Annotated in this window: 888 protein-coding genes, 17 tRNA genes, 6 rRNA genes, 1 other RNA gene and 3 pseudogenes (2 of these 915 running past the window's edge); 331 read left to right on the top strand and 584 right to left on the bottom strand. The window is 28.6% G+C overall.

Going from position 1 to position 922,746, the window contains the following annotated elements; all coding sequences use genetic code 11:
- The 5 genes in view from AC2TY9_RS09720 to AC2TY9_RS09700 are tightly spaced (at most 17 nt apart) and all read left to right on the top strand, a layout consistent with a single transcriptional unit that may run on beyond the window.
- Positions 1-143, top strand: the 3' end of a protein-coding gene (locus AC2TY9_RS09720; RefSeq protein WP_489777253.1) for a GatB/YqeY domain-containing protein. 301 nt of this gene lie to the left of the window's left edge; only the last 143 of its 444 coding nucleotides appear in the window; its start codon lies off the left edge, out of view; the stop codon is at positions 141-143.
- 9 nt (positions 144-152) lie between these two features.
- The gene (locus AC2TY9_RS09715) at positions 153-1,412 is read left to right on the top strand and encodes a diguanylate cyclase (protein WP_489777252.1); all 1,260 of its coding nucleotides are present in this window, start codon (positions 153-155) and stop codon (positions 1,410-1,412) included.
- Positions 1,413-1,421: 9 nt separating this feature from the next.
- Positions 1,422-1,850, top strand: coding sequence for a FecR family protein (locus AC2TY9_RS09710; protein WP_489777251.1), 429 nt, complete (start codon positions 1,422-1,424; stop codon positions 1,848-1,850).
- 10 nt (positions 1,851-1,860) lie between these two features.
- The gene (locus tag AC2TY9_RS09705; RefSeq protein ID WP_489777250.1) at positions 1,861-2,436 is read left to right on the top strand and encodes an OmpA family protein; all 576 of its coding nucleotides are present in this window, start codon (positions 1,861-1,863) and stop codon (positions 2,434-2,436) included.
- A 17-nt stretch (positions 2,437-2,453) separates the two neighbouring features.
- Positions 2,454-2,921 carry an MOSC domain-containing protein gene (locus AC2TY9_RS09700; protein WP_489777249.1) on the top strand — a complete coding sequence of 156 codons (468 nt, stop codon included), beginning with the start codon at positions 2,454-2,456 and terminating at the stop codon, positions 2,919-2,921.
- A gap of 83 nt (positions 2,922-3,004) precedes the next feature.
- Here AC2TY9_RS09700 and AC2TY9_RS09695 read toward each other — a convergent pair whose 3' ends face one another.
- A complete protein-coding gene (locus tag AC2TY9_RS09695) occupies positions 3,005-3,784 on the bottom strand; it encodes a TIGR02757 family protein (protein WP_489777248.1) in 780 nt (259 codons plus the stop codon).
- Positions 3,777-4,490: pseudogene (locus AC2TY9_RS09690) on the bottom strand (SIR2 family NAD-dependent protein deacylase). Before AC2TY9_RS09690 ends, AC2TY9_RS09695 begins: the two are co-directional and overlap by 8 nt.
- A gap of 178 nt (positions 4,491-4,668) precedes the next feature.
- Here AC2TY9_RS09690 and AC2TY9_RS09685 point away from each other — a divergent pair.
- On the top strand, positions 4,669-5,490 hold the full coding sequence (locus AC2TY9_RS09685) for an SDR family NAD(P)-dependent oxidoreductase (protein WP_489777247.1): 822 nt from the start codon (positions 4,669-4,671) through the stop codon (positions 5,488-5,490).
- Positions 5,491-5,511: 21 nt separating this feature from the next.
- On the opposite strand, the gene AC2TY9_RS09680 is transcribed toward AC2TY9_RS09685, so the two are convergent.
- The 3 genes from AC2TY9_RS09680 to rsmD form a co-directional block, all read right to left on the bottom strand.
- Complete coding sequence (locus tag AC2TY9_RS09680) at positions 5,512-7,221, bottom strand: Na+/H+ antiporter NhaC family protein (RefSeq protein WP_489777245.1); 1,710 nt, start codon at positions 7,219-7,221, stop codon at positions 5,512-5,514.
- A 92-nt stretch (positions 7,222-7,313) separates the two neighbouring features.
- On the bottom strand, positions 7,314-8,114 hold the full coding sequence (locus tag AC2TY9_RS09675; protein ID WP_489777244.1) for an ABC transporter permease: 801 nt from the start codon (positions 8,112-8,114) through the stop codon (positions 7,314-7,316).
- Positions 8,115-8,116: 2 nt separating this feature from the next.
- Positions 8,117-8,713 (bottom strand): 16S rRNA (guanine(966)-N(2))-methyltransferase RsmD, encoded by a 597-nt coding sequence (rsmD, locus tag AC2TY9_RS09670; RefSeq protein WP_489777243.1) that lies wholly within the window; start codon positions 8,711-8,713, stop codon positions 8,117-8,119.
- 151 nt (positions 8,714-8,864) lie between these two features.
- Here rsmD and AC2TY9_RS09665 point away from each other — a divergent pair, with 151 nt between their 5' ends.
- Positions 8,865-9,353 (top strand): DUF4405 domain-containing protein, encoded by a 489-nt coding sequence (locus tag AC2TY9_RS09665; protein ID WP_489777242.1) that lies wholly within the window; start codon positions 8,865-8,867, stop codon positions 9,351-9,353.
- Between the two features lie 93 nt (positions 9,354-9,446).
- Positions 9,447-9,944, top strand: a complete 498-nt coding sequence (locus tag AC2TY9_RS09660) for a DUF2062 domain-containing protein (protein ID WP_489777241.1) — start codon at positions 9,447-9,449, stop codon at positions 9,942-9,944.
- A gap of 149 nt (positions 9,945-10,093) precedes the next feature.
- On the opposite strand, the gene rny is transcribed toward AC2TY9_RS09660, so the two are convergent.
- The gene (rny, locus tag AC2TY9_RS09655; protein ID WP_489780424.1) at positions 10,094-11,638 is read right to left on the bottom strand and encodes a ribonuclease Y; all 1,545 of its coding nucleotides are present in this window, start codon (positions 11,636-11,638) and stop codon (positions 10,094-10,096) included.
- Positions 11,639-11,651: 13 nt separating this feature from the next.
- Positions 11,652-12,188 carry a 5-formyltetrahydrofolate cyclo-ligase gene (locus AC2TY9_RS09650; RefSeq protein WP_489777240.1) on the bottom strand — a complete coding sequence of 179 codons (537 nt, stop codon included), beginning with the start codon at positions 12,186-12,188 and terminating at the stop codon, positions 11,652-11,654.
- 60 nt (positions 12,189-12,248) lie between these two features.
- Here AC2TY9_RS09650 and AC2TY9_RS09645 point away from each other — a divergent pair, with 60 nt between their 5' ends.
- From AC2TY9_RS09645 to AC2TY9_RS09625, 5 genes are all read left to right on the top strand, one after another.
- Positions 12,249-12,821, top strand: a complete 573-nt coding sequence (locus AC2TY9_RS09645; protein ID WP_489777239.1) for a TlpA family protein disulfide reductase — start codon at positions 12,249-12,251, stop codon at positions 12,819-12,821.
- Positions 12,822-12,823: 2 nt separating this feature from the next.
- Entirely contained in the window at positions 12,824-13,891 is a 1,068-nt protein-coding gene (gene ftsY, locus AC2TY9_RS09640) for a signal recognition particle-docking protein FtsY (protein WP_489777238.1), read from the top strand.
- Positions 13,892-13,896: 5 nt separating this feature from the next.
- Positions 13,897-14,685, top strand: coding sequence for a BUD32 family EKC/KEOPS complex subunit (locus tag AC2TY9_RS09635; RefSeq protein WP_489777237.1), 789 nt, complete (start codon positions 13,897-13,899; stop codon positions 14,683-14,685).
- Positions 14,686-15,165: 480 nt separating this feature from the next.
- Entirely contained in the window at positions 15,166-15,510 is a 345-nt protein-coding gene (locus AC2TY9_RS09630) for a PadR family transcriptional regulator (RefSeq protein WP_489777236.1), read from the top strand.
- Positions 15,507-16,271 (top strand): HAAS signaling domain-containing protein, encoded by a 765-nt coding sequence (locus AC2TY9_RS09625; protein ID WP_489777235.1) that lies wholly within the window; start codon positions 15,507-15,509, stop codon positions 16,269-16,271. Before AC2TY9_RS09630 ends, AC2TY9_RS09625 begins: the two co-directional genes overlap by 4 nt.
- 16 nt (positions 16,272-16,287) lie before the next feature.
- Here AC2TY9_RS09625 and AC2TY9_RS09620 read toward each other — a convergent pair whose 3' ends face one another.
- From AC2TY9_RS09620 to AC2TY9_RS09605, 4 genes are read right to left on the bottom strand one after another with little or no spacing between them, the layout of a single operon-like run.
- A complete protein-coding gene (locus AC2TY9_RS09620) occupies positions 16,288-16,842 on the bottom strand; it encodes a YqiA/YcfP family alpha/beta fold hydrolase (protein ID WP_489777234.1) in 555 nt (184 codons plus the stop codon).
- The gene (locus AC2TY9_RS09615; RefSeq protein WP_489777233.1) at positions 16,839-17,315 is read right to left on the bottom strand and encodes a ribonuclease HI; all 477 of its coding nucleotides are present in this window, start codon (positions 17,313-17,315) and stop codon (positions 16,839-16,841) included. The genes AC2TY9_RS09620 and AC2TY9_RS09615 overlap by 4 nt, the downstream gene beginning before the upstream one ends.
- Entirely contained in the window at positions 17,312-17,944 is a 633-nt protein-coding gene (locus AC2TY9_RS09610) for a tRNA-uridine aminocarboxypropyltransferase (RefSeq protein WP_489777232.1), read from the bottom strand. Before AC2TY9_RS09610 ends, AC2TY9_RS09615 begins: the two co-directional genes overlap by 4 nt.
- Before the next feature lie 51 nt (positions 17,945-17,995).
- Complete coding sequence (locus AC2TY9_RS09605; RefSeq protein WP_489777231.1) at positions 17,996-18,292, bottom strand: putative signal transducing protein; 297 nt, start codon at positions 18,290-18,292, stop codon at positions 17,996-17,998.
- Positions 18,293-18,422: 130 nt separating this feature from the next.
- Between AC2TY9_RS09605 and AC2TY9_RS09600 the strand changes: the two genes are divergently transcribed.
- Positions 18,423-19,271 (top strand): paraquat-inducible protein A, encoded by an 849-nt coding sequence (locus AC2TY9_RS09600; protein ID WP_489777230.1) that lies wholly within the window; start codon positions 18,423-18,425, stop codon positions 19,269-19,271.
- A 21-nt stretch (positions 19,272-19,292) separates the two neighbouring features.
- Here AC2TY9_RS09600 and AC2TY9_RS09595 read toward each other — a convergent pair whose 3' ends face one another.
- The 3 genes from AC2TY9_RS09595 to AC2TY9_RS09585 are packed head-to-tail and all read right to left on the bottom strand — an operon-like array spanning position 19,293 to position 22,085.
- Complete coding sequence (locus AC2TY9_RS09595) at positions 19,293-20,594, bottom strand: PA3715 family protein (RefSeq protein ID WP_489777228.1); 1,302 nt, start codon at positions 20,592-20,594, stop codon at positions 19,293-19,295.
- 2 nt (positions 20,595-20,596) lie between these two features.
- The gene (locus AC2TY9_RS09590; protein WP_489777227.1) at positions 20,597-20,983 is read right to left on the bottom strand and encodes a hypothetical protein; all 387 of its coding nucleotides are present in this window, start codon (positions 20,981-20,983) and stop codon (positions 20,597-20,599) included.
- Positions 20,970-22,085 carry a hypothetical protein gene (locus AC2TY9_RS09585; RefSeq protein ID WP_489777226.1) on the bottom strand — a complete coding sequence of 372 codons (1,116 nt, stop codon included), beginning with the start codon at positions 22,083-22,085 and terminating at the stop codon, positions 20,970-20,972. Before AC2TY9_RS09585 ends, AC2TY9_RS09590 begins: the two co-directional genes overlap by 14 nt.
- A gap of 234 nt (positions 22,086-22,319) precedes the next feature.
- Between AC2TY9_RS09585 and AC2TY9_RS09580 the strand changes: the two genes are divergently transcribed.
- On the top strand, positions 22,320-22,751 hold the full coding sequence (locus AC2TY9_RS09580) for a hypothetical protein (RefSeq protein WP_489777225.1): 432 nt from the start codon (positions 22,320-22,322) through the stop codon (positions 22,749-22,751).
- A 35-nt stretch (positions 22,752-22,786) separates the two neighbouring features.
- On the opposite strand, the gene AC2TY9_RS09575 is transcribed toward AC2TY9_RS09580, so the two are convergent.
- The 3 genes from AC2TY9_RS09575 to AC2TY9_RS09565 all read right to left on the bottom strand — a co-directional run bounded on the left by AC2TY9_RS09575 (position 22,787) and on the right by AC2TY9_RS09565 (position 24,059).
- Positions 22,787-23,152 carry a cupin domain-containing protein gene (locus AC2TY9_RS09575; protein ID WP_489777224.1) on the bottom strand — a complete coding sequence of 122 codons (366 nt, stop codon included), beginning with the start codon at positions 23,150-23,152 and terminating at the stop codon, positions 22,787-22,789.
- 119 nt (positions 23,153-23,271) lie between these two features.
- The gene (locus tag AC2TY9_RS09570; protein WP_489777223.1) at positions 23,272-23,574 is read right to left on the bottom strand and encodes a chorismate mutase; all 303 of its coding nucleotides are present in this window, start codon (positions 23,572-23,574) and stop codon (positions 23,272-23,274) included.
- 71 nt (positions 23,575-23,645) lie between these two features.
- A complete protein-coding gene (locus AC2TY9_RS09565) occupies positions 23,646-24,059 on the bottom strand; it encodes a gamma-glutamylcyclotransferase family protein (protein ID WP_489777222.1) in 414 nt (137 codons plus the stop codon).
- A gap of 188 nt (positions 24,060-24,247) precedes the next feature.
- Between AC2TY9_RS09565 and radA the strand changes: the two genes are divergently transcribed.
- Complete coding sequence (gene radA / locus AC2TY9_RS09560) at positions 24,248-25,597, top strand: DNA repair protein RadA (protein WP_489777221.1); 1,350 nt, start codon at positions 24,248-24,250, stop codon at positions 25,595-25,597.
- Between the two features lie 46 nt (positions 25,598-25,643).
- Here radA and AC2TY9_RS09555 read toward each other — a convergent pair whose 3' ends face one another.
- A complete protein-coding gene (locus AC2TY9_RS09555; RefSeq protein WP_489777220.1) occupies positions 25,644-26,048 on the bottom strand; it encodes a thioesterase family protein in 405 nt (134 codons plus the stop codon).
- Positions 26,049-26,155: 107 nt separating this feature from the next.
- Between AC2TY9_RS09555 and ybeY the strand changes: the two genes are divergently transcribed.
- On the top strand, positions 26,156-26,575 hold the full coding sequence (gene ybeY / locus AC2TY9_RS09550; RefSeq protein ID WP_489777219.1) for an rRNA maturation RNase YbeY: 420 nt from the start codon (positions 26,156-26,158) through the stop codon (positions 26,573-26,575).
- Positions 26,576-26,587: 12 nt separating this feature from the next.
- Positions 26,588-27,505 (top strand): calcium/sodium antiporter, encoded by a 918-nt coding sequence (locus AC2TY9_RS09545; protein WP_489777218.1) that lies wholly within the window; start codon positions 26,588-26,590, stop codon positions 27,503-27,505.
- Positions 27,506-27,516: 11 nt separating this feature from the next.
- Here the strand turns inward: AC2TY9_RS09545 and AC2TY9_RS09540 are convergent, their stop codons facing one another.
- On the bottom strand, positions 27,517-27,918 hold the full coding sequence (locus AC2TY9_RS09540) for a Fur family transcriptional regulator (protein ID WP_489777217.1): 402 nt from the start codon (positions 27,916-27,918) through the stop codon (positions 27,517-27,519).
- 231 nt (positions 27,919-28,149) lie between these two features.
- On the opposite strand from AC2TY9_RS09540, the gene AC2TY9_RS09535 reads away from it, so the two are divergent.
- The 14 genes from AC2TY9_RS09535 (at position 28,150) to AC2TY9_RS09470 (ending at position 42,434) form a co-directional block, all read left to right on the top strand.
- Positions 28,150-28,803 carry a ferritin family protein gene (locus AC2TY9_RS09535; RefSeq protein ID WP_489777216.1) on the top strand — a complete coding sequence of 218 codons (654 nt, stop codon included), beginning with the start codon at positions 28,150-28,152 and terminating at the stop codon, positions 28,801-28,803.
- Positions 28,804-28,896: 93 nt separating this feature from the next.
- Positions 28,897-30,438: an endonuclease/exonuclease/phosphatase family protein gene (locus tag AC2TY9_RS09530; RefSeq protein WP_489777215.1), complete on the top strand. Its 1,542-nt coding sequence runs from the start codon at positions 28,897-28,899 to the stop codon at positions 30,436-30,438.
- Positions 30,438-31,745, top strand: coding sequence for a murein biosynthesis integral membrane protein MurJ (gene murJ / locus AC2TY9_RS09525; RefSeq protein WP_489777214.1), 1,308 nt, complete (start codon positions 30,438-30,440; stop codon positions 31,743-31,745). The genes AC2TY9_RS09530 and murJ overlap by 1 nt, the downstream gene beginning before the upstream one ends.
- A 37-nt stretch (positions 31,746-31,782) precedes the next feature.
- Complete coding sequence (locus AC2TY9_RS09520) at positions 31,783-33,489, top strand: ABC transporter ATP-binding protein (protein ID WP_489777213.1); 1,707 nt, start codon at positions 31,783-31,785, stop codon at positions 33,487-33,489.
- Between the two features lie 8 nt (positions 33,490-33,497).
- Positions 33,498-34,181, top strand: a complete 684-nt coding sequence (locus AC2TY9_RS09515; RefSeq protein WP_489777212.1) for a fused DSP-PTPase phosphatase/NAD kinase-like protein — start codon at positions 33,498-33,500, stop codon at positions 34,179-34,181.
- 55 nt (positions 34,182-34,236) lie between these two features.
- Positions 34,237-35,295 (top strand): quinone-dependent dihydroorotate dehydrogenase, encoded by a 1,059-nt coding sequence (locus AC2TY9_RS09510; RefSeq protein ID WP_489777210.1) that lies wholly within the window; start codon positions 34,237-34,239, stop codon positions 35,293-35,295.
- Positions 35,296-35,315: 20 nt separating this feature from the next.
- Complete coding sequence (locus AC2TY9_RS09505) at positions 35,316-36,629, top strand: M16 family metallopeptidase (protein ID WP_489777209.1); 1,314 nt, start codon at positions 35,316-35,318, stop codon at positions 36,627-36,629.
- A gap of 42 nt (positions 36,630-36,671) precedes the next feature.
- On the top strand, positions 36,672-37,559 hold the full coding sequence (gene dapA / locus AC2TY9_RS09500; RefSeq protein ID WP_489777208.1) for a 4-hydroxy-tetrahydrodipicolinate synthase: 888 nt from the start codon (positions 36,672-36,674) through the stop codon (positions 37,557-37,559).
- Positions 37,559-38,338, top strand: coding sequence for an enoyl-ACP reductase (locus AC2TY9_RS09495; protein ID WP_489777207.1), 780 nt, complete (start codon positions 37,559-37,561; stop codon positions 38,336-38,338). Before dapA ends, AC2TY9_RS09495 begins: the two co-directional genes overlap by 1 nt.
- A complete protein-coding gene (pgsA, locus tag AC2TY9_RS09490) occupies positions 38,338-38,880 on the top strand; it encodes a CDP-diacylglycerol--glycerol-3-phosphate 3-phosphatidyltransferase (protein WP_489777206.1) in 543 nt (180 codons plus the stop codon). Before AC2TY9_RS09495 ends, pgsA begins: the two co-directional genes overlap by 1 nt.
- Before the next feature lie 9 nt (positions 38,881-38,889).
- Complete coding sequence (gene rseP, locus AC2TY9_RS09485) at positions 38,890-39,942, top strand: RIP metalloprotease RseP (protein WP_489777205.1); 1,053 nt, start codon at positions 38,890-38,892, stop codon at positions 39,940-39,942.
- 3 nt (positions 39,943-39,945) lie between these two features.
- A complete protein-coding gene (locus tag AC2TY9_RS09480; protein ID WP_489777204.1) occupies positions 39,946-40,623 on the top strand; it encodes a YggS family pyridoxal phosphate-dependent enzyme in 678 nt (225 codons plus the stop codon).
- A gap of 69 nt (positions 40,624-40,692) precedes the next feature.
- Positions 40,693-42,192, top strand: coding sequence for a hypothetical protein (locus tag AC2TY9_RS09475; protein WP_489777203.1), 1,500 nt, complete (start codon positions 40,693-40,695; stop codon positions 42,190-42,192).
- Entirely contained in the window at positions 42,192-42,434 is a 243-nt protein-coding gene (locus AC2TY9_RS09470) for a hypothetical protein (RefSeq protein ID WP_489777202.1), read from the top strand. The genes AC2TY9_RS09475 and AC2TY9_RS09470 overlap by 1 nt, the downstream gene beginning before the upstream one ends.
- Here AC2TY9_RS09470 and trpC read toward each other — a convergent pair.
- The 4 genes from trpC to AC2TY9_RS09450 are packed head-to-tail and all read right to left on the bottom strand — an operon-like array spanning position 42,431 to position 45,595.
- Positions 42,431-43,225, bottom strand: coding sequence for an indole-3-glycerol phosphate synthase TrpC (gene trpC, locus AC2TY9_RS09465; protein ID WP_489777201.1), 795 nt, complete (start codon positions 43,223-43,225; stop codon positions 42,431-42,433). The genes AC2TY9_RS09470 and trpC overlap by 4 nt on opposite strands.
- Positions 43,222-44,490, bottom strand: a complete 1,269-nt coding sequence (locus tag AC2TY9_RS09460; protein ID WP_489777200.1) for a hypothetical protein — start codon at positions 44,488-44,490, stop codon at positions 43,222-43,224. Before AC2TY9_RS09460 ends, trpC begins: the two co-directional genes overlap by 4 nt.
- A 17-nt stretch (positions 44,491-44,507) precedes the next feature.
- A complete protein-coding gene (locus AC2TY9_RS09455) occupies positions 44,508-44,888 on the bottom strand; it encodes a YkgJ family cysteine cluster protein (RefSeq protein WP_489777199.1) in 381 nt (126 codons plus the stop codon).
- Positions 44,885-45,595 carry a tRNA1(Val) (adenine(37)-N6)-methyltransferase gene (locus AC2TY9_RS09450; protein WP_489777198.1) on the bottom strand — a complete coding sequence of 237 codons (711 nt, stop codon included), beginning with the start codon at positions 45,593-45,595 and terminating at the stop codon, positions 44,885-44,887. Before AC2TY9_RS09450 ends, AC2TY9_RS09455 begins: the two co-directional genes overlap by 4 nt.
- A gap of 276 nt (positions 45,596-45,871) precedes the next feature.
- Between AC2TY9_RS09450 and AC2TY9_RS09445 the strand changes: the two genes are divergently transcribed.
- The 4 genes from AC2TY9_RS09445 to AC2TY9_RS09430 are packed head-to-tail and all read left to right on the top strand — an operon-like array spanning position 45,872 to position 48,728.
- The gene (locus AC2TY9_RS09445) at positions 45,872-46,195 is read left to right on the top strand and encodes a 4Fe-4S binding protein (protein ID WP_489777196.1); all 324 of its coding nucleotides are present in this window, start codon (positions 45,872-45,874) and stop codon (positions 46,193-46,195) included.
- On the top strand, positions 46,196-47,326 hold the full coding sequence (locus tag AC2TY9_RS09440) for a 2-oxoglutarate synthase subunit alpha (protein WP_489777195.1): 1,131 nt from the start codon (positions 46,196-46,198) through the stop codon (positions 47,324-47,326).
- Between the two features lies 1 nt (position 47,327).
- Positions 47,328-48,167: a 2-oxoglutarate ferredoxin oxidoreductase subunit beta gene (locus tag AC2TY9_RS09435; RefSeq protein ID WP_489777194.1), complete on the top strand. Its 840-nt coding sequence runs from the start codon at positions 47,328-47,330 to the stop codon at positions 48,165-48,167.
- A gap of 3 nt (positions 48,168-48,170) precedes the next feature.
- Positions 48,171-48,728 carry a 2-oxoglutarate:acceptor oxidoreductase subunit OorC gene (locus AC2TY9_RS09430; protein WP_489777193.1) on the top strand — a complete coding sequence of 186 codons (558 nt, stop codon included), beginning with the start codon at positions 48,171-48,173 and terminating at the stop codon, positions 48,726-48,728.
- A 22-nt stretch (positions 48,729-48,750) separates the two neighbouring features.
- Here AC2TY9_RS09430 and AC2TY9_RS09425 read toward each other — a convergent pair whose 3' ends face one another.
- The 4 genes from AC2TY9_RS09425 to rpe are packed head-to-tail and all read right to left on the bottom strand — an operon-like array spanning position 48,751 to position 51,361.
- The gene (locus AC2TY9_RS09425; protein WP_489777192.1) at positions 48,751-49,293 is read right to left on the bottom strand and encodes an HD domain-containing protein; all 543 of its coding nucleotides are present in this window, start codon (positions 49,291-49,293) and stop codon (positions 48,751-48,753) included.
- Entirely contained in the window at positions 49,293-50,111 is an 819-nt protein-coding gene (locus AC2TY9_RS09420) for a 3'-5' exonuclease (RefSeq protein WP_489777191.1), read from the bottom strand. Before AC2TY9_RS09420 ends, AC2TY9_RS09425 begins: the two co-directional genes overlap by 1 nt.
- Before the next feature lies 1 nt (position 50,112).
- Positions 50,113-50,706, bottom strand: a complete 594-nt coding sequence (locus AC2TY9_RS09415; RefSeq protein ID WP_489777190.1) for a phosphoribosylanthranilate isomerase — start codon at positions 50,704-50,706, stop codon at positions 50,113-50,115.
- A 13-nt stretch (positions 50,707-50,719) separates the two neighbouring features.
- Positions 50,720-51,361, bottom strand: coding sequence for a ribulose-phosphate 3-epimerase (gene rpe, locus AC2TY9_RS09410; protein WP_489777189.1), 642 nt, complete (start codon positions 51,359-51,361; stop codon positions 50,720-50,722).
- A 94-nt stretch (positions 51,362-51,455) separates the two neighbouring features.
- On the opposite strand from rpe, the gene AC2TY9_RS09405 reads away from it, so the two are divergent.
- Positions 51,456-52,442 carry a phospholipase A gene (locus AC2TY9_RS09405; RefSeq protein WP_489777188.1) on the top strand — a complete coding sequence of 329 codons (987 nt, stop codon included), beginning with the start codon at positions 51,456-51,458 and terminating at the stop codon, positions 52,440-52,442.
- Here the strand turns inward: AC2TY9_RS09405 and AC2TY9_RS09400 are convergent.
- Together AC2TY9_RS09400 and AC2TY9_RS09395 are read right to left on the bottom strand one after the other, a co-directional pair.
- The gene (locus tag AC2TY9_RS09400) at positions 52,435-52,923 is read right to left on the bottom strand and encodes a hypothetical protein (protein ID WP_489777187.1); all 489 of its coding nucleotides are present in this window, start codon (positions 52,921-52,923) and stop codon (positions 52,435-52,437) included. The two genes, AC2TY9_RS09405 and AC2TY9_RS09400, sit on opposite strands and share 8 nt — an antisense overlap.
- Positions 52,920-53,492, bottom strand: a complete 573-nt coding sequence (locus AC2TY9_RS09395) for an NUDIX hydrolase (RefSeq protein WP_489777186.1) — start codon at positions 53,490-53,492, stop codon at positions 52,920-52,922. The genes AC2TY9_RS09400 and AC2TY9_RS09395 overlap by 4 nt, the downstream gene beginning before the upstream one ends.
- Before the next feature lie 89 nt (positions 53,493-53,581).
- Here AC2TY9_RS09395 and AC2TY9_RS09390 point away from each other — a divergent pair, with 89 nt between their 5' ends.
- Complete coding sequence (locus AC2TY9_RS09390) at positions 53,582-54,187, top strand: hypothetical protein (protein WP_489777185.1); 606 nt, start codon at positions 53,582-53,584, stop codon at positions 54,185-54,187.
- Here AC2TY9_RS09390 and AC2TY9_RS09385 read toward each other — a convergent pair.
- The 4 genes from AC2TY9_RS09385 to AC2TY9_RS09370 all read right to left on the bottom strand — a co-directional run bounded on the left by AC2TY9_RS09385 (position 54,177) and on the right by AC2TY9_RS09370 (position 57,953).
- Positions 54,177-55,349, bottom strand: a complete 1,173-nt coding sequence (locus AC2TY9_RS09385; RefSeq protein WP_489777184.1) for a sensor histidine kinase — start codon at positions 55,347-55,349, stop codon at positions 54,177-54,179. The genes AC2TY9_RS09390 and AC2TY9_RS09385 overlap by 11 nt on opposite strands.
- Positions 55,342-56,001, bottom strand: a complete 660-nt coding sequence (locus AC2TY9_RS09380; protein WP_489777183.1) for a response regulator transcription factor — start codon at positions 55,999-56,001, stop codon at positions 55,342-55,344. The genes AC2TY9_RS09385 and AC2TY9_RS09380 overlap by 8 nt, the downstream gene beginning before the upstream one ends.
- A 64-nt stretch (positions 56,002-56,065) precedes the next feature.
- Positions 56,066-56,566 (bottom strand): YajQ family cyclic di-GMP-binding protein, encoded by a 501-nt coding sequence (locus AC2TY9_RS09375; protein WP_489777182.1) that lies wholly within the window; start codon positions 56,564-56,566, stop codon positions 56,066-56,068.
- A gap of 136 nt (positions 56,567-56,702) precedes the next feature.
- Positions 56,703-57,953, bottom strand: coding sequence for a uracil-xanthine permease family protein (locus tag AC2TY9_RS09370; protein WP_489777181.1), 1,251 nt, complete (start codon positions 57,951-57,953; stop codon positions 56,703-56,705).
- Positions 57,954-58,107: 154 nt separating this feature from the next.
- On the opposite strand from AC2TY9_RS09370, the gene upp reads away from it, so the two are divergent.
- A complete protein-coding gene (gene upp / locus AC2TY9_RS09365; protein ID WP_489777180.1) occupies positions 58,108-58,731 on the top strand; it encodes a uracil phosphoribosyltransferase in 624 nt (207 codons plus the stop codon).
- 20 nt (positions 58,732-58,751) lie between these two features.
- Here upp and AC2TY9_RS09360 read toward each other — a convergent pair whose 3' ends face one another.
- The 5 genes from AC2TY9_RS09360 to AC2TY9_RS09340 form a co-directional block, all read right to left on the bottom strand.
- Complete coding sequence (locus AC2TY9_RS09360) at positions 58,752-59,558, bottom strand: ion transporter (RefSeq protein WP_489777179.1); 807 nt, start codon at positions 59,556-59,558, stop codon at positions 58,752-58,754.
- Between the two features lie 5 nt (positions 59,559-59,563).
- On the bottom strand, positions 59,564-59,950 hold the full coding sequence (locus AC2TY9_RS09355) for a DUF423 domain-containing protein (RefSeq protein WP_489777178.1): 387 nt from the start codon (positions 59,948-59,950) through the stop codon (positions 59,564-59,566).
- A 79-nt stretch (positions 59,951-60,029) separates the two neighbouring features.
- Complete coding sequence (locus tag AC2TY9_RS09350) at positions 60,030-60,293, bottom strand: hypothetical protein (protein ID WP_489777177.1); 264 nt, start codon at positions 60,291-60,293, stop codon at positions 60,030-60,032.
- A 129-nt stretch (positions 60,294-60,422) separates the two neighbouring features.
- Entirely contained in the window at positions 60,423-60,872 is a 450-nt protein-coding gene (locus AC2TY9_RS09345; RefSeq protein WP_489777176.1) for a phosphoribosyltransferase, read from the bottom strand.
- Between the two features lie 135 nt (positions 60,873-61,007).
- On the bottom strand, positions 61,008-62,294 hold the full coding sequence (locus AC2TY9_RS09340; protein WP_489777175.1) for an NCS2 family permease: 1,287 nt from the start codon (positions 62,292-62,294) through the stop codon (positions 61,008-61,010).
- Positions 62,295-62,407: 113 nt separating this feature from the next.
- Here AC2TY9_RS09340 and AC2TY9_RS09335 point away from each other — a divergent pair, with 113 nt between their 5' ends.
- Positions 62,408-63,265 (top strand): damage-control phosphatase ARMT1 family protein, encoded by an 858-nt coding sequence (locus tag AC2TY9_RS09335; protein WP_489777174.1) that lies wholly within the window; start codon positions 62,408-62,410, stop codon positions 63,263-63,265.
- Here AC2TY9_RS09335 and AC2TY9_RS09330 read toward each other — a convergent pair whose 3' ends face one another.
- Positions 63,266-64,387: an aminotransferase-like domain-containing protein gene (locus AC2TY9_RS09330; protein WP_489777173.1), complete on the bottom strand. Its 1,122-nt coding sequence runs from the start codon at positions 64,385-64,387 to the stop codon at positions 63,266-63,268.
- 105 nt (positions 64,388-64,492) lie between these two features.
- Between AC2TY9_RS09330 and AC2TY9_RS09325 the strand changes: the two genes are divergently transcribed.
- The 5 genes from AC2TY9_RS09325 (at position 64,493) to AC2TY9_RS09305 (ending at position 70,529) form a co-directional block, all read left to right on the top strand.
- The gene (locus tag AC2TY9_RS09325; RefSeq protein WP_489777171.1) at positions 64,493-65,350 is read left to right on the top strand and encodes an AraC family transcriptional regulator; all 858 of its coding nucleotides are present in this window, start codon (positions 64,493-64,495) and stop codon (positions 65,348-65,350) included.
- Between the two features lie 225 nt (positions 65,351-65,575).
- Complete coding sequence (locus tag AC2TY9_RS09320; RefSeq protein ID WP_489777170.1) at positions 65,576-67,930, top strand: methyl-accepting chemotaxis protein; 2,355 nt, start codon at positions 65,576-65,578, stop codon at positions 67,928-67,930.
- Between the two features lie 232 nt (positions 67,931-68,162).
- A complete protein-coding gene (gene aat / locus AC2TY9_RS09315) occupies positions 68,163-68,828 on the top strand; it encodes a leucyl/phenylalanyl-tRNA--protein transferase (protein WP_489777169.1) in 666 nt (221 codons plus the stop codon).
- 108 nt (positions 68,829-68,936) lie between these two features.
- The gene (locus tag AC2TY9_RS09310) at positions 68,937-69,233 is read left to right on the top strand and encodes a c-type cytochrome (RefSeq protein ID WP_489777168.1); all 297 of its coding nucleotides are present in this window, start codon (positions 68,937-68,939) and stop codon (positions 69,231-69,233) included.
- Between the two features lie 12 nt (positions 69,234-69,245).
- Complete coding sequence (locus tag AC2TY9_RS09305) at positions 69,246-70,529, top strand: FCSD flavin-binding domain-containing protein (RefSeq protein WP_489777167.1); 1,284 nt, start codon at positions 69,246-69,248, stop codon at positions 70,527-70,529.
- Here AC2TY9_RS09305 and pdxR read toward each other — a convergent pair whose 3' ends face one another.
- On the bottom strand, positions 70,530-71,903 hold the full coding sequence (gene pdxR, locus AC2TY9_RS09300) for a MocR-like pyridoxine biosynthesis transcription factor PdxR (RefSeq protein WP_489777166.1): 1,374 nt from the start codon (positions 71,901-71,903) through the stop codon (positions 70,530-70,532).
- 90 nt (positions 71,904-71,993) lie between these two features.
- On the opposite strand from pdxR, the gene AC2TY9_RS09295 reads away from it, so the two are divergent.
- The 7 genes from AC2TY9_RS09295 to AC2TY9_RS09265 all read left to right on the top strand — a co-directional run bounded on the left by AC2TY9_RS09295 (position 71,994) and on the right by AC2TY9_RS09265 (position 78,236).
- Positions 71,994-72,590 carry a pyridoxamine 5'-phosphate oxidase family protein gene (locus tag AC2TY9_RS09295; RefSeq protein WP_489777165.1) on the top strand — a complete coding sequence of 199 codons (597 nt, stop codon included), beginning with the start codon at positions 71,994-71,996 and terminating at the stop codon, positions 72,588-72,590.
- Positions 72,591-72,646: 56 nt separating this feature from the next.
- A complete protein-coding gene (locus AC2TY9_RS09290) occupies positions 72,647-73,888 on the top strand; it encodes a putative DNA modification/repair radical SAM protein (protein WP_489777164.1) in 1,242 nt (413 codons plus the stop codon).
- Positions 73,885-74,619, top strand: coding sequence for a TIGR03915 family putative DNA repair protein (locus AC2TY9_RS09285; RefSeq protein WP_489777163.1), 735 nt, complete (start codon positions 73,885-73,887; stop codon positions 74,617-74,619). The genes AC2TY9_RS09290 and AC2TY9_RS09285 overlap by 4 nt, the downstream gene beginning before the upstream one ends.
- Positions 74,620-74,641: 22 nt before the next feature.
- The gene (locus AC2TY9_RS09280; RefSeq protein ID WP_489777161.1) at positions 74,642-75,211 is read left to right on the top strand and encodes a class I SAM-dependent methyltransferase; all 570 of its coding nucleotides are present in this window, start codon (positions 74,642-74,644) and stop codon (positions 75,209-75,211) included.
- A gap of 86 nt (positions 75,212-75,297) precedes the next feature.
- On the top strand, positions 75,298-75,627 hold the full coding sequence (locus tag AC2TY9_RS09275; protein ID WP_489777160.1) for a hypothetical protein: 330 nt from the start codon (positions 75,298-75,300) through the stop codon (positions 75,625-75,627).
- A 318-nt stretch (positions 75,628-75,945) separates the two neighbouring features.
- On the top strand, positions 75,946-76,395 hold the full coding sequence (locus tag AC2TY9_RS09270; protein WP_489777159.1) for a hypothetical protein: 450 nt from the start codon (positions 75,946-75,948) through the stop codon (positions 76,393-76,395).
- Positions 76,396-76,439: 44 nt separating this feature from the next.
- Positions 76,440-78,236, top strand: coding sequence for an ATP-binding protein (locus AC2TY9_RS09265; protein WP_489777158.1), 1,797 nt, complete (start codon positions 76,440-76,442; stop codon positions 78,234-78,236).
- Here AC2TY9_RS09265 and AC2TY9_RS09260 read toward each other — a convergent pair.
- A complete protein-coding gene (locus tag AC2TY9_RS09260) occupies positions 78,233-78,727 on the bottom strand; it encodes a hypothetical protein (RefSeq protein ID WP_489777157.1) in 495 nt (164 codons plus the stop codon). The two genes, AC2TY9_RS09265 and AC2TY9_RS09260, sit on opposite strands and share 4 nt — an antisense overlap.
- A 352-nt stretch (positions 78,728-79,079) precedes the next feature.
- Here AC2TY9_RS09260 and AC2TY9_RS09255 point away from each other — a divergent pair, with 352 nt between their 5' ends.
- From AC2TY9_RS09255 to AC2TY9_RS09230, 6 genes are all read left to right on the top strand, one after another.
- Entirely contained in the window at positions 79,080-81,359 is a 2,280-nt protein-coding gene (locus AC2TY9_RS09255) for a glutamine--tRNA ligase/YqeY domain fusion protein (protein WP_489777156.1), read from the top strand.
- Positions 81,360-81,446: 87 nt separating this feature from the next.
- Positions 81,447-82,175 (top strand): glucosaminidase domain-containing protein, encoded by a 729-nt coding sequence (locus tag AC2TY9_RS09250; protein ID WP_489777155.1) that lies wholly within the window; start codon positions 81,447-81,449, stop codon positions 82,173-82,175.
- 26 nt (positions 82,176-82,201) lie between these two features.
- The gene (locus AC2TY9_RS09245; RefSeq protein ID WP_489777154.1) at positions 82,202-82,645 is read left to right on the top strand and encodes an ATP-dependent zinc protease family protein; all 444 of its coding nucleotides are present in this window, start codon (positions 82,202-82,204) and stop codon (positions 82,643-82,645) included.
- Positions 82,639-83,583, top strand: a complete 945-nt coding sequence (rimK, locus tag AC2TY9_RS09240) for a 30S ribosomal protein S6--L-glutamate ligase (RefSeq protein ID WP_489777153.1) — start codon at positions 82,639-82,641, stop codon at positions 83,581-83,583. The genes AC2TY9_RS09245 and rimK overlap by 7 nt, the downstream gene beginning before the upstream one ends.
- 3 nt (positions 83,584-83,586) lie before the next feature.
- Positions 83,587-84,633, top strand: a complete 1,047-nt coding sequence (locus AC2TY9_RS09235) for a succinylglutamate desuccinylase/aspartoacylase family protein (protein ID WP_489777152.1) — start codon at positions 83,587-83,589, stop codon at positions 84,631-84,633.
- 8 nt (positions 84,634-84,641) lie between these two features.
- On the top strand, positions 84,642-85,685 hold the full coding sequence (locus tag AC2TY9_RS09230) for a zinc-binding metallopeptidase family protein (RefSeq protein ID WP_489777151.1): 1,044 nt from the start codon (positions 84,642-84,644) through the stop codon (positions 85,683-85,685).
- A 17-nt stretch (positions 85,686-85,702) separates the two neighbouring features.
- Here AC2TY9_RS09230 and AC2TY9_RS09225 read toward each other — a convergent pair whose 3' ends face one another.
- Both AC2TY9_RS09225 and AC2TY9_RS09220 read right to left on the bottom strand, forming a co-directional pair.
- Positions 85,703-86,038, bottom strand: a complete 336-nt coding sequence (locus AC2TY9_RS09225) for a cytochrome C (RefSeq protein ID WP_489777150.1) — start codon at positions 86,036-86,038, stop codon at positions 85,703-85,705.
- Position 86,039: 1 nt separating this feature from the next.
- Entirely contained in the window at positions 86,040-87,932 is a 1,893-nt protein-coding gene (locus AC2TY9_RS09220) for an NAD(+) synthase (RefSeq protein WP_489777149.1), read from the bottom strand.
- A gap of 317 nt (positions 87,933-88,249) precedes the next feature.
- Between AC2TY9_RS09220 and AC2TY9_RS09215 the strand changes: the two genes are divergently transcribed.
- Positions 88,250-89,392, top strand: a complete 1,143-nt coding sequence (locus AC2TY9_RS09215) for a multidrug effflux MFS transporter (RefSeq protein ID WP_489777148.1) — start codon at positions 88,250-88,252, stop codon at positions 89,390-89,392.
- A 19-nt stretch (positions 89,393-89,411) separates the two neighbouring features.
- Positions 89,412-90,431, top strand: a complete 1,020-nt coding sequence (locus tag AC2TY9_RS09210) for an aldo/keto reductase (protein WP_489777147.1) — start codon at positions 89,412-89,414, stop codon at positions 90,429-90,431.
- Between the two features lie 34 nt (positions 90,432-90,465).
- Here AC2TY9_RS09210 and AC2TY9_RS09205 read toward each other — a convergent pair whose 3' ends face one another.
- Positions 90,466-91,284: an IclR family transcriptional regulator domain-containing protein gene (locus AC2TY9_RS09205; RefSeq protein WP_489777146.1), complete on the bottom strand. Its 819-nt coding sequence runs from the start codon at positions 91,282-91,284 to the stop codon at positions 90,466-90,468.
- Positions 91,265-92,149, bottom strand: a complete 885-nt coding sequence (locus tag AC2TY9_RS09200; RefSeq protein WP_489777145.1) for a DMT family transporter — start codon at positions 92,147-92,149, stop codon at positions 91,265-91,267. The genes AC2TY9_RS09205 and AC2TY9_RS09200 overlap by 20 nt, the downstream gene beginning before the upstream one ends.
- Before the next feature lie 96 nt (positions 92,150-92,245).
- Between AC2TY9_RS09200 and AC2TY9_RS09195 the strand changes: the two genes are divergently transcribed.
- A complete protein-coding gene (locus tag AC2TY9_RS09195) occupies positions 92,246-92,677 on the top strand; it encodes a hotdog fold thioesterase (protein ID WP_489777144.1) in 432 nt (143 codons plus the stop codon).
- Between the two features lie 7 nt (positions 92,678-92,684).
- Here AC2TY9_RS09195 and AC2TY9_RS09190 read toward each other — a convergent pair whose 3' ends face one another.
- The 6 genes from AC2TY9_RS09190 to AC2TY9_RS09165 all read right to left on the bottom strand — a co-directional run bounded on the left by AC2TY9_RS09190 (position 92,685) and on the right by AC2TY9_RS09165 (position 101,568).
- Positions 92,685-93,842, bottom strand: coding sequence for a Bcr/CflA family efflux MFS transporter (locus AC2TY9_RS09190; RefSeq protein ID WP_489777142.1), 1,158 nt, complete (start codon positions 93,840-93,842; stop codon positions 92,685-92,687).
- A 114-nt stretch (positions 93,843-93,956) separates the two neighbouring features.
- The gene (locus tag AC2TY9_RS09185; RefSeq protein WP_489777141.1) at positions 93,957-96,092 is read right to left on the bottom strand and encodes an acetate--CoA ligase family protein; all 2,136 of its coding nucleotides are present in this window, start codon (positions 96,090-96,092) and stop codon (positions 93,957-93,959) included.
- 21 nt (positions 96,093-96,113) lie between these two features.
- Positions 96,114-97,562 (bottom strand): aldehyde dehydrogenase family protein, encoded by a 1,449-nt coding sequence (locus AC2TY9_RS09180; RefSeq protein ID WP_489777139.1) that lies wholly within the window; start codon positions 97,560-97,562, stop codon positions 96,114-96,116.
- A gap of 10 nt (positions 97,563-97,572) precedes the next feature.
- The gene (locus AC2TY9_RS09175) at positions 97,573-98,604 is read right to left on the bottom strand and encodes a TRAP transporter substrate-binding protein (RefSeq protein WP_489777137.1); all 1,032 of its coding nucleotides are present in this window, start codon (positions 98,602-98,604) and stop codon (positions 97,573-97,575) included.
- 83 nt (positions 98,605-98,687) lie between these two features.
- Complete coding sequence (locus tag AC2TY9_RS09170; protein ID WP_489777135.1) at positions 98,688-99,515, bottom strand: p-hydroxycinnamoyl CoA hydratase/lyase; 828 nt, start codon at positions 99,513-99,515, stop codon at positions 98,688-98,690.
- A gap of 31 nt (positions 99,516-99,546) precedes the next feature.
- Positions 99,547-101,568: an acyl-CoA dehydrogenase family protein gene (locus tag AC2TY9_RS09165; protein ID WP_489777133.1), complete on the bottom strand. Its 2,022-nt coding sequence runs from the start codon at positions 101,566-101,568 to the stop codon at positions 99,547-99,549.
- Between the two features lie 164 nt (positions 101,569-101,732).
- Between AC2TY9_RS09165 and AC2TY9_RS09160 the strand changes: the two genes are divergently transcribed.
- The 4 genes from AC2TY9_RS09160 (at position 101,733) to AC2TY9_RS09145 (ending at position 103,814) form a co-directional block, all read left to right on the top strand.
- A complete protein-coding gene (locus AC2TY9_RS09160) occupies positions 101,733-102,221 on the top strand; it encodes a MarR family transcriptional regulator (protein WP_489777131.1) in 489 nt (162 codons plus the stop codon).
- 35 nt (positions 102,222-102,256) lie between these two features.
- Positions 102,257-103,111 carry a helix-turn-helix domain-containing protein gene (locus AC2TY9_RS09155; protein ID WP_489777129.1) on the top strand — a complete coding sequence of 285 codons (855 nt, stop codon included), beginning with the start codon at positions 102,257-102,259 and terminating at the stop codon, positions 103,109-103,111.
- A gap of 78 nt (positions 103,112-103,189) precedes the next feature.
- Complete coding sequence (locus AC2TY9_RS09150; RefSeq protein ID WP_489777127.1) at positions 103,190-103,567, top strand: carboxymuconolactone decarboxylase family protein; 378 nt, start codon at positions 103,190-103,192, stop codon at positions 103,565-103,567.
- 22 nt (positions 103,568-103,589) lie between these two features.
- Entirely contained in the window at positions 103,590-103,814 is a 225-nt protein-coding gene (locus tag AC2TY9_RS09145) for a DUF2798 domain-containing protein (protein WP_489777125.1), read from the top strand.
- Between the two features lie 51 nt (positions 103,815-103,865).
- Here AC2TY9_RS09145 and AC2TY9_RS09140 read toward each other — a convergent pair whose 3' ends face one another.
- From AC2TY9_RS09140 to pobA, 6 genes are all read right to left on the bottom strand, one after another.
- Complete coding sequence (locus tag AC2TY9_RS09140; RefSeq protein WP_489780423.1) at positions 103,866-104,462, bottom strand: YitT family protein; 597 nt, start codon at positions 104,460-104,462, stop codon at positions 103,866-103,868.
- A gap of 40 nt (positions 104,463-104,502) precedes the next feature.
- Positions 104,503-105,282 carry a class II aldolase/adducin family protein gene (locus AC2TY9_RS09135; RefSeq protein ID WP_489777123.1) on the bottom strand — a complete coding sequence of 260 codons (780 nt, stop codon included), beginning with the start codon at positions 105,280-105,282 and terminating at the stop codon, positions 104,503-104,505.
- A gap of 9 nt (positions 105,283-105,291) precedes the next feature.
- Positions 105,292-106,206 carry a TauD/TfdA dioxygenase family protein gene (locus AC2TY9_RS09130; protein ID WP_489777121.1) on the bottom strand — a complete coding sequence of 305 codons (915 nt, stop codon included), beginning with the start codon at positions 106,204-106,206 and terminating at the stop codon, positions 105,292-105,294.
- 8 nt (positions 106,207-106,214) lie between these two features.
- Positions 106,215-107,252, bottom strand: coding sequence for a TRAP transporter substrate-binding protein (locus AC2TY9_RS09125; RefSeq protein ID WP_489777119.1), 1,038 nt, complete (start codon positions 107,250-107,252; stop codon positions 106,215-106,217).
- Between the two features lie 86 nt (positions 107,253-107,338).
- Positions 107,339-108,190: an AraC family transcriptional regulator gene (locus AC2TY9_RS09120; RefSeq protein ID WP_489777117.1), complete on the bottom strand. Its 852-nt coding sequence runs from the start codon at positions 108,188-108,190 to the stop codon at positions 107,339-107,341.
- Between the two features lie 10 nt (positions 108,191-108,200).
- Complete coding sequence (gene pobA, locus AC2TY9_RS09115; protein ID WP_489777115.1) at positions 108,201-109,394, bottom strand: 4-hydroxybenzoate 3-monooxygenase; 1,194 nt, start codon at positions 109,392-109,394, stop codon at positions 108,201-108,203.
- Positions 109,395-109,536: 142 nt separating this feature from the next.
- On the opposite strand from pobA, the gene AC2TY9_RS09110 reads away from it, so the two are divergent.
- The 4 genes from AC2TY9_RS09110 (at position 109,537) to AC2TY9_RS09095 (ending at position 111,790) form a co-directional block, all read left to right on the top strand.
- A complete protein-coding gene (locus AC2TY9_RS09110) occupies positions 109,537-110,301 on the top strand; it encodes an IclR family transcriptional regulator (RefSeq protein WP_489777113.1) in 765 nt (254 codons plus the stop codon).
- A gap of 144 nt (positions 110,302-110,445) precedes the next feature.
- The gene (locus AC2TY9_RS09105) at positions 110,446-110,892 is read left to right on the top strand and encodes a hypothetical protein (protein ID WP_489777111.1); all 447 of its coding nucleotides are present in this window, start codon (positions 110,446-110,448) and stop codon (positions 110,890-110,892) included.
- A 104-nt stretch (positions 110,893-110,996) separates the two neighbouring features.
- Positions 110,997-111,404: a hypothetical protein gene (locus AC2TY9_RS09100; protein WP_489777110.1), complete on the top strand. Its 408-nt coding sequence runs from the start codon at positions 110,997-110,999 to the stop codon at positions 111,402-111,404.
- Positions 111,405-111,487: 83 nt separating this feature from the next.
- Positions 111,488-111,790, top strand: coding sequence for a chorismate mutase (locus AC2TY9_RS09095; RefSeq protein ID WP_489777108.1), 303 nt, complete (start codon positions 111,488-111,490; stop codon positions 111,788-111,790).
- Positions 111,791-111,859: 69 nt separating this feature from the next.
- Here AC2TY9_RS09095 and AC2TY9_RS09090 read toward each other — a convergent pair whose 3' ends face one another.
- The 7 genes from AC2TY9_RS09090 to AC2TY9_RS09060 all read right to left on the bottom strand — a co-directional run bounded on the left by AC2TY9_RS09090 (position 111,860) and on the right by AC2TY9_RS09060 (position 119,456).
- Positions 111,860-112,369 carry an NADPH-dependent FMN reductase gene (locus AC2TY9_RS09090; RefSeq protein WP_489777106.1) on the bottom strand — a complete coding sequence of 170 codons (510 nt, stop codon included), beginning with the start codon at positions 112,367-112,369 and terminating at the stop codon, positions 111,860-111,862.
- Between the two features lie 2 nt (positions 112,370-112,371).
- Positions 112,372-113,832 (bottom strand): 4-hydroxyphenylacetate 3-hydroxylase N-terminal domain-containing protein, encoded by a 1,461-nt coding sequence (locus AC2TY9_RS09085; RefSeq protein ID WP_489777104.1) that lies wholly within the window; start codon positions 113,830-113,832, stop codon positions 112,372-112,374.
- A 231-nt stretch (positions 113,833-114,063) separates the two neighbouring features.
- On the bottom strand, positions 114,064-114,723 hold the full coding sequence (locus AC2TY9_RS09080) for a TetR/AcrR family transcriptional regulator (RefSeq protein WP_489777102.1): 660 nt from the start codon (positions 114,721-114,723) through the stop codon (positions 114,064-114,066).
- A gap of 56 nt (positions 114,724-114,779) precedes the next feature.
- Entirely contained in the window at positions 114,780-115,805 is a 1,026-nt protein-coding gene (locus AC2TY9_RS09075; protein WP_489777101.1) for an aromatic ring-hydroxylating dioxygenase subunit alpha, read from the bottom strand.
- 2 nt (positions 115,806-115,807) lie between these two features.
- Positions 115,808-116,521, bottom strand: coding sequence for an alpha/beta fold hydrolase (locus tag AC2TY9_RS09070; protein ID WP_489777100.1), 714 nt, complete (start codon positions 116,519-116,521; stop codon positions 115,808-115,810).
- Positions 116,522-116,530: 9 nt separating this feature from the next.
- Positions 116,531-117,571 carry a TRAP transporter substrate-binding protein gene (locus tag AC2TY9_RS09065; protein WP_489777099.1) on the bottom strand — a complete coding sequence of 347 codons (1,041 nt, stop codon included), beginning with the start codon at positions 117,569-117,571 and terminating at the stop codon, positions 116,531-116,533.
- A gap of 10 nt (positions 117,572-117,581) precedes the next feature.
- Positions 117,582-119,456, bottom strand: a complete 1,875-nt coding sequence (locus AC2TY9_RS09060) for an FAD-dependent monooxygenase (protein ID WP_489777098.1) — start codon at positions 119,454-119,456, stop codon at positions 117,582-117,584.
- Between the two features lie 308 nt (positions 119,457-119,764).
- Here AC2TY9_RS09060 and AC2TY9_RS09055 point away from each other — a divergent pair, with 308 nt between their 5' ends.
- Entirely contained in the window at positions 119,765-120,184 is a 420-nt protein-coding gene (locus AC2TY9_RS09055; RefSeq protein ID WP_489777096.1) for a MarR family winged helix-turn-helix transcriptional regulator, read from the top strand.
- A gap of 45 nt (positions 120,185-120,229) precedes the next feature.
- Here the strand turns inward: AC2TY9_RS09055 and AC2TY9_RS09050 are convergent, their stop codons facing one another.
- The 12 genes from AC2TY9_RS09050 to AC2TY9_RS08995 form a co-directional block, all read right to left on the bottom strand.
- The gene (locus AC2TY9_RS09050; protein ID WP_489777094.1) at positions 120,230-121,537 is read right to left on the bottom strand and encodes an OprD family outer membrane porin; all 1,308 of its coding nucleotides are present in this window, start codon (positions 121,535-121,537) and stop codon (positions 120,230-120,232) included.
- Between the two features lie 417 nt (positions 121,538-121,954).
- A complete protein-coding gene (locus AC2TY9_RS09045; RefSeq protein WP_489777092.1) occupies positions 121,955-123,352 on the bottom strand; it encodes a TRAP transporter large permease in 1,398 nt (465 codons plus the stop codon).
- Positions 123,345-123,875 carry a TRAP transporter small permease gene (locus tag AC2TY9_RS09040; RefSeq protein ID WP_489777090.1) on the bottom strand — a complete coding sequence of 177 codons (531 nt, stop codon included), beginning with the start codon at positions 123,873-123,875 and terminating at the stop codon, positions 123,345-123,347. The genes AC2TY9_RS09045 and AC2TY9_RS09040 overlap by 8 nt, the downstream gene beginning before the upstream one ends.
- 13 nt (positions 123,876-123,888) lie before the next feature.
- Complete coding sequence (locus AC2TY9_RS09035; RefSeq protein ID WP_489777088.1) at positions 123,889-124,917, bottom strand: TRAP transporter substrate-binding protein; 1,029 nt, start codon at positions 124,915-124,917, stop codon at positions 123,889-123,891.
- A gap of 29 nt (positions 124,918-124,946) precedes the next feature.
- On the bottom strand, positions 124,947-125,885 hold the full coding sequence (locus AC2TY9_RS09030; protein ID WP_489777086.1) for a Gfo/Idh/MocA family oxidoreductase: 939 nt from the start codon (positions 125,883-125,885) through the stop codon (positions 124,947-124,949).
- Position 125,886: 1 nt separating this feature from the next.
- Positions 125,887-126,735 (bottom strand): class III extradiol dioxygenase subunit beta, encoded by an 849-nt coding sequence (locus AC2TY9_RS09025; protein ID WP_489777084.1) that lies wholly within the window; start codon positions 126,733-126,735, stop codon positions 125,887-125,889.
- A complete protein-coding gene (gene ligA / locus AC2TY9_RS09020; RefSeq protein WP_489777082.1) occupies positions 126,728-127,153 on the bottom strand; it encodes a protocatechuate 4,5-dioxygenase subunit alpha in 426 nt (141 codons plus the stop codon). The genes AC2TY9_RS09025 and ligA overlap by 8 nt, the downstream gene beginning before the upstream one ends.
- Before the next feature lie 17 nt (positions 127,154-127,170).
- On the bottom strand, positions 127,171-128,205 hold the full coding sequence (locus AC2TY9_RS09015; RefSeq protein WP_489777080.1) for an amidohydrolase family protein: 1,035 nt from the start codon (positions 128,203-128,205) through the stop codon (positions 127,171-127,173).
- A 1-nt stretch (position 128,206) separates the two neighbouring features.
- Positions 128,207-128,926, bottom strand: coding sequence for a 4-carboxy-4-hydroxy-2-oxoadipate aldolase/oxaloacetate decarboxylase (gene ligK / locus AC2TY9_RS09010; RefSeq protein WP_489777078.1), 720 nt, complete (start codon positions 128,924-128,926; stop codon positions 128,207-128,209).
- Position 128,927: 1 nt separating this feature from the next.
- Positions 128,928-129,800 carry an amidohydrolase family protein gene (locus AC2TY9_RS09005; protein WP_489777076.1) on the bottom strand — a complete coding sequence of 291 codons (873 nt, stop codon included), beginning with the start codon at positions 129,798-129,800 and terminating at the stop codon, positions 128,928-128,930.
- An 18-nt stretch (positions 129,801-129,818) separates the two neighbouring features.
- Positions 129,819-130,901, bottom strand: coding sequence for a 4-oxalomesaconate tautomerase (locus AC2TY9_RS09000; RefSeq protein ID WP_489777074.1), 1,083 nt, complete (start codon positions 130,899-130,901; stop codon positions 129,819-129,821).
- Between the two features lie 357 nt (positions 130,902-131,258).
- Positions 131,259-132,062, bottom strand: a complete 804-nt coding sequence (locus tag AC2TY9_RS08995) for a DnaJ domain-containing protein (protein WP_489777072.1) — start codon at positions 132,060-132,062, stop codon at positions 131,259-131,261.
- A 64-nt stretch (positions 132,063-132,126) separates the two neighbouring features.
- Here AC2TY9_RS08995 and AC2TY9_RS08990 point away from each other — a divergent pair, with 64 nt between their 5' ends.
- The 4 genes from AC2TY9_RS08990 to AC2TY9_RS08975 all read left to right on the top strand — a co-directional run bounded on the left by AC2TY9_RS08990 (position 132,127) and on the right by AC2TY9_RS08975 (position 135,174).
- Positions 132,127-132,594, top strand: a complete 468-nt coding sequence (locus tag AC2TY9_RS08990; RefSeq protein WP_489777070.1) for a thioredoxin fold domain-containing protein — start codon at positions 132,127-132,129, stop codon at positions 132,592-132,594.
- A gap of 18 nt (positions 132,595-132,612) precedes the next feature.
- Entirely contained in the window at positions 132,613-133,107 is a 495-nt protein-coding gene (locus tag AC2TY9_RS08985; protein WP_489777068.1) for a redoxin domain-containing protein, read from the top strand.
- A gap of 79 nt (positions 133,108-133,186) precedes the next feature.
- A complete protein-coding gene (locus tag AC2TY9_RS08980; protein WP_489777066.1) occupies positions 133,187-134,863 on the top strand; it encodes a protein adenylyltransferase SelO family protein in 1,677 nt (558 codons plus the stop codon).
- 95 nt (positions 134,864-134,958) lie between these two features.
- Entirely contained in the window at positions 134,959-135,174 is a 216-nt protein-coding gene (locus AC2TY9_RS08975) for a hypothetical protein (RefSeq protein WP_489777064.1), read from the top strand.
- Here AC2TY9_RS08975 and AC2TY9_RS08970 read toward each other — a convergent pair.
- On the bottom strand, positions 135,171-135,563 hold the full coding sequence (locus AC2TY9_RS08970; RefSeq protein ID WP_489777063.1) for a hypothetical protein: 393 nt from the start codon (positions 135,561-135,563) through the stop codon (positions 135,171-135,173). The two genes, AC2TY9_RS08975 and AC2TY9_RS08970, sit on opposite strands and share 4 nt — an antisense overlap.
- 108 nt (positions 135,564-135,671) lie before the next feature.
- On the opposite strand from AC2TY9_RS08970, the gene AC2TY9_RS08965 reads away from it, so the two are divergent.
- Entirely contained in the window at positions 135,672-135,872 is a 201-nt protein-coding gene (locus AC2TY9_RS08965) for a hypothetical protein (protein WP_489777061.1), read from the top strand.
- 19 nt (positions 135,873-135,891) lie between these two features.
- Here the strand turns inward: AC2TY9_RS08965 and AC2TY9_RS08960 are convergent, their stop codons facing one another.
- The 7 genes from AC2TY9_RS08960 to AC2TY9_RS08930 all read right to left on the bottom strand — a co-directional run bounded on the left by AC2TY9_RS08960 (position 135,892) and on the right by AC2TY9_RS08930 (position 144,247).
- Positions 135,892-136,095: a molybdopterin biosynthesis protein MoeB gene (locus AC2TY9_RS08960; protein ID WP_489777059.1), complete on the bottom strand. Its 204-nt coding sequence runs from the start codon at positions 136,093-136,095 to the stop codon at positions 135,892-135,894.
- Between the two features lies 1 nt (position 136,096).
- Positions 136,097-136,831, bottom strand: coding sequence for a hypothetical protein (locus tag AC2TY9_RS08955; protein ID WP_489777057.1), 735 nt, complete (start codon positions 136,829-136,831; stop codon positions 136,097-136,099).
- Positions 136,824-137,726, bottom strand: coding sequence for an ABC transporter substrate-binding protein (locus AC2TY9_RS08950; protein ID WP_489777055.1), 903 nt, complete (start codon positions 137,724-137,726; stop codon positions 136,824-136,826). Before AC2TY9_RS08950 ends, AC2TY9_RS08955 begins: the two co-directional genes overlap by 8 nt.
- Before the next feature lie 11 nt (positions 137,727-137,737).
- Entirely contained in the window at positions 137,738-138,502 is a 765-nt protein-coding gene (locus AC2TY9_RS08945) for an ABC transporter ATP-binding protein (RefSeq protein ID WP_489777053.1), read from the bottom strand.
- Complete coding sequence (locus tag AC2TY9_RS08940; RefSeq protein ID WP_489777051.1) at positions 138,502-139,515, bottom strand: FecCD family ABC transporter permease; 1,014 nt, start codon at positions 139,513-139,515, stop codon at positions 138,502-138,504. The genes AC2TY9_RS08945 and AC2TY9_RS08940 overlap by 1 nt, the downstream gene beginning before the upstream one ends.
- A gap of 22 nt (positions 139,516-139,537) precedes the next feature.
- Positions 139,538-141,478 carry a TonB-dependent receptor plug domain-containing protein gene (locus AC2TY9_RS08935; RefSeq protein ID WP_489777049.1) on the bottom strand — a complete coding sequence of 647 codons (1,941 nt, stop codon included), beginning with the start codon at positions 141,476-141,478 and terminating at the stop codon, positions 139,538-139,540.
- A 411-nt stretch (positions 141,479-141,889) separates the two neighbouring features.
- Positions 141,890-144,247 (bottom strand): HAMP domain-containing methyl-accepting chemotaxis protein, encoded by a 2,358-nt coding sequence (locus tag AC2TY9_RS08930; RefSeq protein WP_489777047.1) that lies wholly within the window; start codon positions 144,245-144,247, stop codon positions 141,890-141,892.
- Between the two features lie 708 nt (positions 144,248-144,955).
- Here AC2TY9_RS08930 and AC2TY9_RS08925 point away from each other — a divergent pair.
- The gene (locus tag AC2TY9_RS08925; RefSeq protein WP_489777045.1) at positions 144,956-145,423 is read left to right on the top strand and encodes a hypothetical protein; all 468 of its coding nucleotides are present in this window, start codon (positions 144,956-144,958) and stop codon (positions 145,421-145,423) included.
- Between the two features lie 244 nt (positions 145,424-145,667).
- Here AC2TY9_RS08925 and AC2TY9_RS08920 read toward each other — a convergent pair whose 3' ends face one another.
- The 16 genes from AC2TY9_RS08920 to rpmB form a co-directional block, all read right to left on the bottom strand.
- Positions 145,668-146,324, bottom strand: a complete 657-nt coding sequence (locus AC2TY9_RS08920; protein ID WP_489777043.1) for a winged helix-turn-helix domain-containing protein — start codon at positions 146,322-146,324, stop codon at positions 145,668-145,670.
- Between the two features lie 2 nt (positions 146,325-146,326).
- Positions 146,327-146,941, bottom strand: a complete 615-nt coding sequence (locus AC2TY9_RS08915; protein WP_489777041.1) for a cytochrome c3 family protein — start codon at positions 146,939-146,941, stop codon at positions 146,327-146,329.
- On the bottom strand, positions 146,938-147,378 hold the full coding sequence (locus AC2TY9_RS08910; RefSeq protein ID WP_489777039.1) for a cytochrome c3 family protein: 441 nt from the start codon (positions 147,376-147,378) through the stop codon (positions 146,938-146,940). Before AC2TY9_RS08910 ends, AC2TY9_RS08915 begins: the two co-directional genes overlap by 4 nt.
- 2 nt (positions 147,379-147,380) lie before the next feature.
- Positions 147,381-148,940 carry a flavocytochrome c gene (locus tag AC2TY9_RS08905; RefSeq protein WP_489777037.1) on the bottom strand — a complete coding sequence of 520 codons (1,560 nt, stop codon included), beginning with the start codon at positions 148,938-148,940 and terminating at the stop codon, positions 147,381-147,383.
- 128 nt (positions 148,941-149,068) lie between these two features.
- Positions 149,069-149,746, bottom strand: coding sequence for a winged helix-turn-helix domain-containing protein (locus AC2TY9_RS08900; RefSeq protein ID WP_489777035.1), 678 nt, complete (start codon positions 149,744-149,746; stop codon positions 149,069-149,071).
- A gap of 161 nt (positions 149,747-149,907) precedes the next feature.
- Positions 149,908-149,982, bottom strand: a tRNA-Asn gene (locus tag AC2TY9_RS08895).
- Positions 149,983-150,020: 38 nt separating this feature from the next.
- A tRNA-Asn gene (locus AC2TY9_RS08890) sits at positions 150,021-150,095 on the bottom strand.
- 73 nt (positions 150,096-150,168) lie between these two features.
- A complete protein-coding gene (locus AC2TY9_RS08885; RefSeq protein ID WP_489777034.1) occupies positions 150,169-151,086 on the bottom strand; it encodes a radical SAM protein in 918 nt (305 codons plus the stop codon).
- Between the two features lie 83 nt (positions 151,087-151,169).
- Positions 151,170-152,207 carry a uroporphyrinogen decarboxylase gene (hemE, locus tag AC2TY9_RS08880; protein ID WP_489777033.1) on the bottom strand — a complete coding sequence of 346 codons (1,038 nt, stop codon included), beginning with the start codon at positions 152,205-152,207 and terminating at the stop codon, positions 151,170-151,172.
- A 149-nt stretch (positions 152,208-152,356) separates the two neighbouring features.
- Complete coding sequence (locus AC2TY9_RS08875) at positions 152,357-152,884, bottom strand: YqhA family protein (RefSeq protein WP_489777032.1); 528 nt, start codon at positions 152,882-152,884, stop codon at positions 152,357-152,359.
- Positions 152,884-153,921, bottom strand: coding sequence for an aspartate-semialdehyde dehydrogenase (locus AC2TY9_RS08870; RefSeq protein WP_489777031.1), 1,038 nt, complete (start codon positions 153,919-153,921; stop codon positions 152,884-152,886). The genes AC2TY9_RS08875 and AC2TY9_RS08870 overlap by 1 nt, the downstream gene beginning before the upstream one ends.
- Entirely contained in the window at positions 153,918-156,503 is a 2,586-nt protein-coding gene (gyrA, locus tag AC2TY9_RS08865; protein ID WP_489777030.1) for a DNA gyrase subunit A, read from the bottom strand. The genes AC2TY9_RS08870 and gyrA overlap by 4 nt, the downstream gene beginning before the upstream one ends.
- 139 nt (positions 156,504-156,642) lie before the next feature.
- Positions 156,643-156,864 carry an HP1242/YdcH family protein gene (locus AC2TY9_RS08860; protein WP_489777029.1) on the bottom strand — a complete coding sequence of 74 codons (222 nt, stop codon included), beginning with the start codon at positions 156,862-156,864 and terminating at the stop codon, positions 156,643-156,645.
- Between the two features lie 141 nt (positions 156,865-157,005).
- Positions 157,006-158,187: a bifunctional glutamate N-acetyltransferase/amino-acid acetyltransferase ArgJ gene (gene argJ / locus AC2TY9_RS08855; protein WP_489777028.1), complete on the bottom strand. Its 1,182-nt coding sequence runs from the start codon at positions 158,185-158,187 to the stop codon at positions 157,006-157,008.
- A 57-nt stretch (positions 158,188-158,244) separates the two neighbouring features.
- Complete coding sequence (locus AC2TY9_RS08850) at positions 158,245-159,366, bottom strand: potassium channel family protein (protein WP_489777027.1); 1,122 nt, start codon at positions 159,364-159,366, stop codon at positions 158,245-158,247.
- 24 nt (positions 159,367-159,390) lie between these two features.
- Positions 159,391-159,579 carry a 50S ribosomal protein L28 gene (gene rpmB / locus AC2TY9_RS08845; RefSeq protein ID WP_138152944.1) on the bottom strand — a complete coding sequence of 63 codons (189 nt, stop codon included), beginning with the start codon at positions 159,577-159,579 and terminating at the stop codon, positions 159,391-159,393.
- 151 nt (positions 159,580-159,730) lie between these two features.
- On the opposite strand from rpmB, the gene AC2TY9_RS08840 reads away from it, so the two are divergent.
- A complete protein-coding gene (locus tag AC2TY9_RS08840) occupies positions 159,731-160,540 on the top strand; it encodes a DNA ligase (protein ID WP_489777026.1) in 810 nt (269 codons plus the stop codon).
- On the opposite strand, the gene AC2TY9_RS08835 is transcribed toward AC2TY9_RS08840, so the two are convergent.
- Positions 160,537-161,382 carry a glycosyltransferase gene (locus AC2TY9_RS08835; protein ID WP_489777024.1) on the bottom strand — a complete coding sequence of 282 codons (846 nt, stop codon included), beginning with the start codon at positions 161,380-161,382 and terminating at the stop codon, positions 160,537-160,539. The genes AC2TY9_RS08840 and AC2TY9_RS08835 overlap by 4 nt on opposite strands.
- Before the next feature lie 182 nt (positions 161,383-161,564).
- Between AC2TY9_RS08835 and AC2TY9_RS08830 the strand changes: the two genes are divergently transcribed.
- The gene (locus tag AC2TY9_RS08830; protein ID WP_489777022.1) at positions 161,565-161,888 is read left to right on the top strand and encodes a ribonuclease E inhibitor RraB; all 324 of its coding nucleotides are present in this window, start codon (positions 161,565-161,567) and stop codon (positions 161,886-161,888) included.
- Position 161,889: 1 nt separating this feature from the next.
- On the opposite strand, the gene gmhB is transcribed toward AC2TY9_RS08830, so the two are convergent.
- The 42 genes from gmhB to gltB all read right to left on the bottom strand — a co-directional run bounded on the left by gmhB (position 161,890) and on the right by gltB (position 206,636).
- Complete coding sequence (gene gmhB / locus AC2TY9_RS08825) at positions 161,890-162,411, bottom strand: D-glycero-beta-D-manno-heptose 1,7-bisphosphate 7-phosphatase (RefSeq protein WP_489777021.1); 522 nt, start codon at positions 162,409-162,411, stop codon at positions 161,890-161,892.
- 10 nt (positions 162,412-162,421) lie between these two features.
- On the bottom strand, positions 162,422-162,991 hold the full coding sequence (gene gmhA / locus AC2TY9_RS08820; protein ID WP_489777020.1) for a D-sedoheptulose 7-phosphate isomerase: 570 nt from the start codon (positions 162,989-162,991) through the stop codon (positions 162,422-162,424).
- On the bottom strand, positions 162,988-164,415 hold the full coding sequence (gene rfaE1, locus AC2TY9_RS08815; protein ID WP_489777019.1) for a D-glycero-beta-D-manno-heptose-7-phosphate kinase: 1,428 nt from the start codon (positions 164,413-164,415) through the stop codon (positions 162,988-162,990). The genes gmhA and rfaE1 overlap by 4 nt, the downstream gene beginning before the upstream one ends.
- The gene (gene rfaD, locus AC2TY9_RS08810) at positions 164,416-165,420 is read right to left on the bottom strand and encodes an ADP-glyceromanno-heptose 6-epimerase (protein ID WP_489777018.1); all 1,005 of its coding nucleotides are present in this window, start codon (positions 165,418-165,420) and stop codon (positions 164,416-164,418) included.
- 45 nt (positions 165,421-165,465) lie between these two features.
- Positions 165,466-167,229, bottom strand: coding sequence for a polysaccharide biosynthesis protein (locus tag AC2TY9_RS08805; RefSeq protein WP_489777017.1), 1,764 nt, complete (start codon positions 167,227-167,229; stop codon positions 165,466-165,468).
- A gap of 44 nt (positions 167,230-167,273) precedes the next feature.
- Positions 167,274-168,245: an MraY family glycosyltransferase gene (locus tag AC2TY9_RS08800; RefSeq protein ID WP_489777016.1), complete on the bottom strand. Its 972-nt coding sequence runs from the start codon at positions 168,243-168,245 to the stop codon at positions 167,274-167,276.
- A complete protein-coding gene (locus AC2TY9_RS08795; protein ID WP_489777015.1) occupies positions 168,245-168,988 on the bottom strand; it encodes a glycosyltransferase family 2 protein in 744 nt (247 codons plus the stop codon). Before AC2TY9_RS08795 ends, AC2TY9_RS08800 begins: the two co-directional genes overlap by 1 nt.
- Positions 168,989-169,000: 12 nt before the next feature.
- Positions 169,001-170,038: an EpsG family protein gene (locus AC2TY9_RS08790; RefSeq protein ID WP_489777014.1), complete on the bottom strand. Its 1,038-nt coding sequence runs from the start codon at positions 170,036-170,038 to the stop codon at positions 169,001-169,003.
- Positions 170,035-170,733, bottom strand: coding sequence for a glycosyltransferase (locus tag AC2TY9_RS08785; protein WP_489777013.1), 699 nt, complete (start codon positions 170,731-170,733; stop codon positions 170,035-170,037). The genes AC2TY9_RS08790 and AC2TY9_RS08785 overlap by 4 nt, the downstream gene beginning before the upstream one ends.
- Entirely contained in the window at positions 170,733-171,401 is a 669-nt protein-coding gene (locus AC2TY9_RS08780; RefSeq protein WP_489777012.1) for a hypothetical protein, read from the bottom strand. The genes AC2TY9_RS08785 and AC2TY9_RS08780 overlap by 1 nt, the downstream gene beginning before the upstream one ends.
- On the bottom strand, positions 171,382-172,635 hold the full coding sequence (locus AC2TY9_RS08775) for a glycosyltransferase family 4 protein (protein ID WP_489777011.1): 1,254 nt from the start codon (positions 172,633-172,635) through the stop codon (positions 171,382-171,384). Before AC2TY9_RS08775 ends, AC2TY9_RS08780 begins: the two co-directional genes overlap by 20 nt.
- Positions 172,632-173,459 (bottom strand): methyltransferase domain-containing protein, encoded by an 828-nt coding sequence (locus AC2TY9_RS08770; RefSeq protein WP_489777010.1) that lies wholly within the window; start codon positions 173,457-173,459, stop codon positions 172,632-172,634. The genes AC2TY9_RS08775 and AC2TY9_RS08770 overlap by 4 nt, the downstream gene beginning before the upstream one ends.
- The gene (locus AC2TY9_RS08765; RefSeq protein ID WP_489777009.1) at positions 173,459-174,931 is read right to left on the bottom strand and encodes a hypothetical protein; all 1,473 of its coding nucleotides are present in this window, start codon (positions 174,929-174,931) and stop codon (positions 173,459-173,461) included. The genes AC2TY9_RS08770 and AC2TY9_RS08765 overlap by 1 nt, the downstream gene beginning before the upstream one ends.
- Positions 174,928-175,833, bottom strand: a complete 906-nt coding sequence (locus AC2TY9_RS08760) for a glycosyltransferase (protein ID WP_489777008.1) — start codon at positions 175,831-175,833, stop codon at positions 174,928-174,930. Before AC2TY9_RS08760 ends, AC2TY9_RS08765 begins: the two co-directional genes overlap by 4 nt.
- Positions 175,830-177,134: a glycosyltransferase family 4 protein gene (locus tag AC2TY9_RS08755; protein WP_489777007.1), complete on the bottom strand. Its 1,305-nt coding sequence runs from the start codon at positions 177,132-177,134 to the stop codon at positions 175,830-175,832. The genes AC2TY9_RS08760 and AC2TY9_RS08755 overlap by 4 nt, the downstream gene beginning before the upstream one ends.
- Complete coding sequence (locus AC2TY9_RS08750; protein WP_489777006.1) at positions 177,127-178,113, bottom strand: sulfotransferase; 987 nt, start codon at positions 178,111-178,113, stop codon at positions 177,127-177,129. Before AC2TY9_RS08750 ends, AC2TY9_RS08755 begins: the two co-directional genes overlap by 8 nt.
- Positions 178,103-178,837: a class I SAM-dependent methyltransferase gene (locus AC2TY9_RS08745; RefSeq protein ID WP_489777005.1), complete on the bottom strand. Its 735-nt coding sequence runs from the start codon at positions 178,835-178,837 to the stop codon at positions 178,103-178,105. Before AC2TY9_RS08745 ends, AC2TY9_RS08750 begins: the two co-directional genes overlap by 11 nt.
- Before the next feature lie 35 nt (positions 178,838-178,872).
- A complete protein-coding gene (locus tag AC2TY9_RS08740; RefSeq protein WP_489777004.1) occupies positions 178,873-179,730 on the bottom strand; it encodes a LicD family protein in 858 nt (285 codons plus the stop codon).
- Entirely contained in the window at positions 179,720-181,027 is a 1,308-nt protein-coding gene (locus AC2TY9_RS08735) for an oligosaccharide flippase family protein (RefSeq protein ID WP_489777003.1), read from the bottom strand. The genes AC2TY9_RS08740 and AC2TY9_RS08735 overlap by 11 nt, the downstream gene beginning before the upstream one ends.
- Before the next feature lie 178 nt (positions 181,028-181,205).
- Complete coding sequence (cysC, locus tag AC2TY9_RS08730; protein ID WP_489777002.1) at positions 181,206-181,931, bottom strand: adenylyl-sulfate kinase; 726 nt, start codon at positions 181,929-181,931, stop codon at positions 181,206-181,208.
- Positions 181,931-183,388 (bottom strand): sulfate adenylyltransferase subunit CysN, encoded by a 1,458-nt coding sequence (cysN, locus tag AC2TY9_RS08725; RefSeq protein WP_489777001.1) that lies wholly within the window; start codon positions 183,386-183,388, stop codon positions 181,931-181,933. Before cysN ends, cysC (AC2TY9_RS08730) begins: the two co-directional genes overlap by 1 nt.
- Before the next feature lies 1 nt (position 183,389).
- Entirely contained in the window at positions 183,390-184,250 is an 861-nt protein-coding gene (gene cysD / locus AC2TY9_RS08720) for a sulfate adenylyltransferase subunit CysD (protein WP_489780422.1), read from the bottom strand.
- A 92-nt stretch (positions 184,251-184,342) separates the two neighbouring features.
- Positions 184,343-185,119, bottom strand: coding sequence for a 3'(2'),5'-bisphosphate nucleotidase CysQ (gene cysQ, locus AC2TY9_RS08715; RefSeq protein ID WP_489777000.1), 777 nt, complete (start codon positions 185,117-185,119; stop codon positions 184,343-184,345).
- Positions 185,097-185,732, bottom strand: coding sequence for an adenylyl-sulfate kinase (cysC, locus tag AC2TY9_RS08710; protein ID WP_489776999.1), 636 nt, complete (start codon positions 185,730-185,732; stop codon positions 185,097-185,099). Before cysC (AC2TY9_RS08710) ends, cysQ begins: the two co-directional genes overlap by 23 nt.
- Positions 185,719-186,288 (bottom strand): Wzz/FepE/Etk N-terminal domain-containing protein, encoded by a 570-nt coding sequence (locus tag AC2TY9_RS08705; protein WP_489776998.1) that lies wholly within the window; start codon positions 186,286-186,288, stop codon positions 185,719-185,721. Before AC2TY9_RS08705 ends, cysC (AC2TY9_RS08710) begins: the two co-directional genes overlap by 14 nt.
- Positions 186,289-186,341: 53 nt before the next feature.
- A complete protein-coding gene (locus AC2TY9_RS08700) occupies positions 186,342-187,355 on the bottom strand; it encodes a glycosyltransferase family 10 domain-containing protein (protein ID WP_489776997.1) in 1,014 nt (337 codons plus the stop codon).
- Positions 187,352-188,182, bottom strand: a complete 831-nt coding sequence (locus tag AC2TY9_RS08695; protein ID WP_489776996.1) for an O-antigen ligase family protein — start codon at positions 188,180-188,182, stop codon at positions 187,352-187,354. The genes AC2TY9_RS08700 and AC2TY9_RS08695 overlap by 4 nt, the downstream gene beginning before the upstream one ends.
- Positions 188,183-188,568: 386 nt before the next feature.
- Positions 188,569-189,456: a glycosyltransferase family 9 protein gene (locus tag AC2TY9_RS08690; RefSeq protein ID WP_489776995.1), complete on the bottom strand. Its 888-nt coding sequence runs from the start codon at positions 189,454-189,456 to the stop codon at positions 188,569-188,571.
- Positions 189,453-190,445, bottom strand: coding sequence for a glycosyltransferase (locus AC2TY9_RS08685; RefSeq protein ID WP_489776994.1), 993 nt, complete (start codon positions 190,443-190,445; stop codon positions 189,453-189,455). The genes AC2TY9_RS08690 and AC2TY9_RS08685 overlap by 4 nt, the downstream gene beginning before the upstream one ends.
- Positions 190,442-191,530, bottom strand: a complete 1,089-nt coding sequence (locus tag AC2TY9_RS08680; RefSeq protein WP_489776993.1) for a DegT/DnrJ/EryC1/StrS family aminotransferase — start codon at positions 191,528-191,530, stop codon at positions 190,442-190,444. The genes AC2TY9_RS08685 and AC2TY9_RS08680 overlap by 4 nt, the downstream gene beginning before the upstream one ends.
- An 8-nt stretch (positions 191,531-191,538) precedes the next feature.
- The gene (locus tag AC2TY9_RS08675; protein ID WP_489776992.1) at positions 191,539-192,117 is read right to left on the bottom strand and encodes an acyltransferase; all 579 of its coding nucleotides are present in this window, start codon (positions 192,115-192,117) and stop codon (positions 191,539-191,541) included.
- Positions 192,117-193,082 carry a Gfo/Idh/MocA family oxidoreductase gene (locus AC2TY9_RS08670; protein WP_489776991.1) on the bottom strand — a complete coding sequence of 322 codons (966 nt, stop codon included), beginning with the start codon at positions 193,080-193,082 and terminating at the stop codon, positions 192,117-192,119. Before AC2TY9_RS08670 ends, AC2TY9_RS08675 begins: the two co-directional genes overlap by 1 nt.
- Before the next feature lie 2 nt (positions 193,083-193,084).
- Positions 193,085-194,356, bottom strand: coding sequence for a nucleotide sugar dehydrogenase (locus AC2TY9_RS08665; protein WP_489776990.1), 1,272 nt, complete (start codon positions 194,354-194,356; stop codon positions 193,085-193,087).
- Complete coding sequence (locus AC2TY9_RS08660) at positions 194,353-195,453, bottom strand: glycosyltransferase (protein WP_489776989.1); 1,101 nt, start codon at positions 195,451-195,453, stop codon at positions 194,353-194,355. Before AC2TY9_RS08660 ends, AC2TY9_RS08665 begins: the two co-directional genes overlap by 4 nt.
- A 25-nt stretch (positions 195,454-195,478) precedes the next feature.
- On the bottom strand, positions 195,479-196,528 hold the full coding sequence (locus AC2TY9_RS08655; RefSeq protein ID WP_489776988.1) for an NAD-dependent epimerase: 1,050 nt from the start codon (positions 196,526-196,528) through the stop codon (positions 195,479-195,481).
- A 17-nt stretch (positions 196,529-196,545) separates the two neighbouring features.
- Complete coding sequence (locus AC2TY9_RS08650) at positions 196,546-197,421, bottom strand: ELM1/GtrOC1 family putative glycosyltransferase (protein ID WP_489776987.1); 876 nt, start codon at positions 197,419-197,421, stop codon at positions 196,546-196,548.
- Entirely contained in the window at positions 197,399-198,319 is a 921-nt protein-coding gene (locus AC2TY9_RS08645) for an LpxL/LpxP family acyltransferase (RefSeq protein ID WP_489776986.1), read from the bottom strand. The genes AC2TY9_RS08650 and AC2TY9_RS08645 overlap by 23 nt, the downstream gene beginning before the upstream one ends.
- Entirely contained in the window at positions 198,313-199,785 is a 1,473-nt protein-coding gene (locus AC2TY9_RS08640; protein ID WP_489776985.1) for a Ppx/GppA phosphatase family protein, read from the bottom strand. Before AC2TY9_RS08640 ends, AC2TY9_RS08645 begins: the two co-directional genes overlap by 7 nt.
- Positions 199,785-200,039 carry a YfhL family 4Fe-4S dicluster ferredoxin gene (locus AC2TY9_RS08635; protein WP_138152988.1) on the bottom strand — a complete coding sequence of 85 codons (255 nt, stop codon included), beginning with the start codon at positions 200,037-200,039 and terminating at the stop codon, positions 199,785-199,787. The genes AC2TY9_RS08640 and AC2TY9_RS08635 overlap by 1 nt, the downstream gene beginning before the upstream one ends.
- A 32-nt stretch (positions 200,040-200,071) precedes the next feature.
- Entirely contained in the window at positions 200,072-200,815 is a 744-nt protein-coding gene (locus AC2TY9_RS08630) for an inositol monophosphatase family protein (protein WP_489776984.1), read from the bottom strand.
- A gap of 6 nt (positions 200,816-200,821) precedes the next feature.
- A complete protein-coding gene (locus tag AC2TY9_RS08625; protein WP_489776983.1) occupies positions 200,822-202,198 on the bottom strand; it encodes a glutamate synthase subunit beta in 1,377 nt (458 codons plus the stop codon).
- 1 nt (position 202,199) lies between these two features.
- Entirely contained in the window at positions 202,200-206,636 is a 4,437-nt protein-coding gene (gltB, locus tag AC2TY9_RS08620; RefSeq protein ID WP_489776982.1) for a glutamate synthase large subunit, read from the bottom strand.
- A 257-nt stretch (positions 206,637-206,893) separates the two neighbouring features.
- On the opposite strand from gltB, the gene AC2TY9_RS08615 reads away from it, so the two are divergent.
- From AC2TY9_RS08615 to AC2TY9_RS08600, 4 genes are all read left to right on the top strand, one after another.
- Positions 206,894-207,889, top strand: a complete 996-nt coding sequence (locus tag AC2TY9_RS08615) for a TRAP transporter substrate-binding protein (RefSeq protein ID WP_489776981.1) — start codon at positions 206,894-206,896, stop codon at positions 207,887-207,889.
- 212 nt (positions 207,890-208,101) lie between these two features.
- Positions 208,102-209,157 carry a TRAP transporter substrate-binding protein gene (locus AC2TY9_RS08610; protein ID WP_489776980.1) on the top strand — a complete coding sequence of 352 codons (1,056 nt, stop codon included), beginning with the start codon at positions 208,102-208,104 and terminating at the stop codon, positions 209,155-209,157.
- A gap of 4 nt (positions 209,158-209,161) precedes the next feature.
- Positions 209,162-209,791, top strand: a complete 630-nt coding sequence (locus AC2TY9_RS08605) for a TRAP transporter small permease (RefSeq protein WP_489776979.1) — start codon at positions 209,162-209,164, stop codon at positions 209,789-209,791.
- Complete coding sequence (locus AC2TY9_RS08600) at positions 209,788-211,068, top strand: TRAP transporter large permease (protein ID WP_489776978.1); 1,281 nt, start codon at positions 209,788-209,790, stop codon at positions 211,066-211,068. The genes AC2TY9_RS08605 and AC2TY9_RS08600 overlap by 4 nt, the downstream gene beginning before the upstream one ends.
- Positions 211,069-211,140: 72 nt before the next feature.
- Here the strand turns inward: AC2TY9_RS08600 and AC2TY9_RS08595 are convergent, their stop codons facing one another.
- The 5 genes from AC2TY9_RS08595 to AC2TY9_RS08575 all read right to left on the bottom strand — a co-directional run bounded on the left by AC2TY9_RS08595 (position 211,141) and on the right by AC2TY9_RS08575 (position 215,528).
- Positions 211,141-211,518 carry a NifB/NifX family molybdenum-iron cluster-binding protein gene (locus AC2TY9_RS08595; protein WP_489776977.1) on the bottom strand — a complete coding sequence of 126 codons (378 nt, stop codon included), beginning with the start codon at positions 211,516-211,518 and terminating at the stop codon, positions 211,141-211,143.
- Positions 211,519-211,676: 158 nt separating this feature from the next.
- Positions 211,677-212,810: a cytochrome d ubiquinol oxidase subunit II gene (gene cydB / locus AC2TY9_RS08590; RefSeq protein WP_489776976.1), complete on the bottom strand. Its 1,134-nt coding sequence runs from the start codon at positions 212,808-212,810 to the stop codon at positions 211,677-211,679.
- A 1-nt stretch (position 212,811) separates the two neighbouring features.
- Complete coding sequence (locus AC2TY9_RS08585; protein WP_489776975.1) at positions 212,812-214,338, bottom strand: cytochrome ubiquinol oxidase subunit I; 1,527 nt, start codon at positions 214,336-214,338, stop codon at positions 212,812-212,814.
- Positions 214,338-214,550 (bottom strand): DUF4492 domain-containing protein, encoded by a 213-nt coding sequence (locus AC2TY9_RS08580; RefSeq protein WP_489776974.1) that lies wholly within the window; start codon positions 214,548-214,550, stop codon positions 214,338-214,340. Before AC2TY9_RS08580 ends, AC2TY9_RS08585 begins: the two co-directional genes overlap by 1 nt.
- A 327-nt stretch (positions 214,551-214,877) precedes the next feature.
- Positions 214,878-215,528 (bottom strand): winged helix-turn-helix domain-containing protein, encoded by a 651-nt coding sequence (locus tag AC2TY9_RS08575; RefSeq protein WP_489776973.1) that lies wholly within the window; start codon positions 215,526-215,528, stop codon positions 214,878-214,880.
- A 209-nt stretch (positions 215,529-215,737) separates the two neighbouring features.
- Here AC2TY9_RS08575 and proV point away from each other — a divergent pair, with 209 nt between their 5' ends.
- The 4 genes from proV (at position 215,738) to AC2TY9_RS08555 (ending at position 219,321) form a co-directional block, all read left to right on the top strand.
- On the top strand, positions 215,738-216,898 hold the full coding sequence (gene proV / locus AC2TY9_RS08570) for a glycine betaine/L-proline ABC transporter ATP-binding protein ProV (RefSeq protein ID WP_489776972.1): 1,161 nt from the start codon (positions 215,738-215,740) through the stop codon (positions 216,896-216,898).
- Positions 216,898-217,917: a glycine betaine/L-proline ABC transporter permease ProW gene (gene proW / locus AC2TY9_RS08565; protein WP_489776971.1), complete on the top strand. Its 1,020-nt coding sequence runs from the start codon at positions 216,898-216,900 to the stop codon at positions 217,915-217,917. The genes proV and proW overlap by 1 nt, the downstream gene beginning before the upstream one ends.
- 9 nt (positions 217,918-217,926) lie before the next feature.
- Positions 217,927-218,901, top strand: coding sequence for a glycine betaine/L-proline ABC transporter substrate-binding protein ProX (gene proX / locus AC2TY9_RS08560; RefSeq protein WP_489776970.1), 975 nt, complete (start codon positions 217,927-217,929; stop codon positions 218,899-218,901).
- A gap of 81 nt (positions 218,902-218,982) precedes the next feature.
- On the top strand, positions 218,983-219,321 hold the full coding sequence (locus AC2TY9_RS08555; protein WP_489776969.1) for a MerR family transcriptional regulator: 339 nt from the start codon (positions 218,983-218,985) through the stop codon (positions 219,319-219,321).
- On the opposite strand, the gene AC2TY9_RS08550 is transcribed toward AC2TY9_RS08555, so the two are convergent.
- On the bottom strand, positions 219,314-220,867 hold the full coding sequence (locus tag AC2TY9_RS08550; RefSeq protein WP_489776968.1) for a cache domain-containing protein: 1,554 nt from the start codon (positions 220,865-220,867) through the stop codon (positions 219,314-219,316). The genes AC2TY9_RS08555 and AC2TY9_RS08550 overlap by 8 nt on opposite strands.
- 64 nt (positions 220,868-220,931) lie before the next feature.
- Between AC2TY9_RS08550 and AC2TY9_RS08545 the strand changes: the two genes are divergently transcribed.
- Entirely contained in the window at positions 220,932-221,615 is a 684-nt protein-coding gene (locus AC2TY9_RS08545) for a response regulator transcription factor (RefSeq protein WP_489776967.1), read from the top strand.
- Positions 221,616-221,618: 3 nt separating this feature from the next.
- Here AC2TY9_RS08545 and AC2TY9_RS08540 read toward each other — a convergent pair whose 3' ends face one another.
- From AC2TY9_RS08540 to AC2TY9_RS08525, 4 genes are all read right to left on the bottom strand, one after another.
- A complete protein-coding gene (locus AC2TY9_RS08540) occupies positions 221,619-222,446 on the bottom strand; it encodes an EI24 domain-containing protein (protein WP_489776966.1) in 828 nt (275 codons plus the stop codon).
- A gap of 20 nt (positions 222,447-222,466) precedes the next feature.
- Complete coding sequence (locus tag AC2TY9_RS08535) at positions 222,467-223,300, bottom strand: radical SAM/SPASM domain-containing protein (RefSeq protein ID WP_489780421.1); 834 nt, start codon at positions 223,298-223,300, stop codon at positions 222,467-222,469.
- 48 nt (positions 223,301-223,348) lie between these two features.
- A complete protein-coding gene (locus tag AC2TY9_RS08530; RefSeq protein ID WP_489776965.1) occupies positions 223,349-223,888 on the bottom strand; it encodes a hypothetical protein in 540 nt (179 codons plus the stop codon).
- A 53-nt stretch (positions 223,889-223,941) separates the two neighbouring features.
- Positions 223,942-224,018, bottom strand: a tRNA-Gly gene (locus AC2TY9_RS08525).
- A gap of 56 nt (positions 224,019-224,074) precedes the next feature.
- Here AC2TY9_RS08525 and AC2TY9_RS08520 point away from each other — a divergent pair.
- Complete coding sequence (locus tag AC2TY9_RS08520; protein ID WP_489776964.1) at positions 224,075-224,491, top strand: NUDIX domain-containing protein; 417 nt, start codon at positions 224,075-224,077, stop codon at positions 224,489-224,491.
- A 108-nt stretch (positions 224,492-224,599) separates the two neighbouring features.
- Here AC2TY9_RS08520 and AC2TY9_RS08515 read toward each other — a convergent pair whose 3' ends face one another.
- The 16 genes from AC2TY9_RS08515 to AC2TY9_RS08440 all read right to left on the bottom strand — a co-directional run bounded on the left by AC2TY9_RS08515 (position 224,600) and on the right by AC2TY9_RS08440 (position 237,242).
- On the bottom strand, positions 224,600-225,748 hold the full coding sequence (locus tag AC2TY9_RS08515) for an ATP-binding response regulator (RefSeq protein WP_489776963.1): 1,149 nt from the start codon (positions 225,746-225,748) through the stop codon (positions 224,600-224,602).
- Positions 225,738-226,121, bottom strand: coding sequence for a response regulator (locus AC2TY9_RS08510; RefSeq protein ID WP_489776962.1), 384 nt, complete (start codon positions 226,119-226,121; stop codon positions 225,738-225,740). The genes AC2TY9_RS08515 and AC2TY9_RS08510 overlap by 11 nt, the downstream gene beginning before the upstream one ends.
- Before the next feature lie 10 nt (positions 226,122-226,131).
- Positions 226,132-229,605, bottom strand: a complete 3,474-nt coding sequence (locus tag AC2TY9_RS08505) for an ATP-binding protein (RefSeq protein WP_489776961.1) — start codon at positions 229,603-229,605, stop codon at positions 226,132-226,134.
- Positions 229,602-230,447 (bottom strand): TIGR02285 family protein, encoded by an 846-nt coding sequence (locus AC2TY9_RS08500; RefSeq protein WP_489776960.1) that lies wholly within the window; start codon positions 230,445-230,447, stop codon positions 229,602-229,604. Before AC2TY9_RS08500 ends, AC2TY9_RS08505 begins: the two co-directional genes overlap by 4 nt.
- 81 nt (positions 230,448-230,528) lie before the next feature.
- Entirely contained in the window at positions 230,529-231,134 is a 606-nt protein-coding gene (locus tag AC2TY9_RS08495; RefSeq protein ID WP_489776959.1) for a hypothetical protein, read from the bottom strand.
- A 182-nt stretch (positions 231,135-231,316) separates the two neighbouring features.
- Positions 231,317-231,393, bottom strand: a tRNA-Gly gene (locus tag AC2TY9_RS08490).
- A gap of 55 nt (positions 231,394-231,448) precedes the next feature.
- Positions 231,449-231,525: transfer RNA gene (locus AC2TY9_RS08485), tRNA-Gly, on the bottom strand.
- Between the two features lie 20 nt (positions 231,526-231,545).
- Positions 231,546-231,622: transfer RNA gene (locus tag AC2TY9_RS08480), tRNA-Ile, on the bottom strand.
- Between the two features lie 30 nt (positions 231,623-231,652).
- Positions 231,653-231,743 (bottom strand) — tRNA-Ser (locus AC2TY9_RS08475).
- Between the two features lie 112 nt (positions 231,744-231,855).
- Positions 231,856-232,542 carry an orotidine-5'-phosphate decarboxylase gene (gene pyrF, locus AC2TY9_RS08470; RefSeq protein ID WP_489776958.1) on the bottom strand — a complete coding sequence of 229 codons (687 nt, stop codon included), beginning with the start codon at positions 232,540-232,542 and terminating at the stop codon, positions 231,856-231,858.
- 1 nt (position 232,543) lies between these two features.
- Positions 232,544-232,939, bottom strand: coding sequence for a transcription antitermination factor NusB (gene nusB, locus AC2TY9_RS08465; protein WP_489776956.1), 396 nt, complete (start codon positions 232,937-232,939; stop codon positions 232,544-232,546).
- A 1-nt stretch (position 232,940) separates the two neighbouring features.
- Positions 232,941-233,411, bottom strand: coding sequence for a 6,7-dimethyl-8-ribityllumazine synthase (gene ribH, locus AC2TY9_RS08460; RefSeq protein ID WP_489776955.1), 471 nt, complete (start codon positions 233,409-233,411; stop codon positions 232,941-232,943).
- Between the two features lie 29 nt (positions 233,412-233,440).
- On the bottom strand, positions 233,441-234,241 hold the full coding sequence (gene kdsA, locus AC2TY9_RS08455; protein ID WP_489776954.1) for a 3-deoxy-8-phosphooctulonate synthase: 801 nt from the start codon (positions 234,239-234,241) through the stop codon (positions 233,441-233,443).
- Between the two features lie 14 nt (positions 234,242-234,255).
- The gene (locus tag AC2TY9_RS08450; RefSeq protein WP_489776953.1) at positions 234,256-235,941 is read right to left on the bottom strand and encodes a potassium channel family protein; all 1,686 of its coding nucleotides are present in this window, start codon (positions 235,939-235,941) and stop codon (positions 234,256-234,258) included.
- A gap of 12 nt (positions 235,942-235,953) precedes the next feature.
- Entirely contained in the window at positions 235,954-236,331 is a 378-nt protein-coding gene (locus AC2TY9_RS08445; protein WP_489776952.1) for a DUF6394 family protein, read from the bottom strand.
- Positions 236,332-236,357: 26 nt separating this feature from the next.
- Positions 236,358-237,242 carry a DMT family transporter gene (locus AC2TY9_RS08440; RefSeq protein WP_489776951.1) on the bottom strand — a complete coding sequence of 295 codons (885 nt, stop codon included), beginning with the start codon at positions 237,240-237,242 and terminating at the stop codon, positions 236,358-236,360.
- Between the two features lie 146 nt (positions 237,243-237,388).
- Between AC2TY9_RS08440 and murA the strand changes: the two genes are divergently transcribed.
- The 3 genes from murA to AC2TY9_RS08425 are packed head-to-tail and all read left to right on the top strand — an operon-like array spanning position 237,389 to position 240,429.
- Positions 237,389-238,654: a UDP-N-acetylglucosamine 1-carboxyvinyltransferase gene (murA, locus tag AC2TY9_RS08435; protein WP_489776950.1), complete on the top strand. Its 1,266-nt coding sequence runs from the start codon at positions 237,389-237,391 to the stop codon at positions 238,652-238,654.
- Positions 238,655-238,702: 48 nt separating this feature from the next.
- Positions 238,703-239,800 carry a DUF5644 domain-containing protein gene (locus AC2TY9_RS08430; RefSeq protein WP_489776949.1) on the top strand — a complete coding sequence of 366 codons (1,098 nt, stop codon included), beginning with the start codon at positions 238,703-238,705 and terminating at the stop codon, positions 239,798-239,800.
- An 8-nt stretch (positions 239,801-239,808) separates the two neighbouring features.
- Entirely contained in the window at positions 239,809-240,429 is a 621-nt protein-coding gene (locus AC2TY9_RS08425) for a hypothetical protein (protein ID WP_489776948.1), read from the top strand.
- Here AC2TY9_RS08425 and AC2TY9_RS08420 read toward each other — a convergent pair.
- Together AC2TY9_RS08420 and AC2TY9_RS08415 are read right to left on the bottom strand one after the other, a co-directional pair.
- The gene (locus tag AC2TY9_RS08420; RefSeq protein WP_489776947.1) at positions 240,426-241,913 is read right to left on the bottom strand and encodes a type II secretion system protein GspD; all 1,488 of its coding nucleotides are present in this window, start codon (positions 241,911-241,913) and stop codon (positions 240,426-240,428) included. The two genes, AC2TY9_RS08425 and AC2TY9_RS08420, sit on opposite strands and share 4 nt — an antisense overlap.
- Positions 241,914-241,963: 50 nt before the next feature.
- Positions 241,964-242,488, bottom strand: a complete 525-nt coding sequence (locus tag AC2TY9_RS08415) for an IMPACT family protein (RefSeq protein ID WP_489780420.1) — start codon at positions 242,486-242,488, stop codon at positions 241,964-241,966.
- 156 nt (positions 242,489-242,644) lie between these two features.
- Between AC2TY9_RS08415 and tlyA the strand changes: the two genes are divergently transcribed.
- Both tlyA and AC2TY9_RS08405 read left to right on the top strand, forming a co-directional pair.
- Entirely contained in the window at positions 242,645-243,352 is a 708-nt protein-coding gene (gene tlyA, locus AC2TY9_RS08410) for a 23S rRNA (cytidine-2'-O)-methyltransferase TlyA (protein ID WP_489776946.1), read from the top strand.
- A complete protein-coding gene (locus tag AC2TY9_RS08405) occupies positions 243,321-244,160 on the top strand; it encodes a bifunctional riboflavin kinase/FAD synthetase (RefSeq protein WP_489780419.1) in 840 nt (279 codons plus the stop codon). The genes tlyA and AC2TY9_RS08405 overlap by 32 nt, the downstream gene beginning before the upstream one ends.
- A gap of 47 nt (positions 244,161-244,207) precedes the next feature.
- Here the strand turns inward: AC2TY9_RS08405 and AC2TY9_RS08400 are convergent, their stop codons facing one another.
- Positions 244,208-245,230 (bottom strand): Lcl C-terminal domain-containing protein, encoded by a 1,023-nt coding sequence (locus AC2TY9_RS08400; protein WP_489776945.1) that lies wholly within the window; start codon positions 245,228-245,230, stop codon positions 244,208-244,210.
- 174 nt (positions 245,231-245,404) lie between these two features.
- Between AC2TY9_RS08400 and AC2TY9_RS08395 the strand changes: the two genes are divergently transcribed.
- Genes AC2TY9_RS08395 through AC2TY9_RS08365 form a run of 7 tightly spaced genes read left to right on the top strand, consistent with a single transcriptional unit; the run spans position 245,405 to position 253,089 of the window.
- On the top strand, positions 245,405-247,936 hold the full coding sequence (locus AC2TY9_RS08395; protein WP_489776944.1) for a glycosyltransferase family 2 protein: 2,532 nt from the start codon (positions 245,405-245,407) through the stop codon (positions 247,934-247,936).
- Between the two features lie 42 nt (positions 247,937-247,978).
- On the top strand, positions 247,979-248,689 hold the full coding sequence (gene cmoA / locus AC2TY9_RS08390; protein ID WP_489776943.1) for a carboxy-S-adenosyl-L-methionine synthase CmoA: 711 nt from the start codon (positions 247,979-247,981) through the stop codon (positions 248,687-248,689).
- 14 nt (positions 248,690-248,703) lie between these two features.
- Positions 248,704-249,210, top strand: a complete 507-nt coding sequence (gene bcp, locus AC2TY9_RS08385) for a thioredoxin-dependent thiol peroxidase (RefSeq protein WP_489776942.1) — start codon at positions 248,704-248,706, stop codon at positions 249,208-249,210.
- Between the two features lie 8 nt (positions 249,211-249,218).
- Complete coding sequence (locus AC2TY9_RS08380) at positions 249,219-250,301, top strand: plasminogen-binding N-terminal domain-containing protein (protein ID WP_489776941.1); 1,083 nt, start codon at positions 249,219-249,221, stop codon at positions 250,299-250,301.
- Entirely contained in the window at positions 250,298-251,689 is a 1,392-nt protein-coding gene (locus tag AC2TY9_RS08375) for an FAD-binding oxidoreductase (RefSeq protein ID WP_489776940.1), read from the top strand. Before AC2TY9_RS08380 ends, AC2TY9_RS08375 begins: the two co-directional genes overlap by 4 nt.
- 10 nt (positions 251,690-251,699) lie before the next feature.
- A complete protein-coding gene (locus AC2TY9_RS08370) occupies positions 251,700-252,491 on the top strand; it encodes a YihY/virulence factor BrkB family protein (protein WP_489776939.1) in 792 nt (263 codons plus the stop codon).
- A gap of 46 nt (positions 252,492-252,537) precedes the next feature.
- A complete protein-coding gene (locus AC2TY9_RS08365; RefSeq protein ID WP_489776938.1) occupies positions 252,538-253,089 on the top strand; it encodes a lipid-binding SYLF domain-containing protein in 552 nt (183 codons plus the stop codon).
- Positions 253,090-253,103: 14 nt separating this feature from the next.
- Here AC2TY9_RS08365 and AC2TY9_RS08360 read toward each other — a convergent pair.
- A tRNA-Thr gene (locus AC2TY9_RS08360) sits at positions 253,104-253,179 on the bottom strand.
- A gap of 102 nt (positions 253,180-253,281) precedes the next feature.
- Between AC2TY9_RS08360 and AC2TY9_RS08355 the strand changes: the two genes are divergently transcribed.
- Positions 253,282-254,058, top strand: a complete 777-nt coding sequence (locus AC2TY9_RS08355) for a CorA family divalent cation transporter (RefSeq protein ID WP_489776937.1) — start codon at positions 253,282-253,284, stop codon at positions 254,056-254,058.
- Between the two features lie 215 nt (positions 254,059-254,273).
- Here AC2TY9_RS08355 and rrf (AC2TY9_RS08350) read toward each other — a convergent pair.
- From rrf (AC2TY9_RS08350) to AC2TY9_RS08310, 9 genes are all read right to left on the bottom strand, one after another.
- Positions 254,274-254,389, bottom strand: a 5S ribosomal RNA gene (gene rrf, locus AC2TY9_RS08350).
- 184 nt (positions 254,390-254,573) lie between these two features.
- Positions 254,574-257,454, bottom strand: a 23S ribosomal RNA gene (locus tag AC2TY9_RS08345).
- 364 nt (positions 257,455-257,818) lie between these two features.
- Positions 257,819-257,894: transfer RNA gene (locus tag AC2TY9_RS08340), tRNA-Ala, on the bottom strand.
- A gap of 38 nt (positions 257,895-257,932) precedes the next feature.
- Positions 257,933-258,009: transfer RNA gene (locus AC2TY9_RS08335), tRNA-Ile, on the bottom strand.
- 137 nt (positions 258,010-258,146) lie between these two features.
- Positions 258,147-259,664 (bottom strand): 16S ribosomal RNA (locus tag AC2TY9_RS08330).
- Together the 16S, 23S and 5S rRNA genes with 2 tRNA genes alongside form the textbook arrangement of a ribosomal RNA operon.
- A 351-nt stretch (positions 259,665-260,015) precedes the next feature.
- Complete coding sequence (locus tag AC2TY9_RS08325; RefSeq protein WP_489776936.1) at positions 260,016-262,424, bottom strand: hypothetical protein; 2,409 nt, start codon at positions 262,422-262,424, stop codon at positions 260,016-260,018.
- 8 nt (positions 262,425-262,432) lie between these two features.
- A complete protein-coding gene (locus AC2TY9_RS08320; protein WP_489776935.1) occupies positions 262,433-263,776 on the bottom strand; it encodes an HlyD family type I secretion periplasmic adaptor subunit in 1,344 nt (447 codons plus the stop codon).
- Positions 263,773-265,953, bottom strand: a complete 2,181-nt coding sequence (locus AC2TY9_RS08315; RefSeq protein ID WP_489776934.1) for a type I secretion system permease/ATPase — start codon at positions 265,951-265,953, stop codon at positions 263,773-263,775. Before AC2TY9_RS08315 ends, AC2TY9_RS08320 begins: the two co-directional genes overlap by 4 nt.
- Before the next feature lie 29 nt (positions 265,954-265,982).
- Complete coding sequence (locus AC2TY9_RS08310) at positions 265,983-267,629, bottom strand: TolC family protein (protein ID WP_489776933.1); 1,647 nt, start codon at positions 267,627-267,629, stop codon at positions 265,983-265,985.
- A 155-nt stretch (positions 267,630-267,784) separates the two neighbouring features.
- Between AC2TY9_RS08310 and AC2TY9_RS08305 the strand changes: the two genes are divergently transcribed.
- A complete protein-coding gene (locus tag AC2TY9_RS08305) occupies positions 267,785-268,474 on the top strand; it encodes a response regulator transcription factor (protein WP_489776932.1) in 690 nt (229 codons plus the stop codon).
- Positions 268,475-268,554: 80 nt separating this feature from the next.
- On the opposite strand, the gene AC2TY9_RS08300 is transcribed toward AC2TY9_RS08305, so the two are convergent.
- Positions 268,555-281,382: a T1SS-143 repeat domain-containing protein gene (locus tag AC2TY9_RS08300; RefSeq protein ID WP_489776931.1), complete on the bottom strand. Its 12,828-nt coding sequence runs from the start codon at positions 281,380-281,382 to the stop codon at positions 268,555-268,557.
- Between the two features lie 199 nt (positions 281,383-281,581).
- Here AC2TY9_RS08300 and galE point away from each other — a divergent pair, with 199 nt between their 5' ends.
- From galE to AC2TY9_RS08215, 17 genes are all read left to right on the top strand, one after another.
- Positions 281,582-282,616 (top strand): UDP-glucose 4-epimerase GalE, encoded by a 1,035-nt coding sequence (gene galE, locus AC2TY9_RS08295; RefSeq protein ID WP_489776930.1) that lies wholly within the window; start codon positions 281,582-281,584, stop codon positions 282,614-282,616.
- A gap of 21 nt (positions 282,617-282,637) precedes the next feature.
- Entirely contained in the window at positions 282,638-283,522 is an 885-nt protein-coding gene (galU, locus tag AC2TY9_RS08290) for a UTP--glucose-1-phosphate uridylyltransferase GalU (RefSeq protein WP_489776929.1), read from the top strand.
- A gap of 89 nt (positions 283,523-283,611) precedes the next feature.
- Positions 283,612-284,838: a nucleotide sugar dehydrogenase gene (locus AC2TY9_RS08285; protein ID WP_489776927.1), complete on the top strand. Its 1,227-nt coding sequence runs from the start codon at positions 283,612-283,614 to the stop codon at positions 284,836-284,838.
- Between the two features lie 68 nt (positions 284,839-284,906).
- Complete coding sequence (locus tag AC2TY9_RS08280; RefSeq protein ID WP_489776928.1) at positions 284,907-285,308, top strand: FHA domain-containing protein; 402 nt, start codon at positions 284,907-284,909, stop codon at positions 285,306-285,308.
- 323 nt (positions 285,309-285,631) lie between these two features.
- Positions 285,632-286,858 (top strand): nucleotide sugar dehydrogenase, encoded by a 1,227-nt coding sequence (locus tag AC2TY9_RS08275; RefSeq protein ID WP_489776927.1) that lies wholly within the window; start codon positions 285,632-285,634, stop codon positions 286,856-286,858.
- Between the two features lie 7 nt (positions 286,859-286,865).
- The gene (locus tag AC2TY9_RS08270) at positions 286,866-288,389 is read left to right on the top strand and encodes a lipopolysaccharide biosynthesis protein (RefSeq protein ID WP_489776926.1); all 1,524 of its coding nucleotides are present in this window, start codon (positions 286,866-286,868) and stop codon (positions 288,387-288,389) included.
- Positions 288,386-289,681, top strand: a complete 1,296-nt coding sequence (locus AC2TY9_RS08265) for a Coenzyme F420 hydrogenase/dehydrogenase, beta subunit C-terminal domain (RefSeq protein WP_489776925.1) — start codon at positions 288,386-288,388, stop codon at positions 289,679-289,681. The genes AC2TY9_RS08270 and AC2TY9_RS08265 overlap by 4 nt, the downstream gene beginning before the upstream one ends.
- Positions 289,678-290,796 carry a polysaccharide pyruvyl transferase family protein gene (locus tag AC2TY9_RS08260; protein ID WP_489776924.1) on the top strand — a complete coding sequence of 373 codons (1,119 nt, stop codon included), beginning with the start codon at positions 289,678-289,680 and terminating at the stop codon, positions 290,794-290,796. The genes AC2TY9_RS08265 and AC2TY9_RS08260 overlap by 4 nt, the downstream gene beginning before the upstream one ends.
- Positions 290,789-291,748 (top strand): glycosyltransferase family 2 protein, encoded by a 960-nt coding sequence (locus tag AC2TY9_RS08255; protein ID WP_489776923.1) that lies wholly within the window; start codon positions 290,789-290,791, stop codon positions 291,746-291,748. Before AC2TY9_RS08260 ends, AC2TY9_RS08255 begins: the two co-directional genes overlap by 8 nt.
- Positions 291,749-291,755: 7 nt before the next feature.
- Complete coding sequence (locus tag AC2TY9_RS08250) at positions 291,756-292,592, top strand: glycosyltransferase (RefSeq protein ID WP_489776922.1); 837 nt, start codon at positions 291,756-291,758, stop codon at positions 292,590-292,592.
- Complete coding sequence (locus AC2TY9_RS08245; protein WP_489776921.1) at positions 292,593-293,102, top strand: acyltransferase; 510 nt, start codon at positions 292,593-292,595, stop codon at positions 293,100-293,102.
- Positions 293,086-293,547, top strand: a complete 462-nt coding sequence (locus tag AC2TY9_RS08240) for a serine O-acetyltransferase (RefSeq protein WP_489776920.1) — start codon at positions 293,086-293,088, stop codon at positions 293,545-293,547. Before AC2TY9_RS08245 ends, AC2TY9_RS08240 begins: the two co-directional genes overlap by 17 nt.
- Positions 293,544-294,617, top strand: a complete 1,074-nt coding sequence (locus AC2TY9_RS08235; RefSeq protein ID WP_489776919.1) for a glycosyltransferase family 4 protein — start codon at positions 293,544-293,546, stop codon at positions 294,615-294,617. The genes AC2TY9_RS08240 and AC2TY9_RS08235 overlap by 4 nt, the downstream gene beginning before the upstream one ends.
- The gene (locus AC2TY9_RS08230) at positions 294,610-295,803 is read left to right on the top strand and encodes an O-antigen ligase family protein (RefSeq protein ID WP_489776918.1); all 1,194 of its coding nucleotides are present in this window, start codon (positions 294,610-294,612) and stop codon (positions 295,801-295,803) included. Before AC2TY9_RS08235 ends, AC2TY9_RS08230 begins: the two co-directional genes overlap by 8 nt.
- A complete protein-coding gene (locus tag AC2TY9_RS08225) occupies positions 295,796-296,557 on the top strand; it encodes a WecB/TagA/CpsF family glycosyltransferase (protein WP_489776917.1) in 762 nt (253 codons plus the stop codon). The genes AC2TY9_RS08230 and AC2TY9_RS08225 overlap by 8 nt, the downstream gene beginning before the upstream one ends.
- Positions 296,554-297,924, top strand: coding sequence for a sugar transferase (locus AC2TY9_RS08220; protein ID WP_489776916.1), 1,371 nt, complete (start codon positions 296,554-296,556; stop codon positions 297,922-297,924). The genes AC2TY9_RS08225 and AC2TY9_RS08220 overlap by 4 nt, the downstream gene beginning before the upstream one ends.
- 57 nt (positions 297,925-297,981) lie before the next feature.
- Positions 297,982-298,290, top strand: coding sequence for a VanZ family protein (locus AC2TY9_RS08215; protein WP_489780418.1), 309 nt, complete (start codon positions 297,982-297,984; stop codon positions 298,288-298,290).
- A gap of 2 nt (positions 298,291-298,292) precedes the next feature.
- Here the strand turns inward: AC2TY9_RS08215 and AC2TY9_RS08210 are convergent, their stop codons facing one another.
- Entirely contained in the window at positions 298,293-299,339 is a 1,047-nt protein-coding gene (locus AC2TY9_RS08210; RefSeq protein ID WP_489776915.1) for a nucleotidyltransferase domain-containing protein, read from the bottom strand.
- A 271-nt stretch (positions 299,340-299,610) separates the two neighbouring features.
- On the opposite strand from AC2TY9_RS08210, the gene gmd reads away from it, so the two are divergent.
- The 6 genes from gmd to AC2TY9_RS08180 all read left to right on the top strand — a co-directional run bounded on the left by gmd (position 299,611) and on the right by AC2TY9_RS08180 (position 305,610).
- Positions 299,611-300,756 (top strand): GDP-mannose 4,6-dehydratase, encoded by a 1,146-nt coding sequence (gmd, locus tag AC2TY9_RS08205; RefSeq protein ID WP_489776914.1) that lies wholly within the window; start codon positions 299,611-299,613, stop codon positions 300,754-300,756.
- 39 nt (positions 300,757-300,795) lie between these two features.
- A complete protein-coding gene (locus AC2TY9_RS08200; protein ID WP_489776913.1) occupies positions 300,796-300,990 on the top strand; it encodes an addiction module protein in 195 nt (64 codons plus the stop codon).
- A 324-nt stretch (positions 300,991-301,314) separates the two neighbouring features.
- A complete protein-coding gene (locus AC2TY9_RS08195; protein WP_489776912.1) occupies positions 301,315-302,364 on the top strand; it encodes a GDP-L-fucose synthase family protein in 1,050 nt (349 codons plus the stop codon).
- 1 nt (position 302,365) lies between these two features.
- A complete protein-coding gene (locus AC2TY9_RS08190) occupies positions 302,366-302,827 on the top strand; it encodes a GDP-mannose mannosyl hydrolase (protein ID WP_489776911.1) in 462 nt (153 codons plus the stop codon).
- A complete protein-coding gene (locus AC2TY9_RS08185; RefSeq protein ID WP_489776910.1) occupies positions 302,824-304,194 on the top strand; it encodes a mannose-1-phosphate guanylyltransferase/mannose-6-phosphate isomerase in 1,371 nt (456 codons plus the stop codon). Before AC2TY9_RS08190 ends, AC2TY9_RS08185 begins: the two co-directional genes overlap by 4 nt.
- Entirely contained in the window at positions 304,195-305,610 is a 1,416-nt protein-coding gene (locus AC2TY9_RS08180; protein ID WP_489776909.1) for a phosphomannomutase, read from the top strand.
- 30 nt (positions 305,611-305,640) lie between these two features.
- Here the strand turns inward: AC2TY9_RS08180 and AC2TY9_RS08175 are convergent, their stop codons facing one another.
- From AC2TY9_RS08175 to AC2TY9_RS08165, 3 genes are read right to left on the bottom strand one after another with little or no spacing between them, the layout of a single operon-like run.
- A complete protein-coding gene (locus AC2TY9_RS08175; protein ID WP_489776908.1) occupies positions 305,641-305,913 on the bottom strand; it encodes a PqqD family protein in 273 nt (90 codons plus the stop codon).
- Between the two features lie 4 nt (positions 305,914-305,917).
- On the bottom strand, positions 305,918-306,778 hold the full coding sequence (locus tag AC2TY9_RS08170) for a phosphoenolpyruvate carboxykinase (ATP) (RefSeq protein WP_489776907.1): 861 nt from the start codon (positions 306,776-306,778) through the stop codon (positions 305,918-305,920).
- Between the two features lie 9 nt (positions 306,779-306,787).
- Entirely contained in the window at positions 306,788-307,015 is a 228-nt protein-coding gene (locus tag AC2TY9_RS08165; RefSeq protein WP_489776906.1) for a twin-arginine translocation signal domain-containing protein, read from the bottom strand.
- A 212-nt stretch (positions 307,016-307,227) separates the two neighbouring features.
- On the opposite strand from AC2TY9_RS08165, the gene AC2TY9_RS08160 reads away from it, so the two are divergent.
- Complete coding sequence (locus AC2TY9_RS08160; protein WP_489776905.1) at positions 307,228-308,028, top strand: polysaccharide biosynthesis/export family protein; 801 nt, start codon at positions 307,228-307,230, stop codon at positions 308,026-308,028.
- Between the two features lie 17 nt (positions 308,029-308,045).
- Positions 308,046-310,403, top strand: coding sequence for a GumC family protein (locus AC2TY9_RS08155; RefSeq protein WP_489776904.1), 2,358 nt, complete (start codon positions 308,046-308,048; stop codon positions 310,401-310,403).
- A gap of 10 nt (positions 310,404-310,413) precedes the next feature.
- On the opposite strand, the gene AC2TY9_RS08150 is transcribed toward AC2TY9_RS08155, so the two are convergent.
- Together AC2TY9_RS08150 and AC2TY9_RS08145 are read right to left on the bottom strand one after the other, a co-directional pair.
- A complete protein-coding gene (locus tag AC2TY9_RS08150) occupies positions 310,414-311,166 on the bottom strand; it encodes a tyrosine-protein phosphatase (protein WP_489776903.1) in 753 nt (250 codons plus the stop codon).
- Positions 311,167-311,215: 49 nt separating this feature from the next.
- Positions 311,216-317,803, bottom strand: a complete 6,588-nt coding sequence (locus AC2TY9_RS08145) for a VCBS domain-containing protein (protein WP_489776902.1) — start codon at positions 317,801-317,803, stop codon at positions 311,216-311,218.
- Between the two features lie 113 nt (positions 317,804-317,916).
- On the opposite strand from AC2TY9_RS08145, the gene AC2TY9_RS08140 reads away from it, so the two are divergent.
- Positions 317,917-318,609 (top strand): response regulator transcription factor, encoded by a 693-nt coding sequence (locus AC2TY9_RS08140; RefSeq protein ID WP_489776901.1) that lies wholly within the window; start codon positions 317,917-317,919, stop codon positions 318,607-318,609.
- A 5-nt stretch (positions 318,610-318,614) separates the two neighbouring features.
- On the opposite strand, the gene AC2TY9_RS08135 is transcribed toward AC2TY9_RS08140, so the two are convergent.
- The 27 genes from AC2TY9_RS08135 to dnaG form a co-directional block, all read right to left on the bottom strand.
- Positions 318,615-319,310 (bottom strand): 5'-methylthioadenosine/adenosylhomocysteine nucleosidase, encoded by a 696-nt coding sequence (locus tag AC2TY9_RS08135; RefSeq protein WP_489776900.1) that lies wholly within the window; start codon positions 319,308-319,310, stop codon positions 318,615-318,617.
- Positions 319,303-320,235: an ACP S-malonyltransferase gene (fabD, locus tag AC2TY9_RS08130; protein ID WP_489776899.1), complete on the bottom strand. Its 933-nt coding sequence runs from the start codon at positions 320,233-320,235 to the stop codon at positions 319,303-319,305. Before fabD ends, AC2TY9_RS08135 begins: the two co-directional genes overlap by 8 nt.
- A gap of 147 nt (positions 320,236-320,382) precedes the next feature.
- The gene (locus AC2TY9_RS08125) at positions 320,383-320,961 is read right to left on the bottom strand and encodes an FKBP-type peptidyl-prolyl cis-trans isomerase (protein ID WP_489780417.1); all 579 of its coding nucleotides are present in this window, start codon (positions 320,959-320,961) and stop codon (positions 320,383-320,385) included.
- Positions 320,962-320,976: 15 nt separating this feature from the next.
- Positions 320,977-321,924 carry a tetratricopeptide repeat protein gene (locus AC2TY9_RS08120; protein WP_489776897.1) on the bottom strand — a complete coding sequence of 316 codons (948 nt, stop codon included), beginning with the start codon at positions 321,922-321,924 and terminating at the stop codon, positions 320,977-320,979.
- A gap of 3 nt (positions 321,925-321,927) precedes the next feature.
- The gene (locus AC2TY9_RS08115) at positions 321,928-322,476 is read right to left on the bottom strand and encodes an OmpA family protein (protein WP_489776896.1); all 549 of its coding nucleotides are present in this window, start codon (positions 322,474-322,476) and stop codon (positions 321,928-321,930) included.
- Between the two features lie 131 nt (positions 322,477-322,607).
- On the bottom strand, positions 322,608-323,882 hold the full coding sequence (gene tolB / locus AC2TY9_RS08110; protein ID WP_489776895.1) for a Tol-Pal system protein TolB: 1,275 nt from the start codon (positions 323,880-323,882) through the stop codon (positions 322,608-322,610).
- Between the two features lie 4 nt (positions 323,883-323,886).
- Entirely contained in the window at positions 323,887-324,621 is a 735-nt protein-coding gene (locus AC2TY9_RS08105; RefSeq protein WP_489776893.1) for a TonB C-terminal domain-containing protein, read from the bottom strand.
- Between the two features lie 2 nt (positions 324,622-324,623).
- Positions 324,624-325,013, bottom strand: a complete 390-nt coding sequence (locus AC2TY9_RS08100; RefSeq protein WP_489776892.1) for a biopolymer transporter ExbD — start codon at positions 325,011-325,013, stop codon at positions 324,624-324,626.
- 3 nt (positions 325,014-325,016) lie between these two features.
- A complete protein-coding gene (locus AC2TY9_RS08095; protein WP_489776891.1) occupies positions 325,017-325,577 on the bottom strand; it encodes a MotA/TolQ/ExbB proton channel family protein in 561 nt (186 codons plus the stop codon).
- Positions 325,578-325,584: 7 nt separating this feature from the next.
- The gene (gene atpC / locus AC2TY9_RS08090; RefSeq protein WP_489776889.1) at positions 325,585-325,962 is read right to left on the bottom strand and encodes an ATP synthase F1 subunit epsilon; all 378 of its coding nucleotides are present in this window, start codon (positions 325,960-325,962) and stop codon (positions 325,585-325,587) included.
- A gap of 14 nt (positions 325,963-325,976) precedes the next feature.
- Positions 325,977-327,371, bottom strand: coding sequence for a F0F1 ATP synthase subunit beta (gene atpD, locus AC2TY9_RS08085; protein ID WP_489776888.1), 1,395 nt, complete (start codon positions 327,369-327,371; stop codon positions 325,977-325,979).
- A gap of 18 nt (positions 327,372-327,389) precedes the next feature.
- On the bottom strand, positions 327,390-328,277 hold the full coding sequence (gene atpG / locus AC2TY9_RS08080; RefSeq protein ID WP_489776887.1) for an ATP synthase F1 subunit gamma: 888 nt from the start codon (positions 328,275-328,277) through the stop codon (positions 327,390-327,392).
- A gap of 9 nt (positions 328,278-328,286) precedes the next feature.
- Positions 328,287-329,804, bottom strand: coding sequence for a F0F1 ATP synthase subunit alpha (gene atpA, locus AC2TY9_RS08075; protein WP_489776886.1), 1,518 nt, complete (start codon positions 329,802-329,804; stop codon positions 328,287-328,289).
- A gap of 21 nt (positions 329,805-329,825) precedes the next feature.
- Entirely contained in the window at positions 329,826-330,356 is a 531-nt protein-coding gene (locus AC2TY9_RS08070) for a F0F1 ATP synthase subunit delta (protein WP_489776885.1), read from the bottom strand.
- Positions 330,356-330,874: a F0F1 ATP synthase subunit B gene (locus tag AC2TY9_RS08065; RefSeq protein ID WP_489776884.1), complete on the bottom strand. Its 519-nt coding sequence runs from the start codon at positions 330,872-330,874 to the stop codon at positions 330,356-330,358. Before AC2TY9_RS08065 ends, AC2TY9_RS08070 begins: the two co-directional genes overlap by 1 nt.
- Before the next feature lie 14 nt (positions 330,875-330,888).
- A complete protein-coding gene (locus tag AC2TY9_RS08060; RefSeq protein ID WP_489776883.1) occupies positions 330,889-331,311 on the bottom strand; it encodes a F0F1 ATP synthase subunit B family protein in 423 nt (140 codons plus the stop codon).
- Between the two features lie 104 nt (positions 331,312-331,415).
- A complete protein-coding gene (locus tag AC2TY9_RS08055; protein WP_489776882.1) occupies positions 331,416-332,291 on the bottom strand; it encodes a ParB/RepB/Spo0J family partition protein in 876 nt (291 codons plus the stop codon).
- A gap of 21 nt (positions 332,292-332,312) precedes the next feature.
- On the bottom strand, positions 332,313-333,089 hold the full coding sequence (locus tag AC2TY9_RS08050; protein ID WP_489776881.1) for a ParA family protein: 777 nt from the start codon (positions 333,087-333,089) through the stop codon (positions 332,313-332,315).
- Positions 333,086-333,721, bottom strand: a complete 636-nt coding sequence (locus AC2TY9_RS08045) for a biotin--[acetyl-CoA-carboxylase] ligase (RefSeq protein ID WP_489776880.1) — start codon at positions 333,719-333,721, stop codon at positions 333,086-333,088. The genes AC2TY9_RS08050 and AC2TY9_RS08045 overlap by 4 nt, the downstream gene beginning before the upstream one ends.
- A 20-nt stretch (positions 333,722-333,741) precedes the next feature.
- Positions 333,742-335,109, bottom strand: a complete 1,368-nt coding sequence (locus AC2TY9_RS08040) for a GAF domain-containing sensor histidine kinase (RefSeq protein WP_489776879.1) — start codon at positions 335,107-335,109, stop codon at positions 333,742-333,744.
- Between the two features lie 38 nt (positions 335,110-335,147).
- Positions 335,148-336,068 carry a methionyl-tRNA formyltransferase gene (fmt, locus tag AC2TY9_RS08035; RefSeq protein WP_489776878.1) on the bottom strand — a complete coding sequence of 307 codons (921 nt, stop codon included), beginning with the start codon at positions 336,066-336,068 and terminating at the stop codon, positions 335,148-335,150.
- Between the two features lie 26 nt (positions 336,069-336,094).
- Positions 336,095-336,895, bottom strand: a complete 801-nt coding sequence (proB, locus tag AC2TY9_RS08030; protein ID WP_489776877.1) for a glutamate 5-kinase — start codon at positions 336,893-336,895, stop codon at positions 336,095-336,097.
- On the bottom strand, positions 336,885-337,988 hold the full coding sequence (gene obgE / locus AC2TY9_RS08025; RefSeq protein ID WP_489776876.1) for a GTPase ObgE: 1,104 nt from the start codon (positions 337,986-337,988) through the stop codon (positions 336,885-336,887). The genes proB and obgE overlap by 11 nt, the downstream gene beginning before the upstream one ends.
- A 230-nt stretch (positions 337,989-338,218) precedes the next feature.
- Complete coding sequence (rpmA, locus tag AC2TY9_RS08020; RefSeq protein ID WP_489776875.1) at positions 338,219-338,473, bottom strand: 50S ribosomal protein L27; 255 nt, start codon at positions 338,471-338,473, stop codon at positions 338,219-338,221.
- 17 nt (positions 338,474-338,490) lie between these two features.
- Entirely contained in the window at positions 338,491-338,808 is a 318-nt protein-coding gene (gene rplU, locus AC2TY9_RS08015) for a 50S ribosomal protein L21 (protein WP_489776874.1), read from the bottom strand.
- Between the two features lie 119 nt (positions 338,809-338,927).
- Positions 338,928-339,311, bottom strand: coding sequence for a Rid family detoxifying hydrolase (locus tag AC2TY9_RS08010; protein WP_489776873.1), 384 nt, complete (start codon positions 339,309-339,311; stop codon positions 338,928-338,930).
- Positions 339,312-339,424: 113 nt separating this feature from the next.
- Positions 339,425-341,062 carry a DNA primase gene (gene dnaG, locus AC2TY9_RS08005; protein ID WP_489776872.1) on the bottom strand — a complete coding sequence of 546 codons (1,638 nt, stop codon included), beginning with the start codon at positions 341,060-341,062 and terminating at the stop codon, positions 339,425-339,427.
- Between the two features lie 76 nt (positions 341,063-341,138).
- On the opposite strand from dnaG, the gene AC2TY9_RS08000 reads away from it, so the two are divergent.
- Genes AC2TY9_RS08000 through aroC form a run of 4 tightly spaced genes read left to right on the top strand, consistent with a single transcriptional unit; the run spans position 341,139 to position 344,366 of the window.
- The gene (locus AC2TY9_RS08000) at positions 341,139-342,188 is read left to right on the top strand and encodes a tetratricopeptide repeat protein (protein WP_489776871.1); all 1,050 of its coding nucleotides are present in this window, start codon (positions 341,139-341,141) and stop codon (positions 342,186-342,188) included.
- A complete protein-coding gene (gene rnhA, locus AC2TY9_RS07995; protein WP_489776870.1) occupies positions 342,163-342,603 on the top strand; it encodes a ribonuclease HI in 441 nt (146 codons plus the stop codon). The genes AC2TY9_RS08000 and rnhA overlap by 26 nt, the downstream gene beginning before the upstream one ends.
- Before the next feature lie 4 nt (positions 342,604-342,607).
- A complete protein-coding gene (rnc, locus tag AC2TY9_RS07990; protein WP_489776869.1) occupies positions 342,608-343,279 on the top strand; it encodes a ribonuclease III in 672 nt (223 codons plus the stop codon).
- A 13-nt stretch (positions 343,280-343,292) separates the two neighbouring features.
- Complete coding sequence (gene aroC / locus AC2TY9_RS07985) at positions 343,293-344,366, top strand: chorismate synthase (protein ID WP_489776868.1); 1,074 nt, start codon at positions 343,293-343,295, stop codon at positions 344,364-344,366.
- 84 nt (positions 344,367-344,450) lie between these two features.
- On the opposite strand, the gene AC2TY9_RS07980 is transcribed toward aroC, so the two are convergent.
- On the bottom strand, positions 344,451-344,789 hold the full coding sequence (locus AC2TY9_RS07980) for a hypothetical protein (protein ID WP_489776867.1): 339 nt from the start codon (positions 344,787-344,789) through the stop codon (positions 344,451-344,453).
- A gap of 381 nt (positions 344,790-345,170) precedes the next feature.
- Between AC2TY9_RS07980 and AC2TY9_RS07975 the strand changes: the two genes are divergently transcribed.
- Positions 345,171-345,761, top strand: coding sequence for a DUF134 domain-containing protein (locus AC2TY9_RS07975; RefSeq protein WP_489776866.1), 591 nt, complete (start codon positions 345,171-345,173; stop codon positions 345,759-345,761).
- Positions 345,762-345,786: 25 nt separating this feature from the next.
- Here AC2TY9_RS07975 and htpX read toward each other — a convergent pair whose 3' ends face one another.
- The gene (htpX, locus tag AC2TY9_RS07970; protein WP_489776865.1) at positions 345,787-346,638 is read right to left on the bottom strand and encodes a zinc metalloprotease HtpX; all 852 of its coding nucleotides are present in this window, start codon (positions 346,636-346,638) and stop codon (positions 345,787-345,789) included.
- Between the two features lie 101 nt (positions 346,639-346,739).
- Between htpX and AC2TY9_RS07965 the strand changes: the two genes are divergently transcribed.
- Positions 346,740-347,240: a SixA phosphatase family protein gene (locus tag AC2TY9_RS07965; RefSeq protein WP_489776864.1), complete on the top strand. Its 501-nt coding sequence runs from the start codon at positions 346,740-346,742 to the stop codon at positions 347,238-347,240.
- Between the two features lie 74 nt (positions 347,241-347,314).
- Positions 347,315-347,791: a SixA phosphatase family protein gene (locus AC2TY9_RS07960; RefSeq protein WP_489776863.1), complete on the top strand. Its 477-nt coding sequence runs from the start codon at positions 347,315-347,317 to the stop codon at positions 347,789-347,791.
- 2 nt (positions 347,792-347,793) lie between these two features.
- On the opposite strand, the gene AC2TY9_RS07955 is transcribed toward AC2TY9_RS07960, so the two are convergent.
- On the bottom strand, positions 347,794-349,023 hold the full coding sequence (locus AC2TY9_RS07955) for a BaiN/RdsA family NAD(P)/FAD-dependent oxidoreductase (RefSeq protein ID WP_489776862.1): 1,230 nt from the start codon (positions 349,021-349,023) through the stop codon (positions 347,794-347,796).
- A 107-nt stretch (positions 349,024-349,130) separates the two neighbouring features.
- On the opposite strand from AC2TY9_RS07955, the gene AC2TY9_RS07950 reads away from it, so the two are divergent.
- Positions 349,131-350,033 (top strand): hypothetical protein, encoded by a 903-nt coding sequence (locus tag AC2TY9_RS07950; RefSeq protein ID WP_489776861.1) that lies wholly within the window; start codon positions 349,131-349,133, stop codon positions 350,031-350,033.
- A 199-nt stretch (positions 350,034-350,232) separates the two neighbouring features.
- On the opposite strand, the gene mnmE is transcribed toward AC2TY9_RS07950, so the two are convergent.
- From mnmE to AC2TY9_RS07910, 8 genes are all read right to left on the bottom strand, one after another.
- Positions 350,233-351,576, bottom strand: a complete 1,344-nt coding sequence (mnmE, locus tag AC2TY9_RS07945; RefSeq protein ID WP_489776860.1) for a tRNA uridine-5-carboxymethylaminomethyl(34) synthesis GTPase MnmE — start codon at positions 351,574-351,576, stop codon at positions 350,233-350,235.
- Positions 351,577-351,578: 2 nt separating this feature from the next.
- The gene (locus AC2TY9_RS07940) at positions 351,579-352,478 is read right to left on the bottom strand and encodes a Jag N-terminal domain-containing protein (protein WP_489776859.1); all 900 of its coding nucleotides are present in this window, start codon (positions 352,476-352,478) and stop codon (positions 351,579-351,581) included.
- Positions 352,479-352,490: 12 nt separating this feature from the next.
- Entirely contained in the window at positions 352,491-354,095 is a 1,605-nt protein-coding gene (gene yidC, locus AC2TY9_RS07935) for a membrane protein insertase YidC (RefSeq protein WP_489780416.1), read from the bottom strand.
- Positions 354,079-354,423 carry a membrane protein insertion efficiency factor YidD gene (yidD, locus tag AC2TY9_RS07930; protein WP_489776858.1) on the bottom strand — a complete coding sequence of 115 codons (345 nt, stop codon included), beginning with the start codon at positions 354,421-354,423 and terminating at the stop codon, positions 354,079-354,081. The genes yidC and yidD overlap by 17 nt, the downstream gene beginning before the upstream one ends.
- Positions 354,420-354,758, bottom strand: coding sequence for a ribonuclease P protein component (gene rnpA / locus AC2TY9_RS07925; RefSeq protein ID WP_489780415.1), 339 nt, complete (start codon positions 354,756-354,758; stop codon positions 354,420-354,422). The genes yidD and rnpA overlap by 4 nt, the downstream gene beginning before the upstream one ends.
- Positions 354,746-354,880 (bottom strand): 50S ribosomal protein L34, encoded by a 135-nt coding sequence (gene rpmH / locus AC2TY9_RS07920; RefSeq protein WP_044417745.1) that lies wholly within the window; start codon positions 354,878-354,880, stop codon positions 354,746-354,748. Before rpmH ends, rnpA begins: the two co-directional genes overlap by 13 nt.
- 75 nt (positions 354,881-354,955) lie before the next feature.
- Positions 354,956-355,858, bottom strand: a complete 903-nt coding sequence (locus AC2TY9_RS07915) for a uroporphyrinogen-III synthase (RefSeq protein WP_489776857.1) — start codon at positions 355,856-355,858, stop codon at positions 354,956-354,958.
- 49 nt (positions 355,859-355,907) lie between these two features.
- Positions 355,908-358,487 carry an ATP-dependent Clp protease ATP-binding subunit gene (locus AC2TY9_RS07910; protein ID WP_489776856.1) on the bottom strand — a complete coding sequence of 860 codons (2,580 nt, stop codon included), beginning with the start codon at positions 358,485-358,487 and terminating at the stop codon, positions 355,908-355,910.
- 138 nt (positions 358,488-358,625) lie between these two features.
- On the opposite strand from AC2TY9_RS07910, the gene rnhB reads away from it, so the two are divergent.
- Positions 358,626-359,213 (top strand): ribonuclease HII, encoded by a 588-nt coding sequence (gene rnhB / locus AC2TY9_RS07905; RefSeq protein ID WP_489780414.1) that lies wholly within the window; start codon positions 358,626-358,628, stop codon positions 359,211-359,213.
- Between the two features lie 18 nt (positions 359,214-359,231).
- Here the strand turns inward: rnhB and AC2TY9_RS07900 are convergent, their stop codons facing one another.
- Positions 359,232-359,546 carry a thiamine-binding protein gene (locus AC2TY9_RS07900; RefSeq protein WP_489776855.1) on the bottom strand — a complete coding sequence of 105 codons (315 nt, stop codon included), beginning with the start codon at positions 359,544-359,546 and terminating at the stop codon, positions 359,232-359,234.
- Between the two features lie 14 nt (positions 359,547-359,560).
- Positions 359,561-361,192 carry a diguanylate cyclase gene (locus AC2TY9_RS07895; RefSeq protein WP_489776854.1) on the bottom strand — a complete coding sequence of 544 codons (1,632 nt, stop codon included), beginning with the start codon at positions 361,190-361,192 and terminating at the stop codon, positions 359,561-359,563.
- Positions 361,193-361,396: 204 nt separating this feature from the next.
- On the opposite strand from AC2TY9_RS07895, the gene AC2TY9_RS07890 reads away from it, so the two are divergent.
- Positions 361,397-361,735 carry a hypothetical protein gene (locus AC2TY9_RS07890; RefSeq protein ID WP_489776853.1) on the top strand — a complete coding sequence of 113 codons (339 nt, stop codon included), beginning with the start codon at positions 361,397-361,399 and terminating at the stop codon, positions 361,733-361,735.
- 40 nt (positions 361,736-361,775) lie between these two features.
- On the opposite strand, the gene AC2TY9_RS07885 is transcribed toward AC2TY9_RS07890, so the two are convergent.
- The 3 genes from AC2TY9_RS07885 to AC2TY9_RS07875 form a co-directional block, all read right to left on the bottom strand.
- Positions 361,776-362,633 (bottom strand): bifunctional methionine sulfoxide reductase B/A protein, encoded by an 858-nt coding sequence (locus tag AC2TY9_RS07885; RefSeq protein ID WP_489776852.1) that lies wholly within the window; start codon positions 362,631-362,633, stop codon positions 361,776-361,778.
- 112 nt (positions 362,634-362,745) lie between these two features.
- The gene (locus tag AC2TY9_RS07880; protein WP_489776851.1) at positions 362,746-363,360 is read right to left on the bottom strand and encodes a fumarylacetoacetate hydrolase family protein; all 615 of its coding nucleotides are present in this window, start codon (positions 363,358-363,360) and stop codon (positions 362,746-362,748) included.
- 28 nt (positions 363,361-363,388) lie between these two features.
- Positions 363,389-364,051 carry an NUDIX hydrolase gene (locus AC2TY9_RS07875; protein WP_489780395.1) on the bottom strand — a complete coding sequence of 221 codons (663 nt, stop codon included), beginning with the start codon at positions 364,049-364,051 and terminating at the stop codon, positions 363,389-363,391.
- A gap of 278 nt (positions 364,052-364,329) precedes the next feature.
- Here AC2TY9_RS07875 and AC2TY9_RS07870 point away from each other — a divergent pair, with 278 nt between their 5' ends.
- Entirely contained in the window at positions 364,330-367,812 is a 3,483-nt protein-coding gene (locus tag AC2TY9_RS07870) for a transporter substrate-binding domain-containing protein (protein WP_489780394.1), read from the top strand.
- Between the two features lie 4 nt (positions 367,813-367,816).
- Here the strand turns inward: AC2TY9_RS07870 and AC2TY9_RS07865 are convergent, their stop codons facing one another.
- From AC2TY9_RS07865 to AC2TY9_RS07850, 4 genes are all read right to left on the bottom strand, one after another.
- Positions 367,817-368,233, bottom strand: coding sequence for a methylglyoxal synthase (locus AC2TY9_RS07865; RefSeq protein ID WP_489780393.1), 417 nt, complete (start codon positions 368,231-368,233; stop codon positions 367,817-367,819).
- A gap of 57 nt (positions 368,234-368,290) precedes the next feature.
- Complete coding sequence (locus tag AC2TY9_RS07860; RefSeq protein WP_489780392.1) at positions 368,291-368,809, bottom strand: J domain-containing protein; 519 nt, start codon at positions 368,807-368,809, stop codon at positions 368,291-368,293.
- A 502-nt stretch (positions 368,810-369,311) separates the two neighbouring features.
- Entirely contained in the window at positions 369,312-370,844 is a 1,533-nt protein-coding gene (gene purH, locus AC2TY9_RS07855; protein WP_489780390.1) for a bifunctional phosphoribosylaminoimidazolecarboxamide formyltransferase/IMP cyclohydrolase, read from the bottom strand.
- A 122-nt stretch (positions 370,845-370,966) separates the two neighbouring features.
- A complete protein-coding gene (locus AC2TY9_RS07850) occupies positions 370,967-371,668 on the bottom strand; it encodes a nitrous oxide reductase accessory protein NosL (RefSeq protein ID WP_489780389.1) in 702 nt (233 codons plus the stop codon).
- Positions 371,669-371,789: 121 nt separating this feature from the next.
- Here AC2TY9_RS07850 and AC2TY9_RS07845 point away from each other — a divergent pair, with 121 nt between their 5' ends.
- The 6 genes from AC2TY9_RS07845 to amt (AC2TY9_RS07820) all read left to right on the top strand — a co-directional run bounded on the left by AC2TY9_RS07845 (position 371,790) and on the right by amt (AC2TY9_RS07820) (position 377,986).
- Positions 371,790-372,914 (top strand): nitrous oxide reductase accessory protein NosL, encoded by a 1,125-nt coding sequence (locus AC2TY9_RS07845; protein ID WP_489780388.1) that lies wholly within the window; start codon positions 371,790-371,792, stop codon positions 372,912-372,914.
- Positions 372,907-373,227, top strand: a complete 321-nt coding sequence (locus AC2TY9_RS07840; RefSeq protein ID WP_489780387.1) for a hypothetical protein — start codon at positions 372,907-372,909, stop codon at positions 373,225-373,227. Before AC2TY9_RS07845 ends, AC2TY9_RS07840 begins: the two co-directional genes overlap by 8 nt.
- Entirely contained in the window at positions 373,217-374,404 is a 1,188-nt protein-coding gene (locus AC2TY9_RS07835; RefSeq protein WP_489780386.1) for an ABC transporter permease, read from the top strand. Before AC2TY9_RS07840 ends, AC2TY9_RS07835 begins: the two co-directional genes overlap by 11 nt.
- Entirely contained in the window at positions 374,401-375,084 is a 684-nt protein-coding gene (locus tag AC2TY9_RS07830) for an ABC transporter ATP-binding protein (RefSeq protein ID WP_489780385.1), read from the top strand. The genes AC2TY9_RS07835 and AC2TY9_RS07830 overlap by 4 nt, the downstream gene beginning before the upstream one ends.
- Positions 375,084-376,052, top strand: coding sequence for a hypothetical protein (locus AC2TY9_RS07825; protein ID WP_489780384.1), 969 nt, complete (start codon positions 375,084-375,086; stop codon positions 376,050-376,052). The genes AC2TY9_RS07830 and AC2TY9_RS07825 overlap by 1 nt, the downstream gene beginning before the upstream one ends.
- A gap of 119 nt (positions 376,053-376,171) precedes the next feature.
- The gene (gene amt / locus AC2TY9_RS07820) at positions 376,172-377,986 is read left to right on the top strand and encodes an ammonium transporter (protein WP_489780383.1); all 1,815 of its coding nucleotides are present in this window, start codon (positions 376,172-376,174) and stop codon (positions 377,984-377,986) included.
- Between the two features lie 25 nt (positions 377,987-378,011).
- Here amt (AC2TY9_RS07820) and purL read toward each other — a convergent pair whose 3' ends face one another.
- A complete protein-coding gene (gene purL / locus AC2TY9_RS07815; protein WP_489780382.1) occupies positions 378,012-380,225 on the bottom strand; it encodes a phosphoribosylformylglycinamidine synthase subunit PurL in 2,214 nt (737 codons plus the stop codon).
- A 73-nt stretch (positions 380,226-380,298) separates the two neighbouring features.
- The gene (locus AC2TY9_RS07810; protein ID WP_489780381.1) at positions 380,299-381,258 is read right to left on the bottom strand and encodes a L,D-transpeptidase family protein; all 960 of its coding nucleotides are present in this window, start codon (positions 381,256-381,258) and stop codon (positions 380,299-380,301) included.
- A gap of 84 nt (positions 381,259-381,342) precedes the next feature.
- Between AC2TY9_RS07810 and AC2TY9_RS07805 the strand changes: the two genes are divergently transcribed.
- Together AC2TY9_RS07805 and mgtE are read left to right on the top strand one after the other, a co-directional pair.
- Positions 381,343-382,533: a peptidoglycan DD-metalloendopeptidase family protein gene (locus tag AC2TY9_RS07805; protein ID WP_489780380.1), complete on the top strand. Its 1,191-nt coding sequence runs from the start codon at positions 381,343-381,345 to the stop codon at positions 382,531-382,533.
- Complete coding sequence (mgtE, locus tag AC2TY9_RS07800; RefSeq protein ID WP_489780379.1) at positions 382,533-383,888, top strand: magnesium transporter; 1,356 nt, start codon at positions 382,533-382,535, stop codon at positions 383,886-383,888. Before AC2TY9_RS07805 ends, mgtE begins: the two co-directional genes overlap by 1 nt.
- A 15-nt stretch (positions 383,889-383,903) precedes the next feature.
- Here mgtE and AC2TY9_RS07795 read toward each other — a convergent pair whose 3' ends face one another.
- From AC2TY9_RS07795 to AC2TY9_RS07760, 8 genes are all read right to left on the bottom strand, one after another.
- Positions 383,904-384,929: a bifunctional 3,4-dihydroxy-2-butanone 4-phosphate synthase/GTP cyclohydrolase II gene (locus AC2TY9_RS07795; RefSeq protein WP_489780413.1), complete on the bottom strand. Its 1,026-nt coding sequence runs from the start codon at positions 384,927-384,929 to the stop codon at positions 383,904-383,906.
- Positions 384,930-384,969: 40 nt separating this feature from the next.
- Positions 384,970-385,533 (bottom strand): GTP cyclohydrolase II, encoded by a 564-nt coding sequence (gene ribA / locus AC2TY9_RS07790; protein ID WP_489780378.1) that lies wholly within the window; start codon positions 385,531-385,533, stop codon positions 384,970-384,972.
- A 96-nt stretch (positions 385,534-385,629) separates the two neighbouring features.
- Positions 385,630-386,928 carry an OprD family outer membrane porin gene (locus AC2TY9_RS07785; RefSeq protein WP_489780377.1) on the bottom strand — a complete coding sequence of 433 codons (1,299 nt, stop codon included), beginning with the start codon at positions 386,926-386,928 and terminating at the stop codon, positions 385,630-385,632.
- 95 nt (positions 386,929-387,023) lie between these two features.
- A complete protein-coding gene (locus AC2TY9_RS07780; RefSeq protein ID WP_489780376.1) occupies positions 387,024-387,680 on the bottom strand; it encodes a winged helix-turn-helix domain-containing protein in 657 nt (218 codons plus the stop codon).
- 2 nt (positions 387,681-387,682) lie between these two features.
- Positions 387,683-388,297, bottom strand: a complete 615-nt coding sequence (locus tag AC2TY9_RS07775) for a cytochrome c3 family protein (RefSeq protein WP_489777041.1) — start codon at positions 388,295-388,297, stop codon at positions 387,683-387,685.
- Positions 388,294-388,734: a cytochrome c3 family protein gene (locus AC2TY9_RS07770; protein ID WP_489777039.1), complete on the bottom strand. Its 441-nt coding sequence runs from the start codon at positions 388,732-388,734 to the stop codon at positions 388,294-388,296. Before AC2TY9_RS07770 ends, AC2TY9_RS07775 begins: the two co-directional genes overlap by 4 nt.
- Before the next feature lie 2 nt (positions 388,735-388,736).
- Positions 388,737-390,293, bottom strand: a complete 1,557-nt coding sequence (locus AC2TY9_RS07765) for a flavocytochrome c (protein ID WP_489780375.1) — start codon at positions 390,291-390,293, stop codon at positions 388,737-388,739.
- A gap of 190 nt (positions 390,294-390,483) precedes the next feature.
- Positions 390,484-391,965: a glycosyltransferase family 39 protein gene (locus tag AC2TY9_RS07760; protein ID WP_489780374.1), complete on the bottom strand. Its 1,482-nt coding sequence runs from the start codon at positions 391,963-391,965 to the stop codon at positions 390,484-390,486.
- Between the two features lie 79 nt (positions 391,966-392,044).
- Here AC2TY9_RS07760 and AC2TY9_RS07755 point away from each other — a divergent pair, with 79 nt between their 5' ends.
- Together AC2TY9_RS07755 and AC2TY9_RS07750 are read left to right on the top strand one after the other, a co-directional pair.
- The gene (locus AC2TY9_RS07755; protein ID WP_489780373.1) at positions 392,045-392,980 is read left to right on the top strand and encodes a glycosyltransferase family 2 protein; all 936 of its coding nucleotides are present in this window, start codon (positions 392,045-392,047) and stop codon (positions 392,978-392,980) included.
- Complete coding sequence (locus AC2TY9_RS07750; protein WP_489780372.1) at positions 392,964-393,836, top strand: lysylphosphatidylglycerol synthase transmembrane domain-containing protein; 873 nt, start codon at positions 392,964-392,966, stop codon at positions 393,834-393,836. The genes AC2TY9_RS07755 and AC2TY9_RS07750 overlap by 17 nt, the downstream gene beginning before the upstream one ends.
- Positions 393,837-393,845: 9 nt before the next feature.
- Here the strand turns inward: AC2TY9_RS07750 and AC2TY9_RS07745 are convergent, their stop codons facing one another.
- Genes AC2TY9_RS07745 through AC2TY9_RS07735 form a run of 3 tightly spaced genes read right to left on the bottom strand, consistent with a single transcriptional unit; the run spans position 393,846 to position 397,823 of the window.
- On the bottom strand, positions 393,846-395,513 hold the full coding sequence (locus tag AC2TY9_RS07745; RefSeq protein WP_489780371.1) for an ATP-binding protein: 1,668 nt from the start codon (positions 395,511-395,513) through the stop codon (positions 393,846-393,848).
- Complete coding sequence (locus AC2TY9_RS07740; protein WP_489780370.1) at positions 395,513-397,156, bottom strand: ABC transporter substrate-binding protein; 1,644 nt, start codon at positions 397,154-397,156, stop codon at positions 395,513-395,515. The genes AC2TY9_RS07745 and AC2TY9_RS07740 overlap by 1 nt, the downstream gene beginning before the upstream one ends.
- A complete protein-coding gene (locus AC2TY9_RS07735) occupies positions 397,149-397,823 on the bottom strand; it encodes a response regulator transcription factor (protein ID WP_489780412.1) in 675 nt (224 codons plus the stop codon). The genes AC2TY9_RS07740 and AC2TY9_RS07735 overlap by 8 nt, the downstream gene beginning before the upstream one ends.
- A gap of 178 nt (positions 397,824-398,001) precedes the next feature.
- Between AC2TY9_RS07735 and AC2TY9_RS07730 the strand changes: the two genes are divergently transcribed.
- From AC2TY9_RS07730 to AC2TY9_RS07710, 5 genes are read left to right on the top strand one after another with little or no spacing between them, the layout of a single operon-like run.
- A complete protein-coding gene (locus tag AC2TY9_RS07730) occupies positions 398,002-398,289 on the top strand; it encodes a c-type cytochrome (RefSeq protein ID WP_489780369.1) in 288 nt (95 codons plus the stop codon).
- Between the two features lie 13 nt (positions 398,290-398,302).
- On the top strand, positions 398,303-398,860 hold the full coding sequence (locus AC2TY9_RS07725) for a TorD/DmsD family molecular chaperone (RefSeq protein ID WP_489780368.1): 558 nt from the start codon (positions 398,303-398,305) through the stop codon (positions 398,858-398,860).
- Entirely contained in the window at positions 398,857-401,136 is a 2,280-nt protein-coding gene (locus AC2TY9_RS07720; RefSeq protein WP_489780367.1) for a molybdopterin-dependent oxidoreductase, read from the top strand. Before AC2TY9_RS07725 ends, AC2TY9_RS07720 begins: the two co-directional genes overlap by 4 nt.
- 10 nt (positions 401,137-401,146) lie before the next feature.
- On the top strand, positions 401,147-401,782 hold the full coding sequence (locus tag AC2TY9_RS07715; protein ID WP_489780366.1) for a 4Fe-4S dicluster domain-containing protein: 636 nt from the start codon (positions 401,147-401,149) through the stop codon (positions 401,780-401,782).
- A gap of 17 nt (positions 401,783-401,799) precedes the next feature.
- Entirely contained in the window at positions 401,800-402,153 is a 354-nt protein-coding gene (locus AC2TY9_RS07710; RefSeq protein ID WP_489780365.1) for a hypothetical protein, read from the top strand.
- Between the two features lie 168 nt (positions 402,154-402,321).
- Here the strand turns inward: AC2TY9_RS07710 and AC2TY9_RS07705 are convergent, their stop codons facing one another.
- From AC2TY9_RS07705 to AC2TY9_RS07665, 9 genes are all read right to left on the bottom strand, one after another.
- Positions 402,322-402,501, bottom strand: a complete 180-nt coding sequence (locus AC2TY9_RS07705) for a hypothetical protein (RefSeq protein ID WP_489780364.1) — start codon at positions 402,499-402,501, stop codon at positions 402,322-402,324.
- A 108-nt stretch (positions 402,502-402,609) separates the two neighbouring features.
- The gene (locus AC2TY9_RS07700) at positions 402,610-403,665 is read right to left on the bottom strand and encodes a bifunctional 3,4-dihydroxy-2-butanone 4-phosphate synthase/GTP cyclohydrolase II (protein ID WP_489780363.1); all 1,056 of its coding nucleotides are present in this window, start codon (positions 403,663-403,665) and stop codon (positions 402,610-402,612) included.
- Between the two features lie 16 nt (positions 403,666-403,681).
- Positions 403,682-404,245, bottom strand: a complete 564-nt coding sequence (gene ribA / locus AC2TY9_RS07695; RefSeq protein WP_489780362.1) for a GTP cyclohydrolase II — start codon at positions 404,243-404,245, stop codon at positions 403,682-403,684.
- Between the two features lie 98 nt (positions 404,246-404,343).
- Positions 404,344-405,594 (bottom strand): dimethylsulfoniopropionate lyase DddY, encoded by a 1,251-nt coding sequence (dddY, locus tag AC2TY9_RS07690; protein ID WP_489780361.1) that lies wholly within the window; start codon positions 405,592-405,594, stop codon positions 404,344-404,346.
- A 150-nt stretch (positions 405,595-405,744) separates the two neighbouring features.
- The gene (locus AC2TY9_RS07685) at positions 405,745-406,419 is read right to left on the bottom strand and encodes a cytochrome c3 family protein (protein ID WP_489780360.1); all 675 of its coding nucleotides are present in this window, start codon (positions 406,417-406,419) and stop codon (positions 405,745-405,747) included.
- Entirely contained in the window at positions 406,416-406,877 is a 462-nt protein-coding gene (locus tag AC2TY9_RS07680) for a cytochrome c3 family protein (RefSeq protein ID WP_489780359.1), read from the bottom strand. The genes AC2TY9_RS07685 and AC2TY9_RS07680 overlap by 4 nt, the downstream gene beginning before the upstream one ends.
- 2 nt (positions 406,878-406,879) lie before the next feature.
- Positions 406,880-408,418: a flavocytochrome c gene (locus AC2TY9_RS07675; protein WP_489780358.1), complete on the bottom strand. Its 1,539-nt coding sequence runs from the start codon at positions 408,416-408,418 to the stop codon at positions 406,880-406,882.
- A gap of 127 nt (positions 408,419-408,545) precedes the next feature.
- Complete coding sequence (locus AC2TY9_RS07670; protein WP_489780357.1) at positions 408,546-409,238, bottom strand: response regulator transcription factor; 693 nt, start codon at positions 409,236-409,238, stop codon at positions 408,546-408,548.
- Positions 409,231-411,225, bottom strand: a complete 1,995-nt coding sequence (locus AC2TY9_RS07665; RefSeq protein ID WP_489780356.1) for a cache domain-containing protein — start codon at positions 411,223-411,225, stop codon at positions 409,231-409,233. Before AC2TY9_RS07665 ends, AC2TY9_RS07670 begins: the two co-directional genes overlap by 8 nt.
- A gap of 226 nt (positions 411,226-411,451) precedes the next feature.
- Here AC2TY9_RS07665 and AC2TY9_RS07660 point away from each other — a divergent pair, with 226 nt between their 5' ends.
- Entirely contained in the window at positions 411,452-412,222 is a 771-nt protein-coding gene (locus AC2TY9_RS07660) for a PDC sensor domain-containing protein (protein WP_489780355.1), read from the top strand.
- A gap of 52 nt (positions 412,223-412,274) precedes the next feature.
- Here the strand turns inward: AC2TY9_RS07660 and folE are convergent, their stop codons facing one another.
- The 7 genes from folE to AC2TY9_RS07625 form a co-directional block, all read right to left on the bottom strand.
- The gene (folE, locus tag AC2TY9_RS07655) at positions 412,275-412,847 is read right to left on the bottom strand and encodes a GTP cyclohydrolase I FolE (RefSeq protein WP_489780354.1); all 573 of its coding nucleotides are present in this window, start codon (positions 412,845-412,847) and stop codon (positions 412,275-412,277) included.
- 11 nt (positions 412,848-412,858) lie between these two features.
- Complete coding sequence (locus AC2TY9_RS07650) at positions 412,859-414,037, bottom strand: type II secretion system F family protein (RefSeq protein ID WP_489780353.1); 1,179 nt, start codon at positions 414,035-414,037, stop codon at positions 412,859-412,861.
- Positions 414,024-415,367 carry a GspE/PulE family protein gene (locus AC2TY9_RS07645; RefSeq protein WP_489780352.1) on the bottom strand — a complete coding sequence of 448 codons (1,344 nt, stop codon included), beginning with the start codon at positions 415,365-415,367 and terminating at the stop codon, positions 414,024-414,026. Before AC2TY9_RS07645 ends, AC2TY9_RS07650 begins: the two co-directional genes overlap by 14 nt.
- A 1-nt stretch (position 415,368) precedes the next feature.
- Entirely contained in the window at positions 415,369-416,007 is a 639-nt protein-coding gene (locus tag AC2TY9_RS07640; RefSeq protein ID WP_489780351.1) for a hypothetical protein, read from the bottom strand.
- Positions 415,979-416,530: a hypothetical protein gene (locus AC2TY9_RS07635; protein ID WP_489780350.1), complete on the bottom strand. Its 552-nt coding sequence runs from the start codon at positions 416,528-416,530 to the stop codon at positions 415,979-415,981. Before AC2TY9_RS07635 ends, AC2TY9_RS07640 begins: the two co-directional genes overlap by 29 nt.
- Before the next feature lie 320 nt (positions 416,531-416,850).
- Positions 416,851-417,735, bottom strand: coding sequence for a GTPase Era (gene era / locus AC2TY9_RS07630; protein WP_489780349.1), 885 nt, complete (start codon positions 417,733-417,735; stop codon positions 416,851-416,853).
- A 50-nt stretch (positions 417,736-417,785) separates the two neighbouring features.
- Positions 417,786-417,959, bottom strand: a complete 174-nt coding sequence (locus AC2TY9_RS07625; protein WP_489780411.1) for a magnesium chelatase subunit ChlI family protein — start codon at positions 417,957-417,959, stop codon at positions 417,786-417,788.
- 109 nt (positions 417,960-418,068) lie between these two features.
- On the opposite strand from AC2TY9_RS07625, the gene AC2TY9_RS07620 reads away from it, so the two are divergent.
- From AC2TY9_RS07620 to AC2TY9_RS07605, 4 genes are read left to right on the top strand one after another with little or no spacing between them, the layout of a single operon-like run.
- Entirely contained in the window at positions 418,069-420,117 is a 2,049-nt protein-coding gene (locus tag AC2TY9_RS07620; protein ID WP_489780348.1) for a hypothetical protein, read from the top strand.
- Positions 420,117-422,063, top strand: coding sequence for a site-specific integrase (locus AC2TY9_RS07615; RefSeq protein WP_489780347.1), 1,947 nt, complete (start codon positions 420,117-420,119; stop codon positions 422,061-422,063). The genes AC2TY9_RS07620 and AC2TY9_RS07615 overlap by 1 nt, the downstream gene beginning before the upstream one ends.
- Positions 422,063-422,521, top strand: coding sequence for a hypothetical protein (locus tag AC2TY9_RS07610; protein WP_489780346.1), 459 nt, complete (start codon positions 422,063-422,065; stop codon positions 422,519-422,521). The genes AC2TY9_RS07615 and AC2TY9_RS07610 overlap by 1 nt, the downstream gene beginning before the upstream one ends.
- Positions 422,505-423,878, top strand: a complete 1,374-nt coding sequence (locus AC2TY9_RS07605) for a tyrosine-type recombinase/integrase (protein ID WP_489780345.1) — start codon at positions 422,505-422,507, stop codon at positions 423,876-423,878. The genes AC2TY9_RS07610 and AC2TY9_RS07605 overlap by 17 nt, the downstream gene beginning before the upstream one ends.
- A gap of 52 nt (positions 423,879-423,930) precedes the next feature.
- Here AC2TY9_RS07605 and AC2TY9_RS07600 read toward each other — a convergent pair whose 3' ends face one another.
- The 7 genes from AC2TY9_RS07600 to AC2TY9_RS07570 all read right to left on the bottom strand — a co-directional run bounded on the left by AC2TY9_RS07600 (position 423,931) and on the right by AC2TY9_RS07570 (position 430,397).
- On the bottom strand, positions 423,931-424,488 hold the full coding sequence (locus AC2TY9_RS07600; protein WP_489780344.1) for a hypothetical protein: 558 nt from the start codon (positions 424,486-424,488) through the stop codon (positions 423,931-423,933).
- A 2-nt stretch (positions 424,489-424,490) separates the two neighbouring features.
- The gene (locus AC2TY9_RS07595; RefSeq protein WP_489780343.1) at positions 424,491-425,159 is read right to left on the bottom strand and encodes a DNA/RNA non-specific endonuclease; all 669 of its coding nucleotides are present in this window, start codon (positions 425,157-425,159) and stop codon (positions 424,491-424,493) included.
- Positions 425,160-425,181: 22 nt separating this feature from the next.
- Positions 425,182-426,003 (bottom strand): DUF6602 domain-containing protein, encoded by an 822-nt coding sequence (locus tag AC2TY9_RS07590; RefSeq protein WP_489780342.1) that lies wholly within the window; start codon positions 426,001-426,003, stop codon positions 425,182-425,184.
- Positions 425,990-426,460, bottom strand: coding sequence for a Mov34/MPN/PAD-1 family protein (locus AC2TY9_RS07585; protein ID WP_489780341.1), 471 nt, complete (start codon positions 426,458-426,460; stop codon positions 425,990-425,992). The genes AC2TY9_RS07590 and AC2TY9_RS07585 overlap by 14 nt, the downstream gene beginning before the upstream one ends.
- Positions 426,460-428,103, bottom strand: coding sequence for a ThiF family adenylyltransferase (locus tag AC2TY9_RS07580; protein ID WP_489780340.1), 1,644 nt, complete (start codon positions 428,101-428,103; stop codon positions 426,460-426,462). The genes AC2TY9_RS07585 and AC2TY9_RS07580 overlap by 1 nt, the downstream gene beginning before the upstream one ends.
- Positions 428,104-428,112: 9 nt before the next feature.
- Complete coding sequence (locus AC2TY9_RS07575) at positions 428,113-429,069, bottom strand: SMODS domain-containing nucleotidyltransferase (RefSeq protein WP_489780339.1); 957 nt, start codon at positions 429,067-429,069, stop codon at positions 428,113-428,115.
- 170 nt (positions 429,070-429,239) lie between these two features.
- Entirely contained in the window at positions 429,240-430,397 is a 1,158-nt protein-coding gene (locus tag AC2TY9_RS07570) for a hypothetical protein (protein ID WP_489780338.1), read from the bottom strand.
- Between the two features lie 160 nt (positions 430,398-430,557).
- On the opposite strand from AC2TY9_RS07570, the gene AC2TY9_RS07565 reads away from it, so the two are divergent.
- The 4 genes from AC2TY9_RS07565 (at position 430,558) to AC2TY9_RS07550 (ending at position 435,453) form a co-directional block, all read left to right on the top strand.
- Positions 430,558-430,953 carry a hypothetical protein gene (locus AC2TY9_RS07565; protein WP_489780337.1) on the top strand — a complete coding sequence of 132 codons (396 nt, stop codon included), beginning with the start codon at positions 430,558-430,560 and terminating at the stop codon, positions 430,951-430,953.
- Between the two features lies 1 nt (position 430,954).
- Positions 430,955-431,590 carry a hypothetical protein gene (locus AC2TY9_RS07560; protein WP_489780336.1) on the top strand — a complete coding sequence of 212 codons (636 nt, stop codon included), beginning with the start codon at positions 430,955-430,957 and terminating at the stop codon, positions 431,588-431,590.
- 80 nt (positions 431,591-431,670) lie between these two features.
- On the top strand, positions 431,671-435,210 hold the full coding sequence (locus AC2TY9_RS07555; RefSeq protein ID WP_489780335.1) for a hypothetical protein: 3,540 nt from the start codon (positions 431,671-431,673) through the stop codon (positions 435,208-435,210).
- Positions 435,211-435,279: 69 nt separating this feature from the next.
- A complete protein-coding gene (locus AC2TY9_RS07550; RefSeq protein WP_489780334.1) occupies positions 435,280-435,453 on the top strand; it encodes a hypothetical protein in 174 nt (57 codons plus the stop codon).
- 18 nt (positions 435,454-435,471) lie between these two features.
- On the opposite strand, the gene AC2TY9_RS07545 is transcribed toward AC2TY9_RS07550, so the two are convergent.
- The 6 genes from AC2TY9_RS07545 to AC2TY9_RS07520 form a co-directional block, all read right to left on the bottom strand.
- Positions 435,472-435,768 (bottom strand): hypothetical protein, encoded by a 297-nt coding sequence (locus AC2TY9_RS07545; RefSeq protein ID WP_489780333.1) that lies wholly within the window; start codon positions 435,766-435,768, stop codon positions 435,472-435,474.
- A 19-nt stretch (positions 435,769-435,787) separates the two neighbouring features.
- Positions 435,788-436,267 carry a hypothetical protein gene (locus tag AC2TY9_RS07540; protein WP_489780332.1) on the bottom strand — a complete coding sequence of 160 codons (480 nt, stop codon included), beginning with the start codon at positions 436,265-436,267 and terminating at the stop codon, positions 435,788-435,790.
- Position 436,268: 1 nt separating this feature from the next.
- A complete protein-coding gene (locus AC2TY9_RS07535; protein ID WP_489780331.1) occupies positions 436,269-437,108 on the bottom strand; it encodes a metallophosphoesterase in 840 nt (279 codons plus the stop codon).
- Positions 437,109-437,132: 24 nt separating this feature from the next.
- On the bottom strand, positions 437,133-437,945 hold the full coding sequence (locus AC2TY9_RS07530) for a zeta toxin family protein (RefSeq protein WP_489780330.1): 813 nt from the start codon (positions 437,943-437,945) through the stop codon (positions 437,133-437,135).
- Between the two features lie 105 nt (positions 437,946-438,050).
- On the bottom strand, positions 438,051-438,749 hold the full coding sequence (locus AC2TY9_RS07525) for an SHOCT domain-containing protein (RefSeq protein WP_489780329.1): 699 nt from the start codon (positions 438,747-438,749) through the stop codon (positions 438,051-438,053).
- Position 438,750: 1 nt separating this feature from the next.
- Entirely contained in the window at positions 438,751-439,302 is a 552-nt protein-coding gene (locus tag AC2TY9_RS07520; protein WP_489780328.1) for a hypothetical protein, read from the bottom strand.
- A 119-nt stretch (positions 439,303-439,421) separates the two neighbouring features.
- Between AC2TY9_RS07520 and AC2TY9_RS07515 the strand changes: the two genes are divergently transcribed.
- Positions 439,422-439,670: a helix-turn-helix transcriptional regulator gene (locus AC2TY9_RS07515; RefSeq protein WP_489780327.1), complete on the top strand. Its 249-nt coding sequence runs from the start codon at positions 439,422-439,424 to the stop codon at positions 439,668-439,670.
- Positions 439,671-439,796: 126 nt separating this feature from the next.
- On the opposite strand, the gene AC2TY9_RS07510 is transcribed toward AC2TY9_RS07515, so the two are convergent.
- Positions 439,797-441,083, bottom strand: coding sequence for a YifB family Mg chelatase-like AAA ATPase (locus AC2TY9_RS07510; RefSeq protein ID WP_489780326.1), 1,287 nt, complete (start codon positions 441,081-441,083; stop codon positions 439,797-439,799).
- Positions 441,084-441,263: 180 nt separating this feature from the next.
- Between AC2TY9_RS07510 and AC2TY9_RS07505 the strand changes: the two genes are divergently transcribed.
- Both AC2TY9_RS07505 and AC2TY9_RS07500 read left to right on the top strand, forming a co-directional pair.
- Complete coding sequence (locus AC2TY9_RS07505) at positions 441,264-442,658, top strand: ATP-binding protein (RefSeq protein ID WP_489780325.1); 1,395 nt, start codon at positions 441,264-441,266, stop codon at positions 442,656-442,658.
- Positions 442,659-442,716: 58 nt separating this feature from the next.
- A complete protein-coding gene (locus AC2TY9_RS07500) occupies positions 442,717-443,190 on the top strand; it encodes a hypothetical protein (protein WP_489780324.1) in 474 nt (157 codons plus the stop codon).
- A gap of 72 nt (positions 443,191-443,262) precedes the next feature.
- Here the strand turns inward: AC2TY9_RS07500 and def are convergent, their stop codons facing one another.
- From def to tig, 3 genes are read right to left on the bottom strand one after another with little or no spacing between them, the layout of a single operon-like run.
- Complete coding sequence (gene def, locus AC2TY9_RS07495; protein ID WP_489780323.1) at positions 443,263-443,775, bottom strand: peptide deformylase; 513 nt, start codon at positions 443,773-443,775, stop codon at positions 443,263-443,265.
- Between the two features lie 8 nt (positions 443,776-443,783).
- Positions 443,784-444,368: an ATP-dependent Clp endopeptidase proteolytic subunit ClpP gene (gene clpP, locus AC2TY9_RS07490; protein ID WP_489780322.1), complete on the bottom strand. Its 585-nt coding sequence runs from the start codon at positions 444,366-444,368 to the stop codon at positions 443,784-443,786.
- Between the two features lie 15 nt (positions 444,369-444,383).
- Entirely contained in the window at positions 444,384-445,688 is a 1,305-nt protein-coding gene (gene tig / locus AC2TY9_RS07485; RefSeq protein ID WP_489780321.1) for a trigger factor, read from the bottom strand.
- Between the two features lie 132 nt (positions 445,689-445,820).
- Between tig and AC2TY9_RS07480 the strand changes: the two genes are divergently transcribed.
- A complete protein-coding gene (locus AC2TY9_RS07480; RefSeq protein WP_489780320.1) occupies positions 445,821-447,518 on the top strand; it encodes a vWA domain-containing protein in 1,698 nt (565 codons plus the stop codon).
- 35 nt (positions 447,519-447,553) lie between these two features.
- Here the strand turns inward: AC2TY9_RS07480 and AC2TY9_RS07475 are convergent, their stop codons facing one another.
- The 7 genes from AC2TY9_RS07475 to AC2TY9_RS07445 all read right to left on the bottom strand — a co-directional run bounded on the left by AC2TY9_RS07475 (position 447,554) and on the right by AC2TY9_RS07445 (position 455,382).
- A complete protein-coding gene (locus AC2TY9_RS07475) occupies positions 447,554-449,686 on the bottom strand; it encodes a hypothetical protein (protein WP_489780319.1) in 2,133 nt (710 codons plus the stop codon).
- Positions 449,683-450,369 (bottom strand): hypothetical protein, encoded by a 687-nt coding sequence (locus AC2TY9_RS07470; protein WP_489780318.1) that lies wholly within the window; start codon positions 450,367-450,369, stop codon positions 449,683-449,685. Before AC2TY9_RS07470 ends, AC2TY9_RS07475 begins: the two co-directional genes overlap by 4 nt.
- A 286-nt stretch (positions 450,370-450,655) precedes the next feature.
- On the bottom strand, positions 450,656-451,777 hold the full coding sequence (ppk2, locus tag AC2TY9_RS07465; protein ID WP_489780317.1) for a polyphosphate kinase 2: 1,122 nt from the start codon (positions 451,775-451,777) through the stop codon (positions 450,656-450,658).
- Between the two features lie 6 nt (positions 451,778-451,783).
- Entirely contained in the window at positions 451,784-452,704 is a 921-nt protein-coding gene (gene ppk2 / locus AC2TY9_RS07460) for a polyphosphate kinase 2 (protein WP_489780410.1), read from the bottom strand.
- An 18-nt stretch (positions 452,705-452,722) separates the two neighbouring features.
- On the bottom strand, positions 452,723-453,862 hold the full coding sequence (nspC, locus tag AC2TY9_RS07455) for a carboxynorspermidine decarboxylase (protein WP_489780409.1): 1,140 nt from the start codon (positions 453,860-453,862) through the stop codon (positions 452,723-452,725).
- Positions 453,855-454,022 (bottom strand): rubredoxin, encoded by a 168-nt coding sequence (gene rd / locus AC2TY9_RS07450; protein WP_489780316.1) that lies wholly within the window; start codon positions 454,020-454,022, stop codon positions 453,855-453,857. The genes nspC and rd overlap by 8 nt, the downstream gene beginning before the upstream one ends.
- 148 nt (positions 454,023-454,170) lie before the next feature.
- Entirely contained in the window at positions 454,171-455,382 is a 1,212-nt protein-coding gene (locus AC2TY9_RS07445; RefSeq protein ID WP_489780315.1) for a saccharopine dehydrogenase family protein, read from the bottom strand.
- Positions 455,383-455,533: 151 nt separating this feature from the next.
- Between AC2TY9_RS07445 and ssrA the strand changes: the two genes are divergently transcribed.
- The 3 genes from ssrA (at position 455,534) to AC2TY9_RS07430 (ending at position 457,778) form a co-directional block, all read left to right on the top strand.
- Positions 455,534-455,932, top strand: a transfer-messenger RNA (tmRNA) gene (gene ssrA, locus AC2TY9_RS07440).
- A 192-nt stretch (positions 455,933-456,124) separates the two neighbouring features.
- On the top strand, positions 456,125-457,354 hold the full coding sequence (locus AC2TY9_RS07435) for a tyrosine-type recombinase/integrase (protein WP_489780314.1): 1,230 nt from the start codon (positions 456,125-456,127) through the stop codon (positions 457,352-457,354).
- Positions 457,355-457,406: 52 nt separating this feature from the next.
- Positions 457,407-457,778 (top strand): hypothetical protein, encoded by a 372-nt coding sequence (locus AC2TY9_RS07430; protein WP_489780313.1) that lies wholly within the window; start codon positions 457,407-457,409, stop codon positions 457,776-457,778.
- 5 nt (positions 457,779-457,783) lie between these two features.
- Here the strand turns inward: AC2TY9_RS07430 and AC2TY9_RS07425 are convergent, their stop codons facing one another.
- Entirely contained in the window at positions 457,784-458,053 is a 270-nt protein-coding gene (locus AC2TY9_RS07425) for a plasmid mobilization protein (protein WP_489780312.1), read from the bottom strand.
- A gap of 166 nt (positions 458,054-458,219) precedes the next feature.
- Here AC2TY9_RS07425 and AC2TY9_RS07420 point away from each other — a divergent pair, with 166 nt between their 5' ends.
- The 3 genes from AC2TY9_RS07420 to AC2TY9_RS07410 all read left to right on the top strand — a co-directional run bounded on the left by AC2TY9_RS07420 (position 458,220) and on the right by AC2TY9_RS07410 (position 459,886).
- Positions 458,220-458,489: a hypothetical protein gene (locus AC2TY9_RS07420; protein WP_489780311.1), complete on the top strand. Its 270-nt coding sequence runs from the start codon at positions 458,220-458,222 to the stop codon at positions 458,487-458,489.
- 70 nt (positions 458,490-458,559) lie between these two features.
- The gene (locus AC2TY9_RS07415) at positions 458,560-459,639 is read left to right on the top strand and encodes a replication endonuclease (RefSeq protein ID WP_489780310.1); all 1,080 of its coding nucleotides are present in this window, start codon (positions 458,560-458,562) and stop codon (positions 459,637-459,639) included.
- A gap of 79 nt (positions 459,640-459,718) precedes the next feature.
- Positions 459,719-459,886: a helix-turn-helix transcriptional regulator gene (locus AC2TY9_RS07410; protein WP_489780309.1), complete on the top strand. Its 168-nt coding sequence runs from the start codon at positions 459,719-459,721 to the stop codon at positions 459,884-459,886.
- A gap of 35 nt (positions 459,887-459,921) precedes the next feature.
- Here AC2TY9_RS07410 and AC2TY9_RS07405 read toward each other — a convergent pair whose 3' ends face one another.
- The gene (locus AC2TY9_RS07405) at positions 459,922-460,260 is read right to left on the bottom strand and encodes a GrlR family regulatory protein (RefSeq protein WP_489780308.1); all 339 of its coding nucleotides are present in this window, start codon (positions 460,258-460,260) and stop codon (positions 459,922-459,924) included.
- A gap of 71 nt (positions 460,261-460,331) precedes the next feature.
- On the opposite strand from AC2TY9_RS07405, the gene AC2TY9_RS07400 reads away from it, so the two are divergent.
- Positions 460,332-461,747 (top strand): hypothetical protein, encoded by a 1,416-nt coding sequence (locus tag AC2TY9_RS07400; RefSeq protein WP_489780307.1) that lies wholly within the window; start codon positions 460,332-460,334, stop codon positions 461,745-461,747.
- A 253-nt stretch (positions 461,748-462,000) separates the two neighbouring features.
- Here AC2TY9_RS07400 and AC2TY9_RS07395 read toward each other — a convergent pair whose 3' ends face one another.
- A complete protein-coding gene (locus tag AC2TY9_RS07395; RefSeq protein ID WP_489780306.1) occupies positions 462,001-462,162 on the bottom strand; it encodes a hypothetical protein in 162 nt (53 codons plus the stop codon).
- Between the two features lie 618 nt (positions 462,163-462,780).
- Here AC2TY9_RS07395 and AC2TY9_RS07390 point away from each other — a divergent pair.
- Both AC2TY9_RS07390 and AC2TY9_RS07385 read left to right on the top strand, forming a co-directional pair.
- On the top strand, positions 462,781-463,665 hold the full coding sequence (locus AC2TY9_RS07390; RefSeq protein ID WP_489780305.1) for an esterase-like activity of phytase family protein: 885 nt from the start codon (positions 462,781-462,783) through the stop codon (positions 463,663-463,665).
- 102 nt (positions 463,666-463,767) lie between these two features.
- A complete protein-coding gene (locus tag AC2TY9_RS07385; protein ID WP_489780304.1) occupies positions 463,768-464,595 on the top strand; it encodes a hypothetical protein in 828 nt (275 codons plus the stop codon).
- 65 nt (positions 464,596-464,660) lie between these two features.
- Here the strand turns inward: AC2TY9_RS07385 and pgi are convergent, their stop codons facing one another.
- Genes pgi through AC2TY9_RS07335 form a run of 10 tightly spaced genes read right to left on the bottom strand, consistent with a single transcriptional unit; the run spans position 464,661 to position 476,736 of the window.
- A complete protein-coding gene (gene pgi, locus AC2TY9_RS07380; RefSeq protein WP_489780303.1) occupies positions 464,661-466,295 on the bottom strand; it encodes a glucose-6-phosphate isomerase in 1,635 nt (544 codons plus the stop codon).
- Between the two features lie 12 nt (positions 466,296-466,307).
- Positions 466,308-466,943 (bottom strand): bifunctional 4-hydroxy-2-oxoglutarate aldolase/2-dehydro-3-deoxy-phosphogluconate aldolase, encoded by a 636-nt coding sequence (eda, locus tag AC2TY9_RS07375; protein WP_489780302.1) that lies wholly within the window; start codon positions 466,941-466,943, stop codon positions 466,308-466,310.
- The gene (gene edd / locus AC2TY9_RS07370) at positions 466,943-468,763 is read right to left on the bottom strand and encodes a phosphogluconate dehydratase (RefSeq protein WP_489780301.1); all 1,821 of its coding nucleotides are present in this window, start codon (positions 468,761-468,763) and stop codon (positions 466,943-466,945) included. The genes eda and edd overlap by 1 nt, the downstream gene beginning before the upstream one ends.
- Entirely contained in the window at positions 468,760-469,449 is a 690-nt protein-coding gene (gene pgl / locus AC2TY9_RS07365) for a 6-phosphogluconolactonase (RefSeq protein WP_489780300.1), read from the bottom strand. Before pgl ends, edd begins: the two co-directional genes overlap by 4 nt.
- Positions 469,442-470,905, bottom strand: coding sequence for a glucose-6-phosphate dehydrogenase (zwf, locus tag AC2TY9_RS07360; protein WP_489780299.1), 1,464 nt, complete (start codon positions 470,903-470,905; stop codon positions 469,442-469,444). Before zwf ends, pgl begins: the two co-directional genes overlap by 8 nt.
- Before the next feature lie 57 nt (positions 470,906-470,962).
- A complete protein-coding gene (gene galU, locus AC2TY9_RS07355) occupies positions 470,963-471,817 on the bottom strand; it encodes a UTP--glucose-1-phosphate uridylyltransferase GalU (protein WP_489780298.1) in 855 nt (284 codons plus the stop codon).
- An 18-nt stretch (positions 471,818-471,835) separates the two neighbouring features.
- Positions 471,836-473,578, bottom strand: a complete 1,743-nt coding sequence (locus tag AC2TY9_RS07350) for an alpha-amylase family glycosyl hydrolase (protein WP_489780297.1) — start codon at positions 473,576-473,578, stop codon at positions 471,836-471,838.
- Positions 473,578-474,789 (bottom strand): glycosyltransferase family protein, encoded by a 1,212-nt coding sequence (locus tag AC2TY9_RS07345; RefSeq protein WP_489780296.1) that lies wholly within the window; start codon positions 474,787-474,789, stop codon positions 473,578-473,580. The genes AC2TY9_RS07350 and AC2TY9_RS07345 overlap by 1 nt, the downstream gene beginning before the upstream one ends.
- Complete coding sequence (locus AC2TY9_RS07340; protein ID WP_489780295.1) at positions 474,789-475,949, bottom strand: glycerate kinase type-2 family protein; 1,161 nt, start codon at positions 475,947-475,949, stop codon at positions 474,789-474,791. Before AC2TY9_RS07340 ends, AC2TY9_RS07345 begins: the two co-directional genes overlap by 1 nt.
- Positions 475,942-476,736, bottom strand: coding sequence for an HAD-IIB family hydrolase (locus AC2TY9_RS07335; RefSeq protein ID WP_489780294.1), 795 nt, complete (start codon positions 476,734-476,736; stop codon positions 475,942-475,944). Before AC2TY9_RS07335 ends, AC2TY9_RS07340 begins: the two co-directional genes overlap by 8 nt.
- A gap of 151 nt (positions 476,737-476,887) precedes the next feature.
- On the opposite strand from AC2TY9_RS07335, the gene AC2TY9_RS07330 reads away from it, so the two are divergent.
- A complete protein-coding gene (locus AC2TY9_RS07330; protein ID WP_489780293.1) occupies positions 476,888-477,187 on the top strand; it encodes a hypothetical protein in 300 nt (99 codons plus the stop codon).
- Positions 477,188-477,194: 7 nt separating this feature from the next.
- On the opposite strand, the gene AC2TY9_RS07325 is transcribed toward AC2TY9_RS07330, so the two are convergent.
- The 3 genes from AC2TY9_RS07325 to AC2TY9_RS07315 form a co-directional block, all read right to left on the bottom strand.
- Positions 477,195-480,029: an EAL domain-containing protein gene (locus AC2TY9_RS07325; protein ID WP_489780292.1), complete on the bottom strand. Its 2,835-nt coding sequence runs from the start codon at positions 480,027-480,029 to the stop codon at positions 477,195-477,197.
- Positions 480,030-480,035: 6 nt separating this feature from the next.
- Positions 480,036-480,950: a cytochrome-c peroxidase gene (locus tag AC2TY9_RS07320; protein ID WP_489780291.1), complete on the bottom strand. Its 915-nt coding sequence runs from the start codon at positions 480,948-480,950 to the stop codon at positions 480,036-480,038.
- 74 nt (positions 480,951-481,024) lie between these two features.
- Positions 481,025-481,462: a Fur family transcriptional regulator gene (locus AC2TY9_RS07315; protein ID WP_489780290.1), complete on the bottom strand. Its 438-nt coding sequence runs from the start codon at positions 481,460-481,462 to the stop codon at positions 481,025-481,027.
- 162 nt (positions 481,463-481,624) lie between these two features.
- Here AC2TY9_RS07315 and AC2TY9_RS07310 point away from each other — a divergent pair, with 162 nt between their 5' ends.
- On the top strand, positions 481,625-481,861 hold the full coding sequence (locus AC2TY9_RS07310; RefSeq protein WP_489780289.1) for a FeoA family protein: 237 nt from the start codon (positions 481,625-481,627) through the stop codon (positions 481,859-481,861).
- Positions 481,849-483,972 (top strand): ferrous iron transport protein B, encoded by a 2,124-nt coding sequence (gene feoB / locus AC2TY9_RS07305; protein ID WP_489780288.1) that lies wholly within the window; start codon positions 481,849-481,851, stop codon positions 483,970-483,972. Before AC2TY9_RS07310 ends, feoB begins: the two co-directional genes overlap by 13 nt.
- A gap of 34 nt (positions 483,973-484,006) precedes the next feature.
- Here the strand turns inward: feoB and AC2TY9_RS07300 are convergent, their stop codons facing one another.
- The 3 genes from AC2TY9_RS07300 to trpA are packed head-to-tail and all read right to left on the bottom strand — an operon-like array spanning position 484,007 to position 485,881.
- Entirely contained in the window at positions 484,007-484,357 is a 351-nt protein-coding gene (locus AC2TY9_RS07300; protein WP_489780287.1) for a hypothetical protein, read from the bottom strand.
- A gap of 43 nt (positions 484,358-484,400) precedes the next feature.
- Complete coding sequence (locus AC2TY9_RS07295; protein WP_489780286.1) at positions 484,401-485,138, bottom strand: arginyltransferase; 738 nt, start codon at positions 485,136-485,138, stop codon at positions 484,401-484,403.
- 2 nt (positions 485,139-485,140) lie between these two features.
- A complete protein-coding gene (trpA, locus tag AC2TY9_RS07290) occupies positions 485,141-485,881 on the bottom strand; it encodes a tryptophan synthase subunit alpha (RefSeq protein ID WP_489780285.1) in 741 nt (246 codons plus the stop codon).
- 164 nt (positions 485,882-486,045) lie between these two features.
- On the opposite strand from trpA, the gene panB reads away from it, so the two are divergent.
- The 3 genes from panB to AC2TY9_RS07275 are packed head-to-tail and all read left to right on the top strand — an operon-like array spanning position 486,046 to position 488,953.
- Positions 486,046-486,855 carry a 3-methyl-2-oxobutanoate hydroxymethyltransferase gene (panB, locus tag AC2TY9_RS07285; RefSeq protein ID WP_489780284.1) on the top strand — a complete coding sequence of 270 codons (810 nt, stop codon included), beginning with the start codon at positions 486,046-486,048 and terminating at the stop codon, positions 486,853-486,855.
- The gene (gene ruvB, locus AC2TY9_RS07280) at positions 486,855-487,892 is read left to right on the top strand and encodes a Holliday junction branch migration DNA helicase RuvB (RefSeq protein ID WP_489780283.1); all 1,038 of its coding nucleotides are present in this window, start codon (positions 486,855-486,857) and stop codon (positions 487,890-487,892) included. The genes panB and ruvB overlap by 1 nt, the downstream gene beginning before the upstream one ends.
- Positions 487,889-488,953, top strand: coding sequence for an AI-2E family transporter (locus AC2TY9_RS07275; protein ID WP_489780282.1), 1,065 nt, complete (start codon positions 487,889-487,891; stop codon positions 488,951-488,953). The genes ruvB and AC2TY9_RS07275 overlap by 4 nt, the downstream gene beginning before the upstream one ends.
- 15 nt (positions 488,954-488,968) lie before the next feature.
- On the opposite strand, the gene AC2TY9_RS07270 is transcribed toward AC2TY9_RS07275, so the two are convergent.
- The 5 genes from AC2TY9_RS07270 to clpS all read right to left on the bottom strand — a co-directional run bounded on the left by AC2TY9_RS07270 (position 488,969) and on the right by clpS (position 493,572).
- Positions 488,969-489,712 (bottom strand): ferredoxin-thioredoxin reductase catalytic domain-containing protein, encoded by a 744-nt coding sequence (locus tag AC2TY9_RS07270; RefSeq protein ID WP_489780281.1) that lies wholly within the window; start codon positions 489,710-489,712, stop codon positions 488,969-488,971.
- A 75-nt stretch (positions 489,713-489,787) separates the two neighbouring features.
- Entirely contained in the window at positions 489,788-490,195 is a 408-nt protein-coding gene (locus tag AC2TY9_RS07265; RefSeq protein WP_489780280.1) for a BLUF domain-containing protein, read from the bottom strand.
- 99 nt (positions 490,196-490,294) lie between these two features.
- Positions 490,295-490,948, bottom strand: a complete 654-nt coding sequence (locus tag AC2TY9_RS07260; RefSeq protein ID WP_489780279.1) for a c-type cytochrome — start codon at positions 490,946-490,948, stop codon at positions 490,295-490,297.
- A gap of 85 nt (positions 490,949-491,033) precedes the next feature.
- Positions 491,034-493,268 (bottom strand): ATP-dependent Clp protease ATP-binding subunit ClpA, encoded by a 2,235-nt coding sequence (gene clpA, locus AC2TY9_RS07255; protein WP_489780278.1) that lies wholly within the window; start codon positions 493,266-493,268, stop codon positions 491,034-491,036.
- 4 nt (positions 493,269-493,272) lie between these two features.
- Positions 493,273-493,572: an ATP-dependent Clp protease adapter ClpS gene (gene clpS, locus AC2TY9_RS07250; RefSeq protein ID WP_489780277.1), complete on the bottom strand. Its 300-nt coding sequence runs from the start codon at positions 493,570-493,572 to the stop codon at positions 493,273-493,275.
- Between the two features lie 138 nt (positions 493,573-493,710).
- Here clpS and bioD point away from each other — a divergent pair, with 138 nt between their 5' ends.
- Positions 493,711-494,316: a dethiobiotin synthase gene (gene bioD, locus AC2TY9_RS07245; protein WP_489780276.1), complete on the top strand. Its 606-nt coding sequence runs from the start codon at positions 493,711-493,713 to the stop codon at positions 494,314-494,316.
- A gap of 2 nt (positions 494,317-494,318) precedes the next feature.
- Here bioD and AC2TY9_RS07240 read toward each other — a convergent pair whose 3' ends face one another.
- The 36 genes from AC2TY9_RS07240 to AC2TY9_RS07065 all read right to left on the bottom strand — a co-directional run bounded on the left by AC2TY9_RS07240 (position 494,319) and on the right by AC2TY9_RS07065 (position 531,012).
- A complete protein-coding gene (locus tag AC2TY9_RS07240) occupies positions 494,319-495,500 on the bottom strand; it encodes an MFS transporter (protein ID WP_489780275.1) in 1,182 nt (393 codons plus the stop codon).
- A complete protein-coding gene (locus AC2TY9_RS07235) occupies positions 495,487-497,199 on the bottom strand; it encodes a molybdopterin-dependent oxidoreductase (protein WP_489780274.1) in 1,713 nt (570 codons plus the stop codon). The genes AC2TY9_RS07240 and AC2TY9_RS07235 overlap by 14 nt, the downstream gene beginning before the upstream one ends.
- Complete coding sequence (locus tag AC2TY9_RS07230) at positions 497,186-497,893, bottom strand: efflux RND transporter periplasmic adaptor subunit (RefSeq protein WP_489780273.1); 708 nt, start codon at positions 497,891-497,893, stop codon at positions 497,186-497,188. The genes AC2TY9_RS07235 and AC2TY9_RS07230 overlap by 14 nt, the downstream gene beginning before the upstream one ends.
- A gap of 9 nt (positions 497,894-497,902) precedes the next feature.
- Complete coding sequence (locus AC2TY9_RS07225) at positions 497,903-499,360, bottom strand: BatD family protein (RefSeq protein ID WP_489780272.1); 1,458 nt, start codon at positions 499,358-499,360, stop codon at positions 497,903-497,905.
- Positions 499,360-501,480 (bottom strand): flagellar biosynthesis protein FlhA, encoded by a 2,121-nt coding sequence (flhA, locus tag AC2TY9_RS07220; protein WP_489780271.1) that lies wholly within the window; start codon positions 501,478-501,480, stop codon positions 499,360-499,362. Before flhA ends, AC2TY9_RS07225 begins: the two co-directional genes overlap by 1 nt.
- Positions 501,481-501,495: 15 nt before the next feature.
- On the bottom strand, positions 501,496-502,848 hold the full coding sequence (flgL, locus tag AC2TY9_RS07215) for a flagellar hook-associated protein FlgL (protein WP_489780270.1): 1,353 nt from the start codon (positions 502,846-502,848) through the stop codon (positions 501,496-501,498).
- Positions 502,845-504,152 carry a flagellar protein export ATPase FliI gene (fliI, locus tag AC2TY9_RS07210; RefSeq protein WP_489780269.1) on the bottom strand — a complete coding sequence of 436 codons (1,308 nt, stop codon included), beginning with the start codon at positions 504,150-504,152 and terminating at the stop codon, positions 502,845-502,847. Before fliI ends, flgL begins: the two co-directional genes overlap by 4 nt.
- A complete protein-coding gene (locus tag AC2TY9_RS07205) occupies positions 504,152-506,146 on the bottom strand; it encodes a tetratricopeptide repeat protein (protein WP_489780268.1) in 1,995 nt (664 codons plus the stop codon). The genes fliI and AC2TY9_RS07205 overlap by 1 nt, the downstream gene beginning before the upstream one ends.
- 3 nt (positions 506,147-506,149) lie before the next feature.
- Positions 506,150-507,208, bottom strand: a complete 1,059-nt coding sequence (gene flhB, locus AC2TY9_RS07200) for a flagellar biosynthesis protein FlhB (RefSeq protein ID WP_489780267.1) — start codon at positions 507,206-507,208, stop codon at positions 506,150-506,152.
- On the bottom strand, positions 507,208-507,957 hold the full coding sequence (locus AC2TY9_RS07195; protein WP_489780266.1) for a flagellar biosynthetic protein FliR: 750 nt from the start codon (positions 507,955-507,957) through the stop codon (positions 507,208-507,210). The genes flhB and AC2TY9_RS07195 overlap by 1 nt, the downstream gene beginning before the upstream one ends.
- Positions 507,958-510,486 carry a hypothetical protein gene (locus AC2TY9_RS07190; RefSeq protein ID WP_489780265.1) on the bottom strand — a complete coding sequence of 843 codons (2,529 nt, stop codon included), beginning with the start codon at positions 510,484-510,486 and terminating at the stop codon, positions 507,958-507,960.
- Positions 510,487-510,489: 3 nt separating this feature from the next.
- Positions 510,490-510,948, bottom strand: coding sequence for a flagellar basal body rod protein FlgC (gene flgC / locus AC2TY9_RS07185; protein ID WP_489780264.1), 459 nt, complete (start codon positions 510,946-510,948; stop codon positions 510,490-510,492).
- Positions 510,949-510,961: 13 nt separating this feature from the next.
- Positions 510,962-511,258: a flagellar hook-basal body complex protein FliE gene (gene fliE / locus AC2TY9_RS07180; protein ID WP_489780263.1), complete on the bottom strand. Its 297-nt coding sequence runs from the start codon at positions 511,256-511,258 to the stop codon at positions 510,962-510,964.
- A gap of 8 nt (positions 511,259-511,266) precedes the next feature.
- Positions 511,267-511,590 (bottom strand): hypothetical protein, encoded by a 324-nt coding sequence (locus AC2TY9_RS07175; protein WP_489780262.1) that lies wholly within the window; start codon positions 511,588-511,590, stop codon positions 511,267-511,269.
- Positions 511,591-511,646: 56 nt separating this feature from the next.
- On the bottom strand, positions 511,647-512,462 hold the full coding sequence (locus tag AC2TY9_RS07170) for an AAA family ATPase (protein ID WP_489780261.1): 816 nt from the start codon (positions 512,460-512,462) through the stop codon (positions 511,647-511,649).
- A 3-nt stretch (positions 512,463-512,465) separates the two neighbouring features.
- Positions 512,466-513,617, bottom strand: a complete 1,152-nt coding sequence (flhF, locus tag AC2TY9_RS07165) for a flagellar biosynthesis GTPase FlhF (RefSeq protein ID WP_489780260.1) — start codon at positions 513,615-513,617, stop codon at positions 512,466-512,468.
- Positions 513,614-514,012 (bottom strand): hypothetical protein, encoded by a 399-nt coding sequence (locus tag AC2TY9_RS07160; protein WP_489780259.1) that lies wholly within the window; start codon positions 514,010-514,012, stop codon positions 513,614-513,616. The genes flhF and AC2TY9_RS07160 overlap by 4 nt, the downstream gene beginning before the upstream one ends.
- Positions 513,999-514,376, bottom strand: a complete 378-nt coding sequence (locus AC2TY9_RS07155; protein WP_489780258.1) for a hypothetical protein — start codon at positions 514,374-514,376, stop codon at positions 513,999-514,001. Before AC2TY9_RS07155 ends, AC2TY9_RS07160 begins: the two co-directional genes overlap by 14 nt.
- Positions 514,377-514,387: 11 nt before the next feature.
- Positions 514,388-514,687, bottom strand: coding sequence for a rod-binding protein (locus tag AC2TY9_RS07150; RefSeq protein ID WP_489780257.1), 300 nt, complete (start codon positions 514,685-514,687; stop codon positions 514,388-514,390).
- Between the two features lie 2 nt (positions 514,688-514,689).
- The gene (locus tag AC2TY9_RS07145) at positions 514,690-515,463 is read right to left on the bottom strand and encodes an OmpA/MotB family protein (RefSeq protein WP_489780256.1); all 774 of its coding nucleotides are present in this window, start codon (positions 515,461-515,463) and stop codon (positions 514,690-514,692) included.
- 11 nt (positions 515,464-515,474) lie between these two features.
- Positions 515,475-516,230, bottom strand: a complete 756-nt coding sequence (locus AC2TY9_RS07140; RefSeq protein ID WP_489780255.1) for a motility protein A — start codon at positions 516,228-516,230, stop codon at positions 515,475-515,477.
- A gap of 3 nt (positions 516,231-516,233) precedes the next feature.
- Entirely contained in the window at positions 516,234-517,139 is a 906-nt protein-coding gene (locus AC2TY9_RS07135) for a FliM/FliN family flagellar motor switch protein (RefSeq protein ID WP_489780254.1), read from the bottom strand.
- 21 nt (positions 517,140-517,160) lie between these two features.
- Positions 517,161-517,478 (bottom strand): flagellin, encoded by a 318-nt coding sequence (locus AC2TY9_RS07130; RefSeq protein ID WP_489780253.1) that lies wholly within the window; start codon positions 517,476-517,478, stop codon positions 517,161-517,163.
- Between the two features lie 102 nt (positions 517,479-517,580).
- The gene (locus AC2TY9_RS07125) at positions 517,581-519,578 is read right to left on the bottom strand and encodes a tetratricopeptide repeat protein (RefSeq protein WP_489780252.1); all 1,998 of its coding nucleotides are present in this window, start codon (positions 519,576-519,578) and stop codon (positions 517,581-517,583) included.
- A gap of 8 nt (positions 519,579-519,586) precedes the next feature.
- The gene (locus AC2TY9_RS07120) at positions 519,587-519,916 is read right to left on the bottom strand and encodes a hypothetical protein (RefSeq protein ID WP_489780251.1); all 330 of its coding nucleotides are present in this window, start codon (positions 519,914-519,916) and stop codon (positions 519,587-519,589) included.
- Between the two features lie 44 nt (positions 519,917-519,960).
- The gene (locus AC2TY9_RS07115; RefSeq protein WP_489780250.1) at positions 519,961-522,360 is read right to left on the bottom strand and encodes a flagellar hook-basal body complex protein; all 2,400 of its coding nucleotides are present in this window, start codon (positions 522,358-522,360) and stop codon (positions 519,961-519,963) included.
- Positions 522,361-522,462: 102 nt separating this feature from the next.
- Entirely contained in the window at positions 522,463-523,908 is a 1,446-nt protein-coding gene (locus tag AC2TY9_RS07110) for a flagellar hook-basal body complex protein (RefSeq protein ID WP_489780249.1), read from the bottom strand.
- Between the two features lie 9 nt (positions 523,909-523,917).
- Complete coding sequence (locus AC2TY9_RS07105; protein ID WP_489780248.1) at positions 523,918-524,589, bottom strand: flagellar hook assembly protein FlgD; 672 nt, start codon at positions 524,587-524,589, stop codon at positions 523,918-523,920.
- A gap of 9 nt (positions 524,590-524,598) precedes the next feature.
- Complete coding sequence (locus tag AC2TY9_RS07100; RefSeq protein ID WP_489780247.1) at positions 524,599-524,886, bottom strand: FliM/FliN family flagellar motor switch protein; 288 nt, start codon at positions 524,884-524,886, stop codon at positions 524,599-524,601.
- A 90-nt stretch (positions 524,887-524,976) separates the two neighbouring features.
- Positions 524,977-525,642 (bottom strand): FliH/SctL family protein, encoded by a 666-nt coding sequence (locus AC2TY9_RS07095; protein WP_489780246.1) that lies wholly within the window; start codon positions 525,640-525,642, stop codon positions 524,977-524,979.
- A 2-nt stretch (positions 525,643-525,644) separates the two neighbouring features.
- Positions 525,645-526,649: a flagellar motor switch protein FliG gene (fliG, locus tag AC2TY9_RS07090; protein ID WP_489780245.1), complete on the bottom strand. Its 1,005-nt coding sequence runs from the start codon at positions 526,647-526,649 to the stop codon at positions 525,645-525,647.
- Between the two features lie 8 nt (positions 526,650-526,657).
- Entirely contained in the window at positions 526,658-528,394 is a 1,737-nt protein-coding gene (gene fliF, locus AC2TY9_RS07085; protein ID WP_489780244.1) for a flagellar basal-body MS-ring/collar protein FliF, read from the bottom strand.
- 16 nt (positions 528,395-528,410) lie between these two features.
- Complete coding sequence (gene flgB / locus AC2TY9_RS07080) at positions 528,411-528,818, bottom strand: flagellar basal body rod protein FlgB (RefSeq protein ID WP_489780243.1); 408 nt, start codon at positions 528,816-528,818, stop codon at positions 528,411-528,413.
- Positions 528,818-529,546 carry a flagellar hook-basal body protein gene (locus tag AC2TY9_RS07075; RefSeq protein WP_489780242.1) on the bottom strand — a complete coding sequence of 243 codons (729 nt, stop codon included), beginning with the start codon at positions 529,544-529,546 and terminating at the stop codon, positions 528,818-528,820. The genes flgB and AC2TY9_RS07075 overlap by 1 nt, the downstream gene beginning before the upstream one ends.
- Before the next feature lie 12 nt (positions 529,547-529,558).
- Positions 529,559-530,608: a hypothetical protein gene (locus tag AC2TY9_RS07070; protein ID WP_489780241.1), complete on the bottom strand. Its 1,050-nt coding sequence runs from the start codon at positions 530,606-530,608 to the stop codon at positions 529,559-529,561.
- Between the two features lie 32 nt (positions 530,609-530,640).
- Positions 530,641-531,012: a response regulator gene (locus tag AC2TY9_RS07065; protein ID WP_489780240.1), complete on the bottom strand. Its 372-nt coding sequence runs from the start codon at positions 531,010-531,012 to the stop codon at positions 530,641-530,643.
- Positions 531,013-531,168: 156 nt separating this feature from the next.
- On the opposite strand from AC2TY9_RS07065, the gene flgG reads away from it, so the two are divergent.
- The 3 genes from flgG to AC2TY9_RS07050 are packed head-to-tail and all read left to right on the top strand — an operon-like array spanning position 531,169 to position 533,582.
- Complete coding sequence (gene flgG, locus AC2TY9_RS07060; protein WP_489780239.1) at positions 531,169-531,957, top strand: flagellar basal-body rod protein FlgG; 789 nt, start codon at positions 531,169-531,171, stop codon at positions 531,955-531,957.
- Between the two features lie 16 nt (positions 531,958-531,973).
- The gene (locus AC2TY9_RS07055) at positions 531,974-532,417 is read left to right on the top strand and encodes a hypothetical protein (protein ID WP_489780238.1); all 444 of its coding nucleotides are present in this window, start codon (positions 531,974-531,976) and stop codon (positions 532,415-532,417) included.
- Positions 532,410-533,582, top strand: coding sequence for a flagellar basal body-associated FliL family protein (locus tag AC2TY9_RS07050; RefSeq protein ID WP_489780237.1), 1,173 nt, complete (start codon positions 532,410-532,412; stop codon positions 533,580-533,582). Before AC2TY9_RS07055 ends, AC2TY9_RS07050 begins: the two co-directional genes overlap by 8 nt.
- Positions 533,583-533,588: 6 nt before the next feature.
- Here the strand turns inward: AC2TY9_RS07050 and rimM are convergent, their stop codons facing one another.
- From rimM to AC2TY9_RS06980, 14 genes are all read right to left on the bottom strand, one after another.
- Complete coding sequence (gene rimM / locus AC2TY9_RS07045) at positions 533,589-534,119, bottom strand: ribosome maturation factor RimM (protein ID WP_489780236.1); 531 nt, start codon at positions 534,117-534,119, stop codon at positions 533,589-533,591.
- Positions 534,120-534,129: 10 nt separating this feature from the next.
- Entirely contained in the window at positions 534,130-534,372 is a 243-nt protein-coding gene (locus tag AC2TY9_RS07040) for a KH domain-containing protein (protein WP_138153275.1), read from the bottom strand.
- 20 nt (positions 534,373-534,392) lie between these two features.
- Positions 534,393-534,623 (bottom strand): 30S ribosomal protein S16, encoded by a 231-nt coding sequence (rpsP, locus tag AC2TY9_RS07035; protein WP_489780235.1) that lies wholly within the window; start codon positions 534,621-534,623, stop codon positions 534,393-534,395.
- A 93-nt stretch (positions 534,624-534,716) separates the two neighbouring features.
- The gene (gene ffh / locus AC2TY9_RS07030; protein WP_489780234.1) at positions 534,717-536,078 is read right to left on the bottom strand and encodes a signal recognition particle protein; all 1,362 of its coding nucleotides are present in this window, start codon (positions 536,076-536,078) and stop codon (positions 534,717-534,719) included.
- A gap of 150 nt (positions 536,079-536,228) precedes the next feature.
- Positions 536,229-536,978: a pseudouridine synthase family protein gene (locus AC2TY9_RS07025; protein WP_489780233.1), complete on the bottom strand. Its 750-nt coding sequence runs from the start codon at positions 536,976-536,978 to the stop codon at positions 536,229-536,231.
- Positions 536,979-538,127: a lipid IV(A) 3-deoxy-D-manno-octulosonic acid transferase gene (gene waaA / locus AC2TY9_RS07020; RefSeq protein WP_489780408.1), complete on the bottom strand. Its 1,149-nt coding sequence runs from the start codon at positions 538,125-538,127 to the stop codon at positions 536,979-536,981.
- A complete protein-coding gene (locus AC2TY9_RS07015) occupies positions 538,127-538,846 on the bottom strand; it encodes a zinc ribbon domain-containing protein (protein ID WP_489780232.1) in 720 nt (239 codons plus the stop codon). Before AC2TY9_RS07015 ends, waaA begins: the two co-directional genes overlap by 1 nt.
- Positions 538,839-539,594 (bottom strand): Nif3-like dinuclear metal center hexameric protein, encoded by a 756-nt coding sequence (locus AC2TY9_RS07010; protein WP_489780231.1) that lies wholly within the window; start codon positions 539,592-539,594, stop codon positions 538,839-538,841. The genes AC2TY9_RS07015 and AC2TY9_RS07010 overlap by 8 nt, the downstream gene beginning before the upstream one ends.
- 2 nt (positions 539,595-539,596) lie before the next feature.
- Positions 539,597-540,535, bottom strand: a complete 939-nt coding sequence (gene glyQ / locus AC2TY9_RS07005; protein WP_489780230.1) for a glycine--tRNA ligase subunit alpha — start codon at positions 540,533-540,535, stop codon at positions 539,597-539,599.
- Entirely contained in the window at positions 540,536-540,769 is a 234-nt protein-coding gene (locus AC2TY9_RS07000) for a glutaredoxin family protein (protein ID WP_489780229.1), read from the bottom strand. It lies immediately after the preceding gene.
- Positions 540,769-541,263: a 5-(carboxyamino)imidazole ribonucleotide mutase gene (purE, locus tag AC2TY9_RS06995; RefSeq protein ID WP_489780228.1), complete on the bottom strand. Its 495-nt coding sequence runs from the start codon at positions 541,261-541,263 to the stop codon at positions 540,769-540,771. Before purE ends, AC2TY9_RS07000 begins: the two co-directional genes overlap by 1 nt.
- Positions 541,264-541,302: 39 nt before the next feature.
- Complete coding sequence (locus AC2TY9_RS06990; RefSeq protein ID WP_489780227.1) at positions 541,303-542,610, bottom strand: glycosyltransferase family 9 protein; 1,308 nt, start codon at positions 542,608-542,610, stop codon at positions 541,303-541,305.
- A gap of 2 nt (positions 542,611-542,612) precedes the next feature.
- Positions 542,613-543,923 carry a peptidase U32 family protein gene (locus tag AC2TY9_RS06985; RefSeq protein ID WP_489780226.1) on the bottom strand — a complete coding sequence of 437 codons (1,311 nt, stop codon included), beginning with the start codon at positions 543,921-543,923 and terminating at the stop codon, positions 542,613-542,615.
- 125 nt (positions 543,924-544,048) lie between these two features.
- Positions 544,049-546,940: a methyl-accepting chemotaxis protein gene (locus tag AC2TY9_RS06980; protein WP_489780225.1), complete on the bottom strand. Its 2,892-nt coding sequence runs from the start codon at positions 546,938-546,940 to the stop codon at positions 544,049-544,051.
- 134 nt (positions 546,941-547,074) lie between these two features.
- Between AC2TY9_RS06980 and AC2TY9_RS06975 the strand changes: the two genes are divergently transcribed.
- On the top strand, positions 547,075-549,003 hold the full coding sequence (locus tag AC2TY9_RS06975; protein WP_489780224.1) for an ankyrin repeat domain-containing protein: 1,929 nt from the start codon (positions 547,075-547,077) through the stop codon (positions 549,001-549,003).
- On the opposite strand, the gene AC2TY9_RS06970 is transcribed toward AC2TY9_RS06975, so the two are convergent.
- The 16 genes from AC2TY9_RS06970 to AC2TY9_RS06895 all read right to left on the bottom strand — a co-directional run bounded on the left by AC2TY9_RS06970 (position 549,000) and on the right by AC2TY9_RS06895 (position 564,753).
- Positions 549,000-550,541 carry an AAA family ATPase gene (locus tag AC2TY9_RS06970; protein ID WP_489780223.1) on the bottom strand — a complete coding sequence of 514 codons (1,542 nt, stop codon included), beginning with the start codon at positions 550,539-550,541 and terminating at the stop codon, positions 549,000-549,002. The genes AC2TY9_RS06975 and AC2TY9_RS06970 overlap by 4 nt on opposite strands.
- Positions 550,538-551,410, bottom strand: a complete 873-nt coding sequence (locus tag AC2TY9_RS06965; protein WP_489780222.1) for an NAD(+)/NADH kinase — start codon at positions 551,408-551,410, stop codon at positions 550,538-550,540. The genes AC2TY9_RS06970 and AC2TY9_RS06965 overlap by 4 nt, the downstream gene beginning before the upstream one ends.
- Before the next feature lie 9 nt (positions 551,411-551,419).
- Positions 551,420-553,282 carry a hypothetical protein gene (locus tag AC2TY9_RS06960; RefSeq protein ID WP_489780221.1) on the bottom strand — a complete coding sequence of 621 codons (1,863 nt, stop codon included), beginning with the start codon at positions 553,280-553,282 and terminating at the stop codon, positions 551,420-551,422.
- 268 nt (positions 553,283-553,550) lie between these two features.
- Positions 553,551-555,659: an elongation factor G gene (fusA, locus tag AC2TY9_RS06955; RefSeq protein WP_489780220.1), complete on the bottom strand. Its 2,109-nt coding sequence runs from the start codon at positions 555,657-555,659 to the stop codon at positions 553,551-553,553.
- A gap of 113 nt (positions 555,660-555,772) precedes the next feature.
- Positions 555,773-556,240 (bottom strand): 30S ribosomal protein S7, encoded by a 468-nt coding sequence (gene rpsG, locus AC2TY9_RS06950; protein WP_489780219.1) that lies wholly within the window; start codon positions 556,238-556,240, stop codon positions 555,773-555,775.
- Positions 556,241-556,256: 16 nt separating this feature from the next.
- Positions 556,257-556,631 carry a 30S ribosomal protein S12 gene (gene rpsL / locus AC2TY9_RS06945; protein ID WP_138153294.1) on the bottom strand — a complete coding sequence of 125 codons (375 nt, stop codon included), beginning with the start codon at positions 556,629-556,631 and terminating at the stop codon, positions 556,257-556,259.
- Positions 556,632-556,921: 290 nt separating this feature from the next.
- Positions 556,922-557,680 (bottom strand): glycerophosphodiester phosphodiesterase, encoded by a 759-nt coding sequence (locus AC2TY9_RS06940; protein ID WP_489780218.1) that lies wholly within the window; start codon positions 557,678-557,680, stop codon positions 556,922-556,924.
- Positions 557,681-558,535, bottom strand: coding sequence for an ABC transporter permease (locus AC2TY9_RS06935; RefSeq protein WP_489780217.1), 855 nt, complete (start codon positions 558,533-558,535; stop codon positions 557,681-557,683).
- Complete coding sequence (locus AC2TY9_RS06930) at positions 558,532-559,395, bottom strand: ABC transporter permease (protein ID WP_489780216.1); 864 nt, start codon at positions 559,393-559,395, stop codon at positions 558,532-558,534. The genes AC2TY9_RS06935 and AC2TY9_RS06930 overlap by 4 nt, the downstream gene beginning before the upstream one ends.
- Complete coding sequence (locus tag AC2TY9_RS06925; protein WP_489780215.1) at positions 559,395-560,447, bottom strand: ABC transporter ATP-binding protein; 1,053 nt, start codon at positions 560,445-560,447, stop codon at positions 559,395-559,397. The genes AC2TY9_RS06930 and AC2TY9_RS06925 overlap by 1 nt, the downstream gene beginning before the upstream one ends.
- A 29-nt stretch (positions 560,448-560,476) precedes the next feature.
- Complete coding sequence (locus tag AC2TY9_RS06920; RefSeq protein WP_489780214.1) at positions 560,477-561,541, bottom strand: extracellular solute-binding protein; 1,065 nt, start codon at positions 561,539-561,541, stop codon at positions 560,477-560,479.
- Between the two features lie 77 nt (positions 561,542-561,618).
- Positions 561,619-562,707, bottom strand: a complete 1,089-nt coding sequence (locus tag AC2TY9_RS06915) for an FkbM family methyltransferase (protein WP_489780213.1) — start codon at positions 562,705-562,707, stop codon at positions 561,619-561,621.
- A gap of 1 nt (position 562,708) precedes the next feature.
- The gene (locus tag AC2TY9_RS06910; protein ID WP_489780212.1) at positions 562,709-563,521 is read right to left on the bottom strand and encodes a DUF234 domain-containing protein; all 813 of its coding nucleotides are present in this window, start codon (positions 563,519-563,521) and stop codon (positions 562,709-562,711) included.
- 98 nt (positions 563,522-563,619) lie between these two features.
- Complete coding sequence (locus AC2TY9_RS06905; RefSeq protein WP_489780211.1) at positions 563,620-564,072, bottom strand: YaiI/YqxD family protein; 453 nt, start codon at positions 564,070-564,072, stop codon at positions 563,620-563,622.
- Entirely contained in the window at positions 564,072-564,269 is a 198-nt protein-coding gene (locus AC2TY9_RS06900) for a YwbE family protein (protein ID WP_489780210.1), read from the bottom strand. Before AC2TY9_RS06900 ends, AC2TY9_RS06905 begins: the two co-directional genes overlap by 1 nt.
- The gene (locus tag AC2TY9_RS06895) at positions 564,262-564,753 is read right to left on the bottom strand and encodes a hypothetical protein (RefSeq protein WP_489780209.1); all 492 of its coding nucleotides are present in this window, start codon (positions 564,751-564,753) and stop codon (positions 564,262-564,264) included. Before AC2TY9_RS06895 ends, AC2TY9_RS06900 begins: the two co-directional genes overlap by 8 nt.
- A gap of 162 nt (positions 564,754-564,915) precedes the next feature.
- Here AC2TY9_RS06895 and AC2TY9_RS06890 point away from each other — a divergent pair, with 162 nt between their 5' ends.
- Genes AC2TY9_RS06890 through AC2TY9_RS06875 form a run of 4 tightly spaced genes read left to right on the top strand, consistent with a single transcriptional unit; the run spans position 564,916 to position 568,471 of the window.
- Positions 564,916-565,890: an ABC transporter substrate-binding protein gene (locus tag AC2TY9_RS06890; RefSeq protein ID WP_489780208.1), complete on the top strand. Its 975-nt coding sequence runs from the start codon at positions 564,916-564,918 to the stop codon at positions 565,888-565,890.
- Between the two features lie 2 nt (positions 565,891-565,892).
- Positions 565,893-566,909 carry a FecCD family ABC transporter permease gene (locus AC2TY9_RS06885; RefSeq protein WP_489780207.1) on the top strand — a complete coding sequence of 339 codons (1,017 nt, stop codon included), beginning with the start codon at positions 565,893-565,895 and terminating at the stop codon, positions 566,907-566,909.
- Entirely contained in the window at positions 566,906-567,703 is a 798-nt protein-coding gene (locus tag AC2TY9_RS06880; protein ID WP_489780206.1) for an ABC transporter ATP-binding protein, read from the top strand. The genes AC2TY9_RS06885 and AC2TY9_RS06880 overlap by 4 nt, the downstream gene beginning before the upstream one ends.
- 18 nt (positions 567,704-567,721) lie before the next feature.
- Positions 567,722-568,471 carry a Rossmann-like domain-containing protein gene (locus AC2TY9_RS06875; protein WP_489780205.1) on the top strand — a complete coding sequence of 250 codons (750 nt, stop codon included), beginning with the start codon at positions 567,722-567,724 and terminating at the stop codon, positions 568,469-568,471.
- Positions 568,472-568,487: 16 nt separating this feature from the next.
- Here the strand turns inward: AC2TY9_RS06875 and AC2TY9_RS06870 are convergent, their stop codons facing one another.
- Complete coding sequence (locus AC2TY9_RS06870) at positions 568,488-570,611, bottom strand: methyl-accepting chemotaxis protein (RefSeq protein WP_489780204.1); 2,124 nt, start codon at positions 570,609-570,611, stop codon at positions 568,488-568,490.
- A 246-nt stretch (positions 570,612-570,857) separates the two neighbouring features.
- Here AC2TY9_RS06870 and AC2TY9_RS06865 point away from each other — a divergent pair, with 246 nt between their 5' ends.
- Positions 570,858-571,607 carry an alpha/beta fold hydrolase gene (locus tag AC2TY9_RS06865; protein WP_489780203.1) on the top strand — a complete coding sequence of 250 codons (750 nt, stop codon included), beginning with the start codon at positions 570,858-570,860 and terminating at the stop codon, positions 571,605-571,607.
- Positions 571,604-572,608: an endonuclease/exonuclease/phosphatase family protein gene (locus AC2TY9_RS06860; RefSeq protein WP_489780202.1), complete on the top strand. Its 1,005-nt coding sequence runs from the start codon at positions 571,604-571,606 to the stop codon at positions 572,606-572,608. The genes AC2TY9_RS06865 and AC2TY9_RS06860 overlap by 4 nt, the downstream gene beginning before the upstream one ends.
- Here AC2TY9_RS06860 and sigZ read toward each other — a convergent pair.
- The 20 genes from sigZ to AC2TY9_RS06760 all read right to left on the bottom strand — a co-directional run bounded on the left by sigZ (position 572,595) and on the right by AC2TY9_RS06760 (position 587,904).
- A complete protein-coding gene (gene sigZ, locus AC2TY9_RS06855) occupies positions 572,595-573,167 on the bottom strand; it encodes an RNA polymerase sigma factor SigZ (protein WP_489780201.1) in 573 nt (190 codons plus the stop codon). The genes AC2TY9_RS06860 and sigZ overlap by 14 nt on opposite strands.
- Positions 573,168-573,177: 10 nt before the next feature.
- Positions 573,178-573,780, bottom strand: a complete 603-nt coding sequence (locus AC2TY9_RS06850; RefSeq protein WP_489780200.1) for a LysE family translocator — start codon at positions 573,778-573,780, stop codon at positions 573,178-573,180.
- A gap of 68 nt (positions 573,781-573,848) precedes the next feature.
- A complete protein-coding gene (locus tag AC2TY9_RS06845) occupies positions 573,849-574,358 on the bottom strand; it encodes a GDSL-type esterase/lipase family protein (protein WP_489780199.1) in 510 nt (169 codons plus the stop codon).
- A 9-nt stretch (positions 574,359-574,367) separates the two neighbouring features.
- Positions 574,368-575,066 (bottom strand): aspartate/glutamate racemase family protein, encoded by a 699-nt coding sequence (locus AC2TY9_RS06840; protein ID WP_489780198.1) that lies wholly within the window; start codon positions 575,064-575,066, stop codon positions 574,368-574,370.
- Between the two features lie 50 nt (positions 575,067-575,116).
- On the bottom strand, positions 575,117-575,770 hold the full coding sequence (locus AC2TY9_RS06835; protein ID WP_489780197.1) for an energy-coupling factor ABC transporter ATP-binding protein: 654 nt from the start codon (positions 575,768-575,770) through the stop codon (positions 575,117-575,119).
- Positions 575,767-576,411: an energy-coupling factor transporter transmembrane component T family protein gene (locus tag AC2TY9_RS06830; RefSeq protein WP_489780196.1), complete on the bottom strand. Its 645-nt coding sequence runs from the start codon at positions 576,409-576,411 to the stop codon at positions 575,767-575,769. Before AC2TY9_RS06830 ends, AC2TY9_RS06835 begins: the two co-directional genes overlap by 4 nt.
- On the bottom strand, positions 576,404-576,886 hold the full coding sequence (locus AC2TY9_RS06825; RefSeq protein WP_489780195.1) for a hypothetical protein: 483 nt from the start codon (positions 576,884-576,886) through the stop codon (positions 576,404-576,406). The genes AC2TY9_RS06830 and AC2TY9_RS06825 overlap by 8 nt, the downstream gene beginning before the upstream one ends.
- Positions 576,883-577,485 carry a cobalt transporter CbiM gene (gene cbiM / locus AC2TY9_RS06820; RefSeq protein ID WP_489780194.1) on the bottom strand — a complete coding sequence of 201 codons (603 nt, stop codon included), beginning with the start codon at positions 577,483-577,485 and terminating at the stop codon, positions 576,883-576,885. The genes AC2TY9_RS06825 and cbiM overlap by 4 nt, the downstream gene beginning before the upstream one ends.
- A gap of 3 nt (positions 577,486-577,488) precedes the next feature.
- A complete protein-coding gene (locus tag AC2TY9_RS06815) occupies positions 577,489-578,205 on the bottom strand; it encodes a DUF4198 domain-containing protein (protein WP_489780193.1) in 717 nt (238 codons plus the stop codon).
- Between the two features lie 106 nt (positions 578,206-578,311).
- The gene (locus tag AC2TY9_RS06810) at positions 578,312-578,758 is read right to left on the bottom strand and encodes a PAS domain-containing protein (RefSeq protein WP_489780192.1); all 447 of its coding nucleotides are present in this window, start codon (positions 578,756-578,758) and stop codon (positions 578,312-578,314) included.
- 17 nt (positions 578,759-578,775) lie between these two features.
- Positions 578,776-579,159, bottom strand: a complete 384-nt coding sequence (locus AC2TY9_RS06805) for a chaperone NapD (RefSeq protein WP_489780191.1) — start codon at positions 579,157-579,159, stop codon at positions 578,776-578,778.
- A gap of 10 nt (positions 579,160-579,169) precedes the next feature.
- Positions 579,170-580,138 (bottom strand): WD40 repeat domain-containing protein, encoded by a 969-nt coding sequence (locus AC2TY9_RS06800; protein ID WP_489780190.1) that lies wholly within the window; start codon positions 580,136-580,138, stop codon positions 579,170-579,172.
- Positions 580,110-580,418 (bottom strand): hypothetical protein, encoded by a 309-nt coding sequence (locus tag AC2TY9_RS06795; RefSeq protein WP_489780189.1) that lies wholly within the window; start codon positions 580,416-580,418, stop codon positions 580,110-580,112. Before AC2TY9_RS06795 ends, AC2TY9_RS06800 begins: the two co-directional genes overlap by 29 nt.
- Positions 580,419-580,421: 3 nt before the next feature.
- Positions 580,422-580,904 (bottom strand): ferredoxin-type protein NapF, encoded by a 483-nt coding sequence (locus tag AC2TY9_RS06790; protein ID WP_489780188.1) that lies wholly within the window; start codon positions 580,902-580,904, stop codon positions 580,422-580,424.
- A 3-nt stretch (positions 580,905-580,907) separates the two neighbouring features.
- On the bottom strand, positions 580,908-581,537 hold the full coding sequence (locus tag AC2TY9_RS06785) for a nitrate reductase cytochrome c-type subunit (RefSeq protein WP_489780187.1): 630 nt from the start codon (positions 581,535-581,537) through the stop codon (positions 580,908-580,910).
- Positions 581,534-582,358, bottom strand: a complete 825-nt coding sequence (gene napH / locus AC2TY9_RS06780; protein ID WP_489780186.1) for a quinol dehydrogenase ferredoxin subunit NapH — start codon at positions 582,356-582,358, stop codon at positions 581,534-581,536. The genes AC2TY9_RS06785 and napH overlap by 4 nt, the downstream gene beginning before the upstream one ends.
- Positions 582,351-583,145: a ferredoxin-type protein NapG gene (napG, locus tag AC2TY9_RS06775; protein ID WP_489780185.1), complete on the bottom strand. Its 795-nt coding sequence runs from the start codon at positions 583,143-583,145 to the stop codon at positions 582,351-582,353. Before napG ends, napH begins: the two co-directional genes overlap by 8 nt.
- Before the next feature lie 39 nt (positions 583,146-583,184).
- Positions 583,185-585,992, bottom strand: a complete 2,808-nt coding sequence (gene napA, locus AC2TY9_RS06770) for a nitrate reductase catalytic subunit NapA (protein WP_489780184.1) — start codon at positions 585,990-585,992, stop codon at positions 583,185-583,187.
- 254 nt (positions 585,993-586,246) lie between these two features.
- Positions 586,247-587,242 carry a type IV pili methyl-accepting chemotaxis transducer N-terminal domain-containing protein gene (locus tag AC2TY9_RS06765; protein WP_489780183.1) on the bottom strand — a complete coding sequence of 332 codons (996 nt, stop codon included), beginning with the start codon at positions 587,240-587,242 and terminating at the stop codon, positions 586,247-586,249.
- Positions 587,239-587,904 carry a Crp/Fnr family transcriptional regulator gene (locus AC2TY9_RS06760; RefSeq protein ID WP_489780182.1) on the bottom strand — a complete coding sequence of 222 codons (666 nt, stop codon included), beginning with the start codon at positions 587,902-587,904 and terminating at the stop codon, positions 587,239-587,241. The genes AC2TY9_RS06765 and AC2TY9_RS06760 overlap by 4 nt, the downstream gene beginning before the upstream one ends.
- Before the next feature lie 112 nt (positions 587,905-588,016).
- Here AC2TY9_RS06760 and AC2TY9_RS06755 point away from each other — a divergent pair, with 112 nt between their 5' ends.
- The 5 genes from AC2TY9_RS06755 to AC2TY9_RS06735 all read left to right on the top strand — a co-directional run bounded on the left by AC2TY9_RS06755 (position 588,017) and on the right by AC2TY9_RS06735 (position 590,933).
- Complete coding sequence (locus AC2TY9_RS06755) at positions 588,017-588,658, top strand: Crp/Fnr family transcriptional regulator (protein WP_489780181.1); 642 nt, start codon at positions 588,017-588,019, stop codon at positions 588,656-588,658.
- 68 nt (positions 588,659-588,726) lie between these two features.
- Entirely contained in the window at positions 588,727-589,152 is a 426-nt protein-coding gene (locus AC2TY9_RS06750) for a hemerythrin domain-containing protein (RefSeq protein WP_489780180.1), read from the top strand.
- Between the two features lies 1 nt (position 589,153).
- Positions 589,154-589,408, top strand: a complete 255-nt coding sequence (locus AC2TY9_RS06745; protein WP_489780179.1) for a hypothetical protein — start codon at positions 589,154-589,156, stop codon at positions 589,406-589,408.
- On the top strand, positions 589,393-590,652 hold the full coding sequence (locus AC2TY9_RS06740) for a hypothetical protein (protein WP_489780178.1): 1,260 nt from the start codon (positions 589,393-589,395) through the stop codon (positions 590,650-590,652). Before AC2TY9_RS06745 ends, AC2TY9_RS06740 begins: the two co-directional genes overlap by 16 nt.
- A gap of 38 nt (positions 590,653-590,690) precedes the next feature.
- Positions 590,691-590,933 carry a hypothetical protein gene (locus AC2TY9_RS06735; RefSeq protein ID WP_489780177.1) on the top strand — a complete coding sequence of 81 codons (243 nt, stop codon included), beginning with the start codon at positions 590,691-590,693 and terminating at the stop codon, positions 590,931-590,933.
- 29 nt (positions 590,934-590,962) lie between these two features.
- On the opposite strand, the gene AC2TY9_RS06730 is transcribed toward AC2TY9_RS06735, so the two are convergent.
- From AC2TY9_RS06730 to nrfH, 6 genes are all read right to left on the bottom strand, one after another.
- Complete coding sequence (locus AC2TY9_RS06730) at positions 590,963-593,623, bottom strand: MlaD family protein (RefSeq protein ID WP_489780176.1); 2,661 nt, start codon at positions 593,621-593,623, stop codon at positions 590,963-590,965.
- Positions 593,616-594,197, bottom strand: coding sequence for a paraquat-inducible protein A (locus tag AC2TY9_RS06725; protein WP_489780175.1), 582 nt, complete (start codon positions 594,195-594,197; stop codon positions 593,616-593,618). Before AC2TY9_RS06725 ends, AC2TY9_RS06730 begins: the two co-directional genes overlap by 8 nt.
- Complete coding sequence (locus tag AC2TY9_RS06720) at positions 594,197-594,769, bottom strand: paraquat-inducible protein A (protein WP_489780174.1); 573 nt, start codon at positions 594,767-594,769, stop codon at positions 594,197-594,199. Before AC2TY9_RS06720 ends, AC2TY9_RS06725 begins: the two co-directional genes overlap by 1 nt.
- Positions 594,770-594,826: 57 nt before the next feature.
- Positions 594,827-597,967, bottom strand: coding sequence for a cytochrome c biogenesis protein (locus AC2TY9_RS06715; RefSeq protein WP_489780173.1), 3,141 nt, complete (start codon positions 597,965-597,967; stop codon positions 594,827-594,829).
- Between the two features lie 149 nt (positions 597,968-598,116).
- Complete coding sequence (gene nrfA, locus AC2TY9_RS06710; RefSeq protein WP_489780172.1) at positions 598,117-599,607, bottom strand: ammonia-forming cytochrome c nitrite reductase; 1,491 nt, start codon at positions 599,605-599,607, stop codon at positions 598,117-598,119.
- Positions 599,608-599,621: 14 nt separating this feature from the next.
- Positions 599,622-600,158, bottom strand: coding sequence for a cytochrome c nitrite reductase small subunit (nrfH, locus tag AC2TY9_RS06705; protein ID WP_489780171.1), 537 nt, complete (start codon positions 600,156-600,158; stop codon positions 599,622-599,624).
- A 391-nt stretch (positions 600,159-600,549) separates the two neighbouring features.
- Here nrfH and AC2TY9_RS06700 point away from each other — a divergent pair, with 391 nt between their 5' ends.
- Positions 600,550-601,254, top strand: coding sequence for a GW dipeptide domain-containing protein (locus tag AC2TY9_RS06700; RefSeq protein WP_489780170.1), 705 nt, complete (start codon positions 600,550-600,552; stop codon positions 601,252-601,254).
- 26 nt (positions 601,255-601,280) lie between these two features.
- Here the strand turns inward: AC2TY9_RS06700 and AC2TY9_RS06695 are convergent, their stop codons facing one another.
- From AC2TY9_RS06695 to mraY, 23 genes are all read right to left on the bottom strand, one after another.
- The gene (locus tag AC2TY9_RS06695) at positions 601,281-602,738 is read right to left on the bottom strand and encodes a sensor domain-containing diguanylate cyclase (protein WP_489780169.1); all 1,458 of its coding nucleotides are present in this window, start codon (positions 602,736-602,738) and stop codon (positions 601,281-601,283) included.
- Between the two features lie 116 nt (positions 602,739-602,854).
- Entirely contained in the window at positions 602,855-604,027 is a 1,173-nt protein-coding gene (locus AC2TY9_RS06690; RefSeq protein WP_489780168.1) for an NnrS family protein, read from the bottom strand.
- A gap of 169 nt (positions 604,028-604,196) precedes the next feature.
- The gene (locus tag AC2TY9_RS06685; protein WP_489780167.1) at positions 604,197-604,976 is read right to left on the bottom strand and encodes an enoyl-CoA hydratase-related protein; all 780 of its coding nucleotides are present in this window, start codon (positions 604,974-604,976) and stop codon (positions 604,197-604,199) included.
- Between the two features lie 84 nt (positions 604,977-605,060).
- Entirely contained in the window at positions 605,061-606,341 is a 1,281-nt protein-coding gene (gene dddY / locus AC2TY9_RS06680; RefSeq protein WP_489780166.1) for a dimethylsulfoniopropionate lyase DddY, read from the bottom strand.
- Between the two features lie 286 nt (positions 606,342-606,627).
- Positions 606,628-606,915, bottom strand: a complete 288-nt coding sequence (locus AC2TY9_RS06675; protein WP_489780165.1) for a YciI family protein — start codon at positions 606,913-606,915, stop codon at positions 606,628-606,630.
- Positions 606,916-607,008: 93 nt separating this feature from the next.
- A complete protein-coding gene (locus AC2TY9_RS06670) occupies positions 607,009-607,392 on the bottom strand; it encodes a hypothetical protein (protein ID WP_489780164.1) in 384 nt (127 codons plus the stop codon).
- Positions 607,393-607,421: 29 nt separating this feature from the next.
- Complete coding sequence (gene rpoC, locus AC2TY9_RS06665; RefSeq protein WP_489780163.1) at positions 607,422-611,954, bottom strand: DNA-directed RNA polymerase subunit beta'; 4,533 nt, start codon at positions 611,952-611,954, stop codon at positions 607,422-607,424.
- Positions 611,947-616,092, bottom strand: coding sequence for a DNA-directed RNA polymerase subunit beta (rpoB, locus tag AC2TY9_RS06660; RefSeq protein ID WP_489780162.1), 4,146 nt, complete (start codon positions 616,090-616,092; stop codon positions 611,947-611,949). The genes rpoC and rpoB overlap by 8 nt, the downstream gene beginning before the upstream one ends.
- 171 nt (positions 616,093-616,263) lie before the next feature.
- Positions 616,264-616,638, bottom strand: a complete 375-nt coding sequence (gene rplL, locus AC2TY9_RS06655; RefSeq protein ID WP_489780161.1) for a 50S ribosomal protein L7/L12 — start codon at positions 616,636-616,638, stop codon at positions 616,264-616,266.
- A gap of 54 nt (positions 616,639-616,692) precedes the next feature.
- Positions 616,693-617,181, bottom strand: coding sequence for a 50S ribosomal protein L10 (gene rplJ, locus AC2TY9_RS06650; protein WP_489780160.1), 489 nt, complete (start codon positions 617,179-617,181; stop codon positions 616,693-616,695).
- Positions 617,182-617,337: 156 nt separating this feature from the next.
- Positions 617,338-618,036, bottom strand: coding sequence for a 50S ribosomal protein L1 (gene rplA, locus AC2TY9_RS06645; protein WP_489780159.1), 699 nt, complete (start codon positions 618,034-618,036; stop codon positions 617,338-617,340).
- 73 nt (positions 618,037-618,109) lie between these two features.
- Complete coding sequence (rplK, locus tag AC2TY9_RS06640) at positions 618,110-618,535, bottom strand: 50S ribosomal protein L11 (RefSeq protein WP_489780158.1); 426 nt, start codon at positions 618,533-618,535, stop codon at positions 618,110-618,112.
- 101 nt (positions 618,536-618,636) lie between these two features.
- A complete protein-coding gene (gene nusG / locus AC2TY9_RS06635) occupies positions 618,637-619,164 on the bottom strand; it encodes a transcription termination/antitermination protein NusG (protein WP_489780157.1) in 528 nt (175 codons plus the stop codon).
- 9 nt (positions 619,165-619,173) lie between these two features.
- Positions 619,174-619,356: a preprotein translocase subunit SecE gene (secE, locus tag AC2TY9_RS06630; RefSeq protein ID WP_138153350.1), complete on the bottom strand. Its 183-nt coding sequence runs from the start codon at positions 619,354-619,356 to the stop codon at positions 619,174-619,176.
- A gap of 236 nt (positions 619,357-619,592) precedes the next feature.
- Positions 619,593-619,668 (bottom strand) — tRNA-Trp (locus tag AC2TY9_RS06625).
- A gap of 32 nt (positions 619,669-619,700) precedes the next feature.
- Complete coding sequence (gene rpmG, locus AC2TY9_RS06620; RefSeq protein ID WP_489780156.1) at positions 619,701-619,871, bottom strand: 50S ribosomal protein L33; 171 nt, start codon at positions 619,869-619,871, stop codon at positions 619,701-619,703.
- 9 nt (positions 619,872-619,880) lie between these two features.
- Positions 619,881-621,089, bottom strand: coding sequence for an elongation factor Tu (gene tuf / locus AC2TY9_RS06615; RefSeq protein ID WP_489780155.1), 1,209 nt, complete (start codon positions 621,087-621,089; stop codon positions 619,881-619,883).
- Positions 621,090-621,323: 234 nt separating this feature from the next.
- Positions 621,324-621,400 (bottom strand) — tRNA-Gly (locus AC2TY9_RS06610).
- A 9-nt stretch (positions 621,401-621,409) separates the two neighbouring features.
- A tRNA-Tyr gene (locus AC2TY9_RS06605) sits at positions 621,410-621,494 on the bottom strand.
- A 62-nt stretch (positions 621,495-621,556) separates the two neighbouring features.
- Positions 621,557-621,633: transfer RNA gene (locus AC2TY9_RS06600), tRNA-Thr, on the bottom strand.
- Between the two features lie 35 nt (positions 621,634-621,668).
- Positions 621,669-621,744, bottom strand: a tRNA-Phe gene (locus AC2TY9_RS06595).
- A 57-nt stretch (positions 621,745-621,801) separates the two neighbouring features.
- The gene (murD, locus tag AC2TY9_RS06590) at positions 621,802-622,962 is read right to left on the bottom strand and encodes a UDP-N-acetylmuramoyl-L-alanine--D-glutamate ligase (protein ID WP_489780154.1); all 1,161 of its coding nucleotides are present in this window, start codon (positions 622,960-622,962) and stop codon (positions 621,802-621,804) included.
- A 4-nt stretch (positions 622,963-622,966) separates the two neighbouring features.
- Positions 622,967-624,028 carry a phospho-N-acetylmuramoyl-pentapeptide-transferase gene (mraY, locus tag AC2TY9_RS06585; RefSeq protein WP_489780153.1) on the bottom strand — a complete coding sequence of 354 codons (1,062 nt, stop codon included), beginning with the start codon at positions 624,026-624,028 and terminating at the stop codon, positions 622,967-622,969.
- Positions 624,029-624,362: 334 nt separating this feature from the next.
- Here mraY and gpmI point away from each other — a divergent pair, with 334 nt between their 5' ends.
- The 3 genes from gpmI to AC2TY9_RS06570 are packed head-to-tail and all read left to right on the top strand — an operon-like array spanning position 624,363 to position 628,547.
- Positions 624,363-625,838 (top strand): 2,3-bisphosphoglycerate-independent phosphoglycerate mutase, encoded by a 1,476-nt coding sequence (gpmI, locus tag AC2TY9_RS06580; RefSeq protein WP_489780152.1) that lies wholly within the window; start codon positions 624,363-624,365, stop codon positions 625,836-625,838.
- 4 nt (positions 625,839-625,842) lie between these two features.
- Positions 625,843-626,541: an ATP-binding cassette domain-containing protein gene (locus AC2TY9_RS06575; RefSeq protein WP_489780151.1), complete on the top strand. Its 699-nt coding sequence runs from the start codon at positions 625,843-625,845 to the stop codon at positions 626,539-626,541.
- Between the two features lie 5 nt (positions 626,542-626,546).
- A complete protein-coding gene (locus tag AC2TY9_RS06570) occupies positions 626,547-628,547 on the top strand; it encodes a penicillin-binding protein 1A (protein WP_489780407.1) in 2,001 nt (666 codons plus the stop codon).
- Between the two features lie 77 nt (positions 628,548-628,624).
- Here AC2TY9_RS06570 and glnA read toward each other — a convergent pair whose 3' ends face one another.
- The 4 genes from glnA to AC2TY9_RS06550 form a co-directional block, all read right to left on the bottom strand.
- Positions 628,625-630,052, bottom strand: coding sequence for a type I glutamate--ammonia ligase (glnA, locus tag AC2TY9_RS06565; RefSeq protein ID WP_489780150.1), 1,428 nt, complete (start codon positions 630,050-630,052; stop codon positions 628,625-628,627).
- Between the two features lie 122 nt (positions 630,053-630,174).
- On the bottom strand, positions 630,175-630,969 hold the full coding sequence (locus AC2TY9_RS06560; protein WP_489780149.1) for a histidinol-phosphatase: 795 nt from the start codon (positions 630,967-630,969) through the stop codon (positions 630,175-630,177).
- 8 nt (positions 630,970-630,977) lie between these two features.
- Positions 630,978-631,424 (bottom strand): molybdopterin synthase catalytic subunit, encoded by a 447-nt coding sequence (locus AC2TY9_RS06555; RefSeq protein ID WP_489780148.1) that lies wholly within the window; start codon positions 631,422-631,424, stop codon positions 630,978-630,980.
- Position 631,425: 1 nt separating this feature from the next.
- Positions 631,426-631,647, bottom strand: coding sequence for a MoaD/ThiS family protein (locus AC2TY9_RS06550; RefSeq protein WP_489780147.1), 222 nt, complete (start codon positions 631,645-631,647; stop codon positions 631,426-631,428).
- 70 nt (positions 631,648-631,717) lie between these two features.
- On the opposite strand from AC2TY9_RS06550, the gene AC2TY9_RS06545 reads away from it, so the two are divergent.
- The gene (locus AC2TY9_RS06545; protein ID WP_489780146.1) at positions 631,718-632,377 is read left to right on the top strand and encodes an MqnA/MqnD/SBP family protein; all 660 of its coding nucleotides are present in this window, start codon (positions 631,718-631,720) and stop codon (positions 632,375-632,377) included.
- Positions 632,377-633,144, top strand: coding sequence for an undecaprenyl-diphosphate phosphatase (locus tag AC2TY9_RS06540; protein WP_489780145.1), 768 nt, complete (start codon positions 632,377-632,379; stop codon positions 633,142-633,144). The genes AC2TY9_RS06545 and AC2TY9_RS06540 overlap by 1 nt, the downstream gene beginning before the upstream one ends.
- Here AC2TY9_RS06540 and AC2TY9_RS06535 read toward each other — a convergent pair.
- Positions 633,127-634,149, bottom strand: coding sequence for a UDP-N-acetylglucosamine--N-acetylmuramyl-(pentapeptide) pyrophosphoryl-undecaprenol N-acetylglucosamine transferase (locus AC2TY9_RS06535; protein ID WP_489780144.1), 1,023 nt, complete (start codon positions 634,147-634,149; stop codon positions 633,127-633,129). The genes AC2TY9_RS06540 and AC2TY9_RS06535 overlap by 18 nt on opposite strands.
- The gene (locus AC2TY9_RS06530; RefSeq protein ID WP_489780143.1) at positions 634,150-635,385 is read right to left on the bottom strand and encodes an FtsW/RodA/SpoVE family cell cycle protein; all 1,236 of its coding nucleotides are present in this window, start codon (positions 635,383-635,385) and stop codon (positions 634,150-634,152) included.
- Positions 635,386-635,413: 28 nt separating this feature from the next.
- Between AC2TY9_RS06530 and AC2TY9_RS06525 the strand changes: the two genes are divergently transcribed.
- Both AC2TY9_RS06525 and AC2TY9_RS06520 read left to right on the top strand, forming a co-directional pair.
- Complete coding sequence (locus AC2TY9_RS06525) at positions 635,414-637,288, top strand: peptidoglycan D,D-transpeptidase FtsI family protein (protein WP_489780142.1); 1,875 nt, start codon at positions 635,414-635,416, stop codon at positions 637,286-637,288.
- Positions 637,289-637,302: 14 nt separating this feature from the next.
- The gene (locus AC2TY9_RS06520; protein WP_489780141.1) at positions 637,303-637,803 is read left to right on the top strand and encodes a peptidylprolyl isomerase; all 501 of its coding nucleotides are present in this window, start codon (positions 637,303-637,305) and stop codon (positions 637,801-637,803) included.
- Between the two features lie 53 nt (positions 637,804-637,856).
- Here the strand turns inward: AC2TY9_RS06520 and AC2TY9_RS06515 are convergent, their stop codons facing one another.
- Positions 637,857-637,985 carry a hypothetical protein gene (locus AC2TY9_RS06515; RefSeq protein WP_489780140.1) on the bottom strand — a complete coding sequence of 43 codons (129 nt, stop codon included), beginning with the start codon at positions 637,983-637,985 and terminating at the stop codon, positions 637,857-637,859.
- A 163-nt stretch (positions 637,986-638,148) separates the two neighbouring features.
- Between AC2TY9_RS06515 and AC2TY9_RS06510 the strand changes: the two genes are divergently transcribed.
- On the top strand, positions 638,149-638,895 hold the full coding sequence (locus AC2TY9_RS06510; RefSeq protein WP_489780139.1) for a hypothetical protein: 747 nt from the start codon (positions 638,149-638,151) through the stop codon (positions 638,893-638,895).
- Between the two features lie 246 nt (positions 638,896-639,141).
- Here the strand turns inward: AC2TY9_RS06510 and rrf (AC2TY9_RS06505) are convergent.
- From rrf (AC2TY9_RS06505) to AC2TY9_RS06470, 8 genes are all read right to left on the bottom strand, one after another.
- Positions 639,142-639,257: ribosomal RNA gene (gene rrf, locus AC2TY9_RS06505) — 5S ribosomal RNA — on the bottom strand.
- A 184-nt stretch (positions 639,258-639,441) separates the two neighbouring features.
- Positions 639,442-642,322: ribosomal RNA gene (locus AC2TY9_RS06500) — 23S ribosomal RNA — on the bottom strand.
- Between the two features lie 364 nt (positions 642,323-642,686).
- Positions 642,687-642,762: transfer RNA gene (locus tag AC2TY9_RS06495), tRNA-Ala, on the bottom strand.
- A 38-nt stretch (positions 642,763-642,800) separates the two neighbouring features.
- Positions 642,801-642,877: transfer RNA gene (locus tag AC2TY9_RS06490), tRNA-Ile, on the bottom strand.
- Between the two features lie 137 nt (positions 642,878-643,014).
- Positions 643,015-644,532, bottom strand: a 16S ribosomal RNA gene (locus tag AC2TY9_RS06485).
- A 347-nt stretch (positions 644,533-644,879) separates the two neighbouring features.
- Positions 644,880-645,503 (bottom strand): pilus assembly FimT family protein, encoded by a 624-nt coding sequence (locus AC2TY9_RS06480; RefSeq protein ID WP_489780138.1) that lies wholly within the window; start codon positions 645,501-645,503, stop codon positions 644,880-644,882.
- Positions 645,500-646,612, bottom strand: coding sequence for a hypothetical protein (locus AC2TY9_RS06475; protein ID WP_489780137.1), 1,113 nt, complete (start codon positions 646,610-646,612; stop codon positions 645,500-645,502). The genes AC2TY9_RS06480 and AC2TY9_RS06475 overlap by 4 nt, the downstream gene beginning before the upstream one ends.
- A gap of 83 nt (positions 646,613-646,695) precedes the next feature.
- Positions 646,696-647,265: an anthranilate synthase component II gene (locus AC2TY9_RS06470; RefSeq protein ID WP_489780136.1), complete on the bottom strand. Its 570-nt coding sequence runs from the start codon at positions 647,263-647,265 to the stop codon at positions 646,696-646,698.
- A 136-nt stretch (positions 647,266-647,401) separates the two neighbouring features.
- Between AC2TY9_RS06470 and AC2TY9_RS06465 the strand changes: the two genes are divergently transcribed.
- Positions 647,402-649,171: an ABC transporter substrate-binding protein gene (locus AC2TY9_RS06465; RefSeq protein WP_489780135.1), complete on the top strand. Its 1,770-nt coding sequence runs from the start codon at positions 647,402-647,404 to the stop codon at positions 649,169-649,171.
- Between the two features lie 21 nt (positions 649,172-649,192).
- On the opposite strand, the gene AC2TY9_RS06460 is transcribed toward AC2TY9_RS06465, so the two are convergent.
- On the bottom strand, positions 649,193-651,007 hold the full coding sequence (locus AC2TY9_RS06460; RefSeq protein ID WP_489780134.1) for a menaquinone biosynthesis decarboxylase: 1,815 nt from the start codon (positions 651,005-651,007) through the stop codon (positions 649,193-649,195).
- A gap of 84 nt (positions 651,008-651,091) precedes the next feature.
- Between AC2TY9_RS06460 and AC2TY9_RS06455 the strand changes: the two genes are divergently transcribed.
- The 23 genes from AC2TY9_RS06455 (at position 651,092) to AC2TY9_RS06345 (ending at position 679,556) form a co-directional block, all read left to right on the top strand.
- Positions 651,092-652,261 carry a MalY/PatB family protein gene (locus tag AC2TY9_RS06455; RefSeq protein WP_489780133.1) on the top strand — a complete coding sequence of 390 codons (1,170 nt, stop codon included), beginning with the start codon at positions 651,092-651,094 and terminating at the stop codon, positions 652,259-652,261.
- 131 nt (positions 652,262-652,392) lie between these two features.
- Complete coding sequence (locus AC2TY9_RS06450; RefSeq protein WP_489780132.1) at positions 652,393-652,755, top strand: NADH-quinone oxidoreductase subunit A; 363 nt, start codon at positions 652,393-652,395, stop codon at positions 652,753-652,755.
- Positions 652,746-653,261 carry an NADH-quinone oxidoreductase subunit B gene (locus tag AC2TY9_RS06445; RefSeq protein WP_489780131.1) on the top strand — a complete coding sequence of 172 codons (516 nt, stop codon included), beginning with the start codon at positions 652,746-652,748 and terminating at the stop codon, positions 653,259-653,261. The genes AC2TY9_RS06450 and AC2TY9_RS06445 overlap by 10 nt, the downstream gene beginning before the upstream one ends.
- Positions 653,254-654,888 (top strand): NADH-quinone oxidoreductase subunit D, encoded by a 1,635-nt coding sequence (locus AC2TY9_RS06440; protein WP_489780130.1) that lies wholly within the window; start codon positions 653,254-653,256, stop codon positions 654,886-654,888. The genes AC2TY9_RS06445 and AC2TY9_RS06440 overlap by 8 nt, the downstream gene beginning before the upstream one ends.
- On the top strand, positions 654,888-655,364 hold the full coding sequence (locus AC2TY9_RS06435) for an NADH-quinone oxidoreductase subunit NuoE family protein (RefSeq protein ID WP_489780129.1): 477 nt from the start codon (positions 654,888-654,890) through the stop codon (positions 655,362-655,364). Before AC2TY9_RS06440 ends, AC2TY9_RS06435 begins: the two co-directional genes overlap by 1 nt.
- Positions 655,364-656,623 (top strand): NADH-quinone oxidoreductase subunit NuoF, encoded by a 1,260-nt coding sequence (nuoF, locus tag AC2TY9_RS06430; RefSeq protein ID WP_489780128.1) that lies wholly within the window; start codon positions 655,364-655,366, stop codon positions 656,621-656,623. Before AC2TY9_RS06435 ends, nuoF begins: the two co-directional genes overlap by 1 nt.
- 14 nt (positions 656,624-656,637) lie before the next feature.
- Positions 656,638-657,924: a citrate synthase gene (locus tag AC2TY9_RS06425; RefSeq protein ID WP_489780127.1), complete on the top strand. Its 1,287-nt coding sequence runs from the start codon at positions 656,638-656,640 to the stop codon at positions 657,922-657,924.
- Between the two features lie 36 nt (positions 657,925-657,960).
- Complete coding sequence (locus AC2TY9_RS06420) at positions 657,961-659,397, top strand: NADH-quinone oxidoreductase subunit G (protein ID WP_489780126.1); 1,437 nt, start codon at positions 657,961-657,963, stop codon at positions 659,395-659,397.
- A complete protein-coding gene (locus tag AC2TY9_RS06415; protein ID WP_489780125.1) occupies positions 659,394-660,668 on the top strand; it encodes a complex I subunit 1/NuoH family protein in 1,275 nt (424 codons plus the stop codon). The genes AC2TY9_RS06420 and AC2TY9_RS06415 overlap by 4 nt, the downstream gene beginning before the upstream one ends.
- Positions 660,669-660,670: 2 nt before the next feature.
- Positions 660,671-661,177, top strand: a complete 507-nt coding sequence (locus AC2TY9_RS06410; protein WP_489780124.1) for a NuoI/complex I 23 kDa subunit family protein — start codon at positions 660,671-660,673, stop codon at positions 661,175-661,177.
- Positions 661,170-661,685: an NADH-quinone oxidoreductase subunit J family protein gene (locus tag AC2TY9_RS06405; RefSeq protein ID WP_489780123.1), complete on the top strand. Its 516-nt coding sequence runs from the start codon at positions 661,170-661,172 to the stop codon at positions 661,683-661,685. The genes AC2TY9_RS06410 and AC2TY9_RS06405 overlap by 8 nt, the downstream gene beginning before the upstream one ends.
- Entirely contained in the window at positions 661,682-661,996 is a 315-nt protein-coding gene (nuoK, locus tag AC2TY9_RS06400) for an NADH-quinone oxidoreductase subunit NuoK (RefSeq protein ID WP_489780122.1), read from the top strand. Before AC2TY9_RS06405 ends, nuoK begins: the two co-directional genes overlap by 4 nt.
- Positions 661,993-663,882 carry an NADH-quinone oxidoreductase subunit L gene (nuoL, locus tag AC2TY9_RS06395; protein ID WP_489780121.1) on the top strand — a complete coding sequence of 630 codons (1,890 nt, stop codon included), beginning with the start codon at positions 661,993-661,995 and terminating at the stop codon, positions 663,880-663,882. Before nuoK ends, nuoL begins: the two co-directional genes overlap by 4 nt.
- 1 nt (position 663,883) lies before the next feature.
- Complete coding sequence (locus AC2TY9_RS06390) at positions 663,884-665,368, top strand: complex I subunit 4 family protein (RefSeq protein ID WP_489780120.1); 1,485 nt, start codon at positions 663,884-663,886, stop codon at positions 665,366-665,368.
- A complete protein-coding gene (locus AC2TY9_RS06385; RefSeq protein ID WP_489780119.1) occupies positions 665,365-666,870 on the top strand; it encodes an NADH-quinone oxidoreductase subunit N in 1,506 nt (501 codons plus the stop codon). The genes AC2TY9_RS06390 and AC2TY9_RS06385 overlap by 4 nt, the downstream gene beginning before the upstream one ends.
- Before the next feature lie 221 nt (positions 666,871-667,091).
- Positions 667,092-667,883, top strand: a complete 792-nt coding sequence (locus tag AC2TY9_RS06380; RefSeq protein WP_489780118.1) for a fumarate reductase cytochrome b subunit — start codon at positions 667,092-667,094, stop codon at positions 667,881-667,883.
- Complete coding sequence (locus tag AC2TY9_RS06375; protein WP_489780117.1) at positions 667,883-669,868, top strand: fumarate reductase flavoprotein subunit; 1,986 nt, start codon at positions 667,883-667,885, stop codon at positions 669,866-669,868. The genes AC2TY9_RS06380 and AC2TY9_RS06375 overlap by 1 nt, the downstream gene beginning before the upstream one ends.
- Positions 669,868-670,611 carry a fumarate reductase iron-sulfur subunit gene (locus tag AC2TY9_RS06370; protein WP_489780116.1) on the top strand — a complete coding sequence of 248 codons (744 nt, stop codon included), beginning with the start codon at positions 669,868-669,870 and terminating at the stop codon, positions 670,609-670,611. The genes AC2TY9_RS06375 and AC2TY9_RS06370 overlap by 1 nt, the downstream gene beginning before the upstream one ends.
- Before the next feature lie 215 nt (positions 670,612-670,826).
- The gene (locus AC2TY9_RS06365) at positions 670,827-673,178 is read left to right on the top strand and encodes a dynamin family protein (protein WP_489780115.1); all 2,352 of its coding nucleotides are present in this window, start codon (positions 670,827-670,829) and stop codon (positions 673,176-673,178) included.
- Positions 673,178-675,181 carry a dynamin family protein gene (locus AC2TY9_RS06360; protein WP_489780114.1) on the top strand — a complete coding sequence of 668 codons (2,004 nt, stop codon included), beginning with the start codon at positions 673,178-673,180 and terminating at the stop codon, positions 675,179-675,181. Before AC2TY9_RS06365 ends, AC2TY9_RS06360 begins: the two co-directional genes overlap by 1 nt.
- 70 nt (positions 675,182-675,251) lie before the next feature.
- Positions 675,252-676,280, top strand: a complete 1,029-nt coding sequence (locus tag AC2TY9_RS06355; protein ID WP_489780113.1) for a hypothetical protein — start codon at positions 675,252-675,254, stop codon at positions 676,278-676,280.
- Between the two features lie 206 nt (positions 676,281-676,486).
- Positions 676,487-678,139 carry an acetolactate synthase large subunit gene (locus AC2TY9_RS06350; protein ID WP_489780112.1) on the top strand — a complete coding sequence of 551 codons (1,653 nt, stop codon included), beginning with the start codon at positions 676,487-676,489 and terminating at the stop codon, positions 678,137-678,139.
- A gap of 25 nt (positions 678,140-678,164) precedes the next feature.
- Positions 678,165-679,556 (top strand): aldehyde dehydrogenase family protein, encoded by a 1,392-nt coding sequence (locus AC2TY9_RS06345; RefSeq protein WP_489780111.1) that lies wholly within the window; start codon positions 678,165-678,167, stop codon positions 679,554-679,556.
- A 54-nt stretch (positions 679,557-679,610) separates the two neighbouring features.
- Here AC2TY9_RS06345 and AC2TY9_RS06340 read toward each other — a convergent pair whose 3' ends face one another.
- On the bottom strand, positions 679,611-680,342 hold the full coding sequence (locus tag AC2TY9_RS06340; protein WP_489780110.1) for a response regulator transcription factor: 732 nt from the start codon (positions 680,340-680,342) through the stop codon (positions 679,611-679,613).
- A gap of 182 nt (positions 680,343-680,524) precedes the next feature.
- Here AC2TY9_RS06340 and AC2TY9_RS06335 point away from each other — a divergent pair, with 182 nt between their 5' ends.
- The 15 genes from AC2TY9_RS06335 to sucD all read left to right on the top strand — a co-directional run bounded on the left by AC2TY9_RS06335 (position 680,525) and on the right by sucD (position 698,811).
- On the top strand, positions 680,525-681,718 hold the full coding sequence (locus AC2TY9_RS06335) for a response regulator (RefSeq protein ID WP_489780109.1): 1,194 nt from the start codon (positions 680,525-680,527) through the stop codon (positions 681,716-681,718).
- 25 nt (positions 681,719-681,743) lie between these two features.
- Positions 681,744-684,215 carry a transporter substrate-binding domain-containing protein gene (locus tag AC2TY9_RS06330; protein ID WP_489780108.1) on the top strand — a complete coding sequence of 824 codons (2,472 nt, stop codon included), beginning with the start codon at positions 681,744-681,746 and terminating at the stop codon, positions 684,213-684,215.
- A 90-nt stretch (positions 684,216-684,305) separates the two neighbouring features.
- Complete coding sequence (locus AC2TY9_RS06325; protein WP_489780107.1) at positions 684,306-686,027, top strand: glutamate synthase-related protein; 1,722 nt, start codon at positions 684,306-684,308, stop codon at positions 686,025-686,027.
- Positions 686,028-686,382: 355 nt separating this feature from the next.
- Complete coding sequence (gabT, locus tag AC2TY9_RS06320; RefSeq protein ID WP_489780106.1) at positions 686,383-687,675, top strand: 4-aminobutyrate--2-oxoglutarate transaminase; 1,293 nt, start codon at positions 686,383-686,385, stop codon at positions 687,673-687,675.
- Positions 687,676-687,773: 98 nt separating this feature from the next.
- A complete protein-coding gene (locus AC2TY9_RS06315) occupies positions 687,774-688,796 on the top strand; it encodes a TRAP transporter substrate-binding protein (protein ID WP_489780105.1) in 1,023 nt (340 codons plus the stop codon).
- 22 nt (positions 688,797-688,818) lie between these two features.
- Positions 688,819-689,358 (top strand): TRAP transporter small permease subunit, encoded by a 540-nt coding sequence (locus tag AC2TY9_RS06310; RefSeq protein WP_489780104.1) that lies wholly within the window; start codon positions 688,819-688,821, stop codon positions 689,356-689,358.
- Positions 689,351-690,679: a TRAP transporter large permease gene (locus AC2TY9_RS06305; protein ID WP_489780103.1), complete on the top strand. Its 1,329-nt coding sequence runs from the start codon at positions 689,351-689,353 to the stop codon at positions 690,677-690,679. Before AC2TY9_RS06310 ends, AC2TY9_RS06305 begins: the two co-directional genes overlap by 8 nt.
- Positions 690,680-690,712: 33 nt before the next feature.
- Positions 690,713-691,846: an iron-containing alcohol dehydrogenase gene (locus tag AC2TY9_RS06300; RefSeq protein ID WP_489780102.1), complete on the top strand. Its 1,134-nt coding sequence runs from the start codon at positions 690,713-690,715 to the stop codon at positions 691,844-691,846.
- Positions 691,847-691,857: 11 nt separating this feature from the next.
- The gene (locus tag AC2TY9_RS06295) at positions 691,858-692,307 is read left to right on the top strand and encodes a universal stress protein (RefSeq protein ID WP_489780101.1); all 450 of its coding nucleotides are present in this window, start codon (positions 691,858-691,860) and stop codon (positions 692,305-692,307) included.
- Between the two features lie 89 nt (positions 692,308-692,396).
- Positions 692,397-693,350: a multidrug resistance efflux transporter family protein gene (locus AC2TY9_RS06290; protein ID WP_489780100.1), complete on the top strand. Its 954-nt coding sequence runs from the start codon at positions 692,397-692,399 to the stop codon at positions 693,348-693,350.
- A gap of 20 nt (positions 693,351-693,370) precedes the next feature.
- Positions 693,371-693,883, top strand: coding sequence for a GNAT family N-acetyltransferase (locus AC2TY9_RS06285; RefSeq protein ID WP_489780099.1), 513 nt, complete (start codon positions 693,371-693,373; stop codon positions 693,881-693,883).
- Between the two features lie 40 nt (positions 693,884-693,923).
- Positions 693,924-695,315, top strand: a complete 1,392-nt coding sequence (locus tag AC2TY9_RS06280; RefSeq protein WP_489780098.1) for an aldehyde dehydrogenase family protein — start codon at positions 693,924-693,926, stop codon at positions 695,313-695,315.
- A 291-nt stretch (positions 695,316-695,606) separates the two neighbouring features.
- Positions 695,607-696,635, top strand: a complete 1,029-nt coding sequence (locus AC2TY9_RS06275) for a TRAP transporter substrate-binding protein (RefSeq protein ID WP_489780097.1) — start codon at positions 695,607-695,609, stop codon at positions 696,633-696,635.
- A gap of 134 nt (positions 696,636-696,769) precedes the next feature.
- Positions 696,770-697,939: an ADP-forming succinate--CoA ligase subunit beta gene (sucC, locus tag AC2TY9_RS06270; protein ID WP_489780096.1), complete on the top strand. Its 1,170-nt coding sequence runs from the start codon at positions 696,770-696,772 to the stop codon at positions 697,937-697,939.
- Entirely contained in the window at positions 697,939-698,811 is an 873-nt protein-coding gene (sucD, locus tag AC2TY9_RS06265; protein ID WP_489780095.1) for a succinate--CoA ligase subunit alpha, read from the top strand. The genes sucC and sucD overlap by 1 nt, the downstream gene beginning before the upstream one ends.
- A gap of 34 nt (positions 698,812-698,845) precedes the next feature.
- Here the strand turns inward: sucD and AC2TY9_RS06260 are convergent, their stop codons facing one another.
- Positions 698,846-699,268, bottom strand: a complete 423-nt coding sequence (locus AC2TY9_RS06260; RefSeq protein WP_489780094.1) for a DsrE family protein — start codon at positions 699,266-699,268, stop codon at positions 698,846-698,848.
- 149 nt (positions 699,269-699,417) lie between these two features.
- Between AC2TY9_RS06260 and AC2TY9_RS06255 the strand changes: the two genes are divergently transcribed.
- Together AC2TY9_RS06255 and AC2TY9_RS06250 are read left to right on the top strand one after the other, a co-directional pair.
- Positions 699,418-700,152, top strand: a complete 735-nt coding sequence (locus AC2TY9_RS06255; protein WP_489780093.1) for a phytanoyl-CoA dioxygenase family protein — start codon at positions 699,418-699,420, stop codon at positions 700,150-700,152.
- Positions 700,145-702,250, top strand: a complete 2,106-nt coding sequence (locus AC2TY9_RS06250) for a helix-hairpin-helix domain-containing protein (protein ID WP_489780092.1) — start codon at positions 700,145-700,147, stop codon at positions 702,248-702,250. Before AC2TY9_RS06255 ends, AC2TY9_RS06250 begins: the two co-directional genes overlap by 8 nt.
- A gap of 284 nt (positions 702,251-702,534) precedes the next feature.
- Here AC2TY9_RS06250 and AC2TY9_RS06245 read toward each other — a convergent pair whose 3' ends face one another.
- The gene (locus tag AC2TY9_RS06245) at positions 702,535-703,209 is read right to left on the bottom strand and encodes a DUF1826 domain-containing protein (RefSeq protein WP_489780091.1); all 675 of its coding nucleotides are present in this window, start codon (positions 703,207-703,209) and stop codon (positions 702,535-702,537) included.
- A gap of 272 nt (positions 703,210-703,481) precedes the next feature.
- Here AC2TY9_RS06245 and AC2TY9_RS06240 point away from each other — a divergent pair, with 272 nt between their 5' ends.
- On the top strand, positions 703,482-704,330 hold the full coding sequence (locus AC2TY9_RS06240) for a hypothetical protein (protein WP_489780090.1): 849 nt from the start codon (positions 703,482-703,484) through the stop codon (positions 704,328-704,330).
- Positions 704,331-704,437: 107 nt separating this feature from the next.
- On the opposite strand, the gene AC2TY9_RS06235 is transcribed toward AC2TY9_RS06240, so the two are convergent.
- The 11 genes from AC2TY9_RS06235 to AC2TY9_RS06185 all read right to left on the bottom strand — a co-directional run bounded on the left by AC2TY9_RS06235 (position 704,438) and on the right by AC2TY9_RS06185 (position 712,099).
- Positions 704,438-704,566: a hypothetical protein gene (locus AC2TY9_RS06235; RefSeq protein WP_489780089.1), complete on the bottom strand. Its 129-nt coding sequence runs from the start codon at positions 704,564-704,566 to the stop codon at positions 704,438-704,440.
- 83 nt (positions 704,567-704,649) lie between these two features.
- Positions 704,650-704,751 (bottom strand): ATP-binding cassette domain-containing protein, encoded by a 102-nt coding sequence (locus AC2TY9_RS06230; protein ID WP_489780406.1) that lies wholly within the window; start codon positions 704,749-704,751, stop codon positions 704,650-704,652.
- 614 nt (positions 704,752-705,365) lie between these two features.
- Positions 705,366-705,749, bottom strand: coding sequence for a RidA family protein (locus tag AC2TY9_RS06225; protein WP_489780088.1), 384 nt, complete (start codon positions 705,747-705,749; stop codon positions 705,366-705,368).
- Positions 705,750-705,764: 15 nt separating this feature from the next.
- On the bottom strand, positions 705,765-706,451 hold the full coding sequence (locus AC2TY9_RS06220; RefSeq protein ID WP_489780087.1) for a sensor histidine kinase: 687 nt from the start codon (positions 706,449-706,451) through the stop codon (positions 705,765-705,767).
- A gap of 257 nt (positions 706,452-706,708) precedes the next feature.
- Positions 706,709-707,464: an NUDIX domain-containing protein gene (locus tag AC2TY9_RS06215; protein WP_489780086.1), complete on the bottom strand. Its 756-nt coding sequence runs from the start codon at positions 707,462-707,464 to the stop codon at positions 706,709-706,711.
- Between the two features lie 8 nt (positions 707,465-707,472).
- On the bottom strand, positions 707,473-708,090 hold the full coding sequence (locus tag AC2TY9_RS06210; RefSeq protein WP_489780085.1) for a LysE/ArgO family amino acid transporter: 618 nt from the start codon (positions 708,088-708,090) through the stop codon (positions 707,473-707,475).
- Positions 708,087-708,707, bottom strand: a complete 621-nt coding sequence (locus AC2TY9_RS06205; RefSeq protein WP_489780084.1) for a MarC family protein — start codon at positions 708,705-708,707, stop codon at positions 708,087-708,089. The genes AC2TY9_RS06210 and AC2TY9_RS06205 overlap by 4 nt, the downstream gene beginning before the upstream one ends.
- Entirely contained in the window at positions 708,708-709,679 is a 972-nt protein-coding gene (locus tag AC2TY9_RS06200; RefSeq protein ID WP_489780083.1) for an amino acid ABC transporter permease, read from the bottom strand.
- Positions 709,680-709,682: 3 nt separating this feature from the next.
- On the bottom strand, positions 709,683-710,498 hold the full coding sequence (locus tag AC2TY9_RS06195) for a transporter substrate-binding domain-containing protein (RefSeq protein WP_489780082.1): 816 nt from the start codon (positions 710,496-710,498) through the stop codon (positions 709,683-709,685).
- Between the two features lie 27 nt (positions 710,499-710,525).
- Complete coding sequence (locus AC2TY9_RS06190) at positions 710,526-711,347, bottom strand: transporter substrate-binding domain-containing protein (protein WP_489780081.1); 822 nt, start codon at positions 711,345-711,347, stop codon at positions 710,526-710,528.
- Positions 711,348-711,370: 23 nt separating this feature from the next.
- Entirely contained in the window at positions 711,371-712,099 is a 729-nt protein-coding gene (locus AC2TY9_RS06185) for an amino acid ABC transporter ATP-binding protein (protein WP_489780405.1), read from the bottom strand.
- 159 nt (positions 712,100-712,258) lie between these two features.
- On the opposite strand from AC2TY9_RS06185, the gene AC2TY9_RS06180 reads away from it, so the two are divergent.
- The gene (locus AC2TY9_RS06180) at positions 712,259-713,134 is read left to right on the top strand and encodes a DMT family transporter (RefSeq protein ID WP_489780080.1); all 876 of its coding nucleotides are present in this window, start codon (positions 712,259-712,261) and stop codon (positions 713,132-713,134) included.
- 33 nt (positions 713,135-713,167) lie between these two features.
- Here the strand turns inward: AC2TY9_RS06180 and AC2TY9_RS06175 are convergent, their stop codons facing one another.
- Complete coding sequence (locus tag AC2TY9_RS06175; protein ID WP_489780079.1) at positions 713,168-714,334, bottom strand: iron-containing alcohol dehydrogenase; 1,167 nt, start codon at positions 714,332-714,334, stop codon at positions 713,168-713,170.
- A 150-nt stretch (positions 714,335-714,484) separates the two neighbouring features.
- On the opposite strand from AC2TY9_RS06175, the gene AC2TY9_RS06170 reads away from it, so the two are divergent.
- A complete protein-coding gene (locus AC2TY9_RS06170) occupies positions 714,485-715,597 on the top strand; it encodes a glycosyltransferase (RefSeq protein ID WP_489780078.1) in 1,113 nt (370 codons plus the stop codon).
- A 36-nt stretch (positions 715,598-715,633) separates the two neighbouring features.
- Here AC2TY9_RS06170 and AC2TY9_RS06165 read toward each other — a convergent pair whose 3' ends face one another.
- The 4 genes from AC2TY9_RS06165 to AC2TY9_RS06150 form a co-directional block, all read right to left on the bottom strand.
- Positions 715,634-716,176: a dihydrofolate reductase gene (locus AC2TY9_RS06165; RefSeq protein WP_489780077.1), complete on the bottom strand. Its 543-nt coding sequence runs from the start codon at positions 716,174-716,176 to the stop codon at positions 715,634-715,636.
- An 18-nt stretch (positions 716,177-716,194) separates the two neighbouring features.
- Positions 716,195-717,058, bottom strand: a complete 864-nt coding sequence (locus AC2TY9_RS06160) for a thymidylate synthase (protein WP_489780076.1) — start codon at positions 717,056-717,058, stop codon at positions 716,195-716,197.
- Between the two features lie 344 nt (positions 717,059-717,402).
- The gene (locus tag AC2TY9_RS06155) at positions 717,403-717,975 is read right to left on the bottom strand and encodes a TetR/AcrR family transcriptional regulator (protein ID WP_489780075.1); all 573 of its coding nucleotides are present in this window, start codon (positions 717,973-717,975) and stop codon (positions 717,403-717,405) included.
- A 16-nt stretch (positions 717,976-717,991) separates the two neighbouring features.
- Positions 717,992-718,969, bottom strand: coding sequence for a hypothetical protein (locus AC2TY9_RS06150; RefSeq protein WP_489780074.1), 978 nt, complete (start codon positions 718,967-718,969; stop codon positions 717,992-717,994).
- Positions 718,970-719,146: 177 nt separating this feature from the next.
- Here AC2TY9_RS06150 and prpB point away from each other — a divergent pair, with 177 nt between their 5' ends.
- From prpB to AC2TY9_RS06120, 6 genes and pseudogenes are all read left to right on the top strand, one after another.
- Positions 719,147-720,031 (top strand): methylisocitrate lyase, encoded by an 885-nt coding sequence (gene prpB, locus AC2TY9_RS06145; RefSeq protein WP_489780073.1) that lies wholly within the window; start codon positions 719,147-719,149, stop codon positions 720,029-720,031.
- Between the two features lie 58 nt (positions 720,032-720,089).
- The gene (gene prpC / locus AC2TY9_RS06140) at positions 720,090-721,238 is read left to right on the top strand and encodes a bifunctional 2-methylcitrate synthase/citrate synthase (RefSeq protein WP_489780072.1); all 1,149 of its coding nucleotides are present in this window, start codon (positions 720,090-720,092) and stop codon (positions 721,236-721,238) included.
- 90 nt (positions 721,239-721,328) lie between these two features.
- On the top strand, positions 721,329-723,926 hold the full coding sequence (gene acnD / locus AC2TY9_RS06135; RefSeq protein ID WP_489780071.1) for a Fe/S-dependent 2-methylisocitrate dehydratase AcnD: 2,598 nt from the start codon (positions 721,329-721,331) through the stop codon (positions 723,924-723,926).
- Positions 723,927-724,070: 144 nt separating this feature from the next.
- Positions 724,071-725,246: a 2-methylaconitate cis-trans isomerase PrpF gene (gene prpF, locus AC2TY9_RS06130; RefSeq protein ID WP_489780070.1), complete on the top strand. Its 1,176-nt coding sequence runs from the start codon at positions 724,071-724,073 to the stop codon at positions 725,244-725,246.
- Between the two features lie 140 nt (positions 725,247-725,386).
- Positions 725,387-725,962: an SCO family protein gene (locus AC2TY9_RS06125; protein ID WP_489780069.1), complete on the top strand. Its 576-nt coding sequence runs from the start codon at positions 725,387-725,389 to the stop codon at positions 725,960-725,962.
- Positions 725,963-726,807: 845 nt separating this feature from the next.
- Positions 726,808-727,827: pseudogene (locus AC2TY9_RS06120) on the top strand (methyl-accepting chemotaxis protein); the annotation flags it as partial.
- Positions 727,828-727,845: 18 nt separating this feature from the next.
- On the opposite strand, the gene AC2TY9_RS06115 reads toward AC2TY9_RS06120, so the two are convergent.
- The 6 genes and pseudogenes from AC2TY9_RS06115 to murI form a co-directional block, all read right to left on the bottom strand.
- The gene (locus AC2TY9_RS06115; RefSeq protein WP_489780068.1) at positions 727,846-728,232 is read right to left on the bottom strand and encodes a thioredoxin fold domain-containing protein; all 387 of its coding nucleotides are present in this window, start codon (positions 728,230-728,232) and stop codon (positions 727,846-727,848) included.
- A 12-nt stretch (positions 728,233-728,244) separates the two neighbouring features.
- The gene (locus AC2TY9_RS06110; RefSeq protein ID WP_489780067.1) at positions 728,245-728,787 is read right to left on the bottom strand and encodes a hydrolase; all 543 of its coding nucleotides are present in this window, start codon (positions 728,785-728,787) and stop codon (positions 728,245-728,247) included.
- Between the two features lie 143 nt (positions 728,788-728,930).
- On the bottom strand, positions 728,931-729,872 hold the full coding sequence (gene hemC / locus AC2TY9_RS06105) for a hydroxymethylbilane synthase (protein ID WP_489780066.1): 942 nt from the start codon (positions 729,870-729,872) through the stop codon (positions 728,931-728,933).
- Position 729,873: 1 nt separating this feature from the next.
- Positions 729,874-730,710 carry a DsbA family protein gene (locus tag AC2TY9_RS06100; protein ID WP_489780065.1) on the bottom strand — a complete coding sequence of 279 codons (837 nt, stop codon included), beginning with the start codon at positions 730,708-730,710 and terminating at the stop codon, positions 729,874-729,876.
- Positions 730,711-731,904: 1,194 nt separating this feature from the next.
- Positions 731,905-732,984 (bottom strand): annotated as a pseudogene (locus tag AC2TY9_RS06095) (DNA polymerase III subunit gamma/tau); the annotation flags it as partial.
- The gene (murI, locus tag AC2TY9_RS06090; RefSeq protein WP_489780064.1) at positions 732,977-733,774 is read right to left on the bottom strand and encodes a glutamate racemase; all 798 of its coding nucleotides are present in this window, start codon (positions 733,772-733,774) and stop codon (positions 732,977-732,979) included. The pseudogene AC2TY9_RS06095 and the gene murI, both read right to left, overlap by 8 nt.
- Positions 733,775-733,974: 200 nt before the next feature.
- On the opposite strand from murI, the gene AC2TY9_RS06085 reads away from it, so the two are divergent.
- Positions 733,975-734,637, top strand: coding sequence for a uracil-DNA glycosylase family protein (locus AC2TY9_RS06085; protein ID WP_489780062.1), 663 nt, complete (start codon positions 733,975-733,977; stop codon positions 734,635-734,637).
- Between the two features lie 222 nt (positions 734,638-734,859).
- Here AC2TY9_RS06085 and AC2TY9_RS06080 read toward each other — a convergent pair whose 3' ends face one another.
- From AC2TY9_RS06080 to AC2TY9_RS06060, 5 genes are all read right to left on the bottom strand, one after another.
- Positions 734,860-735,681, bottom strand: a complete 822-nt coding sequence (locus tag AC2TY9_RS06080) for a MetQ/NlpA family ABC transporter substrate-binding protein (protein ID WP_489780060.1) — start codon at positions 735,679-735,681, stop codon at positions 734,860-734,862.
- A 9-nt stretch (positions 735,682-735,690) separates the two neighbouring features.
- Positions 735,691-736,329: a methionine ABC transporter permease gene (locus AC2TY9_RS06075; RefSeq protein ID WP_489780058.1), complete on the bottom strand. Its 639-nt coding sequence runs from the start codon at positions 736,327-736,329 to the stop codon at positions 735,691-735,693.
- Positions 736,329-737,285: a methionine ABC transporter ATP-binding protein gene (locus AC2TY9_RS06070; RefSeq protein ID WP_489780056.1), complete on the bottom strand. Its 957-nt coding sequence runs from the start codon at positions 737,283-737,285 to the stop codon at positions 736,329-736,331. The genes AC2TY9_RS06075 and AC2TY9_RS06070 overlap by 1 nt, the downstream gene beginning before the upstream one ends.
- A gap of 154 nt (positions 737,286-737,439) precedes the next feature.
- Positions 737,440-738,786, bottom strand: a complete 1,347-nt coding sequence (gene rho / locus AC2TY9_RS06065) for a transcription termination factor Rho (protein WP_489780054.1) — start codon at positions 738,784-738,786, stop codon at positions 737,440-737,442.
- A gap of 171 nt (positions 738,787-738,957) precedes the next feature.
- Positions 738,958-739,554, bottom strand: coding sequence for a peroxiredoxin (locus AC2TY9_RS06060; RefSeq protein ID WP_489780052.1), 597 nt, complete (start codon positions 739,552-739,554; stop codon positions 738,958-738,960).
- 289 nt (positions 739,555-739,843) lie between these two features.
- Between AC2TY9_RS06060 and AC2TY9_RS06055 the strand changes: the two genes are divergently transcribed.
- From AC2TY9_RS06055 to AC2TY9_RS06030, 6 genes are all read left to right on the top strand, one after another.
- Positions 739,844-740,113, top strand: a complete 270-nt coding sequence (locus AC2TY9_RS06055; RefSeq protein ID WP_489780050.1) for a 4Fe-4S dicluster domain-containing protein — start codon at positions 739,844-739,846, stop codon at positions 740,111-740,113.
- Positions 740,114-740,232: 119 nt separating this feature from the next.
- The gene (gene ndk / locus AC2TY9_RS06050) at positions 740,233-740,646 is read left to right on the top strand and encodes a nucleoside-diphosphate kinase (protein ID WP_489780048.1); all 414 of its coding nucleotides are present in this window, start codon (positions 740,233-740,235) and stop codon (positions 740,644-740,646) included.
- A 9-nt stretch (positions 740,647-740,655) separates the two neighbouring features.
- Positions 740,656-741,039: a hypothetical protein gene (locus tag AC2TY9_RS06045; RefSeq protein ID WP_489780046.1), complete on the top strand. Its 384-nt coding sequence runs from the start codon at positions 740,656-740,658 to the stop codon at positions 741,037-741,039.
- A gap of 13 nt (positions 741,040-741,052) precedes the next feature.
- Positions 741,053-741,205: a 50S ribosomal protein L32 gene (rpmF, locus tag AC2TY9_RS06040; protein ID WP_138152280.1), complete on the top strand. Its 153-nt coding sequence runs from the start codon at positions 741,053-741,055 to the stop codon at positions 741,203-741,205.
- A complete protein-coding gene (gene plsX / locus AC2TY9_RS06035) occupies positions 741,205-742,203 on the top strand; it encodes a phosphate acyltransferase PlsX (RefSeq protein ID WP_489780043.1) in 999 nt (332 codons plus the stop codon). Before rpmF ends, plsX begins: the two co-directional genes overlap by 1 nt.
- A 28-nt stretch (positions 742,204-742,231) precedes the next feature.
- The gene (locus AC2TY9_RS06030; RefSeq protein WP_489780041.1) at positions 742,232-743,230 is read left to right on the top strand and encodes a beta-ketoacyl-ACP synthase III; all 999 of its coding nucleotides are present in this window, start codon (positions 742,232-742,234) and stop codon (positions 743,228-743,230) included.
- Between the two features lie 32 nt (positions 743,231-743,262).
- On the opposite strand, the gene AC2TY9_RS06025 is transcribed toward AC2TY9_RS06030, so the two are convergent.
- Genes AC2TY9_RS06025 through AC2TY9_RS06015 form a run of 3 tightly spaced genes read right to left on the bottom strand, consistent with a single transcriptional unit; the run spans position 743,263 to position 744,713 of the window.
- A complete protein-coding gene (locus AC2TY9_RS06025) occupies positions 743,263-743,583 on the bottom strand; it encodes a branched-chain amino acid transporter permease (protein WP_489780039.1) in 321 nt (106 codons plus the stop codon).
- Positions 743,576-744,265: an AzlC family ABC transporter permease gene (locus AC2TY9_RS06020; RefSeq protein ID WP_489780037.1), complete on the bottom strand. Its 690-nt coding sequence runs from the start codon at positions 744,263-744,265 to the stop codon at positions 743,576-743,578. Before AC2TY9_RS06020 ends, AC2TY9_RS06025 begins: the two co-directional genes overlap by 8 nt.
- 10 nt (positions 744,266-744,275) lie before the next feature.
- Positions 744,276-744,713, bottom strand: coding sequence for a hypothetical protein (locus AC2TY9_RS06015; protein WP_489780036.1), 438 nt, complete (start codon positions 744,711-744,713; stop codon positions 744,276-744,278).
- 40 nt (positions 744,714-744,753) lie between these two features.
- Between AC2TY9_RS06015 and AC2TY9_RS06010 the strand changes: the two genes are divergently transcribed.
- Positions 744,754-745,407: a transglutaminase-like cysteine peptidase gene (locus AC2TY9_RS06010; protein ID WP_489780034.1), complete on the top strand. Its 654-nt coding sequence runs from the start codon at positions 744,754-744,756 to the stop codon at positions 745,405-745,407.
- On the opposite strand, the gene AC2TY9_RS06005 is transcribed toward AC2TY9_RS06010, so the two are convergent.
- From AC2TY9_RS06005 to AC2TY9_RS05970, 8 genes are all read right to left on the bottom strand, one after another.
- A complete protein-coding gene (locus AC2TY9_RS06005) occupies positions 745,389-745,952 on the bottom strand; it encodes an aminotransferase class IV (RefSeq protein ID WP_489780033.1) in 564 nt (187 codons plus the stop codon). The genes AC2TY9_RS06010 and AC2TY9_RS06005 overlap by 19 nt on opposite strands.
- 24 nt (positions 745,953-745,976) lie before the next feature.
- Positions 745,977-747,470, bottom strand: coding sequence for a glycerol kinase GlpK (gene glpK / locus AC2TY9_RS06000; protein ID WP_489780032.1), 1,494 nt, complete (start codon positions 747,468-747,470; stop codon positions 745,977-745,979).
- 74 nt (positions 747,471-747,544) lie between these two features.
- Positions 747,545-749,248 carry an ABC transporter substrate-binding protein gene (locus AC2TY9_RS05995; RefSeq protein ID WP_489780031.1) on the bottom strand — a complete coding sequence of 568 codons (1,704 nt, stop codon included), beginning with the start codon at positions 749,246-749,248 and terminating at the stop codon, positions 747,545-747,547.
- A 61-nt stretch (positions 749,249-749,309) separates the two neighbouring features.
- Positions 749,310-749,588 carry a DUF2160 domain-containing protein gene (locus tag AC2TY9_RS05990; RefSeq protein ID WP_489780030.1) on the bottom strand — a complete coding sequence of 93 codons (279 nt, stop codon included), beginning with the start codon at positions 749,586-749,588 and terminating at the stop codon, positions 749,310-749,312.
- Positions 749,589-749,597: 9 nt separating this feature from the next.
- A complete protein-coding gene (locus tag AC2TY9_RS05985; RefSeq protein WP_489780029.1) occupies positions 749,598-750,422 on the bottom strand; it encodes a carbohydrate ABC transporter permease in 825 nt (274 codons plus the stop codon).
- A 1-nt stretch (position 750,423) separates the two neighbouring features.
- Positions 750,424-751,293 carry a carbohydrate ABC transporter permease gene (locus AC2TY9_RS05980; protein WP_489780027.1) on the bottom strand — a complete coding sequence of 290 codons (870 nt, stop codon included), beginning with the start codon at positions 751,291-751,293 and terminating at the stop codon, positions 750,424-750,426.
- Positions 751,293-752,372 (bottom strand): ABC transporter ATP-binding protein, encoded by a 1,080-nt coding sequence (locus AC2TY9_RS05975; protein WP_489780026.1) that lies wholly within the window; start codon positions 752,370-752,372, stop codon positions 751,293-751,295. Before AC2TY9_RS05975 ends, AC2TY9_RS05980 begins: the two co-directional genes overlap by 1 nt.
- Before the next feature lie 5 nt (positions 752,373-752,377).
- Positions 752,378-753,469, bottom strand: coding sequence for an ABC transporter ATP-binding protein (locus AC2TY9_RS05970; protein WP_489780025.1), 1,092 nt, complete (start codon positions 753,467-753,469; stop codon positions 752,378-752,380).
- 390 nt (positions 753,470-753,859) lie between these two features.
- Between AC2TY9_RS05970 and AC2TY9_RS05965 the strand changes: the two genes are divergently transcribed.
- Positions 753,860-755,422, top strand: coding sequence for a glycerol-3-phosphate dehydrogenase/oxidase (locus tag AC2TY9_RS05965; protein WP_489780024.1), 1,563 nt, complete (start codon positions 753,860-753,862; stop codon positions 755,420-755,422).
- Positions 755,423-755,503: 81 nt separating this feature from the next.
- Positions 755,504-756,220 (top strand): GntR family transcriptional regulator, encoded by a 717-nt coding sequence (locus AC2TY9_RS05960; RefSeq protein WP_489780023.1) that lies wholly within the window; start codon positions 755,504-755,506, stop codon positions 756,218-756,220.
- 32 nt (positions 756,221-756,252) lie between these two features.
- Here AC2TY9_RS05960 and AC2TY9_RS05955 read toward each other — a convergent pair whose 3' ends face one another.
- The gene (locus tag AC2TY9_RS05955; RefSeq protein ID WP_489780022.1) at positions 756,253-757,875 is read right to left on the bottom strand and encodes an NADP-dependent glyceraldehyde-3-phosphate dehydrogenase; all 1,623 of its coding nucleotides are present in this window, start codon (positions 757,873-757,875) and stop codon (positions 756,253-756,255) included.
- 154 nt (positions 757,876-758,029) lie between these two features.
- On the opposite strand from AC2TY9_RS05955, the gene AC2TY9_RS05950 reads away from it, so the two are divergent.
- Positions 758,030-758,755, top strand: coding sequence for a GntR family transcriptional regulator (locus AC2TY9_RS05950; RefSeq protein ID WP_489780021.1), 726 nt, complete (start codon positions 758,030-758,032; stop codon positions 758,753-758,755).
- Between the two features lie 48 nt (positions 758,756-758,803).
- Here the strand turns inward: AC2TY9_RS05950 and AC2TY9_RS05945 are convergent, their stop codons facing one another.
- From AC2TY9_RS05945 to ptsP, 3 genes are read right to left on the bottom strand one after another with little or no spacing between them, the layout of a single operon-like run.
- Entirely contained in the window at positions 758,804-760,198 is a 1,395-nt protein-coding gene (locus tag AC2TY9_RS05945; RefSeq protein WP_489780020.1) for a fructose-specific PTS transporter subunit EIIC, read from the bottom strand.
- A gap of 23 nt (positions 760,199-760,221) precedes the next feature.
- Positions 760,222-761,166 (bottom strand): 1-phosphofructokinase, encoded by a 945-nt coding sequence (gene pfkB / locus AC2TY9_RS05940; RefSeq protein ID WP_489780019.1) that lies wholly within the window; start codon positions 761,164-761,166, stop codon positions 760,222-760,224.
- A 5-nt stretch (positions 761,167-761,171) separates the two neighbouring features.
- Positions 761,172-763,619, bottom strand: a complete 2,448-nt coding sequence (gene ptsP / locus AC2TY9_RS05935) for a phosphoenolpyruvate--protein phosphotransferase (protein WP_489780018.1) — start codon at positions 763,617-763,619, stop codon at positions 761,172-761,174.
- A gap of 178 nt (positions 763,620-763,797) precedes the next feature.
- Here ptsP and AC2TY9_RS05930 point away from each other — a divergent pair, with 178 nt between their 5' ends.
- Entirely contained in the window at positions 763,798-764,496 is a 699-nt protein-coding gene (locus AC2TY9_RS05930) for a CerR family C-terminal domain-containing protein (RefSeq protein WP_489780017.1), read from the top strand.
- On the opposite strand, the gene AC2TY9_RS05925 is transcribed toward AC2TY9_RS05930, so the two are convergent.
- Together AC2TY9_RS05925 and AC2TY9_RS05920 are read right to left on the bottom strand one after the other, a co-directional pair.
- Positions 764,485-765,438, bottom strand: coding sequence for an aminodeoxychorismate synthase component I (locus AC2TY9_RS05925; protein ID WP_489780016.1), 954 nt, complete (start codon positions 765,436-765,438; stop codon positions 764,485-764,487). The two genes, AC2TY9_RS05930 and AC2TY9_RS05925, sit on opposite strands and share 12 nt — an antisense overlap.
- Before the next feature lie 3 nt (positions 765,439-765,441).
- Positions 765,442-766,329 carry an aspartate carbamoyltransferase catalytic subunit gene (locus AC2TY9_RS05920; protein ID WP_489780015.1) on the bottom strand — a complete coding sequence of 296 codons (888 nt, stop codon included), beginning with the start codon at positions 766,327-766,329 and terminating at the stop codon, positions 765,442-765,444.
- Positions 766,330-766,497: 168 nt separating this feature from the next.
- On the opposite strand from AC2TY9_RS05920, the gene AC2TY9_RS05915 reads away from it, so the two are divergent.
- Both AC2TY9_RS05915 and AC2TY9_RS05910 read left to right on the top strand, forming a co-directional pair.
- Positions 766,498-767,682, top strand: coding sequence for an aspartate aminotransferase family protein (locus AC2TY9_RS05915; RefSeq protein WP_489780014.1), 1,185 nt, complete (start codon positions 766,498-766,500; stop codon positions 767,680-767,682).
- A complete protein-coding gene (locus tag AC2TY9_RS05910; RefSeq protein ID WP_489780013.1) occupies positions 767,660-768,847 on the top strand; it encodes a TolC family protein in 1,188 nt (395 codons plus the stop codon). Before AC2TY9_RS05915 ends, AC2TY9_RS05910 begins: the two co-directional genes overlap by 23 nt.
- A gap of 13 nt (positions 768,848-768,860) precedes the next feature.
- Here the strand turns inward: AC2TY9_RS05910 and pyk are convergent, their stop codons facing one another.
- Positions 768,861-770,321, bottom strand: a complete 1,461-nt coding sequence (gene pyk / locus AC2TY9_RS05905; RefSeq protein WP_489780012.1) for a pyruvate kinase — start codon at positions 770,319-770,321, stop codon at positions 768,861-768,863.
- 171 nt (positions 770,322-770,492) lie between these two features.
- Here pyk and AC2TY9_RS05900 point away from each other — a divergent pair, with 171 nt between their 5' ends.
- The 3 genes from AC2TY9_RS05900 (at position 770,493) to AC2TY9_RS05890 (ending at position 773,055) form a co-directional block, all read left to right on the top strand.
- Complete coding sequence (locus AC2TY9_RS05900; RefSeq protein ID WP_489780011.1) at positions 770,493-771,230, top strand: OmpA family protein; 738 nt, start codon at positions 770,493-770,495, stop codon at positions 771,228-771,230.
- Between the two features lie 166 nt (positions 771,231-771,396).
- Complete coding sequence (locus tag AC2TY9_RS05895; protein ID WP_489780010.1) at positions 771,397-771,993, top strand: peroxiredoxin; 597 nt, start codon at positions 771,397-771,399, stop codon at positions 771,991-771,993.
- Between the two features lie 51 nt (positions 771,994-772,044).
- The gene (locus tag AC2TY9_RS05890) at positions 772,045-773,055 is read left to right on the top strand and encodes an SAM-dependent methyltransferase (protein ID WP_489780009.1); all 1,011 of its coding nucleotides are present in this window, start codon (positions 772,045-772,047) and stop codon (positions 773,053-773,055) included.
- Positions 773,056-773,062: 7 nt separating this feature from the next.
- Here AC2TY9_RS05890 and AC2TY9_RS05885 read toward each other — a convergent pair whose 3' ends face one another.
- Positions 773,063-773,443: a DUF779 domain-containing protein gene (locus tag AC2TY9_RS05885; RefSeq protein ID WP_489780008.1), complete on the bottom strand. Its 381-nt coding sequence runs from the start codon at positions 773,441-773,443 to the stop codon at positions 773,063-773,065.
- 120 nt (positions 773,444-773,563) lie between these two features.
- Positions 773,564-775,057: an aldehyde dehydrogenase family protein gene (locus tag AC2TY9_RS05880; protein WP_489780007.1), complete on the bottom strand. Its 1,494-nt coding sequence runs from the start codon at positions 775,055-775,057 to the stop codon at positions 773,564-773,566.
- Positions 775,058-775,268: 211 nt separating this feature from the next.
- On the opposite strand from AC2TY9_RS05880, the gene AC2TY9_RS05875 reads away from it, so the two are divergent.
- Together AC2TY9_RS05875 and AC2TY9_RS05870 are read left to right on the top strand one after the other, a co-directional pair.
- Positions 775,269-777,161 (top strand): FIST N-terminal domain-containing protein, encoded by a 1,893-nt coding sequence (locus AC2TY9_RS05875; RefSeq protein WP_489780006.1) that lies wholly within the window; start codon positions 775,269-775,271, stop codon positions 777,159-777,161.
- Positions 777,158-777,820 (top strand): response regulator transcription factor, encoded by a 663-nt coding sequence (locus AC2TY9_RS05870; protein ID WP_489780005.1) that lies wholly within the window; start codon positions 777,158-777,160, stop codon positions 777,818-777,820. Before AC2TY9_RS05875 ends, AC2TY9_RS05870 begins: the two co-directional genes overlap by 4 nt.
- A 9-nt stretch (positions 777,821-777,829) precedes the next feature.
- Here the strand turns inward: AC2TY9_RS05870 and pqqE are convergent, their stop codons facing one another.
- The 10 genes from pqqE to AC2TY9_RS05820 all read right to left on the bottom strand — a co-directional run bounded on the left by pqqE (position 777,830) and on the right by AC2TY9_RS05820 (position 785,927).
- Positions 777,830-778,960, bottom strand: coding sequence for a pyrroloquinoline quinone biosynthesis protein PqqE (gene pqqE, locus AC2TY9_RS05865; protein WP_489780004.1), 1,131 nt, complete (start codon positions 778,958-778,960; stop codon positions 777,830-777,832).
- A complete protein-coding gene (gene pqqD / locus AC2TY9_RS05860) occupies positions 778,950-779,219 on the bottom strand; it encodes a pyrroloquinoline quinone biosynthesis peptide chaperone PqqD (protein WP_489780003.1) in 270 nt (89 codons plus the stop codon). The genes pqqE and pqqD overlap by 11 nt, the downstream gene beginning before the upstream one ends.
- Positions 779,188-779,946, bottom strand: coding sequence for a pyrroloquinoline-quinone synthase PqqC (gene pqqC / locus AC2TY9_RS05855; RefSeq protein WP_489780002.1), 759 nt, complete (start codon positions 779,944-779,946; stop codon positions 779,188-779,190). The genes pqqD and pqqC overlap by 32 nt, the downstream gene beginning before the upstream one ends.
- A gap of 79 nt (positions 779,947-780,025) precedes the next feature.
- Positions 780,026-780,943, bottom strand: a complete 918-nt coding sequence (pqqB, locus tag AC2TY9_RS05850; protein WP_489780001.1) for a pyrroloquinoline quinone biosynthesis protein PqqB — start codon at positions 780,941-780,943, stop codon at positions 780,026-780,028.
- 95 nt (positions 780,944-781,038) lie between these two features.
- Positions 781,039-781,113 carry a pyrroloquinoline quinone precursor peptide PqqA gene (gene pqqA, locus AC2TY9_RS05845; protein WP_138152607.1) on the bottom strand — a complete coding sequence of 25 codons (75 nt, stop codon included), beginning with the start codon at positions 781,111-781,113 and terminating at the stop codon, positions 781,039-781,041.
- 33 nt (positions 781,114-781,146) lie between these two features.
- Positions 781,147-782,922 carry a methanol/ethanol family PQQ-dependent dehydrogenase gene (locus AC2TY9_RS05840; RefSeq protein WP_489780000.1) on the bottom strand — a complete coding sequence of 592 codons (1,776 nt, stop codon included), beginning with the start codon at positions 782,920-782,922 and terminating at the stop codon, positions 781,147-781,149.
- 72 nt (positions 782,923-782,994) lie between these two features.
- Entirely contained in the window at positions 782,995-783,777 is a 783-nt protein-coding gene (locus tag AC2TY9_RS05835; RefSeq protein WP_489779999.1) for an ABC transporter permease, read from the bottom strand.
- 2 nt (positions 783,778-783,779) lie between these two features.
- Positions 783,780-784,502, bottom strand: coding sequence for an ATP-binding cassette domain-containing protein (locus AC2TY9_RS05830; protein WP_489779998.1), 723 nt, complete (start codon positions 784,500-784,502; stop codon positions 783,780-783,782).
- 12 nt (positions 784,503-784,514) lie between these two features.
- Positions 784,515-785,483, bottom strand: coding sequence for a PQQ-dependent catabolism-associated beta-propeller protein (locus tag AC2TY9_RS05825; protein WP_489779997.1), 969 nt, complete (start codon positions 785,481-785,483; stop codon positions 784,515-784,517).
- A 24-nt stretch (positions 785,484-785,507) separates the two neighbouring features.
- Entirely contained in the window at positions 785,508-785,927 is a 420-nt protein-coding gene (locus AC2TY9_RS05820; protein WP_489779996.1) for a cupredoxin domain-containing protein, read from the bottom strand.
- Between the two features lie 143 nt (positions 785,928-786,070).
- On the opposite strand from AC2TY9_RS05820, the gene AC2TY9_RS05815 reads away from it, so the two are divergent.
- From AC2TY9_RS05815 to AC2TY9_RS05800, 4 genes are all read left to right on the top strand, one after another.
- Positions 786,071-787,219 (top strand): type 1 periplasmic-binding domain-containing protein, encoded by a 1,149-nt coding sequence (locus tag AC2TY9_RS05815; protein ID WP_489779995.1) that lies wholly within the window; start codon positions 786,071-786,073, stop codon positions 787,217-787,219.
- Positions 787,216-787,671, top strand: coding sequence for a hypothetical protein (locus tag AC2TY9_RS05810; RefSeq protein ID WP_489779993.1), 456 nt, complete (start codon positions 787,216-787,218; stop codon positions 787,669-787,671). Before AC2TY9_RS05815 ends, AC2TY9_RS05810 begins: the two co-directional genes overlap by 4 nt.
- Before the next feature lie 86 nt (positions 787,672-787,757).
- The gene (locus AC2TY9_RS05805; protein ID WP_489779992.1) at positions 787,758-789,884 is read left to right on the top strand and encodes a DctP family TRAP transporter solute-binding subunit; all 2,127 of its coding nucleotides are present in this window, start codon (positions 787,758-787,760) and stop codon (positions 789,882-789,884) included.
- The gene (locus AC2TY9_RS05800) at positions 789,884-791,605 is read left to right on the top strand and encodes an ATP-binding protein (protein ID WP_489779991.1); all 1,722 of its coding nucleotides are present in this window, start codon (positions 789,884-789,886) and stop codon (positions 791,603-791,605) included. The genes AC2TY9_RS05805 and AC2TY9_RS05800 overlap by 1 nt, the downstream gene beginning before the upstream one ends.
- Here AC2TY9_RS05800 and AC2TY9_RS05795 read toward each other — a convergent pair.
- Genes AC2TY9_RS05795 through AC2TY9_RS05780 form a run of 4 tightly spaced genes read right to left on the bottom strand, consistent with a single transcriptional unit; the run spans position 791,602 to position 794,404 of the window.
- Positions 791,602-792,000: a DUF411 domain-containing protein gene (locus AC2TY9_RS05795; protein WP_489779990.1), complete on the bottom strand. Its 399-nt coding sequence runs from the start codon at positions 791,998-792,000 to the stop codon at positions 791,602-791,604. The genes AC2TY9_RS05800 and AC2TY9_RS05795 overlap by 4 nt on opposite strands.
- Positions 791,997-792,695 (bottom strand): ABC transporter ATP-binding protein, encoded by a 699-nt coding sequence (locus tag AC2TY9_RS05790; RefSeq protein ID WP_489779989.1) that lies wholly within the window; start codon positions 792,693-792,695, stop codon positions 791,997-791,999. The genes AC2TY9_RS05795 and AC2TY9_RS05790 overlap by 4 nt, the downstream gene beginning before the upstream one ends.
- A gap of 1 nt (position 792,696) precedes the next feature.
- Positions 792,697-793,428 (bottom strand): ABC transporter permease, encoded by a 732-nt coding sequence (locus AC2TY9_RS05785; RefSeq protein WP_489779988.1) that lies wholly within the window; start codon positions 793,426-793,428, stop codon positions 792,697-792,699.
- Positions 793,429-793,444: 16 nt separating this feature from the next.
- On the bottom strand, positions 793,445-794,404 hold the full coding sequence (locus tag AC2TY9_RS05780) for an ABC transporter substrate-binding protein (protein ID WP_489779987.1): 960 nt from the start codon (positions 794,402-794,404) through the stop codon (positions 793,445-793,447).
- 144 nt (positions 794,405-794,548) lie between these two features.
- Between AC2TY9_RS05780 and pedF the strand changes: the two genes are divergently transcribed.
- From pedF to AC2TY9_RS05760, 4 genes are read left to right on the top strand one after another with little or no spacing between them, the layout of a single operon-like run.
- Positions 794,549-794,968 (top strand): cytochrome c-550 PedF, encoded by a 420-nt coding sequence (gene pedF, locus AC2TY9_RS05775; RefSeq protein WP_489779986.1) that lies wholly within the window; start codon positions 794,549-794,551, stop codon positions 794,966-794,968.
- A gap of 4 nt (positions 794,969-794,972) precedes the next feature.
- Positions 794,973-795,842: a substrate-binding periplasmic protein gene (locus AC2TY9_RS05770; protein ID WP_489779985.1), complete on the top strand. Its 870-nt coding sequence runs from the start codon at positions 794,973-794,975 to the stop codon at positions 795,840-795,842.
- A gap of 14 nt (positions 795,843-795,856) precedes the next feature.
- Complete coding sequence (locus AC2TY9_RS05765; RefSeq protein ID WP_489779984.1) at positions 795,857-796,600, top strand: quinoprotein dehydrogenase-associated SoxYZ-like carrier; 744 nt, start codon at positions 795,857-795,859, stop codon at positions 796,598-796,600.
- Entirely contained in the window at positions 796,597-797,502 is a 906-nt protein-coding gene (locus tag AC2TY9_RS05760) for a quinoprotein relay system zinc metallohydrolase 1 (protein WP_489779983.1), read from the top strand. The genes AC2TY9_RS05765 and AC2TY9_RS05760 overlap by 4 nt, the downstream gene beginning before the upstream one ends.
- Positions 797,503-797,526: 24 nt before the next feature.
- Here AC2TY9_RS05760 and AC2TY9_RS05755 read toward each other — a convergent pair whose 3' ends face one another.
- From AC2TY9_RS05755 to AC2TY9_RS05735, 5 genes are all read right to left on the bottom strand, one after another.
- A complete protein-coding gene (locus AC2TY9_RS05755) occupies positions 797,527-798,942 on the bottom strand; it encodes a leucyl aminopeptidase (protein ID WP_489779982.1) in 1,416 nt (471 codons plus the stop codon).
- Positions 798,943-799,024: 82 nt separating this feature from the next.
- Positions 799,025-800,662, bottom strand: a complete 1,638-nt coding sequence (locus AC2TY9_RS05750) for a PAS domain-containing sensor histidine kinase (RefSeq protein ID WP_489779981.1) — start codon at positions 800,660-800,662, stop codon at positions 799,025-799,027.
- Between the two features lie 12 nt (positions 800,663-800,674).
- On the bottom strand, positions 800,675-801,412 hold the full coding sequence (locus tag AC2TY9_RS05745; RefSeq protein WP_489779980.1) for a CHASE domain-containing protein: 738 nt from the start codon (positions 801,410-801,412) through the stop codon (positions 800,675-800,677).
- Positions 801,413-801,498: 86 nt separating this feature from the next.
- Positions 801,499-801,849, bottom strand: coding sequence for an ArsR/SmtB family transcription factor (locus AC2TY9_RS05740; RefSeq protein ID WP_489779979.1), 351 nt, complete (start codon positions 801,847-801,849; stop codon positions 801,499-801,501).
- Between the two features lie 15 nt (positions 801,850-801,864).
- Positions 801,865-803,037: an SO_0444 family Cu/Zn efflux transporter gene (locus AC2TY9_RS05735; protein WP_489779978.1), complete on the bottom strand. Its 1,173-nt coding sequence runs from the start codon at positions 803,035-803,037 to the stop codon at positions 801,865-801,867.
- Positions 803,038-803,165: 128 nt separating this feature from the next.
- Between AC2TY9_RS05735 and thiS the strand changes: the two genes are divergently transcribed.
- Genes thiS through AC2TY9_RS05720 form a run of 3 tightly spaced genes read left to right on the top strand, consistent with a single transcriptional unit; the run spans position 803,166 to position 805,792 of the window.
- Positions 803,166-803,366 carry a sulfur carrier protein ThiS gene (gene thiS, locus AC2TY9_RS05730; RefSeq protein WP_489779977.1) on the top strand — a complete coding sequence of 67 codons (201 nt, stop codon included), beginning with the start codon at positions 803,166-803,168 and terminating at the stop codon, positions 803,364-803,366.
- 28 nt (positions 803,367-803,394) lie between these two features.
- Positions 803,395-805,473: a molybdopterin oxidoreductase family protein gene (locus tag AC2TY9_RS05725; protein WP_489779976.1), complete on the top strand. Its 2,079-nt coding sequence runs from the start codon at positions 803,395-803,397 to the stop codon at positions 805,471-805,473.
- A complete protein-coding gene (locus tag AC2TY9_RS05720) occupies positions 805,460-805,792 on the top strand; it encodes a YraN family protein (RefSeq protein ID WP_489779975.1) in 333 nt (110 codons plus the stop codon). The genes AC2TY9_RS05725 and AC2TY9_RS05720 overlap by 14 nt, the downstream gene beginning before the upstream one ends.
- A gap of 34 nt (positions 805,793-805,826) precedes the next feature.
- Here the strand turns inward: AC2TY9_RS05720 and AC2TY9_RS05715 are convergent, their stop codons facing one another.
- From AC2TY9_RS05715 to AC2TY9_RS05695, 5 genes are all read right to left on the bottom strand, one after another.
- Positions 805,827-808,091 (bottom strand): methyl-accepting chemotaxis protein, encoded by a 2,265-nt coding sequence (locus AC2TY9_RS05715; protein WP_489779974.1) that lies wholly within the window; start codon positions 808,089-808,091, stop codon positions 805,827-805,829.
- Positions 808,092-808,297: 206 nt separating this feature from the next.
- The gene (locus tag AC2TY9_RS05710; protein ID WP_489779973.1) at positions 808,298-808,663 is read right to left on the bottom strand and encodes a response regulator; all 366 of its coding nucleotides are present in this window, start codon (positions 808,661-808,663) and stop codon (positions 808,298-808,300) included.
- Positions 808,656-813,017: a PAS domain S-box protein gene (locus AC2TY9_RS05705; protein WP_489779972.1), complete on the bottom strand. Its 4,362-nt coding sequence runs from the start codon at positions 813,015-813,017 to the stop codon at positions 808,656-808,658. Before AC2TY9_RS05705 ends, AC2TY9_RS05710 begins: the two co-directional genes overlap by 8 nt.
- Positions 813,018-813,142: 125 nt before the next feature.
- A complete protein-coding gene (locus AC2TY9_RS05700; protein ID WP_489779971.1) occupies positions 813,143-814,570 on the bottom strand; it encodes a chloride channel protein in 1,428 nt (475 codons plus the stop codon).
- 117 nt (positions 814,571-814,687) lie between these two features.
- Positions 814,688-815,356, bottom strand: coding sequence for a DUF502 domain-containing protein (locus tag AC2TY9_RS05695; RefSeq protein ID WP_489779970.1), 669 nt, complete (start codon positions 815,354-815,356; stop codon positions 814,688-814,690).
- Between the two features lie 93 nt (positions 815,357-815,449).
- Here AC2TY9_RS05695 and AC2TY9_RS05690 point away from each other — a divergent pair, with 93 nt between their 5' ends.
- From AC2TY9_RS05690 to mqnE, 7 genes are all read left to right on the top strand, one after another.
- Positions 815,450-815,818 (top strand): diacylglycerol kinase, encoded by a 369-nt coding sequence (locus tag AC2TY9_RS05690; protein ID WP_489779969.1) that lies wholly within the window; start codon positions 815,450-815,452, stop codon positions 815,816-815,818.
- 53 nt (positions 815,819-815,871) lie between these two features.
- Complete coding sequence (locus AC2TY9_RS05685) at positions 815,872-817,473, top strand: cation:proton antiporter domain-containing protein (protein WP_489779968.1); 1,602 nt, start codon at positions 815,872-815,874, stop codon at positions 817,471-817,473.
- A gap of 181 nt (positions 817,474-817,654) precedes the next feature.
- Positions 817,655-818,749 carry an aminotransferase class I/II-fold pyridoxal phosphate-dependent enzyme gene (locus AC2TY9_RS05680; protein ID WP_489779967.1) on the top strand — a complete coding sequence of 365 codons (1,095 nt, stop codon included), beginning with the start codon at positions 817,655-817,657 and terminating at the stop codon, positions 818,747-818,749.
- Positions 818,746-818,988, top strand: coding sequence for a hypothetical protein (locus tag AC2TY9_RS05675; RefSeq protein WP_489779966.1), 243 nt, complete (start codon positions 818,746-818,748; stop codon positions 818,986-818,988). Before AC2TY9_RS05680 ends, AC2TY9_RS05675 begins: the two co-directional genes overlap by 4 nt.
- Positions 818,989-819,645, top strand: a complete 657-nt coding sequence (locus AC2TY9_RS05670; protein WP_489779965.1) for a carbonic anhydrase — start codon at positions 818,989-818,991, stop codon at positions 819,643-819,645. It abuts the gene before it with no gap.
- On the top strand, positions 819,629-819,958 hold the full coding sequence (locus AC2TY9_RS05665) for a hypothetical protein (RefSeq protein ID WP_489779964.1): 330 nt from the start codon (positions 819,629-819,631) through the stop codon (positions 819,956-819,958). The genes AC2TY9_RS05670 and AC2TY9_RS05665 overlap by 17 nt, the downstream gene beginning before the upstream one ends.
- A gap of 11 nt (positions 819,959-819,969) precedes the next feature.
- The gene (gene mqnE, locus AC2TY9_RS05660) at positions 819,970-821,031 is read left to right on the top strand and encodes an aminofutalosine synthase MqnE (RefSeq protein ID WP_489779963.1); all 1,062 of its coding nucleotides are present in this window, start codon (positions 819,970-819,972) and stop codon (positions 821,029-821,031) included.
- 9 nt (positions 821,032-821,040) lie between these two features.
- Here the strand turns inward: mqnE and AC2TY9_RS05655 are convergent, their stop codons facing one another.
- From AC2TY9_RS05655 to AC2TY9_RS05645, 3 genes are read right to left on the bottom strand one after another with little or no spacing between them, the layout of a single operon-like run.
- Positions 821,041-822,321, bottom strand: a complete 1,281-nt coding sequence (locus AC2TY9_RS05655; protein WP_489779962.1) for a response regulator — start codon at positions 822,319-822,321, stop codon at positions 821,041-821,043.
- Positions 822,308-823,048, bottom strand: coding sequence for a response regulator transcription factor (locus AC2TY9_RS05650; protein ID WP_489779961.1), 741 nt, complete (start codon positions 823,046-823,048; stop codon positions 822,308-822,310). The genes AC2TY9_RS05655 and AC2TY9_RS05650 overlap by 14 nt, the downstream gene beginning before the upstream one ends.
- A 43-nt stretch (positions 823,049-823,091) precedes the next feature.
- Positions 823,092-823,775: a helix-turn-helix domain-containing protein gene (locus tag AC2TY9_RS05645; RefSeq protein ID WP_489779960.1), complete on the bottom strand. Its 684-nt coding sequence runs from the start codon at positions 823,773-823,775 to the stop codon at positions 823,092-823,094.
- 174 nt (positions 823,776-823,949) lie between these two features.
- Here AC2TY9_RS05645 and AC2TY9_RS05640 point away from each other — a divergent pair, with 174 nt between their 5' ends.
- Genes AC2TY9_RS05640 through AC2TY9_RS05625 form a run of 4 tightly spaced genes read left to right on the top strand, consistent with a single transcriptional unit; the run spans position 823,950 to position 829,535 of the window.
- A complete protein-coding gene (locus AC2TY9_RS05640) occupies positions 823,950-825,746 on the top strand; it encodes a response regulator (protein ID WP_489779959.1) in 1,797 nt (598 codons plus the stop codon).
- The gene (locus tag AC2TY9_RS05635) at positions 825,743-826,867 is read left to right on the top strand and encodes an FIST signal transduction protein (RefSeq protein ID WP_489779958.1); all 1,125 of its coding nucleotides are present in this window, start codon (positions 825,743-825,745) and stop codon (positions 826,865-826,867) included. The genes AC2TY9_RS05640 and AC2TY9_RS05635 overlap by 4 nt, the downstream gene beginning before the upstream one ends.
- Entirely contained in the window at positions 826,861-828,420 is a 1,560-nt protein-coding gene (locus tag AC2TY9_RS05630) for a sensor histidine kinase (protein WP_489779957.1), read from the top strand. The genes AC2TY9_RS05635 and AC2TY9_RS05630 overlap by 7 nt, the downstream gene beginning before the upstream one ends.
- Positions 828,420-829,535, top strand: a complete 1,116-nt coding sequence (locus AC2TY9_RS05625) for a sensor histidine kinase (RefSeq protein WP_489779956.1) — start codon at positions 828,420-828,422, stop codon at positions 829,533-829,535. The genes AC2TY9_RS05630 and AC2TY9_RS05625 overlap by 1 nt, the downstream gene beginning before the upstream one ends.
- Before the next feature lie 3 nt (positions 829,536-829,538).
- Here AC2TY9_RS05625 and AC2TY9_RS05620 read toward each other — a convergent pair whose 3' ends face one another.
- The 4 genes from AC2TY9_RS05620 to AC2TY9_RS05605 are packed head-to-tail and all read right to left on the bottom strand — an operon-like array spanning position 829,539 to position 833,330.
- The gene (locus AC2TY9_RS05620; RefSeq protein ID WP_489779955.1) at positions 829,539-831,122 is read right to left on the bottom strand and encodes a DUF8569 domain-containing protein; all 1,584 of its coding nucleotides are present in this window, start codon (positions 831,120-831,122) and stop codon (positions 829,539-829,541) included.
- A gap of 13 nt (positions 831,123-831,135) precedes the next feature.
- Positions 831,136-831,750: a lysophospholipid acyltransferase family protein gene (locus AC2TY9_RS05615; protein ID WP_489779954.1), complete on the bottom strand. Its 615-nt coding sequence runs from the start codon at positions 831,748-831,750 to the stop codon at positions 831,136-831,138.
- Entirely contained in the window at positions 831,750-833,066 is a 1,317-nt protein-coding gene (gene miaB / locus AC2TY9_RS05610; RefSeq protein ID WP_489779953.1) for a tRNA (N6-isopentenyl adenosine(37)-C2)-methylthiotransferase MiaB, read from the bottom strand. The genes AC2TY9_RS05615 and miaB overlap by 1 nt, the downstream gene beginning before the upstream one ends.
- Positions 833,067-833,087: 21 nt before the next feature.
- Complete coding sequence (locus AC2TY9_RS05605) at positions 833,088-833,330, bottom strand: HP0268 family nuclease (protein WP_489779952.1); 243 nt, start codon at positions 833,328-833,330, stop codon at positions 833,088-833,090.
- Between the two features lie 154 nt (positions 833,331-833,484).
- On the opposite strand from AC2TY9_RS05605, the gene nusA reads away from it, so the two are divergent.
- Positions 833,485-834,660 (top strand): transcription termination factor NusA, encoded by a 1,176-nt coding sequence (nusA, locus tag AC2TY9_RS05600; protein ID WP_489779951.1) that lies wholly within the window; start codon positions 833,485-833,487, stop codon positions 834,658-834,660.
- Positions 834,661-834,665: 5 nt separating this feature from the next.
- Entirely contained in the window at positions 834,666-836,060 is a 1,395-nt protein-coding gene (gene cysS / locus AC2TY9_RS05595) for a cysteine--tRNA ligase (protein WP_489780404.1), read from the top strand.
- 117 nt (positions 836,061-836,177) lie between these two features.
- Here the strand turns inward: cysS and AC2TY9_RS05590 are convergent, their stop codons facing one another.
- The 3 genes from AC2TY9_RS05590 to AC2TY9_RS05580 form a co-directional block, all read right to left on the bottom strand.
- Positions 836,178-836,495 (bottom strand): antibiotic biosynthesis monooxygenase family protein, encoded by a 318-nt coding sequence (locus AC2TY9_RS05590; protein WP_489779950.1) that lies wholly within the window; start codon positions 836,493-836,495, stop codon positions 836,178-836,180.
- Between the two features lie 34 nt (positions 836,496-836,529).
- Positions 836,530-836,844 carry a hypothetical protein gene (locus AC2TY9_RS05585; protein ID WP_489779949.1) on the bottom strand — a complete coding sequence of 105 codons (315 nt, stop codon included), beginning with the start codon at positions 836,842-836,844 and terminating at the stop codon, positions 836,530-836,532.
- 383 nt (positions 836,845-837,227) lie between these two features.
- The gene (locus AC2TY9_RS05580; protein ID WP_489779948.1) at positions 837,228-837,782 is read right to left on the bottom strand and encodes a 3'-5' exonuclease; all 555 of its coding nucleotides are present in this window, start codon (positions 837,780-837,782) and stop codon (positions 837,228-837,230) included.
- A 204-nt stretch (positions 837,783-837,986) separates the two neighbouring features.
- Here AC2TY9_RS05580 and rraA point away from each other — a divergent pair, with 204 nt between their 5' ends.
- Together rraA and AC2TY9_RS05570 are read left to right on the top strand one after the other, a co-directional pair.
- On the top strand, positions 837,987-838,493 hold the full coding sequence (gene rraA / locus AC2TY9_RS05575) for a ribonuclease E activity regulator RraA (protein WP_489779947.1): 507 nt from the start codon (positions 837,987-837,989) through the stop codon (positions 838,491-838,493).
- 81 nt (positions 838,494-838,574) lie between these two features.
- Positions 838,575-839,372 (top strand): ion transporter, encoded by a 798-nt coding sequence (locus AC2TY9_RS05570; RefSeq protein ID WP_489779946.1) that lies wholly within the window; start codon positions 838,575-838,577, stop codon positions 839,370-839,372.
- Positions 839,373-839,374: 2 nt separating this feature from the next.
- On the opposite strand, the gene AC2TY9_RS05565 is transcribed toward AC2TY9_RS05570, so the two are convergent.
- The 11 genes from AC2TY9_RS05565 to AC2TY9_RS05515 all read right to left on the bottom strand — a co-directional run bounded on the left by AC2TY9_RS05565 (position 839,375) and on the right by AC2TY9_RS05515 (position 849,330).
- Positions 839,375-840,160, bottom strand: coding sequence for an AraC family transcriptional regulator (locus tag AC2TY9_RS05565; RefSeq protein ID WP_489779945.1), 786 nt, complete (start codon positions 840,158-840,160; stop codon positions 839,375-839,377).
- Between the two features lie 6 nt (positions 840,161-840,166).
- The gene (locus AC2TY9_RS05560; protein ID WP_489779944.1) at positions 840,167-840,736 is read right to left on the bottom strand and encodes a GNAT family N-acetyltransferase; all 570 of its coding nucleotides are present in this window, start codon (positions 840,734-840,736) and stop codon (positions 840,167-840,169) included.
- A gap of 60 nt (positions 840,737-840,796) precedes the next feature.
- Complete coding sequence (locus AC2TY9_RS05555) at positions 840,797-841,804, bottom strand: ABC transporter ATP-binding protein (RefSeq protein ID WP_489779943.1); 1,008 nt, start codon at positions 841,802-841,804, stop codon at positions 840,797-840,799.
- Between the two features lie 123 nt (positions 841,805-841,927).
- A complete protein-coding gene (locus AC2TY9_RS05550; RefSeq protein ID WP_489779942.1) occupies positions 841,928-843,508 on the bottom strand; it encodes an ABC transporter permease in 1,581 nt (526 codons plus the stop codon).
- A gap of 6 nt (positions 843,509-843,514) precedes the next feature.
- Positions 843,515-844,516 carry a Fe(3+) ABC transporter substrate-binding protein gene (locus tag AC2TY9_RS05545; RefSeq protein ID WP_489779941.1) on the bottom strand — a complete coding sequence of 334 codons (1,002 nt, stop codon included), beginning with the start codon at positions 844,514-844,516 and terminating at the stop codon, positions 843,515-843,517.
- Positions 844,517-844,663: 147 nt separating this feature from the next.
- Complete coding sequence (locus AC2TY9_RS05540) at positions 844,664-845,671, bottom strand: Fe(3+) ABC transporter substrate-binding protein (RefSeq protein ID WP_489779940.1); 1,008 nt, start codon at positions 845,669-845,671, stop codon at positions 844,664-844,666.
- Between the two features lie 152 nt (positions 845,672-845,823).
- Positions 845,824-846,081 carry a 30S ribosomal protein S18 gene (gene rpsR / locus AC2TY9_RS05535; protein ID WP_489779939.1) on the bottom strand — a complete coding sequence of 86 codons (258 nt, stop codon included), beginning with the start codon at positions 846,079-846,081 and terminating at the stop codon, positions 845,824-845,826.
- 16 nt (positions 846,082-846,097) lie between these two features.
- Positions 846,098-846,649: a single-stranded DNA-binding protein gene (locus tag AC2TY9_RS05530; protein WP_489779938.1), complete on the bottom strand. Its 552-nt coding sequence runs from the start codon at positions 846,647-846,649 to the stop codon at positions 846,098-846,100.
- 22 nt (positions 846,650-846,671) lie between these two features.
- Positions 846,672-847,025, bottom strand: coding sequence for a 30S ribosomal protein S6 (rpsF, locus tag AC2TY9_RS05525; protein ID WP_489779937.1), 354 nt, complete (start codon positions 847,023-847,025; stop codon positions 846,672-846,674).
- Positions 847,026-847,102: 77 nt separating this feature from the next.
- Positions 847,103-848,083 (bottom strand): DNA polymerase III subunit delta, encoded by a 981-nt coding sequence (gene holA, locus AC2TY9_RS05520; protein WP_489779936.1) that lies wholly within the window; start codon positions 848,081-848,083, stop codon positions 847,103-847,105.
- Positions 848,084-848,100: 17 nt separating this feature from the next.
- Positions 848,101-849,330 carry a glycosyltransferase family 4 protein gene (locus AC2TY9_RS05515; RefSeq protein WP_489779935.1) on the bottom strand — a complete coding sequence of 410 codons (1,230 nt, stop codon included), beginning with the start codon at positions 849,328-849,330 and terminating at the stop codon, positions 848,101-848,103.
- A 160-nt stretch (positions 849,331-849,490) separates the two neighbouring features.
- On the opposite strand from AC2TY9_RS05515, the gene AC2TY9_RS05510 reads away from it, so the two are divergent.
- From AC2TY9_RS05510 to AC2TY9_RS05500, 3 genes are all read left to right on the top strand, one after another.
- Positions 849,491-849,892, top strand: coding sequence for a DUF2721 domain-containing protein (locus AC2TY9_RS05510; RefSeq protein WP_489779934.1), 402 nt, complete (start codon positions 849,491-849,493; stop codon positions 849,890-849,892).
- A gap of 68 nt (positions 849,893-849,960) precedes the next feature.
- Complete coding sequence (locus AC2TY9_RS05505; RefSeq protein WP_489779933.1) at positions 849,961-850,299, top strand: DsrE family protein; 339 nt, start codon at positions 849,961-849,963, stop codon at positions 850,297-850,299.
- Positions 850,300-850,373: 74 nt separating this feature from the next.
- Complete coding sequence (locus AC2TY9_RS05500) at positions 850,374-851,507, top strand: aminotransferase class I/II-fold pyridoxal phosphate-dependent enzyme (protein ID WP_489779932.1); 1,134 nt, start codon at positions 850,374-850,376, stop codon at positions 851,505-851,507.
- Between the two features lie 24 nt (positions 851,508-851,531).
- Here the strand turns inward: AC2TY9_RS05500 and AC2TY9_RS05495 are convergent, their stop codons facing one another.
- Positions 851,532-853,382 carry an RNB domain-containing ribonuclease gene (locus AC2TY9_RS05495; protein WP_489779931.1) on the bottom strand — a complete coding sequence of 617 codons (1,851 nt, stop codon included), beginning with the start codon at positions 853,380-853,382 and terminating at the stop codon, positions 851,532-851,534.
- Between the two features lie 58 nt (positions 853,383-853,440).
- Between AC2TY9_RS05495 and AC2TY9_RS05490 the strand changes: the two genes are divergently transcribed.
- From AC2TY9_RS05490 to AC2TY9_RS05470, 5 genes are all read left to right on the top strand, one after another.
- Positions 853,441-854,202, top strand: coding sequence for a substrate-binding domain-containing protein (locus AC2TY9_RS05490; RefSeq protein ID WP_489779930.1), 762 nt, complete (start codon positions 853,441-853,443; stop codon positions 854,200-854,202).
- Positions 854,203-854,206: 4 nt separating this feature from the next.
- Positions 854,207-856,231 carry a sensor histidine kinase gene (locus AC2TY9_RS05485; RefSeq protein WP_489779929.1) on the top strand — a complete coding sequence of 675 codons (2,025 nt, stop codon included), beginning with the start codon at positions 854,207-854,209 and terminating at the stop codon, positions 856,229-856,231.
- 47 nt (positions 856,232-856,278) lie between these two features.
- Positions 856,279-857,301 carry a ketol-acid reductoisomerase gene (gene ilvC / locus AC2TY9_RS05480; protein WP_489779928.1) on the top strand — a complete coding sequence of 341 codons (1,023 nt, stop codon included), beginning with the start codon at positions 856,279-856,281 and terminating at the stop codon, positions 857,299-857,301.
- A gap of 48 nt (positions 857,302-857,349) precedes the next feature.
- Entirely contained in the window at positions 857,350-858,462 is a 1,113-nt protein-coding gene (locus AC2TY9_RS05475) for a divergent polysaccharide deacetylase family protein (RefSeq protein WP_489779927.1), read from the top strand.
- Positions 858,463-858,523: 61 nt separating this feature from the next.
- Positions 858,524-859,291: a DNA-processing protein DprA gene (locus AC2TY9_RS05470; RefSeq protein WP_489779926.1), complete on the top strand. Its 768-nt coding sequence runs from the start codon at positions 858,524-858,526 to the stop codon at positions 859,289-859,291.
- 6 nt (positions 859,292-859,297) lie between these two features.
- Here the strand turns inward: AC2TY9_RS05470 and AC2TY9_RS05465 are convergent, their stop codons facing one another.
- A complete protein-coding gene (locus AC2TY9_RS05465; protein ID WP_489779925.1) occupies positions 859,298-860,182 on the bottom strand; it encodes a DMT family transporter in 885 nt (294 codons plus the stop codon).
- 85 nt (positions 860,183-860,267) lie between these two features.
- Here AC2TY9_RS05465 and AC2TY9_RS05460 point away from each other — a divergent pair, with 85 nt between their 5' ends.
- Positions 860,268-860,855: a Crp/Fnr family transcriptional regulator gene (locus tag AC2TY9_RS05460; RefSeq protein ID WP_489779924.1), complete on the top strand. Its 588-nt coding sequence runs from the start codon at positions 860,268-860,270 to the stop codon at positions 860,853-860,855.
- Positions 860,856-860,971: 116 nt separating this feature from the next.
- Here AC2TY9_RS05460 and AC2TY9_RS05455 read toward each other — a convergent pair whose 3' ends face one another.
- From AC2TY9_RS05455 to AC2TY9_RS05390, 14 genes are all read right to left on the bottom strand, one after another.
- Complete coding sequence (locus AC2TY9_RS05455; RefSeq protein WP_489779923.1) at positions 860,972-862,948, bottom strand: methyl-accepting chemotaxis protein; 1,977 nt, start codon at positions 862,946-862,948, stop codon at positions 860,972-860,974.
- Between the two features lie 132 nt (positions 862,949-863,080).
- Positions 863,081-864,385, bottom strand: coding sequence for a UDP-N-acetylmuramate--L-alanine ligase (gene murC / locus AC2TY9_RS05450; protein ID WP_489779922.1), 1,305 nt, complete (start codon positions 864,383-864,385; stop codon positions 863,081-863,083).
- Positions 864,385-864,966: a hypothetical protein gene (locus AC2TY9_RS05445; RefSeq protein ID WP_489779921.1), complete on the bottom strand. Its 582-nt coding sequence runs from the start codon at positions 864,964-864,966 to the stop codon at positions 864,385-864,387. Before AC2TY9_RS05445 ends, murC begins: the two co-directional genes overlap by 1 nt.
- Positions 864,959-866,089 (bottom strand): succinyldiaminopimelate transaminase, encoded by a 1,131-nt coding sequence (locus AC2TY9_RS05440; protein WP_489779920.1) that lies wholly within the window; start codon positions 866,087-866,089, stop codon positions 864,959-864,961. The genes AC2TY9_RS05445 and AC2TY9_RS05440 overlap by 8 nt, the downstream gene beginning before the upstream one ends.
- 119 nt (positions 866,090-866,208) lie before the next feature.
- The gene (locus tag AC2TY9_RS05435) at positions 866,209-867,636 is read right to left on the bottom strand and encodes a COG3400 family protein (RefSeq protein WP_489779919.1); all 1,428 of its coding nucleotides are present in this window, start codon (positions 867,634-867,636) and stop codon (positions 866,209-866,211) included.
- A 45-nt stretch (positions 867,637-867,681) separates the two neighbouring features.
- Positions 867,682-868,527, bottom strand: a complete 846-nt coding sequence (locus AC2TY9_RS05430) for a hypothetical protein (protein ID WP_489779918.1) — start codon at positions 868,525-868,527, stop codon at positions 867,682-867,684.
- Positions 868,524-869,372: a hypothetical protein gene (locus tag AC2TY9_RS05425; protein ID WP_489779917.1), complete on the bottom strand. Its 849-nt coding sequence runs from the start codon at positions 869,370-869,372 to the stop codon at positions 868,524-868,526. The genes AC2TY9_RS05430 and AC2TY9_RS05425 overlap by 4 nt, the downstream gene beginning before the upstream one ends.
- A gap of 4 nt (positions 869,373-869,376) precedes the next feature.
- The gene (locus AC2TY9_RS05420) at positions 869,377-870,978 is read right to left on the bottom strand and encodes an ATP-binding protein (protein WP_489779916.1); all 1,602 of its coding nucleotides are present in this window, start codon (positions 870,976-870,978) and stop codon (positions 869,377-869,379) included.
- The gene (locus AC2TY9_RS05415; protein WP_489779915.1) at positions 870,968-871,864 is read right to left on the bottom strand and encodes a PhnD/SsuA/transferrin family substrate-binding protein; all 897 of its coding nucleotides are present in this window, start codon (positions 871,862-871,864) and stop codon (positions 870,968-870,970) included. The genes AC2TY9_RS05420 and AC2TY9_RS05415 overlap by 11 nt, the downstream gene beginning before the upstream one ends.
- Positions 871,851-873,311: a TolC family protein gene (locus tag AC2TY9_RS05410; protein ID WP_489779914.1), complete on the bottom strand. Its 1,461-nt coding sequence runs from the start codon at positions 873,309-873,311 to the stop codon at positions 871,851-871,853. The genes AC2TY9_RS05415 and AC2TY9_RS05410 overlap by 14 nt, the downstream gene beginning before the upstream one ends.
- A gap of 4 nt (positions 873,312-873,315) precedes the next feature.
- Positions 873,316-874,602, bottom strand: a complete 1,287-nt coding sequence (locus AC2TY9_RS05405) for a diguanylate cyclase (protein WP_489779913.1) — start codon at positions 874,600-874,602, stop codon at positions 873,316-873,318.
- 136 nt (positions 874,603-874,738) lie between these two features.
- Entirely contained in the window at positions 874,739-875,605 is an 867-nt protein-coding gene (locus AC2TY9_RS05400) for a response regulator (protein WP_489779912.1), read from the bottom strand.
- Entirely contained in the window at positions 875,592-877,163 is a 1,572-nt protein-coding gene (locus AC2TY9_RS05395) for a HAMP domain-containing sensor histidine kinase (RefSeq protein WP_489779911.1), read from the bottom strand. Before AC2TY9_RS05395 ends, AC2TY9_RS05400 begins: the two co-directional genes overlap by 14 nt.
- A complete protein-coding gene (locus tag AC2TY9_RS05390; protein WP_489779910.1) occupies positions 877,163-878,062 on the bottom strand; it encodes a PhnD/SsuA/transferrin family substrate-binding protein in 900 nt (299 codons plus the stop codon). The genes AC2TY9_RS05395 and AC2TY9_RS05390 overlap by 1 nt, the downstream gene beginning before the upstream one ends.
- Positions 878,063-878,200: 138 nt before the next feature.
- On the opposite strand from AC2TY9_RS05390, the gene tgt reads away from it, so the two are divergent.
- The 3 genes from tgt (at position 878,201) to AC2TY9_RS05375 (ending at position 880,034) form a co-directional block, all read left to right on the top strand.
- Entirely contained in the window at positions 878,201-879,325 is a 1,125-nt protein-coding gene (gene tgt, locus AC2TY9_RS05385; RefSeq protein ID WP_489779909.1) for a tRNA guanosine(34) transglycosylase Tgt, read from the top strand.
- A gap of 65 nt (positions 879,326-879,390) precedes the next feature.
- Positions 879,391-879,681, top strand: a complete 291-nt coding sequence (gene gatC / locus AC2TY9_RS05380) for an Asp-tRNA(Asn)/Glu-tRNA(Gln) amidotransferase subunit GatC (RefSeq protein ID WP_489779908.1) — start codon at positions 879,391-879,393, stop codon at positions 879,679-879,681.
- Positions 879,682-879,689: 8 nt separating this feature from the next.
- Positions 879,690-880,034: an arsenate reductase family protein gene (locus AC2TY9_RS05375; RefSeq protein ID WP_489779907.1), complete on the top strand. Its 345-nt coding sequence runs from the start codon at positions 879,690-879,692 to the stop codon at positions 880,032-880,034.
- 10 nt (positions 880,035-880,044) lie between these two features.
- Here AC2TY9_RS05375 and qhpG read toward each other — a convergent pair whose 3' ends face one another.
- The 7 genes from qhpG to peaA are packed head-to-tail and all read right to left on the bottom strand — an operon-like array spanning position 880,045 to position 888,040.
- Complete coding sequence (gene qhpG, locus AC2TY9_RS05370; protein ID WP_489779906.1) at positions 880,045-881,325, bottom strand: flavin-dependent monooxygenase QhpG; 1,281 nt, start codon at positions 881,323-881,325, stop codon at positions 880,045-880,047.
- A complete protein-coding gene (gene qhpE / locus AC2TY9_RS05365; RefSeq protein WP_489779905.1) occupies positions 881,309-881,953 on the bottom strand; it encodes a subtilisin-like serine protease QhpE in 645 nt (214 codons plus the stop codon). Before qhpE ends, qhpG begins: the two co-directional genes overlap by 17 nt.
- Positions 881,946-883,586 carry an ABC transporter ATP-binding protein gene (locus AC2TY9_RS05360; RefSeq protein WP_489779904.1) on the bottom strand — a complete coding sequence of 547 codons (1,641 nt, stop codon included), beginning with the start codon at positions 883,584-883,586 and terminating at the stop codon, positions 881,946-881,948. The genes qhpE and AC2TY9_RS05360 overlap by 8 nt, the downstream gene beginning before the upstream one ends.
- Before the next feature lie 2 nt (positions 883,587-883,588).
- Entirely contained in the window at positions 883,589-884,722 is a 1,134-nt protein-coding gene (gene peaD, locus AC2TY9_RS05355; protein ID WP_489779903.1) for a quinohemoprotein amine dehydrogenase subunit beta, read from the bottom strand.
- An 11-nt stretch (positions 884,723-884,733) separates the two neighbouring features.
- Complete coding sequence (gene qhpC, locus AC2TY9_RS05350) at positions 884,734-885,057, bottom strand: quinohemoprotein amine dehydrogenase subunit gamma (RefSeq protein ID WP_489779902.1); 324 nt, start codon at positions 885,055-885,057, stop codon at positions 884,734-884,736.
- Entirely contained in the window at positions 885,044-886,444 is a 1,401-nt protein-coding gene (peaB, locus tag AC2TY9_RS05345; protein ID WP_489779901.1) for a quinohemoprotein amine dehydrogenase maturation protein, read from the bottom strand. Before peaB ends, qhpC begins: the two co-directional genes overlap by 14 nt.
- A gap of 9 nt (positions 886,445-886,453) precedes the next feature.
- Positions 886,454-888,040 carry a quinohemoprotein amine dehydrogenase subunit alpha gene (gene peaA, locus AC2TY9_RS05340; protein ID WP_489779900.1) on the bottom strand — a complete coding sequence of 529 codons (1,587 nt, stop codon included), beginning with the start codon at positions 888,038-888,040 and terminating at the stop codon, positions 886,454-886,456.
- 278 nt (positions 888,041-888,318) lie between these two features.
- Between peaA and AC2TY9_RS05335 the strand changes: the two genes are divergently transcribed.
- Together AC2TY9_RS05335 and AC2TY9_RS05330 are read left to right on the top strand one after the other, a co-directional pair.
- Complete coding sequence (locus AC2TY9_RS05335) at positions 888,319-888,993, top strand: TorF family putative porin (protein ID WP_489779899.1); 675 nt, start codon at positions 888,319-888,321, stop codon at positions 888,991-888,993.
- Positions 888,994-889,006: 13 nt separating this feature from the next.
- Positions 889,007-889,840: a helix-turn-helix domain-containing protein gene (locus tag AC2TY9_RS05330; protein WP_489779898.1), complete on the top strand. Its 834-nt coding sequence runs from the start codon at positions 889,007-889,009 to the stop codon at positions 889,838-889,840.
- A 36-nt stretch (positions 889,841-889,876) separates the two neighbouring features.
- Here the strand turns inward: AC2TY9_RS05330 and AC2TY9_RS05325 are convergent, their stop codons facing one another.
- From AC2TY9_RS05325 to serB, 3 genes are all read right to left on the bottom strand, one after another.
- Positions 889,877-891,229 (bottom strand): class II 3-deoxy-7-phosphoheptulonate synthase, encoded by a 1,353-nt coding sequence (locus AC2TY9_RS05325; protein ID WP_489779897.1) that lies wholly within the window; start codon positions 891,227-891,229, stop codon positions 889,877-889,879.
- A 93-nt stretch (positions 891,230-891,322) separates the two neighbouring features.
- Positions 891,323-892,318, bottom strand: a complete 996-nt coding sequence (locus AC2TY9_RS05320) for a transaldolase (RefSeq protein WP_489779896.1) — start codon at positions 892,316-892,318, stop codon at positions 891,323-891,325.
- Between the two features lie 10 nt (positions 892,319-892,328).
- On the bottom strand, positions 892,329-892,949 hold the full coding sequence (gene serB, locus AC2TY9_RS05315) for a phosphoserine phosphatase SerB (protein ID WP_489779895.1): 621 nt from the start codon (positions 892,947-892,949) through the stop codon (positions 892,329-892,331).
- A gap of 67 nt (positions 892,950-893,016) precedes the next feature.
- On the opposite strand from serB, the gene ruvX reads away from it, so the two are divergent.
- The 7 genes from ruvX to nhaA all read left to right on the top strand — a co-directional run bounded on the left by ruvX (position 893,017) and on the right by nhaA (position 900,939).
- A complete protein-coding gene (gene ruvX, locus AC2TY9_RS05310; protein ID WP_489779894.1) occupies positions 893,017-893,400 on the top strand; it encodes a Holliday junction resolvase RuvX in 384 nt (127 codons plus the stop codon).
- Positions 893,387-894,103 (top strand): response regulator transcription factor, encoded by a 717-nt coding sequence (locus tag AC2TY9_RS05305; protein ID WP_489779893.1) that lies wholly within the window; start codon positions 893,387-893,389, stop codon positions 894,101-894,103. Before ruvX ends, AC2TY9_RS05305 begins: the two co-directional genes overlap by 14 nt.
- Positions 894,103-895,245, top strand: coding sequence for a PAS domain-containing sensor histidine kinase (locus AC2TY9_RS05300; protein WP_489779892.1), 1,143 nt, complete (start codon positions 894,103-894,105; stop codon positions 895,243-895,245). Before AC2TY9_RS05305 ends, AC2TY9_RS05300 begins: the two co-directional genes overlap by 1 nt.
- 109 nt (positions 895,246-895,354) lie before the next feature.
- Positions 895,355-896,740, top strand: a complete 1,386-nt coding sequence (locus AC2TY9_RS05295) for a hypothetical protein (protein WP_489779891.1) — start codon at positions 895,355-895,357, stop codon at positions 896,738-896,740.
- 11 nt (positions 896,741-896,751) lie between these two features.
- On the top strand, positions 896,752-897,921 hold the full coding sequence (locus tag AC2TY9_RS05290; protein ID WP_489779890.1) for an MBL fold metallo-hydrolase: 1,170 nt from the start codon (positions 896,752-896,754) through the stop codon (positions 897,919-897,921).
- A 31-nt stretch (positions 897,922-897,952) separates the two neighbouring features.
- Positions 897,953-899,731 (top strand): CobW family GTP-binding protein, encoded by a 1,779-nt coding sequence (locus AC2TY9_RS05285; RefSeq protein WP_489779889.1) that lies wholly within the window; start codon positions 897,953-897,955, stop codon positions 899,729-899,731.
- A 14-nt stretch (positions 899,732-899,745) separates the two neighbouring features.
- A complete protein-coding gene (gene nhaA, locus AC2TY9_RS05280) occupies positions 899,746-900,939 on the top strand; it encodes a Na+/H+ antiporter NhaA (RefSeq protein WP_489779888.1) in 1,194 nt (397 codons plus the stop codon).
- Between the two features lie 47 nt (positions 900,940-900,986).
- On the opposite strand, the gene acpS is transcribed toward nhaA, so the two are convergent.
- Entirely contained in the window at positions 900,987-901,340 is a 354-nt protein-coding gene (gene acpS / locus AC2TY9_RS05275; protein WP_489779887.1) for a holo-ACP synthase, read from the bottom strand.
- A 31-nt stretch (positions 901,341-901,371) separates the two neighbouring features.
- Here acpS and AC2TY9_RS05270 point away from each other — a divergent pair, with 31 nt between their 5' ends.
- Positions 901,372-902,331: an ABC transporter permease gene (locus AC2TY9_RS05270; protein WP_489779886.1), complete on the top strand. Its 960-nt coding sequence runs from the start codon at positions 901,372-901,374 to the stop codon at positions 902,329-902,331.
- Positions 902,332-902,351: 20 nt separating this feature from the next.
- Complete coding sequence (gene panC / locus AC2TY9_RS05265; RefSeq protein ID WP_489779885.1) at positions 902,352-903,170, top strand: pantoate--beta-alanine ligase; 819 nt, start codon at positions 902,352-902,354, stop codon at positions 903,168-903,170.
- 27 nt (positions 903,171-903,197) lie between these two features.
- On the opposite strand, the gene AC2TY9_RS05260 is transcribed toward panC, so the two are convergent.
- Positions 903,198-903,581, bottom strand: a complete 384-nt coding sequence (locus AC2TY9_RS05260; RefSeq protein WP_489779884.1) for a SpoIIAA family protein — start codon at positions 903,579-903,581, stop codon at positions 903,198-903,200.
- Between the two features lie 121 nt (positions 903,582-903,702).
- On the opposite strand from AC2TY9_RS05260, the gene rimO reads away from it, so the two are divergent.
- Both rimO and tilS read left to right on the top strand, forming a co-directional pair.
- Positions 903,703-905,055 (top strand): 30S ribosomal protein S12 methylthiotransferase RimO, encoded by a 1,353-nt coding sequence (gene rimO, locus AC2TY9_RS05255; protein ID WP_489779883.1) that lies wholly within the window; start codon positions 903,703-903,705, stop codon positions 905,053-905,055.
- 1 nt (position 905,056) lies between these two features.
- A complete protein-coding gene (gene tilS, locus AC2TY9_RS05250; RefSeq protein ID WP_489779882.1) occupies positions 905,057-906,031 on the top strand; it encodes a tRNA lysidine(34) synthetase TilS in 975 nt (324 codons plus the stop codon).
- On the opposite strand, the gene AC2TY9_RS05245 is transcribed toward tilS, so the two are convergent.
- The 11 genes from AC2TY9_RS05245 to AC2TY9_RS05195 form a co-directional block, all read right to left on the bottom strand.
- Positions 906,020-906,289: a hypothetical protein gene (locus AC2TY9_RS05245; RefSeq protein WP_489779881.1), complete on the bottom strand. Its 270-nt coding sequence runs from the start codon at positions 906,287-906,289 to the stop codon at positions 906,020-906,022. The two genes, tilS and AC2TY9_RS05245, sit on opposite strands and share 12 nt — an antisense overlap.
- The gene (fliS, locus tag AC2TY9_RS05240) at positions 906,265-906,621 is read right to left on the bottom strand and encodes a flagellar export chaperone FliS (RefSeq protein WP_489779880.1); all 357 of its coding nucleotides are present in this window, start codon (positions 906,619-906,621) and stop codon (positions 906,265-906,267) included. The genes AC2TY9_RS05245 and fliS overlap by 25 nt, the downstream gene beginning before the upstream one ends.
- Before the next feature lie 120 nt (positions 906,622-906,741).
- Positions 906,742-908,424 carry a flagellar filament capping protein FliD gene (gene fliD, locus AC2TY9_RS05235; RefSeq protein WP_489779879.1) on the bottom strand — a complete coding sequence of 561 codons (1,683 nt, stop codon included), beginning with the start codon at positions 908,422-908,424 and terminating at the stop codon, positions 906,742-906,744.
- Positions 908,425-908,434: 10 nt separating this feature from the next.
- Complete coding sequence (locus AC2TY9_RS05230) at positions 908,435-910,717, bottom strand: FlgK family flagellar hook-associated protein (protein ID WP_489779878.1); 2,283 nt, start codon at positions 910,715-910,717, stop codon at positions 908,435-908,437.
- Positions 910,718-910,782: 65 nt separating this feature from the next.
- Positions 910,783-911,481: a flagellar basal body L-ring protein FlgH gene (locus tag AC2TY9_RS05225; RefSeq protein ID WP_489779877.1), complete on the bottom strand. Its 699-nt coding sequence runs from the start codon at positions 911,479-911,481 to the stop codon at positions 910,783-910,785.
- Positions 911,471-911,899 (bottom strand): hypothetical protein, encoded by a 429-nt coding sequence (locus AC2TY9_RS05220; RefSeq protein ID WP_489779876.1) that lies wholly within the window; start codon positions 911,897-911,899, stop codon positions 911,471-911,473. Before AC2TY9_RS05220 ends, AC2TY9_RS05225 begins: the two co-directional genes overlap by 11 nt.
- Before the next feature lie 4 nt (positions 911,900-911,903).
- Positions 911,904-912,434 carry a flagellar basal body-associated FliL family protein gene (locus AC2TY9_RS05215; protein ID WP_489779875.1) on the bottom strand — a complete coding sequence of 177 codons (531 nt, stop codon included), beginning with the start codon at positions 912,432-912,434 and terminating at the stop codon, positions 911,904-911,906.
- 3 nt (positions 912,435-912,437) lie between these two features.
- The gene (locus AC2TY9_RS05210; RefSeq protein ID WP_489779874.1) at positions 912,438-912,935 is read right to left on the bottom strand and encodes a MotE family protein; all 498 of its coding nucleotides are present in this window, start codon (positions 912,933-912,935) and stop codon (positions 912,438-912,440) included.
- On the bottom strand, positions 912,932-913,348 hold the full coding sequence (locus tag AC2TY9_RS05205; RefSeq protein WP_489779873.1) for a hypothetical protein: 417 nt from the start codon (positions 913,346-913,348) through the stop codon (positions 912,932-912,934). Before AC2TY9_RS05205 ends, AC2TY9_RS05210 begins: the two co-directional genes overlap by 4 nt.
- A gap of 1 nt (position 913,349) precedes the next feature.
- Positions 913,350-913,610: a flagellar biosynthetic protein FliQ gene (locus AC2TY9_RS05200; protein ID WP_489779872.1), complete on the bottom strand. Its 261-nt coding sequence runs from the start codon at positions 913,608-913,610 to the stop codon at positions 913,350-913,352.
- A gap of 1 nt (position 913,611) precedes the next feature.
- The gene (locus AC2TY9_RS05195) at positions 913,612-914,538 is read right to left on the bottom strand and encodes a hypothetical protein (RefSeq protein ID WP_489779871.1); all 927 of its coding nucleotides are present in this window, start codon (positions 914,536-914,538) and stop codon (positions 913,612-913,614) included.
- A gap of 89 nt (positions 914,539-914,627) precedes the next feature.
- On the opposite strand from AC2TY9_RS05195, the gene AC2TY9_RS05190 reads away from it, so the two are divergent.
- Positions 914,628-915,683 (top strand): flagellar basal body P-ring protein FlgI, encoded by a 1,056-nt coding sequence (locus AC2TY9_RS05190; protein ID WP_489779870.1) that lies wholly within the window; start codon positions 914,628-914,630, stop codon positions 915,681-915,683.
- 1 nt (position 915,684) lies between these two features.
- The gene (fliM, locus tag AC2TY9_RS05185; protein ID WP_489779869.1) at positions 915,685-916,782 is read left to right on the top strand and encodes a flagellar motor switch protein FliM; all 1,098 of its coding nucleotides are present in this window, start codon (positions 915,685-915,687) and stop codon (positions 916,780-916,782) included.
- Positions 916,783-916,784: 2 nt separating this feature from the next.
- Here the strand turns inward: fliM and pyrC are convergent, their stop codons facing one another.
- The 5 genes from pyrC to amt (AC2TY9_RS05160) form a co-directional block, all read right to left on the bottom strand.
- Positions 916,785-917,801: a dihydroorotase gene (gene pyrC, locus AC2TY9_RS05180; RefSeq protein ID WP_489779868.1), complete on the bottom strand. Its 1,017-nt coding sequence runs from the start codon at positions 917,799-917,801 to the stop codon at positions 916,785-916,787.
- Between the two features lies 1 nt (position 917,802).
- Positions 917,803-918,141 carry a P-II family nitrogen regulator gene (locus AC2TY9_RS05175; RefSeq protein WP_489779867.1) on the bottom strand — a complete coding sequence of 113 codons (339 nt, stop codon included), beginning with the start codon at positions 918,139-918,141 and terminating at the stop codon, positions 917,803-917,805.
- An 86-nt stretch (positions 918,142-918,227) separates the two neighbouring features.
- On the bottom strand, positions 918,228-919,415 hold the full coding sequence (locus AC2TY9_RS05170) for an ammonium transporter family protein (RefSeq protein ID WP_489779866.1): 1,188 nt from the start codon (positions 919,413-919,415) through the stop codon (positions 918,228-918,230).
- Between the two features lie 139 nt (positions 919,416-919,554).
- The gene (locus tag AC2TY9_RS05165) at positions 919,555-919,893 is read right to left on the bottom strand and encodes a P-II family nitrogen regulator (protein WP_489779865.1); all 339 of its coding nucleotides are present in this window, start codon (positions 919,891-919,893) and stop codon (positions 919,555-919,557) included.
- A 20-nt stretch (positions 919,894-919,913) separates the two neighbouring features.
- Positions 919,914-921,128, bottom strand: a complete 1,215-nt coding sequence (amt, locus tag AC2TY9_RS05160) for an ammonium transporter (RefSeq protein ID WP_489779864.1) — start codon at positions 921,126-921,128, stop codon at positions 919,914-919,916.
- Positions 921,129-921,403: 275 nt separating this feature from the next.
- Here amt (AC2TY9_RS05160) and AC2TY9_RS05155 point away from each other — a divergent pair, with 275 nt between their 5' ends.
- Positions 921,404-922,264: a hypothetical protein gene (locus tag AC2TY9_RS05155; protein WP_489779863.1), complete on the top strand. Its 861-nt coding sequence runs from the start codon at positions 921,404-921,406 to the stop codon at positions 922,262-922,264.
- A 31-nt stretch (positions 922,265-922,295) separates the two neighbouring features.
- On the top strand, positions 922,296-922,746 hold the 5' portion of the coding sequence (locus AC2TY9_RS05150) for a Fis family transcriptional regulator (protein ID WP_489779862.1). Its footprint extends 308 nt past the window's final position; only the first 451 of its 759 coding nucleotides appear in the window; it begins with the start codon at positions 922,296-922,298; its stop codon lies beyond the right edge, outside the window.

Below are 922,746 nucleotides of genomic sequence, written 5' to 3'. Positions count from 1 at the left end.
CAGGTATGAAAGAGCTTATTGCAGAACTTGGTGCAACATCTATGAAAGAGATGGGTAAAATCATGGGACAAGCAAGTAAAAAGTTTGCAGGTATTGCCGATGGTAAAAGAATAAATGAGATGACAAAAAAACTTTTAGGTTAATAATTTAAAATGGATACTAATAAAGTAAATGAGATTGTAAAAGAGACTTTAATAAGTCTTCACAAAAAGAATATTCTAGCAACACCAAATGAATACCATAAAGAGTTTTGCAAAATTTCTAATGTGTATGATTTTACTGTTGAAGAGTGTGAACAATTCAAAAAACTTGTTAAAAAATTAAGTAAAAATGAACAGATAGAGATAAAATCAAAAAATATTACAACTATTGAAGATATGATTCCAGTGTTACTTAATAGAATCTCAAAGGAAAATGTTGACAATCTTGCACTTCTTTTTAACAACTCTTTAAAACCCTCAATTAGTATCGATATAGACAAAGACTTAGAAAAATTCACTATAAAAATTGGTGATTCACCAGCACTTTTATTTGAAGATGATATTCAAAAAGAAATGCAAGACTTTATTACAAAAAGATTTGAAGCTGATAAGAATGTTGTAAAACAAAAAACATCTGAGATTGCAAAACTCTTAACCTTGATGGGACAATATTTTAGTGATGCTATTCATAGCAGTGATAAAGGCTCAAGTGAAGTATCAAGTATCAAATCTAAAATTCAATCAATAGATATGAAAGATGGTATGCAAAGCCTTAGTGACTTGCAAAGCCAATTAATTGATGCAGCTAAATCTATTGAAAATGAAATGTCAAATGTAGGAGAAAAGTTAAACTCTGGTAAATCAAAAGTTGATACTTTAGAACAAAAAGTAAAAAAACTAGAACAAGAATTAGAAAAAACAAAAAAAGAAAGTTTAATAGACCACCTAACAGGTGTTTTAAGTAGAGGGGCATATGAGAACTCTGTAAAAAAAATAGAAAATACTTTTTTGAGAAACAACACTCAATATGCTATTGTATTCTTTGATTTAGATCACTTTAAAAAAGTGAACGACACACATGGACATGATGCAGGAGATATTATTTTATCTACCTTTGCAAAAGTTTTAAATAAAAACACTAGAGAACTTGATATTGTTGGAAGATATGGTGGGGAAGAGTTTGTTGCTATAATCCATTTTAATCTAAAAAGAGAACTATTAAAATATCTAAAAAGAATCAAAGCAATCATAAAAGACAATGATTTTATATATAAAAATCGAAAAATACATTTAACTTTTTCTGCTGGTGTTGCAATTAGAAATAATCATAATAGCTATGATAGCACTATTCAAAAAGCAGATATGCTTTTATATGAAGCAAAAGAAACAGGTAGAGATAAGATTATATTAGAGGATGGTACTACAATCTAAGGAGTCCTTATGAAAGCCTTATTTATGTTATTGTTTGTTAGTTTTTTTTCAAGCTTATTAGCTATTGAAAACTCAGGTTTTATAAAGAAACTAACAGGTGAAGCAATCATTAAAAGAGATAAGAAAACCATCATTATAAAAATTGGAGACAAGGTATATCCAAATGATATAATCATTACAAAAAACAACAGTTCAGTTGGGATTATATTCAAAGATAATACTCTAATTTCTCTTGGAAAAAATACTGAATTTATTATAGAAAAATATACATTTAATCCAGAAAAAAAAGATGAAGCTTTTATATCAAGAATTACAAAAGGAACACTATCGTGTTTGACAGGATTGATGCCCAAATTAAATCCTGATGCTATGAAAATAAAAGCAAAAACAGCTTCTATAGGTATTAGAGGTACACATTTTTTAATCAGTGTAGACTAAAAGGGTATTTATGAAAATATTTATTGCAATTGTTTTATCATTATTCTTTTTTACTTCTTGTTCAAAAGTAAATGTTGTCCTACTTCCTGAAGATGGAGAAAAAGTAGGAAAAATAGAAATAAAAAATGAAAATAAAAAATTCATCATAAGTAAACCATTTGAGCAAGTAAATGCTATTGATGGAGACTCATCAATTCTAACAAAAAAAGAGGTTCAAGAAAAGTTTAAAGACTCTATTGCAGCACTCCCAAAAAAACCAAAAAGTTATCTTATTTATTTTCAATGGGATTCAACAAAAATTGTTCCTAAATCAAAAGAAGAAATTAAAAAAATCATCGAAAATATAAAAAAAGAAGATGTAAACTATATAGATATTATCGGTCATACTGATAGAGCAGGAGATAACCAATATAATAAAATATTATCTCTAAAAAGAGCAAACTATGTTAAAAGAATACTTATAAAAAACAAAATACCAGAAGAGCTAATTGAAATAAACTATTATGGAGAATCTGCACCTTTAGTAAAAACAAAAGATGGTGTACCAAGAAAAATAAATAGAAGAGTGGAAGTAACTATAAAATAACAAATAAAAGGATAATTATGTCAGGTAAAATAGTAAATCTATTCATATCACAAAGTATAGAAAGTTCTATGAAAAAAGTAAACCAAATAGTTTTAAAAGAAAAGAAAGGTATTTTTGGAGATAGATATTATAGCCAAGAAGGAACATTTTCAAACAAAGGTAAAATTGAACCTGATAGAGATGTAACATTAATTGAAATAGAAAAGATAAATGAGTTTAACGATGAATTTAATCAAAATATTACAGATGAAGACCTTAGAAGAAATATTACTGTATCAAACTGCAATTTAAATTCTTTAGTAGGTAAAGAGTTTCAAATAGGAAATGTAGTTTTAAAAGGAATAAGACTATGTGAACCTTGTAAGTATCTTGCAGAAAAGTTAGACAATGAAGAAGTATTAACTAAACTTGTTCACAAAGCAGGATTAAGAGCTCAAATTATTAAAGGTGGAAGTATCGATACAACTTCACAGATAGAAATTTAGAATAAAGTAAAACAACTCTATTTTTGATTTTTTTACTCAAGATTTAAGGATATTATTATAAATAATTTCCTTTACTTGTATAATTATAGTATTTTCTCTTGACCAATTCTATATAAAGCAAAATCATACTTTATAGGATCTACACTATCAAAAGTTTTTAGTTTTTGTGTTATTTCTATTGCACTTTTTAAATCATAAGTTTTTCTATTTAAAAGCCCTATTCTCTTTGAAACATTAAAAGTATGAGTATCAAGGGGCAAAATCAAATCTTTTTTATCAATTCCACTCCAAAGACCCAAATCAAGATTATCTTCTCTAATCATCCATCTAAGATACATAAACCATCTTTTATATGGAGCGTTTCCCATGTGTTTAATCTTTCCATTTTTATCTCTTTTAAATGGGCTTGAAACTAAAAATTTAAATCCTTGTGACTCATAATTTGCTAACTGATGTATTTTTGATATTAGTGAATCTAAAGCTTCTAGTATTGAGTTTGTATCTAAATAAGTTTTTTTAAAAATCTCATTTAAACTGTATTCTTGTTTCATATTTCTAAAAGTTTGAAATATCTTTATCACATCCTCACTGTTTTGAAACCTATAATAATGATTACACAACTCTTTCCTTATATTATCTTCATTTTTTTCGAGTAAATCAAAATCCAACGAATCTAAAAATTTAACTATCAAACTAGCTTTTCCATATCCAAACAAAGCACAAAGTAAAATTGCATACTCATCTTTATATCTGCTAGCAACTAACAAAGGGTCAGGTTTTTCATAACTTAGTTCACAAGAAGAATCTCTACACAAAACCTCTTGGTCTAATAGTTGTTTTAATTCTAAATCTTTTTTAGTCATCATTTCTCATATTTATTAACTCTTCTAAATCCTCTTCAATTTTTTCATATGCACTATTAGCATCTTCATAATATACTTTATTAAAATTTTCTTCATATATTAAATGGTTTGATTCAAGGTTATTCAATATAGAATAATTTGCAAAGGAAGATAAATAATTCACATCAATCACATTTCCACTTGTACCAATTACCACTAAAATATCACATTGTTCTAAAATATTATACATAAGTTCATACTTAGGAGCAGCTTCACCAAAAAACACAATATTTGGTCTCATTTTTGAAGCACAAATTTTACATTTACTATTTGTTTCATCTTGCAGTTTATAATCTATATTTAGTATATTATCACATTGGGTACATCAAATTTCTTTTAAAAAACCATGTAAATGTATCACATCTTTACAATTTGCTTTTTCAAGTAAGTCATCAACATTTTGAGTTACAACTTCTATTTTTTCAGGATATTTATCTTTTAATCTTGCAATCATTTTATGGGCATTATTGGGTGATTTATCTTGGATATCTTTTCTTCTTAGATTATAAAAGTTAATTGTATTTTGATAATTCCAGTCTAAGCACCCTGAACTACAAATCTCATTTATATCATGATTTTCCCATAATCCATCACTATCTCTAAATGTTGAAATACCGCTACTAGCACTTAAACCTGCTCCACTAAAGATTACAATTTTATCTCTCATAATACCTTCTATTTTTTTTGATATAATACCATTTTTAAAAACTAAATCTGATTAAAAGTAACTCGTTACTTTCTTTAGGATTTTTGTTTCTTTTTAGCAGAATTTATTTCTGCGATAAAAAAGAATTTTTTAATACGTGGTCCCTTTAAAATAGGTACCATTTTAAAGGAATAAATTTATGAGAAATATACTTATAACTGGATGCTCAAGCGGGATAGGCTTAGAAACTGCAAAAATCTTAAAAAAAGAAGGTATAAAAGTATATGCAAGTGCTAGAAAAGAAGAAGATGTAAAGATTTTAGAAACATTAGGTTTTACTACTTTTTTACTAGATGTTAGAAACAAAGAACAAATTGCTCATGCCTTAGATTCTATTTATAAAGATGATGGGAAAATCGATGCAGTTTTTAATAATGCAGGTTTTGGGCAACCAGGAGCAGTTGAAGATGTGACAGTTAAAGTATTAAGGGAACAATTTGAAACAAATGTATTTGGTATGCATGAAGTTACATGTCAAGTTCTTCCATATATGAGAAAACAAGGGTATGGAAAAATTATTCAACATAGTTCTGTTTTAGGGATAATTTCATTAAAATTTAGAGGTGCATACAATGCCTCAAAATATGCCATTGAAGGTTTAGCTGATACCTTGCGACTTGAATTAGCCAATACAAAAATTTTTATTTCTACAATAAATACAGGTCCTGTTACAAGTAAGTTCAGGGAAAATGCAGTTAAAAAATTCCAAGAAAATATTAATCAAGAAAATAGTGCTTTTAAAAAAGATTATGAGACACAATTAAATGAAAGATTAAATAATGAAAAAGATGACACACCATTTAACCTTCCAGCATCAGCTGTAGCTGAAAAGATTTTAAAAATCATGAATACAGATAAGCCAAAACCTAGATATTATGTTACTAAAGCAACATATATCTTAGGTTTTGCAAAAAGAGTTTTATCAACATCTCTTTTAGATTCAATTTTAAAAAAGATATAAAAGAGAAAAATCTCTTTTTATCTATTTTGTAAGATATGGTTTCCCATAAAATCTAATTGTTAAAAATACTACAGCCAAACTAATTGGTAAAAGAATATAAACTGATACACCAAACGCTGCAGGTAAATACCCACAGAAGATAGCAACTGCACCAACAAACAATGCATAATACAACTGAGTAGAGATATGGTCCATATGGTCACAAGAAGAAGCCATAGATGATAAAATTGAGGTATCTGAAATAGGAGAACAATGATCACCAAAAATTGCTCCTGTTAAAACTGCTCCCACATTTAAAACTATATAGTTGTGTAAATCAATACCTTCAAGTCCTGTATTTATACCAATTGCATTTGCTAAAGGGATTGTAAGAGGCATCAAAATACCCATTGTCCCATAAGAAGTTCCAGTTGAAAAAGAGATTATAGAACCTAAAATAAAAATCACCGTAGGCAAAATAAATTGTGGTGTTGTATCTGATAATAACTGAACTAAATAAGCTGCCGTTCCCAACTCTTTCATTACAGCACTTAAAGACCAAGCTAAAATTAAAATAACAGCTGTAATAACAAGTGCTTTTACACCATAAACCCAAGTTTCAATTGCCTCATGTAAAGAAAATAGTTTTTGTTGAAGTCCCATTGCAATTGCAACAATTGAAGCTAATAATGCTGCTTCAAAAATTACAATAGAAGCATCAGCTGCTCCAAAAGCATCTCTAATTGAAGCAAAAGAGTATGGATCAGCTTGAACAACCTTTAAAGCTTCCCCTTCTAAACCAGATACACCATTTATATAAAATCCAATAAAAGCCACTACAATCAAAACTGCAATTGGAATTATGGCATTAAACATTGAATATTTAATACCCTCTTTTGGTAACATATAAGAGTTTTCTTGATTCATTAATTCATTTAATGCTGAATTAGGATCAGTAACTTCACCTTTATGGTGAGCTCTACTTGCTGCTTTATGCATTGGCCCAAATTCTCTTAATGTAATAGCTGAAAAGAAAACAAAAGCAAGCATTAAAATATTGTAAAATCTATAAGGTAAAGTTTCAACAAAAATTGCAAAAGCATTTATTTCAGGTTGACCAATCACACTATAAGCATCTTTAATCAATGATAACTCATAACCAACCCAAGTTGAGATTAATGCAAGTCCTGCAATAGGAGCTGCAGTTGCATCAATAATAAATGCTAACTTTTCCCTTGCAATCTTTAACTTATCTGTAACAGGTCTCATAATTGGCCCAACTACAAGTGAATTTGCATAATCATCAAAAAATATAAAAAACCCCATAACCCAAGTATAAAGCTGTGCACTTGCAGGAGTCTTTGCTTTTTTTGCTAATTTTTCAGCAATTGCCCTTGGGCCACCCATTTTGGTTATTACTGCAATCATACCACCAATTGTAAGTACTTGTAAAACAATACCTGCATTCCAAGAATCAGCAAGTGAACCTACCATTTTTGATGATATATCTACAAAAATATTAAAAAATGAAGAAAAAATATTCTCTCCACTAATATTTACAATAAAAGTCCCCGTAAAAATTCCCATAAATAGTGAAAACACTACATTTCTTGTAACAAAAGCTAATACAATTGCAACAAGAGGAGGAAGTAAAGTAAATGCTCCATAAACAGATGTACTATCTTTTGTTTGAGCTAAAGATATAATTGGAACTATAGCTAATAATAAAAAGATTTTTAATAATCTACTCAATTTAAATCCTTCAATAAAATTTCGAAGGTGGAATTATATAAAAAAATTGCTTTAAAGTTTTATATAAATTACATTTTTGATTAAAGTATCTATTAAGTTTGCTGAATCTCTTTTGTATTTGCTTTTTGTTGTAAGAAATCAGATATTTGCATTAAACAAAAAGTAACTATAAATATCATTAAACCGGGGAAAAAACTAACCCACCAGGCAATATCAATTACAGCTTTCCCATCACTTAATAAACTACCCCAAGACATTTGAGGTGGATTGATTCCAAGACCTAAAAAAGAAAGCCCTGATTCAGCTAAAATTGAACCTCCAACTCCAAAAGTAAAAGATATCAAAAATATGGGAGCTAAAAGTGGTGCAAAATATTTAAAAATTATTTTCATTTTTGAAACATTTGCTAGCTTTAAAATCTTTATAAAAGGCTTATTTCCAATTGCAAAACTCTCACTTCTAATAAGTCTTGCCATTCCCATCCAACCAGTTATTGAAATCACTATTATCAAAACTAAAGCTGATGCTTGTATATATGAAACAAGTGCAAGAAGTAAAAAGAAAGTTGGGAAGGTTAAAAAAAGATCAATTAATATTGTGATCCCTTTATCGATATTTCCTTTGAAAAATCCAGCATTAATTCCAATAAAAAGTCCAACAAGTGAAGCAATAGTAGCACTTAAGAAACCTATTATAAGTGAAGTTTGACCACCATTTAAAATCCTAGCAAGAACATCTCGTCCAAGTCTATCAGTGCCAAAAAGGTGAGTTAAAGAAGGTGACTCAAGTATTCTTGATGGATTTAATTCATATGGTGATACAGTGTAAAAAAACGGCATTAAAAATACCAATAAAATCAAAGAAATTAAAATATATGATGCCGCTTTTACCATTTTTATTCTTCTCTTAAACTAAAATATGAAAGTGAACTCTTACCAAATTTTTTCGTTTTATCAAGTGAAAATTTACCTAAGGTTTCTGGTATTTCTAAAGTACTTGCATGTTCAATAATTATCATATAAATATTTTCATTTTCAAAGTTTTTAATAATCTCAAAAGATTTTTTATAAATATCTTCCATACCATCTCGATAATCAAATGGTGGGTCTATATAAACTATAAGTTCATCATCACTATTTTTTAGGCTATTTATTATTGATGGTGTTTGAACAAAAGTATCTCCCATCATAGTTTGACATGATTGGGGTTCTATTTCTTTACAGTTTTTTGTTAATATTTTATATGAATTTTTATCAAGTTCTACAAAATATGCTTTTTTTGCACCTCTACTAATCGCTTCAAGTCCAATACTTCCACTTCCTGCAAAACTTTCTATAAAAATTTTATCTATTATATCAAATTGTAATACATTAAAAAGTGACTCTTTTAACCTTGCTTTTGAGCTTCTTGTTACATCTAGGCTAGGAAGTTCTAAAAGTTTACCCTTATATTTTCCTGCAATTATTTTTGTTGTTGGTTTATTGTTTTTCATAATTCTCTTGTAATTTAAATTTGTGACATTATATTTAAAATAAGTTGAGGATTTAATTTGAAATGACTCTTGTTAAACTTGAGTTAATATTGAGTTTAATTTTTGTAATTTAAATAATGTAAAATTTTACCATTAAAAAAGAAGGATTGTGATGAAGAATTTTAAGATGAGAGACTATGCAACATCTTTTACAACATTGATGTTTTTAGTAATTGGTACTAGTGGAGTAATGATGTATTTTCACTTTTATGACAAATATGTAAAAGAATTACATGAGGTTTTAGGCTTAGTATTTGTTACTGTTGCACTATTTCATGTATTTGCAAATTGGAAAGCCATGAAGAACTATTTTTCAAAAAAAGTGTTTTTATTTGCAGTTGCAATTACTTTTGTAGTTAGTTCAGCATTTATAATAAGTAGTTTAGAAAAGGGTGATAATCCAAAAAAAATGTTAATCGGAAAAGTTTTAAATACTCCAACAACTATCTCTTTTAAACTGTTAAATGGGGATTATGAAAAAGCCGTTGAAAAATTAAAAGCTGAAAATATAGTTTTTAGTGAAGGAAAATCAATAAGTATAATAGCAAAAGAAAATAATATAAGTCCATTTAAAATAGTAAGCATAATTTCCTCAAAATAAATTTTTACTTATTAGTTATGACCTTTAAAATCGTGTAATCAAAAAAATATTATATTTAGATAAAATTACGCGATTTTATACAAAAGGTTATTCTTGCCAAAAAAAAGATTGAAAAAAATTTTACCAAGTCATGAAAAAATAAAAGAGCAAAGATTTTTAAAAATATTCGGAAAACTTTTAGATAACAAAGATTTATGGAGTTTATCTAGAAAAAAAGTTTTAGGTGGTGTTTTTATTGGAATTTTTGTAGCTTGTTTACCAATGCCATTACAAATGGTATTAGCTACTATTTTAGCAATTATATTTAGTGTAAACCTTCCCCTTAGTTTTGCACTTATATTTATTAGTAATCCAATTACAATGCCTCCACTATTTTATTTTGAATACCAAATTGGAAAACTGTTAATAAATCCACAAAACCCTGTAAAGTTTGAGTTTGATTCTATGTACGACAATTTTGGAGATATTGCATTATGTCTTTGGAGTGGAGCTTTAGTTGTAGGAATATTTTCAAGTGTTGTATGTGTTGTAATTGTCAATTTTCTTTGGATTTATACAGTTAAAAAGAATAGGAAAAATAGTTTTAAATAGTGTAAAAAAATAAGTTGTTCATATGCAAGAAAAGCTTTAAATTTTTGTTTTAATTAAGGCGAATGAAAAAATTTAAGTGGGAGCTTACATCAAGTAAGTGAGTACTTAAATTTTTTCGTTCAACGCAAAGTAAAGCTAAAAGATGAAGCTTATCTTGCGTATGATTGCGCTCGAAGTTCTCTGATTACGTTTACTTTGATTTCCCCTGGATACTGAACTTTTTCTTCAATCTCTTTGGCAATCTCAGTTGCAAGTAATACAGCTTCATCATCATTTACTAATTCAGCTTTTACTATTACTCTAACTTCTCTTCCAGCGTTAATTGCATAGGCATTGATAACACCAGTTTTACTAGTTGAAATATTTTCAACCTCTTCTACTCTTTTTAAGAAACTTTCTAAAACTTCTCTTCTAGCACCTGGTCTTGCAGCACTAAGTGCATCAGCAGCACAAACAGCAGCTGATTCTACATTGATTGGTTCTTCATGGCCATGGTGAGCATAAACTGCATTAATAACAGTTGCTGGTTCATCATATCTTTTACAAATCTCAGCACCTAAATCAACATGGCTTCCTGGCATGTCATGAGTTAATGCTTTACCAATATCATGTAAAATACCCGCACGTCTAGCTAATACAGTATCCCCTCCCATTTGAGCGGCAATAAGTCCTGCTAAATTTGCAACTTCTAATGTGTGTTTTAAAGCATTTTGTCCATATGAAGCTCTGTATCTTAATCGACCAATTAGTTTGATAAGCTCTGGATGCATAGATTTAATTCCTAGCTCCATAATAACATCTTCACCCTCTTTTAAGATGTTTTTATCAAATTCAGTTTTAACCTTATTAAAAATCTCTTCAATTCTAGCAGGTTGAATTCTTCCATCTTCAAGTAGTTCTTGAATAGTTCTTGTTGCAATTGCTCTTCTATATAGATTAAATGAAGAGATTGTGATTGTATTAGGAGTATCATCAATAATTATATCAACACCCAATAACATCTCAAGGGCTTTGATATTTCGTCCCTCTTTACCAATAATTTTACCTTTAGTTTCCTCATCAGATAATGGTAGATTATTGATAAGTCTTTCAGCTGCAAACTCACCAGCATATCTTGTAACAGCTTGAGAGAGGATATTATTAATTTCCTCTTTAGACTTTTGCTCTGCAAGTTTATATTTTCTTCTGAAAATTGATGCAATTTGAGCTCTTGAGTCTTCTTTAACTTTCTCAATCATCAGCTCTTTTGCTTCCTCTTGAGTAAGACCTGAAGAGTTTTCCAATACTTTAATTGCCTTTGAAATTTTTTCTTCAAAAGTTTTTTGTTGTCTTTTTAAACCCTCTTTTAAAGTAGTAATTTTTTCATTTTTTTCAACAATTTCTGCTTTTTGTTCTTTGATTATTCTTAGCTCAGATTCTAAATGATGATTTAATTCTTTCTCTTTCTTCTCAATTTGAGAAAGCATCTCATCATATTCTCTTTTGCCAGCCTTAAATTCCCTGTCGTAATCTTTCTTAGCTTTAATTTGTGCATCTTTTAAAACAACTTCAGCTTCATGCTCAATCACTTTGGCTTTTGCTTTCGCTTGTTCAATGTAGATGTCAAATTTTGCTTTATTTATTTTCTTTAATACATATATTGTTATTGCTATACTTAGTATCGCAACAACTATAGCGACTATCACTGTTGTCATCATGGTATTTACCTTAACTTGTAATTATATAGTCGGCTTGAATATCGTATTGATTAGTTAGTTTTTTATCTGATTTACAAAGTGTTAATTGAGTAAAAATAATTACAGGTTTATAATTTAACCTATCAAAAAATCTGTCGTACATTCCTTTTCCAAAGCCAATTCTTTTACACTCTTTATCAACTCCAACAACTGGTACTATTGCTAGATCGATTTTAGAATTTTTGCAAAATGAATTGTTTGGCTCTTTAATACCAAACTTTTTTTTATGTAATGGTAATCTATATCTTACTAATTTAAAACTGTCCTCAACCATAAAGGGAACAAAGACATTAATCTTTGTTCTCCTTAGTTCGTTTATTAATGGAAGTACGTTTACTTCCATACCCATTGGAATATATAACAAAATGTTATTAGGTTTATAACTATTTATAAAACTTTTAATTTTTTTTACTGTTTTCTTATCTTTGTAGAATTTTAAAAAACGGCTTTGAAACTCTAATCTTTTAATACACGATTTTCTAAAATCACTCTTGTGATTCATCATCATATTTAAGCCTTACTTGGGTAAAATTCTTACCTTAAAATATTTTACCCATAAGGAATTAAAATGCAGTTTAAAAAATTACTTTTTTTAATAATTTCTGCCATGCTGCTACTAAATGGATGTGACTCAAAAGATGAGAATACAACTGAAGCTGGAACTGAAACATCAACGCAAAAAGATATACAAACAAAATATCAACTAGAAACATTGGGTGAAACACCAATCAATTTAACTTATAAAAATGAAACACTAAAAGTTGATGAAATGCAAGGAAAAGTTATACTTGTTAATTTTTTTGCTACATGGTGTCCACCTTGTAAAGCAGAGATCCCACATTTAATAAATTTAAAGAATAAATACAAAGATAATTTTGAAATTATTGCTGTAAATGTTGGAGAAAAAAGTGGTCAATTATCTGAGAAAACAAAGTTAACTGATTTTGTAAATGAATATAAGATTAATTACACTGTAACAAATTCTGAAAACAATTTAAAAATTGCAGATTTGATGGGAGGAGTTAGAATAATTCCAACTATGTATCTTTTTGATCCAAAGGGAGCTATTGTACAAAAATATGTAGGTATCGTTCCAGAAGAGATGATAGAAACAGATATTAAAAAAGCTTTAGGAAAATAATAATGTTTAGTTTTTTCAAGAAAAAAGATAAAAAAGATGAAGACAATATTCAAGACGAGCTTCAAGAAGAAGAAATAAAAGAGCAAGAGCCTAAACAAGAGGAACTTCAAGAAGAAGAAACTGTAAATATAATTGAAGAGAATATTCAAGAAGAAGAACCTAAACAAGTAGAGACTCAAGAAGATTTAGCTTCAAAAAGTTTTTTTTCAAGAGCTTTATCAAAAACCTTTGAAAATATTAAATCAGTTGTACCACAAAAAAAAGAAAAAATTGCCTTTGATGATATTGAAGAACTTTTAATTGAATCAGATATGGAATATGAAATCATTGAAAAAGCAATGGATGGACTTCCTGAAATGATTACAAGAAAACAATTAAGACACAGACTTGTTATGCTATTTGAACATGCTCCTGATGTAGATCTTTCAAATTTACCTAAACCTTTTGTTAGATTAATCATAGGTGTTAATGGAGCAGGAAAAACAACAACAATTGCAAAACTTGCCAATAAAAGTAAAAAAGAAGGTAAGTCTGTAGTTCTTGGAGCAGGAGATACTTTTAGAGCTGCTGCTATTGAACAACTAGATACTTGGGCAAGCAAATTAAATGTTCCAATTGTAAAAACGAAACAAGGACATGATGCAAGTGCTGTTGCTTATGATACTATCTCTTCAGCTCTTTCAAAAAATATTGACAATGTAATTATTGATACAGCTGGTAGATTACAAACACAAACAAATTTAAGTAATGAACTTAAAAAGATTGTAAAAGTTTGTGATAAAGCTATGGAAAATGCACCCCACCAAAAACTAATGATTTTAGATGGAACTCAAGGAAACTCAGCAATCGCACAAGCTAAAGCTTTTAATGAGATGATAGGGATTGATGGAATCATTGTTACAAAACTTGATGGTACAGCAAAAGGTGGAGCACTTTTCTCTATTTCAAATCAATTAGAACTTCCTATCTTTTTTGTAGGAACTGGTGAAACTGCAGATGATTTAATGCACTTTAGCCCTGATAACTTTGTTGATTCATTATTAGATGAAATATTTACAGAAGAAAACTAAAATATATGGATAACACTATCAACTTTTTTGTTACTAAAGAACTTAAAGAGTCTGTTTTAAATGAGATAAAAATCAACAATAAAGAGATAATAAAACACATATACAATGATGAAATCGTTTGGATAAAAAAACCAAGAGCAACAAAATCAAATATTTTTCATAAAATGGCCTACTCCCTAACAAATATAAAAGGACTAATGCCAGTTGAAAGTAAAACAAAAGAGCAAACTTTAATCCATGAGGTTTCAAAACTTCAAAGACTAAAGGAAAAGAATATCAATGTTCCAGAAGTTTTAGGTTGTAATAGGGATATTTTTGTTTTAGAAGATAATGGAGTAACTATAAAAAGTTTTTTAAGAAATAAAGAACTTAAAAAAACTGTTTTTGAGAATAGATTAAAAGATACACTAAACCTACTAATAAAAATTCACAATAATGATGAATACCATGGTGGACCACAAGTAAAAAACTACACTTTTAAAAATGGTATTGTTAGTGCTATAGACTTCGAAGATAGTTTTGATAAAAACTTTAAACTAGAAGATATTCAGTTTAGAGATTTCTTCTTATTTTTATTCTCACTTACAGAATTAAAAAAAGATATAGATTATAAAGAGATTATTGATATTTATATGAAAGAAACAAAAAAAGAAGGAATTGATAAAGAATTAAAATCAATTGCTTTAAAATTGAGATTTTTAACTAAAATTATTGAAAACAAACTCTTTTATAATCTATTTTTTGATGATGTAATTAATACTTATAAATTAGTGAAAACCTTACAAAAACTTTAAAGACATAATTAAACTCCTTGCTATTAGAATTTTTTTCAGATATCGTGGACTCACTTAAAGAAAATTAGTACTTATTTATGACAAAACAATAAGGCACAAAATTTATAGATAAACTCTATATTTTGAGCTTTGTTGAGTCTCTTATTGCATTCAAGCAAAATCTTAATTAATATATTTATTAAATTGATTATTCTAACTTTTGTGAAGCCTTTGTAAAAACTTTAAACTAAAAAGCTTCCAATTTTTCTAAAATCACTCTCAATATTTAAAAAAATATACCATTATAATAATTCATAAGCATACAAAACAAAAAATTTCAAAATTTTATAATTTCCTTTTTGAACCCTATTTTAGGGATCTTTATTTATAAAAAACTCTACCCATATTACTCTTTAATGTAATTTACTTTGCATTACAAAGTATATTGTGATATACTTTCATATGTTAAGAGATTAAAAATTGATAAATGAAAGGCAAACTATGGAAGAAGATTACAAAAAATGGTTAGCTCAATTTCGAAAAGGTTACATTGAATTATGTACTCTTATTACTTTAAAGCAAAATGGAGCACATCATGGTGTTGCACTTATAAAAGCTTTTGAAGAAGTTGAACTAAGTATAAATGAGGGAACATTATACCCTCTACTAAATAGAATGGAACAAAACGGTTGGTTAGAGTCATCTTGGAATATGCCTAAAACAAGTGGGCATCCAAAAAGGGAGTATAAAATCAGTATAAAAGGTCAAGAAATTTTACCTAAATTAATTGAAACCTTCGATTCACACAATAAAAGTTTAGAAAATCTAAAAGGAAAGAAAAAATGAAAACAAATGACTACATAAAACAATTAAAAAAACATTTATCTGTTCTTGAACATAATAAAAAAGAAGAGATTGTAAAAGAGATAGAAAGTTACATTGAAGAAAGCGATGCTAGTTATTCTTTACTTGTTGAAAGATTTGGAACACCCCAAGAGCTTGCAAACAGTTATTTAGAAGATATGCCAATTAATGAATCTAAAGGTAAAAAGATATGGTCTAAAACTAAAAAGGCTGTTTTTACAATTATTATTTTCCTTATTGTAGTTTCTATTGCTGTTGCAATTTTTGTTTATAATATAATTAAAGACCCATTTGATTATGCTAAATTTGATGCTAATACAATTGATACAAAAGTTGAAAACCAATGGAAAAAAATCGATAATATAGACTCTTTAGATATTGAACAAGCTAAAGTTGTACTTTATGGGAGTGATAAAAATGTATTTGAAGTAAGTTGTGAAGGGAATAAAAATATTCAAAATGAAAATACTTTTGTAATAAAACAATCAAGATGCTTTTTGAAAGTACCAAAACAAAAACTAAATATAAAATCTATTCAATCTGAAATTGTATTTGTTGAACCAAAAGATGAGATTCAATTTAATTCAAGACAAAGTAGAATAAGAGTTGCTTCTAAAAAGACCCAATATAAATATGAATTAAATGGGGAAGAAAGTGATTTTAAAAAGATAAAATCAAATGAAGAGGGTATACTAATAAAAGGTAAAGTTTATCAAAGTGAAGTTGTACCATACGAGTATTAAATTTTAGGGGAAGAATCTACTCCCCTAAAAAACTACCAATTTTTCTAAAGTAGCTTTCAATATTTTCAAAAGAATGATTTCCACCCTCTTCAATTATAAGTTCACTTTCACTTAGTTTTTCTTCTGCTTCTGTATAATCTAAAACCTCATCTTCAGTTTGAAGTAGTGTTAAAAAATTTTCTTGTTTTTCTATCTCATTTACTTCTAAAGCTTTAAGTTGTTGAATATGTTCATTTGTAACTTCAAAAGATGTACTATCATAATAATTCATCGCCATACCAACTTTATCTAAAGTTTTGTATGGATAAATTGCTGGATTTATTAAAACAGCTTTTAAATCATATTTATTTGCTAAATAGATTGAATAATATCCACCTAAAGATGAGCCTACTAAGCCTACATTTTCATCTTTTTCTAAAAGTAATTCAATTAGTTGTTCTAGAGTATCTATTGCTAAACTAGGTACATATGATAAAGATGGAGCAATAACTTCGTCTTCAAAATATTCCCTAAAAAGTGTTGCTTTACCACCATGTCCACTACTTCCAAAACCGTGTATATATATAATCATATTTTCTCTTTTCTATTAAATTCTCTAAGTGCTTTTCTTGATGCTTTATCAACCAAATTAAAAAGATTATCAAGTTCATCTTTCAAAGCTGTTTTTTTGTGACCTTTTATTTTAACAAAGTTCAAATTTAGTTTTTTTATTTTTGAATAAAAAATTTTATAAAGCTCTTCGTTTTTAACTTTTTTCCCAGTTTTTGTTAAGTAACTATTTTTTTCTAATTTTTCTCTTCGATCTAATAAAGTCAATATATTTTGACAATCTGTGAAAACAGTTATTTCTGCATTTTTTAAATCTTCATCATCTAATGCCCAAAGTAAAACCTCTAATTCAAGTTTTGTTGAAGAGGTGTTTTCAAATTTTTTTATAAATATATTTTGATTCTCTAGAGTTTCATCATATATAAAATAAGCTCCAAAACCAATTTTACTTTGTGGGTTTACACTACCATCACAAAAAAGTTTTATCCCACTCATCTATATCTAATCTCCTTATTTAAAGAACAATTTATCTGATACTCTACCATTTTTGAAAAAGGTTCTAAAAAATTCTCAAACTCTTTTGTTGAAATATCTTCTAGTTTATGCTGATTTAACAATTTAAGAACACAAAGTGTTGATTCAATAGTAGATAAACAATATTGATTAGGCTGAGTTTTGATTTTAAAATCTGATTTTTTTGTATATTGAAAACTAACTTTTGGTAAATTTTTTAGATTTCTACTTAGTCTTAACATCTTTTTTGAACAAGGCCAAGTAGAATCTATGATAAATATTACATTTGCTTTTTTACTACTACCTATTGGTTTTGTATTTAAATCAATACTATCAAGGCCTGGATATAATACATAAGAGTTTATGTTTTTATTTTCAATTATCTCATTTACTCTTTTATGATTGGTAAAATCTATCCCTATATGAATCTCTGAATTTGGTAATGATAGATTAGTAAAATGCCCTGTCCCATTTTTTGTTTTTCTAAACTCTTTTGGGTGCATTAAAATCACAAATTTAGTTTTAGTCTCAATACTTTTTATGTATGAACACATACAAGAACTTTTTGGTCTATAACACTTGAAGCAAACTTCCCTTGAATCTATTATCATTAATCCTTTAATTAAAAAGGAATTTTATTCACTTATTACTTAAATAACATCTTAATACTTACTTTCCCCACAATTCCAACATACCAAAAACTGTCCTTCATGAACTTCATTACAATTTTTACATCTCCATGTAGGTAAATTATCATTTGTTTTTTCTAAAATTGACTTAGCTATATCAAAGTCTTTTTCTTTTACTAATACTTTAACCCCTGTAATTGTTTGTAGATGTGGATGCATACCACCTGCATCATCTTTATCTATTATAGATTCTATGTTTCTATCATTCAATAAAGTTACTAAAATTTGTGCTTCGATTTCACTATATAATGTTTTTAGCTCAACAAACATATTAATCCTTTATATTATAATTCTAATACAGCTTTTTTCTAAAATACATTAAATTTTAAATTTTGATATATTATTTAATCTTTTCAATATATTTGATTATAATTGCACTTTAAATTTAAAGGTAACCTAAATGGCAAAAAACATTATCTCAATACTTACATTAACTGTTGTTTTTTTCTCTCTTACTTTTTTTGCTTTCAACTCATATAAAAATGCGAAAATCTATGAAAATACTTACAAACAATATGCCCAAGAACAAACTATAAAAAATAGTGTAGAAGAAAACACAAAAGAGATGCTAAATGATCTTATAGGAGCACTCTTAGGAGAAAAACCAAATAAAAGTAAAAATGATGCTTCATCAAAACAATTAGAACTAGAAAAACTAAAAGAGAAACCAATAGAGTATGTAATTATCTTTGCAACTATAATTACTCTATCTCTTCTAAGTTTCTTTATTGTCTCAAAAAAAATCTTTCTAACATACTTACATAGTGTTACACTTTTAAGTCTTGTATTTGGTCTTATAAGCCCTATTTTTATGATGTATATTTTACTTGACTATAATTTTCAAAATATAGTAAATATAAAAGATGCAATTTTACAGTTTGAATCCCTTACTATAATAGAATCTATAAATAAACTTATCTATATCCAAGAAAAATATTTCGTAGGAATAATCATCTTACTTTTTTCAGTGATTTTCCCTCTTATTAAAACCCTACTTTCATTTGTAAATGTATTTATAGGTCATCTTTCTATACTAAATAAAAGTACAAAATTACTTTCAGCTCTTAGTAAATGGTCTATGACTGATGTATTTGTTTTATCAATATTTTTAGTATATTTATCATCAGTTAGTAGTGGGATGTCAAAAATTGTAACCCAAATCGAAGTTGGATTTTATTTCTTTTTTATATATGTAATTCTTTCTATAATTCTTAGTTTTTTTAATAAGATTAAAATTGGGGTGAATTAGAAAAAAGAATTTACTTTATATTTATTGGTATTTTTTTCCATTAAATTTTAATAGTGAGGTTTGCTTAGTTACTGTTTCCTTGGCATCACATTCCTCATTTGCATTTACTACATTTGTCGTTTCTACAATCTTGCTTTTTATCAAAATATTAAAAAAACCATTGGATTTTTTTTCTGACATAATCAAAGTATTTTTTGTATCTCTAAATTCACCAGAACAGTTACCATTCCATTCACCAACAGAATTTTTCATAGGGTATTTATCAAGAATCTTTTTTAAACCATCACCTGATTTGATAAAAAGTGACAAAGTTTCACTTTCATAGGGATTCACCCTTGACATACCATAATAACGTACTCTAACGCCAAAAGCCCGAATTTCTTTAGTAATTTGGTATCGTGCTGTATCTATACTAATTTCGCTGAGCATTATGGCATCTGAAACCCATTGGTTCGTCTGGCTGCTTTCAAAGAATTTGTAAGTTATTTTTCCAGAACGATTATCGGCAATAACAATATGGCTGTTGAGGGTAAAATATTGTTCTCCCTCATCTACTATTTCTGGTATGACTATAATCACTTCATTTGGAGTTTGAGGATTAGTTTTTGATGCAATCAAATCTGTTTTGACCAATAGCGGATCAATATTCATCTCTTTTAAAATGTATAAAACCAATGCATCATTATCGATGGTATCGCTCAACTTTTTTGATGCTAGCTTGTCTATAGTGCCGTCGTGATTGATGACAAATTCTTCCTCAGCAATCTCTTTCGTTAAACCCCAAGAACTGTGCTGACTAGTGATGGTATGTTCGCTGATTCTTGACGTTGTTGACGTTTGCTCTTTTTCAACCTCGTCATAAGCAAGCAATTGATGGTCAATAACATTGCCCTGCATATCATAGTTAATAAGGGTGGACTCCATTTCATACTTACCCACCAAATATGTCACCACCACCGTGTAAAATTTTTGAGACAAGGTTACTTTGTATGAACTTACTGCTTTATACTTGGATTTTTCTTGATAGAAATCAGGATATATAGTTTCGATTTTTAAGGTGCGATTGTCAATGGCCTTAAAATCATCTTCTTCTATAAAATTGTCAAAATTTGTAGTTTCGACTACTGGTAGTTCTCTTTTTTTTATTCCTTTTATCACATCTTTAAAAACAGATAAATTGGTTTTTTTGGGTTTCTCAACTTCAATGACTTTTGTTACTTGTTCTGTTGCATCTTCTACTTCCTTTACCACATCTTTTTTTTGTAGTCCAAAAGAATAAGAGATCAACACCAATATAAGTATTAAAACTTGTGTTTGTTTCATGATCAGATCCAGTCTAAAGTTTTTTCAAGAAGGTAGTGTATCGGGCTCATAAAGGCCAAAATAAATAACATAAAAAACACACGTATTATGAACTTATGCTTAAAATACTTCAATTTTCTTTTTAGATAAAAAATATCGAGAATTATAAACAGCACAGCAAGAATAGAACCTATGGCTAGCCCCATATAAAGTAGTCCAAAAAAAATCATTTTAGAATAAATAAAAGACACAATATTTGTTTCTTCGGCAAATGAACTACCAAAAATCACTAAAATCAGATACATATACCCAATACCAAAAATCAGGGCAACCACAGTCCAAAGGGCATACTCCAAAATGAGTTTTCCCATTTTATTTGATTGAAGAACTTTTTTTTCATTCGTTTTCATTGGGTATTCCTTTCATTTTAAACTCATTTGCAAACAAATCATAGATAATATTCATTTTGTGATTATTAAAGCTATGCGTAAACTTTTTGTCAAATTGTGGATGTGGTCCATCAAAGAGAAAAAATAAAACCGACTTTGCTTCATTGAATTCTAGATTATTGATTAGATTATATCGCTGTTTTTTCTTGATATACTTTATAGATTTGTCTTGAAAATAATTAACGGCATCAGCTTGCCATTTGCCATTTTTTGCAATATTAATGAGTTTTTTTTCATAGTTTTTATATTTTTCATTTGAAATCAATTCAAAAAAATAAGTAATATAACTATAGCTTTCATTATAAAGTTGGCTGGGAGAATCGCTGTGCTCATTCCATCCAAAATAACTTACAAATTCTTGAAAACTATTAGGAAAGAGATTTAAAAAAAGCACCTCATTTTTTGTGGAGAACGCCAGCTTTATTTGAGGTATCGCAGTACTGTTATCTAGCGGTTCCTCAACATCAGAAATTGTAACATTTTTATTAAGCTGACGATTGGGTTTATTAATCAAATTTCCCTTATTGAAGAAACTAAACTTTCCACATTCCAAAGTAACATTGGCTTTACAGGGAGAATAATCAAATTCTGCCAACTTATACTTACTATACATACCTAATTCTTCAGTGACCATGCCACCTAGATCTTCTTCGTTTTCTAAAAAATATGCTGTACCTTCATCTTGAAAAACACTAAAAGGAAAAGCCTTATAATACTTATAAAATAAAATCGAATCTTCTTTTTGATAAGCCAGTTTCTTTTCTGTTGCAAAGCCTTTTTTCAAGTGTTTTGTTACTTTTTCCCTAATTGCTTGATGAAGAATACTCTGATCTTTTTCAGGATACTTTACTAAATAAAGGTTAGGATAGACTTCAGATTGTATAAACATCATATTCTTAAAAAATAAGTGGTTAATAATCTGTACAACAATACCAATGACAAACAAAACCAAAGCCACACGTGACCTTACTTTATTTTGTAAAATCCACTTTATTAGTCTAAAAGCAGGGAATAGTATGCCAATAAACAAGAGCAAAAGAAAAGTAATGAAGATTATTTCCATAAAGCTATATCCTTTTCCTTAGTTTGATTTCACTCAATCTCTTTAAAACATAAATAATCATTAAACATATATTATATATATTTATCATCTAAATCCTTAATAAACTAACGTCTATTATAGAATGATAAAAAATACCAATTTTAAATTATTACGTATATGATACAAAAAAGAGTATAAATTCACATTTACTTTGTTATAATATATGTTATTTTTCCTATAGAAAAGGAGTCTTTTATGTCTTCAATTGATAATATAGTAAATAGCTTTAATATTGGTTTTTTTAGTATAGATATTGATTCAAGTGATTCTATTAAGAATCAATTTAGTCAATTTGATAAACAAGTAAATTTTAGTGATACCCTTAAAGTAATAAGTAAAGAAGCTAATAATCCACCACCAACAAAATATGTACAGCTTGATGGTTACACTTTTGATGAAAATAACAACCCAATACCTACTAAAATAACTATAGATGGAGTTTATGCACAAGATTCATTTTTAGATGAAGATGGTAACTGGGATAAAGAAGCTGAGGCAGAAGCTTATAAACAAAGAGAATTAACCTATAAAAAAGAAGTAATTGAAGACTGGCTAAAAAACATAGATTTTGAATTACAATCTAAAGCTGAGTTAATGAAAGCATTATTAGCAAAAACAGAATCTTAAGTTAATGGTCAGTGTTAAATGCCTTGTTAGCTACTTTACACCCAAATATCACTTTTAGCAGTTAGGTCGCCACCAGAATCACCTGTATTGACCACACCTTTGGGCTCAACAAGAAGAACTTGACACAAACTTTTTGCAAACGGTTTATGTTCTACTCCTTTTGGAATAACAAACATCTCACCATTAGTAAGAGTTACCTTACCATCTCGAAATTCAATTTCTAAAGTACCATCAATCACTATAAATACTTCATCAGTGTCTGCATGAGAATGCCAAACAAATTCGCCTTCAGCTTTCGCGAGTTTAAACTGATAATCATTCATCTCTGCAATCACTCGAGGAGACCACAGCTCTTCAAATAGTGATAGTTTATTTTTCAAATTTATCGCGCTATATTTCATATCTATAAGTATCCCATTTTATAATCTTTTTAAATTTCTTCTGTTTGAGTAAATTTTTATTTACACTATACTCTTTTAATACTCTTAATTCAATTCTTGTATATTTTTCAACTCAAATGTTATACACCTTGTTGCTTGTTCCACTCTTTTAATTCTTCTTTTATAAAAAAATCTATCATCATTTTATAAATATCTCCAATTAATTCTGGCGATACGCCATGTTTAATCGCCAATTCTTTTTTTGATTTAATAACTTTGGCTACTCTGTTTGAATCTTTTACTGCTGTTTCATCTTTTTTAAACTTCGATGCTTCATAAACATATTCAGATCTTTTTGAAATCATTTTTACAATATCAGCGTCTATTTCATCTATCGCAGTTCTTATATCATTCATATCTTTACATTTTTTTGGTTCTATCATTTTATTTTTTCCTATTCTATGTATAACGTTTAAAATTGCCTGCAGAGTAATTTATTGGCTCATTTGATTTATTATACTGTAGTTGGTACAGGCAAACCATAACTTTCCATACATAATTTTAATTTTTTAAAATATTTAGGATTACTTTCGTCACTTGCTGGTGGATTTAATAAAATACAACATAAAGTGGCAATTTTTGAACCATCTTCTAATTCAACTAATATTGATTCTGAAATATAATCAGTTAATCCTGATTTTTGATATAAAACATCAACTTCATCATGGGTTAATGAATATACTAATCCATAAGCTTGTGAATCTTTTTTTCTCAAAATTGTTGCCATATTCCCAACTCTGAGTTGATGATCATATGCAAACGCAACTCTTTTATTTCTAGGTTCTACATTTTTAGCTTTTAATATTTCTTCATCCATATATAATCCATAAAAAAACACATCGTTTAATCTTTGATTTGAATTGTCCATTAAAATCCTTCACTTAACTATTTATGAAGGAAATATTATATAAAAATAACATACTAAATAACTTAATAGTAAATATTCTAACATTTAATTAAAATCCTTACTACAATAAAATTACAAAATGTCATATTTTTCATCTCTTTAAATTTTTTTTATTATAATTTCATCATAAAATAAAAAGGTTATAAAAAATGGCTAAAAAGAAAACATCACTTTTTGAGTGTCAACACTGTGGAGAACAAAGTACAAAATGGCTAGGAAAATGCCCAAACTGCGGAAGTTGGGATAGTTTCATAGAATTAAACCAAGACCAACAAGAAGTACTAAAACAAACAGCAAAAGTAGTAAACTCTACTTCAAAAGCAACTCCTATAACACAAATAAAACAAGATGATGTTTCAAGATTTTCATCAAACAATGATGAATTTGATTTAGTTTTAGGTGGCGGGATAGTTCCAGGAAGTTTAACACTTATTGGTGGAAGCCCAGGGGTTGGGAAATCTACACTTTTACTTAAAGTTGCAGGAAGTATTGCTTCTAGTGGGAAAAAAGTTTTATATGTATCAGGTGAAGAAAGCTCTGGACAAATAAAACTAAGAGCAAATAGACTTGATGCAAACCACGATGACCTTTATTTATTAAGTGAAATTAAACTTGAAGAAATACAAGATGAACTTTTAAGAGATGATTATGAAGTTGTTATTATTGACTCTATTCAAACTATTTATTCTAGTGCTTTAAATTCTGCACCAGGAAGTGTATCACAAGTGCGAGAAATCACTTTTGAACTTATGAGAAAAGCAAAAGAGAGTGATATAGCTATGTTTATAATTGGTCATATCACAAAAGATGGTTCAATAGCAGGACCAAGAGTTTTAGAACATATGGTTGATACAGTTTTATATTTTGAAGGGGAAGCAAGTAGAGAACTTAGAATGCTTCGAGGATTTAAAAATAGATTTGGTTCAACTTCTGAGATTGGAATTTTTGAGATGACAGGAGAGGGTTTAATAAGTGCAAAAGATATTGCTTCAAAATTCTTTGATAAGAGTAAGGCTCAAAGTGGTTCAGCTTTAAGTGTAGTTATGGAAGGAAGTCGTGCTTTGATTATAGAAGTTCAAGCACTTGTAACTGAATCAACCTACCCTAATCCAAAAAGATCTGCCACTGGTTTTGATGCAAATAGATTAAATATGCTTTTAGCCCTACTTGAAAAAAAGATTGATTTACCACTAAACCATTATGATGTTTTTGTAAATATTTCAGGTGGTATAAAAATCAAAGAAAGTTCAGCAGATTTAGCTGTTATTGCGGCAATTATATCAAGTTTTAGAGATAGACCTATATCTAAAGAGTCTGTATTTATTGGAGAAGTTTCATTAACTGGTGAGATTAAAGATGTGTATTCTGTTGATATGAGATTAAAAGAAGCCCAAGCTCAAGGTATAAAAAAAGCTGTAGTTGCTCAAAAACCAAATCTAAAACTTGAGCTTAAAACTTTTAGTGTAGATGAAGTACCTAAAATGATAGAATTATTTTGATTAAAATGTTAATTGAACTATTTTAATAGAGCTTTTAAAAGCTCTATTATTTCTCTACTCTTTTATTAGCTCCACTCATAAGTCTATCTTCACTTACAACTGCTCTTGTATGAACACAAGTTCCAATTACTCCACCTGAATCTTTTGCTTCAATTTCAAACTTATATAGTTTTCCCTCCATACCAACAAAAGTTGCAGTTGAAATAGCAACATCACCTTCAAGAGTGGGAGCCATATGCTTTACATTTACTTCAACACCAACAGATAATTTTCCATCACCTAAAAGTGGTTTCATTGCTTTAGCTGCTGAACACTCCATAAGTGCAACCATTCTAGCAGTTGCCATAACAGGTGGAAAGTTATCATCAACCGAAATCTCTAAATTCTTTGCCAAATCTTTTTCTAAAACTTTATATTCTATTGTTGCTTTTGTACCAACTTCTAATTCCATGTTTACTCCCAATATATAATTTATTTGTAATATAATAATGAAATTTAACTTTTTATCTTCTAATATGTAAAGTTTAGATATAATCCGCAAAATTTTATTGGGAAATCATGATTGAACTTGAAAATAACACTGATATAAATATAGACATAAAAAAGCTTGAAGTTATAAAAAATAATTTAACGGCAAAAGATATTGAACTAATATTTGTTGAAAATGAACAAATGAGAGAGATTAACAAAGAGCATAGAGATATTGATAAAGCAACTGATGTTTTATCTTTTCCATTAGAATTTGATATGCCTAATATGCCATTAGGTTCAATTATTATTTCAACTGATTTTATAAGTGAAAAAGCAAGTGAATATAATCATAGTTTTGAAGATGAAATGAAACTTTTATTTATTCATGGAATTTTACACCTACTTGGATTTGACCATGAAGTTGATAATGGTGAACATAGACAAAAAGAGGAAGAACTCATAAAAAAGTATGATCTTCCTAACAGTTTAATAGTAAGAAACTCATAAGAAAGGTTTTAGATGGATATTTTAATATTTGTAGTATCAATGGCCGCACTAATTTATGGGGCTGATTTTATAATTGAAGAGAGTGAAAAAATCGCACTTAATTACAATATTTCACCTTTTGTGATTGGTGCAACATTAGTAGCACTTGGAACATCCTTACCTGAGATGGCTGTTTCAATGTCAGCTTCTTTAAAAGGGAGTGGAGATATTGCAGTTGCAAATGTAATTGGTAGTACAATTTTTAATATTGCTTTGGTTTTGGGTGCAGTATTTATAGTATCAAAGAAAATAAATCCAGATAGAGATCTTTTTGCCCAAGATTCTGCATGGGCTTTATTTCCTATTTTAGTATTTATTTTAATGGGTATTGATGGGAAATTAAATGTTGTTGATGGAATTTTATTTTTGATTTTAATGGCTGCTTATTTAACCTTTCTTATTAGCTCAAATCAAGTTGAAGAGATTGATAATGATATAGATAAAGAAAAGTTTGAATGGGGTAAAACAGTTGGGTTTTTACTAATTGGCTTTGTTTTAACAATAGGTGGTGCAGATTTTGCCATTGATAGTGCAGGAAATATTGCCAGAGACTTTGGTATTAGTGAATGGATTATTGGTTTATTTTTAGTTGCCTTTGGTACATCACTTCCTGAACTTACTATTTCAATAAAAGCAGCATTAAACAACAATGCAGATTTAGCAATTGGAAATATCATAGGCTCAAATGTAGCAAACTTTACTATGGTTTTAGGAGTTTCATCTATTGTAAACACATTGAATGTAGATTTGGTAGCAAACTTTTTTGATATCACAGCAGCACTTATTCTTTCACTGATGCTAGTATTTATAACTGCCAATAAATTATATAATAAAAGTGCGGGAATTGTGTTGTTAGTAGTTTTAGGATTAGTTATTCAAAATAGCCTATAGGCTATCTTGAATTATTGACATTTCTCACATGTTCCTTGGAACACAACTTCTGTGTTATCAACTTTAAAATTTGATACAGCAGACAAAGTATTGTTTAAAACAGATGTATCAATTATGATATCTTCAATTTTTCCACATGATGAACAAATCAAATGTGAATGTTCCTCTTTTACTAACTCATAAACTGTTTTAGTATCTGGTACTTTAACTTCATTTAAAAATATTTTTTCAACCATTGCATTTACATTTTTATATATTGTTGCCAATGAGATTGAAGGAAATTTTTCTAAAAGATTCTTGTAAAGATCATCAATATTCATATGTCCATTTTTATACAATTCTTCTACAATTGCTACCCTTTGAGGAGTAACTTTTAAATTATACTCTTTTAATAGAATCGAACTATTAAACATTTTATTTCCTTTCCTGCTCATAAATATTATAAACATAGTATGTGCAGATTTTTTATTATTGTGTAATATTAATAGAAAAACCTTTGAGTTTTATTTATTAATGTAAATTAGTAGTTGATAATTATTTTCCTTTAAGCTAAATTATATATTTAAGCTATATAATTAATACAAATTATTCTATTGATTTAATTTAATATCAATAATAAATATCTGTCTTAATAAGGAGTTAGAATGAGACAATATGAATCATATAAATGTAACAAGTGTGGGAATGTAGTAGAAGTTCAAAATGTTGGTGGAGGTAAACTAACATGTTGTGATGAAGAGATGGAGATGATTACTGAAAATCTTACTGCTGTTAACCTTATGAAAGCCTTTGCAGGTGAATCAATGGCAAGAAACAAGTATGAGTACTATGCAAAAGTTGCCCAAAAAGAAGGGTATAGAGATATAGCGGAACACTTCCAAAGAGCAGCTAACAATGAAAAGAAACATGCTAATCTTGAATTGAAAGCTTATAACGAGATGATTAAAGGTAAAGAGTTAGGCGATACAGTTGAAAACCTGAAAGACGCAATTGCAGGTGAGTCTTATGAAAATGTAACGATGTATCCAGATTTTGCAGCAATAGCAAAAGAAGAAGGTAAAAAACAACTTTCAAAAATGCTTGAAATGATTGGTAAAATTGAAATTGAGCATGAAAATATGTATAGATCGCTTCTTGAAAGACTTGAAACTGGAAAAGAATTTGAAAGTGATAATGATGAGGAAGAGTGGATTTGTGAAGTTTGTGGTCATATTCATAGAGGTAAAAAAGCTCTTAAAATGTGTCCTGTTTGTAAACACCCTCAAGAATATCAATCAAGACTTAATAGTAAAAAATAAAACTTATTAAAGAGCAAGAGTAGAATTCATCTACTCTTGTAAAAAAAACGATAAAATACAAAATTATCAGATATCAATAATTTTGGAGAACTTTTGCAAAAACTATTGCTAATAATACTTCTTGGCATATCTCTTTATGCAAAACAATTTACAGTTGCATCATACAATGTTGAAAATCTTTTCGATTTAAATAAAAATAAAAGTGATTATAAAGAATATATTCCAAATACAAAAAGTAATTGGAATAAAAAAACTTTTGGAATAAAACTAAACAATTTAATAAAAGTCTTAAATGATTTAGATGCAGATATAATTGCCTTACAAGAGATAGAATCTAAAGAATTAATGAAACTTCTTTTAAAAAAAACACCAAAATATAAATACTACTCTTTTGATAAATATAAGAACTCTTCAGTCGGACTTGGTTTTTTAAGTAAGATTAAAATTGTCTCAAATGATAGTTTAAATATAAGATTCTCAAAAAAGATTTATCGACCAATATTAGAAACAACCTTTGAAATTGAAAATATTCAATTTAAAATATTTAATAACCATTGGCCTTCAAAAAGAGTTGCTGAAAGTTACAGGGTAAAATATGCTAAAAACCTATTTGATAGAGTTAATAATCTGCCTAAAGATTATGACTATATTTTATTAGGTGATTTTAATTCAAACTACAATGAATTTGAAACTATATACAAAGAAAAAAAATTAAACAACACAAATGGAATAACAGGAATAAACCACGTTTTAAATACAACTATAGAAAAAAGATTTGTAAATTTTGATGATATTTTAAAAAAAGATGAAAGAACCCATTATAATCTTTGGCTTGATTTAGATTTCAATGAAAGGTTTTCAAATAAATATAGAGGGAAAAACACTACCCCTGATAATATACTTCTTTCCCCTGCACTATTTGATAATAAAAAAATCTCGTATATCTTGAATAGTTTTTATGTTTTTAAACCTGAATATTTATATAAAAATAAGAAAATCTTACGATGGGAAATGAAAAATAGAATCCATAAAGGAAAAGGTTTTTCAGATCACTTACCAATTATTGCAAAATTTTCCACTGAAAGAGTAGAAAGAAACCCTTTAAAAGATCAAAAGAATTTAGAGATAAATAAAATCTCTCAACTCTATGAAAAAATAAAATTACAAGACTCAATTGAACTTAAAAACGTAATTGTTATTTATAAAAATGGCAATAATGCAATAATAAAACAAAAAAATGATAGAGCAATTTATCTTTACAACAATGCAAAAGATTTATCAGAAGGTTTCTTTTATGATTTAGAAGTTTCAAAAATCAAAGATTATTTTGGATTAAAAGAGATAATTGAATTTAAAATTAAAAAATATAAAGGGAAATATCCTAAATATGAGTCTTTTTATTTAAATCAAAAAGAAACTAATATTTTTAATTTTAAAAATCAAAATGAGATAATAAAAAACCTAAAAGGATATTATAAAAAAGGTTATTTATACCTTGATAAAGGTAAAATTAGAGTTTACGCATTAAAAAAAGAAAACTTACCAAAAGAGAATAAAAATATTGTTATACCAAAAGCACACCTATCATATTATAAAGACCAATTCCAAATACTGCTACATGAGAAAATAGACTAATGTTAATCAAATCAATCTTCACAAATAGTAGTGGAATCTTAGTTTCAAGAATTTTAGGTTTTTTAAGGGATTTATTAACAGCGTCAATTTTAGGAGCAAATATATACTCAGATATTTTCTTTGTAGCTTTTAAATTGCCAAATCTATTTAGAAGAATTTTTGCAGAAGGGGCTTTCACACAAGCATTTATCCCTTCATATGCAAAAGCAAAACATAAAATTAGATTCTCTTCAATGATTTTTTTACAATTGATTGGATTTTTGATTGTTTTATCATTGTTTGTTACCCTATTCTCCTCACTTATTACTAAAGCGATTGCCTTAGGGTTTGATAAAAATACAATAGATTTAGCAGCACCTTTAGTTGCCATAAATTTTTATTATTTACCTTTGATTTTTATTGTCACTTTTATGGCTGCATTATTACAATATAAACACCATTTTGCCACAACTGCATTTTCTACAGCTCTTTTAAACCTTGCACTAATAGGTGCACTTTTAATATCAAAAGGAATGGATAAATATGAAATAACATATTACCTTTCTTATGGGGTTTTAGTAGGTGGTTTACTTCAAGTTTTAGTTCATGTAATTGCTATAAAAAACAAAAACTTATGTAAAATTTTTACCTTTAAAAAACATAATAAAAAAGAGGAAAACAGATTTTACAAAAGCTTTTTTGGAGCAACATTGGGTAGTTCAACTGCTCATATTTCTGCTTTTTTAGATACTTGGTTAGCATCATTTTTAGTAACTGGCTCAATCTCCTATTTATATTATGCAAATAGAGTTTTTCAACTTCCCCTAGCACTTTTTGCAATAGCAACATCAATTGCACTATTTCCAATGATTGCAAGGGCTATAAAAAACAAAGATGAAAATAAAGCTTTGTCATTGATGAGAAAATCATCAATTATATTAACTGCCTTATTATCTCTTGCAAGCCTTATTGGAATAGTTTTAAATGATGAAATAATATGGCTTTTATTTGAAAGAGGTGCTTTTGATTCAAATGACACTTCAAATACTGCTTTAATTTTAACAATGTACTTAATTGGTTTAATTCCTTATGGTTTAGCAAAGATTTTTTCTTTGTGGTTGTATGCAAAAGAAAAACAATTTCTAGCTGCAAAAATATCAATGAAAGCCTTGGGAGCCAACATTGTATTTTCACTAATACTTATAGCTCCATACGAAGCTGCAGGTCTTGCATTTGCAAGTACTTTAAGTGGTTTTATTTTATTAATTTTAACTTTAAAAGAGTTTGGTATGAGAAATTTAAAAACTCTGTATTTTAGTAAAGATTAGATATAATATTGCCTTTTTAAAATAAACTAGGACTAATATGAGAGATTTTTTTAAACAATATGTACCCTATTATAAAAACTATATAAATAGATTTATTTACGCCTTTATTGGTATGGCATTAGCTGCTGTTGGGACATCAGGAACTGCCTATGCAGTTAAACCTTTATTAGATGATATCTTTGTAAATAAAGATACTGAAATGTTAACATTACTTCCAATAGCTATTGTTGCTTTATATTTTGGGAAGGCTGCTGGTACTTATATTCAAGCTATTAATATGGCTTTTATTGGACAAGATATTGTAAGACTTGTTAGAGATAAATTGTTAGGTCATATACTAAAACTAGATGTTGACTTTTTTTACAAAAAAAATAATGGTGAATTAATCTCAAGAATTACAAATGATATAAATAGAATTCAAGCTGCTGTTTCTCAAAAAATAGGTGAATTTATTAGAGAATTTTTAACTGTAATTGGTTTAGTTGTAGTGGTAATTTATCAAAGTCCAGAACTTGCTTTTTATGGACTTATTGTAATGCCACTTTCAATGTGGCCTTTATCTATTTTAGCAAGAAAAATGAAAAAACTTTCGTTTAGATCACAAGAGTCAATTTCAGATATCACTACACACTTAAGTGAAATATTTAACAATATTGAGATTATTAAAGCTAATACATCTGAAAAGTTTGAATTAAAAAAATTCTCTGAATTTAATATGAACTTTTTTAAAATAAACCTAAAAACTGTAAAAACAAATGAGTTAGTAAACCCATTAATGGAAACAGTTGGAGCCATAGCATTTTCTCTTGTAATTGTAATTGGAGGGAAACAAGTTATTGATGGTGATTTAACAATTGGTGCCTTTTTCTCATTTTTAACAGCCCTGTTTTTACTTTATCCACCAATTAAAAGATTATCTTCAATTTTCAACTTTATGCAAGATGCAATTGCAGCAAATGAAAGAATTAATCAACTACTTGATTTAAGAGCAACAATTATCTCAGGACAAAATAACTTCCCTGAAAATATCCAAAAAATAGAATTTAAAAATGTTACATTAAGATATGATGAAAAAGTTGCTTTAAAAAATATAAATCTTGAAGCAAAACTTGGACAAAAACTTGCCTTAGTTGGAGATAGTGGTGGTGGAAAAAGTTCTTTAGTTAACCTAATTGCAAGATTTTATGATGCAAGTAGTGGTGAGATTACTTTAGACTCATTAAATATCAAAGATTTAGATATTAAGCAATTAAAAGAAAACATTGCAATTGTTACACAAAGGGTATATATATTTAGTGATTCTATTGCAAAAAACGTTGCCTATGGAAAAGAAGTTGATGAACAAAAAGTTATAGAAAGTCTTAACCAAGCCCATGCTTATGATTTTGTGTCTAAACTACCTGAAGGAATAAATACAGACCTTGATGAATTTGGTACAAATTTAAGTGGCGGTCAAAGACAAAGAATTGCAATAGCAAGAGCTTTATATAAAAACCCAAAAATACTTATTTTAGATGAAGCAACATCAGCATTAGATAATAAAAGTGAATCAGTTATCTCAGATATTATTGATGAGATTTCAAAAGATAAAATCATATTTATCATTGCACATAGACTTTCTACAATTAAAACAGCTGATAAAATAGCTGTATTTAAAGAAGGTGAAATCATTGCACAAGATACAGAAGAGAACCTTCTAATAAATTGTGATGAATATAAAAGATTAAAAACTTTATCTAACTAAGGATTTTGATGCCGCAAAAAAACAAATGGAATATCAACAACCCTAAGGAAAGACGTGAAGCATGGATGCATGCTTTATTTTATAAAGATCACAATTTTATAAACTATTTTAGAGATAATTTATATCAAATAGCTCCTGGAGTTTATAGAGGAGCCCAACCAACTATGGGGCAACTTAAAAAATTAAGAGATAAGCTTGGTATTAAAACAATTGTCAATTTAAAAAATGAAAATAGAGAGAGTGCCTATTTTTTATTTGAAGAGGAACGTTGTAAAGAGCTTGGTTTAAAACTTGTAAATGTGCGAATAAGTTCTAGAAGTGTGCCAAACACTGATCAATTAATAGAATATAAAAGAGTATTAGAAGAAGAGATGGATAAACCTGTATTAATCCATTGTAAAGCTGGAGCTGATAGAACTAGTCATTTTTGTACTTTGTATCAATATTTCATTGAAAAAAGAAAAATGAAAGATACAGATCAACTAAAATTTTTTCCCTATGGATATATGAAAAGTTCAGGTGCTGGAATTTTAAAATGTTACTATGACTTATTTGCTAAGTATGAAGAAGAAAATCAAGATGCAAATTTAATTGAATGGTCAAAAAGAATTGATGCAAAAAAATTTAGAGCAGAATTTAAAGCAAATAAACTTGCAAACTTCCTATATGATAATGTCTTAAGAAGAGAATAACCACTTCTTTACAATTATTTAGATAAAATGTTGAAATTTTTAAAAAAGGATAAGTGTGTTTAACTACCAAAACTTAAAAAAAGTACTTTTTTTATTTAATCCAGAAACTGCACACGGTATTGCTGAGTTAGGATTAAAAATCCTACCAAATTGTAGAATAATTAATAATTACATGGTTAAAAGAAACTTTGTAATGGACCATAGACTAACTCAAGATATTCTAGGAATAAATTTTCCAAATCCTGTAGGACTTGCTGCTGGGTATGATAAAAATGCTACAATGATTAAAGCTATGCCAGCATTAGGTTTTGGATGCACAGAAATTGGGACAATGACTCCAAAAGCACAGCCTGGAAATGCTAAACCAAGATTATTTAGATATCCTGAAATTAAATCTGTACAAAATGCAATGGGATTCAATAATGAAGGTTCTGCAAAGGTATTAAGCAATCTAAAAAAAGTTTATCCTTTTTCAATTCCAGTTGGTGCAAATATTGGTAAAAATAAAACAACACCCGAAGAGTTTGCTTTACAAGATTATAAAACTTTAATTAGAAAGTTTGAGGATACAAGTGATTATTTAGTAATAAATATATCTAGTCCTAATACTCCCAATTTAAGGGATTTACAAAATGAAAAGTTTATCACTGAACTTTTTACTATGGCTAAAGAGTTAACTTCAAAACCAATTTTCTTGAAAATTGCTCCAGATATGGAGATTGAAGCAGCTATAAATCTTTGTAATACAGCGATTAATTCAGGTGCTGCTGGAATTATTGCTACAAATACAACAATTGAGTATTCTTTAGTTCCAAATGCACAAGATTTTGGTGGGTTAAGTGGTGCATGCTTAACGCAAAAATCAGCTGAATTTTTTAAAGAGATTGCTAAAGAACTTTTTGGTAAAACTGTTTTAATTTCTGTGGGTGGTATATATACGGCTGAAGAGACATACAAAAGACTAAAAGCTGGTGCCTCTTTAGTTCAAGTTTATACTGGAATGATATTTGAAGGTCCTTCTATGGTTAAAAATATCAATGAGGGTCTTTTAGAGCTTATGGAAAGAGATGGATTCAAAAACATCTCTGAAGTTATAGGTTCAGACTTAAAATAAATTTTAAATAAGGAACATTCATGAAAAAAAATTTACTTTTAATTGTGTTCTTTTTATTTTTCTTAGGAGAATTAATGGGTCAAAGTTTACCTAAATTTTATACTAAAACATTAAATAATGGTTTACAAATTGTTGCCATTCCAATGGACAACGGTTCAAATGTTGTTTCTACAAATATTTTTTACAATGTTGGTAGTAGAAATGAAATCATGGGTAAATCTGGTATTGCTCATATGCTTGAGCATTTAAATTTTAAATCAACAAAAAATTTAGATGCAGGAGAATTTGATGAGATTGTAAAAGGATTTGGTGGAGTTAATAATGCTTCAACATCTTTTGATTATACAAAGTACTACATCAAGTCTAGTTCAAAAAACATGGACAAATCTTTAGAGTTATTTTCAGAACTTATGGAGAATTTAACTTTAAAAGATGAAGAATTCCAACCTGAACGTGATGTTGTAACAGAAGAGAGAAGATGGAGAACAGATAATAACCCAATGGGATATTTACAATATAGATTATTTAATAATGCATATTTATACCATCCATATCACTGGACTCCAATTGGATTTATGAATGATATCAGAAATTGGACAATTGAAGATATAAGAGACTTCCATTCTACATATTACCAGCCAAAAAATGCTGTAGTAGTAGTTGCTGGAGACATTTCTAAAGAGGATGTTTTTTCTTCTACTGAAAAATATTTCAAAGATATTAAAAATGAAAAAGAACTTCCTGGAAAAATCCATACAGTTGAACCAAAACAAGATGGTGAAAAAGAGATAACTGTTTATAAAGATTCTCAAGTTGAGATGCTAGCAATAGCATACCATATTCCTAACTATGAGCATGAAGATCAAGTTGCATTATCTGCATTAAGTGAGTTACTAAGTTCAGGTAAGAGTTCGATTCTACATAAAGTGCTTGTAGATGAAAAAAGAATGGTAAATTCTGTTTATGCTTACAATATTGAACTTATAGATCCAGGACTATTTATGTTTATGGCTGTTTGTAATGAAGGTGTTAAAGCAAAAGATGTTAAAAAAGAGATTAACAAGATAATAAAAGATATCAAAGATGGAAAGATTGAGAAAAAAGAGATTAACAAAATCAAGATTAATACAAAAGCTGATTTTATCTTCTCATTGGAAAGTTCAAGTTCTGTAGCATCTTTATATGGAAGCTATTTTGTTAGAGGAAATACAAAACCTTTATTTGATTATGAAAAGAACATTGAAAAATTAAAAAAAGGTGATATTGTTAAAGCTGCAAAAAAATATTTAACAAAAGAAAACTCAACAACATTAATTTTAAAAAATAATAAATAATAAATTTAAAAAAGTAAAAGTTTGAAAGGGAGAAAATAGTATATGAATATTATTACCGGTGCAATGACTGCACTAATAACACCATTTAAAGATGGGAAACTTGATTTAGAAAAATATGAATCATTAATTAAAAGACAAATTGAACAAGGTATTGATGTAGTTGTTCCAGTTGGAACAACAGGAGAGAGTGCAACATTATCTCATAGTGAGCATAAACAGTGTATTGAGGTTGCAGTAGCAACTTGTAAAAATACTAATACAAAAGTTATTGCTGGAGCTGGTTCTAATGCTACACATGAGGCATGTGACATTGCAAAACATGCTCAAGGTGTTGGTGCTGATGGAATATTATCTGTAACTCCATATTACAACAAACCAACTCAAGAAGGCTTATATGAGCATTACAAAGCTATTGCTCAATCTGTTGATATTCCATTTATGATGTATAACGTTCCAGGTAGAACTGGAGTTGCTATAGATACAGAAACAATAATCAAATTATATGATGATGTAGAAAATATCTATGCGATTAAAGAAGCAAGTGGAGATATTAACAAAATCGTTGAGATTCAAAGTCTTAGAAAAGATTTAGTTTTAGTTTCAGGTGAAGATGCGATAGACTTCCCTATTTTGGCAAGTGGAGGAAAAGGTATTATCTCTGTAACAGCAAACTTACTTCCTAATCTAAAATCAAAGTTAGTTCATGATATTGAAAATGGTGATTATGAAAGCGCTAAAAAAATAAATGAAGATTTATTTGAATTAAATAGAGTACTATTCTGTGAAAGTAACCCTATTCCAATTAAAGCTGCTATGTATTTATCTGGTTTACTAGACACTTTAGAGTTTAGATTACCATTAACTGCTCCAAGTGCAGAGACTATGAAAAAACTTGAAGAAACTTTAAAAAACTATGAGGTAATAAAATAATGAGTAACGAAATGAAGGGGAAGACATTAGTAATAACTGGTGGAACAAAAGGTATTGGGAAAGAGTGTGTTTATAAATTTGCCTCAAATGGTATAGATGTAGCGTTTACTTATAACTCAAATGCACAAATAGCTCTTGATATTTGTAAAGATGTTGAAGAAAAATTTGGTGTAAAATGTAAATGTTATTCATACAATATCTTAGAACCAGAAACTGCAAAAGAACTATTCTTAGAAATTGACAAAGATTTTGATAGAGTTGACTTCTTTATTTCAAATGCTATGATTTATGGTAGAGCTGTTGTTGGTGGATATGGTAAATTCATGAAATTAAAACCAAGAGGATTAAACAATATCTATACTGCAACTGTTAATGCCTTTGTTTGTGGTGCACAACAAGCTGCGAAAAGAATGGAAAAAGTTGGTGGTGGTTCAATTGTATCACTTTCTTCAACTGGAAACTTAGTGTATATTGAAAACTATTCAGGACATGGTACAAATAAAGCTGCTGTAGAAGCTATGGTTAGATATGCTGCAACTGAATTAGGTGAAATGGGAATTAGAGTAAATGCAGTATCAGGTGGTCCTATTGATACTGATGCATTAAAAGCATTTACAAATTATGAAGAAGTAAAACAAAAAACTGCTGAATATTCTCCATTAAATAGAATTGGTCAGCCTGAAGATTTAGCACAATCATGTTACTTCTTATGTACAAAAGATGCTTCATGGATTACTGGACATACATTAATTGTTGATGGTGGGACTACTTTTAAATAATGACTAAATCATTAAATCTTCCAAATGCACTTGCACTTTTTAGAATAGCATTAGCCCCGCTAATGCTATGGTTTTTAGTTGATAGAGATTCTGCAATCTTTGCAAACTTTCATCCATCGTGGCTTGATTATTTTGCAGGACTTATTTTTGTGATAGCTTCAATAACTGACTTTTTTGATGGATATATAGCAAGAGCATGGAATCAAATGACAAAGTTAGGTGGAATATTAGACCCACTTGCAGATAAAATGTTAATGCTTGCAGGCTTTTTAGGTCTAATGGTAATTGACAGAGCAAGTGCTTGGGCTGTATTTTTAATACTTTCAAGGGAATTTTTTATTACAGGACTTAGAGTTGTTGCAGTTTCAGAGGGGAAGAGTGTAGCTTCAACAATGGCAGGAAAAGTGAAAACTGTGATACAGATGATTGCAATTGGTTTTTTAATTATGAATTGGCCATTTGCAACTGAACTTTTATGGCTAGCTGTGGTTTTAACAATCTACTCTGGATATGAATATACAAGAGATTATTTTAAGATATAAAGGTATATTGTGGGAACTATAACATTTTTATTAGTACTTTCTTTTTTAGTATTTTTCCATGAATTGGGACATTTTTTAGCTGCAAGATTTTTTGGAGTAAAAGTTCATGTATTCTCTATTGGTTTTGGAAAAAGAATTTTTTCAAAGGAATGGAAAGGTACAACTTGGCAATTTGCATTAATACCACTTGGTGGATATGTAAAAATGAAAGGTCAAGATGATACTAAACCTGGGTTAGAAGAAGAAGGAAACGATTCTTATAACAACAAAACACCATGGCAAAGGATTGTAATACTTTTTGCAGGTCCTTTTGCAAACTTTATACTTGCAGCAATTCTTTACTTTGTTATAGCCCTTGGTGGAGCAAACTCTTTAAGTCCTACAATTGGTAAAGTTCAAGAAAACTCACCTGCAATGAGAGCTGGGATAAAAGAAGGTGACGTAATTGTTAGAATCAATAATGTAGAGATTAAAACGTGGGATCAAATAGGAAAAACTATTATCTCTTCAGAGGGAGCCCTTAAGTTTTTCATTCAAAGGGATGGACAAGTTATTGCAAAAACAATAAATCCACATATCTCTGATGCGCAAAATATATTTAAAGAAAAAATTAAAAAAAGGATGATAGGTATATCTCCAGCACCAAAACTAGTAACAATATACCATGATCCAATCTCTGCAATCTCTTATGCTTGGGATAAAACAATTGAATCATCAAAAATGATTTTTCAAGGTGTACAAAAACTAATACAAGGCGTTGTGCCTAGTTCTGAGGTTGGTGGAGTTATTACTATTGGAAAAGTTATTTCAGATGCTAGCCAATCTAGTATAATTGCCCTACTTGCAATTACAGCTTTGATTTCTGTTAACCTTGGAGTTTTAAACTTACTTCCAATTCCAGCACTTGATGGTGGACATATAATGTTTAACTTATATGAAATTATTGCAAGAAGAAAACCAAGTGACCAAGTATTTATGTATTTAACTATTGCTGGATGGGTTATATTAGCTTCATTAATGTTACTTGGAATTTATAACGATATTAATAGATTATTAGGATAATAAATGGACAATAAAAAAGCAGTTGAAAACCTTGATAAGGTTATTTCAAAAGTTGAAGCAGCAAGACTTAGAGTATCAGAACACCATATAGTAAAAATTGTTGGTATTTCTAAATATTCAAGTTCAAAAGATGTGAAATTTTTATATGAAGCAGGTCAGCGAGCTTTTGGAGAAAATAAGGTTCAAGATTTAAAACAAAAAAGTGCTGAGTTAGAAGACTTACCTTTAGAATGGCACTTTGTTGGAAGATTACAGAAGAATAAAATCAATAACTTAATTGATTTAAACCCAACATTAATTCAATCACTTGATTCCCTAGAATTAGCAGAAGAGCTAAATAAAAAACTTGAGGCAAAAAATAAAAAACTTTCTTGTCTTTTACAAATCAATTCAGCTAAAGAAGATAGTAAAACTGGTGTTATGCCAGAAGATGCTATTGAAGTTTATAAAAAAGTACTTGAAACTTGTCCAAATATTAGACTAAAGGGTGTGATGAGTATTGGAGCCAATGTTGAAGATAGAGAAACTATTCAAAATTCATTTAAAATTACAAAAGATATTTTTGATTCTTTAAAAGCTCATGGGGCAAAATATTGTTCAATGGGTATGAGTAATGATTTTGAACTAGCAATTTCTTGTGGATCTAATATGATAAGAGTAGGCTCAAGTTTATTTAAATAAGTTTATTTATTATTTAGATATTTACAGTAAATTTTCTATATAATATAACAATTCAAAAAAAGGTTTTATTTGAATAGTATAAAAGAAATTGAAAAATGGCTAAATAGATATGAGATTACAAACTATACAATTTTTTCTAATTTAAATATCACAGTTGATGGTAATGTAAATCTTAGGGATAAGCTAGAGGATGAAATACTTCCTGTTAAATTTGAAAAAGTTACAGGATATTTTGATATAGCTGAGAACAATCTTATTTCCCTTGAAGGTTGCCCACAAACTGTTTTAAAAGATTTTGATTGTTCAAGTAATAATCTTACCTCACTATTTGGAGCACCAAATAGTGTTTTAGATTTTGATTGTTCAAATAATAAACTAACTTCACTATCATATGCACCAAAAGAAGTTGATGGCTTCTTTAATTGCTCAAATAATCTATTAATTTCCATAGAAGGAACTCCAAGGCATATCCAAGGTTATTTCAAATGTTCAAACAATAAAATAATCTCTTTAAAAGGGGCTCCAAAACAAATAAAAGATTATTTTGATTGTTCTAACAACAATATCTCGTCATTAAAAGATGGGCCAATGACTGTTGGTCAAGATTATATTTGCCACGGAAATGAACTAAGAAGTTTAGATGATATTGCAGATGATATTGGCTGGGATGTAATAACAGATATAAACCTTAATAACATAGACTCAAGTGTTTTTGATGAAGAAAATAAATACTGGAAATACAAAGGTAGTGAAGTTATTAAACACATATACAAGCCAGTTGTTGTGTTTGAAACAAAAGATGATATTATAAAATGGCTTCACTCAAATAGTATTAAAGATTTTAAAATTTTAGAAGACAATTCTGTAGATGTTACTGGGGATGTTAGGTTATCAGGATCACTAGAAAACTTCCAAAAACTACCAATTAATTTCCATGAAATAAAAGGTAATTTTGATATAAGTGATAATGTATTAACATCTTTAGAAGGCAGTCCTAAAAAAGTGCATGGTGATTTTTTAGCTCATAAAAATGAATTAGTTTCTTTAAAAGGTGGTCCAAAAGAAGTTTCTAAAAACTTTGTTGTACTAAAGAACAATATCACATCACTTCAGTTTTCACCCTCATATATTGGAGAAGATTATATTTGCTCAAACAATCCAATCAAATCTTTAGAAGGTATTGTTGATGTAGGTGGTTCAATTTTTACAAGTTTATATATTTCTTCTTTAAAATCAAAAGAGTTTAACTTTCATTCAATAAAAACATATAAATATGATGGAAGTTTAGTTTTAAATTATTTAGAAAAAGAGTATGTAACATTAACTGAAGAAGAAAAGATTTATAACAAAACAAGGGACAATTTAGAAAAAGTTGTCAAAAAAATGATAAGAGATAAATCATTAAAACCTGAAATGATTAATGATAACTTTTTAAAAAATCTAACAAAATACAATTTATTAAATCTTAAAAAACAAGTTTTAGAAATAAAATTTCCAAAAGAAGAAAAGAGCAAAAAAGAACTGAGTGAAACTGAAATTTTAGAATCAGTTTTTAACAAGGAGATTTAATGGAAGTTTCTAAAAATTTTAATAGATATGATTCTACAATATCACCTAATTATGATATTCAAAGAAATTCAAGAACCAACAATGTTAGTACTATTAAAAGCTTTTTAGAAGCTTTTAGAGTAGATTTAAGTGCAAAAGCTCGTGCAAGTAATGAAATAAATGATCCATCAATCAACTTTCCTACTTACAACGAAGATGTATTACAATATAATCAAAATTTAAAGTTAATCTATAAACCTTAACTATCTAAAGAGTTTTTGAATTTTTTTAGTTCCTCTTCTATTGAAGGAACTCTCATAAAATGTTCACCAATTAAAAATGCATCTGCACCAATTGAACTTAAGTTTTTTATAATCTCTGTATTACTTACACCACTTTCAGCAACTATAATTTTACCATTTGGAATCATTGGAATTAATTTTTCACATAAAGACATATCCATTTCCATTGTTTCAAGATTTCTATGGTTTATACCAACAATATGCGCCCCACATTTCATTGCTTTAGTTAAATCCTCTTTATCATGAACTTCAACTAAAACCTCAAGTCCTACATATAATGCATACTCGTATAGCTCTTTTAAATCTTTAGTACTTAAACTCTTTGCAATAAGTAAAATAAAATCTGCTCCATATACTAAAGCTTCAACAATTTGGTACTTATCTAAAATAAAATCTTTTCTTAAAAGTGGAGTTGGAACATATCTTCTAATCTGAGTTAAATACTCTAAATTACCTTGGAAGTAATGGGGTTCAGTTAAAACAGAAATTGCATTTGCACCATTATTTGAATACTCTTGTGCAATTAATAATGGATCAAAATCCTCTTTTATAACACCCTTACTAGGACTAGCTTTTTTTACCTCAGCAATAATTCTAATTGGTTCTTCTTTTGTTGAAGTTAAGTAAGGTTTTACATCCCTTGGTGCAAATGGATTTGCACTTAAACTTCTACCAAGTAAGTCTAAAGGCATATCCTTTTTTCTTTTTTCAACATCCTCTAATGTTCTTTTATTAATTTCATCTAAAATCACTTACTACACTCCTTAATTTTTTCCCAATGTAATTTTATCTCTTCATCATTTAATCCAGCACTATCAACAACTTTTTTCATGTTTTTATAGGCATTCTTACAATCTTTTAGTTTATATTGACCCCAAGCAAGAGAATCAATATATGCCAAATTGTGTGGTGCTTTTTCCAATGCTTTTTTTACTAAAGATATACCTCTATTAATATCAATATCAAAATCTATTAAAATATACCCAAGGTAGTTTTGATAAACATGATTATCTAAAATAATCAACACATCTTCAAACTTTTTTATAACACCTTTTAAAACATCTTTTTTATTTTTAGCCATCTCAAATTCTATTATTGCAATTTGAGCTAGATAATCTATATTTGAACTCTCTTTATATAATTTATTAGCTAAATCATAAGCTTTCTTATAATTATTAGAACTTCTGTAAAGATTTAGTAATTTTTCATTATCTGCATTACTTTCTTCTAAAAATTTTATTGCTTCTTTAATATCTTTTTTCTCTAAATAATACATCAACAACTTATAAACTCTATCTAAAGAGAGATTGTTTTCTAAATTTTTTGCTTTGTTGTACGTATTTTTTAAAACTCTTATTATTCCATCAATATTTTTTTCTTCTTGATAAAAAGTTAATAATCTTGAGCAAACTTGTTCTTGACATCCATTCATTTGGGTATGTGATTCTAAAAGATTTATTGCTTCTTTTTTCTTATCTAGATATATATACATTACATTTACTAAAGATAGAAGATATTTTGAGTCTAAATCTTTTTTGTAAAGCTTTTCATAAAGTTCTTTTGCTTTCTCATATTGCTCTTTTTGAATATATATATTTCCTAATAACTCATAATTTCTATCAAGTTCTTCAAGTTTTAAAAGTTCTTTTGTTTCTTCTAATGCTTTATCTAAATTAGCCATTCGCATTAATGATAATATATAAATCTTTTTTATTTCAATTTTTTTGTTTTCAATATTATTAATATTTGAATCTACAATTGATAAAATCTCTTTATAGCTTTTCAAAGCAAATGAGATTTTAATATATTCTAATAGATACTCATCATTTAAAGTTTTTTCATATAGCCTTTTATATAGTTCCCTTGCTTCACTTTTTTGACCTTGTCTATCAAATTCTAAAGCAAACATAACATATTTATCTTCATGTTCAAAAGCTTTATATTTAAACTTCTTTTTTATCAAGTTTTCAGAATATGGCTGTGGTGGATTAGCTTTTTCACATCCAGTAATAAACAAAAATAAAAATAATAATACTAAAATACTTTTATAGCTGGACACTCTTTTATTACCTCTTCTTTATGATTTTTAAAATAATCCCAAAAAGGGAAAGTTCGACATTGAATCGGCCTTGCCTCATAAATAGAACATTGTTTCTTTTCTAAATCAAAAAAAACACATGCATAATTATTACTTGAGAGTTTTACTTCTTTAATACTGTACTTATACCCTCTTTTTTCTAAAAATCTAAATCTTAGTTCTTCTAATGAAATATCTAAATGATTACTTAAGTTTTCTATCTCTTGTTTATTTATCCAAATATTTCCACTTTCTCCAATACAGCAGTTACCTTCACAAGTATCACAACCGTGTGGGTCAAAACCAAAATCAAAACCTTCTTTTCTTATTATATTCATATCTCTACTTTTATACTATGAGTTGATGACTTTTTATAAATCTCTTTTACCTCATTGGTAAAATCATCATTTTCAAAAACTATCAAAGGACTTAAAACCCTAAGTAATGATTTTGAATTCTTTCTTGCATATACTAAAACTAAAGTAGCATCTTTACTTTGTTTTGGATGAACAAATTGTAATGATTCAATGTTTAACTTCACTTCATTTAGAATTGCAATTATTTCATTTAATTGTTTCACATCATAACAGAAAAAAAATTTTCCATTTGATTTTAATATCTTTGACGTTTTTCTTACAAATTCTTTCAAAGGAAATTTATCATTATATCTAGCTACTTTAATATTTTCATTTTCACTTTTTATTACATTCCCATGGTAAAAAGGTGGGTTTGATACACATATATCAAACTGCTTTTCAAAATCCATATCTAAAAATGAACCCTTAAACATGGTTGCATCAATCTTATTACACTGTGAATTTTTTAATGAAAATTCTTGAAAACTTTTTTGTATCTCACATTGATTAAGATTTAATTTTTCATACTCCCTTGCAACTAATAAACCTAAAATTCCACTTCCACTTCCAATATCTAAAAGTTCTCCATTTATATTTTTAAATTTAGCAAGATTTTGTGTTATAAAATTATATAAAAAATGTGTGTCACTATTATAGCAATAACCACTACTTGGTTGATATAATACCAAAGAAAGACCTCCAAAAAAATTATAAGATTATATCCAATTTATCATTAATAAAAATTTCTATTAGTCACGATAACTTCACGTTGATTTTGTAAACTTCTGTAAATAATTTTTCAAATGAACTTACAAAGTACATGTTTCATTATGAAACAAACATATTTTGAATAATTTATTTTTATAAGATTAAATTAACTTTATTTATTAGTTTTAGTTAGTATAATTAAATTGTGTTTGAGATTAAATTGTTAATTTCAAAGAAAAATTTACAAGGGGAAAACAATGGCAATAAAAGAAGCTCCAGCGAATACTCCAGTATGGGTAGATGAAACAAGATGTAAAGCATGTGATGTTTGTGTTTCTGTATGTCCTGCAGGTGTTTTAGCTATGAGACAAGAGCCTACTTCTACACTTGGTGCAATGGTATCAATCATTGCTAAAGACTCATGTATTGGTTGTATGGATTGTGAACTATCATGTCCCGATTTTGCTATTTATGTTGCAGATAAAAAAGAGTTTAAATTTGCAAAATTAACAGAAGACGCAAAATCAAGAGGTGAAGCCATCAAGAAAAATAATTATAGAGTTCTAAGTGAAGGGGTATAAATGGCAAGGGAATTAATATCAACAGGAAATGACTTAGCAGCTATTGCTTCAGTTGATGCAGGATGTGAATTCTTTGCGGGATATCCAATCACACCATCATCAGAAGTTATGCATACTATTTCAGATCTTTTACCAAAACAAGGTAGTGCAGCAATCCAAATGGAAGATGAGATTGCAGGAGTATGTGCTGCTTTGGGTGCTGCAATGTCAGGGAAAAGATCATTAACAGCAACTAGTGGACCGGGAATATCTTTAAAGGCTGAGAATATTGGTCTTGGATATATTGCAGAAGTTCCATTAGTAATTATAAATGTAATGAGAGGTGGACCATCTACTGGACTTCCAACTCGTGTTCAACAAGGTGATGTTCTTCAAGCAAAGGCACCAACCCATGGAGATTATAAATCTATTACACTTTGTGCTGGAAATCTAGAAGAGTGTTATACCCAAACAGTTAGAGCTTTTAATCTAGCAGATAGATTTATGCAACCTGTATTTGTACTTTTAGATGAAACTATTGGACATATGTCTGGAAAAGCTGTAATCCCAGATTTAGAAGAGGTTAAAGCAGGAATAAAACCAAGAAGAGTTTTTGAAGGTGATCCAAAAGAATATAAACCTTATGAGGTTCCACAAGATGAACCAGCAATTTTAAATCCAATGTTTCAAGGATATAGATATCACTTTACTGGATTACACCATGATGCAAATGGACATCCAACAGAAGATGCAAAAAAATGTGAAGATCTAATCGAACGATTGTTTAATAAAGTTGAAGCACATGTAGATGAGATTGATTTATACGAAGAATATAAACTTGATGATGCAGATATTATGATAATTGCTTATGGTTCAGTTTCACTTTCAGTGAGAGAAGCTATTAGTAGACTTAGAGAAGAAGGGATTAAAGTTGGAATGTTTAGACCAATTACTCTTTGGCCAAGTCCTGAAGCAAAAATTGAAGAATTATGTAATAAATTTGATAAGATCTTAGTTACTGAACTTAATATGGGGCAATATATTCAAGAGATTGAAAGAGCAAGTGGAAGAAGAGATTTCCATAAACTCTTTAAAGCAAATGGTAGACCAATAGCTCCACTTGAAATAATAGAAAAAATAAAAGGTATGTAAGATGGCTTTTAATTATGACGAATATTTAAGAACAAATAAAATGCCAACATTATGGTGTTGGGGTTGTGGTGATGGTGTTATATTAAAAGCACTAATTAGAGCAATTGATAAACTAGGTTGGAACATGGATGATGTTTGTGTTGTATCTGGAATTGGTTGTTCTGGAAGATTTTCATCTTATATAAATTGTAACACAGTTCACACAACTCATGGTAGAACTATTGCTTATGCTACTGGGATTAAATTAGCAAATCCAGATAAGCATGTGATTTGTGTAACAGGAGATGGAGATGGTTTAGCAATTGGCGGAAATCATACTATTCATGGTTGTAGAAGAAATATTGATATTAATCATATTGTGATTAATAATTTCATTTATGGTCTTACAAATTCTCAAACAAGTCCAACAACACCACAAGGTATGTGGACAGTAACTGCAAAAAGAGGAAATATTGATCCAACTTTTAATGCTTGTAATCTAGCAATTGGTGCGGGAGCAACATTTGTAGCAAGAGAGACTATGCTAGATCCTAAAAAACTTGAAAGAGTTTTTGTAAAAGGTTTAGAGCATAATGGATATTCATTTTTTGATATTTTTTCAAATTGCCATGTTAACTTAGGTAGAAAAAATAAAATGAACTCTGCTATGGCAAATTTAGAATGGATTGATTCAATCTCTATGGCAAAAACTAAATTTGACAAATTAGAAGATGCAGAAAAAAAGAATTTATTCCCTACTGGAATATTAAAACAAGATACAACAAAAGCTGAATATACAGATTCATATAAAAAAGTGCAAGAGGCTCATCAAAATAAAACAATGGTTCAATTACAGGAGTAAATCATGGCTAGAACATTAATGAGATTTACAGGAGTAGGAGGACAAGGTGTTCTTCTTGCTGGAGCAATTTTTGCTGCGGCTAAAATAAAAGCAGGTGGCTATGGTCTAAAAACAGCAACTTATACTTCACAAGTTAGAGGTGGACCAACTGTTGTTGATATCACTCTAGAAGATGAACCAATTTTATATCCATATGCAAATGATGGAGAGATTGATTTTATGTTATCTGTTGCACAAGTTTCTTATGACCAATTTAAAGATGGAGTAAAACCTGGGGGAACTATTGTAGTTGAACCTAATTTAGTGACTCCAAGTGAAGAGGATAGAAAAAAATGGAATATCTATGAAATTCCAATTATTACAATTGCAAAAGAGGAAGTTGGAAATGTTATTACTCAATCGGTTTTAGCACTTTCTATTGCAAACTTAATGACAGGAAGTATTGTAGATAATGAAACACTAAGAGAAACAATGCTTTCTAAAGTTCCACCGAAAGTTCATGAATTAAACAATAAAGCTTTTGATTTGGGATTAAAATACGCGAAAGAAGCAATTGCTTAAATAATTAGCTCTTTTGAGCTAATTATTTGATATAAACTATATAGTTATTGATTTTCTCTTCTAATCTTTTTGAAAGATGTAGATTTGAATTTTTTAAACAAGATAAGATAAACTTAGCTTCTTTTTGATAGTTAAATATCTTTTGACCATCCCAAGACTCAGGTGGTTTTTGCATATTTGTAATTCTATCTGCTAATTTAACCATTTGAATCTCATAACCTTGAGTTAATAATTTATTAATACTATCTTCCATTTGCTCTTTTTTTGTTGGAAGCGTTTTATCTTTTGTTAAAGCATCAACACCTTCAGCAACTTCTGCACTAAAAGTTGAATATAAATCATCATAAGTTACATCTGTATCTTCAATAGTATCATGTAATAAGGCAACTGTAATTGCTAAATCAGCTTTTTTATCTTCAATTTCTCCCTCTTGGCATGCATGCATTACCTCCATAGCAACTGATACTAAATGGGTAATATATGGCTCACCATTTGGAGTTTTTTGTTCACCATGAGCTTTTGCAGCATAATGTAAAGCTTTTAAATATTTTTCTTGAGAAAACATTATTTATTCTCCTCTTTCTTTTCATTTCTTTTTCTACCATTGTTAAGTTCCATTCTTGACATAACAGGTTTAGCATTTTTTGAAAAATCAATCAAGTCTTCAACTGTTTTTACACTTTCGCCTAAACATTTAAAAGATTTTTCTAAAATATATGTAGTACTTAATGCATCACTATAAGCTCTATGATGATTATCTATATTTATATTCAAGTCCTCTTTTAAATATTTTAAACCATATCTATTTGCTTTTATTGTTTTTCTTGCTAAATCAATGGTACACAATTTTCTATTTTGCAATCTTCCTAAATCATATTTTTGTAAAGATGCAGAGATAAAATTATAGTCAAATTTAATATCATGGGCAACAAAAACATCATCACCTAAAAAAAGCTTGAACTCCTCTAATACTTTTTTAATAGTTGGAGCGTCTTCAAGCATACAAGGAGTGATTTTTGTAACCTCTTGGATATATTCTGGGATAAATTTTTCATATACTAAGGTTTCATACTTATCAATTATTTCACCATTTTTATATTTTACTGCACCAATTTCTATAATTTGATGCCCTTTTTTGACATTTCCACCATTTGTTTCAATATCAACAATACAAAAAATTTGATCTTTTATTAAAGTATTAGTTGTTAGTAAAATAACCTTATCATCAACAATATCTAGTGGCATCCCATTTGATAGTAAAAGTTCAAATTCCAATTGGGAATTATCAAAAAATCTATCTTTATTTTTCGATAGTAAATCTAAAAACTCTTCATAATCAATGGGACTTTTTTTAAGTTTGTCTACTAACCTTTGAAAAAACATATTATTTTATTTCTTTTACAGCTTTTACGAAATTAATCATTTTAGTTTTATCCTTTTTCCCTTTAGCAGATTCAACACCAGAACTTACATCAACACCAAAAAAGTTATATCCCTTTAACTCTTTTAAATTTGATTCATTTAAGCCGCCAGCTAAAATCATTTTTGAACAATCTATATCATCAAACCATTCAAGGGCAATTTTTTTACCTTCTCCACCAAAGCTTTCAACAAAGGCATCTACTAAAACATAGCTTCCTTGATTTTCAATAAGATCTTTTTTCTCTTTTGCTCTAACCACTTTAATATATTTAAAATTTAAAATATTAAAATCTGTATAATTATCGTCATCAATAACTTGAGCTAATTGCATTTTTGCATTTGTACAAACTTGGTTTATAAAACTACTATTCTCATTTACAAAAAGGGCAACAGTTTGAACAAAAGGTGGTAATTGCTCTACAATCTCTCTAGCCTTAAAAGGATCTATATATCTTGGACTTTTTTCGTAAAAAACAAAGCCTAAGGCATCAGCACCAGCATCAATTGCATTTAGTGCATCTTCTAAATTAGTAATCCCACAAATTTTAATTTTCATATAGATTTAACTTTTAAATTTGAAGAGATTTAATTGCTTTTGAATAATCTTCATTTCCAAATACATAAGACCCAGCAACTACAACATCAACTCCAGCGTCTTTAAGTTCTTGGATATTTTTATCATTTACTCCACCATCAACTTCAATTAAACAATTTGGATTTCTTTTATTAATTAACTCTTTTAGTTTTTTAGTTTTTTCAACAACTGATGAAATAAACTTTTGTCCACCAAAACCTGGGTTTACAGACATAAGTAAAACCATATCTAAATCTTCAAGTAAATATTCTATTGTTTCAGGTGTAGTATGAGGATTTAAAACAATCCCTGGTTTAATTCCTAAACTTCTAATTTTTTGAATAAGTCTATGTGGGTGTTTTTCACTTTCAATATGAAATGTAATATATTCTGGTTTTAAAGGAGCAAAAAGCTCAACAAAAAAAGTATTATTTTCAACCATTAAATGAACATCAAGAGGCTTTGTTGCAGCCTTTGCAACAGGATTAACCACAACAGGACCAATTGTCATATTTGGAACAAAATGTCCATCCATTACATCAACATGAATTAAATCACATCCACCATCACAGATAGCTTTTATCTCTTCAGCTAAATTTCCAAAATCTGCTGAAAGGATTGAAGGAGCTACTAGCATATATTAACCTTTAAAATAATTTTTCGCGATTATACCTAGTTTATAGTTTTATTTTGCTTTTTTAGGTACTATTTCAAAATCAAAAGGATTCACAATGAAATTAATGATTATCGCACTAACAATATTTTTTACAACATTTTTAAATGCACAAAGCCTCGATAGATTATATATAAAAGCAAAAGAGTATGAACAAAATGGTAATTTTAAAGAAGCAATGATCACATACAAAGAGATTGCAAAAAAAGAAAGAAATATAAATAGAACTTACATAGATGAAGAGATAAAAATTACAAATGACGTTATTACTGAAAATCTTGATCCAATTGAAAATGAAGAAACAGTTGAAACAATAGAACAAATACTTGCTTCAAACTTTAATCTTTTCCCTTATCATGAAAACTATTTTTTTCCCTTTTCTTATGACACAAAAAAAAGAAGCGATGGTAGAAGTCAAACAGAAACAAAATTTCAATTAAGTGTTAAAAAACCAATAATCAATAACTTCTTTGGTTTAAATGAAACTGTTTATTTTGGATATACACATACTTCATGGTGGCAATTATATAATGACTCAGCCCCTTTTAGAGAAACAAACTATAGACCTGAAATATTTGTGAATATACCTTATATAAGGGCTGATAAAACAGCATTAAAAGGTTTTAAATTTGGATTTTTACATGAATCGAATGGTCAAGATAAACCTAAATCAAGATCTTGGAATAGATTATATTTAGAAAGTTACTTTCAACTTGGAAATCTTTTTGCTATTCCAAAGGTTTGGTATAGAATTCCTGAAAAAGAGGTAGATGATGATAATCCTTATATTCAAGATTTTTTAGGTTATGGGGATTTAACCTTGGTATATCCATACAAAAAACACACATTTAAATTACTTCTTAGAAATAATATGAAATTTAATGATGATAATAAAGGGTTTACACAACTTGATTGGACTTTCCCTTTATTTGGTTCAAAAAACACATTTGGATATATTCAGCTTTCAAATGGTTATGGTGAGAGTTTAATCGATTATGATAAAGAGATTAGTAGAATAAATTTTGGTATATCTTTATCTAGATAAGAGTTAAACCATCTTTGGAGTTTTTATAGGTACTTTTTAAAAAGTCGTTTAAAAACTCTTTATCAAAGGTTTTCACTCCATTTAAACAAATATCCAAATAATCTAAATTTGGCAAAATTTCATAGTTTGTTTTTTCCTCTTTACCCATATATAAAAAACTATCTCCAAGCTTTTCCCCGCAATAAGTCTTTATACAATCTGAAGAAACAATATTTCTGTTGTAACCTTTTTCTCGAATATCTAAAATATCAAAATACTCTAAAGATAAGTTTTTAATTAGTATAGCATTAAACCAAGAGTTCTTATCTTTTTGCACATTTAAAACAGCTCTATTAATTGAGTTTTTAAATCTATAAGAGGGTTCTTGATTAAAAACTCTTTTAAAACCATAAACCTTTATGGTTTCAATATCAACAAGATTAATATTTTCTTTTTCAAGTTCCCTTTTATTTATAAGACTTCCATAAACAATTAAGTTCATTGTGCTCTTTTTTCCATAAACCACATGAATGAAAACATTAAACCTGGTGTTTTAGCTTTTGATTCATCAAACATAAATTCTTTGTAATCATTTATTGGTAGATACATTAATTCTATTTGTTCATCATTTATACCACCACCATCATGCTCTTTCATAGAATCATCAACCTGTGCGAAAAAAAGTGTTTGACAACCGCCACTTACACCAACATTTGTGTAAAAAGAGCTTATCTTCTCAATTTTTTCTAAAGGAACGTTATATCCACACTCTTCATCAATCTCTTCTTTAGCAATCTCAAGCAATGACTTATCTTTGTCAACAATCCCAGCACATAATTCATAAGTGCATAATTTTGATTTATCATTTAAATAAACAGGTGGTCTAAACTGTTTTACTAATATAAATTCATTTTTTTCACTGTGATATAAAAGAATTGCAACTGAATCAAAACTTTTTACAGCTTCCCAATTTTTCTCAATCCCATTTTGAGTATAAGAGATTTTTACAGGGTGAACAAATTTAGTATCAATTAAATCACTGGTTTTAAACTTTTCAATTTTGTTATTCATAATTAACCTTTGCAATATTTTATTAATTTTTCAATAAAATAAGTTTAAATCAAATATTATAATTGTATAAATAAAAAAAGGATGTAATAATGAAACTTAAGTATACAGGTCCTAAAGAGTTAATCTCTCCCCATGGAGTTAGTTTTAAAAAAGGTAAAGATGATAAATATGTATACATTCACCCTGCCATTCAAATATATAATGCGATTCATCATGATTATGAAAAAGATAAAATTTATACTCTAAATATAGAAGGGAAAAGATTAAATGACGATGATTTAACAGAAAAAATACTTCTTTTAAAACCTGAGTTTAAAAAATACTTTGATGAACAAATAGATGACATAAAAGATTATCTGGATGATGAGATAGATTCGATAAATAACTTAAATGAATTTACAGAAGATGAGAAAAAAATCTATAAGAGTAATCTTATTATTATGAAAAACTATCGTATCCAAAGAGCTTTCAATAAAGCAGTTTATAATAAACTAATAGAAACAATAGTTGATGATATATTTATCCATAAACTAAAAGAGATAAATGCCCCTTTTAATGAAAGGTTTTGGCACATTTTCCAAACAATTCAAGGGGAACTATCAAACCACAATCATAGATCAATTGGTTCAAAACTAGATATTCTACATGATAATGATTATCTAGGTATCTCTTTAAAAATAAACTCTATAGGGTAATAAGAAGTTTACTAAAATCGATTTTGAAGGTAGAACCTTCATCGATTTTTGATTCTAAACTTAGTTTTAAATTATAATCTTTACAAATTCTTTTTACAATATCAAGTCCTATTCCAAAACCACCTTCATGATTAACCCCTCTTTTATACCGTTTAAAAATCTCTTCTTGATCTTTTTTTGATATCCCTATACCAAAATCTTGGACACTTAAAATAGCATCTTTTAAACTTACTTTTACAATTGAATTTGCTTTACTGTATTTAATAGAGTTAGAGATTAGATTATTTACAATTTTTTGAGCCTTTGTTTTATCCATTTTAACTAAACATCTATCAACATCTGAATTTATCTTAATATTCTTAGTTATTGAAATATCATTAAAATATTCCACACTATCATTAACTAAACTTGCTAAATTAAAGTTTTCAATATGACTTTCATCTATATCTGAAAAGGCTGAGAAGTGAATATCATTGTAAATTTGAGAAATCTGTTTAGAACTACTTAAAATATATCTCAACATCTTTTCATTGTTCTTTCCTTTCTTTAGCATACTAACTGATGTCATAAGAACTGAAATTGGTGTATTTAATTCATGGGCAGAATCTTTAATAAAATTATCCAATTGAAGAACTTTTTCCCTAACAGGCTTAAGTAATATTCTTGCAAGAAAAAATGCAATAAAAGCTACAAATATAGCACTTAGAAAAAATGCAACAATAATATATATCTTCAAATTTTCTTTACTTTTAACCCCTTGAGTTGTTTGAGTAATAATATACTTAATTGGGATATCATTTTCATTTAAGCTCTCCATATAAAAATGATATTTATCTTTTCCATAAAAATCTTCATTAAACTCTACTAGTTTCCCTTCTTGTAAATATGAATAAATTGGATTTTTTTCTTTATCAAAGATTGCATAGTTTATACTTTCTTCTTTTAATTTTTTTGGTACAAAATCTTTATGGTGCATATGAGCATTTAAAATATCATTTTTGATTTGCATTGAAGCATTTTTAAGTTCCATTGTACAAGTCTCTTCAAGAGATTCCACTTCATTTTTATAATAAACAGATAATAAAATACCTATTAATAAAAGTGCGGACCCAACATAAATAGTAAGAAAACTCAATAAAGCTTTTTTTTCATTGTTATTCAAATTTGTACCCTATTCCTCTTATTGTTTGAATTCTTTCTTTTCCAAGAATTTCCCTTAAGTTTTTTATATAAACTCTTATTGTTGCATCTGTTGGCATCTCATCATAGGCCCAAATATTTTGTAATAATTCATCCGATGAGATAACTCTATTTCTATAATTAAAAAAATATTTTAAAATATCTCTTTCTTTCAAAGCGATTTTCTTTGTTTTATCTTTTATTCTTATTTCGCAAGTGTTAGGCAAAAAAGTTATATCATCTGAGATTTTAAATTCATTACTTTGATCAATCATAAAGTTTTTACAAAGTTTCATTATTCTTTGATCTAATTCTTCTAAGTCAAAAGGCTTCTTAATATAATCATCAACCCCATTTTCAAAAGACTCTTTTAAATGTTTTATATCTTGATATGCAGTTAATATTATAATAGGAGTATTATTATTGTAGTCTTCTCTAAGGGTTTTTAAAACCTCTAATCCACTCATTATAGGTGTATTTATATCTAATAAAGCTAAATCATATACATCATCAAGTAACTTTTCTAAAGCTTCTTGTCCATTTGTACATAAGGTTACTTCAAAATTTTTATCACATAGGTGTTCATTTAATAAATCGTTTAATGCAAAATCATCTTCTAATAGTAGTATTTTCAAAACTTATCCTTATTAAAAATACTACGATTATACTCTAGTTTTGTTTATTGAGTGTGTATTGAATTTACTTGAAATTATCAAAAACTAGTGGTGATTTGAACTCTAAAGATTTAAGGTGTTTCATTATAGTTTGTAAATCATCAATATTTTTTCCAGTAACTCTAATCTCATCACCTTGATTAACAGCTTTTACTTTTAGTTTTAGATTTTTTATCTCAACTTGAATTTTTTTTGCTTCATCTTGTTTAATTGAATCTATTATTGCATATGAATATTTTCGATTTCCCCCTGAACTATCCTCTTTTTTTGCCTCATCTAAAGAGTTAATTGAAAGTCCTCTTTTATTCATTTTAGAAATTAATATATCATACATAGCATCTACTTTGTTATCACTTGAAGAGATAATTGTTAATATTTTTGCTCCTTGATTAAAATCAATCTCAGCTTTTAAACCTTTAAAGTCATATCTATTATCAACCTCTTTTTGTGCTTGAATTACTGCATTTTTCATCTCTTGCATATCAAGTTTTGCTGAAATATCAAAGCTGTGTTCTTTTGTTGCCATTTATTTGCCTTTTAAATTTTAATTTAAAAAAGTAAAGAATAAATTCTTTTTGTATATCCCTTTTTGTGAATAATATTATATGTAAAGGTAAGTTTTATACTAATTAAATAAAAAGGAGTCTTACTCCTTTTTATTATTAAAGAATGTGATCATCTTTTCGTGGTTGTGGTAAGATAAGATTTAAGATAATTCCTGTAATTGCTCCAAGACCAATTCCAGAGAATGGAACTCCACCAAAATTAAATGTCATTCCACCAATTGAGAATACCAAAATCATAGAAACAATAATTAGATTTCTTGGACAGTTAAAATCTACATTTGCTCTAGTTAAAGTTGAGATACCAACTGAAGCGATAATACCAAATAAAAGTAACATAATACCACCCATAACTGGAACTGGTATCGTTGCTAATAATCCACCTAGTTTACCAACAAAAGCTAAAACAATTGCCATAATTGCAGCCCATGTCATAATTGCAGGATTAAATGCTTTTGTTACTGTAACAGCACCTGTTACTTCTGAATAAGTTGTATTTGGTGGTCCACCAAACAATGAAGCTGCTGATGTTGCAAGTCCATCACCTAAAAGAGTGTTTTTTAAACCTGGTTTTTTAAGATAATCCTCTTTTGTAACATTTGAAATAGCTAACATATCTCCTATATGTTCAATTGCAGGAGCAATTGCAATAGGAAGAATAAATAAAATTGCTTGCCAGTTAAACTCAGGAGCAGTAAAACTTGGCATTGCAAACCATGCAGCCTCAGAAACTGCTTGAAAGTTTACTAAGCCAAGAGATAAAGCAACAATATAACCAACAATTATTCCACCTAAGATTGGAACTAATCTAAAAATTCCTTTTCCTAATAATGAGATAAACATTGTAGTAAATAATGCAACCATAGATACAATAATTGCCTTTTCAAATGGTACTAATACAATTGCTCCATCCCCAGTTTTTCCCATAGCCATATTAACTGCAACAGGAGAAAGGATTAAACCAATTGAGATAATAACAGGACCAACTACAATAGCAGGTAAAAGTTTATGAATAAAACCATCACCTTTAGCTCTAATTATAAAACTAAGAACTACATAAAGTAAACCTGCTGCAACAAGTCCAGACATGGTTGCTGCAATACCCCAAGTTTTAACACCATGTGAAATTGGTGCAATAAAAGCAAATGATGATGCTAAAAAAATTGGGGGAATATTTTCTTTGTTAACAAGTTGAAAAACTAAGGTACCAATACCAGCTGTAAAAAGTGCAACATTTGGGTCAAGTCCAGTTAAAATTGGTACTAAAACTAAAGCACCAAAAGCAACAAATAGGAACTGTAGACCTAGAATAGAGTCTTTGATCCTAAAATTGTATTCTGTGGGTTTCATATACATCCTCTTTTAAGTTTAAATTTAGATATTTTATCTAAGTTTATATTAATCAGATGTAAATTAATGTGTAATTTATAAGCAATTTTTAGATAAGATTCATTAAAATAAACAAACTACGGTTTACAAAACCCCCTAAAAAAAGGCTATTATAATGTATAAAGAAAGTACAAATGTTGTTGTAAAACATTTAGTAAACAGACTAAGAGATGTAAGAACTAACTCAAATGAATTTAGACTTACTATTGAAGAGATTTCTAGAATCATTGCATCTGAAGCTTTAAGTGAGTTTCCTACGATTACTACAAATATTCAAACTTGGCAAGGACCACTTGATGTTGAAGTGCTAGAGGTTCAAAAATTAGTTTTAGTTCCAATTTTAAGAGCTGGGGAACCAATGCTAACTGGTATTTTAAGAACATTACCATATGCAAGAAGTGGATTTTTAGCTATGAAAAGAGATGAGGAAACTGCTCAAAGTAAACTTTTCTATGAAAATATCCCACCTTTAAAAGATAAAACTGTACTTTTACTTGACCCAATGATTGCAACAGGTGGATCTTTAATTGATGGAATAGATTATTTAAAAGAAAAAGGTGCTAAAAAAATCATCTCATTAAATATTTTAGGAGCTCCTGAAGGTGTAAAAGCAGTTCAAGATGCACACCCTGATGTAGATATCTATATTGCACAAATTGATGAAAGATTAGATGATAATAAATATATTAGACCAGGTCTAGGTGATGCGGGAGATAGAGCATTTAATACAAACGAATAATTATAAAAAGTAGAAAAGAATTACTCTTTTCTACTCTCTTTTAGTTCAGATACTTCAACTCTTAAATTTTTAATTTCTTCAAGTAAAACATCTAATTTTTTACTATCTTCATGTAACTCATCATGAAAATCTTGTTCTTGAATTTTTTGCATCTCTCCAATAATAACTGCAACAAATAAATTAAAAAATACGAATGCAGCAATAATTACAAAAGAAACAAAATAAGCCCATGCCCATGGATATACTTCCATAGCTTCATACATAACATCAGTCCAGTCTTCAAAGGTTAATACCCTAAATAAAGTCAACATAGAAACTAAGAAATCTTTCCAAAGTCCAGATGGTAAATCATGGAAATAGAAGTTTCCAACAATAGCATAAATATAAAAAATTATAAACATTAAAATTACAATATCAATAATTGAAGGGATTGCTTTAATTAGCATATCAATAATTGCTTTTAATTCAGGTCTAGCAGTAAACAGTCTTAAAACCCTAAACACCCTCAACATCCTTGCAATTGCTGCAAATCCAGATTGTTCTAATGGTAAAAGAGTAATCACAACAATCACAAAATCAAAAACATTCCATCCAGATTTAAAAAAGTTTATAAACTTTTTTTCTGCAACCATTTTAATAGCTATTTCAAAAACAAAATAAATAGTTACAAAAACATCAGCAAACTGCAAAAACAATGCATAATGTGTTTCAACCTCTCCTATTGTTTTAAATCCTAATACAGAAGCATATGCTAAAATGATAAAAGTTGTAAGATTAGAAAACCACCTTGAATCCCTAATCTCTTGAATTTTTTCCATTGTAGTCATTTAATTTAATCCTTTAAAATAGATATTGCTAATAAAACCCAACCAATAATTTGTAAAGTTCCACCTATTGGTGTAATAGCACCTAAATAAGGGGCATTTAAAATCACTAGAAGATATAATGAAAATGAAAAGATTATAGTACCAATAAAAATTAGCCAAGAAGCAACAACCGCTTTTTTAGAAGTTTCCTTTAAAAACATAACAAAAGATGCGGCAAAAAGTCCAAGTGTATTATAAAAATGGTACTCAACACCTGTATGGAAAGTAATTAGTAGTTTTGGTTCGACAATTGATTTTAAGCCATGTGCCCCAAAAGCACCAATAGCTATGGCAAGTGCCATCATAAATGAGGCAATAGTTAAAAATCGCTTTACGTTTTTATTGATAATCATGTAATTTTCCTAAATTTTTTTGGGAAGATTATCAAATATTACTTAAATAAATACTTTATTTATAAATTAAGCTATTAAATTATTCTTTATCTTTTTTTGCAGAGAAGCCTGCACCTTTTTTTTCTTTTTTCGTAAGTTCTAAATTATTGATTAATTCTTTATAATCAATTCCTTCTTGATTCATTTTAGCAAAACAGGCAGCACAAGCAGCAATTGCATTTGGAACCTCTTTTTTCTTTTTATATGATTGAATATTTTTTTCACTAACTTTGATTAAAGCTGTAAATTTAGGTATTGTAAGTTCTGCATCAAGTAGTAGTTTCTTAAAATCGATAAAAGTCATTTTATATTTTCCATTCTCTAAATTTAAAATATTATACAACAAATATCTTGATTTTTTTCTAATTTTTCAACTGAATATATATTTTATATATAATTTATAGAAAAAGATTGGAATTTAATCCAATCTTTTTTAGTTTACATCTATTTCCCAGAAAAATTCAATCCAAGAATTAGCTTCTTTTACTGCAAAATCTGGTTGTAATACAGCAGTTTTTTTATAAAAGATTGTTGCAAGTTTAAATTCAACCTTTGGAAATTTTTCCCTTAATAATTTAAGAATCTCTTCCATAGTCTCACCTGAGTCAACTATATCATCAATTAATAAAACTCTTTTTGCATGAGAAACATCTGGAATATTAAAAATATTAAAGGTATCAAGTTTTATTTCACCCTCATAATGAATTGAATTAAGTGTATAAAGGTTTCTCATATCCATAGCTTCAGACATTAAGTGTCCTAATGTTAGACCACCCCTAGCAATTGCTAATAAAATATCTGGTTCAAACTCTTCACATTTTTTAACAAGAAGTTTCGTATCCTTAACACACTCTTCATAACTATAATAATATTTTTCAGCCAATTTTATCCTTTAAAATGTCCCAATTTTAAAGGGACATATATTTAATAACTTCTTTTAACAAGATTTATAAAAAATCTTTAAAGAAGAAAACTCTAAAGAGGACAAACGAGTTGTCCTTTATTTTTATTTTAAATTTTACAGTATAAATGTAAGAAAACTAATAAAAGTAATAGCTAGAATTCCAACATTTAAATCTTTATATTGATTTTTTGCAATTTTGATAATTGTATAAACTAAGAACCCAGCTGCTATACCATTTGTAATAGAAAAGGTTAAAGGCATTAAAATTACAATTAAAAATGCCCCTGCACTTGTTGCTAAATCTGAGTCTTCAAAGTTGATTTTACCAAGTTCTGTAAACATTAATACACCAACAACAACTAAAACTGGATAAATTGCATTTCCAGGTACTGCTTTAAATAAAGGCAGCATAAATAAAGTTCCAATAAAAAATATTGCAGTAAATACTGCTGTTAAACCAGTTCTACCACCCTCTTCTACACCACTTGCACTTTCAATAAATGCTGTTGTTGTTGAAACACCAAGTAAAGATCCAGCTGTTGTTGCCATGGCATCTGCTTCTAATGTTTTTTGTAAAGATTTATCATCTTTATTGTTTTCTTGGAAAAGATTTGCTCTTGTTCCTACACCTGTTAATGTACCTAAAGTATCAAACATATCAGTAATTAAAAATGTAATAATAACTGGTAATAAAGATAGTGATAATGCACTTGCAATATCAAGTTTGAATAAAATTGGTTCAATAGAAGCTGGTGCACTTAGATAACTTTGAGGGAAAGCTCCTACACCTAATGTCCAAGCTATAATTGAAGTTATAGCAATAGATAAAATAAAAGCTCCTTTTATTCTATATGAATAAAAAGTAAAAGCAAGAATTAATCCAATAACTCCAATTTGTACTTCTAATTTTGAAAAATCACCTAAAGAAACTAAAGTTGCTGGGCTATCAACAATCATACCCATTTGCTTTAATCCAATAAAGGCAATAAACGAACCAATACCTGCACTAATTGCACGTCTTAGATTCATAGGAATTGAAGTCATAATCCAAACTCTAAAGTTTGTAAATGAAAGTATCACGAACAAAATACCCGAAAGGAAAACAATACCTAATGCAGTTTCCCAAGGTATTTTCATTCCTAAAACTAGTCCATATGAAAAGTAGGCATTAAGACCCATACCAACTGACATAGCAATTGGTGTATTAGACCACAATCCACTAAATAGTGTAGCAAAAATTGTAATTAATGCAGTTGCCGTTACTACTGCTTCCATTGGAAGTCCAGCATCAGCTAAGATGAATCCATTAACTGGAACGATATACATCATTGTAAGAAATGTTGTAAATCCTGCACTTAGCTCAGTAAAGACGTTTGTCTTATGTTCTTTAAGCTTAAACATAAATTATCCTTAAGATTTAAAATTAAGGTATAATTATACGGAATGTATGATGTATTTATACTGAATAATTGTATAAAATATGTAACTTTCAAATAAAAAACGGGTAATTTATTATGAATATAACTGAAGAATGTGTTAGATGTATAACAGGACAAATTGACAAGGCTACAAAACTTTTAAATTTAGAAGAAACCTTATCTAATGAGATAATGGAAGAGGTAAAAATAAAAGCAAAAGAATTTGATTTTAATAGAACTCCACCTTATGTAGCAAAAGAGGTTTATGAACTTTTAGGGGAAAAAGCAAACTTAAAAGATCCATTGGAAAGGTTAAAACAAGAATCTATAAAAAAAGCAACAACATATATTCCATATTTACAAGAAAAGATAGAAAATAGTGAAGATAAACTTTTTGCAAGTATAAAAGCTGCAGTAGCAGGAAATGTAATCGATTTTGCAACAACAAAAGAGTTTTCTTTAGATGAAGAGATTAACTCAATTTATGAAACTAATTTTGCAGTAAATGATTATAAAATTTTTAAAGAAGAGCTTCAAAAAACAAATCAACTTATTATCTTATCAGACAATGCAGGTGAAAATGTCTTTGATAAGATTTTGGTCAAAACAATAAAAGAGCTTTTTCCAAAACTTAAAATCTATTACGCAACTAGAGGGAAAGCAATTATTAATGATATCACTATAAAAGAAGCTTTACAAGTTGGTATTGATAAATATTGTGAAGTTATAAGTACAGGGGTTGATACACCTGGTTTAGAAAAATCTCAAGCAAGTTTAGAATTCTTGGAACTTTTTAATAAAACACCTTTAATTCTTTCAAAAGGTATGGGAAATTTTGAATGTTTAGAATCATATAAAGATAAAAAAATCTTTTTTTTATTTAAAGTAAAATGTGAAGTTGTAGCAAATAAAATCTCAAGAAATCTAGGGGAGATTATATTGAAAAGAGGCTAATTAGCCAGCCTCTTTTACTTTATACTCTTCTAAAAGTTCTGAAATTTTTTTAATTCCCCTTTCAATTTGTTCAAATGTTGAGTTTGTAAAATTAAATCGTGCTTCACATGAATCTTGATTGTTATGAAAAAATACCTTTGCTGGAACAAAAGCAATATTATTTTCAATAGCTTTTTTTGCTAATTCAAAGCTGTCCTCTTCAAACTTTCCATAAATAAACATACCACCCTTTGGAACTTTAAAACTAAATTCAGGTAGATACTTTTTAAAACATTGTGCCATAAATTGCATCTTTGATTTATAGTCATTTCTAACTATCTTGATATGCTCAAAAACATCAAATTGGTTTAGATACTCATTTAATATCATTTGATTAAAAGTCGGAGTATGTAAATCTAAGGCTTCCTTAGAAGATAAAACTTGATAAATCAACTCTTTTTTTGCTCTAATCCAACCAACTCTAAGCCCTGGAGCTACAATTTTAGAAAAAGAACCTAAATGGAAACTATTTTCGTAAAAAGCACTTATTGGTTTTTTAATCTCACCTTCAAAATCTAATAATGAATAGGCTCCATCTTCAATTAACAATGAACCTTTTTTTTCTAAAACATGGGCAATTATCTCTCTATTAATCTCATCTATAGATTCTGATGTTGGATTGTGAAAATCACTCATTATATATACAGCTGAACTTTTTTTCAATTCTCTATTTAAACAACTGTGGTTATTAAAACCTTTAACCTTTAAATCAAGAACATTAAAAGCGCTTAATGCACCAATATATGTTGGTGTTTGAACAAAAATCTCATCCTCAATAAAAGACTTAGCTATAATATCAAAGGCTTGTTGACTACCTGTTGTAATTAAAATCTCATCTTTTGTTGTAGGAAAATCAAACTTTTCATTATAAATTTTTGCAATATGTTCTCTTAAACCATCCAAACCCTGAGATTTTGAATACTGCATAGATAAAGAGTTTTTTAAGACTTCATTTGATGCTTGTTTTAATTGTTCCATTGGAAATAGTTTTTCATTTGGTAAGCCACCTGCAAATGAAATTGTTTCTTCATTTATTGCATCTAATATCTCTCTAATATATGATCTTTGAATTTTTCTTCCCATATTCACTCCTAATTTTTTTAAATTATATTTGAATAAAAAAATTTATTCTTTATCCTAAATTACAAAATATTTGTTCTATATTGCTATTTTTGATATAATCATTTTATGAAAAAAGAAACTATTCATCTAAGACATAAAATTGTTAATGACACCTATTACTATATTTACAAAAACTTAGAACATCAAATCACTCTTGATGAATTAGCAAAATTAAATAAAGTTAGCAAGTATCATTACCATAGAATTATAAAAGAGGAGACTTCTTTTACTCTATTTGAGATAATCACATCAATTAGACTTCAAAAAGCTGCAAATCTTTTACTTACAAATAAGCACTCTACAATAAGTGAAATTGCAAGTTTATGTGGATATATGTCCCACTCATCATTTATAAAAGCCTTTAAGCAAAGATTTAAACATACACCTACATCTTGGAGAAAAGGTGCCTTTAAAACCTATTCAAAGCAACTACTTAAGAAATTTCCAACATCAAAGGATTTTTCAAATATAGAACCCCAAATCAAAGTTTGCAAAGCAATTAAATGTACCTATATAAGACATAAAGGATATGATAGAAAAATAAAAAATACGTGGGAAAAGCTTTACGCAATAGCCTATGAAAATAATATTATAAACTTTAAACAAATTGCACTACATCATGATAATCCAACAATTACTCCACTTGATGAATGTTCTTATGTTGCTGCAATTAGTGTAGAAAAGAATTTTAAAAATCTAAATATTCTTGAAATTCCAGAATCTTTAAATGCAGTTTTTGAATTAAAAGGTGTATATGGTGATGTTTTAAATTTTATTAGATATGTATATCATTATTGGCTACCAAACTCTGGATATGAGACAAGTTCTATTCCATGCTATACAATTTATGAGAAAAATCATTTTTCTACAGGTTTTAAAGATTTTGATTTAAAGTTATATTTACCAATAAAAATTGCTTTCTAAAATTTATATATTTTATAACTATATATTACTTCAAATAATTTAAAATATTCTTAAAAAAATGATATTTCCAATAAAAACCCTTTTAAGGGTAGTTTTATTAATTATTTAAATGCTATAATTAAAAAATTGTTAGTTTTTTTATTTAAATGATATTATTAAGTTATTTTTCATAAGCATGAATATAACTAACAAGAAAATTTGTATAAAATTGAAAAGGAAGAAAATATGTCAATAAAAGTGAAACTGCTAATCAATGTTATTGGAGCAATACTTACGGTAGCTTTAATAACTGAAATCCAATCTATTTATAGCTTAAATGCTGAAGCTGAAAAAATCATTAAAAGTTCAGAAAAAAATGCTTATGAAGCAAAAAAGAAAGAACTACAAAACTATGTTTCTTTAGCTTATAAAACTGTTGAATCAAATTATGCAAGAACTGCAAAAGATAAAATTCAAAAAGAGGTTGAAAAATATCTAAAAGAACAAACAGATTTTCTTTTCTCAATCGTTAGCTCTGAATATGAAAAAAATAAAGATATTCTTAGCCAAGAAGATCTTTTCAAAAGAATCAAAAATATAATTAGTGCTACAAAGTTTGGTAAAAATGGGTATTTCTTTGGATACAGTCCTAAAGGTATATGTTTAATACTTCCACCAAAACCTCAATTAGAGGGGAAAGATTTAAATCATGTTAAAGACAAAAATGGCATTTTTGTTATTAAAGAAGTTGTTAAAGCTGGGATGTCAGCAAGCGGTGATGGATATGTAGCTTATCAGTGGCCAAAACCTGGTTTTGATGAAGAACAATTAAAAGTTTCTTATGTAAAAATGTTTAAGCCCTTAAATCTAATTATAGGAACAGGTGCCTATGTTGAAGATGTAGCCAATAGAATGAAACAAGAAACTTTACATGCATTATCAGAAATGAGATATGGAAAAGATGGTTATTTTTTAGTCTTTGATTCAAAGGGAACTATGTTAATGCATCCAATTGCAAAACATCTTAATGGTAAAAATCTTATGAAAATGAAAGATGCAAAAGGACAATTGCTAACAAAAGCTCTAGTCGATGCGGTGAAAAAGAATAAAGAAGGTAGTATTGTCAGATATTGGTGGGATAAACCAGGTAAAAAAGGAGACCCTAAAGAGAAATACTCTTTTACAAGAAAATTTGAACCGTGGGATATGATTATTATTTCAGGTTCATATATAGATGATATAAAAAAAGAAGTAGCTTCAATGAAAAAAGATATAAAAGATAGTATCACTTCTAAAATCATCTCTTCTGTTATTGTAATTATTTTTATTGTAATTTTATTGTCTTTAGTAAGTGTTTTTGTTATGAATAAAGTAGTTGTTAAACCTATAGTTGAATTTCAAAATGGTTTATTAAACTTTTTTAAATATATTAATAGAGAACAAAAAGACATTCAAGCTTTAAAAGTTCATTCTAATGATGAAATTGGAACAATGACAACTTTGATTAATGAAAATATAGAAAAAACAAAAACTATCATTGAACAAGACAATAAACTACTTGAAGAGGTAAAAGATATTGTAAACCATGTAGGAGATGGTTATTTAGATAAAAAAATCAACACATCTACAAACAATGAGTCTCTAGAAGAATTAAGAAGCCTTTTAAATGCTATGTTAGAAGACTTACAAAAACTTGTAGGCAATAATATCAACTCTTTAAGTGAAGTATTAGAACACTATTCAAATAGAGATTTTACAAAAACAATTGATAGAGCAACAACTGGAAAAATTGGAAATGACATTTTAGAATTAAATAAAATGATTACTGAGATTTTACAAGACAATCAAGAAGATGGATTAATCTTACAAGATAAATCAAATGGATTAACTTCAAATGTAAAAATCTTAAATCAAAATGCCAATTCTCAAGCAGCTTCTTTAGAAGAAACAGCAGCTTCTGTTGAAGAGATTACAAGTAATATCAAACAAACAAGTCAAAAAGCAAAAGAGATGTTAAATATCTCTTCAAAAACTCAAAAATCTGCTCAAATAGGAAAAGATTTAGCTAATAAAACTGTAACTTCTATGGAAGAGATCAATGCAACGGTTATAAATATCAATGAAGCAATTACAGTAATTGATCAAATTGCCTTCCAAACTAATATCTTATCTTTAAACGCAGCAGTTGAAGCAGCAACAGCAGGGGAAGCTGGAAAAGGTTTTGCAGTTGTAGCACAAGAGGTTAGAAATCTAGCAGCAAGAAGTGCAGAAGCAGCTAAAGAGATTAAAGATTTAGTTGAAAGTGCTACGGTAAAAGCAAATGAAGGTAAAAATATTAGTACCTCAATGATTGATGGATTTAGTGAATTAGAAAATAATATTTCTGAAACAAGTAATCTAATTGGGGATGTTACAAATGCAGCAAATGAACAAAGTACAGGAATAAGTCAAATTAGTGACGCTATTAATCAATTAGATAAGTTCACTCAAGAGAATGCTTCTATAGCTGAAAAAACAAACTCTATAGCACTTGAAACAAATGATATTGCAAATGATATTGTTGAAAATGTACAATTGAATAATTTTGATGGAAAAGAATAAAAGACTTTTATAAAAAGAGAAAATGATACTTCTACTACACTCTTTTATTTAAAATACTCTCATAGTTAAAGAAATAATTATGAGAGTATTGTTTTTTAATACAAATGAAAAAGCTATTGTTGTAAATAAAATATCAACTAGAAGAAAACAATATCTCTTATGAGGTTGAAGACTTTGAAAGAATAAATCTAAAATAATATAAATCTTATATCCTTTAAGATACCATTTCAAAATGGAACTACTTGATAAAGAACACCTTATTTATCTTCTTGATTTTGATAACTTTGATTTCCCTAGTTTAGACATGATGAATGATGACCTTGTTGCAGTTGGAGGAGACTTTAATCTACAAAGATTAATTAATGCTTACGAAAATGGAATCTTTCCATGGTTTATTGATGAATATAATCATATTCATTGGTTTAGCCCCCAAAAAAGAATGGTTTTGTATCCCGAAGATTTTAAATTAACAAAAAGCCTTAAAAGAACAATAAATAATAAAGGTTTTGTTGTAAAAAGTAACACTTGCTTTGAAGAAGTTATAAAAAATTGTTCTAATATAAAAAGAAAACATGAAGATGACACTTGGATTGATGAAAATTTTATTATTGCTTATACAAATCTTCATAAGATAGGAATCGCCCAATCTATAGAGGTTTTTCTTGATGAAAAACTAGTAGGTGGACTATATGGTCTAGTAATTAATAATATTTTTTGTGGGGAAAGTATGTTTTCACTTGAAAAGGATGCTTCAAAAGTTGCTTTTTACAATTTATGTAACCAAGCGAAACAAAATAATATAAAACTAATCGATTGTCAGGTTTATAATGACCATTTAGCTTCGCTAGGAGCTAAAGAAATCTCTAGAAATAGTTATTTTGAACTACTAAAACAATAAAAACTTAATAAATAATTTAGTAAACACTATTCACTACTAGTTAAGTCAAGTATACATAATATATTAATAATACTTTTATGTATGAACGAAAATAATTAAGGAGTGAAAATGAAAAGAATTCTTGCGACATTAGCTTGTCTTTGTAGTTTGTCGTTTGCAACAGATTATGACCCAGTTAAAGGTAGTATGTTGTCACTATCTTGTGCTTCATGTCACGGTACAGATGGGAAATCAGTAGCAGTAACACCATTGATTGCTGGGCTTGGTCAGAAAACTATGTATAATATTCTTCTAGATTACAAATATGATAGAAGACCTGGTACTATGATGCCTAAACACGCTAAAGGTTTTAGTGATGAGGAATTAGAGCAAGTTAGTTATTACTTTTCAAAGATAAAAAGATAAAAGGTTGATATTATGATGAATAGAAGACATTTTAACAAATTACTTGCAGGGTCTTTTGCACTTTCACTTGCAGCATGTAGTAGTGTAACTAGTATGACATCTACTTTGCCTAAAAATAAAAAAAGAGTTGTTATTGTTGGTGGTGGTTTTGGTGGTGCTACAGCTGCTAAATACATGAAGAGATATTCTCCAAACACTGAAGTTATTTTAATCGAGCAAAATAAAGAATATTACACTTGTCCATTTGGAAATACTGTGATTGCTGGTATGAATGACTTAGATTATATTAAACATGATTATAAAACATTAGAGAAAAAATATGGTATTACAGTTATTCATGAAAAAGTAGCACGTGTGGATGGAGCAGCTCACACTGTAATATTAGAAAATGGAGATACTATTCCATTCCACAAAGCTGTAGTTTCGCCAGGAATCGATTTCAAATATGAAAAAGGTTATGTTGAAGGTTCTGAACTTCTTGCTCCTCATGCATACAAAGCTGGGGCTCAAACTCAACTTTTAAGAGATCAATTAGAAGGGATGAAAAATGGTGGAACGTATGTAATGGTAGCACCTGCAAATCCATTTAGATGCCCTCCTGGACCATATGAAAGAATCTCTTTAGTTGCTCATTATATTAAAAACAACAAGCCTGATTCTAAAATCATTATTTTAGACCAAAAAAATAAATTCTCAAAACAAGGTCTATTCCAAGAAGGTTGGGAAAAACTTTATGGCGATTTAATTGAATGGAGAAGTGCTGAATTTGGTGGAAAAGTTCTATCTGTTGACCCTAAAAAATTAGAGATTACAACTGAAGATGAAGTTGTTAGTGCAGATGTTTTAAACTATATTCCAAATCAAAAAGCTGGAAAACTTGCATTTGATTCTGGTTTAACAGAAGGTGATTGGTGTCCAGTAAATAAAAAGACCTTTGAATCAAAAATTGCAAAAGATGTACATATAATTGGTGATGCAGCTATTGCAACAAAAATGCCAAAATCTGGATTCTCTGCAAATTCACAAGCAAAAATTGCAGTACTACAAATTAGTAGAATGTTACAAGATAAACCAGTTGTAAACCCTCCTAAACTTGCAAATACTTGTTATAGTTTAGTTGCGCCAAATTATGGTATCTCTGTTGCAGCAGTTTATGAAGCAAAAGAGGATATGATTGAAAAAGTTCCAGGTTCAGGGGGATTAAGTCCTATGAACGCAGATGAAGGAACAAGAATGGCTGAAGCTGAATATGCTGTTGGTTGGTATAAAAACCAAACTGCTGATATTTTTCAATAATCAAAGTATTGATTCAATCCAAATTTTAGAAAATGCCTTTATGGCATTTTCTATATCATTTTCTTTAAAACCACCAAATCCCAATCTTGAGGCTTCCCACTCTCCTCCAGAAACATCAGATGCAAAATACAACTTGATTTTGTTTTCTTCACCCAAGTTTTTTAACTTCTGCCAATCAAAATTTGTCTTTGGATAAATATTTATATTAAGACCTGCTCCTTCACTTAATATATTTACATATTCTCCTAAATAATTCTCAATTGCTTTTTTCATAAGATTATGTTTCTTTTTATTTATTGTTCTTATCTTTCTTAAATGTTTATCCCAATATCCTTTTGCCATAAACTCTTCTAATGTTTTTTGCAAAGTCAAATCTACCCTTGAGATTGAACTATCATAAAGCAAATTGTATTTTTTAAGTAAAGTATTGGGTAAAACTACATAACTAACTCTAATAGCAGGGGAAAAAGATTTAGCAAAAGTTCCCATATAAATAACCCTTTGATTTTTATCTAAACCTTGCATACTTGGTATTGGTTTATTTACGAAACTAAGTTCGCTATCATAATCATCTTCTATAATAAATCCTTGATTTTTCTCTGCCCATTCTAATAATTTTATCCTTTTTGAAATAGGAGTTGTAACTCCTGTTGGATATTGATGAGATGGAGTTATATATACAATTTTAGAATTAGAATTTGTAAGAGCTTTTATATCAAGTCCATTTTTTTGTATTGGAATTTTATCAATAATAAAACCATAATCTTCAAATACACCTTTAACAATATAATAACCTGGATTTTCCATTGCAAGTCTTTTATGTTCAGTTTTTAGTAATCTTGCAATTAAGCTTGCTGCATTTGGAAAGCCTGAACAAATCACTACTGAAGAAGGATTACAATTTACACCCCTTGATTCATTTAAATATTTAGATATCTCTTTTCGTAAACCAAATTCTCCTTGACCATCTTGATATTTCCCAAGATGTAAACTCTCATTTATCACTTTATTATAAACTCTTTTCCAAATTTTTAAAGGAAAGGTATCTGCTGATAATCTTGCAGGGTAGAAATCATAATGATATTCTATTTCTTTTTCTTCTTTCACATTATTTGTCTGCAAGAAAGGTGAACTATTGTATAAATCATCACTTACAAAAAATCCACTTTTTGGAATACTTTCTATATACCCTTCAGCAACTAATTGTGAATATGCATTTTCTACAGTAATTTTACTAATATTATAAGTTGAGGCAATTTTTCTTATTGAAGGCAGTTTATCCCCTGCTTTCATAGTGTTTATAATACTTCCTTTTAACTCTTCATAAACTTGTAAATGTAAGGGTTTTAAATCAACTTTATTAATATTTAGCATATTCTGTCCTTATAAATTTTACACAATCTGTATCTTGTAATATATACAATTTACAATTATAATACAAAAAAATCAAAAAAAGGATTATTAGTGAAAAAAGCATTTGAAATAACTAATAAAGAACAAATATTAGAGGTTTTAAACTATGCTTCATTTGGTACACTTTCTTTAAGCATTGATAACAAACCATATTCAACTCCTTTAAATTTTGTAGAATTTGAAGATGAAATATATTTTCATGGAGCTAAAAAAGGTAAAAAGATTGATATTATAAAAGAAAACGCTTATGCATCTTTTTGTGTGGTTGAAGATTATTCATTATTGCCATCTTATTTTAGTAGTGATAAAGGTGATGCTTGTCCTGCTACTCATCTTTTTAAATCTGTAATAATTGATGGAAAAATCAAAATCTTAGAAGATTATAATGAAAAAGCTACTGCATTAGAGATGTTGATGCAAAAACTCCAAAAAGAGGGAAAATATATCCCATTAAATAATGAGATGTATAAAAAAGCCATTAATGCAACTTGTGTTTATAAATTAATTCCAGATAACACTACTGCAAAATTCAAACTTGGTCAAAATTTCAATGAAGAAAGATATCAAAGGGTTGTAAGTCACTTAAAACAAAGGGGAACAAAAAAAGATTTAGAAACGCTAGAACTTATTGAACTTTATAAAAAGTAGTATTGCAAATTGTAATAAAATTGTCCCCAACTTTTTTTCTAGTGTAAAATATCTTTATGAGAAAAGATATTTATGAAAAGATGCAAATACTAGCAGATAGTGCAAAATATGATGTTTCATGTAGTTCAAGTGGAAGCGATAGTAACTACAAAACAGGAGAATTGGGAGCTACTCATAAAAGTGGGATATGTCACACATTTACAGCTGATGGAAGATGTGTCTCACTTTTAAAAGTTTTACTTACAAATTTTTGTATCTATGATTGTGCATATTGTATAAATAGAAAATCAAATGATATAAAAAGAGCTGCCTTTTCACCAAGAGAATTAGCTGATATTACAATTAATTTTTATAAAAGAAACTATATAGAAGGATTATTTTTAAGCTCTGGAATAATTGATAATGAAGACCATACAACAAATTTAATTTTAAGAGTTTTAAAAATATTAAGACACGAATACAGATTTAACGGTTATATCCATGTAAAACTTATTCCTGGAGCAGATGAAAGACTTATTGAACAAGTTGTAAATCTAGCTAATAGAGTTAGTTCTAATATTGAACTTCCAAGTGATAAGTCATTAAAACTTCTTGCTCCAAATAAAACAAAAGAATCTGTACTACAACCACTTAAATATGCAAGAGACATATCCCTTGAAAAAAATAGAAAACCAATAGGAATGAGCACACAACTAATAGTTGGAGCAACACCTGAAACAGACAAAGATATCTTAAAACTAAGTTCAGTGATGTATGATAAAGCATTACTAAAAAGGGTTTATTACAGTGCATATATTCCTGTAAATGATGATAAAAACTTACCTGCAATTATTAATAAACCTCCACTTCTAAGGGAACATAGACTTTATCAAGCAGATTGGCTTTTAAGATTTTATGATTTTAGCTATGATGAGATTGTAAGTGATGAGTTTCCAAATTTAGATGAAGAAGTTGATCCTAAAACATCGTGGGCTTTACATAATCTAAAATATTTTCCAATGGAAATAAACACAGCTTCAAAGGAGGAACTTCTTAGAATTCCAGGGATTGGTGTAAGAGGAGTATTTAAAATCTTAAAAGCTAGAAAATTCAAATCTTTAGATTTTGATGATCTAAAAAAATTAAAACTCTCAATAAAAAGAGCAAAATATTTTATCACTTGTAAAGGAAAATATCAAAAAGAGATACCTTTTGAAAATGATAGAATAAGAACTGCCTTAATAAAGCCAAAACCAAAAAAAATTGAACAACCATCATTATTTGATTTACAATATAGTTCCATAACAGGTGAATTATGATTTTAATTTATGATGGAAGCTTTGAAGGTTTTTTAAGCTTAGTTTATGATGTATATTATGAAAAACTAAATCCAAATAATATATATAAACAGTTACCTCAAACTTTGATTTTAGAAGAGATAAAACAGATTAAAACAGATGAAGAAAAAGCAATTAAGGTATTAACTGCAATCAAAAAGAAGTTTCCTAAAAAATCCTTTGATTTAATTAGAAATACCTTTATGTGCGATTCAAATGAATTTGAAATCTATTTACTTAAGTTTATAACTATAGGATTTAAAGAGAAAAGTCAGCTATTTAATATAAACAATGAAAATGTGATGTATCTTCAAGATTTACAAAAGGAGCTATCTAGGCATATTCACAAAATGTATGCCTTTGCGAGATTTCAAGAATTGGATGATGGTACATTATATTCTAAAATAGAATCAAAATTTAATGTAATATATTTTTTAGGACAACATTTTTATAAAAGATTTAACAATCAAAAATTTATCATCCATGATATAGAAAGAAAAATAGCTTTTATAAAAAATGATTCATATTTAGGAATTCAAACAATTGCATCCTTTGAAAAGCCAACACTATCACAAAAAGAAGAGAAATTTGACAAACTTTGGAAAACATTTTTTGAAGCAGTTTCCATTGAAAGTAGAGAAAATATCAAATGTCAAAAAAATTATGTTCCCTTACTTTATAGAACATATATGAATGAATTTGATACAATTTAAAAAACATAGAAAGTAAAAAAATATGGCACAAAAAGATAAAGAAAAGTGGGATAAAAAATACAATGAAACTCCAAGACTTATGGAAGATAGAACTCCAAGTCCTAAAGTTGTTGAAGCGATTAAATATGCAAAGGGGAATAAAGCATTAGAAATAGCCTGTGGAACGGGAAGAAACTCTATTTTTCTTGCACTAAATGGTTTTGAAGTAGATGCATATGATATCTCAGAAGTAGCTATTAATTATCTAAAAAAACAAAAGATAAAAAACTTAAATGCTATTCAAAAAGATTTAGAAAACTTTGAAGTACAAGAAAATAGTTTTGATTTGATTGTACAAACAAATTATTTAGATAGAAAAATTTTTCCCAATTTAAAAAAAGCTTTAAAAAAAGATGGAATTATTATAATAGAAACATATGTGAATCATGAAGAAAATGAAAAGCCACCTTCAAATCCACTATTTTTACTTGAAAAAGAAGAGTTAAAAGAGATTTTTTCTGATTTTGAAATAGTAAAATATGATGAATACTTCAATGAAAAGTATGAATTATATAAAATGAAAAAACAAGCAATAGTCGCAAAAAAACTATAGAAACATATTTTAATTTGCAAATTGTAATACTTTTTAAAATTTCTATTTAATTTTGTTAATATTAAAAAAACAAATGAGGTATTAATATGGATGGTAAAATAATGGTAACTTACAAAATAGTTTGTAAAAACGACTTTAATTTAGAAATCTCTTTAGATAAACTACTTGAAAATGAAAAGATTGCAAAAGCTATAAAAAATGAATTTGCAAAGGGTATCAGAAATATTGACCTTAATACAAAAGAAAATGATTCAAAAATCAAAGTAGAAACAAAAAAAGAGTTATATCAATTTGAAGTAAATAAAGATGATTTTGCAGATTTAATCACATTAGCAGAAGAGGATGCAAACACTAGAAAACTTATGAAAAAAGAGTGTTCACATATTGAATTAGTCAATATAGAAACAATCAACTAAAAACCAACTTCAAAATAATAGCAATTATTTATCTGCTTTATTTAGCACTTATTTATATTAAGTGCTAAATTTTATTGTTTTTTAAGTATTTTATATCTAAAATTCTAATAACTTTAGTTTATTTTACTAAAGTAAAAACTTTTTTGTGTTCAAGGAGGTGGATACTGAGGTTCAAGAAACTAATATAATATAGTATTACTAGCAGTAAAACCTCAAAATGAATTTAGCACTCATTTTTTAGATTACTGCTAGTAGATTTTTTTGGCATATAATTAGTTTTAGTGCTAAATTATTCAAATATGCTTATAAGGATTTGTTATGGATAATTTAAATTTGAAGAAAACAAAAATTGTTGATGCTATTACAAAATACCAATTATATTACCATATCTCATTAGGTAATTTTGTATATGAAACCTTTTTAGATTTAAATGAAACAGTTGAAAAGATACAAGAATTAAACCTTTTTAAAAATCTAGAAATATCAATTAATAAAATAAAAGAGATTGTTAAAAATTTTAAAAATGAAAAAGATATTGAAGAATCAATTAAAAAACTTTCTATGCAAGATGCTTTAAAGGATTTTGTTGAAAATGACAAAGATTTATTAAACAAAGATTTTTATTACAAACAAAGAATTAAAGATATAGAAAACAATTCATACTTCAATGATAAAATGAAATATAACTTTGAAAATAATTACCAAAAGACATATGAATACTTCAATAGTGTCATAAATGAAACCCAAATTAAAAGTTGTTTTATTTAATAATATAATTAACTATAATTAGCTTTTTTAAGATATAATTTTTAATGGGAAGAAGACAAAAACTAAAATTATATTTTTCAATAGCTTTTATAGTAATGTTCCTACTAAGTTTTATAACTTTAATCTCTATAAAAAATAACAATATAGATAAGTATTTGAAAGATGAAGCAAAACAAGAATACCTAAATTACCAAGTAATTTACAATGATTATAAAAATATTTCAGAACTTATATTTAAAACTCATATCCAAAATGAAAAGATTTTAAATCTTTTTGCAAATAGAAAAAGAGAAGAACTAAAAAACTATCTTACAAAAAACTATGATAAATTAAGAGTTTTCAACTTAAGACAACTTCATTTTCATTTACCAAATAATGATAGCTTTTTAAGAATGCATAGACCTAATAAATTTGGGGACAACCTAACAAAAGATAGAAAAACTGTTGCTTATGTAAATGAACATAAGAAATATATACATGGTTTTGAAGAAGGTAAAATATTTAATGGCTTTAGATTTGTATATCCCTTAAGTCTTGATAACAAACATATAGGAAGTGTTGAGATATCATTTAGTGCCCTATTTTTTATAAAAGAGATAGCAAAAAGCTATAAAATAAATGCAAACTTTTTAATAAAAAAAGATGTAGTTGATGCAAAGGTTTTTAAAGATGAAAAGAAAAACTATATGCAAAGTCCCTTGAAATCTTATTACTATCAAAAGTCAATTTATGAATCATTAAATTTAAGTAAATATGATAGAAAACTTCCAAAAGAATTAGAAAATAAAGTTTTAAAAAATATGAAAAAAGGTGAAATATTTTCTATTTATGTAGAGGACTTAAAAGAAATTGCAACCTTTGTACCGTTAATCAACCCATTAACAAAATCAAACGTCGCTTTTTTAAAAATGAATAAAAAAGATGAAAAAATAGCTGAAATAAACAAAGACTTTTATAACTACCTAATGCTCTTGACTTTATTAATTATCTTTGTTTTAATCTATCTTTATTCACAAGTAAATTATCAAAAAAGTCTAGAAGAAAAAGTTGATGAGAAAACTATATCTTTAAATAAATTAAATAGAAACCTTGAAGTTACAATTGAAAAAGAAGTAGCAGAAAATAGGAAAAAAGATGAATTAATGATCGCACAGTCAAGACATGCTGCAATGGGTGAGATGATAAGCATGATTGCTCATCAATGGAGACAACCACTAACTGCAATTTCAATGAATGTAAATAATATCCTTGCTGATATTGAACTTGAGAGTATTAACGAAGGCGAACTGAAAAAAATATCTAATGATATAATAGAAAAAACCCAATATATGTCAAAAACCATTGATGATTTTAGAAACTTTTTTAAACCAGAAAAATCAACAGAACTTATTAACCTTCAAGATTTAATAAAAAATACCATTAGTATTACGAAAAGTTCACTTGAAAATCATGATATTAACTTAGAAATAAATTGTGAATCTGTGGTGGAAATAGAAACATATTCTAGGGAGCTACTACAAGTTCTAATTAATATTGTAAAAAATGCAAAAGAAGCCTTAGAAGAAAACACTAAAAATAGATATATAAAAATATACTGTGAAGAGAAAAAAGATTTTGTTCAAATTAATATAGAAAATAATGGAACTAAAATCCCTGAAAATATAATTGAAAAAATTTTCGAACCCTATTTTAGTACAAAAGATAAAAATGTGGGAACTGGTTTAGGACTTTATATGTCAAAAATTATTGTAGAAAAACACCTAAATGGAAAACTAGAGGTTCAAAACCTAGAAGAGGCAGTTAGGTTTACCATAAATCTACCCTTCAAATTATCAAATTAAAATAAAAGTGTCATTTTATGATAAAGATTAAAATGTTTTATATATTTTATATTTTTAACAAACTTTCTTATAACACTTGGAATAACAATAGCAAAAGGTGCTATTAAAATAAAAATAAGTGAAAATGCAAATCTTAAAAAAAGATATTTAAAAGCTTTTTTAACATAATCTTTTCTTACTGCGTATCTAAAATTAACTCTTAGATATTTAAAAACAAAAAAACTTTTATTTAAAAAATTTGAATTTTTAATTGAATAGATAAAATATTTAATATTTACTGTTAAAAACACTACACAAAAAAGTAAAAAATTTAAAAATGTATTTATCTGAATTAATTCTTTATTTATATAAAAAACAATTATTGAAGATAAAATAGATGTAATAAAAAATATAATCAGCTCTTTATCTTCTTTTGTAAAATCTTCATTGTCATATCTATATCTTTCTTCTAATGATAAGTTTTCTAATTTTATATTTGATAGATTATCCATTTTCTCCCCTTTATATTTTATTCATTTCTTAAACTTAGTATAAACTAGTACAATTTTCATTAAATATCAATTAAATCTTACAAAAACTTATTAAAAAATTATAAATTTAAGTAATTCCTATTTCTAGGCGTAAAAAAAATTATCTATTGTTTCTTTTTGATTAATTAATTATAAGTTCTAGAAGATTTATTTAACTTCGCAATGATACTTAGTTTTTCTGAATCTTTTATGAAAAAAATCACAAATTTAATAATTAAAAAAAAAGATCTTAAAAGTTAAAAATACATGATATAAGTACTATTTAGGTAAAATACAAACCTTAAAATAGTTATTAATCAAAGGTTTATTAAAAATGAGTGAACATAAAGATTTCTTACGTGTTATTGTTGAAGAAGATTTAAAAGAGAATAAATATGAAGAGGTTATTACAAGATTTCCCCCGGAACCTAATGGTTTTCCACATATAGGACATGCTAAATCTATTTATATCAACTTTGGTATTGCAAGGGACTATAATGGTTTTTGTAATCTTAGAATGGATGATACTAACCCAACAACAGAAGATACTAAATATGTTGAAGCATTAAAAGATGCAGTTGAGTGGCTCGGCTTTGAATATAAAGATGAAGTTAAATACACTTCAAACTATTTCCCAAAAATTTATGAATATGCAGTTGAACTTATTAAAATGGGGAAAGCATATGTTGATAGTATTTCAGAAGATGAAATGAAAGAATATAGAGGGAGTGTAACTGAACCAGGACGTAGAAGTGAATTTGCTTCAAGAAGTATAGAAGAAAACCTTGATTTATTTGAAAGAATGAAAAATGGTGAATTTAAAGATGGGGAACATGTATTAAGAGCAAAAATTGATATGTCAGCTTCTAATATGAAAATGAGAGATCCACTGTTATATAGAATAAGACATGCCCATCACTTTAGAACTAAAGATGAATGGTGTATTTATCCTATGTATGACTTTGCTCATTGTTTAAGTGATTATATTGAAGGGGTAACTCACTCTATTTGTACCCTTGAATTTGAAAACAACAGAGATATTTATGATTGGGTTTTAGATGAATTAAATCTTACTCCTCCAAGACCATACCAATATGAGTTTGCTAGACTTGGAATTAATTATACTGTTATGAGTAAAAGAAAACTTCTTGAACTAGTAAATGGAAAATATGTTAATGGGTGGGATGATCCACGGATGCCTACAATTGCCGGATTAAAAAGAAGAGGCTATACTAAAGAATCTATAATCAACTTCTGTGATCAAATAGGTATTGCAAAAGCAAATTCACAGGTTGATGTTTCACAATTAGAGTTTTGTATCAGAGATGATTTAAATACAAAAGCTCCAAGGGTTATGTGTGTATTAGATCCAATTAAAGTAACAATTGAAAATTACGAAAGCACTGAAGATAAAATAGAAGAGATTGATGCATCATATTATCCCCATGATGTACCAAAAGAGGGATCAAGAAAAATACCATTTTCAAAAACAGTTTATATAGAAAGAGAAGACTTTTCTGAAAATCCAGTAAAGGGGTATAATAGATTAACTCCAGATCAAGCAGTTAGATTAAGACATGCTTATATTATCACTTGCAAAGAGATTATAAAAGATGAAAATGGAAATATTATTGAAATAAAAGCAGAATATAATCCAAATTCAAAAAGTGGAAATGATACAAGTGGAATAAAAGTTAAAAGTGCTATTCAATGGGTAGAGGCAAATACTTGTAAAAAAATTGAAGTAAGACTTTATGATAGGTTATATAAAAATGAAGCGCCTGAAAATTTAGATGATTTAAATCCAAATTCATTAACAATAATCAAAGAAGCATTAATTGAACCAGCAGTAATTATTGAAAAAACAGAAGAGAGATTTCAGTTTGAAAGACAAGGGTATTTTTATGCTGATCCTATTGATTATAGTGATGAAACTCCAGTATTTAATAAAATTGTTGGATTAAAAGATTCTTGGGCTAAAAAAACAAAAACACAAGAAAAACCAAAAGAAGAAAATCATAAGAAACAAGAAGTAAAAAAAGAGATTATTCACGGTGAAGCTCAAGCAATGACAGGTACACAACAAGCTTTATTTACTATGTATACAAGTGAACTTGAACTAAATAATGAAGTATCCAATATATTAGCAAGGGATGAAAACCTATCATTTTTCTTTGAAGAGGGACTACTTTTAATCAATAGCCCAACAACTTTAGCAAATATTGTCGCAAATGATATTGCAAAAGAGTTGAAAGATAAAGATGTAGATGAATTAAAATTTACAGCAACTGAAATAGCTGAACTTGTAAAAATGATAGATCAAGAAACTATTTCAACAAAAATTGCAAAACAAGTTTTTGAAGAGATGGTAAAAACTGGTGAAAACCCATCAAAAATAGTAAAAGAAAAAGGTCTTGTGCAAATTAGTAATCCAGAGGTTTTACTTCCAATTATTGATGAAGTAATTAAAAAAAACCCAGAGAATGTTGAAAAATATAAAGGTGGAAACCAAAAACTATTTGGATTTTTTGTTGGTCAAGTTATTAAAGCAACACAAGGAAAAGCAAATCCTAAAATTGTAAATGAACTTGTTACAAAACGATTAAACTCTTAAAGATAAAGAAAAGCTTTTTTAGCTTTTCTTGCCACTTCACAATAAATTTACTAATTTCACTTATAATAAATAAAAATAGGATTAATCATGAATAATGTTGGACTAAAAGAGAAGAGTATAATTTTTTCAATCTTTATTTTTATAATTTATCTTTCATATACACAAATAAATAAAGAAAATCAAAAAAATCAAAAAGAAAAGATTATTAAAGAAGAACCGAAAAAAGTTCAGATAAAAACCTCACATAAAAAAGAGAAATTTAAAAAGATTTTTGTTCCTGCAATTACAAAAGTATATACAAAAAAATATAAATATTTTCAAGAAATAAAAGCTTTAATTGAAACAAACCCTTTAGATGAAAAAATTATAAAACTAAAAGAAAAATATGATTTAGATACAAATGAAGAACTTTTAATAGTTTTAAAACCCCATCCAATAAGTATAGCACTAGCACAAGCTGCAATAGAAAGTGCTTGGGGGACTTCAAGGTTTTTTAAAGAAGCAAATAACATCTTTGGTGTATGGTCTTTTAACAAAAATGAACCAAGAATTGCTGCAAATATAAAAAGAGAAGATGAAACAATATATTTAAAGAAATTCAATACAATTGAAGAAGCAATAAACCAATACTATAATATGCTTTCTACAAAAAAAATATACTTTGATTTTAAGAAAGAAAACTATCATAATACCGATGTTTTAGAGCTTGCTAAAAAACTTGACAAATACTCAGAACAAGGTGAAGTTTATACTGAAAAAATTATATCAGTTTTAAAGTATAACAAGTTTCAAAATTATGATAAACTAATGGATTAAATTTGTTAAATTATTAAGGACTTTAATTGGAAAAAATTATTGTAGGGAGGAAAGAAAAAATCTCTATTCTTAGCCTAGAACTTTTTGAATTAGATGCAAAAGTTGATACTGGTGCAGATTCTAATGCATTGCATTGTGATAATATAAAAATTGATGAGGAAAAAAACCTTGTAACATTTTGTTTACTTGATGAAATTCATCCATCTTACCATGGAAAAACAATCACTTATCCTATTTATAAAATGAAGAAAGTGAAAAGTTCAAATGGACAATTACAAGTAAGGCCATCAATAAAAGTTGAAGTTGAGTTTTTTAAGAAAACTTATAAGAGTGTGATTTCATTAACCAATAGACAAGATATGAAGTTCCCAATGCTTATTGGAAGAAAATTTCTTAATGGTAAGTGTTTAGTTGATGTATCAGAAGAATATTTAAGTGAACAAACTATAAAAAAGGATAAATCTTGTTAGTTTATGTATTATCAAGAAATGAAAATCTTTATTCAACAAGAAGATTAGTTGAAGCAGGATTAAAAAGAGGCTGGGAAATAGAAGTAATAGATTTTTTAAAATGCTCAATAGAGATTATGAAAGGTGAATTATATATTAATTATAAGGGTAAATCTCTATCAAAACCAGATGCAATTATTCCCAGAATTGGAGCAAGTAGAACTTTTTATGGAACAGCTATAGTAAGACACTTTGAAGTTATGGATGTATTTACAACTTCAGGAAGTTTAGCAATAAATAGAAGTAGAGACAAACTAAGAAGTTTACAAGTTCTTTCAAAAAGAGGTGTAGATATGCCTAAAACAGTTTTTGCTTCTAATAAATCAAGCGCAAAAGATGTTATTGCCCTAAGTGGTGGTGCACCATTGGTTTTAAAAATTTTAGAAGGAACTCAAGGTGTAGGTGTAGTTTTAGTTGATAGTGAAAAAGCAGCAAAATCTGTACTTGACGCTTTTTATGGGATGGAAGTTAATTTACTTGTCCAAGAGTTTATAGAAGAAGCAGGAGGAGCTGATATAAGAGCTTTTGTTGTTGATGGAGAAGTTGTTGGAGCCATGAAAAGACAAGGTGCTGAAGGTGATTTTAGATCAAACCTTCACCAAGGTGGAACTGCAACACTACATAAACTAACAAGAAAAGAAAAATCAACTGCACTAGCAGCTGCCAAAGCTATGGGATTAGGTGTATGTGGAGTTGATATGATTCCCTCAAAAAGAGGTCCTTTGGTTATGGAAGTAAACTCTTCACCTGGATTAGAAGGGATAGAAAAGGCAACTCAAATTGATATTGCAAGTAAGGTTATGGATTATATTGAAAAAAATGTAACAACAAGAGATGAAAACAATGAACTTGTTAAAAAAACAACAAGAAAAGCTAAAAAAGATAATATTGGAGTATAAATATTGAATGATGTACTAATTATTGCTGGGGAAGAGATAAAAAAAGGTGAAAATAAAAATATAGATATTGAATTGCCTAGTTTATATAACACTCCATCAACTTTAAGAGTTAATGTCATTAGAGGAAGAAGAAGTGGTCCAACAGTTTTTGTTAGTGCGGCTATTCATGGTGATGAGATTAATGGTATTGAAATAATTAGAAGATTAAAAAAACTAAATGTCTTAAAAAGATTAAAAGGAACATTAATATTAATTCCTGTTGTTAATGTTTATGGCTTAGTAACTTTATCAAGATATCTTCCGGATAGAAGAGATTTGAATAGATCATTTCCTGGAAGCGAAACAGGCTCACTAGCTGGAAGAATTGCAAAAATATTTTTTAAAGAGATAGTGTTAAATTCAGATTTAGGGATTGATTTACACACAGGGGCAATCCATAGATCTAACTTACCACAAGTTAGAACTGATGTAAAAAATGAGTTCACTTATAATTTAGCAAAAGCCTTTGAAGCACCTGTTATTTTACATTCAAGTTTAAGGGATGGTTCTTTAAGATCCCAAGCAATGGAAAAAGGTAAACCAATCTTACTATATGAAGCAGGAGAAGCTCTAAGATTTGATGAAACAAGTATAAGAATTGGTGTAAAAGGTATTGTAAATGTTCTTAGAAAAATGCAGATGCTTTCACAATCAAGTAAAAAAAGTAAAGTACGAATACCTATAATTGCAAAAAAATCAACTTGGACTAGAGCAACTCAAAGTGGTTTGTTAAGATCAGTAAAGTCATTGGGTGATACAGTGGAAAAAGGTGAGATTATTGCATATATAAATGAACCTTTAGAAGATGAAGGGGATACAGTAATCTCTCCTTTTGATGGAATTATTATTGGAAGAAGTGAAATTCCTCTTGTTCAAGAAGGGGATGCAATATTTCACATTGCACAGTTTGATGACCTAGAAAAAGCAGAAAATAAAATAGAGTATTTTAATGAAGAGGTTATTGAAAGAAGTGAATTTCAAGAACTCAATGAAGAACAAATGATTGAATAGGAAAATTATTGACTCAATTTTATGATATTTTAAAACAGCTACTTAGGGTTCCTAGTGTAGTTGGTGCCGAACATCCTTTTTTTATCTACTTAAAAAGGGAATTAGAAGAGTTAGAATTAGAAGTTGAATTTTATGATGGTTTATTAGTTGCAAAAGGTTCAAAGCCTAATTCAGGATATTTATCAGCACATGCTGATAGACATGGACTTGTTTGTACAGGGAAAGATGAGTTTCAATATGCTGCATTTTTAGCCAAAAATCAAACAAATATAAAAGAGCAGTCAATACAAGCAGATGAGTTGTTAAAAAACTTCACAAAAAGATTTTTAGATGAAAAAGTTCAAGCTTATGAGCCATATAGTGGTAGTTACATGGGAATGGGAACTATTAAAGAAACTTATCTTTGTGAAAGAAGAGAAAATATACTTTTTAAAATAGATGGATTAAGTCATATTCATCCAGGAACTCCAATTGCTTTTATGGATAAACTATCTATTAAAGAAGATACTATATATGCGCAAATAGATAATACAATTAGTGTTGCATCTATATTATATCTTTATCAAAAAGGCTATGAAGGAACTGCATTTTTTACTGCAAGTGAAGAGGCTGGTATGAGCTGGATTTATCTACTTGATTATTTTAAAAAATATGATTTAAGCACAAATGAATTATTGGTTTTGGATACAAGTCCATATAAAACAAAAGAGGAAATTGACCTTTTAGATATTGTCTTAAGAAATAGAGATCAAAATGGATATTTCAAATCGCCCCTAAAACAAAAAATCAAAAAAATAGCCATTGAAAGAGGAATAAAATACCACTATAAAGATGAATATTTAAAAAGTTTACACAATCAAAATAACCCAGATAATACAAAAGCCAAACTTGGTATTACAGAGCTTGGTAGAATAATAAAAGCCTCTAAGGGAAAAATTCAAGGTACAACTTTACAAATCCCAACGATTGGTTACCATACCTCAAATGAAACAGCAAATAAAAAATCAATCAAACTTTTTATTGAAGTTTTAAAAGAGGTTTATAATTTATAGTCCTCTTTTAAATTTTTTTATTTAAAATCATTTTCATAAATAAATTCAGATATCTCTTCTAATGTTTTTTTATCAAAAGCTAATTCTGGCATAAGCTCATATTTATCTATGGCATCCATCATCAAAGAGGTATTAGCATCTGGTTTCAAAACCCAGTTACTCATATACTCTACAAAATCTTTTTTTTGGGGAAAAGCTTGTATATATCTATGTTTTATCTCTTGAATTGTGGGTGCTGATTTATTTAAATTATCAAGGCTATGGCAAGTTATACAATTACCGTTAAATAACAACTGTTTATAATTACAAAAACTACTTGTAAAAATGAAAGATAAAATTAAAAAATATTTCATATCAATCTAAATCTTTAATCCACTCATGAAAACTTGCATCACTTGGCATTCGCCAATCTGCTCTTGGACTTAAACTAATAGTTCCCACCTTTACACCATCAGGCATAGCATTTCTTTTAAACTGTTGAGTAAAAAATCTTTTTACAAAAATATCAAACCATTTTTTTATCTCTTCTTCTGAATACTCATCAAAGGCTTCATTGGCTAAAAACAATATTTTTGAAGGCTTTGCTCCATATCTTATAAAATGATATAAAAAGAAATCATGAAGTTCATATGGTCCAATTATGCTTTCAGTCTCCTGCGAAATTTTATCACTATCATGGGGTAAAAGCTCAGGTGAAATTGGTGTATTTAAAATATCTATTAAAACATCTTTTATATCTTCCATATAAGTAAAATACTCAACTAAATATGAAATTAAAGTTTTTGGAATTCCACTATTAAGTGAGTACATACTCATATGATCACCATTATAAGTGCACCAACCAAGTGCTATCTCACTTAAATCTCCTGTTCCAATTACTATTGCACCCTCTTTGTTTGCTAAGTTCATAAGTATAGCTGTTCTAGCCCGTGCTTGAACATTTTCATAGGTTACATCATGGATATTTTTATCATGCCCTATAGCTTCAAACTCTTTTAAACTAACATCACTAATTGGTATCTCTTTTATACTTACACCTAAAGCTTCACAAAGTTTTATTGCATTTGATTTTGTTCTACTAGTTGTACCAAAACCAGGCATAGTAATAGCTATAATACCTTTTACATCTAAATCTAAAATCTCAAAAGCTTTATATGTAGCAAGTAAGGCTAAAGTTGAGTCTAAACCACCTGAGATACCAATTACAACTTTTTTACAATTGATATGACTTAATCTTTTTATTAAACCATGAGCTTGAATATTTGTAATCTCTTCACAAACCTCTTTTTTAATCTTTTCATCACTTGGCACAAAAGGATGTTTATCTATATATCTATTTAATTTTGAGATTCTAACCGTTGATACAAATTTTATTACTCTAACATCACTTGGGATACTATCTCCAAAATAAGACTCATGGTTTCTAAGCCAAATAAGTTTCTCTAAATCAACATCTGCTCTAATTGTTTGATTCTCTAGGGAAAATCTTTCACTTTTTGCTAAAACTGAACCATACTCACAAATTAGTGCATCTCCACTAAAAATAGTGTCAGAACTTGATTCCCCTACTCCACTTGAGCTATAAACATAAGCACAAACCAATCTAGCACTTTGAGTTTTAACTAACTCTTGTCTATATGAAGATTTTCCAACAAGTTCATTTGAAGCAGATAGATTAAAAATCATATTTGCACCATTTATTGCCATTTGATTTGATGGAGGTAAAATTGACCATAAGTCTTCACATACTTCTATTCCAAAGGTGATGTCATTTTCATCAGAAAATAGTAAATCTACTCCAAAGGGTATTTCTTGAGAAAGCAATTTCAATGTCTTTAATTTTAAACGAAGACCTGATTGAAAATACCTTTTTTCATAAAACTCATTTTTATTAGGAAGGTAGCTTTTAGGAACTATTCCTAATATTTTTCCATTTTGAATAACTGCCGCACAATTATATAATCTGTGCTCAAAAGAAACAAATATCCCTACAATTGCAATAGTTGAAATACCAATAGATTTTTTTACTAATTTTTCTAAGGCACTATTTTGAGATTCAAGTAAGTTTTGATTTAAAAAAAGATCACCTACTGTGTATCCTGTAATACATAGTTCAGGGAAAAGTACAATTGAAGTTTCATTTTCTGATTCTTGTTTAAAAATATCAATAATCTCTTCAATATTTTTACTACTGTTTGCAATTTGAACCTTTGGGACACTAGCAGCAATTCTATAAAAACCATACATTTTAATTACTCTTTTCTTTTATTTTATAAATATGATTATAGCCTTAGTTATTTTAATTAACGTAAAATCAATTATATTGGGCAAATTATTCTTTAAATTATCTAGGTTTTAACTTTAAGAGAGACTTAATGTTTATTATATATAATATTATTCGAACAAATGTTCGTATAAAGTTGGTGGAGATTATTTTACTAGTACTCCTTAAATTATATTAAGTATATTTCCCATTAACTTTTCATTTTAGGGTTGCTTTTTATAGTTTTTCATATGGTTATCAAACTCTTTGCAATCCTAATTTCTAGAATTTAAGGGCATAAATGAATAACAATAAGTCTTATCTGATTATTATATTATCAATACTATCAGCTATAGCACCTATTTCTATTGCCACATACCTTCCTTCTATGCCTACAATGGCGGAACACTACAAGGTTAATATATCTGACATAGAATTGAGTTTATCTATTTTTATGTTTGGATTTTCATTAGGACAGATTTTTGGAGGACCCTTTTCAGATGCAAAAGGAAGAAGATTTTCTTCACTTGTTGGTCTTTTAGGTTACTCATTTTTTAGTTTTTTAATTACATTTTCAACATCAGTTAATGAATTATGGATATATAGATTTTTTGAAGCATTTTTTGGTGGTTTAATTATAGTTAATGCAGCTGCAATTATTAGAGATTTATACAAAGGAAAAGAAGCAGCTAAATATTTCTCCATTTTAGGAAGTTTAAGAACAATAGTTCCTATGTTAGCCCCTGCCCTTGGAGCTTTGATTTTATTTTTCTTTACTTGGGAAAAAATATTTGTCTTTTTAGGACTTTATTCTATGTTAGTTGCTTTTTTAATATTTAAAGATTTTCAAGAAACATATACTTACTCTAAAAAAAATATTATTCAATCATATTTAATTGTTTTATCCAATAAAAAAGCGATGACAATGATGTTTGTTCTTGCACTAGGATTTTCTGGTATGTTTTCTATTGTCACAAAATCATCATTTATATACATCGAATACTTAGGTCTAAGTGTCAATCAATTTGCTTTTTTTCAAGGTTTAAATTTTGTATTTTTTATGTTAATTGCTGCACTAAATGTAAAATTTTTAAATTATTTCAAACCAAAAAAAATACTTCAATTTGCTGTTTTATCACAAATTATACTCGCATTTTTATTTTTAATCTTAAATCAACATATAGGATTTATCTTAGTAATATTTTTCATTGTCACATATATCTCTATGAATGGTTTGATTTATGGAAATGCAACAGCACTTATTATGGAAAACTTTCCACAAAATGCAGGAGTAGCTTCTGCTTTAATTGGAGTTTTACAATATGGAACTGCTTCAATTATCTCATCAATAATTGTAAGTTTTCATTCAAATAGCTTAATTTCTGTAGCACTTGGAATGTTAGTTATTTCAAGTGTTGCATTTTTAGTACTAAGAAAATATTAATTTAAAGAAAGGATAAAAAATGGAATATAGATATATAGGAACAAGTGGACTTAGGGTTACTCCAATTTGTTTAGGAACAATGACATTTGGAAGAATGGCATCAAAAGAAGAAGCATTTAGAATCATGGATAAAGCATATGAGGCAGGTATTAACTTTTTTGATAATGCAGAGATGTATCCTGTACCTCCACGAGCTGATTTAGTTGGTTTATCTGAAGAGATTATGGGTGAATGGATGCAAAGTAAACCTAGAGAATCTTTAATTGTAGCAACAAAGGTTGCAGGTGCAGCTAATGGAAGATTCGCTGCACCTGTTAGACATGGATTAACAGCTATTGATAGATTTCATATTGAAAGAGGGATTGAAGGAACTTTAAAAAGACTAAAAACAGATTATATAGATCTTTATCAAGTTCATTGGCCTGATACAGTTGTACCATTAGAAGAATCAATGGAAGCAATGGATAGATTAGTTAAAGCTGGAAAAGTTAGATATATAGGCACTAGTAATGACTCAGCATATGGGCTAACAAAAGCAAATGAGATTTCTAAATATAATAAATACGCTAGATTTCAATCTATTCAAAATAATTTTTCATTAAATGAGCCTAGATTTTTTGATGAACTAGCACATGTTTGTAGAAAAGAAAAAATTTCACTTCTTCCATATTCACCACTTGCAGGTGGGGTTTTAACTGGAAAATATCAAGATAGAACTTTGCCTGAAGGTTCTAGATTTAATGAATATAAATCTTTAAATCTTCCAAGATTGGAAGCAATGAGAAATAGATTTATAAATGAAAAAACTCTAACTACAACTGAAAGATATATGCAAATTGCAAAAGAACATGGTATGAATGTTACAACTTTAGCAGCTGCTTGGAGTAAACAATGGGATTTTGTTGCAAGTACAATTATTGGAGTTAGAACTGCCGAACAATTAGATGATATCTTGCCAGCTTTAGAACTTACATTAAGTGATGAAATAATGGATGCTTGTAAAAAAGTACAAGAAGAGATTTTATATCCAATGGGATAAAAAATAAAAAGGATAGCTATTAAGCTATCTTTTTTTAATAATGTTGAAGTAACTTAATAGCTTCAGATGTTTCTTTTGCAGCTTCAATTAAAAGAGGTAATACCTTTTTCTTCAATGTTTCTATATTTTTATAACTTATGTGGGAACCTATATTCATGGCTCCTATCATCTTATTTTCTCTATTATAAATTGGTGCAGCAATTGAAAGAAGTCCATCTTCAATCTCTTCTTCAACAATTTGATACCCTTGATTTTTTTCATCAAGTAGTTTTTTATATAAAATATCAGGTTCTCTAATACTTTTTGATGTGTACTCTTTATAAGGTAATTTTAAAAGATAATTATATAGTTCTTTTTCATCCATATGAGACATAAATAATCTTCCTGTTGCAGTATAAGCTGCTGGAAGTCTAGAACCAACATGAATACCCTCATTTAAAATTCTTGTTGCAGGTACTCTCATAATACAAATAACATTTTGCCCATCTAAAATTGAAATAGAACACGACAAGCTACATTCTTCAACTACTCTTTTAATATTTTTATATGCAATATCTGTCCATGGTAAAGAAGCAAAATAGCTATACCCTAACTCTATTACTTTAGGAGTTAAAGAAAAAAAGTTATCATTGTGTGAAACATAACCTAAAGATTGTAAAGTTAAAAGAAGTCTTCTAGCACTAGCTCTTGTTATATCAACTTTCTTTGCAACATCAGAAAGGGTCATATTTGTATTCTCATGATCAAAAGCTTTTATTACACTAAGACCTTTAATAAAAGCTGTTACTATCTCTTTATTATCAATTTCATTTTCTACGTTTGAAGTCATTACTTTATTTTTTTTCCTTGGCAATTAAAATTCCTCCTGAAATAATAGCTAAAATTCCTATGATTCCCAAATAGCTAGGAAAATCATCACCTAAAATAAGTCCAATTATTAATGAAAATATAATTACAGAATAACCCGTAGCTCCTATAATACCAGCTCGAGTTACTCCATATGCTTTAGTCATATATATCTGTCCTACTGATGCGGTAAGTCCAATACCACCAATCAAAACCCACTCAAAAGTATTTGGTAATACAAACTCCCCCATCATAAAATCAAAAAAATCACTATGGTAATTTATTGACAATAACATAGAGACTAAAGGAACAATTGTACCTATACCCATAAAACTTAAAACAATCACTCTAGTATCATAATATTTTCTAAGTTCTCTAATACTTGTGAAGGCTAAAGCAGCACATACAGCATTTAAAATACCAAAAATATGTGCCTTTTCAAAAACCAAACCATCAGGATTCATAACCATAAACATGCCACTAAATCCCAATAAAATTGCAATCCAGCCTTTGGGTCCAATTTTTTCTTTTAAAAACCACATTGCAAAAATTGCAGTAAAAATAGGAGACATTCTAGAATATGTAACAGCATCAGCTAGTGAAATATTTGCAATATTATAAAAAAAACTTAACATGGCAATAAGACCAATAGCAGCTCTAAAAAAAAGTAAAAATGGCTTTCCACCTGTTTGTTTTAAAGGTAATTTAAAAAATGTTAACAGTACAATACAAATACCAATAAAGTTTCTAAAAAAAACTATCTCAATTGTGGGTAGACTTTCTGCTAAAACTTTAGCCATAGCACTCATTAAAGCTAAACAAATTGAAGATATCAACATAAATAATACACCTTGATTTATTTGTTTAAGCACTGAGAAACCTTTAAAATTTTAGGAATTATATTTGTTTTTTACTTAATATGTTATTATTACGCACAAAAGTTCGCTTTTATATTAAAAAGGTTACAAATGGAAATATGGAAAAAAAATCTTACAATCGATGAAATAAATGAATTCAGTAAAAACACAGCTGCTGAAAGTTTAGGGATTATAGTTACTGATTTGACAAAAAATAGTTTAGAAGGACAAATGCCAGTTAATGAGAAAACTTGCCAACCTAGAGGTCTTTTACATGGAGGTGCATCTGCACTAATGATTGAGACTTTAGGAAGTCTTGCTGGATATTTAGCCGCACCAAAAAATGATGCCATTGTTGGCATGGAAATAAATGCAAACCATATTACAGGGGTAAAAAAAGGAAACTTTGTAAAAGGGATTGCCTCAGCTTTACATATAGGTAAAACAACTCATGTATGGGAAGTTAAGATTTATGAAAATGGCACAAATAAACTTGCTTGTGCGGGAAGAATAACCCTCGCAGTAATTAAAGAAAAGATATAAAGAAAATTTAATTTTCTTCATATCTTCCTAATATTAAAAAAGAACTTAATGTTAAAACCAAAATACTTATTGCTAAAATAAAAAAATCTTCACTTTTAAAACTTAATACAATAGCAGAAACTAAAGCTGCCATCCCAAACTGAAGAACACCTGCAACTGAAGAAGCAACACCTGCATTTTTAGAAAAAGAGTTCATAGCTAAAGCCAAAGAATTACCAAAAATAAATGCCATTAAACCAGTATAACTTATAAGGTAAACCATTGTTTCTATTAAAGTTATATCTTTATAATTTAATAAAAAAAGTATGCAAATAAAAGTTTGAATTAAAAGTGTTATTTTCATGATTTTTAAAATCTTAAAATGTTTTAATAATGTGATATTAAATTTTGTTAATAACATCAGTGCTACAAAATGAGAACTAAAATAAAAAGGGAAAAAATCTGTTGAAATACCAAAAGATTCTATATAAATAAAAGATGCCTTTGAGATAAAAACAAAAATACCTGAAAAACTCAATCCCAATACAAACATTGAGATCATAGCTTTCTTGTTTGATAAAACTAAATAAAATGAATTCAAAATATTTTGTTTTTCATAGACTTTTGTATTATCTAAATATTTTTGAACGATAAATAAAATGATAAGAGGATAAATTGTTAAAAATATAAAAACCCCTTTCCATGGAAAGAAATGAATTATAAAAGCACCAATTGCAGGAGCAATTAAAGGAGCTACACTTCTAACTGTACCTATTATCGAAAAAACTTTTGCTGCTTCATTCCCTTTAAACTTATCCCTTACAACAGCTGAAGAGTTTACTAAAACAATACCACCAAAAAATGACTCAAAAAATCTATAAATCCAAATTTCATAAATTGAATGACTAAATATGATTAAGAAACTAAAAAAAGAGAATCCTATTAAACCATAAATAGAACTACTTCTTCTTCCATAATTATCTGAAATTACTCCACCAAAGATTTGTCCCACTGATAAACCTATTAAAAAAATAGCTAAAGATAGTTCAACTTCTTCAAGTGATACACCATATGTAGAAGCAATATCTGGGATAGAAGGAATATATGTATCAATACCCATTGGACCTAGTGAGGCTAAAAGTGCTAATAATATAGCTAGATTAACGTGATTTGATAGCTTGAACAAAATTTATTGCTTTAAGGAAGTTAGCATTTTTAGGAAATATATTAGCCTAAATAAAGCTAATAATTTCCACCTATGTAATAACTCACTTCCACTCAAAAGATATCCCTGTTTTAATCAATCTAAAACAATTAATGCATCAAGAGCAAAAACACCTTGGGCTTTTGCAACTAAAGGATTAATTTCTACTTCAGAAATTCTTTCATTTGATACTATTAAATCAGCAATTTTAGTTACTGTTTGTGCAATTGCTTTAATATCTACAGATTCAGCACCTCTTGCACCTTTTAATAATGCAGCTGATTTTAAAGATGAAATTTCATCAACGATTGCATCAACACCTAAATCAGGAGTAATTAAACATACATCTTTTAAAACTTCTATCCAAATACCTCCAAGACCAACAAGAACTACTACACCCCATTGTTCATCTCTTCTAGCACCAATTACAATTTCAGCACCTAAATTAGCCATACCTTCAATTAAGATACCATCTAGTTTAATCCCTGTAGATTCAATATCAGTCATCATTTTATTAAAGGCAACTCTTAATTCATCATCACTTTTAATATTTAAAACAACTCCACCCGCATCAGTTTTATGTGCCAATTGTGCAGATTGAGCTTTTAAAACTACAGGATATGATAATTCATTTGCAATTTTGATAGCTTCATCTTCATCTTTTGCTAAAGCACCCTTTGGAATAGGAATATCAAGTTTTTCTAAAATCTCTTTTGACTTATATTCAGGTACATTGCCCGAATCAAGTTGTGAAATCATATCAATTTTGATAATCTCATTTTCTCTTCTTTGCTTAGCTTTATTTCTACTAAGTTTGTCAACATTTGATAAAGCTTTTACTGCACTTTCCATTGATTTACCTAGTACTACACCATTATCTTGAGCTAATGTCATAAACTCTGGCTCATAAATATTTGATTCATCTAAAGGTACATAAATAGCAGGTTTTTCTGGATGTTTTTTCATACTATCAATAAAACCATTTAAAAATATACTTTTTGTAGCAATATCTTGGTCAGTTGGTAAAACAACTAAGGTAGAGCCAATCTTAGGTTCTGTTAATAAAAGATCTAGCCCTTTACCAACAAGCTCCGGTTCACGTGCTGCTTCAACACCCACGTCAAATGGGTTTCTAGCAGGTAAATATTCAGGAATAATATCTTTTAATTTTTCTTCAATATTACTTGATAATGTAGCCATAACTAAATTACAATCTTCAAATTGGTCAGTTGCTATTGCACATACCGCACCTGAATGTGTTAATAAACCTACTTCTCCACTTACAGGTTTTGGAAATCTAAGTAATACTTCACTTAAAGTAATTAATTCATCTAAAGAGTTAACCATAGCAACTCCAGCATTAACAAGTTTTGTTTCCATAAGAGTATAATCACCTGTTAAAGAACCTGTGTGTGATTGTGTGATACTTCTTGAGGCTTCACTTCTTCCTGAGTGCATTAAAATTACATTTTTATTAACAGCATTAGCTCTTTTAACAGCAGCTAGTAAATTTTGTGGATTTTTAATCTCTTCAGCATAAATTGCAATTGCTCCAGTGTATTCATCCTCAATAAAGAAATCAATTAAATTAGATAATTCAATATCTGCTTGATTTCCAATTGTTACAGAATAACTTGTAGGAACTGCTCTTTTACCTAATGATTGTCCAATAAATAAACCGATTCCACCACTTTGAGTAATAATTGCAACTCCTTTTGAACCATTCTTATCAAATGGAACTTGCTTTGGTAAATCAATTAATACAAGATGAAAATTGTTAACATAGTTAAAATAACCAATACAATTTGGTCCAATTAATCTAATGTTATTTTCATAGGCATATTTACCAATTTTATCTTGTAAAGCGTGACCTTCCTCACCTAATTCTGCAAAACCAGCACTCATACAAACAACAGTTTTAACATCTATAGATTTTAGATTAACTATTGCATCATAAACACTTGCTGCAGGAATTGCTAAAATTCCTAAGTCAATACTTTTTGGTAAATCATTAAGGTTTGTCTTAATCTCAATACCATCAATATCTCCACTGTTTCTACCAAGTAAATTTATCTCACCTTCATAACCATTTAGTTTTAAAGTTTTAATAATATTTCTTGCACTAGAACCAGGTTTTGCAGAGGCTCCTAAGATTACAATTGATTTTGGATTTAGTAATGAAGAGATAGATTCAACTGTCTCTTCATTAGTTCTTTTTATTGCTTTATTCAATTTAAAAACCTTAATCCAAAATTAAAATGGATAATGGTGATTACCTAAAGCTTCAACAGTAACCCATTTAAGTTCAGTCATCTCTTCAATAGAGAAGTGCCCACCTTCTCTACCCATACCACTATCTTTAACTCCACCAAATGGGATATGAGCTTCATCCATAATTGTAGGTCCATTAATATGAACCATACCAGCTTCAATCTCCTCAGATAGTTTTAAAGCATTACCAATATCATTAGTTACAACTGCAGAACTTAATCCATAATTTGTCATGTTTGCAACTTCAACTGCTTCTTCAACAGTTTTTACTTTTATAATTGCAGCAACAGGACCAAATGCTTCATCATGATAAACTTTCATTTCTGATGTTACATCAGAAATTACTGTTGGCTCATAAAAACAACCAGAGTGTGAATTACCACATAAAACTTTTGCACCCTTTGAAACTGCATCATTTACTAATCCATCAATAAAGCTACATTGTGCTTCTTCAATCAGTGGACCAACAACAGTTGTAGGTAAACTTGGATCAGAAGCTTTAATTCCAGAAATTTTAGCTGCAAATTTTTCTGCAAATTTATCAAAAATCTCTTCTTGAACAATGATTTTAGAACCGGCCATACAAATTTGACCTTGGTGCATGAAAATACTAAATGCAGCAGTATCAACAGCATAGTCAACATCTGCATCATTTAAGATAATCATTGGAGATTTTCCACCAAGTTCAACTGTAAATTTAGTAAGATTTGCAGCTGCACTTGAAGCAATTAATTTACCAGTTGCAGTTGAACCTGTAAATGTAATCATTTTAACTCTTTTATCAGTTTGGAAAGTTTCACCTAAAACTGAACTTGAACAAGGAATTACATTAAATACTCCATCAGGAAGTCCAGCTTCTTTAAATATTTCACCAAATACTAAACCTGTAATTGCAGTATTACTTGAAGGTTTTAATACAAAAGTATTACCAGCAGCTATTGCAAATGCAAACTTTTTAGATGATAAAATCATTGGTGCATTAAATGGAGCAATACCAGCAATAACACCCAATGGTCTTCTAACACTATAAGATAACATACCCGTTTCATTTGAAGTATGCGTATATCCAGCTACTCTTCTACATTCACCAGCAGCAACTCTAAAGATATCAGCTACTAAACCAATTTCAAACATAGATTTACCAAAAGCTGAACCTGTTTCAGTAATTAAAATTTCTCTAATTTCTTCAGTTCTACTTTCAAAAATATCAGCAGCTTTTAATAAAATTGCTTCTCTTTCCCTTGGAGTTGTATTTGCCCAAGATTTTGATGCTTTATGAGCTGCATCGATTGCAGACTCAATATCTTCTGCACTTGCCATATGAACCTTCGCAAAAACCTTACCTGTAGAAGGAGAGATATCATCAACTATAGTATTTGATGATGAAGGAACATCTTGACCATTTATAAATAATTTATATTCTTTTTTCATTTTTAATACCTTATTGTTTTGCGATAGATTCTCTAACTGCATCTACGATTTTTTGTCCATCAATACCTTTACCTTTCATTTCAGAAACCCATTTTTGAACAGTTCTTTCACCTGCTGCATCAAATTTTGCTGTTTCTTCTTCACTTAAAGTAACGATTTCACCACCAGATTTAACTTGTAATGCTTTTCCAATTGCTTCAAAATCATCTGCTAATTTTGCAAATTTAGCAATTTGTTTTTTTCCTGTTGTAGCAGCTAAAACATCTTTTAACTCTTGAGATAAGCTATTATATTTTTCTTTATTCATTAGTAGTAAAAGTACAGAACCACCAAATCCTCCACCACCTTTGATTTCAGTAGTGTATTTAGTTAATTGTTGAAATTTAAATGCTGGGAAAATTTCCATTGGTAAAGCTGCACCATCAACTGCACCTTTTGATAAAGCTTGAGGAGCCGCTGGTAAAGGCATTCCCACTGGTTCTGCACCTAATTCTTGAATATACCAAGCACCAGTTCTAGATGGAGATCTTAATTTTAATCCTTTAGCTGCATCGATTGAATCAACTTTTTTGCTAACTGTACTTAATTGATAAGGCCCAGCCATCGCAATAACAAGTGGATGTACATCAGTATAATCATCTTTTAATAAATCAAAATTTTCTTTAGCTGCAAGTGCTGTTTTTAAACTTGAGTTTGTATGCACTGTTGGTAATTCTAAAACTTCTGTTCTAGGGAAAACACCTGGTGTATAACCTGCAACTGTATAAATAATATCAGCAACACCATCTCTTGCTTGTTTATATAATTCATTTGGTTTACCACCCATACTCATAGATGGGAACATTTCGATTTTAATTTTACCCTTTGAAAGTTTTTCAACTTCTGCTACCCAAGGTTCTAAAAGTTTAGCATAGGGAGGTGCTTTTGGGCTTAAAAATGTATGCATTGTAAGAACTGTTTGCTTTTCTGCACCCCATAATGAGCTTACTAATAACATTGACCCAGCTAAACCTAATGTTGCTTTTTTAACTAACTTATTCATAATTGTCTTTCCCTTTTGTAATATATTTACCTACTGATTATAACGTCCCACCATAGCAAATAAATAACATTAATAACAATTTTTTATCTTTCGATATCTTTGTTATAAGCACCTAAACCTGGCTTATAAGTTTTCTCATAAATAAATTGTTTAATTCCTTCTTTTCTACCTGTATCATCAAAGTAGTTTGCAGCTTCTTGTGCTCTTACTAAATACTCTTCAGCATTTTGATATGTCATTTCAGAAACTTTTCTAACTGCTTGTTTAGTAGCATGTAAAGCAACTGGGTTTTTATCTTTTAATACATTACAAACTTCAGTAACTCTACCTTTAAGTTTATCTGCATCACAAGCTTCATTAACTAATCCCCATTGTGCAGCTTTTTCACCATCTACATTTTCACCCATCATTGAATGATACATAGCATCTCTGAAACTTAATAATTCAACTGCAACTTTAGTTGCACCTCCACCTGGTAAAATTCCCCAGTTAATTTCACTTAAACCAAACTGTGCATCTTTAGATGCAAATGCTAAATCACAAGCGAATAATGGTCCATATGCACCACCAAAACACCATCCATTTACCATTGCAATTGTTGGTTTATAAAAATCTCTTAGTCTTTTCCACCATCCATAAGCTTCTCTTTGAGCTTGTCTAATTGCACCTAGACCTTTTGCTTCATTTTCAACAAAATACTCTTTTAAGTCCATACCAGCACTAAATGCCGTACCTTCACCTGTTAAAACAAGAACAGAAACATTATCGTCATACTCTAATTCATCAAGAATTTCCATCATTCTTCTATTAACAGCTGGACTCATACAATTTCTTTTATCTGGTCTATTATAAGAAACCCATGCGATTCCATCAATAACTTCATACTTTACAACATCTTTTTCACTACTCATCTATTTTTCCTTTTATTAATTTATTTTTTATTTATTTAATTTGCCAATCATGTGCAAATGCTTCTGGTTTAACATCCTTGATTAAAGAACTATTACCATATTGTGCATCATCACCTACTTCTTTAAGAAATCTTCTTAAATTTTCTGTAGAAGATAAACCTTTTAATACCTGAATACCCTCAATTTCAACTTTTAGTATTTCAGAATATAAAGCTGCAATTGATTGTTGAGACTTATCTAGTTTTGATGCATGTGCACAAAGAGCAAGCATCCCCACAAGAAGTTCAATTTTTTTACCCAATCTATGGATTGGAACCTGTGCACCAGTTTGTTCTAATTGATAGTACAAACTCATACCAAGGTAAAGCCATTTACATTTTCGCAAGTTTCTTTCTGCATATTGAACATATGGCTTTAAATCTGCTGGAATTTCGTCATATCTTGATTTCATTTCTACAGGAACTAATCTTCCTAATAAATGTGGAATCTCTTTTAAACCATTTCCTATAATCCAAGAGATTAATTTATAAAACCCTGGTTTAGCAAGTAGTTTTAAAGTTGCAGTTGTACATCTTCCTGGATATTTCATGAAAGTTTTTAAATCAATTTTTAAGATTCTCTCTTCTTTAGAAACTGGTTCACCATTGATCATATTTGCTTCTTGTAAAACACTTAACATACTTGCAACATTGTCTTTTGTAAAATTAGAAGTGATATCTTTAATCATACCCATCAAAATAAGATCATTTTCACCTTCAACAATTCCAAACACATGAATATTTGCTCTTGCTTCTGTAACCCTTGAACTTCTATCAAAACTTCTTCCACCAATAACTCTTTCACAAGAGATTAGTGATTCTAAAGCTGAACTTGCAGCAAAAGATTTTGAGATATCTCTTAAGCCAGCTAAATCCACTCCATTTTTATCTTGATTCAAAGAAAGGTGAGATAATGCTTGTGAGGTTAACGCTCCACCTAACATTTTCCCAATTCGTAGACGCGGTAATTCATGTTTAATAATAGGTCCACCAACACCTAATCTTTTAATTGCATAATTAACAGAATCTGATGCCATCATTCTTTGATAACCTGCACACATAGCAGTTAACATACATCTACCCATTCTTAAGCAATAAAATAAAACCTCTACCCCATCGGCTTTGATTTCATTTTCTACTGGAATTGGGAAGTTTGAGAAAGTAATTCTTGTGTTATAAATTGATTTAAAAGCATCAGAATTTGAAGAAACAATATTAAAACTATACTCATCATTTGAAATATCACCCTCTGGAAGTTCAATGATAAATAAACCAATTTTTTTACCACCTTTACCAATTCTTGCTGCAATTGCCATAATCCCACCATAAATTGCACTAGTGATATAGTGTTTATTTGCAGCCCCTTCAGCAAACAATCTGTAACAATTATTCTCTTCATCTTTTTCAACATAGGCTTGTATTTTTTTAGCATTTACACCAACACCAACTTCTGTTAATGCAAAAGAAGTGATTCTTCCCTCTGAAATCATTGGTAAGAATGTAGACTTTTGTCTATCATCTCCATATCCAAGTAATGAACTTGAACCAATTGTAAGTTGTCCTGAAATTTCAACTGCTAATGCCCCAATTCCATTTGCAGCTAAAGATTCTTCCATGATTGCTAATTGATTGTAGTTTAAACCTAAACCATTATATTCAGCTGGAACAGTAAACCCATAAGCATTTTTCTTAGATACTTCTTCCCTTAAAGTATTTGATAATTTTCCATCTGCTTCAAAAGCTTGTCCACTTTCTAATAAATTTAATGCAGTTTCTAAAATCTCATCAGCTTCTTTTGTTTTTGCATTTTGCATTGCAGTTGAACCTGCTGAAATTTCAGATAAATCTGGCTGTGGTCCATAAATTAATCTTTCAACTAAACTTGATTTTGTAACATTTAGTTTTTTCATTGCATCAGACATTGCGGAATCTAAAGCACCTACATCTTGAGCTTGTACATGATCACCTGCAGCAGCTAATGCTTCTGTTGCAGCTGATTGTCCATTTTTCCCCATTCTCCGTCCTTTTCATTAGTGTTTCTTTTTATATATTGTCAGTTTAACAACAAAAAACTTAAATTTATCTTACTAGTAAAGTACTTTTAAATGAATTGTAAAATATTTTTAAGATACTTATATTTTTTATAGAAGATTAATTTAAGTTTTGCTATTCTTTTGCTATGGATAAAAAAGAATTAGAATTAAGAATCGAACGGGTTAGAGAAAAAAAGCCCGAAATTTACAATGATGTTTTGACTGTTGTAGTCCCTTTTTATATGTTTCAAAATGATTTAAGAGAAGGTATTACAAAAATACAAGAGACTAGATATAATATTACAAACAGTGAAATTGATGTAATGAGATGTTTGTATTTATCAAAAAATGATGATGATACATTAAGCCCAACAAAAATATACAATAAATTAATGTTTACATCTGGTGCTATTACTAAAGTATTAAAGAAACTTGAAGATAGAGGTTATGTTGTTAGAATAGAAAATAAATTTGATAAAAGAAGTAAACTTGTTAAATTAACAGAAGAAGGTGCAAAGGTTTGTAAAGCTTGTTTTTCAGATATGCTTGCATATGAAGAAGAAAGATTTTCAAAGCTAACTAAAGAAGAAAGAGAACAATATAAAGAATTAACTTTAAAATTATTAGGCAATTAGTAAAATAGTTTTTCTATTTTTTTAAAAGAGAGTATATGACTACAACCCTACCAAACTATATATTTGAAAATATAGATAAGTATCAAATAATAAATGATGAACAAATAATTGTATCTAAATCATCTAACTTAAAAAAAGAAAGAATGTTTTTACGAAATAGTATGCATGTGGTGATACTTCTTGTAAATGGTGGAAAGATATTACATCTAAAAAATGAAGATATAAAAATTAATACTTCAAAAATACTTTACCTTAGCCAAGGGAACTATTTCATGAGCGAATTAGTAGGCGATAAAAATAGTTTTGAATCAATATTAGTTTTTTTTGATGATGACATGGTTTTAGATTTTATTAAAAAGTACAATATTAAAATTGAAACTAGCGTGCAAAGGGAATATTTAAATTTACAAAGAAATGAATTTATTAGTTCTTGTATTGAAAATATAAACCAATATTTTAAAACAAATATCGATAATAGTATTGAATTAGTTAAACTAAAACTAGACGAGCTTTTTTTGTATTCACTTTCACAAGATAAAGCAAATTTTTCACAGTTTTTAAATGCAATAATAAATACAAAAGCATTTCGAACAAAATTTATACTTGAATCTAACCTTGATATAATAAATAGTGTTGATGATATGTGTAAAATAACAAGAATAAGCTCTAAAGCTTTAAGAAAAGAGATGTTAAGACTTTATAATCAAAACCCAAAAGAGTGGCTTGACTCTCAAAGACTTTTAAAAGCACAAGAACTTTTAAAAAATACAAAAGACAGTATCTCTGATATTTCTACTTCTTGTGGTTATTCTAGTGTTTCTTGGTTTATAAGTCAGTTTAAAAAATACTATAATACTACCCCTTTACTTTATAGGGCACAAAACTTATAAAAAAAGGTATATTTCTTATACTTCTAAATCCCAATTTCTCGTATAATCTTCTTGATATTAGTTTAAGGAGAAAATAAAATGAAAAGTGAAAGATATAATAAAGGCTGGGAAAAATTAAAAGAAGTAGATGGAAGTGCAGGAGAAAAGGTAATAGAGTCTTTAAAAGATATTGCCCCAGAGTTTGCTGATTTACTTATAGAATTTCCTTTTGGAGATATTTATAGTAGAGAAAACTTAGATCTAAAATCAAGGGAAATAGCAACAGTTGCTGCACTTACAGTTATGGGAAATGCAACACCCCAATTAAAAGTACATATAAGCGCAGCATTAAATGTTGGATGTAGTAAAGAAGAGATAATTGAAATTATAATGCAGATGGCGGTATATGGAGGCTTCCCTTGTGCTTTAAATGGATTATTTGCTGCAAAAGAAGTATTTAATGAAAGTAGTAATTAAAATGGGATTATAAGGAGTTTTAATGATAGATAAAAAGTATGAATTTTATATATTCAGTCTATTTGTGACAATGTTTATGTCTTTTGTGATTTCAGGAGTATTGGTATTTGTAAATTTAGGGTTTTTAAGTGATTTTATATCTATATGGTTTCATGCCTGGATAAAAGCATGGATAGTGGCTTTTCCTAGTGTGCTTTTTATTATACCTATTGCTAGAAAATTAGTAAGTAAAGTAGTGAAACAATAAAAGGGGAAATCCCTTTTATTGTACTATAGAATACTTTTTAAGTATAAATATCTACCATAAGAATCTAACTCTTTTAAATAAAATTAAGTCAATAACTTTTAAACAAGCATAAACACTTAATAAACTATATAAAGCTATTCTTAAATCATCAAAAATTATACCTGCTAATATAACAATCACAATATCCATTATAATTATAATATTAGACTCTTTTATCTCACTATTATTAGCTATGATTTTTGCAATCACTGCTAAGCCACCAGCAGCAGTGTCACTTTTTATAACTATTGCAATACCTAGACCAACAAGAGAACCTCCAATAATTGAAGCATAAAATTGATCTATTATTAAACCTTTATATCCTAGGAACTCATATATAAAATCAACAGTAAAAGAAGTTATACAAATAGAAAATATTGTTCTAAATGCAGATTTTTTATTGACATATTTAAAACACAATAAAATTAAAGGAGCACTAATACAAAACATTAGTAATCCTAATTGCATTTTCAAATAATAATTTAATACAATAGCAAGACCAGGAGGTCCTCCTAGTGCTATATTATTTGCTGCAAGAAAAACAGCAACTCCTATAGAAAGAATAATAGCACCAGTTAGAACATATATATATTTTTCAACTTCATTCATCTCTTTCAAAAACTAAACCTTAATTTAAAAAATCACAATTTTAAGTATTCCAAGATGGATCTAGTTTTGATATAAGTCTATAGTAAGCAGGCCATTCAGGGAATCTAACCTCAGCTCCTGCTTGTGCAGCTCCCCCTTCAAACTGTTCTCTTGTTCTTAAAATTGCATCTTCACTTGCTTGAATTAACTTTTCCCCTGTAGACATTGCTTTTATTTGAACTTTACAACCTTGTATTAATTGGAACATTCTATGAAAAGCCCATACTACACTATCTCCAGTTGTAATAACCCCGTGATTATGTAACATGATTGAGTGTTTATCCTCACCCATTGCTAATACTAATCTTTCTTGCTCACTTTCATCTAAAACTATTCCTTCAAATTTATGATATCCAAGTCTTTCATGGAATTGATATGATTCTTGCATCAAAGGAATAAATCCACACTCTAAAGCACTAACTGCTTGTGTATCAGGATTATGAGTGTGTAGAACACAACTTATATCTGGTCTTGCTTTGTGAATAGCAGAATGAATTACAAATCCTGCTTTATTTACTGGATAGGGACTATCATCTATCTTTTCACCATCTAAATTTATTTTTACTAAATTTGATGGTTTAATCTCACTATATAATAAACCAAATGGATTTATTAATACCTCTTCTGTTCCTGGAATCCTATATGAAATATGATTATAAACTTGTGTAGTCCAACCATAATAATCAACCATTCTATAACATAAAGCCAAATCAACTCTAGCTTGCCATTCAACTTCACTATAACCTTTTGGTATTTGTTGTGTTTTAAAAATATCTTTCATCATATTACCTTATTGTGGTCTTTCACCCATTATTGTTGTTCTATACATCTCTCTTCTAAATCCTTCATAATCATTAAAAGCTTGATGTAAACAAATTCTATTATCCCACATGATAAATGTTTTTGAATACCATTTTAATCTACAACAAAAAGCCTCTTGTGTTGCAAAATCTGATAAGAAATTGATTAAAGGCATCGATTCAGCCTCTGTCATACCTTCAATTCCACAAGCATAAGTTTTATCCACAAAAAGTGCCTTTTCCCCTGAGACTGGATGAGTTCTAACTATAGGATGATATGAACCTTTAATCATATTTTGAGTATTAACATCAAACTCCATATTTCCAAAGTTTTTGATTTCACCTTTGTTGTTTTGTTCTGAATAGATTTGCTCAACTACTCTTTTTCCACTCATCCAAACTTTTAATGGAGCTATCATCTCTTTCATAGCATCACTTAGACTATTATATGCAAGTACATTGTTTGCATATAATGTATCTCCACCATAAGGGGGCATATCCTTTCCATAGTTGAATGCAACTGCAGGTGGGGTTTCTAAAAATGCAGAATCTGTATGCCAACCACTTCCAAATACCATCTCAGTTTTTGTACTAGCTTCTTTAATAACTGGTTGAATATCTTCATGACCTTCTACACCTTTTGTATAGGCATCAGTTCCAAACTCACCAAATCTAAGTGTAATATTTTCATGATCAGTAAATGAAATATCTTGATCTCTAAAAATGATTAGTTTATGTCTGTATAAAGCATCTTCAATTTCATTTTTAGTCTCATCATCAAAATTACTTAAATCAACACCACTAATCTCTGCACCCATAGCTGCTGAGATTGGTGTAACCTTTATATTTTTATACTCTTTTGCACTATTATTAAATAATCCAATTGGATGAACAATACTTCCCATAATAAATCCTATTCGTTTTCTTTTATTGCACGTCTAGCTTCATCTACAAGTTTTTGACCATCAAGTCCTTTTGTATTAACTTCATTAATCCATCTTGTAACAACTCTTTCTCCAGCTTCATTAAATTTTTTCATTTGTTCAGAGTTTAACTTTACAACCTCTCCACCCTTTGATTTATTTTGTAATTTAATACCTGGTTTTTCAACATCCATCCAAAGTTGACCTAACTCTTTTGTTTTTTCTAGACCAGTGTTATTTTCAATAACTTCTTGTAGCTCTTTTGGTAATTTGTTAAATTTATCTTTATTCATTAAAAATAAAAATACTGATGTTCCAAATCTATCACCATCTTCACCTTCAGCCGAATATTGAGTTATTTGGTGAAATTTAAATGGAGCAAAGACTTCAAATGGAAAGAATGCTCCATCAATTGCTTTTTTAGATAATGCTTGAGGAACTGCTGGAAGTGGCATTCCAACAGGCTCCGCCCCATACTCTTCAATCAACCATGCACCAGTTCTTGAAGGTGATCTTAATTTAAGCCCTTTTAAATCAGTTACATCTGTAACTTTTTTATCAACCATATGAAGTGCATTTCCAGCTGCAACATATACAACTAATGGTTTAACATCTTTGTAATCATCCTTAATCATGTCAAAGTTTTTTTCAATTGCTACAGATGTTGCAACACCATTACCTTTGTGTACTGTTGGTAGTTCGTACACTTCAGTTCTTTGAAAAACTCCAGGGGTATACCCCGCAACTGTCCAAACAATATCAGCTGAACCATCTCTTACTTGTTTATATAATTCATTTGGTTTACCACCCATACTCATTGATGGAAAAATTTCTACTTTTAATTTTCCATTTGATTCTTTTTCAATTTTTTCTGCCCATGGCACAAAAAACTTTGTATGTGCTGGTGACTTAGAACTTAAAAAGTGGTGTAGTGTTAATGTTGTAGTTTCATTTGAAGCATACAATGAACTACTTAATAGTAAAGCTCCTAAAACACTCAGTGTTTTACTTTTAATTGTTAAATTCATTCTTTTCCCTTTTAATAAATTTAATTCAGTATAACGATTAAAAACAGAAAATAGAAGGCAAATTTTTAACAATTTCTGACACTATTTTAACATTTTGATAAATATTCTTTTGGGGTTAAATTCTCATATTTTTTAAAAAATTTTGCAAAATATGAAGGGTTTTCAAACCCTAATTCATAAGCTATAGTTTGGATTGTTTTGTTTCTTGTTACAATCTCTCTCTTGGCTTCTAGAATTAATCTTTGGTGAATCATTTGAGTAATAGTAGAACCTGATATTTTTTTAACAATCTCATTTAATCTTTTTGTAGATAAATCCATCTTTCTTGAATAAAAATCTGCATTTTTTTTCTCTTTATAGTTTTCTTCAATTAGATTTTTTAAAGTGATCAGTTTTTGAAAATTAGAATCAAGTTTTTGTTGTGATTCTGGTTTTAATTCTTCCATATAATAAAGTAGTGTTTCAAGCAATGATCTTAAAATTGAATTATTTTGATTTTCTTTATGATACTCTTTTTTTAAAACATCCATTATTGGGAAAAGTGTAGAAAAGTTATCTGGGTCAAAAGTAAGATATGGTTCACAATCAGGATTGAATAGTTTATGTAAAATCTTTTTTATATTGTTACTATTTTCTAGTAAAAATGGTTCATTAAAGTTTATGATGTATCCATCATATTCATTATTGTATTTTTTTATATTCCATTTATGAGTCTGATTTGGATAAATAAAATATATTCGTCCTTTTTTTAAAGGGTATTTTTCAAAATCTATATCATGGGTTTGATTATCATCTTTTGATTCAGTGATAATAACTATTTCATAATATCTATGTCTATGAATAGGAATAGTCCTATTCATACACCTTTGTTTTATAATAGAAATTCTAATTTGTTTTTCATATGTAATTTCATAACTAGGAATTTCTTTTAGATTCATCTTTTATCTTTTACTTTAAATCTTCAAATGGAAGTCCAACATACTGCTCAGCAATAACTTTTCTTCCAGCTTCACTATTTAGGAAAAATTCTAACTCAGACCCTTCCATTTTTTGTTGATAGAAATCTTTATCATCACCAAAGTTATGTAAAAGATCAGTTAACCACCAAGAAAATCTTACACCATGCCAAATTCTTCTAAGTGCTATTGGTGAGTATTGTTCAATACACTCTTTATCACCCTCTTTATAAACTCTAGTTAAAATCTTATATAAAGTAGATACATCTGAAGCTGCTAGGTTAAGTCCCTTTGCACCTGTTGGAGGTACAATATGTCCTGCATCACCAACTAAAAATAAGTTTCCATATTGTAATGGCTCACAAATAAATGATCTAGTTGGAACAATACTTTTTTCAATACTAGGTCCTGTAATTAAACTATCTCTAGCAGATTCAGGCATTCTTTTTTTGAACTCTTCCCAAAATCTCTCATCTGACCAATCTTCAATTTTTTCTGTAACTGGAACTTGAATATAGTATCTTGATCTTGTATATGATCTCATAGAAGCAAGTGCAAAACCTCTTTCAGTCTTTGCATAAATAAGTTCAGGGTTAATAGGAGGAGTATCACTCATAAGTCCTAACCATCCAAAAGGATAAACCTTTTCATATTCAGTTCTAACATCAAGAGGAATTGTTTGTCTTGAAACACCATGGAATCCATCACACCCAGCAATATAATCACACTCTAATTTAAATTGCTCTCCATCTTTTTCATAAGTAATATATGGATTATCTGATTTTACATCATGTGGTTGAACATCATTTACTTCATATACTGCTTCGATTCCCCTTTGTTCTCTAGCTTCCATCATATCTCTTGTAATATCAACTTGACCATATACGATTACACTTTCGCCTGTTAATTCAGTTAATTCTATTTTAGTTCTTTTATCGCCAATAGAAAATTCAACTGCATCGTGAACTTGACCAATAGTGTCCATGTTGTGTGCAACGTCTGCTTCTCTTACAAGTTTTGCAAAACCTTGTTCTAAAACACCTGCTCTAATTCTACCAAGAACATATTCACCTGTAACTCTCTCTAAAATCACAGACTCAATTCCTTGTTTATGTAATAATAAACTTAATAATAAACCAGAAGGTCCAGCACCAATAATTGCTACTTGAGTTTTGTTAGTTTTCATCTTTTCCCCTTTTATTTTTATTCATTATAAAAGCTTTTTGTTCCATATAAAATACTAATGTTCCTCTATATGGGACAAAAAAGCAAATTTTACGGGAATTTAGTATAAAATATAGGAAATTTATGAATTTTGGAGTATTTATATGAACAAAAGTTCGAATCTATCTTCAGTTGAAAATGCACTGAAAATATTAGAATGTTTTACAATTGATGATACAGAAAAAAGAGTAACTGAGATTTCAAATGAACTTGGATTGGCAAAAAGTACAGTGAGTCGTCTTTTAAAAACTTTACTAAACCAAGGTTATGTAAAAAAGAATCCTACTAATCAAAAATACTCTTTAGGAAATAAAGTATTAACTTTATATAGCTCACTAATGTCTAATATGGAAATAGTAAAAGAGGCTCATCCATATCTAGAAGAATTAGCAAAAGAGACTTCTGAGTCTGTTCAACTTGCAGAACTGGATAATAAAAAAGTTATCTATATGGAGCAGATAAAATCTAGTTTTCCTATACAGATTTTTGCTCATATTGGAAGAGTTAATCCAGTTCATTGTACAAGTTCAGGAAAACTATTACTTGCTTACCAAGATTTTCAAACTATAGAAAGTATTTTGAGTAATGGATTAGAAAAATTTACTCCTTATACAATAACAGATGAGAATAAATTAAAAAAAGAACTTTTAGAAATAAGAGACTTAGGTTACTGTTATATTGAAAATGAGTTTATTGATGGAATTGTTTCAATAGCTGCACCAATACGAGATTATAATAAAAATGTAGTAGCAGCAGTTTCACTTGTGGGACCTATTCAAAGAATAAATGGAACTAAAGCTCAAAAATATATAAATAGAGTAGTTCAGACTGCAAAAGATATATCTTATAGTATGGGTTATATGTATTAGTGAAATAAGTTAGGATAAAAAGGGCTTTATATCAACTTAATATCCTATCATAAAAAGTGTAGTGATATTAGGTTATTTTATATGTTATTCATATATAATGTACTACTAATAAATAGTTAGCTTAGTAAAAAAGGTTATAATTTTATGTCTAAAATTCCAAATCTCACAAAAGATCAAAAAGAAAAATTGGCATTATTGGAACCACAACTTAGATCTTGTGTTAAGTATGCTGATCTGGATAAAGCAAAAAAAATAACAGCACAAATACAAAATCTTCTCAGACCAACAGGGCATGAAACAAGGCTGTTACAAGCAAAAAACTGGTTATATGAAACAGCTATGGAAGCAGGTAACTTAACATTCGCAAAAATGGGATTTGAAGGAACTATCAAAAAAAGCTCTGCTAGTACCAGACTACATCTAGAAGCAACTTCTTTACTCGCGATTTGTTATCTTAGAGAGCACAATACAGAAAAAACTCGTGAACTTATTATCAAAGCTGTTCAGAATATCAACAATATAAAATCAGATGATAGAAGAAAACAATTTCATCAGAGACTTTTGAGAGGTTGGAAGAAGAGAGTATCTTAATCGGGCTTGTGGATAGAACCTCTCCGTCACTTGACATTGAAAAAGTTGATAAAGAAACTATCGCTCTTGTTATGAGCAAAACAGAAAGTCAAATTCTATTAGAATTGGGTAATGCTATCCCAAAAAAAGTTATTAATTTACTTACGGAAGTTCGTGATGCTTATCAGCATCAATTACCTGGCCCAGATAGAAAGTTTTTACCACCACCTATAACAGAAGATACAAAAGAAGAACTTGGAAAAAGAGCTAGTTCTGCACTAAAGCATGTTGCGTGGAAAGCTTTATGTAATTCCAACAGTGACATTTATAAAGCATGGACTCAGGGTCTTTCTGTAGTTTATGATAAGAAATATATTACTGGTGCAATTGTAGCTTCTTTTAATTCTGTAAGTATTTCTGTGACTATGATTGCTGCAAGTGCTGCTGCCCTTGCCATTAAGTTTGGTGCAGAGGTATTTTGTGAAATGTTTGCGCCTAAATCAATGATGATAGATAGAAAAGAAAAAAGCTAACAAATCAGTGGAGCCAATAAATTTCCCTACGGGCAATTTATTGGCTCATTTTAAACGTTATACATAGAATAGAAAAAAATAAAATGATAGAACCAAAAAAATGTAAAGATATGAATGATATAAGATCTGCAATAGATGAAATAGATGCAGACATTGTAAAACTGATTTCAAAAAGATCAAAATATGTACATGAAGCATCAAAATTTAAAAAAGATGAAACGGCAGTAAAAGATTCCAATAGAGTAGTTAAAGTTATTGAATCTAAAAAAGAATTAGCAATTAAATATGGAGCATCTCCAGAATTGATTGGAGATATTTATAAGATGATGATAAACTTTTTTATAAAAACAGAATTAGAAGAGTGGAATAAACGACAAAATGCATAACAAATATTTCTCAACTCAAACCTTATCTCAACAAACCAAATAAAATAGACTAAAAAAGTCTATTTTATTTTAGTGAGTTAATTTTGCTAATTGTATAATCATATTATTAGCTGTATCTTCATTTAGTGGTTTTTCATATGTTGTAAGAAGTTCTCTTGCTATAATATTTGCACCTAAATGTTGAAACATCATTCTCATAGCTTGAAGCCCTTTAGCTCCTCCACCTCCACTGTGAGTTGCTACTGCTACAACTTTTTCATTAAAAGCATCTCTCCAATTATCAGTTGCCCTTGAAGTCCATGCCATAGCATTATTTAGTACTGGTGGCATAACTCCATTGTATTCAGGAGCAACCACAATAAAAGCCTTCAAATCTAAAATTCTCTCTGCCAAATATTTTGCAATCTCAGGCACACCATTTTTTTCTTCCTCTTTAGTACTATATAAAGGTAAATCTAAATCAACCAAATTGATAAGCTCAACTTGACACCCCTGCTCTATTGCTAACTCTTCAAGTTTTAATGCTAATTTTTGATTATTCCCTGAGCTTGCAACTAATATTCCTATTTTAAACATCATAATTATCCTTCTTTTATACCTGAGTTAATCATAAACTCTTCAACTTGATTCCATGTAAAGTTTTTTTGTGCATTTACATGTCCAAACATTTGATTTCTTTGTTGAGAAGTTAAATAATATCTTTCATATAATTCAACTCTTCCCCCAAGTGCAGACCCTGCAAAATCCCAAGCGATTCTAAATATTTGTGCTCTCTCTTGTGCACCTTCATCATTTGCACTTGGCATATATTTATTTAATAAATCTTTCATATCAGGATTTGAATATGACCCTATAGTTGGCGTTGCAAGTAAATTGTGACTTCCTATTGTTTTTATAATATCATTTACTCTTATCATCCAAGCAGGCATATTTGCTATTAAAGCTCTCATTGGACTTTCATCAAAGAAAAATGCACCATTACCCCAGTCATGAGCTCCTTCCATCCCTGCTTTTATTGAAGACCTTGTCAATTGTGAATAAGACCAAATCTCACCCAACATCATAATAACTTCAGGTCTTTTATCTGTTTTGATAATTTTTGCCATTCTATGGCATAAATCGTAGGCAAACTCCAATTTAACAGCTGCTCTAATTCCAGTTTGTTGAGTGATATTTCCATATCTTCCTAATTGATCGATTACAGTTTTATTATAAAATGCTAAATCTCCATCCATAAATACTCTATTTAGTGGAATCTCAACATTATCAAAAATCACATAAGCATCTTGCTCATCAAATCTAGAAGAAAATGGTGCATCTTGAATTGAAGCATTTACTTCATAATGATCTCTACAAACCATAATTACACCCTTTGTATTTACTGGGATAGAAAACATTAAAGCATGATCTGCACTTCCATTACTAGTAATTGGGGCAGAAGGATAAACAAACAATTCATCTGCAAATGGCCCAAGTGTTGCTAAAATTTTTGCACCACTTACAACAATACAATCATCTCTTCTTTCAACTACTTTAAAAGCCACTTCCCCATTTATACCATCTAAATCTGGCTGACTCTTATCTGGTTGTGGTTGGATAATTGTGTGAGTTAAAGATAAATCTTTTTCAAGTACTTCTCTATAAAATGCTTCTAAATTATCTGCCCATTGATTGTGTCCAGCTTTTCTAAAAGCATCAGTTCTACTTACATAACCTGTTAATGCAACATTACAATAATCAGGTGTTCTACCTAACATACCGTTTGAATATTTAGCAAGCCTTTCAAAACATTTTGCCCTTGCTTCTAAATCTTCTTTGTTTTTAGGCAAAATTAAACTTGCAGTCATAAGTTCACCTGTAACTTCATCAGTAACTAAACAATCATCAGAAAATTTTTGTTGCCAATCAAAATAACCTGCCATACCTTGCAAAGAGCCTTTAAAAGATGGATGTTCAAATAGATTGACTTTTTTACCATCAATCCAAATTTCTCTTTCATCTTTTAAACCATCTAAATATTGTTTTCCATTTCTTGCTGCCATAATATTTCCCTTTTTTTATTAATTAGAACATTTGTTCTAAAACTATAACTACTTAATTTTTAAAGTTCGCTTAACGTACAAAAGTTACAAATAAGCTTAAAATAGCATTAAAATAGCATTTTTTTAAGAAGTATAGATATATAGGTAGTTTACTAGTAAGATAAATTTTTAAGTCAATTTTTATGAAAAAATAAATTTGTAAATTTTTTAAGATTTTTAGAATTTTCTTGTTTATTTATTAGTGGTTAGTTTATTTATTTTCTTGTGTATTAAGTCAATTGAAGTTATTAAAGTAGATTTTTCCAAACCTTTTTGTGTGTGATAAGGTTTTAGTGTATATAAAAGATTTAGTATTCCATGAAGTTTTCTAAGGTTTTCATCTTCAACTTTTGTAAATATCCAGTAAAGTTCCCACTGTGAACCTATAACCCAAGTATTTGAACAAACAAATTGAAGCTCTTCTTCATCTAAACTTATCATATATCCATATTTTGATTGGTGTAAAAAAAGATGTTTCAACTCTTTGGCTTTTTCTAAAACTCTTTTTTCTATTGTTTCTTTTACTTTTGGATATGTTTTATATAAGTTACTAATTTCTAATCTTAAAAAGGCACATTTTTTTTCTAATTCCATTTGTGTTGAAAAAAGTGAATAATAATCAAAGGGTAAATCTGTATCATCATTAATAGAAGTTAAATGACTACTAATAGATTCCATATAATTTTCATAAATAGCAATAATAATCTCTTCTTTATTTTTAAAATAATAATATAAATTCCCAACACTAATACCTAAGTCATCAGCTATATGTCTAGTTGAACTATTCATACATCCTTTTTCATTAAATAGTTTTGTTGCAGTTTCTAATATATCGTCTCTTCTAGTTGACAATTTTTACCTTAAAATGAGAATTATTGGATTTTAGCTAGATGAAGGATAAAAGAAGATTAATCTTCTTCTTTTATCATTTGTTTTAATACTCTTCTTGCAAGTTTTCCACCTGCATCGATGTCTAAACTTATTAGACTTCTATTTGGAAATTTCTCTAGATTTTTTTGTTGAAATTCTAAAACTTCTAAATCTTCTTCAAAAATTCCACCCTGACCTTTTAAAATATCTTGAGTTAGTTGATCATCTTCTGGATTAAAGTTTCTAGCCATACCCCAAAAATACCACATAGAAGTTTCACTTTGTGGAGTCATAAAATCTACAACTGTACATCTTACTTTGTCTTCTTTTGGCGCATCTTTGCCACCTTTGTCTTTTAAAGCTACTCCCACATCAATTAAAACTGCCCCAGGTGGTACAAATTTTGATTTTTGCCATCTATCAACTTTTTTTGTTGGGTCAAGTTTATTATGTCCCATACACATTTGCCAAAAAGGAGGTGCTACTATATCATTCATATATCTACTTGTTACCACAAACCCATCTTCATAATCAGTAGTAACTGGACTTTCATCTATCTCTTCTTGACCTATACTTGAACCATGAACATATTTTTCATGGGTTAAGTCCATTAGATTATCAATCATAAATCTATAATCACATTTGATATCAAAAACTCCACCTGCATATGCCCACTCAGGATTATCATGCCATTCTAGATATGGGATTAAAGATTCATCAGCTTTTTCTTTTTCACCTGGCCAAATCCAAATAAACCCATATTTTTCAACAACTGGGAAATATCCTAAACATGGTATCTTTTTAGGGTCTTGTCCAGGCATTTCAATAATTTTACCCTTACACCCAGCTTTTAAACCATGATACCCACAAACAAGGTCACCATTTTCTATAAAACCTAAAGACATTGCTGCACCTCTATGGGTACAAAAATCTTCTAAGGCTACAACTTTACCCTCTTCATTTCTATAAAAAACTATATTTGAAAGACATACCTCTCTTGCAAAAGGTTTATCTTGAATCTCTTCTGATGTAGCTGCTACATACCATGCATTTTTTGGGAACATAACTATCCTTTCAAATTTTTTTGATACCATGAACTTATAGCTTTTGCAACAAGTTTAGGTTGTTCACATGGAGCCATATGACTCGCATTATCAATTACTACTAAATCACTTTTGTTTAGATACTCTTGCATCTTTTCATGTTGAGAAATGGGACTCCATTTATCTTCTGTAGCACTTAATAGTAGAACAGGAACTTCTACATTAGGTAAAACTTCTCTTGCATCAGGTCTATTTAGAAGTGCATTTATTTGTTTGCTAAACTCTTCTTTGTTATAAGTTTTAACCATATTTTCAAGTTTTGACATCAAATTTTTATTTGACAATCCTTGATTACCCATCATTGGAGGAAGCCATTGTTTTAAAACTGAATCAATCCCTTCTTTATCAGCAAGGTCAAGAAGCTTTTGTCTTCCAGGAACTTCTGCATCACTTTTTGGATTAACACCAGTATTAAAAAGACCTAAACCTTTTACTCTTTTGGGCTCTGTATTATAAACCTCAAGGGCAACTCTTCCACCCATAGAATGTCCTATTAAAATAAAATTTTCAGGTGATTCATCTAAAACCTTTTTTGCCATAGATTCAATAGAGTCATACCCTTTAAATGAAATCATAGTAATATCAAAACTATCTTCTAACTCTTTTTGGATATCTTCCCAAACTGTTTTATCGCACAAAAGCCCTGATAGAAAAACAATTGAATCTTTAGATTTCATAATCAAATCCTATTTTGTATTTGCATTAATAGCTTTTCTTGCTTCATTTACAAGTTTTTCTCCATCAATGCCTTTTTCTTTAACTTCCTTAATCCACTTTTGAACAACTCTTTGACCAGCTTTGTCAAACTCTTTCATCGATTCTTCACTCAATGCAGTAACATCTGAATCTTTTGAAGATTTTTGTTTTTCAATTCCTGGTTTTTCAAAATCCATCCATAATTGACCAGCTTTTTTTACCATCTCCATATCTAAACTTTTTTCAACTATATCTTGTAAATCTTTTGGCATAGAATTAAATTTATCCTTGTTCATTAACATAATAAATACTGAAGTTCCAAATCTAGAATCATTTGGTCCAACAATTGAATGTTTCGTTAAATTATGAATTTTAAATGCAGGGAAAATCTCAAAAGGAACCAATGCTCCATCAACTGCATTTTTTGATAAAGCTTGAGGTAGTGTTGGTAATGGCATACCAACTGGTTCTGCACCAAACTCTTCAATTAGCCAGCCACCTGTTCTTGATGGAGTTCTTAGTTTCAATCCTTTTAAATCATCAATTGATTTAACTTCTTTTTGTGTTGTATGAATTGCATTACCAGCATGAACATAAATTAATAAAGGTTTTACATCTTTATAATCATCTTTGATTAGATCAAACTTCTCTTTTATTGCAATTGATGTAGCTAAAGATGAACCTTGATGAACAGTTGGAAGCTCAAAAACCTCAGTTCTAGGAAAAACTCCTGGTGTATAACCAGCTAATGTCCAAATTATATCAACTGAACCATCTCTTGCTTGTTTATAAAGTTCAGTAGGTTTTCCTCCAAGTGTCATTGAAGGAAATACTTCAACTTTAATTTTTCCATTAGACATCTCTTCAACTTTTTTAGCCCAAGGCATAAGTAACTTTGTATGAGTTGGAGCTTTTGGACTATGTAAATGATGTAAAATCAACTTTATAGGCTTTTCATTTGCATATAAACTACTTGCAAATAATGATAATCCCATAACCGTTCCTAAAATCTTCATCTTTATATTTGACATTTTCTATCCTTTATTTTTCTAAGAATATATTTTTAAAATAATTCTCTAAATCATCAGTTGCATCTAATGGTAAGATATCTCCAATATGTTGGTCTGGTCTAACTATTAATATACACCCTTTATCTTTATCAACACCCCTTAAATCGAAAATATTCTCTCCTTCTTTATAATTTGGACAATATGCCTTTTCATAATCTTTTAATCCATAAACACCAATAGCAGGTCTTAAAAGTGATGGGATTTTTTCAAACTCAATCTCTTGGTGAACTTGTTGGAAAATTCCATATGTATCAATCACTGAATCTAAAGCATCACCTTTTTTAGTATATTTTAAGATTGGTGAATTTGGATTGTTTTCTAAATAATCACAAAGTTTGTGAACTGCTGAATTTTTGTCATTTGGATTTGATCTATCATTAAAAATATATAATTTAAATCTAGTATCAATTTTAATAGTCTCTAAAAGTTCTATTTTTTTAGCATCTGCTAATCTTATAACTGGTGCACTATGTAATCTTTCCCCTACTTCAAACCCACTTGCTAATACTTGGTGAGTTCCTTTTCCAGTCAAAATTGATGCTTGGTATTTAACTGTTAAACCAGCAGTAAATCTTCCACCTTCAATAAAGTGACTTTTTACATTAACTGTTTTGTTATCAACAGGAGCACTCATAACTCTTGCCCATTTGTGGTCATAATCAATTAAACCTTGTGCGGCTAATTGTCTTTCATCTGAATATGTATGTAATAATGAAGCATCACATTTACCTAATAAAACCGAAGCTAATTTCCATCCTAAGTTAAATGTATCTCCCATAGAAACATTCATACCTTGACCAGCTTTCGCACTATGAGTATGGCAAGCATCCCCTGCAATAAAAACATGGGGATTAGAATCACCTGTTAAATTTGCTTCAACATCATCAAATCTGTCAGTTACACTATGTCCAACTTCATATACAGACCACCATGCAGTTTCTTGAACATCAAAAGAATAAGGAGCAAAAATTTCACTTGCTGCTTCTTTTAATCTGTCTAAAGTGATTTTTTTACTATCTCCTCTATTTTCTAATTTATCAAGTTCAACATATATTCTTGTTAGTTGTCCACCTTCTCTTGGAATTAAAAGAATATTTCCTTTCGGAGATTTGATAATATTTTTAAATCTTAAATCAGGAAAATTGGTTTTAACTAAAACATCCATAACTCCCCATGCTTGACCTTCTCTATCCCCATGAAGTTCTCCACCAATTGCACTTCTTACTATACTTCTTGCACCATCACAACCAGCTAGGTATTTAGTTTTTACAGTTTTTTCTATCCCATTACAATCAATAGTAACAACTACTGGATACTCGCTATCATTTTTGTCAAAAGCAACAGAAACTAAAGAATGTGAATAATCTACTTCTAATCTTGTAGGAGAATTTTTCATAACTTCCATATATAAATCATGGATTCTACCTTGATTAAGTACTGTATGAGGCATATATGAAATACCATCTTTTACATCTTGTACTTTTGCATCTCTAATAATTTTATTAGAGTCACTTGAGTCAGGCTTCCAAAAATGAGTTTCATTTACCCAGTATGCTTCTTTTAAAACTTTTTGAGAAAATCCAAATGCTTCAAACATCTCCATAGATCTACAAGATACACCATCAGCTTGACCTAAATACATTGGTTCATCTTTTCTTTCAACTAGTCTAGTTTTAATCTCTGAAAACTGGGCTAACTGTGCAGCTAAAGTTAATCCAGCAGGACCAGAACCTATGATTAAGACATCTAACTTTTCTGGAAGTTCCCCTTGCTCTCCTTCAAACCCATTTGCTACTTTTTGAATCTCTGGATTCCCTCTATGAAAACCGTTTACATGAAATTGCATTATCTTCCCCTTTTAAAATGTCCCATGTTAAAAGGGACCTTACTTTTTTAACTACTTTTATCCGATTGAGTAAATCAATCGTAAAATAGCAAACCCTAAAGAAGGCAACGAGTTACCTTTTTTATTTTTTTGTTGTATATACAACACACTTAAGAAATGGTAACATGTTAAATTTTAAAGTACGCTTAACGAACATAAGTTCTTTTTAAGGAAAAATAGCAATAAAATAGCATTTTTTAAACTAAAAAAAGAACTTTAATTTCTTTTAAGAATGTATATGTAAAAGTTTCGTTTTTAAAAGGATTTTAATGACATCAAAATTAGGCAAATCTGTTGGTATTGTTGTAACAAATACTGCTGTTTTATTAAATAGTTCTATAAACAAAAAACTACACCCATTTGGTATAGCAATAGAACAAAGAGCAATATTAGAGATAATTATGAATAAAGGTAGTTTAAAACAAGCAGAATTAACAACTATTTTATGTAGAGATAGAACAACAATATCTAGGACACTTAAAACTTTAGAAAACAAAGACTATATAAAAAAAGAAAAAATAGATAATAAAGTGTTTATTATTACATTAAGTGATAAAGGGATTGATGTAATGGAAAAAACTCAAGATATAGTAAATGAATTTAGAAGTAAAATTTTATCAAACTTCACAGAAGAAGAGATTGAGAATTTATACACATATTTAGAAAAGATTCAAGATATTGTTAAATAAGGACAAGGATATAACCTTGCCCTAAAGTCTTAATATAATAATATATTAGAATTTATAAGTTAAATATAGTTTAGCTATATCCATAGTGTCATCATTGTTTGCTGGTAAATCTAAATCTACATGAGCTACTTGTAATCTTGCAGATAAACCATCTAACGCACCTTTAAATTTGTATCTTAAGTCAGCTTGAATTTCAGATGCTCCATCCATATTAGTTCCAGATACTGTTTGTCCTTTATCTGTTTGTGAATATGATGAAAATGCAAATAATGTAAATACATTAGGAATAATTTTAGGAATAAGCATTAAAGAAGTTGAAGTCATACCTGCATAAATATTATCTGTAAACATTTGTCCACCATTATATTTAAAGAAGTGAGGAACATGTCCTAATGCACCTAAGAATGAATTATCATCAGATACTTTTGTATATGCAATTTTAAATGCTGTATTAAATACTTTACCACCTAATTTTACTCCATATAATGAAGTTTCACCTTTTCCACCATTTGTTGTCTCATTTGTAGCTCCAATTGCTACATCACCATCATAATCTGTTCCAGCATAATAAGCTCCAATTGATAATGGCATATCTACTGGTAATTTATAATTTCCTTGTACAAAATATGTAGAATATGCATCATTAGTTGCTCTTGGTGCATCTAAAGGATTTCCAATATCATCATTTACTGCTAAGTATTGCCCTTCTAAAGTCAAGTTTGGAATTGATGTATTTTTTACATATAAAGATAATGTTGGATCATCAAAATTTGTTTTTCTTGCACTATTTTCTGCACTATATCTTTCAATCCATTTTTTAATCACATATGCTTTAATTTCTGTATTTCCAATATCTTTTGAAACTACTGATAAAGCTTCAAATGTATCTTTTAATGGATTTGAGTTTGAAACTGCTATTAAAGGTGTAACAATCCCTTGTCTACCTACTTTTACTTCAGTTTGTGCAATATTATATTGTAAGTTTGCAATATATAACATTGAACCTTCTTGAGTAATTCTTCCTTCACCCTCTTGATTCCATGGTGCACCTGTTCCTTCTGCACCTGATTGCTCTATTTCTAAACTTCTTGCATGTTGAAAACCAACATTTGCTTTAAACCCATAAAAATCACCTGTTGTGTAGTTTAATTGTAAAGCTACAGCAGAAGAGTTAGCATTTCTATATGGCCCTACTAAAGTTGAATTAACATCAGAAGCCATAACTGTCATATTTCTAACCTCACCAGAAACTTTCCCTCCTGATAATGCTTCTACTAAAGAACCTGCGTTTGCACTTATTCCCAATGCACTAACTGCTGCTAATGCTAAACTTACTTTCTTAACCTTGAACATAAAATTTCCCCTTGTTTTATTTTTTGAACACTTGTGCGATAACTTTAACAATAGTTTTTTTAAAGTTCGCTTAACGGACATAAGTTCTTTTTAAGCAAACATAGCATTTACATAGCATTTTGATAAAATCATAATTTTTTACTGTTTTTTCAATGATTTCGTAATTCTAAATTTTCCTCTAAAGTCCTTTTATAAGGCATTTTAATTAGTATTAATTGAAAAAAAATATTAGTGTTTATTTTTTTAATTTATGGATTTTTTTGATAAATTTAAAGATTTTTTTGAAAAAAGAAACAAATAATCGTTTTATTTTTGAAGTTTTTTTATAATATTACTTAATATTAGTATTATTTTATCTAATTTTTATTTATTATTTACAGTATAAGTTTAAACATAAACTTATACTGTTTTAAATATCTATCCAGCTAAAAAGTGTGGCATAAATAATACAATCATTGGTAATAGTAATAAAACTCCAATTCTAACTATTTCTGCCAATAAAAATGGAATAACTCCAATAAATGTCTCACTCATTGGTACATTTTTTGCTACTTTAGAAATAATGAATACATTTAAACCTACAGGAGGAGTAATTAGACCTAATTCAACGGATATCAGGGCAAGTATTCCAAACCATATTTTTAAATCTTCATTGTCCATTCCAAAACCAGCAGTTGATGCTGTTACATACTCTCCACCATTTAATGTGATTAGTACAGGCCAAATAAATGGAATAACTACAAGAATCATTGCCATTGAGTCCATAAAGAAGCCAAGAATTAAAAATATTAATAAAATCAATATTAATATAAGCCATACATTCATATCAAGTGTTGATGTCCACTCTGCGATTCCTTGAGGAAGGCCAGACCTTGTAAAAAAACCTTTTAAAACTTCTGCTCCAAATAAAATGAAATAGATCATTGCACTTGTTACACCAGTTTCTAAAATACTATTTTTTAATCTTGAAATAGTTAGACCTTCACCTTTACCCTTTTTAATTCTTAAATATACTCCATACATTGCAATAATAAAAGCACCAGCCGCAGCTGCTGGAGTAGGAGTAAATAATCCTAGACCAAGACCAAGAATAATTGAACCAAAGGTTAAAACAACAGGAATTAATCCCCATAAAGCTTTATTTCTTTCCTCTTTACTTAGAGGCTTTGAAAGCGGTGCTAACTCAGGTTTTAATTTAACTTGAATAACTATTACCATTATGAAGAATAATACTGCTAATAAACCTGGTAAAATTGCTGCTTGGAACATCTCAATAATTGAAGCTTCAACTACAATTGAATATAAAATTAAAGCAATTGAAGGTGGTATTAAAATTCCAAGCGTTCCACCTGCAGCTAAAGTACCAGTTGCAAGTCTAGGAGAATAATTTAGTTTCTCCAATTCTGGCAATGCAATTTTTCCCATTGTAGATGCTGTTGCTAATGATGAACCAGAAACTGCTCCGAAACCGGCGCAAGCTCCAATTGATGTTATTGCTACTCCACCTTTAAATCTACCAAGTAGTGCATTCATTCCTGCAAATAAATCTTTTGCAAGCCCTGTATAATTTGCTAGATATCCCATCAATATAAATAATGGTATAACTGATAGATTATAATTTGCCAAGTTTTCCCATAATAAACTTTTGTATTGCATAATATATGGTTCAAATCTAATATAAGAAACATTAACTGATAATACATAAGTTCCTATTATTCCTGTAAAAGCCATTGCAAAAGCAACCCTAGCTTTTAATATTAAAAGTAAGAAAAATAAGCCTAAGCCTAATAAACCAATTAATTCTTTATCAGCCATCTATTTTTCCCCCTTTATGTAAAAATATTTGGAATGCTAAAACAACTGCCCATAAAGCAAGTGAAATAATTCCTGGTGCATAGAATGGCCATTCTGGCCAACCTAATGTAACTGAAACTGCACCATCGTCATATGATTCAATCATTCCCATAAACATAAGAATTGTTAAAAAAACCACAAAAACTAAAGTACAAGTTAACCACAACATATCAAAATATTGTTGCACTTTTGGTGAGAATTTATTTGCAAAAAAGTCTACTGCAACATGTCCCCTTTGAGCTTGTGCCCAAGGGAAAAACATTAAAGCAATACAACTTGTTAATAATCTAACCAAATCCTCATAACCAGAAAGTGCTGATACATTAGAATCAAAAATTCTAGCCATCTTGTCTAAACCAAATGCTGCTATATTAATCACTGTAGTCATAACTACAATAAAAAGTAAAATACCAGCTAAATAAACCCACCAAAGGCATATTCTTTTTAGCTTCCCCTCAAAATATAATCTTAATCTAGCTTGCATTATAAAACCTTATTTATTTGCTATTTTTAGAAATAGCCTTTCTAGCCTCATCTACTAGTTTTTGTCCATCAATACCCTTTGAAGTTGCTTCTTCAATCCATCTTTGAACCACTTGCTCACCTATTTTGTCAAATTTTGCCATCTCGTCTTTGCTTAATTTGTGAACTTTTCCACCTTTTGATTCATTTTGCATCTTCTTACCTGGTTCTTCAACATCCATCCAAATTTGCCCAACTTTTTTAACCATATCCATATCTACACTGTCAATTAAGATTTTTTGTAGCTCTTTATCCAATGATTTAAATCTATCTTCGTTCATAAGTAACATAAATACAGAAGTACCGAATCTCTCACCATTTGGCCCCTCAACTGAATGTTTAGTTAAATTATGAAACTTAAGTGCAGGAAACACTTCAAAAGGAATAAATCCTCCATCAACTACACCTTTTGATAGAGCTTGAGGAAGTGCTGGTAAAGGCATACCTACTGGCTCTGCACCCAATGCAGATATATACCATCCTGCAGTTCTTGATGGAGCTCTAAGTTTTAAACCTTGTAGATCTTCAACCGATGATATTTGTTTTTCAGTTGTATGAATTGCATTACCTGCAGCTGTATAAACCATCAAAGGCTTAATTTTATTAAAGTCATCTTTAATCAAATCCATATTTTCTTTAATTGCAATTGCAGTTGCAAGAGAATCACCAACATGAACAGTTGGGAGTTCAAAAACTTCAGTTCTTGGAAATACACCAGGAGTATATCCAGGAAGTGTCCAAACGATATCTGCAACACCATCTCTTACTTGCTTATATAGTTCAGGTGGCTTTCCTCCCATAGTCATCGATGGGAAAATTTCAATTTTTAATTTTCCTTTAGATGCTTCTTCAACTTTTTTTGCCCAAGGCTCTAAAAACTCAGTTTGAAGAGGAGCTTTTGGACTTAAAAAGTGATGAACTGTTAATGTCTCCGCTGCATAAGCTGAACCTGCTAATAACAATGTACTAACAAGAATGCTTCCCTTTTTAATTAGATTTTTCATGTCTTTTCCCTTTTTTCACTAATCTTTTATTACTTCATTGCTTTTTCTAAAGCATCTAGAACTTTCATTGCCGATAATGCTTGTTGTACACTTGCATTTGGTTCACGTCCATCTTTAATTGCTGAGATAAACTCTCTATCTTGTAACTCAATTCCATTCATAGAAACTGCAACATTTGAAACATCAATTTGCTCTTCTTTTCCCGTAAATAAATCATCATATCTAGCTATATAAGTTCCATTATCACAGATATATCTAAAGAAAGTTCCTAATGGCCCATCATTGTTAAATGATAATGATAAAGTACAAATTGTTCCTGATGCCGTTTTTAAACCAATACTCATATCCATTGCAATTCCAAGTTCAGGATTAATTGGTCCTTGCATTGCTTGAACATCAACAATCTCTTCCCCCGTTTGGTAAGCAAATAAATCAACTGTATGACAAGCATGGTGCCATAATAAGTGGTCAACCCATGATCTTGGCTCACCTAAGGCATTTGTATTTGTTCTTCTAAAAAAATATGTCTGCACGTCCATTTGTTGAATTTTTAATTCACCAGCCGTAATTTTATTATGAACATATTGATGAGATGGATTAAATCTTCTTGTATGTCCAGCCATAGCAACAAGTCCGGTCTCTTTTTGTTTATCTACAATTGCTTGGGCATCTGCTAATGAATCAGCCATTGGAATTTCAATCATTACATGTTTCCCTGCATCCATTAAAGCGATTGCTTGTTGCGCGTGAATTTGAGTTGGACTAGTAATAATTGCTGCATCAAAATCATATTTTAAAGCATCTTCTAAAGTAAGTACATAATTTGGAACATTAAATTCTTCAGCTACTTTTTTTGTACCCTCTTCTCTTCTACCAACTAAACAAACTACCTCAGCACCCTCAATATTTGATATAGCATCTAAATGTTTTTTTCCAAAAGCTCCATTTCCTACAACACAAATTTTCATACTAGTCCTCCTTATTTTCTAAAATTGTTAATGAATAATTAGTATTCGAAATTGGTACGTGCATAAATCTATAAACTTCATTTACTTCTTTGTCTAATGCGCCTCTCATTGTTAACCACATAATTGCCTCAGCACCTTCACTTCCTGTTTCTCTAATCAATTCAGTTACTGAGATATCTTTTATAGATTCTGGATCTTTTACTAAATTATCTAACCACCAAGTGTCATAATTAACATTAATTAAACCTGCTCTTGGTCCTTGTAATTGATGTGATAATCCACCTGTTCCCATAATTGCAACATTAATATCTTCAGGATAAGATTCAATAGCTTCTCTAATAGCTTTTCCTAAGTTGTAGCATCTATTTCCTTTTGGTTGAGGATATTGAACAACACCAACATATAATGGGATAAACTTACAAGGCCACTCTTCTAATTCTTCACCAAATGCTAAAGAAGCGGGAACAGAAAAACCATGGTCTACATCTAATTCAAATGACATAGCAACATCAAACTCTTTTTCATTAAAGTGTTCTGCTAAATGACAAGATAAAGCAGAGTCCCCTTTAAAAGTTGGAACTTTTCTTCTTCCATATCCTTCATCAGCAGGTAAATACTCATCAGCAATACCAAGTCCAAAAGGTATTACATTTTTTAATGAAAAGTTTGAACCATGGTCATTATAAACAATAATACAAACATCAGGTTTTTTCTCTTTCATCCATGCTCTTAAAGGCTTAATCCCTTCATTAAATGGTTCCCAATATGGACCAGTCATCTCTTTATTGTCCATTTTAAGCATAATTGTTGGTATGTGTGAAGTACCTATTCCTCCGATTATCTTAGCCATTTTTCTTCTCCTCATTCTCTTTTATACTTCTATTTCCTTCAATTGGTCTTCCACCATCAATCATCATTTGCTGAAATTGCTCAGTTGTCATTTTATTTGGTTCTTCAGACATCATTGCTCCAGCTTGTTGCATATGTACACCTAAAGTTGCAGCAATTTTCCATAAATAATAGATATTTCCACCTAATTCAAGAAGGTAGTTTAAATCTTTTCTTCTAATACCATCTTTCATCTCTTCTGTTAATTTAGGAAATCTACTCATATATTCTTCTTCATCAGCTAAAAAAGCTTCCCTTGCATCAGGTTTATTTAAAGTGTCACAAAATTTATTTAATTCATAACCTTTTACACAAGTTTGTAAGTCAAATACAATTGTCCCAGGTATATCTTTATAATCTCTTTCTTCATAATTACCCATAATTAAATCCCTTTTTCTTAATTAAAATGTTTTTGAATATGTTGATTAATTCTAGGATAAACTTTTCTAATGTTATCTTCGAATATCATTTTTTTCTTTTCATCACTAATCTTTGCATTATCAATATATCGCTTTGTATCATCAAAATAATGACCTGTTAAAGGATCAATTCCTCTAACTGCTCCAATCATTTCAGATGCAAATAAAATATTATCAGTAGGAACTAGATCTAATAATAAATCAATACCCTCTTGATGATATACACAAGTATCAAAATAGATATTATTCTCAATTATACTATTTAAATTATCTAAGTCTAACATGTCACAAAGACCTCTAAATCTACCCCAGTGATATGGTACTGCTCCACCACCATGTGGAATAACAAATTTTAACTCAGGAAAGTCTTTAAATAGTGTTTTACTCATCATAAGTTGAGTAAAAGCAGTTGTATCAGCACCTAAATAGTGTGATGAAGTTGCATGAAATACTGGGTTACAACACCCACTTACATGAATCATAGCTGGGACCCCATACTCAACCATTTTCTCGTATAATGGATACCAATATTTATCATCTAATTTAGGTGCATCATTCCAATATCCACCAGATGGATCAGGATTTAAATTACATCCAATAAATCCATACTCTTTTACAACTCTTTCAAGCTCAGCTGCACTTGCAGTTGTATCATATCCTGGAGACTGTGGAAGTTGTGCAACACCAACAAAGTTTTTAGGAAAAATATCAACTATTCTTGCAATAAGTTCATTACAATGTTCAGACCAGTTTTTACTTGTACTTTGATTTCCTATATGATGCCCCATCCAAGATGCTCTTGGAGAGAAAATTGTCAAATCAGTTCCTCTTTCTTGTTGCAATTTCAACTGGTTTTTTTCAACACTCTCTCTTAACTGCTCATCAGTGATATTAATAACACCCTTTGCATGTTGTACTAAAGGATCAAAACTTAACTCTTTTTTTTGCTGTTCTCTGTAGTCACCTAACTCTTTAGGTCCAGTTGTATAGTGCCCATGGCAATCAATAATCATATTAATATTCTCCTTTCAATTGAGCTTCATTGTCAAAATATTTAAATCCTGCGGCTTCTAAACCTGGTCTCATTTTATATAGATCTAGTCCTAAAACACCTTCTTCAAACTGTGCTCTTTTTTCACCTTCATAGTCTTCTCTTTTTTGAGCGGCATCAGCAACTATTTTTGCATCTTCTTGTGCAACAATACAAATACCATCATCATCAGCAACAACAACATCACCTGGATTTACTATTTGACCAGCACAAACAATAGGAATATTAACTGAACCTAAAGTATTTTTTACAGTTCCTCTAATACTTACTGCTTTTGACCATACTGGAAAATCCATCTGCTGTAAATCTTTAGTATCTCTAACTCCACCATCAATAACAAGACCTTTTACACCTTGTGCAATAGCAGAAGTTGCTAGTAAATCTCCGAAAAATCCATCAGTATTTGGAGTTGTACAAGCAGCAATTATAATATCACCTGGTTGCGCTAACTCCATTGCAACATGAAGCATCCAGTTATCACCTGGTTGTAAAAGAACAGTAATAGCTGAACCAGCTATTCTTTTCCCTTTTAATACAGGCTTTAATTCAGGATGAAGTTCCCCTACTCTTTTTTGTGCTTCATGAACTGTAGCAGCTCCAAACTTTTCTAATCTTTCAATCTCTTCTTTTGGTGCTCTGTTTATATTTTTAACAGCTACACCTAATTGTTGTTTTCTAATCATATTAATCCTCCCATCCATAAAGTCTTGCTGGATTATCTACTAAAATTTTCTTTTGTAATTGTGAATCTGGAACCATTAGAGCAAAAAGGTCTAATAAATCTCCATCATTTGGCATATATTTCTTGATATTTGGATGAGGACAATCTGTTCCCCAAAGAATTCTATCTGGTGCTATTGCAACTAGTTTTTGTGCATATGGAATTGCATCATAAAATGGTGGTTGCACTGAAATTCTTTCTGCACAAGAGATTTTAACCCACCAATTTTCTCTTTCCATAAATTTACATAAGATTTTGAAGGCTTCTTGTTCAACACCCTCAGTTGTAGGAACTCTTCCCATATGATCAACTACAATTGTAATATCAAATTTTGCAAAGAAATCTTCATATTTGATAATATCTTCTGCATTTACATGAATTACTAAGTGCCAACCTAAAGGTATTACTTTATTAATTACTCTTTCCATCATTTCTAAATCTGGTGCTCCACCTAAATGTGTTACAAAATTAAATCTAACACCTTTAACCCCATTTTCATCTAAATACTTAAAATCTTCATCACTAAAGGTATCATCTGCCATGCAAACACCTTTATATCTTTTAGGGTCATTTTTTATAGCATCTAGCATTGCAGTATTGTCTTTACCATGACAAGAAGCTTGAACTAAAACAGCTCTAGAAATTCCAATAGTATCATGCATTTTTCTTAACAGCACCTCTGGTGTATCAGGTGGCCAATAAGTTGCTTTAGGCGAATATGGAAACACTTCATGTGGTCCAAATACATGGCAATGGGCATCACAAGCATTTTCCATAGCTTTAAATACTGGCGTCTTAGTATTCCTATCTGGCGCCATACAAGTTTTCTTTTCCAAATTTATCTCCTCTAGTTCTTAGTTTAAATCATCTGGATGTGGATAAGCCACACCTTTACTTAATAATCTAGCAGTTCTTAATAAACCAGCTTTTTTAATACTTAATTCATCATTCATTTTTTCACTTGTTAATTCAACTGTAAACTCTCCACTTGGATGTTCTATGGTTAAATTAGCAATTGGCATATTTTTAACTTTTATAATATCACTAGTAACACACTCATCATACAAACAAGCGCTTGCAACAGAAACTGCACCAAGTACTCCAATTGCCGCATGACAATTATGTGGTATAAATGTTCGTGTATTTATACTTCCACCACTTTTAGGAGCTGAAACAATTGTCATCTTAGGTACAACTTTTTTCGATACTTCTCCAAGATTCATCATTGGACCAACTTCTAATCTTAATTCTTCTAATGTTTTTCTTAATTCAGAATTATTGCTTAACTCTTCACAACTTTCATATCCTGTAATTCCTAATTGATTTGCATTAATTAAAACTACAGGCATACCATTATCAATACATGTGATGTCAATATCATTTACAACATCTTTTTTATTCCCTGTTGGGAAAAGCGAACCACAAACAGATCCTGCAACATCAAGATAATTACATATAATCGGAGCAGATGTTCCAGGAACTCCATCAATTCTTGCATCACCATCAAATTTCAATTTTTTATTTGGTGTTTGCATTACAAGTTCACAAATATTGTTACTATTAATCATATTGACTTTTATAGTTGTTGTATCATCTGTTGGTATTACCATCTTATTTTCTATAGCAAAAACTCCAACACCTGATAATATATTTCCACAATTTGGAGAGCTATCAACTCTATTTTCACCAACAACTACTTGTACAAAAAGAAAATCTATATCACAATTTTCTTTTTCTGATTTACTTACAATAGCAACCTTACTAGTAAGGGGATTCGCGCCTCCCAAACCATCAATTTGTCTAGAGTCACGACCAACAATACTTAATATGATTTCATCTCTAAGGTTTTCATCCTTGGGTAAATCATTTTTATCAAAATAAATACCCTTTGAACTACCACCTCTTATTTGCATATATGGTATTGATTCATAACCCATTTTTAACCTTTTATTTAATTTTCGAACATTTGTACAGAAACTATAGCATTGGAAAATTTAAAGTACGCTTAACGGACATAAGTTCATTTTAAGTTAAGATAGCAATAGCATAGCATTATAAAATTAGTTTATAAGAAAAAGAAAATTAAGTTATTAATCTATATGTATTTGGATAATGTTAATATATTGAAAACTACTTGTAGAACTCTATTTATTGGGGTTTTATTAGAAAATACGAGATATATTTTTTGTTTATTTATTTTATAATTACTTTTTTAAAAAATATAAAAAAAAGAGAAATTAAAATCTTTCTAATTTCTCTTTTAATTCTAAAAGTACACACTTTTATATTAGTATTTATTTTTTAATATCTTTAATAACTTGATAAGCTTGGTTTATTTGTTGAGTTTTTGCAGTCGCTTCTTCCATATATGATTCATCTTTATCTTGAGAGCTAATAATATCAGGGTGATATTTTCTAATTAAGTTTCTATAAGCTTTTTTAATTGTGTTCATATCATCAGTTTCTTTCACACCTAAAATTTCATAGGCTTCTTTTGCACTCATAGTTTGGTTATTGTTTTTCATTTTGTTTTCAAAATTATTTATGAACTGTTTATATTGTTCTTCTGAAATATTTAATTCACCTACAATAACTCTTAAAATCTTGTCTTCTTCATCGCCTATTCCACTATCAATAAAAGCTAATTGGATTAAAAAACCAACAAATTGTCTTCTTTTTAAAATACTTTTTCCAATCAGATTATTTAAATCACTTGCAATTTGCTGTGTATTATCACTTTTTTGTTTCTCTTCATTGAAAATTTCTTTCATGATATCTCTAGCTTTTTGCTTTTCATCAAATACTTTTGTTATATCATCAAACATCATTTTAATAAGTTGCGCTTCAAGTTCTTGAACTCTTCCATCTGCTTTAGCAACTTTTGCAACAAGTGCTATAAAAAGTCCTAATTCGCTTTTGGCAAAATCCTCTTTTGAGTTTATTAATTTATTGAGTTTTCTTCTTTGATAATATTTGTATAATTTAAAAGCAACAATTAGTCCAAATATAATTGATAATGTTAAAAATGTATTTACTATAAATGTATAATACAAAACAACAAGAAGAATTGCTATAAAAATCCATTTTTTTAGTTTCATTATTTAATCCGTTTTTTGATAATTTAGTTGACAATTATATCTATTTAACCTTATATGATATAATGTGCAATTATATTTTAAAGGATTTATTATTAAAGTTTTTAAATATCTATTACTATTTACTTTTTTTCTTAGTTTGAATCTTTTTGCAGGTTCACAAAGATTACAAAAAGAGATGAACTATGAAATTTCATATGAAAAAGCTTTACAAAAAGCTCTAAAACAAAATAAACCAATAATGATGATGATAGGACAAACAGAATGTCCCTATTGCAATAAATTTGAAGTAAAAACACTTACAAGAAAAAATATTAATATAAAAGTTCAAAAAGATTTTATACCTCTAAGTTTGCTTAGGGATAAAGATAAACTTCCAAAACAATTTGAAGCTAAAGGAGTTCCAACTGTTTTATTTATTGACCCAAAACAGCAAAAAGCTTTTTATAAATCATTTGGATACAAAAGTAAAAGAGATTATAAAGTGGAGTTAGAAAAAGCTTTAGAGATTTATAATAAAGAATATAGAAATTAAAACTTCTAAAATCGTTCCATGAATAAAAAAATAAAAAAATATATAAAAGAGATTGTTAAATACTCAATCATTTTAGTCATTGTATTAAATGTAGTAAGCTTTTATAAATCACAAGATTTGAATAAAGAAGATTTTCCATACAAAGCCTTTGAACTAATTGATGGTTCAAGCTATTCTTTAGATGAAAACAAACCATTATTGATATATTTTTGGGCTACATGGTGTCCTATTTGTAAATTTCAGTCACCAAATATAGAACAACTTTCAAAAGAGTATCAAGTAATAAGCTTTACTAGTCAATCTGGTTCAAAAGAAGAGATACAAAAATACCTAAAAGAAAACAACCTTAACTTTAAGGTTATAGATGATGCATACAACGATTTTGCCTATAGATTTAATATAAAAGTATATCCCACAACATTAATCTATGATAAAAATAGAAAGCTAAAATTCTCCGATGTTGGATACACTTCAAGCTTTAGTTTAAAGTTAAAACTATGGTGGAGCAAATAAAAATTTATTTTATACTTAATAAAACTTTTTAAATACTAATTTTTTTATCTATTTTAACTTGTTATGTTAAAACTACAAAATGAAAAATAACACAATAAAAAATATAAATACAATTGATGAACTAGCTAAATTTGCTGATTATTCTTTTTTAAATACACTTGTTTGTGATCCATTGGCAAATAAAGATGGACAAAACTATAACCCAAGAGAGGTTTTTAATGGGCACTATGTACCTGTAACTCCAACAGCTATTAAAAATCCAATATATATTACCCATAGTAAAACTTTTTTTAAAGAATTAGGTTTGGATGATTCTTTAGCAAAAAATGAAGAGTTTATTAAAATGTTTTCAGGGGATACTTCAAGTATAAAAAAACCTTTAAAAAATATTGGTTGGGCAACTGGATATGCCCTATCTATTTATGGGACTGAATACTACATGCAATGTCCTTTTCAAACAGGAAATGGATATGGAGATGGTAGAGCCATTTCTATTTTAGAAGCAGTTATAAATAATAAAAGATGGGAGTTTCAACTAAAAGGAGCAGGAAGAACACCATATTGTAGAGGTGCAGATGGACGAGCAGTTTTGAGATCTAGCATAAGAGAGTTTTTAGCCCAAGAACATATGTATGCCCTTGGTGTTCCTACATCAAGGTCACTTAGCTTATATACTTCGAAAATGGAAACTGTTACTAGACCTTGGTTTAATGAAAACTCTTATTCGAGGGATCCTGAACGAATGATTGAAGAAAATGTTGCAATCTCAACAAGAGTTGCTCCATCATTTATAAGAGTTGGTCAATTTGAACTATTTGGAAGACGAGCAAGAAAAAAAGAGCATCCAAAAGCATTAGAAGAGCTTGAGCAACTTGTACTTCATGGAATAAAAAGAGAATATCAAGATGAGATAGAGGAAAACTCTAGCCTTGAAGAAAAAGTAGTTTTATTAGCCCTAAAATTTAGAGAACGACTAACTTCATTAATTGCAAATTGGATAAAAGTTGGATATTGTCAAGGTAATTTTAACAGTGATAATACTGCTGTTGGAGGTTATACTTTAGACTTTGGACCCTTTGGATTTATTGATATCTTTGATCCTGAATATCAACCTTGGACAGGTGGAGGATTACACTTTTCATTTTTCAATCAAACAGAAGCTGCAAGAAAAAACTTCAATAGTTTTTGTAGTGCTTTAATGCCATTACTTGAAACAAATCAAAACGCTTTAGAAAATCTTGCAGGTATTAGAAGTGGTTTTGCAAAAGTGATGAATGAAAAAATGGAAAAGATGTGGGCTTCAAAATTAGGTTTAGAAAAATATGATGACAAACTATTTAATGAGTTAATGCATCTAATGTTGAAAAGTGAAGCTGACTATACAATATTCTTCCGTGAACTTTCATCAATTCCAAAAGATATTTCAGATCTTGAAATTAGCTTTTATAGAAAAATTAATGATAAAGACCTGCAAAATAGATGGAACAAATGGTTAGAGACTTGGAAAAGTAAACTTTATGTTTCAAGTGAAGAATTAAAAACTATAAACCCTAAATATACTCTAAAAGAGTGGTTTTTAGTTGAAGCTTATGAAAAGGCAAATAATGGGGACTATAGTCTAATTCTTGAATTACAAGAGGTGATGACTAATCCTTATTTAGAACAATCAAAACAAATAGAAGAGAAATACTATGTAAAAAAACCAAATGATTATTTTGGAGTAGCTGGCATTTCTCATATTACATGTTCATCATAAAAAAAGTCCATTTTGGACTTTTTTTTATTGCTTTCACTACTTTATAGCCACTTTTTTGTTGTATCATTTTACGGAAAAACATATAGGAAAAAATTATGATTGGAAGTAAATATAAAGCAATAACACAAGATAACAATGTTGTAGTAAAATTTAGTGATAAGGTAATTTCTTACGAGGTTGATAGTAAAGAGATGGCATCAAAAGTTTCTAAGTTATTTAATGAAATAGGTGTATTAGAACTATCAGAAATTTGGGATACAATTTTCAAAGCTATAAATCAATATAAAAAACAAATCAATAGCGCATTTTAAAAATCACCAAAACTAGCAAAGGCACTTTCTATACTTGGAATTGTTTTATAACTAGTTTTTGTGAGCCTTACATTTTTCGTATTTAAATCGCATATGGCAATCTTAAAGTTTGCACCCATATGTGGTTCAACAACGCAGATAATCTTATCATCGATTTGTCTTGTTGCATGAATAGTGCCTTGCAGAGAATTAAAAAAATACTTTGGATAAGTTAAAGGTGTTATTTCAACAATATCAATGGTTTCTTGATTTTCTAAAGTTTGTACGATATCCATAGCATCTTCATAACTATCAAATTGTATACACCAATCATCAAAGTTTTTATTAAAATGTACCATATCCTCATCTAAAAATCCACCAACTAATGATTGCAAAGCAAATATTGACAAACAATCTCCTTTTTATAAAAAATTTTCCAAGAGATGATTTTAACATATTATTTTTTATCTTTTCTAAAGATTACTTGTATACACTTTCATACAACAAAAAGGATTCATATGGAAATAATGATATATGTTATAGTGTTTTTCATAATTGGTTATGCAATTACAAAAATACTAAAAGAGAATAATAAAATCATACTAGCAATTTTAGGCATAGCAATATTTTGGGGATTTTACTATCATCCTATGTGGGGATTAGTAAGTTTAGGTGAAATGGCTATGGGATACTTTGTAGTTAGATTTAATGAAAATTAAAAATATACTCTAAGTATTCTTATTTTTTTAAGCAATGGAAGCTATCCCTTGTCCATCTTCTAAATAAACAGTTATAGCAAGAGTTAAATTTAGTTGATGTTACCAATTCATCTTCATCTGCATCTAAAGAAAAATATTTACAAGATTCTGCCATTTTCTTTGCTTCTTCATAATTTTCTCTTCCAAATTTAAATACGAACTTATGATTTACTAACTCAAACATTTTAGTATTTCCTTAACTCTTCTGTTGTTAAAAGTAAATATTTATCTAACTCTTTTTTTATTAAAACAACTGCTTTATGATTAAGCATAACTCTTTTTAATTTGTCATTTATCTTTATATCAATATTAGATAATACAATTTCACCATTTTCAAACTGAACCTCATCAATAGTCTCATTTGTTAAAAGCTCTTTTACACTTACATACTCTTTTGAAATTTTCAAATTCCCTTTTACTCTTCCATCACTTCCATATAGTCTTAATGCAACTCCTGCCAGAGCTCCAATAACACCTTGTCCATCGTTTTTATGTTCGCTCAAATGTAAATTTTGAATTTTAGCCATTTCATATGCTTCATCTTTAGTTAATACTTTTTGTTTAGCATCAAATCCATATTTAATCAAAGCTTCTATATCTGTCAAGTCTTTTTCAAAACCTATACAAATACCTGGCTGAGAAGTTGGGGCAGAATATTTTTCTATATATTCAACAATAAAATCTCTAATCTCAACTTTTTCCTCTTTTGTTAAATATGTTGTAAAACACATTGAACTATTATGTGAAGTATAAGGTATATCTTCATGTATGAAAAGCTGATGTCTTGTAATTAAAGAACATTTTTTGCCATACTTTATTTCTATATGATTTTGAATCTCTTCACTTAATTGTCCAGTTGATTTTTCATAACCTATCTCATCTGTATCATCAATACAAATATATGTTTTATAACTACTCATCATAACTCCTATTTAAAAACAATTGATAGAACTCTTCTTTCTTCTTATCAAAATTATTTGGAAAATATTTAGGATAAACTTTAGATCCTAACCAATAAACACCTAATGTCTTAAAAAAAGATGGTGGATTATCAATCCAGTTTATAGGCTTTTGTGGTATTAAAAATACCTTTTTTTCTTTTACTGCTTTTAAATATCTATATTTATTGTTTGAAAATATATTTTTATAGAAATTCTTTTTATTTGTAATTATTACATCTGGATTTATTAAAAATAGTTGCTCTAGATTTATTTTAATTCTCATGTTTTTTAAATCATTACACTTTATTGGATTTTTTGCGTTTATTAATTTTATTGCTTCTGAATGAACTGAATCTTCACATTCAGTTACTAAGCCATCATCACTTTTTGCATAATATACATTTAACAAATTATCATTAGGAATTTTTTTTGTTAATTGATTAATATTTGCTAATTCAGTTTGAATATACTTAGATAAACTATTTCCCCTATCCTCTTTTCCCATAACTCTTCCCAAAGTTTTATACCCTTGGATATAACTTTCAATAGTTGTTAAATCAATAGAACAAGAATCAATTCCTACTTTTTCTAATTTTCTGGCTAATTTTGAGTAATTACCTTTTGAGTTCCAAAGAACAACTAAATCAACTTTTTTATTTAATAAATCTTCAACTGATTCTAGTTTTTTAAAGGGATCTACTTTATTTGATATTTTATCTGGAAACTTTAACTCATATACAGATTGAATCATCATATTGACTGGTCGAGACTTACCAACAACATTTTTTGCAACTTTTCCATATTGGCTACATTGTTTAATCTGTGAAGCAAATAAAGAACTTAATAAAATAAAAAATAAAAATACTATTTTCATAAAATCTTTCCTTAGGCAAATTTTGGTATACAAAAACTATGTTTATATAAATCTGTAATTTCGACGTCTATTCCATATAACTGTTTAATGCTATTTTCATTTATCACTTCAGAAGTAACTCCATCATATAAAATTTTTCCATCTTTTATAAGTATAGATTTATTTGAAACTAGAAATGCATGGTCAGGATAGTGAGTTGATTTAATAAAGGTATACCCTTTTTGTGATAACTTTTTAATATGTTCTAATAACCTTAGTTGGTTCCCATAATCTAATCCACTTACTGGTTCATCCATTATAAATATTTTCGCTTCTTGTGCTAATGCTCTAGCAATTAAAACTAATCTTTTTTGTCCACCACTTAATTCATTATAAGATTTATCATAAAGATTAGACAAACCTACAATTTCTAAACTGTTAAGTGCAATCTCTTTATCTTTTTTACTATAAGAGGAAAAAATACTTTGATAAGCAATTCTTCCCATCATAACAACTTCTAAGACACTAAAAGAAAAAGGTAAAAAACTATTTTGAGGAACATATGCTATTTTTTTAGCTAAATCTTTTTGTTTATATTTAGAAACATCTTTATCTTCTAAATATATTTTTCCCGTGCTTGGAGATAAAAGCCCTAGAATCAATTTTATTAAGGTTGTTTTCCCTGCTCCATTTGCACCTAATAAAGAGATAACATCACCATTTTGTATATTTAGACTAATACCATCTAATACATTTTTATTTGAATAGCTATAACTAACATCACATATTTTTATCATCAATTCAATCCTTTTCTTGAATTTTTTAAAGCAATAATAAACATTGGAATTCCAACAACCGAAGTTAATATACCTATTGGAATTTCAATACTTAAAAGTAATCTTGAAATATTATCTACTAAAACTAAAAAAATTGCTCCCATTAGTGCTACAGTTGGTATTAAAACAATATTATTTGACCCTACTATTAACCTTGCAAAATGGGGTATAATTAATCCTATCCAGCCTATCATTCCACCAATTGAAACACTTAATGCACTGATTAATGTTGCACATAAAATCACTATAAATCTAACTAACTTTATATTTACACCTAAACTTCTTGCTTCATCATCTCCAAAACTTAAGATATTTAAATATTTAGACATAATTATTAAAGAAAAAATACCTAATAACATTGGAATAGAATATAAATATATTTCATTCAATTCAACAGAAGCTAAACTTCCCATTAACCAATAAACAATTGATGGTAATTTATCATATGGATCTGCTGTATATTTAACTATTGAAAGTAAGGTTGAAAAAAATGATCCACTAATAATTCCACCTAAAATAAGTATTAACGTTGAGCTATTTCTTTCTTTATAAATATAAGTGATAAATATTGCAAAAACAACTGCAGTTACACCAAATACAAAAGAAAAAATTTGAGTGAGAAACCAGCTATTAAAAAATGCAAGAGATAAGGTTGCACCAAAAGCTGAGCCTGAAAGCACCCCTAAAATACCTGGTGAAACAAGGGGATTCATAAACATTGATTGAAATGATGCTCCTGCAACGGCATAAGATGCACCAATTAATATTGCAGCTAATATTCTAGGTAATCTAATATCAAAAATTATATTTTGTAAAAGCTGATGTTTTTCTAAAGAAGCAGGTTCTATCCCTAGAAATGAGTATTTCATCACATCTAAAAACTCTGTAATAGATATTTTATAATGCCCTAAAAATAAAGAACCAATAGAAAGACATAAAAGTATAACTACTAGTAAAAAGTAAGTTTTTTTCATCTAAGTCTTCCTATTTTTTTAATTAAAATTTATATGTTAATTTTACGTAGTATTCTCTACCAGGTTCTGGGTAACCTAAATCTAATTCATAATTTTCATCAGTTAAATTTGTTACCCCAACACTAAATAAAACATCTTTTGAAAATTTGTAATCTGCATTTACACCAATAACTTTTATATTAGATACATCAACATAGTTACTATTAGCATCTTCAAGAATCAAATCTTTTTTAAATGTCATATTTGCAGTAAGTTTTAAATCTTTTGTTGGAGTATAATCTGCAAAAAAGTAAGCACTGTGTTTAGGAACATCTGTTACAACAATAGAACCATCATCTTTTTCAATATTTATATAAGTATAATTAAAACCTAAAGTATATAAATCTTGTTTATATTTTACAGAAGTTTCAAACCCTTTATACTCTTCTGTTCCAGTGTTTTGTTCTTGGCTTTTAGAACCAGATACATTGTCAACTATTCGAATAGGGTCTTTTACATTAATTAGAAATAATGCTGTATCAAATTCAAAATTATCAAAATTTATTTTGTGTCCTAGTTCATAATGTGTTGCTTTTTCAGGAACTAAATCTGGATTAATTAATGCCTTACCTTTTTTATCAGAGAATCTTTCTTTTAATGTAGGTAAATGTGTTTTTTTAGCAATTGTAAATCTAGTAGTTTGATTTTCTTTAAAATCATAAAAGAAACCTAATTGTCCATTATATGCATCATTTGATTTTGTTTTAACAACTGTATCATATGTAATTGCTTCAGTTGGATTTGCATAATCATAACTAAGTGAAGTGATAATTTTAAATCTATTAGTTGGTTCATAAATATCTTCTGCTGCAATTGAATAAACTTTTTCAACAAATTTATCATCTAATCCACTTTCACTTCCTGTAGCTCTTAATATTTCATGATTATCTTTTTTAACATTTAGAGCAAATTTTATAGTATGTTCATCTGACCATCCATATTCTGTATACTCTAAACCAGTTCCTAAACTATAAGCATCTGTATATTCTAATTTATTTAAATTTACCCAACCATTTTTATACTCTTCATATGTATTCTTATAATTTGTTCTATATAATTTAAATTTGATATCCCTCAAATCATATTTTTTATTTGCAATGAAATATAATGAATTACTATCCCAAGTTGGCCAATCAATATACTTTTTTTTACCATCATCTTTGTCTACTACTGTTGGTTGAGATTTTTCAGAATTTAAATAATTCATTCCTAATACATATTCAGTATTATTATCAGGAGTATAACCTGCTTTTAAATTAAATGATTTTGAATCTGAATCACTATGGTCTCTTTCTCCTTCACTTTGTAATGAAGTTGATACATAATCATCCGAAAGGCTCCAATGATCTCGATTTTTTAATGTTCCATTGAATTGTAGATAATACTTATCTTGCTTTGTCCCTAAATTAAAAGTATTTAACCATTGAGATTGATTAAAATCATTGTCAAAATTTATTTGAGATGAGATACTACCTTCAAACTTCTTTGTAGGTTTTTTTGTTACGAAGTTAACAACTCCACTCATAGTATTTGGCCCAAACATTGTTGAACTAAAACCTTTTGCAATATTTACACTATCTAAATCAGTAGATAAAATTCTTGAATAATCAAAATTTCCATCATAAGGGACATAAATTGGTATACCATCAATAAAAATCCCTGTCCTTGTTGCTTCAAGACCCCTAATCATTAAAGAACTTTCTTCTCTACCACCTTTATGCTCAATTGTAATACCAGATTGAGTATCCAAAACTTTTGCAATGTTTTTTTCTGGATTAGATATCAATTCTTCACTTGAAACCTTTTTAATATCTAATATCTGTTGCTGTTTTGCAGAGATAGAAATCTCACCTAATGTAAAAGTATCTTCTGCAATTAATAAAGAAGAAGATAACAATAATAAACATGAAAAACTTTTTTTCATTTATATTCCTTGTAAAAAAATATTTACCTTAAATTAATTTTTTATGTATTCTTAGCTTCAAAATATAAATATGCATAATTAGCATATTTATATTCTTAAAAAAAAGCCCTAAAAAACAATGAAATTTTAATTTCACAAGATTTAATAAGACTTTTTATAGCCAAGCTTTAAAAGTAAATTTTATTTTACTATTTTATTCCATAAATTTACTTTATAATTAAATAAAAAATTAATTTTTATAGTTAAGAAAAATTATAGATAAATAGAATGATCATGTCTGTCAGATAGATGACTAAATTAAAGAATTTAAAGATATAAAATAGTTTTGATTTTTTTGTTAATAAATTATGTTGAAATAAAAGTGTATAAAAAAGTAAGAGGGTCAGCTTTTAGACTGATTCCTCTATGATGTTAAAAACTTTCCCATTCGTCGTCATTTTTATCTTGATAGTTATTGTTTGCAATAATTTCTTTTGGTTTAGTATTCTTTTCACCTTTCATTTTTCTAATTTTATTTTCACTTTTTCTTCTATCTTTTGAAGTATCATAGTTTAAATCTAATTGATTTTCTCTTCTATCAACAACAATATCTTTTCCTTTAAACTCTTTTTCATTAACTTTTTTAACAATGTTTTCAGAGATATGGGAAGTATGTACGGCAATTTCTTGTGTCTCATTTGCAGCACTTGCAATTTTTTGTGTTTGTTGATCTTGAATTGTTACTGCATCATTTATCTGTTCTATTCCTGATTGTTGTTCTTTTGAAGCTGCTTCTACATTATTTATAAGTTCAATTGTTTTTTTGATATTTTCATTTAAATCAGTATATCCATGAATCATCTTATCAGCTATAACTTTTCCACCATTTGCTTTAGTCGTTGCATTTTCAACTAAATCTTTAATCTCTTTTGCTGCTTCTGCACTTCTACTTGCAAGGTTTCTAACTTCTTGTGCTACAACTGCAAATCCTTTACCAGCTTCTCCTGCTGTTGCTGCTTCAACTGCTGCATTTAAAGATAATATATTTGTTTGGAAAGCAATTTGATCAATTACCGTAATTGCTTCATTGATAGCTGTTACTTGTTCATTGATATCATCCATAGATGATGTGGTTTGATTAGCTAAATCATTTCCCTCTTCTACTGATTTAGTTACTTTATGAGCAAATTCAGCCATATCAATAACGTTTTGAGTATTACTTGTGATTGTTCCAGTCATTTGTTCTAATGCAGCTGCTGTTTCTTCTAGTGAAGCTGCTGCTTCATTTGAAACATCATTTAAGATATTCACATTTCCAAGTAAAGTTTCTGAAGAGTTTTGAAGAGTTAATCCAACTCTTTTTTCATTAGATAACATTTCAGTAATTGATGAACCTAAACTATTTACACCTTGAGATAGTTTTAAAAGATGGTGTTTTAGATCTGATGTTTGAACTTCATTGATATAATTGTAGTTTGTATATTGCTCTAGCACATCTAAAACCTCATTTATATTTTCTTCTAAATGTTGCCCCATAGAATTAAGAACTTTTTTTAAGTCCATTAATGCTGGGTTATCAACATCAGATGTAATTCTTTGGCATAAATCTCCTTGTTCAAACTCAGAAAGAATCTTTACTGTATCATCTATAAATTTTCTATCATCTTCAATACCTTTTTTTGTAATTTCAATATTTTCATTTACAACTTTTGCCATTGTTCCAATTTCATTTTTTCTACTATCATCAAGCTTTTCTACACTATTTGATTTCCTATTTAGATATTTAAAGAATCCTAGTAAACCTTCTTGGAACTTTTCAATTTGAGAACTAATCTCTCTTGAGATTATAAAAGCTGATAAAAGAACTAATGAAATAACTATAATTGCAATAATAATTGATGTTTTTAGTATATTATCATTTAAATCTGCAACCTCTGGACCTATTGTATTTTGATCTTTTTTTATTGATGATTTTATATCCTCAGCTAATTTTGCTATTTTAGGACCTAAAATACTTAAATTATCAATCACCTTATTTTTTTCTGTGATATTAATCACTACATCATTTAATCCTTTATTATAAAGATTGATTAGTTCTATAGCATGGGCTAATTTTTTTTGTCTGTCTGGATTTTGAATTGCCTTTTGTACATGTGCTAGTTCAGTTTTTAAGAGATTGAACTCTTCAATAGTTCTATTTGCATCTTCTTTTTTATTTGAATCAAGAAATTTAACTGCGTATAATCTTCCAAGTAAAAGTACTCTAATTGTATGTGCTGTTTCTAAAGAGGCTTGAAAATCACCATCTTTTTCTGCAGATAACATTACATCTGTTAAAAGTTCTTCTATTTTTTCACCATTGATAACTAAATTTTTTTCTACTAACTTATCTCTTGCTTTTATAAAATCAACAACTTTATAAAAATCATCTTTATATATTCTAATGTTCTTTTCTAATTCTAAAACCTGTTTTGCTCTAGAAGGAGCTTTAATCTTTTTTAATGCATCTTCGACAAGTTTTTCTGTTAAATCATAATATTTGTGAAAACCATCAATGTCTTTTTGTTCATGACTAGAAAAATATCTTATAACATTCATTCTAACCATTAACATATTAGCTTGTACTCCTGAGGCCAATCCAGAATCCTTTGCCATTTCTCTATAGTTGGTAAATCCTTTACCTGACTTAGAAGAACCAAGAATACTATTACTTGCTAAAACAACTACTAAAATAGCAATAACACCAAAGGATAATATTAGCTTCATTTTAATTGACATATTTTTTAACATTTTCAATCCTTTTATCTCATTTTATAGAGTCATTTTTTTATTTAATATATAGGCAAGAAATAATATCTGACCAGAACTATTAAAAACTTTTTATCTAATAATAAAAAACATATTTTTTTATTACAATTGTAATATTATTTTAGAAACAAGCTTAATTATCCATTAGTTATTATGTAACTTATTATATTTAATTGTATTATAAATTTATTTGTAGAGGGAAGGAACAATTCTCCAGTTAAAATTGTTCATTTTAATGTGTAACTGAGGATAATCTCAAAATAAGACATAAAAAAAGGCTCATAAAGAGCCTTGATTTATTTTTAGGAGATTTTGAAAATTCGCTTTTTTCATCATTTTAAGAAGGTGTTCGCAATTCCTTCTTAAACCATAAGAAAATTATAAGCTATAAGTATTAATCATAAAGCAACACTAAATTAATGTTTAGTTAATGAGTTTTATTTAACTTTCTTATTATGCTAAAACAACTTTTCTTCTATCAACTTTGCATACTTTAATATTAAAAATCTAAATCCATACATCATTTAAAGTTATTTCACCATCTCTAAATTCAATCTTGATTGAACATTTAAGTACTTATAAATAAATTATAGATTTTTCTACATTTATACAATAAACTGATAGAATGTTAATAATCAACAAAATTAAATGTTATTCAATATTTAAAAATATAAATCTGTGGAGAATAAAATGATATTTAAAAAAAATATAACAATGGTACTTTTATCTTGTACCTTATCAACTTCTGTTTTTGCAGCGCCTTCTATCAATGATATGCAAGCTTGTCAAGCTTTATTAGACTTTATTGAGGGGAAAATTTCATCACCACCTGCTAAATATTCTGTAAATGATGTAAAAGCTATTCGATTAGGTTTAAAACAATATAATGATTATATACAAAAAGAGATTGTAACACCAGGTTTAGTTAAATACAATGGTGGTGATATTTCAAAAGCAAATGCAATGCAAAAACAAGTTAATGCTTATAAATTGACATTGGTTGATGCGTACAAAACTCGATACCCACAAAATCGTTTATTTACAGATCATGCTATTGCTGTAAATAATTGTGCAAAAAAAGCTGTTCCCTCAGGAAATGCATTAGAAAATTTAAAAACTGCTTTGAATACTATGATTAAATTAGCAAAGATGAATTAGGAGAGATAAATTTTTTACTTAAAAAAAGGCAAAAAAAAAGCTTCTAGATAAAAGAACCTCAGTTCAAATATCTAAAAGCTTTTTATGGCTCCGGAACATGGAAGCTACAAAATGAAATTACAGATAGCCTATATCCCCGAAATACAGACTTTTTATATTCTTTCTACATTGTATTATGTAGTATATAGCACAAAAAACTAAAAAGAACAAGATTTTTTATTTAATGAATTAGCTCCAATTCAATCTAGTCTTTTACTAGTTTATAACCTTCACCTTTTTTTGTTTCTATTAAATCAATTGGAAGTTTATGTCTTAACTCTCTAATAATTGACCTAATTCTTTCATGGGGAACAATCTCATTTTGATAAACATAATAAATTATTTCATCAAAGGTAACAATACAAGGAGATTTTATAAAAAGGATTTTCAACATCATTGCTTCTTTTCTACCTAAATGAGCCCTTTCTTCATGGTGAACAAATATTGATTTTTTAAAGTCATAAAAAGTATTATCGTTTATAAAAAAGACATCGTCATTCCATAAATTACATAATTTATAAATTCTAAAAACTATCTCTTCTGGAGAAAAGTCTTTGACTATTACATCATTATAAGAAAGGTAATAAATCACTTTGAACATACGTGGTCGAATATCTTTTTCACAAATGAGAAGTATTGGAGCATCATTTCCATTTTCTCTAATAAATCTCATTGTGTTAATATTTAATGGCTCTTTTAAATTCAAAACAAAGATTGAACACTCTTCTAAAAAAGCAACATCATCATAAACTTCTCTCTCCTCATGTATAACTTTTGCTTCAATGGTAACTCTTGTTGCTTCTATACATTCAACAATATCTTTAGCAAGTTTTTTATCTGGTTCAAGAAGAAGCATTTTCATGTTTATTTCCTATCTAGTTTCTCATCAAGTAGTTTTTCAAGCTCTTTTCTTTCTTTATCTAATTTACCTTCATAATATTCATACTCAGGTTTATAGTAGTTAAGAGCACTTCTTAGTCCTGTATGTCCAATCTCAACGTGACATGAGGCACAACTAATCTCTTTATTTGTTCCAATTAAGCTATCATAGTGTTTGTGTAGTTTCTGTGCCATTTTACTATATTTTTCATTTGAATTATATGTTGTATGACAACTAATACATCCTTCATCGTAAACAAAATGAGCTCTTTTTTCTCTATTTTTTTGCCAATCAATTTTTTCTGGTTCACCAAAGAAATGAATAGCCCCTTCTATCACACCATTTCTTGCTTTTGTATAAATATAAGCAGCTAAAGAATCATGTGGTAAGTGACATTCAACACATTTAACTTTTATACCAGTATGCCCTGCACCACCATGTACATCATTTTGATAAGCAGCAACCATAGGATCCATCTCATGACATACTGAACAAAACTTATCATCACTTGTCATATGTAAACCTTGATAAGTAGCAAGGGCAATAAGTAAACCAACAAACACACCAATAAAACCAAATAAAACTATATTCTTTTTCATGGTGTATCCTTCATCCAAAGTTTAATATCATGTTCATGACACTCAATACACATATTTCTAGATGGTTCATGTTCCATATGACACTCATCACAAAATAAAACAGGTCCATCATGGATTGAATTGTGAGGATTAACATGAAGTTTATCCATAAATTCTAATCTTTTTGCCATAAAATCTTTTGATTTATGACATGCTAGACAACCTTCATCTCCTGGAGCAGAGAATTGTTTTGGATCATCTCCTTGCCCCTCATGACAAAATACACATTCAAATGATAATTCTGCATGATGAGATTTAACAGGGAACTCTTTTTTTACTTCTTCTGAAACAACAACTTTCTTCTCAGGAGGTGCTTGATTAGCACCTCCGTATAATAATATTGCACTTAAAGATAAAAGAGTTCCAATAACTAAAACATCTTTAATTCTTTTTTTCATGACTAAATATTTTCTCCTGCAATCATACCAAATGTTAAGCAGTCAGTAACTGCAACACTTCCAAGTCTACTTGCACCATGAGTACCACCTGTTACTTCACCAGCTGCATATAATCCAGGAATTGGTTTTAATGTTTTCCCAGAAATAACTTGTGCTTTTGTATTGATTTTTAATCCACCCATAGTATGGTGTGGTTTTGGTTGTAGACGAACACAATAGTATGGGCCTTTAGATTCAATACATTGCCCATCAAATTTAGCCACAGGTTTACCAAATTCATCAACACCTTTTTTAACACCATCATTATATTTTTCAATACTCTCTTTTAATGCTTTTAATGGAATACCATAAGCTTTAGCAGCCGCATCAACAGTATCATATTTTTTCATAACACCTGTAGCAAGTCCTTTTTCAACCAAAGGTAAAATTTGAGGATCAAAAGTATTATACGTACCAATTGCAACAGGATTAGCATCTGGGTCTTTTCTTAAAATTTTCCACTCTGCATCTGCTCTAGTTTTTCTATCTGCAAGTTCATTCATAAATCTTTTACCATTTCTAACATCAACAGCCATACCAAACTTAAATAAACCTTGTTGTGTTAGTTGTGGACCAACACCAAATCCTCTTTCATCAGGACTTGCCCATGGACCTTGTTGAATCCATCCAATATGAATTGGCATTGCACCAATTTCAAATGCTTTTAAAAGTGCTCCAGCAGTTGCACCTTTATGGTTTGTAGCATCTGCATCTTCTGGAATTCGTGGATCTTGTAGTTTTCTATAAACTTTATCTGCACTAAATCCACCAGAAGCTAGGATAACTCCTTTTTTAGCTTTTATTATCATTTCTTTTCCTGATGTATTTTCAACATCATCACTTAAAAGTTTTTTATCAAATCGATAACCAGATCTAACTTTAATACCAACAACTGCACCATCATCATTCATTACAAAATCATCAAATTTAGTTCTTCTAACTATTTTACAACCTGGAAGTGCTTGAACAAATTTTGCCATTGGCTTAATAATACCTGAACCACTCATATTACCTGTAACTAGTGTACGAGGGACAGAGTGTCCTCCAAACCAGGAAGGTTTTTGACCAAGTTTAAATGTTGCTCCACATTTAATTGCAAAATCAAGTGTGTCATTAGCACGTTCAACAATAGTTTCTAAAAGTTCAACATGATTTATTCCAAGTCCAGCTTTTAAACAATCTTTAATAAATATATCACCTGAATCTTTTATACCAAATTTTTCTTGATCTTTATTTCCTGGTACTGCAAACGCACCACCATTAATAACAGAGTTACCACCTACTCGACCCATTTTCTCGACGACAAGTACTTTATAACCTCTTTCCGATGCTTTAGCAGCAGCAGCTAATCCAGCAAATCCTGAACCAATAATAACAACATCATACTCTTCGTCAAATTTAACGTCTTTTGCTTTTGGTGTTTCAGAGGCCATTGCATTTGCCCCACCAAACATCGCTAAACCAGCAGCACCTAATGCACCCATTCTTAGGGCTTGTCTTCTTGAAATGTTTTCTGTTTTCATTTTTCTCTCCTAAAATTTAATTTAAAAAACTAATTGTTTTTTTTAAACTTAATGAAATTTTAACGGGAATAGATGAACTTTCAAGTGAAGTACAATGTGAAATTTAATGTGAAGTAAAAATAAAATACTTAATTAGTGAAGAATTTTTTTGAGATTTTATATCCAAAATATTTTTTTGTTTGAATAAGATTCATTGGTATTTTTTGTCTTAAAATTTTTACTAAAGCTCTAATCTTTTCATTTTTAACAAAATCATCTTCATAGACAAAATGCATTATTTCTTCACAAGTTGCATGATGGGGAGATTTTACAAGTAATAATTTTAGTAAAAGTGATTCTTTGGGACCAAGATGAATTTCTTCATCATTATAAACAAATAATGAAAGTTTGAAATCAAAATAAATCTCTTTTGTCAAAAAGAAGATGTCATCATTCCATATGTTACATGATTTAAATATACGATGAACTAGAGGTAATACTAAATCATCTTTAACTACTAATTCATGATTGTTATCTAAGTAATGTAATGTTTTATATAATTCAAAAGTTATTTTATCTTTTTCTATAAGTAAAATTACAGGTGTTGTATTCCCTCCATTTTCTCTAATTAGTCTTTTAATTTTTAAATCTGTATCATTTTTTAAATTTAATATAATAACTTGAAAATTTGGAATTTTATCTAAATGTAATGAAAATAATTCTTCACTAACAATATGTAGTATATCAAATTTTGTTCTTGTTGAATTAAGAGCAGTTATAACTTTATTAGCATATTCTAAATCAGGTTCTAGATAACAAATTTTCATTTTTAACCTTAAAAAAAAATTATAGTTTTTTATTAGTTTAATGATAACAATTATTAGCTTAAGTTATTTTAGAACAGATAAAATTTATAAAAATTGATATTTTGTCAGTCAAAGAAAAATTTGGGTTGAATAACCCTAGTTTCAAGGGGTTGTTGAATAAGTGGCTCCGGCACCTGGATTCGAACCAGGGACCAAATGATTAACAGTCATCTACTCTACCACTGAGCTATGCCGGAATTTAAAATTATAATATCATTTGAAAGAAAGTTTTGAGTGGCTCCGGCACCTGGATTCGAACCAGGGACCAAATGATTAACAGTCATCTACTCTACCACTGAGCTATGCCGGAAACTGTCTTCCTTTTCAAATGGGATGGAATTATAGTAAAAAATATTTTCTTTGTCAAGGATTTTTAGGAAAAATTACGAAATTTTATAAAAATTTAATCCACTGCTATTTGTTAGCTTAATTTCACCTTTTTTTACTAGTTTTTCTAGTAACTCTTTACTTTTAAGGTCAAACATATTCTCAACATCTTCATTGGTTAAAGGTCGTCTTTTTAACATAGAAACAATCTCTTTTTCATCATAAGAGTTTATTTGTTTTGGTCTATTTTTAAAAGCAATATTTACATTTATACCTTCAAATCTATTTGCTACTTTCTCAAGTAATTCAAATGTAACAGGCTTAACTTCATATGCAGGTGGTCTATCAATTGTACCTATATCCACTCTATGTGGATTTATTTTTTTTACAGCATTATAAAGTAATGCTATCTCTTCATCTTTATCATTTAAAGTTTTTACAAATAATATTTCAAGCACTAGCTTATTTGTAGTTTCACTTCTAAATTTAGCCATTGAATCAATCATAGCATCAATATCAATACCCTCATGTATTCTATCAAGCTTTTTAAAACACTTCTCACTAACACAATCAAGTGATAGTTTTACAGTATCAAGTTTTAATAAGGCATTGTAAATCTCAGGATTATAAATAGTACTTCCATTTGAAAGTATCATTGTTTTTGTTTCACCTTTGATTTTATTGATTTCATCAATTAGTTCACCAAGTTTTGGATATAAAGTTGGTTCACCATTTGCTGTTATGGTTATAACATCAATTCTAGGGTGCTTATCAAGACTTTTTTGTATCTCAGTGATAACTTCTTCAACTTTTGGATAAGTTGTCATCTTGTCAACTGTTTTAGCTTTCTCAAGCTCACAATAAAGACAATCAAAGTTACATTGTTTTGATGAAGGTGAAAGATCGATTCCTAAAGATATTCCAAATCGTCTAGATGGAATTGGTCCAAAGATTATAGAGTTTGAGTATCCCAAGTTTTTTCCTTTTAATTGTTAGAAATAAAAAAAGAGAAGCTAAAAGCCTCTCTTTTAAAAATATATTAAGTAAATAAAAAAATCTACTTCTTACTTACCCTTTGGCACTCTTTTACAAAGTGGATTGCATTTTCAACAGGAACATCTGGTAAGATACCATGACCTAGGTTAAAGATATGACCCTCACTTTGCATTGTTTTTTGAATTGCTTCAACACATTTTGTAGTCTCTTCTTTTGAGTATAGCCTGCATGGTTCCATATTTCCTTGAAGAACATATTTATCACCAAGTTTTTCTTTTGCCATAGACATTGGAGTTCCCCAATCTACACCAAATACATCAAAGTTTCCATAAACTGCTCCCATGTTTATAAATGCAGATACACCTTTAGGGAACATAATAACTGGGATTTCTGGATATTTTGCTTTTATAAAATCTGCAATTTCTACCATATATTTCCATGAAAATTCATCATATCTACCTGGTTCAATTGCAGCTGCCCATGAATCAAAGATTTGAACAACATCAGCACCAGCTTCAATTTGTTTTATCATATAGTGTTTAACTACTTCAGTTACTTTTCTTAAAATTTTATGTAAAAGTTCAGGGTTTGAATACATCATTTTTTTACAAATGTTATATGTTTTTGTTCCTTGACCTTCAATCATATAAGTTGCAAGTGTCCAAGGAGCTCCTGTAAAACCAATTAAAGCTTTATCTTCAGGAAGTTTTTGTTTTAATAATTTGATAGTTTCATATACATATGTTAATTTATTGGCAGCTTCTTCACCACCTAAAAGTGCATCAACGTCTGCTTCTGTAACAACAGGATTATCAAATTTAGGTCCCTCACCTTTAATAAATTCTAAATCCATTCCCATTTCATGTGGTATAACTAGAATATCACTAAATAAAATAGCTGCATCAACACCAACTATATCTAAAGGTTGAATTGTAACTTCACAAGCTTTTTCTGGATTATGACATAAGTTTAGAAAACTTCCAGCTTGCGCTCTAACTTCCATATATTCAGGTAAATATCTTCCCGCTTGTCTCATCATCCAAACTGGAGTATATGGAGTTTCTTTTCTTAAACATGCATCTACAAATATTTTTGACATTAATTAATTCCTTTAAAAATGTTCCCATTTTTTAAGGGAACCATATATTATATTAATCTACTTTTTATCACAGTTTGTAAAAAACTGTTAAAAGTAGTTTGTTTTTAAACTCTCTTTGAGAAAATTCTAAAGGGCTTTGAGAACAAAGCCTAAATTTCTTTTTTTTCTTTTTTTCCAACTTTACCTAAAAAGTAAAGTCCTATTGAAAGTACCATTATAGAGACTGCAAAATAAAGCATCTCTAATGCACCATCATATTTTGTATGAAGTACCCTTTGGAAAAAACCAACAACAAGTACCATCACAACAACTTTTGCAATTTTGTCTTTTAATTGATCAAGTGAAGTAATTGCTAATATATTTTGTCCCTTATTAGAATCTTCTGCTGCTTCAATTTTAGAAATAAACAGCTCATATAAACCAAAAGCAAAAATCAACATAACAACTGCAATTAAGTAAATATCAACTGCTCCAATAATTTTACTTACTATAACTTCATGAAAATCTGCTGGATGTAAGCCATTTAAATAAACATTTATAACATACATAAATACTTCAAAAATATCTACTGATCCAACTACAAATAAAATAATAGAACCAATAAGTCCAAAAATGACAGCAAGGATAATAAATATCCTTGTTCGCCACATAGCACCTTCAAAAAGCCTTTCAAGCATTAAATATCACTCTCCATCTCAATCCATTTAAGAGCGATTCTAACTGAGTTAGTTGCTGCTCCAACTCTCACTTGGTCAGCAACGTTGAAGAAGTGAACGATGTTATCAGCATAAACATCTTTTCTTATTCTTCCAACATAAGTAATGTCTGTGTCTGTTGAAATAATTGGCATTGGATAAGCACTATTTGCTAAATCATCAATAACCTCAACATTTTCAAATCTCTCTAAAGCTTCTCTTACTTCTGCAACATCTACTGATGTTCCTTCTTCAAATGTAACAGTTATAGACTCAGAGTGTGATCTTAAAACAGGAACTCTAACACAAGTAGCAGCAACAGCAACCTCTTTGTGTAAGATTTTTTGAGTTTCAAGAACCATTTTCATCTCTTCTTTTGTGAAGTCATTTGGTTGTTGAACATCAATTTGAGGAATTACATTATTTACAATTTGGTGAGCAAATGCTTTTTTCTCAGATTCATCTAATTTAAATGATAATAAAGCTTGCATTTGTTTAACAAGCTCTTCCATACCAGTTTTACCTGCGCCTGAAACTGCTTGATAAGTTGATACATCTACTCTTTTAATTCCATATAATTCATCAAGTGGTTTTAAAGCTAATACCATTTGGATAGTTGAACAGTTTGGGTTTGCAATAATTCCTGTTTCTTTCCATAAAGCAATATCTTCAGGATTAACTTCTGGAACTACTAATGGAGTTTTTGGATCCATTCTAAAGTGACTTGTGTTGTCAATTACAACTGCACCTGCATCAACAGCATATTTTGCATATTCAGCTGAAATAGACCCACCAGCAGAAAAGAATGCAATCTCTACTTCATTTTCTTCGAAACAAGTTGGAGTTAACTCTAAAACAGTTACCTCTTTTCCATTAAATTCAACTTTACTACCAGCACTTCTTGCACTTGCAAGAGGTACTAATTTATTAATCGGGAAATTGTAATCTTTTAATACTCTACAAAGTTCTTCACCAACAGCACCTGTAGCACCCACTATAGCTACATTAAATTTTCTCATTCTTCATTTCCTTTATTATTATCATCATCTAATTCTAAATTATTTGTCTCTTCATTTATATTTGCTTCAGGATTATCTTTTAAATTGAATTCCGCTAAATCAATACCATCCATTGTTTTTGCATTTTCAATATCAAGCTCATCGTCATCCTCTTTTGGACATTTTGCAACTGAAACAACTTTATCTTGTGAATCTACGTTTACAATAATTACACCTGAAGTATTTCTTCCTGCTTTTCTAATTGTATTCATATCAACTCTAATCATCTTACCAATTGAAGTTAATGCCATTAAGTCCATAGATTCATCAACTAATACTGCACCAACAACACTTCCTGTTTTTTGGTGAAGTTTCATAGAAATAACTCCTGAACCTGCTCTATTAGTAAGTCTATATTCATCAACAGTTGTTCTTTTTCCAATACCTTTTTCAGATACAGTTAATAACTCTTGTTCTTCATTGTCAACCACATTTGCATCAACTACAAAGTCAGTATCTTTTTTGAATTTAATACCTCTAACACCTCTAGTACTTCTACCTTGTTCTCTAGTTTTTTCAACTTCGAATCTAATACATTGACCTAAACTTGTAAAGATCATTAGGTATTGTGTCTCTGGAGTTGTAATTTTTGCTGTTACAACTTCATCTGCATCATCAAGTACAATTGCTCTAACACCATTTGATCTTATATTACCAAATTCAACTAATGATGTTCTTTTTACAATACCATTTCTTGTAAAGAATGCTAAAGATTTAGACTCATCGAAATCACTAGTTGGGATAATCGCCATTATCTTCTCATCAGATCTTAAGTTGATTAAGTTAACAACAGCTTTACCTTTAGCTGTTCTAGACCCTTCTGGAATTCTATAAACTTTTAACCAATATAATTGTCCCATGTTGGTAACAAACATAAGTGTATCATGGGTATTTGTTACAAAGAACCTTTCAATAAAGTCATCATCGTGAGTTGTAACGGCAACTTTTCCTTTACCACCCCTTCTTTGTTTTTCATATGCTTTAATTGGTACTCTTTTTACATATCCATTGTGAGTAATAGTAACTACCATTGGCTCATTTGGAATTAAATCTTCAATATCGATTTCATCATATGAATCTTCAATTTCAGTTCTTCTTGCATCAGAATATTTGTCTCTAATGTCAGTTAACTCTTCTCTAATGATTTCATTTAATTTCTCTTCAGATTTTAAAATAGCTTCAAGTTCTGCAATTAAAGTTAATAACTCTTGATATTCAGCTTCTAATTTATCCCTTTGAAGACCTGTTAATCTTCCAAGTCTCATATCTAAAATAGCTTGAGATTGAATTTCACTAAGTCCAAATCTATTTGATAAACTCTCTTTTGCTTCTGCATCATTTGCAGATGCTCTAATAATTTTAACAACTTCATCAATATTGTCTAAAGCAATTTTTAAACCTTCTAAGATGTGTGCTCTTGCTTTTGCTTTTTCTAAATCAAAAATTGTTCTTCTAATAATTACAGTTTTTCTATGTGCTAAGAAAACATTTAAAAGTTGTGGTAAAGTAAATACTTTTGGTTCTTTATTATGAACAGCTAAAAGGATAATACCAAACGTAGTTTCCATAGGAGTTGATTTATAAAGGTTGTTTAATACAATCTCACTCATAGCATCTTTTTTAAGTTCAATTACAACTCTAATACCTTCTCTATCTGACTCATCTCTAACTTCAGAAATCCCCTCAACAGTTTTTTCTTTTGCTAAGTTAGCAATTTGCTCAATAAGTCTTGATTTGTTTACTTGGTATGGAAGCTCATCTAAAACGATAACTTCTTTTTTACCCTTTGTTTCAATATGATGTTTTGCTCTAATCTTAACTCTACCACGACCAGTGTTATAAGCATCAATTATTCCACGTCTTCCAAAGATTGTTCCACCTGTAGGGAAATCTGGTCCTTGGATAAACTCCAACAACTCATCTGCTGTTGTACCTGGGTTATCAATCATATGTAAAACACCATCTAATAACTCACCTAAGTTATGAGGAGGAATTTTTGTAGCCATACCAACTGCGATACCTTCACTACCATTTAAAAGTAATGTTGGAACTCTAGTTGGTAATACATCAGGCTCTTTCATTGTGTCATCATAATTTGGTACAAAGTTAACTGTGTCTTTATCTAAATCTTTTAGAACATCCTCAGATATTCTAGTCATTCTAGCTTCTGTATATCTCATTGCTGCAGCGTTATCACCGTCAATCGAACCGAAGTTTCCTTGTCCATCAACAAGAGGAGCTCTCATAGAGAAACTTTGTGCCATTCTTACAAGTGCATCATAAACTGAACTATCACCATGTGGGTGATACTTACCGATTACATCCCCTACAATTCTCGCTGATTTTTTATATGGAGCTCTAGCACTCATATTTAAATCGTGCATTGCGTATAAAATTCTTCTGTGCACTGGTTTTAAACCATCTTTTGCATCAGGAAGTGCCCGACCTATGATTACACTCATTGAATAATCTAAGTATGAAGCTTTTATACTGTCTTCAATGTTTATATCAATAATATCTTGATTTTCGAAAAGGTTTTCCATTAAAAAATGCCTTTGTTATAAAATTTAGATATTTTATCTAAAAAAGGCTTAGCAAAAGGTGTTAAGAGAAGTTTTTAAGCAAAAAAAAAGGGTAAAAGTTTTAAAAACTTCCACCCTCTTTTATAAAGAATTTATTAAATTATAAATTCTTCTCTTGTTTATATTTTACTATACAAGAATATACTTCATCTTTTAATTTTAATTTATCTTTTTTCTTAGCTTCAATTTCAAATTGGTCAGCAAAATTTTTCTCTAGTTCACTAATCTCTTGATCTAAATCATTATGTTTTTCAATAACTGATTGAAAGTGTGCGTCTTGCTGTTTTAGTTCAGCGATAATATCTCTATGTTCGTTAAACATTGGCTTATCCTTTATTTTAAAATTATTAAAATTATATCCATAGAGGACTTAATAGAATGTAAAAAAATTTGGGACCCTAAATTTATTTCGGGTCCTCAAAGTATTTAAGAGTATTAGCTCAAAATAAGTTTAATATGTAAATTATGTACGATAGTCAGCGTTAATTTCTACGTACTTATATCCAAGATCACATCCATATGCAGTGAAACTACCCTCACCTACACCTAAATCACAAATTACTTTAAATTTGTCATTTTGCAACACTTTTCCAGCTTTTTCTTCAACTTCTTTAGTGAAAACTATATCACCCTTATTGAAAACAACTACATCATTATAAGAGATAACTAGTTTTGTATCATCACAAGTTACTCTACTAGCACCAATTGTTGAAGCTATTCGTCCAAAATTTGGGTCTTCACCATAAAGTGCAGTTTTAACTAGTAATGAATTTGAAAGTGCTTTAGCTGCAGTCTCTGCTTCTTCATTTGAAGCTGCATTAATAACTTCAAAAGCCACTGCTTTTTTAGCCCCTTCTCCATCTGCAACCATCAACATAGCCATATCGTGCATTACTAGTCTTAAAACCTCTTTGAAAGCTTCTTTGTCATATGCATTTGATTTTTTATTTGATAATAATAAAACTGTGTCATTTGTAGAAGTATCCCCATCTACAGAAATTGCATTAAATGTTGTGTGAGTATTAACATCTAATAACTCTTGCATGTCCTCTTTTGGAATAGCTGCATCAGTACAAATAAAACAAAGCATTGTTGCAAGATTTGGATTTATCATCCCTGCACCTTTAGCAACTGCTCCTATTTTAAAAGAGCTTCCATCTTCAAGTTTAACTTCATAAAGGCAAGTTTTAGGGTACATATCTGTTGTCATGATAGCTTGACTAAGATTCTCACCATTTTTTGAAGATAAATCAAATGAATTTGCACCATCTATGATTTTTTGTTTTGGTAAAGGATTTCCTATAACCCCTGTACTACTCATAATAGGATTAGTGATTTCATGATTTAATGATGAAAAAATCTCATTGATATCATCAATCCCTTTTTGTCCTGTTAAGGCATTTGCATTTTTTGAATTAACTAATACAAAGTTTGTTTGAAAGTCATTCTCATAGTTTTGATAATGTTTTAGTGGTGCTGCTTGAAATTTGTTTAGTGTGAATACTGCTTTTACATCACATAAAGTATCACTATATATAAATCCTAAATCTTTGTTTCCATTTGGTTTTAGACCTGCATGAATCCCATCACAGTAAAATCCATCAATTGAATCTATAAAACCTTTTATTGGTAAAATTGTAAACATAATATTATATCCTTTTAAATGTCCCATTTAAAAGGGACCTAAATCTATAAACTTCTTTTAAATCTCTTCAGGTTGTTTTTTTAAATTGATAATTCTTTTTGCTTTTGATATTGCTTTTTGACTACCAACTAGAAGAAGTTTAGAACCTGGGCTGATTACTGCACTACCTTTTGGCATTTGGATAAATCTTCCTTTTTTCTCAGTAATTCCAATAACTGAAACCTTTATCCTATCCCTTAGGTGTAAGTCTCTAATCTGCCTGTTAACGACCCATGAGTCTTCTTTAACAAAAGCTTCTTCCATATCAATAGGAGTATCTGGTTTATATAAAAACTCTTCTAGAACATTTTCCATATCAGGACGAACTGCCATAGCTGAAACTCTTTTTGCCATAAGAGATGGTGTTGCAACCACTTTATCAGCTCCCAGTTTTTGAAGTCTGATTTTTTCATTATTTGTTTCTGCATTTGAGATAATCAAAAATGGGCTTCTTCCTAACTCTTTTTCATAAAGTCTAACTGATGCAATAAGTGTAATATTGTTTGAAATATTTTTTGAAAGTGAAATTGCACCCTTTGCTGAACTTAAATGAGATTTTAAAAAAGCTTCCTCTTTAAAAGGTTCCTCTTTTACATAATATGGATAATTGCACTCTTTGGCAATCTCTTCAATATCATCACTTGGGTCAACTACCACAAATGGAACATGGTTTTGGTTAAACTGTTTAGCTAACTGTGCTGTATACTCATTGTGATAAAAAATTACGAAATGACGTCTAAGTCTTGCAATTTTATAAAGCATATTTCGTTCCTTGTATAGTTCAAATAAATTCCCTTTGATAATTGTATCAATTAATACTGCCGTTGAAAGGGTAAATATAGCAAATCCAAAAATAATCAGGGTAATTGTAAAAAATCTACCAGCTGGTGAGATTGGAGCAACTTCCCCAAATCCAACAGTTGTAAAAGTAATACCTGTTTGATAAACTGCATCTAATATTGGAAAATCATCGATTAAGATATACCCCATTGTCCCAATTATCATAATAAATTGGACTAAAACTAGAGGTAATCTAAAAGGTTTTAATTGAGAATATATGATTGGGTTTAAATCATATTCTGGTTTGGCTGAATGAAGTTCCCAGCCCAGAGCTTTTTTAACTCTTCTAAAAATGCTCATGAAAGCACTTTCTTAAGTGCTCTCTTATGAGTGTTTTTTAAGAGTTCTTAACTCTTTAGCAGAAACTCTAATTTTTCTTGTTGTACCATCTTCTAAAGTAACTCTAACAGTTCTTAAGTTTGGTAAAAATCTTCTTTTAGTTTTGTTGTTTGCGTGACTTACGTTGTTTCCAACCATAGGTCCTTTTCCTGAAACTGAACATCTTCTTGACATTTTTTATTCCTTAATTTTTGTAGTGAAAAATATTCGCGTATTGTACCTTGTTAAACTTAACTGAAGTTTAATATTTGACCATCTTGTATAAGTTATTTTATTAAAGATAGTTTTGATAATATTTTATATTATTTATAGCAAAGGTTTATATATGCATTTATTTACAAAGATTATTGTACTACTTTTTTTATCAGTTTTTTCTTTTGCAGTTGAACTACAAAAGCCTTTAACTTATGAAGATCAGAATATAAAAGGCTGGTTCATGAGTGAAAAACTTGATGGAATACGAGGTTATTGGGATGGAAAGCAGTTATTAACAAGAAAAGGTAAAAAATTATATCCACCTAAATGGTTTATAAAAAACTTCCCATATTTTGAACTTGATGGCGAATTATGGACAAAAAGAGATGATTTTGAAAATATACAAAATATCGTAATGGATAAAAAGCCTAGTAAAGATTGGAAAAATATAACTTACAATATATTTGAAGTTCCAAATACAAAAGGTGATTTTATTACAAGATTAGATAAAGGAAAGTCTTGGTTTAAAGTACACCCAAATAAATATGTAAATATTATAAAACAAATAAAAATAGAAGATGAAAATCATCTAAATGATTACATGGAAGAGATAATATCAAAAAAAGGTGAAGGTTTAATTATAAAAGACCCAACTAAAGATTATCATACAGGAAGAAGTGCTCATATTTTAAAAGTTAAAAAGGCGCAAGATATGGAAGGAGTTGTTATAGGAATCAATACAAATAAAAAAACTGCCCTTTTAAAAAGTTTAGTTATAAAACTTGAAAATGGAGTAACTTTTAATCTAGGAACTGGCTTTTCAAAAAAACAAAGGGCAAATCATCCAAGTATTGGTGAAATAGTTACCTTTAAATATTATGGCTTCACAAAATATGGGAAACCAAAATTTGCTTCTTTTTTACATATAAGAAAGGACTAAAAAGAATCAATTATCAAGTTTACTCTTTCTAACTGTTTTTCAAAGGTAAACTCTTTGGCAACATTATAGTTTTGTTCTTTAATTGTGTTTAATTCAGTGTCATCATGTAAAAGTGCATCAAGTTTAAACTGCATACTTCTATCTTGAGGAGATTCCATTGTTGAAAAGACATCCACTAATTCAGAAGCATCATTTATGATTGTTGTAAAAACAGCACATTTACAATACATAGCTTTTAGAATGTTTGTATTAAAAGTTTTGTTTGTTGTGGGAAGTAAAAATATATCAGAAGCTATAAAAAGTTTATTGATATCTTTAAAATCATCTAATAAAATCAATTTTTCACTTAAATCCATACGAGATATTTTAAACCTTAGATTTGCTATCTCTTTTTTATCACCTGCAATAATGGCTACAAAACTTTTGTAATTTAGATAGTTAATTATATTTAAGAAATCATATACGCCAGAAGTTTTAAAGTTTTTTGCTGTGAAAAAAAGTGTTTTTTTATTGGCTTCAATATCTAATTGGGAATATACTTCATTTTTAATTTTTTCAATATTATATTTTATATCAATTGATGGATAAACAACTTTAATTTTCTCCTCAAATTCACTAAGTTCTTTTTTTACTCTATTTGAGTTCACAATTACTCTTTTAGCATTTTGAATATTTTCTTGAGTCTCTTTATCTAAATTTCCACTGTGAAAATATATATCAGCATACTCTTTTCTCTTTAATATCTTCCCAAATACAGAAGATTTTGAAAGTTCTTTTATATTTTCATCTTCTAAAATTTTTTCTATTAGTTTTGTTTTTGATTTATAACTTATTGTTTTCATTGTGACATTTTATAATCAATGTACTTAAAAGTTTAGATAAAGAAGAACCAAAAATTTATCTAAAATGAGTTAAATACTCTAAACTTAAAACTAAAAATAAGTTTTTTTTTAAAAGTATTTTATAATAATTTTATTTATAATTAGTAATAATTTTAATTATATAAAAATCAGGACTTATACATATGGTAAAAAAATCTTACATAATAAAATACTTCCAAACTATAAAGAATCAAAAAGATTTAGATCTAAAGAAAGAACTAAATTGGGGATTTTATTTTTCGCATAATAAAAAAGAACATTTAGTTAATATAAGTAACCATACTATTTTAAATAAATATGATTTTAAAGAAGTTGTTTCTTGTGATAGTTCTTATTATCTTCAAATTGCAAAAAATGAGATACATACAGAAGAGTCTTTATTTAAAAGATGTATAGAACTTTATGAGTTTTCAAAAAATCAAGGAATTGAAAGTTTTGATGGCTTTGATGTTGAAGAGGTTTTTTAAATCATTTAATTATGTTTACAACTTCTTTAATACTATTACAAATAAAGTCTGCTTCAGATTTAGTTTCATCAAAATCATGACCTGATTTAACTTGAATTGTGTTTTTTATTCCTGAATTTTTTGCACATAAAATATCCGAGTTTTTATCTCCAATTAACCAGGAAGCTTCTAAATTTATTTCAAAATTTTTTAAAATATTATCAATCATTCCAGCTTTTGGTTTTCTACATTTACAATTTTCATTTGGTCCATGCTTACAATATTCAACTTGAGAAATTTCTATCCCTTTTTTTAAGAATTCATTTATCATCCAATTATTAAGTTTAAAAAAATCATCTTCTTTATAATAACCTCTTCCAATACCCGATTGATTTGTTATTATAAAAAGTAAAAAATCTCTATCTTGTAAATATTTTAAAGTATCAAAACAACCATCAATAAATTCGAAATCTTCTATTTTGTACAAGTAATCTTTCTCTTTATTAATTACGCCATCTCTATCTAAAAAAATTGCTTTATTCAAATTTTCTCTTTTAACTTAATTCATTATCAATTAATTGACAAATACTATGTCCAAATAATATATGCATTTCTTGAATTCTTGGAGTATCTTCTGAAGGTACTACTAAATTGATATCACAATAACCATTCATATCTCCACCATCACGCCCAGAAAAACCAATGATTTTACATCCTATTTCTTGACCTATTTTAAATGCATTTATAACATTAGCTGAATTTCCAGAAGTAGAAATTCCTATTAACACATCACCCTTATTTGCTAATGCTTGTACTTGTCTATCAAAGACTCTATCATATCCATAGTCATTACTAATTGCTGTTAAAGCTGATGTATCAGTCGTAAGGGCAATACCAGGTAGTCCTCTTCTCTCACTTTTATAACGTCCTGTCAATTCCGCAGCTATATGTTGAGCATCCGCTGCACTACCACCATTTCCAAATAATATAACTTTATTCCCATTTTTTAAAGAATTAACAATTATTTTGGAAGCATCTACTAAAATTGTTGATAAATCACTTTCAATCACTTTTTTTATAATTTCTAAGTGAAATTGAAACTCTTTATTTATAACTTCAATCAATTATTAACCTTTTGTATTTTTTCTATTGTTTTTGTTGTACTTTTACCATCTATAAATTCTACAAGTTTTGTAATCTTTACAATATCACTTCCAACTACTACTTTTCCTTCATAATCTGCACCTTTAACCAGTATATCAGGTTGAATTGTTTTAATTAATTCATACGGTGTATCTTTATCAAAGATAACTACATAATCAACACATTCTAAAGCAGATAAAATATATGCCCTATCATCTTCTGAATTAATTGGTCTATCTTCACCTTTTAATCTTTTTACACTTGAATCAGAGTTTAATCCTAAAATTAAAATATCTCCAAATGACTTAGCTACATTTAGATAACTTACATGACCTCTATGTAATATATCAAAACATCCATTTGTAAAAACAACTTTTTTATTTTGATTTTTTAATCTTCTCGAAATTAGTTCAATTTCTTCTTTAGTTTTTATATGAAGTTCTACAGAACTTTTATGTAATGATGCTTTATACTCTTCAATTTCATCCATTGAAGCAGTTGCGGAGCCTAATTTTCCAACAACAACGCCAGCTGCAAGATTTGCAAACTCTATAGAAGTTGCAATGTCATATCCTAAACTTAAAGAAAATCCAAGTGAAGCTAGTACAGTGTCTCCTGCACCAGTAACGTCAAAAACTTCTCTGGCAACAGTGGGCTTTGTAATAACTTGATTATTTTCTAAAATCGCGATACCATTTTCACTAAGTGTTATTAAAGAGACATTAAGATTTGCTTTTTCTCTTAACACTTCCAATGCTTCTTTTAAAGTTGATTCACTATTAATCTTAACACCACTTGCCTGTTCAGCTTCTTTTTTGTTTGGGGTAAGAAGATATGCACCTTTATATTTTGAAAAATCACTTCCTTTTGGGTCAACTAAAACTTTTTTATTATTTTTATTTGCAGATTTGATTACTTTTTGTAAAAGTTCTCTCGTTAAAACACCTTTATTATAATCTGAAATTAAAACCATAGCATAAGAATTTACTTTTTCTTGAAATTTTTTATATAAAGCTTTTTCACTCTCCTGTGAAATATCATTTTTACTCTCTTTATCATATCTTACTACTTGAGAGTGAGATGCCATAAGTCTAGTTTTTCTTGAAGTTTTTCGTTCTTTTTGTTCGATTAATGAAGCTTTAACGTTTTTTGAACTTAACATTTGTTTTATTTCTAAACCAGCTTCATCATTTCCTATAACTGACAACACTTCAACATTTGCCCCTAAACTTATAAGATTATTGATGACATTTCCTGCTCCACCTAGAACTTTTGATTCTTTATTAATATCTACAATTTGAACTGGTGCTTCAGGAGATATTCTTTCACAAGAGCCCCAAAGATATTCATCAATCATTAAATCACCAAGAACTAAAATATTTGGCATTTTATCTATTTTAATCATTTATTCAACTTCTTCAAATAATCTTTTTATTTCAGGAATATAGGCTTTTATACCATCTTCCATAGAATAATTTGGTTCATAACCTAAGTTTACTTTTGTAGTATTAATATTAGCTTCTGTAAAAAATTGATATGAACCTATAAAAGGATTAGGTATATATTCTTTTCCATTATCAATTTTAAGTTCTTTTTGTAAAATATTAACTATATCTTCAAATGATCTAGCCTTACCTGTACCAACATTATAAACACCACTCTTTTCAGGAGCACAAGCTTTTATATTAGCTTGAATTACATCCTCTATATAAACAAAATCTCTTAATATTTTATCACTTCCTTTAAAAAGTTTAGGAGTTAACCTTTTGAGTATTTGATGTCCAAATTGAATTACCATAGAAGCTGTGCTATTTTTATAAAATTCCCTTGGACCGTATACATTAAAATACTTAAGCCCTACAATAGAGATATCAACACCTTGCTTTAAATATTTATAAGTAATATTATCCATCATAACTTTTGAAAATCCATAGGCATTATTTGGGTCTTCAAACCCTACTTCAAATCTGTCACTATTTCCGTATGTTGCTGCACTACTTGCATATATCATATTGGCTTCATGCTTAATAGCTATTTTTAATAAATCTTCATATGCATTAACATTTGTTTGAATCATTAAATCTTGTTCTTGTACAGTTGTGTCTGAAATTGCAGCTTGATGAAATATATAATCAAAAGTGTAGTTCACTTCCAATTCTTTTATAAGTGTTTTATCATTAATATTGCCACTTATCACTTGACCTTTGAAACCAAGTAAATTTTTAAAATGTCCAAAACTTTTTAAATTTCCATTTGAAAAAGTTTCTTCATTTCTAAAACAATCTAGAGCTATGACATTTGAATCAGGATAATTTTTTTGAAAATAAAAACAAAGATTTGAACCAATAAATCCTGCAGCTCCAGTAATCAGAATATTTTTATTATTAAAATTTATTTCATTATATTGCATATTATTCCTATTTTTAAATAATTATAACATTTGTGTATAAAAAGGTTAATTTAATTGATGATTAAACTCTGGTACTAGCTCTTTTAATTTTACTATTTTATCTTTACAAATCAACAATTCTTCAATGTCATTATTAAGCTTATCAATATCATAGTCAGTTTTACAAGCAACTGTTATTGATTCATATTGTGTTTTCATATCACTATCGTTTATAAGTAATTCTTCATAAAGTTTTTCACCTGGTCTTAAACCACAAAACTCAATTTCAATATCTTTTTTACCACTTAAATCAATCATTTTTTTGGCTAAATCCACAATTTTGATTGGTTCTCCCATATCAAGAATAAATATCTCTCTACCTTTTCCTAAACTTGCTGCTTGCAAAACTAATTCACAAGCTTCTGGAATAAGCATAAAATATCTAGTGATATCAGGATGGGTTACTGTAATAGGTCCACCATTTTGAATTTGAGACTTAAATTTAGGAATTACACTTCCACTACTTCCTAATACATTTCCAAACCTAACTGAAATAATTTCAGTATTTTTACTCTTAACATTTTGAGCATAAAGTTCACAAACTCTTTTAGTAGTTCCCATTACATTTGTAGGTCTTACAGCTTTATCTGTAGAGATTAAAACAAACTTCTCAACACCATATTTAATAGACAAATCAATACTATTTTTTGTTCCAATAATATTATTTGAGATACCTTCTAAAATATTTTCTTCTACCAATGGCACATGTTTATATGCTGCAGCATGTATAACTATTTGTGGTTTATATTTTTCAAAAGTAGACTCTAAAAAGCTTAAATTTCTAACTGTTTGCATAACAGAAACTATAGTATTATCATTTAATTCTTCCGTTATCTTGTAAAGATTATATTCACTATGATCTAAAAGTATTAATTGTTTTGCACCAAAAAGTTTACACTGTCTACTAATCTCAGAGCCAATACTTCCACCAGCTCCAGTTATAAGTACTACTTTGTTCTTAATAAAAGACTCAATTTTTTGTTTATCTAAATCTTTTGGATGTCTTGCAAGTAAATCTTCTACAGAAATATCTTTTAACTCTTTTGTATTTGTTGAACTTAGTGTATTAATTTTTTTGATGTCATTTATACCCAAATCATTTAAAATCTCAAAAATATTAATCAATCTATTTTGTTCATAATCCTTTGAGATAATTACGGCTTCAATACTTTTTGTTTTAATTATACTTTCCATATCTTCAAAAGAAGATACTTTTAAATTCATAATATAACTATTTATTAGATTTTTGTTATCATCAATAATTGCAACAGGTGTATAGTCAATATTCTTAGAATCATTTAATATATTTTTTATAGAACTATTTGCTCCTATAATAAGTGTATTTTTATATTTAGTCCCTTTCCCACTTTCTATAATAATTCTTTTTGAAAGTCTAAGTAAGGTAATAAAGAATAAGGAAAATACAAAATCTATAATAATAATACTTCTTGCTAAAGGACTTAGTTCTTCTCTAAAAACAATAAAAACAACAATAAATAATCCATAAGTGAAGATATGAGCTAATATAATCTTTTTAATCTCATATAAAGAGAAAAAGCGCCATGCAGTTCTATAAAGCTTAAAATAAATAAAAAAAGAAACTTTTATAAAAAAAATTATAAAAAAAATTATAAAAAAATTACTTAAAAAATTAGTGGGGATTTCAAAATTGAACCTAAGATTATAAGATAAATATAAAGAGATAAGGGATAATAAAAAATCAAATACTAAAAAAAATATTATTCTTTTTAGAGGAGAAGGTTTTAGCAAGTATCAAATCCTTTTTTATAATAGAGTGAATTATACTAAACTTGCTATGAAAACTTGATAAATTTTTTCTTTTTATCTATATATTTCATAATAAAGCTCAAGAAAACTATACTAATTATAAAAACAATAAAAATATTAGAGATAAAATAAACTAAAAAAAATAAAATTATATTTATTACTATAGAATAATTTGTAACCTTATAGTGACTCCAGCCTGCTTGTGTAAGTCTTTGATATGCATGTTTTTTATGAGCTTGAGATAATTTTTCACCATTTAATTTTCTTCGTATCAAAGTAACAGTAGCATCAAACCAAAACAAAGAAAACAAAATAATCCATATCCAAAAATTTTCACTAGTTTGATTTGAATAATAAATTGTAAAAACGGCAATATTGTACCCTAATAAAGTACTACCAACATCCCCCATAAATATCTTTGCTTTATTCCAATTCCAGTATAAAAATCCAAGAACTGCAACAATTAAAACTATAAAATGATTTCCATTAAAAAGAATAAATCCAGCTAAAGATAAAAATATAGCTTCACTTCCAGCATAACCATTTATTCCATCTAAAAAGTTATAAAGATTTATAAACCAAATAATCATAAAAAATGCAAATATATTTGTAACTATTTGATTGTCAATAGAAAAAACAAAAAAATCTAAACTCTCAAATCCACCTAAACAATACAATCCACCTAAAGCTACTAATGATTGAAATATAAGTCTTAATTTGGCACTTAACTCATAAATATCATCAAAAAAACTAACTAAACTAATAACTATGCCAACTAAAAGTGCATAAAAAAGGTTTAAGTCTATATCATCAGTAAAATACAGATAAAGTAATCCTAAAAACCAAGTGATAGCTAAAGCTATACCTCCACCATGGGGAGTTGGTACAGTATGAGAACTTCGTTCATTGACAGTAGCAACTAGCGATTTTTTTATAGCATACTCTTTTATAAAATATGTCATTACAAAAGATGAAATAAAAAGTATTAAATATTCCATTAACTATATTTCCTAATGCCATTGTATATGTATATAAAAAAGTAGTAAATTGATTTAAAAAAAGAAAGTTGTTGAACTTTTCTTAAAAAGAGCCAGTGTCTAAAAAGCATTTTAAATTTATTTCTTGATACTGAATTTTTTCTAATACGATATGTGGCTAAAACATTTTGTATACCATATGCATAATCAACTTTTTTTAGTATATTCAGCCATAATGAATAGTCTTCATGTGATTTAAAAGTTTCATTCATATACATCTTGCCTACTTTAGAAATATCTATAAAAGCAGTAAGACATGAAATTCTGTTTGATTTTAGTAAATCATTGTAATTAACTTGTCTAGGTACGATATAGTCATCATATAACTTATTCAAGTTTTCATCAGATCTTCTGTAGGAAGAAAAAATAAAACAGTATTCATTTTTTTGTATAAAAGTTAAACTCTTTTCTAAAAAGTCAATGTCCCATAAATCATCACTATCTATAAATGTTAGATAGTTTCCTTTTGCATTTTTTATTCCTATATTTCTTACAACAGCAGGTCCACTATTTATAGACTGTTTAATTAATTTTATTCTTTTTTCAATTTTTTGTATTTTTTCAATAATATCAATAGAATTATCAGTTGAATTATCATCAACAATTATAACTTCAAAATCATCATAAGTTTGATTTAAAATAGAATTTAAAGTTTCTTCTATATATCTTTCTGAGTTATAATTTGCTATTACAATTGAAACCATTTTTCCCCTTAATTAATTCGATAAGATTTTAATTACATTTATTGCAAAAGCGTAATTAATGCAAATAAATATAAAAGGTTTATACATAGTAAATTTAAATAGATACATCATTAATATCATTTCAATAAAAAAATACATATATAAAATTCTAGGACTAATCTCTGCAAAGGTCATAAAAAAAGAAATAATAAAAAAGAAAAAGAAAATATGCATTCTTAATATTCTTATTAGTAAAAAGTTTTTATTCATACTTTTATATCTACCAATTAATAATTCACTTCCAATAAATAAGAACATAATAGGGAGTATTTTATAAATAGGTAATATTCTACCTTCTATAAATCTATTAGTATAATCAGCATATGATGTAAACTGTAATAAAAAAAATAATACACATACAGAAAAAATAGAAAATACAACTGAAATAATAAACAAACTATCTATTTTAAATTTTCTTTTTATTTTGATACTATCTTCTTTTTTTAAAAAATAAAATTGCTTTAAAATAATAATTACTAACAAATACAAGATAAAAAAAATACTACTTTCATGAAAAGATTGTGCTAAAGATCCAAAGACAATAAAAGCTAAATATCTTTTTTCATAAAAAAGAAATAAAGCAATAATTATAAATATACTAGAAAAAGACTGCCTTAGGTTATTATATATAGCAAGATTAAAAGCTACGGAACTAATTATAATCAAAAAATAAAAAAAGTAGTTTTTAAAATCTTTTTTCATACAAAAAGGTATTAAGGATATAAACCACGAAAAAAGTACAAATTGTACTAAGTAAATTATTAATCTAGAGTCAGAAGTAAAATTCTGAAAAAATAAGATAAGCTGATAAAAACTAAATTCAAAAACATGTGGATAATTTTTTTCTATAACCATTTGATATGAATTTAAGTCATAAGTATCATTTTTAAAAAATGACACTAAAATAAAAAACAATATTGATACTATTAAAAAATATTTTTTATATTTAGTAAATAGAAAAAAAGAAAAAAGATGTTGTAAAATATAAGGTAAAACAATAAATAAATTCATTTTTGTATAATCTTCTTTATTATTATTTTTATTGAACTTCTTATCTTAAACAATATAAAATACATTAAACCAAAATTTTTTAATATAATTTCCTCTAGTTCTTTATCACGTTGTTTATAGTTTACCTTACTAAAACCTTCATTATCATAATAAACATACCCTTTAGTCTTTACTATTGGTAAACTATCAGTATAATCATGTTTCAAAAAATAATCATAATCTGATACTATCTTATAGTTTAAATCATATTTTATTTTCTTGTTTTCAAATATTATTCCCTGGTGACAGTTAGGAATACCAAATCTATGATCTTTAACGTTTACATCTCTTAATCTACCTAACAAATCTTTATACTTGACATTTAGAAAACAAGGAATCATAATATCTTTTGTTAAAACATCACCTATAAAGTAATCTCCAGCATTTAAAAATAATAAACCTTTCCCTGATGCTTTTTCTATACCTTTATTCATAGCATCGTAAATACCATTATCTTTTCCACTCACCCAATAATCTATTTTATCCTCATATTTTTTTATAATATTAATTGTATTATCAGTCGAAGCACCATCAATAATAATGTATTCTATTTCATTAAAAAGGGGTTGGACGGTAACACTTTTTATAGTCTTTTCTATCAAATTTTCTGCATTATAAACTACAGTTATTACACTTATAAGATAATTCTCATTCATCAATAATCACTCAATTTATCTTTATAATTAAATAATTTAATATCATCTTTATAGTAAGTTTCAATTATATTCCAAGTTTCAAGATCATAATAGTCTTTATAATCTTTATGATTTGATTTATTTTTGTGTGGGATTTCTATATTAATATTAAGTTTTTTATTTAAATTAGAAGTCATATAGTCAAGGTTTTCAAACTTATAAACTTTTGATACAATTAACTTTCCCCTTTTATCATAAAAATAATCTTTTTGTAAAACTAAATTTTCTTTTTTTACTCTCCAATAAATATATTCTTTGAATGTCATATTTTTTATAATATAATGCTGAAAATGTTTTTTATTTTGTTTCATATAAAAATACAAACTAACTTGCCAATCCCAAGGATTTCTAACTATTCCAAAGGAAAAATAATCATAAAACTCACTTCCCAGTTTTTCTTTTATTTCTTTTGCTTTAATATGACCTTTCATTTGGAAAGGAAAATTTATTTTATTAAAAATTTTAAAGAAAAAATTATTTAACCATAAAGACAAAAAAGGTATATACATTAATCGATTTAAAAAAAATGGTCTATCATAGCCATGCTTTCTTAACTCACTTCGAATACTATTTCCAGCTGTTTTAACAGTATGTATAAATATAAACTTTTTACTTTTTGATATTATCATTAAATATTTCCTTGTAAAGTTTAACATATTTATCAACAACTATTTTATTATCAAATTCTTTCAAAACTTTTTCTCTTGCATTTCTACATAAGTCTTCATATTTATTGAAATTTAAAATCCATTCTATACCATCTTTTAAATCAATAGTATCCAAAGGTTTTGCTAGATATCCATTTAGTTTATGTTCTATCATATCGCTATTCCCACCTATATCAAATCCTACTACAGGTGTACCACAAGCTAAACTTTCCATAATTGCATTAGATAAGTTCTCTTGTAAACTAGGTACTATCATTACATCAACCGCACTATAAAGTGTAACTAAGCTAATATCATCAGACAAACTTCCCATATAGTGTATTTTAAATCCAAACTCAGGTGCATTTTCTGGCTCGCTACTCCCAAATACTACAAACTCTAGATTTTTAGTTCTTTCCAACTCAATTATAGCTTTTCTTAATTCCTTAAAACCTTTTCTTAAATCATAAGTTGCATCCATAGCTCCAAAAAGTACTAGTTTTTTATATTTTGGTAAACTCCATAATTCTCTTGATTTTTCTTTATCAAATGGCTTGAAGATATCAGTATCTATAGGATTTGGTAAATTTATATGTTTTTTATCTTTTAAAAGTGTACTGTTTTTTGAACAATCATTTAGCCACTTACTTAAACCCACTATTGTTATATCTTTTTTAGTATTAAATAATTTTTGTTTACGGTTAAATACTTTTTTACTTAAGTCGACTTCTTTATTACTTCCAAGGACTTTACAGTTTCCACAAGAGTTTTTATACCCTTCACAATCTTCATTATAGTGACATCCACCAGTAAATGCCCACATATCATGAAAAGACCAAACTATGGGCGCTTTTATTTGAGCTATATTCTCTATTCTCATCATTCCACCACATATCCAGTGAAGATGGACTATATCTGGATTTATCTCATTTATCTTCTCCACTATACCACTAAAACCAAACCATGAAGGAGAAAAAAATGTCTTTGATTTGTTTTTATAAAATCTTGTAGGAATACTATCAACTGTAGGTCTAAGTTTCCCTATAGCTATTTGAACCTTCGTAGATGGTCCTATAACTGTATAGTCATCACTACTTTTACTTTGACACAAAATCTGACTATCTACTCCACTACTTAAAAGTGTTTTATGTAGTCTATAAGCTGCTCTTGCTGCTCCACCTTGTATATCCGAAGTATTTACTATTAAGATTTTCATTTAAAAAATTTTCTTTTTATTGGTTTTAGAATAGGTTTCAATACTTTTATTATTGGAAATCCTACTTTAGAAAGCTTTTCATAGAATCTTATTTTATTCCAATTTGGTTCAATTTCTTCAACTTTTTTATAAATAGTCGCATGACTTCCTTCAAGTAGTCCAACTACTTCAAGTCCCATCATCTTTGCAAATTGATTAAATGTATATCTCAAATGAAAGGTTTGCGGTAAATGACATTTTATAACTGGTGTAAAACAATTAGCAATCACTAAATACCCACCAGTTTTAACACTTTTTATCATTTGTATAAAGTCGTTAATTGGATCAGGTACATGTTCTAAAACATCTGTAGATATTAAACAATCATAATTATTATCAATTTTATCAATTATATGTATATTTCTAAATTCAGATGCTCTTTTAATACCAAATTCACTAGGATGAGGTTCATATATATACATATTTATATTTTCATCTTTTTGAGCTATTAATCGTGCTAAAGTTCCAAAACCACCACCATAATCAATTACATTAGTAAAACCATAGTTTACTATCCAATCACTTATAGCATTACGATGTCCCATTGATTCATTATGTTGTTCTATAAAAAGACCATTTAGAAGCCAAACAGGATGAGAGTAAAACGTACCTATTCTTTCCCAGTTAAAAGTTTTGTTATCACAAGCATAATCATCCCAGATTAAATCCATAAGATACCACATCTGTTCAAGGTCATCCAAACCTTGTTTTTCTCTCTTAAGAAGTTTGTCAATTTCATTTTTTTCTGTTTTTGTTAGGTTTTTGTCAGTTAATATTATTTCCATTAAAATCTACCTATTTTATATATTTTTTTCGTAAGATGATACAATTTTAAAAATTTTAAAATTAGAATTATTTTTTCCTTAATCATAAAATTTAACTTTATTCGAGAATAAAATATACTTTGTTTAATTTTTCCAATTGACTTCTTAATAGAGTTATTTTCAAATAAAGATTCCATAATTTGAATATCATTAATATCTTTTAAAGTGTTTCTATTTTTTTTCATTAAAAATAAAAAATTAAATCCAATAAACTTAATATCTTTATAATAAAAAAAATAACTAGGATTATAAATCAAATTTTCTTTTGTTTCCTCATAAAATTTTAGTACTTCATCATGTTTTTCAATATTTGAAATTTCTTTAGATACAATCAAATCATCTTTCCCTAAATAATCAATATCATTAGCTTCTCTCAACCCATACAATGATAATATAATACTGCTATCCAAGACTAAATCTTCCCTATTAATATTGTTTTCTGTTAAAAAAAAATTAAATAAATCTAGTTGGGAATTTAACTGCTTAGTTTTAAAAGGATCTGCATAATTTAAAAAATGTTGTCCATTTTCATTTAAAATCAATCTTGATATTCTTATAGCTTCTTCTTTATTATCTGTTATATGAATGGAACTATAACCTATTTTATTAATATTTCTCACTTTTTCTTTAATTTTTCTGACTTCTTCAATATTTTCAGATTGAAATATTAATACTTTAAAAGGTTTAAAATTTGGAAAACATTCAATAATCTTTTTTTGTAATCCTTTATAGCAGTTTTTTTCATTTCCTACCCAATCCATATGCTTGTATAACTCATAAAGTAAATTAAATCCACCATTACGGGATAAAGACAATTCTTTTTCATAAACTATATTAACAAATTTAGACTCTGATAATGTTCTGTTTTCATTTCCTGATGGCCAGAGAAATGCTATATATACATTTTCTGAATATTCGATAAATTTTGAAACACATATATCCAATATGTTTTCAGAAACATTCATTTTATACAAATATTTAAAATCTGCAATTAAGTCTTCTTCTTCTGTTTTAAGACAAAAAACATTTTCATTTAAATGAATTGCTGAAGATAATCTGTGTGCACCATTTAAGATTTTACCTGATTTTGATAAAGGAATTAAAGTTTTATCCTTATTAAAACCATTATCTTTAATATCATTATAAGTTTTATTAAAGGAGTTTATAAATTCATATTTATCAAACTTATGTTCATTACCAACTTCTCTAAATGTGTCAAATGTTTGTGCTCTTATAACTTCTAAATAAATTTTTTTTGCTAACTCAAAATTTTTATCTTTATAATCTAAATAAAATATTCTAAAGGCTAAATCTAATCTATTCCAAGTTAATAAATCTGTTGGTTTTTTTTCTAAAACTTCATATTCTTCTTTTTCTAGTTTTTCATAGATGAATGGTTCTATTTTATTTTTTAAATTTATTTTATTTATCATTTATTAAAACCTAATAATTTTTTTAATTTATTTATGATTCTTTGCAATAAAGTTATATGGTTTTTTTTAAAGATTATATTATTAATTTCTTCATTTTCCTTAAAATTAACAAATTTTATAGACTTATTTGTTATAGATAGTTTCTTACTATCTAAACTTTTATCTATTCCACAGTGAATTCCTGATCCATCATGTCCAATATTTCTTACAAATGAATCAACTGGAAAAATTGTCATTTTATTTTGAAGTAATTGAGAAAACAATCTTCTTACTGCCCAAGAATCAATTTTTCCATCTTTTTGCATTTTTAACATTTGAAGTCTTGGTTTTCCAACTTTTTTCATATATCTCATATATATCAAGTTGTTATCAATGATTTTATCATATGATTTAATATCCCAATTTACACTATTCCACTCTTTTTTCCAAGTTGACCAACCCCAAGAAGTACTAATATGTGCAAAATACACTTCATCCGAATAATCAGCTGGAATGTTTATATCCGAATATCCAGATACAGTAAAAACTCTCTCTTCATTCTTGTAAAACTCTAAAGCCTCATTCATAAACTTTAAAAAATATGGACTCGTTACCAAATCATCTTCAAGTACAATAATTTCACCATATTCATTAACTATCTTTGTTACCCCATCTATAATAGAATTTGCAAGTCCCCAATTTTTTTCACGCTCTATTATTGTGATATTTTTAAAGCCATCTATTATTTTTATATACTCTCTTACTTCATTTACTTCTATTTCTGAATTTTCATTTTTTGCTGCATCACTATATATGAAAAGTTCGCTTTGATTTGCTAGTTCATTTTTTTGTAAAGCTTCAACCGTTTGCCTAGTATGATCTGCTCTATTATAAACAAAGAGTACTATTGGAGCTAAACTCATTTGCTGATTCCTAAAATAGTTTTAATCTTTCTATGATATGGACGTAATTCTACATAGGCAGGTATCAATCTCAATACACTATACCTTTCTTTTAATTTTCTCATTTGCTCACTAAACTGTTTATATTCATAATTTGGATTTTGATCAATGGGTAATATTTCAACTTTTTTATTATTTATTATATCATCAAAAAGTTCTTTCCATTCGTTTGATATTTTTTTATGATTAAATCTTTTTTTAATAAACTCTATACCATTTTTACCAAGATCAATTGCTTTATTTTCATCATTTAAAAGTTTAACTATATTATTAACTAAATCATCATCAGTAGTACCTAATAATCCTGTTTTATCTTTATCAACCGTATCTAATAAGCCCCAAAAAGCACCAGATACTACAGCTGTACTACATGCTTGGAATTCTATTGCTACACCAGGACAGTTTTCTGTTAGACCTGAAGGATTAGGACACCCTATCATAGCTTTTTGGATTATTGGTATTTTTTCTTTCCCTAGTACACCATGAAATATAACACTATCTAGCTTTTTTCCATTTTCATCACTTAAATATGGTCTAAACAGAGATTCATAACTTTCATCTGCTATTTTCCATTTACCAAGACTAAAGTTTCTATTATAAAGTTGTCCACTTCCTATTACTTCAAGTTTTGCTTCTGGAACTTTCTCTAAAATTTTTTTCCAAACCCTAGCAATTATATGAAAGCCCTTAGAGTATATTAAACTTCCCATATAAACAACTGATTTTACTTTGACAATTTCTTCTTTTAGGATATAATGATAAGGATCAAAACCATTGTAAATCATATTTGATTTGTAGATAATTGGATGATCTCTTAACATATCATATTGCTCTTTACTAACATTTACATATCGTACAATATACGGATGTTTACTAATTTGTCTTAACTGTTTAAACGGTGTATTATGAATCCAAGCAATGGTTTTAATTTTTATAGCATATAAATCTTTTAAGAATTCTAATCCTCCTTTATCATCAGAAGGTCTATATATAAATAAATCACAGCCATCTTGTTTTGCTTTTCTTGCTGCATCACTAGTATCTTGAACCGAAACTGCATCAAATTCTTTTGGTAAGGTATCTGTAAGATTTGCATAAAAAACAAACTTTACATTATCAAAATACTTCATATAATAATATGGCAAAGTCAAAAAGTTGTACTGTGTTCCACCTATACCTGGATTACCATCTTCTGGCTGACTAAAGTCTACACCTTTATATCCTTTGTTAACTAAATATAGTCCTACTTTAAGTTTACTCATTAATATATCCATACTTTTTAAGATTTAAATTAAATTCATTAGCAAGTTTTTTATTTTGACCTTTGTAATATTCAAATATTTTTTGTTTAGTTTTACCACTCATTTCTATTTTTTCTTTTTTTCCTTTTTTAAGTTTTTGGAAGAGTTGTTTGTCTAAAGCCCTAATAAATCGACTATTCTTTAAAAAAGTTGGAATATAGATTGATACACTTGCCTTAAGTTTTCTGTAGTTATTTAAGTTCTGAGAAACACCATCATTTTCATGTTTACTATTTAATAACTCAGAAGTCTGTGTTTCATCAATAGACAAAAACTTAGATAGTTTACTTGAAAAAACTTTTAGATCTTTCACCATTTCTTCAAATAAAAATACTCCTACGTTTTCTTTACCAAATAATTCACTATAGTATTTTACTATTTTATAGTATTCAATTGAGTTAGTAAAACTAACATCAAAATTTTTAAAATCTCTTTCAACCCACTCATCAATAGTTACATTTTTTTGATTAGCATATAAGTTTCTAGGATCAAATGGATGATCTCTATATTGAGACTTTATTATATCCATCTGGTTTCTTAGGATTATCACTATTTTTGCATCTGGAAAAAATTGTTTTATTCGTCTGGCTTTTTCCGCTCTGTCTTTATGGGAAAAAAGTACGGATGCAAATCTTTCATTACTAAATATATTTAATTTATCTTTTGATAATAATGGTTTTATTTCATCGTAATATTTTTCTACATCTGAAAATTGATACTCTATCCCCTCAAGATTAGTCATACAGTTATGAAACTCTTTTAATGCTTCATTTTTAAGATATAGAGAATCTATATTCTTTTCACTACTATCTTGTCCTATATTTCTCGTAGGATAAATACCCATAAAATTTATTTGACTATGTTTATCAAAAAGCTGTTTTTGCAATGTAGTACTTGCTGATTTTGGAAAACCAATGTGGAAAATGACCCTACTTTTCAAAAACCAACCTCATGTTAGGTCTCATAGATGGAAAAATCTTCTCAAAAATATTAAAAAATTTTGCTTTTAACCCACCATTTGTTTTTCCAGTATATTCAACTCTTTTAAATTTAAAGCCAATCTTTTCCATAAATTCGCGAACCTCTAAAGCTGTATATTCTCGAATATGTCCCATGTGTCCAATAGTTTCAATCTTGTTCCACTCATGATATAAATCACACGCACATGAGCATGATTTTTTTTTAATCAAGAACATAAATATTCCTTTAATACTTCGTAAGTTTGGAGTTGAAACATGGATTTTCCCTCCCCTATTTAGCACCCTATAAGCCTCACTAAATGTAAATATAAGATTTCCACGCATATGCTCAAATACTTCATTGCATATAATTTCATCGATTGAGCTATCGTCAACAGGTAGAGGCTCTATATCATAGTTAACTTTTCTCACATCAAGATTGAGATTATCAAAATTTTTAAATCTCTCTGGTGCGATATCAGTACCAATAACTTTATAGCCAGCTAAATCTAAAGCTTTTGTAAAAACAAATGGAGCTGAACCATATTCTAATATTCTGCTATTTTTTTCAATATTTCTCTTTATATAATTTAATTCCAGATATTGTTTATTTGAAAACTTACTTATGTATCTTCCAGCCCAACCATATTCATCATCAACACAAGAATTATTTATAATTTTTATCGCTTCTTTGAGTTCATCCATCTTTTACCTTTTTTTAATCTATGTGCAGTAATATATTAATCTACAATGTAGCCTACTACCTTACATCTTTTTTTTAACTCATCATCATTTTCTGCATCTTCTAACATTTCTTTATTATACAAAATATGACTATATTTTTCAGTACCACCTTTACCATTAGGATTATGTTGATTCCATTCTTTACCATATTCTTCATCAAGATAGTCATTAGCATACTTAAAAACATTCATTTCTAAGCCATAAAACATTTTCTTAACTAAATTGTCAGGATATTTTTTAGGTAGTATCTCCATTCCAAATGTAGTGTTAGAACCTTTCCAATAATCAACTAATTTTGAAATTAATATTTTTGATTTTTTATCATTAATAACAAAAGATATTTTTGACAATATAAGATATGTATAATGCAATAAAATTTGCCTGCGACTTCCCAAAATTCTAGTATATGAATTTTTAAAATAAAGTATATCTATTAGCTCCCATGCTACCCTTGCTTTAAAATTAAGTGATTTATGAATTCCTCTTACTACATAATTTTCACAAACATCATATAATTTTATATCTATAGGTGCTAAATTTCTTTTTACTGTGATCATACCTTTAACTTTATTATGCGCTGGATCATATCTTTGTTTTACACTAAACCCCATTTTTTTTAATTTATTTAATACTTCTTCTAGTTTACTTCTATCAGATGCCCACATACCTAAATCTACATCTCTATCATATTTCAAAACTCTTTCTTGTAAAATCGCACCTAACAATGTACCACTTGTCAACCAATATGTAATACTTTCTTTTTTCATAGCTATATCTAAAATTGTTAAATCATCAATAATACCTTGTTCTTTTTCTAAATATTCTTCTTCAGTCTCAGAGTATTTATACTTCATTTTTTTCCTTCATAACTTTTATTAAACCAAATATACTAGAATTTATATCAATAACTTTTTTTATATAAAACCATAAAAACAATACATGTAAAGATCCTGTGAAAAAGATTCCTAATACTGCACCCAGAACATCAAAGTATAAAATAAGAAAATAATCTGTAACTATTCTTAAAGTAACAAACATCATATTTATTTTTAAAAGTTTATTTTCAAATCCAGTCATTGAAAGTAATCCATTAACTGGACCAAAAAATGTAATAAACATTTTATGTATTAATAAAATTATTAATAAAGGGTAAGCATTTATAAAATCCATCCCAAAGAAAAACACTAATAAATCTTCTCCAAATAATATGAAAACTATTGAAATAATTAAAGTAGAGAAGAAAGCTATAAATGAACCTAATGATATAAACTTTTGTAATTTTACATACTCTTTTTTTGTGTACATTTCTGAAACCTTTGGCATTATTATACTATTTACAATTGTTGATATCGAAAAAGTAAACATAGATATCTGAAAAGCTATTTTAAAAAAAGCAACTTTTGCACTATCATCACTAAGTGCTCCTAGTATGACTAAATCTATATTTTGGTTAATAGCTTGTAAGCCTGCAATCATAGAAAATGGTAAAAGTGCTATAAACATGGGCTTTAAGTTTTTCACCATTTTTGTTTCTGGAGGAATTTTTTGTAAGACATATTTTTTTAAATAGTACAAGCCAAATAGAAAAGCTATTGCCAAAGAAAGAAGATGTAAGACTAAAATTGTATTAACTTCAAAGTCATCTAGCATAAAATATGAAATAATTATTAATATAATATATGACAATGGTTTAATTATTTTTTCTGGTATCTGACTTTTTATAATCTCATGGTAACCTTTAAGTATCCCCATTCGCACTTGATTAAATCCTAGTAACAAAAGAGAAAGAGAAGCTAAAAGTAAAGAATTACCTATCTTAGGCTGTAAAAAAAGTACTATGACAAATATGATTCCTATCACAATAATACTACTTAATATCACTAAAAAAGTAGCATTTTTTAAAAAAATTTTTATTTTTGAATTTTGATCAAGAGCTAAACTTTTTGAAACTTCTCTTGTAAGATATGTAGGTAACCCCATAGCTATAGGAATAGTCAACAAACCAATAATTGACATAATATATATAAACTCACCATATTTTTCAGCTCCTAGTAATCGTGTAAGTAATACACTTGTGATAAGCATAAAACCCATATTTAACATTTGAAGTAAAAAAGACTTTTTAATTATATTTATAAACCAATCTTTCATACTAAAGCTCATTTTTTGCAAATTTTCGTACTAATCTATTATCTATTACAAAAGTAGTTATTGAAAGAAAAAGCATTACTACAATAAATAGGATTTTTACTACAAAAAGACAAAAAATAATTTTTATATGTTTTATAAAATTTTGATTCTGTTTAAATAATTTTAATTTTGATATCATTTACTTTATATACTTCTTTTTAATAAATTCAATAATAATTTTAGTTGCATCTTCAACTGAAGTTATAGCTGTATTAATTACTATCTCAGCTTTTTGTGGCTCTTCATATATATCATTTACACCTGTAAAGTTTTGAAGTTCACCTTTAAGTGCTTTTTCATATTTACCTTTAGTATCTCTACTTTTACATGTTCCTACATCTGCTTTTACATATACTACTATATTATTCGTTACCATTTCTCTAATTGCTTTTCGTGATTCTCTATATGGAGATACAAATGAAGCAACAGTTGAAACTGAGTTCTTTTGTAAAGTTTTAATTAAGTGACCAATTCTATGCATATGTCTATTTCTATCTTCTCTAGTATATCCAATGTCAGGTATTAAATCTCTTATATCTTTTGAATCAAGCCTTTCAAGTGGGATATCTAGTTTTTTAAGTTCTTCATAAACTGCATTAGCAATTGTTGTTTTACCTGAAAGTGGAAGACCTGTAAACCATAGGTTAAATGGTTCTATTTTTTTTCTTCCCCATTTAATCTTAAACCATGCTCTTTCATGTGCCCAATAAAGGGCGATTTTTGCTACCCACTCTAAAGCGCCAGCAGCAATTGCTAAATCAAGTCTTCCAAAAAAAATATATACAATAATAATTGTTGTAGTTGTTGCAACTACTCTCCATGAAAATCCTTTTATAAGAGATCTTATATTAGTATCTTTATACATTAGATAGCCTTACAATTCCACTCGGGGTAGTTTCTTCTAATAAATTCATTTAATTCTTTATCAACTTTGGTGTATTCTCTTAGAGAGATATCTTTTGAAGATTCACCTAAAATAGAACTCACAATCATTCCCGCCCCAACAGTAGAATTAGTATACTTGTCAATAATTATAAAACTTCCTGTATATCTATTCTCATGATATGGGTCTACTGCTATTTCTCTATCTAATGATAATGTTAATTTTGCTATATCATTTAACTCTAAACTATCTGAATCAATCTCTTCAAAGGTATTAATATTCTTTTTATATTCAATAGAATTAAAAGCTCCATTTAATACACTTGTCGCTCTTTTAATCACATAGTTTTGATTTAAAGCTAATGGTTTCTCATCCATCCATACAACCATTGCAGATAAATGATTTGATACTTTAGGTATATCTATTGATTTTACAATCATATCACCTCTACTAATATCTATCTCATCTTCAAGTGTTATTGTAGTTGCCATTGGTGCAAATGCTTTTTGTATAGTCTCTACTTCTTCATCTTTTCCTACTGGTCTTAAATCTTTTATATCATTTGATACTATTGATTTAACTTTACTAGTCTTTCTTGAAGGAAGTACAGTTATCTCATCTCCAACACTAATTGAACCACTTGTAATAGTCCCTGAAAAACCTCTAAAGTTTAAGTGGGGTCTTATTACATATTGAACAGGGAATTTAAAACTATTATTCTCTTTTTTATGAATCTCTATAGTATCTAGTAATTCCATTAAAGGTTTATCTTTATACCAAGGTGCTTTAGGAGAGTTTGTTAATATATTATCTCCATCAAGTGCAGAGATTGGAATAAATTGAATATTTAAGTCACTATTATGTGGTAAGTATTCAATAATCTCTTGGTAATCACTTTTAATCTTTTCAAACACATCTTGTGAGAAATCAACTAAGTCCATTTTATTAATTGCAACAATTAGGTTTTTAATACCTAATAAAGAAGCAATAAAAGAGTGTCTTTTAGTTTGTGTTAAAATTCCTTGTCTTGCATCAACTAGAATAATTGCTAAATCTGCTGTTGATGCTCCCGTTGCCATATTTCTTGTATATTGTTCATGACCTGGAGTATCAGCAATAATAAATTTTCTTTTATCAGTTGAGAAGAATCTATAAGCAACATCAATAGTAATACCTTGTTCTCTTTCACTAGCTAATCCATCAACTAAAAGTGCTAAGTCTATTTTATCACCAGTAGTTCCACTTTTTTTAGAATCTTTTTCAATAGAAGCTAATTGATCTTCAAATATCATTTTTGAATCATATAAAAGTCTTCCTATTAGGGTAGATTTTCCATCATCAACACTTCCACAAGTAATAAACCGTAGTATTTCTTTATTCTCATGCTCTTTTAAATATTGTTCTATATCTTTTGAAATTAAATCTGATTGATGTGCCATCTTAAAAATACCCTTCTTGTTTCTTTTTTTCCATTGATGCATCACCATCACTATCTATTAATCTACCTTGTCTTTCACTAGTAGTACAAACTAACATCTCTTGAATAATTTCAGGCAATGTTGTTGCTTCACTATTTACTGCTCCTGTTAGAGGATAACATCCTAATGTTCTAAATCTAACTTTTTCTTTTTTAGCAGTCTTTCTAAGCTCTTCAGGCATTCTTTCATCATCAACCATAATTTTAGTTCCCATATATTCAACTACATCTCGCTCTTTTGAGAAGTATAAATCAGGAATATCAATATTTTCCAAATAGATATATTGCCAGATATCTAATTCTGTCCAGTTAGACAAAGGAAATACTCTAATAGATTCACCTTGGGTGTGTCTACCATTATATATATTCCAAAGTTCTGGTCTTTGGTTTTTTGGATCCCATCTATGGTTTTTATCTCTAAAAGAGTAGATTCTCTCTTTTGCACGAGACTTTTCTTCATCACGTCTTGCTCCACCAAATACTGCATCAAACTTTTGGATATTTAATGCATTTTTCAATCCTTCAGTTTTCATAATATCAGTATGCAAAGCAGACCCATGTTCAAAGGGTGAAATATCCATTTCAATCCCTTTTGGGTTTGAGTAAACGATTAATTCCATACCTACTTCTTTAGCACGTCTATCTCTAAATTCAATCATCTCTTTAAATTTCCATTTAGTATCCACATGCATTAGAGGTAATGGAGGTGGTGCTGGGTAAAAGGCTTTTTGTAGCAAGTGTAACATTACAGAAGAATCTTTACCTACAGAGTAAAGCATTCCAGGGTTTTGAAACTCTGCTACTACTTCTTTCATTATGTGCATTGATTCTGCTTCTAATTGTTTTAGGTGTGTTAGTCTTTCTTTGCTTATTTGCACTTCTTTTACCTTTTAAATATTTATATTTTAAAATTTTATTATCTAACAACAAACCAAGGATTTAATAAATCCTCTTTGTTATATACTACAGGAGACTGTGAACCATCTTTATTAAATATATAAGTCATCTTTCCTGCACATCTAACAACTGCATCAGCTGCTGCTGTGTCCCACTCCATTGTTGGTGCTAGTCTTGGATAAATATCTGCTTCACCTTCTGCCACCATACAAAGTTTTAGCGAAGATCCTTTTGACACTTGCTCAATCTTTCTTGAATCTAAAGCATCAATAAACTCTTGTGTTTCACTTGATAGATGAGATTTAGAGGCAACTACAAATAGTTTCTCTTTTGGATTATCATTTGATTTTAATGGTAATTTTTCATTGTTTTTATATGAAGCTTCTCCATCTGCCCAATAAAGATCATTTAATGCTGGAGCATAAACTACACCCATAACTGGAGTATTATTTTTAATCAATGCGATATTAACTGTAAACTCTCCATTTTTCTTTATAAACTCTTTTGTTCCATCAATTGGATCTACACAAAAATAGTATTCCCAATCTTTTCTATCAGAAAAATCAAGTTGTTTGTTCTCTTCAGACATAATTGGAATATTTGGATAAAGTTCATTTAAAAATTTACAAATTAATTCATTTGATTTTAAATCTGCTTCTGTAAGTGGTGATTTGTCATCTTTATAATCTATTTGAAAATCTTTATTATAAATTTCCATGATTAATTTACCAGCATCTAAAGCTATATTTTTAATCTCTTCTATATTTACATTGTTATATTGCATAATCGTTTTCATTTCCTTGTACATATCCATATTTAATTAAATGGTTTACGACTATATCAGCACACTCTTGTATCGAGTGTTCATTTGTTTTTATATGAACTTGTGGTTCTTCTGGTTCTTCATATGGTGAAGAAATACCTGTAAAATTCTTAATAGCTCCATCTCTAGCTTTTTTATATAAACCTTTTGGGTCTCTACTTTCACAGACTTCTAAAGGAGTATCTACAAATATTTCAATAAATTCATCATATTTAACAAGTGATTTTGCAATTTGTCTATCGGATCTAAATGGAGAGATAAAAGCAGTTAAAACTATAAGTCCACTATCAACAAATAGCTTAGAAACTTCTCCAATTCTTCTAATATTTTCTATTCTATCAATTTCAGAAAAACCTAAATCTTTATTCAGTCCATGTCTAACATTATCACCATCAAGAAGATATGTTTTTCTTCCTCTTTTAAAAAGTTCAGCTTCGACTGCATTTGCTATAGTTGACTTTCCAGATCCAGATAGTCCTGTAAACCATAAGATACATGGTTTTTGATTTAGAAGAGTTAATCTTTTTTCTTTTGTGACTTGTTGTGAATGCCAGATTATATCTTCATTTGTTTCATGTTTTTTCATTAACTTCCTCTTCTTTAAAACCTTTTATAAATTGCACAAAAAATGTTAAAAATATTGATAATATAAATCCTGTTACAAAGGCAACAGTAATAATTAAACTTTTTTTAGGTTTATTTATTGAAATATTATTTATTTTAATATCACCTATTTTTTTTGTCATAATAGTATTTGCATATAGTTTTGATTTTTCTATATGTCTATTTTTTATAAAATTAAAAACTGATGAAATAGTATTTTTAATCTCATCTTTTTTTGTAGATTTTGCACTTATAATTAATACTTTATTTGTTTTTTTCGGAACAGATACATTTACATTAAATTTTGTTGATAAAATAATTGATAAATCATTTGAACTATCAAATACTTGTTCTCCAAAACTATCACTTTGAATAGAACCTATTTCAATTAATAGCTTTCCTTCATAAATAGGTGTTGGATTTTTAAAAAAAACATAAATAATGCTGCAAAAAGTAATAACTAATGTAAAAGTTAGTATAAAAACTTTTTGGGACCAAAGTGTTTTAATAAGTTCTAATAAATTTATTTCATCTTCCACTAAATTACCTTTTTTTTAATATTTTATTAACAATTCTCTTGTATTTATTATATTTAAAAATAATTCTTTATAAAATTTTTTATCCTAAAATATATAAACCTAAATAAATCTGGTAAATACTTTATTCTCATTGCCCTTCTTCCATAAATTTTTTTTGAACTTTTAGAATGGTTATTTTGAGGAGATTTAGAAATGATTTTATGTACTAACTCAAAAATATTATATTCTTCTAAAACCCTTCTTCTCGCTTCTTTTAAAGATTCAAATCTTCTTTCATATTCACCTGGTGTACTTATTATTTTTTTTATTTTTGATAATGAACCTTCAAAATCATCCAAGTCGATTAAAACAATACTATCTTCTGGAAAATATTCAAAAATATTTGGACAGCCGTAATATATTGGTATAGAATAACCTAAAAATGTATCAGCTAATTTTTCAGTCCATACATGAGGTGCAATATAATTTTCAATACAAACATGAAATTGAAAATCATCAATAGCATCATATTTCTTTTCAATTGGTGAAAATCCCCATCCATATCGGACTAATTCATCTATTTCTCTTTGCATATACTCTGTGAATTCCAACCTTTTTTTATGTAATGTATGTCCCATTGCTTTATTAGAACATATAGTTGAGATAACATTTTTCTTTTGAGGTGCAATATCTAAACTGTTATTAAGACATTCACTATAAGACTTTCCATACATCCATATATTTCCTGTTTGCATTCTAAAGGAGTTTTTATGTGGTAAGATTTTTTCTTCTTGATTTGTTATAAGATACTTAAATTGTTTTGCAAAGCCCCTTCCATATCTTGTTATTGTACTTGGCTCAGTTGTAATTAATATTGTATTATCTTCATTACAATCTAATTTTTCAACTCTATTTGGTAATATTTTAGGAATATCATCTATAATAACAAGCCAATCATAATCATTAACTAAGGGATTAAATATAAACTTACAATCTTTCCAAATTCCTTTATTGTTTGGTGTTTGTCGTTTATAGCTTGATTTTTCATTTGCTAAAGAATCTCTTTTTACAAATTTAACAGTTGTCATTTTTTCTCCAAGTAATTATTTTGTTTATAATTTAATGAAATAAAAATCAATAAAAGTATTATGATTACTGAATTTCCACCCCAAATAGTTCCAATACTTTGTTCCATAATTATTATTGAACAAAATAATCCCATAGAAACATTTTTATTATATACTTTTTTATTCATTTTTAAAATTCTTAAAAAATATAATAATGTTAATCCTAACAAAAGTAAAAAACCTATTATCCCTAAAGAAAATAATGATTCAACATATGCATTGTGAGGATGTTTAAAAGACAAGCCATTGGTTTCAAAAATTTTTTCTGTACCTTGAAGACCATAACCTATAAGAGTATTATCAGTCATTATCATATTTAAATAAAGTACCCAACCATCAAATCTTTTTGAAGTATGTATTGTAAAATTATCAATAGTACTACCACTATAAAATAAAACAAAAAATAAAGCTATTGAAAATATTAATATAGATATAAATATAGTTTTAAAATTAATATTTTTATTACTAAAAGATTGATAATACATATAACTTAATGTACCTACAGTTATTACAATAATAGCTGTTCTTCCTCCGGACAATATAGTAGCTATATAAATAATAAACAATAAAATCAATGTCATTTTATTATTGTTATTTTTAAAATAATTGATTAAAAGAGGTATACAAACAGCAAAAAGATTTTGTCTAGAATGATATTTCCATTGAATAAATTCAATATAAGTTATGTTTTTTAAACTTTCAAATATATCAATTTTTGTAAAGTAGCTTAGGATTAAAACTAATGATAAAAAAGAAATTGAAAAGAATAATATTTTTTCAAAAAACAAATAATTTTCTCTTATTTGAATGCTTTCATTAAATATGTAACTAATAATGTATAAGAATGGAAGTAAAATTAAAATCATATTTATATTACGGCTATAATCTTCAGTTGGATTGAAAAAGTTCACTACTAAGGAAATAAAATAAAATGTAATTATAAGACCTAAAAAATACAAACTTTTTAAAGGTAATACAAAATTCTTTTTAAGACTTGAATTTATTATATAAAAAATCAAGATTAAAACCAAGTCTATGTAAAATAATGCTCTTCCTAGATAATTTAATGGAATCAATAAAGCTAATAAAAATACTAATATATTTTCATTATTGTATCTAATCATATTTATTTTCTGCAAGTTAAAATTTCCTTCTTACTATATTATATAAATTTTTATAAATATTTTTCTATTTTATTAATGGCATCTTCAATATTTATATTCATGTACATAGTTTCATTTATTTCCATTGTATTGGCTTTTAGTGGTTTATTATTACTAAAAAATGATTTATCATAAATTACTGTTGACCATTCTCCATAAGGTGCTGATCTAATCCAGTTTGTGGCACCAAATATTCCTATTGTTGGTGTTCCACTTACTGCTGAGATATGCATGGCAGCAGAATCTGTAGATATTGTTAGATAAGCATTTTTTAAAATTATTTTTAACTCTTTTATAGATGTTGTACCAACTAAATTTTTTATGTTTCCATGTAATTTTTTAGAAATATTATTTATGTATTCAATCTCGGTCTTATCACCAATAAGATATATTGGTAATGAATATTTACTACTAATAATTTTTGAAAATTCAATCCATTTTTCAGTTGGTAATCTTTTTGATTTCCATTTTTCACTCGAACCACAATTAAAAACAATGTAGTTTTTTTCTCTTTTATTAAAATCAATATTAATATTTTCTAACAATCCACTTTTATTAGCAATAGATTTAAAAATATCAAATGTAGAATTATTATAAACATCAATATCTTTGTTATCAAATATTTTTGTTTTTAAAAATTTAGTAATAAATCTACTTCTATCATTACATTGAAAATCAAAAACTGCATCAAATTTTTCTTTTCTTAATTTAATTATCAATTTAATAACATTAACAATAGATTTACTTTTTAAACAAATTATATTTTCAAATTCATCTTCATAATAGAGTTTACCAATATTTGTCGTAATAATTGTTGGTTGATATTTTAGAGAGTTAAGAATAGGATACATTGAAGCTAAATCACCTAATGCACTAAATCTAATAACTGCTATCTTCAATTTAAAACCTTTTTATAATAAGAGAGATATTCTTCAACTATATTCTCTAAATTAAATTTATCATCTAATGTGTTTAAGAAATCATCAAATTCATTTTTATATAAATCATATTTTTTAATAATATCTACAATATTTAAACTATATGAAGAATCTTCAATAATAAATTTTTTGGGTAAGACTTCTTTACAAATACCTACATTTGTAGAAACTAAAAGTTTTCCATATATAATTGTTTCTAGGGCAACTAAACTAAATCCCTCACTAAAAGAACTTATAATAATTAAATCTGAAGAATTAATTAATTCAGGAATATTTTCTTTAAACCCTACAAGTTTAATTTTACTTGATAGATTTAATTCATTTATTAATTTATTAAGATTATTATATTCAATTCCATCACCAACAATTTCTAAATTATAATCAAGTTTTATTTTAGACATTTCACGAATTAAAACATCAAAACCTTTTATTTTTTCTAATCTGCCTATAGCTCTAATAGTAAATCTATCATTAACTTTAAATTTATTGTCAATATTTCTTTTTAAAATTCCATTATAAATAACTTTTACTTTTTTATTTTTAATACTTTTTGCAACATCATTTGAAACCGCCGTTACATTTTTTATTTTATTAAATATACTTCCTTTTCTAGGATTATGCTTTGTTGCAACATGAGTAATCTTAAAAAACTTATTTAATCTATAAAATATTTCTGAAGACTTTGCAAAATGTGTATGTACTAAATCAAATCTATTTAATCTAAAAATATTAAATAATTCATAATATAAAAAAGGATTATTTCTACTATCTTTTGATTTATATTCAATTATATTTATATTTTTAGAAACTCTATGTAAGAATTTCGCTTCTATAGGAATTAATAAACTGATTTTTAGACCAATGTTTTTTGACATCTCATTAACAAGGTCAATATAAAATTCACCTCTTCCAAGACCTCTTGAAGATATAAAATGACAAATATGAATCAAAACTGCTCACTTATATATTTTATTTCATCATCTGTCAAATAAGGATTCATTGGCAAACTCATAATCTCTTGTGAAACTATTTCAGAGATAGGAAAATCACCTTTTTTATATCCTAGATATTCAAAACATTCTTGTAAATGTAAAGGCATTGGATAATGAACTGCTGTTGGTATCCCATTCTCTTTTAATTTAGATTGTAACTCTTCTCTATTTTTTACTCTTATAGAATATTGTGCCCATGATGATGTAGCATTTTTATCTACAAAGGGTAAAATAAGATTAGATTTATTTTCTAAAATTTTTGTATATTTAGCAGCAACCTCTTGTCTTAGAGCCAAATCTTTTTTATAATATTTTAATTTTACATTTAAAATTGCCGCTTGAATAGTATCAAGCCTTCCACCCATACCAATATATTTATGATGATATCTTTTTGATTGCCCATGAACTCTCATAGACTTCATCTTTTCTGATAATTCTTCATCATCAGTAAAAACTGCACCACCATCACCAAAACATCCAAGTGGTTTTGCAGGAAAAAAAGAGGTAGTTGATATATCTCCTAAAGCAGAATCTGTTATATTATTAAAGGTAGAACCAAAGCTTTGTGCTCCATCAATTATCACTTTTAAATTATGATTATTTGCAATATTGTGGATTTTTTCCATATCTGCTGGTTGACCATAAAGGGATACAGGGATAATTGCTTTTGTTTTAGAAGTGATCTTTTCTTCTATTAAATCAGGATTAATATTATAAGTTCTTTCATCAATATCTACAAAAATAGGAGTTGCTCCTAAAAATGCAATTGTTTCAGCTGTTGCAATGAATGTAAATGGAGTGGTAATTATTTCATCACCAGGTTTTATATCAATGGCCATCATAGCAAGAAGTAAAGCATCTGTACCGGAACTACATGAGATTGCAAATTTTGCTTTGGTAAACTCTTTAAGAGACTCTTCTAATTCAGTTATTTCTTCTCCCATAATATAATTTGATTTATTCAGTACAGATTGAATGGCTTCATCAATTTCTAATTTATATAATTGATATTGGTCTTGTAGTTTTGCAAAATCTATTTTCATAATTTAAATTATTCCTCTATTAAAATAACTTCATCATTTTGAAGTTTATATTTAGAATTATCAAATGAGTCAATTGCAATATCATCTTCATTAAACTCTAATCTATTTCCAGCAACTGATACCCAGCCAATTTGTTTTGCGGGTACACCTACCATAAGTGCAAAATCTTTAACATTTTTATTTATAACTGAGCCTGCTCCAACTAGTGCATATTTACCAATGGTATTACCACAAACCACAGTTACATTTGCTCCAATAGAGCATCCTTTTTTTAAAAGTGTTATTTTAAACTCTTCTTTACGCACTATAAAAGATCTGGGATTTATAACATTTGTAAATACCATTGATGGTCCTAAAAATACATCATCTTCTACTTCTACACCTTCATAGATAGAAATATTATTTTGTACTTTTACACCATTTCCAATCTTTACTTTTGGTCCTACTACACAATTTTGACCAAAAGAACAATTCTTCCCTATATTTGAACCTGTAAGAATATGAGAAAAGTGCCAAATCTTTGTATTTTCACCAATATTTACATTCTCATCTACATAAGAAGATTCATGAACAAAATAATTAGACATTAGATAATCTTTTTACAAAATGGATGATAATCATTTTTTAAACCAATCGCTGTCATTTTTCTAATTTGTGAAACAATATCTATTGATCCATATGCTTCATTAAGGCCAAATCCATTACCAGCTAATATCTCTTCATAAGATCTTGTATGAAGATCTTTAAATCCACCAGAGAACTCTATCTCTTCACCTTCAACAGTAATTGACCTAAATGTAGTTTGTCCTTGAGCCTTTACTTCTTCTGGAATATAATCATAGTTTACAGATAAAAACCATCTTACATTTGCATTTTTAAGTCTTAGTAAACCTGCATTTGAATCAGCTTGTTTTAGGTGAACAATATTTTCTTTTACTTCTCCAAAAATCCAAGAAAGCATATCATAGAAGTGAACTCCAATATTTGAAGCTATTCCACCAGATTTAGACTCATCACCCTTCCAAGATACAAAATACCATTTACCTCTACTTGTAAGGTAAGTTAAATCAATATCATAAATTCTATTTGGATTTTTTTCTAGTTCTTTTTGAACTTTTTCTTTAAGTGCAATAATTGAAGGATGTAATCTTAGTTGTAAAATATTATGTACTTTTTTTCCTGTTTCTTGCTCTATTACTTTTAATTGAGCGATATTATGTGGATTTAAAACCAATGGTTTTTCACAAATAGCATCACATCCACTTTTTAATGCAAATCTAATATGTGCATCATGTAGATAATTTGGTGTTGTTATAGCCATATAATCTATTCTTTTATCACTTTCTCTATGATATTTATCTACAAATCTATCAAATCTTTCAAACTCTGTAAAAAAACTTGCTTGGGGAAAATGAGAGTCCATAATACCAATTCCATCGTAAGGATCAAGTGCTGCTACTAATTCATTTCCTGTTTCGGTAATTGCTTTCATATGTCTTGGAGCTATATATCCTGATGCTCCTATTAAGCCGAACCTTTTTTTATTTGACATTTCTATAATCTCCATGTAGGATTTTTTACAATCCCTTTAATATCTATTAATATTTCTTTTCCATTTGAAATTGAATTATAATCAACCTCTGTTAATTTAATAAATTGTTGGTGTGCCACTGCTATAACTATTGAATCATATTTTTTTTCAGACTCAAATGGATTTGTATCCATTAATTTATGCTGAAAATGATGTTTTGTCTCTTCTAAATCAACCCAAGGATCATAGATATCTACATTTGCTCCAAATTCTCTTAATTCATCTACTATATCAGTTACTTTTGTGTTTCTAAGATCTGGACAGTTTTCTTTAAATGTTACACCTAAAATAAGAATATTTGAGTCTTTTATCTTTTTATCATTCTTTATCATCTGTTTTATTGTTTGTTCAGCTATAAATTTACCCATTCCATTATTTATTTGTCTAGCACCTAAAATTAAATTTGGCTTATAACCTAATTCTTCTGCTTTATATGTTAGATAATATGGATCTACTCCTATGCAATGTCCTCCAACTAAACCTGGTTTTAATTTTATAAAATTCCATTTTGTTGATGCAGCTTCAATTACTTCATTTGTATCTATTCCAACACTATCAAAAATAAGTGCCAATTCATTAATTAAAGCAATGTTTACATCTCTTTGGGTATTTTCAATAACTTTACTAGCTTCTGCAACTTTTATAGATGTTGCTTTAAACGTACCTGCTTTTATAACTGAAGAATAAAGTTCATCAACAATAGTTGCAATCTGAGGAGTTGATCCAGAAGTAACTTTAAGTATTTTACTTACGGTATGTTCTTTATCACCAGGATTAATTCTTTCAGGAGAGTATCCACAAAAGAAGTCTTTATTAAATTTCATTCCAGATTCTTTTTCCAATTGAGGTACACAAACTTCTTCTGTAACACCTGGATAAACTGTACTTTCATAAATTACAATATCGTTTTTGTTAAGAACTTTCCCTATCATTTGAGATGATTTTATAAGTGGACTTAGATCTGGTCTATTTGATGAATCAATAGGAGTTGGTACAGTTACTATATAAATATTAGAATCTTTTATATCATCTATTTCACATGTGTATTTTAATGAATCTTTAACTTCTAATAGCTGTTCTTTATCCAATTCAAGTGTTCTATCATAATCACGATTTAACTCATCAACTCTTGATTGATTAATATCAAATCCAACTACGTTATATTTTTTTGCAAAAGCATGGGCAAGAGGAAGTCCAACATACCCCAATCCAATTAAGCAAATTCTTTTATTCATTTATTTCCTTTTAAAACTCTTTTATAAACAGAAATAGTATTTTTTACCATAGTATCCAAAGTATACTCTTTGGGTATTGTTTTGATTATGTCTGTAAAATTTTGAGATTTTACTTTTAAAATTTTTTCAGCTAACTGTTTTTCATTTTTAATTTCAATTATTGCACCATTAACATCATCTGCTACAATATTATTCAAACCTTCATAAGTAGTAGCAATAACAGGAGTATTTAAAGCTAAAGCTTCAACAACTGTTCTTCCAACATTACCCATTTTTAATGATGCATTTACAATTATATCACTTAGAAAATATACTTCAGAAATATTCTTTTGACTTCCTGTAAATATAATGTTTTCTTTTATATTTAATGATTTTGCTAAATTTTTTAAAGACTTTGCATATTCTTCTTTATCTTCTCTGATTCCACCTACAACTAATCCAACAACATTAGGAATTTCTTTTTTTACAATAGCAATTGATTTTATAAACGTTTCATAATCTTTAAGCCAAGTTACTCTTCCAACAGAAGTGATTATATACTTGCCTTCTAAATTAAAATCTTTTATAAAATTATTAATAAATTCATTGTCAACATTTTTAGGATTAAATTTATTTAAATCAACGCCCCTTTGAATAACTGTAAATTTATTGGGATTTAAATTATAATTATTAACAACATAATCTTTAACAACTTCACTTACACATATAACTTCATCACCTTTTGTCATTACTTCACTATACTTATTTACACTATTAAGACCATGTACCGTTGTTACAAATGGTAGTCTTAAAGTTTTGTTAGCAAAATATACTAACCATGCAGGGACTCTACTTCGTACATGAACCAAATCTGGATTAATCTCTTTTAATAGTTTTCGCAATCCCAAAATTCTATAAGGTACAGTAAAAATATTTTTACTACAAACATCAAAATAAAAATGTTTTCCACCTTCATTTTCTATTTGATTAACTAATTTTCCACCATTACTTATAACTATTGAATTCAAGCCATTTTTTATATATTCTCTACTTAACTCAACAGTTCCTCTTTCTACTCCACCTTCATTTAATTCTGGAAGTATTTGTACAATTTTCATAGAGTATGATGACCTTTCTTTACAATTACTTATAAAACTTTTTATACCAAATAACAAACTGCTCAATACCATCAGAAAGTTTAGTATCAGGCTTATAATCAAAGTCTTTAATTAAATCATTTGTATCTGCATATGTTGATACTACATCCCCTGGTTGCATATCCATGAAATTCTTTTTAGCTTCTATTTGAAGTTTATCTTCTAATGTTTCTATAAACTCCATTAAACTTACTGGTGCATTATTTCCTATATTATATATTCTATATGAGGCACTTGAAATATCTGGACTTGGATTCTCAGCATTAAATTCTTTTGAAGAGTTTGCTGGGTTATCTATTACTTTTATTATACCATCTACTATATCTTCTACATAAGTAAAATCTCTACTCATATTTCCATGGTTAAATACTTTTATTGCTCTATCATTTAATATTGCATCTGCAAAAAGCATTGGAGCCATATCAGGACGTCCGTATGGTCCATATACTGTAAAAAATCTAAGACCTGTACATTGAATACCATAAAGGTGTGCATATGTATGTGCCATCATTTCATTTGATTTTTTAGTTGCAGCATATAGTGATACTGGATGGTCTGTATGATCACTTGTTTTAAATGGTTGAGATTTATTTAATCCATATACAGAAGAAGAACTTGCATAAGATAGATTTTTTACATCATTATGACGACAGCTTTCAAGTATATTCATAAATCCTTTTATATTTGAATTTATATAAGCATGGGGATTTTCTATAGAGTATCTAACACCTGCTTGAGCTGCAAGATTACAAACTGCATCAAATTTCTCAATTTCAAATAAAGCATTTATATCATTTGTATTAGCTAGATCCATTTTTATAAATTTATGTTTTTCATATGAAAAAGATTGAACTAATTTATTATCTTTTATTTCATCTTTATAAATTCCAAGTTCATTTAATCTTGCATATTTTAAATTTACATCATAATAGTCATTTATATTATCTAGACCTATTACTTCATCACCTCTTTCTAAAAGTTTTAAAGCTAGGTGGAATCCAATGAATCCCGCTGTTCCTGTTACTAGTATTTTCAATTTATTATTAACCTATATTAAATTTTTATTTCTTCTAATAATTTTTCAAAATCTATTTTTTCTTTTGTGTTTTTAACTATTTTTGCCAAGCTATGAAATTTTGTATTATCTTTTTTTGAATCTAAATCAATAATATTAATATTTGCATTACTATTTGCTTTTGCTTCACTTAGCATTGATGTAGAGTCAATTGTAATATAAAGTTCCTCACAAAGTGCTAAAAAATCTGGTATTGGGTTTATATTTGGTTCTTTTGAAAAGATTAGTTTATAATCAAAATTATAACTCTCAATTAAACTATCAATCTGTTTTGGCGTTCTTCTTGATGTGGTAATATATTTCAAATGATTTGGGTACTTTATAAAAACTTCATCTAATACATTTTTTATTTTTTTTAATTCCATTTTAAATATATCATTATCTCCGCCAATTATAATTCCAATAGCTTTTTTATCATTTTCTTTTTTTAAGATATTTTTAGGAATTGAATAAGATAAGTTCAAAGGTATTTCTATAATATTATTCAGTTTTGGTGGATTATCATGACTTTGAGCAATTATATAATCAAAGTCAATGTATCTGTATGATTTTGGGAGCATTAACGCAATTGATTTTATATCATATTTTTTTGAAATATATTTATTATAATAATAAGTTCCAGATCCTGTACTAATAATAGCATCATAAAACTCATAATTAAATTTTTTGTGATTTAAAAATAAACCATCAGTATAAAACGATACTTTATCAAAAATATATGAAAAAAATTTTGCAATTTTAGAACAAAATTTTACTTCTAGAATATCATAACTAATATTTTTTATTTTACAAAAAGCAATAGATTGATTTAAATGGCCTGGTTTTCCATCACTAATTATTAAAATTCTTTTCATATATCTCTTTATAATAATTTTTAAATCTTTTATGAGGCCAAAACCATTGTTTTGGATCAGTGTTAATTATATCACATATTGCATTAGCATGTAGCTGTGCTAACTTCTGAATATCATCTTTATCATCATCTGTTTTGATTGGTTTTATTGGGTCATATATTTTTATTTTATATTTGTAATTATCTTTATTAAAAATAGCAAAAGGGACAACATATGCTTGAAATCTTCTTTGTAAAAGTGCAGAAGTTGAAGATTGATTTGCTTTTTTCCCTAAAAACTGAACTTGAGTTCCCTCTTTATCATTTATTTTTTGATCAATTATCAATGATACTGGTTCTCTTTTTATGAGTGCTTTTACAAGTTTTTTAACAGCCCCATCTCTATAAACTATTTTAGAACCTGAACTTTCTCTTGATCTTGTTATAAATTGATCAATCTCTTTAAAGTTTGATTCCCTTGCAACTTGTACTAAAGGTGCTACAAATTTATTGAAATAGCTTCCTTGTACTTCCATATTTCCATAATGAGCTGCTATCATAATAATAGGATGCCTTTCTTCTTGAAGTTTTTTTATTATCTCTACACCTTCAATTTCTACATCATTTTTAAGTTCATCATCTGTAATAGTTAAATTTTCTATTTGAGATAAAACCCATAAAGTCATGTTAAAATAAGAGTACTTTTGAATCTCTTTTATCTCGTTATTTGATAATTTTTCATTATTTTTGCCATCATAAACCAAATCTAAATTTGCCTTTATAATTTTATTTGTTCCTCTTGCAAAAAAATATGTTATCCTAGCTAAAAAAAAGAAGAATCCTCTTCTTAATTTTTTAGGAAGAATTTGCATAAGCTTAACAAAAAGTAAAAAGAGTCTATAAAGAATCTTCTCTAGCATGAAAGTTTAACCTTAAGTTCTTTTGGAGTTTCAAGTTTTGCTATATCATTTTCTACTAAGAAAATTGGTTTTTCAAAACATATTTTTAGTTTATTATCTTTTAGCTTATAATCAAGCTTTGGCATTGACATATCTTGATTAAGTGTGAGATTTAAACTTATCATGAAAGAAAGCCATTGCATATTTTCAAGAGAAGGAAGAAGGGTTTCAAAATGTTTCAAATCCCTTTTTGTTGGAAGTGATTTCTTTGAAAACTTAATTGTATGTGCAATTGTAACCCTACTTGAATGTAGAAACCCATAGTTTAAACCACTTAATATAAAATCAAAAGTGTTATCATTTGACTTATAAAAGTTAAGTGTTGTACCTAGTGAATTTAACTTTGAGGCAATTACTAAAAGAAGTCTATACCTATCATCTAAACCATGAACTGGCTTTAATACATCAAAAATATCCCTTGCATTTTTACCTAAAAAAGCACTTTGTTTCTCATCAATTTGAAATCTATCAAGTAAACTTTTTACACTAACGTTAAAATTTGCTGGAAATTTATAATTTGAATTTCTTAATAAATCAGTTAAATATACACCTTCTCTAACACCTGCTCCAGAAGTTACTACTCTTTTTATATTTAACTCATCTAAAATAGTTTTAAATATAAAAGTACCCTCTTTTATAGTATCAAATCTATCTTTTTTTATACCTATATGTTTTAAGGTATTACTATTTTTAGCATTTACAATTTGCTCAAGAATATGTTTATTTAAATCAACACAATAAGTAAAACCATGCAGAATATCAAGTGGATAATGACTTTTTGAGATAATAACCTTACTTAAAGCTCTTATGCTTCCACCAATACCAACAACAGTTGAAGGGATTTTATGACCACAATCAAGTACCTCTTTTAATTTTTCTAAGAGATAATCCTTTGCGCCTTCCATATTACCTTTTGAAAAGAAAAGTTCATTAAGTCTTACTGTTCCTACATCCAAAGAAATACACTTTTCTATTTGACCATTTCTTACAATAGCAAACTCAGTTGAACCACCACCAATATCAACAGTGATAAACTCATCATCATAAATTAAATTCATAGCTGCAACACCACCATAATATGCTTCTTTTACACCATTTATGATTTTTATATTTAAACCTAATTCATCTCTGACTTTTTTTAAAAAAACATTTGAATTAGGGGCATCTCGCAATGCTGAAGTTGCAACACAGATAATTTTTCTAGATTTTAAAGATTTTGAAATACTTAAAAAAGACTCCAAAGAGTTAAATGCTCTTTGCATTGGAAGTTCTTGAAGGTTACCACCATGTTCATAACATCCTTCTGATATTTTAACTCTGGCTTTTGTTTCGTTTATAAGATTAAAAGCAAAACGACTACTTTTTTCAAGCACAACCATACGCATTGAGTTAGACCCAATGTCAATTATAGTTGTTACCTTAGCCATTAAGCTTCTTCTTCTTGTAATTGCTCGTATTTAAATTGTAACTCTTCCATTGTTTCTTGGTTGTCAGGATCAACTATAATACAATCAACTGGACATACTTCAACACAAGCTGGTTCTTCGAAATGACCAACACACTCTGTACATCTATCTGGATCAATTATATAAATAGGATCTCCCTCTTCAATTGCATAGTTAGGACACTCTTCTCTGCATGCATCACATGCAATACATTCATCGGTAATTATTAAAGACATAGACCCTCTTTCCTCGTAAAATATTATTGGAGTTATAGCCTATTATTCTTAATAATCCCTTTAATTTGTAACAATTTTTGCTCATTTTTAGAAACAATTAAGAAATCACTATCTTGATATGTAAAAAGGTCACAATTTATATGGTTTGCAGCAGCTATATCAAACTGCCTTAATTTGCCTGCAAATATAACAAAACTAAAATTTCTTGCGTTTGCTAAAGATAGTGCAGCAGCACCTGGACTTCTAAATTTTAGTCTATTTTCATATAAATTTTTACAAATATTAGGATAAGCATAAGCTCTTTCAAATACTCCAAATGTAGGTTTAGAGACTTTTTGAAAAATGATTTCTTCTTCATTTATTAATGAAATCTCTTCTATACCCTTATCAACTCGAAAAATCATACTTGCATTAACTAAATTTGTTACATAACCTGCTTTACTTTCATTATCTATAAATAAAGCAACTGAAGAGCCATAATAAGGCAAAGAGCTTTGAAAATTATGACTTCCGTCAATTGGATCGATTACGATTTTTATATTTGAGTTTGAAGATAGATGTCCTATTTCTTCAGAAAAAATATCACCAAATTTCTGAAGATGTTTAATAAATAATTTTTCAGCTTTTAAGTCTATATTTAAGGAGTTATCTCCTCCAAATCCTATTGTATTTGAAGGTTCTAAGTCTAAAGGAGTCATATGAGTATTAATATACTCATAAAGCTCCTTATTAGCTTTTATAACTGCATTTGTAAATGCGTTATAATCAAAGTTCATACTAAATTAAGATAGTGTCTCAACTATCTTTTTAGCAGCTTCTCTACCATCAAGGGCAGCAGTAACTGCAAGGTGAGCACCTCTTTGACAATCTCCACCTGCATAAACTTTTTTATTAGAAGTTTGATAATCAGTTGTTACAACTGCTCCCCAAGAGTTTAATTCAACATTTAACTCTTTTAAAAATTCTGGTGCTTCAGGAGAGAAACCTAAAGCAAAAATGATTACATCAGCTTCTTCAGTATATTCACTTCCTTCAATTATTTGAACTCTTTGTCTTCCAGATTCATCTGGTTCTGAAAGTCCAGTTTTCAGAAGTTCAATTGAAGTTGCAGTATCCCCATCTTTAATGATTTGCTTAGGGCTTACATTAAATACAAATTCAACACCCTCTTCTTTTGCATTAACAACCTCTTTTTTGCTCCCAGGCATATTTAATTCATCTCTTCTGTAAAGACATTTAACGCTTGCAGCACCTTCTCTAACCGATGATCTAACACAGTCCATAGCAGTATCTCCACCACCAATAACAACTACATTTTTATCTTTAACATCAATAAAATCTTCACCAACTTTGTTGTTAAGATTTCTTTTTTGGATACCAGTTAAAAAGTCCATTGCTAAATGTACATTTGAAGCATCTTCACCATCAATTCTTGCAAGTCTACCTAGCTTTGCTCCAATTCCAAGATAAATAGCATCAAACTCTTTTTCTAGTTCAGAAACTGCTTTATCTTTTCCTATTTCACAATTTAAATGTAATTTCATACCAGCTTCAAGTAACCAATTGATTCTTCTATCTACTGTAGTTTTATCAAGTTTAAACCCAGGAATTCCATACATTAAAAGTCCACCAGCTCTGTCTTCTCTTTCAAACATCTCAACATCAAACCCACGTCTAAGAAGGAAAGTTGCCGCTGAGATTCCAGAAGGTCCAGAACCAATAACTGCTACTTTAAACCCTAGTTTTTTACTAGTAAATCTAGGTTTCATACCATGTTCAAAAGCTCTTTCATTTAAGTGAGTTTCAACTGCACCAATTGATACAGCTCCATGTCCTGTATTTAATGAACATGCACCTTCACATAATGAATCTTGAGGACAAATTCTTCCTAAGATTTCAGGGAAAGGAGAAGTTTCATTAGATAAAGCAAATGCTAATTCCATATTTTTTTCAGATGTTTGTTTTAACCATGCTGGAATAAAGTTACTTAATGGACAACCTGTATGACAATATGGGTCACCACATTGCATACATCTATCAGCTTGTTCCCTAGCTCTATGTTTTTCAAATACTTGATAAACTTCATTGTAATCTTTTAATCTTTGTAAAACATCTCTTTTTTCTGGATTGATTCTTTCAAATTTAGTAAAATTTAACATCCTAATCTCCTTCCTCTGGATTTAGAGGCAACACCGTCATATTTTTTGGTTTAACCATCCAGAAATCTCTAATTTCTGCTCTAAAGTTTTCTAAAATTGATTCTGCTAAAGTAGACTCTGTTTCATTTAAATAATCCATTAATAGTCTTTTTAAATATAGTCTTTCTCTTTCAGTATCATCTGTATCAATTCTAACTGCTTCAATTAGCTCTTGATTCATCTTATCAACAAAATGTTTTTCAGGGTCATAAATAAAAGATAAGCCACCAGTCATACCCGCACCAAAGTTTATCCCTGTACATCCTAGAATAACAACAATACCACCAGTCATATATTCACAAGCATTATCTCCTGTACCTTCAACTACAGCAGTACATCCAGAGTTTCTAACTCCAAATCTCTCACCAACAGCTGCTCTAACATATAGTTTACCACCAGTTGCACCATATAGACATGTATTACCAGCTCCTGCAAACTCAGGACCTTGGTGAGGTGTATTAATGATAATTTTACCACCATTCATCCCTTTACCAACATAATCATTTGCTGCACCATCAAGGTATAGGTTCATACCCTTACTTAATAAAGCTCCAAATGATTGCCCTGCAATACCTTTTAAGAAGATATTAATTGAACCATCAGGTAATCCAGCATCTCCGTAGTATTTTGCAATTTCACCAGAGATTAAGGTACCAAATGATCTATTTAAGTTAGAGATAGTCTCTTTAACTTTAATAGGAGTTTTTGGATTTTCAATAGTTCTGTGAACTTTTTTTAGTAATTCTCTTTCAAATTCATTATTATCAAATGGTTTATTAGTTGGTTTTTGACAAGTATCAATCCCATCAATTCTTCTAAGAACATTTTGGAAATCAAATTTTTGTGCAAATTTATCATCAATAACTTTTAATAAATCACTTCTACCAACAATCTCTTCAATTGTTTTATATCCAAGGCTTGCAAGAATATTCCTAACATCTTGGGCAATAAAAGTAAAATATGAAATTAATCTTTCAACTGTACCTTTAAAATGTTCTCTCAAATCTTCATCTTGAGTTGCAACTCCAACAGAACATTTATTTGTATGACAAATTCTTAAAATTTTACATCCAAGTAAAGTTAATGCAGCTGTACCAAAGGCATAAGACTCAGCTCCAAGCATTGCAGCTTTAACTACATCAAGTCCAGTTTTTAATCCACCATCAGTTTGTACATGAACAACTTCTCTTAAATGGTTTGCTTTTAAGGCATTGTGTGCTTCAGAAAGTCCCATTTCCCAAGGATTACCTGTGTGTTTAATTGATGTTAACGGAGCAGCTCCTGTTCCACCATCTGCACCTGAAATTACAATTCTATCAGCATAAGCTTTCGCAACACCTGCTGCAATTGTTCCAACACCAATAGTTGAAACTAACTTAACTGTAATTTTTGCTTCTGGGTTGATTTGTTTTAAGTCAAAAATCAACTGAGCTAAATCTTCAATAGAATAAATATCATGATGAGGAGGAGGAGAAATTAGAGTAACACCTGCAATTGTATGTCTTAAACTAGCAATTAATGGAGTTACTTTATGACCTGGTAATTGTCCACCTTCACCTGGTTTTGCACCTTGTGCAACTTTAATTTGAATCTCTTCGGCACTTCTTAAGTATCCTGGAGTCACACCAAATCTACCTGAAGCAACTTGTTTAATTTTAGAATTTTTAAGTGTTCCAAATCTAGCTGGGTCTTCACCACCCTCACCTGAGTTTGACATACCACCAATTGTATTCATAGCTTGCGCCATTGCTTCATGTGCCTCAGGAGAAATAGAACCACATGACATAGCTGCTGTTGCAAATCTTTTGAAAATATCTTCACAAGATTCAACTTCGCTTACATCAATAGCTTCTTTGTCTGAATTAAATTCAAAGAAATCTCTAATAAACTTTTTATCTCTATTGTTTACTAAATCTCTTAATTTATCAAAATCAGAAATATCTTCTTTATTTGCAGCTTTTTTATTGTGCATAGCATTAGTTGTAGCTGGTCCATAATCATGGTATTCACCACCATTTAGATACTTATAAAAACCACCTAAATCTAATGGGAACATATGGTTATCATCAAAATAAGCATTAAAATGTTGTTTCTCAATTCTTGCTTCAATATCTTCATATGTTAAACCAGATAAGTCAGAATGAGTTTCAGTAAAACAATCATTTACAATATCATCACTTAAACCGATAATATCAAATAGTCTTGAGTTTCTATAAGATGCAACTGTAGAAATACCCATTTTAGACATAATTTTTAAAAGTCCAGCATTCATTGCTTTTTGTGTATTTTTAAGGAATCTTTGCATCTCATATTTAGAAATTTCTCTTCTTTCATATAAAGCAACTGTTGATGCATACATCATGTAAGGACAAATAGCTGTAACACCATATCCTATTAAAACTGCTGCCATATGAGGATCATAAACTTCACCTGTTTGAGCTACAATTGATACATTATGTCTAATCTTTTCTTTTATTAATAATTCATTAATATATCCAACAGCCATAGCCATTGGGATAAGTTTATTGTTTTCACTTACATCTTTATCATCTAAAATTACAACTGAAACATTATCTTCTTTAACTGCTTTTATAACATAAGAGGCTAATTGTTCTAATGATTTTTTTAAATCTTTTTTAAATGCTGTACTAAAAATTCTGTTTTTATAATATTCATCATATCTTGGAGATGTTGGATCACCAAATGATCTTAAAACATCAAATTTTTCTTTCATCAAGATAGGACTTGCAACTTTTAATCTCTTTGCATACTCTGGTTTTTCATCTAAAATATTATGAATATGACCAAAACCAGTCTCTAAAGACATTACAATCTTTTCTCTGTATGGGTCGATTGGTGGATTTGTAACTTGTGCAAATTTTTGTCTAAAAAAGTCAGTAAAGTTTCTATTAACTTGTGAGAAACATGCTAATGGTGTATCATCACCCATAGATCCTACTGGTTCTTTTCCATCTTTTGCCATTGGCTCAATAATTTGGTCAATTGCTTCATATGTGATATTGAAGTATTTTTGTCTCTTTTCAACATCTTCAAACCTATATGCACTTGTATCTAAGAATGACTCATCAATATACTCTTGCAAATATTCCATATCATGGTTTAACCATTTACCATAGTTTTGAGAAGATTTTAGATAATCATTAATATCATCTTGTTTTAATACTTTTCCATGTTTTAAGTCAAGACCAATCATCTCTCCAGATTGTAGTCTTCCTCTTTCGCTAATATTATCTTCATCTATTGTTACAGTTCCATATTCAGAAGTAATATATATTTTATGATTTTTTGTAATTACATATTTTGCTGGTCTTAAACCATTTCTATCAATTAAACATCCGATATGTCTTCCATCTGTTAAAGAAACAGCAGCTGGCCCATCCCATGCTTCCATTGCAGTTGATGTATACTCATAAAATGCTCTTAAATCTGAATCCATATGTGGTGCATTTTGCCATGGTGCAGGAATTAAGCTTCTTGCAGCTTTGAAAAAGTCAAATCCATTTGCTAATAAAAATTCAAACATATTGTCTAAAGATGCAGAATCAGAAGAACCCAACTGTAAGATTGGTAAAATTCTTTTAATCTCTTCATTTGTAAAAACTTCTGATTCAATTTGTTCAGATTTGATTTCAACATTAACTCTATTACCTTCAACTGAATTAATCTCACCATTATGCGCAATTGCTCTAAATGGCTGAGCTAATCTCCATTGAGGTAAAGTATTTGTTGAAAATCTTTGGTGAAACAGTGCAAAAGAGATTTTGAAATCTTCATCTCTTAAATCAATATAAAAATGCTTGATATGCGTAGGCATAATAAGCCCTTTATATGCAATCACTTTTGACGAAAACGTAGGAATATAAAAATCTTTCTTGTCTATTAATTTGTGCTCACACTCTTTTCTTGTAAGATATAACATAGCTTCAAATCTTTTTGAAGACATTAAAGCATTTGCACTTACAAAAATTTGAACAATATGTGGCAAACTTTCAAGTGCTTGCTTTCCTAAAGCATCAGTATCAACTGGAACTTTTCTAGTAAATAATACTTTTAAATCGTTTTCTTCGCAATAGTCTTTAAAAGTATCGATATCTTCTAAATCTTTTGCAAAGATCATAGCTACAGCATATTTCTCTGGTAAATCAATACCATTTTCATTAGCTATTTTTCTCATAAATTTATTTGGCATTGAAAGTAGAAGCCCTGAACCATCTCCAGTTTTTCCATCTGCTGCCACTGCACCCCTGTGCATCATTCGCTCAAGCGATGTTATAGCATCTTCTAAATTCTCATGACTTGGTCTGTTTTTCAAATCAGCAACTAGACCAAAACCACAGTTGTCTTTAGAAGAAGTAAGTAAATCTAAATTACATCCCATTATTATCCTTTTATAATATAACTCTTTATATTCCTGATAAAGTCACAAATAGTATCTAAAATATGTTTAAAATGTGGTTAATAGCAATTCTTTTACTTAAATTAACCTTAAAAATAATATTTTAAATTTTAAATAGCAAAATGCTATTCTAATGCTATTTTAGCTAAGTTTTTTTTCAAAATTTACACTTTTTGACATACTTTCTACACAAGTTTTAATTATACTTTTTTCATAACCATATAACTTAAGGAGTGAAAATGAAAAAATTTATGATTGGAGCGGTTGCAGCAGCAGTAGTTGCTACATCTGGGTTAGCAGCAGAATATACACTTAAATTCTCACATGTTGTAAGTGCTAACACACCAAAAGGTAAAGCGGCAGATTTCTTTGAAAAAAGACTTGAAGAAATATCAGGGGGGAAAATTGATGTTCAAGTTTATCCATCGTCGCAATTATATAATGACAATGCAGTTGTTAAAGCATTAAGATTAAACTCGGTTCAAATGGCAGCACCATCATTTTCTAAATTTGGTAAAATTGTGCCAAACTTAGCATTATTTGATTTACCATTTTTATTTAAAGATATTGATCATCTACATAGAGTTCAAGATGGACCTGTTGGAGCAAAATTAAAAGAAATGGTTACTGCAAAAGGTATTGTAGCTTTAGATTTCTGGGATAATGGGTTTAAGCAATTATCATCTTCTAAAAAAGCACTAATCACACCATCAGATGCAGAAGGTCAAAAATTTAGAATTATGTCTTCAAAAGTTCTTGAAGCACAGTTCCATGCAGTTGATGCAAATCCACAAATGATGCCTTTCTCTGAAGTTTATTCAGGTTTACAACAAGGTGTAATTGATGGTCAAGAAAATACAATTTCTAATATCTTTACAAAAAAATTCCACGAAGTTCAAACTGATTTAACTATTTCAAATCATGGTTACCTTGGATACTTAGTTGTAATGTCTAAAAAATTCTGGAAATCATTACCAGCAGATTTACAAGCAAACGTAAAACAAGCTATGAAAGAAGCAACAGCTAAAGAAAGAGAATACGCTCAAGAATTAAATGACTCACAATTTGCAAAAATTGAAGAGTATGCTAAATCTACTGGGAAACTTAAAATTCATACTTTAAGTGATGAGCAAAGAAATGCATGGAGAGATGCAGTGAGTAAAATTTACCCAGAATTCTACAGTGAAAAAGTAATTGGAAAAAGTTTAATTGAAGGTGCAATCAACACTAAATAATTTTCCTTAAACCATCGGTTTTACCGATGGTTTTTACCTAAACACACTCTTTAAAAACTCCCTTAAATCACAAAAAAATTTCAAAAAACAAAATTCTATATTTTACTTAAAGTAACATATTAAAATAAATTTGTGAATTTGTTTTTATCTACATAATAGCTACATAACTTTTAATTATAATCATCATATGTATACAAAAAAGGAGACGACTTATGACAACTACAGTTAAAGGATTGCTATCCAGTGTTGCGGTTACATCAATACTTCTGTTTAGTGGTTGTACAAACAATGAAAAGGAAGAAAATGTAGAAACAAAACCTTTAATACAAAAAGGTGAATTTGTTTTGAAGTTTTCCCATGTTGTTAGTCCAAATACACCAAAAGGTAAAGCAGCTAACTATTTTGAAAAAAGGTTAGAAGAACTTACAGAAGGAAGAATTGATGTTCAAGTCTATCCATCTTCTCAGTTATACAAAGATAGTGCTGTACTAAAAGCTTTAAAGCTTGATTCAGTACAAATGGCAGCGCCTTCTTTTTCAAAATTTGGTAAAATCGTGCCACAATTGGCACTATTTGATTTACCATTTCTTTTTAAAGATATGGCTCATCTTCACAGAGTTCAAGATGGAGTTGTAGGACAGAAGCTAAAAGATATGGTTTCCGCAAAGGGTTATATAGCATTAAACTTTTGGGATAATCATTTTAAACAGTTATCTTCTTCTACAAAACCTTTAATTAAGCCAGAAGATGCACAAGGTCAAAAATTTAGAATTATGTCTTCAAAAGTTCTTGAAGCACAATTTCATGCAGTGGGAGCGAATCCACAAATGATGCCTTTTTCTGAAGTTTATTCAGGATTGCAACAAGGCGTAATAGATGGACAAGAGAATACAAACTCTAACATCTATACAAAGAAGTTTCATGAAGTTCAAAAATATCTAACAATAACTAATCATGGTTATTTAGGATATTTAGTAGTTATGAGTGAAAAGTTTTGGGCTAGCTTACCAAAACAGTTGCAAGAAAAAGTTGTAATCGCAATAAATGAAGCAACACAAAAAGAAAGAGAGTATGCCCAAGAGTTAAATGCAAAACAATTTAACGAAATCAAGGAGTATGCACAAAAAACTGGTAAGTTAGAAATTATTCAACTAACTAAAGAACAAAAGGATGCTTGGAGAAAAGCTGTAAGTAAAATCTATCCTGATTTTTATGATGAAAATCAAATTGGAGAAGATTTAATTAAGGGCGCATTAGCCACGGAGTAGGATTATGGGGATTATTTTTAAAGTAATTGGTAAAATAATTGGTTTTATTAACCAATCAATTGCAGCAGTAGGTATTAGTGCTGGTGTTGCAATTGCGTTTACAAATGTTGTAGCAAGATATGTATTTGATGCATCTTTAGTTTGGGCTACTGAGTTGACAATTTTTTGTTTCTTATGGAGTGTATTTTTTGCGGCAGCTTATTGTTTCAAAAAAGATGCACACATTGCAATTACAATTGTTCTAGATGCAGTTCCTAGTAGAGTTGCAAAAATCATGCTGTTAGTTTCACACTTAGTGACATTTATTTTTCTTTGTGCAGTTTCATACTATGGTTATGAATATCTATTGTTAGTTATTGATTTAGATGAAAGATCAATTGACCTTTGGGATATGCCAATGTGGATTCCATATTTAGTTATTCCTGTTGCATTTGCCTTTGCAGCATATAGAGTAGCAGAAAGAATTCATGGAATTTTATCTACATCTCATGACAAAATCTTAAAAGAGAGTGAAGCAGAGCATGTATTAGCTGAAATGGGTATTGGTGCAAGAAGAAACAAAGACAATGAAAATGTACAAGAATTAAATAAAATGGTTAAAGAAGTAGAAAAGAAAACAGGAGGATTACTATGAGTGTAGCTGTATTATTTGGGATATTTTTCTCATTAGCTATATTAGGAACTCCTATAGCTATTTGTTTAGGTGCTGCTACATTTGCAACACTTATGTTGTTTACGCATATTTTTCCAATTGAAATCTCTGCAATGATGTTTGAAAAAATTGAACACTACTCGCTTATGGCTATTCCAATGTTTATCTTTGCTGGTAACCTTTTATCAAAAGGGTCTGCTGCTCAAAGAATTATTGAATTTGCTAAATCAATTGTTGGTCACTTGCCTGGTGGACTTCCAATTTCTGCTATTTTTGCATCTATTATTTTTGCAGCAGTTTCTGGATCTTCACCTGCTACAGTTGTTGCTATTGGTTCTATTATGTTTGGTGCTATTATGCAAGCTGGTTATCCCAAAAGATATGCTGTTGGTACTATTGCTACTGCAGGTTCTTTAGGTATTCTAATTCCACCATCAATTGTATTAATTGTTTATGGTGTAACAGCAGAAGTTTCTATTGGTAAACTATTTATGGCTGGTGTAATACCAGGACTTATGTTAGGTACTATGATGATGGTTGTTACTTATATTGGTGCTAAAAAATTAGGTTTTGAAAGAACTGAACCGCAACCATTTAAAGTTAGACTTGCTAAGATGAAAGATGCATCTTGGGGTCTATTTACAATCGTTCTTGTAATTGGTGGTATTTATGGTGGTATTTTTACACCAACTGAAGCAGCAGCTGTTGCTTGTGTATGGGCATTTATTGTATCTGTGTTTATTTATAAAGATATTCAATTATCAAAAATTTACATTACAGCTTTAGAGTCTGCAAAAACTACTGCAATGATTATGTTTATTATTGCAAATGCAATGTTATTTGCACACTTCTTAACAATTGAAAACATTCCTCAAATGATTACAGAAGCTTTAGTTGAAGCAAATGTAAATAAATATATGTTCTTATTAATGGTTAACTTACTTCTAATTCTAGCTGGTTCATTTATGGAGCCATCAGCTATTATTATGATTATGGTACCTTTATTATTACCTGTTGCAGTTGCACTTGGAATTGATCCAATTCATTTTGGTATCTTAATTACAGTTAATATGGAGCTGGGAATGGTATCCCCACCTGTCGGTCTGAATCTGTTTGTAACATCAGGACTTACTGGTATGAGTATAAAAGATGTTATAGTAGCCGCTTGGCCTTGGACATTAACAATCTTAGTAGGTCTAATACTAATCACGTATATACCTTCAATCTCGTTATTCTTACCAAATCTAATGTTTGGATAAGAACTAATCTACTAACACTATAGTTTTATGGGAACTATCCCATAAAACTATAAAACTACATAATTTTTAATGTTAATGATCATGGGAATGTGAATGTGAGTTTTCATGATTTTTTATTATAAGATCCATTTTTTCTTCATTCAATACTTCTAAATCTTTATTATTATATTTTTCTATTAATTCATTACTAGTAATTCTATTATCACCAGCATAATAGATATTGATATTTGTATCTTTAATTTTTTTATATGGATTTATTCCCATCTCTTTTATAACAATATCTTTTACACCTTTTTTTAAAAACCAATTTATTAATTCAGATCCATGGTCAAATGGATTTTTTTCAACTGTCAAATTTTCACCATCATAAAAAGCAAAATACTTTGCTTTTCCAAATAGTGGTGATATAGCACTATTTTCTTTATTTGTTTTTACAGGAAACGTAATCATTTCTAATCCTTATATATTATTTATTACTGTTTTGTTAAAATTACAAAATCATCAAATTTTCTTTATATTTCTTAAAATCAATCTATAAGAAATATAAATAACAAGAGGCCAACTACATAGCCAAATTATTGAACTTAAATATTCCATTGAGCCTTCCTTTAATAGTTGTGAGCATGAGGATCTTCTATCTCCTCTTTTGTGATTTTTACTTTATCCATTTGCATCCAAGCATAAAAGATATACGCTAATACAAAAGGAACCATAAGTGAAACATAAGACATCACTGTTAGAGTATAATGGCTTCCTGAACTATTTATAATAGTTAAGGAACTTTGTAGATCAAAACTTGAGGGATAATATGAAGTATTATTAAGTCCTACATTTAAAAATAGTGCCATTACAGTTAACACAACTCCTAAACCACCAGTTTTGATACAACAAGTTTTATTAAAATGTATTGTTAAAAACACTGCAATTATTACCATTAATATACCAATTATAAACATTCCTAAAACAAAAGGCATTTCTAAAAAGTTGATTAGATACTTATGCTCTTGCATGTAGATTTTAAAATTTTCATCATAAGCGAAGCCTGTTTTTGTGAATAAAAGAGATAAAAACAGTAAAAAGAAAACCAAAAAAATAGGCATATCTATTTTGATACTTTTTATGGCTCTTTCTCTTATGGTTTCATTATCAATATTGTTTATAAAATACAATGCACCTAAAATTCTAACTAAGAAGAAAAGTGCAAAACCTAAACTTATATTAAATACTGAAAATAAAGCTTCTAAACCTCTCATAGAGGTATGCCAATGGGAGAAGTTATTTTCATCTACACTAAAAGCAGAACCAGAAAAAAAAGTAGCAATAGCAATTCCAAGTAAAATAACACCTAAACTCCCATTTATAAATAAAAAAGTTTCATATACTTTTTGACCTAAAAAATTATTTGGTTTTTTTCTATACTCATAACTAACTGCTTGAATAATAAAACAAAATAGTATTGCCATCCACACCCAATATGCACCACCAAAACTTGTAGAATAAAAAAGTGGGAAAGCAGCAAATAATGCTCCACCAAATAAAACCAAAGTAGTAAATCCAAGTTCCCATTTTCTACCAAGGGAGTTTATTAACATAGTTTTATAGGTCTCATCATCTTTCGCAACTCTTCCTAAAAGTGTCTGGCCACCTTGAACAAACATAATAAAGCCAAATAATCCCCCAAGAAGTGAAATTATTATCCACCAAAACTGTTGTAGTTGTAATAAAGTTAATTCTTCAAACATTTTAGTGTCCTCCCTCAGGGCCAATTTTTATCTGAGCTATCATAATTTTTATCTCAGCAATTAAAAGTGCCGTAAATAAAAAAGCAAACATAAAAAATGTAATTTTTACATTTGAAGTTGAGATATCAGTAACTGCAATTCCAACTGGCATTAAATCTTGTATTGCCCAAGGTTGCCTTCCAACTTCTGCAACAATCCAACCTGCTTCACTTGCAATATACCCTAAAGGGATAGAAGCAACAGAGGCTATCAAAAGCCACTTATAATTTAAAATATCTCTTTTAAGTGTAAAGAAAAGGATTAAAGCAAATAAGAATAAAAACCAAGCACCAAGGGCAACCATTAAGTGAAAAGTATAAAAAGTCAAGGGGATGGGAGGAACAATATCTTCAGGGTTTTTCAAGTGTCCATATCCAAAATATTTCATATTGTCAGTTAAAACTTTTTTATACTTTTGAATATTTTCCACATCATCTTCTCTTTTTGCTTTTTTATACTCTTTTAAGGCATTTATAGCAATTTTCCCTTTTTCAATTTTACTTTGAGCTGATTCAATACTATATTTTTTATTTCCATAAACTAAATCTTCAAGTCCAGGAACAAATGCATGAATATCGTGATAACCTAAAAGTGAAAGTGCATAAGGAGCTTCAAGTTCAAATAAAAATGGATCTTCATCATTTGTTAAAGTTTTTTTAGGATTTAATACTCCAATTCCAACAATTCCAGCATCTGTTTTCCCTTTATACAATCCTTCCATAGCTGCTAACTTTACAGGTTGTTTAAGTGCAACTTGATGGGCTGATTCATCACCTGTTATGGTTATAAATATTGAAGTAATTAGTCCAAAACTAGCTCCAATAATGATTGATCTTTTAGCAAATTCAATCTCTCTTCTTTTTAATAAATACCAAGCAGAAATTCCAACAACAAAAAGTGAAGCTACAATATATCCACTTGAAATAGTATGCAAAAATTTTGAAATAGCAACAGGAGAAAATAAAACATCCCAAAAGTTTTCCATCTCATTTCTAACTGTATCTGGATTAAATTTCATTCCAGTAGGATATTGCATCCAACCGTTTGCAACCAAAATCCATAAGGCACTCAAGTTTGAACCAACTGCAACAAGCCAAGTTGATAAAAGATGAAAGCCTTTTGATACTTTATCCCAACCAAAAAACATAACAGCAAAAAAAGTTGACTCCATAAAAAATGCCAAAATACCTTCTACAGCTAAAGGCGCACCAAAAATATCTCCCACAAACCAAGAGTAATTTGCCCAGTTTGTTCCAAATTCAAACTCCATAATAATTCCAGTTGCAACACCGATTGCAAAGTTAATTGCAAACAAAGACATCCAAAATTTTGTTGTTTTCTTCCAAAACTCATCACCTGTTTTTACATAAATTGTTTCCATTATTGCAATAATAAAACCAAGTCCTAAAGTTAAAGGAACAAAAAGCCAATGATATATTGCAGTAAGTGCAAATTGAGCTCTTGACCAGTCTACTAAATGCTCTTCCATTAGTTATCCTTTATAAGATTTTTAAATACAAATTCAATTTTTTCATTATCACTTTTATATTCAGTTTTAATAGTTTTGTCATAAACAAAAATATTTAAAAAAAGTAGTATTACAATTAGCTTTACAATAATAAGTTTCCATAAAGTTCGACCTATTTTTAGATTTTTAAACCCATCTTTGTAAAGTAAATATATATTATTTAGTTTACTCATACTTATAACTTTTATAATTAATTTTTATAATTATACTCCGAATAAGTTAATTTAATGTTAAATTTATTATAAGTTTTAATTATAGTAATACAACATTGAATTCTAATTAATTTGAAATATTTGGAATTGTAACGGCTAGATTTTTTGTTATTTGCTTATAAAAGCTTGTAAATTATAAATAATTAATTGTTCAAGAAGAATTTTAAATGATTTTAATTGTTTTGTGATTTTAGATGGAGTGCTTCTAATCCATTGATGATTGGAATAGAAGTGTTAATTTATTTATAAGATTTTTTTGTAATCTCCTTAAAGTAATACCTAAGGAAACTAACTAACTATTTTATAACCTCTATGTCGAATAGTTTCGATAAAGTTATCATCAAACTCTTTCTTTAGGGCATTTCTTATTAGATTGATATTAACTTCAATAACATTATCAGATACCATTTCTGGTTCTTCCCAGTTTGTTTGAAGCAATTCATCCTTAGAAATAGAACCTCTATGTCTATTTTTTAGAAGATAAGCAAGAATTGAAAATGACTTACCTTTTAGATTTACTACATTTTCATTGTCATCAAATAATTGTTCATCTTTAATGTTTACAATAAATTTATCTTTATATAAAATGTTTTCTTGGAAATTTTCCCTATGAATTGATTCTATTTTTGTTAATAAATATGTAGTAGATACAGGGGAATGAAGTATATCCATTGCACCATTTTTTAATAAATCTACTTGAAACTCTTTTGAAGGTTCATCACAAATAAATATTACAGCTGTAAATCTGCAATTAATATTTTCTAGAATATCTTTACAATCATAATAATTACTTGAATTCACAAGTATCATATTATAGTATCTAACTTTACTGTGATAAATAGCATCATCCATATCTTCTGCTACATCAACTATATAAAGATTATTCTCTTCTAAATGTTCAATAATTTTTTCATCAATATTATATGATAATAATCTCATAAGACCTCTATTTCTTTTATATACACTTTTACTTTATTATTGTCCGAATGATACATAAGTTATGATAAATTCTAACTTATTTTATGTAAGTTTTTCACCTATTTAACATTTTTTTTATCTTATATTAAGTTTTAAATGAAATAATAAGATAAATTAACTAATAGGGAGTTAATATCGAATCCAAAAAGAAAAAATTAATTGTTAAAAATGTGTTTAAGGTTTTTGGGGAACATCCCAAAAAAGCTTTAAATATGTTATCTCAAGGTCTGAGCAAAGAAGAGATTTTTGACAAAACTTCTATGACTATTGGTGTCCAAGATGCAAGTTTTGAAATAAATGAAGGCGAAATCTTTGTAATTATGGGTCTATCAGGCTCAGGGAAATCTACACTTGTAAGATTACTAAATAGACTTATTGAACCTACTTCTGGTCAGATTATAATTGACCAAACAGATATCACAAACTTAAATGATAAAGAATTAATTGATACTAGAAGAAAAAAAATATCAATGGTATTTCAATCTTTCGCACTAATGCCTCATATGAACATTATTGATAATGTTTCATTTGGTTTAGAGTTAAGTGGAGTTGAAAAAAATGAAAGATACGCTGCAGCAAGAAAAGCTTTAGATCAAGTAGGACTTGCACAACATGAACTTTCATATCCAGATGAACTAAGTGGTGGTATGCAACAAAGAGTTGGTTTGGCAAGAGCATTGGCAAATAATCCAGATATTATGTTAATGGATGAAGCCTTTTCAGCACTAGATCCACTAATTCGTACAGAGATGCAAGATGAATTACTTGAACTTCAAGAAAAAGAAAAAAGAACTATTGTTTTTATCTCGCACGACCTAGATGAGGCTATTAGAATTGGAGATAGAATTGCAATTATGCAAAATGGTGAAATTGTTCAAATAGGAACTCCTGAAGAGATTATAAATGAACCTGCAAATGATTATGTTAAATCATTTTTTAAAGGTGTTGATGTAACTTCAGTATTAAATGCTTCCCATATTGTAAGAAAGATTAGACCAACTATTATCAATAAAGAGAGTACAGGTGTCAAATCAGCATTACAGTATATAGGTGACTTTGATGAAGATTATGCGTATTTCGTTGAAAAAAGTGGTAAATATATTGGAATATTAACTATTAATTCACTTGAAGAACAAAAAAAGCTTGGTGGGTCTATTCATGATGCAGTAATTGATGAAAAACCAATTGATGAAGACACACAAATCTCTGATTTCATTACACACGTAGCTGAACACACTTTCCCAACTGCAGTTATAGATAAAAATGGAAAATACAAAGGTACTATTTCAAAAAGTAGATTACTAAAAGTATTTGACGAAGGAGTAGAATAATGAGTACTGACCCATGGGGAAATGCCTCAACAGCACAAGATCAAAAAGAATCATCAGTAAACTGGACAGATGAAGCAGCTAATGCACCTGTTGAAGAAACAAAAGATTTTGATATATTAAACCCTTTTGAAGATTCTATTATTCCTTTTGGTGATTGGACAAACTCAGGAATTGATTGGTTAGTTGAAAACTTTAGAGATGTTTTCTTAGCTGCTAAAGCTCCAATTGATATTGTTTTAAAAGCTATTGAATCTTTTTTACTATTTTTAAATCCATACGTAGTAATTCTATTTTTTGTACTTTTAGCTTTGCAATTTTCTACTAAAAGACTAGCCGTAGGAACTTTTCTTTCATTCTTTGTGATTGGATTTATTGGAGCTTGGGAACAATCTATGATTACCCTAGCCTTAGTTATAACAGCTGTAATATTCTCTGTAATTATTGGGCTTCCTCTTGGGATTTGGAGTGCAAAAAGTAATACAGTTGATAAAACATTAAGACCAATTCTTGATGCTATGCAGACAACTCCAGCATTCGTTTACTTAATTCCAATTGTTATGTTGTTTGGTATTGGTAATGTTCCTGGTGTTATTGTAACAATTATTTTTGCACTTCCTCCTCTAATTAGGCTTACAAACCTTGGTATTAGACAAGTGCCAGAGGACTTAATTGAAGCCTCAAGATCTTTTGGAGCAAGTTCTAAACAAATGCTTTGGAAAGTTCAAATTCCTGTTGCAATGCCAACTATTATGGCAGGAATCAACCAAACACTTATGCTTGCACTTTCTATGGTTGTTATTGCTTCTATGATTGCAGTAGGAGGTCTTGGTCAAATGGTATTAAGAGGAATTGGTAGATTGGATATTGGTCTTGCTGCTGTTGGGGGATTAGGTATTGTTTTACTTGCTGTAATCTTAGATAGATTAACACAAGCAATGGGTCAAAAAGATAAATTAGATAAAACTAGATGGTTCCAAAAAGGTCCAGTTGGTTTTGTTTACAAATTAATCAAAAAATAAGGAGAGAATATGAATATTAAAAAACTTTTAGTAGGTGCAGTTGCATCAGTTGCAGTTGCTTCATCACTATTTGGGGCAAAGGTTACAGCAGTAAAAACATCAATCGCTGAAGAGGGATTTCAGATGAATATTGTTGTGGAAGTTTTGAAAAAAATGGGACATGAAGTTGAAGTTACAAATGATGTGAGTTATGATATAGCATATCAAACTATTGCAAATAATGCTAAAAGTGATGATGTTTATTTTATGGCAGCAAATTGGGATCCATTACATAAGGGGAAAATTGAAGCTTTAGGAAAAGATAAATTTTTTCAATCAGGTGAATATATCTCAGGATGTGCACAAGGTTATTTAATTGATAAAAAAACAGCTGATAAATATAATATCAAATACTATAATGATCTAAAAAAACCAGAAATTGCAAAACTGTTTGACTTAAATGGAAACGGTAAAGCTGATTTAACTGGTTGTAATGCAGGTTGGGGATGTGAAAAAGTTATTGAGCACCAATTAGATGCATTTAATATGAGAGATGTAGTTGAACATAATCAAGGTGAATACTCAGCATTAATTGCAGATACTATTGCAAACTATAAAACTGGAAAATCAATTCTTTACTATACATGGACTCCATATTGGGTTTCTGGTAAATTAGTTCCTGGTAAAGATGTAGTTTTCTTACAAGTTACAAAATCTGCTAGTCCAAGTGGATACTCTACAAAATTACCAAACGGTGCTGATTATGGTTTTGCTGTAAACTCTCAAAAAATTGTAGCAAATGCTACTACAGCTACTAAACACAAAGATATAGCTAAACTTTTCAATTTAATGAAACTTGATGTAAATGATGTATCAGGAGAAAACATGTTAATGGCAAATGGTCAAAATAAAGAAAAAGATATTGCTAGACATGCTAAAAAATGGCTTGAAGCGAATAAAGCTAAAGTTGATGCTTGGATAAAAGAAGCAAAAGCTGCTAAATAATTAAAATAAGGGTTTACCACCCTTATTTTTAATATATTTTTTATATAATTACATAGTTTATAATTTACAAAAAGGAAATTGATGGCTTTATTAGATAATAATAAAGATGTATTACCATTAGCAAGTATTGCAGAAATTTTAAATGCAAAAATTAGAACACTTAGAATGTATGAAGATAAGGGATTATTACCTAAGAAAAAAGATTCAAAAAAGCTTTATTCAATTAGTGATATCAAAATAGTAGCTTTTGTTCACTATTTAGCAAGTGTAAAAAAGATAAATGCAAATGGAATAAAATATATAACTGAAATGTTAAATACAAACATGGATGAAAAGAATAGAGAGGATTTTCTTGCAACAGTTGAAGAAAAAATGGAAAAAATATCAACCTGCGATATAAATGAAGTAGAGATTATTTAGGTAAAATAATCTCAAACCTCGCTCCAAATTCACCATCTCTAACCCTTAACTTACCATTCATATTTTTATCAACAATTGTTTTAGACATATAAAGACCAATTCCTGTTCCATGGCTATCTTTTTTTGTAGTAAAATAAGGATCAAAGATTCTACTTTTTGGCTCAATTTTTATTCCCCCGCCATTATCTTCGATATATAAAATTATTTTATCAGTTTGATCTTCTGTATAGATTTTTATCCAAGGTGATTCCATTTTTTTCTTTATTAATACATCTTTTGCATTTGTTATAATATTTAGTAACACCTGCTTAAATTCATTATAATATGTGTTTAAAACAAGGTTATTATCAACACAAATAGTTATATTGATTCTATTGTTTGATAAGGTACTTGACATAATAGTCATAACTGAATCCATGGCTAGCTTTAAAGTAAACTTCTCTTTCTCTTTTTTAGGTAAGAAGAAATTTCTAAAATCATCTATAGTATGAGACATATATTCTAAAACTACTTCAGCTTCTTTTGCCTTTTTATCCATAATTTTATCATCAAGTTGACCCATTGTATATTTAAACTTAATATTCATCAAAATAGTTGAAAGTTCTGATAATGGTTGTCTCCATTGATGAGCAATATTTGATATCATCTCGCCTAAGGCTATAAACCTTGATTTTTGTACTAATAACTGTTCATGCTCTCTATTCTTTTCAACTTCCTCTTCAACTCTTTTTTCTAGGGTTAAATTTAAATCCCTTAAAGCTTGAGATTTTGATTGAACACTTTTTTGATATCGTCTAAACACCTCATCAATTTTTTGAGAGATTAAAATAGAGATGAAAATTGCAATAGTTAAAAATAAAATAAATAAAAGAATATTTTGAACAACTTGATTTTTAACTCTATTTTGAAGATGTCTTTTCTTTTTTGCAATGCCCTTTTCTATATCATCCACATAAATACCAACAGCAATAACCCACTGCCATCTTGGAAAATATTTAAAGTACGAAAGCTTTTGATTAATCTCATTAGTATAAAGTTTTGTATAGGCATATTCAGTAAAAGATTCCCCTTTTAATCGAATATCGTCCATAAACTCTTCTCTAAATTTTTTTCCATTTACATCAGTATAGTTTGTAGAGATTATTTTACCAATTAAATCTGGTCTATTTGGATTAACAAGAAGTTTAGCAAAACTATCACCACCATTCATATCTAAAACTTCATATACAAAAATATAGTTACTTTTGTCATTATCAAAGGAGATGTTATTTAAAAGTCTAATCATATCAGCTTTAAGTTCTCGCTCATCTTCTTCACTTTTAGTTGAATTATATTTAATAATATCAATAATAGTATTTATCTCTTTTTTTAGATTTTGTTTTTGTAAGAAGTATTGGTCTTGAACAAACTTTTCCATATCCACATGAAAATCTTCATAGGTATTTTTTACATAAAAATATGATATTAAAAGTATCATAGAAGTCATAATAATTATAAATACATAAATAATAATCTTTGATATATTCTTTTCTGTAATAAATCTCAAGTCAAATTTCCCTATAAAGCAATTTTAGGTATCATACCATATCTTATATGAAAAGGCAGTTTTGATGGATAAAGCATTAATCTCTAATCTTAGTAGTTTTTCTGTTCTATATGTGGAAGATGAAGAGGGAATTAGAAATAATATTAATGAAATATTAAAACAACTATTTAAAAAAACTTTTGTGGCAAAAAATGCAAAAGAAGCATTCAATATGTATGAATCAAATAAACCAGATTTAATAATAACAGATATTAGAATGCCAAATGAAACAGGAATAGAGTTAATCAAAAAAATTAGAAAAAGAGATAGTAAAGTAAGAGTTATAATCACTTCTGCACACACTGATTTAGATTATATGCTTGAAGCAACTGAACTACATTTAGTAAAATATATTATAAAGCCTATAACAGAAGGTAAACTATTTGAAGCATTGGAAGCTTTTATTAAAAGTTATGATACGGCTAGAGTATATACCCTACAAGATGGTTGGCTTTTTGATGAGAGTAAATCATTAATTACAACAGAAAATGATGAATTCAAACTTACTAAAAAAGAGAATCAATTTCTTAAGCTTTTAATTCAAAAAAATAGAATAATTACTTATGAAGAGATGGAAAATATTATTTGGAGTGAAGATAATATAATGACTCCAAATGCCATGAGACTTTTTATAAAAAACTTCAGAAAAAAACTACCTGAAAACACCCTAAGAAATATCCAAGGTACAGGTTATAGATTAGTTCTTTAAGAACTATTCTATAAGTTTTGTATCATCATTAATACTATTTTCTAAATCATAACTTCTCAATTTTTCAAGTTGGATAAAGTAACTATGTCCTAGATATATTATAAAAAACACTGCTGAAAAAAGCATCAAAGATGGAATTAAAGATAAAAAATATAAGAGCGCTGTTCTTAATCTAAAAGCCATAGCTTTTTTCTTATGAATAGCCTTATATTCATCTTCACTTAATATTGTTGAAGCAACATCAAAATTTAATAGTTTATGAAAGAAATAATAAACAGGGAAGTTTATTGCAATAATATTAACCAATGGTATAAAATATAAAGGGATAAAAAGTATAAATAAAAACACCATTATAAAAGCACTTTTAACAGCAACCCATAAAGGTGTAAGCAAAGAGCCAAAACCATTAGTCTCTAAATGGGAATAATGCCTTTTATGTAAAACCTTTAAAATCATAGGAGTTAAAAAACCAATAATAACAACAGTTAAAAATACTGAAAACATCATCACAAATATAGTTCCAACAGTATAAATTAAAAAACCAACTAACCATGAAGTAATAGAGTACTTAAATAAAAAAGCAATTATTGAAGTAAGCCAAATAAAATAAAATGGTGCTTCTTCATCTACAATTACCTCTTGTCCAGATTGAACTTGTTGAACATAAATATCTAAAGAATCAAATCCATATCCTGCAGCTGTGTAGAAAAATATCAACATTATAATCAAAGTAAAAAGCAATGGTAAAATTGCAATTTTCAACATATCTTTTGTAAAAAAATCTTTTACACTAAGCCCTATTACTTCACCTTCTAGTAAATCTCTTTTCATTAAACTATTTCCTCATTTTCCTAATCAAATCTTTTTCTATATTCACATTTTTGACAAAGTTCTTCTAATACTTCGCCATTTTTAAAACCCTTTTGTATATCTGTTACTTTTTTTGAAGTTAAAATATCTTTTAATAACGTAGTATTTGTATCTCCTAAGTTAATAATCCCATCCTTATCTAAACAACATGGAACTACAGTACCTGAGCTTAATACTCCAAAATGAGAATCTAAACCATAACAAAAGCCTTTATTGCTCACAAAATCATTACTTAAACTTGGCCAGTTAAAATATTCATCAAAATTAAAAAATATCATTCTATCTATTTTTATATTTTTGGGTTTCTCTTTATAAACTTTTTCAATGTCAATTTTACAATCAAATTTTTCATTTACTAAATCAAACACATTTTTATTAAAATCTTTTGCACTTTGTGACTCATCTAAATTCCAAATACGTAAGTTTATAAAAAAATGTTGTTTTTTTTCTTTTGCATATTCACAAAAATTTAAAATTGGTTCTAAATACTCTTTTAAAGTTTTTTTATGGGAATTTGCATTGTATGAATTTATTGAAAAATTGATTTGTCTAATTGTTTCATTCATCAAGTTTTCAAAATGAGTTTCATTTAAGTTATTTGCAGTTGTAGTAATATTTACTTTTAATCTATTTTTCTTACTAATTTCTAGATATTCTTGTAAATTTGATAAAACTAAAGGATCGCCTACAATGTGATAAGCTAATTCATTGGTTACTTCTTTTAATTGCTTATTTAAGTCATCAAACTTTTCAAGGTTCATAGTCTGGTTTGGTAAGTTTTTAGGTGGGCAGAAACTACATTTTAAATTACATATATTTGTAATTTCTACATGAACCTTTCTAAATTTTTTGATAATCTATTCCTATTTCAAAAGATATGGAAGATCACGTTTTAAAGACTCTAATAAATCTTCATTTAAAAAGAATTTTGTAAATTCTTCATCTTTGTTTTTGTAACAAAAACTACAAACATACCTATTTCTTTTAATTAATTCTATAGTCTCTTCTAGAATTATTTGTAACTCTTCATCAGCATTTTTATAATGCTTATACATAGTTTTTAAAGGCTCTTCAAAATTCGTATCTTTAAAGAAGACCACATTATCTTCAAGTAAACCAATAACATTTTCATCATTTGATTTTATATTTAAAAAAGCTATTTTAATATCATCCATTCTAAGATCAAATTTATACCCTAGAAGTAAAAGCTCTTTAAAACTATTTATATCATTTTCTTGGAAATAATGTTGTAAAAGAAGTGTTAGATAGTGGTCTTTAACATCACTATCATAAGCTTCCATATAATCTAAAACATATTCAACATCATCTATTTTTTTCGTTTCTAAAAGTGTTTTATGAATAATACCAACTTCTGCTATTATTTCGTGTAATCTATCACTCATTTGTATCCTTAAGCTTTATAAAAATTAATTAAAATTGGATTAATAAATCTAAGTGGAGCGGGAGACGAGACTCGAACTCGCGACAATCTGCTTGGAAGGCAGAGGCTCTAGCCAACTGAGCTACTCCCGCTTATCAGATTGGGATTATAGCATAGATTAACTATAATTACAAAAAAGGATTAATCTATGATAAAAACTCCCCATTTAAGTACTGATGGTATTATAAAATTATACGATGAAAATGATATTTTCAAAGGAATTGTCTTAATTGAAAGATTAAATGAACCCCATGGTTTAGCATTACCTGGAGGTTTTGTTGATATTGGTGAAAGTGTTGAAAATGCTTTAATTAGAGAGATGAAAGAGGAAACAAACTTAGATGTAAATATATTAAATCTTCAAAATATTTATTCTGACCCATCAAGAGACCCAAGATTCCACACTGCATCTGCTGTTTATGTTTGCGAAGCAAAAGGAAAACCTAAAGCACAAGACGATGCAAAAGAGGTATTTATATATCCTATAAAAGAGATACCTTTAGAAAAATTAGTATTTGACCATAAAAAAATTGTTGAAGATTTCCAAAAAACTATTAGATGGTAGAATAAGAGGAGTAAGGAAAACTCCTCTGTCATCAGATATGTATGTAATTTAGTTTAACTAAATATATACATAATCTTGTTTTCAAAGTGAGTATAAAATATACAAAGTTTATATTTTTAATAATTCTACGTTAAATAAAACTCCTTTATCCTCATTTTCTTCTAAAATTAATTTTCCATTAATTTTTTCAATTATCATTTTTAAAATATATAAATTAATGTCAAACTTTTTTGTTTTTAACAAATGATCTTTGTCTAAATAAACTTTGAAATTTTCAAAATTTGAATAAGTTGAATTATCAAAATAAGATAAGGATACCTTTTTTTCATCCTCTTTTAATTCAATATTAATCTCTTTTTTGTCATTTTGTGTTTTAGAAAAAGAGTTTAAACTAACTAAAAGCAATTTAGAAAAAATCTGTTTTAAATCTTCTTCAACCATATCAATAACAATTAAATTATCCCCTGTAAAGTTGATTTTGATTTTTTGTTTATCGAATTCACTTCTAAATTTAAATAAAACACTATCAAAGGTAACTTTCAAATTATGTTTAGTGATTTTTTTATCAACTTGAAAAAGATTTGAAAAATCTGACAAGCCCTCTTCTACTCCATTTATTTCAGATAAAACTTTATTAAGACTTTTAGCAAAGGAATCATTCTTTATAGATTCAGATATCAACTCCATAGACTGTAAATAAATTTTCATATTAGAAATAGGCTTTCTAAGTTCATTAGAGATAACACCAACTACATCATTCATAACTTTTAATTTTTCTTGTTGAAGAATTTTTTCATCTTTTCTACGAATCTCTTCAATTTGTTGTGAAACTTTTTCATTTAAGTTATTATTTAAAACTTTTAATTGTTTTGTGGTTTTTGACAATTTAAGATGTAATTGAACTCTTTTTAGTAAAACTTCTGGATAAAATGGTTTTATAATATAATCTACAGCACCTAATTCAAAACCTTTAATAATATCTTTCTCATCATCTTTAACAGTTGAAAAAATTATAGGGATATTTTTATGTTTATCATTAGTAATAATCTCCTTACATGTTTCATAACCATTCATAACTGGCATAATTACATCTAAAAGAATTAAATCAATATTTGGATTTTTATCTAAAAGTTCTAAAGCTTTTTTTCCACTTTGAGCAAAAAGCACTTTATAATTTTTTAAAATTTTCATTGCAATTTGAAGATTTTTAGCATCATCATCAACAATTAAAATTGTTTGCAAATCATCATTTTTCATAAGTGTTATCCTCTAAAAGTTTTAATTTTACATAATTATTTGCTTTAGTAACTAATTCAATATTAATAAAAGGTTTTACTACATAATCGATTCCACCTACTTCATAAGCTTGCTCAATATCTTTTGTAGAGTCTTTCCCTGATAAAAAAATAATTGGGATATCTTTTGTTTCATCATTACTTTTAAGTTTTTTGCATACTTCAAACCCATTAATATCAGGCATCATAATATCTAATAAAATTAAATCAAAATCTTGTTCAGAAGTAAGTTTTAAAGCCATTTTTCCATCTTTAGCATAAAACATCTTATGCCCTTCATTCTTTAAAATATTCATAGCCATCTGAATATTTTTTGGCACATCATCTACTATCAAAATCTTTCCTTTAAACACTTAACTTCACCTTTAGTTTCTCAATATTTTCATTATATGTATTCATTAAATAATCAACTTTCTCTATATCAAATGAATTTATGTTTGCAATCAAATTTTGAGCATAATTTCTTAATAAATCAATTTTATTTTTTTCAGCTAAATCTAATATTTTATTTGCGAACTCTTCAATCAGAGTAAAGTCTCCACTTTCTTTTACAATATTATACTCTTCTTTTAAATTATTTTCTAAATCATTAATAACATTATTTAGTTTTTCTAAATCATATTCTTCTTTTTCTTCTTGCTCAATAATATTATCTTTTAGTTCTTTATACTTTAAATGCTTCGTCATTTCAATTATTAAATCTTCTAAAATAACAGGTTTTCTTAAATATCCATCAAAACCAAAATCTGTTACTTTTTCAAAATCTTTTCCCATGACTGAAGCAGTTAAAGCTATTAATGGTATTTTTTTAAATTTCTCATTACCTTTTATTATTGTTGCAGCTTCATATCCATCCATAATTGGCATTCTTAAGTCCATTAAAATCAAATCAAAATTAACATTTTTTAATCTATTTATGGCTTCTTGTCCATTTTCTGCTTCTATTATCTCTAAATCAAAATCTTTCAATGTTGCAATTACAAGTTGTCTATTCTCTTCCACATCATCAACAACTAAAATAGTAGCCTTTTCAAAAGCTATTGACTTAATGTCAATTTTACTTTCAATCGTCTCTTCATTTATTGAGCTAACATCTAAGTCATATAATGTAACTTTAAATGTACTACCTTTTCCAACTTCACTTTTTGCTTCTATTTTACCAATTAACATCTTCGCTAATTTTGCACAAATGGATAAGCCTAAACCTGTACCTCCATATTTTGCAGTATTTTGATTTTCTTGTTGTTCAAAGGCATTAAAAATTGATTTTAGATTTTTTTTATTTATACCAATTCCTGTATCTTCAACTATAAATACTAAATCTACTTTGCTTTTTATTTCATTTTTGTAAAGAGACATAGCTTTTAGTTTTATTTGTCCTTTATCAGTAAATTTAATTGCATTACCAATTAGATTAAATAATATTTGTCGAACTCTTACCCCATCTGTTATAATATATTTTGGTAGATTATCATCAATTTCCATAATAAAATTAATATTCTTACTTATAATCTTAGAATGAAAAATTGACTCCATCTCTATAAAAACACTTCTTGGATTTATAGACTCTTTTTTAATTTCCATTTTTCCAGCTTCTATTTTTGAAAGATCTAAAATATCATTTATTATTCTAAGTAAAGAATCTCCACCCTTTTTTATGGAATTTAAATATTCTTTATGGACTGGATTATCTATTTCTTTATCTAAAATCTCAGTAAAACCTAAAACTGAATTCATCGGTGTTCTTATTTCATGACTCATATTTGCCAAAAATTCACTTTTTTGTTTTGATAAATTCTCTGCTTTTTCTTTAGCCTCTTGTAGTTCTTCATTTAAATCTTGAACATGATTTTTTTCATCTTCAAGCTCTTTAGTTCTTGACAATACTTTATTTTCTAGATTTTTGTTCAAATCTTTTAATTCAAAAGTTTTTTGATCCACTAAAACCTGCAATCTTCTGTTATAAAAAGTAAATAATAATATAATTGCAATTGTCCCAATTACAACATACCAAACAATTGTATAATCAACGATAGGTTCAAATGCTATATCGTTAAACTTACTTTTTATCTCTAAATGTTCCATCTGGCTTATTGAAGACATAAATTTAGATAATATTCCATAAAGTGCATCTTCACTTTTTTTTACAAAAAGAGTTAATGATAATTTTACATCTATAGAACCCACAATTCTTAAATCATGTAATGCAAAAGTCTTGATTGAATAACTCATTAATGCTGCGGTACCTAACATTGCATCATATTTTTTTGAGACTAAATCTGTAAGTCCCTCTTTAATATTATCTACTTCATAAAACTTCAAATTTGGATATTTGTCATAAATCTTTTGTATATAACCATAGCCTTTAAGAACTGCAATCTTTTTATTTTTTAAAGAATTTAGATCTTCAACAAAACTAGTATTATTATCCATTACAATAACAACTTGACTTTCAATATAAGGTTCTATTGGTTGATAATATTCATATAAAGCTGCATTTTTGATATCTTCTGAGATAATATCAACTTTATTGTTTTTAGCTAGAGATAAACTTTCAGACCATGAATCAGTTTTAATTTTATCTATTTTTATACCAATAGAATCTTCAAATTTTTTTAAATATTCTGAAACAAATCCAATATATTCACCTTGTTCATTAAAACCTTCAAAGGGAAGCCAATTTGGATCTCCCGTAAAAGTAATTTTTGATGCAGAAGAAAGCCATTTCTTTTCATTTGAATTGAGACTTAAACTATTTTTATCATTGATTTTATAAACTTTATTTTGTAAAGCGTCTAATTTTTCTTTAGGAATTTTATTGTGGGCTTTAATTAGAATTGATTGTAAAATTTTATATTTTTTACTAAGTCCTATATATACTTCACCATATTTGTTATAAAATTTTTTTGCAATTTTTAATTTGTAGTCTTTTAATAGTTTCTCATTTAGGCTATAAATTAAAATTGCATCTGCCTTAGAATCTTTTTTTTGTAAAGATTCATACATTTTTATATTTTTATCTAAAACAATGGCCTTAATATTTAAGTTTAAATTTTTTACTATGTCATTTGTAATAGACTCTTTTTGTAAAAAAACACTCTTATTTTCCAAGTCATTTATAGATTTAATATCATTATTTTCTTTTTTTACAACAATATACATTGGGGTATAATAATAAGGCTTTGAAAAAATAAACTTATTATCTTCCCTATCTTGACTCCAACTTAAATCAAGTATTCCATGTACCTTTTCACCTTTTATAGTAGCTTTTATTGCATCAGACCATTTATCAAAGTCTTTAAGTGAAATATTTAAGCCTCCATATTGACTAAGAAGATTAATATAATCTATATGAATATTTTTTCCTAAAATATCAGATGCCCAATAACTCATCTTAGCAATTTTTATTACTGGGTTCTTTTTTAGCCAAAGCAGTTCTTTTTTTGTATATTCTAAAGGTTCCTTAAATAGTTCAGAAACTTTTTTATCATAGCAGATATCTATTCTACCTATTTTTTTACCATCATATTCAATAATTGATGAATCAGTTATATTTTCATTACTACATTTAAAATCTTTTTTTTTCTTTACTTTATATTGCCAATAAATTTCATCATACTCTAAATCAATTATTTGAACAGATAAAATATTATTTTTTTGCTCTATATAAGGTATAATTAATTCATCAAAAGAATCTTCATCAAGTTCAAAAAGTGGTTTAGAACTAATACTTGCTAAAGTTAAAGTATCTTTGTATGTAGCAAAAAGTGGGCTTAGAAATAAACTTAAAAATAATAATAGTTTTATAATAATTTTCATTTGAAATTCTCAATTAAATCTTTATAATTGTTCCAATAATTTGAACTATTTTCTTTTGGAACTAGCCATTTAGAGAATGTATTTTTATATTCATTTTTTTCTCTTAATTTCACTATACTTTTGTTTATATCTTCTATAACTTTTTTACCCCATGGCGATTTTGAACAAGCTATAGAACCAAGTACTCCCTTTTCGTAATTCTCTTCAAGTGGCAAGAAAATTAGTTGATTATTCTTTTCGTTTCTAGCATTATAATAACTAAGAGAACTATAATAATCAATTGTATAATCTACCCTTTTTCTTTTTATCATTTCAAATATTGCATCTGTTATATTTTTTGAAGATTTTCTAATCTTCAAATTTGGCTTTTCTCTATATTTGTTTACTATCTCATCTAAAGGCAATCCATAACCTCTTCCCATACCTTGAATAAAAATAAACTTTCCATTTGCCATTAAATCATCTAAAGAGATAGGAATCTGTGAAAAAAACTTTTTATTTTCTTTTCTTGTAATAATTCCCAATGGTTCATAATAAAGATTAGGGATAGAAGTTATAACATATTCAGGAGTTGTATTATAAATCCAAGTAGAAAAACACACATTTTTTTTATGTTGAAAATTTTTTATTACTCTTGAAAGGGCACTTTTTTTAATTTCATGATTATAATTACTTAAATCTTCAATAATCATCTTTTGTAATAAGTTACCAAAGCCCTTATTTTTGAATTCACCATCATTTATATAAAAAGGAGGTGCATCATTAATAAGCCATGTTATTTTATTATTTTGGTTTGAATATAAAAAATTAATAATAAAGATCAAGGAGATAAGGCTTTTCAAAAAAACTCCTAGTGTTAGAGTATTATTATTCTAGCACTTAAACTTTAACAATATTCTTATATGTATAAATTTATTCTATGATTATATTTTAATTGAGTACAAAATAAGCAAAAAATAAAATAAAATAATTATTAAAAGTATAATAAATATTGAAATTAAGGTTTCAATCAAATCTCTTGCAAACTTATTACTAAACAAAAGTTTAAGTATATTAAAGGATCTATTTTTCTTCGATCCATTTCTTATAAGAACAATACCAACATCACTTCTCATTGGAGTCTTATATCTTTTCAGTCCAAAACATTTAACTAAAAAATAGTAAATATGCTTATTGATAAAATTTTGTTTGTGAACAAGATAAAAAATATCATTTTTATCATATTTTTTTTCTAAATAGTCTATAAGTTCTTTTTTTATTATTGCTTTTTTATTTGACTTCAAAATTAAAGGTGAAAATATAATAAAGGTATAATTTGATTTATTTAAGTAAGACTCTAAGATCTCAAGCATTTGCTTTTTTATATCTTTTAGTTTACTTTTTGTAAGCTCTTCATTTAAACTAATCATTGCAACTTCGAATAAATTAAACTCTTCTACATACAAATAGTGTTTATTTTCTTTTTTTGATTTACATTGATATACAAATAATATTATTATAAAAAAAAGTGTAGTTGTAAAAAGCATCAATTTGTATCTTTATCAATCATTTTAAGAATTCATATTTGCTTATGCTGATTTATAATGTTTTTTGTCTTCATTAGAATATTCTAACTTAATAAAAATTAATTTTTATATTAATCAAAAGATTATAGACATAAAAAAAGCCCTATAAGAAAGATGAAATCATCAAACTTATAGAGCTTCTTTAGTGGAGCGGGAGACGAGACTCGAACTCGCGACAATCTGCTTGGAAGGCAGAGGCTCTAGCCAACTGAGCTACTCCCGCAACACGGTGGTAAAAGAAATAAAAACTAAATAGTATTACCAATTCTATTTAGTAGTGGAGCGGGAGACGAGACTCGAACTCGCGACAATCTGCTTGGAAGGCAGAGGCTCTAGCCAACTGAGCTACTCCCGCAAAAATTTGAATACATAAAGTGGTGGGTCATGAAGGACTCGAACCTTCGACCACTCGGTTATGAGCCGAGTGCTCTAACCAGCTGAGCTAATGACCCACATTGGTTATTATTATATTCAAATTTTAATGGCGGACAAGGAGGGATTCGAACCCTCGGTACCGTTGCCAGTACGCATCCTTAGCAGGGATGTGGTTTCAGCCAACTCACCCACTTGTCCTTATGAATTAGGGGTGTAATTTTACTCACTAAGTACTTAAAAAACTCTTAATTTTATAACTTTTTTTTATCTTTTCTAAAAGTTATAAAAAAAGAAAAAAAGAGATGGAAAATTAAATATTTTCCAATATCTTTTTTACTACCTCTTTAGGATTTTCTGCTTTATATATTGGTCTTCCAACCACTATAAAATCAACTAAATTCTCTTTTGAAAAAGGAATATTGGCTACTCTTTTTTGATCACCACTATCCTCACCAAAAGGTCTAATCCCTGGACATAAAGTTATAAACTCTTTTGATGTATTATTTTTAATATCTAAACTTTCAAAAGCAGAACAAACTACACCATCAACTTTTGATTCAAATGTATCTATAGCCATTTTAGTTGCTTTAGTTTCTATATCTTCATTATATACAGCCTTAAACTCTTCATTATCAAAAGATGTTAAAGCTGTAACTGCTAAAACTAAAGGTTTATTTGGAATATCTTTAATTCTATCCATTACAGTATTCATAGCTGTTTTACCTGAACTTGCATGTACATTGAACATATCTACTAAACCAAATTGTGCAATCTCTTGAGCTGCATCAGCCATAGTATTTGGTATATCATAAAGTTTTAAATCTAAAAATATTTTGAAATTAGGATTAATTGCTTTTAAATCTTCTAAAAACTTTTTACCATCTCTAATATAAGATCTAAATCCAACTTTTAACCATACATCAAAATCTTTAATTTGTTCTACTAAGCTTAAGTTTTCTTTTGCACTTGGTAAATCCAATGATACGCAAAGTTTCATCTTAAGCCTTGTTAATTTTGTCTAAAAGACCATTTATAAATTTAGGCGCTCCATCACTTGCTAGTCTTTTCGAAAGTTCAATTGCTTCATTTATAACTATTGGTTTATCTAAATCTTTAAATAAAATCTCATAAATTGCAAGTCTTAAAATTGATTTTTCAACTGAACCAGTATCTTTTATTCCACCTTGATTTAGATGTGAAACTATCTCTTCATCAATCTTTTCAATGTTGTTTACAACACCATTAAATAAATCAAGGGCAAATTCTTTTTGCTTGTTTCTGATTTTTTTCTCTTCTAAAATCTCATCAACATATTTAACAATACCTTCATTACCTAAATCATACGCATATAAAAGACCAATTACTGATTCTCTAGCTTGTGTTCTTGTAGCCAAATTATTTTCCTATTTCACTATATAAATCTAACATCTCAATAATTGTAACCATAGCTTCTGCACCTTTGTTTCCAACTTTACTACCAGCTCTTTCGATTGCTTGTTCAATAGTATCAGTTGTTAAAACTCCGTTTGAAACAGGTTTTCCATATTTTAATGTAACTGTTGCAATACCTTTAGTTGCTTCTGCAGAGATATAATCAAAATGAGGAGTTGCCCCTCTGATTACTGCACCTACACAACAAACTGCATCATATTTTCCAGTTTCAAGAGCTTTTTCTAAAGCAAATGGAATTTCAAATGCACCTGGTACTAAAATTAAATCTAAATTCTCTTCGTTTCCACCATGTCTTACAAAGGCATCTTTTGCACCTTCAACTAATCTATCTGTAATAATGTGATTAAATCTACCATTAATAACGGCAACTTTTTCATCACCTTTTAATCTTAAATTTCCTTCAATAATATTCATACTTACCTCTTTAATTTTAATTAAGGGCGCTAATTATACCCTAATACATCTTTGATAGCAAAAATGTCATCTATAACCTTATACAACTCATCTACTTGAACCATATTTGGTCCATCACTTAAAGCAACACTTGGATCAAAATGGGTTTCAAAGAAAAACCCATCAACACCAACAGCTGCTGCAGCTTTTGCTAAAGAAGGAACAATTGCAGAATTCCCTCCTGTAGTTCCACCTGTGCTTGGAACTTGTGCAGAGTGCGTTGCATCAAAAATTACGGGAGCATACTCTCTCATTGCAATTAAATTTTTCATATCTACAACTAATGCGCCATATCCAAATGTATTACCCCTTTCACAAAGCCAAACATCGTTTTGCTTAGAGTTTTCATAAGAAACCTCATCACAACCTCTAGTTTTTAACACTTTTTCAACGGGGTGCTTCATAGAACCTGCTGCTAAAAACTGCCCCTTTTTAATATTAATCTTACAATCTGTCTTTGCAGCAGCTACTAATAAATCTGTTTGTCTACATAAAAAAGCTGGAATTTGAAGTACATCTAATACTTCAGCAGCAGGTGCAGCTTGATAAGACTCATGAATATCAGTTACAAGTCGATATCCAAATTGTTCTTTTACTTCTTGGAATAATTTTAATCCCTCATCTAATCCAGGTCCTCTAAAAGAATCTAAACTAGTTCTATTTGCTTTATCAAATGAAGCTTTAAAATAAAAATCTACTCTTTTGTCTTCACTTAATGGCTTCAATTTTTCTGCAATTCTCATTACAGTATCTCTATCTTCTAAAACACATGGTCCTGTTAATACAATCACATATTATCCTTTTTCTAATTCTTTTTAAATATTGTTCTTTTCTCTTCACCTGTGTAAACATAATGAAATTCATAAAAGTTTTGAGCGATATATTCTATATCATTTTTTGCATTTTCATCACAAGCAAAAAGTATCTCATCATCTTCACATAACTTGATATCATGTTCTGGTAAAAGTTTATATTCACCATCTCTATGAATTAATAGCGGTATTATATTGTTTTTTTGTTCTCTATTATATAAAGAGGAATTAAAAATTTCTAAATAAATCTCTTTATCTTCTTTAATTGCCTTAAAAATCTCTGGTGAATTAATTTTATCTATTCTTTGTTCATGTAAAATTGGATTTTCATCTATAATTTGAATTAAATCTTTTACAAGTTTAGAAGCCCAAATATCATCTTTTTTGCACATCATTCTAATAAATTTATCAGATAGTGGACTTATAAGAGCATTTGTTGTTTTATTGATTAAAATTCTTGAAGGCATAAAAATATGATCAATTTTTGCACTTTTAAAAATAGATAAATCCTCCATCTCATTTTCTCTAGCTATTGTCATAATTTTTGGATTTAATTTCTTTGCAGTTGCTAAAATTGAAAGATTTGTTGTGTCATTATTAGTAGCTGAGATAATAGCAACGGCATTTTCAATACCTACATTTAAAAGTAGTTCTTTATCATCTGCATTACCAAAGGTTATATGTCTTTTTAAATCACTGTTAAATGTTCCAACTTTCGCTTTATTTATCTCTATAAACTCTGCCTCAACCTTATCTGAACGCAAAATATTATAAACATGTTGTCCCATTCTCCCAAATCCACATACAATATATTTACCCTTAGGAAAAACTGGAAGATTTGCATTTAGATTATCTATTTTATAAATCCATTTTTCAAGTTTTAATAAATTTGGTGCATTTATTGCCATCTCTATTTCACTTGAAATAATAGAAAAAGGGTTTGCTATTATCTCCACATCTAAATCTCTTAAGTTTTCACTGTGATTTGTAGTGGTTGATTTAATAGCAAGTCTTACATGGGGATTTAAAAGTTTTGAAGTTAGGGCAATTCTCAAATTTAAAGAATCATTTTCAAAAATTGAAACTAACCCTTTGCAATTGTATTTTTTAATACCAGCTTCTTCTAAAGCCTTTGGAGTAAAGACATCAGCAACTAAAACTGGAACTGTAGGGGTAAAGTTTTCAAGTCTTAGAACACTTGCGCGTTCCTCATCTTTTTCAATGACAACTGTTCTAATACCTTGTTCTATTGCTCTATTTATGATTTCGCTTGTGATTTGATTGTAGCCTAAGATGATTATAAACTTATCTTTCAGTCCTTTTACTTGATGTACAAACCTTGTTCTTTCAATCTCCCTTAAAAAAAGTTTATCTTGAAGTAAGGCAACTAAAGTTCCAATTCCATAAAACCATCCAAGAACAGTTAAATAAATAGAAAAACTAACCCAAAGCCTTTGGGGATAAGTAAAGGTGTATGGAGTATCACCAAAACCAATTGTAGTTGCGGTATAAGATACAAAATAAAATGCATCAAAAATACTCATATGATAAATATTTCCTTTATCATCAACTCCATCAATTATTAATAAACCAACAATAGCAATGGTATATGTAACAATAATTACAATAAATGGTCTTCTCATCCTTTGAAGGATGATAAATAAAGAACTATTTTTCAAAAAAAGCCTTTATTATCTTTTTGATTTTAAAGTATCACCAACATACAACATAACTGAAACTATGTTTGCTAATAACGCTCCACCTGATAAAGAGATAATCACAGATATAATCTCCGTATTTATTGTATAAGCATATGCAGCAATTGTCCAAACTGTGGCTGCTGCAATTAATTGTATATCTGCAACAAGTGAAGTTGCTAATAAAACTGAACCCATTTGTGTTTTATCACCAAGCTTTAATATTGTAGCTATTACATTTATTATAATTGCTGCCATAAGTTCATATTTACTATGGTGTTCTAAAGAACTCATGTCTCCATAGAAGAAACCAAAATTTATTGTCATTGCTAAAATAATAAAAAAACCTGAGATAACCTTATCAAGATTCATATATCTTCCTTTAATTCTATTTGGAATTAATCCTTCTTTGAAGAGACTAAAACTCCACTAAAAACTATCAGCATTATACCTAAGATAATCCAAATATCAGGAAAAGAATCACCTAGTATAAGCCCAATCAAAATTGAAAAAGCAATATTTGCATATGAAATAGTTCCTATAATTCCAGCTTTTGCTACAGAATAAGCCTTTGTCATATAAATTTGTGCGAAGGTAGCAACAGTTCCAAGTAATATAATAAATATCCAATCTTCAGATTTTGGCATAACAAATTTTGCAAAAACAAAATCTAAACTAGGGTTTGTATAAACTTCTGAAATCATCATTAAAATAATAGGACCTAATGTTCCAATTCCCATAAATGATAACACAATAGTTCTTCCATCATAAAACTTTCTAAGTTCCCTTATTGAAGTGTATGCAAGCCCTGCTCCAACCCCACACAAAATACCTAGCCAATCAGTTTTATCTAAAGATGAACCATCAAATTTTGTTATAAATAAAATTCCTATAAACCCAATAAATACACCAAGCCAACCTTTAAACCCAATTTTCTCTTTTACAAAGATATAAGCAAAAATTGCAGTAAAAATAGTAGAAGTCCTAGAAAAAGTCATAGCTTCACCTAAAGGGATATTTGCAATATTGTAAAAAAACATCAAAAGTGCAATAAAACCTGCTAAACCTCTAAATATCAACAACCAAGGTTTTCCACCAACTTGCTTTATAGGTTTTCTATATACTGAGATTAAAATTAAAAAAACTCCAAAAACATTTCTAAAAAATACAACTTCTAAAGAACTCATAGAATTACTTAATTCTTTTGCGAAAGCTCCCATTAAAGCAAATAAAAAAGAGGCAAAAAGCATATACTTTATGCCTAAAGATACATCATTAGTCATTAAACGTCCTCTAAAAAACGAATTTTAGTCACTTTGCAGTTAAAGGTTTATTATTAATTAACTTAAATCTGAAAATTAATATTTTTAGTTTCATTTGGGTAAAATTATTTAAATTTAAAAGATAATAGATGTTTATAGGAAAATAATTGGAATACTTAAAGATTAATGGTGAAGCAAAACTAACTGGCGAGGTTAAAATCTCTGGAGCGAAAAATGCTGCATTACCCCTGATTGCAGCAACAATTTTAGCAAAAAATGAAATTAGCATTTGCAATATGCCTAATGTTGTTGATATTAATACATTATTAAAACTTATTGATAAACTTGGTGGAACTTTCAAAAAAGAAGATACTTGTATCAAAATTGATACTTCAAAATTAAATAAAACAACTGCAACATATGATATTGTAAAAACTATGAGAGCCTCAATTTTAGTTTTAGGACCTATTTTAACAAGATTTGGTCACTGCGAAGTTTCACTTCCTGGTGGCTGTGCAATTGGGCAAAGACCAGTTGATTTACACCTAAAAGCACTTGAAGCAATGGGTGCACAAATAAAAATAAATCATGGATATATTGAGGCTACTGCACCAAATGGTCTGAAAGGAACAAAAATTGTATTCGATAAAGTTACTGTTGGTGGTACTGAGAATACTGTAATGGCTGCAGCTTTAGCTGATGGTATTACAACTATTGTAAATGCAGCAAAAGAACCAGAAGTTCAGCAACTTTGTGAAGTTATAAGAGATGCTGGGGTTTTAATAGAAGGAATAGGAACTGATACTTTAATTATTCATGGAACAAATAGAAAACTTTTAGAGTTTAAAGATTTTGATGTAATTCCAGATAGAATTGAAGCAGGAACATATCTTTGCGCTGCAGCAATTACAAATTCAAAATTAAAAATAAGTAAAGTTAATCCCGTTCACCTTGAAGCAATGCTTTCAAAACTTGAAGAGATGAACTTTAAACTTATTCAAGATGAAACATCAATAACTGTATTACCTACAGAAGAGATTAAACCTGTAAATATTGTAACAAGTGAATACCCAGGTTTCCCAACAGATATGCAAGCACAATTTATGGCATTGGCAACTCAAGCAAACGGTACAAGTACAATTGATGAGAGACTATTTGAAAATAGATTTATGCATGTCAGTGAGTTGCTTAGACTTGGTGCAGATATTCATTTAAATGGAAATATAGCAACAATTAATGGAAAAGCTGATTCACTTAATGGAACTGATGTTATGGCTACAGATTTAAGGGCTTCATCAGCATTGGTTTTATCGGCTTTAGTATCAAAGGGAGAAACTTCTATTCATAGAATCTATCATCTAGATAGAGGATATGAAGATTTAGAAGGAAAGCTAAATCAAATTGGTGCAAAAGTTAATAGGTTTAATGAATAGTTAGGATAAAAATTAAAACAAAATTGAAATAATAAAAAAGGCTGTTAAATGAAGTTAGAAATTTCTCTATTTAGATTTGATTATAAATCAGATTATTTACCGTATTACAAAAAAAGCTTTATCAAAGTTGATAAACAAAAAACACTATTAGATATTTTAAATACAATAAATCAAGAATACCCTTTTGGATATAAAAAAAGTGCTGATTTTAATGTAGTAGTAAATGGTGTATACTTAACTTTAGGTATTTCAATTGATGAATTAGTGGATAACTTTGGGAAAGATTTAACAATAGAGCCTATCTCAATTAGAAGAGCACACACAGACCTTTTAATAAATCAAGCTGATTTTGAAGATAGATTAAAAGTTCTAAGTGAATTTATTGATGAAGAGGATAAAAAAGTTTATGAAAACTACAAAATCTATTTTTATGCTTCAAACACAATAAACTATGAGTATGATTATATTGGTGATTCAATTTTATTGCTTGCCTATGATTTAATTGAGAAAAACCCTTCAGATGAAAAAGAAATTTTAGAAGCTTTAAATGAATATGAGTGTTCAGCTTCATATCATACGAGTTTACAAAATAGAGTTTATAAAATTGATTCTTCTATTGAAGAAAAAATATCTAAAATCAAAAACAAATTAGGTTTAACAAAATCAGTAAATGAACAAGATTTCTTTTTAGAAAAGAAAAACCTAATAGACTTTGGAACATTTGATGAAACAAAAGAGATTAAACATGATTTCTCTGATTTTAATTTAGCATATTTCAAAGGTATTGAAACTGATGAACAAACAAATAAACTAATAGCTAATTTAAACGCTAAAATTATAAATACTCCATCATCAAATATTGATTTAGCTTTAGATACATTCCATTTAAATAGTGATTTTACAATGAAACTAGCTTCAAATGTGATGTTAGAAGCATTTGATAATGGTGCTGATTTAATAGTAGTTGATGATGAAAATATATTTAATTTATTTGATTCAAATAGAAAAAGTTTAGAAAATGCTTGTGGAAGAGAGATTCCCATTCCCGTAATACATAAAAACGAATTACAAAAGCTGGCATGTGCAGAACATGAAATGGTAAAAGAGAGTTTATCAAAACATATCATTGACCCCGAAATAATTTAAGGATACAAATGGTTCTTGATTTAAAGTTCATTCTTTTAGGTTCTTTAATAATCTTAAGCTTAATACCTTTGTATATCTATAGAAAAGAGATATACAAAAGGTTTTCAAAAAAAGGAAATCTAAAAGTATTTATAAAAGATATAAATGCTTATTTAACTTACAACTATCCAAAAATGAACTTTGATTTTGATATTGTTAAAAAACTTGAAAAAGATGATAATCTTAAAACTAAACAAATTCTAATAATTGAAGATTTAAATAATCAATTTAGCTATTATGAATACGAACTAAATACCCAAAAAAGTGTCTCAAAAGATAAACTTTGGAGTTCATACGATCAAAATTCTACTTTACATAAAGATAATAAACTTCCAACAGACTGGAGTCAAAGAAAAGAAACTGCTTGGTTTAGAGAAGAAGGTAGATGCAATAGGTGTGGGACAAAAACTAAACTTGTAGATGCAAACGCCCTACTTGCTAAACAGATGAAAAATGGTGGTGGTTTTAATCTTGAAAATATAGTAATTTTATGTAACGATTGTACAAGAATTATTAAGTCTTCAAATTTAGAAAAAACAAAAAAAGATCTAAACTTTTTAGAAAAACTTATGAAAAAAGTTTCATACTAATTTATATTAAAATATTTTTTCAATCTTTGCTTATGTTTTTCTTCATTTGTTAATTGATTTTTTAAAACTTTTGAAGAAGTTTTTAATCCTTTTTTTGCTTTATCTTTAGCATTTAATGTTAATAAAACTTTCTTTAAAAACTCATCCTCTAAGCTTTTTAATTTTGACAATTCTTCTCTTATATAAGTTAGATCTTTGTTTATTGGAACAACATAAGGTGTTATAATTACAACTAAACTTTTATTTTGTACATCATTTAGCCTATTTTTAAATAATTCACCAATTAGAGGGATATCTCCTGCAATTGGTATTTTTTCAACAGATTTTTGATTTTTATTCTCTATTAAGCCACCAAGAATAACACTTTCACCATTGTTAACAATAGCGGTTGTTCTTAACTCTTTTTTTGAAGTATCAGGATTTGAGTTTGTATAATTCTCATTTTTTATACCTTCTAAAATAGTATCTATTTGAATTAAAACTTTATTTTCTTTTGAAACTCTTGGTTTTACTTTTAAAGTTAAGCCTATATCTTCCCTTTCAAAATTTGTTTTTGTGGTTCCACCATCAGTTGTTGTACTTCCTGTTTGAATAGATATAGTTTCCCCTACATATATTGAACTTTGCTTATTGTTTATACATAAAATTGAAGGTTGAGATATAATATCTAATGCATATGTTTTATTTAAAAGATTTAAACTTGCTCCTAATGCAATAGAAGAACTTACATTAGGGATTTGTATATTTAAACTACTTGTATCAATTGCAATAGCTTCTCCTAAATTTAAATTTGAAGCAAAAGTATATAAACCTCCACTAAAAGCTTTACCTCCAAAAATACCAAATCTTAAACCTACATCTTGTAAAAGATTGTTGTTTAGCTCTATTATATTTGCCTTAATATAAACTTGCTTTTTCTCAACATCTAATTTACCAATAAGTGTTTTTAAACTTTTAACCTCATCATTACTTCCATCAATAATAATTGAATTAAACTCTTCATCAATTGCTATAGTGATTTTTTCTTCTCTTTTTGTAGTTATCTCTTTTAATATTTTTTCAAGATTCTTAGCTTCTATATTTGTTAGGAAAACAACTTCTGTTCTAATATTCTTTTTTATATACTTTTTTATACTTTTTTTGATAACTTTATTTTGTTTTTTAATTACTCTTTTTTTAGTAGGTTTTAAAACTTTAAAATCACTTTTTACAACTCTTAAGATATTGTCACTTTCTATTAATTTGTAACCATTTGATTCTAAACTAAATTTTAATATTGACAAAAGTTTACTCTTTTCAATTGGTTCATTTGAAATAAAATCAACTTCACCTTCTATTAAATCAGTCACGAGAATACTTTTGTTGATATTTTTTGATGTTACATCAATTAGCTCTTTTAGTTTTAAACCTTTAAAATTTATATTTATAAGTTCACTAGATAGTAAAGTTGAGATTAGAAAAAAGAAAGAAATAAGTAGTTTCATAAAGCTTCCAAAATAATTTTCTAGATTATAATAAAACTATACTTATAATTTTATTTATTATTTACAATTTCAACTTCCCTTGGTAATTGTGTTTTTAAACTATTTTTTTGTTCTAAACTAAGAGATAAAGTAAGAATTACACTATTTGTAAACTCTTTATTGGAAATTTGTATATCAAATTGATTTAAAATATATTCGACTTTTGAGAGTATTGAATAATCTAATTGGATGATCATATTTTCAAGTTTTTTATACCTATGAAGTTCTGAGTTTTCAATCACTAAATTTACAGCATCACTATATGCTCTTACAAGTCCACCAGTTCCTAATTTAATTCCACCAAAATATCTAACAATTATAACTGCACTATTAATTATTTCATGGCCTGCTAAAACATTTAATGATGGTTTTCCACTAGTACCTCTAGGTTCTCCATCATCACTACAATTTTCAACTATTTGGTCGAAATCATTTAAATATCTATAGGCATATACATGATGTCTAGCTTTAGGATGTTCTTTTTTTAATCTATGCATAACTTCATCAAAATTATCATATGGCATAATATAAGCTATAAACTTTGATTTTTTTTCTTCATAACACTGTGTAAACTCATCTTTTACAAAAAACAAACTTCAAATTATCCTTATTTTTTAGATTTTTCTTTATATTATACTTAATTTATTTAAACCTAACCAAAAAATAACTTAGTTTTAATTATAATTTCACCCATGAGACTAGACCTATATCTTACAAAGAACTTTGATATTCAAAGTAGAAATAAAGCAAGTGAAATAATAAAAACTAACAAAATTAAAATCGATGGAAAAATCATTACAAAACCCTCTTTTAATGTTGAAGACTCAATGAAAGTTGAGATTTTAGAAGATGAGTTTTATGTAAGTAGAGCTGCATATAAACTAAAATATTTTTTAGAAGAGATTAATATTGATTTGCAAAATAAAAACTCTTTGGATATTGGAAGTAGCACTGGAGGCTTTACACAAATACTACTTGAAAATGATGTGCAAAGTGTAACTTGTGTTGATGTTGGTTCTAATCAATTACATGAAAGAATAAAAGAGAACAAAAAAATTAAATTCTTTGAAAATCAAGATATTAGAACCTTTCAAAGTAATGAAATTTTTGAAATTGTAACTTGTGATGTTTCTTTTATCTCAATTTTAAATATTATTGATGATATAAATAAATTGTCAAGTAATAAAATAATAATACTTTTTAAACCTCAGTTCGAAGTTGGAACAAATGTAAAAAGGGATAAAAAAGGTGTTGTAAAAGATAAAAAAGCTATATTACAAGCTAGAAATAAATTTTTAGAAGAAACAAAAAAACTAAATTGGACCTTGAAAAAAAGTTCAATGAGTAAACTTGAAGGAAAAGATGGAAATGAAGAAGAGCTCTTCTATTTTAATAAATAAAAGTTCAATTACAGCAATTGCAATTGGTGGATTTGATGGGATGCACCTTGCACATCAAGAACTTTTCAAACACTTAGGAGAAAATGGAGGAATAGTTTCAATTGAATCAGATTATGCAAATTTAACTCCAAAAACTTTTAGACAAGAATATTCTACTTATCCAATCTATTATTATGTATTAGAAAATATCAAACACCTTTCAGGTGAAGAGTTTATAAGATTAATAAAAGAGGAATTCCCAAAGTTAGAAAAGATAGTTGTAGGTTTTGATTTTTGTTTTGGGAAAAATAGAAAAAACTGTACAGAAGAATTAAAAAAACTGTTTGATGGAGAGGTTATTGTTGTCCAAGAGTTTACATTAAATGGAGTTCCTGTTCACTCAAGGCACATTAGAGAGTTTTTAAATGATGGTTTAATTAAAAAAGCAAATAAGTACTTAGGTAAAGAGTACAAAGTTTTTGGTAAACAAATAAAAGGACAAGGTTTAGGTTCTAAAAAGTTTGTTCCAACCATTAACTTGAATGTTGATGAATTTTTACTTCCTAAAGAGGGTGTTTATCTTACAAAAACAATCTTAAATGAAAAAGAATATAATTCAATCACTTTTTTAGGACATAGAAAAACAACTGATGATTCCTTTGCCGTTGAGACTCATATTTTAAATAAAGAAATAAAAAATAAATTTTCAACAGTTCAAATAAAATTTATAGATAGAATTAGAGATAATAAAAAATTTGACTCTTTTGAAGATTTAAAAAATCAAATTATAATAGACATATCTTGTGCAAAATCATTTTTTGATACATAAAAAGATAGTATAAATATATTACTTTATAGTATCTTTTTTACTAAAATTTATTTATTTCTTACACACCTAACATAATTACTGACATTTTTAAAATCAGCATATCCGTCACCATTATCAAAATAAATACTCCATGCAAGTTCATTATTCATAGAATTTGTTGTATCACTCCAATACCAATTAGAACCAACATTCTTTAAATATTCTTTTTGCAATGAAAGATTTTTCAATTCATCTTTTGTGGGCATTCGCCAATCTTTAAAATCTCCAAGAATAAGTTTTTTACAATAAGATGCTGCAGTATCACCTTTTGTATCAGAATATTTTTTATTATTGTAGTTTTCTTTTGTTATCCAAGTTTTTTTATTTTTTAAAACCATATTATCATCTTGCCAAATAAGGTTTTGTTTTTTATCAAAATAAAGTTTTTCTTTTCTTTCCTTTTTAATTTTCTCTCTTCTTACTTTTTCTTTTCTTATTTTTTCTCGTCTTATTTTTTCTCGTCTTATTTTTTCTTCTTCCAATTTCTTTTTAGCTATTCTTTTTTTTTCTGCTTCAATATCAAAGTCTAAAGTTATATCTATTTTTGTATCTTGATTTAGCTCAATATCCAAACTTTTATCTAAGTATTTGTCAGCTTTTATAGTGATTTTATAATTACCCTCTACTAACCTTTTATTAGATTTATATGATTCATTGTTAATCATTATTGTTGAAGTGGAAGGATTAACAATCAAAGTTAAAAAATATGTTTTTTTAGTTTCAATATCATCAAAACTTATCCAAACATCATTTTTAAGATTATTGTCTTTATTTTTATCCAATCGAAGAAAATTTTCTTTAATATCTACAATATTATACTCTTCACCTCTTTTTAAAACTTGTAATACTTTTTTCTCTTCTTTATAGGTATCATATGCTTCTACATCATTTTTGACATATATTTTTCGTGTAATATTTTTCTGTTCTAACATAGTTTGTAATGTCTTTTGAGAAGGTAAACAACCACTCATAAAAAACATAATAAAAATACCTAAAAATAATCTAATTATATTTTTTGTTTTTATTTTCATTTTCTCCCATTTAATCTTTTTAATAATTTTAAAAGTTAATTATAACGAATATTTATTAATCACAAGTTATATGACTCCGCCTTAATAAGCAGATTAGGAGCAATTTTTTTGTACAATTATATCTTTAAAAATTATCTATATAAATTTTAGAATTTTAATCTACAAGGAATCTATTTGAGGTATATTATTTTTAGTGTTATTATGGTGAGTTTATTTCAAATGTTTTTTTGGATTTCACATAATGATTTAGTTTCATTAATTGAGGCACCATACAAAAAAGTAGAGTCACTTTCATATACTCCATATTCTGGATATGAAAGAAAAGCTTTATCATCCAAGCAAATACAAGATGATTTAAATCTATTATTTCCAATTACAAAGAAAATAAGAACATACTCTTCAAAAGATGCAAAAATCATTTTAGAAGCTTCATCAAAACAAATATTACCTATAGATTTAGGTATTTGGTTAAGTAGTAATTATGAAGAGAACTACTTAGAGATTCAAGAAGCTTTAAAACTATTAAAAGCATATCCTAATAGTATAGAAAATATTGTTGTAGGAAACGAAGTTCTTCTAAGAAAAGATTTAAATAAAATTGAATTATTTGCTTATATTAACTTTTTAAAAGCCTTTACAGATAAACCTATTTCAACTGCTGAAACATGGGATATATGGGAAAAATTTCCAAATTTAGCAAAACATGTTGATTTTATAACAATTCATATTTTACCTTATTGGGAAAAAGCATCAATTGAAAATTTTGATAACTTTATAATAAATAAGTACTCTATTATAAAAAATTTATTCCCAAATAAAAAAATATATATTGGAGAAATTGGATGGCCAAGTCATGGATATAATAATAACAAAGCAATACCAAGCTTAGAAAATCAAGCAAAAGCTATTAGAGGTTTTGTAAACCTTGCTAAAAAAAACAACTGGTCTTATAATATTATTGAAGCTTTTGATCAGCCATGGAAAGGTTATGAAGAAGGAAATATTGGTCAATACTGGGGAATTTTTGATGCAAATAGAAAACTAAAATTCAATTTAGCTGGAGCCATTGAGACAAATCAATATTGGTTTTATCAGATGATAGGAGCTATATTTATTGGAGCTTTACTTACATTTTTTGGATTAAGACATAAAAAATTAAATCTAAACCATACTTTAGCATATGCAATAGTAGCACAAGGTATGGGTTTTGGTATTGTAATGGCTTTAATATACCCATTTATCAATTATATGAATTTTGGTATGTGGATTATGTGGGGTATGGGAACATTTTTAATGATTCCTCTTGTTATTCTAACTTTAGCAAAAGCAAATGAACTATTTAAATCCTCACTTGGAACACCTCCATCAAGATTAGTTCCCATTGATTTAGAATCTAAAAATATCCCTTTTGTTTCTATTCATGTTCCAGCGTATAAAGAGGAACCTCATGTTTTGGAAAAAACTTTAAGAGCCTTGTCAAATCTGAATTATCCTAACTATGAAGTTTTAGTAATCATCAATAATACGCCTGAAGAGTATTACTGGGAACCAATAGAAGAGTTGTGTAAAGAGTTAGGTGATAAATTTGTATTTATGAATATAGTTTGTTCAGGTTTTAAAGCTGGTGCATTAAATAAAGCCTTAGAACAAACAAATAAAAAAGCTGAAATAATTGCAGTAATTGATGCAGATTATGTGGTTGAATCACCTTGGCTAATAGATTTAGTTCCATTATTTGATGATCCAAAAGTAGCAATTGTACAAGCACCACAAGATCATAGAGATGGTAAAGAATCAATTTTAAAAACTGCGATGAATGCAGAATATTCAGGATTCTTTGATATTGGGATGGTTGATAGAAATGAAGAAAATGCAATAGTAGTACATGGAACTATGGTTATGGTAAAACTAAGTGCAATGCTTGAAGTTGGCGGTTGGGGAACAGATACTATTGTTGAAGATAGCGAACTTGGTCTTAGATTATTTGAAGCTGGTTATATAGCTCATTATACAAATAAAAGATATGGTTATGGATTACTGCCTGATACCTTTGAAGCTTTTAAAACACAAAGACATAGATGGGCCTATGGAGCTATTCAAATATTGAAAAAACATTGGAAAGAATTAAAACCAAGTGCAACGAAACTTACTACTACACAAAAGAAAAAGTTTATTGCTGGATGGTTTTTTTGGCTAAGTGATGCTATGGGTCCAATAATGGTTGTGATGAACCTTATATGGGTTCCTGTTATTGTTTTTGTAGGAGTTACAATCCCTACAATTCCACTGACAATTCCAATTATTACAATGTTTCTAGTAAACCTTTTCCATACATTTATTTTATACAAGATAAAAGTAAAAGCAAATTTAAAAGAAACTTTTCTAAGTGCAATAGCTTCTATGAGTTTGCAACTTATTATTTTTAAAGCAGTGTGGGATGGATTTGTAAAAGATGGATTACCATTTAAAAGAACTAAAAAAGGTGGAAAAGCTAAAAAAAGTAAAAGTCCTATAATATTTGAAATAATTTTATGTTTCTTACTATTAACATCTTTTTTTACATTGATTTTTATAAATAAAACAAATATCACTGAGATTTATGTATTTGCAGCAACTATATTTATTCAAAGTATCCCATATATCTCTGCTATTATCATGAGGTCTTTAGAATTGTATTCTATTAATTATCAAAAATCGTTAGACTGAAAATAAATAGTTATTAATATTCATTTGGCTAAAATATCCCCTATGACAGATAAAGTATTTGATAAATCAATAACAAAACAGTTCGAGTTTGATGAAGAGGTTGCATCGGTCTTTGATGATATGCTAAACCGTTCTGTACCATTTTATAAAGAGATGCAAAGATTAACAATAAACTTTGCACTTAACTATTTAGAAGATGAAGATAAAGTGTATGATTTAGGTTGTTCTACAGCTTCAACTCTAATAGAACTTAGTAAGCATTCATCTAAAAAACTCCAATTGATTGGAATTGATAACTCTGAAGCTATGCTTGAAAGAGCTTCAAATAAATCTAAAGCTTTTGGTGTTGATATAAACTTTATAAATGAAGATTTATACAATACAAGTTTTGATGATGCGAAACTTATCATTTCAAACTACACACTACAATTTATTAGACCTCTTCAAAGAGAAAAATTAGTAAAAAAAATCTATAATAGTTTACAAAATAACGGTGTTTTTATTTTTAGTGAAAAAGTAATCTCATCAGATAAAGTATTATCAAAACAATATATTGATGAGTATTATGAGTTTAAGAAAACTCAAGGTTATAGTGAATATGAAATATCTCAAAAAAGAGAAGCTTTAGAGAATGTTCTTATACCTTATACTGAAGAAGAGAATAAAAAAATGATTTTAGATGCAGGGTTTACCCATTGTGAAACACTTTTTAAATGGGTTAATTTTGCAACATTTATTGCAATAAAAAAATAAAAAGGAATATTAATATGTTAGAAATTGGACAGCAAGCTCCAGACTTTTGTGCAAAAAACCAAGATGATATTGAAATTTGTTCTAGAGATTTAAAAGGGAAATGGATTGTATTATACTTTTATCCAAAAGATTTAACTCCAGGTTGTACTACACAAGCTTGCGATTTTACTGAAGCAGAGCCACAATTTGATGATTTAGATGCAATTATTTTAGGAGTAAGTCCTGATGATACTGCTAAACATAGAAAATTCATAGAAAAAAAAGAGCTTTCTATTACACTTTTATCAGATGAATCAAAAAAGATTTGTGAAGATTATGGTGTATGGCAATTAAAAAAATTCATGGGTAAAGAATATATGGGTGTAATAAGAACTACATTTATTATAAATCCTGATGGAAATATTGCTGCTATTTGGGATAAAGTTAATGTTAGAAAGAAAAAAACTGTAAAAGGTGAGAAGATAGAGATTCTTCATGTGAATGAAGTAAAAGAGAAACTTCAAGAACTACAATCAAAATAAGGAATATTATGAAGTATTTAACAAAAAGCTTGATAACAATTTTTGCTTCAACTTTATTAGTTCAAGGTTTAAATGCAAAAACTACAATGTGTTATAAAAATGAATGGAAATCTCCGTCAACTATTGAAACTGTAAAGCTAGATGGTGGTGAATGTAATGGTGAGTTTTCATATAAAGAGATGATGAAAAATGGTTGGAACTTAAAAGATATCACAATTACAAAAGGTGAAGAGGGATTAAATTATACTTATTTACTTAGTGACCAAGAGGAAATAAAAGTAGACAACTCAACTTTTATGGAAAATAAAGTTGCAAAACTGGACTATAGAGCTATGGCAACAAGATTAAAAAATGTTACTCAAGATAGTGCAACAATTGATATTGGCAACTTAAGAGTTGGTCAAAGTGCTGTTATCCAACACAATTATGAAAATGGAAAATCTTTACTTGTAGCAAATGGTTTTGTTACATCATCAAATGAAAATGGTTCAACATTGAAATTGGCTCCTTTTTTAGATATTAAACAAAATGCTCTACCAACTTCAAGTAGAAAAGCAGTGGAAGGTGATATTGCTATTATTAACTATTTATATGATACATCTTTAATTGTTGCACCTTCACAAGATGCTTTTACCGCAACAAGAAATAAATATAGAGATAATAACTTTTTACACTCTGATTTATTTGCTGCAAAACTAAAAGATGAGGGGGAACCAACTCCTTCTAAAAAAATAATTCAAGACTATGCAATATCTCAAAATATTGGGACAATATTTTTTGTTATCAAAAATAAAGTTTATATTGTAGATTCAAAAACATTTGCAATTTTAGATAGCGACACAATCTCTTATAACTTTGTAGAAAATGAACAAATGCCATTTTATACAAGAATAGAAAAGATTGAAAAGAACATTATAAAAAAAGTTACAGAGTATACTGAATGGTTCTCATTTTTAGATAGATTTCTTGGAAATGATAAAAGAACAGAAGATGAAGTATTACTAGAAGATTATGTTAAATCAGGGGAACTTGAAGTAAAAGCTGAAATTTATAATGATTATTATGAAAAATTATTAGGTATTAAAAAATGATAGATGAAGCGCATATTGACTACTTTAAATCAGTAGTCGGTGAAGAAAATGTAAAAGCTGATAAAGCGCATTTAATTGCTTATTGTTATGATGCAACAAGGGAAAGATTTGAGCCAGATGCAGTTGTTTTTCCAAGAGATGAAGAAGATATTTCTAAAATATTAAAATATTGTAATGAGCACAAAGTTGTAATTGTTCCAAGAGGAGCAGGTTCAGGTTTTACTGGCGGTTCTTTACCTTCAAACGGTGGGATTATCTTAAGTTTAGAAAGACATATGAACCAACTTTTAGAAATAGATATGGAAAATATGGTTGGAGTAGTTCAACCAGGACTTATTAATATGGATTTCCAAAAAGCTGTTGAAAAAGTTGGTTTATTTTATCCACCAGATCCTGCAAGTGAAGACTACTCAACTTTAGGTGGTAATGTTTCTGAAAATGCAGGTGGTATGAGAGCAGCAAAATATGGGATTACAAAAGATTATGTAGTTGCCTTAAGAGCTGTTTTACCAAATGGAGATATTATAGTTGCAGGTAAAAAAACAATCAAAGATGTAGCTGGATATAATACTGCTGGTATCTTAATTGCAAGTGAAGGTACACTTGCAGTTATTACTGAAATCACTTTAAAACTAATTCCAAAACCAAAATTTAGCCAAACATATATGGGTATTTTCCCAGATGTAAATAAAGCTATGAATGCAGTATTTAAATCACTTGCAAGTGGTGCTAATCCTGTTGCAATGGAGTTTTTAGATTCACTTGTGATTAAAGCTTTAAAACAAAAATTCCCACAAGTTGAACTTCCAAGTGATGCAGGTGGAATATTAGTTGGAGATGTTGATGGAAGTAGTGAAGCTGAAATTAAAGCTCAACTTGAGACATTAAAAGAATCTTTTGCAAATAATGGTTCTATTGACTTTATTGAAGCAAGAGACGAAGACCAAGGAAAACAACTATGGTTTGCAAGAAGAAATGCAAGCCCTGCAACTGCTATTTATGGAACAAAAAAATTAAATGAAGATATTTCTGTTCCAAGAAGTAAACTTCCAGAAGCTTTAGATGGTATTTATTCAATTGGTGAAAAATACGGATTTAATGTTCCTTGTTTTGGTCATGCAGGAGATGGAAATATTCACGTTAATGTAATGGTTAAAGATAAAACAAATGCAAAAGAGATGGAAGATGGGCACAAAGCAATTGAAGAGATTTTCCAACTAGTTGTTGATATGGGTGGAACATTAAGTGGAGAACATGGAATTGGTCTATCTAAAGCTCCATTTATGAATATAGCTTTTACTGATGCTGAACTAAATCTATTTAGTAATATCAAAAAAGCCTTTGATCCAAACAACATTTTAAATCCATTTAAAATGGGCTTAAAATAAAGAATATGAAATGGAAGAGCCAGAGATTGTAAAACATCCAGTTAAGGCAGTGTTAAAAGCTTTAGATTCATTTTTCAATGATGATACAACATATTATGCTGCAAGTCTTAGCTTTTTTACAATCTTCTCTTTACTCCCTATAATTGCCCTTTTAATTGCAATTATCTCAAGTTTAGAGATAACCCAACAATATCTTGATATATTTATAAACTATATTTTTGATTTGTTAAACCCTACTCACTCAAAAGATTTTATTGATACATTAAAAGATTATATATCAAATTCTGGAAAACTAGGTTTACTAGGTATTTTATATATGCTTTTTGTATTTATTATGTTTTTTAAAGATTATGAATATATTGTAAATAAAATACATAGAGCAAAAAGAAAACCATTATTACAATCATTTTTTTTCTATCTGTTTTTTTTAATAACCCTGCCTATGATGTTAGCAGTTTTAAATATTGCACTATCATTTTATGACAATACAGTTTTTAATTGGTTAGTGACATTTTCTTTTGCTTGGTTAATTTTCTTTGGTTTATTTAAATTAAGTGTTAATAAGCCAATAAGTACAAAAGCAGCTGCAATATCATCACTATTTACATTAATAGTACTTTCTATTACAAAAAACCTATTTATCTACTATGTAGTTTATAATAAAACCTATACAACTATTTATGGTTCACTTGCAATTTTACTTTTTTCATTTTTTTGGATTTACATTTCTTGGATAATTTACCTTTATGGAATTAAAATGTGTCATAGAATAAATATACAAGAGCATAGACAAAAAAATTAGACACCTATATTAAATAAGAGTATACTTCTTTTAAAAGGAGTTCATAATGAAACTTATTAAACTATTTACGCTAATTATATTATTTACATCAATAGTATATGCAGATAACGTTGTTCAAAAAAGAACAGAGATAAATAAAGAAAATACTAAAATACTAAATATGCTTTATAAAACTTATCCAAAATCAAAATTACAAATCGAAAATGCATATGGATATGCAACATTTAGTAATATTGGAGTAAATCTAATTTTCTTCTCTGCTGAAGGTGGCAGTGGAGTAGCTATTAATAATAAAACAAAAAAAAGAATATATATGAAAATGGGATCAGCAGGAGTTGGTATTGGTCTTGGAGTTAAAGACTTTCGTGCAATTTTTATCTTTGACAATAAAAAAGTTTTCAATACCTTTATCAATAATGGATGGGAAGCAAATGCACAAGCAGATGCTGCTGCAAAATCTGATAAAAAAGGTGGCTCTATAGAAGGGGCAATAACAGTTCAACCTGGAATGAAACTATATAAACTTACAAAAAATGGTTTAGCACTTCAAGCAACGATTCAAGGTACTAAGTATTGGAAAGATAGTGATTTAAATTAAAGCTTATATTAAGATGGTGCCCACAGCGGGAATCGAACCTGCAACCTCTTGCTTACCATGCAATTGCTCTACCGTTGGAGCTATGCGGGCACATTCTAAAATGAGAATGAAATTTTATCTTTCAAGGCCTTTGTTTATCCTTAATTTAAATTAAATGATATAATATGTTTTATTTTTTATTTTAGGCTATATATGACACATTCAAATTTAGACAATTTTCATTTAATTGATATTCAAAATCCTCTTCATCCCTCTATATTTTATGATGATGAAGAGTATGATCTATTTATATTAAGACTACCACAAATAAAAAATGATAGTTTTGATTTACACAGTTATGCTTTTATAATTACGCAAGAGAGTTATTACTATTATGATAAAAATAAAGATGGATTTAATGACTTAAAAGATTTTAAACATTTCTACCAATTTTTAAATAAATTAATAAATACAACAATGAAATTAACTACAAATTTTTCTTCAAATATTTCTGAATTAGAGGAACTTATATATCAAGAAAAAACACATAAAAATTTTAACTCACTATGGTTTTCCCATAAAAATGATTTGATAAGAATCAATCGAGTACTTCTAAAAGCGATTGATGCTATTGAGGATATAATGTTTAAATATAAAAATGAAGACGACTATCTAGAAAGAAATTTTGCAGATATTCAAGAACATATTCAAAGAGCAAATAGAAATATAGAACATAGTTTAGAAAAACTAGATACCCTATTTAGTTTTTATCAAACACAAGTTAATGAACAATCTAATAAAATTGTATATATATTAACTTTACTTTCAGGAATTTTTCTACCTTTGAATTTTATAGTTGGATTTTTTGGTATGAATACAACCTCATTACCTTTTACAAAAGAAGATGGTGGTACTTTTACTGTTGTACTTATATTAATAGCTACAGGATTAATAGGGACATTGATAACATTGTTGATGAGAAGAAGGTAAAAAATATTATAAAAGGGGAGAATATAAAGTACTTATTTTAGTAAAACAAATATGAAAAATAGATATAAGTAGTAAAAAAAGAAGGCATAATAATTCTGGTAGAGCTAAAAAAAAAGCTTCACCCAGATCAACTAAAAAGAGTTAACTAGAATGAAGCTTCAGAATTTGTCCCTGAAAAAGATGATAATCTTTTTTAGTACAAATATATACTCAAGAGCTGGCAGCGGCCTACGTTTCCACAAGGGGACCCTGCAGTATTATCAGCGCAGAAGTGCTTGACTTCCAGGTTCGGAATGGAGCTGGGTATTTCCACTTCGCTAAAACCACCAGCAATATGAGTAAAGAAAGTAATTAGTAATTGGTTACTAGTAATTAGTAACGTTACTCTCTTTACTCACATTAGGTTCTATGAGTTTTAAAAGTTAAATGTTAAAAGTCTTTGCGTTATTGCTAACGTCTTACACAATTTGTATTAAATGCTATACATTTAATAAGATAGTAAACCAAGAAATATATAAAATAAGCCAAACGATCTATTAGTACTAGTCAGCTAAACGTCTTACAACGCTTACACATCTAGCCTATCAACCAGCTAGTCTTGCTGGGATCTTCAGGGAAAGTTCATCTTAGAGTTGGCTTCGAGCTTAGATGCTTTCAGCTCTTATCACATCCGTACGTAGCTACCCAACGATGCCCTTGGCAGAACAATTGGTACACTAGTGGTACGTTCATCCCGGTCCTCTCGTACTAGGGACAAATCTCTTCAACTTTCCTACGCCCACGGAAGATAGGGACCGAACTGTCTCACGACGTTCTGAACCCAGCTCGCGTACCGCTTTAAATGGCGAACAGCCATACCCTTGGGACCTGCTCCAGCCCCAGGATGCGATGAGCCGACATCGAGGTGCCAAACCTCCCCGTCGATGTGAGCTCTTGGGGGAGATCAGCCTGTTATCCCCGGCGTACCTTTTATCCTTTGAGCGATGGCCCTTCCACACAGAACCACCGGATCACTATGACCGACTTTCGTCTCTGTTCGACTTGTATGTCTCACAGTCAAGCTAGTTTATGCCATTATACTCAACTGGCGATTTCCATCCGCCATGAACTAACCTTTGTAAGCCTCCGTTACTTTTTAGGAGGCGACCGCCCCAGTCAAACTACCCACCAGACATTGTCCTGAAGAAGGATAACTCCTCGCAGTTAGTAACTCAAATATTCAAGGGTGGTATCTCAAGGATGGCTCATCATAAACTGGCGTCTATGAATCAAAGCCTCCCACCTATCCTGCACATGAATATCCAAGCTACAGTGTCAAGCTGTAGTAAAGGTGCACGGGGTCTTTCCGTCTTTCCGCGGGTAGGAGGAATTTTCACCTCCACTACAATTTCACTGGATCCCTGGTTGAGACAGCTCCCATCTCGTTACGCCATTCATGCAGGTCGGTATTTAACCGACAAGGAATTTCGCTACCTTAGGACCGTTATAGTTACGGCCGCCGTTTACTCGGGCTTCAATCAAATGCTTCGCTTACGCTAACATCATCAGTTAACCTTCGAGCACCGGGCAGGCGTCACACCTTATACATCCACTTACGTGTTAGCAAAGTGCTGTGTTTTTGGTAAACAGTCGGGAGGGACTCTTTGTTGCAACCTCTTTAGCTTTTGAGAGTAAATCTCTATACCAAAGTAGGCACACCTTATACCGAAGATACGGTGCTAGTTTGCAGAGTTCCTTAACCAGGGTTCTTCCACGCGCCTTAGAATACTCATCCCACCCACCTGTGTCGGTTTACGGTACGGGCAACAAATAATATACTTAGTGGCTTTTCTTGGCACGACAGTATCATCGATTCTCAATCTGCTCCGAAGAGCGTCAAGAGCCTGTAAGATCTCGGTCTAATGTATCCCGGATTTGCCTAAGATACAACCTACTTCCTTCGAGCCACTATTCCATCAGTGACCTCGATTAACTCTATGCGTCCCCACATCGCGCTTATTTGTTGGTATTGAAATATTAATCAATTTGCCATCGTCTACCCCTTTCGGACTCGACTTAGGACCCGACTAACCCTACGATGACGAGCATCGCGTAGGAAACCTTGGGTTTTCGGCGAAGAGGATTCTCACCTCTTTTCTCGCTACTCATGCCTGCATGCTCACTTCTATCCGCTCCAACGCTCCTTACCGGTACATCTTCAACGCTGAATAGAACGCTCTCCTACCACTCAATTAATTGAGTCTAAAGCTTCGGTGCAATGTTTAGCCCCGTTATATTTTCCGCGCAGAATCACTAGACCAGTGAGCTGTTACGCTTTCTTTAAAGGGTGGCTGCTTCTAAGCCAACCTCCTGGTTGTCACAGTAACTCCACATCGTTTTCCACTTAACATTGACTTTGGGACCTTAGCTGTTAGTCTGGGTTGTTCCCCTCTCGACATAGGATTTTATCACCCTACGCCTGACTCCCTAGATTACACGTATAGTATTCGAAGTTTGATAGGGTTTGGTACCGCGGTAAGCAGCCCTAGCCCAGTCAGTGCTCTACCCCTATACGCTACTACTAGAGGCTATACCTAAATATATTTCGGAGAGAACCAGCTATCACGAAGTTTGATTGGCCTTTCACCCCTATCCACAAGTCATCCGAAGACTTTTCAACGCCTACCGGTTCGGTCCTCCACTAGCTCTTACACCAGCTTCAACCTGCTCATGGATAGATCACTTCGTTTCGGGTCTGCAGCATCTGACTAATTCGCCCTATTAAGACTCGCTTTCGCTACGGCTTCGCACTTGGCTTAACCTTGCCAGACACCACAACTCGCAGGCTCATTATGCAAAAGGCAGTCCGTCACCCTGTATAAAACATAGGGCTCCGAATGATTGTAAGCTAATGGTTTCAGGTTCTATTTCACTCCCCTCACTGGGGTACTTTTCACCTTTCCCTCACGGTACTTGTTCACTATCGATCTGTAAGTAGTATTTAGGGTTGGAGGGTGGTCCCCCCATATTCAGTCAAGATATCACGTGTCCCGACCTACTCGTTCCTTAGCCTAGTACCATATTAAAGATTTCGAATACAGGAGTATCACCTTCTATGCTTTACCTTTCCAGGTAATTCTTCTATCTTAAATATTATCACTAAGTGCCCTAATCCGGTTTCGCTCGCCGCTACTACCGGAATCTCGGTTGATTTCTATTCCTCTGGTTACTGAGATGTTTCACTTCACCAGGTTCGCCTCCTCGAAAGGATAACATGCATAACATGCTGGGTTGTCCCATTCGGAAATCACTGGATCAAAGCCTCTTGACGGCTCCCCAATGCTTATCGCAGTCTAGTACGTCCTTCATCGCCTCTTACAGTCTAGGCATCCACCATTAGCCCTTAATAGCTTATTAATAAAAGTATCTCTACTTCTACCTTATTTGAGAAATTAACTAATTAAAGTTAATTGCTTTATTTGAATAATTATTCCTTGGCTACTATCTTATTAAACATATTGCTATATTTAATAAAACAGTTGTGTCTATCATTAATTAGATATTTATCTCTAAATACCTGATTTAGATATGAAATTTTTTAATTTTTAAATTATCTTCATACGAAAGATTAATTTAAACGAAAAAAATTAAAGACTTTAACATTAAATTTTTAAATAACATTGTTACTATTGTAACAGTTTTGGTTCTTCTAAAACCAAATATAAATCTTATCTCTTTTAAGACTTATATTTAGCTTTCTTTATTTGGTTTATTCAATAGATGGTGGAGATAAGCGGGATCGAACCGCTGACCTCCTGCGTGCAAGGCAGGCGCTCTCCCAGCTGAGCTATATCCCCAACAATATATTAATAATCTTGTAAGATTATCTAAATCATGGTGGGCCTACCAGGACTTGAACCTGGGACCTCACGATTATCAGTCGAGCGCTCTAGCCAGCTGAGCTATAGGCCCATTTGTCACCTATTTTTTTAAATAATCTTTATAAACCGAACACAATAAACTATCTATTTTTTTTCTCATCTTTTTTGCTATCTCTATTTCGTGAGGATAGCTTCTGAGCTAAGAAACGAATCTTAGCTCTTTCTCTGAAAGGAGGTGATCCAACCGCAGGTTCTCCTACGGTTACCTTGTTACGACTTCACCCCAGTCGCTGAATCCACTGTGGAGGGTAGCTACTTTAGCATCCCCGCTTCGAATGAGTTCAACTCCCATGGTGTGACGGGCGGTGAGTACAAGACCCGGGAACGTATTCACCGTAGCATTGCTGATCTACGATTACTAGCGATTCCAACTTCAAGTAGTCGAGTTGCAGACTACTATCCGAACTGGGAGGCATTTTTGAGATTTGCTCCACATCACTGTATTGCTGCTCTTTGTATGCCCCATTGTAGCACGTGTGTAGCCCTGGACGTAAGGGCCATGATGACTTGACGTCGTCCTCACCTTCCTCCTACTTGCGTAGGCAGTCTCGTTAGAGTTCTCAGCCGAACTGTTAGCAACTAACGACGAGGGTTGCGCTCGTTGCGGGACTTAACCCAACATCTCACGACACGAGCTGACGACAGCCGTGCAGCACCTGTATATAAGTTTCTGCAAGCAGACACCAATCTATCTCTAAATTGTTCTTACTATGTCAAGTCCAGGTAAGGTTCTTCGCGTATCGTCGAATTAAACCACATGCTCCACCGCTTGTGCGGGTCCCCGTCTATTCCTTTGAGTTTTAATCTTGCGACCGTACTCCCCAGGCGGTACACTTAATGTGTTAACTGCATTACTGCTATGTCTAGCATAGCAACAACTAGTGTACATCGTTTAGGGCGTGGACTACCAGGGTATCTAATCCTGTTTGCTCCCCACGCTTTCGCGTCTCAGCGTCAATAATGTTCCAGTAGATCGCCTTCGCAATCGGTATTCCTTCTGATCTCTACGGATTTTACCCCTACACCAGAAATTCCATCTACCTCTCCCATATTCTAGATAGACAGTTTCAAAAGCAGTTCTATAGTTGAGCTATAGGATTTCACTTCTGACTTATCTATCCGCCTACACGCTCTTTACGCCCAGTGATTCCGAGTAACGCTTGCGCCCTCCGTATTACCGCGGCTGCTGGCACGGAGTTAGCCGGCGCTTATTCATATAGTACCGTCATTATCTTCCTATATAAAAGGAGTTTACGCTCCGAAAAGTGTCATCCTCCACGCGGCGTTGCTGCATCAGAGTTTCCTCCATTGTGCAATATTCCCCACTGCTGCCTCCCGTAGGAGTCTGGACCGTGTCTCAGTTCCAGTGTGACTGATCATCCTCTCAAACCAGTTAGGCGTCATTGACTTGGTGAGCCATTACCTCACCAACTATCTGATACCATACAGTCCCATCCTCGAGCACTAAAGCATTTCCCTTGCTGACTTATGTCATAAAGGCATATAGGGCATTAGCAGTCGTTTCCAACTGTTATTCCTTTCTCGAGGGCAGGTTAACTATATATTACTCACCCGTGCGCCACTTAGCTGACAGTTAAAGTAAACTTTAACCCGTTCTCGTTCGACTTGCATGTGTTAGGCACGCCGCCAGCGTTCACTCTGAGCCAGGATCAAACTCTCCATAATAAAAAGTTTAATCTTGACTATTATGTAACTCGTAGTTACAAAATAAATCTCAATTAGTAAAGCTAAGCTTTATGTTTAAATAGACAAGGATATGTTATTACCATATTCTTGTTTCGTGTTTTTTTCTCTACATCTTCATGTAGTAAATAGTTTTATCATATTCGGTTTATAAAGATTACTCTCTTAACAAACCTACTTATTGTTAAAGAACGTTTGATTCGATACTCTTAACATGTTTTTGTTAAGTGTGTCACTCAAATTGGACGGGAATTATAATAGATTTTTTATGCCTTGTCAAGGGTTTTTTCTAAAATGTAGCTTAAATTTTTAAAGTTTTCCGGTTTTCGCTAATTATTGATAGATAAACACTTTACTTTCTGCTAATTTTGCAGATGAAAGTGCATAAAATGATTTATCTAGTATAGTAGTTGCTTTTCCTTTAGATATACCAATAATAGGGTTAAGGTCATACTCTTTATCATCAAAAGTTACTGTAAGTTCTTCTAAATATGTGATAATTTCTTTATAGTCTTCATTTTCATCTAATATAAATCCAATTTTTGGACCAAATAACCTATATATATTTAATTCTTCGCTAATTTTGTCTGTAATTGCTTTGAAAAATTGATTAGATGTTTTAACATTATGTGATTTTGAAAACTCTACTAATGAGTTTAGATAAACTTCAAAAAACAAAATCTCTTCTGAATCTTTTTCTCTTAACACATTTTTTAATTTATTTATATTTGGTATTTTTGTAATTAGATCTGTATATGAAGGTATATTGTTTAGATAGTTTTTCAAAATATTTTGCATAACCAATTGAATAAACTCTTTTTTACTCTCTAGAAGTTTTATTACAGCATTTTTATTAAAGCTTGAATAGTATAGTTTCATTTTATAATCATTGATCAATTCAAGTTCTATAAAATCAAAACCAACTTCTACTTGTTTATCTTCTTGTTCTATATTTACAATCTCAGCTTTTAGTAAACCATGGAATATTTTATCTATCACTAAAGTCTCAATCTCTTCGTTTAGCCATATTTCATTTGGCTCATTCATATCTAAAATACTTTTAGTAAGTGATTCAATAGATAATAAAGAGTTGTTTTCTATTTCTAGATCTTTTTGTTTTATAAAAGACTGGATTAGGTTTTGCCCTATTTGAATATATTGTACATTTGAAAAGTTAACTTGTGTTCTAAAATTAAACTCTTGGAAATAGTTTTTACCATAATTAAATAGAATCTGTTTATTAATTGAATAAAATTCTTTTTCTAAATATGAATTATTGTCTAATCTTTTATATATAAAATAAAACTCTTTTGATTTATCTTGAGACTCTTTTAGTTTTTCATATGAAAAGTATAAAGAGAGGCTAAGATAAATTTTTGAATAAATTCCTGTAAGGTGAGAAACTAAATTGTTTTGTTCAACATAAGTTATAATCTTTTTAATATATTTATTCTTTGATGTTTCAATTTTAAGGGAGATATATTTTTGTAAAATTCTATCTATAATCTTTAATTTATAATATTCAAAATAATCATTATCATATTTGTTCTTCTCAAGTAAAGTACTAAACAAAGTATCAAGTTTTTCTTTTGAAATATTATCACTATATAAAACTATTTTATGGATGATTATCATATCAACATTTGATATCTCCTCTTGACTAATGAAATAATCAATTAAATCTTGGTTTTCATTTAAAGAACTATTTTTAGTACTTGAGTGGATAAGTTTGTACTTAAGTAAAAGTTTATCCCTAAAATCATTTAAGTTATCACTTTGGATAACTTCATTTTCATTTACATGTTTATTGTATAAGTTAAAAAGCTCTTCTATCTCTTTTGAGTCAGATAGCTTAATATTTTCAATATGAAGTTTTGATTTCAACTTATAAATTAGTGTTAATACTAATGTAACTATTTTTTCAAGAAAAGTTATGTAGTAATTTTTATCTTGATTTAAAAGATTATAACCATCAAAAATTTTCCCTAGCATAAATACATATTTTTGAATAACTATATTTTTATTATTTGAATCAATTGAAAGATAAGTTAAATTTGTAAAATATAGAAGTATTTTCCCTAAAATTGCATTTAAAGAATCAATTCTATTTTTATCTAATGTAATTTTACTTTTTGTATTAGTTATAGAAGAGGTTATTAGCTCTAAAATGGCATTTATATTTTTTCTTCTTTGAATATCTATTGAATTGATGATACAAACTTCATTTAATAGTTCTAATAATGATAAATAAAAACTAAAAGAGAGTTCAAAACTTTTTTCATCATTTCTTAAAAACTCTTCACAAACTTGAACTTCATAATCTAAAAGTAGTTCTTGTAATTTTTGAGTTGAAAAACCGTTTGTTTCATCTATAAGATTGTAATTTTTTCCATTTGACAAAAGATTTAAAAGAATATATATCTCTTTAAATATATTCACAGAACTTTTTGTGATAATATCTTTCATTCTACTTTCAATATCTTTTAATAAATAGATTCTGTAGTTATAACTATTTTTTATAAAGTCTTTTAAATCTTCAGGTAATTCTTTATTTTCTAAATAGATTTTTGAAATAAAATTTGTAACAATCAAGTATTGAGCTTCAATAGTATTTACTAACCTACCCTCTTCTTCTAAATTGTATATTTTTAATAAATTTTGAACTTCAAAATTGTCATTATCAATGGGTAAAAGATTATTGGTGTCTAGATTTTCTAAAAGTTCATTTTCTACACTAAACATAATAATCCTTATCTTTCATGCAATGCATTTTGTTTTGTTTTTAAAATAGGTTTTAAAATAAAATCTAAGATTGTTTTCTTTCCTGTTTTAATATCAACAGACGCAATCATACCTGGAATAATTGGAAGTTTTTCACCATCTTTTTCTAAGTAGTTTTTTTCTGTTCGAATCACAACTTTATAATAACTTTTTTCATCCCTTGATTCTTTGTCTTTAATACTATCAGCAGATATCTCAACAATCTTACCATCCAAACCACCATAAATAGAAAAATCATAAGCTGTAATCTTTACTATAGCTTGTTGTTTTGGATTGATAAAGGCAATATCTTTAGGATCAATTTTTGCTTCTACAAGTAATATTTCACTATCAGGAACAATCTCAATTAAATCCATACCAGATTTTATAACTCCACCAATTGTATTCATATTTATTTGTTTAATAATCCCATTTACAGGTGAAATTAATATAGTTTTTGAAAGTTTGTCTTCTTCTGAGATAAGCTTTGATTCATACTTTCTTATTTCTGTATTTATTTTTTGAAGTTCATTAAAAACTTCTGCTTTGAAAGTTTTTAGTTTTTCCTCTTTTTTATTTTGGGCTTCTTCAATAGCAAGTTCTAATCTAGGAATTGAAAGTCTTGCTGCATTTAAATCTCCTCTTAATTGAGAATACTCTTTTTTAATCTTTAGTAAATCTACGTTTGACCTTGCACGTTTTGCAACTAATTTTGCAATAGTATCTCTTTCTTGAGCTACAAGTTTTAAACTTCTACTTAATTGATATGATTTATTTTTAGTTTCTACTAATTCTTGTTTTCTTTGTCTATATTGAAAATCTAAAGTTTCAATAGTACTTAATAACTCATCAATTCGTTTTTTAAAAAGCTGTTGGTCAGCTTTTGCAAAAGCTGGAGCTTCTTTTATAATTTCATCTGAAAATTTTAAAATAGGTAAAGGTTTTTTTAAATCAATTTTTGATTCAGCTTCAAGTCTCTTTTGAGTAATCAATAAATGGGTATAGGTTTTTTTATTTTCTTCAAGAGAAGCTTGAAATCTTGTTGTGTCAATTTTCATCAAAGGTTGCCCTTTTTTTACAATTTGACCTTCATTTATTAAAATATCTGAAATAATACCACCATCTAAGCTTTGAATTGTTTGTATTTTTTCTGAAGGTATTACTTTACCTTCTCCCCTTGCTAACTCATCAATAGGTGAAACATATGCCCAATAAATAGCAAAGGTGAAAAAAGCAAAAATAAGTAAAAACAAAACTAAAGCCTTTGAGCTTATTTTTGAATTTTCTTGTGCGTAGAGAGTATCTACAAATCTTATATCTTCTTCATTTTTCATTTCTTCTGACCCACTACTTTTTTACTCACTTTTTGAGAATTTGCAAAAGAACTTATAATCTTAGCCTTTGGACCGTCAGCAATAATTTTACCATCATCGATTACAATAAGTCTATCAACTATTGAAAGGATTGATGGTCTATGTGTAATCACAATAACAGTTTTATCTTTTACAATATTTGCAACTTTATTTTTAAATTGTTCTTCACTTAAATCATCCATAGAATTTGTTGGCTCATCAAAAATCATAATATTTGGATTTGAGACAAGTGCTCTTGCAAGAGTAACTGATTGTCGTTCACCACCACTTAATCCATCACCTCTCTCACCTACTTGTAAATCATATCCTGCTTGATGTTTCCCTAAGAAGTCATGAACACCAGCAATTTTTGATGCTCTTAATATCTCTTCATCAGTGGCAAACTGATCGCCTATAGTAATATTATCTTTAATAGTTCCCATAAATAAAAATGGCTCTTGAGGGACATACCCTATTGCACGTCTAAGGTCAACTGGATCAATTTGTCGTAATTCTGTATTATCTATTAAAACTGAGCCATCTGTTGGTTCATGTAGATTCATTAAAAGTTTTGCGATAGTTGATTTTCCAGAACCTATTTTTCCTATAATCCCAACTTTTTCACCTTTTTTAATGGTGAAATTCACATCTTTTAATACTTTAAAATTCTGGTCATTGTATGAAAAGTTTACGTTTTTAAAAACAATATCACCATCAAGATTTTCTCTACTTAAATAGTGTTGATTTGCATTTCTTTCAACTGGCATATTCATGATTTCATCTATATTATTTAAACTAATCATTGTTCTATCAAGTCTTATTATCATACCAACAATTTGAGAAACAGGAGCTATTACACGACCATTTAAAATCATAGCTGCAATAATTGCACCCATTGTCACCTCACCTTCGTTTGCTAGTAAAACACCCGCTGCAACAATTGCAATAGATGAAAACTGAGAAATGAAACCTACAAAATAAGTAACAATTTGAGAAAGGTAATGGGATTTATTTCCATAATATGAAGTTTGTGAAATTGATTTTTCCCAGTGAGTTCTCATTCTATTTTGGGCTCTTACACTTTTGATTATTTCTAAACCTGTAACAGCTTCAGTTAAAACTGTTTGTTTTATTTGATCCTCTTTTGCGGATTTTAAAATTGTATCTTTTATTGGTCTTTGCATTAGCCACGAAAATAATATAGCGATAAATACTGTTGCTAAAGATACATATCCTAAAGGACCTCCAATAAAAAATATTATTGCTATAAAAAGTGCCACGAAAGGTAAATCCACAAAAGCTGTAATTGTTGCTGTTGTAAAAAACTCTCTAACACTTTCAAAGGATTGTAATCTACTTACAAACATACCCGTTGAAGAGGGCTTTGCATTTAACTTAATATTTAATAATTGGTCAAATATCTTACTTGACATTCTAATATCTGCACGTTTTCCAGCTTGTTCTATAAAATGTGCCCGTAAAAGTTTTAAAATAAAATCAAAAACTAAAACAATTGCAATACCTGATACAAGTACCCACAGTGTATCAACTGCTTTATTTGGTAAAACTCTATCATAGACATTCATCGTAAAAAGTGGTACTGCTATAACAAAAAGATTGATTATAATAGCAGCTAAAATCACAAGATAATATATCTTAAGATTTTTTTTCATCGTTCCCCAGAACCATCTTTTTGCTTCATATACTTTTACATCTTTATCAACTCTATTTTCAAAGTTATATGCAGGTTTTATAATTAGAAGGTTTCCACTATATTCTTTTTTGAAATCATCTAATGAAATTGTTATTTCACCTAGACTTAGATCAGGAATTATAACTGTAATTTGATTTTTTAGTACATTTACATTTAATACTACACAAGCTTTATTTGTATTAAAAAGTGCCACAGCAGGAAGTGACATATTTTCTATTTTCTCAACTTTTCTTTTTACAGGTTTGGCAACAAGCCCTACTCTTTTTGCAGACTTTATAAACATTGCAGGAGTCATAACAGAACCATGTATCGCAAGTCCAGAAATTAAAGATTCAGCTGAAGCTGCTCTTTTATGAAATTTTGAGAGGAAAAGTAGAGACTCTAAAAGAGTATCTACTTCTCTATTTTCAACGACATTATCAAAGTCGTTATTTAAATCATCCAATAAGTATTCCTAAGTTAAAGTATTTAAAATTATTTAACTTTTATTATATAAGAATCTGCATAAAGTTTCCTTGCCATAGCTCTAACTTCTTTAGCAGTTTTCATATCTTCTAGATTATAAATAACTCCACTTTGTAAACCTCTTGCTGGTTCTACTTTGATTTTATAGTCAGGTCCAACTGCTTCTTGCATTTTATCAATTGCTTTTTGAGTATCTGCAATATCTTTGTGTGCAACAAAATAAACTGCGTAAGTTCCAACAATCATCTCTTCAGGTTGGGCAGATTTAACTGTATCATCAGCTAATAAAGCTTGAACCTCTTCAGAAGCAACTTCTTCTTTTACTGGTTCAACTTTTGCAGGCACTTTTGTTTCAGTACAAGTGTCATTGTTACTAGTTAATACTGATTGTTTTATTGTTCCTAAGTTTTTAAAGATATTAAAATATGCAGCATCAAGGTCATATTGAATATCAATTAATTCTTCTTTTGCTGAGATTAAGTCTCTTTCAATATTTAATACATCAATAAAAGTTCTTGTACCACCTTCAAATTGATCTTTGTAGTAATTTAGAATCTCTTGATTATCAGTGATATATTTTGATAATTCATCTTCTCTTTTTTTAGCATAAGTGTATGCATTATAAGCTGCTGTTGCTTCATCTACAACTTCAGCAGTAATTGAATCAAGAGTTGTTTGTGCTTCTACTAAAAAAGCTTTTTCTCTAGCACTTTGTGCTTTATCACTTCCACCATTTAACAAATTATATGTTAGTTCTATTCTAGCACTATAAACATTTGTTTGTTCATCAGTTGTAATTAAACTTTTATCATAAATTCCTTGAGCTTTAAATTTTAAAGTTGGAAAGAATGAAGCATCACTTTGATTTAAAATTGATCTTTGCTCTTTGATATTTTCAACTTGTTCTAAAATCTTTGGACTAGATAATAAAACTGCATCAATGTAATCTTTTAAAGTTCCTGGCATAGCCGAAGCATCAAGATTTGGTCTACAAGATTTTCCATCATCATCCATTCCAACATTCTTTTTAAATGAACTTGTTGCTCTTAAAAGATTGTTAGTATCTTGGTAAAGTTTATTATTTGCATAATGAATTTTTGCATTTACTTGTGATTCATGTAAAGCAATACCACTAATTTCCGCTGTTTCCTTTGCTGTTTGAAAGTATTCATTATAAACACTTAAACTCTCTTTTGCTACTGCTACTCTATTCTTGTATTTTACAAGATTTAAGTATGAATCTAAAGAATCATATATAATATCATCTACTATTGAGTCATTTAAATATTTATTAGAACTATACCTAAACTGTGCCTCATCAATTTGACCACTAGTTAGTCCCCCATCATAAATAAGTTGTTCAAAATCTAGTTGAGCATTGTAACCTCTATCAGTGTTGCTTGTATTATTCCCAGCATCAGGATTTGTTTTTGTATTTTTTACTCCAACATATGCTGTTAAATCAAGCTTTGGTAAGTATCCACCTTCAGCGTCATCAATATAAAGTCTATAAGCTTCATTGTTTTTAACTGTAGACATAATTTTTGGATTGTTTGAGATTGTATGTTCAACTACCTCTTTGATAGTCTGACCTTGCATTAATGATGCACCTAGTAATAGTATAGCTGGAAAGCTAAGCTTAATGGTTTTCCCCATGATGTTTTCCTTAAAGTCAAAAAATAATTTTTATTTTAACAAATTGTGTGATTTATTATTACATAATTTAGCATACGAAGCTTTAAGAAAACTTTAACTAAAATAATTTAGTTTCTAATTTGTAACAAATGTAACACTTAAGGTTGAAAAAATTAATGGCATATTCACTAAAAGAAATTTTAAAAAGCTTAAAAGTTCTTTTTATATCAAAAGAAGAATTAATAAGTGAAAAAGAAAATAATATATTGAATATTTTTTTTGACAAAGTTATAACTTCTCACACAAGTGGTATAGGTATTAAAAAGTTTTGTGAAATACACCCAGATGTAGTTATTACAGACTTTGACTTAACAAATGGTTGTGGCATTGAATTATGTAAAAAAATCAGAAAGCACAATCCTACTATTCCGATAATAATTTTATCAGAAAAAAAAGATGAAAAATATCTTTTTGAAGCAATTAGAATTCAAGTTATTGATTTTGTAGTAAGACCAATAAAAGCTGAAGATTTGATATATGCTTTAAATTTAACTGCAAAGTATCTGTTAAATCATGGAAATGTAACAATAAAACTGTCAAATGGCAATATTTACAATTATCAAGAAAAAACTATTTTAAAAAATAACGGAATTTTATGTAAACTTACTAAAAATGAATTTAGACTTTTAGAACTACTTATTTCATACAAGGGACAAACTATAAATAAAGAAGAGATTGAAAGTTATCTTTGGGCAGATGAACAAATAACTGAGTCAGCTTTTAAATCACTTTTTTCAAGACTTAGACAAAAAGTTGGGAAAGAAAATATCAAAAATAGTTTTGGAATTGGGTATCAGTTAGTATAAAAAAGCCGAGAAACAATTCTCGGCTTTTTAAGAGTTTAGACTTTTTGAAAGCCCAAAAGAAATTTCGGGTTCCAAAAAAATTAAATATTTATATCTTCTACATTTAGAGAATCAATTAAAAGTTTAACACTTGAATCCGTAACACCTTCATAAATATCTAAGCCTGTATCTACATCAGTATTACCAGTAGCAGACCATTCATTAGTTAAATCTAATTTAACTGTATCTCCACTATCTGTTTCTATTTTTAGTGTATTATCGCTATCAGTCATTGCTAATACATCACCAACACTAATATTTGATAGAATATGATCTCCACTTGATAAATCTATTTCATCAACAGAATTACCAGAAGATAAAAGTTGACCTTCAGATATTGCATTTTGAAGAAGTGCAGACATATCTGTAATACCATCATCAACATCATCTTGGATAAATAATACTTCATCACCTGATAAGTTAGGAACAATTTCAGTATCATCTTCCAATGAAGTAATTTTAACATCTTTAAATACCCCATTAAAAGCTTCATTTGTTGTGCTTCCTACAGTATAATTACTATCACTTACATCAACCATTGCTGATGGACTATCTCCCATTGAATCATCAAGTCCTACAGATTGCCCATCAATAAATATTGTTGCACCATTTGTAGAATCATAATTTACTTCAATTGAATGCCACTCATCTACTGTAAGAGCATCAGTCGTAACTGCTTTGTAAGTATCTCCATTTAAAAGTGGAATATAAAGTTGTAAATATGTTCCAGGATTGTGTGGTGAACTATGATCAGCATCACCAAATTCAATTAAAAATGAATCGCTATCATTATCTTGTTGTCTAAAGAAAGTTTCAGAATTACTATCTAATTTAACATCTGCAACAAAATTAAATCCTGAACTAAAATCAAGTGATGTAAGATCAATTCCATCCATATCAGTTGCAACAGTTGCAACTTCAAATTCAGGAAGATCATCAGTTCCTGTAATATTAATAGTTAATGTTGCAGTTGATTCCTCTCCATTTTCATCAGTTATAGTATATGAGAAAGTTTCATTAACTTGTTCACCTTCTGATAATTCATTTACTATATCTCTATCGTTATAAAGATTATAGATATATTCACCACTTTTTGCATCTACCATGATATTTCCATATACTCCAGTAATATGGAATCCTTCATAAAGTTGTCCATTAATTGTATGAGTTTCATCTGTGCTTGATATAGTTTGAGGAGAAGTCATCTCTAAACCTATAATCTCAATAGCATCATCATTGTCTACATCTTTATCATTAGTAAGAATATTTCCGCTGATTTGTGATTTTGTTGTAATACCAGAAGCTGCTTCACTTACACTATTTGTATCAGCAACTACAATTGGTTCATCATCATGAATACTTACAGTTAATGCTGAACTTGCTGTATCTCCATCTGCATCTGTGATTGTATATCCAAATCCCAGTTTAATCAGGGTTTCTGATCTACCATTATGATCTAATGGCTCTTTTTGTGTAAATGTATAATCTCCATTCTCATCATATGTAAATGTGAATACAACTGTTCCATCTGTTTTAGCTCCTGTAATAACATTCCCCACTTGAGTCGCTGTTACTGCATCTCCTCCTGATGTTAAGTTATTATAGTCTGCAGTATTTGAGATATGCATCTCTGTTACTACAGCGCCATCTGCTCCTTCATTGATTCTTCCTAATGTTCCTGTCACAACTGCTTCATCAAAAATCCCATCATTATTCGCATCTGCTTCTGTTGTACTCGCACTTGACATTCCATCTATTGTTGGTACATCATCATGAATACTTACAATTAATGCTGAACTTGCTGTATCTCCATCTGCATCTGTGATTGTATATCCAAATCCCAGTTTAATCAGGGTTTCTGATCTACCATTATGATCTAATGGCTCTTTTTGTGTAAATGTATAATCTCCATTCTCATCATATGTAAATGTGAATACAACTGTTCCATCTGTTTTAGCTCCTGTAATAACATTCCCCACTTGAGTCGCTGTTACTGCATCTCCTCCTGATGTTAAGTTATTATAGTCTGCAGTATTTGAGATATGCATCTCTGTTACTACAGCGCCATCTGCTCCTTCATTGATTCTTCCTAATGTTCCTGTCACAACTGCTTCATCAAAAATCCCATCATTATTCGCATCTGCTTCTGTTGTACTCGCACTTGACATTCCATCTATTGTTGGTACATCATCATGAATACTTACAATTAATGCTGAACTTGCTGTATCTCCATCTGCATCTGTGATTGTATATCCAAATCCCAGTTTAATCAGGGTTTCTGATCTACCATTATGATCTAATGGCTCTTTTTGTGTAAATGTATAATCTCCATTCTCATCATATGTAAATGTGAATACAACTGTTCCATCTGTTTTAGCTCCTGTAATAACATTCCCCACTTGAGTCGCTGTTACTGCATCTCCTCCTGATGTTAAGTTATTATAGTCTGCAGTATTTGAGATATGCATCTCTGTTACTACAGCGCCATCTGCTCCTTCATTGATTCTTCCTAATGTTCCTGTCACAACTGCTTCATCAAAAATCCCATCATTATTCGCATCTGCTTCTGTTGTACTCGCACTTGACATTCCATCTATTGTTGGTACATCATCATGAATACTTACAATTAATGCTGAACTTGCTGTATCTCCATCTGCATCTGTGATTGTATATCCAAATCCCAGTTTAATCAGGGTTTCTGATCTACCATTATGATCTAATGGCTCTTTTTGTGTAAATGTGTAATCTCCATTCTCATCATATGTAAATGTGAATACAACTGTTCCATCTGTTTTAGCTCCTGTAATAACATTCCCCACTTGAGTCGCTGTTACTGCATCTCCTCCTGATGTTAAGTTATTATAGTCTGCAGTATTTGAGATATGCATCTCTGTTACTACAGCGCCATCTGCTCCTTCATTGATTCTTCCTAATGTTCCTGTCACAACTGCTTCATCAAAAATCCCATCATTATTCGCATCTGCTTCTGTTGTACTCGCACTTGACATTCCATCTATTGTTGGTACATCATCATGAATACTTACAATTAATGCTGAACTTGCTGTATCTCCATCTGCATCTGTGATTGTATATCCAAATCCCAGTTTAATCAGGGTTTCTGATCTACCATTATGATCTAATGGCTCTTTTTGTGTAAATGTGTAATCTCCATTCTCATCATATGTAAATGTGAATACAACTGTTCCATCTGTTTTAGCTCCTGTAATAACATTCCCCACTTGAGTCGCTGTTACTGCATCTCCTCCTGATGTTAAGTTATTATAGTCTGCAGTATTTGAGATATGCATCTCTGTTACTACAGCGCCATCTGCTCCTTCATTGATTCTTCCTAATGTTCCTGTCACAACTGCTTCATCAAAAATCCCATCATTATTCGCATCTGCTTCTGTTGTACTCGCACTTGACATTCCATCTATTGTTGGTACATCATCATGAATACTTACAATTAATGCTGAACTTGCTGTATCTCCATCTGCATCTGTGATTGTATATCCAAATCCCAGTTTAATCAGGGTTTCTGATCTACCATTATGATCTAATGGCTCTTTTTGTGTAAATGTGTAATCTCCATTCTCATCATATGTAAATGTGAATACAACTGTTCCATCTGTTTTAGCTCCTGTAATAACATTCCCCACTTGAGTCGCTGTTACTGCATCTCCTCCTGATGTTAAGTTATTATAGTCTGCAGTATTTGAGATATGCATCTCTGTTACTACAGCGCCATCTGCTCCTTCATTGATTCTTCCTAATGTTCCTGTCACAACTGCTTCATCAAAAATCCCATCATTATTCGCATCTGCTTCTGTTGTACTCGCACTTGACATTCCATCTATTGTTGGTACATCATCTACAATTCTTACAGATAATGAACTTTCTAATGTATCTCCATCTTTATCTGTTGCTTCAAACACAAAGTTAATTGATTGACCTTCGTCTCTTCCTCCAGGGTTTCCATCTGGTGCTGTATGATCTAATGAACCAATTAAATTCACATCATATGTTTTTCCATCTGCATTTAATACTACTTCAAATACTGTCTCAGTTCCTGCTTTTGCAATAACTTTTCCTGGTATACTAAAGTCATATGTAATTGGTACTCCACCTGAAGTTAGCTGATCATGCATATATCCTTCTACTACTCCTGTAAAGGTTACACTTGCAAATCCATCTGCACCATAATCTACTTTTAAACTTGCTGTTGTTGTATCTCCTATATTTGACTCTTCTACCATTGCATTTTGTGCAATCCCATTTTGCGATAAACTTATTGGAGAATCATCTTCTACTCTTACTGTAGAGTATCCTGTTGCTGTATCTCCATCTCCATCTGTTACAGTATATTGTAATACTAAATTTACTATCTCATCTTGATAGCTTCCTGAAGTTGAACCTTCTACATGATCTATTGGGGCATACTGTGTATAGGTATAATCTCCTGTCACTTCATCTACTACTATTGTAAATACTGTCACACCATTGGCTTTACCTGTGATATCTAATCCTGCTCTTTCTAGAACTATATCTTCACCTTGCGATTGTAAAAAATATCTCTCATTATTACTTACATATTTAGTCTGGATTTTATCCCCTACTTCATTTGCAAATCTTAATTCAGTTACGGTAGCTCCATCTGCTCCTCCATCGAAGTTCAACGATGCGCCACTTGTACTTAATGTTACAAATCCATTTGCATCTGTAGTCTCTGTTACTACATATCCTGTTTGTCCATTATTTTGTGTATATCCACTCCATCCTGCTGTTGGTACATCATCTACAATTCTTACAGATAATGAACTTTCTAATGTATCTCCATCTTTATCTGTTGCTTCAAACACAAAGTTAATTGATTGACCTTCGTCTCTTCCTCCAGGGTTTCCATCTGGTGCTGTATGATCTAATGAACCAATTAAATTCACATCATATGTTTTTCCATCTGCATTTAATACTACTTCAAATACTGTCTCAGTTCCTGCTTTTGCAATAACTTTTCCTGGTATACTAAAGTCATATGTAATTGGTACTCCACCTGAAGTTAGCTGATCATGCATATATCCTTCTACTACTCCTGTAAAGGTTACACTTGCAAATCCATCTGCACCATAATCTACTTTTAAACTTGCTGTTGTTGTATCTCCTATATTTGACTCTTCTACCATTGCATTTTGTGCAATCCCATTTTGCGATAAACTTATTGGAGAATCATCTTCTACTCTTACTGTAGAGTATCCTGTTGCTGTATCTCCATCTCCATCTGTTACAGTATATTGTAATACTAAATTTACTATCTCATCTTGATAGCTTCCTGAAGTTGAACCTTCTACATGATCTATTGGGGCATACTGTGTATAGGTATAATCTCCTGTCACTTCATCTACTACTATTGTAAATACTGTCACACCATTGGCTTTACCTGTGATATCTAATCCTGCTCTTTCTAGAACTATATCTTCACCTTGCGATTGTAAAAAATATCTCTCATTATTACTTACATATTTAGTCTGGATTTTATCCCCTACTTCATTTGCAAATCTTAATTCAGTTACGGTAGCTCCATCTGCTCCTCCATCGAAGTTCAACGATGCGCCACTTGTACTTAATGTTACAAATCCATTTGCATCTGTAGTCTCTGTTACTACATATCCTGTTTGTCCATTATTTTGTGTATATCCACTCCATCCTGCTGTTGGTACATCATCATAAAATCCAATGCTTAAGCCATGTGGTGAAGAAGTTACTGTATCTCCATCATTATCTTCAGCTTCAATTTGGAAACTTAACCATTGTCTTTCACCTCTAGAGTTAGGAGTTTGTCCAGCTTCAACATGATCAATAGATTTAAACATTGTTACTGTATAAGATGGAGCTGAAGTATTATCATTTTCTATTGTAAATACAATCTCACCATTTGCAATTGCAGTTAATGTTTTACCATCAGGACTAACCGTATAACTTACACTCTCTCCACCAGAAGTTAACCATGAAGGAGCTACATTTGCACTTGTGAAAATAACTGTACCTGGAGTATCATCACCAAATTCAACTTTATATGTTTTTGATGATGTTTCTGAATTATCTTGAGCATCATCAATTCCAATTTCATAAACAACAGCACTATCTGTACTATCATTTACAATTGTTCCATTCCAATTTACAAAATCAGGAACTGAATCAACTGTTACAGATGAAGTGGCACTATCAACACTTACTGTTCCTTTAATACCACCATAACTACTTGTAATGTCAACTGCCGTTGAACCATTTACTAAATTGTATCCATTTTGATCCCATGCATGATATGTAATATTAGCACTTCCATAGTAATCTTCATTTGGTACAAATCTAACAAGTGATGAATCATATAACATTGTAGCATTTGTATCACTCGTACTACTATCGAAGTCATTCCAAGAAGTCCCACCATCAATCGAGAATTGCCAAGTTCCGTTTGTATTATCAATACTGGTTACAGCAACACCTTCAACAGCGTCATCATCAAAATCACTAACAGAATTTCCAAGTAATGTTGAGACTAATGTTCCAGAATTGTCAGCATCTAGTACATCTTCATTGATTTCAGTTAAGTTAGAAACTAAAGTACTATCAATAACTGGTTTATCATTTGTTCCAAGAATATTTATAGTTGCAACAGCAACATTACTTACGGAACCATGATTATCAATGATTGTGAATTTAAATGTATCTGTATCAGTATCGCCTGCATCTAGATGGTCAAATACTGTTTCACCATTCGTTTTAAACATATTTAAGTTGTATTCAACTTTTCCATCTGCATTGATTCTTACTGCAACTCCACTATTACTTTCTATCCAAGCTGTTGCATTTACACCATCAAATATTACAGTATCCCCTGCATCATTTGAGATTGAATTTATTTTTAAAGTATCACTTACATCTACATCGTAACCTGCTACTCCAATATCTAAGTCTGTTACAGGATCAATTATAACTTGCTGACCAGAATTTTCCCATACGTATCCATCAGGATTTGAAACTGGTCCATCATGTGTAAATGATGTTGCAATAGGAGCGTCATTTGTCCCTGTAAATGTAACTTCAATCATTTTATCTTTACTTGTATCAGATTCATTAGTTGCTCCACTATCATCAATAGCTACATATCTAAATCTAACAGTTGCAGTTTCATCAACGGCTAAAGCATTAAAGTCACCTTTTATTTCAAAATTACCGTTTGAATTAAGTATCAATGATTCAATAGTAATATCATCTAAGCCTTCACTATTTGAAATAACTTTGATATAAATTGGATCATCATCAGTACCAACATTTATAATTTTTGCTAAAGTACCATTATCTTCATATCCATTATTCCCATAAGGATTTTGATTTGTTGATCTTAATTCAAATGTATGGCTATCGTTTATATCTTGATCTTTTACATCCATTTTATCTAGAACACTTGCTGTAAATGTTTTTAGACCACTTAATGTACCATCATCATTTTCTTCAGTTTCAAAATGAATATTTTTGATGCTAGGTCTATCATTAGTTCCAGTTACAACAATAGTTTGTGTTACTATTTCACTTTTTGGGTCTTCCCCTGTACCATTAGAATCATCTGTAACGGCATATTGGAATGTAATAGTCGCAGTTTCTCCAGCTCTTAGGGCATTAAAATCTCCTGATAATGTATATGAAGATTCAAAAGTACCATTTGAAGTTAGTACAGGAGTAAAAGTAATATTAAAATCAATATCATCTAGACTTAAAATTTGATTTGAATTTGTATCTTGATTCAAAGTTACATTAACAACTCTTGATCCATTGCCATTTGTTCCATCTAAATCATAATTTCCACCGTCATCTTCACTCATAGTCTCAAGTGCAATTGTATGATTATCATTGATATCTTCGTCTGTTCCATTTATAGATCCAGTATACGAAGTAGTGATATCATTTTTTTCACCTTGAACTCTTGTATTTTTTGTTGTTTCATCAATATCAACAAGACTACTTTGAGTAATAACTGGTCTGTCATTAGTACCTGTTACAGTCATTGTTACTGTTTTTGGTTCTGATACATTTGATTCTCCATTTGGTCCTACCCATGAATCATCCATTGCCACATAACTAAAAGTTACAGTTGCTGTTTCTCCTGCAGCTAATTTTGAAAAATCTCCGGCAACTTCAAATCCAATTTCATCTGCAGAATCAAAGTAGTTTGAACTAAATGGATTATTATTTCCATTTTGAAGAACTATCCCTTTTATATCAATTTCTGAAGCATCAATATTTTGTGATTCTATTTTTACATAATTTCTAAAGTCAAAATCTCCATCAAATGTTAATACATTTTGAGTATAATTTCCTTGGGTATCTACTACATAAAAATGATGTTTATCTGTTACATCATCATCTGTTACTGAGATTGTGCCTTTAAGTACATTATAATTTTCATCATCATTTGTTAATCTTCCAAAATCCCAGTTATATCCATCTGTATCATAATTATCTCTATTATCTAAGTCTGATGTTTCATAAATTATCTCATCAATACCAAGCTCTACATTTTCAACTACTGGTTGATCATTTGTTCCTGTAATTGTAAAGCTTAATGTTTTATGTTCAGATTCAGAAGTTTCATTGATTCCATCTGTTCCATCTTTTCCTTGATTATCTAATGCATAATATTCTACATTTACGGTTACTGTTTCACCTGCAGCTAATTCTGTAAAATCTCCACCTACATTATATGTTCCATCTGGATTTATAGTAATATCTAAATCATCCAATGTAATTATTTCATTATTCTCAGAATCAACTGGACTATTTACTACTGTTATTCCATTTTCAGCAATATGGAATGTATGCGTATCATTTTCATCATCATCACTTACTACTAGTGTTCCTGTGAAAATATTATTCCCATCTTCATCTAACAGTACTCCATTTTGATTTGTATCTGTAGAATCACTATCATGTGTTTCATAAATAATAGTATTTTCATCATTCAAATTAACATTTTCAACTACTGGTTGATCATTTGTTCCTGTAATTGTAAAGCTTAATGTTTTATGTTCAGATTCAGAAGTTTCATTGATTCCATCTGTTCCATCTTTTCCTTGATTATCTAATGCGTAATATTCTACATTTACTGTTACTGTTTCTCCAGCTGCTAATTCTGTAAAATCTCCACCTACACTATATGTTCCATCTGTATTTACAGTAATATCTAAATCATCCAATGTAATTATTTCATTGTTATCTGCATCTACTGGGCTATTTACTACTGTTATTCCATCATCTGCAATATAAAAGGTATGTGTGTCATTTACATCATCATCACTTACTTCTAATGTTCCTGTAAATATATTATTCCCATCTTCATCTAACAGTACTCCATTTTGATTTGTATCTGTAGAATCACTATCTGATGTTTCATATAATACTGTATTATCAGAATGTAGTGTAATTTCTTTATCTGCTAAAAAATTAATTGCTACATTACCAGACATATTAGAATCATTGATTCCATTAATAGCTTCATCAACTGAAAAGCCATAATCTCCAACAGCTGCTACATAATTACCAGGTTCTAAAGTTATATTAATAACTGAATTACTAAAACTACCAGCAGGAGTCCACCCATCATCATTTGAAGCTAAAAGATCATCACTTGATAAATTTCCATCATTTTTAAATAAATGTAATACAGGATCGATAGTTGGACCATCAGTTGTGATTTGTAAAGTAGTTGTTTCGTGGATTGTAAAGTAAGCATAACCTACAGAACCCTCTCCTGAAAGAGACAATTCATTATCATCAGTTAGTTCTGTTCCAACTGTTGAATTAGCATTATTCAAATCCAAATTCTCTACAACTGGTTGATCATTTGTTCCTGTAATTGTAAAGCTTAGAATTTTATGTTCAGATTCAGAAGTTTCATTGATTCCATCTGTTCCATCTTTTCCTTGATTATCTAATGCGTAATATTCTACATTTACTGTTACTGTTTCACCTGCTGATAATTCTGTAAAATCTCCACCTACACTATATGTTCCATCTGGATTTATAGTAATATCTAAATCATCCAATGTAATTATCTCATTGTTATCTGCATCTACTGGGCTATTTACTACTGTTATTCCATCATCTGCAATATAAAAGGTATGTGTGTCATTTACATCATCATCACTTACTACTAATGTTCCTGTAAATATATTATTCCCATCTTCATCTAACAGTACTCCATTTTGATTTGTATCTACTGAGTCTGTATCATTTGTTTCATAAATAATAGTATTTTCATCATTCAAATTAACATTTTCAACTACTGGTTGATCATTTGTTCCTGTGATTGTAAAGCTTAATATTTTATGTTCAGATTCAGAAGTTTCATTGATTCCATCTGTTCCATCTTTTCCTTGATTATCTAATGCGTAATATTCTACATTTACTGTTACTGTTTCTCCAGCTGCTAATTCTGTAAAATCTCCACCTACACTATATGTTCCATCTGTATTTACAGTAATATCTAAATCATCCAATGTAATTATTTCATTGTTATCTGCATCTACTGGGCTATTTACTACTGTTATTCCATCATCTGCAATATAAAAGGTATGTGTGTCATTTACATCATCATCACTTACTTCTAATGTTCCTGTAAATATATTATTCCCATCTTCATCTAACAGTACTCCATTTTGATTTGTATCTACTGAGTCTGTATCATTTGTTTCATAAATAATAGTATTTTCATTATTTAAATTTATATCACTTATTACTGGCTGGTCATTTGTCCCTGTGATTGTAAACGTGATAGTTTTATGTTCTGATTCTTCTGGTTCATTATTTGCATCACCTAATCCTGCACCACTATCATCTACTGCATAATATTCTACAGTTACAGTTGCTGTTTCCCCTACAGCTAATGAAGTAAAGTCACCACCTAAAGAATATGTACCATCAGTGTTAATAATTAAATCTAAATCAATATCTTCTATTGATAATGTTGAATCATCAGCTAAATTATCAAGTTCAAGATTTACTAACATTGGTTCTTGATCAGTTCCAATATTGTAATTTCCTTCTTCTATATTAGCCATAAAGAATTCATGAGTGTCATTATCGTCATCATCAGTTACAGTTAAAGTTCCTTCAAAAAGATTATTAGCATCTTCATCTCTTAATACTTCATTTCCATTTGTGTCTGTATCATCAGCATCATTTGTTTCGTAAACTATATCATTTGCCAACTCATCTTCTACAGTATTATTAACATATATTTTTGCTGCCTCAATAAAATTTTGATAATTTGGATTATTATATAACCAATCAGGATCAAAATAAGCCATCAATGGCATTGTAGAATAGATAACTGTACCCGAACCATATTCATAAGAGAAAGCTACAACTTCATTACCATTTCCAGAAGTTAATAAAATTTTAGCTCCATCAGGTAAAGAACTACTTTCAAAAGCACCATGAATTGATGAACTTCCACCATCTAACGAAGAATCATCTAAATTTCCCAATGTACCATTCGACAATTCAACACCATCAGGACCAATGTTAACATCTGCATTACTGTAAGACGAACTTACTAAAGTCTGTGTCAAACCAGGAAGAATAGAGTTTGCTTCAGACGGACTTCCATCATTTATAATTAAAGTCATTCCATTATAAACTGAACTATGTATTGAAGCCAAATTGTTTGTAAACTCAGAATTAGAACCATACTTATCAATGTATAAAGCATTTAGATTTTCAATATCTAGCGCTGTTAAATCATCTAAATCTTTTGATGAAAACCCACCTAATGATAGTATTTCTTCTTGAATAACAGTTCCTGACCCTTCTGCCATATCATAATAACCAACTAAGCCCGACGAAGTACCTTGCATAGGAGAATCATCTTGATTAGGAATGTCTGAGATTTCACCATTACCACCATTCAAATTCACATCTGTAACAACTGGAATATCATTTGTACCTTCAATTGTTAAAGTTACTGTCGCAGCATTACTTGTTGCACCTTCAATATCAGTAGCAAAATAATCAAAACTTACAGTTGCTGATTCACCAAGTCCTAAGTCATTAAAATCGCCACTAATTTCAAAAGTCCCATCTTCATTTAAAATCACTAAAATATCATCATCTAGAACTGTAATTACACCATTTTCAGTTCCATCTTCATTAAAACTTGTAACAACAAGTGTGTCTTCAATAGGAGTAAATGTATGAAGTCCAATATCCTCTTCATCTTCATCAAATACAGTTAAAGCACCTGTTATGATATTTTTATCCCCTGCTCCTTCTTCTCCTAATACTTCAATATCTTCTAAATCAACATCAAATACCACTGGAGCAAAATTTCCTATAATTGGTGATGTAGGATTTAAAGCTCCTGCACCTGGAAGTCCATTTAATCTACCGGCAGTATCATCACTAGCTGTACCATCTAAATCACCTGCACCTGCTGGATTTGCTGTTTGATCCGAACCTGCTGGTGCTCCACCAGCTGCTGCTGCTTCAAGATCATCAATTGTAGTCATAGTTGCTAATTGTTCTGCACCTTCAAATACTTCAAATACAGGATTATCAGTTTGGTTTGCAAGTAGCATTGCAGCAAGGCCCTTAAGAATAAAAAAGATTTCATTACCATTTGCATCAGTAAATGATACTCTTACATCATCATTGTTTTCTAAGATTTCTAGTTTTGTTTGGTCATAACTTGCACCATTTTGAACAAAGACTTTTAAAGAACTAATTCCATCTAAAATTAATTCACCATTTTCAGTTTTTTGTAAACTAGCTAAATCAACCGTAATTCCGCCATTTTGGACATTTATACCTTCATACATGATAACTCCCTTTGAATTCAGTTTTATATAATACAAGTTTACTACTAGAAAGTCTCAAAGAAGTCTCAAAAGTAACTCCATAGTAACAACACATCAAATGTAACTACTTTGCAACTAATTGGTTTAGGGTATAAAAAATCAATAACTTATAAGTTTATTTTCACTAAAATATTACTTCTAAAATTATTAAAGGAAACTCTTGCAAGAAAATTCAAAAATCTTAGTTACAGGTGGTGCTGGATACATTGGCTCACACACACTTATCTCACTTAGCAATGCAAATTATGATTTTATAGTATATGACAATCTTTCAAACTCATCAAAAGAGAGTTTAAAAAGAGTAGAAAACATTATAAATAAACCAATAGATTTTATTGAAGGTGATATAAGAGACAAAGATAAACTACAAGAGGTTTTTGATAAATATAAGATTGATTCAGTTATTCATTTTGCAGGATTAAAAGCTGTTGGTGAATCTGTAGAAAAACCTTTAAAATACTATGATAACAACGTTTGTGGAACTCAAAAACTTCTTGAAGTTATGCAAAAAAACAATTGTAAAAAAATAGTTTTTTCATCATCTGCAACTGTTTATGGAGATCCTGCAACTACACCTATAAAAGAAGATTTTCCAGTTGGGGCAACAACAAATCCATATGGAACTTCAAAATATATGATTGAAAGAATTTTAGAAGATTTATACATAGGTGACAATGAATTTAAAATAGCTATATTAAGATACTTTAACCCTGTTGGAGCACATGAGAGTGGAACTATAGGGGAAGACCCAAATGGTATTCCAAACAACTTGATGCCATTTATTTCCCAAACAGCTGTAGGGAAAAGAGACTTTTTATCTGTATTTGGTGGAGATTACGATACCCCTGATGGAACAGGAGTTAGGGATTATATCCATGTTGTTGATTTAGCAGAAGGTCATGTTAAAGCAATAGATTTTTTAAATTCACAAGATAAAAATACAAAACCACTAATAGTCAATCTTGGAACAGGAAATGGATACTCAGTTTTAGATGTTGTAAAAGCTTTTGAAAAAGCTTCTAAAAAACAGATTGCATATAAAATAGTAGAAAGACGTGCAGGAGATATTGCTTCATGTTTTGCAGATCCAAGTTTTGCTAAAGAGATTTTGGGATGGAAAGCTAAAAAAGATATAGAACAAATGTGTAAAGACTCATGGAATTGGCAAAGCCAAAATCCAAATGGATATAACTAAAAAACAAGGAGAATTTGATATATGAGAACACCAAACGAAATTACAAAATGCCTGTTTCCAGCAGCAGGATATGGGACGAGATTTTTGCCAGCAACAAAAGCAATGCCAAAAGAGATGCTTCCAATATTGACAAAACCATTAATCCAATATGGTGTAGAAGAAGCAATGGAAGCTGGTTGTAATATTATGGCAACAATTACTGGAAGAGGTAAAAGAGCAATAACAGATCACTTTGATATTTCTTATGAACTAGAACATCAAATTCAAGGAAGCTCTAAAGAAGATCTTTTAAAAGATATTAGAAAGATTATGGAAACTTGTACCTTTACTTATACTAGACAAAATGAAATGAAAGGTTTAGGTGATGCAATCTATAAAGGTAATGTTTTAGTAGGATTCCAAAACCCTTTTGCAGTAATCCTTGCAGATGACCTTTGTGTAAACCCAGATGGTGATGGTATTTTAAAACAAATGGTTGATTTATACAATAAATATAAATGTTGTATTGTAGCTTGTATGGAAGTACCTAAAGATCAAGTACATAAATATGGTGTAATTGAAGGTAAGCCAATGGAAGATGGAGTATTTATGGTATCAAATATGGTAGAAAAACCAGATAATGATAAAGCACCATCTAATCTAGCAGTAATAGGAAGATATATCTTAACTCCAGAAATCTTTGAAGTAATAGAAAAAACAAAACCAGGTAAGAATGGAGAATTGCAAATAACAGATTCACTTTGTGAACAAGCAAAAAAAGGTATGGTATTAGCCTATAAGTTCAAAGGGAAAAGATTTGATTGTGGTTCTGTAGAAGGATTTGTGGAAGCTACTAATTATTTTTACGAACTTGAAAAGAAAAAAGAAAAAGAACAAACTAAACCAAAAAAAGAAACTAAAAAATAACTCATAAGTAAGAAGTATTTTGATTTTATTAGTTAATCAAAATACTTCTAGTATAATCTCAAACTCAAATATATAAACTAGGAACAGCAATGACCATAGCAATAGCAGGGACAGGGTATGTAGGACTGTCAAATGGACTACTACTTTCACAACACAATGATGTAATAGCTTTAGATATTATCCCAGAAAAAGTTGAGATGATAAACAATGGAATTAGTCCTATCGAAGATAAAGAGATTCAAGAGTATTTAACTAAAATACATAAAAATCCAGAATCTTTTGAAGGAAATTTTAAAGCTACTTTAGACAAAGAAGAAGCTTATAAAAATGCTGATTATGTAATCATATCTACACCAACAGATTATGATCCTGAAACAAACTATTTTAATACAAAATCTATTGAGTATGTTATTGCTGATGTTTTAGAGATAAATCCTAATACTACTATGGTAATAAAATCAACTATTCCTGTTGGATATACAAAAGGTATAAATGAAAGATTTAATACATCTAATATAATATTTTCTCCAGAGTTCTTAAGAGAAGGAAAAGCTTTATTTGACAATTTATATCCTTCTAGAATAATAGTTGGAGAACAGTCTGAAAGAGCTACAACCTTTGCAAAGCTTTTAGAGCAAGGAGCTTTAAAAGAAAACATTGATATTTTATTTACTAATTCAACTGAAGCAGAAGCAGTAAAATTATTTTCAAATACATATCTTGCTATGAGGGTTGCTTATTTTAATGAATTAGATTCATATGCAGAAGCACATGATTTAGATAGTAAACAAATAATTGAAGGTGTAGGATTAGATCCAAGAATTGGAAGTCACTATAACAATCCTTCATTTGGATATGGTGGGTATTGTTTACCAAAAGATACAAAGCAATTACTTGCAAACTACAAAGATGTACCATCAAATATAATAGAAGCAATTGTAAATGCAAACAGTACAAGAAAAGACTTTGTAGCAAACGCTATAATAGAGAAGTTAAATCTTACTCCTGAAAACCCAGACAATCTACATACACAAAAAACAGTTGGTATATATAGACTTGTAATGAAAACAGGATCTGACAACTTTAGAAGTTCAGCTATACAAGGGATAATGAAAAGAATAAAAGCAAAAGGTATTCCTGTAGTAATTTATGAGCCAAATTTAGAAGAAGATGATTTCTTTAATTCAAAAGTTATAAGTGACTTTGAAGAATTTAAAAAAGTATCAAATGTGATAATTGCAAACAGGCTTGATGAAAACCTTTCTGATGTTAAAGACAAAGTTTACACTAGAGATCTATTTAGCAGTGATGACTAAGTAAACAATGCAAGTAAATTATAAAAGAAATACTAAAATCAATAGTGCCAAGAGCAGTATTATTTCCTATGAATGAAAAGGCAAAAACATCTATTGCAAATGAAAAGCTGATTTCTATTTCAAGATTTCCTTACAAAATAGGAAGAGAATCAAGAGTTAGTAAAAATGACAGAGGTTTTTTTGTGAAACTTAGACTTTTTGATGAAAACTCAACACCTAATAATGACATATATCTTATAGACAATGATGAACTTCTTCAAATATCAAAAGAGCATCTAGAAATAACAATAAAAGATAATAGTTTTTTTGTAATAGATAGAGGTAGTATGAATGGAACAACTATCAACAATGAAACAATCGGTGGAAACAGAAAAATCACAAAAAAAGAGATCAAAGATGGGGATAAAATCAAAATTGGTTCTAAAGAATCATCTTATGAGTTTCAATTTTTACTTTTAGAAATCCAATAGCCCTAAACAAGTTTCTTCCCTCGTTCCCAACGTCATCGTTGGGAACGCATACTCTCATATGAATTACCAAGCTAGAGCTTGGGAACTAGTTTAATAATCCAAAATAAGTCTCGGGCTAACAAATTTACAAAATTGTATAAAATCTAATACATCTTGTAACAAAAGTGAAACTTTATTTTGATAAAATATACTCTTATTTTTTATATTAAACTAATATCTTATTTTATTTATTAATAATTAAATTTTAAAACTTATTATTAATTGAGACTATTTTGAGACAATGTTTAGATAAAATATCCTCTTATTTTTTACCAAGGAAACCAATGACCATAGCAATAGCAGGGACAGGGTATGTAGGACTGTCAAATGGACTACTACTTTCACAACACAATGATGTAATAGCTTTAGATATTATCCCAGAAAAAGTTGAGATGATAAACAATGGAATTAGTCCTATCGAAGATAAAGAGATTCAAGAGTATTTAACTAAAATACATAAAAATCCAGAATCTTTTGAAGGAAATTTTAAAGCTACTTTAGACAAAGAAGAAGCTTATAAAAATGCTGATTATGTAATCATATCTACACCAACAGATTATGATCCTGAAACAAACTATTTTAATACAAAATCTATTGAGTATGTTATTGCTGATGTTTTAGAGATAAATCCTAATACTACTATGGTAATAAAATCAACTATTCCTGTTGGATATACAAAAGGTATAAATGAAAGATTTAATACATCTAATATAATATTTTCTCCAGAGTTCTTAAGAGAAGGAAAAGCTTTATTTGACAATTTATATCCTTCTAGAATAATAGTTGGAGAACAGTCTGAAAGAGCTACAACCTTTGCAAAGCTTTTAGAGCAAGGAGCTTTAAAAGAAAACATTGATATTTTATTTACTAATTCAACTGAAGCAGAAGCAGTAAAATTATTTTCAAATACATATCTTGCTATGAGGGTTGCTTATTTTAATGAATTAGATTCATATGCAGAAGCACATGATTTAGATAGTAAACAAATAATTGAAGGTGTAGGATTAGATCCAAGAATTGGAAGTCACTATAACAATCCTTCATTTGGATATGGTGGGTATTGTTTACCAAAAGATACAAAGCAATTACTTGCAAACTACAAAGATGTACCATCAAATATAATAGAAGCAATTGTAAATGCAAACAGTACAAGAAAAGACTTTGTAGCAAACGCTATAATAGAGAAGTTAAATCTTACTCCTGAAAACCCAGACAATCTACATACACAAAAAACAGTTGGTATATATAGACTTGTAATGAAAACAGGATCTGACAACTTTAGAAGTTCAGCTATACAAGGGATAATGAAAAGAATAAAAGCAAAAGGTATTCCTGTAGTAATTTATGAGCCAAATTTAGAAGAAGATGATTTCTTTAATTCAAAAGTTATAAGTGACTTTGAAGAATTTAAAAAAGTATCAAATGTGATAATTGCAAACAGGCTTGATGAAAACCTTTCTGATGTTAAAGACAAAGTTTACACTAGAGATCTATTTAGCAGTGATGACTAAGTAAACAATGCAAGTAAATTATAAAAGAATAGCTAAAAATACAGTTTTTTTATACTCTAGAATGATAATCATAACTGCAGTAAGTTTTTACACTATTCGGATGATTGTAGATATATTAGGTATTATTGACTATGGGGTATACAACGTTATAGCCAGCATAACAATAATGTTAGCTTTTTTAAATGGAATGTTAGCATCAGGAACACAAAGATTTTTAAATTACGAAATAGGTAAAGAAAATAAAGAAAGGCTAAAAAAAACATTTTCAACATCACTCACAATTCATATATTATTATCAATCATAATAATACTTTTAGCTGAAACAATAGGATTATGGTTTTTTAATAATAAAATCAATATTCCTATTAATAGAATAAATGCGGCTTTTTGGGTCTATCAAGCATCAATTATTACGGTTGCAGTAAGTGTAATCCAAGTTCCATATTATGCGTTAATAATTGCGCATGAAAAAATGAAAGTTTTTGCATATATAAGTATATTAGAAGCTATTTTAAAATTATCAATAGTATACATTTTATTGATTGTAAATCATGACAAACTTATATTATATTCTATATTATTATTATTGGTTACAATAGGAATAATGTTATTTTATAAGATTTTTTGTATTAGAAATTATAAAGAATCACATTTTCAACTTATTTATGACAAAACTATATTTAAATCAATGTTGATTTTTTCAGGCTGGAATATTTTTGGTATATTAGGTAACTTAATATCAACACAAGGTATAAATATTTTATTAAATCTATATTTTGGACCAATAGCAAATGCTGCTTACGCAATTTGTATGCAATTTTATAATGCAATTATTCAAATTATAAATAGTTTTCAAAATGCTGTAACTCCTCAGATCACTAAATTATATGCTACTAATCAATTAGAAGAACTTAATAATTTAATTTATGAAAATTGTAAATTTGCATTTCTCTTATTATGGTTAATTTCTCTACCCTTAATAATTGAATTAGAATATATACTATCAATTTGGCTTATTAAAATTCCAGAATATACATATATTTTCACTCTCCTTATGATAATTTATGGACTTTTTTACTCTTTATTAAGGCCTCTAGTGATGGCAATACATGCAACTGCAAAATTAAAATATGTTCAACTAACAGCAGGAAGTCTATTGATAATGACACTTCCTATTTCATATTTTTTATTAGAAAACAACTATCCTGCATACTCACCTTTTATTGTCTCTTTATTTATTTGGTTTTTCCATATAAGTATAGAATTATTTTTTCTAAAAAAATATATTGGTATTTCAATAAAAAATTTTTTGATAGAAACTATTTTACCAATAGTTCTTATTTCATTGATTTCATTTACTACTTTATTCTATACTTTTTTTAATATAGAGAATAATTTGACAAGGTTTTTTATGGTGATACCATTTTCTACAATTATAATAATTGTTTTGTCTTACTTTATTGCACTCAACAAAGAAAAAAGAACAAAAATATTAAATTTAATTCCAATTAAACGTAAAGGACAAAATTGAGTTTTAATATAATTTCTACAGTTGTAGAAAAAGATAAATGTATCGGATGCGGAATGTGTGATGCTATTTGTCCTGTAAATGTTTTAACAATGAACTTTAATAATAAAGGCCATTTAGAGCCAATTGAAGAAGATGGTTGTTTAGATAAATGTACGTTATGTTTAGATGTATGTCCATTCATTGAAGAAAATGAAAATGAAAAGAGCATTGCAGATAACCTATATTCTAATATTGAAAATATTAATTTTCATAATGACTTAGGATATTTTCTTAATACTTATGAAATTCATAACATAAATGATGAAAAACGATTAAAGTCTGCCTCTGGAGGTGCAGGATTCTGGCTACTAACTAAACTATTAAAAGAAAAAAAAGTAGATAATATTATTACAGTTGAATCCCAAAATAATTCAGATAAATTATTCAAATTTTCAGTTTTTAATAATACTAAAGAACTAATTAACACAAGAGGATCAATATATTATCCAACTGATTTATCAGAAGTCATAAATTATATTCTAAAAAACAATGGTACATATGCAATAACAGTTTTACCTTGCTATGCAAAAGCTATTAGGCTTGCACAAAAAAAGAATAGTAAACTGAGAAAAAGAATTAAATACTTAATCGGTTTAGTTTGTGGTCAACAAAAAAGTAAATATTTTACAGAGGAATTGGGGAAACTTGTATTAGGAGACAAAAAGATTCAAAAAGTTCAATATAGAGTTAAACAGCCTGAAAAACCTGCAAGTGACTATGCTTTTAAATTCACGGATGAAGAAGGTAAAGATTCAATTTTAACATGGAGTTCTACCCCTTCTTTATATTGGAAAAACAGAATGTTTACACCAAATGCCTGTAACTTTTGTACCGATGTATTTGCACTTGACACTGATATTGTATTGATGGATGCATGGTTGCCTAAATATATAAAAGATTATAAAGGACACACTTTTATAATTAGTAGAACTAATGAAATAGAAGATTTATTTAAAGAAGATTCAGAAATGATTATAAAAAAAATTAGTCATGAAGAAGTTTTTAAGTCTCAAGAAAGAGTAGTAATAGATAAAAATAATTATTATTTTGGTAGCAACAATTTTTTAATAAACAAGATAATTAAATATAGAAAAAAAATACAAGAACTTAGTAATACTAACTACCATAAAAATAAATTAACAATAAATTCACTTATTAAAAAAACTGAAAAAATACAAAAAGTCATCAATATACTAAATATACCTTATCGAGCTTTTTCTAAATTAAAAAGAATAATAAAAGGTATCAAATGAAAATAGGTATTTTAACATTACCACTACTAGATAATTATGGAGGCTTTTTACAAGCCATAGCATTATATAGATTTTTAAATAAACATGGATATGATGTAACTTTAATAAACAAACGATATCACGATGATGATTCAATTTTAAAAAAAGCTATTAAAAATATCTTAACAAAAATTCCATTTCATGACATTAAGAATTTAAAATACCATAAAAATAGATCTCAAATGAAAGAAAAACACAAAATTTTTCATTGGCCTACTATTGAAAAAGAAATATTTAAGATTAGTAAAAACCTATACACAAGAAAAGACTTAGAAGCATTTATATCTAGTGAAAACTTTGAAGCTATAATTGTAGGAAGTGATCAAGTATGGAGAAAAGAATATATTAATGACAAATTTTATAAAAGTTATTTTTTAGATTTTACTCCTAATAAAAAAGTAAAAAAAATTGCATATGCTGCTTCATTTGGAAAAGACAAATGGGAAGGTAATAATGATATTAATGATATTTCAAAATTACTTAAAGATTTTCATGCAATATCTACTAGAGAGCAATCTGGGATTAAAGTATGTGCAAATACTTTTCAAGTATCTAATGTAATAAATGTTTTAGACCCTACTCTATTACAAAATAAAGATTTTTATATTGATTTTATTTCAAGATATGATGTATCAGATATAAGAAAAAGCAAAATAACAACATATGTTTTAGATGAAGCTATAGAGAAAAAACAGATTATTGAATATTTGCAAAAAAGTATGATAACAGAGTATATTAATCATATCAAAGGTTTTAATAAAGATAAATTATATACTTTAGCAGAATGGATAGCATCTTTTGCTAACTCAAAATTCATAATTACAGATTCATTTCATGGTATGCTTTTTTCTATAATTTTTGAAAAGGATTTTTTAGTAATAGGTAATAAAAAAAGGGGATTAGATAGATTCACTTCATTACTTAATCTCCTAGGATTGAAAGATAGACTAATATTTAGTATTGATGATATAAAAAATAAAAAACTGACCACTATAGACTATAAGCATGTAAATAAAATATTAAATAAAGAAAAAGAAATTTCATATAAGTTTTTAATAGGAAGCTTAAATGAATAATCAAGTTAAACCATATTTTTCTGTTGTTATACCATTATATAACAAAGAGAAGTATATTAAAGATACTATAGACAATGTATTAAATCAATCATTTCAAGATTTTGAAATGATTATAATAAATGATGGTTCAAATGATTCTAGTAGTAAAATTGTAGAAAAAATTAATGATAAAAGAATAAATTTAATCTATCAAGACAATCAAGGAGTATCTGTAGCAAGAAATAATGGAATAAAAAATTCTCGCTCTGATTACATTGTATTTCTGGATGCAGATGACATTTGGTTCCCTAACTTTTTAGAAACAATTTATAATATGACTATTAAATTTAAAAATGCTGGAATTTTTGCTACAAGGTATGAACTTATTGACGAAAATGGCAAAAAAAAAGATATTGATGTAAAAGGGCTCCCATCTAAAAACTATATTGGATTAATTCCGAATTATTTTAAATCAATTACAATGGGAATAAATCCAACATGGACATCTGCAATATGTGTACCTAAAAAAATATTTTTAAAAAATAATATATGGTTTATACCTGGTGAAAAATACGCTGAAGATACAAATGTATGGATTAGAATAGCAATGCTTTATAATGTTGCATATAATAACAATGTGTGTGCACAATATAAAATTGAAACTGAGAATAATACTATAGACAAAGCTTTTTTAGTTAAGACTCCACACAAAACTATTACGACATTATATGATTATCAAAAAAAAATAAAAGAAAAAGAAAAATTAAAATATTTTAAACAATATATGAATTTAAGAATATATAGATTTATCTTTTTAAATATAAAAAATAATAATAAAAAACAAGCAATAAAAAACTTCTTTAACTATAAAACTTCTATAAAATATAGGATAATTTTAATAACTTTAATAATTATACCAAATAAAATATTTTTATATTTAAAAGAATTAAAAAACACTTTCTTAAAAAGGTAATAAACTAATGCTAATAAAAAAACCATTAATATCAGTTATGATAACAACTTCTAATAGAGCTAAACTATTAACAAGAGCCATTAATTCTGTACTAGATCAAACTTATAGTAATTTTGAAATTATTATTGCAGATGATGCATCATCTGATAATACAGAAGATATAATTAAAGAGTATCAATCTAAATATAAAAATATAATCTATTTAAAACAAGCCAAACCAAGAGGTGCAAATGTGGGAAGGAATTGTGCAATAAGAGCTTCCTCAGGAGAATTCATAGCAGGATTAGATGATGATGATGCATTTACTCCAAATAGGCTTGAATTACTAATTAATAATTATGATGAAAAATATTCTTTAATTACTTCAAAAAATATTATTGAGTTATCACATAATAGAAAAAAATATCAAAAAGGTAAAAAGATTATTACACTAGATGACATGCTATATCAAAATGAAGTAGGAAATCAAGTTTTGGTAAAAAAAGAAAGACTATTAGAAGTTGGGCTTTATGATGAAAAGTTAACTGCTTGTCAAGATTATGATATGTGGATTAGATTAATACAGAAATATGGACCAGCCAAATCTTTAAATAAATATACACAAATTATTTATGCAAACCATAATCAAAATAGAATTTCAAATCCTAATTCTAGAAAAAAGTTTAAAGGATATTTCAACTTTTATAAAAAATTTAAGTATCTAATGAAAAAGGAACATAGAAAGTCACAATTAACTATTATTACATTAAATTTAAATAAAAAAATAGGTTTAAAAAAATTGTACACACTAAATAGCAAAAAATTATTAAAAAAATATATGATAACTATCATAAAAGGATCTTAAATGAAAATATTATTTAAAATAGAATATTATATAAAAGGTTTAGTAACTTATTTAAAAAGACTATATTTTTATAAAAAATTTAAATCAGTTGGTAAAAATGTAAAAATCAGTCCAAAAACAAAATTATATTGGCCTGAGAATATGGAATTTGCAGATAATGTATTTATAGAAGAAGGTGCACATTTATCTTGTAGAGCGGGATTAAAAATTGGGAACTATGTAATGATTGGGCCTAATATAACTATAATCGGTGGTGATCATAAATTTGATGACACAAGTATAGAGATGTGGCATCATAAAAAAGGTAATGATAAAAAAATTATTATAGAAAATGATGTTTGGATTGGAGCAAATGTAACATTACTAAAAAATGCGTATATATCTAAAGGATGTGTTATTGGTGCATGTTCAGTTGTTACAAAGAAAACTGAACCTTATGGCGTTTATATTGGGAATCCTGCAAAACTCATAAAATATAGAAAAGAAGAAACAAATGAAACAAAACTTTAAAACTAAATTCATTACAAAGTTTTATTACTTTTCTTCATATTTTGTTAATCATGGAAACAAAATTATGGGATTTATAGGAATTCCCATAAGATTTCTTTACAAAACTTTAATTGAATTTATAATGTCTGTAGAGATTCCAGACAGAACTATCATAGGGAAGAATTTAAATGTCTATCATGGTATAGGGATAGTAATAAATGCAAATGCTATACTGGGTAATGATGTTACATTAAGGCAAAACACAACAATAGGATCAAAGTTTGATAATGGGCCTTGCCCTAAAATAGGAAACAATGTTGATTTAGGTTGTAATGTTGTGTTAATTGGTGATATAGAAATTGGAGACAATTGCATAATTGGAGCAGGTTCAATTGTAACAAAAAGCTTCCCTCCAAACTCTATTATTGCAGGTAATCCTGCAAAATTAATAAAGACTATAAAATGAATATATTAATAACTGCTCCATCGTTAGATGTTAAAAATAATGTTAGTGGAATTGCTTCTGTAGTTAACAATATCTTTGAAACAAGTAATTTAAACTATACTCATTTTGAAGTTGGGAAACAGGATAAAGAAAGAAGAAATTTAAGTTGGGTATTAAAACAGTTTTATTTACCTCTAAGACTAATAAAAACATTATTAACAAATAAAATTGATATATTTCATCTAAATGCACCATTAAATAAGATGGGTGTATGTAGGGATTTTATACTTCTTTTAATAGCAAAAATTTTTAGGAAAAAAGTTTTACTTCATTTTCATGGTGGTAAATTTTTAGTTACACCACCTGAAAGTAAATTGTTTAATCAATTTTTGAAGTTTTACTTTAATTTTGCAGATAAAATAGTTACATTGAGTGATTATGAAAAAAAATTGACTAATAAACTTTATAATATAGACCTAAAAAAAATTACCTTTTTAGAAAACTGTGTTATACCTTGTAATATTGAAGTAAAAGAAAATATAAGAAAAGTGAGAATTATTTTTTTAGGAAGAATTGTTGATTCAAAAGGAATTATTCAAATAATCCAATCAATGAAAGATTTATATGAAATTAGAAAAGATTTTGAATTCTATCTATATGGGACAGGACCCTTAGAAAATACAATTATTAATGAACTTTCTATACTAAAAAGTTCTTTTAAGTATGGTGGGATTGTTTCAGGAAAAGACAAAGATATAGCTCTTAAAGAATCTGATATTTTTATATTACCTTCACTATATGGAGAAGGATTACCTATTGCTTTACTTGAAGCAATGAATACAAACAATATTCCAATTGTCACAAATGATGGTTCAATGGCTGAAGTTGTTAAAAATAATATTTCTGGATTTATTATAGAAAAAGACAATGTTAATGAATTAACTAATACTATGGACAAAGCTATTAATCTAATAAGAAACAATGACTTAACTATTTTAGAAAATGCGAAAGATTTAATTAATAAAAGATTTAATTGTTTTACATATGCAGAAAATCTCAAAAAAATTTATGAAGATTTATTAAATGAATAGTATTTTCAAACACTCATTTTTTTTTACTTTATTTTTCTTTTTATTTTATATAGAATCAAAAACAGTTGGTGGGGTTAAAATTGCAGTACTATGGAAGATTAGTCTTTTATCTTTAATAATTATATATATTCTTCTTAGTACAAAAGAAAGAATTCAAAAATATATGATATTTGGATATTTATATAGTATTAAAAATTTTATTTCATTCTCTTCTTTTTCATATATTATATCAACAATAAGTGAAGTTTTAAAAAGTCTATATGTAGTATTATTTTCTCATTTTTTTAAAATTTTATATGAAAAGAAAAAGATCAACTTACTTAAAATTTTAATTACTATCTCTTGTTACACAATTATTAGTGCAATACCTTTCTTGCTGAATTTAATGAAATCATTAACTGAAGGCTATGATTTAAAACGTTTTGGACTAGTCGGATTTGGCTTTAATGGTATATTTGATAATTCACATTATGCTGCAAGTGCAATAGGTTTTTCTATTATAATTCTTGTTTATGCTATTCAAAAAGAAAAAAGCAATTATAAAAAACTATTTTTTGTTATTTTAATTATCATTGGATTAATTGCTGAAATAAAGACTTTTGCAAGATTAGGATATGCAATAATATTTATAGGTTCATCATATTTATTATTTATCAATAAAAGATTAAAATTTTATCTAAAAATTTTCGTTCCTCTAACAATATTAATAATAAGTGCTATTATATACTATAACCAATCTAAAGTTCTTCAAATGAGAGTTGTTGGAGAAAATAAATATAATAAATCCAGTTTAGATTCAGGAAGATCAAAATTTGCAAAAAATGCAATCGAAAATTGGTACGAAGAAGATATAGATGTATTTTTTATTGGTCTAGGCAAAGAATACGCAATGGACAAAATGGAAAAAGATGTAGGATTAAGAATTTATGCACATAATGGCTTTATTGATGTACTACAAATCAATGGTATGATTGGTGTTTTTCTTTTTTTAGCTTTTTTTTCTTATTTATTTGTATTTATTTACTCAAGAAGAAAACACAAATATTATCAATTATCCTTTGCATTATTTTTAGGTTATTTAATTTCAATGCTAGTTCAAGGTGAAAGATTTTTTCTATCAGATGTAATACTAGCATTAGGAATTTCATTACTTTATATAAAAGATAAAAAGGAATATTGTGAATAAGAAAAAGATAATAAAATCACATATCTCTATTGGTTCTTATGATAACTTTATAAGCAATATAAATACATTATCAGAAGATAAAACCTCATCATATATTTGTATATCAAATGTACACATGACTATAGAAGCTTATTTAGACAAAGCTTTTTGTGATATTGTAAATAGTGCAGATATAGCTACGCCAGATGGTATGCCGCTTGCAAAGGCTATCAAGTTTATTTATGGAATACATCAAGATAGAGTTGCTGGTATGGATTTGATTGAAGATTTATTTAAAGAGTGTGAAAAAAAAGATAAGAAAATATTTGTTTATGGTGGTGCACAAAATACTTTAGAAAAAATGGAAGAAAAAGTATCAGAAGACTATCCAAATCTTAAGATAAAGTCTTATTCTCCACCTTTTAGAACATTAAGAGAGGAAGAAAAGAAAGCAGATATCTCTATGATAAATGACTTCAATCCAAACTTTGTATTTGTAGCATTAGGATGCCCTAAACAAGAAAAATGGATGAGTGAACACAAAAATAAAATCAACTCATGTATGATAGGACTTGGTGGAGCTATTGAAGTTTATGCAGGTGTTAAAGATAGAGCACCAAAATGGATGCAAGACTATTCTTTAGAGTGGTTATATAGACTAATTCAAGATCCAAAAAGATTATGGAAAAGATACTTTATAACAAATAGCTTATTTATAATTTTATTTATAAAACAATATTTAAAATACAAGTTTTTAAAAAAGGATATAAAATGACAGGAAATAATACATCTGAATATCATAAAAAACGACACCCAAAACTTAGAGAATTTATCGCTGAATTAATTATATTTATAATAGATATTCTAGTAATATTTGCGGTTCTTTTTATCTGTTTTATATTTGATGCAATATTTAATGATAAAGTAATAGTTTTTAGTAATATTTTGAATTCATGCATAAAAATGTACCCTACTTACATCATTATAACCTTTTTATTTTTCTACGAAAGAATTTATACTCACAGGTTTGACTTCTGGCATGAAACAAGAAAAATTATAAAATCTTTAATATTATCATTTTTAGCCGTATTATCTTTTGGTGTTATTGTAAATCAAACAGAAAATTATCCAACAGAAATAATATTTTACTCATTCTTTTATATGATGATATTTATTCCACTTACAAAACTTTTTCTAAAACCACTTTTATTTAGAATGGGATATTGGAAAAAAGGTGTAAAACTACTAAGTACAAATGTCTACTTAGAAACAGAAATATTTGGAAATCAGTACTTAGGATACATTAAATCAAAAAGGAAAGAAGCTGACCTAGTATTTATTGATTCTCATAATAAAAATGTAAATGATCTTAGAAAAAAACTTGAAAAAGAGATTGAGTCAAAAGAAAAAGTAATGTTCATACCAGTATTTGACAGTTATCAATTTTCTGGATCTGATTTATATGAAATGACAAATACAAGAACAAATCTAATTGTACTTGAGAACAAACTCAAAAGTAAATATCGAATGTATGTAAATAGAACTTATAATATTATTCTAGCAATTATACTTATACCTATTATCATGCCTATTGTTGGAATTATTGCATTGGCCATAAATCAAGACTCTAAAGGACCTATACTATTCAAACAAAAAAGACTAGGAAGAAACGGTAGTATTTTTATGTGCTACAAATTTAGAACTATGTATGAGCAAGATGAGCAAGAAAGACTTCTAAAAGACTATCTAGAAGAAAACCCTCACGAAATTGAAAATTATGAGATATATTGTAAGTATGAAAATGACCCAAGGGTTACAAAGGTTGGGAACATTTTAAGAAAAACCTCTTTAGATGAACTTGCACAGATTTTTAATGTATTTAAAGGAGAAATGAGTTTTGTAGGTCCAAGACCATATTTAGTTACAGAAAAAGAAAAAATGGGCGAAGCGAATGCAAATACAATACTAAAAGCAAACCCAGGTATCACTGGACTTTGGCAAGTTAGTGGGAGAAATGAACTTCCATTTGATGAAAGAGTTCAATTAGAAAAATGGTATATACAAAACTGGTCTCTATGGAAAGACTTTGTTATACTTCTAAAAACTGTCGGTGTAGTTTTAAATAAAGTTGGGGCAAGATAGTATTTGAAAAGTTTATTTAGTAACCTAAAAGAAAAAAATACTTTTATTTTCTTTTTGGTGATATTTGGGATTTTTGCAATTGCATTTGATCCCTCGCATAGTGTGGATAAAGTTTTTCTGACTAACTTTGACAAGATAAAACATATACTTGCATTTGTAGTAATAAGTTATCTTTTTGTAGAAAGCTCTATCAACCTAAAAATTGTACTGAAAATTATAATATTAGTTTTAATAGCTCTTTTTATAGAGTATGTTCAGTTTATGGTTGGAAGACAAGCTTCAATTTTAGACTTCTTAGCTAGTGTTAGTGGGGTTGGAATATTTTTTTTAGTTAGATTTTTTGTTTTTAGGAATAGCTCGAAATAAATTTACTTTTTGAATTTCTTTAAAATAATATTAAAAGGTCTAATAACATAATACAGAAAATTTAAACTCTTTGGAAGTTTTATTACTTTGTAATCATACTCTGTAGGATGAAGCATAGATTTTATATACTTCAATCTATATGAAGTGTTTTTTAACATAAACCATTGAACAGATGAAATCTCTTTTGTATGAACTTTATCTGTGTATTCAAAATCTTTTATAAATTGATCATATATCTTATTTGTATTTTCAATAATTTTTTTATCATTAGTTCTTAAATTGATATTTAAATTTATAGAAAAAACTTTTTCACAAAGCAATATGCTAGATAAGACAACTCTATCTGCATCTATTTTTGTTGAAAGTAACAATACTTTTTCAAGGTCTATAAGTTCTTTTACAATCAATAAATTTATATCTAATAGCCATTCTAGTCTTTCCCACATATGTTTATATCCATGAATACAAAGATAAATAAAATGAATTTCATTTGATAAGATATTTATTTCAGTATTTTTTAATTTATACTTGTTATTATCAAAATAGTTTAACTTTTCTAAGTCCATAAAAAACTCAGCACTAGACAGTGTCCAGTGTGCTTCTATAAGTACATTATTTATTTTATTTAAAAAACTTCTATCATGAACTATATCCAGCAAATTTTCTTTTTGATACTCTTCTAAATCAAAAACTTCTTTATAGTTTTCTTTAGATAAAAGTTTTCCTACTTTATTAATATCTTTTAAATCTACCAATATATCCAAATCCACATATTGCCTAAGTGTTATGTCTCCATATGCTATTTGAGAGAGAACAGGTCCTTTGAAAGATATTGGATGAATACCATTTTCTTCCAAAAGTTTTATCACTTTTATAAGTTCAGAGGTCATAAGCATGTTTTGCTTAACTATATCCATATTGATAAGTTTTAGTTTTCTAAAAATATCTTCTGATAAAAACTCTTGAAAATTTTTAATGCTATTGTAAACCAATGGAAAAACTCCATGGGAATATGATAAGTTGAGAAACTTATCCCAATCTTTTATCAAGATAATTTTCTCTTTTAGTAAGCTCTGATTTGGATTTGTTTTACATGATTCTATTAGTAGTTCTACATCATTTGATAGTTTTTTTGGTTTTATTTTTTTGCCTTTAAAAAATATAATTAGATAGTATCAAATTATATTAAAAAATAAAATAAAAACTTAAAAACTTACTAACAAAAAATATACAGATTTATTACTAGATTGTAATCTTGTTAAGATATACTTATATCTTATTTAAGTATAATACGCGAAATTATTAAAAAGGCAAACTAAAATGGCAGAACAGAAAGTAGCATTAATAACAGGAATCACAGGACAAGATGGTTCATATTTAGCTGAATTTCTTCTAAAAAAAGGTTATATCGTACATGGTATAAAAAGAAGATCTTCTATGTTTAACACAGATAGAATAGATCACTTATATGAAGATCCTCATGTAGAAAATAGAAACTTAGTATTACACTATGGTGATATGACTGATTCTATGAATATAACAAGAATCATCCAAGAAACAAAGCCTGATGAAATCTATAACTTAGCTGCAATGTCTCACGTTGCTGTATCTTTTGAAACTCCAGAATATGTAGCAAATGCAGATGGTACAGGAACACTAAGAATCTTAGAAGCTGTTAGATTTTTAGGACTTGAAAAGAAAACAAAAATCTATCAAGCAAGTACATCTGAACTATATGGTAAAGTTCAAGAAACTCCTCAAAGTGAAACAACTCCTTTTTATCCAAGATCTCCTTATGCAGTTGCAAAGATGTATGCATATTGGATCACTGTAAACTACAGAGAAGCATATGATATGTTTGCTTGTAATGGTATTTTATTTAACCATGAATCTCCTGTTAGAGGTGAGACATTTGTAACTAGAAAGATTACAAGAGCAGCTTCTAAGATTGCTTTAGGTTTACAAGAAAAATTATACCTTGGTAACCTTGATGCAAAAAGAGACTGGGGACATGCAAAAGACTATATTAGAATGATGTGGATGATTTTACAAGCTGAACAACCAGAAGATTGGGTTATTGCAACAGGGCAAACAACTACTGTAAGAGATTTTGTAAAATTTTCCTTTGAATATGCAGGTATAAATCTAAGATTTGAAAATGAAGGTGTTGATGAAGTTGGTATCATAGATAGCTTTGATGAAGCAAAAGCAAAAGAATCAGGAATTGATTTATCTCATCTTAGTATTGGTCAAACAATAGTAGGTGTAGATCCTAGATACTTTAGACCTACAGAGGTTGATTTACTTCTTGGAGATCCAAGTAAAGCAGAAAAGAAACTTGGATGGAATAGAGAATACAACTTACAAGAATTAGTTGATGATATGATGAAATCAGACCTTAAACTTATGACAAAAGACACTTATCTAAAAGATGGTGGTTATAAGATTATGAATTATTTCGAATAGTAGTAATTAGTTTGCTATAATTGTTATCAGGAGTTAAAAATGAGTTTAGATGAAATAAAAAAACTAGATGTAAAAGATAGAATCATTTTGATGAATGAAATCTGGGCTACTTTAGAAGAAGAAGATAGTAATATTGAATCTCCATCTTGGCACAAAGAAGTTTTAGAAGAAAGACTTCAAAAACTTGATAACAATGAAGCAGAATTTATAACACTTGAAGAATTAAAAGCTTAATGAATATAAAAAACATAATAGCTTTAAAAGAAGTTTCAAATGATTTGAAATTAGGTGAAGAATTTTATGAAAAACAAAATCATGGATTGGGTTCGTACTTCAAAGATAGCATAATATCTGACATAGAGTCTCTATGACTCTATGGAGGAATTCATCAAAAAGTATTTGGTTTGTATCGATTGCTTTCTAAAAGATTTCCGTATGGAATTTATTATGTCATCAAAGATGAAACAGTTACAATAGTAGCTATTCTTGATTTAAGACAAAACCCTAAAAAAATTTCTTCATATTTAAATAATAGAAATACTAAAAAAGAATATTGAAATGAACAAAGATAATAAAATATATATAGCAGGTCATAGAGGTTTAGTTGGTTCTGCTATAGTTAAAAACTTAGAATCAAAGGGTTATACAAATCTTGTATATAAAACTCACAAAGAACTAGACCTAACTTCACAAGTAGAAGTAGCTAAGTTTTTTGAAGATGAAAAACCAGAATATGTAATACTAGCCGCTGCAAAAGTTGGTGGAATAGTTGCAAACAATACATATAGAGGTGAGTTTATATATGAGAATCTTACTATTCAAAATAATGTAATCCACCAATCATACGCAAATGGTGTTAAAAAACTATTGTTTCTAGGTAGTACTTGTATATATCCTAAAGAAGCACCACAACCTATGCCTGAAAACTGTTTACTAACTTCACCATTAGAATATACAAACGAACCATATGCAATAGCAAAAATTGCTGGGATAAAAATGTGTGAATCATATAACTTACAATATGGTACAAACTTTATATCAGTGATGCCAACAAACCTTTATGGACCAAATGACAACTTTGATTTAGAAAAATCACATGTATTGCCAGCTCTTATTAGAAAAATTCATTGTGCAAAACTTTTATATGAAGGTAGAGATGATGAAGTTGCAAAAGAGTTGGGTATCGAAAATATTGATGATGCAAAAGAGTATTTAGAAGGCTTTGGAGTAGATGCCTCTTCTGTTGAGATTTGGGGAACAGGAAAACCAAGACGTGAATTTTTATATAGTGAAGACATGGCTGATGCTTGTGTATTTTTACTAGAGAATAGAGATTTTAGTAATACTTATGAAAAAGACTCAAAAGAGATAAGAAATACCCATATTAATATTGGAACAGGTGTTGATATATCAATCAAAGAACTGGCAGAACTTATCCAAAAGATTATTGGTTTTGAAGGTGAATTAAAATTTAATACCAATAAACCAGATGGTACTATGGTTAAGTTAACTGATCCTAGTAAACTACATAGTTTAGGGTGGAAACACAAAGTTGAACTTCAAGATGGTATCAAAACCATGTATGAGTGGTATTTAAATAGTAAATAAAATGTTTTTAGATAAAGAAACTTTTAGTACAATCATTTCAAATGCTCCACTTATCTCTATTGACTTAATAATAAAAAACAGTGAAGATAAAGTTCTACTAGGTAAAAGAGTAAACAAACCAGCTAAAAATAGTTGGTTTGTTCCTGGTGGTAGAGTTTTCAAAGATGAAAAAATCGATGATGCTTTTAAAAGAATCACACAAAATGAGATTGGTGTTGAATACAATATCAAAAGTGCTTCTTTTAAAGGTATATATCAACACTTTTATGATGATAATGTTTTTGGTGATGATTTTTCTACTCACTATATTGTCTTAGGTTTTGAACTTAGAATTACAAATACACCTATGACAAATAATCAACATGAAAACTATAGATGGTTTGAAGAAGATGAACTAATGAAAAGTGATGATGTATACTTTTTTGTAAAAGACTATTTTGATAAAGATAAGGGGATTAAATGACTAATATAATACTATGTGGAGGTAGTGGGACAAGATTATGGCCAATAAGTAGAACACTTATGCCAAAACAATTTGTAAAATTGTTTGATGAAAAATCTTTATTTCAATTGACAGTTCAAAGAAATTCAAAAATTTGTAATAGTCAATTTATAGTTTCAAATGCTGAACAATATTTTCTTTCTGTTGATCAACTAGAAGAATTAAAAAAAGAAAACAACAAATACCTTCTTGAACCTGTTGGGAGGAATACTGCGCCTGCTATTGCTTTGGCTTGTATGGAATTGGATTATGAAGAGATAGTATTAGTAACTCCAAGTGATCATTTAATCAAAAACGAAGAAGAGTATTCAAAAGTTTTAGAAAAAGCAAAAGAGTTAGCACTTGAAGATAATCTAGTAACTTTTGGTATCACCCCAACTTTTGCCGAAACTGGATTTGGATATATCGAAAGTGAAAATGAATATGATGTAAAAGCTTTCCATGAAAAACCAGATATTCAAACAGCGACTTCATATTTAGAAGCTGGAAACTATTATTGGAATAGTGGTATGTTTATGTTTAAAGCTGGAGTATTTTTAGAAGAATTAAAAAAATATTCTCCTGAGATATTTGATACTAGTAAAGATGCCTTAACAAACTCTTCTAAAGATGATATTACAAGAATAAAACATGATGATATGATGAAAATCCCTGAAGATAGTATCGATTATGCAGTTATGGAAAAATCTTCAAAAGTAAAAGTTGTACCATCTGATATAGCTTGGTCAGATGTAGGAAGTTTTGATTCTTTATATGAAGAACTTCCAAAAGATGAAGATGGTAATACTTTAAATGAAAACCATGTATCAGTAAACAGTAAAAACAATCTAATCTATGGAAAACAAAGAAAAATTGCAACTGTTGATATTGAAGATTGTATTATAGTTGACACAGGAGATGCTTTACTTATATCAAAAAAAGGAAGCTCACAAAAGGTTAAAAAAGTAGTTGCAGAAGTTAGAAAAACTACAGAACTTCATAATATCCACCTAACTGGCTATAGACCATGGGGTTCATATACAGTTTTAGAAGATACTCCAGGATATAAAATCAAAAGAATTGATGTAAAACCAGGTAAAAGACTAAGCTTACAAAAACATTTCCATAGAAATGAACATTGGACTGTTGTAAGTGGAACTGCTACTGTTACAGTTGGTGAAGAGACAAAACTAGTAAGACCAAATGAATCTATTTATATAAAAATGGGTGAATTACATAGATTGGCTAATGAAGGGAAAATCCCTGTAGTACTTATAGAAGCACAAGTTGGTGAGTATACAGGTGAAGATGATATTGTAAGAATTGATGATGATTTTAAAAGGGATTAAATGAAAACTATAAAAGAAACTATTAGTAAAAGTGCTGTTAAGTTTGGAACTAGTGGAGCAAGAGGTTTAGTTACTGAATTTACAAGTGAAGTATGTACAGCTTTTACTATCTCTTTTTTAGATGCGATGAAAAAAAGCTTTGAGTTTAAAAAAGTTTCTGTTGCAATGGATAATCGTCCAAGTAGTCCTGATATAGCTTCAATAATTTGTGGTGCAATAAAAGCTTATGGTTTTGAAGTAGATTTTTATGGAGTAATCCCTACTCCTGCATTAGCCCTGCAAGCTATGACAGATAAAGAACCATCTATTATGATAACTGGAAGTCATATCCCCTTTGATAGAAATGGTATCAAGTTTTATAGACCAGATGGGGAAATATCAAAAGAAGATGAAATAGCTATTTTAAATAATACAAACAAAATAGTTGATGTTAAAAGTTTTCTTCCTGAAGTAGAAAACAAAGCAGCAACAAATTATATCAATAGATACTCAAACTATTTTGGGAGAAATTGTTTAGATGGACTTAAAATTGGTATTTATGAACACTCAAGTGCAGGTAGAGATTTGTATTCTAAACTTTTTAAAAGTTTGGGTGCAAATGTTGTAACTTTAGGGAGATCAGATGAATTTATACCTATAGATACAGAAGCAGTGTCAGATGAAGATAAACAAAAAGGGAAAACTTGGTCAAAAGAATATAACTTTGACACTATTTTTTCAACAGATGGGGATGGTGATAGACCATTGATTGCTGATGAAAATGGTGATTGGCTAAGGGGTGATATTGTAGGTTTGGTAACTGCAAATATTCTTGGGATTGAAGCTTTAGCTGTACCTGTTAGTTGTAATACGGCTATTGAAAAAAGTGGTTTTTTTGAAAAAGTAAAAAGAACAAAAATTGGATCACCTTATGTTATAGAAGCCTTTGAAGAATTAAATATTTATAAAGCAGTTGCAGGATTTGAAGCAAATGGTGGTTTTTTATTAGGTTCTTCTCTTGAACTAAACGGAAATATTTTAGATGCATTACCAACTAGAGATGCCCTACTTCCATTTATAGTATTAGCTAGTTTTACAGTAAAAGAAAAGACAACACTTTCTAAACTTATTGAAAATCTACCAAAACGTTTTACATCAAGCGATAGAATTCAAAACTTTCCAAGAGAAAAGAGTATTAAACTTATAAATAAAGTTGTAGAAAATCCAAATACACTATTAAAAATGCTAGCTTTTGAAAATCTAAAAATAGTAGATATAAATCAAATTGATGGATTGAGACTAACATTTGATAATGATGTAATCATACATCTAAGACCTTCTGGAAATGCACCAGAGTTACGCTGTTATGTAGAAACTAATAGTCAAGATTCTTCAGATAAGTTAGTAAAACAAACTTTAACTTCAATTTCACAATAAAGAAGAACCCATATTTTGGGTTCTATAATATCATGAGATAGTAATCAAACCTTTGTTTGCTACTTCTTGGATAAAATTTAAAATATCAGTTTCAACTTGTTTTTCATCCACTTCATAATTTGAAATTATCTCTTCTTTTACTTTTTTTAAATCTTTTTTTTCTTCTAAAGTTTCCCAAATCAGTGTTCCTGTCTCGTTTATAGAAAAATATTCATTTGTATTACTATCAAGTAAAATTGTTTCATCATCTACTTTTTGTAAAAAAAGTGTTTCTGGTATAATAATTTTTGTATCTAAAGTCATATTTTTATATTACCTTTTTATTTTTTATAAATTCTACAATAGCTTGATAAACCTCTTCAAGTCTATTTAAATCCCAAGGAATAGTTATATCATATATATCTACTTTGTTTGTTATATTTGTTAAAGCTTTAAATCTTTGTTTTTGATTGATTGGCAAATCTATATCTGTTGCGTATTTTAAGGCTTTAAATTTTTCTATTCCAGATATTTTGTTGAAAATTATATCTGAATTTTCATCTGATTTGACAAGATTTAGTATACAGTTTATTGGTTTTGATTCTTTTGCAAAATTCTCTACAGATAATCCTAAATCTTCCATTTTACGATAAGGTCTATGATAAGGATAAGAGGGTACAGAAAAAATCATATTATCTTTTTCATAGGTTCCAACTTTATCATCAGATATCATAGTATGACCTTTTTTTATGAAAAAATCTGTTAGAGTAGATTTTCCACCAAAGGAGTCAGCTATAAAAAGTACTGGTGTATTTTCTATCTCAACAGCACCTGCATGTAAAAAATAATACTTACTCTCGAAGGTTAATAAAATAGGAAAAAAAGTATGATATAACCAGTACTCAATTAAGTAATCACTGCCATTTTTAGCTTTAAGAAAAGATATTTCGTTTGATTCAATTTTAGAAATAAAAGTAACTACATCTTCTACTATAAAAGATAAAGTTTGATTTTTTTTAATGCTATCAAAAGGCTGATCACTTTGAATTTCAATTTTTCTAAATTGATTGTTATTAAGAGTTAGTTTGTAAGGAAGATTGCTGTAATTCTCTAGTTCAGAAAGGGAATAACAATTTTTATCTAAAGTATCAAGTTTACTACTTGATACTTTAAAATTAAAAATCTTCATAAATTAGATTTAAAATTTAAATCCTGATGATTCATCGTCTCCACTTCCTGGAGGTGGTGGAGGTGTTATATTATTATCAAAATCATTTTGATCTTGACAATTGCTAATACAACTTGCCATAGCATTTGTTGGTTTACTTATTGACCCTAAAGCAACAATTGCTGGTGCTGCATATGCTGCTTTTTTCAGGAAACTTCTTCTACTATTTGTGTTCTCTTCTATTGTGTTTTTATCCATTTTGTATTCTCCAAAATTTTTTATATTGACATTATAACATAAAATCTTTCTAATAATATAAGAAGTTACTTAAAAAATATACAGCTACGTTATAATGTTATTTTTGTAACTACTTTGTAACTTTAAAATTTTAGCTATTTTTTAGACAGTTTTGTTTGATGTTTAATAACTCATTGTGTTATGATAACAAAAAAATTTATAAAAGGATGTATATGGGGTTAAGGATAAAATATATTTTTACTTTCTCTATTCTAATTGCTTTATTTAGTGGTTGTAGTCTAAAAGATTATAAACTTTTCCAAGAAGGTGATCTAGACATTGAAGAGACAACTGTTGTTGAGAAAAAAGAATATTATCAAGAAATGGCATTTGAGAATATAATCGCTCCAAATGATAGAGTTGATGTTACAGTTTATATTCAAGCTGGTCAAGGAAGTCAACAAATGACTTCAATACTTACTAGTAGAGACGTAAATAATAGTAATACAATTCAAGAAAATATTGGATTACTAGTTACTAGAAAAGGAAGTGTTAGACTCCCATTACTTGGAAGTGTTAATATTGCAGGATTAACCCAAGATGAAGCTTCTAATTATCTAATCAAAGAATATAAAAAGTTTATCAGGAACCCATATGTAATCGTTGAAATCAAAAACCAAAGGGTGATTGTAATAGGTGAAGTAAAATCGCCAGGTATTGTTCCCGTTACAAATGGAACTATGAATGTAATTGAAGCAATTGCAAGAACTGGTGACTTAACTGACATGGCATCTAGAGATAATATAAAAGTTATCAGAGGTGATTTAAGAAACCCAAAAGTTAGAACTATTAATCTTACAAGAATGGATGCATTATCTGTTTCAAGTTTATACTTAAAACCAAACGACATATTATATGTACAACCTAGAAATCTTAAAGGTTATAACAGAGCATTTAATGATATCAACCCTTTTTGGAATATGTTGTCTAGTATCCTAGATCCACTAAACCAAAGAAAAACTCTTATAGAATAGTATAAGGGTTATTTTTAATGGAACAAAATAAATATATACAACATACAAATGACGAAATAGATTTAAAACAAGTATTTAAGACTATTCTTAAATATAAGTTTTTTATCTTTTTTACAGTTTTAATATTCACCATAGGTTCAGCTATATTTGCTTATGTTAAACCAAACATTTATTCTTCTTCTGCAACAATAGAAGTAAAAGAGGAAGAAAGAGGCTGGAACACAAGTTCAGCACTTAAAGAGGCATTTAATGGGGCTGGAGCAAATATTGATAACCAAATTGAAGTTTTCAAATCAAAGTTTTTAGCTGATAGAGCAGCTAGTTATCTAAACCTTGGGACAAGATATTTTACAAAAAACAATTATAGAACCTATGAGTTCTATCAAAATTCTCCTTTTGTTGCTACAAAAGAGTTTATAGATGATATGTTTTACAAAAAATCTTTTTATGTAATACCACTTTCTGCTACTACGTTTAAGCTTATAGTAAAACCTAGAGACAAATGGTCAAAAGATGGGCTTTTAAATTTATTGGGTGTTAGAGAATTTAAAGATATAGATTCTTTTAGCTATGAAAAAATCCATAAATATAACGAAGAGATAAAAACACAATGGTTTAATATAACAATTCAAAAAATTAGTGAATTAGAAGAGAGTGAATACTCTTTTTATTTTGTTCATGAATCTTCATTCTCAAGTTATTATTCAAACTTATCAATTTCACAAGTTTCTGAGTTTGCAAGTGTGTTAAGACTTTCTATTTTAGATACTGTATCAACTAGAGCAAAAGATCTTTTAAATGCGATGCTAAAAGCATATAGAGATCAAGAAAGAGAAAGAAAAAATGAAACAGCAAACTTATCCTTAGACTTTATTGATTCACAACTTGAAGAGATAAACAAAAGACTTAAAGCTTCAGAAGGTAAACTTGAACAGTATAAAGAGACCAATGAAGTAATCGATTTATCACAAAAAGCAAAAATGACTTCAGAAAAATTGACTGAATATGAAAGTAAACTCCAAGAGATATCAATAGAACAAAATATCTTAAAAAACTTACAACAATATATCAATAAAAATCATAATCTATCTGGTCTGGCAGTTGGATCAATAAATTTTGCTGATCCTTCACTATCAAATATGGTTAAAAACCTAACAGAATTATCAAATAAGAGAGATAATTTGCTTATTGATTATACAGAGTTACACCCTGATATTGTAAAACTTAGTCAATCTATTGCAACACTAAGAAGAAATATTAAAACTGTTTTAAGTAATAACTTAAATCAAATAGCACAAAGAAAAGCTTCTTTAAAATCATTGATTAGACAATATACAAAATCTTTAGAGACACTTCCTCAACAAGAAAAAGAGTTGACAAGACTTACAAGATATTTTTCAGTAAATGAGAAAGTATATTCATATCTACTAGAAAAAAGAGCTGAAACAGCTATCTTAAAATCATCTACAATCTCTAATTCAAGAATATTAGATGAAGCGTTGAATTACCCAATTCCAGTTAAACCAAAAAGAATGTTAATAGTTTTAGTTGGTATGATTTTAGGTGGTATTGTTGGTATTGCTTATGCATTTTTAAGAGAGTTTTTAAATGATACAGTTAAAAATACAGAGGAGATAGAAAGATATAGTTCAATTCCTATTTATGGTGTTGTTCCTCTTAATAAAAACAAAAAAACAAAAAATATTTTCCTTGAATCATTTAGGTCAATTAGAACAAACTTACAGTTCTTGCCACAAACAGAATCAAGTAGAGTTATTACAGTAACTTCTTCTGTATCAGGAGAAGGGAAAACAACTATTGTTGCAAAAATAGCTGAAATCATTGGTCAAACAGATAAAAAAGTTGTTGTTTTAGATATAGATATGAGAAAAGCTAGTGTTCACAAAGAGTTTGATGTAGATAATGTTATTGGATTAAGTAATTATCTAACTGGACAAAATACACTAAAAGAAGTAATTTCTAAAACAGAATCTGAAAATGTTGATTTAATTACAACAGGCCCTCTTCCTCCAAATCCTTCAGAGTTGATTTTATTGGATAATATGAAGACCTTGATTGAAGATTTAAAAGAGAATTATGATTATATTATTATAGATACACCACCTGTTGGTCTTGTAACAGATGCACTTATCCTTATGAACTATGCAGATATTTCATTTGTATTAGTTAGAGCTAATTATACTAGAAAAGAGTTTATCAAAAACCTTGATAGACTAGCACGTGAGCACTCGCACAATCATATTGGTATGATTTTAAATGGTGTTGAAATTGGCGAAAAATATGGATATGGATATGGCGTAAGTTATGGATATGGATACGGAAATGACAAATATTATAAAGATAGACCTAGTTAATAGGTCTTCTTTATACTAACTTATAGTTTTTTATTGAATTCTTTTCAAATAATTCGTGAGTTTCTTTAGAAAAAACTGCTTTACTAAATGAATCTAAATACTTCTCTCCATGTATATCACTACCTACAAAATCTACTAAACCATTGTCCGATAGATATTTTGCTGCAGCTTTTGGTTTTTTACCATAAAAACCAATCAAAGAGTTAAGATTTATTTGAAACCTAACTCCACTTTGTTTTAATTTATCATATTTAGAAAAGTTTGATGAAAAATAAGAATATCTCTCAGGGTGGGCTAAAATAGGCCTATAACCTTTTGAAAGTAGATTAAAAATAGTTTGTTCTAGCCCAAAAGGTTTACTCGTATATGAAAGTTCAAACAAAACATATTTGTCTTTTCCAAAATATAATAAATCATCTTTTTCAATAAGTTCAAGGAAATTTTCATCAAAATAGTATTCTGCAGAAGCAATAACTTCTATATCAATATTTCTATTTTTTAGTTCTTGTTTGAGTTTTTCACAGCCATCTAAAATAATCTCTTTTGTATTTGGATATCTATGAGCCATAATATGTGGTGTTGTAATAATCTTATTAAATCCAAGATTTTTTATACCTTGTACAATTTGTATTGATTCATCTAAAGTTTTTACACCATCATCTATCCCTGGGATTAGATGAGAGTGTAAATCTGTTGTATAGTATTCAGGTTTATAATTTTTTGACTTCTTTTGAAAAATTGAACTAAAAAGTTTTTTTACCAAAACCAAACCTTTGTTATAGAGTAATGAATTATATCATTACTCTATTAAATTATAATATAGGGTCTTGTTCAATAAGTAGTGTTAATGTAGTATTTGTTGCTGAGTCTGTAGCTTCATATGTATCATAGTCAATTCCACCTACTGATGTATTTCCATTAGATGACCAAATATTTGAATCTAAGTTTACAGAATCATCAGTGTCTTTATTTATTATCAATGTATTATCATCAGAAATTGCTAAAAAGTCTTCAACTGAAATATTTGATAAAATATGTTCACCCGTATAGTTCAAATCTATTGATTCAACTTGAGTATTATCAGGAATTGATCCTAAAAGATCAGCCATACTATAAGTTCCAGCATCATCTTCTAAATATAATGTACCAGATTCTAATCTTGTATCAATAGCATCTCCACTTACTGCTACACTTACTGTCTTAGCTTCACTATAGTCTGTTCCATCATATGCTGTTACATCGAATGTTATATCCATTGTTTGATTCTCATCTAATGTATCTATCTCTTCACTATAGATTACTATATCATTCTCATTTGCGCCTAAGCTTTCCCAATTGCTATCATATATTCCATCTCTTAGTTGGAATACTCCATTTGTATCTCCTGTTAAATCTGTCCCATTTACTACAAATGTTGATTTCCCATCATCTAATGACACTGTTAAGCTTACATCATCTACATCTTCTACACCTAATAGATTATATATATCTTCTAATGCTATTATTTTATAGTAGTTAGGAATACCTGTTGAATTATCTGCAAAGTCACTCTCACTTAAGGCACTCATTGTTGGTTCTTCTACTGTGATTACTGGGATATCATTCTCTCCACTTACTGCTACACTTACTGTCTTAGCTTCACTATAGTCTGTTCCATCATATGCTGTTACATCGAATGTTATATCCATTGTTTGATTCTCATCTAATGTATCTATCTCTTCACTATAGATTACTATATCATTCTCATTTGCGCCTAAGCTTTCCCAATTGCTATCATATATTCCATCTCTTAGTTGGAATACTCCATTTGTATCTCCTGTTAAATCTGTCCCATTTACTACAAATGTTGATTTCCCATCATCTAATGACACTGTTAAGCTTACATCATCTACATCTTCTACACCTAATAGATTATATATATCTTCTAATGCTATTATTTTATAGTAGTTAGGAATACCTGTTGAATTATCTGCAAAGTCACTCTCACTTAAGGCACTCATTGTTGGTTCTTCTACTGTGATTACTGGGATATCATTCTCTCCACTTACTGCTACACTTACTGTCTTAGCTTCACTATAGTCTGTTCCATCATATGCTGTTACATCGAATGTTATATCCATTGTTTGATTCTCATCTAATGTATCTATCTCTTCACTATAGATTACTATATCATTCTCATTTGCGCCTAAGCTTTCCCAATTGCTATCATATATTCCATCTCTTAGTTGGAATACTCCATTTGTATCTCCTGTTAAATCTGTCCCATTTACTACAAATGTTGATTTCCCATCATCTAATGACACTGTTAAGCTTACATCATCTACATCTTCTACACCTAATAGATTATATATATCTTCTAATGCTATTATTTTATAGTAGTTAGGAATACCTGTTGAATTCTCTGCAAAGTCACTCTCACTTAATCCTGCTAACATTGGATCTTCTACTGTGATTACTGGGATATCATTCTCTCCACTTACTGCTACACTTACTGTCTTAGCTTCACTAAAGTCTGTTCCATCATATGCTTTTACATCGAATGTTATATTCATTGTTTGATTCTCATCTAATGTATCTATCTCTTCACTAAAGATTACTATATCATTCTCATTTGCGCCTAAGTTTTCCCAATTGCTATCATATATCCCATCTCTTAATTGAAATACTCCATTTGTATTATCTGTTGAGATATCTGTCCCATTTATTGTAAATGTTGAGTTCCCATCATCTAATGACACTGTTAAGCTTACATCATCTACATCTTCTACACCTAATAGATTATATACTTCTTCTAAAGATATTATTTTATAGTAGTTAGGAATACCTGATGAATTCTCTGCAAAGTCACTCTCACTTAATCCTGCTAACATTGGATCTTCTACTGTGATTACTGGGATATCATTCTCTCCACTTACTGCTACACTTACTGTCTTAGCTTCACTAAAGTCTGTTCCATCATATGCTTTTACATCGAATGTTATATTCATTGTTTGATTCTCATCTAATGTATCTATCTCTTCACTAAAGATTACTATATCATTCTCATTTGCGCCTAAGTTTTCCCAATTGCTATCATATATCCCATCTCTTAGTTGGAATACTCCATTTGTATCTCCTGTTAAATCTGTCCCATTTACTACAAATGTTGATTTCCCATCATCTAATGACACTGTTAAGCTTACATCATCTACATCTTCTACACCTAATAGATTATATATATCTTCTAATGCTATTATTTTATAGTAGTTAGGAATACCTGTTGAATTATCTGCAAAGTCACTCTCACTTAAGGCACTCATTGTTGGTTCTTCTACTGTGATTACTGGGATATCATTCTCTCCACTTACTGCTACACTTACTGTCTTAGCTTCACTATAGTCTGTTCCATCATATGCTGTTACATCGAATGTTATATCCATTGTTTGATTCTCATCTAATGTATCTATCTCTTCACTATAGATTACTATATCATTCTCATTTGCGCCTAAGCTTTCCCAATTGCTATCATATATTCCATCTCTTAGTTGGAATACTCCATTTGTATCTCCTGTTAAATCTGTCCCATTTACTACAAATGTTGATTTCCCATCATCTAATGACACTGTTAAGCTTACATCATCTACATCTTCTACACCTAATAGATTATATATATCTTCTAATGCTATTATTTTATAGTAGTTAGGAATACCTGTTGAATTATCTGCAAAGTCACTCTCACTTAAGGCACTCATTGTTGGTTCTTCTACTGTGATTACTGGGATATCATTCTCTCCACTTACTGCTACACTTACTGTCTTAGCTTCACTATAGTCTGTTCCATCATATGCTGTTACATCGAATGTTATATCCATTGTTTGATTCTCATCTAATGTATCTATCTCTTCACTATAGATTACTATATCATTCTCATTTGCGCCTAAGCTTTCCCAATTGCTATCATATATTCCATCTCTTAGTTGGAATACTCCATTTGTATCTCCTGTTAAATCTGTCCCATTTACTACAAATGTTGATTTCCCATCATCTAATGACACTGTTAAGCTTACATCATCTACATCTTCTACACCTAATAGATTATATATATCTTCTAATGCTATTATTTTATAGTAGTTAGGAATACCTGTTGAATTATCTGCAAAGTCACTCTCACTTAAGGCACTCATTGTTGGTTCTTCTACTGTGATTACTGGGATATCATTCTCTCCACTTACTGCTACACTTACTGTCTTAGCTTCACTATAGTCTGTTCCATCATATGCTGTTACATCGAATGTTATATCCATTGTTTGATTCTCATCTAATGTATCTATCTCTTCACTATAGATTACTATATCATTCTCATTTGCGCCTAAGCTTTCCCAATTGCTATCATATATTCCATCTCTTAGTTGGAATACTCCATTTGTATCTCCTGTTAAATCTGTCCCATTTACTACAAATGTTGATTTCCCATCATCTAATGACACTGTTAAGCTTACATCATCTACATCTTCTACACCTAATAGATTATATATATCTTCTAATGCTATTATTTTATAGTAGTTAGGAATACCTGTTGAATTATCTGCAAAGTCACTCTCACTTAAGGCACTCATTGTTGGTTCTTCTACTGTGATTACTGGGATATCATTCTCTCCACTTACTGCTACACTTACTGTCTTAGCTTCACTATAGTCTGTTCCATCATATGCTGTTACATCGAATGTTATATCCATTGTTTGATTCTCATCTAATGTATCTATCTCTTCACTATAGATTACTATATCATTCTCATTTGCGCCTAAGCTTTCCCAATTGCTATCATATATTCCATCTCTTAGTTGGAATACTCCATTTGTATCTCCTGTTAAATCTGTCCCATTTACTACAAATGTTGATTTCCCATCATCTAATGACACTGTTAAGCTTACATCATCTACATCTTCTACACCTAATAGATTATATATATCTTCTAATGCTATTATTTTATAGTAGTTAGGAATACCTGTTGAATTATCTGCAAAGTCACTCTCACTTAAGGCACTCATTGTTGGTTCTTCTACTGTGATTACTGGGATATCATTCTCTCCACTTACTGCTACACTTACTGTCTTAGCTTCACTATAGTCTGTTCCATCATATGCTGTTACATCGAATGTTATATCCATTGTTTGATTCTCATCTAATGTATCTATCTCTTCACTATAGATTACTATATCATTCTCATTTGCGCCTAAGCTTTCCCAATTGCTATCATATATTCCATCTCTTAGTTGGAATACTCCATTTGTATCTCCTGTTAAATCTGTCCCATTTACTACAAATGTTGATTTCCCATCATCTAATGACACTGTTAAGCTTACATCATCTACATCTTCTACACCTAATAGATTATATATATCTTCTAATGCTATTATTTTATAGTAGTTAGGAATACCTGTTGAATTATCTGCAAAGTCACTCTCACTTAAGGCACTCATTGTTGGTTCTTCTACTGTGATTACTGGTGCTTCATTACTACCATTTACGGTTAAAGATACAGTTGATAAATCTACTAAGATACCATCTGTTGCTTGATAATCAAAGCTAATTTCTAAATTTTCATTTGGCGTTAATAAATTAAAATATGGACTATTTAAAGTATATGTACCATCGCTTTGCATATCTATTATTAAGGCATTATTTGCTTCTAAAAGATTCACATATTTTTCACTTACAACACCCTCAATTGTAAACTCTCCTGTTGCTAAATCAATATTAACTGGAGCTAAATTATTTAAATAAGTTATTGCATCACTTATTGTTGTTGTAGGTTCTAAAAGAAATGCTTCAATTTCTTGTAACTTTTGACTATCATCAATTACTGCTGATACTAATGGATTACTTACAAATTCAAAAAAATATGTTTTTAAGACTTGTGTAAACTCAGGGGTAGGATTATTTAGTGCAGATACAATTGCCATATTTGTTGTACTTACTGAAATATTTAAATTCCCTGCATATGAGTATTCTATATCATCACCGTTTGTATCAGTTGCATTTCCTGCCACACTTCCTGTAAAATTATAATCTACAATCTCTACTCCACCAATTGTAATGTCATTTAAATCGTTTTCTTCTACTATATTTGATTCTTCTGTTGCAACGGGTGCATCGTTTGAACTAAACTCATTCTCTAAACTTTCTGCTTCAACTTGAATCTCAGCCATTGTTGCAAATGGGTCTAGGGCATTAACAGATTCTTCAACTTGTACATTAATATTAGCAATACTTGATGAAATCTCTTCAAAGTCTAAACTCGGATTATTATTTGTAATTTCTTTCATAAATGTTTCAATATCAGAAGGATCAGATAAATCAAAACTAGGATTATCTTGAAGAATTTGTGCTAATGAATCAAAAGCTAGTAATGATGCATCTGCTTCACTTCCCCCTTCTAAATTACTAAATAAAGCCGCACTTAAATTTACTAAGTTTGAAATTTGTACAGCAATAATTTGAACTTGTGGATTTTGTTCTTCAATTGGGTCATAATTTAATAAATCAATATTTGTATCCAAGCCAAAAGTAGTAGCAATTAAATCTGCTGCGTCGCTTTCAGTTAAACCATCTTCTACAAGTTCACTTATTAGTGTAGTTAAAGGTGAAACTGTTGTTGATCCAGCAGGAGCAGTATAAAACCCTTCAAATGTTAACCCAGTAGAGATATCTGTTCCACCAAAAGCTACAATTGGTCCTGCATCTAATTCAGCCTGTGTTAATCCAGTAAAACTAAAATCCCCATTTCCATCAGTTGTTGTAAAGTTCTCACCAGCTTCTAAAGTTCCATTACTATTTGCATCAATAAATACTGTTGAACCTGAAATATATCCATCAATTAGTTTTCCTGAATATAATATAGGAGAAATACCTGTTTCGTCATTGTTTTGATTTAAATTAACAAATAAAGGAAGAAATCCATTTTGTGTAAGTTCATTGTTGATATCTAATCTTCCTGCAAGTGCAGAAGTGTTATCAAATGTTAGTTCATTGTCTTGAGTTGAGTTTTGAGTTCCATCACCTTGAGTAATAACTTCACCACCAGCAGCTGAAGCTTCCAGTGCACTTGCCAAATCAGAAATACTATACGTGTTTTCAGTATCAGTTTCAATTAATTTAATTAGATCAGACCCATCATTTGAATTAAGAATATCTACCATCCCTTTTAAAACTATTTTAAAAGTTTGTGCATTATCATTGAATGTTAAAGTTAAGTCTTCTCCATTATTTGTAAGCTCTGACATATAAGATATATTAGAAGACAATTCGATATTTATTGTCTTGCCTTTTTGGAAATCTCTTAAAATCAATTCATTAATGTCATTCTTTGACATAAGATTTTCTAAATTTATACTTTTTTCATATTTTTCTATTGATAACATTGAGTATCCTTCATAATTTTATAAATAATATAATAACAAAAAAGTAGTCACTTTATAGTTACATAAAGAAAATTCTAAAGATTATTTGTAACTAATTATGTTATGATAAATTTATGAATGTATCGTTAAACAAAATCCTTAAACAAAGTAATGTCTTATATCTTTCTAATAATGATAAATTATGTAAGCAAACAATTAATATCTTAAAACTTTTTTTTAAAAAAATAATTTTTAGAGACAACATAGAAGATGCTATTTCAGCATTTGACAATATATTTATACATTTAATAATAACAGAAATAGATTTGTATGAATCAAATGGAATAGAGTTTATAAAAAAAATTAGAAGTATAAATAATAAAATTCCTATTATCGTAATTACAGAGAACAAGAGTATAGATGTCTTATTAGAAGTAGTTAAGTTAAACTTAACTGATTATATTATTAAGCCAATAGATGTAAATAAATTAATCACCAGTTTAAATATTAGTGCTAAAAAAATATACAATAGTGGAGAGATTATAAATATAATAAATGATCATCTTACATATAACTATTTAGAAAAATCTCTTCTTTATGATGAATCTGTAATAAATTTGACAAAAAAAGAATCAAAGCTATTTGAACTTTTATTGTTGCATAAAAATAAAATTGTAAAAATTGAAGATATAAAAAAACATATATGGATAGATAAGGAAGTTTCTGATTCTGCATTAAAAACAATGTTCAGTAGATTAACAAATAAAATAGGAAAAGATGTTATAACCAACTCATTTGGAGTTGGTTATGGGATTTATGAAAATTAATTTTCTTATTTCTGTAACTTCTTTACAATCTTTATCATATACTCAGCTGAATTTTTAGCAGATGATTTCAAAAACTCATCAAAATCAAATCCTGCATCCATGTCAGCAGTATCAGAAATAGCTCTTAAAACTAAGAATGGAACATCTAAAGCATCACAAATCACTGCAACACTAGCTCCTTCCATTTCAAGGGCATCTGCTTTAAAAGTGCTTTCTATGAAGTCTTTTCTTTCAGTAGAATGAACAAATTGATCACCTGTAGCGATAGTTCCTTCTAAAACTGAAATTTTATTTTCATGTGCAACATCAAAAGCAACTTGTCTTAACTCTTTTGAAGTCTCAACAAAAACCTTTCCACCAGGAACAAAACCATTTGGATGTCCAAAAGCAGTGATATCTAAATCATGTTGGCAAAGTTTATCAGCAATAATTAAATCACCGATTTTAAGTTTTGGGTTTATTCCCCCTGCAACACCAGAAAAAAGTAAGGTATCACATCCAAATTTCTCAATCATTGTACTTGCTGTCAAACTTGCAAATACTTTTCCTATCTTTGAATAAGCAATTACAATATCAAGACCGTTTAAATTTACTTCATAATATTTATTGTTTGCAAATTCTGTTACTTTTATTTCATCAAAATAGGCTAGAAGAGGTTCAATCTCCTCCTCCATAGCACCCATTATCGCTAATTTAATCATTTAATTCACCTAACACTTTTTCTAAACTTGCCATATCAGAAACATTTACAGTTGGAGTTCCTTTACAAATTTTTCTGTTTAAACCTTTTAAAACAATTCCATTTCCAAACTCAATCATTATATCTACTGTAGAAGCATTAGCACTAACTGATTGTTTATATTTAACAGGAGATACTAATTGTTCTGAAAGTAGTTCAATTGCCTCATCTTTTGTAGAATAAGCTTCAGCAGTAACATTTGAAATAACTGGTGAAAATTCATCTTTTAAATACTCTTCTAAATATGGTTTTAAATTTTCAACTGCAGCTGTTAAAAGTTCACAATGTGATGCAACACTCATATCTAATACAATTGCTCTTTTTGCTCCAGCTTCTTTAAATGTATCAACTAAGCTTTCAAGATCTGATTTGATACCTGCTAAAACTAATTGTCCATCCATATTATAATTTGCTGGCCAAACTTGTTTTCCAAGTCCTTGTTGCTCTTTACAAATATCTTCAACAACTTTATCTCCAAGTCCAACTAAAGCCATCATACCTGCTCCACCACCTGAACAAGCTTCGTTCATAAAAAGTCCTCTTCTATGAACTAATTCAACTGCATCTAAATAATCTAATGCTCCTGCAGCAACTAGTGCTGAAAATTCACCTAATGAATGTCCTAATACAAATTTTGGAACAACATCACATTTTTCTTTAAAAATTGCATTTGCAATTGAACTTACTAGTAAAATTGCAGGTTGTGTATATTCTGTTTGTCCTAATTTATCATTTTCTTCGAAAAGAAGTTCTTCAAAATTTATATTTAATCTTTGGCTAGCTTTACTAATCATCTCTTTAGCGATATCGCTATTTTCAAAAAAATCTTTACCCATTCCTACAGATTGACTTCCCTGTCCAGGGAAAATAAAAGCTACTTTTTTCATCTCTTTTACCTTTTAAATTTAAAATTGAGCAGTATTATACTGAAAGTTTTTATTCATATAAATAAAAAAGCCCAAGAGTAACAAACTCTTGGGCTTTTTGTTTAGTTTTAACTTAGTTTAAAACTGTATATTATCACAAAATATTAACTAGTGGCTACAACCACATCCACCTTGTGATTGTTGTGGTTCAGGCTCAGATGAACAACATCCACCACCTTCACCATGATCGTGTCCACCACCACCGCAGCATCCACCACCCATAGCAGCCATTCCGCCAACTACACCAGTTTGGATCTCTTCTTCAGTTGCATCTCTTAAAGATAATACAGTCACTGAAAACATTAAAGTTTTACCAGCCATTGGGTGGTTATAATCAATTGTTACATCAGAATCAGTAAAAGATTTAACAGTTACTTGAACTGTTTCACCTTGCTCACCAGTTCCATATAAACTCATACCTTCAGTTAATTCAATTCCTGCAAATTGTTCTTTTGGAAGAGTTTGCATTGCTTCTTCATTATACTCACCATAAGCTTCTGCTGGTTGAACCATAACATCTGCTTTCTCATTTTCAGCCATTTCAATAAGTTTAGACTCTAAACCAGGGATAATTTGACCTCTACCAGAAATAAATTCTAAAGGAGCCCCACCAACATTCGAGTCTAGTTGCTCACCAGAATTTGCATCTTTTAAATTATATTCGATACCAATTACTTTTGACATTATTTTCCTTTATAAATTTTATTTTAATTTTCTTAATCGTTTTTCAGCTTCTTTTGCCTCTTTTGAATTTGGGTAAATATCAATTACAGAGGTATAAAAGTTAACTGCATTTCCTAAATCATTTGTTCCTTCAAAGGCAATTGCACTATGAAGAAGCAATTCAGGCATATAATCAGCTTTATCATATAACATCGCTGAAATTTTAAAATACCTGATGGCATCATCATATTTTTCACGGTAATACCACATATTACCTAGATAAAAATTACTTGCCGCAGGCTTATAGTTCCTTTCAATCAACTCCTCAAACATAGGAATTGCTTTAGTAAACCAATCCTTTTTAAATAGTCTATATGCTTCATCAAACATATCCTTACTACTTAAATCGGATGATACCTTTTTTGTTTTAGGTTTTGCTGTAGATTTATTACTAGTTTTTGCGCCTAAAGATTTCTTTAAAGCTTCAAATTCTTCTCTAGTAATAAACTGACTCATATTTGATTTAAACTCTTTCTCTGAAATATAGTTTTTATTAATCTTGTTTAATGTGCTAGTTAATTTTTTTACAGCAAGTTTTAGATTTGCAATGTTTTTTGCAAATTCCTCTTGCATTAATAAAACTTGTTCTATATCTGTACTATGTTTTTCAGTAAGTGTTGAATTCTCTTCAACTTTTTTAATAATCTCATTAATTTTTAAAACTGAACTATTTAATTTTTGTGAATCACCTTCATAAATAGATTCTAAGCCATCAATTCTTTCATTAATTGATTCCAAAGACAATTTTACATCTTTAACTTTTGAATCTACAGTTTCTAAAGTTTTTCTTGTTTTTAGTAAATTTTTTTCAGTAGAGTTCAATCCGTAAGGATTTTTTGAATTTAAATCACCTGCACCAAATGCTGAGACCTCTTCAGCCCCAGCAATAGATGCAAGTAAAAAAAAAGTTAGTGCAAGTTTTTTCATAAATTACTTAACTAATTTGTGCTCTGATCTTCTGTTTTTAGACCAACAATCTTTGTTTTTGTCAGTACATACAGGATTACTTTCACCATAACTAACTACAGAAACAGCATCTGAAGTGATTCCGTCCATAACTAAAGCATCTTTTACAACTTTTGCTCTTTTTAAACCTAAAGCATAGTTATACTCATCAGTTCCCCACTCATCACAGTTACCTTCAACTTTAATTGTAGTTCCAGATTGGATACCAGCTAATTTTGAAGCATTTGATTTTGCAACTTCTTTCATATCTGAAGTTAAGCTATATTTATCAAATCCAAAATAGATATTTTCAACAAATACTTTTTCTCCATTAATCATGTAGTAGTAACCGTTATTTGCTCTTTCTAACATTGCATCATTGATAACTTCATCTTGAATATTTGAATTATCAATATTATTTAATGCTGATTCAGAGTTTTTTGGAGCTTCATTTCCAACTTCAACCTCTTTTTGACTACATCCAGCAAATAATACTGCTGCAACTAAGAAAGTGTAAATGCTTAATTTCTTCATGGCGTTGTTTCCTTATTTAAAATTTGAACTGATTTTACTAAATCTAAACTTAAGCTCGGTTTACAAGGGTTTTTGAGATTTTGCATATGTTGTAAAATTATTATACATTATCTTAAAATACCCTTTATATTTTACCAATCTATTGACTGGATTTTTCCACTTTTAAGTGGAAATAAATATGATTTATCATGATTAAGTCTAATTATTCCAATAGAACTTCGATCTCTAACTGTTTTTAGAAAAATAACAGACTCCCCATCTGGTGAAAACTTAGGAAATTGATTACTTCCATTTGCAGTTAATCTTTTAAGATAATCTGATTTTGTAGACATTAAATATAAATTAAATGCAAAATCACCAAATTCATTACCTTTGTCTCTACTTGTATAAACTATATAATCTTTAAAAGTTGTTGCTGAAGAGTTGTTTCTTCCGTGGTAGACTAACCTTTCAACTCCTCTACTTCCAAGTTTTTTTGCAAATATATTTGGATAACTTAATCTATCAGAAACAAAAACTATTTTTGAATCATTTTCCACAAATCTAGCTCCAACATCAATACCTTTATAAGTAGTAAGTCTAATTTTAGACTTATTTCTTGTATCATAAAGATAAATATCCGGTTGATAGTCAGGACTTGCAGTAATTAAAACTTTTTTCCCATCTTTGCTTATATCTGAAGCTACTATCATACCTTCACTTTTCATAATAACTTCTCTTTTTCTAGTATAAAGATTAGTTTTTATAAGTGTTGGAATACCTTTATCATAAGTTGTATAATAAAATTCTTCTTGCTTATTTTTATTTGCCCATTTAGGAAAAATATTTAGTCCACCTCTGATAACTGCTTTTTGAAAAGTCAAAGTGTAGTCTGCAATTACAATATCAGCTTTTCTCGCTTTTTTATATTGTGAAAATAAAACAAACTTATCCATCCACTCAATTGAAGGGGCTTTTAGGTGTTTATTAATAGCAATTGAAATTCTATGTGCTAAAAACGGATATCTATCTTCTAAAGAAGTTGTAAAACTTCTATTAAATACTAGCTGTCTACTATTGATATCAAATAATTTAACCATGACAGAAATTCCACCAAAACTGCTAACTTGTGTATTTATATTTAAAAATAAATCTGTACCTCTATTTGAGAGAGTAAGAACATTTGGCATTGAATTATAATCAACACTTTCATTTGATTTTAAAACATCAAAATGACCACTTATTTCAAGATCTTTTTCGACCATTTTTTTAATTTTAGTTGTTAATGGTTTTTTCATTGTATTAGGTGAAACACCAATCTCTACTTTTGGAAGATTTGTAGAATTTTTTACAATATCAAGTTCTGCATCAGCTGCAAAAACAGAAATAGAAAATATTAAAACTGAAACAATTAATTTTTTTATCATTTATTTATCCTTCTGATTTAAAGTTTATAATAATATCAACTTTAGAGTTAATTTTGTGTGTAGGAAAGCTTTCATTTGTTTGATTTTCTAAAAACTCTTTTAATGATTGATCAAATCTATCATTACCAGAATATTTCATTACTCTATAATCAAATACTCCACTATTTGTAATCATTACAAGAACTTTTACTGTAAGACCTGGCTCTAAAAGTGATGGATTCCATCTTTGCCATAAAATCTCTTTAATTTTTGAAAAATATTCATGCTCTTCACCATTTGAAGTTGCAGATGTTTTTGGCATATTAGTTGTTGTTTTTGTATCATTTAAAAGTTTATTTACATTTAAATTATCAGTCTTCTTTTGTTTTTGAAATTTTGATTTAAACCTACTTGGGTCTAATGATTCTTTAACGGTACTAGTGTTTTCTTTAACAACTTTCTTTGCAGTTGTTTTTACCTTTGCAAAAAGTGACTTTGCATCAACTCCTTTTTGTTCACTTGACCTTGATGTTGATTTTTTCACTATTTCTTTAGGTTTAGGTTTCACAACACTTTTTTTAGCGACTTTTTTTTCAGCTGCTTTTGTTGAAATCAATTCTAACTCTAAAACAGTAGTTTTTGAAGAATCATATTTTTTTGGTTTTGGTGCATATATATAAAATAAAAAAGAGAAACATATTGCTAAATAAACTGTAATTGATAAGAATCCAGATAGATAAAAAATACCTTTTTTTTCCATGATTATCCATCAGTTATTAATGCAACTTTGTAAAAACCAGCTTCTTTTACTGATTTTAATACAAACATAATATCATTATAAATTAAAGTTTTTTCTGCTCTTATATGAATTGGAGTATTTCTATCTTGTTCCTTTGCAAATAAAACAAAGTTATCAGGGAAACTGTCAAGTTCATATTTCTTTTTATTTACAATTACTACTCTATCTTTTGTAATTAGTATATTGATTTTTTTCACTGCTTGAATTGATTTTGAAGCACTTCCTTGAGGAAGATTAATAGGTTCTTCAAACTCTATAACTGGTGCAGTAACCATAAGTATTGCAAGTAACACTAACATAATATCAACTAAAGGAGTAATATTTAAATCAGGTTTTTGGTTATAATCAAACACTATTTACCCTTTAGCTATCAAAATTTCTGATTGTGCCTTTATATAAGTATTTAACTCATAAACTTTTCTTGTCAAAATTTGATGAAAAGTATAAGCAAATATAGCTACAAAAATACCAGCTGCGGTTGCAACTAAAGCTTCACTAATTGCAGGTGCAATAACAGAAAAACCAACTTTACTTTCATTTGAAAATTTTGCAAATGATTCAAGTATACCAACTACAGTACCAAATAATCCAACAAAAGGTGCAGTTGAAGCAATAATCGATAACCATGTTATACCAACACTTGCATCTTTTATAATATTAATCTCACAAGCATTTAATATTTCTTTTGTATGAACATTATTAGAACATTTGTGTAATGCAGACATTGGAGATAAAGTAGAACTTCTAGAAGTTAAGTCATCAAGTGATTTTTTTTCATTGAAAATAGAAGATTTAATAGAAAGATATCTATAAATAAAAATCCAAAAACATAAAACGAAGTAAAATGAGAGTGTCAATAACACTAAAAGTGTTATTGCACTACCATTACCTAAATAGTCTAAAGCTGTATCAATCATTCTTGTCTTACGCGAAAGAGTTGATTTTAGCTTCTACTGCTGCTAAAGAAACGTTTGCTTCTTTAACAGAATTAACTAAGTCTTTTGCAGCCTCAATGTTTTTAGCGATTTCTGAATCTTTTCCAGCTGTTAGAGCAACTGCTCCATCAACTAAACAATCAACAGATGTTTCACTAACTTTTACATGTCCCCAGTTAATAGCGACAGCTTCAGTTGAGTCTGATTTTTCTATAATAATTACGCCAACTGTTAGTGAAGAAACTAAAGATGCATGTCCAGGTAGAACACCGAACTCTCCCTCTTTTCCAGGAAGAGTTACACTCTTTACATCATCACTAAAAATTTGACCATTTGGTGCAACTATCGATAATTTTAATGTATCCATAAAGCCGCCTTTAATTACTTCATTCCTTCAGCTTTTGCTAAAACTTCGTCAATTCCACCTACCATATAGAATGCCATTTCTGGAATATCATCGAATTTACCACCTAAGATTCCTTGGAATCCTTCAATAGTATCTTTCAATTCAACATATTTACCTGGGCTTCCTGTAAATACTTCTGCAACGAAGAATGGTTGAGAAAGGAATCTTTCGATTTTTCTAGCTCTAGCAACTACAAGTTTGTCTTCTTCAGATAATTCATCCATACCAAGAATTGCAATAATATCTTGTAAATCTTTATATTTTTGAAGAACTGATTGAACACCTCTTGCAACATCATAATGCTCTTGTCCTAAAATATCTGCAGATAAAATTCTTGAAGAAGAATCTAGTGGATCAACCGCTGGATAAATCCCTTTTTCTGCAATTTTTCTGTTAAGTACTGTAGTAGCATCTAAGTGTGCGAATACTGATGCAGGAGCTGGGTCAGTTAAGTCATCCGCTGGTACATATACAGCTTGAACAGAAGTAATAGAACCTTTGTTTGTTGATGTAATTCTTTCTTGTAATTTACCCATTTCAGAAGCTAATGTTGGTTGGTAACCAACTGCTGAAGGGATTCTTCCAAGAAGTGCTGACATTTCAGAACCTGATTGTGCAAATCTAAAAATATTATCAACGAACATAAGTACATCAAGTCCTTTTTCATCTCTGAAGTACTCAGCCATAGTAAGACCTGTAAGTGCGATTCTATTTCTTGCACCTGGAGGCTCACTCATTTGTCCATAACAAAGTGCAACTTTGTCAAGTACGTTTGAGTCTTTCATTTCATAATAAAGGTCATTTCCTTCTCTTGTTCTTTCACCAACACCAGCAAATACAGAATAACCAGAGTGCTTAAACGCAACATTGTGAATAAGCTCCATAATAATAACTGTTTTACCAACACCAGCACCACCAAATAGTCCAACTTTACCACCTTTAGAATAAGGAGCAAGTAAGTCTACAACTTTAATACCTGTTTCGAACATTTCAGTTTTCGTAGATTGCTCTTCGAAAGTAGGAGCAGCTCTGTGGATTGACCATTTTGTTGTATCTTCAGGAATTGCTTCACCTTCATCTACTGGATCACCAATTACATTAAAGATTCTTCCAAGTACAGCTTCACCAACTGGAACTTGAATAGGTCCACCTTGAGCAATACACTCTTGACCTCTTTGAAGACCTTCAGTCATATCCATAGCAATAGTTCTAACTCTGCTATCACCAATGTGTGCAGCAACCTCAAGTACTAATCTGTCTGCTTTAGCATCAGCTTGAGTAACTTCGATTGCTTCATTTATTTCTGGCAAGTATCCGTCGAACTCTACGTCAACAACAGGACCCATTACCTGAATAATATTACCTTTCATACGGGCAGCTCCTTTATATTATTTTAATGATTCAACACCACTGATAATCTCTATCAGCTCGGTTGTAATTGCAGCTTGTCTAGCTTTATTATATTCAACTGTTAAACTATCAACTCTTTCTTTTGCATTATTCGTTGCAGCATCCATTGCTTGCATTCTTGCACTGTGCTCAGCTGCAAGTGAATCAATTAAAGAGTAGTACATATTAAAATCAATGTATTTAGCAGTTAATTCTTCTAACACTTCTTCATCATCATCTGGTTCAATTTCTAACATAGATGATTCATTTTCTGAAACCTCTACATCTTCTAAACTAATTGGAAGTAATTCTCTTACTCTAATTTCTTGAGTAAGCATATTTAAAAATCCATTATAAACCAAGATTACTTTATCTGTTTGACCATTTTGGAAATCTTTAACAACTTCGTCAATAAACTCTGCAGCTCTATCATAATCAGGAGCAGAAGATAAGTCAGTTACTTTTTGTTCTAACTCAGCACCTTGGAAAGAAAAGTAGTCAACACCCTTTCTTCCTGCAGCTCTATATCTTACTTTTGCACCTATAGCTTCATAATCAGCTGTAAGTTTACTAACTGTTTTAATTGTTGCCATGTTAAAACCACCACAAAGACCTTTGTCAGCTGTAACAAAAACTATATCAACAGTTTTTGGATTTTCAACTGGTGTGAAAACTTTATTATCATTTTCACCCTCTTGAACTTTGCTAACTCTGTTTGCAATCTCAGAAAGAACTTCATTAATCTTCTTTGCATAACTTCTAGCTTGTTCAGACAACTGTCTAGTTCTAGTAAGTTTTGCAGAAGATACAAGCTTCATAGCTTTTGTAGTCTTCTGAGTGTTTTTAACACTTCCAATTTTTAATTTAATCTCTTTTAAGTTAGCCATAGACTATCCTTATTTAGCATTAAAAACAGTTTTAAACTCTTCTAATGCAGCTTTTAATGCTGTTTCTGTTTCATCATCTAATTTTTTCTTAGATTTGATGTCATCTAGAATATTTGCATATTTTTGCTCAATAAAAGTATGTAATTCAGCTTCGAATTTAACAACATCTTGAACTTCGATATCTTCTAAGTAACCTTTTGTTCCAGCATAAATGATAACTACTTGTTTTTCAATTACAAGTGGTTTATTAACACCTTGCTTTAATACTTCAACCATTCTTTGACCAAGTTCTAACTCTTTTCTTGTACTTTCGTCAAGGTCAGATGCAAACTGTGCGAATGCTTCAAGTTCTCTATATTGTGCAAGTGATAATTTTAAAGTACCAGCAACTTGCTTAGTAGCTTTAATTTGTGCAGCACCACCAACTCTTGATACAGAAAGACCTACATTAATTGCTGGTCTAATACCTGAGTTAAATAGGTTAGTTTCAAGGAAAATTTGCCCATCAGTAATAGAAATTACATTTGTTGGAACATATGCAGCAACGTCTCCTGCTTGAGTTTCAATAATTGGTAAAGCAGTTAACGATCCAGCTCCTCTTTCATCAGAAAGCTTAGCTGCTCTTTCTAATAATCTTGAGTGTAGATAAAATACATCCCCTGGATAAGCCTCTCTACCTGGAGGTCTTCTTAATAATAAAGACATTTCTCTATATGCAACTGCATGTTTTGATAAATCATCATAAATAATTAATGCGTGTTTTCCATTATCTCTAAAGAATTCACCAATAGTAACACCAGTATATGGAGCTAAAAATTGTAATGCTGAAGATTCAGAAGCACCAGCGTTAACAACGATTGTATAATCCATTGCTCCACCATCTTCTAAAGATCTAACAACAGAAGCAACTGAAGATGCTTTTTGACCTATTGCAACATAAATACAAATTACATTTTCACTTTTTTGGTTAAGAATTGTATCAATAGCAACTGTAGTTTTACCAGTTTGTCTATCTCCAATAATAAGCTCTCTTTGCCCTCTTCCAATAGGAACTAGTGCATCAATTGCTTTAATACCAGTTTGTAATGGTTCATGAACTGATTTTCTAGCCATGATTCCAGGAGCTTTTTCTTCAACGAATCTAGATTCTGAAGATTCAATTGCACCTTTACCATCAATTGGATCACCAAGAGCATTAACAACTCTTCCTACCATAGCTTCTCCAACTGGAGTCTCTAATAATTTACCTAATCTTTTACAAGAAGAACCTTCTCTTAATCCTTCTCCAGATCCAAGTACAACAACACCAACTGAAGACTCTTCTAAGTTTGAAGCAAGACCTCTCTCACCATTTTCAAACTCTACAATCTCTCCAGCCATAACGTTCTTAAGACCGTATACTTGTGCAATACCATCTGCAAAAGAGATGATTTTTCCCGTTTCGTTAACATCTACATTTAATTCAAAGTTATCAATTCTTTCTTTGATGATTGAACTGATTTCATCTGCTTGAATTTTTGCACCCATTCAATTTCTCCTTTATAAGTTCTAAACTGCTTTTAAAATATGATCAATCATTTGTGATTTTAATCTCTCTTTTGAGAATGAAATCTCAACACCAAGAGAATCAATATCTACCTTAATACCATCATAATCACAAACGTTTTGTGATAGTGATAAATTAACATTAAATTTTTTACTAAATTGTTCTTCAATTGAAGACATGTATTTAGCATCTAATTCATTGTTAGTGTACACTACACCTGTATATGAGTTATTCATTATTGCGATTTTAGCTTCTAAATCTTTTACAATTTCTGGAATAAGTTCAAGTCTTTTGTTAGCCCCTAGTAACTTAACAAAATTCTTTAATTCATCTCCACTATTTTCAATAAATGAAATAACTAATTCAACCTTTTCACTATTTCTAACTTCTGATGAAGCTATAATAGATACAAACCTTTCATCAGCAAAAGCTGAAGAAATAGCTTTTAAATCATTACAAATAGCAGTTGCAGACTCAACATCTCTACCATCCAATAATGCCTTAACATATCTTTTCGCTATTAAATCATTCATTACGCTACCTTCTTAAGAACAATATTTGCTAACTCATCTTGCGATAATGAAACATTGTCTGAACTCAATAGCTCTTCAAGAATTTCAGAAACAATTTGTTTCTTTGCTTTAGAAGTTTCAACTTTGATTCTTTCGTCAAAGCCTTTGTTTAAGTTTGCGATTTCAGCATCAACTGCTTCAGCAACTTTTTTCTTAACAGAATCGATATCTGCTTTTGCAGTTTCAACAATTTCAGCTGCTAAAGCTTTTGATTCTTCAAGTTTTTTATTTGCATCTTCTACTTTATCTTTTGAAGCTTTTAAAGTATCTTGTACTTTATCAAGCTCTGCTTGAATTGAAGCAGTTCTATCTGCAAAATATGCTTTGATTTTATCAGCAAGCAAATACCATAAAATTCCAGCAAAAATTATAAAGTTAACGGTTCTTTCAACTATATCATAGTTTGTTTCCGCACCTTCACTATTAGCGAACAATGCTACAGGAGCCAGCGCTAATCCAAGTAATAATAATTTTTTCAACCCTAACCTCCTAATTAAATTGAGCTAATCTTAGCTTTTAAGCTCTCATTAAATTGAGGCAATGCAGCTACTAATGATTCTTTTAAAGCTTTTGTTTCTGTTTCTAAATCTTTTGTAAAGTTAGCAGATTTAGCTTCTAGATCCTCTTTAGCACTTGCAAGTTTTGCATCAGCAACTTCTTTCGCTTCGTTGTATGCTTGCTCTCTAATTGCAGCTGCTTCTTTTTTAGCTTCAGCAATAACATGATTTGCTTCTTCTAACATCCCATCTACATCAGCAGAGTTTGATTGAGCGTTTGTCAAGTCTTTTTTAATAGACTCCGCTCTATCATCCATATGCTTTAATAGAGGTGTAAATAGACAGCTGTTTAGTCTAGCAACAACTAAGAGAAAGATTACTGCCGTACCTAGCAATAATACAGGACTTATGTCTAACATTCATTCCTCCATATTTTTTACAGTTTAGTTTGACTAAAACTGCCTAAATTTTATCCAAAAGTATTATAAACTTATATTAAAATGAGTAAATTAAGAAAAGAATTTTAAAAAGTGTTACCAAAGTAATTAGAAATCTTCTCAATATCTTCTTGAGACTTGATTTCTATCTTAAAATAGTTTTTTTCAGCCTTAACTTTTAAGTTAGATTTTTTAAGATTTTCAATGGCAGATTCAAGTGGTTTAAAATCAAAGTTTTTGTTTTTTGCCTTAGCTTTTTTTTCAGAAGAATCATCTTTTGATGATTTTAATTTTTTCACTAGACTTTCTGTTTCTCTAACTGACAACTTTTGTCCAATGATTGAATCAGCAACTATTCTTTGTTGCTCATCGTTTAGGCCTAGCATAACTTTTCCATGACCTGCACTAATCTTGTTATTTGCTAACAATTGTTGTACATAAGAACTTAATTGTAAAAGTCTAAGTGTATTTGTAATTGATGTTCTAGATTTGAAAACTTTTTTCGAAAGTTCTTCATGAGTAATTGAGTGTTCGTTAATTAATTGAGCATAAGAATAAGCTAATTCAATTATATTTAAATCATCTCTTTGAATATTTTCAATTAAAGCTAATTCCCTTAATTTGAACTCTTCAATATCAATAATTATTGCCTTAATTGTATCAAAATTTGCTAGTTTATGTGCCTTTAGTCTTCTCTCACCTGCAATTAAAATATAACCATCAGTTTTATCTTTAATTACTGTAACAGGTTGAAGTAAACCGTGAGATAAAATTGAATCAGAAAGCTCTTTTAACTTCTCTTCATCAAAAATTTTTCTTGGCTGATTAGGATTGGGTTTTATCTGATTAATATCTAATTCAATAATCTTATTATTATCATTTGATTTATCATAATTATTTGAGTTGTTGTAAGCTGTTTCAACTTCACCTAAAAGTTCCCCAAGTCCTCTACCTAATGCCATTATTTATCCTATTTTTTAAATTTAACCTGCAATAGCTCTTGCTAAATTTGTATATGCTTTAGTACCAACTGCTGTTGAATCATATAACATAATTGGTTTTCCAAAACTTGGAGATTCGGCAAGTTTAATATTTCTTGGAATAACAACGTATGATGAGTCATCAACTTTAAATAATTTACTTTCAAAGTGTTGTGCCAAATCTGCAAATACTTGTTTAGATAAGTTATTTTGTGAAGAATACATAGTTGGTAAAAAACCTCTAATTTGTAATCCTCTGTTTATTGTTTGTTTTACTAATTTAATAGTATTTAAAAGTTGTGCTAAACCCTCTAAAGCAAAAAACTCACATTGAATTGGAATCAATACAGAATTTGATGCACTTAGCGTGTTTATAGTAATAGGTCCAAGTGCTGGAGGTGAATCAATTATTATATAATCAAAATCTTTTCTAATTGGATCAATTTTTCTTTTTAAAACCAATTCTCTATCTTGATTTTGTTTATAGAACTCTTTTTCAATACCAACCAAGCCAATATTTGATGGCGCAACTTTTAAATTTTCCATTTCACTATCAAGTATAATTTCAGACAACTCTTTTGTCCCTAACATTACATGATAGATATTATACTCGTAAGTATCTCTATGAAAACCTAAAGAGGTTGTTGCGTTTGCTTGTGGATCGGCATCAATAAGTAAAACTCTTTTACCATCTAAGGCTAATGCTGCACTTAAATTTACGGCAGTTGTAGTTTTTCCTACACCACCTTTTTGATTTGCAATTGCAATTACTTCTGTCATCTTAAACTAAAAACCCTTGTGTTATTAATTTCAATAGAACCATCATCATTTAAAATGGCTTTTTTTAAAGAAATTTTATTGTTATTTATTGTAGCTGTGTAATTTTCGCTTTTTTTGAATTCTATCTTAAATTCGCTAAAAATCTGCTTCCAAGATTGTTCAATTTCTAACTTTTTAAAATAGTTTTCTAAAGTTTCCTTTATATCTATATCTATATCAAGTTTTCCAAAATCAGAACTAACTTCAATTAAATTTAATCCAATTCCACAAAGTACTAAATCTTTTGTTGCAGTTGTAATGGTCCCACCAATTTTTTTATCATCAATATAAAAGTCATTTGGCCACTTTAACCACAAATTCGAGCCTAAAGCGCATAATGTTTTTTTTAAAATAAAAGAAAAATATATTGAGGCACTTTGAAGCTGCAAATCTTTGGGTAAACTTTTTTTCTCTAAAACAAAAGAAAAAAATAGATTTCCCTCTTTACCTTGCCAAGAGTTTCCCCTACTTCCAATACCATTTGTTTGTTTTTTTGTAGTTATACAAAGTGGATAAGTGAAACCTTCCTCTTTGATTTTGTTTTTTAAATATGTATGAGTAGAGTCTACTTCTTCTAAAATAATAACTTTCATAGAGTATTTTAACTTAATTTCTAAATAGTGATTATAAAAAGTGCGCCTTTACACTTTTTATCTTTATATACATATTCACAATTTGATACTTTAATAGTGCCATTCATATTTTTTTTGATAATTTCATTTGTCATATAAAGACCAATACCTGTTCCGCCATGATTTTCTTTTGTAGTAAAGTTTTGTTCAAAAATCTTTGCCATAACATTATCGGCAATTCCTAATGCATTATCTTTTATCTCAACAATAATCTTTCCATCAATTTTTTTAGCAGATATAAATATATATCTTTTTTCATCTTTTGAAATATTTTCTATTAAAGCATCATAAGAGTTTTGAATTATATTTAAGAAAGCTTGTTTCATCTCATTTTCATATCCAAAGATTTCTAAGGAATCATCAAAATCTTTTATAACCTCAATATATTCACTTAATAATGAAGCTTCAACAATAGAAAGACTTTGTTTAATATTTTCTTTTAGATTAAAAAAATTTTTACTTTTATCTTTTTTATAAAAATTTCTAAAATCATCGATTGTCTGAGATAAGTGTTTTGTAGTTTTTACAATATTATCTAAACTACTTTTAGCATTGTTTTTATTATAATTACCCATTTCTATATAAAGACTTAATCCACTTGCTATTGTGCTAATAGCGCTTAAAGGTTGTCTCCATTGATGAGCAATATTTCCAATCATTTCTCCTACAAATGCTAGTTTACTCTGATGATAAATGATTGCAGATTTTTTTTCACTTTCAAGCACTTCTTTTTTAATTCTTTTTTCTAATTGTTTATTGGCTATTTCAAGTTCTTCATTTACCATTTTTAATTTTTCAATATCATCTTGAGCTTTTGAAATTGATAGTGCAATAAAAGAGCTAACCATAGAAATCACCTCTTTATCTTTTTCTGTAAAGGGTACAGATTGATTATTCTCAGATTTATTTAGAAGCTGTAAAACTCCTAATTTTTTATTTTCGATGGGGTGGACAATTGGTGCGGTAATAATTGATTTTGTTCTATAATTAAAACGTTGATCAAACTCTTTGACTCCAAGGAAATCAAATTCATCTACTTCATACACATCGTCAATAGTTATAATTTTATTTGAAACAAATGACTTTACTGCTAAATATTTCTCTTGTTCAGTTAAAGAAAGCTTAACATCTTTTAAAGAATAAAATTGTCTGTAGATATTTTCATAGGACATGGCATCATTTTGAAAAACATTAAAAGATAAAGAATCACCTTCAATTATGTAGATACTTCCTGCTTCAGAATTTAATACAGATCTTGCATGTTTTAATATTTTATGTAATAAAACATTAAAATCGTTTAGTTTAAAAAGATCTTGATCATATATATCAGAAATATCTTTTTCTTCCATCTTCCCACTTAATATAATTTTAAGTCATTATAACAAAATTATTTTAAAATGTCATGTATTTCTAATCTCTTACCTCTTATGTAATCTGTTGCATTAACTGCTTTTTTAGATGGAGCTTGTAAGGTTTTAATTTCTAAAGATCCTGTTTTACAAGCTACTATTATAGAATCTTCCTTGATATCTAAAATTTCACCCTCTTCATTTGATGAAGTAGTCTCAAGTAATGAGATATCTTTTAATTTTAAACCTGAATTTAGAAAAACACCTGGCCAAAAAGAATAAGCTTTATATTTTAAGTGAAGTTTTTTTGCACTTACAAAGTCAGCTTCACCATCCTCTTTTTTTATTTTTTTACAAAAGCTTACTTCTGATTCATTTTGTTTTTTTGGTTTTATATTTTCAAAATTATCTAATGTCGTTATTGTCAATTTTGCAGCTATTTCAGATAACTTATTAAAAGCTTCAACTACATCCATAGTTGGAGTGATTTTAAGATACTGTAAACCTAAAATATCTCCTGAATCAAGTCCCTCTTCCATAAGCATTGAAGTGACACCTGTAAATTCATCATCATTTAACAATGATTCTTGAATAGGACTGGCTCCTCTATATTTGGGTAATAAAGACGCATGAAGATTTATACATGGAGCAATATCTAAAATATCTTTTGGTAAAATTTGTCCATAGGCTGCAACAATTATAAAATCTGGTTTTAATTTTTCTATTTGATTTTTTGCATCTTCATTTCCCCTTAATCTTTCAGGTTGATAAATAGGGATATTGAGGTTTTTATCTAGACAAAATTGTTTTATGTGAGGAGCTGTTATAACTTGTTTTCTACCAACTGGTTTATCAGGTTGAGTAAATAATCCTACAATTTCATATGAACTATTTAAAATCTCTTCAAAGATTTTTGTAGCATAATCTGGCGTTCCCATAAATAAGATTTTTTTACTCACATTAGTTCCTTTATTAAATGTTTAATCTAATTTTTTTTTGGTAAGAAAAGTGTCCCACTTTTGTGATTGTCTTCACTAAAATACTCATAGGCATTTGTTAAATCAAAACCTGATGTTAAATACATTGATTTTCCTTTTTTCATAAGAAAATCTGCTGCTTTTAGTTTTGTGGCAATTCCACCCGTTGCAAATTCTGTATTAGGAGTATGAACTGCATTTACCATTTCATCACTAATATAATCTACTTCTTTTAATAAAACTGCATCATCAAATTCATGTGGATGTTTATTATAATATCCATCAATATCAGTTAATATAGCTAACATATCTGCTTCAAAAAAATGAGTAACATGGGCTGCTAGTTGATCATTGTCACCAAATAAAAGTTCATCTGTTGCTGTTACATCATTTTCATTTATAATTGGTAACACATTGTTTTTTAATAAAACTTCAATTGCACCTTTTGCATAAGCAGTTCTTTTTCTAGAATCAAAGTCATCTGCAATCAAAAGCATTTGAGCACATATGATATTATGTTCTCTAAACTCTTTTTTATAATGTTTTAATAAAAGGGGTTGTCCAATAGCAGCTAAAGCTTGTCTATTTTCAATTTTATGCTTATCTAATTGTAAAGAGGTAAATCCAGCTGCAACCGCCCCTGAACTAACCAATATAACCTCAACTCCCTTTTTATTTTTTAATTTAGAAATAAAATTTACTAAATTTTTCAATCTTTGGGTTGCAAGTTTTCCATCTTCTGTTAAGACAGCACTTCCAACTTTGATTACTAATCTTTTGTATGATGGTATAGTTGCGTTATTTTCCATTCTTTTTATTCTGTCCTATTAATTCATATAAAGCAAATCTTATTGCATTTGTATTTAAATGAGTTACTGATGAGATTGGTAATACAAAAAATGGTTTTTGATCATCAAATTTATTAAAAGTTAAATCTTGAACAAAATATGGTAATGATTTATCAAAACCATATTCATTTGAGGTACATATTTCAAGTCCAATATCTTTAATGAACGCTTTAATATCTCCTTCTAAATCTTCCCCATAATAAGCATCAACTTTTGTTAAAGCAATAGCAAAATTTCTGCCACTGAGTTCAGTTGAGAATTTTTTAACCTCTTCTTTTAATATTTCATATTGTTCAATTGTTGTTCTATAGTTTGCAATATCAATCATGAAAAGTAAAGTTTTTGTTCTTTCAATATGTTTTAAGAACTCTAAACCTAAACCTCTTCCTTCTGCTGCTCCATCAATAATTCCAGGAATATCAGCCATAACAAAAGAGTTGTAATCACCAACTTCAACTACACCTAATTTTGGAGTAATAGTTGTAAACTCATAGTTTGCTATCTCTGGGCTTGCATTTGATGAAGTTGAGATAAGTGTAGATTTTCCTACATTTGGATATCCAACTAATCCAACATCAGCAATAAGTTTTAATTCAAGTCTAATATCAAGACTTTGTCCAGGAAGTCCTGGCTGACAATAAGTTGGTCTTTGGTTACTTGCATTTTTAAAGTGAGTATTACCTAAACCACCTTTACCACCTTCTAAAAATAGTTCTTTTTGTCCCTCTTCTAAAAGATCCAATAAAACTTCACCTGTTTGTGTATCTATAACTTGTGTCCCAGGAGGTACAGCTAAAACTAATGGCTCTGCTGATTTACCAGTTTTATTTCTACCTTCACCAGGTTTTCCATTATTTGCTCTTAAAACTGCTCTACCTTTGTACCAAGATAGTGTATCAGTGTTATTGTCTACTTGAAAGTAAACATCTCCACCTCTTCCACCGTCCCCACCATCTGGACCACCTTTAATAACAAACTTTTCTCTTCTAAATGATGCACAACCTTGTCCACCCTTTCCAGATGAAATGGTAAATTTAACGCTATCTATAAACACTATTATTCCTTTAAAATGGTTCCCATTTTCAAGGGACCTAAAATCATATGCCTTCTTTTTATCAGTGGAATAAATTCCATGTAAAAGAAGTAATACCTAAAGAGCTTTAAGAATAAAGCCTATATTATCAATAATCAAATATCTACTTAATATTTCATTATTAATAATTACTAAAAAAGGGTGTAGGCAAAAGCACTACACCCTTTTAAAAACTAAACCTGTATGAAAAATTAAGAAGCGTATACTGATACTTTTTTTCTATCTTTGTCTTTTACTTCAAATTTAACAACACCATCAATTAGTGCGAAAATAGTGTGGTCTTTCCCAATTCCTACGTTTTCTCCGCAGTGAACTTTTGTACCTCTTTGTCTAATGATGATATTTCCAGCTCTAACTGTTTCACCACCAAATTTTTTAACACCAAGTCTTTTTCCAGCTGAATCTCTATTATTCTGAGTAGATCCTTGACCTTTCTTGTGAGCCATACTTTATCTCCTTAAACTTATGCAGCGATTTTAGTAATTCTAACTTTTGTGAAGCTTCTTCTGAAACCTCTTTTTAACTTAGAATCTTTTCTTCTTCTTTTTTTGTAAATGATAACTTTTCTATCTCTATTTACACCTGTTCCATCTAAAACAACTTCAGCTTCTACTTTTGCAGCAGATACAGCATCACCTGTTTTTAATTCACCATCGTTTATTGCTAAAACATCAGTGATTTCTAAAGTTTCTTTAGCAGCTTTACCAGTATAATCAATATCTAAAATATCACCCTCAGATACTTTGTACTGCTTACCACCACACTTAATAATTGCGTACATATTTCAATCCTCTAATTTATCAATCTTTATTTACTATAACTTTTAACGGGACGAAATATTATCTAATATTAGTTTAAAGTTTCTTTAAGCCAATATATTCAATTAAGACTTTTTTATACCTATCTAAAATCAATTGGTAAGGCAATTGCGTCCATAACTACCATTGACCCCATTGGTAGCCTTCTTGCTTCAACAGTAGTTCTTGCTGGTTTATGATCTCCAAATGCTTCTGCAAATAATACATTTACAATACCAAAATCATCCATGTTTTCTAAATGCACATTAACTTTTATAACTTTATCCATTGTACTTTCAGAATCTTCAAGTAAGTTTTTTAAGTTTTCTAATACTTGTCTAGTTTGTTTTTTAATATCTCTTACAACTATCTCACCATCTTGTGTTAAAGGTATTTGTGCAGATGTATAGATAAATCCATTTGCTCTAATTGCTTGTGAGTATGGTCCAATTGCTTCTGGTAGCTTACTACTCTCTAAAAATTCCATTTTTTCTCCCTAAAATTGCCCCAGTTTATAGGGACTCATAAATTAATGATTTCTTTTAACAAAGGAAAGAACAAGTTCTTTCTAGACTAAGTTGAAGAATTTTACAAAAATAATTATAAATTATAACTTACTAATTTACCTAATTTCAATTGATATATATTATCTTTTATCTTTCTTAACATTGTTGCTTTTTCTCTAAAAGCTAAAGTTTGATCATATTGAACACTTCTTAATTTGTTTGTATAAAACTTCAATAACAACACTATCAACTCACTATTTAATCTTTCATCATCGTAAACTTCTAGTTTATCATTTAATAAAATTCCATTAAAACTTTGATTATTTATATCTGTAATTAATAATTCAAATTCATTTCTATGATACTCAAACATAGACCCATCAACTAAATCTAAAACCTTATCTATTCTACTTGGTTTTTCTAAAATTGTTTTTATTATACATAGTTCAGCAATATCTATTTTTGTTAAATTCACTTCAGTTGGTCTTACATTATCAGTTGTAGTTTTTATTAAGGTTTCCCGCACATTTAATCTTTGAGCTAGATATCTTTTGTACTCATCTTGATAAATTATCCCCAGTGACTTTAGATAATCATTTGCTTCTAAAAGTGCTTTTTGTTTAGAACTTGGATTATTAATATCATATTTTGAAATTATATAATCTATTGCATAAGGAATAAATGGTTTTGGATTATCAAATATTTTACTTAACTCTTCAACTTTCCCATCATTTACCATATCAGCTGGATCTTTACCTTCACCAAAGATAACAACACCACCTTCAAAATCCCCTTGTGAAAGCATAACCGAAGCCTTAAATGCTGCATTCAAGCCAGCTTTATCCCCGTCATAAGCAAGTATAACCTTTGGCTCTCCTCTTCTAACTAATGGCAAATGTTCTTTTGTAAGTGCAGTTCCAAGGGTTGCAACAGCAGTTGTAAAACCTGCTTGATGAAGCATAATAACATCTAAATACCCTTCTGTTATAATAATTCTATCTCTTTTATATATATGCTCTTTTGCAATGTTATAACCATAAAGTAGCTTTGATTTATTAAATATTTTTGTTTGGGGTGAATTTACATATTTGGCATTATGCCCTGTTATTGTTCTTCCCCCAAACCCAACTATTTTTCCACTTTGTGAATATATAGGGAAAGTGATTCTTTCTATAAATCTAGAATATAAACCGTTCTGTCCTGTATCAATGACACCTAACTCTTTTGCATCTGCAAGATTAAAATAATTATTTTTTAAAAAGTTGATTGTATCATTTGAACTTGGGGCATATCCTATTTCAAATTTTTCTATTGAAAATTCTGAAATTCCTCTTTTTTTAATATACTCTTTCGCAATATCATTGCTAACAAAAAGTTTTTGATAAAATTTATTTACCTCTTCTAATACTTTTAAATCTTGCTTTTTCTCATTTGTTTCATCATAATTTAAAGTAAAATTGTACATTGAAGCTAATTTTTCAATTGCTTCAGGGAAAGATAATTTTTCATATTCCATTACAAAACTAATGGCATTATTCCCACCTGCACCACAACCAAAACAGTGGTAAATTTGTTTTGCAGGGCTTACAACAAAAGAGGGAGTATCTTCTCCATGGAAGGGACAACAAGCCTTAAAGTTTGCACCACTTTTTTTTAATTCTACATATTGGGAAATAACATCTACAATGTCAAGGTGGTTTTTTAAATTTTCTATGGAGTCTTTTGTAATCATAGTAAGAATTATACCTTTTTATTATTTTATATGCCCTTTTATGATATATTATTTCAAATTTAAAATGAGGTTTTTCTTGGACAGTATACTCTTAGAATATAGAGATCCACTATTTGGTGTTGTAGTTCTTTTCGCACTTATTTTTGCAATATCTTTCTTAACTCACTCTTTTTCTATTTATAAAGAGAAAAAGGCTAGAAAAGATTATAAAAAACTTTTAAGAAGATTTGAGATTGGAAAATTAAAAGAAGAAGATTATGTACATCTTTATAAAACTTATAACCTTCCTTTTGATTCAATTATTCTTTTAGCATCAACTTTCCTACAAAAAGGTAATTACAACAAAGCTATATCAGTTTATTTATCACTTTTAGAGATTGTTACAGATAGGGTAAAAAAAGAAGAATTATTAGAACTACTTGGAACAACATATTTTAAAAGTGGTTTTATGCAAAGATCTAGGGATATATTTTTAAGAATTTTAAAATTTTCTCCTAGAAATAAAAAAGCTCTTCACCACTTACTTATTATAAACGAAAAATTAAAAGAGTATGAAAAAACAAAAGAGGTTATTGAGTGTTTAGATGAGATTGGAGAGGACACAAAAAAAGATAAAGTTTTTATTGATACCTTGAGCATAATAAATGATCCTTTAGAATCTTTTGAAAAAAAAGGTGAAAAGCTTTATAAAATCTTTAAAGAAAACAATGAGATTCAAAGACTTGCTGCGAGCTATTTTATAAGATACAATAAAGAGTTTTTTTGGAATCACTTAGATGAGTTTGAACCAAAAAAATTTACCGATTTAATGTGGTACTTAAATTTTGATGATATTGATTTTGAAAAAGTTTCAAATAATAAGTTTCTAAATGAACTTTACAATGCAAAAGGTTACTTAGATACATTAGATCATAGTGATGACTTTGTATTTGATATCTTAATCGCTTTAAATAAACATGAGCATAAAATTCCAGCTACAATTGATTTTGAATTTATTTGTAATTCATGTAAACAAATACACCCTATGTTTGATACAAGGTGTCCACGTTGTCACTCAATTTTAAGTTTTGAAGTAAAACATAATATAGTAAAGGACTTAATTGAAAGAAATCAATCTTTACAGTGATGGCTCGTCTTTAGGAAACCCAGGACCTGGTGGTTGGGGAACTATTTTAGATTATAAAGGAAAAGAAAGGGAACTTTCTGGAGCATGTGACAATACAACAAATAATCAAATGGAATTAAAAGGTGTAATTGAAGGATTAAAAGCTTTAAAAGAACCTTGCATTGTTAATATTATTTCTGATTCAACTTATGTTGTAAAAGGGATAAATGAATGGCTTAATTCTTGGATTAAAAATAACTGGAAAACTGCATCAAAGAAACCTGTTAAGAATTTAGAACTTTGGCAGGAATATGTAGAAGTTAGTAGATTGCATAAAGTCAATGCTACTTGGGTAAAAGGTCATGCTGGGCATGAACATAATGAAAGATGTGATATACTTGCACGCTCACAAGCTGAAAATTTAAAAGGAGAATGAATTAATGGATGATTATTCAAAATTAGAAAAGTGTTTGGCTTATCAGTTTAAAAATAAAGATCTGATAATCGAAGCACTTACGCATAAAAGTTATAAAAAACCTTATAACAATGAAAGACTGGAATTTTTAGGAGATGCCGTTTTAAACTTGATTGTTGGGGAATATCTTTTTAAAAAATTTCCAAAATCAAATGAAGGTGATTTATCAAAAATAAGAGCTAGTTTAGTTAATGAAACAGGTTTTACAAAACTTGCAAATGATATTAAACTTGGAGATTATATTTATATTTCAAATGCAGAAGAAAGAAATAAAGGTAGAACTAAAGCTTCTATTTTATCAGATGCATTTGAAGCAATCATGGGAGCTATATATTTAGAATCCGGTTTAGAAACACTAAAACCAATTATTTTAAACTTATTAGAAAATTCATATGATAAAATCAATCTTGATGTTTTATTTAGTGATTACAAAACTGCTTTACAAGAGATAACACAAGCAGAATTTGGTTCAATTCCAGAATATAAAATTGAAGGTTCTTATGGACCTGACCATAAAAAAGAGTTTGAAATATCAATCTGGATAGATGGTAAATCATATGGGAAAGCTATTGGTAAAAGTAAGAAACTTGCACAGCAAGCTGTTGCAAAAATAGCAATTGAAAAATTAAAGAAGTAAGAGAAGAGTTATAATGAATACGTTTGGACAAAAATTTAGATTTACAACATTTGGGGAGAGTCATGGAAAGGCTTTAGGTTGTGTTGTGGATGGTGTTCCAGCTGGAATTAAAATAGATGAATCTTTTATTCAAAATGAAATGGATAGAAGAAAACCCGGACAAAATGCCTATGCAACATCTAGAAAAGAAGGTGACAAGGTTGAGATTTTAAGTGGTGTTTTTGAAGGTGTTACAACAGGAACTCCAATCTCTATGGTGATTTTTAATGAGAATCAAAAAAGCAAAGATTACACAAATGTAAAAGATCTATTTAGACCTGGTCATGCAGATTTTACATATTTTCATAAATATGGAATTAGAGACTATAGAGGTGGTGGAAGAAGTTCTGCAAGGGAAACAGCAGCTAGAGTTGCAGCTGGAGCTATTGCAAAACTAATGCTTGATGAAATTGGTGTAAAAATTCAAAGTGGTATTTGTGAAATAGATGGAATCAAGGGAAGTTCTTTTGATTTTGAATATGCTAAAGGCTCAGAAATATTCGCCTTAGATAAATCAAAAGAAGATTTTCAAAAAGAAGCTATCTTAAATGCAAAAAAAGAGCATAATTCAGTAGGTGGTGTTGCTCTAGTAAATGTAAAAAACTGCCCTATTGGTCTTGGTGAACCACTTTATTATAAACTTGATTCACAAATTGCAAATGCAATGATGGGAATCAATGCTGTTAAAGGTGTAGAAATAGGTGAAGGGATAGAATCTGTTTCATTAAAAGGGCAAGACAATAATGATGAAATTAGAAGTTCAGGCTTTAAATCAAATCATAGTGGAGGTATCTTAGGTGGTATCTCAAACGGTGATGACATAAATGTAAAAGTTTATTTTAAGCCAACACCTTCAATTTTTATAAAACAAGAAACTATAGATATTAATAACAATGAAGTTGAATGTGAACTAAAAGGTAGACATGATCCATGTGTTGCTGTAAGAGGAAGTGTTGTAGCTGAATCTATGATGGCTTTAGTTTTAGCAGATATGGCTTTATTAAATTTAAGTAGTAATATAAATAACATCAAGAAAATTTATAATTAATTAAAGTAAATTTTTGTAGTATTCTTCTGTCCTTTACTTTGGTTAAGTTGAAAGGATGCAAGCGGAGTTTATCTCCGCTTTTTTTTAACTTAATTTATGTAGTTTATCGTTTATAAAATCACTATATGTATCAAGTACTGTTTTTTTTGAATCTGTAAGGAAAACAGATACACCACTTTTTTTAAGTTCAGATAAAGGTAACTCTTCATTTTCTGGAAGAATTAAAACTCCAAATCTCTCTTGTTTACATTCGTTTATAATTTCGATTGCAGTATGGGGATGTGGATTTTTTATAATCTGAACATCTGAAATATTCTGTCCATTTAAATCTAAAACTGTTAAATATTCTGATTCTTCAAAATTACTTTCAAGAACTGATAGGTAACTCATCTTTTGATTTGTAGGGAAGACTACTCTAAGCATTTAAGCTCCTTAGATTAGATTATTAAATTCAATGCATTTAAAAAAGAAATTGAAACATCAGTCGCTAGGACGAGTGAAAAAAAGTAATGACTAGGGAAAAGACAATTATGTATTTTTATCCTAACCAAACTGATGTTTAAAATACATTCTATTAAAGCTTATATTTATATACAATTTGTACAATATCGGGAACCATTAGGGTTACCGTAGAGAGAAGATCAAACATTTTATATTGTATAATTATATTAAGTGATTATTGTGTCAAACTAATAACTGCTTAAATGAACATATGTCAGAATTGTATCAATTTTCTGAACATATGTCAAGTATAATTCAACTAATTTGTGTTAAAATTTTAATATATCAATTTTAAGGTTATAAATGGCAAGAGAGAAACTTGAAAGAAAGTTAGAATTAAAGCCCGTATCTAAATACTTTGGACCTAAAGATATCCAAGCTAAACAAGATGTGATTTTGTTGCATGAAGAGCTTGAGGCTATTCATCTAATGGATTCATTCTGTATGTATCAAGAGGATGCAGCAAAAAAGATGAATGTATCTAGAGCTACATTTGCAAGAATTATAAAAAGTGCAAGAAAAAAAATTTCCTTAGCTTTAATTACAGGTAGTAATATAAAAGTTCATGAGATTAAAAATGAATTTCATGTTGCAATTTGTTCAAATAGTAATACAAAACTTGAATATTCAAATGCTGAAGCAAAATATATTTGGATCTATTTTATTAAAGATTACAAACTAAAGTCTTCAAATTGTATTACGAATCCTGCCTATGGGAATAATGATGATGTGCCATGTAATATTCTTCCAGATGTATTGTATGACTATGCTACTAACTATTTTATGCTACAAGATATTGATTATGATTTAAAAATCTCTTTGATAGCAAAAGGTATTTATCCAATTTTACAAGAAGATATTACAGAGGATAAGATAGTAGACTTATTCCAATAATAAACAATCAGTATAAACTGATTGTTTATTCTAATTCATGCTTTAATTCTTCCAATCTAGCAATTCTATCTTCTGTAGTTGGATGAGTTCTAAAAAGATTTCCAAAAGATGATTTCATTCCTGAAAATGGATTAATTATAAACATATGAGCAGTTTGTTCTGTGGCATTATGTATTTGATGTCCACGCCTTGCATAATTTTCAAGTTTCGATAAAGCACTTTGCAAACCAGCAGGATTTCCTGTTAATCTTGCAGCTCCTTCATCGGCCATAAACTCCCTACTTCTACTAACACTCATTTGAATCACAGATGCAGCTAATGGTAAAATAATAGCCATTATAATCATTATAATAGGATTTCCACCTTGTCTATTGTTTCCTCCAAATATTGCTCCAAACTGTAAGATATTTGCAAGCATAGCAATTGCCCCAGCAAAAACTGCTGCTATTGTACCAATTAAAATGTCATAATGTTTTACATGGGAAAGTTCATGGGCAATAACCCCTTCTAACTCTTTTTCATTTAACATCTCATATAATCCCATTGTAACTGCAACAGCTGCATTTTCATGATTTCTACCTGTTGCAAAAGCATTTGGGGTATGGTCTGGTATTAAATAAACCTTTGGCATAGGCAATCCTGCTTTTTGAACTAACCTAAATGTTATTTGATAAATTGGATGTCGTGTATCTTCAATTGGCGTTGCATTGTATTGTTTTAATACATGTTTATCTGAATAATAATATGCATAAAAATTCATTCCTCCTGCAATTAAAAATGCTATTAACATACCATTAGTTCCGCCAACATAAAAACCAACAAAGACAAATAAAACTGTAAGTAATGCTAATAAAAAAACTGTTTTTGCTTGTTCCATAAGTCTCCTTTATTTTAAAATTTTAAAAATTCTAACACAATAAAGTTAATAAATTTTTAATAAACTAGTTATAATATTATAGCAAAGAATAAAGAGATATGATGAAAAAGCTATTTATAATTAGACATGCAAAATCTGATTGGTCAAATCCTTCATTAGATGATTATGATAGACCCTTAAATAAAAGAGGCAAGAAAAATGCGCCATTTATGGGTAAAATCATTGCAAAAAAAGATATTATTCCAGACTTAATTATCTCGAGTCCTGCTTATAGAGCAAGGGAAACTGCTAAAATAATTGCTGAAAGAGTTTCATATCAAGAAGAGATTCTATATAATGAATATATCTACGAAGCATCTTTAAAAAGTCTTTTGGAAATTGTTAATTTTATTGAAGATGAATATGATGATGTATTTATATTTGGTCATAATCCGGGATTAAATATGTTGGCTTTTTATTTAGTTGACTTTAATGAGAACCTACCCACTTGTGGTGTAGTAGAAATAGAATTTGATTGTGAAAGTTGGAGAGAGGCTACAAAAACAAATGCAAAACTTATTTCATATGAATACCCAAAGAAATTTAAACAATTAGAAAAATAATAGTTTAGTTTTATCAATTTTCAAGTTAAAACCCTTTAAAATTTAAATAATAATTTTTTATTAGAATGGATATTATGAAAACATTATATATTTTAAGACATGCACAAAAAGATGAATCAAATCTAGACCAATATGATTATGACATAAAACTTACACCAAAAGGTGAAGAAGACTCTAAAAAAATTGGTCAAAAATTAAAAGAAAAGAATATTTGTCCTGATTTAATTGTATCAAGTCCAGCTATTAGAGCAAGAACTACTGCTGAAATTGTAGCTAATGAAATTGAATATCCAAAAAGTGTAATGTACAATGAGACAATCTATCAAGCTTTTTTAAATGAAATCATTGAATCAATTACATATACATATGATACTGTTGATACTTTAATGGTTGTGGGTCACAATCCATCATTAACCGCCCTTGCAATAAGTTTTACAGGATATAAAGAAGAGTTAAAAATGGCAAATGCAATTAGAATAGATTTTGATTGTTCTTCATGGACATCAATTGACAAAACCAATGCACATTTTATAGAGCTAATAGAAGTTTAGCTCTATTTTAAAAGTTTTCCTGCAAGATTTCCACTAGCAAAAGACCATTGAAGATTATATCCACCGCATGGTCCATCTAAATCCATAACTTCTCCACAAAAATAAAGCCCTTCAATAATTTTACTTTGCATAGTTTTGGGATTTATTTCTTTTAAGGTAACTCCACCTCTAGTAATCATAGCCTTTTCAAAACCAACATGATCTATAACTGTTAAAGGAGTATTTACTAGTATCTTAACAAGCTTTTCTCTTATTTGTCCATTTAAGTCTTTAAACTTTTTTGTTAAATCTGCTTCAACTAATAAGCATAATTCTTTTACAACAGAATTTGGTAATAAAATGTTTAAAACATTCTCAATATTTTTTTCAGGGTTGTTTTTAATATGTTTAAAAACATCTTCTTCATTCATCCCTTTTATCATATTAATTAATAATGGAACTTCACCAAGTTTTTCTAAAAATGGTGTGATTTCTCTAGAAAAATCAAGTACCACTGGACCTCTAATCCCTTTTGGAGTAAAGATTAAATCCCCTATTGCTTTTAAATTTTTTGCTTTTTTTAAATCAATTTTTACAATGGCTTTTGCTATTGTATCGGCCTTGCAATTTGCCACCCACTTTTCTTTTGTAATAAGTGGAAGCATAGCTGGATAAAGTTCTGTAATTTTATGTCCTAATGATTTAGCGAAGTTAAGACCATCTCCATTTGCACCAAGCATAGAAAAACCTAAACCCCCAGTTGCAACAATAACATTTGGTGCAAAAAAGTTTTCACTTGTAGTTTCTACCCCTATTATTGTTTCATCCTCACAAATTAAATCTTCAACCTTTGTATTGTTTTTAACTTCCACATTTTGATTATAAAGCTCTTCTTCTAATGCTTTTATGATAGTTCCAGCATTATGACTAATTGGGAAAACTCTAAAACCATCAGGAATATGCGTTTCAACTCCTATATTATTTAAAAAGGATATTAAATCTTCATAATTAAAGTCATTTAATGCATCTTGCATAAACCTTCCATTTTTACCAAATCTATTCATAAACTCTTCATTTGAAAGTGTATTTGTAAGATTGCATTTACCACCACCCGTGGCTTTTAATTTTGGTCCTAATTTTCCTTGTTGTTCACAAAGAAGTACATTTTTGCCATTTCTTGCTGCAACAATTGCACTAATCATTCCAGCTGCACCTGAACCTATTACTATTAAATCATATTGCTCTTTTTTCATGTTGACATAATATCAAAAAGCTATTAACAACTAGTTTTATAGTTTAAAAATATTTTTATACAATTAATTATACAATTCTTAATTATAGTTTAATTAAAGGATTAGATATGACACTTGCTGCAATTAACACTTATACTCAATACCAAAAAACTGAACTTTCTTATGAAGCTAAAATATCTGCTGTAGAAAATGAAGAACTTGAAAATAAAGATATTGATGATGAGGAAGTTAGAGACTATAATTTTCCAGTAATATATGCAAATGAAGATGACTTAACAAATGCTGAGTATTTTCAGAAAAATATTTTACAAAGTATATTAGGTCAATTTAATCAAAACCAAGAAGATTATTCTTTATTTCCAAATGGTAACTATTCTTCAAATAGTTCTAACTCCCCATATGAAAACAATATTCCTGCTTCTTTTTATTATTCAGATCAAAGTGAGTATTATGAAAAAATATCTTTTGAATTTGATGCAAGTGCTACAATCAAAACTCCAGAAGGAGAATACAATATTGAATTAAAATTTTCTTTTACCCAAGAGTACTATGAGAAAAATGAAACCCAAGTTGCAGAGATTCAAGATGAATTTAAAAATCCATTTGAAATTAATCTTGAAAAAGATGATAAGTCATTAGAAAATATAAAACAACTAAATTTCATCTTTGCCTCATATAAAGAGGAAAAAAGTGAAAAGGTTGATATATTTGAACAACTAAAAGAGCTTCTAAGCCAAAGAGATAAAATGATTTTAGATGTGATCAATAATGATGAAAATAGACCACAAAAAAATACTTTAGATAATTTTGAAATCTGGCAAAAAAACTCTAAAAACGAGATAAATATAGTTGCAGCTCAAAAAGATGGCATAGGGGTGTTTTTAGCAAATTCTTCTAGTCAATCAAGCCAAGTGCGTTTAAAAGCAAATGAAAATGGATACACTTATCAAGCAAACTATTCAAGTCAAAGTAACCATTATATGGAGTTTACAAAAGATTTAAAAGTATAAGTGTTGATTTTGCTACAGAACAAGTTGTCTAATAAAATATAAAAAGCTATATTTAAATAGAGATATTTATTTTTCTTAATATCAAAGCGAAAATGATTTTTTCAAGAAAATTCAAGACAAGAGTAAAATATAGCTAGGAGAATACTGTAGTATGTGACTTTCTATATTTTTATGACAACGCAGAATTTTAAAGAAAAAATCATTTTCCTAGGCAGAAAGCACCAAACATAACATCTAACATCTGGTCATTCTCATAAGGTCTTGTAATATTAGAGATATTTTCTAAAGCTTCTTTAATATGATAAGCAAAAAACTCTAATTCACCTGTTTGAAGTGGCATAGTTGATTCATTTATATGAAAAAGAGTTTGTGATACTGAATCAACTTGTCTTTTTGAAATTAATGTCATATCATCACTGTGAGTATTTGAGTCAAGAAGAGTTTCTAATTTATAAATTAAAGGATTAATTGTCTCTTTTGTGCTTAATTCAATAAATACTTCTTCTAATTTAGACTTATCAAAATTATTGTCTAAATCTGATTTATTAAGAACTTTGATTATCTCTTTATGTGAGTTCTCATCAAGTAATGCTAAAATCTTTTCATCTTCACTATCACAAGTTTTACTATTATCAAAAAGTGCTATAACAATATCAGCTTCATTTACTGCTTCAATTGATTTTTCTATACCTATTTTTTCAATAACATCTGAAGCATCTCTAATACCTGCTGTATCAACAATTTTTATTATATGAGTACCAACTTTTACAGACTCTTCAATTGTATCTCTAGTGGTTCCTGCTATATCAGATATAATTGCTCTATCAAAGTTTAAAAGCTTATTTAAAAGTGAAGATTTTCCAACATTTGGTTTTCCTACAATTGCTACTTTAAAACCTTCTATTAAACCTTCTCTTCTACGACTAGCTTCTAAAGTATCAGATAATTTAGTTTTGATTTTATTTAGTTTTTTTTCAATTTGCGAATATATATCATCTGGTAAATCTTCTTCTGCATAATCAATATTAACTTCTGTATATGCAAGCATAAAAAGTAAATCTTCTCTAATATCATTTACAAAGTCTGTTAATTCACCCTTTAGCTGTTTTGCTAATAACTTAACAGCATCTTCACTTCTTGCTTCAATTATTTTAGCAATTGCTTCAGCTTTTGTAAGGTCAATTTTTCCATTTAGAAAAGCTCTTTTTGAAAACTCTCCAGGCTGAGCAACCCTTGCTCCAAGTTTAATAACTTCACTCATAATAATATTTGAAATAGCAATACCACCATGACATTGAAACTCAACAATATCTTCACCTGTAAATGAAAATGGATTTTTAAAATATATTAAAAGTGCCTCATCAATAACTTCATCATTTGAATTATAAACTGAAGAAAGTGTGGCAAGTCGTGGTTTTAAGTCAGTTTTTTTTGAAAGTTTTAGAGCTATGGGTAAAGCATCTTTACCACTAACTCTAATAATTGAGATTGAACCAATACCATTAGCTGTAGCAATGGCAACTATTGTTTCATCATTAAGCAATTTTATTGCTCTTTTGACTTGTATTCATTTACAAGTACGTATTTATCTCCCCTAATATTTGTCTTAACTGCAACATATTTTTCAGGGAATTCATCTCTTAATTTTTTTAAAGCAATATGAACTAAAATTCCATCAAGAGGTTTAGTCTTGAAAGAACCTTTTTCTTTTATTGTTTGAATTACTGGTTCTAAATAAGCATAAATTGCAGTCTCTTGATTTTTCAAAAACTCTGCAACCTCAAGTCTTAACATAAGACCATATTTTTCATTAATCCAATTAAATAAAATGTATGAAAGTGCTTTATATCTATATCCTTCTTTACCAATTAGTAAAGCAGAATCATCTCCAGTAAATTCAATATATAAAGTATCTTCATCATAAAATTCTACTTTGATATCTTCAATACCATAACAAGTATCTTCAAATAAAGATTTTAGACCTTCATCAACTTCATCTAAAATATTTTGTCTTTCTTTTTTCACAACAATTTTTGCAACTTCACCTTTAGAAGCATCTTCACCATAAAATTTATCAAAGATTTTTTCTTTTGATTCAACTTTTGGAACATCTCTTAGTTTTGGCTGCTCTTTTCTTTTTTCTTCTCTTCTTCTTTTTTGAGCAGCTCTTCTTTGATCTTCTTTATTAGAATCTTCAATTTTCTTAGAGACCTCTTCAATTTTTATATCTTTTTTCTTGAATTTATGTTCTCTAGGTTTTCTATCTCTTCTTTTATTATTGTATTTTGGGCTTGCAGTAATTATGGCATATTTCTTACCAAACCCTAAAAACCCTTTACTTGGTTGCTGAATAATCTCAATATTTAACTGTGTAATCGAACAGGCAAATTCATTTGATGCTAATTCATAAACCTCTTCTAAAGTTTTTGCTTCAAATTGTTTCATAGTAAACTCCTATTACTTTTTTGCAGCTCTTTGCTTTTCAAACATTTTATTAATATAGTATTGTTGAGAAATAGTAAATACGTTGTTTATAAACCAATACAATGTTAGTCCTGCAGGGAACCACAAGAAGAAGAATGTAAATACAACTGGCAACATTTGGAAAATCTTTCTTTGCATCTCATCTTGCATAGTATTTGGAGTAATTTTTTGTTGTAAGAACATTGAAGCACCCATTAAAATTGGTAATACAAAATATGGATCCATTTCAGCTAAATCGTGAATCCATAAAATCCACTCTGCACCTTTAAGTTCAATTGAGTTTAATAAAACCCTATAAATAGCAAAAAATACTGGGATTTGTAAGATTAGTGGTAAACAACCACCCATTGGGTTTGCACCATGTTTCTTATAAAGTTCCATCATATGCATAGATTGTTTTTGTTTATCATCTTTGTATTTTGTTTGAATCTCTTTCATTTTAGGAGCTAAATCTTTTAGCTTCTGCATAGAAACCATACCTTTGTATGATAATGGATATAAAATAAGTTTAATAATAATTGTTAAAAATACAATTGTCCAACCCCAGTTTCCAACAATACCATGAATATATTGTAAGAATAAGAACATAGGTTTTGCAATAAATGTAAACCAACCATACTCAATAACATCAGTTAATTCAGGATTTAATGCTTCTAGATCTTTAAAGTTTTTAGGTCCCATGAAACCTGAAAATGAAACATCCCCATTTGCATGGATAAAACTTTGTGGATTGTTTGAAGCATCAGGCATTAATGAAACTTGTAATGAGTTTTCAAAGTTATAAGCTACAGTTGCATAATATCTATCAAAGTTTGAAACAAATTTGATTCCTGTATGAGATTCAACTTTATCTAGTTTTTCATCAGAAGTTAAACTCATAGTCCCATCATTTAGTTTTAAATATACACCATGATCTGCATACATATCAACTAAAACATTTGGTCTAAATCCATTTGTAATAAAAAATTGTTGTTTTTCAGAAGTTTTTACATTTAAATCATAATGCCCATCTGGGTAAAATGTTAAATCTTTTGTTACTATTAATCCATCTATATTTTGAGTTAATGTAAGTTTTTGTTGACTAGATGTAGCATTAACTTTTGAAGCAGAAGATGTATATGTAGATTTAAATGCTTTTTCGTTTGTATCTGCATTTGCAAATCTAACTTCTAAAGGTCTTAATTGATTTGCCTCAAAAAGTTTAATTTGATTACCCTCTTCATCTTTATATTTACTTTCTAAAAGTGTAACTTGAGCAACTCTACCTAAACTATCTATTTGGATAATGTTTTTTGCAGTTGTAATAGTTGAAATTATTTCAGAATCTCCAATTGCTTTTGAAGAAAGTGCTGAAATTGACTTTTTCATATCTTCACTTGAAGGTTGTGCTACTGCACTTACATTTGAAGCAATTTCAGGTGCTGCATTTTGTGATTGTTCTTTTGCTATTTGTGCTTGTTTAGCCTTCTCTTCTTGTTGAGGCTTTAATACTAAAAATTCATAAGCAATAAAAAATACAAACACTATTAGTGTCATTATTAACATTCTTTTTTGCATACCGTTATTTTGTTGATTCATCATTATGTGTTTTCCACTCCCGATTTTTTACTATGAGATATTTTTTGTCATCTATTGGTACCAACCAGTATTTGACTTTTATTTTTTTAAAATTGATATTATTATGCCTTACAATCTTTACAACTGGATAATCAAATCCACCAGCAAAAAGTTGATTGCATTTTAACACGCGTGATATTGTAAAATAAATTGCCTTAAAGAAAGAATTGTTTTCCAACTGCCATAGGGCATAATTTGAGCAAGTTGGGTAATATCTACAACTTCCAAATGAAATTACAGACAAGTATCGTTGATAAAATTTGATTAAGTATCTAAAAAGTGTTTTCATTTTGAATATAGTTGCATTTTTTTCATTGCATATATAAAGTCTTTTTCTAACTCTTTATGGGTTTTTTCAAAAAGTCTTTCTTTTGCAACAAAAATATACTTGCCCGTGGCAATATTATTTTCAAAAGTTAAGCATAAGGCTCTTAGTTTTCTTTTTGCCTTCGCTCTTTTTACAGCATTTCCTACTTTTTTTGAAGCAACAAATGCAATTTCCAGCTCATTGCTAGAAGTAAAAAAAGCGACAAAAGAGTGCGTGTGCCACTTTTTGCCGCTTTTATATAATCGATTAAAATCTTTTGAATTGTTAAGACGGTGGTCTTTACTTAAACAGCTAATCTCTTTCTACCTTTAGCTCTTCTAGCTTTAATTACTTTTCTACCGTTCTTAGTTTTCATTCTGATTCTAAAACCATGCGTTCTTTTTCTTGGCGTGTTATGTGGTTGATATGTTCTTTTCATATTCTTTAGTTCCTCTATTCACAAATTAAGTCGCGTATTATATTTAAACAAAACTTAAGTTAAGGTTAACTTTAGTTATTTTTCTAGATTTAATGCTTTTTGAACGCAACTTTCTAATGTAGTGTTATCTGCTATGCTTACATTTATGTTTTTAGGAAAATATTTCATTGTTGTTTTTCCAATACTTATTGCTCTAAAAGAGTCTTTCCAATTTACATTTTTGAAAAAAGCATCAATAGTTGAAGGGGATGAAAATATAATTATTGAATCATCTGGTAAATCAATTTTTTCTTCATATTGTATACATACTGTTTCATATAAAGCTATATGTTCACAAGCTATATTATTTTCATTTAAAATATCAATTAGATTAGAAACAATTTTTTTTGCACCAACATAAGCAACTTTTTTGTTTCTTAATAATTTAATAAGTTCATAAGCAAATTCATTGCCATGCTTTTCTTTCCCAACAAACGCTGGTTTTACCCCAAATTTTTTTATCTGTTTTGCAGTTTGGGTTGAAATAGCGTATGAAGGAATCTCTTTCCATTGTTTTGTAATTGAATTTAAATGTATAAGTGCATTTTTTGAAGTAAAAATTAGTGCATCATAGTTTTCTAAATCTATCTTATTTAAAATAGGTTTTGTATTTATCAGTGGTAAATTTTTTGCATATTTAACATTTTTATCACTTAAGATATAAATATTTTTATTCCTATTTTTAATATCATAATTTATATTTTTAACTCTTTGTTTTAAATGCTCAAGAAAGTTATCTTTAGAAGATATTACTAAATCACCTTTTTCATCAATAAAAAATTGTATTTGATTTTTTGAAAGTTCATATGTAAGTTTAATAAACTCCTTATAAGAGCTATTTTTATCACAATTTTTATCTTTTATAAATTTATTTTGATATTTATCATATTCATAATAAAGTAATTTTAGATTATCAAAAAGCTGTGTAAGGTTTTTCATTTCCTCTCTCATTTTTATAAAAAATAAAGCTTCAAATAGAAGCTTTATTTTAATTTAAATTAACCACCACTTTATCATTTATAACATCAAACTCTACTTTAGAACCTTCTGCAATTTTATCTTCTAAGATTAAGTCAGCTAATTTATCTTCAACTATCTCATAGATAGCTCTTTTTAATGGTCTCGCCCCATAAACTGGATCAAAGCCAACTTTTGCAATAAACTCTTTAGCACTTGCAGTTAAACTAATCTCAATATCTTTTGAAGCAACTTTTTTCTTAATAGCTTCAAATAATATATCAACTATATTTGTTATAGCTTCAAGTCCTAATTGCTCAAAAATAATAATATCATCAAGTCTATTTAGAAACTCTGGTCTAAAGTAAGCTTTTAAATCATCTAATACTGATTTTCTTCTTTCATCTTTATCACTAATTTCAATAATCTTAGCACTTCCAATATTTGAAGTTAAGATGATTATTGTATTTTTAAAATCAACTGTAACACCTTTGTTATCTGTTAGTCTACCATCATCTAATACTTGTAAAAGAATATTAAATACATCAGGGTGTGCTTTTTCTATCTCATCAAATAAGATAACACTATAAGGTTTTCTTCTAACTGCTTCTGTTAACTGACCACCCTCTTCATATCCTACATAACCTGGAGCTGCACCAATAAGTCTGCTTACAGCATGTTTCTCCATATACTCACTCATATCAAATCTAATAAGCGCTTTTTCATCATCAAATAAAAATCTTGCAAGTGTTTTAGCACTTTCTGTTTTACCAACTCCAGTTGGTCCTAAAAACATAAATGATCCTACTGGTCTGTTATCATCACTTAATCCTGCTTTGTTTCTTTTTATAGCTCTAGAGATAGCTTTTAAAGCTTCATCTTGTCCTATTACATCTTGTTTTAAAACCTCTTCAACTTTTAAAACTTTTTGTTTTTCAGAATCCATCATTTTAGTTACTGGAATCCCTGTCCATCTACTTACAATACTTGCAATTGACTCTTCATCAACTGAATTTCTTAGTAAGGTACCCTCTTCTTGCATTTGATTCCATTTATCTTGGTTTTCAGCAATCTTTTTTTGTAATTCTGGAATCTCACCATACTCAATTGAAGCTGCTTCTTCGAACTTTGATTCTCTTTTTGCTCTCTCTGCTTTTACTTTTAATTCGTCAATTCTTGCTTTCAATGAACTTTCAGCATTAAAAGTCTCTTTTTCATTTTCAAATCTTGCTTCTAAGTTTTGCTTTTCTTCATTTTTATTTGCTAATTCTTTTTCAATCTCTTCTATTCTTTGCTCATTCTTTTTAGATTTTTCCATTTTTAATGCTTCTTTTTCTACATTAAGAGTTTGTATTTCTCTTTTTATAGTAGAAAGTACAATTGGTTCTGATTCTATTTGCATCTTTAGTTCTGCTGCTGCTTCATCTATTAAGTCTATTGCCTTATCTGGTAAGAATCTATCAGAGATATATCTATCAGACAATTTTGCAGCTGCTACTAATGCAGAATCATTTATTGTTACATTGTGGTGTGTTTCAAGTCTCTCTTTTATACCTCTTAGTATTTGTAAAGCTTCATTTACACTTGGCTCATCTACATTAACTGGTTGAAACCTTCTTTGCATCGCTGCATCTTTTTCAAAATATTTTCTATACTCTTTAAGTGTAGTAGCTCCTATAGTATGTAATTCACCTCTAGCTAATGATGGTTTTAAGATATTAGCTGCATCCATACTACCTTCACTTGCACCTGCACCAATAATTGTATGAATTTCATCAATAAAAAGAATAATATTTCCAGCTTTTTTTACTTCATCAATAACTGCTTTTAATCTATCTTCAAATTCACCTCTATATTTAGCACCTGCAATTAATGCACTCATATCTAATGTTACTACTTTTTTATTTTGTAAACTTAATGGTACTTGTTTTTCTACAATTCTCTGAGCTAAACCTTCTGCAATTGCCGTTTTACCAGTACCTGGTTCACCTAGTAAAATTGGATTGTTTTTTGTTTTTCTAATAAGAATTTGCATCATTCTTTGAATTTGCTCATCTCTTCCAATTACAGGGTCTAATTCACCATCAATTGCTTTTTTATTTAAATCAATACCATATTTACTTAAAGATTCTAAGTTATCATCTGAACTTTGTGAATCAATAGTTTGCCCTGCTCTCATAGCTTCAAGATTTTTCTTTGCTTCACTTAAATTTAAATACTTTCCAAGCACATCTTTAATAACTTGATTTGATAAGTTTGCCATCAACCATGTATCAATAGCTATAAATTTATCTCCATTGCTAGTCATCAAACCTTCTGCATTTTGAACCGAACTTAAAAAATTTCTTGATAATTTAATATTATCTTTTGTTACACTTGAAACTTGAGGAAGTTTATTAGCATATGATTTTGCTTCTAATTCAATTGCTGCTTTATCAACATTCATTTTGTTTAATAATTGATTTAATACTGAATTTGTGTTTGTCAATAAAGCCCACAAAAAGTGAATAAGTTCAACCTCTTGGTTTTTATTATGTAATGCAAGTGATACTGATGAATCAATAACCTCATGCATTTGGTTTGTTAGTTTTTCAAATATATTATTACTCATTTAGCACTCCTTTTCTTTAACTGCTAATATAATTTTAGCACTTTGAGTGTATCTTTGTCAAGTCTTTTTATAAATCTTTTATAAATTATAATTCTTTTTTTATATCTTTGTCCCTTTAAAAGTGGACACGTTTAAAGGATTTTAATGTTGTGTGGAATTGATGAAGCAGGCCGTGGTCCAATCGCAGGACCTTTAAGTGTAGCAGGAGCTATCTTTATAAATGAAGTTAAAGAATTAGATGACTCTAAAAAATTAAGTGAGAAAAAAAGGGAAGAGTTATTTCCCAAAATTAAAGAAAACTGCCACTATCATATAGTATTTAAAAGTGCTAAAGATATTGATGAAAAAGGAATTAGTACTTGTTTAAAAGAGTCGATTAGGGAAATCATGGAAACTTTAAAAGCTAAATGTAATGAAAATGTAGAATTTTTAATGGATGGAAATACTTCTTTTGGGATAAATACACTTCAACATAAAATAAAAGCAGATGCAACTATAAAAGAGGTAAGTGCAGCTTCAATATTAGCAAAAGTAAGTCGTGATAGATATATGAATAAAATAGCACCAAACTATAAAAAATATGATTTTGATAAACATAAAGGATATGGAACAAAAGCTCATGTTGAGGCAATTAAAAAATATGGTAGAAGTGATGAACACAGAGTTACTTTTAGATTAAAAGCATTAGGTGAAGAGAAAATTGGAGTGCAAAAAAATCTATTTTAGAATTATTGCATATCTAATTTATTTAGAAACCTCTCCAATATGATTTTCAACAGATTTCACTTTTCCTTCAAGTCTATTTTCATGACCAGATCTAATATCAAAAGTTATAGTTGAATATATCCGTTTTGAACCTAGTTCTTCTAATTTGTCATAACATTTTTGAATTACCAATAAAGCTTCACTCATTTTATCTGTTTCAATAACAGTAGACATTGCAGTTAATTTATAAGGATATCCACAATCTCGTATAACTTTTAAAACTTCAGAAACTTCTTTACTTTTACTTTCACTTTTATCTGTTGGAAACATAGCCATTTGTAACAATACTGACACAATAACCCCTTATTTTAATTAAAAATATTTAGTTGATTTTTTCCATTTTTTTTAGCAACATACATACCTTCATCTGCCCTATCAAGTGCAGAATATATATCATCACTTGCATTACACAAGGTTAAGCCCATGCTTGCAGTAACTTTTATACTTAGATTTTCAACCTCAAGTTTTGCATTTTCTATAGTTTTTCTTAGGTTTTCTGAATATTTTTTTGCACCATGTAAAGATGTATTTGGCAATAAAATAGCAAACTCTTCACCACCATATCTACAAATAACATCACTTTTTCTTTTGTGTTCCATCATTAAATCAGCTACTGCACATAATACATAATCACCTATTTGGTGACCATATGTATCGTTTATTTTCTTAAAATTATCAAGGTCAATAAGTAAGATTGATACATCTTTACCTTCTCTTTTTGCAAGACTTATTGACTCTTTTGCTATTGTTTCAAAATATCTTCTATTGTAAATTTTTGTTAGAAAATCTTTTTCAGAAAGATCTTTTAATTCTTTATTCATTTGAAGCAATTCTTCTTCATTGCTTTTTAGTTGACGGGTTACTTTAAAAAGTACTATGTTTTTATAAATAATTACAATTATTAAAAGGGAAAAAAGTCCAATAAAAAAATACAAATATGGTAATTCTTTATATTCAGATAACCTTTTAAATTCATTTTTTAAATGATTAATTAAGCTATTGTCATGATAAACAAAATCTTTTATATCAATATTATTTTTAACTAAACCCATAACATTGTACAAATCATAAATTCTTTGTAATTTATTTAAATCAATATTTCCTAAAATATCAGTATTATAAAAAGAAAGTTTTTTTAATTCGTATCCTTCAAAAATCAACTCTTCTCTTGTTAAGTTTTGAGTATTATATTTTTCTAAAATTAAATCAGCCGTTTCTTCAATATTTGAATAGGCATATTCCCAACCTTTTAACGAAGCATTTCTAAATTTTTCAACTAATTCTTTTTGATTTTCCAATTTTGTTTTACTTGTGTATAAGAAATCACTGTACATATCAAAGCCATAATCACTTGGGGAAAAAATATTATACTCAACTCCTATTTTTTGTAAATAATATGGTGCCTTTGAAGTATAAGCTGATATAACATCAGTTTTCTTATCTATTAAATCATTTATATTGTGGGTGTGATTAATAAATTTTAAATTTTTTAATTCAACTTTTTGTGAAATAATCATAGACTTTAATGATACCTCACTTGCATCATCAATGGTAGTCATTATTCTTTTACCATCAAAATCAGTGATATTATTGATATTTGATTCTTTTGTAGAGATTAAAATTAGTGGACTATTTTGAAACAAAGCATACAAAGTAACGATATTTTTATTATCACTTTTATCTAAAATTAAAGTTTCTCTACCAACAGCAAAATCATATTTACCATCATTTACCCCTTGAGGGATATCAAGACCAAATTCAAAAGGTTTAATATTTACATCAAAACCTTCATCTTTGTAAAAACCTTTTTCTTTTGCAATAAAATAACCTGCAAATTGAAATTGATTAAACCAAGATAATTGTAATATAAGACTATTTGCTTTAGCTAAAAAAGGATTTAATATCATAATAAGAAACAGTGTAAAGAAAAAATGATTCATTTGTTTTAATTTCCTATTCATGAGTTGTTAATAAATTATTTTATGAATTGTATTCTACAACAGTTTTGTTAAAAATGATTTAATATAACTAAGTTTTTCAAGACTTTTACTATGTGAAAAAGATATATTATATAGATTTATTAATATTTTATTTACATTATTTTTGATATTATTTCAAACTTTACAATAAAAAAGGGGAAAAGTATGCAGATAGAAATATCTCCAGAAGTTTTATTATCTCAACTAGGGTACGCTAAAAATGATTCTTCATTGAAGCAAGCTGAAGATGTTATTAATGAAACTAAAAATTTCAATAAATTTTCAAAACATATAATTAGTTTAAATGACCATTTAAAAAAGATGAACGCATATGTTGCTTTATCAAACTCGTCTAATTATTTAAAAATTAAATGTGACGAAAATGATGCAGATGCAATCTTAACTGAATTCCATGATGAAGTGTCTCATTGGGCTGGGAAATACAATGTTGATGTTGAAAAACTAGATAAAAAGCATGTATATTATATTTTAGGATCTAACTAAAAAAGGCAATAAAGATATCTATTTTAGATATCTTTATTTATTATTTAAAAATCTTTTTATAAGAGTGGCAGTAAGGGGTTTTCCCTGTTCTTTCATAATAATTTTGATGATAATCTTCTGCTTCATAAAATACACTTGATTCATATAAAGATGTAGCAACTTTATAATTCATATCTTCAAGTTCATCTACTAATTCCAAAGAAGTTCTTTTTTGACCTTCATTTTGATAAAAAATTGCTGATAAATATTGACTTCCTATATCTGGTCCTTGCCCATTAGTTTGAGTAAAATCATGGATTTCAAAAAAATGTTTAGCTAATTCTCTAAAAGAAACTTCACATTCATCATATTCTACCCTTACAACTTCTAAATGACCTGTTCTACCTGTACATACAGCTTCATAGCGTGGGTTTTCCATATGTCCACCCATATATCCAGAAACAACAGAATGTACACCTTTAAACTTTTCAAAATAGTGTTCAACACCCCAAAAACAGCCAGCAGCAAAATATGCAAAAGCATGTTGTTCACAACAATTTTCTATACTTTTGAATGATAAAGACAATGAGTTTACACAGTGTCTCATATTTTTTGAAGTGAAACCTTCACCTTCGAAAACATGACCTAGATGCGCTCCACAATTGGCACATATAATTTCTACTCTTCTTCCATCTGCATCAGGAATTCTTTTTACAGCCCCAACAATTTCATCATCAAAACTTGGCCATCCACAACCTGATGAAAATTTATCTTCCGATCTGTAAAGTGCAGTATCGCACTTTCTACATTTATAAACTCCGTCTTCATAAAAGTCATTGTACTTTCCAGAAAAAGGTCTTTCTGTACCTTTATTTTCTATTACATACTCTTCTTCAGGAGTTAATTTATTATAGCCCATACGCCTCTCTTTACAAAAATTAATTGCGGTAGTTTATCAAAACAACAACAAAGAGTGCATTAATTTTTAATATAATCAATATACTTTATTTTTTTTTAATACTCAAAAAATATTAATTTACTAAAAATCTTTGCTCAACTAGAAGTTTTCCATTTTCGTAAATCTTGCCTTCAAAGATATCACCTTCAACAAAATTTCCAACACCCTTTGGAGTTCCTGTCATGAGAATATCTCCATCTTCAAAAGATGAAAAAGTTAAAACTTCATCAATAATCGCTATTGGTTTGTTTATCATCAAAGTGACCCCACCTTTTTGTTTAAGTTCCCCATTAATATAAAGTTCTAACTCTAAGTCATTAATACTTCCATTAAAATTAACAAACTTTGAAAATACAGCTGAACCATTAAAGCATTTTGCTCTTTCCCATGGTAAACCCTTTTTCTTTAAAGTGCTTTGTACCTCTCTTAGGGTTAAATCTAATCCAAATCCAACTGCTGAGATTTTGTTTTCTTCCATTAAAAAAGAAATCTCTGCTTCATAATGACATGAACTATTTCCTTTTGGGAAATTCAATATTCTTGAAACAGAAGAATTTGGTTTAAAAAAGAAAACCATCTCTTCAGGAGTTTCATTATTTAACTCTTTTATATGTTCTATATAGTTTCTTCCAATACATACAACTTTTGAGGGAAAAATCTCTTGCTCATTTATAATTATTGAATTCATATATTATATCCTTATAAAATGTCCCATCTTAAGAGGGACCAATATTTTTTATTAAATCATTGATAATAACTGCTGTTAAACCCCAAATAATATCACCTTTATAGTCATAAACCCAAACTCTATGTCGTCTATGCCCCCAAGGTTTATGATAAGTTTGAGGTAGACCTAACTCTTCAACAGGGAAAAGAATCTCTTTATTCCCATCCTCATCTATAGTATATGGATGAACTTGATACTTTAAATTATATTCAATTGGGGGATTATTTTTAAAAAAGTCTAAAGGAATAATTAATACATCTTCAACTTCATTTTTATCAATTACCATATTTTTAATTGCTCTTTTTTTTACTCTAGCTACAAAAGATTCAACCAAAGCACCAATGGGAGCAACATAGGTATCCAATTGTCCTATTACTTTGATATCTTTTTTCTTAATGCCCAATTCTTCATATGTTTCCCTTAATGCTGTCTCTTTAAAATTTTTATCATTTTCTTCTTTCCTGCCACCTGGAAAACATATATCGCCACCTTGTCTTATATGAGCAGCTCTTTTTTGGAAAATCAAATAATAATCATCTTTTATCTTTACAATAGGAATTAAAACTGCAGAATTAAAATATCTATCCCTTGCCATAACCCCAGGTTTATTAGGTAGATTTTTAACAAGTTTTTTAAGCTCTTTCTTTTTCATATTACCTTATTCGAATTTTTAAAAAAGTATAGCAAAAAAATTTAAAATATCATATTTTTGTCATATGTTCATTATATAATTTTTATACCCCCATTCATGAAGACTCATAGAATGATGATTAGTTTAAATACTAGTCGACCTTTTTTAAATAATTTAAAGTCGTAATCGCTCCACGACTTTAAATTACATATTTAGTTTTGATATATTCTTATTACAATGTTTATTTGATTTTAACATTTCACAAGCATCATTTTAATAAAATAAGAAAAAGGCTATAGATGAAAATTGTATTGATATTTTTCTTTCTTGTTGTATCTATTTTTGCTAAAGAAATATCTTTTACAAAAGAGGAAAAAGATTTCATTAAAAATCATGAGCCTATTAAAATCGCCTCAATTAAATCATATATTCCTTTTAGTTATGAAAAAAACAATAAAAAAGTTGGACTTACTCACGATTTACTTGATTTAATATCTAAAAAAAGTGGTCTAAAATTTGCAAAAACAAATGGTTCTTGGTCAACAATCTCTAAAAAGTTCAAAAATAAAGAGGTTGATATAATAAGTGAGATCTCTTATAAAAAAGATAGAGAAGAGTACACAGTTTTTACTGAACCTTATTATGAAGTACCAATTGGAATTTTTACAAATGGATTAATAAAATACGAAGGTATAAAATCTTTAGAGGGTAAAAGAATAGGAATATTAAAGGGTTCATTCTTTATTCAAATTTTAAAAAATATTAAAGATGTTGAAGTTGTTGAATTAGAATCGGAAAAAGAAAAACTTTTTTATCTAATAAATAATCAAGTTGATTTAATAATCAGCAATGCTATGACAGAAAACTACACCTATAATCTAATGTACAAAGATGTAAAACTAAGTGGTTTTTTTGAAAATGATCAGATAAGTAAAGAAGATTTGCGATTTGGTATACAAAAAGAGAATAAAATATTAAGTTCAATTTTTTTAAAAACCTTTGAATCTATCTCTTTAACTGAAATGATTCAATTAAAAAAAGACTGGATATATTCAAATAAAAACCTTTATACTAAAGCATATTTAACAATCGAAGAAAAAAACTTTATAGAAGATAATTTAATAAAAGTTGGAATAGAAAGTTCTAAACCATATATCTTTTTTAATGAAAAAGAAAATGATATTGATGGATTTTATTCTGATATTTTCAAGCTAGTTTTAGAAAAAACTGGTTTAAAAGTTGAATATATAAAAGATTCATGGAATAATCTATTAAATAGTTTCAAAGAAGGAGAAATTGACTTACTTCCAGCAACTTTTTATAATAAAAAAAGAGAAGAATTTGGCTTATTTACAAAAGAATACTACAAAGTTAAAGAGTATATTTACACTAAATCATTAAATTATAATGACTTAAAAAACTTAAACAATAAAAAAATTGCTATTGTAAAAGGTTATGCAACAATTGATAAACTAAAGAAAAAATTTCCTGATATTCAAATAATAGAAACAGAAAGCCTAGCTCAATCAGTTTCTTTAGCATTAAATGAAAGTGTTGATGCTCTTATTGATTATCATTTAGTAGTAGAAAACTTTTTGTTTGAAAATGCAATTTTAGATTTAAAAGGTACTCCCCAAGATTATTTAAACGCTGCATCAGTTCACTATTTTTCTAAAAAGAATCAACCTATTTTAAACTCGATTTTACAAAAAGGTTTAGATTCAATTTTAAAAGAAGAAAAGATAAAACTGTACAACAGTTGGTTTACCGCAAGTAGTGTTTTAAGTTCACAAAATTCAAAAACAATAAATGAAAAAAAATTTATTGAAAAGCATCCTTTAATAAGATTTAGGGTTAGACCAAATAGAGCCCCTTATGAGTTTGAGAAGAATGGAGAAGCTGCAGGGCTAGCAGTTGATTATGTAAAAGAAAGTGCAAAAAAGATGGGTCTTGAAGTTGAGTTTGTTATGAATAACGACCCCATTAAAGATGCTTTTTACAATATAAATAATAATAGAAAAAAATATGATACTTTAATTTATTCAGTTAAAAATCCAGACAGAAAAAAAGAATTTTCTTTTGGTATTGAGTTTTTATCTTATCCTCTTATGATTATTACCCATAAAGATGCAAACTATATTGGCTCAATGAATAGTTTAAATAATAAAACAGTAGTTTTAGAAAAGAGTTTTTTAACAAATGAGTGGATAAAAAGAGATTATCCAGAAATAAATATTATAAATGCAAAAGATACAAAAAGTGCCTTAGAGATGGTAAATGATAATAAGGATATTACATACATAGGAAACTTAGGAGTTGCTAATTATCTTAGGGTTCATGATAAATTAGAAAATATAAAAATAGCTGCCCCAAGTGGATATGGAGATATAAATTATAGTTTTGTAGCCCCTAAAGAATGGCCAGAGTTGGCCTCTTTATTAAGTAAGGGATTTAAACAAATAACTCCAACAGAACATATAAATATTCAACAAAAGTGGTTTTCAGTTCAAGAAATTAAACAAACTGATTATTCTTTGATTATTAAAACCTCTATTATTTCGTTTTTAATAATCATTTGGATTTTATGGTGGAATAGAAAATTATCAAAAGAGAAAGATAAAACAAAAATAGCATTGGAAGAGCTTCAAAAAGCTAAAAGTTTATTAGAAGAGAAAAATAAAGAAGTTTTAATCTCCCAACAGTTTCTAGAATCAGTTTTAGATGAGAGTCCTAATCCAATTATTATTAAAGACTATAATAATAACTTTGTTTTAGTAAATGAAGCTTTAGCTAAACTTTATAATACTACAAAAGAAAATTTAATTGGAAAAGATGATAGTTCATTTCTTGAAGACAAGGAAATGGCTAACTTTTACAAGGAAAATACTAGAAGTGTTATGGATACAGGCAAAACTCAAATTGTTTATGAAGATTCAAAGGATTTAAAAACTGGAGAGATTAAAAACTTCATGTCCATAAAAAAACCATTTAAAGATACAAATGGAAATCACTTAATATTAGTTATTGCAAATGATATTACTGAAATCAAAAAACTTGAGGCTGAAAGATTAAAAAATCAAGAATTGATTTTCCAACAATCTAAAACAGCTTCAATGGGTGAAATGATTGGAAATATTGCCCATCAATGGAGGCAACCTTTATCTATAATATCAACTGCTTCGACTGGGCTTATTATTGAAAAAGAATTAGGGGTATTAGATGATAGTAAACTAATCGATACACTTAAAAGTATTAATGAATATACACAACATCTATCTAATACAATTGAAACATTTAGAGAGTATATAAAAGATACTAAAGAGTTTAAAGAAGTTATATTGCAAGATAGAATCAAAATGGCAATAAGTATAATAAATGCTTCTTTTAGTAGTAACTTTATAGTTATAAAAACAAATATTGAAAATGTAGAACCCATTAAGATTAAACTTGTTTTAGGTGAACTATCAGAAGTTTTAATTAACATATTTAATAATTCAAAAGATGTTTTAAAAGAAAGAAAAATAAAATCACCTTGGGTAGATGTTCAATTAAGAAGACAAAAAAATAAAGCGATAATAACTATTGAAGATAATGGTGGCGGTATTGATGAGAAGATTATTGAAAGAATTTTTGAGCCATACTTTACAACAAAACATCAGTCTCAAGGAACTGGCTTAGGTCTTCATATGAGTTACAAAATTATAACTGAAAGTTTAAAAGGTTCAATATATGTCAAAAACACTTCAAATGGAGCGAAATTCTTTATTGAATTACCCCTTTAATATATTATAATTTCCTATTTTGATATTTTGACCAATCTGGCATTTCATGAATATATCCATCAAATAATGATGAAGATATTATAAAATCAGCTGTTTGTCTATTTGTTGCAATTGGGATTCTATAGGTATCACATATTCTTCTAAGAGCTGTAATATCAGGCTCATGGGGTTGAGCTGCCATAGGATCAACAAAGAAAAATAAAATATCAATTTTCCCTTCAGCTATCATTGCTCCTATTTGCTGATCTCCACCCAAAGGACCAGATTTTAGTCTGTGAACTTCAAAACCTTCATCTTGTAAAAGTTTTCCTGTGGTTCCTGTTGCAAATATCATATGTTTTTGTAAAGTCCCTTTATTGAACATTGACCAATCTATCAAGTCAAGTTTTAAATTGTCATGGGCTACTAAAGCTATATTCATTTTTGTCCTTTTAATAAATATTTTTTGTAGATGATAAAATTGTATCTAAAATGGATATTAAACTATATTATCTAGTAATATATCTTTTGCCCTTGCAACTTCAATAAAAGACTCATGTGTTCCACCAACATCAGGGTGTACTTTTTTTACTATAATTTTATAAGCAGTTTTAATTTGTGTCTTTTCTAGTTGTCCATGAATAGGTAAGTCTAAAAGTTTTCTGTATTTTTTTTCTATTTGTTGATTTGAATTTTCTTTTTTTCTAAAAAAGCTATTTATATTTTCATTAAATTCTTTTTGATTTTTTCTTTGGGTAAAAAAGGCTTCTTTTTGGATTATTTCTTTATCTTCTTCCCACTTTTGCGTAGTAAAGATCTCACAAGATTCAAAAGCAATTTTTCCATTTAAAATAAGCTCTTCTAAATCAAAAAAGACCATTTCATATGGCTCTTCAAGGTATGCAATAACTTTGTACCCTTTTGCTTCAATCTTTTCAATCCAAACAAAATCTCTAAGAATAATATCTTTGTTGTATATGATATAATCTTCTTCTAAAAACTGTTCATAATCTTGCATTTTAATCCCCTGTAAAACTTTATATGCAAGAAGTGTGCTTTTCAACTATTCTTCGTGGTGTGTCAACATTCTTAAGACTCTAATAACCTTATCTTCTTCTCTTACTTCATATACAAGTCTATGTTGAATATTATTTTTCTAGAATATGCACCACTTAAATTTCCAATATATTAAATAAAAATCTATTAATATATGTACAATTTTAGAAGTCCAATGTCTCTTATATCTTATAGCAGGTAAAACATCTTTCAAATAATAAATTTCATCCTGCCACCAATTTTTAATTTTATTTAACATTTATACCTCAAATATATTTATTATTAAATGTTAATAAAATTATTATTAAGAAAAAAGATTTATTATAATGAATAGATTTTAAAAGAAATAAAGGCGGAAAGAAAAATAAACTATAGGAGTTTACATGTAGTAAATGACTATATTTATTTTTCTTGACAACGCCTATTTATGAAGAAAGATGTTTATTAGAATAAATCTTCCTGAATTAGTGTAAGAAGTGTCTTTTACCTGAGAAATACAACGCCATACCAAACTCATCAGCCGCTTCAATAATCTCATCATCTCTAATTGAACCACCTGGTTCAATCACACATTTCACACCAGCTTCTTGTGCAGAGTCAATTGAATCTCTAAATGGAAAGAATGCTTCAGATGCTAGAACTGAACCTGTTACGTCTAGTCCTAAATCTTCTGCTTTTCGTAAAGCTGCTTTTGCTGCATCAACTCTACTTGTCATACCCATACCAACAGCTACCATTGCTGAGTTTTTAACATATACTACACAGTTTGATTTTGTTAAACTTGCTACTTTATATGCTATTTCCATATCTTTTATTTCTTGTTCGCTTGCTTCTCTTTTTGATTTTAGTTCTGAGTTTCTTACCTCATCTTCTTCAACTTTATCAGCATCTTGATAAACAAATCCACCATCAACTATTTTGAAGTTAAATGCATCATTTGCCATTTCAAGTTTTGTTGTTCCTTGTTTAAATAGTTTTATTCTTTTTTTCTTGTTTAACTCTTGCTCAGCTTCTGCTGTAAAGTCTGCTGCAAATACAACTTCTAAAAAGATTTCATTCATTTTAACTGCTAGATCTAAATCAACTACTCCATTTACTGCAACTACGCCACCAAATGCTGAGATTGGGTCACATTTTAAAGCTTCAGTATAAGATTCTAGTAGTGTATCTTTGATAGCAAATCCACATGGGTTTCCATGTTTTACGATACAAACGGCATTGTCAGTTCCAAAAGCAGATGCTATTTTTGCAGCTCCAGAAATATCACCCATATTATTGAAACTTGCTTCACCTTTTAGTGTGATAAATTTATTTGATAAATGTTTATCAAACTCATATAAAGCACCTTTTTGATGTGGGTTTTCTCCATATCTTGTATCAAATACTTTTTCACCAACGATAAATTGTTTTTGTCCCATTCCGTTGTTGAATCTTTTGTTCATATAGTTTGCAATCATAGAATCATAAGCTGCTGTATGTTCGTAAGCTTTTATCATCAAGTCTCTTCTAAATTCTTGAGTATTTGTTTCATTTTTAAGGTTGTTTAATACTACATCATAATCCGCTACATCAGTTACAATGATTACAGAATCATGATTTTTTGCAGCAGATCTAACCATAGCTGGACCACCAATATCAATGTTTTCAATAATCTCTTCAAAGTCATCAGTTTTTTCAATAGTTGCTTTAAATGGATATAAGTTTACACATACTAAATCTATACCTTCAACACCTAACTCACGTGCTTGATCTAAGTGTGATTGTTTGTCACGTCTATGTAAAATACCACCATGGATATATGGATTTAAAGTTTTAACTCTACCCTCAAAACACTCTGGAAATTTTGTAACTTCATTTGCTTCAATTACTGCAATTCCAGCTTCTTTTAGTTTGTTATAAGTACCACCAGTTGAAATAATTTCATATCCTAAAGATACTAACTCTTTAGCAAAGTTTTCAACTCCACTTTTGTCGCTAACGCTAATTAATGCTCTCATTAAGATTTACCTTTTGATTGTTGATTCGTGTAAGTTTTCGCGGATTATACTTAAAGTATATTTAATAAAGGCTTTTATAAGTTATTCAAAAGGGGGAGATTGAAATTCAATCTCCAAATGTTTTATTTTCTTCCTAAATAAAGACCAACTTGTTGTAAAGGTTTCCCTTTCATTTCACCACAAGTTTTATTTTCAGTAATATATGCTTTAGCTTCAGCTACAGAATCAAATTTTACATCAATCTTTTTACACATTTTATTGTAAATTTTTTCACCCATTTTTGCAGCTTTACCTTGTCTTTTTAAAATCATTGCTTTTTCTTTTTCCATCCCTTTTGCAACTATGGCATAAACTTCATCATATTTTTTTATCTCACCACCATTTGCTTTTTGAAAAGCTATAGCATCTGATTCATTAGCAAATCCATACTTACTAGTCATACTCATGGTACCAGGCTTAGAACTTCCAACAACATAAGTAGCATCTTTTGCATCTATAAATTTTAAAGTTTTATTATCAACAACTTTTTCATCACTTAACTTCGTACCATTTAACTCTTTATCCTCAACCATACAATGGATTGAACAATACTGTTTTGTATGACCTTCATGTTTTGCAGCATGATTTGTTTTATAGAACATTGGTAAAGTCATTCCACAAATTGGACAATATTTTTTTGTTTTTCCATCTTGAACAATTGTTGCTTTTTCCATTGGTACTGCTTGATACATCATTTTTTTTGGTTTTTTATCCATATTCCCTGCACCAAATGCAAATGTTAAAGATACAATAGCCAAAAGTGATACTTTAAAAATTTTATTCATTTTCTTCTCCTAAAATATATATTAAAAGAATAATAACAATTAAGAGTTAAATTACTGTTAATTAACTGTTATTTAACTCTTAATTGTTATTATTCATAAAATTTTTATAAAAGGATTTACTTTGTTCAAATATGTTTTAGTTTTTATGCTTTTGCTTACAAGTTATATAAGTGCCGCAACATTCTCTAAAGAAGCTACTAAAGAACCAGTTTTAGTTCAAAAAGGTGAAGAAAAACACTGGTGTCCCGTTTGTGGAATGAGTATAAAAAAATTTTACAAGACTTCTCATACTTCAACATTAGAAAATGGAACTGCAAGACAATATTGCTCAATAAGATGTTTAGCAAAAGATAAAGAGGAGTATGGAATAGATGAGAATAATATTAGAGTAGTTGATGCAAAACATGAAACACTTATAGATGCAAAAAAAGCTTTTTATGTAATTGGAAGCAAAGTTAAAGGCACAATGAGTATGACTAGTAAACTTGCCTTTGAAAAAGAGCTTGATGCTAAAGAATTTATTAAACAATATGGTGGAAAAATTGCAAGTTTTGATGAAGCATTAAAGCAAGCCCAAGATTCATTAAAAAAAGATGATGCAATCACCAAAAATAAAAAAGTTAAAAAAGTTTATCCAATGGGTAAAAAAATCTTCCAAAAACTATGTAATCAAGATATAGATCCAACAGAATATATAGAGATTAATGAATTAAAAGCAGATATATTAAATAATAAACTTTGCAAAAGATTAGATGAAAAAAAGCTTCAAGCAGTTTCTTTATATTTGTGGGAAGTAAAAAGATTTGGAGATTTAGATTCAATCAAAAACAAAGTACAAGTTGAAGAAAGAGAAAAATGTCCTGTATGTGGAATGTTTGTTGCAAAATATCCAAGATGGGCTGCACAAATATTTTATAAACATGGTGATCATGAACATAAATTTTCATTTGATGGAGTTAAAGATATGATGAAATTTTACTTTAATCCAAAAAAATGGGGAGAATATCCTGTTTCTAAAGATATGATTAGCAAGATTTTAGTTACAGATTATTATTCGCAAGAAGCCATTGATGGAAGTAAGGCTTTTTATGTAATTGGTTCTGATGTTTATGGCCCAATGGGTAATGAGTTAATTCCTTTTCTTAATGAAAATAATGCAAAAATATTCAAAGAAGATCATGATGGAACAAAAATAGTAAGATTTGATAAAATAATTGAAAATGAAGTATATAAATTAGATGAATAAAAAAAGTAAGTATTTTATTGGTATCACAATTTGCTTAATGAGTTTACTATTAATACAAATTGTGTACCTTAAAATATATGAGTTAATAGACACAAAACAATTAAATGAAAAAAAAGCTTTTTTAAAAGTTACTGCCTTACCTGATTTAGCTATATCAACTGAAGCTATGTACATAAGACATAGAACCTTAAGTGATACATTTTCTTTATTAAAAGAAAGTCCAGAATTAAGAGAGTACTTTCCATCTACTTTCACCTATTCACATTCTCATATTTTAAATAACACACCCTCGAAGGTTTTAAATGAAAAGTAAAATCAATCTGTATTTAATAGAGTTTGCCATAAACTCTTTACTCAGACAAAAATTTAAAAATATATTTATTTTGATAGTTCTTATTTTTTTAACTTCACTAATAGCCTCAATATTCTTTATTTCAAACTCAATTAAACATGAACTAAATTCAACATTAAAGACTCTTCCACAAATTACTATCCAAAAATTAAAAGCAGGAAGACATTATGATATGAATTTAAGTGATGTGGATGAAATTTTAAATATTGCTGGAGTTAGTGATGCAATTCCTAGAGTTTGGGGATACTATTATTTTGCAAATATGGGTACAAACTTTTCAATAATTGGAATAGATGAATTTGAAAACCAGTATAAACAAACCTTAGTTGAAGCAACAAAAACTAATGATTTTACAAAAGCTTTAGATGAAAATTCTATGATTGTTGGAGAAGGAGTTAAAAAAGCCTTAGAAGATAACTACTATAAAAAATATTTTAATTTTATCAAACCAGATGGGACTTTCAAAAAGGTGAATATTGGAGGTGTTTTTAAAGCTTCTACAAACTTAGAATCAAATGATACTATTTTACTTCCAAAACAAATAGCACTAGAGATATTTGGGATGGAAGAGGATAAGATTACTGATATTGTTGTAAAGGTTGCAAACCCAGAAGAGATACCAACAATTGCCTCAAAAATTCGAATAATATTTCCTGATGCAAGGGTTATTACAAATAAAGATTTAGAAATCTCATATCAAAATATCTTTGATTATAAAAGTGGGATTTTTTTAGCATTATTTATTGTATCGCTTTTTACATTTTTTATCATTGTTTATGATAAAGCAAGTGGAATGAGTTCAGAAGAGAAAAGAGAAATTGGTGTTTTAAAAGCTTTAGGCTGGAAAATTGAAGATGTTTTAAAAGAGAAGTTCTATGAAAGTTTTATTATCTCTTTCTTAGGGTATATAATTGGTATTTTAATAGCCTTAAGTTTTGTATATATTTTTAACGCACCATTACTAAGTAATATATTCACTGGATATTCTGAGTTAAAAACAGATTTTGAATTACCCTTTGTAATTGATTATAATACTTTATTTTTAATATTTTTTCTTACAGTCCCAATTTATATAGCTTCAACTATAATACCTTCATGGAGAAGTGCAACAATTGAAACAGATAAGGTTTTAAGATGATAGAACTAAAATATCTAACAAAAGTTTTTGAGCTTAATAAAAACAATACAATAGTTGCAGTAAATGATATAAGTTTAGAGATAAATGATGGGGAACTACTTGTTTTAAAAGGGGCAAGTGGAAGTGGCAAAAGTACAATTCTTTCTTGCTTAGCAGGTTTAAGTAAACCTACTTCTGGTGAGATAATTATTGATAATGATAGAATTTCAAAACTTCCTGATAATTTTGCCTCACTTTTTAGAAGAGAAAAAATTGGTTTTATATTCCAAAAATATAATTTGATTCCAACTTTAAGTGTAAAAGAGAATATCTTAATTCCATTAATTCCTGAAAATTTACCTTCGCATAAAACAAAAGAGATTTTAGAAAAGGTTATGAAAAAGTTTAAAATTGACCACAAAAAAGATGAACTTGTTAAAAACCTTTCAGGGGGAGAACAACAAAGAGTTGCAATTGCAAGAAGCCAAGTAAATAATCCAAAATATATCATTGCAGATGAACCGACAGCAAACTTAGATAAAGAGTTATCTCTTCATTTTATTGAGATTTTAAAAGAATTAAAAAATGAGGGTAAAACAATCATTGTTGCTACCCATGATCCACTTTTCTTTGAGCTTGATTTTGTTGATAGAGTTATTGAAATATCAAATGGCGAAATTCTAAATGAGGCTTTAATATAATGCTTTTATCACCTGAAGTTTTAACAATACTTATTATAAATATTATATTTTTAGTATTTGGTACAATTGCTTTTTTTCTATCAACTAAAATTTTTTTAGGATGGGATATAAACTCAACTTCAAAAAAACAATATACTTTAGAAAAACAAAACTATTTAAGTGCAACAATAATCAAATATATACTTTTTACAAAAATAATACTTTTTTTATTTTTTGTTTTTACCCTAGATAAGATATCAAATGTTTTAACAGGAGCTATGTGTGCGGCTGGTGTTGTTGATGCAACTAGCTATGGTATTTATCTACTTTTGTTTAAATTAATAAATATCTATTTATTTGGCTTTTGGTTAATAATCCACAAAAGTGATATTCAAACAAAGGATATGAAATTTACAAAACTAAAATTTGGTTTTTATCTTTTTATATATTTAGTTTTTTTAGTTGAAACGATTATCGAAATAACGATGTTTTCTTCAATTGAGGTTGATAAATTAGTTTCTTGTTGTGGAACTTTATATTCAAACTCAACTGGTTCATATCTATCTTCTTTATATGCCTTTGATAATAGTTTAATTCTTGGAGTATTTTATTCAATCTTTGCTCTACTTATATTATCATACTTTTTAAAAAATGATTTTATGTATGTGATTTTTAATCTTTTATTTTTAATTATCTCATTGCTAAGCTTGATAATGTTTTTTGGAACTTATATATATGAATTGCCAACTCACCATTGTCCTTTTTGTATGCTTCAAAAAGAGTATAACTATGTAGGCTATATTATTTATATCTTTTTATTTTTAGGAACATTCTATGGCTTTGTTCCTGCTCTTAAAAATATTGTATTAGATATAAAAGAGGAACAAAATTATTATTATAGAATCTCAATTATTTCTTCTATTATCTATGTAGTGATTGTAAGTTTATATCCAATTGTATTTTATATAAGAAATGGAGTCTGGTTATAGTTATATAAAAAATTATTTTTTCATAAAAAAACAAAATTGTATGATTTTTATATAGCTGTATGTATATAATTTTTTGCATTAGTGATAAAATTATTATCATATAAAAAAAGGACTAAGTAATGAATAACTTAGACTTAATTTGGATTCTATTAAGTGCTTTCTTGGTTTTCTTAATGCAATTTGGTTTTTCTTTAGTTGAAACAGGAAGTGTTCGAACAAAAAATACAATTAATGTAGCTATGAAAAATCTAATTGATACAGTTTTTGGAATAATCTTTTTCTGGTTAATTGGTTTTGGATTAATGTTTGGTACTGACTCTTTTGGACTATTTGGAACTAACAATTTTATAATAGATGGTAAGAACTTAGAACAAAATGCAATATTTTTCTTCCAAGCAATGTTTGCTGCTACAGCTGTAACAATTGTATCAGGAGCAGTTGCTGAAAGAATAAAGTTTAACGGTTATATTGTAGTTGCAATAATTGTTTCAGCACTTATTTATCCTATTTTTGGACACTGGGCATGGAATGAAAATGGCTGGTTAAATAAACTTGGCTTTATAGATTTTGCTGGTTCTACTGTTGTTCACTCAATAGGAGCTTGGATTGGACTTATTGGAACTATAGTTTTAGGACCAAGACTTGGTAAATTCAAAAATGGGAAAGTAAAATATTATGCTCCTAGCAATCATAACTTTATAGTTTTTGGTGTATTTATACTTTTTTTCTCTTGGTTTGGATTTAATGCAGGAAGCTTGTTAAAATTTGACTATGAAGTAACTTCAATACTTCTAAATACACTCATTGCTGCTGTATTTGGTGGATTTGGTGCATGGATTATAACTTTCTTTCATAAATCTAGAATTGATGTTGAAATCTTTAGTTATGGTATTTTAGCAGGACTTGTGGGAATAACTGCAGGATGTTATGAGTTAACGGTGATGCAAAGTGCAATTGTAGGCTTTATCTCTTCATTTATAATGCACTATTCAAATGAACTTTTAACAAGATATTTTAAAATAGATGACCCTTTAAGTGTTGTTAGTATACATGGATTTGCAGGAGCATGGGGTACAATTGCAGTTGGTATTTTTGCAAATCTTCCTCAGGGTATGTCTAGAGTTGAGTTAATTCTAATACAAGTTGCAGGTGTACTTAGTGCCTTTACTTTTGCCATAAGTACAGGTTTTATCCTATTTATTCTTCTTCATAAACTTGATCTACTTAGAGTTAGAAAAAAACATGAAGTAATAGGTTTAAATACAAGTGAGCACAATGCTAAACTTCCGTGGGTTGAAACAATTGAAAGTATTGTAACAATTATGAAAACAGGGAATATGGGTAAAAAAGTTCATGAAGAAAGGGGTACGGAAGTTGGCTTAGTTGCAAAATTTTTTAATATTTTACTAAATATGTTAAAAGAGAAAAATACCCAATTAAAAAATAGTAATAAATCTTTACATAAAAAAGCTTATTTTGATGCCTTAACATCAATTATGAATAGAAGAGGTTTTTTAGAGAATATAAAAGAAAAAACTCTATTTTCAAAATATTCTCTAGCAATAATAGATATTGATAAATTTAAATTAATAAACGATACCTATGGACATGATATTGGTGATGAAGTTTTAAAAGAGTTAGCAAAAGTAGTTTCTAGTAATATTAGAGACAAAGACTTATTTGCTAGATGGGGTGGTGAAGAGTTTGTATTATTAATGAATACAGATGATTTACAAACAGCCCAAAATATAGCAGAGAAAATAAGAAAGTCAATTGAAAAAACAATTTTCCCAACTGTAAATAACATTACAGCTTCATTTGGTGTTAGTAGTTTTAAAAATAAAGATGAATCATTTGATGATGTATTAAAAAAAGCAGATAAAGCTTTATATGATGCTAAGGAGTTGGGAAGAAATAGAGTTTGTAGTTATTAAAACTAGAGGAAAACCTCTAGTTTTATTATAAATCTTGTTCGATTACTTGTCTAAATTTATTAAAGTAGATATCTTTTGCAGCATCTAACTCAAAATAAACATCATTGATAGAGATTTTTCCTCCACCAATCATACCAAGTTTTGTACAAGAAATTTTTCTATTTACACAAAGTCTTTCAAAGTTTTCACAATTTTCAGGATCAACTTCAACTAAAGCTCTTGATAATGTTTCAGAGAAAATATCTTTTTCATTTTCTAAATCTACTTTTGCATCAACACCTCTATTTCCAACAACAGCCATTTTAACTAAAGCTATTGCAAGTCCTCCAACATTTACATCTTTTGCAGACTCTAACAGATCTTGTTTATTTGCTTCAATAACTGTATTCCAAAGATTTAGCTCTTTTGAAAAATCTACTTCAGGGTGAGTTCCAGCTACTTTGTCGTAGAATTTTTTCATATATAAAGATCCACCAAATTCTGATTTAGTATCACCTAATAAATATACAAAGTTCCCATCTTCTTTAAATGCAGAAGGTAAAACCTTATTTGCATCTTCATTTACACCAACCATTGCAATTGCAGGAGTTGGGAAAACACCAACACCATTTGTTTCATTATATAAAGATACATTTCCACCAATAACTGGAGTATTTAACTCTTTACAAGCAGATTTTATACCTTCACAAGCTTGAGCAAATTGCCACATAACCTCAGGGTTTTGTGGGTTTCCAAAGTTAAGACAATCTGTAATTGCTTTTGGAATAGCTCCTGTCATAGCTACATTTCTTCCTGATTCCATAACAGCAGCTGCAGCTCCAAGTTCTGGATTAATATAACATTGTCTAGTATTACAATCAGCACTCATTGCTAAGGCTTTTCCAGTCTCTTTAATTCTAATTACAGAACCATCCAATTTTCCAGGACCTTTAACTGTATTTGTTTGTACCATTGAATCATATTGGTCATACACCCAAGATTTATCAACAATCTCCATATCACCAATTAGTGCTTCAAATGCTTCTTGATTTGAGATATCTTTGTCTAAAGTAATATCTTCAATACCTTCTAAATACTCTGGTTTTGCAACAGGTCTATCTAAAATTGGAGCTTCTTCTGAAACAGGTTGAACAGGTATATCTGCACATTTTTCACCATGCCAAAATAGTTCCATATTTCCAGTATCAGTAACTTCTCCTACAACAGCAACATCTAATTCCCATTTCTCAAAAATATCAATAATAGCTTGCTCACAACCTTTTTTAGCACAAATAAGCATTCTTTCTTGAGATTCACTTAACATGAAATCATAAGGAGTCATTCCCTCTTCTCTTGCTGGGATTTTATCTAAATGCATAATCATCCCAGAATCAGATCTTCCTGCCATTTCAAATGAAGATGAAGTAAGTCCTGCAGCACCCATATCTTGGATACCAATAATTAAATCTTCTTTAAATAATTCTAAACAAGCTTCTAATAATAGCTTTTCAGTAAATGGATCTCCAACTTGTACAGTTGGTCTTTTTGATTCTGAATCTTCATCAAATGAAGCAGATGACATTACAGCTCCACCAAGTCCATCACGTCCAGTTTTACTACCAACATACATAACTGGGTTTCCAACACCTTCAGCTTTTCCATAGAAAATCTCATCAGCTTTTGCAATACCTAAATTGAATGCATTTACAAGGTTGTTTCCAGCATAACACTCTTCAAAGTTTGTTTGTCCACCAATAGTTGGAACACCCATACAGTTACCATATCCACCAATACCTGCAACAACACCTCTTAATAAAAATCTATGTTTTTGTGCAGTTTCACTATTACCTTCAATTCCTGCAAATTGAATTAAGTTCATAGAAGCAACTGGTCTAGCCCCCATAGTAAATACGTCTCTCATAATTCCACCAACACCAGTTGCAGCACCTTGATATGGTTCTATAAATGAAGGGTGGTTATGTGATTCCATTTTAAATACAGCTGCGTATCCATCTCCAATATCAATTACACCAGCATTTTCACCTGGTCCTTGAATAACCCATGGAGCCTTAGTTGGGAATCCATTTAAATATTTTTTACTAGATTTATAAGAACAGTGTTCTGACCACATTGCAGAAAAAATTCCAATTTCTACATAGTTTGGTTCTCTTCCTAAAATCTCTTTAATGTTATCTAATTCTTCAAGTGTCAAAGAGTGAGCAAGTGCTAACTCTTCTAAAGTCATCTCTTTATTTTGCATTTTTCGCCTTAAAATTATGGTTGTGATTGTTTCTAAAGTTCGTGATTATATCTAAAGGGCACTTAGCTTTTAATTACCCTTCAGCTAAGATTTTTATTTTATTGTCTTTAACTTCTATATAAAGCTCTTTTCGTCCGTTAAAAGTATAAAACTTAGTTTTATAATCTTCATCCATAAGAACTTTAAACATCTGCTTATTTAATGAGTTTGGATAAGGAACAATATTTATATTTTTAAATTCTATTCTTTTATCCTCTTTTTTTGAGAAAATTCTTTTTTTATAGTTTTTAAATTGTTTGATATCCATACCATCATGTCTTCTAAAGTTTTCTGAGTAAAAATTTAAATACTCTTCCAAATCAGATTTTCTCCAAGCTTCTCTCCATTTATAAATAGAAGACAAGATTAAACTCATTTGCTCCTTTGAAACTTTTTTTAAATTTTCATCGGAAATTAGTAAAATCGATTTTGTGTAATCAAAACTTTCATCAAGTTCCTCAAGCTTTGGATTATCTAAAGCAATACAACCTTTTGTAAACTCTTCTCTATCTTCATTTAAAGGCATTCCATGAATCCAAATGCCATGTCCATTTTTATTTAAGGTTTTATCAAAGGTATTTGGATAGTTAGTTACTAAAGCTAAAGGACCATAAAATTGATCAACTGAAGTTAGTTTTTTGGTTAATTCATAAGCTCCAGTTGGAGTTTTCAAGTCTCCTTCTGATTGCTTATCCCCCTCTTCTTGTCCAACAATTACACTATCCCTTAAAATTAAATTGTAATCATTTTTACCAATTTTGTAAAGAGCAATCTCTTTAGCATCTTTTTGTGTAAAAAGAATATATTTTTTTGATTCATAATATCCAAAATCTACATTTTTATCTTTTAGATATTTTTTCCAATACTCTTTTTTTGTTAGTTGTTTTTCAAGTTCAATTTTTACAGCCTCTAATCCTTGGCTTCTATATATGTCAACTAAATCAGCTAACATAATGTTTGAGATTATGATTAAAACTAGTACTATTTTCTTCAATTGAAAGCTCCCATAATTCTTTATATATTCTTTAGTTGCGCAATTGTATAATATCGCTTCTAATTTTTTTATAAAAGAAGGTACATGAAAAAAACGATAATCCTATTTCTGTTTATTATTACATCTATGTTTGCAAACGTTGTCAAAGAGGAAAAATGGCCAAGTGGCGAAACATTTTTAACCTTTTTAGAAAAGTATCAAATCCCTCAAAAACTTTATTTTGATTTAGAGAAAGAGGATAAAGAGCTTTGTTCAGAGATTACTGCTGGTAATTATTACTATACAATTGAAAATAATGATGGAACTTTAAATCAAGTTTTGATTCCAGTTTCCGAAGAGATTCAATTACATTTATCAAAACAAAATGATGGAACTTATAAATTTCAAACTTTGCCAATAAGCTATAAAGAATTTACTGAAATTATAGCAATGCCAATTACTAGTTCTGTTTCACAACAACTGCAAGAAGCAACAGCAAGTGCAGCTTTAGCAGCCCATCTAAAATCAATTTTTTCAGGTGTTAGCTTTAGAAAAATGCAAAAAGGTGATATTGTTGCAATTGAATATACTCAAAAAGAGTTATTAGGAAAACCATTTGGACAACCACTTATAAAAGCTGCAATGGTTGAGATAAATGGGAAAAAACATTATAGATTTTTAAATGATAAAAATGATAAATATTATGATCAAAAAGGTAAAGCTTTTACAAAATTTTATTTCTTTAAATACCCTTTATCGTATACTAGAATTTCAAGTCAATTCACAAAAAAAAGATGGCATCCTGTTTTAAAAAGATATAGAGCTCACTTAGGAACGGACTTTGCAGCTCCTAGAGGAAGAAAAATTTATGCAGCTGGTGATGGAAGAATTGAATTTAAAGGTAGAAAAGGTGGCTATGGTAATACAATTATTATCAGACATCCAAATGGATACAAAACCTTATATGCCCACCAACATAAATTTAGAGCAGGTTTAAAAAGAGGACAAAGGGTTAAAAAAGGTGATCATATTGGATATGTAGGAAGTACGGGATTAAGTTCTGGGCCACATTTACACCTTGGGGTATATAAAAATGGAAGAGCAATTAATCCTTTGAAAATTATAAGAAAACCTGAAACAGTTAAACTTTCAGGGGCAAAAAGAAAACAATTTATAGCCTTAGCAAAGAAAAGAATTAAAGAATTTGACAAAGTTATAGAAAATATTGATAACTATAAAGGAACAAGATTAGATAGAATGGCTTCATCAAGCCAATTAAATCCAAAGGAAATCTAATGGAAATAAAAGAGCATATCATAACAAACCCTGAAAAACTTTTAGAAAATCTAAATGAACTTCACCCAAGTGATATTGCTCACTCCTTAAAAAAGATTGAGAAAGATTCCACTGAAGATTTTTTCTTTATATTAAAACAAATACCTGAAGATATTTTAGGGGAAGTAATTCTTGAACTTCCTGATTACCTAAGAGAAGATTCATATGATGAACTTTCAAGTGAGAAACTTACTGAAATTGTTTATGAACTTGAATCAGATGATGCAACTGACATTATCCAAGAACTTGAAGAGCACAATGAGGAAAAAGCAAAAGAGGTATTTGACGGTCTTGAGGAAGAAGATAAGCAAGAGATTGAATGGTTAAGTAGATATGAAGAGGATGAAGCTGGTTCATATATGCAAACAGAGCTATTCTCAGCAAATTTAAATGAAACCATTAAAGAATCACTTGATAGACTAACCCTAGGAAAAGAAGAAGACGAACTAGTAAATATTCATCAAGTTTATATTGTAGATAATCATAAAAAACTTTTAGCTTCTATTTTACTTGAAGATTTAATTCTTATTGATTTTAAAAAAACTTATCAAGAGGTTTTAGCCTCTCATGATGAAAATAGGTTTAAACCAAATATAGTTCACGATAAAGAGCATATAGATGATGTTGCAAAAAAGTTTGAAAAATATGACTTAAATGCTGTAGCTGTTGTCGGATTTCAAGATATGTTAATGGGAAGGATTACTTCAGATGATATTTTAGATGTTATTGAAGAGAATGCAACTGAACAAATGTATCAATTAGCCGGAGTTAATGATGACTTTGAGCATGATGACAACCTTTATATTACAGCAAAAAAAAGAGGTTTTTGGCTTTTTCTAAACCTTGGAACTGCTATATTGGCATCACTTGTAATTGGATTATTCGAAGAGACTTTGCAATCATATGTTGCGTTAGCTATATTGATGCCTATTGTTGCTTCAATGGGTGGAAATGCAGGAACTCAAACACTTGCAGTTATGGTAAGACAGTTAGCATTAGGAGACATTGACTTTGATAATAGTAAACATGCAGTAAAAAAAGAGGTATTTATCTCAATTGTAAATGGCCTTGTTTTTGCAATAATTATTGGTGGTATTGCTTGGTTTTGGTTTAATATAGCAATGCTTGGAGTTGTAATTGCAATATCTATGATAATTAACCTTTTTAGTGCAGGTTTTTTTGGAGCCTCAATACCTCTTATTTTGAAGAAATTTGATATTGACCCAGCTATAGGAAGTACAGTTTTACTTACAACAGTAACTGATATAGTTGGCTTTTTTAGTTTTTTAATGCTTGCAAAGGTTATTTTACTTTAATTACCTTGTAAGATATTAAAGAGAGATTCTCTCTTTAATATCTAGCCCAAAACCATTTATACCAACAAACTCACCTTTTGTTTTTGTTGTTATTAAATTTATTTCTTTTATTCCAAGTAAATTTAAAATTTGTGCACCAATCCCATATTCTCTTATCTCTTTCATTTTTTTTGAACTATTTGAAAGGAATACTAATACACCATTGTTTTCTTGGAGATATTTTATACTTTTCATCAAGTCTTCATATTTTTCACTTGAAGATAATAATTCAATGTCACTCATAATATTATGAAACTTGACATTTGTATTACTTTTTAATACTCCAAAAGAGTAAATATAATGTGCTCTATTTTTATGGTCTAAAAATGTATATTTATTTGCATTTTGTCCTAAAAAAGTTTCCATTGAATTATCTGTAATTTTAACTAATGACTCATTCATCATTCTATACTCAACAATATCTGAGATATAAACAATATTTAAATCATGCTTTTGGCAAAAGATATCCAAATCAGGTCGTCTTGCCATAGTTCCATCCTCTTTCATTATTTCACAAATAACAGAAGAGCTTTGCATTCCTGCAAGGTGACAAAGATCTGTTGAACCTTCTGTATGACCTGTTCTAACTAAAACTCCACCCTCTTTTGCAATAAGTGGGAAAATATGTCCAGGTCTTACTAAAACATCTTTTCTTGAATACTTATTTGCTAAGATTTTAATAGTCATATCTCTTTCATTGGCTGAAATCCCTGTTGCTGCATCTTTAGCATCAACAGAGATTGTAAAAGCTGTTTCATAAGAAGAGTCATTGTTTTTTACCATTGGAGCTAAATCTAATCTTTGGGCAGTTTCTTTAGATAAAGCTACACAAATAAGTCCTTTTGCATAAGTTGCCATAAAATTAACTTTTTGGGCAGTTGATAAATTCGCTGCGTAAACTAAGTCGCCCTCATTTTCTCTATCTTCATCATCAACCATTACAACCATTTTTCCTTGTTTAATATCTTCTATTGCTTGTAATACTCTATTTATTGCTTCTATTGATTTTTTTTCATTAATTGTTGCATTCATTTTATATCCTTTAAATCATATGTCCCATAGATTCTTTTTTTGTTTTTAAGTAATCTTCATTAAATTTATTTGAAGCCATTATTATTGGCCATCTTTTTACTATTTCAATACCTGATAAAGACTCTATTTTTTTTGGGTTATTTGTTAATAAATGTATTTTTTTTATATCAAAATATTCTAAAATATAGTTAACAATCTCATAATTTCTTTCATCATCTTGAAATCCTAATTGATGATTAGCTTCGATTGTATCTAATCCCTTATCTTGTAGTGCATAAGCATTTACCTTATTAAAAAGACCGATATTTCTACCCTCTTGTCTCAAATAAATCACCATACCACCAGAATCACCTATATTTTCTAAAGCATATTCTAATTGTTCACCACAATCACATTTTAGTGATCCTAGTGAATCCCCAGTTAAACACTCACTATGAATTCTTACTAATGGAATATCACCTAATGGTTCTTTGAAAATTACAAGATGTTCTTTTATACCCTCTTGGAAAGATTGTATTTTAAACTCTCCAAACTTTGTAGGTAAATTTGCTACATTTGATATATGTATTCTCATAAACTATCCTTTATCCTACTTTTTAAAAAAGCTTCAAAAAACTCTTTTAAAAAGTAGGTCCTGCAAAAAATGCAGAACCTATTCTTTTATCAGATATTAAAATTTATATGTTAAATATAGTTTAGCTATATCCATAGTGTCATCATTGTTTGCTGGTAAATCTAAATCAACATGAGCTAGTTGTAATCTTGCAGATAAACCATCTAACGCACCTTTAAATTTATATCTTAAGTCAGCTTGAATCTCTGATGCTCCATCCATATTTTTATTACTAATTGTTTGACCTTTATCAGTTTGTGAATATGATGAAAATGCAAATAATGTAAATACATTTGGAATGATTTTAGGAATAAGCATTAAAGAAGTTGAACTCATACCTGCATAAAAATTATCTGTAAACATTTGTCCACCATTATATTTAAAGAAGTGAGGAACATGTCCTAATGCACCTAAGAATGAATTATCATCTGCAACTCTTGTATAAGCTAGTTTAAATGCAGTATCAAATACTTTTCCACCTAATTTTACTCCATATAATGAAGTTTCACCTTTTCCAGCTTCAGCAACAGGTCCTGATCTTACTGCACCATCATAATTTGCACCTGCATAGTATGCTCCAATTGATAAAGGCATATCTACTGGTAATTTATAGTTTGCTTGAGTAAAGAATGTTGAATATGAATCAGTGGTATTAAAAGGTGCTTCAGTTGGATTTCCAATATCATCATTTACTGCTAAATATTGCCCTTCTAAAGTCAAGTTTGGTATTGATGTATTTTTTACATATAAAGACAATGTTGGATCATCAAAACTTGTTTTTCTTGCACTATTTGATGCACTATATCTTTCAATCCATTTTTTAATCACATATGCTCTAATTTCTGTATTTCCAATATCTTTTGAAACAACAGATAAAGCTTCAAATGTATCTTTTAATGGATTTGAGTTTGAAACTGCAATTAAAGGTGTAACAATCCCTTGTCTACCAACTTTTACTTCAGTTTTTGCAATATTATATTGTAAGTTTGCAATATATAACATTGAACCATCAGCAGTAATTCTTCCTTCATTTTCTGTAGCAAATGCATTTGCTCCACTTGAAACTGCTCCACTATCATTTTCAAGTTCTAAACTTCTTGCATGTTGAAAACCAACATTTGCTTTAAATCCATAAAAATCACCTGTTGTGTAGTTTAATTGTAAAGCTATTGCAGAAGAGTTAGCATTTCTAAATGGTCCTACTAATGTTGAATTTACATCAGAAGCCATTACTGTAAAGTTTCTAATTTCTCCTGATACTTTTCCATTAGTTAAAGCTTCAGCTAATGAATCACTTGCAAAAACTTGTGAATTTAATGCAAGTACAGCCATTAAAGACAGTGTTCTTAATTTCATTTTTTATCCTTATGTAATTTGAAACTTAGTAATTTAAAAAGTTATTTTATTATGCGAATATCTCAAACACTAAGTTTAACGAAAAAAGGTATTTTCTAGTATTTTACTAGTTGATAACCTTCGCCTTTTTTTGTTTGTATTAAATCAATTGGAAGTTTATGTCTTAACTCTCTAATAATTGACCTAATTCTTTCATGGGGAACAATCTCATTTTGATAAACATAATAAATTATTTCATCAAAGGTAACAATACAAGGAGATTTTATAAAAAGGATTTTCAACATCATTGCTTCTTTTCTACCTAAATGAGCCCTTTCTTCATGGTGAACAAATATTGATTTTTTAAAGTCATAAAAAGTATTATCGTTTATAAAAAAGACATCGTCATTCCACAAGTTACATAATTTATAAATTCTAAAAACTATCTCTTCTGGTGAAAAGTCTTTGACTATTACATCATTATAAGAAAGGTAATAAATCACTTTGAACATACGTGGTCGAATATCTTTTTCACAAATGAGAAGTATTGGAGCATCATTTCCATTTTCTCTAATAAATCTCATTGTGTTAATATTTAATGGCTCTTTTAAATTCAAAACAAAGATTGAACACTCTTCTAAAAAAGCAACATCATCATAAACTTCTCTCTCCTCATGTATAACTTTTGCTTCAATGGTAACTCTTGTTGCTTCTATACATTCAACAATATCTTTAGCAAGTTTTTTATCTGGTTCAAGAAGAAGCATTTTCATGTTTATTTCCTATCTAGTTTCTCATCAAGTAATTTTTCAAGCTCTTTTCTTTCTTTATCTAATTTACCTTCATAATATTCATATTCAGGTTTATAGTAGTTAAGAGCACTTCTTAGTCCTGTATGTCCAATTTCAACGTGACATGAGGCACAACTAATCTCTTTATTTGTTCCAATTAAGCTATCATAGTGTTTGTGTAGTTTCTGTGCCATTTTACTATATTTTTCATTTGAATTATATGTTGTATGACAACTAATACATCCTTCATCGTAAACAAAATGAGCTCTTTTTTCTCTATTTTTTTGCCAATCAATTTTTTCTGGTTCACCAAAGAAATGAATAGCACCTTCTATCACACCATTTCTTGCTTTTGTATAAATATAAGCAGCTAAAGAATCATGTGGTAAGTGACATTCAACACATTTAACTTTTATACCAGTATGCCCTGCACCACCATGTACATCATTTTGATAAGCAGCAACCATAGGATCCATCTCATGACATACTGAACAAAACTTATCATCACTTGTCATATGTAAACCTTGATAAGTAGCAAGGGCAATAAGTAAACCAACAAACACACCAATAAAACCAAATAAAACTATATTCTTTTTCATGGTGTATCCTTCATCCAAAGTTTAATATCATGTTCATGACACTCAATACACATATTTCTAGATGGTTCATGTTCCATATGACACTCATCACAAAATAAAACAGGTCCATCATGGATTGAATTGTGAGGATTAACATGAAGTTTATCCATAAATTCTAATCTTTTTGCCATAAAATCTTTTGATTTATGACATGCTAGACAACCTTCATCTCCTGGAGCAGAGAATTGTTTTGGATCATCTCCTTGCCCCTCATGACAAAATACACATTCAAATGATAATTCTGCATGATGAGATTTAACAGGGAACTCTTTTTTTACTTCTTCTGAAACAACAACTTTCTTCTCAGGAGGTGCTTGATTAGCACCTCCGTATAATAATATTGCACTTAAAGATAAAAGAGTTCCAATAACTAAAACATCTTTAATTCTTTTTTTCATGACTAAATATTTTCTCCTGCAATCATACCAAATGTTAAGCAGTCAGTAACTGCAACAGTTCCAAGTCTACTTGCACCATGAGTACCACCAGTAACCTCACCAGCTGCATATAATCCAGGGATTGGCTCATGAGTTTCAGATGAAATAACTTGTGCTTTTGTATTGATTTTTAATCCACCCATAGTATGGTGTGGTTTTGGCATAAGTCTAACCGCATAATAAGGTCCTTTATTCTCAACGCCTTCACCATTAAAGGCTTTAACAGGTTTACCAAACTCATCAACACCTTTTTTAACACCGTCATTATATTTTTTAATGCTTTGTTTTAATGCTTTTAATGGAATACCATAAGCTTTTGCTAACTCATCAAGAGTTTCATATTTTTTCATTACTTTAGATTGAAGTGCTTTATCTAACAATGGAATTAATTGTTTAGAGAATGTATTATATGTACCAATTGCAACAGGATAAGCATCAGCTTTTTCATGTAAAATCACATATTCAGCATCAGCTCTTGTTTTTCTATCTGCAAGTTCATTCATAAATCTTTTACCATTTCTAACATCAACAGCCATACCATATTTAAATAAACCTTGTTGAGTCATAAGTGGAGCAATTCCAAATCCTCTTTCATCAGGACTTGCCCATGGACCTTGTTGAATCCATCCAATATGAATTGGCATTGCACCAATTTTAAATGATTCTAATAAAGCTCCAGCAGTTGCACCTTTATGGTTTGTAGCATCTTGATCAACACCTAATCTTGGGTCTTGAAGTTTTCTATAATATTTATCTGCAGCAAATCCACCAGAAGCTAAAATAACACCTTTTTTAGCACCATATACAATAGGTTTACCAGTTTTATTCTCTTTGTCATCACTTAATAGTTTTGAATCAAATCTATATCCAGTTCTAGCTGTAATACCTACAACTCTTTCATTATCATCTAAAACAAATTGGTCAAATTTAGTTCTTCTTACAATTTTACAACCTGGAAGTGCTTGAACAAATTTAGTCATTGGTTTAATTACACCAGAACCACTCATATTTTCAGTAACAATAGTTCTTGCAACTGAGTGCCCACCAAACCATGCAGGTTTAACATCTTGCCATTTAGCTCCACACTCAACAGAGAAATTAAATGCATCAAAAGCTCTATCTGCAATTGTTTCAAGTAATTCAACATGGTTAATACCAAGACCAGCTTTTAAACAATCTTTGATAAATAACTCATTAGAATCTTTGATACCATATTTTTTTTGAAGATGGTTATTTGGTACAGCCATACCACCACCATTAATAACAGAATTACCACCAATTCTACCCATTTTTTCAACGATTAATACAGATAAGCCTCTTTGAGCAGCTTTAGCAGCAGCTGCTAATCCAGCAAATCCTGTACCAATAACTATCACATCATACTCTTCATCAAATTTAACGTCTTTTGCTTTTGGTGTTTCAGAGGCAATTGCATTTGCCCCACCAAACATCGCTAAACCAGCAGCACCTAATGCACCCATTCTTAGGGCTTGTCTTCTTGAAATGTTTTCTGTTTTCATTTTTCTCTCCTAGAAATTTAATTTAAAAAACTAAATGTTTTTTTTAAACTTAATGAAATTTTAACAAGCGAATGTGAGATTTTTTGTGAGATTTGAATGGTTATTCATTTGTTTAGTTACTTTTTTGTTAGATTTTTTTGTTAGGAAATTTTGTTAGGTTTTTTATATTTAGAATATCTATAATTTAAGATTATTTTGCTGAATAACCTAAAAAGTTTTCAACAAAATAAACTTTACATTTAATAGAGTAATTTTCATAAAGTTCTATTTCTATTTCTTTTATAAATTGTATATTATCAAATTCACCAACTTTGAATTGTGGCTTATCTGCCCTTGTTATATAAAGAAATTTTCCTTTTAGTACTTTATTATCAAGATTATTAAACATATGATAATGATTTGTAACTACTTCTTTTGAGTTGTAAATTAAAGAATCAAAAGGGTGAGGTTTCATATAAAATATCATCTCTGACATAATCTTTCTATCTTCAAATATCAATCTATAATTGTACTCTTTTCTTATATTGTCTAAGTTTTTTGCAACTTCTTCCCATCCACTAATTCTATTATAAGGATCGTTTTTCTTTGTTAATTCCACACTAAAGGTATTCATTATTGGATGGTAAAAATATAAAATTAAAGCTAATAATATATTTAAAAACAAAGAGATTTTAATAAGTTTAATCTTCCCATTTTTTACTAAATAAGCGATTACTAGTATAGTCCCAGCAATATAAACTGGTGCACTCCAATTTGCAAAAGCACGAGAGAGTAAACTAAGTATTGTAATAAATAAGAAATATGGAATTACAAAAAGATATAAAAATTTTAATGATTTATCTGAAAATATTGTTTTAAATTTAAATAATAAAAACAACATAACAGGGAATAAAACTAAACCAAAAACACCTAATTGTGAGCCTAAAAATTCAAGCATCTTATCAAAATGAAAAAGATCTTTTTCAACTTGTGATATCTCTTTTGTATGAACAAAACTTATGAAATCATGTGTAAATTGCCAATAAAGGTTTGGTATAAAAACAATACATGCAACTAAAATTGAAATATAAAAATCTATTTTTTTAAAAACCTTTCTATAGTTTTTATCTAAAATTAAAACTAGTATTGCTGAGATTAGGAAAAATACCATATTATATTTACTTAACATCCCACAACCTGCAAAAAAACCAGCTAATAACCAATATTTTCTTTGTTCGTCATCTATTGCTTTTAGGAAGAAATAGATTGATAAAGACCAAAATAAAAGTAATACAACATCTGTTGATATTATAATTGATGACATCGATATAGCTGGAAGAGTTAGAAATGATAAAGCACTATAAAAGGCTATTTTATTATCATTAAAAAGTCTTATCGCAATTAAATATATAATAGAAGATGTTAAAAGATATACAAATATTGAGCCTATTTTAGTAGCTATTTCACCATCACCAAAGATTGAAGTTGTAAGCATTATAAGCCAAGCTATCATTGGAGGTTTTGAGAAATACCCTAATTCAAAACTTTGAGCCCAGCCCCAATAATAAACCTCATCAATATATAAACCATAATCTTTCATTAAGAAATATAAAACACCTAGTCTAAAAAGTTGAATAAAAATAGCTATTATTAAAAAGTTTTTTAAAGAATAAAATTTTGTAGTATTTGTCATTGTTTCGCTTTAATATGAAATGGCGATATTTTATCGATTTTTTACTATAATTGCCATAAAATTTACCCAAAGGCCTTTAATGAAACTCTCAGTAGTAATACCTGTGATGGATGAAGAAGACAATATTAAACCACTTATTGAACAAGTTGATGTTGCTTTAAAAAATATTGAATATGAATTAATTTTAGTTGATGATGGTTCATCTGATAAAACAATTGAATTAATTGAAAAATATGCGCTAAAAAATACTAAACTTTTAGAGTTTAATAGAAATTATGGACAAACAACTGCAATGGCAGCAGGTATTGATGAAGCAAAAGGTGAACTTATTGTAACTTTAGATGGTGACTTACAAAATGACCCATCTGATATTCCAATGATGATAGAACTACTTGAAGATGGTGGGTATGATGTAGTTGCAGGAATTAGAGCAAAGAGAAAAGATGGGATGTTTTTAAGAAAAATTCCAAGTAAAATTGCAAACTGGCTAATTAGAAAATGGACAGGAGTTTATCTAAGTGATTATGGATGTACATTAAAAGTATTTAAAAATGATGTAGCAAAGAATCTTGGACTTTATGGAGAACTTCATAGGTTTATCCCCGTTTTAGCAAAACTTTATGGTGCAAAAATGACTGAAATTAATGTGAAGCACCATGCAAGAATCTATGGTGAATCTAAATATGGGATAGGAAGAACTTTTAAAGTATTTAGTGATCTTTTATTAATGGTATTTTTCCAAAAATACAATACAAAACCTATGCATCTTTTTGGAACATTAGGTGGTATCTCTTTTACTATTGGTATGATAATAAATTTCTATTTATTTATAATCAAACTTTTAGGGGAAGATATTGGTACAAGACCATTGTTTACTGTAGGAGTTACATTATCTTTAATTGGTGTTCAATTAATTACTACAGGTTTCCTTGCAGAGATTTTAATGAGAACATATTATGAGTCACAAAATAAAAAACCATATGTAATCAAACGAAGATTTGAAAAAGAAGACTAACATAAAAAAAATAGTTAAACTACTAATTCAGATTTTATTTACAGCTATAGCTATAACTATAGTTGTAAATAAACTAGACTTATCCGAAATAAAGAATACCCTAAGTTCCACAAACTTTTTTTATCTATTTCTAGCATTTTTGATGTTTAATATTTCAAAAATTATTAGTTCAATAAGATTAAATAGGTTTTTTGATGATATTAATCTAAAACTTTCACAAAGCTATAATTTAAAGCTTTATTATCTAGGGATGTTTTATAATCTATTCTTGCCTGGAGGAATTGGAGGAGATGGATACAAAATCTATATTTTAAAAAAATATTTCAATCAAAAAATTTTAACTATGACAAAAATAATGTTACTTGATAGAATTTCTGGGCTTATAGCCTTGCTTTTTTTAACAGGAGTTCTTGGTTTATTTAGCTCTTTTACAAACTATACTTATATTTCCTATATAACAATAGCAGGTGTAGTTTTAATTTACCCTATTACAATATTACTTTACAAATACAAATTTAGTGAGTTTCTAAAAAGTTTTCAAATAACAAACTTTCAAGCTTTACTAGTACAACTTTTTCAAGTTTTTTGTGCTTATTTTATAGTTTTGTCATTTGGAGGGAGTAATGATATTTTTGATTTACTAGTAATCTTTTTAATCTCATCAATAGTTGCTGTTTTACCTTTAACAGTTGGGGGAATTGGAGCTAGGGAATTAACTTTTATATATCTTTTACAATTTCTAGGGAAAGAGCCAACTATAGGTGTTGCCCTTTCTGTTATATTCTTTTTAATTACTGCTTTTTCTTCTTTTATTGGAGTTTCATTTATAAACTATAAATGGTCAAAAAAGCAGTAATATTTCTTTTTAGATAGGAACTTTTACGGTAAAACAAGCTCCTTTTTCAGTATTCTTAACTCCAATAAAGCCATTCATATTTGCTTCAATTATATTTTTTGACATATAAAGCCCTATTCCTGTACCTTGAGACTTATGTTTTGTTGTAAAATATGGTTCAAAGACTCTATCTATTATCTCTTTTTCAATTCCCCCTGCATTATCTTCTATTTTAACAATATGACACTCTTTACCACTTTTTATTTCAATTACTATTTTAGGATTTTCAATTTTTCTAAGAATTAAAACATCTTTTGCATTATTTAAAATATTTAATATAACTTGTGAATATTCATTTTCATATCCGTTAACTTCTGCATCATCAATCACATTCATTGATAGTTTTATATTATGATACTTTAAAGAACTTTTTATAATAAAATATGCTTTTTCACATGTTTGTTTTACATTAAAAATTTTCTTTGCCTCTTCTGGTCTGAAAAAGTTTTGAAAATCTGATATTGTTTGAGTCATATATAAAGTTAAAGCATCAGCTTCATCTATTTTTTCTTCTAAATACTCTTTTGTAAATTCATTAAATTCATATGTTGCTAGCATATTCATATGAATGGCAGAAATTTCACTTAATGGTTGTCTCCATTGGTGTGCAATATTTCCAATCATTTCTCCCATTGATGCAAGTTTTGATTGTTGTATTAGAATCTGTTCTTGCTCCATTCTTTTATCTATCTCTGCTTGAATTTTATATTCCAAATTATCAATCATATCATTCATCATAATTTTTAGTTCATTTAAAATAGCACTATCAGATTTTTTTGTAAGTCTCATACCAAGGTTTCCACCTTTTATATTTTTTAAAACTTCTGTTGCATCTTTTATTAAGATTTCATTCTTTTTAATATTATCTTCAACATTTTGAAAGTTTTGATTAATAGATTCTGCCATCTGGAAAAACTCATCTTTAGAATGAATTACAATTTTTTGTGCTTTATCTTTTTTATAATTTAAATATTCGAAAAATTCATTTAAACCTTTTTGAACAATATTTAAAGAGGTTATAATATTGTTAGAAACAAGCCATCCTGCAATAATAGAAAATAGCATTACAACAAGAAAATAAAGAGCCACTTCTATTATCAATGATTTTGATTCTTCAACAGCTTTCATATATGAATTTTCTACTTCATTTAAAAGTTCACTTTGAATAGAAAGTAAATGATTCATCAAAAGATCAAAATGTTTTTTATCTTTTGTAGAAACATTAATATATGCCCCTTCTTCAAAACCTCTTTGTAAATATGCCTGTGTCCTTTCAATAACCTTTTTATAGTTATTCCACAAAATAGATGTTTTTTTATTTTCTATTTTAGTTTTCAAAAAAGAATTATCAAGTTTTTTGACTAAAAGATTTATATCTTTTTGAATTATTGATCTTTGTTTTTTATTTGGAGCAATTACAATTGACTGATTAATCCCTCTTAGTTTATATAAGGGAGCTATTATATTATCTTGTAAAAGTAAAGTCTTTTCAGATTGAATATAGACATCTTTTAATCTATCTTTTGCTTTCTCACTTGTGTTTATTGAGATAAAACCAAAAATAAAAACAGAACAACATAAAATTACAAATAAAATACTCAATTTTGCTTTGATATTAAATCTATCAAACAGTTTCATTATTTAATCCTTAAGGGTACTATTGGTGTATGAAAATCCATAGGATATTCTTTCTCTTCTCTTACTGACCAATGATTTTTCGTAATTTTTGTTTTCCATAGTGGAGCAATCCCTCCAGCATATGGCTCATATATAACTTCTTTGTTAACAGCAATTACTTTATTGTGAGAGGGTACTCTTAAAGTATAAGCCATGTCTCTAGCTCTATATAAAATTTTAGAGACAATCTCTTCATAACTTGAACTGTTTATTTTTGTAGTAAAAAACTTATCTATATATTCTTTCATAAACTTATCATTTGGAATAATAGACCAAGGAGAGTCATTTTCATAAATAAACATTACTGTCCAAGGGTTTTGGTAATACCAATCATCATCACCCCAAGCTAATAAATCCCAATTTTTGGTATTTTTTGAAGATCTTGTGTTTAGAAGCTGTTCATATATATCTTTTTCACTAGTTGTAACATCATAGATTAATTTTACACCATATTTTTCAAGTTGATACTCTATTCCTCTCCATAAAAACATAAACCTATCTTGAGTAAATACATTTAATACTAATCCTTTTAATAATTGATGTTTTTTCTCTTCTGACATAGTATATGTTTTATACTCATTTTTTTGTGCAATCTCTTTTACAACTCTAAAGTTTATTGATGTAGAAAAAGGGGAAATTGTTCCTTCTTTTTTATAAATAAAATTTAAAATGTTTTCTTGATTTATTGCCTCATTTAACGCTACTCTTACTTCTTTATTTTCTAGTTTTTTATTGCCATTCATAAGGTTGAAAAATATAATGATATTATTAGTTGATTCTTTTATCACAAGCTTTGAATATTTTGACATCACGGCTTCAATTTTTTTATCAAAAGGGATTGGTGAGACATCAAGTCTCCCCTCATAATTTACTACATTTTCAAAGGCCTCTTCTGTATTAAGTTGAGTATATACAGTAACTTTTTTTATTTTGGGATATTGATTATCCCAATAATAGGGGTTTGCTTCTAAAACTATTTTTTCTGTTTGTTTTTTACCTATTGCATAACCACTTTTTAATATATAAGGTCCCATTCCATAAGGTCCTGGTTCTTGAGTTCCTGTTTCAGTCTCTTCACCTTTTGTAGGATACTTTTCTAAATACTCATCTGTAAAGAAAAAAACCCTTGCAAGGTCCGTAAAAAATAGTTCATATTTTTGTTTAAGTTGTATTTTAAGTCTATATTCATCCACTTTGCTTATTTCAAAATCTATTTTATCTACATTTGAAAATAAAAAAGGATTCTTTTTAAAATGATTAAGATTGTTTATAGCTGAATCAATTGTAAATGGTGTCCCATCTTGAAATTTTAAATTTCTTTTTATTTCAAATATATAAGTATAATCATCAACTCTTTCATGTGATTTAGCTAAATCATAAACCCAACCTCTTTCATTGTCATCGGAACGGATTAAACCAGCATTTGTATTTTTTGAAATATAGATATAAGGAATACTTGGGAAAAAAACTTTTATATGAGATTTTGGATGCATATATTCAATGGCATTTAAAGAAGAAGTATCTTCTTTAAAAATTTTATCATCAAGATTATTTGAATAAGAAAAAACAAAAAGTATAATTGTAATAAAAAACAATCTAACCAATTTTATATCCTATTCCAGAAAGATTATTTATTATATTAGTGGGTAGTTTTTTTCTTAAATGCAAAACAACAGATCGTAAAGCACTATCTGTCATAACAAGTTCTTGCCAAACCTTATCTTGTAATTCATCATAGGTAACAACTCTATTTTGATTTTGAATTAGTAACTCTATAAATCTAATCTCTTTTTTATTTAGAACTATTATCTCACCTTTATATTTTAGTTTTTTGATACCAAAATCATAAGTATAATTTTCATCACTTTCTAATTTAATCTCTTCATTAATATTTAATGATTCAATACACTTTCCTAAAGTTTCAAACAACATTTTTGTAGTTATTGGTTTTACCATATATTTTTCCATATGTAACTCTACTGCTTCTAACAAATACTTCTTTTCTGTATGTGCAGTAATCATAACGACAGGAGTGGTTTTATCGACTTTTCTTACTTCTTTTATAAATGTAATTCCATCCATTAAAGGCATATGTATATCACTTAAAATAATATCAGGTTTTTTTTCAAAATAAAGGTCTAATGCTTCTTTTCCATTTGTTGCTTCATAGACTTCTTTTGAGTAATATCTAAGTGTTTTTAAAATGTTTTTTCTTATACCATCTTCATCTTCTGCATAAAGAATTCTCAATGGTTTTAATTGTAATTTCACGTTATCCAAAATTTTCTCCTACTTACAAAACTTTTTTATTATAGCAACTAAACTTTTTTTATTATACCAAATAAAAATTAAACCAATAAATTAAGACAAATTTAAAAAAATAGCAAAATAAGTATTTTTTTGCGATTTTTTTCCATTAGAATTGAGGAAATTAAAACAAAGGAAAGATATGCGAAAAATATTATTAACGGCATTTATTCTATTTCAAGCCTCTATGTTTGCTGATGCAAATGTAGCATTCAAAGCTTGTGTAGCCTGTCATGGTGCAAATGGAGAAAAAGTGGCACTTGGTAAAAGTAAAGTAATCAAAGACATGAGTAAAGAAGATTTCATTAAGGCAATGAAAGGTTATAAAGATGGAACTTATGGTGGACAGTTAAAAGGGATGATGAAAGCTCAGGCTGCTAGATTAAGTGATTCTGATATTGAAGCAATTGCAGAGATGATAACAAAATAGAAAGTAGGAAAAAATGGAAGCAGTTAAAAGTAGTGATTTTTCACAAAGACTAAAAAAGGTACTAATCTTAAAAAATATATTTTCAAGTAAAAATGAAGATGAACTTTTCAAAGCTTTTTCAGAATTAGATAGTGGTTTAGAGATTGATAAAACAACTCTTGAATCAGATTTCAATCGATATTTTGTAGGACCAGATGCTCCTATAGCAGCACCATACTCATCGGTGTATATTGATAATACTGATTCACTTATGACAGAAACCACTCAAAAAGTAAGAGAACTTTATGAAATCATGGGCTTTAAGAATGAGTTGAAAAATTCTATTCCTGAAGACTTTTTAGGTTTAGAACTAGATGCTTATTATCAACTACTTTTCATTGAAGAGAAAACTAACTATTTATCTGAGATTAGATGTTATTTTTTATTTGAACATATTAAAGTTTGGATTTACGACTTTATTGAGGCTGTGTTATCAAATAAAAATAATCCTTCTGATGCAATAAATTATATTGTTCAGGAATTAAAATTGTTTTTTGAGAACGAATTTAAATACGAAGGAGATTTAAAATGAATTACGTAAAAGAAAATGTAGACTCAATTTTAAATGATGGAGTAAACAGACGTGGGTTTTTAAAAGGACTGGCTGCCTGTGGTGCATTATCTATGTTTCCAGGTGGAAACTTATTGGCTAATGAGTCTTTAAATACAAAGATTCCTTATTTAGGTAAAAAAAGCTATACAACTTTTAGAAATGCCTGTCCAAGAAACTGTTATGATACTTGCAGTATCAAGACTTTTGTAAAAGATGGTGTAATGCAGTTTATTGAAGGTGCAACAGAATCAACATATACAAGAGGTGGTTGTTGTGTAAAAGGAAACTCTTATGTAAGAAGAGTTTACTCTCCTAAAAGAATCAAATATCCAATGCAACAAGTAGGTGGAAAAGGTTCTGGTTCTTGGAAAAGAATATCTTGGGATGAGGCTATTAGCAAAATTGGTGACAAACTTCTAAGTATGAAAAAAGAAGATGGACATATGCTAGGTGCTGCACTTACAAAATACTCTGGAAACTTTGGTATTACTCACTATGGTGTTGAAGGGATGTTTAGTTCTATTGGATATACAACAAGATTTGGAGGAACTCCATGTTGGCCAGCAGGAATTGATGCACAAAATTTTGATACAGGTAATATGTGGTGTAATGACCCAGAAGAGATGAAAGATAGTAAATACATCATTCTTTGGGGAGTTAATCCAGCTTCAAACTCTGTTCATAGTATGAAATATATTTATGAAGCAAAAAGAAAAGGAGCAAAAGTTATTGTAATTGATCCATTATTTACAGAAACTGCTTCAAAAGTAAATGAATATTATCAAGTTAAAGCTGGAAGTGATGGCTTATTAGCTTTAGCAATGGCAAAAATCATTGTTGAAAATAACTTGCACGACAAAAAATGGCTTAAGAAAAACTCTCACGGATACAATAAATTCGAAGATTATTTAAAAACTATATCTGTAAAAAAAGCTTCTGAAGTAAGTGGCCTTTCAGAAAAAATGATAAAAGAGATTGCATTAGGTTTCGCAAAAGCAGATCCTGCAACAGTATGGATTGGATATGGTATTCAAAGACATACAAATGGTGGTTCTATGGTTAGAGCTATTGATGCTTTAGTTGCAGTTACTGGAAATGTGGGGAAATACGCAGGTGGAGCTAGATATGGACATTTAAATACTTGGGGATTTAATTACAATGCAATGACAAATCCTAAACCAGAAGGTAGTATCGGTTATACAGCATCTAGTGTAACAATGGGTGATATGCATGGTGGTGGAGATGGAGATCATAAAGTTAAATATTCTGATAGATATCTAAATATTAACAAAACAGCAGAAGGTATTTTAACTGCTGCAGATCCAAAAATTAGACTTTTATGGGTTGCTTGTAAAAACCCACTAGCTCAAGATTTTGATAGAAATAAAATCATTAAAGCATTTAATACTGTTGATATGATAGTTGTTGCTGATCAATTCTTTAATGAAACTACAAAATGGGCAGATATTGTTCTTCCTGTTACAACACAGTTTGAAGAGTATGATGTAAATGTATCTTATTGGCACTATTGGTTAAGTTTAAATGAACAAGCAATTAAACCACTTCATGAAGTGAAATCTGACCTTGAAATTGCATCATTATTATCTAAATATATGAATAAAAAAGAGTCAGGTTCTTGTACTTTCCCTCAAAAATATGATAGTAAAAAACTAACTATTAAAGAGTTTAATAAAGGGATTTATGATCAATTTGGAATTAAATCATGGAAAGAATTACAAGATGGTCCAAAAAAAGCTAAAGCAGTAATTCCTTTTGCTGATGGAAAATTTAATACTCCAAGTGGTAAGTTTGAATTCTATTCTGAAAAAGCAGTAGAGTATGGACATACTGCATTACCTGAATATTTAGAAGTTAGAAAACCTTATGATAAATTTAGATTAACAACTCTGCACTCTAGATACTCTTTACATTCACAATTCCAAAATTTGGATTGGATGGAAGATATTCATCCTGAACCATTTGTATATGTAAATCCAGAGGATGCAAATTATAAAAGAATTAAAAATGGAGATACTGTAGCAATATTTAATAAACAAGGTCTTCTAAGAGTTAAAGCAAAAGTTACTGATAATACACCAGTTGGAACATTTATGATGTATGAACAATGGTACAACAATAGTATTTATAATGTAAATGAATTAGTTGATGATACATCTTCTGACATGGGATCATTTAAGACAGGTGCACCTGGAATTGCACTACAAGATACTTATGTAAATATAAGAAAAGTATAAGGAGGAAGTTATGCAAAAAGCTTTTTTAGTAGATAGTGAAAAATGTTTAGGGTGTAATACTTGTGCAATGGCATGTAAAAACCAATATCACCAAGATAAAGGGATATTATGGAGAAAAGTAAGAGAAATTGGCCATGAAGATTATAGAACAGATCAGAATAATATTTTACCTAGTCTAGTATGGTATGCAAAACCTGAAAAAGTAGATGTTCCAGCAGAAAGATACTATGCATCAATTGCATGTAATCACTGTGAAGAACCAGCTTGTGTGGCTATATGTCCTGTACAAGCTCACACAAAAGATCCAGAAACAGGTATTTGTAAACACGATCAAAGTTTATGTATTGGATGTGGTGGTTGTGTAAAAGCATGTCCATTTGGAGCATCTAAATTTAACGAAAGATTAGGAAAAGCAGAAAAATGTAGTATGTGTTGGGAAAGACAAGCTGATGGAAAACTACCTGCTTGTGTTCAATCTTGTCCTGTAGAAGCTATAAAACTTATCGATATTCATGATGAAAAATATGCAAATATAGGAGATAAAAATCCTTTAGGACTTGATTATGCAGTGGAAGCTCATACAAAACCAAGTACAAGATTTATTAAACCAAAAATGCCGGATAATATATATCGATTAGAAGGATGATAAGATAAGGATATATAATGAAAATTATATTCACACTTCTTTTTCTTTTTTTAACATTACTTTTTGGCGAGCAAGACTCGCCAAAAGTATGTCCTATAAATAAAAAAGATTTTAATTACTACGCAAACCAGAAAGTAGATGTTTCAATCCCTTCAGAATTTTCATTAGGAAAAAATGAGATAAAAATAAAATTGAGTGAAACAGATTATCCCTCAGGATATAATGTTGTAGCCTTTATTGATGTTGAAGAGAGTTCATCAAAAATAGAACCTGAAGTAGAAAATGACATTCCAATTACTTCTATAGAATTTTTTGAAAAAGGAAAATATGAATTACTACTAAATGTAAATATCATATATAGAAGTAGCTGAGCAGGGATACAAGTTGCTAGTTTAGCAAGACAAAAATTTTCTGTATCTATTAAGTAAAATATCTAAAATTAAAAGAATAAGCCCTAAGAAATGGGCTTATTTAAAAGTATTATAAATTCACCATTCTTATTAGTTATTACCCTTAAGTTTCTTACAAATTACCTTTTATCATACCCTTCTATCTTTAAATAAAAATTCTTTAGACAATTTTGCATGTTTTACTTCTGTAGTATTCACTTCTAGTAATTTCAGAACAAAAATTACTGATACTACTATCCCTATAAAAATTGAAAGAGACACAACTATTATTTTTTTTGCTAAACCTAAGGTTTCATTATTTTTTTTCATTTTAAGTCCATTTTGTGTGCCAAGCTAAGGGAGGGAGAGAAACTTGGCACGGTTTATATTTTTTGATTTAATTTTAAATATTTTTTTAAGAATAAGCTTAGGGAGTTTCTAAGGCTTAATATAATTAGCAATTGTAAGACCAAAACCACTAATTCCAACAAGTTCCCTTGTTTTACTATTTGAAAGTAAAGATATCTCTTCTATTCCTAGATGACTTAAGATTTGAGCACCTATTCCATACTCTTTTATCTCATGCATATTTTTGGCTTGACTTTCCATAAATATCAAAACCCCACAATGCTCTTTTAAATAAGAGATACTATTCATCAATTCTTCAAATTTTTTTGTAGAAGAAAACAATTCGCAGTCAGGAACAATATTATGAAATTTAACATTTGCACACTCTGTAATATTTCCAAAAGTATATGATATATGATGATTCCCTAAATGGTCTTGAAAATCACTTCTCACAACCTTTTGTCCTAAAAAATCTGTTTCTAATTCATTAGTTTGTTGTATTAATGACTCTTTCATCATTCTATACTCTACAAGATCTGAGATATAAACTATGTTTAAATCATGTTCTTCGCAAAAAACATCTAAATCAGGACGTCTTGCCATTGTCCCATCTTCTTTCATAATTTCACAAATTACAGCTGATTCTCCAGCGCTTGCAAGTTTACATAAATCAACAGAACCTTCTGTATGCCCTGTTCTTACTAATGAGCCACCTTCTTTAGCTATTAAAGGAAAAATATGTCCTGGTCGTACTAATTCTTGTGGTTGAGACATAGGATTTGCTAAAATTTCAATTGTCATATCTCGCTCTGCTGCTGAAATACCAGTCTTAGCATTTACTGCATCAACAGAGATTGTAAAGGCGGTTTCATATGAAGAATTATTTTGCTTAACCATAGGAACTAAAGCTAACCTTGAAGCAGTTTCTTTAGAGACTGCTACACAAATAAGTCCTTTAGCATGAGAAGCCATGAAATTTACTTTTTGAGGGCTTGAGAAATTTGCAGCGTAAACTAAATCACCCTCATTTTCTCTATCTTCATCATCTACCATAACAACCATTTTTCCATCTTGTATATCTTTAATAGCTTGTTGTACTCTATTTAATACAGCTATTGTTCTTTCATTATTGATAATTGCATTCATAATTATTTCCTTTTAATTAAAGCATATGCCCCATTAATTTTCTTTTTGTTTCTAAATAATCTTTATTATGTTTATTAGAAGGCATTACTATAGGCCATCTTTTTATTATATTTACACCTTTTATTGATTCTATTTTTTTTGGATTATTTGTAAGAAGATGAATATTTTCTATTTCATAATATTTTAAAATAAAATCAACTATCTCATAAGTTCTTTCATCACTTTTAAATCCTAATTGATGATTTGCTTGAATAGTATCTAGACCTTCATCTTGTAAAGCATAAGCATTTACTTTATTAAAAAGTCCTATATTCCTTCCCTCTTGTCTAAGATAGATAACCATACCACCTTCATCAGCTATATTTGACAAGGCATAATCTAATTGTTCTCCACAATCACATTTCATTGAACCAAGAGCATCGCCAGTTAAACATTCACTATGAATTCTAACTAATGGAGCTGCGCCAAAAGGTTCTTTAAAAATCACTAAATGTTCTTTTATTCCCTCTTGGAAAGATTGTATTTTTAATTCACCATATTTACTTGGAAGGTTTGCAACATCTGATATATTTATTCTCATCTCTTCTTCCTTTTACACCTTTTAAAAGAATCTTTACTTAAAATTTAAAAACTCTCTTAAAAAGTTGGCTTTACGTTTTTGTAAAGCCTACTTTTTTATTACCATTTAGTATGAGTTAAATCACACTGTATCATTTCACCTCTATGTGCTGGAGTACCTGGTTTTTCAGCAGATTCACATAATAAAGTTGTACCATAATCATTTCTTTTATCATGGGCATTAGTTCTTGCCCAAACAGACACAAGTGCTCTTTCTTCTGGTTTTGCTTCACATTTTCCATCTACTTCAAATGCATGAATTGTATTTTCATGAAGATAAAGAAGTGAATTTTCCATAGCATCACCTGATACCCACATATCTGGCTCATTTTTTGCTCCGGCATCAAATTGAACTCTTCTAAATTTTTCATTTACTTTTACTGTTTTTAATAAAGGATTATCTTCTCTTACAGCAAAGTTTTTAAATTGTTTTGCACAAGCAGGCATTCTCATATTATAATAAATTTCAGGAATAGCATGATTGTGATATGGATATAAAGAATCTACTACTTGAACCGTCATACCAACTTCAGCTCCAACTTTTTCTCCATTAATCTCATCAATTCTTAATAAACCCCAATGACCTAATATTTCTGCATACGCATATCCACCACGAATGTTATAAAAGTTTTTATCATTTCTTTTACTCTCTTCTGCATACATTGGAAACCATCCTGCTGCTGCCCAAAGATTAGGTAGAGAATTAGCACTTACATCATAAGGAAAAGTTTTTGGCATTTGAATTTCATCACCTGTTACCATCTTATTAAAGTTTTTTGAAAACTCTTTTCCTCTTTTTCTTACTTCTTTATTTGTTACTTTTTTATCAAAAAATTCATCAAAAGTCATTCTATTTGCCCATTTAGCAACTGGAGACTTTTCTTGAAGTTCTCCACCTGGATTATAAATCCAGTTTACATCACGTCTTGCAGAGAAACACTCTTTTGCTTTATCAGGATTTTCTAAAATTTGATAAATATTTTTTACCATAGTTTTCATATCTCTTCTATCCATTACACAGATTCTTTTTTTCTGTGTAGTATCATAAACTGCTTCATCAGAATTAAGACATTCACTTACTTCACCATTTGTTAAAGCCAAAGCATAAGCTTTTATATAAGTTAATGTTTCATCCCATAAAATATCTACATATTTTTGATCTTTTTTTGAGTATTTTACAGGTTTTGTTAAACATTTAAACTCTGCATTTTTAATATCTTTTTCATCTAAAAAACTTGGAATCTCTAATGCATTACAGCTTATAAAACTCAATAAAACTATAACTGCACCTAACTTTTTTTTGTATGACATTTTAAATCCTTTTATTATTTAAAAATTAATGTTTTACCAACATCACTTCTTGAATTCAATTTCTTCTACTTTTTAAAAGAATCTTCACTTTCACCTTAAAGATTCTATTAAAAAGTAGACCTTACTTCTTTTAGTAAGGTCTTGAAATAATTAACCTACTGGTTTGTGTTCTACATGTTTTTTATGTAGTTCTTGCTCGTCTTTAATAACGCCATAGTTCTTATACTTTTCTTGAAGTTCAAGCTTTTTTTCTTCCATTTCATAACGATAAATCTCATGCTCAGGTTTATAATAATTTAAAACATTTTTTAAGTTTTTATGTCCAGCATCAAAATGGCATGAGGCACATGAAACTTGCTTATCCGTTCCTTTAAGTTTTGAATAATGGTTGTGCATTTTTTGAGCTTGTTTTGATAATGACACTAAATTTTTATCAAATGCATTTCCATGACACTCTATACACCCAGAATCATACACATAAGAATCTCTATGTTTAAGTTTCTCTATCCAATCTATCTCATCTGGATTTCCAAAGAAATGAATACCAACTTCTAAAACTCCATTTTTTGCTTTTGTATATATGTAGTTAACTAAACTATCATGTGGTAAGTGACAATCTACACATTTTGCACTAGCACCTAATTTTCCTTTACCACCGTGTACATCTTGTTTGTAAGAGATAACCATAGGATCCATTTCATGGCATGAAACACAAAATTTCTCACCACTTGTTTTATGAATTCCATAATAAGTTCCATAAGAAACAGACACACCTACTAAGCCACCTACAAATAATAATCCAATTATAAATAATACTGGTCTCATGGTGTCTCCTTCATCCAAACATTGTTTTCAATCTCTTTTTCATGGCATTCTGCACACATATTTACAGAAGGTTCATGTTCTCTATGACATTCATCACAATAAAGATTTGGTCCATCATGAACTGAGTTATGAGGATTTGCTTTATGTGTGTCCATAAAAGCTAAACGTTCAGCTAAATATACTTTTGTTTTATGACATGATAAACAGGCTTCTTCTCCTGCAGCTTCAAAATGCTCAGGGTCGTTTCCTTGATCAGCATGACAAAAAATGCATTCAAGAGATAGACTTGCATGTACACTCTTTAGTGGATACTTTTCTTTTTGTTCAGGTGTAACAGTTACCATACTCTCTTCATCTTGGGGGAAAGGCAAGCTTTCCCCATCATTTGCTTGTGCAAATACATAAAAAGATAAAAGTAAAATAGACATGCCACCTATTACTTTTACTATTGTTTTCATAATTAGATATTTTCTCCTGCAACCATACCAAATACTAAACAATCAGGAATTGAACAACTTCCAAGTCTACTTGCTCCGTGTGTTCCACCTGTAATCTCACCAGCTGCATATAAACCAGGAATTGGTTTTTTAGTTGCAGCAGAGATAACTTCTGCTTTTGTATTGATTTTTAATCCACCCATTGTATGGTGAAGTTTTGGTACACCTCTTGTTCCATAGAATGGAGCTTTAAGGATTTGTACACCTTCAGTTTTTTCAACTGGTTTACCAAATTCTGTATCTTTATTTGCTTTTACAAATTTATTGTATGCTTCAATTGATGCTTTTAATTCAGCTGCTGGGATTTTATACTCAGCTGCTAATGCGTCAATTGTGTCGAATTTTTTAACAACTCCAGATTTTAAAGCTTTTTCAGCAATTTCTGGGATAATTTTATCAACAGCACTTTGATCACAAATATTAATTGGATATGCATTAGTATCTTTTGTTACTTTGAACATTGCTTGTGCTCTTGTTCTTCTATCTGCAAGCTCATTCATGAATCTCTTACCTGTTTTAGGATTTACTGAAATACCATATCTAAATGTAGCGTTGATATTGAAGTTAGACGCTGCACCAAAACCTTTTTCATCTGGACAAGCCCAAGGACCAAATTGAATCCACGCTAAGTGAATAGGAACTGCACCAAGCTCAAATGCTTTCATCATAACACCTGCAGTTGCACCTGGTTGGTTAGTTGAATCTGTATCAGCAGGAATTCTTGGGTCTTGTTGTTCTCTTAAGAATTTATCTCTACTAAATCCACCTGATGCTAAAATAACACCTTTTTTAGCTTTATAATATTTAACTTTACCAGTTGTGTTTTCAGAATCATCATCGTTAGCTTTTTTATCAAATTTATATTTTTCTCTAACTTGAACTCCAACTACTCTTCCACTATCATCTAATACAAACTCATCAAATCTTGTTCTTTTTTTGATTGTTCCGTTTGAAAGTTTTTGGAAGTGAGAAATCATTGGTAATACAATACCTGAACCACTACCATTTGAAGAAAGGTAAGTTCTAGGAACAGAGTGTCCACCTAAGTGAGAAAGTTTCTCATAGAATTTTGCACCAGCTCTTTCAACTAATTTTAAAGCATCATTTCCTCTTTCACCAATTACTCTTAGTAAATCAGGGTGATTAATATATCTACCTGCTTTCATACTATCTTCCATATAAATGTCGATAGAATCTTTAATACCTTCTTTTTTCTGTTTAGGGTTATTAACAACAGCTAAAAGTCCACCATTAATTACAGAGTTTCCTCCGATTCTTCCCATTTTTTCAACAATAACAACTGATAAACCTTTTTCAGCAGCTGTAATACCAGCTGATAATGCAGCATAACCTGAACCAATTACAACAACATCATACTCTTCATCATATTTAACATCTTTTGAGTCAATCGCCATTGCACTTGCAGCTGTACTTCCAAGTGCTAACATACCAGCACCAACAGCACCCATTCTCATAAAATTACGTCTTGTTATATCACCCATAATAGGTCTCCTTCTAAAAAATTTATAGAAGAATCTTAATACAAATAAGTAATCAAAAAATAACCTTTTAGGGTAAAAAGGTTATTTATTTTAAAAAAAATGAATAATTGTTCAGTTTAAGTAGAATTTAATGTGTACTTTTGATTTTGTATCCACAGCCAGATACATTTTCGATGATGTTATTATATGTTTTTTGACGAATTTTTTTTATTCTCATACGAAGAGCTTCTATACTCATGCTCTTTTCTTGCCAAGCATAACTCTCTATCACAGAATAGTCAACAACTTTATCTATATTAGAGATTAGAAGATGGATAATTTCTCTTTCTAGTCTTGTTAAGTTAATGGTATTTTGATCTTTATCTTTTAATTGTTTACTGTTCTTATCATATATATACCCATTTTCTAAATAAACATGAAAGTTATAAATATCCTTTGTAGCCATAAGTAAAGTTGTTTGTAAATCTTCAATTGAGACTGGTTTTCTTAAATAACTATAAGCACCTTCATTAATACTTTGAGAAATATGTTCTTTGCTATCGTATGAAGTTATAATAATAACGGGTAAGTGTGGAGAAACCTCATGCATAGAGTGAACCATATCTAAACCATTCATTTCTGGTAAATTTATATCTGAAATAACAATATCAGGTTTATACGATTCAAACATCTCGAAGCCTTCAATACCATCTTTTGCAACATCTACACGTTTACAATGCATTCCTAAAGATTGTCTTAATGCAAAAGCTGTCATTTCATCATCTTCTACAATAAGTACATGAATTTGTGAAAGTTTTTTTAAAACTTTTAAATCAATCATTTTCTTCCTTTATTTTTTTAGGGAAACTAAATAAAAAAGTTGTAGGATTATTATAAGATATAACAGTTAAGTTTCCTAATAGTTTATCTCTTGCAATAAGCCTTGACAAGTAAAGACCATTGCCTGTTCCTTTTTCACCTTTTGTTGTTTTAAAGGCCTCAAAAAGAATCTCTTTGATAGTTATATCAATTCCAGGACCACTATCTTGTACTTCTAAATAATATTTCTCTTCTACTTCTTTTATTATAATTTTAATGTATTTTTTTTCAATAGTTTTATCTTCAAGAATAGCATCTCTAGCATTTAATACTAAAGAAGCAATAATTTGTTGAAATTCATTTTTATAGCTACTGCAATTATAATGAGTCTCTTCACTTAGTATTTCTATATTAATTCCTGAGTTTTTCAAATAAGGTTCAAGTATTACTTTTGTATCTTCAATTGCTTCTATTATATCAAAGGATTCTATTTTTCTATTTGGAAGATAGAAGTTTTTAAAAGTATCAATAGTATCTGATAAATAGTGTGCATTTGATATTGCACGATTTAGATTATCTTTAAAAATCTCATCACTTAAACATCCCATCTCTTTAAATTGTAAAATATTACCTATTAATAAAGATATAGAGTTTAAAGGTTGCCGCCATTGGTGGGAAATTGCTCCGATCATCTCTCCTAAATCTGCCATCTTAGTTTGTTGGAATAAAATATCTTCTTGTTCTTTTTTTGCTTTTTTAGCCATCTCTTTCTTAGTAACATCTTCTACAAAAAAGATAACTCCTTTATACTCTTTTTTTGCATCCAATACAGGAATAGAAGTAAAATATAAAAAAACTTTTTTATCTTTTTCAAAAAAATAAAAAGTATTAGTATATGTTTTATGTTTTTCTTTTGTTGCTTTTAATTGTTTACCAATACAATCTGTTATCCAAGGAGGAACTCTTTTAAAAAACTTTATACACTCAAACAAACTATTATCAGAAAGTTCATTTTCTGAAAGATAAAGTAATTTAGAAAACTCATTATTATAATATGTAATTTTATCTTTGTCATCAGCAATCAAACATCCTCTTATATCTGATGAAAGAAAGTGTTTTATTAGATTTTTTGATATTTTTAATTTTTCATCACTTCGTTTTTGACTTCTATCATAAAATAGGTTTAGCCACAAAAAGATAATTAAACTAATACCATATATTATAAGGTTAATTTTTAATTGAAAATCAACTCTTTCATAAACTTTTTCTTTATTTAACTCAGAGACAAGATACCAATTACCATATTTTATAAATCCTTGAGAAAAAATACTATTCTTTGTAACAGTTAAATAACCTTCTTTATCAATTCTTTGATTAAACTTCTTGAATCGTTTCTCTTTGTCTTTATGTACTAAGATTTTTTTATTTTTATCAAGTAAAAAGACATTCCCATCATAGGGTAAAGATATCTTTAAAATTTCTTTTTCTATGTACTCTAAAGGAAGAATTCCACAAACTACTCCTGTTTGACCTCTTTTTGATTTTGTAGTACTACAAACTGCCACTACTAAAGTATCAATTATTGATGAGACATAGGGGTTAGTAATTGTGATATCTTCATTTCTAATAGTCTCACGATACCAAGGCATTGATATAGTGTTATAAGTAAGAGGTTTTATAATCGTTCGACTAGATATAATTGTATTATCTTCATATCCAACAAACATGTAGGGAAAGCCTGCTACAGAGGAACCATGTTGCAATAAATTTCCAATGCTGTATTTATCTTGATTATGGTCCATATTTGCAATAAGTGTTTCTACATTTTTTACTGCATTAATTTTTTCATCTGTCCATTTAACAATTTGTTTAGAGGCATTACTAATTGCATTTACTTGTAAATCATTTATTGCATTTTTTAAAATATAAAGATTAATAAAATAATTTGCAAGTACTAATATAAGAAAAAGCATAATAACAAATAAGATAAACCAATTACGTTTTGACAAAAGAAAGCCTTTTATTATAAACATACGCGCATTATATCTTTTCATTAATTTTATATATCTGAAAAGAAAAGTTATTTTTCAGTCATTTTAGCTTGATATACTTACAAAATTGAAAAAAAGTTTTCTTAATCTTTTTTTCTTAATCATTCATTAAAGAAGTTTTTGTATAGTTTCTGTTTAGAAACTTAGTATGTTTTAGTACAAGTAAGAAAGGTAAATTATCGTAATGTTTAAAAAAAGGAATTTCCTATACCTTTTTATTATCTTTTTGATCATAACAATATCTGCAATACAATTTTTACAGATAAAAGAAGATCAAGAAAAGAAAATAATACAATCACTAAAAAAGCAATCTTTTGAATTAGATAAATGGTTGTTAAAAAAGAAAATTTCTCTTGAGAAATTGTCAAAAAATTTAGGAAATATAGATTATGACAAAGAAACTTATTTAGAATTAATGAAGAAAACAAATAAAAAAATGGGTACGAATAGTATTTTTAGTGGTTTTCAAAATGGAGAATACATTGATACCCAAGGTTATTGGATAGATAATTTTGACCCAAGAAAAAGACCTTGGTATATAGAAACTTTACAAAACAAAGAAACCACTTTTTCTGGTCCAATGTTTTATAATGATATTAGTGGACAAAAAATTGTATGGTGGGCAATTTCATCAGCTCTTTTAAAAAACAATAAATCTTTTGGGGTAGTCAGTAGTGAAATACTTCCAGATATGATAATTAAACATTTAAAAGATGTTCAATTAGATGACTTAGAACAACTTTTTTTATTCCATAAAAAAACAGGAATAATAATATCCGCAATTAATAGAGACCTAGAATTAAAACATGTTCAAGATATATTTTCTGTAAGAATTTTTGAAAAACTTTCAAAAACAAAAGAAACAAAAATAAAATTTAATAATAAAAATCAATCCAAAATAGCCTATAAATCTCATATAACAGAAGCCCCTTGGATACTTTGTATTATCAAATAAATTGCAGTTTTATTTAGAATGGACCACTTTTATATAAAAGTGGTCCTTGAACTTATTTATGTAAAGACTGAGCTACAATAGACAAGAACTCATCTTTTGTTTTTTTCTCTTTTTTAAATAAACCTCTAAGTGCTGAAGTTACTGTTGTTGAACAAATCTTTTCAACACCTCTCATCTCCATACACATATGTCTAGCATCTATCATAACTGCTACACCTTTTGGTTTTAATGCATCATTTAATGCATCACAAATTTGTTCAGTCATCTGTTCTTGAATTTGTAATCTTCTTGCAAAGACATCAACAACCCTTGGTATTTTACTAAGTCCAACAACTTTTCCATTTGGTATATAAGCTATGTGTGCTTTACCAATTATTGGTAAGATATGATGCTCACACATTGAATAAAACTCAATATCTTTTATAACAACCATCTCATCATTTGAACTTGTAAATAATGCTGAATTTATAATTTCAATTGGATCTTGCTTATATCCACCACACATAAACTCAAAAGCTTTTCTAACACGACTTGGTGTTTTCTCAAGACCTTCTCTATTTACGTCTTCTCCAATATATTCTAAAATATTTTTAACTGAATTTTCAAACTCTAACTCATTACTCATATATATTCCTCTTAAGACTTTAACATATCACTCATACTCCATAATGGGACAAAAATAGCTAAGATAATCCAAACAATAAGTGCCATTATGATTATGAAAAATAGAGGTTCTATTAAAGTAGAAAAAAACTTCAATTTATCTTCAAATCGTCTTTTATAAATAATCTTAATCTCGCTAACAACAATATCAAGAGAACTACTAGCCTCTGCACTGTTTATTAGATTTAAAATAATATCATCAAATAGATTTGAAGACTCAAATGCAAGTTTTACACTCTTTCCACTTTTTAGCAGATTTTCTATTTTGGTAATCTTATCAAAAAGATGTTGATTATTGATTAAAGTCTTAGCTTTTATAAAGGCATCAAGAAATTCATACTTACTTTTTAACAATATATCTAAGACAACAAAAAATGTATACAGATTTTTGTATTTGTATAAAGAGCTTATTATATAAAGATTTTCAACTATAATCTTATCTATAAAGACTCTTACTCTTTTTTCTTTTTTATAAAAAAGAAAACTTGATACAAAAAAAGCAATTAACATAAAAACAATTAAAAATAAATAGTTTTCAAAGATATCTTTGACAAATAATAAAGACCTTGTAGCCAAGGGTAATTGTCCTTTTGCATTATTAAATATAGATTCAAAATTTGGAACAACAAATTTAAAAATACCAATCAAGGCAGAGAAAAAAGTTATCAATAAAATAAAAGGATAGGTCATTGCTTTTTTAAAATCTTTTTTTATTTGTATGTTTTCACTTATAATATCACTCAAAAAAGTGAGGTTTTCTTTTGTATTACCGCTATCTTGAATTATTTTAAACATCGATTTTATTAGTGGATTTATTTTAAACCTATCTATACTTGTATAAATATCTGAAGAGTTTGAAAAAGAGTTTTTTAGACTCTTTAAAAAATCACTAATATGTTGTTTCTTTTCATTTTTTATTAAAATATCAAAGGCATCATCAAGCAAAATCTTTGAATTTAACATCATACTTAATTCATAAAGTGAATTTCTAATTTGATTATCTGTAATCTTTTCTTCAAATTTAAATTCAAAGCTAGACTTTTTTATCTCTATTATGTTTGAGGGTAACTCTTCAAGTTCTAAGTTATTAGTTTCTATAGTTTTTGATTTTAATTTACCATTATCTTGATAAACAATTTTATACTTTTTCAACTACTTTATATACCTCAGATATTGTAGTTATACCCTCTTTAACTTTTTGTTTCCCATCATCAAGCAATGTTTTAAATGGAACTTTTGATAAATAGTCTTTCATATTCTCATTTTTTATAATATAAGGTGAAAGGTTTTTATCATTTTTTAAAACTTCTCCTAAAGAGCTTCTTCCTAAAAAACCAGTAAAGTTACACTTTTCGCAACCTTTTTTTAAACAATTTTGACAAATATTTAAAACTAATCTTTGGGAGATTATGTATTTAAGAGTATTTGCTAAAAGATATCTATCAGCTTTTAAGTCAATTAGTCTATTTATAGTTTCAAAAGAGTTATTTGCATGAATTGAGGCTAATACTAAATGCCCAGTTAAAGATGCTTGTAATGCAATATTCAATGAAGTCTTATCTCTAATCTCCCCTATTAATATAATATCAGGGTCTTGTCTTAATATATTTTTTAATACTGTTTCATATCCCAATTCAATCTCATTATTAACCTCAATTTGTTGTATAGATTCTAATTTATACTCAACAGGATCTTCTATTGTAATAACTTTCTTTTTTGAAGAGGAAAGTCTTTTTAATAATGAGTATAATGTTGTACTTTTACCACTTCCTGTTGGTCCTGTTATTAAAACTAATCCTTGTCTTAGATTTTCAATTTCATTAAAAGAATCTATAATATCATTGGAAAACCCTAATTTTTCTATATCTTTTTCAACTGTATTATTATCTAAAATTCTAATTACAATTGACTCTCCACTTATAATTGGCATTGTAGAGACTCTAAAATCATATTTTTTATCATTAATTTCAAAGGAAAATCTTCCATCCATAGGAGTTCTAAAGTTAGTAATATCTAGCTTAGAAATCATTTTGATGTATGAGCTTAAAACCTTTGAAAAAGATTTGCAAAAAGTATAAAAAACTTTTAATGTCCCATCAATTCTAAACCTGATTTCTATAGAGTTTTCCTTACTTTCAATATGTATATCACTGGCTCTATTTAAAATAGATTTTTCTAAAAGTACTTGAAAAAAGAACTTTATATGATTTAAATCATTTTCAAAATTCTGTATTGCTTTTTTTGATAAGTCAAATAATTTCATTCTAGCATCTAAATCATTTAGAAAAAAAAGAATCTCATGTTTACTTATTAATTTTTTCCTAAATATATGGGAAATTGTTAATAAATCAATATTTGACTCCTTGCAATAATAACAATAAAAATAGATTCCATCTTTTTTTACGGGAATAATTAAACTGTCTATTAATAATTTTTTATCAAATAATTTTAGATATTCATAGTCAATATTTTCAAAACTCATATTAATTTTTCTCTTGTAAATTTAAACTTATTTTTTTAAACTTATTTTCCATAAGAACACTTGTTTTATTAATTTTTTTAATCTCAAATCTTTCTATACTGTCATTTAAACTAAACCATTTATTGTTTATAAAAGCTTTTTGACCAATAATTGCTTTTAACTTATAAACTTGTTTTTTCTTCTCCTTTAACTTTTCAAGTTCTTTGTTTAAATCTATTTCTTTTTTTTTGTAAAACTTTTTAAAATCAATGGATACTTTTAAATTTTCATCACTCATTTGAAAACTTTTTATCTTAGAAAAGGAATTATATTTTTCTAAATAGATTAGTAAACTTAATCTATTTTTCAAATCACTATTTGCAATAAAATCCAAACTACTGTCCCCTTTTGTAATTTTGTTTAGATATATCTCATTTTCAAAGGCAAAGTTTTCAATATCTTTTAATACATCTATTAATTTCATCTTCATTTTAATTTTCTCTATATTTACAAGTGTGGGCTTTCTATCTATTGTATTTTTAATCTCAAAAAAATATAAATAAATTAAACAAAATATTGCAAATGGAAACAAAAAAAGCAAAACCTTTGTTCTTAAAGATAAAAGCTCAAAACTATTTTCTATTGATTTTAAATATTGCATTGGCTAAATAAACCTTTCTTTGAGAATCGTAAGTTATATCTTCTACTTTTGCTTTTTCTAAATTTCTAAAAAAGGTATAAAGGTCTTGTTTTTTTGATGATTCAAGCTCTAAAAGAAGTTTTGAATTAACAAGACTTACTTTTAAAACCTTTACTAAATGTTCTTTACTTAAAAGAAAAATATCAATAAGCTCTTTACTTACAAAATAAAACTGTGAATTAACCTCAATTTTTTTAGTATTTATTTTTATCTTTTCTAAAATATTTTTATTATCATTTTTTGAGAAATCTAATATATAAAATCCTAAGCAAAGAGTAAAAAAATAGATAAGAAAAAATTTAAGAAAATGTGACTTTTTAATTTTTAGAAACTGGTGTTTATTTTTCTTTGTAAATTTAAGTTGAGAATTTATTTGAAGATTTTCAATTTTTAGTATCTTTTCTAGAAAATCTTTTACTTCCTCTTTTGTATTTGCTTTATCAATTTTTTGACAAAAATATAATCGCTTATTTTTAAAAACCAAAGCTAAATTCTCATAAAAAAATAGCTCTATGTGTTTAGTAGAATCTAAAAAAAAATATTTGGGTATTTGTGATTTGAAATGAATTACTTGGTATATATTTAAAGCTTCTATGAATGAATTATATAAAAAACTACTCTTGTCATAATTTAAAGAGGAATTTTTTATATGATTTCTAATATATTTATCTAAAAAATTTGAGCTTATCTCTTCATTTGATTTTATTTCTATTAGTTCGATAATAATACCCTATTTATATAATAAGGTATTTTATTATTTATTACTTTATTTTCTAATTAAATAAATATATTTTTATATTATTTTTAGAAAGTTACATCGTATCCTAGTTCTTTAAGACCTTGTTTATCTTTTGTCCAGCCTTTTTTAATAGAGACAAATAATTCTAAATAACACTTTCTTCCTGTTAATCTTTCTATTTTTTGTCTTGCATCTTTTCCAATTCTTTTGATTGCACTTCCACCTTTCCCTACAATCATACCTTTTTGCGTTCCTTTTTGAACGATAATTGTTGCATTAACGACATCAATATCTTTTTTCTCTTCTACTTTATTTATTTTAACATCTGTTTCATATGGTATTTCATCGGAAATATTCTCAAAAATTGATTCTCTAATAAATTCTTTAAAGATATCTCTCATATGTTCCGTTGTTAAAATTTCTGGATCATATAAATAAGGATGCTCTGGAAGATATTTTACAACAACATCTAAAATATCATTATGGGTAGTTTGTTTTTTAATTGATACAGGGATGATTGCCTCATATTTATCAGTATGTATTTCATACTCTTTTATTTTTTCTAAAACTTCATTATTCCCCACATTATCAATCTTTGTTAAAAGTAAAATATGCTTTGTATTTTTTTTGTTTTTTTCTAAAAAATTTTCATAATGGGTTAATTTATCAGTAACAGGAGCTAAAAATAAAATCAAATCACAATCACCAATTGCTTTTAAAGCCTCATCAAGCATAAATTGATTCAATAGCTTTTCTGTTTCGTGTAAACCAGGAGTATCTACAAATATAATCTGATCCTCTTTATGCATCACAATTATATTAGATCTTTTTCTAGTAGCATTTGCTTTATGGGAAACTAAAGCAATTTTTTCACCAACTAACCAATTTAATAGTGAACTTTTACCTGCATTAGGTCGACCTACAACTGAAACATAACCACATTTACTCATACAATTCCTTCAAACATTTTAATTAAGTGATTATATCTAAAATTTTCTGCTTATCTTCTTCTGTATGAAAGAGATTCAAGTAAATGTTTTTTTTGTATATTTGTAGACTCTTCCAAATCTGCTATTGTGCGACTAACTTTTAATAATTTGTTTATACTTCTAAAGGATAAATTTAAATTAATCCTTGCTTTTTCCAAAACCTCCTTTGTTTGAGAATCTAAAATACAATATTTTGTAATCTCTTCATCACTTAGTTTCCCATTTAAATTTTTTTTTTTACAAAATAAATAAAAAAGTATAATTATAATATATAATATAAAATAGGAAATAGTTATGGCTAATTTGAAAAAACTTAAATTTAATCACAAAAATATCATTACTAATATTGATGATAAAAATTTGCATATTCACTTATATGATAATAACTCAAAAAGATTTGCAAAAGAACATTACGGATATTACATTATTGGATCTATTGATAACAAAATAAAAAGATTGTATTTATCAAAAAAAGAAAGAAATGAATATTTTAATAAAGCAAAACAAATAAACAATAATTTACTTTTTGATAAATTTCCAGATAAGATTAAATTAATACAAAAAATAATATTTAGTATTTTAGAATCAAAAGATTCTTTATTTAATGAAAGATATATTAGAAATATAATATTTTCAATTGAAACTATTTTCAATTTTGGAATAGAAAAAAAGTTTAAATTTGAAAAACCTTCTGATTTTACTAAAATTAATCAATATGATTTATATGATTATATAATTAAAGAATTTCCACACAAGACAAAAGTTTCAGATATGAAAAGGTTTTTATCTTTATTAGAAAAAGTCATACCTGGTTTTAATACTATTAGATTTAAAGAAAATGAAAATAATGAATCAAGACTAGCTCTACCCACAACTATTGTATATCAACTTGACTATTATTGTAGAAAAGAGATTAAAGAAATAATTAGTTATGTTTCAGAAACAGAGGAATGGGAAACTGAATATAAAAAGATTAATCTTTTTAGCTTAGAAAACCTTTCTTATACTTACTATACAAATAAAAAATATAACTCTACAACAACTCAGTCAAAAAATAGAACATTAAATAAAATATCAAATGAGATTTATAATATAAATTTAAAGGAGTATATAAAAACAGATGGTTTTCTAATAAATAAAAAGTTTGGTTCAGATATAAATATTGTAGATGAGAAAAGCTATTATTTTTGGTTCAGAGAGCTATTTTCAGATTATCCATTTAATGAAAAATTAAATAAAAAATATCAGAATATTTTTATTGATAATAGAAATTTGATTACAAAGTATGGTTATATGTTTAATAAGCCTTTTTATGAATTTAAAAAAAGATTAGTACCTAATATTTATGAAATATATCCTTTCTTTCTATTTTTATTGATAAGAGAAGGATTAAATGCAGAAGTACTTAATAATATCCAAATAAATAAAGATGAATATACTATTGGAATTAAAAGTTCGATTGGATTGACAATAAACTCAAAAAAAAATAGAGGAAACTCTATTCAAAGTATTCATATATCAAACAATAGTATACAAATGAACTTTATAGATTTCTACTTAAAACGTCTAAAACCTATATATGATAAATCTACTAGTTCTGATTTTATTCAATATTTAACATTAACACCTATAAAAATAAAAAAAAGGCTAAACAACAATTCAATTTTAGCTTATCTAAATACAAATGATTCCTTATTCAAGAAATATCCAATATTCGATAAAAAAGGTGAAAGAGTACTTAGCATACAGCATAGCAGATTGCGTCCATACTTCAACTATGCAAACTATCTTAGAGGATTATCTCAATACGAAAGACAAATAAAAATGGGACATAAAAATATTGATATTCAAAGTTCTTATGAAAATAATGTAGAATGGAAAAATCAGAAAATTTATAATATTGCAAGAAGTCAAAACCTAATTGTAAATTCATTTAAAGGTATTATAAATAGAGAAAATCCCACGAAAGTTGAGCTGTTTGAAGGTTTATTTGCAAATTGCTTAGACCATAAGAAACCTTTCTATGATGATACAAGAAAACTTAATGAAGATGAAGTCTGCACAGATTGGTTCAAATGTTTAGCTTACTGCGATAAAGCATATGTTCTTCCATTTGTACATGGAGAAATAATATATGCATGGATTACATTTATGGAAAAAGAAAAAGAACAATTTCTTCGAATAGAAGATTGGGAGAAAGAATATTATTCTGATTATAGTGTAGCATTAGATGTCTTTAATTCATTTACAGAAGAAGAAAAAAAATATTCAATAAAAAATTCAAAAAAACATGAAAATATACTTAAATATAAATTTAAAAGAAAAATGAAAGAAGCTAATTAATGAATGATCAAAACTTTAATAATAAACTAAAAAGTTGTACTAATATAGCTGAGATTGAGAATTTATTTTCAACTAGAGACTTTACTAGTATAATCACTATTAAAATGGAAAATAATAAGGAAAATATTCTTATTCTAGGTAATAATCAAAAAATAATGTCTGCTGAAATAAAATTTAATTCTAAAGCTATTAATATCTTATTTAAACTAATGTTATTCTATAAATATACTGGTTTTTTAAATTTAAAAGTAACAAAAAGTGGTCACTACTCTTATCTTGATACTTTAAGACGAACATTAACCCTTTTAGAAAAAGTTTTACCTATCAAATCACATACAAGTAAATTAGAATGTGAAGACTTCAATTTATTTTTTCAATATCTATATACTAAGGTTAAAGATAAATCTTTATCTATTACAACAGTAAACGCTTACGTAAGAAGAGTTGAAGAATGGTGCATTTTATCAAATTATTATTTGCCATACTTTATGAAGATTGATACGGAAAGTATATTAAACTTAGAAATATACAAACTTATTAAAAAAGACTATTCAAAAGAAAAACAAAGAGAAAAAACATTAGGAAGTAAAAGAAGACCTTATGATTTAAAATCATTAAAAATTCTAATTAAAATAGCAATGGAAACTATTGAAAAATATAGTAATGAGTACCTTTATGTAACTAAATTGTATTTATCTGTAAAAAGTAAGAGTTCACATCATAAAGCTACTTATTATCTATATAATAGCATTAAAACTAACAATTACACTTTTACTTTTCCTAGTTTAGCGAAAATACAAAGAACTATAAGAGAAAGTACAAGTTATACTAACTATAAATCAAATAATTTCAAACAAAAAATAAATAAAAAATCAAAACAATTAAACAAAGAATATACAATATTACAAAATTTAGTTGAATTCATGAGAGATGTAGATACTGCTAGTATCATATTAATTTTATTTTTAACTGGTATGAGAGTGGGAGAGCTAGCTACCTTAAATAGATATCCATTAATAGAAGAAGATGAGTATTTTCATCTTAAAAGAATAATATTTAAAACTTCCTATACTTCAGAAGGATACAATTATAAAATGCCCATACCTTCTATTGTAAAAAACGTAATAGAATTATTATCTTTAAAAAGTGAGCTAATAGATGGTAAAAAAGAAGGTCAACTGATTTTAAACTCTATCGCTTATAATAATGCAAGAGGTAACTTTAACTTATCAAATAATATAAAAAACTTTGCTTTAAAAAATGAAGTATCTGATTACCCAATGGCACATCAATTTAGACATGCAATTGCTTTTCTTATTGCTTTTCTTAATGAAAAAGATGGATTAGAACTAGCACGAACTTTTTTAGGTCATACAAATCCTACAATGACATTATATTACTTAGCACATTTTAATGATTTAATTAAAAATTCATTATATGATTATTATAGAGATAGTTCTCAACAATTAATAACACAAGTTACTGATGAATTAAAACAAGGAAATAAATTATATGGACATATAGGAAATATGATTATGAAGAATTATACTTACTTAGGTAGTTATGCAGATGATTTTACTGAAATCTTAAAAAATAATATGATTGGACTTATGAATAAAGGACAACTTGCAATAATTCAAACACCTATTTCATTATGTGTACATGATTTATCAAAACCTAATGAGATGCAATGTCAAAGAGGATTTAATCTCGAAGAAAATGATATACAATTACCTTTCCCTTCTAAATGTACAGGAACTAATTGTTCTAATTCATTGTTACTAGAATCAAATGTTGAAGAATTAATGAAAACAATAAATATAGATAAAAACTTAATTGAAAGACTTAATAAAAATAAATTTTTTAAAGAGTCAGAAGGTTTTTCTCTTTCAAATAATGATTTAAAAATTGTTAATCAATATAAAAAAGATAAAGGTATAGTATAATGGCTAGACAAACTAAAAAAGAAAGAGAGTTAAAATTAACTGCTTTGAAAGAGGCAGTTGATCGGTTAATATTTAAATCATCTCCTAAAAAAAACTTTGTTACATATAAAAGTGTTGTTGACTTTGCTAATACTTCTGAATATTCGAAATATTTCTCAACAAAAATTAGCCTACAAACTTTAAAGAAGCCAATTTCCCCAGAGTTTAAAGAATTAGTCAATACAATAAAACTTCATAAAAAGACTTATTCTAAAGATAAAAATTCAATAAACATTAAAGTACAAAATCTCAATAATGAAATAAATGGATTATTAACTACTATTTCAGAACTTCTATACAATGAAAACCAGCTCAATAAAAGAATTGAAACATTAACTAAAGTAAATGAAAAATTAAGATCTGAAGCAAATGATTATTATAATGAGATTGTGAGATTAAAAAATGAAAATAACTTATAAAAAAGTAAAGCATCCAAATATTATTAATCGTGAAATTACATATTTATTCTTAAATGGAAAAATAGATATACCTTCTGCAAAATTTCTTACGAATGAACTACTTTATGGAGGGATAAATGGAAAAATATCTGGATTGAAATCACATAGAAATAAAGCTGTCATAATTGGAGAATTATATAGACACTTATTTGATCTAGGAACAACATGGGATAAAGCTTTAGAATCTGATATTTTAACGATAAGAAATGCCATGTTATGTTGGTCAAACCACAATATTCCAGATTATGAAAATTATAATTATAAAGCTATTAGTAATAATGCAATGAACTATAAGTTATCTTTATGGTTCAAATTTTATAAATTTATGAAGAAAATAGGTATAAATCATAATATGATATTAAGTACAAAAAAAACACCCAAGAATTACTATAATAATTTTTTAAACCATCTAGACAATAGAAATACCACCAATAATTATAATGAAGTATGGTCTTTAAAAGTTAAGAGTTCTCCAAGAAAAGAAAGTTATCATGCCTTAAGTAGAATAGAATATATACAATTAGAAAAAAAACTATTATCAATAGATCTAGTTTTCCAAATGATTGCATACCTAATGGTAGAAACTGGATTAAGAGTAACAGCTGCTTTGGAGATTAAAGAATTAGATTTTAAAGATTTATTTAAATATATTAATTTCAAAAAAGATATAAATGATGTAATTAAAGTTGACTATATATCAAAAGGTGGTGACCTAAAAAAATTTGATTTACCAATAAGAACTATAATTAGAATTAAAAAAGAATATCTTGCAAGAATATATAATAAAAGAAAAATACTTTACAATAATAGATGTAATAAATTAAATATACCAGCTGATAAAAATGTATTTTGGATAACAGAAAAAGGTAAGAAAGTTGAATATCATGATGTTTTAATTGCATTTAAAAAATCATCTTTAGCCATGGGTAGAAATATCAATATCACGTCACACTGGTTAAGACATACATTTGCTACTTGGAGTTTAATAGATTTTGCTAAAAGTCAAAATTTAAAAATTGAAAATACAGGAATCACACCTAATCCTCTATTTATTATTTTATTAAGAGAAAAACTTGGTCATACTTCTATAGATACAGTTTATAAATATTTAGCTACTGCACTAAAAGTTATGAAACTCAATACTACAAATAATAATACAATAATGCCTCTAGAAAGTTTTTTAGAATCAATACCTGCACAAGAATTAGTTAAACAAGAAGCATTAGCTGAATTTTCAAATAATTTTAATGAAGATAAATTTGATCTAATAAGATATGCAGAAAAAAGAGGATTTGTTTCAACTATATTTAATAAATAATTTAAGAATCAACTGTTAAACAATTCACTTAAAGTCATTTTTTGACTTTACATTACTTTACTAATTCTTTTAGTCCATTATTTAATGCTTCAATTTGTGCATTTGACAGAACATATTTTGGAATATATTCTAACTCCTGTGGTATGTAATTTTTTTTAGCTATTAAGGCACCTTTATTTTTACCAAAACGTGATGAAAAGTATTCATTTAAAATATAAGATTCATCTTGTTCTCCTACTGTTCTAAAAATTGAGATATCTGCAACAATACCATTAATCTCAATCCAACAATGACCATCCCATATATCTTTAATATTTGTATCTAAGTTTATATCAGTAGGTAAATTCCTATTACAGCTAAATATAGTATTGCCTAAAAGTTTTAAGTCACCTGCTACAACAATGGCAGGAATTGAATAATTTTCATTCAATATATATGCCCATCTCGCACTCATTAGTGCACATAATGCTGGAAGTACTGGAACTTCTGTCAATAGATCTATTCCTGTCTGTTTTAATATCTCAATATCATCATAAATATATTCCATATATTCTTGTTTTTCTTCAATACTTTTATATTTTTCAATTAATTTATATATAATCTTATCCATTTTTATCTTCTCAATACTCCACACTCAATCTCATGATCTCTTAACCTATCATTTTTTCTATAAGCATCTAAACTATTCTCATATTTAAAACATCTCTCAAATTTTGCATCATTGTTATAATATATTCTATATAGAGTTGTTGGTATTACTATATCATTTCCTATTTTGTTATTACGATTATCATATTTAGCTATTGATATAGAATTTATATATCCTAGCTTTTGAGCTAGAGTTCTTCCATATCTTTCTACCTTTATCCAAGTCTTTTGATTGACTGGTGCACTTTGAGGTATTATATTTGCCATTGTATAGGCTTTATTTAATGCTTTTTTATCATAATCAAAATCTGCATCTGCAACTATAAAGTGACCTCTGTTCCAATTTTTACCAAATCCTGTGTAATCTTTGTTTTTAGTTCTATATTTCATAGGTATAGTTTTTTCATTGTAAAATCTAGGCCTTTTTTTAATATCGTCTTTAGTATTAACCTTATCTCCATACAAAGTTACCCAACCAGACAATGCACCTTTATATTTATAGCTATAGCAGATTTTATATAGTTGTTTGTCAACAATTTGGTCACATTGTTTTGTATCGACATAATCTTCTAAAGATGCTGCATAAGAAATACTTGTTAAAAGCAGTAGAATTATTAGTAATTGTTTTTTCATAGTTAAGCCTTTTATTATTCAATTATAACTCTTGATCTATTGGGAAACCAATTGAAGAAGAATATGCATTTAAATCAATTGCCGATACAGTTCCTATAGCTTGTTGAAGGTATCTTGTTAATTGAAGAAAAAAAGTAACTAAAGAATTTTCAGTAGAACTAAAAATTATCTTGTTTACACTTCTTGTATTATAGTAATTAAAATATCTTTCTTCAAACTGTTCTTTATCTCTTAAATCAGTATTTTCTTCTCCATTATAGTCAATATAAAAACTTCCATAATCTGCAATACAACCAATATCTAAAGCACTTAATCCAGATTGAGCTTTTAAATGTTTTTCTAATGTAATATTATTTTCATGAGTAAAACTATTTGATGTAGCTAAAATACCTCCTACTATTTTTGTAAAAGGTCTTGGATTCATTTTTACACCAGAATTAATCATATTGGTTGATGTTCTTTTTAGTTGCCTAACACTTTTGATTTTATCTGCTGCATATTCAATATACTCTTTGTTTATTTCAGGTTTAACTTCAAAAATAGCATATACTCCTTCTGCAGGTATATAGTGAAACCCATTTTGAGAAAAAATAAATGGAGTAAACCAATTGTCATAAATTACTATATCTATTTGATCACTTGTATTTCCCTCATGATCTATAACAATAGCTTTGTCAACACTATACCTATTTGGAAGATATTTTTGTAGCCACTCAATCCATGCGTTCTCAAGAGCATCACCTTTTGAACCTGGATGTTTTATAAATTCTCTATTCGTATTTAATTGTGCAGTCATTTGCTTTTGTAAACCATCAAATAATGATTCTAAACTAACTTTGTTCATATCTATGTAATCCTTTATTGTTATAAAAATAAATTGAAAACTCTTCCAAGTTACTTTTCTTTATTCCCAAAATTAAAAGTATTGGGTTTTTTATATTAACAGTCTCACTTTTTGCTATCGAAATCATAGCATTTAAGTCTGTCCTACTATACATTGAATTTCCATTTGGATGGGAATGCCACTCTCCAATATAATATTGTCCTTTTTCTTTATATAGTTTTTTTAATGTTTCTGATAAATTACTTACACTTCTTTTATAAAAGAAAAGCGATTTTTTTTGTGTTTTGGGAGTTATAAAATCTTTTATATATAATGTTCTAAAATCTGATGAATAGTTACCTATTAATATACCTCCTGACTCATTAGGAAAGTTCTTAATTGCTATATCAGTAAGTCTATTTAATAGTTCATCTTCTATAGATAAAAAAAGCTCTTTATTTTTATTTATAAAATCCATTAATACTCTTTTATTTTTACATTTGCTGAAGTTGAATCTGATTTAATTACAAAATTTCTTTTTTCTATATGATTATTAAAAATTAAGTTAATCTGTTTCAATGCTATTTGGATTAAGGTGTTGATATCATTATATGAAGCTTTAAATGTCGGACTCCAGCAACCAGTTGGCTCATATAAATTTTCTGTATCATTATTTAATATATTGGAGAATTGTTTGATTACAAAGTCATAGATATTAGGATAAAAAGCACAGACTAACTCTTTAGCATGGTTTGTTATGGATAAGTTTATAATTTCACAGTCTAGTTTTAACGAGTTAAATATATACATTAAATCATTATCAGTACTACAATCAAATACAATATCATAATCATTTATATTTTGTATCAAACTTTCTTTTGCATCATTATCATTATAAAAAGATTTCATTACCCATTCAAAATATTCATCTTTTATAACATTTACATTAACAAAAGGTGAGATTGCATTTAAAATACTCACTAATTCTGAAGTTTTATCAGTGAGTCCATGTTGAAAAAAGTATTCTGACCTACATACATTTTCAATTTCTTTAACATCAAAATCAGCAATATTAATATTTTTACAACCACCCCTTGTTAGCGTTTTTGCAACATTACTACCTATTGCACCTAAACCTATTATTAATATTTTACTGTTAGTTAATTTATTTGAAAATGCTCCTCTTCCAAAAAAATAGTTGTAAGAAATATCCCTAGTTATTGCCCAATTTATTTCTTCATTTTTTAATTGATAATTCCATTTTTTTGATGTCATGACTACTAGACGTGTTCTCTTTACAGGCATATTTTCAAGATCAATAATAGCAACTTGCCAATGAATTTCATTTTCTACTGTTCTATAACCAATAAATAAAGGAATATTTAAATTCTCTTTTTTTAAATCATATAGAAATCTTAAAAACTCTTGTGAAAATAAACCTTGAAAATCTGTCCAATTCTTTAGAATAAATCTATTATGTTTTACAGGTTGTTCTTTTATAAAGTAAAATAAACCTTTTGCAGTATCTTCAGAATCTATATAATGTTTGTTAAATTGACAAAAAAGTTCTATATTATTTATTTTAAAACTTTTAACTAAAAAATTTTCATTAACTTCTTTTTTATAAATTGCTTCGTTAATTTTAATTAAAGAGACATCACCAAAGTCACCTTTTTGAAAAGAATACTCTACCTTTGTAAATAGAAAAGAAACATATCTCCCCTCTATTAGGAATTCAGGAACAATAATATGTTCATAATTAAGATCATGGTCTTTATTTATATAATATTTTAAAATCCATGCCTTTAAAGAGTTAAAATCAATAATTAACTTTTTTTCTATATTTGTATTATGAGATGTATGAATACATATATTTCCACCTTCCATTACATGATTACAATTTAATAAATCTTCATTAATAAACTTAATTGATTCATTATCTCTATCTTTAAATGGGTACTGTGCAGTTATTATAAATTCAAAATCTAACCCTTTGGGTAATTCATCAAATTTAATTTGGACTTTTCCTTTTAAAAATAGTTCATACTCTTCTAAATAATAAAGTTCAGATACAAAATCTATTGAAGATATTGTTTTTCCAATTAATTCTTTATTGATCATAAACTATTTTCAACCAAACCTAGTATCTGGTGGAACTGAAGCTAGTGAAGCACTTCCTTCTTTTACTCCATATCTATTTTCTGAATTATCTTCTTCAAATTCTTCATTCATCGGAAAATATATTTTTATATCATTTTCATCATCTTCAATATTTTTAATAATTCTTCTCATATCATTTGAGAATTCTTCTCTTTCATATTCAGTAAGTGTTTCAATAACATTATTATTTGAATTACCAGGATCTTTTAATGTGAAGTTTTCTTGATTCACATTATTTTCTATATACTCCATTACACTTTTTAATTGTTCCCATAAATTGCCATTAATATATGATTTATCAAAAGCTTTTATAGTTATTAATTCAATTAAAAAAGACTTATACTTTTCTGAATTTCTATATTTCCATATTTTTAATAATCTGATAATCTTTCTTTCATTCTGTTTAGCTTTAATATGTTGAATTTGAGCATCAATATTTGTTTGAATATAAGTGTTTTCAGCAAGTAGACCAAATTGTGAGTTAATATATAAATTTAACTTTTTGTCTTCTATATATTTATCTTCATTTAGTTCTCTTCCTGGAACTATATCCAAATTAATAACATCTCCATCTTCATCTGAATAAAATTCAATACCTATTGAAACTTTTTGTTTTCTAACTGTTGCAACATCATAATACTTTTCATAAAGAAGTTCATATACATCATCAAATAGTTCTTCAAGTGTATTAAAAGAGCTTCTTTTGAATGGCACTACAACATCTAAATCAAACTTACAATTAATTGCAGTAGATTTTGCATAAGAACCTGAATTAAGAGGATTATATATTTTCCCTTTATAGGTACTTTCAATTAACTCTTTTACCTCTTTTCTTTTATCTTTATATTTAGATAACAACCCATCAATATGTTTCATTCTATGTGAGTCTAACACTCTTTGTAAATAGTCTTCTTTAGGTTCTAACAATTTATCTCCTTTATTACATATCTTATCTATTACATAGCAACCAATTAGAACACATCCAAAAAGTCTCAAGTTTTTATACTTATCATTTTTGAAAAAGTCTTCTATTTTTTCTTTTACTGATTCTATTTCTCTTACCTTCATTCACTAGTTAATAATTTATAATATCATATTCATACACTATTTTTAATAAGTTTCTTTCTAGATAAATCTCGAAAAGCTTGATTGAATTTTATATCAATCTTTTTATTTTTTTTGTTTAAAAAATTTAAAAAACCTTTGTTTTGTATTTCTACTTGATCTGAAATATGTTTAAAATCATTTGGAACTTCTTTAATATATGGATTAACTATGATTAACTTTCTATCATTAGAAGATGCTAGCCAATCATAAACTACACTATTTATGTGTTTATCTTGAAAGCTGTACCCAATACAATACAACTCATTAACATAATTTATATGTCCTTTAAAGATTTTAAAAAACCAATCATCCATATTATGAGATACTTTTGATGAGTATTTATGTTTTCCCGACATAATTGTCATTCTTAAAAACTGTAAAACATTATTTTCATCATAATATGTAATTTCATTTGTACATTTAACACCTTGTTTTATAGTAGGATCACTAGAAATAAGTTGATTTATACCTTTTATTAGGCTACTATCATTCCCAATATTGTGTGCTAATTTTAAATAACTTTTTCCATCTAAGTAAGTAAATATATCTAAAGAACCATGTAGTTTAACAAGATTAATTCCTGCTTCATTATAAATAAATTTAAATCTATTCTTTTCCATATCCTCTCTAGATAACTCTTCAAACTTAATTCCAGAAATTTCTTTATATGTATTAAAACCACACTTTAGTGGTATTTGATAATGTTTTGCAATTATTTCAATTATTAGATCATGGTTTAAACTAAAAATCCAAAGTGGTTTTTCTGAGCAAAAGTTTTTAATTTCTTCTAGCAGATATAATCTTTCATTGATAAATTGTTCATTATTAGTGTGTCTTTCTAATAGAAGGATAAAAACTGCTTCTAAATACCTTCCCAATACTGCATACCATTCTTGATAAAGTTGATTATTTCCTCTAGTACGATTTATCTCCACTTCTATTCTTCCAATAATATCTTCATAGTTCATAGAATTATCATTTAACAAGGGATATAAAACGTCTTCAATCTTTCTAGAAACTTTATAATAAGGTGCATTCCAATTTCTCAAAATTGATCTTTTAAATTCAATAGTTAATTCATCAACTAGAGGTAATCCTAATTCATAAGAAGCCCCTGCTCCAAGTAAAAATCCAGTAGTTCTAGTCATGATATTCCTATTCCTCTATAATTAATTAATATAATAATTATACATACTCTTTAATAGTATCATGATAAATATTTCATTTTGTAATCTAATTAATGTATTTATTTTTTTTGAGCATTATATTTAAATGTGTTATGATATAAAAAATCATATGAGTACTGTAATGAGTAAAAGTAAAATAAGAATAAATCCATCATTGAAATACAAAATAAAGAGAAGAGCAAATAAAGTTGGCATAGACTTACAGAATTTATACAAAGTAACCCACATAGATAAAAAAGATGTTATAAGACTTTTAAATTCAGATTTCACTTCAAAAGATTCAATTGAAAAAACAACTCAAATATTAGGACTTAACTCTTATGGAAAAGAAATTAAATCTGTCAAACAATTAAGAAAAGATAGAGCTAGATCTAAAGCAATTAGAGTTGTTTCAATGGTACAAGACACTTCATCTTTAGAAGATCAAGGCTTAGAATCTATGGCAATTAAAAGAATGATTGTTAGAACAGAAAAAGAATTTTTAAAAGGTCCATATAGTTCAAGGTTATGGAAATAATTTGAGTAGCGAATTATCAAAGGAATTGAATAAAGATATACAATATAATGGTAAGATAAACATATCAATTTCTAAACACGCAATTAAAAGAAGAAAGCACTATACTCCAATAGAGAAGGATATTTTAATTGACCTAGTAAAGCAAATTGATAAAAAGTATCATATCTCAGAAAAAGATAATAACTCATATAAAATAGCTTATAGAGGTGCTATTGCAATCATTAAAAAAACTGATGATTCCTTACTTTTAGTTACTGCATATGGTTTTAAAAGATATAATTATAAAATTGGTAATATAAATTTTAAAGTTTCAGTAGCTTTATCAATACAAGAACGAAAGAAAATTAGAGAAGATAACAAAGGTATAATACACAAAATATATAGAATAAACTTTTTAGGCAAAAAAGTTGAATGTGGCTCAATATCAGACATTTCAAAGAGTAAACACTCTAAAGATAAAAAACAAACTAATGAATTCAGGTATAAGATAGTTTTAGATTGGAAGCTATTTATAAAATTTGAAAATATTCCTATGAAACATTATTATTTATATTTTAATAATTTTGATGAGATATCTAATATTGTACATTTTGGAAATGATGTATTTATCTTGAATGACTTTACAAGAAACAGTTAATAAATATTAATAAAATAATAAAAATGATTCTTTAACTCTGCTAATGATAAAATGTAATCTATTAATTACTAGGATTCAGTATGATAATTGAAAGTAAACAATTAAGTAACCCCTTTTCAACAGGTGGCGGTGGCTCAAGATTTGAAACTAATATTCAAGCAGCATTTCTTACTCTAATGTTAACTAAAGGGTATATGCCTTGTTTAATAAATTGGCCAATTATTGAAATAAAACTTCAGGGTAAAATTGAGGGATATTCTACAGATGATTTAATTGTAACAATTCAGAATCCACAAAGTAATGAAAAAAGAAATTTTTTAGGACAAATAAAACACTCTATAAGTATTACAGAAAATAATTCAATTTTTAGTGAAGTTATAAAAGCTGCATGGGATGATTTTAATAATAGTAGTATTTTTAAAAAGGGAAAAGATGTTATAGCATTAATAACAGGTCCTTTAAGTGCAACAGATGTAAATTGTGTGAATTTTATACTTGAACAAGCCAAATATTTGAAAGATGAAGTAGAGTTTTTTAATCATATAAATCAATCAAATTTTAGTTCTAAGGATAAAAGAAGAAAATTAAAAGCATTTCAAATACAATTAAAAAAAGCAAATAATAATATAGAAGTTTCAGATAGAGAATTGTTTGAGTTTCTTAAACATTTTTATCTTCTTGGATATGATTTAGACAAAAAAGCCAGTGTAGTTTCTTCATTATTACAGTCTCACATATCTCAATATAACAAAGAAATTGCAGATAAGATATGGTCTCAAATTATTACAACAGTACAAGACTTTAATCAACAAGCAGGAACAATAACTCTAGGTACCTTACCTGAAGAATTAATAAGTGAGTTTGTGGAACCAGAATTACAGTATATTCCAAATTCATTTAATAAACTTGAGCCATCTACTAAAAATACATTTGATTCAATAAATTGGCAAACGCACCCTTTTTCATCTAAATTAGCATTATTAAACTTAGTTGGTTCTTGGAATGAAAAAAATCAATTAGAAGTTGAAATTGTTTCTGAAATCGTTGGGTTAGATTATAAAGAATGGATTACTGAACTAAGAGAGTTACTTCATATTTCTGATACTTTAGTGTCTTTAAAAAATGGCATTTGGAAAATTAAAGATAGGAAAAAAAGTTTTGAATTGTTTTCAAATAGGATTTATGATGATAATCTTGATATTTTTAAAAATATAATATTAAAAGTATTAAAAATCAATGATCCTTCTTTTGAACTGCCTAAAGAAGAACGATATGCAGCATCTATATATGGGAAGATACTTCCTTACTCTAATGGATTTAGAGATGGTTTAGTTAGTACATTAGCATTAATTGGAAATAAAAGTAATTTACTTATTAATTGCTCTAGAGAGAAGCCTGAACGAATTGTACATGAAATTGTAGAAGGAATATTCAATAATGCAGATTCTATTTTATGGGGGAGTTTAGATGGATTATTACCATCTATTGCCGAATCAAGTCCAGATATTTTTCTAAAATCAATAGAACATGCATTATCCATTACTCCATGCCCCTTTGAAGAATTATTTAAAGAAGAAGGTTCTTCTACTTTTGGAAGAAATTATATGACAGGTTTACTATGGGCTTTAGAAGGTATAGCTTGGGAAGAAAAATATTTGATAGAAGTTTGTGTGATTTTAGCAGAACTAGCCAGTTATGATCCAGGAGGAAACTGGGCAAATAGACCTATAAATTCTTTAAAAGATATTTTTCTTCCTTGGTTACCTCATACATTAGCATCTTTTGAGAAAAGAAAAGTTGCATTAAAAACTATTGTTCAAGAAGAGCCAACTATTGCATGGAATTTATTAGATAGTCTGTTAAATAGTATGCATAGTTCTACAACAGGAACATATAAACCAAAATATAGAGAGGTAGTACCATCTGATTGGAAAAAAACAGTATCTAATAAAGAATATTGGGAACAAATAGATTATAATTCAATGTTAATACTTGAATTAGCAGATTCAAATATTTTGAAACTCTCTAAACTTGCAGATAAAATTAATCAATTATCCCTTAATGGTTTTAATAAGTTTATTAAAATAGTTTCTTCAAAAGAAATATTAGAGCTAGATGATGAAACAAAAAACTCATTATGGACATCATTAGAAAAAACTTATATAAGAAATAATCGTTTTTCAGATGCAACATGGGCTCTTAAAAAAGAGGATTTAAAAAAAATTAAAGATGTTTTACCTTTACTTGCTCCTAAAAATCCTTATTTGCTATATCAAAATCTTTTTACACAAAGTGAACATGAATTATATGAAGAACGAGGAAACTATGAAGAACAAAGTAAACATTTATTTGAAAAAAGAAAAAAAGCAATAGAAGAGATAATAAATACAAGTAGTTTTGAGAATATTTTAATTTTTATGAAAGAAATAAATAAATCATTCTTAGTTGGGCAAGTTGTTGCAGGATTAAATAATAAAGGTTATGATCAAATTTTATTGCCTAAATTATTAAATAATGATGACAAAAAGGAGTTAGAATTTATTTCTTCTTATATCCCTTATAGGATATATACTTGTGGGTTTGAATGGTTTGATAAATTAGATAAAAAAGAGTGGAGTATTGATCAAATTGCAATGGCATTATGTTTTTTACCTTTTAAAAAAGAAACTTGGGATAGAGTAGAAATTCTGTTAAACGAAAAAGAATCTAAATATTGGAAAAATGTAGATTCAAATGTTTATCAAATTGATTCAGAATTTGAATATACGATTAAAAAATTTCTTAAATACAAAAGACCTTATTATGCATTGGAAGCACTTTCTGTGCCACTATTTAGAAAAGAAGAAATTAATGTAGAGTTAGCTTGTGAAACATTAATATCTTTAGCTAACAGTCCATTAATTGGAAATAGACAATTAGATAGTTATCATATAACAGAATTAATAAAATATCTCCAAGAAGATAAGGGAACTAATCAAGAAAAGTTATTACAAATTGAATTACTTTATATCTCCTTTCTAACCAATCACTCAAGTGAAACTCGTCCTAAAATATTAGAGCAAAAGTTTGCTATTGATCCTGAATTATATTGTGAATTAATTAGACTTATATATAAGCCAGAAGGAGAAGAAATAGATAAACCTACAACTGAAGCTCAAAAGAACTTAGCAACAAATGCTTATCATGTTCTTTCAAATTTAAAAACTGTTCCAGGTATAGATGAATTTGGAAACTTTAACTCAAATATATTTAATAGTTGGATTGACTATTTTGAAGAATCTACAAAAAAAAGTGGTCATTATAAAGTGGCAATGATAAAATTAGGAGAAATTTTAGTATATTCTCCTGAAGATACAAGTGGATTATATATTAATAAAGAAATTGCAAGATATTTAAATAAAAAAGGTTATGAAGATTTAAGACATGGCTATGATATAGGTACATATAATTCAAGAGGTGCCCATTTTGTAGACTATAAAGAAGAAATAAAGTTAGCAGAGTTATTTAATAAAAGAGCTGAAAATATAGAAAATGAGGGTTTTTTTAGGTTTGCTATAACACTCAGAAGTATTGCTGAACATTATTTGAAAGAAGCTGAACGAATAAAAGATGATTATTAATTTATATAAGTAAAATTAATTAATATTTTTTATCTAATTAATAATATTATAATTTTAAAGGATAGTGTAATGATTAAAAATTTAGATTTACTAAAAGATATGCCTTGTGATATTAATGCAGATCTTAAATTAGCAAATAAAAAACTTCTTGAGCTTGAAAACTCTAAGTTACCAGAACATGAGAAAGAACTTCAAATAAAAGTTTTAAGAGATATCATTAGAAATATAAAAGAGATTTCATAATATCTCTTTTACCTGGTACTACTTCTCTTTTTTTGCCACCAATGTATTTAAAAAATCTTTAGTTTGTGGGTTTCTTACTTTTTTAATATTTACATCTGAAAAGATACTTGATATTTCTTGTGATGAAAATATGCTTTTTATAGAATCAATAGGAATATACTTTAGTACTTTATATCTTAATGTATCAAATGAGATTGGAGAATTTTTATCATTTTTTGTGATTAAAATATGATAGACATCATTTGCATTTATATCATAATCCCAACATACAGCATTGAAAATATCTAATTTATCTGTATCTTTTTGATTTAACATTCTTATCCTTTTCTTTTAACTAAAAACTACCATTATTTTTAAATTGATTAAATCTCATGTTATTTATTCCATTTTTTAATCCAAACATTCTTGCATAACCATCACCATCTTTACATCTGTTACCATGATAAAAAGAAAATTGATCTTTATACTTTTCAATATCAAAATCTAATTTTAATTGCTTTTTAGATAAATAAGTATATAAATATGCACTTCTAAGCCTTGCTTGTATTGAAAGAGTTTCATCATTTGCAAGTTTTTTCCATATAGATGTATCTCTATCTACTAAAAGAGGATATAACTCTCTTTCAAAATCTCTTAAAGCATCAAAGTATTTTTCATTTTCTAAAAATCTTAAAAAAGTTTGTTTATTTGCTTTTTGCATTAAATATTTTGCTCTATTAGGACATAAGTTATCAAGTAAATTTTTTAGATTTTCATTTGTTTTTAAAAACTCTAAATCTTCTCCAAATAATTCTTTCATTTCTTTTTTATTCATCTTATACCTCTATTTGTCTAATATTAACCCATACACCAAATCCACTTTCATTAGGATAACCAAATGGACTACAAATACATTTAACATTATGTTCTTCGTACTCAAGTTCTTCATGAGTATGGCCAAATATCCAATATTTCATAGAACCATTTTTTAAATACTCTTCTCCCTCAAAAGTAAAGAATGTATTTGTTTGATTATTTTGATATCTTTCACTCATATTTTCATCTTTACATGATGGATTTATATGAGTTATCATTACATCACAATTTTTATAAACTGTTTCAATTTTAGGTTTCTCAATTTCAAATATATCATTAAAATTTTCTATACCAAATATAAATTTAGAATCATTCATACAGTTATGCCACATTTGATTAGTTGATTTAACTGGAAAATCTTCATTTGGAAATTTTCTTTTTAAATAACCATCGTTATACCAAGAATCACAACCACCAAATTTAATTCCCTCTAGTTCTATTACATTTCCATCAAGACAATATAGGTTTTCTTCACTATTAATTCTTAATCTCATATCTTCAGCTCTTGCAAATGAATCTTTAAATTGAAGCTTTGAATCTTTACCAACTAAATAATAATCATGGTTTCCAAGAATACAGATTATATATTTATAGTAGTGTTCTTTTAAGTATTTTAATACTCTAATATTTTGATGATTATAATGTCCTATATCTCCTGGAATAATAAGAACATCACCTATTTCTCTATTATCTTTTTTAATAATAGGATTATATAGTTTTTTTATTTGTTCATTTTCTATTTTTTCTTTAGGATTAAAATAAAAATCTATATGTAAATCACTTAATATATCTATTTTCATTTTTTGTTTCTCTTTTCAATATTTTTACTCACTATACTTTATCCCTAAATTATCTAAGTTCTTTTTCATAGTATCAGATAACTTTATTTTCTTTATTGGATAATCAGTATTTATTACCTCTTGTAGCTTTCTAAAAGCCAAATCACAATTTTTTAATAAAAAATCTTTTGCAAATTTAATATCATTTTGCATGACTTCACTTTTGTTAATAACTTCATCTAAACTATTAATATCTTTCAAAACTAAATCATTATGAAGATCATAAAAATTCAACCTTGCATTTGAGTATTTTTCTTTTATATTATTTACAGCATTTATAGAATTTATGAACTCACTATAAAAAGTATTTTCAAGTATTTCTGTACTTTTTATTGCAATATCTAAAGGCCTATATACAAAATTTATTTCAATATCATAATTCTTTTCTAACGCACTATCTATAAACTCAAAAAATTTACCATCTAAAATAAAAGAGTACCTTTTATTTAAAACAGTATCCACAAGGATATTAACACCTTCTAAACTTGCTTTATCAAATAAATGCGAATTCGTACCATTATAGTATTTGCAATACTTTTTTATTTCAGTATGTTCTATAAAATCAATTTGATAAAGTTCATTTAGTGCACTTGCAAACTCTTTTTTACCTGAACCATATCCACCAAATATGAAAAATGCTTTCTTGTCTTTATTTTTGTTTCTAAGAAAGACATCTTCTAAAAGTGCTTTTTTTGATTTTATTTCTTTATATGCAAGTTCACTTTTAGTTTTTTCATCAAGTGCTAGAGTATTGTTTAATAAGGTTTTTGCGTAGTTGATTAAATCTTTTTCACTCATTTTAATCCTTAGTGAAGATTAGTGTAAAACTATATAAATTTAAGTTTCAATGAAGTTTAATTCCAAAATTACAACAAAAGATATACTTGTGTTGTTAAATATTTATTATAACAATTCTCTCTTTTTATTTTCATACTCTTCTTGAGTAATTGCACCTTTTTCTTTTAGATCATACCAATAGTTTAAATCAAAACTTTTAACTTCTTCTTTTTTAATATTTTTAATTAAAATAGCTTCAGAAGAATTTACCATTCTATTAATTTGAGTAGAACTACTTTTATTGTTAATAGTTGTAGCAGTAACAGTTTCACTATTGTTTGAAACAATAATAATACCTTCAGCACCTTTTTCAAAAGCCATGAATGTTAAATTAATTATTGCTTGATTTGAATTACCTTCAGAGTATGCTCTTGTATTAATATGCTCAATCTTATCATAAGTACTATTTTTAAGTTCATCAATAGAGTAAAAGATTTTGATTTTATTTATAAGAAATTTATTGAATATTAAATCATCAAGTTTAGCAATTTTACTCATCTTAACTAAGCTAAATATTTTCCATAGAATCAATCCTGGAAATAGTACTACAATGAAAGTAATTGCAATTCCTAGTCCTGCATTTCCTTTTTCAGTAAAAGCAGCATATAAAAGAATTGAACACAATATGAAAGTTATTAATAAAATCACTTTTGCAATAGTTTCATATATTTTTACTTTTGCTAAATACTTTTGAAAATCATTAATATTTATATCATATTTATCAAATATTTTTCGATAGCCTTTATAATTTTTTTGTATTGACATTTTAATTCCTTATTAAATAGCTAAAGTTGTAAATTGTTAAATATGCATCAAACTGACTTATTCTTAGATCTTTATTTGTGATTGAAGAAAATTTATTTTTAAGTTCTTCTTTTAACTTTTGATTGATTTCATGGTTGTAGCTATGATCATATTCTTTAGCATTTTTGTAATAAATAGATAAATCATACTCTTTACTATGAAGTTTTCTTGATAATGAGGTATTTAAACTCATACTACTATCAAATGAGTAGAATATAAGATTGTCATTGATTATTTCAACTTTATCTTTTGTTTTTTTGCATGTATAACTATCATTAGATAAGAACTTTTGAAAATTTTTACAAGTCAATTCTTTTTTATAATTTATAGAGTCTTGCATAGCTGTAATATCATTAATAATTACACTTGGAATACTGCTAAATTTAATAGCCATTCTAATATCATTAATTTTTAAAGTACCACTAAAAAGTAATCCCATGAATAGAAGTATTGATAATATTAATATAATAATTAGTGCTAATGCAGTTGTTCCTAACTCTTTTTTTCTTTTCATACATTAGTCCTGAAAAAAACCATTATCTACCTTTATTTAGAATAATAACTTTATATATAAAGTTGCAGGAAAAATAATATCCTTATAAAATTTAACAACTTCTTATATAAAGTTATAAATTGAAAGATATTGAATTATTAGATAAAGATTACATACAGAATCTATACATTAAAATTGGTAAAAATGTGAAAAAAATAAGAGAAGAAAAGAATATTTCTCAACTTGCATTGGCCCAAGCAATAGGACATAAATCTGTTACTGTAATTTCATGTTGTGAGATTTGCTATAAAAACTATCATTTTAATATAGAGCATCTTGCAAAAATTGCTTATGTTTTAGATGTAAATATTGAAGACTTTTTTATTTAAAATACTTTTTATACATTATAAACAATTATACTTTTTCCCAGATAAATAATTATACCCCTCATTTTAAGACATTTGGTTAAATTAATGAATAATTAGATATTATCAATAATTATACTTTTTTTTATTTTATAAAACTTTTTGACCCCTTAACATTTGCATCTTAAATGCACTTATTACTTGCTTTCTTATCTCATTGGAACTTATTGTTGATTTTGAATCTACACTTGTATCATTCATAATTACATACAAATCAATCCTGTCCAAAAAAGGTTCACTTAAACGATTTTTATACCTTTTAATTTCAAGTTCATTACATCTGCAATTATTTGAAACTGAAAGTAAGTTTCCACAAGGGCATGGGTTCATAGCTGCCACAAATAAAAACTTTGTTTCATATAAAACCTTTGAATTTGCACGACTAACTAACAAAGAGTAATCTTCTAATGGTTCTCTTAATGCTTCTATTATAGAGGAGCTAAAATGTGGAAGTTCATCAAAAAATAGAATTCCTGAGTTTGCTAAACTTATCTCTCCTATATTTGTTCCTCCTACAATAGAAGCTTTTGTTGAAGTATTGTGAGGACTTCTTATTGTTCTAATTGGTTTAAAATCTGGCTCTTTTAATTGTAATGCTTGTAATTTTGCTATTTCTAAAATTTCATCAATACTCATTGGTGTCATTATAAAAGGTAATCTTTTTACAAGCATAGATTTCCCAACTCCAGGACTTCCTTCTAAAATTATATTATGATTTCCAGCTGCTGCGATAAGTGATGCTTTTTTTGCGTTTTCTTGACCTCTTATATCCTTAAAATCTAACTTATATTCATTTATAAAATAAAACTCCTTACCATTTATATTTATTTTTTCATATTCAAATTTTTCTTTTTTGTATAAATATTTATCTTTTTCTTTTCCTTTAAAAAAATCAATTGCATCTAATAAATTTTTGACACAATAAATATTTATATTTGGAATTTTAGATATTTTTTTAGCACTTTTTTCGCATACTATTACATTTTTTATTTTCCCCTGTTTTACTAAAGATAAGATTATGGGAAAAATTGAATAACTATCTTTAATATCACCATTTAATGACAATTCCCCAAATATGTGATATTCTTTAAAATCAACTTTTTCTTCATAGAGTGAAACCAATAAAGCAATAGGTAAATCAAAATGACTTCCAGTTTTTTTAATCTCGCTTGGTGCTAGATTTATGGTGATTTTTTTAGGAGGAAATTTGAACTCATTTGTTAATAAAGATGATTTTACTCTATCCTTTGATTCTTGTATACTATTTGTTGCCAATCCTACAATTGTAAAACTAGGTAAACCTTTTGTGAATGTTGCTTCAACACTTACCTCTTTTGCTTCAATTTCATTTAATGTAGCTGATTTTATGATTTTCATTTGACTTCTTTAAATAATTCATTTAATTATAACAATTTATATATTTATTTCAAATAATAAATAATTACATTTTTTATTTTAATTTTTAAATTCTGAAAAATTATAATATATATATTTTTTTATTTTAATTCCATCAATAAATTTGTTATAATAATTAAAGACTCAAAAAAAGATAATATTATGTTAAGAAATAATGCTCTACTTAAAACAAAAATTGTTTATTTCATTGTTTTTTTATCCTTAACATTCTGGGCTGTATTTGCTTTTTTTACAATGAATCAACTAATTAGTTCCCAAGAGGTTTATGCTAAAATAATCAACATCAGTGGTAAACAAAGAATGTTATCACAAAAAACTACATTGATGGCAAAAAGAACATTTGAAACAAATAATCAAAAATTGTTAGACCATACTTTAGAATTAATTAAAGTGATGAAAGAGGATCATAATTTTTTAATTAATAATTTAACTTCAGAAAATATGGAAAACATTTATTTTAAAACTCCCTATAATCTTGATAAAAAAGTTAAAGACTATTTTTTAATTTTTGATGAATTTTTAAAAGAAAAAAATAAATCTAATCTTCAAAAAATAGAAGAATATTCTTATAACTTATTACCAGAATTAAATATTGCTGTTTACAAATTTGAAGAGGAGAGTAATCAAAAAACATTTGAACTTAAAAAAAGAGAATTAATAATACTTTTTGGAACATTACTAACCCTATTTCTAGAAGCTTTTTTTATTGTTATTCCCTCAATAAGAATAAATGAACAAAAAGAAAAAGAGTTACAAGAGATCAATAATAACTTAGAAAATAGAGTAAAAGATGATATAAAAGACTTAAGAGAAAAAGACAAAATAATAAATGAACAATCGAAAATGATTTTTATGAGAGAAATACTAAATAATATCTCACACCAATGGAGACAACCATTATCTATTATAACTACAGCAGTTAGTGGGATAAAACTAAAAAAAGAGTTTAAACAATTAAATGAAAAAGATTTAGATGAGTATTTAAATGTAGTATTAGAAAATAGTCAATATTTATCAAAAACAATTGATAATTTTAGAAGTTTCTTTGAAGATAAAGATGATATGACAACATACAAGTTTTCATCTTTGATAGAAAAGATTGAAAATCTTTTAAAAGAAGAGTTTGATAAATATAAAATCAACTTCATTTTAGATATTGAAGAAGTATCTTATTATGGAAATGAAACAAGATTGTTAAACTCAATACTTCATATTTTACACAATGCAATAGATGTTTTAAAAAAGAAAAAAGATCAAAGACTTATTTTTATTAGTATATATAAAAATGAAAATTTTCATATAAAAATAAAAGATAATGGTGGTGGGATAGAAGGAGATATTATAGGTAAGATATTTGAACCATATTTTACCACTAAACATAAATCTTTAGGTAAAGGAATGGATTTATATATTGTTAAAGAATCAATAGAAAAAATCTTAAAAGGTTCTATAAAAGTCACAAATGAACAGTATACTTACAAAGGAATAGATCAAAAAGGTGCATTATTTGAAATAATTTTACCTTCAAATCAATAAAAAGTTACGATATATTTACTTAAATTAAATATAATATCTATGTCTTAAAGGAGTTAATATGCAAAAAGAAATTAGTACTCAAGATGAAAGGTCAAAAAACTATCTAAAAGATTGTTTTATGCAAAAGTGCAGAAATGAATATGATGATTATTTAAAAGATGAAGAGTCTTCACTAGATAAGTATGCAAAATTTTCAATACAATATCTTCAATATATATCATTGGGAGTATTTTCTACGGCTGTAGTATTACAATCCCCATTAAACTTTAATCTTATAGCAGCATTCTTAGCATTGTCTTTTTTAGTTTTTTTCACTTCAGTTATATTGATTTTAAGATACTCTATGAAAAATAGTAATGATATAAAACTAAAAAATGATATCTATGATGCATGGACAAAAACTGTTCTTTATGCTATTTTATTAAACTTGTTATTGATTTTTGTAGAAAATGGTCTAAACCAAATTTTAGTAGTTTTATTTTTTGCAACAATTGCAATAGTATTTATTCAAAAAAGTAAAAAAACAATTTAGTAAAAACAATATTATCTTAATACCCTTTTTAGTTATAGTTTTATAATTAAAAAGGGAACAGAAGAAAAAGTTTTATTTACCTTTTAACTTCTTTTTCCATTCTTTTTCAAATTTCTTTCTTTTGATTATTGAAAGGTTTTCTATAAAAAGATGTCCAGTTAAATGCTCCATCTCATGCTGCCAAGCAACAGCTAAAAAGTCTTCGCACTCCATAGTTTGCTTTTGTCCATCTCTATTATAATATTCAACTATTATATGTTGAGCTCTTTTAACCTCTTCATTAAATCCAGGTACACTAAGGCACCCTTCTACAAAAATTTGAACACCGTCTTTATGAGTAATTACAGGATTAATTGCTTCAATTAAATCCTCTTTGTCTTGTATATCTTCCTCATTAGGGAGATTAATGATTAATACATTTAAAGGGATAGCAACTTGAATTGCAGCAAGTCCTACTCCATTTTGATCAATCATTGTTTCATACATGTCATCTAAAAGAGTGTGAAGTTCTTCATCAAACTTCACCACATCTTTTGACTTTGTTCTTAATAATTTATTTGGATATGTTAATACTTCTCTAATCATTTTAAACTTTACTTATGGCTAGTGATAACCTCATCAATTAAACCATATTCACAAGCTTCATCAGCACTCATAAAGTTATCTCTATCAGTATCTCTTTCAAGAACTTCTAAAGGTTGCCCTGTTTGTGCTGCTAAGATTTCATTTAATGTATCTTTCATTCTTTGAATCTCTTTAGCTTGGATTTGAATATCTGTAGCTTGTCCTTGAGCTCCACCTAATGGTTGGTGAATCATTACTCTTGAGTGAGGTAAAGAATATCTTTTACCTTTAACTCCAGAAGATAATAAAAATGCACCCATAGATGCAGCTTGCCCAATACAAATTGTACAAACATCAGGTTTAATATAATTCATAGTATCATAAATTGACATACCACTTGTAATTACTCCACCTGGAGAGTTGATATATAGATAGATATCTTTATCTGGATCTTCAGCTTCTAAGAATAATAGCTGAGCAACAATAGATGAAGCAACTTGGTCATTTACTTCGCCACTTAACATAATAATTCTATCTTTTAGAAGTCTAGAATAAATATCATAACTTCTTTCACCTCTTCCACTTTTTTCAACTACGTATGGTATATAACTCATTTTCTTTCCTATTTATTAGTTTCCTAATTTTTCGTCTAATAATTTTGTAATTACTTTATCTTCAATCATAGACATTTTAATAGCAGGTAAGTATCCAGCTTCTTGATATTGTTTTAATACATCTTGTGGATTTTGACCCATTTGCATTGCCTCATAGTAAATTACTTGAGTAACTTCTTGGTCATTTACCTCTACACCTTCAGCTTTTGCTAATGCATCAACAATGAAAGTTGCTTTTACAGATTTCTCAGCATCTTCTTTTAATTCATCTCTGATAGTTTCTACTTTTGATGCATCTTCTTGTAATTCTTTAATCTCGTCTTCTGACATTGATCTAACTTTGTTGTTAAGTGCAAAGTTAATTTCTTGATCTACAACAGTTGCAGGTAATGTGAAATTTAATTCATTTACTAAAGTATCAAGGTAAGCCGGTTTTAACTCATCTCTATAATAAGTACCTTTTTGCTCAGCTACCATTTGCTCTTTAATTTTTTCTTTTAATGCATCAACATTTGCTTCACCATCATAACCTGGTAAAAACTTAGCAGCTAATTCATCATTGATTTCAGCAGGTACTTTTTCTTGAATCTCATTAAGAGTTACTTTGAATACAGCTTCTTTTCCAGCTAATTCTTTTGATTGATATTCAGCAGGGAAAGTAACAGTTACATCTTTTTGCTCTTCATATTTCATACCAATAATTTGCTCTTCAAATCCAGGGATAAATGAACCTGAACCAATCTCTAGTGGATATTCTTCACCTTTTCCACCTTCAAATGCAACACCATCAACAAATCCTTCGAAATTGATTACAGCGAAGTCACCTTCTCTAACCATTCTTTTTCTCTTGATTTTTTCTAATGGAGCAGATTGAGCAGCTAACTCGTTTAATCTTTCCTCAACATCTTTTTCTTCAATCTCTTTTAATTCAACAGCAGGAACTAAAGATTTGTAATCACCTAAATCTACATTTGGCTTACAAGCAACTTTAATTTCAATTTCAATAGAACCATCTTCTTGTTTTTCAAATTTAGCAAATTGTGGCTCACCTACTAAATCTTCATTAGGGATTTCTAATTCTTTTAAAGCATCACCTAAAATAGCTCTAACTGCTTCACCTTCAGCATCTTCTCTTAATTTGTCAGCATATCTTTGTTTTACAACAGATACAGGAACTTTACCTTTTCTAAATCCTTGAATATCCATTGTTTTTGCAGCTTGCTTAGCTACTTTATCAATATTTTGCTCTACAGTTTCTGTAGAAATTGTTGAAGTAATAACAGCATTTGCGTCATCAACTCTTTTTGCGTTAAATTCCATTAACTTTACTCCGATTTTTTAGTTTAGCCGTGATTTTATCTTAATTTTAATAAAATAGCCATTAGATATATTTAGACCAAAAGAAAAGAGTAAAATACTTTGCAATTTCTATACCATAATGTGTTATTTTTAATGTTAATTCCAGTTTTTTTGTTGATGTTTTTGATTATTACAAATAAAGACACTTTTCAAAAATATTTTTCAAAAGATATATTAGAGAAACTATCAGTTTCAAATAAATATATGGGAAAAACAACAAGAAATATTTTGTTTTTTTTATCTTTAATTTTAATGACAATTGCACTTGCACGACCTGTTATAAATGAAAAAGAACAAAGTTTTAAACAAGAAGTTGCTTCAATTGTTATTGCAATTGATGTTTCTAAATCTATGTTTGCAAATGATGTCTATCCAAATAGATTAGCAATGGCAAAACAAAAACTTCTTAATATCATAGATGAATCAAAACAAAATGCACTTGCGGTTATTTTGTTTGCAAAATCATCTTTTATACTTTCCCCTGTAACGCAAGACTTTAATTCATTGAAAATTTTAGTTGAAAATTTAAATACTGGAATGAATTTTGACAATGGCTCAAATATTTTTTCAACATTAGAAGCAACAAATAAACTTTTAAAAGATTACGAAAATAAAAATCTACTTCTTCTAACAGATGGAGGAAATGTAAGTTCTTATGAAAAAGAGATTGAATATGCAAATGAACATAAAATAAATGTTTATACTATTGCTATAGCTACAAACAAAGCCTCTGCAATAAAACTTGATGATGGTAAATTTTTAACAAAAGATGATGGTTCTATTGTAACTGTTGCCTTAAATGAAAACATAAAAAAACTGAGTTTAAATACAAATGGTGGATATATTAAATATTCAATAGATAATAATGATTTAAAACAAATTCTTCAAGATATTAATCAAAAATCAGAAAAAAAACAATTAGAAAGTAAGAAGTTTAAAACCTATACTGAACTATTTTATTACCCTTTAGGCCTAGCTATTTTTATTCTTTTTATTGCATTCTCATCACTGCCAAAATTTCTTTCAAAAAATGTTGCTAACATTATAGTTTTATCCTTTATCTTTATTTCATCAAATGAGTTAAAGGCTTTAGAGTTTGATTTTGAAACTATTGAAAAAGCAAATAAAGCATATGAAAATAAAGACTTTGAAGAAGCATCAAAAAACTTTGATAAGATTTTAAACACACCAGAAGCTAGATATAATTATGCAAACTCTTTATACAAAAATAAAAAATATAAAGAGGCTTTGATGCAATATAAAAATGTAACTACTTCCAATAAAAGTCTTGAATATAAAAAGTTACATAATATGGGGAATTCTTATGTTAAATTAAATGATTTAGAAAATGCAAAAAAGATGTATGAAAATGCTTTAAAAATCAAAGCAGACAAAGAAACTAGAGAAAACCTTGAAAAAGTTCAAGATATTTTAGACAAAATAAAAAAACAGCAAAATAAGAATAAAGAAAAACAAAATAATAAAGACAAGAAAGAACAAAAAGAAAAAAATAAAGATAAGCAAAACAAAGATAACAAACAAGACAAAAAGAAGCAAGATAAAAATAAAGAAGAGAATTCACAAAATAAACAAAAGCAACAAAACGATAAAAAAGAAAAAAATAAAGAAAAACAAAGTTCACAACAAAATCAAAGTCAAATACAAAAACCTAAACAATTATCAGATTTAGAAGAAAAGAAATGGTTAGAAAGATTAGAAAATAAAAAATCTCCAGTATTATTGAAAAAGGTAAAAACCAAGAATGAAGATACATCTTCAACTCCTTGGTAAAAATCTTTTAAATATACTTTTTTCTAAACTTTTAATTAATTAGAACTTTTCTTTATTGTTTTGTTATACAAATTTAAATTTCCACATTCTTGTAATAATTCTTTATAATAAGAGGAACTTGAATACTCTTTTTTTAGCTTTTCAAAAAACTTACCATAACCTTTAAAAATATACTCTTCATAACTTTTTTCTCTATTCCAAGAGTATGCTCTTTTGGGCTCATAGCTTTTATATGAATTATAATTTCGCTCTTTTGAGTTATTAATTTCATATAAAGCTAACTCACTTTTTGCAAGCATATATACAATTTTTGCTCTAAATTCTTTATTTTTAGAATTTTCGAGAGCTTTCTTAAAGTGTTTTATTGATAAATTTATCTTATTTTTTTCAAGTTGTTTTTCTTTGAAATAGTAAGTACTTTTATAAACACTTGTTAAAATATTTGAATTTCCCCAAAAACTGAGATTATACATTGCATTAGCATAAAGATAATTGTCCATAGGATTATTTGGATTTGTTTTTAAATTATTTTGAATCTCAATTAATTTTTTTACTGTATCATAAAGAGTATATTTATTATTGATAAAAACTCTATTATTTCCTTTTATATAGTTATTAAAAATATTAAATTTCAATTTAATATTTGAAGGTTTTATCAAAGACAAAACTTTTTCAAAGTTTAGATTATTCATAAGTATTTTAATATATGCAGATTTCAATTCTTTCTCAAAATATTTATTATTTATTTTATTTATAATATATTTTTCTAAATTTGTCTTATTTTTCTTATGAAAAAGTGCTTGAAATTTTTCATATTTGTTAAGAGTAATTGAGTTGATATCAATATAGTTTATATTTTTTGATAAATAGTATTTAAAAGTATCACCTTGATTTTTGTATATATCTTTGATTTTATGAAAAGTATATCTATGAACTGATCTATTATTGCAAGATTGTTTTAATAAGATATTTAATTTTTGTGCAATCTCATTTTCATCTTTTTTATCAATATAATTTATACTATTTAGATAAATTATATAACTCAATATATTTAGTTCATGTATATTTTCACCTTCTACACTTTCATATGCTTTTTCTAAATATAAACTTGAATGTTCCAAATCATTTTCATAAAAATAGAAATATGCTAATGATAAATTTATCATATACATTTTATCTTTTTTTATAGTTTCTAAATATTTTATAAAAGGTTTAAAATCCTCTTTATTTTCTTTTTTACTTCCCCACATTGGAATATCAAAAAACTCTTGTGAATTAAGAAGTTTTCTAAATAATAATAGATCAAAAAATTTAGAGTTTTTATTAATACTTTCAATATTTTTCAATTCCTCTATTATATTTGCATTAATATTTAAAGCTCTAATAGAATAAAACTTAATCTTCTCTTCGTCATTTTTAGCCAGCTTTATAAGATTGGTCCATTGTTTATCTGTTTTTATATATTTAAAATTATAATAGGCTAAATGCCAATTTAATTTATCTTTCCCAAAAAGTTTAGTAAATTCATAAACACCTTTTATAGTTTTGCCCTCTCTTATAAGGCTTCCTGCATATTGTCCTTGAATCCAATCTTTTATAAAACTATTTGTATTTTCCAATAAATATTTGTGATTATTAAAAATTTCTATGGGATTATTCACATTATTATAATGGGACAATCTAATTGCTAGAAAAAAATATCTAAGTTTTAAATAAGAAGAAGACAAATTATCTATTCTATTTAAAGCTTTATCTATAAGATTGGAAACTTTCTTTTTATCTATTTTCTTTTTTTTATAATAATACCATCTATTAGTTGCTACAAAAGATTCTTGCTCTTCTAAAAAGTTAAGATATTCTACAATCTCTTTATTTTTGATTTTTGAAATATTCTTATTTTTATAAATAAACTCTTCTATTTGCTTTTTTGTAAATTTATTTTTAAACTCTTTATACCACTCATCAATATTTTTTTCTTTTATCTTTTTTTCATAATCAGAAATCAAACTATTATAAACAGAACTATAATTTAAATTCCCAGAAATATTTGTAAACTCATAATTTCTTTTATGTATAAATCTAAATTGATAATCTTCTGGCCAAAAACCACCTCCACAAGAAAAACTTGAGCTTATAAATATAACAAGTATTAAAACAATTTTTATCAAATACTATCCTTTAATAGTTTTTTTAAATCATATTTATTTTTATATTTTATTGTATAAAAAATCACTTCCTTAAAAGAGTCCTTACTTAAAGAAAAAAACTCCTTTAAAGCTATTTTCAAAGAATCTAAACTTGCTTCTTCAAATCTAAAAATATCACCTTTATAAACATATTTTCCCCTAAAATAAAAACTTTTTGTAACTTCATAATAATTAGTTTTTATTTTTTTAAAATTATTTATAAAATCTTTGTTTTGAACACCTTCAAAAATATCTAAAGCCTTTTTATCTCTAAATTGTATTGCTTGGGTATACAAAGGTAATGCCAACTTTAGTTTAAGTGGATAAATATCAAAATTATAGTGATATCTTTTTGCAATTTCATTATCTAAAATGGAATTATTTGTATCGTAATCTGCAACTTTAGACATATTATAATACATCAAAACTCCATAATCTATTGGAGGAACTCCTGTTTTATAAAAATATTTTATTTGATGTAATCTTATTGTTGCACTTAATTTTTTATTGAACTGTTCTTTAATTTTTTTTAAAAAAGAAAAATATTTAGCTTTTGAATTTAAAGACCAGTCACAGTCAAATTGAATTTCATCAAATTCAAAAGGTAAAGATTTTAAATCTGTTTTTACTTTTTGTAATAACTCATTTAAAAATGCATTTTTCATTGCTTTATTACTTATATAAATAACCGGAATAAAATTTTTAGGCTTGCTTTTAAATGAAGTTTTTATTGCTTCTAATTTATTTGAATAATCAATATCTAAAATTTTTATATATAATTTTTCTTTTGTATTTTCAAGAGAAAAACTGTTTTCCCAAGAATAAAAAGAATAAGTTAAATCATTTTTTTGTACTTTAAAAAACAGAGAGAAAACAAGAAGTATTAAAACAAAAAAAATAGATTTTTTCATATAATCAAGATTAAATATGAAAGATTAAAAAATCTCAAAACTAATAGTTTTGAGATTTTCTCATTTGCATTAATTCTTTTTGAACAGAGATATTAATATTTTCATTTGGTTCAAAATCTAACTTATAACTTCTTCCATCATAGTCAACAGAGTTAAGTATAATTTTCATTGCTTCTAATCTTGCTTTTTGTTTATCATCACTTCTTACAACATACCATGGCGCTGATCGTGAAGAAGTACGTCTTAACATCTCATATTTCTTTTCAGAAAATTCAGACCATAAATCTTGTGCTTGCATATCAACTTCAGAAAACTTCCAATGTCTTAAAGGATCATTGATTCTTCTATCAAATCTTCTTTTTTGCTCCTCTTTTGAAACAGAGAAATAAAGCTTGATTAAGATCATTCCTTGTCTAACTAAATCTTGCTCAAAGTTCACAACATCTTCCATAAAGATTTCATGTTCCTCTTTTGTACAAAAACCAAAGATTGGCTCAACCATTGCTCTGTTGTACCAAGACCTATCAAATAAAACCATCTCTCCACCTGTTGGGAAATGTTCAATATATCTTTGGAAAAACCATTGATTTTTTTGAGTATCAGTTGGCTTACCTAGTGCAACAACTCTGTAGTGTTTGTTATTCATATATCTTGTAATTCGTCTAATTGCACCACCTTTACCTGATGCGTCTCTTCCTTCAAAAAGAATAATCATTCTTTTATTTTGAGATTCTAAATAGTTTTGAAGTTTAATTAACTCAATTTGATACGATTTTAACTCTTCTAGGTCATAAATTTTTTGAATACCATCATGTAAAACTTGAGGGTCTACATTTTGAAAATTCCCTAAAATTCCTTTTAGTATTTTATTTTCTTCAATCAAATCTTCATATTTCTTATCTGAGATACTTTTTTCTGGTTTTATAATTTCTTTAGTCTCTTTTAGTGTATTTTCATTGATAACTGAATCTTTAAATTTTTGCATTAAATTTAATGCAGATTTTTTTGTAAGATTATCTTTTTTTGTATAACCTAATACTTTTACATATCTTTTTTTATCATATTGAAATCTTGCAATATATTTTTTTCCAAAAGCAGGATGTGTAGCTTTTGAGATATATAGTCCACTATAATTTGTTTTTTCAAAATCACTTAAATTCATTTTCTCTTAGGCCTTTGCAAATTTATTTTCATCTTCCATAACTTCTAATTCTTCTGAACCTGAAATTACTATTTTCTTGTCAACTTTCAATTGCTTATTATCAACTTTACTTGGATATTTTACACTAGATAAAATATGCTTTATGCAATTTATTCTTGCTTTCTTTTTATTATCACTTTTCACTACTACCCATGGGGCATGGTCACTATTTGAAGCCATCAACATAGAAAATTTTGCAATAGTATATTTATCCCAAAGTTTTTGAGATTCTTTATCAACTGGACTTAATTTATATTGTTTTAAAGGATCAGTTTCTCTTTTTGCAAATCTTCTTGCTTGTTCTTCTTTTGATACTGATACGTAAAATTTCAATAAAATAATTCCAGATTTAACAAGCATTTTCTCAAATTCAGGAACTTCCCTTAGAAACTCATGATGCTCTTCAGATGAACAAAACCCCATAACTGGTTCAACTCCAGCTCTGTTGTACCAAGACCTGTCAAATAAAACTATTTCACCTGCACTTGGTAAGTGTTTTGTATATCTTTGAAAATACCATTGTGTTTTTTCAATATCACTTGGTTTTTCTAATGCAACAACTCTTGCACCCCTTGGATTTAGATGTTCGGTGATTCTTTTTATAGTTCCACCTTTACCTGCGGCATCTCTTCCTTCAAAAAGCATTAGAACCTTAAGACCTTTTTCCTTTACATAATTTTGAAATTTTAAAAGTTCAATTTGAAGTAAAGTTAACTCTTTTTCATATTCAAGAGTTTCTTTCTTAACCCAAATTTGAACCTTGTCTCCCCTTTTTTTAATCTCTTCTCTTTCCCTCTTACTATCTCTATTATGTTTGATATCTTTATGGGTATCTATTTCCTCTTCATCTTTAAACTCTTCATTTATAATCTGTCTTTCCTGTCCCATAGTCATACCATCTCCCCTTTATGAAAGTCTACATTTGTACTCATTATATCCAAAATTGTTTACAATTTGGTAACTTCCTTTAATATTTTTTATCACTATAGATGGTAACTTAATTCCATTAAAGGTAGTTGTCTTAACCATAGTATAATGAATCATATCTTCTAAAATTATTTTATCCCCTACTTTTAGTAGTTTATCAAAGGAATAGTCCCCAATAATATCACCTGCCAAGCAAGTATTTCCACCTAACCTATATGTGTGTTTTTTTACATTTGCAAGTGCACTATTTCTAATATCAGGTCTATAAGGCATAGCTAATGTATCTGGCATATGTGCTTCAGCAGAGGTATCCAAAATAGCAATATCCATCCCATTGTTTACAATATCTAAAACAGTAGCCATTAAGTATCCAGTTTTCCACCCAACTGCTTCACCTGGTTCCATATATACTTCAAGGTGAGGATATCTACTTTTGAAATCTTTTAATAAACTAATTAAACCTTCAACATTATAATCAGCTCTTGTAATATGATGTCCTCCACCAAAATTAACCCATTTCATTTGAGGTAAGAACTCACCAAACTTTTCCTCAAAGTTTTTTAAAGCCCCTTGCAATGCATCAACATTTTGTTCACATAAAGCATGAAAATGTAAACCATCAATATCTTCTAAATTGTCCCCTTGAAAATTTACTCTTGTGATGCCAAGTCTTGAATTTAAACCACAAGGATTATACAAATCAACCTCAACAGAAGAATATTCTGGGTTTACCCTTAAACCCATAGAGGTTTTTCCCCTTGCTTTATCTCTATATCTATTTAACTGATTAAATGAATTAAAAACAAGATGATTTGATAATTGAATAATTTCATCAATCTCTTCATCTTTAAAAGCTGGAGAATAGGTGTGAACCTCTTTATTAAATTCCTCTTTTGCTAAAAGGGCTTCATGCAACCCTGAGGCACAGCAGCCTTGCAAAAACTCTTTACATAAATCAAAAGTTGACCAAAGGGCAAAACCTTTTAGTGCTAAAAGAATTTTTACCCCTGATTCATCTTGAACCTTTTTTAAAAGCTCAAGATTTTTTTTAAGAAGCTCTTCTTCACAAATAAAAGCTGGACTGGGAAGTTCTTCGATACTGTTAACTATATTAATCATCTTCATTATAAGGTTCAAAATCCTCTTTACCTACACCACAATCTGGACATTCCCAATCATCTGGAATATCTTCAAATGCAGTTCCAGGTGCAATACCACTCTCTTCATCCCCAATCTTTGGGTCATAAATATAATCACAAACTGTACAAATATATTTCATAGATTATCCTTTTTTATAATTTTGTATTCATGAACAGAATAAAAAGCTTTATGAGATTCAAGGCTTGAAAAGTAAAAAGCTAGGAGCTTACTAATAGTAAGTGACTAGTTTTTTATCTTTTTGTAAACGAAGAAACTCAACAAGACTTTTATTCTAGTTCAAGGATTTTCCAAGGTAACCCTTGTGTCATTAACTCATCCATAAAAGGTTTAGCATCAAACTCTTCTATATTAAATACACCTTTTCCATCCCAAATACCTTTATACAACATTTTTGTACCAATCATTGCAGGAACTCCTGTTGTATATGAAACTGCTTGTGCTCCTGTTTCTTTGTAACACTCTTGATGGTCACATATATTATAGATATAAACTTTTTTCTTAACCCCATCCTTAATACCTTCAATGATACAACCAATATTTGTTTTTCCAACTGTTCTTGGTCCAAGACTTGCAGGGTCAGGAAGAAGTGTAGTTAAAAACTCAATTGGAGTAATCTCAACACCTTTGTGCATCACGGGCTCAATTCCAAGCATACCTACGTTTTGTAAGCAGTTCATATGTTGAATATAAGAATCTCCAAATGTCATAAAAAATCTAATTCTTTTTAAACCTTTTATGTTTTTAGATAAAGATTCTAGCTCTTCATGGTATAAAAGATATGAAGGTTTAACACCAACTTCTGGGTAGTCGTGTTCAACTTTAATCTCTAATGGTTTTGTTTCAATCCATTCCCCTACACCTTCATCATTTTTTTGCCAATATCTTCCATTTGCACTTACTTCTCGCAAGTTAATCTCTGGATTGAAATTTGTAGCAAAGGGATAACCATGATCCCCTGCATTACAATCCATAATATCAATGTAGTGAATTTCATCAAATAAGTTTTGTTGCGCGTATGCACAAAAAACTCCAGTAACGCCTGGGTCAAACCCTGAACCTAATAATGCTTTAATTCCAGCTTCTTTAAACTGTTCATCTCTTGCCCATTGTTCTTTGTACTCAAATTTTGCTTCATCTGGATGCTCATAATTTGCAGTATCAACATAATCAACCTTACATTTTGTACAAGCATCCATGATAGTTAAATCTTGATAAGGTAAGGCAACATTTAAAACAATTTTAGGTTTTAATTCTTTAATCAATTCTACTAATTGTTCTACATTATCTGCATCAACTTGTGCAGTTTGAATCTCAACACCCAATCGTGATTTTATATCCATGGCAATTGAGTCACATCTTTTGATTGTTCTTGAAGCTAATGTTATTTTTTCAAATGTATCAATATTCATTGCACATTTAGTTGTAGCAACTCTACTAACTCCACCAGCACCTATTATTAAAATTCCTTTTTTTTCCATAAAAAACTCCATTGAAAATATCTGATATTATATAATTAATTTCGTAAAAAGCTGTTAATTTATTCATTTAAATTACAATCAAAAAAAAATTTAAATAATTTAATTGAAAATCATTGATTCTTCTGATATAATTCGCTTCTCACTTTTATGTGGGGGTGACATGGTATCGATTAGAGCAGTGAGGATTAGTTGCATGTCGGCCTGAGCATGCCGTTAAGCGGCTCATTTTTTTTAGACGCAAACAATACTGATTACGCTCCAGCTTACGCAAAAGCTGCGTAAGTTTATATAACTTATAGGACTCCCCTAACGGGTTGAGACCTCGGAGGCTCACACTACTGATTCTATCTATGTAGATTTTAGTGGGTTCACCCTAGATAGATTATCATCTTAGAGTTGATTTGGCTAATTTGAGACATTTTAAATCTTAGCTTTGTAATTGCCTTGCAGGTTGAGTAGTTGTAAAGTGAAATTTTTCAACCTTTCTAAGCATGTAGACGCTGGTAGTAGCTGTTTTAAGACTCCGGTTCAATCCCGGACACCTCCACCAAGATACCATTCAAGAAAATCTAAAAAAGTATAGCAAGCTACCATATAATCGAACTTATCTTGACATGATTTGTCTATTGAGATATAATCAAAAATATCAAAATCTAAATATTATAGGGTGTTTATTAAGGGGTTATATTTTTCAAACCCTTTTTTATGAATATTAAACCCCTTATAAATAAGGGGTCATAAAATGGCAAGACTGACAAAACCGTTATCCGTAAAAGAAATTACAAATGCTAAACCTCAAGAAAAAAAATATAAATTAAGTGATGGAGGAGGATTAAACCTTTTAATTCTACCTAATGGCACCAAAAGATGGATATTAAAATATAGATACCTAAATAAAGAAAAAGAATATGCACTTGGAGTCTTTCCTATTATAACACTTGCAAAAGCAAGAGAAATGAGAGAAGAACTAAAAACATTAGTTGCAGAGGGTATTGATATCAATGAACTAAAAAAACAAAAAAAATCTAATTTAATTGAAAAAGAAATCAAAAAAACCAATACTTTTTATTTTGCATCTCAAAAATGGCTTACATTTTATAGTGATCAAGTAACAGAAAAATATTTAGATAAATTAGATAAAGCATTGGAAAATTATGTTTATCCTTTTATTAAAAATCAACCATTAGATGAAATATCAAGATTAGACATAATTGAAATACTGCAAGATTTAAAAAATAAAGAATTAAAAGAAACTGCAAAAAGAGTGTATATGTTATTAAACAAAATATATAAATTCTCTGTTACACTAGAATATATACCACATAACATAATTGCAGATATTGACCAAAATACTATTATAGGTAGAGTCGAGAAAAAACACTATCCTACTTTCACAAAAGAAAAAGATATTAAAGGTTTACTACTTGCTATTGATGATTATTCAGGAGATTATACAACAAAAATGGCTTTAAAAATGTTGCCATATGTTTTTGTTAGAAGTTATAATATTAGACATTGTGAATGGTCAGAAATTGATTTTGAAAATAAGCAATGGATAATACCTGCAAATAAAATGAAAACAAAAACAGAATTTATATTGCCATTACCACAACAAGTTATTGATATTTTGAATGAAGTTAAACAATATAGTTCGAAAAGTAAATATGTATTTCCAAGTTTTAGAGACTTTAATAGACCTATGAGTGACAACACTTTAATATCTGCGTTAAGAAGAATGGGTTATACAAAAGATGATTTTGTACCTCATGGATTTAGAAGTATGTTTTCAACTATTGCCTATGAAAATGCCAATCATGAAGCAGGACATAAATTTACTGGTGAAGTTATAGAAGCCCTACTTGCTCATAAAGAAAAAAATAAAATCAAAGATGCATATAATAGAGCTTCATATAAAGATAGTATGAGAAGTTTAATTGAATGGTATGCTAATTATTTAGATAAAATAAAGTAAAACATAATATCTATTAAACTATAATCTTCATCATTATATTTAAAGGATGATTATGAGACTAATATTAATTTTCTACTTCTACTCTTCTATTTTATTTAGTCATGATTTAATAGATACATCAAATACTAATGTTAATAAATTCAAATGTAAAAAGGTAGTGCATTGGTTGAAAGAACCAAAAAAACATGATTTTTATACTAATAAAGACAATTATTTAGTTGGTGTAGTATATGAGCAATGTGATTTAAATAAAAAAGAATTTGATAATAGTTTTAAATTCTATGCATTGATAAAAGTTGGTGAAAAGAGAAAAGGTATTTCAATTAATAATGGTGAAACATTTTATTCTTATTATGAATATATTGAAAGATATAAAATAGGACTTCAACCATTTCTTTATTACTACAGTTTTGTGAATAAGTAGGGTATCTAAACCCCACTCAATTTATCTTTTAAATCTCTAAGATTTTTTACGAGTGGTAAAATACCTATCTTATTTAAAAAAACGGCATCATCTAAACCACCTAAAAGAAGATTTCTAATTAGTCTAGATTTAGTCATTTCCATTTTTTTTGCTAATTCTTCTATTTTTTTTGCTTCTTCTTCTGTAACTTTAATTTTAAGTTGTACACTTCTAGGATTTGATTCTACAGGTCTTCCTACTGTTTTTTCTGTTGTAACAAGTTCTTTTTCAGTCATATTATACCCTTTTAGACTAAGTTAAAATTAAGTTTATTTCCATTACTATTAGGGTACCCATAAATATAATAAAGGGTATATACAATTGTATATACAGAATGTATATATATTTAAAAGATACCTTATAGTTAATTTATGGGTACATTTTAACATAAAAGGAGCAATTATGCAACTAAATTTAAAAGGGACAATCATAGATACATATGAAAGAGTTCCATATGTAAATAAAGAAACGGGTGAGGCTAGTTCTGAAAAGACATATGGTCTTCAAATTCTTGTAGAAGAAACATTAAAAAATGGTCAGGTCAAATCTGAACTTTGTGATGTGAAAGTAGATGCAAATAATTTACATAAATACAAGGATAAAAAAGGTCAAAAAGTTGAAGTGCTTTGTAATTTGTACTCTAGAAGTCCAATATCACTTACAGCAATCTAAAGTTGTCTAAGGAAAGTTTATTGGCGTTTACTTTCCAAAGACTAAATACCCTGATGAAAGGATATATAAAATGAATCTTACTATAGATGACCTTAACTTTGATGCAATGATTGAGGATTGCGAAACGGAGTTACAAAAATGCGGCTCGCATTTTTTAACTTCCGATGAGCATCCCTTGACTATTTATAAAAAAGTTGTGGACATATCAGAAAATCATCAAGAAATCTCTTACAGTGGTCCACCCAAACACTATGGTTTGAGTGAAATAGATTTTAAAACAATAAAAATGCATAGGCAAAGACAAATGGAGTATCTAAATAAAACTTGTCTTTATGACAAGATAACAGAGCAATACATTCCCTTAGCAGACATTACCATGTCAGCAAATGTAAATGCAAATAGATATTATGCAGAGATTCAAAATAGAATCAATACTTTAGTTCAGGATGCAGAGTCTAGAAACTTGGTTCCACTGTTTATGACAATTACACTTCCAAGTGAATATCATAAAATGAAAACTCATAGAGTTACTAAGAATTTGATTCCAAATCCATTGTACAATGGTATTGCTCCAAGAGAAGCAAATAAAGAACTTACAAAAATGTTTGCAAGACTAAGACATGACAGAAGTTTAAAAGAACTTTCAACAGATGAAAGAGTTTACTATAGAGTAAATGAGCCTCATAAGGATGGAACTCCACATACTCATATACTTATGTTTATTCCTAAATCTTGCGTTGATAGAGTTGTAAAGGCTTTTAATAGATTGTTTTTTCAAAAGTCCAATAAGATTGAAACTAACATTAGAAATGCAAGTGCATATATTATGAAATATATAAACAAAACCTTGCCTCTTTCAAAGCAATCAAAGCTTACAGAGAAAGAGAAATATATTAATGCTTGGTATTCAATGAACAGAGTAATTAGATTTAACTCTAGTAGAACATTAGCTCCATTATCTTTATATAGATTACTTCATTACAAATATACTTTAGGAGAACTAACAATGAAAGTTAGGTCAAAGTCTTTGGATGTATTTGTAAGAGCTGATAACTTAGCAAAAGTAATGGAAGTATTTGATGGCGACGAGTTGGTTTATCAAAGAAATGAGAATTTTAAGATTGAATCTATTTCAATACAAGATTTTTGATTCTTTTTTGAAAAGAATATACAGATACGAGGATGGAACATCCTCCCTTAAACAAATAAAAGGAAGGAATATTAACATTATGAGCAATTTTTTGAGAATAACAGAAGTTATGAAAATGACAGGTATTGCAAAGAGTACAATTTGGTTATGGGTTAGAGAAGATAAGTTTCCTCAACCTATTAAACTTAGTCCTAGAATTACTGTTTGGGAACAATCTAAAGTTCAGGAGTGGATGGGTCAGTTTTGACCCTCTCACTCCATAATACTTACTTAACTTTATGATTATGAGTATATATTTTGTACTTTTTTACCATGTATCTTTAATTTAATATTATTTAATTCTTCAATAATTCCTTCAGCTTCAAACTTTTTATTTTCATCAATTAAAGTACCATTGATTTTAAGAGTATATGAATCTAAATTGGGTATTAAGGGGTCTGCTTTTTCAAGCCATTTATTAACTATAATTGTCCCACTTAATTCAAATCCCTCAATATCTAAATAACCAACGAATGTAAATCCATAATCTCCTCCGTTTATTTTACCATCTTCAATTACAATAGTCCCACTTCCTTGTCTATCCATCGCTTGAAATTCAATACCATAAATACCATTTTCCATATTCAAACCTTTAATATATATATTTATTATTTAAAGATATAATACAAAAAAATATCATAAAAGTGCCTAATATGTATAAAAATAAAAACTTTATAAAATTAAAAGAATTTATATCCAGTTTATCAGAAATTGTAGATGAGATAAAAAAAATAAAAAAAGATATAAAAGAAGTAAAAAGACAAGAAAAATCATTAAAAGATGAAAAACTGAAAAAATCTTTTCTTAATCTTGAAAATTCTAAATTTTTTCCTGAAGATTTAAAATATATTGAAAAAGAATTAAAAGAACATTACATATCATTATACAACTTTAATGAGTTATTAGAAAAAAAATTATCTAATGAGAAAGAAATTAGAAAAAAAATTAATCAATTAATGCCTTTAATAAAAAAAGAAATCATAAATGGAATTAGAGAAATAATTGATTTTATTTTTAAAGAAAAAACTTTTTCACGCCTAAATAATACAGGTATAATTGATTCACTATTTATGTCAATTGAAAAGCTTGAAATAAAGGATACAACTGAATACTCACTTGATAGTATAATACTTATTGATACATTATTATCTAAAGTGAATCAATCATTTATCAAGTTTATGAATACTAAAGATATTAGCATAATTAACAGTATAGAAATTAATCTTGAGAGATTAAGACAAGAACTTGATAATATATCAACGATTCATTCAACAGAAAATTCAACTCGTACAATAAATCAAATTAATACAATAACTAAAAAATTAAAAGAATTAGAAAATAAAAATAATGATAAGACCAACGAACTACGTTCAGAAAAACTTGAAAGAGAAAGACTTGAAAAAGAACTTGAAATAAAAAACCAAGAGTATAATAAACAACTTGAAAAAGAAAGTAAGTTAAAAGAAGAGTTAGCAAAAAAAGTTCAAGAAGAGAAACTTATAATTGAAGAAAAAGAAAAAATTACAAAAGCAATTAAAAAACTAAAGAATCCTTCTCCAGAATTGAAAGCTTTAAAAAATGATTATGCAAAAGAAAAAAATAATTTTAATTTAAATGCAGAAAGAATGTTTATGCTAGCAGGTGGACTATTTGGAGCAATTTTAGTTTATATATTTTGTTATGAAGGAATGATAGAATTTAAAAATGCCAATTTTAGTTTTTATTTAGCACATATTTTTCCTATAATTTTTCCCACTCTAATAGGTTTTTTATTTATTAGACAAGCAAATATTAAATCTAATCAAATTGAAAATATAAATAAAAGATTTATATTGATTCATGAGGTTAATCAATCATTAGAAGCACTAGTTGAAGTAAATAAAGGTCAAAACATGGATAATAAAACAGAAAAAATTATTGATAAATTGATTAATAATATATTAGATTTCACTATTAGCAAAAAAGAAAATACTATATCTGATAATGAAATTATTGATATAAATAAGAAAATTGATTCATTAATAGCAACTGTAAAAACAAAATATGATATTTCTGATTTAACATCTTAATTTTAAAGGTATTTAATATCTATAGGAGTTTTCAAAAATAAAATAATCATTATGAAATAAATAGATCTTTGAAATATACTAATTTAATTAGGTTTTTAATTTATATTAATTTATACTTCACCTACAAGTAAAATATTTTAAGGGGTTTTATAAGGGGTTATTTTCAAAAATCTCTTATGAAGCTTTTATTTTAGTGCTACTTATATCCCGGACACCCCACCATACCATATATTAAGTGATAAGTTTTAAATTCCTACTTTCCAGACGCTGTTGGATTTTCTTCCATAAATTTATCTATTTTAGCAACTGCCGTAGATTCAAGAGAACTAGTACTTTCCTCAAGAAAAGTTCTAATACCAAAAATCCCAGAAATAGCAACAATAACTAAAAGTAATGCAACATATACCCTATCCATAATCTCTCCCTTGTGCGAAATTATACTTTAAGAATAAAATAATGTCAATGAATATTTTAATATTATATATTAGATTTTATTAAATTATAAATATTTTAAAATACTCTATTAAAGGCTTTATAAATATTATTATATAGATAAATGCTCTAATAAAAAAGTTTAGTTACAATACTTGATTAAAATATATCTATTTAAAATCAACAAAAAATTGCTTATTATAAATAAGATTATTTCAGATATCATACACACTTTATAATTTAATTTTTTTAACATATGGTTAAATAAATATAAAACTTCTACTTGAATACTTCTATGATGTTAATCTTTGAGGTGTAAAACAAATACTATTCTTAAATTAACATAATTCGTGGAGACTTTAATCCTGAACACCATATTTAAGACATAAAACTAACTTAAAATAAATAACATTATTTATTAATTAAATAATTTTTATATATTTTGATTATCTTATATACAAATTCCCTATTTTATGGAACTTATTTTATTCTAAAAAAATTACTTTTATAATATTATTTTAAATAATAATTAATAAATATTAAAATATAATACTTATAGTACTTGTTCAGAATGAACCAATTAATAGAAAAAGGATCTAAAATGAAAAATCTCTTTTCAACACTATCTATATTTGTAATTACTGCATTGTTAAGTGGATGTGTACCTACGGAAAAATCAGTAATCAAAAAATCAGCTAACTATTTAGAGGTTGAAGTTACTGATAATGGTTGTGCGCAGAATCTAAGTGAAGCATCAGATTTAGCATATGACGACACAAAACAAATTCTTTACATCATAGGAGATAAAGGTAATTTCTATCAATGTAGTGTAAAAGTAATTGAAGATATGATTACTTTGGATTATATCTCTTCTACTAGTATCACCCATGACTTTAGTAGTATTGATGCAGAAGGACTTACTCATAACCCAGAAACAGGTGAATTAATACTTTCTACAGAAGGTGCAAATTCTAGTATTTTCCCTCTTACTAGTGAAGGAGGAATAAACGGAAGCTATGATTTACCTGATGTTTTAAAAAATGCTACTTTTAATAGCACAAATACAAAATTTGAAGCGGTTACATATAACGATACGTTTGGTATATTAACAGCGGCTGAGCAACCAATAGATAAAAAGGCACTAACTGACCAAACAATCTACAGCTTATATGGAGACTCTTGGAATTTTGTAGCTGAGGACTACGACCAATCTTCTGTAACAGCTTTAGAAACTACAGATGATGGTAATTTAATTGTATTAGAAAGAGCACAAAGTAATACAACAGATTTTTATATTACACTTAAAAAAGTTTTTATTAACGATGAATGTAAAAATAAAAATATTTGTAATAATGAGATTATATACAAAGCATTATGGGAAGCTGGTAACTTTGAAGGTATCACAAAAATCAATGATATTTACCTACTAATAAATGATGGGCAAGGCCAAGTTGATGCTTTATTTAAAGCATTCAAAATTAAATAAAATTATAGAGAAGATATAAAAAGTAAAGATTTTTTTCAAGTCTATTACTTTTTATACACCATTTGTATATAAAAGTCATATTATATGGTATAATTCTATATTATGAATTTTATATTAAAGGGTATTACATTTTTTATTCTACTTACAAATGTTCTTTTTGCTGTTTCATGGGATACCTGTATAGAAAAATACTCTAAGGCAAAAAAGTTTAGTAACAACACTAGATTAATGTATATCTATTTAAAATCAACAAAAAATTGCTTATTAAAATTTAAAGACTCTTTAAAAGTAAATCCTGAAAGTGAATTTACATTAGAAGCGATGGATGATAATATAAAAAAAATTAATACTTATCTTGAAAAATTAATTCCTAACTATATCCATCCTGATTCAAATTTAGAGCAAGTTCCTAAATATATTTATACTCAACAATCTATTCCTAAATTTAACACAGATTATAAACACTTTATAAAATTTGAAAAATGCAATGGGGTACATGCAAAAGACAAAATCTACACAGCAAAACATTGTAATATAAAAGATTCAAAACATCTAAAAAATGACTTAAGTTATATAAAAAGCAATACTATATCTAAACTTCAAACCCATAAACTAGATTTAAATAAGACTGGTATATTCACATACTATTCAATGTCAAAAGTGGGTATGTTTTATAATACATTAATCAAAGAAAGAAATTGTAAATTTTATGAAGCAAAAGTAGGTATTAGTGCCATAACACAATCTTTAGATTTAGCAGATTTAGATAAAAGTACTGAGATTAGAAGTAATTGTTTAGCAATACCATCAAATAGTGGTGGAGGTGTATTCCAAGATAATAAGCTTGTTGGAATTATTTCAAAAACAGTTTTTAAAAATAATCAATTTTTATATAGTGTTATTGAACCAATAGATAATGTAATTAGATAAGCAAAAGAGATATTATGTTAATATCTCTAAAATCTCTTTCTTAATAGAATTTATACTTTTTGATTTTAACTCCAGATTTTAATCGTATCCAATAAACCTTTACTTGAAGAATCAAGTAATTTTGTATCTTCTGAATTATCTTGAATAAATGAAACCATTTTTGTGGCAAGTTCTTTTCCAAGTTCTACTCCCCATTGGTCAAAAGAACCAACATCCCAAATTGCTCCTTCTACAAAAACTCTATGCTCATAAAGGGCAATAATTTTACCTAAGGTTTTAGGATCTAATCTTTTATAAATCAATGTAGAAGATGGTCTATTTCCTTCAAAAACCTTATGGGGTGCCAACTCTTCAATCTTTTCTTCACATAATCCTGAGTCTTTTAAAATAGTTCTAACCTCATCTAAATCTCTACCATTCATCATAGCTTGACTTTGAGCTAAGCAATTTGCCATTAGCAAATCATTATGTATATCCATTTCTTTTTCATGATTGTTTACTGCAAGCATAAATTCACACGGAATAATATCTTTACCTTGGTGTAAAAGCTGAAAAAATGAGTGTTGTGAATTTGTTCCTGGTTCACCCCAAACAATTGGTCCAGATTTTATTTTTAACTCTTCACCACTTAAAGTAACTCTTTTTCCATTGCTCTCCATATCAAGCTGTTGAACATACATAGCAAAAGATCTTAATCTTTGATCATATGGTAAAATTGCCCTTGTATCATAGTCACAAATATTTCTATGCCAAATACCTATCAGTCCTAAAAGCATTGGCATATTCTTTTCTATTGAGGCTGTTTTAAAATGCTCATCCATAATAAATGCACCTTCTAAAAAATCATCAAAACCATCTGCACCAATTGCAATCATAACACTTAAACCAATAGCAGACCAAATTGAGTATCTTCCACCAACCCAATCCCAAAATCCAAACACTCTATCATCACTTATTCCAAACTCTTTTGTTTTTTCTAGTGCAGTTGACAGTGCAGCAAAGTGTAAATTTGCTTCTTTTTCACCTAAACTTTCTTGAAGCCATTTTTTTGCTGATTTTGCATTTGTCATAGTTTCAATAGTTGTAAATGTTTTAGAAGCAACAATAATAAGTGTTGTTGCAGGATTTAAATCTTTTATTGTATCACTTAAATGTGCTGAATCTATATTTGAAACAAAATGAACTTTTGGACCATTGCAATATGGAGTTAAAGCTTGAGAAACCATTTCTGGTCCTAAATGTGAACCACCAATTCCAATATTAATTACATCAGTAAATTTTTCATTTGATGAAGATAAAATTTTCCCTTCTCTTATAGAAGTTGCAAACTCTTTCATATTTTGTAAAACCTCTTTTATATCAGGCATTACATCTTTTCCATCTACAAAAATTTGATTATCAGATTTGTTTCTAAGTGCAGTATGTAAAACTGCTCTATCTTCAGTGATATTTATTTTTTCACCACTAAACATGGCATCTCTTTTTTCTTCTACCTTGCACTCTTTTGCAACTTCAATAAGTTTTGAGATAACATCTTTGTTTATATTAATTTTAGAATAATCTAAAATCATATTTTCTAATGAAATAGAAAACTCTTCAAATCTTTTTGGATCTTTTTTAAATAATCCCTTTAAAGTAATCTTTTCTAATTCATTTTTAATTGATTTTAACTCGGCAAATAAATCCTCTCTTTTCCCCATCATTACACCCTTTTAGTCTATTGAATCTAGTGCTTCAATACATAGTTTTGTTATTTTATCAAAATCATTATTAGTTATTGCATCTTTAGGAACAAACCATGTTCCACCAGCACACATAACATTTTTCAAAGTTAAAAATTCATTTAAATTTTCTAATTTTACTCCACCTGTTGGACAAAAATTCATTTTTGAAAATGGACCACTAAAAGCTTTTAAAATACCTACTCCACCTGCAATTGTTGCAGGGAAAAGTTTACAGTAAAAGATTCCATTATTTTGTGCTAGCATCACTTCACTTGCAGTTGCAACTCCTGGTATTAAAGTAATCTCATGTTTTTTTGCTGCATCTATTAACTCTTGTGAAATTCCAGGGGAAAAAGCAAACTTTGCTCCTACTTTTTTTGAGGCTATAATATCTTCTTCGTTACAAACCGTTCCTGTACCAACATTCATAGAAGGCATCTCTTTACTAATAATCTCAACCGCTTTTAGTCCAGCAGGTGTTCTAAGTGTGATTTCCATCACATTTACACCCCCTGCACTTAAAGCACGTGCAAGTGGTAGTGCATCTTTCTCATCATCTATTGCAATTACTGGAACTATTGGGGAAATACCCATTATATCTTTTGCTTTCATCTTTGTTTCCACTAGGCTCTCTCCTCTCCAACTAAATCAAAAATAGTAGCACCCTCTTCTGCACTACCAACACTTGCTCTAATAGTAGAGAATAGTTCCCTACCAAAGCCATGAACATTTGAACTTACATCAGGTAGTTCAATCTCTCTATTTTCAAGCTCAATTGTGTCAACAATTACACTAACTTCACCATTTTCAACATCAAACTTGATTAAATCTCCTGTATTAATTTTAGCAATAACTCCTCCGTCACTAGCTTCTGGTGTTAGATGAATAGCCGAAGGAACTTTTCCTGAAGCCCCTGACATTCTTCCATCTGTTAAAATTGCAACTTTAAAACCTCTATCTTGTAAACTTCCAAGTGGAGGCATCAGACCATGAAGTTCAGGCATACCATTTGATTTTGGACCTTGATAACGTACAACTGCAATAAAATCTTTTTCAAGCTCTCCAGCTTTAAATGCTATTTGAAGCTCATCTTGAGAGTTAAAGACAATTGCAGGAGCTTCTATTACCATATGCTCATTTTTTAATGCTGAAGTTTTAATAACACTTCTTCCAACATTTCCTTTTAGAAGTTTTATTCCACCCTCATTGAAAAATGGTTTTTGTACAGTTGAAACAATGTTTTCATCCCTTGAAACCTTAGGCCCTTCTTCAAAAATAACTTCATCACTATCTAGTTTTGGTTCAACTACAAAGTTTTCTAAACCAAAGCCAACTACAGTTTCAACATCATTATGAACTAATCCAGCATCTATAAGCTGTGAAATAACTACAGACATCCCACCTGCATCTCTAAAATGATTTACATCTGCACTTCCATTTGGATACATTTTACATAAAAGAGGAATTACTTTTGAAAGTTCATCAAAATCATCCCATGTTAGAACAATACCAGCTGCCTTTGCCATAGCTATTAAGTGGATTGTATGATTTGAAGAACCTCCTGTTGCCATAAGTCCTATGATTGCATTTACAAAAGATTTTTCATCTATCATTTCACCAATAGTTTTACCCTCTTTTTTTAGTTTAACTAAGGTTTGAGCAGCTTTTCTAGTAAGGGCATCACGAAGTGGTGTGTTTGTATTTACAAAAGAGGAGTTTGGAAGTTGTAATCCCATCATCTCTAAAAGCATCTGATTTGAGTTTGCAGTCCCATAAAAGGTACAAGTACCACTACTATGGTATGATTTGGATTCAACTTCAAGTAAAGCTTTTTCATCAACTTTACCTTGGGCAAACTCTTGTCTAACTTTTGCTTTTTGAGAATTTGAAATACCTGAAGGCATCGGTCCTGCTGGAACAAATATTGAAGGCAAATGACCAAATTGTAATGCGCCTATTAAAAGACCTGGAACAATTTTGTCACAAACTCCTAAATAAAAAGCTCCATCATAAACATTATGACTCATTCCTATAGCTGTACCCATTGCAATATTATCCCTAGAAAAAAGTGATAACTCCATTCCTGGCTGAGATTGAGTAACTCCATCACACATAGCTGGAACTGCTCCTGCTACTTGTGCAGTTGCACCATTATTAAAAAGTTCTCTTTTTAAAAGTGCGGGATAGACTGAATATGGTTCATGGGCTGAAAGCATATCATTATATGCTGTAATAATTGCCATATTTGGTGCAATTTCACCTGTCATTACATTTTTCTCTTCACTATTCATAGGTGCCATTGCATGGGCAATATTACTACAACCTAAAGTTTTTCTATTAACTGTTTGTTTTTTTGCTTTTTTTACTCTATCTAAATAGATTTCTCTACTTTTCTTAGAACGATTTATTATATTCTTTGTTACATTTTTTACTATTTCATTCATGTGTGATAAACCTCTATTAATCTTTCATTGTTTAACACAGCACTAATTGGAGTATTAAAAATATCCTTTGAGTTTAAGGCTTCTTCATATACTTTTAGTTTTTCTTCCCCTTCAATATGAAGAATGATATTTTTAGCACTTAAAATTGCACCTAGAGTCAAACTCATTCTATCATATGGTGCAGTATCTGGTTTTATAGAAATACATAGATTTTCATTTTTTAAATCGTATGCTTCTTTTAATTTCTCATTATTAGGGAAAAGTGATGCTGTGTGAGAGTCACCTCCCATACCTAAAATAATAACATCAAAAGGGAATACACTATCTTCATAAGTTAATGAACAATCTTCATCACTCTCATATGCACTCTTCCCTTCAATATACATTCCTACAAATTTAGCCTTTGAAGCATAATTTTGTATTAAATTCTCTTTTACAAGTAGTTCATTACTATCTTTATGTGTTGGCTCTAACCATCTATCATCAACAAGAGAAATAGTTACTTTTTCCCAAGGAATATCCATATTTGAAAGTTTTTGAAAAAGTGGTTTTGGGGTAGAACCTCCTGAAACTAGTAAACTAGCCTTTCCTTTTTCTTCGATTTCATCTTGTAATAGCTCAATTATATCTGAACTTAATTCCTCTAAAAGTTCCTCTTTTTTGTCAAATTTTTTTAAATTAGTCATCGTTCCAACTTCTTCCATCTTGAGCAATCATTTGAACTGCAGCTGTTGGACCGTCAGTTCCTGCTGTATATTTTTTCATTTGAACTAAATTTTGTTCCCAACCTTCTAGAATAGGATCAGCCCATCTCCATGCAGCTTCAACTTCATCAAGTCTCATAAATAATGTTGCATTTGCTCTAATTACATCTAAGATAAGTCTTTCATAGGCATCTGATTTTCTTTTATGAGTATGTGGTGCATTAAGTTCAAGATTTACCTCTTGAAGTTGCATAGTTTCACTAAGACCTGGGATTTTATTCATAAGTCTTAATTCGATTGATTCTTCAGGTTGAAGCTTTATTACAAGTTTATTATCAACAAGTGGAGAATGATTGTTTTTTTCAAAAATTGAGTGGGGCATAGTTTTAAACTGTATTACAACCTCTGAATTTCGTTTTTGCATCCTTTTTCCACTTCTTATATAAAATGGAACTCCATTCCATCTCCAATTATCTATATCAACTCTTACTGCTGCATAGGTTTCTGTATTACTCTCTTTTATATCTCCATCTAAATATCCAGGAACTGATTCTCCTATAGATGAACCAGCAGTATATTGAGCCCTAACAGTTTTTGTAGCTATTTCATGGGGAGAGATTGGTCTTAATGTTTTTAAAACTTTTACTTTTTCATCCCTAATATCATTTGCATCAAGTGAACATGGTGGTTCCATTCCAATTAGACATAATAATTGCAATAAATGGTTTTGAATCATATCTCTCATTGCACCATACTCATCATAATAACCCCATCTTCCTTCAGCTCCTACACTTTCTGCAACTGTAATTTGAACATGGTCAATATGATTTGAACTCCAAAGATGAACAAATAATCTATTTGAAAATCTAAGAGCCATAATATTTTGAACTGTATCTTTACCTAAATAATGATCAATCCTATAGATTTGATTCTCTTCAAAATATTTTAAAACTGTTTTATTAATTGCTTGAGATGATTCTAGGTCTCTTCCAAGTGGTTTTTCTAAAACTACCCTTGAGTTTTCAGTAATCAAGTTATTATGTGATAAAAACTTACAAATTCCACCAAAATAGTTTGGTGAAGTAGACAAATAGTTTACCCTATCTCGGTCAGGGAATTCATCAAGTATCTCTTTTAGTTTGTCATACCCTTCATTAGTACAAAAATCAATAGTTACTATATGTAACTTTTTTTTGAATCTTTCAAAATCCTCTTCAGTAAAACTTTTTTTTGGTAAAAATTCAATCAGTTTTTCTTTTACTAATTCAATATGTTGAAAATTGTTCATATCTCTTCTAGAAACAGTAATAACTCTACTATCACCGGCTAGATACTCATCTTTACATAAATGAAAAAGGGCAGGCATTAGCTTTCTAAAAGCTAAGTCACCATGCCCTCCAAATAAAATAAAATCGCATAAGTTGTCTTTAGTGTTCATTGTATACTTCTTTATGTTTTTTATATATTATACTTTATAAGTATTACAATTAGATTATTATTTTTTCTGTTTTTTATCCAATTCATAAAAATAATTAGTAGCTTCCACAAAACCTTCTACAGAACCACAATCAAATCTTTTCCCTTTGAACTTATAGGCTAATACCATACCTTTTTTTGCTTGTTCACAAAGTGAATCTGTTATTTGAAGTTCACCATTCTTACCTGGTTTTGTTTTTTCTATCACTTCAAAGATCTCTGGAGTTAAGATATATCTTCCTATTACTGCTAGATTAGATGGTGCTTTATCATTATCTGGTTTTTCTACCATATTTGATACCATAAACACTCCATCTTCCATAGGTTTACCTTCAATTACACCATATTTATGTACTTGATCTTTAGGCACTTCCATACAAGCTACGATACAACATTTATATTTATTATATAAATCAACCATTTGTTTTAAAATACCATCACCATCTGGGTTTACACAAAGGTCATCTGCAAGGATTACTGCAAAAGGATTTTGGAATCCTACTAAAACATTACCTTTATAGATTGCATCACCTAAACCTTTCATTTCATTTTGTCTAGTATAAGTAAAGGTACAAGTTTCCATAATCTTTCTAATATCTTTTAAAAGATCTTCTTTAGAGCTTCCTTGAATTTGATGTTCTAGTTCATATGAAATATCAAAGTGATCTGTAATTGCTCTTTTACCTCGTCCAGTAATTGTTGCCATAATATTACATCCAGCTTCCATCGCTTCTTCTACTCCATATTGGATTAATGGTTTTGTCAATATTGGAAGCATCTCTTTTGGCATTGCTTTTGTTGCTGGCAAAAACCTTGTCCCATATCCTGCTGCTGGAAACAGGCATTTTGTAATTTCGTTTGTTTTTTTACTCATTTTTCTTTTCCCTTTTATTTATTTAATTTCACCCTTAAGCCACATCATTTGATATGGTTCAAGTGTTATTTCACGTCTAGATTTACAATCATCACATTCATATTGGTTACAATTTGCTGATAAAATATCACACAATGGTGAAGTTATATTTTCAGGAACTGCAACAGTCACCTCTTCATTTGAAAAGTTATGAATTGCTAATATTCTTTCTTTGTTGTCCCTAGCTATTTGGTCAATGACAAATAATCTTTTATCTAAATCTAAAAATTCAAAATCCCCAAAAGGATTAAATGATTTTTCATTAATTCTTATTGATATTAACCTTTTATAAGAATCTAGCATTCTTTTTGCAAGTGTTCCTTGTGTAGAAAGTTCCTGCTCAAGCCAATCAAAGTTATATTTTTCCCTATTTATAGTTCTATTACTACCTGAGTGTTTTACCCCATCATGGTAGTTTCTTGAACCAACTAGAGAATGAAAATATACCCCAGGAACACCTGGCATAACTAATACAGTTGCTTGAGCTAAAAGCATTCTTTTAAATCTTATTTGGTCATCTTCATCTGGATGTGTTAAAGCATCAATATATGAACAGTTTAATTCATAAGGTGTCTGAGATCCATCTGATTCTGCTCTATATGAAACTAAACCTCCATGCTCTTTTACCTTGTCAACCATAGCATAAAGTTCATCATCACTTAAAATACCTTTTATTGGTCTCATACCAATACCATCATGACTTGCTGTAAAGTTAAAGAAACAAACTTTATCACTAGGTAAAGTTAAAGTTTTTGCCCAAGAAGTCAAAGTCTCTGTATTTCCATTTTGAATTGAATGAACTAAAAGAGGAGGTAAAGCAAAGTTATAAACCATTTGGGCTTCATCTGCACCACTTCCAAAATATGATACATTCTCATTGTGTGGTACATTTGTTTCGGTGATAATAATCACCTCAGGTGCAACTTCGTGAAGAACCTCTCTAATTAATTGAATTAATTCATGGGTTTGTGGTAAGTGAACACATTGGGTTCCAATATCTTTCCATACAAAGGCAATAGCATCAAGTCTAATTAATGTTGCACCTTTTTCAATATAATAAAAAAGTGCATCAAGAACATTTCTTAACACTCTATGATTTTTGTAGTTTAAATCAACTTGGTCTTTACTAAAAGTAGTCCAAACATGTCTTAGTTTCCCTTCGTCATCTATAAATTCACTTAGAACTGGAGTTGCTCTAGGCCTTACAACTTCGCTTAAATCAAGTGATGGGTCAACCTCAATAAAAAAATCTTGAAAATATCTATCCCCAGAAAGAAAAGCTTTAAACCAATCTGAAAATTGAGAAATGTGGTTAATTACTCCATCAACCATAACTCTATAATCAGCACCTAATTGTTCAATCTCTCTCCAAGATCCCATATGTGGATCTACTTCATTATAATTTACAACAGAAAAACCATCATCACTAGAATATGGATAAAAAGGTAAAATATGAACAGAATTTACAAAACCTTTTAAATGATTATCCATAAACTCTTTTAATGTTTGTAAAGAGGGCTCACACTCTCTATTTACTTGATCACCATAGGTAATCAAAATAATATCTTTTTCACTTAGGTGGTATTCATGGGATTTAATTCTTGATTTATATTTAAAAACCAAATCAATAATACTATGGACTGCTTTTTCAGCTATCTCTTCAGGATAAAGTCTATTAATTCTTTTATTTATTATATGATTTGGGTCGGAGATATGTTTCATTACTCATTATCCTTTCTTACATATTCTGAAAACTTGTAAGAGAAATCTGACATTACAGACCTTACTGTAATCCAAGAAGATAATGAGGGTATCCCCATAGGGTCTTCATAAAACTCTTGGGCTGCTTCTTTAATTGCAACTTGGAAAGCCTCAACAGCTTTAATCTCTTTTTCTCTGTTATATTCAAGCCCATTTAATTTACTTAAGGCATTGTATTTTGAAATTTCAAATCTTGATTCTTGGAAATATGTTGCCAAAAGGGTTTTAAATGAAGCTTCTGAAAAAACAATTCCCTCTTGGGCTAAAACTCTAAATATAGTTTTCGCAATATCATTTGCCATTTTATAAATTCCACCACCACTGTCAACACTTCCTAACTCTTGGTGTTTATGTTCATAGGTTTCCATTATCTCTGTTTGGCATATTCTTTTATTTGAAGTATTTTTATAAACTTCACTTAGTGTTGAAACCTCTAAACCCCATGTAGGTGAGATACCAATTCCTCTTCCAAGACTTCTAATAAAAGAAAATTCTCCTGATAATGAATACCTAAAACTTTCCATATAATCTAAATATCTATTTGAACCATAAACTTTTGTAAGTGCGTTAATTAATGGTGTATAAAGTAACCTTGTAGCTCTTCCATGAAGTTTATCTGTAACCCTTGAATAATAACCTTTGTTAAATTCGAAATCTAAAGCTGGGTGTATAATTGGATAAAAAAGTCTAGCTGGAATCTCTCTACTATAATTTACAATATCACAATCGTGTAAGGCAAAGGCATAAGCATCTTTATCTGCCATACCATAACCTATCATAGTCCATACATTTCTTCCTTTACCAGGAGTATCAAGTCCAGGGAAACCTTCTGCTGTTAAATCTTTATAAAGTTCTTTTATCCTTGGTCCATCATTCCATAATACATCTACTTTACAAGGTAAGACAGACATTAACTCTTTTACCTCTTCAAACTGCTCTTGTGTAGCTTTATCAAGTCCAAGTATAATTTTATATAAATAGTTAACACTTTTTAACTCTTCAATTATCTTTCCCATTGCAGGAGTCTCAAACTCTGAGTAAAGTGCTGGTAATAATAAAACCATTTTTCTTCTTGAACCAAAATCTTCTAACTCTTTTTCAATATCTTCTATTGGCCTATCACCAAGATTTTGTAAAGTTGTAATCACCCCATTTTGAAAAAAATCTGCCATTATCTCCCCTTTTTCTCTATTATTATAAAATCCATCACATTTGTACCGGTAATTCCTGTTACAAAATCAAAACCAAGTTTTTTAAAAAATGTATTAGAATCACTATTTTCTAAAAACTCTTTTGGATTTAATTTCATTTCATTCATCTTTTCAATAGTTTTGAAAGTTACAAATGCCCCATTTGCATCGGAGCGTCCATCAATACCATCACTTCCTGCACACAAAATTGAAATATCTTCATTTACTACATTTTCAAGTAGCAATCTTAAAGCAAGTTCTTGGTTTCTTCCACCATATCCTCCACCTGATTTAACTACTGTTGTTGTTTCCCCACCAAACAACAAAACAAAACTAGAATACTTTTTATCATATTCTTTTATCAATTTAGTTACAAACTTTGAGGCTTTTTTTGAAGGGTAGGCTAATGTTGTAGTGACTATTTCTACTTTTTCATAATCTTTTTTACAAAACTTTTTTGCTTCATTTAATGCAATTTTATTATTTCCAACTAAAGAGTGTTGAAATTTTCCATTATTCATTGGAGCAGAACCTATAATATTTAAATCATCCCCAATTACATCACTTAAAACTAATACTTTCCCATTGGCCTTAATATAATTAGCTAACTTTCCACCTTTTACTTGTGAAATAGACTTTCTGATTGTATTTAATGCTTTTATATCAATTCCTGATGTTAATAAAGAAGAAGAGGCTTTTATAAAATCTTCTAAACTAAGCCCTAAAATAGGTTTTTCAATCATAGCCGAAGCTCCACCTGAAAGTAAGAATATAAAATAGTCATCTTTTTTTATTTTCTTTACATTATCAATCAATTTACTCGCAGCTTCTTGACTTTTTGTTGTTACATTAGGGTGTGTTGATGTAAAGTGATCTAAATAAGTTAAATTCCCTTGGGAAGTTGAGACAATAAATCCACCCTTTATTTTTTTCCCAATTATATCTTCACACTCTTTTGCCATGGAAAAAGCTGCCTTACCAACTCCAAAAATATAAAGATTATTAAATTTTTTCAAATCCACTTTCTCATTAGAAATTGTTAATATATTTTTTTCTAAAGAGATATTATCTTTAATTATAGACTTAGCTTTTACCTTATTTAATGCTTTAAAATAGATTTTTTCTAAATTTTTCTTAGACATTTTTTAACACCATCTCATTCCAGCCTTTTGAGCCTTTAAATTCTGATTTTTGAATATTTTCAACTTTAGCTTCAACATATTTACCTTTATGGTTTTTGATAACTATAGGAATATCAACATTTTCAAACATAACAATATCATTTGGTCCATCACCTAAACCAATTGTCTTTATATCATCATCATAAATTCTTTCAAAAATCTTTTTTGCTTTTTTAACTGCAATACCTTTATCTTGAAATTCACCAATTAAATGATAAAACCTACCACCTTCTGTAATTTTAATATTATATGTAAGTGCAAGATTTTTTAAATTTTTTAATTTTGCTTTATCTTCCAATAAAAAAGGCTCAGTAAAATCTCTTTGTTTTGAAAGCTTTGCATCATCTATACTTAAACCTGTATGTTTTACTATATCATTTATACTCATATCTGAAAAACCTATTAAACCAAACTCACTTTTATATTTATTATAAAAGTTTAGTACTTGTTTGTATTTAAGTCCAAGTTGTAAAATATAGTAACCATGATACTCATCTAAAAAGGAAAGGTCAAAATTTTGATAATCTTTTGGGAAAAATATTGCAGCACCATTTTCAACAATAAAAGGTTCATTTATCCCAACTTTTTGCTGAAGTAATTCCACCTCAACTCTAGTTTTACTTGTGGTGAATAATAATGGAATTTTTTTTTCGTTGATTAATTTAAGGGAATCCTTTGAAGAATCAAAAGAATAATCATCATGATTTAAAAAAGTTCCATCTAAATCTGTAAATATTACTGTTTTCATGTATAAAGTATATCATTTTATAAACATAAGTATATATTTTGTCTATATATTTTATATACAATATATTAATTAGTTACAAACTTGTAAAAAAAATATTTATAAAGTTTTAACTTTCTTTCAATAAAATTACATTATCACAAAAGGGAGAATTATGGATTCACAAACACAGATGATTATTGTACTTATTATTGTACTAACTGCATCATTTTTAACATGGAAGATTGTAAAAGATTTTTATAAAGAAAGATTTCACATGGTATTTACACATTTGATTGCTGTAACAACAGCTTCATTTATGTTCTTATCTAGTATGTCTTTATTTGTACCAAGAAACTATCAAAGGGGAACAAGTCCTGAAGTGGAGATAAGTTTTTCTGCGATTGCAATTGTTATTGCAATGTTAGTAGTGATTTTTTTCTTTTTTAAATATCTACCTAATAGAAACAAATAATTTAGTATTACTTTTCCAAAATCATTAAAGTATCTTTAAAGCTTAATGGTTTTGAGAAAAGATAACCTTGTCCAAAATCACAATTTATAGATTGTAAAAAATTTTCTTGCTCTTTATATTCTATACCTTCAGCAACTACACTAAAACCTAAACTTTTTGATAAAACAACTATTGCTTTTACTATTTGAACATTATTGTTATCATCTGGAGTTCCATCAACAAATGATTTATCAACTTTTATAATATCAATTGGAAATTTAGTTAAATACCCCATTGATGAGTAACCTGTTCCAAAATCATCAATAGAAAATCTAAAACCTAAATCTCTTAATTCATCCATAGTACTTAAATTACTTTGAGAATACTCCATAACATATCGTTCTGTTACCTCTAATTCAATCTCACTTGGTTTTAAATTATATTTACAAACAATATAAAAAATATCATTAACAAAATTTTTATCTTTGAACTGAACACTTGAGATATTTATAGCTATATATTTTAATCTTTTATTTACTTTTTTAAATTCAACAAAATCTTCACAAGCTTGTTCAAACACAAATTTCCCAATATCATAGATCATACCATTATCTTCTGCTATTGGAATGAATTTATCAGGTCTTACATAACCTAAGTCTTTACTTTGCCATCTAACTAAAGCCTCAAAAGAAGTCACCTTTTTAGTTTCTAAGTTATATTGAGGTTGATAATTTAAATAAAATTCATTATTAGAAATAGCAGATTTTAATGATTGTTCAATTTTAAGTTGGGCATGAACATCAAGTGAAAGTTTTTCGTCATAAAATTGGTAATTGTTTTTTCCTAGTTTTTTAGCATAATACATAGCTGTATCTGCATTTTTAATAAGTGAAGTGATATCTCTCCCATCTTCAGGGAAAACTGCAACACCAATACTTGCAGTTGTATTTAGATTATTTCCTTCTATGACAATAGGTTCTTTAATGATATTTAATATCTTTTCACAAACAAAACCTGAGCCTTTTTTATTTCTAGAAGTATCTAATACTACAATAAACTCATCACCACCCATTCTAGCAAGAATATCAGTTTCTCTTAAAACAGATTTTATTCTATTTGCAACAACTTTTAATAACTCATCACCAATTCCATGACCTAAGGTGTCATTGATTATTTTAAATCTATCTAAATCAATAAATAAAACAAAAATTTCAAGCTCATTTCTAGTGGCAATATTAATGGTATATTCTAGATCTGATTCTAGTTTTAGTCTATTTGGTAAAGAGGTTAAACTATCATGATAAGCCAAAAATTCAGCTTTTTTCTGAGATTTAATTATCTCTTGTAAACTTGTATGAACAGCTACGTATCTTGATATTTCTCCATTATTATTCTTAATTGCAGAGATATTAAGCCAAATAGGAATCATCTCCCCTGACTTTTTCTTATCATAAATTTTTCCTCTCCACGAACCCTTCTCTTTTAAGTCTTGCCACATCTTTTTATAAAAAATAAAATCATGAAAACCAGATTTAAATAAGCTTGGTTTTTCTCCAATTAATTCATTCTTTGAATATCCCAAAATTGATTCAAAACTTCTATTTACTGTTAATATTTTTTTATCAGCACCACATATTAAAATACCCTCTTTGATATTTTCAAAAATTGCAGCTGAAAGTTTTAACTCTTCGCTTTGTTCTATATATTCAGTAATATCAAGTTTTATAGCCAGATAATTTGTGATTTTTTCATCAATTTTAATTGGAACAATGGAAGCTTTTTCGTAAAATAAAGTGCCATCTTTTTTCTTATTTACAAATTCACCTTCCCATTTATCACCACGTTCAAGCTTTCTATTTAAATCATCATAAACATCTTGAGGTGTATCACCTGAACCTAAAACATGTGGAGTTTGACCAAAAACATCATCTTTTAAATACCCAGTGATTTTTTCAAAATTATCATTAACATATAAAATATTTTTCTTTGCATCTGTTAATACAATTGAATTATCACTATTTTCAACGGCATATTTAAATGCAGCTAATTCATTTTTAACTTTTTTAGCTTTTATATGCTGTTTATACATTAAATACAAAATTATGATAATTAAAATAAAGAAAATAAAGGCAATTAAAAATTGATTTTTTAATTTCTCATTGTAAATTTTTTCTAAATTTAATTGTGATTTTTGGATATTATCTAATAATTTTAAATCATATATTTCCACTCTTAACTTCTCTAAAAAATTAAGATTTTCTATAAACTTTTTTGCATGTATTATAAAAAGTTGGTCTTTGTGAGTTAAATGGTTTCTATTTTCTTCTTCTAATTTGTTTATTAGATTAGTTATATCTTTTTCATTTTTATCAATTTTGATAAACTCTTGCATTATTAAAAAAGTGATTTCCTCAAAAAGATTTTTCTTTTCTTCTTTTATATTTTCAGGCAAAACATGATTTAGTTCATATATATAATGTAAAGAGTTTAAAAGTGATGCTTGTCTAGATTTAAATTTTTCTACTAATTCTGTTTTCTTTAAAAAAAGTTCTTTAATTTTTTTAATATTTAAATAAAGTTCTTCTCCAAACTCTTTTTCTACATCTTTATTTAAAATATTTTCTAAAGAGTTTTCAAATTTATTTGTTTGAAAAACTATTGTATCAAAATTGATAAACTTATCTCTTTTCTCTAAAAAGTTATTTATAAAAAGATTTGAAATCATCATTTTATTTAGATTGTTTTTATAGTTTTCATAACTTGATTTACTGTTTTCTAAAGAGAAAAGATATGAAAACAAAGCTACAACAACTACACTAAAAAAAAGCAGTTGAACTATAAATGAATCTTTAAATTTAATCACAAAAAACTACTTTATTATCTTTATTTTACCCGTTAAGGTTTTCAAAAAAGCCGTAATTTTATCAATCTCTTCATCATTTATTGGTCTACCTAGTTGAACTAATGCCATAATTTTTACAGCATTTTTCAAATCATATTCTCTTCCATCATGAAAATATGGAGCTGTTAACTCTATATTTCTAAGTGTAGGAACTTTGAAATAAAACTTATCATCCTCATCTTTTGTAATATTATATCTTCCAAAATTAAAATTTTTTACATCTACGACTGCACCAAAAATATTATAATGATTTCCACCAACATTTATTCCATGATGACATGTTATACAGCCTTTATTTTTAAACAGTTCAAATCCTTCTTTTTCATATTTTGTTATAGCTTTCTCATCTCCAAGCAAATATTTATCAAATCTTGAATTTGGAGTAATAAGTGTTTTCTCAAATTCTGCTATAGCATCTACAATATTATCTTTTGTTATGCCATCTTTATATACACTAAAAAACTTACTGTAGTAATGTGAATTTTTTAGTTTGTATACTAAATCATTTAGATTGTGGGCCATTTCAATTGGATTTTCAATGGGACCTAAAGCTTGTTCTTTTAAATCTTTTGCCCTGCCATCCCAAAATTGTCTGAAGTTAAATACTGAATTTAGAACTGTCGGAGCATTTAATTTACCAAGTGCTCCTTTAACTCCAACAGAAAATTGAAGTCCATCATCACCACCATCTTCTAAATTATGACAAGTTGCACAAGATATTGTTTCATCTATTGAAAGTTTTACATCAAAGAAAAGTTCTTTCCCTAAAAGTGCTTTTTTTCTATCAATATCAATAGTTTGAGGTATAGGCAAAATACTTACTGCGAGCAAGTTTTTACAAATAATAATATTGATTATAAGTATGAAGAAAAGTCTATACATCTGCTGTCCCAACGATTAGTAATGAACTATTATAGCATAGCTTGGGACAAATAATAATTAAAAATAAACTTCAGTTATTGGCAAGATTCACAAATACCATAAATTTGCATTGAATGACTTGTTATTTTAAATTTGTTCTTCTTTGCAATTCTTTCTTGTCTTTTCTCTATCTCTTCATCCATAAATTCAACAATTTTACCGCAATTAGTACAAATTAAATGGTCATGATGATCTTTCGTATTACTCTCATATTTTTTCCCATCTGCACCAAAAGTTATTGAAGTGATTAAATTTACTTCTTCTAAGAAACTTAAAGCTCTATATACTGTAGCTATTCCAATATTTGAATCTGTTTTTTTTGTTTTGATAAGATTATAAATTTCTTCTGCAGTTAAGTGATCATCAGCGTGAAGTAAAACATTTAAAACTACCTCTCTTTGTTCTGTATATTTTAAACCTTTTTGTTTTACTATTTTCTTTAGTTCTTCAATTACTTCTTCACTTTTAACCATAATTACACCTTTTTTTTTCTAATCAATAATTATTACAAAATATAGATTAAAAAATGTATATTTATAGTTTTTAATAATTAGTATTAAAATTAAAAGTGAAGTATAAGTTAAGTTTAACTACAATTACTTGATAATAATTATTAAAATAAGTAAAGGCTACCAATGAAGTTAAGTGAATTACAAAAAGGCGAATGTGGTAAGATTATTTCAATTGATTCAGATTCTGTCTTAAAATCAAGATTTAGCTCTTTTGGAATTACTAGAAATTCTCTTGTTTATGTGATTGAACAAACTATTTCAAAAAATACAATTGAAATAAGAATAAATAACACAAAAATTGCATTAAGATTAAGTGAAGCAAATACAATAGAGGTAGAAAAATCAGAATGCGAGATATAAAAAATAAAAAAACTATAAAAATTGCCTTGGTTGGACAGCCAAATGTTGGTAAATCAATGCTTATCAACTCAATTTCCAATTCAAGATTAAAAGTTGGTAATTTTTCTGGTGTTACAGTAGAAAAAACTCAAATAGAATTTGAATTTAAAGATTATTATTTTGAGATTACTGACCTACCAGGTTCTTATTCTTTAACTGAATATACCCTAGAAGAAAGAGTTACAAAAAACTATTTGGAAGATGGTGTTTATGACATCATTTTAAATGTACTTGATTCCACTAACTTAGAAAGAAACCTTTATCTTACAAATGAACTACTTGTACTAGATAAAAAAATGGTTTTGGCTTTAAATATGACTGACGAGGCACAAAATGAGGGAATAATAATAGATGAAAAACAATTAAGTAAAATAATTGGTAAACCTTGTGTTAAAACCTCTGCAAAAGATAGATCAGGAATTGAAGAACTAATTGATACTATTATATTGAAATATGAATCACCAAAATTCCAAACAAAATTAATTTTTTCTGATGTTATTGAAGAAGAGATTGATAACATCAAAAGATTATTATTTGAAAAAAGATTTAGAAGTGATATTCACTATAGAGAGATTGCAATTAAATTATTAAAAGAGGATAAAAAAACATTCTTAAAATTCCATGATGAACCTATATGGATTGAGTTACAACCACTTTTAAGTGAAGCCTTTGAACATATATATTTACATTATGGAACAAAAAATATTGAAGATATTTTTGAAGATGAGAAATTTGCATTTGCAAAAGGTGCTGTAACAGAAACAGTAAAAGAGAAAAAAGAGATTGTTGAGAAAACACTTACAGAAAAAATTGACTCAATTCTGATCCATAAATTTTTAGGTCTACCAATTTTTATATTTTTAATGTGGGGACTTTTTCAATTAACCTTTGAGATTGGTTCAATTCCAATGGATTTAATTGATGCTTTTTTTGCTAGTTTAATTGATAGTACAAAAGAGATTTTAGGGGATAGTCAACTATCTTCAATTATAGCAGATGGGGCAATTGCAGGGGTTGGTGCTGTTGTTTTATTTTTACCTAATATTGTTATTTTATTTTTAGGGATAGCCTTACTTGAAACAACTGGTTATATGAGTAGAGTTGCTTTTTTACTTGATGGTTTCTTTCATAAATTTGGTTTACATGGTAAATCTTTTATTCCATTAGTTACTGGTTTTGGCTGTTCAGTTCCAGCATATATGGCTGCAAGAACCTTGAAAAATGAAAGGGATAGATTACTTACTCTTTTTATCATAGGTTTTATGAGTTGTGGTGCAAGGCTTCCAATATATGTTCTTTTTACAGGAGCATTTTTTGCTGGAAATAATGCAGGAAATATATTATTCCTTATATACATAGCAGGAGCTATTTTAGGGTTAATCGCTGCAAAAGTTTTAAAAATAGTTGTGTTTAAAAGTGAAGATGAACCATTTGTAATGGAGATGCCAAAATATAGAATGCCTTCATTAAAACTTATTTGGCATACAGTTTCAAATCAAGCATTAATGTATCTAAAAAAAGCAGGTACTTATATCCTTGCAGCTTCAATATTAATCTGGTTTGCTTCAAACTATCCTAAATATGAAGAGTATGAAGAACAAATAAACCAAAAAATAGAATTAGCAACATCTGAAGAGGAAAGATACGAATTACAAAATACTCTAACTCAATATAATCTTGAAAATTCATATTTAGGAAAAGTTGGTAAATTTACAGAACCACTTTTTGAGCCCCTTGGTTTTGATTGGAAAATGACAATTGCACTAGAAACAGGTCTTGCTGCAAAAGAAATTGTTGTATCAACATTGGGAATTTTGTATGGTTTAGGTGAAGAATTAGATGAAAATAGTAAAGGATTAATTGAAAAGATTAGAAATAATATTCCAATGGCTTCAGCCTTAGCATTTATAGTTTTTGTAATGATTTATTTACCTTGTTTAGCAGCATCAATGGTGTTTGCTAGAGAAGCAGGAGGATGGAAGTATTTATTTTATCTTTTTGTATTTACAACAACCACGGCATGGATTCTTTCGTTTATAACTTATCAAATAGCTAGTTTCTTTCTAGCTTAAAAAATAGTTTTAAGAGTTTTAAAATTTAAAACTCTTATTCTATTGAAAAAGTTGTAGTAGTTTCAACATCACCTTCAATAACTTTAAATTGCCAAAGACCTTTTTTTCTACCTTCGACATATCTAAAATCATAAATAGATCCATGTCCTGCAGGGATTATAATAGGTCTTTCCCTAGATATTTCACCATTAGGGTCAATCCATTGAATAATAATCTCTTTATCTTCTTCTGCTCTTTCATGGAGATATTTACAAATAATTGAGTTTTCATCTTGTAAGATAAGACAATCAGCACTATTCATTTGTGTTTCATCTACAAAATTTTCTTCACCTTCGGCAAAAACAAAAGACACACAAAACAACAAACTAAAAAGTAATCTTTTCATTTTATCTCACTTAAAAAATTTAAAAATTATACCATAAAAGGTATCAAGGTTCATATTTTTTCCAAATAGTTTCTTCTTGTAAAGAAACTCTATTTGTTAAAACTTCAAAAGGCTTATAATGTTCTTTATATCCCATAGAAAAATGATCTTTTATCCAATAACCTAAATAAATATATGGAATTTTCAACTCTTTAGCAATTTTTATTTGTGCTAAAATTGAAAATTTACCAATTGATAAATCTTGGTAATCATGGTCATAAAAACAATAAATTGAAGAGATAGCATTAGGTAAAATATCGACTAAGGCAACTCCAACTAATTTTTTATCCCGAACATACAAAAACTCTTTTGTAAACTCATCTTTTCCTTGCACATATGACCTATCATATTCAGATGGCTCTATTGGAGTATATGTCCAATTTTTCTTTTTATTCATTTCATGATGGTATTTATCATACAATTTCAAATGATCTAAAGTCAAAGATGGTGCTTGAATATAAACTTTTGTGTCTAAATTCTTTTTAAATACTCTTTTTTCAGAACGGGAAAATTTATAATTTTCAACATCGATTCTCATAGATATACATTTTGTGCAATTTTTACATTCTGGAACAAAGTGCATTTTACCAAATCTACGCCATCCATGTTCAAGCATATTTTGATAATCTTCTTGTTCGCATTTATGAATATATCTATATCTTATATCTGAAATTTCATCATCAAAATAAGAGCAATCTCTATTCTCTTCTACAAACTCTACATCTCGTTCTAAAATATGCATAATTATTCGTTTATTTTTTCTTTTATAATTTTTGCAGTTTCACAAATTTTGCTAATTTTTTCATTGTTTGATAAACTTTCATCAATCAAATGCTTAACAAAACTACTTCCCACAATCACACCATCAACACCTATTGACTTCTCTTTACAAGTTTTCTCATCTACACCAAAGCCAATATAAAGTGGGGTATTAGAGTATTTTTTCACTGTATCAATTATAGTTGTTAAATCCTCTTTTTGTCCACTTCCTGTAATCCCTGCATAAGCAACCATATAAATAAATTTTTGAGCATGCTCAACAACTTTTTTTATTCTATTTTCACTATGAGTTGGAGCAACAAAAGTAATATTCGCTTTATCATACTTTTTAAATAATGAATTTAAAAGTAATGACTCTTCAAAAGGTAAATCAGGGATAATCATTCCATTAACCCCATATTCTTTTGCCTTTATTAAAAAGTTTTCCATACCATAATGGAAAAATGGATTCATATAACCCATCCATAACATATCCATATTTGGTGCAATTTTTGAAGTAACTTCAAATAAATCTTTTAAAGAAAACCCTGCTTCTAAAGCAATCTGATTTGCTTTTTCAATAACTGGACCGTCTGCAACTGGGTCTGAAAATGGAACCCCAAGTTCTAAAGTATCAACTCCTGCATCTTTCATACTAAGTGCTAAATCAACTGTAAAGTTGTTATCAGGAATTGAAGAAGTAATATATCCTACTAATTTTTTCAAAATTTAAATCCTATAAAATATTTCATTTTGAAGAAGATTTTATCGAAATTAATCTTGATTTGATATGAGTATATGTTTAGAATATATTTTTTAAGTTTTACAAAATAATAACAAGGAGAATTTTGATACAATATCCCTAAATTTATACAAATTAGGGAAGCTTTATGAGCATTATAAAAAATGATTTTGAGAAAATGAATATTAATAAAATAAAAAATGCCAAAAACAATAAAAAACTAACGATGATCACTGCCTATGATGCACTTTTTGCAAGACTTTTTGAAGAGATAGCTGATATGATTTTAGTTGGAGATAGTTTAAATATGAGTTTTGCGGGGGAAAATGACACCCTTTCAGCAACACTTGAACAGATGATTTATCATACTACTGCTGTATGTAAAGGTGCACCAAAAGCCTTTGTTATTTTAGATATGCCCTTTGGGACATACATAAACAAAGATGAAGCACTTAGAAACTCAATTAAAGTATACCAAGAAACAAGTGCCGCTGCCATTAAAATAGAAGGTGGTGAAGATAGAGCTGAGATAATTAATCATCTTACTTCAAATTCAATTGCGGTAATGGGACATATTGGTTTAATGCCTCAATATGTAAGAAGTGAAGGTGGTTATAAAGTTAGAGGAAAATCAAAAGATGATGAAGAGCAACTAATAAGAGACGCCATTGCAGTTGAACAAGCAGGTGCTTTTGCAATTGTAATTGAAGGTGTAAAAAGTGAAGTGGCTAAAAAAATCACCCAAGCAGTTTCTATCCCAACAATTGGAATTGGTGCTGGGAATGTAACTGATGGTCAAGTTTTAGTTTGGTCTGATATGTTAGGTTTCTTTGAAAGTTTTAAACCAAAATTTGTAAGACACTATTTAGATGGAGCAAATTTAGTAAAAGAAGCTGTAAACCAATATAGAAGTGATGTTCAAGATAGCTCTTTCCCATCAAAAGAAGAAGAGTACTAATGGAAAGAGTTGTTGAAGTAGAACAAATATCTTTTGAAGAGGATAATGCTGAAATAAATCTACGTCCTTCCTCTTGGGATGATTATATTGGTCAAGAGAAAATTAAAAAAAATCTAAAGGTATTTATTCAAGCTAGTAAAAAAAGAAATGAAGCCTTAGACCATATTCTATTTTATGGACCTCCGGGTCTTGGTAAAACTACACTTTCATATTTAATTTCTAATGAAATGAGTTCAAATATGAAAGTTACTGCTGGACCTATGATTGAAAAAAGTGGAGATTTAGCTGCTATTTTAACAAACCTTGAAGAGGGAGATATTTTATTTATTGATGAGATACATAGATTAAGTCCAGCTGTTGAAGAAATCCTATATCCAGCGATGGAAGATTATAGACTTGATATTATAATAGGCTCAGGACCAGCAGCTCAAACTGTAAAAATTGATCTTCCAAGATTTACTTTAATTGGGGCTACGACAAGAGCAGGAATGTTAAGTAATCCATTAAGGGAAAGATTTGGAATGCATTTTAGAATGCAATTTTATAACCATGAAGAGTTAGCGAAAATCATCCAAAAAGCAGCAGTCAAACTTGGAAAATTTTGTGAAGATGATGCTGCATTAGAGATTTCAAAAAGATCTAGAGGAACTCCAAGGGTTGCTTTAAGACTTTTAAGAAGAGTAAGAGATTTTTCAGAAGTTGAGAATGAAGATAGTATTCATATAAAAAGATGTAAATATGCACTTGATGAATTAGGTGTAAACGATAGTGGATTTGATGAAATGGATTTAAATCTCCTTGAACTTCTTGTTTCCAATAAGGGAAAACCAATGGGGCTTTCAACTATTGCAGCGGCTCTTAGTGAAGATGAAGGAACAATTGAAGATGCTATTGAACCTTATCTTTTAGCAAATGGTTTTATTGAAAGAACAGCAAGAGGAAGAGTTGCTTCAATTAAAACATATGAACTTTTTAGACTTTCATATCCAGGAAGTGAGAAACTAGATTCAAATGAAAATCAAGGTCAACTATTTTGAAACCACAATATTTTTTAGTAGCCTTAACTATCGTTACACTATTTTTTATGCTCGAGCTTTTTGAGCCATTTATAAAACCTATGATAGTTGCTTTATTATTAGCAGTTGCTACTAACTCTATGAATATCTATTTTAAAAGGTTAATTCCAAACAACTTTTTAAGTTCAAGTTTAATGACAATATTTTTGACTGCAATATTTTTTGTACCTGTATTGTATTGTATCTTTTCATTTGCAACACTAATTAATAAAATTGACCAAAAAGCCTTGTTTGAAATTTTTAAAGTTACTCAAAACTGGGTTGAAAATTTACCTGAAGATTTTAATTTTATAAAAGATCAATTAAATCTTATATTAGAAAAAGTTGATATTCCTCAATTTATTCAAAACCTTTTTTCTATAGGTGCATATTTAGGTAAAAACTCTGCAAAATTTATTATTGATATGATAATGATTTTGGTATTTTTCTTTTTCTTTTCTTTCTATAGCTCAAATTTAGCAAGATATTTTAAAGAAGCTCTTCCTCTTAAAATGGAAGATTCAAATGCTTTATTTTATGAATCATCAAATGTAATGAGCGTTGTATTATACTCAATTTTGGCAACAGCTATTTTAGAAGGTTTCTTATTTGGCTTTTTTATTGGCTTCTTTGGTTATGATGGAATTTTACTTGGGGTTTTGTATGGATTTGCTTCTTTAATCCCTGTTATTGGAGGCCTTGTCATGTGGCTTCCTGTGGCTATTTATGAGGTTTTTGCAGGAACTATAACAAGTGCCATTGCTATTGTTGCATATTCTATTATTGTAATTTCTATAATTGCAGATACATTTATTAAACCAGTTATTATAAAATATATAAATCATAATATTGTAAAAACACCAACTAAAGTAAATGAATTATTGATATTTTTCTCAATTGTAGCTGGTCTTTCAACATTTGGTTTTTGGGGAATGATTATTGGTCCAGCAATGGTGACTTTCTTTATCTCATTATTACAATTACTAAAAAAGTTTAGTAACGATTTTTATAGTATTGAACAAACCCTTGAAAATAAAGGTTAGGAATAGAAAATAATTCTATTCCTCTCCAGATTCAAGTTCACCTTGGTAAGTCATAATTCCATAATCATAATTTAATACTGTTTTATATCCATTACTTAACATAATTCTTTGGCAATATGCACTTCTACTTCCACTGTGGCAGTATAAAATAATTGGTAACTCTTTTTTATCTTCAATTTGATCTAATGACTGATAAAAAGAAGTTGTAGGAACTAAATAATCAGTCCCTTTAATTCTTGTACCAACCCATTCCATCCATTCCCTTGTATCAACAAGTAAAAAGTCAACAAACCCTAATTCTCTTGCTTCTAATAAGGCTTCAACTTCAGAAGCATTAACCTGAGATTTTGTTAATAAAGCCTCGCACTCTTCCTTTGAGATACCCTTTGAATGAATAATCTCTTCTTTTAAATCACTTTTATCTTCTAATGATTTAGCATATTCGGGAGTACAAAAAATTGCACAATGGCAGTGTCCTTGAGAAGGGATCTCTTTAGTTAATGCAGGGGTACAGGGACAAAGTCTATTATCTTCTATTTTTCTTTGCTCAGCAGTTTCACCAACAACCATAAAACATGGGCAATATCTTTGATTATATATAAGTTTATTTCTTGTTAATCCCATTTGTATTGATTCATTTACATCCATTTCAGGATTATAAACAAAACCATGTTCCTCACAAACTTTATCGGTAAATTGTTTTGTTAATTCAAGTTGAACTTGGAACTCTTCACTCTCAACATCAATCTTTTTTATCATTATATGTCCTAATTTCAAATATAAAAGGAAGTATATAAAAGATTAGTTTATATTTAGTTGGTAAATAAAATTTAATTAATTTGATTCTATAAATTCTTTGAATATTTCTAAGATATCATCTTTTGATTTTTCAAACTCTACAGTTGAGTTAAAACTTTTTAACTTTTCACTTTTAAAATCACTTAGATACTTAACATTTTTATATCCCATAGACCATTTAGGGAAAAGTCTTTCATCAATATCTTCTTCATATAAATCAATTATATTAGTATGTCTTTCATCATTAGAAATTTTTTCATATATACTTAATACATTATCTTTTTCACCTTCTAAACATTGTAAAAAAGTTCGCCCCTTTACAATTAATAGGCCAGTAACATCTTTTTTTTGATTATTAATTCTAGATTTTTCTAGTATTTCTTCTAACTCATTGTCCTCAAAATTTTTTGTTGAAGAACTAGTATATAATATTCTATACATCATAAAGCTCCATACATGTTTTAATTTATATAATCATAACAAAAAAGTGTATTTAAATAGTATCAAAAATTAGAAAAATAAAAAGAGGAAAACCTCTTTTTATTATAAAGTAGAAATAAATGTAGCTAATGCTTTTATATCATTATCAGACAGAGTTGTAACTTGACTTTTCATTACACCTTTCATAGCTCCACCATAAGTGTCATTTTTATATCCATTTAAAGCATCTATTGTTTTTGAAACTTCCCAACCTTTTATGATTTGAGATTTTCCTAATGCAGGATTTTGTGCATTTGCTCCATGACATGCAGCACATTTCATATACAGACCTTGTCCTTTTGCAACTAAGTCATCTTTACTTGCTGTTACCTCTTCTACTTTTGCTGCAACATCATTTACTGTTTGGGTAACTTTTTCTTTTGTTGTATTAGCAGCTTTTTGAACCTCTTTTGTAACTTCTTCTGTAGTTGTAGCAACTTTTTCACTTACACTTTTAACTACAGGGCTTGCAGCATCAACAATCTTTTTTGACTCTTCCATAACTTTTGAAGCAACATTTGAAGTTGATTCTTTAACTTGATCAACTAAATTTGATTCAGCAGTTTTTTCTTCTGAAACCTCTTTCTCAACCTTAGTTTCTTGTTTTACTATCTCTTGTTTAACATCTTCAACAACATTTGATTCAGCAGTTTTATCTTCACCACATCCAGTTAATAATGCAATTGCAACCACAGAACTCAATAAAAATTTTTTCATTTAACCAACCTTTTAAAATAATTTAGAATTTTACTTTTTTAAAATTAAAAAAATATTAATAACATATTATATATTTATTGTGTAACTATTGTGCTACAGCTTCTAAAGGTTTATATGTAAATTTAAATTCTTCTTTAACAAAGTCAATTTTAACTTGACCACCTTTTTTAAGTTTTCCAAATAAAATCTCATCTGTAAGAACATTTTTAATTTTATCTGAAATTACTCTTCCTAAAGGTCTAGCTCCCATTGCTTTGTCATAACCAAGTCTTGCAAGCTCATTTTTAGCCTTAGTAGTAATAGAAATCTTGATCTTTTTATTAACCAATTGTTTTTCTAAATCTTCTACAAATTTACCAGCTACTTGAGAAACAACCTCAGGACTTAATGATGTAAAGCTAACCATTGCATCTAGTCTATTTCTAAACTCTGGAGCAAAGAATTTATTAACTGCTTTATTTTCATTTAATGAGTCATCCTTAGCAAATCCCATAACATTTGCTTCTGCTGCACCTAAATTTGATGTCATAATTAAAATAACATTTTGGAAATCTGCTTTATTTCCACTATTATCAGTTAATTCTGCATTATCCATAACTTGAAGCAAAATTGACATTAAATCTGGGTGTGCTTTTTCAATCTCATCTAGAAGTAAAACACAATGTGGGTGCTTTCTGATGGCTTCTGTTAATAATCCACCATTTTCAAATCCAACATAACCTGCAGGAGCTCCAATTAATCTTGAGATTGTATGAGCTTCCATATATTCACTCATATCAAATCTTTCAAAATGGATTCCTAATTGATTAGATAACTCTTTTGCAACTTCTGTTTTACCAACACCAGTAGGCCCTGTAAAAAGAAAACTTCCAATAGGTTTTTTATCAATATTAAGTCCTGCTTTGTTTCTTTTAATTGATTGAGCAATAGTACTAATCGCACTATCTTGACCAAATACTCTTTTTTGCATCCTTTTTTCAAGGTTTTTAAGTAATGAAACATCAGACTTAGTTGCAGCTTTTGATGGTATGTGTGCCATTCTTGCAACTGTATCTTCTATATCTTTTTGAGTGATTTTAATATTGCTTTTATTCACACTTGAATATTGAATTTTCTTACTAGCCCCAACCTCATCTATAACATCAATGGCACTATCAGGTAAAAATCTATCAGTAATATATTTTTTACTAAGTTCAACTGCCATTTCAATTGCAGTCTTATTATATTTTACACTATGATACTCTTCATATTTTGGTTTTAAACCTTCTAATATAGAAACAGCATCCTCTAAAGATGGTTCATCTATATCAACTTTTGCAAATCTTCTTGATAAAGCTTTATCTTTTGAAAAATCATTTCTATACTCTGCAAAAGTAGTAGCACCTATACACCTTAATTTTCCATTTGCAAGCATTGGTTTTAAGATATTAGAAGCATCCATAGCACTCCCGCTTACGCTTCCAGCACCAACAATTGTATGAATTTCATCAATAAATAAAATTGCATTAGGAATAACACTTACCTCTTTTAGTAAAGATTTTAATTTTTTTTCAAAATCTCCTCTATATTTAGTCCCTGCTACCATTGATCCCATATCTAAAGAGAACACTTTCGCATTTTCTAAAAATTCTGGAACTCTTTTATTTGCAATCTCTAAAGCTAGTCCTTCTGCAATTGCAGTTTTACCAACTCCAGGTTCACCAACTAAAATTGGATTATTTTTCTTTCTTCTTCCTAAAACTTGGATAACTCTTTGGATTTCATTTAATCTTCCAATAACAGGATCTATTTCCCCTTTATTAGCTAAGGCTACTAATTCTGTTGAGTTTTTATCTAGTACTTTATTTTCTTTTTCAGCTCCTGGCTTAGAACCAATTTCACCCTCTTCTAAATCATCTTCTTTATGAGAGATTTCCTCAAGGATATCAACTCTTTCAACACCTGCAGATTTTAGAATAAAAGTTGCATATGATTTTTCATCTTTTAAAATAGCTACAAACATATCTTCAACACTGGCATTTCTTCTTCCGCTTGCTTGTGCACTTGCAACCATATTCTCAATAATTGAAGTTAAAGTAATAGTTTCTATTGGCTCATCTTCAATATTTTCAGGATATATTGGTGTGTTTTCATCAATATGCTTTTTAATGTCATTAAATATTTTATTTTGATCAAGACCTAAATCATTAAATAAGTTTTCTATAACCTCGTCATGAATCAACATTAAAAAAATATGTTCAATGGTTAAATATTCATGCCTACTTTTTTTTGCATAACCAACAGCCTGTGCAAATATATTTCTTAATTCTTTACTAATCATAATTTTACTCTTCTTCCATGATAGCTTTTAAAGGGAAACCCTTTTCTCTAGCCAATGTTTTAACCTGAGCTACTTTTGTAGAGGCAATTTCATGGGTATAAATCCCACATACTTCTTTGCCATTGTTATGAATATTAAGCATTATTTGAGTAGCTTGGTCAACTGTCTTTCTAAAAATTCTTGTTAATACATCAATAACAAAATCCATAGTTGAATAATCATCATTCAACAATAAAACCTTAAATTTTTTTGGATCTGCTACTTCTAAATTACTATCTAGTTCAATTTCTAATTCGTTTGCCAAAGTAATACCTTCTAAATTCATTTATTGTATATATTATAACAAAAAACTCCTAATGAAGGTAAAACAAATTGTTTATTAAATAATTTAAAGATTTTTTTATTTTTTGATATAATCCCCTTTTTAATTGATTGGAGAGATATGATTTTATTTATTAGTGCAACAAATACAGATGTGGGGAAAACCTATGCCTGTGAAAAAATTTTAAAACATTACTCAAATAAAGGTTTAAAAGTTGGATATTTTAAACCATGTGAAACTGGTGTTGTTGATACACCCCTTGATGGAACAAAAATGCTTGATTTAGTAAAAAAGCTTAACCCAGATTTTGATTTAGATATAAAAGAAGTCGTTCCTTATCAATTTAAGCTACCTGCAGCACCTTATGTGGCAAAAAAAGATTCTGATATAGATATAGACTTTTTAAAAAAGCAAGTAATATATTTAAAGTCTTTTTGTGATGTATTGGTTATTGAAGGTGCAGGAGGATTAATGGTACCCATAAAAAAAGACCTATTTATAATCGATTTAATTAAAGAGTTTCAGGCAAAAGCTATATTAATAAGCCCTTCAAAACTTGGTTGTATAAATGACACCTTACTTTCAATTGAAGCTTTAAAAAATAGAAGTTTAGATTTTGATTGGTATATAAATCTTTATGAAGATAAAGATAGTTTTGATGAAGTAAGCAGACCTTTTTTAAAAGATTATTTTAAAGAATTAAAGTTTTTAAAGGATTTAGATTAACTCTAAATCCTCTCTTTTATTTTTGTGTAATAGTATGCAAATACAAAAAATCCCATACCAATAAAAATTGTAATTAAATCTAAAGATATTAAATCTGCCATAATTCCTATAAAAAATGTTGTCAAAATATTTGAAACCATAAAAATCATATCATTATAAGAAATAACTCTACCTAAATACTTTTGTTCGACATTTTCTTGAATTAGAGCATAGGTGTATGACCAAATAGTTGTTGTCATGAAGCCTGTTAAAAACACTGTAATTAAAGCATAATAAAAATTAAACTGAAAAAGTCCCCAAAGAATAATTGCAACTCCTTGAAAAATAAAAATATAAGTTAAAGTATCTTTATTAACCTTATTTGTTATAAAAAATGGTCCAATCATAAGAGCAAGGGCTCGTATTGCGTTTGTAATCCCAATTGCCAAAGGAACTGCAATAATTGTTCTATATTCATTTTTTGCTAAAAGAGTAACCAAGGCATCAAAGGCAGTTAAACCAACAGAAGAGTGAAGAATTATCAAATGTAAAACTATTTTATGGTTTTTTATATATAAAAACCCATCTTTTATCATAGATGAAATTTTTTCTTTAGTATGAATAATCTCAATTTTAAAATCTATATTCAAAAATATAATTATTGCTGTAAGGAAAAATAAAATATCAATTATAATTGCAGTTTTGATTCCATAAGCATTTACAACTAAACCACTAATTCCCATACCAGCAGCATAAGTAAATGACCATATAATTGAATGTATCTCATTTGTTTTTTGTAAAGCTTTCCCACTAACTAATTTGGGAAGTAAAGACATCTCTGTAGAAAAGAACATTGAAGCACTTCCCATTCTAATAAATATTAGAATCATCAAAATCCAAATCTCATCTTTTGAATCAATAGTAAGAAGTAAAGCTGTCATAATAAGTTCAGTTGATAAAAGTACAAACATTAAAGATTTAATCTTAAATCTATCAATTATCGCACCTGAAAGGGGAGCTATTAAAACAGCAGGAAGAAGGTGCATTGCTGTTACAACTGAAATTGCTAAAGAAGATGAACCAAACTCTACAAGCATAGTATAAATTGCAACATTAGAAAACCATGCACCAAAATATGCAACAAATTGCAACAAAGTTAATTTTCTAATAATGGGATTATTAGCTAATAATTCATAATAATTCAAGTCGTACTAAAGCCTCTTGGAATATTGCAGAATTTGACAATTCATCACTTTTGTGGCTTGTTAAATAGTTTGCTTTTTTATTTCCTGCATATAACGCTATACAGTTTTCTTTAATATCATCATCAAATTTGACAATAAAGTTTGCTTCTCCAAAAGCTGTTGAAGCTTTTACTTCATCTTCTTCATCAAAACCACAATTTGAATTTAAATATAAATAATTATCATATGTAAATTGTGAATTCAAGTTCTCTTTTTTCTTTCTAAAAAGTAAATAAAATTGATTTTCATCTTTATCTTCATATAAACTATCAACTTCTATATCTTCAAGAAAATTAAAATTTTCTACATGATAGTTTTTCTTAGGCTTAAAGCTTTTATAGTAGTTTATTACTTCATCTTCAGATATTAAATCCTCAAAATTATATTGCTCAAAAAGATATTCAGTAAGTTCATATTCTGAAATTGTGTTTATATTTTTATTTTCTATAATATTTGAAACTGCTTTAAATTCATGTCCATAAGATAGTCTAACATCTTTTTTTGTTTTAAAATTAGATGCAGGAATGATAACATCTGCATATTCACAAGTATCATTAAATGTAGTCCCAAAAAATATTACAAAACTACTATTTAGACCTTCTATAACTCTTTTTGTATTTGGAGCTGAAACTACAGGATTAGCTCCTTGTATAAAAACTAAATCATATTTTGAAAAATCAACCTCTGGTAAATCAACTTTATTTGACGTTTTAGATTCAAACTTTTTTTCATATCCAAAATTTGAATCACTTAAATACCAAACTCCACCTTTATTTTTATTATGAAGACCAATAAAAGCTGCAAAAGAGTCTATTGCCCTAAAAATATTTGCACCCTCATAATATTTTTGTGGTCCAATTCCCAAAAGAATTGAGATTGATTTTCCTTTGATTAATTCAAACATTTTAGAAACATCACTTAATGAAACTCCCGTAGTAGCTTCATAAGAAACTATAGGTCTTTGCTTAGCTAAGTCAAAAAAATCTTCTGCCCCATTTGAATTGTTTTTTATAAACTCTTCATCTTCTAAATCTTCCATATAAGCAAATCTTGTAAATAAAAGTGCTAATTCGTGGTCAGTTTTTGGATTGATTTGAAAGTGTATTTCACTTTTTTTTGCTATTTGTGTTTTTACTGGGTCAATGGTGATAAAAGTCTTGTCTTTTATAAGATTATACATATGTGGTGAAGTAACACTTAGATTTCTTCCCCAAACAATAATGATATCTGAATCAATTAAATTTTTAATTGGTGGGTTTACATTACAATCTCTACCTAATGATAGACCTTCATCCCCTGCCCCATTACATAAGCTCCCTTTTGTAAGAGTAGCACCATATCTGGCAAAGAAAGTTTTAGGTGAGCTTTGCATAACTCCTAAATTTCCAGCACCTTTATAAAAAAGTACTTTTTTAGGCTCAGTCTCTTTTAGTTTTTTTCTTAGTAAATTAAGTGATTCATCCAAATTAACTTTTTTCTTATCTATAAATGAATTTTCTAAAAAATTTTCTTTTAATAAATTTGCAAAATTTATACAAAGTTTTGATTTTGTAATTGGGTGTGCTTTATTTGCCTTAATATTTTCACCATCTAAAATTGCTTCGCATGTATCAAAACAATCAAGTGGGCAGGCAATAGTATTTAAACTATTTAAATTCAACTTTTACTAACCTAGAAAAAACTTTTGGATTATCAATAACAATTTCAACTTTATAAGATGAAATATGTTTTTCATCGGCAACTTCAAATATTTTATTTATTTTTAAAGAGCTTTCTTTTCCATCTAGATATATTTTTTTAGATTGGATTTTTTCAATTTCGTCTATTGGAACAAAAATCTCTAGTTTTCCTTTACTTAAATCTTTTGATTCATAAAGAAGAGTTCCTGGTGTAACATAAGTTCCTTTTTTAACTGCAATATTGTAGATATAATTGTTTTTCTCAACAAGTCTTTTATTTTTTATACTATCTTTTAAATTTGCAATTTTTATTTCAATATCAGCTTTTGTTACTTGATAATTTATCACTTTTATTTTTTGATTATCTTTTTCATATCCCGATTTAGAAGTAACTTTTAGAAGTCTATTATAGTTTTTTTCTTCAACCTTCATCATTTCCTCAATAGCTTTTAACTTCTTTTTTGATTGATCTAAGTCTATTCTATCAACATATGAATCTATTTCAATTATTTTTGTGTTTTTTGCTTTTTTACCCTCTATTTTACTATTAGAGAATATCACTTTTCCACTAACTGAAGATTTTACTTCAAAACTTTCAATTGGCTGTAATTTTGCATAATATTCACTTGCAAATGCTGAACCTAACATAACTAATACTACTAATAAATATCTCATATTTACCTCTTATAAATTTAACTGTGTAATTTTTTCTAAAACTTTCTTTTTTAGAACTTTAAATTCTAAATCAGATTTTTCACATTCAAAAATTAGATTATCAAGTTCCGTATCCTTTTTTAAATAAGGAATCAAAACTTTTAATAAATCTAATCTATCTTTGGAAGACTTAATCAACTTAGTTAACGATGTTTCTTTTGTTTTCTTTTTTGATTTTTGAAGTTTAACGTAAATATATAAACAAAATATTAATAAAATAGATAATACACCAAATAAAAAGTATTTAATTTTTTCAATTAAAGGAAACTCTTTTTCTATAAGAACTTTTTTCTGTTTTTCTATAGGCTTTTGTAAAACTTGATCTTTTTGTTTTTTGCCATTTACTTTTATTTTAAAACTTTTAGTTTTTAAAACTTTTACTTTATTCTCTTCTTTATTAAAAAACTTTAATTCAAAAGGTTCTATTTCAAGTGAATTATTTGGAACTATTGAAAAAACTTTTGAGTATTTTCCTTCATATTTATTATCTTTAAATTTAGTTTCAATTTTTGCTTTATTATCATAAATTGTTGTGTTTGGAATATCAAGTTTAAAATCTTCTATATCATCAAAATTTCCAGAACCAGTAATTTCTAATCTGTAATTTATTGATTCCCCTAAATTAACCTCATTTTTATCAATAGTTGCATTTAAAGTAAAATCACCAATTAAAGTTACATCATTTGGAAGAGCTTTAACATCGAAGATTAAATTATTTGAATATACTTTTTTTAATTTTGGAGCTGAACTAAAAAATGTAAAATTTGAGGAGCTACTTGTATCAACCATTTGAACATCAACTCTTAAAGGTTTAATCTCTAAAGTTCCACTTTTTTGAGGGAATAAAAGAAAATCCAAATCTTGAACCATATACCCATTATCTTCATATCTTTTATTTGAATTATCAATTTTTTTATACCAAAAATCCTCAAAATGAGGTGATTCAAAACCTAAATTTGTTATTTGTAAACCTCTTTTATATTTAAAAGTTAGTTTTACTATTAATGATTCACCCACATAAAGTTTCTCCTTAGAAGGTGTAATTGTTAAATCAAAATTATCAGAATTTGTTTTTTGGATTTTTCTTTCAACTACTATTTTTTCTTCTGACTTAACCTCTTTATCATCTATTTTAAAAACAAAAGAAGGAATTGTAAAGTTTTTTTTAGGAACTATTCTAAATCTTTTTAAAATCTTTTCATCATAGTTTCCATTTATGATTTGTAAAGATCTTGATGTACCTAAATCTTCAACGATAAGTCCATCTATTTCTTTAATCTTAGGAAAATCTACAGAACTACCTATTGCTTCATACTCAAAAATATAAGATTCCCCATTTATAAAAGAATCAGGAGCTTTTAGTATTACACTCGCTTGTAAAAAAAATGGGAATAAAATAAATGAAAAAAAGAAAAAAAGTTTTTTCATTAGAACTCCAATGTTCCTTCAATAGCAAAGTTTGCTCTTGAATCTAATTCTGCATGGGATAAAACTGCTACTTGTAGACCAAATTTCTCATAAATTTCTGAAATTCTTTTTCTTAATAATGGGTCTACAACCATTGCAACTTTACTAAACCCTTTTGCCTCAACTTGTTCTAACATCTCTTTTGTTTTTGTTACAAGATTATTTATTTCTGCAATTGATAACATAAGCTGAGAAACCCCATGTTGTTCTTGCAGTTTTCCAATAAATTGTTGCTCTATTTCAGGTTTTATTGTAATTATATGTAAAGTATTATCTGTATCTTTAAATCTATCTGTAATAAGTCTATAAAGCTTGCTTCTTACATGCTCTAAAAGAACATCAGGAGCTTTTGTAAACTCTGCAATATCTGCAATTGCTTCAACAATAGTTAACATATCAACAATCGGTATTTTCTCATGAAGTAAATCTTTACAAACCTTTAATAAAGAACCATATGAAGTCACTTTCATGGCTTCTTCTACAACAATTGGGAAATCTTTTTTCAATCCTTCAACAATATCAACAATATCTTGTCTAGTGATAATATCTTCAGAATGTTTTTTTATAATCTCTGAAATATGTGTTGAGATGATTGTTGGGGCATCAACTACGGTAAAGCCTTTCATTAATGCATCCTCTTTTTGCTCCACATCAACCCAGGTAGCCTCAAGATTAAATACTGGTTCTTTTACCCTTAGACCTTTTAATTTTTCATTTCCAACCCCACCCATGGCAAGAAGTTTATTTATCTCAACTCTACCTTTTGCAATAGGGATTCTTTTTAAATAAAGTTCATATTCATTTGGTGATAAATTTGGATCGTCCGCAATTCTAATTTGTGGAATAATAAATCCAAGTTCCGAGGCAATAGTTTTTCTAATTGCCCTAATTTTATCAAGAAGTTCAGAATCCCCTTGAACAAGTTGTAAAAGTCTAATACCAAGCTTTAGTTCTAAAACTTCAAGCTTCATAATATTTTCCATTACTTGTTTTTCATCAGGGGCAGCAGCTTTTCTCTTTTTCTCTTTTAAGTCACCAACATTTTCACTTGGCTCAATTTTAGATGTTGATTTTGCAGTTGGTTTTAGTAATCTTGTAACTGCATTATCCTGATTATCTTCAATCATATAAATTGCATATCCAATAAAGACTAATAAAAGTCCCATTATTGCTAGAATACCCGTTGGGAAACCTGGAACAAAACCAAATAGAACCATACCAATTCCAACTAAAATTAATGATTTTGAATCTTTTACAAGTTGAGAAATAGATTGATTAGCAAATTTATCTTCATCCATATTTGAACGTGTAATAATAATAGCAGTAGCAGTTGAAAGAATAAGTGCTGGAATTTGAGCTACAAGTCCATCACCAATAGTTAAAATTGTATATATTTCGCCACTTTCACTTACAGTCATATCGTGTTGAAAAAGACCAATTAAAAGTCCCCCAATTAAGTTAACCATGGTAATAATAATACCAGCAACGGCATCACCTTTTACAAATTTTGATGACCCATCCATTGCTCCATAAAAACTTGCTTCTGTTATAAGCTCTTTTCTTCTTTGTTGTGCCTCTTTATCATCAATAAATCCTGCATTTAAGTCTGCATCAATTGCCATTTGTTTACCAGGCATAGAATCAAGAGTAAACCTTGCAGTAACCTCTGCAACCCTTGTAGCACCTTTAGTTACAACCATAAAGTTTATAAGAACTAAAATAATAAATACAATAATACCAATTACCATATTTCCACCAACAACAAAGTCTCCAAATGCAGAAATTATGGAACTTACTGCCTCAGGACCATTATGTCCTTCACTTAGAATTGACCTTGTAGTTGCAATATTTAAAGATAACCTAAATAGAGCTAAAATAAGTATTATTGTAGGGAAAGTTGTTAAATCAGCTGGTTTTTGAATATATAATGAAATAAGTAAAATAAGTAGCGACAAAGATAAAGAAACTATCAAAAAGAAATCTAATGCCCCTTTTGGTAAAGGGACAATGATAATCATAAGAATTGACACAAAAAGTGCAACTACAAATAAATCTTTTGAAAAAAACCTTCTTAAATTCATCTACTACTTTTTATTCTATCTAACAAAATTAACTAAAGATAATTCATTCATCTTGTTTATTGTTGAATAAAGTGCAGTGTATGTTAACTCCAATGCTTTTGCTTCAACAGCTACCTTTGATAAATCAGCAGCTCCAACTTCTCGAGACAAGATATTATATTGACTAACTTTTGCAGAAACCCTTTCAAGTGAAATATCAAAGACTTGATTTCTACCACCAAGTTTTCCATGGGCAATATTCATGCCATCATAAGCTTCACCAATCTCATCTAAACCGGTTTTTAAGGCTGCTTTTGCAACATCATCTTCAACAGGGTTACCATCAGAATCAAGTTTTTTAAGAGCATTAATTATTGAATCCATAGTATCAAAAATATTTTCTTTTGCTTCAAACTTTGCCCCATCTTCATTTGGAACAGTAATAGTAAAACTATCAGGTGAACTACCAGATATAGTTAAAGTTTCACCACTTGCATCTCCATTTGGCTTATACTCTACTAATTGTGTTGTAGAAAAACCATTTATTGTATTTGAAGATGTAGTTGTTGCAGGTAAATTTATAGAATAAGGATCAGACTCTGTTCCTGTTCCTGAAATATTACCAGAAGCTATAGTATCACCGTCATCATTAACAAGTTCACCAGAACCGTTGATATTCCACACTGTACCATTATTGTCAATTACAGATTGTCCAGATGTAAAAGTTAATGCTCCACTTGTAACTTCACTAGAAGTTTCAATTTTCCACTCATCTCCATCTTGATCAACAATTCTTTGATTTTCTGTAAACTCTAATGTATCACCTTTATAAGCACTACTAGTTGAATAAAAAAAAGCTTCAAAACCATTTACACCTCTTTCTCTATATTCACCATCTTCAACTGCAACTTTTCTTAATAGTGCATCACCATTATATGTTACTTTTCCTGTAGACTCATCCATCGAAAAAGCTTGAACTGAAGAATCAGAACCAGCAAACAAATATTCACCTTCAACCTCTTCATTTGCTAACATATATAAGTTTTGTTTTACACCTTCTAAGTTTGTAGCTATTGCTAATCTTGCTGTATCATCTGTTGTTGCATTTAAAGCTTTAATAACTTCTGTTTTTGTATAAGCAACTAAATCTTTTGCATCTGCTAAGGTTGAATCACTTACATTATTTTGTGCACTTGTTTTTTCAATTTGAAACTTCAAGCCCTCATATGTTCTAATTTTATCATCAATGTATACTTCTCTTGTATAAACATTAGCATCATCACTACCGTACTGAAGTTTTTTTTCAGTACTCATCTGATAACTAATTCTTTGTTGTTCATTGTTAAGATTATCCAATCTATACATTGTCGTTTGTGTTGACCTTATCATTTGAATACCTCCTTAAACTTGTGTACTATCTCATTAAAATTATACTGTTCTTTCATACTTTGTGTCAAGAAATCTCTAACTTTATCTTTTCTAGCCAATGCATCGTCTAGTTCTGGGTCCATTCCTGCTTTGTATGCTCCAACCCTAACTAGAACTTCATTCTCTTTTATTAGTGATAATATCCTTTTTAGCTTTAAAAAGTCATTATAATGGTCATCATTAACAACTTTGTCCATTACCCTTGATGCGGACTTTAGAATATTAATGGGTGGGTAAAAACCTTGTTCAGTTAAATCTCTTGTTAATACAATATGTCCATCTAAAATAGATCTACTTTGATCCGCAATTGGATCATTCATATCATCACCATCAACTAAAACTGTAAAAAATGCTGTAATTGAACCCCTTGCATTATTTCCAGCACGCTCCATTAATTGAGGTAAAAGTGCAAAAACTGAAGGTGGATAACCACGACTTACTGGCGGTTCACCAGTACTTAGTCCAATCTCCCTTTGAGCCATAGCAAATCTTGTTACAGAATCCATCATTAAAAGTACATCATGCCCTTTATCCCTAAAAAATTCTGCAATGGCCATTGCTGTAAAAGCACCATATTTTCTCATCAAAGCTGATTCATCGGAGGTTGCAGCAACAATAATTGTATTTTCTAAATCATCATTTAAATTATAATGGATAAATTCAGGGATTTCACGACCCCTTTCACCAATAAGTGCTACAACCTTAATCTGTGCCTCACAACCTTTTACAATCATCCCCATTAAAGTTGATTTACCAACACCTGAACCTGCAAAAATTCCAACTTTTTGCCCCTTTCCTGATGTTAACATCGCATCAATTGGTTTAACTCCAGTTGAGAATCTTTTATCAATAATTCCCCTCTCAAGAGCAGGCATTGAGACTTTATTTATTGCTGAACTTTCTTCAAGATTTGTGATTTTACCTTTATCGTCAATTGGTTCACCTAAAGCATTTACTACACGTCCTAATAAACCATATCCACTTTTTACAGATAAACCCTCTTTTTGTAAATAAACCTTATCATGTATTCTAAAACCATCAATAAAAGAAAAAGGTACAATTGTAAAATCCGATGATTCAATTGAAGCTACCATTCCTAAAACTGTATAAAGATGTGATTGGGACTCGATTTTTACAATATCACCAACGGCAACTTCTATACCTGTTGCTTTTATTGTAGTTGTTGATATATGTTTAATCCTACCAAAGGGTATTGATAAATCTTTTGTTTCAATACTATTTAAAAGTGAATCAATATCTATCATTACATCTCATCACACATTTTTTTATAAAGACTATCTTGAGTATTTTCAATATCTTTACACTTATTGACATATTCATCTTTTTTAATGTTGTTACCAAACTCTTCATATAATTTTATAATAGAATAGTATGTTTGGGCAAGGTCATTTGGTTTTATCCTTCTTGCATTTTCAATAGATTTTAAAAGTAATTCTAAAGCTTTTTGGTTGTTATTATTAGTTTGTTCAATCTTTGCTAATTCTAACTCAACAAATGGAGAGTAAACATAAGCTTTTAAAACATTTTGTTTATTATAAAGCTTTGTTAATATCTCTTTTGCTTTTTCTTTCATATCTTTTTTTATAAGATATAAATAATAATTGTAATAAAAATCTATAATCATTGGATTATCTTTATTATCTTCAATAAAATTTTCATTCTTTGAAGCAAAATTAAAATACCTATCAAAGGCAACTGAATCATTTTTTTGCTTTAAAAGTAAAAATTTATATAAAAATTCTTTGCTTAGAACCTCTTTATTATCTACCATTTCAACTTTATTTGAATAATTTTCTGCTTCCTCAAAATCCCTTAATGAAATAGCCATTCTTTCTAAATATAAATATATATTTGCATCTCTTGTTGAATTAAAAGTATCTTTTATAAGTAAAAAAGATTTTTCAGATGGAGCATCAATCATACACTCAAAAAATTTATATTTTAACTCTTCATCTTTTATTAAAAGTTCTAAAGTTTCATTTCTTGATGTTTCTAAGGCATCCTTTAGTAGAAAACACTTACCTGTTCTTAAATAGTTTTTTATCATTGCAATATTAACTTCATCAAAAATTGCATTTACAGAATCATAACCAAACCTATTTGCTATTGTATTTGATATTTTTCTATACACTCTTTTTGATTTTAAAATAAGCTCATATTTCTTTTGGGCTTTAGCATTAAGTAACTCTTGTAGTAAAACTTTTTGTTGCATCGCTTCTGAGGATTGGTATTTAGTTGCTAAAACTGCAGGTTCAATTTTCCCTTCTCTCATGATAATTTCATCAAGGTACATTTTTGATTTTTCAAAATATATTCCATCGGGAAAATCATTTATAATATCTTTATACAAATCTTTTGCCTTTAAAAGATATTTATCTGTTCTATCATACATACTCATATAAGTATCTGCAAGTTTAAATTTAAAATCTTCAATTGAAGATGGTTTATTTGTTCTTTGTAAAAGCTCTTCTAGAATCTCTACTGCAAACTCAGGCATATCAACTTTTGTAAGTCTATTTACTTTTTCCAATGCAAGAAAGGAGTCATCTGCATAATAATCCATATTTTTTTGAAGAACTTTTGAGATTAACTCATAAGCTTTTTCTCTTTTACCATCTAAAATATACACATCAAATAATTCATCAGCAACAATTGTAGCAACTAAAACATCTGTTGTTTCAGTTAAAATCTTATATAAAATATTAATTGATTTCCCATAATCTCTTTGATGTTTATAGATTTTTGCTAAATAGATTTTTCCATAGGCTTTTGTAATTAGATTATCAAAATTATTTATAATAATATTTGCAAAGTATATTGCATCTCTTGATTTATTTGTGTTTAATTTTAATTCAATTAAAACCATATAAGCTCTTGCTAAATCTTCTTCATAAATCCTTGATTCATTAATTGCTTGTTCTAATTCTTTAGAGGCTTCTAATATTAATCTTTTTGTTTTCTTTTTTAATGCAAGTTCAGAATATACTAAAATAAGTGCTGAATCTAGTATTTTAATTGTATTTTGCCCTTTGAAGGCTTCAATTTGAGTGTAGGCTTCATCAATTTTACCCTCTTTTGCAAGTTGTCTTGCATGGCTAATAATTTCAAAGCCATCAGATATTGCTTGCTTCCTTCTCTGAGAAATTTGCTCCCCTGAAGAATCAATAAAACCATAATAAAAATCTTTTCGTGCAAATAATGTTGAAAATAACAAAATAAATATTATTAGTAACTTCAAACTTTACCTTCTTTTCTTATTCTTTAACTCATATACATATGAAAATATCTCAGCCATAGCTTTATAAAATTCATTTGGTATCTCTTGATCTACCTCTATTTGCGAGTAAATAGATCTTGCCAATGATGGATTTTCAATAATTGGAATATCATTTTCCCGTGCGATATCTTTTATTTTTAAGGCAATAAAATCTATCCCTTTTGCAACAACTTTTGGTGCACTATCAACTTGATTATCATATTTCAATGCAACAGCATAATGTGTAGGGTTTGTTATTACTACATCAGCATCAGGTACATCAGACATCATTCTTTTCATTGCCATTTGCATCTGAATTTTACGGATTCGACCTTTTACTTGAGGATCACCTTCCATATTTTTAAATTCATCTTTAATCTCTTGCTTACTCATTTTAAGGGACTTAAAATAGTAATACCTTGTGAAATAAAAATCTATTATAGCAAAAATAATTATAATTAAAAGTATTGCAGCAAGGAAATAACCTACCAATTCTACAATTGAATTAATAGTATTCATTAACTCTTTGTCCATCATTGATAAAAATGCTTTATATGTAAACATCAAAACAATAAACATCACTATCACAATAATAGTAAGTTTTAATGTTAATTTTAAAGCTTCTAATGCTTTTTTTAAACCAAAAATATTTTTTAATCCCTTTATTGGATCAAGTTTTTGTAAATCAAATTTTAAAGGTGTTACTAAAAAACCAAATTGTGCCCAATTTGTTATAAGAGCAAGTAAAATAACTAAAGTAAAAATAGGTAGTAATGCTTGTAAAACAGTAATAACAGTTGTATATCCTATTGAATAAAATACATTCCCTGTTAGATCTTCACCAATAAAATTGTATGTATATATCATCAATTTTCTAATTGCATTAACTGCTGATTCAGAAAAAAACAATAAATAAACTGAACCAAAAAATAAGATTGCTGCCCCAGTAACTTCCATTGATTTAGGAACATTTCCCTCTTTTTGGGCATCTTCAATTTTTTTGGATGTGGGTTCTTCGGTTTTCTCTTCTTCTTCGCCAGCCATTACTCAAACTTTGTTATAAGATAATTTGTGAAGCTATCTGTAAATACTTCCATTGCAAGTATTAAGAATACAAATATTAATGCAAATTTTAGCTGAAAAGTGATTACAAATGGTGAAAATGCTGGCATTGACTTTGTTCCATAGCCATAATATATATCCAAAATAAAACCAATAAAAAATAAAGGTAAGGCAAAGGCAAAAGCAAAGGCAAACATCCTTTTAATCTCATCAATTGCTATTTGAATACCATCATAAGAGAAAATATCAAATGAACCTAAATGGATAAAAGAAAAGCTTTTTGACAAAATTACAATGGTCATCTCATACATACCTGTTTCGAAAAAAAGCATCAGAGCAATCCAATATAAAAGTCTACTAATTAAACCCTCATTTGAACCAGTTGCTGGGTCAAACATACTTGCCATAGACAAAGCAGTTGAGTACCCAACAAAATCTCCAATAATTCTAACAGAAGCAAAAACAACATTTAAAAACATTGCAGCAATTAAACCTAATGTAATCTCAGTTACAATTGCTCCTAAAAATGCATTTTGGGTAAACACACCATTTAACTCAACTATTGGATATAAAAAAATGGTAATATAAAAGGCTATTCCAACTCTAATAGTAGCAGAAATTGATGTATGCCCAAAGATTGGCATAAAAGCACAAAAAGCTAAAATTCTTGCAAAAAGAAGTAAAAAAGAATAAAGAGTTTGCTCATTGAGCAGTGATATTAACTCTAACATCTACATATAATTTAAATCTTCAGCTGCATCCTTGTTTTGAATAACAGATTCAATTACTTCATCTGAAGAGTGGGTTTGTGGATTATTCTCATTATTTGAATTTTGCTCATTAGAGGATTGATTATTAGAACTTTCATTTTGCATATTAAAATCAAGACTCACTGTTGTTTGTGTATTATTAAAGTTTCTATTTAAAGCATCTCTTAACATAGATTGATTTTCAACGAAGGTATCGTGAGTAGAAGATTGAGATAAGTTCATACTAATTGATATAGCATTTTCTTTATCTGCTTTCATTAAAATTGCAATATGTCCTAATTGAGCAGGGAATAGATTTATTCTAAATGCAGTAACAGGAGGCTTATAGTTTTCATACATATTTCTTGCTACATCAGACATCATACTTGACATTTGTTGCTGTGCGCCAATAATTCTATTTTGAATATTCATTGCTAAATTTGGGTTCACATTTAAATTAACAGTTTGAGTATCACTTGTAGAACTGCTACTTGTGCTTGATGAAGAAGAATTAGTCACACTATTTGAAGCAATTTTTTGTGACTCTATATTTTCTGCTGCTTTTTTAAGTAGTTCTTCCACATTTAAATTTTTATTAAAAGCTAATTTATCCAATAAAGAGATTTTATCTAGGTTTGATTTATTGTTAGATTGAGGCTCTGCTTTTACTGAACTTTCATCAACTTCAACCGATGTATCTTCTAAATTCAAATTTAAAATATCTGCACCTTTTTTTACATCTTCAATAGAAGTTCCATCTTTTACAGTTTTTACACCTTCAGTTTTATTTGAAAGCATTTGATTATAAATTGAATTTTTTTGAGAACTTAAATATATATTTGTTGCAATGTCATTGTTGTTTTTATTTAAAGTTCCCTGTTCTGTAGAAATATTCTCTTGTAAATTTGGATTTTTACTAGATATTGTTTGAGCTTTTGCATTATCAAATAATCTATCCATCAATGATTTAGATTCTTGTTTTGGACTTTCAACTTTTATATTTTCATCTTTTTTTGAAGATTCATCTAATTTTGTAAGATCATCTTTTTTTAGATTTATTGTTTCATCTTTAGTATTCAAAGCTTGTTTATCTATATCTGAAAGCTTATTTTGCGTTGCCCCTGAACTTACTTGAGATGTTGACTGTGTACTTGTATTATTTTGCAGTGTTGCATTTTTATCTGTTGAAATATTTACTTCTTCAGAACTATTATTTGCTACTTTAGTATTAGCATTATTTAGTTCAGTTTTAATCTCTTCTTTATTTGGAACACTTAACTTAGAATCCTCTTTTGAAACTGTAGTTTCAATATTCTCTTTTTTGTTTAAAGTTACATCTTTTTCAAGCTTTTTAGTATCATTTACAACTTCATCTTCTAATTGTATATTTTGATTAGTACTAGGTTTACTTTCTGTTTCTACCTTGATTTTAGTATCTTTTTCTTGTACTTGAGATTCTTGTGTTTTAGAATTTGTTTTTTCAAGTTCATCAAAATTTATTTCTACTTGAGTTTGTGTAGAGCTTGTAGTTTTCGAATTGTTTTCTTCTACTTTTTTAGTATCACTTGCATCTATATCTTTTTTTGCTTCATTTACTAATTTATCTAATAATGAATTTGGGTTTTCTGCTTTTGTTTCAGTTGTTGGACTAGAAACACTATTCTGTTTTTCTACTTTTGTTTCACTTGTTTCATCAGAAGAAGGATTTTGCTTTTCTACTTTTGTCTCATCTTTATTTTCTAAAGTTTTTGAGTTTATTTCATCTTTTGCTTTTGAAACTAGCTTATCCAATAAAGAAGAATCAGACTTATTATCTTTAGGAGTTTTATTTTCTGTATCTTTATCTTTTTCTTCTGAAACCACATCTTTAGTACTTATTTTCTCATTTTCTTTTGAAGTTTCAATACTAGTATTATCTGATGTATTTAAATTTTTTTGTTCTTTTCCATTAACTTCTTGTTTAGTATTATTTAAATCTTTTTCAATAGTTTGACCTTTTGGGTCAACTTTTTCTGTACTATTTTCTTTTATTTCAACACTATTTTTATTATTTGATTTTGTTTTTTGATTTGCTTCTAAAACCATTCTATCTAACATAGAGTTCTTATTGTTAGTAGGTTCACTAACCTTAGATTCTAGATTTTTCTCTTTAGAGTCATTTGTACTAGAATTTTTAACTTCTTCTTTTGATTCATCATTTTCAGAAATTTTATTTTGTGGTACTTTATTTTCTTGAGTTTTATCTATATTCTCATTTTTTGTTTGTGCTTGTTTATTTTCAGTTTTGTTATTAGGCTCAGTAGTTGTTGTTTGCTTTGATAAATCAGCATTTTTCTTAGATTTTTCATCTGATAAGTTTGTATTTTTTGTTTGAACTTCCTCTTTTGAACTAGATAGTAAAGAATCAAAAAGAGATAATCCCTCTTTTTTTTCAGTTCCACTACTTTTAGTTCCAGAAGAAGCATTAGTATCAGTTTTTGATAATGATAAAAAATCTATTTCTTTTGTCATCTTTTATGCTTTTAAAATTTCTAAAGTCTTAGAATCAATATTCTTGTGAGTATTGAAAGTTGCGACATTAGCTTCATATGACCGCATAGCCTCAATTAAATCAACCATTTCAACAACTGGGTTGATATTTGGGTATGCAACATAACCATCTTCATTTGCATCGGGATGAGAAGGTTCGTATTTCATAACTGGTTGGGCATCATTTTCTACTATAGATTTTACACCTACACCTCTTAATTCAGCACTTGTAGTTTTATTATTTGTTTCTTGTAAGTTATTATTAAGATTTTTAGTATTGTTAACTAAAAGCTCTTCAAATACAACATTTTGTTTTTTATATGGTCCGCCAGCTTCTGTATGAGTAGTCTTTGCATTTGCAATATTTGCACTTACTACATTAATTCTTGTTCTTTGTGCACCCATCCCAGAGGAAGCAATATTATATCCATCAAATAAACCCATCTAAAGCCTCCAATTAAACTTGCATTTTACTGATTTCTTTATAGGCATTTATAGCTTTATTTTTTACTTCTAATGCTAATTTTAAAGATAATTCAGCTTCTTCTATTTTTTGAACAGCTTCTTGAAGATTTTTAACATTCCCAGTTGCTATGCCTTCCATAGCTTTATAACCTTCAACTTGACTAGTGTTAACCTCTTTCATGGCATCATTTAACATGCCAGAAAACGTTGCTCCATCATTTTTTTGAGTAGGATTTGCTTGGTTTTTTGCTAATGAACCTATTGAGTTTGCGATTGAAGAAATATTCATCTAAATCCTTAATTTGTTTTCTTACCAACATTTTGTGCATCTTGCACACCAAGTTCAGCCATCATTGCGTTTATTCTTTCTTCATTATATTTAAAGTTTAGTTCTTCTCTTTTACTATCTAAGTTAAAAAGTAAAATTATCAAAGAAAGCATCATATTTGAAACTCCCTTAAGGACAATTGTTACACCTATAATACCAAAAATCATCTCTAAAGGTGTGTATAAATCTGCATTTATCACAAAGAATATTAAAGTTGCAAAAAAACCAGTGGCGATGTAAAGTCTAAAAACACCACTATTAATTACGCTTTGTGAGAATTTTTCTACTATCATAGACTACCTATGTAAAATAAAAAAATGTTTGATGTTGATGCACACACAAATAAACCTTACTTTAAATCATTTAGTAATGTGTCAATCACCTTTTGTAGTTCTTTAGTTATTTGATCATTTTGAAACTCATGAACAAATAGTTTTCTTAATCTTGACGTCGTAGAAATATTAGCTGATGTTGAAACATTACCTATATATTTTACCATAAAATTTGCATTTAACAAATTTTTTCTAGCCAAATTAACTAAAGATTTAGAAATTGTTTCTCCAATTTGGTAACTTTTTGTATGATTAAAGCATAATAATAAACTTTTTTTATCAATTGAAAGTAGTTTCATCAATGCATATACGTCAGTTAAAGCAGATGGGTCAGTTGTAGTAAGGGCTAAAATATTATCTGAAACAGATAAAAACTCTTGAACATATTCGTTTAAACCTGCTCCGGTATCAATTAAAACAATATCATAATTATTATATTCTTTAATATCATAAACAATTCTACTTAAAACAAGAGAGTTGTTTAAATTAGCATACTGATATCCACTTTTCCCTGCAATTAAAGATAGATTTCTATAAGCTGTGTTTGAAACAACTTCACTAATTGAGTTTCTACCTTCTATGTAGTCAAATAGGGTTAATTTTGGCTTTAAATCGAATAAAACTTGTAAATTTGCTAATCCTATATCTGCATCAACTACAACAACTTTAAAACCTCTTTTGGCTAATAAATAAGCTATATTTGCTGTAAAAGTTGATTTACCAACGCCCCCTTTTCCAGAAGTAATAGTGATAACTTTTGTTTTACTAATATTATTTTTAGGTTTTGTTAAATTGATTAATTTAGTGGCCTGTGAAGAGATTGAATTAAACATGTACTATCTCCTAGCACAAGAGTTATTCATAAAACAATCAATTAAAAAAGATGAATCAGAAACAATTAAATCATCTGGCACATTTTGACCAATAGAAAAATATGTAATAGATTTTTTAGTTTTATGGGCAAATGAGATTAAGTTTCCAAAACTTCTAGTTTCATCAAGTTTAGTGAAAGTTAGAAAATCTATATTCAATCTTGAATAATTTGTATAAATATCAATCAAGTCACTATGTTTTACATTTGCAGGTAAAACTAAAACTTTTTCAATAGGTAACTCACTTACTCTATTTTGAAACTCATTTACAAGTTCGATTTTATCAACATCATATTGACTAGATCCAGCTGTATCTATAAAAATATAATTGCAATCTTTTAATCTTAATAAAGCCTCAACTAATTCTTCAGGTTTTTTTACAACCTCTAAAGGAAGTCTCATAATATTTGTATATGCTTGTAATTGTTCTATTGCACCAACCCTAAATGAATCTAAAGTTACAATTCCTACTTTATAATTTTGTCCCAATTTGTAAGCATATCGTGCAGCTAATTTTGCAATAGTTGTTGTTTTTCCAACCCCTGTTGGTCCAACCATCATTATTATTTTTCTTTGATGTTTTCGCAAGGGGATCTCTTGCTTAATTGGTATAATTCTTCTTAAAATCAATTTGAAGAAATCATTAACCTTTTTTGGATTTGATTTTAAAGCAACTGGTAATTGCTTTACTGTTTTTTTCATAATTGTATAAGTCATCTCTTGATCAAATTCATTTTGCTCAAAAAGATTATAAATATCAACAAATTCTGGAGGAATAGTTAAATCATACAATTGACTTTTAGGATCCCATAAACTTTTTTGAACCTGAACAATAGCATCTTGCATTTTAAGAATTTCTTCTTTAAAATCATAAACTTTTGCATTAAAACTTGTTTGTCCAGACTGCTTTGGTTTGACTGAAATCTCTTTTGTAGGAATAGTTGATTGTTTGTATTCATCTTCAATTGCAACAACAACTTCATACATATCTTTTGTACCATCATTTGCACTTGATATTTTTTTTGTTGAAACTACAATTGCATCCTCTCCGCACTCATCTTGAGCATGTTTTAGTGCAATAGTAGGTGTCTCACCTAAAAAAGAGAGCATATTCATTGTAGTCTTCCATCTTTATAAATTTTTTCAATTTTTCCATCAATTTTTTTTATTTTAATATATTCATCATTTTCATAAATAACTTCCCCAGGTCTTTCAACTTCAATAGCCCCAAAATTAAATAAAACTGATTTTTTTGTATACTCTTCAACATCTTTTGTACAAAGGATAGTTCCCTTCCTTAAATATCGTTTTGCTAATAATTTATTTGATTTAAAAGCAGATATTTTTAAAGGAATACAATATTTTTTTACACTTGATGCATTTGTAGGCATTAACATTGAAGCATCAATAATTTCATGATAATCAATATTTTTCGTAGTTTTAACTACTTCAATTGCATATAAGTTTATAGAAAAAAAAGTAATAAGTAAAAGGTTTTTAAGCCTTAACATTAAAAAAATTACCCCCATTATTATCTGTAATATCATCTACAATATCTTTATACATTTGTTGAATTGGTTGAACAATCATAGCTAGTTTTCTATTTAATTCATAAAGTTTTTTTAATTCAGCTTCTAAATTATCAACTTGATCTCTATAAACATTTACATCAACCCCATTTTGTAATTCATTAACAATCTCTTGATTTAAACGCTTTTTATATAATGTTATTTTTTCAATCATTGATTGTTTTTCATCATTTCGATTTAAAAGTTCGGCATGTTTTGCTTGTTTTATATCTTCTATATCTTGAAGTATAAAGTTTTGCATTTTATTTACAAGTTCAATCATCTCTTTTACAATAGTTTCAACCATAATTTACTCTTTTACTTTCGTTCTGATAAAAAATTATAAAGCATATCGCTTAAACCAACTGTACCTGTAGATTGTCTTGCAACTGCTTCTGTGTATAAACCTTTTACAATATCAGAACCACTTCCTTCTCCTGCAATTGGAGTAGATTTTAATGAAATATCTAAAAGCTGTTGCATAAAAAAAGCTTCAAAATCATCTGTAACTTTTCTTAAAGAATCATCTTGTAATTTTGAACTGTCAATATTTTTATATTTATCTGTTGGATTAGCCTTAATAGTATTTATATCAACTAAATTTGAATTTATTTCCATTTTTACTCCAATCTGTCAAAGAAATTTTCTTCACTTAGAAGTTCTTCTTGATTATCTTGTGAGAAGAATCTCATCTCAACTCTTCTATTATCAGATGCCTTTTCACTTTTAGGATGATATGATGCATAAGCAGCAACTTTTAAAACAGAAGGATCAATTCTATTTTTAATAAGTTCTTTTACAACTTCAATTGAACGCAAGGCAGAGATATCCCAATTGTCTCTTGGTATTTTATCATCCCTGTATGGACTTGCTGATGTATGTCCTATAACTTCAATATTATAAGTTTGAGGCATAGTTCTAATAACTCTTGCAATTTTAGCAATAAATCTTTTTGCATTTGCATTTGTTAAAAGATATTCACCCTCTTCAAAAATTATAGTTGAGGGAATATCTAAAGTAAACTCATTTTTCCCTTTTTCTAATTTAATTTGCTCAGTCTCTTCTGCATTATTTTCATTCATTTGTTCAACTAAATCAGAAACTTCCTCAGCAGCTTGCTCCATAGAATCATCAGTGGAATCAACACTATCATCTTGAGAGCTACTATTTTGGGTTGAATACTTATCAGATTGAGTTTCAACATCAGTTGAAGCATCAATAAAGCCCATTGCCTTTCTCATTACATCAAAATACTCTTCTACTTTTTTCTTATCCATGACTGCCATAGATAAAAGTAAAATAAAAAAAGTTAGTAAAAGTGACATTAAGTCACCAAATTGAACTAGCCAACCTGGTAAACATTTAGGACACTCAGGACATTTATCTTTTGCCATGAATTTTTTTTCTACTCTTCAATTTCAACAAGAATCGAATTTAGTTGCATTTTAATATTACCAATTGATTCTTCAGCTGCAATCATTGTTGCACCTTTCATAATAACTTCACAAGTATCAACTTCTTTTTTATGTTTTTGAGCAAGTTTACTCTCAATAATACCTGCAAATAAAGTACCAATTAATGCACCATACATTGTTGTAAGTAATGCAACAGCCATAGCTGGACCAACAGCAGCTGGATCTGAAAGGTTTGCAAGCATTGCAACTAATCCAACAAGAGTACCAATCATTCCCATTGCACCTGCTGTTCCACCGACATTACCAAACAAACCAATCATTGTTTCATGTCTTTTTGACATGTAATCTAATTTTGTTTCCAATAAAGGTCCAAGAGTTTCAGCTTTTGTACCATCAACAAGTAACTGGAAAGCCTCCTTAAAAAAAGGATTTGCTTCTTCTAAAACTTTTTGTTCAATATGCATAACACCATGTTTTTTAATTTCAGTTGCATAAAAAGTGATTTTTTCAACTAACTCAGGTAATGGTTCAAATTTTACTTCATTTAAAGCAACTTTCATCGCAGGAGTAACTCTTTTTAAATCACTTCCTTCAAATTGACCTGCAGTTACAGCAATTGTACCACCAACAACAATAACAACAGAAGGTATATCAATATAAGGACCAAATCCTACACCACCTAACATAATTGCAAGGGCAACAAGGGCCCAACCACCACCTAAACCACTAGCTGTACTCTTATCCATATGCTAAAATCCTATTTGGCTTAATCTTGTTGAGCCATTTCCTATATTTTTAACTTTTAAACCAAATTTCCCTTCAACAATTACGGCTTCACCTTCACCTATTTTAACACCATTTACTAATATTTCAAGGGGTTCGTTAACCATTTGTTCTAGTTCAATAATCTCACCAATATCCCATCTTAAAATATCTTTTAATAAAAAGTTTTTTGTACCAAGTCTTACACTAAGCTTTAATTTGATATCAAATAATAGTTGTAAGTTCTCAGCAGATTCTTCTGATAATAAAGAACTAATTCCTAAAGAAGAAGATGAAGAGTTTGAAGAAGAATTTGACTTTTGCACATCATTATTTGTTGGTGCTACTTTAGCTTCAGTTGTTGTTGTTTCTTCTTTCCCTGTAATTCCTGATAAATATGGCAAAGCAAGTTCATCAAAAGCTATATAAATAGGTAATTTTTCTCCATCTAATGTTAAATCAAAAAAGTAACTATTTTCTAAATCTTTTAATTCACTACAATCTTTAATAACTGAACCTAAAACTTCAGATTTTATTGATGATATATCATTAAAACCTTGGGCATTAACACTAGTACATAAACTACCACAAACATTTGCAATAATTTCATTTACTGCATCAGTAATCTCATCATCAATATGTTCTTTTAAATCTCCCATACCACCTAACATAAAGTATTCAAATTTTGTTGCAGTATTTGTTGGTATGAAAAATTTCCATGTTGATGAAATATCTGCAAAATCAAATTTAATTGATACTTCAATACACTGTGAATCTTCCAATACTTGAGAATTAGATCCATTTACTGAATCTATAATTACTTTTTTTGAAAGTAATTGCTCAAGGGTATTGGCTAATTCATCTTTTAAAAAACTTGATAAATCTGATGCCAAGAAATAACCTTTTTAATTTTACTAATTGTCTTTTGCTGACTTTTCTAATTCACTTAAGATAAAAGCTTTAACTTTCATCATATCTTCTGTTGGATATTTGTACTCAGCCTCTCCTCTAGTCACTTTAACAAAAAAATCTTTTGAATTTTTGTTATAACCAAATCTTACATTATCCAAAATAACTTCATTAGGTGCAGTATCTTGGGGACTACCTTGAACTTTTTTATACTGATCATCTTGAATCACTTTTTCTTTATCATCAACCTCTTTTATAGTCTTGATTTTCTCCACATGATTCGTCTTTGCTTGATCTATTTCAGCAATTCTTCCAATTTCCATAATACCCTCCTTTAAAAAGTATAGAGTTGTAGATATTATATCAAAAAAAGATTAAATTAGTTTTTTAATTAATAAAAAATAATAAAAATTATATGTAAGTAGTTATAGAGATTCTAATAATTCATCAAATTTATCAATTTTAAAATCAATTAAATCATCTAAATAAGGTTTACTAAAATATTGTGAGACTGTTGCAAGTTTTAATTCTTGGATCAATTGAACACCTGTTAAGAAATCTGCGCTGTTATCTTTTAAAATAGCTTTAATTAAAGAGATTTGTAAAGATGCTTCATTTAACTTATCAGCTTCTAAATATGCAGCAACTATTAAATACATAGTATATTTATCTTCTAGTTTATATTTTTTTTGCAAATCTTCAAGAATACTTAATGATTCTAAAGGCTTGCCTTCGTGAAGAAGTCTTAGCGCTCTAGTTCTTAAATAAGATGGCTTATTGTTTTTATTAAGATTTAAATCTGCTTTTTCAAATAGACCTATAGCTTTTAATAAATCAATATAATATCTAGTAATTACAATTGGTGCTTGTAAAAAATTACTATTAATTTTTAAAGGAGTATTATCTTGTAATCTAGCGAAATAATTGTAATCATTTTCACCCTCTCTTCTAATTGTCGATTTAATTAAATACACAAGAGGATCTTTATAATGATCTTTAAACAATGGATGGTTTATATCAATTTTATTTTCAGATAATTTTGTTAAATAATCTAAAGATTTATAGAAGATTGTATCTCTATAATTTAATGGAGCAAATTGATTTTCAAATTTATCATTTACAAAAATTTTATATACTTCCTGACCAAAATATCTATACATACCTTCATCACTTCTAATATTTTGCTCAATATACTCTAAATCACTAATCTTTTCATTTATTCTATTTGCACTAATTATTGTCATAACTGCATAGAGTTTATTTCCAGGATTTAATTTATATGCTTTTGTGAAAAATTTATAAGCTTTATGAAAATCATCTATTTGAGCATAACATAAAGCAAGATTATAATATACATAGGAATTAGAATTATCTGTTATATAATCTTTTAATTTACTCACCCTTGTGATTGGATCTTCTTTTAATATATCTATAAATCTCGAATTGTATTTAACCATTCTTTCAAGACTTTCAACATTTTGTCTATTTTTAAATATAAATCCCTTTGAAATATCATATAAAATCTCTTCATTATCAGAAAAAATAAATGGTGCAAAGTAAAATAAAAAATCTACTTTTCTATTAGTATCAAACTGAGTGATAAATTTCAAGTATTCTTTTGTTGTATATTTATTTTTATTAAAATATATTTCTAAAGGATATTCCAAATTTGTTTTAAAATATTCCTTTACTTTTTTAATCTCATCAATATGTTCTTTTAATTTCTCAAGTTCATTTGATTTTAAATCTCTATATACCATTAACCATAAAATAATATTTTTTCTTTCAGGATTTAATGTTTCTGCCTTTGCTTTTTCAAGTCTTTGTTCAGCACTAGAGTAATTATGAAGTTTCAAATATAGCATAGCGATTTTAAGCTGCATTGGAAACTCCATTGAGTTTAATATTTTTAAAGCCTTTTCATAATCTTTTAAAATAATATATGTGTCTGCTACCATTCTTTTTGAATGTTCAGTTAGGTTTTTAAATTTTCTTGTAACCTCAATAATAGTTTCAAGATATTTTCTTTCTTTTTTTATTTGATAGAGGTAAAAACATGTTGAAATATATGAATAAGTATTTGTATTCAGAGCATCTTTAAACTCAAAAATATTGTTTAAATACAATAATGCATTTTCTATTTGATTTAATTTATAATATGCTATTCCTATATTTAAAAAAGATGGGATTTTTAACAATGAAGAAGTTTCTTTAAATATCTTGATTGCTTCTTTATACTCCTCTTTTTCTAAATGTAATATCCCTTTATTAAATTCTAACTGTAGTTTAAACTTTTCTTGAGTTTTTTTTAGATTATCGAATTTAAATAGAATTTCTGGTTGAGATTCAGTTAATTCATCTTTTGAAAGTAAGCTACTTGAAAAAGCTAAAATTACTACAAAAATAAATAAAACTTTATTCAAAATAAAACCTAAACCATTGTATTAACTTGAGCATAAAGCTCTTCTGTTCTTTTTTCTAAGAGCTCAACTTCATGTTTTAATTCTGTATTCTCAAGTTTTAATTTTTGTAAATCATCCCTTGCAACTTGTAAAGTATCTTGATTATTTTTAAGTGTACCTGCACTTACTTTAACTTGTTTTTCATATCTATCTATTATTGTTTGTATTTTTTTATTCTCTTCTTCTAAAATATTTTTTTCTTCATTTATTTTTCTATATAAAGATTTATAAACATTTGCACTTGAGAAAAAATATAAAAGTAAAACTCCAATAATAATAATTAGTAAAAAATTATCCAATTTAGTCCTCATAGTAATATAAGAGGATACCCTCTTATATTAAATTATCTTTTTAAGTTAATTAAAGTATTTAACAACTCATCTGATGTTGTAATAGATTTAGCATTTGCTTCAAACGCCCTTTGAAATACCATTAAGTTTACTAAACTCTCACTTAAATCTGCTGTAGAAAGTTCTAATGTTTGACCTTCAATCTTAGCAGTTTTGTCATTATTTAAGTTATAAATTGGCTCACCAGATTCATTAGTTTTTGTTAATAGGTTATCTCCCGATGGCTCTAATCCTCTATTGTTGTTAAATAAGGCAATAGAGATTTGACCAATAGCAAACTCAGCTCCATCTTGCTTCATAGTAATTACCCCTGAGCTATCAACAGCAAATTCACCAAAGGCAGAATCAGAAATTCCTAATGCATCAAGTTTTAATTGTAAAGAGCTTTGTGTAGTTGTTTGATCAATTGTATTGATTAATTCAATAAACTCAGCTCCAGCACCTTGTCTACCACTGTAATCATTGTTTTTATCTAATGGAGTATAGTCGATATAAGTAATGTTTGCACCCACAGTATCAGTAGCATCTCCTTTAGTTTTCATCGAACCACTAAATTCTACATCATAATTTTCATTAAGTGTTTCTATAACAAGGTTACCATTGATATTTTTAGCAACTACATAATCTGATAGATTAAATGAACTTGATGTTTGATTAACCCCAGTGCTTGATAGTTTATAATCGTATGCAGTATCTCCATTTATTGCTGCAACTATATCATCAATTGATGTTGCATTATTAATAAAAATATCTAATGGAGTTTCGGGAGTTGTTGAACTTAATCCTGGAACTGGGATGATTTTCCCTAAATCTTTATCATAAATTGTTATACCATAAGTAAAGTCTATAGAACTTCCATCTAATCCAAGGTCAGATGGAGTATAAACATCTTGTTGTTTACCTGTAATTGCTTGAGCTAATGCATCTCTAGCACTTTGTAAAGCTCCTACTCCTGAACCTTCAATTGCATTTGTACCAGTTTGGTAAGATCCTGCAACAGTATTATTTCCTGATGATTCACCTATTTCACTAATAGTAAAAGTTTCACCTGGAATTAAAGATTCAATCTGAATCATACCTTTTATCATGTCAGTATTTCTAGTAGACAGTGAAAATGATTCACTTTCTTGAAGAACATCATTATTAGTTCCAGTTACATCACTTTCATCAACCGTATAAGCTCTTAATCCAGATATTTCAGAAATGGTATTTGCTAAACCTTTATATGTAGCAATTCTACTTGCTGCAATATCTGCATTTATAGTTAATGAACTACTATATGAAGCTTCTGTTATTGAAGTTGGAGAGATACCTAACTCAACTGTTGTTGCAGTTGTTGTAAGGGTACCGCTATAAGTTGCATTTAATGCAGTATTAGATGTAATTGCGTCAGATAAACCTTGGACTATTTCTGCAACAGTCGCATTTTCATCAGAGATATAAGATACAGTTTCACCATCAATAGTTAACTCATACTTTGCATTATTTTCAGCTGTATCAATACTAATTTGGTCATTTGTACCAGCATTATTAGCTAACGACATTGAACCACTATCAGTAGTTGTATCCAAAAAACTTTCTTTAAATTCATCTGTTGCAATTGTAGCTACATAGTTTTGTGAATATTTATTTCCATCAATATAAACATAAACCTGATCACCATCTTTTGATATTAAACCATCATTTCCAGATTTAAAGTTTACTTGAGAGATTTGTGCAGTTGAACTTGCACTTCCTCCATCTGGTTCATCTTGTAATTTTGATAACCAAGAAGAGTAATTTGAAACAAGGGCTTCAACATCTGCAATTTTTGCAGATTTACTTTTTGCACCAGCCCCATCAAAAATGGTAGAAGAATCAGCTTTTGCTGTAGCAGTATAATCTGTTGCTTTTGCTGTAATTGTTTCTATATAAGTTGAGTGACTTACAACTTTTGATGTTAATAATTTACTATAATCATTTGTAAACATATCAACATTAGGATTTGTACTTACTACATCTTGGCCTGGATCAAGGGCTCTCATAGCCCATCCTTGAACCTCATTCCCAGCTGCATCTTGTAAGGTTCCATTATCACCCATTCTAAGATTTCCTGCTCTAGTATACATGTTTTCACCAGAAACACTATTTTTAACAGTAAAAAATCCATCTCCACTAAGAGCCATATCATAATCAACTCCAGTTAGTTTTAGATTTCCTTGTACATATAATTTTTCTGCATCAAGTATTTTAGACCCTTTACCAATTCTATCTTGGTACATTTGGTCTGCAAAAGATATTCTAGATGCTTTATAACCTACTGTATTTACATTTGCTATATTGTGTGACTCATTATCTAACGCCGTTTGATGAGACGAAAGTCCTGAGATTCCTGTCCATAATGCTCCGATCATGATTTATCCTTTTAGATAAATTTTCAAACACTTTCACATGTTCAAATATTAATGCTCTTTATTAAATGTTTAAGCACTAATATTTAAACAATTAAGATGAAACTATTTTTTCATCTCAATTGCAGTTCTTAAAAACTCATCTGATGTAGTTACTGATTTGGAACTAGCTTCAAATGCTCTTTGATAAACCATCAAATCAACTAAACTTTCACTAAAGTTTGTATTACTTAATTCTATTGAACCACCAGTTAATGTATTTAGGTTATCAGCATTATAAGGATTTCCTGTATCCTTACCAAGAGTATATAAAGTTTCCCCCTGAGGTTCTAAAGATTCAGGGTTTTGAAATGTAACAGTTTCTAATTTTCCAATCAAAAATTTATTATCTTGATCTTTTGCAAAGATAAGACCATCTTCAATAGATAATACTCCAAATACATTTTCAGATATATTTAAATCATCAAGTTTTAATTGAAGTTCACCTACTCCTGCAAGTGTTGGACCAGCATCATTAATTGTATTAGTTACTTCTAAAAACTCCCCACCAGCAGTAACTATTGCATCTCTTAATGCATCCCTTACACTATTAACAGCAGCATATCCTGTCCCAGAAACTGGTGAAACAATTTCATTTATACCATAACCATTTGAATTAATTGCAGCACCTGTTATTCTGTTATCTCGACCAGGAATCAAAGAACTTATTGTTAAAAGTCCTGTACTATCAACAGTCGCACTCATACCAGCTACATTTGAAATCTTATCAGCAAATAGATTCATAGTTGTTTGAGCATCAGTTTCAAAGGGTTGTTTTATTGAGTCATTATTAATATAAACTTCAATATATCCACTTGTTAACTCTGTAGAAAAATCAGAAAAACTAACTTGTGTAACTTGAGAGGTTGATGCTGTGCCATCTACAGGGTTTGCAGAATATAAATCTAATTGAACATTGTATTCTGCCGATAATTCTCTTATGTCATTTAATAAAGCACTTGAACTTTTAAAACCTTGTCCACTTACTCCTGTATCAACTGCAGTTGCTGTATAATCTGTAGCTTTTGCATTAATTGTTCTTGAAAAACCTACTCCGTTAATTGGTTCTGTTGCAATAAATTCTGTGTAATTATTATTGTAAGTTTGAGTACCATCAGTACTTACTATATTTGAAAAAGTTGTAGGACTTCCATAAATTTTATCACCGTAGGCAGTTTGTAAGGTCCCATCCGTTCCCATTTTAAAGTTACCAGCTCTTGTGTATAATGTTTCCCCTGTTTCTACATCATTTACAATGAAAAAACCTTGTCCATCAATTGCTACGTCAAGTGTGTTATTGGTTACTTTTAAATTTCCTTGTTCAAAGTTTTTCTCTACATTTTGAATTTGAACACCTTTACCATATCTTGATTGATACATTAAATCTTCAAAAGATACATCATCTTTTTTATGGGCAATAGTATTTGAGTTTGTAACATTATTAGACTGAGTATTTAATGCTCTCTCAAAAGTATTTAAACCAGTAACACCATTCCATAATCCACTAATCATGTTAAACCTTTAAAATATTCTAGTGATTGCGTTAAAAGGGATCGAAGTTAATTGATCTGAATAAATAGGCATAACACTTCCATCAACTGTATATTCTGAATCTTCAATGATTTCATTATTTTCATCTAATATTACAGGATTGCCTTCTTCATTAATTATTACTTTCCCCGGATCTTCTAGAGCAACTTTTTTCCCTGTAGGTGTACCATCTTCATCTAATATCTCACCTTTTACATTATAAAAAACATAATTGCCATCTTTATCTCTTACTTGATCTTCAATATATAAGATTTGTTGGGCATTAACTGTAACTTCACCGTCTAGACTTTCAACAGATCTAACGGTATAAGCTTTATTAACTCCATTTTCTCCAATATTTCCATCTTCAATATTTTTACCAATTACATTAGAAGCATTGGCAAGAGCAGATTGAGAAAAAGTATTTGCTAAAGCTTCCATAGTTTCAATTGTCTTTAGATTCGTATTAATCGTAGACATTTGCATTTGAGTATCCATCATTCTTTGTGAATCCATTGGAGCAGTTGGGTCTTGAAGTTTTAATTCTGTTAACATCAACTGTAAAAAATCTTCATTTGTTAACTTATCATTACTAACAGAAGTTGTATATGAACTTCCATCTACCCCTGTTGCTGACTGAACTGTAACATTATCCACTGACATATTTAACTCCTAACTCATATTTTCTTCAAAGAAATATCTAACTACATTGTCTGAGTCCATAGCTTCTTGAACTCTTACAGCAAGTTTTTCATCAATTACTATGATATCACCTGTTCCTACAATTCTTTTGTTGACATAGATATCTCCACCTGAACCAGCTGGTTTGTCAAGGGATAATATATCTCCTGAACTTAACTCTAAAAACTCTTTAATTGTTATATTTGCACTTCCAAGCATTACATCAACAACAATCTCAGTATCAACTAATAAATCATAATCTCTTTCAGTAATTTCCATAGGCACACTTTTTTTATATATTGCTAGATTATACCATAAAATTAGATTAATTTTGGTTATTTAAATATTTTAATTATAAATTAGGAGATTTTAAACTATAACGTCAAGTGACTCAAGCATTGTACTAACCTTTGATTCAATGTTCCCATCAAAGTTTCCAAGATCACTTGCAATAACCACACCACCAGCTGTAACATTAGAATCATCTACTAGCTCAATATGGTTTTCTAGATTTAATTGATTTTTTAATATTTCATAATCTTTGGGGTTTAAATGAATTCTAATTTTAGAAGCATTTTTTATTTTTTCAAATAGATGTGTTATAGTTTGTTTAGCGATATTAGCTGAGTTTTCACCAACTTCTATTGCAATAATTTTTTGAGCAATTGCAATTGAGGTTTTTAGAAGTTTTGTTTCCATTTGGAAAGTTGCTTGTTCGAAAAAGTTTGCATATTGTTTTAAGTCTTTTATAGCTTGAACAACTTGATCATCAATATCTTTTTGAGTTAAGCCATTTTGCTGAAGAAGTGTTACTTTTTGATTAAGTTGTTGAATTTGAACACTTAAATTTTGAACCTCTTTTAAGGTAGCTTCAGAAGATACTAAAGCTTGTGTATTTACAATTCCTGTGTTTGGTGTAATATTTGTTTGTTCATCATCTTTTCCATTTTGAACAAAAGTACCTAGTTGATAACTTTGAATTTCATCATTGGAATTTACAATTTTTGCACTTGAATATACGTTATTTTTTTCCATTTTTATTCATCCATATCTCTATCAATTACACCCTCTTCTATCATTTTTTGGGCGACATCTAACATTTTTCTTTGGGCTGCTTCAATATCTTTGATTTTAACCTTTGTTAACATTTCAAACTCTTCTTTAAATCTTTCACTTGCTCTTTGAGACATTGCACCTGTAATTTTTGTCATATCTTCATCGGTTGCATTTTTCATAGCAACTGCTACATCTGCAGTATCAACATTTTGTAAAATTTTCATTATATATTCAGATTCTAAGTTTAATAAATCTTCAAATACAAACATATTCTCTTTAATTTTTGTTGCTAATGTTGTATCAACCCCATTGATATTCTTAAGAATATCTTGAGCTTTTGGTCCCAATCTATTAAGCATATCGGCAACAACTTTAACACCACCAACATCAACAATAGAAGATAATAATGACTCTAGTTTCTTCTCTAATACTAAAGAGATTGTTCTAACTACATCAGGAGAAACATCTTTAATAGTTGCCATTTGCATAGTAACTTTAACTTTTATATCCTCTTCTAGCTGTTGTAAAACTTCAGCAGCTTTTGGTGGATCTAAGTGAGATAAAATAACTGCTATTGTCTGAGGTGATTCGTCTTTAATAAAGTCAGATAATTGCTTAGGATTAATTCCATCTAAATAAGCAAATGATTGAGCTGCAAGCTTCATTCTAGATAGTTTTGATAATACCTCATCTGCTTCATTTTTTCCTAAAGACTTATATAAAATATCTTTTGCATAATCATACCCACCAGAACTAATAAAAGCTTTAGATCTAGTGAAAAGATGAAACTCTTCTAAAATAGCTAAAGAGGTTTCCTTATCTACAGAATTAATCATTGTAATATGTGTTGAGATATCTTCTACCATTTGCTTAGGTAGATGTTGAAAAATTTTAACAGTTGACTCTTCCCCAATAAGAACACAAAAATGTGCTACCTTATCAAGCATTGACATACCTTTTAATACCTCTTTTACATCTTCTTCCATATTAAACCTTATTTAAACTTTCCACTACCCTCAGTTAATAGCAACTCTATCATTCTTGCTATCTCATCTGGGTTACTATTTATCTCTTTATCTAAAGCCTCAATTAATACTTCATATTTTGCAGCATTTTCTTCATCTAAGCCTTCTAAATTATTCATGATTTGACTTTTGACTTTTGCTTTTAACCTACCTTGCGCAGTTGAAGCATCAAAATCATCTTCGTAATTAGATAAAAATTCATCCATAAATTTTTCATCAATTGGGTTTCCATCTTTATCTATTTTTTGAGGCTGTCCATTCTCACCTATAACAACAACTTCATGATTTACTATAAATTTTTTATAAAAAACAAAAAGCAAAATTGCCGCAATAAGATATTGAAAATATTCACTAAAATCTCTTAAAATTGATTTTACCATAGCTAAAGTATCAACAACATCTCCATCAGAGGCATTACTTTCTACAGTATTTCCATTGGCATCAACTTGTTGGTTCCCATTTGCTACTGTATTTAAAAATTTAAAATCTCTTACAGTGATTTTATCACCTCTTTTTTCATCAAAACCAATTGTATCTTGAACAACTGATTCAATTGAAGCTAAAAATTCATCTCTATTTTGGACATCAGCTAAAATAGATGAATCAAAGGTAACTGCAGCTGTAACTCTTTTAACTTGTGAGTAATTATTACTTTTCTCTTCAATTAATTTTTTTGAAATTTCATAATTAGTAATAGTTTTTGCACTCTCATTATTTGATTGACTAGAAAGGTTTCCATTTCCACCATCTGGAGTTTGAATATTGTTTTCAACTCCTGCTGTCCCACCAGTTTGACCATTATTTCCTGTAGAACTTGCTGTGCTTTCTGTTGTTTGTTGACTTCTAATTGTCCCTTCAGGTTCATATATCTCTTCTTGAATATGTCTTTTTTTAAATTCTAAATCTAAAGAAACCCTTGCAACAACTCTCCCTAAACCAACAAAAGGTTCAAGTAAAGCAACTATTTTATCTTCATAATCCTCTTCGAGTTTTTGTTTATACTTATTTTGTGTAAGGGATTTTTGATTTTCCATATCATCCGAAGACATTTGAAGTAATGCTCCATCTTGATCAATTAATTGAATATTTTCAACTTTTAAATTTGATACAGCAGATGAAATGAAATTTTTAATCCCATCAATTTGTTTTTGTGTTAAAAAAACACCAGGCTTTAATGAGATAACAGCTGATGCAGTTGGATCAGTTTTTCTTTCTGTAAAAATTGTTTCTTTTGGAATTGCTACTTTTACACTTGCTCTTAGAATTCCAGATAAAGATTCTAAAGACCTAGATAATTCCCCCTCAAGTGCTCTTAAGTATTTAACTTTATTTTCAAAATTTGTAGTTCCTAAAGATGATTTTTCAAAAATCTCCCAACCTGCATGATTACTTGTAGCAGCTTCACTAGTAACAAGTTTTATTTTTGCAATATTAACAAAGTCTTTTGATGTTTTTAATGTTAAATTATCGCCACTACCTATAACTGAAAACTTAATACCTGATGCTTCTAATTCATTTGAAGCTAACATAACTTGGTTTTTTGTTAAGTTTGTTGCAATGGTATAATTTAATTTTTTATCTTGGGCTTTTATATTTGAGTAAACTAACAATCCAATTAAAAGTATAAATAATACTGAAAAACCCCCAATAATTACAGCTCTTTGGGCAGCATTTAGATTGTTAATAAACTTTAAAAGTTGATCCATATATAAATTATCCTAATTAATTTTTTTGTGATGATTCAATTACAGATCTAAACAATCTTGAATCCTTTGTAATAGATGATTGTAATGCATCAAAAATCATTTTATTTTTTGACATCTCACTCATTTGAGTATCTAAATTTACATTGTTGCCATCTGTTTGTTCTTCTAAACCTTTTACTTGTGTAAGTTTAGCTTGATTTTTGTTAGAAGTTTCATTTAACCCACTCATATGCATTGAATTTGTTTTTGACATTTGTAAATCTTTACCCAAATCAACTTTTTTTAATTCATGTTCAAAAACTAATTCTTTTGTTTTATATCCAGGAGTATTTATATTTGCAATATTACTTGAAATTACTTTTTGTCTATCACTTCTAAAACTTAACTGATTAAAAAGTAAATCTGTTACAGTACTAGGTTTCATTATTTAGTGTTACTTCCTATTTTTTCTATTAAGCTTCCATTTAACTCATCAATTGTTTTTACAGCTCTTTGTGCTTGATCAAAACGTCTATGGGCGTCTATTAATTCTACCATTGTAGATACACTATTAACATTTGATTTTTCAATAGATCCTTGTCTTAATTGTCCATCATTATTCTCAAAAACTTGAACAAAGGCTCCATCTTCTTTCTCTTTAAAGTTATTGTCTTTAAATTTTTCTAATTCATTAAAATCAATTTTTGCGACTGAAATCTGATTAATAAATCCTTCCTCTTCAACTGCAATTGCTTCATTATCAACACTCAAAACATATTGTCCATTGGAATCAACAAGTAAACCCTCTGCATTAATTTTAAAAGCTCCATCTCTAGTGTAAACTATCTCTCCACTTTCATCTTGAATCCTAAAAAATGTATCTGATTGACTTAATGAAAAATCTAAAGTATTACCTGTAGTTACAATTGCACCTTTTTCTTCATTTACAAATTTTGTATCCATTTTTGGTATTGTATTTGTAACTTCATTTATTTTTGTAGGGGCAAACCCTTCATTTCTAGCTCTTTGTAAATAATAATTAAATGAACCTTCACTTGTACCCTCTTGCTTAAAACCATTTGTTGTACTGTTTGCTAAGTTATTAGAAATCATATCAATTCTATTGATTTGATTAATCATTGAAGCAGCTAGTGGGTAAGTACCTTGATTCATTTGTTCTCCTTATTATTTGTTAAATTCTGCGATTAATGCTTCTAAATCATCATCACCAACTAAATTATCATTTTTATCACCATGAATATGTTTAGCTATAGCAACCTCTTCTCTATTGTTTTCATCTTCAAATAGATTATTTAAGTATGATGATAATTTCCTAATTACCGACATTACTCTTTCAATCTTTTGTCTGTTGATATCATGATATTGCATCAATTCCATTGCTTGAAATATCTCTGTACTTCCATCATTTATTTTTTCATTTGCATCATTTATATATGCTGCCATTTGATTTGCTTGTTCTAAATTTTGTTGAAAAGCATTAATATTTGGAAATTTCTGACTTAAAGAAGATAACATTGCTAATTGTTTTTCATTAAAAACACTTAGAGCTTGTATATCATTTTGAATCGCATTGTTATAATCTAATATATTACTTAATACATCAAAAATCTTTGTTGCCTTCTCTTCTGAGTCACTTGCAACTGCACTTAATTGGTTTACAACTTTTGTATCCTCTTCAACAGGAAAAGGAAAAACTCCAGAATTAATTTTATAATCTAGATTATCATCTTCATCTTCATCTTTCTTTGAAGGAGTTTCAATTTGTGGTTGAACATAAGGTGTTTCTTCAAGGGTAGTTTCTTCATTAATACCTTCAATTGAATTTAAAATATCATCGAAGTTTTCTTCAGGTGCTTGAGTAGTTGATTCAACTTTTATATCCTCAACAATTTTGTCTTCAGAAATATCATCATCGTTATTACCACCATCTAATTCTTTTAAAATATCATCAATATTTGTTTCTTCATGACTAGTATTCTCATCTTCATCTTGAGAAGACTCTAAACTAGAAAGTATTTCATCTATACTTTCATCTTTTGCAATATCTGATGGAACTGGTTCACTTGAAGATTCTTCAGTTTCTTCTATTAATTTATTAATATCGTCTTCGGACATAGTTTCATGGGATTCAACCTCTTCATTAGTCTGTTCTTCTGATTCACCCTCATTGAAATCTAAGCCATTCATCAACGATTCTATTTCTTCTTGACTCATACTCATAACAACACCTCGTTAATTGAAATTATTTATTTTTTTAAAACTCCGTCAAGTTTTTCTTTTAAAATTTGTGCATTAAATGGCTTAACAATATAATTGTTTACCCCAGCTTTAAGTGCTGTAATAACCTCTCCTTTACCACCTTCTGTAGTAATCATAATAATTGGAGTTTTCTGATGGTTCCCCTCAGATCTAGTTTTTTTAACTAAATCAAGTCCATTCATGTTTGGCATGTTCCAGTCAGTTAAGATAATATCATACTGCATTTCAGTTAACAATTTCCATGCTTTAACACCATCTTCAGCTTCATCAAATTCTTCTTTTGAATAACCAAGTTGCATTACAACATTACCTATAATCCTTCTCATAGTGGAGCTATCGTCAACTATTAAAATTCTCATATTTATACCTTTTTTTAAACTATTCTCAAAATCCCATTATTATATATTATTTGTTTTAAATTTACACTTAATATCATTCTTAATAAAATTATCATTTTATCTAATTTTAAAAATTCTTTAAATATAATCTAAGAAATTAGTAAAAAGGGTAAAGCTATGATTAGAGGTTTATACACAGCTGCAACAGGAATGACTGCAAATCAACATAGTATTGATGTAACATCAAACAATATAGCAAATGTTAATACAATGGGATTCAAACAAGATAGAGCAGAATTTCAAGACTTGATGTATGAATCTTTGAACTTCACAGCAGGACAAACATCAGAGATATCTACAAACCCAACAGGTATGGATGTTGGACTTGGAGTAAGAGTTTCTGGTATCCAGAAAAACTTTTTGCAAGGTGATTTAAAATTAACTTCAAATACCCTTGATTTAGCTATTGAAGGAAACGGTTTTTTCCAAGTAACTATGCCTGATGGTGAGATTGGGTACACAAGAAATGGAGCTTTTAAGCTTGATGCCGAAGGGAATATTGTAAATGGAAATGGATACCTTTTAGAACCTCAAATAACTATTCCTGAAAACTTAACTAATCTTTCAATTGGTAGTGATGGGACAGTTACTGCAGAAGACCCTACTACAGGAGCAGTTACTAATCTTGGGCAAATTACGCTTGTAGATTTTATCAATCCAGCAGGTCTAACACCAACAGGTGAATCTTTATTTAGAGTAAGTGAAGCTTCAGGTGAACCTATTGAAGGAGTAGCAACAGAAGATCAATTTGGCTCAATCAACCAAGGTATGGTTGAATTATCAAATGTAAAATTAGTTAATGAAATGGTTGATTTAATTACTGCACAAAGAGCCTATGAAGCAAACTCGAAAGCAATAACAACTGCTGATAGTATGCTTGATACTGTTAATACATTGAAAAGATAATTTCTAAATTAGCTTCATGTCACTAAATTTAGAAGAGCTAAAAAAACTTCGAGAAGAAAACTTTAAGAAGCATAAAAACAAAAAAAGAGAGTACTATTTAAAAAGTAAAGAAAAAAGTACTCATACTAAATACAAAAATTATAAAGAGATTGATTACTCACAAGAACTTAATAGTGAAAATTTTGCAAAAAATATCAAATTAATTGCAAAAAAACAAAAAGCTCATATTGATGATAGAAAAGATCAAATTGTTCAAAAAATAGAAGAGTATCGTGAAAGAAAACAAACTTATTATCAAAAAAATCGAGAGAAAAGATTAGAATATGATAAAGAATATAGAGAAAAGAAAAAAGAGCAATTAAAAGAGTATAGAAAAGAATATTACAAAAAAAATAAGCAAAAAATTTTAGATAAACAAAAAGAAAAAAGAAAATCACTAAAAGAAGAAAACAATGGCTGAAAAAACAGATGAAGAGATTATAGAAGAATTATCACTTGAAGCAAGTAATGATATTTCTGATAAAGCAGCTTTAGAAGAGCTTACAATAAAAGATGATAATACAGATAGCATAAATGACACATCTAAAGAATCAAATAATGCAACAAATGAACAAATAGAAAAAACAAATGAAAATGTAATAGAAAATGAAGATAAAGATGACGCTGAACTTTCATCAAAAAAAGAGAATACCAATGCTGATGAAATTCCTGTTCAAAAAAAGCAATCTAAACTACAAAAAATACTTATTGGTGTAATCTCAGCTTTAGTTTTAATCCTTATAGTTGGTATTATTTTATATTTCACTGGTTTTTTTGATCCTGAACCTGTAAAAAAAGTTGAACAAGTTGTAGAAAAGAAACCTAAACCTGAAATTGTTTTTGATGAAGATGAAATTAATAAAAAATCTCTTAATAAAAAACTTACACGATTAACTAAAACAGAAATAATGAACAAAGAAGAACTAGAGGCAGAAGAAGAAAGAATAAAAGAAGAAGAAAGAAAGAAAAAAGAAGCTGAACAAAAAGCTATTGAAGAAAAGAAAAAGAAAGAAGAAGCTAAATTAGCGGCACAATTTGCAAAAATAGAAGCAGAGAAACAAGCCTTAAAAGAGCAACAAGATAAAATCAAACAAGAGCAAGAAAACTTCTTAAAACTTCAGGAGCAAGCTTCAAAAGAGTTCGAGAAGAAGAAAAATGAATTATTAAATAGTTTAGAAAACAATTCAGCTAATCCTATACAAAATCTAGAGAGTAACACTGAAGAAAATCAAACTCAAAAAGAATCAATAGCAGAAGAAGAAAACCAAGAAGAAGATTTATATTCTGAAGAAGCTTATAAGCAAGAATTTGAAGAAACTAAACAGATTAATAACTTTTTATCATTTATAAATGTTGCTACTATTGAAGGGGAGTTATATAAATCATTTCTAGATAAAATAACTAAAATAGATAAAAATGTATCTTTATGTAGAGATAATAAAAATAGAGTAGAGATCTATTTTGGCCCATATTATTCAAATAATGAGAGGGAAAAAGTTTTAAATAATTTACTTGAAAATGGTTTTAAATATTCATATTCTGTAGACTTCACGCAAGAAGAGTATGAAAAAAGATGTAAATATTAGAAGCTTTTACGAGTTTTCTAATATTTCAAAAGAGTTTTTAACTTCTATTTTTTTATTATCAATATCAACATCAACAATATAATTTTCAAAGTTAAAAGGTATTAGAAAGTTTTTAGGAAGATTTTCATTTACTAATGATTCATCTGTAGTAATTTCCATATAATCATCAAGGGGAAACCTATGCATCTCTTTTACAGTACCTAATTTTTTTCCATCTTCAAAAACTTTACATCCAACAATATCAAACCAAAAAAATTCATTCTGATCAAGTTGACAATTACTTTTTGTTTCTTCAATCGACGTATAAAGTTGTTGATTTGTTAACTTTTTAGCAATATCCATATCATCATAATTTTCAAATTTAATTAAATCCCGCGAAGGAATATATTCTGATACCTTAAGAGTTGTCTTTTTATTTGTAGTGAAAGTTACACCTTTTTTAAATTGCTCAGGAAAGTCAGAGTCAATGATAAGTCTTAAATGACCTTTCAGACCAACTGCCTTTCCTAATTTTGCAACATAAATTTTATCAGTCATAACTTGTTAATTAAGAGTTCGCAAGAACTTGTATTTTATAAGATACACCATCTTTTGCTTTACAACCATTAGCCATAGTTTTTAAAGCATTAATCATATTTCCGTTTTTCCCAATAAGTTTTCCAATATCTGCAGAGTCTGCTTTTATTGTAATCTCAGTAAATGTATCATCTACTTTATTTGTACTTATAGTAATATCATTAGGTTTACTAACAATAAGTTTTGCGTAGTTCTCTATAAAATTTGTAATCATGCTATCATTCTATAATAAAATTACTTTTGAGATGCTAATTTTTTAACTTTTTCAGATGGTTTAGCTCCAACACCTAACCAATAGTCATATCTCTCTTCATCAATTTTTAATACTTTTGGTTCAGAAACTGGGTTATAATATCCAATTGATTCAATCCAACCAGAATCTCTTCTTTTTCTTGAGTCTGTTACAACTATTCTATAAAATGGTTTTTTGTTTCTTCCCATTCTTGTTAATCTAATTACTGTCATTTTTTCTTTCCTTGTTATTTTTCTTAGTATTGAATTCTAAACTCAACTTCAATATAATCGTAAGTTTACAACTCAATACTAATGTAATTTTACCTATTTTGGTAAATTAAGTCCTCCAGGACCACCCTGTCCTTGCATTTGATTAAGCATGTTTTGCATACCTTTCATCCCACCTTTTGATGAAAGTTTTTTTGCCATTTTAGAAGCATTTTTAAACTGCTTAAGTATTTTATTGATTTGAACCTCTGAAAGACCACAACCTTTGGCAATTCTTTTCTTTCTGCTTGGATTCATTAAGCTTGGTGTTTCTCTTTCTTTTGGAGTCATAGAACTAATTAAAGCTTTAATATTTTTAATCTCATCTGAATTTTCTAAATCCATATCTTTTAATTGACTCGACATACCTGAAAGACCAGGAATCATGCCAATAATAGATTTCATTGAACCTAATTTACTCATCATTGATAATTGATCTAAAAAGTCATTAAAATTAAATTCACCTTTTTTAATTTTCTTAGTTACAGCTTTTGCTTTTTTCTCATCGATTACTGCTGAAGTTTTTTCTGCAAGACCTTCAATATCTCCTGCACCCATAAGTCTAGAAACAATTCTATCAGGAATAAATACTTCTAGATCTGGCATCTTTTCACCAATACCAATAAATCTTAATGGAACACCAACTTGATGAGCAATTGAAATAGCAACACCACCTTTTGTGTCACCATCATATTTAGATAGAATCACTCCATCAATACCAATTTTTTCTTTAAATGTTGTTGCAGTTTTAGTTGCATCATGCCCTGTTAAAGAATCAGCAACATAAAAAATCTCATCAGGATTAACTTTGTTTCTAACATTTTCTAATTGAAGCATCAACTCTTCGTCAATTGCAAGTCGTCCAGCTGTATCTATTAAAAGAACATCATATAATTCTTTAGTTGCTTTTTCTTTTGCAGCAAGAGCAATTTTTACAGGATCTTTTTCATTATCATCATAATATATGTCAACTTCAACTTGAGCAGCAATTTGTTTTAACTGTTCAACTGCAGCTAATCTTTGTAAATCGGCAGCTGCAACTAAAACTTTTTTCTTTCTAAGTTTTAAATAGTTTGCTAATTTACCTGTTGTTGTTGTTTTACCAGAACCTTGAAGTCCTGTCATTAAAATAGTTGTGGGAGGAGTACTAGAGAAAACAAAACCTTGATTTCCTTCAGTAGTTAATACATTTGTTAATTCAGTTCTTAATGCTTTTAGAAATGAGTCTTGTCCTATTCCTAATCTTTTTGTTTCTAATTCAATTGCAGTTATTAATTCTTTTGTAGTTTTATGATGAACATCAGCTTTTAAAAGTGATTTTTTTAATTCTGTTATTGCTTTTTTTAATGAGGCAACATCATCTTTATGTCTAATTTTATTTACTGCATTTTTTATCGAACCGGTTATTGAATCAAACAAAATTAACTCCACTATTTTTAAATTTTGTGGATAATACTCTTTTTTTTCTTTAAGTAAGTTTAAATGGGTATAAATTTAAGTTATATTTAATTTATAAGTATTTTAGAAATCCCATTTAATGGGACTTCTTATTTTCAGAAAGCTTAAAAATTAATTAAAGTCATACACTTTAAACTCTCTTGGTTCACGAGCTTCAAAATCATAATCAAATATTTTAGTTCTTTTTGAGTGTAAAAGAACTCTATTTATATTAGCAGCTGCCTTACCATAAATAGCATCTCCAATAATTGGAAGTCCTGCATAATTTAAATGAACTCTAATTTGGTGAGTTCTACCTGTATCAATCACAATTTTTACTTTTGATTTATTACCTTCAACAAGCATTGGATAAACAGTTGATTTAGCAGGTTTACCTTTTTTGTCAACTTTTGACTTTGCTTGTCCTCTATCTTTTGTAGTTAAAATTGGTTTATCAATTTCAATCTCTTCAATAACTTTTCCATCAACAATAGCAACATATTCTTTATAAACATTATTTGCTTTAAACTCTTTTATAGCTTTTTTCTGGAATTCTTCATTTTTAGCAAAAAGCATTACACCACTTGTTTCTTTATCAAGTCTATTTAACATAATAAAGTTAGGAAATTTACGTGCAACTTCATCACTTGTCATAAAACAAGGTTTATCTAAAGCTAATATATCATCATCTTGAAATATCACTTTTATTGGAGCTAACTCTTTTACTGAAAATTTCATATCAGTTGGTACATCAGCTCTAGCAATAACAACTTTTCTTCCCATTGCTCTTACTAAACCTTTATCAATTAACTCTTTTGCCTTTGAATTTGAAATTCCCTCTTGTTTTGCTAATACTTTGTATGCCTTGTCGTATTCAGCCATTTATATTCCTTTTAATTCTTCTAGAATAGGTTTTATATCACCTTTTTGTCTTAAAGAAGATTTTTCTAAATTTTTTAAATTTTCTAATGTTTCTTTTAATTCATCATTTTCTATTATTTTATAATTTTCAACGCACTCAAATAAAGAATGTTGATTGAAAATATTTTTTCCACTAATTAATTTACATCCAAAATATGCTGGTTCTACTGGATTATGCCCACCTATATTTTCAAAGGCTCCACCAAGAATAACAACATCTGAAATTGAATATATATTATTTAACTCACCTAAAGTATCAACTAATGTAATATCACAATCAAAACTATTGTTTTGACTAAACCTATTATACGATAAATTTCTATCTTTAAGATACTCTTTTATAAGTTTATCAACTTTTTCAAATCTTTCTGGATGTCTTGGGACAATAACTAGTTTTCCAAATTCTCTTTTATAAGACTCTAATATTAGATTCTCTTCATTTTCATGTGTACTACCTGCAGTGATTAGAATATCACTTGGTTTTTTATACTCTTTTGTAACCTTTGGAAGAAGTGCTAACTTTATATTTCCTATAACTTGAATATTTTTTGCACCAAGTTCCTCTAAACGTTTTTTATCTGTAATTGTTTGAGCAAAAACCTTATCCACATTTTCAAATATTTTTTTATAAAAGAAAGAAAACCTTTTATAAGAGCCATAGGATTTATCAGAGATCCTAGCATTTATTAAAAATGTTTTTGCCCCTCTTTTTTTTGCAAATAAAAAAAGTAAATACCAAAGTTCTGCTTCCATGACAACTAAAGCTTTTTGTTTTTTTATCCAAAAAGGAAGAAAAATTTCAAAAGGTAAATACCTTACATTCTTTGTTAATTTTTTTGCCTCTTGAAAACCTGTGTTTGTAATAACTGAAAGATTTACCGTATTAGTGAGATTTTCAACTAATGGTTTTATTGCTTTTGTTTCACCCATTGAGCAAGTATGAAACCAGATACCTTCTTCTTCAAAGGAAGGATTATTCCTAAAAAAAAACTTTGAAGGAATTGCTACTTTATACTTGTCTTTTCTTGATTTAAATAATAAAAAAGGGATTGCTAATATATAAACTAATATTAATAATAGATAGTAGATATAAGAAAAGAGGCTCAATATTAAGCCTCTTCAGTTTCTTCTTCTTTGTATAGAATTCTTCCACAATGAGGACAGTTTATAATCTCTTCTGATTTAATTACCTCAGAATAAGTTTTATCATTAATTTTCATAAAACATCCATAACAAGCTTGGTCTTTTACTGGAACTACTGCTGAATCTTTAGCCCATCTTCTAATTTTTTCATAGAAAGTTAAAATCTTCTTATCAAATTTTTCTAATAATTGACCTCTTTCTTGAGATACATTATTTCTTTCTTTGTTAATTTCTTCAATAGAATTATCAACTGCAACTTGAATCTCTTTGATTGATTCTTCTTCTTCAGTTAATTTCCCTTGAAGTTCTTTTAACTCTTCCTCTTTAGCTGCTGCAATTTCATCTAATCTAATAATCTCTTCATTTGCAAATGAAACTTGTTCTTTAGCAATCTCTTCTTCAAGTTGTAAAGCTTTTAATTCTTTTTCATTTGATACTTCATTATTCTTTTTAGAAATATCTTCTAGCTTAGTTTTTAATTCTGCTAAGTGAATATTGTTTTTTGTTCTTTTTGATTTTACATCATCTATTTGTGCATATGTATCATTAATTTGTGATTTAATAGACTCTGCTACTTCAACAAATGTAGATAATTTTGCTTTCTCATTCTCTATCTTTGGTTCAAACATACTAATAGCAATGTCATATTTTGATAATTTCACCAAATCTTCTAGATATTTATTCAACCGTTTCTCCTTGTGTACAAAACTTAAATGGATTTTTCGAAGCTGTAATTATAGCTTGTAATTTATTTTTTTTCAAATAGTCTTCAATTAATCCCATCATTAAGGGACTAAAATGTTTTTCACTTTCATAGTGTCTTATATCAATTAATGATATACCTCTTGCTTTTGCTTCCATAGCATCATGATATTTAATATCCCCAGTTAGAAAACAATCTGCATCAACTTGAGATATTAAAGACATACCGGCACCTGTTATAAGTGCAACCTTTTCAACTTTTTCATTACATTTTACATATTTAATATACTCTAAACCTAATCTTTTAGAAATATCATTGGCAAAATTTGAAAATGTATCATTAACCTTTGCATAACAAATATAGCCTTCACTCTCAATTACATCAAGACCTAAAATTTCATGTGCAACATATTTATTTAAGTGAGTAGTATCTATATTTGTATGCATCGATATAAGTGCAATATTTTTTTGAATCAAGATTTTTAGTAACTTAGTACTATAAGAATCATAATTTACTTTTTTTAAAGGTGAAAAGATTAAAGGATGATGAGTAATTACTAAAGAGTTTTCATCCATTTGATTTAGGTTCTCTTCATCTAAATCAATTGAAACATAAACTTTTGATATTTCATCTTCTAAACTTCCAACCAATAATCCTGAATTATCCCATTTCTCTTGTAATTCAAAGGGTGATAATTCATCTAAAAAATTATAGATCTCTTTTAATTTCATAATTATACAAATAACTCGGGATTTGTTTTTTCTAAATTTTCAAGTGCTTTTTTTGAAGAGGCACTTCCAATTCTTTTTAATCTATCTACTTCTTGATTTTTATATAAAACAGCACATCCTTGGGCTAATTCTCGAACCTTTAGAATATAATTTTGTCTTTCAGTAACAGAGATAGCTTTTCTTGCATCAAGTGTGTTAAATGCATGTGAAGCAATCATACATTGATCATATGCAGGAAGAGGTAAACCTTTTTCTAAACAAACTTTACATTCATTAAAAGCATCATCAAAATGTCTAAACAATATCTCAGTATTAGCTACTTCAAAGTTATATGTTGAGAACTCATATTCACTCTGTTTATGAACATCTGCATAAGTAGTAATACCATGATTATTTTCATTCCAAACTATGTCAAATACAGAATCTACACCTTGTAAATACATTGCAAGTCTTTCTGTTCCATATGTAATCTCAACGGCAACAGGGTCACATGGAAGACCACCCACTTGTTGGAAATAAGTAAATTGTGTTACTTCCATACCATCAAGCCATACTTCCCATCCAAGTCCCCAAGCACCAAGTGTTGGAGACTCCCAGTTATCTTCAACAAATCTTATATCATGTTTTGAAAGATCTAATCCCAAAAATTCTAAAGATTGTAAATATAAATCTTGGATATTGTCTGGACTTGGTTTAATTAAAGTTTGAAATTGATAATAAGCCCCAAGCCTATTTGGATTTTCACCATATCTACCATCAGTTGGTCTTCTACTTGGAGCTACATAAGCAGTTGACCAAGGAGTTGAATCTAAACTTCTTAAAATCGTTGCAGGGTGAAAAGTCCCAGCTCCGGCTGGAATATCATAAGGTTGAACAATATTACACCCTTGACTCGCCCAAAATTGTTGTAATTTTAATAGAATTTCTGAAAAAGTAACCATCTATTTAATCCCTAATGCTTTATTTATTTTATTTTTATCAAAACCACAAATCCATGTATTTTCTATCAAAACAACAGGTGCTCCACTGCAACCATGTTTTTTACAATCATTTAAAGCTTTTTTATTTGTGGAAAGATCAATTAAATTGTATTTGATCTTTTTTGCCTTGAAATAAGCCTTTGCCTCATTGCACCATTTACATTTAGGTAAAGTAAAAAGTGCAACTTGTTTCATTAAAGAATTACTTCAATTGTAGCTGAGTCACTCTCAACTTTTTTTGCTTGAACAATTCTGTCCTCTTTTAGTTTTACTGCTAATTCTTTATCACTTATTGATAAAATTTGCATTGCAAAGTATGCGGCATTAACTGCACCACTTCTTCCAAGAGCAACAGTACCAACAGGCATTCCAGCAGGCATTTGAACAGTTGAAAGCATAGCATCCATACCATCCATAGCTCCACCTTTCATTGGAACACCAATTACAGGTTTTGTTGTAGTCGCAGCTATAGCACCAGCTAAATGCGCAGCCATACCAGCAGCAGCGATAAATGCAACAGCACCTTTTTCTTCTGCTTCTTTAATATAGCTTTTTGTTCTTTCTGGGCTTCTGTGAGCTGAAGAGATTATAATTTCATATTTTACATCAAACTTCTCTAAAGTATCAGCACAGTGTTTCATAATTTCATAATCAGATTTACTTCCCATTATGATAGATACAAAATTCATTGATTTTCCTTAAATATTCTTAAAATGGGTAATATTATATCAAAAAGTTCCTAATAATTTTATAATCTTAGAAGATTTAAGTTTATTCCAACCTGTGAACTTATATAAAACCAATGAATCATTTTCAAAAATAAATTTACTGAAATTTTTTGATTCATCTTCAATATACAAGGCTTTAGAGTTTGAATATATATTTGAGTTTTCACTCTCTTTTGAGTTTGTAAATAAAACTACAGTTGGAATAAAAAAAGCTTCTGCAATATGGTATGTTGACGTATCAACTGTAACAACCTTTGACATATTAGCAACAATATATGAAAAGTCTAAAAAATTTTGTGAAGAAGCTGATAAATCAACATATCTGTCATCATCAATTTTTGAATCAATTTTAATTGTTGAAACAATGGTATATGCAGGTAGTTTTTCAATTAAATCTTTTAAAATTCTAACTGCTATCTCTTTTGGTATTGATTTACTTAAATTTGCAGAATAAGGATGAAAAAGTATAGTTTCACCTTTAAGCTTTAATCTATTTATTTTCTCTTTTAATTCATTTTTTGGTTTGTATGATGCAATATCTATAGTATTAAATTTTTCTTTTTCATCAATTTTTCTATAATCTATTCCAAATTTATATAAAAAGGCATCTATTTTTGAAAGATGTTTAAAATAACTTCTATTTGTTACTGAACTAAAATCCACAAAAAAATCATAAGCACAAAACGATTTTACGTCTATGGAAAGAGGATTTACACTATTAATAAAATTTTGATTAGAAAATATCATTTTATCCCTAGAGAAAAATTTATTTTCTGAAGCATTTAAATATATATCAAGTTTAACACTTTTGAATTTTTTTCTTAGTTTTTCATAAAAGATTCTTAAAGAAGAACATCCGCAAATCATTTCAGACATTGATAATCCAACATTTCCCAATATCATAATAGAAATATCTTTTTTTAGTGTTCCGTCTAATTGTTTATCTAAATCAACGCAATCTTCGTTTAGGTATGTTGATTTTATTTCATCTTCATTAATCTCTGCTTTGTTTAGATTTTTATATGAATAGTCATATTTTTGAGTTAAAAAATGTTCATTTAAATTTGTAACCCCTAGTTCTCTAGGAAATTGACTTAAATATCTTATTTTAGTTTCATCTATAACTCTTGCTTTATATTTACCTCCAACATTCAAAAAAACTCTTTTAATATCTTCAAAGTCTTCAAATGTAGTTATATAAACAGTTTCGTTAAAAAGATTAGATGGTCCCTTTAATTTAGAATACTTAACTAAAGTACCATCAGTTGTTTTTATATTGATATTTTCTGTAACTCTAAATATAACCATTATTAATTACTACATGAACTTTGTTCTAATATTTCTTCACTATTTTCAACTCTAAGCATTGTTAAATAAGGTAATTTCCCTGGTAATTGAATTTTATTTGTATTTCCACTATGAACAGATTCAAGCTCTTTTCCAGTTTCCGTTAAAATCTTTTTAAATGAAACATAATATTTACCATCATCTTTTTTAAATATTTTTCCTATCTCATTTTCACACTCTTCAATTTCTGAGTTTAAAGGAGCAAAAATTTCTGTCTCTTCATTTGGATAGGTTTTATATTTACACATAAAATGTTTTTCATCTGAAGTTACTAATCCACTAACTTCATAGCTACCTTTACTTAAAGCATATTCATGGTTTTGTGTGTCATTTTTCTCAAATGGCCTATGTATTAAATATGCATCGGTAAAGCCTCTGTTTTTTGTAGTTGATAATTCATACTGGTATTTTTGCGCATCAAATTTATTTAAATAAAAATCATCAATGGCACTTCTATAAGCATAAGCTGTAACAGCAGCATAATAAGGTGATTTTGTTCTACCTTCTATTTTTATTGAATCAACTGCACCAGATTCTAAAATTTCATCAACATGACTTGCTAGATTCATATCTTTTGCATTAAAGATATAAGTTCCAACACCTGGTTCTTCTTCTAGTCTAAATAAAGTACTGTGATCTTCATTTGCTGCATATAATGTATATTCAAATCTACAATCATTTGCACAAGATCCTCTATTTGGAACTCTTCCCATCTGAACAGCACTCACTAAACATCTACCACTATAAGCAAAACACATAGAGCCATGAACAAAAATCTCAATCTCCATTTCAGGTAGATGTTTTTTTATCTCTTTTACATCCTTTAAACTTATTTCCCTAGCAGCGATAATTCTTCTAACACCCATATCGTAATAAACTTGCGCATCTAGATAATTCATTACATTTGCTTGAGTTGATAAGTGAATTGGTATTTGAGGGGCCAATTCTCTACAAAGTCTAACAACTCCCGGAGCTGCAACAATTAAAGCATCAGGCTCAAGTTCTGCCATTTGTACAATATGTTTTTTTAATAATTCAATTTGAGAGTTAAAAGGGAAACCATTTATCGTTGCATAAACTTTTTTCCCAATAGAGTGGGCATAATCTATCCCCTCTTTAAATGTTTCAAAGCTAAATTCTTTACCTGACCTAATTCTTAAACTAAAATGACTAACCCCACCATATACGGCATCTGCACCATAGTTAAAAGCGATTTTTAATTTTTCAAGATTTCCAGCGGGGGATAATAGTTCTATTTTTTTGTTGTTATTCATAATAAGATTTTCCTTATGTGTTTACAAGACACAGTTTGATAATTTCGCAATTATATCAAATTTTTTTATAAAAAAGATTTTGTATTAAGTTAATTAAGATTTATAAGAATAAATAAGGAAAGCTTTTAAAAGCTTTCCCATTCATCGTCATCATTATTATTTGAAGTTATTGTTTTTGAAGACCTTACAGGAGCTGAGACAGTTGTTTTTTTCTCATTCTTTGTTTCTACTTTAATAGGTCTTTGTTCTGAAACTTTTGTAGTTTTATGCTCTTTTTCCCTACTACTTTGAATAGAGCAGTTTTCAGCTTTGATTCTATCCATTGTTCTAAATAATTCTTCAGTCGTAGTTTCTAACTCTGAAGATACACTTTCTAATTCCTCATTTGAAACTTTTTTTGAATTTAGTTCAACATATTCACCAACTAAATTATGAACTTTTTCATGATATTCTTTCATTTTATTCCAAGTTGAAGTTTTAGAAAATTCTTTTCTTTGGCTTTCTTGGTCTAAAATCCATCTACCAAAATCACAATCTTTTGGTGAAGTTACACTCCAAGAATTGAAAGTTCCAACTTCAGCAAAGTTTTTGTTTTTGAAAACTATATGATCATTTTTAAGTTTAGACATTGTAAAAACTAAATCTACATCACAAATCTCTTCTTGTTTTCTCTTATCAAAATTTGCCCTTTCTGCAATATTAAGTAAACTTGTAGATAATTCAGAAACTTCTGTTGCAAGATTACTAATTTGTGTTGCAGATGAAGCATTTACTTGTGTTGCCTGATCTAAAGAGTTAATAACATCATTAATTTGAACAATTCCAGTTTCTTGCTCTTTCGAAGCAGAATCAACATCTGTAATTAATTCAATTGTTTCACTAACCTTACTATTTAAATCAGAATAACCTTTGATCATATTATCTGCAATTGATTTACCTTCATTTGCTTTTGTAGTTGCATTTTCAACTAAATCTTTAATCTCTTTTGCTGCTTGGGCACTTCTACTTGCAAGATTTCTAACTTCTTGTGCTACAACTGCGAAGCCTTTTCCAGCTTCACCTGCTGTTGCTGCTTCTACAGCTGCATTTAAAGATAAAATATTTGTTTGGAATGCAATTTGATCAATAACTGTAATTGCATCATTAATAGCATGAACTTGTGTATCAATATCATCCATTGCTGATGTTGTTTTAGTTGCTAAATTTTCACCATCACGTGCAGATTTATTTAAATCATTTGCCAAGATTGACATTCTATTTACTTTTTCATTACTTGATTTAATAATTGATGTTATCTCTTCTACTGCTGCTGCTGTTTGCTCTAAAGATGCAGCTTGATCATTTGCTGAATCCGAAAGTTGATTAGAAGATGATGATAAGATTTCAATATCTGCATTTAATTTTTCACCTGTTTTTGTTATCATTGATAAAAATTCTGATACAGTACCACCTAGTTCCCTTGTACTTGCAAAGATTGAACCAATAATACCATTAGAACCTTTTTTAGAAGAGGTCAATGATGAATCAAAATTAGAATCACCATATTCAAGTAAAACTTTATTTATATCTTCTAATTTATCATTTGTTGAATCTATCATTGAGTTAATTGATTCTCTTAGTTTTTGAATAGTAGGATTATTAGATGTTTTTTCAACTTTATATACATAAAAACCATTTTTTATTTTTCTAATAACATCTTCAACCTCTTCAATGACTAAAGCATCTTGAGCATATCCAGCTTTTAACTTGTCAACATACCCATTAAAGGCATCAACTAAAGATCCAATCTCATCATCATTAGATTTTCTTATTCTTTCACTTCTATCATTACCTGAACCTAAATATTCAACTGCTTCTTTTAAGTCTTCAATAGGTCTAATGATAATTTTTTTAACTAAAAATGAATAAACTAAATAAATTATAATAATTGCTAAGATAGTAAAAAAAGAGAAATAAATAATGATATCATTGATCTCTTCATTTGTTTGTTGTTCCATTTTTAAGATATGTTCTTCAATATCATCTACATAAGCGCCAGTTCCTATAATCCAATCCCAAGGTTCAAATTTTTTAACGTAAGAGTACTTTAATTGTGGAGCATCTTTCCCTGGTTTTTCCCACATGTAATCAACTAAACCACCTAAGTTTTTAGTCTTTGATACTTTAACCATTTCATTGAATAAAAACTTTCCATTTGGATCTTTAACTTTTGATAGGTTTTTACCATTTAGTGATGGTTTTATAGGATGCATAATCATTTTTGGTTCTGAATCATTTATCCAAAAGTAACCACTTTTCCCATATCTCATTGCAGAAATAGATTTTAATGCCTCACTTTTTAGGTTTTCAGAAACATCTGAAACATATTCACCTGTTCCTAAAACCCAACCGAAAGGTTCAAAAAGTTTTACAAAAGATACTTTTGGTTGTGGTTTTTCAAATCCTGGCTTTGGCCAAACATAATCAACAAAACCTTCTTTATTAGCTTTTGCAACTGCTGCAAACTCTTTAAAGATTTGTTTTCCACCTTTATCTTTATAATTATATAAATCTTTACCATCAAGTTGTGGCTTAATTGGATGCATAACAATAACAGCATCTAAATCATTGATCCAGAAGTAACCATTCTCCCCATACCTGGTCCCCTCAACTATACTTTTTAGTTTTTCTTTTAATTCATTTTCAGGTAATAAATCTTTATTTTTTTCATATTCATGATTCAAAATAGAAAATATGAATTTTGCTTCAGATTTTAAAGTCTCTTGAACTTCAACTTTAACTTTTTCAATCGATGTTCTTTCATAATATGAATCGACTGTTTTTAAAGCCAATGAAACATAATTTTCAAGTTCCTTTTCCTTATTTGAGTAAGCCTCTTGCTTAAAGTTCTCGATTTTTTCTTTTGATACTTTTTTTAAAGTGTAGATTGACTGAGTTGCAATTAATAAAGATACAATTACAATTGCAAGCAAAGATATAATTAACAACTTCCCTTTGATTGATATTTTTGATAGCATGAACCTTCCCGTTTCCCATTATTTTGAACTTATTATAATGCTAATATATTAAAATGTCAAGTAAGTTTCCACTTATAAATAATTATTATTTTATTTTATGTTATTATGTTAAAATAAGAAATCAAAGGATTTTTATGATTAAAAAACTATTTAAGAAAGCAACTATTGATGATTTATTAAAAGAGTTAAAAAGTTCAACTTTTAAAGAAGACAAAGTTGATTCTATGTTAGAACATTTAAATATTAATCATATAAATCAAAATAATGAGAATTTCTTACATTTAATGATTTTAAATAATAAAATTGAATCAGCAAAATGGCTTGTAAAAAAAGGTATAGATATAAACTATCAGGACTCAAAAGGAAATTCACCTTTGATGTTAGCTTCTAAAGATGGATTTTTGAGTGCAATTGATTTATTACTTGAAAAAAAAGCTGATGTAAATTTAGAAAACTATAGTGGCTATTCAGCCATTGACTTTGCTGCATATAATGGACATTTTGCTGCATATAAGAAACTAAAACCTTTGGTAAAAGATTTAAATAAAAAAAATAAAAAAAATGAATCAATTTTACATTTTGCAGTAAAATCACATAATTTGGAAATAATAGATGATTTATTAGAGGAAAAGAGATTTATAAATGATGATTCCATATTATTTTTTAAAGAATCATTTGAAAATATAGATGTCTTAAATAATCTATTAGATAGATTTGATAGTTTAGAGAAATTAGATCACAATGGAAGAAACCTACTATTTTATGTCATTGAAAATGGTTTTGAATGCCAAAATGTTTTTCTAAAACTTCTAGAAGAGGGTTTAGATGTAAACTGTATTGATAAAAAAGGAAATAACATACTTTTACATCTAATTGAATACATAATCTACAAAGAAAACAATCTTGTTATTGATACAAAAGAAGATCTAGAAAAACATAAAAAAGATATAAAAAACCTAATTGATATAATTCCAACAATTATTGAATCTAATATTGATACAAGAACATCAAACAATAACAATGAAACTGTTTTATCTCTTCCTTCAAAAAATCAACATTTGGAGCTTTTAAATTTACTATTAGATTGTGAAGTACCAGTTGATATTGTTGATAAGAATAATAACACGGCATTAAGTTTAATAATAGAAAAAGGAAATAGTTATCTTGAAACAACTCATATATTACTTGATTATGGAATAAATCCAAATATTAAGGATTCGAAAAACCATACTGTAATTGAAAAACTAATTGATGCAATTTTAATTGTTAGAGAAGAAAAAAAAGCTAGACCTATCCAAAGAAAAAACCTTGATTTTAAAAGTGATTATGTATCTATCCTAGAAAGTGTTTTAGTAAATACAGATGTTAAATTGAAACAATATAATTCAAAGGATGAGCCATATTTCTTTGAAGCATTAAGATATGGAGCAACTGATATTGTAAAACTTTTAATAAAATATGGTGCAGACATAAATGCTCAAGATAAAGATGGCAATAATATTATCTATAAATATATGCTAGAGAATCAAGAGTTTAAAAAAGAGAAAGAGCAAAAAAACTATTATAACAATTTACAAGCAATAATCATTATGGGTGCAAATGTAAATGCAAAAGATTCTTATGGTGGAATCACTTTACATAAAGCTATACTAGACTGCGATATGACAGTTATAAAGATGCTTTTACATAGTGGTGTGGATATGAATGCAATTGATAATAGAGGAAGACATATATTACATAATGCTGTTTGGAAAAATGATATTAAAATTTTTAAACTTATTTATTCTTATAATAAGTCTTTGTTAAATGAGCCTGATAAATTTGGCGTCTTACCTATAAATTATGCAGCTTTTTTAGGATACACTGATATGGTATTAGAATTTATTGAACTTAGTGCCCATGTTAATAACCCTTACAAAAAGACAAAATATATTTTAAATTTTCTAAAAAAGTTTCATAAAAGTTTAAACACTTTGATAGTAAATGCAAGAACAAAAATTCAAAAAGATAAAATAAAAATTTTAGTAGAAAATATGAAAAAAGAGTTTGAAGTTAATTCTTAAACTCTTTTTTCTTCTAAAAGATTTTTAGCAAAAGAAAAAGCATCTTTTGTGACACTTTCCCCACTTATCATCCTAGCAATTTCATTTACCCTTGATTCATCATCAAGTTTTTTTACAGTAGAAACACCATTTTTCTTATCAACTAAAAAATGTTGATGTGCAGTTGATGTTAACTGAGGTTGATGTGAAATAGCAAATATTTGATAAGATTTTGATAGTTTGTTTAAAACTGTTGCAATTGCAGAACTTTCTTTTCCACTTAAATTTGCATCAATCTCATCTAAAAATAAAATTCCATTATTTACAATATCAAACTCACTAATAGAAGTAAGAAGTGCCAGTCTAAGTCTGTTAAACTCCCCTGAACTAATTGTCTCAAGGTTTACTCCATTTAACTCAAAAAGAATCTCATCAATTCCATCTTTTGTTAAACTTTTCTCTTCAACTTTTATTTTTGCATTAGAAAGATATAAAAACTTTAAATAGTGATTCATTCTCTCTTCTAATATTTTTACTGCTTTTTTTCTATACTTACTAATATCTTTTGATAAAGCCTCAACTTCAATAGTGATTTTTTTATATTTTTTTTCTAATACAGATTTTTCAAAGGATATATTTTCATAAGATTCTAACTCTTTTTCTTTATTCTCTTTATATTCTATTGCCTCTTTAATAGAGCCAAATCTTTTTTGTAAAGATGAAAGTTTTTCAATTCTATCTAAAACAGTTTCAATATCTAATTCTTCTAATTCATATAAAGAATCGTTAAATCTTTCATAAAGATTATTTAACTCATTAATAGCCTCATCAAAAAAACTACTATCCTCATCTAGTAAAAATAGTGTTTCGTTAACTGCTGAAGTGTAATTAAAAATAGCTTGAGATTTTTCAATAGATTCTTCTATCTTTTCTTTTTTAGATAATTTCTTTTTAATTAAAGCTAACTCTTCATACTCTCCAACTTGTGGGTTTATTGAGTTAATTTTATCTATTTCAAATTTTGCAAACTCTTTTAAGTCTTCAAGCTTTGACTCATCATTTCTAATTTTCTCTAATTCTTTTTGAATAGATGAAAGTTCTTGATACTTTTCATCAAATTGTAATTTTATTGAACCATAATCCTTCTCATATTTTTTGCAATAAAAGTCTAAAAAAGAAATTAGTTTTACTGAATCAAAATCTGAGTTATCTTTTAAATGTAAATGTCTAATAAGCGTTTTTGAAAATTGATTTAGATTTTTTTTAGAAATTGTTTGAGCATTTAAAAAATATCTAGTTTTATCTTTTTTTATCTCTTTAATCGTAATGTCATCATCTTTTTGTATATCATAAGCTTCATCTACAATTCCCATGTTAGTCAAGGTTATTTCACCAAGTCTTGCTTTACACTCCCCTATTCCAAATAAAGATAACATTGATTGCATTAAAACAGATTTTCCAGCTCCACTAGGACCTGTAAAAACAACTAAACCATTATCTAATTCTAATTCAACATCCTTAAATGATAAAAAATCATTTAAATAAATTCTATTAATCAATTATTTCCCCATCCTAATTTCTCATTTAAAACTTTAAAGAAATCTCTTTTTGTTCTATGAATAAGTTTAGCTTTTTTATCTGCAATTGTAACTTTAATAATTGCTTCATTTTTGGCTTCTACAATATCTTGCCCATCAATTAAAATAACAGCTCCTTGGGAGTCTTTTATTTTGAATTCTATTTCTATTTCTGCTGGCATTACAAGTGGTCTTTGTGTTAAAGAGTGTGATGCAACAGGAGTTATAATAAAAGCTTCAGTTAAAGGGTAAACTATTGGACCTCCTACAGAAAGATTATATGCAGTTGACCCTGTTGGAGTTGAGATAATTACACCATCACCATGATAAGAATTAAAAGATTCACCATTAATTTTTGCATTCACTTTTAACATAGAAGAGACTGATTTTCTAGAAATCACTATATCATTAAAGGCAACATAGGTTTTATCACCAATTTTACACTCAACTAACATTCTATTATCAATTCTATAATTATCATCCATTAAATCATTTAAAAATTCTGGAAGTTCTTCAAATACAATATCAGTTAGAAAACCTAAAGTTCCCATATGAATACCTAAAATTGGAATATCATACTTAAAAGAACTTCTTACAGCAGACAATAAAGTTCCATCTCCTCCAATAGATAAAAGAATATCTGCTTCTTGACAGATTTCTTCTAAACTTTTTCCTTGCTTTTCATTTATCATCTTTGCTGAGTTTTCTTCAAGAATAAATTCTATATTATGTACATCAAAACATTTTTTTATCTTGTAAAAATCTTCTTTTATTTCAGGGGAATTAGGCTTTAAAAAAATTCCTGCTTTTTTTATAGATTTTAATCTTTCTGAACTTTTTGTTAATCTCAATTAATTATCCTATTTAAATTCAATCATTTGAATTTGTTTCATTTCATTTTCCAAAACTCTTCCATATTTTTCAAGCTTTTTTTGCTGACTTGTAATTCTTGAAACATAAGGTTGATTTTTTCTTAAATCTTCACTTAAGCTATTTATAGCCTCTTTTGCTTCAACAAAGCTATTATAAACACCTTTGACCACTCTATAATAACTATTTTGACTCCCTATTGGAAAAGCAAGAACTTCTTCATATAAGTTATTATATTCAAAATATTTATCTATTCTCATATCATCTTTTAAAAATGTAATCAATGTTATTGTATATTTAGTAGAATCTCTGTTAAAAAACTCATCTTTTATTTTACTTTTACTATTTTCTAACTTTGCATATACACTTGAATAATCAAACTCATATTTTCTAGTTTTAACTTGAGATTTGTTTGTCTTACTATTATATATCATTTTATTTTTATGGTAAACTTTATATAGTTTTTGATGATTTTTTATATTACTTACTTTTAAATTTTTTAAACTTGTAACATTTAATTCTTCTATAATTTTTTTTGCATCATCTTTAGTTTCAAATGCTCCATAAATAAGTCTTGCATACTCATTATTATCACCATATTTATATGCTAAAGCTTCATTTTTTATCTTATTATTTAAAAATGATTGTTCAATTGTAGTTTCTTTTAAATTTATTTCACCAAAATCAACTGTAAAAAAAGAACTTCCATCATTTAAGAAAACTTCACTTAAAATATTAAACTCTCCATCCTCTTCAACATAATAAACATCTACAAGTTTTGATTCTTTTAAAAATTTATTCTCTTTTTTTTCAATTACTGTGTTTATCTTTTTTTTCTTAATCTTTTTTACACTATTTTTTATTTTCTTTTTTTGTCTATCTTCTTTTTTTGGCTTCTTTACTTTTTCTTTAGCTTGCTTAATTATCTTAGGTTTTTGAGCCTTTTCATTTTTTATAATTTTAATATCATCACTGATTGTAGGTTTACTTGCAAGCTCTTTTTTATTTGTATTGTTCATCTTTAATTCAACAATTGGATTATCTTCATCTTTAGAAATATTCTTATTATAAAAACTTTGAAACTTTTCCATTTTCATAGAGTAAGGTTTATTAAGTTTCAAATTATCATTAAACTTTTTTATAGCTTCAATAGCTTCCTTTCTAGTTTTATACAAGCCATATATAATTCTTGCTTTATCTTTATTTTTTCCATATAGATGAGCTAAAGCTTCATTTTCTACCCCATAAGTTTGAAAAAAGTTTTCAATACTATCTTGTTTTAAAGAAATACTTCCAATTGCAATAGAATAAAATTTAGAATTATCATTTAAAAACTCTTCTTTTAGTTTTTTTGCTTCTTTTGAATTATTGACAAAAATTGATTTAGAAAATTTCTCATTTGACTTTAATTTTTCCATCTTTTTTTTATCTGAAGAACTAATTTTTTTAATGTTTTCATTATATTCTGAAAAAAGCTCTTGATGTCTTTTTAAACTTGCTGAATAAGGTTTATTTCTAGTTAATCTTGAATCCAAATTTTTTATTGCTGCTGTTGCTTCAGTACCAGTTTTATAAACTCCTGAGATAATCCTAGCATACTCTTTATTTTCACCAAATTTATATGCAAGTGCATTTGTCATATTAAAAGTTTTGAAATATTCTATTGGATCATATTTACTTAATTCTAAAGTACAAATACTAATAGTATAAAATTTTGTATTAGGGTTTAGAAATTCATCCTTTAAGCTTATATTATTAGTGCTTTTATTTTCTACATATACAATGTCATCTTCCATTGCAGCATTTAAGTTTAGAAAAATTAAAAAAGATAAAAAGATAATTTTATAAATCAATATGCCCTACTTTTAATTTTGATATAAGTTAGATTCTATCTAAAAAGAATTTAAACAAGAATTTATAAGGGTACAGAAGAGAAGTAATAGGAGTTTAAATAAAAAAAGGGATATGCAAAAGCACATCCCTTTTTATCTAAAGAAAACTTAATCTAACGCGATTAGTTCTGACATTTACCGTTTAATTACGAAATCATAGATTTCTATTAAACATGACAAATCTCGTTAAAATCTAAAAGAGTGACGCAGGTCACTCTTTTAAACGATTTTAACCATTTCTCTTTTTGATGATTTCATCAGAAACGTTTTTAGGAACTTCTTGATAAGAATCAAATAACATAGAATAAGTTGCTCTACCTTGAGACATAGATCTTAAGTCTGTAGAATAACCGAACATTTCTGATAATGGAATCATTGCAACAACAAGTTTTACACCTGCTCTGTCATCCATAGATTGAACTTGTCCTCTTCTTTTATTAACGTCACCGATAACATCTCCCATATAATCTTCAGGAGTTTCAATTTCAACTTTCATGATTGGCTCTAAGATAACAGCTTGTGCAGCTGCTGATCTACAACCTTGTTTGAATCCCATAGAAGCAGCTAATTTAAATGCCATTTCAGATGAATCAACATCATGGTAAGAACCATCATATAAGTCAACTGCGATATTAACCATTGGATAACCAGCTAAAATACCACCAGCCATCGCTTCTTCACAACCTTTTTGAACTGCAGGAACATATTCTCTTGGAACAGCCCCACCTTTAATTGAACTTGTAAAGATATAGTTATCTTCACTATCAGATGGTAATGGAGTAATAGTTAAATATACATGACCATACTGACCTTTACCACCAGATTGTTTAGCGTATTTGTACTCTTGTTTAATCTCATTTTTAATTGTTTCTCTATAAGCAACTTGAGGAGCACCAACTTCAGCTTCAACTTTAAATTCTCTTTTCATTCTATCTACAAGAATTTCAAGGTGTAATTCACCCATTCCTGAAATAATAGTTTGTCCAGATTCTTCATCAGTTGCAACTCTAAATGATGGATCTTCTTCAGCAAGTTTACCTAATGCAATACCCATTTTCTCTTGGTCAGCTTTTGTTTTTGGCTCAACTGCAACAGAAATAACTGGTTCTGGGAATTCCATTCTTTCTAAGATTACTGGATCTTTTTCAGATGCTAAAGTATCACCAGTGATAGTTGTTTTAAGACCAACAACTGCACCAATTTCACCAGCATATAATTCTTTACACTCTTCTCTATTGTTTGAGTGCATTTTAAGAAGTCTTCCGATTCTTTCTTTTTTCATTTTAGTAGAGTTCATAACATATGTTCCAGATTCTAAAACACCTCTATAAACTCTTGCAAATGTTAATTGTCCAACAAATGGGTCAGTCATAATTTTAAATGCTAATGCTGCAACTTCACCATCATCAGATGAAGGAACGATAACAGCTTCACCATCTTGAGTTTCACCTTTAATATCAGCAACCTCAGTTGGAGCTGGTAAATACATAGCAACAGCGTCAAGTAAAGTTTGAACACCTTTGTTTTTAAATGCAGTACCACAAGTCATTGGAGTAATTGTCATATTTAAACAAGCAGCTTTTAATCCAGAAACAATCTCTTCTTCACTTAATTCACCCTCTTCAAAGTATTTTTCCATTAACTCTTCAGATGATTCAGCAGCAGCTTCAATCATTCTTTCTCTATATTCTTCAGCTTGTTCTTGCATATCAGCTGGAATCTCTTCTACATGGTAGTGAGAACCCATAGCAGCGTCATCATCCCAAACAATTGCTTTCATTTGTACTAAATCAACAACACCTTGGAAGTTTTCTTCAGCACCAATAGGTAATTGAATAGGGATAGCATTTGATTTTAGTCTTTCATTAACTTGTTTTTCAACCATATAAAAGTCTGCACCAGTTCTATCCATTTTATTAACGAATATCATTCTTGGTACTTTATATTTATTTGCTTGTCTCCAAACAGTTTCAGATTGTGGTTGAACCCCACCAACTGAACAGAATACTGCTACAGCACCATCAAGAACTCTCATTGATCTCTCAACTTCAATAGTAAAGTCAACGTGACCTGGAGTGTCAATAATGTTTATTTGTAGATCTTCGTTTGTTTTTGGGTGTTTCCAGTGACAAGTTGTTGCAGCAGAAGTAATTGTAATACCTCTTTCTTGCTCTTGTTCCATCCAGTCCATTGTAGCAGCACCGTCGTGAACCTCACCAATTTTATGAGATACACCAGTATAGAATAAAATTCTTTCAGTAGTTGTAGTTTTACCAGCATCGATGTGAGCAGCGATACCAATATTTCTAACTCTGTTAAGAGGGGTTTTTCTTGCCATCTTAAATTTTCCTTTTAAATTTTTAAATTTTGCGAGATTATATCTAAAACTAGATAAAAAAAAAGGGTGTCAAACACCCTTCCTTATATGATTAAAAAATAATTACAGTTGGATTACCATCTATAGTGAGCAAATGCTTTATTTGCTTCAGCCATTCTGTGCATATCTTCTTTTTTCTTAAATGAAGCTCCTCTTTCGTTTGCAGCTTCAAATAATTCGTTTGCTAATCTCTCAACCATAGTTCTTTCGTTTCTTTTTCTAGCAGCATCAACTAACCATCTTAAAGCTAAAGTTTGTCTTCTTACAGATCTAACTTCAACAGGAACTTGGTAAGTTGCTCCACCAACTCTTCTAGATTTTACTTCTAAAAGTGGTTTAACATTTTCAATTGCTTTTTCAAATAAATCGAAACCAGATTCTTCACCTCTAGCATCTAAGTTTGCAATTGCACCATACATAATTTTTTGTGCTGCAGATTTTCTACCATCTAACATTACAGTATTAATAAATTTTGTGATCACTTTACTATTGTAGATAGGATCAGCCATTACTTCTCTAACAGGAGCTTTTCTTCTTCTCATTCTCTTATCCTTCTACTTATTTCTTAGGTCTTTTAGTACCATATTTAGATCTTGCAACAGTTCTGTTTGCAACACCAGCTGTATCTAATGCACCTCTTACGATGTGATACTTAACACCAGGTAAATCCTTAACTCTTCCCCCTCTAACTAATACGATAGAGTGTTCTTGAAGGTTATGACCCTCACCACCGATATATGAGATAACCTCAAAACCTGTAGTTAATCTAACTTTCGCAACTTTTCTTAAAGCCGAGTTTGGTTTCTTAGGAGTAGTAGTATAAACTCTTGTACATACACCTCTTCTTTGTGGACATTTTTCTAATGCAGGTGATTTAGATTTTTTGATCACCTTTTTTCGCTCTTTTCTAACAAGCTGATTAATAGTAGGCATTCTTTCCCTTTATTTTTTTTATAGAGATCTAGTTAAATTGTTGAATCATTATAGATTCTCTATTTTCTGGTTTGAGCTTTAAAGCTGCTCATGCTTCTCGTTACGTCCCAATGACGCCATGACATATGACAAGGGTCATAATCAAAACGATACTACCATTCTAGAGAAACGTTGAGTTGTTTTCTAAAAAAGTTACGGATTATACTTAATTTAATCTTAAATATGCCTTATGTTACTAAGATGTATGTTCGATGACAAGAATTATCATAAGGTTTCAAAATTTTATAAAACTAATCTAAAATATCAGTAAATATACCCTTTACACCCCAAGAAAAAAGTTCCTCTTTTCTCTTTTTATCATTTACTGTAAAAACACAAGTATAAATGCCATGTTCTAATAGTTTTTGAACTAATTCTTCCTCCACAACTTCATCACTACAATGAAAAGCTTCTATATTATATTTTAGTAAAAACTCCAATAGATTTATCGAAATTACATCTTCACATAAAAATGCTTTTTTAATCTTCTCATATTTTTTGTTTAGTTGAATAATATATTCTGAAACAAAGGATGAAACTATAACATTTTTAGTCATTTTACAGTCATCTATTATTTTAACAATTTTTTTAACGGCTTTTTTGTGAAAAGGGCTTAATGTTAAATCTTTGATTTCAACATTTACATAAACATCTTTTTTCTTACAGAAAATCAATACTTCTTCTAAAGTTGAGATTCTTTGTAATTTTAAATTTTTATCAAACCATGAAGAAAAATCTAATTGCTTTAATTCTTCTAAAGTAAACTCATCTATATGAGATTCTTTTTTTAAAGGGTAAACTTCTTCAATATTAGATGTCCTTAAAAGTGTGTCATCATGTATTACAACTGCAATACCATCTTTTGAAAAAGCGACATCTAATTCAATCATTTTTGTTTTTTTAATTGCTTTTTTAAAAGCAAGCATTGTATTTTCTGGGTAATGAGAGCTAAAACCTCTATGGGCAATTTGGATATTTTCATTATTTTCATAAAAATTATAACTATTCATTTATTTCTCTTTCTTGGAAAAAATTAGATTAAAAAATGCAATTATTGAAGTACAAATAATTAATAAAAATGAAATAGAGTTTATAACAGGTGTACTTCCATCTCTAACTTGTAAATATAAGTTAATAGGTAATGTTGTATCAGAACCTATTAAAAAAAGCGTTGTATTAAAGTTTTCAAAACTCATTAAAAAGGCTACTGCACCTGCTCCAATAAGTGCAGGTTTTAAAAAAGGTAAGACGATATAAAATATAGTTTGAAGCATACTTGCACCCAAGTTTAATGAAGCCTCTTCCAAACAAACATCAAACTTTTTTAGTCTGGCACTTACAACCAATAAAACAAAAGTAGTTATAAAAGAAAATTGTCCAATAACTACAAGCCAAAAGCTTGGTCTTAAAACTTCTAAATCTATTCCATAAGTTTCATCTAAATAAAGACCTAAATCATTTACTGAAACTAAAAGTGAAATACCTAAAATAACACCGGGAATAACAAGTGGTGTTAAAGCTAGAAAATATAAAGCCTGTTTAAATTTAAAATTTTTTCTCTCGAAAAGCAAAGCCGCATATGTTCCAACAAATAGTGAAAAAATAGTTACAAAAAATGCTGTTTTTAAACTGTTGTAAATACTTGTTAGATTTTCACTATCATTAAATATTCCTACTCTTTGAGAGTTGTTGGCAAAAAACCAATCAAGAGTAAAACCATTCCAAGGAAGTGAAGGGAAATTTGAGTCATTAAAAGCAAAGATACAAGTTACAAGCAAAGGTGCAAATAAAAACAGGAAAAACAATATTACATAAACTCTAAAAGCAAAAGTATAGAATGAAGACTTTGGTAATGTTCGTATCATCTTAAAGCCTTTGAAAGGGATTGTTTACTTATCTTCAATGCTAAAAAGATAATTAGTGAAGATAACACTAAAAGTAAAAATCCAAATGCAGAACCTTGGTTCCAATTAAAGCTTGATATAAACTGATTATATATTTGTTCAGTAAACCATAAAGAGTTTTTTCCACCAATTAAATTTGGGGTTAAATAGTTTCCTAAAGTTAACATAAAAACTACAATAGAGCCAGATACTATGCCACTTGAAGCATATGGAATAATGATTTTGAAAAAGATTGTAAACTTTGAAGCCCCCAAATCATAGGCTGCTTCAATATATGAATCATCCATCCCCTCTAAAGCAGACATTATAGGTACAACCATAAAAAGCATAGAGGTATAAACTAATCCCATAATCATACTTATATCGTTGTATAAAAACTCAATACCTTCGGAAGTAAGCCCAAAATATTGTAAAAAGAAGTTTATTACGCCACTTTCTCTTAAAAGAATAGTCCAACCATAAACCCTAACTAATTCACTAACCCAAAAAGGAAGCAATAATAAAATAGATAAAAAAAGGGCATATCTTTTATCTACTATTTTAGTGATATAAAATGCAATAGGAAAAGTAACTACAAAAGTTAAAAAAGTTACAAATATAGCATAAGAAGCAGTTCTAATAAAGGTATACCAATAAACTTCATTGTTAAAAAACTCTTTATAGTTTGCAAAAGACCAAACTAAATCCCCATAATCATTTTCTGCTTGAAAAGACATAATAAGAAGTTCAAACTGGGGCATAACAATAAGTAAAAAAAGCCACAATAAAACCGGCAAAAGTAAAAGATAAATTCCTAATTGTAGTCTAAAATTTTTAAACATTATTTAAAAACCTTACAATCTTTTTTACTAACTCCTACTTTGATTTTATGCCCTATTTCTATTTGTTTAAATTGTTCATTTTGAGGTAAGGAAATCATTAACTCTTTATTACTTGGTAAAGTTGCTAATAGTTTTGTGTTTGAACCATCAAAAAGTATATTTATAATATCTACTTCAAAACGATTTATATCTATTATATCTTCCCCTGGATTTATCATAATAGCTTCTGGTCTTATAAATAAAGAGCAAGTATCATTTACCTCTTCGATAAAAGTGGAGTGAAACTCTAAATCATCACTTCTTACTTTATCATTTGAGATTTTCTTTGCTTCTAAAATATTTGTTTCACCAACAAAAGAGGCTACAAAAGCTGTTTTAGGGTTTGCATAAAGATTTTGTGGAGTATCAATTTGTTCAAATACTCCTTGATTCATAACAGCAACTCTATCACTCATAACTAAAGCTTCAGATTGGTCATGTGTTATATAGATAAAAGTTGTTCCAAACTCATGTTGAAGTTTCTTCAACTCTATTTTCATAGATTCACGAAGCTTTAAATCTAAAGCTCCTAAAGGCTCATCTAAAAGTAATATTGATGGTTCAAGTATCAAGGACCTTGCTATTGCTACTCTTTGTTTCTGACCACCAGATAAAGAGGAAACATCTTTGTTTTCATATCCACTTAAATGAACTTTTATTAAAATCTCTTTTACTCTTCTATTAATCTCATTTTTAGCCATTTTTCTTCTTTTTAATCCAAAAGCTATGTTTTCATATACATTCATCATAGGGAAAAGTGCCAAATTTTGAAAGACTAGATTAACTGGTCTTTTATTTGCTGGAATATTCAGCATTGGTTTGTTGTTTATAATTATATCACCTGAAGTTGGTTGAATAAAACCTGATATCATTCGAAGAAGTGTTGTCTTACCGCATCCTGAAGGTCCCAAAATTGAGAAAAACTCACCTTGTTTTACTTGCAGATCAATTTTTTTAACTGCAAGATGGTCTGCGAATTCTTTTCGCAAACCCTCTATACTTAAAATACTCATCAGTTTCCTTGCATTAAAACTTTAACTTTTTAGTTAGAAGCTTTAACTTTATCTAATAATTTTCCCTCTATTTTTTCTAATTTTGCTGGAACTGGAGGATACCAGTTGATATTATCTATATCAGCTTTTGTAAAAGATCTTTCAAAGTTAGCTTTAATCTCTTTATCTAAAAACTCATTTGCACCATTTGAAGCAGTTCCATAACCCTCTTTATTTGTAAAATATGCAGCATTTTCTGGCTCTAACATAAAGTTTATCCAGGCATAAGCACCTTTTACATTTTTTGCTTTTGCTGGAATTGCAAATGTATCAATCCAACCTAAAGCTCCACTTTTAGGGGCTACAAAGTCGATATCTGGATTCTCTTTATGAAGCTTCCAACCACCATTGTCCCATCCCATAGCAACAACTACTTCACCACTTCTCATAAGCTCTAAAAGTGCATCACCATTTGACCAATAGTTTTTAACATAAGGTTTTGCATCTATTAAATCTTTTGCAACACTATCCATCAAACTTTTATACGCTGCTACATCATTATATTTTGCAAAAGGTTCTCCCCCTTTTGCAAAAGCAACCCCAATAAGAGTTGGTCTTTTTAATCTATAAGAGATTTTGCCAGAATATTGTTTGTCTAATAAAGCTGTGTAATCAGTAGCATTAGCAGCTTTCTTTTTATTTACAATAAGACCTGATGTACCATAACAAAAAGGAACAGCAAAAGACTCATTTTTTACTTTTGTATTTTTCTTAACTGCATCTAACATTGAAGTTATGATTGAAGAAGAATTGATTTTATTATAATCAATTGCTTTATATAGTTTATATTTTGCTTGAACAGATGAGATTCTATCTTGACTTGGTTGTGCAACGTCAAAACCTGCACCTCTTGTAGCTCTTAATTTAGCTATCATCTCTTCATTATTTGAGTAGGTAATTTCAACTTTATAACCTGTTTTTTTCTCAAACTTTTCAATTAATGCTTTTGGAGCATAACCTTTCCAAGTAAGTAACTTTAACGTCTCTTGAGCCATAGCTGATGTAGATAAAATACCTAAAGCTAATACACAAGACAATGCAATATTTCTTTTCATTTTATTTCCTTGTAAAATTTTCTAAATTATTTTACAAGGAAAATATTACAAGTTAATTACAAAAATATATCTAAATGTTATACTTCTTTGGTATTTTTACACTTTGGAAGAAAATACATTACTGTTTCATATATACCTTCCATATAATGTCTTAAATAAAGTTTGTAGTTAGGATTAATATCTAATACAATTTTAGGAACTTTATACCAATCTTCTGCCTTATGATAAATACAAATAGCTAATATAGGAGTATATTTTTTTATAGTTTCTTTAGCCCCATGCAAGGTATCTTGTTCAGCCCCTTCAATATCAAGTTTTATAAAATCAACTTTTTCTTTGATTAAATTATCAATAGTATTTATATCTAAAGCTTGATAATCATGATGACAATTATTCTTTGAAAAATTTAAAGTATCTTCATCTCTTTTCTTTTCTTTTCCTAAACCACAGTTTATAAATTCTATTTTTTCATTTGAAGAGAAATCTCTTTTTGCAATGTTAATATGTAACTCATTTGGTTCTATTGCATATATTTTTTTAAAATCTGGAAAGTTTTTTATTATGGTAGGTAGAGTATCTCCTACATATGAGCCACCATCTAAAAAAACAATATTTTCAACCTTTGGAATTAAATCTTTATCAAAATATTGTTCATCGTGATTATTTGTAAAACCTTCCATAAAATCTAAATCAAAACTTATTTTAAAATTTATTATTTTTTCAAAAATCTCTTTTGATTTTTCATCCCTTAAAAGATTATAAACCTCTTTATATTCTTTACTATTTTTCTTATAGTCTTCTTTAAAATCACAAATAAAAGGGGGTTCTTTTAAGTCTAAATTAGAGTATTTGAAAAAAGCCAAATAGTTTATATTCTCAAAACCTCTTTTATCTAATTCATTTTTTACTTCAAGTGGACTTCCCATAGCAGTTGAGAGAATTAATGCACCCTTTGGAACCTCATCAATATGAAGAATCGATTTTTTTCTTGAGCTTTGAAGCCTTGTAAAATCATCAACAATTCCATCAACTTTTATATATTTTTGAACACATTTAGTAAATTTATTAATACCTACGATATATTTTTTTCTAGTAGTTGAGAAAAGAAACTCATTTACAAGTTTCTTATCTTTTTCATTTATATAATCTAAGTTAATTAGATTCATATTAGATAATTAAAGACTTTAAACTTTTTACTGTGTATAGTTTTAAACTATCACCCTTTTCCGCTTTTAATTCATTTGAGAAACCTGATTTTGAAAATAAAACTACATAGTCTGGTGTAATTTCTAAATCTTCACAATACTCTTTTAACATACTTAATTCATTTTTTTTCATTTTTGAATTTGTATATCTACATGAGCCAATTATTACTTTTCCTGACCCAGTTTGAGCTAAAAGATTTATCTCATTCTTTTCCTCATCCCAATATCTTCCAATATCTTCAATCTCATCATCTTTGAAAGAAACTTTTATAAACTCATGGCAAAGTTGCTCAAATACTAAAGACATAAATTCATTTTGATAGTTATTAAATTTTTCAAAAGATTCATCATATTCACCTCTTGATATACCTCTATAAACAGGAGATACAAAAGCAAACCAAAATCTTAAAAATGGTGCAGTAAAAATTAGTTTATCCGCAACCTGATTTTCTTCAAAATTTTTAGTTAAGAAATCCATTGAAGTTTCAGTTTGGATAATATTTAACTCTTCTAATTCATAAATTGTATCAATACCTTCACCATATTCCACATCTGCTCTTTTAAATGCAGAGTTAACTCTTCTATCACCTAAAGCAATTCCAGTTAAAATTTTATGGTAAGGTGCTTTATTTTTTGTAAGTTTTTGAATATAATCTTGAATTTCGTAATATTTATCTAAAATCTCTCTTTTTATCAAAGTTCTAAGAGGTTTTGTCATATCAATTTTAATATCAAGTCCACCAAATACAGCAAAATAATTTAGTGCTGTTTCCATATCGCTTGGCTTATTTGTTTCACAAAATATTTGAAACTGTTCTAATAGGGTTTTGTCGTTAAGTATAATTGTAGAGCCTTTTTATTTTTTTGATTATATCATAAATGTTTTTGGAAAAACATATTTAATTGATTAGCAAATTTTTGTGAATCTTTTTTAGAAAAAGGCGCTGGTCCTTTTGTTACTTCACCACTATCCCTTAATTCTTGCATCAAGTTTCTAAAAGCTAGATACTCTTTTATATTATCCTGGGTATATAACTCGCCTCTATGGTCAATTGCATGGGCATTTTTTTCAATTATTCTATTAGCAAGTGGAATATCAGCAGTTATAACTAAATCACCCTCTTGCACTAAATCAACTATTTTATTATCGGCTTCATCCATACCTTCTTCAACTATCATATAAGTTACTAAAGAACTATTTGAATCCCCAATTGAGATTTTTTTGTTAGAGATTACAAGGGTATTAACATTTAATCTTTTTATTGCCTTTAAAACAATTGGTTTTAAAAGATTAGGGAAAGCATCCCCATCAACAAACAAAGTCATTATAAAATCTCTTTTACTCTACCCACTTGCCCATCTTTTAATCTTACTTTTATGCCATGTGGATGTGTTTTTGAATTTGTTAAAATATCTTTTACAAAACCATGGGTTAATTTATTTGTTCTTTGGTCTTGTTTTAAAACTATTTTAACCTCAAGACCCTCTTTTATATCATCCCTATCTTTTGGGTCTCTAATCATTTTGCTTCTTATAAAAAAGTGCTTTTTTTAATTCATCTAAATGATAAAAGAATATTGCTTTAAAGATAAAAGTGATTTTTGTTTTTTTCTGTTCACTTGTATCTAAAATATCAAAGGTAAACTTCTGATTTGTTTCTTTTGATTCAAAAGTCACACTAATAGGTTTTAATGTTCTAATCATATTCATAGTTATTTTATACTCTTTTGGATTTGCTCCATCAAGCATATCACCATTTTTTTCTTCTCTTCTACTTGCATCATAAAGTGCTGTTAGTGTTTCTTTATAAATTGATTTACTAAGAATTACTTTTGTTTTTGTTGTATGAAAAGTACCAGTTTGATTTAAAATTGGGTTTGGTTTTTGCTTTCTTATCTCTTCAACTGCTGTTAATAGAAAGTTATCTCCACCTAAAATACTTGAAAAGTTTTTAATCTCTTCACTTAAACTCTCTTTTTGAGTTGAATCTAGTTTGTTAAAATCCATATTTGTCCATTATTGTAATATTAAATGCAAAGATACCATTGTTTTGCTAAACTTTTACATCAATTTATCAATTAGTTCTAAAAATACACAAGTTAATTCATTTTTTATTTCTTCCATACAACAGCTTAAGTAAACTTAATTTAGATTATTTAAAGGTAAAAAATGAAATTTATATTTTTAATTCTTAGTTTGATTTCAATATCCCAAGCTACTTTATTTAAAGATTTATATAACAGAGATGTTAATATTAAAGAAAATAAAAAAATTGTTTGTATTGGCCCTGGTGCATTAAGACTTATTAAATATTTAAATTTAGAAAAGAACCTTGTGGGGATTGAAAAAAGAGAGTTATCATTTAATAAAAACTCTACGTATGCACAATACCTAAATAAAGATTTTATAAAAAGTCTTACAATTATAGGACAAGGTGGTCCTTCTAAAATGCCAAACTTAGAAACACTGATAAATTTAAAACCTGATATTATTTTTGCAACTTTTTTATCAAAAGAACAAATTAATTTAATTGAATCTAAAACAAAAATTCCTGTTGTTGCTTTAAGTTATGGGCAAACACTAAAAAATGAAAAAAAGTTAGACTTTATTAAAAAATCCCTTGATTTAATCTCTAAAATTATGAACAAAGAAAAAAGATATCAAAACTTACTTTCATTTATGCAAAAAGAAGAAAATAAGATCTCAGAATTTAAGATTGATGATAAAGTAATTTATGTTGGGGGAGTAGCATTTAAAGGAATTCATGGAGTTACTAGTACAGAAAGTAATTATCCTGCTTTTGAACTTTTAAATATAAAAAACCAGTTATTAAAAGGTTATAAAGGGCATGCTTTTATAAATATTGAAACGCTTTTAACTTTTAATCCTGAAGTTGTATTTTTTGATAAATTAAGTAAAAAAATTATTGAAGAAGAACTACAAAAAGATAAAACAATTTTTTACCACATAAATGCTTTTAAAAATGATAAAGTTTATTGGCTAAATCCAAGTAACTTTTATAATATAAATGTTGAAAATATTTATATTAATAGTTATCTTATTGCTTCAAAATTTGGGCATAACATCAATATGGAAAATATAAGAAAAAGAGTCCTTGAAGCCTTTTTCCAAACTAAAGAATAAAAATGTACACCAAAAAACTGTATTCAAAAGAGAAACTAACGGTAATTGGATTATTAATATCTTTTACTATATTTCTAATTTGGATTTCACTTATTAGTGGAAATCAAGGTATTAACTTTCAAGATACCTTTAAAATTTTTAAAATGGAAGGTACCTTTCCTATTATATTTTATGAAATTAGAGTACCTAGAACATTAGCAGCTTTTTTTGTGGGAGCTGCCTTGGGATTGTCTGGTGCGATGATGCAAGCAGTATTAAAAAATCCTCTAGCCTCACCTTTTACTCTTGGTATTTCTCAAGCAAGTGCTTTTGGAGCTAGTTTTGCAATTATTGTTTTACAAACCTATTCAACTTCTTCAACTTATGAAGCTGGATTTATAACTGCACTTTTTGCCTTTGGAGCTAGTATGATAAGTACACTTTTGATTTTATCATTGGGTAAAAAAGGGAATATGAGTCCTGAGTCTTTAATACTATTTGGTGTTGCTTTGGGTGCATTTTTTTCTGCTTTTACTATGCTTCTTCAATATTTTGCAGAAGACACTGATGCTGCAGCAACACTTTTTTGGACTTTTGGAGACTTATCAAAGGCGAACAGTTTATCAATTTTTTTAATATCAATTGTTTTGATTTTATCACTTATAATTTACTTTAAAATATTTTGGAAATTCGATGCTTTGATGCTTGGAGAAGATAGTGCAAAATCTCTTGGAATAAATACTAAAAAACTTAGGTTTTCATCTATGATAATAGCTTCACTTTTAAGTGCAATTAGTGTTTGTTTTTTTGGAATTATTGGTTTTGTAGGATTAATTGCACCGCATATTGTAAGATTACTTATTGGGAATTCCCATAAATTTATTCTTCCACTTTCTGCTTTATGTGGAGGTATTTTACTTTTACTAGCAGATATTGTTTCAAGAACAATTTTATTACCTGTAATCATACCTGTTGGGATTATCACATCTATGATTGGAGCTCCTTTATTTTTATACTTTTTATATGTGAGAAGACAATGAGTTTAGAGATTAAGAACTTAAGTGTAAAGATAAAAAAAACAAAACTCCTAAATAAAATAAATTTAAAAGCAAAAAATAGTGATTTAAATATAATCATTGGTCCAAATGGCGCAGGAAAATCAACTTTACTTAAATCCATTTGTAAAATAATAGATTATGTTGAAGGGGAAATTCTTTTAAATGACGAAAATATTATAGAAAAAGATTTACAAGAAGTATCAAAGAATATTTCTTATATGGGGCAATTTCAAAATAATTCAAATTTAAATGTGATTGATATTCTTGAATTATCAAGGAGAAAATATAGTGGCTTTTCTCTAAATAATGAAGATCACAAGATTATTGAAAAAATCATCAAAGAAGTTGACATAGAAAAATTTTTACATAACAACATTGATCTTCTAAGTGGTGGAGAAAAACAAAAAGTGTTTTTAGCAGCTTCTTTAATTCAAGAGCCAAAGGTTTTATTACTGGATGAACCAACCTCTTTTCTAGACCCTAAAAATCAAATTGAGATGTTAGAGATTATAAAAAAAGTAAGTAAAGAGAAAAGCTTGATTACATTAATGGTAATCCACGATTTACAAAATGCTTTACACTATGCAGACAAAATTATAATGCTAAAGGATAAAGAGATTATCGATTTTCAAGACTCTTTAAATGTAGATGCAAAAATGATTTCAAACTTATATAATATCCCATGTGAAATATTTTGGCAAAATGGACATCCTTTTACATTTTTTGGGCATACACATAACCATGGAAATTCCCACCATAATCATCATGAACACTAAGAAAATTAAGGAAAAACATTGTTACTAAATCAACTAAAAGAAAAAGCACTTGAAAGTGCAATAAAAGATAAGCTATCTTTAAAAGAGTTTTTATTAGATAAAACTTTTACTTTTTGTATCATAAGTGATGGAAAAAATGATTTTATAGGATTAACTCTTACTCCTAAAGATGAGGGTGAATTAAACTCAATCCAGTTAAATACCATAGAAGATATTTTAAGTACTCATAATTATAACTTGGCACTAAGAGCAGTAAGTCTTGCACTTATTAATGCCATTGGACAATATGAGTTAAGCAAAAAAAATATCCCCTTAAAACCAAACCTTAGAATAGAACTTCATGAAACAATATATAATCTAAGTTGTGAAGATGATAATATTGTATTTATTGGAAATTTAAAACCTGTAGTAAAGAAACTAAGTGTTTCAAGAAAAAACATCTCTGTATTTTGCAGGTCAATGACAGATGAAAAAAATGGTGTATATAACGATATTTTCGAATATGAAGCAGTTGAAAAAGCGGATGTAGTTATTATAACAGGAGCTGCACTTATTGGCTCAACTATTGATGCACTTTTAAAATTTACATCAAAGGCAAAGGCAGTTATTTTATCTGGTTTCTCAGCTGGATTAAATCCTTCATGGTTAGAAGGGTTTCCTATAACTCACGTGGCAAGTACAAGTTTAAAAGAAAGTAAAAAAGAGAATATATTGAATATCTCCTTAGAAGAGATATTCAACAATAGTTGTTATACTATTAAAAGATAAAAGAGACTAATTCTCTTTAATCTTTTTTAAATTGTTTATCACTTAGATTTTCAATAATATTTTTAGCAATATTTGAAGTATCAACTGAGATTTGTTTTGTATGACTAGCAACATTTGCATTCTCTTGAGTTCTTGTATCTAATTTGCTAACTGTATCATTTATTTGTTCAATACCTTCTCTTTGTTCTTTAGATGCAGATTCAATTTGAGAAATTAGTTCTGATGTTTTATTAATGTTTTCATTTAAAACAATATATCCATTTATCATCTCATCTGCATTTTTCTTACCAATTTCAGTTTTGTTAGTTGCATTTTCAACTAAATCTTTAATCTCTTTTGCAGCTTCAGCACTTCTACTTGCAAGGTTTCTAACCTCTTGAGCAACTACAGCAAAACCTTTACCAGCTTCCCCTGCAGTGGCTGCTTCAACTGCAGCATTAAGTGATAATATATTTGTTTGAAATGCAATTTGATCAATTATAGTTATGGCTTCAGCAATGGCATTTGTTTGATCATTAATTTCATTCATCGATTCAACAGTATTTTTTGCTAAGTTTTGTCCATCGACAATTGAATTTTTTAGAGTATTAGAATTTTCAGCCATTTTAGATATATTTTGTGTTGTCTCAACTATTGTTGCTGTAACCTCTTCTAAAGAAGCTGAACTTTCTTCTAAAGAAGCTGCTGTTTGATTAGAAGAAGTGTTTAGCTTATCAACATTATCTAAAAGATTTCTTGCATTCTCTTCTAAAACTTGTCCTAGTCTATAATTCTCTTGTAACATTTTGTTAATCATCTCGTTAAGATTATTTAATCCTTTCGAAATTTTTCCATCAGCACTAGGAACATTATTTATAAAATTAAAATTAGAATACTCTTCTAAAGATTTTAAAATATCATTAATATCACTATTTACATTCTCACTAATAGTTTCAATCATCTCATTTAGAATATCTCTTAATTCATTTAATGATTTATTAGTTGTTTTCTTTTCTACTTTAACATTTAAATTTCCATCTTTTATTTTACTAACAGCATTCTTTACATCTTCAATTAACTCTTTATCTTTTTCTAAACTAATTTTTACACTATCTATTTCTATATCAATTTTCTTAGCCATATTTCCAAATTCATCATTTGTTTTAATATTTAACATAGAAACATTTTCACTCTCACCTTTTAAGTAAGAAAAGAAATCATTCAAACCATTTTCTAAAGTTTTAATTGGAGATAAAAGTTTAACTAGCATATAGTAAAGTAATGACAAGATTAAAACTAGTAATACTACATAAAGAAAAATCTCCTTATAAATATCTGCTTTTATATCATGAAAGATTGAATCTTTTTCTATTTGAACAACTAAAGCCCAAGAAGAAAATGGAACTTTACTATAAGTTAATAAAGTATCAATATTATTCATATTAACTTCAACAAACTCTTCATTTTTATTAAGTTTTATTTTCTTTGAGATTTCACTAACTTTTTTTAATAGTTTTTTATTTTTATGAACTAAATATTTTCCATCTTGAGATAATAAATAAGAAATTGTTGGAACACCCATATCAAGAGTTAAAATCTCTTTTACAATAGTGTCCAAAAATATATTTGCTCCAACTACACCTACTAGTTTCCCATCTTTTTTAAATGGAGCAAAAAGTGTAATTACAAGTTTATTTGTACTTGCACTTACAAAAGGGTCAGTAACACCTTTTCCATCAATTTTTTTTGACTTCACATACCAGGGTCTTTTTCTAGCATCATAATTCATTGTTGCAATACTTTTTAAAGAACCGTCAAATTTAATTAAATCACCACTTTCTTCAATCCCAACATACATACTTGCAAAATCACCTGATTTTTTACCAAGTAAAATCTTATCTACTAAAACTTTGTTTTTATTAGTGAATTCTTCATCTTGTATTAAAGAAGCAACAGACTCAACAATTTGCATTTTTGATTTTAAATAATCATCAATAAATTTTGAAGTTTGTTTTGTCATACTTAATTGATCATATTTTACTAAATTAAACTCTGATTCGAATTTATTTGTAGTATTATAGAAACCTAATATTAAAAAAGAACAGGCAATACTTGCAAACAAAAGTACTAGTAACTTAGCCTTAACACTTGAAAAATTCATAATAACCCCTTGTAGTTTTAGTAGCTAAAATTTTATAGCTTCAAAATGACTTAAATATGATACTATTCTACAACAAATACTAATAAAGAAACTCTTAATAGTTGAAAAATGACTTAAAAATAATATTATTTTAATATAAATTGTATAAATACAACACAAATATAACAAAAGCTTATAAAATTATTTTATTATTCTAAGGAAGTTTTCTATAAAGTATCACTCTTAATTAAATAATAGGCAAACACAATGTTAGGAACAAAAATAATTGGAAATGGAGATACCAAAATCATTTTTTTACATGAACTCATGGGTGATTGTAGAAACTATGAAGCAATATTTCCTTTTTTAGATAAAGAAAACTTCACATATATCTTTACAGACCTAAGAGGTTATGGATTATCAAAAGAGAAAAAAGGGGAATATAATCTAGAAGAGGCTTCCCATGATGTTAAAAATTTAATCTCTAGATTAAATCTAGAGGAAGTTATCCTTGTAGCCCACTCAATGTCAACAATGATAGCCCAAAGAGTTGCATTAATAGAACCAAAGGTGAAAAAACTGATTTTAACAACACCTATTTCAGCTTCAGGTATAAAAGTTCCAGAGATACAAAAGAAAAGTTTAATTAGAAAAATGTCTGAAAATAAAAGAGCAATTGAACAAATTGTTAGAAGTTCAAGTAGGAGATATAATCAAACTTGGGCAAAATATAGAATAGATATAGGATACAGTTCATCTTTAGTTGAAGCTAGAGTTTCTTATATGAATATGTATCTTAATACAAGTGATAATGAAAATGATATTAATGAAGAGATTGAAGTTAATATAATACTTGGAAAATATGATTCTGCAGTTTTTGCAAAAAAAGAAACAGAAAAGAATTTTTCTAAATACAAAAATGTAAATATAATTGAATGTCAAGAAGCAGGTCATTATCCAATGATTGAGTGTCCAGTTTTTTATGCAAGTAAAATTGAAGAATTATCAAAAAAATGAAAATAAAAGTCGCATCTTTTAACCTTTTTCAGTTTTGTGCACCTCCATACTCGTGGTATATAAAAAAAGATAGATTCACAAATGAACAATGGGATAAAAAAACGAAGTGGGTAAAAGAACAAATAGAAAAAATGGATTGTGATATTATTGGCTTTCAAGAAGTTTTTTCAAAAAATGAACTAGAAAAACTTTGTAAAGAGTTAGGGTTTAAATATTTTGTAACAGTTGATGATGCTAAAAAGGACAAAATAAACTCTAATGTATACATAAGTACAACTGTAGCTTTAGCTTCTAAATATCCAATTTTAAAAATAGAAGTAGTTACGCCCCATATAAAAAGTTTAAAAAAACATTTTTTTACTGAAAAGTTTAATTTTTCAAGAAAACCAATAAAGGCTTTAATTGAAATTGAAAATAAAAAAGAGATTTTTATTTATGTAAATCACTTTAAATCAAATAGATTAAATGAGTTTGAATATATTTTTAATAAGCAAACACCACTTAATGAAAAAAAACAAAAAGTTTTTACTTCACTAAAAAACAAAAATCTATCAGCATTAAAACAAAGACTTTGTGAAACTTCATCTTTATATTATGATTTTTTAAATTGTGATAAACCTATAATTTGTTTATGTGATTTAAATGATAAAGAGTTTTCCCTTTCAATTGATGCATTAGCAAATCATTCATACCACAATGAAAGAAAAAAGTTTAATTCATATTTATTATATGATGCATATATTTTAGCCTCAAAAAAAGAATCAAATCCCCATCCAGAGAAAAAGGCTCAAAGAAAAGCAACTAGTTATTATCTATCTAAAGGAAATGTGATAGATTACATTTTTGTATCAAAAGATTTTAATAAAAAAGATAAGAATGCTATAGGAAAAATAAACTCTTATAAAGTTTTAGATAATCATCTAAAAGATAATAAAGATGGTAGTTTATTACAAAGTGATCATGCTCAAATTGTTTGTGAAATCGTTTTTAATGACTATTAGAGTTTATTAAAGAACAGTTTTTTTCATCTTTTATTTTTACTTCTACAATTCTATTATGTTTATTTATCTCCAATTCACAACACTCAAGTAACATCTCTTTTAATATTTTTCTTCCTCTTTGTACTCTAGATTTTGCAGCAGGTAAAGAGATGTTTTCTTTTGTAGCTAACTCTTGTTGTGTATTGTTTTCTATTTCTGATAACTCTATTGCTTTTTTGTATTTATCAGGCAATCTACTTATTAAAAAACCTAAGCATAAAGATAATTCATCTTTTATAATCTCTTCTGAATCTATCTCAAAAGGGTCATTTACCCAAGAAGGAATCTCTTTAACATTTTTATTTGTTCGATAAAAGTCAATAATAGTATTTCTAGTTATTTGATATACCCAACTTTTGAGTTTTGTAATATCATCTAATGTATCCATTTTAGTATGAATTTTGATAAACACTTCATGCAAAATATCTTTTGCAGTTTGAGTATTGGATACTTTACTACTTATAAAACCTAAGAGCTGTCTGTGATATTCTTCCCAAACATTTTCTGTACTTTTATCCATTTTTAACCTTTTAAATCACTTTTATTAATTGCATATAAAAAAGATAAATTGCAACTAAGATTAGTAGATTCCCCATTATAATATTTAAAATTTTAACTCTTCTTTGTGTTTGGAATAAAAACATCACCTTTTGACCAACAATCCCCCAAAAACTCAAACACAAATAACATACTAAAAAATATATTGTTATAAATAATATCAAGCTATTAGTAGAAGTAGAAAACAGAGAAACTCCAGCTACAGATGCTATCCAAGCTTTAGGATTTAGCCATTGCAATAAGAATCCATCATAAAACTTTGGTATAAAATTTTCCTTTTTTTCCAATTCTATTTTAGCAGAAGAATTTATGATTTTATAACCCATATATATAATAAAACCCGAACCAAAAAAAGATAAATAAATCAAAAAATTTGGAAAAGATTCAACAATTTTTGAAAAACCAAAACTTATAAAAGCTAATAAAGCTGTAAAACCTATTGTTGCACCAGATATAAATAAAAAAGTTTTTTTAAAACCATTACTAATTCCTGAAGATATAATAATCATATTTACAGGTCCTGGTGATATTGACATAACAAAAGAGAAATAACTCATCGCAAAAATCATACTCATATAAATCCTTTTTAAGTATTTATATCTATAGACGAAGAAAGTTTAAAAAGGATGCAAAAATATAGATTTTAAATTAAACTTTTTAATTTATATGCCCAAACTTTATAAGCTTTTTCTCCTAAATGAAGACCATCTATTGTTAAATCCTCTCTTAAAAGTCCTTTTTCATTGGAAAAGACACTATTAAAATCAATCATTTGTATATTTTTAGTTTGACAATACTCTTTTATCATTTTATTTAAAGTATTAACTTTTTTATTAACTGCTGGCATTTGAGTAATTAATACAGACTGAACGATGATTTTTATCTTTTTTGGAATAATTTTTTCCAAAATATTTTTATAGTTTTCAAATGTTTTTTCAAGTGGAACAGAAAGACATAAGTCATTTATCCCTATCATCAAACAAATTATTTTTGGTTCTAACTCTATTGCTCTATTAACTCTATTTAATACCCCAAGGGTATTGTCCCCATCAATTCCTAGATTTATTACAAAATTGTTTTCTAAAAGCTTTTTCCAATCACCCCTAGCAATAATTGAATCACCTAACATCACAACTTCAATATTTTTTTTCATATTAAATCTTTATTTTTCTAAAGCAAAATTTACCGCACTTAAAACATGCAGTTTTGTAGTATCATAAATAGGGATATCAACATAACCTTGTTTTATCAACATTGATATTTCTGTACATCCTAAAATTACACCTTCGCAATCATAATCTTCTTCTAATCTTTTTATGATTTTTATATATTCATCCCTAGATTTTTTAACACATTTACCTAAACATAACTCTTTGTAGATAACTTCATGGATTAAGTCTTGTTCTTTTTCATTTGGAACTATTACTTCTATTTTGTATTTTTCTTCAATTCTATTTTTATAAAACTCTTCTGTCATAGTGAACTTTGTTCCTAAAAGAGCAACTTTTTTAATACCATCTTTTAATAAAGCTTGTGCTGTACAATCTGCAATATGTAAAATAGGGATATTTATATTTTCTTCAATTTGAGGTGCTACTTTATGCATTGTATTAGTACATATAATTAAAAAATCTGCCTTTGCATCTTCCACAGCTTTTGCTTCATTTGATAAAATTTTAGCTGTTTCTTCCCATAAAGAACTGTGTTGGAACTTTTCTATCTCTTCAAAATCAACACTTGAGAGTATTATTTTAGCACTATGTAAGCCACCTAGTCTATGTTTAATCTCTTCATTTAAAAGTTTATAATAAGTTGAAGTACTCTCCCAACTCATTCCACCTAACATACCAATTTTTTTCATATTTGTATAACCTTCATGAAAGCTTCTATTTATAAAGATTATATTGTATATTAACTTATCTTTTCTAACCCATCGGTTTTTAGTTTATAAATTGTTGGCGTAAGTTTTTCAATAAAAGTTTTGTGGTGAGACACAATTACCATTGATTTTTTTATAGAGTTTAAAATATTGATTATTCTTACTTCAGCATCTTCATCTAAAGCATTTGTAGGTTCATCAAGCAAAATAATTTTTGGTTTAGTAATTAAAATTCCTGCTAAAGCAACAATTTTTTGTTCCCCTCCACTTAGATCATAAATATTTCTATTTTCTAAATGTAATATTCCTAACTCTTCAAGCATTTTAATTGAAGATTCATAGGCTTCATCTTTTTTTATGCCCTTTGCCCTTAAAGCAAACATCACATCTTCTATAACTGTTGGACATAAAAAATGATCACTTACATCTTGAGGTAAATATCCAATATCTCCCCTATAAGCTCTAAAATCTTTTTTTGAATTCATCTTATCATGAAATAAAAAAATCTCACCCTCTTTTGGAGCGATTAAACCAGCAAGGATTTTTAAAAGTGAACTTTTCCCACTTCCGTTAGATCCAACTATTGCAACTTTTTCTTCATGGGATACATTTAAAGTAACATCTTTAAAAACCTCTTTTGTTGAAGTTTCATAACTTATATTTTTTAAATTTATTGAACAACTCATACAAAAACCTTTACATAAAGCATACAAACTAAGAATATTAAAATCACATCATAATAAGAAAGTTTAGAATTATTTATTAAATAAATCCTTCCACCAAATCCTCTTAATTTAAAAGAATCTTGTAAAGCATTAGCTTTTATTATTGACTTTACAAAAATATGCCCAAATAGATTCCCATAAGTTTCATATGTAAACATTGATGAATTTGCCCTAAAACCTCTTGCTCTTAAAGTCATTTTTATTTTTTTAAATTCATCATTTAAAGTTTGAATCATTTTAAGCGTAAAATATACTGAGCTTACTACTTTTTTTGGGAATCTTAATTCATTTAAAGCTCTAACAATATCATAACCACTTGACTGTGAGAATAATAAAAGATTAAAAAGCACAATCATATTAGTTCTAATATAGATATTTATAGCCTCTTCGAAACTACTTTGAATAAGTAAAACAACGAAGATCATCAAAATAAATAGATTTAGAAAAATTAGTTTTTTTATAATGCTAATAAGAGATTTATACTCACAAAAAGCCACAAAAACTATAGGCAAAAAGTATAATAATTCAACTTGATTGAAGCTAATAAAAATTGAGTACAAAAAAGCACAGATTAAAATTATTGAAGAGTTAAAATTATTCATTTTTTCTTTTTATTTTTTTTAAAAAGAAGAAAATTCCGACAATAATAAAAAGTGCAAATATCATTTTTAGAATTTCGTTTTGTTCAATCTTCTCTTTTAGCATCTTATTTTCAGACTTTAATCTTAAAACTTCTTCTTCTAAATTTAAGATATTTGTATCAACTATTTCGTTTTCTTTTTTTATAATATTAGTAGTTAAAGTATCTTTTGCTCCATGTCCACCAAGTGATTCCACAGATACAATAATTTTAGGAGCTAAATTAGTAATAATAAATTCACCATTTTTATTAGTTTTTCCTTTTTGAAGGATTACTCCTTTTTCATCTTCAACTTTTATATCACAATTTTTACAAAAACTTCCACTTGCAAAATATGCACTTGCAAAAACTTTTTCTTTCTCTTGAGTCAAAAAAAGATTTAATTTGTGTGCAAAAGAGAATTGAAAAACAAAAATAACTAATAACAATAACCTCATAGATTTACCTCTTTTAGAATATCAGGCATACTCTTTTTTAGATAATTTATTAAAAATAGTGTTACTAAACCTTCTATAATCATTGCTGGAATATTTGCCAAAATAATTGTATAAGCTGCAAGTAAATACTCCTGTTTTGCAAGAACTAATATCAAACATAAAAATATTGTTGCAATTAATACAGATACAAAACCAATAGCAAAATATTTTATTTTTTCATTTAAAAGATTTAACACCCCACTTTTAGTTAATAGATACATCAAATAAGCAGGAAGTGCCATAATAATTATATTTGCTCCTAAAGAGCTTAGTCCACCATAGCCTAATAGAGTTGCTTGTAATAAAAGGGCAATTGCAATTGCAAGGAAAACTCCACTTCCAAGAAGTATTCCAATAACTCCTATTAAAACAAGATGAACTTGTGTGGGTCCCAATGGAATATGTATAAATGAAGCTATAAAAAATATTGCACTCATAGCTGAGATTAAAGCAATATTTTTATTTTTTAGAGTCTTTAAAGATATTGCAATTAAACCTAAAGAGATTATAGAAGTTGCTATAACTACTTCACTTGAAAGTATTCCATCAGAGATATGCATTTTTTAATAAACCTTTACCCACATAAGTGCACCATTTTCAATTGGATACATTTTACCTTTATATTCCTTTTCACCCTCTTCAATTAAAGCAGCGAATCCCCACCAACCTTTATGATTCATAGTAAATGAAAATACTCCATTATCATCAGTTTTAACTACTTGAGTAATATGTGCATCACTTGGCGCTTTAAGTCCAAACTCATTAAAAAGCTCTACTTCTACTTCAACATTTGCTGCTGCTTTTCCATTATGCAAAACTTTACCTTGGAAAAGGTTTCCAGAATAAAGACCAAAGGGTTTTGTCATTGGGACAATTTCATATTTTAAACCAAGTGGTTCATCCCAACCATCTTCTAAACCAAATGCACTAACTATTAATTTTGGTACATGGATGATATATTTTTCTTCAGCAGGCTCAAAATAAGCTTCAGGCACTACATGAAATTTATAAACACCTGGTCTTTTTACTGTGTACTCACTGCTCCAAGCTTTATGATCAAATTTTTTGGTTTCTTTTAAAGGCAGTTTTTCATCACCTAAAAAAATACCAACTGGTTTAACCATTGTCATTCCAGTTTGTTCAAAGGGATGAATAAACATTGCGTCAAGTTTTAGTGTAGATTGCTCTTTAGATTGAATATTATCTGTATTAGATAAAAACGTTAAGAAATGTGCATTTGCACAAACAGCTAAAAGAGTTGCTAAAATCAGTTTTTTCATTATTGCTCCTAAATAAATTTAGGAAATTATATGATTGAAGCTTTTATATAACAATAAATATTTTAGTTACTTGTGTATTTTTAGAACCAATATGAATAGTTATTTACTATTTATATATTACGGTTCTAATATTTTCTCCATCAATATTTCTGATCTGATCATATTTTTTTTGATAGAAAATTTTCTCTTCATAGGGAATTGGAAATCTAATAGATTTGTATTCAACTAGTTTACCATCTTTGTAAACGCCACTAACACTTGCATAAACCCAATAAAATCCTTTGTCTTTTCTAAGGTTTTTAACATACCCTTGCCATTTTTGTTCAGTTTCTAGTTTTGACCACATCTCTTTAAATATTCTTTTTGGCATATCTGGATGTCTTACTAGATTGTGTGGTTTCCCAATTAACTCTTCAACTTCATATCCACTTATATTTGCGAAAGTCTCATTTGCATATGTGATTTTTCCAGTTAAATCAGTTCTAGAAACAATTAACTCATCTTCAGGGACAATTGTCTCAATTAAAAATTCACTTTCAGAATATTCTTTCATCTTAAAAACCTTTAATATTAATCAATTTTATCAAACTCTTCAGCAAAACCTTCAAGGTTTTTTCTTTTTAAATCCCCTCTATACATTATTTTATTTGGGTCAACATTTTCATCATTTAACATTTTAGGAACTAACTCTGCATTTTCCAAAACTTCAATGTGTTCATCTAATTCATCTTCACTATATGCCATTTGCATATCTGCACTTGCTACATGAGGAATTGCTTCAATAACTCTTAATTTCTCAAGTTCTTCTTTAACTCCATTCCCTTCAATAGTAACAATGATTCTACCCTTTTCATCATGTAAATGATAATCACAAGCTTCACATTGTTTTAAACTTTCAACCACCTCATCAAGATATTTTGGTAAAGTTTGTACTACAATACTAGATACATTCATTGTTCTCTCCTTATTTCAATTTAAAATAGTTTATATTCGAATCATCACTACTTACAAACACTTCATTTTTATTTATAAATAAAATTTGCGTTAAAGTAGCTTTTTGCCCCTTAAGATTATATAATTTATCTTTTGTATTAACATCAAATATTAAGACTTCATTTTTTTCATTATAAGCAATAGCACCAATTTTTGCCTTTGGACTTAAACCGCAACTATAAAGTAAAAAATCAAACCTCATTGAATAATCTATAAAACCCGTGTAAATAACTGCTTGCCTGTCTTGACCTGCTGTTAAGATAACACCGTTTTTATAATCTACTTGATAAACTTTATCTAAATTTTTGTTTTTGTTTTCACCAAAAACTTGAGCATTATCAACTCTTATCTTTCTAACAATCCCACTTTCATCTGTTGTAACTAAAACCTTTTTGTCTTCACTTAAAGAAAAATCAGAAAATGATGAAGCACTAACTTGTATAAGATAATCTAGTTTTTCGTTTTTTAAATCAAAAACTCCAATTTGGTTACTAAGCAAAGCAAATACTATCTTATCTTTTGAGATAAAGTTTGCCTTTTGGATAAAATATTTTTTATCTATACCAATTGCTTTTATTAAGTTTTCATTTTCATAAATAAAAATATTTCTGTAACCTTTCATTCCTTGAGATACTATTAATAATTTATTATCAATTAAATCTATAGAATATATTTTTGCAGCAATTACATCACCCATAAAATCTTTTATATTAGGAATTTTTATCTCTTTTATTTTTTTAGTTGTCAAGGCATCAAAAACTTCAACTTTTCCTTCACTAGTTGCTGCATATAATTTATTTTCTTTATAAACTAAAGACTGTACAGTTCCACTTGCTTTAAATATTTTAGTAGGTTCTAAATTCTCAATTGCAAATAGGTTTACAAATAATAAAGATAGTATAAATACAAGTTTATGCATTTGGATTGAAGCCCGTATCATCTTGTTGTCCATTGATTTTATTTATCTCTTCTTCATACTCTTTTTGTAAAACTGCCATCTTCTCATTTAAGTCTTGATAGCTTACAGGGCTTAAAGTTTTTGATTTTGTCCAAACAACTTCAATATCATTTGCATAATCTTCACCCATAATTTCAATATTTTTCTGGAATTCTTCTAAATCATTACAAATTACTGTTTTCTCCTCTAATGTATCAGTTAACTCAATAAACCAATCTCCAGGATTTTTTTCATCTACATGAGATATAAATTTAACAGCCATCTATTAACTCCTAGTTATTTTAATTGCATTTGTTGGACATACACTTACACAAAAGCCACAACTTGTGCATTTTTCTTGATTTATACTTGGTCTAAACATCCCAATAAACTCTATTGCATCATCTAAACATGGATCTTTACAAGAAAAACACATTGTGTTATTCCAACTTAAACATTGTAACATCTCTATTTCTAAAGCTACATCAATGTACTTTTTTTCTTCAAGGCTTAAAACCTCGGTTGGACAAGCTATTGCACACTCATCGCAATAGGTACATCCACCTTTTGAGAAATCTATTATAGGTGTTTGTTTTTCATCTAAAATAATAATATTCTCTTGACAAATAGTTATACATGGTTTATCTTCACATTTTATACACTCTTTGTCAAAAGAATCTAAATCTTTAAAATATGGTGGTCTAATTGCCCGCTCTTTTTCCTCTTTTTTTGAAGGAAAAAGAGAACCTAAAAGTTCTCTTCTTTCCATAATCTATTCCATTAAAGTATCTAAGCCTTCAGTAAGACTTGAACCTTCCCAAGAAGATTTATTTGCTCCATCTTTAGAAGTATATTCTGGTTGGAAAGTGTTTTCAACTAACTGACCTTTACTTTGTGGTGCATGACATTGTGAGCAGTTAAATCTAGCTCCACTTAAAGATGCCATCTCTTTAATTGTAATATACTCCATTTTATCACTTGAAGTATTATCAATTTCTTTTCCATTTTTAACTATTTTACCATCTTTTGCCAATGAAGTAGAAGGTCTAAAATCAGTCATGTGTGATTTTGGATAAGGTAATGCATTTAATGTTTCTGCAACACCTGGAGTATGGCAACTTACACATTGGTTGTTGTTAACAGTAATTGGTAACATACCATCAACACTATGTGGAATCATAGGTGGAGCATCTTGAAATGCTCTTTCAATTTTTTTACTAGTTCCAGCTGCTGCTTGTGAATATTTTGTTTCATCAGGCGTTACTGTATTTTCACTATATAAATCAACTTTTCTAAGTCCTAGTGATTCTTCACTATAAGTTTTAGAAGCTGTACTACACCCAGCTACAAATAAAACCGAAGCAGAAACAATACCTAAACCTATTTTAGTAATTAGTCTCATGCTAATTCTCCTTTGCTATTTTTATTTTTTATTAAATCTCGAATTGAAAAATTAAGTGCGTCATCATCACATACTTCTATGCATCTTGCGCAGTTTGTACACTCCCCAGAAAGTACTTGTTCAGATTTTTTACCAACCATATAAAGTACTTGAACCTCAGGACAAACCTCTTTACACTTCATACATAAAGTACATTTTTCCTCTTCGTAGTCAACTCTTATTAGGCTAAATCTACCTATTATTGAGTAAATACCACCAATAGGACAGATATGACCACACCATCCATTCTTTAAAACAAAAAGATCAAAAAGAAAGATAACTACAATAGCAGCCCATCCAAAGCCCATGCCAAAAACTATTCCTCTATGAACCATAGAAACAGGAGAAACAAACTCAAATGCCGTAATTCCAAAGGCAAAAGAGATTACAAGTGATATAGCAATAACCCAATATCGCATATTTCTACTTGCAGGTTGTTTCTTTTGAATTTGATTAAATCCAAGTTTTCTTCTTAAGTAGTTAGCTAAATCAGTAATCATATTTACAGGACAAACCCAAGAACAAAATGCTCGTCCTCCAATAATCCCATAAAATAAAACTGCTACTAGTAATCCTAAGAATATATCACTTGCAATTATTGCCCCAGCAACAAACATCTGTAATACTGCATAAGGGTCACTCATAGGAATAAGACCAAAAATCAAAGAAGAACTTAAGTTCCCCATTATGATACTCCATCCCCATGCATTCGCACCAAAATACAGAACCATTAAACTAATTTGAACGACTCTTCTTAGAATCAAAAATTTATTCTTAATCATCTAAAAGTCCTCCCATATCATTTAATGTATCAATAGCTTTTCTCTTACTTCGTTCTGTTGTTGTTGTTTCCATCGTTGCATTTTCAAGCCTTTTTTCATCAGCTTTATCCCAGCCTTTTATATAGTGATCACCTACTTTACCTAAAGCAATTTCCCTTGGTAATACAAAGATTGCAGCTTTTTCAGTTACACAGGCATGTTCACAAAGACCACAACCTGTACATACATCACTATCAACTACTGGTTTTAAAAATGCATGTTTTCCTGTTCTACTATTTTTTTCATATTCTAGTTTTATAGCTTCATCCATTAATGGACAGGCTCTATAACAAGCATCACATTGAATTCCCCAAAAAGCAATACAATTTTTTGTATCTACAACTGCTGTTCCCATTTGAGCTTTATTGATATCAAGTCTATTTGCACTTGAAACTTTTTTGATATCTAAAGCATCTGTAGGACAAACAGGTACACATGGTATATCTGGACACATATAACAAGGAATATCTCTTGGGGTAAAAAATGGTGTCCCAAGAGGTAAGTTATCACCAGGCTTTGCTAATTGAAGAGTGTCAAAAGGACAAGCTTCAACGCACATACCACATTTGATACAAGTTTTTAAAAAATCTTCTTCTTCTAATGCTCCAGGTGGTCGAAGAGTAAGTTGTGAGGCTGTTACCTCATCAACGTATGCACTCCATACAAAACCACCAAGAATTGCAAGACCAGTTGCCCTTGCAATATTTAAAAAGAATCTTCTTCTATCACTAATTGGTTCTTTTTTCATCTTTTTCTCTTTTTAATTTACTTAAAAGTATCTATAAAATTACGCTTTGTAAATTTTTACTGCACATTTTTTAAAGTCAGTTTGTTTTGATTGCGGACAAGTAGCATCCAGACAAACTTTATTAATAAATACTTTCTCATCAAACCATGGAACAAATACTAAACCTCTTGAAGGTCTATTTCTTCCTCTAGTTTCCACTCTTGCTTTAACTTTTCCACGTCTAGATTCAACCCAGCAAAGTCCACCTTGTGAAACTCCGTATTTTTTAGCATCTTCTGGATGTATGTAACATAATGCTTCTGGAACTGCTCTATATAATTCTGGAACTCTCATTGTCATTGTTCCACTATGCCAGTGTTCTAAAACTCTACCTGTACTCATCCATACTGGATACTCAGTATCTGGTATTTCTGGTGGATCCATATATGGACGTGCGAAGATTTTTGCTTTATTTTTTAATGATTTTTTTGTTTTATCTTTGATACCAGTTAAATCACCTTGTGCAAGTGCTTTAGCTAATGTACCATAGAATGCAAACTCAGTATGTCCTGTTTCTTTCCCATATTTTTTTGCATATGGATCGTATTTAGTATTAAATCTCCATTGAGTTTCTTTACCATCAACAACGGGCCATTTAAGTCCTCTTACTTTATGATATGTATCAAAGTCAGCTAAATCGTGTGCATGTCCACGTCCAAAGTTTGCATACTCTTCAAATAGATATTTTTGGATATGGAAACCATAACCTTTCCAAACCTCTCCATCACTTCCTTTAACATTTCTACTATCACCTAAAGCATCAGAATCATCAAAACCTACATTAATTGGATCTTCCATATCTTTTGGATATTTTTCTCCACCTTGTTTATATAAAATCTCAAACATTGTAGTGTTTTCGTCATATCCCATTTTCTTAGCATCTGCAATTACATTTGGAAGTTTTTTACCGTTTCTTAGAGTATATCCACCCCATAAATCTTTAACAGTAAATCTTTTTGAAAGTTCAACCCATTGCCATGTATCAGACATTGCATCACCTACTGGTAATACTTGTTGTCTCCAGTGTTGAGTTCTTCTTTCAGCATTTCCATATGCTCCCCATTTTTCATAAATCATTGCTGATGGTAAAATAAGGTCAGATACTTTTGCAGAAATACCTGGATATCCATCTGAAGTTACAATGAAATTATCCATTTGTCTTGCAGCTTTAATCCAGTGAGTTGCACTTGCTGTATCTTGATAAGGGTTACATACATTTACCCACGCAAATTTAACAACACCATCTTCAATATCTCTATGGATTTTCATAATATGTTGATTTCCTACAGGGTTTAAAGTACCTTCAGGAATTTTCCATGATTTTTCAACAATTTTTCTATGTTTACCATTTGCAACCATCATATCAGCTGGTAATCTGTGACAGAAAGTTCCAACTTCTCTTGCTGTACCACAAGCACTTGGTTGACCAGTAAGTGAAAATGCACCCGAACCTGGTTTTGCTTGTTTGTTTAATAAGAAGTGAACATTATATGCTAAAGTATTTACCCAAGTACCTCTTGTGTGTTGGTTCATACCCATAGTCCAGAAAGATACTACTTTTCTTGATTTTTCGATATATAAAGAAGCTAATGTTTGAAGTTTTTGTTTAAACTCTTCAAGTGATTCATCAGGGTCACCTTTAGATATTTTTGCCACATAATCTAATGTATAAGGATCTAAGAATTTTTTATACTCTTCAAATGAGATTTCCCAGTGTTTAAGACCTGCTGGTTTATTAACCATCACATCACCTTCTTTATATCCATAAGGTGCTAATGCAGGAGCTTCAGTTTCAGAAACTTTCTTTTTCATCTCTTTAGAAATTGTTTCCATCTCTTTAGCTGTATATTTACCATCTTTAAGTGATTTTTCACCCTCTCTTCTCATTCCATAACCCATATTAACTGGACTTGCTGCAAAAACAATATGTTTTTTAACAAAATCCCAATCAATTGCTTCAGGATTGTTATATACAATCTCTCTTGCAATATAGTTCCATAAAGCTAAATCAGTGTTTGGAGTAAAAATAATCTCCATATCAGCTAAATCTGAAGTTCTATGTCTATAAGTTGAAATATTTACAACTTTTACATTTTTTGGATCAGATAATTTTCTATCAGTTACCCTTGACCATAAAATTGGGTGCATCTCAGCCATATTTGATCCCCAAGATACAACAGTGTCAGTTAACTCAATATCATCATAACATCCAGATGGTTCATCAATACCAAATGTTTGATAGAAACCAACAACAGCAGATGCCATACAGTGTCTTGCATTTGGATCAATAGCATTTGATCTAAATCCACCTTTCATCATCTTTTGTGCTGCATAACCTTCCATAACTGTATATTGTCCAGAAGCAAATACTCCTACTCCCTCAGGTCCACTAGCTTTAAGTGCTTTTTTGATGTGAACTTCCATCTCATCAAATGCTCTTTGCCATGAAACTGGTGCGAATTTACCATTTTTATCAAACTCACCTTTTGCGTTAACTCTTAATAATGGAGTTTTTAATCTATCTGCTCCATACATAATTTTTGCATTAAAATAACCTTTAATACAGTTAAGACCTCTGTTAACTGGTGCTGCTGGGTCTCCTTTAACTGCAACGATTCGTCCATTTTTCGTTGCCATCATAATTCCACAACCTGTACCACAAAATCTACAAGCTGCTTTGTCCCATCTCCAACCAGCTTCTGCTTGATTTGAAGCTGCTTGTAAATTACTTGGAACTGACATGCCAACTGCTGCTGCTGCAGAAGCTGCTGCCGAACTTTTTAGAAAATCTCTTCTTGAAAGTGCCATTTCCTCTCCTTTAATGAAATTGTTTTCAAACAAGTAATTCTAACAATTAAGTAAAGGTTTATTTCTTGACCTGTGTCAAATTTATTAAAAAGTTTTTATTCTTTATAGATACCATAAAATGGGGATTTTAAACTATTATTTTTTTGTGAAGAAATTGACTTAAGTCAATTTTTTTTTGGAAAAAAGTGGTTATAATTTATGTAAAAATAAAACCGATATCCTCTTTATTCAAAGTTTTAATATCGGTTTTTTTCTTAAGCTTTTTTATCAATACTACAACTAGTCAATAACTTATCTAATTCTGCTTTTAAGTCTTGTAATTTTTTTGTTGATTTTAATAATTCCTCAGTTGATTCAATTACTATATCTTCACTTTTATCAATTTGGTTCATTACATCTGATTTATTTTCAATTTCACTAATTAGATTATCAAACTCATCGGTTAAGCTTTCAAGTTTATCTGAAGCTAATTTTGATTGTTCTAAAGCATTTTGTGAATAATTTACGGCACTTGATACTTTTGAGATAAATTGATTATAGTTATCTGCCATTTCAACAAACTCTTTTTCACCTTCAACTTTTATTGGTGCCATCTCATTAATATTTTTATTACCAATCTCTTTTGCTTTTTCAATAAACTCATTTGCATGGGATTGTATTTGTCTTAACTGTATTAAAGAATATAGTGAAAATATAAATAAAAAGCCAAATGCTGTATATTGAAAGTTTTTAATAAAATTTGTTTTCTCTTCTATATAGTTAGTATAAAGAGTAACAATCTCATCCACTTCAAAAAGCAGTTCATTGTTTGCTTCATTAAAGTATAGTAACAATGAGTTGATTTTTTGTGTATCATTTTTTAAAATTGCTTCTTTAAACTCTAAAGAATTCTTATAAAAAACATTCCATAAAACTTGCACTTTTTCTATTTGAGATTTGATATCATGTACTGGAGCTTCAGTGATATCAAGACTTTTATTTCCATCTTTTAATGTTGCTAATCCAAAGATAAATTGAGAAATTGCCTTATCCATCTCTGTAAAATTTTTTGATTTTGTTTGATTTATAAAGTATATATTTTTAGTAATTCTTTGAGTAAGCATTCTTTGCTTACCTGCAATATTTACAATCAAGGCATCTTTTGTATTTTTGTAATTTAAATGTATTGTAATTGAGATAACTGCAAATATTGTAATCATCAATAATGCACCTATAACTTTTATTTTATTACTTACACTTTGAGTTTTCATATTCCAACTCCCATGTATATTCCTTTTAATTCATCATAATTATGTATTATTATCTTTCCTCTTTCTATTTCAATGGTTCCATTTCTAGAAAGTCTTTTTAAAACCCTTGATAGAGTTTCTGGTTGGATATGTAAAAGAAGTGATACTTCTGTTCTTTTTAAATCATTAAACATATCTAAATCATTTATCAACATAAATGCAACCTTTGATGTTGCATCAAAAACCAATTCTCGATTTATAATACATTGAAGTTGTTGATTTTTATATATTAATTCTTCAACAAATTTCATCACAAGTTCATTTTGATACAAAAAACTCTCTTTAAATTTTTTATAATCAATTGATAGAAGTGAGCTCTCTTTTATAAATTCTGCATTAGAAAAACATCTAACTTTGTTTTCTTCCAAACTAGAAAGTTCAGATATCATCGTATTAGCATATACATAATATAAAAAAATCTCATTATCATATTTATCAATTTTATAAACTTTTATTTGTCCCTCAAGCAAAAATAACAATTTATCCGTAGTATCAGCTTCATAGTATAAAATTGAATCTTTTTCATATCTTGAAATATGACTAATATCTTTTAATATCTTTATCTCCTCTTCACTTATTTGTGAAAAAAGATTGATACTTTTTATAGCCTCTTCTAATTTCATTTTTCTCCCTGTATCCCCAACTTATATATTGTATTAAAAAAAACTTTTAATATCATTGACATATATCAACTTCAGAATAACATTTTAAGGAATCTGTTTATATACTTCTTAGATGAAAACAATAAATAGATTACAAAAGCATGAAATTTTTAATGGATTAGAGCAAAATGAATTAGAAAAAATTGCTCAAATAACAATAACAAAGAACTTTGAGAAAGACCAAATAATATTCTATGAAACAGAAGAACCAAAATATTTCTATTTTCTAAATAGTGGTATAGCCAAGGTTTATAAAGTTGATTCAAAAGGGAATGAGATAGTCTTGCATAATTTTGCAGCTCCAACTATGATAGCAGAAATGGCATCAATTGAGAACTTTAAATTCCCTGCAACTTGTGTTGCTATGGATAAATGTGAGTTTCTTTTAGTAAAAAAAGAGGAGTTTGTAAATCTTTTAAAAACTAATCCTGATATCTCTTTTCATGTAATTAAATCCCTAACAAGAAAAATTAGAGGGATGGAAGGTCTTTTAAATAGAAGTTTAATTTTTGATGCCACAACAAAAGTTGCACACTATATTGATGAACGTACAAATGATTTTATTATGAAGAAAAATAAAGAAGTTGCAAATGAACTTAATATGACTCCAGAAACTCTTTCAAGAGTTCTTAAAAAACTTAAAGATTTAAATATCTTAGATAAAGATAGAAATCTAATAAATAAAGATAAATTACAAACCTTCTTAGACTTTTAATTCATTGATTTATATCAATGAAATTATTTATATTTTCATATATTATTCTTATAAAAAAAGGATGATATATGAGTGTAAACGAATTTATGACAAATGACCACAGAGCTTGCGACGAACAATTTGCAAATCTTGAAAATATGATTGACCAAGAAAATTTTGACAATGGAATATCTATGTTTGAAGAGTTTCATGAACATATGATTAAACACTTTGATATGGAAGAAAAAGTTATGTTCCCAATGTTTAATGATGCACAAAGTGAAGGTTGTAATCCAACGCAAGTTATGATAATGGAACATAATCAAATGAGAGTTTTATTAACTAAAATGAAAAGTGCTATTGAAGCAAAAGATAAAAACTCTTTTTTAGGTCTTAGTGAAAATCTAATGTTTTTAGCTCAACAACATAATATGAAAGAAGAACAAATTATGTATAACATGGTTGATAATGCTTTAGATTCGCAAGAAGTTATAAACAAAATGAACGAGATTTAAAATGTTAAAAGAGATTTTACTTGATTGTACAATGCTTGAATCACCAGAGCCATTAAACTTGGTTGTTCAAAACCTTGGAAATATATCTGAAACAAGTTATATAAAGATGGTTCATAGAATGCAACCAATGATGTTATTTAATATCTTAAATCAAAATGGTTTCAAATATTTAACTTTGGAAAAAAACAATCAAGTTGAAATCTATATATTTAAAGAAGAATTTTTTGAGGAGCAGAGAAAATGTATACAGGACTAAGTCTTGATCAAGCTCCACCATTTGAAGCACCTCTAAAATTTTTCTTATCAGCTCCACTTTTTGCAGCTATTGCTGGCTTTATTGTATTTTTTTTAGATGATTTAAATATGTATACACGCCAAACAATTGCTATTGTTCATATTTTAACAATTGGATTTATTCTAATGATTATATTTGGAGCATTACTTCAAATGCTTCCCGTAGTTGCAGGAGCAGTTATAAAAAAACCAAAAATTGTAGCAAATACAACTTTTACTTTTTTAGTAATAGGAGTTATAACATTTTTTCTAGGTTTTTATTTTTATGAAAAGATTGCTTTATATATTTCATCAATATCATTACTAATTGCATCACTTCTTTTTTTAGGTATTTGTTTATATGAACTAATAAAAGTGAAACCTAAATCTTTTATTGTACAAGGTATGATTTTTGCTACTTTATTTGCACTAATAGGTATCTTAATTGGTGTTCATATGGGGATTTCCCATGCAAGAGAAAATATTAGTGCTTCATATTTTATTTTTACAAATATCCACTATAATTTTATTTTTGTAGGTTTTATTTTTTTACTTATTGCCTCTATTACCTTTCAAGTAGTTCCAATGTTTTGGGTAACTAATCCATTTGAAAAAACAAAACAAAAATTTATAATCTACTTTACAGTAAGCTTACTACTTGCATTTTCTGTATTTTTATTCTTAGGATTTGAAGAGTTGTTTTTTTATAAAATATCTTTATTTTTTATTTGTACATATTTTGCATATCAAACAATAAAAACTATAATAAGTAGAAAAAGAAAATTAAAAGATTTATCTGTTTATTATTATATTACAAGTATGGTTTTTCTAATTCTTGGTTCTTTATACTTTTTAGTTTCAGAATATATAAATTTTAAAATTGAGATTTTAGGAGTGTTGTGGGGGATTGGTTTTATAATGTCACTTATGAATGGGATGTTGTATAAAATAGTTCCTTTTTTAGCATGGTTTCATCTAAGTTCAAAAGGTTTTTTTGATATACCAACAATAAGAGATATGATTCCACCAAAACATATTGAGTTTCAATTTTATTTACACCTAAGTGCAATTGTAATTTTTTTATTATTTTTAATTTTTAATTATCTAATTTTATTAAAACTTGCTGCAATTATTTTTGCTATTTCAAATATATATTTGTTTTTTAATCTATTTAAAGCCGCAAAAGTATATTTGAATTTTGATACAAGTCAAAGTCAACTAAACTAATTTAGTATACAATTATTACATCCAAAGAAAGGATTAATATGTATAAAATAGTTTTAGCAATAACTTTTATAATAGTTAGCTCTTTTGCAAGTGATAATTTACATAAGAAAAACATTCAAAAACAAATGGAAAAAGAAAAAAAATATAAAGAGGAACAAAAGTTTTATCAAGGGAAAAACTATGATTTGGATAGTTTTAAAATTGATGAGAACTCTTTAGGAAATATCCCTGATCAACCAAACTACAATGATGATTTTGATATGGATAATACCTATGACTAAAAGTAGAAAACTAAGTTTTCTACTTCTTTTTAATCAAAGATTTTTATACTAGGATTGATATTTTCCCATCCCTCTTTTAATCCTTTTTCTAAGGTAAAGCTATCTTTTGGACTTGCAACTTCATTATAATCATATGGTGTAACTACTATTAGACCACCTTTTATCAAAGAGGTAAAAGTATTTGTCTCAATTTCTGTTCCACTAAAAAGTGAAAATTTCATTTTAAAACCACTTATATCATGAAAAGTTGAGTTAGTTCTAACGAAGTGTTTATATTTATCATAAATCAAACAATAAATATATGTTTTTGAACCATCAAAACTAAGTTTTATTTTATTAACTTTCCCTATTTGAACATTTTTATAATAGATTGGTGCTTCTTTATTTATTTTTGTTGGTTCAATTGAGACAACAGTTAAAACCTCGCCACTTTCATTTGCATAAATATCCTCTAATGAGTCAACACCAGCAAATCGATTATCTGTTATTTTACTAGAGCTTGTTACAACACCAATATTTACAGGCATGATAGTTGAACCTATGTTTTGAATCTCATTTAATGAGATTTTAGGCTTCTTAAGATAAAAAATTGTTCCATTTTTTGCAAATTTCTCATAATCTTTAGAAATCTGGATTTTTACTAAGACTTTATTTTTGTTTGTTAAAGATATATTTGTAACTTTTCCAACCTCTACGCCTTTGTAAAGTAGTTTAGAAAACTGTGTTTTTAAGCCTTCAACATCATCAAAAGTTACATTTAAAGTATTTACAGAATTAATCATATCATCATAAGAAGCATAAATTTGATACCTTGGAAGCTTTTGTTTCGAAGTGTTATCAAGGTTGATAGAACCATGTAATATTGAGCTTAGATTATCAAGTTCAAAAACAACACCCCCTAAAGAGGCATCAAATTTTATTGGAGCTTTTTTGTAAAATCTACTATTTTTATTTAGATATTTTTTATACTTGTTATAAATAAATATTTTTACTTTTGATTCTTTTTCACCAAAATCAATACTTTTAATATATCCAATCTCATGGTTCTTGTAATTTATTGTTTGTTTATCTTTTAACTCAAAACTATTATCAAAATAAACATTAGCAACAAAACCTTTTGTTTTTAGTTTTTTTAATTCATCAAGCTCTTTATATGTTTCAAAAAGTTTAAAAGTTTTTCTTTTTGATTTAAAATCTCCTATATTTACAAGGGAAATACCACCATTTAAAAATGGTTTTACACCTGAATAGTTGACATTAAAATCAAAGTTTTTTAACTCAATTAATCTTGAACTCATATCATAAAACATAGTTTTATCATTTACCAAAGATTTATATTTTGACTTTATTAAAACAGATATTTTTACTTTTTTAAAATCATCACTTAAGGTATAATCTAAAACTTCTCCTATAGGAATATTTTTGTAATAAATCTTACTATCTTTTGTAATTGAATTTAACCTATTACTATTTAATGTAATGATTAAATCATTATCTTCTTTTATAGTTTTTTTATTTTGAATTTCAAAAAAATATTTTGCTTTTCCTTTTTTATAATCTACGGATATATAATTTCCACTAACTACTGTATTTAGATTTTTTACACCATCAATTCCCACTTCTACACTATTTAAATAAAATCTTGAATTTTCTGAAAGTAAATAGTCATAATTTTTATATACAAAAGCTTTTGCAATAACACTGTTATCATTTAAGTGGAACTCTTTTATTTTTCCAACTTCAATCCCTTTATACATGATTGAAGTTCTTTTTCCTATTCCATTTGCAGTATCAAACTTCAAGTTTAAAAAGGTTTTTTCTTCAAGTTCTTCTTTATTTTCATATAAAATATAAGACTCATCCTCTTTCATTTTATTAGCATCTTTTTCTAATGTTAAAACATTTATTCCACCAATTAAAGCAGAATAAAAAGAACTAACTTCTAGTTTCACTCCACCTGGACCAAAATTAACATCTAAAGCTTTATTCATATAAAACTTTGAACTACTATTTACAAGATGATTGTATCTATCATAAATATAAGCTTTTAAATATACTTGCTCATCTTTAAATACCTTTGAAACAATTTCACCAATTTGAAATTTATTATAAAAAATAGGTGTTTCAACTTCTACAAAATCAGCCCTATTTGATAAAATTGAGACATAATATCCATTTCCATTTGTTTCTAAACTAGGTTTAGTATCAAGACCCTCAAAATGATATTTAGCCTTTACATTCTCATACTTTTTCAAGTCATTGTATTTTGGAAGAACTTCAATTTTATTACCACTTAACAAAGTCCCTAATCCAGAAACCTTTGTTAAAGAGATAGTAGGTTTTTTAATCCAAAAACTTGACCCCTCTGTTGCAATAAAATCTGCAACATCACTATTTACAAGAATATTTACTTTGACACTATTTAAATCATTAATATGTATTTTGGTTACTTTCCCTAATTGAAGCCCTTTATACTCTAAAGGTGTAACTCCTTCTTTTAGACCTTCTGCACTTTTAAAAGTAACAGTGATATTGGTACCTTTTTTAGTATAACTTTCATATGCAATCCACCCTAATATACTTAAAATTATCAATGGCAAAATCCAAATAAAAGAAAGAGTTTTTTTCTGTTTTTCTTTAGGTTTGTAAACTACAGTTTCTATATTATCTTCAAATTTTTCACTACTCATCCCAAATAATCCTTGTGTCAAATTTATTTGCTGCAATCATTGTTAATATCACCACCAATGCAAAAGATGTTGCAGCTATTCCACCTTTTATATTAAATATTTCATTTATTTGTACAGTTGAAGCTAATAAAGCAACAACATAAATATCTATCATAGACCACTTTCCAATTAATTCTATAAAATGAAACATTTTTAACTTTGTTTTATTTTTAAAAGGGGTTTCAATCCATAAAGATATAAAAATAAACATCAGTCCTAAAAGCTTAGTTAATGGAATTATTACACTTGCAGTTAAAATTACAATTGCAATAAAATAATCCCCATGATTTAAAAAAGCGATTACCCCTTCAAAAATAGTACTACTCTCATTTAAACCAAATCTTGTAACTTCCATCATAGGATAAAGCATTGCTGGAATAAAAAGTAATAAAGCACTTATAACTAAGGCAAGGGATATTTGTAATGAATCTTTAACCCTTTTTGTAACTGTGTGTTCACATCTATCACATTTAAATGGAGTATAGTTATCTCTTTTATATACTTTATGACAGTTTCTACAAGATATTAAAACCATTATTTAAATACACTTTTTACTTCAAATTTTTTGTTTGACATATAAAATAAAAATAGATAAAAAAGCATAATATAAAATCCTATATCAAATCTTGTGCTTGAAACCATACCAGCAAGTTTTATATATGTAACTATGATACTTACTACAAAAACCTCAACAAAACCCCAAGCTTTAAAGAAATGAAATCCATTATATAAACTTTTATTGGAAAATATTTTAAACTTTTGATTTTCTTGAATAAAAGCAAAGATTATAACAAGTGAATTGAATATTGGTGCTATTATAACTGTAAAAAAACCCAATATTGAGACAAAAATAAAACCTTCATCAAAAAGAGTTTGAAAAGTATTAAAAAGTGTTGTTTTTAAAATGTTTCCATTAATAGAAAGACTCATCAAAGGATAAATATTTAGAAGTATTAAAAGAAGTAAAGATGATAAGGCATAATACAAAGAATCTTTTGAATGGGTATTAAATAGTTTTATTTTACTAGAGCATCTAGGGCAAATTGCCCTTTTAGTTTCAACTTTGATAAATAGACCACAGTTTTTACATTCTATAATTTCATTCATAATTTATATTTTTTTATAAATTATATCTTTTTTTTCTTCAATATTAATTTTTTAAACTTATACTAACTTTCTATTTCTAAAAGATATTGCTATTAGTGCTAAAACTACTATTATCGTAACAGGTACAAATGTTGGAATTGGTACTGGGTCACCTGCAGCATATGAATGTAGTCCAGATAGATAATAATTAACTCCAAAATATGTCATAACAATAGAAGCATAAGCAATCAAAGAAAGAGCAGAGAAAAGATAATTTGAGGCTAATCCTTTGATATATTGTAAGTGTAAAATCACTGCATAAATCATAATTGAAACTAAAGTCCATGTTTCTTTTGGATCCCAACCCCAATATCTTCCCCAAGATTCATTTGCCCAAATTCCACCAAGAAAGTTTCCTATTACAAGTAAAACTATACCTATAATCATTGACATCTCATTTATTCTTCTAGCTTCTTTAATTGATACTTTCAAAGATTCTTGTTTTAAATCATCTTTGTTTTTATCTAAAAAGATATATAAAACTAAAGTTAAAAAACCTAAAAGTGCACATAAAGCCAAAAAGCCATAACTTGCAGTTATCACACTAACATGAATTGTTAACCAATAAGATTTTAAAACTGGTGTTAATGTTGTAATTTGTGGTTCAAGCCATGAAAGATGTGCCACAAAAAGAGTAATACCACTTAAAAGTGAAGTTGTTGCCAAAGCAAGAACTGATTGCTTGGAAAAGATTATTCCAGAAAAAACAATAGCCCAAGCAATATAAATCATAGATTCATATCCATTTGACCATGGAGCGTGTCCTGAAACATACCATCTTAAAGCTAAGCCAAAAGTATGAACTAAAAATAAAACAGCAAATAAAGATAAAAAGATTTTTGAAGTTTTTTCTAATTTTACCATTGGTTTAAATATTTTATAAAATACTAAGGCCAATAAAACAAGTCCTAAAATCAAATAAGCTGGTGTTAAATTCTTAAAAATATTGTATTTATTAAACATCAACTCAGCATCTATTTTAAAGCCACTTGGCATAACGTTTTTACCATATTTATTTTGATAGTCTATAATTTCTAATAAGGCATAATCAGCTTTTTCCCAAGTATCTTTATTTTCATTTGCATCTTTTAAAGCGATGAAATAATTATCCATTAGATTTGCAATAACTTTTGCTTCTTTTTTTTGTAAAGCACCAACGCCATCATTTATAACAGAAATTGCTAATGTTGGGTCTAACCATTTATTGTTTTTGTCTTCTACCTTTGGAAATAGTTTCAAAAATGCCCCTGTAAAAAGATTATAAATGATATTTAATCTTTCATCTACTTTGATAAGTTCTTTATCAAATTTTGTTCTTTGTGATGGTTTTTTTTGATTTGCTATTTCTAAATCATCTTCAAATTTATAGGTACCAAATTGATTATAAACATTATCAAAACTAAAGTACTTATCACTTGGGTTTATTCCCAATACTTTTTTTAACTCTTTATTTTTAACTTTTATTATCGGAAGTTTTTGCCAAGATCTAGGGTTTATTATCATACTTATAAAAAGTTGATTTGCATTTAATCCATATAAAGACTCTTTTCTAATAACCTTATTCATAATCTCAATTGCTAAAGAGTTTATTGGTTTAATTCTTCCTTGATAATCTTGAATTAAAACTTTCCCTAATCTGTTCGCATGGTTTATATCAATATTTTTTATAATCTTTAAATCAGCTGTATTTTCCTGTGCTTTTAAATCTGAACTAAATAAAAATAAAATACTCAAAACTATAGCTGTAGAGATATTTTTAAGTTCATATTTTTTATTTGCTAATTTTCTAAACCGACCATTTTTCATAAATAAACTTAAGAATAATCCTGTAAATAATAAGGCATATCCAATATAAGTAGGAATCACACCGGGGTCATTATTAACTGAAAGAATAGTCGCACTTTCATTCATAGTGTATGAACTTTGAAAAAATTTATACCCTTTGTAATATAAAGTATTATTCATAGAGATTGTTTGTTCAAAGCTTATATCCTCTTTTGTATCATAAACTTTCACATCACTAGAATAAGCTGAAGGAGAGTTAGAACCAGGGTATCTTTCAAGTTTGAAATTGCTTAAATATATTGAAAAAGGAAGTTCTAAAATTTTTGCACCCCATGAAAGTTTTAAAATTTTCCCATCATTAAGTTTTATAGTTTTTGTATAACCTTCATTTGAACCACCCTTTCCAAAAAGTGCCACATCTTGAACTTTACCTTTATTGTTAAGTTCAACTATAACTGCATTTAAAAGTTTTTCTTTTTTTACTAACTCTTTTTTTATACTTACTACCTCAACTTTCCCTGAAGCAGAAAAATCAGGAGTTGCAAATCTTGTTTGGGCAACTGTATAAATTACATCATCTCTTAAAGGCAATGCTTCATTTGCTTTAATTCTTCCTCTTCTTGTTCCATCCATATACTCAAACGAAAGAGCAATATTAGATTTAATATATATTTTTTTATCTTTTGTTATAAAATAAATTTTTGATTTATTCTCATCTTTTATCTCTTTATTTAAAGAAAAATTTGCAAATTTTGATTCATGAATTTTTTCATTTTGTAAATCAATACTTTTTGCTCCAGCCATATTTGTAATAATTAGATTTACTAAAGGTTTCCCATCTTTTACAGTTATAATTTTTTCAGCTGCATTAGGAACAAATCTTTTAAAGCTTAGATTGATATCTTCATTTATATCAAAATCAAAATCTGTTTGAGATAGTTGTGTCATTAGAACTTTTTGATCTTTTTTTAAAAGTTCTTTATTATCTTTATTAAAAATTGTTGCTTGAATATATTCATCATTTGAAAGCATTTTATTTTGTATAGTTGATTCAGGAATTGTCATAATTGCTTCAAAACCCACATATCTTGTTAAGGTACTTCCTATGAGTAAAAAAGCAAAAGAGATATGAATAAAAAATATAAAAAACTTTTTGATTTTATACATTTTAAACCATATAATATTTAATATAGAACCAATAGTTAAAACTACCATAATTAGTTCAAACCATGTTTGATTATATACAAATGATCTAGCTGCTAATGTACCATAATCGTTTTCAACAAAAGTTCCAACAGCACATGCAAATGCAAATAAAAGCATAAATACAGTTATAACTTCCATAGAAAAAAGATTTTTCAATAGTGTTTTCAATTTTTTTCCTAAATAATATCTAAAATTAATATTCTTAATAAATAACACCTAAAATATCAATAGGAGGAGAATGATTAGGTGTTATTTATTAAAAATAGTAGAAGAGAGGGATGAAATCCCCTCTTCTAAAACAGTAAGTTTTGGAAGGATTAATCGTAAGATGTTTTATCTTCAATACCTTTTGTTGATTCAGGATTATAAATGCCTTTTTCTTGAGCTTCTTTTTTCCACTCGATTAAAAGACCATTTTTGAATTTCTTTTTATCTTCAACTAATTTGTCGAACGGTAATCCAATAATCTCTTGAGCTTTCTCTTTAGAATCAATTGTTGGTGCTACATAATCTGCTGCTCCATGTTTAGCTAAAATTTTAGCTAATTTAATTCTTGCATTTCCTGCTTTTTCTAATGCAGTAGCTAGAACTCTTAATGTCTCTTCTGGTGCGTGGAAGAATGCTGGGTGTGATGCAACAGCGTAATCCCATCTCCATTGAGCATGTCTAATATCTTTTAATACAGGAGCCATTTCAGCCTCAGTTGCTCCGACTTCCCAAGCTTTTCCAGCTTCTAAGTGCGCAGCAGCAATTTGTGCCATTGATTTTTTATGTAACTCAGTCTTTCTTTCTTTTTTCTCTGCAATTGTTGCAAGCAAAGATTTTTCAGAAGTTCTATGACAAGTCATACAAGTATTTTCCATATTTTCTAATGGATTTCCTATATTATGGTCTGTATATTTAACTCCACCTTCTCTTTTATAAGGCATATGACAGTCTGCACAAGAAACATTGTTTTTACCATGTGCACCTGTTAAATACATCTCATATCCAGGGTGTTGAGTTTTTAACATTGGAGTTTTAGAAATTTTATGTGTCCAATCTTTAAAGTTAATGTTATCATAATATCTTTCCATATCATCAACAGTTGTACCTTCAGCCCAAGGAAGAGTTACAACTTTAGCAAAACCACCTTTTCCATTATCAGTTTTTTTGAAATAGTATTCAACGTGACATTGAGCACATACCATTGTTCTCATCTCTTGGTGAGTTGCATCAGCTAATGAAGTTAAACCAGCAGCTTTTAAACCATCATCTAGATATTTTCTGTTAACTTGCAGTTCCATAGTTTTAGGGTTATGACAATCCACACAACCAATAGGATTAATAATGTCAGAACCATATTTTGCCCATTTACCAGTAAAGTACTCTAAATCACCTTGCTCATTCATAATTCTTGGAACATCTGGAGATTTACAAGTCCAACATGCAGTTGGCATAGGACCAGTTTTTGAATCAACAGGAGCACCTGTTCTTAATGTATTTCTATTATCTTCGATTGCATAGAAGTGCCCTCTTGGAGCATTATAATCTTTTGCAAACCCATAACCAGCCCATAATACTGCCAATTCTGGATACTCTTTTAACATATCATCTATGTCATCGCTTTCTTTTGTTTTTTTCCATGAGTCATATTGTCTTGGATAAAACTTTTTAAACTCTTCATTTTTTGTTTGCCATCTGTCAACTTGTGGTACAGAGTTTATGATTTTTTGTTCCTCTTTCTTTTCATTAATAGATGCAATTAATGCTGTTAAACAACCAATTGCTATTAATGAAGCAGCAAGTAACACTTTAAACTTCTTCATCTTCCTTCCCCTTCTTATTTCATTCTTTCTTTAACACCAATACTATATGGAGTTGATGTTAAACTACGTACTTTGCCATGAGGTGTGAACTTATGACAATCCCAACACTTTCGATCACTATTTAAACTATACTCATCACCACTATGGTAATTTCTTGCATTAGCTCCCATTTGAGATGTTAAATCTCCATGACATCTAATACAATTTGCTTGTACTCTACTTGCACCATCTTCACTTATGTCAATATTATTTTCATAAGTGTTCATCGTAAATGCTACCGAGTGATTCCATCCGTCAATTGCTTTTGCTTTATACTTAGCAACAACATCACCAACAGGCAAGTGACAATCAACACAGCTTGCAACATTTTTGTGTGAACTTTTAGACCACGTTGCATATGCTGAATTCATCGTGTGACAATTAATACATGCCTTTGGATCACTAGACAGATATGACAACATTTTAGATGCATATACCGTATAACCAAATAAACCAACAGCGATAAGAAAACTTAAAATAGAACCGTAAACAACAATTTTGTTTCTTTCCATTCTTAATCCTTTTAACTGCATTGAAAGTATAAGAATTTTTTAAAGAAGTTTCCTTGACCTAAATCAAGAATGAATAATTATTTATACTATAAACAGGCACTTTTTGATGTAAATTATTTTTTACCTAAACCTATATAATTTATAATAATCTTTTTTTAAGTTCATATTCTTTAATATAAATGCCTTTTTATAGAGTTTTAAAACAATTAAATATAAGTACAATTTATATTTAGATTTAAAGTATTATTTATGATTTAATTTTTTATAATTTTTATAAATAAATTTTTGATTAAAATTTTGAATCTAAATTTTCTTTTTCTTAACCTAAATCAATTTTTATTTAATTTTATATTGTTATTATTATGAATAATTATTCACATAAAGGTAAATCATGTTTAAAAAATTGACTTTAGGATGTTTATCAATCCTTTTATCAGCAAATTTAGCATATGCAGTAAATGAACCCCATGAGGTAAAAGTTTTAGAGAGCATAAATAGTGGCGCTTATACTTACTTAAAAGTAGAAGAGAAAGGCGAACAATATTGGGCTGCAATTATGAAAACACCAATAAAAGTTGGTAGTTCAATCACTATAAAAGAGCAAGTTTGGATGAAAAACTTTAAAAGCAAAACATTAGATAAAACTTTTGATAAGATTTTATTTGCAATGTATCCTAAAAAAGCCATTTCAGGAGTTGACAATATTCACTCTATTCATGGAGATATGATTAATAAAAAACAAAAACAAGCAATGAAACCAAATCCAAAATTTAATGAAAAAGTTGTTGTGGCTAAAGGTTCTGCTATAAAAACAAATATCTCTGAGATTTTTTCCAATAAAGACAAATTTAAAAACAAAAATGTAGAGATTCAAGGTGAGGTTTTACAAGTCTCAAATAAAGTTATGGGTAATACTTGGGTTAAAATTTATGATGGTAAAGAAGCTGTTATTTTTAGATCACCTAATGAAGATGAAAAAATTGTAGTTGGAAACAAAGTAAAAGTTGTTGGTACAATTAATACAAATGTAGATTATGGTTTTGGTTATGCCTATGAGGTTATTGGAGTAAATGGTAAATTTGAAGTGATTAACTAAAAAGTAGTAGAAATTTCTACTGCTTTTTATACATTTCTTATAACTTTATTTCTTCCTGTTCTTTTTGCGGTATATAGTAAATCATCTGCATTTTGAAGAATTTCATCGATATATTCTTCTTTATTTTTATTTGAACTAATTCCAATAGAGATTGTAAATTTTACCTCAATATTATTTATTTTCATTATATTTTCATCACATTTTTTTCTAATTTTTTCAGCTAAACTAAAAACATATTCTTCATCTTTATCAAATAAAGATATACAAAACTCTTCTCCCCCTATTCTTCCAAAAACTGCATCTATATCAATTATTGATAAGATAGTTAAACAAAACTCTTGTAAAACACTATCTCCTATAGAATGACCGTAGTTATCATTTATCTTTTTAGAATAATCAATGTCAATTAACAATACAAAGTAATTTTTATTTTCTTCATTTGCTTTAGATAAAAGTTCTTTACTCTTTTCAAAAAAAGATCTTCTATTTTTGATATTAGTTAGTGAATCCATTGTTGATAACTTATATAATTCTTTATTTTTTTCCTCAACTAGTCTAATACTATTATTAAGATTTTCAGTTCTTTTTTGAACCTGAAGTTCAAGTTCTTCATTATAGTTTTGTAAACTTTTTTGCTTTTTATAAGATGAATATATAAATAAAAACAAAAGTATCGTAATAATAAAATTATAATAATAAGTTACTCGTAAACCATCATCTAATACCTCAGCAGTGTTTACAGTTTCTAAATTAAATAAAAATCTATCTTTTGAGAAAAAGCCAATATTGCTATAGATTTTATTATCTTCAAAATATGAATGTGATTTTATACTTTTAACATATTTATTCTCAATACTATGAACATAATTTTTTTCTGGTTTTATCAAGCTTAATTTAGTTTGCTCAAAAACATTAGATATATTTTTAATATATTCTTCATCAATAATCTTTAATGAATATATAAATCCATTTGAATCACCTAGTTCATCACTCTTTTTTATCTCAAGTTTAACAAGAAAAAACAACTTTTTATCTATAGACTCAATTGAATAAAAGTTATCAACACCTTTTAATAAATCAGTTATCTTTAACATAAAGTTATTCTTATCTAAAATATTTATATTCTTAGTATATTTATCAAAAATAATATTACTTGATTTATCAGTATAAAAAATCATATCAATATTTAAGTCAGATAAAGTAGCTGTACCTTCTCTAAAATTTTCGTAAATATAAGAAGAGTTTTTATTTTCAATAAAATTATAAGTATCATCCCACTTACTATAATCATCTATAGTATTTTTTAGATTCGTTATTTCTATATTAAGTTTAGATAAAATTGTATTTATATTGACATTATTTTTTTTAGTTTCTAGATTTTTATAGTTTGGAATAATCATCCCATACGATATAAGCCATAGGATAATTATGAAGAAAATAAATATCAGTGAAAAATTTAATTTACTAATTTTTAACCCATTCATCATAGTACCTTTTGATAAAATAATTATACTCATGAATAGTACTAAAATAGTATTATTTTCTAATTTTAGTCTTTTACCTTATCAAAGAATTTTGCACATTTATTAATTGTTCCTTTTTATGATTTAATTCTGATCAATATTTTTGCATATCTTGTACTCCAGATTATAAACATAAATATCCAAAGCCAAGAGCTTAGATGTAAAAACCCCATATAAAATGTAGAATCATTTAAAAATAAGACAGAAGCAAGAACTCTTGCAACAACAACTACTTGAGTTAATACAAACACAAATTTTGTAATTTTATCTGCAACAATTTTTTGAGCTGGAACGGCATGTCCCATTACTACCCTACTTCCAAATCCTATAAGCAATGTTACTACAAATCCTAATGCAAAAATATGAAGTGCTAATTTTAAAGAATAAATTTCTAATAAAGATTCAATAAATAATGCTACAAAACCAATAATAAGCCAAAAAAATGATACTACTAATATGGAAATAATAGCTGGCGATTTTTTATAAATATTTAGATTCATCACAATATATGTAAAAAACACTGTAGATATAAAAGATGTGATTTTTAATAAAAATAAAAACTCAAACTGCAAAGAGATACCTAATGCTAGAAATAGACCTACAGAAATCTCCCTTATATAAGCTGGTTTATCCCAAGACATTGTTTGCATATATGAGCTATAAAATGCTGGAATCATTCTTTGTGCAACTAAAAACACCAAACTAACTAGATAGGCAAAAAATATTAATAAAGATAAGTTAATTTGAAAAACAACTTCTAAGATTAAAAAAACAGCTCCAAATAAAAAGACTAGATTTAAATATATTCTATCCTTTTTAAATGAAACACGACCTTGTTTTATATTATCATAGAATACTTTCACAAAATAAAACATAATAAAAGATACTAGAATCTTACCTATGTTTGTAAAACCTAATAAAGACAAAATAATTCCTATTTGAAAAACAAACCATGTATTTAAATAAATCTTCTTATCAATTGATTTAGAGCCATTAAATTTTGGCATTACTGTTATTAAAAAACCTAAAAAAGCATTTGTAAATACTGCATAGTTTAATCCAAAGCCATGTATTAATGAAAAATCTAAAGAGACTTTCCCTAAAAATGATATAAATGTTAAAAGCATAATAACTAATGCGAAAAATATTGCAGATGTAAAATATAATTGATGAGATTGAGAGGTAAACCTATCCCACCATTTTTCTTCTATTTTTGGTGTAAAACCATTTGGGTTTGTTGAAAATTGCATTTTAATTCCTTAAATGAAAAACATTAGTAGGATAATAACAGTATTGATAATGTTTATCATTGATACAAATCAAGATGATATACATAAGGCTTTGATTACAGTCAATAATTTTTTTAGATTTTTAGATGAGAATAAAAGACCAAAGTTAAAAAACTGTGGTCTTTTTATATTATTTATTTATAAAAGTAGCTTTTCTCTTTTCAATAAAAGCATTCATTCCTTCAGTTTTATCTTCTAAAGAAAAAGTTGAATAAAAAGACTTTCTTTCATTTTTAAGTCCTACTTGTAAACTAGCTTCATAAGCATTATCTACTGATTCTTTTATTAGTTTTACAACTGGTTGGCTCATAGATGCAATCTTTAAGGCAATTTCAATTGCATCATCTATTGCTTCTCCTTTAGCACTAACTTTTGCAACAAGTCCATAGTTTCTTGCTTCATTTGCATCTATTGCATCTCCTGTTAAGCACATCAACATAGCTTTTGATTTTCCTACAGCTCTTGTTAATCTTTGAGTTCCTCCAATTCCTGGCATAGTACCTATTGTAATTTCAGGTTGTCCAAACTTTGCACTTGTATCACAAATGGTAATATCACATAAAAGAGCCAATTCGCAACCTCCACCAAGGGCAACTCCAGAAACTGCTGCAATTATTGGTTTTTTATGGTTTTCTAAATTATGCCACTCTTTAGTTATGAAATCATTGTTATAAGCGCTTGCAAAATCTAAGCTTGATAACTCTTTTATATCTGCTCCAGCTGCAAATATATTGTCTCCACCGGTTAAGACAATTGCACCAATATTTTTATCTTCTTCAAATTTTTTAATTGCATCTGAAAGTTCATTTATCAAAGCAGATGATAATGCATTATAAGCTTTAGGTCTATTTAGAGTAATTAAGCCAACAATATTCTTTCTCTTTTCAACTATAATGTATTTGTATTCCATCTCTTCACCCCTTAAGTTTTTTAATTAGTATGAACTAATAGATTATTAATCCATACTAATATATTATATTGAAACTTATTTTATTTACCATTTAGTATGAGTTAAATCACACTGTATCATTTCACCTCTATGAGCTGGAGTTCCTGGTTTTTCAGCAGATTCACATAGTAGTGTTGTACCATAGTCATTTCTTTTATCATGTGCATTACTTCTTGCCCATACTGAAACTATAGCTCTTTCTTCTGGTTTTGCTTCACAATCTCCATCTACTTCAAAAGCATGTATAGTATTTTGATGGAAATACATTAGTGGGTCTTTATCGTAGCTTCCTTCTGCCCACATCTCATGTTCATGTTCTTGTCCTGCATCAAACTGAACTCTTCTCATTTTATCATCAACTTTTACAGTTTTTAATAGCTTTGAATCCTCTTTTATAGCAAAACTTTTAAACTGTTTTGTACAAGCTGGAACTCTCATATTATAATATATTTCAGAGATTGCATGATTATGATAAGGGTATAGTGTGTCTACTGATTGTACTGTCATACCAACCTCTGCCCCTACTTTTTGTCCATTTATCTCATCTATTCTTAAAAGACCCCAATGTCCAAAAATCTCAGCATATGCATATCCTCCACGGATATTAAAAAAGTTCTTGTCATTTCTTTTACTCTCTTGTGCATACATTGGGAACCAACCTGCTGCTGCCCATAGGTTTGGTAATGCATTTGCACTTATATCATAAGGGAAAGCTGAGGGCATTTTAACTTCATCGCCTGTAAGCATTTTATAAAAATTTTGAGTAAAGCTTTTTCCTAGTTTTTGTACCTCTTTATTTGTAACTTTTTCTTTGAAAAACTCTTTAAATGTAGTACGATTAAGCCATTTTGCAACAGGTGAAGATTTTTCCATCTCTTTACTTGGACTATATATCCAGTTAACATCTTCCCTTGCACTAAAACAAGCTTTTGCTCTATCTGGATTGTTTACCACTTGATAAATGTTTTTTACCATTAGTTTCATATCTCTTCTATCCATAATACACATTTTTCTATTTCCATTTGTTGTGTCAATTACAGCTTCATCTGAATTTAAACATTCACTATTTTCAGGTGAAGTTAACGCTACGGCATAAGCATTTAAATATTGAAGTGTTTCATCCCATAAAATATCTATGTATTTTTGATCTTCTTTAGAATAATCATTTTTTGTAGGTAAACATTTAAACTCTGCATTTACAATGTCATTTTTATCCAGAAAATTTGGAAGTTCACTTGCATGTGAATTAACCATTAATGACAAGCCTAGTATCAAAGATGATACACCTTTTACATAAGCATTTTTTGACTTTTCTTCTTTTTTCATAATTTCCCCTTAAAATTTTATTAAGAGTAGTCTAACTCATTTACATTAGAAAAACAAGAACTTACAAAAAAGATAGGTACTAACTAAAAAGATACTTTTGAGTGAGATTAATACTAGGATATCCTATAAACATGAATTTTACAATGGAACTTTCGCTTTTTTTAATTGTTAGGAAATTAGCTCTTAAACTTGTAACTGAAATGATTAGATGATATATTCTATTTCGTTTTTTCTTGATAGGAGGGGAGAGATAAAGATTAAATAAGCCTTTTTGAGGCTTATTTAATTAGTTTTTTGGAAGTAATTTAACAGGAACGATTTGGAAATCTTCCATATTCCAAACACCATTAGTTACATATGGTTCACTCTCTAACCACTCATTGATTTCATCATCATCTTCAAAATCAACAAAAAGTGTAGAACCAACCATTTTATCTTCTTCTATAAGAGCTCCCGCATCTATAATCTTACCTTCAGCCATAAGTTTTTTTGCCCCTTCTACGTGAGCATCTCTAACTTCAAGTCTTTTTTCTAAAGCACCTTCATTGTCATACGCGATTACTAAATATTGCATTGGCAACTCCTATATAATTTGTTGAATGAAGTATAACATAGTAATTTAAAAAGAAAAGGATAGATAAGATTTTTCAAAAGAAAATATTAAAACTTAGAAATAACTAACTGCAAAAAAAAATGTGATTGGGTATATTAAAGCGTTCATATATCTAAAGATAAAATTCATTTGTATATTTGGCATAATCTCTTGTAAATCAATACCCTGAGACATCTTAGTTAAAAGATTTAATTTAAATGCAATATCTAAAAATTTTAATCCAACTATACTTAACATTAAAAAGCCATTATTTTGTAAAAAGATTACTAAAAAAATAGAATAGATAAAACTTGGATTTAATAAGAAAAAGTAGATTATTCCCTTTTGATAAATAGAATAATTGTTATGTAAAACCCCATGAAGAGTATCAGATTTTTGCCAATTTGACTCAAAGAGCTCTAAGGCTATAAAGATTAAAAATAAAGATAAAAAATCCATAGTTTAACATTAGGGCGAACCCTAATGTTTTACTCCTCTTCAGGATCTTGAAATTTAACTTTTTTGTTTTTGTAAAGACCTGTTCCAACTGGAATTGTTCTACCAATTACAACATTTTCTTTTAAGTCTTCTAACATATCCATTTTAGCTGAAATTGCTGCTTCAGTTAATACTTTAGTAGTTTCCTGGAAAGATGCTGCAGAGATGATAGAGTCAGATGTAACAGCTGCTCTTGTAATACCAAGTAATAATGGTTCAGCAATCGCTGGTTTACCACCTAATTTGATAATTCTTTCATTCTCATGCATAAATCTTTTCTTAGAAACCATATCACCAATGATAAACTTAGTATCTCCACCATTTAGAATAGATACTTGTCTTAACATTTGAGATGTAATTACCTCAATGTGTTTATCCGCAATATTAACCCCTTGAGATCTATATACTTGTTGTACTTCAGATACAATAAAGTAATGAAGTGCTTTTTCACCTAAAATTCTTAGAATATCGTGAGGTGATACCATACCATCAGTAATTGCTTCACCAGCGTGAACAAACTCACCTTCATGAACTAAGATTTGTTTAGACTTTTCAACTAAGTACTCAGATTTATTTGCATTTTCATCAGTAACAATAACTCTTTGTTTATTTCTAAGAGGTTTACCAAATGAAACCATACCATCAAAAGATGCAAGTACAGCAATATTTTTTGGTCTTCTTGCTTCAAATAACTCAGATACTCTTGGAAGACCTCCAGTAATATCTTTTGATTTTTGAGTTGCTTTAGGAGTTTTTGCTAAAACATCTGCAACTTCCACATTTTGACCTTCAGCAACAAATAATGAAGCTTTTGGATCTAAAGAGTATCTTAATAGCTCGTCAGATTCAGTTGCAACAATAATTGTAGGTTTATGTCCTGCTGGGATATATTCATTTACAACCAGTTTAGAAGTTCCTGTTAACTCATCATATTGCTCAGATACAGTTACACCTGGAATAATATCTTCAAATGCTACCTTACCTTTTTGCTCTGCAATACTTGGGTTTGAATAAGGATCCCATTCAGCAATTACTACTTGCTCATCACTTGATGGTTTTGCAATAACTGAATCTTTTTCAACAAGAGTATTATCATTAAATTCTACAACAGTACCTCTTGAGATATAGTGTCTTAATGCTTCTCTTTCATCATTATCAACGATAACAGCAAAAAGTCCTTTCTCTTCAACTCTTTCACCAGCTTTAATATCATCTCTTCTTTCTAAATAATCACCATGAAGTTTATAATACTTAACAGATCCTTTAGCTCCAGAAATAATAGTTGATGTAATAGGTGCACCATCTTGAACTTTCAATTCAGATGCAAATGGGATTCTGTTTGGAACATTCCATCCATCTTTAATCATCTCAACGATAGATTCATTCTCATCAACTTCGATACCATCTGTATGAGGTAAGTATAATTTACCTTCAATCTTACCAGATACACCAGCAAGTTCATTTGGTTTAGCAACGTCATTCTTTCTTAGGTAATATTTTTTCTCATCTTTACCATTTGTAATTGTTAAAATTGTTTCTTCGTGAATTGTTTCAACAGTTACATTACCTTTGAATGGTGCATTAATTTTTGGTTCAACTAATAAAATACCAGCATTTCTTCTGTTTGCAACGATATTTTTACCATTTTTATCAGTATATGTTTTGATGTTATAGTATCTAATGAAACCTTCTTTATCAGCTCTTAACTCTCTTTCTGTTTGAGTTGCAGATGCAGTTCCCCCAACGTGGAAAGTTCTAAGTGTAAGCTGTGTTCCTGGCTCACCAATAGATTGTGCTGCAACAACCCCAACAGCTTCACCTGGAGTAGCTTTTCTTTGCTCACCAAGGTTTAGACCATAACATTTTGAACATAAACCATGCTCAACTTTACAAGTTAATGGAGTTCTAATTACAACTGATTTAACTTCAGCATCTTTTACAACTTTTGCATCTTCTTCAGTAATTAATGTCCCTTCTGTAAATAAAATCTCATTTGAGATAGGGTCAATAATATCTTCAGCAATTACTCTACCTGTAATTCTTTCTTCTAAGCTCTCAATTAGTTCATTACCTGAAGAAATATCAGAAATCTCAATACCTTCGTGAGTACCACAATCTTCAACTGTAATTCTTACATTTTGAGAAACGTCAATAAGCTTTCTTGTTAAGTAACCAGCATTTGCTGTTTTTAAAGCTGTATCCGCAAGACCTTTTCTAGCACCGTGAGTAGAAATAAAGTACTCAAGTACATTTAGACCTTCTCTAAAGTTTGAAATAATTGGAGTTTCAATAATAGAACCATCTGGTTTAGCCATAAGACCCCTCATACCTGAAAGCTGTCTAATCTGAGCAGCAGAACCTCTAGCCCCAGAATCGGCCATCATAAAAATAGAGTTAAATCCATTTTTATCAGTTTTAACTAAATCCATCATTTCTGTTCCAAGTGTATTATTAACCTCAGTCCAGATATCAATAATTTTATTGTATCTTTCTTGCTCAGTTAATAAACCTTGAGAGAATTGCTTTTGAACTTCAATAACTTCTTTTTTAGAAGAGGCAATATGTCCAGCTTTTGTTTCAGGAACTCTAATATCATCAATAGATACAGAAATACCTGCATCTGTTGCATATCTAAAACCTAAGTTTTTAAGATTATCTAAGAATCTTGGAGTTACTTCATATCCACCATGTTTGTAGATATAATCAACTAATGCCCCAATATCTTTTTTCTTTAAAATTTTATTCCATAATTCAATAGGTACAAAAGATGGTAAAATCTCTTTAATAATTAATCTACCAACTGTTGTATGAACTATTTTCTCATCAACTTTAGTTCTAATTTTTGCATGTAAGTCAACTTGCTTCATTTCTAAAGCAATTTGTGCTTCATTTACATCTGCAAATAATTTATGTTCACCTTTTACACCCTCTTTTTCTAATGATAGATAATAAATACCTAAAATCATATCCTGAGAAGGAACTGCAATAGCTCTACCAGATGCTGGTAAAAGAATATTCATAGATGACATCATAAGAATTTTTGCTTCTGCAATAGCTTCTTGTGATAAAGGCACGTGAACTGCCATTTGGTCACCATCAAAGTCGGCATTAAATGCAGCACAAACTAATGGGTGTAACTGAATAGCTTTTCCATCAATTAGTGTTGGGTGGAACGCTTGAATCGAAAGTTTATGAAGAGTTGGTGCTCTATTCAGTAATACTGGATATTCATCAACAATCTCATTTAAACATTCCCAAACTTCATTTGTTTGTGATTCAATTAATCTTTTTGCAGATTTTAAAGTTGTTGCGTAACCTTTTTCCTCTAATTTAGCCATCAAGTGTGGTTTAAATAACTCTAATGCCATTTTCTTAGGAATACCACATTGATCCATTCTTAAAGATGGTCCAACAACAATTACAGATCTACCTGAGAAGTCAACCCTTTTACCAAGTAAGTTTTGTCTAAATCGACCTTGCTTACCTTTAATAATTTCAGATAATGACTTAAGTGGTCTTTTATTTGCACCCTTAACTGCATTTGCAGTTTTACCATTGTCAAATAAAGCATCAACAGCTTCTTGAAGCATTCTTTTTTCATTTCTAATAATGATTTCAGGAGCATCAAGTTCTGTTAATCTTTTAAGTCTGTTATTTCTGTTAATAACTCTTCTATAAAGGTCATTAACATCTGAAACTGCAAATTTTCCACCATCAAGTGATACAAGTGGTCTTAAATCTGGTGGAAGAACTGGAAGTTGAGTTAACATCATCCATTCTGGTCTATTTCCAGAATTAATAAAGTTTTCAACAACTTTTAATCTTTTTACAATAGTTTTTCTTTTTGCTTCAGATTTAGTTCCTTTCATCTCGTTTTTTAACATACCAAGAAGTTCAATTAAGTCTAAAGTTTCTAAAAGATCTCTAACTACATCACCACCCATGTTTGCTTCAAAACCAGTGTGATCAAATAGATCAGAGATAGTTCTATATTGTTCTTCATTTAAAATATCAAATTTATTAACTTTTTTAGTTTTTTCATTATCATAAAAAGCTTCACCTGGATCATTTACAATATATGCTTCGTAATATAATACTCTTTCTAAATCTTTTAATTTAACACCAAGTAAAGTACCAATTCTAGTTGGTAATGAAGATACCATCCAAATGTGTGCAACAGGAGATACTAAATCAATATGTCCCATTCTGTGTCTTCTAACTTTTGAAGAAGTTACTTCAACACCACATTTTTCACATACAACACCTTTGTATCTCATTTTTTTGTATTTACCGCAAAGACATTCATAGTCTTTTACAGGTCCAAAAATTTTAGCACAAAATAAACCATCTCTTTCAGGTTTCAATGTTCTATAGTTAATAGTTTCTGGTTTTTTAACTTCACCACATGACCATGATAATATCTTTTCAGGACTTGCAAGTCTTAACTGAAATGCAGCAAAATCTTGTGGTCTTTCTAATTCTTTTATTTCAATTGGTTCTAATACTTTTTCAGTTTTACTCATTATCTTCTACCTCTTCGAAAATCTCTACATCTAACCCTAAAGCTTTTAGCTCTTTAGTTAATACGAAGAATGTTTCTGGAACACCAGATCTTGGAACATTTTCACCATTTGCAATTGCTCTATATGCTCTTGTTCTACCTTCAACGTCATCTGATTTAGTAGTAAGCATCTCTTTAAGAACATTTGTTGCACCATAAGCTTCAAGTGCCCAAACCTCCATCTCACCAAATCTTTGTCCACCAAATAGTGCTTTACCACCAACTGGCTGTTGAGTAACTAATGAATATGGACCTGTAGATCTTGCGTGAACTTTTTCATCAACTAAGTGGTGAAGTTTAAGCATATACATATAACCTACATTTACCCTTTCCTTCATCTTATCACCAGTTTTACCATCATGTAATGTTAACTTACCATCTGTATCGATTTTAGCTAATTCAAATAGTTTTACAAACTCATCTTCTTTAACACCATCAAATACTTGAGTTGCAAATCTAACACCTTTAGACCAATCCTGACCATATTTAATTAACTCTTCATCAGATAAAGAATCCATAAATTCTTTTCCATTCATAAGCTTAGCAACAGAAGCGATTTCTGTCATTTTTTCTCTTAGTTCAGATACAAACTCATCTCTTTTTGCTTCAAAGATATCTTGGATTTGAGCTCCAAGTCTTTTACCAACCAATCCTAAGTGAACTTCTAGGATCTGACCAATATTCATCCTTGAAGGTACCCCAAGTGGGTTAAGAATAACATCAACAGTTGTACCATCTTCTAAATATGGCATATCTACTTTAGGAACAATGTTAGAAACGATACCTTTGTTACCGTGACGTCCAGCCATTTTATCCCCAACTTTGATCTTTCTTTTTGTTGCGATATAAACTTTAACTTGTTTAATTACACCACTTGGCAAAATATCATCATGTTCTAAAACAGTAAGTTTCTCTTCATGTTCTTCTCTTAACGTAGATTTTTGTTTAATAAAGTGTTCTTTAATCTCGTTATATTTTTTTTCTATTTCTTTACTAAATGAAGCAACAACTTTTTTCATAGCAAATCTATTTACACCTGCTAGTGCATCAAAAGGAATATTATCACCTTTTTTATAAGTTGTTCCATCAACTTCAACATCTTTATCTAATGGTGATTTTGATAATAGGTCATTGATTTTTAAAATCTCTTCTCTATCAAGCATTAAAAGTTTATCATGATGTTTTACATCAAGTTCATTTTTCTCTGCTTCAATCTCTGCAACTGCTCTTTCGTCTTTTTCATATCCTTTTTTAGTGAATACTTTAACATCAACAACAGTACCTTCCATAGAAGTTGGACAATATAAAGATTTGTTAATTACGTGACCTGCTTTTTCACCAAAGATTGCTCTTAAAAGTCTTTCTTCAGGAGTTGGTTTAATCTCACCTTTTGGTGTAACTTTACCAACCATAATCATTCCAGGTTTAACAAATGTACCAACTTTAATGATACCTGAGTTATCTAAGTGAGTAATAGATTCTTCTTTTACACCTGGTAAATCTCTAGTAATCTCTTCATTACCATGTTTAAGCTCTCTACACTCTACTTCTTTTTCATAGATATGAACAGATGTAAATGCATCTTCTTCAATTAATCTTTCAGAAAGAACAATAGCATCCTCATAGTTATAACCATTCCAAGGCATAAATGCAACCATTGCATTAACACCAACAGCAAGCTCACCATTATCCATAGATGGACCATCAGCGATTACTTGACCTTTTGAAACGACATCACCATCTTTTACTGCAGTTCTTTGACCAAAAGATGTGTTATTATTTGTTCTAACATTTTTATTTACTTCATAATGGTCAATAAATGCACCATTTTCATCTTCACCAGAAATATAAATATTTTTAGCATCTGCTTTTTCAATTACACCTGCTCTTCTTGCTTTAATAGCTTCCCATGCATCTCTAGCAACAGTTTTTTCTAAACCAGTTCCTACAACAGGTGCATTTGGTCTTAATAATGGAACAGCTTGTCTCATCATATTCGATCCCATAAGTGCTCTGTTGGCATCATCGTGCTCTAAGAATGGAATTAATGATGCAGCAACACCCATAACCATTTGTGAAGAGATATCAATTAATTTTACTTTTGATCTTTCAACTAGTAAGATTTCTCCATCTTGTCTAGCTTCAATCAATGATTCAACAATTTTACCATTTTCATCAACTTTAGTAGAACCAGGAGCAATAATCATACCCTCTTCTTGTGTAGCTGTAAAATATGAAATTTCATCAGTCACAACACCATCAACAACTTTTTTATATGGAGCTTCAATGAAACCTAAGTTATTAACTTTTGAGAAAGTTGATAAAGTATTGATAAGACCAATATTTTGACCCTCTGGAGTTTCAACTGGACAAATTCTACCATAATGTGTTGGGTGAACGTCTCTTACTTCAAATCCAGCTCTTTCTTTAACAAGACCACCTTCACCAAGTGCAGAAAGTCTTCTTTTATGAGTAACTTCAGATAATGGGTTAGTTTGATCCATAAACTGAGATAATTGACCAGATGTAAAGAATTCAGTAATTGTTGAAGTAATCATTTTAGAGTTAACTAAATCGTGTGGCATAATATCTTCTAAAGTACCAGATAAAGTAGTCATTTTATCTCTAATAGCTTTTTGCATTTTAATTAAACCAGAGTGTAACTCATTTGCTAATAATTCACCAATAGCTCTAATTCTTCTGTTACCTAAGTGATCTCTATCATCAATATGACCATGTCCTGCTTTTACTTTTACAAGATATTGAACTGTTTTAATAATATCTTCATAAGTTAATACAGTTACATATTCAGGAACACTTACACCTAATTTGTGGTTCATTTTCATTCTACCAACTTTTGTTAAGTCATATCTTTCTGGATCAAAGAATAATTTCTTAACAAATTCTTTAGCAGCTTCTTTTGTTACAGGTTCACCTGGTCTCATTACTTTATAAATTCTAATTGCTGATAAATCATTTTCATCATCAATTTGTTCTGTTTGCTTAAGTAATTTTAAAGACTCAGCATCTGCTTTAAATGCATTAATAATAGAATCATCAACACCCGTTGCTAAGTCATTAGCAATATCAAAATTTTCAAATCCTAAATCAAGTAGTTTTTTTAATTTTAATTCATCAAGTGCAGTTAATGCATCATATAATACTTCACCAGATTCTGGATCAAAGATAGTATTAGCTGTACATCTATCCATTAATAAATCAACTGGATATTCAACTAATTTAAGACCGCCTTCTTGTAAAGCTTTTGCTTTTCTTTCAGTAAGTCTTTTACCTGCTGCAATGATTAAGTTACCTTTATCATCTTTAATATCAAATTCAACTCTTCCTGTAAAATCACTAGGATTAAATTCAGTTAAGAATTTATTATTTTTAATTTTTATATTTAAAATTGGATAGAATAATTTAATAATATCTTCTTTAGAGTAACCTAATGCTCTAAAAAGAATAGTTACAGGAACTTTTCTTCTTTTGTTAATTCTTACATATAATACATCTTTTGCATCATATTCAAAATATAACCATGAACCTCTATCAGGGATAATTTGACCTGTGTAGATTAGTTTATTTCCAGCTGTGTTTGATTCTTCTTCTTTGAAAATTACACCTGGAGATCTATGTAATTGATTAACAACAACTCTTTCAACACCATTTACGATAAACGATGTTCTATCAGTCATTAAAGGAATTTCTCTGATGAATAAAGATTGTTCTTTCATATCTTTAACACCGATTTTTTCACCAGTTTTTTCGTCTAAATCCCATAAAGTAAGTCTAATATTAATTTTTAAAGGGATTGAATATGTAAGACCTCTAACCATAGATTCTCTTACATCATATTTTGGCTTTCCTACTTCACTTCCGATATACTCTAAAGTGATTCTATTTTGTGCATCATGAATTGGGAAAACAGACTTAAATACCTTTTCGATTCCTGCTTCTGTTCTTTCATCTTTTCCAATCATTAGGAAATTTTCGTAAGAATTTTGTTGCAGTTGTAGTAAATTTGGAATTTCGATTTGTTGAGGATTTTTTGCAAAATCAACTCTAAGTCTATTACCAGATTTTAAAGAGTTTAGCATTGTCGACCTTGTTATAAAATGTGGTTTACTTTTAGCTTTGTATATAAAGCGCAAAAGCATCCTTAAAGGATAGGGTTAAAATTCGTCCTAAATTCTAACCTTAGCCCTCAAAGATGCTAATCTTTATACAAGGCGAAATTGCCTTGTATACGAATTAATCTTTAGTAGAAATTATGCTAATTCTACAGTTGCTCCTGCACCTTCTAATGCAGCTTTAGCAGCTTCAGCGTCTTCTTTAGAAACACCTTCTTTTACTTTTGCTCCAGCTTCTTCAGCCATAGCTTTAGCTTCTTTTAATCCAAGACCAGTTAAAGCTCTGATCTCTTTAATTACATTAATTTTCTTAGCTCCAGCATCTTTGATAATTACATCAAATTCAGTTTGCTCTTCAGCAGCTTCAGCAGCTCCACCAGCTACAGCACCAGCTACAGCAACAGGTTGTGCAGATACACCAAATTTTTCTTCAAATTCTTTAACTAATTCTGATAATTCTAATACAGATAAACCAGAGATATATTCTAAAACGTCTTCTTTAGAAATTGCCATTTCTTTTCCTTATTTTTTTTATTTTTAATTATATTTTATATAACGCTTAAGTAATTAAGCAGCCTCTTCTTCTTTTTTTCTTCTAAGAGCATCAAGCCCAATTGTAAAGTTTGTAAGAGGAGCCATCCAAGTAGCAGCAAGCATACCAAGAAGTTCTTCTCTAGATGGTAATTTAGCAAATGCCATAACTCTATTAAGATCAGAGATTTCACCTTCGATGATACCTGATTTAATTTCGAATTTATCTTTGTTAGCAGATGCAAATTTATCAGCAACTTTACAAGCAGAGATTTGATCTTCAGACCATAAGAAAATGTTATTGCCAGATAACTCAACGTCACCTAACTCAGCGTTTTTAACAGCAACAGTTACTAATGAATTTTTAGCAACTTGTACTCTAACACCATTTTCTTTAGCCTCTTTTCTTAAACCTTCAAGTTCTTTGTGTGAAACACCATTGTATCCACATACTACTACAGCTTGTGAACCTTTGAACTCAGCAGATAAGAAATCAATTACTTCAGCTTTTTGTTGTTTAGTCATTCTATATTCTCCTTTCAAAACATCCAACTTCGGCAGGTTTTACAAGAATCAGGAGTAGATTCTAACCCACTATCTTCAGTTTTTAGTGTAGTGCTTTGATTAACACTCAAACATGGGGATAAGAATATCCCCACTATTGAATGTTATAAATGAATACTATTTAATATCCATTAATTCTAATACATCAACATTAACAGATGGTGACATTGTTAATGAAATTGCTGCATTAGTAATATATCTACCTTTTGCAGATGCTGGCTTAGCTTTGTTGATTGCAGAAAGGAATGCTTCTACGTTTTCTTTGATAGCTTCTTCAGAGAAAGAAACTTTTCCAAGAGCAGCTTGCATGTTACCTTTTTTATCAACTCTATATGCAACTTGACCACCTTTAGCATCGTTAACTGCCTTAGTTACGTCCATAGTTACAGTTCCAGTTTTAGGATTTGGCATTAAACCTTTTGGTCCTAAAATTCTACCTAATTTACCTACTAGTCCCATACAATCTGGTGTAGCAATTAAAACATCAAAGTTAATCTCTCCACCTTGCACAGCTTGAACTAAATCATCATTACCAACAATATCAGCACCAGCAGCTTTAGCTTCGTCCATTTTTGCACCTTTAGCAAAAACAGCAACTCTAACAGTCTTACCAGTACCATTTGGAAGTACAACAGCACCTCTAATCATTTGATCAGCATGTCTTGGGTCAACGTTTAAGTTTAATGCAACTTCTACAGACTCGTCAAATTTTGCCGATTTTAATTCTTTTACAGTTTTACAAGCTTCTGCTAATGAATAGTTTTTATCTTCAATTTTTGCAGCTAAAGCTTTATATCTTTTTGAAACTTTTCCCATATTTATCTCCGCAATTTATATTTTTGTTTGCTACCGCTTTTAAACCAAGTGGTCAGGCTAGATATTTAACAGATTAAAGTTCTGTTTCAATTCCCATTGATCTTGCAGATCCAGCAACAATTTTTGCTGCTTGTTCTTTATCATCAGTATTTAAATCAGCGATTTTCATATCAACGATTTCCATAATTTGATCTTTATTTAACTTTCCAATTTTGTTTTTAAGTGCGTTATCCGAACCTTTTTTAACACCAGATACTTTTTTAATCAAATCTGTCATTGGTGGTTGCTTAGTTACAAATGTAAAACTTTTATCACTATAATAAGAAATTTCTACAGGGATTGAAAAACCTGCTTTATCTCTTGTTTTTTCGTTAAATGCTTTACAAAATTCCATAATGTTAATCCCTCTTTGACCTAGAGCTGGACCAACTGGTGGTGATGGGTTAGCAGCACCAGCAGGAATTTGAAGTTTTAATACACCTTCTATTTTTTTAGCCATGCTATTTCCTTTTCTTTATTTGTTGTTTAATGATTTAGGCATTAGGCAAGAAAACTCTTAGGAAGCGAAGTTTTTTTGCCTAATGCCTAATTAAAGTAGTTTTAAACTACTCTTTCTACTTGTGTATATGTAATCTCTACTGGAGTATTTCTTCCAAAAATTGATACATTTAGTTTTAAAATTCCAGATGCCATGTCAAAATCTTCAACTACACCATTAAAGTTTGCAAATGGACCTTCGTTAATTCTAACCATTTCACCTTCATCAAATGAAATTTTTGGCTTAGCAGCAGCTCTATTTTGAACTTTATCTAAAATTGAATCAATATCTTTTTTTGATAAAGGAGTAGGTTTTTTAGATTCACCAATAAATCTTCCTACTTTTGGCATTGATTGAATTCTGTGCCATAAAGCTGTATCTAAATCAATTTTTGCAAATGCATATGCAGGATATAATGGTCTTTCAACAATTGATTTGTTACCTTTTTTTACTTCGATCAAATCCTCAGTTGGAACTAATACTTCTGAGATTTTTTCATCAGCCATCTCTTCAGCTAGTCTTTCTAATGCTCTTTTAACTGCTAATTCACTACCTGAGTGTGTTTGAATTGCATACCATTGATGTGCCATTTATTATCCTTAGTTTATTACAGCTGATAAGCTTAGAGACATGATTGCATCAATTAATGCTAAAAATAATGATATTACTGTAACAACTACAAATACCGAAAGGTATGCAGATCTAATTTGTTCTTTAATAGGGAAAATTACTTTAAAAAGTTCTTCTTTAGCATTTTTATAATATGTTTTAAATTTGTTCACAATCGACTCCAAAAATTTCTAAGCTCATAAATTCTTTTAAAAAAAGTCTTAACTACTTTTAAAAAAATTTAGTGATTTCTTTATAGGAATATTACCTACGACTTACAGACAAGGAAACTCAATTTCCAACTAGGACACGAATATTATCGAAATAAAGCTTTAAATAAGCTTAGTTAAGATGTTTTTAATTTAAATTGTATTAGATGTATTTTTTGAATATTTATTTTAATAAAAAGTGGCAGGCCAGACAGGACTCGAACCCGTAACCATCGGATTTGGAATCCGGCGCTCTACCATTGGAGCTACTGACCTAATTGCGAGAACCATAAAGGTTAAGCAAAGTCTTACGACTTTAACTTAACTTCTTTATGAATTGTGTGTTTTTTTAATCTTGGACTATATTTTTTAATAGCCATTTTTTCTGTATAAGTTTTTGGATTTTTGTAAGTAGTGTAGTTAATATCACCACACTCTTCACATTTTAATCCAATTTTAATGCTAGCTCCATTACCCATAAGTTATCCTTATTCGATTACTTCAGCAACAACTCCAGCACCTACAGTTCTACCACCTTCTCTAATAGCAAACTTAGTACCTTGCTCTAGAGCAACTGGAGCAACTAAAGAAACTGTCATTTCTACATTATCACCTGGCATAACCATTTCAGTACCTTCTGGTAACTCACAAGAACCAGTAACGTCTGTTGTTCTTACATAGAACTGTGGTCTATATCCTGAGAAGAATGGAGTATGTCTACCACCTTCCTCTTTAGAAAGAATATATACTTCTGCTCTAAATTTTGTATGTGGAGTAATTGATCCTGGCTTAACAAGAACTTGTCCTCTTTGAACTTCTTCTTTTTTAATACCTCTTAATAGGATACCAGCATTATCACCAGCAACACCTTCGTCCATTTCTTTTCTAAACATTTCAATACCAGTAACAGTAGTTTTCATAGTATCTTTGAAACCTACGATTTCAATCTCTTCGTTTAGTTTAATTGTACCTTTTTCAATTCTACCAGTTACAACAGTACCTCTACCTTGGATAGTAAATACGTCTTCTACAGGCATTAAGAAATCTTGATCAGCATCTCTTTCTGGAGTTGGGATATATGCATCAACTTCAGCCATAAGGTTATAAATTTTTTCAGACCATTCACCAGCAGTTCCAGATTTAGCTTCTTCTAAAGCTTGGAAAGCAGAACCAGCAACGATAGGAGTATCATCACCTGGGAAATCATATTCTGAAAGTAATTCTCTTACTTCCATTTCAACTAATTCTAACATCTCTTCTTTATCTTCATCATCAAGTTGATCTTCTTTATTTAAGAATACAACGATGTATGGTACACCTACTTGCTTAGATAATAAGATGTGCTCTCTTGTTTGAGCCATTGGTCCATCAGTAGAAGCAATAACTAAGATAGCTCCGTCCATTTGTGCAGCACCAGTAATCATGTTTTTAACATAATCGGCGTGACCTGGGCAGTCTACGTGAGCGTAGTGTCTTGATTCAGTTTCATATTCTACGTGAGAAGTAGCAATTGTGATACCTCTTTCTCTTTCTTCTGGAGCATTATCAATTTGATCATAATCCATAGTAGCTTGACCATTTTTAAGCCCTAAACACATAGTAATAGCAGCTGTTAATGTAGTTTTACCGTGGTCAACGTGACCAATAGTACCAATGTTTACGTGCGGTTTACTTCGCTCGAATTTTTCTTTTGCCATAAAATTCCCCTTAAAAAATTTTGGTTAATAGCCCTCTGAGTAGATAAGTCCAATAACTTCTCTATTCAGAGGGGATTTATTTTATAAAATTTGTACAAAAAAAGTACTTAACTTTTTTGTGGATGGTATTTTAGTTAAAAAATACTAAAAAAAACTTTAATGGGAGATTATTTGTATAAATATGGAGTTATAAGTATGCGTTATAACTCAGCTCCCAGTAATCAATAAATCAAATGGAGCGGGAGACGAGACTCGAACTCGCGACAATCTGCTTGGAAGGCAGAGGCTCTAGCCAACTGAGCTACTCCCGCAACATTTAGTGGTGGTGAGAGAAGGATTTGAACCTTCGAAGCCATAGGCGGGAGATTTACAGTCTCCTGGATTTGACCACTCTCCAACCTCACCGTTGAAAAATTATTGTTCTGGTCAAGCGCTGGTCTTAAGACTTACGCACGACAATAAAAAAATGGAGCTGGTGAAGGGAGTCGAACCCCCGACCTGCTGATTACAAATCAGCTGCTCTAGCCAACTGAGCTACACCAGCATCCAAGATTTAAAAACTTTTTGTTGAACAAAAAGTGGTGGCGCGGGGCAGAATCGAACTGCCGACACAAGGATTTTCAGTCCTTTGCTCTACCGACTGAGCTACCGAGCCAAGTGATTTAAGTAAGCGTCCTACTTAAATTGGAGTGAAATTATATACAGAACATTATTAATTTAAGCTTAAATTGAAAACAAATTGTTTAAATTCTTTTCCTCTCTGTTTATATGAACTAAATTGATCAAGTGAAGCAGCAGCAGGTGATAGCATTGCAACTTCGTTTTTATGGTGCTTTTGAGCAATTTTTAAGACTGCAGTTTCAAGTATTTCACAAGAAATAAAATTTATAGAAAATTTTTCACATAAAGCATTGATTCTTTGTAGATTGCTTCCTATAGAAAAAACCTCAATATTTAAATCTTTTATGTATTCAAATAAAGGCAGTAAATTTGCACCTTTATCATCTCCACCTAATATTAGATATATCTTTTTTTCTTTATATGGTATTAGTGCATTTATAGTTGCATCAACATTGGTAGCTTTAGAATCATCAATCCATAATCTATCTTTTTTATCAAAAAACTCTTCTACTTTATGTTCATCAACTTTAAAAGAATTTATTCTTTCATAATCAATTTCATCGAATATAATCTTTTTTGAGGCTAAAGCTAATATTGAGTCTAATAAAAAAGGTTCTTTAAAATTGACCATTTTTTTATCTATATTAAAATGTTCACATAAATCATCACTATTTTTATAAGTTATTTTCATTGCACTTGTTGGATAATCTTTAAACTCTTCTGGGATAATTACAATTTCACCTTCATGCATCATATCAAGTGGTTTTAATTTTGCTTTCTTATATTCTTCAAAACTTCCATGCCAAGAGATATGATCTTCTGATATGGGAAGAAGTAAATACAATGATGGTTTTGCTTTATTTATATAATGAAAAGTAAAAGAAGATGTTTCTAAAATCCATATGGGAGCATTAATATCTAACTTTGATATTGGTGTTCCAATATTGCCTCCACAAAGGCTACCTTTATCTTCTAAAAGATGTTGAATCATTTGTGTTGTAGTTGTCTTACCATTTGTCCCACTTATCCAAATAGAAAATGGCATAGTATCAGCAAAAAGATCATAATCACTTTGTATATTGTTTGATTGTTTTACCATATCATTAAAAGGTGGAATCCCTGGACTAACTATAGTTATATCATTGGAATCTTTATTATAGTTTGAGAAATCTTTATCATCATAAAGTACAACCTCATCAAACTTTTCTTTTATTGCTTGAGCTGTAAGTCCTTTTCCTAATACTCTTATCATATTATTACCGTATTTTTAAACTTAATAAAGCTACTAGATTTGCCATAAATGATATTATCCAAAACCTTACAATGATTTTATTTTCTTTCCAGCCCTTTTCTTCAAAATGATGATGTATAGGTGCCATTAAAAAGACCCTTTTCTTTCTAAGTTTATATGAACCAACTTGTAATATAACTGATACGGTTTCTATTACAAAAATTAAGCCTATTAAAACCAATAGTATTTCTGACTTGGCTACAATTGCCATAAACCCCATAAATGCACCAATTGGTAAAGAACCACTATCTCCCATAAATACTTGTGCAGGATGACAGTTATACCAAAGAAATGCAATTAAAGAACCAATTAATGCAATACCTACAATAGTTAATTCCCCTGATGTTTTTATATTTGGTAATAAAAGATAAGATGAGAAAATAGCATGTCCTGAAACATAAACAATCCCCGATAATGTTACAAAAGCCATTATAGAAGGTACTGTTGCAAGCCCATCAAGTCCATCAGTTAAATTTACTGCATTTGAAGCAGCCACCATAACTAATATCCAAAAGGCTATTGCAAAATAACCCATATCAAATAGTGGGAACTTATAAAATGGTGTATATAAGGTTGTTGTGTGATTAAAATAAAATAATATAAATGAAACAAGAAATGCAAATAAAATTTGATAAACTAACTTTGCCCTTGGGCTTAAGCCTGCACTATTTTTATTTTTTGCAATCTTTGAATAATCATCCCTAAAACCTATAAAAGAGAAAAACAGAAGGGCTAATATACCAGCGATTGCATAAAAGTTGTCCAGTTGTATTGTTAGTAAAGACGAGATAATAGTTGATACAATAAAAATTACTCCACCCATAGTTGGCGTTCCCATTTTATCTTTGTGGGAATCAGGAGCATATTCATAAATAGGTTGCGAAGCTTTTTTTGACCTAGCCCACCTTACAAATTTTGGTAAAAGATACATAGTCAAAAGAAAAGAGATAAAAAAAGCAATACCAGCTCTTACTGATATATATTGAAAGATATTTATATTAAATTGTTCATAAAGCCAATAAAACAAATTTTTTCCTCAAATTAATAGAATAATTAAGATTTTATAAACTTACTTATCTTAAAAATGAAGAATTAATCTTCAAGAATCATAGCAGTAAGTTTCATAGAAATATAATCTAAAGCTTTCAGCAAATATATCTCTATGTTTTCACAGAAACATAACTTGAAGCTTTCAGCAAATATATCTCTATGTTTTCACAGAAACATAACTTGAAGCTTTCAGCAAATATATCTCTATGTTTTCACAGAAACATAACTTGAAGCTTTCAGCAAATATATCTCTATGTTTTGATATAATCGCGGAGATTATAGTACAATATATATTTTAAAAGGTTTAAACAATGAGCAAAAAAACATTACTTGTGATAACTGATGGTATAGGATTTAACGAGTCTTCAAATCATAATGCTTTTAAAAATGCAAATACTCCAACATATGATTATTTATTTGAAAATGTTCCATATTCTTTAATTCACACATATGGTGAACATGTAGGATTACCAGATGGACAAATGGGAAATAGTGAAGTTGGACATATGACAATAGGAAGTGGTAGAGTTCTTTATCAAGATTTAGTAAAAATTAATATAGCTATTGAAAATGACACTCTAAAAGAAAATGAAGTGCTTAAAGCTACAGTAGAAAACTCTAATAATATTCATTTAATAGGACTTATTAGTGATGGTGGTGTTCATTCACATATTAATCATATTATAGCCTTAGCAAAAATCTCAAAAGTTATGGGTAAAAAAGTTTTTATTCATATTATAACTGATGGTAGAGACGTTGCACCTGATTGTGCGAGTAAATATGTACAACAGATTATAGATATTTGTGATGAAGATATAAAAATTGCTACTATTTCTGGAAGATATTACTCTATGGATAGAGACAATAGATGGGAAAGAGTTCAAAAAGGTCATGATGCAATTGCCTTTGCAACACCTAAAACAAATAAAAATATTCTAGAATTAATTGAAAACTCTTATAAAGAAAATATCTATGATGAGTTTATAATCCCAACAGCCTTTGAAGGGTATGAAGGATTTAGTGAAAATGATGGAGTTATTTTCTGTAACTTTAGAAGTGATAGAGCAAGGGAATTATCTACAGCAATAGCAAGCTTAGATTTTGAAGAGTTCAAAACTTTTAAAGGTGCTTTAAATGTTGCAACAATGACACAATATGATAAGAATCTTCCTTTACCAATTATCTTCCCAAAAGAGACACCAAAAAATACCTTAGCAGAAGTGATATCTAATGCAGGTTTATCACAACTTCATACAGCTGAAACAGAAAAATATGCCCATGTTACATTTTTCTTTAATGGAGGAGTTGAAGAGCCAGAATTAAATGAAACAAGAGTTTTAATCCCAAGTCCAAAAGTTGCTACTTATGATGAAAAGCCTGAAATGAGTGCACCAGAAGTTGGGGTTGAAGTTCAAAAAGCAATGGATAACGAAACAGATTTTATTGTAGTAAACTTTGCAAATGGTGATATGGTTGGACACACTGGTGTTTATGAAGCTGGGGTTAAAGCTGTTGAAGCTGTGGATAAAGAGTTAGGATTAATTATCCAAAAGGCAAAAGAAAAAGATTACAATCTAATATTAACAAGTGACCATGGTAACTGTGAAATGATGAAAGATGGAAGTGGTAAAACTTTAACCAACCATACAGTTGGGGATGTATTTTGTTTTGTGATGGCAAAAAATGTTGATAAAGTACATACAGGTAGCTTAAATAATATTGCACCAACGGTTTTAAAATTAATGGATTTACAAATCCCTACAGAAATGGATGAGGCTTTAGTTTAAATTTATGATTAATGCTGTGGAAATAAAAAAACTAAGAATTGCTACAAAAGAGCAAGAATTAGTAAATATAGATTTAAAAATAGAAGATTCTACAGCTTTAATAGGTCAAAGTGGAAGTGGTAAATCTTTGACATTAAAAACAATATTAAATCTACTGCCATCAAATTTAAAACTTGATTTTGATGTAAATTCAAGTTTTGAATTAAATAGTTCAAACATAGGATTTATACCACAAAATCCATTCACATCTTTATCCCCAATGACAAAAATTAAAAATCAATTCTTTTGTGAAGAAAAGAAGAAAAAAGAACTTTTTGAAATTGTGGGTTTAGAAGAAAAGTTCTTAGAAAGATTCCCTTCTCAATTAAGTGGAGGACAACTTCAAAGAGTAGTTATTGCAATTGCATTAAGTAATGATATTAAACTACTTTTATTGGATGAACCAACAACAGCTTTAGACGAAAAATCAAAACAAATAGTTTTAGACTTGATAAAAAAACTTCAAGATAAACTAAATATATTAATACTTTTTGTTACACACGATATAAACTCCATAAAAGATATTTGCAAAAATATTGTTATTATAAAAGATGGAACTGTAATAGAAAAAGGTAAAACAATTGAAATTTTGTCTTTACCAAAAACAGAATATACAAAAGCATTAATCAACTCAACTTTTGAAAACAAAGAATTTAGGAAATAAGTATGATGAAATATATTTTCACCTTTATATTATTAATTACAATTGGTGTAGCTGTATGGCTACTAAACTTATATAATGAAATTAGATTTGACATTAATCAAGTAGTTAATTACAACCCAAAAAAAACTACTCAAATTTTTGATAAAAAAGGGAAACTAATTGCAAATATTTTTGATAAAGAGCATAGACTTTATGTTAAATATGAAAATATACCTGCAAGGGTTATTGAAGCCTTAGTTGCCATTGAAGATACTCAATTTTTTGAACACTCTGGAGTAAATCCTGATGCAATTTCTAGAGCAATGATAAAAAATATCAAAGCTGGTGGATATGCTGAGGGAGCTAGTACCTTAACTCAACAATTGATTAAACAAGTTGTTTTAAGTAGAGAAAAGAAATTAATTAGAAAAATAAAAGAAGCCCTACTTGCTATTAGATTAGAAACAATTTTAACAAAAGAAGAGATTTTAGAGCGATATTTAAACCAGGTATATTTTGGGCACAGTTATTATGGGATTAAAACGGCTTCACAAGGATATTTTAGAAAAAATCTTTATGAACTAAATATCAAAGAGATTGCTATATTAGTTGGTCTTCCTAAAGCACCAAGTTTTTATGATCCAACAAGAAATTTAAAATTTGCCCTTACAAGAGCAAATCAGGTTGTTAAAAGAATGCATACTTTAGGATGGATTAATAAATCTGAATATGAATATGCAATTAATTATGTTCCAGAAGTTTTTGATGATACATTAACAAAAAATAAAGCTCCCTATGTAGTTGATTACACCTTAAAACTTTTAAAAGATGATATTCCTGATATTAAAACTGGTGGATATAAAGTAAATTTAACAATTGATTTAGATGCTCAAGAGATTGCAAGAGATGCATTAACCCATGGATATAATGGAATATTAACAAGGGATGAAAAACTTCAAAAAAATTCTAGAAACAATGTTGATAAAAATGGACAAGCTGTTGAAGAAAAGTATTTTGTTAACTCCCTAAATGGTGCAATAATTTCAATAGAAAACAGTACAGGAAAGATTTTGGCCTTAGTTGGTGGTGTTGATTATCAAGAATCATCTTTTAATAGAGTTATTCAAAGTAAAAGACAACCAGGATCTGCTGTTAAACCATTTTTATACCAAACAGCACTAGATGTAGGTTATTCACCTGCTTCACAATTAGTTGATATTGGTAGAACATATGATTATAAAGATAATCAAGGTAAAGAGAAAAAATGGCAACCTAAAAACTATGGAGGAAAATTTAAAGGTTTAATTACCCTAAGAGAATCGTTAATTAAATCAAGAAATCTTGCAACAATTAATCTTGTAACTGATGTTGGTATCAACGAGATTTATAAAGGATTAGAGTCTTATGGAATAACTGATATGCCTAGGGATTTATCAATAACATTAGGTTCATTTTCAATTTCACCATTTTATTTAAGTAGAGCATATAGTGTATTTTCTAATGATGGTGTTCAAGTTACACCATATATGATTAACTCAATTGTAGATTTTAAAGATAATATTATAAATTTTGAACCTCAAACAAAAATTGTAAAATCTCCTGAACAAATCTTTTTAATGAAATCTATTTTACAAGATGTTGTAAAAAGAGGGACAGGAAGAAGAGCAAAAGTTAAAGGGATAGAACTTGCTGGAAAAACTGGTACAACTAATGACAATATTGATGCATGGTTTTGTGGATTTTCTCCTTCAATTCAAACAATAGTTTGGTATGGGAATGATGACAATACTCCTATGAGAAGAAGTGAAGGTGGTGGAACAACTGCAGCTCCAGCATTTTCTTACTTTTATGATAAATATTTAGAAGTTCATCCTGAAATAAAAAGAGAGTTTTCTAAACCAGATGGTGTTAAAACTTCAATTATAAATGGCAAAAAAGAATTCTATACAAAACAATCTCCACTTCCTGAGATTGAAACACCACAAGTTATTGAAAAAAATATTGAAGGTGAAGTTATAGAGTTCTAAACTTAAGCTGTAAAAATTAGACATAAAAAAAGGCTAGTCTATTTAGACTAGCCTTTTTAATTTCTATTCTTAAATTATTAGCAAGAATAAGTTGATTTGAATTCGAATGGAGTAGGTCTAGCTTCGTCAGGTAGAACTTGTGTTTCGAATTTATAGTGTTGATATGTATCAATCATCTCTTGTGAGAATACAGGTTGTAAGAACTCGTTATCTCTAATTAATGCTTCTAAAGAACCTCTTAATGTATGAGGCATTTGAGGGATTTTTCTCTCTCTAATTTCATCTAATGATAATTCAAATAAATCGTCATCCATTGGTCCAATAGGTTCATATTTATTGTTAATTCCATCAAGTCCAGCCATTAACATAGCAGCAAATGCTAAATATGGGCAAGCAGTTGAATCTGGGAATCTCATCTCAATTCTTGTTGCCATTTCACCAGCACCATAAGGGATTCTACAAGATGCAGATCTATTTTGAGAAGAATAAGTTAAAATTGAAGGAGCTTCAAATCCTGGAATTAATCTTTTATAAGAGTTAGTTGATGCATTTGTAAATGCTGCAACTGCTCTAGCATGTTTGAAGATACCACCGATGTAGTGTCTTGCTGTTTCACTTAGATTACCATATTCACCTTCAGAATAGAAAGTGTTTTTACCATCTTTCCATACAGATTGGTGTACGTGCATACCATTTCCGTTATCACCATAAAGAGGTTTTGGAATAAATGTACAAGATTTACCATTTAAGTGTGCAACCATTTTACAAACATATTTGTATTTTTGAACATTATCAGCAGCTTCAACTAGTGTTCCAAATTTAACACCAATTTCACCTTGTGCTTGTGCAACTTCATGGTGTCCTAAAGAAACTTCAAGACCAACTTGATCTAGTAATTCCATCATCTCTGCTCTTAAGTCAACCATTGAATCAGTTGGTTGAACTGGGAAATATCCACCTTTAGTTCTAGGTCTATGACCCATATTACCACCTTCAAAATCAGTAGCATCTGACCAACAACCCTCTTCAGAATCTACTCTATAGTAAGACTCATTAATATCATCAACAATTTTTACATCGTCAAAAATAAAGAATTCATTTTCAGGTCCAAAATAAGCAACATCTCCTAATCCAGAATCAGTAAGATGAGTTAATGCTTTTTTAGCAATAGATCTTGGACATTTTTCATACATTTCACCTTTGTAGATATCATAAACATCACAAAATAGAATAATTGTAGAATCAGCTGTAAATGGATCTAAAAAAGCAGTTTCAACATCTGGCTTTAAAATCATATCTGATTTATTAATTGGTTGCCAAGCATCAACAGAAGAACCATCAAATGGCATACCATTTTCTAACATTTTTTCATCAACAGCGCTTAACATATAAGTTAAATGGTGCCACATACCTTTCATATCTGTAAATCTAAGATCTACAAACTTAACTTCGTTTTCCTCACAATATTTAAAAAATTCATCTGTATTGTTAACAAATTTACCCATGTTTTAAACTCCTATAAAATTATTAGGAATATTGTATCCAAATAAAAGAAAACTAAAATAAATTATCTGTATAAAAAATATACAATGAAATATTTTTTATAATAATTTTTTAACGATTATGTCTAAAAATTAACTAACTGTATATCTCTATTTTTGAAGATTGCACACTGCTTGTAGCCTATTTTTTGAGCAACTTTTGTTACCTCATCATATTTAAAACCAATTTGTTCAATACTATGTGCATCAGAAGAGAAAGTTATTGGTATGTTAAGTTCAAATGCCAACTCTAATAAATCATTAGAAGGGTATTGTTCTTTTACTGGTTTTCTAAGACCAGCAGCATTAATTTCAATAACCATTTTTGCTTTTTTTATTTCATTCATTGCATCTTTTGCAAGAAGTTTTATATCTTTTGTGGGAAGAAAATTAAATACTTTTATTAAATCTAAGTGACCAACAATATCAAATTTACCAGATTTTGCAAGAAGTTTTAAAGCATAGAAATATTCTTCCCAGATTTTATTAATATCTCTATTTTTGTATTCAGCAATAAACTCAGGGTTATCAAATCCCCATTTTCCAAGATAATGAACAGAGCCAATTAAATAGTCAACCTTTGAATTAATCACCTCATCTAAAAGATAATCACCCTCAATAAAGTCAACCTCATAACCAAGTAAAATATTGATTTGATTTTCATATCTCTTTTTAATATCTAAAATAGAAGATTCATAAAAATCTTTTTTTTCAATTACAAGTCTATAACCGTCTTCAAAATTCTTCATTGGTGCATGTTCAGAAAAACCATAAAAATCTATTCCTAATTCTATAGCTTTTTGAACATACTCTTCAATTGAACCTTCGGCATGATTACAAAGTGTAGTATGGTTATGAAGATCTACTCTAAAATTTTCCATTAATTATCCTAGTTTAGTAAGCCTGCACCATTAATTGCTGTACTTCTATCTTTTGCATATACTCTTTTTCCATCAATAATGTCATATTTCCAAATAGGAGCAGCAGCTTTAAAATCTTCTACAAACTCATCTATCATTTCTAAGGCAACTCTTCGTTTGGGTGAACAAACAGCAGCTATATATGAACTTTCATGGTTTAATACATCTCCACGGCTGTGGGCCATTAAAACTATTGCATTTTTATCATTAGCTTTTTTTTGCCATGAATCAAACCAAGACTGTAAAATTGGTTCATAAATATCAAAACTTAAACCATCAATTCCATTTTCATCTCTAACAACTCCGTTGAAAGTAATGATTGCTCCAAAATTAGAATTTTTAAATTCATCAAACCATTGTGAATTTATCTTATTTACATCAAGAGGCCCATCACAAAGAATTAGTTTATCTTCCATTTTATCCACCACATACAGGAGGAAGTAAAGATACTTTATCACCATCATTCAAATAAATATCTTTTGAAGAAACCATAGTATCATTAACTGCTACCGCACAAGTTTCTAACCATGTTGAAACTTCACTATCACTTTTTAATATTTCACTTAATTCACTAAGGTTTTTTATCTCTACTTTCATAGGTTCTTTATTTATTGGTCCTAAAAATTCTACAGTTACCAAATTAACCCCTTATTTACATATTTTGGAGTATTATATCGAATTTAATTTAATCTAAGGATGACACAAGTCAATGATATTTGCTAAAATAGATTTTATAAACCTTTTACCTTTTCACATATATATTAAGAAAAGAATTCAATCAAGCCAAGTTAAATCAATAATTCAATATAAAAAATCTTACCCATCATATATAAATAAAAAGTTTAAAAGTAGAAAAGTTGATTCTGCATTTATTTCATCAATTGCATCAAGGGGAGAAAAAAGATTAAACCTAGGAATTATTGCAAGAAAAGATGTACAATCAGTTATTGTAGTCCCTGGGAAGAAAAAAGATGATTACCAAAGTGAAACCTCAAATGCACTAGCAAAAATATTAAAACTTGAAGGTGAAGTTTTAATTGGAGATAAAGCACTAAAGTTTTTCCATGATAATCCAGATGTAGAAATAATTGACCTTGCAATAGCATGGAAAGAGAAATATAATTTGCCATTTGTTTTTGCAACACTATGTTATTGTAAAAATAGAAAAATACTAGAAAAAATTATTCGTAACTTTAATAAAAAACATATTAAAATTCCGCAATATATTTTAGAAGACTACTCAAAAAGATCTGGTGTCTCAAAAAAAAACATACTTGAATACCTAAAAAGAATTGACTATGATATTGGAGTACAAGAGAAAAGAGCACTTAAGAAGTTTTTGAGCTTAGCTAAAAAAGAAGGAATTTAATGACATTTTACGACTCAATTATATTAGGTATTATTGAAGGGATTACAGAATTTTTACCAATTTCATCAACTGGACACTTAATTGTTGCAAGTGAATTTCTTGGAATTGACCAAACAAATGTAAATAAAGCTTATGAAGTAATTATTCAATTTGCTGCTATTTTAGCAGTAATACTAAACTATCCATCAAAGTTTACATTTAAACATATTGATCTTTGGACAAAAATTTTAATTGCTTTTTTACCAATTGCAGCTATAGGCTTTATTTTTTCAAAACAAGTTAAGGCTATGTTTTCCCTTGAAATAGTAGCAGTTATGTTTATAGTTGGGGGAATTGTCTTTTTAATAGTTGAAAAATTTTATGATGAATCAAAACACACAACAAGTGATGTTGAAGATGTAACATACAAACAATCATTGTATATTGGACTTGCTCAAATTTTTGCATTAATACCAGGAACATCAAGAGCTGGGTCTTCAATAATTGGAGCAATGTTAGTAGGACTAAATAGAAAAGCAAGTGCCGAATTTAGTTTCTTACTTGCCTTTCCTGTAATGTGTGCAACAACAGGTTATGATTTATTAAAACACCATGAAGAATTACTTATTTCTGGAAATCTATTAAATCTTGCAATTGGTTTTATAGTATCTTTTATAATTGCCTTTTTAGCTATAAAAATTTTCCTAAAATTTTTAGAAAACTTTACCTTTGTAGCCTTTGGTATCTATAGAATAATATTTGGTATTCTGCTATTGGCTTTTGCTTAATATATAATGAACAATTGACTCAGCTCCATTACAATGGATTGAGTCAACTAACCTTTTGCTAAGTTTAAAATTATCCTTTTTTAAAACATCAATTAAAACATCTTCAGTCAAATCATTTTCTCTACAAATGTAACACAAATCTTTTCCCTCTAAAAACTTTGCATTTGTATATTGGTGATCTTTTGCTGCATATGGATAAGGTATAAATAAAGCAGGTAGAGAGTTTGCACATAGTTCCCATAGTGTTGAAGCTCCTGCCCTACTTACTGCAAAATCTGCTTCATTCATTTTTTTTGAAAGTTCTTTTGTAAAAGCAAAAACATCAGCTTCTATTCCAAGTTTTTTATACTCTTCTTGTACTCTTTCAAAATCACTACTACCTGTTTGATGAATGATCTTTATTCCCATACTATTTAATTTTGAAGCTGTTTTTAAAGCAAAGTTATTAATTGCATGTGCTCCTTGTGAGCCACCTAAAAATATTATCGTTCTAAATTGATCTCTAATTCTTGCATTATCAAAAAACTCACTTGAAACGGGATAATCTTTTATTACTGATTGAGAATCAAAAGATGAAAAAACTTCACTTGCAAATTTTGAAGTGATTTGATTTAATCTTCCCATAACTGAGTTTTGTTCATGGATATAAAGTTTACACCCAAATGCTAAAATAGAAGCAAAGGTTGCAGGAGCTGCTGAAAATCCACCAACAGAGATTACAGTTCCAACATCATATTTATCAAAAATGTCAAAACATTTATTCATTCCTTTTAAAATTGCAAAAAGTGATTTTACTTTTCCAAAGCCTTTTTTATTTACTACACCCCTTGTATCTAAAAAAAATGCTTTTTTTAATCTTTTGTCATTTTCAAACCATTGTTTATCTTGTCCATTTACTGAACCAATAAAAATTGGTTTAATTCCTCTATTTGAATACTCCTCAATTAAAGAGTCAGCAACTTTAAGATGCCCCCCTGTTCCACCACCTGTTATAACAACTCTCATTTATTTATTAACCTTTTCCTTCAAATTTACAGACTTACTTATTGATAAGACAAGTCCAATAGCAATAGCCATAGAAAGCATTGATGAACCACCATAACTTAAAAGTGGTACTGCTATACCTTTAATTGGAATCATCCCTGAAATACCATATGAATTTATTAAAAATGCAATTATTATCATCAAGGCAATTCCAATTGTAAAAAGATGATAAATCTTATTATCAACTCTTCTACTTATTTTAAAAATTCTTAATATAATTAAAAACATAATAGAGACAATTATCGCAAGACCCAAAAGTCCAATTTCTTCTGTAATACCAGCCAAAACAAAGTCAGTATGAACCTCACTTAAAAATCCTAGTTTTAAGTCCCCTAGTCCTAACCCTTGACCAAAAACTCCTCCATTATGTATTGCATTTAATGAGTGAGACACCTGATATGGCTCGGGTAATTCATCAATTCTTAAATAATTATCTGCCCAATCTGGTAGAATTGATAGAATTTTATCTTGCACCATTGCCCACCAAGAATAGATTCTTTGTATTCTATGTGGTGCTGCTACAATTAAACCTATAAATCCAACAATACCTATAATACCTAGAGAAACAAAAACTTTATAACTTCTATTTGCAAAAATCAATAAGATAAATAAAATTCCACCCAATAATGCAACTTGCCCAAAGTCTTTTTGTAAAAAAGCAACAATAAAAACTACTAATAAAAATGTAAGAAAATAAGGTGCTAATAAAAGCATCTCTTGTTTTAATCCTATACGCCTAGGAACTTCAATTAATCTTCTATGAAATGACCATGATAAAAAATATATAAAACCTATTTTAAAAAATTCAACAGGTGAAAGTGAAAACCCAGGTAATCTAATCCATCTATTTGCACCACCTGATGCTGTAACTAATGAGCTTGGAAGAACTGGCATCATTGCCATAAGAATAAAAAATAAAATAAATAATCCCATACCAACTTTATTTACAATTTTATCTGGGTTAATTAAAGAAAAACCCCACATTATAAATATTGACAAAATCCCTACAAAAAGCTGTCTTATAAAAAAGTGAAATTGGTTATATCCATAATATTCCACTGTATAAATTGTTAAAGAATATGAAAATATTATACTAATAATTATAAGTGATGATACAAGTAAAAAAAGTACATAATCTGCTTCATGTAACTTCACTTTATTAATCTTATTTTTAATTTGATTTTTGTTAGAATGCATTTGCTATTATATTACATTATGGATAAATATGTCTTCAAAATTCATCGAAAAAGATAACAAAATCAAAAAAATTATGATTCTATTTTTTTTCATACTTTTTTTACTACTTATATTACTAATTTCAATCTTTGATACAATGAAAGGCTTTAGGCAGTTACCCTCTTTAGAGACTTCAAAAAAAGAGTTATCAGTAAGAGGAGATATAATAAGTAAAGATAATTTTAAAATTACAACATCAAAAAAAATCTATAAAGCATCTATAGATACAAGACATCTAGACCTAAATAAAAAAGAGTTATTTATAAGGTTATTTTCTATTTATAGCAATATCCCCTATACAAAACTAGAAAAAAAGATTAATACATCACTAAAAAATCCAGGGAATCTTGTATTATCTTATAATATTGATTCAAAAACTGCTAAAAACTTAAAAGAGTTAGGATTTAAGCTAAGACGACTTGGAGTTTTTATATCTAGAAAAGTTCAAGGTGGAAAAATTTTAAGAGGTTTAAGTGTTATTGAAAGTGGAGAAAAAAGATTATATTCATATGAAGATACATTAACTCCTGTTGTTGGATATATTACTAAATTTGAATCTAAAAATGGTAAAACAAGAGTAAAAGGGATTAAGGGTTTAGAAAAAAAATATGATGATTTACTAAATAACTCAAAAGATGGAATCCTAAGTGGGAATAGAGATGTATTATCATATATCTCATTTAATAAGAATTCTACTATTAAACAAAGGGTTGATGGTGCGAACTTAGTATTAAACATCCCGTTAAAACTTCAGAAAAACAATGAGATGATTTTAGATATATATAAAGAGAAACTAAAAGCTCAAGAGATTATTGTTTCAATTATGGATAGTAAAACTGGTGAGATTATCTCTTTAGCTTCATCAAATAGATTTAATCCAGAAAGAATTTACCAAAAAGATATACCTTCACTAAATGTCAATGCAATAGAATACCAATACGAACCAGGTTCTGTAATAAAGCCAATTTCAATTGCTTTAGTTTTAGATAAAGGAAGAATAAAAAAAGATGAGTTACTATTTGCATACAACACAAAAGGTCGTGCTAATAAAAAAGGTGAATTCCCTAGAGGTAGATACAAATTAGGTAGATTTACAATTAAAGATGATCACCAATTTAAAAAACATTATTTAACACTAGATGATATTGTGATTTATTCTTCAAATATTGGAACATTACAATATGCCCAAAGATTATCAGGTCGTGAATTTTATGAAGGTATGAAAAAATTTGGATTTACAAAAAAGACAGGTATAGATTTACCATATGAAAAAGTTGGAGTAATTCCAAAAGTTTGGCAGTTTGCTGCAAATGATAAGAAAAATGAAGATAATGTATTTAAAGCAACAGTCTCATATGGTCAAGGGATGACTGCAACTTTTATGCAAATATTAAAAGCTTACTCAGCTTTTAATAATGATGGTGTAATGGTAACACCAAAGATAGTTTCTTATGTTGAAGTTGAAGGTGATAAATATATTGATAAAACAATTAAAAATAACCAGATAGTATCTAAAAAAACAGCTGATGAAATAAAAAGGCTTTTAATAAAAACTGTTAACGAAGGTACAGGTAAAGCTGCAAAAATAGAAGGTTTAGAAATTGGAGGTAAAACAGGAACTGCACAAATTGCAAGACGAGGTAAATATCTAAAAGAATATATTTCATCATTTTTTGGTTTTGTTAATGATGGTGAGAATTCTTATACAATTGGTGTTACGGTAATGGATCCAGTTTCTACTGGAAAATATTGGTATTATCATTATGCCTCTTGGTCTGCTGTACCTGTATTTAAAGAAGTTATTGATAATTTGGTAAAATTAAACTATCTTACGCCTAAAGAAGATATAATTTCAAGAAAATAATGTAAAGGATATAAATGTTTGGAAAAAAATTAAAAGTATATGATTACTCAAAAGAAGAATTAGCAAAATTCAATTATGCAAAGATTACAACTGAAAAAGGTGTAATCTTTTTAAAACTATTAAATGAAGAGACACCCAACACAGTTGCAAATTTTGCTACACTTGCAAATGAAGGTTTTTACAATAACTTAAACTTCCATAGAGTTATTCCAGGGTTTATGGCACAAGGTGGATGTCCTGAAGGTTCAGGTATGGGTGGTCCAGACTGGGCTATTGCTTGTGAAACAGATGCACCAAAGCAAGTTCATACCAAAGGTTCATTATCTATGGCTCATGCGGGTCCAAATACTGGTGGTAGTCAATTTTTTATTTGTTTTGATTCACAACCACATTTAGACAGACAACATACTGTTTTTGGTGGTATTGAAGCTGATGATTCTGATAGTTTTGAAGTTTTAGATAGTCTTAGACAAAATGATAAAATAGAATCTATAGAAATCTTAGAAAAGAGATAATATAACTTTTAAGGCAAGTAATATACTTGTCTTAAACAGTAACCTTAATTAATTCAAAATTTATATTGAACACCAATAATGTGGCCTTCTAACATAATATAAAACTTATTTTCATCTTTTTTATCAGCTACTAATGTAACTCCAAAAGAATTGTGTTTATCAATCATATGATTAAAATCCATTTTGTTTACCTCCTTATTAATATATAAATACATTATATACTAATTTTATTACAATAAGATTACTAAATGGCATATTTTTTAAACAATTATAAAGAAAAGTATTAAATATATATTTTATAACTTTTTCTATGATACAATTTACAAAAATATATTAAGTACAATAATGACAGTTTTAAAAAATGATATTGAAATAACTTTAGATCATGAGATTATAAAAATTCAAATTGAAGAAAATGATTATATAAAAATAAATGAGTACATAAGATTTTTTGAACCTAAACTAGAATTAGGCTCTTTGATTTTAGTGGATGAAAATAGACAAATTCAAATAGAAAATATAACCAATGTTCTAAATGCATCAGATGCAGCTATTGTATTTAATGATTTTGTAGTTGATTCTATGGATCAATTATTTGAATTAGTTAAACACTCATTAGATAGTAGTTTTAGTATTGATTTCAATGATATAATTAATGACAATGATGATGATTTTACACTAAATTTATTTGAAAATGCAGAAAATATCAGTGATGAAGAAAAAACTGATAAAATTGAAATAGAATTAGAAAAAGACAATAATAACTTACTTATTGTTATATATACAACTTCAATAGATTCAATATTAAATTTCCCATTAACTTATGCAAAGGAATCAATTTTAAAGAATAGATGGGACAGTATTAATATATTATTTTGGGATAAAGCAGTTAATTGTATTATTGAATCTGAAAAGATTAAATCAGAAATTGAAGAATTGAAAGAATATCAAATTAAATTTAATTACACACTTAATCAACAAAATGAACAAACTATTTTATATCTAAGAGATCTAGATATTATACATCTTATAGGAGAAGAATTATTAAGTTCAGCCCTAAAATCAAATAAATGGACAGTAATTACAGTATAGGGATTTATCTTAATAGTAACAGGATTAATAGGGACATTGATAACATTGTTGATGAGAAGAAGGTAAAAAATATTATAAAAGGGAGATTATAAAGTACTTATTTTAGTAAAACAAATAAGAGAATAAGAAAAATATATATAAGTAGTAAAAAATGAAGGCATAACAATTCTGGTAGAGCTAAAAAAAAGCCTCTATCTAAAATAACTAAAAAGTTAGAATAGATAAAGGCTTGTATAAATACTCAAGAGCTGGCAGCGGCCTACGTTTCCACAAGGGGACCCTGCAGTATTATCAGCGCAGAAGTGCTTGACTTCCAGGTTCGGAATGGAGCTGGGTATTTCCACTTCGCTAAAACCACCAGCAATATGAGTAAAGAAAGTAATTAGTAATTGGTTACTAGTAATTAGTAACGTTACTCTCTTTACTCACATTAGGTTCTATGAGTTTTAAAAGTTAAATGTTAAAAGTCTTTGCGTTATTGCTAACGTCTTACACAATTTGTATTAAATGCTATACATTTAATAAGATAGTAAACCAAGAAATATATAAAATAAGCCAAACGATCTATTAGTACTAGTCAGCTAAACGTCTTACAACGCTTACACATCTAGCCTATCAACCAGCTAGTCTTGCTGGGATCTTCAGGGAAAGTTCATCTTAGAGTTGGCTTCGAGCTTAGATGCTTTCAGCTCTTATCACATCCGTACGTAGCTACCCAACGATGCCCTTGGCAGAACAATTGGTACACTAGTGGTACGTTCATCCCGGTCCTCTCGTACTAGGGACAAATCTCTTCAACTTTCCTACGCCCACGGAAGATAGGGACCGAACTGTCTCACGACGTTCTGAACCCAGCTCGCGTACCGCTTTAAATGGCGAACAGCCATACCCTTGGGACCTGCTCCAGCCCCAGGATGCGATGAGCCGACATCGAGGTGCCAAACCTCCCCGTCGATGTGAGCTCTTGGGGGAGATCAGCCTGTTATCCCCGGCGTACCTTTTATCCTTTGAGCGATGGCCCTTCCACACAGAACCACCGGATCACTATGACCGACTTTCGTCTCTGTTCGACTTGTATGTCTCACAGTCAAGCTAGTTTATGCCATTATACTCAACTGGCGATTTCCATCCGCCATGAACTAACCTTTGTAAGCCTCCGTTACTTTTTAGGAGGCGACCGCCCCAGTCAAACTACCCACCAGACATTGTCCTGAAGAAGGATAACTCCTCGCAGTTAGTAACTCAAATATTCAAGGGTGGTATCTCAAGGATGGCTCATCATAAACTGGCGTCTATGAATCAAAGCCTCCCACCTATCCTGCACATGAATATCCAAGCTACAGTGTCAAGCTGTAGTAAAGGTGCACGGGGTCTTTCCGTCTTTCCGCGGGTAGGAGGAATTTTCACCTCCACTACAATTTCACTGGATCCCTGGTTGAGACAGCTCCCATCTCGTTACGCCATTCATGCAGGTCGGTATTTAACCGACAAGGAATTTCGCTACCTTAGGACCGTTATAGTTACGGCCGCCGTTTACTCGGGCTTCAATCAAATGCTTCGCTTACGCTAACATCATCAGTTAACCTTCGAGCACCGGGCAGGCGTCACACCTTATACATCCACTTACGTGTTAGCAAAGTGCTGTGTTTTTGGTAAACAGTCGGGAGGGACTCTTTGTTGCAACCTCTTTAGCTTTTGAGAGTAAATCTCTATACCAAAGTAGGCACACCTTATACCGAAGATACGGTGCTAGTTTGCAGAGTTCCTTAACCAGGGTTCTTCCACGCGCCTTAGAATACTCATCCCACCCACCTGTGTCGGTTTACGGTACGGGCAACAAATAATATACTTAGTGGCTTTTCTTGGCACGACAGTATCATCGATTCTCAATCTGCTCCGAAGAGCGTCAAGAGCCTGTAAGATCTCGGTCTAATGTATCCCGGATTTGCCTAAGATACAACCTACTTCCTTCGAGCCACTATTCCATCAGTGACCTCGATTAACTCTATGCGTCCCCACATCGCGCTTATTTGTTGGTATTGAAATATTAATCAATTTGCCATCGTCTACCCCTTTCGGACTCGACTTAGGACCCGACTAACCCTACGATGACGAGCATCGCGTAGGAAACCTTGGGTTTTCGGCGAAGAGGATTCTCACCTCTTTTCTCGCTACTCATGCCTGCATGCTCACTTCTATCCGCTCCAACGCTCCTTACCGGTACATCTTCAACGCTGAATAGAACGCTCTCCTACCACTCAATTAATTGAGTCTAAAGCTTCGGTGCAATGTTTAGCCCCGTTATATTTTCCGCGCAGAATCACTAGACCAGTGAGCTGTTACGCTTTCTTTAAAGGGTGGCTGCTTCTAAGCCAACCTCCTGGTTGTCACAGTAACTCCACATCGTTTTCCACTTAACATTGACTTTGGGACCTTAGCTGTTAGTCTGGGTTGTTCCCCTCTCGACATAGGATTTTATCACCCTACGCCTGACTCCCTAGATTACACGTATAGTATTCGAAGTTTGATAGGGTTTGGTACCGCGGTAAGCAGCCCTAGCCCAGTCAGTGCTCTACCCCTATACGCTACTACTAGAGGCTATACCTAAATATATTTCGGAGAGAACCAGCTATCACGAAGTTTGATTGGCCTTTCACCCCTATCCACAAGTCATCCGAAGACTTTTCAACGCCTACCGGTTCGGTCCTCCACTAGCTCTTACACCAGCTTCAACCTGCTCATGGATAGATCACTTCGTTTCGGGTCTGCAGCATCTGACTAATTCGCCCTATTAAGACTCGCTTTCGCTACGGCTTCGCACTTGGCTTAACCTTGCCAGACACCACAACTCGCAGGCTCATTATGCAAAAGGCAGTCCGTCACCCTGTATAAAACATAGGGCTCCGAATGATTGTAAGCTAATGGTTTCAGGTTCTATTTCACTCCCCTCACTGGGGTACTTTTCACCTTTCCCTCACGGTACTTGTTCACTATCGATCTGTAAGTAGTATTTAGGGTTGGAGGGTGGTCCCCCCATATTCAGTCAAGATATCACGTGTCCCGACCTACTCGTTCCTTAGCCTAGTACCATATTAAAGATTTCGAATACAGGAGTATCACCTTCTATGCTTTACCTTTCCAGGTAATTCTTCTATCTTAAATATTATCACTAAGTGCCCTAATCCGGTTTCGCTCGCCGCTACTACCGGAATCTCGGTTGATTTCTATTCCTCTGGTTACTGAGATGTTTCACTTCACCAGGTTCGCCTCCTCGAAAGGATAACATGCATAACATGCTGGGTTGTCCCATTCGGAAATCACTGGATCAAAGCCTCTTGACGGCTCCCCAATGCTTATCGCAGTCTAGTACGTCCTTCATCGCCTCTTACAGTCTAGGCATCCACCATTAGCCCTTAATAGCTTATTAATAAAAGTATCTCTACTTCTACCTTATTTGAGAAATTAACTAATTAAAGTTAATTGCTTTATTTGAATAATTATTCCTTGGCTACTATCTTATTAAACATATTGCTATATTTAATAAAACAGTTGTGTCTATCATTAATTAGATATTTATCTCTAAATACCTGATTTAGATATGAAATTTTTTAATTTTTAAATTATCTTCATACGAAAGATTAATTTAAACGAAAAAAATTAAAGACTTTAACATTAAATTTTTAAATAACATTGTTACTATTGTAACAGTTTTGGTTCTTCTAAAACCAAATATAAATCTTATCTCTTTTAAGACTTATATTTAGCTTTCTTTATTTGGTTTATTCAATAGATGGTGGAGATAAGCGGGATCGAACCGCTGACCTCCTGCGTGCAAGGCAGGCGCTCTCCCAGCTGAGCTATATCCCCAACAATATATTAATAATCTTGTAAGATTATCTAAATCATGGTGGGCCTACCAGGACTTGAACCTGGGACCTCACGATTATCAGTCGAGCGCTCTAGCCAGCTGAGCTATAGGCCCATTTGTCACCTATTTTTTTAAATAATCTTTATAAACCGAACACAATAAACTATCTATTTTTTTTCTCATCTTTTTTGCTATCTCTATTTCGTGAGGATAGCTTCTGAGCTAAGAAACGAATCTTAGCTCTTTCTCTGAAAGGAGGTGATCCAACCGCAGGTTCTCCTACGGTTACCTTGTTACGACTTCACCCCAGTCGCTGAATCCACTGTGGAGGGTAGCTACTTTAGCATCCCCGCTTCGAATGAGTTCAACTCCCATGGTGTGACGGGCGGTGAGTACAAGACCCGGGAACGTATTCACCGTAGCATTGCTGATCTACGATTACTAGCGATTCCAACTTCAAGTAGTCGAGTTGCAGACTACTATCCGAACTGGGAGGCATTTTTGAGATTTGCTCCACATCACTGTATTGCTGCTCTTTGTATGCCCCATTGTAGCACGTGTGTAGCCCTGGACGTAAGGGCCATGATGACTTGACGTCGTCCTCACCTTCCTCCTACTTGCGTAGGCAGTCTCGTTAGAGTTCTCAGCCGAACTGTTAGCAACTAACGACGAGGGTTGCGCTCGTTGCGGGACTTAACCCAACATCTCACGACACGAGCTGACGACAGCCGTGCAGCACCTGTATATAAGTTTCTGCAAGCAGACACCAATCTATCTCTAAATTGTTCTTACTATGTCAAGTCCAGGTAAGGTTCTTCGCGTATCGTCGAATTAAACCACATGCTCCACCGCTTGTGCGGGTCCCCGTCTATTCCTTTGAGTTTTAATCTTGCGACCGTACTCCCCAGGCGGTACACTTAATGTGTTAACTGCATTACTGCTATGTCTAGCATAGCAACAACTAGTGTACATCGTTTAGGGCGTGGACTACCAGGGTATCTAATCCTGTTTGCTCCCCACGCTTTCGCGTCTCAGCGTCAATAATGTTCCAGTAGATCGCCTTCGCAATCGGTATTCCTTCTGATCTCTACGGATTTTACCCCTACACCAGAAATTCCATCTACCTCTCCCATATTCTAGATAGACAGTTTCAAAAGCAGTTCTATAGTTGAGCTATAGGATTTCACTTCTGACTTATCTATCCGCCTACACGCTCTTTACGCCCAGTGATTCCGAGTAACGCTTGCGCCCTCCGTATTACCGCGGCTGCTGGCACGGAGTTAGCCGGCGCTTATTCATATAGTACCGTCATTATCTTCCTATATAAAAGGAGTTTACGCTCCGAAAAGTGTCATCCTCCACGCGGCGTTGCTGCATCAGAGTTTCCTCCATTGTGCAATATTCCCCACTGCTGCCTCCCGTAGGAGTCTGGACCGTGTCTCAGTTCCAGTGTGACTGATCATCCTCTCAAACCAGTTAGGCGTCATTGACTTGGTGAGCCATTACCTCACCAACTATCTGATACCATACAGTCCCATCCTCGAGCACTAAAGCATTTCCCTTGCTGACTTATGTCATAAAGGCATATAGGGCATTAGCAGTCGTTTCCAACTGTTATTCCTTTCTCGAGGGCAGGTTAACTATATATTACTCACCCGTGCGCCACTTAGCTGACAGTTAAAGTAAACTTTAACCCGTTCTCGTTCGACTTGCATGTGTTAGGCACGCCGCCAGCGTTCACTCTGAGCCAGGATCAAACTCTCCATAATAAAAAGTTTAATCTTGACTATTATGTAACTCGTAGTTACAAAATAAATCTCAATTAGTAAAGCTAAGCTTTATGTTTAAATAGACAAGGATATGTTATTACCATATTCTTGTTTCGTGTTTTTTTCTCTACATCTTCATGTAGTAAATAGTTTTATCATATTCGGTTTATAAAGATTACTCTCTTAACAAACCTACTTATTGTTAAAGAACGTTTGATTCGATACTCTTAACATGTTTTTGTTAAGTGTGTCACTCAAATTGGACGGGAATTATAATAGATTTTTTATGCCTTGTCAAGGGTTTTTTCTAAAATGTAGCTTAAATTTGGAAAGTTTCTGGCTTTTCGCTAGTTACTTCTTGTAGTAAAACCTGTTTTTCCTTCTATTATAATTGTAGAAGTCCCTTCATTTGGGGATTTTAATTCAATAGTACATATATCTTGTAATTTATAGTCATTTTCAGAATTTTCAAAATTACTTAATTTTGTATATACATTACCATCATCTCCAAAGGAGATTTGACCAATTGAACTAGTATCATTACAACTAACATTAACTTCATCTATACCAAACTCTTTTGTTAATAATACATATTTACTTGTATTTGGTCTATATTCACATTTATTAGTTGAATAGATTTTTTTATTTGTTAAAGGATCAGATAAACTTTCTTCTAAACCTGGCTGTCCAGTCATATTTATATCACTATATATAACATAATACACACCACCAATATTTTTATTACAATTTAAAAACTTTAAGCTCCATCTTTTTTTATGCCAAAATAGTTCATCCTTATCTCTTTTTGAATCTATCAAGGCTTGATATCTAAGTTCTTTTAAATAAAGTACTAATCTATTTGTCGCTTTTTCTAAGTTATTGTCTTTATATTTATATATAGTAAAAGTTGACACTACAATTAAAATTGCTATTACTATTAACAATTCAAATAAAGTGAAACTCTTTTTCATATCTTTCTTATAACATAAGCAGTGTATATAACTTTTCCATAATATTTAATCTCAAATTTATAATCATATATTTTTAAGTCTTTTGTAGTAAGATAAAACTTATCACCAGAGTTAATATCATAAAACTTCAATCTTAGCAATAGTTTTTTATCATCAATATAAATATCATTTATATCATTCTCTTTTAAATCTTTTGCTAATTGCTTAACATAATCATATTTATAAATAAAATGTTTTTTTGGATCTTCAACTAGCATATATAGCGGCTTATTAACAATTGTAAAAAACAGATTTATAAAAAGAACAATTAGAACTAGACTACTAATAAGATAATGTTTATTTCTAAACTGAGGAAGTCTTACTCTAATTGTATGTAAAAAAGTTCTGACCATATATGGTAAAAAGATTACAACGTAAGGTGCATAATCTTCGATATTGATTCTTTGTCTAAAAGATAATACAAAGGAGAATATTAAAGATGTTGTAGCTATATACCAAATAAGTCCCCTCTCTTTTTTAATACCGCTTCTATAAACAGTATAAAAAAAATATATAAAAAGTAAAGGTGAAAATATAGTTGCATAAATGGCAAAGGTATCAACTAAAAAACCTCTTGGTTTCCCAGATGAATCAAATCCATAAATACTCATTGATACAATAAAGAGAACTAAACTTATTATCAGTAGTTTTTTATCTTTATGTCTTAAAGAAAAGAAAAAAAGTGCAAGATACAAAATTGCAAAAGAATTATCAACAAATAAAAAAAGAATTAACAAAGAATAAGAATGTTTTTTTAATTTTTGATAATATAAAACATATAATAAGACTAAAAAAGTAACGACAATTGCACTATTGACTAATAAAGAAGCACTTATTAAACCTGGAAGAATCATAAAAATACTCAAAGATATATATCTATCACTTTGCTTTTTAAAAAAATCTTTAGTTAGGTAAAACATTAATAGTAAACTTAATAGATAAAACAATATAAAAGGAAGCCTTAATGCTATATCATTTTGTCCAAAAATATATATTGAAGAATTTGTTAAGATAGTTAATAGAGACGTGTTTTTAAATACATTTAGTGCTTCACCATATGAGATACTCATAGAATTAGCACTATAAAATAATGATAATAGTACTACAAAAAAAAGTGAATAAAAAATATTTTTGTAACTATTATCGTTTAAACTCATAATTTTAAGAAATTGTCTATTATTTTAAATCCATGCTCACTCATAATTGATTCTGGGTGAAATTGAACTCCATAAACTTGTTTATCTTTAATCTCTAAAGACATAATCTCATCATCATCCATACTATATGACGTTGGTACAATTATTTCAGGTAAATTTTCTTTTTTTACCGTTAAGGAATGGTATCTAGTTTGAGTAAATTCATCGGGAAGAGTATCAAAAATTTTTGTTTCTTTAACTCTTTTCATTTTAGAAGTTTTACCATGCATCATATTATCTGCCTTAATTACCTCAGCACCAAAAACCTGAGCTATACTTTGATGTCCTAAACAAATACCAAATATAGGTTTTTTATCAGCAAAATGCTTAATCACATCCAAACAAACACCTGCATCATCTGGAGTTGCAGGTCCTGGAGATATAATTATCTTTTCTGGGTTTAAAGTTTCTATCTCTTCTACACTTAACTCATCATTTCTAATCACTTTTAAATCAGCACCTAATTCTAGGCAATACTGAACAATATTGTAAGTGAATGAGTCATAATTATCTATCATTAGAATCATCTATTATATTCCTCTATTAAAAAATACATTATATATTTAAGATGATATTATATCAATATTTACATTAAAATGTATTTTTAAAAAAATGTAATAAAATCGTAAATATATCTTTAAATAATTAAGATATAATTTGATTATGAAAATTCTAAAAACAATAACAATATTATTACTAGCATTAAACTTATATTCCAAACCACTAGATAAGGTAACTATACAATTAGACTGGCTACATCAATTCCAATTTGCTGGATATTATATGGCAAAAGAAAAAGGTTTTTATGCAAGTGAAAACTTAGATGTAAAGATAAAAGAGTTTGACTACAATATAAATATATTAGATGATTTGTTGAATAAAAAAGTAGACTATGCAGTTGGAAAATCATCCCTTATAGTTGATAAATTAGAAGGCAAGGATATTGTTTTGTTATCTGCAATTTATCAAAATTCACCAATGGTTTTAATCTCTTTAAAAAAATCAAATATTTTTTCGCCAAAAGATTTAAAAAATAAAAATATCATGATTACTTCTGATGCAAAATTAGCAGCAAGTATCAATTCAATGATAATATCACAAGGGGTATCTTTAGATAGTATAAATTTTCAAAAACATTCCTTTGAACTTGAAGATTTAATTAGTGGTAAAACTGATGCATTAGCTTCTTACCTATCAAATGAACCATTTGTTTTAAAAGAAAAAAATATTGAGTTTGTAATACACAATCCAAGTGATTATGGCTTTGATTTTTATGGAGGTATATTTTATACCTCAAAAAATGAGTTAAACGAAAACCCACTTAGGGTTAAAAAAGTCTACAAGGCTACATTAAAAGGATGGACTTATGCCTTTGAAAATATTGAAGAAACAGCAAAACTAATTTTTGACAAATATAATACACAAAATAAAAGTCTAGAATCTTTAATATATGAAGGTAAAATATTAAAAAAATTAGCAAAATTTGATGAGGGTTTACTGGGGAATATTGATAAAAAGAAAATTGAAGAGATAAAAAGGTTATATCTTCTTTTAGGAACTACAAATAAATCATACTATCTTGAAAATTTTATCTATTCACCAAATCAAATATTAAAAACAAAAGATATTGATAGTTTTTTAAAAGAAAACCCCTTAACTTTACTTACAAATAACACCTATCCGCCATTTACAATGATGGTTGATAATAAAATCTCAGGTATAGAAATAGATTATTGGAAATTAATAAATAAAAAACTTAGTTTAAGTACTGCAAATACATTAATATTCCAAGATACAAAAGAGGCCTTGAAAAAAATTAATGAAAATCCAAATAATGTTAAATATAGTTTTAGTGAATTTGATAAGAAATCAAAACTATTGGAAACTATTCCAATTGAACATTTAAAAATTGGAATTGCTACAAAATTTAACAAACCTTATATTTCAGACTTAAATGAGATAAAGAACAAAAAAATTGCAATAGCAAAAAATGCAGTATATTATAGACAAATAAAAAAACTTTATCCAGACATTAATTTTGTAAAAATCGATGACTTAAATAGGGCTATGAAATATTTACATGAAGACAAAGTATATGCAGTAGTTGCCAAAATCCCAGCAATTGCATATGTGATTTTAAATGAAGATTATCAAAAAATAAAGATTTCAGGAACTTTAGATAATATTGATTTTGAATTAAAACTTGCACTTAATAAAGAGAACAAAAAACTATTAAAACTGTTAAATAGAGCCATTGCATTGATAAATGATGAAGATAGACAGGAAATCAATAATAAATACTATTCAATTGTGTACCAAGATAAAGTTGACTACACTTTTGTATTAAAATTACTTTTCCCTTTACTAATTATTATGATTTTATTAATTATCTATAATCTGAAACTAAAAAAAGAGATTCAAAAATCAAGTTAAGGTAAGCTATTACCTTAACTATCATAATTGAAATTCTTTTATAAATTGGTCAGAAACATCTAAAATACCCTTTTGTTTTAAAGAATCAATAACCTCTTTTGAACAATCTACATCATCAGGCCATCTTCTTTTAAAATTATCAAATGAATTTTTATTTGTTCCATCTACACAAATGGTGTTTGAATCTATATAAATATCTCTATTTGAATCTATGTTGTTTACAACTCTCCATACTAACATGTAAGGGTTTTCTACATCATTTTGATTAGCATCATCAACAATAATTAAAATCTTTAAATTATTATATAAAGGTTCTAATGACTCAAAAAGCTTCTTTTGGTTTTGAGTTTTATCAACACTTATTACAGTAACTGGGTTTTTTGTATCAATATAGTATTGTTTTAAATTCTTAATATCAGATGATAATTCTCGCATTTTTGAAAGTAAATCTTCATCGCTTAAAATATCAATTCCTAACTCTTCAATCTCATCACCTGTACAATCAAGACCAAGTTTACCACCTACTGCAAATTTTGGAGAACTATGATCAAGAGCATCAACTACACCTCTTGTTATTAATAACTCCTCAATATCTATTCTATTTAAAATATGTCTACAAATAGCATCATGATCAGTTAAATCTGGAGCATCTTCATTAACAAATATTGCATGTTTAACAAAACTCATTTGCCCTACTCCCCAAAAAGCATGCATCATTTGTTGAGCATGTCCTGGATATAAAGTTTTGATTTTTGCTAAAATTAGATTATGAAACACACCATTTTCAGGCATATAATAATCTATTAAATCCGGAGCTGTTGTTTTTAAAAGTGGTAAAAATATTCTTTCAGTTGCATGCCCCATATATTTATCTTCTAAAGGTGGCTTTCCAACAACAGTTGCTAAATATGTTGGTTTTTTCTTATGTGTTATTGCACTAACTTCCATAAATGGATACTCTTCTTCTAAAGTATAATATCCTGTATGATCACCAAAAGGACCTTCAATTTTAAGTTTACTTGTATCAACAAAACCTTCAATGATATAATCATTATCTTTTGGAACATAAATATCATTGGTTACAGATTTTACTAGTTGTGCATTTTTCCCTTTAACAAATCCATAAAGCATTAATTCAAATACACCAATTGGAAGTGGCGCTTGTCCACACCAAATATACATAGGATCTCCACCAATACCAATAGAAACTGGCATTTTTTTGCCAGCTTTTTTATATTCATGGAAAAAGTGATTAGAATCTTTATGGATTTGCCAGTGCATTCCTAAAGTATGGTCATCAAAAACTTGAAGTCTATACATACCAAGATTTTTCATCTCACCATTTAAAGAAGTAGTGTAAACTTGTCCCATAGTAATAAAAGGACCACCATCTTGTTCCCAAGTAGTTAGAACTGGTAAATCAGAAAGTTTAGCATCTTTTCCAAGTTTTACTACTTCTTGACACTCTCCTTTCCCCTTTAATTTTTTTGGTATTACATTTTTTAGTGCAAATAACTTACCAAAAGTTGAAAGCTTCTCACTAAATGATGTAGGAGGTTTCATTTTAAGAAGAGACTCTATCTCATTTCCAATTTTATCACCATCACCGATAAACAATTTTACTGCTTTTTCATTACAAAAAACATTCATTAGTACTGGCATGTCAAATTTCTTATTGTTTTTTCTATCAACCACATTTGTAAAAAGTATCGCTTTTGAATCAGCTCTTTTTACTTCAATATATGCAATATGTGGTATCTCAAGATAAATATCAAGTTCATCATCAATAATTTTTAAAAGATCATTATTCTTTAAAATTTCTATAGCTTTTTCCATTATATCCTCTAGGTAATCTAATAATTAGTCAAAATCTTATATCATTTTATCAATAAAAAATAGTTTATAGTAGAGGTTTTAAGTATGCTTAATAAAATTAAATACAATTTTGATGAAGTGATTGATAGGAAAAATACAGATTGTGCTAAATATGATGCACTAGAATTATATTTTAATGAAAAAGATTTACAACCACTTTGGGTTGCAGATATGGATTTTAAAACTCCTGATGTAATAAATGATGCAATTATAAATAGAGCAAAACATGGAGTTTATGGATATGCTAAACCATCAAACAATACTTACAATCTTGTAAAAGAGTGGATGGCAAAAAGACATAACTGGGAAATTGATACTTCATGGATTAAGTTTGTCAATGGAGTAGTTCCAGCTTATAGTGCTGCTGTTGAAGCCTTTAGTAATATTGATGATGAAATTATTGTTCAAACTCCAGTTTATTTTCCCTTATTTAAAAGTATAAAAGCAAACGGAAGAAAACTTATAAAAAATCCACTAAAAGAAAAAGATGGCTATTACACAATGGATTTTGAGGATTTAAAATCAAAAATCACATCAAAAACAAAACTAATGGTCTTGTGTTCTCCCCACAACCCAGTTGGACGAGTTTGGGATAAAAAGGAATTAGAAGAGTTAGGAAATATTTGTATTCAAAACAATATAATAATTATAAGTGACGAAATTCATGCAGATTTAGTATTTAAAAAATTTACTCCTATGGCATCAATTTCAAAAGAGATTTCTGATATTACCCTAACTTTAAATTCACCAGGGAAGACTTTTAATATAGCGGGATTAAATTGTGCCTATGCCATTTCTAAAAATGAACAGATACTAAAAACTTTTGAAAAAGAACTTCAAAAAAGAGAAATAGGATCAATAAATGTTTTTGGCTTTACTGCTTTGGAAGCTGCATATAAATATGGTGAAGAATGGCTTGAAGAATTATTAATATATTTAAAGAATAATATAACTTTTACTAAAGATTATTTAATTGATAATGATTCAAAAATTAGTTTTATTGAACCTGAAGCAACATATTTGCTTTGGATAAACTTTAAAAAATTTTCTAATAACCATGAACAAGTAAAACAAAAGCTACTTAAAGAAGCAAAACTTGCACTTAATGATGGAACTAGCTTCGGCACCGAAGGCAAGGGCTATTTTAGACTAAATTGTGCAACAACAAGAGCAAATTTAGAAAATGCATTGAGTAAAATTGTTACATATTTTTAGACATCGATTTTAATAGTATTACTATTCTTCTCAATTGACACATAAAGTTTAATCTATTTATCACATATGACCATATAGTTATACTTTTTATAGTACAATTCTTTAAACAAATCAAAATATGGGATAGATTTATGTCAACACATCTAATTCTTTCATCTGTAATATTCGTTACAATAGGTTTAGTTTTAATTGGAGTTTTCTTTTTAACTAAATTTCTTGGACCAAATAATAAAGATGACAAACTAAAAAATACTGTTTACGAAAGTGGAATCAGTAACCCTGTTGGAGGCACAAACATCAGGTTCTCAATTAAGTTTTATCTTGTTGCAATTGGTTTTTTACTTTTTGATGTAGAAATCATATTTATGTTTCCTTGGGCTGTAAATATTTTAGATCTTGGTTATGCAGGAATTATTAAAATGTTTATTTTCATTGGATTACTATTTGCAGGATTAATATATATGTATAAGAAAAAGGCATTATCATGGGATTAGGAGCAGAAGCAAACTTAGGTGATTCTATAATCACCACAAAACTTGACGAAGCTATTAACTGGGCAAGATCATATTCGATGTGGCCAATGGCATTTGGTACTGCATGTTGTGGTATCGAGTTTATGTCAGTTGCCGCTGCAAAATATGATATATCTAGATTTGGTGCGGAAGTTGTAAGATTCTCACCAAGACAAGCAGACTTACTTATTGTTGCAGGAACGATTACTTACAAACAAGCTCCTGTATTAAAAAAGATTTGGGATCAAATGTGTGAGCCAAAATGGGTTATCTCTATGGGTGCCTGTGCTTGCTCAGGTGGTTTCTATGATAACTACACAACTTTACAAGGTATTGACGAAGTAATACCTGTTCATGAATATGTTGCAGGATGTCCTCCAAGACCAGAGGCAGTATTAGATGCAATTATGCGAATTCAAGAAAGATCTTATGATGAATCAATTGTCAAAGATAGAGACGAAAACTTCAAAGGGATTTTAGATGCTTAAGCCAGATATGATTGTAGATTCAGCAGATTTAAAAGCAACAATTAAATCTCTTAAAGAGGAACAAGATTATACAATTCTTCTAGATATCACTGCAGTAGATTATTTACAATATCCTGATGTTACTCCATCAAGATTTGGTGTAATTTATATCTTAAGAACAAGTGATTTTAAAAAACATTTAACTTTAAAAACTTATGTAAATGATACTACATTAGAAATAGATTCTATTACAGACCTTTATTTTGCAGCTGATTGGGCAGAGAGAGAAACTTTTGACCAATATGGAATTAGATTTAAAGGTCATCCAAATTTAAAAAGAGTATTAAATCACCACCAATTTGTGGGTTATCCATTAAGAAAAGATTATCCAGTTACAAAGGGACAAATTTGTACTGAGACTGAAGATTTAATGGATGAAATGGTTCCTTTATTAAAAAGAAAAGGTTATTCTGAATCTGAGCTAGAAGAACTTATGATGTTAAACGTTGGTCCATCTCACCCTGCTTCGCATGGTACAATTAGAAACTTTGTTGCAATGGAAGGTGAAACAATTACTGCTTGTGTAACTGAAATTGGTTACTTACATAGAGGTTTTGAAAAAGCTTGTGAAACACACGACTATTCACAAGTAATTCCATACACAGATAGACTAAATTATTGCTCTGCTATGTTAAATAATATTGGTTATGCAAAAGCTATTGAAGATATGTTAGGTATTGATATTACTCCAAGAGCTAAAATGATTAGAGTAATTATTGGTGAGTTAAGTAGACTTACTGACCATATCGTATGTAATGCAGCAAATATGGTTGACCTTGGTGGACTTACAAACTTCTGGTATATATTTGCACCTAGAGATAAAGCTTATGATTTATTCTCAAAATTAACAGGAGCAAGACTTACGAACTCTTACACTAGAATTGGTGGTTTAGAGTTTGATTTGTATGAAGGCTTTGCCGAAGATTTAGAAGATGTATTAAAAGATGTAGAAAAAGCTATTGATGATTCACTTTCACTAGTTGCTCATAATAAAATTTTCCAAGATAGAACTCAAGATGTTGGAGTAATTGATTCAAAATTTGCATTAGATGCAGGTATTACAGGTCCTAACTTAAGAGCATCAGGTGTACCTTTTGACTTAAGAAAAGACACTCCATATTATGGATATGAAAACTTTGATTTTGATGTTGTTGTTGGTTCTCATGGTGATGTTTATGACAGAATCATGTGTAGATTTGAAGAGATGAGAGAATCTATGAAGATTATTAAACAAGCAATGAAAGAGCTTCCAGATGGTCCATTAAATGTTGATTCACAAGGTATTTTCTTACCAGCGAAGAAAGATGTTTATGGAAATATCGAAGGGCTTATGAATCAATTTAAACTTACTTTTGAAGGTATCAAAGTTCCTAAAGGTGAATATTATGGGTCAACTGAAGGTGCTAATGGAGAATTAGGATTTTATACTGTAAGTGATGGTTCAGGAAGACCTTATAAAATTAAGTGTAGACCACCATGTTATTATGCATTAGGTGGATATGCAAGAATTGTAGAAGGTAATATGTTAGCTGATGCTGTTGTTACAATGGCTAGTATGAACTTTATTGCTGGGGAGTTTGATAGATAATGAGTAAATTTAAATATACTGAAAAAAATGAAAAAGAGTTTGCAAGAATTGCAGCTAAGTATCCAAAAATTGATGCAATGATGCTTCCAGCACTATGGTTAGTTCAAGAGCAAGAAGATTGGGTATCTCCAGAAGCTATGATTTTTGTTGCAGATAAATTGGGAAAAACTCCAATTGAAGTTTATGAATTTGCAACATTTTATACAATGTTCAACTTAAAACCAATTGGAACATACCATATTGAGTTATGCAAAACTTTATCTTGTATGTTAATGGGAGCACCTGAACTTAAAAAATTCATCAAAGACACTTTAGGTATTGAACCTGGTCAAACAAGTGAAGATGGGAAATTTCATTTAAGCGAAGTTGAGTGCCAAGGTGCTTGCGGTGGAGCTCCAATGATAGCATTAAATAATGAATATCATGAGAATTTAACTGTTGATAAATTAAAAAATATTATAGAGGGGTGTAAGTAATGGCTGTAGAATTAGTAAAAATTGTAAGCAAAAACTTTGACATTCCAGATTCTCATAAATTAGATGTTGCTTTAAAAAATGGAAGATATGAATCTGTAGATAAAGCATTTTCAATGAAACCTGAAGATATAACTGAAGAAGTTTGTAAATCAGGTCTTAGAGGAAAAGGTGGTGGTGGTGCTGCGTGTGGTCCAAAATGGAAATTAATGCCAAACGTTGATGAAAGACCAAGATATCTAATTGTAAATGGTGATGAATCTGAACCAGGAACTTTTAAAGATAGACAAATTTTCCAATACGATCCACACCTACTTATTGAAGGTATTATAGCTTCATGTTGGGCAATGCAAGCAAATGATGCATATATTTACATTAGAGGTGAATATAAATGGTTCATTGATAGATTAAATACTGCAATTGATGAAGCTTATGAAGCAGGAATCATTGGTGATAAAGTTATGAAAAAATATGACTTTAGAGTTGATATTACTGTACACAGAGGTGGAGGAGCATATATTTGTGGTGAAAAATCTGCTTTAATTGAATCAATTGAAGGGAAAAGAGGACACCCAAGATTAAAACCACATGGAAAAGAGTGTGAGTGGTTTTATGGAATGCCAGCAACAGTTAACAATGTTGAAACAATCGCATCAGTTCCTAATATAGTATTAAATGGATATGAATCATATACTAAATGGGGAACAAAAAAAGCTCCTGGTACTATGCTTTTTGCTATGAGTGGACCTGTTAAAAACCCTGGAGTTTATGAACTTCAATATGGTGAAAAGATGATTGATGTGATCAATGAAATTGGCGGGGGTATGAAAGATGGCCTTAAATTAAAAGCTGTAATTCCTGGTGGAGCATCATGTCCAATTTTAACTGCTGATGAAGTAGAAAAAGCTTATTTAGATTATGAATCTATGTGGGACATTGGATCAACATTAGGTACTGGAGGGATGATGATTATTCCTGAAGGAACTTCAATGGTTGATGTTGCAAAAAACTTAATAGAATTTTATCACCACGAATCTTGTGGACAATGTACACCTTGTAGAGAGGGTACAGGTTGGATTGATAAGACTATCAAAAAAATTCTAGAGGGTAATGGATCAGAAGAAGATATTGAAACTATACTTGATGTTTGTGAAACAATGAATGGTAAAACTATTTGTGTATTTGCACCAGCAGTAAAAGATATTATAAAAAGTATAGTACTTAAGTATAGAAACGAATTTACAGAATATTTTAATAAATAATTTAAGGAGATAATATGGGAAAGAATACTTTTACGTTAACAGATAATAGGGATGGCAAATCTTTTGAGTACGATATTTTAAATGGTACAAGAGGTCCTGATGTAGTTGATATTAGATCATTTTATAAAGATTCAGGGATGTTTACATATGACCCTGGTTACACTTCTACTGCCTCTTGTGATTCTAAAATCACATTTATTGATGGAGAAAACTCTGAACTTAGATATAGAGGTATTCCTATTGAAGAGTTAGCTGGAAAAAGATCATACCTAGATGTTTGTTATTTACTTTTTAGAGGTAATCTTCCAACTGAACAAGAATCAAAAGATTTTGACCTAGAGATTAGACATAGATCATTTTTAGATGAAGGTATTTTAAGATTATTTGATGCATTACCAGATCATGCACACCCAATGGCAACTATGGGTGCAGCAACTATGGCTCTTGCAACAATATACAAAGATCATTTAAACTTAGAAAATGAAGAAGAGTTTAAAATAATGAGAAGAAGAATCTTAGCAAAAATGCCAACTATTGCAGCTATGGCCTTTAGAAACTCTAGAGGTGTTCCAATGATTTATCCAGATATTGATAGATATTTCACTGAAAACTTCTTATATATGTTAAGAGCATATCCAGGTGGAAAACTAAAAAATCTTGGGAATGGATTACATGAAGAGATTAAACAAGTTGAAGTTGATGCACTTGATGCTATTTTAACTTTACATGCAGACCATGAGCAAAATGCTTCTACAACAACAGTTAGAAATGTAGGTTCAACAGAAGCTCACCCTTATGTTGCAATTGCATCTGGTATCGCAGCACTTTGGGGTTCTGCGCATGGTGGAGCAAATGAAAAAGTTATGGATCAATTACAATTAATTGGTGATGTTAAAAATGTACCAACTTATATTGCAAAAGCAAAAGATAAAAACGATCCATTTAGACTTATGGGATTTGGACACAGAGTTTATAAAAATAGAGACCCAAGAGCTCAAGAGTTAAAAAGATTACAAGATAAGTTAAAAGAAGAGCTAAACCTTGATTCAAAACTTCTTGATATTGCATCAGCAGTTGAAGAAGCAGCATTAAGTGATGATTACTTTAAAGATAGAGGTTTATATCCAAATATCGATTTCTATTCTGGTGTAATTTTAACTGCTCTTAAAATTCCAGTAGAGATGTTTACGCCTATTTTCGTTATTGGAAGAATTCCAGGATGGTTAGCACAATGGTCTGAGTTAAAACAAGACCCTACAGCAAAAATTGCAAGACCAAGACAATTGTATACAGGTAAATAAAATAAAAGCGGTCAGAATAAAGGAGATTACACAATTATGAGTGAACTTGTAAAATTTTCGGTGAATGGGGAAGATATTGAAGCATCTAAAGGGAGTCTATTAATAGACTCACTTTTAGATAGAGATATTCATATTCCTCACTTTTGTTATCACCAAGCATTAGGAAAAGATGGAAACTGTAGAATGTGTATGGTTGAAATCGAAGGTCAAAAAAGGCCTCAAATTGCCTGTGATACTCCTGTAAAGGAAGGAATGGTAGTAAGAACTCAAGGTGAAAATATTGAAAAAGTTAGGCGTGATATTTTAGAACTTGAACTAATTAACCATCCAATTGACTGTCCAACTTGTGATCAAGCTGGAGAGTGTAAACTTCAAGATTATTACATGGAATCTGGTTTTTATGAAGCTAGAGTAGATGTAAGTCAAAAAGTTACAGCTAAAAAAAGAGTTGAACTTGGTAGTAGCGTTATGTTAGACCAAGAGAGATGTGTTCTTTGTACTAGATGTGTTAGGTTCTGTTCTGATATTACAGGAACCAATGAATTAGGTGTTATTAGTAGAGCAGACCATTCTGTTATTGGAACTTTCCCAGGTCGTCCATTAGATAACCCTTATGCAATGAATGTTGTGGATTTATGTCCAGTTGGAGCTTTAACTTCACAAGATTTTAGATTTAAACAAAGAGTTTGGTTTTTAGAATCTTTTGATGCAATCTGTAACGGATGTTCAAGAGCTTGTAATATTAGAGTAGATCATAGAAAAGAGAAATATAAAGATGACCAAATCTTTAGATTTAAGCCAAGAGTTAATAGAGAAGTTAACGGGTGGTTTATGTGTGACGAAGGAAGACTTTCATATAAAAAAGAAGCTGAGAATAGATTCTATACACCTAAAATTGGTGGAGAAGAAGTTGTATTTAGTAATACATTAACAAATACATATAAACTATTAGTTGATGAAAAAAGTACTTTATTTTTGTTAGATCCAAATATGTCTTATGAAGAGATGGCAAATGTTAAAAACTTTGCTAAAGCTGTAAATGCTAATATTTCTGGATTCGCTCCTCAATATATTGATGAAACTTTTGGTGATGATTACTTAAGAAAAAGTGACAAATGTGCAAATAGAGCATCTTATAAAGAATTAGAGATCAGTGAAGATGAAAGTGAATTTAAAAAACATCTTGATGAAGCTTCACTTGTTGTAGTATTTGGCAATACTTATTTTGATGATAAATTAGAACTTTTAGAGGGGAAAACTGTTGTATCTTTATTCTCTCATGAAACTAATACTATTTCAAAATCTGATATAGCTATTCCAATTGCATCATTCTATGAAAAAAGTGGAACATATATCAACTTTGAAGGGATAAAACAAAAAGTAATATCTAAAATGAATAGAAATAATCCAATGGAAACTATAACTTCAATTTTAGAAAATATTCAATCAATGATAGTAAAAGGAACTATATGAATGCAGTAATATTAATCGTAAACATTGCATTAGCGGTAGTTCTTGCAGTAGGTTTAACTCCACTATTTGTTTGGTGGGAAAGAAGAATTGCAGGTTTTATTCAAGATAGAACTGGTCCAAATAGAGCTTCTATTGCAGGAATTAGACTTGGTGGATTAATCCAAGCAATTGCAGATATGTTAAAACTAGTATTTAAAGAGGACTTCACACCTTCTCATATTAGATACAAGTTTTTATATACAATCGCTCCTGGAATTGTATTTTTCTGTTCATTTTTAACATTTGCTGTTATTCCATTTGCTGATAATTTAGTACTTGATGGTGTAAGTTACACTATGCAAGCAATTCCTGTTAGTTTAGGAATCTTATGGTTTTTAGCATTTGCAGGACTTTCTGTATATGGAATTATTTTAGGTGGTTATTCATCTGAAAACAAATATGGACTTTTAGGTGGTATTAGAGCATCAGCTCAAGTTATTTCATATGAAGCAGCCATGGCTTTATCAATTATTTCTTTGGTTTTAACTTATGGTTCTATTCATTTAAATGACATGGTACATGCTCAAAGTGGTACAATTTTTGGAATTATTCCTGCATGGGGAATTTTTATGCAACCACTAGCTGCTTTAATTTTTATTGTAACTTCATTTGCAGAAACAAATAGAACACCTTTTGATATTGCTGAAGGTGAATCTGAGATTGTTGCAGGTTATCATACAGAATATTCAGCTATGAGATTTGGTTTATTCCAAGTTGGTGAATATGCAGCAATGTCAGCATCATGTGCAATTATAGTTACTTTACTTTTAGGTGGTTATCAAGTTCCTTGGTTAGACACTGCAGCATTAAAAGAGAATATCACATATATTATTTTAGGAACTGTTATTGTTCTTCCAATTTTATTAATTCTTTTTACAAAATGGATGAATAAAAACTATTATTGGTTAGATAAAGATGATTCAAGACAAAAAGAAAAAGGGATTTTATTAAAAGCATTCTGGACAATTGTAATTTTAGTAATGTTAGTTTTAATCATGTTCTTAGTAACAGGATTAGGTGAAAATGGAACAAATATTGCTGTAACTGCAATTCAAGTTGGAACATTCTTAATTAAATTCTTTTTGATGGCATTTGTTTATATGTGGGTTAGATGGACTCTTCTTAGAATTAGATATGACCAACTTCAAATGCTTGGATGGAAAGTTCTTATTCCATTATCAATCTTAAATATTGTTATTACAGCAATTGTTGTTGTAGCAATGGGGAGTTAATTATGGGAATTAAAATTGTAGAAAGACATGGTAAGTCTTTAAAAGATAAACTTTATATCCCTGCAATATTTGGTGGTATGAAAACAACTTTCACACACTTTAGAGAAAATCTAAGTGATGTATCTAAATTAAAAACTATGCAATATCCAGAGCAACAGCCTACAGATATTACAGATAGATATAGAGGTATTCATAGACTAACAAAATGGGATGATGGTAGTGAAAAATGTGTTGCTTGCTATATGTGTGCGACAGCTTGTCCTGCTCAATGTATTTTTATTGACGCAGAAGAAAGATTTGATGGTAAAGCTGAAAAGAGACCAAAACAATTCAAAATTGACCTTTTAGAATGTGTATTCTGTGGTTATTGTGTTGAAGCTTGTCCTTGTGATGCAATTAGAATGGATACTGGAATTTTTTCTTTTACATCTGATAAAAGAGAAGATTTTGTTGTAGACAAAGATCAACTTATGTCTTATGAGCGTTCAAAGGATTTTAGTGATGATTAATTTAGTATTTATTGGTCTTAGTTTCTTTGCAATAACTGGCGGAATTGCAATGCTAGTTTATAAAAACCCGATGTATGCAGCACTTGGGTTACTTGTATCAATACTTTCAGTTGCTGGTTTATTTGCACTATTAAATGCAACATTTTTATTTATGGTTCAAATTATTGTATATGCAGGTGCGATTATGACACTTATTTTATTTATTTTAATGTTTCTTAACATTAAAGAAGAAGCTCTTCCAAAAGAGCCTAAAAAATATACTTTAATTGCAATTGGTGCAGCTATTATGATTCCATTTAATGTTGTTATTTTAAAAGCTGTTTCAAACTTACCTAATGCAGATATGTTAATAGTTGAAGGTGATTTTGGTGATATCAAACCAATTGGTAAGCTTTTATATAATGATTGGATTTTAGCATTTGAGTTAATCTCAATTCTACTTTTAATTGCACTTGTAGGTTCAATTGTATTAGCAAAAAGAAAAAAAATAAATAAGGAAGACTCATGATAAGTTTAACATCATATGCATTTGTATCTATGATTCTTTTTTCAATTGGAGTTATTGGTGTAATTGCAAGAAGAAACATATTTGTTATTTATATGTCAATTGAGCTTATGTTAAATGGAGTAAATCTATTCCTTATAACATTTGCTAGATATCATTTTAATATGGATCCACAAATTATTACTATTATGGTAATTTCAATTGCTGCTGCAGAAGCTGCAATTTTCCTTTCAGTAATCATTTTATTATATAGATCAAAAAAATCTCTTGATACTGATATCTTTACAACATTAACACAAGGAGAAAAATCATGATTGATACTCCTTTGTTAGTTTGGATTATTTTAGCTCCACTTATAGGTGCAATTTTAAATGGTGGATTATATTTTTATAATATTAAGAGAAAACCTATTCCAGAAATTGTATTTTCATTAATTGGAACAGGAACTCCATTAATTGCCTTTTTGATAACTCTTAGTTTATTTTTAACAATGTTTGATTCTGGTGTAACATATAAACAAGAATTATTTACATGGGTTAATATCGGTGATTTAAATATTACAATGGCATTTTTAGGTGATAATTTAGCTATTTTCATGTCTATGTTTGTATCATTTGTTGGATGGTTAATCCATATTTATGCTATTGGATATATGACAAAAGATGAAGGTTTTGGTAAATTCTTTGCTTATTTCAATCTTTTCTTAGCATCAATGTTAATTTTAGTTTTAGCTGATAACCCAGTTATTCTTTTCATTGGTTGGGAAGGTGTTGGTCTTTGTTCATATCTATTAATTGCCTTTTACTATTCTGAATCAGAAAATGTTATTGCAGGGAATAAAGCGTTTATTGCAAATAGAGTTGGAGATTTTGGATTTATATTAGGTATTGTAACTTTATTCTTTGCCTTAGGACAAGTTGATTTAAGTTTTGCTTCTTTAGAAGCAAATATTGGTAATGCTTCAACTGGATTACTAGCACTTTCTGGTTTCTTATTATTTGTTGGAGCTATGGGTAAATCAGCACAGATCCCATTGTATGTATGGCTTCCTGATGCAATGGCAGGACCAACTCCAATCTCAGCACTTATACACGCAGCTACAATGGTAACAGCCGGTGTTTATATGGTTGCAAGATTTCACTTTTTATATAGTGGAATTGAAGAAATTGGTACATTTATTGCTTATATTGGTGCTTTTTCAGCCCTATTTGCAGCTATTATTGCAACTAGACAACAAGATATCAAAAAGATTCTTGCATATTCAACAATGTCTCAATTAGGATATATGTTTATTGCTGTTGGTCTTGGTTTTTATAGTTCTGGACTTTTCCACGTTTTAACACACGCTTTCTTTAAAGCTATGTTATTCATGGGAGCTGGTGGTATGATAATTGCCTTACACCATGAACAAAACATTTTCAAAATGGCTCAACACAGAGTTAATCTACCAATTATTGGTATTACATTTTTAATTGGTGTAATTGCTATTTCAGGTATCCCTCCATTTTCAGGGTTCTTTTCAAAAGATGCAATATTAGCAGCAGCTTTCCAAGAAGGTCAATATTTAATTTGGTTAATTGGTATGTTTACGGCATTCTTAACTGCATTTTATATGTTTAGAATGTATTTTATTTTATTTGTAGCTCCAAACAATCATGCAAAACCTTATGTTAGAACTTCTCCAACAATTACAATTCCATTGCTTTTATTAGCAGTTGGTGCAGTTGGTGCAGGATTTTTAAATCTACCAGCCGTTTTAGGTGGAGAACATATGGTTGATACGTGGTTAGCTCAAACAAATTCAATTGAAATTCACATGTCTCATGCAACTGAGTATATTTTAATGATTATCTCAGTACTTGTAGCAGCAGCAGGTATCTTTGTAGCATATAAAAAATATGCAAACTTTGATATTAATAAACCTGAAAGTGAAGAAGGTATTATTGCCAATAAATTCTACATTGATGAGTTATATGATTTTGTATTTGTTAAATCATTACAAAAACTTGCAACTTTCATTGACCAAACTATTGATATGAAATTTATTGATGGCTTTATCATGGGTGCTTGTAACCAATTCGTTGAATTTGGTAAAAAAGTTGCAACATTACAAAATGCAAATGTTAGATTTTATGCAGCCTTCATGCTTGTTGGTATGAGTTGTGTATTTATATATTTATATATTTCGTTAGGATTATAAGATGAGTGCAGATATATTATCGTTTATCATATTTTTACCAGCTGTAGTAGCATTTGGTTTAATGATTACTACAAAGCATGTAGAAACAGTTAGAAATATTGCTTTTCTATCTACTACAGTTATATTAGCACTTGTTTTAAAACTATATATTGATTTTGAACCAAGTGCAGGTATGCAGTTTGTAACTAATACTCCATGGATAGCTTCTTATGGAATTAATTACTATATTGGTGTTGATGGTTTTTCATTAACAATTTTAATGATGATTGCTATTTTAATTCCTACTGCATATCTAATGCTTTGGGAAGGTAGAACAAAAGGCTACTGGGTAAATATGTTACTAGTTCAAACTGGTGTTACTGGTGCATTATTATCTTTAGATGTTATTTTATTCTATTTCTTCTGGGAAGTTATGCTTTTACCAGTTTTCTTAATGATTGGTATTTATGGATTTGGAGATAAAGTATTTACAACTATTAAAGTAACTGTTTACACAATGTTAGGTTCTCTTTTAATGTTTGTAGCAATTTTATACCTAGGAGTTGCATATTATAATGAATTTGGTCAATGGTCTTTCCAATACGATTCATTAACTCAAATTACATCACTTGGATATAATGAAAAGATTTGGCTATTTTTAGCATTCCTTTCAGCCTTTGCAATTAAAATTCCAATTTTCCCTTTACATACATGGATAATGGAAACATATAAAAATGCTCCAACAGGTGCAGTTTTCTTATTATCTTCAATTATGGCTAAACTTGGTGTTTATGCAATTGTAAGATTTATGATCCCAATTTTCCCAGATATTTATGTTGAATTCTCAACATGGTTTGTATTTATTGGATTATTTGGACTTGTTTATTTTGGTATTGCTGCACTTATGCAAGATGATATTAAAAGAATGTTTGCATACTCATCTGCATCACACTTAAGTTTTATTGCTGCTGGTATCTTCTCATTAAATGAGTTTGGTATTAATGGTGCTTTATATTTAATTATAGCCCATGCAATTGCGACTGGTGCACTTTTCTTATTAGTTGGAATTATCCATGATGAAACTGGATATAAAACAATTAAAGATTTAGGTGGATTAGCAAAACAATCTCCTATTTTTACAACTATATTTGCAATTATGCTTTTTGCAAATGTTGGGTTACCAGGAACAAATGGTTTTGTATCTGAATTATTAATTATTTTTGGTATTTATGAGTTTAATCATACATTAGGATATATTTCAGCAGTTACAGTAATTATTGGGGCTTCATATATGTTATGGATGTTCCAAAGAGCAATCTTAGTAAAAAGAGAATCTGGTGAAGATTTAAAATTTAGAGATTTAAAAATTAAAGAGATTGTTGGATTAACTCCATGGGTAATTTTAGTATTCTTAATGGGTATTTATCCAGAAGTGTTCTTAGATAAATTTGAACCAACAGTAACTCACTACTTAAATGATATTTTACAAATTGGAGCAGCAAAATGAGCGAATTAATTCAAATATTACCAGTATTAACTGTATTAGTAGCAGCTCTTGCTTTGATGTTTATGAGTATGTATGAGAGTAAATTCTCAACAAAATCATATATTGCAACTTCATCAGTACTTTTGGTTGTAGCATTAATTATGTCATTTATTCCATTAGGAGAAAGTTTTTCAATCAAACCATATGAGTCAATTTTTAATAATGTTTTAATTTTTGACACATTCTCTAATTTTTTCTATGTTTTACTAATCCTTGGTACTTTATTAACTTTATTAATTGGTGAGCACTATTTTCAACATAGAACTTATTTTAAAGGTGAATTTTTCTCAATTTTATTATTTGCTTTATTTGGGATGATGTTATTAGCAAATGCAAATGAACTTGTAACTGCATATATTGCACTAGAAATTGCTTCTTTTGCGGTTTATATTATGGTTGGTTATAACTCAGAAGATAGTAGAAGAGTTGAAGCTATTTTCAAATACTTAGTATTAGGTTCATTTATTGGAGCTTTCTATTTATTAGGTGTTGTTTTAGTTTATGGTGCAACTGCAACTACAAACTTAACAGAATTAGCAGCATTTATTTCAGCTAACGAAAATGGTGATTTAAGTCTAGTATATATTGGGTTAACATTAATTTTATTTACATTCCTATTTAAAATTGCTGCATTCCCATTCCAATCATGGGTACTAGATGTATATAGAGGTGCCCCTATGATTATCACTGCATTTATGGCATCAACATTTAAAATTGCAATTTTCTCGTTCTTCTTAAGAACAATTTTACAAGGTATTGAACCAATGATTGACTTCTGGGATGGAATTCTTTATATAATTATCATCTTTACACTTGTATTTGGTACATGGCTTGCAATCACACAAAAAATTATCAAAAGAATGTTGGCAGCATCATCAATTGTGCACACTGGTTACCTATTATTAGCCTTTATTGCTTTAGGTCAAAATATTGATGCAGCTTATGCAACTGTATTTTATTTAATTGCTTACCTATTATCTGCCCTTGGTTCTTTTGGTATTATTTCACATATTATTTCTGATACTAAGGTTAGAGTTACATATGATGATTTCAAAGGTTTAGCAAAAGAGAGACCATTTTTAGCTGCAATGATGACTATTTTCTTATTCTCACTTGCAGGTATCCCTTCTACAATAGGGTTTATTGGTAAATTTTATGTATTTACAGAAGCAATTAATGCAGGATATGCAGCACTTGCAATATTAGCAATTATTGCTACATTTGTATCAGTTTACTATTACTTTAAACTTATTGCAATGATGTATTTTTATCCAACAAAAGAAGAATGTTTAACAAATGACTTCAATGATAAAAGAGTTTCTACATATGCAATAGCATTCTTAGCAATCTTAACTGTTTTAGGTGGTATTGGAAGCGCTATAGTATTCTTTATACCAGTATTAAATATTGATTCTTTAATTCAATTAACTCAACTATCAGTACAGTCATTATTTATTAAATAATGATGTGTTGATATGTAACACATATGCATAATTTTTTAAAATTATGTATACTTTCTCAACAATTAAAAAAGCCCCTAAAAAGGGGTTTTTTTATATCTTTTTGTTCATAATGCACAACATTTGTACATAACTTTGACATATAATAATTAACCAAAATAAGGTGTTTTTAGCTATACTGATGCTATTAAAATCAATCAAAAATCAATAGGAAAGGATGTCAAATGAGTGACCTAATAGAAGGTTATTTAGGTAAGACTGTAGAGAGAAAAAAAAGTAGGGTTCCAGCAAAGCTTGATTATATTCAAAGTGCAACGGGATTATTTTTAGGTCTTTTCATGTGGGGACACATGTTTATGGTTTCTTCAATTTTAGTAAGTAAAGATTTTATGTACGCTGTTACAAAATTCTTTGAAGCGAGCTTTATTTTTGATGGGGGAGAGCCATTATTAGTATCGATTCTAGCATTTGTAATTTTTGTAATATTTATTACACACGCAGCAATGGGGATGAGAAAGTTACCTGGTAACTTTAAACAATACCAAGTAATGAAAGCACACGCGGACAACATGGGGCATGAAGATACAAAACTTTGGTTTGTCCAAGCATTTACTGGTTTTGCAATGTTCTTCTTAGGTTCTGTTCATATTTATATTATCATGACACAAGCAGATGCAATTGGTCCATATGCAAGTGCAGATAGAGTATGGTCTAACTGGATGTGGCCTTTATACATTCTTTTATTATTGGCTGTAGAATTCCATGGAACAATTGGTCTATATAGACTTGCTGTTAAATGGGGATGGTTCGATGGTGATGACCCAAAAGCTACAAGAAAAAAATTAAAAACTTATAAAAAAGCTTTAACTTGGTTTTTCTTGATTTTAGGATTTGCTACACTTGCAGCATATATGAAAATCGGTTATGAAAATGCTGCTGCTGGGAAAGTTGGTCAAAAATATACTCCAACTGCACAAGTTATTGAATTAAAAATAAATGATGGGAGAGTTGCATAATGAAAATAAATTATTGTGATGCGTTAGTTATTGGTGGAGGATTAGCTGGACTTAGAGCTGCTGTTGCTGCTCAGAAAAAAGGTTTAAGTACTACTGTTTTATCATTAGTTCCAGTAAAAAGATCACACTCTGCTGCAGCTCAAGGTGGTATGCAAGCATCTTTAGGTAACTCTAAAATGTCTGATGGAGACAATGAAGATTTACACTTTGCTGATACAGTAAAAGGTTCAGACTGGGGATGTGATCAAGATGTTGCAAGAATGTTTGTTACTACTGCACCAAAAGCTATTAGAGAGTTAGCTTCATGGGGTGTGCCTTGGACTAGAGTTAAAGCTGGATCAAGAGAAGCAGTTATCAATGCAAAAAAAACAACTATTACAGAAGATGAAGATAGACATGGTCTTATCCACTCAAGAGACTTTGGTGGTACAAAAAAATGGAGAACATGTTATACAGCTGATGCAACGGGACATACAATGTTATTTGGTGTTGCAAATGAAGCATTAAAACATGACGTTGATATTAGAGATAGAAAAGAAGCACTTTCTATTATTCATGAAGATGGAAGATGTTTTGGAGCTGTTGTAAGAGATTTAATTACTGGTGAATTAGAAGCTTATGTTGCAAAGGGAACTTGTATTGCAACAGGTGGATATGGAAGAGTATTTAGACAAACTACAAATGCTGTTATTTGTGAAGGTACAGGGGCTGCAATTGCACTTGAAACTGGTGTTGCTACTTTATCAAATATGGAAGCAGTTCAATTTCACCCAACACCAATTGTACCATCAGGTATTTTATTAACTGAAGGTTGTAGAGGTGATGGTGGTATCTTAAGAGATGTAGATGGTCACAGATTTATGCCTGACTATGAACCAGAGAAAAAAGAACTTGCGTCAAGAGATGTTGTTTCTAGAAGAATGATTGAGCATATTAGAAATGGTAAAGGTGTTCCTTCTCCATATGGTTATCATGTATGGTTAGATATCTCTATTCTTGGTCGTGCTCACATTGAAAGAAACTTAAGAGATGTTCAAGAGATTTGTCAAATCTTTAATGGTATTGATCCAGCTGATGAGGGACCAAAAGGATGGGCTCCAGTTCTTCCAATGCAACACTACTCTATGGGTGGTATTAGAACTAAACCAACTGGTGAAACAACTAGATTATCTGGACTTTTTGCTTGTGGTGAAGCTGCATGTTGGGATATGCACGGATTTAATAGACTTGGTGGTAACTCAGTATCAGAAACAGTTGTTGCAGGTATGATTATTGGTAACTATTTTGCTGATTATTGTTTAGAAAATGATGTAACAATTCCTACTGCAACTATTCAAAAATTTGTTGATGCACAAGAAGCATATATCGATGAGATTTTAGCATACAATGGAAATGAAGATATCTTTAGAATCAAAAATAGAATGCAAGAACTTATGGATGAAAAAGTTGGTATCTTTAGATCTGGTGAGCCATTAGCCCAAGCAGTTGAAGAATTAAGCGAATTATTAGCTAAAACTAAACAAATCAATATTAAATCTAAAGAAAGAGCTGGGAATCCAGAGCTTGAAGAAGCATATAGAGTACCAAAAATGTTAAAAGTTGCATTATGTGTAGCAAAAGGTGCAAGAGATAGAACTGAATCTAGAGGTGCACACTATAGAGAAGATTATCTAAAAAGAGATGATGCAAACTGGATGAATAGAACACTTTGTACTTGGCCAAATAAAGATGATTTAGAGCCAACTATTGAGTATGCTAACTTAGATATTATGAAAATGGAAATGCCTCCAGCATTTAGAGGATATGGTGCTAAAGGCATGATTATTGAAAATGATTTATCTATTAAAAGACAAGAAGAAGTAGATTCTGTAAGAGAAAAAATGGAAGCAGAAGGAAAAGATAGACATGAGATTCAAGATGCATTAATGCCATTTGAATTACCAATGAACTATAAAGAGAAAAATGAAAGAGCAGGAGACAAATAATGAGCGAAGTTAAAAAAGGTAGAGAAATAACAATTTCAGTACTTAAATTTAATCCAAGAAGTAAAATTTCTAAACCTCATTATGTGGATTATAAATTAGAAGAAACTCCAGGGATGACACTATTTATTGCTTTAATGAAAATTAGAGAAACAATGGATCCAGATTTATCTTTTGACTTTGTTTGTAGAGCAGGAATCTGTGGATCTTGTGGTATGGTTGTAAATGGGAAACCTGCACTTGCTTGTAGAACACTTGTTGCAAACTATCCAGAAGGAAAATTAACACTTTTACCAATGCCAGCATTTGAATTAATCAAAGATTTATCTGTTAATACTGGTAAATGGATGGATGCAATGTCTAAAAGAGTTGAGTCTTGGATTGTTGATAATGATGAGAGTCACCAAGTTGATATTTCAAAAATGGAAGAAAGAATTGAACCAGAAGTTGCAGATGAAACATTTGAACTTGATAGATGTATTGAGTGTGGTATTTGTGTTGCTTCTTGTGGTACTATGCTAATGAGACCAAACTTTGTTGGACCAGTAGGGATGAATAGAGTTGCTAGATTTGAAGTTGACCCACACGATAAAAGAACAGCAGAAGATTTCTATGAATTAATTGGAGATGATGATGGTATCTTTGGATGTATGTCATTACTAGCTTGTGAAGATCACTGTCCAAAACACTTACCATTACAAAATAAAATTGCTTACTTAAGAAGAAAACTAGTAGCACTAAGATAAATGTATGAGAGGGATACCTCTCATACAAAAACAATACAAAAAGTCAATTACTCCAAGGAGTGATTGGCTTTTTGCATTTCTAGGGATAAAAAAAATTAGTTTTTATAATTAATTTTTATAAAAGATTACTTGATTTTAATAAAAACATTAAATCGGTTTAAAGTCATTTAACAAATATATAATTGCACATTTTGTCAAAAAAGGTGCAAATAAGGATGGATGGATTGAGTTTAGCAAAAGATTACTTTTTACTTTATCATGGGATAAATAATATTGAACAAACAACAACTTATGGAACAAACGAAAATAAAGATGAAGATAGTTTTTTTGATATTGCAACATTAATATTATCTACAAATAAAAAAACATATGAAAAATATTCAACTTTAAAAAACTTCCAAAAACTCGTTTCACAAGTAACAAATAAAGAAGTAAAATCTGTTGATGATTTATACCAATTACAATATTGTTTAATTGATGCTATAAAAGATGATACTAAAAGCTCACATATTCAAGCTATGCATGATAGTTTTAAATACCTAAATAAAGAAAAAATTATTGGAAGTTTTGAATATAACAAACTTGTCTCTTTATTTGATCCAAATGAATTAAATTTAGCAGATGAAGATTCTTTTAATGATTTTGATGATGAAAAAGATAATGAAAAAAAACCTTTTAATGAAGCAAAAATTGAATTAGAAACAACTATTAATGAACTTGAGAACTTATTTACTACTAAAGATTTTATTGATGAGTTAAAAGAAGCTCAAACTTATTTAAATAATCAAAAGTTTTCAATTGGAATTACAGGAGTAATGAACGCAGGTAAATCTACAATGTTAAATGCACTTATGGGGCAAGAGTTGTTAGGAAGTGCCGTTGTTCCAGAAACAGCAAACTTAACAATTATAAAACATGGAAAACCATCAGCTAATGTATTTTATTGGAATAAAGATGAATGGAACAGAATAGAAAAAACAGCAGAATCTATTGAATCAATAAAAGAGTTTGTTAATGAGACAAAAAAAGTGTTTGGAAACGAACTTAATGAACTAATTAAAGAGGAATCTATTAGCCAAGAAGTAAATGTAAATGACTTAGCCTTATATACATCAGCAGAAGCTAGTGGTAAAAAATGTAATTTAATTAAATATGTTGAATTAAAATCAGACTTAAATTTTTTAAATGATAGTATAGAGATTGTTGATACACCAGGTCTTGATGACCCTGTTATACAAAGAGAAGAGATTACAAAAGAATATTTAGCACAATGTGATTTAATGCTTCATTTAATGAATGTAAGTCAAAGTGCTACACTAAAAGATGTAGAGTTTATAATCGATTCACTTTTATATCAAAATATTACAAAACTATTAGTTGTAATAACAAGGGCAGATACAGTATCAAAAGAACAGCTTCAAGAAGTTATCAACTACACAAAATCTTCAATTGAGATACAACTAAAAAAACAAAATAAAGATAGTAAATTAGACTACATTTTAGAGCATATTAAATTTATTCCTATTTCAGGGAAAATGGCTCTTTTACATAGAACAGGAAAAGAAAAAGAAGCTTTAGATACTGGCTTTAAACTTGAAGATACAGGAATTTTAGAGATTGAAGATTATTTAAATGATACATTATTTGGTACAGAATCTTCAAAATCAGATTTAATTGTAAAAGGAACAAAATCTCAGATTTTAAAAACTATTACAAAAGAGGTTAAATCATACAATTATGAACTTATTTTATTAAATAAATCAAAAGAGGAATTAGAAGCTGATTTAGAAGATTTTACAAAGAAAAAAGAAACAAATAAGAGAATATTTGCAAGCTTAAATGAGGATATAAATCTATATAAAAAAGATGCAAGAAATTATCTAGAAACTTTAGAAACTTTCTTAACAACAGAATTAATTGATTTAAAAAATGTAATTAAACAAAGGGTGTTTAATGATGTTAAATACTCTTTTGAAAAAACCAAGAAAAGACCCGAAAGTTCAAGAATTAAGACTATAATTGAAACTGCAATAAAAGATGGTATCATCGATGTGATTAGGGATTATAGATATAAATTCATCAAAAAAAGCCAAAGTATTGGTGAAATTTGTGAACAAAAATATCAAGACTTAGGTTTTGTATTAGGACACAAAAATGATAACTTTGATGCAAGAGGATTTTTTCAAGATGATTTTAAATCTGGATTTTTAACCTCTTCGAATGAGGTTTTAATTGGAAAAATTACAAACGAGCTTAAAGGCTCAAAAGCCAATAAACTACCAGAATTTGATAGAAAAATTGAAGCTCATATCAAAGACGAATTTGAAGGTATTGAAAAAAATATCAAAGAAAAAGCAAATGATATTTCAAATATCTTAATTGATAATTTCTTTACTCAAATTTCAGAACCACTAAAAGTTTTTGAACATAAACTAAAAAAAGATGAAAAATCCTTGCAGGATAGATTAACAAACTTTGAAGAGAAAGAATCAAATAAAGAAGAGTTAACAATTGAAATTCATAAAAAAATCAAAAGATTAGAAATTATTAGCAAAGGACTTAAATAATGAGTATATTAAGTGATTTTGTAAAAGAATATAATTCAAAATTTGTTGCTAAAAAGACAGAATATGAAGAGGGTCTAGTTGGGGATATAAAAAAAGTAAAAGATAAATTACTTGATGAAAAATTCCTCCCTTCTGTACAATTAAAACAAATATTAGATAAACAAATAAGACGTGCAAGATACCCTATGGAAGTTGCAATTACTGGACAATTTTCATCTGGTAAATCAACATTTTTAAATGCCCTACTTTCAAGAAATATTTTACCTACTGGAATTACTCCTGTTACTTCAAAGGTAAATTTTATAAATTATGGGGAAGAGTATAAATTGAAAATCACATATTATTCAGGAGCTCAAGAATATGCTCCAATTGAAGCAATTGCTGATTTTACAGATCAAAGACAAGATGAGATGAGTGATATTAAATACCTAACCCTTTATGCTCCAATGGATATTCTAAAAGATATCTCTTTTGTTGATACTCCAGGGCTTAATTCACAATCTCAAAGTGATACTGATACTACAAGAAAAGTATTAAGAGATGTTGGTGGAATTATTTGGTTAACGCTTATTGATAATGCAGGTAAAATGTCTGAAGCAAAAGTGTTAGAAGAATATATGGAACATTTTAAAAATAAGTCTTTATGTGTACTAAATCAAAAAGACAAATTTTCCCAAGAACAAATTGAAACAACAACAAAATACGTTAGTGAAAAATTTGATAAATATTTTGCTGAAGTAATCCCTATTTCTGCAAAAATGGCACTTGAAGCAAGGTCACTACACAAAGAAGTGCTAATTCAAGATAAACAAAACTCTTTATTACAAGAGATAAAATCATCACTAAATTCTAATGTTGCATCAATAGCAACAAAACTTGATAATTATTTTAAAGATGTTGAAGACATCAATAATGTTGATACATCAAATAATGATAAGATTCTTGAAGAATCAAATATCCAAAAAGTTCTTGATTTTATAGATAATACAATTAGACCTCAAGCAAAAGATTCAAAAGAGTATGCAATCAAAAAAGACTTAAAAGGCATTTGTGATATCTTAGTTAAAGAGTATGAAACTATAATTGGGGTTTATGATTCTTTATATGAAATTTTAGAAGATTCAGAAAAGGAAATTTTAAAAGATTTTGATGAGATTCATAGAACATATTCAAAAGAGCTTTTTACTATCTGTAATTCTTTAGAAGGGATTATGGAAAAGATGGCCCATGAAACATATAAAAATATTAAAAAGCAAAAAACTAATAGATTTGAAGAAAAAAGCGGTTTTCTAGGAAAAAACACCATTGAAAAAATTGAATATGAAACATACTGGATCGATTCAGATAATGTGTATAAAAACCTATTCTATGATGACCAAACAATTGATAAGATGTTTAAAAGATCAATAAAAGAATTAAAACAGATTGAATTAAATACATCAGAAGCATTTAGAGATGTATTTAGAAAAGTTAAATACAAAGTTCATAGATGGCAAGAACCCTATGAACTAATCAAAAAAAATAGGGAAATCGCATCTGATTTAGAGTTTTCTTTAACTAGACACTTTGCCGCAAAGATTTATGAAAATGTTTTAAGGTCTTACCATAAAGCAATTTTAGAGAATATCTCAGCTCTTAGAAAAAAGTTTGCTTATTTTAATGGAGCATTATCTTATTCATATATACAAACTACACAAGCAACTATTGCTCACTTTGAGCAACAAATTTCAGAATCAGTTGAATTATATGAAAAAGAACCAACAAAATTCACAATATACCATCCAAGGGAAGATGAAATTCTTACTAAATTAAAAGCAAATTTTAGTTTTGAAAAAATTGAAGATTTTTTAACTTCAAAAAGAAACTATTTATTTAAAATTGTTCATTATTCAAAAAATCAATATTTAGAGATAAACAACGATAGAATTGAATTTATCCAATCAAAAAAAGAGCAATATATAAAAAAAATAAAAGAGATTAGAGATATAAAAAGTGAAGTTTAAACTTCACTTTAAATACTTATTGATATATCCTTAGATATAATTTCAAGAATTATCTTATAAGGATGTTTTCTTGTATAAAAAAGTTTTTGTTGAGACCTTTGATTCTATTTTTAAAAATTTTGAGAAGTTATTAATAAAGCTGTTTTTACCTACTTTCATTATCTCTTTATTAAACTTTTCGTTTCCAGAACTAATCTCTATGAAATTTATTAATAATAGCAATATTTCTAATTTAGATATAAATCAATTACTTTTACCATCAATTGTTATATTTATTTTAATTATGACAAATATCTCTATTGCTGTAACAACACACCGTGTAGTAATACTTGGAATAGACTCTGTTCCAACTTTTGGTTCAGTTATTTTTGGATACAGAGAATTTAAAATGTTATTTAAGATTATTCAATATTCTATTATTATTGCAATACCTTTGGTTTTAGTTTCATTGATTCCAATTGTGGGAATTTTTATAGCAATATTTTTAAGTATTATTTTAATAAGTAGATTATCTTTAGTTTTTCCAGCATGCGCATGTGATGATAAATTTGGTTTTTTAAGTGCTTGGAGAGCAACAAATAGATACAAATTACTTACAATTGTTATGGTAATATTATTCCCTTTTGTTTTTTCATTTACAGTTGGTTTTGTTTACACAATAGCAATTGAATTTTTAGTTAAAATAGTAGGTCCATATTTATCATTTCTTTATTCAATCTTAGATGTATTTCTTACTGTTTTTTTTGTTTCTGCTTTGTCAAGTGTATATAATTTAGTAAATCCAAGACCCTTAAATAAAAGTTTAAAAGATATTGAACAAATAAAGAAAAAAATAGATATCTCTTCAATAAATAATAATCATTCAGTCACAATAGATGATAAATATAAAACTAGTTTTCAGTCTTTAAAAAAAGAACTATATGAACAGTATAAGGTGCATGGATTCACTGAAATAGTATATGATAGATCAAATTCGTGGATTTTAAAAAACCCCAAAGAAGAGATTCCATATATTTCTCTAAGATATGAAAATAATGAGTATCTTATATACGTAAAAAACAGTGTAAAACCAAAGTTGTCAATATTAAAAAAACCATAAGCAAATTATTTTTTCTTTATTATTACAAATATAAATTAAATGGTCATTTTAAACTTAATATAATATTAGAATTGCGATTGTGTCAATACTTCGCACTTAACAAAAAAAAGATATAAACTAGTAACATAATTGATAAACTTAACACTTGTTTAACTCAAAATGTGGGAAAATCCGATAATATTAATTAATTAAAAAATGGAGATAAAATGAACGCATCAGATTTATTTATTAAGGCGTTAGAAAATGAGGGTGTTGAATATATTTTTGGTATTCCCGGGGAAGAAAATCTAGACTTACTAGAAGCACTTAGGAAATCAGATCAAATCAAATTAATTTTAACAAGACATGAGCAAGGTGCAGGTTTTATGGCTGCAACTTATGGAAGACTAACAGGAAAAGTTGGTGTATGTGTTTCTACATTAGGACCAGGTGCAACAAACTTTGCTACAGCTGCAGCTTATGCACAACTTGGTGGTATGCCAATGATGATGATTACAGGACAAAAACCAATTAAAAAATCTAAACAAGGTAGATTCCAAATTGTAGATATCGTTGGTATGATGAAACCAATGACTAAATATGCTAAACAAGTTGTAAATGGAAATAATGTTCCATCTATGATTAGAGAAGCATTTAAAATTGCAACAACAGAAAGACCAGGTGCAGTTCATATTGAATTCCCTGAAGATATTTCAGCAGAAGAAGATGTAGATGATAATGTATATCCAGTACAAAAATTCAAATACCCATATGCTGAAAAATCTGCGATCTTAGATGCAGTTAGAATGATTGAAAAAGCAGAAAGACCATTATTATGTGTTGGTGGGGGTGCAAACAGAACAAGAATTGGAAATGCACTAACTGATTTTGTAAATGAAACTGGTATTCCATTTTTCTCTACTCAAATGGGTAAAGGTGTAATTGATGAAAACCATAAACTATGTTTAAGTACAGCTGCATTATCAAAAGATGATTTTCTTCACTGTGCAATTGAAAGAGCAGACTTAATTATCAATGTTGGTCACGATGTTATTGAGAAACCACCATTTTTTATGGAAAATGAAGAGGGAGCAACTAAAGTACTTCACGTAAACTTCTCTCCATCTGAAGTTGATGATACATATTTCCCACAAATGGACCTTTTAGGTGATATTGCAAAGAATATGGAACAAGTTACAAATGCAATTTCTAAACAAGAGCACTGGGATTTTGATTACTATATTAGACTTGCTGAAGAGATTAGAACTAGACTTTCTAAATATTTTGGTGATACTAGATTTCCTATCTTACCTCAAAAAGCAGTTAGAACAATCAGAGAGATTTTAGATGATGAAGATATCGTAACTTTAGATAATGGTGTATACAAAATCTGGTTTGCAAGAAACTATAGATGTGCAAAACCTAATACATTATTACTAGATAACGCACTTGCAACTATGGGTGCAGGACTTCCATCTGCAATGGCAGCAAAAATGGTTAATCCAGATAAAAAAGTAGTTGCAGTTTGTGGTGATGGTGGATTTATGATGAATGACCAAGAGCTAGAAACAGCTGTGAGATTAGGACTTGATTTAACTTGTATTATCTTAAATGACAATGCATATGGTATGATTAAATGGAAACAATCAGGTATGGGATTCGATAACTTTGGTCTTGATTTAGAAAATCCAGATTTCGTTAAATTTGCAGAAGCATTTGGAGCAAATGGATATAGACCAGAATCTTGTGAAGAATTTGCTGAAACTTTAGATAAATGTGTAAATAGTAAAGGTGTACACCTAATTGACCTTGCAGTTGATTATTCACTTAACCATACAATTTTAAATGAACTATTAGCAAAAAAAGCTTGTATGATATAATCAAATTTTTAAAAGAAGGAAATAAATGAGTACAATAGAAGTAACATCACCATTTGATGGTAAAGTAGTAGGAACTGTGCCTTTTACAGATGTAGAAGGTGTTGAAAAAGCAATTGATACTGCTTATGAAAAGTTTTTAGACAAAGATAATTGGATTCCTAAGCATAAAAGAATCGAAATCTTAGAAAACTTAATGAAAATTATGTCTTCTCAGGTTGAAGAACTAACTATCCTTTGTGCTTCTGAAGGTGGTAAACCTTACATGGATTCTAAAGTTGAAATTCAAAGAGCTATCAATGGTGTTAAGATTGCTATTGAGCAAATTGGTGCTATTGAAGGTCAAGAAATAGCTATGGGTCATACTGCTTCATCTGCAAACAGAATGGCTTATACTATGAAAGAACCTATTGGGGTTGTTGCTGCAATATCAGCATTTAACCACCCATTTAACTTAGCTATTCACCAAGTAATACCTGCTATTGCTGTTGGTTGTCCTGTTATTATCAGACCTGCTACACAAACTCCTATGTCTGCTGTTAAATTAGTTGAGTTATTAGCTGAAGCTGGTTTACCTGAGGGTTGGGCTCAAGCTGTTGTTTGTGACAGAGCTGGAGGAGAGTTATTAGTTACTTCACCTAAGACTGCTTTCTTTACATTTATTGGTTCTGGACCTGTTGGATGGTATTTAAATTCTAAGTCATCTCCTGGAACAAGAAGTGCTTTAGAGCATGGTGGAGTTGCTCCTGTTATTGTTGAGCCAGATGCAGACATTGATGCTATGATTCCTGATTTAGGAAAAGGTGGTTTCTATCATGCTGGTCAAGTTTGTGTATCAGTTCAAAGAATTTTTGTACACGAATCAATTGCTGATGATGTAGCTTCAAAACTAACAGATTATGCTAAGAACTTAGTTGTTGGAGATCAATTAGATCCAAAAACTGAGGTTGGTCCATTAATTAACCACAACGAAGTAAATAGAGTTGAAGAGTGGGTTAATGAAGCTGTTGAAAAAGGTGGAAAAATATTAACTGGTGGAAAAAGAATTTCTGATTCTTTATATGAGCCAACAGTTATTGTTAATCCATCTGACGATGCAATTATTTCACAAAAAGAAATTTTTGGACCTGTAGTTGTTGTTTATCCATACAAAACTTTAGATGAGGCTATTACTAGAGCTAATCAATTAGATGTTTCATTTCAAGCAGCAGTTTTCACTAAAAACATTGACACTGCATTAAAAGCTGTTAAGAAATTAAATGGTACTGCTGTTATGGTTAACGACCATACTGCATTTAGAGTTGACTGGATGCCATTTGGTGGTGCTAAAACTTCTGGTTTAGGTTTAGGTGGTATTCCTGATTCTATGAATGAAATGCAAAACCAAAAACTGATGGTTATTAAATCACCTTCACTTTAATATTAAAAGAAGAGTATATCTCTTCTTTTAATTAACTTACACTACTTAAAGCTTTTATACTTCGTGGGTATATCCCAAACCATAAATATTTTTAACATGCAAGCCGGGAACTTTTTTCCTTAATCTATATATTAAACTTTTTAAATGAGTAATATCAGGATTTAAATCAAACTCTTCAAACCAGATAGTATTTATAAGTTCATCAACTGTACAAATCTTTCCATTATTATTTAAAATAGTTTTTACAAACCTTATCTCATTTTTTGTTAGTTCAATGACCTTATCATTTTCTATTAATTTATTTTTATCTTTATCCCAAATCAAAGTTTCATTGATTCTGACAATATGTGTATCTTCATTTTGATTATTATGATAAATTTCATTACAAAGTTTAAACATATCATCTAAGAAAGTTGAATAATCAATTGGCTTTGTAAAGAATTGGTGAATTCCTAAATTTACTAAAGGAAGAAGATATTTAAACTCATTTCTAGCTGATAGTATTACAACTTTTTGATCTTTTTTTATTTTATACAAAGAATCAACTAATTCTATTCCATCAAAATTTGGCATTTTAATATCTGAAATCACTAAATCATAATAAGAGTTTGTTTCTTTAAAATACTCTTTGTATTTATTTAAAGCGTCCATTCCATCAACTGCAGTCTCTACTTTAGGGAAGATATCTTGAAGTAATTCAGTAAATTCTTTTCTAAAATCAGTATCATCTTCAACAAAAAGAATAACCATATTTCTAGTATATTTTTTTAATAAACCATAGTCCACTAAAACCCTTTTTTTCAATAGATAGTCAATAAAATTTAAAGAATTTATATTATCATTTTGTTACTTATATTAATGTATAAATCTGTTTATATTTTATATACTCTATACTCATCTATGAAACAATATGGTACTATTTGACTACTATTTGTTGTTATACTACTAAAAAAGAAAAAAGAATTATTATGATTGATAAACAAATTTTAAATAATATTAATGTACTTTACGCAGAAGATGAATCAATAATCCAAGAAGGGATAAAAGAAACCCTCACTCTTTTTGGGATAAATGTAATATGTGCTCAAAATGGTCAAGATGGATTAGAATTATTTAAAGAATATAATGAAAAAATAGATTTAATATTAACCGACATAAAAATGCCAAAACTTGATGGCCTTGGCATGATTGAAAAGATTAGAGAGATAAATAGAGATATCCCTATCATAATCACTACTGCACACCAAGAAACTAGCTACTTAATGCAATCAATTGAATTAAATATTGATGCTTATGTACTTAAACCTATAAATATTTATAAACTAGAAGAAACCTTAATAAAAGCTATAGAACCCTCTATTTTAAAACAAAAGCTTATAGAAAAAAATAAAAAACTAGAAATTGAAATAGCAAAAAATGAAGAGAAACAAAAAATCATGGAAGCCCAGTCAAGATTTGCAGCTATGGGTGAAATGATAAGCATGATAGCTCATCAATGGAGACAACCTCTTGCTTCAATTGGAACTGCTTCATTTAATCTAAAATACAAACTTCTTTCAGGAAAATTTGATTTAACTACAAAAGAAGGAAGAGAAGAACAAGCAGAATTTTTTACTACAAAACTTGATGAGATAGAGTTTTATGTTCAAAATCTAACTACAACTATTGATGATTTTAGAAATTTCTATAAAACAGATAAAACCCTTGTAAAAACATCAATTGATAAATCAATAAAAAGCAGTTTAAAGATTTTACAAAAAGACTTAGAAACCAATGATATTAAAATAAGATTAAATTTAGATAGTAAAAATACAATAAACATCTATGAGAATGAGATTACCCATGTATTTATCAATATCATAAAAAATGCCCAAGATAAATTTTTAGAAAATAAAATAGAAAATGCAGTTCTTGAAATTACTACAAAAGACTTAGATGATGGAGTTGAAATAGAGATTTATGACAATGGAGGGGCTTTTGAAAAAGATAATATAGATGTTATTTTTGAACCATATTTTTCAACAAAAAAAGAAAAAAATGGAACTGGTATTGGGCTTTATATGTCAAAGATAATAATTGAAAACAACCACAATGGGAAAATTAATGCAAAAAATATAAATGAAGGAGTATCTTTCAATATAATTTTGCAGAGTATGATATAATCATAAAAAAATTTGGAGTTAATTTTTGAGATTTGTTGTTTTAATATTATTAGTTTTAAATATCCTATGGGCAAATCAATCTATTCTTACTAAAGAAGAACAAGATTGGATTAAAAACAACACTCTTAAAGTTGGAATCACTGATTTATATCCCCTAAGCTACCTTACAAAAGACTATCAAAGAGCTGGATTTGCCAATGATATTTTAGCACTTATTATAAAAAAATTCCAAATAAAAAATAGAACCATTGATATTGACCAAGGTAATATTGAATTTGCTTTTGAAAATGGTGAAATTGATTTAATCCCATTAATAAATAACTCTAAAGTTGAAAATGATATAGGTGTATACTCTTCAGAAATTTTAGAGATCAAAAGAGTTTTATTTATAAGAAAAGAGCAAAATGATATAAATTCAATTGATGATTTAAAACACAAAAAAGTTGCCATTATAAATCAAGCAGGTAATATTTCTCATATTTCAACTAAATATCCCAACATTAAATTAATTGAAACAAAAAATATGGAAGAGTCTGTAAGCTTACTATTAGAAGGAAATGTTCAAGCATTAATCTCTTCACCAATTATTGTTCAGAAATATTTAGAAGATAATCTTCTAATTGGTTTAAAAGCTATGCCTTTAATTATTTTTGAACCTACAAATTTATATTACTTTACAAAAAAGAGTGAACCTGAACTTCAATCAATTATAGAAAAAGGTTTAAATCAAATAACAATAAAAGAAAGAAAAGAGTTGTTTGACAAATGGTTTTTAAAAGATTTAGCTGATTTACCATTAATATTTACAAAAGAAGAGAAAACCTATTTACAAAAAAAGAGCACTATTAATATGTGTGTTGATCCAGACTGGATGCCCTACGAAAAGATAGAAAACCATAAACATGTTGGTATTGTTGCAGATTATATGAAAGGGTTTCAAGAAAAGATTGGTGTTCCTTTAAAACTTATAGAAACAAAAAACTGGAGCCAATCTTTAGAATATGTTAAAAATAAGAAATGCGATATTTTAGCTTTAGTAATGGATACTCCAAAAAGAAGAGAATATATGAACTTTACTAAACCATATATAACTACTCCTTTGGTTTTAGTTACAAAACGAACTGTTGCTTTTATAAGTGACCTAAAAACCCTAAAAAATAAAAAAATTGGTATCCAAAGGGATTTTGCATATAACGATATTATTAGAGAAAACTACCCAAATATTCAAGTACTAGACCAAAATCACTTAAGAGATGGATTAAAAAAAGTTGAAAGGGGTGAACTTTTTGGTCAAGTTACAACACACTTAAATGTTGCATATGCTTTCCAAGAAGAGTTTTATGGAAGTTTACAAATCTCAGGTAAATTTGATGATGAATGGAGATTATCTGTAGGAGTTAGAAATGATGACCCTATTCTTCTAAGCATTTTTGAAAAACTTGTTAGTTCAATTAGTGATGAGACCACACAAAAAATTATGAACCATTGGGTATCAATAAAATTTGAAAAAGTTTTTGATTATCAACTTTTTTGGAAAATATTAGTATTTTTTGTTTTTGTTCTTTCTGTTATTTTATATACATATTTTTTACAAAGAAAATATATTAGAAAATTAACAAGAGTAAAAGATGAGATACAGATGTTAAATAGTACTTTAGAAAAAAAAGTACAAAGTAGAACTAGTGAACTTGAGCTTTCTAATAAAAAACTAAAAGATAAGACCCATGAACTTGAAGATTTAAATAGTACCTTAGATATTAAGATAAAAAAAGAGATTGATAATAGAAAAAAACAAGAACAGCTTTTAATCCAACAAAGTAAGCTTGCTGAAATGGGGGAGATGATCTCTATGATTGCTCACCAATGGAGACAACCACTAAGTGCTTTAAGTACAATTATTCAAAATATTCACCTTAGATATTCCCTTCAAAAATTAGATCAAGATTATCTAAATAAACAAATGGAATTAAGTAATGCATTAACAGATAAAATGTCTAAAACCATTGATGATTTTAGAAACTTCTTTGAACCAAATAAAGAGAAAAAGGCCTTTTCAATTAAGGATGCTATACAAAAAACAATATTCTTAATTGATGATAGTTTTAAAAGTAATAGTATAAAAATAGAATATCAAATTTTAGATGATGTTATTATGTATGGGTTTGAAAGTGAACTTTCACAAGTTTTATTAAATATTCTTACAAATTCAAAGGATGCTTTTTTAGAAAAAGATCTTCAAAACCCAAAGATTTTAATAAAAACTAAAAAAGTTCAAACCCATATAAAAATAATGATTTCTGATAATGCAGGTGGTATTAGTGAGTCAATTATTAATAAAGTCTTTGAACCTTACTTTACTACAAAAGAGAGTTATAATGGTACTGGCCTTGGATTATATATGAGTAAAATCATTATTGAACAAAATATGAAAGGTCAATTAAGTGTAAAAAACATTAAAAGTGGAGTTGAGTTTACAATTTATATACCGTTAAAATAACTTAACTTTATTTTTTTATCAAATAAAAAAACCACTTTTTGACTACTTTTTTAAGCAATAATTCTTGGATTAAATTTTCAGGAATTAAATATGCAAACATGGGTTTTAATTTTAGTTATCTTCACAATGATAATCTTTATGTGGTACATTCACGACAAATATGTACAAAGAAAACATCAAATATTAGTTAATTACCCAATAATTGGTAGGCTAAGGTTTGTTTTCCAAGAGTTTAGAGAACCATTTAGACAATACTTTGGTGATGAGAAATTTTATGAGTCTATGGATAAACTTGATTGGGTGTATAGTGCTTCTAGGGATAAAGTAAATTTTGCTTCTTTTTCCCCTGCTCAACCAATGCAAAAACCAAAGCTAATGTTAAAACATACAAATATTGTTTTAAATGATGATGAAGTTGAAAATAATTTCTCAGTTACCTTTGGAGAACAAAGAAAACAGCCATTTTATGCAAAGTCTATGATAGGAAGAGGTCCAATGAGTGATGGTTCTATTTCTCCTGAGGGAACTAGAGCTTTTGTTCTTGGTGCAAAAGAAGGAAATTTTCCTATAAATTCAGGTGAAGGTGGTTTAACTACAAACTTTTTTGTAAGTCATAATAATTATGATACAAGATATATGAAAGAGATAAAAGGTACACCTTTTGAAGAAAAAATATTCAAAACTTGTAAAGTCTTATTTAATACCCCTGTAGCAATAGACTTTTATAGAAAAATAGTTTTTAGAAAAGATCCCTTAGCTGATACATATGTTTTTAATAAAGATAAAGAGTGCTTTTATAGACCAAATTGGGATGCACCTTTAGATGTTTTCCCTAAAAATGTTCCCGATGATATACCTGATATTATTTTACAAATAAGTTCTGGTTTTTATGGAGTTAGAGACAAAGAGGGTAATTTTGATATTGAACGGTATAAAAAGCAAATGAGCTTTTGTCGTATGACTGAGATTAAAATTGCTCAAGGTGCAAAACAAACTGGTGGTAAGCTAATTGCTTCAAAGGTAACTCCTACTATTGCTTATTATAGAAATATAGAACCAAATAAAGATGCCTTCTCTCCAAATAGATTCCCTTATGCAAAATCATATGAAGAACTTTTTGATTTTATAGGAGAGCTTCAAGAAGCTTCTTCTAAACCTGTAGGAATTAAAATAGTAATCTCAGATAATGATAATATAGTGCCTATTGCTAAAGAGATAAAAAGAAGAATTGATTTAAATCTTCCATATCCTGATTATATCTCTATTGATGGGGGAAGTGGAGGAAGTGCTACTGCTCCACTTGATATGATGGAAAGAATTGGGATGGATATTAGAGATGCCATTTATTTAGTTGATAAAGTGTTAAAAGAATATAAAGTCAGAGATAAAGTAAAAATTAGTGCTAGTGGTAAAATATTAACTCCTGATGATGTAATTATCACTTTATGTCTTGGTGCTGATTTTATACAAATAGCAAGAGGTTTTATGATGAGTGCTGGGTGTATTAGAGCTAGATATTGTTCAGGAGCTAGTAAACACCAATGTCCAGTTGGACTAGCAACTCAAGATATTAAAAAAAGAAAACACTATTTTGTAAAGAAACATTCAGATTATATAAAAAACTACCATAACAATATTCTAAAGAGTATGAAAAGTTTATTAGCAGTTATGGGATTAAAAAATATAAATGAGTTAAATAAAGAGAAGTTAATCTTTTTAGATAGAGACTCTATTATTCATGATGATATCCAAAGTGTTTTCGAAAGAAGAGTTTTCAACAATAAACAAAGTAATAGTAGCCCAATAAACTAAGGGCTACTTTTAAATTCACCACTTTCACCTATTTCTATAAGTAACCACAACTGTCTATTATTTGGTACTTTGTATAGTTTTTAAACTATTAAAAACACCATTTTTTTAAGCATTTTAAAAAGATAAAAAAAGTGTTTAAATGGTTACTTTTTCACTACTCTTTTCCGTAATAATTAAGTAACTGAAATGTTCATATACAAAATTTAGAACATATAGTTACGTAATTTTCATGAACTCTTTTAGACATAAAGTTTAATAAAAGCATATATAAACTTTTGGATGAAAATGTATCATTTAGAAAATAAAACAAGCATAAAAGATAAATTTATTATAAGGGAAAAAAATGGTTACTCCTATGAAAAAAACGGTTAACAAAGATTTGCAAGAAAGAAAAAACAAAGTTTTTGCAAGAGGGCAAGGAAATGCTTATTCAAATTTTGTTAAAGAAGCTAAAAATGCAGAAGTATGGGATATTGAGGGGAATAGATTTATTGACTTCGGTTCTGGAATAGCAGTGTGTAATACAGGACACTCACATCCAAAAATTATTGAAGCTGTAAAAAATCAAATTGAGAATTTTTCTCATACATGTGTTATGGTTAACCCATATGAAGTTGCTGTTGAGTTAGCAGAAAAATTAACTGCCTTGGCTCCTGGTGAAAGTGATAAGAAAGCTATTTTTGTAACAACTGGTGCAGAAGCTGTTGAAAACTGTGTAAAAATTGCCAGAGCTCATACTGGAAGAAGAGGTGTAATTGCTTTTAATGGTGGTTTTCATGGTAGAACTAATATGACTATGGCTCTTACAGGAAAAACTATGCCTTATAAAAAAGGATTTGGACCATTTCCTGCTGAGATATATCACTTACCATATCCAACACAATTTAATGGTACTAGCGTTAAAGATACATTAACTGCATTAAAAAACCTATTTAAAGTAGATATTTTACCTGAAGATGTTGCTGCAATTATTATTGAACCAATTCAAGGTGAAGGTGGGTTCTACCAAACTCCAGTAGAACTATTACAAGAACTAAGAAGAATTTGTGATGAAAATGGAATTGTATTAATCATTGATGAGATTCAAACAGGATTTGCTAGAACAGGAAAAATGTTCAATATTGAATATGCTGGAATTGAACCAGATTTAATGACTATGGCAAAAGGTATAGCTGGTGGTTATCCATTATCAGCAGTAGTTGGAAAAACTGAAATTATGGATTCTCCAATCCCTGGTGGATTAGGTGGGACTTATGGTGGTTCTCCAGTTGGTTGTGCAGCAGGACTTGCGGTATTAGAGATTATTGAAGAGGAAGATTTAATCAATAGAGCAAATCAAATTGGAGATATTTTCAATAGAAGATTAAATGAACTAAAAGACAAATACCCAGCATTAATTTCAGATGTAAGAAATAAAGGAGCAATGATTGCTTTAGAACTTATGATTGATGGCGATATGGAAAATCCAAATGCAGAACTTACAAAAGCAATCACTGCAAAAGCAGCAGATTATGGATTAATTCTTTTAGCTTGTGGATTTAATGCAAATGTAATTAGATTCTTGCCTGCTTTAACTATGAGTGATGAAATAGTTAATGAAGGTATCGACAAATTTACTGAATTATTTGAAAGTTTAGTAGAAAATTAATTTAAATTAAAACAGGGGGTGTATTTCTTAAAAAATAAGAAACTTAAGTCTGCCAATTTAGGGTTAATTAAAAAATAAATTTAGGGAAGGAAAACAAAATGAAATTATTTTCAAGTATAAAGAAAAGTTTAATGGCAACTTCAATTGTTGCATTATTAGGTGTTATGGCACTTGTTGACACTGCATCTGCAGCTCAAAATTGGAGGTTCTCAAACCTTTACGGAAGAGGAACAGCATTTGGTGATTTATATCAACAATTAGCAAAAGATATTGAAAAAAATACAAATGGTGAAGTAAAAGTTCAAGTTCTATTCTCAGGTGAAGGTGTTGGAACTTCAGGACTTTTAGGTGCTACTAAATCTGGTCTTATTACTATGGCTGCGCCATTTCAATCAATGCATGCTGGTGAGTTACCTGCAGGTGTAGTTGAAATTGGTTTACCAGGTGGTACAGCAGATACTGATGATTTATATAAACTTTTCCATGAAGATGGTTGGGATAAAATTCTTAAAAAAGCGTACGGTTCTCAAGGTTTAGTATGGTTAGAACCATATATTCAACCACCAGTATATATTATTACTAAAAAACCAATTGAATCAATAGCTGATTTCCAAGGTTTAAAAATTAGAGCTCCTGGTGCATATGGTAAATTCTTAAGAAACTTAGGTGCTTCTCCTGTTTCATTAGCTTGGAGTGAGATTTATACAAGTTTAGCAACTGGTGTTATTGATGGTTCTATTGGTTCAAACATGATTGACCACAGAGATGGAAATCACGTAGAAGTTGCAAAATATATGTATAAATTACCATTAGCTGGTGCTCAAGTTTTACCAATCGTTGTAAATAGAGCAGCATGGAATAAATTAAGTGATGCAACGAAAAAAGGTGTATACGATGCAACTGTAGCTCACGCTAAAAATCAATTAACTATGTCTAAAAAATGGGAATCTGAAGCTGTTGCACAAATGGAAGCAAAAGGTCTTAAATGGTCTCCTGAACCTTCTGAAGCTGATAAAGAAGCTTGGAAAAAAGCAGGTGCTGGACTTTGGGATGAGTATTCTAAAAAAGATAAATACAGCAAAGAATTAATTGATGTATTAAAAAACAGACAAGCTAAGTAATCAAGTATTAATAGGCTTTATTATGTTAAAAAAACTCCTACAAAAATTTTGCATTACAATCGATACGATTATAATGTTGTTAGGAAAGGGGGCATCATTTTTGATGCCTGTCCTTGCCTTTATCGTGTCCTACGAAGTTGTTGCAAGATATTTATTTGATGCACCAACCATCTGGGCTTATGACTTATCCTTATTTCTATTTGGATATATAGCAGCTTTAGGAGGAGCTTATGCTCAACAAAAAAGATCACATATTAATGTGGATATTTTATATTTATTAGTTTCTCCTAAGGTTAAAAACATCTTCAACCTCATCTCTTTTTTACTAGGTGTATTTTTCCTAGTTGTTATTTTTAAAATGGGTTTATTAAAGTTTAATGAGGCTTTAGAGTTTGATTATAGAAGACAAAGTGAATGGGCACCTGTAATGTGGCACTTTTGGCTTATGCTTTGTGTTGCAAGTTCAGTATTTACCATGCAATTAATTAGAGATATTATTGATGAAGGTTATCAACTTTTTACAGGATTACCTTTAATTGAGAAGGATGTGCAAAATGATTAGTGTTGAATTATTAACTGTTGTTTTATTATTTTTTATTTTAATCTTCTTTGCACTTGGTGCACCTGTAGGTTTAGCGCTTGGTGGAATAGCCATGATGGTAGGTTATTTTACTTGGGGAGATGGAATTTTTAATGTAATTCCAACAACCGTTGAATCAACTTTTTTTAGTTTTATTTTATTAGCCATTCCATTATATATTTATATGGGGCAACTTTTAACCCATTCTGGTATTGGTGATGCAATGTTTAAAGCTAGCCAAATGATGATTGGAAGAATTAGAGGTTCACTAGCAATTAGTGTTGTATTTATTTGTTCTATGATTGGTGCTATGGTTGGTATTATTGGAGCTGGTATTATGAGTTCTGGTAGTATTGCTTTAAAACCTATGTTAGATGCAGGATACAACAAAAGACTTGCTCTTGGAACAATTATGGCTGGTGGGGCTTTAGGTATCTTAATTCCACCAAGTATTCCAATGATTATGTTTGCAGCTTCAACTCAAAACTCAGTTGGAAGAATGTTCTTAGGTGCTATGACACCTGCAGTGATAACAATTATTTTACTTATCACTTATATTGTAGTTAGTTCTATACTAAAACCAGAAAATGCTCCTCTTTTAAGTGAATCAAACCCTGGTTTACCAAAACTTAAAGGGAAAGAAAAACTTAGAGTGTTTAGAGATGGGTTCCTTTCTATTGGATTAATTTTTGTTGTACTTGGAAGTATTATTAGTGGTATAGCAACTCCAACTGAGTCAGGAGCTTTAGGTGTTGTAGGGGCTATTTTACTTGCAATCTTCTTTAAAAGATTTAAGTTAGAGATGATGAGAACTGTTGGACTTCAAACTGGGATTTTAGTTAGTGTTGCAATGTGGATTATTCTTGGAGCTTCAGTATTTAGTAACTTTCACTTACTAATGGGTATTCAAGGTATGATTGCAAACTTTACTGGTGGTTTAGATTTACCTCCTATTATGATTATTATTATGTTCCAATTAATAATGCTTTTCTTAGGTTTTATTATTGATGAATTTATTATTGTATTGATGTGTGCTCCATTGTTTACACCTATTGCTGTATCTTTAGGTTATGACCCAATTTGGTTTGGTGTTTTAATGATTATTAATATTTTAATTGCTGTACAAACTCCACCATATGGTTTTGCACTATTTTATTTAAAAGGTATTGCACCACCAGAAGTTGGAATGGGTGAGATTTATAAATCAGTAACTCCATTTATTTTAGTTAATTTAACAGTCCTAATTATTTGTATGATTTTTCCAGAGATTGTTCTTTGGCTTCCAAATAAAGTGATGGGCTAAAGATTATTTAAATAAATTTAAAAAAGGAAACAAATGGAATTTTCATATTTAAACCCTACCCAAATCGAATTTGGCCAAGGTAAAATTAGTAGTATCTCTTCACTGATTCCAAAAGATAATAAAGTATTATTTATATATGGTGGAGGAAGTATAAAAAAAAATGGAGTGTATGACCAAGTAATTAACGCTTTAGAGGGATACAATTATTTTGAATTTAGTGGAATTGAACCAAACCCAACAAAAGAGACTCTTGATAAAGCAATAAAACTTGCAAAAGATGAAGATGTCGATTTTATCTTAGCTGTTGGTGGAGGTTCTGTTATTGATGGAGCAAAGTATGTTGCACACTCTTATTATTATGAAGGTGATGGATGGGATATTTTAGAAGGTAAATATATCTCTCAAAAAGCTTTACCAATAGGAGCAGTTGTAACACTTGCTGCAACTGGAAGTGAATCAAATACAGGCTCTGTTATTACAAAAGCCCAAACAAAAGAAAAAAGATTTTTTAGATCTGTTCATTCTTTTCCAAAGTTTGCGGTTATGGATCCTAGTGTATTAAAAAGTTTAGATGATAGACAAATTAAAAATGGTCTTGTGGATGCCTTTGTTCATACTTGTGAACAATATTTAACTTATAAACAAGGGATGATGGCACAAGACAATTATGCTGAAGGTATATTAAGAGGTCTTATCACTTTAGCTAATAGTGTTGATGATAGAGATGACTTATGGTATGCAAACCTTTTATGGTTAGCAAATCAAGCATTTAATGGTCTTATTGGTGCTGGGGTTACTCAAGATTGGGCTACACACTATATTGGACATGAACTAACTGGATTATACGGGATAGATCATGCAAGAACCCTTGCTATTATTCAACCAAATCTATTTAGAGTATTAAAAGAGAACAAAGCTGAAAAACTATTACAAATGGGTGAAAATGTATTTAGAGTAGATACAACTGACCCTGATGTAATTATCAATAAAATAGAAGCTTTATACAAGTCTTTAGATATAGATTTAAAAATCTCTGATTATACAGATGATAAAGAAGTAAAAGAGAAAGTGATTCCATTACTTATAAAACACGGATTTAGTAAACTTGGTGAAAACCAAATTGTGAATACTAATGTTGTAGAAAAAATTCTAGATAGATCTATCTAAAAGGACTAATTATGTTTAAAAATATTTTGGTACCACTTCATCTTGATTATACGGAAAATCATGAAAAACTTTTTGCTGGAGCATTAGAGGTTTTAGAAGGTACAGAGGGGAAACTATCTTTATTGTATGTAAACGAGAATAGAGGCCATGGTTCACTTTACCCAATTTTAGATGAAGAGAACGAAAAGCATTATAACCACGATGCATATATTGAGCTAAAAAAAATTGCAAAAAAGCATAAACTTCCAGAAGACAAAATCTCTTTTAATATTAGAGATGGTTCTGCCCATAGGGAGATTCTTGAAGAAGCAAGAAGAATAAAAGCTGATGCAATTGTAATGATGGCTACGAAACCAGGACTTGGAAGCTATTTTATTAGTAGTACACCTGAAAGAGTAATAAGACACGCAAACTGTTCAGTTTTTGCAATTAGACTAACTGATTATCAAAGTAATAAATAGAAGCTTATAAATAATTGATAAGTAATAATTTAGAGTCATAGAGGAGATAATTCCTTTATGACTTTTCAAATACAGTTTTAGGATAAATATTGAGCAAAATTAAAAAATATGAACATTCTCCCACATCTTTACTTTTTATTGGATTATTATCCTCATTATTTTTTACCGTAACTTTTATAATAAATAGATCAATCTCCCTTGATGGAGGGCACTGGTTTTATTCTGGTGGTTTAAGACTTATATATGCAATTATATTTTTCACTTTTGGATTTATAGTTTTTAAAGGTATGTCATATTTTAAATTAATCATAAAAGAGTATTTAGAAAACTTTTTATTTTGGACAGTTGCTGGTAGTATAGGATTTGGAGGTTTTTATTCTTTACTTTGTTATTCTGCTTCTTTTTCTCCTGCATGGATTGTGGCTACAACATGGCAGGTTACAATAATATCATCTTTATTTGTTTTAACTTTTTTTGGTAAAAAATTATCAAAAAAAATATGGTTTTTTACCATATTTATTTTTGCTGGAATTGTTTTAGTAAATTTAAGTCACTTTGATAGTAGTAATTTAGAAGCTCTTTTATTAGGCTCTGTTCCTGTGCTTATAGCATCATTTTGTTATCCAATAGGAAATCAAATGGTATGGGAAGAAAAGAAAAAAAGAAAAGAAGAAGAAAAAGACTTTATGGTAATAAACAATAGTTTTGTAAAAGTATTTTTACTTGTTTTAGGAAGTACCCCTTTTTGGGTAGTCCTTTATTTTTTATCTGACCCTGTAGCACCTAATACTTCTCAATATATTAGTGTTGCTATTATAACAATAATATCAGGGATATTAGCTACCTCTCTTTTTTTATATGCTAGGTCTCATGCTACAAGTTCAACTACATTAATGATTGTAGATTCAACACAATCAAGTCAAGTTTTTTTTGCCTTAAGTGGAGAAATGATTTTTTTAAATGCATCATTTCCAAATACTTTAGGACTAATCGGAATTGCAATAACTTTTATAGGGCTACTTGCAATATCTAGGTCTAAATAATTTAAAGTAAGGATTATAAAGTGACAAAGCTAATTTCTACCAAAAATCCAGATTATAATTTACAAATAGCAACAAATGAAGATGTAGAATTGATTGTAACTTTTATGAAAAAACTTGGTAAATATCAAAAAATGGAAGATGCAATAACAGCAACCCCAGAACGCATAAAAAGATTATTAGATGAAAAATTAGGGGAAGCAATTTTTGGTATTTATAAAAAAGAAATAGTTTCTTTCGCATATTTTCATCAAAAAAGTTCTGCTTTTTCTGGTCGAAAAGGACTATATATCGATGCATTTTTTATAGATGAGGATGTAAGAGGTAATGGTTTAGGAGAGATTATGTTTCATTATCTTTCAAAATATTCTATAGATATAGGTTGTGAATATCTAGAATGGGCTTGTTTAAATTGGAATGAGTCAGCAATAAAATTTTATGAAAAAAAAGGAGCTTCTTGTATAGATAATTTAAGACTCTATCGATTATCTCCTGATGCTTTATCTTTAAATGCTAAAGATTTTGTATCAAACTAAATTAATAAATATAAATTAAATTTTAAAATAAGGAAAATAAATGAGTACAATAGAAGTAACATCACCATTTGATGGTAAAGTAGTAGGAACTGTGCCTTTTACAGATGTAGAAGGTGTTGAAAAAGCAATTGATACTGCTTATGAAAAGTTTTTAGACAAAGATAATTGGATTCCTAAGCATAAAAGAATCGAAATCTTAGAAAACTTAATGAAAATTATGTCTTCTCAGGTTGAAGAACTAACTATCCTTTGTGCTTCTGAAGGTGGTAAACCTTACATGGATTCTAAAGTTGAAATTCAAAGAGCTATCAATGGTGTTAAGATTGCTATTGAGCAAATTGGTGCTATTGAAGGTCAAGAAATAGCTATGGGTCATACTGCTTCATCTGCAAACAGAATGGCTTATACTATGAAAGAACCTATTGGGGTTGTTGCTGCAATATCAGCATTTAACCACCCATTTAACTTAGCTATTCACCAAGTAATACCTGCTATTGCTGTTGGTTGTCCTGTTATTATCAGACCTGCTACACAAACTCCTATGTCTGCTGTTAAATTAGTTGAGTTATTAGCTGAAGCTGGTTTACCTGAGGGTTGGGCTCAAGCTGTTGTTTGTGACAGAGCTGGAGGAGAGTTATTAGTTACTTCACCTAAGACTGCTTTCTTTACATTTATTGGTTCAGGACCTGTTGGATGGTATTTAAATTCTAAGTCATCTCCTGGAACAAGAAGTGCTTTAGAGCATGGTGGAGTTGCTCCTGTTATTGTTGAGCCAGATGCAGACATTGATGCTATGATTCCTGATTTAGGAAAAGGTGGTTTCTATCATGCTGGTCAAGTTTGTGTATCAGTTCAAAGAATTTTTGTACACGAATCAATTGCTGATGATGTAGCTTCAAAACTAACAGATTATGCTAAGAACTTAGTTGTTGGAGATCAATTAGATCCAAAAACTGAGGTTGGTCCATTAATTAACCACAACGAAGTAAATAGAGTTGAAGAGTGGGTTAATGAAGCTGTTGAAAAAGGTGGAAAAATATTAACTGGTGGAAAAAGAATTTCTGATTCTTTATATGAGCCAACAGTTATTGTTAATCCATCTGACGATGCAATTATTTCACAAAAAGAAATTTTTGGACCTGTAGTTGTTGTTTATTCATACAAAACTTTAGATGAAGCAATTGACAGAGCAAACTCTTTAGATGTTTCATTTCAAGCAGCAGTTTTCACTAAAAACATTGACACTGCATTAAAAGCTGTTAAGAAATTAAATGGTACTGCTGTTATGGTTAACGACCATACTGCATTTAGAGTTGACTGGATGCCATTTGGTGGTGCTAAAACTTCTGGTTTAGGTTTAGGTGGTATTCCTGATTCTATGAATGAAATGCAAAACCAAAAACTGATGGTTATTAAATCTAGCGCTTTATAATCTTAAATAAGAGGATTTAATCCTCTTATTTATCCCCTTTCTATTCTATCTCCTTGCTTGAGATTTTTCCAATAATATCCTATTGCCAAAAAATAATAATTAAAACAATTAAAAACTCTGTAGATCCCTAAAATTGGCTATTTTATATACAATAATTTTTATACTTTATAGCCATTTAATATTATAATTTTCACATAAATATATATAGTTAATGAACAAAGGGGAAGCTTTAGTTTTATATCACTATAGGTATTTAAATATATGTAAAAAAGATAAAAGGAGAGTAAATAAATGATAAGTTTATTTAAGAGCGTTAAGAAAAACTTTTTAACAACAGCAATTGTTGCGTTATTAGGTGTTATGACTTTAGTAGATACTGCTAGTGCTGCTGATTATAATTGGAGATTTGGGAATCTGTATGGTAGAGGAACTGCCTTTGGTGAAGTTTATAAAAACTTAGCAGAAGGTATTGAAAAAAGATCTGGAGGAAAAATTAAAGTTGATATGAGATTTGCTGGTGAGGGTGTAGGCCAAGCAGGTTTATTAGCAGCAACTAAATCTGGACTTATTACTATGGCAGCACCATTTCAATCTATGCATGCTGGGGAGCTACCTGCAGGTGTAGTTGAGATTGGTTTACCAGGTGGTACAGCTGATACTGACAAACTATATAAACTTTTTCATGAAGATGGTTGGGATAAAATTCTTAAAAAAGCATATGGTGCACAAGGTTTAGTATGGTTAGAACCTTATATCCAAACTCCTGTATATATTATTACAAAAAAGCCTATCAACTCTGTTGAAGACTTCAAAGGTTTAAAAATTAGAGCTCCAGGTGCATATGGTAAATTCTTAAGAAATTTAGGTGCTACACCTGTTTCATTATCTTGGGGTGAAATCTATACAAGTTTAGCAACAGGTGTTATTGATGGTTCTATTGGTAGTAACCTAATTGACCATAGAGATGGAAACCACGTTGAAGTTGCAAAATATATGTATAAATTACCATTAGCAGGAGCTCAAGTTTTACCAATTGTTGTAAATAAAAGTGCTTGGAATAAACTTACTCCTGAACTACAAGAAGCTGTTCATGCTGCAACAGTTGACCATGCAAAAGAACAATTAGAAAAATCTAAAAAATGGGAATCTGAAGCTGTTGCACAAATGGAAGCAAAAGGTTTAAAATGGTCTCCTGAGCCTTCTGTTGCTGATAAAAAAGCTTGGAAAGCTGCTGGAGCAAGTCTTTGGGATGAATATTCTTCTAAAGATAAATATTGTAAACAATTAATTGATGTGTTAAGAGCACAAGCTAGCAAATAAATTTAAGGGGGTTTCCCCCTCTTAAAAACCTTTTTTAAAAACTCTTAAAACAGCTACTTAAGCACATTTACATCAACATTTTGGTATAAGCTTTTATTAACAATAAATACAAACTATAATAGGAACAATTCATTATGAATTTACATGAATACCAAGCAAAAAATCTTTATAGAAAATATGATATCCCTACTACAAAAGGGAAACTTCTTACACATCCTTCTCAACTAGATGATATATTAAGAACTTTAGGTGGAGATAAATGGGTTATCAAAGCACAAGTTCACGCAGGTGGACGGGGAAAAGTTGGTGGAGTAAAATTAGTTGAATCTAAAATAGAAGCCAATGAAGAGGTTAGACATCTTCTTGGAAGTAGATTAGTTACTCACCAAACTAATGAAAAAGGGCAACCTGTTAACTCAATTTATATTGAACAACCTTGTGATATTGTTGATGAGATATATTTAGCATTTACAGTTGATAGAACAAGCCAGCGAATCATGATTATCACTTCAGGCGAAGGTGGTATGGAGATTGAAGAAGTAGCAGAGAAATTTCCAGAAAAAATCTTAAGAAATCCAATCAATCCTGTTGTTGGTATTATGCCAGCACAATGTAGACAAATTTGTGATGACTTAGGATTAGACAAAACTCTAAGTGCACAAATGATTGATATTATGCAAAAAATCTATAAAATGTTTATAAAAAATGATTTATCACTTGTTGAAATCAATCCATTAGTTGTTACAAAACAAGGTCATATTTTATGTCTGGATGGAAAAGTACAAATTGATAACTCAGCACTTTATAGACAAGCAAAAATGAATGAAATTAGAGATGAATCTCAAGAAAATGAACTTGAATTAAAAGCAGAAAAGCTTGACTTAAATTATGTATCTTTAGATGGAAATATTGCTTGTATGGTAAATGGAGCAGGTCTAGCTATGGCAACTATGGATTTAATTAAAACCCATGGTGGAAATCCAGCTAACTTTTTGGATGTTGGTGGAAGTGTAAATGAAAAAAGAGTTATTGAAGCCTTTGAAATTATTCTTTCTGAAAAAAATGTAGATGGTATTTTAGTAAATATTTTTGGTGGTATAGTAAGATGTGACATCATAGCTTCAGGTATTATTAGTGCTGCTCAAAAGATGAATCTAGATATTCCAATTGTTGTAAGACTTGAAGGTACTAATGCAGCTGAAGGTTTAGAACTAATTAGAAACTCAGATGTAAAAGTTTTCGAAGAAGCAAATCTTGATAAAGCAGCACAAAAAATCATTGAACTATGTGGAGGGTCAAAATAATGGCTATTTTAATTGATAAAAACACAAAGGTATTAGTTCAAGGTTTAACTGGTTCACAGGCAAGTTTTCACACACAAAGAGCATTAGCATATGGAACATCAGTTGTAAGTGGTGTAGTTCCAGGGAAACGAGGTCAGAGACATCTTGACCTTCCAATATATAATACAGTTGAGTGTGCAAAAAGACTAACAGGAGCAAATGCTTCAATTATCTATGTACCTGCTCCATTTTGTAAAGATGCAATTATTGAAGCAAGTGAAAATGGGATTGAAACAATTGTATGTATCACAGAAGGTATCCCAACAATTGATATGCTTGATGTAAAAGCAGCAATTGATTTAAATGGTTCAACTTTAATTGGTCCAAATTGCCCAGGAATTATTACACCAGGTCAATGTAAAATGGGAATTATGCCAGAATCAATTCATATGCCAGGAAGTGTAGGTATTATCTCAAGATCTGGTACATTAACTTATGAAGCAGTTAATCAATCAACACAAGCTGGATTTGGTCAAAGTACTTGTGTTGGAATTGGTGGAGATCCAGTTCCTGGAAGTGATTTTATTGATATTCTTAGAAAGTTTCAGGATGATCCTGAGACAAAAGCAATTGTAATGATTGGTGAAATTGGTGGAGCTAAAGAGGAAGCTGCAGCAGAATTTATAAAAGAATATGTAACAAAACCTGTTGTTTCTTATATTGCTGGAGTTACTGCTCCTAAGGGTAAAAGAATGGGTCATGCCGGAGCTATTATTGATGGTGGTAAAGGAACAGCAGATGAAAAATACCAAGCCTTAGATAGAGCTGGTGTTTGTACTGTTAAAACTATTACTCAAATTGGTGATGCTTTAAAAGAAGTTCACCCAAAATAATCAATCTAATTAAGAGGAGTTCTCCTCTTAATTTTTAGTAACTTAATGTTGCGAAATCATCATTTAAAAGTTGTGCAGCTACTTTCGGTGGTTTAGCCACAGTAACACCTTCAAGTAAAACTGATTTATCTAAACCAGCATTTGGTAAAAATAGTGGACATACTTGAACATTAGCACCTTTTTTTATTAAACCTTGAAGTAACATTTTTGGACTTACATCTTTTGGTTTTAATTTAGGACTAGGAGCACCTTTAACAGCTAGATTACCTGCTTCAGAACATAATGTAACGTTAACCATTTTCTTTTGTTTTAATGTCATAGTTGATAAAACCATTGCCATTAATTGAGTTTGAGCATCATGGGCTGTAAGAACTACATTTAGTCCTTTTTTTTCACCAGCCATTGCACCAGTTGTTAATAAAGCTGATATAGCAGCAATAGAAAGTAATTTTTTCATATATTTCTCCAAATTATTAGTTTGGATTAATTTTCATGCCCTGTGATTATAATAGTTTTATACTTAAATAAATTATAAATTCTTTTTTTAATTAAACTATGTGATATTAAAACTAAAGTAAAATTAGCCTTTTTATAAAGTGAGCTTATATGAATTTAACATCTAATCAAATAGAACAATTTAATAAAGATGGTTTTTTAGTTTTAAAAAATTTTGCACCACATGAACTTTGTGATGAAATAACTAAAAAAGCTAAGAATCATTTAGAAAAAAAGATTGCCCCAATAGAATCAGAACAAGAGTACTTAAATTTTAGCGATGAAAAAATTACAGTTAGAAGATTAAGACAAGTTTATGACAGGGAAGATATCTTTAAAGAATGGATGACATATGAAAAAATAAGACCTATTTTAAAACAGATATTACATGATGAATTAATTTTAACCTTAGCCCATCATAACTCTATCATGACAAAACTCCCAAAAGAAAGTACAAGAACCTATTGGCATCAAGATAGACGATATTGGCATTATGAAAATGATAATTTAATATCTATATGGCTAGCCTTAGATGATGAGTTTATAGAAAATGGCTTATTGGAATTTATTCCAGGTAGTCATAAGATGAATTTTAGTTCAAATAGGTTTGATGATAATTCAAATTTTTTAGATGAGAATGAAGAAAACATTGCACTAATTCATAAAAAAGTTTCAACACCTTTACAAAAAGGTGATGTGGTTTTATTTCATTGTAAAACTCTACACCATGCTAATAAAAATAATACGAAAAAAGCAAAAATCTCTTTTGTATATACAATTAGAGGTAAAAAAAATAAACCACTTTTAAATACAAGAAGTGATTTCAAGGAAATAGAACTTGACTAAAAATTTAATTCCATTATTAGAAGAAAAAACAGCTCTTTCTACAAAAGTTATAAACAATATAATTAAACTACTTGATGAGGGTTGTACAATACCTTTTATTGCTAGATATAGAAAAGAATATACAAATGGTGCAACAGATGTTGAACTTAGAATATTTGAAGAGACATACAATTACTTTCAAAAGTTTCTACAAAGAAAAGAAGAGATAGAAAATATATTAAAAGAGAAAAACTTCTTAAATGACAAAATAATAAAAAACCTTAATGAAGCTACAACATTACAAGCTTTAGAAGATATCTATACACCATTTAAAGATAAAAAATCTTCAAGAACAAGTAATGCAATAAAAAATGGACTTGAACCATTAGCAAATATTATTCAAAGTATGAAATACTCTATTGAAGAAGTAGAATCTAAAGCAAAACAATTTTTAAATACAAATGTAAAAAGTGTTGATGAAGCAATAAATGGGGCGAAAGATATAATAGCTCAAAGATATGCAGATGACTTTAAATCAAAAGAAATTATTAGAAATCTAGTTGCAAATTGGGGAAGTTTAGATATAAAAGAGGGAAAACAATTTGATAAAAATGGACTTTATTCCTCTTTTGCAAATACAAAAGAGAAACTAAAATATATAAAATCCCATAGGGCTTTAGCAATTTTGAGAGCAGATAATGAGAAACAACTAAGTATCAAAATTGATATCGATGAAAATCATATCTTAGAAAATATAAAAAAATATAAAATCCCTAATCATGCAAATAGTTCAAAAAATTTAGTATTTGATGCATATAAAGATGGACTAAAAAGACTTTTATTACCTAGTTTAAAACGAGAAGCACTAGCAAATTTAAAAGAAAAAGCGAGTAACGAAGCAATAGAACTATTTGGTAAAAACCTAAAAGAACTACTTTTAACTGCACCATTGATTAATCATGTAATCTTAGGTATGGATCCAGGGTATAAAACAGGTTGTAAACTTGCAGTAATTGATGAAAATGGAAATTTTTTAGATAGTGCAGTTATTTATCCAACAAAACCAAAAGAAGATATTATAAGTTCATCAAAAACAGTTTTAAATTTAATTAAAAAACATAAAATATCTTCAATTGCAATTGGAAATGGTACTGCTTCTAGAGAAACTGCAAGCTTTATAAATGATTTAATAAAAGAACAAAATTTAGATATAAATTATGCAATTGTAAGTGAAATTGGTGCAAGTGTTTATTCAGCATCTAAAATAGCACAAGAGGAATATCCAAACCTTGATGTTACTATTAGAGGTGCTATCTCAATAGCTAGTAGGCTAAGAGATCCAATGGCAGCCTTAGTTAAAATTGACCCTAAATCACTTGGTATTGGACAATATCAACATGATGTAAATCAAAAAGATTTAGCACTAAAACTTGAAAATATTACAGTTGACCTTGTAAATAAAGTTGGTGTTGATTTGAACTCTTCTTCCTATAAACTTCTTTCATTTGTTTCAGGAATTAGTGAAAGACTAGCAAAAAATATTGTTGAGCATAGAACTAAAATCAAGAGATTCACCTCTAAAGAACAACTACTTAAAGTAAAAGGTATTGGAGCAAAAGCTTATGAACAAGCAGTAGGATTTTTAAGAATTAAAGATGGAAAATCAATACTTGATAATACAGGCATTCACCCAGAAGATTACACTTTTTCTACAATTTTACAAAAAGACTATAAACTTGAAGAGATAAAAGATTTTGAAAAAGTAGCAAACAATTTAAATATTAGTGCCTTAAAAATAAAAGATATAGTCCAAGAACTTTTAAAACCAGGTTTTGATGTAAGAGAAGAGTTTAATCAAGTAAAGTTTTCAAGTGACATTTTAAATATTGAAGATTTAAAAGAGGGTTTTACTCTAAGTGGAATAGTAAGAAACATCACAGACTTTGGTGCTTTCATAGATATAGGACTTAAAAATGATGCCCTACTTCATATCTCACAAATTAGTTCAAAAAGAATCTCTCATCCAAGTGAGATTTTAAGTATCAATCAAAATCTAGAAAATATAAAAGTTGTAAGTGTAGATTTAGAGAAACAAAGAGTAGGTTTGAGTTTGAAATAAATTTAATTGATTCTAGTGTTTAAAATTAGTATTTTAAAATAAAGTTTTCAAACTGAAAATCTTTTTACTGAAACTTTAAATATTACACTAATAGTCTACTTTCTATGTTCCAAATCTCCTTAATATTTGTGGAAATTTGTATTTTTTACTTTTTGAACACTTTGCGGAACACTGAATACTAATATAAGTGCTCATATTCCAAAACCTAGGAGATTGTGAACTTAACGTCTCTGAATTCCATATGATATGATTGTTGGCTTCATAAGACAAGCCATAATATTTAACTAGTAAAAATCTAAAGTTAATATCAAACGCTTTTCATTGCTTATCAATTCTGGTGAACGGTGGACTAAGCCCGCATTTTCATTACCTTTCCAAAGCGTACCTTTGAGTAAAGCAACATCGCCACAATCTAGTTGTTGGATATCACTTTCACTTTGATAAAGTCTAGATTCACTGTCAGGCAAGCCGTTACAACCCCACCCCAGTTTTGTTTGATTAACCACCTCGTGTGGCAGCCATTCTGTGGCTATACCTTGATAGGTCGTCACAAGACGACAAGGTACTTTGTCCACATGAAATTTAGGACACATCGCTTTATCTAAAACTTTCAAACGCATGCCTGCTTCTTTAAGTTCAAACAAATAACAAAACATATCCACAAGCTCAGCAATATCTTCGCTAACTTCAGTCATATTGTTATCAAAAGATTCTCTAATACGCGAAAGGGCATCTTGTGGCGTTAAGATCATTTCCTTTTGGAAGGTAGGATTTAATGCTAAAAATTCTTTTACCGAATATTGTAAAGTAGTAGGTTTCTCACGCCGCCAAATGGCAATATTGATCTCAGCCTGATAGATATCGCTTAAAACCGTTGGCTGTTTATCCTGAGACATATGTCGGAAGATACCACCCACTTGACCCCATTCGCCAGAAAGATTAAGATTCTTTTCATTCATAATCATTTTCTCCTTTAACACTCATTGAATTATAATGGTAGAGTATATCATATTAAGTGCAACTTAGTTGCAAAAAATATTTTGTATGTAGTGTTTTATTTAAGATTTAAGAACTTGATTAATGTTTTTTACATAATTTATCTTCATGAAATCTCTCAATTAAAAAGATTATTATTAATTTAACTTATAATATTGCAACTAAGTTGTATTTAAATTTCTTATATTATAATTCTAAAAATAAAATGCAAGTTAGTCGCAAATAAAGGATAAAATTGAAAAAAATATTAGTTGGTTCAATAGTTTTAAGTGGATTATTATATGCACAAAATACAAATATCTCATATGAATATGGACTAAAAGATTATAGTAATTCTTTGACTAAAATAGATGGAAAAGTACAAAATATAGGAATATCACATAAGTTATCTAATCATATGATAAATTTAGGATTCCAAAGTGATAATGTAGATAGAGAACACTCTATTACTAAGGCAAATCTTCCATCTCTTGATGTTGAAAAATACAGTGTAAAATATACATACAAAATAAATGATAAAGTAAATTTGAAAGCTAGTTATATAAAGATTATTGATAATCTAGCTCCAACAGATCAAGGAAAAGTTTATGGTCTAGGTGTAGATTATAATATTGAAAAAGGATTAACAGCAGGATTAGATATTTATAAAAGTGATTATGAAACTTTTGATGTAAATCAATATGATTTTTCCCTTTCAAAAGGTTTTAAAATTGATAATTTAAAACTAAAAGCAACTGTAATTGCTAAAAAAATAGATATTGATGGTAGCAAATATGGTGCATATACTTTTAAAGATAAAGATTACTTTACAGCAGGCTTAAAACTTGGGGCAAATTACAATGGTTATATAGCAGGAGTTGGTGCATTTTTTGGAAAAAGAGCATTTACAGTTCTTGATGATGGAATAAAAGTTCAACATCATGCAATGGAACAAGATGAAACATACATGTTAAGTCTAGGAAAGAAATTTAAAAATTTTGATATTTTAGCTAAATACTCTTTTCAAAATGGAAAAGAACTGCCTGAAAATAGAGATGATGTAGATACAAAAGTTACTTCTATTGCACTAAGTTATAAATTTTAAAATTAAAAAAAAGGAAGGAGAAGGGAGGAAGAGATAAAACCTTTCTTTTTATTCTTGTATTCTTTCAAATTCCTCTCTACACTCAATAGAGAATTTTGCATAAGGTTTTACTCTAAGCCTTTTTGTATCTTATTTAATGCATAATCTATTTCTCTTAATTCTTGAACTTTTTTTTCTCTTAGTCTCTCTTCCTTTTTATATCCAAATAGACGTTTTTTTAAACAATCTTGTCCCATCATTACAACTTTTTATACGGTAATTGGAAAGTTTAAATTTACATTTGTATTTTGGGGAACATAACCAATTTTATGAATTTGTTCTAAATGTCTTTTTCAAAGATTTTTATAGAGCCTTCTTTTAATTCATATATTCCAAGTATTAGCTTTAATAAAGTTGACTTTCCTCTTCCATTTAAACCAATAATTGTAAGAAGTTCATTATGTTGAACTTTAAAATTTATATCTTCTAAAACTTTTTGTTTCTAATATGAGAAATTTAGTTTTGATACTTCTATCATGTTACTTTTGAATTGTGATGACAAGTTTATCCTTTATTTAAATTGTGCAATTAAATTACATTATTAGAGAATGGATTGCAATTTTTATTAAGTTTTAAGTGTAAATACTGTTGTGAAATAAAATAAACTGTGATCTAAAAATGGTATTTTTGCTATTCCAATATACTTGAAACTCTAATTATAAGTAATTTATATACAGAAAATAGGACACAAAAATAACAAATAGATTATTATAAGTATGAGTAAAAAAACAAGTTCAACAACCTGTAATATTTGAAACAGTAGAAAATCACATAGTGATATAATTAAGAACCATTTTTTACTGATATGAAACGCTAACAGTCTCTTTTTTAATTAATGACTACTAAAACCCATTTATTGAATTAATTTGTACATATACAATAGTAAAAAAAGAAGGTTTTTATAGTCGATATTTGATGTGCAAAACGTTCGTTTATTTAAAACAAAAATCCAAACATCCAGAGAGGTATTTTATTTAAAAACTAGAAGAAAACCTTCTAGTTTTTAAATGCAATTGCATCTACTTCAACTAAAACATTTTTAGGTAAAGTTTTAACTGCTACAGTTGCTCTTGCAGGGGCTGTTTCGCCATCAAAATATTCAGCATACACTTCATTAAATGCGGCAAAATTATCCATATCAGATAGATAACAAGTTGTTTTTAATACATTAGCAAAAGAGCTACCACCCTCTTCTAAAACAGCTTTTAAATTTTCCATAACTTGTTTTGATTGAACTTTAATATCACCTTCAACTAATTCCATTGTTTCTGCAATTAATGGAATCTGACCAGATAAAAATAATAAATCACCAAAGGCAGTTCCTTGATTATAAGGACCAATTGCTGATGGTGCTTTTGATGTTGATATGATCTTTTTCATTTATATCCTTTAAAATTAAATTACATAATCTACATTAAGTGGTAATTCTATAAAAAACTTAGCTCCATGCTGGGTATTTTTAACATATAATTGTCCACCTAATTTATTAACTACAATATCATAGCTAGTATATAATCCTATACCTGTACTATATTCATAATCTTTTGTTGTGAAGTATGAATCAAAGATTTTATCTATAATTTTTTCTTCTATTCCTCCAGCATTATCTTCTATTGTAATTTGAAGAGAATACTCTTTTTTTATTAACTCATACTTAATCCACTTATCTTTGATTTGATTTTCTAATAGGGCATCTTTTGCATTTGTTAAAATTGAAATAAGAACTTGAAGTAATTCTCCTAAAATCAATTTAAAAGGAATTTTTTCTTTCTCAATAAAGCCTTCAATTATCTTAATATTATGTAAAGAAAAAGATGACTCAATTAAACTAATTGCCATCTTTAGTCTATCTTGAATTATAATCTCTTTTTTTTTGTTTGTAAACTCAATATAATCTCTAAACTCATCTATTGTTTTTGAAAGATATACTGAATTTTCAAGGATTGAATCTGAATAATTTATAAAATCTTTGTCATTTAAAAGACCCATTTCTTTTTTTAGTTTCATTCCACTAGCGGCAGTTGAGATTACACATAAAGGCTTTCTCCATTGATGTGCAATATTACCAATTAACTCTCCCATTTGAGACATTTTGATTTGTTCAAATATCTTTTTTTCTTTTTGAGAATTTTGTTGTTTTATTTGAATAAGTTCAGTTTTTAGTTCTTTTACTATTAACTCTAATTTCTTATTTTTTGTTTCTAATTCATATACTTTATCGTCTAAGATATTAAACTCCCTGCTTTATATTCGCGATAGCATATTATTTAATATATATTAAATTTTAAGATGTTAGAAAAACTAATTCTTTTATTAAAGGGATTTATTACTTTTTATTATCATAAATATAATTCTATGTTCTTATTAAAATTCTTTAGAAACTCAGGTTTATTGAGATTAAAACCATTATTACTAATTGCAGCTTTTACAAGATTTTTTGTAAACTCTGGCATTAACTCATCATTTAAGTACTCAGTTACATTAATCCATTTTGCTTCTTCAATCTCATGTGTATCTTGAATATTTATTTCAAAGCTCAATGGTTTTGCCAAACAAGCAATATATAGATTTGATTTATGGAATTGATGGGGATATAAATGACTTATTGAAATTACAGATTTAAACTCTACTTTTATACCAGTTTCTTCAAGAACTTCTCTAATACAAGCTTGAGAAATCATCTCTTTGTTATCTATATGACCACCTGGAAGTTTAAATACCTTAGAATAGATTTTTTCTTTTATTACTAAAAGTTCATTTTTTTCATTTATAACAACTGCCCCAACACCCAATGTATGATTTGCAGCTGTGGGGATAATTGCATTTTCTTTTAATCTTTTTACAACTAATATATAATTTTCATCACAAGAGTGAAAGAAAAAACCATTTTTAGTTGCAATTGGTATAAAATCTGATTTTGAAATATCAATATATATCCAAATCAAATTTCTTTTTTCTCTTAGTTCTTTTATTAATAAATCTAAATTTTTTTCAAACTCTTCTTTTGAGTTTGGTAGTGATTCTATTTCTATTGTTATTCCGTTATATGGATCTAAAATAGTTTTAAAACATCCTATAATTTCAACTGATTCCAAAATTTGCCTTATTTAATTAAATCAACCAAAGAAAAAGCTATAAAAAGCATAAATATTCCTATTGTGATATCAAGGATTTTCCATGTTATAGGTTTTTTAAATAAAGGAATTAAAATCCTTGCTCCAAAACCTAAAGTTGAAAACCAAATTGCTGAGGCACTCACTGCACCTAAAAGAAAGTATAATTTCATAGTAGATTCAATGTTAGCACCAATTCCACCAATTAAAAGTACTGTATCAAGATAAGTGTGTGGATTTAAATAAGTAAACACAAAAAGCATTGTTATTACTTCTTTAATTGGATTAGTTTTTATATTATCATCTATTTGTAATGACTCATTTTTAAAAGCACTTTTAAAAGATTTCAAAGCATAAAAGCATAAAAAAACAATCCCAAAAATTGCAATACTATTTATAAAAATTTGTTTCCCCTGAATAAAAAATCCAAGGCCTAAAACACCCGCACTTATAAGTAAAAAATCTGAAAAAGTACAAAACAAAACTGCTTTTAAAACATGTTGTCTTAAAAGCCCTAATTTTAGAACATAGGCATTTTGAGCTCCAATTGCAACTATTAAAGAAAAAGTTACAATAAAACCTTTTATTAAAATATCCATTTCACTCATAGATAACTTTTTCCTAAGTGAACAACCCCTGAGATTATAAACTGAACAGCAATAGCTCCAACAATAAGCCCCATAAGTTTTGTAATAATATTTTGACCCGTTAATCCTAAATATTTTTTAATATAAATTGAATTTTTCAAGATTAAATAAAACAGTAAAGCATTTACACAAAATGCAAGGACAATTGATAAAACATCTAAAAAAGTTTGAGCTTGATGTTTAAAAATGATAATTGTAGTAAAAAGTCCTGTACCAAAAGCAATTGGAATACCTATTGGAATTACTGCTAGCTCCTCGTCATTTTTATCTTCATCCTCTTTTTTTGCTTCACTACTTCCACCAACCATTGATATAGCCATTAAAAGTAAAATTATTCCACCCATTACTTTTAATGAGTCTTCACCAATCCCAAACAATCTTAAAATAAAATCCCCTGAAATTAAAACAACAATAAAAGCAATTAAAATAGTAAATGTAGATTTTTTTGCAATCGTAGAAATCTGACTTTTTGTAATATTTGTAGATAAAAGAGATAGTGCAATTGCACTAACTCCTATTGGGTCCATAATAGCAAAGAAAGTAATACTTTGTTGAAGAAAATCTTGAATAAGTTCCAATTAACTCATTCCACCTTTTGCTTGCATATTTTTTTCTAATCTATGACCTATGAAACTCATAGTTGAAGTTATTGTTAAATAAACTAAAGCAATAACAATCCAAGTTTCAAAGGGAGAAAAGGTATTTGCAACAATCTCTTTACCTACTTTTGTTAAATCAGTAATTGATATAACAGATACTAAAGATGAATCTTTCACAAGTGCAATCATTTCACCCACAAGTGTAGGTAAAGCTCTTTTAAAAGCTTGTGGTAAAATAATATATCTCATTGCTTGGAATTTTGATATTCCAAGGGAGTTTGCAGCTTCAAGTTGCCCTTTATCTATAGATTGTATAGCACCCCTTAAAATCTCTGCCATATAAGCACCAAAGAAAATTCCAAGAGCTAGAACCCCTGCTACAAATCTTTCTAATTCAAAGATATTTGCGACAATAAAATAGAATAAAAAGATTTGTACAAGTAAGGGGGTTCCCCTAATTATAGTTATATATACAGTAGCAATATCTTTTAAAAACTGATAAGAAGATAACTTCATAAGTGCAACAATAATACCAATAAAAAAAGTTAAAATTGCAGCAAAAAACGATATTTTAAGAGTAACCCAAAGACCGTTTAAAACAGGTCCTGTCTTCTTTTCTGAACTAACTGCTAAATAATCGCCTTCATAAACATTTTCCCCAACAGTATAATCAAATTTTGCTTCACTGTTAAGTCCTTCTATTTTTACTTTCTCATCAGCTTTCAAAACATAATAAACACCATTTTCTTCAATAAATTTTCCATCTACTGGTGCTTCATAAGTTTTTGTATCTGTATATATAAAGTACTCTGGAATAGAATTCCATTTCCAAACATAATTCATATTAGCCGCAGCTATATATAATGAATATCCTACTATTAAGTAAAAAGCTAGAGCAATAAAATGCCCTAGATTTTTGTTTTGTGCTAAACTTTGATGTTTTTTACTCATAAACTATTGAACTCTTTTTAACCAGTTAGTGTCAACTAACCATTTTTTATATAATTCATCTGTAAATCCAAGAACTTTATCTTCTTGCACTTGTCTTAAAAAGTTATTTAACCAATTTAAGAAATCAGGGTCACCTTTTCTAATCGCCCATGCAAGAGGTTCATAAGTTAAAGGTTTATCTAAATGAACTAGTTTTCCTTTTCCTTTATCAGACATAAATAAAACATTATATGGTTGATCATAAATAAAAGCATCTGCTTTACCATTTAATACTTCAGCCGCAGCATCTGCTTCTGTTTCAAAAGTAACAAGTTTTGCATTAACAAAGAATTTTTTAGCAGCAACTTCAGCAGAAGTTCCTAACTTTGTAGTAATCGTATTATCTTTTGTGTCTAATTGTTTTGCATCAGTAATTTTACCCTCTAAAGCTTTATTCATAAGCATAGTTTGACCAACAACAACATATGGCTCAGCAAAATTAACTTTTAAGTTTCTTTGTTGAGTAACTGTCATACCAGACATAATAATGTCACATTTCCCAGTAACTAAAGCAGCAATAATTCCATCCCAAGCTGTAGGAAGTAATTTTAATTTAACTCCCATTTCTTTAGCCATTTTTTTAGCAAAATCAACATCATAACCAATAATTCTACCTTTTTTGTCTTTCATCTCAAAAGGCATATATCCTGGTTCTAAACAAACTTGAAGTTCACCCCTTTGCAGAACCTGATTTAGTGTAGATTTTTTCCATAAGTTTATATCATCACCAAATAAGTTTGTTGTTACAAACACCATAAGCGCCAAAATTAAATTTTTCATGTATACTCCTTTAATATTAAGATTGGTTTACTGAATATTCTTTAACCATCTAGTATCAACAAACCATTTTTCATATAATCTTCCATGTAAATCAAGAACTTTATCCTCTTTAATTTGTCTAAGAAAATTATTTAACCAGTTTAAAAAATCGGGATCACCTTTTCTAATTCCAAAAGCTAGTGGCTCATAAGTTAAAGGAGTATCTAAATGAATAAGTTTCCCTTTTCCTTTGCTATCCATAAACATTGAATTGTATGGTTGATCATTTATAAAAGCTGCGGCTCTACCATTTAAAACTTCAGCTACAGCCTCCGCTTCTGTTTCAAATGTTATAACTTTTGCTTTTTTAAAAAACTTTCTTGCAACAATTTCACCTGTTTGACCAAGTTTTGCAGTAATAGTATATTTACTATCATCCAATTCTTTTGCATTTTTAATTTCATTCATTAAAGAATTATTTAATAAAACTGTTTGCCCTACAACAATATAAGGATCTGAGAAATTAATTTTTAAATTTCTTTGTTGAGTTACTGTCATTCCTGAAATTATAATATCAAACTTACTTGTAATTAAACCTGCAATAATTCCATCAAAAGCTGTAGGAACTATTTCAAGTTTTACGCCCATTGCTTTTGCCATTGCCTTTGCAATATCAACATCATAACCTATTAGTCTTCCCTTTTTATCTTTCATTTCAAAAGGCATATAACCAGGTTCTAAACCAACTTTTAAAACTTTCTTTTCTAAAATACTATTTAGAGTAGATTTTCTCCATAAATTGATATCATCAGCAAATAAACTATTTACAGATACCACTAATACTAAAGTTAACAAAAACTTTTTAAACATTCTTCTTCCTTCTTTGTTTTTTGTTAATGAGTTAATATTTCATTTAAAAAGTTTTTAGCTCTGTCAGATTTTGGATTTTCAAAAAACTCTTTTGGGGTATTTTCTTCAACAATTACACCATGATCCATAAATACAATTCTATCTCCAACTTCTTTAGCAAATCCCATTTCATGTGTTACACAAACAATAGTAAAGTTTTCTTTTGCCAAGTCTTTCATTACAGAAAGTACATCACCAATTGTTTCAGGGTCTAAAGCTGATGTTGGTTCATCAAATAAAATCACTTTAGGTTTCATAGCAAGACTTCTTGCAATAGCTACCCTTTGCTTTTGTCCACCTGATAAATCAGCAGGATATGAATTTGCTTTATCTTCAAGCTTTACTTTTTTAAGTAGTCCCATAGCTGTTTTTTTAACATCTTCACTTTTAGAATTTTTTACAAGTGTCGGAGCTAATGTAATATTTTCTAATATTGTTAAGTGAGGAAATAGATTAAAATGTTGGAAAACCATTCCAACTTCACCTCTTATTTCTTGCAGATTTTTTTTACTTGCATGAATATCTATATTGTCAAATGTAATTTGACCATTATCTATATCTTCAAGTCCATTAATACATCTAATTAGTGTTGATTTTCCAGAACCTGAAGGACCACACACTACAACAATCTCACCTTTTTTTACATAAAAATTTACATTTTTAAGAACATGGAAATCATCAAAATACTTGTTGATGTTGTCCATTGAAATAATATTATTACTCATTTACATCTCTTTTTTTAGTCTAAAGTAATTATACTATAATAAAATGATTTAAAGTTATATATAATGTGTGATAAATATACAATTTATATGCAATTTATAGTTTATTAGTGTATAATCCCTCTTTTTATTTTAGGGAGAAAAATTTTGGTGAAAAAAAAACTATTGGAATTTCGTGCAGATTTTCTTTTATTAACTGTTGCTATTGCTTGGGGTGTAACTTTTTTAATGGTGCAAGATGCTATTAAAACTGTTCCTGTTTATGCTTTTTTGTTTTACAGATTTTCACTTGCTACAATTCTTATGGGAATAATTGCCTTTAAATTTTTTAAATCACTAAATAAAGAAACTGTTCTTTTTGGAATAGTTTTAGGATTTTTTCTATTTGGAGGTTTTGCTACACAAACATTTGGTTTGGCTTATACAAAAAGTTCAATTGTTGCTTTTTTAACAGGACTTAATGTAATTATTGTTCCTTTTATAGCCTATGTAATATTCAAACAACATGTTAGACCAATGGTTTTCTTAGGCTCTTTATTTGCTGTTGCTGGATTATACTTATTAACTATGAGCGGTGATTTAAGCCTTGGTTTTGGTGAAACTTTAGGTTTAATATGTGCTGCATTTTTTGCCTTACAAATTGCCTATACCGATATTTTTTCAAAGAAAGTAAATGTCTTTTTATTAGTTTTTTTCCAGTTTTTAACTGTGTCAATTCTTTCTTTAATATTTTCATTGTTTGTTGATGATGTTACTTTTAATGTTGGATTAGATTATACATTTTTAAAAGCATTGATAATTACTGCAATATTTGCTACTGTTTATGCTTTTTTAATTCAAACATATATGCAACAATTTACAACACCAACTAAAACCGCAATTATATTTACAATGGAGCCTGTAAGTGCAGGATTTTTTGGTTATTTTGTAGGTAATGAATTATTAACTATGACGCAAATCTTTGGTGCAACTTTAATTATTTTTGCTCTTTTATTAGCAGAAATAAAATTTAAAAAAAGTGAATAAACTAAAATAGATTTCTCTATTTTAGTTTAAATTTTAAAAATCAACTTCTTTTTTATAATAAGTACATATAAAAAGTTTTTTCATATTTTCATCATCAATTTCTCTAGGATTTGCTCCTGTACAAGCATCTAAAACAGCATTATGAGCTATAAACTCTAGATTTTCATTAAATTCACTTTCTTCTATTCCATACTCTTGCATAGAATGAGGAATATCTAATTTATTATTTAAATTGTCTATTAAAGCAATAAATGAGTCAACTAATTCTTCATTAGTCTTTCCATCTAACTCTAAATATCTTGCTATGTCAGCATATCTTTCTTCGCAAGCTTTTCTATTATATGCAATAACATAAGGTAAGAATATTGCATTTGCACATCCATGGGGAATCCCAAACACTGCTCCAACTTTATGAGCCATTGAGTGAGTTATTCCAAGTAAAGCATTAGAAAAAGCCATTCCCGCTAGGCATTGAGCTTCATGCATAAGCTCCTTTGCTTCTTCATTATCATTATAAGAATCAATTAAACTTTTCTTTATCATTGCCAAAGCTTTTAAAGCCAATGGATCTGAAAAATTACTATGTAATGCAGCAACATATGCTTCTGTTGCATGTGTTAAAGCATCCATTCCTGTATGAGCTATAAGTTTTTTTGGCATTGTTTTAGCAATATCAGGATCAATTATTGCTATATCTGGAGTAATATTAAAATCTGCCAAAGGGTATTTTATTTTTTCTTTATAATCTGTTATTACTGAAAAAGCTGTAACTTCTGTTGCTGTACCGCTTGTAGAAGGAATTGCAACAAAAATTGCTTTTTGTCTTAGTGTAGGTAAATTAAAAGGAATAACTGCTTCTTTAAAAGTAAAGTCGGGATATTCATAAAAAATCCACATGGCTTTTGCAGCATCAATAGCTGAACCTCCACCAATTGATACAATAATATCAGGCTCAAAAGCAAGCATTCTTTTTGCTCCATCCATAACTGTATCAACTCCTGGATCAGGTTCAACTCCTTCTATAGTTTCAACTTCCAAACCTGCTTGTTTTAAATAGTCTATAGTTTGATCAAGAAAACCAAATTTTTTCATAGATCTTCCACCTGTAACAACTATTGCTTTTTGACCTTTTAGATTTTTTAATTCTTCTAAAGAGCCTGCACCATGGTATATGTCTCGAGGTAAAGTAAAACGTGCCATCTGTTCATCTCCTTCATAATTAGTATAAGTTCATTATATCTTAATTATAATTGAATTTAAATACTTAATAACATTATTTTATAAATTATAATGCTTTTTTATTGCGACTATTTAGTAATATAATTTTTAAAATACTTTTAGGAGTTATACATGGAAAAAATTTTATATATTACAGACCAAGATGAATATACAGATCACAGTTTTATAGGTCCACTTTTTGAAAAATATTTAAAAGAGTTTTATGAAGTTGATATTGTCTATTTTAGTGAATTTAAAGCAGAATTTGAGAAAAAAGATGATCATAGATTTATTTTACCAATTGCAAGAAAAGAGAAATCTATAGAAGAATTAAATAACAGAGGTATTGATATCTCTTCTTATTCATATGTATTTGTTAGAAACTCAGCACAAATACTTAAAAATGTACTTTCTTTAAGTGGCCAATATAATTATAAAGTTGGATATAGACTATCTTTTCCTAAAAGAATTGCAAAGATACAAGTTGATGAAGCAAACAATAAATCTAGTTTTTTAGGATACATAAATAATAAACTTTCAACTTTTTCTGAAACAAGAATGATAAACAAATGTGATATCTTCTTACCAACTTCAAAAGAGATGCAAGAGGAGTATTTTAGTGGCGTAAATATTAAAACTTTTATTTGTCCACCTGCAATTGATCCAGAAGTTTTACATAATAACCTTCAACATGAAAGAGAAGAAAAAAGATTTTTTTATGCTGGAACATTAGACAAATTAAGAGAGTTTGAAACAGTGTTAGAAGCTTTTAATGAATTAGAAGCAACAAACTGGAAATTAACAATTTCAACAAAAGACCCAGAGTATGCTGTTGATGTGGTTCATAATTATTCAAATATAGCAGCTAATGTAGAGATTAATAATGCGAAGACAAAAAAAGAATTATTAGAATTTATTGCTAAGGCAGATATTGGAATATCAGTTTTACCAGAAATTGCTTTATTTAATACCTCAACACCAGTAAAAATTATGGATTATTATTCATCAGCTGTTCCTTGTATTATGACAAATAATGCTAATAATAATACAATTTTTACAGATGACCACGATGCTTGGTTTTGTAAATTTGACAAAGATTCTATAAAAAATAAACTTGAACATATTATAGGACTTTCAAAGAAAGATGTAGCAGAAGTTGGTGTAAAAGGTCAAGAAAGACTTCTTGATATTAGAAACTACAAAAGAATAGCAGCAGATTTAGCACACCAATTAAATGTACTTTAGTCTATTTAAAAAGGGAATTAATCCCTTTTTAAAAAATTAATCTTTTTTCACCCAGACTTTAAACTTCCAAGCTGGAGTTTTTATATTTCCATCTTCAGATAAAATAGCATCATAACTTTTTTCTTCAGCTAAATCCCAAGAAGAAAAATCAATCTCTTTTAAATATGCATCTGCTTCACCTTCAAAGTCGACTTCAGTTAAATACATTTTATCAACATATGGGAATAGTGTTTCATAAATATTAGCTCCACCTATTATAAAAAGTTCCTCTTCTGCATTAACCCTTGCAAAATTAAAAGCTTCTTGAACATCAGAAAATGTATGTACACCTTCATGGCTAAAGTCACCCCTTGTTAAAACTAATGATGTTCTATTTGGAAGTGGTTTTCCAACTCCAGAGCGACTGTGTTTCGCAGAAACACTGAGAATAGATTCAAAAGTTTTTCGTCCCATTAATAGATGATGTCCTGAAGTAATTGCTTTAAAGTTTTTAAAATCCTCACTAATATGCCATAACATTTGATTATTTAAACCTATTTCCCAATTCTTTCCGTATGCAACAATCATTGAAATTTTCATAGTTTAGTTTTCTCCTCTTTATACAGCCATAACTGCTTTAATTGGTTCATCACACTCATAACCTACAAGTTCAAAATCACTCATTTTAAAATCATTTATATCTTTTATATCTTTGTTTATCTTCATTGTTGGTAATTTATGTGGCGTTCTGCTTAGTTGTAAATTTACTTGATCCATATGGTTTGAGTAAATATGTGCATCACCAAAAGTATGTACAAAATCTCCTACTTCTAAATCACAAACTTGTGCAATCATAATTGTTAAAAGTGCATAAGAAGCAATATTAAAAGGTACTCCTAAAAATACATCGGCACTTCTTTGATAAAGTTGACAAGATAATTTTCCATTTGCTACATAAAATTGAAAGAAAGTATGACATGGAGGTAATGCCATATTTTCAATCTCTGCTACATTCCATGCATTTAATATAATTCTTCTACTATCTGGATTTGTTTTTATTTGATTTATTACATCAGCTAGTTGGTCATAAGATTTTCCATTCTCACCCTTCCAAGATCTCCATTGTGCACCATAAACAGGACCTAGCTCTTTAACAGTGTCGGAATTAGTATAACCTAAAGCTTTACCTTGAGCATCTGCATTTGCAGTCCAAACTGTATTTTTACCTATAATATTAGAAGCTTTATCACCATAGTGAATTTCAGCTAATCTTCTTTCATCAGTGCTACCTTCAATAAACCATAAAAGCTCACTTATAATACCTTTTAAAAATGTTTTTTTAGTAGTAACCAATGGGAAACCTTGGCTTAAATCAAATCTCATTTGATATCCAAAAACTGAAGTTGTTCCTGTTCCTGTTCTATCTTCTTTTGTAGTGCCATTGTCCAAAATATGTTGTAGTAAATCTAAATATTGCTTCAAGTTTTTTCCTTGATTGTATTAATTTGAATTGTTTATTGTATTAAAATAATTTGTAAGAGCGGGTTAAGTAAGAAATAAATTTAAATAATGAAAAGTTCTAAATTTTATGAATAAAACTTAGAACCTTCAGATATCATCATTGCAACTAATGTAGCAAGTGTAAAACTATAAACTACAATTCCAATAAACTTTTTCATAGCATATCCTTTAAAGAATCCCTTTTTAAAAGAGATCGTAATTTCTTGACTAACCAGTCAAATTTTGAGACGAAAGAAGATCTTGACTGATTGGTCAAAGAAATTATAACAATTTTTGACTATTTAGTCAAGAGAATTTAAAAAATTTTATGATTTTATTTTTATTTTATCAAAATAGTAGGCTAATTGCTCTATACAGTTTGCAAAAATTTTTCCATCTTGACTCTTTTTTGAAGTTGATAAACACCCTTCAATGGAAGCAACAACAAATATAGCAAGTTCTTTTATATTTGGATGTTCTATCTCTTTTCTTTCTTCTGCTTTTTTTAAAACTCTGTAGATAACATCTTCAAAATTTAAATATACCTTTTCTAAAGCTTTTTTAAAATCATTATCATGGTGAGATAATTCTTGAACCAATGAGTTCAATCTACACCCTAAAGTATGATTAAATGAATCTGTATTTCTTAAAACATTAAACATAGAATCAATATAGTTTTCTTCTACTTCTAAAATTGCACTATATTTTCTATCAATGTAACCATATACATGGACATCAATAACTGCTAATACTAACTCTTTTTTTGATTTAAAATAATGGTACATACTACCTTTATTTAATTGTGCTTTTTTTAATATTTTGTCAACTGAAACTGAATGATACCCATTTTCATATATTTCTTCAAAAGTTACAGCTAACAATTTTTCCTTTGTTGTCATTATTTTTCCCACCTAATTAATTTCTTTTTTGACCTGGTTTTGGTTGACTTACTTGTTTTTGTAAATCTAATGATAAGTTGTTAAAAAATAATTCACCATAATCAGTTGTTCTATTAATAGTTTCATATGCTTGTATAATACTGTTGTTATATCTTACAGCATCTTGTAATATTTTTAAAATTTTAACTGATTCTAAAAAGTTTACATGGGATGGTGCTTCAATTGGTGAAGAATAGTATTTATGCATTCTTTCAACTAAATTTTTATTTCTAATCTCAATAAATACAGACTCAATAGGTGATTTAAAAAATAAAATCTTCTGCTTTACATTAATAGATATATATGTAGTATCCATTCCATATATCTTTCTTGAAAAAGAATCAAACAAAAACAACTTCTTATTATAGTTATTATTAAATAGTTCATACATCAATTCTAAAATTTTAATTTTTTCCTCTTTTGTATAAAAGTTACCAAAGTTAGCAAAACAAAAAATTAGAACTGATTTAATTGAATACCACTCAGTAGTATCATAATCATATCTTAGCATCTGTTCAATTCTTAACTGTTTTAATTCCTCTATTTCTGTTGATGTTCTTGTTCTATAAACTTTTTTCACAGCAGTATCTCTATACATAGGTCCAGGGAATTGTGCTTGTATTACAAATCTTCTATTTTTTTCAAGATCCATAATATATTTTAGTCTTCCTTCATAGTCTTCATCAATAATTCTTACCTCTTTTTGAGGAATCTGACTAATTGACTTTATAAACTCTTCCCCTGTACATCCCTCTTCCCAGATAAAATCTGGATATCTAAAAACATTACAAATTTTATTTTTAACATCATCATTTGGCTCAATATCAGAAACATTGTCTATCCATGAAGTAACAGTACGTCTATCTTTTTGAATAAGAGAAGCAAATTTTGATATACTCAAATTTGATCTTTTAAAAATCTCTATAAATTTTTCTATTCCATTTTTATATGTCATTTTAAGGCCCTAATAATTTTCTTGGAATTTATTGTACCATTAGTATACATAAGAACAAATATTGTACAAAACCTCTATTTCTTAAAAAAAGTTGTAATTTCTAAATCAAAAAATATACAATACTACTTTTGTAAACAGTAGTATAATGATTATCACTTAATTTATATAAGGATTCATATGAGCGCAGGAAAAAAATTTAGAGAAGCATTAAAAGAAGAATCTCCACTACAAATCGTAGGAACTATCAATGCTTATCAAGCATTACAAGCTACTAAAGTTGGATACAAAGCTATCTATTTATCAGGTGGTGGTATTGCTAACGCTTCATACGGTTTACCAGATTTAGGTATGACTATGATTGAAGATGTTTGTATTGATATTAGAAGAGTTACTTCTATTTGTGATACTCCATTAATTGTTGATGCTGATACAGGTTGGGGACACGCATTCAACGTTTCTAGAACTGTTAAAGAATTTATCAGAGCTGGTGCTGCTGGATTACATATCGAAGATCAAGTTGCTGCAAAAAGATGTGGTCATAGACCAAACAAAGAATTAGTTACAACAGAAGAGATGTGTGACAGAATTAGAGCGGCGGTTGATGCAAAAATGCAATTAGACCCAGATTTCTATATTATTGCTAGAACTGATGCACATGCATCTGAAGGTCAAGAAGCTGCAGTATCTAGAGCAAAAGCTTATGTTGAGGCTGGAGCAGATGCAATTTTTGCTGAAGCAGTTCATACACTAAAAGAATACAAAGAGTTCTGTGAGCAAATGACAGTACCAGTATTAGCAAACATTACTGAGTTTGGGGCAACTCCAATGTTTACTACTGAAGAGTTAGGTTCAGTTGGAATTGAAATGGTTCTTTATCCATTATCTGCATTTAGAGCAATGAACAAAGCTGCATTAAATGTATATAAAGAACTAAGAGAAAAAGGTACTCAAGAGAGTGTTCTTGATACTATGCAAACAAGAATGGAGCTTTACGATATGTTAGGGTACCATGACTATGAGCAAAAAATGGATGAGTTATTTTCTAAGGGAAAAGCTAAGTAATTAGACTTAAAAAAATAAAAGTAAAAAACTAGGGAAAAGTTTACAAAAGGAGAAATTTATGAGCACAACTACGGGATTTAAACCAAAAAAATCAGTTGCATTATCAGGGCAATCTGCAGGTAACACTGCTATTTGTACAGTGGGGAAAAGTGGAAATGACTTACACTATAGAGGTTATGATATTTTAGAATTCGCTAACACAGCAGAGTTTGAAGAGATTGCACATTTAATCGTTCACGAAAAATTACCTAATAAAGCTGAATTAGCTGCTTATAAAACTAAGCTACAAGGTTTAAGAGATATTCCAGATGGTGTTAAAGTTGCATTAGAGCAATTACCAAAAACTGCTCATCCAATGGATGTTATGAGAACAGGTTGTTCAGTTCTTGGAGCAATAATGTCTGAAGATGAATCTCATCCAAAAGATGAGGCACAAGCTATCGTTGATAAATTAATGTCTTGTTTTGGTTCTATGTTATGTTACTGGTACCACTATGCATACAATGGAAAAAGAATTGATGTTGTAACTGATGATGATTCAATTGGTGGTCACTTCTTACACCTTTTACATGGTGAAAAACCAAGAGAATCTTGGGTTAGAGCTATGCATACATCATTAATCCTTTATGCTGAGCATGAATTTAATGCATCTACATTTACTTCAAGAGTTATTTCTGGAACTAATTCAGATATGTTCTCTTGTATCACTGGTGCAATTGGAGCATTAAGAGGTCCAAAACATGGTGGAGCTAATGAAGTTGCATTTTATATTCAAGAAAGATACTCTTCACCTGATGAAGCTGAAAAAGATATCTTAGAAAGAATGGCTAGAAAAGAGATTATTATTGGATTTGGACACCCAGTTTACTCTTCTTGTGATCCAAGAAACGTAGTAATTAAAAAAGTTGCTGAAGATTTATCTAAAGAAAACAACAATACATTAATGTATGACGTTGCTGAAAGAATTGAAACAATCATGTGGGATAACAAAAAAATGTTCCCTAACTTAGATTGGTTCTCTGCAGTTTCTTATAACCAAATGGGAATTCCAACAGATATGTTTACTCCAATTTTCATTATCTCAAGAGTTACTGGATGGGGTGCACATGCTATTGAGCAAAGAGAAGATGGTAAAATTATTAGACCATCTGCAACCTATACAGGTCCTGAAGACTTAAAATACGTTCCTTTAGAGGAAAGAGAATAATCAAAAGATTATTCAAGACTTAAAAGCCATCAAATTTTTTGATGGCTTTTATTTTTTATAGAGAAAAAATTAAAAATAGGTATAAATAATATGACAAACGAAAAATATCTTAAAGACCTTGATGGTGTTGATGGTGTTAAATTTTATGATGTTAAAGCAGCAGTTGAAGATATTCAAGCTGGTTCATTTGAAAAATTAAACTACACATCAAGAGTTTTAGCAGAAAACTTAATTAGAAAATGTCCTAGTGAAGATTTAGAAGACTCATTAGTACAATTAATCGAAAAAAGAACAGACAAAGATTTCCCTTGGTATCCATCAAGAGTTATTTGTCACGATATCTTAGGATTAACTGCATTTGTTGATCTTGCAGGACTTAGAGAAGCAGTTGCTTCAAAAGGTGGTAATCCAGATAAAGTTAACCCAGTTGTTCCAACTCAGTTAATCGTTGACCACTCATTAGCAGTAGAGTGTGGTGGATATGATCCAGATGCATTCCAAAAAAATAGAGATATTGAAGATAGAAGAAATGCAGATAGATTCCACTTTATTAACTGGACAAAAGAAGCATTTAATAATGTAGATGTTATCCCTCCAGGTAATGGTATTATGCACCAAATCAACTTAGAGAAAATGTCTCCAGTTGTACATTTAGACGATGGAATTGCAAGTCCTGATACATTAGTAGGAACAGATTCACATACTCCACACGTTGATGCACTTGGTGTTATTGCTGTTGGTGTTGGTGGATTAGAAGCTGAAAATGTTATGCTTGGAAATCCATCTTATATGAGAGTTCCTGAAATTATTGGTGTTGAAATTACAGGTGTTAGATCAGAAGGTATTACAGCTACTGATATTGCACTTTCAATGACTTCATTTTTAAGAGAAAACAATGTTATCTCAGCTTACTTAGAATTCTTTGGTGAAGGTATCAAATATCTTAACTTAGGTGATAGAGCTACAATTGCAAATATGACTCCTGAGTATGGAGCAAGTGCAGGTATGTTTGCTATTGATGAGCAAACTATTGATTACTTAACTGTAACAGGTAGAGAGCCACAACAAGTTAAATTAGTTGAAGCTTATGCTAAGGCAAATGGTTTATGGGCTGACCAAGTTCAAAATGCTACTTATGCTAGAACTATTAAATTTGATTTAGGAGCAGTTACTAGATCATTAGCAGGTCCTTCTAAACCTCATAAATTAGTTCCAACTTCAACTTTAAAAGAAGAAGGAATTGTAAAAGAGTGGACTCAAGAAGGTGACTTTATTCCAGATGGTGGTATCTTAATTGCTGCTATTACTTCTTGTACAAATACTTCAAATCCAAGAAACGTTATTGCTGCTGGTTTACTTGCTAAAAAAGCAAATGAGCTTGGATTAAAAAGAAAACCTTGGGTTAAGTCTTCATTAGCGCCAGGATCTAAAGTAATTGAAGTTTATTTAAAAGAAGCTGGATTATTACCTGAAATGGAAAAACTAGGATTTGGTGTTGTTGGTTTTGCATGTACTACTTGTAATGGTATGTCTGGAGCTCTTGATCCAAAAATCCAACAAGAAGTTGTAGATAGAGATATTTACACTACTGCTGTATTATCAGGGAATAGAAACTTCGATGGAAGAATTCACCCATATGTAAAAGAAGCATTTTTAGCATCTCCTGCATTAGTTATTGCATATGCATTAGCTGGTACTGTTAGATTTGATATTGAAAATGATGTTTTAGGTCAAGATAAAGATGGTAATGATATTAAATTAAAAGATTTATGGCCATCAGATGCAGAGATTAACGCTGTTGAAAAAGAGTGTGTTAGACCTGAAATGTATAATGATATTTATAACCCAATGTTCGCTAGAGATGGAATCGCAGGTATTAAAGTAGATCCTTTCTATAAATGGAATACTAACTCGACATATATCAACAAGCCTCCTTATTGGGAAGATGAATATATGCAAATGCCAGCATTAAAAGGTATGAGACCATTAGGTGTATTCCCAGATAACATTACGACTGATCACTTATCTCCATCAAATGCTATCTTACCTGATAGTGCTTCTGGTGAGTACTGTATCTCAAAAGGTCTTCCAATTCCTGACCTTAACTCTTATGCAACACATAGAGGGGATCATAATACTGCTTCAAGAGCAACTTTAGCAAATCCAAAACTATTTAACGAAATGGTTAAAGATGAAAATGGAAAAACTAAACAAGGTTCATTAACTAAGATTATGCCAGAAGGTAAAGAATCTAGAATGTGGGAAGCTATTGAAGAGTATAACAATAGAAAACAACCATTAATTATCATTGCTGGTACTAACTACGGTCAAGGTTCTTCTAGAGACTGGGCTGCAAAAGGTGTTAGACTTGCTGGTGTTGAAGTATTAATTGCTGAATCTATTGAAAGAATTCACAGAACTAACTTAGTTGGAATGGGTGTATTACCATTACAATTTAAAGATGGTGAAACTAGACATACTTACGAAATTGATGGGTCAGAAACTTTTGATATAGAAGGTGAAATCACTCCTAGATGTGACTTAACAGTTGTTATGACTAGAGCAAATGGTGATGTAGTTAAATTCAATGTTTTATGTAGATTAGATACTTCTGCTGAAGTTGAAGTTTACAAAAACGGTGGTATTTTACAAAAATTCGCTAAAGATGTTGTTGCTGAAGGTAAATAAACCTTAAATAACATTACATTCGTTCCCAAGCTAGAGCTTGGGAACGAGATTATAATTAACTGATTATTTAAAATTATTTATAAAAGTATAAAATCTATGTTTTTATAAACAATTTAAAGTGAATTTATAAAAAGGGAAAATACAATGGCTTACAAACCACAATTTAAAGTAAAAGCTACATATATGAGAGGTGGAACTTCAAAGGGGACATTTTTCAATATTGCAGATTTACCTGAAGAAGCAAAACAAGATCCAAAAAAAAGAGATAGATTATTACAAAGAATCGTAGGATCTCCAGATTTATATAAAAAACAAATTGATGGCATGGGTGGAGCAACTTCATCTACTTCAAAAGCTATTTTAGTTGGAAAGTCTAATGTTGCTAATCACGATGTTGATTACTATTTTTGTCAAGTTGCAATTGATAAAGACTTTGTTGATATGAGTGGAAACTGTGGAAACTTATCAAGTGCAGTTGGTCCTTTTGCTATTAATGAGGGATTAGTAGATAATGTCCCAGAAAATGGTGTTTGTTGTGTAAGAATTTGGCAAGCAAATATCAAAAAAACTATTCTTTGTTATGTAACAATGGAAAATGGAATGGTTAAAGAGATGGGTGATTATGAGATTGATGGTGTTGCCTTTCCAGCAGAAGAGATTGTTTTAGAGTTTGTTGAGCCAGTTGATCCTAGTGAAGAGTTATTTCCTACTGGAAATTTAGTAGATGATTTAGAAGTTCCTGGTGTTGGTACTTTTAAAGCTACTATGATAACTGCTGGTATTCCAACAGTATTTGTTAATGCAGATGAGATTGGATATAAAGGAACTGAGCTTCAAGATGATATTAACTCAGATACAGCAGCACTTGAAAGATTTGAAAAAATTAGAATCGCAGGTGCGCTTAAAATGGGTGTAATGAAAGATGCATCTGATGCATTAACTCAACAACATACACCAAAAATTGCATTTGTAAGCCCAGCAGCTGATTTTATTACTTCTTCTGGTAAAGAGGTAAAAGCTAGTGAAATGGATTTGCATGTTAGAGCATTATCTATGCAACAACTACACCATGCTATGATGGGAACTGCCTCTGTTGCAATTGGAGTTGCTGCTTGTGTTCCTGGAACTTTAGTAAATATTGCTGCAGGTGGAGGTGAAAAAGATTCTGTTACTTTTGGACATCCAAGTGGAGCTATCAAAGTAGGAGCAACACTATCTAAAGATGGTGATAAATATATTGTTGAAAAAGCTAGTATGAGTAGAAGTGCTAGAATTATCATGGATGGGAATGTACATGTTCCAGCTGGGACTATGGATTAATTTATAAACTTTTATTAATAATAATTTTAATCACTAAAGGAAGGGTAAAAAACACCCTTCCTTTTTTTATTTAACTAATTGATACCCTTTTAATACTATCTTATACTATAATTATGCTAACATATAAAAGGGAGACTATTATGTCTAAAACAAAAATAATTTTTGGTATATTTTTAATAACTTTAATGTTATCAACACTTTTATTTACAGCTTTCCCTTCTCTTTATTCTAATGATGAAACTGGGAAGATATATAAACAAGTTGATACGAATTTTAATTTTTTAAAAAATGAAGACTCTGAATATGTACTACTTTATTTTGGTTATGTGGGTTGTGCAACAATTTGTTCCCCTGCATTAAATGAGATAAGTCAAATATATAAAAAACTTGATAAAAATAAATTCACTTTCTACTTTGTAAATTTACAAGAAAATACACCAAAAGAGAATGTTGATTTATTTGCAAAAGTTTTTGATGAAGATTTTACAGGTATTTATCTAAATAATGAAGAGATAAAAAAAATAATAAATACACTTAATATAAAATTTGTACCTTCAATGTTAGATAAAAATGAAATTGACCATTCAGGTTTTTTACATGTTTTAAAAAAAGAAGAGAAAAACATGTATCAACAAAAGTTTATTTATACAACAAAACCACTTCAAATTGAAGAAATAATTAAAGATCTAAATAATACAAAAGGAGCATCATCATGATGAAAGTATTTTTTCCATTTTTGGATAAAAGTTTACCACAAAAAGTTCAGGAGAGTTTAGCAGAAGATTATAGAAATGCTGACAAACTAATGCTTATTGTTTCATTTATAAGCTTTTTACTAGTAGCTGGAGTAACATCTTATAGTAATAGTACTTATTTTATAGGTCTTGTTGGTGGAGGTATAACTTTTGCATCAACTTTTTTAGCATATAAAATATTTAGAGGTACAGTACTTTCTCGTATTATCTTTGGTACAGCATTTGTAATATATCCTGCTATCATGATTTCGCAACAACTAGGTATGATCGAGATGCACTTCTTCTTTTTTGTGTATGTTGCTGCCTTTGTTGTGTATAAAGATATTACCGCAATGATGGCAATGACAGCTGTTACTGGTGTACATCACCTTTTATTTACTTACTTACAATTAAATGGTGCTTCAATTATGGGCAAAGAGATTATACTTATGAGTACAAACTGTAGTTGGTTATTTACTTTTATTCATATTTTTGTATTTTTAATAGAACTTATAATACTTATTTATGCAGTTTATACACTAATAAATCAATTTATTCAAGCTAAAACATTACAATTTGAATCAGCAGAAGCATTTGAAAAATTAGAAGAAACAACTTTGTTAAATAAAAAAATAATTGATGAAACTATTGAAGTAGCAAATAGCGTAAACTCTGGTGTTTTAACAGCAAGAGTACAAAGTGATACAAAAGATGAAAATATAAAAGCATTAAAAGATATTATCAATGATATGATGAATAATCTTGAGAGAAAAATCGCATCAGACTTAAATGAAATCACATCAGTTTTACAAGAATTTACTAACAATAGTTTTACTTCAAAAATAAATTCAAGTGGTGAACTTGCAGAAAACCTTAATATCCTTGCTGATGCAATTACAAATATGCTTATTGAAAATAAAGAAAATGGTTTAACTCTTCAAAGCAGTGCAACATTACTATCATCAAATGTAAATAATCTTAATACATCATCAAATACGGCAGCAGCTTCATTGGAAGAAACAGCAGCAGCAGTAGAAGAGATAACATCAATTATTAAATCAAGTAATGAAAAAGTAAATAGAATGTCTATCTTGGCAAATGATTTAAATAAATCAGCAAGTGATGGGGAAAATTTAGCAACTAAAACAACATCAGCAATGGATGATATTGATACACAAGTTAAAGCTATTAATGATGCAATTACAGTTATTGATCAAATTGCATTCCAAACAAATATATTATCTTTAAATGCAGCAGTTGAAGCAGCAACAGCAGGAGAAGCTGGTAAAGGATTTGCAGTTGTCGCACAAGAAGTAAGAAATCTTGCAAGTAGAAGTGCAGAAGCAGCTAAAGAGATTAAAGATTTAGTTGAAAATGCAACTACAAAAGCAAATGAAGGTAAATCAATTGCAGATAATATGATCAAAGGTTATTCTGATTTAAATAGTAAGGTTAGTGAAACAATTGAATTAATTACTGATGTTAATTCAGCTTCGAAAGAGCAAGAAACTGGAATTGTTCAAATTAATGATGCCATTAACTCTTTAGATAAACAAACTCAAGAAAATGCAATGATTGCAAGTGAGACAAACGATATTGCAACTCAAACAAATCAAATTGCTGAAGTTATTTTAAATAGTGCAGATGAAAAAGAGTTTGAAGGTAAAAATTCTGTAAAAGCAAGGGATATTCAAGTTAGTAAATCCTCAACTTCAATATCTGCTAAAACATCTAAGGTAAATACTACTCCAAAAGAAAAGATTAAAAAAGTAGAACCTAAAGCTACAAATTCACAAAAGACAGTAACTGCAAATAATAATAACGATGATGAGTGGGAAAGCTTTTAATATAAAAAAAGGATAGTTTTAAAAACTATCCTCATCATCTAAAACCTTAAGAATATTCTCTTTTTTTTGATAGCCTTGAAATTCATATAAAATAGTTAAATCCCCTTCACTTTTTTCAAGAATATAAGAGGTAGGAAAATATTTTATAGAAAAAGAATACTTTTCTAAAAGCTTTTTAAAAATATCACTAGAATCATTCACATAAAACATATATAAATCATCTCTAATCACATCAATCTCTTCAAGTACTCTTTTTTGTTTAGCGCACCAAGGACAATAAGTGGTACTAAAAATAAGAAAGGTTTTTTTATCTTCTTTAATCTCATCAAGGGTTTTTAATTCTTTAATTTCTGAAGAGATTAAATAGCTTGATAAAATAAAAATCAAAAAAACAATCTTTCCCATGACCAGTCCCTTTTATTTTAGCAGTTTTGAAATCTCTTTAAAAACTGGATTTTTTGCATTTACAGTTAACTCAAATAATAATGATTCATAAGTTGTTGGAATCACTCCTGCTTGAATCATTCTTTTTATTGCTATATCTTTATCTTTTTCTTTTCTAGAGTTGACACAATCAGTTACAAGAACAGGTTGTAATCCCTCTTCTAACAAATCAAGTGCAGTCTGTAGAACACAAACATGAGTCTCAATACCAGCTAAAATAACAATCTTTTTACCTGTATCTTTTATGGCACAAAGACCATCTTCATTTCCACAACAAGAAAAAGTTGTTTTCTCAAAATGTGGATACTCATCTGTTAACTCTTTTAAACTTGCAATTGTTTCGCCAATACCTTTTTTATATTGTTCATTTACAATCATAGGAATCTCATGTAATTGTAAGCCTTTAACTAATGTTACTAAGTTTTTTTCTAACTCTTCATTGTTTTGTATATGAGGAAATAATCTTTCTTGCACATCAACTTGAACAAATACACAATCTTCTGCTTTAATTCTCATTAATTACTCCTAAAAAATAGTCCCAATTTTTTAAGGACCTTGAATTTATCACTTCTTTTAACACTATAGCAAAAGCCATAGATAGAGAACAACTAGTTATTCTCTTTAGATATTAGCAAAACTTCGTAACATTAGACTAGCATTTAATCTTCAAATGCTACTTTTTCAGCACGAGCTAATAACTCTTTAGCTCCTTGATCAATAAATGTTTGAGCTAAATTTTTACCTACATTTTCAAATTCTTCAAGATCTGCAACTATATCTTCTTGGATATATTCACTACCATCAGGCATTCCAACTATTGCCTTTACATCAATAGAGTTTTCATCTAAGATAGTTGCTTTAACACCAATTGGAACTTGACAACCACCCTCTAAAGTTCTTACAAAATCTCTTTCAATAGTTGATTCAATATGTGCATTTTTATCATGTAATACAGAAACAATATCCATAATCTCTTTATTGTCTAAAGTTTCAATACCTAGTGTTGCTTGCCCCATAGATGGAATCATATCATCTGTTGAAACTGGTTTAAAATATTTCACCTCATCTTCTATTTGAAGTTTTTGTAATCCTGTTGCTGCAAGAATAATAGCATCATACTCACCAGCTTTTAATTTTGCAATTCTAGTGTTGATATTTCCTCTTAAATCTTTTAAAACAATATCAGGTCTTAAAAGTTTTAACTCTAATCTTCTTCTTAAACTTGTAGTTCCTACAACTGCACCATTTGGTAAATCATGAATACCTTCATACTTTTCACTTAAAAAAGCATCCCTTGGATCAAATCTTTTTGTAACTGCTGCTAGTGCAAATCCCTCTTCAAAATTAACAGGGACATCTTTTAGACTATGTACTGCAATATGAGCTTCTTTAGAAGCAAGTGCAATTTCAAGCTCCTTTGTAAATAATCCTTTACCACCAATTTTTGCTAAAGGTACATCTAAAATCTTATCAGCTTTTGTAGAAAATGTTTTTAACTCAATCTCCATGTCTGGATAATGCTTATTTAATTCAGCTTTTATATATTCACTTTGCCATAGCGCTAATTTACTTTTTCTTGTTGCAATTATCAATTTTTCCATTTTAATTTCCTAACATTTCATATTTTAATTTTGATTTGTCTTTCTCACCATTAACAAAAATAGTTGGTGTTCCTTGAACCATCACATTATCTCCTTTAGAGATATCAGCTGATAATTCATCTCCAACTTTTTTATTTTTGATATCATTTATTGTGTATGAAGTATTAAACTCTTTATTAAAGCCATCAATAACTTTTTGAGCATTTGTTTCACTTGATTCGAAGTATTTATCCCAATCTGCTTCATATACTTTTAATTCAATGTCAGTCATTTTATCATTTTTAGCTGCTACCATAAGAGCAGATAAAGGAGCAGATGCTGGGTGAATTCTTAATAATGGGAAATGATAATAATACAAGGCTATACTATCTTTATGTTTTTTTACATAATTTATTACATCAGGTACATAATCCATACAAAAAGGGCATAATGGATCTGAAAATACCACTAATTTATCTTCTGCATTAGGATTCCCTGCAATTAATTTTTTTTCATCATAATAATCTTTTGTTAACTTAGGATTCATCAAATCTTTTAATGCCATCCCTGTTTTTATATCAAAAAGTTCAGGGGCGATAATCTCACCATTTGAAAAAACAACATCCTTTGCTTTTATCTCTTTTCCTGCCATTTTTGCATCTAAATCTATGATATATCCATACCAACCTTTTTGTGGCATCTCTCTTTTAGTATTTATTTTTACACTATTAATTTCTACTCTTTTATTCTTTGAAAATCTTTCTTTTTCAAACTTAAGCACATTATCATCAACAGTATCATTAGCTAATAAACTTCCAAACATTAGTGCAGTTGCACCAATAACCGATATTAATTTCATTTGTGTCCTTTCATAGTCTTTCATATCTCAAACCAAGAATTATATTCTTAACAAACTTAAGAGTTAAGTTTTAGTCTTAACAGTAATTTTTTTAATATGAAACAATTCTTTTGTTGTATTTAATTGACTAGAATTTAGTATATCTTTTAACTGTAACTCTTTTTGAGAGGGGCTAGGATTTGCAGTTTTTTGCATATCTGCCACACAACCAGAACCAACCTCTATATCTTCAACCATTGAGCCTGTACCATTTTCAATAGAATTTTGTGCTTCATATACTTGTTTTGCCTCATCTAAAGATATATCGTTAACTAAAGCAATACCTGCAATTGAGGATTCCTTATCTTTCATTCTCTCAATTAAATTTTCACCATTTTTTTCTTGAGTATGATTACTCAAAGACTTTTTTGTTTCCTCTTTAATAAATTCTATTTCAATATTCTCACCAAAAATATCATAGATAAAAAGTTTTAATATCCCATAATGTTTTAGTAAAAATTTTCTTTCATCACCTTGTGCATAAGAGCTAATTTCAAGTTTATTATCTGAAAAGTTTTTATAAACAAAGTTTTTTTCAAAGGCTTCACCTAACTCATCATCCCTTTCATAAACCTTGGCAATCAATTGTTTATATGCTTTTGTATTTTCATCAATTACTTCAGGAACCACCTGGGGTATTGGTTCATAAACAGGTTCTTCTACAATTGGCTCTTCAACAATTTCTTGGACTGTTTCTTGAGGCATTTCCTGGACTGTTTGATTAGGTATTTCTTGAACTGTTTGATTAGGTATTTCAGGAGATATATTTTGATTTGCCTCTTGCTTTTCTTCCATAGGAGGAATTACATTTTCAACAGGCTCTTCAATCACCTCATTTTGTTTTTCCTCTATTGGCATATTATACTCTTCATCAAAAGGGTTAGGGAAAGGATTGGTATTTTGTTCAACAACTTCAATTGGTTGAACAGTAGGAATTGCATTTATACTATCTGTTGAAATAGTTGTTTCATTTTCAATCTCTACAGCTTCTTCAACTTCATTCTCTTCTACTTTTATTGGACTCTCTTCATTTAAAGCTTTTCTATTTTCCATAAAAGTTTCATTAACTTTTACTACTTCATCATCATAGGCATGATTTATATCATTATTTGCATGTTCTACAACTTTTTCTTTAGAAATCACATCTTTAATTATAGGCTTAACCTCAATATCTTGAACTTGATTTATAATCTCATCAATAGTTTTTAAATTTGTTGCTTCAACCATTTTTGATAAGGTTAAAATTAAAACAAATCCACCATCTGAATTTATTGCTAATAGATGTTTTGCATCGCTTAGTATTCTAAAAAATCTATCAAATAAAAGTATATTAAACTTTGCATCTTTTTCAAGCATTTTTTGCTTTAAATATATTGTCATCTCATCACAAACCTGAGATATCTCATAATTTTCTAATTCTTGTACTAGTTTAGTGAAATCCTGTTTTCTTAATATAGTATCAAAAAGCTCATCCATAAGTTTTGGTTCAATAAGTCCCAACATATCAACTACAGTTCTTGTGGTAATCTTACCTTTTGAAAAGATAATTGCTTGGTCTAGTAAAGTTAGAGTATCTCTTAAACTTCCTTGTCCTGTTCTTGCTAATATCTCTAAAGCATCAGTTTCAAAGTCAATATTCTCTTCATTTAAAATATGTGATAAATGATGCATCACATCAGAATTTGCAATTTTATTAAATCTAAAATGTTGAGTTCTACTTAAAATAGTAGCTGGTAGTTTAAGTGGATCTGTTGTTGCAAGTATAAATTTTACAAAACCTGGAGGTTCTTCTAAGGTTTTAAGTAAGGCATTAAAAGCTTGAGTTGTAAGCATATGAACCTCATCAATTATAAACACTTTAAATCTAGCAGAACTTGGTTTATATTTTGTATGTTCAATTAAATCTTTAATATCATCAATTCCCCTATTTGAAGCTGCATCCATCTCTATAATATCAAGGTGTTTATTTGTATTTGCACTTTGACAATTTTCACACACTTCACAAGGCCGTGATGTTGGTCCATTTGAACACAATAACGCCTTTGCCATAATTCTTGCAGTTGAAGTTTTACCACTTCCTCTTAGTCCACTAAAAAGATAGGCATGGGATAATCTACTTGAATCTAAAGCTAAAGACAAAGTTTGTGAAATTGTTGTTTGCCCAACTAAATCTTCAAATCTTTTTGGTCTATATTTTAATGCTAACACCCTATTCTCTACATTTTTTTCATTCATTAATATCCCTTACTTTTATCTTTCCACCAATTGTATATTTATCTAATATTAAATTAACCATATTTAAATTTATATCTTTTGTATAATAAAGTTTGATTTCTAAATCTCCCCTATTAATATGCCCTTTTTTAGAACTCAAATCTTCAAGCCTTTTTGCTATTGCAAAACCAGTTTCAATTAAATTAATATCTTTACCCATATAATCTTTTATAATATCTGATACTAGTGGGTAATGTGTACAACCTAGAACAATTGTATCTACACCATTTTTTTTCATAGGCTCTAACCAGCTTTTTAACATTTCATGTGTTTTACTATCTTCAATCATTCCATTTTCAATTTTCTCAACTAAGCCTGGACATGCTTGTTCAAATAATCTTATCTCTTTTAATATAGTTAAATCATTAAGCAAAGTTTGGTATTTTTGCCCCTTTAATGTGGCACTTGTTGCTAAAACTCCTACACTATTACTTTTTGTCATATTAATAGCAGGTTTTATACCAGGCTCAGTTCCAATAACAATTAAATCTTTAAACTTCATTCTAAGTTCTTTTACAGCAGCTGATGTAGCTGTATTACATGCAATAATTAAAGCTTCAATGTTATGATTTTTTATCAAATATTTAGTAATAGATAAAGAGTGTTTTAAAATCTCATCTTTACTCTTTTCTCCATAGGGAGCATATTCAGTATCAGCTATATAAAAAATTTCTGCACCTTTAAAAAGCTTTGAAATCTCTTTTACAACTGTTAAACCACCAAGACCTGAATCAAAAATCCCAACTTTCAATAAATACCTTTAAAAGTTCCTACTTTTAAAGGAACCATATATTTATGACTACTTTTTAGCAAGATTTATAAAAAACTTTAAAAGTAGCAAAATCCTAAAGAGTACAACTAGTTGTACTTAAAATAAATTAATGAGGATTATATCAAAAAAGTTATAACTAATTTGTTAAAATAAAATATATAGATTACTAAAGGAGATTTATGTTTTTTCATTTTCATCCATATGAACCTTTTTTAAATAACGATACAAAAACTATTATTATGGGAACCCTACCTCCACCTAGATTTTATATAAAAGAATATAAAAAAGAGGATGTACTTTTTTGTTATGGATCAAAGGATAATCTTCTTTGGAAAGTTCTTAATAAAATCTATAATTTAGATTTGCTTTTTGATAACTCACTAGAAGCAGTAGAACAAAGAAAATCATTTTTGTTAAAAAACAAAATTGGTATTTGTGATATCGTAGAATCTTGTCAAAGGGAAAAAATTGATGCCAGTGATATTGGTATGAAGCATGTTAAACTAAGAGATATAATCTATTATTTAGGCAAATATGACAAAATCACTACAATAATCTTTACTGGGGGCTATTGTAAAAACTCCCCTGAATATTTTTTAAGAAAAGTTCTAAAAGAAGAAAATATTGTATTTGAAAACATCTCAAATGAAATTCCTAAAATTCACAAATTTAAATTTAATAAAAGAACAATAAAAACAATAAGTCTAAGCTCACCATCTAATGCAGCCAATAGAAGTATAGGGGCAAATAAAATATTTAAAAAAAATAAAAAACTTGATAAAAACTATACCACCTTTGATTTTAGGCTATCTCAATATAAAGATGTTTTTAAATTAGTATAAAAATTTAAATTTTCTTTAAGTATAAGTTAAAATTTATTTTATTATAATTCTGAATGATTATTCATTTAACATTAGGAGAGAGAAATGTTTATACAGGAAACACTATTATTTGTAGTCTTTGGATTAGCCGCTTTTACTGCAGCTTCATGGTTCATTACTTTTTTTGTAAAAGAAAATTAGTTTTTAAGAGCCATTTGCAAAGCTTACAAATGGCTCTATAATTTAAAATGCTTCTACAATAGCACCATTATATTTTTCAAGGATGAATTTTTTAATCTCATCTGAGTTTAATACTTCATCTAAAGCTTTAATATATTCTTTATTTTCATTACCAGCTTTTACTGCAACAATATTTGCATATGGAGAATCTTTTGATTCAATAACTAATGCATCTTTTAGTGGATTTAAATTTGCAGCCAATGCATAGTTTGTATTGATAATTGCGGCATCAATTTCATCGATAACTCTTGGTAATTGAGGAGCGTCTAATTCTTCAATTTTTAGATTTTTTGGATTTTCTATAATATCAACTGCAGTTTTAAACTCTACATCTTTAAATTTTAATAAACCTTGTTTAACTAAAATATCTAATGCTCTACTTCCATTTGTTGGGTCATTTGGAACAGCAATTGTCGCACCATCTTTTAATTCACTAATATTTTTGATTTTCTTAGAATACAATCCCATTGGTTCTAAGTGAACATTTACTGTTTTTACTAAATTTGTATTTTTGTTTTTATTAAACTCTTTTAAATACGGTAAATGTTGGAAAAAGTTAGCATCTAACTCACCCTCATCAACAGCAATATTTGGAGTAACATAATCTGTAAATTCAACAATCTCTAAATCATAACCTTTTGCTTTTAAAAGAGGTTTTGCAGCTTCCAAAATTTCTGAATGGGGAACTGGTGTTGCACCAACTTTAATTACAGTTTTTTTCTCTTCAACTTTTACATTTTCTTTTTTTTCTTCACTACTTGTACAAGCAGTTAAACCTAAAGCAACAGCACCTGCAATTGCAAATTTTAAAATATTTTTAATCATTTATGTCCTTTATTTTTTAGTTTTTTTATAAATATAATCACCAGCACTTTGACATACTTGCACTAAGGCAATTAGTATTAGTACTGTATAAATCATAGTTTCAGTTTGAAATCTGTAATACCCATATTTAATGGCTACATCTCCCAAACCTCCACCACCAACAGCTCCAGCCATAGCAGAAAATCCAATTACTGTAATTAGTGTTAAAGTAATTGTAGAAATAATACTTGGCAATGCTTCTACAAGCATTACTTTAAAGATTATTTGAAAGTCACTTGCTCCAAAAGATTTTGCAGCTTCTATTACACCTTGGTCTACTTCTTTAAAAGCACTTTCAATAAGTCTTGCTATAAAAGGAGCAGCTCCTATTGTAAGAGGGATAATTGCAGCTGTTGTACCAATACTCTTCCCAATTAAAAATTTCGTTAATGGAAATAACACAATCATCAAAATGATAAAAGGAAATGATCTTAAAGTATTAATTGCAATATCAAGAACTGAATAGATTTTTAGATTCTCTTTTAAACCACCTTTTGAGGTTAGTATTAAAATAATTGCCAAGAAAAAACCAATAACAACAGCAAAAAAAGTTGAAACAAACGACATATAAACCGTTTCACCAAGTGCAGGTAATAATATATCAACCATTATAATACCTCCCAAACAATATCATGTTCTTTTATATAATCTGTAACTTTTTGTCTATCTTCTTCTTTTAGATTTATAACCATATTACCAACAATATGAGTGTTTATCTCTTCAAGTTTTCCCCAAACAATATTGAAATCCATATTTAACTCTCTTGCCATTTTTGTGATAAATGATTGATATGCATTATCTTTAGGAAAATACAATTTTATATTTACCCCTTCAGTTGGTACAACCTCAATCTCTCCTAAAAACTCTTTCATCTTCTCATCTGGCTTTAAAAATAACTCTTCTGTATCATCAAAACCAATAATATTTCCGTGTTCAAGTAAAAGTGCTTTTTGAGCAATTTGCTTAACAACTTCCATCTCATGAGTAACTATTACTATCGTAATATTAAGTTTTTCATTAATCTCTTTTAATAGATTTAAAATAGAAGTAGTAGTATTAGGATCAAGGGCAGAAGTTGCTTCATCAGATAATAGTACCTCAGGATCTAATGTTAGTGCTCTTGCAATTGCAACTCTTTGTTTTTGTCCACCACTTAATTGGCTTGGATATGAATTTAACTTATTTTCTAATCCAACTAAAGCTAATAAATCATTTACTTTTTTATTAATTTCGCTTTTTTTATAACCCCAAAGTTGCAGTGGAAGTGCTACATTTTCATATACAGTTTTTCTTTGAACTAATGAAAAGTGTTGGAAAATCATCCCAATCTTTTTTCTAAACTCTCTTAAACTCTGTTTATCAAGTGTTTTAATCTCTCTATCATTTACTTTTAATGAACCATCACTATAATCTTCAAGGCCATTAATACATCTAAGTAGTGTAGATTTTCCTGCACCACTATGTCCAACAATTGAAAATACTTCACCTTTTTTTATATCAATTGAAATATCATTTAATACTTTTGTTTGTCCATAATATTTATTTAAATTTTTAATACTAATCATAATTGATCCTTATAAGCTCGGAATATTATTAAAAAAAGAATAAGTTCTAAATTAAACAAGCAATTTATATGTAATTTTTTAAAAATTTGGGAAGATTGTGAAAAATAGCAGTTTTCTTTATAAAGAAAACCGCCATTAAAAAAAGGTATTTATACTATTCGTTCATTGATGCAAAGAAATCAGCGTTATTCTTAGTCTTTTGCATTTTTGAATATAAGAATTTTAAAGCTTCTACTTCATCCATTTGTGAAATAGCATTTCTTAAAATCCATGTTTTTTGTAAGATATCTGGACTTAATAATAATTCTTCTTTTCTAGTACCAGATTTGATAATATCTAGTGCTGGATAAACTCTTCTATTAGCTGCATTTCTACTTAATACAACCTCTGAGTTACCAGTACCTTTAAACTCTTCAAAAATAACTTCATCCATTTTTGAACCAGTTTCAATAAGTGCAGTTGAGATAATAGTTAAAGAACCACCCTCTTCAATATTTCTAGCAGCACCAAAAAATCTTTTTGGTTTATGTAATGCATTTGCATCAACCCCACCTGAAAGAACTTTACCAGAACTTGGAGTTACAGTATTATAAGCTCTTGCTAATCTTGTAATAGAATCTAATAAGATAACTACATCTTTTTTCATTTCTACAATTCTTTTTGCTTTTTCAATAACAATTTCAGCAACTCTTACATGGTTATGTGCTGGAAGATCAAACGTAGAAGAATAAACTTCACCATTTACACTTCTTTGCATATCAGTAACCTCTTCAGGTCTTTCATCAATTAATAAAACCATTAAGTGTGTATCAGGATGATTTCTACTAATACCGTGAGCTAAGTCTTTTAAAAGTTCAGTTTTACCAGTTTTTGGAGGTGCAACAATAAGTCCCCTTTGCCCTTTACCCATTGGAGCAAAAAGATCAAGCATTCTTCCTGTCATTCTATTTTGATCATACTCAAATGTAAATCTATCAGTAGAATATAATGGTGTTAAGTTATCAAATAATGGTCTGTTTTTTGATTCATTTATAGGTAAGTAATTTATTGCTTCAATTTTTAATAAAGCGTTGTACTTTTCACTATCTTTATTTGGAGGTCGAACTTGTCCTGTTACTATATCCCCTGTTCTTAATGCAAATTTTCTAATTTGTGTAGCAGAAACATAAGAATCATTTGAAGTATCTGAGAAGTTTCCATCCATTGCTCTTAAAAAACCAAATCCACCCTCTTTAATTTCTAAAATTCCAGTAAATAAAATAAATCCACCAGCATCAATTTGATGTTGTAGAATACTGAACATTAGATCTTGTCTTTTTAATTCTTGAGGGTTCTCTACATCTAGTTCTTTTGCAATTTTAAGAAGATCATTTAAGGGTAATTCTCTTAGTTGTTCAATTTTGTAACCTTCAACAGGAACATGAGTTCTTGCTTTTCTAGAGTTCCCATTTGAGTGTGAGCCTCTTGTTTTAGTTTTAGTTTGAGTTTTTGACTCTTCCATGAGTTTATTTTGCCTTTTTTTGATTTACATATTAAGTTATGTGTTTTGTAGTTTTATCTAGTATATTTTTTTTAAGTCTTGTAATTTTAGTGTTTATTTAGAAAAAAGTCAATTAATTAACTTGTGTTAAGGAAAAAAAGCGCCTATTGGCGCTTTTTTAAGGAAAAGATATCATAAGCTACCTTCGTTTTTACCTAAGTACTCAGCTACACCTTCAGTAGATGGCTTCATACCTTCGTCACCTTTGTTCCATCCAGCAGGACAAACTTCACCATGCTCATTAGTAAAAATCATTGTATCAACCATTCTAATCATTTCATCAATGTTTCTACCAAGTGGTAAGTCGTTAATTACAGCATGTCTTACAGTTCCATCTTTGTCAATTAAAAATGATCCTCTTAATGCAACAGAATCACCAAATAATACATCATAATCTCTTGAGATTTGTTTTGAAAGGTCAGCAACTAGAGGGAATTTAACTCTACCAATACCACCGTTTTCAACTGGAGTTTCTCTCCATGCAAAGTGAGAAAATTGTGAATCTACAGAACAACCAATTACATTGATTCCTCTTGAAGTAAACTCTTCAATTCTTTTTGAAAATGCAATAATTTCTGATGGACAAACGAAAGTGAAGTCTAGTGGGTAGAAAAATAAAACCGCACCTTTTTCACCAATATTGTCATATAAATTAAAATCTTCAACGATTTGACCATCAGCAAGTACAGCTGTTGCTGTGAAATCTGGAGCTTTTTTTGTAACTAACATGTAATTTCCTTTATTATAAATTGTTTTGTGAGGGAAAGTATAGTATAATTTTTTTAAATAACATTATATATAAAATATAAATTTATAAATTTAAGATAGGTTTTATTTTTGGAAAATTTTTATCCCTTAATAGATTATAGTTCAAATTTATTCATGATAACTGTAATTACTTTCATTATCTAGAATCTCCTATTCTAGGGAATTATAAAGCCAACTTATAACTATTCTCATTTAAAGTTAAATTTATTTTTTGTGTGATAAAGTTGAATAAATTTTTCAAGGAGTTAGAATGGCAGTAAAAATTACTGATATTTGTATTAACTGTGATGCTTGTTTAGATGAGTGTCCTACAGAATCAATTGTTGATAACGATGAGAATCCTACAGGTGAAGATATTTATTATGTAAACCCAGAAACTTGTACTGAGTGTATTGGTGATCATGACGAGCCAGCATGTGCAGAAGCATGTCCTACTGAAGGATGCATTGTTTGGGATGCTAGAGAAGGTGATAACGTTAGAGAAGGAATGACTGCTGGTGAGCCAGTTGTAGAAGACTAATCTTTATATCATTTTAATCAATTTTAATAAAAAGGTAAGTAATTTTTTAAATTGCTTGCCTTTTTTTATTTTTTTAGGTATAATCCGCGGCTAAAAAAATTAAAGAGGAATGAATACCTATGGAACAAACACTTTCAATCATTAAACCTGATGCAGTGGAAAAGAACGTTGTTGGTAAAATCTTAGATAGATTTGAATCTGCTGGATTAAGAATTGCAGCTACAAAAAAAGTTCAATTAAGCAAAGCTGATGCAGAAGCATTTTATGCAGTACACGCAGAAAGACCTTTCTTTGGTGAATTAGTAGACTTCATGATTTCTGGACCAGTTGTAGTTTCAGTACTTGAAGGTGAAAATGCAATGACTAAAAACAGAGAATTAATGGGTGCAACTAATCCAAAAGAAGCAGCAGCTGGTACAATTAGAGCAGATTTTGCTGATTCTATTGATGCAAATGCAGTTCATGGTTCTGATTCATTAGAAAATGCAGCAGTTGAAATTAAATTTTTCTTCTCAGCTAGAGAGATTTGCTAGTATTTTCACATGAAAATAGAATTTAGAAAAGTACCTTTTACTCCAAAAGAGTTTGAAACTGAATTCAATTCAGTTAAAATTGAAGGTACTTTTTGTAAAATATCGCCATCTTTAGTCAAAATTGACAGTAAACTTACAGGGAACACCACTGTAAATTGCATTAGATGCGGTGAAGAAGATACAATTACAATAGACGAAAATTTAATTTTTTTACTTAGTGATGGTATCTATAAGTCTGATTCTCATAATGATGAAGAATTAGATATAATAGAAATAGACGATAATATTATTGATTTTAATGAAATTATTGAAAGCGAAGTATCATCTATTTATACAGATTATCACATTTGTCCAAATTGTACAGATAGTGATTTTATTGAAAACGAATATTAAATAAGGAGAAAACATGGCAGTACCTAAGAGAAGAGTATCACATACTAGAGCAGCTAAAAGAAGAACTCACTATAAAATTACTTTAAAAAGACCAGTAAAAGATAGTGATGGAACTTGGAAAATGCCTCACATGGTTAACCCAAATACTGGTGAATATAAAGCATAATGCTAAGAATAGCAATTGATGCGATGGGTGGGGATTTCGGTCCTCAACCTATTATGGAGGGACTTATTTCTGCCCTTCGACACAATACTGCATTTACTGCAATAGCAGTAGGTGATGAAAATGAAATTAAACCTCTAATCCCCCCATACTTAATTGATAGAATTGAAATACTACATACAACTGATGTAATTAGTATGACTGATTCAGCTACAGATGCACTTAAAAGAAAAGAATCTACAATATTTAAATCAATAGATTTAGTTAAAGAAGGAAAAGCAGATGCTGTTGTTTCTGCTGGACACTCTGGAGCTTCTATGTCTCTAGCAACGCTTAGAATTGGTAGAATCAAAGGTGTTAGTAGACCAGCAATTGCAACATTAATGCCAACAAGTGAAAATCAAAATACTTTGGTTTTAGATGTTGGAGCAAATGTTGATTGTGATGCTAAAAACTTATTTGAATTTGCAATTATGGGGCAAGTTTATGCACAAGATGTATTACAACTTGATGAACCTTTAGTTGGATTATTAAGTAATGGTGAAGAGGAAAGTAAAGGTAATGAGATTACAAAAGAAGCATTTACAATGCTTTCAAAGATCCCTAATTTTGCGGGAAATGTTGAAGGTAGTGATGTATTTAAAGGTACAGTAGATGTAGTTGTTTGTGATGGATTTATTGGTAATATTTTACTAAAAACTGCGGAAGGTGTTGCAGATACAATTGGTAAAATTATAAAAAAAGATTTAAAAAGATCTCTTATTTCTATTGCTGGTGCAGTATTGATGAGAAAAGTATTCAAAAATCTAAAAGTAAGAGTTGATTATGCAGAATATGGTGGAGCTCCATTATTAGGAGTTAAAGCACCTGTTATTATTGCCCACGGTAAATCAAATAAAAAAGCAATTCAAAATGCGATTTATCAAGCAATTAATGCTGCAAGCTCTAATTTAGACACTGATATTGAAGAAAGATTAGAACTATACGCAATTGAAAAATAGCGTATTAGTTTTTTAAGGAAATTTTATAATGGCTTATGCAGCATTTAGATCAATAGGGGCTTATGTTCCTTCTAAAGTTATGACAAACGTTGACTTTGAGAAAATCATTGAAACAACTGATGAATGGATTACAAAAAGAACTGGTATAAAAGAAAGAAGATATGCAGAAGAGAATGAAAATCCTTCTGATATGGGTGCAAAAGCGGCTTCTCAAGCTATTGAGCGAGCAGGAATTGCTAAAGAAGATATTGATTTAGTAATCTGTGCTACAGTTACTCCTGACTATTTATGTATGCCTTCAACTGCATGCCTTATTGCTTCAAAATTAGGACTTCCTCCTACTCAAGCTTTTGATATAAGTGCTGCTTGTACAGGTTTTGTTTATGCAAGCTCAATTGCAAAAGCTTTTATTGAATCAGGTATGAAGAAAAATGTACTTATTGTTGGTGCAGAAAAATATACTTCTATTTTAGACTTTACAGATAGAACAACTTGTTTTATATTTGGAGATGGAGCTGGAGCAGCAATTATCTCTTCAACTGATAATAAAGAAGAAGCAATTATTGATGTAAACTGTTCAAGTGATGGAAACTACGATGATTTAATAAAAACTCCAGGTGGAGGAAGTAAAAATCCTTGCTCTCAAGAAGTAGTTGATTCAAAAATGGCTTGTATTCAAATGAAAGGAAATGAAACTTTCAAACTTGCTGTTAAAACTTTAACATCTGATGTTGAAGACATGTTAAAAAAACACAATATTCAAAGTGAAGATATTAATCACTTTATCCCTCATCAAGCTAACTATAGAATTATTTCTGCAGTTGGAAAAGCATTAGGCTTTAATGAAGATCAAACTGTAATAACTGTACATAAATATGGTAATACATCAGCTGCTTCTATTCCTATGGCTATGAATGATGCTTATGAACAAGGTAAAATAAAAGCCGGAGATAAGATTTTATTTGATGCCTTTGGTGGTGGACTTACTTGGGGTTCTGCACTTTTCCCATTTTCTCCAAAAAAGTAATTAGTTAAAGAGGTTTAAACCTCTTTGCACTTTTATAAATACTGAACTAATCCCATATAAAATATCGTTCCAAAAAATATTGAAATCAAATAGTTTTTAACACTTAAGTGTAAAATTAAAGTAAAAAATATTCCACTAATCTCTTTTAAACCATATGGATATAAAGCAAAATCAACATCCTTTAAAGTATAAAAAATCAATATTGTCATAATAGTAGGTGGAAAGAATTTTTCAATAAAAACTAAAGGTTTTGGTAATTCATTCTTTCTAAAAAATAAAAAAGGAAAAACTCTAGTAAATAGATTAACTAAAGACATAACTAAAATAGCTAAAAATAACTCTAAATTACCCATTATCTTCTAATTTCCTTTTAAAAGTAAACAATAAAATTAATGATAAAAATATAGAAACAATTAACATCTTATCAGATGGTATTGCAATCAAGGCAATTATAGAGACAAAAGCACCTATTAAAAAAGGAATTGGATTTTTTAAACTTTTATATTGTTCTACACATAAAACTACAAATAAAGCAGTTAAGGAAAACTCTAATCCTGAAGTATTAAATTCTATGTTAGAACCCACAATTGCTCCTAAAGTAGAACCAAGGAACCAATAGCTTTGATTAAAAGCTGTAAGGAAAAAATAGTACCAATGTTTTTTTAAATTTTCATCATCTTTTAAAGTTGTAAGAAGTGCATAGGTTTCATCAGTAAGTCCAAAAATTAAATAGGGTTTTAATTTACCACTTTTTTTAAATCTTTTTAATAAAGATAAGCCATAAAAAGATTGTCTTAAATTTACAAACCATGAAGCAATAGCTATATCAACTAAACCAGCTTTTACATTAAAAAAGTTTATGGCAACAAACTGTAAAGCTCCAGCATAAATAAAAAGGCTCATAATAGGAGCTAAATACCAACTATAATTAAATGAAACTAATAACAATCCAAAGGCAAATCCTAAAACTCCATAACCCATCATCACAGGAATTGAAACTTTAAAGGCAGCCTTAATTTCTCTTTCGTATCTCAATTAAAAACTTTTATTTCATTAATTTTTTATTATTTGGATTGTTTTTAAATATATTGTATGACTTCTCTTTTGTATCTTCATTAAATTTATCTACAGTAGCAACTGAGTTAACAAAAAGTATTGATTCTCCAACAACTATTTGAAATACTGCATAATATGGTATTTTTACAGTTGAACCAAAGTTTTCACTTCCAAAACCTGCTTCAAAAGTTAAATAAGTATCTTCTAAATTAATTGTTGAATAAGTATAATTAGATAAAACAAATAAAGAAAACTTTGACAATTGTTGATATGTATTACTTGGTAATTCTGGATTGAATTTTACTGCATCTAAGTTTGCTGTTATTGCAAATTCTTGATTTTGGCTTAATAAAAATTGCATAGTCTCTTTTACTTGTGAACTTACTAAATCTTTATATTCACTGTTTTCAATAATCTTATTTATCATTTTTAATCCTAAGTTCATTTTTGCTTGGTTATTATAACGTATGAAACAAATACTTTTACTTATTTTTCTATCATCGATTTGTTTACATTCAAAAAGTATTACTTTAAATGAAAAAGATTTAAAAACAATTAACAATTCAAAAGATTCAAAAGCTATTAAAATAAGATTAGTAAAGTATGTAAAACTAAAACAAAAAGTTAGACCGTTTAAAAATATACTAAAAAAACTATCCCATATAAATTCATTTTATAATAAGATACTTCCTGTCAATGACTCAACAAAATATAATGTTGATGATCATTGGGCAACACCAAAAGAGTTTTTAATACAAGGTCATGGTGATTGTGAAGATTATGCCATAGCTAAATATTTTACTTTATTAGAAGTTGGTATTCCAAAAGAAAAACTTTATTTTGCTATTGTAAAAGTCAAAGGGGAAACAAATTACCACATGGTTTTATTGTATTTTGAAAATAAAAACTCTATGCCGCTGGTTTTAGATAATCTAAGTTTCAAAGTCGTTCCTTTTGATATAAGAAAAAGACTTGAACCAAAGGTTATCTTTAATGAATATGGAAGTTATTTATTAAAAGATAAAAGAATTTACAAAAAAGTAAGAATCAATTGGGGTAAAAATAAAGATGACAATAAATGGGAAAAACTATTAAATAGAATTTATTCAAAAAATGAATAATCCTCTAAAATATCAAAACCAATCATTGCATTCATCAAAGCTATTTTTTTTGCATTTTTTAACATATTAATATCAATATCTGATTCAATTATATCTTTACTTTCAAGTAATCTATTTCTTGTAGTCCCTTCCAATAAAGGTTTTTTTGCGCTTAGCCAATTATCACCATCAAATATAGCTATATTAGCAATAGAGGTATCAGTTAGAAGATTATTTTTAAAAATCATTATCTCATCTGCAGATTCTTTTTCTAAGAATAGTTTATCTAAAGAGCTTCTATCTAAAAACTTTTTTGAATACTCTATCTCATCATCAAATATAAGTTTAAAACTTTTGATTTTTCTTTTTTTATATTCAAAAAACTCTACATTAATAACTTCATTTTCATCATAAATAAGTTTACATCTTAAAAGTTTATTAGATAATGGGTAGATATAATCTTGTAGATTTAAATTTAGTCCAACAGTTTTAGCAACTCGATTTTCATGGTATGGAAGATTAAAAATCTCATAATCTTCACATTTAATAGTTTCAAAATATTTCATGAGTTAATTATTACAAAATTAACTCTATTTTCTGGTTAAAGTTCTTTCTATAGCATCTTTCCAACCAGAATAAAGCTTTTCCCTTGTAAGATCATCAATTCTTGGTTCAAACCTATGTTCCAATTTCCAACTATCTGAAAAACCTTCTTTATCTGGGTAAAACCCTGCTTTCATACCAGCAAGCCATGCTGCACCTAAAGCTGTAGTTTCTAATATCTCTGGTCTATCAATAGTTGCATCTAAAATATCTGATAAAAACTGCATTGACCAATCTGAAGCTGCCATTCCACCATCAACTCTTAAAATTGATTTTTCACTATCAATATTTTTAAAATCCTCAAACATCGCTTCCCATAAATCTCTTGTTTGATATCCAACACTCTCAAGTGCCGCTTTTGCAAATTCTGCAGCCCCTGAACCTCTTGTAAGTCCATAAATTGCACCTCTACACTCAGTATCCCAATATGGAGCTCCAAGTCCTGTAAAAGCAGGTACCAAATAGAGTTGCTGATTTTCATCTGCATTTTGAGCTAAAACTTGAGTGTCTTTTGCATCTTTTATAATTCCAAGTCCATCTCTTAACCACTGAACTACTGCTCCAGCAATAAATATTGAACCCTCAAGTGCATATGTGATTTTTCCATCAAGTTGATAAGCAATAGTAGTTAAAAGTTTATTTTGAGATAAAACCATGTTATCTCCTGTATTAAGTAAAGCAAAACATCCTGTTCCGTAAGTTGACTTCATCATTCCTGGTTCAAAGCAAGCTTGTCCTATTGATGCACTTTGTTGATCTCCTGCAACTCCAAGTATAGGAATTTCTTGACCAAAAATATCAGCACTAGCCATACCAAAATCATCGGCACAATTTTTAACCTCAGGAAGCATTTGCATTGGAATATCTAATATTTTACAAATCTCTTCATCCCAACAACCCTTTTTTATATTAAATAAAATAGTTCTTGAAGCATTTGTTGCATCTGTTACATGTTTTTTGCCTTCGGTCAATTTCCATATTAAATATGAATCAACAGTACCAAAAAGAAGTTCGCCATTATTTGCTTTTTCTCTAGCACCTTCAACATTTTTTAATATCCAATTTAATTTTAGACCTGAAAAATATGGATCAATCATTAGCCCTGTTTTTTCTCTAAACATCTGCTCATATCCAGCATCTTTTAGTTCATTACAAAATTGACCTGTTCTTCTATCTTGCCAAACAATAGCATTATAAATAGTTTCTCCACTATTTTTGTCCCATACAACAGTTGTCTCTCTTTGATTAGTTATTCCAATAGAAACGATATCTTTTGCTTTTATACCAATTCTTTCCATTACAGCTCTACAAGTCCCTGCTACAGTAGTCCAAATATCCAATGGATTATGCTCTACCCAACCTGAGTTTGGAAAATGTTGGGGAAACTCTTCTTGTTCTATTGCATCAATTTTCATATCTTTATTAAATAAAATTGCTCTACTTGAAGTTGTACCTTGATCAATTGATAATATATATTTCATTTTTGCCTACTTGAAGTTAAAATTATAGATTAGTATAACAAAAGTTAAGAAAATTCTTAACTTTTGTACTTGGATTATTTAGTCCAAGATTTGATTAATTCATCATAAGAAATTGTTACAGGTACAGGTTTCTCATTTGCTAATTTTGGCTTAGGAGAACCTGGTTGATTTAACCAATAAGATGCATCTTTTTTAGGATTCAACTTAGGTCCTTTATCACCTTGAATACCAGCTCTTTGGATTCTTTTAAGAACTTTTTCTTGTGCTAAACATAATGAATCTAATGCCTCTTGAGCAGTTTTAGCTCCTGAAGATGCATCACCAATATTTTGCCACCATAATTGTGCTAATTTTGGATAATCAGGTACATTTGTTCCAGTTGGAGACCATTGTACTCTTGCAGGAGATCTATAGAACTCAACTAAACCACCAAGTTTTGGTGCTCTTTTTGTAAATGAATCATGTTGAATTGATGATTCTCTAATAAATGTTAAACCAACATGTGATTTTTTAACATCAACAGTTTTAGAAGTAACAAATTGTGCATATAACCATGCAGCTTTTGCTCTTTTAACTGGAGTAGATTTCATTAAAGTCCAAGAGCCAGCATCTTGGTAACCAATTTTAGTTCCCTCTTCCCAGTAAGCTCCATGTGGTGATGGTGCCATTCTCCATTTTGGATTTCCTTCTTTGTCAACTACAGGGATACCATCCTCTACCATGCTTGCTGTAAATGCTGTATACCAGAACATTTGTTGTGCAACTTCACCTTGTGCAGGTACTGGACCAGCTTCTGAGAATACCATACCAGCAGCACTTGGTGGTGCATATTTTTTCAACCATTCATTGTATTTATTGATAGAATAAACAGCAGCTGGGGAGTTTGTAGCTCCACCTCTGTCAACACAAGAACCAACAGGTTGAGAGTTTTCATTTACTCTAATTCCCCACTCATCAACTGGTAATCCATTAGGCTCACCTTTATCTCCCATTCCTGCCATAGACATCCATGCATCGGTAAATCTCCATCCTAAAGATGGATCTTTTTTACCATAGTCCATATGCCCATACACTTTTTTACCATCTATTTCACGACCTGTAAAAAACTCTGCAATATCTTCATATGCAGACCAGTTTACAGGAACACCTAAGTCATAACCATATTTTGCTTTAAAATCAGCCATGTTTTTTGGGTCTGTGAACCAGTCATATCTAAACCAATAAAGGTTAGCAAATTGTTGATCAGGAAGTTGGTATAGTTTTTGGTCTGGTCCAGTTGTAAATGATAACCCAATAAAATCATTTAAATCAAGATTTGGATTAGTTACGTCTTTACCTTCGTTTGCCATCCAGTCAGTTAAATCTCTTGCTTGTTTATATCTCCAGTGAGTACCTATTAAATCTGAATCATTAATGTACGCATCATAAATATTTTTACCTGTTTGCATTTGAGTTTGAAGTTTTTCAACAACATCACCCTCACCTATGATATCATGAACAATTTTGATACCTGTAATATCATAAAAAGCTTTTGCTAATGTTTTACTTTCGTAAACATGTGTAGCAATACCTTCAGATACAACATTAATTGTCATTCCCTTGTATGGTTTTGCAGCATCTTCAAACCAAGCTAATTCGCTTTTTTGTTGAGCTTCAGTTAAAGCTGAAGGTTTAAATTCTGCTAACCACTTATCTAAGTTCTCTGCTGCAAAGGCAGAAACATTTAAAGCTAATACTGCAGCTAATACTGATGTTGTTACTCTTCTTTTTGTAATCATGTTTTTCTCCAAATTTAATATCACTCATTATAAATTTGTAAAATTTATATCTCGTTAAATTTTACACCCATCTAAAAACAGCTAAGGCATAAAAAAAACAAACAACTAAACCGCCATAAACTAGCGAACCAAATATAGCTAACCAAGCTAAGCAAATAAACGCAGAGCCTAGTAAACTAAGAAAAAGTCTATCACCAGGTGTAGTTTCAATTTGTAATATTCCTTTTCTTGGTGCTTGTGGCCATTTAATACCCCATATTGTCATAACTACTAATGCTGCAAAAATAGATGCAAAAAATATTGCAGTATTTGTAGTCCATGCCATCCATGATAAATTCATATTTACTCCTTAAACTCTTCCAAGTGATAAACCTTTTGCAATATGGTTTCTCACAAAATAAATTACTAATGCACCAGGAACCAATGTAAGAACACCAGCTGCTGCTAGTACTCCCCAGTCAACTCCTGAAGCAGAAACTGTTTTTGTCATTGTTACTGCAATAGATTTTGCATTTACTGAAGTTAAGGTTCTACTTAATAGAAGCTCAACCCATGAAAACATAAAACAGAAAAATGCAGCAACACCAATTCCTGATGCTATTAATGGAGTAAAAATTTTAGTAAAAAACTTAATAAAACTAAATCCATCAATATAAGCGGTTTCGTCAATTTCTTTTGGTACTCCACGCATAAAGCCCTCTAAAATCCATACAGTTAATGGAACATTAAATAGTGTGTGAGCTAAAGCCACCGCGATATGTGTATCAAATAAACCGACACTTGAATATAACTGAAAAAATGGCAGCGCAAATACTGCTGGTGGCGCCATTCTATTTGTTAACAACCAGAAAAATAAATGTTTATCTCCTAAAAATCTATATCTAGAAAATGCATATGCCGCTGGCAATGCAACTGCAACTGAAATTACTGTATTTAAAACAACATAAGTAATAGAGTTTATATACCCCCAATACCAACTGGGATCAGTAAAAATTAATATATAATTATCAAATGTTAAGTTATTAGGAATTAAAGTAAATGTTCCCATAATCTCTTCATTTGTTTTTAAACTCATATTAACAAGCCAATAAACAGGTAACATCAAAAATGTGATGTAAATTGTCATTATTAAAGGAGATATACTTCCAAAGAAGCCTTTTTTATTCTCTTTCATCTTAGTTCTCCTCCTTATCAATATTTGACATAACTGTAAAAAATGCCCATGAAACTAATAAAATTACTAAAAAGTAAATCAATGAAAATGCTGCTGCTGGACCTAAATCAAACTGTCCTATTGCCATTTTTACTAAATCAATAGAAAGGAAAGTAGTTGAGTTACCTGGTCCTCCACCTGTTACAACCATTGGTTCAGTATAAATCATAAAACTATCCATAAATCTAAGTAAAATGGCAATTAATAAAACTCCTCTCATTTTAGGAAGTTCTATATATCTAAAGACACTCCATCTAGATGCTTGGTCAATTTTTGCAGCTTGATAATAAGCTGATGGAATAGACTGTAAACCTGCATAACAAAGTAATACAACTAATGATGTCCAGTGCCATACGTCCATAACTATAATTGTTGCCCATGCAGATAAAACATCTTGAGAATAGTTATAATCAATTCCTAAATAAGTTAATGTATATCCAAGTAAACCAATATCAGTTCTTCCAAAAATTTGCCAGATAGTACCTACAACATTCCAAGGAACTAAAAGGGGTAAGGCAACTACAATTAAGCAAAAAGAAGCCCAGAAACCTTTTTTAGGCATATGAAGAGCTATAAAAATCCCTAAAGGAACTTCAATAGCCAAAATTATTCCTGTAAATAAAGCTTGTCTTCCTAATGCATCTCTAATTCTTTCAGAGTGTAAAATCTCTTGGAACCACTCTAGACCAACTGGATAAAATACATTATTTCCAAAGGTGTCTTGAACAGAATAGTTTACAACTGTCATTAAAGGGATAACAGCAGAAAAACCAACTAACAATAATACTGGTAATACTAAAAACCAGGCTTTTTGATTAACTCTTTTTTTCATTATGCTTCCTTCCCTTCAACTAACCAGCTGTCTTGATAAATATTGATATACTCTTCTTTTAAATTCATATATGTCATATCTTCACTTACTTTTGTATCTTCAGTTATTATGATATCAACTTTTTTGTCTTGATATTTTGCTCGGACGATTTTATGATGGGCAACATCTTCAACTCTAATTAGATCTATTTTTATATCATGAGGATTATTAGTTAAAGTAACAAACTCAGGTCTTATTCCTAATTCAACTTTTTCAGACATATCTTTATATGTTTGATTTAATTTAATCTCATTTTCCCCAAGCCTTGCTATACTATTCTTAATTTCTATATCAAAAAAATTCATACCAGGTGAACCAATAAAATATCCAACAAATGTATGAGCAGGTTTCAAGAATAATTCTTCAGGAGAACCTATTTGAAGTACACATCCATAATTCATAACTACAACTTTATCGGCAAAAGTCAAAGCTTCTGTTTGGTCATGGGTTACGAAAATCATAGTATGGTGTAATTCTTTATGAAGTTTTTTTATCTGTGTTCTTAACTCCCATTTCATATGTGGGTCAATTACAGTTAGAGGCTCATCAAATAAAATTGCATTTACATCTTCTCTAACCATACCTCTTCCAAGAGATATTTTTTGTTTAGCATCTGCTGTTAAACCTCTTGCTTTTTTGTCTAACTCATTTTCTACTTGAATAGCTTTTGCTATTTCCATTACTCTTTTATTAATATACTCTTTATTTTCACCTCTATTTTTTAAAGGAAATTCTAAATTCTGTCTAATAGTCATCGTGTCATAAATCACAGGGAACTGAAAAACTTGTGCAATATTTCTATTTGCAGTAGGTTCATTAGTTACATCTGTTTCGTCAAACATAATTTTTCCCTCAGAAGGGGTTAATATTCCAGAGATAATATTTAATAAAGTTGACTTTCCACATCCTGAAGGTCCTAATAAAGCATATGCAGCGCCATCTTCCCATTCATGGTCAATTTTTCTTAAAGCATAATCTTCTTCAGTTTGGGGATTCTCTTTATATGAATGTGCCAAATTTGAAAGTGTAATTTTTGCCATATTTATTACCTTTCTTCTGCATAAGTTGCAGTTTTAAATAATTTTCCATCAGTATTAAATATAAACATATGTCTGGTATTAAGATAAACCTCAAGTTTAGAATTAAACTCTAAATCTTTTACACCATGAATTAAACCAATCCAATTATCATCATTATGTGTCATATGTAAAAAAGTTTCTGACCCTGTAATTTCTGTAACATTTAATCTTGTATCAAATCTAATCACATGCCCATCACTTGGATTTATTTCAAGATGATTTGGTCTAAACCCAGCAATATACTCGCCATCATCAAGTTTTTTTAGAACATCATGAATTCTTCTTTCTTCCCCATTTCCATAATATATCATGTTGCCTTTTTTATTAAATTTTAGGAAATTCATTGCAGGGTTAGAAAAAACTTTTGCAGTTATAGTATTTTTTGGATTATGGTAAACATCTGTTGTTTTACCAAACTGTGTAACTTTACCTTCCCATAAAGTAGCAACATTTCCACCAAGAAGTAATGCTTCTTCTGGCTCTGTAGTTGCATAAACAAATATTGCACCTGACTCTTTAAAGATTTTTGGAATCTCTTCTCTTAACTCTTCTCTTAATTTATAATCAAGATTTGCTAAAGGCTCATCAAGTAAAACTAAACCTGAACCTTTGACCAAAGATCTAGCTAGTGCACATCGTTGTTGCTGTCCACCTGATAGTTCCAAAGGTTTTTTAAATAGCATCTCTTCTGATAACTTCATTAGTTTTGCCGTTTTTCTTACAAGTTCATCAATTTCATTTTCATTTTTTTTCATGATTCTAAGTGGCGCAGCAATATTTTCATACACTGTCATAGTAGGATAATTGATAAATTGTTGATAAACCATTGCAACTTTTCTATCCTGTACTTTCATACCCGTTACATCCTTGCCCTGCCATATAACTTTTCCTGTACTAGGTACATCAAGACCAGCCATAATTCTCATCAATGATGTTTTTCCAGATAATGTTCTTCCAAGTAGTACATTCATAGTACCTTTGTGGAAGGATAAATTTGTTTTATAAATATGTGTTTGACCGTCAACAATCAAAGACACATCTTTAAGCTCCAATGACATAAATTCAACCCCCAAAACTGAATAATTATTCATGTAGTTTATATAGATATTATTAATATATTGTATTATGACATTATGATGTCATCAATTAATCTTGACGTATAGATTTTAAAAAACTGCTTAAAAAAAGTTGAATTTTAAAGAATTTTTAAATTTCTGAAAATCTTAAAAAAATCATTTTTTCACCTATAGAGCCTATACAATGGGGCTTATTAGAATTAAGCTTAATTTAAACTTATCTTGAAAAATTAATTTGTATAAAATTTATGCAATTTTGTTATCAAAAAGAAATAAAATCATGCTATCGATAAGTTTAATTTTATTGTTAGGACATTATAATGTTATAAAAATATTTACTTTTAACATAGAAAAAGTTAAAAAGGCTAAAAAATGGAAGCAAATAAATACGACATTATAATAATTGGTGGTGGAGCAACAGGAAGTGGTATTGCTCTTGATGCAGCATCAAGAGGAATGAAAACTGTAATACTTGAAATGAATGATTTTGGTGAAGGTACTAGTTCAAGAAGTACTAAACTAGTTCATGGTGGAGTTAGATATTTAGAAAAAGCAATAAAGCAATTAAATAAAGACCAATTCAATCTAGTTAAAGAAGGATTAAAAGAGAGATCAAGACTTCTTAAAAATGCACCACATATTTGTTCGCGATTAACTTTAGTTACTCCTCTTTATAGATGGTGGGAGGTTCCTTATATGTTTGTAGGTCTTAGCCTTTATGATTTTATATCAGGAAGAAGAGGATTAGGAAGAAGTTCTATTGTAACTAAATCAAATATGATAAAAAGATTCCCTGTTATAAAAAAAGATGGTTTGGCAGGTGGGGTTAAGTATTATGATGGTGCTTTCAATGATGCAAGATTAATAATATCACTTTTACAAACAGCAAAAGAGTATGGTGCAGAGTGTAAAAACCATCATAAAGTTACAGGTTTTATTTATGATGATAATAAAAAAGTATGTGCAGTAGAAGTACTAGACAAAATTAATGATAATAAATACATCCTAAAAGCAGATAATATTATCAACGCAGGTGGTGTTTTTGCAGATGAAGTTTTAAACCTTGATAATAAAAAAGCAAACAAAATGCTTGATTTAAGTTCAGGTACACATATTATATTAGATAAAAAGTATTTACCAAATGATGAAGGGCTTATGATTCCAAAAACTGAAGATGGAAGAGTTTTATTTATTTTACCTTGGATGGACAAATGTTTAGTAGGTACTACTGATGATCCTACAAAACTTGAAGTACATCCAAAAGTTAAAGATGAAGATATTGATTATATATTAAGACACTTGAAAATTTATTTTGATTTAGAAATTAGTAAAGATGAGATTTTATCTTCTTGGTGTGGAATAAGGCCACTTGTTAGACCTGAAGAGAATCAAGACACTTCTAATATTGTTAGAGAGCATGAGATTAGAGAAACATCAACTGGTCTGATTAGTATAATAGGTGGTAAATGGACAACTTATAGAAAAATGGCAGAGCATTTAGTTGATTACGTTTATAAATCTAAAAATTTAAAAAAAGAAAAATGTATTACAAAAAAACTAAAATTAGTTGGAAGTCAAAACCTAGATGAATCTTATGTTTCAAAAAACATCAATGAAAAGACTAACCAGTATTTATTATCTCAATATGGAGATAGATTAGAAAAAGTTTTAGCTTCTGTAGAAAACCTAGAATTTTTAAAAGAAGGTCATCCTTATACAAATGCAGAGCTTATCTATACTATTAAAGAAGAGTTTGTAGTTAAACCTATGGATTTTTTAGTTAGAAGATGTAATGTAGCTTTAATTGATATTAAAACATCAATAGAAATTTTAGATAAAGTAGTTGAAATAATGAAAAATGAACTTTCATGGAGTGAAGAAAAAGCATTAATAGAGAAAAATGAGGCTTTAGAACTATTAAATAATAGTATTTAGTTATTTTTATAGATTACTTATAAAAGATTATAAGTAATCTCATACTATAATATTTTTAATTGCAACACGAAAAGGATTAAATTGTTTACAAAAAATGGTATACCACTTTATGTTCAATTAAAAGAAAAGTTGAAAAAAGAGATAAAAGCTAATTACAATCCTAATGATAAGATCCCCTCTGAAGGTGATTTAGTTGGAAGATATCATGTAAGTAGAATTACAGTTAGAAAAGCAATTGAAGAACTTGAAAAAGAGAATATTGTTGAAAAAAAACATGGATATGGTACTTTTGTAAAAGAAAAAACTGTTACTTATGATGCAAATATCATAGGTTCTTTAACCCAAAGACTTCTAAAACAAAATAGAACACTTACAACAAAAACTAAATCATTTGAAATAATTGATAAAGATGAGAATCATTTTGCAAAAGATTTGTTAAATTGCGATAAATTACTGGTTATGAAAAGAACAAGACTATTAGAAGGTGAACCTTTTGCTTTAATGACTAATTATTTTGACTTAACTGTTGTTCCAGATCTTGATAAAAAATTTAATTTAGAATCTTTGTATTCATTTATAAAACAAGAATATGGGATTACACTTCATAGTTCGGATGAAACTATAGAGTCTGTTGCAGCAGATGCATTCCAAGCAGAACAACTAGAAATTGAAGTTGGAAAACCTCTTTTATCTTTAAAAAGATTATCATTTGATGAGAATGATACACCAATAGAATACTCTCATTTACTTATAAAAGCAAATCTATATAAACATAAAATTAAATTAGTTAACGAGTGATTAATTATTGCGGAAAATCCGCAATAATATTTTTATAATATAAAATTAGTTGATAAGAAATTAGATTTATGATCTCTTAATATTGCTTGTACAATCTCTTTGTTATCACTATCATCTTTTAGTGCCACCATAGATCTAATACTAAATGCTCTTAGGGCATCACTTACAGAAAGTGTACTTTGAGCAGAATCTTTTCTCCCTGTAAATGGGAAAATATCAGGTCCTCTTTGACATTGTGAGTTTATATTTACCCTACTTACTTGATTTACAAAACCATCAATCATTTTTGCAATTTCGTCTGAGTTTTTACCAAAAATACTAACTTGTTGACCATAATTTGATTCCATTAAATATCTCATTGGCTCTTTGATATCTTTATATGTTAAAATTGGAACGATAGGCCCAAACTGTTCTTCATGATAGATTTTCATTTTTTCATTTACAGGATATAAAACTGCTGGATACATAAATGTATTTTTTATTGTTCCACCATTTTTATTTACAACTTTTGCACCATTTTCAACTGCATCATCAATTAATTCTTTTAAATAATCAGTTTTTTTATACTCAGGAAGTGCAGTTATTTGAACATCTTTATCCCAAGGAAGTCCAAATTTTATCTCATCAATCTTTTTATTAAACTGCTCTAAAAAACTTCCAACAATATTTTCATGAACAAATAAAATTTTTAAAGCTGTACATCGTTGACCATTAAAAGATAAAGAACCTGCAACACACTCATTTACTGCAACATCTAAATTTGCATCAGGCATTATAATTCCTGCATTTTTAGCTTCTAAACTAAGTATAGCTTTTAATCTATTTGGTTTTGGATGATTATGTTTTAATTTACTTGCAACATTTGAACTTCCAATAAATGCTAATACATCTACTTTCCCACTTTGCATCAATGGAGTTAAGAGTTCAGCCCCTGAACCATAAAGAGTATTTACAACACCTTTTGGAAAAGAGTCTCTAAATGCTTCAAGTAGAGGTTTATGTAATAAAACGCCAAATTTTGGTGGCTTAAATATCACAACATTTCCCATAATAAGTGCAGGAATCAATGTAGTAAAAGTTTCATTTAATGGATAATTAAATGGCCCCATACACAAAGTAACACCAATAGGAGATCTTTTAATTTGTGCTAAAATGCCCGATTTTATTTCTAATTTTGAATCTTTTCTATCTAAAGTTTTTAGTTCATCAATAGTATCTTTTATATAATCAACTGTTCTATCAAACTCTTTTTGAGAATCTTTGAGTGATTTTCCAATTTCCCACATTAAAAGATTTACAACCTCTTCTCTTTTTTCAACCATTTTAAAAGTAAACTTTTCAATTGCTTTAATTCTTTCACTTACTTTCATTTGAGGCCATTCACCCATCCCCATATTGTAAGCTTCACTTGCAGAATCTAAAGCCATTTTTGCTTCATTTTGAGTTAACTTTGGATATGAACCTAATTTAACTTGCTTTTTTCCATTTTCATTTAAACATATAGGAGAGAGAACATCTTGTTTTGCCCCTTCCCATTTTCTTATTTCTCCGTTTATTAAATACTCATTTTGAATAATCTCATCACTTAATCTAAACTCTTCAGGGATGTTATTCATAGAAGTAAAAACAGAGTCTAATTTTTTATTACTTGACATATAATTCCTTTTAAAATTCATGATAACATTATAATGTTTAGAAGATGAAATTCAACTTAAACATTATAATGATATAATCATCATATGTTTATATAATGATTATTTAAAATTAATTTAAATAAACTATATGATAAATAATTCATTAAGGACTCTTTTGTTTAATAAAAAAGGTATACCTCTATATATACAATTAAAAGAATTACTTCAAAAAGATATTAATAAAAACTATAAACCAGGTGAGATAATTCCTGCTGAACCAAAGCTTGAAGAGATTTACAATGTAAGTAGAATTACTATTAGAAAGGCTATAGAAGAGCTTGAAAGAGAAAATATTGTCAAGAAAAAACAAGGAAAAGGAACTTTTGTCTTAGAGCAAAAAATACTTTATGATGCAAGTTCAATTGGTTCTTTAACCCAAAGATTATCAAAACAAAATCAAAAGTTACAAACAAAATCAATAGAATATGCGTTAATTGAAGATGATCATTATGTAAAAGATTTATTAAAATGTGAAAAACTTTTAGCTATAAAAAGATTAAGAACATTAAATGGAAAACCACTTGCTTTGATGACAAATTATCTAGATTTTGAAAAAGTACCTAATTTAGAAAAAAGATTTAATATAGAATCCCTTTACACTTTTTTAAAAGAGAAATATGGGATTATGTTTTATAATGCTGAAGAAACTGTTGAAGCAAAAGCGCCAACAAAAGATGAAAAAAAGAGACTAGATATAAAAGATGATACACCTTTGTTGTCTTTAAATAGATTATCTTTTGATAAAGAAAACAACCCTTTAGAGTTTTCAAATGTTAGAGTTAGGGCTGATATGTATAAGCACAAAATCACAATTTTTGAAGATACTATCTCAAATAACTAAAACTATATATTTATATTTTGAAAAGGGAAATTATCCCTAATCAAAATATTAATTAGAAGCAATTGGCTTTTTAAGTATCATTAACATAACAGCAGTAACTATTGCACCCGCTGCAATTGATAGGCCATACATTGCTAAATTTGTAACTGCATTTGGAATTGCAAGTACAAAAATACCTCCATGTGGAGCTGCTAATTTACATCCAAATGCCATACTCATAGCACCAGCAACTGCTGAACCAGCCATAAGTGAAGGGATAACTCTTAATGGATCTTTTACTGCAAAAGGAATAGCACCTTCAGTAATAAAACAAATACCAAGAACACCTGCTGCCTTTCCAGCTTGTAATTCTGATTTTTCAAATCTATTTTTTGCAATCATAGTTGCAATAAAAATACCAAGTGGAGGAGTCATACCAGCTGCCATAGCAGCAGCAATTGGTCCTGTAACACCACTGGCAAGTAGTCCAACTGAAACAGTATAAGCTGCTTTATTAACAGGACCACCCATATCAAAGGCCATCATAAGACCAATAATAAGTCCAACTAATACTGCATTTGAACCACTCATACTTTCTAAGAAATGTTTTAATGAATCATTGATATATCCAACTGGACCACCAACAATATAAATCATAACTAAACCAACAACTAAAGTTGCAAGTAATGGTACAACTAATACTGGCATCAACCCTTCAAAATTTTCAGGCAATTTAATGTTTTCAACAATCCACTTTGAAACATAACCTGCTAAAAAACCTGCAACAATACCACCTAAAAAACCAGCAGCTATATTAGAAGCTAACATACCACCAATAAGTCCAGGGGCAAGTCCAGGTCTATCTGCAATAGAAAATGCAATATATCCAGATAAAACTGCAACCATAATATGAAATGCTGCACCACCACCAATATCCATTAATGCTGCTGCAATAGTACCTTTTTCTTTAAATGCTTCAATACCAAAAACAAACGATAGTGCAATTAAAAGTCCCCCAGCAACAACCACTGGAAGCATATATGAAACACCTGTTAAAAGGTGTTTATATGCACCTGTTGTTTGAGATTTTCTTTCACTTTTAATCTCTTTTACTTGCTCTTTTAATGCAGATGAATCTACACCAGTACTTGAGTGAACTAATGTTGAAGACAATGCACTACTAATAACCTCATCAGTATTTTTTATTGCTTCACCTGTTGAAGTTTCAAAATATTTTTTACCTTCAAATCTTGTCATTTCAACATGAGTATCTGCTGCTATTAATACAACATCTGCATTTGAAATTTCCTCTTCAGTTAATGCATTTTTTGCCCCAACTGAACCTTGAGTTTCTACTTTTATTTCATGTCCACTGTCAGCTGCAATCTTCTCTAATGCAGAAGCTGCCATAAATGTGTGTGCTATACCTGTAGGACAAGCTGTAATTGCCACAATCTTTGCCATAATTTTCCCTTTTTGTAAATTTTTTAGTCCAAACTAATTGGAACAACGTCTAGATCATTACTTAGTTTTTTCAACTCCTCCTTGGATGATAGGTAGGCACCTATAGTTTTTAATGCATTTAATGAATAAGTTGATGCTAGTTTAATACTCTCTTCTAAAGACAATTCATTTATTTTTGAATATACAAGTCCAGAAAGTAATGCATCCCCTGCACCAACAGTTGTATTAACTTCAGCTTTTAAAGCAACTGCATGAAAAGCCTCTTTTTCATTTACAATTAAAGAACCCTTTTCACCCATAGAAATACATACTGTATCAATACCATCTTTAATTAAATTTTTTGCTATAGGTAAAATCTCTTTTATATCACATGAAATATTTTTTGATAAAAGTTGTGAAAGTTCATGGTTATTTGGTTTTATTAAATTTGGTTTTGCTTTCATTCCATTTATCAAAGCATCACCACTTGCATCAAAGGCAATTTTTATACCTAAATTGTGAGCTTTATTTATCCATTTCTCATAAATATTGCTTTCAATTCCTTTTGGCAAACTTCCTGAAAAAACATACCAAGAAGCTTCTTTTTTTGAAAAAAGTATCTTCTCTAATTTATTTAAATTCTCTTCATCTATTTCAAAACCAGCTTGATTTACATCTGTAACTGTTTTATTTTTAGGATCAACTATTTTAACATTTACTCTAGTTTGAGTATCTAAATATAAAAATCTATTTTCTATATTTTGTTTTTTAAAAAACTCTTCAAAAATCTCACAGTTTTTTGAACCTAAAAAACCTGTTGCACCAACTTTTAAATTTGAACTTGCTAAATATGAAGCTACATTTACACCTTTTCCAGCCGCACTATTTTGAAGTTTTTCAACTCTATTTACATTATCAATTTTAAAATTATTGATATTTACTGTTTGATCAATTGCAGGATTTAAAGTAACTGTTAATACATCTAACATAACAATTACTTTTCTAAGAATCTAACTTCATCAGAAGTTTGAAGACTCAATGCTTTTAAAGCAAGCTCTTCACACTCTTTAAATGAAGTTTTTCTAATTTCTGATTTTATATTTGCTATAGAAGAAGCAGTTACAGATAACTCTTTTACACCAAGACCTGTTAAGATTTTAGCAGCAAGTGGGTTTGCAGCTAAATTTCCACATACCCCTACCCATTTATTCTCTTTTTTTGCAGCATCGCAAGTCATCTTAATCATCTTCAAAACAGCAGGATGCAGAGCATCTGCTTTTTTTGCTAAACCTTGATGACCTCTATCCATTGATAACACATATTGAGTTAAGTCATTTGTTCCTATTGAGAAAAAATCAGCTTCTTTTATGAAATGTTCAGCCATTAAAACTGCACTTGGAACTTCAATCATCATACCAATATCAATTTTTGAAGCACCAACTTCAAGCCTAACCTCTTCAGCTATTTTGGAAGCTTCTCTAAACTCTTCCAATAATCCTACCATTGGAAACATAATTTTTATTGGACCATATTTACTAGCTTGAAATATAGCTCTTAATTGCTCTTTAAATAAATCTTTATATTCAAGACATAACCTAATTCCTCTTATACCTAAAAATGGATTATCTTCTTTTGGCATATTTAAATAAGGAACCTCTTTATCTCCACCAATGTCTAAAGTTCTTACAATTAATGGTAAGCCATTTAAATGTTGAACCATCTTCTTATAAGCTTGAAATTGTTCTGTTTCATTAGGAGCACTATCTCTTTCTAGAAATAAAAACTCTGTTCTTAAAAGTCCAACACCTTCAGCTCCATTATTAACTGCTTCTAAGGCTGCATCTGCATTGGCAATGTTTGCAACAATTTCCATTCTATGTTTATCTTTTGTAATGGCAGGGGTAAATCTTTTAGAAAACTCTTTTTGTTTTTGTATTTCTTCTTGTTCTTTTATTTTTTTAGCTAAATCTAAATCGTTTTTTGTGGGACTTATAACTAAAATTCCTGAATCACCATCGGCAATTGCATTTTGTGAACTTATATTTAAAACACCCTCCCCTACACCTGCAATTGATGGAATTCCCATAGATCTTGCTAAAATTGCTGTATGGGAAGTACTTCCACCTTTTGCAGTGACTATTGCTAAAACTTTTTGTTTATCAAGTTTTGAAGTTTCAGAAGGGGTCATATCTAAAGATATTAAGATTGAAGGTTCTTTTATGTCAACTTTTGTAGATTTAACTGCATTTTCATCTAAATATCTTAAAACTCTTTTACCAATGTCTTTGATATCATTTGCTCTTTGAGATAACCTTAAATCATTAAGTGAACTTAATGCCTTCATTTCATCTTTTATAATTTCCCACCATGTATATTCTGCGCTTACACCATCAACAATTGCATTTAAAGCTTTATTTTGTAATTCTGGGTCTTTTATTAAACTTAAATGAGCAATAAAAATATCCATTCTATTTTTGTCAACTGTTTCATGTTTTTTGTGTAACCATTGATTTAAATCATTGGCTGCTTTATCTAAAGCATTTCTTAATTTTTTTCTCTCTTCATGGGAAGGTTTACCCTCTTTTTTTATCTCTATTATATCTTCATTAAGAATAATCACAGGACCAATTGCCATTCCTGGTGCTGCTGGAACCCCTTCTATTCTATCACCTTGATATTCCCTTTTTGTTATTTCTGTTTTAAGCTCTTCACTTGTTTCTTCACCCATTCCACCGTTTACTAAATTAACCAAAGCTTCTAAGGCTTCATTCTCATCATCACCTTTTGTTGAGATAAGAAAGGTGCTTTTTCCTGTAATTCCCAGTTTTAAGATAGATGCTACAGATTTTCCATTTGCTGCTTTTCCATCAAATTCTATTTGAACTTTACAATTGTATTTATTTGACTCATCAACAAATAAAGATGCAGGTCTGGCATGAAAACCAACTGAACCTGGGAATATCACTTCTTTTTTTGTATCAAAATGTTCTATTTCTTGATTATCTTCTTTTTTCTCATTTGAGTTTAAAGTATTTAGTATAAGGTTAATATCTTTTGTAGTTGCTAATTTTTTTGCTGCTTCATCATCCATTAAAAGATTTGTAAGTTGTGACAAGATTTCAATATGTTCATCACTTTTTGCTGCAATTCCTACAATTATATGTGCTTTTTCATCATCTTTCCATACTACACCATTAGGAACTTGTAAAACAGCAATCCCAGTTTTTAATATATGATTTCTATTTTCTTGAAGTCCATGGGGAATACAAATACCATTTCCTAAATATGTATTTGAGATCTCTTCTCTACCAAAAAGAGAATCAATATACTCAGTTTTTATATAACCACCATCAACAAGAAGATTACCAACCTCTTCTATCGCCTTCTTTTTTGAGTCAATATTAGATCCTAATTTGACCATGTTTTTTTCTAGTTTAAGCATTTCTTTTCCCTTAATTTACTAAAAACTTATAAGACACAATTCTAATTATATTTTCTTATATTCAAATTATGACAACAATGAATTTAATAGAAACTTAAACAAACGTTTGAATTAAACAATTGTTTATATAACCTTTTATTTGTTATAATCACTTTGAATAAATCTAAAAAGAGAAAAATTGTTTGAAATTAAAGATAATCATTTAAAATTGTTCGAAGAATTTAATCTTGAAAATACAAGAGATAGACTTATTAAAACTGCTATGGAGATGTTTGCTGAACAAGGTTTTGATAAAACTTCTGTAAGAGAACTTGCTCGCGAAGCCAATGCAAATATCGCAGCAATAAATTATCACTTTGGCGGAAAAGAAGGACTTTATCAAGCTGTACTTGAATACATAGTAGATTATATGGATTCTTGGGCAATGCCACTTATAAGTGCCTATGATGACTTTTTAGAAGAGCAAAATGGAACTTTTGAGATGAATAAAACTATCAATTGGATTGAAGAGTTCATTGATACTTTTATAACAAGAGCTTTTGAGTCATATGAATCAAATATTCTACTTCATAAAATTATTGTTAGAGAACAATTAAAACCAAGCCTTGGCTTTAACAAAATTTATAGCATGGCCTCTTTGAAACTAGCTGAACATATTATTAATGACTTGTTAAGTAAGATTTCTGATGCAAATGAGGATAAGATTATCATTTATACAAACTCTATCATAGGTCTTATGCATAGATTTGTTTCTGCAAATAGTTCTGTTAGAGGTGAATTAAATGTAAAAGATTTTACTAAATCTCAAAAAAAAGATATTAAAGAACTTATTATCTATCAAGTAAAAAATACCCTCTTACAATTTTTAAAAGGGTAAATATATTTTATCAACTAGCTCTTCAAACTCACTAGTGGCATCTGAATCACAAGTTATACCACCACCACTTTTATAAAAGAACTCTCCATCTTTATTTTTTTCAATAAATCTTATCATCACTGCACTATTTAAAGTCTTATTTTCATATATACCAAAAATACCAGTATAAAAATCTCTTTCATAGTTTTCACATTTTTTTAAAATCTCAACTGTTTTTTTCTTTGGACAACCAGTAATAGAGCCAGCAGGTAGAATTGAAGTTAAAATATCCCCTATCCTCTCATTCCAGTTTTCTTCAAGATGTCCTGAGATTTTGGAACTTACTTGTAGAAGTTTTTTCTCCCCAGCATTAATTTTATCAATATATCTAAACTTATCAACTCTTATTTTTTTCGCAACAATCCCTAAGTCATTTCTTAGTAAATCAACAACCATTGTGTGTTCGGCCATCTCTTTTTTATCACCTAAAATCATAGCTTCTGCATTTGGGATTTTTGAGTCAATTGTCCCTTTCATAGGATATGTATAAATTTTATTTTTGTTAATTTCTATAAATTTTTCTGGAGAGAAACATACAAAGTCATCAAAAAATTTTAATTTGAATTTTGACTTTGCTTTTTCATAAATCTCATCGAGTGATAGTTTTGAATCTATTTTAGTTTTAGAAGTTAAGTTTAAAAGGTATGAATTCCCAAGTCTTATATGCTCTTGTATAAAATCAAATCTTTTTTTATACTCTTCATAAGAGATTGGCTCTTTTATAATTCTATGATTCTTTGTAACTTTAGAAGAAACTTTTTCATTTATACTATATTTTATATCAGAAGGAAGTTCATTTAGAGGTTTTACAAAAAAATTTGATAAGTCATATGAGATACAAAAAAAGAATGGCTCATCTAAAGAGCCATACTTATTTAATATACTTTTTAGTTCTTCGTTCAAGTCTTATTTTTTTTGATTAACTATTAGTTTTTTTAAAATTGCCATTCTAACAGCAACTCCATTTGTAACTTGTTCTAAAACTTTATTTCTTGGATCAATTAACATCTCATCTGAGATATCAACATTTCTATTTACTGGACCTGGGTGTAATAATAAAATATTTCTATCACCAAAAGTCTCTTTTGTTATACAATAATCTTTAGCATATTCTTGTAAAGATGAGAAATATATTTCATTATGTCTTTCAAGTTGAGTTCTTAAACTCATAACCACATCAACTTCATCAATAACTTCTGAGATATGATCATATTGCTTAAATTCACTAGTATCATCTTTAAAACAATCTGGGGCAACAAAACAAACATCTATCCCAAATCTAGGAAGAAGTCTTTTATTTGAACCTGCAACTCTTGAAGTTCTCACATCACCAACAATTGCAATTTTTTTACCTTCTGTTTTTCCATCAAAGTGTTCCATAATAGTAAAAAGATCTAATAAAGCTTGAGTAGGATGGGCATTATTACCATCTCCTGCATTTATAATAGGACAATCTACATGATTAACTAAACTTGCAGGCAAGCCACTTTCAGAGTGTCTAATAATAATTGCATCAGGTTTTGTGGCATTAATATTTGCAACTGTATCAAAAGTAGTTTCACCTTTGTTAATAGAAGATGTTCCTAAATCAAGTGCAATTATTTCTGCTCCTAACCTTTTTGCTGCTGTTTCAAAGGCACTTCTCGTTCTTGTTGAATTTTCAAAAAACAAAACAACAATTATTTTACCTTTTAGAATCTGTCTTGATTCCATATCCAAAAATTCTCTAGCATCATCATAAAGTTCAAGTATTTCTTCTTTTGTAAAGTCACTAGTTGATATTAAATGCTGCATTTTCCACCTTTAATTTTGATTTTGATTTTAGCTAAAAGCAGATTAATAAATATTTACATACTTAGATATTATTATGTTTGTTTATATCTTAATAAAAGAACTTGAAAATGTTAATTTTCTGTTTAAATAAATTAGATATAATTTTATCCAATAAAACAAGGAAAACTTATGTTAGAACAATTAGATAAACAATACGTATTAAATACTTATCCAAGAAATTACATAAACTTTAAAAAAGGTATTAATGCAACACTATATGATGAAAATAATAAAGACTATATAGATTTCACTTCTGGTATTGGTGTTGTATCTGTTGGTCATGGAAATAAAGAAGTTGCTGATGCAATTTACGAGCAAGTTAAAAATATTACACATATTTCCAATCTATATGCCATAGAACCGCAAGCAAGACTTGGTGAAAAGATTGCCAAACTTTCAAATATGGATGTTGCTACATTTTTTGCAAACTCTGGAGCTGAGGCAAATGAAGGTGCAATTAAATTAGCAAGAAAATATGGTGAGACAAAATTTGACAAAAAAAAATATAAAGTTATAACTTTAGAACACTCTTTCCATGGAAGAACAATTACAACAGTTAAAGCAACAGGACAAAGTTCTTTTCATAATCCGAATTTTGCCCCTTATCCAGAAGGTTTTTCTTTTAATAGTACCATTGAAGATATTTATAATTCAATTGATGATGAGACAGTTGCAGTTATGATTGAACTTGTTCAAGGTGAAGGTGGTGTACAACCATTTGATAAAAAAGAGATTCAAGAATTAGCAAAATTCTTAAAAGATCAAAACATACTTTTAATAATTGATGAAGTTCAAACAGGGATATATAGAACTGGAGAATTTCTAGCAGCAAATCTATATGAAATTGAACCAGATATTATAACCTTAGCAAAAGGTTTAGGTGGAGGTGTAGCAATTGGAGCAGTAGTAACAAAACATAAAGATATTTTTACTCCTGGTGATCATGGTTCTACATTTGGAGGAAACTATCTCTCAACTGCAAGTGCAAATAAAGTTTTAGATATTTTAGATAAGTATAAAAACTCAGGGGCCTTAGATGAAGCCATAATCTATTTTGGTAATAAGTTATCTGAAATATATAAAAAGTATCCAAACTTATTCACTTCCCAAGTTGGTTTAGGACTAATGAGAGGATTAAGAGTAAAAGATAGCGAGACACTTCAGCAGATTATTAAAAACTGTTTTGAAGAGGGTGTTCTTGTTCTAAAAGCAGGTAAAAATACAATGAGACTTTTACCTCCATTAACAATTACAAAAGAAGAAATCAACATTGGATTTGAAAGGCTAGATAATGCACTCTCAAAAATTAAATAGTCTATTTTTAGTATCTTTTCTTACCTTTTCCTTAGGATTAAATGCCCAAGATAAATTGGATGAAAATATACTTTCAAAAGATAGACTTAATCTTTTTGAATACAATAATAAAAAAAATGAAGAAAATAGTTCAAAGCTAAAGAAAGATTGGGTTAATCCTATAACTCTTTCTTTTGCAAAAAGTTATACTGATACAAATAACACTACAACTAGTTCTATTAGTATAAATCAACCTATATTTAAAAGTGGTGGAATCTATTCAGCCATTAAATATGCAAATGCAAATTATGAGTATAATAATTTTGATATAGAACTTCAGAAAAAAGAGTTAATTAAAACAGCAACTACTTTACTATTTAACTTAAATATTATAGATTTAAATATTAAAAAGAATGAATTACTACTAAAAAATAAAGAGATTGAAGTTCAAAGAAAAAAAGAACAAGTAATGAACGGCTTTTTAGATACTTCTTCTTTAGACAATGCTATTATTGATGCTAACTCAATAAAAAACAACCTTGCAGACTTATATTATCAAAAAGAGGAGTTAGATTATAACTTTTCAAATATTGCAAGTGGTGATTATCAAAGTTTTGAACTTCCTATTTTATCATTAAATGATGAAGATACATATTTAAAAAACAATTTAGAATTAGCAAAAGCAAAAGCAGATATTGAACAAAATGACAATTTTGTAGATATGACTATCTCAAAATATTTGCCTCAAGTAAATGCAAACTTTAACCATAAACAAAACCATGAAAAAGACAATGGTTTCCCAACAAATGAAAATGTAAATAGCTATGGTTTTTCAGTTTCTATTCCTTTAGATATAAGAACTTTTAATGATATTGAAACCCAAAGAATCAACTATTTAAGTTCTAAATTAAACTTAAAAAATCAAGAATTAGAAGAGAAAAACTTTTATAGAACTAAACTTTCTAAAATAAAAATGTATGATAATAAAAAAGAGATTGCAAAAAGTGATTATGAACTTTATAGTTCTTTATTAGAGGTTATTATTGAAGAAAGAGATGCCCAATTAAAAACACAAAGTGATGTTGATATTTTGAAAAACTCTCAGGAGATTAGATCAATTGAGTTAAATATTTTAGAACTTCAAAAACAAATAGAACTTCTTGAACTATACGCTAAAATGAGTTAAAGATAAGAAGTTATTACTTCTTATCTTTTGGTAGTTCTAAATAATATTCTAACTCTGATGGAGTTAAAACTTTAATAGTATTTGTACTTCCTGGAACACCTACTGGATATCCAAAGGTAGCAATATATGTTGCAGTTTTATCTAAATAACCTTTTTCATCTAAAACCTTTAACATTTTTTGTATCATTTTTGAAGCACCCGCTTCTTTAATTTTTGCAATTGGTTCAACACCCCATAATCCACACATTGGATTTAACACCCTTCTTTGGTGTGTAAACATATAGATATTTGTTTTAGGTCTATATCTTGAGATTTTTCTACCAGATAAACCAGAACTTGTTAATGCAATAATACCTTTAGCGCCAATATCATCAGCTAACTTTGTAGCTGTACCTTGAATAACATCAAAACTATCATGATAAGATAATTTATTGTGTTTATCATATGGATAAATCTCTTCAGTTTTAGCAATAATATTTGCCATTGTTCTAACAGTATTAATTGGATCAATACCAACTGCACTCTCTTCAGAAAGCATAACAGCATCAGTTCCATCAAGTACTGCATTTGCAACATCTGAGATTTCTGCTCTTGTAGCTCTTTCATTGTGAGTCATTGATAAAAGCATTTGTGTTGCTGTAATTACAGGGATACAAGCTTCATTTGCTTTTTTAATAAGCGTTTTTTGAATTGTTGGAACTTCATAATAAGGAACTTCAATTCCTAAATCTCCCCTTGCAACCATAAGCCCATCAGAAACCTCAATAATCTCATCAATATTTTCAACTGCATCAAACTTCTCAATTTTTGCAATTAGTTTACCTTGATAATTTCCAAGAAGTTTTTTTGCAGTTAACATATCGTTTTTATTTTGTACAAAGGAAATTGCAAAGTAATCAACCTTGTTTTTAACACCCCATGCAATATCTTCTTCATCTTTTCTCGTAATTACATTAATATCAATTACTGTATTTGGAAAGTTAATACCTTTTTTTGATGTTAAAGTACCATGGTTTTCAACAGTAGCAACCACTTTGTCACCAGTTTCTATAACTCTTGCTCTAATAGTTCCATCATATAAATAGATATATTCATCAACTTTCACTTTGTCTAATAGTTCTGGATAATTTGTTGAAACCATATATTTTTTATCTGATTCTTTATATCCTATAATCTCTTCTTTTAAAAATGTGATTTCATCACCTTGAAAAAGTTCAAATTTCTCCTTTAACTCACCTATTCTTACCTTTGGTCCAGAGATATCTTGTAAAACTGCAATTGTCACATCAAGTTTGTTCATTACAGTTCTAATATTTTTTAAAGTTTCTTCATGATATTCATGTGAACCGTGAGAAAAATTCAATCTAAACATATTTGCACCAGCTTTTACTAGTCCTTCAATTACTTCTACACTATTACTTGCAGGTCCAAGTGTTGCCAATATCTTAGTTTTTTTATAGCCTGTTTTATACACTTTTGGCTCCTTTTATTTTTTCTAAAACATATTGTATCATAATTAAACTAGTATATTAGTTAAATATATTAGTTAGTTAACTAAGTTTAATTACATCTAATTAAATTTTTTCACTTTTGTTTCACAATATGATAGTTATAATAATCTTATACAAAAAAAAGGATTAATACCATGAAAAAGTTATCACTTTTTAAACAAATTACTTCAATTTCTGTTGTATTAGCAGTTTTATCAGGGTGTGCCACTACCCAAGGTACAAATACATCATCAAATAATGCTCAAATGAATAAAACCCAATCAGGTGCACTAATTGGTGGTATTTTAGGAGCTGTTATTGGTGCCTCTACATCAGGAGGTGGAGCAAAAAGAGCCGTTATTGGTGGGGCTATTGGTGCTGCAGTTGGTGGCGGAATTGGTTACTCTATGGACCAACAAGCAAAAGAAGTTGCACAAGAATTAAATACTAATGTTAACAACAATCCAAATGCTGCATTAGATCCAAATTCAGATTTAATTGTATCAAATACAGACAAATACGTAAAAATAATGTTAAGAGATAGTATGGTTTTTGAAACAAACTCTGCTGTACCAACCCCAACAGCAGCAAGAAAAATCTCTAAAATCTCTGATGTATTAAAAAACTATCCAAATACAATTGTACAAGTTGTTGGATTTACAGATAATAGAGGTTCATACGAATATAACCAGCGTCTTTCAAATCAAAGAGCAGCAAATGTAGGGAATACAATCTATAATAGTGGTATAAAAAATCAGATCTTTTCAAAAGGTTGCTCTTATAATAAACCAATTGCACCAAATAATTCAACTGAAAACATGGGTTTAAATAGAAGAGTAGAGATTTACCTTTATGCAAACCAACAATCAATCATTGATGCATGTGTAGAATAATTCTAAATAAAAAGTAAAAGAGAAAAGCTCTTTTACTTTCTAAATTAAAATCTTTTTATTTTATTAAAGAAAAAAATTATCCTTTAGTAATATTTATTAAATATACTTTAAGTTTAACTCATTACAATTACACATCTAAAAGAAAAAAATTATTAAAGGAAATATAATGTTAGTAACAAAAAAAGCTCCAGATTTTACAGCAACAGCTGTAATGGCAGATGGTCAAATTAAAGAAGGTTTTAATTTATATGATAATATCGGTGAAAAAGGTGCAGTTTTATTTTTCTGGCCTTTAGATTTTACATTTGTTTGTCCATCAGAAATTATTGCATTCTCAAAAAGAGTTGCAGATTTTGAAGAAAGAGGAATTCAAGTAATTGGTTGTTCAATTGATTCAGAATTTTCTCACTTTGCATGGAGAGAAACAAAAGTAGAAGAAGGTGGAATTGGAAGAGTTAAGTTCCCTATGGTTGCAGATATCACAAAACAAATTTCAAGAGATTATGATGTATTATTTGGAGAATCTGTAGCACTTAGAGGATCATTTTTAATTGACAAAGATGGAACAGTAAGACATGCAGTTATAAACGACTTACCACTTGGAAGAAATATTGATGAGATGGTTAGAATGGTTGATACTATGCTATTTACAAATGAACATGGTGAAGTATGTCCTGCTGGATGGAGTAAAGGTGATGAAGGTATGAAAGCATCTACAGAAGGTGTTGCAGAATACTTAGGTAAAAATGAAAATAAACTATAATATTTTTTAAACAAAAGTGCCTTTTTGGGCACTTTTTGCTAAACTAAATTTATGAAAGATCAAAAATTTAGTGACTACTTTAACTCTTGGCTATATGGTAAAAATGGATATTATGCAAACTACAAACAAATAGGTAAAAAAGGTGATTTTTATACATCTGTATCAAGTTCTTCTTTTTTTGGTGGTAGCATTGCAAAAAGAATAGTTGATAAAATAAATTCTAATGAACTCCCTAAAAATACAACTATTTTAGAAATTGGCGCACACCATGGATATTTATTAGCTGATATAATTCAATTTATTTATACTTTAAAACCAGAACTTTTAAATACCCTTACCTTTGCAATAGTTGAAAGGTTCGATTCTTTAAAACAAAAACAACAAGAGTACTTAAAACAATCCTTTGGTGAAGCTATAAACTTAGTTCACTATGATGATATTAGTAATGTTAAACTTCCCCATGCCTTTATAATTGCAAATGAGATATTTGATGCCTTTCCTTGTGAACTTGTTTTCACAAAAGATGATGAACTTCAATTAGGGTATGTGCAAAATCACAAAATAGATTTTAAAAAATGTGAAGATAAAAATATAATTGAACATTGTAAAAAATATAAAATTACAAAAGGTGAAATAGCTATTGGATATAAAGAGTTTGCTAATGCAATATGTACTAATATAAAAAAATTTGAGTTTGTAACTTTTGACTATGGAGACAATTATCCAAGAAATGACTTTTCAACTAGAATATATTCTAAACATAAAGTGTTTCCAATATTTGAAGAGAACTTAGATTTAAATTCATTATATGCAAATTCAGATATTACCTATGATGTAGATTTTAAGTACTTAGAAGACTGTTTTAAAGAATTTGATATAAAATCAGTTGATTATAAAACTCAAATGGCAACATTAATAGATTTTGGCATTATAAATTTACTAGAAATATTAAAAGAAAATAGTGACGAAAATACTTATTTAAGAGAATCTGCCAAAGTAAAAACTTTACTTGAACCAACAGGCATGGGAGATAGATTTAAGGCTTTAATAGTAAAAAAATAGAAAGTTTTTAACTTTCTATTTTCTTTAACTCTTCATACTCTTCATCTGTAAAAATTCTAGACCTTGTTAAAAATTGATAACCTTCATCAATTTCAAGAGAAAAAGAGTTACCAAAGGCACCTTTTTCCTCTTTTACATCTACAATTATTTGAGAGTGTCTAAAATATTCAAACTGTTCATTGTCAATATAAAATTCACAACCACAAAGTTCACCAAGTTTTACATTTCTACTTGGTACATAAAAGTCACCTTTTTCATAACACATTGGAGCTGTTCCATCACAACAACCTCCACTTTGGTTAAAAACCACTTCACCATTTTTTTCAATCAACATCTCAATAACTTTTGTTGCTTCAGGTGTCGCTATTACCCTTCTTGTATCTATCATGATATAACCTTTATAAAAATAAGCAATTTTATCTTTATAAAAATTAATTTAGGCCAGGGAGGCTGAGGAAAGTAAAAAATGGAGGGGCCTCCCTGGCCTGCTTTAAAGTTTTAATATCTATTAAAAGAATCCTAAAGCATTTTTGCTATAAGAAGTTAAGATATTTTTAGTGTGTCTGTAAGAGTTTAACATCATCATGTGAGTTTCTCTACCGATACCTGATTTTTTGTATCCACCAAATGATGCATGTGATGGGTACATATGGTAACAGTTAACCCAAACTCTACCAGCTTCAATTCCTCTAGAGAATTTATGTAATTGGTGAGCATCTCTTGACCATATACCTGAACCTAATCCATAGATAGTGTCATTTGCAATCTCTAATGCTTCATCTTCATCTTTAAAAGTAGTTACTGCTAATACAGGTCCAAAAATCTCTTCTTGGAAGATTCTCATTTTATTGTGACCTTTGAAGATTGTTGGTTGAATATAGAATCCATTTGGATTTACTTCAGATTCATATGCATCTCCACCAATTAGACACTCAGCACCCTCTTCTTTACCAATTTTCATATATTCCATAATTTTTTCTTTTTGGTTAGAAGAACATTGAGCACCCATCATACAATCTGGATCTAATGGATTACCTAATTTAATAGCTGCAACTCTTTCAAGTACTCTTTTCATAAATGGCTCATAAATTGACTCTTGGATTAATGCTCTTGAAGGACAAGTACAAACCTCACCTGAGTTAAATGCGAATAATACAAGACCTTCAATTGCTTTATCAAAGAACTCATCATCAGCGTCCATGATTGATTCCATAAAGATATTTGGAGACTTTCCACCAAGTTCTAATGTAGAAGGGATAATGTTTTCAGTTGCATATTGCATAATTAACTGACCAGTTGTAGTTTCACCTGTAAATCCTACTTTTTTAACATCTGGGTGAGTTGATAAATGTTTACCAATTTTTCCACCTGCACCATTGATAATATTAACAATACCCGCTGGTAAAACATCTTGAATGATTTCCATTAAAATTAAAATTGCCATTGGAGTTGCAGATGCTGGTTTTAAAACAACACAGTTACCTGCTGCTAATGCAGGAGCTATTTTCCATGCAGCCATTAATAAAGGGAAATTCCAAGGAATGATTTGAGCTACTACACCTAATGGCTCATAAACTTCTTGAGATACAGTATTTTCATCTAAATCAGCAACAGTACCAGTTTCAGCTCTAATAACTGAAGCAAAGTATCTAAAATGATCAACAACTAGAGGGATATCAGCAGCTAAAGTTTCTCTTACAGCTTTTCCATTATCTAATGTTTCTGCAACTGCTAAGCTTTCTAATTTTGCTTCAATTGCATCTGCAACTTTATTTAACATAGTACTTCTTTCTATAATCGAAGTATGTCTAAATGATTCGAATGCAGTCTTTGCAGCTGCTACTGCTGCATCAACATCTGCTTCATTTGATCTTGGAATTTTTGTTAAAACTTCACCATCAACTGGAGAAATATTATCAAAATACTCACCACTTGTTGGAGCTACCCATTCTCCACCTATAAAGTTCTCATATTGAGATTTAAATTCTGGTTTACTATACATATCATTTCCTTTATTTTTTAATTGAAAACAAATACTTAAAGTGTATTTATTTTTTGAATAGTGAAATCTTACACGAGAATTATAGCCTGAATTTAGCGATTGCATAGCATTAACGTAGCAATTAGAAATAAATGGTAACAATACCATAAAATAGGGCTTTCATCAATTAATTTTTTGTTAAAAAATTAAAAAATTATGCTACACTTTTTTTATGAAAACATATAACTACACATTTTTTAATAATAACTTAACTGATTTAATTGATTATAATATATTTAAAGATGAAAAAAATGTTCTAATTCAAATATTTTGTGGTCATGATTCAAGTACTTTAGAGTTAATTACAAAAACAGTAATGGATAATATTCCTCAAGCTGTTTGTTTAGGAACAACAACAGATGGAGAGATATGTGAATCAAAAATCTCTACACTTAAAACTATTATATCAATTTCAGTTTTTGATAATACCTTTTTAAAAGCTCATTATATAAAAGGAGATAATTCTTTTAAAATTGGATATGAAATTGCACAAAAAGTTATCACTGATAATACAAAGTTAATTATTACTTTTACTGATGGAACTGGGACAAATGCAGAAGAGTATTTAAAAGGTATAGAAAAATATGATAATTCTATAATGGTATGTGGAGGGATGGCAGGAGATAATGGAGTATTTAAACAAACCTTTATCTCTTTAGGAAATCAAATCTATCCAAAGGGTCATATCGCAGTTTCACTTAACTCAGATGTATTAAAAGTTACAAATGCAAGAAAATTTGACTGGGTTCCAATAGGTTTAGAACATACAATTGATGAAGTTGAAGGCAATAGAATCTATAAAATCTCAGGAATGAGTCCTTCAGAATTTTATAAAAAATACTTAGGTGCAAGTGTTGCCCAAACAGAATTTCCTTTAATAGTAGAAAGAAATGGTATACCAACAGCAAGAGCAGTCCTTGAACAACACAAAGATGGAAGTTTAAGTTGCGGAGGAAATTTAAGAAAAGGTGATATTGTTAGACTTGGTTTTGGAGATGCAGAATCTATAATGAATAATCCACTTAGTGCTTTAGATACAAGTTTTGATCATCCAATTGAAACTTTTTTCTTATATTCTTGTATGGCAAGAAGAAGGTATTTAAGAGAGTTAATAAAACTTGAAACTCAGCCCTTTGCAGTAATTGCACCAACCTCTGGATTTTTTACCTATTCAGAGTTTTTCCATAGAGATGGTCATAATGAATTATTAAATCAAACCTTAACAGTAGTAGCCTTAACTGAAAATGATAAAAAAGTTAATTCATTGGAGATATATCCAGAAAGACAAACAAAATCAAAAAAAGATGCAGCTTTCGCAAGAACTCTAAAATCACTTACTCACTTAGTACAAAAAAGTACTGATGATTATCAAGACCAATCAAAAAATTTAAAAGAATCAGAACTTTATGCACAAAACTTATTAATCTCACAAAAACAATTTTTAAAACATGCAGTTCATGAAACAAATACGCCACTTTCTATTATAATGGCAAATATTGAACTATATGAAATGGAAAATGGTAAAAATCAATATTTATCAAATATCGAAGTAGCAATGAAAAATCTTTTTTCTATATATGATGATTTAAGTTACTTAGTAAAAAAAGATCAAATAGACTACCCTAAACATAAAATCGATTTTAAAGATTTTGTCAGAAGTAGAGTCGAATTTTTCAACCAAGTTGCAACTAAGGTCAAATCAAAATTTGTTTTCAAAGCACCCAAAGAAAATATGACACTATTTTTCAATGAATCTAAACTACAAAGAATAATTGATAACAATCTTACTAATGCCATAAAATATACCTATGAAAATGAAGATATTTATGTAACATTAAAAAAAGAAGAAAATCACTTAAAACTTATGGTTTCAAGCCATTCAAAAAAAATCCAAGATCCAGACAAAATCTTTAAAGAATATTACAGAGAAGAAAAATCAAAAGATGGATTTGGATTGGGATTAAATTTAGTAAAAAGAATTTGTGATGAAGAGGGTGTTGAAATATATTTAGAATCCAATGAATATTTCACATCATTTGTTTATCTATTTAAAGGGGAAATATGAAAATTTTATTATTAGAAGATGATATTATGTTAAATGAGGCAATAACTCAATATCTTGGAACAGTAGGTCACTCTGTTCAATCTGTAAAAGATGGGGATGAGTGTCTAAAAAAACTAGATGATGAAAAATTTGATCTTCTAGTTTTTGATATAAATGTACCAAGTATTGATGGTCTTACTATTTTAGAAGACTTACATAAAAAGAAAAGAATGGTACCAACTATTTTTATCTCGGCACTTATAGATATTGAAGATATTTCAAGGGCCTTTGATATTGGATGTCACGATTATCTAAAAAAACCATTTCACCTAAAAGAATTAAATCTAAGAATAGAAAAAATTCTAAAAACAAGAACTGCCCCAATGAGCCATAAAAGATTATCAAAATCTTACAGCTTCGATAGTGAAAGTATGACTTTATATTTTAATAATGAACCACATATATTACCAAAAAGGCAACTTCAAATTATTGAACTTTTAACAAATAATAGAAGTTTAGTTTGTAACTATGATATGTTTAGAGATTATGTTTGGAATGATGACTTTATTGATAATGCAACAATTAGAGCAGAAGTAAATAGAGTTAAAAAAGTTTTAAAAGAGGATTTTATTGTAAATGTTAGGGGTATTGGGTATATGGTTGAAAGACCTAGTTCTTAAGTTTTATACTTAAGAACAACAGGTTTGCTTTTCTATAAACTTCAAAGAATTTTGTTTATTTCTATAAATTGGAAGTTTATCACTTTTATTCGCATTTTCAACTATTTTTTTTACAACTCCATGATAAGCTGACTTATCACAAACTGGATCAGCTTCATGTATATCTTGTGTTAACGCATATGCTTGACATCTACATCCACCAAAATCTTTCTCTTTTTCAGGACATGATTTACATGTAGGATTCATCCACTCATCACCTCTAAAAAAGTTAAAAGGTTTTGATTCGTACCATATCTCTTTTACAGAAGATTTTTTTACATTTGGAAACTCTATTGGTAAAGTGTTAGCAGTATTACATGGAAGTGCTAATCCATCTGGGTTAATTGTTAAAAAAGTTGTTCCCCATCCATTCATACATGCCTTTGGTCTACTTTCATAATAATCAGGTACTACAAAAAATACTTTCATATCTTTTCTTTTTTCCCTATAAAAATTTGTTACTTCCATAGCCTTATCTAGTTGTTCTTTACTTGGTAATAATGCATCAACATTTTCTAATGCCCAACCATAATATTGAATATTTGCAATCTCTAAATAGTTAGCTCCTAACTCATCACAAAACTCAATTATCTCACCAACTTGCTCAATATTTTGTCTTGTTATACAAGTATTTACAATAAGTTGCATACCAAGCTCTTTTACCTCTTTGGCAAATGCAATTTTATCTTTCATCGCTGTTTTATTATTTGTAATTAAAGTCATAGTATTTTCATCATGAGATTGAATACCTAATTGAACAGTTTTAAGTCCAGCTTCCTTTAACTTTTTTAAAACTCCCTTTTCACCACCAACACCAGAAGTGATTAAGTTTGTATAAAATTTTAAATCATTTGCATATTTTACTATATCAACAATATCTTTGTTTAGTAAAGGCTCACCACCTGAAATCCCTAATTGAACAGCTCCTAAAGCTCTAGTTTCATCTAAAACTTTAAACCAATCCTCTTTACTCATACCATCTTTTGTATTTGCAAAATCTAGTTGATTGTAACAATAAGTACACTCTAAAGGGCATTTGTGAGTTAACTCTAAAAGCACCCACAAAGGTGGTTTAATCACAGACTTTTCATTAGTTGACATTCTTTACCCACTTTCTATCAAAGGCCTCATCAAAAAATGCTTCCACATCTTTTTCTAATCCTGACATCTCAAACTTTTTTTCCAATGTTGAAACTATTTCATTAAAATTCTTAGTTCCATCACATTGGTTCATTATTTCACCAGCACTTTGATTTAGTTGAACCATACCTTCTGGGTATAATAAAACAAAACAATCTTGTGCTTGCTCAAATTGTAATTGGAAGTGATCATTCACTGCAATTAATTTTTCTTTGTTCATTTTCATAACCTTCAATATTGAAATACGGTGGTCTTTTTAATTCGTATGCCAAATATAAAGCATCACACATAGTCCAAAGTATATCAAGTTTAAACTGTAAAATTTCAAAAGCTTTATTTTGAAGTTCAACTGTATTAAACTCTTCTAAAGTGATTGAAAGTCCATGTTGAACATCTCTTCTTGCTTCACTCAATCTTTTTTGGAAATATCTTAAACCTTTTGCTTCAATCCAAGGATAATTATCTGGCCATGTACTTAATCTTTGTTGGTGAATTTGAGGTGCAAACATCTCAGTTAAAGATGACATTGCAGCTTCTTTCCAAGGTCTTTGTTTTGCAAAATTAATATAAGCATCTACTGCAAATTTAACTGATGGTAAAACATATTTATGAGAAATTAAATCCTCTTTATTTAATCCAACAGCCTCACCTAATTCAAGCCATGCTTCAATTCCACCACCTACACTATCATGATCAATAATTCTATCAATCCATTTTCTTCTATCTTCTAATGGTGGATTATTTGACATAATTGCTGCATCTTTAATTGGAATTGCTGTTTGGTAATAAAATCTATTTGCTACCCAACCTTGAATCTCTTCTTTACTACAATCCCCTTGATACATTCTAATATGAAATGGATGGTGAATATGATACATGTCACCCATACCTCTTAACTTTGTTTCAAACTCTTCTTTGCTTAGTAATTCGTTCATTCTTTTTGTCATTCTTCTTCTCCTTTTTTGTAGTCCCTTTTAAAATGCAAATTTTAAAAGGTTAAGCTTTTGGGCTTTAAGAATAAAGCCTTTATATATCTATTCTCATTCCATCATATGAAACTTCAATCCCATGGGAAATAAGTTCTTTGTATTCAGGATTTTCTTCATCTAAGATTGGATTTGTATTGTTAATATGAATTAATATTTTTCTAGGTTTACTTAAAGTATCTAAAATTTCAATAAGCCCCTCATCTCCACTTAAAGGGATATGCCCCATATCAGTACCTAATTTAGTAGAAAACTTACCTTTTATCATCTCATCATTTGTCCAAAGCGTTCCTTCAATTAGAAGAACATCTGCATTTTTCATCTGATCAAAAACATGATCTTCCATAACCCCAAGACCAGGAAGATAAAACAATCTTTTTCCTGTATTTTTATTTACAACTGTAATTCCAATATTATCACCCTTTCGTGGATGATCCCTATGTGGTGAATATGGTGGTGCATTTGAAATAAGTGCATGGGCATAAAACTCATATGAAGGCATCACTGGTATTTCAAATTTTGTAGTAGAATCTGGCAAAATCTCATGCCAAACGGTTCCTCCACCATCCCAATGTTGTAACATTTTCATCGTAGGAAATGATGAGTTTAATTCTTCATTTACCTCTTTAGTACAATAAATTTGGTGAGGACAACCTTCCCTTAACATAAGTAAGCCCGTTGTATGGTCTATTTGAGCATCGTTAAATACGATTGCTTTAATTTTGGTTTCTCTTTTTTTTGTTGGATGTAAAAAAGGTGAATTGTGAATTTGCTCCAAAATATCTGGGCTAGTATTAAGTAAAACCCAGTTCTCACCATCTTCACTAATAGTAATTGAACTTTGAGTTCTTTTTTTTATACTCTTTTTGCCTTCTCTGTAACCTTTGCAATTGTCACAGTTACAATTAAATTGTGGTAAGCCACCACCTGCTCCTGAACCTAGAACTTGAATCCTCACATTATATCCTTTTATTTTTCCTCAAAGAAAAAAATTCCCACATTTTTTTCTTTGAAGAAAAGACTAGAGCAAAAGCTCTAGTCAAGTTTAAAAAATTACTTTGTACAAATATACATAGTAACTTCAAAACCAAATCTGTTATCTACGAATGTAGGTGTTTCCCATTTCATTTTAGTTACCTCCTTTCTAGATTAAATATTCTATTATTTTTTAAATAATTTAAATACGTGAACAGTTCCACCTTGGTTAATGTTCTTAATAAGTTTTGCAACTTCACCACCCCATAAAGGAACAGCTCCACCCCAACCTGAAACGATTGCGATATATTGCTCACCATTTTGCTCCCAAGTAATAGGAGAAGAAACAATTCCAGAACCAGCATTGTATTTAAATAAAATTTCACCAGTTTCATCATCAAATGCTAAGAATTTACCTTCAGGAGTTCCTGTAAATACAAGTCCACCAGCAGTTGTTAATACTCCACCCCATAATGGTGCAGGGTTTTTGAATTCCCATTTGATTTTTCCTGTCATTGGCTCAATTGCTTTAAGTGAACCAATGTGATCATCAAAAATTGGTTTAATTGTAAATCCAGCACCTAAGTAAGCAGCACCTTTTTTATAATGAATTGGTTGATTCCAAATATCCATTCCCCACTCATTTGAAGGAACATAGAATAATTCAGTTTTTTTAGAATAAGCCATTGGCATCCAGTTTTTACCACCTAAGAATGAAGGAACAGAGAATACTGATTTACCTTTTGAAGCATCACCAGGATTTCCAGGTCTTCCATCAGCAGTATATAATGGTCTCCCATCTTCTCCAATTCCAGTTGCCCAAGTAATGTTAGAAACAAATGGATTAGCAGTAATGAATTTACCGTTAGTTCTATCTAATACATAGAAGAAACCATTTCTATCTGCAGTTGCAGCATATTTTTTACCATCTTTATTAAATGAAACTAATTCATTAACACCATCAAAATCCCATCCATCATGTGGAGTAGTTTGATAATGCCAAACAATTTTCCCTGTATCTGGATTAATTGCTAACCTTGAAGAAGAGTATAAGTTATCTCCTGGTCTATTATGTGAGTTCCATGGTGCAGGGTTACCTGTACCCATAAAGATTAAATCAGTTTCTGAGTCATATGTACCACCAAGCCAAGTTGCAGCTCCACCAGTTTTCCATAAATCTCCAGTCCATGTTTTACCAGCTTCACCACCAGTAATTCCATTTTCTTTTCCATTTAAGTAACCCATGTTACCTTCAACAGTTGGTCTAGTCCAAATAACTTTACCAGTTTTAGCATCATAAGCTTCAACTTTTCCAACAATACCAAACTCACCACCAGCTACACCAGTGATAACCATGTCTTTTACAATAAGTGGAGCAGCAGTAATTGAGTAACCATCTTTATAGTTTGCTACTTTTTTCTTCCATACTGTTTTTCCAGTTTTTCTGTTTAGTGCAACTAATTTTGCATCTAATGTACCAAAAATCACTAAATCACCATAAATTGCAGCACCTCTGTTGATTACATCACAACATGGTAAGATTCCACTTGGAAGTCTTGCATCATATTGCCATAACTCTTCACCAGTTGCTAAATCAATTGCATACATTCTAGAATAAGATGCAGTTACATACATAACACCATCTTTTACTAGTGGTTGAGATTCTTGTCCTCTTTGTTTTTCCCCACCAAATGAGAAATTCCATACAGAAACTAAATCTTTAACTGTATCTTTGTTAACTTGAGTCAATGGTGAAAATCTTTGACCATTTTGCCCATGTCCATATGTTAAAACATCCCCAGTTGTTTTATCATCATTTAAGATTTCATCATATGTTACAGGTGCATATGATGGTTTTGTAACCACTGTATCAGTCATTGCAGTGTTGCTTGTCGCACATCCACTAATTAATGCAGAAAGTGTAACAGCTACTGCACTAGTTAGTAAAAAACTCTTTTTCATGCTATCTCCTTTTATAATTGTCAGACTCAAAATTGTCTTGAAAGAAGTATATACGAGAAATATAGCGTGAGTTTAGCTATTGTTAACTTTTTTTGATTTAAACCCTAAAAATGCCATAATTAAAGTTATAACTAGAGAGATTACCAGTACTAAAAGTGCCTGTGTATCGACCTTCAAGTAAAGTGAGAATCTAATAGATTCCACTATATAAGTAAAAGGATTATATGAAGAAATTTCATATAAAAGTATCGAAGAATCTTTAATTTTCCATAGTGGGTATAAGGCAGAACTTAAAAAGAACATTGGGAAGATAACAAAGTTCATTACAGTTGCAAAATTTTCCAATTGTCTTATAACAGAAGAGATAAAAAGTGCAAAGGCATTAAGTATTATAGATGAGATTATAATAATAGGGATGGTTACCACTATTGCTATATATGAAATATCTACACCATATAATTTTGCAATAAGTAAAAAAGTAATTGCTTGAATTGTTGATACTATTGAGGTTGCAAACATTTTACAAAATAATAAAAAATTTCTATTTATATAAGAAGATAAAAGTATTTTCATACTACCCATCTCCCTATCAAATATCATTGTTAAACTACTTTGCATACCATTAAAAAGTAATACCATTCCAACAAGTCCCGGAACAATATAGGTTTCATAGGTAATATAAGTTTCATAAGGAGGTGTAATAGCAAGGCCTAAAGCTGTTTTAAAACCAACTGAAAAGATAAATAGCCAAAGTAAAGGTCTAACAAGAGCTGAAAAAAATCTACTTTTTTGTTTTACAAATCGAATTAACTCTTTATAGATAATACCTTTCATACAATTAAAATATATATTCATAGCTATTTTACAATTTGATTGAAAGTATCAACCAAATTCTCCTTTTCATATTTTTCCATAATACTACTAACAATACCACTTTCTACTATTTTACCATTTTTGATAAATGAAATCTCATCATCTTCATTTACCTCATCAAAAAGATGTGTAATCCAAAGTACACTTAGATTTTCCCTTTTTACTAAATCTCTAACATAATCTAAAATATCAAATCTACTTTTTAAATCAAGTCCAACAGTAGGTTCATCAAGTAAAAGTAGTTTTGGTTTATTTATTAAAGCCCTTAAGATTTCAACTCTTCTTCTATGTCCACCATTTAGTTTTCTAGCTGTAGTATCTAAATGTGGTTTTAATTCAAGTCTTTCAATCTCATTTTCAATAGATTTTATTGTTTGAACAAAACCTAAACCCTTTAATGACCCATAATAATAAAGATTTTGTCTAACAGTTAAATCTAAATCCAAAGTTGGTTCTTGAAAAACAATACCAATATTTTTTAAAGCTTCACTATAATTTTTTATGGAGTGATTATTTATATTAATTTCACCAACTTCAAGTTTAAGTAGTCTTGTAATAAGTGAAAAAACAGTTGATTTTCCAGCTCCATTTAGTCCCAATAAAACTGAAAATTCACCTTTTTTTATATTAAAAGAAACTTTATCTAATACCTGTTTCTTTCCATAGGAAAAATCTACCTCTTTTAATTCTAATATCTTTTCACTCATTTTACAACTTTACTATTTACTAGGAATTACTGCTAATCCCCAAGGATATCTTCCTACTTTTATTGTTTTTTCTACTTTTAAAGAATCAACATCTATTACAGATACATCACCACTTACACCATTTGTAGTATAAAGTTTTTTCTCATTTTGGGCAAAATCTAATTGCCAAACTCTTTTTCCAACTAATAAATACTTTATAATTTTATATGTCTTTGCATCAATTACAGCAACATGATTAGCTGGTCCTAAAGCTACAAAGGCATATTTTCCATCGCTTGTTAGTTTAATACCAACTGGCTGAATTAAATCTTTAAAGATCCCTGGAATTTTAAAACCTAATTTTGCAACACTCTCTTTTGTTTTAGTGTCAACTACCACAACAGTCCCACCAATCTCACTTGATGCCCAAACTTTATCACCATTTTTTGAAAACTCTATATGTCTTGGTCTAGCATCTACTAAAGTATTATGGACAATCTCTTTTGTTTTTGTATCAATCCAATGTAAAAAGTTTGATGTTTCTGATGTATTAATAGCTACACTTCCATCTGGACTTACAGCCATCCCCTCAGGTTCTAAACCAACTTCAATTTGTGATACAACTGATTTTTCTTTAGTATCAACAATTGTTACAATTCCATCATTTTCATTTGATATATATAACTCTTTCCCATCTGGATGAAGTGCAAATTGTTCTGGGTCTTCACCTGATGGTAAATTATATAAGATTTCCCCAGTTTTAGTGTCCATAGCTTGAACTGTGTCATCATCACTTGCACAAATATATAATTTTTTATAATCACTTGTAAGTAGTATTCCTCTAGGTCTTTGCCCTACTTCATATGTTTTTATAACTTTGTTTGTAACTGAATCAATTACACTGATAGTATTATCTTTTTCATTTGATACGAATATTGTATCTGCACTTAAAATTGATGCTGATAATACTGATAAAACAGATGTTAAAATTAATTTCTTCATCACTAATTCCCTTTTTATAAAAATTTATTCAACAATAAAAGTTGCTCTTTCTCTATCACTTTTAGCTGATGGTAAACCTAAAGTAAAAGTTCCTGGTTTAATAGGGATAAAAGTCATTTCAATTTCACCCTCATCATCAAATTCAAAACCATCTAAACCTAATGGTCTTACTTCAATATCATTAATAGATATTTGATTTACCCAAATATTTCTAAAAAAAGCTGCACCTACAATAGGTATTTCTCTTGAACCATCACTTTTTAGAACAAGTTCGTAATATTTACCCGCTTCTAATTTATATGGTTCACTTGCAAGTGGTTGACCAACACTAATAGTAATAGGAGTTAGTTTAGTTTTAGAGTGTAATAAACCCTTTAAATTCTTTGCAAATGCAAATTCCCCTGATATAAGTAGCATTGCTACTAATATTACAATTTTTTTCATACATAATCCTTTTTATAATTTATCTTTAATTGTAATGAAGCTTTATAGCTAGAATATAGCATATTGATTTTTATTCTCATTTTGCTAGATTGAGGCTATACTTATTATATATACTTCTACAATAAAGAAAAAAAGGAACAAGAATGAAACAATTATTTAGTCTATTTTTAATGTTAGGCTTCATAAATGCCTTTGCACTAGAAGTAAATATTTTATACCTAGAACAAAAAGTAAAAAAGCCCCCAGTACTTTCAAATATAATTGAAGATCCAGAAGATCTTGGATTAAAAGGCGCACAAAAAGCCATAATAGACTCAAATAAAAGTGCTAGATTTTTAAATCAAAAATACAATTTAATTGAAAAAATCTCTTATGATAAAGCTCAGTTAAAAAAAGATTTTGAAGAGTTTATAAATATAGGAAACTCATATGTAGTTTTAAATGTTGAAGATGATTTTTTAAAAGAGTTACTAAATGACCCACTTTCAAAAAAAGCTTTAATAGTAAATGCATCTAGTCCAACTACAAGTTTAAGACAAAACTACTGTTTACAAAACTTACTTCATACAGCTCCTTCAAATGCCATGCTTTATGATGGCCTAGTTCAATTTTTAGTAAAAAGAGATTTTAAAGATATCTTTTTAATAAGTGGAGAAAATCCAAAAGATAAAGAGATACTAAAAGATATAAAAAGATCAGTAAAAAAATTTAATGCAAAAATTGTAAAAGAAAAAGTTTGGGATAATAATTCAGATATTAGAAGAAAAGCAAATGCAGAATTTCCTGTATTTACCCAAGCTAGTGATTATGATTTAATTATGTTAGCTGACCATTACGGAGATTTTGGTGAGTTTATGTATTTTAATACTTGGCTGCCAAGACCAATAGCAGGAACACAAGGATTAACTCCAGCAGCTTGGCATAAAGTTATTGAAGCTTGGGGAGCAGCGCAAATGCAAAGTAGATTTGAAAAATTTGCAAAAAGATGGATGCAATCAAAGGATTATACAAACTGGACAGCAGTTAGATCTATCATTGGAGCAATTACAAAAACAAATTCTGCTGATTTAAAAACAAATCTTGATTTTATCCATTCAGATAAGTTTGATTTAGCAGCATATATGGGAAGAAAACTGTCATTTAGAGATTATAATGGACAGCTTAGAATGCCAATTTCACTTGTTCAACCAAGGGCACTTATATCAGTTTCTCCACAAGTTGGCTTTTTACATCCAAAAACTGATTTAGATACTTTGGGTATTGCACCCTTTGAGATGAAGTGTAAAAAATGATTAAATCTTTTTTTGCACTTTTAGTTCTTAGCCTAAGTATAAATGCCTATGAGGTAATAGATAAGGATAATTACTTTACTGTAAAAATTCAAGATGAGGAGTTTTATGAACTATATGTGAATTTAAAAGATGAAATAAATTTTAATTCATACGTTATAGTTCATGAATTAAATTTAGGAAAGTCTACTAAGGCTGTTGCCGATGCTTTAGGAGAAAAAGCAGTTGTTAAAAATGGAATAAATCTACTTATTTGTAAAACCTCATTTACCCTTAAAATGCATCAAGAAAATATTCATAATATGACTTTTTGCCCAATGGTTATCTCTATATATGAAGATGAAACTTCAAACTATATATCTTTTAGGAAATATCACCCTCTAAATAAAAATGACAAAATTGCACTTACTATAAATAAAAGATTAAAAACATTAATTTTAAACTCCCTTGATTAAAAAACTTTCACTTTAATTAAATTTTTCTTTTAAATTACTATTTAAATATATAATAATATAATAGTGTCAGGGATAGGGAGACAATTATGAAAAATAATGTAATAATACTATTAATAATTATTTGCTTCTCGATATTTTTATTTCTGACTTTAGATATAAATAAAAATGAATTAATAAATACAGAAAAAAAAGATGATAACTCCAAGATTGAATTAAAACTTGCCCATAATCTACCAAAAAATAGTGCTTTACATGAAGCTTCTGTTTTATATGCAAAAAAAATAGCCGAACTTACAGATAATAAAGTAAAAATTAAAATCTTCCCAAAACAAGAATTAGGAAACGACTACCAAATGATAGAGCTGGCAAGTCAAGGAAAAATCGATATTTTAATAACTCCCACAGCAAAAATGAGTGTTTCAGTTCCTTCAATGCAATATGCTGACTTGCCATTTTTATTTCCAACAAGACAAGATGCCTATGAACTTTTAGATGGAGAAGTTGGGAAAATGATTCTAAAAGATTTAGACAAAATTGATCTTTTAGGTGTTGCCTTTTGGGAGAATGGCTTTAAGCATTTCACAGCAAACTCTAAATTAACTAGCCCAAAAGATTTTGAAGATAAAAAAATTAGAGTTATGAAAAGTAGAATAATAATGGAGCAATTTAAAGCTTTAGGTGCTCAAGCTATTCCTATTGATTTTCATTCTACAAAAAAAGCCTTAGAAGATAAGGTTGTTGATGGACAAGAAAACCCTTTAGTTGCTATTGTAAATATGCAATTTCATAAAGTTCAATCACATTTAACTATAAGTGAACATGCCTATTTACCATATCTATTTGCCATGAGTAAAAAAAGTTTAAGAAAACTTCCTGTGGAGATTCAAGATATTTTAACTACTAATTTAGATGAGATTACAAAATGGGAAAGAGAAGAAACCCAAAGAAGGGAAAAAGAGTTTCTTGAAACAATAAAAAATGAAGGTGTAAAAATACACTATTTAACAAAAGAAGAGAAAGAAGCTTTTAGAGAAAAAACTAAATATATTGTAAAAATGTATGAAAAAGTGATTGGTTCACATATAATTTCGAAAACGGAAGAGATATTAAATAAAAAGTATGCAAATAAAGAGAATATATATTTTGGTTTAGATGTAAATCTTTCAATTGGTAATAAAGACTCAGGATTATCTTTAAAAAGAGGAGTTGAATTAGCAATTGATGAAATTAATTCAAATGGTGGATTATTGGGTAAAAAGATTGATCTACTTACTAAAGATAATGAAGCAGTTACAACTAAGGCTTTAAAAAACTTTAAAGAGTTTTCAAAAAATGATAATGTAAAAGTTGTAATAGGTGGTAAAAAAAGTTCTATAATTTCAAAAGAACTAGAATTTATACAAAAAAGTAAAAAACCTTATTTTTCACCTTGGGCGTCTGCAGATAAAATTGTAAATAATGGCTATGAAGAAAACTATGTTTTTAGAGTTTCTACAAATAATAAATTTATTATAAATAGACTTTTAAAAGAGTCTTTAAAAGATGATAAAAAGCCCTTAATAGTTGTTGAAAATTCTATTTGGGGGAGAGGTGCTCTAGAACTTATAAAACGAGATAATAAAGAGTTTGAATCTATTATTATAAACCAAGGTCAAACTAATTTTGATAATTTAATATCTAAAATAAAACAACATAAAACAAAATCAATCTTAATGGTTTTAAATACCTTAGAAGCATCAAATATTTTAAAGACCTTGTATGAAAACCAAATAAGGATATCAATATCTTCACATTGGGGTATTTTAGGTGGAAAGTTTTATAAGCAAAATAAAAAATACCTAAGTAATATCGATTTGAAATTTATTCAATCTTTTAGTTTTATAAAAAATAAATCAAAAAAAGCAGAAGAGTTTGCTTTAAGATATATCAAAAAATATGGTGAGAAATCTACTCTTGATATATTATCGCCTTCATCTGTTGCTCAAGCATATGATTCTACTATGCTAATTGCACAAGCAATAAAAAATGCCAACTCCTTTGAAGGAGAAAAAATAAAAAATGCCTTAGAAAATTTAGATGAATATGATGGTTTAATAAAAAAATATATAAAACCATTTAGTAAAACTGATCATGAAGCTTTAGAGAAAAAAGATTTTTTCTTTGCAAAATATGATCAACAAGGGATAGTAATCCCAATTGGTAAGTTAAAGTAATGAAATCTAAACCAATAAAAAATAGTATAAAAAACAAAATCATAATTCAATTTACCCTAATATTATCTATTTTTTTATTATTAATCTCATTTTCAATTGGTTATTTATTTATCAAAAACACTGAATCCCATGCACAAGATTTATTAAAAAACAAAGCTCTACAAATAGAAGAAAAGATACAAGAAAGACTTTATTATTTAATAGAGCAAACAACACTTCTTGCAAAAAACTCACTAATGGTTAATTCTTTAATTGATGATGATAATAAAGAGGAATACCTTTTACCACTAGCTTCAAATTTTATGGAAGACAAAAATGTAAAACACCTAAATATTATAGATTTTGATGGTGAGATAATCTTTAAAACAACAAAAGTAATTCCTAAATATAGTAACTCCATATATATTAGAAATGCACTAGCACTAGGACAAACAACATATTATCTAGAAAAAAACAAAAATGAGTTTATTGTTGTTTCCCCTGTAAAATATTATAAGACGACCCAAGGAGCTTTAATAGCTACATTTAATCTTGACAAAATTTTACGAAAATATATAATTAATTCAAGTGATGAATATATTGAAATACTTAATACTAAAAAGGATGAACTACTATATAAAAACAACCATGACGAAAATAAAAGGTATTATTCATATAGTTTAAAAAATCAAAATTTATCACTTTTTCATGAATTAAATATTTCATTAAATATTGGAAAACTAGAATCGGCATATCTATTTCCAATACAAAATGCTGTGAAAAAAGTACTTTTAATGAGTTTTATTCTAATTTTAATTGGAACCTTACTCTCATATTTATTAGCAGAATCAATTACTAAACCTATTATAGAATTATATAAAAAGATAAACAATAATGAGTTTCATGAAAGATATAAGCCTTTAGGCACAAATGATGAATTAGAAGTTTTATCTTATGCTTTCCATGAAAAAGTAAAACAATTAAATCAATTTAAAAATGAAGAGTTAGAGAAACAAAAACTTTTACTTGAGCAATCAAAAATGGCCTCATTGGGTGAGATGATTGGAAATATTGCCCATCAATGGAGACAACCTTTATCTGTTATTTCAACTGCTTCAAGTGGTTTAAAAATGAAACAGGAGTATGGAATACTAGAGGAAGAAGAGATGTATTCTGTTCTTGATTCTATTAATGAAAATACCCAATACTTATCAAAAACAATTGATGATTTTAGAAACTTTATTATTGGGAAAAGGGAAAAGAAACAATTTAATTTAAGTGAACAAATTAATAGTTTTTTATCTTTAATGATGGGAAGTATAAAAACACATGAAATCAATATAGTACGTAAAGAACAAACAGATATTAAAATTAATGGTTACCCAAATGAATTAACTCAATGTTTAATGAATATAGTTAATAACTCAAAAGATGCCTTTGAAGAAAAAGGAATAAAAGAAAAATATATTTTCATAAAAACATATATTAAAGATTCTTTAATTTTTATAGAACTTAAAGACAATGCAGAAGGTATTGATGAAGATATAATTTTAAAAATATTTGAGCCTTATTTTACAACAAAACATAAATCTAGAGGTACAGGATTAGGTCTTAGTATGACATATAGATTGATTACTGAAGGGATGAAGGGCAATATAAAAGTAAGAAACACAACTTTTAATTATAATAAAAGAACCTATGAAGGGGCAGAATTTATTATTACTTTACCCTTCGTAGATTAGTATTTTCCAAACTCTTTGTAAGTTTTATCCTCAAAAATTATAAATACTGTTTTAGGATTTTTATCATTTTCATAAGCTGGAAGGGATAAACCAATTGCATTTTTAGGTTTTTCCTTCAAAAAATCTTTTATAGCACGGGAAGGAACATTTCCTTCAAAAACATAATCTCCCATTAGTGAAGTGTTACAAGATTGGATATCATATGGTATTCCTATTTGTCTTTTTAAATTTTTTACATTCATCACTGTAACAACATCAACCTCTTTTGCTACTTTTTCCATCTCTGTAAACCAAGATTTAGGGCAAGTGCTTGTTGGTGGTTGAAAAACTTGTAGTTTAGATTCACTGGCAAAAAGTGAAATTGCCAATAAACAAAAAGCTAAAATTTTCATCATAATTCTCCTTTTAGAATATTTGGATATTTTTCCAATAGATTATTTTTTATTTGATCAATATTTTTAATATCAAAACTTTGATTATTTGGATTTTCAAACTCTAAAACTATTTTTGCTGGCTTACTAGAAAGAAATAAAATTCTATTAGAAAATAAAATTGCTTCACTAATATCATGAGTTACCAAAACTACAATTGGGTTAAACTTTTTACATAGTTTTAGAAACTCTTTTTTTAATTCTTGGGAAGTTGGAAAATCTAAAGATATGAAAGGCTCATCTAACAATATCACCTCTGGTTGATTTATAAATGCCCTAGCTAGAGCAACTCTTCTTTTCATACCACCTGATAAAGCTTTTGGGAACTTATCTAAGACATCTTCTAATGCAACTAATTTTAAAATATCATTTATCTCATCTAAATCTTTAGATTTTGAAACTAATAAAAGGTTTTCTTTGATACTAAGCCATGGCAATAATCTATCATCTTGAAACATAAATGATATATTTTTATAAGGCATAAAGATTTCACCTTTAAAATCAGTTTCTAAATTTGCCAATAAATTTAAAAAAGTGCTTTTTCCACATCCACTAGGACCAACTATTGAAATAAACTCTTGTTCTTTAATTTTGAACTCAATATCTTCTAAAACCTTTATTTCATTAAAATTTTTATTTTGAATATTTATATCAATCATTTTATTTCCATTCCAACATCTTATTTTCTAAAGGTTTTAAAATAGCCATTTCTATAAACAAAACAATAAAAATAAAAGCTAAAGAATAAGCTAATATAGAAGTTATATCAAAAAATTGGAAAAACATTGAGATTTTAAAACCTATTCCATCACTTCGTCCAAGTAGTTCAACAACTAAAACTATTTTCCAAATTAAAGATAAAGATAATCTAGCAGAAGCCATCATATATGGATAGATTTGAGGTAAAAATACCTTAAAAAATATTTGTTTTTTTGGCACCTTATAAACTTTTGCTAAATCCATATATTTTAACTCAATTGCTCTAGTCCCTTCTCTTATATTAACAATTACAATTGGAACTTTATTTATAATTACAGCTAAAAGTGCTGCAAAATCAGTTAATCCAAACCAGATATAACAAATAACAATCACAACTAAAGCAGGAATATTTAAACCTAAAACTAATAAAAAATCAAAAATATCATCTATTTTTTTTGATATTCCCATTATAATTCCAAAAAATGTTCCAATTATCATTGTGATAAAAAATGTTATTACAACCCTAAATAATGTAATTCTCAAATCATCTAATAATTCCCCATCTACTAAATGTTCAAATAGTTTTATAGCTATATCAACAGATGAAGGAAAAACTTGGGATGCGAAGACTATGGAAGAGGCCTGCCAAATAATAATAAAAGCACAAATTGATAATAGTCTAGTTTGTAACAATACTTTTTCCTAATCTTTATTTATTAATTTCCCAAAAAGTTTCAGGGTCTAACTCTTTGCTATTTTTAACTAGTTTCTTTCCACCTTGCTCTCGTAATACCTTGAATATTTTTCTTGAATCTTCAATATTTTTTTCATCAAATTTAAGTATCACTCCATTTTTATAACCCTCTTTTAATGAGTTAAATGTTGCTTCATCTTTTACTTTCATAAGTGGTTTTATTCTATTCCACTCACTTTCATTTTCCAATAACATTTTTTTAGCACTTTTACTTGCATTTATAAATGAATCATAAAGTCTAGGATCCATAAGAGCTAAATCTCTTCTAAATGTCCACCCAATTAAAGGTATATCTTCAACAATGCCAAAACTTTTAAAAACCTCTTTAATATCAATAATTGCTCTTGCTCCTTTTGCCTTTGCCTTTGCATTAAAATGCCAAAAGTTCAATGCCCCATCTAAAGAACCATCAAGTACTTTTTTTAAAAGTATTGGAGGAGCTGCAAAAGTTGGATTAATAATATCTTTAAAATCTTTTTTATATTTTAGTTTACTGTATGCCCTTAAAATAAGCCATGTTTTATCAACAGGACCTCCAGCAACTCCAATATTTTTTCCTTCTAAATCCAATAGGGTTTTTGCGTTGTTATTTTTACTCAAATATAATGTACCTGTTGCCTTTGAATAAGGGTAAAATGTATAATCCCCACCATTTGCCCTTTGTGTATTTACCCAAACCCAATCAGTTACTATAATATCTACACTTCCTGATTGAAGTGCAATTGATGTAGCGTTTTTTGAAGCTAATTTAACAACTTCAAGTTCAAAACCATTTTTAATATCAAGTTTATTATGCTTTAAAACATCTAATTCCCAGTTAACAGTTCCATAGGCTAAAACACCCACTTTTAATTTCTCCAAAGCATATAAATTTGTAAACATAAAACAAATTATTAGAAACACAGTTTTAAACATCTATCTACCTTTTAATTATTTTTCATATTGTATATCAAGTAAATAGCATCAATTTAGCATAAAAAAGTTTTTTCCCAACGCTATAATCAGGCTATAAAAACACTTTATAATTCCATCATGCAAAAATTTCGCAAAAGGATATACATGAATAAAATCGAAAAATTAACACTTGCAGTTTTGTTTTCTGCAATAACTGCATTTGGACATGGAAGTGTTACACCACAAAAAGTTGACACAACTGGTTTAGAACAATTAGGTGATACTTGGGTATCAGAAAATCCATATAGTACTGACAATGCAAGAGCTGTAGAGATTGGAAGATCTGGATATAGTGAAAACTGTGCAAGATGTCATGGACTTGATGTTATCTCTGGTGGTATTGCTCCTGATTTAAGAGAGTTAGATAAATTTGAAGATGAGTACTTCTTAGGGAAAGTATTAAGTGGTGTTACAAGAAATGGTAATGTTTATATGCCTTCGTTTGCTGACGTTCTAAGTCAAGAAGCAATTTGGGCAATTAGAACATATATTATGGACAGAAGAACAAAAGATGGCATAGAGTAGTATTATGAAAATTCTTAGATTATCAGTTTTATTCGCACTTTTAATAGTTTTTGCAAATGCAAGAAGTATTGAAGAGATTCAAGAAAGCGGTTATATAACAATAGCTGTTTATGAAGATTTTCCACCTTACTCTTTTACAGAAAATAATGAGTTAAAAGGGATAGATGTAGACTTAGGAAAATTACTTGCAAAATCTCTTGAAGTGGAGGCTAAATGGCAGTTAACAGGTTCTGATGAAACTTTAGCTGATGATCTAAGAATTAATATTTGGAAGGGTAATCTAATTCATAAAAACTATGCAGATGTAATGTTTAGAGTTCCATACGATTATGATTATTTAAGATTAAGAGACAAACAAACAGGTGAACTTCAAACAGATATGGTTTCTATTAAAGGGCCATATCATAGTGAAAAATGGGTTATAGCAACACACAAAGATAAAATCCCAAAAATTAGAACCTTAGGAATTTTTGCTTACCATACTATAGGTGTTGAGTTAGATACACTTGCAGATAGCCACTTAACAGGATTTGCAAGGGGTTTAATCAATAAAAACGTTAAACACTATTTCCACTTTAAAGATGCAATAAAAGATTTTAAAGAGGGCAAACTTGATGCCATTGCTGGATTAAAATCTCAACTAGAGTATCTATTAGATTTTAACAACAATAAAGACAAATTATACATGACTAGTAAAATACCTCAAGTGAAATCACACTGGGATATTGCAACAGCAGTTCACACTAGTTATAGACCATTAAGTTATCATATTGATGGCTTAATATATGAAAATTATAAGAATGGTAATATTAAAAAAATATTTGAAAAATATGGAGTTAATTATTTACCTCCAATAGCAAGAACACAACAATAAAATAAGGAGTTGTCATGAGAAGTATACTCATTTTCGCTACATTAATTCTAACAATGTTAAACCTAGAAGCAAAGAATCCTATAGTATCTCCCACTTTTGATGATATTATCAAAATTACTATTGGCGAAGATGAGTATACCTTTGATGACAAAAATGTCCAAGTAAAGGTTCCATCTTTTGCTGATAATCCTGTTCAAGTTCCAATTTTTGTAGATGCATCAAAAATTAAAAACCCTAAAAAAATGATTCTTTTCGCTGATTTGAATCCTATTCCAGTTATTTTAACAATGACACCAAAAGATTTTTTGCCAGTTATCTCAACAAATATAAAGGTTGCCCAAGAAACTCCTTTAAGAGCCTTAGTTTTAGATGAAAATAATCTATGGCATGTTGGAAGTGCAAACATCAATAGTAATGGTGGAGGATGTGATGTAACAAGTTTAGCTGCTGCTAATGGAGATGTTTCAGAAAACATAGGTAAAAGTAAGGGAAAAATATTTGATAAAAAAGATCAAAAAAGAATTAAATTTTCAATATTTCACCCAATGGAAACTGGATTAGTTTTTGGAGCTAGTTCATTTTTTATAAACAAAATAGAAATAAAAGATGAAAATAATAAGCTTTTAACTGTTTTAGATACAAGTGCAGCAATTAGTGAAAATCCAAGAATAACTTTAGAAACAAAAAAAGAATTTAAAGAATTAAATATCAACTTTTTGGATACTGATGCAAATAATTTTGAGTTAAATATAAAATGAAAATTTTATTTTTCACAATAATATTTTTAAATTCACTTTTTGCCTTTGAATATAACTTAAAGCCAGAAAAACTAGATAAAAATAGCTACTATTTTTATGGAAAAGAGGAGTATTTTTCAAAGCAAAATGGCGGAGACATAGCAAATTCTGCTTTTATAATCACTGAAAATTCTGTTATTGTAATAGATACAGGAACAACAGTGGATTATGCAAATGCTATGAAAAAAGAGATTTCAAAACTTACTAAAAATCCTATAAATTTTGTAATAAATACACATCACCATCCTGATCATTTTTTAGGGAATAAGGCCTTTAAAGATGCTAAGATTTATGCAACAGAGCATACCATTGAGGATATAAGATTAAATGGTGAAAAATATGTTTCTAATATGGTAAACCTAATAGGTGAAGCTGCCTATTCAACTAGAGCAAAAGTTCCAAATAAATTACTTAATACAAAAAAATTAATCCTCGATGGGTACAAATTAGATATTTTATATTTAGATGGTCATACAAAAAGTGATATAGCCATACTAGATAATAAAACAAAAATACTTTATGCTTCTGATTTAATTTTTAACCACAGAGCCCTAGCAACTCCCCATACAAATTTAGAAAAATGGATTTTGGCATTAAAAGAATTAAAAAAACTAGATTTTAAAACTTTAGTTCCAGGGCATGGAAAAGTAACTTACTCAAAAAATGTTATTGATGAAAATATTAGGTATTTAAGATTTTTAGATAAAACCTTGAAAGAGGCTATAGAAAATGGACTTGATACCTTTGAAATTTTGGAACAAGAGGTTCCAGAAGATATCAAAAATTATTCTATGTTTGAAGAAGAGTATGAAAGAAGTATTATAAATCTATACAAAAAGTATGAACTGCAACTCTCTTATTAAAAGATAAATAGCATAAAAAGCTATTTATCTTATTCCTTTAATATATTCAACTAGTAATCTAACACTAGCTCCTGTTCCACCAAAGCTATTATATCCCCAAACTTTTTCTCTGTAAGCAGCTCCAGCTATATCTAAATGAAGCCATTTGTTTTTGTTCTCTTTTTTTATAAATTTATCTAAAAATAAAGAAGCAGTAATTGAACTTCCTGCTCTAGAACCAGGTGAATTAACAATATCAGCAATATTTGATTTTAGCATAGGTGGTAAATATCTATTAAAAGGTAAAAAGCCAACTAACTCACCACTTTTATTTGATGCTTTTTGTATTTTTTTCTTCATCTTTTCACTATGTCCCATAACACCAGTTGTATATTCACCTAAAGCAACAATACAAGCTCCTGTTAAAGTAGCAACATCAAAAATCGAATCAATATCTTTTATTTCATCTTGGGCATAACATAAACAATCTGCTAAAACTAATCTACCCTCTGCATCAGTATTAGTAACCTCAATAGTAACACCATTTTTAGCTTTTAATACATCATCAGGTTTATAAGCATCTCCGCCAATCATATTTTCAACTGCACCAATAATACCATGAACTTCAACATCTAGTTTTAATTTTGCAACTGCTTCTAAAATACCTAAAACTGCACTTCCTCCACTTTTGTCACATTTCATTGAGACCATATTTTGCTTTAAACTTAGACCTCCAGCATCATAGGTAAGACCTTTCCCTACAATAACAACTTTTGCCTTTGGCTTTTTGGGTTTATAAGTTAAATGAACCAATTGACTTTCATATCTTGATGCACGTCCAACTGCTAGCATAGCATTCATACCATTATCAAGTAAGTATTCTTCACCCAAAATCTTGCACTCAAGATTATTTTCATAGGCTAACTCTTTTGCCTTCTTTGAAAAACTTTTTGGATAAAAATCTTCTGGTGTTGTATTTACAATAGTTCTAACCATATTTACACTATTGCATATTTTATTAGTTTCTTCAAAATCTTTATTTAACTCTTCAAGGCTTTTCTTAGAGTCTTTTACATCAATAAAAATAGTTACTTTTGATTCTTTCTTTTTACTTTTATAATCTTGAAAAGTATATGCTCCAAGGATTAAGCCTTCAGTTAAGTCTTTAATATTTAGCTCTTTTTGCCCAACTAAGCTTATTAAAATATTTTCAAATTTTGTTTTTTGTAGAACCCTTATTGCATGGGAAAAAGCAATTTTCAAATCCTCATTTTTTAAACTTGTTGCACCAATATAAAGTTTGTTTTCAAAAAAGCACTCTTGTGATTCTTTTCCTTCGAAGCCAATTTTTTTTAATTTTTTTGATATTTTTTTATCAATATTCTTTAGATTTTCTAGAACCACAAGTTCTAAATCATTTTTAATATTTTTTTTATTTGAATTAAATAATTTTATTTCCATTTCCATCCCTTTACTTAAGAAAATAAGGATATCAAAATTGTTATTTCTTTTGGTTAAAGAATAAAATTAATTTAAAACTTTTTTATGTAGGTATTGTTATTGTAAACAAGGCACCAGTAAATTTTTCACCTTCATATTCATATTTAACATTTTTTGCTAAAATATTACCTTTTAATTGTTTTACAATAATCTGATGAGTCATATATAAACCTATACCTGTACCTTGGAATTGATGTTTAGTAGTAAAATAAGGGTCGAATATTTTTTCAATATTATCAGAAGAGATTCCTCCCCCATTATCCTTAATATTTAAAGTTATATTAGAATCATCTTTTTTTACAGATATAAAGATTAATCTTTCCCCCTCTTTTTCTTTTAACACATCAAGGGCATTGTTATAAATATTTATTAAGGCTTGAATTAATAAATTTTTATTTCCAAGAATAAATACTTCTTTTTCTATATCATAATTCACGTGAACAAAATTGATTTTAAAAGAATCTTTTGTTAAATCATTTACTTTATTTATCACTTCAGTAATATCAAACTCAAATACCTCTGACATATCTTCACTAAAAAAACCTCTAAAATCTTCAATTGTTTTTGATAAGAATTGTGTTTGAGAATTAATTTTTTCAAGGGACTCAATAGTTTCTTCCTTCGAAATTTCCATATCCATTTCAAGTTGAACTTTTAATCCTGTTGAAGCAGTTGAAATGACGGACAATGGTTGTCTCCATTGGTGGGCAATATTTCCAATCATCTCACCAATAGCAGAAGTTCTTGCTTGTTGTAAGATCATTTTTTCTTGCTGTTTTAGTACAGAAACATCTGAAAAAATACCGATATAGTTAATAATTGAACCATCATTCTTTTTAATAGTATTAATACTTAGATACTCTACATACAATTCACCATTTTTCTTCTTATTTGTTATCTCGCCATGCCATGAGCCACTATTTTTCAATTCTTCCCACATTTGTTTATAAAAATCAGTCTCTTTTGTATTTGATTTTAAAATAGAAGGATTTTTCCCAATAATCTCTTCATAGCTATAACCTGTAGTCTCACAAAAAGAGTGGTTTACATCGATAATCTCATTTTTTGAATTAGTAATCATAATACCTTCATTAGTGTTTTCATAAACAGCTAAAGCCTGCTGCATCTTAAATTCAGTCTCTTTTCTTTCACTAATATCAGTATGTGTACCTATAATTCTATTAGGTTTACCGTTCTCATCTCTTTGAACAACAATCCCTCTATCATGAATCCATTTATAAGAACCATCTTTACACTTCACACGATGTTCATTGGAATAAACTTCTGTTTCACCCTTTATATGAGAGTTTATATCTTCATATACTTTTTTTAAATCATCAAGATGAACTCTTTTTTCCCACTCTTCAAGTGAGCCTTGAATCTCATCTTCTTTAAAGCCAAACATCTCTTTCCATGCTTTGGAAAAATAAACTTCATTTGTGTCAATATTCCAATCCCAAAGTCCATCACCTCTTCCATCAACAGCAAACTTCCATCTAAATTCACTCTCTTCAAGTTGTTTTTTTTGTTTATTTAATTGGGCAGTTCTTTTTTTTAATTCACTTTCTAATTCTTCATTGTAGTGTTCTAAAATACTGTTATTTCTAATAACTAGTTTTTCATATCTAAAAGCTAGATATGCAAATAAAAATGAAGCTAGAGTAATAAGAAAATATACCATGTAAAAAGCTTTTTATTTTTTTTCCAAAGTAAAAATCCATTTTCCATTAGGTACATTAACATCAAACTCTAAAGGATTTTTTCCAGTAAAATTATTACTTTTACTAAACAATGGTCTTTTCTCAACATCTGGATTAAAACCTTCAAGCTGATATTCAAAGCCATTATCTTTAATCTTATCCTCTAAGGATTTCATAATGCCATCAACATATATAATTACAGTAGAAAAACCCCAGAATTTTTCTTTCTTATTAATCTCTTGAAAAACTGGCTTTCTAGCAATTAATGCATATTTATCATTTTGTATTAGTTTAATTGGGCCAACAAATGTTATATCCTTTTTCTCAATAGCTAAAAATGCCCCATCATCTCTTCTTTTATCTTTTAAAAGATCGTGTCCCATAGCTATTTTATGCTCTTCATAAGGATAGATATTCGTTACTATACCATCTTTTGCTAACTGTAAACACGCAATTGAATCTTTCCCTTTCATTATTTCAAATGCCCATTTATCAAAATCTTTGGTATTGTAATCATTTTGTTTAAGTAAAAGTACTTGTGAGTCTATTGCTGTTACACCTTGAGATATCTTTGATTGAATCTCATTTACAACATTTAACATCAATAGGTTTGCTTTGTTAGATATCTCTTTATCCTCTTTTTCTTTGTAAAACATATAAAAACTAAGTAGGGTAAAAAATACTACAAAAAAAGTAATAATAAAAGTTATTATTGGCTTGTTTATTTTCATTTATAAAACTCATTATTTGTTTAAATTAATGTTATCATAACATGTTTTAATAACTATTTCAAATAAAATCCCTTGATTATTTCTGATTATTTAAAATTAAATAATTTTTTTAATTCATCTTTATATGAGGATGAAATGTAATAATTAATTTGAAGCCCTTCCCTTTTTGAAATAAAAATACCAACATCTTTTAATTTTCTTAAATGTTGAGAAACAGGAGATTGTTTCATATTTATCATATCACTTATATCACACACGCAAAGTTTTTCATGTTTTAAAAGAAGATAAACAATTTTTAATCTAACTTCACTTCCTAAAAGGGAGAATATTTTTGCTTCTTTTACAAAAAATTCATCTAAGGCCGATATCTCTTCTCTTTCTTTTTCAATTAACTCTTCATTAATCTCATATCTTAAACAGGTAGTATCGTTTTTCAAAGTCTTCCTTATATTTTATTTATTTTGACTAAAATTTACTTTTTTTGTCAAGTTTTGTTTAGCAAGATTTGGATTTAATGGATTTATGTTACTCTCTTGATTAACTTTAAAACTTTGTGTTTTATCATTTTCTCTTTTGTCTGCCAGTTTTTTATTTGTTCTTTCTTTAAATAGATGATAAACTATTAAAGCAATCATAATAAATGATGCAAGCCAATTTATAATAGATATATCTTCATGGTTTGTTATAATAGTTAAAACACTTAATTCTTTAAAAAAAGTATCATAAATAAAACCAAAAACCAAAGATAAAACTGCAATAACTGATAAATAAACTATTAAAGCGCCTCGTCCTAACATCTTATAAACTATACTCATGGTTACCATACTTGTAGCAGGACCTGCTGTTAAAAATATAAATACAGCACCAGGTGACATACCTTGCATCATAAATGCAGCTGCAAAAGGTAATGAAGCAGTTGCGCAAGTATATAAAGGCATTGCAAAAAGCATAATTACTATGTAAGTTAAAAATTGGTTTTCAAAAAGCATTTGTGTATACTCTTTTGGAACAACTGAAATAAAAAGAGCCCCTAAAACAAGTCCTATAATCAGAGCCTTTGCCATATCTTTAAATAAAGTAATATAGGCATACTTAAACACAGCATTAAAGGAAAACTTTTTTGATGCTTTACTTGAACTACAACAACTTGAAGAGGATGAACAACAAGATGTTTCTAAATTATCTTGATCAATTTTTTTTTCTACTTTTTTTTCTTTGAAAATAAAATTTTGAACTAAACCTACACTAATTGCTATTATTACAGAAGAAATTACTCTAAAGGCAGTAAAAACGAAACCAAATAAAGAAAAAGTTGCCAAAATAGAATCAACACCTGTAATTGGAGTTGAAATTAGAAAACTTTGAACTGCCCCTTTACTAGCACCCTCTTTTTTAAGACCTTGGGCTATTGGTATAACAGAACAAGAACAAACAGGTAAAGGGATACCAAAAATGGTAGCTTTTACAACAGAACTAGTAGAATCATCCCCTAAATGTTTACTTACAAAATCATCTGGAATAAATTGTTTTAATACACCTGCTACAAGTAAACCAACAATTATATAAATTGACATTGCATTTAACAAACTTAAAAAGTTTTCAAAAAAGTTTAATATAATTTCCATTTTTAACTCCAATAGTATATTAGAATATACTAATATACTATAATTAGCTTAATTAAAAATAAGTTATCTTCTCTTTAAAATAAATTTGACTTAATTTAGATAAAATCTAAAAAAACTAAAGGTAAGGGATGAATTTAATAGTTAATGGCGAAGAAAAACAGTTCGAAGAAAATTCTACACTTCAAACAATAATAGCAAATCTAAAGATAGAAGACAAAGTTATGGCAGCAGCTGTAAATATGGAAATAGTTAAAAAAGATGAATGGAACACTTATATAGTAAAAGAAGATGATAAACTAGAGTTGTTACAGTTTGTTGGTGGTGGATAATTATATAAATTTAAAGTAGGGAGAAAAAATGATTGCTGATATAAATTCAGTTTGTACTTATTGTGGTGTAGGCTGTGATATTACAGGTCAAGTACAAAATAATAAAATATTAAAAATTTATGCACAAAATGATGGGTATGTTAGTCAAGGAAAACTATGTATTAAAGGTGCGAAGGGTTTTGATTTTGTTCATAGTGAACAAAGGATTAGAAACACAAGGGTTAAAAAATCTTTTATTGAAAAAAACCTTGAACAATTACCAAGGGAACTAAAAGCAAGGGCTAGAACTTTAAAAGAATTCGATGAAGAATATTTTGAGACTCCCTATGAATTTACAACTTCACTTGCTGCATGGAAACTATCTGAAATAAAAGAAAAATATGGAAGACATAGTTTTTGTGGAATGGGAGGGGCTAGAACTTCATGTGAAAGTTCTTATATGTTCCAAAAGTTTGTAAGAGAAGGTATGGATTCACCCCATGTTGATTGTTGTGCAAGAGTTTGTCATAGTCCAAGTTTAAAGGGGATGAAACCACTTATTGGTGAAGGAGCTGCAACAAATCCATTTGATGATATTTATAAAACTGAAAATATGATTATTATGGGTTCAAATACAACTGAAGCCCATCCAATTGTTGCAAATAGAATTATAAAAGCTTCTAAGGCAAAAACAGCTGAAGTTACAGTTATTGATGTAAGAAATATTCAAATAGGAAAATATGGTAAAGAATTAGTAATTCCATATGAAGCAAACCTACTTGTTTTAAATATGATGGCTTATGTGATTTTGTCAGAAAAACTATATGACAATGAATTTATTGATTCAAGATGTGAAGGATTTGAAGAGTATAAAGAGTCAATTTTAAATGATCCATATGCAAACCCTGAATACATGAAAAATATAAAAGGTTATGAGGTATTAGCTGATCAAATCCCTGAAGTAGCACGAAAATATGCAACAAAAAAATCTATGTTTTTCTGGGGACTAGGAATAACTGAGCATCTAGATGGAAGTTTTGCAGTTATGGCAATTGTTCATTTAGCACTTTTAACAGGAAATATTGGAAAAGAGGGAACTGGTCTTATGCCACTAAGGGGACAAAATAATGTCCAAGGGGCATGTGATACAGGATGTTTACCATATTTTGATCCAGATTATGCAACTCCAAAAGAAATAGGACTTATGACACCAGAATTAATTGATGAGATGTTAAAAGATAATATCAAAGCGATGTATGTAATGGGTGAAGATATTGCCCATATCCATCCAAATCAAAACAAAATTCATAAAGCATTGGAGCATTTAGAGTTAATTATTTCAAATGAACTATTTATGAATGAAATCTCTAAAAAAGCAGATATTGTATTTGGTGTAAAATCTGCCTATGAAAAAACAGGTGTTTATGTAAATGCAATGAGAAGACTTCATTTGTCTCAACCACTTGTGGAAACTGATTTACCAGATGATTGGGAAGTATTAAGGGATATTGAAAATAAAATCAATGGTGAATTTATTTATGAAACTAGTGAAGATGTGTGGAATGAAACTAAAGAAAAAGTTTATTCTAGATTTCATGGTGCAACTTACCATAAACTATCAAAAAATAGAAACAGAGGTATGCAGTGGCCAATTACAAAAGATGATACTCCAATCTTACACCTTGAACAGTTTAGAACCCAAAGTGGGAAAGGATATTTTCAATACCATCAATACAAACTAAGAGAGCAGATTGAAAAGTTAGTAAAGAATATACCATTTGAAAAAAATGAGTTTTATCTAACAACGGGAAGAACAATAGTTCACTATAACAATGCAGCTCAAACAAAACATAGTGAGGCTCTAAATTCAAGATACGATAAAGATGTAGTTTTAGCTTCAAAAGAGGATAAAGAAAGAATTGGAAGTGATCAAATCATAATGAAAACACAATATGGAGAAACTGCAATTTTACCAGTTAAATATACAAGTAAAATAAAATCTGGAACACTTTTTACAACCTTTCATCACCCAGAATCAAAAGTTAATTTTATCTTTGGAGATGAAGCTGATGAACTTATACTAACTGCTAGATTTAAATCTCTACGGGTAGAAGTTGAGCCGGCATAAGGGTAATATTGCTGAAGAAAAAGCTTGCGATTATTTAAAATCGCAAGGCTTTAGTATCATTGAACAAAACTTCTATGCTAAAAAACTAGGTGAAATAGATATCATTTGCAAAAAAGAAAAGGTATACCATTTTATTGAGGTAAAATCAGCAGATGATTATGAAGTTGCTATTAACAATGTTACACCTTCTAAGCTTTCAAAACTAAAAAGAAGTGTTGATTATTATTTACAGAAAAACTCTTTAGATACCGATTTTTGCATTGATGTGATAATTGTAGTTGAAGAGGAAATAGAAATTTTAGAGAATATTACAGTTTAAAGCAATGGCATATATTTTGCCATTGCTTAATTGATTATAGATCTTTCCCATCAAAATTGTTTTTATTAACACCTTCAACAACATCTTTAGAAATTTCTTGTGTTTTAAGTGCAATAGAATTTGTTTGTTCTGCAATTGATGCATTTTCTTGAGTAAATTTATCTAGCATTCCAACGGCATCAGCTATTTGTTGGATTCCTAAACTTTGCTCTTTAGCTGCTGTTGCAACATCATTAATCAATTCATTTGTTTCAATAACCCTGTTTTCTAAGCTTGTGAAACCTTCAATCATATTAGCACTTATAGTTTTACCACTATTTGCTTTTTGAGTTGCTGTTTCAACTAACTCTTTAATATCTTTTGCCACCTCAGCTGATCTTGCAGCTAGGTTTCTAACTTCTTGTGCAACAACAGCAAAACCTTTTCCAGCTTCTCCAGCAGTTGCTGCTTCAACAGCTGCATTAAGTGAAAGAATATTTGTCTGGAAAGCAATTTGATCAATCATCGTAATCGCTTCATTAATTGTTAATACAGTTTCATTTATATCATCCATTGAACTAGCTGTATCACTTGCAAGTTTTTTACCATCATTAGCTGAAGTTCTTGTATCTTCTGATAAAGAGTTCATTTGTTGTGCTTTGATATTTGTTTGCTCGATGTTACTTGTAATCTCATCAATAGAAGCGGCAGTTTCCTCTAATGAAGCTGCTTGTCTTGTTGCATTATTACTAATTGTAGATACACTGTGAGATAGATTATCTGCACTTTCTTTTAATGAAGCTCCATCTTTTTGACTATCTTGAAGCATTTTTGTAATCATCTCATTCATATGCATAATTTCACTACCAATTTTCCCAGAAGTTGAATCTAATTTAACTGTAAAGTCTCTATTTGAATAACTTTCTAAAGCTTTAATGATTTTATTAATATCTTTTCCAACTTGAGTTTCTAATTGATCTAACATATGATTTAGAATCTCTTTTAATTCGTTTAATGAATCTGTAGATGTTATATTGTCAACTCTTTTATCAAACTTACCTTGTGAGATTGTTTGAGCTACATCTTTTACATCTTCAATTAACTCCATATCTTCTTGAGTTGAGATTTTTATCTTCTCTACATTTTCATTAATTGAGTGAGCCATAACACCAAACTCACACGTTGTATTTATATCTATATTTTTTGTTGTTGATTTTTTTGTATTTAAATATTCAAAGAAACTTTCAAGCCCTGTAGAGATTTTTAATAGATAAGTATTTAGTTTTTTTACAGAAATAAGAATAATTAAACCAATAACTAATAAACTTAATATAGAAGAGATAATTGAGACATTTCTAATAAAATTAGCATTTGCTAGATATTCTTCTTCTGGTGCTGAAATTACAAAAGTCCATTTTGTATCTGTATATCTTAAACCAAAAGCATAAGAATAATAGATTGAGTTTTGACCTGTAGAGAATGACTTTTTAAAGAAAAAGTGATCTTCACCTTTTTTACTCTTTTCAATCAATGATACATAATCTGAATCCTTTTTAACAACATCTAATATTTTCTTATTTTGAAGACCTTTTTCAATATGACCAACAATAATCCCATTACTATCAAGAATAAAACCAAAGCCATTATCATAAAGTTTTATAGAAGAGATAAGTTTTGATAAACCTTCTAAAAGTAAATCTACTCCAGCAGATCCTATATATTCACCATCTTTATACATTGGGATACAAATAGAAACTAAGAATACATCAACCCCATCAATTTTCCAAAGATATGGTGCAGTTATAAAAGGTTTCCCTGCATCTTTTGGTCCTTTTATCCAACTCTTTGCTTCATCATAAGATGATGGTTTTGTAAAAACTAATTTACCCTTTGATTTTAATATATATGGATGGAATATTCCGTCATTGTCATAACTAGTTGAACCATCACTATTATCACCTTTTGGTGTTAACTTCTCTCCATATTTAGGACTATACCAAATACTATTTATGGCCACATTTCTATTTAATATTGATTTTTCCCATGCTATCATCTCTTTTTCATCAATCATAGCTTCATTTACAGCAGCTGCTTCTATTCTTGTAGCAAAAGATTGTGCAACTTCTAATGCAATATTCAACTCTTCTTGAACAGCTGTACCATGTTTTTGGGCAAAGGTTTTAATGTAAGATTCAGCATCACTTTGTGCCGCTTCATAGGAAAACTTCACTATTATTATTGAAGCTATACCAAATACTATAAAAACAGTCCCAAGAATATTGAATAATAATTTTTTACCAAAACTTGACTTTTTTTTCATGCAAATTTCCTTACTTTTATATTGCTAAAAGTATACCATAAATTAAATAATTTTTTAAACATATATATTATTTCTTTAAATAAAGGTTACCTTCAATATTAAACTCTAATTTTTAATAAAATAATAAAACTATTAGCTCTTTTTATATATCTATAAATTATTACTAAAAAACAAGATTTCTTCTAATTTATGTTTTAATTCTTTAATCATATATGTCTATTAATTCTTGATAAAATCTCTTCAAGCCTAAATGGTTTAGTTATATAGTCTACTCCTCCTACTTCATAGGCTTTTTCAATTGATTCTTTATCTATATTTGCAGTTATAAAAATCACTGGGATATTTTTTGTTTTTTCATCACTTTTTAGTTTTTTACAAACTTCAAAACCATTAAGCTTTGGCATTACAATATCTAAAAGAATTAAATCAACACTTTCTTCTTCTAAAAGTTCAATCCCCTCTTGACCATCAAGTGATGCCAATATATCATATTTGTCATCAAGTAAATCCATTAAAGTATTTACATTTACTTCATTATCATCTATTATTAAAATTGTTTTCATCTCATTCATTAAATAGCTCCGAGGCTTCCTTAAACTTAAATTTAGAAGTAAGGTTTTTTATTTTTTCAAAAAATCTTCTATCTTGTTCATCTAATTTTAATCCTTCTAACTCATCAACTATAGGTTTACAATTTTTTGCTCTTTTTGTTTTTATCGCCTCTTTTAAATTATCAAAAAGTTCATCTCTTAACTCTTTTGAAATATCCTTTTTTTCTATTTTTTCATTTGGTAGTTTTTTCTCAATTTCATCAATAACTGTATTTAATTTAGAAATAAATAGAGGTAACAACTCTTTATTTAAACTTTTTTCAATCTCTTCTGCCATTTTTGAAATTTCTAAGGCCCCGGCACTTGCACTTAAACCTTTTATTGAATGCATTGTTCTTTTAAACTCTTCCTCATCTAAAGTTTCATAATTTATATTTTTGTAATTTAATAAACCTTTTATGATTCTTATGTAGGTATCTTCCATACCCATTACAAGTTTTAAGCCATAATTTGTATCTAAATTTACAAAATTTGGAATTGATGATTTACTATTATTATCAAAAATATCTTCATTTAGAATATCGACTTTTTTAGGGATATATTTAATCAATGCATTATAAAGTTTTTCTATTTCTATAGGTTTATTTAGGTGCTCATTCATTCCTGCTTTTTTTGTTTTTTCTATATCTTCTCTCATAGCATTTGCTGTTAGTGCAATAATTGGGATATCTTTATCCTTTTGTCTAATTGCTTTTGTGGCTTCATATCCATCTAAAATTGGCATTTGAATATCCATTAATATAAGCTCAAATTTGTTTGTTTTTGATTGATGGGCAGTTATAGCCTCTGCCCCATTTGTCACAATATCAATATCTAAATCAAACTCCTTTAATATATCAACTATTATCTCTTGATTAGTTTCATTATCCTCAACTAATAAAATACTACTTCCTTTTAATGATTTCATCTTATTTACTAAATCTTTTTTATCACTAATACTTTTTTTTCTTTTTATACTTGGTTGCCCTAAAAAAATCTCTGATAAAATATCATTAATTTGAGAAGGATTTACAGGCTTATGAAGATAATATTTAGTCCCAATTTTTTTTATGGCTTCTTCTATACTATCAGTGGTATTTCCACTAAGAAGAACTATTTTATTAGAATCAATTTTAAAATCGTTTTTCATTTTTAAACAAACATCTAAACCATCTATATCATTAAGTTTCCAGTCAACAATAATTAAATCAAAGCTTTTAGGGTCACCAGAAACAATCTTTAAACCATCCTTTCCATTTTTTGTCAATAAAGATTCAATACCAAATCTTTTTAATAGATTATCAATAATCTCTAACCAACTTACACAATCATCAATAACTAAAACTTTTTTATCATGGAAAATATTATATGTACATTCAATTGTTCTTTTTTCTAATTCTATTTCAAATTTAAAATTACTACCTTTGCCAATACTACTTTTAACACTAATTTCACCATCCATTAGTTCAAGAAGTTGTTTAGTAATAGCAAGACCTAAACCTGTTCCCCCAAATTTTTTACTTGTACTACTATCAGCTTGAGAAAAAGACTTAAATAACTTGCTTTTTTGCTCTTTACTTAAACCAATACCCGTATCTTTTATCTCAAACCCTATTCTATTTTCATTTACTTTTTTGACCTTTAAAGCAATTTCACCCTCATTAGTAAACTTAACTGCATTACCCATAAGGTTCATTAAAATCTGATTTATTCTTAAACTATCTCCATAATACTCTTTCCCTAAAATTGGGTCATACTCTACAGTTAAGATAAGGTTTTTTTCACTTGCTTTATGTTCAATTAGATTAATTACATTTTCAATCAATGCAAATAAATCAAAATTTGCTTTGTTTAATTCAAGTTTACCAGCTTCTATTTTACTAATATCAAGAATATCATTTATTATTGTTAAAAGTGTATTTGCAGAATGGCTAATTTTATTATTATAATGCTCTTGTTTTGCATCTAGTTTTGTTTTGGAAAGAAGATAAGACATCCCCAAAATACCACCCATTGGAGTTCTAATCTCATGGGACATATTTGCAAGAAAAATTGATTTAGCTTTTGTTGCTAATTCAGCTTCTTCTTTTGCACTAACTAAAGCATTTTCTGCTTTTTTTTGTATTGTAATATCCTCAATAATACCTTGAATCTCAATAATCTCATTGTTTTCATCTTTAATTGAATATGCAAAAACATTACAATACACCAACTCTCCGTTAGGTTTTAAAAGTTCAGTTACATGATAATTATAATCTGATCTTTTTTCTAAAAGTTCATTATGACTTTTAATATTTTCTTTTAAACCTTCTTCTGTCCAATTTATCAAATCTAGCCAAGAATTATTGATAATTTTTTCTCTGCTAACTCCAAATATCTTTTGAGCTGCATTACTTAAATATAAAACATTAATCTGCTTTGGTTCATAAGAAAAGATTGCAAATTCGCTACCAATATTTTCAATAAAATTCTCATATTGGTTTTTTATTTCAAATATTTGTTTTGTTTTCTTTTCAACTTCCTCTTCTAAATGCTCAGACAATCTTTTTTGTTCAGTTATATCTTCTGAAACACCTAATAAAAACTTTGGATTTCCCTCTAAATCATCAATTGTAATTTTTTTAGTATGTAAAACTCTTACGCCTTTTGGAGTGTCTAATAGTTCCTCTTTTATATCCTCTAATTTTCCTGATGAAATAACCTTCTTATCTTTAGTTACAAAAAAATCGGCTTGCTCTTTAGGGAAAAAGTCATAATCATTTTTGCCAATCATTTTTTCTTTTTGTAAACCAACAAGTTTTTCAAAGGAATTATTTAAATGTACATATTTTAATTTTTCTGCATCTTTTATAAATAGTGGTGTGGGAATTGTATTTATAATTGTTTTTAGTTGAGTTTCACTCTCTTTTATCTCTTTTAATAATCTATTATTTTCAGTAATATCTCTAAAAGATACATAAATAAACTCTTCATTGTTAAGTTTTATTTTAATTGCATTTATAGAAACATCTAAGATTTCTCCATCTTTTCTTTTATATTTTGATTCAAAATTTAAAGGCTTATAATCTAAAGAATAAATATTTTTTCTAATTTGTTCTTTCGTATGGCGTGTTTCGAAAAAAGATACATGTTGTCCTATTAACTCATTTTTTTTGAACCCTAAAGTTTTTAGAGCTTGTGTACTACACTCTAAAACAATACCATCAAAATTAGAAATAAAAATCGAATCTGAAGATTTTTCTATCATACTTTTATATTTAGTTCTTTCATCCTCTAAAGCTATTTGATTCTCTTCAAGCTTTTCTTTTTGAATCATTAATCTATACAACACAATACACAATATAGTATAAAGTACAAGGAATATAAGCTCAATATATGTAACAGTTTTTTTCGTAAAAGCTATTGATTCATCTTCAGTATAATTTACAATCCAAGATTTTTCATCTTCATTATCAGAAGATAAAGGTAAAAAAGATGCTGCTGTATATTCTCCTGTATGTTTGTTAAAAATGGCAAGTGCAAATGGTTTATTTAAATCCATTTTTTCTTTTATCTCTTCTTTATTTAATTTAACCTCTTCTGATAAACCTTTCCAGGTATTTAAATGAGATTCATTTTCTTCTTTACTAAAGTTTACTACATACTCATCATTTTCAATACTTTGTATTAATTTCTTGTTTTCATCTATTCTCCAAACTCTATGTTCAAGCATTTCTTTATTTAGTAAAAGATGGGTATGTTTATCCTCAGCATCAGCTAATTGCTTTTGTAAAAAAGTTGTGGGGAAAGCTATATCAAGTAAACCAATATAATTTCCCTTTTTGTTAAATAATGGATATATTCGCCTAAATGAAGAGATTGTTTTTCCTGAGGTAATCCCTTGAAAAATAGTTTTTGTTTTTTGAACCTTTAAATAATCTTTTCTTATTTTATCTAGATTGTCTCCAAAATGATTTGGTTTATGCATTCTTAAAAAAGAATTATTATTTTCAAAAACAAAATGGACTTGATAAACACCTTTTATCTTAGCATCTAAATAATATTCTTTAGCTATTTGATAAATAACTTTTCTATAATTATTTAATACTTTAGCATCTTTTTCATATTTGGCTTTATTAAAAATATTAATTAGTTCTTCATTGTTTTGGATTTTTTTATGTAATAAATTTGATTCAATCTCTAGGGATTTAATTAATCTTTTTGCTTGTTTTCTTACGCTATTTATATGATTATTTAAGGATAGTTCAACTCTTTGAACACTATTTATTTCACTAATTAAATAAACTATTGCATTTAATATAATAAATACAAATAAAAGTATAATCTTTTTTTTCATAGGAGATCCCTAAAAAACAATTTTATTGTCTATTATAAAATTACTTTTTTATTATAATTAAGTATACTAATATATTAATAATATCAAAATAATGATTATAAGTTATAAGCACAATTTAAAATATTTTATAATTTGGGATTATTTTCTTTTCTTCTTTTCTTCCTTATAGAAGATCTTTTTGATTTAATATATAAAATTCTGATAATTCTTTTTATATTTATAAAAAATCTAGTTGTATAAGAAGCTTCTGTATGCTCTATCTCTTCACCTAAATTTACATTTAAAGCATCACTTTTTTTAACAGATAAAATTTGAGAAGGGAAAACACTTCTATGTCCTGTCATTAAAAAAGCAATGATAATAGATAAAGCTGAATAATGGGCAACATTAATACCGAATAACTCAACAGCCATAATCATTGCAGCAATTGGTGCACTTGTTGTTCCTGCAAGTACACTTACAAATCCTAAAGCAGCAAATAAAGGGATATAACTATCCACTAAACTCCCAAAGAAATTACCACTTGTAGCACCCATATAAAAAATTGGAGTAATTACTCCTCCACTTCCACCAAACCCTAAAGTTAACGCAGTAAACAAGGTTTTTAAAATAAAAGCATACCAAGGGACACTTTCATGATCCATAGAACTTGCTGAAATAGAATCTTTTATTGTTTCAAAACCTAAACCAAGATATTGATCCCCAAAAATCAATGCAAGAGCTACAATTAAAACTCCACCTAAAAATGCTTTTAGAATATAATGTATTTTAATTGACTTTACAAGATTATGAATATATCTTAAAGTTGTAATAATAAAATCAGAAACTAGTCCAAAAAAAACACCTGCTAAGATAACTTTTGCAATTAAGATATAATCAAAATCAAAGCTTACATAATATGCAATATCAAAGTAAGTATAACTTATCCCAAACATTTTTGCCACAAAGAAAGCAGAAAATCCAGCAACAATTGAAGGTAATAAAATATCATACATCAAAGCACCAACAATAAGTATTTCAACTCCAAAAATAGCTCCAGCTAAAGGTGTTCCAAATACAGAGGCAAACCCTGCACTAATACCACAAATAACCATTTTCTTTCTATCTCTTTTAGAAAATTTAAACATAGTTGCAATAAATGAAGCAGAAGCTGCACCAATTTGTGCTCCAGGTCCTTCTTTACCAACTGAACCTCCAGAAAATATTGTAATAACTGTAGCCATAAGTTTAATTGGAACTACAGAAATATTCATTTTCCCTTGGTTTTTGTGAACTGCTTCAATAACTTTTTCTGTCCCATGTCCTTCGGCAGTTGGTGCAAATTTTTTTACAATAAAAACTGTTAAAACTAAAGCGAAAGGTAAAGTATAATAATACTCAAAAGGTAGTTCACCCCTTTGATTTTCGAAGTATTCTAAAATTTTTAAAAAACCTGCAACAATTGCTCCAATCAAACCTCCAATAAGAGAAGAGAGTAGTATCCATTTTGTGATTGATGCGAACATTACAGTTTGTTCTGTAATGTGAGTTGTTACTTTTTTGTTATTATCCATACTGTGTGCTTTTTATGAGAATCTTTTGAGTGATTCTAACATAAAAGTTATAATTTTTCATTATAAAAGTGATGCAAAAATAACTTTTTTTTGAAATTATTGGACATATGTTCATTATTAGCCTTTTAAATGTTCTCCTAATGTTTTATATTCTTCAATACCTTTAGCTTCAACTCCTAAAATCTCAGGTAGTGATTTTACTCCCATAGATAAAAGATATTGTAAATTTGAATCAAAAGTAGCTTCTTCTATAACCCAAATGTTATCCTTGTGAGTTTCAAACATAAATCCACCATTTGGGATTGGAGTCATAGATAAAACAACAGTATAATGATCTTTTACAATAGATTCTTTAGTTGAATACATAAGCCCAATATTGTATTCATCCTTTGAAAAACCACGAATTAAAACAACTAAAACTTTTTTCTCTCCAGACTTTGAAGTATTAAAGATATTTATAATCTCTTTAATAGTTTCATATCCAGGAATTTTAGAATAAAGTTTTTGGATAAAATCCATCATGCCAGTTTCTACAAAAACGCCCAATACATATGCTAAAAAACCTAATACAACTAAACCAATAAATGTCCATAATACTGGATAGTTATTTGGTTCAAAACCAACTAAGTGGAAAAGTTGTCCTGTTAATTGATTGACATTTTCATAAAGCCATAAAACAATCATTGTAATTGCAGCAATTGGAGCAAGCCAAAATAAACCTTTTAAAATAACAGTTGTTGTATGATCTTTACCATGGGCAAAAAACTCTTTTATCTTTTCAAGCATCAAAAAAACCTTTATTTAAATTATATCTATGTATTATAACCTTTTGATAACCCAATTAAAGTAAAATCTAAACAATATTAAAAAAGAGAGAAAATGAGAAACCAACCTAGATATCATTTTATAAAAAATACTGGTTATGCATTAAAAGGTTTAAAAGATATTATAAAAACAGAAAATTCATTTAAAATAGAATTAATATTTTTTATTATTGCTGTAATTTTATTGTTTATTATAGATACAACATTAACAAATAAAATTATACTTTTTTCAACAATTTCACTTGTTCTTTTAACAGAAGCTATAAATTCTGCAATTGAAAGAGCAATAGATTTAGTAACATTAGAACATGAAGTTTTAGCAGGTAAAGCTAAAGATGCAGGAAGTGCAGCAGTTTTTATTTCAATAATAATAGCCTCAGTTTCATGGAGCTTAATTTTATTAGATAGTTTTGACTTGATATAAAACTTATACAAAAAACAAGATTATATTTCTGTTTTTTTGGATAAAATCTATCCATGGAAACAACACTACTAATAATATTTTTATCCCTTGCCTTAGCAACAATATTGAATTTAATTTTAAAAAAATTATCAATTTCACATATAATTGGCTATATTTTAACTGGTGCAATTATGGCGCCAATTTTTAATATAGGTCCTCATAATGATGTACTTTTATTAATCGCAGAATTTGGTATTGTATTTTTAATGTTTACCATTGGCTTAGAGATGCCCATTGAAAAACTAAAAAAGATGAAAGAACTTTTATTTTTTAATGGTTCACTTCAAGTTGGTATTAGTGCAATTATAATCTTTGCAGTCTCAAAATTTATATTTTCAATTGATACAAACTCCTCAATTATAATTGCCCTTGCTTTTTCACTTTCATCAACAGCAATTGTTTTAAGCTATTTAAAACAATCAAAGGATATTTACACTCCATATGGTGAAGCTTCAACTGCAATTTTAGTTTTCCAAGATTTAGCAGTAATTCCAATACTTCTTTTAATCTCCTTTTTAACAAATGAGTCATTAAGTATGAGTGAGATAGTTTTAAAAACAGTTTTATCTGCAGTGGTAATTATAGTATTTATGTTTACAATTGGTAAAAAAGCCTCAACATGGTTATTGCAATTTTCATCAAATAGTAGACTTGAAGAGTTATTTCTAGGTTCAGTTATGTCAATTTTATTTGGGGCTTCGATTTTAGCTCATTATTTAGGGTTTACTTATTCATTAGGGGCATTTATAGCAGGAATGATTATTGCTGAAACAAAATTTCATATAAAAGTTGAATCAGATATTGCTTCTTATAAAGATTTACTATTAGGAACTTTTTTCTTCTCAGTTGGTACAAAAATAGATGCTAGTTTTTTAATTAATAATATCCATTATGTATTTTTAGTATTTATTGCTGTAATGCTTATAAAAGCCTTAGTAATTTATGCAATAATGAGAAAGAAATTAAATAAGAGTGATTCTATAAAGTCAGCTTTAGCTTTATGTCAAGTTGGAGAATTCTCCTTTGCCATTTTTGCATTAGCTAGTGCCGATGGCTTATTAGAAAATGATACTGCAAAGTTTTTGATACTAGTTACAACTTTTTCTATGATTTTGACACCTTTTATTGTTAATAATATCTATAGATTAGCTTCATATTTTGTTGTAGAATTTTATGAATCAGATAAAATCACTCCAATTAATAAAAAAGATCATATAGTTATTTGTGGCTATTCTATGCTTGGAAGAATTATTGCTATGCAATTAAATGAGAAAGGCAAAGCTTTTGTAATTATCTCAGATAATTTAAAACATGTATTATTAGCAAGAAAAAATGGGTACATGGCTTATTTTGGACATATTGAAAAACTACCAGTTTTAGAATCACTTAAAGTTGATGAGGCACAATCTATTATTGTAGCTTTAACAAATTTAAAAGAGAAAAGATCAATTTGTGAATCGATTTTAAACTTTAAACCTGATTCAAAGTTAATTGTAAAAATTGACTCTTTGGATGAAAAAAAAGAATTAAGAGATTTAAATATTGATCAATTTGTTCATTCTCAACTTGAAACTGCAAAATTACTTGTTGATAAAGCTTTAGATATCCAAAATTAAGAGTAAAAAAAAAGAGCAAAATAATTTGCTCTTTTCTCTACTATGAAGGACGTTTAATTAGTAGGTGAAATAATTATAATGAAGCATAATAGCAAAACAGTAGCATTTAAAAGAAATTTAACAATTTTTAATAGCTTTTTCAATAGAATTACAAAATTTAACCAAAAAAGAGACAACTATCTTGTATTCCAAAGAGCTAAATTCAATAAAGAAATCAAATCGTTATAGAAAAAGAGAAATCTATGATGAAAACTTAGTAGACCTTGCATCAAATGATTACCTTGGACTATCAGTAAAGAAAGAGCTTTTCGAGAATGCCTATAAAAGGGTTTTAAAGGAGAAATACACCTCTCCAAAAGCTTCAATGCTTGTAAATGGATACTCAAAAATTCATAAAGATTTTGAAGATGCTTTAAAAAAAGCCAATAATTTTGAAGATGCTTTAGTTGTAGGTAGTGGTTTTTTAGCAAACCTTTCTATGATAGAAGCACTTGTAAGAAAAGGTGATGTTTTATTTCTTGATGAGGATTACCATGCAAGTGGGATGTTAGCAAGTAAATTACTAGATGAAAAACAACTTGTTATTTTTAAACATAATGACCACAAAGATTTAGACGAAAAAATTAATTCAACCATTGTAAAAGGTCGAAAAATAATCGCTATTGAAGGTGTTTACTCTATGGGTGGAGATTTAGCTTCTAAAGAAATTTTTGATATTGCACAAAAACAAAATGCTCTATTAATTGTAGATGAAGCACATTCATCAGGGGTTTTAGGTGATAACCTTCTTGGTATCTTTAGTCACTATAAAATCAAACCACAAAAAAATCATATTAAAATGGGTACATTAGGAAAAGCCTATGGAAGCTATGGTGCATACATTTTAGCATCAAATGAGATTATTGAATTTTTACTAAATCGCGCAAAAGCAGTAATCTATACAACTGCCCCATCACTATTTGATATTGCTTTAGGACATGAAGCTTTAAATTTTATTTTAGAAAATACTAAGTTTTTGAAAAAAAGAATTAACTCCAATTTACAAGTAATAAATGATATTTTGGGTATAAATTCAAATAGTTTAATTATTCCAATTGAAATTGCTGATAACAAAAAAGTTATTGAAATTCAAAATCAATTGAAAAAAAAGGGTTATCTAGTTGGGGCAATTAGGCAACCAACAGTTAAAAGTGCAATAATTAGACTTATTGCAAAAATTGATATTAGTACAGACGAACTTACAAAAGTTTGTACTTTAATTAAGGAGTTAAAATGAAAATATTATTACTAATTACCTCTTTAGTTTTATGTTCCCTAGCAAATGAGAATTTTACAAATATGAAAAAATGTGAAGTGATTAAATTGTCAAAGTTTACAACTTTAATCTCTTGTCATAAAGTTGATTATTTAGTTAAATATAAACTTCAAGATGATGAAGAGAAAGATAATATCAAAAAAATCACAGTTATAACAACAAAAGATCAAAAAATAATATTAGGTGAAGAGAGAAATTAAATGCCTTTAGAAAAATTAATTGAAGGAAATGCTTACTTTGTAGAAGAGAAATACCCTCATATGGAAGAGGAACTTTTAAACTTAGTAAAATATGGACAACATCCAGAAGTGATGTTTATTGGTTGTAGTGATAGTAGAGTAACTCCAGATTTAATGTTAAATACAAAACCTGGTGATATGTTTATTTTAAGAAATGTTGGAAATTTTGTTCCACCTTTCAAACATGATGAAGATTTTCATGGAAGTGCAGCTGCAATTGAGTTTGCAATTGCTGTTTTAAAAGTAAAGCATATTATAGTTTGTGGTCATTCACATTGTGGAGCATGTAAATCTTTATATCAAGAAATACCTGAAAATGATTCATATGTACATATAAAAACTTGGTTGAAACTTGGTCAAAAAGCAAAAGAAAGAACCCTGAAAAATAAAAAATTCACAACTGATGAAGAGATGTATAGTGCAACGGAGCGAAATTCTATTAGACATCAACTTGATAATCTAATGACTTATCCTGATGTGGAAAAACTAGTAAATAATGGCAAGCTTCAAATCCATGGCTGGTATTATGATATAGGAACAGGTATTATTAATTTTTATGAAAAAGAAACAGATACATTCAAACCATTAAGTGAGTTTAACTATGAGCCAACAAAATAATATCCAAGTAAGAAAATTACCAAAGAAAACTGTAATTATTATTGTAATTATAAGTGTAATTTGTTTTTTAGGTTTTCTTTTTATAATGTTTACGAAAAATTTGAAAATGGAAGAGGTATTAAGTGACCTTGGACATAAAAATATAACAAATGTGAAAGTAATCAATAGATTAAGAGTTGAAGATAAAGAAACAAAAATAAAAAGTACAGTTTACAAGGTTATGTTTTTAGATAAAGATTTAAATAAAGAGTGCATAGGTTTCGTTCATAGAAGTAACCGTGGAAAATATAGCAAAGATATAGATTGTAAATAAAAGAGAAATTTATGAGTATTTTAGAAAAATTAGAGAATAAAGAAAGATTATCATACGAAGAAGCGATAAAGCTTTATGATTTGGAACTTTTTGAGCTAGCTCAAATCGCAAATGAGATTAGATTAGATAAGCATGGTAAAAAAACATATTTTAATATCAATAGACATATAAACCCAACAAATATTTGTAAAGATGTATGTCAATTTTGTGCCTATAGTGCAAGTAGAAAAAACCCAAATCCATATACAATGAGCCATGAACAAATTTTAGACATTGTAGAGAATTCAAAGAAAAATGATATAAAAGAGGTTCATATAGTATCTGCTCATAATCCAGATACAGGATTAGAATGGTATTTAGATGTTTTTAGAAAAATTAAAGATAAGTTTCCTGATATTCATGTAAAAGCATTAACAGCTGCTGAGATTCATTTTTTAGCCCAAGAGTATAATTTGACATATGAAGAAATTATTGAGAAGATGATTGAAAGTGGTGTTGATTCAATGCCAGGTGGTGGAGCAGAAATCTTTGATGAAAAGGTGCGAAAAAGAATTTGTGGAGGAAAGGTAACTACACAGCAATGGCTTGAAATTCATAAACTTTGGCACAAAACTGGTCACCAAAGTAATGCAACTATGCTTTTTGGACATGTAGAAAGTAGAGAACATAGAATTGACCATATGTTAAGATTGAGAGATTTACAAGATGAAACGGGAGGATTTAATGCCTTTATCCCACTTGTTTATCAAAAAGAAAATAACTATTTAAAAGTAAAAGATTTTTTAACTGGTCAAGAGATTTTAAAAACTATGGCTATTTCTAGAATTTTACTTGATAATATTCCACATATTAAAGCTTATTGGGTTACCTCAACAATAAAACTTGCCCTACTAGCTCAAGAGTTTGGAGCAAATGATTTAGATGGTACTATTGAAAGAGAATCTATTCAAAGTGCAGCAGGAGCGGCAAGTAAACATGGTATGCCACTTAATTCTTTTGTTGACTTAATCAAAAACACTGGGTTTAGTCCAGTTGAAAGAGACTCAATTTATAATGAAGTAAAGGCTTGGTAACTCAAGTTTTTACTTAAAAATACCACCTTTTTTTATTTTTAAATCACCATTTTCTTTTTGTAAATTTGAAACTAAATCTCTTAGTTCATTTATTCTTTTTTGATTTTCAATCTCTTTTTCTATTAGACTCGAAACCTCACCCTCTTTTGAATCATACATAGATTGCATAGATTTTAAATCATTTTCTAATTTTAAATTTCTAGTTTTTAAAGCATTTAAAGATTTATACATATCATCAAACTGTTTTGACTTATCTTGTTTTGCCATAATATCCATTTTATTGTGTTGTAAATTACTACTTTCATATGCTTCTAACTGCTTTAACAATGCCTTTCTCTTATCTTCTGAAATTCTAGCTTTCTCCTCTAATACAGTAAAGGTTTTTTGAGTTTCAAGTAATCTTTTATCAAGGTTTTCTTTATCAGTTTTTAATTTTCCAATTGTTTTTTTATACTCAGTTAACTGTTCAATAAATCTTTTAAAATTTTTTCTTTTCTCTTGTTCCTCTTCAGTTACTAAAAATCTAACAGCCATATACTCAATAATATTTTCTCTATTTATATCAAAAATTGGAAAAATTTTTGTATTTACAAAATATGTAGACCCATCTTTTGCTATATTTTTATGGGTACCATTCCATATTTTACCCTCTTTTATAGTAGTCCACATATCTTCAAAAAAAGATTTATTTACGTCTGGGTGACGGACAATATTATGGGGAGAGCCTATTAACTCTTCTCTTGTATATCCTGAAACTTCACAAAAACCATCATTTACAAAGGTGATTTTACCTTTTAAATCAGTTTTTGAAACTAGTGCTTCTTGATTTATAATCTCTAAATAATTATCTAATTCTATTTTTTGAGATTGGAATTTCTTCTCTAAATTTAGATTGTTGCAAATTTTATCTAGTTTTTTTGTAATCTCTTCTAGGTCAATAGGTTTTAAAATATATTCAGTAACCTGTAAAGAGATGGCCTTTATAATATTCTCACTTTCATTTCTTGCTGTAATAAAAGCGCACGGAACTTCACTATCAAACTCTCTGATTTTTTCAAGCATCTCAAGTCCGTCCATTTTTGGCATATTGATATCACTTAATATAAAATCAAATTTTTCCCCGCTATTAAATGCCTCTTGATATTTTAAAAAACCATCAAGTCCATTTTCACATAATTCAACTTCTTCAAATCTTCGTCTAAGAAATTTTCCTAATTTTTGTCTAGCTAAATCTTCATCTTCAACAAATAAGACTTTTAGTTTTTCTTTTTCTAATTTAACTTCTTCCATCTTTCATCCTTAGCTTATATCCAAAGCCATACATATTCTCAATATTTAAATCTGCTATTTTAACTCTTAATCTTGAAATAAGATTTTTCAAATTTGCGATTGCCGATTCTAAATCTTTTATATCATCCCAAATAGAATTAATAATATCATCTGTATTTACTACTCTATTGATATTTTTACATAAAATATCAATTAGTTGCAACTCTTTTTTTGTTAATTTAACTGTATTGTTATCTTTATATAAAACTTTTTCTTGAATATCCCATTCATAATCATTTTCTAATAATATAGAGCTTTTTTCACCTATCAAAAAACTTTTTTTATAACTTTTATTTAAAGTTTTTTCAATACTTTGAAGTAAGGGCTCCACATCAATAGGTTTTAAAATATAATCATTGATATCAAGTTTTACTACATCTAGTAACTGTTTAACATCAAGTTGAGCAGTTAAAAAGATAAAAGGCAACAATTCATCAATATGCCTTACATTTTTTAGTAAATCAACTCCATCCATTATTGGCATATTAATATCACTAATTACTAAATCAAAAGCTTTACCCCTTAAATAAAAGTCCCTAATTATCATTAAAGCATCATCACCATTTTTTGCCATGATAATATTATTATAAACCCTATTTAATATCTTTAACAACTTAACTTGAGTGTCATATTCGTCTTCTACTAGAAGTATTCTTGCATTTTTTTTGTAATTTACTATATTTTCCATAACCTAATTCTATTAATAAATCGTATTATAATGGTATCATAAATTAGTAAATTTTATAATCATTAATAATATATCCTTGATTTGATATATTTTTGATTATTTCATAATATGATTTTTCTCTAATTTTATTAACAACATTTCTCATGCTATAAATTGAACACTTTTTACCTTTCCATACGCTTTCTATTATTTTTTCATATGGAACTATCCTATTTTTATTTTCAAGTAAGACTTTTATAAAGTTAGTTTCTAGGTTTGTTAAACCAACTTCCCAATCTTTAAAATAAAATCTATTTTTCCTCATACAAAAAGAGTAATCGTGATTAAAATATAGCTTACTATTTTTTTTCATTGTCATAGCAATATAAATATCAATATACTCTAATTGTTCATTTTTTAAAATAATATTATTTAAAGGAACATTTTCAATATATTCTAATATTGAAAACTCTAAATTAGAAGAGATATAAATAATTGGTACATTAAGATTTTTTAGTTTATCATTAAATAATGAGCAATCAAGATACTGTACATCAAAATAATCAATATCAATAATAACCATATCATACAATGAAAAATCTGACTTATAAATAGAATCATTTATATGAAACCTTTTTACCAATGGTGTAAGTTTTTCATTTATTCTATTTATTGCCTTATTGTCTTTTGTTAAAAGAAGTACTCTCTTAGAATTTAGAAAGTTAATATTAAAAATCTTCTTAGTCATCTAAAACTCCTAGTTATTTTAAGTTATTATAACAATTAAGAATATTTAAATAATATCTTTTGCTATGATTAAATAATACTTTTTTGATACCTTTATAAATTAAATCAAAGCAAAAATATAATGATACGATTGGAATACTCTTTTACTCTATAATTACATTACAAGGAGTATAAGGTGATTAAAAATAATTATCTGAAAAGTTTAAATATATTATATGTAGAAGATGAACCTGCTACTGCAAAAAAGTTTTTATCTATTTTAAAAAAAATATTTAATGAGGTTTTTTATGCTCCCAATGGAAAAGAAGCCCTTGATATTTTTTACAGTAACAATATTAATATAATCATTAGTGATATTAATATGCCAATTGTGAATGGTTTAGAATTAGCAAAAAAAATTAGAGAAACAGATACAAATATTCCTATTGTATTAATCTCTGCAAGAAATGAAAGTGATACACTATTACAAGCAATTGATTTAAATATTGATAGTTATATTTTAAAACCAATCTCTCTTGATGGTTTTATAGAAAAAATTAATTCAATAAGTAAAAAAATTGAGGCAAAAGAAAATCAAAGAATATTGGATCAATATAAACAAGTTATAGATGATGCTTCAATTGTAGTAAAATTTGATTTAGATGGGAAAATTACATATATAAATAAACAATACTCAAAAGTATCTGGCTTCAATTTTGATGAAGTTAGTAAAAATTATTTTAATTTCAATCAACATAATGATGAGAAATCAAGTGTTTATTTAGAACTTTGGGAAAGATTAAGAAAAAAAGAGCAATGGAAAGGTAGACTAAAAAACTATACAAAATATAAAAACGAATATATTATTGACTCTATCATTATTCCAATTGTAGATATCAACAACAATCTAAAAGAGTATATCTCAATCTCAAATGATGTTACTGACCAAATCTCATTAAACAATCTTTTAGATATAGAGATAAAAAGTTACCAAGATAATCTTACAAATAAAAGTCATCTATTAGCAGAATATCAAAGGGGATTCAATGAAATCACCTCAATTGCAAAAATTGATAAAGACTTTAATATTATTACTATAAATACAAAATTTTTAAAAATCCTAGAATTAAAAAGAAGAGATTTAATAAATAAAAACTTCTTTAGTTTTATTAATTCAGAAGAGAATAATTGTATTAAATTATTAGAGAACTTAGAAAATAAAATAGCTTCAGAACAAATAGTTATCTTTGATACAAAAAAAGAAAAAAAACATATTGATATTAATATTTCACCGGTTTTAGATTCTAATAAAAATATTATTGAATACTTAGTTGTAGCAAATGATTTAACTCAAAGTATAAATTTACAACTTGAGATTGAATTAACTCAAAAAGATGTTATTTTAACTTTGGGTGAAATAGGTGAGCAAAGATGTAATGAAACAGGAGACCATATAAAAAGAGTTTCAAAATATTCATATCTCTTAGCAAAAAAACTAGGGCTTTGTGAAGAGGAAGCAAATTTAATACAATTAGCAGCCCCTATGCATGACATTGGTAAAATAGGGATTCCTGATTCAATTTTACATAAAAAAGGCAAACTTACAAAAGAGGAGTTTACAATTATGAAAACCCATACAACAATTGGTTTTGATATGTTAAAAAATTCTCAAAGAAAAATTATGAAAGCAGCTGCAATTATCTCCCATGAACACCATGAAAAATGGGATGGAAGTGGATATCCAAGGGGCTTAGTAGGTGAAGGTATTCATCTTTATGGAAGAATTTTATCTGTTGTTGATACCTTTGATGCCTTAGGTAGCCAAAGATGTTATAAAAAAGCTTGGGAGCTAGATGATATTTTAGATTATTTAAAAGAAAAAGCAGATAAAGATTTTGACCCTAAACTAATTGATATATTATTAAATAATATAGATGAATTTCTAAAAATCAAAAAAGAGTTTACTTTTGAGGTGCAAGGAGAGGTAGCATGAAAAATATAAAGTTATATAAAAACTTAGAAGAGTTTATATCAATAAATCAAAACTGCCAAAAAGAGTACTATCTCCTTGTGGCTGAAAATTGTGACTTTGATTATAAAAAATTACAAGAATCTAGTATTAAATTTTATGGTGCAATTGTTACTCAAGTAATCTATAATAACTCAAATTATGATGATGCTTTTATTGTTTGTGAGCTTCAAGATGAAAAAATAAATTTAATTGAAAACTTAGAAAATCCTATTTTAACAGAAAATGATTATAAAGATGCCAGTTCATTACTAGTCTTATTAGATGGTTTAAGTGCAAATATAACCACTTTTTTAGATTCTTTGTTTAATATTTTACCTTTAAATGTTGAGATTTTAGGTGGGGGAGCTGGAAAGTTAACACTAAAACAAGAACCAGTAATATTTAGTAATGATGGTATTTATGAAAATGCTGCATTAACTATTGTAACAAAATCAAAACTTTTTATTGGTGTTGAAAATGGATGGGAATTTTTAGAAGGGCCCTTTATGGTAACTTCATCAAATAAAAATATTTTGAAATCTCTTAATTTTATGGATGCCTTTGAAGTGTATAAGAGTGTTGTTGAAGAAGACTCAGGACTTAAATTTAATAATGCCTTCGAAACTTATAAAAATGTTGTGGAAAAAGAGTCAGGGGAAGAAATTACAGAAGATAATTTCTTTGATATAGCAAAATCTTATCCCCTTGGAATTGTAAAATTCAATAAAGAGATTATTGTAAGAGACCCTATTGCAAAAGATGAAAAAGGGAATATGATATTAGTTGGTGATTTAGAGCAAAACTCAACTATAAATATTTTGAAGGGTAATAAAAGTTCTTTAATTGAATCATCAAATAATGCAATTAAAAAAGCATTAGAATCAAATAATAAAAAGTTAAAGATAAAAAACGTAGTATTATTTGATTGTATTTCAAGATGTATCTTTTTAGAAGATGATTTCAAAAAAGAACTAAATGAAATCAAAAAACAAGTTGATGATGAAACATTATTTGGAGCTTTAACTTTAGGTGAAATTGCAAATAATGGAAATGAATATATTAATTTCTACAATAAAACTTGCGTGGTAGGTGTCTTATGCTAGTACAAAATCTTGCTACAACATATAAGTGTTATAGTTCCATTGGAAATTCTTTAGATTTAAAGGAGATGATGGATCAAACTTTAAAGACCTTTGTAAGTGAAACTTATGCTATCTTTGCTCAATATTGCATCAAAAATGAAGAGGGTTTTTTAGTTAAACTCTCTACCTTTGGTAAAATTGATAGTTTTAATCCAAATGATTATTCTCACTATAAAGATGAAATTAAACTTGTAGTTGAAGAGGATAGAAAGGTACTTATAATAAAACTTGATTTTGGTTCTATATATTTGATTACTAAAAATATGGAAGCTCAATGTTCATTTTTTATCTCAATGTTTGAAAGTTTTTTACAAAAACTAAATATGAGTGTACAAGCTTGTGTAAATGTTCAAAAGATGCAAAAGGCAAATAAACTTTTAAAAGAACAGAAAAAAGCATTAAGGGAAGCAAATAAAGCAAAGGATGATTTCATGGCCAATATGAGTCATGAGTTAAAAACCCCGCTAAACTCAATCAATGTTATCTCATCGGTAATGAAAAAAAATAAAGATGGTTCACTAAACGAAAAACAGATTAAAAATCTAGAGATTATAAATAGTTGTGGAAACTATCTATTAACTTTGATAAATGATGTTCTTGATATTTCGAAGCTTGAAGCAGGAAGAATTAATACAAACTATTCAAAAATTAATTTAAAACAAACAATAACTGAAGTTTATGAGATGTTTTTACCACAAGTAAAAGAAAAAGGTGTAAAACTATTTTTCAATTTTGAAGATACTATTAGTCATATTTGTAGTGATGACCATAAAATTAAACAAATAGTTAAAAACCTTTTAAGTAATGCCTTAAAATTTGTTGGAGATGGCTCAATTTATCTAAATGTAAAAGATGAAGATGATTATGTGACAATTAGTATAAAAGATGAAGGTATTGGAATACCTAAAGAGAAACTTGAAAATATTTTTGACAGATTTAAACAAGCAGACACTACAACAACAAGAAAATATGGTGGTACTGGTTTAGGTTTAGCAATATGTAAAGAGATACTTGATTTATTAAAAGGAACTATATATGTAAAAAGTGAAGTTGAAGTAGGGACAACTTTTTATGTAACCATTCCTAAAAATCTAGATAATTTATTAAATATGGATTTATTGGATTTAAATAATGAACATGATTTAGAAAACGTTAATATCCCTTTAAATCTTGATAATTTAAGTGAAAATGAAAGTAAAGAAACAGTTGTAGTTTATAACACAAACCCCCTAGAATTTTTCAAATTGATAATAGACTTACAAAAAGATTTTGAGATAATTCAAGTTTTCAAAAAACATGAACTTAAAAAAGTAGCAAATAATGATGTCGAAAAAATTATTATTGATATAGATACAGTTGATAAAGATGAATTAAACGATATTATTTTAGAATATGGAGAAAAACTAATTATTTTAACGGAAGATGAAAACTTACAATATTCAAAAGATATTGAAATAAATGTTGCTTTAAAAAATGAGATAAATTCTATAAATAAGAAAATAAAAGGAATATAATGGAAAATAGATTCTCTATACTAATAATTGATGATGTTGAAGAAAACATATATTCATTAAAACTTCTTATTGAAGAATTTGATGTTGATATTTATAGTGCCTTAAGTGCTAGCGAAGGAATTGCAATTCTAACAAAACACTCCGTTGATTTAATCCTTTGTGATATCCAAATGCCAGATATTGATGGTTTTCAATTTGCTGAATATCTAAAAGGGATAGAAAGTTTAAAAAATATCCCTATTATATTTGTTACAGGTATTTATGACAAAGATTCTTACCAACAAAGAGGTTATGACCTTGGGGCTATTGAATATATTACAAAACCAATTGATGATGTTTTACTAACTTCAAAACTAAAGGTTTATATTGAGTTATTTAATAAAAACAAAGAGACAAAAGAATCTTTAGAATTAGCAAATAAACTAGTTGTTCATAATACAAAAATGGCAAGTATTGGAGAGATGATTGGAGTTATTTCTCACCAATTAAAACAACCATTAAATGTTCTTTCTTTATATTGTGAAGATATTAAATATTCATATGATTATGGTGACTTAGATAGAGAAACAGTTGATGATTTTTCTGTAAATACAAAAAAACAAATTCATCATATGAAAGATACAATTGATGGTTTTTTAGGTTTTTTCAATCCAAATAAACCAAAAGAAAACTTCTCAGTGATTGGATCTTTAAAAGATTCATTAGCACTAATGCATTCACATTTAGATAAAAACAAAGTAGAACTTCATGAAAAATTTGAAGATGACTTTTTATTAAATGGTATTACTATGGAACTTTCTCAAGTGGTGATGAACTTTATAACAAATTCAATCCAAGCTTTCAATGAAAGAAAAATTGAGCAAAGAAATATAGAGATTAGATGCTATAGTGAAAATGGTAAAAACTATATCACTTTTACAGATGATGCAGGTGGAATCAAAGAGGATAATCTAGAAAAAATATTTGACCCATATTTCACAACAAAAAATGAAGGTAGCGGTATTGGATTATATATGGTTAAACTTGTAATCACAAAAACATTTGGTGGAAATTTAAGTCTTGAAAATTTTGAGAAGGGTGTAAGATTTATTTTAGAGTTTGACAAAGTAGATTAATTTCTACTTTGGTTGATGAAACTGTAAGATAAACTCCACTTCAATTCCAGCTGCAGTTTTTATAAAATTAACTGGATATGAAATATTTATTGAATATAACTCATCATTTAATCTATTAATCAATTCGAAAAACTCCAATGGGTTTTGTATAACAACATTAACTAAGTAATTAAAAGTTACAACATCAGATTTAAAACTTGATTTAAAAGTTACAATCGCGTTTTCAGGAAGTAAAATTTTCATTTGCTCCGTAACTCTAATAATTGGCATAAACTCATTTTGAATATATATATCTTTATAATCTTTTAATACAGGTTTTTCTTTTTCTCTTAAGCCCTCTGCACTAATAGTAGCTTCTAAAATAGGTGTTTTATTTTCCTCTTTAAATTCAATTTGTGAGACAATATAAGATTTAAGTAATTCTGGTTGTAAAATTTTAATAAAAGTATCTTTATTTAAAAGATTTATATCCATTTTTATGTAGTTTCTTTCAAGACTTAGTTCATTTAAGACAACATCATAAGGGATTATTTCTAAAGCTTTTAAAACCCTTGTTTCAACAAAAGAATTTTTTTCAATATGATCTGGCAGATTAATTGGTTCTACGTTCCTTAACCTTTGCTCTTTTTGATTCTCTTGAGTATTTATTTTTGAAACTTGATTAAATAATTCTGTTATAGGTAAAAAGTAGTATCCCACACCTAAAATCAACGCTATCATAATTATAGATATAAAAAATGTTTTTAGTGAGTTTTTAGGCTTAATTCTAGGTTTTATAAAACTTTTTACACCATGAGAATCTTTTGAGAGTTGAAAAAGCTCTTCATCAACAGAGATAGGATGATATGAAAGCTCTAGCATGAAGTCATCACTCATATGTTGAATTTGTTCTTCTGAAATAAGTTTTAGATTATAAAGAATAGAAACCTTTTCAATAAACACATTTTTTGTAATAGTATAAAACTCTTCAATTGTGTTCTTGATAAGTTCATGAATTTCTAAAGCATAAACCTCATCATAAAGTTTTTGTCCCATTATCTCATTTTCATAAAATTCACTTTGTTTTATCTCTTCAAAAGCTGTAACATCAACTCTTTTATTAAAGATAATCTCACCTTTAGAGTTTAAAATAAAACAAAAAGCTTGGTTATTAAATAAAAGAATTAAAAGATTGTTATGGCAAGGGTTTTGCTCAATATGTAAATTTAAAATATGATATGCGGAAAAGATATAATCAATACCACATTTTTCAAAGAAGTTTTTCGATTCAAATAGCGTGTTTTTAGATACGGCTATATTATATTCATCATTTAAAGGTGATATTACATAATCTTTTGGTTTAGGTTGATTCTTTTTAAGAAGTCTTGTTTCGTCTTGTAAAAGAAGTGTTGAGATAAAAGTGCTCTCAGTTTGCTCTTGTTGCGTGTTAATCTTTGTAGCTATATCTCGACCAAGAATATCATCTTTTACCACAAATGTTGAGCTATTAGTTTCAACTATATCATTATTACTTAATTTTTTATAATTTATTTTTAGTTGTGTTTTATATTTTATAGCATTTATATACAAAGACTCTTTAGCAAACATAAAACTTTTTATCCTAATTTATGGCATTTATGAGCATTTTGTTTTTTATAATCTCTTTAGCTTCTTCATTTTCAAGATTACTAACATCCAAAGGCTCACTTATAAAAAATTCCAATGTACCAAATGGCTTTGGAACAATAAACTTATCCCAAGAGTTAAACTGCCAATATTTTGTACACTTACAATTAAATATCAATATTTTAGCATTTGTTTTCTTATGAATAGCGACAATTCCATCTGCAACAGAATGTCTAGGTCCTCTAGGCCCATCAGGAGTAATCGCTATATCGTCTCCGCCTTTAATCTCTTTAATTGCAGAAATCAGTGCTTTTGCTCCACCTTTTGAGCTTGAACCTCTAATTGAATCAATCCCTAAATACTCTACTGTTTTTGTAATTGCTTCACCATCTTTATGCTCACTGATCATAGCACTTACTTTTCCTGATGGTTTTAATTTTTGATAGTTGAATGGTTGCATTAGAAGTTCACCGTGCCAAAAGGCTACGATGAAAGCTTCATTTTTATCTATATTTGGGTGGTGGTAAACTTTTTTACTAGTTAAATAGATCACTCTTACAATAAGTTGCATTATAAAAGGTACAACTTTTGTTACTAAAAAAAGTTTCATTAATTTACCACTTCACCTTTTAAAGCAGTCCTTGTTGCATCAGTTATCTTAACATCCACAAGTCTTCCTAAAAGTTCATCACTTCCTTTAACAAAAACCTGACAATAATTATCAGTAAATCCCATAACTTCACCATTTGGTTTTAAAGTATCAAACAAAACAGTTACTGTTTTTCCAACATTTAAATTCATTAATTCACTTTGATGCTCTTTATGAAGTTCAATAACTTCAATTAATCTTTTACTTCCAATCTCATCAGGAATCTCTAAATCTTTTAATTCTAAAGCTTCAGTATTTGGTCTTGGAGAATATTTGAAATTAAAAATCTGGTCAAATTTAACTTGGTTTATAACATCAATAGTATCTTGAAAATCATCTTCAGTTTCCCCAGGGAAAGCTACAATAATATCAGTTGTAATCCTAACATCAGGAATCATATCTCTTATTTTTTTAGCTCGCTTGATAAAACCTTCTTTAGAATATCCTCTTTTCATAGCCTTTAAAATAGACGTTGAACCACTTTGTAGTGGCATATGAATACATTTTGAAATCTTTGGGTTTTTTGCAAACTCTTCAATAAACTCATCGTCCATATGTAATGGATGTGGTGAAGTAAATCTAATTCTTTCAAGCCCTTCAATTTTTGAAACTTCTTGAAGAAGTCTTGTAAATGAAGTTTTTTCTCTTTTATCTGAGAATCTTTTCCCGTAAGAGTTTACATTTTGTCCTAATAAAGTAACCTCTTTGGCTCCTTTATCAACATCTTTTTGTACTTGTTCAACAATCATTTCAATTGGAATAGAGATTTCATCACCCCTAGTTGCAGGAACAATACAAAAAGTACATTTCTTATCACATCCAATTGAGATGTTTACAGAAGTTTTATAAAGGTTATGTGAATTTTGTGCAAATTGATAAGTAGAATCATCATAATCAATATCTATCTCAATTGCACCTTTTTTATCGACAACATCTTTAATTTTTGAAATATTTCTAGCACCTAATACAAAATCAACATAAGGTGCTCTTTTCATAATATCTTCACCTAAATGTGAAGCTGTGCAACCACAAACTCCAATTTTGGCATTATCTTTTTTCTTTACATTAAATTGCCCTATTTCTGAAAAAAGTTTAGAAACAGGTTTTTCTCTAACTGAACAAGTATTAATAATAATTAAATCTGCATCTTCCATATTGTCAGTTGTAGAGTAATTTTTATGCTCTTTTAATTCAGCAATAATATGTTGGCTGTCAGTATCGTTCATCTGACAACCAAGTGTTTGTATAAATAGTTTTTTTTCTTCTTGTTTACTCATTAAGTTTTTTAATTCCTTATCTTATAAAGCATGAACCTCATACATATATTCATCATCTGCAAGTCCATATTTAACTTCTCTAAAATACACATTAAAACCTTCATCTTCCAAAGAGTCAACAAGCGCCATCATGTCTTTATGAGAATTATCTTTATCAAAATAAAATATTTTTTCACCTAAGCTTTTTAATTCTTCTTTAACTTTGTCTAGTTGTACTTTTTTTGGCTTTTCACTTAACTCATTTCTTGCAAGTAATAATTCCATCTCAATAAACCCTTATCTTTTTAAATTAGCTAAATAGTTTATCTTAAAATTGCTTTAATTTCTATAAAAGCTGTTTTTAGATAATATATCATCCTACTCTCACATTGAAAATCAAAATATTACATTTCAATGTTAAAAAAACAGAAGGTTACTAATGGACAAAATAATAGATATTTTAGACTCTATTGCCTATGAAAAAGGTCTAAAAAACGAAGATGTTGAAACAGCATTAAAAGAATCGTTAATTAAAACTGCTGAAAAAATGGTTGATGCAACTCTTAGATATGATGCAGAGATTGATAGAAAAAATAAAAAATTAGAACTATTCCAAAAAATTGAAGTTGTTGAAAATGGCGACGAAAGATTAATCGAAGATGGTGTTGATAAATACGATAACATTATCAGTAAAGAAAACTTTATCTCAATTGATGAAGCAAAAGAGATTGATGATAGTTTAGAAATCGGAGATTTTGTAAATTACGATTTAGAATTTGAAAACATGGGAAGAAATGCAGCAACTATTCTTCACAATAACTTCGAATACAGAGTTCAAAGATTTTTAGAAGAGTCGCTACTAAGCAAATATAAAAATAAAGTTGGAAAAACAATTAGTGGTACTGTAACAAGGGTTGATAGACAAGAAAATACCTTTGTAGAAATTGGTGAAGTTAAAGGTATGCTTCCAAGAAAAAGTAGAATTAAAGGTGAAACTTTTAGAGTTGGAGATACAGTAAAAGCTGTTGTTAGAGGTGTAAACATCGATAAAACAAATGGTTTAATTGTTGAAATTTCTAGAACATCTCCAAAATTCTTAGAATCACTTTTAGCTTCAGAAGTTCCAGAATTAAAAGATGGAATTGTTTCAATTGAAGCAAGTGCTAGAATTCCAGGAAGTAGAGCAAAAATCGCACTTTTATCAACTGATGCAAATGTAGACCCAATTGGTTCAATTGTTGGTGTAAAAGGTGTTAGAATTAGTGCTGTTTCAAAACAATTAAGTGGTGAGAACATTGACTGTGTTGAATACTCAACAATTCCTGAAATGTTTATCTCAAGAGCTTTATCTCCTGCAATTATTTCAAGTGTAGTTATTGAAAAATATGCAGAAGATAATGAAAAAGGTAAGGCAATTGTTACAATTCCAAATGATCAAAAATCAAAAGCTATTGGAAAAGCAGGTTTAAATATTAGACTAGCATCAATGCTTACAAAATATGAAATTGAGTTAAAAGAGATTGGTGGAGCTTCTGTTCAAGGTGGAGAACAAAATAATTCACAAGAACAAGAAAAAGTAACAGATACAGCAAGTTTAGAGGCACTATTTAAATAATGAAAATTGAAATCTTTGATTCAGTAAAAAAAGAAAAAGTTCTATTTGAACCAATTAAAAATAATGAAGTAAGAATATATGTTTGTGGACCAACAGTTTATGATGATTCACACTTAGGACATGCAAGATCTGCAATTGCCTTTGATTTACTCCATAGGGTTTTAAAAGCCAATGGGTATAAAGTTCTTATGACAAAAAACTTTACTGACATTGATGATAAGATTATAAAAAAAATGCATGAAACTAAAAGAAGTTTAGAAGATATTACAAGTCTTTATATCAATGCTTATAAAGCTGATATGGAAACTTTAAATATCTTACCAAACTCACTTGAACCAAAGGCAACCCAAAATCTTCAAATAATGATTGAGATGATTGAAGATTTGATGTCAAAAGATATAGCCTATAAAATCTCAGATGGTGTTTATTTTGATGTATCAAAAGATGCAGAATATGGAACTCTTTCAAAAAGAGCAAGTGATGAAAACTCAATTGCCAGGGTTGAAGCAAATACTGAAAAAAGAAATCCTAGCGATTTTGCACTTTGGAAATTTGAAAAATCTGAAGATGTAGCATATGAGTCTCCTTTTGGAAAAGGAAGACCTGGTTGGCATATTGAATGTTCTGCTATGATTAATAAACATCTAGCTTATAAAGATGAGCCTTTTCAAATAGATATTCATGGTGGTGGTGCTGACCTTCTATTTCCTCACCATGAAAATGAAGCTGCTCAAACTAGATGTTCAACAAAATCACACCTAGCAAAATACTGGATGCACAACGGTTTTGTAACTATTGATGGAGAGAAAATGAGTAAGTCTCTAGGAAATTCATTTTTCCTAAAAGATATTTTAAAATCTTACTCAGGTGAGGTTGTTAGATTTTATTTATTAACTGCACAATATAGAGCAAACTTTAACTTCAATGAAGAGGATTTAATCTCTTCTAAAAAAAGATTAGACAAACTTTATAGAGTTAAAAAAAGAGTTTATGGTGGTGGAAAATCTGCTGTAAATAAAGAGTTTAAAGACTCTTTACTAAATGCTTTAAATGATGATTTAAACTCAGCAAAAGCAATATCGATAATAGATGAGTATATAAATAAAGCCAATGAATCACTTGATAAAGAGCCAAAAAATAAGAGCTTAAAAAAAGAGCTTGTTGCAACTTTGGAGTTTATTGATGAAGTGATTGGAATTGGTGGAAGTGATGCTTATTCTTATTTTCAATTTGGAATTTCAAATGAAGATATCTCTAAAATTGAAGAGCTTATTGAAAAAAGAAGCGAAGCAAAAAAAGCAAAAGATTTTGAAACAGCTGATAAAGTTAGAGATGAATTAACAGCACTTGGAATTTCTGTAATGGATACGCCAAATGGTGTTGTTTGGGAAAAACTATAAAATTAGTTTTTCTCAATCTTTGACTCTAATTTCTTTAGCTAACGTTTGAGTTTAAATAAATACTTTAGTGATATTTTTGGCTAACGACTGACTTGAGAAATAGTTGCGCCCGCAGAGTCAAATATTTCTCTCCAATGTTTTGTTATAAGTTACTGATTTGAAATGTTCTACTATAGGAAAAGGATCATAAAAATGATGAAGTAATGCTTTCCATTCTTGATATTCTTTTGAACCTCTAAAACCTTCTGTATGGTCTTCTAATGTCTCCCAATTTACTAGTAAAATATATCTATTTGGTGTTTCTATACAATTTTGCAATTGATGTGAAACATAACCTTTCATTTTTGAAATAATAGATTGTGCTTTTTCAAATGCAATTTCAAAATCATTTTCTTGACCAATCTTTACATCTAAAACTGCTACTTCTAATATCACTTTATTTCCTTTGATTTAAATTTATAACGCTTTGTTAAATAACTGAATTGCTACCAATTGCTTCATAGACTTTAACTTCTATATCGGGTTTAATGCGAAATTTTTCATCTTCTGGATAAAGAACAGCTTTATACAAATTATCACCTGCGTATCGTTTCATAATATCTAGTTCTTGCCAATGTGATACGAATGTAATTTCGATCTCACCATTTAACTCACGTTTTAGAACATGATACCCTGTACACCCGTCAATATTTTGAGTATCTTTTATACCTGTTTCTGAAAGGTAATTAATAAATCCATTTGCTGTCTCTTTAGGGCAAATACACTTCCATTCTCGATGATACATACTATTCCTTTGCAATTTTTATATAACGGGGGCGCGGGTGAGTGACTGCCATCTTTGAAAACTTGTTTTCATGGATGGTTGCTCGCTCCTCCCGCTTGTTGTCTGGCGCCGTGCGCCGGATAACTAGCGGGTGTTCAACCCGCGCCCCCGTTGTCTCGGTAAGCGTAGCGTCCGAGACAACTATTTATTGAATATACATTATATAAATAAAGCACTTAAATCCACTTATTTATTATATATTCTTAAAAGAGCTTGTTTTAGGTATAACTTCTAAAATATGGGATTTGAATAGAATCGAAAATTCATATTTTTATTAAAATCAAGGCAAAGAGAATTTTTATGAGGGAGTTTACTATAGTAAATGACTGATTAAAGGATTCTATTTAACGCAGATTCTGATAAAAAGATGGATTTTCCCTCATCATACATTTTAATATTTCATAGGTTTTACTAACATCATATGTAGCACTATGATAAGACTCGTGGTCAAAATCTATATTATAAAAAATACAAGTCTCATCTAGTTTTGGATTTTTGATTCTCCCATTTTTATTTAAAGCTTTTACAATATGTTTATTCTCTTTCATAGTACAAATATGATTTTCAAAGGAAGCTAAGCCCTCAACTCTTGCAAGCTCAAAACTTATATTATGGGCAACTAAAGTTTTTGCATCTTCACAAAATTTTACAAAGTCCTCATCCTCTTTAAAATATGAAGAATATTTTTCTTCACTTTTATTTCTATGTTCAAGTATTAATTCAGGGGTTAATCTATGAACTTGAAAAGCATAATAATTAACTGGATATCTTGAAAGATAATATCTATGAAATTTATCCACTACAACTAGTTCATTATCTTGAATCTCAATCTTTACAGCAGCAGCCTCTATAACGTCATGTGGGTTTAAAGTATTTGTTTCGAAGTCTAATATAATCATAGTGCAATTATATTCAATAAAATGTAAATAATATGTAAGAAAGTAGGCACTTTCCACGAATTTTTTAAGAGTTTTAAAATAATGCAAAAAAAAATGCTTTTTTCCCTTCAATTTTATTTATTTTTGATTTTTTTTCATAATACTTAGTTATGGATTGTGCCTGACTAGCACAAAAGGTTAAACAAAAAATAGAAAAGGACAATGATGTATTACCAAACTGCAGACTTATGTGATTTTAATCAAGATAAAAAAATTCAAGTATTATCCCCCAACTTCAAATCTTTCGGGGGGAAAAAAGGTTTTCAAGGAAGGGTTATAACTATAAAACTTGATAAAAGTAATTGGGATTTAATTGATATTTTAAAAAATGAAGATGGCACAGGAAAAGTTGTTGTTATTGATGTTGATGAAGAATATTATGGAGTAGTGGGTGACAAACTATCAGCATTTGCCGCAAAAAATAACTTTGTTGCTATGATCATAAATGGATATGTTAGAGATACTAGAGAAACTGTAAAATTTGATATTGGTTTATTTGCTTTAGGAACTTGTCCTCTTAGAAATTTTGAAAAAACAAAAGGTATTAGAGATATTGAGCTAAACTTTGGTGGAGTAACTTTCAATAATGGAGATTATATCTATGCAGATGAAGATGGTGTAATAGTTTCATCTATTGAACTTGACACAAGTGATGCACCTATAATCTCTTAATACTTTAAAAAATTATTCAAGTTTTTCTTATTAAATATAAAAAATTTTAGTATAATTCAAAAAATTTAATAGGATAAAAACTTGGATAAAATTAAATCCCTTGTAGAAGCAAAAAAGTTTCAAAACTTTATTATTGTACTTATCATTTTAAATGGTATCTCAATGGGTCTAGAAACCTCAAAATCAGTTATAGAAAGTTATGGTAGCATACTTCATACTTTTGATATCTTTGTGATTAGTGTATTTACTATAGAGGTAACCCTTAGAATAATTGCCCATAGATTATCTTTTTTCAAAGACCCATGGTCTTTATTTGATTTCTTTGTTGTGATTATCTCACTAGTTCCATCAAGTGGAAGTTTCCAAGTTTTAAGAATCTTAAGAGTTTTAAGACTTTTTAGACTTATCACTGTAGTTCCTCAAATGAGAAAAATTGTTGCTGCACTAATTAGTGTTATTCCTGGGATGATTTCTATAATTGGACTTATGAGTTTAATATTTTATGTTTTTGCTATCATGGCTACATCTTTATATGCGGAAACTTTTCCCCAATGGTTTGGAACTCTTGGAGAATCATTTTATACCCTATTCCAAATTATGACTTTAGAATCTTGGTCAATGGGAATTGTAAGACCAATAATGGAACAACACCCACTAGCTTGGGTCTTTTTTATTCCTTTTATTTTTGTGGCAACTTTTATTATGATTAACCTTGTTGTTGCAATAATTGTAGATGCAATGAGTATTATTAAAGAAGAAGAGATTGGAAAGATTGAAGAAGTAAAAGCTTCTGAAAGTGAATTGAAAACTGAAATTAAAACTTTACAAGAAGAGATTAAAGAATTAAAACAATTGATCATAAAGTCAAATAAAGAGTAAACCTAATAAGTGTTTACTCTTTTTATTAAAGATGGGGTGTAACCAGAATATCTTCTAAAAACCTTTATCATATATGATTGGTCAGAAAAACCACTCTCATAAGCTATATTTGACAAAGACATATCGGTTTTTAAAAGTTCTCTTACTTTATTTACTTTTTTTATTTGAATAAAATGAGAAGGTGAAATACCAAAATTTCTTTTAAACTCCCTAGAAAAATGAAACTTTGACAAGCCTGCATTTTTTGATAAATCATCTAACGAGATATTTAAATCTTTTATATTTGTATCGATAAAATCTATTGTTGAAGAAAAACTTTTTGTAGTTTTTTTCTCTTCAATTATCTGATTCTCTTTAATTGTTGAATGGTATTTTAGTATATAATCTAGAAAATCAAATATGGCATTATCTACTGCTAAATCATTTATCTCTTTAGAGTCAAAAGTTTCAAACATAGTAATAAATAAATATGAAGCTTTTTCATCATTTATAAAACTATTAAAATGAATCGTTTCTAAACTATCCTTTTTAAGTATATCTTTTGCAATAGAATTAACTAAAGAAACAGTTGGCATAATGTTTAAATGAGACCATGTACTATTATTTGTAGTATGTATCTCATATGGATTTACAACTTGAATTATTCCAGGCACTATTTTATGTTTTTCTTTTTCATTTGCAAAAAAATGTGCACCATCATATACTAAACTAATAGTATACTCTTCATGAAAATGCTTATTTAAAGTAACATTTTTAAAATTGTTGTTAACATAAAATATATCGCTCATAATTTCTTAATTTTCTTTTAAAACTCTTTTTGAAGTATCATAAACAAACTCATAATAGTTGTTATTGTTAAATTGAAACTCTTGAATCACTTCAAGTCCCATTTTTCTTTTATGAGCTTCATATGATCTTGGGTTAATCTTATTTACAAAGGTAACTAATATCTCATATTTTTTTGACATTTCATCTAAAGTAAAATCAAATAGCCTTTCTAAAAGTCCACTACCTCTATATCTTTTATCTATACAAACAGGTCCATATTGGTATGAATTATCTATAGTGATTTGTTTTCCTTGATATTGTAAGTTTGGTAAATCTTTTATCATAAATGCAAACATTGGCCATTTTGACCAATACTGCCACGATGCAGACATAACATACCCAACAACTTCACCATTATCAATTGCTACAAAAATACCTTTTTCTTTTTCTATTATATCTTCTAATTGCTCTTTTGAAAAAGCTGTTGTAACAAAACCATCTTTTTTATCTTCTTCATCTATTGTATCAACTTGATATTTACTATGTAGTTTTAAAATATTTTCTACATCTTCAAAACTTGCTATTTTTAAAACCATTCATACTCCTAAAAAAAGAAATTATAGTAGTTTCTATAATATTTGTATAGTAAAATATTGCTATATTTTTTTTCTAACTACTTTAATATCTTTAATATCCATATCTAAATAGCAAGAAGAAGAATCCTCTAAGCCATCAATAGAAAAAGTTTTTACAATAATTTCACTTTTTTCATAATCATCTAAAATTATATTTAATTCAAAGAAATCACCACAATAAGAGATATCAAGGATTGTAGCTTTTATCTTAGATTTATCATCTACAATTTTTACCTTATCAATTGGAATAATTCCAACATAATCTTCTGGAACAGAACAAGCAATCTTTTCCACTAAAGGTTTTGGTAATTTATTTATTCTATTTAAAAAATTAGCAATATAAAAAGAATTAGGGTTTTCAAATAACTGCTTTGGTGTTCCAAATTGTTCTATTTTTTTATCATTGATAATTGCGATTTTATCAGACATACTAAGTGCTTCTTTTTGATCATGGGTAACAAGTATAGCACTTAAGCCCAACTCTTTAATAAGTTTTTTTAACCAGATTTTTGTTTTATATCTTAGTAAAGTATCTAGATTTGCAAAAGGTTCATCAAGAAGTAAAACCTTAGGTTCATAGGCTAAAACTCTAGCTATTGAAACACGCTGTTGTTGACCACCACTTAATTCATGAATTTGTTTATGTCTATGCTCAACTAAATCAAACTGCTTTAAAAGTTTATCAACCCTTCTTTGTCTTTCATTTGCTTTTAATCTATATAATGCAAACTCAATATTTTGTCTAACATTTAAGTGAGGGAATAATGCATAATCTTGAAATATATAACCTAAATCTTTGTGACACTCTCTTTTTCCATTTTGAATTAAACAATGTTCATTGATAAAAATTTCACCCTCGTATTGTTCTTGTAAGGAAGCAATACTTCTTAAAATAGTACTTTTTCCACATCCACTAGGACCCAAAATTGTTACAATCTCTCCTTGTTTTACACTAAAAGAGATATCTTCTAAAATTTGAGTTTGTCCAAAAGCAATAGAGTAATTTTTTACACTTATACCTGTAATCATTATATTAATCCTTTAAAATGTCCCATTTTAAAGGGACCAAGCATTTTCTACTTCTTTTGGCACAGGAAATAAATTCCTGTTAAAGAAGCAAATTCTAAAGAGACAATTAATTGTCTTAATGTCTTAATCTTTTACCATCTTTTTTGCAAGTATTAAAACTGATACCATACCAAATAATACAATAAACATAGCAGGAACTGCTGATTCTATCACTTGTGCTTGGGTTACAAGTTCATGGGATAAAACAGGTAAAGTATCAAAGTTAAATGGTCTTAATATCATAGTTAAAGGCAATTCTTTTAAAGTTTCTATAAATATCACAATAAAACTTGCCATAATTGATCCCCTGAGTAAAGGGAATATTACTTTTAAGAAGGTATAAAAGCCATCAATATTCATAGTTTTACAAGCATCATCATAACTTTGAGGTATCTTACTAAAACCTGATTCATAATTATTAATTGAAATAGCTATAAATCTAACTAAATATCCAAAAACCACAGCTATAACAGTTCCACTAATTAAAATATCAAAGTTCTTATCAATAAATGAGAAGAAACTCAATACCCCAATTGCAACAACTGCCCCAGGGATTGAATACCCTAGTTTAGAGATTTGAACTAAATTATCAGCTATTTTACTTTTATGCACTCTAACATTATAAACAATAAAAAATGCCAATATAGTTATTAGAATGGAGCTTGTTATTCCAAGTGCTAGGGTTTGATAAAGTATAGTTAAAAAATCTTCATCAATGATCTCTTCATATGAGATATAAAACCAATAAGACATTTGAGAAAAAGGTAATAAAAATCCAAAGAAAAAAGGGATAAAGCATAAAAGCCATGCAAAAAAACCTTTTGTCCCTGTAAGTTTTTGTTTTATAATTGGTTTAAAATCTTTACCATTACTTTTATATTTTTTATTTCTTCTTTGAAACCTTTCCAAAAAGATTATAATAAAAATAAAAAGCATCAACATAGAAGCCAATTTTGAAGCATCTTCAACACTTCCCATACCAAGCCATGTTCTAAAAATACCTGTTACAAAAGTTGATACCCCATAATAATCCATAACCCCATAATCAGCAACAGCTTCCATTACAGCTAATATACTTCCTGCAACAATAGCAGGTCTTGAAATTGGTAGGATTACTTTGTAAAATATTTGAAAATTGCTAAGCCCCATAGTTTTAGAAGCATCTAAAATAGAGCTTGATTCAGCTTTTAAATATGTCTTTGAAATTAAGTACACATAAGGGTATAAAACCAAAGACATCACAATAATAGCACCTTCTATTGACATAATATCAAAGAAATATACTTCATTTAAACTCTTACCCAATAAATTTAATATAAAAGTAGTAACTGAGCCTGTAATATCAAACATACCACCATAAATATATGACATTATATATGTAGGGATTGCAAAGGGTAAAATCAAACCATAGTGGAAAAATCTTGAACCAGAGAATTCAAAAAATGTAGTTATATAAGCTGTTGTAAACCCTAAAAGAATAGTTAATATTGCAACTCCAAACATAATGTATAAAGAGTTATAAATATATTCAAATAAAACTGTATCAACTAAATGTGACCAATTATCACTAGTAACAAAAATATTTGAAATTAGTATAAGTCCAGGTATAGAAATGAATAGTGTTAAAAGAACACTACTTATTGTAAGCTTATTTAAAATTTTCAATTTCTCTTATTTCCACCCTGCTTTATCAAATATTTTCACTGCATTGATATTGTATTTTCCCATAGTATTTATTGAGATATTATCATCTTCAAATGTTCCCCATGAAGATACCACATTATTTCTCTTAACACCCTTTGCAACAGGATATTCAAAATTTCCATTTGCGAATAAATCTTGCGCTTCGGGACTTAATAAAAACTCTATAAATTTAATAGCATTTTCTTTATTAGGAGCATATTTTGCGACCCCTGCACCACTTACATTTATATGTGTTCCACCATTTTCAAACTTAGGAAATATAATCTTTACTTTTTTAACTGCTTCACTTTCAGCAATATCTTTATTACCAATCATTTTACCAACATAATAAGTATTTGCAATAGCAATTTTTCCAATTCCATTTGCTACAGCTTTTACTTGATATCTATCATTTCCCCTAGGTCGTCTTGGCATATTCTTTACAACGCCTTTTGCCCATTTTAAAGCATATTTTTCACCATGATGAGCAATAACAGCTGCAAGCATAGATTGGTTATAAACATGGTTTGATGATCTAACCATAATCATTTTTTTATACTCTGGTTTTACTAAATCTTCATAGGTTTTAATCTCAATATCACTATCAATTGGAACAATAAAGGCTCTTACTCTTTTTGTCAAGGCAAACCATTTATTATCTTCATCCCTTAAATTTTTAGGAACAACTTCCATTAAATATTTTGATTCAATTGATTGAATTAAACCCTTTGATTTTGCTTGATAAAGTCTTCCTGCATCAACTGTGATTAAAACATCAGCTGGTGACTTTTCACCTTCACTTTCTAATCTTTTAATTAAAGCATTAGCATCTGCATTTACAACATTTACTTTTATACCTGTTTTTTCCTCAAACATTTTATATAATTGTTTATCTGTATCATAATGTCTGTGAGAATATACATTTACTTCATTTGAAGCAAAAACAAAATTTGTGAGAATAAAAAAACTTAATAATATTTGTTTAATCATATTTGTACCTTTTTAAAATATAGATTATATCATTTATGAAGTAAAACATTTCTTATAGTAATAATTGTTATCAAAATGATAATAAGAGATAAAAAAAGGGAGTAGCAAAAACTATTCCCTTTCTTCTTTGTTAAATACTAGATTGTATTATTTCCAACCAGCTCTATCAAATACTTTTACAGCAGTTGCATTGTTTTTTCCAAGCTCATTAATTGAAATTGTGTCATCTTCAAACTCACCCCAAGATTCAACTATAGGATTTTTCTTTACACCATCAATAACTGGATATTCAAAGTTTCCTCCAGCGAATAATTCTTGTGCCTCACGACTAGCTAAAAACTCAATAAATTTAATTGCATTTTCTTTATTAGGAGAATATTTTGCTACCCCTGCACCACTTACGTTTATATGTGTTCCACCATTTTCAAACTTAGGGAAGAAAATCTTAACTTTTTTTACAGCTTCTGCTTGTCCTTTATCTTTGTTATTAACCATTTTACCAATATAGTAAGTATTTGCAATTGCAATTTCACCAATACCATTTGCAATAGCTTTTACTTGATATCTGTCATTTCCTTTTGGTGCCATTGCCATATTTGCAACTACACCTTTAGCCCATTTTAGTGCATACTCTTCACCATGGTGAGCAATCATTCCTGCTAATAAAGATTGGTTATATGTATTATTTGAAGATCTAACCATGATTTTACCCTTGAATTTTGGGTTTGCTAAATCTTCATAAGTAGATAACTCTTTTTCTATTCCAGATCCTAATTTATAAACTGTAACCCTTGCTCTTTTAGTTAAACCAAACCATTGGTTATCTTTATCTCTTAATTTTTGAGGAATTGAATTTATTAACTTTTCAGACTCAATTGCTTGAAAAAGACCTTTTTCTTTTGCTGTATATAATCTTGCTGCATCTACAGTGATTAAAACATCTGCTGGTGATTTTTTACCTTCAGATTCTAGTCTTTGAACTAAAGCAGAACCTTTTGCTTTTACAACATTTACGTTTATACCTGTTTTTTCTTCAAACATTTTAAACAATATTTTATCTGTGTCATAATGTCTTGTTGAGTAAATATTAACCTCATTAGAAGCATAAATTGAACTTGTCAATAATAATGCACCTAAACATAATTTTTTTAGCATATCTATTTCCTTAATGATAATTATTATTAAAATAATACAGATTTAATCCTTAATAGTATATTAATATTAATAATGACTATCATAGATAAAGTTAGGCATAAAAAAAGGAAGCAGTAAAACCACTTCCTTATGTTTATTGTTTAAAATGTAAATTATCTAGCGTATGCTGCGTCAGTTACATCTTGAGTGTCAACAATATATGGAACTAATGCCATATGTCTTGCTCTTTTAATAGCTTTTTCTACCATCTCTTGAGCATTTTTAGAGTTACCTGTAAGTCTTCTAGGCATAATTTTACCTCTTTCACTCATAGATAGTTTTAATAACTCAGTGTTTTTATAATCAATGAAATCAATTTTCATCTCAGTATATTTACAAAATTTTTTTCCGTATTTTCTTCTCTCTGCCATCTTTTATCCTTATATTCTAGAAAGGTATTTCATCATCATCAATATCGATTTCAGGTATTTTATGTTCAGCTGCTTGCGTAGCTTGATTATTCATACCACCATAATTGTTTTGACCCGCGTTGTTTTGAGGTGCTTGCTGTTGATTGTATTGATTTGATTGAGGATTATAACCACCACCTTGGTTATTATTATAAGAGTTTTGATTCCCTTGACCTTGTGGTGCCCCCATATTTTGTGAATCTGCTTTTGAATCTAACATTTTCATAGTATCAACTCTTAGAGCATGCTTACTTCTGTTACTTCCATCTTGTGCAGTCCACTGTTCAAAAACAAGTCTACCTTCTAATAAAACTTTTGAACCTTTTCTTAAGTATTGATTAGCAACTTCAGCACTTCTACCAAAAATATTAAAATCTAAAAAACAAACTTCTTCTTTTTGTTCACCAGTTTGTGATTTATATCTATGGCTAGTTGCAATAGCAGATTTAGCTAATGCTGAACCATTTGGCATGTATCTTAGCTCAATATCTCTTGTTAAGTTTCCTACCATTACTATTTTATTATACATAAGATGTTCCTATAAAATTTAATTAGTTAGCTTTTTTAGCTGCTTCATCGCTCATTTTAGTCCATGCAGCGATCTCTTTTTTATTTTCATATTTAATGAAAATAAATCTCATCATACTTTCGTTGATTCTATATTGTCTTTCAATTTCAAGAATTCCAGTAGGTTCACCTTTGAAATATGCTACAAAATAGTAACCTCTTTTGTTTTTTTCAATTTCATAAGCTAAAGGTCTAGTTCCTATATCATCACAAGCAACGATTTCACCACCGTTTTTTGCAATGTCAGTTTTCACTTTTTCGATTTGTGCCGCAGTCTCTTCTTCAGTAAGAGTTGGCTTTAAGATAAACATTGTTTCGTAATGTTTTAATTTTGACATCAGTTCTCCTTATAGTTTGTGCCGGTATCTTTACAAATTGTTAATATCAGCAAGGATTTTTTGTAAAGTGGGAGATTTTATCTAATAATAACTGATAATTTTCTTAAAGAAGCCTGAATATAGATATTAGAATCACTAATTTTCGAGGACTTTAGTTCTAGCTCTAAACTTAAGAGATATTCTAAAATTTCTAAAAACTTTTCAGGTTTAATACTTATTGCAAGTCTAGATTTTTTTTCCCAAACATTTTTAGGGGGAACAAAACCTAAAATATCTTTTGCGTTTGCACTTCCGTAAACTCTAGCATATGAACTTATCATAAAAAGTTGTTGTACAAATGAGGTGATTTGATTTAGAAGATAGATTTCATTCATCCCCTCTTCTAGTAATAATTCAAGCTCCTCACTTATATCCAAGCAAGATAAAAGATTATGTAAAAAATCTTCAAAATTAACGGCACCAATACCAAAACAGTGTTTATTTACAGTATTTGCTGAAATTTTTTCATCTAAAATAGAAAGTTTTTTTAAATCATTCATACATAAAGATAAATCTTGTCTATGCATAAAATATAGATGATTAAGTGCTGAAAGTTCACAATTCATATTTAACTGTTTTGCCTGGTCTTCTATCATTTTAACTGCTTCATTAGGAAAAGGAGAAAACATTCTAACACTAACAGCATTTAGTTTTTTTGTAAAATAACCACCCATAGTTTTAAAATCACCATCGCCCATGCAAGAGAAGATAACTTTTGAATCAGGGTTTGTATTACAAGCTTCAATTAAATCAGTGCACTCTTTTTTATTTAGTTTTTTATCTAGCTTAATAACAAGAATATTATTAGCTGCAAAAAGTGAAGATTGAAGTAGTTTATTTTTCGCATATTTAAAATCAAAATCATCAAAATAAAGTTTTTCTATCTCATCGGGTGAGCCCAATGAAGAAGTAACTAACTCAGTATAGTGCTCAACTAAATAGTTTGATTGTCCAAAAAACATATAAGCATTAAATTTTATATTTTGATTTAAAAGGTTATCGAATTCGTTTTTATACATGATGGAATATTAGCTAATTATTGCTTTTTAAAACATTTTTCAAGTTTGTTAAAAAGTCCAAACCAAGTTTTATCCTCTAAAAGTTTTATCACCTCATCAATATGATATTTTTTTCCTTCTATAATCTCACAACTAACTTCATCAATGCAAGAGGAAAGTCTATTTTCAAACTCACAAATATCCTCTTCAAAGGGGGTATCTACATTTCTTAACCTTGGCATTTTTATATATCTTATTGCCCCAAGTTCTTTTAATCTTTCACCTAAGAAATCATCAAGTCCAGGTAAATTTGTACAAATTACCTTGGAACCACTTGCTAAGGCTTCAATAACAACCAATGGTAAACCTTCAAAATATGAGGGAAGAATAAAAATATCACAAGTTCTAAGTAAAATTTCAAGCTCTTTTTGAGGAACAATCCCTAGATAATTAATCTTTGTTTTTCTATTATCAATACTTTTTATAATTTCATCACTTTCAAGGGCACTTCCATTTCCTATTAAATTTAACTCTAGTTTTTGATATTTTTCACATCTATCAATTGCATTTAAAAGTTGAGGAACCCCTTTAGCATTGCAAATCTTTCCCACATAAGCTATTTTTATTTTTTTATTTTTTTCTTTATTTTTATTTGGGAAAAACATATCTGGGTTATATCCACTTCCACTTACAATTACTTGTTCCTCTTTTACTTCATAATACTCTTTTATAGTTTTAGCTTGTTGGGAATTTAAGGCAAATAGATATTCACACCTTGAAACTTTATGCTTTACAATTGATGCTAAATTAGGGGAAAGCTTCATTTGTCTTAAATCTGTTCCATGGCATAAAACTAAAGTTTCTAAGTTTGGATATAAATCTTTAAAAAAAGTGCTTAAAAGCCAAATATGATTACAAATAACAACATCTGGTTTAAACTCTTCAACAGCTATTGTTATAACTTTTTTAAACTCTTTTTCATACATTTCATACATAGATTCATCTATTGAACTATATTTTGTACTTTTGTAAGGCATTACATCACTCATCCCAACAACAGGGAAAGGAAGGTTTTCACTTTCAAATAAAACAGGATAAAAGTTTTTTGACTCAAGATTGTCTATATCTGGGTCTTGTTCTAAAAGAGGTACACCTGCAAGTACAGCTTGCTCATAACCCTTTTCATATCCAGCTTTAAATAATTGTTGCAAAAAAACTCCACTACCAGTTCGTCCTGGTCTTTGAGCCAATGCATGTAATATTCTCATAGTTTACCTTGATATTTTTAATTTTTGTTTTGAAATAGTAGCAAAGAATTGCTTTTTTATTTATATTATTTTTTTTGAAATTTGTTTATAAGATACCATAAATTGATACTTTTTTATATTTTATTTTAGTTAAAATTACAAAAAATAAAAAGGTCACTTTATGGAAATTGAAATCTCAACTCCTGCACTACTCTTCCCAGCAATATCTTTACTTCTTTTAGCATATACAAATAGATTCCTAACAACTGGACAATTAATTAGAGCTTTAAGTTCACAAGCTAGAAAAGATGAGATTAGAGATTTTTCCGGACAAATTGCAAACTTGAAAAAAAGACTAGAACTTACAAAATGGATGCAGTTCTTTGGAGTGCTTTCTTTACTATTTTGTACAGTTTCTATGTTTTCTCTTTTTTTAGGTTACTATGATATGGGTAAAAAAATCTTTGGTTTAAGCCTTATTTTAATGTGTACCTCTTTAGCTATTTCAATCTGGGAAGTTTATATCTCTTCAAATGCTTTAAACCTTGAATTAAAAGATTTAGATGAGAAGTGCAATCAATAAAAAACTAAAAACAAATATTCAAATATTTAAAAGTTCTCCTAGATATAATTTCTTAAAAAAGGATTTTTATGCAAAAAGAAGCAAAGATTTTATGGACAACAGATAATAAAGAAACAGTAGAGCATATGGTACTTTTATATGCACATAATGCAAAACTAAAGGGCTGGATGGATGAAATTACTATATTAGTTTGGGGAGCATCTCAACAATTAATAGCCCAAGATGAAGAGATACAAAAAAAAGTAAAAGCTATGATAGATGATGGTGTAAAAGTTGTTGCATGTTTAAAATGCGCTGAAAATATGGAGATAGAAGATGGCTTAAATGCTTGTAATATAGATGTATTTTACACTGGGGAATTATTAAGTGAGTGGATAAAATCAGGAGACACAATAATTACTGTTTAAATACTTAATAAAATAGTTTAATTTTCTTTGTGATTTTTTGATAAACTACGAAAAATATTTTATTGGAGAATTACTTGCGAGATTTTGAACTTGAAACATACTTCTCAAAATGGGAGTTTAATGCAAAATACCATATGACCCCATCAGATATGGGAAGTATGACTTTAGATGAACTTTTAGAAATGGCAACACCTAAACAAAAAGAGGATTTTAATAATCTTTATCTTGGATATACAGAGATTTGGGGAGATAAAGAACTTCTTCAAGAGATTTCAAAAACCTATGAAGATATAAAACCTAAAAATATTCTTTGTTTTGCAGGAGCGGGAGAGGGTATTTATATCACTATGAGAACAATGCTTAACAAAGATGACCATGCAATTGTTGTTGTTCCAAATTACCAAAGTGCCGAAACAATACCCTTAGAGATTTGTCAAGTAAGTGGAATAGAATTAAAAGATGAAAACAATTGGGAACTTGATATAAAAGAGCTTGAATCTTTAATCCAAGAAAACACAAAACTAATAGCTATAAATTTCCCACACAATCCATCTGGAAGTGTATTATCAAAAGTAAGCCTTGATGCACTTATCAATCTATGTAGAAAAAATGACATATATTTATTTAGTGATGAAGTATTTAGAGAACTTGAAAGGGATGAAAAAGATACTATGCCCCAAATTGCAGATATATATGAAAAAGGTCTTTCTTTAAATGTATTATCAAAATCTTACGGTTTCCCTGGACTTAGAATTGGTTGGATAGCTTCAAAAGATAAAGAGGCTTTAATTAAAATGGAAAAATACAAACATTATATCTCTTTATGTAATTCTGCTCCAAGTGAAAAACTAGCAATAATAGTTTTACAAAACAAAGAAAAAATCATAAAAAGAAATAAAGAGATTGCTTCTAAAAATCTTGATAAACTAGAAGAATTTTTCTTAAACTATCCAGATTTATTTCAATGGAAAAGACCAATAGGTGGTTCGATTGCCTATGTTAAATATTTAGGGAAGGATGGGGTTGAAAACTTTTGTAAATCTTTGATTGAAGAAAGCGGTGTATTATTACTTCCCGCTTCTATTTATAAATCACAACTTCTTGAGACTTCAAAAGAGCACTTTAGAATTGGTTTTGGTAGAAATAAGATTTTTGAAGCTGGTTTAGAAGCTATGAAAAAACACGTAGAAAAAAAATATTATAGATAAAACTAAGATAAGCTTATCTTAGTTTTAATATTTTACACTTCCAATAATTGTTTTTGAAATAATATCTGCTGATTTTATTACAACTCTTATTTTACTAAACAACACTTGACCTTTATAGTTGTCAAGGTATATCTTTGCCCCAGGAATTTGTCCACTACTTACACATATTCCCCTTTCATTATCACTAATTCTTGCTTTTACTTCTAAACCTATATTTTTAAAAGCCCATCTAGCATATTTTCTATCCTCATAATCCCAAACCATCTGGTCTATTTTTCTCTCTTGAATAGAGATATGATCACAGATTTCATCTATGTTTTTTGGTATTTGTTTTGATTTTAAGATTCTGTGTAAAACTAAATCTGAATATCTTCTAATTGGACTTGTAAAGTGGGAATATGATTTAAAACCTAAACCAAAATGGCCTAAATTTTTAGATGAATATTTTGCTTGAGTTTGGGCATGAATAATCAAATCATCAATCTCGTCCCTTAAAGTAGAGTGTTTTGCTTTTTCTTGAATGTGAGTGATAGTATCATGTACATCATTTTGTAACTTTGCCTTTATTCCTAAAGCATTTACATCATCAATAAGTTTTGAAATTGCTTTAAAAGGTGGTTCTTCATGTATTCTAAAAATCCCAACTGTATTTACTTTTTTACTAGCTTCAATATTTGCTAATAACATACACTCTTCAACCAATTGGTGCGAGGCAGAAGAGGTTTCAACATCAATACTTTGTATCTCATTTTTGTTATCAAGTTTAAGTCTATATTCACTTGATCTAAAATCGTAACCCTTTTCTAATCTTTTCTTTCTAAAAGATTTTGTCACTTCATATAAAGGGATAAGATAATCAAAGATATCTTTTTCTAAACTTGTAAAAGTATCAAGCTTCTCATCTAAAACCCTATCAATTCTTCCATAAGAAAACTTCCTATGGGAGTTTATAATTGCTTCAAAAACTTCACTTTTTTTTATGCTCATATTGTGTACATCTAAATATATTTTAAAAACATAAGAGTATCTATCAACACCTTCTTTTAATGAACACATATCTTCACTTAGTTCATTTGGAAGCATAGGTAAAACTTTTCCAGGTAAATATGCAGAAACACTCTTTTTAAAAGCCTCTTTGTCAATTTGGCTTCCCTCTTTTACAAAATAAGAAACATCAGCAATTGCCACATACAAAATATTTTCAATAAAATCAAAATAAATAGCATCATCATGATCTTTTGCACTAGCAGGGTCAATGGTACAAAAAGGAAGATTTGTTAAATCAATTCTTTGATTTTTATCATCCATTTTTGCATCAACTTCAAGTTTTTTATATCTGTAGTCTTCTTTGTAAAGTATAGTTGAAATCTTTTCATCGATTTTAGCATCACTAATATTTCCAAGATTTTGTGAAACCTCTAAAGATTTTGAATCAACTAATAAAACATCACCTTCATTTGCACAAATTTGTGTTTTGTTTTGAAGCATAATATTTTCTTTGATTGTAAAATAATTGTCATTTTTTACATATACTAAAATCTCACTTTTATTTCCACTAAATACTTTTACAATTTTTGCTTTTATTTTACTTCTTGGATTAAAAACTCTTTTTGCTAAAACAAAATCTCCGTCATAAGCTCCATTTAACTGGTCAAAATCTAAGTTTAGATTTTTATATTCATTATCTAAATCCTCTAAAACAGCTTTATTTTTTTGAACTTTTATTGTACCTACCCGATATTTTGAATTGAGCTCAAATTTGTTTTCATTTTCATTTACAATGTCATCTTTTATAAATTCATCTAGTATTTTTTTTTCTTCTTCTGTAAAATCATTCTGACTACTAATTAGTTTTATAAATAAGTTTTTTATCAATTTTTTACCTTCATTTTCAATACATTTGTTGTATAATTATTATTACGAGGATATTAGAATGCAATATAGAATCATACTCTCATTCATCTTAACATTTTTATTCATAAACAACCTATTTGCTCAAAAACCTACTTTAATATTTTATTGTGGAATAACCATTGTAAAACCTATTACAGAAATGGCAAAAATCATCGAAAAAAAACACAACTGTATAATTAAAATATCCCAAGGTGGCTCAAAAGATTTGTATGATTCAATTAAATATTCAAAAAAAGGTGACTTATTCTTACCAGGAAGTCAATCATATATAACAAATAACTTAGAAGATGGTCTTTTAGGTGACTTCGTAGAAATAGGTTATAACAAAGCTGCAATTTTTGTAAAAAAAGGTAACCCTTTAAAAGTTAGTTCTTTAAATGATTTTTTAAGTGAAGACTATGCATCAGTTTTATGTGATCCCGAATCAGGAAGTATTGGTAAAATAACAAAAAATATTTTTTTAAATTTTAAGGGTAAATCTTTTTATGAAGATGTTTTAGACAACACCGTTGAGATAGGAACTGATTCAAGAAATTTAAATAAAGCGCTAATAGATAGTAGAGCAGATATTTCAATAAATTGGAGAGCAACATCTTTTTGGGAAGAGAATAAAAAGTATATTGATATTATTGAGATTGATGATAAATATGCACCAAAAAAAAGACTTATGATTTCCCTTTTAAAATTTTCAAAGAACAAAAAAATTGCAAAAGATTTTATGAATTTTGCTGTTTCTAAAAAGGGTCAAGCAATAATGAAAGAATATGGATTTTTAAAGTAATATCATGAATAAAAGAAATAAAGACAATACCTTACAACAATTGATTTTATTATTAGCAATATTTATTTTGGGTATTTTCTCATTGATTTCAATTCATATATTTTTCTTAAACTTAATAGAAAACCTTGATAAAAAAACCAACAATCTAAAAGCAAAAATTGCCATTGGAGAATATATCGTAAATGATATAAATATGATTCGTTCTGACTTTTATGAACTTGCTACAACGGCAACAAATAGAAGAGGCAGAGAAATAATAAACAATAGAATTCTTAAAAAAGTAAAACTAATGGAAAATGCCCTTGAAGTGTTAAGAAATGGGGGAACTATAAAAAGACTTATAAGACTAAATGTAGTCGATCACAATAGTATTACAAAAAAAATTGTTTATAAAAAAAATGATAATGAAATTTTATTAGAAGTTATAGATTTATCTCCAAAAATACAGCAGTTTAAACAGATGCTAGAAAAATTAAACATTATGTTGCAAACACAATATTTTTATAGAAAAAACAAAGATGTTTATAACTTTATGGAACTAAATACTCAAATAAAAAGGTTTTATAAAAGAACCCCAGCTTTTTTTATAAGAATATCTGAAAATGCAAGTAGACTTTTATATGAAGGTTCACTAGAACTTGAAAAACTTGAAAATCATATTAAGAAACAAAGAGAATATTATATAAATATTGAACTTACTGTAATTTTCTTAATAATTTTACTATCATTGATAATAGGTTCAATAATTGCTTTTAGAATAAATAAAAACACCAAACTTTTAAAAAGACAAGAGAGTTTCACTAGAGGAACATTAGATTCACAAGATAATATTGTAATTGTAAGTAATGGTGAAAAAATGATTGATGCAAATAGTGCCTTAATCAACTTTTTTGATAATTACAAAAACTTTAATGAATTTGAAAAAGAACACAAGTGTATATGTGATTTTTTTGAAGAGGGTATTGGTGAAAATCTAATTACAGGAAAGTATATCAAGGGAATCTTATGGTATGAATATATTATCTTAAACCCTGAGATAAGACACAGAGTTATCATGAAAAAAAGTGATAAAATTTATTATTTTATAATCACTGCCACAAAAAAAGATTTAGATAACAACTACTCAATTATAATTGTTACACTAAATGATATCACAAAAGAAATAGAGATTCAAGAAAGACTAAAACATTTAAATGAAAATCTTGAAGAGTTAGTTGATGAGAAAACAAAAGAGTTACAAGTTCTAAATGAAAATCTTGAAAAAAGGGTTCACCAAGAACTTGAAGAAAATAGAAAAAAAGATAGAACATTAATCCAACAATCAAGATTTGCAGCATTAGGTGAGATGCTAGGAAATATTGCCCATCAATGGAGACAACCTTTATCTGCAATTAGTTCAACGGTTACTTCTATGAAAATTCAGTTAGAACTTGACCTAGCTTCAAAAGAAGAGATAAATAAATCCTATGATTCAATAACAAAATATGTTGACTTTTTAAATCAAACAATTGAGGATTTTAGAGGATTTTTTAGGAAAGATAAGGAAAAAGTTGAATTTGATATTCTAAAAAAAATGCAAAATGCCATAAGCATTACAAGTGCAACATACAAAAACAACTCAATTGAAATTGAGATAAAAAAAGATAGTGACTCTTATTATGCCTTTGGTTTACCAAATGAATTAACACAAGTGTTTTTAAATATTTTAAATAATGCAAAAGATATTTTAATAGAAAGAAAGTCCAATAATAGGATAGTTTTTATTGAAATAAATCAGTCTATAGAAAATGTGATTGTTAAAATTTTTGATAATGCAGGTGGAGTTGATGAAGAGATTATCCAAAAAGTTTTTGACCCATATTTTACTACAAAACACAAATCACAAGGTACAGGTATTGGACTTTATATGAGTAAATATATTATTGAAAAAAATATGAACGGACAACTTACTATTGAAAATGAACACTTCCTAATTGATAACAAAGAGTACTATGGAGCATGTTTTAAAATTAAATTACCTAAAATTTAGCTTTACTTGGATATAATCATCCACAAAATTTTCTAGAGGAATATTAAATGGCATTAAACGTTTACTACGATAAAGATTGTAATATCGAGTTAATCAAATCTAAAAAAGTTGCAATGATTGGGTTTGGTTCTCAAGGACACGCACACGCAGAAAACTTAAGAGACTCTGGTGTTGAAGTGATTGTGGGATTAAGAAAAGGTGGTTCATCTTGGGCAAAAGCTGAAGCAAAAGGTTTTGTTGTTAAAACTGTTGCTGAAGCTACAGCTGAAGCAGATGTAGTTGTAATTTTATTACCAGATGAAAATCAAGCTGATATCTATAACGATGAAATCAAAGATAACCTAAAAGATGGTGCATATGTATCATTTGGTCATGGTTTCAATATTCACTATGGAAGAATCACTCCAGCAGCAAACATCAATGTAATGATGGTTGCACCTAAAGCTCCAGGTCACACAGTAAGATCTGAGTTTACAAAAGGTGGAGGAATTCCTGATTTAATCGCAATTCACCAAGATGCAACTGGAGATACTAAAGATATCGCTTTATCTTATGCAAGTGCTATTGGTGGTGGTAGAACTGGTATTATCGAAACTACTTTCAAAGATGAAACAGAAACTGATTTATTCGGAGAGCAAGCTGTATTATGTGGTGGAGCTACTGCATTAGTTGAAGCTGGTTTCGAAACTTTAGTTGACGCTGGATACGCTCCAGAAATGGCATACTTTGAGTGTTTACACGAATTAAAATTAATCGTTGACTTAATGTATGAAGGTGGTATTGCGGATATGAGATATTCTATTTCTAATACTGCTGAATACGGAGATTATGTTTCTGGTCCTAGAGTTATCAATGATGAATCTAAGCTTGCAATGAAACAAATCTTAAAAGAGATTCAAAATGGTGTATTTGCTAAAGACTTTATCTTAGAAGGTCAATCAGGATACCCAAGAATGAATGCTGAAAGAAAAAATTCAAGAGCTTCTAGAATTGAGCAAACTGGTGCTAAATTAAGAGAGATGATGCCTTGGATTTCATCTAACAAAATTGTAGATCAAGACAAAAACTAATTTTTTAAAGTAAGGGATTTTTTCCCTTACTTTTATTACACTGAATAGATGACAAAAAGAAAAAATAGAAAAACTCAAAAAAGAAAATCTACTAAAAAGCATTTAAAAAAGCCTAGTAATACTAAACTAATAAATATACTTTTAATTATAATTATATTTTTAATTATAATCATAGGAATTATTCTTTTTAATCTTGATTCAAAAAGATTAAAAGAGGTTAATACTACAGCAAAAGAAACAACAAAAAAAGTTGAAAAAAAAGTAAATAAAGAGCTTGATAAATATTTTGATGAAATAAAAATAAAAAAAGATAAATTTGAAGAATACACAGATCATTTCTATGAAGAATATATTGATAAAGAAACTGTAGAAAAGTTAAAAGAACAAGTTGAATCTGTTAAACAAGAGATTCAAAAACCTAATATACCTGATACTAAAGAAGAAGTAAAAAAAGAGTCTCCTAAAAAAACTATTGTAAAAGATACTCCAAAAGCAGTTTTAACTAATAAACCAAAACTAGCAATTGTAATTGATGATGTTACAACTTCATATCAATTAAATAAAATAAAAAATCTAGGATATACAACAACTCCATCATTTTTACCTCCAACAAAAAGACATCCAAACTCTTCTAAAATTGCTCAAGATTTAGAATTTTATATGATACATTTTCCACTTCAAGCAACATCATTTAATAATGAAGAAAATAATACTCTACATATTGGTGATAGTTATGAAAAAATAGAAAAAAGAGTTGCACAGATTAGACAATGGTATCCAAATGCAAAATATACAAATAACCACACAGGAAGTAAGTTCACTGAAAACAAAGAATCAATGAATAAACTTTTTAAAGCTTTGGTAAAACACGACTTTATTTTTATGGATAGTAGAACAACATCAAAAACAGTTGCTAAACAAATGGCATCAAAATATAATATGCCTTATATTGTTAGAAATGTCTTTTTAGATAATGAACAAGATTTTAACTATATTCAAAATCAATTAAAAAAAGCTATTAAAATAGCAAAGAAAAATGGTTTTGCAATTGCAATCTGCCACCCTCACTCAATAACTTTAAAAACTTTGAAAGAATCAAAACATCTTTTAGATGATTTAGAAATGGTTTATTTAAACCAATTGCCTTTTTTAAATAAATAATTTAAATACTTATCTTAATCTTTTTTATGTATAATTTATAAAATTATATTAAAAGATTATTATGACTAAAGAAATTAACAATACTATAACGGAACTAAATCTTATGAAAAAAACTCCTGAAACTTTATATTATAGAGGAGATTTAAAGATTTTAGAAAAAAGAAAAATTTCTATTGTTGGCACTAGAAAACCTTCAAAATATACAAATTTAATCACTCATAAAATTGCCAATGAATTAGGGGATAGAGATATTACTGTAATTAGTGGTGGCGCAATAGGAGTGGATGCAATTGCCCATAAAGCAGCCAAAAGTAAAAATACAATTGCAGTTTTAGCAAATGGTTTAGATATAAGATATCCAGCTATAAATAAAAGACTTCTTGATGAGATTGAAAAAGATGGTTTACTCTTAAGTGCTTACAAGGATGGAGAAAAACCAAGAAACTATACCTTTGTTCAAAGAAACGAAATTGTTGTTGCCTTAGGTGAAGTGTTAATTGTAACACAAGCAGATGAAAACAGTGGCAGTTTAACATCAGTAAAATATGCCCTTGATATGGGGAAAAAGGTTTATACTATTCCACATAGATTGAATGAGAGTTTAGGCACCCTAAAACTTGTAGAAAAAGGTTTAATCGAGGTTATTTATGATTTAGATAAATTCTTAAATAGTTTTGGAAAAATAGAAAAAGAGAAAGATGAATTTACTATATTTTTAAACACTTTCCCAAGTTATGAAGAAGCAATAAATAAATACTCTAATAAAATATTTGAGTATGAACTTGAAGGCAAAATCAAAATTGAAAAAGGGAAAGTTTTTCTAATATAATTTATTCTATCTATTTTGCCTTAATAAAAATATTGTAGCTAGGATAGATAAAATAATTCCTATAAACATAAAGATATTGATTCTCTCACCTTCAAAAATATACATAAGTAAAGCAACAACTGCTGGGTTTAAATATACATAGGCCATCACTTTATTTGGTCCAAGGGATATAGTTGCTTTTTGATATAAAAATACAGTAAAAAGAGTTGCACCAATTGATAAATATAACATATAAAAAAGATAATTACTCTGTATTTTTTCCCATTGTAAAGGTACATCTAAAACTACTAAAGCAATACTCATCCAAATAATACCACCCAATAAGGTCATCAAAGTCAAAACTAAAGTATTATCACCCTCTTCAAAAAAGTACTTTACACTAATAGAGTATAAAGCCATAGAAAAAACCCCAAATAAAAATATGATATCCCCATAATTAAATGTAAGTTTAATCATAGCTTCTATACTTCCATCAAAAATAACTATCAAAGTACCAATCATACCTAAAAAATATGTTGCTACCTTGTTTCTGTTTAATCTATCTTTGAAAACAAATCCTGCTAAAAATGCAGTTAATAATGGCACTAAAGTAAATAATGTAGCTGTATTTAATGCACTAGTATATTCTAAAGCTTTAAATAAAAGGATAAAATACAAACTATAAAAAAGACTGATTTTAAGACCTTTTAAAAAACTATTCTTGATTTTTTCTCTAAATCTTTTCTTCATTAGAATAAAGGGTAATAAAGCAAAAAAAGCTAGTATAAATCTAAATAAAGTTAGAGAAATAGGATGAATAACACCAGATAATTTCCCTGAGACTATAAATGATAAGGCTATTAAAACTGTTGCAATCAACACTAAAATATGTGCTTTTATTTCTTCATTCAAATTAAATTCCTTTTTTTGATAGATTTTATTATAAAAAAAATATTTTGTCATTTACATATGTTGATAAATTAGATAATCTATCAAAATGAAAAATGAAGAGATAATTAACAGTTTAAAACAAACTATGAATTCCTATCATCCTTTGGGTGAAGAAACTTGGAATGAACTAAAAAAGATACTTACTATTAGAGAAATTAGAAAAGATGAGTATGCATTTAACTTCAATGAAAAAATAAATGCTATATCTTATGTATACAAAGGCTTATTTAGAGTTTTTGCAATGAATCAAAATGGGGAAGAATTTAACAAAAATTTCTTTTGGGAAACTAGAATTTATGGTGATATGATTGCACTATTAGATAATAAGGAAACCCAAACATCAATACAAGCATTGGAAAACTCAATTGTAGTTGAAATTGCCCATGATAAATATAGACATCTACTTGATAAATATGATGATTTAAAAATGTATCATATCTATTATTTAGAGAAACACTGGATATTTCAAAAGGATAATAATACTTATTCTTTAGTTTTAGAAGATGCCTATGATAGGTATAAAAGATTTTTAAAAGAGTATGGTCATATAGAAAAAAGATTATCTCAGTATCATATAGCTTCATATCTTGGAATTAGCCCTACTCATTTAAGTAGGATTAAAAAATACTCTTAAAATAAAATGACCCCAAGAGCAAATCCTCTTTTACTAAGATTTTCACAACTTCTCCTAATAAAATTGTATTCTATTAAGAGAAGTATTAATTATAAGAAATTATTTTTTATTTAATTTTAAAAACTTTCCCATTCATCATTATCTTTTGTATTACTTTTTATCTCATTATTTGAAACTTTTTTTGTTTCCCCTTTTCTATGTGCAACTTTTTTATCAAATGATGTAACCTCTTTTTTAGTTTGTGAAGTATTAATTGTTCTAGCTTTTACCTCATTTTTTCCTAAAAAATCTTTTGATTGGGCATCTGCAACTATCTCTTTTGCTATAGTATCAGTTTCAACTGCAATATCATGTGTTTCCGTTGCAATTTGTGCATTTTGTTGAGTTTGCTGATCTAACTGGTTTACTGCATCATTAATTTGAGTAATACCTTCTTCTTGCTCTTTACTAGCATTTGCAATCTCTGATATTTTTTCAGTTGATTTACTAATATCTGATAGTAATTCTTCATATCCAGAAATCATTTGATTACTAATTTCTTTTCCTTGAGAAGCTTTAGTTGTAGCATTTTCAACTAAATCTTTAATCTCTTTTGCAGCTTCAGCAGATCTTGAAGCTAGATTTCTAACTTCTTGTGCAACAACAGCAAAACCTTTGCCAGCTTCGCCAGCTGTAGCAGCTTCAACAGCAGCATTTAAAGAAAGAATATTAGTTTGAAATGCAATTTGATCTATTACTGATATTGCTTCATTAATCGAATTTACTTGATCAGTAATATCTTCCATAGCTTTAGTAGTATTTTGAGCTAAAGTCTGCCCTGTTAGTGCAGAATTACTTAGATTATCCGCATAATCACTCATAAGTTGTACATTTTCAGCATTATTTACAATTGTACTAGTAATCTCTTCAAGAGCTGCTGCTGTTTCTTCTAACGAGGCTGCTGCATCTGTTGAACTTTTATTTAATGTATCTACATTTACTATTAATTTATCTGATGAATCATCTAAAGTTAAACCTATAGTATATGATTGTTTTAAAAGATCAGATATCTCATCTGTTAAAAAATTTAGACTCTCTAAAAGTTTTTTAATATCCCCTTCAACATTTTTATCATCAATTTTTCTTGTAAAATTATAATTACTAAATTCTGATAAAACAACATTTATTGAATCAATTTTATCTTTTATTCCACTAAGCATTGTATTTAGAGCACTACATAATTGAACCAATTGCGGATTATTTGGCTCACTTTTAACAAGATTATTTAAGTAACCTTGATTTGCTTTTTCTACTATAGATAAAACCTCTTTTACAGTTTCATTATCTTTTAATAAACCTTTTTTTGTCTTTTCTATACTTTCATTAACAGATTGTGCCATTAAAGCAAATTCATCTTTACCATCAATCTCTAATAATTTACTCTCTTCACTTTCTCTATTTATATAAGCAAAAAATGAAGCTAAACCATCTTTGAATTTTTCAATTGTGCCAATAATAATATTTGATAACATTATTGAAAAGATAACAAATATAAAAACTGAAATAATAGCAATACCTATTAGAATAGTATTCATAGTAGATTCTGCATCATCTCTTAACTCTTGTGCACTATTATTTATCTTTTTTAATTCCTCTTCAAGCTTTAAACCTGAATTCACCATATTACTAATTATTGGTTTTAATTCTTTAGATTCTTTTAAAATACCATTTTCATAATCTTCTATTCGCTGTTTTGAAAACTGATTAAAATATTTAATATAATCTGATGATTCTTTTAAGATATTGGCACATAGCTTTTTATTTGATTCTTGGCTAACTTTTTCTCTTAAATCAGATACATTTTTATCAAGTTCTTTAAAACTCACAACAACTTTTTGTGCATTTGCATCAGATGGTGCTCGCAAAAATTGATAAACTGTTATTCTCCCCTTCAACACTTGTTGAATAAAAATTTCTGTTTGTACTGCTGCTTCTGTTCTAAACTTTACAAGATTATTATAATATGTAAAGATAATTGTAACTATTATCACTATTAAAACATAAACAATTGGTACAAGCATTAATTTCATCTTTGTACTAAAATTCTTTAACATCCGTCCCCCTAAGTTCATTGACTATTATTGGTATAATAGCATATTAGACATTAAAGAATTAAGTAAAAGTTATAAATAGGTTATAATCTCAACAAATAAATAATAAAAAGAATAAGTAAGCTAAATCGCTTTTTAGTGTCTTAGTTGATAAGTGATATCTCCAGCTCCAACACCTAAAATAATACCTTCTGAATACTCATGTATTATTTTACCATCTTTAATAAGTTCAATTTTTCCCTTTGAAGTTTTCAAACTATCAGCAAAAATTGGATTATAATATTCAAACTCTTTTTCAAAATCTATCTCAATTTTTTGTTCCCCTGCAACTGTCCAAATTGGTAAAATAACAAGTTCATCACACCTTCTAAAACATTTTTTGAAACCTTCTAAATTGTCATTTGTTCTTGAATATTTATGAGGTTGCCAAATCACTATTCTTTTGTTCATATTTGTTAAATTATCATAAAGTTCAACAGATTTCATAGTTGCATCAATCTCTGTTGGATGGTGTGCATAATCATCAATTATGACCATATTTTCATTTTTTTGAACTACATCAAATCTTTTTTTAATACCTTTATAGTTTGCTAGATTTTCTCTTATTTCATCGATTTCTAACTCGTTTAAAGCAGCAAGAATAGCTAATGAAGTATCAACTGCAATGTGGTATCCAAAGCCCCAAACTTCAAAAAAGCCTAAATCTTTTAGTTCAAATTTTGTAAAAGGCTCTCCATCTTTTAAAAGATAAGATAAATTTTTTATATCAATACTTGGATAAAGATATGTTGCATCTTTTATTTTAAGTTTTCTAATATCTTTATCTTCACCATTTAAAACTTTTTTTTGAGCAAGGTCTATAAATGTTTCATAAGCCCCATAAAATTTATCTAAGTCATAATGGTAATACTCCATATGTTCGGGTTCGGCATTAGTGACAATTGAACAATATGGATTTGAAAGTAGAAAAGAAGCATCTGATTCATCTGCTTCAAATGCAACTAAATCGTTTACATATCTAAAGTTTGAACCAAAGTCTTTAGAAATAGCTCCAATTAAAGCTGAACTTTTCAAGATTGAAGCTAAAATTGCTGTTGTTGTAGATTTTCCATGGGCTCCTGCTACACAAAAGTTTTTCTTATCACCTAACACTATTGGTAAGGCTTCTTTTCTTGATAATGTTCTTATTTGTTGAAGTCTAGCTTCAATCAATTCTGGATTTTCATCTGTAACAGCAGCTGAATAGATTACTAAATCTAAATCATCTGTAATATTTTTTGAATCTTGTGGACAAGATACTTTTATGCCTTCATTTTCAAGCTCTTTTGTAATTGGCGAGCTTTTCATATCAGAACCACAAACTTCATGTCCATCATACTTTAAAAATCTTGCTAAGGCAGAAAGTCCAATTCCACCAATTCCTATAAAATGTACTTTCATTAACCTTCCAATAAATGTTTTAAATTATCATACTCTTTTTGTAGAATATCTTTATTTTTTTCTAAATGAGTATCTAAATCGTATTTGAAATTTGAGATAAAATATCCATATTTTTCATCATCACTTGAACCCTCTAAATCTACTTCCTCATCATAAAAGCTATCTAAGTCTTTATTATTTGAAAGAGCAATAATATGTGCTTGTAAACATTTACTTAAAAATGAATCATCGATTATATTTGATAAGACGAATAAAAGTTGTTTTGCTCCATCAATATTTTCATAACTATATTTTTCAATTCCATGTTCATAAAAAGCTCTAACATAACAAAGGTCATCACCCTCCAAACTTAGTTTCTTATTTTCGTTTACAATCTTTTCTACATTTTCAAAGGAGATTTCTAAGATATTTTGATAAATGTCATTTATCTTATCTTCACCTAAATCAAGAATTAAATATGAATCTAAAACCTCATATAAAGCGGAGATATTTTTTGTGGCAATAGCATCACTTCTCGTCTCCTCTAAATATTTCAAAAATTCTGGATTTGTTCTTGCTTGAAAAAGTTCTTCTTTATCCATCAATAAAATCCTTTAATCTTTGTAAAACTTCTCTTGTTTTAGTTTCATTTTCCACTAATGCAATTCTTACATAACCTTTGCCTATTCCATTTCTTCCCAAGAAACTTCCTGGTAGTACTTTTAAATGTTTCTCTTTGAAAAGCTCTTTTGTAAATTCTAATTCATCTTCAACTTCTAACCAGATATAAAATGTGGCTTTTGGAGGAGTTACACCTAATATCTCTTGGGCTATTTGAAAATTCTTTCTATATATTTTTCTAAACTCTTCAACATGATTATCATCATTCCAAGCAGCAGCAGCAGCTTTTTGAAGAGGAACAGGTGAAGCACATCCAACATATGTTCTATATTTCATATATCCTTCTAAAATCTCTTTATCACCAGCAATAAAACCAGATCTTAATCCTGGAGCTGAACTTCTTTTTGAAATTGAGTTCATCACAATAACATTTTTAAACTCACTATTCCCAGCTTGGATTGAAGCTTCTAAAAGTGAAGCTGGCTTTGTTTCTTCATCAAAATAAATTTCAGAATAGCACTCATCATTTACTAAAATAAAATCAAACTCTATTGCTTTTTTTACCCATAAAGCTAGTTCCTCTTTTGTCATCTCTGCAGATGTAGGATTATTGGGATAGTTTAAAATAACTAAATCACATTTTTTTAGTTCTTCATCACTAAGACTTGCTTTGAAATTATTTTCTTTTGTTAAATCTATATGAATAACTTCAGCCCTACTTGCAATTGCTGCACCTTCATAGATTTGATAAAATGGATTAGTAAAAGCTATAACTGGATCTTTTTTATCAAAAAGAGCATATTGAGGAAAGTTAAATAAAACCTCTCTTGTACCAAATGTTGGTATTATTTGATTAAGTTCTAAACTTACATTAAACCTGTTTTTAACAAAGTTTACCATCGCTTCTTTTAAGTACTTTTCCCCTGCACTTGCAGGGTATTTTTGTAATAAAGATGTGTTCTCTTTTAATTCAGATTGAATAAAATCTGGAGTTTGAAATTTTGGTTCACCAATTGTTAGAGCTGATAATTCATACTCTTCATTTGGTGTAACCCCTTCTAATAATTCATTTAATTTTTCAAATGGATATTTTTCAAAATTCATTTAGTTCCTTTTAATTGTCCCCTACTAAAAGGGACCTAATCATTTTTTACTTCTTTTAACATAGGAATTTATTTCCTATGCTAAAAAGAAGGAAAACCTAAAGAGTGTCAGAAGACACTTTATTCTTCAATAATTGGTATTAGTAATTGATTAAATTTTCTCATATCAAATGATATTAAATCTGGATTTGTATATAAAAATTTCCAAGAAAATCTTTTATTTAACATCTCTTCTTTTAAAGGTAGGATTTGTAAGATATTCTCTTGTTTTTTTAATTCTCTAATTGGATTTTTATCATTTGAGATAATCTCAATTTTTTCATTAAATATTTTTGATAGATTTTCAAAATGATCAAGAAGATGAGTTTTATCCTCATCTTCACCAACTGGATCCATATCAAAAATCTTTGTTTTTGTCTTAAATTGACTTGCAACATCAAATACAACAGGAGAAATTTGCTCATAAGAGTTTATATCATTTAGAATAATAACTGTTCTTTTAATAGAAGCATTTAGCTTTTCCCCTAACTTAAATATTGGTAGTTTTAAATCCAACAGGTGTTTCATTCTTGATTTGATTTTAAAGTTTTCATTAGCAAGAATTATCATTCCAATATCCAAAGTTTTTGTATCAGATTTTAATAACTTTTCCATCCCAATATCATGATAATCCATTTTAATCTCAACGGCATCATTTTTCCCAAATACCTCTTTAATATATTCTAAAGCTCCAACGTTTGTAGGTCTTGTAATTCTAATAAAAAGTTTACTGTTTTTTAATCTTTTATTTAAGTATTTAAGCTCTTCAACAATATCTAGAACTCTTTCTTTAGTAAGTATAAACATATCAAGATATAAATAGATATTGTGACCAAAAGGCATTGGGAATTGTCCTTGAGACTTTCCAATTGCATTGTAAATTTGCATTAACACAGTTGGTTTTCCAATTACCAAAATAAGATCATTTGGTTTTAAAATCAATGATGGTTTTATATTTACCAATTGATCATTTCTATATAATCCAAAAATCTTCCAATCTTTTTGCTCAATTGAACCAATATATCTATAGGCATAAGAACTACCAAAAGGTATTTTAATCTCCATTATTTCACCTTGTTTTAGCCCAATATTTTGTGCCATAACAGGAATATTTGGAAGTCTTTCAACCATCCCATTTGCTAAAACTTCAATACCTTTGTAGATATTCAAATAAGGATCACTTAATTCTATTCCCCAATAATCTAAAACTGAAATTGCTAAATTACTTTTTCTATTTCTTATGTTTTTAACTACATTTAACATCTCATCTTTTGAGTTAAGTGCAACTAAAACTTGACTATGTATATCTTTATCTAAAACCATTGCTAGTTTAGATTCAGAGGTAGGATCAAATTTATAAAAAGTAAAATTGGAAGCTTTATTTTCAGGAACAATGGAATCATTCATATAAACTACATCATAATTGTTATCCCTAGTATTAGTTTCAACAATTCTTTTCATAAGTTTTTTAGCAACAATACCATCTAAAATTACTAATATTTTTTTCATGGGGTATTATATCAAAAAGTACTAAATATAATATTGCTTATTTGATTAGTTTTTTCCTATAATTTTCAAATAATCTTTATAAAATTCATCAAGGGGTTTTAGTTCATCATCTTTTAAAACCTTTATACCATTTATATCCAAATGTTTAAAACTTTCAAGTTGAACATTGTTTTCATTTATATCTTTTTCTATACTATCATGTAAATATTTGAGTTTTTCTGCTAAATCTTTTCTATCTAGACTTAAAGAAATTGGAAATATTTGTTCAGACTCTTTTATAATCTCAACTTTTGTTTTTATTTGAGGATTTAATTTAACCATGGTATCATACAATTCTTGTCTTACAACAGAAAATTCATTTTTAAAAAAAACATTAAAAACTAATTTGTTATCTTTCTCAATTTTTTTAAAATCTATATTTTTTATATTATTTTTTAAAGTATAATATTTAACCCAGTTTTTAGCCATCTCCTCTTTATAAAGAATTGTTAGGTTTTTTACATTTTTTATATTATCTTTGAAGTTTTTGTTTTTTAATAAATAAAACTTTGAAAAAGTGTTTTTCCCTCTTGTGAAAACCCATTTTAAATGAGTAATTTTATCAAGCTTTTCTTTGTCTAAATAATATTTTTCCGGGCTTAAAATTATTGAATATAACTTTTTATTGATATACAAATTCATCATTTCATCGAAGTCATCATAGATTTCAATAATCACTTCATCTTTGTATCTATTATCATTGTTAACTTTCGTATTCCAAATTTTAGCAGCAACCATAGCTTGTTTTTTAGAAACAAAAATTCCATCAGGATGTATTCCCATATGAACAACATCCTTTGCATTTAAAAAAGAAAAGGAAATAATTAATCCAATTAAAATTAGTATTTTCATTTTAAAACCTCACCATAATTTTTATATAAAACCTCTAACTCTTTTAACTCATTATTTTCAATTAAAAAAACATTTTGAATTTGTACATAAGATAAAACACTTAAATCCACTTTACTTTTGTTGATTTTATCATTTATATCTTTGTATATTTTATCCAAAGTATCTCCTACTCCATCTCTTGTAAAACCAATAGCCCTAAAAAATATTTTAGGTGATTTAGCAATAACTTCCGTTTTATTTTTAAATTGAGAGTTATACTGTAACATAAGTTCATATATCTCTTTTGGTATTACTACTACTTTATCTTTATGAAAAAATGCATCTAAAGCTACAGATTTTTCTGTTTCTTTTTGAATATAGTTAATTCTATTTTTTTTATTATCTGTATTTTTACTTAATAAATTATATGCCCAAATTTTTTCTAAATCGTTTTTATATGAAACTTTTATATTTTTAAAATTTTTAATATCAAAATTTGATTCTTTATTTTTTAACATATAAAATTCCATAAATTTAAGTTTATCTCTACTTAATACCCATTTATATCTAGAATATTTTTCAAAGAATTCTTTATTTTCAAAGAAAAAAGACCCAGTTGTTATTATATTAGTGATTTTTTTATTTTTAAAATCTTTTAATACATCCTTTTTATTTTTATAAAAAAACACTTCTATTTCTGTACCAAAGTTAAGTTTCTCCATGTTTTTAAGCCAAAGTTTTGCACCTAAGTTTACTTCTTTTTCTGAAAAATGCATATTCCCATACAATAAACCAACAGTTATTTTGTCCTTGGCATTTAAACAAAAAGACAATAGCAATAAACTTAAAAATATTTTTATAAGCATATTCTTATACCATTGGTACTTTTATGGCAAAAACTACACTATTATTTATATTTTTAGCTGTTAATTTTCCTTGCATATTCTGTTCAACAATAACTTTTGACATATAAAGACCAATTCCAGTTCCTTGAGACTGGTGCTTCGTAGTGTAATATGGCTCAAATATTTTTGGTAAAACTTTTTCATCAATTCCACCACCATTATCCTCAACTTCTAAAATTCCACAATTGTTTTCTTCAAAGATTCGAATAACAACAAGAGGATCATCTATTTTTCTTTCAACTAAAATATCTTTTGCATTGGTTAAAATATTCATAATAGCTTGAGAAAATTCATTTGGTAAACCATAAACTTTTCCACATTTTTTAAACTCTTTTTTCACTTCAATATAGTTGAATTTCAAACTTGCTCCAACTAAAGTTAAAGCCCTATCAACTTCAATTTCAATATCAAACTCTTGTTTTGTTTTATTGGGTCTAAAGAAGTTGCTAAAATCATCTATTGTTTTAGATAAATAATTAGAAGTTTTTACAATAGTATCAAGTTTATCTAATTCTCTTTCATCGTCAGACATTCCAAACTCTTTCTCTAGCCTAATTCCTGAAGCAGATGTTGTAATTGCAGATAAGGGTTGTCTCCATTGATGAGAAATATTTGCTATCATCTCACCCATTGCAGCAAGTCTTGATTGCTGTATCATCAACTCCTCTTGTTTTTCTCTTTTTTTAAGCTCCTCTTTAATCCTAGAATCAAGGCTTCTATTAAGCTCTTCTAAGGCTTTCGTTTTATCTTCAAGCTCTTTATTCGTTTCATATAACTTTAAAGTTCTATCTTTTACTTTAACCTCTAAATCTTCTCTAGATTTTTGTAAAGCTTTTTGTGATATTTCAATTGTTGAAATCATCTCATTAAAGCTTGTAGAAAGTTCTCCTAATTCATCATTTGACTTATAATCACTTCTAAGTCCTAAATTTCCTTTCTTAATCTTTTTTGCAACTCTATTTAATTTTATAACTGGCATTGATAACTTTTTTGCAATAAGATAAGAAACAATAATAATGATTAGAATACTAAAGAAAAAGAAAGCAATAAATTCAAAATACATATTATTTAAATTTGAGTTGTATTCTTCTAAAGACAAACTCATATGTAGTTCGCCCCATTTTGTATTTGATAGAAAGATAGGATAGGTATATAAGAAAACATCTTTTTTTAAATTTTGAGAATAAACAATTTTATAAGAGGGTTCATTAGAATTTTTATTATCATAAATCTCATGGAGTTTATCTTCATAGCTCCAATTATTATCACGAACAACATATGAATCCCCTGTGCTTCTAGAAAAAATTAACTCTTCAACAATTGAGTTTTGATTTAAAAACTTATCAAAAACTTCAACAATAATTGAACCATCATTTAAAATAATTGCATCCGAAGAGATATAAATAAGCATCTTTGACATATTAAAAGCTTGTGTATCTAAAGCTTTAAGAATTTGTGATTTTTGCTTAGATAAGGTATATATAGAATATATAGTGGTAAAAAACATTATAGAGATAAACATTGTTATAAATATTTTGATAAATATTTTATTACTTCTAATTTGCATCATATCTCTTTTTTAAATTTTCATATTCTTCAAAAAAGTTTACCATATTTTTCATTTCTTCTTTACTAATTCTTTCTATTGAAGATTGGTCTAATAATCTATAAATATACTCAAGTTTTTTCATAATCTTAAGATCACTTGAATATTTGAAAAACTTTTCTATAACCTCATCAGGTGTATTTTTATGAAAAGCACCAACTCCATATAAAAATATTTTTTCAGATTCATCAATTATGTTTAATCTTTTTTTTAAAGCAGGATTTAGTTTAACCATATTATCAAAAACATTTTTTTTCACTACAGTAAAATCAGCTTTGTTAAAATACAAATTCAAAATTGCTCTACTTGCTTTTGCTACATCAATTTGTTCTTTAAGTAAAGTTTTATAAGGTTTATTAACTTTTTTTAAACTCTTATAATCTAGCCATGCATGAAGATTGTCATCACCTATGAAATTTACATAGATTTTATTTTTGATATCTTTTATAGATTTTATTTTTGATTTTTTGTTAACTACAAATACATAACTATGAAATTTATCTTTAGAAGAAAATGCAAAATAATTTTTAGTATATTTATCAATTACTTCTCTATTTTTTAAAAAATAGTTAAGGTAGAAAACTGCATTATTAAATTTTTTGTATTCTATATAAGATTGAAGCATCTCATCTTCACTGTCAAAGAATTCTATATTTATTTCAAGTTTATTTCTTAAAATTTCACTTAATAAAGTTTCAACTTTATAGACAGAACTTTTTATTTTGTTTTGGTGAACTTTATCAAAACTATGTATGGTACAAGCTAAACTATAATTTTTATTGATGAATTCATCTGCATTTAAAAACAATGAAAAAAACAATAGAAAAAATAGTCTAAAAGTTTTCATCTACCTTACTTCCTATGAGTTTATCGATGGTAGCTAATGAAAGCATATAGTCATGTACACTTTTTAAATATGCTGATTTAACATACACTTCCATTAATTGAGATTGAACTAAATCTTCAGCTTCAACCATTTCATATTGATACCCCTTAAAATTCATATCACTACTTTCAATTGCTGTATTAACTGCATCTTCTAAAGTTTGAACTTGTTCATAGCCAATTGAACTTTTTAAAAACTCATTTTTAAGTTGTAAAACTAGCCCCTCTTCTAAAAGAAGTTTTTGTTCATTCATCACTTTTTTGTCTAATTTTTTCTCAATTACTTCATTTGTAGTTTTAAAACCATTAAATAAAGACATTTTAACAGCAAGCCCTATACTCCATTTATTTTCATCATCTTCGTTTAAATAACCATATTCATACGAATTGTATGTATGGCTTACATTTCCAAAAAGATTAACCATTGGATAGTAATCAGATTTTGATTCTTTTATTTGCTCATCTTTTATTTTTAGAGCTATATTTATTGTGTTTATTTCTGGGTTTAATGAAGAGGCTTTTTTTACTAAATCTTGAAGTTTTGTATTACTTTTTAAAATCTCTTTTTGATTATATTCAATTTTTAAAATATCATCATGTTTTAATCCCATAGTATTTGCTAGAGCTGATCTTAACATCTCTTTATTTAGTTCAATGGTTGATAAAGCTGATTTAATCATAGAGGTTAAAAGTTTAATATTTAAATAATCACTTCTATTGATTTTTAGTTCAGTACCATTTTCTAAAAACTCTTTTGTTATATCTCTGCTAAATTTCATATTATTATAAATACTTTCTATTAAAGTATATAATTCATTTGTAAGAACATAGCCATAAAAATATTTTTTTATATCATAGATAACATTTGCTTTTTCTCTTGTTATTGCTTGTTTCTTAAGCTCTTTATTTAATCGTGCTTGTTCGATAATAGAAGAGATTTTACCGCCTGTATAAATGGGATAATTAACATCAACTTGACCTCGTACAGTGTCTCTACCTTTTGCTATAGCATCTATATCAGCTGGTAATGTTCCAGTAGGAAATAACGAGGCTGGCGTATTAGAAATAGTAGTACGTGCAGCTTCTCTTGCTGCTGGATCATCAATTGATAAAGTATTTGCAAGAGCTAAAGTTTTAGTTAATTCAGAAGATAAAGCAAAACTTCCTCTTTGTTGAAATACAGTATCACTACTATCTCTATTCACATATAAAATAGCATCTATACTTGGATAGTTTGCACTCAAAGCTTGTTCATATTGAGCATTTGCGATATCTAAATTTAATTTTGAAATTCGATTTAATGCATTATTGTTTAATGCGGTTTCTATTGCCTTATCAAGATTTACACTTACCTCATTTGCACATAAAGTTCCCACTAGCATATATGCTAGAACTAAATTTTTAAACATATAGCTAATCCTTCTTATTAAAACTTGATAAAACCACTTGGTTTCTTCCATTTTCTTTTGCTTCATATAATGCTTTATCAGCTAATCTATACATATCTTTTGAATCTAATAATTTTTCAGAATTTACAATAATTAATCCAGCTGAAATTGTTACATATTTACTGCACAAACTATTTTCATGGGGGATTTTTAAAGATTCAATCTCTTTTGTGATAGATTCTATAAACTCTAAAGATTCTTCTATGCTGTTACTAGTAAATACAAGTCCAAACTCTTCTCCCCCAAGTCTAAAGGCATAATCACTAGCTCTAGAAGATCTAAGCTTTAAAACATTTGCAATCGCAACTAAAGTTTCATCACCCCTTGGATGCCCATAGGTGTCATTATAATTTTTAAAATAATCCACATCAATAATGGCTAGAGAAAGATTAGTTTTTTCCCGTGTTAATCTTCTGTTTTCTTTTTCAATAATTCTATTAAAATATCGTCTATTATAAATATCTGTTGTCTCATCTTTAATAGCTAATTGTTCTAGTTTTTTCTTATTTGTTATGTCTTCTCTGATAGCTAAAAAATTCTCTATTTCACCTTCTTGATTTAAAACAGGAGTGATTGTTAAATCTGACCAAATAATCTCTTGATTTTTCTTTCTATTTTTAATTTCAGATTTAAATATTTTCCCTTTTTTTATCTCTTTCCACATATCTTTATAAAATTCATCGGGAGTATCTTCATGTTTAAGTATACTATGTGTGTGTCCAAGTAGTTCCTCTTTTGTATATCCAATTAATTCACAAAAAATACTACTAGCATCAATAATGACACCATCTTTATCTGTAACTGACATTAATACATTTTCATCTAAAATTTTTAGTACATTTTCTTTTTCAAATAATCTATCTTGCAATCTTTTATTTACAACTGATTCTTGAATATTTATAAGTAATTCTTTTAAATCAACTGGTTTGATTATAAATTTATTAACTTTAAGTTCTATTGCATATAGAAAATATTCTATATCAGAAAAAGCAGTGGTAATAATCACAGGTGTTGAAGTTTTAAGTTCCCTTAACATATCAATACCATTCATTTTAGGCATTTGTATATCTGTAACTATTACATCAGGTTTAACTTTCTTATAAATTTCTACACCTTCTAAACCATTTGAAGCTATATGAAAATTAGGAATAAATCTTTTACAAAAGAAAGTGACCTCTTCTTTGATCATCTCTTCATCTTCAACATAAAGTACAGTTAGAGATTCTAGTAAATCTTTATTTAACTTTTTCATAAAATTTATCCTAAATTGTAATCTAGTATTTCCAAAACTTGAAACTACTAACTACTATAAGTTTATTATTTTTTTAATTCATTTTATATTAATTAATTCTATAACATATGACCCTGATGTTACATTTGTATTATTTTTATAAAGTACTTATCTTATTTATTTTTTCTAGAGCATTTAAATAATCTTTTTTTTCTAAGTTTTGACTCAATATATGATTTGTAATATTTTCAATTTTTTTTAATTTTTGCTCTTGGGTATCTATAAAAACAAGTACACTTTTATTTGTACTTTTAAAATACTTATGGGTAACAAAAAATTCACTTTTTAAATGATGGCCAGGTTTTTTTACTGATACTAAATGACTTTTATGACTATTTTGAACAATATGATCAATCCAGTTTTCATCTTCTTCTAGATTTTCAAGAGAAAAAACATCTTTGCATAACTTACTTGCTTCTTTTAAAGAATTAATATTTTCATGACCCAAATGCTCCATGAACTTTTTGCTAATATATTCAATCTCTTCCCCATGAAGAATGAACATAAAAGATGGGTTACTATCAAGTAAAAATTGCACGTAATCATCAAAATCATCACATAATTCATTTTGCTTGCCAAGTTTTAATGATTTTTGAATAACAGCTAACATCTCAATCATATTAATTGGTTTTAAAAGATATTTTTCAATTTTAAGCTCAATTGCTTTTATTAAATAATCCCCATCACTATGTGCACTTGTTAAAATAATAGGAAAATCTTCTTTTATTTTTAAAATCTCTTCACTCATCTCTAAACCATTTTTAATAGGCATTTGGATGTCCGAAATTACAATATCAGGTTCGTGGGCTTTAAATAAATCAATACCCTCTTGGCCATTTTTAGCAATCAAAAGTTTTTTTACACATTTTTTAAGAAAAAAACTAATCTCCTCAACAGTCATATCATCATCTTCCACATAAAGGACTGTTAAATTTTCAAATAAACTCTTATCAACTCTTTTCAATATTAAATTCCTTATATAAAGGTATCTTGACTGTAAACAATGCACCATTCTCATTATTTCTCACGTTTAATCTACCCTCCATATTTTGCTCGATTATTATTTTAGACATATATAAACCAATCCCTGTACCTTTACCCTCTTCTTTTGTTGTAAAATATGGTTCAAAGACTTTATTTATTATATTTTGAGGGATTCCTCCAGCATTATCTTCAATACTAACAATTCCATACTCTTTATCATTTTTTACAGTAATTGTCACCTTAGCATTTGCTATTGAATTTTCACTAAATGCATCCTTCGAATTATTCATGATATTTAAAATAGTTTGTGAAAACTCATTTGGAAAACCAAATACTTTAATTTTACTCTCAAAGTTCTGTATTATTTTAATATTATGGTGTTCAAAGGTAGAATCAACAATATCTAGAGTTTTTTTAACAATATCATTTAAAACAAAAATCTCTTTCTCTTTATCGGGTTTAAAAAAGTTTCTAAAATCATCAATCGTTTTTGACATATTGTTCGACAATAGATTTACTTTTTTTACAGATTTTTCCATAAAATCATCATCTAACTCATCTAACTCATAGGCAAATTGAATATTTTGCATCACTAAACTTAAAGCATTTAAGGGTTGTCTCCATTGATGGGCAATATTTCCAATCATCTCACCCATTGAAGCTAGTTTTGATTGTTGAATTAATAACTGTTCTTGTTCTTGTCTTTTTCTAATCTCAGTATCAACTCTTTTTTCTAGATTTTCATTTAAATCATTAAGCTCTTTAGTTCTTTGTTCAACCCTCTCTTCAAGTTTTGAATGAGACTCTTTTAATCTTTTTTGAGTCTCACTTAAAGCAGTAACCATTTTATTAAAACTTTGGGCTAATCTTCCTATCTCATCATTAGTTTGAATATCAACTTTCATAGATAAATTACCCTTTGATATCTCTTCTGTTATAGAGTTAAACTGGATAATTGGTGCGGTAATCATTTTAGCTAAAGTATATGAAATAATTAAAGAAGTAAAAAGTAAAATTATACCTAAAGTTATTGCATTATTATCAATATTCTTAACTTGTTCTTGATATTCAAGTAAGTCTAATTCTAAAATTAAATCTCCCCAAATTATACCATTGAAATATACTGGAAAGACATACCTGAAAATCTCTTTATTATACTCCTTTGAATCAACAATTGCATATGAAAAATCTCTTTCAATCTTTACATCACCTAATCGTTCTTTTTCTACTAGACTCCAATTATCTTTTTTTACAATTATTCTACTTCCATGATCCCTTGTGATTGTAATAGATTTTAAATTTTCATTTAAAGAAACAAAATCTTGTACTGATTCTAAAAGTGTAATCTCATCTTCAACAACCATAGCATCACTGTTGGAGATGTAAATATTTTGTGCAATACTTTTTGCTTTAATTTGTTGAGTATCTAAAATAGCCTCTTTTTGAGTAAAGATAAATTGGTAAGCAAAAAATACAAAAATAATAGTCATTGTAAAAAATATAAGGATAAAGATTTTAAGTAATAATGTAGATCTCATTAATTATATTTCTTTTCTAATTCAAAATACTCTTTAAAAAAACTATTTAAATCTTTTAAACTCTCATTTTCAATAATAAAAATAGCATCAAGTTTTAAAATATCTATTATTTTTAAAACTTTTTTTGATTTTAAAGTTTGTAGGTTTTTACCTTTTTTAAAGAAGAATTCCCTTGAAGGTACATCAGAATCTTTTGCATAAATGCCAAAGTTATCTATAAAAATATTTTCTGACATATCTAAAATCTTTACTTTCTTCTTAATTGCTGGATTAAAACTAACTATAAATTCCCAAGCCTTTTTTGTTATAATCCCATAGTCTGATTTTCCAAAAAATACATTAAAGACAACTCTTCTATCATTTTTTTCTTTTTTTAATTCCAATAAAAGTTTTTTTGATGATTTTTTATTTACTGTTAAAGAATTTTTTTCAAGCCAAATATTTGCAATCTTATCATTATTTTTTAAAACTAATTTTTTATTTTTTAAGTCTTTGAAACCTTTTAATTTTTTTTCCCCGTTCCCAATAAGATAATATTTTGATCTTTTCTTTTTACTTAAAGAAACTCCCCACTTTTTATATGTTAAAGGGTCTAATATATCTCTATTTTGATAATAAGTAACAGAATCTATGACAATTGTGTTCATTTTTTTATTTATATAATCTTTTAAAATTTTTTCATTATCAGTGTAGATTTTAATATTTATTTTCATTTTTTCAGTTTTTGCAACCTCTTTTAGCCATGAATTTACTGCAACATTTCTATCTTTAAATTTTGATAAGATTCCTGCATCACTTGAGATACCAATATTTGAGTGATAGACATAATTTAATTTTTCAGAAGCAAAGGAAAATATATCTAAGAAAATTATTATTATAAAAATTCTAATTATTTTCATCAATTCTCCTTTTAATTTTAAAAAAAATTATACCATTTTTGAGATTATAAATGTTTATTCATTAATTATTTGTAAAGTCAAAATAGATTTTAAATTGAAGATTCGATATAATAATATTTTTAATAAGGAATAAAATTAATGCAATTTAATATTGATGCAAATGCAAATAAAGCTCGAGCCTGTACAATAAAAACAGCTCATAGTACAATAGAAACACCAGTTTTCATGCCAGTAGGAACACAAGCAACAGTAAAAGCTCTTGATGCCAATGATATGTTAAGCATGGGAGCAAAAATCATACTTGGAAATACCTACCATCTTTATCTAAGACCTGGAAGTAAAATAATTAAAAAATTTGGTGGACTTCATGGGTTTTCAAAATTTCCAAACTCTTTCTTAACAGATAGTGGTGGATTTCAAGCATTTTCGTTAAGTGACAATAGCAAGCCAGATGAAAATGGGATTATGTTTAAATCACATATTGATGGCTCTAAACATTACTTTACACCACAAAGCGTACTTGATACACAATACGATTTAGGAAGTGATATTATGATGATCTTAGATGATTTAGTAGCTCTTCCAAATACAAAAGAGAGAATTCAAAAATCTATTGAAAGAACTACAAAATGGGCAAAAGAAGCAATTCTTTATCATAAAAGCCAGCAAGAAAAAGGTATTGGACTAAATCAAAATATCTTTGCAATTATTCAAGGGGGAACAGACAAAGAGTTTAGAAAAATGAGTGCCCAACAACTTTGTGCCTTGGAAGATTATGATGGCTTTGCAATTGGTGGATTAAGTGTTGGTGAACCAAATGCTGATATGTATGACACAGTTGAATGGACTACTCAATTTATGCCAGAAAATAAGCCAAGATATCTTATGGGAGTTGGAACACCTGAAGATTTGATAGAAAATATTGAGCGTGGTGTTGATATGTTTGATTGTGTAATGCCTACAAGAAATGCAAGAAATGGAACCCTATTCACTAGTTTTGGAAGAGTAAATATCAAAAAAGCAAGCTTCAAAGAAGATGAAAAACCAATAGATGAAGAGTGTAATTGTTATACATGTCAAAACTTTACAAGAGCATATATGAACCATTTATTTAGAGCTGGAGAGATTACATATTTTAGACTTGCATCATTACACAATATTCATTACTATTTAAATTTAATGAAACAAGCAAGAGCTGCAATCTTAGGCAATAATTGGGATGAATTCAAAAAAGAATTTTATTCAAAAAGAGGTGTAAATTAAAGATTTAAACTCTTTTTCGATAAAATATCAGCCATTTTAATACTTAAAAAGTATAAAGGAAAATAATGACAGTTGATGATAAGTTAATTGATAAATTAGCAAAACTTTCAAGTTTAGAGATTGATGATTCTAAAAAAGAGGGTTTAAAATCAGAACTTGCTGATATTATTAATTTTGTTGAGAATTTAAATGAAATTGATGTATCAGATATTGAAGCTACATTTAGCACTATAGAAGGTGGTACACCTTTAAGAGAGGATGAATCTAAACAAGATTTAGAGATGTCTAAGCATATCCTAAAACATGCACCGCAAAGTGAAGAAGGGTATTTTATAGTACCAAAAATTATAGAATAGGACTAATAATGAATATTACTGTTTATGGAATTAAAACATGCGGTAGCGTTAGAAATGCACTTAAATTTTTTAAAGAAAACAATATAGAAGTAGATTTCTTTGATTTTAAAAAAGAAACTCCTAGTGCCCAAAAAGTTAAAACTTGGACACAAAAAGCAGATATAAATATTCTATTTAATTCAAAAGGTACAAAATATAAAAACTTAGGATTAAAAGAGTTAAATCTTGATGAAAATGGTAAATATGAATGGTTGGTTAAAGAACCTATGCTATTTAAAAGACCAGTAATTGAATATGATGATAAAGTTTTAGTTGCTTGGAATGAAGAAATTTATAAAGATACTTTTTTATAAAAAAGTATCTTTATAAAACTTTATATTTACTAAGCCATAGCCTTAAAAGCTTTTTTATATTTTCATCAAAACTTTCACAAAATTTTTCAAAAAAAATCAATGATTTCTCTTTTGAATTACAAAGAGAATACTTTACCAAAGATACAATCTCTATATCTCCTATAAAATATATTCCCAAAGGATTATCTTTTGTGATAACAACCTCTTTAGGTTCAATGAAACCACCACTAACAATTGCTCCATTTTCAATTTTTACATTATATGTTTTTTCTATAGACTTAGGCCATAATTGTCTAGCCTTCCAAAAATCACTATCGTATCTAGTTTCCATTGAATAAAATTCTTTCCCTACATTTGAAAATTTTTCAAATATATAATTAACTCTTTTTTTGTAAAAATCAATAGCTATTTGTTTATTTTCTTTTTTATTTAAAATTGTATTTATAACATATGGAGCAATACTTGACATACTCATAGCTTGAAAAGCTCCATTACCTGAAAGTGGGTCAATACTAGATGCACTATCACCAACTAATATCATCTTATCAGTTATTATTTTTTTATGTACTTTACTATATGAATCCCTTTTTACAAGATTACCTTTTAATTTATAGTTTTGTAGTGTCCATAATTTCAAGTCTTCTTTTTCTATAAATGACAATACATCATTAAAGTTTTTAATTTTGTTAGCTGTTTTTTCATCACAAGTAAACTGTAAATAGGCTTTATTTTTCCCAACATATGCTTGCCAAACCCAACCATCCTTTATAGAATCAATTGATGTTTTATTTTCATCATGTTTTACTATTTCTAATTCTTGCAATATAGAAAAACTTTTAGGGCCTGAAATATATTCATTTTTATATGGAGTAAACCTACCCCTTGCATCGACTACAAAATCTACTTCTAAAATATTTTTTATTTCATCAATTTTTCCAGTTATACTTTTTTCAATCAATTTTATATCATAATCTTTGGCATCTTCTAATAATGCATTATCTAAATCATCTCTACAAACTACATATTCATAATTTACACTTTTTGATATATTAGCCCAATTTGAGTTTCTAGAAGATTTAGTATTTAAACTTTTTGCAGCATTTAAACAATCAATCATTTCTAAGCCATCTTTCGTTTTTTCACTAAAACCTTCATAAGCTGTAAACACTCTTTTTTTATAATAAATACTTACATCAAATCCAAGTTTTTTAAGACCAATTGCAGTTGTAACACCTGCTATTCCAGCTCCTAAAACTGCGATTTTTTTATTTAAATTATTTATATGGCTCATCTACTACCCTTTTTGAAAATTCTTCTAAAATTTGCTCTTTTGAGAAACCTCTTTTTAAATACTTACAATACTCACTTGTGAACTTTGAGACAGCTACGCTAGAACCTACTACTTCTTTATGTGAAGAGAAAGGATTTGCTCCAAAAAAAAGTTTATCTGCAAACAATGATACAACTTTATCATCACTACACATTCCTTCACTAGTTACTTTAATCACGCCATCATATGAAGCTGGATATACATCATCACGTGAGCGTCTAGGATATGAGCAAACTATTGTTATACCTTTTTCTAAAAGTTTTTGGCAAACTTCTTTAATCTCTTTATAGTTTTGATTAAAACCAAGACTTAGATTTATTACATCAACCTTCTTATTTAATAAAAGCTTTAGTGCTTCATAAACTTGAACAGGTGTTGTGTTTAATTGTTCATTAAAAACTTGAATATCGTATATAAAAATATTCTCATCATTTATAATATTTCCTATCACATTTCCATGTTCAAAATTTATATTTTCAATCTCTTTTATTTCGCAACTATTATCTTTGTTTAATTGAATTGAATAATTTTCAAAGGTTTTAAACTTACATCCACTATCTATTATGGCTACATAAATATCTTTACTCATTTTCAACTCTTTTTATTTTGTTTTCAGATATTTCATAAACAATTGAATTTTTAAAGTAATTATGATGAGATACTATTATCTTAGTTGATTCAGCAAAGTTTTCATCAATTAAACCATCAATTAATTTAACAAAACTTTTATCTAGAGAAGATGTAGGCTCATCCATAATGATTATTGATGGATTTTGTAGAATAAGCCTAGCTATAGAGATTCTTTGTTTTTGACCACCTGATAGGCTTTTCCCATCTTCAGCAAGTATTTTGTCTAAATGATTAGTAAACTCTTCTAATCCAACTTTTATTAAAGCATCTTTTATCTCTTCATTACTAGCATCTTTTTTTGCTAATAAAAGATTTTCTTTTAGACTAACGGATAATATTACAGGATTTTGTTCAACTAATCCAATGTTACTTTGTAAAATTTCTGAATCAATTGTTTTACTATCTATATCATTTATTAAAATTTGTCCCTTTGTTGGTTCTAAATAATTTAAAAGCAAATCAATTAATGTACTTTTTCCAATACCATTTATTCCAGTTATTACAACTTTTTCCTTATGACTTATTTTTAAATTTAGATTTTCAAATAGTGTTTGTGAACTTGGATATGAAAAACCGAAATCTTTAAAGGTAATATCTGAATTTTTAGGAAAATCTACTATAACTTTTTTCATCTCTTCATTTGGAAGAATTTCATTAAGTCTATTTATACTAACTTTTAATTTGGGAATATTATTTAATATCCCCAATAAAGTATGAACAGGGGAGAGAACCATAGAAAAATAGCTTAAGAAGGCAATTAATTCTCCAATTGATAATTGACCATTTATCACTTTTAACCCTCCATAAACTATTAAACTTGTTCTGGCAATCAAACTAACAACTACTGGAATTTGAGTAAAGACTATTTGTATCTTTTGTTGTTTTAGGATTTTATTTTTATTTTGGTCTTGAAGTTTATTTAATATATCTTTTCTATTTCCCACTTCATTAAATTTTTTTAAAAAGTTGACATATCTAAATGATTCTATTATAAAACTTCCTATTAGTGCTGTACTTTGCCGAAGTTCTTTAGTAATATCATGCATTTTGGGATAAATAGGTTTTAATAAAAAAAACTCAATTGGAAATAAAATCAAGGCAAATAAAGCCAAAGTTGTATCAAAATAAAACATAATAACTAAAGCACCAATAAGTCCTAAAGTAGCAGAAAATAACGCAAAAATAGAATCAAGTCCAAATCTTTGTAGTTCACTTATATCACCTTCAAGTCTTGAAAGTAAATCTCCAACGCGATTTTTTTGAAAAAATAGTTTAGTATTAAAAAATACTTTTTCAAAAATATCTAGTCTTAATTTATATAAAATTTTCACAGATAGTGAGGTATATTTGTACTGTAAGATAATAGAAAGAACTATACCAACTATTGAAATACCTATTATTAAAAGAACAAAGAAATAAAAGTTATCTAAATCTTTTAATATCAAAGCTTCATCAATAAACTTTTGCATCAATAAAGGTTGAATAATTGCAATACCACTTGATATCATTGAGATACCAAGTAGTAAAGATATAGCTTTTTTTTCTTTAGATATATATAGTTTTAAACTATTAAAAGCTTTGTTTTCATTCATAATTATAAGGCTCTAAAAACTTGTAATGTTCCAGCACCAACATCACCGTCAGGCAACACTATTGTTTTTATTTGTTCTAGAGTTTCAGGATCATAAATTGCAATTTTATTTAATGCCCCTCCAACATATAATTTAGAACCATCAGTTGCAAAGTTTATACAATAATAAGTATGGTCTAAATCAACTCTTTTTATAACTTTTTGATTTTTTCTATCAAACTTTGTTAAGTCAGTCAAAACACCATATAAAATATTTGAGTCATTTGGATGAGTAATCCCTGTAAACATAATAGTTTCAAGTGGTGCAAAATCTTCTTGTTCAATCTTTCCTGTAGTTAAATCAAGTCTTGTTGCTCCCCAAACAAATTTAGCCTCATCCATATTCATATCACTATTTGGAAATTTTGCAGCTGTATACATCAGCATAAATTCATTTGAAACATTTCCAATTGGCCACATTGCTAAAGTATCAGGTGAAGAATAGTTTGCTTTACCCCAATGTCTTAACTTAGCTGCAATTGAAACTTCTTTTTTCTCTGGATTTATTTTATAAAGATTTGAACCAGAAGCATAAACACTACCATCATCTGCAGTTGCCATAATAGTAACTTGTCTAGGTGCTTTAAAACTATTTACTGGTTTTGCATCTAAACCATCCGAAGTGTTAAATGTTTTAAATGCAGGATCTAATACTTTATATCTATCTGTTTGTATTTCAGTAGGATTGGAGATTGTATATAGTTTTTCCCCATCTTTACTTAATGTAAATGAAAAAATAGACATTGCTCTAACATTATCATAAGATAATTTTGCTCTGAAAAAATTCTCACAAGTATTCATATCATAACCATAAATAGCTTGCCAATTATCTTGTAAAACATAAGCTTTATTTCCATCTGGAGATATTACTAAACCTCCTGATTTATAAGAACCTTTTAGTTTACAAGATTTGTATAACTCATCTGTTTTACCATCAACTATATAAAGATCATTTGTTCTTCCTACCGTTGCTAAATAATCTCTATCTTTTTTTAATTCTAAACTTTCTTTTGAGGTAATATTTTGGGGTTGAGTAAAACTACATCCACTAATAAAAATACTAAGTATTATTGTTGCTAATATTGAAATTTTCTTCATGTTAACCTCTTTTATTTATTTTCAATTGGATAGATTGAAGTTAGATTTCTCCAATCTTTTGTAGTTGATGGTGCTTTTGATGTCCAACCAGGATTATTCATTGTATCTGGAACTTGTGTTGGCCACCAACATGGATCTGAACATCCATAAAGGTCTGCTTCCATAGGTTGACAAAGTCCTGCAACTCCACCAAAGGCATCAACTTCCCAACCTGGATCAAATGTTGAAGTACATCCAACAATACTTTGCATAGCAACTACTTCTTTCTCTTTACCTTCCTTGATTGATTTATTTAATAAATCAGCCTTTGGGTTTAAAGGTTTAAATAAGCCCATTTACATCTCCTTTTTCTTCTTTAAAATATAGGTCAAAAAACTCTGGATTATTGTTTCTGATTTTTGAATATGCATATAATCCAAAGTCAATCCAATCTCTCATAATGTCACAATAGTGAAGTACTGCTTTTGTTGGATCGTTGTATCTAATATAACTTTCGTGATAACATCCACCTGCACATAAATTTCTAATATGACAAGTTGAACAATCTCCATCATTTGTGTTCAATCTTTTTTCAATAAAATTTGAAAGTTTTGGTTTATCAAGTCCAGTTTTTACATTCCCAAAATTTGTAAAATCACTCCCTGTAAATCTATGACATAAATCAAAACTACCTTCATAACTAACTGATAAAAGACCAACACCGGCACCACAAGGAAGTTTTTTCTTTCTTCCTGCATGAATATCACCTAATAATCTATGAAGATTTGAAAAACCGTTAAAATCTCCCTCTAAGGCTGATTCAATATATTTTTCACCCATAGCTTTAAAAGATTCAAAAACTTTTATTAGTTCATGTTCACTTAGATTGAAAATTGCATTGTCACTTGCAGTAGCAGGTGCAAAGCCTACTTCACTAAATTTTAGTTCATTAAATAAATGATCCCAAATCTCTTCTATTTCAGTTACACCTCTTGTTAAAGTAACTCTAGCTCCAATAGGTCTATCTGTATACATGCTAAGTAGAAGTTCTACTTTTTTTCTCACAGCATCATAACTTCCTGTCCCTGCATTTGTAAGTCTAGTTTTATTATGAATAAACTTAGGTCCATCCATACTAATAGTTAAACCAAATTTATGTTTTTTTAGAAACTCAATTGTGGTTTTTGTTAGCAAAGTTCCATTTGTTGTCATTGTAAAATCTACTAAAGCACTCTTCTGTTTAAAAAAGTTTTCACAATACTCAACTACATTTTTAATCAACTCAAAATTGATTAATGGCTCTCCACCAAAAAAAGTTATATTGTAAGCTTTTTGATTGGGAGCACCTTTATACAATTGTTCAACTGCTGCAACTGCTGTTTCAAAAGTCATATTTCCACTATTATCAAGTGTTTCCAAATCTGCTTTATAACAATATGTACAACTAAGATTACACCCTGATGCAATGTTTAAAATAAGTGTTGTTGCAGGGAAGTTTTTAACTTCAATGTAATCTTGCTTATCTTCTTTTCCAATGATATTTAACTTTTCTAATTCTGCTAATTCTTCATTTGTAAAATCAGAGATTTTAAACTCTTTGTTATTTAAACTATTTATCAATCTCTCATTTGTTTCATCAACTTCAAATAAAGAGGTACTAGGTACATGGAATAGTAAATTCTCTTCATCTTTTTTAACAATTCTAAAATTGTGTCTATTTATTTTTATTTCATTATTACTCATATTAATCTCCTAATTAATTGGAGGGTTTACCCACTTTTGCACAGTAACAATCATATGAGAATCAGCTTCTAATGTATTTGCACCATCTTTGTATGTAGCAATTACTTTTAAGTTTCCTGCATTATTTGTTCCAAATCTTCTTTTTGGATTTGGTCCTGCAAATGATGGAATAAATCTCCCACTAAATGAATCCATAGTTCCAGTAAACTTAACATCTTTATCTTCTTTTGCTCTTTCATCAAAAGGAGCAACACTCCATTTTGCATCTACTTTTCCTAAAGATATATCATCTGCTGTCCCAATTTTTCCATCTTTTCCTGCTAAATAACCCACTGCTTCAAAAATTGAATGTTGTTTTGGCATAGCTCCACCACCATCACCAACTCTTGCAATTGCATAACTTGGGAAAACTTTTAAAGAATCAATTTTTTTGTAAACAGTTAATTTATCTTCAAAATTTGTAGAACCAATTTTTATATCAATTTGTTTTGATTTATAATCTGAACTAGCTGTAACATCTAATACAAGTTTATTTGAAGATTTTTCAACTATTTTATTTAGTTTTAATCCCTTTGATAAACTAATAGATTTATCTAGATTATTACCAGAAACAGTAATTAGTTTAGTCTCACCAGCTTTAACTGATATAGGACTAAGACCTAAAATAGCTGTTTTTGTATCACTAGTTTTAACTGCATTTATAGAAGAAAATTCTTCTGGGTGAATTGTTTGAAACATACTTCCAGATAATTCTAATGTTTTAGGATTAACTGCAAATACTTGCTTGTAAGAAACTCCATCTATATCTAAACTTGATCTTATTTCATATCCACTATAAACTAAGGCTTCTCCAGTTGAAGTAAAAGTTCTTCCATCTATAAATGTTCCATTTAAAGTTACTTCAAATTTGTCTTTTGAAATCTCTTTTAAGTTCATTTTAGCTGTAAAATCTCCATCTCCAAGTTTATGACCAAATAAAATCCATTCACCTTTAATGTCTACTTTTTCTAAAATAAATTCTTTATCAATACCATATTTTTTAGTTAAATATGGAACCATTTTTGATTTTGCAATTTCAAACCAGTCTCTATCCCTTGATAATGCTTGATATTCAAGTGTTGGGAATTTACCTAAATGAAAATTTACTAAGTTATACCATTCATCACTACTTCTTCTTTGTAAGCCTATTCTTGCACTAGTATGACATCTTGCACACATTTCAGCTAATAATGGATCATCAATACTTTCTTGGTAATTAGGAATATTTTCCAGTACATATCTATATGGTTTACTCTCTTCATAAGTTAAACCTTGAGTATCCGATAAATATTTAATCACACTTTTTTCTTCTTCTTTTGTCAAAGAAAGACCATTATGCATTTGCATTCTTGCAAGTGTCATATACCAACCCTCAACAGTTTTTCTTTGTTCAGAAATTCTGCTTAAGCCATCTTTTGTATTTCCTGTATGACAGGCTACACATTTTGTATCAAGAATATTTTTTGCTTCTGTATAATCAGTTGCATACAAACTTGATGCAGTTAAAAGTAAACCTGCAGAGAACTTTAACGCTAAATTTAAATAAGTGCTTTTCAAATTAACTCCTTTTTTAATCATGTAAATCAAATGATTTGTGAGATTATAAAAGGAAAAAAACTTCAAGTATAGAAAAAAAACGACATTTTTGTATAAATAATATACAAATAACTGTAAATAAATTGTTTAAGTATTAAATTTGAAGAAAAACGACACTTTTATGTCACTTTATGATTTTTGATATATTTTCTGACTTTTTTTTACACACAGCCTATCTTTTAAATATTTATGGGGATGCTAAACTAATAGAGTTTTAAAATTTCAAAATAAGGAAAACAATGAAAAAAATCAAGTCTTTAGTATTAAGTTCTACACTTGCAATAAGTTCTTTAACATGTGCAAATGCAAATGAAGTAGATGTTTTTACAAGTATTACAGCAACAAACAACTATATCTCTAGAGGTATGACCCAATCAAACGATAAAGGTGCAATATTTGGTGAAGTTACAGCAGTGTATGAAGGTTTTTTTGGTGGAATTTGGGCCTCAAATGTAGAGTTTGAAGGTGCTGATGCTGATTCTGAAGTAGATTTATATATGGGATATGGGACAAACTTTGGAGATTTAGAAACAACTATTTCTTATACAAGGTTTCTTTATCCAAATTCAAAAGATATTCCATATTTAGACGAAGCTGCTTTAGAGCTAGTATATCCGATTGATAAACTATCAATTGGAGGAAAATATGTTTGGGCAGTTTATGCTGAAAATGATGCAAACAAGTTTGATTACTATGAAGGATTTACATCATATGATTTTGATTTATTAACACTACATGGAAGTGCTGGATCAATGGAGGACATAGGAAATAACTTTATTCTTGGTGTAACAAAGGATTTTGCATTAGCAACTGGTTCATTATCTCTTGACTTATCTTATACAGAATTTAATTCAGATGTAAATGCTCAATCTGATGAAGAGAGTCTTTTCGCTACAATTACATATTCATTTTAATTTAGGAATGTAGATGTTTTCATCAAAAATGTTCCTTCCCCATGAAAAACTAAAAGACTGGATAAAGGTCTTTTGGTTTTTGGAAGGCAAAGGTCAAGGTAAAAATTTTTATACTAGAAATATATTACCTGATGGTTGTGCGACAATTTGTTTTGTATTAGATGGTTATATGGATTTAACTATATATAAAAATGGAGTTATTAAAAAAGGTATTTATATTATACCTCCTGTTGTAAATAGTCACATAGATACAATTAGTGATAATATTAATTTAATAGATGTTCAATTAAATCCATGTTTATTCTATAAACTTTTTAATATTCCAGCTAATCAACTAGAAAATAAGATTTATACCATTGATGAACTTTCTCTGGATTTCGATGAAACATTTTTAGAGAGACTATATACTTGCAAAAATAATAAAAATGTTGTTTATACTATGCTTAACAGTTTTTTTATTAATTTATTTGATAAGTTTAACTTTAAAAGTGACGAAATTGTTTTTTTTGTAAATGAATTATACAAAGATGGTAACCTTGAAAAGTTTTATAAAGAACAAAATTTATCAGTTAGACAGTTAGAACGAAAAGTAAAACAATATAGTGGATTGACTCCAAAAAACTTGAGTAGACTTGGTAGGTTTTACAGTGTTCTAGATTATATAAAATACAGACAATTTGATTTAGAGTTTAGTGAAATAGCTTTTGAATATAAGTTTTCAGATCAATCTCATTTTATTAGAGAATTTAAATCTTTTACAAATATTACCCCAAAAAAATTTATCAAAGATACAAACTCATCTTTACAATTCAAAGGTATATGTAATTTAACCAAAGTTATTAACTAAAAAAAAAGAAAAAAAAGGGGGGGCAGCCCCTTTTCCTTATTTTCTAGCTTCTTTTAATGTTTCTGCTATCATAAATGATAATTCTAATGCTTGATCTGCATTTAATCTTGGATCACATTGAGTATGATATCTACTAGCAAGTCCATCTGCTGTAATAGCTGAACTTTTACTTCCTGTACACTCTGTTACATTTTGTCCAGTCATTTCAAGGTGAATACCACCTGCAACTGTTCCTTCTGATTTATGGATTTGGAAGAACTGTTTTACTTCACTTAAAATATTATCAAAGTCTCTAGTTTTATAACCATTTGGTGCTTTTTCAACATTTCCATGCATAGGATCAGATGACCATACAACATTTTTACCCTCTTCTTTTACTCTTCTTAAAAGATTTGGGAATTTGTCAGCAATTTTATCATGACCCATTCTAACAATAAGATTTAATCTTCCTGCTTCATTTTCAGGGTTTAAAGCATCAATTAATTCAATTAATTCATCCTCTTGCATAGAAGGGCCAACTTTACATCCAATAGGATTATTTATACCTCTAAAATATTCTAAATGTGCTCCATCTAATTGTCTTGTTCTATCACCAATCCATAACATATGGGCAGAACAATCGTACCACTTACCACTTAATGAATCTTTTCTAGTAAGAGCCTCTTCATAATTTAATAATAAAGCTTCATGGGAAGTATAAAGTACTGTTTCGCTTAATTGAGCTGTGTTTTCACTAGTAATTCCACATGATTCCATAAATTTTAAAGTTTCAGAGATTTTCGCTGCCAATTGGTCATATTTTTCGCCAAGGGTATTATCTTTTACAAAATCTAAATTCCATGAATGAACTTGATGTAAATCTGCCATACCACCTCTTGCAAATGCTCTAAGCAAGTTTAGTGTTGAAGCACTTTGATTATAAGCTTTTAAAAGCCTTTTCGCCTTTGGTGTTCTATCTTTTTGGGTAAAATCTACATTATTGATAATATCACCTCTGTACGAAGGTAAGGCAATACCATTTATCTCTTCAAAATCAGCAGATCTTGGTTTTGCAAATTGTCCTGCAATTCTTCCTACTTTTACAACTGGTTTTCCCCCAGAAAAAGTTAAAACAACTGCCATTTGCATCATAACTTTAAATAGATCTTTTATATTGTTTGCATTAAAAGCATTAAATGATTCAGCGCAATCTCCACCTTGAAGTAAAAAAGCGTCACCTCTAACTACATCTGCAAGTTTTGATTTTAAAGTTTCAGCCTCTCCAGCAAAAATAAGTGGAGGATATGTTGCTAATTCTTTTTCAACTTTAGCAAGTTTCTCTAAATCTGTATATGTTGGTTGTTGTTTTATTGGAAAATCTCTCCAAGAGCTAGGATTCCAAGTATTCATAGCTTATCCTTATTTTTAAATAGTGATGATTTTATCTAAAATATTCTTAAGCTAAATAGTAAAAACCCAAAGCTTAACCTTGGGTTTCTTTAATTAGTTTTTTTGAAGTTTTTGTAATAGGTCTTTAAATGAGTCTTTAAATGACTCAAGTCCATCATTTAATAGTTTTTCATAAACAGCATCAATATCAATTTTACTTGATTTTATTGTTTTGAAAAATTCATCACAATCACTTTCTGTGATGATTTTACTAGGTTCTTTTAAACCATTTTCTAGCCATTCATCAATTGTTGATAGTGGAGCAGTATTAACAGAATTTGGATAAATTAAACTATCAACATAATAACTTCCTGGTAAGTCATCACCTTTTACACCTGTACTTGCAAATAAGGTTCTAATATTTTCATTGGCAATTTTCTCAACTTCATGATAACACTTAGCTGCATTTACAATTCCAAGTCTTCCTGTTTTTAAACCCTTTGCTCTAAATTCAGAATCACACATTCTATCAAATCTAGAAACAAATACAGAGATTACTGCTTTGATATCTTTATTTGATGCTTTAATCCCTTCGTCTAAGGCTTTTGCACACTCTTTTGCTTGTTCTGGTGAAAATATTAAAGTAGCATTTACATGAATACCAGCACTTGTTAATTCTCTCATAGCTTCATACCCAGCTTTAGTTGCTGGAACTTTAATCATTACATTTTCAGCGCCAATTTGAGAATTTAATCTCATACCTTCTTCAATAGTCCCTTTGGTATCATCGCATAAAGCAGGATCTACTTCAATTGAAATAAACCCATCATTTGTACTCTCTAAATAAAGGTCATTTAATAATTCTGCAGCTCTTTTAATATCTGTTATAGCAAGCTCTTCATAAATAACTTTTGGCTCATTTGCCTTTAACATCTCAAACTGTTGTCCATAGGCAACAGAATTTGTAATTGAAGATTCAAATATTGCAGGATTCGATGTTGCACCATGAATAACTTCATCTTTGATAAGAGTTTGAAATCTATTTTCTAAGAAATCTCTTTCTATAAAATCACACCATAATGAAAAATTTATATCCTCTTTTAAACTCATATTGTATCTCCTATATATGATCTAATATTTTTGTTAAATCTTTTTCATCAACAATAATATTAGCTTCTTTTTTTAAAATATCTTTTGCACAAAAAGCAACTCTTTTTGAAGCATATGGGAACATTGAAACATCATTTGCTCCATCACCCGCAACTAGTGTATTCTCTTTAGTAACACCAAGCATTGATTGAACTCTTTGAATCATATCACCTTTAGAAAAGCCAAACATCATATCTCCACCAACAAGACCAGTTAAAATACCATCTTTTTCATGTAAAATATTTGAAAAATCTGCATCTAAACCTAACTTTTCTTTAGCTGGTGAGGTTCCTATTCTAAAACCACCCGAGAAACAAACCACTTTATAATCTTGCTTTTTAAGTTCACTAATTAGTTCATAAGCACCTGGCATTAAAGGTAACTCTTTGCAGATCTCTACAGCTTTAGAATACTCTAAACCTTTTAGTAAAGATACCCTTTCTACTAAAGACTCAAAAAAGTCAAGTTCTCCAGCCATCGCTTTTTCAGTAATACTTGCGACTTTTTCTTCAAGACCTAAAGGCTTTGCTAAAAAATCAATAGTTTCACCATCCATAAGTGTTGAATCAAAATCAAAAACAGCTAATTTCATACTAAGTTTTCCTAGATTTATTTTTTTGAAGGTATAATAGTATCCAAACTTATCTAAAGGATACTATTTGAAGCTAGCTTCTATTGATATCGGACTTAAAAGAATAGGTGTTGCCATCAGTCTCACAGGTACAATTGTAACGCCCCAAAATGCTATTTTGAGAAAAAATAGAAACCAAGCTGCCAATGACGTAAATAGTTTTTTAAAAGAGTGGGAAATAGAAAAACTTATTGTTGGATTTCCTAGTGCAAGCCCTGATATGCAAAAAAGAATTACTCACTTTGTAAACCTACTTGAACTTGAAATTCCTTATGAGTTTCAAGAAGAAAATATGAGTTCTATTGAAGCGGAGGAAGTTATGAAAGGTGAGATAAAATATAAAAGAGATGGAAGGGTTGATTCTCTAGCAGCTAAAATTATTCTAGAAAGATTTTTAGATGGAAATAAATAATTTAAATTTATTAAAAGAAAAATGTTCAAATTTAAAGATACTTTATGTAGAAGACAATGAAAAGGTTAGGCAACAAACTAAAAAAGCATTAAGTATCTATTTCCCACATATTACACTTGCAATAAATGGTAAAGAGGGTTTAGAAAAAATCAAAAAAAATAATATAGATATTGTTTTTACAGATATAAATATGCCTAAAATGGACGGATTATCAATGATTAAAAATATAAGAAGTTTTGATAAAAATATTTATATTGTAGTTTTTTCTGCTTATGATAATAGTGAATATCTTTTAGAATGTATAGCCCATGGAGTTGATGGATATATCCTAAAACCTTTTAAATTTAATCAAATTCAAAATATAATAGAAAAAATCATAGATAAGATATACAATCTAACTCAACACAGCCATTCAATAAATTTAGCTGACAATTTTAAATGGAATTTAGAGACATTAACGTTACAAAAAAACTCTAAATATATAGAACTTACAAAAAATGAAATAACATTAATTAAGCTTTTAAGCTCTTCTAAACATGCTATTTTTTCAAGTGAAGAAATTGAATTAGAAGTATTTAATGATAACTATAATGACAATAAAAGAGTTAGAGGATTAATATCTAGACTCAATAAAAAAATAGGTAGTCGTATTATTAGATCAAAATATGCTCAAGGCTATGAACTAAATTTGGAAAAGAAATAATGAAAAATAATGAAAAATGGTTTGAACATATTTTTAATAATAGTGGCGTAGGGATTTTAATTGTTGATAAAAATAGAAAAATTCTAGAACTAAATCAAACTTTTTGCAATATGCTTGGATATAAATATGAAGAACTAATAAACCAACATGCAAAAATACTTCACACTTCAGATGAATCTTCTGAAAAATTTGGCGAAATAGCATTTGATACTGTATTAACAAGTAATTCTTTAGATTTAGAATATAAATTTAAACATAAAAATAATTATCCAATTTGGATAAAAATCACAGGCGATGTAATAAAAAATAATCAAGAAGTCTTATGGATTGCTACAAATATAAATAAAAAAGTTAAATTTCAAGAAGAACTTGCAAATTTAAACGATACTCTTAGTAATAAAATAGAAAATCAAGTAAAAATTTTAAGAGAAAAAGATAGACAACTTCAATACCAAGCAAGGCTTGCGCAAATGGGAGAGATTCTAAATATGATTTCCCATCAATGGAGACAACCACTAATGTCAATATCTGCAACCACAAGTTTTTTATATGGGAAGATATTAACTAATGAGTTTAATGAAAAAGAATTTCTTGAAGAATTGTACTTAATAGAAGAATCAGCACAACACTTATCAGATACAATAAATGATTTTAGAAATTTTTTCAAACTAGATAAACAAAAGAGTTTAACAAGTTTTGAAGATATTGTTGATAATACATTAAAAATCATAAAACCTATTTTATTAAACAACCACATAGAATTAGAAACCATATTTGAATCCCATGAAACAATTTATACTTTAGAAAATGAGATAAAACAAGTAGTTTTAAATATACTTAAAAATGCAGAAGATGCTTTTATAGAAAACAATAAAATCAATAGAAAAATAAAGATAAAAACATTTACAAAAGAAAATTTTAACTATTTGAAAATTAGTGATAATGCAGGAGGAATAAAACCTCATCTTATAGAAAAAATTTTTGATACATATTTTACAACTAAAGCTTCTACAAACGGAACAGGTCTTGGCCTTTGTATGTCAAGAACAATCATTGAAGATAATTGTAAAGGTTATTTAACAGTATGTAACAATGAGCAAAATGGGGCAACTTTTACGATAAAACTTCCAATTAAAGAATAGACATTTAATAGACAATTCAAACTATACTTTAAAACTCTATTTAGACATTTAGTAGACACTCTTTTTTTATAATTAGATTAGAAAAAAAGTTATATCAAAGGAGGATGTCATGCAAGATAAACTTTTTGTAGAAGAGAGAAAGCTTGAAAAAAGATGGGATGGTCCTTGGCCACTTATTCTTACTACTGCTTTTGTCTTATTTTTGTTTTACGCATCATGGTGGATATTCCAAGATCCTAGAGGACTTATGAGAATGTATACACCATATGTTGGATATATGTGGTGTAGATGGCTTCTAGTTATCATGATTTGGATTGCATATATTTTTGACTTTTGGCCATTTAACAGACAATGGTTAAGAAATACAAACCCTTTACTCAAAGGTATAATCTTTACAACCTTGACTGTTTTTATTTTTGCAATTGTATTGGAGTTTTTTTTCCAAACGATTTTAGGAGATTATGCTATTGCATATTTTAGTCCTGAAAAACTAGAAGAGTTAGGAATAGTTCCTTTTTACGCAGAAGAGTATTCTGCTCAAGCTATTTTAATGTTCGCAGCTATTGCCTCTTGGCTAAGTCCTGCATGGGTTGTAGCAGCGGAAAGTTCACCTTGGGAGAATTTAAAACAGCCAATTAAAGGTTTTACAATATTAATGTTTACTTTTCTTCTAAGTATGATTGTATATTTTGTAGCTTTTCATTCACATATGGCTATTTTATTTGACCCATGGCAATCATTTACTGCTATTGCACCACCTTGGTGGGAAGAGTTTGCAAATACAGTTCATGGGAATTTTAATATTGCTTGGATTATGTGTTGTACTGTTGTTGTTTGGATGTATGAAACAATTTGGGAAAGATATCCATTTTCTCTAATTAAAACTAATTGGATAAGAAGAGTCTCTTCATTTTTTGGAATTATACTAATTGCAATGGCATTAAGTTTCTTTCTTTACTTTGCACAAGAATTGATTTGGGGTGAAGCAATTAGAGGAACAAGAAGGATTATGTCTCCAGATTGGAGATGGTTACACGTTGGAGAAATGGCAATATTTTGGTTAGTGCCAGCTTTATATATTCATTTCTATATGCAAGATTGTGTTACAAAATATTCTAAACCAATTAATGTTTTACTTAGAAATATTATAACTATTGTAGCTGCGATTGCAATTTATTATGTTTATTATAAAACTTCGCATCTATTCTTAGGGACACAAAAAGGATTCTCACACCCACAACAATTTCCAATGATTCCAATGATTTGGCTAATTAATATTATGCTAATTAATCACTGGTTTATGGATAATTGGCCAGGATGGAGATTATCACCACAAACTGTTACAGAGTGTAGAAAAGTTGATAAAGATGAGATTAGAATTACCCCTAGATTTAATTTAGGATTAGTTGTTGGGACAGTCCTTGGTATTTCTACATATTTTGTTATTGTCTATCTCTTACCTACAATGGGTGATGCCCTAACTATATTTAAATAAAGGAGGATGAGATGAAAACAACTACTTCAAACAACGAATCAAGAAGAGACTTTATAAAAGGCTCAGCAACAGGTTTAGGACTTGGTGCACTTGCAGCAATGGGTTTATTCTCTTATTCTCCAATGAGAGAGATATTCTTTCCAGACTTGGAAAGAAAGATGACAGACTTTGGTGCTTTAAAAAGTGTAAAAGTAACCAATATAAGTGAAACAAGTTGGTTTGACAATGCAACTTTAATGGGAGATATTAAAGGTGCTGGTGGCTTACTTGTAAACCAATATGATTTTAATTGGCCTCCATTTGGTGATGGGACTGGATTAGCAAAAGGAAGTTATGAAAGAGGTATTAATAAAATCAAACACCTACTTCCAGAAAAATTAGATGAAGCTTGGGAAATTACAAAAGAGAATTCGATAAGTCCTGAAAATGCAGGTGGCTTTGCCGCATTAATTGATGTTGAAAGATTAGATGGTACTAGAAAAAAATATCTTCTTGATGTAGGTTGGGCATATAATTGGATGGATGAGTCATTCAAAAGAGAAGGTATTGATAAAATGTTAGAAAGTGGGGAGATTGATACTTTAATTATCTCACATGAGCATTTTGATCACTTTTGGGGATTCCCTGTTGCTATGAAATATAATCCAAATCTAAAAGTGATTATTCCTGAAGGATTTTATAAAGAAGGATTACAATACATAAAAGACTCAGGCCATAAAGGTGAGCTTATAGTTGCAAAAAATGGTCTTTATGAATTAGAACCTGGACTTGCGACTTATGTATTTGATGTTCCAATTATTTGTAGAGTATTTGGTGAACAATCTATTTATGCAAATATTCAAGATAAAGGTTTAGTAAGTATCACCGGATGTTGCCACCAAGGTATTATCAAATTTGCAAACACTGCATATAAAGAGCTTAAATATGATAAAGACCAAATGCATGGCATTTATGGAGGTTTACACATCTCTCCATTTGATGATTGGGATCCAAAATATGATGATTTAGTATTTGCCCTTAAAAAATGGAATTTTGAAAAAATTGGATGCAATCACTGCACAGGATTATTAACAGCAGAAAAATTTATTAAAGCAGGATATCCTATTGTAAAAGGAACTGCTCAATATAAATCAAAAAGTAAAGCTTATTTAGGAAATGGAGATGTTATTACTTTTGGATAAGTAATAACATCTAAATAAAAAGGAGTCTATTATGAAACTAAAAGATTTTTACCCTATAGATTTTGATGGTTCACAAACAGCTTTTAACTCACTCATTAGGACAATATTAATAAAAGCAAATTATGATCCCATATTAAAAAAGGTAACTGGTTATAAGGGTATGCATCAATATAATGACTCCCAAGAGTGTTGGACATTAAAATTTGAAAGTCAAAAAGGAGTGTATGGTTTCATCCAAACTCAAAATATTGAAAAAGAAGATAGTTTTGAAAGTACTTTTAATTTATACTATTTCCCATCTCCAAATGAAAAAGATTTGCAAAATTCATCATTAATTGAAGAATACCTTGTAAATAGTGAACAATTTATTGAAAAAGTGAAAGGTTTTCCATCATTTTTAGAGATTTTCTTAAATTTTAAAATTGCTAAAGTCAAAATAAATATTTTAAAAAATAAAAACAGTTTAAAAATCACATATAAAACTCTAAATAGAATTAAAACTTTTTTAAAAGATGGTATTGAGGATATTAATAATCTAACAAATGAAAAATATATCATCAGACCAAATGCTATGGATAAAAACTTTCCAGCTTTTAAATTTATCTTACCTTTTTTCAATTTTTTCAATACATTATTAACTAGAATTAGTAAAAAAGAGCCTATAAGTTTTGATATAAAAAAATCAAAAGTTGAGGCGGTTTACTATGATAAAGAAGGGATTCAAAGTAAAAACAATGATGTTTTATGCACTAAACTTGAATTTCATATTGTATATATGCAAGACTCCAAAAATAAAAAAGTTGAAAATAAATCCTTACTTTTTAAAGTTTTAACATCTGGTTCTTGGTTTAAGTACAATTTAGATTTAAAAAAGTATTTAAGTTCAAAAAATAAATCTTTGAAACCAAAACTTATAGTTGTAACTGGATTCTTAGGTTCAGGGAAAACAAACTTTTTACAAAACTTTATAGAATTTGAAAATCAAAATAGTAGATTTGTAGGGATAATTCAAAATGAAATAGGGAAAACTGGTCTTGATGGTAAACTTATAGATTATGATTATAATATGGTAGAAATAGATGAAGGGTGTGTATGCTGTTCTTTAACAGGACAATTAAGAACTGCAATCGCTACTCTTTTTGAAAAGAGAATTCCTGACACAGTTATTTTAGAAACAACTGGTGTTGCAAATCCTTTTAACCTTTTATCTGAAATAGATGAACTTAATGATTTAATAGAATTTGAGTCTATAATATCAATCGTGGATGCTAGAAGTTATGACAAACTTTTAAATTCTTATGCAGTTTTTAAAGATCAAATTAGAGCAGCTGATGTCATCTTACTAAATAAAATTGACTTAGTAGAAGAGATGGAAATAAAAGAAATTGAAAATAAACTACATACCCAAAATAGATGTGCAAATATTATAAAAACTATAAACTGTAGTATAAATCCCCTTGTTGTAACAAATAGTGCACAACTAAGTAATACAACAAATCATATTTCAAATGAGTTTAATGAAGAAACAACAAATTTTAGAACACACTTAGAAGATAATCTTTCAAGCATCAAACAAAATGTGAATAAAAAATTAGATAGAAAAAAGTTTGAAAAAAACTTAGAAAATATCCCTAAAAATATATTAAGAGTAAAAGGTATAGTTGAATTTGAAGATTCAAACTCACAATATGTAGTTCAATATGTAGATGATTTTTTTGAGATTAATGAAATTGAGGAAAATAAAAAAAGAGAAAATTTTTTAATTTATATAGGAGAGGAAATTCAAGAGATTAAAGAATTTATAGCATAAATAGAGAGGTAAAGATGAGAGCATTTATTTCTAAACATTTTGTAAAATATTTTAATAAAGAATTGTTCTCTGGTTTTTTACTAGTTTTTGTAATTTTACTTGCACTTCTTTTTAAGAACACATCTTTAGAGCCTATTTATAACGCTTTTTTAAATGCGAGACTTGTGATTGAATTAGACTCATTATTTTCAATTGATAAACCAATTGCTTTATGGGTAAATGATGGATTAATGTCTATATTTTTTCTTCTTATTGGACTTGAAATAAAAAAAGAATTACTAACTGGACATCTTTCATCTTTATCAAAAATTGCACTTCCTGCAATTGCAGCTTTGGGAGGAATGATTTTACCCGCAGCTTTATTTATATTTTTCAATTTTGGAGATAATGTAGCTTTAAAAGGTTGGGCAATACCAACAGTTACAGATATTGCATTTGTTTTAATAATCTTAACAATTTTAGGAAATAAAATTCCAACTTCACTAAAAATATTTTTAATGACTTTAGCTGTTTTTGATGATGTTGGTGCAATTTTGATTATTGCATTATTCTACAGCTCAGACTTGTATATTCCATCACTATTTTTTGCTTTTTTATCAATCCTTGTCTTAATTATATTTAACTATTTTCATATTAAAAAACTAGGTTTTTATTTAGTTGTTGGAATTTTTTTATGGTTTTTTATTTTAAACTCTGGGATTCATGCAACTCTTACAGGGATATTATTAGCTTTTACAGTACCCCTTAAAACAAAAACAAACTTAAATAAAAACTCTTCTCCTGCAAAAATATTAGAACACCATAGTAGATTTTGGGTAAATTACTATATCTTACCACTTTTTATTTTTGTAAATACTGGAATAGATTTAAGTGAATTGACTATTCAAAATTTAACAACAAATATTTCGCTTGGAATAATCTTTGGTCTTTTTGTAGGAAAGCAAGTTGGAGTTTTCCTATTCTCTTATGCTTCTGTAAAATTAAAAATATCAAAACTTCCAGATTCTTCAAATTGGCTACATATGTATGGAGCTTCAATTTTAACAGGAGTTGGTTTTACCATGTGTATTTTTGTTGATACTTTAGCTTTTGAGGATTACAATTATATTTTAGATTTTAATAAAGTTGCAATTTTAATTGGCTCAATTTTATCCGCTGTAATAGGTTTTTTAATTCTTAAAAATACAAAGCCTCATTTCAAATATTAATTTCAATGTCAAACATATTTGAAATTGAACTTTTACAAAACAACATATTAAATTTTTAATGTATTATGAACTACAGCAATTGCAAAATCTGCATCATGACTTATTGAAAGGTATGATTTTTTTATATTAAATTTTTTTCGGATTTCTTTTTTATATTTAATTTTTGGAGCACCATTTTTATCTTTTTTTATTTTTATATCATGAAAAGAGCACTCTTTTCCAATTCCTGTACCAATAGCTTTACTCGCTGCTTCCTTTGCTGCCCAAAATCCTGCAGCAGTTTCAGGTCGTTTAATTAGTTGTATCTCATCTTCATCTAAAAACCTTTGATATGCTTTTAAACCAAACTTTTCGTACATATTTTTTATTCTATTTACTGAAGTTACATCTATTCCAATCATTATTAACCTGTCTTTTTGTATAATCTACTTTATGAAATTATTTATTAGAAAAGTATTATACCTTATCATCATGTTATTTATTATTAGCCTTATTTCATTTGTGGCTATTAACCTTGCACCTAATTCATTTTTTGCAAGTGGGGAACTAAACCCTAATATAACAGAAGAATCAATTGCACAACTAAAAGCAATTTATGGTTTAGATAAACCTTTATATATTCAGTTTTTTTCGTGGGTTACAGCTATAGTCCAACTTGATTTTGGTATCTCCTTTGCAAGTGGAGAGATGGTTAAAAATGAGATTCTTGATAGAATTCCAATCACTTTAACTATAAATATAATTTCAATGTTTTTAATATTTGTTATATCTTTATATCTTGGTATAAAAGCAGCACTTAATAAAGATAGTAAATTAGATAGAGGTATTGGTCAATTATCACTTTTAAGTTTCTCAATGCCATCATTTTATCTTGCTTTACTTTTGGTTTTAATATTTGCCATAAACTTTGAGATTTTGCCAATTGCTGGGCTTCATTCTGTACCAGATGATGGTAGTTTAACTTATTATTTAGATTTTGCTTGGCATTTAATTTTACCAATTTCTATAATTGTATTTGGAGGAATTGGAAGTTTAATTTTATATATTAGGTCACTGACCATTGAAATATTAAAATCAGATTATATATTTTTTGCGAAATCTAGAGGATTAGATAATAAAAAGATTTTAAGATATTATATTTTACCGAATTTGTATCCTCCTGTTATCACCCTACTTGGACTTTCACTTCCAGGGATTATTGGTGGTTCAGTAATATTAGAATCCATTTTTTCAATTGATGGGATGGGATTACTTTTTTATCAAAGTGCTTTAAGCCATGACTATCCAGTTATTATGGGGATTTTGATAATTGGTGCATTTTTAACACTGCTTGGAAATATGCTAGCAGATTTAGTTTTACTAAAATTAAACCCAAATTATGATGGGAAATAAATTTATTTTGAGGAAAATAGTTGATTATAATTAAGACAGTTGAGCAACTGCAAGAGATTAGAAAAAATATAAATGGTTCTATTGGTTTTGTTCCAACAATGGGAGCACTCCATAATGGACATATCTCTTTAATAAAAAAAGCAAGAGAAGAAAATGAGATTGTAATAGTTTCTATTTTTGTAAACCCAACACAGTTTTTGCCAGGTGAAGATTTGGATGCATATCCTAAACGCACTGAAGCAGATAAAAAGATTTGTCAGATGTGTAAGGTGGATTATCTTTTTATGCCTGAAATATCTACAATGTATAGTACTGAAGAGGTTTTAATCAAAGCTCCAAATAAAAGCTTTATCCTAGAAGGCAAAAGTAGACCTGGTCATTTTGATGGTGTTTTACAAGTAGTTTTAAAACTATTTGGAATAGTTCAACCAACTAATGCTTACTTTGGGAAAAAAGATGCACAACAATTAAGTTTAATACAACAAATGGTGAAAAATCTATTTTTACCAATAAATATTGTTGCATGTGATATTGTTAGAGAACCAGATGGTTTGGCGCTTAGTTCTAGAAATGTTTATTTAGATGAAACCCAAAGAAAAGATGCTCTTTTAATTTCAAAATCTCTTTATAGCGGAGCTTCTTTGATAGCAAAAAATGAGTTTAATGTAAATATTATCAAAGATAGGATTTATGAAGTTATGGAAAAACTTGATGTTGAGTATGTAGCAGTAGTTGATAGAGAATTTAATGAGATAAAAACTATTCAAAGAGGTAATACTATAATCTTAGTTGTTGCAAGATTTGGCAATACTAGATTATTAGATAATATCTGGCTTTAAAGAAAACTCATAAAGAGTTTTCTTTATTCATTGATTTTTCAACCACTGTATAGCATCTTCTTCATTTTCAAAAAATTCAACCTCACCACTTATAAACCAAGAAGAAATTTTTGAGATATACTCTTGCCACTTTTTATTTCCATAAATTGCAATTTTTTCAAATTCACTACCGTGCTTTAAACCTAATTTAAAATCATCCCAAGCAGCTCTTAACTCCCAACCTTCTAATTGCGTAATATCTATCAAAGCTTTTATTTTTGCATCAGTTACACCAACTAATGCATTATCAATCATTGGATTGATTTTTTCATAATCTTCATGAGTTAATTTTCCTAACGCCTTTAAAAATAAAAAAAAATCATCATCTACTCTATTTATACCTATACTAAGGCCATGTTTATATGCTTTCATCATATCCTCCTTCTAAGTATCTCTTTAAGTAATTATATCTAAAGTACTAAATTTTTTATATAAACTTATACATTAAAAAAATATGATAAAATTGCAAAAAAATTAAGGCTATATTTTATTTATGAAATTTACAACAGAAAAACCAACAAAATCTTTGCATCTAGTAAGTTTAGGTTGTACTAAAAACCTAGTTGATTCAGAAATTATGTTAGGGAAGTTAAAAGATTACCAGATTATAGATAATGCTTCTATTGCAGATGTTATTATTGTAAATACTTGTGGATTTATTGATAGTGCAAAAGAGGAAAGTATCAATACAATTTTAAATCTTCATGATGAGAGAAAAGAGGAATCAGTTTTAGTTATGGCTGGTTGTTTAAGTGAAAGATATAAAGAGGAGCTTCAAAAAGAATTACCTGAAATTGATATTTTCACTGGAGTTGGTGATTATGACAAGATTGATACTTTAGTTAATGAAAAAAGATCAAGTTTTACAGATGAAGTTTTTTTATTAAATGAAGATAATGATAGAGTTATCACTGGTTCTTCTTACCATGCTTATGTAAAACTAAGTGAAGGGTGCAATCAAACATGCTCTTTTTGTGCAATTCCATCATTTAAGGGGAAATTACACTCAAGAACTTTAGAATCTTTGGTAAAAGAGGTTAAAAATCTTGTATCAAATGGTTATAGTGATTTCTCTTTTGTATCACAAGATTCATCATCTTTTTTAAGGGATTTAGGGATAAAAGATGGTTTAGAACAACTAATAGAAGAGGTTGAAAAAATTGATGGTGTTAAAACTGCAAGAATTTTATACCTTTATCCATCAACTACAACTTTATCTTTAATTGATAAAATTGCTGATTCTAAAAAGTTTGTAAACTATTTTGATATGCCTTTACAACACATAACACCTTCAATGCTTAAAATCATGAAAAGAGGAAAAGGGGTTGAGCAATTAAATGAACTAATGAATCATATGAAATCAAAGCCAAACTCTTTTGTTAGAACAACTTTTATTGCAGGACATCCTGGTGAAACACAAGAAGATTTTGAGGTTTTATGTAAATACTTAGAAGAGTTTAAATTTGATAGGGCAAATGTGTTTTCATATTCTGATGAAGAGGGAACATCAGCAGCTACTTTTGAGGGAAAAATACCACAAGAGCTTATTGATAGTAGAGCTGAAGCCTTAGGTGAAATTATTTCTAAAACAACTAAAGAATCTTTAGAAAATGATATTGGAAAAGAGTTTGAAGTTTATATTGATGGAGAAAGCCAAGAGCATGAGTATCTATTAAGTGCAAGAAAAACACTTTGGGCACCTGATATTGATGGAGAGATTTATATCAATGACAATGAACTTTTTAAACAAAGTGGAGAGCAAGAACAATTAAAATTTGGACAAAAATATACTGTAAAAGTTACAGAACTTGTTGGAGACAAATTACTAGCAACTGTAATTTCATAAAATGAATCTTCAAGTTCCAAAAATCAACACCAAAAAAAATCTACTAGCATTTAGTGGGGGTGTTGATTCTTCAGCTTTATTTTTTCTTCTAGTAGAAAACAATATCCCCTTTGATATTGCAATTGTTAATTATAATATTAGAGTTCAATCTAAAGATGAAGTTTTATATGCAAAAGAACTTGCAAAAAAATACAAAAAACAAATTTTTATAAAAGAAGTTACAGAAGATATTCCATCAAATTTTGAAAAAAAAGCTAGAGATTTAAGATATGCTTTTTTTGATGAAATTATTGAAAAAAAATCTTATGAAAGTTTAATTACAGCTCATCAATTAAATGATAAACTAGAATGGTTTTTAATGCAATTTTCTAAAGGAGCAGGACTAGTAGAACTTTTATCCTTTGAAGAGATTACTTTGCGAAAAAATTATCAAATAATAAAGCCGATGCTAGATATTTCAAGAAATGAGATTTTACATTTTTTAGAACAAAATAAAATAAAATATTTTATTGATGAAAGTAATGAAGATACTAAATATAAAAGAAACTATTTTAGAAAAAACTATTCAAATAAATTTTTAGATGAGTATAAAGATGGTATAAAAAAAAGTTTTGAATATCTTAAAAAAGATAAAAAATCACTATATAAAGAAGAACTAATTTTTCAGAAAAAAGAGCTTGAGATATTTAAAATTTCAAATGACTTTAATATAGATATAAGAACTATTGATAAAAGTTTAAAAAGAAGAGGTCTTTTACTTTCTAAAGCATCAAAAGATGAGATTTTAAAACAAAAAGAGTGTGTTATTTCCCATAAAATATCTATTGCAATAAATCAAAATTTTATTTATATATCTCCATATATAAAAGATGTAATGCCAAAAAAATTTAAAGAAAAATGTAGAATAAACCAAATTCCTAAGAATATAAGAGCTTATATCTTTAAAGAAAATTTGCTTGAAGATTTAGTTATTTAAGAACCTTTTCATTTTTCTATTTTCAACCATTGACTGTCTAACATCTTCTTTATAATTTTTCAAGAAGTCTATATTTTTATAGAAAAGTTCTGATAATTTAAGTAAATTATCATGTTCTAAATCAAAGTCAGTAATTTTTGCTTCAATTAAATATTTATTATTCCATCTAACTAGGGCTTGGGCCCTTTCTTCCGCATCTAGAGAATCAAGATAATTCAATTCATCTAGAGCTTTTAAAGACCAGTCTCTTCTTTCCATGCGTCAATCAAACCTTGAACAACTTTCATAACTTGATTGATAGAATTAACGTTATCATCAATACCTGCACTAAATAAAGTTTCAATTTGATAAAGATATAAACCATCAAGATAATATGCTACATCCCCACCATCAAAATCTAATACATTTCTAAGTTCATCAAAAATTGCAACAGATTTATTTATATATGTAAATTTAGACTCAACATCTCCATTTTCCATAGATGCTTTAACAAATGAAAGATACTTTAATAAACCTTCATAAAGTTTAAGTACCAATAAATAAGGGTCGTCAGATACTGCATTATGTTGTTGATAGGCTTCAATTCCCATATATTAACTCCAATTAATTCATTTGAGGTAAAGTATATTATATATTTACTTAAAGAAAGTTATGAAAAAAAAGCCAATACTACGAATGAGTATTGACTTTATAATTTTTTATTATTTATATCATTTTGCAGTAGATTGCTCAATCATAAGACTTAAGCCTGAGAATGAAGATTCCATTTGTGTTATTATTGCTGCATAAGAAGCAAATTGCTGAGCTAATAAAGAATATTTGCTTTCTAAAGCTTTTTCAGCTTTTTCTTTTTCCTCTTCTAATGTTTCTTGTCTTGCATTAAGTCTATCTTCATAAGTATAAAGTATTCCATCAAATCCATCTAAAGCATCAATATATTCTTTAAGTTCAGACCCTAAACCCATTATAGTTTGAGATTCACCATTTTCATCTTTTCCATAAGAATCAAAAAATAGGTTTTTTAAACTGTCATAATCATCTGCTATAACTTCATTTAATCTTTCAGTATCAACAGATAATGTACCTGATTTATCAAGGTCTAATCCTAGATTAAAAATATTAAGATCCCCATTTTCACCATAATTATTAAATATTTTATCTTTTATACTTTCCATCATAGTTCTTAATGAGTCAGTATCTTTCATTGGAGAATCAGCACTATAAAGTTCTTCATTTACCATGTCAACTAATTCATTATATTTATTTGCGAAATTTTGTAAGTAAGTTTCTACATATGTAGTATCTTCTTCAACAGAGATAGTTGAATAATCATTTGGGTCATTAGAATCATTTGCTTCAACAGCGGTAATCTTTAATCCTCCATCAACTGTAATTACATTTGAAGAAACATCATACTCCACACCATTTACCGTTGCATTCAAATTTTGAGCTTGAATAGTTTGTCCATTTTTACTTGACTCAAGGCCAAAACTAAAATCATCTTGAGTAACTGAAACTTCAGCTCCATCAACTCTACTAATAATAAGTTTGTCATTTTCATATGATACATTAAAAGTAGCACTTCCATCAATTTTAGTAGCTAAATCTCCATAGCTTTCTGTACTACCATCTAAAGTAAAAGTTTCTCCATCTATAACTATTGAGCCTGCACTAGGTATATCAGTTGATGTATAACTGTTTGCAGCTGTACTACTTACTCCAAAACCAAGACTTTGTGAAGTACTTTGAGAAATCATTAAAGCATTTGATTCACCTGAGTTTGCACTTTTAATAACAACTCTATATGAATCATCACTTACTTTTTCTAGTGATGCCGTAATATTTGCATTGAAATTAATCTCCGTAACTAACTCTTCATAAGTTTTATTAGTTGTATCAAAAGTATAACTTTCAGAAAATAATCCATCATCACCAGCAAGTGCAATTGTTAGTTCACCATCATTTATATCATTTTCAAGATTTGAACTATTAATTAATACAGATTGATAAACATCTCTTGTTGCTAATTGATCAACTTTAACAATTGTTGAACCTGTATTAAGAGAAGTTTCACTTGCTGCATCGAAAACTACAGATGTACCTGTTGTATTAGCTGACTTTAAATCAAAAACCGTAGTTCCTGAATTTGTAAATTGATAAAAAGGCTCAACTGCCTCTAAAAGTTCGTTTGCTTTTGCAGTGATAGCAGCTAATTTTAATGCTTCACCATCACTTGTTTCACCATCTTCAGTTGCAACTCTTGTAATAGCATCCAGTCTATTTTCAATAGGTTCAACTGTTGATTTTCTTTCTGCCTCTTTTAATTTATCAATTAAATCTTGATTTAGTGTTGAGGCTTGTCCACTTCCAAGTCCTAAAATACCATCAGCCATAATAAACCCCTTATCTTCTTATACCAAGTAAAGTTTGAAGCATCTCATCCACTACAGTAATAATTTTTGCATTTGCTGTATATGCTGCTTGAAATTGAATCAAATTTATCATCTCTTCATCACTATCTACTTTTGTTAACTGCTCATAACTAGATTCAAGTGATTGAACAACTGCTGTTTGTGTTTCCATTAAGAAGTCATTATTTTCTTTGTCAGTTGAAATATTTACTCTAACTTCTTGAAAAAATTCACTAAAAGATGTTTTTTCTTGTGTACTTCCATCTTGAGCAAAACCGTCAAAATCAATATCATCTTTCCACTGCATTGAACTTATATAATCTAAATCCTCTTGATCTAAATCATTTACCATCTCTTCATTAAATACTAAACTCTTTACAGTGCTTCCACTAAAAAGTCCTAAGTTTTCTACTGTTTCAGTTCCATTGTAAGAATCTGTTGAAGTATGCCCATATGTATAACTTCCATTATCTTCGACCACATATTTATTATAAATATCGCTTAATGCTGAAGCCAATGAATCCAATTTGTCCTTATAATCTATAATTTTATTGTTTGGTGATGTTGTAGTTAAGTTTTCCATTTGTGCTTTTATAATACCCGAACTTACATCAACCTCACTATCATAAACTGCTAAATATACTTTATTTTCTGCTTCAACACTTTGATAGTCATCTTTAAATATTGTATCATTTCCATCTGCTGCAGTGGTAATTGAAATTCTTCCTATAAAAGAACCATCTGTTCCATCTTGATTTGCTTCAATTACTAAAAACTCATCAGAAGAAGATAAATCAGTTTTATTCCCATTTTCATCAACTTGATAGTTACCATTATATGCAGTAACTTTTTCAGAAATAGAAGTGTTATGGTTTATCTCATATTTAAGTGCTCTAATAAAATTTGTATCATCTATTTGATCTGCAACTCCATCATTATCTAAATCAACTTGATTTCCATTTGCATCAAGTACATAATCTCCGAAAGTAACTGAGACTTCATTAGTATTATCAAATTTATAAGTTACAGTCGTGTCAACCTCAGATAAACCGGTGCCTACAGTTCTTTGTATATTTATACTATCACTTGATGCATCTAAAGCAAAGTTATTTATATTATTAACTACAGTGTACGTTCCATCACCGTTATCTGTAATATTTCCATTCGTTATTTCAGTATTGATATTTGTTGCAAGTGTACCATTGTCATTATTAATAGTGATAATGTCCCCCGCCACTAAATTAAAAGTGTCTCCATTTGATTGTGCAGTTACATCAAAAGTTAAAACACCCTCTTGAGTAATTTTAAATGGTTCAGTACCATTTATTCCAGCATCAATTAAAACTTTTCCATTGGCTTCATCATAATCAAGATCTATTGAAGACTCTCCAGTTGGAGTAAAAGTAATTCCTGAGTCAAGAATCATATTATTATCTGATGCTCCGGTTAAAACTAATTCTTGAATTTCAAATGTTCTTCCATTTGCAATACTATCAATAGCTTTTCCATTTGCATCTTCAGTTGCAAATCTATCAATTTGTGTAGTGTTATCTTCTACTAAATTTACTTCTCTAATATTTGTATTATATCTAACAGCTACTTCTCCACCAATTTTCAACTGATAATCGTCACTATCTCTTGACACATCTATATCAACTAAAGCAGACAATTCTTTTTCAAGCTGATCTCTTTTATCAAGTAAATCATTTGTAGAATTATTAGATAATCCCATTTGTTCATTTAATTCACCAATATCATTTAATATTGCATTTATCTCCTGAACATTATCTTCAAGTCTATTAAAAGTTATACTTTCTTGTTGCTCTATATTTTCATATAGATTTTGTAAAGAATCTACTAAATTATTACCTGTAGTTTTAAATGTTGTTTTATAAAGTTCAGAACTAGGAGTTGTTCTTAAATTTTCAACAGATTGAAAGAATCTATTTAAATCGTTTGAGAAACCTGAAGTATCAGTTTCTTTAAACATCTGTTCTACATTTCCAACTATAGATGATATCTCATCATAATAACTGTTTTTAGTGTTCTCTTTCATTATGTTATTAAACATATATTCTGAAGTGATTCTGTAAGCATCATCTGCTCTAACACCACTTCCAGTAAATCTAGAGTCTCCTAATGTTAATTCATTTAGTTGAACTACCCTTTTTTTATAGCCAGGAGTGTTTTCATTAGCTATGTTGTTTGATACATTTTCAACAGCTATTTTTGCTGCACTAAGCCCAGTTTGGGCTACATTTAAAGATTTAAGCATATTACCTCCTTGACTATTATGGGTATATTATTGCTTATTATTGCATTACAATTCTTAAAATTAGATTAAAAAGGGTAGAAGAAAAACTTCAAGATTTTCCATCCAAAAGGTATATGCATAACATCTTGCTCCTCACCTTCTTTCTCATATAGTATTTTTAAATTGGCAACTTGAGAAGAATCTACACTATTATCAGATGTAATATCATAAGGTCTTATAACACCCGTAATTGTAATTGATTGCTTTTGTCCATCTACTAATATCTCTTTAAAACCTTTTACAAAATAATTGCCATTTGCATATGTTTCTTCTATTATAACAGAAACAGTAGTAGAGAAATCTTCACTTAAACTTGTAGTTACATCACCTTTATTACTTGAAGAGGACTTTGATTCATAACCTAAGTTTGTAATTGGATTTATAAAATTAGCAACTTTTTCAGCAACTCCACCAGTTGTTCCTGCAGTTGCACTTAATCCAGTACTTGAAGCATTTCTATCTGAAGTAGTTTCCCTTGAATTACTAGTATTTGAAGATAAAGACTCATTTATATTAATTTGAAGGATATCACCAATTTGTAAATCTTTTTTATCTGCGAATAATGAGGGACCTTTAAGAGTATATAAAGAACCTTTGTTCCTTTTTACAACAGGAGCTGGTTTTGGAACTTGCATCTTAGGTTTTTTGAAATCTATCTTTGGTTCTTGGGCAACACAACCTAAAAAAAGAAAAGATGTTAAAAAAATCAGTATACTAGTTTTCATTATATTTGCTCTCAATAATATATTTTAAATCTAATGCTATTTTGATATCTTTTAAATCTTTTTTAATAAGTGCAGTTGTTCCGTATCTTACTTTTAATGCATCTAAATTTGTATCTGGGTCAACAACTATTAATGCCTTATTTGATATAAGTTTTACATCAATAACTTTTCTTTGACCTATTAAATCAACTGCAGTTTCAATTTCACGATATATAATTCGTTCAATTTTTCTACTTTTTTCTTCTTCTTTGTTCTTTTTAATTAATTGTAGCTGTTTTTGATTTTCTAATTCTTGCTGTCTAGCATATTCTTCACTCATGTGAAAATAGTAATATACAAACATAGCCACAACAGCAACTGCTGAAATAAGCTTAATGAGATTACGTTTTTTATTATTTCTTTTTACAGCTACAATCATGTTTTTATTTAATCACAAATGTTGTGAATAATATCTTCTTAATATTATTTCTTTTTATATCTTCATTACTTGCTGTAACTTCATTGAGGATATTATTAATATCTTCCATTAGCTCTTCTTTTAATAACTCTTTTCCACCAACAGTTAATAACTCTTCTGAACTTCTTGCACTTATTTGTGCTATTACAACATCAACAATCTCTGGCTTATATTCTTCAACAATTGCTTCTATTGAAGGCTCTGTACTTTTTAAAGAGAAAGAAAGCTTCATTAATTTTTCTCTTCCTTTAGCATTAGTGATATTTAAAACCAAGTCATTTATTGCAGCTTTATATGTTTCATTTGAATCACTAGCTTCCTCTTTTTGAACCTGCTCAGTACCTTGTTGCTGTTGACCTGATAATACTCCACTTGAATACAATAAATATCCTCCAGCACCAACTGCAATTAATAAAATAACCACTAAGGCAATAAGAACTATCATTAGTCCTTTTCCACCACCAGATTTTTTTACCTCTTCGTTTTCTTCAGCCATAAATCACCCTTCATCTTCATTATTTATTTTATACTCTTGTAACATCTGTGTTAATAAAGAGGCATTTTTAGGACTTAAGTACCTCATAAAAGATGTTACCTTTGCCTCTTTTAATCTTAAGATTATATCGAAAACTCCTTCAAGATTTCCATCACTAATCATTTGATTAAAAATTCCTGCAGCAATTTTAGGCTTCATTTTATTATAAATTGTTGAAATCTTGCTATCAACTTCACCTTTTATATTAGATAAAAGTTTTTTATTTTCATCTCTTAAGGCTTGAATTTGTTTCTTTTCACTTTCTACTTTTTTTAGCAAGACATCTAACTCTTTTTTTCTCTCTTGATACTCTTTTTCTTTTTTATTATAAAAACTGTTAAGCTCTTTTTTTAATTCTCTAACCTCTATTTTTTGCTTAATTAATGCTGCACTACTTACTCTTTCCTCTTGGGCAAAAGAGAATGAAAACAATAAAAATGTTGCTAAAATTAACTTATTCAAAAATTCTCCTGTTCACTAATATATTTACTTTGGATATATTCACTAGCTGCTTCCTCTTCCATATAAAGAACTTTTCTAAAAGCTTCATCTTTTTGTTCTTTTAAAATATAAGCATATTGTTCTGTTTGCTTTTGCAATTCAACAATCTCTATAACCAAACTCTCAACTTGTTGCTGTAAACCATTTTTTTCATAGTTAAGCTTCATTATATGCTCTTTCATAGTATTTTTATGAATTGCTAATACAGCAAAATCCGATATTGCACCATGTCTTTGAACTGAAGTCGTATTTATTTTGTTTTGTGTAAACATAATTTCATCTTCAATACGAGAAATTTTTGCCATTAATTGACCCTTTTCAATTAATTTCTGATCAGTTTGCATTTTTTTCAAGTCATGAAGTTTTTCAATCATATTACTGTCCAAAAGTTAAGATCAAACCCCACAAATCATTTGTATAGGTTTGAATATTATCACCTATCCAAGGTAATGAAATAAGGATAAAAACTGAAACAAATATAACTTTTGGAACAAAAGTTAATGATGCATCTGAGACTTGAGTTACTGCTTGAAAGATTGAGATTATTAGACCAATTACCATACTTACTATAAGTGATGGCAATCCAAGTATTAGAATTATTTTTACTGTATTTTCGGCAATACCAATTAAATCCATACTAATCTTTAACTTTTACTGTAATCTCCAGCGTTTTGTTACTTAATAACTGTGAGATTAATTTTGCTATATCATCCACATTAGAACTACCAATATCAATACTTTCTGGTTTATTATCTTTTTGTAATTCAGTTGTTTGTACTTTTTTTGGAAGTGGTTGAGTTGACACCTCTTCATTATCTAAACCATTTAAAGCTGCTAAAATATCAGCTTCATTTAATGCATCAAATTCTGCAAATTCATTTGACATGTCAAATCCTTGAGTATTCTCTTCTTTTTTTTCTTCTATGATATCAAAATCTTCTTCAAAACTCAAATCTTTTATCGAGGATAAAACATCTTCATCTTGATTATCTTCTGTACTTTCAAGCTCTACTTCGTCTATTTGCTCAACAAGTGAAGATAAGTCATCAATCTCTTCAATTAATGGTTCTGATGGAGGTTCTTCTTCATTTCTATGGGACAATAAATTACTTAGTTCATCATCTAATTGAACATAACTTTTTTCATTACCTTCATCTTTTTCATAAGCATCTTCAACAATCTCAACAATTGAATCTTGAATCTCATTTGATTCTTGTTCAAATGCTTCAGCCTCAAGCTTTTTTATAATATGCTTTGATAATTCATCCATTGAATCGACTGAGATATCGCCAATTCCATGATCTAATAAATACTCTTGTTCAATACCATCTTTTGGTTTCAAAAAATTTATTTTTTGATTTAATGTATTTTTTTTGATAATTTTTGAGTCATCAATCAAATAGATATTTTTTGGATTATCTTCAATAGCATTTTTCAAACTTTCTAAGGTTCTTAATTCTTTAATTTCACCATTTTCATCAAGCCTAAACTTTATGTTTGAATGGTTTAGTAATTCTTTTATCTCTTTTTTGAAGCTTTCACTTCCGTAAGTATATATAATCAAAGATAACCCTAAAATTATTTTTTAAAAAATTATACCTTTATTTTATAAAATTTTAGATAAAATATTTTAACAATCATAGAGGTGTGAATTTGAGGATACTAATAACTTTTTTTCTGATTATAAATTTTTTATGTGCCATTACAATAAAAGATATTTCTAACATAGTTGGAATTAGAGATAACCAACTTATTGGATATGGACTAGTTGTTGGATTAGCTGGTACTGGAGACAAATCACAATTTACTATGCAGTCTTTACAAAATTTGCTTAGAAATTCATATATAAAGATTCCAACATCATCAATAAAATCAAAAAATATTGCAGCTGTTATGGTAACAGCAGAACTACCCCCTTTTTCAAGACAAGGGGATAAAATAAAAGTTAAAATATCTGCAATTGGAGATGCTAAATCAATTGACCATGGACAACTTTTACTAACTCAACTTAAGGCTGTAGATGGTCAAGTTTATGCATTGGCGCAAGGTGCTATTGTTTCAGAATTAGAAAATCCAACAACAGGTTATATTTATGAGGGTGGAACTATTGAAAATGAGGTTGATTATTCTTTACAAAATGAAGATTCAATTACATTAAGTTTGTTTAAAAATGATGCTAAGCAAGCTTTTACAGTAGAAGAAAAAATCAATAAAAAATTTGGTCAAAATATAGCAATGGCTATTGATACAAGAACAGTAAAGGTGAAAAAACCTGCAAATATTTCGACAGTAAAATTTATATATGATGTTCAAAGTATTCAATTAGATTCTGATTTTAAAAAGAAAATTGTTATTGATATGAATAGAGAAACAATAATTGCAGGTGCGGATATACCAATTGACCCTGTTACAGTAGCTAGAGAGAACTTTACTATAAGAATAAAAAAATCTCCTTTAGATGAAAATCAATGGGATGATAATAAAGCAAACCCAGGTAAAGATATTGGAGATGATGTAAAACTAGATAATAAACCAATTGCAGTGAATATTGATAATACATTAATGAATTCAAAAGGAACTCCGACAATTTCAGATTTAGTTAGAGCTATGAAAGTTATGAAACTCCCAATGACTGATATAATAGAAACAATAAAAATAATCAAAGAGATGGGTGCATTAGACAACGTTGAACTGGATATAAGAGGATAATATGGCTGAATTTTTAAGTCAAGATGAAATTGATGCACTTTTAGATATTGCCGAAGCGGGAGAAGATATAGATGCTTCTACTGAAGAACAGATTATATCAAAAGAAAAGAACTACTCTATTTATGATTTTAAAAAGCCAAATAGAATCTCAAATGAACAATTTAAAGCTTTTTCAACCCTTCATGATAAGATGTTAAGAGACTTAATTACTGACCTTTCAGCAATGCTTAGAAAAATAGTTGATATTAAACTTTATTCTATTGAACAAATGACTTATGGTGAGTTTATCCTTTCAATTCCTCAATTAACTTCACTAAATACACTTTCAATTAAACCCCTTGAAGGAAGAATTGTAATTGAGTGTAACCCTGGAATCTCACATAAAATTATTGCAGAATTATTAGGAAGTGGAGCCGTTGCAGCTAGTGATAATTTAGATAGAGAATTAACAGAAATTGAAGTTAATATCTTTGATCACTTCTATAAAATGTTCATAAAGCATATGTATAAAGCATGGGATGAAGTAACAACATTAAATTTTAAAATTGAATCAAGAGATACAAATGCAAATGCAATTCAAATTATCTCTGACCATGAGATTGTTCTACTAGTAGTACTTGAAATTACAATTGATGAGGAATCAGGTTTTCTTTCTATTTGTTACCCTATTTCATATATTGAAACGCTTTTAAATAAAATTGTTGAAAAAATGTTTAATGAAGGTAAAAATAAAAAAGCTAGTAGAAAAAAAGATATTACAACATTAATTTCTGGCGCAAAAATGAAGGTTGAAGCAATAATGGCTGAAACAGAATTAACAGTTGAAGACTTATTAAAAATAAAACCTAATGATGTCATAGTATTTAATAAAAATGCTAGTTCTTCATCTTCAAAACTTTATGTAAACAAGACTGAAAAGTTTTTAGGTGTTTCTGGGATATCAAATAATAGAAAAGCTGTTCAAGTAAAAGCTAATTTAGACCATGAGAAACAAGAAACTTTAGAGATTTTAAGATTAATGAGAGAAGATAGAATTAAAAAATCTCAAGAGTCTAGAGAAAATATCCAAAGACTCTTAAGTGAGAGAGGGAAAAAATAGTTTTACCCTTGAATACTCCAAGCTAAAGTTTGACCTGCGTACATTGGTACTACATTTTCACTATTATAAGTGTATATTTCAGGTACAACAAAATCTTTTTGTACTAGTTTAATAGTTTTCTCTACAGCTTTAAAATCATATATGTTTTGCGCATTTAAACTTACAAATGCATTTAAATTTTCAAGTTTGCCATTTTTATCAAATAAATCAGTTAATACTTGTAAAGCAATAGGAGACGTAAATACTCCAGCAGCACAACCACAACACTCTTTTTTGTGTTTTGGATGAGGAGCACTATCACTTCCAAACATCAATTTTGGATGTGCTTCAAGTGCAGCATTTAATAAAGCATCTCTATCCTCTGGCCTTTTTGCTATAGGTTTACAAAAAAGATGTGGCTGTAACATACCTCCAGCAACATCATCTAAAGTAATTAGTAAATGATGTAAAGTAACTGTTGCATGTAAATTATCATATTTATCTAATAACTCAATTGCATCTTTTGTTGTAATGTGTTCCATAATAATTTTTAGATTAGGGAATGAAGAAGCAATAGACTCATATATAGGCATAAACTCTTTTTCCCTATCCATAACAAAACCATTTGTTTCACCGTGAATACATAAAGGGATTCCAAGTTTACTCATTGATTCTAATGTTGGTCTTAAATTTTCAATATCCATTGATGATACACCAGTTTCAGAATTGGTTGTAATCCCAGCAGGATAAAGTTTAATTGCTATAATATCATCTTTAATATCTTCCAAAAATTCATAAGAATAATCATCTTTAAAAAATAAAGTTACATAAGGTTCAAAATCATCACCATTACAAGCTTCTATGATTCTTTGTTTATATGATAAAAGTGCTTCTTTAGTTGTAACAGGAGGCACTAAATTAGGCATTATTAGTGCGCCTGAAAAAGTATTTGAAGTAAGTGGGCCCACAAGTTTTAACATCTCACCATCTCTTAAGTGAAGATGCATGTCAAGTGGAGAATTGATTTCAAAACTTCGCATACTAAATTGCGTCCTCGTCTTGCTCTCCTGTTCTTATTCTAACAACTTTTTCAACTGAAGAAATAAAGATTTTACCATCACCAATTTTTCCAGTTTTTGCTGAATTTACAATAATATCAATAGTTGAGTCAACCTCTTCATCTGAAACAATTAATTCTAATTTGATTTTAGGTAAAAAATCAACAACATATTCAGCACCTCTATATAATTCTGAATGTCCTTGTTGTCTACCATATCCTTTTACATCAGATACAGTCATACCTGTAATACCAGCTTCTGTTAAAGCATCTTTAACATCTTCTAGTTTAAACGGTTTAATTACTGCTTCAATTTTTTTCATATATCGTTTCCTTTTTTTGATTGTCCTATTTTAGCAAAACTTAGTTAAATCTAAATTATTACTATCTTTTACATCTAAATTATTAATTAAAATGCTCTTTTGAACTCAGGATAAGCTTCAACACCACACTCATCAACATCAAGTCCTTGCATCTCTTCATCATCTGCTGCTCTTAATGCAACTATTTTGTTAAGGATAAATAATACAACAAAAGATACAAAAAAGGCAAAAATTCCAACTACAACAACACCTTTTAGTTGTCCCATAAATGTTATATCATCTCCATTACTTGCAAAAATTCCAACTGCTAAAGTTCCCCAAATACCATTTAATAAGTGAACCGATAAAGCACCAACTGGATCATCAAGTTTTAATTTATCAAAGAAAGATACTCCAATAACAACAATAACACCACCAATTGCACCAATTAAAATTGGAGTATAAATATCATATAAATCAGGCCCTGCAGTAATTGCAACTAATCCACCTAAAGCTCCATTTAATACCATAGTAATATCAAGTTTTTTATACTGGAAATACATTATTATCGAAACAATAATTGCACCAGCAAGTCCAGCAGTGTTTGTATTCATAATAGTTAAAGCAACTGCATCAGCACTCTCTTTTGAAGCTATTGAACCAACAGAACCTCCATTAAATCCAAACCAACCAATCCATAAAAGAAAAGCACCTAAAGTTACAAGAGGGATATTTGATGCAGGAATTACTCTAACTCCACCAGTTTTTGGATATCTTCCTTTTCTAGCACCAATTATAATTATTGCCGCTAATAAAGCCCATCCACCAGTACTGTGAATAACAGTAGATCCAGCCAAGTCATACATTGATAAATCTAAAAATGTTCCATCAAGCATATCAGCTCCCCATGACCAGTTTACAACAGTTGGGTAAATAAAACCACCCATAATTACAGTAAAAATTGCTAAAGGAATAACTTTTGCTCTTTCACTTACACCACCTGACATAATATTGATTACTTTTCCAACAAAAGCCATTTGAAATAAAAATGCTGCCCACTTTGACATTGAATCGCTTCCAAAATCACCAAAAGCGATTGAGTAACCTACAAGTAAAAATGACATAGATGCAATTGCATAAATCATTGTGTTTACCATTAATACTGCTGAAACATTCTTTGTTCTAACAAGTCCAGCTTCTAACATAGCAAATCCAGGAACCATAAAAATGATTAACGTCATTGCAAAAAGTGCAAAAAACGTATCAATAACATAACTAACTGATTGTAAATCCATATTTAACCCTCATCAAATTTTTTGTAAGGAGCATTATATAGTTTAATAAGATATTTTGGAGAGTAATTATGTATAAAAAATATACAGCAAGATAGATTTTATATCAGTGAAGAATAAATCTCCACCGATATAAAGGGGCTTATACAGCTTCTGAACCTCTTTGTTCAGTTCTAATTCTAACAACTTCATCAACTGGTGTAACGAAGATTTTACCATCTCCAATTTTTCCAGTTTTAGCTGATTCAACAATTACTCCAATTGTTGAATCAACATCTTCATCATTTACGATTACTTCGATTTTAATTTTTGCTAAGAAATCTACAACATACTCAGCACCTCTATATAACTCAGAGTGACCTTGTTGTCTTCCGTAACCTTTTACATCTGACACTGTCATCCCTGCGATTCCGTTTTCCACTAAAGCCTCTTTAACATCTTCTAGTTTAAAAGGTTTGATAATTGCTTCTATTTTTTTCATTATTTAAATCCTATTCTCTATTAAGCTTTTTTGAATTCTGGATAACATTCAAGACCAGTTTCGTGAATATCAAGACCAGTAATTTCAGTTTCTTCATCAACTCTTAGTCCAACAACTAAGTCTAAAATTTTCCAAACAATGAATGAAACAATGAATACGAATGCACCAATTACAACAATACCTTTGATTTGAGCCATGATTGTTACATCTGGATTAAAGATACCAACTGCTAATGTTCCCCAGATACCTGCTACTAAGTGAACAGATAAAGCACCAACTGGATCATCAATTTTTAACTTATCAAAGAATGGAACCGCAAATACTACAATTGCACCACCAACAACACCTTCAATAAATGCAACTAACATACCTAAGTCTGGACCAGCTGTACAAGAAACAAGTCCTGCTAATGCACCATTTAGAACCATAGTTAAATCAACTTTTTTGTATAGAAGTTGAGTTAAAATAGCAGCCATTACAGCACCTGCTGCAGCAGCCATATTTGTATCAGCAACAACTAAAGCAATTCCATCAATATCAGCTTTTGAACCTAAAGCTAATTGAGAACCACCATTAAATCCAAACCATCCCATCCAAAGAATAAATGTACCTAATGTAGCAAGAGTTAAGTTTGAACCAGGGATTGGTCTTACTTTACCATCTTTAGTATATTTACCTTTTCTAGCTCCAAGGATTAATACACCTGCTAATGCAGCCCATCCACCAACAGAGTGAACAATAGTAGAACCAGCGAAGTCAGAGAAACCAGCAATTAAACCACCAAGCTCAGTTCCACCCCATGTCCAATGACCTTGAATTGGATAAATTACACCTGATAAAACAACAACGAAAATTAAGAAAGGCCATAATTTCATTCTTTCTGCAATTGTACCTGAAATTACAGAAGCAGCTGTAGCAACGAACATAACTTGGAAGAAGAAATCTGCTGCTGCTGGATATCCAGAGTCAGGACCATTTTCCATAGAAATTGTTGAGAAACTTCCCATGAAAGAAGAACCGTCACCATACATTAAGTTATACCCAATAAAGTAATACATAATACAAGAGATTGCAAACAATGCTATATTTTTTGTTAATACCGTCGCATTATTCTTTGATCTTGTAAGACCAGATTCTAACATAGCAAAACCTGCTGCCATCCACATTACTAATACACCAGAAAATACAAATAGAAATCCATCTAATATGTATTTTAAGTCGTTAAAATTTTCCATATTTTTCCTTTTCAAAAAATGTATGCCGAAATTGTAACAGATAAAAACCTGAGTGAATACATATAGTTTGTATATTTTTTATACAATAATAACTTAATAATTAGTTAGTCAGTACATAGTAATTGGCTTTACATGGTAGCTCTAGACAATTTTCTTGAAAAAATAAATTTTAAACGATTTTTTATTAATTTTACATATTTGTATTTTTTAAATAATTGTATATTTTTTATACACAGATTTTATATACAGTGTGTTATAATAAAAAAGGAGTATAAATGAAAGAATATTTAGATGTATATTTTCAAAATAGAAATAAAATTGAAGACTTTATAGAAGAGACTTTTCTAAAAATTGGGGAACTTAAGAATTTAAAGGTTACAGGGTTTAAAGATGTATTTAAACTTTTCCCATCACTGGAGCTTGTCTACATAATTGACAAAAAGTCAAAAATACAAATTTCTCCAAACTATTTTAGAAACTATGAAGATAAAAAAGCTTTAGATATTTCTAGGGATTATCTTTTAGGGAAAATTCGTTTTAATCAAAAAACCAACTCCGCTTTCACCTCAGCATATGTAAGTAGTGCTACAAAAAACTCTTGCATAACTTTTTGTGTAAAAGAGGAAGACTATATTATATTTTTTGATTTTAAAATAGAGACTATTTTGGAAAGATTAAATTTAATAGAACTTAATAAACCTTTTCATACTATAACTAAGACTTTTTATTCTATAGCAGGATATTCGATGTTTGCTTTGTCTTTATTTATAGTTTGTTATTCAATATATGATTTTAGTCATTCATTTTTGATTAAAGGTATTTTTGATTTAGACACAATTTTTAAACCTATTATTGCATTAACTTTAGGTATTGCAATATTTGATTTAGCAAAAACAATTTTAGAGCAAGAAGTATATTTTAAAAGTTATTCAAAGAACTCTAAAGTTGAAACAAAAATGATTACTAAGTTTTTAATTTCAATCATTATTGCTTTATCTATTGAAGCTTTAATGGTTGTATTTAAAATTGCAATTAATGATTATGACAAAATGATCAATGCATTTTATTTAATTGCTGGTATATCGTTGATATTGATAGCATTATCGATATTTATTCATTTAACAAAAAAGAAATAAAATATTATAGTATAATACAAGAAGGTGAAACATGGAAAACTATATAGCTATATCTAAAAACTCAAAGGAGATTTTAAACTCTGCACATCTATTACAAAGTGTAGAAGTTAATGCTTTAATCTCAGGTGAAGCAGGAGTTGGTAAGAAATCTCTTGCAAAATATATATTACCAAAAGCTCCACTATTTAAAGCAAAAAATCTTCAACAAGATATCGCTGATAATATTATCAATCTGCAAAATTGTTCGATAATTATTGATAAAATTGAGAATATTACTAATATTGATTTACTAATTAATTGGGTAAATGAAAATGGTATTAGAGTTGTTGCTACAACAATGAAAGATGATTTAAATGCAAAAGTAGAAGAGCTTTTCTCAATTACTATAGAGTTACCACCTTTAAAAGATAGAGAAGAGGATGTAAAAGCTTTAACCTCAAAATTTTCAAAAGAAGCAAGTAACACATTAGATTTAGATGTAA

Source organism: Arcobacter sp. ISO1 (genome assembly GCF_058105185.1).
This window is presented reverse-complemented; position numbering and strand designations above follow the sequence as displayed.

What these genes read in the sequence shown, in the direction of transcription:
- AC2TY9_RS07605 (WP_489780345.1), top strand. Translation starts at nt 422,505, where the DNA reads ATGAAAATAACTTATAAAAAAGTAAAGCATCCAAATATTATTAATCGT.
- AC2TY9_RS07895 (WP_489776854.1), bottom strand. Translation starts at nt 361,192, where the DNA reads ATGAATCATTTTTTCTTTACACTGTTTCTTATTATGATATTAAATCCT.
- AC2TY9_RS09535 (WP_489777216.1), top strand. Translation starts at nt 28,150, where the DNA reads ATGAGACAATATGAATCATATAAATGTAACAAGTGTGGGAATGTAGTA.
- gpmI (WP_489780152.1), top strand. Translation starts at nt 624,363, where the DNA reads ATGAGCAAAAAAACATTACTTGTGATAACTGATGGTATAGGATTTAAC.
- AC2TY9_RS09145 (WP_489777125.1), top strand. Translation starts at nt 103,590, where the DNA reads ATGATAGATAAAAAGTATGAATTTTATATATTCAGTCTATTTGTGACA.
- AC2TY9_RS07640 (WP_489780351.1), bottom strand. Translation starts at nt 416,007, where the DNA reads ATGCAATATTTAAAATCAATAGAAAATAGTTTTGAGCTTTTATCTTTA.
- rd (WP_489780316.1), bottom strand. Translation starts at nt 454,022, where the DNA reads ATGAAATATATTTGTACAGTTTGTGATTATATTTATGACCCAAAGATT.
- AC2TY9_RS06735 (WP_489780177.1), top strand. Translation starts at nt 590,691, where the DNA reads ATGTATAAAATAGTTTTAGCAATAACTTTTATAATAGTTAGCTCTTTT.
- ndk (WP_489780048.1), top strand. Translation starts at nt 740,233, where the DNA reads ATGGAACAAACACTTTCAATCATTAAACCTGATGCAGTGGAAAAGAAC.
- AC2TY9_RS07150 (WP_489780257.1), bottom strand. Translation starts at nt 514,687, where the DNA reads ATGGAAATAAATTCAAATTTAGTTGATATAAATACTATTAAGGCTAAT.
- AC2TY9_RS09515 (WP_489777212.1), top strand. Translation starts at nt 33,498, where the DNA reads ATGCCGCAAAAAAACAAATGGAATATCAACAACCCTAAGGAAAGACGT.
- AC2TY9_RS07675 (WP_489780358.1), bottom strand. Translation starts at nt 408,418, where the DNA reads ATGGGTGATATAACAAGACGTAATTTTATGAGAATGGGTGCTGTTGGT.
- AC2TY9_RS06110 (WP_489780067.1), bottom strand. Translation starts at nt 728,787, where the DNA reads ATGAGAATTAAAGCAGAAGATTGTGTATTTGTTCAAGTTGATGTGCAA.
- cysC (WP_489776999.1), bottom strand. Translation starts at nt 185,732, where the DNA reads ATGAAAAAACATGAAACAAATGAAGATATAATCTGGCATTCACAACAA.
- purE (WP_489780228.1), bottom strand. Translation starts at nt 541,263, where the DNA reads ATGAATTTTGTATCTATCATAATGGGAAGTAAATCTGATTATGAAATT.
- AC2TY9_RS05475 (WP_489779927.1), top strand. Translation starts at nt 857,350, where the DNA reads ATGACAAAAAGAAAAAATAGAAAAACTCAAAAAAGAAAATCTACTAAA.
- AC2TY9_RS05790 (WP_489779989.1), bottom strand. Translation starts at nt 792,695, where the DNA reads ATGATTGATATAAATATTCAAAATAAAAATTTTAATGAAATAAAGGTT.
- AC2TY9_RS07330 (WP_489780293.1), top strand. Translation starts at nt 476,888, where the DNA reads ATGGATTCACAAACACAGATGATTATTGTACTTATTATTGTACTAACT.
- ilvC (WP_489779928.1), top strand. Translation starts at nt 856,279, where the DNA reads ATGGCATTAAACGTTTACTACGATAAAGATTGTAATATCGAGTTAATC.
- fabD (WP_489776899.1), bottom strand. Translation starts at nt 320,235, where the DNA reads ATGAAAAAAGTAGCTTTTATTTTCCCTGGACAGGGAAGTCAATCTGTA.
- AC2TY9_RS09250 (WP_489777155.1), top strand. Translation starts at nt 81,447, where the DNA reads ATGAATAATGTTGGACTAAAAGAGAAGAGTATAATTTTTTCAATCTTT.
- rnc (WP_489776869.1), top strand. Translation starts at nt 342,608, where the DNA reads ATGGATGATTATTCAAAATTAGAAAAGTGTTTGGCTTATCAGTTTAAA.
- AC2TY9_RS06100 (WP_489780065.1), bottom strand. Translation starts at nt 730,710, where the DNA reads ATGAAATTAATATCGGTTATTGGTGCAACTGCACTAATGTTTGGAAGT.
- fliF (WP_489780244.1), bottom strand. Translation starts at nt 528,394, where the DNA reads ATGGATCAACTTTTAAAGTTTATTAACAATCTAAATGCTGCCCAAAGA.
- flgL (WP_489780270.1), bottom strand. Translation starts at nt 502,848, where the DNA reads ATGATAAGGTCAACACAAACGACAATGTATAGATTGGATAATCTTAAC.
- AC2TY9_RS05705 (WP_489779972.1), bottom strand. Translation starts at nt 813,017, where the DNA reads ATGAAAAAAAAGATTATACTTTTATTTGTATTTATTATATTAAATGCA.
- ftsY (WP_489777238.1), top strand. Translation starts at nt 12,824, where the DNA reads ATGTTTAGTTTTTTCAAGAAAAAAGATAAAAAAGATGAAGACAATATT.
- AC2TY9_RS06200 (WP_489780083.1), bottom strand. Translation starts at nt 709,679, where the DNA reads ATGAGTAAAAAACATCAAAGTTTAGCACAAAACAAAAATCTAGGGCAT.
- AC2TY9_RS09565 (WP_489777222.1), bottom strand. Translation starts at nt 24,059, where the DNA reads ATGGACAATTCAAATCAAAGATTAAACGATGTGTTTTTTTATGGATTA.
- AC2TY9_RS09395 (WP_489777186.1), bottom strand. Translation starts at nt 53,492, where the DNA reads ATGAATAACAAAATTGAAAAGTTTAAAACCAGTGATTTAATTGATACT.
- argJ (WP_489777028.1), bottom strand. Translation starts at nt 158,187, where the DNA reads ATGTTTACAATTTTACCAATAAAAGGTTTTATAGATTCAATTGATGGA.
- AC2TY9_RS08515 (WP_489776963.1), bottom strand. Translation starts at nt 225,748, where the DNA reads ATGAAAAATGATGATTTGCAAACAATTTTAATTGTTGATGATGATGCT.
- AC2TY9_RS07770 (WP_489777039.1), bottom strand. Translation starts at nt 388,734, where the DNA reads ATGAAAAAAAGAATTAAAGATGTTTTAGTTATTGGAACTCTTTTATCT.
- AC2TY9_RS05745 (WP_489779980.1), bottom strand. Translation starts at nt 801,412, where the DNA reads ATGAAAATAAACAAGCCAATAATAACTTTTATTATTACTTTTTTTGTA.
- AC2TY9_RS06810 (WP_489780192.1), bottom strand. Translation starts at nt 578,758, where the DNA reads ATGAAAGAATATTCTGAAAGTGAATTTTTAATTGAGACAATTGTCCCT.
- AC2TY9_RS05470 (WP_489779926.1), top strand. Translation starts at nt 858,524, where the DNA reads ATGACTAAAGAAATTAACAATACTATAACGGAACTAAATCTTATGAAA.
- AC2TY9_RS07050 (WP_489780237.1), top strand. Translation starts at nt 532,410, where the DNA reads ATGGCTGAAAAAACAGATGAAGAGATTATAGAAGAATTATCACTTGAA.
- AC2TY9_RS08745 (WP_489777005.1), bottom strand. Translation starts at nt 178,837, where the DNA reads ATGGATGAACTCAAAGAAGCGATAAAAATTATAAATAATTCTTGTGTT.
- AC2TY9_RS09710 (WP_489777251.1), top strand. Translation starts at nt 1,422, where the DNA reads ATGAAAGCCTTATTTATGTTATTGTTTGTTAGTTTTTTTTCAAGCTTA.
- AC2TY9_RS09215 (WP_489777148.1), top strand. Translation starts at nt 88,250, where the DNA reads ATGAATAACAATAAGTCTTATCTGATTATTATATTATCAATACTATCA.
- AC2TY9_RS09195 (WP_489777144.1), top strand. Translation starts at nt 92,246, where the DNA reads ATGGAAATATGGAAAAAAAATCTTACAATCGATGAAATAAATGAATTC.
- AC2TY9_RS05945 (WP_489780020.1), bottom strand. Translation starts at nt 760,198, where the DNA reads ATGGCAAAGATTGTGGCAATTACAGCTTGTCCTACAGGTATAGCACAC.
- AC2TY9_RS06985 (WP_489780226.1), bottom strand. Translation starts at nt 543,923, where the DNA reads ATGAATAACAACAAAAAAATAGAACTATTATCCCCCGCTGGAAATCTT.
- AC2TY9_RS05780 (WP_489779987.1), bottom strand. Translation starts at nt 794,404, where the DNA reads ATGTTTAAAACTGTGTTTCTAATAATTTGTTTTATGTTTACAAATTTA.
- AC2TY9_RS05815 (WP_489779995.1), top strand. Translation starts at nt 786,071, where the DNA reads ATGAAACAATTATTTAGTCTATTTTTAATGTTAGGCTTCATAAATGCC.
- AC2TY9_RS06210 (WP_489780085.1), bottom strand. Translation starts at nt 708,090, where the DNA reads ATGAGTGAAATGGATATTTTAATAAAAGGTTTTATTGTAACTTTTTCT.
- AC2TY9_RS08245 (WP_489776921.1), top strand. Translation starts at nt 292,593, where the DNA reads ATGAAAATATTATTTAAAATAGAATATTATATAAAAGGTTTAGTAACT.
- AC2TY9_RS07570 (WP_489780338.1), bottom strand. Translation starts at nt 430,397, where the DNA reads ATGACTAGAACTACTGGATTTTTACTTGGAGCAGGGGCTTCTTATGAA.
- pobA (WP_489777115.1), bottom strand. Translation starts at nt 109,394, where the DNA reads ATGAAAACTAACAAAACTCAAGTAGCAATTATTGGTGCTGGACCTTCT.
- pgi (WP_489780303.1), bottom strand. Translation starts at nt 466,295, where the DNA reads ATGGGGAAAAGAGAGGATTTATTTGCCGAGTTAAAATCAATTAAAAAT.
- AC2TY9_RS07075 (WP_489780242.1), bottom strand. Translation starts at nt 529,546, where the DNA reads ATGAATCAAGGTACTTACCCACTAGCTGCTTCAATGATTAATCAAATC.
- AC2TY9_RS09705 (WP_489777250.1), top strand. Translation starts at nt 1,861, where the DNA reads ATGAAAATATTTATTGCAATTGTTTTATCATTATTCTTTTTTACTTCT.
- AC2TY9_RS08300 (WP_489776931.1), bottom strand. Translation starts at nt 281,382, where the DNA reads ATGTATGAAGGTATAAATGTCCAAAATGGCGGAATTACGGTTGATTTA.
- AC2TY9_RS08975 (WP_489777064.1), top strand. Translation starts at nt 134,959, where the DNA reads ATGATTGGAAGTAAATATAAAGCAATAACACAAGATAACAATGTTGTA.
- AC2TY9_RS08355 (WP_489776937.1), top strand. Translation starts at nt 253,282, where the DNA reads ATGACACATTCAAATTTAGACAATTTTCATTTAATTGATATTCAAAAT.
- AC2TY9_RS06760 (WP_489780182.1), bottom strand. Translation starts at nt 587,904, where the DNA reads ATGAAATTAGAAGAGGCTATAAAAAGTATCAATCTTTTTTCACAAATA.
- AC2TY9_RS07335 (WP_489780294.1), bottom strand. Translation starts at nt 476,736, where the DNA reads ATGAAAACAGTAATATTTACAGATTTAGATGGAACTTTTTTAAATCAT.
- AC2TY9_RS07830 (WP_489780385.1), top strand. Translation starts at nt 374,401, where the DNA reads ATGATAGAACTAAAATATCTAACAAAAGTTTTTGAGCTTAATAAAAAC.
- AC2TY9_RS08930 (WP_489777047.1), bottom strand. Translation starts at nt 144,247, where the DNA reads ATGTTAAAAAATATGTCAATTAAAATGAAGCTAATATTATCCTTTGGT.
- AC2TY9_RS08040 (WP_489776879.1), bottom strand. Translation starts at nt 335,109, where the DNA reads ATGGAAGAAAAAGATATTTCTGATATATATGATCAAGATCTTTTTAAA.
- AC2TY9_RS09210 (WP_489777147.1), top strand. Translation starts at nt 89,412, where the DNA reads ATGGAATATAGATATATAGGAACAAGTGGACTTAGGGTTACTCCAATT.
- AC2TY9_RS09545 (WP_489777218.1), top strand. Translation starts at nt 26,588, where the DNA reads ATGGATATTTTAATATTTGTAGTATCAATGGCCGCACTAATTTATGGG.
- AC2TY9_RS05260 (WP_489779884.1), bottom strand. Translation starts at nt 903,581, where the DNA reads ATGAAAGCATATAAACATGGCCTTAGTATAGGTATAAATAGAGTAGAT.
- AC2TY9_RS05410 (WP_489779914.1), bottom strand. Translation starts at nt 873,311, where the DNA reads ATGTTTAAAAATTTAGTTCTAGCATATATGCTAGTGGGAACTTTATGT.
- AC2TY9_RS09320 (WP_489777170.1), top strand. Translation starts at nt 65,576, where the DNA reads ATGTCAATAAAAGTGAAACTGCTAATCAATGTTATTGGAGCAATACTT.
- AC2TY9_RS08310 (WP_489776933.1), bottom strand. Translation starts at nt 267,629, where the DNA reads ATGGGGAAAACCATTAAGCTTAGCTTTCCAGCTATACTATTACTAGGT.
- AC2TY9_RS09305 (WP_489777167.1), top strand. Translation starts at nt 69,246, where the DNA reads ATGATGAATAGAAGACATTTTAACAAATTACTTGCAGGGTCTTTTGCA.
- tig (WP_489780321.1), bottom strand. Translation starts at nt 445,688, where the DNA reads ATGGAATTTAACGCAAAAAGAGTTGATGACGCAAATGCTGTTATTACT.
- dapA (WP_489777208.1), top strand. Translation starts at nt 36,672, where the DNA reads ATGAATATTATTACCGGTGCAATGACTGCACTAATAACACCATTTAAA.
- AC2TY9_RS06370 (WP_489780116.1), top strand. Translation starts at nt 669,868, where the DNA reads ATGAGCGAAGTTAAAAAAGGTAGAGAAATAACAATTTCAGTACTTAAA.
- rpoB (WP_489780162.1), bottom strand. Translation starts at nt 616,092, where the DNA reads ATGCTAAACTCTTTAAAATCTGGTAATAGACTTAGAGTTGATTTTGCA.
- AC2TY9_RS08945 (WP_489777053.1), bottom strand. Translation starts at nt 138,502, where the DNA reads ATGATAAAAATATGTGATGTTAGTTATAGCTATTCAAATAAAAATGTA.
- AC2TY9_RS06520 (WP_489780141.1), top strand. Translation starts at nt 637,303, where the DNA reads ATGTTTGGAAAAAAATTAAAAGTATATGATTACTCAAAAGAAGAATTA.
- yidC (WP_489780416.1), bottom strand. Translation starts at nt 354,095, where the DNA reads ATGAATCAACAAAATAACGGTATGCAAAAAAGAATGTTAATAATGACA.
- AC2TY9_RS06255 (WP_489780093.1), top strand. Translation starts at nt 699,418, where the DNA reads ATGAATTTAACATCTAATCAAATAGAACAATTTAATAAAGATGGTTTT.
- AC2TY9_RS06325 (WP_489780107.1), top strand. Translation starts at nt 684,306, where the DNA reads ATGCAAACATGGGTTTTAATTTTAGTTATCTTCACAATGATAATCTTT.
- AC2TY9_RS05805 (WP_489779992.1), top strand. Translation starts at nt 787,758, where the DNA reads ATGAAAAATAATGTAATAATACTATTAATAATTATTTGCTTCTCGATA.
- AC2TY9_RS06465 (WP_489780135.1), top strand. Translation starts at nt 647,402, where the DNA reads ATGAAAATTCTAAAAACAATAACAATATTATTACTAGCATTAAACTTA.
- AC2TY9_RS05830 (WP_489779998.1), bottom strand. Translation starts at nt 784,502, where the DNA reads ATGAGTGAAAAGATATTAGAATTAAAAGAGGTAGATTTTTCCTATGGA.
- AC2TY9_RS06345 (WP_489780111.1), top strand. Translation starts at nt 678,165, where the DNA reads ATGAGTACAATAGAAGTAACATCACCATTTGATGGTAAAGTAGTAGGA.
- AC2TY9_RS06870 (WP_489780204.1), bottom strand. Translation starts at nt 570,611, where the DNA reads ATGAATTTTTCAAGTGTTAAGGCTAAGTTACTAGTACTTTTGTTTGCA.
- AC2TY9_RS07295 (WP_489780286.1), bottom strand. Translation starts at nt 485,138, where the DNA reads ATGCATATTTTAGAACGAGATGTAGAGTTTGTAGAAGAGAATAGAGAT.
- AC2TY9_RS08380 (WP_489776941.1), top strand. Translation starts at nt 249,219, where the DNA reads ATGAAGTATTTAACAAAAAGCTTGATAACAATTTTTGCTTCAACTTTA.
- AC2TY9_RS09715 (WP_489777252.1), top strand. Translation starts at nt 153, where the DNA reads ATGGATACTAATAAAGTAAATGAGATTGTAAAAGAGACTTTAATAAGT.
- AC2TY9_RS09575 (WP_489777224.1), bottom strand. Translation starts at nt 23,152, where the DNA reads ATGAAATATAGCGCGATAAATTTGAAAAATAAACTATCACTATTTGAA.
- peaB (WP_489779901.1), bottom strand. Translation starts at nt 886,444, where the DNA reads ATGAGTAATAATGAAATAAAAATAAATAGACACAATTTTAGAATTGTT.
- prpC (WP_489780072.1), top strand. Translation starts at nt 720,090, where the DNA reads ATGAGCACAACTACGGGATTTAAACCAAAAAAATCAGTTGCATTATCA.
- pyrF (WP_489776958.1), bottom strand. Translation starts at nt 232,542, where the DNA reads ATGAAACTTTGCGTATCATTGGATTTACCAAGTGCAAAAGAAAACTTA.
- AC2TY9_RS09175 (WP_489777137.1), bottom strand. Translation starts at nt 98,604, where the DNA reads ATGAATAAGTTAGTTAAAAAAGCAACATTAGGTTTAGCTGGGTCAATG.
- gabT (WP_489780106.1), top strand. Translation starts at nt 686,383, where the DNA reads ATGAAAAAAACGGTTAACAAAGATTTGCAAGAAAGAAAAAACAAAGTT.
- AC2TY9_RS06935 (WP_489780217.1), bottom strand. Translation starts at nt 558,535, where the DNA reads ATGATACGAACATTACCAAAGTCTTCATTCTATACTTTTGCTTTTAGA.
- AC2TY9_RS07950 (WP_489776861.1), top strand. Translation starts at nt 349,131, where the DNA reads ATGACACTTGCTGCAATTAACACTTATACTCAATACCAAAAAACTGAA.
- AC2TY9_RS08425 (WP_489776948.1), top strand. Translation starts at nt 239,809, where the DNA reads ATGGTTCTTGATTTAAAGTTCATTCTTTTAGGTTCTTTAATAATCTTA.
- AC2TY9_RS05875 (WP_489780006.1), top strand. Translation starts at nt 775,269, where the DNA reads ATGAAAACATATAACTACACATTTTTTAATAATAACTTAACTGATTTA.
- AC2TY9_RS06850 (WP_489780200.1), bottom strand. Translation starts at nt 573,780, where the DNA reads ATGAGTATGATTTTTGCGATGAGTTATTTCTCTTTTGTTATGTCAATA.
- AC2TY9_RS05155 (WP_489779863.1), top strand. Translation starts at nt 921,404, where the DNA reads ATGAAAGAATATTTAGATGTATATTTTCAAAATAGAAATAAAATTGAA.
- AC2TY9_RS07260 (WP_489780279.1), bottom strand. Translation starts at nt 490,948, where the DNA reads ATGAAAAAATTTTTATTGAGTTCTGTGGTTGCAATTGCATTATTAACT.
- AC2TY9_RS07170 (WP_489780261.1), bottom strand. Translation starts at nt 512,462, where the DNA reads ATGTTTAATTCAATCTCTTCACAGGCCACTAAATTAATCAATTTAACA.
- AC2TY9_RS08790 (WP_489777014.1), bottom strand. Translation starts at nt 170,038, where the DNA reads ATGAATTTATTTATTGTTTTACCTTATATTTTACAACATCTTTTTTCT.
- AC2TY9_RS08575 (WP_489776973.1), bottom strand. Translation starts at nt 215,528, where the DNA reads ATGAGATTATTATCATATAATATTGATGAAAAAATTATTGAACATTTA.
- AC2TY9_RS09615 (WP_489777233.1), bottom strand. Translation starts at nt 17,315, where the DNA reads ATGAGTGGGATAAAACTTTTTTGTGATGGTAGTGTAAACCCACAAAGT.
- AC2TY9_RS07860 (WP_489780392.1), bottom strand. Translation starts at nt 368,809, where the DNA reads ATGCAAGATTATGAACAGTTTTTAGAAGAAGATTATATCATATACAAC.
- AC2TY9_RS08960 (WP_489777059.1), bottom strand. Translation starts at nt 136,095, where the DNA reads ATGTTTGAGTTAGTAAATCATAAGTTCGTATTTAAATTTGGAAGAGAA.
- AC2TY9_RS06385 (WP_489780119.1), top strand. Translation starts at nt 665,365, where the DNA reads ATGAGCGAATTAATTCAAATATTACCAGTATTAACTGTATTAGTAGCA.
- AC2TY9_RS07670 (WP_489780357.1), bottom strand. Translation starts at nt 409,238, where the DNA reads ATGATTGATTTAAAAGTTTTAAAAAAACTTTCACAAATTCATGTACTT.
- glyQ (WP_489780230.1), bottom strand. Translation starts at nt 540,535, where the DNA reads ATGGTTACTTTTTCAGAAATTCTATTAAAATTACAACAATTTTGGGCG.
- AC2TY9_RS07710 (WP_489780365.1), top strand. Translation starts at nt 401,800, where the DNA reads ATGAAAATTATATTCACACTTCTTTTTCTTTTTTTAACATTACTTTTT.
- AC2TY9_RS09675 (WP_489777244.1), bottom strand. Translation starts at nt 8,114, where the DNA reads ATGGTAAAAGCGGCATCATATATTTTAATTTCTTTGATTTTATTGGTA.
- pgsA (WP_489777206.1), top strand. Translation starts at nt 38,338, where the DNA reads ATGACTAAATCATTAAATCTTCCAAATGCACTTGCACTTTTTAGAATA.
- AC2TY9_RS06075 (WP_489780058.1), bottom strand. Translation starts at nt 736,329, where the DNA reads ATGGTTGATATATTATTACCTGCACTTGGTGAAACGGTTTATATGTCG.
- AC2TY9_RS06740 (WP_489780178.1), top strand. Translation starts at nt 589,393, where the DNA reads ATGTATACAGGACTAAGTCTTGATCAAGCTCCACCATTTGAAGCACCT.
- AC2TY9_RS06440 (WP_489780130.1), top strand. Translation starts at nt 653,254, where the DNA reads ATGCTTAAGCCAGATATGATTGTAGATTCAGCAGATTTAAAAGCAACA.
- AC2TY9_RS08540 (WP_489776966.1), bottom strand. Translation starts at nt 222,446, where the DNA reads ATGAAAAGAGATTTACTAGAAGGTGAAGTAATAGGGCTTAGTGTAAAA.
- rpoC (WP_489780163.1), bottom strand. Translation starts at nt 611,954, where the DNA reads ATGAGTAAAACTGAAAAAGTATTAGAACCAATTGAAATAAAAGAATTA.
- AC2TY9_RS05800 (WP_489779991.1), top strand. Translation starts at nt 789,884, where the DNA reads ATGAAATCTAAACCAATAAAAAATAGTATAAAAAACAAAATCATAATT.
- glpK (WP_489780032.1), bottom strand. Translation starts at nt 747,470, where the DNA reads ATGAAATATATATTATCAATTGATCAAGGTACAACTTCAAGTAGAGCA.
- radA (WP_489777221.1), top strand. Translation starts at nt 24,248, where the DNA reads ATGGCTAAAAAGAAAACATCACTTTTTGAGTGTCAACACTGTGGAGAA.
- AC2TY9_RS09090 (WP_489777106.1), bottom strand. Translation starts at nt 112,369, where the DNA reads ATGATGTTTAAAATAGGAATATTAGTTGCAAGCTCAGGGAATAATCAA.
- gltB (WP_489776982.1), bottom strand. Translation starts at nt 206,636, where the DNA reads ATGGGATGTAATTTAGATTTACTTACTTCTTCTAAAGACAACTGTGGT.
- AC2TY9_RS09335 (WP_489777174.1), top strand. Translation starts at nt 62,408, where the DNA reads ATGAATATAACTGAAGAATGTGTTAGATGTATAACAGGACAAATTGAC.
- AC2TY9_RS07530 (WP_489780330.1), bottom strand. Translation starts at nt 437,945, where the DNA reads ATGAGTGAAAAAGATTTAATCAACTACGCAAAAACCTTATTAAACAAT.
- AC2TY9_RS09030 (WP_489777086.1), bottom strand. Translation starts at nt 125,885, where the DNA reads ATGAAAATTTGTGTTGTAGGAAATGGAGCTTTTGGAAAAAAACATTTA.
- AC2TY9_RS05420 (WP_489779916.1), bottom strand. Translation starts at nt 870,978, where the DNA reads ATGCAAATTAGAAGTAATAAAATATTTATCAAAATATTTATAACAATG.
- rny (WP_489780424.1), bottom strand. Translation starts at nt 11,638, where the DNA reads ATGACAACAGTGATAGTCGCTATAGTTGTTGCGATACTAAGTATAGCA.
- AC2TY9_RS05750 (WP_489779981.1), bottom strand. Translation starts at nt 800,662, where the DNA reads ATGGTATATTTTCTTATTACTCTAGCTTCATTTTTATTTGCATATCTA.
- pedF (WP_489779986.1), top strand. Translation starts at nt 794,549, where the DNA reads ATGAATAAAATCGAAAAATTAACACTTGCAGTTTTGTTTTCTGCAATA.
- AC2TY9_RS06915 (WP_489780213.1), bottom strand. Translation starts at nt 562,707, where the DNA reads ATGAATCTAATTAACTTAGATTATATAAATGAAAAAGATAAGAAACTT.
- AC2TY9_RS08635 (WP_138152988.1), bottom strand. Translation starts at nt 200,039, where the DNA reads ATGTCTTTAATAATTACCGATGAATGTATTGCATGTGATGCATGCAGA.
- AC2TY9_RS05880 (WP_489780007.1), bottom strand. Translation starts at nt 775,057, where the DNA reads ATGTATAGTAAACCAGAATTTAAATCTCAATATGAGAACTTTATAGGT.
- AC2TY9_RS07230 (WP_489780273.1), bottom strand. Translation starts at nt 497,893, where the DNA reads ATGAGATATTTATTAGTAGTATTAGTTATGTTAGGTTCAGCATTTGCA.
- rpmH (WP_044417745.1), bottom strand. Translation starts at nt 354,880, where the DNA reads ATGAAAAGAACATATCAACCACATAACACGCCAAGAAAAAGAACGCAT.
- AC2TY9_RS08760 (WP_489777008.1), bottom strand. Translation starts at nt 175,833, where the DNA reads ATGAGTTTAGCTCCAATAGTACTCTTTGTTTATAATAGAGCAGATCAT.
- AC2TY9_RS05405 (WP_489779913.1), bottom strand. Translation starts at nt 874,602, where the DNA reads ATGAAAAAGTTAAATAAAGATTTACTAGAATCTCTAACTGTACTTTAT.
- AC2TY9_RS06025 (WP_489780039.1), bottom strand. Translation starts at nt 743,583, where the DNA reads ATGGGTAATTTAGAGTTATTTTTAGCTATTTTAGTTATGTCTTTAGTT.
- purH (WP_489780390.1), bottom strand. Translation starts at nt 370,844, where the DNA reads ATGAGAGCATTAATTAGCGTTAGCGACAAAAGTGGAGTTGAAAACTTT.
- AC2TY9_RS06070 (WP_489780056.1), bottom strand. Translation starts at nt 737,285, where the DNA reads ATGATTAGTATTAAAAATTTAAATAAATATTATGGACAAACAAAAGTA.
- AC2TY9_RS06795 (WP_489780189.1), bottom strand. Translation starts at nt 580,418, where the DNA reads ATGGCTGTTAAATTTATATCTCATGTAGATGAAAAAAATCCTGGAGAT.
- AC2TY9_RS06175 (WP_489780079.1), bottom strand. Translation starts at nt 714,334, where the DNA reads ATGGCACGTTTTACTTTACCTCGAGACATATACCATGGTGCAGGCTCT.
- aat (WP_489777169.1), top strand. Translation starts at nt 68,163, where the DNA reads ATGGAACTACTTGATAAAGAACACCTTATTTATCTTCTTGATTTTGAT.
- AC2TY9_RS08675 (WP_489776992.1), bottom strand. Translation starts at nt 192,117, where the DNA reads ATGTCTAATTATTTTGTTCATGAATCTTCTTATGTAGATGAGAATGTA.
- AC2TY9_RS07580 (WP_489780340.1), bottom strand. Translation starts at nt 428,103, where the DNA reads ATGATCAATAAAGAATTAATTGGAAAAACAATATCTTCAATAGATTTT.
- AC2TY9_RS07405 (WP_489780308.1), bottom strand. Translation starts at nt 460,260, where the DNA reads ATGGAAAATGGTATTTATGGTATTGAATTTCAAGCGATGGATAGACAA.
- AC2TY9_RS07105 (WP_489780248.1), bottom strand. Translation starts at nt 524,589, where the DNA reads ATGTCAGTGGATAATGTTACAGTTCAGTCAGCAACAGGGGTAGATGGA.
- AC2TY9_RS06220 (WP_489780087.1), bottom strand. Translation starts at nt 706,451, where the DNA reads ATGGGAGAGTTAATTGGTAATATTGCACATCAATGGAGAAAGCCTTTA.
- AC2TY9_RS06115 (WP_489780068.1), bottom strand. Translation starts at nt 728,232, where the DNA reads ATGGGAAAGATTGTTTTTTTGATTTTTATTTTATCAAGCTATTTAATC.
- AC2TY9_RS09165 (WP_489777133.1), bottom strand. Translation starts at nt 101,568, where the DNA reads ATGGGGAAAAATGGACAATCAGCTGCAACAGAAGCATTAGCTGCTGCA.
- pqqD (WP_489780003.1), bottom strand. Translation starts at nt 779,219, where the DNA reads ATGAACAAAGAAAAATTAATTGCAGTGAATGATCACTTCCAATTACAA.
- AC2TY9_RS06975 (WP_489780224.1), top strand. Translation starts at nt 547,075, where the DNA reads ATGATTAAAAAACTATTTAAGAAAGCAACTATTGATGATTTATTAAAA.
- AC2TY9_RS09260 (WP_489777157.1), bottom strand. Translation starts at nt 78,727, where the DNA reads ATGGATAATCTATCAAATATAAAATTAGAAAACTTATCATTAGAAGAA.
- AC2TY9_RS07395 (WP_489780306.1), bottom strand. Translation starts at nt 462,162, where the DNA reads ATGGATAGGGTATATGTTGCATTACTTTTAGTTATTGTTGCTATTTCT.
- AC2TY9_RS07700 (WP_489780363.1), bottom strand. Translation starts at nt 403,665, where the DNA reads ATGAATGCAATTATCAATAATGAAAGAACAATAGCTGTATTAAATAGA.
- AC2TY9_RS06785 (WP_489780187.1), bottom strand. Translation starts at nt 581,537, where the DNA reads ATGAGACTAATTACTAAAATAGGTTTAGGTATTGTTTCTGCTTCGGTT.
- AC2TY9_RS05955 (WP_489780022.1), bottom strand. Translation starts at nt 757,875, where the DNA reads ATGTCAAGTAATAAAAAATTAGACTCTGTTTTTACTTCTATGAATAAC.
- AC2TY9_RS06545 (WP_489780146.1), top strand. Translation starts at nt 631,718, where the DNA reads ATGATATTTGCTAAAATAGATTTTATAAACCTTTTACCTTTTCACATA.
- AC2TY9_RS09055 (WP_489777096.1), top strand. Translation starts at nt 119,765, where the DNA reads ATGACATCAAAATTAGGCAAATCTGTTGGTATTGTTGTAACAAATACT.
- AC2TY9_RS09050 (WP_489777094.1), bottom strand. Translation starts at nt 121,537, where the DNA reads ATGTTCAAGGTTAAGAAAGTAAGTTTAGCATTAGCAGCAGTTAGTGCA.
- AC2TY9_RS09665 (WP_489777242.1), top strand. Translation starts at nt 8,865, where the DNA reads ATGAAGAATTTTAAGATGAGAGACTATGCAACATCTTTTACAACATTG.
- bcp (WP_489776942.1), top strand. Translation starts at nt 248,704, where the DNA reads ATGTTAGAAATTGGACAGCAAGCTCCAGACTTTTGTGCAAAAAACCAA.
- proW (WP_489776971.1), top strand. Translation starts at nt 216,898, where the DNA reads ATGAGTACTGACCCATGGGGAAATGCCTCAACAGCACAAGATCAAAAA.
- AC2TY9_RS05460 (WP_489779924.1), top strand. Translation starts at nt 860,268, where the DNA reads ATGAAAAATGAAGAGATAATTAACAGTTTAAAACAAACTATGAATTCC.
- AC2TY9_RS08860 (WP_489777029.1), bottom strand. Translation starts at nt 156,864, where the DNA reads ATGTTTAACGAACATAGAGATATTATCGCTGAACTAAAACAGCAAGAC.
- amt (WP_489780383.1), top strand. Translation starts at nt 376,172, where the DNA reads ATGAATAACTTAGACTTAATTTGGATTCTATTAAGTGCTTTCTTGGTT.
- AC2TY9_RS07620 (WP_489780348.1), top strand. Translation starts at nt 418,069, where the DNA reads ATGGCTAATTTGAAAAAACTTAAATTTAATCACAAAAATATCATTACT.
- ptsP (WP_489780018.1), bottom strand. Translation starts at nt 763,619, where the DNA reads ATGCTTAAACTAGAAAAAAACATGGTCAAATTAGGATCTAATATTGAC.
- AC2TY9_RS09495 (WP_489777207.1), top strand. Translation starts at nt 37,559, where the DNA reads ATGAGTAACGAAATGAAGGGGAAGACATTAGTAATAACTGGTGGAACA.
- AC2TY9_RS05200 (WP_489779872.1), bottom strand. Translation starts at nt 913,610, where the DNA reads ATGGATTTAATTGGTATTGCCGAAAATACAGTAAAAATAATTCTAATA.
- nrfA (WP_489780172.1), bottom strand. Translation starts at nt 599,607, where the DNA reads ATGAAGAAGTTTAAAGTGTTACTTGCTGCTTCATTAATAGCAATTGGT.
- AC2TY9_RS05770 (WP_489779985.1), top strand. Translation starts at nt 794,973, where the DNA reads ATGAAAATTCTTAGATTATCAGTTTTATTCGCACTTTTAATAGTTTTT.
- AC2TY9_RS06700 (WP_489780170.1), top strand. Translation starts at nt 600,550, where the DNA reads ATGTTTAAAAAATTGACTTTAGGATGTTTATCAATCCTTTTATCAGCA.
- AC2TY9_RS07065 (WP_489780240.1), bottom strand. Translation starts at nt 531,012, where the DNA reads ATGAGAATTTTAATAGTTGACGATAGCTCCACTATGAGAAGGATTATA.
- AC2TY9_RS05795 (WP_489779990.1), bottom strand. Translation starts at nt 792,000, where the DNA reads ATGATGAAAATTTTAGCTTTTTGTTTATTGGCAATTTCACTTTTTGCC.
- AC2TY9_RS05170 (WP_489779866.1), bottom strand. Translation starts at nt 919,415, where the DNA reads ATGGATTTACAATCAGTTAGTTATGTTATTGATACGTTTTTTGCACTT.
- AC2TY9_RS05335 (WP_489779899.1), top strand. Translation starts at nt 888,319, where the DNA reads ATGAAAAAAATCAAGTCTTTAGTATTAAGTTCTACACTTGCAATAAGT.
- AC2TY9_RS08585 (WP_489776975.1), bottom strand. Translation starts at nt 214,338, where the DNA reads ATGGAAGAGCATTTAGTAGACTGGTCAAGAGCTCAATTTGCACTTACT.
- AC2TY9_RS09160 (WP_489777131.1), top strand. Translation starts at nt 101,733, where the DNA reads ATGGATAAAAAAGAATTAGAATTAAGAATCGAACGGGTTAGAGAAAAA.
- AC2TY9_RS08180 (WP_489776909.1), top strand. Translation starts at nt 304,195, where the DNA reads ATGAAAACTATAAAAGAAACTATTAGTAAAAGTGCTGTTAAGTTTGGA.
- AC2TY9_RS07270 (WP_489780281.1), bottom strand. Translation starts at nt 489,712, where the DNA reads ATGATAAAAAAGATTGATGTTGAGAGTGAAGAGTTCCAAGTTCAACTT.
- AC2TY9_RS06990 (WP_489780227.1), bottom strand. Translation starts at nt 542,610, where the DNA reads ATGGTTATATTTAGAGTTACAGAAAATATCAATATAAAAACAACTGAT.
- fliI (WP_489780269.1), bottom strand. Translation starts at nt 504,152, where the DNA reads ATGATAGATATTGATTCACTTTTAAATAGTATTGAAACAAAAGATTTA.
- AC2TY9_RS09155 (WP_489777129.1), top strand. Translation starts at nt 102,257, where the DNA reads ATGACTACAACCCTACCAAACTATATATTTGAAAATATAGATAAGTAT.
- AC2TY9_RS05555 (WP_489779943.1), bottom strand. Translation starts at nt 841,804, where the DNA reads ATGATTACAGGTATAAGTGTAAAAAATTACTCTATTGCTTTTGGACAA.
- AC2TY9_RS06010 (WP_489780034.1), top strand. Translation starts at nt 744,754, where the DNA reads ATGAAACAAATACTTTTACTTATTTTTCTATCATCGATTTGTTTACAT.
- folE (WP_489780354.1), bottom strand. Translation starts at nt 412,847, where the DNA reads ATGAGTAATGAGTTAGAGTTTGAAAATTCAGTTAAAAATATTTTAGAA.
- feoB (WP_489780288.1), top strand. Translation starts at nt 481,849, where the DNA reads ATGCGAGATATAAAAAATAAAAAAACTATAAAAATTGCCTTGGTTGGA.
- AC2TY9_RS07975 (WP_489776866.1), top strand. Translation starts at nt 345,171, where the DNA reads ATGGCAAGAGAGAAACTTGAAAGAAAGTTAGAATTAAAGCCCGTATCT.
- AC2TY9_RS08050 (WP_489776881.1), bottom strand. Translation starts at nt 333,089, where the DNA reads ATGACAGAAGTAATTGCAATTGCAAATCAAAAAGGTGGTGTAGGAAAA.
- AC2TY9_RS05220 (WP_489779876.1), bottom strand. Translation starts at nt 911,899, where the DNA reads ATGATTGTAGCTGTAAAAAGAAATAATAAAAAACGTAATCTCATTAAG.
- AC2TY9_RS06540 (WP_489780145.1), top strand. Translation starts at nt 632,377, where the DNA reads ATGACATTTTACGACTCAATTATATTAGGTATTATTGAAGGGATTACA.
- AC2TY9_RS06940 (WP_489780218.1), bottom strand. Translation starts at nt 557,680, where the DNA reads ATGAATAGTTATAATTTTTATGAAAATAATGAAAATATCCAAATTGCC.
- AC2TY9_RS05695 (WP_489779970.1), bottom strand. Translation starts at nt 815,356, where the DNA reads ATGCTTGAAAAGATAAAAGAGTTTTTTGCCCATGGTAAAGATCATACA.
- AC2TY9_RS07720 (WP_489780367.1), top strand. Translation starts at nt 398,857, where the DNA reads ATGAATTACGTAAAAGAAAATGTAGACTCAATTTTAAATGATGGAGTA.
- AC2TY9_RS08630 (WP_489776984.1), bottom strand. Translation starts at nt 200,815, where the DNA reads ATGAACTTTGATTATAACGCATTTACAAATGCAGTTATAAAAGCTAAT.
- AC2TY9_RS06155 (WP_489780075.1), bottom strand. Translation starts at nt 717,975, where the DNA reads ATGACAACAAAGGAAAAATTGTTAGCTGTAACTTTTGAAGAAATATAT.
- AC2TY9_RS06260 (WP_489780094.1), bottom strand. Translation starts at nt 699,268, where the DNA reads ATGAAAAAATTACTTTCTATTGCTGCTATATCAGCTTTATTAACAACT.
- AC2TY9_RS07980 (WP_489776867.1), bottom strand. Translation starts at nt 344,789, where the DNA reads ATGCTTAGAGTAGTCTTCCCTACAAATCAAAAGATGAGTTACCTATCA.
- rpsP (WP_489780235.1), bottom strand. Translation starts at nt 534,623, where the DNA reads ATGACAGTAATTAGATTAACAAGAATGGGAAGAAACAAAAAACCATTT.
- AC2TY9_RS08170 (WP_489776907.1), bottom strand. Translation starts at nt 306,778, where the DNA reads ATGAAGATTTTTAATTTTAAAGTATCAAGTAGTAAACTTGATACTTTA.
- edd (WP_489780301.1), bottom strand. Translation starts at nt 468,763, where the DNA reads ATGAATGAAATAGTAAAAAATGTAACAAAGAATATAATAAATCGTTCT.
- AC2TY9_RS05985 (WP_489780029.1), bottom strand. Translation starts at nt 750,422, where the DNA reads ATGAAAGAGAATAAAAAAGGCTTCTTTGGAAGTATATCTCCTTTAATA.
- rplK (WP_489780158.1), bottom strand. Translation starts at nt 618,535, where the DNA reads ATGGCTAAAAAAATAGAAGGTGTATTAAAACTTCAAATTCCTGCTGGT.
- AC2TY9_RS05490 (WP_489779930.1), top strand. Translation starts at nt 853,441, where the DNA reads ATGCAATATAGAATCATACTCTCATTCATCTTAACATTTTTATTCATA.
- AC2TY9_RS07010 (WP_489780231.1), bottom strand. Translation starts at nt 539,594, where the DNA reads ATGAAATTAAAAGAGATCTATAATTTTTTAGATGAATTATCACCCTTT.
- AC2TY9_RS08870 (WP_489777031.1), bottom strand. Translation starts at nt 153,921, where the DNA reads ATGAGAAAATTTAATGTAGCTATAGTGGGTGCTACAGGTGCTGTTGGT.
- AC2TY9_RS09025 (WP_489777084.1), bottom strand. Translation starts at nt 126,735, where the DNA reads ATGGCTAAGATAATCGGAGGAATAGGTACTTCACACATACCAACAATT.
- AC2TY9_RS05305 (WP_489779893.1), top strand. Translation starts at nt 893,387, where the DNA reads ATGGAAATAAATAATTTAAATTTATTAAAAGAAAAATGTTCAAATTTA.
- AC2TY9_RS07915 (WP_489776857.1), bottom strand. Translation starts at nt 355,858, where the DNA reads ATGAAAAACCTTACACAGCTTTTTGATAATCTAAAATTACTTTATTAT.
- AC2TY9_RS07340 (WP_489780295.1), bottom strand. Translation starts at nt 475,949, where the DNA reads ATGTCTAAGAAAAATTTAGAAAAAATCTATTTTAAAGCATTAAATAAG.
- AC2TY9_RS07070 (WP_489780241.1), bottom strand. Translation starts at nt 530,608, where the DNA reads ATGAGTCAAGAAGAAATAGAATCGTTGATGAATGGCTTAGATTTCAAT.
- sucC (WP_489780096.1), top strand. Translation starts at nt 696,770, where the DNA reads ATGAATTTACATGAATACCAAGCAAAAAATCTTTATAGAAAATATGAT.
- AC2TY9_RS07265 (WP_489780280.1), bottom strand. Translation starts at nt 490,195, where the DNA reads ATGATGTATAGAATATTATATACTAGTTCTTCAACAAAAAATTTTGAG.
- AC2TY9_RS06800 (WP_489780190.1), bottom strand. Translation starts at nt 580,138, where the DNA reads ATGATACGGGCTTCAATCCAAATGCATAAACTTGTATTTATACTATCT.
- AC2TY9_RS05620 (WP_489779955.1), bottom strand. Translation starts at nt 831,122, where the DNA reads ATGTTTGCTAAAGAGTCTTTGTATATAAATGCTATAAAATATAAAACA.
- AC2TY9_RS09505 (WP_489777209.1), top strand. Translation starts at nt 35,316, where the DNA reads ATGAAAAAAAATTTACTTTTAATTGTGTTCTTTTTATTTTTCTTAGGA.
- AC2TY9_RS05710 (WP_489779973.1), bottom strand. Translation starts at nt 808,663, where the DNA reads ATGAATGAGATGAAAACAATTTTAATAATAGATGATAATGAAGTAAAT.
- panB (WP_489780284.1), top strand. Translation starts at nt 486,046, where the DNA reads ATGAGCATTATAAAAAATGATTTTGAGAAAATGAATATTAATAAAATA.
- acpS (WP_489779887.1), bottom strand. Translation starts at nt 901,340, where the DNA reads ATGATTGGAATAGATGTAACTTCAGTAAATAGAATAAAAAATATGTAC.
- AC2TY9_RS09285 (WP_489777163.1), top strand. Translation starts at nt 73,885, where the DNA reads ATGATTTTAATTTATGATGGAAGCTTTGAAGGTTTTTTAAGCTTAGTT.
- peaD (WP_489779903.1), bottom strand. Translation starts at nt 884,722, where the DNA reads ATGAAGAAAATTTCAATATTAGCAACAATAATACTTAGTATTTTTATT.
- nusG (WP_489780157.1), bottom strand. Translation starts at nt 619,164, where the DNA reads ATGGCACATCAATGGTATGCAATTCAAACACACTCAGGTAGTGAATTA.
- AC2TY9_RS09360 (WP_489777179.1), bottom strand. Translation starts at nt 59,558, where the DNA reads ATGACTACAATGGAAAAAATTCAAGAGATTAGGGATTCAAGGTGGTTT.
- AC2TY9_RS06445 (WP_489780131.1), top strand. Translation starts at nt 652,746, where the DNA reads ATGGGATTAGGAGCAGAAGCAAACTTAGGTGATTCTATAATCACCACA.
- AC2TY9_RS06415 (WP_489780125.1), top strand. Translation starts at nt 659,394, where the DNA reads ATGAATGCAGTAATATTAATCGTAAACATTGCATTAGCGGTAGTTCTT.
- AC2TY9_RS05725 (WP_489779976.1), top strand. Translation starts at nt 803,395, where the DNA reads ATGATTGCTGATATAAATTCAGTTTGTACTTATTGTGGTGTAGGCTGT.
- AC2TY9_RS08095 (WP_489776891.1), bottom strand. Translation starts at nt 325,577, where the DNA reads ATGATTGATACAGCTTTAGACTATTTAGGTAATGGTAGTGCAATAACA.
- AC2TY9_RS09685 (WP_489777247.1), top strand. Translation starts at nt 4,669, where the DNA reads ATGAGAAATATACTTATAACTGGATGCTCAAGCGGGATAGGCTTAGAA.
- AC2TY9_RS06150 (WP_489780074.1), bottom strand. Translation starts at nt 718,969, where the DNA reads ATGACATATAAAAATGGAATAGAAAAATTTATAGAGATTTTTAAAAGA.
- AC2TY9_RS05455 (WP_489779923.1), bottom strand. Translation starts at nt 862,948, where the DNA reads ATGTTAAAGAATTTTAGTACAAAGATGAAATTAATGCTTGTACCAATT.
- AC2TY9_RS08175 (WP_489776908.1), bottom strand. Translation starts at nt 305,913, where the DNA reads ATGACTTTAGATACAAAAATTATTATACCAGAAACACTTTTTTTACAA.
- AC2TY9_RS06815 (WP_489780193.1), bottom strand. Translation starts at nt 578,205, where the DNA reads ATGAAAAAACTGATTTTAGCAACTCTTTTAGCTGTTTGTGCAAATGCA.
- AC2TY9_RS08770 (WP_489777010.1), bottom strand. Translation starts at nt 173,459, where the DNA reads ATGGAAATAATATTAACTGACAAAAACCTAACAAAAACAGAAAAAAAT.
- napA (WP_489780184.1), bottom strand. Translation starts at nt 585,992, where the DNA reads ATGGCACTTTCAAGAAGAGATTTTCTAAAAAGTTCGGCAGCAGCTTCT.
- AC2TY9_RS09630 (WP_489777236.1), top strand. Translation starts at nt 15,166, where the DNA reads ATGGAAGAAGATTACAAAAAATGGTTAGCTCAATTTCGAAAAGGTTAC.
- AC2TY9_RS05910 (WP_489780013.1), top strand. Translation starts at nt 767,660, where the DNA reads ATGCACTCTCAAAAATTAAATAGTCTATTTTTAGTATCTTTTCTTACC.
- AC2TY9_RS05900 (WP_489780011.1), top strand. Translation starts at nt 770,493, where the DNA reads ATGAAAAAGTTATCACTTTTTAAACAAATTACTTCAATTTCTGTTGTA.
- AC2TY9_RS07195 (WP_489780266.1), bottom strand. Translation starts at nt 507,957, where the DNA reads ATGTTAGAGTTAATATCACTGCTCAATGAGCAAACTCTTTATTCTTTT.
- napG (WP_489780185.1), bottom strand. Translation starts at nt 583,145, where the DNA reads ATGAAAAAAGAACCAATTAGTGATAGAAGAAGATTCTTTTTAAATATT.
- AC2TY9_RS05375 (WP_489779907.1), top strand. Translation starts at nt 879,690, where the DNA reads ATGAATATTACTGTTTATGGAATTAAAACATGCGGTAGCGTTAGAAAT.
- amt (WP_489779864.1), bottom strand. Translation starts at nt 921,128, where the DNA reads ATGGAAAATTTTAACGACTTAAAATACATATTAGATGGATTTCTATTT.
- AC2TY9_RS07765 (WP_489780375.1), bottom strand. Translation starts at nt 390,293, where the DNA reads ATGAAAACAGAAAACATTTCAAGAAGACAAGCCCTAAGAATGGGTGCA.
- AC2TY9_RS06560 (WP_489780149.1), bottom strand. Translation starts at nt 630,969, where the DNA reads ATGGAAAATTTTAGAGTAGATCTTCATAACCATACTACACTTTGTAAT.
- thiS (WP_489779977.1), top strand. Translation starts at nt 803,166, where the DNA reads ATGAATTTAATAGTTAATGGCGAAGAAAAACAGTTCGAAGAAAATTCT.
- AC2TY9_RS05890 (WP_489780009.1), top strand. Translation starts at nt 772,045, where the DNA reads ATGAAAGATCAAAAATTTAGTGACTACTTTAACTCTTGGCTATATGGT.
- dddY (WP_489780166.1), bottom strand. Translation starts at nt 606,341, where the DNA reads ATGAAAAAAGAAGAAAAGTCAAAAAATGCTTATGTAAAAGGTGTATCA.
- AC2TY9_RS06425 (WP_489780127.1), top strand. Translation starts at nt 656,638, where the DNA reads ATGGGAAAGAATACTTTTACGTTAACAGATAATAGGGATGGCAAATCT.
- AC2TY9_RS09695 (WP_489777248.1), bottom strand. Translation starts at nt 3,784, where the DNA reads ATGACTAAAAAAGATTTAGAATTAAAACAACTATTAGACCAAGAGGTT.
- rpmG (WP_489780156.1), bottom strand. Translation starts at nt 619,871, where the DNA reads ATGGGTAATGGAGCTAGCATTAAAATTGGATTAAAATGTGAAGAGTGT.
- AC2TY9_RS06865 (WP_489780203.1), top strand. Translation starts at nt 570,858, where the DNA reads ATGTTAGGAACAAAAATAATTGGAAATGGAGATACCAAAATCATTTTT.
- upp (WP_489777180.1), top strand. Translation starts at nt 58,108, where the DNA reads ATGTATAAAGAAAGTACAAATGTTGTTGTAAAACATTTAGTAAACAGA.
- AC2TY9_RS09265 (WP_489777158.1), top strand. Translation starts at nt 76,440, where the DNA reads ATGGGAAGAAGACAAAAACTAAAATTATATTTTTCAATAGCTTTTATA.
- AC2TY9_RS09325 (WP_489777171.1), top strand. Translation starts at nt 64,493, where the DNA reads ATGAAAAAAGAAACTATTCATCTAAGACATAAAATTGTTAATGACACC.
- AC2TY9_RS06530 (WP_489780143.1), bottom strand. Translation starts at nt 635,385, where the DNA reads ATGCATTCTAACAAAAATCAAATTAAAAATAAGATTAATAAAGTGAAG.
- AC2TY9_RS08650 (WP_489776987.1), bottom strand. Translation starts at nt 197,421, where the DNA reads ATGAAAAGAATTTTAATAATTAGTGATGGAAAACCAGGCCATTTAAAT.
- AC2TY9_RS06405 (WP_489780123.1), top strand. Translation starts at nt 661,170, where the DNA reads ATGATTAATTTAGTATTTATTGGTCTTAGTTTCTTTGCAATAACTGGC.
- AC2TY9_RS07940 (WP_489776859.1), bottom strand. Translation starts at nt 352,478, where the DNA reads ATGAAACAATTTGAAGCAAAAACTTTAGAAGAGGTTTATGAATTAGCA.
- glnA (WP_489780150.1), bottom strand. Translation starts at nt 630,052, where the DNA reads ATGGGTAAATTTGTTAACAATACAGATGAATTTTTTAAATATTGTGAG.
- AC2TY9_RS07885 (WP_489776852.1), bottom strand. Translation starts at nt 362,633, where the DNA reads ATGGGCTATAATAAATTAACTCCTGAAGAAGAGTATGTAATAGAAAAT.
- AC2TY9_RS09440 (WP_489777195.1), top strand. Translation starts at nt 46,196, where the DNA reads ATGGCAAGGGAATTAATATCAACAGGAAATGACTTAGCAGCTATTGCT.
- AC2TY9_RS09650 (WP_489777240.1), bottom strand. Translation starts at nt 12,188, where the DNA reads ATGATGATGAATCACAAGAGTGATTTTAGAAAATCGTGTATTAAAAGA.
- pyrC (WP_489779868.1), bottom strand. Translation starts at nt 917,801, where the DNA reads ATGCGAAGTTTTGAAATCAATTCTCCACTTGACATGCATCTTCACTTA.
- AC2TY9_RS09120 (WP_489777117.1), bottom strand. Translation starts at nt 108,190, where the DNA reads ATGAATCTAAAAGAAATTCCTAGTTATGAAATTACATATGAAAAACAA.
- AC2TY9_RS08055 (WP_489776882.1), bottom strand. Translation starts at nt 332,291, where the DNA reads ATGGCATTAGGTAGAGGACTTGGGGAACTTTTAGGTGAAGTTGAAACA.
- AC2TY9_RS07745 (WP_489780371.1), bottom strand. Translation starts at nt 395,513, where the DNA reads ATGAAACTGTTTGATAGATTTAATATCAAAGCAAAATTGAGTATTTTA.
- fliM (WP_489779869.1), top strand. Translation starts at nt 915,685, where the DNA reads ATGGCTGAATTTTTAAGTCAAGATGAAATTGATGCACTTTTAGATATT.
- AC2TY9_RS06235 (WP_489780089.1), bottom strand. Translation starts at nt 704,566, where the DNA reads ATGGGACAAGATTGTTTAAAAAAACGTCTATTTGGATATAAAAAGGAA.
- AC2TY9_RS05690 (WP_489779969.1), top strand. Translation starts at nt 815,450, where the DNA reads ATGAGAAACCAACCTAGATATCATTTTATAAAAAATACTGGTTATGCA.
- AC2TY9_RS08965 (WP_489777061.1), top strand. Translation starts at nt 135,672, where the DNA reads ATGGAAATAATGATATATGTTATAGTGTTTTTCATAATTGGTTATGCA.
- qhpG (WP_489779906.1), bottom strand. Translation starts at nt 881,325, where the DNA reads ATGAGCCATATAAATAATTTAAATAAAAAAATCGCAGTTTTAGGAGCT.
- atpC (WP_489776889.1), bottom strand. Translation starts at nt 325,962, where the DNA reads ATGGATACATTAAAATTATCGATAGTTGCACCAAATGGTCAAATTTTT.
- tlyA (WP_489776946.1), top strand. Translation starts at nt 242,645, where the DNA reads ATGAGACTAGACCTATATCTTACAAAGAACTTTGATATTCAAAGTAGA.
- fliE (WP_489780263.1), bottom strand. Translation starts at nt 511,258, where the DNA reads ATGAATATTTCTTCAATCGCAAACTCAATAGGTTCATTAGCAAAAAAC.
- AC2TY9_RS08640 (WP_489776985.1), bottom strand. Translation starts at nt 199,785, where the DNA reads ATGGCTAAGGTAACAACTATAATTGACATTGGGTCTAACTCAATGCGT.
- AC2TY9_RS07320 (WP_489780291.1), bottom strand. Translation starts at nt 480,950, where the DNA reads ATGTATAGACTTTTCTTCATACTTATAATCAATATTATTATTTGTAAA.
- AC2TY9_RS08285 (WP_489776927.1), top strand. Translation starts at nt 283,612, where the DNA reads ATGACCATAGCAATAGCAGGGACAGGGTATGTAGGACTGTCAAATGGA.
- AC2TY9_RS08135 (WP_489776900.1), bottom strand. Translation starts at nt 319,310, where the DNA reads ATGATTAAATTAGCGATAATGGGTGCTATGGAGGAGGAGATTGAACCT.
- fliG (WP_489780245.1), bottom strand. Translation starts at nt 526,649, where the DNA reads ATGGAAGAAGATGTAAAAGAGGTATTAAAAGGTATGTCAATGCTTGAT.
- AC2TY9_RS09415 (WP_489777190.1), bottom strand. Translation starts at nt 50,706, where the DNA reads ATGAAAATTAAAATTTGTGGGATTACTAATTTAGAAGATGCACTAAAT.
- AC2TY9_RS07480 (WP_489780320.1), top strand. Translation starts at nt 445,821, where the DNA reads ATGTTAATTCCAGTTTTTTTGTTGATGTTTTTGATTATTACAAATAAA.
- AC2TY9_RS07825 (WP_489780384.1), top strand. Translation starts at nt 375,084, where the DNA reads ATGCTTTTATCACCTGAAGTTTTAACAATACTTATTATAAATATTATA.
- nuoF (WP_489780128.1), top strand. Translation starts at nt 655,364, where the DNA reads ATGGCTGTAGAATTAGTAAAAATTGTAAGCAAAAACTTTGACATTCCA.
- AC2TY9_RS05545 (WP_489779941.1), bottom strand. Translation starts at nt 844,516, where the DNA reads ATGATTAAACAAATATTATTAAGTTTTTTTATTCTCACAAATTTTGTT.
- tgt (WP_489779909.1), top strand. Translation starts at nt 878,201, where the DNA reads ATGCAATTTAATATTGATGCAAATGCAAATAAAGCTCGAGCCTGTACA.
- AC2TY9_RS07565 (WP_489780337.1), top strand. Translation starts at nt 430,558, where the DNA reads ATGAGTAAAAGTAAAATAAGAATAAATCCATCATTGAAATACAAAATA.
- AC2TY9_RS08850 (WP_489777027.1), bottom strand. Translation starts at nt 159,366, where the DNA reads ATGAGCATTTTTAGAAGAGTTAAAAAAGCTCTGGGCTGGGAACTTCAT.
- nuoK (WP_489780122.1), top strand. Translation starts at nt 661,682, where the DNA reads ATGATAAGTTTAACATCATATGCATTTGTATCTATGATTCTTTTTTCA.
- AC2TY9_RS05330 (WP_489779898.1), top strand. Translation starts at nt 889,007, where the DNA reads ATGTTTTCATCAAAAATGTTCCTTCCCCATGAAAAACTAAAAGACTGG.
- AC2TY9_RS07840 (WP_489780387.1), top strand. Translation starts at nt 372,907, where the DNA reads ATGAATAAAAAAAGTAAGTATTTTATTGGTATCACAATTTGCTTAATG.
- AC2TY9_RS06830 (WP_489780196.1), bottom strand. Translation starts at nt 576,411, where the DNA reads ATGAATAATTTTAACTCTTCAATAATTTTAATCTGTGCTTTTTTGTAC.
- prpF (WP_489780070.1), top strand. Translation starts at nt 724,071, where the DNA reads ATGGCTTACAAACCACAATTTAAAGTAAAAGCTACATATATGAGAGGT.
- AC2TY9_RS06420 (WP_489780126.1), top strand. Translation starts at nt 657,961, where the DNA reads ATGAGTGAACTTGTAAAATTTTCGGTGAATGGGGAAGATATTGAAGCA.
- rpmB (WP_138152944.1), bottom strand. Translation starts at nt 159,579, where the DNA reads ATGTCAAGAAGATGTTCAGTTTCAGGAAAAGGACCTATGGTTGGAAAC.
- AC2TY9_RS06165 (WP_489780077.1), bottom strand. Translation starts at nt 716,176, where the DNA reads ATGAAAATTTCAATGATTGTTGCATACGGAAAGAATTGGGAAATAGGT.
- dddY (WP_489780361.1), bottom strand. Translation starts at nt 405,594, where the DNA reads ATGTCATACAAAAAAAAGTTAGGTGCAGTTATAGTTTTATTGAGTTTT.
- AC2TY9_RS07115 (WP_489780250.1), bottom strand. Translation starts at nt 522,360, where the DNA reads ATGATCGGAGCATTATGGACAGGAATCTCAGGACTTTCGTCTCATCAA.
- rpsR (WP_489779939.1), bottom strand. Translation starts at nt 846,081, where the DNA reads ATGGCAGAGAGAAGAAAATACGGAAAAAAATTTTGTAAATATACTGAG.
- serB (WP_489779895.1), bottom strand. Translation starts at nt 892,949, where the DNA reads ATGAAATTAGCTGTTTTTGATTTTGATTCAACACTTATGGATGGTGAA.
- AC2TY9_RS07175 (WP_489780262.1), bottom strand. Translation starts at nt 511,590, where the DNA reads ATGATAGTAGAAAAATTCTCACAAAGCGTAATTAATAGTGGTGTTTTT.
- AC2TY9_RS07435 (WP_489780314.1), top strand. Translation starts at nt 456,125, where the DNA reads ATGGCAAGACTGACAAAACCGTTATCCGTAAAAGAAATTACAAATGCT.
- AC2TY9_RS08555 (WP_489776969.1), top strand. Translation starts at nt 218,983, where the DNA reads ATGGCTTTATTAGATAATAATAAAGATGTATTACCATTAGCAAGTATT.
- AC2TY9_RS05650 (WP_489779961.1), bottom strand. Translation starts at nt 823,048, where the DNA reads ATGGAAAATATAGTAAATTACAAAAAAAATGCAAGAATACTTCTAGTA.
- AC2TY9_RS06060 (WP_489780052.1), bottom strand. Translation starts at nt 739,554, where the DNA reads ATGTTAGTTACAAAAAAAGCTCCAGATTTCACAGCAACAGCTGTACTT.
- rsmD (WP_489777243.1), bottom strand. Translation starts at nt 8,713, where the DNA reads ATGAAAAACAATAAACCAACAACAAAAATAATTGCAGGAAAATATAAG.
- AC2TY9_RS07870 (WP_489780394.1), top strand. Translation starts at nt 364,330, where the DNA reads ATGAAAATTGTATTGATATTTTTCTTTCTTGTTGTATCTATTTTTGCT.
- AC2TY9_RS06005 (WP_489780033.1), bottom strand. Translation starts at nt 745,952, where the DNA reads ATGAAATATTTTGAAACTATTAAATGTGAAGATTATGAGATTTTTAAT.
- AC2TY9_RS05215 (WP_489779875.1), bottom strand. Translation starts at nt 912,434, where the DNA reads ATGGCTGAAGAAAACGAAGAGGTAAAAAAATCTGGTGGTGGAAAAGGA.
- AC2TY9_RS06360 (WP_489780114.1), top strand. Translation starts at nt 673,178, where the DNA reads ATGAGTATATTAAGTGATTTTGTAAAAGAATATAATTCAAAATTTGTT.
- rfaD (WP_489777018.1), bottom strand. Translation starts at nt 165,420, where the DNA reads ATGCAATATAATGAAATAAATTTTAATAATAAAAATATTCTGATTACT.
- AC2TY9_RS08950 (WP_489777055.1), bottom strand. Translation starts at nt 137,726, where the DNA reads ATGAAAATAGTATTTTTATTTTTTATTTTATTAAGTTCTTTATTTGCT.
- AC2TY9_RS06300 (WP_489780102.1), top strand. Translation starts at nt 690,713, where the DNA reads ATGGAATTTTCATATTTAAACCCTACCCAAATCGAATTTGGCCAAGGT.
- AC2TY9_RS09555 (WP_489777220.1), bottom strand. Translation starts at nt 26,048, where the DNA reads ATGGAATTAGAAGTTGGTACAAAAGCAACAATAGAATATAAAGTTTTA.
- AC2TY9_RS07785 (WP_489780377.1), bottom strand. Translation starts at nt 386,928, where the DNA reads ATGAAATTAAGAACACTGTCTTTAATGGCTGTACTTGCATTAAATTCA.
- galU (WP_489780298.1), bottom strand. Translation starts at nt 471,817, where the DNA reads ATGAGTAAAAAAACAAACGAAATTACAAAATGCCTGTTTCCAGCAGCA.
- AC2TY9_RS07300 (WP_489780287.1), bottom strand. Translation starts at nt 484,357, where the DNA reads ATGAAAAGATTACTTTTTAGTTTGTTGTTTTGTGTGTCTTTTGTTTTT.
- AC2TY9_RS08370 (WP_489776939.1), top strand. Translation starts at nt 251,700, where the DNA reads ATGGAAGAGCCAGAGATTGTAAAACATCCAGTTAAGGCAGTGTTAAAA.
- AC2TY9_RS05225 (WP_489779877.1), bottom strand. Translation starts at nt 911,481, where the DNA reads ATGAAAACTAGTATACTGATTTTTTTAACATCTTTTCTTTTTTTAGGT.
- ligA (WP_489777082.1), bottom strand. Translation starts at nt 127,153, where the DNA reads ATGGGTAATTATGAAGAAAGAGATTATAAAGATATACCTGGGACAATT.
- AC2TY9_RS06695 (WP_489780169.1), bottom strand. Translation starts at nt 602,738, where the DNA reads ATGAATGGGTTAAAAATTAGTAAATTAAATTTTTCACTGATATTTATT.
- AC2TY9_RS07400 (WP_489780307.1), top strand. Translation starts at nt 460,332, where the DNA reads ATGTATAAAAATAAAAACTTTATAAAATTAAAAGAATTTATATCCAGT.
- AC2TY9_RS09275 (WP_489777160.1), top strand. Translation starts at nt 75,298, where the DNA reads ATGGATGGTAAAATAATGGTAACTTACAAAATAGTTTGTAAAAACGAC.
- AC2TY9_RS09150 (WP_489777127.1), top strand. Translation starts at nt 103,190, where the DNA reads ATGAAAAGTGAAAGATATAATAAAGGCTGGGAAAAATTAAAAGAAGTA.
- AC2TY9_RS06890 (WP_489780208.1), top strand. Translation starts at nt 564,916, where the DNA reads ATGAAATTTATATTTTTAATTCTTAGTTTGATTTCAATATCCCAAGCT.
- AC2TY9_RS05975 (WP_489780026.1), bottom strand. Translation starts at nt 752,372, where the DNA reads ATGGCAAAAATTACACTTTCAAATTTGGCACATTCATATAAAGAGAAT.
- AC2TY9_RS05825 (WP_489779997.1), bottom strand. Translation starts at nt 785,483, where the DNA reads ATGAAGAAATTAATTTTAACATCTGTTTTATCAGTATTATCAGCATCA.
- ybeY (WP_489777219.1), top strand. Translation starts at nt 26,156, where the DNA reads ATGATTGAACTTGAAAATAACACTGATATAAATATAGACATAAAAAAG.
- AC2TY9_RS08775 (WP_489777011.1), bottom strand. Translation starts at nt 172,635, where the DNA reads ATGAAAATCTTAATAGTAAATACTTCGGATATACAAGGTGGAGCAGCA.
- AC2TY9_RS05205 (WP_489779873.1), bottom strand. Translation starts at nt 913,348, where the DNA reads ATGATTGAAAAACTTCATGACTTGAAAAAAATGCAAACTGATCAGAAA.
- AC2TY9_RS08165 (WP_489776906.1), bottom strand. Translation starts at nt 307,015, where the DNA reads ATGGATAAAAACACAATAGAAGAGAACACAAATAGTAGAAGAAGTTTC.
- AC2TY9_RS09635 (WP_489777237.1), top strand. Translation starts at nt 13,897, where the DNA reads ATGGATAACACTATCAACTTTTTTGTTACTAAAGAACTTAAAGAGTCT.
- AC2TY9_RS09425 (WP_489777192.1), bottom strand. Translation starts at nt 49,293, where the DNA reads ATGTTTTCTCAAGAAAAATATTTAAAAGCTTTACATTATGCTGCAAAA.
- AC2TY9_RS05655 (WP_489779962.1), bottom strand. Translation starts at nt 822,321, where the DNA reads ATGGAAGAAGTTAAATTAGAAAAAGAAAAACTAAAAGTCTTATTTGTT.
- nspC (WP_489780409.1), bottom strand. Translation starts at nt 453,862, where the DNA reads ATGATTAATATAGTTAACAGTATCGAAGAACTTCCCAGTCCAGCTTTT.
- AC2TY9_RS06305 (WP_489780103.1), top strand. Translation starts at nt 689,351, where the DNA reads ATGATTAGTGTTGAATTATTAACTGTTGTTTTATTATTTTTTATTTTA.
- cysD (WP_489780422.1), bottom strand. Translation starts at nt 184,250, where the DNA reads ATGCACATAATGAAAGAAGTAGTAGCAGAGTTTCAAAACCCTGGAATG.
- AC2TY9_RS06805 (WP_489780191.1), bottom strand. Translation starts at nt 579,159, where the DNA reads ATGAATGTATCTAGTATTGTAGTACAAACTTTACCAAAATATCTTGAT.
- def (WP_489780323.1), bottom strand. Translation starts at nt 443,775, where the DNA reads ATGATTAGAGAAGTATTAACATATCCAAATAAATTATTAAGAACAAAG.
- mgtE (WP_489780379.1), top strand. Translation starts at nt 382,533, where the DNA reads ATGGAAATAAAAGAGCATATCATAACAAACCCTGAAAAACTTTTAGAA.
- murJ (WP_489777214.1), top strand. Translation starts at nt 30,438, where the DNA reads ATGTTAATCAAATCAATCTTCACAAATAGTAGTGGAATCTTAGTTTCA.
- AC2TY9_RS09370 (WP_489777181.1), bottom strand. Translation starts at nt 57,953, where the DNA reads ATGAAACCCACAGAATACAATTTTAGGATCAAAGACTCTATTCTAGGT.
- AC2TY9_RS07890 (WP_489776853.1), top strand. Translation starts at nt 361,397, where the DNA reads ATGCAGATAGAAATATCTCCAGAAGTTTTATTATCTCAACTAGGGTAC.
- AC2TY9_RS05840 (WP_489780000.1), bottom strand. Translation starts at nt 782,922, where the DNA reads ATGAAAAAGAGTTTTTTACTAACTAGTGCAGTAGCTGTTACACTTTCT.
- AC2TY9_RS08250 (WP_489776922.1), top strand. Translation starts at nt 291,756, where the DNA reads ATGCTAATAAAAAAACCATTAATATCAGTTATGATAACAACTTCTAAT.
- AC2TY9_RS07040 (WP_138153275.1), bottom strand. Translation starts at nt 534,372, where the DNA reads ATGATTACAAATTTTATAGAGAACTACGCAAAACTTATTGTTAGTAAA.
- AC2TY9_RS06860 (WP_489780202.1), top strand. Translation starts at nt 571,604, where the DNA reads ATGAAAATAAAAGTCGCATCTTTTAACCTTTTTCAGTTTTGTGCACCT.
- rimM (WP_489780236.1), bottom strand. Translation starts at nt 534,119, where the DNA reads ATGACTGATAAAATTTATGTTGCAAAATTAGGAAAGGCAGTTGGTCTG.
- AC2TY9_RS07155 (WP_489780258.1), bottom strand. Translation starts at nt 514,376, where the DNA reads ATGGTTGAAACTATTGTAAAAGAGATGATTGAACTTGTAAATAAAATG.
- AC2TY9_RS08545 (WP_489776967.1), top strand. Translation starts at nt 220,932, where the DNA reads ATGGATAAAGCATTAATCTCTAATCTTAGTAGTTTTTCTGTTCTATAT.
- AC2TY9_RS09225 (WP_489777150.1), bottom strand. Translation starts at nt 86,038, where the DNA reads ATGAAATATTTTTTAATTTTATCTTTCATTTTTACAAGTAGTTTTTGT.
- AC2TY9_RS09455 (WP_489777199.1), bottom strand. Translation starts at nt 44,888, where the DNA reads ATGAATATAATAAGAAAAGAAGGTTTTGATTTTGGTTTTGACCCACAC.
- AC2TY9_RS07540 (WP_489780332.1), bottom strand. Translation starts at nt 436,267, where the DNA reads ATGAATAAAAAAGAAATGAAAGAATTATTTGGAGAAGATTTAGAGTTT.
- AC2TY9_RS07410 (WP_489780309.1), top strand. Translation starts at nt 459,719, where the DNA reads ATGAGCAATTTTTTGAGAATAACAGAAGTTATGAAAATGACAGGTATT.
- AC2TY9_RS08935 (WP_489777049.1), bottom strand. Translation starts at nt 141,478, where the DNA reads ATGAAAAAAAGTTTTTCATGTTTATTATTGTTATCTTCTTCTTTATTA.
- AC2TY9_RS08070 (WP_489776885.1), bottom strand. Translation starts at nt 330,356, where the DNA reads ATGAATGATTTAATAGCGAAAAGATATGTTAAGGCATTATTGGATGGT.
- tolB (WP_489776895.1), bottom strand. Translation starts at nt 323,882, where the DNA reads ATGATAAAAAAATTAATTGTTTCAGTTTTAATATTTTCTATTTCTGTT.
- AC2TY9_RS09000 (WP_489777074.1), bottom strand. Translation starts at nt 130,901, where the DNA reads ATGGGTTATGAATCAATACCATATATGCAAATAAGAGGTGGTAGTTCA.
- AC2TY9_RS08405 (WP_489780419.1), top strand. Translation starts at nt 243,321, where the DNA reads ATGAAGAAGAGCTCTTCTATTTTAATAAATAAAAGTTCAATTACAGCA.
- ribA (WP_489780378.1), bottom strand. Translation starts at nt 385,533, where the DNA reads ATGAGAATACATATATCAAATGTAGCAAATTTACCTACAAAGTTTGGA.
- cmoA (WP_489776943.1), top strand. Translation starts at nt 247,979, where the DNA reads ATGACAGATAAAGTATTTGATAAATCAATAACAAAACAGTTCGAGTTT.
- AC2TY9_RS08645 (WP_489776986.1), bottom strand. Translation starts at nt 198,319, where the DNA reads ATGCTAGAGAAGATTCTTTATAGACTCTTTTTACTTTTTGTTAAGCTT.
- cydB (WP_489776976.1), bottom strand. Translation starts at nt 212,810, where the DNA reads ATGTTTGAAGAATTAACTTTATTACAACTACAACAGTTTTGGTGGATA.
- AC2TY9_RS06525 (WP_489780142.1), top strand. Translation starts at nt 635,414, where the DNA reads ATGTCTTCAAAATTCATCGAAAAAGATAACAAAATCAAAAAAATTATG.
- AC2TY9_RS07425 (WP_489780312.1), bottom strand. Translation starts at nt 458,053, where the DNA reads ATGACTGAAAAAGAACTTGTTACAACAGAAAAAACAGTAGGAAGACCT.
- AC2TY9_RS05395 (WP_489779911.1), bottom strand. Translation starts at nt 877,163, where the DNA reads ATGAGATCTACATTATTACTTAAAATCTTTATCCTTATATTTTTTACA.
- AC2TY9_RS06930 (WP_489780216.1), bottom strand. Translation starts at nt 559,395, where the DNA reads ATGTTTAAAAATTTTAGACTACAATTAGGAATTTATCTTTTACTTTTG.
- AC2TY9_RS09140 (WP_489780423.1), bottom strand. Translation starts at nt 104,462, where the DNA reads ATGAATGAAGTTGAAAAATATATATATGTTCTAACTGGTGCTATTATT.
- AC2TY9_RS05430 (WP_489779918.1), bottom strand. Translation starts at nt 868,527, where the DNA reads ATGAAAATACTAATTTTAATTGGATTAATTATTTCCTTTTCTTTTTTA.
- AC2TY9_RS08305 (WP_489776932.1), top strand. Translation starts at nt 267,785, where the DNA reads ATGGCATATTCACTAAAAGAAATTTTAAAAAGCTTAAAAGTTCTTTTT.
- AC2TY9_RS05635 (WP_489779958.1), top strand. Translation starts at nt 825,743, where the DNA reads ATGAAAAATATAAAGTTATATAAAAACTTAGAAGAGTTTATATCAATA.
- AC2TY9_RS06910 (WP_489780212.1), bottom strand. Translation starts at nt 563,521, where the DNA reads ATGGAAACAGCACTAAATTATTTTGCTGTATTTGGTGGACTTGATATT.
- ribH (WP_489776955.1), bottom strand. Translation starts at nt 233,411, where the DNA reads ATGAATATTATTGAAGGAAATTTAAGATTAAAAGGTGATGAAAAAGTT.
- AC2TY9_RS09595 (WP_489777228.1), bottom strand. Translation starts at nt 20,594, where the DNA reads ATGAAACAAACACAAGTTTTAATACTTATATTGGTGTTGATCTCTTAT.
- tilS (WP_489779882.1), top strand. Translation starts at nt 905,057, where the DNA reads ATGAATCTTCAAGTTCCAAAAATCAACACCAAAAAAAATCTACTAGCA.
- bioD (WP_489780276.1), top strand. Translation starts at nt 493,711, where the DNA reads ATGATTTTATTTATTAGTGCAACAAATACAGATGTGGGGAAAACCTAT.
- AC2TY9_RS05895 (WP_489780010.1), top strand. Translation starts at nt 771,397, where the DNA reads ATGTTAGTAACAAAAAAAGCTCCAGATTTTACAGCAACAGCTGTAATG.
- AC2TY9_RS05505 (WP_489779933.1), top strand. Translation starts at nt 849,961, where the DNA reads ATGCAAAAAGAAGCAAAGATTTTATGGACAACAGATAATAAAGAAACA.
- napH (WP_489780186.1), bottom strand. Translation starts at nt 582,358, where the DNA reads ATGATTAAGAATAAATTTTTGATTCTAAGAAGAGTCGTTCAAATTAGT.
- AC2TY9_RS05915 (WP_489780014.1), top strand. Translation starts at nt 766,498, where the DNA reads ATGTTAGAACAATTAGATAAACAATACGTATTAAATACTTATCCAAGA.
- acnD (WP_489780071.1), top strand. Translation starts at nt 721,329, where the DNA reads ATGACAAACGAAAAATATCTTAAAGACCTTGATGGTGTTGATGGTGTT.
- AC2TY9_RS07310 (WP_489780289.1), top strand. Translation starts at nt 481,625, where the DNA reads ATGAAGTTAAGTGAATTACAAAAAGGCGAATGTGGTAAGATTATTTCA.
- AC2TY9_RS08600 (WP_489776978.1), top strand. Translation starts at nt 209,788, where the DNA reads ATGAGTGTAGCTGTATTATTTGGGATATTTTTCTCATTAGCTATATTA.
- AC2TY9_RS08230 (WP_489776918.1), top strand. Translation starts at nt 294,610, where the DNA reads ATGAATAGTATTTTCAAACACTCATTTTTTTTTACTTTATTTTTCTTT.
- AC2TY9_RS08910 (WP_489777039.1), bottom strand. Translation starts at nt 147,378, where the DNA reads ATGAAAAAAAGAATTAAAGATGTTTTAGTTATTGGAACTCTTTTATCT.
- AC2TY9_RS07805 (WP_489780380.1), top strand. Translation starts at nt 381,343, where the DNA reads ATGAAAAAAACGATAATCCTATTTCTGTTTATTATTACATCTATGTTT.
- AC2TY9_RS09040 (WP_489777090.1), bottom strand. Translation starts at nt 123,875, where the DNA reads ATGCAAGCTAGATTAAGATTATATTTTGAGGGGAAGCTAAAAAGAATA.
- AC2TY9_RS08255 (WP_489776923.1), top strand. Translation starts at nt 290,789, where the DNA reads ATGAATAATCAAGTTAAACCATATTTTTCTGTTGTTATACCATTATAT.
- ppk2 (WP_489780317.1), bottom strand. Translation starts at nt 451,777, where the DNA reads ATGAATTTAAGTGATTTTGAAAAAACAAATTATAGTGGACTATATATC.
- AC2TY9_RS07610 (WP_489780346.1), top strand. Translation starts at nt 422,063, where the DNA reads ATGGCTAGACAAACTAAAAAAGAAAGAGAGTTAAAATTAACTGCTTTG.
- AC2TY9_RS05390 (WP_489779910.1), bottom strand. Translation starts at nt 878,062, where the DNA reads ATGAAAATAATTAGAATTTTTATAATAATAATTTTCTTAGATATATTT.
- AC2TY9_RS07415 (WP_489780310.1), top strand. Translation starts at nt 458,560, where the DNA reads ATGAATCTTACTATAGATGACCTTAACTTTGATGCAATGATTGAGGAT.
- qhpC (WP_489779902.1), bottom strand. Translation starts at nt 885,057, where the DNA reads ATGGGCTTATTTAAACCTTTAAACCCAAAGGCTGATTTATTAAATAAA.
- AC2TY9_RS06835 (WP_489780197.1), bottom strand. Translation starts at nt 575,770, where the DNA reads ATGAGTTGTTCAATAAATTTAAAAAATATAAGTTATGAAACTTCAACA.
- AC2TY9_RS05670 (WP_489779965.1), top strand. Translation starts at nt 818,989, where the DNA reads ATGCCTTTAGAAAAATTAATTGAAGGAAATGCTTACTTTGTAGAAGAG.
- AC2TY9_RS07585 (WP_489780341.1), bottom strand. Translation starts at nt 426,460, where the DNA reads ATGGATTTTATAAATAAAAATAAAGAGCTTTTTTTATCTATAGAAGAT.
- AC2TY9_RS05700 (WP_489779971.1), bottom strand. Translation starts at nt 814,570, where the DNA reads ATGGATAATAACAAAAAAGTAACAACTCACATTACAGAACAAACTGTA.
- AC2TY9_RS08010 (WP_489776873.1), bottom strand. Translation starts at nt 339,311, where the DNA reads ATGGAATTTTTAGAGAGTAGTAAGCTACCAGAAGCAATTGGACCATAC.
- AC2TY9_RS05445 (WP_489779921.1), bottom strand. Translation starts at nt 864,966, where the DNA reads ATGGATAAAGAAGAACTTTTTCAAGCAAGAACAAATCCAGAATTTTTG.
- ruvB (WP_489780283.1), top strand. Translation starts at nt 486,855, where the DNA reads ATGGAAAGAGTTGTTGAAGTAGAACAAATATCTTTTGAAGAGGATAAT.
- AC2TY9_RS07520 (WP_489780328.1), bottom strand. Translation starts at nt 439,302, where the DNA reads ATGAAAAGAAAAAAAGAGTTAGGAACAACTGCATTAGCACTAATTATT.
- AC2TY9_RS05615 (WP_489779954.1), bottom strand. Translation starts at nt 831,750, where the DNA reads ATGAAACTTTTTTTAGTAACAAAAGTTGTACCTTTTATAATGCAACTT.
- AC2TY9_RS08145 (WP_489776902.1), bottom strand. Translation starts at nt 317,803, where the DNA reads ATGTTATCAATAGAAAAATATGAAAAAAGTATAAATTTAGAAAATCTT.
- AC2TY9_RS05435 (WP_489779919.1), bottom strand. Translation starts at nt 867,636, where the DNA reads ATGAAAAAAATATTAGTAATTTTAGATGGTATTGTTGCTAAAAAACTT.
- AC2TY9_RS05835 (WP_489779999.1), bottom strand. Translation starts at nt 783,777, where the DNA reads ATGAATATATATTTTAATTGTATGAAAGGTATTATCTATAAAGAGTTA.
- fusA (WP_489780220.1), bottom strand. Translation starts at nt 555,659, where the DNA reads ATGGCAAGAAAAACCCCTCTTAACAGAGTTAGAAATATTGGTATCGCT.
- AC2TY9_RS05515 (WP_489779935.1), bottom strand. Translation starts at nt 849,330, where the DNA reads ATGAGAATATTACATGCATTGGCTCAAAGACCAGGACGAACTGGTAGT.
- nhaA (WP_489779888.1), top strand. Translation starts at nt 899,746, where the DNA reads ATGAGAGCATTTATTTCTAAACATTTTGTAAAATATTTTAATAAAGAA.
- AC2TY9_RS08400 (WP_489776945.1), bottom strand. Translation starts at nt 245,230, where the DNA reads ATGAAAATAAAAACAAAAAATATAATTAGATTATTTTTAGGTATTTTT.
- mqnE (WP_489779963.1), top strand. Translation starts at nt 819,970, where the DNA reads ATGAGTATTTTAGAAAAATTAGAGAATAAAGAAAGATTATCATACGAA.
- ppk2 (WP_489780410.1), bottom strand. Translation starts at nt 452,704, where the DNA reads ATGGGACAGGAAAGACAGATTATAAATGAAGAGTTTAAAGATGAAGAG.
- AC2TY9_RS07545 (WP_489780333.1), bottom strand. Translation starts at nt 435,768, where the DNA reads ATGTTAAATCAAAAAGATACAGATAAATTAGATATTTTCAATGCTGTA.
- AC2TY9_RS05965 (WP_489780024.1), top strand. Translation starts at nt 753,860, where the DNA reads ATGGAAGCAAATAAATACGACATTATAATAATTGGTGGTGGAGCAACA.
- AC2TY9_RS05870 (WP_489780005.1), top strand. Translation starts at nt 777,158, where the DNA reads ATGAAAATTTTATTATTAGAAGATGATATTATGTTAAATGAGGCAATA.
- AC2TY9_RS06980 (WP_489780225.1), bottom strand. Translation starts at nt 546,940, where the DNA reads ATGCTATCAAAAATATCAATCAAAGGGAAGTTGTTAATTATATCTTTG.
- AC2TY9_RS06510 (WP_489780139.1), top strand. Translation starts at nt 638,149, where the DNA reads ATGACAGTTTTAAAAAATGATATTGAAATAACTTTAGATCATGAGATT.
- AC2TY9_RS08915 (WP_489777041.1), bottom strand. Translation starts at nt 146,941, where the DNA reads ATGAAAAAGAATATAGTTTTATTTGGTTTTATTGGTGTGTTTGTTGGT.
- clpA (WP_489780278.1), bottom strand. Translation starts at nt 493,268, where the DNA reads ATGATTAGTAAAGAATTAAGAAATATATTTGCACAGGCTGTTGGTTAT.
- AC2TY9_RS08905 (WP_489777037.1), bottom strand. Translation starts at nt 148,940, where the DNA reads ATGAAAACAGAAAACATTTCAAGAAGACAAGCCCTAAGAATGGGTGCA.
- AC2TY9_RS06295 (WP_489780101.1), top strand. Translation starts at nt 691,858, where the DNA reads ATGTTTAAAAATATTTTGGTACCACTTCATCTTGATTATACGGAAAAT.
- AC2TY9_RS06170 (WP_489780078.1), top strand. Translation starts at nt 714,485, where the DNA reads ATGGAAAAAATTTTATATATTACAGACCAAGATGAATATACAGATCAC.
- rplU (WP_489776874.1), bottom strand. Translation starts at nt 338,808, where the DNA reads ATGTACGCAATTATTAAGTGTGGTGGTAAGCAGTACAAAGTATCTGAG.
- AC2TY9_RS07715 (WP_489780366.1), top strand. Translation starts at nt 401,147, where the DNA reads ATGCAAAAAGCTTTTTTAGTAGATAGTGAAAAATGTTTAGGGTGTAAT.
- AC2TY9_RS06335 (WP_489780109.1), top strand. Translation starts at nt 680,525, where the DNA reads ATGATTGATAAACAAATTTTAAATAATATTAATGTACTTTACGCAGAA.
- AC2TY9_RS07725 (WP_489780368.1), top strand. Translation starts at nt 398,303, where the DNA reads ATGGAAGCAGTTAAAAGTAGTGATTTTTCACAAAGACTAAAAAAGGTA.
- AC2TY9_RS06225 (WP_489780088.1), bottom strand. Translation starts at nt 705,749, where the DNA reads ATGAAAAAGATCATATCAACATCAAAAGCACCATCAGCAATTGGTCCT.
- AC2TY9_RS09350 (WP_489777177.1), bottom strand. Translation starts at nt 60,293, where the DNA reads ATGACTTTTATCGATTTTAAGAAACTACTACTTGATGCAGAACTTACA.
- AC2TY9_RS08445 (WP_489776952.1), bottom strand. Translation starts at nt 236,331, where the DNA reads ATGAATCTTGATAAGGTTATCTCAGGTTTTTTTATTATTTTAGCAATG.
- gatC (WP_489779908.1), top strand. Translation starts at nt 879,391, where the DNA reads ATGACAGTTGATGATAAGTTAATTGATAAATTAGCAAAACTTTCAAGT.
- AC2TY9_RS08115 (WP_489776896.1), bottom strand. Translation starts at nt 322,476, where the DNA reads ATGAAGAAATTAAGCATTTACACTTTCTTAGTTGCAGCAGTATTATTT.
- AC2TY9_RS06555 (WP_489780148.1), bottom strand. Translation starts at nt 631,424, where the DNA reads ATGGAAGATAAACTAATTCTTTGTGATGGGCCTCTTGATGTAAATAAG.
- AC2TY9_RS07955 (WP_489776862.1), bottom strand. Translation starts at nt 349,023, where the DNA reads ATGAAAAAAGAGCAATATGATTTAATAGTAATAGGTTCAGGTGCAGCT.
- AC2TY9_RS05760 (WP_489779983.1), top strand. Translation starts at nt 796,597, where the DNA reads ATGAAAATTTTATTTTTCACAATAATATTTTTAAATTCACTTTTTGCC.
- AC2TY9_RS09270 (WP_489777159.1), top strand. Translation starts at nt 75,946, where the DNA reads ATGGATAATTTAAATTTGAAGAAAACAAAAATTGTTGATGCTATTACA.
- AC2TY9_RS05625 (WP_489779956.1), top strand. Translation starts at nt 828,420, where the DNA reads ATGGAAAATAGATTCTCTATACTAATAATTGATGATGTTGAAGAAAAC.
- AC2TY9_RS07875 (WP_489780395.1), bottom strand. Translation starts at nt 364,051, where the DNA reads ATGAAAAAGAAAGAGCTTAAAAAACTTGTTAAAAATCTACCTAATAAA.
- AC2TY9_RS06895 (WP_489780209.1), bottom strand. Translation starts at nt 564,753, where the DNA reads ATGGATTTTAACAAACTAGATTCAACTCAAAAAGAGAGTTTAAGTGAA.
- AC2TY9_RS08280 (WP_489776928.1), top strand. Translation starts at nt 284,907, where the DNA reads ATGAATGAAAAGGCAAAAACATCTATTGCAAATGAAAAGCTGATTTCT.
- AC2TY9_RS07645 (WP_489780352.1), bottom strand. Translation starts at nt 415,367, where the DNA reads ATGAGTTTTGAAAATATTGACTATGAATATCTAAAATTATTTGATAAA.
- AC2TY9_RS08765 (WP_489777009.1), bottom strand. Translation starts at nt 174,931, where the DNA reads ATGATAAATAAAATAAATTTAAAAAATAAAATAGAACCATTCATCTAT.
- AC2TY9_RS08875 (WP_489777032.1), bottom strand. Translation starts at nt 152,884, where the DNA reads ATGCTTGAAAGGCTTTTTGAAGGTGCTATGTGGCGAACAAGGATATTT.
- AC2TY9_RS08365 (WP_489776938.1), top strand. Translation starts at nt 252,538, where the DNA reads ATGAAACTTATTAAACTATTTACGCTAATTATATTATTTACATCAATA.
- cysQ (WP_489777000.1), bottom strand. Translation starts at nt 185,119, where the DNA reads ATGAAAACGATTATGCAATATAACAATGTAAATATAGAAGAGATTAAA.
- AC2TY9_RS05290 (WP_489779890.1), top strand. Translation starts at nt 896,752, where the DNA reads ATGAAAACAACTACTTCAAACAACGAATCAAGAAGAGACTTTATAAAA.
- AC2TY9_RS08160 (WP_489776905.1), top strand. Translation starts at nt 307,228, where the DNA reads ATGGGGTTAAGGATAAAATATATTTTTACTTTCTCTATTCTAATTGCT.
- AC2TY9_RS07000 (WP_489780229.1), bottom strand. Translation starts at nt 540,769, where the DNA reads ATGAAACAAGTTGCACTTTTTACTTTACCTAAATGTAAATGGTGCAAT.
- AC2TY9_RS05820 (WP_489779996.1), bottom strand. Translation starts at nt 785,927, where the DNA reads ATGAAAAAAATTGTAATATTAGTAGCAATGCTACTTATATCAGGGGAA.
- AC2TY9_RS09310 (WP_489777168.1), top strand. Translation starts at nt 68,937, where the DNA reads ATGAAAAGAATTCTTGCGACATTAGCTTGTCTTTGTAGTTTGTCGTTT.
- AC2TY9_RS09135 (WP_489777123.1), bottom strand. Translation starts at nt 105,282, where the DNA reads ATGAAAGATATTTTTAAAACACAACAAATACCAAAAGGTTATAGTGAA.
- AC2TY9_RS05675 (WP_489779966.1), top strand. Translation starts at nt 818,746, where the DNA reads ATGAAAATATTATTACTAATTACCTCTTTAGTTTTATGTTCCCTAGCA.
- rho (WP_489780054.1), bottom strand. Translation starts at nt 738,786, where the DNA reads ATGGAAGAGTCAAAAACTCAAACTAAAACTAAAACAAGAGGCTCACAC.
- AC2TY9_RS07555 (WP_489780335.1), top strand. Translation starts at nt 431,671, where the DNA reads ATGATAATTGAAAGTAAACAATTAAGTAACCCCTTTTCAACAGGTGGC.
- AC2TY9_RS05270 (WP_489779886.1), top strand. Translation starts at nt 901,372, where the DNA reads ATGAAATTATTTATTAGAAAAGTATTATACCTTATCATCATGTTATTT.
- AC2TY9_RS08505 (WP_489776961.1), bottom strand. Translation starts at nt 229,605, where the DNA reads ATGAAAATTATTATAAAACTATTATTATTTTTAAGTTTATTTCTAAGC.
- AC2TY9_RS09585 (WP_489777226.1), bottom strand. Translation starts at nt 22,085, where the DNA reads ATGGAAATAATCTTCATTACTTTTCTTTTGCTCTTGTTTATTGGCATA.
- rraA (WP_489779947.1), top strand. Translation starts at nt 837,987, where the DNA reads ATGTATTACCAAACTGCAGACTTATGTGATTTTAATCAAGATAAAAAA.
- AC2TY9_RS08580 (WP_489776974.1), bottom strand. Translation starts at nt 214,550, where the DNA reads ATGAGTAAACTAAATAATATATATTTACTTTACAAAGATGGGTTTAAA.
- AC2TY9_RS05285 (WP_489779889.1), top strand. Translation starts at nt 897,953, where the DNA reads ATGAAACTAAAAGATTTTTACCCTATAGATTTTGATGGTTCACAAACA.
- AC2TY9_RS05245 (WP_489779881.1), bottom strand. Translation starts at nt 906,289, where the DNA reads ATGGAAAGAAGAGACTGGTCTTTAAAAGCTCTAGATGAATTGAATTAT.
- AC2TY9_RS09075 (WP_489777101.1), bottom strand. Translation starts at nt 115,805, where the DNA reads ATGTTCCCAAAAAATGCATGGTATGTAGCAGCTACATCAGAAGAGATT.
- AC2TY9_RS07525 (WP_489780329.1), bottom strand. Translation starts at nt 438,749, where the DNA reads ATGTCAATACAAAAAAATTATAAAGGCTATCGAAAAATATTTGATAAA.
- AC2TY9_RS06410 (WP_489780124.1), top strand. Translation starts at nt 660,671, where the DNA reads ATGGGAATTAAAATTGTAGAAAGACATGGTAAGTCTTTAAAAGATAAA.
- AC2TY9_RS06755 (WP_489780181.1), top strand. Translation starts at nt 588,017, where the DNA reads ATGAAAACAATAAATAGATTACAAAAGCATGAAATTTTTAATGGATTA.
- AC2TY9_RS05300 (WP_489779892.1), top strand. Translation starts at nt 894,103, where the DNA reads ATGAAAAATAATGAAAAATGGTTTGAACATATTTTTAATAATAGTGGC.
- era (WP_489780349.1), bottom strand. Translation starts at nt 417,735, where the DNA reads ATGAGTAAATGTGGTTATGTTTCAGTTGTAGGTCGACCTAATGCAGGT.
- AC2TY9_RS08700 (WP_489776997.1), bottom strand. Translation starts at nt 187,355, where the DNA reads ATGACAACTGTTAAATTTGTAAAAAGAGATTCTTTAGCAAATGAAAAA.
- AC2TY9_RS09220 (WP_489777149.1), bottom strand. Translation starts at nt 87,932, where the DNA reads ATGTATGGTTTTTATAGAATTGCTGCTAGTGTCCCAAAGGTTCAAATT.
- AC2TY9_RS08595 (WP_489776977.1), bottom strand. Translation starts at nt 211,518, where the DNA reads ATGATTACGTTTCCTGTAAAAACAAATAAAGAAAATAGTGCTATATCA.
- AC2TY9_RS05810 (WP_489779993.1), top strand. Translation starts at nt 787,216, where the DNA reads ATGATTAAATCTTTTTTTGCACTTTTAGTTCTTAGCCTAAGTATAAAT.
- AC2TY9_RS06745 (WP_489780179.1), top strand. Translation starts at nt 589,154, where the DNA reads ATGTTAAAAGAGATTTTACTTGATTGTACAATGCTTGAATCACCAGAG.
- nrfH (WP_489780171.1), bottom strand. Translation starts at nt 600,158, where the DNA reads ATGGAAAGAAACAAAATTGTTGTTTACGGTTCTATTTTAAGTTTTCTT.
- AC2TY9_RS08670 (WP_489776991.1), bottom strand. Translation starts at nt 193,082, where the DNA reads ATGTCAAATAAAAAAAGGTTCGGCTTAATAGGAGCATCAGGATATATA.
- AC2TY9_RS06845 (WP_489780199.1), bottom strand. Translation starts at nt 574,358, where the DNA reads ATGAAAAAAAATATTGAAGTTGTGATGTTAGGTGATTCAATTATTGCT.
- AC2TY9_RS09330 (WP_489777173.1), bottom strand. Translation starts at nt 64,387, where the DNA reads ATGGGAAGAAAAATTCAAAGATCATATATTAGAGAGATATTAGATGCA.
- AC2TY9_RS07685 (WP_489780360.1), bottom strand. Translation starts at nt 406,419, where the DNA reads ATGAGACCAGTATTATTTATAATTGGATTATTATTTGTAGGTGGCTTA.
- AC2TY9_RS08800 (WP_489777016.1), bottom strand. Translation starts at nt 168,245, where the DNA reads ATGGAATATTTAATACTTTTTATTTCATCTTTTGTAATGACATATTTT.
- flhA (WP_489780271.1), bottom strand. Translation starts at nt 501,480, where the DNA reads ATGAATTTAAGAAGGTTTTTTTCAAAAGATTTATTTGTAGTTGCACTT.
- AC2TY9_RS08840 (WP_489777026.1), top strand. Translation starts at nt 159,731, where the DNA reads ATGCATTTATTTACAAAGATTATTGTACTACTTTTTTTATCAGTTTTT.
- AC2TY9_RS09280 (WP_489777161.1), top strand. Translation starts at nt 74,642, where the DNA reads ATGGCACAAAAAGATAAAGAAAAGTGGGATAAAAAATACAATGAAACT.
- AC2TY9_RS08440 (WP_489776951.1), bottom strand. Translation starts at nt 237,242, where the DNA reads ATGACTAATGATGTATCTTTAGGCATAAAGTATATGCTTTTTGCCTCT.
- AC2TY9_RS08270 (WP_489776926.1), top strand. Translation starts at nt 286,866, where the DNA reads ATGCAAGTAAATTATAAAAGAATAGCTAAAAATACAGTTTTTTTATAC.
- AC2TY9_RS08605 (WP_489776979.1), top strand. Translation starts at nt 209,162, where the DNA reads ATGGGGATTATTTTTAAAGTAATTGGTAAAATAATTGGTTTTATTAAC.
- AC2TY9_RS06055 (WP_489780050.1), top strand. Translation starts at nt 739,844, where the DNA reads ATGGCAGTAAAAATTACTGATATTTGTATTAACTGTGATGCTTGTTTA.
- AC2TY9_RS09375 (WP_489777182.1), bottom strand. Translation starts at nt 56,566, where the DNA reads ATGGCAACAAAAGAACACAGCTTTGATATTTCAGCAAAACTTGATATG.
- AC2TY9_RS08190 (WP_489776911.1), top strand. Translation starts at nt 302,366, where the DNA reads ATGTTTTTAGATAAAGAAACTTTTAGTACAATCATTTCAAATGCTCCA.
- AC2TY9_RS05980 (WP_489780027.1), bottom strand. Translation starts at nt 751,293, where the DNA reads ATGAAAAAAAGAGTTAATCAAAAAGCCTGGTTTTTAGTATTACCAGTA.
- AC2TY9_RS08200 (WP_489776913.1), top strand. Translation starts at nt 300,796, where the DNA reads ATGAGTTTAGATGAAATAAAAAAACTAGATGTAAAAGATAGAATCATT.
- AC2TY9_RS07055 (WP_489780238.1), top strand. Translation starts at nt 531,974, where the DNA reads ATGTCACTAAATTTAGAAGAGCTAAAAAAACTTCGAGAAGAAAACTTT.
- AC2TY9_RS06275 (WP_489780097.1), top strand. Translation starts at nt 695,607, where the DNA reads ATGATAAGTTTATTTAAGAGCGTTAAGAAAAACTTTTTAACAACAGCA.
- tuf (WP_489780155.1), bottom strand. Translation starts at nt 621,089, where the DNA reads ATGGCAAAAGAAAAATTCGAGCGAAGTAAACCGCACGTAAACATTGGT.
- sigZ (WP_489780201.1), bottom strand. Translation starts at nt 573,167, where the DNA reads ATGGATAAAAGTACAGAAAATGTTTGGGAAGAATATCACAGACAGCTC.
- AC2TY9_RS06080 (WP_489780060.1), bottom strand. Translation starts at nt 735,681, where the DNA reads ATGATTAAAAATATTTTAAAATTTGCAATTGCAGGTGCTGTTGCTTTA.
- AC2TY9_RS08520 (WP_489776964.1), top strand. Translation starts at nt 224,075, where the DNA reads ATGATAAAAACTCCCCATTTAAGTACTGATGGTATTATAAAATTATAC.
- AC2TY9_RS06720 (WP_489780174.1), bottom strand. Translation starts at nt 594,769, where the DNA reads ATGAATGAAATTATAGAATGTAAAAACTGTGGTCTATTTATCAAAGTT.
- AC2TY9_RS08430 (WP_489776949.1), top strand. Translation starts at nt 238,703, where the DNA reads ATGAAGTTAGAAATTTCTCTATTTAGATTTGATTATAAATCAGATTAT.
- AC2TY9_RS07145 (WP_489780256.1), bottom strand. Translation starts at nt 515,463, where the DNA reads ATGGCAAAAGATAAATGTCCTGAGTGTCCTAAATGTTTACCAGGTTGG.
- AC2TY9_RS08140 (WP_489776901.1), top strand. Translation starts at nt 317,917, where the DNA reads ATGAATGTATCGTTAAACAAAATCCTTAAACAAAGTAATGTCTTATAT.
- AC2TY9_RS05580 (WP_489779948.1), bottom strand. Translation starts at nt 837,782, where the DNA reads ATGATTATATTAGACTTCGAAACAAATACTTTAAACCCACATGACGTT.
- AC2TY9_RS09605 (WP_489777231.1), bottom strand. Translation starts at nt 18,292, where the DNA reads ATGTTTGTTGAGCTAAAAACATTATATAGTGAAATCGAAGCACAAATT.
- AC2TY9_RS06470 (WP_489780136.1), bottom strand. Translation starts at nt 647,265, where the DNA reads ATGATTCTAATGATAGATAATTATGACTCATTCACTTACAATATTGTT.
- fliS (WP_489779880.1), bottom strand. Translation starts at nt 906,621, where the DNA reads ATGGGAATTGAAGCCTATCAACAACATAATGCAGTATCTGACGACCCT.
- clpP (WP_489780322.1), bottom strand. Translation starts at nt 444,368, where the DNA reads ATGAGTTATATACCATACGTAGTTGAAAAAAGTGGAAGAGGTGAAAGA.
- AC2TY9_RS08985 (WP_489777068.1), top strand. Translation starts at nt 132,613, where the DNA reads ATGAATAAAAAAATAAAAAAATATATAAAAGAGATTGTTAAATACTCA.
- yidD (WP_489776858.1), bottom strand. Translation starts at nt 354,423, where the DNA reads ATGAAAACACTTTTTAGATACTTAATCAAATTTTATCAACGATACTTG.
- AC2TY9_RS05920 (WP_489780015.1), bottom strand. Translation starts at nt 766,329, where the DNA reads ATGCAGCATTTAATATCAACTAGTGACTTTACAAAAGAAGAAATACTT.
- AC2TY9_RS07880 (WP_489776851.1), bottom strand. Translation starts at nt 363,360, where the DNA reads ATGAATTCAATAATTATAAATGAGCAAGAGATTTTTCCCTCAAAAGTT.
- AC2TY9_RS06125 (WP_489780069.1), top strand. Translation starts at nt 725,387, where the DNA reads ATGTCTAAAACAAAAATAATTTTTGGTATATTTTTAATAACTTTAATG.
- AC2TY9_RS08795 (WP_489777015.1), bottom strand. Translation starts at nt 168,988, where the DNA reads ATGGTTTCAATTGTAATAGCAAATTATAACTCAGAAAGATATATAGAA.
- AC2TY9_RS08940 (WP_489777051.1), bottom strand. Translation starts at nt 139,515, where the DNA reads ATGAAAAAAACTTACTTTTTACTAGTAGTTATACTTTTATGTCTTTCT.
- AC2TY9_RS07350 (WP_489780297.1), bottom strand. Translation starts at nt 473,578, where the DNA reads ATGAAACATATCTCCGACCCAAATCATATAATAAATAAAAGAATTAAT.
- AC2TY9_RS09430 (WP_489777193.1), top strand. Translation starts at nt 48,171, where the DNA reads ATGGCTAGAACATTAATGAGATTTACAGGAGTAGGAGGACAAGGTGTT.
- AC2TY9_RS06315 (WP_489780105.1), top strand. Translation starts at nt 687,774, where the DNA reads ATGAAATTATTTTCAAGTATAAAGAAAAGTTTAATGGCAACTTCAATT.
- AC2TY9_RS05970 (WP_489780025.1), bottom strand. Translation starts at nt 753,469, where the DNA reads ATGTCATTGGAGCTTAAAGATGTGTCTTTGATTGTTGACGGTCAAACA.
- AC2TY9_RS05325 (WP_489779897.1), bottom strand. Translation starts at nt 891,229, where the DNA reads ATGAATACTTGGAATCCTAGCTCTTGGAGAGATTTTCCAATAAAACAA.
- AC2TY9_RS06570 (WP_489780407.1), top strand. Translation starts at nt 626,547, where the DNA reads ATGAAATATATTTTCACCTTTATATTATTAATTACAATTGGTGTAGCT.
- AC2TY9_RS06375 (WP_489780117.1), top strand. Translation starts at nt 667,883, where the DNA reads ATGAAAATAAATTATTGTGATGCGTTAGTTATTGGTGGAGGATTAGCT.
- AC2TY9_RS09445 (WP_489777196.1), top strand. Translation starts at nt 45,872, where the DNA reads ATGGCAATAAAAGAAGCTCCAGCGAATACTCCAGTATGGGTAGATGAA.
- AC2TY9_RS07780 (WP_489780376.1), bottom strand. Translation starts at nt 387,680, where the DNA reads ATGAAAATGCTTCTTCTTGAACCAGATAAAAAACTTGCTAAAGATATT.
- AC2TY9_RS08735 (WP_489777003.1), bottom strand. Translation starts at nt 181,027, where the DNA reads ATGAAAGATTGGTTTATAAATATAATTAAAAAGTCTTTTTTACTTCAA.
- AC2TY9_RS06195 (WP_489780082.1), bottom strand. Translation starts at nt 710,498, where the DNA reads ATGAAAAATTTAATTTTGGCGCTTATGGTGTTTGTAACAACAAACTTA.
- AC2TY9_RS08155 (WP_489776904.1), top strand. Translation starts at nt 308,046, where the DNA reads ATGGAACAAAATAAATATATACAACATACAAATGACGAAATAGATTTA.
- AC2TY9_RS08835 (WP_489777024.1), bottom strand. Translation starts at nt 161,382, where the DNA reads ATGAAAACAATAAGTTATAAATCAAAAACAAAACTAATAGAAAAAATT.
- AC2TY9_RS05645 (WP_489779960.1), bottom strand. Translation starts at nt 823,775, where the DNA reads ATGACTAAGAAGATTTTTAATATTAACTTTCTAAATTCTAAGAGAGTA.
- AC2TY9_RS05735 (WP_489779978.1), bottom strand. Translation starts at nt 803,037, where the DNA reads ATGGAAATTATATTAAACTTTTTTGAAAACTTTTTAAGTTTGTTAAAT.
- rpmA (WP_489776875.1), bottom strand. Translation starts at nt 338,473, where the DNA reads ATGGCTCACAAGAAAGGTCAAGGATCTACTCAGAATAATAGAGATTCA.
- rpe (WP_489777189.1), bottom strand. Translation starts at nt 51,361, where the DNA reads ATGCTAGTAGCTCCTTCAATCCTTTCAGCAGATTTTGGAAATTTAGCT.
- AC2TY9_RS08060 (WP_489776883.1), bottom strand. Translation starts at nt 331,311, where the DNA reads ATGTTAGACATAAGTCCTGTATTATTGCTAGGTACGGCAGTAATCTTT.
- AC2TY9_RS09095 (WP_489777108.1), top strand. Translation starts at nt 111,488, where the DNA reads ATGATAGAACCAAAAAAATGTAAAGATATGAATGATATAAGATCTGCA.
- murC (WP_489779922.1), bottom strand. Translation starts at nt 864,385, where the DNA reads ATGAAAGTACATTTTATAGGAATTGGTGGAATTGGACTTTCTGCCTTA.
- gmd (WP_489776914.1), top strand. Translation starts at nt 299,611, where the DNA reads ATGGCAGAACAGAAAGTAGCATTAATAACAGGAATCACAGGACAAGAT.
- AC2TY9_RS06280 (WP_489780098.1), top strand. Translation starts at nt 693,924, where the DNA reads ATGAGTACAATAGAAGTAACATCACCATTTGATGGTAAAGTAGTAGGA.
- AC2TY9_RS06790 (WP_489780188.1), bottom strand. Translation starts at nt 580,904, where the DNA reads ATGGAAAGAAGAGAACTTTTAGGTTCTCTTTTTCCTTCAAAAAAAGAG.
- AC2TY9_RS09580 (WP_489777225.1), top strand. Translation starts at nt 22,320, where the DNA reads ATGTCTTCAATTGATAATATAGTAAATAGCTTTAATATTGGTTTTTTT.
- AC2TY9_RS05885 (WP_489780008.1), bottom strand. Translation starts at nt 773,443, where the DNA reads ATGATAGATACAAGAAGGGTAATAGCGACACCTGAAGCAACAAAAGTT.
- AC2TY9_RS08900 (WP_489777035.1), bottom strand. Translation starts at nt 149,746, where the DNA reads ATGAAAATTTGTTATCTAGAACCTGATTTAGAATATGCTAATAAAGTT.
- AC2TY9_RS08260 (WP_489776924.1), top strand. Translation starts at nt 289,678, where the DNA reads ATGAAAATAGGTATTTTAACATTACCACTACTAGATAATTATGGAGGC.
- AC2TY9_RS07345 (WP_489780296.1), bottom strand. Translation starts at nt 474,789, where the DNA reads ATGGCAGATTTTTTTCAAAATGGGGTGATTACAACTTTACAAAATCTT.
- AC2TY9_RS05565 (WP_489779945.1), bottom strand. Translation starts at nt 840,160, where the DNA reads ATGAGCGATATATTTTATGTTAACAACAATTTTAAAAATGTTACTTTA.
- AC2TY9_RS05755 (WP_489779982.1), bottom strand. Translation starts at nt 798,942, where the DNA reads ATGGAAATAAAATTATTTAATTCAAATAAAAAAAATATTAAAAATGAT.
- rfaE1 (WP_489777019.1), bottom strand. Translation starts at nt 164,415, where the DNA reads ATGATTAAAATAGATAAAATGCCAAATATTTTAGTTCTTGGTGATTTA.
- atpG (WP_489776887.1), bottom strand. Translation starts at nt 328,277, where the DNA reads ATGGCTAACTTAAAAGAGATTAAATTAAAAATTGGAAGTGTTAAAAAC.
- cysC (WP_489777002.1), bottom strand. Translation starts at nt 181,931, where the DNA reads ATGTATAAAGATACTAATATAAGATCTCTTATAAAAGGATTTTCATGG.
- AC2TY9_RS05440 (WP_489779920.1), bottom strand. Translation starts at nt 866,089, where the DNA reads ATGAATTTTGAAAAATATCCATTTGAAAAATTAAATGAATTATTAGAA.
- rpsF (WP_489779937.1), bottom strand. Translation starts at nt 847,025, where the DNA reads ATGTCAAAATTAAAACATTACGAAACAATGTTTATCTTAAAGCCAACT.
- AC2TY9_RS09105 (WP_489777111.1), top strand. Translation starts at nt 110,446, where the DNA reads ATGTCTAAAATTCCAAATCTCACAAAAGATCAAAAAGAAAAATTGGCA.
- AC2TY9_RS05175 (WP_489779867.1), bottom strand. Translation starts at nt 918,141, where the DNA reads ATGAAAAAAATTGAAGCAGTAATTAAACCGTTTAAACTAGAAGATGTT.
- AC2TY9_RS09470 (WP_489777202.1), top strand. Translation starts at nt 42,192, where the DNA reads ATGGAAGTTTCTAAAAATTTTAATAGATATGATTCTACAATATCACCT.
- AC2TY9_RS09480 (WP_489777204.1), top strand. Translation starts at nt 39,946, where the DNA reads ATGGACAATAAAAAAGCAGTTGAAAACCTTGATAAGGTTATTTCAAAA.
- AC2TY9_RS07505 (WP_489780325.1), top strand. Translation starts at nt 441,264, where the DNA reads ATGTTAAGAAATAATGCTCTACTTAAAACAAAAATTGTTTATTTCATT.
- AC2TY9_RS05320 (WP_489779896.1), bottom strand. Translation starts at nt 892,318, where the DNA reads ATGAGTTTAAAAGAGGATATAAATTTTTCATTATGGTGTGATTTTATA.
- AC2TY9_RS09400 (WP_489777187.1), bottom strand. Translation starts at nt 52,923, where the DNA reads ATGAACTTAATTGTTTATGGAAGTCTTATAAATAAAAGGGAACTTGAA.
- AC2TY9_RS06880 (WP_489780206.1), top strand. Translation starts at nt 566,906, where the DNA reads ATGAGTTTAGAGATTAAGAACTTAAGTGTAAAGATAAAAAAAACAAAA.
- AC2TY9_RS09610 (WP_489777232.1), bottom strand. Translation starts at nt 17,944, where the DNA reads ATGATAATAGATTCAAGGGAAGTTTGCTTCAAGTGTTATAGACCAAAA.
- AC2TY9_RS09125 (WP_489777119.1), bottom strand. Translation starts at nt 107,252, where the DNA reads ATGAATTTAACAATTAAAAGTAAAACACTGAGTGTTTTAGGAGCTTTA.
- AC2TY9_RS08235 (WP_489776919.1), top strand. Translation starts at nt 293,544, where the DNA reads ATGAATATATTAATAACTGCTCCATCGTTAGATGTTAAAAATAATGTT.
- AC2TY9_RS05485 (WP_489779929.1), top strand. Translation starts at nt 854,207, where the DNA reads ATGAATAAAAGAAATAAAGACAATACCTTACAACAATTGATTTTATTA.
- AC2TY9_RS09255 (WP_489777156.1), top strand. Translation starts at nt 79,080, where the DNA reads ATGAGTGAACATAAAGATTTCTTACGTGTTATTGTTGAAGAAGATTTA.
- AC2TY9_RS09060 (WP_489777098.1), bottom strand. Translation starts at nt 119,456, where the DNA reads ATGCAATTTCATGTAAACGGTTTTCATAGAGGGAATCCAGAGATTCAA.
- AC2TY9_RS06390 (WP_489780120.1), top strand. Translation starts at nt 663,884, where the DNA reads ATGAGTGCAGATATATTATCGTTTATCATATTTTTACCAGCTGTAGTA.
- AC2TY9_RS06670 (WP_489780164.1), bottom strand. Translation starts at nt 607,392, where the DNA reads ATGGATTTTTTATCTTTATTTTTAATCTTTATAGCCTTAGAGCTCTTT.
- AC2TY9_RS08740 (WP_489777004.1), bottom strand. Translation starts at nt 179,730, where the DNA reads ATGAAGTATAAATACTCTGAGACTGAAGAAGAATATTTAGAAAAAGAA.
- AC2TY9_RS05360 (WP_489779904.1), bottom strand. Translation starts at nt 883,586, where the DNA reads ATGAATGAAAACAAAGCTTTTAATAGTTTAAAACTATATATATCTAAA.
- AC2TY9_RS07390 (WP_489780305.1), top strand. Translation starts at nt 462,781, where the DNA reads ATGAAAAATCTCTTTTCAACACTATCTATATTTGTAATTACTGCATTG.
- purL (WP_489780382.1), bottom strand. Translation starts at nt 380,225, where the DNA reads ATGCAAAATAAAGAGATGACTTTAGAAGAGTTAGCACTTGCTCACTCT.
- AC2TY9_RS07680 (WP_489780359.1), bottom strand. Translation starts at nt 406,877, where the DNA reads ATGAAAACAATAGTAAAAGTAATAGGTGGCATGTCTATTTTACTTTTA.
- AC2TY9_RS05990 (WP_489780030.1), bottom strand. Translation starts at nt 749,588, where the DNA reads ATGAATTTATCATGGATGGCATGGACTACAAATACTGCAATATTTTTT.
- AC2TY9_RS09070 (WP_489777100.1), bottom strand. Translation starts at nt 116,521, where the DNA reads ATGAAATCTAAAGATTCAATTGTTTTTCTATCAGGGCTTTTGTGCGAT.
- AC2TY9_RS08240 (WP_489776920.1), top strand. Translation starts at nt 293,086, where the DNA reads ATGAAACAAAACTTTAAAACTAAATTCATTACAAAGTTTTATTACTTT.
- AC2TY9_RS06885 (WP_489780207.1), top strand. Translation starts at nt 565,893, where the DNA reads ATGTACACCAAAAAACTGTATTCAAAAGAGAAACTAACGGTAATTGGA.
- AC2TY9_RS05685 (WP_489779968.1), top strand. Translation starts at nt 815,872, where the DNA reads ATGGAAACAACACTACTAATAATATTTTTATCCCTTGCCTTAGCAACA.
- AC2TY9_RS07550 (WP_489780334.1), top strand. Translation starts at nt 435,280, where the DNA reads ATGATTAAAAATTTAGATTTACTAAAAGATATGCCTTGTGATATTAAT.
- AC2TY9_RS07095 (WP_489780246.1), bottom strand. Translation starts at nt 525,642, where the DNA reads ATGGAAAAAAATAACGTATATTCAAGTGCAAAAATTGTAAATTCCAAT.
- AC2TY9_RS06350 (WP_489780112.1), top strand. Translation starts at nt 676,487, where the DNA reads ATGAACGCATCAGATTTATTTATTAAGGCGTTAGAAAATGAGGGTGTT.
- dnaG (WP_489776872.1), bottom strand. Translation starts at nt 341,062, where the DNA reads ATGATTACAAAAGACTCCATAGAAAATTTAAAAAACCACCTTGACATT.
- flgG (WP_489780239.1), top strand. Translation starts at nt 531,169, where the DNA reads ATGATTAGAGGTTTATACACAGCTGCAACAGGAATGACTGCAAATCAA.
- AC2TY9_RS06380 (WP_489780118.1), top strand. Translation starts at nt 667,092, where the DNA reads ATGAGTGACCTAATAGAAGGTTATTTAGGTAAGACTGTAGAGAGAAAA.
- AC2TY9_RS09420 (WP_489777191.1), bottom strand. Translation starts at nt 50,111, where the DNA reads ATGTTTTTTCAAAGGTTAGTAGACAAACTTAAAAAAAGTCCCATTGAT.
- AC2TY9_RS08610 (WP_489776980.1), top strand. Translation starts at nt 208,102, where the DNA reads ATGACAACTACAGTTAAAGGATTGCTATCCAGTGTTGCGGTTACATCA.
- AC2TY9_RS09390 (WP_489777185.1), top strand. Translation starts at nt 53,582, where the DNA reads ATGAAACTTAAGTATACAGGTCCTAAAGAGTTAATCTCTCCCCATGGA.
- AC2TY9_RS07775 (WP_489777041.1), bottom strand. Translation starts at nt 388,297, where the DNA reads ATGAAAAAGAATATAGTTTTATTTGGTTTTATTGGTGTGTTTGTTGGT.
- AC2TY9_RS07130 (WP_489780253.1), bottom strand. Translation starts at nt 517,478, where the DNA reads ATGGAAATTGGAAGAATTGCTGAAATAGATCAAGCAAAGACGAATCAT.
- hemC (WP_489780066.1), bottom strand. Translation starts at nt 729,872, where the DNA reads ATGGAAAAATTGATAATTGCAACAAGAAAAAGTAAATTAGCGCTATGG.
- AC2TY9_RS05425 (WP_489779917.1), bottom strand. Translation starts at nt 869,372, where the DNA reads ATGCTTATAAAAATATTTTTAAGTTTATTGCTATTGTCTTTTTGTTTA.
- rpsG (WP_489780219.1), bottom strand. Translation starts at nt 556,240, where the DNA reads ATGAGAAGAAGAAAAGCTCCTGTTAGAGAAGTAATGGCTGATCCTATC.
- AC2TY9_RS09170 (WP_489777135.1), bottom strand. Translation starts at nt 99,515, where the DNA reads ATGAGTAGTGAAAAAGATGTTGTAAAGTATGAAGTTATTGATGGAATC.
- AC2TY9_RS06245 (WP_489780091.1), bottom strand. Translation starts at nt 703,209, where the DNA reads ATGAATGAAAAGAATCTTAATCTTTCTGGCGAATGGGGTCAAGTGGGT.
- AC2TY9_RS07225 (WP_489780272.1), bottom strand. Translation starts at nt 499,360, where the DNA reads ATGAAAAAACTTTTTTTCTTTTTTTCATTTATTTTATTCCCATTTTTT.
- AC2TY9_RS09065 (WP_489777099.1), bottom strand. Translation starts at nt 117,571, where the DNA reads ATGTCAAATATAAAGATGAAGATTTTAGGAACGGTTATGGGATTATCA.
- AC2TY9_RS06825 (WP_489780195.1), bottom strand. Translation starts at nt 576,886, where the DNA reads ATGAGGTTATTGTTATTAGTTATTTTTGTTTTTCAATTCTCTTTTGCA.
- AC2TY9_RS06190 (WP_489780081.1), bottom strand. Translation starts at nt 711,347, where the DNA reads ATGTTTAAAAAGTTTTTGTTAACTTTAGTATTAGTGGTATCTGTAAAT.
- htpX (WP_489776865.1), bottom strand. Translation starts at nt 346,638, where the DNA reads ATGGAACAAGCAAAAACAGTTTTTTTATTAGCATTACTTACAGTTTTA.
- AC2TY9_RS06900 (WP_489780210.1), bottom strand. Translation starts at nt 564,269, where the DNA reads ATGATTAGAGACCCAAAAGATAGGGATGATATAAAAGAGGGTCTTGAG.
- AC2TY9_RS07100 (WP_489780247.1), bottom strand. Translation starts at nt 524,886, where the DNA reads ATGGAAATTACTGAAAGAGATTATGATTTATTAGTTGATACTGAGATT.
- AC2TY9_RS07760 (WP_489780374.1), bottom strand. Translation starts at nt 391,965, where the DNA reads ATGACAAATACTACAAAATTTTATTCTTTAAAAAACTTTTTAATAATA.
- AC2TY9_RS06725 (WP_489780175.1), bottom strand. Translation starts at nt 594,197, where the DNA reads ATGGTTTTAATATCTTGTAGAAACTGTCATAAAGTATATAAAAGAGAT.
- AC2TY9_RS08220 (WP_489776916.1), top strand. Translation starts at nt 296,554, where the DNA reads ATGACAGGAAATAATACATCTGAATATCATAAAAAACGACACCCAAAA.
- AC2TY9_RS09570 (WP_489777223.1), bottom strand. Translation starts at nt 23,574, where the DNA reads ATGATAGAACCAAAAAAATGTAAAGATATGAATGATATAAGAACTGCG.
- AC2TY9_RS05165 (WP_489779865.1), bottom strand. Translation starts at nt 919,893, where the DNA reads ATGAAAAAAATAGAAGCAATTATCAAACCTTTTAAACTAGAAGATGTT.
- AC2TY9_RS07960 (WP_489776863.1), top strand. Translation starts at nt 347,315, where the DNA reads ATGAAAACATTATATATTTTAAGACATGCACAAAAAGATGAATCAAAT.
- AC2TY9_RS06480 (WP_489780138.1), bottom strand. Translation starts at nt 645,503, where the DNA reads ATGAAAAAGAGTTTCACTTTATTTGAATTGTTAATAGTAATAGCAATT.
- pqqC (WP_489780002.1), bottom strand. Translation starts at nt 779,946, where the DNA reads ATGACAAAAAGAATGAACGAATTACTAAGCAAAGAAGAGTTTGAAACA.
- AC2TY9_RS06905 (WP_489780211.1), bottom strand. Translation starts at nt 564,072, where the DNA reads ATGACTTTGTTTGTTGATGGGGATGCTTTCCCTAATCTTTTAAAACCA.
- AC2TY9_RS05510 (WP_489779934.1), top strand. Translation starts at nt 849,491, where the DNA reads ATGGAAATTGAAATCTCAACTCCTGCACTACTCTTCCCAGCAATATCT.
- AC2TY9_RS07660 (WP_489780355.1), top strand. Translation starts at nt 411,452, where the DNA reads ATGTTTAAAAAAAGGAATTTCCTATACCTTTTTATTATCTTTTTGATC.
- holA (WP_489779936.1), bottom strand. Translation starts at nt 848,083, where the DNA reads ATGTATAAAAACGAATTCGATAACCTTTTAAATCAAAATATAAAATTT.
- AC2TY9_RS07865 (WP_489780393.1), bottom strand. Translation starts at nt 368,233, where the DNA reads ATGAATATAGCTTTAGTAGCCCATGACAATTTAAAACTTGACTTGATA.
- AC2TY9_RS09405 (WP_489777188.1), top strand. Translation starts at nt 51,456, where the DNA reads ATGAAATTAATGATTATCGCACTAACAATATTTTTTACAACATTTTTA.
- AC2TY9_RS08185 (WP_489776910.1), top strand. Translation starts at nt 302,824, where the DNA reads ATGACTAATATAATACTATGTGGAGGTAGTGGGACAAGATTATGGCCA.
- AC2TY9_RS08660 (WP_489776989.1), bottom strand. Translation starts at nt 195,453, where the DNA reads ATGAAAATTGTACAAATACTTCCAGAATTAAATGAAGGTGGAGTAGAA.
- fliD (WP_489779879.1), bottom strand. Translation starts at nt 908,424, where the DNA reads ATGGCTGATGGTATTTTAGGACTTGGAAGTGGACAAGCCTCAACACTA.
- AC2TY9_RS08375 (WP_489776940.1), top strand. Translation starts at nt 250,298, where the DNA reads ATGATAGATGAAGCGCATATTGACTACTTTAAATCAGTAGTCGGTGAA.
- AC2TY9_RS07110 (WP_489780249.1), bottom strand. Translation starts at nt 523,908, where the DNA reads ATGATTAGTGGATTATGGAATGGTGTTACTGGTTTAAATACTTTTGAG.
- ribA (WP_489780362.1), bottom strand. Translation starts at nt 404,245, where the DNA reads ATGAGAATAAATATATCAGATGTTGCAAACCTTCCAAGTAAATATGGT.
- AC2TY9_RS08120 (WP_489776897.1), bottom strand. Translation starts at nt 321,924, where the DNA reads ATGAAAAAACTTGCACTAACTTTTTTTTTACTTGCATCTATTGCTGGG.
- flhF (WP_489780260.1), bottom strand. Translation starts at nt 513,617, where the DNA reads ATGAATATGCTCTCTTTTTTAGGTGAGACACCTACTATTGCACTAAAA.
- AC2TY9_RS06045 (WP_489780046.1), top strand. Translation starts at nt 740,656, where the DNA reads ATGAAAATAGAATTTAGAAAAGTACCTTTTACTCCAAAAGAGTTTGAA.
- AC2TY9_RS08420 (WP_489776947.1), bottom strand. Translation starts at nt 241,913, where the DNA reads ATGAAACTACTTATTTCTTTCTTTTTTCTAATCTCAACTTTACTATCT.
- atpD (WP_489776888.1), bottom strand. Translation starts at nt 327,371, where the DNA reads ATGAAAGGTAATATTATTCAGGTAATGGGTCCTGTTGTTGACGTAGAG.
- AC2TY9_RS07835 (WP_489780386.1), top strand. Translation starts at nt 373,217, where the DNA reads ATGAAAAGTAAAATCAATCTGTATTTAATAGAGTTTGCCATAAACTCT.
- AC2TY9_RS08045 (WP_489776880.1), bottom strand. Translation starts at nt 333,721, where the DNA reads ATGAAAGTTATTATTTTAGAAGAAGTAGACTCTACTCATACATATTTA.
- AC2TY9_RS06685 (WP_489780167.1), bottom strand. Translation starts at nt 604,976, where the DNA reads ATGGAATACAAATACATTATAGTTGAAAAGAGAAAGAATATTGTTGGC.
- AC2TY9_RS06840 (WP_489780198.1), bottom strand. Translation starts at nt 575,066, where the DNA reads ATGAAAAAAATTGGTATGTTAGGTGGAATGAGTTGGGAGAGTACTTCA.
- hemE (WP_489777033.1), bottom strand. Translation starts at nt 152,207, where the DNA reads ATGTCAAAAATATTTGTAGATGCATGTTTAAGAAAAGAAACTCCATAT.
- zwf (WP_489780299.1), bottom strand. Translation starts at nt 470,905, where the DNA reads ATGAACACTAAAGACAACTTATGCGATTTTATTTTATTTGGAGGGCAT.
- AC2TY9_RS06365 (WP_489780115.1), top strand. Translation starts at nt 670,827, where the DNA reads ATGGATGGATTGAGTTTAGCAAAAGATTACTTTTTACTTTATCATGGG.
- AC2TY9_RS06920 (WP_489780214.1), bottom strand. Translation starts at nt 561,541, where the DNA reads ATGAAAAGAAATATTGCATTGTCTTGTGTATTAGCTTTAGGTATTTTA.
- rimO (WP_489779883.1), top strand. Translation starts at nt 903,703, where the DNA reads ATGAAATTTACAACAGAAAAACCAACAAAATCTTTGCATCTAGTAAGT.
- AC2TY9_RS09045 (WP_489777092.1), bottom strand. Translation starts at nt 123,352, where the DNA reads ATGGCTGATAAAGAATTAATTGGTTTATTAGGCTTAGGCTTATTTTTC.
- AC2TY9_RS09180 (WP_489777139.1), bottom strand. Translation starts at nt 97,562, where the DNA reads ATGAAAAAAGAATATAAATTATTTATAAATGGTCAAGATGTTCCTTCA.
- AC2TY9_RS07510 (WP_489780326.1), bottom strand. Translation starts at nt 441,083, where the DNA reads ATGAAAATCATAAAATCAGCTACATTAAATGAAATTGAAGCAAAAGAG.
- AC2TY9_RS09130 (WP_489777121.1), bottom strand. Translation starts at nt 106,206, where the DNA reads ATGGGAAGTATTGTTCATCCAATTGGATTATTTAATAATAGTGCAAAA.
- AC2TY9_RS06675 (WP_489780165.1), bottom strand. Translation starts at nt 606,915, where the DNA reads ATGCAATATTTAGTAATCGCGTATGACAATGAAGGTGCTTTAGAAAAA.
- AC2TY9_RS06460 (WP_489780134.1), bottom strand. Translation starts at nt 651,007, where the DNA reads ATGGAAAAAGCTATAGAAATTTTAAAGAATAATGATCTTTTAAAAATT.
- pqqE (WP_489780004.1), bottom strand. Translation starts at nt 778,960, where the DNA reads ATGTCAACTAATGAAAAGTCTGTGATTAAACCACCTTTGTGGGTGCTT.
- AC2TY9_RS09600 (WP_489777230.1), top strand. Translation starts at nt 18,423, where the DNA reads ATGGCAAAAAACATTATCTCAATACTTACATTAACTGTTGTTTTTTTC.
- AC2TY9_RS09015 (WP_489777080.1), bottom strand. Translation starts at nt 128,205, where the DNA reads ATGATTATTGATTGCCATGGGCACTATACAACTGGACCTAAAGAGTTA.
- AC2TY9_RS07535 (WP_489780331.1), bottom strand. Translation starts at nt 437,108, where the DNA reads ATGAAAATAGATATATTAAGTGATTTACATATAGATTTTTATTTTAAT.
- AC2TY9_RS09620 (WP_489777234.1), bottom strand. Translation starts at nt 16,842, where the DNA reads ATGATTATATATATACACGGTTTTGGAAGTAGTGGACATGGTGGTAAA.
- flgB (WP_489780243.1), bottom strand. Translation starts at nt 528,818, where the DNA reads ATGAAACCTAGTACTGTAACAGATTTACTTTTTAATCAGTTAAGTTTT.
- rpsL (WP_138153294.1), bottom strand. Translation starts at nt 556,631, where the DNA reads ATGCCTACTATTAATCAGCTTGTTAGAAAAGAGCGAAAAAAGGTGATC.
- flgC (WP_489780264.1), bottom strand. Translation starts at nt 510,948, where the DNA reads ATGGGTTTATTTGATGGATATAATATTGCTTCCTCTGGGATGGGTGCA.
- AC2TY9_RS06535 (WP_489780144.1), bottom strand. Translation starts at nt 634,149, where the DNA reads ATGAGAGTTGTTATAACAGGTGGTGGAACAGGGGGGCATCTTAAAGTT.
- AC2TY9_RS08920 (WP_489777043.1), bottom strand. Translation starts at nt 146,324, where the DNA reads ATGAAAATGCTTCTTCTTGAACCAGATAAAAAACTTGCTAAAGATATT.
- AC2TY9_RS06450 (WP_489780132.1), top strand. Translation starts at nt 652,393, where the DNA reads ATGTCAACACATCTAATTCTTTCATCTGTAATATTCGTTACAATAGGT.
- AC2TY9_RS07730 (WP_489780369.1), top strand. Translation starts at nt 398,002, where the DNA reads ATGCGAAAAATATTATTAACGGCATTTATTCTATTTCAAGCCTCTATG.
- AC2TY9_RS05230 (WP_489779878.1), bottom strand. Translation starts at nt 910,717, where the DNA reads ATGCTTAAATCTTTAAATGTAGCCCAAACTGGGCTTAGTGCAGCAAAA.
- AC2TY9_RS05585 (WP_489779949.1), bottom strand. Translation starts at nt 836,844, where the DNA reads ATGTATCATCGAGAATGGAAGTGTATTTGCCCTAAAGAGACAGCAAAT.
- AC2TY9_RS06515 (WP_489780140.1), bottom strand. Translation starts at nt 637,985, where the DNA reads ATGGATTTTAATCATATGATTGATAAACACAATTCTTTTGGAGTTACA.
- AC2TY9_RS08995 (WP_489777072.1), bottom strand. Translation starts at nt 132,062, where the DNA reads ATGAAACTAAAAAAATGGATTTTTATAGCAATTCTTCTTGTTGTTTTG.
- AC2TY9_RS08955 (WP_489777057.1), bottom strand. Translation starts at nt 136,831, where the DNA reads ATGAGTAGTTATAAAACATATATTTGTATTGATGATACAGATGAGATA.
- AC2TY9_RS05605 (WP_489779952.1), bottom strand. Translation starts at nt 833,330, where the DNA reads ATGGAATTATTACTTGCAAGAAATGAGTTAAGTGAAAAGCCAAAAAAA.
- AC2TY9_RS07140 (WP_489780255.1), bottom strand. Translation starts at nt 516,230, where the DNA reads ATGGATAAGAGTACAGCTAGTGGTTTAGGTGGTGGTTGGGCCCTTGTT.
- AC2TY9_RS05765 (WP_489779984.1), top strand. Translation starts at nt 795,857, where the DNA reads ATGAGAAGTATACTCATTTTCGCTACATTAATTCTAACAATGTTAAAC.
- AC2TY9_RS07910 (WP_489776856.1), bottom strand. Translation starts at nt 358,487, where the DNA reads ATGAGTAATAATATATTTGAAAAACTAACAAACCAAATGCATGAGGTT.
- AC2TY9_RS07500 (WP_489780324.1), top strand. Translation starts at nt 442,717, where the DNA reads ATGCAAAAAGAAATTAGTACTCAAGATGAAAGGTCAAAAAACTATCTA.
- AC2TY9_RS09290 (WP_489777164.1), top strand. Translation starts at nt 72,647, where the DNA reads ATGAGAAAAGATATTTATGAAAAGATGCAAATACTAGCAGATAGTGCA.
- gyrA (WP_489777030.1), bottom strand. Translation starts at nt 156,503, where the DNA reads ATGGAAAACCTTTTCGAAAATCAAGATATTATTGATATAAACATTGAA.
- AC2TY9_RS08320 (WP_489776935.1), bottom strand. Translation starts at nt 263,776, where the DNA reads ATGAAAAATGAAGAAGATATAAGATTTGTAGATACTCTCTACGCACAA.
- AC2TY9_RS08680 (WP_489776993.1), bottom strand. Translation starts at nt 191,530, where the DNA reads ATGAAAATAGATTTTGCAAAACTACAAGACCAATATCAATTATATAAA.
- AC2TY9_RS05295 (WP_489779891.1), top strand. Translation starts at nt 895,355, where the DNA reads ATGCAAGATAAACTTTTTGTAGAAGAGAGAAAGCTTGAAAAAAGATGG.
- ligK (WP_489777078.1), bottom strand. Translation starts at nt 128,926, where the DNA reads ATGATTAGAAAACAACAATTAGGTGTAGCTGTTAAAAATATAAACAGA.
- AC2TY9_RS06085 (WP_489780062.1), top strand. Translation starts at nt 733,975, where the DNA reads ATGTTTTTTCATTTTCATCCATATGAACCTTTTTTAAATAACGATACA.
- AC2TY9_RS09340 (WP_489777175.1), bottom strand. Translation starts at nt 62,294, where the DNA reads ATGTTTAAGCTTAAAGAACATAAGACAAACGTCTTTACTGAGCTAAGT.
- AC2TY9_RS07600 (WP_489780344.1), bottom strand. Translation starts at nt 424,488, where the DNA reads ATGGATAAGATTATATATAAATTAATTGAAAAATATAAAAGTATTGAA.
- galU (WP_489776929.1), top strand. Translation starts at nt 282,638, where the DNA reads ATGAGAACACCAAACGAAATTACAAAATGCCTGTTTCCAGCAGCAGGA.
- prpB (WP_489780073.1), top strand. Translation starts at nt 719,147, where the DNA reads ATGAGCGCAGGAAAAAAATTTAGAGAAGCATTAAAAGAAGAATCTCCA.
- AC2TY9_RS07420 (WP_489780311.1), top strand. Translation starts at nt 458,220, where the DNA reads ATGCAACTAAATTTAAAAGGGACAATCATAGATACATATGAAAGAGTT.
- AC2TY9_RS07965 (WP_489776864.1), top strand. Translation starts at nt 346,740, where the DNA reads ATGAAAAAGCTATTTATAATTAGACATGCAAAATCTGATTGGTCAAAT.
- AC2TY9_RS07430 (WP_489780313.1), top strand. Translation starts at nt 457,407, where the DNA reads ATGAGACTAATATTAATTTTCTACTTCTACTCTTCTATTTTATTTAGT.
- qhpE (WP_489779905.1), bottom strand. Translation starts at nt 881,953, where the DNA reads ATGAGTAAAGATATTTATGTAGCCATAATAGATAGTGGATGTAAGTTT.
- atpA (WP_489776886.1), bottom strand. Translation starts at nt 329,804, where the DNA reads ATGGGTGCAAAAATTCAAGCAGATGAAATCAGTTCAATCATCAAAGAA.
- AC2TY9_RS08830 (WP_489777022.1), top strand. Translation starts at nt 161,565, where the DNA reads ATGGTAAAAAAATCTTACATAATAAAATACTTCCAAACTATAAAGAAT.
- AC2TY9_RS06925 (WP_489780215.1), bottom strand. Translation starts at nt 560,447, where the DNA reads ATGAGTATTTTAAGTATAGAGGGTTTGCGAAAAGAATTCGCAGACCAT.
- AC2TY9_RS09590 (WP_489777227.1), bottom strand. Translation starts at nt 20,983, where the DNA reads ATGAAAACGAATGAAAAAAAAGTTCTTCAATCAAATAAAATGGGAAAA.
- aroC (WP_489776868.1), top strand. Translation starts at nt 343,293, where the DNA reads ATGAATACGTTTGGACAAAAATTTAGATTTACAACATTTGGGGAGAGT.
- AC2TY9_RS05540 (WP_489779940.1), bottom strand. Translation starts at nt 845,671, where the DNA reads ATGCTAAAAAAATTATGTTTAGGTGCATTATTATTGACAAGTTCAATT.
- AC2TY9_RS05665 (WP_489779964.1), top strand. Translation starts at nt 819,629, where the DNA reads ATGAGCCAACAAAATAATATCCAAGTAAGAAAATTACCAAAGAAAACT.
- proB (WP_489776877.1), bottom strand. Translation starts at nt 336,895, where the DNA reads ATGGAAAATAACGCAACTATACCATCATACAAAAGATTAGTAATCAAA.
- AC2TY9_RS05415 (WP_489779915.1), bottom strand. Translation starts at nt 871,864, where the DNA reads ATGAAAACTTTTAGACTATTTTTTCTATTGTTTTTTTCATTGTTTTTA.
- AC2TY9_RS09085 (WP_489777104.1), bottom strand. Translation starts at nt 113,832, where the DNA reads ATGGCAGCAAGAAATGGAAAACAATATTTAGATGGTTTAAAAGATGAA.
- cysN (WP_489777001.1), bottom strand. Translation starts at nt 183,388, where the DNA reads ATGGCACATCAATCAGATTTAATTTCAAAAGATATAGAACAATATTTA.
- AC2TY9_RS08615 (WP_489776981.1), top strand. Translation starts at nt 206,894, where the DNA reads ATGAAAAAATTTATGATTGGAGCGGTTGCAGCAGCAGTAGTTGCTACA.
- AC2TY9_RS09700 (WP_489777249.1), top strand. Translation starts at nt 2,454, where the DNA reads ATGTCAGGTAAAATAGTAAATCTATTCATATCACAAAGTATAGAAAGT.
- AC2TY9_RS07595 (WP_489780343.1), bottom strand. Translation starts at nt 425,159, where the DNA reads ATGAAAAAACAATTACTAATAATTCTACTGCTTTTAACAAGTATTTCT.
- AC2TY9_RS09645 (WP_489777239.1), top strand. Translation starts at nt 12,249, where the DNA reads ATGCAGTTTAAAAAATTACTTTTTTTAATAATTTCTGCCATGCTGCTA.
- AC2TY9_RS07470 (WP_489780318.1), bottom strand. Translation starts at nt 450,369, where the DNA reads ATGAAAAATGCATTTTTAAATGAGTTATTACAAAAAGTAAAAACAGAT.
- AC2TY9_RS06750 (WP_489780180.1), top strand. Translation starts at nt 588,727, where the DNA reads ATGAGTGTAAACGAATTTATGACAAATGACCACAGAGCTTGCGACGAA.
- AC2TY9_RS06455 (WP_489780133.1), top strand. Translation starts at nt 651,092, where the DNA reads ATGCTTAATAAAATTAAATACAATTTTGATGAAGTGATTGATAGGAAA.
- AC2TY9_RS05560 (WP_489779944.1), bottom strand. Translation starts at nt 840,736, where the DNA reads ATGGTTTTAAAAATAGCAAGTTTTGAAGATGTAGAAAATATTTTAAAA.
- plsX (WP_489780043.1), top strand. Translation starts at nt 741,205, where the DNA reads ATGCTAAGAATAGCAATTGATGCGATGGGTGGGGATTTCGGTCCTCAA.
- AC2TY9_RS06575 (WP_489780151.1), top strand. Translation starts at nt 625,843, where the DNA reads ATGATTAATGCTGTGGAAATAAAAAAACTAAGAATTGCTACAAAAGAG.
- AC2TY9_RS09435 (WP_489777194.1), top strand. Translation starts at nt 47,328, where the DNA reads ATGGCTTTTAATTATGACGAATATTTAAGAACAAATAAAATGCCAACA.
- AC2TY9_RS08105 (WP_489776893.1), bottom strand. Translation starts at nt 324,621, where the DNA reads ATGGAAAAAAAAGGTATTTTTTATCTATCTGGATTCTTATCAATTACA.
- nusA (WP_489779951.1), top strand. Translation starts at nt 833,485, where the DNA reads ATGGACAAAATAATAGATATTTTAGACTCTATTGCCTATGAAAAAGGT.
- rpmF (WP_138152280.1), top strand. Translation starts at nt 741,053, where the DNA reads ATGGCAGTACCTAAGAGAAGAGTATCACATACTAGAGCAGCTAAAAGA.
- rplA (WP_489780159.1), bottom strand. Translation starts at nt 618,036, where the DNA reads ATGGGAAAAGTTTCAAAAAGATATAAAGCTTTAGCTGCAAAAATTGAA.
- cbiM (WP_489780194.1), bottom strand. Translation starts at nt 577,485, where the DNA reads ATGCATATCTCTGATGGAATACTTTCAAGTGAAGTAGTTATAGCAACT.
- AC2TY9_RS06690 (WP_489780168.1), bottom strand. Translation starts at nt 604,027, where the DNA reads ATGCAATTTTCAACAAACCCAAATGGTTTTACACCAAAAATAGAAGAA.
- AC2TY9_RS09355 (WP_489777178.1), bottom strand. Translation starts at nt 59,950, where the DNA reads ATGATTATCAATAAAAACGTAAAGCGATTTTTAACTATTGCCTCATTT.
- AC2TY9_RS09110 (WP_489777113.1), top strand. Translation starts at nt 109,537, where the DNA reads ATGAACAAAAGTTCGAATCTATCTTCAGTTGAAAATGCACTGAAAATA.
- AC2TY9_RS08530 (WP_489776965.1), bottom strand. Translation starts at nt 223,888, where the DNA reads ATGAGTGATAGATTACACGAAATAATAGCAGAAGTTGGTATTATTCAT.
- AC2TY9_RS07315 (WP_489780290.1), bottom strand. Translation starts at nt 481,462, where the DNA reads ATGGTTAAAAGTGAAGAAGTAATTGAAGAACTAAAGAAAATAGTAAAA.
- AC2TY9_RS08275 (WP_489776927.1), top strand. Translation starts at nt 285,632, where the DNA reads ATGACCATAGCAATAGCAGGGACAGGGTATGTAGGACTGTCAAATGGA.
- AC2TY9_RS09540 (WP_489777217.1), bottom strand. Translation starts at nt 27,918, where the DNA reads ATGTTTAATAGTTCGATTCTATTAAAAGAGTATAATTTAAAAGTTACT.
- AC2TY9_RS08665 (WP_489776990.1), bottom strand. Translation starts at nt 194,356, where the DNA reads ATGAATAAAAGAATTTGCTTAATTGGATTGGGGTATGTTGGACTTCCT.
- pfkB (WP_489780019.1), bottom strand. Translation starts at nt 761,166, where the DNA reads ATGTTAGATGTATTAACAGTTACTTTAAATCCTGCAATTGATCAAACA.
- AC2TY9_RS07705 (WP_489780364.1), bottom strand. Translation starts at nt 402,501, where the DNA reads ATGAAAAAAAATAATGAAACCTTAGGTTTAGCAAAAAAAATAATAGTT.
- AC2TY9_RS05715 (WP_489779974.1), bottom strand. Translation starts at nt 808,091, where the DNA reads ATGAAAAAAAAGTCAAGTTTTGGTAAAAAATTATTATTCAATATTCTT.
- AC2TY9_RS07445 (WP_489780315.1), bottom strand. Translation starts at nt 455,382, where the DNA reads ATGGAAAAAAAAGGAATTTTAATAATAGGTGCTGGTGGAGTTAGTAGA.
- murD (WP_489780154.1), bottom strand. Translation starts at nt 622,962, where the DNA reads ATGATAAGAGTATTAGGAAAAGGACTTACAGCTCAAGCAATAAAAGAA.
- AC2TY9_RS07385 (WP_489780304.1), top strand. Translation starts at nt 463,768, where the DNA reads ATGAATTTTATATTAAAGGGTATTACATTTTTTATTCTACTTACAAAT.
- proX (WP_489776970.1), top strand. Translation starts at nt 217,927, where the DNA reads ATGAATATTAAAAAACTTTTAGTAGGTGCAGTTGCATCAGTTGCAGTT.
- AC2TY9_RS08755 (WP_489777007.1), bottom strand. Translation starts at nt 177,134, where the DNA reads ATGAGTAAACTTAAAGTAGGACTATATTTAGTTAACAAAGGATATAAA.
- AC2TY9_RS09625 (WP_489777235.1), top strand. Translation starts at nt 15,507, where the DNA reads ATGAAAACAAATGACTACATAAAACAATTAAAAAAACATTTATCTGTT.
- AC2TY9_RS09035 (WP_489777088.1), bottom strand. Translation starts at nt 124,917, where the DNA reads ATGAAAAATCTAATTAAAAAGGGAAGCATTCTTGTTAGTACATTGTTA.
- AC2TY9_RS08625 (WP_489776983.1), bottom strand. Translation starts at nt 202,198, where the DNA reads ATGTTAAATTTTACTAAATTTGAAAGAATCAATCCAGAAAAAAGAGAT.
- AC2TY9_RS09520 (WP_489777213.1), top strand. Translation starts at nt 31,783, where the DNA reads ATGAGAGATTTTTTTAAACAATATGTACCCTATTATAAAAACTATATA.
- AC2TY9_RS06435 (WP_489780129.1), top strand. Translation starts at nt 654,888, where the DNA reads ATGAGTAAATTTAAATATACTGAAAAAAATGAAAAAGAGTTTGCAAGA.
- AC2TY9_RS06475 (WP_489780137.1), bottom strand. Translation starts at nt 646,612, where the DNA reads ATGAGTATCTCATATGGTGAAGCACTAAATGTATTTAAAAACACGTCT.
- AC2TY9_RS06765 (WP_489780183.1), bottom strand. Translation starts at nt 587,242, where the DNA reads ATGAAAACTCAAAGTGTAAGTAATAAAATAAAAGTTATAGGTGCATTA.
- AC2TY9_RS05530 (WP_489779938.1), bottom strand. Translation starts at nt 846,649, where the DNA reads ATGTATAATAAAATAGTAATGGTAGGAAACTTAACAAGAGATATTGAG.
- AC2TY9_RS08195 (WP_489776912.1), top strand. Translation starts at nt 301,315, where the DNA reads ATGAACAAAGATAATAAAATATATATAGCAGGTCATAGAGGTTTAGTT.
- flhB (WP_489780267.1), bottom strand. Translation starts at nt 507,208, where the DNA reads ATGGCTGGCGAAGAAGAAGAGAAAACCGAAGAACCCACATCCAAAAAA.
- AC2TY9_RS08780 (WP_489777012.1), bottom strand. Translation starts at nt 171,401, where the DNA reads ATGATAATATCAAAAAGTAAAAAGTTTATATTTATACATACTGTTAAA.
- sucD (WP_489780095.1), top strand. Translation starts at nt 697,939, where the DNA reads ATGGCTATTTTAATTGATAAAAACACAAAGGTATTAGTTCAAGGTTTA.
- AC2TY9_RS07160 (WP_489780259.1), bottom strand. Translation starts at nt 514,012, where the DNA reads ATGTTAAGGCTTAAAAACCTTTTACTTATTACTTTTTTTTCTATAAAC.
- rplJ (WP_489780160.1), bottom strand. Translation starts at nt 617,181, where the DNA reads ATGACTAAACAACAAAAAGCTGAAGTAATTGATTTCTTATCTGCTGAG.
- AC2TY9_RS07755 (WP_489780373.1), top strand. Translation starts at nt 392,045, where the DNA reads ATGAAACTCTCAGTAGTAATACCTGTGATGGATGAAGAAGACAATATT.
- AC2TY9_RS07590 (WP_489780342.1), bottom strand. Translation starts at nt 426,003, where the DNA reads ATGAACAAAGTTAGTTTAGAATCATTATTTGATGGTTTACAAAAGCAA.
- AC2TY9_RS07190 (WP_489780265.1), bottom strand. Translation starts at nt 510,486, where the DNA reads ATGACAAAAGAAATAGATTTTTTATCATTATCAAAAACTGATACTAAT.
- miaB (WP_489779953.1), bottom strand. Translation starts at nt 833,066, where the DNA reads ATGAGTAAACAAGAAGAAAAAAAACTATTTATACAAACACTTGGTTGT.
- AC2TY9_RS06310 (WP_489780104.1), top strand. Translation starts at nt 688,819, where the DNA reads ATGTTAAAAAAACTCCTACAAAAATTTTGCATTACAATCGATACGATT.
- AC2TY9_RS08785 (WP_489777013.1), bottom strand. Translation starts at nt 170,733, where the DNA reads ATGAATGAGAATTATCTTATAAGTGTAATAACTGTAGTTTATAATGCA.
- AC2TY9_RS06015 (WP_489780036.1), bottom strand. Translation starts at nt 744,713, where the DNA reads ATGATAAATAAGATTATTGAAAACAGTGAATATAAAGATTTAGTAAGT.
- nuoL (WP_489780121.1), top strand. Translation starts at nt 661,993, where the DNA reads ATGATTGATACTCCTTTGTTAGTTTGGATTATTTTAGCTCCACTTATA.
- AC2TY9_RS06730 (WP_489780176.1), bottom strand. Translation starts at nt 593,623, where the DNA reads ATGAGTAGTGAAAAATTTGAAGATAATATAGAAACTGTAGTTTACAAA.
- AC2TY9_RS06030 (WP_489780041.1), top strand. Translation starts at nt 742,232, where the DNA reads ATGGCTTATGCAGCATTTAGATCAATAGGGGCTTATGTTCCTTCTAAA.
- pdxR (WP_489777166.1), bottom strand. Translation starts at nt 71,903, where the DNA reads ATGCTAAATATTAATAAAGTTGATTTAAAACCCTTACATTTACAAGTT.
- AC2TY9_RS05630 (WP_489779957.1), top strand. Translation starts at nt 826,861, where the DNA reads ATGCTAGTACAAAATCTTGCTACAACATATAAGTGTTATAGTTCCATT.
- AC2TY9_RS05995 (WP_489780031.1), bottom strand. Translation starts at nt 749,248, where the DNA reads ATGATTACAAAAAGAAGAGTAACAACATCAGTATTAGCTGCAGTATTA.
- rplL (WP_489780161.1), bottom strand. Translation starts at nt 616,638, where the DNA reads ATGGCAATTTCTAAAGAAGACGTTTTAGAATATATCTCTGGTTTATCT.
- AC2TY9_RS07615 (WP_489780347.1), top strand. Translation starts at nt 420,117, where the DNA reads ATGAATGATCAAAACTTTAATAATAAACTAAAAAGTTGTACTAATATA.
- AC2TY9_RS07850 (WP_489780389.1), bottom strand. Translation starts at nt 371,668, where the DNA reads ATGAATAAAATTTTTAAAGTATCACTTTTGGCTATTGTATCTTTAACA.
- AC2TY9_RS08325 (WP_489776936.1), bottom strand. Translation starts at nt 262,424, where the DNA reads ATGTTTAGTGTAGAAAATGAACTTTTAGAAAATCTAGACACCAATAAT.
- pgl (WP_489780300.1), bottom strand. Translation starts at nt 469,449, where the DNA reads ATGACTAATTTAAAAAAATTTGACAAAAAAGAGGAACTTTTAGAGGAA.
- AC2TY9_RS07025 (WP_489780233.1), bottom strand. Translation starts at nt 536,978, where the DNA reads ATGGCTGAATACGACAAGGCATACAAAGTATTAGCAAAACAAGAGGGA.
- AC2TY9_RS08925 (WP_489777045.1), top strand. Translation starts at nt 144,956, where the DNA reads ATGATATTTAAAAAAAATATAACAATGGTACTTTTATCTTGTACCTTA.
- AC2TY9_RS08980 (WP_489777066.1), top strand. Translation starts at nt 133,187, where the DNA reads ATGAAAAATAACACAATAAAAAATATAAATACAATTGATGAACTAGCT.